This is a genomic window from Mycobacterium bourgelatii (assembly GCF_010723575.1).
Classification (GTDB): Bacteria; Actinomycetota; Actinomycetes; order Mycobacteriales; family Mycobacteriaceae; genus Mycobacterium; species Mycobacterium bourgelatii.
In genome coordinates this window covers 2,010,364-2,933,109 of record NZ_BLKZ01000001.1, presented here as the reverse complement: position 1 = coordinate 2,933,109, position 922,746 = coordinate 2,010,364, and the positions used below count along the sequence as shown (strand labels likewise).

The 922,746-nt window shown below is 65.7% G+C and carries 720 protein-coding genes, 6 tRNA genes, 35 pseudogenes and 1 riboswitch (2 of these 762 cut by a window edge); of the genes and pseudogenes, 276 read left to right on the top strand and 485 right to left on the bottom strand.

The features are described 5' to 3' along the window. The 3 genes from G6N68_RS12745 to G6N68_RS30145 all read left to right on the top strand — a co-directional run. Positions 1–297: the final stretch of an SDR family NAD(P)-dependent oxidoreductase gene (locus G6N68_RS12745; RefSeq protein WP_163712431.1), read on the top strand. 540 nt of this gene lie to the left of the window's left edge; 297 of the gene's 837 nt are visible here — the last part of the coding sequence; its start codon lies off the left edge, out of view; it ends in the stop codon at positions 295–297. Between the two features lie 58 nt (positions 298–355). Further along, positions 356–1,231 (top strand): NYN domain-containing protein, encoded by an 876-nt coding sequence (locus G6N68_RS12740; RefSeq protein WP_163712428.1) that lies wholly within the window; start codon positions 356–358, stop codon positions 1,229–1,231. Between the two features lie 160 nt (positions 1,232–1,391). Further along, entirely contained in the window at positions 1,392–1,556 is a 165-nt protein-coding gene (locus G6N68_RS30145; RefSeq protein ID WP_205351323.1) for a hypothetical protein, read from the top strand. Positions 1,557–1,560: 4 nt separating this feature from the next. On the opposite strand, the gene G6N68_RS12735 is transcribed toward G6N68_RS30145, so the two are convergent. The 5 genes from G6N68_RS12735 to G6N68_RS12715 all read right to left on the bottom strand — a co-directional run bounded on the left by G6N68_RS12735 (position 1,561) and on the right by G6N68_RS12715 (position 5,187). After that, positions 1,561–2,064 (bottom strand): isoprenylcysteine carboxyl methyltransferase family protein, encoded by a 504-nt coding sequence (locus G6N68_RS12735; protein ID WP_163712425.1) that lies wholly within the window; start codon positions 2,062–2,064, stop codon positions 1,561–1,563. Positions 2,065–2,076: 12 nt separating this feature from the next. Next, positions 2,077–3,183, bottom strand: a complete 1,107-nt coding sequence (locus tag G6N68_RS12730) for a type III polyketide synthase (protein WP_163712422.1) — start codon at positions 3,181–3,183, stop codon at positions 2,077–2,079. 113 nt (positions 3,184–3,296) lie between these two features. Beyond that, positions 3,297–3,716 (bottom strand): PPOX class F420-dependent oxidoreductase, encoded by a 420-nt coding sequence (locus G6N68_RS12725; RefSeq protein ID WP_163712420.1) that lies wholly within the window; start codon positions 3,714–3,716, stop codon positions 3,297–3,299. A 66-nt stretch (positions 3,717–3,782) separates the two neighbouring features. Next, complete coding sequence (locus tag G6N68_RS12720) at positions 3,783–4,277, bottom strand: SRPBCC family protein (RefSeq protein ID WP_163712416.1); 495 nt, start codon at positions 4,275–4,277, stop codon at positions 3,783–3,785. A gap of 49 nt (positions 4,278–4,326) precedes the next feature. Continuing rightward, entirely contained in the window at positions 4,327–5,187 is an 861-nt protein-coding gene (locus G6N68_RS12715; protein ID WP_240355450.1) for a hypothetical protein, read from the bottom strand. Between the two features lie 200 nt (positions 5,188–5,387). On the opposite strand from G6N68_RS12715, the gene G6N68_RS12710 reads away from it, so the two are divergent. The 5 genes from G6N68_RS12710 (at position 5,388) to G6N68_RS12690 (ending at position 8,820) form a co-directional block, all read left to right on the top strand. Then, positions 5,388–6,269: a DUF1295 domain-containing protein gene (locus G6N68_RS12710; RefSeq protein WP_163712412.1), complete on the top strand. Its 882-nt coding sequence runs from the start codon at positions 5,388–5,390 to the stop codon at positions 6,267–6,269. Further along, the gene (locus G6N68_RS12705) at positions 6,266–7,402 is read left to right on the top strand and encodes an NAD(P)/FAD-dependent oxidoreductase (RefSeq protein ID WP_163712409.1); all 1,137 of its coding nucleotides are present in this window, start codon (positions 6,266–6,268) and stop codon (positions 7,400–7,402) included. Before G6N68_RS12710 ends, G6N68_RS12705 begins: the two co-directional genes overlap by 4 nt. A 73-nt stretch (positions 7,403–7,475) precedes the next feature. Next, positions 7,476–7,916, top strand: a complete 441-nt coding sequence (locus G6N68_RS12700; RefSeq protein WP_163718534.1) for a flavin reductase family protein — start codon at positions 7,476–7,478, stop codon at positions 7,914–7,916. An 11-nt stretch (positions 7,917–7,927) separates the two neighbouring features. After that, entirely contained in the window at positions 7,928–8,365 is a 438-nt protein-coding gene (locus G6N68_RS12695) for a nuclear transport factor 2 family protein (RefSeq protein ID WP_163712407.1), read from the top strand. 35 nt (positions 8,366–8,400) lie between these two features. After that, positions 8,401–8,820 carry a hypothetical protein gene (locus tag G6N68_RS12690; RefSeq protein ID WP_163712404.1) on the top strand — a complete coding sequence of 140 codons (420 nt, stop codon included), beginning with the start codon at positions 8,401–8,403 and terminating at the stop codon, positions 8,818–8,820. On the opposite strand, the gene G6N68_RS12685 is transcribed toward G6N68_RS12690, so the two are convergent. The 9 genes and pseudogenes from G6N68_RS12685 to G6N68_RS12650 all read right to left on the bottom strand — a co-directional run bounded on the left by G6N68_RS12685 (position 8,779) and on the right by G6N68_RS12650 (position 20,807). Then, positions 8,779–10,140, bottom strand: a complete 1,362-nt coding sequence (locus G6N68_RS12685; protein ID WP_163712401.1) for an acyltransferase family protein — start codon at positions 10,138–10,140, stop codon at positions 8,779–8,781. The two genes, G6N68_RS12690 and G6N68_RS12685, sit on opposite strands and share 42 nt — an antisense overlap. 100 nt (positions 10,141–10,240) lie before the next feature. Continuing rightward, the gene (locus tag G6N68_RS12680; RefSeq protein WP_163712398.1) at positions 10,241–12,103 is read right to left on the bottom strand and encodes a serine/threonine protein kinase PknE; all 1,863 of its coding nucleotides are present in this window, start codon (positions 12,101–12,103) and stop codon (positions 10,241–10,243) included. Between the two features lie 266 nt (positions 12,104–12,369). Next, positions 12,370–12,804, bottom strand: coding sequence for an SRPBCC family protein (locus tag G6N68_RS12675; RefSeq protein WP_163712395.1), 435 nt, complete (start codon positions 12,802–12,804; stop codon positions 12,370–12,372). 2 nt (positions 12,805–12,806) lie between these two features. Next, positions 12,807–13,613, bottom strand: a complete 807-nt coding sequence (locus G6N68_RS12670; protein ID WP_163712392.1) for a lysophospholipid acyltransferase family protein — start codon at positions 13,611–13,613, stop codon at positions 12,807–12,809. Positions 13,614–13,689: 76 nt separating this feature from the next. Continuing rightward, positions 13,690–14,088, bottom strand: coding sequence for a PE-PGRS family protein (locus tag G6N68_RS32470; protein WP_240355449.1), 399 nt, complete (start codon positions 14,086–14,088; stop codon positions 13,690–13,692). Beyond that, a pseudogene (locus G6N68_RS32465) lies at positions 14,062–14,575 on the bottom strand (PE family protein); the annotation flags it as partial. The pseudogene G6N68_RS32465 and the gene G6N68_RS32470, both read right to left, overlap by 27 nt. 58 nt (positions 14,576–14,633) lie before the next feature. Further along, positions 14,634–15,089, bottom strand: coding sequence for an STAS domain-containing protein (locus tag G6N68_RS12660; protein ID WP_163712388.1), 456 nt, complete (start codon positions 15,087–15,089; stop codon positions 14,634–14,636). Then, positions 15,090–19,211 (bottom strand): SpoIIE family protein phosphatase, encoded by a 4,122-nt coding sequence (locus tag G6N68_RS12655; protein ID WP_163712386.1) that lies wholly within the window; start codon positions 19,209–19,211, stop codon positions 15,090–15,092. 162 nt (positions 19,212–19,373) lie between these two features. Further along, positions 19,374–20,807, bottom strand: a complete 1,434-nt coding sequence (locus G6N68_RS12650; protein WP_163712384.1) for a WS/DGAT/MGAT family O-acyltransferase — start codon at positions 20,805–20,807, stop codon at positions 19,374–19,376. Between the two features lie 139 nt (positions 20,808–20,946). Here G6N68_RS12650 and G6N68_RS12645 point away from each other — a divergent pair, with 139 nt between their 5' ends. Beyond that, entirely contained in the window at positions 20,947–21,888 is a 942-nt protein-coding gene (locus G6N68_RS12645) for a zinc-binding dehydrogenase (protein WP_163712382.1), read from the top strand. Between the two features lie 54 nt (positions 21,889–21,942). Here G6N68_RS12645 and G6N68_RS12640 read toward each other — a convergent pair whose 3' ends face one another. The 3 genes from G6N68_RS12640 to G6N68_RS12630 form a co-directional block, all read right to left on the bottom strand. Further along, positions 21,943–23,406 (bottom strand): MFS transporter, encoded by a 1,464-nt coding sequence (locus G6N68_RS12640; protein WP_163712379.1) that lies wholly within the window; start codon positions 23,404–23,406, stop codon positions 21,943–21,945. A 70-nt stretch (positions 23,407–23,476) separates the two neighbouring features. Continuing rightward, positions 23,477–24,730 (bottom strand): sulfotransferase family protein, encoded by a 1,254-nt coding sequence (locus G6N68_RS12635; protein ID WP_163712378.1) that lies wholly within the window; start codon positions 24,728–24,730, stop codon positions 23,477–23,479. Continuing rightward, a complete protein-coding gene (locus G6N68_RS12630; protein WP_163718533.1) occupies positions 24,730–25,833 on the bottom strand; it encodes a DUF1214 domain-containing protein in 1,104 nt (367 codons plus the stop codon). Before G6N68_RS12630 ends, G6N68_RS12635 begins: the two co-directional genes overlap by 1 nt. A gap of 59 nt (positions 25,834–25,892) precedes the next feature. On the opposite strand from G6N68_RS12630, the gene G6N68_RS12625 reads away from it, so the two are divergent. Then, entirely contained in the window at positions 25,893–26,507 is a 615-nt protein-coding gene (locus G6N68_RS12625) for a TetR/AcrR family transcriptional regulator (protein WP_163712375.1), read from the top strand. A gap of 234 nt (positions 26,508–26,741) precedes the next feature. After that, on the top strand, positions 26,742–28,439 hold the full coding sequence (locus G6N68_RS12620; RefSeq protein ID WP_163712372.1) for a PPE family protein: 1,698 nt from the start codon (positions 26,742–26,744) through the stop codon (positions 28,437–28,439). 27 nt (positions 28,440–28,466) lie between these two features. Here the strand turns inward: G6N68_RS12620 and G6N68_RS32105 are convergent. From G6N68_RS32105 to G6N68_RS12600, 5 genes and pseudogenes are all read right to left on the bottom strand, one after another. Continuing rightward, a pseudogene (locus G6N68_RS32105) lies at positions 28,467–29,024 on the bottom strand (sensor domain-containing protein); the annotation flags it as partial. Positions 29,025–29,324: 300 nt separating this feature from the next. Further along, a pseudogene (locus G6N68_RS12615) lies at positions 29,325–31,634 on the bottom strand (MMPL family transporter); the annotation flags it as partial. A 12-nt stretch (positions 31,635–31,646) separates the two neighbouring features. Continuing rightward, a complete protein-coding gene (locus tag G6N68_RS12610) occupies positions 31,647–33,359 on the bottom strand; it encodes an ABC transporter ATP-binding protein (RefSeq protein WP_163712365.1) in 1,713 nt (570 codons plus the stop codon). A gap of 8 nt (positions 33,360–33,367) precedes the next feature. Then, positions 33,368–51,886 (bottom strand): annotated as a pseudogene (locus G6N68_RS12605) (amino acid adenylation domain-containing protein); the annotation flags it as partial. 60 nt (positions 51,887–51,946) lie between these two features. Beyond that, positions 51,947–52,171 (bottom strand): MbtH family protein, encoded by a 225-nt coding sequence (locus G6N68_RS12600; RefSeq protein WP_163712359.1) that lies wholly within the window; start codon positions 52,169–52,171, stop codon positions 51,947–51,949. Positions 52,172–52,669: 498 nt separating this feature from the next. Here G6N68_RS12600 and G6N68_RS12595 point away from each other — a divergent pair, with 498 nt between their 5' ends. Continuing rightward, a complete protein-coding gene (locus tag G6N68_RS12595; RefSeq protein ID WP_163712356.1) occupies positions 52,670–52,939 on the top strand; it encodes a YdeI/OmpD-associated family protein in 270 nt (89 codons plus the stop codon). Positions 52,940–52,942: 3 nt separating this feature from the next. Here the strand turns inward: G6N68_RS12595 and G6N68_RS12590 are convergent, their stop codons facing one another. Beyond that, positions 52,943–54,499, bottom strand: coding sequence for a succinic semialdehyde dehydrogenase (locus G6N68_RS12590; protein ID WP_163712353.1), 1,557 nt, complete (start codon positions 54,497–54,499; stop codon positions 52,943–52,945). 570 nt (positions 54,500–55,069) lie between these two features. On the opposite strand from G6N68_RS12590, the gene G6N68_RS12585 reads away from it, so the two are divergent. Together G6N68_RS12585 and G6N68_RS12580 are read left to right on the top strand one after the other, a co-directional pair. Continuing rightward, complete coding sequence (locus tag G6N68_RS12585; RefSeq protein ID WP_240355447.1) at positions 55,070–55,765, top strand: VldE C-terminal domain-containing protein; 696 nt, start codon at positions 55,070–55,072, stop codon at positions 55,763–55,765. Positions 55,766–55,905: 140 nt separating this feature from the next. Continuing rightward, a complete protein-coding gene (locus tag G6N68_RS12580; protein ID WP_163706414.1) occupies positions 55,906–56,124 on the top strand; it encodes a three-helix bundle dimerization domain-containing protein in 219 nt (72 codons plus the stop codon). Between the two features lie 17 nt (positions 56,125–56,141). Here the strand turns inward: G6N68_RS12580 and G6N68_RS12575 are convergent, their stop codons facing one another. Further along, positions 56,142–56,768, bottom strand: coding sequence for a M14 family zinc carboxypeptidase (locus G6N68_RS12575; protein WP_163712347.1), 627 nt, complete (start codon positions 56,766–56,768; stop codon positions 56,142–56,144). Between the two features lie 221 nt (positions 56,769–56,989). Then, positions 56,990–58,585 carry a protein kinase domain-containing protein gene (locus G6N68_RS12570; RefSeq protein WP_163712344.1) on the bottom strand — a complete coding sequence of 532 codons (1,596 nt, stop codon included), beginning with the start codon at positions 58,583–58,585 and terminating at the stop codon, positions 56,990–56,992. A gap of 158 nt (positions 58,586–58,743) precedes the next feature. On the opposite strand from G6N68_RS12570, the gene G6N68_RS12565 reads away from it, so the two are divergent. From G6N68_RS12565 to G6N68_RS12555, 3 genes are all read left to right on the top strand, one after another. Beyond that, positions 58,744–59,346: a cyclic nucleotide-binding domain-containing protein gene (locus tag G6N68_RS12565; protein WP_163712340.1), complete on the top strand. Its 603-nt coding sequence runs from the start codon at positions 58,744–58,746 to the stop codon at positions 59,344–59,346. A gap of 150 nt (positions 59,347–59,496) precedes the next feature. Continuing rightward, complete coding sequence (locus G6N68_RS12560) at positions 59,497–60,045, top strand: thioredoxin family protein (protein ID WP_163712338.1); 549 nt, start codon at positions 59,497–59,499, stop codon at positions 60,043–60,045. A 220-nt stretch (positions 60,046–60,265) separates the two neighbouring features. Beyond that, positions 60,266–60,970 (top strand): DUF3592 domain-containing protein, encoded by a 705-nt coding sequence (locus G6N68_RS12555; RefSeq protein WP_163712335.1) that lies wholly within the window; start codon positions 60,266–60,268, stop codon positions 60,968–60,970. A gap of 10 nt (positions 60,971–60,980) precedes the next feature. Here G6N68_RS12555 and G6N68_RS12550 read toward each other — a convergent pair whose 3' ends face one another. From G6N68_RS12550 to G6N68_RS12520, 7 genes are all read right to left on the bottom strand, one after another. Then, positions 60,981–62,012: an epoxyqueuosine reductase gene (locus tag G6N68_RS12550; protein WP_163712332.1), complete on the bottom strand. Its 1,032-nt coding sequence runs from the start codon at positions 62,010–62,012 to the stop codon at positions 60,981–60,983. 337 nt (positions 62,013–62,349) lie between these two features. Further along, positions 62,350–63,828 carry a PE family protein gene (locus G6N68_RS12545; protein ID WP_163712329.1) on the bottom strand — a complete coding sequence of 493 codons (1,479 nt, stop codon included), beginning with the start codon at positions 63,826–63,828 and terminating at the stop codon, positions 62,350–62,352. 281 nt (positions 63,829–64,109) lie between these two features. Beyond that, the gene (locus tag G6N68_RS12540) at positions 64,110–65,270 is read right to left on the bottom strand and encodes an iron-containing alcohol dehydrogenase (protein WP_163712327.1); all 1,161 of its coding nucleotides are present in this window, start codon (positions 65,268–65,270) and stop codon (positions 64,110–64,112) included. Between the two features lie 213 nt (positions 65,271–65,483). Beyond that, a complete protein-coding gene (locus G6N68_RS12535) occupies positions 65,484–68,795 on the bottom strand; it encodes an MMPL family transporter (RefSeq protein WP_163712324.1) in 3,312 nt (1,103 codons plus the stop codon). Positions 68,796–68,915: 120 nt separating this feature from the next. Next, on the bottom strand, positions 68,916–69,938 hold the full coding sequence (locus G6N68_RS12530; RefSeq protein WP_163712322.1) for a TauD/TfdA family dioxygenase: 1,023 nt from the start codon (positions 69,936–69,938) through the stop codon (positions 68,916–68,918). 208 nt (positions 69,939–70,146) lie between these two features. Further along, positions 70,147–71,172, bottom strand: coding sequence for an AbrB family transcriptional regulator (locus tag G6N68_RS12525; protein ID WP_163712319.1), 1,026 nt, complete (start codon positions 71,170–71,172; stop codon positions 70,147–70,149). Between the two features lie 61 nt (positions 71,173–71,233). Then, positions 71,234–71,401 carry a hypothetical protein gene (locus G6N68_RS12520; protein ID WP_163712316.1) on the bottom strand — a complete coding sequence of 56 codons (168 nt, stop codon included), beginning with the start codon at positions 71,399–71,401 and terminating at the stop codon, positions 71,234–71,236. Positions 71,402–71,805: 404 nt separating this feature from the next. On the opposite strand from G6N68_RS12520, the gene G6N68_RS12515 reads away from it, so the two are divergent. Continuing rightward, the gene (locus G6N68_RS12515; RefSeq protein WP_163712314.1) at positions 71,806–73,188 is read left to right on the top strand and encodes a DEAD/DEAH box helicase; all 1,383 of its coding nucleotides are present in this window, start codon (positions 71,806–71,808) and stop codon (positions 73,186–73,188) included. A gap of 5 nt (positions 73,189–73,193) precedes the next feature. On the opposite strand, the gene G6N68_RS12510 is transcribed toward G6N68_RS12515, so the two are convergent. Beyond that, entirely contained in the window at positions 73,194–74,576 is a 1,383-nt protein-coding gene (locus G6N68_RS12510) for a cytochrome P450 (protein ID WP_163712311.1), read from the bottom strand. A gap of 592 nt (positions 74,577–75,168) precedes the next feature. Then, positions 75,169–76,560 (bottom strand): MocR-like pyridoxine biosynthesis transcription factor PdxR, encoded by a 1,392-nt coding sequence (gene pdxR / locus G6N68_RS12505; protein ID WP_163718530.1) that lies wholly within the window; start codon positions 76,558–76,560, stop codon positions 75,169–75,171. A gap of 112 nt (positions 76,561–76,672) precedes the next feature. Between pdxR and G6N68_RS12500 the strand changes: the two genes are divergently transcribed. Both G6N68_RS12500 and G6N68_RS12495 read left to right on the top strand, forming a co-directional pair. Next, entirely contained in the window at positions 76,673–77,569 is an 897-nt protein-coding gene (locus tag G6N68_RS12500) for a class I SAM-dependent methyltransferase (protein WP_163712308.1), read from the top strand. Between the two features lie 128 nt (positions 77,570–77,697). Then, positions 77,698–78,855, top strand: coding sequence for a class I SAM-dependent methyltransferase (locus G6N68_RS12495; protein ID WP_163712306.1), 1,158 nt, complete (start codon positions 77,698–77,700; stop codon positions 78,853–78,855). Here G6N68_RS12495 and G6N68_RS12490 read toward each other — a convergent pair. Both G6N68_RS12490 and G6N68_RS12485 read right to left on the bottom strand, forming a co-directional pair. Continuing rightward, positions 78,852–80,186, bottom strand: coding sequence for a DUF5933 domain-containing protein (locus tag G6N68_RS12490; RefSeq protein WP_240355736.1), 1,335 nt, complete (start codon positions 80,184–80,186; stop codon positions 78,852–78,854). The two genes, G6N68_RS12495 and G6N68_RS12490, sit on opposite strands and share 4 nt — an antisense overlap. A gap of 130 nt (positions 80,187–80,316) precedes the next feature. Beyond that, positions 80,317–80,802: a pyridoxamine 5'-phosphate oxidase family protein gene (locus G6N68_RS12485; RefSeq protein ID WP_163712299.1), complete on the bottom strand. Its 486-nt coding sequence runs from the start codon at positions 80,800–80,802 to the stop codon at positions 80,317–80,319. Positions 80,803–81,210: 408 nt separating this feature from the next. Here G6N68_RS12485 and G6N68_RS12480 point away from each other — a divergent pair, with 408 nt between their 5' ends. Beyond that, on the top strand, positions 81,211–81,762 hold the full coding sequence (locus tag G6N68_RS12480) for an MPT63 family protein (RefSeq protein WP_163712295.1): 552 nt from the start codon (positions 81,211–81,213) through the stop codon (positions 81,760–81,762). A 42-nt stretch (positions 81,763–81,804) separates the two neighbouring features. Here G6N68_RS12480 and G6N68_RS12475 read toward each other — a convergent pair whose 3' ends face one another. Continuing rightward, positions 81,805–82,968, bottom strand: a complete 1,164-nt coding sequence (locus G6N68_RS12475) for an aldose epimerase family protein (protein WP_163712292.1) — start codon at positions 82,966–82,968, stop codon at positions 81,805–81,807. Between the two features lie 168 nt (positions 82,969–83,136). On the opposite strand from G6N68_RS12475, the gene G6N68_RS12470 reads away from it, so the two are divergent. Further along, positions 83,137–84,018, top strand: coding sequence for a hypothetical protein (locus tag G6N68_RS12470; protein WP_163712289.1), 882 nt, complete (start codon positions 83,137–83,139; stop codon positions 84,016–84,018). A 175-nt stretch (positions 84,019–84,193) separates the two neighbouring features. On the opposite strand, the gene G6N68_RS12465 is transcribed toward G6N68_RS12470, so the two are convergent. The 16 genes from G6N68_RS12465 to G6N68_RS12390 all read right to left on the bottom strand — a co-directional run bounded on the left by G6N68_RS12465 (position 84,194) and on the right by G6N68_RS12390 (position 110,288). Continuing rightward, complete coding sequence (locus tag G6N68_RS12465; protein ID WP_163712286.1) at positions 84,194–84,985, bottom strand: SDR family oxidoreductase; 792 nt, start codon at positions 84,983–84,985, stop codon at positions 84,194–84,196. Between the two features lie 231 nt (positions 84,986–85,216). Further along, positions 85,217–87,154: a glycoside hydrolase family 64 protein gene (locus G6N68_RS31480; RefSeq protein WP_163712283.1), complete on the bottom strand. Its 1,938-nt coding sequence runs from the start codon at positions 87,152–87,154 to the stop codon at positions 85,217–85,219. A gap of 191 nt (positions 87,155–87,345) precedes the next feature. Then, positions 87,346–94,239 (bottom strand): PPE family protein, encoded by a 6,894-nt coding sequence (locus G6N68_RS12455; RefSeq protein WP_163712280.1) that lies wholly within the window; start codon positions 94,237–94,239, stop codon positions 87,346–87,348. Between the two features lie 291 nt (positions 94,240–94,530). Further along, positions 94,531–95,001 (bottom strand): type II toxin-antitoxin system Phd/YefM family antitoxin, encoded by a 471-nt coding sequence (locus G6N68_RS12450; protein ID WP_163712278.1) that lies wholly within the window; start codon positions 94,999–95,001, stop codon positions 94,531–94,533. Between the two features lie 280 nt (positions 95,002–95,281). After that, positions 95,282–96,832: an MCE family protein gene (locus G6N68_RS12445; RefSeq protein WP_163712275.1), complete on the bottom strand. Its 1,551-nt coding sequence runs from the start codon at positions 96,830–96,832 to the stop codon at positions 95,282–95,284. Beyond that, positions 96,826–97,947 carry a virulence factor Mce family protein gene (locus tag G6N68_RS12440; protein ID WP_163712273.1) on the bottom strand — a complete coding sequence of 374 codons (1,122 nt, stop codon included), beginning with the start codon at positions 97,945–97,947 and terminating at the stop codon, positions 96,826–96,828. The genes G6N68_RS12445 and G6N68_RS12440 overlap by 7 nt, the downstream gene beginning before the upstream one ends. A gap of 56 nt (positions 97,948–98,003) precedes the next feature. After that, positions 98,004–99,584 carry a virulence factor Mce family protein gene (locus tag G6N68_RS12435; RefSeq protein ID WP_371871695.1) on the bottom strand — a complete coding sequence of 527 codons (1,581 nt, stop codon included), beginning with the start codon at positions 99,582–99,584 and terminating at the stop codon, positions 98,004–98,006. Between the two features lie 23 nt (positions 99,585–99,607). Beyond that, on the bottom strand, positions 99,608–101,167 hold the full coding sequence (locus G6N68_RS12430) for a virulence factor Mce family protein (protein ID WP_163712268.1): 1,560 nt from the start codon (positions 101,165–101,167) through the stop codon (positions 99,608–99,610). After that, positions 101,164–102,204 carry a virulence factor Mce family protein gene (locus G6N68_RS12425; protein ID WP_163712264.1) on the bottom strand — a complete coding sequence of 347 codons (1,041 nt, stop codon included), beginning with the start codon at positions 102,202–102,204 and terminating at the stop codon, positions 101,164–101,166. Before G6N68_RS12425 ends, G6N68_RS12430 begins: the two co-directional genes overlap by 4 nt. Next, the gene (locus G6N68_RS12420; RefSeq protein ID WP_163712262.1) at positions 102,201–103,511 is read right to left on the bottom strand and encodes an MCE family protein; all 1,311 of its coding nucleotides are present in this window, start codon (positions 103,509–103,511) and stop codon (positions 102,201–102,203) included. The genes G6N68_RS12425 and G6N68_RS12420 overlap by 4 nt, the downstream gene beginning before the upstream one ends. A 5-nt stretch (positions 103,512–103,516) precedes the next feature. Continuing rightward, positions 103,517–104,386 carry an MlaE family ABC transporter permease gene (locus G6N68_RS12415; RefSeq protein WP_163712258.1) on the bottom strand — a complete coding sequence of 290 codons (870 nt, stop codon included), beginning with the start codon at positions 104,384–104,386 and terminating at the stop codon, positions 103,517–103,519. A 1-nt stretch (position 104,387) separates the two neighbouring features. Then, entirely contained in the window at positions 104,388–105,101 is a 714-nt protein-coding gene (locus G6N68_RS12410; RefSeq protein ID WP_371871694.1) for an MlaE family ABC transporter permease, read from the bottom strand. Between the two features lie 415 nt (positions 105,102–105,516). Continuing rightward, positions 105,517–106,188, bottom strand: a complete 672-nt coding sequence (locus G6N68_RS12405; RefSeq protein WP_163712252.1) for a TetR/AcrR family transcriptional regulator — start codon at positions 106,186–106,188, stop codon at positions 105,517–105,519. Positions 106,189–106,511: 323 nt separating this feature from the next. Next, on the bottom strand, positions 106,512–106,829 hold the full coding sequence (locus G6N68_RS12400) for a hypothetical protein (RefSeq protein ID WP_163712248.1): 318 nt from the start codon (positions 106,827–106,829) through the stop codon (positions 106,512–106,514). 253 nt (positions 106,830–107,082) lie between these two features. After that, a protein-coding gene (locus G6N68_RS12395; RefSeq protein WP_163712245.1) for an IS3 family transposase occupies positions 107,083–108,221 on the bottom strand; the annotation gives its coding sequence in 2 pieces (ribosomal slippage) (positions 107,083–107,951 and positions 107,951–108,221; 1,140 coding nt in all). A gap of 309 nt (positions 108,222–108,530) precedes the next feature. Continuing rightward, positions 108,531–110,288 (bottom strand): PPE family protein, encoded by a 1,758-nt coding sequence (locus tag G6N68_RS12390; RefSeq protein WP_163712242.1) that lies wholly within the window; start codon positions 110,286–110,288, stop codon positions 108,531–108,533. Positions 110,289–110,513: 225 nt separating this feature from the next. Between G6N68_RS12390 and G6N68_RS12385 the strand changes: the two genes are divergently transcribed. Then, on the top strand, positions 110,514–110,729 hold the full coding sequence (locus G6N68_RS12385) for a hypothetical protein (RefSeq protein WP_163712240.1): 216 nt from the start codon (positions 110,514–110,516) through the stop codon (positions 110,727–110,729). Next, a complete protein-coding gene (locus G6N68_RS12380; RefSeq protein WP_205351322.1) occupies positions 110,726–112,258 on the top strand; it encodes a hypothetical protein in 1,533 nt (510 codons plus the stop codon). The genes G6N68_RS12385 and G6N68_RS12380 overlap by 4 nt, the downstream gene beginning before the upstream one ends. Here the strand turns inward: G6N68_RS12380 and G6N68_RS12375 are convergent, their stop codons facing one another. The 4 genes from G6N68_RS12375 to G6N68_RS12365 all read right to left on the bottom strand — a co-directional run bounded on the left by G6N68_RS12375 (position 112,259) and on the right by G6N68_RS12365 (position 121,108). Then, a complete protein-coding gene (locus tag G6N68_RS12375) occupies positions 112,259–112,711 on the bottom strand; it encodes a DUF5709 domain-containing protein (RefSeq protein ID WP_163712237.1) in 453 nt (150 codons plus the stop codon). 304 nt (positions 112,712–113,015) lie between these two features. Continuing rightward, on the bottom strand, positions 113,016–116,789 hold the full coding sequence (locus G6N68_RS31475) for a PE family protein (RefSeq protein WP_443093977.1): 3,774 nt from the start codon (positions 116,787–116,789) through the stop codon (positions 113,016–113,018). After that, complete coding sequence (locus G6N68_RS32340; protein WP_443093976.1) at positions 116,777–117,430, bottom strand: PE family protein; 654 nt, start codon at positions 117,428–117,430, stop codon at positions 116,777–116,779. Before G6N68_RS32340 ends, G6N68_RS31475 begins: the two co-directional genes overlap by 13 nt. A gap of 138 nt (positions 117,431–117,568) precedes the next feature. Then, positions 117,569–121,108 (bottom strand): PE family protein, encoded by a 3,540-nt coding sequence (locus G6N68_RS12365; RefSeq protein ID WP_163712234.1) that lies wholly within the window; start codon positions 121,106–121,108, stop codon positions 117,569–117,571. 306 nt (positions 121,109–121,414) lie between these two features. Here G6N68_RS12365 and G6N68_RS12360 point away from each other — a divergent pair, with 306 nt between their 5' ends. Both G6N68_RS12360 and G6N68_RS12355 read left to right on the top strand, forming a co-directional pair. Further along, entirely contained in the window at positions 121,415–131,437 is a 10,023-nt protein-coding gene (locus G6N68_RS12360) for a PPE family protein (RefSeq protein ID WP_163712231.1), read from the top strand. Between the two features lie 293 nt (positions 131,438–131,730). Next, positions 131,731–132,087, top strand: a pseudogene (locus G6N68_RS12355) (transposase); the annotation flags it as partial. A 53-nt stretch (positions 132,088–132,140) separates the two neighbouring features. Here G6N68_RS12355 and G6N68_RS12350 read toward each other — a convergent pair. Then, a pseudogene (locus G6N68_RS12350) lies at positions 132,141–133,493 on the bottom strand (IS256 family transposase). Positions 133,494–133,541: 48 nt separating this feature from the next. Between G6N68_RS12350 and G6N68_RS12345 the strand changes: the two are divergent. After that, positions 133,542–134,603 (top strand): annotated as a pseudogene (locus tag G6N68_RS12345) (IS1380 family transposase); the annotation flags it as partial. A gap of 242 nt (positions 134,604–134,845) precedes the next feature. Here the strand turns inward: G6N68_RS12345 and G6N68_RS12340 are convergent. Beyond that, positions 134,846–136,495, bottom strand: a complete 1,650-nt coding sequence (locus tag G6N68_RS12340; RefSeq protein ID WP_163712228.1) for an SWIM zinc finger family protein — start codon at positions 136,493–136,495, stop codon at positions 134,846–134,848. Positions 136,496–136,543: 48 nt separating this feature from the next. On the opposite strand from G6N68_RS12340, the gene G6N68_RS12335 reads away from it, so the two are divergent. Beyond that, on the top strand, positions 136,544–137,878 hold the full coding sequence (locus tag G6N68_RS12335) for a plasmid pRiA4b ORF-3 family protein (protein ID WP_163712225.1): 1,335 nt from the start codon (positions 136,544–136,546) through the stop codon (positions 137,876–137,878). Positions 137,879–138,003: 125 nt separating this feature from the next. Here G6N68_RS12335 and G6N68_RS12330 read toward each other — a convergent pair whose 3' ends face one another. Next, complete coding sequence (locus G6N68_RS12330) at positions 138,004–138,240, bottom strand: DUF167 domain-containing protein (RefSeq protein ID WP_163712222.1); 237 nt, start codon at positions 138,238–138,240, stop codon at positions 138,004–138,006. A 321-nt stretch (positions 138,241–138,561) separates the two neighbouring features. Between G6N68_RS12330 and G6N68_RS12325 the strand changes: the two genes are divergently transcribed. Continuing rightward, positions 138,562–138,792, top strand: a complete 231-nt coding sequence (locus G6N68_RS12325) for a DUF6400 family protein (RefSeq protein WP_163712219.1) — start codon at positions 138,562–138,564, stop codon at positions 138,790–138,792. A 299-nt stretch (positions 138,793–139,091) separates the two neighbouring features. On the opposite strand, the pseudogene G6N68_RS12320 reads toward G6N68_RS12325, so the two are convergent. Then, a pseudogene (locus G6N68_RS12320) lies at positions 139,092–140,790 on the bottom strand (IS481 family transposase). A gap of 595 nt (positions 140,791–141,385) precedes the next feature. After that, complete coding sequence (locus tag G6N68_RS12315; protein WP_163712217.1) at positions 141,386–142,081, bottom strand: Stk1 family PASTA domain-containing Ser/Thr kinase; 696 nt, start codon at positions 142,079–142,081, stop codon at positions 141,386–141,388. A 404-nt stretch (positions 142,082–142,485) separates the two neighbouring features. Between G6N68_RS12315 and G6N68_RS12310 the strand changes: the two genes are divergently transcribed. Next, a complete protein-coding gene (locus G6N68_RS12310) occupies positions 142,486–142,773 on the top strand; it encodes a hypothetical protein (protein ID WP_163712214.1) in 288 nt (95 codons plus the stop codon). 183 nt (positions 142,774–142,956) lie between these two features. Here the strand turns inward: G6N68_RS12310 and G6N68_RS12305 are convergent. The 15 genes from G6N68_RS12305 to G6N68_RS12235 form a co-directional block, all read right to left on the bottom strand. Beyond that, positions 142,957–144,095 (bottom strand): IS3 family transposase gene (locus G6N68_RS12305; protein ID WP_163712209.1). Its coding sequence is split into 2 segments (ribosomal slippage): positions 142,957–143,825 and positions 143,825–144,095, totalling 1,140 coding nucleotides; the frame shifts between segments, so codons are not numbered across the junction. 186 nt (positions 144,096–144,281) lie between these two features. Further along, positions 144,282–144,404: a hypothetical protein gene (locus G6N68_RS32100; protein WP_371871693.1), complete on the bottom strand. Its 123-nt coding sequence runs from the start codon at positions 144,402–144,404 to the stop codon at positions 144,282–144,284. A gap of 365 nt (positions 144,405–144,769) precedes the next feature. Continuing rightward, a complete protein-coding gene (locus G6N68_RS12295; protein WP_163712203.1) occupies positions 144,770–146,035 on the bottom strand; it encodes a cytochrome P450 in 1,266 nt (421 codons plus the stop codon). Between the two features lie 17 nt (positions 146,036–146,052). Continuing rightward, the gene (locus G6N68_RS12290; protein WP_163712200.1) at positions 146,053–147,273 is read right to left on the bottom strand and encodes a cytochrome P450; all 1,221 of its coding nucleotides are present in this window, start codon (positions 147,271–147,273) and stop codon (positions 146,053–146,055) included. Positions 147,274–147,384: 111 nt separating this feature from the next. Continuing rightward, the gene (locus G6N68_RS12285) at positions 147,385–148,389 is read right to left on the bottom strand and encodes an SDR family oxidoreductase (RefSeq protein ID WP_163712198.1); all 1,005 of its coding nucleotides are present in this window, start codon (positions 148,387–148,389) and stop codon (positions 147,385–147,387) included. Next, positions 148,382–149,515 (bottom strand): spirocyclase AveC family protein, encoded by a 1,134-nt coding sequence (locus tag G6N68_RS12280; RefSeq protein WP_163712195.1) that lies wholly within the window; start codon positions 149,513–149,515, stop codon positions 148,382–148,384. The genes G6N68_RS12285 and G6N68_RS12280 overlap by 8 nt, the downstream gene beginning before the upstream one ends. A gap of 4 nt (positions 149,516–149,519) precedes the next feature. Further along, entirely contained in the window at positions 149,520–150,629 is a 1,110-nt protein-coding gene (locus G6N68_RS12275; RefSeq protein ID WP_163712191.1) for an ABC transporter substrate-binding protein, read from the bottom strand. Between the two features lie 67 nt (positions 150,630–150,696). Next, the gene (locus tag G6N68_RS12270; protein ID WP_163712188.1) at positions 150,697–152,547 is read right to left on the bottom strand and encodes a flavin-containing monooxygenase; all 1,851 of its coding nucleotides are present in this window, start codon (positions 152,545–152,547) and stop codon (positions 150,697–150,699) included. Further along, positions 152,537–153,865 (bottom strand): cytochrome P450, encoded by a 1,329-nt coding sequence (locus tag G6N68_RS12265; RefSeq protein ID WP_163712185.1) that lies wholly within the window; start codon positions 153,863–153,865, stop codon positions 152,537–152,539. Before G6N68_RS12265 ends, G6N68_RS12270 begins: the two co-directional genes overlap by 11 nt. Positions 153,866–153,884: 19 nt before the next feature. Then, positions 153,885–155,468, bottom strand: a complete 1,584-nt coding sequence (locus tag G6N68_RS12260; protein WP_163712183.1) for an AMP-binding protein — start codon at positions 155,466–155,468, stop codon at positions 153,885–153,887. Between the two features lie 41 nt (positions 155,469–155,509). Continuing rightward, entirely contained in the window at positions 155,510–155,878 is a 369-nt protein-coding gene (locus G6N68_RS12255; protein ID WP_163712180.1) for a nuclear transport factor 2 family protein, read from the bottom strand. A gap of 40 nt (positions 155,879–155,918) precedes the next feature. Then, positions 155,919–156,773, bottom strand: coding sequence for an enoyl-CoA hydratase/isomerase family protein (locus G6N68_RS12250; RefSeq protein ID WP_163712176.1), 855 nt, complete (start codon positions 156,771–156,773; stop codon positions 155,919–155,921). 53 nt (positions 156,774–156,826) lie between these two features. Further along, positions 156,827–157,965 (bottom strand): IS3 family transposase gene (locus G6N68_RS12245; protein ID WP_163712173.1). Its coding sequence is split into 2 segments (ribosomal slippage): positions 156,827–157,695 and positions 157,695–157,965, totalling 1,140 coding nucleotides; the frame shifts between segments, so codons are not numbered across the junction. A 106-nt stretch (positions 157,966–158,071) separates the two neighbouring features. After that, a complete protein-coding gene (locus G6N68_RS12240; RefSeq protein WP_163712170.1) occupies positions 158,072–159,244 on the bottom strand; it encodes an acyl-CoA dehydrogenase family protein in 1,173 nt (390 codons plus the stop codon). Further along, positions 159,228–160,226, bottom strand: a complete 999-nt coding sequence (locus G6N68_RS12235; RefSeq protein ID WP_163712167.1) for an acyl-CoA dehydrogenase family protein — start codon at positions 160,224–160,226, stop codon at positions 159,228–159,230. The genes G6N68_RS12240 and G6N68_RS12235 overlap by 17 nt, the downstream gene beginning before the upstream one ends. Positions 160,227–160,539: 313 nt before the next feature. On the opposite strand from G6N68_RS12235, the gene G6N68_RS12230 reads away from it, so the two are divergent. After that, complete coding sequence (locus G6N68_RS12230; protein WP_163712163.1) at positions 160,540–161,739, top strand: MaoC family dehydratase; 1,200 nt, start codon at positions 160,540–160,542, stop codon at positions 161,737–161,739. Positions 161,740–161,752: 13 nt separating this feature from the next. Beyond that, positions 161,753–163,450, top strand: a complete 1,698-nt coding sequence (locus tag G6N68_RS12225) for a class I adenylate-forming enzyme family protein (protein WP_163712160.1) — start codon at positions 161,753–161,755, stop codon at positions 163,448–163,450. A gap of 23 nt (positions 163,451–163,473) precedes the next feature. Here G6N68_RS12225 and G6N68_RS12220 read toward each other — a convergent pair whose 3' ends face one another. Continuing rightward, complete coding sequence (locus G6N68_RS12220) at positions 163,474–164,193, bottom strand: TetR/AcrR family transcriptional regulator (RefSeq protein WP_163712157.1); 720 nt, start codon at positions 164,191–164,193, stop codon at positions 163,474–163,476. A 380-nt stretch (positions 164,194–164,573) separates the two neighbouring features. Between G6N68_RS12220 and G6N68_RS12215 the strand changes: the two genes are divergently transcribed. The 3 genes from G6N68_RS12215 (at position 164,574) to G6N68_RS12205 (ending at position 166,953) form a co-directional block, all read left to right on the top strand. Next, positions 164,574–164,774 carry a ferredoxin gene (locus tag G6N68_RS12215; RefSeq protein ID WP_163712154.1) on the top strand — a complete coding sequence of 67 codons (201 nt, stop codon included), beginning with the start codon at positions 164,574–164,576 and terminating at the stop codon, positions 164,772–164,774. Positions 164,775–164,786: 12 nt separating this feature from the next. Next, on the top strand, positions 164,787–165,794 hold the full coding sequence (locus G6N68_RS12210) for an oxidoreductase (protein WP_163712151.1): 1,008 nt from the start codon (positions 164,787–164,789) through the stop codon (positions 165,792–165,794). A 76-nt stretch (positions 165,795–165,870) separates the two neighbouring features. Beyond that, the gene (locus tag G6N68_RS12205; RefSeq protein ID WP_163718528.1) at positions 165,871–166,953 is read left to right on the top strand and encodes an NAD-dependent epimerase/dehydratase family protein; all 1,083 of its coding nucleotides are present in this window, start codon (positions 165,871–165,873) and stop codon (positions 166,951–166,953) included. Positions 166,954–167,132: 179 nt separating this feature from the next. On the opposite strand, the pseudogene G6N68_RS12200 reads toward G6N68_RS12205, so the two are convergent. Continuing rightward, positions 167,133–168,858, bottom strand: a pseudogene (locus tag G6N68_RS12200) (IS1634 family transposase). 99 nt (positions 168,859–168,957) lie between these two features. On the opposite strand from G6N68_RS12200, the gene G6N68_RS12195 reads away from it, so the two are divergent. Continuing rightward, positions 168,958–169,371: a nitroreductase family deazaflavin-dependent oxidoreductase gene (locus G6N68_RS12195; protein WP_163712148.1), complete on the top strand. Its 414-nt coding sequence runs from the start codon at positions 168,958–168,960 to the stop codon at positions 169,369–169,371. A 10-nt stretch (positions 169,372–169,381) separates the two neighbouring features. Here the strand turns inward: G6N68_RS12195 and G6N68_RS12190 are convergent, their stop codons facing one another. The 5 genes from G6N68_RS12190 to G6N68_RS12170 all read right to left on the bottom strand — a co-directional run bounded on the left by G6N68_RS12190 (position 169,382) and on the right by G6N68_RS12170 (position 175,145). Beyond that, on the bottom strand, positions 169,382–170,329 hold the full coding sequence (locus tag G6N68_RS12190) for an SAM-dependent methyltransferase (RefSeq protein ID WP_163712145.1): 948 nt from the start codon (positions 170,327–170,329) through the stop codon (positions 169,382–169,384). Positions 170,330–170,438: 109 nt separating this feature from the next. After that, positions 170,439–171,641: an acyl-CoA dehydrogenase family protein gene (locus G6N68_RS12185; RefSeq protein WP_163712142.1), complete on the bottom strand. Its 1,203-nt coding sequence runs from the start codon at positions 171,639–171,641 to the stop codon at positions 170,439–170,441. Further along, positions 171,638–172,768, bottom strand: coding sequence for a dimethylsulfone monooxygenase SfnG (gene sfnG, locus G6N68_RS12180; RefSeq protein ID WP_163712140.1), 1,131 nt, complete (start codon positions 172,766–172,768; stop codon positions 171,638–171,640). Before sfnG ends, G6N68_RS12185 begins: the two co-directional genes overlap by 4 nt. 4 nt (positions 172,769–172,772) lie before the next feature. Continuing rightward, entirely contained in the window at positions 172,773–173,909 is a 1,137-nt protein-coding gene (locus G6N68_RS12175; protein WP_163712137.1) for an LLM class flavin-dependent oxidoreductase, read from the bottom strand. A gap of 3 nt (positions 173,910–173,912) precedes the next feature. Continuing rightward, positions 173,913–175,145, bottom strand: coding sequence for an acyl-CoA dehydrogenase family protein (locus G6N68_RS12170; protein WP_163712134.1), 1,233 nt, complete (start codon positions 175,143–175,145; stop codon positions 173,913–173,915). Between the two features lie 818 nt (positions 175,146–175,963). On the opposite strand from G6N68_RS12170, the gene G6N68_RS12165 reads away from it, so the two are divergent. The 3 genes from G6N68_RS12165 (at position 175,964) to G6N68_RS12155 (ending at position 178,566) form a co-directional block, all read left to right on the top strand. Continuing rightward, positions 175,964–176,242: a type II toxin-antitoxin system TacA family antitoxin gene (locus G6N68_RS12165; RefSeq protein ID WP_240355445.1), complete on the top strand. Its 279-nt coding sequence runs from the start codon at positions 175,964–175,966 to the stop codon at positions 176,240–176,242. Between the two features lies 1 nt (position 176,243). Continuing rightward, positions 176,244–176,759, top strand: coding sequence for a GNAT family N-acetyltransferase (locus G6N68_RS12160; RefSeq protein WP_163712132.1), 516 nt, complete (start codon positions 176,244–176,246; stop codon positions 176,757–176,759). A 793-nt stretch (positions 176,760–177,552) separates the two neighbouring features. Then, on the top strand, positions 177,553–178,566 hold the full coding sequence (locus tag G6N68_RS12155) for an endonuclease/exonuclease/phosphatase family protein (protein WP_163712129.1): 1,014 nt from the start codon (positions 177,553–177,555) through the stop codon (positions 178,564–178,566). Positions 178,567–178,592: 26 nt separating this feature from the next. Here G6N68_RS12155 and G6N68_RS12150 read toward each other — a convergent pair. Then, positions 178,593–179,731, bottom strand: a protein-coding gene (locus G6N68_RS12150; RefSeq protein WP_163707463.1) for an IS3 family transposase whose coding sequence is annotated in 2 segments (ribosomal slippage) — positions 178,593–179,461 and positions 179,461–179,731 — 1,140 coding nt in all. Because the reading frame shifts where the segments join, the coding sequence is not laid out codon by codon here. Positions 179,732–180,222: 491 nt separating this feature from the next. Between G6N68_RS12150 and G6N68_RS32095 the strand changes: the two genes are divergently transcribed. Further along, positions 180,223–180,480 (top strand): tyrosine-type recombinase/integrase, encoded by a 258-nt coding sequence (locus tag G6N68_RS32095; protein ID WP_371871565.1) that lies wholly within the window; start codon positions 180,223–180,225, stop codon positions 180,478–180,480. A 255-nt stretch (positions 180,481–180,735) separates the two neighbouring features. Further along, the gene (locus tag G6N68_RS12140) at positions 180,736–181,044 is read left to right on the top strand and encodes a hypothetical protein (protein WP_163706412.1); all 309 of its coding nucleotides are present in this window, start codon (positions 180,736–180,738) and stop codon (positions 181,042–181,044) included. A 232-nt stretch (positions 181,045–181,276) separates the two neighbouring features. On the opposite strand, the gene G6N68_RS12135 is transcribed toward G6N68_RS12140, so the two are convergent. Next, positions 181,277–181,975, bottom strand: coding sequence for a DUF3800 domain-containing protein (locus G6N68_RS12135; protein ID WP_163712126.1), 699 nt, complete (start codon positions 181,973–181,975; stop codon positions 181,277–181,279). A 192-nt stretch (positions 181,976–182,167) separates the two neighbouring features. Between G6N68_RS12135 and G6N68_RS12130 the strand changes: the two genes are divergently transcribed. Then, entirely contained in the window at positions 182,168–183,532 is a 1,365-nt protein-coding gene (locus G6N68_RS12130; protein WP_163712123.1) for an ApeA N-terminal domain 1-containing protein, read from the top strand. Positions 183,533–183,537: 5 nt separating this feature from the next. Further along, positions 183,538–184,485, top strand: coding sequence for a DUF4238 domain-containing protein (locus G6N68_RS12125; protein WP_163712120.1), 948 nt, complete (start codon positions 183,538–183,540; stop codon positions 184,483–184,485). 58 nt (positions 184,486–184,543) lie between these two features. Here G6N68_RS12125 and G6N68_RS12120 read toward each other — a convergent pair whose 3' ends face one another. The 19 genes from G6N68_RS12120 to G6N68_RS12035 form a co-directional block, all read right to left on the bottom strand. Beyond that, complete coding sequence (locus G6N68_RS12120) at positions 184,544–184,894, bottom strand: hypothetical protein (protein ID WP_163712116.1); 351 nt, start codon at positions 184,892–184,894, stop codon at positions 184,544–184,546. After that, on the bottom strand, positions 184,894–185,211 hold the full coding sequence (locus G6N68_RS12115; protein WP_240355444.1) for a hypothetical protein: 318 nt from the start codon (positions 185,209–185,211) through the stop codon (positions 184,894–184,896). The genes G6N68_RS12120 and G6N68_RS12115 overlap by 1 nt, the downstream gene beginning before the upstream one ends. A gap of 686 nt (positions 185,212–185,897) precedes the next feature. Then, positions 185,898–186,500, bottom strand: coding sequence for a hypothetical protein (locus G6N68_RS12110; RefSeq protein WP_163712110.1), 603 nt, complete (start codon positions 186,498–186,500; stop codon positions 185,898–185,900). A gap of 21 nt (positions 186,501–186,521) precedes the next feature. Beyond that, entirely contained in the window at positions 186,522–186,944 is a 423-nt protein-coding gene (locus tag G6N68_RS12105) for a helix-turn-helix domain-containing protein (protein WP_163712107.1), read from the bottom strand. 100 nt (positions 186,945–187,044) lie between these two features. Next, complete coding sequence (locus tag G6N68_RS12100; RefSeq protein ID WP_163712104.1) at positions 187,045–189,909, bottom strand: VldE C-terminal domain-containing protein; 2,865 nt, start codon at positions 189,907–189,909, stop codon at positions 187,045–187,047. Between the two features lie 91 nt (positions 189,910–190,000). Then, entirely contained in the window at positions 190,001–190,444 is a 444-nt protein-coding gene (locus tag G6N68_RS12095) for a hypothetical protein (RefSeq protein ID WP_163712101.1), read from the bottom strand. A 304-nt stretch (positions 190,445–190,748) separates the two neighbouring features. Next, complete coding sequence (locus tag G6N68_RS12090) at positions 190,749–191,342, bottom strand: WhiB family transcriptional regulator (protein ID WP_163712098.1); 594 nt, start codon at positions 191,340–191,342, stop codon at positions 190,749–190,751. Between the two features lie 229 nt (positions 191,343–191,571). Further along, positions 191,572–192,939: an AAA family ATPase gene (locus G6N68_RS12085; RefSeq protein WP_163712095.1), complete on the bottom strand. Its 1,368-nt coding sequence runs from the start codon at positions 192,937–192,939 to the stop codon at positions 191,572–191,574. 227 nt (positions 192,940–193,166) lie between these two features. Then, positions 193,167–193,355 (bottom strand): DUF6011 domain-containing protein, encoded by a 189-nt coding sequence (locus G6N68_RS32090; protein WP_371871564.1) that lies wholly within the window; start codon positions 193,353–193,355, stop codon positions 193,167–193,169. Continuing rightward, positions 193,352–193,570, bottom strand: coding sequence for a helix-turn-helix domain-containing protein (locus G6N68_RS12080; protein ID WP_163712091.1), 219 nt, complete (start codon positions 193,568–193,570; stop codon positions 193,352–193,354). Before G6N68_RS12080 ends, G6N68_RS32090 begins: the two co-directional genes overlap by 4 nt. 248 nt (positions 193,571–193,818) lie before the next feature. Then, positions 193,819–195,000: a tyrosine-type recombinase/integrase gene (locus tag G6N68_RS12075; protein WP_163712088.1), complete on the bottom strand. Its 1,182-nt coding sequence runs from the start codon at positions 194,998–195,000 to the stop codon at positions 193,819–193,821. Positions 195,001–195,116: 116 nt separating this feature from the next. After that, a tRNA-Pro gene (locus G6N68_RS12070) sits at positions 195,117–195,190 on the bottom strand. 115 nt (positions 195,191–195,305) lie between these two features. Further along, the gene (der, locus tag G6N68_RS12065; RefSeq protein ID WP_163712087.1) at positions 195,306–196,703 is read right to left on the bottom strand and encodes a ribosome biogenesis GTPase Der; all 1,398 of its coding nucleotides are present in this window, start codon (positions 196,701–196,703) and stop codon (positions 195,306–195,308) included. After that, a complete protein-coding gene (gene cmk / locus G6N68_RS12060; protein WP_163718524.1) occupies positions 196,700–197,374 on the bottom strand; it encodes a (d)CMP kinase in 675 nt (224 codons plus the stop codon). The genes der and cmk overlap by 4 nt, the downstream gene beginning before the upstream one ends. A 5-nt stretch (positions 197,375–197,379) precedes the next feature. Beyond that, the gene (locus tag G6N68_RS12055; protein WP_163712084.1) at positions 197,380–198,132 is read right to left on the bottom strand and encodes a pseudouridine synthase; all 753 of its coding nucleotides are present in this window, start codon (positions 198,130–198,132) and stop codon (positions 197,380–197,382) included. Then, on the bottom strand, positions 198,132–198,827 hold the full coding sequence (scpB, locus tag G6N68_RS12050; RefSeq protein WP_163712081.1) for an SMC-Scp complex subunit ScpB: 696 nt from the start codon (positions 198,825–198,827) through the stop codon (positions 198,132–198,134). The genes G6N68_RS12055 and scpB overlap by 1 nt, the downstream gene beginning before the upstream one ends. After that, entirely contained in the window at positions 198,827–199,654 is an 828-nt protein-coding gene (locus G6N68_RS12045) for a segregation/condensation protein A (RefSeq protein ID WP_163712078.1), read from the bottom strand. Before G6N68_RS12045 ends, scpB begins: the two co-directional genes overlap by 1 nt. After that, positions 199,651–200,514: a ParA family protein gene (locus G6N68_RS12040; protein ID WP_205351318.1), complete on the bottom strand. Its 864-nt coding sequence runs from the start codon at positions 200,512–200,514 to the stop codon at positions 199,651–199,653. The genes G6N68_RS12045 and G6N68_RS12040 overlap by 4 nt, the downstream gene beginning before the upstream one ends. Positions 200,515–200,625: 111 nt before the next feature. Continuing rightward, entirely contained in the window at positions 200,626–202,107 is a 1,482-nt protein-coding gene (locus tag G6N68_RS12035; protein ID WP_163712071.1) for a SulP family inorganic anion transporter, read from the bottom strand. 198 nt (positions 202,108–202,305) lie between these two features. On the opposite strand from G6N68_RS12035, the gene G6N68_RS12030 reads away from it, so the two are divergent. Further along, on the top strand, positions 202,306–203,058 hold the full coding sequence (locus G6N68_RS12030; RefSeq protein ID WP_163712068.1) for an O-methyltransferase: 753 nt from the start codon (positions 202,306–202,308) through the stop codon (positions 203,056–203,058). Here G6N68_RS12030 and xerD read toward each other — a convergent pair. The 13 genes from xerD to tyrS all read right to left on the bottom strand — a co-directional run bounded on the left by xerD (position 203,055) and on the right by tyrS (position 216,267). Beyond that, entirely contained in the window at positions 203,055–203,999 is a 945-nt protein-coding gene (xerD, locus tag G6N68_RS12025) for a site-specific tyrosine recombinase XerD (RefSeq protein ID WP_163712065.1), read from the bottom strand. The two genes, G6N68_RS12030 and xerD, sit on opposite strands and share 4 nt — an antisense overlap. Continuing rightward, the gene (locus tag G6N68_RS12020) at positions 203,996–204,619 is read right to left on the bottom strand and encodes an NUDIX domain-containing protein (RefSeq protein WP_163712061.1); all 624 of its coding nucleotides are present in this window, start codon (positions 204,617–204,619) and stop codon (positions 203,996–203,998) included. Before G6N68_RS12020 ends, xerD begins: the two co-directional genes overlap by 4 nt. Next, the gene (gene pyrG, locus G6N68_RS12015; protein ID WP_163712058.1) at positions 204,612–206,378 is read right to left on the bottom strand and encodes a CTP synthase; all 1,767 of its coding nucleotides are present in this window, start codon (positions 206,376–206,378) and stop codon (positions 204,612–204,614) included. Before pyrG ends, G6N68_RS12020 begins: the two co-directional genes overlap by 8 nt. A 175-nt stretch (positions 206,379–206,553) precedes the next feature. Continuing rightward, complete coding sequence (locus G6N68_RS12010; RefSeq protein WP_163712055.1) at positions 206,554–207,507, bottom strand: copper transporter; 954 nt, start codon at positions 207,505–207,507, stop codon at positions 206,554–206,556. A 32-nt stretch (positions 207,508–207,539) separates the two neighbouring features. Continuing rightward, a complete protein-coding gene (steA, locus tag G6N68_RS12005) occupies positions 207,540–208,721 on the bottom strand; it encodes a putative cytokinetic ring protein SteA (protein ID WP_163712051.1) in 1,182 nt (393 codons plus the stop codon). 178 nt (positions 208,722–208,899) lie between these two features. Then, positions 208,900–210,657: a DNA repair protein RecN gene (gene recN, locus G6N68_RS12000; protein ID WP_163712047.1), complete on the bottom strand. Its 1,758-nt coding sequence runs from the start codon at positions 210,655–210,657 to the stop codon at positions 208,900–208,902. 3 nt (positions 210,658–210,660) lie between these two features. Beyond that, entirely contained in the window at positions 210,661–211,581 is a 921-nt protein-coding gene (locus G6N68_RS11995; RefSeq protein ID WP_163712044.1) for an NAD kinase, read from the bottom strand. After that, positions 211,578–212,387, bottom strand: coding sequence for a TlyA family RNA methyltransferase (locus tag G6N68_RS11990; RefSeq protein WP_163712041.1), 810 nt, complete (start codon positions 212,385–212,387; stop codon positions 211,578–211,580). Before G6N68_RS11990 ends, G6N68_RS11995 begins: the two co-directional genes overlap by 4 nt. 8 nt (positions 212,388–212,395) lie before the next feature. Continuing rightward, the gene (locus G6N68_RS11985) at positions 212,396–212,572 is read right to left on the bottom strand and encodes a hypothetical protein (protein ID WP_163712038.1); all 177 of its coding nucleotides are present in this window, start codon (positions 212,570–212,572) and stop codon (positions 212,396–212,398) included. Between the two features lie 23 nt (positions 212,573–212,595). After that, positions 212,596–213,606 carry an HAD-IIA family hydrolase gene (locus G6N68_RS11980; protein WP_163712035.1) on the bottom strand — a complete coding sequence of 337 codons (1,011 nt, stop codon included), beginning with the start codon at positions 213,604–213,606 and terminating at the stop codon, positions 212,596–212,598. Beyond that, positions 213,607–214,437 (bottom strand): tetratricopeptide repeat protein, encoded by an 831-nt coding sequence (locus G6N68_RS11975; protein ID WP_205351317.1) that lies wholly within the window; start codon positions 214,435–214,437, stop codon positions 213,607–213,609. A 43-nt stretch (positions 214,438–214,480) separates the two neighbouring features. Continuing rightward, a complete protein-coding gene (locus G6N68_RS11970) occupies positions 214,481–214,864 on the bottom strand; it encodes a DUF732 domain-containing protein (RefSeq protein ID WP_163712034.1) in 384 nt (127 codons plus the stop codon). 113 nt (positions 214,865–214,977) lie between these two features. After that, positions 214,978–216,267, bottom strand: coding sequence for a tyrosine--tRNA ligase (tyrS, locus tag G6N68_RS11965; protein ID WP_163712031.1), 1,290 nt, complete (start codon positions 216,265–216,267; stop codon positions 214,978–214,980). A 178-nt stretch (positions 216,268–216,445) separates the two neighbouring features. Here tyrS and G6N68_RS11960 point away from each other — a divergent pair, with 178 nt between their 5' ends. After that, positions 216,446–217,333, top strand: coding sequence for a bile acid:sodium symporter family protein (locus tag G6N68_RS11960; RefSeq protein WP_163712028.1), 888 nt, complete (start codon positions 216,446–216,448; stop codon positions 217,331–217,333). An 8-nt stretch (positions 217,334–217,341) separates the two neighbouring features. On the opposite strand, the gene G6N68_RS11955 is transcribed toward G6N68_RS11960, so the two are convergent. Next, the gene (locus tag G6N68_RS11955; RefSeq protein ID WP_163712025.1) at positions 217,342–217,953 is read right to left on the bottom strand and encodes a DNA-3-methyladenine glycosylase; all 612 of its coding nucleotides are present in this window, start codon (positions 217,951–217,953) and stop codon (positions 217,342–217,344) included. Between the two features lie 58 nt (positions 217,954–218,011). On the opposite strand from G6N68_RS11955, the gene G6N68_RS11950 reads away from it, so the two are divergent. The 3 genes from G6N68_RS11950 to G6N68_RS11940 are packed head-to-tail and all read left to right on the top strand — an operon-like array spanning position 218,012 to position 220,151. After that, positions 218,012–218,794: an ABC transporter ATP-binding protein gene (locus G6N68_RS11950; RefSeq protein ID WP_163712022.1), complete on the top strand. Its 783-nt coding sequence runs from the start codon at positions 218,012–218,014 to the stop codon at positions 218,792–218,794. A 2-nt stretch (positions 218,795–218,796) separates the two neighbouring features. Next, positions 218,797–219,546 (top strand): ABC transporter permease, encoded by a 750-nt coding sequence (locus G6N68_RS11945; protein WP_240355728.1) that lies wholly within the window; start codon positions 218,797–218,799, stop codon positions 219,544–219,546. Continuing rightward, positions 219,546–220,151, top strand: coding sequence for a TetR/AcrR family transcriptional regulator (locus G6N68_RS11940; protein WP_163712016.1), 606 nt, complete (start codon positions 219,546–219,548; stop codon positions 220,149–220,151). Before G6N68_RS11945 ends, G6N68_RS11940 begins: the two co-directional genes overlap by 1 nt. On the opposite strand, the gene G6N68_RS11935 is transcribed toward G6N68_RS11940, so the two are convergent. Next, on the bottom strand, positions 220,120–220,341 hold the full coding sequence (locus tag G6N68_RS11935) for a Trm112 family protein (protein WP_163712013.1): 222 nt from the start codon (positions 220,339–220,341) through the stop codon (positions 220,120–220,122). The genes G6N68_RS11940 and G6N68_RS11935 overlap by 32 nt on opposite strands. Continuing rightward, positions 220,334–223,378, bottom strand: a complete 3,045-nt coding sequence (locus G6N68_RS11930) for an acyl-CoA synthetase (RefSeq protein ID WP_163718520.1) — start codon at positions 223,376–223,378, stop codon at positions 220,334–220,336. The genes G6N68_RS11935 and G6N68_RS11930 overlap by 8 nt, the downstream gene beginning before the upstream one ends. A gap of 144 nt (positions 223,379–223,522) precedes the next feature. Here G6N68_RS11930 and G6N68_RS11925 point away from each other — a divergent pair, with 144 nt between their 5' ends. Beyond that, positions 223,523–224,305, top strand: coding sequence for a crotonase/enoyl-CoA hydratase family protein (locus tag G6N68_RS11925; protein WP_163712010.1), 783 nt, complete (start codon positions 223,523–223,525; stop codon positions 224,303–224,305). A 32-nt stretch (positions 224,306–224,337) separates the two neighbouring features. Here the strand turns inward: G6N68_RS11925 and G6N68_RS11920 are convergent, their stop codons facing one another. Next, positions 224,338–224,892, bottom strand: coding sequence for a hypothetical protein (locus G6N68_RS11920; RefSeq protein WP_163712007.1), 555 nt, complete (start codon positions 224,890–224,892; stop codon positions 224,338–224,340). 151 nt (positions 224,893–225,043) lie between these two features. Between G6N68_RS11920 and G6N68_RS11915 the strand changes: the two genes are divergently transcribed. Continuing rightward, positions 225,044–226,828 carry an ABC-F family ATP-binding cassette domain-containing protein gene (locus G6N68_RS11915; protein WP_163712004.1) on the top strand — a complete coding sequence of 595 codons (1,785 nt, stop codon included), beginning with the start codon at positions 225,044–225,046 and terminating at the stop codon, positions 226,826–226,828. A gap of 14 nt (positions 226,829–226,842) precedes the next feature. Beyond that, the gene (locus tag G6N68_RS11910) at positions 226,843–228,126 is read left to right on the top strand and encodes a cytochrome P450 (RefSeq protein ID WP_163718518.1); all 1,284 of its coding nucleotides are present in this window, start codon (positions 226,843–226,845) and stop codon (positions 228,124–228,126) included. Here G6N68_RS11910 and G6N68_RS11905 read toward each other — a convergent pair. The 24 genes from G6N68_RS11905 to G6N68_RS31460 all read right to left on the bottom strand — a co-directional run bounded on the left by G6N68_RS11905 (position 228,109) and on the right by G6N68_RS31460 (position 279,992). Continuing rightward, positions 228,109–229,200, bottom strand: coding sequence for a type III polyketide synthase (locus G6N68_RS11905; RefSeq protein WP_263991958.1), 1,092 nt, complete (start codon positions 229,198–229,200; stop codon positions 228,109–228,111). The two genes, G6N68_RS11910 and G6N68_RS11905, sit on opposite strands and share 18 nt — an antisense overlap. Positions 229,201–229,307: 107 nt before the next feature. After that, positions 229,308–232,403 carry a type I polyketide synthase gene (locus G6N68_RS11900; RefSeq protein WP_163718516.1) on the bottom strand — a complete coding sequence of 1,032 codons (3,096 nt, stop codon included), beginning with the start codon at positions 232,401–232,403 and terminating at the stop codon, positions 229,308–229,310. An 11-nt stretch (positions 232,404–232,414) separates the two neighbouring features. Further along, positions 232,415–238,807 (bottom strand): SDR family NAD(P)-dependent oxidoreductase, encoded by a 6,393-nt coding sequence (locus G6N68_RS11895; protein WP_371871563.1) that lies wholly within the window; start codon positions 238,805–238,807, stop codon positions 232,415–232,417. Positions 238,808–238,827: 20 nt separating this feature from the next. Beyond that, on the bottom strand, positions 238,828–245,241 hold the full coding sequence (locus tag G6N68_RS11890; protein ID WP_163711994.1) for a type I polyketide synthase: 6,414 nt from the start codon (positions 245,239–245,241) through the stop codon (positions 238,828–238,830). A 52-nt stretch (positions 245,242–245,293) separates the two neighbouring features. Next, on the bottom strand, positions 245,294–246,355 hold the full coding sequence (locus G6N68_RS11885; protein WP_163711990.1) for a type III polyketide synthase: 1,062 nt from the start codon (positions 246,353–246,355) through the stop codon (positions 245,294–245,296). A gap of 113 nt (positions 246,356–246,468) precedes the next feature. Beyond that, complete coding sequence (gene argH / locus G6N68_RS11880; RefSeq protein WP_163711987.1) at positions 246,469–247,881, bottom strand: argininosuccinate lyase; 1,413 nt, start codon at positions 247,879–247,881, stop codon at positions 246,469–246,471. Positions 247,882–247,969: 88 nt separating this feature from the next. Further along, positions 247,970–249,166, bottom strand: a complete 1,197-nt coding sequence (locus tag G6N68_RS11875; protein WP_163711984.1) for an argininosuccinate synthase — start codon at positions 249,164–249,166, stop codon at positions 247,970–247,972. Positions 249,167–249,215: 49 nt separating this feature from the next. Next, positions 249,216–249,728 (bottom strand): arginine repressor, encoded by a 513-nt coding sequence (locus G6N68_RS11870; protein WP_163711981.1) that lies wholly within the window; start codon positions 249,726–249,728, stop codon positions 249,216–249,218. Next, positions 249,725–250,651 carry an ornithine carbamoyltransferase gene (gene argF, locus G6N68_RS11865; protein ID WP_163711978.1) on the bottom strand — a complete coding sequence of 309 codons (927 nt, stop codon included), beginning with the start codon at positions 250,649–250,651 and terminating at the stop codon, positions 249,725–249,727. The genes G6N68_RS11870 and argF overlap by 4 nt, the downstream gene beginning before the upstream one ends. Then, on the bottom strand, positions 250,648–251,838 hold the full coding sequence (locus G6N68_RS11860; RefSeq protein WP_163711976.1) for an acetylornithine transaminase: 1,191 nt from the start codon (positions 251,836–251,838) through the stop codon (positions 250,648–250,650). Before G6N68_RS11860 ends, argF begins: the two co-directional genes overlap by 4 nt. Beyond that, positions 251,835–252,716, bottom strand: a complete 882-nt coding sequence (argB, locus tag G6N68_RS11855) for an acetylglutamate kinase (RefSeq protein ID WP_163711973.1) — start codon at positions 252,714–252,716, stop codon at positions 251,835–251,837. The genes G6N68_RS11860 and argB overlap by 4 nt, the downstream gene beginning before the upstream one ends. Further along, positions 252,713–253,927 (bottom strand): bifunctional glutamate N-acetyltransferase/amino-acid acetyltransferase ArgJ, encoded by a 1,215-nt coding sequence (gene argJ / locus G6N68_RS11850; RefSeq protein ID WP_163711970.1) that lies wholly within the window; start codon positions 253,925–253,927, stop codon positions 252,713–252,715. Before argJ ends, argB begins: the two co-directional genes overlap by 4 nt. Further along, positions 253,924–254,982: an N-acetyl-gamma-glutamyl-phosphate reductase gene (gene argC / locus G6N68_RS11845; protein ID WP_163711967.1), complete on the bottom strand. Its 1,059-nt coding sequence runs from the start codon at positions 254,980–254,982 to the stop codon at positions 253,924–253,926. Before argC ends, argJ begins: the two co-directional genes overlap by 4 nt. A gap of 152 nt (positions 254,983–255,134) precedes the next feature. Beyond that, a complete protein-coding gene (locus tag G6N68_RS30135) occupies positions 255,135–264,758 on the bottom strand; it encodes a PE family protein (RefSeq protein ID WP_205351510.1) in 9,624 nt (3,207 codons plus the stop codon). Between the two features lie 870 nt (positions 264,759–265,628). Next, the gene (locus G6N68_RS11820) at positions 265,629–267,494 is read right to left on the bottom strand and encodes a PE family protein (protein WP_163711964.1); all 1,866 of its coding nucleotides are present in this window, start codon (positions 267,492–267,494) and stop codon (positions 265,629–265,631) included. Positions 267,495–267,635: 141 nt separating this feature from the next. Beyond that, on the bottom strand, positions 267,636–267,761 hold the full coding sequence (locus G6N68_RS31470) for a PE family protein (protein WP_163711961.1): 126 nt from the start codon (positions 267,759–267,761) through the stop codon (positions 267,636–267,638). A gap of 166 nt (positions 267,762–267,927) precedes the next feature. After that, positions 267,928–269,403, bottom strand: a complete 1,476-nt coding sequence (locus G6N68_RS31465) for a PE family protein (protein ID WP_163711959.1) — start codon at positions 269,401–269,403, stop codon at positions 267,928–267,930. Between the two features lie 319 nt (positions 269,404–269,722). Beyond that, positions 269,723–272,218 carry a phenylalanine--tRNA ligase subunit beta gene (pheT, locus tag G6N68_RS11805; protein WP_163711956.1) on the bottom strand — a complete coding sequence of 832 codons (2,496 nt, stop codon included), beginning with the start codon at positions 272,216–272,218 and terminating at the stop codon, positions 269,723–269,725. Next, positions 272,218–273,261, bottom strand: coding sequence for a phenylalanine--tRNA ligase subunit alpha (gene pheS / locus G6N68_RS11800; RefSeq protein WP_163711954.1), 1,044 nt, complete (start codon positions 273,259–273,261; stop codon positions 272,218–272,220). The genes pheT and pheS overlap by 1 nt, the downstream gene beginning before the upstream one ends. Positions 273,262–273,441: 180 nt before the next feature. Further along, positions 273,442–275,604 (bottom strand): PE domain-containing protein, encoded by a 2,163-nt coding sequence (locus G6N68_RS11795; RefSeq protein WP_163711952.1) that lies wholly within the window; start codon positions 275,602–275,604, stop codon positions 273,442–273,444. Positions 275,605–275,912: 308 nt separating this feature from the next. After that, positions 275,913–276,689: a rhomboid-like protein gene (locus G6N68_RS11790; RefSeq protein WP_163711949.1), complete on the bottom strand. Its 777-nt coding sequence runs from the start codon at positions 276,687–276,689 to the stop codon at positions 275,913–275,915. A 9-nt stretch (positions 276,690–276,698) separates the two neighbouring features. Next, entirely contained in the window at positions 276,699–277,577 is an 879-nt protein-coding gene (locus G6N68_RS11785) for an adenylate/guanylate cyclase domain-containing protein (protein ID WP_275899997.1), read from the bottom strand. Between the two features lie 214 nt (positions 277,578–277,791). Continuing rightward, a complete protein-coding gene (locus G6N68_RS11780; protein ID WP_163711943.1) occupies positions 277,792–278,664 on the bottom strand; it encodes a PE family protein in 873 nt (290 codons plus the stop codon). A gap of 233 nt (positions 278,665–278,897) precedes the next feature. After that, entirely contained in the window at positions 278,898–279,992 is a 1,095-nt protein-coding gene (locus G6N68_RS31460; protein WP_163711940.1) for a PE family protein, read from the bottom strand. 256 nt (positions 279,993–280,248) lie between these two features. Here G6N68_RS31460 and G6N68_RS11770 point away from each other — a divergent pair, with 256 nt between their 5' ends. Both G6N68_RS11770 and G6N68_RS11765 read left to right on the top strand, forming a co-directional pair. Beyond that, positions 280,249–281,292: an oxygenase MpaB family protein gene (locus tag G6N68_RS11770; protein ID WP_163711937.1), complete on the top strand. Its 1,044-nt coding sequence runs from the start codon at positions 280,249–280,251 to the stop codon at positions 281,290–281,292. A gap of 253 nt (positions 281,293–281,545) precedes the next feature. Further along, a pseudogene (locus tag G6N68_RS11765) lies at positions 281,546–282,940 on the top strand (IS1380 family transposase). Positions 282,941–283,084: 144 nt separating this feature from the next. On the opposite strand, the gene G6N68_RS11760 reads toward G6N68_RS11765, so the two are convergent. The 6 genes from G6N68_RS11760 to infC all read right to left on the bottom strand — a co-directional run bounded on the left by G6N68_RS11760 (position 283,085) and on the right by infC (position 287,117). Next, positions 283,085–283,735, bottom strand: coding sequence for a PE family protein (locus G6N68_RS11760; RefSeq protein WP_163711935.1), 651 nt, complete (start codon positions 283,733–283,735; stop codon positions 283,085–283,087). 282 nt (positions 283,736–284,017) lie between these two features. Beyond that, a complete protein-coding gene (locus G6N68_RS11755) occupies positions 284,018–284,896 on the bottom strand; it encodes a PE family protein (RefSeq protein WP_163711932.1) in 879 nt (292 codons plus the stop codon). 114 nt (positions 284,897–285,010) lie between these two features. Continuing rightward, entirely contained in the window at positions 285,011–285,802 is a 792-nt protein-coding gene (locus G6N68_RS11750) for a TrmH family RNA methyltransferase (RefSeq protein ID WP_163711928.1), read from the bottom strand. Between the two features lie 21 nt (positions 285,803–285,823). Further along, positions 285,824–286,213, bottom strand: coding sequence for a 50S ribosomal protein L20 (gene rplT, locus G6N68_RS11745; protein WP_163711925.1), 390 nt, complete (start codon positions 286,211–286,213; stop codon positions 285,824–285,826). 82 nt (positions 286,214–286,295) lie between these two features. Further along, a complete protein-coding gene (gene rpmI, locus G6N68_RS11740; RefSeq protein ID WP_163711921.1) occupies positions 286,296–286,490 on the bottom strand; it encodes a 50S ribosomal protein L35 in 195 nt (64 codons plus the stop codon). Positions 286,491–286,526: 36 nt separating this feature from the next. Then, the gene (gene infC, locus G6N68_RS11735) at positions 286,527–287,117 is read right to left on the bottom strand and encodes a translation initiation factor IF-3 (protein WP_079219521.1); all 591 of its coding nucleotides are present in this window, start codon (positions 287,115–287,117) and stop codon (positions 286,527–286,529) included. 468 nt (positions 287,118–287,585) lie between these two features. On the opposite strand from infC, the gene lysX reads away from it, so the two are divergent. Genes lysX through G6N68_RS11715 form a run of 4 tightly spaced genes read left to right on the top strand, consistent with a single transcriptional unit; the run spans position 287,586 to position 294,190 of the window. Then, positions 287,586–290,897, top strand: coding sequence for a bifunctional lysylphosphatidylglycerol synthetase/lysine--tRNA ligase LysX (lysX, locus tag G6N68_RS11730; protein WP_205351315.1), 3,312 nt, complete (start codon positions 287,586–287,588; stop codon positions 290,895–290,897). A 38-nt stretch (positions 290,898–290,935) separates the two neighbouring features. Then, a complete protein-coding gene (locus G6N68_RS11725) occupies positions 290,936–291,211 on the top strand; it encodes a hypothetical protein (protein ID WP_163711919.1) in 276 nt (91 codons plus the stop codon). After that, positions 291,204–293,003: a serine/threonine-protein kinase PknH/PknJ gene (locus tag G6N68_RS11720; protein WP_163711915.1), complete on the top strand. Its 1,800-nt coding sequence runs from the start codon at positions 291,204–291,206 to the stop codon at positions 293,001–293,003. The genes G6N68_RS11725 and G6N68_RS11720 overlap by 8 nt, the downstream gene beginning before the upstream one ends. Positions 293,004–293,029: 26 nt before the next feature. Next, positions 293,030–294,190, top strand: coding sequence for a winged helix DNA-binding domain-containing protein (locus G6N68_RS11715; protein ID WP_163711912.1), 1,161 nt, complete (start codon positions 293,030–293,032; stop codon positions 294,188–294,190). Positions 294,191–294,280: 90 nt separating this feature from the next. On the opposite strand, the gene uvrA is transcribed toward G6N68_RS11715, so the two are convergent. Next, positions 294,281–297,196 carry an excinuclease ABC subunit UvrA gene (uvrA, locus tag G6N68_RS11710; protein WP_163711908.1) on the bottom strand — a complete coding sequence of 972 codons (2,916 nt, stop codon included), beginning with the start codon at positions 297,194–297,196 and terminating at the stop codon, positions 294,281–294,283. 95 nt (positions 297,197–297,291) lie between these two features. Between uvrA and G6N68_RS11705 the strand changes: the two genes are divergently transcribed. After that, positions 297,292–297,969 (top strand): MBL fold metallo-hydrolase, encoded by a 678-nt coding sequence (locus G6N68_RS11705; protein ID WP_205351314.1) that lies wholly within the window; start codon positions 297,292–297,294, stop codon positions 297,967–297,969. Between the two features lie 21 nt (positions 297,970–297,990). Here the strand turns inward: G6N68_RS11705 and G6N68_RS11700 are convergent, their stop codons facing one another. Further along, positions 297,991–298,431: a universal stress protein gene (locus tag G6N68_RS11700; RefSeq protein ID WP_163711905.1), complete on the bottom strand. Its 441-nt coding sequence runs from the start codon at positions 298,429–298,431 to the stop codon at positions 297,991–297,993. A 319-nt stretch (positions 298,432–298,750) separates the two neighbouring features. Here G6N68_RS11700 and G6N68_RS11695 point away from each other — a divergent pair, with 319 nt between their 5' ends. Continuing rightward, a complete protein-coding gene (locus G6N68_RS11695; RefSeq protein WP_163711902.1) occupies positions 298,751–300,361 on the top strand; it encodes a mannosyltransferase in 1,611 nt (536 codons plus the stop codon). Here the strand turns inward: G6N68_RS11695 and G6N68_RS11690 are convergent. The 3 genes from G6N68_RS11690 to G6N68_RS11680 form a co-directional block, all read right to left on the bottom strand. Beyond that, a complete protein-coding gene (locus G6N68_RS11690; RefSeq protein WP_163711898.1) occupies positions 300,350–301,765 on the bottom strand; it encodes an MFS transporter in 1,416 nt (471 codons plus the stop codon). The two genes, G6N68_RS11695 and G6N68_RS11690, sit on opposite strands and share 12 nt — an antisense overlap. Next, entirely contained in the window at positions 301,762–303,924 is a 2,163-nt protein-coding gene (gene uvrB / locus G6N68_RS11685; protein ID WP_205351313.1) for an excinuclease ABC subunit UvrB, read from the bottom strand. Before uvrB ends, G6N68_RS11690 begins: the two co-directional genes overlap by 4 nt. A 106-nt stretch (positions 303,925–304,030) precedes the next feature. Then, positions 304,031–306,088: a serine/threonine-protein kinase gene (locus G6N68_RS11680; protein WP_163711894.1), complete on the bottom strand. Its 2,058-nt coding sequence runs from the start codon at positions 306,086–306,088 to the stop codon at positions 304,031–304,033. Between the two features lie 218 nt (positions 306,089–306,306). Between G6N68_RS11680 and G6N68_RS11675 the strand changes: the two genes are divergently transcribed. Both G6N68_RS11675 and G6N68_RS11670 read left to right on the top strand, forming a co-directional pair. Then, positions 306,307–308,883, top strand: a complete 2,577-nt coding sequence (locus G6N68_RS11675) for an FHA domain-containing protein (protein WP_163718506.1) — start codon at positions 306,307–306,309, stop codon at positions 308,881–308,883. Positions 308,884–308,958: 75 nt separating this feature from the next. Further along, positions 308,959–309,399 (top strand): ribonuclease FAU-1 family protein, encoded by a 441-nt coding sequence (locus G6N68_RS11670; protein WP_163718504.1) that lies wholly within the window; start codon positions 308,959–308,961, stop codon positions 309,397–309,399. Between the two features lie 76 nt (positions 309,400–309,475). Here G6N68_RS11670 and G6N68_RS11665 read toward each other — a convergent pair whose 3' ends face one another. Then, positions 309,476–309,925 carry a hypothetical protein gene (locus G6N68_RS11665; RefSeq protein WP_205351312.1) on the bottom strand — a complete coding sequence of 150 codons (450 nt, stop codon included), beginning with the start codon at positions 309,923–309,925 and terminating at the stop codon, positions 309,476–309,478. Positions 309,926–309,936: 11 nt separating this feature from the next. Next, complete coding sequence (locus G6N68_RS11660) at positions 309,937–310,500, bottom strand: hypothetical protein (protein WP_163711892.1); 564 nt, start codon at positions 310,498–310,500, stop codon at positions 309,937–309,939. Positions 310,501–310,638: 138 nt separating this feature from the next. Between G6N68_RS11660 and G6N68_RS11655 the strand changes: the two genes are divergently transcribed. After that, positions 310,639–311,418 (top strand): Fpg/Nei family DNA glycosylase, encoded by a 780-nt coding sequence (locus tag G6N68_RS11655; protein ID WP_163711889.1) that lies wholly within the window; start codon positions 310,639–310,641, stop codon positions 311,416–311,418. On the opposite strand, the gene G6N68_RS11650 is transcribed toward G6N68_RS11655, so the two are convergent. Continuing rightward, positions 311,415–311,882: an Rv1443c family protein gene (locus tag G6N68_RS11650; RefSeq protein WP_163711886.1), complete on the bottom strand. Its 468-nt coding sequence runs from the start codon at positions 311,880–311,882 to the stop codon at positions 311,415–311,417. The two genes, G6N68_RS11655 and G6N68_RS11650, sit on opposite strands and share 4 nt — an antisense overlap. A gap of 67 nt (positions 311,883–311,949) precedes the next feature. On the opposite strand from G6N68_RS11650, the gene G6N68_RS11645 reads away from it, so the two are divergent. Beyond that, positions 311,950–312,600: a TetR/AcrR family transcriptional regulator gene (locus G6N68_RS11645; RefSeq protein WP_163718500.1), complete on the top strand. Its 651-nt coding sequence runs from the start codon at positions 311,950–311,952 to the stop codon at positions 312,598–312,600. Here the strand turns inward: G6N68_RS11645 and G6N68_RS11640 are convergent. From G6N68_RS11640 to polA, 8 genes and pseudogenes are all read right to left on the bottom strand, one after another. Further along, positions 312,583–313,563: a DUF2889 domain-containing protein gene (locus G6N68_RS11640; protein ID WP_163711882.1), complete on the bottom strand. Its 981-nt coding sequence runs from the start codon at positions 313,561–313,563 to the stop codon at positions 312,583–312,585. The genes G6N68_RS11645 and G6N68_RS11640 overlap by 18 nt on opposite strands. A 37-nt stretch (positions 313,564–313,600) precedes the next feature. Continuing rightward, positions 313,601–314,419 (bottom strand): MerR family transcriptional regulator, encoded by an 819-nt coding sequence (locus tag G6N68_RS11635; RefSeq protein ID WP_163711880.1) that lies wholly within the window; start codon positions 314,417–314,419, stop codon positions 313,601–313,603. Continuing rightward, positions 314,412–315,913, bottom strand: a pseudogene (locus tag G6N68_RS11630) (flavin-containing monooxygenase). Before G6N68_RS11630 ends, G6N68_RS11635 begins: the two are co-directional and overlap by 8 nt. After that, positions 315,910–316,839 carry a ferritin-like domain-containing protein gene (locus tag G6N68_RS11625; protein ID WP_163711877.1) on the bottom strand — a complete coding sequence of 310 codons (930 nt, stop codon included), beginning with the start codon at positions 316,837–316,839 and terminating at the stop codon, positions 315,910–315,912. Before G6N68_RS11625 ends, G6N68_RS11630 begins: the two are co-directional and overlap by 4 nt. Before the next feature lie 111 nt (positions 316,840–316,950). After that, complete coding sequence (gene coaE, locus G6N68_RS11620; protein ID WP_163711875.1) at positions 316,951–318,165, bottom strand: dephospho-CoA kinase; 1,215 nt, start codon at positions 318,163–318,165, stop codon at positions 316,951–316,953. Between the two features lie 12 nt (positions 318,166–318,177). Further along, positions 318,178–319,623 (bottom strand): 30S ribosomal protein S1, encoded by a 1,446-nt coding sequence (gene rpsA, locus G6N68_RS11615; protein WP_163711872.1) that lies wholly within the window; start codon positions 319,621–319,623, stop codon positions 318,178–318,180. Positions 319,624–319,766: 143 nt separating this feature from the next. Next, on the bottom strand, positions 319,767–320,735 hold the full coding sequence (locus G6N68_RS11610) for a lysophospholipid acyltransferase family protein (RefSeq protein ID WP_163711869.1): 969 nt from the start codon (positions 320,733–320,735) through the stop codon (positions 319,767–319,769). Between the two features lie 55 nt (positions 320,736–320,790). After that, a complete protein-coding gene (gene polA, locus G6N68_RS11605) occupies positions 320,791–323,454 on the bottom strand; it encodes a DNA polymerase I (protein ID WP_163718498.1) in 2,664 nt (887 codons plus the stop codon). A 133-nt stretch (positions 323,455–323,587) separates the two neighbouring features. Here polA and G6N68_RS11600 point away from each other — a divergent pair, with 133 nt between their 5' ends. Next, positions 323,588–324,028 carry a Zn-ribbon domain-containing OB-fold protein gene (locus G6N68_RS11600; protein WP_163711866.1) on the top strand — a complete coding sequence of 147 codons (441 nt, stop codon included), beginning with the start codon at positions 323,588–323,590 and terminating at the stop codon, positions 324,026–324,028. Beyond that, entirely contained in the window at positions 324,025–325,230 is a 1,206-nt protein-coding gene (locus G6N68_RS11595) for a lipid-transfer protein (protein WP_163711863.1), read from the top strand. Before G6N68_RS11600 ends, G6N68_RS11595 begins: the two co-directional genes overlap by 4 nt. Before the next feature lie 191 nt (positions 325,231–325,421). Here the strand turns inward: G6N68_RS11595 and G6N68_RS11590 are convergent, their stop codons facing one another. Next, the gene (locus tag G6N68_RS11590) at positions 325,422–326,042 is read right to left on the bottom strand and encodes an ANTAR domain-containing response regulator (protein ID WP_163711860.1); all 621 of its coding nucleotides are present in this window, start codon (positions 326,040–326,042) and stop codon (positions 325,422–325,424) included. A 103-nt stretch (positions 326,043–326,145) separates the two neighbouring features. Between G6N68_RS11590 and G6N68_RS11585 the strand changes: the two genes are divergently transcribed. From G6N68_RS11585 to cydC, 8 genes are all read left to right on the top strand, one after another. Then, positions 326,146–326,222: transfer RNA gene (locus tag G6N68_RS11585), tRNA-Leu, on the top strand. 216 nt (positions 326,223–326,438) lie between these two features. Continuing rightward, positions 326,439–326,990 carry a hypothetical protein gene (locus G6N68_RS11580; RefSeq protein WP_163711857.1) on the top strand — a complete coding sequence of 184 codons (552 nt, stop codon included), beginning with the start codon at positions 326,439–326,441 and terminating at the stop codon, positions 326,988–326,990. Positions 326,991–327,145: 155 nt separating this feature from the next. Beyond that, positions 327,146–328,498: an adenylate/guanylate cyclase domain-containing protein gene (locus G6N68_RS11575; protein WP_163711854.1), complete on the top strand. Its 1,353-nt coding sequence runs from the start codon at positions 327,146–327,148 to the stop codon at positions 328,496–328,498. Between the two features lie 49 nt (positions 328,499–328,547). After that, a complete protein-coding gene (locus G6N68_RS11570) occupies positions 328,548–329,135 on the top strand; it encodes an HdeD family acid-resistance protein (RefSeq protein WP_163711851.1) in 588 nt (195 codons plus the stop codon). A gap of 94 nt (positions 329,136–329,229) precedes the next feature. Then, positions 329,230–330,687, top strand: coding sequence for a cytochrome ubiquinol oxidase subunit I (locus G6N68_RS11565; RefSeq protein WP_163718496.1), 1,458 nt, complete (start codon positions 329,230–329,232; stop codon positions 330,685–330,687). Positions 330,688–330,703: 16 nt separating this feature from the next. After that, positions 330,704–331,744 (top strand): cytochrome d ubiquinol oxidase subunit II, encoded by a 1,041-nt coding sequence (cydB, locus tag G6N68_RS11560; protein WP_163711848.1) that lies wholly within the window; start codon positions 330,704–330,706, stop codon positions 331,742–331,744. A 56-nt stretch (positions 331,745–331,800) separates the two neighbouring features. Next, entirely contained in the window at positions 331,801–333,423 is a 1,623-nt protein-coding gene (gene cydD, locus G6N68_RS11555) for a thiol reductant ABC exporter subunit CydD (protein ID WP_163718495.1), read from the top strand. After that, the gene (gene cydC, locus G6N68_RS11550; RefSeq protein ID WP_163711845.1) at positions 333,410–335,059 is read left to right on the top strand and encodes a thiol reductant ABC exporter subunit CydC; all 1,650 of its coding nucleotides are present in this window, start codon (positions 333,410–333,412) and stop codon (positions 335,057–335,059) included. The genes cydD and cydC overlap by 14 nt, the downstream gene beginning before the upstream one ends. Here the strand turns inward: cydC and G6N68_RS11545 are convergent. From G6N68_RS11545 to G6N68_RS11490, 12 genes are all read right to left on the bottom strand, one after another. Next, positions 335,034–336,434, bottom strand: a complete 1,401-nt coding sequence (locus tag G6N68_RS11545) for a bifunctional lysylphosphatidylglycerol flippase/synthetase MprF (protein WP_240355442.1) — start codon at positions 336,432–336,434, stop codon at positions 335,034–335,036. The two genes, cydC and G6N68_RS11545, sit on opposite strands and share 26 nt — an antisense overlap. Before the next feature lie 93 nt (positions 336,435–336,527). Then, positions 336,528–337,391, bottom strand: coding sequence for an acyl-CoA thioesterase II (locus G6N68_RS11540; RefSeq protein ID WP_163711839.1), 864 nt, complete (start codon positions 337,389–337,391; stop codon positions 336,528–336,530). Beyond that, on the bottom strand, positions 337,392–338,810 hold the full coding sequence (gene pyk / locus G6N68_RS11535) for a pyruvate kinase (RefSeq protein ID WP_163711836.1): 1,419 nt from the start codon (positions 338,808–338,810) through the stop codon (positions 337,392–337,394). Between the two features lie 163 nt (positions 338,811–338,973). Next, entirely contained in the window at positions 338,974–339,912 is a 939-nt protein-coding gene (locus G6N68_RS11530) for a phytanoyl-CoA dioxygenase family protein (protein WP_240355441.1), read from the bottom strand. Between the two features lie 142 nt (positions 339,913–340,054). Continuing rightward, on the bottom strand, positions 340,055–340,492 hold the full coding sequence (locus tag G6N68_RS11525) for a DUF2752 domain-containing protein (RefSeq protein WP_163711833.1): 438 nt from the start codon (positions 340,490–340,492) through the stop codon (positions 340,055–340,057). Beyond that, complete coding sequence (locus tag G6N68_RS11520) at positions 340,482–340,856, bottom strand: NINE protein (protein ID WP_240355440.1); 375 nt, start codon at positions 340,854–340,856, stop codon at positions 340,482–340,484. Before G6N68_RS11520 ends, G6N68_RS11525 begins: the two co-directional genes overlap by 11 nt. A 61-nt stretch (positions 340,857–340,917) precedes the next feature. Then, positions 340,918–343,113 (bottom strand): prolipoprotein diacylglyceryl transferase, encoded by a 2,196-nt coding sequence (locus G6N68_RS11515; RefSeq protein ID WP_163711829.1) that lies wholly within the window; start codon positions 343,111–343,113, stop codon positions 340,918–340,920. After that, positions 343,110–343,919, bottom strand: a complete 810-nt coding sequence (trpA, locus tag G6N68_RS11510) for a tryptophan synthase subunit alpha (RefSeq protein ID WP_163711825.1) — start codon at positions 343,917–343,919, stop codon at positions 343,110–343,112. The genes G6N68_RS11515 and trpA overlap by 4 nt, the downstream gene beginning before the upstream one ends. Next, the gene (trpB, locus tag G6N68_RS11505) at positions 343,916–345,214 is read right to left on the bottom strand and encodes a tryptophan synthase subunit beta (protein WP_205351311.1); all 1,299 of its coding nucleotides are present in this window, start codon (positions 345,212–345,214) and stop codon (positions 343,916–343,918) included. The genes trpA and trpB overlap by 4 nt, the downstream gene beginning before the upstream one ends. A gap of 33 nt (positions 345,215–345,247) precedes the next feature. Beyond that, on the bottom strand, positions 345,248–346,066 hold the full coding sequence (gene trpC, locus G6N68_RS11500; protein ID WP_163711823.1) for an indole-3-glycerol phosphate synthase TrpC: 819 nt from the start codon (positions 346,064–346,066) through the stop codon (positions 345,248–345,250). 79 nt (positions 346,067–346,145) lie between these two features. Next, complete coding sequence (locus G6N68_RS11495; RefSeq protein WP_163711821.1) at positions 346,146–346,814, bottom strand: TIGR02234 family membrane protein; 669 nt, start codon at positions 346,812–346,814, stop codon at positions 346,146–346,148. Further along, positions 346,804–348,345, bottom strand: a complete 1,542-nt coding sequence (locus G6N68_RS11490) for an anthranilate synthase component I (protein WP_163718486.1) — start codon at positions 348,343–348,345, stop codon at positions 346,804–346,806. Before G6N68_RS11490 ends, G6N68_RS11495 begins: the two co-directional genes overlap by 11 nt. A 54-nt stretch (positions 348,346–348,399) precedes the next feature. Between G6N68_RS11490 and G6N68_RS11485 the strand changes: the two genes are divergently transcribed. Both G6N68_RS11485 and G6N68_RS11480 read left to right on the top strand, forming a co-directional pair. Next, positions 348,400–348,855 carry a peroxiredoxin gene (locus G6N68_RS11485; protein WP_163711819.1) on the top strand — a complete coding sequence of 152 codons (456 nt, stop codon included), beginning with the start codon at positions 348,400–348,402 and terminating at the stop codon, positions 348,853–348,855. Positions 348,856–349,112: 257 nt separating this feature from the next. Further along, positions 349,113–350,630 (top strand): serine/threonine-protein kinase, encoded by a 1,518-nt coding sequence (locus G6N68_RS11480; protein ID WP_163711817.1) that lies wholly within the window; start codon positions 349,113–349,115, stop codon positions 350,628–350,630. Between the two features lie 254 nt (positions 350,631–350,884). Here the strand turns inward: G6N68_RS11480 and hisI are convergent, their stop codons facing one another. Genes hisI through hisD form a run of 8 tightly spaced genes read right to left on the bottom strand, consistent with a single transcriptional unit; the run spans position 350,885 to position 357,324 of the window. Continuing rightward, positions 350,885–351,232, bottom strand: a complete 348-nt coding sequence (gene hisI, locus G6N68_RS11475) for a phosphoribosyl-AMP cyclohydrolase (protein ID WP_163711815.1) — start codon at positions 351,230–351,232, stop codon at positions 350,885–350,887. After that, entirely contained in the window at positions 351,229–352,023 is a 795-nt protein-coding gene (hisF, locus tag G6N68_RS11470) for an imidazole glycerol phosphate synthase subunit HisF (RefSeq protein ID WP_163711813.1), read from the bottom strand. The genes hisI and hisF overlap by 4 nt, the downstream gene beginning before the upstream one ends. 1 nt (position 352,024) lies before the next feature. Next, positions 352,025–352,840 (bottom strand): inositol monophosphatase family protein, encoded by an 816-nt coding sequence (locus tag G6N68_RS11465; RefSeq protein WP_163711810.1) that lies wholly within the window; start codon positions 352,838–352,840, stop codon positions 352,025–352,027. A gap of 6 nt (positions 352,841–352,846) precedes the next feature. Next, the gene (gene priA / locus G6N68_RS11460; protein ID WP_163711807.1) at positions 352,847–353,581 is read right to left on the bottom strand and encodes a bifunctional 1-(5-phosphoribosyl)-5-((5-phosphoribosylamino)methylideneamino)imidazole-4-carboxamide isomerase/phosphoribosylanthranilate isomerase PriA; all 735 of its coding nucleotides are present in this window, start codon (positions 353,579–353,581) and stop codon (positions 352,847–352,849) included. Positions 353,582–353,583: 2 nt separating this feature from the next. Then, the gene (hisH, locus tag G6N68_RS11455; RefSeq protein WP_163711803.1) at positions 353,584–354,204 is read right to left on the bottom strand and encodes an imidazole glycerol phosphate synthase subunit HisH; all 621 of its coding nucleotides are present in this window, start codon (positions 354,202–354,204) and stop codon (positions 353,584–353,586) included. Beyond that, entirely contained in the window at positions 354,201–354,833 is a 633-nt protein-coding gene (gene hisB / locus G6N68_RS11450) for an imidazoleglycerol-phosphate dehydratase HisB (RefSeq protein ID WP_163711800.1), read from the bottom strand. Before hisB ends, hisH begins: the two co-directional genes overlap by 4 nt. Further along, positions 354,830–355,984 (bottom strand): histidinol-phosphate transaminase, encoded by a 1,155-nt coding sequence (locus G6N68_RS11445; protein WP_163711796.1) that lies wholly within the window; start codon positions 355,982–355,984, stop codon positions 354,830–354,832. Before G6N68_RS11445 ends, hisB begins: the two co-directional genes overlap by 4 nt. Further along, a complete protein-coding gene (gene hisD, locus G6N68_RS11440; protein ID WP_163711793.1) occupies positions 355,981–357,324 on the bottom strand; it encodes a histidinol dehydrogenase in 1,344 nt (447 codons plus the stop codon). The genes G6N68_RS11445 and hisD overlap by 4 nt, the downstream gene beginning before the upstream one ends. 61 nt (positions 357,325–357,385) lie before the next feature. Between hisD and G6N68_RS11435 the strand changes: the two genes are divergently transcribed. Next, positions 357,386–357,799 carry a nitroreductase family deazaflavin-dependent oxidoreductase gene (locus G6N68_RS11435; RefSeq protein ID WP_163711789.1) on the top strand — a complete coding sequence of 138 codons (414 nt, stop codon included), beginning with the start codon at positions 357,386–357,388 and terminating at the stop codon, positions 357,797–357,799. 172 nt (positions 357,800–357,971) lie between these two features. Here the strand turns inward: G6N68_RS11435 and G6N68_RS30740 are convergent, their stop codons facing one another. Together G6N68_RS30740 and G6N68_RS30735 are read right to left on the bottom strand one after the other, a co-directional pair. Further along, entirely contained in the window at positions 357,972–358,577 is a 606-nt protein-coding gene (locus tag G6N68_RS30740) for an MDR/zinc-dependent alcohol dehydrogenase-like family protein (RefSeq protein WP_240355439.1), read from the bottom strand. Then, complete coding sequence (locus G6N68_RS30735) at positions 358,474–359,001, bottom strand: alcohol dehydrogenase catalytic domain-containing protein (protein WP_240355438.1); 528 nt, start codon at positions 358,999–359,001, stop codon at positions 358,474–358,476. Before G6N68_RS30735 ends, G6N68_RS30740 begins: the two co-directional genes overlap by 104 nt. Positions 359,002–359,041: 40 nt before the next feature. Between G6N68_RS30735 and G6N68_RS11425 the strand changes: the two genes are divergently transcribed. After that, complete coding sequence (locus G6N68_RS11425; RefSeq protein ID WP_163711785.1) at positions 359,042–359,623, top strand: TetR/AcrR family transcriptional regulator; 582 nt, start codon at positions 359,042–359,044, stop codon at positions 359,621–359,623. Positions 359,624–359,672: 49 nt separating this feature from the next. Here G6N68_RS11425 and nadC read toward each other — a convergent pair whose 3' ends face one another. Genes nadC through nadA form a run of 3 tightly spaced genes read right to left on the bottom strand, consistent with a single transcriptional unit; the run spans position 359,673 to position 363,189 of the window. Continuing rightward, a complete protein-coding gene (gene nadC / locus G6N68_RS11420; protein WP_163711782.1) occupies positions 359,673–360,530 on the bottom strand; it encodes a carboxylating nicotinate-nucleotide diphosphorylase in 858 nt (285 codons plus the stop codon). Beyond that, on the bottom strand, positions 360,530–362,134 hold the full coding sequence (locus G6N68_RS11415; RefSeq protein WP_163711778.1) for an L-aspartate oxidase: 1,605 nt from the start codon (positions 362,132–362,134) through the stop codon (positions 360,530–360,532). Before G6N68_RS11415 ends, nadC begins: the two co-directional genes overlap by 1 nt. Continuing rightward, positions 362,131–363,189, bottom strand: a complete 1,059-nt coding sequence (nadA, locus tag G6N68_RS11410; RefSeq protein ID WP_163711774.1) for a quinolinate synthase NadA — start codon at positions 363,187–363,189, stop codon at positions 362,131–362,133. Before nadA ends, G6N68_RS11415 begins: the two co-directional genes overlap by 4 nt. A gap of 47 nt (positions 363,190–363,236) precedes the next feature. Between nadA and G6N68_RS11405 the strand changes: the two genes are divergently transcribed. The 3 genes from G6N68_RS11405 (at position 363,237) to G6N68_RS11395 (ending at position 365,724) form a co-directional block, all read left to right on the top strand. Then, positions 363,237–363,956 (top strand): NUDIX hydrolase, encoded by a 720-nt coding sequence (locus G6N68_RS11405; protein ID WP_163711770.1) that lies wholly within the window; start codon positions 363,237–363,239, stop codon positions 363,954–363,956. 32 nt (positions 363,957–363,988) lie between these two features. Continuing rightward, positions 363,989–364,135: a hypothetical protein gene (locus G6N68_RS11400; RefSeq protein WP_163711767.1), complete on the top strand. Its 147-nt coding sequence runs from the start codon at positions 363,989–363,991 to the stop codon at positions 364,133–364,135. Positions 364,136–364,380: 245 nt separating this feature from the next. Continuing rightward, positions 364,381–365,724: a lipase family protein gene (locus tag G6N68_RS11395; protein WP_163711765.1), complete on the top strand. Its 1,344-nt coding sequence runs from the start codon at positions 364,381–364,383 to the stop codon at positions 365,722–365,724. A 6-nt stretch (positions 365,725–365,730) separates the two neighbouring features. Here the strand turns inward: G6N68_RS11395 and G6N68_RS11390 are convergent, their stop codons facing one another. The 3 genes from G6N68_RS11390 to bioB all read right to left on the bottom strand — a co-directional run bounded on the left by G6N68_RS11390 (position 365,731) and on the right by bioB (position 367,731). Continuing rightward, positions 365,731–366,336: a DUF2567 domain-containing protein gene (locus G6N68_RS11390; protein WP_240355721.1), complete on the bottom strand. Its 606-nt coding sequence runs from the start codon at positions 366,334–366,336 to the stop codon at positions 365,731–365,733. Positions 366,337–366,425: 89 nt separating this feature from the next. Next, the gene (gene bsaP, locus G6N68_RS11385; protein WP_163711754.1) at positions 366,426–366,653 is read right to left on the bottom strand and encodes a biotin synthase auxiliary protein BsaP; all 228 of its coding nucleotides are present in this window, start codon (positions 366,651–366,653) and stop codon (positions 366,426–366,428) included. Positions 366,654–366,678: 25 nt separating this feature from the next. After that, complete coding sequence (bioB, locus tag G6N68_RS11380; protein ID WP_163711751.1) at positions 366,679–367,731, bottom strand: biotin synthase BioB; 1,053 nt, start codon at positions 367,729–367,731, stop codon at positions 366,679–366,681. Between the two features lie 298 nt (positions 367,732–368,029). Here bioB and G6N68_RS31455 point away from each other — a divergent pair, with 298 nt between their 5' ends. The 4 genes from G6N68_RS31455 to G6N68_RS11365 all read left to right on the top strand — a co-directional run bounded on the left by G6N68_RS31455 (position 368,030) and on the right by G6N68_RS11365 (position 371,813). Next, the gene (locus tag G6N68_RS31455) at positions 368,030–368,155 is read left to right on the top strand and encodes a hypothetical protein (protein WP_263992008.1); all 126 of its coding nucleotides are present in this window, start codon (positions 368,030–368,032) and stop codon (positions 368,153–368,155) included. Between the two features lie 127 nt (positions 368,156–368,282). Continuing rightward, positions 368,283–370,067, top strand: coding sequence for a hypothetical protein (locus G6N68_RS11375; RefSeq protein WP_163718485.1), 1,785 nt, complete (start codon positions 368,283–368,285; stop codon positions 370,065–370,067). A gap of 4 nt (positions 370,068–370,071) precedes the next feature. After that, on the top strand, positions 370,072–370,431 hold the full coding sequence (locus G6N68_RS11370) for a hypothetical protein (RefSeq protein WP_163711748.1): 360 nt from the start codon (positions 370,072–370,074) through the stop codon (positions 370,429–370,431). Positions 370,432–370,466: 35 nt separating this feature from the next. Beyond that, on the top strand, positions 370,467–371,813 hold the full coding sequence (locus G6N68_RS11365; protein ID WP_163718483.1) for a hypothetical protein: 1,347 nt from the start codon (positions 370,467–370,469) through the stop codon (positions 371,811–371,813). A 31-nt stretch (positions 371,814–371,844) separates the two neighbouring features. Here the strand turns inward: G6N68_RS11365 and G6N68_RS11360 are convergent, their stop codons facing one another. From G6N68_RS11360 to G6N68_RS11345, 4 genes are read right to left on the bottom strand one after another with little or no spacing between them, the layout of a single operon-like run. Beyond that, positions 371,845–372,354, bottom strand: coding sequence for a 2'-5' RNA ligase family protein (locus G6N68_RS11360; RefSeq protein WP_163711746.1), 510 nt, complete (start codon positions 372,352–372,354; stop codon positions 371,845–371,847). Next, entirely contained in the window at positions 372,354–373,028 is a 675-nt protein-coding gene (gene bioD, locus G6N68_RS11355; protein WP_163711743.1) for a dethiobiotin synthase, read from the bottom strand. Before bioD ends, G6N68_RS11360 begins: the two co-directional genes overlap by 1 nt. 10 nt (positions 373,029–373,038) lie before the next feature. Continuing rightward, positions 373,039–374,193 (bottom strand): 8-amino-7-oxononanoate synthase, encoded by a 1,155-nt coding sequence (locus G6N68_RS11350; RefSeq protein ID WP_163711740.1) that lies wholly within the window; start codon positions 374,191–374,193, stop codon positions 373,039–373,041. 6 nt (positions 374,194–374,199) lie between these two features. Beyond that, positions 374,200–375,504, bottom strand: a complete 1,305-nt coding sequence (locus G6N68_RS11345; RefSeq protein ID WP_163711737.1) for an adenosylmethionine--8-amino-7-oxononanoate transaminase — start codon at positions 375,502–375,504, stop codon at positions 374,200–374,202. 72 nt (positions 375,505–375,576) lie between these two features. Between G6N68_RS11345 and G6N68_RS11340 the strand changes: the two genes are divergently transcribed. The 8 genes and pseudogenes from G6N68_RS11340 (at position 375,577) to G6N68_RS11305 (ending at position 386,770) form a co-directional block, all read left to right on the top strand. Continuing rightward, on the top strand, positions 375,577–376,035 hold the full coding sequence (locus G6N68_RS11340; protein WP_163711734.1) for a hypothetical protein: 459 nt from the start codon (positions 375,577–375,579) through the stop codon (positions 376,033–376,035). 346 nt (positions 376,036–376,381) lie between these two features. Continuing rightward, positions 376,382–377,188 (top strand): annotated as a pseudogene (ripD, locus tag G6N68_RS11335) (NlpC/P60 family peptidoglycan-binding protein RipD); the annotation flags it as partial. 321 nt (positions 377,189–377,509) lie between these two features. Continuing rightward, a complete protein-coding gene (gene sucT / locus G6N68_RS11330; protein ID WP_163711728.1) occupies positions 377,510–379,675 on the top strand; it encodes an acetyltransferase SucT in 2,166 nt (721 codons plus the stop codon). A 36-nt stretch (positions 379,676–379,711) separates the two neighbouring features. Next, entirely contained in the window at positions 379,712–381,892 is a 2,181-nt protein-coding gene (glgX, locus tag G6N68_RS11325) for a glycogen debranching protein GlgX (RefSeq protein WP_163711725.1), read from the top strand. 3 nt (positions 381,893–381,895) lie between these two features. Then, a complete protein-coding gene (treY, locus tag G6N68_RS11320) occupies positions 381,896–384,193 on the top strand; it encodes a malto-oligosyltrehalose synthase (RefSeq protein WP_163711722.1) in 2,298 nt (765 codons plus the stop codon). Continuing rightward, positions 384,186–385,922, top strand: coding sequence for a malto-oligosyltrehalose trehalohydrolase (gene treZ / locus G6N68_RS11315; protein WP_163711718.1), 1,737 nt, complete (start codon positions 384,186–384,188; stop codon positions 385,920–385,922). Before treY ends, treZ begins: the two co-directional genes overlap by 8 nt. 75 nt (positions 385,923–385,997) lie before the next feature. Then, positions 385,998–386,429, top strand: a complete 432-nt coding sequence (locus G6N68_RS11310; protein WP_163711715.1) for a hypothetical protein — start codon at positions 385,998–386,000, stop codon at positions 386,427–386,429. 56 nt (positions 386,430–386,485) lie between these two features. Then, complete coding sequence (locus G6N68_RS11305) at positions 386,486–386,770, top strand: hypothetical protein (RefSeq protein WP_163711712.1); 285 nt, start codon at positions 386,486–386,488, stop codon at positions 386,768–386,770. Positions 386,771–386,852: 82 nt separating this feature from the next. Here G6N68_RS11305 and G6N68_RS11300 read toward each other — a convergent pair whose 3' ends face one another. After that, positions 386,853–388,178: an aminotransferase class I/II-fold pyridoxal phosphate-dependent enzyme gene (locus G6N68_RS11300; RefSeq protein WP_163711709.1), complete on the bottom strand. Its 1,326-nt coding sequence runs from the start codon at positions 388,176–388,178 to the stop codon at positions 386,853–386,855. Positions 388,179–388,219: 41 nt separating this feature from the next. On the opposite strand from G6N68_RS11300, the gene G6N68_RS11295 reads away from it, so the two are divergent. Beyond that, a complete protein-coding gene (locus G6N68_RS11295) occupies positions 388,220–388,876 on the top strand; it encodes a pyridoxamine 5'-phosphate oxidase family protein (protein WP_163711706.1) in 657 nt (218 codons plus the stop codon). A gap of 3 nt (positions 388,877–388,879) precedes the next feature. On the opposite strand, the gene ilvA is transcribed toward G6N68_RS11295, so the two are convergent. Both ilvA and G6N68_RS11285 read right to left on the bottom strand, forming a co-directional pair. Then, complete coding sequence (gene ilvA / locus G6N68_RS11290; RefSeq protein ID WP_163711704.1) at positions 388,880–390,169, bottom strand: threonine ammonia-lyase; 1,290 nt, start codon at positions 390,167–390,169, stop codon at positions 388,880–388,882. Positions 390,170–390,213: 44 nt separating this feature from the next. Continuing rightward, the gene (locus G6N68_RS11285) at positions 390,214–390,651 is read right to left on the bottom strand and encodes a nitroreductase family deazaflavin-dependent oxidoreductase (protein ID WP_163711701.1); all 438 of its coding nucleotides are present in this window, start codon (positions 390,649–390,651) and stop codon (positions 390,214–390,216) included. Positions 390,652–390,749: 98 nt separating this feature from the next. Here G6N68_RS11285 and G6N68_RS11280 point away from each other — a divergent pair, with 98 nt between their 5' ends. Further along, entirely contained in the window at positions 390,750–390,959 is a 210-nt protein-coding gene (locus tag G6N68_RS11280) for a hypothetical protein (protein WP_163711698.1), read from the top strand. Here the strand turns inward: G6N68_RS11280 and G6N68_RS11275 are convergent. Both G6N68_RS11275 and fadD11 read right to left on the bottom strand, forming a co-directional pair. Continuing rightward, positions 390,931–392,823 carry a lysophospholipid acyltransferase gene (locus G6N68_RS11275; protein WP_163711696.1) on the bottom strand — a complete coding sequence of 631 codons (1,893 nt, stop codon included), beginning with the start codon at positions 392,821–392,823 and terminating at the stop codon, positions 390,931–390,933. The two genes, G6N68_RS11280 and G6N68_RS11275, sit on opposite strands and share 29 nt — an antisense overlap. Positions 392,824–392,837: 14 nt before the next feature. After that, positions 392,838–394,664 (bottom strand): fatty acid--CoA ligase FadD11, encoded by a 1,827-nt coding sequence (fadD11, locus tag G6N68_RS11270; protein ID WP_163711693.1) that lies wholly within the window; start codon positions 394,662–394,664, stop codon positions 392,838–392,840. Between the two features lie 137 nt (positions 394,665–394,801). On the opposite strand from fadD11, the gene G6N68_RS11265 reads away from it, so the two are divergent. Both G6N68_RS11265 and G6N68_RS11260 read left to right on the top strand, forming a co-directional pair. Further along, positions 394,802–395,647 (top strand): class I SAM-dependent methyltransferase, encoded by an 846-nt coding sequence (locus G6N68_RS11265; protein ID WP_163711689.1) that lies wholly within the window; start codon positions 394,802–394,804, stop codon positions 395,645–395,647. 329 nt (positions 395,648–395,976) lie between these two features. Beyond that, a complete protein-coding gene (locus G6N68_RS11260; RefSeq protein WP_163711686.1) occupies positions 395,977–397,944 on the top strand; it encodes a PE domain-containing protein in 1,968 nt (655 codons plus the stop codon). Positions 397,945–397,968: 24 nt separating this feature from the next. Here G6N68_RS11260 and G6N68_RS11255 read toward each other — a convergent pair. Both G6N68_RS11255 and G6N68_RS11250 read right to left on the bottom strand, forming a co-directional pair. Beyond that, a pseudogene (locus G6N68_RS11255) lies at positions 397,969–398,124 on the bottom strand (MerR family transcriptional regulator); the annotation flags it as partial. 67 nt (positions 398,125–398,191) lie between these two features. Further along, positions 398,192–399,484 (bottom strand): lipase family protein, encoded by a 1,293-nt coding sequence (locus tag G6N68_RS11250; protein ID WP_205351310.1) that lies wholly within the window; start codon positions 399,482–399,484, stop codon positions 398,192–398,194. A 467-nt stretch (positions 399,485–399,951) separates the two neighbouring features. On the opposite strand from G6N68_RS11250, the gene G6N68_RS11245 reads away from it, so the two are divergent. Together G6N68_RS11245 and G6N68_RS11240 are read left to right on the top strand one after the other, a co-directional pair. Beyond that, positions 399,952–400,566 (top strand): carboxymuconolactone decarboxylase family protein, encoded by a 615-nt coding sequence (locus G6N68_RS11245; RefSeq protein ID WP_163711684.1) that lies wholly within the window; start codon positions 399,952–399,954, stop codon positions 400,564–400,566. Between the two features lies 1 nt (position 400,567). After that, on the top strand, positions 400,568–400,873 hold the full coding sequence (locus tag G6N68_RS11240; RefSeq protein WP_163711681.1) for a YdhR family protein: 306 nt from the start codon (positions 400,568–400,570) through the stop codon (positions 400,871–400,873). Positions 400,874–400,937: 64 nt separating this feature from the next. On the opposite strand, the gene G6N68_RS11235 is transcribed toward G6N68_RS11240, so the two are convergent. The 3 genes from G6N68_RS11235 to G6N68_RS11225 all read right to left on the bottom strand — a co-directional run bounded on the left by G6N68_RS11235 (position 400,938) and on the right by G6N68_RS11225 (position 406,142). Further along, positions 400,938–401,948, bottom strand: coding sequence for a helix-turn-helix transcriptional regulator (locus G6N68_RS11235; protein ID WP_163711680.1), 1,011 nt, complete (start codon positions 401,946–401,948; stop codon positions 400,938–400,940). Between the two features lie 114 nt (positions 401,949–402,062). Next, the gene (dnaE, locus tag G6N68_RS11230) at positions 402,063–405,635 is read right to left on the bottom strand and encodes a DNA polymerase III subunit alpha (RefSeq protein WP_163711677.1); all 3,573 of its coding nucleotides are present in this window, start codon (positions 405,633–405,635) and stop codon (positions 402,063–402,065) included. Between the two features lie 69 nt (positions 405,636–405,704). Continuing rightward, the gene (locus G6N68_RS11225) at positions 405,705–406,142 is read right to left on the bottom strand and encodes a type II toxin-antitoxin system Rv0910 family toxin (RefSeq protein WP_163711674.1); all 438 of its coding nucleotides are present in this window, start codon (positions 406,140–406,142) and stop codon (positions 405,705–405,707) included. Positions 406,143–406,237: 95 nt separating this feature from the next. On the opposite strand from G6N68_RS11225, the gene G6N68_RS11220 reads away from it, so the two are divergent. Next, on the top strand, positions 406,238–406,807 hold the full coding sequence (locus G6N68_RS11220; protein WP_163711672.1) for a hypothetical protein: 570 nt from the start codon (positions 406,238–406,240) through the stop codon (positions 406,805–406,807). Further along, positions 406,804–408,288 (top strand): coiled-coil domain-containing protein, encoded by a 1,485-nt coding sequence (locus G6N68_RS11215; RefSeq protein ID WP_163711669.1) that lies wholly within the window; start codon positions 406,804–406,806, stop codon positions 408,286–408,288. Before G6N68_RS11220 ends, G6N68_RS11215 begins: the two co-directional genes overlap by 4 nt. Positions 408,289–408,300: 12 nt before the next feature. Here the strand turns inward: G6N68_RS11215 and G6N68_RS11210 are convergent, their stop codons facing one another. Together G6N68_RS11210 and G6N68_RS11205 are read right to left on the bottom strand one after the other, a co-directional pair. Next, on the bottom strand, positions 408,301–409,104 hold the full coding sequence (locus tag G6N68_RS11210) for an SDR family NAD(P)-dependent oxidoreductase (RefSeq protein WP_163711666.1): 804 nt from the start codon (positions 409,102–409,104) through the stop codon (positions 408,301–408,303). A 4-nt stretch (positions 409,105–409,108) separates the two neighbouring features. Further along, complete coding sequence (locus tag G6N68_RS11205) at positions 409,109–410,125, bottom strand: SDR family NAD(P)-dependent oxidoreductase (RefSeq protein ID WP_163711662.1); 1,017 nt, start codon at positions 410,123–410,125, stop codon at positions 409,109–409,111. Positions 410,126–410,309: 184 nt separating this feature from the next. On the opposite strand from G6N68_RS11205, the gene G6N68_RS11200 reads away from it, so the two are divergent. The 3 genes from G6N68_RS11200 (at position 410,310) to G6N68_RS11190 (ending at position 412,213) form a co-directional block, all read left to right on the top strand. After that, a complete protein-coding gene (locus G6N68_RS11200; protein WP_163711658.1) occupies positions 410,310–410,732 on the top strand; it encodes a group I truncated hemoglobin in 423 nt (140 codons plus the stop codon). 79 nt (positions 410,733–410,811) lie between these two features. Beyond that, positions 410,812–411,423, top strand: a complete 612-nt coding sequence (locus G6N68_RS11195; RefSeq protein WP_163711656.1) for an MliC family protein — start codon at positions 410,812–410,814, stop codon at positions 411,421–411,423. A 19-nt stretch (positions 411,424–411,442) separates the two neighbouring features. Further along, complete coding sequence (locus G6N68_RS11190; RefSeq protein WP_163711653.1) at positions 411,443–412,213, top strand: class I SAM-dependent methyltransferase; 771 nt, start codon at positions 411,443–411,445, stop codon at positions 412,211–412,213. A gap of 1 nt (position 412,214) precedes the next feature. On the opposite strand, the gene G6N68_RS11185 is transcribed toward G6N68_RS11190, so the two are convergent. Continuing rightward, positions 412,215–413,126, bottom strand: a complete 912-nt coding sequence (locus tag G6N68_RS11185; RefSeq protein WP_163718480.1) for an RluA family pseudouridine synthase — start codon at positions 413,124–413,126, stop codon at positions 412,215–412,217. Positions 413,127–413,140: 14 nt separating this feature from the next. Further along, the gene (lspA, locus tag G6N68_RS11180; protein WP_240355437.1) at positions 413,141–413,785 is read right to left on the bottom strand and encodes a signal peptidase II; all 645 of its coding nucleotides are present in this window, start codon (positions 413,783–413,785) and stop codon (positions 413,141–413,143) included. A gap of 74 nt (positions 413,786–413,859) precedes the next feature. Between lspA and G6N68_RS11175 the strand changes: the two genes are divergently transcribed. Next, positions 413,860–414,795, top strand: coding sequence for an asparaginase (locus G6N68_RS11175; protein WP_163718476.1), 936 nt, complete (start codon positions 413,860–413,862; stop codon positions 414,793–414,795). Here G6N68_RS11175 and G6N68_RS11170 read toward each other — a convergent pair. Next, positions 414,751–416,181, bottom strand: coding sequence for a DNA polymerase IV (locus tag G6N68_RS11170; protein WP_443093975.1), 1,431 nt, complete (start codon positions 416,179–416,181; stop codon positions 414,751–414,753). The genes G6N68_RS11175 and G6N68_RS11170 overlap by 45 nt on opposite strands. A gap of 47 nt (positions 416,182–416,228) precedes the next feature. Here G6N68_RS11170 and G6N68_RS11165 point away from each other — a divergent pair, with 47 nt between their 5' ends. Continuing rightward, the gene (locus tag G6N68_RS11165) at positions 416,229–416,795 is read left to right on the top strand and encodes a class I SAM-dependent methyltransferase (RefSeq protein WP_163711648.1); all 567 of its coding nucleotides are present in this window, start codon (positions 416,229–416,231) and stop codon (positions 416,793–416,795) included. Between the two features lie 219 nt (positions 416,796–417,014). Here G6N68_RS11165 and ileS read toward each other — a convergent pair whose 3' ends face one another. The 5 genes from ileS to G6N68_RS11140 all read right to left on the bottom strand — a co-directional run bounded on the left by ileS (position 417,015) and on the right by G6N68_RS11140 (position 425,134). Continuing rightward, positions 417,015–420,152, bottom strand: coding sequence for an isoleucine--tRNA ligase (gene ileS / locus G6N68_RS11160; protein ID WP_163711646.1), 3,138 nt, complete (start codon positions 420,150–420,152; stop codon positions 417,015–417,017). A gap of 402 nt (positions 420,153–420,554) precedes the next feature. Then, the gene (locus tag G6N68_RS11155; RefSeq protein WP_163711644.1) at positions 420,555–420,800 is read right to left on the bottom strand and encodes an Rv1535 family protein; all 246 of its coding nucleotides are present in this window, start codon (positions 420,798–420,800) and stop codon (positions 420,555–420,557) included. Positions 420,801–421,091: 291 nt separating this feature from the next. Further along, positions 421,092–421,261: riboswitch (M-box (ykoK) riboswitch) on the bottom strand. A 104-nt stretch (positions 421,262–421,365) separates the two neighbouring features. Beyond that, positions 421,366–422,490 (bottom strand): NAD(P)H-dependent flavin oxidoreductase, encoded by a 1,125-nt coding sequence (locus tag G6N68_RS11150; protein ID WP_163711641.1) that lies wholly within the window; start codon positions 422,488–422,490, stop codon positions 421,366–421,368. A gap of 281 nt (positions 422,491–422,771) precedes the next feature. Continuing rightward, the gene (locus tag G6N68_RS11145; RefSeq protein ID WP_163711637.1) at positions 422,772–423,359 is read right to left on the bottom strand and encodes a carboxymuconolactone decarboxylase family protein; all 588 of its coding nucleotides are present in this window, start codon (positions 423,357–423,359) and stop codon (positions 422,772–422,774) included. Positions 423,360–423,385: 26 nt separating this feature from the next. After that, a complete protein-coding gene (locus tag G6N68_RS11140; protein WP_163718472.1) occupies positions 423,386–425,134 on the bottom strand; it encodes an AMP-binding protein in 1,749 nt (582 codons plus the stop codon). Positions 425,135–425,283: 149 nt separating this feature from the next. Between G6N68_RS11140 and pks2 (G6N68_RS11135) the strand changes: the two genes are divergently transcribed. The 4 genes from pks2 (G6N68_RS11135) (at position 425,284) to G6N68_RS11120 (ending at position 441,420) form a co-directional block, all read left to right on the top strand. After that, a complete protein-coding gene (pks2, locus tag G6N68_RS11135; protein ID WP_163711635.1) occupies positions 425,284–431,559 on the top strand; it encodes a sulfolipid-1 biosynthesis phthioceranic/hydroxyphthioceranic acid synthase in 6,276 nt (2,091 codons plus the stop codon). A 57-nt stretch (positions 431,560–431,616) separates the two neighbouring features. Further along, on the top strand, positions 431,617–433,101 hold the full coding sequence (locus G6N68_RS11130; protein ID WP_205351309.1) for a condensation domain-containing protein: 1,485 nt from the start codon (positions 431,617–431,619) through the stop codon (positions 433,099–433,101). A gap of 374 nt (positions 433,102–433,475) precedes the next feature. After that, positions 433,476–439,829 (top strand): sulfolipid-1 biosynthesis phthioceranic/hydroxyphthioceranic acid synthase, encoded by a 6,354-nt coding sequence (pks2, locus tag G6N68_RS11125; RefSeq protein ID WP_163711632.1) that lies wholly within the window; start codon positions 433,476–433,478, stop codon positions 439,827–439,829. 184 nt (positions 439,830–440,013) lie between these two features. Next, the gene (locus tag G6N68_RS11120) at positions 440,014–441,420 is read left to right on the top strand and encodes a condensation domain-containing protein (RefSeq protein WP_240355436.1); all 1,407 of its coding nucleotides are present in this window, start codon (positions 440,014–440,016) and stop codon (positions 441,418–441,420) included. Positions 441,421–442,106: 686 nt separating this feature from the next. Here G6N68_RS11120 and G6N68_RS11115 read toward each other — a convergent pair. Together G6N68_RS11115 and pks2 (G6N68_RS11110) are read right to left on the bottom strand one after the other, a co-directional pair. Next, complete coding sequence (locus tag G6N68_RS11115) at positions 442,107–443,483, bottom strand: condensation domain-containing protein (RefSeq protein WP_240355435.1); 1,377 nt, start codon at positions 443,481–443,483, stop codon at positions 442,107–442,109. Positions 443,484–443,611: 128 nt separating this feature from the next. Next, the gene (gene pks2, locus G6N68_RS11110) at positions 443,612–449,884 is read right to left on the bottom strand and encodes a sulfolipid-1 biosynthesis phthioceranic/hydroxyphthioceranic acid synthase (protein ID WP_371871690.1); all 6,273 of its coding nucleotides are present in this window, start codon (positions 449,882–449,884) and stop codon (positions 443,612–443,614) included. 952 nt (positions 449,885–450,836) lie between these two features. Between pks2 (G6N68_RS11110) and pks2 (G6N68_RS11105) the strand changes: the two genes are divergently transcribed. Together pks2 (G6N68_RS11105) and G6N68_RS11100 are read left to right on the top strand one after the other, a co-directional pair. After that, positions 450,837–457,142 (top strand): sulfolipid-1 biosynthesis phthioceranic/hydroxyphthioceranic acid synthase, encoded by a 6,306-nt coding sequence (gene pks2 / locus G6N68_RS11105; protein ID WP_163711625.1) that lies wholly within the window; start codon positions 450,837–450,839, stop codon positions 457,140–457,142. Between the two features lie 13 nt (positions 457,143–457,155). Next, positions 457,156–458,418 carry a glycosyltransferase gene (locus G6N68_RS11100; protein WP_163711623.1) on the top strand — a complete coding sequence of 421 codons (1,263 nt, stop codon included), beginning with the start codon at positions 457,156–457,158 and terminating at the stop codon, positions 458,416–458,418. A gap of 9 nt (positions 458,419–458,427) precedes the next feature. Here G6N68_RS11100 and G6N68_RS11095 read toward each other — a convergent pair whose 3' ends face one another. The 3 genes from G6N68_RS11095 to G6N68_RS11085 all read right to left on the bottom strand — a co-directional run bounded on the left by G6N68_RS11095 (position 458,428) and on the right by G6N68_RS11085 (position 461,515). Beyond that, a complete protein-coding gene (locus G6N68_RS11095; protein WP_163711620.1) occupies positions 458,428–459,213 on the bottom strand; it encodes a glycosyltransferase family protein in 786 nt (261 codons plus the stop codon). A 228-nt stretch (positions 459,214–459,441) separates the two neighbouring features. After that, positions 459,442–460,698: a glycosyltransferase gene (locus G6N68_RS11090; protein ID WP_163711617.1), complete on the bottom strand. Its 1,257-nt coding sequence runs from the start codon at positions 460,696–460,698 to the stop codon at positions 459,442–459,444. Between the two features lie 25 nt (positions 460,699–460,723). Then, on the bottom strand, positions 460,724–461,515 hold the full coding sequence (locus tag G6N68_RS11085; protein WP_371871559.1) for a phthiotriol/phenolphthiotriol dimycocerosates methyltransferase: 792 nt from the start codon (positions 461,513–461,515) through the stop codon (positions 460,724–460,726). A 304-nt stretch (positions 461,516–461,819) separates the two neighbouring features. Between G6N68_RS11085 and G6N68_RS11080 the strand changes: the two genes are divergently transcribed. Then, positions 461,820–465,260, top strand: a complete 3,441-nt coding sequence (locus tag G6N68_RS11080) for an MMPL/RND family transporter (RefSeq protein WP_163711614.1) — start codon at positions 461,820–461,822, stop codon at positions 465,258–465,260. A 92-nt stretch (positions 465,261–465,352) separates the two neighbouring features. On the opposite strand, the gene G6N68_RS11075 is transcribed toward G6N68_RS11080, so the two are convergent. Then, positions 465,353–467,104, bottom strand: a complete 1,752-nt coding sequence (locus G6N68_RS11075) for an AMP-binding protein (protein ID WP_163711613.1) — start codon at positions 467,102–467,104, stop codon at positions 465,353–465,355. Between the two features lie 371 nt (positions 467,105–467,475). Here G6N68_RS11075 and G6N68_RS11070 point away from each other — a divergent pair, with 371 nt between their 5' ends. Both G6N68_RS11070 and G6N68_RS11065 read left to right on the top strand, forming a co-directional pair. Continuing rightward, a complete protein-coding gene (locus G6N68_RS11070; protein WP_163711611.1) occupies positions 467,476–469,083 on the top strand; it encodes an FAD/NAD(P)-binding protein in 1,608 nt (535 codons plus the stop codon). Then, on the top strand, positions 469,080–469,889 hold the full coding sequence (locus G6N68_RS11065; RefSeq protein WP_205351308.1) for a class I SAM-dependent methyltransferase: 810 nt from the start codon (positions 469,080–469,082) through the stop codon (positions 469,887–469,889). Before G6N68_RS11070 ends, G6N68_RS11065 begins: the two co-directional genes overlap by 4 nt. Here the strand turns inward: G6N68_RS11065 and G6N68_RS11060 are convergent. From G6N68_RS11060 to G6N68_RS11045, 4 genes are all read right to left on the bottom strand, one after another. Further along, a complete protein-coding gene (locus tag G6N68_RS11060) occupies positions 469,835–470,890 on the bottom strand; it encodes a glycosyltransferase (protein ID WP_163711609.1) in 1,056 nt (351 codons plus the stop codon). The genes G6N68_RS11065 and G6N68_RS11060 overlap by 55 nt on opposite strands. After that, positions 470,883–472,019, bottom strand: a complete 1,137-nt coding sequence (locus tag G6N68_RS11055) for a DegT/DnrJ/EryC1/StrS family aminotransferase (RefSeq protein ID WP_163718462.1) — start codon at positions 472,017–472,019, stop codon at positions 470,883–470,885. Before G6N68_RS11055 ends, G6N68_RS11060 begins: the two co-directional genes overlap by 8 nt. 258 nt (positions 472,020–472,277) lie before the next feature. Then, positions 472,278–473,225, bottom strand: coding sequence for a glycosyltransferase family 2 protein (locus G6N68_RS11050; protein ID WP_163711607.1), 948 nt, complete (start codon positions 473,223–473,225; stop codon positions 472,278–472,280). A gap of 1 nt (position 473,226) precedes the next feature. After that, positions 473,227–473,982: a GAP family protein gene (locus G6N68_RS11045; RefSeq protein WP_163718460.1), complete on the bottom strand. Its 756-nt coding sequence runs from the start codon at positions 473,980–473,982 to the stop codon at positions 473,227–473,229. Positions 473,983–474,310: 328 nt separating this feature from the next. Here G6N68_RS11045 and G6N68_RS11040 point away from each other — a divergent pair, with 328 nt between their 5' ends. From G6N68_RS11040 to G6N68_RS11030, 3 genes are read left to right on the top strand one after another with little or no spacing between them, the layout of a single operon-like run. Continuing rightward, on the top strand, positions 474,311–475,354 hold the full coding sequence (locus G6N68_RS11040; RefSeq protein ID WP_163718458.1) for a glycosyltransferase: 1,044 nt from the start codon (positions 474,311–474,313) through the stop codon (positions 475,352–475,354). A 33-nt stretch (positions 475,355–475,387) separates the two neighbouring features. Then, positions 475,388–476,263: a class I SAM-dependent methyltransferase gene (locus G6N68_RS11035; RefSeq protein WP_371871558.1), complete on the top strand. Its 876-nt coding sequence runs from the start codon at positions 475,388–475,390 to the stop codon at positions 476,261–476,263. Between the two features lie 10 nt (positions 476,264–476,273). After that, complete coding sequence (locus tag G6N68_RS11030) at positions 476,274–477,062, top strand: glycosyltransferase family 2 protein (protein WP_163711602.1); 789 nt, start codon at positions 476,274–476,276, stop codon at positions 477,060–477,062. Positions 477,063–477,200: 138 nt separating this feature from the next. Here G6N68_RS11030 and G6N68_RS11025 read toward each other — a convergent pair whose 3' ends face one another. From G6N68_RS11025 to gmd, 3 genes are read right to left on the bottom strand one after another with little or no spacing between them, the layout of a single operon-like run. Further along, positions 477,201–477,926, bottom strand: coding sequence for an FkbM family methyltransferase (locus G6N68_RS11025; RefSeq protein WP_163718456.1), 726 nt, complete (start codon positions 477,924–477,926; stop codon positions 477,201–477,203). Between the two features lie 5 nt (positions 477,927–477,931). Continuing rightward, positions 477,932–478,894, bottom strand: coding sequence for a GDP-L-fucose synthase family protein (locus G6N68_RS11020; protein WP_163718454.1), 963 nt, complete (start codon positions 478,892–478,894; stop codon positions 477,932–477,934). Between the two features lie 14 nt (positions 478,895–478,908). Continuing rightward, the gene (gmd, locus tag G6N68_RS11015) at positions 478,909–479,931 is read right to left on the bottom strand and encodes a GDP-mannose 4,6-dehydratase (protein ID WP_163711600.1); all 1,023 of its coding nucleotides are present in this window, start codon (positions 479,929–479,931) and stop codon (positions 478,909–478,911) included. On the opposite strand from gmd, the pseudogene G6N68_RS11010 reads away from it, so the two are divergent. Further along, positions 479,903–481,532: pseudogene (locus tag G6N68_RS11010) on the top strand (glycosyltransferase family 87 protein); the annotation flags it as partial. The gene gmd and the pseudogene G6N68_RS11010 sit on opposite strands and share 29 nt — an antisense overlap. Before the next feature lie 121 nt (positions 481,533–481,653). Here the strand turns inward: G6N68_RS11010 and G6N68_RS11005 are convergent. From G6N68_RS11005 to rffA, 6 genes are all read right to left on the bottom strand, one after another. Next, the gene (locus tag G6N68_RS11005; protein ID WP_163711597.1) at positions 481,654–482,445 is read right to left on the bottom strand and encodes a class I SAM-dependent methyltransferase; all 792 of its coding nucleotides are present in this window, start codon (positions 482,443–482,445) and stop codon (positions 481,654–481,656) included. 15 nt (positions 482,446–482,460) lie between these two features. Next, positions 482,461–483,651, bottom strand: a complete 1,191-nt coding sequence (locus tag G6N68_RS11000; RefSeq protein WP_163711595.1) for an ATP-grasp domain-containing protein — start codon at positions 483,649–483,651, stop codon at positions 482,461–482,463. Between the two features lie 7 nt (positions 483,652–483,658). Then, a complete protein-coding gene (locus G6N68_RS10995; RefSeq protein ID WP_205351306.1) occupies positions 483,659–484,603 on the bottom strand; it encodes a glycosyltransferase in 945 nt (314 codons plus the stop codon). Positions 484,604–484,803: 200 nt separating this feature from the next. Beyond that, on the bottom strand, positions 484,804–485,418 hold the full coding sequence (locus G6N68_RS10990; protein ID WP_163711588.1) for a class I SAM-dependent methyltransferase: 615 nt from the start codon (positions 485,416–485,418) through the stop codon (positions 484,804–484,806). A gap of 3 nt (positions 485,419–485,421) precedes the next feature. After that, the gene (locus G6N68_RS10985) at positions 485,422–486,252 is read right to left on the bottom strand and encodes a class I SAM-dependent methyltransferase (RefSeq protein WP_205351305.1); all 831 of its coding nucleotides are present in this window, start codon (positions 486,250–486,252) and stop codon (positions 485,422–485,424) included. Next, positions 486,242–487,432, bottom strand: coding sequence for a dTDP-4-amino-4,6-dideoxygalactose transaminase (rffA, locus tag G6N68_RS10980; RefSeq protein ID WP_205351304.1), 1,191 nt, complete (start codon positions 487,430–487,432; stop codon positions 486,242–486,244). Before rffA ends, G6N68_RS10985 begins: the two co-directional genes overlap by 11 nt. A 616-nt stretch (positions 487,433–488,048) precedes the next feature. On the opposite strand from rffA, the gene G6N68_RS10975 reads away from it, so the two are divergent. The 5 genes from G6N68_RS10975 (at position 488,049) to G6N68_RS10955 (ending at position 492,835) form a co-directional block, all read left to right on the top strand. Beyond that, positions 488,049–489,317: a polysaccharide biosynthesis protein gene (locus G6N68_RS10975; RefSeq protein ID WP_163711581.1), complete on the top strand. Its 1,269-nt coding sequence runs from the start codon at positions 488,049–488,051 to the stop codon at positions 489,315–489,317. 328 nt (positions 489,318–489,645) lie between these two features. Then, entirely contained in the window at positions 489,646–490,737 is a 1,092-nt protein-coding gene (rfbG, locus tag G6N68_RS10970; protein ID WP_443093974.1) for a CDP-glucose 4,6-dehydratase, read from the top strand. Next, a complete protein-coding gene (locus G6N68_RS10965) occupies positions 490,734–490,946 on the top strand; it encodes a dodecin (RefSeq protein ID WP_163711578.1) in 213 nt (70 codons plus the stop codon). Before rfbG ends, G6N68_RS10965 begins: the two co-directional genes overlap by 4 nt. 184 nt (positions 490,947–491,130) lie before the next feature. Further along, the gene (locus G6N68_RS10960) at positions 491,131–491,829 is read left to right on the top strand and encodes a class I SAM-dependent methyltransferase (RefSeq protein WP_240355434.1); all 699 of its coding nucleotides are present in this window, start codon (positions 491,131–491,133) and stop codon (positions 491,827–491,829) included. Positions 491,830–491,848: 19 nt separating this feature from the next. Beyond that, on the top strand, positions 491,849–492,835 hold the full coding sequence (locus G6N68_RS10955; protein ID WP_163711573.1) for a 1-aminocyclopropane-1-carboxylate deaminase/D-cysteine desulfhydrase: 987 nt from the start codon (positions 491,849–491,851) through the stop codon (positions 492,833–492,835). A gap of 13 nt (positions 492,836–492,848) precedes the next feature. Here the strand turns inward: G6N68_RS10955 and lipL are convergent, their stop codons facing one another. The 4 genes from lipL to mutA all read right to left on the bottom strand — a co-directional run bounded on the left by lipL (position 492,849) and on the right by mutA (position 499,380). After that, positions 492,849–494,135: an esterase/beta-lactamase LipL gene (gene lipL, locus G6N68_RS10950; RefSeq protein WP_163711568.1), complete on the bottom strand. Its 1,287-nt coding sequence runs from the start codon at positions 494,133–494,135 to the stop codon at positions 492,849–492,851. 63 nt (positions 494,136–494,198) lie between these two features. Further along, positions 494,199–495,170 carry a methylmalonyl Co-A mutase-associated GTPase MeaB gene (gene meaB, locus G6N68_RS10945; protein WP_163711565.1) on the bottom strand — a complete coding sequence of 324 codons (972 nt, stop codon included), beginning with the start codon at positions 495,168–495,170 and terminating at the stop codon, positions 494,199–494,201. Positions 495,171–495,246: 76 nt separating this feature from the next. Beyond that, on the bottom strand, positions 495,247–497,520 hold the full coding sequence (scpA, locus tag G6N68_RS10940) for a methylmalonyl-CoA mutase (RefSeq protein WP_163711561.1): 2,274 nt from the start codon (positions 497,518–497,520) through the stop codon (positions 495,247–495,249). Then, a complete protein-coding gene (mutA, locus tag G6N68_RS10935; protein WP_163711560.1) occupies positions 497,521–499,380 on the bottom strand; it encodes a methylmalonyl-CoA mutase small subunit in 1,860 nt (619 codons plus the stop codon). Positions 499,381–499,560: 180 nt separating this feature from the next. On the opposite strand from mutA, the gene G6N68_RS10930 reads away from it, so the two are divergent. Further along, positions 499,561–500,286 carry a TVP38/TMEM64 family protein gene (locus G6N68_RS10930; RefSeq protein ID WP_163711556.1) on the top strand — a complete coding sequence of 242 codons (726 nt, stop codon included), beginning with the start codon at positions 499,561–499,563 and terminating at the stop codon, positions 500,284–500,286. A 32-nt stretch (positions 500,287–500,318) separates the two neighbouring features. Beyond that, a complete protein-coding gene (locus G6N68_RS10925; RefSeq protein ID WP_163711553.1) occupies positions 500,319–501,152 on the top strand; it encodes a S1 family peptidase in 834 nt (277 codons plus the stop codon). Between the two features lie 70 nt (positions 501,153–501,222). Here the strand turns inward: G6N68_RS10925 and G6N68_RS10920 are convergent, their stop codons facing one another. Then, positions 501,223–502,746 carry a sensor histidine kinase gene (locus G6N68_RS10920; RefSeq protein WP_163711550.1) on the bottom strand — a complete coding sequence of 508 codons (1,524 nt, stop codon included), beginning with the start codon at positions 502,744–502,746 and terminating at the stop codon, positions 501,223–501,225. Further along, on the bottom strand, positions 502,743–503,441 hold the full coding sequence (locus G6N68_RS10915) for a response regulator transcription factor (RefSeq protein ID WP_163711547.1): 699 nt from the start codon (positions 503,439–503,441) through the stop codon (positions 502,743–502,745). Before G6N68_RS10915 ends, G6N68_RS10920 begins: the two co-directional genes overlap by 4 nt. A gap of 252 nt (positions 503,442–503,693) precedes the next feature. Between G6N68_RS10915 and G6N68_RS10910 the strand changes: the two genes are divergently transcribed. Further along, a complete protein-coding gene (locus G6N68_RS10910) occupies positions 503,694–504,191 on the top strand; it encodes a hypothetical protein (RefSeq protein WP_240355433.1) in 498 nt (165 codons plus the stop codon). A 57-nt stretch (positions 504,192–504,248) separates the two neighbouring features. Here G6N68_RS10910 and G6N68_RS10905 read toward each other — a convergent pair whose 3' ends face one another. From G6N68_RS10905 to G6N68_RS10895, 3 genes are read right to left on the bottom strand one after another with little or no spacing between them, the layout of a single operon-like run. Further along, positions 504,249–504,605, bottom strand: coding sequence for a DoxX family protein (locus G6N68_RS10905; protein WP_163711544.1), 357 nt, complete (start codon positions 504,603–504,605; stop codon positions 504,249–504,251). Between the two features lie 9 nt (positions 504,606–504,614). Continuing rightward, positions 504,615–505,937 (bottom strand): SPFH domain-containing protein, encoded by a 1,323-nt coding sequence (locus tag G6N68_RS10900; RefSeq protein ID WP_240355717.1) that lies wholly within the window; start codon positions 505,935–505,937, stop codon positions 504,615–504,617. Between the two features lie 15 nt (positions 505,938–505,952). Next, on the bottom strand, positions 505,953–506,384 hold the full coding sequence (locus G6N68_RS10895) for an NfeD family protein (protein WP_163711541.1): 432 nt from the start codon (positions 506,382–506,384) through the stop codon (positions 505,953–505,955). 58 nt (positions 506,385–506,442) lie between these two features. On the opposite strand from G6N68_RS10895, the gene G6N68_RS10890 reads away from it, so the two are divergent. Beyond that, the gene (locus tag G6N68_RS10890; protein WP_163711539.1) at positions 506,443–507,330 is read left to right on the top strand and encodes an Rv1486c family protein; all 888 of its coding nucleotides are present in this window, start codon (positions 506,443–506,445) and stop codon (positions 507,328–507,330) included. On the opposite strand, the pseudogene G6N68_RS10885 reads toward G6N68_RS10890, so the two are convergent. From G6N68_RS10885 to fabG1, 3 genes and pseudogenes are all read right to left on the bottom strand, one after another. Continuing rightward, a pseudogene (locus tag G6N68_RS10885) lies at positions 507,296–508,362 on the bottom strand (ferrochelatase). The gene G6N68_RS10890 and the pseudogene G6N68_RS10885 overlap by 35 nt on opposite strands. A 27-nt stretch (positions 508,363–508,389) precedes the next feature. Beyond that, the gene (gene inhA, locus G6N68_RS10880; RefSeq protein ID WP_163711534.1) at positions 508,390–509,199 is read right to left on the bottom strand and encodes an NADH-dependent enoyl-ACP reductase InhA; all 810 of its coding nucleotides are present in this window, start codon (positions 509,197–509,199) and stop codon (positions 508,390–508,392) included. A gap of 25 nt (positions 509,200–509,224) precedes the next feature. Beyond that, positions 509,225–509,995: a 3-oxoacyl-ACP reductase FabG1 gene (gene fabG1, locus G6N68_RS10875; protein WP_163711531.1), complete on the bottom strand. Its 771-nt coding sequence runs from the start codon at positions 509,993–509,995 to the stop codon at positions 509,225–509,227. Positions 509,996–510,062: 67 nt separating this feature from the next. Between fabG1 and G6N68_RS10870 the strand changes: the two genes are divergently transcribed. Beyond that, positions 510,063–511,601 carry a hypothetical protein gene (locus tag G6N68_RS10870; RefSeq protein WP_163711529.1) on the top strand — a complete coding sequence of 513 codons (1,539 nt, stop codon included), beginning with the start codon at positions 510,063–510,065 and terminating at the stop codon, positions 511,599–511,601. A 42-nt stretch (positions 511,602–511,643) separates the two neighbouring features. Here G6N68_RS10870 and G6N68_RS10865 read toward each other — a convergent pair whose 3' ends face one another. The 6 genes from G6N68_RS10865 to G6N68_RS10840 all read right to left on the bottom strand — a co-directional run bounded on the left by G6N68_RS10865 (position 511,644) and on the right by G6N68_RS10840 (position 517,815). Further along, entirely contained in the window at positions 511,644–512,651 is a 1,008-nt protein-coding gene (locus G6N68_RS10865; RefSeq protein ID WP_163711526.1) for a VWA domain-containing protein, read from the bottom strand. Beyond that, positions 512,648–513,559, bottom strand: coding sequence for a DUF58 domain-containing protein (locus G6N68_RS10860; RefSeq protein ID WP_163718443.1), 912 nt, complete (start codon positions 513,557–513,559; stop codon positions 512,648–512,650). Before G6N68_RS10860 ends, G6N68_RS10865 begins: the two co-directional genes overlap by 4 nt. Positions 513,560–513,612: 53 nt before the next feature. Then, positions 513,613–514,722, bottom strand: a complete 1,110-nt coding sequence (moxR1, locus tag G6N68_RS10855; protein WP_163711521.1) for a chaperone MoxR1 — start codon at positions 514,720–514,722, stop codon at positions 513,613–513,615. A 140-nt stretch (positions 514,723–514,862) separates the two neighbouring features. Continuing rightward, positions 514,863–515,588 (bottom strand): NlpC/P60 family peptidoglycan endopeptidase RipB, encoded by a 726-nt coding sequence (gene ripB, locus G6N68_RS10850; RefSeq protein WP_163711519.1) that lies wholly within the window; start codon positions 515,586–515,588, stop codon positions 514,863–514,865. A gap of 10 nt (positions 515,589–515,598) precedes the next feature. Next, on the bottom strand, positions 515,599–517,014 hold the full coding sequence (ripA, locus tag G6N68_RS10845; RefSeq protein WP_163711515.1) for an NlpC/P60 family peptidoglycan endopeptidase RipA: 1,416 nt from the start codon (positions 517,012–517,014) through the stop codon (positions 515,599–515,601). Between the two features lie 243 nt (positions 517,015–517,257). Beyond that, positions 517,258–517,815 (bottom strand): Rv1476 family membrane protein, encoded by a 558-nt coding sequence (locus G6N68_RS10840; protein ID WP_163711512.1) that lies wholly within the window; start codon positions 517,813–517,815, stop codon positions 517,258–517,260. Between the two features lie 201 nt (positions 517,816–518,016). Between G6N68_RS10840 and G6N68_RS10835 the strand changes: the two genes are divergently transcribed. Next, complete coding sequence (locus tag G6N68_RS10835) at positions 518,017–520,836, top strand: aconitate hydratase (protein WP_163711509.1); 2,820 nt, start codon at positions 518,017–518,019, stop codon at positions 520,834–520,836. Positions 520,837–520,845: 9 nt separating this feature from the next. Beyond that, entirely contained in the window at positions 520,846–521,409 is a 564-nt protein-coding gene (locus G6N68_RS10830; RefSeq protein WP_163711506.1) for a TetR/AcrR family transcriptional regulator, read from the top strand. A 47-nt stretch (positions 521,410–521,456) separates the two neighbouring features. On the opposite strand, the gene G6N68_RS10825 is transcribed toward G6N68_RS10830, so the two are convergent. From G6N68_RS10825 to G6N68_RS10805, 5 genes are all read right to left on the bottom strand, one after another. Next, positions 521,457–521,660 (bottom strand): helix-turn-helix domain-containing protein, encoded by a 204-nt coding sequence (locus tag G6N68_RS10825; protein ID WP_163711503.1) that lies wholly within the window; start codon positions 521,658–521,660, stop codon positions 521,457–521,459. 210 nt (positions 521,661–521,870) lie between these two features. Continuing rightward, a complete protein-coding gene (locus G6N68_RS10820) occupies positions 521,871–523,499 on the bottom strand; it encodes an ABC-F family ATP-binding cassette domain-containing protein (RefSeq protein WP_163711500.1) in 1,629 nt (542 codons plus the stop codon). A 21-nt stretch (positions 523,500–523,520) separates the two neighbouring features. After that, positions 523,521–524,330 (bottom strand): enoyl-CoA hydratase, encoded by an 810-nt coding sequence (locus G6N68_RS10815; protein ID WP_163711497.1) that lies wholly within the window; start codon positions 524,328–524,330, stop codon positions 523,521–523,523. A gap of 37 nt (positions 524,331–524,367) precedes the next feature. Next, the gene (trxA, locus tag G6N68_RS10810) at positions 524,368–524,718 is read right to left on the bottom strand and encodes a thioredoxin (RefSeq protein WP_163711493.1); all 351 of its coding nucleotides are present in this window, start codon (positions 524,716–524,718) and stop codon (positions 524,368–524,370) included. 46 nt (positions 524,719–524,764) lie between these two features. Continuing rightward, complete coding sequence (locus G6N68_RS10805; protein WP_163711490.1) at positions 524,765–525,130, bottom strand: thioredoxin family protein; 366 nt, start codon at positions 525,128–525,130, stop codon at positions 524,765–524,767. Positions 525,131–525,524: 394 nt separating this feature from the next. Between G6N68_RS10805 and G6N68_RS10800 the strand changes: the two genes are divergently transcribed. Beyond that, a complete protein-coding gene (locus tag G6N68_RS10800; protein ID WP_163711487.1) occupies positions 525,525–526,634 on the top strand; it encodes a PE family protein in 1,110 nt (369 codons plus the stop codon). Between the two features lie 102 nt (positions 526,635–526,736). Further along, complete coding sequence (locus G6N68_RS10795) at positions 526,737–528,566, top strand: acyl-CoA dehydrogenase (protein WP_163711484.1); 1,830 nt, start codon at positions 526,737–526,739, stop codon at positions 528,564–528,566. 40 nt (positions 528,567–528,606) lie between these two features. Here G6N68_RS10795 and G6N68_RS10790 read toward each other — a convergent pair whose 3' ends face one another. The 7 genes and pseudogenes from G6N68_RS10790 to G6N68_RS10760 form a co-directional block, all read right to left on the bottom strand. After that, positions 528,607–528,954 (bottom strand): metal-sulfur cluster assembly factor, encoded by a 348-nt coding sequence (locus G6N68_RS10790; RefSeq protein WP_069418474.1) that lies wholly within the window; start codon positions 528,952–528,954, stop codon positions 528,607–528,609. Continuing rightward, positions 528,935–529,418, bottom strand: a pseudogene (gene sufU, locus G6N68_RS10785) (Fe-S cluster assembly sulfur transfer protein SufU); the annotation flags it as partial. The pseudogene sufU and the gene G6N68_RS10790, both read right to left, overlap by 20 nt. Next, positions 529,415–530,671, bottom strand: coding sequence for a cysteine desulfurase (locus G6N68_RS10780; protein WP_163711481.1), 1,257 nt, complete (start codon positions 530,669–530,671; stop codon positions 529,415–529,417). The pseudogene sufU and the gene G6N68_RS10780, both read right to left, overlap by 4 nt. A 2-nt stretch (positions 530,672–530,673) precedes the next feature. Then, positions 530,674–531,456, bottom strand: coding sequence for a Fe-S cluster assembly ATPase SufC (sufC, locus tag G6N68_RS10775; RefSeq protein WP_163711477.1), 783 nt, complete (start codon positions 531,454–531,456; stop codon positions 530,674–530,676). Then, positions 531,453–532,637, bottom strand: a complete 1,185-nt coding sequence (sufD, locus tag G6N68_RS10770) for a Fe-S cluster assembly protein SufD (protein WP_163711474.1) — start codon at positions 532,635–532,637, stop codon at positions 531,453–531,455. The genes sufC and sufD overlap by 4 nt, the downstream gene beginning before the upstream one ends. Positions 532,638–532,645: 8 nt before the next feature. Continuing rightward, the gene (gene sufB, locus G6N68_RS10765) at positions 532,646–535,165 is read right to left on the bottom strand and encodes an intein-containing Fe-S cluster assembly protein SufB (RefSeq protein ID WP_163711472.1); all 2,520 of its coding nucleotides are present in this window, start codon (positions 535,163–535,165) and stop codon (positions 532,646–532,648) included. After that, positions 535,162–535,980, bottom strand: a complete 819-nt coding sequence (locus G6N68_RS10760) for a helix-turn-helix transcriptional regulator (RefSeq protein WP_205351303.1) — start codon at positions 535,978–535,980, stop codon at positions 535,162–535,164. The genes sufB and G6N68_RS10760 overlap by 4 nt, the downstream gene beginning before the upstream one ends. 46 nt (positions 535,981–536,026) lie before the next feature. Between G6N68_RS10760 and mptB the strand changes: the two genes are divergently transcribed. The 3 genes from mptB to G6N68_RS10745 all read left to right on the top strand — a co-directional run bounded on the left by mptB (position 536,027) and on the right by G6N68_RS10745 (position 539,486). Continuing rightward, positions 536,027–537,763: a polyprenol phosphomannose-dependent alpha 1,6 mannosyltransferase MptB gene (gene mptB, locus G6N68_RS10755; protein ID WP_163711467.1), complete on the top strand. Its 1,737-nt coding sequence runs from the start codon at positions 536,027–536,029 to the stop codon at positions 537,761–537,763. After that, a complete protein-coding gene (locus G6N68_RS10750) occupies positions 537,760–538,701 on the top strand; it encodes an ABC transporter ATP-binding protein (protein WP_163711464.1) in 942 nt (313 codons plus the stop codon). The genes mptB and G6N68_RS10750 overlap by 4 nt, the downstream gene beginning before the upstream one ends. Before the next feature lie 74 nt (positions 538,702–538,775). After that, positions 538,776–539,486 (top strand): ABC transporter permease, encoded by a 711-nt coding sequence (locus G6N68_RS10745; protein WP_163718439.1) that lies wholly within the window; start codon positions 538,776–538,778, stop codon positions 539,484–539,486. Positions 539,487–539,683: 197 nt separating this feature from the next. On the opposite strand, the gene G6N68_RS10740 is transcribed toward G6N68_RS10745, so the two are convergent. Further along, on the bottom strand, positions 539,684–540,532 hold the full coding sequence (locus tag G6N68_RS10740; protein ID WP_163711461.1) for an aldo/keto reductase: 849 nt from the start codon (positions 540,530–540,532) through the stop codon (positions 539,684–539,686). 66 nt (positions 540,533–540,598) lie between these two features. On the opposite strand from G6N68_RS10740, the gene G6N68_RS10735 reads away from it, so the two are divergent. Continuing rightward, complete coding sequence (locus G6N68_RS10735; protein WP_371871557.1) at positions 540,599–541,573, top strand: COX15/CtaA family protein; 975 nt, start codon at positions 540,599–540,601, stop codon at positions 541,571–541,573. Here the strand turns inward: G6N68_RS10735 and G6N68_RS10730 are convergent. Further along, positions 541,523–542,377: a DcsG N-terminal domain-containing protein gene (locus tag G6N68_RS10730; protein ID WP_163711454.1), complete on the bottom strand. Its 855-nt coding sequence runs from the start codon at positions 542,375–542,377 to the stop codon at positions 541,523–541,525. The two genes, G6N68_RS10735 and G6N68_RS10730, sit on opposite strands and share 51 nt — an antisense overlap. A gap of 19 nt (positions 542,378–542,396) precedes the next feature. Between G6N68_RS10730 and G6N68_RS10725 the strand changes: the two genes are divergently transcribed. Next, positions 542,397–543,374, top strand: coding sequence for a quinone oxidoreductase family protein (locus G6N68_RS10725; RefSeq protein ID WP_163711451.1), 978 nt, complete (start codon positions 542,397–542,399; stop codon positions 543,372–543,374). Here the strand turns inward: G6N68_RS10725 and G6N68_RS10720 are convergent. Both G6N68_RS10720 and G6N68_RS10715 read right to left on the bottom strand, forming a co-directional pair. Beyond that, complete coding sequence (locus tag G6N68_RS10720) at positions 543,354–544,913, bottom strand: PPE domain-containing protein (protein WP_163711448.1); 1,560 nt, start codon at positions 544,911–544,913, stop codon at positions 543,354–543,356. The two genes, G6N68_RS10725 and G6N68_RS10720, sit on opposite strands and share 21 nt — an antisense overlap. Before the next feature lie 375 nt (positions 544,914–545,288). Beyond that, positions 545,289–546,227 carry a heme o synthase gene (locus G6N68_RS10715; RefSeq protein ID WP_163711445.1) on the bottom strand — a complete coding sequence of 313 codons (939 nt, stop codon included), beginning with the start codon at positions 546,225–546,227 and terminating at the stop codon, positions 545,289–545,291. A 240-nt stretch (positions 546,228–546,467) separates the two neighbouring features. On the opposite strand from G6N68_RS10715, the gene tkt reads away from it, so the two are divergent. From tkt to pgl, 5 genes are read left to right on the top strand one after another with little or no spacing between them, the layout of a single operon-like run. After that, a complete protein-coding gene (gene tkt / locus G6N68_RS10710; RefSeq protein WP_163711442.1) occupies positions 546,468–548,561 on the top strand; it encodes a transketolase in 2,094 nt (697 codons plus the stop codon). 16 nt (positions 548,562–548,577) lie between these two features. Then, a complete protein-coding gene (gene tal, locus G6N68_RS10705; protein ID WP_163711440.1) occupies positions 548,578–549,696 on the top strand; it encodes a transaldolase in 1,119 nt (372 codons plus the stop codon). After that, complete coding sequence (gene zwf, locus G6N68_RS10700; protein WP_163711436.1) at positions 549,693–551,234, top strand: glucose-6-phosphate dehydrogenase; 1,542 nt, start codon at positions 549,693–549,695, stop codon at positions 551,232–551,234. The genes tal and zwf overlap by 4 nt, the downstream gene beginning before the upstream one ends. After that, positions 551,231–552,142, top strand: coding sequence for a glucose-6-phosphate dehydrogenase assembly protein OpcA (opcA, locus tag G6N68_RS10695; protein ID WP_163711433.1), 912 nt, complete (start codon positions 551,231–551,233; stop codon positions 552,140–552,142). Before zwf ends, opcA begins: the two co-directional genes overlap by 4 nt. After that, the gene (gene pgl, locus G6N68_RS10690; protein WP_163711429.1) at positions 552,139–552,903 is read left to right on the top strand and encodes a 6-phosphogluconolactonase; all 765 of its coding nucleotides are present in this window, start codon (positions 552,139–552,141) and stop codon (positions 552,901–552,903) included. The genes opcA and pgl overlap by 4 nt, the downstream gene beginning before the upstream one ends. Positions 552,904–552,916: 13 nt before the next feature. On the opposite strand, the gene ppc is transcribed toward pgl, so the two are convergent. Beyond that, complete coding sequence (ppc, locus tag G6N68_RS10685) at positions 552,917–555,724, bottom strand: phosphoenolpyruvate carboxylase (RefSeq protein WP_163711426.1); 2,808 nt, start codon at positions 555,722–555,724, stop codon at positions 552,917–552,919. Positions 555,725–555,793: 69 nt separating this feature from the next. Here ppc and secG point away from each other — a divergent pair, with 69 nt between their 5' ends. The 3 genes from secG (at position 555,794) to G6N68_RS10670 (ending at position 557,100) form a co-directional block, all read left to right on the top strand. Continuing rightward, entirely contained in the window at positions 555,794–556,027 is a 234-nt protein-coding gene (gene secG, locus G6N68_RS10680; RefSeq protein ID WP_069418491.1) for a preprotein translocase subunit SecG, read from the top strand. A gap of 4 nt (positions 556,028–556,031) precedes the next feature. After that, positions 556,032–556,547, top strand: a complete 516-nt coding sequence (locus G6N68_RS10675; protein ID WP_240355432.1) for a hypothetical protein — start codon at positions 556,032–556,034, stop codon at positions 556,545–556,547. Between the two features lie 139 nt (positions 556,548–556,686). Beyond that, entirely contained in the window at positions 556,687–557,100 is a 414-nt protein-coding gene (locus G6N68_RS10670; RefSeq protein WP_163711423.1) for a nuclear transport factor 2 family protein, read from the top strand. Between the two features lie 268 nt (positions 557,101–557,368). Here G6N68_RS10670 and tpiA read toward each other — a convergent pair whose 3' ends face one another. The 8 genes from tpiA to G6N68_RS10630 form a co-directional block, all read right to left on the bottom strand. Continuing rightward, a complete protein-coding gene (tpiA, locus tag G6N68_RS10665) occupies positions 557,369–558,154 on the bottom strand; it encodes a triose-phosphate isomerase (protein ID WP_163711420.1) in 786 nt (261 codons plus the stop codon). Beyond that, positions 558,151–559,389 carry a phosphoglycerate kinase gene (locus G6N68_RS10660; protein WP_163711417.1) on the bottom strand — a complete coding sequence of 413 codons (1,239 nt, stop codon included), beginning with the start codon at positions 559,387–559,389 and terminating at the stop codon, positions 558,151–558,153. Before G6N68_RS10660 ends, tpiA begins: the two co-directional genes overlap by 4 nt. Before the next feature lie 2 nt (positions 559,390–559,391). Further along, positions 559,392–560,411 carry a type I glyceraldehyde-3-phosphate dehydrogenase gene (gene gap / locus G6N68_RS10655; RefSeq protein ID WP_163711414.1) on the bottom strand — a complete coding sequence of 340 codons (1,020 nt, stop codon included), beginning with the start codon at positions 560,409–560,411 and terminating at the stop codon, positions 559,392–559,394. Between the two features lie 212 nt (positions 560,412–560,623). Then, entirely contained in the window at positions 560,624–562,057 is a 1,434-nt protein-coding gene (locus tag G6N68_RS10650) for a phytoene desaturase family protein (protein WP_163711410.1), read from the bottom strand. Next, a complete protein-coding gene (locus G6N68_RS10645) occupies positions 562,054–563,811 on the bottom strand; it encodes a DUF3556 domain-containing protein (protein WP_163711407.1) in 1,758 nt (585 codons plus the stop codon). Before G6N68_RS10645 ends, G6N68_RS10650 begins: the two co-directional genes overlap by 4 nt. A 230-nt stretch (positions 563,812–564,041) precedes the next feature. Then, positions 564,042–564,293, bottom strand: a complete 252-nt coding sequence (locus tag G6N68_RS10640; protein ID WP_163711404.1) for a hypothetical protein — start codon at positions 564,291–564,293, stop codon at positions 564,042–564,044. A 90-nt stretch (positions 564,294–564,383) separates the two neighbouring features. After that, complete coding sequence (locus G6N68_RS10635; RefSeq protein WP_163711402.1) at positions 564,384–564,689, bottom strand: hypothetical protein; 306 nt, start codon at positions 564,687–564,689, stop codon at positions 564,384–564,386. A 93-nt stretch (positions 564,690–564,782) separates the two neighbouring features. Next, positions 564,783–566,033 carry a PucR family transcriptional regulator gene (locus tag G6N68_RS10630; RefSeq protein WP_163711397.1) on the bottom strand — a complete coding sequence of 417 codons (1,251 nt, stop codon included), beginning with the start codon at positions 566,031–566,033 and terminating at the stop codon, positions 564,783–564,785. Positions 566,034–566,233: 200 nt separating this feature from the next. Between G6N68_RS10630 and G6N68_RS10625 the strand changes: the two genes are divergently transcribed. Genes G6N68_RS10625 through G6N68_RS10615 form a run of 3 tightly spaced genes read left to right on the top strand, consistent with a single transcriptional unit; the run spans position 566,234 to position 569,883 of the window. Next, the gene (locus tag G6N68_RS10625; protein ID WP_163718435.1) at positions 566,234–566,974 is read left to right on the top strand and encodes a 1-acyl-sn-glycerol-3-phosphate acyltransferase; all 741 of its coding nucleotides are present in this window, start codon (positions 566,234–566,236) and stop codon (positions 566,972–566,974) included. 3 nt (positions 566,975–566,977) lie between these two features. Beyond that, positions 566,978–568,603: an acyl-CoA ligase FadD12 gene (gene fadD12 / locus G6N68_RS10620; RefSeq protein WP_163711394.1), complete on the top strand. Its 1,626-nt coding sequence runs from the start codon at positions 566,978–566,980 to the stop codon at positions 568,601–568,603. Beyond that, on the top strand, positions 568,600–569,883 hold the full coding sequence (locus G6N68_RS10615) for an alpha/beta hydrolase (RefSeq protein ID WP_163711390.1): 1,284 nt from the start codon (positions 568,600–568,602) through the stop codon (positions 569,881–569,883). Before fadD12 ends, G6N68_RS10615 begins: the two co-directional genes overlap by 4 nt. Before the next feature lie 7 nt (positions 569,884–569,890). Here the strand turns inward: G6N68_RS10615 and G6N68_RS10610 are convergent, their stop codons facing one another. From G6N68_RS10610 to G6N68_RS10585, 6 genes are read right to left on the bottom strand one after another with little or no spacing between them, the layout of a single operon-like run. Next, positions 569,891–571,276, bottom strand: a complete 1,386-nt coding sequence (locus G6N68_RS10610) for a WS/DGAT/MGAT family O-acyltransferase (RefSeq protein ID WP_163711387.1) — start codon at positions 571,274–571,276, stop codon at positions 569,891–569,893. A 42-nt stretch (positions 571,277–571,318) separates the two neighbouring features. After that, positions 571,319–572,296, bottom strand: coding sequence for a DNA-binding protein WhiA (gene whiA, locus G6N68_RS10605; protein WP_163711384.1), 978 nt, complete (start codon positions 572,294–572,296; stop codon positions 571,319–571,321). Further along, a complete protein-coding gene (gene yvcK / locus G6N68_RS10600; RefSeq protein ID WP_163711381.1) occupies positions 572,293–573,321 on the bottom strand; it encodes a uridine diphosphate-N-acetylglucosamine-binding protein YvcK in 1,029 nt (342 codons plus the stop codon). Before yvcK ends, whiA begins: the two co-directional genes overlap by 4 nt. Further along, the gene (rapZ, locus tag G6N68_RS10595; protein ID WP_163711376.1) at positions 573,318–574,238 is read right to left on the bottom strand and encodes an RNase adapter RapZ; all 921 of its coding nucleotides are present in this window, start codon (positions 574,236–574,238) and stop codon (positions 573,318–573,320) included. The genes yvcK and rapZ overlap by 4 nt, the downstream gene beginning before the upstream one ends. Further along, the gene (gene uvrC / locus G6N68_RS10590) at positions 574,235–576,202 is read right to left on the bottom strand and encodes an excinuclease ABC subunit UvrC (protein ID WP_163711374.1); all 1,968 of its coding nucleotides are present in this window, start codon (positions 576,200–576,202) and stop codon (positions 574,235–574,237) included. The genes rapZ and uvrC overlap by 4 nt, the downstream gene beginning before the upstream one ends. A gap of 54 nt (positions 576,203–576,256) precedes the next feature. Further along, on the bottom strand, positions 576,257–577,819 hold the full coding sequence (locus tag G6N68_RS10585) for an HNH endonuclease signature motif containing protein (RefSeq protein ID WP_163718433.1): 1,563 nt from the start codon (positions 577,817–577,819) through the stop codon (positions 576,257–576,259). Positions 577,820–578,023: 204 nt separating this feature from the next. Between G6N68_RS10585 and G6N68_RS10580 the strand changes: the two are divergent. Next, positions 578,024–579,754: pseudogene (locus tag G6N68_RS10580) on the top strand (IS1634 family transposase). Between the two features lie 352 nt (positions 579,755–580,106). On the opposite strand, the pseudogene G6N68_RS10575 reads toward G6N68_RS10580, so the two are convergent. Next, positions 580,107–581,310 (bottom strand): annotated as a pseudogene (locus G6N68_RS10575) (IS110 family RNA-guided transposase). A gap of 249 nt (positions 581,311–581,559) precedes the next feature. Between G6N68_RS10575 and G6N68_RS10570 the strand changes: the two are divergent. Further along, positions 581,560–582,777 (top strand): IS110 family RNA-guided transposase, encoded by a 1,218-nt coding sequence (locus G6N68_RS10570; protein ID WP_163711371.1) that lies wholly within the window; start codon positions 581,560–581,562, stop codon positions 582,775–582,777. A gap of 46 nt (positions 582,778–582,823) precedes the next feature. Here G6N68_RS10570 and G6N68_RS10565 read toward each other — a convergent pair whose 3' ends face one another. The 6 genes from G6N68_RS10565 to G6N68_RS10540 form a co-directional block, all read right to left on the bottom strand. After that, on the bottom strand, positions 582,824–583,480 hold the full coding sequence (locus tag G6N68_RS10565; RefSeq protein WP_205351302.1) for a hypothetical protein: 657 nt from the start codon (positions 583,478–583,480) through the stop codon (positions 582,824–582,826). After that, a complete protein-coding gene (locus tag G6N68_RS10560) occupies positions 583,467–583,961 on the bottom strand; it encodes a PH domain-containing protein (protein WP_163711369.1) in 495 nt (164 codons plus the stop codon). Before G6N68_RS10560 ends, G6N68_RS10565 begins: the two co-directional genes overlap by 14 nt. After that, complete coding sequence (gene ribH, locus G6N68_RS10555; RefSeq protein WP_163711366.1) at positions 583,958–584,440, bottom strand: 6,7-dimethyl-8-ribityllumazine synthase; 483 nt, start codon at positions 584,438–584,440, stop codon at positions 583,958–583,960. Before ribH ends, G6N68_RS10560 begins: the two co-directional genes overlap by 4 nt. 66 nt (positions 584,441–584,506) lie before the next feature. After that, on the bottom strand, positions 584,507–585,784 hold the full coding sequence (locus tag G6N68_RS10550; RefSeq protein ID WP_163711363.1) for a bifunctional 3,4-dihydroxy-2-butanone-4-phosphate synthase/GTP cyclohydrolase II: 1,278 nt from the start codon (positions 585,782–585,784) through the stop codon (positions 584,507–584,509). Between the two features lie 99 nt (positions 585,785–585,883). Then, on the bottom strand, positions 585,884–587,521 hold the full coding sequence (locus G6N68_RS10545) for an LppX_LprAFG lipoprotein (RefSeq protein WP_163711361.1): 1,638 nt from the start codon (positions 587,519–587,521) through the stop codon (positions 585,884–585,886). Positions 587,522–587,545: 24 nt separating this feature from the next. Beyond that, entirely contained in the window at positions 587,546–588,148 is a 603-nt protein-coding gene (locus G6N68_RS10540) for a riboflavin synthase (RefSeq protein ID WP_163711359.1), read from the bottom strand. Positions 588,149–588,232: 84 nt separating this feature from the next. On the opposite strand from G6N68_RS10540, the gene G6N68_RS10535 reads away from it, so the two are divergent. Together G6N68_RS10535 and G6N68_RS10530 are read left to right on the top strand one after the other, a co-directional pair. Further along, complete coding sequence (locus G6N68_RS10535) at positions 588,233–588,943, top strand: LppX_LprAFG lipoprotein (protein WP_205351301.1); 711 nt, start codon at positions 588,233–588,235, stop codon at positions 588,941–588,943. 4 nt (positions 588,944–588,947) lie between these two features. Then, positions 588,948–590,531, top strand: a complete 1,584-nt coding sequence (locus G6N68_RS10530) for an MFS transporter (RefSeq protein ID WP_163711355.1) — start codon at positions 588,948–588,950, stop codon at positions 590,529–590,531. Here the strand turns inward: G6N68_RS10530 and ribD are convergent. The 4 genes from ribD to fmt are packed head-to-tail and all read right to left on the bottom strand — an operon-like array spanning position 590,512 to position 594,559. Next, on the bottom strand, positions 590,512–591,534 hold the full coding sequence (gene ribD / locus G6N68_RS10525) for a bifunctional diaminohydroxyphosphoribosylaminopyrimidine deaminase/5-amino-6-(5-phosphoribosylamino)uracil reductase RibD (RefSeq protein ID WP_163711353.1): 1,023 nt from the start codon (positions 591,532–591,534) through the stop codon (positions 590,512–590,514). The two genes, G6N68_RS10530 and ribD, sit on opposite strands and share 20 nt — an antisense overlap. 7 nt (positions 591,535–591,541) lie before the next feature. Further along, positions 591,542–592,231 carry a ribulose-phosphate 3-epimerase gene (gene rpe, locus G6N68_RS10520; protein WP_163711351.1) on the bottom strand — a complete coding sequence of 230 codons (690 nt, stop codon included), beginning with the start codon at positions 592,229–592,231 and terminating at the stop codon, positions 591,542–591,544. Positions 592,232–592,244: 13 nt separating this feature from the next. Then, the gene (locus G6N68_RS10515; RefSeq protein WP_163711348.1) at positions 592,245–593,624 is read right to left on the bottom strand and encodes an RsmB/NOP family class I SAM-dependent RNA methyltransferase; all 1,380 of its coding nucleotides are present in this window, start codon (positions 593,622–593,624) and stop codon (positions 592,245–592,247) included. Beyond that, positions 593,621–594,559 (bottom strand): methionyl-tRNA formyltransferase, encoded by a 939-nt coding sequence (gene fmt / locus G6N68_RS10510; protein ID WP_163711344.1) that lies wholly within the window; start codon positions 594,557–594,559, stop codon positions 593,621–593,623. The genes G6N68_RS10515 and fmt overlap by 4 nt, the downstream gene beginning before the upstream one ends. 148 nt (positions 594,560–594,707) lie before the next feature. Here fmt and G6N68_RS10505 point away from each other — a divergent pair, with 148 nt between their 5' ends. Continuing rightward, positions 594,708–595,511, top strand: a complete 804-nt coding sequence (locus tag G6N68_RS10505; protein WP_163711342.1) for a class I SAM-dependent methyltransferase — start codon at positions 594,708–594,710, stop codon at positions 595,509–595,511. Between the two features lie 5 nt (positions 595,512–595,516). Here the strand turns inward: G6N68_RS10505 and G6N68_RS10500 are convergent, their stop codons facing one another. The 3 genes from G6N68_RS10500 to G6N68_RS10490 all read right to left on the bottom strand — a co-directional run bounded on the left by G6N68_RS10500 (position 595,517) and on the right by G6N68_RS10490 (position 598,928). After that, entirely contained in the window at positions 595,517–596,008 is a 492-nt protein-coding gene (locus G6N68_RS10500) for a MarR family transcriptional regulator (RefSeq protein ID WP_163711340.1), read from the bottom strand. A 108-nt stretch (positions 596,009–596,116) separates the two neighbouring features. After that, positions 596,117–598,138 carry a primosomal protein N' gene (locus G6N68_RS10495; RefSeq protein ID WP_205351300.1) on the bottom strand — a complete coding sequence of 674 codons (2,022 nt, stop codon included), beginning with the start codon at positions 598,136–598,138 and terminating at the stop codon, positions 596,117–596,119. Positions 598,139–598,181: 43 nt separating this feature from the next. Beyond that, positions 598,182–598,928, bottom strand: coding sequence for a lysoplasmalogenase (locus G6N68_RS10490; protein ID WP_163711337.1), 747 nt, complete (start codon positions 598,926–598,928; stop codon positions 598,182–598,184). Here G6N68_RS10490 and lipI point away from each other — a divergent pair. The 3 genes from lipI to G6N68_RS10475 all read left to right on the top strand — a co-directional run bounded on the left by lipI (position 598,927) and on the right by G6N68_RS10475 (position 602,908). Continuing rightward, on the top strand, positions 598,927–599,886 hold the full coding sequence (gene lipI, locus G6N68_RS10485) for an esterase LipI (RefSeq protein WP_163711334.1): 960 nt from the start codon (positions 598,927–598,929) through the stop codon (positions 599,884–599,886). The genes G6N68_RS10490 and lipI overlap by 2 nt on opposite strands. A 24-nt stretch (positions 599,887–599,910) precedes the next feature. Continuing rightward, a complete protein-coding gene (locus G6N68_RS10480) occupies positions 599,911–600,879 on the top strand; it encodes an alpha/beta hydrolase (RefSeq protein ID WP_163711333.1) in 969 nt (322 codons plus the stop codon). A gap of 235 nt (positions 600,880–601,114) precedes the next feature. Then, a complete protein-coding gene (locus tag G6N68_RS10475; protein ID WP_163711330.1) occupies positions 601,115–602,908 on the top strand; it encodes a PE family protein in 1,794 nt (597 codons plus the stop codon). Here the strand turns inward: G6N68_RS10475 and G6N68_RS10470 are convergent. Beyond that, complete coding sequence (locus tag G6N68_RS10470; protein ID WP_163711327.1) at positions 602,905–603,945, bottom strand: AraC family transcriptional regulator; 1,041 nt, start codon at positions 603,943–603,945, stop codon at positions 602,905–602,907. The two genes, G6N68_RS10475 and G6N68_RS10470, sit on opposite strands and share 4 nt — an antisense overlap. 74 nt (positions 603,946–604,019) lie before the next feature. On the opposite strand from G6N68_RS10470, the gene G6N68_RS10465 reads away from it, so the two are divergent. The 3 genes from G6N68_RS10465 to G6N68_RS10455 are packed head-to-tail and all read left to right on the top strand — an operon-like array spanning position 604,020 to position 607,479. Then, on the top strand, positions 604,020–605,405 hold the full coding sequence (locus G6N68_RS10465; protein ID WP_163711325.1) for a cytochrome P450: 1,386 nt from the start codon (positions 604,020–604,022) through the stop codon (positions 605,403–605,405). Further along, positions 605,406–606,881 carry a flavin-containing monooxygenase gene (locus tag G6N68_RS10460; protein ID WP_163711323.1) on the top strand — a complete coding sequence of 492 codons (1,476 nt, stop codon included), beginning with the start codon at positions 605,406–605,408 and terminating at the stop codon, positions 606,879–606,881. A gap of 22 nt (positions 606,882–606,903) precedes the next feature. Further along, positions 606,904–607,479 (top strand): pyridoxamine 5'-phosphate oxidase family protein, encoded by a 576-nt coding sequence (locus G6N68_RS10455; RefSeq protein WP_163711320.1) that lies wholly within the window; start codon positions 606,904–606,906, stop codon positions 607,477–607,479. 120 nt (positions 607,480–607,599) lie between these two features. Here G6N68_RS10455 and metK read toward each other — a convergent pair whose 3' ends face one another. The 12 genes from metK to pyrR form a co-directional block, all read right to left on the bottom strand. Then, entirely contained in the window at positions 607,600–608,811 is a 1,212-nt protein-coding gene (gene metK / locus G6N68_RS10450) for a methionine adenosyltransferase (RefSeq protein WP_163711316.1), read from the bottom strand. 135 nt (positions 608,812–608,946) lie between these two features. Beyond that, the gene (gene coaBC, locus G6N68_RS10445; protein ID WP_163711313.1) at positions 608,947–610,212 is read right to left on the bottom strand and encodes a bifunctional phosphopantothenoylcysteine decarboxylase/phosphopantothenate--cysteine ligase CoaBC; all 1,266 of its coding nucleotides are present in this window, start codon (positions 610,210–610,212) and stop codon (positions 608,947–608,949) included. Positions 610,213–610,235: 23 nt separating this feature from the next. After that, entirely contained in the window at positions 610,236–610,568 is a 333-nt protein-coding gene (gene rpoZ / locus G6N68_RS10440) for a DNA-directed RNA polymerase subunit omega (protein ID WP_069418529.1), read from the bottom strand. A gap of 38 nt (positions 610,569–610,606) precedes the next feature. Further along, positions 610,607–611,242, bottom strand: coding sequence for a guanylate kinase (gene gmk / locus G6N68_RS10435; RefSeq protein WP_079219578.1), 636 nt, complete (start codon positions 611,240–611,242; stop codon positions 610,607–610,609). Positions 611,243–611,271: 29 nt separating this feature from the next. Then, on the bottom strand, positions 611,272–611,592 hold the full coding sequence (gene mihF / locus G6N68_RS10430) for an integration host factor, actinobacterial type (RefSeq protein ID WP_069418530.1): 321 nt from the start codon (positions 611,590–611,592) through the stop codon (positions 611,272–611,274). A 357-nt stretch (positions 611,593–611,949) separates the two neighbouring features. Continuing rightward, entirely contained in the window at positions 611,950–612,798 is an 849-nt protein-coding gene (gene pyrF / locus G6N68_RS10425) for an orotidine-5'-phosphate decarboxylase (RefSeq protein WP_163711310.1), read from the bottom strand. Continuing rightward, positions 612,795–616,163, bottom strand: coding sequence for a carbamoyl-phosphate synthase large subunit (carB, locus tag G6N68_RS10420; RefSeq protein ID WP_069418532.1), 3,369 nt, complete (start codon positions 616,161–616,163; stop codon positions 612,795–612,797). Before carB ends, pyrF begins: the two co-directional genes overlap by 4 nt. Positions 616,164–616,248: 85 nt before the next feature. Next, positions 616,249–617,370 (bottom strand): glutamine-hydrolyzing carbamoyl-phosphate synthase small subunit, encoded by a 1,122-nt coding sequence (gene carA / locus G6N68_RS10415; RefSeq protein ID WP_069418533.1) that lies wholly within the window; start codon positions 617,368–617,370, stop codon positions 616,249–616,251. Continuing rightward, positions 617,367–617,894 (bottom strand): PH-like domain-containing protein, encoded by a 528-nt coding sequence (locus tag G6N68_RS10410; RefSeq protein ID WP_069418534.1) that lies wholly within the window; start codon positions 617,892–617,894, stop codon positions 617,367–617,369. Before G6N68_RS10410 ends, carA begins: the two co-directional genes overlap by 4 nt. A gap of 46 nt (positions 617,895–617,940) precedes the next feature. Next, entirely contained in the window at positions 617,941–619,245 is a 1,305-nt protein-coding gene (locus G6N68_RS10405) for a dihydroorotase (protein WP_163711306.1), read from the bottom strand. Then, positions 619,242–620,216, bottom strand: a complete 975-nt coding sequence (locus G6N68_RS10400) for an aspartate carbamoyltransferase catalytic subunit (RefSeq protein WP_163711303.1) — start codon at positions 620,214–620,216, stop codon at positions 619,242–619,244. The genes G6N68_RS10405 and G6N68_RS10400 overlap by 4 nt, the downstream gene beginning before the upstream one ends. After that, positions 620,213–620,764, bottom strand: coding sequence for a bifunctional pyr operon transcriptional regulator/uracil phosphoribosyltransferase PyrR (gene pyrR / locus G6N68_RS10395; protein ID WP_263992052.1), 552 nt, complete (start codon positions 620,762–620,764; stop codon positions 620,213–620,215). Before pyrR ends, G6N68_RS10400 begins: the two co-directional genes overlap by 4 nt. 556 nt (positions 620,765–621,320) lie before the next feature. Here pyrR and G6N68_RS32085 point away from each other — a divergent pair. Together G6N68_RS32085 and G6N68_RS10385 are read left to right on the top strand one after the other, a co-directional pair. Continuing rightward, positions 621,321–624,046, top strand: a pseudogene (locus tag G6N68_RS32085) (PE family protein). Positions 624,047–624,395: 349 nt separating this feature from the next. Next, the gene (locus G6N68_RS10385; protein WP_163711300.1) at positions 624,396–625,058 is read left to right on the top strand and encodes a class I SAM-dependent methyltransferase; all 663 of its coding nucleotides are present in this window, start codon (positions 624,396–624,398) and stop codon (positions 625,056–625,058) included. Positions 625,059–625,094: 36 nt separating this feature from the next. On the opposite strand, the gene G6N68_RS10380 is transcribed toward G6N68_RS10385, so the two are convergent. From G6N68_RS10380 to G6N68_RS10365, 4 genes are all read right to left on the bottom strand, one after another. Then, positions 625,095–626,069 carry a sulfotransferase domain-containing protein gene (locus G6N68_RS10380; RefSeq protein WP_205351299.1) on the bottom strand — a complete coding sequence of 325 codons (975 nt, stop codon included), beginning with the start codon at positions 626,067–626,069 and terminating at the stop codon, positions 625,095–625,097. Between the two features lie 4 nt (positions 626,070–626,073). Continuing rightward, positions 626,074–627,276: a type III polyketide synthase gene (locus tag G6N68_RS10375; RefSeq protein WP_163711297.1), complete on the bottom strand. Its 1,203-nt coding sequence runs from the start codon at positions 627,274–627,276 to the stop codon at positions 626,074–626,076. Then, positions 627,273–628,739: a fatty acid desaturase gene (locus tag G6N68_RS10370; protein WP_163711294.1), complete on the bottom strand. Its 1,467-nt coding sequence runs from the start codon at positions 628,737–628,739 to the stop codon at positions 627,273–627,275. Before G6N68_RS10370 ends, G6N68_RS10375 begins: the two co-directional genes overlap by 4 nt. A gap of 241 nt (positions 628,740–628,980) precedes the next feature. Beyond that, entirely contained in the window at positions 628,981–629,856 is an 876-nt protein-coding gene (locus G6N68_RS10365) for an LppX_LprAFG lipoprotein (RefSeq protein ID WP_069418541.1), read from the bottom strand. Between the two features lie 294 nt (positions 629,857–630,150). Between G6N68_RS10365 and G6N68_RS10360 the strand changes: the two genes are divergently transcribed. Further along, entirely contained in the window at positions 630,151–631,356 is a 1,206-nt protein-coding gene (locus tag G6N68_RS10360) for a serine hydrolase domain-containing protein (RefSeq protein WP_163711291.1), read from the top strand. Positions 631,357–631,361: 5 nt separating this feature from the next. Next, positions 631,362–632,558, top strand: a complete 1,197-nt coding sequence (locus G6N68_RS10355) for an FAD-dependent monooxygenase (protein ID WP_163711288.1) — start codon at positions 631,362–631,364, stop codon at positions 632,556–632,558. Between the two features lie 54 nt (positions 632,559–632,612). Here G6N68_RS10355 and G6N68_RS10350 read toward each other — a convergent pair whose 3' ends face one another. From G6N68_RS10350 to G6N68_RS10335, 4 genes are all read right to left on the bottom strand, one after another. Further along, entirely contained in the window at positions 632,613–634,004 is a 1,392-nt protein-coding gene (locus G6N68_RS10350) for an aldehyde dehydrogenase family protein (protein ID WP_163711285.1), read from the bottom strand. A 30-nt stretch (positions 634,005–634,034) separates the two neighbouring features. Continuing rightward, entirely contained in the window at positions 634,035–635,141 is a 1,107-nt protein-coding gene (locus G6N68_RS10345) for an NDMA-dependent alcohol dehydrogenase (protein ID WP_163711282.1), read from the bottom strand. Beyond that, positions 635,138–636,415 carry a cytochrome P450 gene (locus tag G6N68_RS10340; RefSeq protein WP_163711278.1) on the bottom strand — a complete coding sequence of 426 codons (1,278 nt, stop codon included), beginning with the start codon at positions 636,413–636,415 and terminating at the stop codon, positions 635,138–635,140. The genes G6N68_RS10345 and G6N68_RS10340 overlap by 4 nt, the downstream gene beginning before the upstream one ends. Positions 636,416–636,540: 125 nt before the next feature. Continuing rightward, positions 636,541–637,839, bottom strand: coding sequence for a sensor histidine kinase (locus tag G6N68_RS10335; protein ID WP_240355430.1), 1,299 nt, complete (start codon positions 637,837–637,839; stop codon positions 636,541–636,543). 35 nt (positions 637,840–637,874) lie between these two features. On the opposite strand from G6N68_RS10335, the gene G6N68_RS10330 reads away from it, so the two are divergent. Beyond that, on the top strand, positions 637,875–638,555 hold the full coding sequence (locus G6N68_RS10330) for a response regulator transcription factor (RefSeq protein WP_205351298.1): 681 nt from the start codon (positions 637,875–637,877) through the stop codon (positions 638,553–638,555). Here G6N68_RS10330 and G6N68_RS10325 read toward each other — a convergent pair. The 10 genes from G6N68_RS10325 to G6N68_RS10280 form a co-directional block, all read right to left on the bottom strand. Beyond that, positions 638,552–638,743, bottom strand: a complete 192-nt coding sequence (locus G6N68_RS10325; protein WP_163711272.1) for a ferredoxin — start codon at positions 638,741–638,743, stop codon at positions 638,552–638,554. The genes G6N68_RS10330 and G6N68_RS10325 overlap by 4 nt on opposite strands. Before the next feature lie 75 nt (positions 638,744–638,818). Beyond that, positions 638,819–641,644: an aminotransferase class I/II-fold pyridoxal phosphate-dependent enzyme gene (locus G6N68_RS10320; protein WP_163711269.1), complete on the bottom strand. Its 2,826-nt coding sequence runs from the start codon at positions 641,642–641,644 to the stop codon at positions 638,819–638,821. Positions 641,645–641,714: 70 nt separating this feature from the next. Beyond that, positions 641,715–642,149 carry a hypothetical protein gene (locus G6N68_RS10315; protein ID WP_163711266.1) on the bottom strand — a complete coding sequence of 145 codons (435 nt, stop codon included), beginning with the start codon at positions 642,147–642,149 and terminating at the stop codon, positions 641,715–641,717. Between the two features lie 51 nt (positions 642,150–642,200). After that, on the bottom strand, positions 642,201–642,536 hold the full coding sequence (locus G6N68_RS10310) for a GreA/GreB family elongation factor (protein ID WP_163711263.1): 336 nt from the start codon (positions 642,534–642,536) through the stop codon (positions 642,201–642,203). A gap of 51 nt (positions 642,537–642,587) precedes the next feature. After that, positions 642,588–643,853 (bottom strand): NAD(P)/FAD-dependent oxidoreductase, encoded by a 1,266-nt coding sequence (locus G6N68_RS10305; RefSeq protein ID WP_163711260.1) that lies wholly within the window; start codon positions 643,851–643,853, stop codon positions 642,588–642,590. Between the two features lie 10 nt (positions 643,854–643,863). Further along, positions 643,864–644,397, bottom strand: coding sequence for an Rv1733c family protein (locus G6N68_RS10300; protein ID WP_163711256.1), 534 nt, complete (start codon positions 644,395–644,397; stop codon positions 643,864–643,866). 172 nt (positions 644,398–644,569) lie between these two features. Beyond that, complete coding sequence (locus tag G6N68_RS10295; RefSeq protein ID WP_163711254.1) at positions 644,570–645,007, bottom strand: antitermination protein NusB; 438 nt, start codon at positions 645,005–645,007, stop codon at positions 644,570–644,572. After that, the gene (gene nusB, locus G6N68_RS10290; protein ID WP_163711252.1) at positions 645,004–645,498 is read right to left on the bottom strand and encodes a transcription antitermination factor NusB; all 495 of its coding nucleotides are present in this window, start codon (positions 645,496–645,498) and stop codon (positions 645,004–645,006) included. Before nusB ends, G6N68_RS10295 begins: the two co-directional genes overlap by 4 nt. Positions 645,499–645,500: 2 nt before the next feature. Continuing rightward, on the bottom strand, positions 645,501–646,064 hold the full coding sequence (efp, locus tag G6N68_RS10285) for an elongation factor P (RefSeq protein WP_163711250.1): 564 nt from the start codon (positions 646,062–646,064) through the stop codon (positions 645,501–645,503). Positions 646,065–646,308: 244 nt separating this feature from the next. Then, on the bottom strand, positions 646,309–647,436 hold the full coding sequence (locus G6N68_RS10280; RefSeq protein WP_163711247.1) for an aminopeptidase P family protein: 1,128 nt from the start codon (positions 647,434–647,436) through the stop codon (positions 646,309–646,311). 32 nt (positions 647,437–647,468) lie between these two features. Between G6N68_RS10280 and G6N68_RS10275 the strand changes: the two genes are divergently transcribed. Next, positions 647,469–648,206 carry a B-4DMT family transporter gene (locus tag G6N68_RS10275; RefSeq protein WP_163711244.1) on the top strand — a complete coding sequence of 246 codons (738 nt, stop codon included), beginning with the start codon at positions 647,469–647,471 and terminating at the stop codon, positions 648,204–648,206. Positions 648,207–648,208: 2 nt separating this feature from the next. Here the strand turns inward: G6N68_RS10275 and aroQ are convergent, their stop codons facing one another. The 10 genes from aroQ to G6N68_RS10225 all read right to left on the bottom strand — a co-directional run bounded on the left by aroQ (position 648,209) and on the right by G6N68_RS10225 (position 657,800). Beyond that, positions 648,209–648,652, bottom strand: coding sequence for a type II 3-dehydroquinate dehydratase (aroQ, locus tag G6N68_RS10270; RefSeq protein WP_163711241.1), 444 nt, complete (start codon positions 648,650–648,652; stop codon positions 648,209–648,211). Beyond that, positions 648,649–649,737 carry a 3-dehydroquinate synthase gene (aroB, locus tag G6N68_RS10265; RefSeq protein ID WP_163711238.1) on the bottom strand — a complete coding sequence of 363 codons (1,089 nt, stop codon included), beginning with the start codon at positions 649,735–649,737 and terminating at the stop codon, positions 648,649–648,651. Before aroB ends, aroQ begins: the two co-directional genes overlap by 4 nt. Beyond that, entirely contained in the window at positions 649,734–650,300 is a 567-nt protein-coding gene (locus G6N68_RS10260) for a shikimate kinase (protein WP_163711235.1), read from the bottom strand. Before G6N68_RS10260 ends, aroB begins: the two co-directional genes overlap by 4 nt. A 7-nt stretch (positions 650,301–650,307) precedes the next feature. After that, on the bottom strand, positions 650,308–651,522 hold the full coding sequence (aroC, locus tag G6N68_RS10255; RefSeq protein ID WP_163718423.1) for a chorismate synthase: 1,215 nt from the start codon (positions 651,520–651,522) through the stop codon (positions 650,308–650,310). 97 nt (positions 651,523–651,619) lie between these two features. Then, a complete protein-coding gene (locus G6N68_RS10250) occupies positions 651,620–652,039 on the bottom strand; it encodes a prepilin peptidase (protein ID WP_163711232.1) in 420 nt (139 codons plus the stop codon). Between the two features lie 10 nt (positions 652,040–652,049). Further along, complete coding sequence (locus tag G6N68_RS10245; RefSeq protein ID WP_163711230.1) at positions 652,050–652,877, bottom strand: shikimate dehydrogenase; 828 nt, start codon at positions 652,875–652,877, stop codon at positions 652,050–652,052. Continuing rightward, a complete protein-coding gene (locus G6N68_RS10240; RefSeq protein WP_163711227.1) occupies positions 652,855–654,099 on the bottom strand; it encodes an endolytic transglycosylase MltG in 1,245 nt (414 codons plus the stop codon). The genes G6N68_RS10245 and G6N68_RS10240 overlap by 23 nt, the downstream gene beginning before the upstream one ends. Beyond that, on the bottom strand, positions 654,092–654,622 hold the full coding sequence (gene ruvX / locus G6N68_RS10235) for a Holliday junction resolvase RuvX (protein WP_163711224.1): 531 nt from the start codon (positions 654,620–654,622) through the stop codon (positions 654,092–654,094). The genes G6N68_RS10240 and ruvX overlap by 8 nt, the downstream gene beginning before the upstream one ends. Then, the gene (gene alaS / locus G6N68_RS10230) at positions 654,623–657,328 is read right to left on the bottom strand and encodes an alanine--tRNA ligase (protein WP_163711220.1); all 2,706 of its coding nucleotides are present in this window, start codon (positions 657,326–657,328) and stop codon (positions 654,623–654,625) included. Between the two features lie 82 nt (positions 657,329–657,410). After that, entirely contained in the window at positions 657,411–657,800 is a 390-nt protein-coding gene (locus tag G6N68_RS10225; RefSeq protein ID WP_205351468.1) for a secondary thiamine-phosphate synthase enzyme YjbQ, read from the bottom strand. Positions 657,801–657,973: 173 nt separating this feature from the next. Here G6N68_RS10225 and G6N68_RS10220 point away from each other — a divergent pair, with 173 nt between their 5' ends. Then, a complete protein-coding gene (locus tag G6N68_RS10220; RefSeq protein ID WP_163718421.1) occupies positions 657,974–658,597 on the top strand; it encodes a hypothetical protein in 624 nt (207 codons plus the stop codon). Positions 658,598–658,718: 121 nt separating this feature from the next. On the opposite strand, the gene G6N68_RS10215 is transcribed toward G6N68_RS10220, so the two are convergent. Next, positions 658,719–660,080 (bottom strand): replication-associated recombination protein A, encoded by a 1,362-nt coding sequence (locus G6N68_RS10215; RefSeq protein ID WP_163711214.1) that lies wholly within the window; start codon positions 660,078–660,080, stop codon positions 658,719–658,721. 150 nt (positions 660,081–660,230) lie between these two features. On the opposite strand from G6N68_RS10215, the gene G6N68_RS10210 reads away from it, so the two are divergent. The 3 genes from G6N68_RS10210 (at position 660,231) to G6N68_RS10200 (ending at position 667,416) form a co-directional block, all read left to right on the top strand. Continuing rightward, positions 660,231–661,322, top strand: coding sequence for a hypothetical protein (locus G6N68_RS10210; protein ID WP_163711210.1), 1,092 nt, complete (start codon positions 660,231–660,233; stop codon positions 661,320–661,322). 86 nt (positions 661,323–661,408) lie between these two features. Beyond that, positions 661,409–664,726, top strand: a complete 3,318-nt coding sequence (locus G6N68_RS10205; protein WP_163711207.1) for a transglutaminase family protein — start codon at positions 661,409–661,411, stop codon at positions 664,724–664,726. 14 nt (positions 664,727–664,740) lie between these two features. Continuing rightward, positions 664,741–667,416 (top strand): circularly permuted type 2 ATP-grasp protein, encoded by a 2,676-nt coding sequence (locus G6N68_RS10200; protein WP_163718418.1) that lies wholly within the window; start codon positions 664,741–664,743, stop codon positions 667,414–667,416. Here the strand turns inward: G6N68_RS10200 and G6N68_RS10195 are convergent. Continuing rightward, positions 667,413–668,459 (bottom strand): zinc-binding metallopeptidase family protein, encoded by a 1,047-nt coding sequence (locus G6N68_RS10195; protein ID WP_163711204.1) that lies wholly within the window; start codon positions 668,457–668,459, stop codon positions 667,413–667,415. The two genes, G6N68_RS10200 and G6N68_RS10195, sit on opposite strands and share 4 nt — an antisense overlap. After that, a complete protein-coding gene (locus G6N68_RS10190; protein WP_371871689.1) occupies positions 668,452–669,399 on the bottom strand; it encodes a transglutaminase family protein in 948 nt (315 codons plus the stop codon). Before G6N68_RS10190 ends, G6N68_RS10195 begins: the two co-directional genes overlap by 8 nt. Positions 669,400–669,555: 156 nt before the next feature. Between G6N68_RS10190 and G6N68_RS10185 the strand changes: the two genes are divergently transcribed. Beyond that, positions 669,556–670,809: an esterase/lipase family protein gene (locus G6N68_RS10185; RefSeq protein WP_163711196.1), complete on the top strand. Its 1,254-nt coding sequence runs from the start codon at positions 669,556–669,558 to the stop codon at positions 670,807–670,809. Between the two features lie 41 nt (positions 670,810–670,850). Further along, on the top strand, positions 670,851–671,240 hold the full coding sequence (locus G6N68_RS10180) for an MmcQ/YjbR family DNA-binding protein (protein WP_163711193.1): 390 nt from the start codon (positions 670,851–670,853) through the stop codon (positions 671,238–671,240). A gap of 9 nt (positions 671,241–671,249) precedes the next feature. Here the strand turns inward: G6N68_RS10180 and G6N68_RS10175 are convergent, their stop codons facing one another. The 3 genes from G6N68_RS10175 to aspS all read right to left on the bottom strand — a co-directional run bounded on the left by G6N68_RS10175 (position 671,250) and on the right by aspS (position 674,590). Next, entirely contained in the window at positions 671,250–672,284 is a 1,035-nt protein-coding gene (locus tag G6N68_RS10175) for an FUSC family protein (RefSeq protein WP_163711192.1), read from the bottom strand. Positions 672,285–672,382: 98 nt separating this feature from the next. Continuing rightward, entirely contained in the window at positions 672,383–672,817 is a 435-nt protein-coding gene (locus G6N68_RS10170) for a nitroreductase family deazaflavin-dependent oxidoreductase (protein ID WP_163711190.1), read from the bottom strand. Positions 672,818–672,829: 12 nt separating this feature from the next. Continuing rightward, positions 672,830–674,590 carry an aspartate--tRNA ligase gene (gene aspS, locus G6N68_RS10165; protein ID WP_163711188.1) on the bottom strand — a complete coding sequence of 587 codons (1,761 nt, stop codon included), beginning with the start codon at positions 674,588–674,590 and terminating at the stop codon, positions 672,830–672,832. Positions 674,591–674,805: 215 nt separating this feature from the next. Between aspS and G6N68_RS10160 the strand changes: the two genes are divergently transcribed. The 4 genes and pseudogenes from G6N68_RS10160 (at position 674,806) to ypfJ (G6N68_RS10145) (ending at position 678,058) form a co-directional block, all read left to right on the top strand. Next, positions 674,806–675,693 (top strand): oxidoreductase, encoded by an 888-nt coding sequence (locus G6N68_RS10160; protein WP_205351467.1) that lies wholly within the window; start codon positions 674,806–674,808, stop codon positions 675,691–675,693. A gap of 11 nt (positions 675,694–675,704) precedes the next feature. Next, positions 675,705–676,207 (top strand): annotated as a pseudogene (locus G6N68_RS10155) (SRPBCC family protein). Positions 676,208–676,264: 57 nt separating this feature from the next. Next, on the top strand, positions 676,265–677,152 hold the full coding sequence (ypfJ, locus tag G6N68_RS10150; RefSeq protein ID WP_163711186.1) for a KPN_02809 family neutral zinc metallopeptidase: 888 nt from the start codon (positions 676,265–676,267) through the stop codon (positions 677,150–677,152). A gap of 30 nt (positions 677,153–677,182) precedes the next feature. Continuing rightward, positions 677,183–678,058 (top strand): KPN_02809 family neutral zinc metallopeptidase, encoded by an 876-nt coding sequence (ypfJ, locus tag G6N68_RS10145; protein WP_163711184.1) that lies wholly within the window; start codon positions 677,183–677,185, stop codon positions 678,056–678,058. A 20-nt stretch (positions 678,059–678,078) separates the two neighbouring features. On the opposite strand, the gene G6N68_RS10140 is transcribed toward ypfJ (G6N68_RS10145), so the two are convergent. Continuing rightward, positions 678,079–678,978 carry a dihydrodipicolinate synthase family protein gene (locus G6N68_RS10140; protein ID WP_163711182.1) on the bottom strand — a complete coding sequence of 300 codons (900 nt, stop codon included), beginning with the start codon at positions 678,976–678,978 and terminating at the stop codon, positions 678,079–678,081. A gap of 361 nt (positions 678,979–679,339) precedes the next feature. Here G6N68_RS10140 and G6N68_RS10135 point away from each other — a divergent pair. Further along, positions 679,340–680,563, top strand: a pseudogene (locus tag G6N68_RS10135) (IS110 family RNA-guided transposase). A 23-nt stretch (positions 680,564–680,586) separates the two neighbouring features. Here the strand turns inward: G6N68_RS10135 and G6N68_RS10130 are convergent. Then, positions 680,587–681,432 carry an aldolase gene (locus G6N68_RS10130; RefSeq protein WP_371871554.1) on the bottom strand — a complete coding sequence of 282 codons (846 nt, stop codon included), beginning with the start codon at positions 681,430–681,432 and terminating at the stop codon, positions 680,587–680,589. Between the two features lie 54 nt (positions 681,433–681,486). On the opposite strand from G6N68_RS10130, the gene G6N68_RS10125 reads away from it, so the two are divergent. Then, on the top strand, positions 681,487–682,008 hold the full coding sequence (locus tag G6N68_RS10125; protein ID WP_163711179.1) for a helix-turn-helix domain-containing protein: 522 nt from the start codon (positions 681,487–681,489) through the stop codon (positions 682,006–682,008). Here the strand turns inward: G6N68_RS10125 and G6N68_RS10120 are convergent. Beyond that, entirely contained in the window at positions 681,983–682,426 is a 444-nt protein-coding gene (locus G6N68_RS10120; RefSeq protein ID WP_163711176.1) for an Rv2576c family protein, read from the bottom strand. The two genes, G6N68_RS10125 and G6N68_RS10120, sit on opposite strands and share 26 nt — an antisense overlap. 394 nt (positions 682,427–682,820) lie before the next feature. Here G6N68_RS10120 and G6N68_RS10115 point away from each other — a divergent pair, with 394 nt between their 5' ends. Continuing rightward, positions 682,821–684,374, top strand: coding sequence for a purple acid phosphatase family protein (locus G6N68_RS10115; RefSeq protein ID WP_163711174.1), 1,554 nt, complete (start codon positions 682,821–682,823; stop codon positions 684,372–684,374). A 1-nt stretch (position 684,375) separates the two neighbouring features. On the opposite strand, the gene G6N68_RS10110 is transcribed toward G6N68_RS10115, so the two are convergent. From G6N68_RS10110 to G6N68_RS10090, 5 genes are all read right to left on the bottom strand, one after another. Next, positions 684,376–685,404 carry an Rv2578c family radical SAM protein gene (locus G6N68_RS10110; protein WP_163711171.1) on the bottom strand — a complete coding sequence of 343 codons (1,029 nt, stop codon included), beginning with the start codon at positions 685,402–685,404 and terminating at the stop codon, positions 684,376–684,378. A 37-nt stretch (positions 685,405–685,441) separates the two neighbouring features. Then, a complete protein-coding gene (locus G6N68_RS10105) occupies positions 685,442–686,029 on the bottom strand; it encodes a hypothetical protein (protein ID WP_163711167.1) in 588 nt (195 codons plus the stop codon). Between the two features lie 14 nt (positions 686,030–686,043). Then, positions 686,044–686,574: a hypothetical protein gene (locus G6N68_RS10100; RefSeq protein ID WP_163711164.1), complete on the bottom strand. Its 531-nt coding sequence runs from the start codon at positions 686,572–686,574 to the stop codon at positions 686,044–686,046. Positions 686,575–686,679: 105 nt separating this feature from the next. Then, entirely contained in the window at positions 686,680–687,768 is a 1,089-nt protein-coding gene (locus tag G6N68_RS10095; protein ID WP_163711160.1) for an NAD(P)H-dependent amine dehydrogenase family protein, read from the bottom strand. A 5-nt stretch (positions 687,769–687,773) separates the two neighbouring features. Then, positions 687,774–688,799, bottom strand: coding sequence for an aromatic ring-hydroxylating dioxygenase subunit alpha (locus tag G6N68_RS10090; protein WP_163711156.1), 1,026 nt, complete (start codon positions 688,797–688,799; stop codon positions 687,774–687,776). Between the two features lie 141 nt (positions 688,800–688,940). Between G6N68_RS10090 and G6N68_RS10085 the strand changes: the two genes are divergently transcribed. Both G6N68_RS10085 and G6N68_RS10080 read left to right on the top strand, forming a co-directional pair. Next, the gene (locus G6N68_RS10085) at positions 688,941–689,519 is read left to right on the top strand and encodes a TetR/AcrR family transcriptional regulator (protein ID WP_163718413.1); all 579 of its coding nucleotides are present in this window, start codon (positions 688,941–688,943) and stop codon (positions 689,517–689,519) included. Further along, complete coding sequence (locus tag G6N68_RS10080) at positions 689,519–690,649, top strand: epoxide hydrolase family protein (RefSeq protein WP_205351296.1); 1,131 nt, start codon at positions 689,519–689,521, stop codon at positions 690,647–690,649. The genes G6N68_RS10085 and G6N68_RS10080 overlap by 1 nt, the downstream gene beginning before the upstream one ends. Here G6N68_RS10080 and hisS read toward each other — a convergent pair. Both hisS and G6N68_RS10070 read right to left on the bottom strand, forming a co-directional pair. Further along, positions 690,646–691,914 (bottom strand): histidine--tRNA ligase, encoded by a 1,269-nt coding sequence (gene hisS / locus G6N68_RS10075; protein ID WP_163711153.1) that lies wholly within the window; start codon positions 691,912–691,914, stop codon positions 690,646–690,648. The genes G6N68_RS10080 and hisS overlap by 4 nt on opposite strands. A gap of 3 nt (positions 691,915–691,917) precedes the next feature. Continuing rightward, positions 691,918–692,586: an MBL fold metallo-hydrolase gene (locus G6N68_RS10070; protein ID WP_163711152.1), complete on the bottom strand. Its 669-nt coding sequence runs from the start codon at positions 692,584–692,586 to the stop codon at positions 691,918–691,920. 62 nt (positions 692,587–692,648) lie between these two features. On the opposite strand from G6N68_RS10070, the gene G6N68_RS10065 reads away from it, so the two are divergent. The 4 genes and pseudogenes from G6N68_RS10065 to G6N68_RS10050 all read left to right on the top strand — a co-directional run bounded on the left by G6N68_RS10065 (position 692,649) and on the right by G6N68_RS10050 (position 698,996). Next, entirely contained in the window at positions 692,649–693,524 is an 876-nt protein-coding gene (locus G6N68_RS10065) for a peptidylprolyl isomerase (RefSeq protein WP_163711150.1), read from the top strand. A gap of 155 nt (positions 693,525–693,679) precedes the next feature. Next, positions 693,680–694,770 (top strand): annotated as a pseudogene (locus tag G6N68_RS10060) (serine/threonine-protein kinase); the annotation flags it as partial. A 22-nt stretch (positions 694,771–694,792) separates the two neighbouring features. Continuing rightward, complete coding sequence (locus tag G6N68_RS32080; protein WP_163711149.1) at positions 694,793–695,626, top strand: PE family protein; 834 nt, start codon at positions 694,793–694,795, stop codon at positions 695,624–695,626. Next, complete coding sequence (locus tag G6N68_RS10050) at positions 695,535–698,996, top strand: hypothetical protein (RefSeq protein WP_163711148.1); 3,462 nt, start codon at positions 695,535–695,537, stop codon at positions 698,994–698,996. Before G6N68_RS32080 ends, G6N68_RS10050 begins: the two co-directional genes overlap by 92 nt. A gap of 51 nt (positions 698,997–699,047) precedes the next feature. Here G6N68_RS10050 and G6N68_RS10045 read toward each other — a convergent pair whose 3' ends face one another. From G6N68_RS10045 to yajC, 6 genes are all read right to left on the bottom strand, one after another. Then, entirely contained in the window at positions 699,048–701,444 is a 2,397-nt protein-coding gene (locus tag G6N68_RS10045; RefSeq protein ID WP_163711147.1) for a RelA/SpoT family protein, read from the bottom strand. 42 nt (positions 701,445–701,486) lie between these two features. Further along, on the bottom strand, positions 701,487–702,017 hold the full coding sequence (locus tag G6N68_RS10040) for an adenine phosphoribosyltransferase (RefSeq protein ID WP_163711145.1): 531 nt from the start codon (positions 702,015–702,017) through the stop codon (positions 701,487–701,489). A 38-nt stretch (positions 702,018–702,055) separates the two neighbouring features. Continuing rightward, a complete protein-coding gene (locus G6N68_RS10035) occupies positions 702,056–703,711 on the bottom strand; it encodes an ABC transporter substrate-binding protein (protein WP_163711143.1) in 1,656 nt (551 codons plus the stop codon). Between the two features lie 6 nt (positions 703,712–703,717). Continuing rightward, entirely contained in the window at positions 703,718–705,196 is a 1,479-nt protein-coding gene (secF, locus tag G6N68_RS10030) for a protein translocase subunit SecF (RefSeq protein WP_163711141.1), read from the bottom strand. A gap of 4 nt (positions 705,197–705,200) precedes the next feature. Next, positions 705,201–707,150 (bottom strand): protein translocase subunit SecD, encoded by a 1,950-nt coding sequence (gene secD / locus G6N68_RS10025; protein WP_163711139.1) that lies wholly within the window; start codon positions 707,148–707,150, stop codon positions 705,201–705,203. Between the two features lie 77 nt (positions 707,151–707,227). Next, a complete protein-coding gene (gene yajC / locus G6N68_RS10020) occupies positions 707,228–707,581 on the bottom strand; it encodes a preprotein translocase subunit YajC (protein ID WP_163711135.1) in 354 nt (117 codons plus the stop codon). 326 nt (positions 707,582–707,907) lie between these two features. On the opposite strand from yajC, the gene gabT reads away from it, so the two are divergent. Both gabT and car read left to right on the top strand, forming a co-directional pair. Continuing rightward, complete coding sequence (gene gabT / locus G6N68_RS10015) at positions 707,908–709,257, top strand: 4-aminobutyrate--2-oxoglutarate transaminase (protein ID WP_163711132.1); 1,350 nt, start codon at positions 707,908–707,910, stop codon at positions 709,255–709,257. A gap of 186 nt (positions 709,258–709,443) precedes the next feature. Then, on the top strand, positions 709,444–712,956 hold the full coding sequence (gene car, locus G6N68_RS10010) for a carboxylic acid reductase (protein WP_163711129.1): 3,513 nt from the start codon (positions 709,444–709,446) through the stop codon (positions 712,954–712,956). A gap of 62 nt (positions 712,957–713,018) precedes the next feature. Here car and G6N68_RS30720 read toward each other — a convergent pair whose 3' ends face one another. The 6 genes and pseudogenes from G6N68_RS30720 to G6N68_RS09980 all read right to left on the bottom strand — a co-directional run bounded on the left by G6N68_RS30720 (position 713,019) and on the right by G6N68_RS09980 (position 719,695). Beyond that, positions 713,019–713,741, bottom strand: coding sequence for a UbiA prenyltransferase family protein (locus tag G6N68_RS30720; protein ID WP_240355429.1), 723 nt, complete (start codon positions 713,739–713,741; stop codon positions 713,019–713,021). A 150-nt stretch (positions 713,742–713,891) separates the two neighbouring features. Continuing rightward, positions 713,892–714,278, bottom strand: a complete 387-nt coding sequence (locus tag G6N68_RS10000) for a DUF1304 domain-containing protein (protein WP_163711125.1) — start codon at positions 714,276–714,278, stop codon at positions 713,892–713,894. Between the two features lie 17 nt (positions 714,279–714,295). Continuing rightward, complete coding sequence (gene ruvB, locus G6N68_RS09995; protein WP_163711123.1) at positions 714,296–715,333, bottom strand: Holliday junction branch migration DNA helicase RuvB; 1,038 nt, start codon at positions 715,331–715,333, stop codon at positions 714,296–714,298. Continuing rightward, positions 715,330–715,923 carry a Holliday junction branch migration protein RuvA gene (gene ruvA, locus G6N68_RS09990; RefSeq protein ID WP_163711120.1) on the bottom strand — a complete coding sequence of 198 codons (594 nt, stop codon included), beginning with the start codon at positions 715,921–715,923 and terminating at the stop codon, positions 715,330–715,332. Before ruvA ends, ruvB begins: the two co-directional genes overlap by 4 nt. Next, positions 715,920–716,474 (bottom strand): crossover junction endodeoxyribonuclease RuvC, encoded by a 555-nt coding sequence (gene ruvC / locus G6N68_RS09985; RefSeq protein ID WP_163711117.1) that lies wholly within the window; start codon positions 716,472–716,474, stop codon positions 715,920–715,922. The genes ruvA and ruvC overlap by 4 nt, the downstream gene beginning before the upstream one ends. Before the next feature lie 87 nt (positions 716,475–716,561). Further along, positions 716,562–719,695, bottom strand: a pseudogene (locus G6N68_RS09980) (PE family protein). A 260-nt stretch (positions 719,696–719,955) separates the two neighbouring features. Between G6N68_RS09980 and G6N68_RS09975 the strand changes: the two are divergent. The 6 genes from G6N68_RS09975 (at position 719,956) to G6N68_RS09950 (ending at position 724,999) form a co-directional block, all read left to right on the top strand. Next, the gene (locus G6N68_RS09975; RefSeq protein WP_163711114.1) at positions 719,956–720,564 is read left to right on the top strand and encodes a DUF4178 domain-containing protein; all 609 of its coding nucleotides are present in this window, start codon (positions 719,956–719,958) and stop codon (positions 720,562–720,564) included. A gap of 11 nt (positions 720,565–720,575) precedes the next feature. Continuing rightward, entirely contained in the window at positions 720,576–721,079 is a 504-nt protein-coding gene (locus G6N68_RS09970) for a DUF2617 family protein (protein WP_163711111.1), read from the top strand. Continuing rightward, a complete protein-coding gene (locus G6N68_RS09965; protein ID WP_163711108.1) occupies positions 721,076–721,507 on the top strand; it encodes a DUF4247 domain-containing protein in 432 nt (143 codons plus the stop codon). Before G6N68_RS09970 ends, G6N68_RS09965 begins: the two co-directional genes overlap by 4 nt. Before the next feature lie 24 nt (positions 721,508–721,531). Further along, positions 721,532–722,002, top strand: a complete 471-nt coding sequence (locus G6N68_RS09960; RefSeq protein ID WP_163711104.1) for a DUF350 domain-containing protein — start codon at positions 721,532–721,534, stop codon at positions 722,000–722,002. Further along, entirely contained in the window at positions 721,999–723,552 is a 1,554-nt protein-coding gene (locus G6N68_RS09955) for a polyamine aminopropyltransferase (protein ID WP_163711101.1), read from the top strand. The genes G6N68_RS09960 and G6N68_RS09955 overlap by 4 nt, the downstream gene beginning before the upstream one ends. Positions 723,553–723,703: 151 nt before the next feature. After that, complete coding sequence (locus G6N68_RS09950) at positions 723,704–724,999, top strand: Rv1453 family transcriptional regulator (protein ID WP_205351466.1); 1,296 nt, start codon at positions 723,704–723,706, stop codon at positions 724,997–724,999. Between the two features lie 27 nt (positions 725,000–725,026). On the opposite strand, the gene G6N68_RS09945 is transcribed toward G6N68_RS09950, so the two are convergent. The 4 genes from G6N68_RS09945 to pdxS all read right to left on the bottom strand — a co-directional run bounded on the left by G6N68_RS09945 (position 725,027) and on the right by pdxS (position 728,222). After that, the gene (locus tag G6N68_RS09945) at positions 725,027–725,782 is read right to left on the bottom strand and encodes a YebC/PmpR family DNA-binding transcriptional regulator (RefSeq protein ID WP_163711093.1); all 756 of its coding nucleotides are present in this window, start codon (positions 725,780–725,782) and stop codon (positions 725,027–725,029) included. A gap of 72 nt (positions 725,783–725,854) precedes the next feature. Continuing rightward, the gene (gene pdxT, locus G6N68_RS09940) at positions 725,855–726,451 is read right to left on the bottom strand and encodes a pyridoxal 5'-phosphate synthase glutaminase subunit PdxT (RefSeq protein ID WP_163711091.1); all 597 of its coding nucleotides are present in this window, start codon (positions 726,449–726,451) and stop codon (positions 725,855–725,857) included. Beyond that, on the bottom strand, positions 726,448–727,284 hold the full coding sequence (gene tesB / locus G6N68_RS09935) for an acyl-CoA thioesterase II (protein ID WP_163711088.1): 837 nt from the start codon (positions 727,282–727,284) through the stop codon (positions 726,448–726,450). The genes pdxT and tesB overlap by 4 nt, the downstream gene beginning before the upstream one ends. An 8-nt stretch (positions 727,285–727,292) precedes the next feature. Beyond that, complete coding sequence (pdxS, locus tag G6N68_RS09930) at positions 727,293–728,222, bottom strand: pyridoxal 5'-phosphate synthase lyase subunit PdxS (protein WP_163711084.1); 930 nt, start codon at positions 728,220–728,222, stop codon at positions 727,293–727,295. 124 nt (positions 728,223–728,346) lie between these two features. Here pdxS and G6N68_RS09925 point away from each other — a divergent pair, with 124 nt between their 5' ends. Together G6N68_RS09925 and G6N68_RS09920 are read left to right on the top strand one after the other, a co-directional pair. Continuing rightward, positions 728,347–730,122 carry a PE-PPE domain-containing protein gene (locus G6N68_RS09925; protein WP_163718407.1) on the top strand — a complete coding sequence of 592 codons (1,776 nt, stop codon included), beginning with the start codon at positions 728,347–728,349 and terminating at the stop codon, positions 730,120–730,122. Positions 730,123–730,423: 301 nt separating this feature from the next. Further along, positions 730,424–731,125: a plasmid pRiA4b ORF-3 family protein gene (locus G6N68_RS09920; RefSeq protein WP_003891399.1), complete on the top strand. Its 702-nt coding sequence runs from the start codon at positions 730,424–730,426 to the stop codon at positions 731,123–731,125. A gap of 7 nt (positions 731,126–731,132) precedes the next feature. On the opposite strand, the pseudogene G6N68_RS09915 reads toward G6N68_RS09920, so the two are convergent. The 10 genes and pseudogenes from G6N68_RS09915 to G6N68_RS09870 form a co-directional block, all read right to left on the bottom strand. Beyond that, positions 731,133–732,454, bottom strand: a pseudogene (locus G6N68_RS09915) (ISL3 family transposase). A 260-nt stretch (positions 732,455–732,714) separates the two neighbouring features. Continuing rightward, on the bottom strand, positions 732,715–733,779 hold the full coding sequence (locus tag G6N68_RS09910) for an NUDIX hydrolase (protein WP_163718405.1): 1,065 nt from the start codon (positions 733,777–733,779) through the stop codon (positions 732,715–732,717). A 14-nt stretch (positions 733,780–733,793) separates the two neighbouring features. After that, positions 733,794–734,918 (bottom strand): glycosyltransferase family 4 protein, encoded by a 1,125-nt coding sequence (locus G6N68_RS09905; RefSeq protein WP_163711081.1) that lies wholly within the window; start codon positions 734,916–734,918, stop codon positions 733,794–733,796. Then, complete coding sequence (locus tag G6N68_RS09900) at positions 734,918–735,841, bottom strand: phosphatidylinositol mannoside acyltransferase (RefSeq protein ID WP_163718403.1); 924 nt, start codon at positions 735,839–735,841, stop codon at positions 734,918–734,920. The genes G6N68_RS09905 and G6N68_RS09900 overlap by 1 nt, the downstream gene beginning before the upstream one ends. Positions 735,842–735,912: 71 nt before the next feature. Beyond that, the gene (gene pgsA, locus G6N68_RS09895) at positions 735,913–736,581 is read right to left on the bottom strand and encodes a phosphatidylinositol phosphate synthase (RefSeq protein ID WP_163711078.1); all 669 of its coding nucleotides are present in this window, start codon (positions 736,579–736,581) and stop codon (positions 735,913–735,915) included. Continuing rightward, positions 736,578–737,204, bottom strand: coding sequence for an ATP adenylyltransferase (locus G6N68_RS09890; RefSeq protein ID WP_163711075.1), 627 nt, complete (start codon positions 737,202–737,204; stop codon positions 736,578–736,580). Before G6N68_RS09890 ends, pgsA (G6N68_RS09895) begins: the two co-directional genes overlap by 4 nt. Continuing rightward, positions 737,141–739,204, bottom strand: coding sequence for a threonine--tRNA ligase (gene thrS / locus G6N68_RS09885; RefSeq protein ID WP_163711070.1), 2,064 nt, complete (start codon positions 739,202–739,204; stop codon positions 737,141–737,143). The genes G6N68_RS09890 and thrS overlap by 64 nt, the downstream gene beginning before the upstream one ends. Before the next feature lie 98 nt (positions 739,205–739,302). Next, entirely contained in the window at positions 739,303–739,959 is a 657-nt protein-coding gene (locus tag G6N68_RS09880; protein WP_163711068.1) for a PaaI family thioesterase, read from the bottom strand. A gap of 16 nt (positions 739,960–739,975) precedes the next feature. Next, positions 739,976–741,791, bottom strand: a pseudogene (locus G6N68_RS31440) (PE family protein). A gap of 111 nt (positions 741,792–741,902) precedes the next feature. After that, positions 741,903–742,778: an aldo/keto reductase gene (locus G6N68_RS09870; RefSeq protein WP_163711064.1), complete on the bottom strand. Its 876-nt coding sequence runs from the start codon at positions 742,776–742,778 to the stop codon at positions 741,903–741,905. A 61-nt stretch (positions 742,779–742,839) separates the two neighbouring features. Between G6N68_RS09870 and G6N68_RS09865 the strand changes: the two genes are divergently transcribed. Next, complete coding sequence (locus G6N68_RS09865; RefSeq protein ID WP_163711061.1) at positions 742,840–743,343, top strand: DUF1990 domain-containing protein; 504 nt, start codon at positions 742,840–742,842, stop codon at positions 743,341–743,343. 12 nt (positions 743,344–743,355) lie between these two features. On the opposite strand, the gene G6N68_RS09860 is transcribed toward G6N68_RS09865, so the two are convergent. Then, complete coding sequence (locus tag G6N68_RS09860; protein WP_205351294.1) at positions 743,356–743,826, bottom strand: DoxX family membrane protein; 471 nt, start codon at positions 743,824–743,826, stop codon at positions 743,356–743,358. An 82-nt stretch (positions 743,827–743,908) separates the two neighbouring features. Between G6N68_RS09860 and G6N68_RS09855 the strand changes: the two genes are divergently transcribed. Further along, entirely contained in the window at positions 743,909–744,625 is a 717-nt protein-coding gene (locus tag G6N68_RS09855; RefSeq protein ID WP_371871552.1) for a helix-turn-helix transcriptional regulator, read from the top strand. On the opposite strand, the gene G6N68_RS09850 is transcribed toward G6N68_RS09855, so the two are convergent. From G6N68_RS09850 to G6N68_RS09835, 4 genes are read right to left on the bottom strand one after another with little or no spacing between them, the layout of a single operon-like run. Beyond that, positions 744,597–745,562: an NAD(P)H-dependent flavin oxidoreductase gene (locus G6N68_RS09850; protein ID WP_163711054.1), complete on the bottom strand. Its 966-nt coding sequence runs from the start codon at positions 745,560–745,562 to the stop codon at positions 744,597–744,599. The two genes, G6N68_RS09855 and G6N68_RS09850, sit on opposite strands and share 29 nt — an antisense overlap. A gap of 2 nt (positions 745,563–745,564) precedes the next feature. Beyond that, on the bottom strand, positions 745,565–745,912 hold the full coding sequence (locus tag G6N68_RS09845; protein ID WP_163711051.1) for a cupin domain-containing protein: 348 nt from the start codon (positions 745,910–745,912) through the stop codon (positions 745,565–745,567). Between the two features lie 22 nt (positions 745,913–745,934). Beyond that, positions 745,935–746,360, bottom strand: coding sequence for a hypothetical protein (locus G6N68_RS09840; protein ID WP_163711048.1), 426 nt, complete (start codon positions 746,358–746,360; stop codon positions 745,935–745,937). Then, complete coding sequence (locus G6N68_RS09835; protein ID WP_163711046.1) at positions 746,357–747,022, bottom strand: helix-turn-helix transcriptional regulator; 666 nt, start codon at positions 747,020–747,022, stop codon at positions 746,357–746,359. The genes G6N68_RS09840 and G6N68_RS09835 overlap by 4 nt, the downstream gene beginning before the upstream one ends. Before the next feature lie 57 nt (positions 747,023–747,079). On the opposite strand from G6N68_RS09835, the gene G6N68_RS09830 reads away from it, so the two are divergent. After that, positions 747,080–747,904, top strand: coding sequence for a class I SAM-dependent methyltransferase (locus G6N68_RS09830; RefSeq protein WP_163711043.1), 825 nt, complete (start codon positions 747,080–747,082; stop codon positions 747,902–747,904). Here G6N68_RS09830 and G6N68_RS09825 read toward each other — a convergent pair. The 3 genes from G6N68_RS09825 to pcaH are packed head-to-tail and all read right to left on the bottom strand — an operon-like array spanning position 747,901 to position 750,396. Continuing rightward, the gene (locus G6N68_RS09825; protein WP_163711040.1) at positions 747,901–749,127 is read right to left on the bottom strand and encodes a lyase family protein; all 1,227 of its coding nucleotides are present in this window, start codon (positions 749,125–749,127) and stop codon (positions 747,901–747,903) included. The genes G6N68_RS09830 and G6N68_RS09825 overlap by 4 nt on opposite strands. Next, positions 749,124–749,696, bottom strand: coding sequence for a protocatechuate 3,4-dioxygenase subunit alpha (gene pcaG / locus G6N68_RS09820; protein ID WP_163711038.1), 573 nt, complete (start codon positions 749,694–749,696; stop codon positions 749,124–749,126). The genes G6N68_RS09825 and pcaG overlap by 4 nt, the downstream gene beginning before the upstream one ends. Further along, positions 749,689–750,396 (bottom strand): protocatechuate 3,4-dioxygenase subunit beta, encoded by a 708-nt coding sequence (gene pcaH / locus G6N68_RS09815; RefSeq protein ID WP_276069014.1) that lies wholly within the window; start codon positions 750,394–750,396, stop codon positions 749,689–749,691. Before pcaH ends, pcaG begins: the two co-directional genes overlap by 8 nt. A 169-nt stretch (positions 750,397–750,565) precedes the next feature. Here pcaH and G6N68_RS09810 point away from each other — a divergent pair, with 169 nt between their 5' ends. Next, positions 750,566–751,201, top strand: coding sequence for a class I SAM-dependent methyltransferase (locus tag G6N68_RS09810; RefSeq protein WP_240355426.1), 636 nt, complete (start codon positions 750,566–750,568; stop codon positions 751,199–751,201). Between the two features lie 643 nt (positions 751,202–751,844). Here the strand turns inward: G6N68_RS09810 and G6N68_RS09805 are convergent. Together G6N68_RS09805 and G6N68_RS09800 are read right to left on the bottom strand one after the other, a co-directional pair. Next, the gene (locus tag G6N68_RS09805; RefSeq protein ID WP_163711035.1) at positions 751,845–752,330 is read right to left on the bottom strand and encodes a hemerythrin domain-containing protein; all 486 of its coding nucleotides are present in this window, start codon (positions 752,328–752,330) and stop codon (positions 751,845–751,847) included. Continuing rightward, positions 752,327–753,244 (bottom strand): Rieske (2Fe-2S) protein, encoded by a 918-nt coding sequence (locus G6N68_RS09800; RefSeq protein WP_163718397.1) that lies wholly within the window; start codon positions 753,242–753,244, stop codon positions 752,327–752,329. Before G6N68_RS09800 ends, G6N68_RS09805 begins: the two co-directional genes overlap by 4 nt. 171 nt (positions 753,245–753,415) lie before the next feature. Between G6N68_RS09800 and G6N68_RS09795 the strand changes: the two genes are divergently transcribed. The 5 genes from G6N68_RS09795 to phtC are packed head-to-tail and all read left to right on the top strand — an operon-like array spanning position 753,416 to position 756,964. After that, entirely contained in the window at positions 753,416–754,693 is a 1,278-nt protein-coding gene (locus tag G6N68_RS09795) for an aromatic ring-hydroxylating dioxygenase subunit alpha (RefSeq protein ID WP_163718395.1), read from the top strand. Next, positions 754,690–755,226: a 3-phenylpropionate/cinnamic acid dioxygenase subunit beta gene (locus tag G6N68_RS09790; protein WP_163711032.1), complete on the top strand. Its 537-nt coding sequence runs from the start codon at positions 754,690–754,692 to the stop codon at positions 755,224–755,226. The genes G6N68_RS09795 and G6N68_RS09790 overlap by 4 nt, the downstream gene beginning before the upstream one ends. Further along, positions 755,223–755,474: a dihydrodiol dehydrogenase gene (locus tag G6N68_RS09785; protein WP_163711029.1), complete on the top strand. Its 252-nt coding sequence runs from the start codon at positions 755,223–755,225 to the stop codon at positions 755,472–755,474. The genes G6N68_RS09790 and G6N68_RS09785 overlap by 4 nt, the downstream gene beginning before the upstream one ends. Beyond that, positions 755,458–756,252, top strand: coding sequence for a 3-(cis-5,6-dihydroxycyclohexa-1,3-dien-1-yl)propanoate dehydrogenase (hcaB, locus tag G6N68_RS09780; protein ID WP_163711025.1), 795 nt, complete (start codon positions 755,458–755,460; stop codon positions 756,250–756,252). The genes G6N68_RS09785 and hcaB overlap by 17 nt, the downstream gene beginning before the upstream one ends. After that, positions 756,245–756,964 carry a 3,4-dihydroxyphthalate decarboxylase gene (gene phtC, locus G6N68_RS09775; protein WP_371871688.1) on the top strand — a complete coding sequence of 240 codons (720 nt, stop codon included), beginning with the start codon at positions 756,245–756,247 and terminating at the stop codon, positions 756,962–756,964. Before hcaB ends, phtC begins: the two co-directional genes overlap by 8 nt. On the opposite strand, the gene G6N68_RS09770 is transcribed toward phtC, so the two are convergent. The 3 genes from G6N68_RS09770 to G6N68_RS09760 form a co-directional block, all read right to left on the bottom strand. Beyond that, positions 756,952–758,784, bottom strand: coding sequence for a PE family protein (locus tag G6N68_RS09770; protein ID WP_163711019.1), 1,833 nt, complete (start codon positions 758,782–758,784; stop codon positions 756,952–756,954). The two genes, phtC and G6N68_RS09770, sit on opposite strands and share 13 nt — an antisense overlap. 135 nt (positions 758,785–758,919) lie before the next feature. Further along, the gene (locus tag G6N68_RS09765; RefSeq protein WP_163711016.1) at positions 758,920–759,708 is read right to left on the bottom strand and encodes an IclR family transcriptional regulator; all 789 of its coding nucleotides are present in this window, start codon (positions 759,706–759,708) and stop codon (positions 758,920–758,922) included. A 23-nt stretch (positions 759,709–759,731) separates the two neighbouring features. Beyond that, positions 759,732–761,387: an acyl-CoA synthetase gene (locus G6N68_RS09760; RefSeq protein WP_163711014.1), complete on the bottom strand. Its 1,656-nt coding sequence runs from the start codon at positions 761,385–761,387 to the stop codon at positions 759,732–759,734. A 105-nt stretch (positions 761,388–761,492) separates the two neighbouring features. On the opposite strand from G6N68_RS09760, the gene G6N68_RS09755 reads away from it, so the two are divergent. Next, positions 761,493–762,149, top strand: coding sequence for a DedA family protein (locus G6N68_RS09755; RefSeq protein WP_163711009.1), 657 nt, complete (start codon positions 761,493–761,495; stop codon positions 762,147–762,149). On the opposite strand, the gene G6N68_RS09750 is transcribed toward G6N68_RS09755, so the two are convergent. Then, positions 762,150–762,767 carry a TetR/AcrR family transcriptional regulator gene (locus G6N68_RS09750; protein WP_163711006.1) on the bottom strand — a complete coding sequence of 206 codons (618 nt, stop codon included), beginning with the start codon at positions 762,765–762,767 and terminating at the stop codon, positions 762,150–762,152. Between the two features lie 159 nt (positions 762,768–762,926). Here G6N68_RS09750 and G6N68_RS09745 point away from each other — a divergent pair, with 159 nt between their 5' ends. Both G6N68_RS09745 and G6N68_RS09740 read left to right on the top strand, forming a co-directional pair. Beyond that, positions 762,927–763,364, top strand: a complete 438-nt coding sequence (locus G6N68_RS09745; RefSeq protein ID WP_163711002.1) for an anti-sigma factor antagonist — start codon at positions 762,927–762,929, stop codon at positions 763,362–763,364. A gap of 75 nt (positions 763,365–763,439) precedes the next feature. Further along, complete coding sequence (locus tag G6N68_RS09740) at positions 763,440–764,537, top strand: glutamate--cysteine ligase (protein ID WP_163710999.1); 1,098 nt, start codon at positions 763,440–763,442, stop codon at positions 764,535–764,537. Here the strand turns inward: G6N68_RS09740 and G6N68_RS09735 are convergent, their stop codons facing one another. Then, positions 764,538–765,305: a sulfite exporter TauE/SafE family protein gene (locus G6N68_RS09735; protein WP_163718393.1), complete on the bottom strand. Its 768-nt coding sequence runs from the start codon at positions 765,303–765,305 to the stop codon at positions 764,538–764,540. It lies immediately after the preceding gene. A gap of 50 nt (positions 765,306–765,355) precedes the next feature. Here G6N68_RS09735 and G6N68_RS09730 point away from each other — a divergent pair, with 50 nt between their 5' ends. The 3 genes and pseudogenes from G6N68_RS09730 to G6N68_RS09720 all read left to right on the top strand — a co-directional run bounded on the left by G6N68_RS09730 (position 765,356) and on the right by G6N68_RS09720 (position 767,836). Further along, on the top strand, positions 765,356–765,844 hold the full coding sequence (locus tag G6N68_RS09730) for an alpha/beta hydrolase (protein ID WP_163710996.1): 489 nt from the start codon (positions 765,356–765,358) through the stop codon (positions 765,842–765,844). A 95-nt stretch (positions 765,845–765,939) separates the two neighbouring features. Then, positions 765,940–767,342, top strand: a pseudogene (locus tag G6N68_RS09725) (IS1380 family transposase). 299 nt (positions 767,343–767,641) lie between these two features. After that, positions 767,642–767,836 (top strand): alpha/beta hydrolase, encoded by a 195-nt coding sequence (locus tag G6N68_RS09720; protein WP_163710994.1) that lies wholly within the window; start codon positions 767,642–767,644, stop codon positions 767,834–767,836. Positions 767,837–767,880: 44 nt separating this feature from the next. Here the strand turns inward: G6N68_RS09720 and G6N68_RS09715 are convergent, their stop codons facing one another. Continuing rightward, positions 767,881–768,753 carry a hypothetical protein gene (locus G6N68_RS09715; RefSeq protein WP_197518113.1) on the bottom strand — a complete coding sequence of 291 codons (873 nt, stop codon included), beginning with the start codon at positions 768,751–768,753 and terminating at the stop codon, positions 767,881–767,883. 161 nt (positions 768,754–768,914) lie between these two features. Continuing rightward, entirely contained in the window at positions 768,915–769,205 is a 291-nt protein-coding gene (locus G6N68_RS09710) for a hypothetical protein (protein ID WP_069419619.1), read from the bottom strand. Positions 769,206–769,412: 207 nt separating this feature from the next. Here G6N68_RS09710 and G6N68_RS09705 point away from each other — a divergent pair, with 207 nt between their 5' ends. After that, positions 769,413–770,825 carry a PE family protein gene (locus tag G6N68_RS09705; protein WP_163710991.1) on the top strand — a complete coding sequence of 471 codons (1,413 nt, stop codon included), beginning with the start codon at positions 769,413–769,415 and terminating at the stop codon, positions 770,823–770,825. A 56-nt stretch (positions 770,826–770,881) separates the two neighbouring features. Here the strand turns inward: G6N68_RS09705 and G6N68_RS09700 are convergent, their stop codons facing one another. Beyond that, a complete protein-coding gene (locus G6N68_RS09700; protein ID WP_163710988.1) occupies positions 770,882–773,272 on the bottom strand; it encodes an MMPL family transporter in 2,391 nt (796 codons plus the stop codon). A gap of 292 nt (positions 773,273–773,564) precedes the next feature. Further along, positions 773,565–773,636 (bottom strand) — tRNA-Val (locus tag G6N68_RS09695). 179 nt (positions 773,637–773,815) lie between these two features. Between G6N68_RS09695 and G6N68_RS09690 the strand changes: the two genes are divergently transcribed. The 10 genes from G6N68_RS09690 (at position 773,816) to G6N68_RS09640 (ending at position 779,306) form a co-directional block, all read left to right on the top strand. Beyond that, a tRNA-Gly gene (locus G6N68_RS09690) sits at positions 773,816–773,888 on the top strand. A 28-nt stretch (positions 773,889–773,916) separates the two neighbouring features. After that, positions 773,917–773,990, top strand: a tRNA-Cys gene (locus tag G6N68_RS09685). 13 nt (positions 773,991–774,003) lie between these two features. Further along, positions 774,004–774,078, top strand: a tRNA-Val gene (locus tag G6N68_RS09680). Between the two features lie 313 nt (positions 774,079–774,391). Continuing rightward, complete coding sequence (locus G6N68_RS09675; RefSeq protein WP_163710985.1) at positions 774,392–774,709, top strand: hypothetical protein; 318 nt, start codon at positions 774,392–774,394, stop codon at positions 774,707–774,709. Next, positions 774,706–775,260: an ImmA/IrrE family metallo-endopeptidase gene (locus G6N68_RS09670; protein ID WP_163710982.1), complete on the top strand. Its 555-nt coding sequence runs from the start codon at positions 774,706–774,708 to the stop codon at positions 775,258–775,260. Before G6N68_RS09675 ends, G6N68_RS09670 begins: the two co-directional genes overlap by 4 nt. Positions 775,261–775,358: 98 nt before the next feature. Continuing rightward, positions 775,359–775,610: a hypothetical protein gene (locus G6N68_RS09665; protein ID WP_163710979.1), complete on the top strand. Its 252-nt coding sequence runs from the start codon at positions 775,359–775,361 to the stop codon at positions 775,608–775,610. Between the two features lie 50 nt (positions 775,611–775,660). Then, a complete protein-coding gene (locus tag G6N68_RS09660; protein ID WP_163710975.1) occupies positions 775,661–776,080 on the top strand; it encodes a hypothetical protein in 420 nt (139 codons plus the stop codon). A 187-nt stretch (positions 776,081–776,267) separates the two neighbouring features. Further along, positions 776,268–776,774, top strand: coding sequence for a hypothetical protein (locus G6N68_RS09655; protein ID WP_163710972.1), 507 nt, complete (start codon positions 776,268–776,270; stop codon positions 776,772–776,774). 44 nt (positions 776,775–776,818) lie between these two features. Further along, entirely contained in the window at positions 776,819–777,955 is a 1,137-nt protein-coding gene (locus G6N68_RS09645) for a hypothetical protein (protein ID WP_205351292.1), read from the top strand. A gap of 212 nt (positions 777,956–778,167) precedes the next feature. After that, positions 778,168–779,306 (top strand): IS3 family transposase gene (locus G6N68_RS09640; RefSeq protein WP_163710967.1). Its coding sequence is split into 2 segments (ribosomal slippage): positions 778,168–778,438 and positions 778,438–779,306, totalling 1,140 coding nucleotides; the frame shifts between segments, so codons are not numbered across the junction. Between the two features lie 26 nt (positions 779,307–779,332). Here G6N68_RS09640 and G6N68_RS09635 read toward each other — a convergent pair. Next, positions 779,333–779,545, bottom strand: coding sequence for a hypothetical protein (locus G6N68_RS09635; protein WP_163710964.1), 213 nt, complete (start codon positions 779,543–779,545; stop codon positions 779,333–779,335). A gap of 453 nt (positions 779,546–779,998) precedes the next feature. Between G6N68_RS09635 and G6N68_RS09630 the strand changes: the two are divergent. The 3 genes and pseudogenes from G6N68_RS09630 to G6N68_RS09620 form a co-directional block, all read left to right on the top strand. Next, a pseudogene (locus G6N68_RS09630) lies at positions 779,999–780,346 on the top strand (transposase); the annotation flags it as partial. A 597-nt stretch (positions 780,347–780,943) separates the two neighbouring features. Beyond that, positions 780,944–782,410 (top strand): group II intron reverse transcriptase/maturase, encoded by a 1,467-nt coding sequence (gene ltrA, locus G6N68_RS09625; protein WP_197518237.1) that lies wholly within the window; start codon positions 780,944–780,946, stop codon positions 782,408–782,410. 113 nt (positions 782,411–782,523) lie between these two features. Further along, positions 782,524–783,303: pseudogene (locus tag G6N68_RS09620) on the top strand (IS3 family transposase); the annotation flags it as partial. Here the strand turns inward: G6N68_RS09620 and G6N68_RS09615 are convergent. The 4 genes from G6N68_RS09615 to G6N68_RS09600 all read right to left on the bottom strand — a co-directional run bounded on the left by G6N68_RS09615 (position 783,304) and on the right by G6N68_RS09600 (position 786,587). Beyond that, the gene (locus G6N68_RS09615; protein ID WP_069422640.1) at positions 783,304–785,382 is read right to left on the bottom strand and encodes a recombinase family protein; all 2,079 of its coding nucleotides are present in this window, start codon (positions 785,380–785,382) and stop codon (positions 783,304–783,306) included. It lies immediately after the preceding pseudogene. A 6-nt stretch (positions 785,383–785,388) separates the two neighbouring features. Continuing rightward, positions 785,389–785,682, bottom strand: coding sequence for a hypothetical protein (locus G6N68_RS09610; protein ID WP_139805465.1), 294 nt, complete (start codon positions 785,680–785,682; stop codon positions 785,389–785,391). Beyond that, a complete protein-coding gene (locus G6N68_RS09605) occupies positions 785,666–786,145 on the bottom strand; it encodes a COG3415 family protein (protein WP_069422638.1) in 480 nt (159 codons plus the stop codon). Before G6N68_RS09605 ends, G6N68_RS09610 begins: the two co-directional genes overlap by 17 nt. Before the next feature lie 202 nt (positions 786,146–786,347). Then, entirely contained in the window at positions 786,348–786,587 is a 240-nt protein-coding gene (locus G6N68_RS09600) for a DUF5372 family protein (RefSeq protein ID WP_069422641.1), read from the bottom strand. A 29-nt stretch (positions 786,588–786,616) separates the two neighbouring features. Between G6N68_RS09600 and G6N68_RS09595 the strand changes: the two are divergent. Beyond that, a pseudogene (locus G6N68_RS09595) lies at positions 786,617–786,856 on the top strand (integrase core domain-containing protein); the annotation flags it as partial. A 36-nt stretch (positions 786,857–786,892) separates the two neighbouring features. Here the strand turns inward: G6N68_RS09595 and G6N68_RS09590 are convergent. Next, the gene (locus G6N68_RS09590; RefSeq protein WP_163710953.1) at positions 786,893–787,063 is read right to left on the bottom strand and encodes a hypothetical protein; all 171 of its coding nucleotides are present in this window, start codon (positions 787,061–787,063) and stop codon (positions 786,893–786,895) included. Between the two features lie 880 nt (positions 787,064–787,943). Between G6N68_RS09590 and G6N68_RS09585 the strand changes: the two genes are divergently transcribed. Continuing rightward, positions 787,944–788,225 carry a DUF2510 domain-containing protein gene (locus tag G6N68_RS09585; protein ID WP_163710950.1) on the top strand — a complete coding sequence of 94 codons (282 nt, stop codon included), beginning with the start codon at positions 787,944–787,946 and terminating at the stop codon, positions 788,223–788,225. Positions 788,226–788,277: 52 nt separating this feature from the next. Here the strand turns inward: G6N68_RS09585 and G6N68_RS09580 are convergent, their stop codons facing one another. The 4 genes from G6N68_RS09580 to G6N68_RS09565 form a co-directional block, all read right to left on the bottom strand. After that, the gene (locus G6N68_RS09580) at positions 788,278–788,544 is read right to left on the bottom strand and encodes a hypothetical protein (RefSeq protein WP_156789269.1); all 267 of its coding nucleotides are present in this window, start codon (positions 788,542–788,544) and stop codon (positions 788,278–788,280) included. 62 nt (positions 788,545–788,606) lie between these two features. After that, positions 788,607–789,236, bottom strand: a complete 630-nt coding sequence (locus tag G6N68_RS09575; protein ID WP_139805208.1) for a hypothetical protein — start codon at positions 789,234–789,236, stop codon at positions 788,607–788,609. Positions 789,237–789,351: 115 nt separating this feature from the next. Continuing rightward, on the bottom strand, positions 789,352–790,320 hold the full coding sequence (locus G6N68_RS09570) for an alpha/beta fold hydrolase (protein ID WP_163710948.1): 969 nt from the start codon (positions 790,318–790,320) through the stop codon (positions 789,352–789,354). A gap of 296 nt (positions 790,321–790,616) precedes the next feature. Then, positions 790,617–790,784 carry a cupin domain-containing protein gene (locus G6N68_RS09565; RefSeq protein ID WP_163710945.1) on the bottom strand — a complete coding sequence of 56 codons (168 nt, stop codon included), beginning with the start codon at positions 790,782–790,784 and terminating at the stop codon, positions 790,617–790,619. A 7-nt stretch (positions 790,785–790,791) separates the two neighbouring features. Here G6N68_RS09565 and G6N68_RS30130 point away from each other — a divergent pair, with 7 nt between their 5' ends. Both G6N68_RS30130 and G6N68_RS30125 read left to right on the top strand, forming a co-directional pair. Next, positions 790,792–791,571, top strand: a complete 780-nt coding sequence (locus G6N68_RS30130; protein ID WP_205351291.1) for an FAD-binding protein — start codon at positions 790,792–790,794, stop codon at positions 791,569–791,571. 12 nt (positions 791,572–791,583) lie between these two features. Then, positions 791,584–792,124 (top strand): annotated as a pseudogene (locus tag G6N68_RS30125) (cytochrome P450 family protein); the annotation flags it as partial. A 62-nt stretch (positions 792,125–792,186) separates the two neighbouring features. Here the strand turns inward: G6N68_RS30125 and G6N68_RS09555 are convergent. Continuing rightward, positions 792,187–792,504 (bottom strand): DUF732 domain-containing protein, encoded by a 318-nt coding sequence (locus G6N68_RS09555; RefSeq protein WP_069419647.1) that lies wholly within the window; start codon positions 792,502–792,504, stop codon positions 792,187–792,189. Positions 792,505–792,613: 109 nt separating this feature from the next. Here G6N68_RS09555 and G6N68_RS09550 point away from each other — a divergent pair, with 109 nt between their 5' ends. From G6N68_RS09550 to G6N68_RS09540, 3 genes are read left to right on the top strand one after another with little or no spacing between them, the layout of a single operon-like run. Further along, on the top strand, positions 792,614–793,342 hold the full coding sequence (locus G6N68_RS09550; protein ID WP_163710942.1) for a Clp protease N-terminal domain-containing protein: 729 nt from the start codon (positions 792,614–792,616) through the stop codon (positions 793,340–793,342). 40 nt (positions 793,343–793,382) lie between these two features. Next, a complete protein-coding gene (locus tag G6N68_RS09545) occupies positions 793,383–793,907 on the top strand; it encodes a hypothetical protein (protein ID WP_163710940.1) in 525 nt (174 codons plus the stop codon). Continuing rightward, positions 793,888–794,415, top strand: a complete 528-nt coding sequence (locus G6N68_RS09540; RefSeq protein ID WP_240355425.1) for a GNAT family N-acetyltransferase — start codon at positions 793,888–793,890, stop codon at positions 794,413–794,415. Before G6N68_RS09545 ends, G6N68_RS09540 begins: the two co-directional genes overlap by 20 nt. Here G6N68_RS09540 and zapE read toward each other — a convergent pair. After that, complete coding sequence (zapE, locus tag G6N68_RS09535) at positions 794,402–795,469, bottom strand: cell division protein ZapE (protein ID WP_205351465.1); 1,068 nt, start codon at positions 795,467–795,469, stop codon at positions 794,402–794,404. The two genes, G6N68_RS09540 and zapE, sit on opposite strands and share 14 nt — an antisense overlap. On the opposite strand from zapE, the gene G6N68_RS09530 reads away from it, so the two are divergent. The 4 genes from G6N68_RS09530 (at position 795,468) to msrB (ending at position 799,730) form a co-directional block, all read left to right on the top strand. Then, positions 795,468–796,226, top strand: a complete 759-nt coding sequence (locus G6N68_RS09530) for a pyrimidine reductase family protein (RefSeq protein WP_163710936.1) — start codon at positions 795,468–795,470, stop codon at positions 796,224–796,226. The genes zapE and G6N68_RS09530 overlap by 2 nt on opposite strands. Positions 796,227–796,253: 27 nt before the next feature. After that, a complete protein-coding gene (locus G6N68_RS09525; protein WP_163710935.1) occupies positions 796,254–797,813 on the top strand; it encodes an alpha/beta hydrolase in 1,560 nt (519 codons plus the stop codon). A 22-nt stretch (positions 797,814–797,835) separates the two neighbouring features. Then, the gene (gene aftC, locus G6N68_RS09520; protein WP_163710933.1) at positions 797,836–799,167 is read left to right on the top strand and encodes an arabinofuranan 3-O-arabinosyltransferase; all 1,332 of its coding nucleotides are present in this window, start codon (positions 797,836–797,838) and stop codon (positions 799,165–799,167) included. A 152-nt stretch (positions 799,168–799,319) separates the two neighbouring features. After that, positions 799,320–799,730: a peptide-methionine (R)-S-oxide reductase MsrB gene (msrB, locus tag G6N68_RS09515; protein WP_163710931.1), complete on the top strand. Its 411-nt coding sequence runs from the start codon at positions 799,320–799,322 to the stop codon at positions 799,728–799,730. Between the two features lie 248 nt (positions 799,731–799,978). Here msrB and G6N68_RS09510 read toward each other — a convergent pair whose 3' ends face one another. The 4 genes from G6N68_RS09510 to hemE are packed head-to-tail and all read right to left on the bottom strand — an operon-like array spanning position 799,979 to position 803,839. Next, positions 799,979–800,740, bottom strand: coding sequence for a class I SAM-dependent methyltransferase (locus G6N68_RS09510; protein WP_163710929.1), 762 nt, complete (start codon positions 800,738–800,740; stop codon positions 799,979–799,981). Beyond that, complete coding sequence (gene hemQ, locus G6N68_RS09505) at positions 800,737–801,432, bottom strand: hydrogen peroxide-dependent heme synthase (RefSeq protein ID WP_163710927.1); 696 nt, start codon at positions 801,430–801,432, stop codon at positions 800,737–800,739. The genes G6N68_RS09510 and hemQ overlap by 4 nt, the downstream gene beginning before the upstream one ends. A 5-nt stretch (positions 801,433–801,437) precedes the next feature. Then, positions 801,438–802,793 (bottom strand): protoporphyrinogen oxidase, encoded by a 1,356-nt coding sequence (locus G6N68_RS09500; RefSeq protein WP_163710925.1) that lies wholly within the window; start codon positions 802,791–802,793, stop codon positions 801,438–801,440. Continuing rightward, a complete protein-coding gene (hemE, locus tag G6N68_RS09495; protein WP_163710923.1) occupies positions 802,790–803,839 on the bottom strand; it encodes a uroporphyrinogen decarboxylase in 1,050 nt (349 codons plus the stop codon). The genes G6N68_RS09500 and hemE overlap by 4 nt, the downstream gene beginning before the upstream one ends. Positions 803,840–804,028: 189 nt before the next feature. Here hemE and G6N68_RS09490 point away from each other — a divergent pair. Then, positions 804,029–804,663, top strand: a pseudogene (locus G6N68_RS09490) (DUF3000 domain-containing protein). A 1-nt stretch (position 804,664) separates the two neighbouring features. Continuing rightward, entirely contained in the window at positions 804,665–805,975 is a 1,311-nt protein-coding gene (locus G6N68_RS09485) for an HRDC domain-containing protein (RefSeq protein ID WP_163710895.1), read from the top strand. Here the strand turns inward: G6N68_RS09485 and dxs are convergent. From dxs to G6N68_RS09465, 4 genes are all read right to left on the bottom strand, one after another. Next, on the bottom strand, positions 805,956–807,884 hold the full coding sequence (gene dxs / locus G6N68_RS09480; protein WP_163710892.1) for a 1-deoxy-D-xylulose-5-phosphate synthase: 1,929 nt from the start codon (positions 807,882–807,884) through the stop codon (positions 805,956–805,958). The genes G6N68_RS09485 and dxs overlap by 20 nt on opposite strands. A 35-nt stretch (positions 807,885–807,919) precedes the next feature. After that, positions 807,920–809,383: a cation:proton antiporter domain-containing protein gene (locus tag G6N68_RS09475; protein ID WP_163710889.1), complete on the bottom strand. Its 1,464-nt coding sequence runs from the start codon at positions 809,381–809,383 to the stop codon at positions 807,920–807,922. A gap of 139 nt (positions 809,384–809,522) precedes the next feature. Further along, positions 809,523–810,755 carry a class I SAM-dependent RNA methyltransferase gene (locus tag G6N68_RS09470; RefSeq protein WP_163710886.1) on the bottom strand — a complete coding sequence of 411 codons (1,233 nt, stop codon included), beginning with the start codon at positions 810,753–810,755 and terminating at the stop codon, positions 809,523–809,525. Next, positions 810,752–812,749, bottom strand: coding sequence for an APC family permease (locus tag G6N68_RS09465; protein WP_163710883.1), 1,998 nt, complete (start codon positions 812,747–812,749; stop codon positions 810,752–810,754). Before G6N68_RS09465 ends, G6N68_RS09470 begins: the two co-directional genes overlap by 4 nt. A 131-nt stretch (positions 812,750–812,880) precedes the next feature. Here G6N68_RS09465 and G6N68_RS09460 point away from each other — a divergent pair, with 131 nt between their 5' ends. After that, positions 812,881–813,564: a potassium channel family protein gene (locus G6N68_RS09460; RefSeq protein WP_163710880.1), complete on the top strand. Its 684-nt coding sequence runs from the start codon at positions 812,881–812,883 to the stop codon at positions 813,562–813,564. After that, entirely contained in the window at positions 813,565–814,227 is a 663-nt protein-coding gene (locus G6N68_RS09455; RefSeq protein WP_163710877.1) for a potassium channel family protein, read from the top strand. Positions 814,228–814,252: 25 nt separating this feature from the next. Here G6N68_RS09455 and G6N68_RS09450 read toward each other — a convergent pair whose 3' ends face one another. Next, a complete protein-coding gene (locus tag G6N68_RS09450) occupies positions 814,253–814,951 on the bottom strand; it encodes a DUF3159 domain-containing protein (protein WP_163710874.1) in 699 nt (232 codons plus the stop codon). Beyond that, positions 814,948–815,316 (bottom strand): OB-fold nucleic acid binding domain-containing protein, encoded by a 369-nt coding sequence (locus tag G6N68_RS09445; protein WP_163710871.1) that lies wholly within the window; start codon positions 815,314–815,316, stop codon positions 814,948–814,950. Before G6N68_RS09445 ends, G6N68_RS09450 begins: the two co-directional genes overlap by 4 nt. A 153-nt stretch (positions 815,317–815,469) precedes the next feature. Between G6N68_RS09445 and G6N68_RS09440 the strand changes: the two genes are divergently transcribed. Continuing rightward, positions 815,470–816,192: an alpha/beta hydrolase gene (locus tag G6N68_RS09440; protein ID WP_163710866.1), complete on the top strand. Its 723-nt coding sequence runs from the start codon at positions 815,470–815,472 to the stop codon at positions 816,190–816,192. 11 nt (positions 816,193–816,203) lie between these two features. Here the strand turns inward: G6N68_RS09440 and G6N68_RS09435 are convergent, their stop codons facing one another. After that, positions 816,204–816,965, bottom strand: a complete 762-nt coding sequence (locus G6N68_RS09435) for a DUF3710 domain-containing protein (RefSeq protein ID WP_163710864.1) — start codon at positions 816,963–816,965, stop codon at positions 816,204–816,206. Between the two features lie 63 nt (positions 816,966–817,028). Beyond that, positions 817,029–817,493: a dUTP diphosphatase gene (gene dut / locus G6N68_RS09430; RefSeq protein ID WP_163710861.1), complete on the bottom strand. Its 465-nt coding sequence runs from the start codon at positions 817,491–817,493 to the stop codon at positions 817,029–817,031. Between the two features lie 25 nt (positions 817,494–817,518). Here dut and G6N68_RS09425 point away from each other — a divergent pair, with 25 nt between their 5' ends. Next, complete coding sequence (locus G6N68_RS09425; RefSeq protein WP_163710857.1) at positions 817,519–817,992, top strand: DUF3093 domain-containing protein; 474 nt, start codon at positions 817,519–817,521, stop codon at positions 817,990–817,992. 4 nt (positions 817,993–817,996) lie between these two features. On the opposite strand, the gene G6N68_RS09420 is transcribed toward G6N68_RS09425, so the two are convergent. Then, positions 817,997–818,299, bottom strand: coding sequence for a DUF4193 domain-containing protein (locus G6N68_RS09420; protein WP_003919098.1), 303 nt, complete (start codon positions 818,297–818,299; stop codon positions 817,997–817,999). A 189-nt stretch (positions 818,300–818,488) separates the two neighbouring features. Here G6N68_RS09420 and cei point away from each other — a divergent pair, with 189 nt between their 5' ends. Then, the gene (gene cei / locus G6N68_RS09415; protein ID WP_163710853.1) at positions 818,489–819,142 is read left to right on the top strand and encodes an envelope integrity protein Cei; all 654 of its coding nucleotides are present in this window, start codon (positions 818,489–818,491) and stop codon (positions 819,140–819,142) included. A gap of 3 nt (positions 819,143–819,145) precedes the next feature. On the opposite strand, the gene G6N68_RS09410 is transcribed toward cei, so the two are convergent. Continuing rightward, positions 819,146–820,030, bottom strand: a complete 885-nt coding sequence (locus G6N68_RS09410) for an inositol monophosphatase family protein (RefSeq protein ID WP_163710850.1) — start codon at positions 820,028–820,030, stop codon at positions 819,146–819,148. 162 nt (positions 820,031–820,192) lie between these two features. Between G6N68_RS09410 and ppgK the strand changes: the two genes are divergently transcribed. Then, positions 820,193–820,981: a polyphosphate--glucose phosphotransferase gene (gene ppgK / locus G6N68_RS09405; protein WP_163710846.1), complete on the top strand. Its 789-nt coding sequence runs from the start codon at positions 820,193–820,195 to the stop codon at positions 820,979–820,981. 178 nt (positions 820,982–821,159) lie between these two features. After that, complete coding sequence (locus G6N68_RS09400; protein WP_163710843.1) at positions 821,160–822,656, top strand: RNA polymerase sigma factor; 1,497 nt, start codon at positions 821,160–821,162, stop codon at positions 822,654–822,656. Positions 822,657–822,697: 41 nt separating this feature from the next. On the opposite strand, the pseudogene G6N68_RS09395 reads toward G6N68_RS09400, so the two are convergent. From G6N68_RS09395 to G6N68_RS30120, 3 genes and pseudogenes are all read right to left on the bottom strand, one after another. After that, positions 822,698–823,687 (bottom strand): annotated as a pseudogene (locus tag G6N68_RS09395) (PE family protein); the annotation flags it as partial. A 166-nt stretch (positions 823,688–823,853) separates the two neighbouring features. Next, entirely contained in the window at positions 823,854–824,270 is a 417-nt protein-coding gene (locus tag G6N68_RS09390) for a DUF4352 domain-containing protein (RefSeq protein ID WP_163710837.1), read from the bottom strand. A gap of 78 nt (positions 824,271–824,348) precedes the next feature. Next, a complete protein-coding gene (locus tag G6N68_RS30120; protein ID WP_205351290.1) occupies positions 824,349–824,492 on the bottom strand; it encodes a hypothetical protein in 144 nt (47 codons plus the stop codon). A gap of 75 nt (positions 824,493–824,567) precedes the next feature. On the opposite strand from G6N68_RS30120, the gene G6N68_RS09385 reads away from it, so the two are divergent. Continuing rightward, complete coding sequence (locus tag G6N68_RS09385; protein ID WP_163710835.1) at positions 824,568–824,954, top strand: RidA family protein; 387 nt, start codon at positions 824,568–824,570, stop codon at positions 824,952–824,954. On the opposite strand, the gene G6N68_RS09380 is transcribed toward G6N68_RS09385, so the two are convergent. Further along, entirely contained in the window at positions 824,951–825,316 is a 366-nt protein-coding gene (locus G6N68_RS09380; RefSeq protein ID WP_163710832.1) for a DUF952 domain-containing protein, read from the bottom strand. The two genes, G6N68_RS09385 and G6N68_RS09380, sit on opposite strands and share 4 nt — an antisense overlap. 127 nt (positions 825,317–825,443) lie before the next feature. Here G6N68_RS09380 and G6N68_RS09375 point away from each other — a divergent pair, with 127 nt between their 5' ends. Both G6N68_RS09375 and G6N68_RS09370 read left to right on the top strand, forming a co-directional pair. Beyond that, the gene (locus G6N68_RS09375; protein WP_163710829.1) at positions 825,444–825,635 is read left to right on the top strand and encodes a DUF7455 domain-containing protein; all 192 of its coding nucleotides are present in this window, start codon (positions 825,444–825,446) and stop codon (positions 825,633–825,635) included. 62 nt (positions 825,636–825,697) lie between these two features. Continuing rightward, on the top strand, positions 825,698–826,702 hold the full coding sequence (locus G6N68_RS09370) for a YihY/virulence factor BrkB family protein (protein WP_163718388.1): 1,005 nt from the start codon (positions 825,698–825,700) through the stop codon (positions 826,700–826,702). Here G6N68_RS09370 and G6N68_RS09365 read toward each other — a convergent pair. Then, positions 826,689–826,928, bottom strand: a complete 240-nt coding sequence (locus G6N68_RS09365; protein WP_205351288.1) for a DUF3039 domain-containing protein — start codon at positions 826,926–826,928, stop codon at positions 826,689–826,691. The two genes, G6N68_RS09370 and G6N68_RS09365, sit on opposite strands and share 14 nt — an antisense overlap. Positions 826,929–826,992: 64 nt before the next feature. Between G6N68_RS09365 and G6N68_RS09360 the strand changes: the two genes are divergently transcribed. The 3 genes from G6N68_RS09360 (at position 826,993) to G6N68_RS09350 (ending at position 829,459) form a co-directional block, all read left to right on the top strand. Further along, complete coding sequence (locus G6N68_RS09360) at positions 826,993–827,427, top strand: DUF3099 domain-containing protein (RefSeq protein WP_276069111.1); 435 nt, start codon at positions 826,993–826,995, stop codon at positions 827,425–827,427. A gap of 228 nt (positions 827,428–827,655) precedes the next feature. After that, positions 827,656–828,627, top strand: a complete 972-nt coding sequence (gene sigB, locus G6N68_RS09355; RefSeq protein ID WP_163710822.1) for a sigma-70 family RNA polymerase sigma factor SigB — start codon at positions 827,656–827,658, stop codon at positions 828,625–828,627. A gap of 139 nt (positions 828,628–828,766) precedes the next feature. Beyond that, complete coding sequence (locus G6N68_RS09350; RefSeq protein ID WP_163710819.1) at positions 828,767–829,459, top strand: iron-dependent transcriptional repressor DtxR; 693 nt, start codon at positions 828,767–828,769, stop codon at positions 829,457–829,459. Positions 829,460–829,490: 31 nt separating this feature from the next. On the opposite strand, the gene G6N68_RS09345 is transcribed toward G6N68_RS09350, so the two are convergent. After that, positions 829,491–830,549 (bottom strand): DUF4192 domain-containing protein, encoded by a 1,059-nt coding sequence (locus G6N68_RS09345; RefSeq protein ID WP_163710816.1) that lies wholly within the window; start codon positions 830,547–830,549, stop codon positions 829,491–829,493. 113 nt (positions 830,550–830,662) lie between these two features. Here G6N68_RS09345 and sthA point away from each other — a divergent pair, with 113 nt between their 5' ends. After that, positions 830,663–832,069 carry a Si-specific NAD(P)(+) transhydrogenase gene (sthA, locus tag G6N68_RS09340; protein ID WP_163718385.1) on the top strand — a complete coding sequence of 469 codons (1,407 nt, stop codon included), beginning with the start codon at positions 830,663–830,665 and terminating at the stop codon, positions 832,067–832,069. Between the two features lie 18 nt (positions 832,070–832,087). On the opposite strand, the gene G6N68_RS09335 is transcribed toward sthA, so the two are convergent. Next, complete coding sequence (locus G6N68_RS09335) at positions 832,088–832,903, bottom strand: trypsin-like serine peptidase (RefSeq protein ID WP_163710813.1); 816 nt, start codon at positions 832,901–832,903, stop codon at positions 832,088–832,090. A 197-nt stretch (positions 832,904–833,100) separates the two neighbouring features. Between G6N68_RS09335 and G6N68_RS09330 the strand changes: the two genes are divergently transcribed. From G6N68_RS09330 to G6N68_RS09320, 3 genes are read left to right on the top strand one after another with little or no spacing between them, the layout of a single operon-like run. Then, a complete protein-coding gene (locus G6N68_RS09330) occupies positions 833,101–834,078 on the top strand; it encodes a proteasome assembly chaperone family protein (RefSeq protein WP_163710810.1) in 978 nt (325 codons plus the stop codon). Positions 834,079–834,134: 56 nt separating this feature from the next. Continuing rightward, complete coding sequence (locus tag G6N68_RS09325; protein ID WP_163710807.1) at positions 834,135–835,160, top strand: alpha/beta fold hydrolase; 1,026 nt, start codon at positions 834,135–834,137, stop codon at positions 835,158–835,160. Positions 835,161–835,202: 42 nt separating this feature from the next. Further along, complete coding sequence (locus tag G6N68_RS09320; protein WP_163710804.1) at positions 835,203–835,889, top strand: PhzF family phenazine biosynthesis protein; 687 nt, start codon at positions 835,203–835,205, stop codon at positions 835,887–835,889. Between the two features lie 12 nt (positions 835,890–835,901). Here the strand turns inward: G6N68_RS09320 and G6N68_RS09315 are convergent, their stop codons facing one another. The 3 genes from G6N68_RS09315 to G6N68_RS09305 form a co-directional block, all read right to left on the bottom strand. Further along, positions 835,902–836,387, bottom strand: a complete 486-nt coding sequence (locus tag G6N68_RS09315) for a peroxynitrite isomerase (RefSeq protein WP_163710801.1) — start codon at positions 836,385–836,387, stop codon at positions 835,902–835,904. Between the two features lie 27 nt (positions 836,388–836,414). Then, a complete protein-coding gene (gene nrdR / locus G6N68_RS09310) occupies positions 836,415–836,891 on the bottom strand; it encodes a transcriptional regulator NrdR (protein ID WP_163710799.1) in 477 nt (158 codons plus the stop codon). Between the two features lie 90 nt (positions 836,892–836,981). Continuing rightward, positions 836,982–837,464 (bottom strand): LysM peptidoglycan-binding domain-containing protein, encoded by a 483-nt coding sequence (locus G6N68_RS09305; RefSeq protein WP_163710796.1) that lies wholly within the window; start codon positions 837,462–837,464, stop codon positions 836,982–836,984. Between the two features lie 307 nt (positions 837,465–837,771). Between G6N68_RS09305 and lexA the strand changes: the two genes are divergently transcribed. Beyond that, positions 837,772–838,473, top strand: coding sequence for a transcriptional repressor LexA (lexA, locus tag G6N68_RS09300; protein WP_163710793.1), 702 nt, complete (start codon positions 837,772–837,774; stop codon positions 838,471–838,473). Positions 838,474–838,475: 2 nt separating this feature from the next. Here lexA and G6N68_RS09295 read toward each other — a convergent pair whose 3' ends face one another. Beyond that, positions 838,476–840,845 (bottom strand): LGFP repeat-containing protein, encoded by a 2,370-nt coding sequence (locus tag G6N68_RS09295; RefSeq protein WP_276069112.1) that lies wholly within the window; start codon positions 840,843–840,845, stop codon positions 838,476–838,478. A gap of 215 nt (positions 840,846–841,060) precedes the next feature. On the opposite strand from G6N68_RS09295, the pseudogene G6N68_RS09290 reads away from it, so the two are divergent. Continuing rightward, positions 841,061–842,212 (top strand): annotated as a pseudogene (locus tag G6N68_RS09290) (TerC/Alx family metal homeostasis membrane protein). Here G6N68_RS09290 and G6N68_RS09285 read toward each other — a convergent pair. From G6N68_RS09285 to G6N68_RS09260, 6 genes are all read right to left on the bottom strand, one after another. Beyond that, positions 842,209–843,369, bottom strand: coding sequence for an acyl-CoA dehydrogenase family protein (locus G6N68_RS09285; RefSeq protein WP_163710788.1), 1,161 nt, complete (start codon positions 843,367–843,369; stop codon positions 842,209–842,211). The pseudogene G6N68_RS09290 and the gene G6N68_RS09285 sit on opposite strands and share 4 nt — an antisense overlap. Before the next feature lie 107 nt (positions 843,370–843,476). Then, positions 843,477–844,895: a GTPase HflX gene (hflX, locus tag G6N68_RS09280; protein ID WP_163710785.1), complete on the bottom strand. Its 1,419-nt coding sequence runs from the start codon at positions 844,893–844,895 to the stop codon at positions 843,477–843,479. Between the two features lie 58 nt (positions 844,896–844,953). Then, a complete protein-coding gene (gene dapF, locus G6N68_RS09275; RefSeq protein WP_163710782.1) occupies positions 844,954–845,835 on the bottom strand; it encodes a diaminopimelate epimerase in 882 nt (293 codons plus the stop codon). Positions 845,836–845,839: 4 nt separating this feature from the next. Further along, a complete protein-coding gene (gene miaA / locus G6N68_RS09270; protein WP_163718381.1) occupies positions 845,840–846,766 on the bottom strand; it encodes a tRNA (adenosine(37)-N6)-dimethylallyltransferase MiaA in 927 nt (308 codons plus the stop codon). A gap of 7 nt (positions 846,767–846,773) precedes the next feature. Then, the gene (locus tag G6N68_RS09265) at positions 846,774–847,463 is read right to left on the bottom strand and encodes a class III extradiol ring-cleavage dioxygenase family protein (protein WP_163710780.1); all 690 of its coding nucleotides are present in this window, start codon (positions 847,461–847,463) and stop codon (positions 846,774–846,776) included. A gap of 122 nt (positions 847,464–847,585) precedes the next feature. Beyond that, positions 847,586–848,539: a DMT family transporter gene (locus tag G6N68_RS09260; protein ID WP_205351285.1), complete on the bottom strand. Its 954-nt coding sequence runs from the start codon at positions 848,537–848,539 to the stop codon at positions 847,586–847,588. Positions 848,540–849,082: 543 nt separating this feature from the next. On the opposite strand from G6N68_RS09260, the gene G6N68_RS09255 reads away from it, so the two are divergent. Continuing rightward, entirely contained in the window at positions 849,083–850,435 is a 1,353-nt protein-coding gene (locus G6N68_RS09255; RefSeq protein WP_163710777.1) for a DUF349 domain-containing protein, read from the top strand. Between the two features lie 16 nt (positions 850,436–850,451). Here G6N68_RS09255 and G6N68_RS09250 read toward each other — a convergent pair whose 3' ends face one another. From G6N68_RS09250 to recA, 5 genes are all read right to left on the bottom strand, one after another. Continuing rightward, positions 850,452–851,093, bottom strand: coding sequence for an Rv2732c family membrane protein (locus G6N68_RS09250; protein WP_163710774.1), 642 nt, complete (start codon positions 851,091–851,093; stop codon positions 850,452–850,454). Further along, positions 851,090–852,637, bottom strand: coding sequence for a tRNA (N6-isopentenyl adenosine(37)-C2)-methylthiotransferase MiaB (gene miaB / locus G6N68_RS09245; RefSeq protein ID WP_163710772.1), 1,548 nt, complete (start codon positions 852,635–852,637; stop codon positions 851,090–851,092). The genes G6N68_RS09250 and miaB overlap by 4 nt, the downstream gene beginning before the upstream one ends. A gap of 67 nt (positions 852,638–852,704) precedes the next feature. Continuing rightward, positions 852,705–853,661: a GGDEF domain-containing protein gene (locus G6N68_RS09240; protein WP_163710768.1), complete on the bottom strand. Its 957-nt coding sequence runs from the start codon at positions 853,659–853,661 to the stop codon at positions 852,705–852,707. Between the two features lie 15 nt (positions 853,662–853,676). Then, positions 853,677–854,195, bottom strand: coding sequence for a recombination regulator RecX (recX, locus tag G6N68_RS09235; RefSeq protein ID WP_163710765.1), 519 nt, complete (start codon positions 854,193–854,195; stop codon positions 853,677–853,679). Beyond that, positions 854,161–856,305 (bottom strand): intein-containing recombinase RecA, encoded by a 2,145-nt coding sequence (recA, locus tag G6N68_RS09230; protein ID WP_163710761.1) that lies wholly within the window; start codon positions 856,303–856,305, stop codon positions 854,161–854,163. Before recA ends, recX begins: the two co-directional genes overlap by 35 nt. Before the next feature lie 164 nt (positions 856,306–856,469). Between recA and G6N68_RS09225 the strand changes: the two genes are divergently transcribed. After that, on the top strand, positions 856,470–857,114 hold the full coding sequence (locus tag G6N68_RS09225) for a (2Fe-2S)-binding protein (RefSeq protein ID WP_163710758.1): 645 nt from the start codon (positions 856,470–856,472) through the stop codon (positions 857,112–857,114). 20 nt (positions 857,115–857,134) lie between these two features. Here G6N68_RS09225 and G6N68_RS09220 read toward each other — a convergent pair whose 3' ends face one another. Both G6N68_RS09220 and G6N68_RS09215 read right to left on the bottom strand, forming a co-directional pair. Further along, positions 857,135–857,329 (bottom strand): DUF3046 domain-containing protein, encoded by a 195-nt coding sequence (locus G6N68_RS09220; RefSeq protein ID WP_443093973.1) that lies wholly within the window; start codon positions 857,327–857,329, stop codon positions 857,135–857,137. 45 nt (positions 857,330–857,374) lie between these two features. Further along, positions 857,375–858,541, bottom strand: a complete 1,167-nt coding sequence (locus tag G6N68_RS09215; RefSeq protein WP_163710755.1) for a glycosyltransferase — start codon at positions 858,539–858,541, stop codon at positions 857,375–857,377. 43 nt (positions 858,542–858,584) lie between these two features. Here G6N68_RS09215 and G6N68_RS09210 point away from each other — a divergent pair, with 43 nt between their 5' ends. Both G6N68_RS09210 and G6N68_RS09205 read left to right on the top strand, forming a co-directional pair. Then, complete coding sequence (locus G6N68_RS09210; RefSeq protein WP_163710752.1) at positions 858,585–859,019, top strand: limonene-1,2-epoxide hydrolase family protein; 435 nt, start codon at positions 858,585–858,587, stop codon at positions 859,017–859,019. Between the two features lie 211 nt (positions 859,020–859,230). Beyond that, positions 859,231–860,863, top strand: a pseudogene (locus G6N68_RS09205) (PE family protein). Positions 860,864–860,892: 29 nt separating this feature from the next. On the opposite strand, the gene pspM reads toward G6N68_RS09205, so the two are convergent. The 4 genes from pspM to pgsA (G6N68_RS09185) form a co-directional block, all read right to left on the bottom strand. Beyond that, positions 860,893–861,714, bottom strand: a complete 822-nt coding sequence (gene pspM / locus G6N68_RS09200) for a phage shock envelope stress response protein PspM (protein ID WP_163710749.1) — start codon at positions 861,712–861,714, stop codon at positions 860,893–860,895. Between the two features lie 17 nt (positions 861,715–861,731). Next, positions 861,732–862,544 (bottom strand): phage shock protein PspA, encoded by an 813-nt coding sequence (pspA, locus tag G6N68_RS09195; RefSeq protein ID WP_163710746.1) that lies wholly within the window; start codon positions 862,542–862,544, stop codon positions 861,732–861,734. Positions 862,545–862,670: 126 nt separating this feature from the next. Further along, positions 862,671–862,985 carry a transcriptional regulator ClgR gene (gene clgR / locus G6N68_RS09190; RefSeq protein WP_163710743.1) on the bottom strand — a complete coding sequence of 105 codons (315 nt, stop codon included), beginning with the start codon at positions 862,983–862,985 and terminating at the stop codon, positions 862,671–862,673. Between the two features lie 84 nt (positions 862,986–863,069). Then, the gene (pgsA, locus tag G6N68_RS09185; RefSeq protein ID WP_163710739.1) at positions 863,070–863,657 is read right to left on the bottom strand and encodes a CDP-diacylglycerol--glycerol-3-phosphate 3-phosphatidyltransferase; all 588 of its coding nucleotides are present in this window, start codon (positions 863,655–863,657) and stop codon (positions 863,070–863,072) included. A gap of 85 nt (positions 863,658–863,742) precedes the next feature. On the opposite strand from pgsA (G6N68_RS09185), the gene G6N68_RS09180 reads away from it, so the two are divergent. Further along, positions 863,743–864,258: an amino-acid N-acetyltransferase gene (locus tag G6N68_RS09180; protein WP_163710736.1), complete on the top strand. Its 516-nt coding sequence runs from the start codon at positions 863,743–863,745 to the stop codon at positions 864,256–864,258. A 36-nt stretch (positions 864,259–864,294) separates the two neighbouring features. On the opposite strand, the gene G6N68_RS09175 is transcribed toward G6N68_RS09180, so the two are convergent. Beyond that, on the bottom strand, positions 864,295–866,838 hold the full coding sequence (locus G6N68_RS09175; protein ID WP_163710732.1) for an FtsK/SpoIIIE family DNA translocase: 2,544 nt from the start codon (positions 866,836–866,838) through the stop codon (positions 864,295–864,297). A 282-nt stretch (positions 866,839–867,120) separates the two neighbouring features. On the opposite strand from G6N68_RS09175, the gene G6N68_RS09170 reads away from it, so the two are divergent. From G6N68_RS09170 to G6N68_RS09155, 4 genes are all read left to right on the top strand, one after another. Next, on the top strand, positions 867,121–867,993 hold the full coding sequence (locus tag G6N68_RS09170) for an Rv2253/PknI dimerization domain-containing protein (protein WP_163710730.1): 873 nt from the start codon (positions 867,121–867,123) through the stop codon (positions 867,991–867,993). Between the two features lie 75 nt (positions 867,994–868,068). Further along, positions 868,069–868,383, top strand: a complete 315-nt coding sequence (locus tag G6N68_RS09165; protein ID WP_163710727.1) for a putative quinol monooxygenase — start codon at positions 868,069–868,071, stop codon at positions 868,381–868,383. Then, complete coding sequence (locus tag G6N68_RS09160; RefSeq protein WP_163718378.1) at positions 868,380–869,198, top strand: mycofactocin-coupled SDR family oxidoreductase; 819 nt, start codon at positions 868,380–868,382, stop codon at positions 869,196–869,198. The genes G6N68_RS09165 and G6N68_RS09160 overlap by 4 nt, the downstream gene beginning before the upstream one ends. 10 nt (positions 869,199–869,208) lie before the next feature. Next, complete coding sequence (locus tag G6N68_RS09155) at positions 869,209–870,090, top strand: SAM-dependent methyltransferase (protein ID WP_163710723.1); 882 nt, start codon at positions 869,209–869,211, stop codon at positions 870,088–870,090. A 6-nt stretch (positions 870,091–870,096) separates the two neighbouring features. On the opposite strand, the gene G6N68_RS09150 is transcribed toward G6N68_RS09155, so the two are convergent. The 9 genes from G6N68_RS09150 to G6N68_RS09110 all read right to left on the bottom strand — a co-directional run bounded on the left by G6N68_RS09150 (position 870,097) and on the right by G6N68_RS09110 (position 879,382). Beyond that, a complete protein-coding gene (locus G6N68_RS09150; RefSeq protein WP_163710720.1) occupies positions 870,097–871,773 on the bottom strand; it encodes a ribonuclease J in 1,677 nt (558 codons plus the stop codon). 8 nt (positions 871,774–871,781) lie between these two features. Further along, positions 871,782–872,684 carry a 4-hydroxy-tetrahydrodipicolinate synthase gene (dapA, locus tag G6N68_RS09145; RefSeq protein ID WP_163710717.1) on the bottom strand — a complete coding sequence of 301 codons (903 nt, stop codon included), beginning with the start codon at positions 872,682–872,684 and terminating at the stop codon, positions 871,782–871,784. A gap of 116 nt (positions 872,685–872,800) precedes the next feature. Further along, positions 872,801–873,553: an FAD-dependent thymidylate synthase gene (gene thyX, locus G6N68_RS09140; RefSeq protein WP_163710714.1), complete on the bottom strand. Its 753-nt coding sequence runs from the start codon at positions 873,551–873,553 to the stop codon at positions 872,801–872,803. Between the two features lie 30 nt (positions 873,554–873,583). Continuing rightward, complete coding sequence (locus G6N68_RS09135; RefSeq protein ID WP_163710711.1) at positions 873,584–874,633, bottom strand: restriction endonuclease subunit S; 1,050 nt, start codon at positions 874,631–874,633, stop codon at positions 873,584–873,586. Beyond that, positions 874,624–876,000, bottom strand: a complete 1,377-nt coding sequence (locus tag G6N68_RS09130; protein ID WP_163710708.1) for a class I SAM-dependent DNA methyltransferase — start codon at positions 875,998–876,000, stop codon at positions 874,624–874,626. Before G6N68_RS09130 ends, G6N68_RS09135 begins: the two co-directional genes overlap by 10 nt. Beyond that, a complete protein-coding gene (locus G6N68_RS09125; protein WP_205351283.1) occupies positions 876,000–877,256 on the bottom strand; it encodes a winged helix-turn-helix domain-containing protein in 1,257 nt (418 codons plus the stop codon). Before G6N68_RS09125 ends, G6N68_RS09130 begins: the two co-directional genes overlap by 1 nt. 15 nt (positions 877,257–877,271) lie before the next feature. Then, on the bottom strand, positions 877,272–878,003 hold the full coding sequence (locus G6N68_RS09120; RefSeq protein ID WP_163710706.1) for a DivIVA domain-containing protein: 732 nt from the start codon (positions 878,001–878,003) through the stop codon (positions 877,272–877,274). A 99-nt stretch (positions 878,004–878,102) separates the two neighbouring features. Further along, a complete protein-coding gene (locus G6N68_RS09115) occupies positions 878,103–878,585 on the bottom strand; it encodes a dihydrofolate reductase (protein ID WP_163710704.1) in 483 nt (160 codons plus the stop codon). Continuing rightward, complete coding sequence (locus G6N68_RS09110; RefSeq protein ID WP_163710701.1) at positions 878,582–879,382, bottom strand: thymidylate synthase; 801 nt, start codon at positions 879,380–879,382, stop codon at positions 878,582–878,584. Before G6N68_RS09110 ends, G6N68_RS09115 begins: the two co-directional genes overlap by 4 nt. 97 nt (positions 879,383–879,479) lie before the next feature. On the opposite strand from G6N68_RS09110, the gene G6N68_RS09105 reads away from it, so the two are divergent. After that, positions 879,480–880,217, top strand: a complete 738-nt coding sequence (locus G6N68_RS09105; protein ID WP_163710696.1) for an alpha/beta fold hydrolase — start codon at positions 879,480–879,482, stop codon at positions 880,215–880,217. Between the two features lie 67 nt (positions 880,218–880,284). Here the strand turns inward: G6N68_RS09105 and G6N68_RS09100 are convergent, their stop codons facing one another. The 3 genes from G6N68_RS09100 to G6N68_RS09090 are packed head-to-tail and all read right to left on the bottom strand — an operon-like array spanning position 880,285 to position 883,339. Beyond that, entirely contained in the window at positions 880,285–881,382 is a 1,098-nt protein-coding gene (locus tag G6N68_RS09100; RefSeq protein WP_163710694.1) for an acyl-CoA dehydrogenase family protein, read from the bottom strand. Beyond that, positions 881,379–882,563 (bottom strand): acyl-CoA dehydrogenase family protein, encoded by a 1,185-nt coding sequence (locus tag G6N68_RS09095; protein WP_163710691.1) that lies wholly within the window; start codon positions 882,561–882,563, stop codon positions 881,379–881,381. Before G6N68_RS09095 ends, G6N68_RS09100 begins: the two co-directional genes overlap by 4 nt. Continuing rightward, positions 882,563–883,339, bottom strand: coding sequence for an SDR family oxidoreductase (locus G6N68_RS09090; RefSeq protein WP_163710688.1), 777 nt, complete (start codon positions 883,337–883,339; stop codon positions 882,563–882,565). The genes G6N68_RS09095 and G6N68_RS09090 overlap by 1 nt, the downstream gene beginning before the upstream one ends. A gap of 78 nt (positions 883,340–883,417) precedes the next feature. On the opposite strand from G6N68_RS09090, the gene G6N68_RS09085 reads away from it, so the two are divergent. Next, positions 883,418–883,744 carry a PE-PGRS family protein gene (locus tag G6N68_RS09085; protein WP_205351464.1) on the top strand — a complete coding sequence of 109 codons (327 nt, stop codon included), beginning with the start codon at positions 883,418–883,420 and terminating at the stop codon, positions 883,742–883,744. 56 nt (positions 883,745–883,800) lie between these two features. On the opposite strand, the gene G6N68_RS09080 is transcribed toward G6N68_RS09085, so the two are convergent. From G6N68_RS09080 to G6N68_RS09060, 5 genes are all read right to left on the bottom strand, one after another. Further along, positions 883,801–887,034, bottom strand: coding sequence for an acetyl-CoA carboxylase family protein (locus G6N68_RS09080; protein WP_163710682.1), 3,234 nt, complete (start codon positions 887,032–887,034; stop codon positions 883,801–883,803). 24 nt (positions 887,035–887,058) lie between these two features. Beyond that, positions 887,059–888,207 (bottom strand): PPE family protein, encoded by a 1,149-nt coding sequence (locus G6N68_RS09075; protein ID WP_163710679.1) that lies wholly within the window; start codon positions 888,205–888,207, stop codon positions 887,059–887,061. 230 nt (positions 888,208–888,437) lie between these two features. After that, positions 888,438–889,601 carry a PPE family protein gene (locus G6N68_RS09070; protein ID WP_163710675.1) on the bottom strand — a complete coding sequence of 388 codons (1,164 nt, stop codon included), beginning with the start codon at positions 889,599–889,601 and terminating at the stop codon, positions 888,438–888,440. 37 nt (positions 889,602–889,638) lie between these two features. Continuing rightward, positions 889,639–890,448 carry a PE family protein gene (locus G6N68_RS09065; RefSeq protein ID WP_163710672.1) on the bottom strand — a complete coding sequence of 270 codons (810 nt, stop codon included), beginning with the start codon at positions 890,446–890,448 and terminating at the stop codon, positions 889,639–889,641. 156 nt (positions 890,449–890,604) lie between these two features. Continuing rightward, positions 890,605–892,167, bottom strand: coding sequence for a class I adenylate-forming enzyme family protein (locus G6N68_RS09060; protein ID WP_276069114.1), 1,563 nt, complete (start codon positions 892,165–892,167; stop codon positions 890,605–890,607). 84 nt (positions 892,168–892,251) lie between these two features. Here G6N68_RS09060 and G6N68_RS09055 point away from each other — a divergent pair, with 84 nt between their 5' ends. Both G6N68_RS09055 and G6N68_RS09050 read left to right on the top strand, forming a co-directional pair. Continuing rightward, the gene (locus G6N68_RS09055; protein WP_163710664.1) at positions 892,252–893,025 is read left to right on the top strand and encodes an enoyl-CoA hydratase/isomerase family protein; all 774 of its coding nucleotides are present in this window, start codon (positions 892,252–892,254) and stop codon (positions 893,023–893,025) included. A gap of 27 nt (positions 893,026–893,052) precedes the next feature. Then, the gene (locus G6N68_RS09050; protein WP_163710659.1) at positions 893,053–893,886 is read left to right on the top strand and encodes a thioesterase family protein; all 834 of its coding nucleotides are present in this window, start codon (positions 893,053–893,055) and stop codon (positions 893,884–893,886) included. Between the two features lie 6 nt (positions 893,887–893,892). Here G6N68_RS09050 and G6N68_RS09045 read toward each other — a convergent pair whose 3' ends face one another. Beyond that, positions 893,893–894,345 carry a flavodoxin family protein gene (locus G6N68_RS09045; protein ID WP_163710655.1) on the bottom strand — a complete coding sequence of 151 codons (453 nt, stop codon included), beginning with the start codon at positions 894,343–894,345 and terminating at the stop codon, positions 893,893–893,895. Positions 894,346–894,692: 347 nt separating this feature from the next. Between G6N68_RS09045 and G6N68_RS09040 the strand changes: the two genes are divergently transcribed. The 5 genes from G6N68_RS09040 to G6N68_RS09020 all read left to right on the top strand — a co-directional run bounded on the left by G6N68_RS09040 (position 894,693) and on the right by G6N68_RS09020 (position 902,218). Then, positions 894,693–896,060 (top strand): cytochrome P450, encoded by a 1,368-nt coding sequence (locus G6N68_RS09040; RefSeq protein ID WP_371871686.1) that lies wholly within the window; start codon positions 894,693–894,695, stop codon positions 896,058–896,060. A gap of 430 nt (positions 896,061–896,490) precedes the next feature. Next, on the top strand, positions 896,491–898,773 hold the full coding sequence (locus tag G6N68_RS09035) for an MMPL family transporter (protein ID WP_240355424.1): 2,283 nt from the start codon (positions 896,491–896,493) through the stop codon (positions 898,771–898,773). Continuing rightward, positions 898,773–900,563: an FAD-dependent monooxygenase gene (locus tag G6N68_RS09030; protein ID WP_163710648.1), complete on the top strand. Its 1,791-nt coding sequence runs from the start codon at positions 898,773–898,775 to the stop codon at positions 900,561–900,563. The genes G6N68_RS09035 and G6N68_RS09030 overlap by 1 nt, the downstream gene beginning before the upstream one ends. After that, positions 900,556–901,032 (top strand): hypothetical protein, encoded by a 477-nt coding sequence (locus G6N68_RS09025; RefSeq protein WP_163710645.1) that lies wholly within the window; start codon positions 900,556–900,558, stop codon positions 901,030–901,032. The genes G6N68_RS09030 and G6N68_RS09025 overlap by 8 nt, the downstream gene beginning before the upstream one ends. A gap of 205 nt (positions 901,033–901,237) precedes the next feature. After that, a complete protein-coding gene (locus tag G6N68_RS09020; RefSeq protein WP_240355423.1) occupies positions 901,238–902,218 on the top strand; it encodes a methyltransferase in 981 nt (326 codons plus the stop codon). A 417-nt stretch (positions 902,219–902,635) separates the two neighbouring features. On the opposite strand, the gene G6N68_RS09015 is transcribed toward G6N68_RS09020, so the two are convergent. Genes G6N68_RS09015 through G6N68_RS08995 form a run of 5 tightly spaced genes read right to left on the bottom strand, consistent with a single transcriptional unit; the run spans position 902,636 to position 909,583 of the window. Beyond that, positions 902,636–904,297: a fatty acyl-AMP ligase gene (locus tag G6N68_RS09015; protein ID WP_163710640.1), complete on the bottom strand. Its 1,662-nt coding sequence runs from the start codon at positions 904,295–904,297 to the stop codon at positions 902,636–902,638. Positions 904,298–904,315: 18 nt separating this feature from the next. Beyond that, the gene (locus G6N68_RS09010; RefSeq protein WP_163710636.1) at positions 904,316–907,258 is read right to left on the bottom strand and encodes a type I polyketide synthase; all 2,943 of its coding nucleotides are present in this window, start codon (positions 907,256–907,258) and stop codon (positions 904,316–904,318) included. Continuing rightward, a complete protein-coding gene (locus G6N68_RS09005) occupies positions 907,255–907,515 on the bottom strand; it encodes an acyl carrier protein (protein ID WP_163710633.1) in 261 nt (86 codons plus the stop codon). The genes G6N68_RS09010 and G6N68_RS09005 overlap by 4 nt, the downstream gene beginning before the upstream one ends. After that, entirely contained in the window at positions 907,512–908,441 is a 930-nt protein-coding gene (locus tag G6N68_RS09000; RefSeq protein WP_163710630.1) for a hypothetical protein, read from the bottom strand. Before G6N68_RS09000 ends, G6N68_RS09005 begins: the two co-directional genes overlap by 4 nt. Beyond that, complete coding sequence (locus tag G6N68_RS08995) at positions 908,438–909,583, bottom strand: 3-oxoacyl-ACP synthase (protein ID WP_163710627.1); 1,146 nt, start codon at positions 909,581–909,583, stop codon at positions 908,438–908,440. The genes G6N68_RS09000 and G6N68_RS08995 overlap by 4 nt, the downstream gene beginning before the upstream one ends. Positions 909,584–909,993: 410 nt before the next feature. Between G6N68_RS08995 and G6N68_RS08990 the strand changes: the two genes are divergently transcribed. Then, positions 909,994–916,212 (top strand): type I polyketide synthase, encoded by a 6,219-nt coding sequence (locus G6N68_RS08990; protein ID WP_163710624.1) that lies wholly within the window; start codon positions 909,994–909,996, stop codon positions 916,210–916,212. Positions 916,213–916,297: 85 nt separating this feature from the next. On the opposite strand, the gene G6N68_RS08985 is transcribed toward G6N68_RS08990, so the two are convergent. After that, positions 916,298–916,774 carry a hypothetical protein gene (locus G6N68_RS08985; protein WP_163710620.1) on the bottom strand — a complete coding sequence of 159 codons (477 nt, stop codon included), beginning with the start codon at positions 916,772–916,774 and terminating at the stop codon, positions 916,298–916,300. Beyond that, complete coding sequence (gene dapB / locus G6N68_RS08980) at positions 916,771–917,508, bottom strand: 4-hydroxy-tetrahydrodipicolinate reductase (RefSeq protein ID WP_163710617.1); 738 nt, start codon at positions 917,506–917,508, stop codon at positions 916,771–916,773. Before dapB ends, G6N68_RS08985 begins: the two co-directional genes overlap by 4 nt. A 350-nt stretch (positions 917,509–917,858) precedes the next feature. Between dapB and G6N68_RS32075 the strand changes: the two genes are divergently transcribed. Then, on the top strand, positions 917,859–920,087 hold the full coding sequence (locus G6N68_RS32075) for a PE family protein (RefSeq protein ID WP_371871551.1): 2,229 nt from the start codon (positions 917,859–917,861) through the stop codon (positions 920,085–920,087). Between the two features lie 296 nt (positions 920,088–920,383). Then, positions 920,384–922,746 (top strand): annotated as a pseudogene (locus tag G6N68_RS32335) (hypothetical protein); its annotated part runs 1,048 nt beyond the window's last position; the annotation flags it as partial.

Here is a 922,746-nt window from a genome sequence, read left to right as displayed (position 1 = left end):
CACGATGGCGTCCGGGTCAATGCGATCGGCCCAGACGTCACCGAATCGCTGCAGGTGCCCTACTCGCAATGGCTGTCCACCGAAGAACAGGGACAGTGGCCGCAGTGGGTACCGGTGGGGCGGATGGGCCACCCTGTGGACCAGGCCCGCGTCATCCTCTTCCTGGCCTCGGAGCTGTCCGCGTTCGTCACCGGCCACACCATCCCCACCGACGGCGGCACAGGAGCAGCGGGCGGCTGGTTCCGCTCGTCGCGCCGGGCGGGCCGGGAATGGACGAATCGGCCCCTTGCGCCTTGAAGCCGCCGCACCGGTTGGCGCACGATGACCGGATGGCCATTGACGAGCGAGCAGCACGATGACTGAGTCCGACACGACCCGCGTGGCGGTCTACTTCGACTTCGACAACATCGTGATCTCCCGCTACGACCAGGTGCACGGCCGCGGCGCCTTCCAGCGGGACAAGGCCAAAGGCCTGGAAAAGGACCGGTTGCAGCCGGCGACCGTCGATCTGGGCGCCATCGTCGACTTCGCGTCCTCGTTCGGCACCCTGGTGCTCACCCGCGCGTATGCGGACTGGTCCGCCGATGTCAACGCCGGTTACCACCGTCAGCTCGTTGCACGAGCGGTCGATCTGGTGCAGTTGTTTCCTGCGGCGGCTTACGGCAAGAACGGGGCCGACATCCGACTGGCCGTCGATGCGGTCGAAGACATGTTCCGTTTGCCCGATTTGACGCACGTGGTGATCGTCGGAGGCGATTCTGACTACATCGCGCTGGCTCAGCGCTGCAAACGGCTCGGCCGCTACGTCGTGGGTATCGGTGTCGCCGGGGCCAGCAGCCAGTCGCTGGCGGCCGCGTGCGACGAGTTCGTCACCTACGACGCCCTTCCCGGGATCACCGCGAACGAGGCACCGGCGCCGCAGCCTAAGAAGCGCGGCCGGCATGCCAGCCCCAACGACCGCGACGATGAGCAGGCGGCGCCCGACCCGCAGATCGCCGCCACCAGGCTGCTCGAGCGCGCGTTACGAATCGGGCAGGAAAAAGACGATGTCGAATGGCTGCACAACTCGGTCGTCAAGGCGCAGATGAAGCGGATGGACCCGTCCTTCAGCGAAAAGTCGCTGGGCTACAAGACATTCAGCGATTTTCTGCGGTCCCGCAGCGATATCGTCGACCTCGACGAGAGCAGCACCACCCGTACGGTGCGCCTACATAGCGACAACGGGTCGTAGCCCACGCCGAATGTCTGCGCGGGGGCCGAACTTTGGCCCAACTTGTAGCCGTCCTGTAAAGACCGTCAACGTCTCGTAAAAAACGGTACGACCGTCTAGCGGCGCGCCACGGGACCGCATAGCTTTGTAGCCAGCCAACCCCTTGCCGTGAGGAGAAGCCATGCCTACCATCGAGGCCCGGCTCCGCGAGCAGCTGCGCAACTACGCCATTGAGGTACGCCGCCTGGCATACACCGTGCCGAACGGGATCGGCGAGCGTGACCTGTTGCGGTTGTCCGATCAAATGAGCGCGGCCGCGGACATCGTTGTCCGACGGCGCGCATGACGAGTTAGGCGTATCCCAAGGCCGCGTTCTGGGTGCGGATGCGGACCTTGAGCACCAGTGCGTTGACAGTGGTGAATGCGATGGCCGTCAGCCACGCCGAATGTACCAACGGGAGCGCCGCAACCTCGGCCACGACGGCGGAATAGTTGGGGTGGTGTAGCCATCGGTACGGACCACGCCGGACCAACGGCGCACCGGGAATCACGATAAGTCTTGGGTTCCAGTGCTTGCCAAGCACGCCGACGCACCACCAGCGCACCACCGTACTGAGCGCCACCACGGTAACCATCGGCCAACCCACCCCGGGGATGAACGGCCGGTGCCGTTCACTGACCTCGGCGATACACGAAACCAGTAGCAGCGCATGCATGCTGACCATCGCGGGATAGTGGCCTTGCCCGAACTCCCTGCCTCCCTGGCTCATTGACCACGCGGCGTTGCGACGGGCCACGAGCAGTTCGACCAATCGCTCTACTGCGATGGCGAACACAAAAGCGTGGTAATACATGATCCCGAGCCCTCACCAACGCAGCAGAAGCAGCTCGAAGCTGAAGCCCGGGCCCATGGCGAGCATCACCCCGAACGTTCCGTGTCCCGGCCGCTCGACCAGCGTGCGACGCAGCACGTCGAGGACCGACGCCGAGGAGATGTTGCCGTTGTCGCGCATCGAGTTTCGGCTGTGCACCAACGCTGCCGCGGGCAAACCGAGGGCGTTCTCGATCGAGTCGAGCACCTTCGGCCCGCCGGGATGGCATACCCAGGTCGAGATGTCGTCTCTGGACAAGCCGTGCTGGGCAAGCAAGCCGTCGACCTCTTCGGCCAGGTAGTCGTCCGCCATCGTCGGAACGTCGCGAGACATCACCAGCTGGAATCCGCTGGAGCCGACGCGCCAACCCATCACCTCGGCGGTCGACGGGAGCACCCGGCTCTGGGTGGCCAGGACCCGTGGCCCCTGATATGCGTTGGGGTGCAAGGGAGCCCGATCGGCACCGACGGCGACCACGGCGGCCGCTCCGTCACCGAACAGCGACACACCGATGAGCGCGGGGATCGAGGTGTCGTCGCGCTGCAGCGTGAGCGAGCAAAGCTCGACCGACAGCAGCACGGCTACATCCCCCGGGTAGCCGCGCAAGTAATCGTGTACACGCGCCATCCCCGCTGCGCCGGCCACGCAGCCAAGGCCGAACAGCGGCAGCCTTTTGATGTTGGGCCGCAGTCCAATTCGTTCGATAAGCCGAGCGTCCACGGTGGGCGCCGCGACTCCCGTGCTCGATACCATCACGATGGTGTCCACCTCGTGGGGCTTGATGCCGGCATCGGCGAGTGCGGACACCACCGCCTGCTCGCCGAGGTCAACGGCGACCTCGATGTAGGCGTCGTTCGCCTCGGTGAAGCCACTCAGCTTCGGGTAGCGCGACAGCGGCAGCGCCAAACTGCGCTGGTCGACGCCAGTGGTGGCGGCGAAGCGCATGAACTCCGGCCCGGCGGCCTCGGTGAGCTCGCGCGCTACCTCGTCCTGGCGGTACCGGTTCGGTGTGAATGCGGCTGCTGCGCCGACGATGTGCGGCGCGCCGCCGCTGGCACGGGCGATCGCCTCAGCGGCGTTCAGATGTGTTGTAACGGTCATGCTTAGCGCACGGATGGCGTTGCGCCGCCGGTTCACCCAATCACGGCCAACGTGAACATAAACACACCGTGAACCCGAAAGTTTCCTAAGTTATAGCGGATCCGCAAAGGCCACTAAACCCACGGTCCGAGGCCGCCGATTCTGTCGATCCGGATACGGGTGAGGAAGCCCGGAGGCGAATCGGGCGGCGGAAAGACGTTGGGGTCAGACAGCGTCTGCGCGAGTTCTTTCAGAAGCTCGGGTGCGCCGCCGTCGACGATCCGCGCGGTGCCATAAACCGCCAGATAGGGCCGCATCTCCGGGCCGGACTGGTCGGGCGCAACAATCGTGAGGGCGACGCGGGGGTCGTTGCGTACGTTGCGCACCTTCTTGTGCTCGGCTAGATGTGCGGTGACGAGTTCGTCCCCGTCCGGCGTCGATTGCAACGCGACCCAGACCAGAGACACCTGGGGGCTGCCATCGGGATTCAGGGTTACCAGCGTGGCGTTAGCGCCCTTGCCGATGAGGTCGCGGGCGGCGTCGTTGAGTTTCATGCGACTTTTAACAGCCCGCGCGGCGATTCATTCCCGCACGACAAGGTCAGAAGGGTTGTCGCGCGACTAGCTAGTCGCCGCGCGAGGATAGCCGCGGCGCACGGTGCGGTCCAGAACACCGAGGGTCGCCCGCAACGCACCTTCGGATATGACCGGGAAGATGTTGGCTTCGCGCCACGTGGGGCCGATGTCGGACCAGTCGTAGAACGACGTGACCACCGTGGCTGCTCCGTCCTCGGTCGGCTCAAGCCGGTAGCCGTAGACGTGACCGATCTGGGGTTTGATCTGGCCGAGGATCGTCCACGCGATCAGCCGGTTCCGTTCGAACTCCGTGATTTGGACGGTGACGTCGTACTTACCCAACTGCGGAAAGTCGTTGAGCGATTCGCGGTCCATGTGCACCACAAAGGTGTCGCCGACGGCCTGCACGGGCTCACCGTCGGCGTCCTGCAGCATGCCCGTCGAGTCGATCGCGACGTGGCCCTGCGGATCGCACAGCACCGCGAAGACGTCTGATGCCGATGCCGCAATGGTGCGCTGTGTTTCTATGCGATCGGTCACGGGTCCTCGCATCTGCCGGAGCTATTCGCGCTTACTGTACGGCCCGTCGTTACCTGAATCGCACCCCGCGCTGGCGTGCCCACAGCATGGCGGCCACCGTTCCCGCCAACCAGATCACCAGGGCGGCCCCAAAATGCACGTAGCTCTTGGTGTCCCGTCCCAAGACCGGGCCGATCGCCGCCGGCAACTGCGTCCACAACAGCCGATGCTCGACGCCGTCCATCGGGTCGGCGACGAAGTACAACACATAAGGCAACGTCACCGCCGCGATCCAGATCGCCGTGCCGCGGATGTCTCGTCGTCGTCGCCACCGGCGGTAGAGCGGTTCGGCGGTGACCGGATACGCCACCGAGATGAAATTGCCTATACCGAGCCAGGAAAAGATCGGCACTGCCACGTTGGGGATCGTGACACTCAGGCGCTCAGGCGATTCCAGCCACAGCGTCAGCCCCGCCGCCGCGGCCAAGGTGGGCAGTCCGACCAACACGAGCAGGGCCATATCCTTCAGCAGCAGCACCCGCCACAGCGGCGTCCCGTCCGACAAGGCTTGCCGGACACGGTGATGATCGGCGCCGAGCAGGTTGGTGGTGGTGACGTCGGCAAGGATGAACGAGGAGAAGTAGGTACCGACCAAGACCACCCAGTCGAAATGCTGCTGGCGTCCTTGCGGAGTTAACGGCTGGACCAACAAGAACGCCGCCGCCAGAATCAGGTTGGCCACCACGCCCATGAGCCAGGTCCGCGGCGGGCTGAACGCCCAACGGATCTCTGCGGGCACCGCTTTCAACAGAGGTTTGTCGAAGTTTTTGGCCGCCCGTCGGGCCGCGGCTGGACGGGGACTCGACGCCCGCACCGAGGCGCGCGTGGCGGCGCGCAGGTATGGGCGCATCGAGGTCTGGATGCCAGTCATGTACTCCCAACCGGAGCGGCCGTCAGTGCGACCATACCGGTAGTCAGCTACGACCTCTGTGGCCGCCGAGTGAGGAAAAGGACAGCCCACGAGTGCCGTTCGTGGCCCGGTAGCCGCCCTCGAGGCACCAGTAGAACGTGTTACCGTTTTTTCACCGCGACGCGGGTCCGGGCCACCTGGACAGGCGCGTAAGGAGGTCGATGAGCAAGTCTCGATCGCTGGCGCTCGTCACGGTGGCTTACGTTGTCGCAATCGGCGTCGCTGCCGCCTGGCTCGCCTGGGGCCCGGCCTCCGACAAACTGTGGCTGGACACTCTTATCGCCGACGTCCTGGCCACTCTCGTGGTGTTCGGATTCAGTCGCGCCTATCACAACTCGAGCTTCTACGACGCGTACTGGAGCGTGATTCCCCCGCTGCTGGCCGTTTATTGGTGGACCCAGGCGGGGCCCGGTGCCGATCAATTGCGTCGTTGGCTGGTCATGGTGGTGGTCGTGCTGTGGGCGGTGCGTCTCACCGCGAATTGGGTCTACGCGTTCCCGGGTTTGCACCACGAAGATTGGCGTTACCCGAAGTTCCGCGAGCGCGCCGGACGGTGGGAATTCGTTGTTGACCTGGTCGCGATACACCTGATTCCCACCGTCGAAGTGTTCGCGGGGATGTTGCCGGTCTACGTCTGCCTGACCCGGCCCGGTACCGGAATCGGCTGGCTCACCTGGATTGCCTTCGTCATCGGTCTGGCCGCCGTGGCCCTGGAACTGGCAGCCGATGTGCAGATGCACCGCTTCGTCCGCGTCCGGCAGCCAGGTGAAGTGATGGACCGCGGCCTGTGGAGCTGGTCTCGACATCCAAATTACTTCGGGGAGTTCAGTTTCTGGTTCGCCTTGGCACTGTTCGGGGTCGCGGCGTCACCTAGGGACGCGTGGTGGTTGTTCGTCGGCGCGTTGGCGATGCTGGCCATGTTCCTCGGCGCGAGCATCCCCATGATGGAGGCACGCAGCCTGGAGCGGCGACCGGGCTATCAGGCCGTCATCGACCGGGTGCCGCGGTTCGTACCCAGGCCGCCGCGGCGGAGAGCGGCGTGAGCCGTAAGCGAGTTGTGATCGCGGGGTTGGGCGATGTCGGCATCCTGACCGCCATCCGGCTGTCCCGCCATTTCGAGGTCGTCGGGATTTCGGTGAAACCCGGACTGGTCAGCGGTCAAGAACTCGGCGTACGACTGACTCGGCCCCAGGACTGGGCCTGCGATTACTGGATCCCGTTCGACCGATTCCGGCGACTGGATGGGGTGCGGACGCTGCAGGCCAGGTTGACCGGAGTGGACCTGGACAAGCGCACCGTCACCGCCCACCGCGACGACGGCTCTGGGGATGGCACCACGGTCACCGAGCCGTACGACACACTGGTCATCTCCACCGGTGTCAGCAACGGCTTCTGGCGTCGGCCTACACTCCAGTCCCCCGCCGAAATCGGCGCCGACCTGCGCGCCGCACACGAACGGTTGGCGGTTGCCAACTCGATCATCGTTGTCGGAGGCGGCGCGGCGGCGGTCACCAGCGCCGCCAACCTCGCAACCACCTGGCCAGACAAGCGAATTGACTTGTATTTCCCCGGCGAGCGCGCCTTGGCCGAGTACCACCCGCGGATTTGGCGGCGCGTCCACGACCGCCTGACCGACCTCAATGTCAACCTGCACCCCGGCCACCGGGCGGCCATCACCAACGCTTTTGCCGGCGACGAAATCACCAGCGAACCTGTCCACTGGAGCACCGGACAACCTCCGGTGTCCGCCGATGCGGTGCTGTGGGCGGTCGGACGGGTACGCCCCAACACCGACTGGCTACCACCGGAACTGCTCGACGAGCGCGGATTTGTGCGGGTGACACCGGAACTGCAGATACCCGGCCAGCGTGGCGTCTTCGCGGTAGGCGACGTGGCGGCCACCGACCCGCTGCGCAGTTCGGCCCGCAATCGTGGAGATGCTTTGGTGGCCCGCAACATTCGGGCCGAGTTCGGAGGCCGGCCGTTGCGCGCGTTCCGGACACCGGGGCGACGCTGGGGGTCGTTGTTCGGCATCCAGCCCGAGGGGTTGGAAGTGTTTCTGCCCACCGGGCAGGCGTTCCGCTTGCCGCCGTGGTCCGTCGACCGCGTGGTCATGCCGTGGATCGTCCGTTGGGGCATGTACCGCGGTGTGCGGGAAAACCGGCCCCCGGTCTGAATGAGACACTGACCCCGTGAACGATTCAGCCGTTGAGCCATTCGAGAAGTTGGTCGGATTGTTGGACTATCCGATGTTTGTCGTCACCACAAATGGCAACGGCGTTCTGGCCGGCTGTCTGGTGGGTTTCGCCAGCCAAACCAGCATCAATCCGCCCCGGTTCCTGGTCGGCCTATCGAAGCGGAATCACACGTATCGCGTGGCGACCGACGCTACCCATCTGGCCGTGCACGTCTTCGACCGCGACCACCTAGACGTCGTCAAACTCTTCGGTGGCCAAACCGGCGACAAAATCGACAAATTCGAGCGCTGCTCCTGGCACCGTGGCCGGGCCGAGTTGCCCATCCTCAACGACGCGGCAGCCTGGTTCGTCGGAAAAGTCATCGAGCGCTTTTCCCTCGGCGACCACGTCGGGCACCTGTTGGAGCCGGTGGCCGGCAGCCCACCCGAGCAGCTGGAACATTGGGTGACGTTTTCCGACGTCCGTGACATCGAGCCGGGCCACGAGGCGTAAAGGAGGCAAGGGTGGAAATCTGGGAACTGATTGCGCGGGAGCAGATTCGCGACACACTGGCCCGGTACAACTGGTCCGGCGATGCCGGCCGGGTGGGCGACCTCGCGGAAACTTTCTGTGCCGACGGGGTACTCGAGATACGCGGCCTCGAACCGCTGCGCGGGCGCTCCGAGATCATTGGATTTCTCGGTGGCGTCACCGAAAACGTCACGGACAGTCCAGATGTGCGGCGCGTGGTACGACACAACGTCGCCAACCTGCTGTTCACCGGCCTGACTCCCGACCAGGCGCAGGTCTCGTCGTATTTCACCGTGGTGACCCACAAAGGTTTGGACCATTTCGGCCGTTATCGCGACATCCTGGTCCCCGACGGTGACACGTGGCGCATCAAACACCGCAAGGTGTCGACGGATTGGACGGCGCCCGACTCGGCGTTCGCAACTCAATAGTCCCGCCGGCAGAGCCGTTTTGCGATGATGAGCACATGACACTCGCGCTGGAATCCGCAACTGCCGTCGAACCTGATTCCGTGGTGGGCTCGATAGCCACCATTGAGAGCGTCGCGGTGGCCGGCTCGGTCGTCACACTTGACAGCGTCGCCGTGGCGGGGTCGGCCGCTACCGCGGGCAGCGTCGCCGTGGCGGGATCGGCGGCCACGGCGGGCAGCGTCGCCGTTGCCGGTTCGGTCGCGACCGCGGGTAGCGTTGGGGTGATCGCCAGCCTGCTTACCGTAATGTGCGCGGCCGTCGTGGAATGTGTGGCGTGCCTGGCGTGTATCGGCTGCTCGCGATGTGTGGCCTGCGTCGGCTGCGTGAACTGCACCGATTGTGTCGGCTGTGTCGGCTGTGTGAACTGTTCCGGATTACGGAACGTCAAGGGCGCGAGAAACGTTCGGGCTGCGTGACACCTGGTCCGACGGTGACTGGCCTGCGGCGGCCAGCCGTGCGGTCGCCGTTGCGACGAGAAAGCAGCCCAAGGCCGTAAACCCGGCGAAACCGCTGATTCCGTTCTTGGCGAGCAATACCAGCGCGATGCCGGCCACGCAGACCAGCGCACCCGCGAGCGCGGACCGGACGCGACCGGTGCCGCTGACCGAAACCGGTTCGTCCCACCAGGGCAGGCTGCGGTGTTCGAGCGGCGTGAGGAGTCGAAACGCGACGGCCATGACGGCCGCAAACACGATGGCGCGCAGCGCAAGCAGACTCCAGAAGCCGGGTGCGTGTACGTCGTAGGCGTCAAATCCCAAGGCGTGCAGGCTGAATGCAGCAACCGCGATCGCGGGGATATGCCAAAGGTAGAGCGTCATCGCTCCCCCGTTGCCCAATGCGACGATGCCCCAGACCCGTGGCCTGGCCGCCCAGCGCCGGACCGCTCCCGCGACGGCCACGAAAGCGCAGGACATCCACGTGCAGTGCAACGCCAACAACAGGGTGGGCGGCGACACGTTGGACATCCGCTCGGCGCCCGTCACAACCAGGGAGACGTCGTACGTCCCATGTGCGGCGAGCAGCAGCTGCGCGGTGAACGCCGATACGGCCGCAACCAGTGACGCACGCACGCCAATCAGCCGGCGTGCGTACCCGACGCCGATCGTCACCGGAATCAGCCACACGATCAAGAAGTTGGCGACGCCCGATTCCGCCGTCCCGACGGCGATCCGAATTCCGTCGACCACCGCCGCACCTGCGAGCAGCGACGCGACCACCGCCGCGACCCCACGCCCCGTCCGCACTCGCGTCAATGCCGGTACGAAGGCCAGCACCACCAGGTAGACACCGAGAAACCACAGCAGGGCGACACACTCTCGCCCGAGCGCGGCCGCCGACTCCGAACCCAGCGTCACGCCGACGACGGCGAGGGCGGCGACCCACACCGCGAGGTACCAGAACGCGGGCCGGCACAATCGCTGCGCTCGGGCGAACAGCCAGGTTCCCCAGGATGTGCCGGCGCGCCAGCCATATGCGCCAGCCGCGCCGCCGGCGAAGAAGAACAGGGGCATGACCTGCACCAACCAGGTGACCGGCTGCAGGGCGGGTATTTCGCCGAGCAGATTGCCGATGCGGACGCCGTTCGAGTCGATGGTGGCAAGCAGCAAGGCGCAGTGTCCGAACATGACGACGACCAAAGCGGCCAACCGTGCCACGTCGACGGCACGGTCGCGGTCGGGTCGGGTGGCGGTGACGAGTTCGCGCGGAGCAAGGCCCGAAGGCAAGGCGAGAGGCATTCGCCCAGCATGCCGGGCCGTGCGCCGTCGCGGATGAGTAGGACTACCCGCTTTTGGTGCGCTTTTCGTGCGCTTTTGGCGCGCTATCGGTGCGTTTTGGTCAGCCGATGATCCTCGTCAGCCAGCTCGCGTCCTGAGTATTGATGGCGATCGTGCCGTCCCACACGGCCGGGGTGGCACCGCCATTCAACTTGCTCAGCTCCTCGTATGCGACAACGGCCTTTTGCTTCGCGGTGGTCATTTGAGCACCCGTTTTGATGCAGCCCACCGTGGTTTCGTTAGCGCCTATGGTCTGAGCCAGATGGGCAAGCTCGGCATCGGTCCTATCGGACGCGGCATTCTCCTGCGGTTGAAAGTCGCTGGCGAAAAGCGCGGAGTAGTAGTTCGCGTACACCTTGGGGTCGTTCTGGTCGGCGACACAATAGGAGGCCGCCAACGCGCGAGTCGAATAGTTCCCGCTCCGCGACATCTCGTCGAGGAAGTTGAGCAGGTGATAGCGGACCGACAGCTTCTTGTTGTTCACCGCCGCTTCGATATCGGGCGCATACGACCTGATGAAAGCCCCACAGGGCGGGCAGATCGGCTCGTTGTAGATGTCGATGGTGGCCCTCGCAGCAGGACTACCGACGAATACCCCGTCCTCCAGGATCTTCAGCTGCACCGCGTCTGGGGGCAAGGCCGCCGACGTTGGTGGTCCTGAAGTGCGCGGGCCCGACGACTTCGGCTTGGCGACGAGGAATGCCACGGCGCCCACGGCGACCACCACCACGGTGGCTGCTAAGGCCACCAGAACCCACGGCTTGCGAGATCGCGGCGTGGGCTGAACCCACGGTGGTGCCCCGGGTGTAGGCGCGTGACCTGTACTCCAGCCGGTGGCACCGGCCCAGGGAGCTGGCTGCGGGATCGGTCCCGACGGGTAGGGCACCCCGGTGGGAGAGGGCGCGGGCCACCCGGTGCCCGCAGGTCCGCCATGTGTCGGTGGTGCCCCATGTGTCGGTGGTGCTCCATGCGTCTGTGGCGCCCCGTGAGCGGGTGTGAAACCGCTGGGTGTCGGAGTGGCGAACCCGGGCGGCGGCAGCTCCGCTACCTGGCTGCGCTCCAAAATATCGGCGGCCCGATCCTGGTCGGGCGTGGCCAGCGCTGCGTAGGCCGCCGCCGACAGGTCACCACACGTGGCGTACCGGTCTGCGGGGTCCTTCGCCATCCCGCGGGCAATCACCTGGTCGAAGGCGGCGGGGATCCCAGGCCGGTCGACGCTGGGTCGCGGGACGGGTTGATTGAGGTGTGCGGCCATCACGACGAGCTGGTCGCCCCGGTACGGCGGCTGTCCGGTCAAGCACTCGTACAACACGCAGGCCAGCGCATAGATGTCGGCCCGGTAGGTCACTTCGTCTTCGGAGAACCGCTCCGGCGCCATGTAGTACAAGGTGCCGATCGTGCTTCCGAGTTGGGTGAGCTTTTCGTCGGCGGTGGCGCTGGCGATCCCGAAGTCGACGAGGTAAGCGAAGTCGTCCGCGCTCACCAGGATGTTCTCCGGCTTGACGTCGCGGTGCGTAACCCCGGCGGCGTGCGCGGCATCGAGGGCTGAGCCGATCTGGCGGATGATGGCTACCGCCCGCGCGGGGGGCAGCGGGCCGTAACGCTTCAGCATGCCGGCCAGATCCCTGCCGTCGATCAGGCGCATGTCGACGTAGAGCTGCCCGTCGATTTCGCCGTAATCGTGGATGGGCACGACGTGCGGTTCCTGCAGGCGACCCGCGGTGCGGGCTTCGCGCTGCATACGCGCACGGAAGACCGGATCGGCCGACAGCGTCTGAGACATGAGCTTCAGCGCCACGACGCGCTCTCGGACCGTGTCCTCAGCCTCATAAACGTCGCCCATGGCGCCACTACCGACCAACCGGCGCAACCGATATGGCCCGAACTGTGTACCCTCCCGCGATTCCGCGGTCGCGTCACCCATCGCCGACTCCTCATCCCTCCAACCGCACGCAAGCAACCGACTAGAGACGCCTTGGCGCCCCGGCCACGGCCCTGCGCCGGTCACAAGTACGCGGTGGCGTGCAGGACATAAGGCTAATGGCTCAGACGCGCTGGGGTGGGAATGACTAGCACGTCGGCGTCGCGCCGGGCGGCTGCACGGCCCCGCAAAAGGACCTGCAAAAGGCCCTGCAAGGGCCTGACAGGCTTGTCATCAGCCGAAATGGGCAGGTTACGCGCGTTGGTCGGCTAGAGCTCGAATTCCAGGTGATGGCGGATTTCCTCGGCCGCGGCTTCGAGATTGCGAGTGACAAGTCCGCGACCGATCAACTCGCTGATCCGGGCGATGGCCAACCCGGAGGCGGAAAAGTTCAGGGTCATCGTAAGGCGGCTGCCCTGATCTCCTGGCTCGATGCGGGCCTCGAACGAGTGCTGCGTTCCTTGCACCGAGCGCCACCTCAGGCGGTTGTCGCTGGGTGGCGCGATGAGAACCCGTCCACCGAGGTAGATGGTGCCGCTGTGGAGGAACACTTCCCACAGCTCTCCGCGGCGACGCGACTCGATCAACCGGCACCTATTGAAGGTGGACACCTTGGAAAACAGCTCGCGCGGGTCGGTGACGAAGGCACCCGCCTTGTCCACCGGGCATCGGACATCGCGCGAAACCCTAACCGTTTGAGCCATTTTCACCTGACCATCGGGACGACGGTCTTGCTCGCCAGCTTGGACAACCCGACCTGCATCACGCTGGTGACGTAGTCGTACGCGCGGTCCCAATCCGGCTCGGCACCGAAACGTGCGCGCACATCGATCGGCTTGAGCACCTGCATGCGGATCTTGGCCGGAAGCGGAAACTGCGGCAACGGCAGCGGCGACAAACCCCACGGCACGCTCAGCGTGATCGGCAGGGTTTTCACGCGGGCAAGTTTGTCCAACCGCAACAGCTTCGCGGTACGACGGCCGTCGTTGAGCACCATCAAGGTGTCATGCCCGCCGGTCGCAACCACCGGCACGATCTTGACGTTGCACCGATGCGCTAGGCGCAAGAAGCCCTTGCGGCCGGAGAAGATGATCTTGTTGCGGTCTCGCCAGGGGCGCAGTGCTTCGACATCGCCGCCTGGGTAGACCAGCGCCGAACCGCCGCTATTGAAGACGCGTTCGGAGAAGGAGTGGGCGGCGGGAACCACGCCGAGCTTGCGGGTCAGTTTGCCCACACCCGGTGCGGCTGCGACGGTGTCGTGGGCAAGCGCGTACAGCGGTCGGCCTTCCACGGTGAAGAAGGTGTTGTAGGCAAGGAGGAACACAAACGTGTCCGGCGTGGCACCGCCGCCACTGTGGTTGCCGACAAACAGGACCGGCTCGTCCGGAACGTGTTCAAATCCGTGAACTTCGGCGCGAAACCACACCGTCGTCGCCAGCCACAGCGGAGGTAGGACGGCGCGAATGAACTCTGGGTCGCGTTGGCGGAGTTCCACGGGCAGTTGTTCGGTCATCTCGATGAGATTAACCACGGCGACCGAAATCGAACCGTAGGCACGGTCATAGCCGTGCGGACGGTGTGGCGGTCGGCTACGGCAGACCGTCGATTCCCTTCTTGCCCAAGAGAATTCCGCCGACACCGCCGATGCCGCCCTGGAACAGCGGCGTGCCGCTGTTGCCACCATTGCCACCGTTGCCGATCAGTACGGCGTTGCCGCCGTTGCCGCTGAGGACGGTGTTGCCGCCTCCACCGCCGACCGCGGGGCTTTGACCGCCGGCGCCGCCCGCGCCGCCGATGCCTATCAAGGCACCGCCCGTGCCGCCGTTGCCGCCGTTCCCGGCAGTGCCGGACTGACCCGGAAGCGAGGCACCGCTCGATCCGCCTATCCCTCCGGAGCCGCCGCAGCCCAGTAGGGTCGCGTTGCCACCAGTGCCGCCATTGCCGCCGAATCGGCCCTCGCCACCGGTGCCACCGTCACCACCTGACATCAGAAGTCCCGCAGCGCCTCCATGCCCGCCTGTCCCACCAGTGCCGAATTGACTGAATCCGCCGGTTCCACCGGCCGCCGTTGCCGAACAGGGTCCCGGCATTGCCCCCGGCGCCACCGATTCCACCATTGCCAGGACTCATATTGTCGGTGAACCCGCCGGCACCGCCGGCGCCACCGTTGGACAGGCCGTTTCCGCCCGCCCCGCCATCGCCACCGCCGGCACCGCCCGCGCCGCCGATAGTGTCGGCAGGGCTGGAACCGCCGATCGCGCTAGGGCTCAAGCCGCCGTTGCCGCCGTTACCGCCGCCGCCGAACAACCCTCCCGCCCCGCCGATTCCACCCGCTCCGCCGTTACCGGAAAGCACCCCGCCGGTCCCGCCGCTACCGCCCGCCCCGCCGTCACCCGCCAGCCAACCGCCCGCGCCCCCGTTGCCGCCCGCCCCACCGGCTCCCAAGGTGGCTGCCGCGCTCCCGCCCGCACCGCCGACGTCGTTGGGCTTGCCGCCACCGCATTGGCCGCTTCGAGCGTCGACCCGAGATTAGCTAAATCCGCTGCGGCAGCCGCCAAGACGTTCGGCAAAGCGATGACAAACGACATCTGACCCCTGTCAGAAGTCGTTGATCCATTGGGCGAAACATATCTCTTTTATTCGTCTCGCGGGGTTTTGCGCCCGTCCTCGTCAGATGCCTGCGGGCAGGTTCGACGGTCGCGATCTCGCTGAGACCACTGATGTTGAAGACAGGGATCAGAAACGGGTGGACGATGACATGTAGATCGTCGACTTCCTCGGCGTGATCGAAAAGCGCGTTGATGCCAGCACTGTCGAGATACTTGACCGCACTGAGATCAATCGTGAGGGGTCCGCGAGTACCGGCGCTGGCCGCATTGAGAGCCTCGGTGAACCGACGAATGTTGCTCAGATCGATCTCACCGGTCGCAGTCACCTTGGGAGTTCCGTCGGCACCGCGGACGGTGCTCAGGTTCAGCGGTGTGGGCATCTACGTGATCCTCGCGTGCAGGTGAACGGTGGTGCCACCATCGCTCGAGTCGATCGCAACGTCCTCCATCAGTCGCCGCATCAACATGATGCCGCGGCCGCGACTGACGTCGGGGACGGCGCGGGGTGTCTTCCAGGTGCCGGTGTCACTCACCGTCACCTGCACCCGGTCGACGAGTGCGGTGGCCTGCAGTGTGACGGCTCCCCCGGGACGGTCCCGGTGGCCGTGCTCGATCGCGTTGGCGACCGCTTCGCCAGTGGCGATGAGTATGTCTTGAATCTGCGTGGGCTCCACCCCCGCCCGAGTCAGCCAGATGCGCAACGCGCGCCGACTCGGGGCAAGCTGTTGCACGTCAGCGGCGAACTCAATCGACAGTGGAGCCGGCTGCCGGTAGAGGAGCACGGCCACGTCGTCGGAATAGCCGTTGCTGGGCTCCAGCCGGGACATGAGGTGGTCTGCCACATTGTCCAACGACTCCGAATGTCCGGATTCGATCAGATCAGCCGCGCGTGCCATGCCGTCGTCGATCGACACGCCGCGCCGCTCAACCAGACCATCGGTGTAGAGCAAAAGTGTTGCGCGAGGCGGCATTTCGGTGCTGGTCTCGGGGCGCTGCCAGTCCGGCCGCAGCGCCAGTGGTAATCCGTGTCCGCCGTCCAGCAGGGCTTTGGTGCCGTCGGCGTGCACCATGATGGGCGGCGGATGGCCCGCGCTGGAGTAGACGAGCTGGCCCGTGTCGGGAGTGAGCACCGCGCAAAAAGCGGTGGTACAGCGCGCACCGGGCAGACGCGCGGCGAAGCGGTCAAGCCCGGCCAGCACTGCGCTCGGGCTGGATTGCTCGAGTAACAGTGCCCGGCAGGCGCTGCGCAACTGCCCCATCACCGTAGCCGCGGCCAGTCCATGACCGACACAGTCGCCGACGATCAATGCCATGCGACCGTCGTCGAGCTCCACCACGTCGTACCAGTCGCCCCCGACCTGCAGCGGCCGACTTGCGGGGTGATAGCGCACTGCGACGCCTCCGGGCAGATCCGCCGGCCCCAACATCGCGTGCTGCAACGCCACTGCGGTTTCGCGTTGTTCGTCCAGCCGGTAGACGCGCTGCAGGCCCTGGCCCAGGCGTCCGGCCAGCACCGTGAGCAGCGTGTGATCCTCTGGGGTGAACGGCCGGTCCTCCGCCAGCTCGACCCAGACGACGAGCACCCCTCGGGGATGTTGTAACCCGATGCCCGCAACACCCGCTTCTGGACTCAGGGTGGTCAGCAGGTCGGCGTCGCGCAAAGACTCGATGAAAAGCCGCTGTCGGGGCGGCAGATCTGTCCACTCGGCAAGCTCACCCGCACAGATCAGTTCCGGCACCGCGGAGTCGTCGCCGGCGGCGGGAAACGTCGCGGCCAGAATGCGCCGAGCCTGCCATACCCGGCGCAGCTCCTCGGCGGCTCCACGCAACGCGTCCTCCACCGTATCCGCTTGAACCAGTTGTTGATTCAACGCGGCCAGTGCGGTGGCACGTTGCACACTGTAGTGCTCGGCGGTGACGTCACGGAAGGTGCCGACCATGACTCGGCGGCCGGAATCCGGATCGCGCGCGTGGCTGAAGTTGACCGCAACCCACAGCCGATGCCCGTCGCGGTGAGTCACCGGAACCGTCATGGCTCCTTGGGCATTGTTGAGCATCTCGCCGAACGCCGTTTCGATCTGCCGACGGGCCTCAGGTTCGGTGTCGCCGCTGGGCCACCACGGGTGATCGGGTTCGTAAGGCAGTTGTTCGGGCCCGTAGCCGAGTATTTCGCTGAAAGCGGTGTTGATCTCGATGACGGCACCGCGCTCGTCACAGATGAAGAACGCCTCTTGCAGCGAGTTCACCAACGCCGTGCGCCAGCGGGCCTGATGGTTGCGCAGCCGAGCCAGCTCGACGTTCGCGCGTACCCGGGCCAGCAGTTCCGCGGCGGCGAAGGGTTTGACGAGGTAGTCGTCGGCGCCCGCCATCAACCCTTCGATGGATGCTTCTTGGCCGGCACGTGCGGACAACAGCAGGACGGGCAGGGTGGCCGTGAGCGGGTCTTGCCGCAGGGCCGCAACCAGTTGCAGACCGTCCAATCCGGGCATCATGACATCGCTGATCACGAGGTCCGGCGGCTCGGCCCGAATGGCCTGCAGTGCCTCGTTCCCGTCAGTAACACCGCTGACTTTGTAGCCGGAGCTTCGCAGCAGGTTGATCAGGTAGTCACGCATGTCGGCGTTGTCGTCGGCGACGAGCACCCGCGCTTTGGCGTCGCCGCCCCGTCGCGTAACCGCCGCCATGGTGGCCGCCGTGCTGGTGTCAGGCGGCGTGGGATCGGACCCGGTCGGCAGCCAACGCAAAGCCTCCTGCAGGTATGGCTGGGCGATCCCCCCATAAGGCGCCCGTGCGCCCCGCTCCGCGACCAGCTCGTCGGCCGATAGGTGGGCGGTTCCGAACGGCAACCGAACGGTGAAGGTCGTACCCACGCCCTCCTGGCTCGTCGCGGTGATGGTGCCGCCATGGATCCCGACGAGTTCTTTGACCAAAGCCAGCCCGATGCCACTTCCTTCGGCTGATCGCGCGCGCACGGTTTCGATGCGGTGAAAGCGCTCGAACAGGTGGGGCATTTCCGCTTCCGGTATCCCCGCACCGGTGTCGCTGACGGTTACCACCGCCTCGTTGCCCGCACGCGTCACCCGGACCTCAATGCCTCCCTTGAAGGTGAACTTCAGGGCGTTGGAGAGCAGGTTCAACACCACCTTCTCCCACAACTCGCGGTCCAGGTACACGAGTTCGCCGAGCGGCGGGCAGTCCACGGTGAAGGTCAGTTCGGCTCGCTCGATCGCCGACCGGAAGACGCTGGCAAGTTCGGCGGTGAATGCAGACAGATCGACGGGTTCGAATTGGGCCCGCATCCGTCCCGCCTGGATGCGGGAGAAGTCAAGCAGCGTGTTGACCAGCTTGGCCAACCGCAAGCCGTTGCGATGGATTAGTTCCAACTCTTGGTACGCCCGTTGATCGAGTCCGGGCCTTGCGCGCAGCTCGTCGACCGGTCCGAGGATCAACGTCAGGGGGGTGCGGAACTCATGACTGATGTTGGAGAAGAACGTCGTCTTCGCTCGGTCGAGTTCGGCCAGCGCCTCCGCGCGCTCCTGTTGGGCGCGGTAGCTGCGCGCGCTACCCACCCCGGCGGCGATGTGTCCGGCGACGAGTTCGACGAACCCGCGGTAGGCGTCATCGAGCGGCCGGTACCGGTTGAGCGCGGCCACCATGAATCCGAGTGGCGCAGCGCCGTGCTGGACCAACGGCACCACGAGTGCCTGGGTGGGCGGCTCGTGCCAGCCGCCGGCAGGCAGCCGCATGGCCGGGTCGAGCTGAACCACTTCGGCTTCGCCATCCGCGGCCTTCTGTACGGGCCACGGCGAAGTGTCGGCGGAACTGAGCCGCTCGGGCGCCGCCGGGTGCCCGGCCTCGATTCCGCTGGCTCCCGCCAGCCTGGCACTGCCATCTTCGTCGAACAGGTATGTCAGGGTGAACGGCAGGTCGTAAGGGTTGTGCGCCAGCTGTTCGGCGGTGAAGTCCAACATCTGCCGCTCGGTACGCACCACGCTGGGGTCGGAGCCCAGGTCACGCAACGTCGACATCCGACGTTGGGCGATGACCCGTCCAGTGTCTTCGCTGACCACGCACAGGATGCCGACCACGCGGGCGTCGTCGTCGCGCAACGGGCTGTAGGAGAACGTGTGGTAGGTCTCCTCCGGGTAGCCCGACCGCTCCAAAATGAGCAGCAGGCCCTCGTCCCACGTTGCCTCCGCCGTGGCCAGGACGCTCTCGATCCGTGGGCCGATGTCGGCCCAGATTTCGGCCCACACTTCGCTGGCGGGCCGGCCCAGCGCCCAGGGGTATTTGCGGCCCAGCGTGTCGCGACGGTAGGCGGCGTTACAGAAAAACGTGAGCTCTGGCCCCCACGCCATCCACATCGGAAAGCGGGACGACAGCAGGATGCTCACGGCGGTGCGCAAGCTCTGGGGCCAGCCGTCCGTGGGTCCGAGTGGAGTGGATGCCCAGTCGACCGCGGCAAGATCGCGACCAATCTCCTGGTCTGCGCGGAAGACCACTGGCGTCCCTCTCGAATTGTGACCGGTTACCTGGCATCGAAACGACGTCGCTGACTTTGGTCAGGACGATCCTTCCAGACAACCATCTACCCAGTTCAGGTTGCCAGCATTCGCCCCCATAACGTCCGATGACCAAGTACGCAGCCCGATCAACGAAGCCGTTCATACCCGGGCGGTCACCGGAGGCAGCGCGCCTTCGAGGGTGGTCAGAGGCTCGGAAAGCCCTGCCGCATGGCGAATTTCGCTGAATGCATCGACCATGGCGGCGGTCGCCTCGTGCGGATCGTCGAGCGTGCGGTCGTCGGTCAGCACGGAAATGGCGAGCTGGTCCACATAGCTCCACACCGTGATGTTCAGGCCGCTGCCGGCGACCACGGGCCCGACCGAATAGATCTCGTTGACGGCCGCCCCCTCGAACTGGCCCCGGACGCGCGGGCCGGGCACGTTGGAAATGGTCAGATTCATGACGTTGGCGGACTCGAGGCGGCGTGCTGCGGAGCGAAAGAACGGCGGCGCCAACGACGGCGGCAGATATGACATCCAGGCGGGCAGCACGGTCGGACCGAGCAACTGGTGGTTTTCCTTGGCGATCTTGGTCGACAACGCGGTGAGCCGCACCCGCTCCAGCGGATCCTCGATGTGCACCGGCAATGAGGGAGTGACATAGGTGAACTCGTTGCCCACCAACCGGTCCGGTGAGGTGTTGTAGCTGACCGGAACCCCGGCGATCAGCGGAGAGTCGGCTCGACCCTGGTACCGCAAGAGCAGCCGCCGCAGGGCACCCGCCGCCGTCGCCAGCACGATGTCGTTGAGGGTGACGCCCAGGTGCTTGCTGGTCTGCTTGACGTCCGCTAACGCCAACGGCGCCGTCGCGAACCTGCGGCGAGGCGAAACCACGTGATTGATGAAGGAATCTGGCGGAGAAAAATTGCGGGCCAGTTCGGGATGCTTCCCCCGTTCCTTGGCGCGACGCCGGACTCGAGTCACCCCGGTAGCCGTCTCACTGACCAGGCGCGGGATCTTGCGAATCAGCCCGACGTGGTCGCGCGCGGCCGCTGTGAGCAGGCTTCGCCGAGTCCATGACTGATCTTCCGGGCGCAACGATGCCAGTGGGACCGACGGGACCTCGGCCTGCATCGCCTTGGCCATCTGGTTGGCGGAGGCCACCCCGTCCGCCAACACGTGGTGGACCTTGTGGACGACCGCTATCCGGTTGTCGGCCAGCCCGTCGACGACGTACATCTCCCACAGGGGGCGACTGCGGTCCAGGGGGGTGCTGGCGATGGTGCCGATCAACTCGTCGAGTTCACGGCGTCCGCCCGGCTCTGGCAATGTCGCCTGGCGCAGGTGGTAGTCGAGGTCGATGTCGGGGTTCTGCACCCACATGGGGTGGTGCAGCTTGAGCGGGATGTCCACCAGCTGATAGCGCAGCGGCGCCAGAGCGAACAGCCGTGGATAGGCCACCTTTTTGAAAAGCTCGAAGTCGAAACCGGGGAGCCCGGATATGTCGAGTATGCCGATCTTGAGGGTGTGCATGTGCACTTCTGGGGTTTCGCTGTAGAGCATCAACGCGTCGACACCGTTGAGCCGTCTCACATCACACCCCGTTCGTCAGCTGACCAACCCCCGTGCACCATTGCACACTCTTTACCCATCCATCTCGTCCCCTAGTCTTGGCCAGCCGGGACGTAACGGCAATCTTGATCCGCTCGTGCCGATCACCGAGGATCGGACGATGCGAGCGTGGCAACTGGTCGGCGCCAACCAACCATTGCGACTGATCGAATGCGACGATCCGCAACCCGGACCCGGCGAGGTCGTGATCGATGTGCGCGCGGCGGGCCTGTGCCACAGCGATGTCGGCTTTCTTGATGGCACGCTGACGCCGTTGCTACCCAAACTGCCGATCATTCCCGGTCACGAGGTGGCCGGAGTGGTAACGGACGTCGGCGCTGACGTCGCGAACTTCCAACCGGGCGACCGCGTCGCGATCGAGTCGGGCAAGCATGGTGCGCCGGGTTGGTCGAGCGACGGTGGCTTCGCCGCCAAGTGCCTAGCCTCCGCCAAGTGCCTGGTGAAATTCTCCGACCAGCTCAGCTTCGCCCAGGCAGCAACCGCCACCGACGCGGGCCAAACCGCCTACGGCGCGGTGATGGAAGTCGCGGAGGTGCGTGTCGGCGAGAGGGTCGGGATCGTCGGGCTAGGCGGACTCGGCCTCACCGGCGCCCGCATCGCCGTGCTGGCCGGGGCGGAGGTCTACGCGGCCGAGCCCAAACGCGAGGTGTGGGACCTGGCCAAGCAACGTGGGGTGGTCGACATCGTCGAAGACGTCCGCGAGTTGGCCTCATTGCGGCTCGATGTGATCGTGGACTTCGCGGGGTTCGGGACCACGACCGCGGGGGCCATCAGCGCGGTCCGCGAGCGCGGTCGCGTGATCCTGGTGGGCCTTGGGCTCAACGAGGCCACCATCGCCACCCCCGAACTGGTGCTCAAGGAAGTGACGCTGCGCGGCGCGCGGGGTGGGCATCCGGGCACTCTCCAGCCGGTCTTGTCCCATATGGCCGCCGGTGAGTTGTCGATTCACACCGAAACGATCGCGTTCGAGGATATTCCTGATGCCCTCGAACGACTCAGGGTTGGTGACGTGGTCGGGCGTTTGGTCGCCGAAATGCCTTGATAAGCAAACTGATTACGCGGGCGCCAGCCGGGGTATGGTGACGACCGCCGTGCGCTATTCGGCCTCGTCCGCGTCGGCGACGGTCAGCGGCAGGGCCAGTTCCTCCAGCGGGCGTCGTTCGGCGGCGACTCCGAGCCATAGTTCGATCACCCCGGCGGTCGCCATGACAACCGCTCCGATGATGAACGACCACACCACCACACCGCGCTGCCCGGACTCGATCAGATTGCCGAACAGCAGCGGACCGCTGATGCCCCCGATCGCCGTTCCGACCGCGTAGAAGAACGCGATCGCCAGCGCCCGGGTTTCCATCGGAAAGATTTCGCTGACCGTCAGGTAGGCCGCGCTCGCTCCGGCGGAAGCCAGGAAGAAGATGGCCGCCAGCACGCCCATGAAAGTCCAGACGCCACCAACCTCGGTCACGAACAGCACGGCGAGGACGACGGTGATCACGGCGGAACCGATGTAGGTCAGCGAGATCATCTGCTTACGTCCGAGAGTGTCGAAGAAGTGTCCCAGCGCCAGGGGGCCGAGGAAATTGCTGAGCGCCCACAGGACGATGTACAGCGGCACCCGACCGGAGTCGACATGGTAGAAGTCGCTCAGCAGGGTGCCCAGATTGAATGTCACGCCGTTGTACAGGAACGCCTGCCCGATGAACAGGGCCAGCCCGAGCACCGCCCGCCGCGGATAGAGCGTGAATGCGACCCGCGCGATCTCGCGGAAGGAAATGGTCTCGCGCTGACGGATTCTCAGCGGACGCCCCTCCGGTTCTGGCAGCGGTTGGCCGATCTGCCGTTCCACTTCCGCTTCTATCCGGGCGACGGTCTCGTCGGCTTCCTCATCACGTCCGTGAATGAACAACCAACGTGGGCTCTCCGGCACGTTTCGCCGAACCAGGAGAACGAGAATGCCGAGAACCGCGCCGATCCCGAAGGCAAGTCGCCAACCGACGTTTACCGCGAAGTGCGAGGTGTCCAGCAGGACGAGGGCACCCGCGGCTCCCACGGCCGAACCCAGCCAGTATGAGCCGTTGATCCGCAGGTCCACCTGGCCACGCACCCGCGCGGGGATCAACTCGTCGATGGCCGAGTTGATCGCGGCGTATTCGCCCCCAATACCCGCACCGGTGACGAAACGGGCGATGAAGAAATACCAAGGCGCGAAGGAGAATGCGGTGGCGACGGTGGCTATCAGAAACACCGCGAGGGTGAGGATGAACAGTTTCCGCCGCCCGAACCGGTCCGTCAGATGCCCGAAGAACAGGGCGCCGAGGCAGGCTCCGGCGATGTAGAACGCCGCCGACAGTCCGATTTGGCTGGAAGTGAGTTCGAGGCCGCTGCCCTTCTCCATCAGACGAGGCGACACCGCGGCCACCATCGTGACCGCGAGCCCGTCGAGGATCCAGACGCCACCCAGGCCGATGACGACCCGCCAGTGAAACCGTGACCATGGCAGCCGGTCCAGCCGGGCGGGCACCTGCGTAGCGATGACGCCGGTCTGCACACTGTCGCTCATGGCAGTCTCCAATCTGGGAGAACACAGGGTTACCCACCACCGCACGGTCGCAAGCGGCCGATTGCAAGGTTCAGTCCTCGACAATAGAGGCGAGAAACGCGGTGTAGAACGACATCCGTTCGCGCAGCGCGTCGGCATCGATGCCGAATTCGCCCACGTGGTAACGGTGAGCGCCGTGGGCGTGCCGGGGTTGGCTCGTGTCGTACTGGGTGATCAGCGCGGGTAAGTCCGGCGGCTCGAGGTCTGCGGCGGCGTAGATGCGCCGCGCCACCGCTTCGGGGTCGGCGACCAGATCGCTGTACCGGAGGTCGACGATGGTGACGGTTCGCGCGGCAGGGCTGGCACGAAAGTCCAGTGCGCGACGCAACCATAGCTCGGTCTGGTCGGTTTGAAACCGTCCAACGTCGTGCGCGTCGACCTGGTCGCTGTAGGTGGATCGGTATGTCGCGAAGAGACTCGCGCCCGAGGCCACCGTTTCGACGATGTCGCGATGCAGATGCACGATGCAGGCACCCGGGTAGGTCGCGGCGAGGTGGGGTAGCTCGGCGGTGTGCGCGGGAGCTTTGAGGAGCCAGCGGCGTCCGTCGCTCTCGTCCAAAATCTGCAGGGTCCGGCGGTGCCGGCGGTACTCGTCGGCGAAGTCTTGTGTCGCGAGCCAGGACGCATAGCCGTCGAGGCGGGTGGTCGATGCGAACGCCCAGTTGCGCAGGCCGGTGCCCATGGCCAGGACGCACTCTTCGGCGAGGCGGGCACCCGAATTGTGCACCGCGGGCATGCTGGGGTTGAGCAGGTGCAGCATGTCGTGTGCGGCCGCGCTCGCGTCGATGAGCTTTTCCCGCGCGTCGGGGTCCAGCTTCGCGATGCGCCACGGTGCGGTGAGCTCGGCCGGAAGCGGTGCGCGAAGCTGGGGGTCACCCGCCAGCAACCGGAACAGGAACGTGGTCCCGGTCCGCCAAGCGCCGACGATCACGATGGGCGCGCCGAGCGGCCGATCGGCGACGGCGGGATTCTCGCTCAGATAGCGGTCGATCGCGGCGCGGGCACGAAGTTTGGCGGCAGCGGTGTCTTGAACCATCCGTGCGCCAAGCGCATTGAGCCGACCGTCCTGGGCGGCGGATTCGAGATAGTGCTCCAGCGCATCCCGCCATTCGGTGGATGCACCGAGTTCGCCCGGGCCCCTCCCTGCGGTCGCTCGGTCGACGACGTTGTCGACCGCCTCGATGCCGAGGCGGTAACGGCCCGGGTTGTTCGTTCGGTCGGCTTCGGCTGCCGCGTACAGCCTTTCCGCCGCCGGAGTGCGCGGCACCGGATTCCAGTGAGCCATCAAGAGTTTCGCAGCTCGTCGAGTCGAATACGCCGTACCGTGGGCAGTTCCGGAGCATGCTCGGGCTGCAGAAAACGCATGACGACGATGCCGAACGTGCGCCCTTCGGTATCGAGCCAGTCCCCCAGCGCTGGGCCGGGATCCTCGCCGGCGACCACAAACCGGTACCGGCCGTCGCGCACGGAAGCCGTTGCACCGGTATAGGACACCGGGCGGTAGCGGTAGTCCAACGAGTTGAGATATCGGCTGTAGGCCAAGATGTTCCAGTAGCGGCATGCAACTAGGTCGCCCTCGATCAGCAGCGCCTCACCGGGCTGGAGTTGCCAACCCCCGCGGATGTAGTGAATACCAGGTTCGGTGAACACCGCGCCGCCGACCATCTCCGACCAGTGCCGCAGTTCGTTCGGCCGGGCCAGATCTTCGGCGCCGGCAGCGGCGAAAATCTGCGGGAGAACGGCGGTGGCCGAGGCGAGGCGCCGCAGTTGATGGCAAAACCGCGACGCGTCGACCGACACCGGTATCGGGGGGGCGTGGAGCGGTTCGATGGCACACCAACCGGCCCGGTCGTGGCGCACGTCATCATGAAAGAAGCGCACCCACAACGTGTTTGCCTGCTCGGGTAGGTCTAGCCGGTCGGCTGCGGCGGTGGCGGCACCACCCACCTCGATCTCGAAGTTTCCCTGTTCGTCGAAGGTGATCGAATCACTGTCGAGACGCGAACTCGCCTGTGCCCCCAGGCCACCGCTGGCAGCGTAGGCCGTGATCGACACATAGGACGCATCCCCCCGATTCCCCACGATCCGGTATCGGCGATCGGCACGGATGTCCGCGACCCAATAGCCGAAGTCGGGGTTGTCCATCAGGAACTTCTGCCGCCAGCGGTTGAACGGCACCAATTCCGGTCGCTCGCGGTCGATTTCGAATCGCCCGAGTTGGTTGTTCAACGCACGCAGCAACGCCCGGAATCCGTCGGCGCGCTCGGCATCATCGAGTTCGGCGGTGTCCGCGGCGAGGCGTTCACCCGCCGCACGCAGTGATTCGACAAACTGGGTCCACGCGGCCACCTCGGCCCTTGGTTCGGCCTCGTCGCCCGACTCCACCAGCCCTCCAAATTTGGAACCACCCGCTTCCGGAAGCAGATGCTTCCCCATATAGTGGGCACATGTCAAGGCCTTACCGCGGGCGCGCCCCGGAAGACCGGCTCGCCGATCGACGAGATCGCCTTGTGCAAGCCGGCATCGAGTTGGTCGGCGTCGGTGGCGTAACCGCCATGACGATGCGGGCGGTATGCCGAGAAGCGCAACTGAGCCAAAAGTTCTTCTACGAGAGCTTCACTGACACCGACGACCTGCTGCGCGAGGTGTACCGCAGCACGTTCCACCGGGCGCGCACGGTCATAGAAAGCGCCGCGGCGTCCGGCGAGGACGAGACGGATTCAACGGAGCGGATGCGAGCCGGTGTCGATGCAGCCGCCCGGCTTGTCAAGGACGACCCGCGCGTCTGCCGAATCCTGTTGGTAGAGCCGATCGCCGACCTCACCTTGCGGCACTTCGTGCGGGACAGCATCTTTGCGATGATCACCAACCCGATGGCTGCTACCCACCCGACACTGGCACCCGCGGAGGATTCGGTGCGGTCGAAAATGCGCTACGCGACGGTTTTCGGATCCATCATCTCGCTGTTTCTCGAGTGGACCGAAGGCAACTTCGGCGACGATCGGGACGCATTCGTCGATCACGTGACTGACGTTTTGCTGTCCACGGTGTCACGACGCTGACGTTAATTCATTGCCTTGCTTGCGATCTTGTCCGATGTTGGCCGATGCCGTCCGGAGTGCCGGTAGTCCTTGAGTGTCGATCGACTAGTTCCGGTCCCTATCGATGATCGACCTGGCATTCGCCCGGAACGCTCTACGTTCCAATCGCCCTCGTCATAGAATGTATGCAGTTGTGGATCACTCGATTCCACGACGTACCGGTGACGGTCGGGGGAAACGGCAGGAGGGTCTGCCATGGTGAATTTTGCGGTGCTACCGCCAGAAATCAATTCCCTGCTCATGTTCACCGGTGCCGGTTCGGCACCAATGCTGAAGGCCGCCGCGGCCTGGGATGGGTTGGCGTCTGAGATGGGGTCGGCGGCATCGGCATTCTCCTCGGTCACCTCGGGGTTGACCGGCCAAGCCTGGCAGGGCCGAGCGGCGGCGGCGATGGCCGCCGCCGCGGCACCCTTTGCGGGGTTCTTGAATACCGCGGCGGCCCAAGCTGCCGGGGCGTCCGCGCAGGCCAAAGCGGTAGCCAGCATATTTGAGGCCGCACGGGCCGCGACGATTCATCCGTTCGCGGTGGTGGCCAACCGCAACGCGCTTGTGCAACTGGTGCGGTGGAATCTATTGGGGCTCAATGCCCCGGCGATCATGGCGGTCGAGGCCCTGTACGAAGAGATGTGGGCAGCGGACGTCTCCGCTATGGCGGGCTATCACCTTGGGGCGTCGTCGGCCGCCGCACAATTGCCGTTGCCAGCTGGCCTGCAACAGTTCCTCAACAGCCTGCCCAACTTGGGCATCGGCAACCTGGGCAATGCGAACGCGGGCAACGGCAACATCGGCAACGGCAACACCGGTGGCTCCAACTTGGGTGGCGGAAACGCGGGCGACAGGAACATCGGCTTCGGCAACAACGGCAGTGACAACGTCGGTGCCGGAAACGCCGGCAACAACAACATCGGACTCGGAAACTTCGCCACTACCGCGATCGGCCAGAACGTCGGCATGGGTAACACCGGCAACAACAACATCGGGTTCGGCAACACGGGTGACGGAAACCGGGGCGGAGGAAACACCGGTACCGACAACATCGGTGGCGGGAACGCAGGTACCGGGAACACCGGCTTCGGCAACGCTGGCACCAGCAACATCGGGATCGGCAATTCTGGGACCAACAACATCGGGATCGGGCTCACGGGCAACAATCAGGTGGGCATCAACCTGGCGGGGCTGAACTCGGGCAGCGGCAACATCGGCTTCGGCAACTCGGGCACGAACAACATCGGCTTTTTCAACTCCGGCAGGGGCAACATCGGAATCTTCGATTCGGGTACGAATACCGTTAACCCCGGCCACACCAACAACTTTGGCTTCGGGAACTCGGGCACCGCAAACTTCGGCTTCGGAAACGCCGGCATTGCAAACACCGGTTTCGGTAACGTGGGGATCGCGAACACCGGCTTTGGTAACGCAGGTGATTTCAACACGGGAGCTTTGAACGCGGGCAACTTGAACACAGGCTTTGCAAACTCGGGCAGCCTCAACACTGGTAATGAGAATTCGGGCAACACGAATACGGGCTTCTGGAATTCGGGCGATGTGAACACGGGCTTGGGGGTCACCACCAACACCGGCCTGCCTAACTCGGGGTTCGGAAATACCGGCACCGATACCTCGGGCTTCTTCAACATGTCCGGTGGCGGCGCGACGAACGGCTTCATGTCGGGCTTCTTCAACAGGGCCGGCGGCGGCACTACGAACGGCTTCATGTCGGGCGTCGCGAACACGGCCAGCGGCGGCACAGCCGGCAATGGCGAGATCTCGGGCATTGGAAACTACGCCGTCCCAGACATTTTCGGTCCCGCCAACGCCGCCCTCGTCTCGGGCTTCCTCAACCTGGGCAGCGCCATGACCGGATTGCTCAGCCTCAGTCGGCTGTTCCCGTAATCGATCTCCCCTGAGGGGGCGCTGACGTTATTTCGTTGCCTTGGTTGCGATCTTGTCGACGGCCTGCAGGCCCTGATTGTTGATCGTGTACCCACACGCTTTGACGTCGATGACCAGGTTCCACACCGCGCTCAGCGCACGTTGACAGGTCCAACCGCGCGCATTCTGCCGGGAGTACATCATCGCGATGGTCGGCACGTCTCCCACGAAGTCGCCGAACGTCCATCGGGTGGGGACGCCCCTGAGGGTGTCGACGACGCTCTTCCCGGCGCAGGCTTTCCATTTGGGAGCGGACGCCTTCACGAATGCCAGGGCTTGTTCTGCCGACGGAAATGTCGCCACCGCCTGCTCGATATTGTGCGTGTACCGGTTCCCGGGTTGGTGTAGCACGTCTACCCGGATCGCGGTGTAGCCGCTGCCCGAATACACGGCGGTTTGCACAATGTGGGCGGCGCCAAGACAATCCGGAATCGACGTGGTGAACAGGTTGGTGTCGGCGCCGCTGAAACTGCCCTGGTCCTGCATCCCGGTGGCGCCCATGATGGCGTTGGCTTCGGCCGGAGTGAGCAGAATCGCCCCTAAGCGATTGGGTGCCACCCGCGGCGGCGGCGTAGTGGGCTCCGGCGGTGTGCTGGTGCCGGACGATCCCGAGGGCCCCGAGGGCCCGGAAGGCCCTGCGGGCACGGTCGCTCCCGACGTCGACGGCGGTGCCGTCGCCTTCGGTGTCGTTTGCTGTCCTTCCGGCCACACCAGGAAGCCGGTGGCGCCGACCACGACCGCCACGGCGACCACGATCCCGGTCGTGATCAGACGCTTTCGCTTCTCGCCGGGCTTCTGATTGCGCTCAGCCGGCTGCGCGGCAGGCGCGCCACCCCGATACAGGGTCTTGTCCAATTTAAAAGGAACGGTTCGTTGCATTTCCAACGGCAAGGTCCGCGGGAGTACCATCGGCTCCGTCTTTGCGGTCGCGATGCCGGGCAGGTTCTCGGTGAAACCGAACCGGTTGTGCAACTGCGCCAATGGTTTCGGTGCCCACCAGTTGACCCGGCCGAGCATGTGCATGAACGCCGGGACCAGCAGCATCCGCACCAGTGTCGCGTCGGCCAGGACCGCCACCGTGAGCCCGAACCCGAACAAGCGCATGAACGACACCTGTGCGGCCATCAATGCCGAGAAGGAGATCGCCATGATCAGGGCGGCAGCGGTGATCACCCGCGCGGTATGCGCAACACCGAGCGCGACGCTCTCATCGTTGGCGTCCGGCCCGCCGTCCGTGGCCGCCCAGTATTCGCGGATCCGGGAGATCAGGAATACCTCGTAGTCCATCGACAGGCCAAAAGCGATGCAGAACAACAACACCGGGAGCTGCACGCCCAACGTGCCCGTCGCCGCCGTGCCCAGCCCGCCCAGGTGGCCTTCCTGGAACACCCACACCAGCGCGCCGAAGGCCGCGGTCAACGAAAAGGTGTTCATCAGCACGGCTTTGAGGGGTAACACCGCGCTGCCCGTGAGGAGGAAGACCAACGCCATGGTGATCACCGCGATGAGCGTGAGAACTAGGGGGAGGCGTGACGAGATGGCGTGCACGCTATCCCGGTTGCTCTGCGCCACACCGGTCAACTGCACCGGTACGCCGCCGGGTGTCGGAACGGCGTGCAGCCGGTCGAGCTGCGCATCGGCGGCAGCGGTGTACAGCGGTGCCTCGGTGCCGATCGTCACGAACGCGCTGCGGTCCTTCATTGCGCTCGGCGCCGAGGCCGGACGCCATCCTTGACGGCGGCCGCCGTCCACGAACGTGCCGCCCGGCGCGGACACCCACAAGACCTGGGGTACCCGCGACAACGCTGCCGCATAGGCGTCCAGCTCGGCTGAAGTCAGGTTGGGCGCGTCCGGCAACACCGCGGTGATGTTGGGAATCCCGCGATCCGGAAAATTGTTTCGGAGCTCGTCGCCGACTTGGCGCGCCGAAGCCGAGCTGGGCAGTATCCGGTCGTCCGCGAAGCCCCAGCGGACATTGAGAAACGGCGATCCCAACAGCAACAAGAGGGCGGTGACCGCTACACCGATCGGGACGGAGCGCCGCATGACCGCTTTCGTCCACCGATACCACGACCACAGCTTGGGTTGTCGTTGAGCGGAGGCGGGGCGGAGACGCGTCACCCAGCGACGAATGTTGAGCGAATCGAGCCGGCTGCCCAACAGCATGATCGCCGCCGGTGTCACCACAATCGCGGCCGCCGCGGCGAATGCGACCACCGCGACCCCCGCGTAGGCGAAGGATTTAAGAAAGAACTGCGGAAACAGCACCAACGTCGCCATTGACAACGCGACCGTCATCGCCGAGAACAAGACGGTGCGGCCCGCCGTGAGCATCGTGCGGGTCAGTGCTCTGTCACGAGGATGGCCCTCTGCCAACTCATCCCGATACCGGCTCAGGATTAGCAACGTGTAGTCGACGGCCAATGCCATGCCCATCGCCACGGTCAGGTTCAACGAGAAGATCGACACGTTGGTGAACAGGGCAATGATGCGCAGCGAGGCCAAGGCGCCGAGGATCGCCGAAAAGCCGACGGCCACCGGCACTGCGCCGGCGACCAGGCCACCGAAAACCCAGACGAGGACCACGAAACTCAGCGGCAGCGCCAACGCTTCCATGAAAAACAGGTCTCTTTGGGTTTGTGCATTCACCTGCCAGTTGATGACCGCCTCCCCGCCGGCGCGTAGCGTCACGCCGTCCCGGTCGTGGACGAGTTCTTCGACCAGACGCTTGGCGGTCAGCTGAGCATCGGTTTCACTGCCGACGATGCTGGCACTGACCAGCCCCGTCTTGCCGTCCTTGCTGACCAGCGACGCCGCCGTCGCCGCCGGCACCGTCCACGTCGAAGAGACTTGTCGGACGTGCTCCGAGTTCTGCAGTCGCCGAACGAGATCCGTTCCGACGGCTTTTGCCTGCGGTCCCAGCGCACCGCCGTCGGAGGTGACGGTGATCAGTATGCCGGTGCCGCCCTGGTCGAACTTATCGGACAGCAACGCCGAGGCCCGCGACGATTCGGCGCGGGGGTCGAGCCCACCGCCGGATGACAGCGACTTGATCACCGGCACGCCGAAGATCGCGGCAGCGATCATCACCAACACCGCCCCGAGAATGACCCGGCGCGGGGCGGTGACGGCCAGGCGGGCGATTGCGTGCAGCACCAGGCCCCCTCGCTAGTGTCCGGTGAGTTCGTGCTCGATGAGTTCGCGGTAGATCGGCTCGCGCAGCAGTTCGGCGTGAGTTCCCCTCGCCCGGATCCGGCCATCCCGGAGAACCAGAATCTGATCGGCGTTGGTGACGGTGGACAGTCGGTGAGCGACAACCAGGACGCTTCGGCCGCCCCGTGCCTGCAGCAGATTGCTCATCACGTCGTACTCGTTGGCGCGGTCGAGGTGGGCGGTCGGTTCGTCCATCAGGATGAGCTGCGATCGCGACAGGAATGCGCGCGCCAGGGCCAATCGCTGGCGTTGACCGCCCGAAAGGCTGCGCCCGCGTTCGAGTACGGGAGCGTCGAGTTGTTGCGGCAGGCAGGCGATTTCGTCGGCGAGGTTCACCTGCTCGAGGACGCGCCACAGGCCATCGTCGTCGGCGTCCGGATTGGCGATGAGCAGGTTGTCGCGAATGGTCCCGTGCAGCACGGGCGCATCTTGCTCCAACAGTCCGAGCCGGCGGCGCAGTTCTCGCACCGGGATGCTGCGAAAGTCTTCTCCCGCCCAGCGCAGCAACCCGGCGGTGGGGTCGTGGAAGCGGCACAGCAATGCCAGGATGGTTGACTTGCCGGCGCCTGACGGACCGATCAGCGCGGTGATTTGATCTCGGCCGAGGGTGAACGACACGTCGTCGAGGACGGGGTGCGAACCGTAGGTGAACGACACGTGGTCGAACTCGACCAGTGCCCCAGCGGCGTGGGCGTTTCGGGCTGCGTTCGGACCGGCGGCAACGGCGGGTGGCGGCGAGTCGTCTTCCGGCAGTTCCCGCAGGGTCGACGTGAGGTGTTGATATGCCCCAGCCGCGGTGCGCAATGCGGTCAGCGCGATGAACGCCGCGTTGATGGGAAAGATGGCGTAGACCGCGAAGGCGAACAGGCTGACGAACTGGCCGACGGAAAGGCCACCACCGGCGACTCGGCGCCCGTCGATGATCATGATCGCCAGAAACGAACCGGTGATCCCCAACCGCACAATCCCGATGTTGATGGCGGTGGCGGACGCGACGCGAACACCCGATTCATAGGCGGTGCGTGCGCTGGCGCCGATCGACCGCGCTTCGCGTTCCTCGGCGCCGAACAGCTTGACGGTGCGCGCGGCACCCAGAGCACGGTCCAACCCCGCCGTGTAATCGCCCAGGGCGGCCTGGCGGTTCAACGATGCACGCTGGATCAGGGACAAAAACGGATTGCCCACGCCGAACGCCACCACCAACGCCGCGACCACCACACCCACGGTGAGCGCATCGATGGTCAACATGAAAATCGTTGCGCCGAGCAATGTCAGCAGCCCGAACACCACATCGGCAACGGCGCGCGGCATATCACGCAGCAGACCCGCGTCGCTGGTTCCCCGCGCCAACAGGTCCCCGGTACGGCTCCGATCCAACAACCCGATCGGCAGGCGCACAACATGATTGGTGAAGTCGTCCCGCAGCCCCAATACGATCTTCTCGCCGGTGCGATCGAGCCGGAAGTGCCCCAACGACTCGAGCAGGAGTTGTCCCGCAAGCATGACCACCAATGCGACGGTCAAACCGGAGATCGGTGCGCCGGCCGTCGCCCGGTCGACCAGCCGTCCGGCCACCAGCGGCTGCAGTAACGTCAGTGCGGTCGCCCCGGCAAGCAAGAACATGCTGGCGATCATCGAAACCCGATGTGCGCGAAGCAAAGTCAGCATCGTGTGGCCTACAGCAGCCCGAGACGCCGCAAGTCGGTGACGTACTTGACGATGATCGGTGCCGAGACATGCGGGATGTCCCGGTCAGGGCCGATTTTCGCGTCCTGCACTGCCCTGCGGAATCGATCCGTGGGCGCGTAGGAGCCGCGGGTCGGTTTGAGGGGCTGCACCCGCCCGGAACTGCGCAGCAACAACATCTGCAGCACCGAGTGCCGACGCTGCCGCTCCGGCAAGGCGCGCAGTGCGGCCTCAAAGCGCGGCAGCCACTCGTGGAAGCCACCGACGCGCTGGATGGGGCAGCCGGCGTCGATCAGCCAGTCGACGTACTCGTCGAGCCCGATGCCGTCGTCGTGCGGGTTCATGACGTGATAGGTGTGGAATCCCGGGGTGGACGAGGCGACCTGGGCGCCCAGCGTGACAATGGCTTCGGCGACGAACCCGACCGGCAGCCCGTCGAAGTGGGCACGTTGCCGCTGACCGTCGGCGTCGAGCTCATAGAAAGAGTCGGGCGCGATGCCGGTGGTCATCAGGCTCAACACCATCCGGGTGACGGTGTCGGAGATGTTGAGCTGACCGGTGAATGTGTCGTCGGCCAGGATCATGTCGCAACGGAACACCGCCACCGGCAGTGCGCACAGGTCGTGGGCCTCGCGCAACAACACCTCGCCGGCCCACTTGCTGTTGGCGTAACCGTTGGCAAGGCTGCCGTCGATGGCGCGGGCGGGGCTGACGATCCGGATATCGGCGTCTTCGGTGAACAGCGATGGCTCGATCTGGTTGCCGACGTCGGCGGTCGACACGTATGTGTAGGGCTTGAGCTTGGTGGTGAGCGCGATTCGGATCAGCTCGGCCGTGCCGACGACGTTGGGCCCGAAGAGTTCGCTGTAGGACAACACGGCGTTCACCACGGCCGCGGAGTCGACGATCACATCGACGGTGTCGGCCAGGCGTTGCCAGGTCGCCTGGTCCAGCCCAAGATTGACCTCACCCTTGTCACCGGCCAGGACCTCGAGGTGGTCGGTGGCCAAATCCTGGAATAGCCACAGCATTTCCGGATCGGTGGCGAACGTGTCGTGCAGACGACGTCGCGCTTCCTCGTCGGACTCGGCCCGTACCAGGCAAATCAGCGTGCCGTCCACCAACTCCATTTGCTTGAGCCATTCCAACGCCAGGTAGCGCCCGACGAAGCCGGTGGCACCGGTGAGCAGGACGGTGCGCACTTGCGCGCTAGGTCCGGGCAGCTGTGCTGCCTGCGCCAGCGTGGACGCGTCGAGGAACCTGTCCAGCGTGAGGTCGTCGGCACGCGCCTCGCGGGCGGCGCTGCCGTGCACGGAAACAAAGCGGGGATCCCCGCCCGGGGTGGCGACACTCAACTGCCGGCTCAAGGCCCGCACCGAGGGGGCGGCCAGCAGGGTGCGCACGGTCAATTCCGCGTCGAGGGCGGTGTTGATGGCGGTGATCGCGCGCATCGCCGAGATGCTGTCGCCGCCGAGGTCGAAGAACGAGTCGTCGGTGCCGACGCGTTGCAGGCCCAGCACCTGGCTGTAGATGCCCGCCAAGATCCCTTCCGTCGCGCTGGTCGGCGCCCGGTACGCATCCGCGTCGCGGTATTCCGGTGCCGGGAGGGAGCGGGTGTCGAGTTTGCCGTTGACGTTGAGCGGCAACGCTTCCAGCGGCACAACGGCGGTCGGCACCATGTAGGACGGCAGCCGTTCGGCTATCGCCGAGCGGACTGCCGCGGGGTCAGCAGTCCCGGTGACGTAAGCGACCAGACGCTTGACTCCGGGGCGGTCCTCGCGGGCAATCACCGCGGCCTGATCCACTCCGTCCAACGCGGTGAGCATCGTCCGGATCTCGCCCAATTCGACTCGGAAGCCGCGGATCTGAACCTGGTCATCGGCGCGTCCGACGTAGCGCAGCTGACCGTCGGCGCCCCAGCAGACCAGATCGCCGGTGCGATACATCCGCATGCCGGGCGGCCCGAAGGGACACGCGACGAACCGCGCGGCCGTCAGGTCGCCGCGCCGCCAATAGCCCAGGCCCACACCGTGACCCGCCGCGTACAGTTCGCCGACCACACCGGCCGGCACCGGGCGCAACCACCCGTCCAACACGAACAGCGCAGCGCCGGGAACAGGCGACCCGATCGGCACAACCGACGCCGCGCCGGGGCCCATCGGGCTGGGCTGCAACGGCGCGCTGCGTGCCGCGTCCACGGTGATCTCGGTCGGGCCGTAGGCATTGATCACCACTCGCCCATCGGTGGCCCACCGGTCCGCTACGTCGGGTGGGCAGGTTTCACCGCCAAGCACCAACGTGAGCGACTGCAACCCCTCCGGCGAAAGCACCCCCGCGGCCGACGGGCTCAGGTCGAGCACGGTGACTTGTTCGGCGGCCAGGAGCGCGTGAAAGTCGCTGGGCGACTCCATCACCGGTTCGGGAACCACTACCAGTCGCCCACCGCGCAACAGCGCACCCCAGATCTCCCACACCGAGACGTCGAACGCATATGAGTGGCACTGCGCCCACGCTCCCCCGCGTGGCAGCGAAGCGTCCAGCGACTCCGCCAACCGCGTGACGTTCTGGTGGGTGACGGCCACGCCCTTCGGCAGGCCAGTGGTGCCCGAGGTGTAGATCACGTATGCGATCTCATCGGCGGCGGGTGCCGGCAAGCCCGTGCTCGGGTAGCCGTGCTGCCGCGGATCGTCGACATCGATGACCGGGAGATCATGACCGTCGAATCGTTCGGCCAGGCCTGCGGTCGTTATCGCGGCGATCGGTGCCGCGTCGGTGAGCATCTGATCTATTCGTGCCGCTGGCAGCGCCGGGTCGATGGGCAGATAGGCCGCACCGGTCTTCAGCACGGCCGCAATGGCCACAACCGCCTGGGTTGACCGCGAAAACAGCAGTGCGACAATCCTTCCCGGCCCAGCCCCGTGATCGGACAACAGCCGCGCCAACCGGTTCGACGCCTCGTCGAGTTCGCGATACGTCAGCGATGAGCCCATGCAGGTCAGCGCCGCCGCCTGCGGGGTGCGCGCAACCTGGGCGGCGAAAGCCTCGGGAATCGACATCGCGGCGGGTAAGGCATGAAGCAACCCCGCCCGGTTGGCCCACTCGTCCAGCTGCGCACGCTCGGCCACATCCAGCGGCTCCAGTGCCGACAACGCGAGCCCCGGCTGGTCGGTCATCGCCGCCAACGTGCGCTGCAACCGCCGCGCCAATGCCTCGATGGTCGCCGCGTCGAACACATCACTGCGATAGTCGAGGCGAAGGCTCAGTTCCGGACCGGCCGCAGGCGAGGCCGCCAGCACCAGCGGATAGTGCGTATGTTCCCGGGTCGTCACCTCGGCGACGACCAGTCCGTCATCACCCGACAGCGCGCCGGGGTCGACGGGATAATTCTCGTAGACGCACAGGGTGTCGAAAAGCCACTGTTGACCGGTGATGCGGTGGATGTCGCGCAGCGCCAGATGCTGATGCTCGACGGTGCGCTGGTGCAGGTCGTGCAACTGCCCGAGCAACTCCGCGGTGCTCGTCGTCGCGGTGGCGTGCACCCGCACCGGAACCGTGTTGATGAACAACCCGACCATCGAGTCGGCGCCGGCCAATTCGGCGGGTCGGCCCGAGACCGGCACGCCGAAGGCGATGTCGTGCTGACCGGTCAGCCCCATCAACAGTTGCGCCCACGCCGCCTGCAGCACGGTGCTGACGGTGGTCTGACGCTTGCGTGCCAGCTCGTTCAGCGCCCTTGTGGTGGCTCCCGGCACGCGGACCTGTACGACCGCGCGTGGGCCCAGGCCCAACCGGTCCGACGGCCCGACCAGGGTCGGCGTGTCGAAGCCGGCCAGTACATCGCGCCAGGCCGCCGTGGCGGCGTCCAGGTCCCGGGCGGCGACCCAGCTGACGAATCGGCGATACGGCGCTGCCGCGGGCAACCGGTGCTGGTGGTAGCCGGCGAAGATCTCCCGCAACAGGATTGGCATCGACCAGCCGTCGAGCACGATGTGGTGATTTGTCAGCACGAACCGATAGCTGTGCGCGGCGGTTCGGAGCAACATCACCCGAAACGCCTGTCCCGCACCGAGATTGCATACCGCGGCGCGTTCGTCGGCACAAAGCCGCTGAATCCGATCCTCGCCGTCGCCGGCGTCCAACTCCTCGTAGCGCCACGGCGCCACGGGATCTGCGGTGATGATCTGCACCGGCTCGCCGAACTGCGCGCTGAAGCGGGCTAATAGGTGGGGATGCCGCCGCACGACAGCCTGCACTGCCTCGTGCAGACGGTCCGGGTCCACCGCGCCGCGCACCGCGATGTCCAATTGCACCGTGTACGGCTCGCCCTCGTCCGCCGACCGCTGCGCAGTGCCGGAGTGAAACAGCAGCCCCTGCTGCATCGGGGTCAGCGGCAGTACGTCGGCGATCTCGTGTTGCCGCTGTAGCTCGTCGATCTGGTACTGGCTCAGCCGGGCCGGAGCGATGTCCGAAGGCGTCAAACCTCCGCCGCCGCGCCGCACATGAGCACAAATGCCGAGGAGGGCGTCGAACCACAGTCGATTGAGCCGGTTGATCTGCGTGGCATCGATTTTCGACGTGGCGTAGGTCCAGTTGGCGCGCAGCCGCGGCCCGGCGTCGCTGTCCACGGTGGCGGCGTTGACCTCGACGGTGTGCATCAGCGGCATGGCGATCGCTGTCGCGGCACCGGCCATCGCCGCGCCGTCCGGGCAGACCCGCCATTGAGCAGCGTCGCCATGAGCGTAAGCACCAAGGCGGCCAAGGTAATTGAAGCCGATCGACGGGTCGGGTCCGGCCAGGTCGACGTCGGAGTTCAGGTAACGCAGCGCCCCGTAGCTCAGCGCGTCCGGCACGGCCCGGAGTTGCTCTTTGGCGCTCTTGACCGCGGCACCCAGCGCCGCGTCGCCGCTGAGCACTTGCGCCCAGGACGGTCCCCCTACGCCTAGCGCCACCGGGTACTTGGTGGTAAACCATCCGACCGTGCGGGACAGGTCGAGGTCGGCGGCCAGCTCCTCGTGGCGTCCGTGGCCCTCGACGTCGATACCGATCGGCTGATCGGCGGTGCCCAAGAACTCGGCCAACGCCAAACCGAACGCGATCAACAAAATGTCTTGGACCCCGACATGAAACGCCGTCGGTACCGCAGTCAGCAGCATGCTGGTGGTGTCGGCGTCCAACAACTCCGTCTGGTGTCCGGCGGTGACGAAGGTATCCAGCGATGGTTGCACCGCCGGCAACCCCGCGGCAGCCGCCGCTATGCCTCGCCAGGTGTCGGCATGGCCAACCACTGCCGCCGAGTTCGCGTACTCCCCCAGCAGCGATGCCCACCGCTGGAACGACGTCCCCGGCGCCGGCAACATGACCGGCTGGCCGCCGCGAAGCTGAGCCCACGCGATGTTCAAGTCTTCCAACAGGATTCGCCAGGACACCCCATCGACCGCCAGATGGTGGATGAACAACGCCAGCTGGCCGTTTGGCGGCGCCCATACCGCGCTGACCATTGCGCCGGCGGCGGGATTCAGCCGCGACCGCGCCGCCACCAGCACCTCGTCGGAGAGCACGTCCACCGTTTGCAGGCAATCGCGCGCGTCGGCGGATCCTGGCGGCGGCACGGACAGGGACCAACCCTCGGGAGACGAACCCTCGAAAGACCAACCCTCGTCGACACGCAACCGCAGCATGGCGTGCCCGTCCAGCAGGGCTTGCAGCAGCACCACCACATCCGCCTCGGTGGCGCCTGCGGGTGCCCGCACCACGACCGTTTGGCTGAACTGCTCGATCGGGCCCTCGACCTCCTGCAGCCAGCGCATGATCGGGGTTGCCGGCACGGTTCCCACACCCTCGTTGTCCGGCACACCCAAACCGTCGACCGCGGTGGCTACCAGTGCCAGCCTTGCCACGGTTTGTTCTGCGAAGATGTCACGCGGCTTGCACACGACGCCGGCTGCCCGCGCCCGCGCCACCACTTGCATGGACAGGATGCTGTCGCCGCCGAGTTCGAAGAACGAGTCGTCAACCCCTACCCGCTCTAGTCCCAACACCTGCGCATAGACATCGGCGAGGATTTGTTCGACCGCGTTGTCCGGAGCGCGATAGCGGTCCGGGGCCTGGTAGTCCGGTTCCGGCAGCGCACGCACATCGAGTTTCCCCGAGGTGGTCAGCGGGAACGCGTCGAGCACCACCAGCTGCGTCGGCACCATGTATTCCGGTAGTCGCGCGCTCAACTGATCGCGCACCGACACGAGCTTGGTGTTGGCGTGCGGGTCGTTGGCGTGGCAGCCAGACCGGTGGCCTCCGGCGGGGGCGACATACACGTCGGTCATCGGGCCGGCGTTCGAGGTGAAAACCGCGTCGAGGGTGCCGCGTTCGGCGCCCCAGGTGACGGCAACGTGGTACCCCGCGCTCTCGCCGAGGCGGTGCAGTTGTTCGGGCGTGACGGCGTCGATCGCGTCCTCGGCGGGCGGGTCGGTGAGCGGCAAGCCGGCGGCGATCGTGTCCTCGATGCGAACGTCGGTGATCAGTCCGGCGCGCGGAATTCCGGTGATGCGCACGGCGACAGGGCGTTCGGTTGCCAACCTTGCATGCAAACCGTCCAGCTGCCCGCATTGGGTCCACGTCCGGGTGGGCGTGTCGGCGAGCGAGCACACCGCCGCGGGCGCCTTGTGGACGACGACGTCGTAGCGGTACCGGTTGAGTTCGTTGTCCGCCACTCCGCGTTTGACTTGGATGTCGAGTCCGGCCACCGACCCGCACCCGGCCGCCCACGTAGTGAAAAAGTCCGGCGCCAAGAGCAATTCGGATTCGTTGATGATGCCGCGCCTGACTCGTTGCCGGATCTCGGCGGTGGAGGCGGGGTTCCCAGGGTCGCTGGTGTGCGCCAGCGTGATTGCGGTCTGGAACGCGCCCTGCAGGGCGTAGTTGCGGACATCGCCGATGAACAGCGCGCCGCCGGGCACCAGCAGCTGCATGACGCGGTCGATCAAGTCCGCCAAATATCCCTCGTTAGGAAAATATTGAACCACCGAGTTGAGAATGACTGTGTCGAAACCATTTTCGGGTAGTCCATCGGTCACGTGGGCCGGGCGGGCCAGCAGCTGAACACGGTCGCGCCAGGCAAAGCGCGACTGCTCCAATGAGCGGACCAGGTTGCCGACGGCCACCGCCGACATGTCGGTGGCAACATAGCGGTCACACTCCGGGGCGAGCTGGGACAGCAAGAGCCCGGAGCCCACGCCGATCTCCAGCACGCGGCGTGGCCGTAACGCCTTGATTCGGGCCACCGTGGCCGACCGCCACTCCAGCATCTCCTCAAGCGGGATCGGAGCGTCGGTGTAGCTGCTGTTCCAGCCCCGGAAGTCCAGACCGAACTCCGGCGCTTCGGTTTGCGCGTCGTAGAGGTCGTCGTACAGGTCCTGCCACTGATCGACGATTTCGGCGTCTCGGACCGTGTCCCGGTTCGTGTCGGTGGTGCGTTGCAGGGTGAGGTAGCCGACGAGTTGAGCACCGCCCGCGGGTGTGGGCCGCATCCTGACGACAGCCTGATTGACCTCTGGGCATGCCGCCAAGGCGTTTTCGATTTCGCCCAATTCGATGCGGTACCCGCGGAGCTTGACCTGCTCATCGGCACGCCCGACATACCGAAGCTGCCCGTCGCCGTCCCACGACACCAGATCCCCGGTGCGATACATCCGCATTCCCGGCCGGTCCGGCCCGGCAAACGGACACGCCACGAAGCGTGACGCGGTCAATCCGGCCCGGCGCCAATACCCCAGGCCTACGGCATGCCCCGCGATATACAGTTCGCCCACCACCCCGGCCGGCACCGGACGTAACCACGCGTCCAGCACGAAGAACGCCAGATGAGTCAACGGCACCCCGATGGGGCTGGCATTGTTGGCCTTGATCGCACTGTTCGCATTGTTGGCTAGGTCGCCGGCCGCGATCTCCCGGAACGAGGCGTGCACCGTTGTCTCGGTGGTGCCGTACAGGTTGATCAGGCGTGGTGATCGCGGGTGGTGACGCAACCAGGTCCGAAGCCGGTTCGGCTCCAACGCTTCTCCGGCGAACAGCACCGCTTCGAGTTCGAGTTGATCCGCGAGTTCGGGTGCGAGCGCTCGGCCGTCATAGACGGTTTGCAGCGCATAGAACGCCGAGGGTGTCTGGCTGAGGACGCTGACGCGTTCGGTGACGAGCAGGGCGTGGAAGTCGTGCGGTGAGCGCGCCACCGACTCAGGCACGATGACGAGGCGTCCACCGCTGAGCAGCGCGCCCCAGATCTCGCACACCGATACGTCGAACGCCAGGGAATGCCACTGTGACCACACTTCCCCTGGGCGCAGCTGGCCCTGCAGCGTCTGCAGCAACTCGACGACGTTGTGGTGGCTCACGGCAACGCCTTTCGGGTTGCCGGTGGTGCCCGAGGTGTAGATGAAATAGGCGATGTCGTCGGGGGCCGGTGTGGACAATTTCAGCCGGCGTTGGCCATGGATGCCCGGGGCGTCGACGTCGATGACCAACAGGTCGTGGTCTTCGAACCGCACGGCCTGATCTGAGGTCGTGATCGCCGCGACCGGGGCGGCATCGGCGAGCATGAAACCAACCCGTGCCGCCGGCAGGCTCGGGTCGATCGGCAGGTAAGCCGCCCCGGTCTTCAGCGCCGCCAGGATCGCCACGATGGCCCGCGGCGAACGCGAAAGCAGCAGCGCCACCGACTGTCCCGGGCCTACGCCGTGGCCGGCCAGCACGAATGCCAGTCGGTCGGACGCCTCGTCCAGTTCGCGGTAGGTCATCGACCGTCCCTCGTAAGACAGCGCGACCGCTTCGGGCGTCCGGGCGACCTGGCCGGCCCACAGCACCGGAATCGACACACCGGGCGACGGCGACCGGTTTAAGGTGCCACGATTGCCCCACTCGGCAAGTCGCGAATGTTCCTCCGCGGCAAGCACATCCACCGCCGACAACCGTCGGTCCGGGTTGTCGGTCATGGCCGCCAAGACCCGCTGGAACCGCTCAATCAGCGCTTGGATCCCCGCGGCGTCGAACACGTCTGCGTCGTATTCGACGCGGAAAGCGAGTTCAGCCCGCGGCAGCGCCTGGATCGTCAGTGGGTAGTGGTTGTAGTCGTGGCTGGTGGTTTCCTTGACCGCCATTTCGTGCGGCCCCGCCGATGTGCCTTGCAGTGAGCCTGGTAATGAGCCCAAGTCGATCGGATAGTTCTGGTACACGAACAGGGTGTCGAACAGTCTCTCGTGGCCGGCGATTCGGTGAATCTCACTGAGCGCCAGGTGCTGGTGCTCGAGTGTGTCGTGGTGCAGGCTGTGCAACTGGTCGATCAGCTCCGCGACAGTGGTTGCAGCCGCGCCATTCACCCGCACCGGAACGGTGTTGACCAGCAAACCGACCATGGATTCCGCGTCGACCAGGTCGGTTGGCCGCCCGGACACCGGTACGCCGAAGGCGATGTCGTGCTGGCCGGTGAGCAACATCAGTAGCTGGGCGTAGGCGCCCTGCAGCACGATGTTGACTGTGGTGCGACGGGCACGCGCCAGGGCGCGCAGGGCCTCCGTCTGCTCGCCAGGCAGCACAAAGGAGTTCACGCTGCGCCGTCCCACCCCCAACCGATCCTGCGGGCCGACCAGGGTGGGGGACTCGAACCCGGCGAGCACCCGGCGCCAGGCTGCGTTGGCGGCGTCGAGGTCTCGCTCGGCCAGCCAGGACACGAACCGGCGATACGACGCGGGCGCGGGTAACCGCCGCCCGTGGTAACTGGCGAAAATTTCGCGCAGCACAATCGGCAAGGACCAGCCGTCAACCACGATGTGGTGATTGGTCAGCACAACGCGGTACTGGTCCGGCGCGGTCCGGATCAATGCCACTCGAAATGCCGGCGGGTGGGCCAGGTCGCACACCGCGGCTCGTTCGGCGGCGCACACCCGCCGCATCTGCTCTTCGACATCCGCGTCGCTGTCCAGCTCCACATACCGCCAACCGGTTTGGGGATCGGCAGGGATGATCTGCACCGGCTCGTCGAACTGGCCACAAAAGCGTGCCGCCAGATTGGGATGCCGGCAGACCACCATGTGGACCGCATCGCGCAGCCGGTCTGGGTCAAGGGCCCCGGTCACCGCCAAGTCCAGCTGGACCGCATACACGTCGTCGCCGGCGAGTGCGGTGCTGGCGTGAAAGAGCAGGCCCCGCTGCATCGGGGTCAGCGGCAGCACGTCGGCAATGCTGTATTGCCGCTGTAACTCATCGATCTGGTGCTGGGTCAGGCGCGTGGGCGCGATGTCCGACGGTGTCAAGCCGCCCCCGCCGCGGCGCACCTGCGCGCAGATGCCTGCCAATGCGTCAAACCACAGCCGGTTGAGCCGTTCTACCTGCGTTGTGTCGAATTGCGATGTGGCCCAGGTCCACTCGGCGTGCAGTTGCGGCCCGGCCGCGGTCTCGACCGTCGCGGCGTTGAGTTCCACCGTGTGCATGAGCGGCATTGCCAGCCCGGCGCTGCCGCGTGTGCCCGGCCGATGGGAGATCCGCCAGCCGTCCGTGTCAGTTGTCGCCGCGCCGCCGAGCCGGCCCAGGTAGTTGAATCCGATCGGCGGTTCGGACCCGGACAGTTCCACGTCGGCATTCAGATAGCGCAGCACACCGTAGGTCAGCCCGGCCGGAAGAGCCCGCAGCTGTTCCTTCATGCCCTTGACCGCACTGCCCAGCGCCGCATCCCCCGCCATCACCTGCGGCCAATTCACCTCGCCCGCGGCGAGGGCCACCGGGTACTTGGCCGTGAACCACCCGACCGTGTGGGTCAAGTCGACACCGGAGTGGACCTCCTCGTTACGCCCGTGAGCTTCGACATCGATGCCGATCGGTTGACCACGGGTGCCCAAAAATTCCCCCCACGCCAGGGCGAACGCGATCAACAGAATGTCCTGCACCCCGGCGTGGTACGCCGCCGGCACGTCACCCAGCAGCAGGCGGGTGTTCTCGCTGTCCAAAGTCGCCACGAAGTGCCCGGCCGTGGCGAACGTGTCGACGCCGGGGTCCACGGCCGGCAGTGCAGCGGGCACCGCCAATACCGTCCGCCATGCTTCCGCGGTGTCGATCACTGCCGCTGATCGCGCGTATTCGTTCAGCAGCGACGCCCATCGCCGAAACGACGTCCCCGCGACCGGCAACAACACCGGGTGGTGGTTGCGCTGCTGGGCCCAACCAACATTGATGTCTTCCAACAGGATCCGCCACGACACACCATCGACGGCCAGGTGGTGAATGCAGAGCACCAGTTGGTTGGCGTCGCAGATCCACAAGGCGCGCAACATCGCGCCGGTGGCGGGGTTCAACCGTGACCGGATGTCGAGCAACACTTCATCCGACCAGGTGTCGACCGACTGCAAGCACTCGGCCGCATCCACCGATCCCGGCGGCTGCGCCGTCAATGACCAGTCGGAGCTCACCCGCAACCGCAGCATGGCGTGTCGATCCAACAAGGCCTGCAAAAGAACAACCACATCCGCCTCGGTGACACCGGCGGGCGCCTGCAGCGACATCGTCTGGTTGAACTGCTCAACCGGGCCACCGGTGGTCTGCAGCCACCGCATGATCGGCGTGGCCGGCACCTCGCCGACACCTTCGTCCACCGCGGCGGAGGTGTCACCGACGACACCGGCCACCCGCGCAACGCCGGCCACCGACTGCTCGGTGAACAGATCCCGCGGCCGGCACAGCAGACCGGCCGCGCGGGCCCGGGCGACCACCTGCATCGCCAGAATGCTGTCCCCGCCCAGATCGAAGAACGACTCCTCGACACCCACCCGGTCCAGGCCGAGGACCTGCGCATAAATGCCGGCCAAGACCTCCTCGACGGCGTCGGTCGGCGGGCAATACTGTTCGGCGTCTTGGTATTCCGGTGGCGGTAGGGCGGCGGTGTCGAGCTTGCCGTTCACCGTGAGCGGCATTGCGTCCAGGACGACTATCGCGTTGGGCACCATGTAGGGCGGCAGACGGTCGGCCAACCCGCTGCGCAAGGCGGCGGGGTCCGCTTCGCAGGTGACATAGCCGACCAGGCGCTTGTGGCCGGGACGGTCCTCGCGCACGACCACCACGGCCTGGTGGACACCATCCAGTGCGGCCAGCCCCGCCTGAACCTCGCCCAGTTCTATGCGGTAGCCGCGGATCTTGACCTGCTCGTCGGCGCGGCCGACGTACCGCAATTGGCCGTCGGCACCCCAGTAGACGAGGTCTCCGGTGCGATACATCCGTTGGCCCAGCGATTCCGCGCCGCCGAACGGACACGCCACGAACCGCGACGCCGTCAACCCCGCCCGGCGCCAATACCCCACGCCCACTCCCCGGCCGGCAACGTACAACTCGCCGACCACTCCAGGTGGCACCGGCTGCAGCCAGTGGTCCAGCACGAACAGCGCCGCACCCGATACCGGCGTGCCGATCGGCGGCACCCCGGAACCGGCGGTAAGGGGCGCGCTCATGCACGCATAGATCGTTGTCTCCGTGGGGCCGTAGGCGTTGATCATGACGCGGCCAGTAGCCCAGTGGTCGACCAGTGCCGACGGGCACGCCTCACCGGCCACCACCAACGCCGCCGATTCCAGACCCTCTGGCGCCAAAACACCTACCGCGGAGGGGGTTTGGCTGAGCACGTCGATATGCTCGGCCGCCACCAGCGCGTGGAAGTCGGCCGGTGAAGTCGCTACCTCCTCGGGCACCACCACCAAGCGGCCGCCGCTCAACAGCGTGCCCCAGATTTCCCACGCCGATACGTCGAAGGACAGCGAATGCCATTGTGTGGCCGCAAATTCCGCTGTGTCGGTGTGAGATTCGAAGAAGCTGCTGACCCGGAAGAGCTGGGTGACGTTGTGGTGGGTGATGGCCACCCCCTTGGGAACGCCGGTGGTGCCCGAGGTGTAGATCAGGTAGGCGATGTCCCGGGCAGAGGGTTCCGGTGCCAGTGGCGTGCATGGTTGAGCTTCGATGCTGGGATCGTGGACATCGATGACCCGTAGGCCGTGCCCATCCAGTCGGTCAGCGAAGGCCGCGGTGGTGATCGCGGCGACCGGCTCGGCGTCGGCGACCATGAACCCGATCCGTGCCGGCGGCAGCGCGGGATCGATCGGCAGGTAGGCAGCCCCCGTTTTGAGTACCGCGGCGATCGCCACGACCGCCTCGGCAGACCGCGGAAACAGAAGTGCCACATAAGCGCCCGGGCCGACGCCCGAACTGGACAGTAAGTGGGCCAGCCGGTTCGACGCCTGATCGAATTCGCGATACGTCATCGACAGCTCGCCGCACGTCAGCGCAACCGCATCCGGGGTGCGGGCCACCTGTGCCGCCAACGCCGCCGGAATAGACAGCGCGGGCGGAATGGGCTGCCGGAGAACCGAACTGTTGCCCCAGCCATTCAGCCGCGCGTGCTCAGCGGCATCGAGTAGGTCCACCGACGACATCGCCAGCGACGGGTTGGCCGTGACTGCGTCCAACACCCGCCCCAATCGCTCGACGAAGCCGTGGATGGTGACGGCGTCGAAGACGTCGGTGCGGAACTCCACCGTTCCGCCGATGCCCGCCGGCTCACCGGTGCCAGTCCAGCGCTCCCCCAGCGAGAAGCGCAGATCCATCCGGGCCGTGCGGGTGTCGACGGGCAACGCGCTCACCTGTAGCTCACCGAGATTCAGCTCGGGTGAAGCGTTGTTCTGCCACGCCAACAACACCTGGATCAGCGGGTGATGGGTGAGTGATCGGGGCGGGTTGAGCCGCTCTACCAGCATTTCGAACGGCACGTCTTGGTGTTCGTAGGCGGCCAGGCTACGCTCCCGCACCTGCGCCAGGAGCTCGGTAAAGCTCGGGTTGCCGGCCAGGTCGACACGCAGCACCAAGGTGTTGACGAAGAACCCGACCAAGTCGTCCAGCGCGGGGTCGCCGCGGCCGGCGATCGAAAACCCCAAGGCGACATCCGGGCTGGCACTCAGTCGCGACACCAACAGCGACAGCGCCGCCTGAACCACCATGAAACTCGTCGCGCCATTCTCACCGGCAAGGCGACGGATCCGCTGCTGCACGTGCGGCGGCCAGTCCACCGTTACGCTGGCGCCGCAATAGTCGGCGGCCGGTGGATAGGGTCGATCGGTGGGCAGCTCCACGCGTTGCGGCAGGTCGGCAAGTTCCCGTTCCCAATAGGCCATCTGGGTGGCCAGTGGGCTCTCGGGATCCGACAGTGCGCCGAGGTTCTTTCGTTGCCACAGCGTGTAATCGACGTATTGCACCGGCAAGTCAGCCCAGCCGGGAGCGTGTCCCGCGCACCGGGCGCCATATGCCAGGCCCAGATCACGGACCAGCGGAGCCATCGACCAGCCGTCCGCGGCGATGTGGTGCGCCGTGGCGACGAGAACATGCTCCTCTTCGGAGATCTGGAAAAGAAGTGCCCTCAAAGGGATTTCGGTCGCTAGATCAAACGTTCGGCGTGCCTCGGCACCGATCGCGTCGGCAAGTCGCTCTTCCCGCCATCCGGTGGCGTCGACGACCCCCCAAGTCACGTCGGCTTGATCGGCCGCCAGCACCACTTGATGGGGTATGCCATCCGGCGCGGCAAACACCGTCCGCAGGGTTTCATGGCGGGCAACGACGTCGGTCAGAGCGGCCTGCAACGCCTCAGCGTTCAGGGGGCCGCGCAGCCGCAGTGCCGCCGCCATGTTGTAGACCGCTGAACGGTCCTGCAACTGGTCGAGGAACCACAGGCGACTCTGCGCGTAGGACAACGGGATCGCCACGGGCCGCTCGGCCGCCGTCAGCGGTTCGAGCCCGCCCCCCGCGCTCAGGCGGTGCGCCAATTCGGCGATTGTGGGCGCGTCGAACAAGGTGCGCACCACCAGTTGGGTGTCCAAGGCCTTGTTGATCGCGGCGATCGCCCGCATTGCCGACAACGAGTCCCCGCCCAGGTCGAAGAACGAATCGTCGACGCCGGCTCGTTCGAGGCCCAGCACCTGGGCATAGATTCCGGCAAGGATTTCCTCGGTGAGAGTCGCCGGGGGGCGGTACTGTTCGGTGCTTTGGTATTTCGGTTCTGGCAGCGCGGACGTGTCGAGCTTCCCATTGACTGTGAGTGGCAACGCTTCGACGCGCACCACCGCCGCGGGCACCATGTAGGACGGTAGTCGGTCGGCCAATACCCCCCGCGCCTGAACGGGATCCACCGCCCCGGTGACATAGCCGACCAGTCGCTTGTCGCCTGGGGTATCTTCGCGGGCAATGACGATGGCTTGATCCACCCCGTCGACCTCGGCGAGCGCCGCTTGCACATCGCCGAGCTCGATGCGATATCCGCGAATCTTGACCTGCTCGTCGGCCCGCTCCACGTAACGCAGTTGGCCGTCGGCGCCCCAAAAGACCAAGTCTCCGGTGCGATACATCCGTTGCCCGGTGCCGCCGAACGGGCACGCGACGAACCTCGAGGCCGTCAATCCCGCGCGGCGCCAATAGCCGAGCCCCACCCCCCAACCCGCCACGTACAGTTCGCCCACCACGCCGGCTGGGACGGGCCTCAGCCACTCGTCGAGTACGAACAGTGCCGCACCCGGCACCGGCGAACCGACCGGCGGCGCCCCCGTGCCCGGCTGCAGCGGTGCGCTCACCGCCACGTAGATGGTGGTCTCGGTTGGCCCGTAGGCGTTGATCATCACCCGGCCAGAGGCCCATCGGTCCACCACCGCTGCGGGGCAGGCCTCGCCACCCATCACCAACGCCACCGAATCCAACCTGTCCGGCGGCAAATAACCTACTGCAGAGGGGGTTTGGGTGAGCACATTGATGTGTTGCTCGACAACCAGATCGCCGAACTCGGCGGGTGAGGCGACCACCTCCTCGGGTATGACCACCAGCCGGCCGCCGCGCAACAGGGCGGCCCACACTTCCCACACGGAGAAGTCGAAGGCATACGAATGCCAGTGCGACCAGACCTGTTTCGACGCGTCGGGCAACCCCGCGTCGGCACCGTCGACAGAAAGGATCAACTGGGTCAGGTTCCGGTGGCTGATCGCGACGCCCTTGGGCACACCCGTGGTTCCCGAGGTGTAGATGATGTAGGCGACGTCATCGGCTGCGGGCATCGGGAGCGCGGTGGCCGGGAAGGTCTCGATGTGTGGAGCTTCGGCATCGATGATCGGCAGCTTGAGCCACTCGAAATCTGTCCCGGCAGACGCGATTGCCGCTACGGGGGCGGCATCATCGACGATGAACGTCAACCGCTCCACCGGCATCCGCGGGTCCAGCGGCAAGTAGGCCGCTCCGGCTTTGAGCACCGCCAGTATCGCAACGATCGCATGAGGCGACCGCTCGGCCAGCAGCGCCACACACGAGCCCGTGCTCACGCCGCGCTCAACAAGCAAGCGCGCCAATCGGTTAGACGCCTCGTCGAGTTCTCGGTAGGTCCATGCCGAACCTCCGCAACTCAGCGCCACCGCATCACCAGCATGTGCGACCTGGGCGGCCAGCGCCGCCGGGATCGACACACCGGTGGGCGGCGACTGGGACAACACCGCGCGGTTGCCCCAGTCGGCGAGGCGAGCGCGTTCCGCGGCGTCCAGCAGGTCCAGCGACGACAACCGCGCCATCGGTTGCGCGGTCAGCGCCGTCAGCACCCGCTGTAGTCGCGCGACGAGCGCTTCGATGGTCGCGGCGTCGTACACGTCGGTGCGGAATTCCACCGCCCCGCCGATCCCGGCGGGCTCACCGGTGTCACCGAAGCGTTCGCCCAGGAAGAAGGCCAGGTCCATCCGCGCGGTGTGGGTGTCGACGGGCATGGGATGGACCTGGAGATCGGCCACCGTCAAGTCGAGCGGGGTGGCGTTCTGCCAGGACAGCGAAACCTGGATCAGTGGGTGGTGGGTCATCGATCGGGGTGGGTTCAGCCGTTCGACAAGAGCCTCGAAGGGCACATCCTGGTGCTCGTAGGCGGCGAGGCTGCGCTGACGAACTTGGGCCAGCAACTCGGCGAATGTGGGATTCCCGACGACTTGCACCCGCAGGATCAAGGTGTTGACAAAGAAGCCCACCAGGCGATCCAGCGCGGGATCACCCCGGCCGGCGATCGGAAAGCCAACCGCAACATCGGAACTGGTGCTCAGCTGGGAAAGCAGCACCGCGAGGGCTGCCTGCACCACCATGAAGCTGGTCGCGTTGTATTCGCGGGCCACTTCCCGCACGCGCTGTTGCAGCTCCGCCGGCCACTGCACGGCCACACTGGCGCCGCGGTGGTCGGCGACCGGTGGATAGGGACGGTCGGTGGGCAGCTCCAAACGCTGCGGCATCCCCGCCAGCACCTCGTGCCAGAACCTCACCTGGGCGGCCGAGGCGCTGTTCTCGTCGGCCGGATCCCCCAGGCTGTCCCGTTGCCACAGGGTGTAATCGGCGTACTGGACCGGCAATTCGGCCCAGTCGGGGGCATGACCCGCCCAGCGGGCGGCGTAGGCCGAGCTGATGTCAGCAGCCAGGGCCCCGATGGACCAGCCGTCGCCGGCGATGTGGTGCACGACGACCACCAGCACGTGATCGTCCTCGGTGAGGCTGAAAACCTGTGCTCGGATCGGGATTTCGGTGGCCAGGTCGAAGCTGTAGTGCGCGGCCCGTTCGATGGCTTCGGTCAGCCGGTCGGGCGACCATCCGCCGGCATCGACTACCGCCCAACCGAAGTCGGCCCCGGCGGCCGGCCGCACCACCTGGCGCGGTATCCCGTCGACCGCCACGAAAACCGTGCGCAGGCTTTCGTGGCGTCCGACCACATCGGCCATCGCGGTGGCCAACGCCTCGGGTATCAGCCTGCCGGTCAACCGCAACGCAACAGCTCGGTTGTAAACCGGTGAGGGTCCTTGCAATTGGCTGATGAACCACAGGCGACTCTGGGCGAACGACAACGGAATCACTGCGGGCCGCTCACCGGCGACCAACGGTTTGGAGCCGCCCGAATCGCCGCCGAGGCGTGCCGCCAGTTGAGCGATGGTGGGTGAGTTGAACACCGCCCCCAACGGCAAGTTCGCATCCAGGGTCGAATTGATGGCCACAACCACCCGCATCGCGGCCAGCGAATCCCCGCCGAGGTCGAAGAACGACTCCTCGGGCTCGACCCCTTCGACACCGAGGACCTCGGCGAAGATCGCCACCAGCGCCTGTTCCAAGGCGTGGTTGCGTGGGGCGTCCGGGTACTGCGGCCTCGGCAGTGCTGGGATGTCGAGTTCGCCCGACGCCGTCACGGGCAAGGCATCCAGTACCAGCACGGCGACCGGCACCATGTAGGACGGCAGGCGCTCAGCCAACACGGCCCGTGCCGCCGCCGGGTCCACCGCACCGGCAATCGACTCCGTGACATAGCCGACCAGTCGTTGGTCCCCTGGGCGGTCCTCACGGGCGATCACGACCGCCTGGTCGACGCAATCCAGCTCGGCGAGAGCCCCTTGGACCCTATCGAGTTCGATCTGTTGCCCCCGGATCTCGACGCGGTGGTCCGTCGGGCCCACCCGACGCAACCGCTCATAAGGTTTCATTCGAACGCCACCCCCCGGACGACCGACAGTTCAGCAACCCGCGGCCGGTGACAGGCGCTCGCGCAGTCGTCTCGGCCGGATGTCAGTCCAGTTGTCGTCGATGTAGTCCAAGCACGCGGCGCGCGCCGCTGCACCGAAGAGCACCCGCCAGCCGGCCGGAACCTCGGCGAACGCCGGCCAAAGACTGTGTTGCTCCTCGTCGTTGACCAAAACGAGGAAGAGGGCCTGGTCGTCGTCGAACGGATTAGTACACACTCGTTCTCACCGCCTACTACAGATAGGTCAAGGGCCAGACCAGCGTGCGCGGAACCGTTTACCAGATAACGGACCGGCCAGACAAACTTAACACCAGAAATCTTCAAATCGTGTGTCAACGGTATGGGCCGATATGCCGAAGAGGCGGAGTTAGCCCACGGGTTAGCGTCGTACTCACTCGCGCTCCTCTTCTTGGTTCCGGGTGCGCTGTATCTGTATGTAATTTCAGACCTCCCGCCCTGCTACCGGTCCCAACATCGGGTCAGCGTGCGGTCGGTGGGCCACTCGGACAACGTTGGCCGACTCCCCCAGGTTGAGTCGCGGCGCTTGCGATGTCTTCGCGTAGTCCTTGCGAAATTCTTGCGTCCAAGGAATGCCATTCGCAACGGACAATGCGGACCGGGAAATGGCACCGTCAATAGTCCGTTATCCGCTGGGCACCATTTGGCCATTGGCCCGGCTGTGCGCGCACCCCTGCCGCCGATCTACCCTTGTTCCGTGCCCAACGAGAAAGTTCCGGGTGGGGTGGTGCACAAGCTTCCCGCAGACCTGCGCACGGCGCTCGTCGCCAACTCCACAGCACTTGAGGCCTGGCGGGACATCACGCCGCTAGCACGAAACGAGTTCATCTGCTGGGTGGAAGACGCCAAGCAAGCCAAAACCCGGGAACGCCGGATTCGCCGGACCCAGGAGGAATTGGAAGAAGGCAAACGGCGGCCTTGCTGCTGGCCCGGGTGCAAGCACCGCGAGCGCACCGGCAAGCCCTGATACTTACTTCCGGCCGGGTAGCTTCATCACCGTACGCACGATCGGCAACAGGGACTTCTGCCACAGCGTCGACGGGATGCCAAGCGGCGGATCGAGATTGAACACTCGGGCCGCCGCGATGGTCTGCGATTCGGTGTACTTCAACAGGCCCTCGGGGCCGTGCCTGCGACCCACCCCGGACGCGCCCATGCCGCCCATCGGTGCGCTGAGGCTGCCCCAGGCGAACGCGTACCCCTCGTTGACGTTGACGGTTCCCGAACGCAAGCGTGAGGCGATCTTCTGGCCCTCTTCGGTGGAGGCCGCCCACACGCTGGCATTGAGCCCGTACTCGGTGTCGTTCGCCTTCTCCACCGCTTCATCGACGTCGGCGACGGGATAGATCGAAACGAGCGGTCCGAAGGTCTCGTTGGCCGCGCACTCCATTTCGGGGGTGACGTCTGTCAGCACGGTCGGCTCGTAGAACAGCGGCCCGATGTCGGGACGGGCCTTGCCGCCCGCAATCACTTTGGCGCCCTTGGCCGTCGCGTCGTCGACGTGCTGGGACACCGTCTGCAGCTGACCTTCGGAAATCAAGCTGCCCATCTCCACGGAGAAGTCGTATGTGGTGCCGAGCTTCATGTTGCGCACCGCTTCGCCGAATTTGCGCGTGAAGTCGTCGGCGATGTCCTTCTCGACGTAGATCCGCTCGATGGAGATGCACAATTGCCCGGCGTTGGAAAAGCACGCGCGGGTGGCCGCCTTGGCGACCTTGTCGAGGTTGGCGCCCCGCGACACGATCATGGCGTTCTTGCCGCCAAGCTCGGCCGAGAAGCCGATGAGACGCCGGCCCGCGTGCTCCGCCAGCCGACTTCCGGTGGCCGTCGAGCCGGTGAACATGAGGAAGTCGCAGTTCTCGGTGATCGCGGTCCCGACCACCGAGCCCGGGCCCGGCACGATCGCGTACAGCGCTCGCGGCAGACCAGCGCGGTACAACAGTTCGGCGCAGGCGAGTGCGCAGTAGGGCGTCTGGCTGTCCGGCTTGAGCACCACCGCATTGCCGGCGATCAGCGCGGGCACCGAGTCCGACGCCGTCAGCGTCATCGGGTAGTTCCACGGTGAGATCACCCCGACGACGCCCTTGGGCTGATAGCAGACCGTGGTCTTGCCTATCGCCGGCAGCAGGGATTGAACGTTACGCGGCTTCAACAGGTTTGCGGAGACGCGCGCGTAGTAGTTGGCGTTCGCCATCAGGTCTACGATTTCCTCTTGCGCCGCCCAGCGTGCCTTGCCCGCCTCGGCTTGCAGCAGATCCATGAGGAACTCGCGGTTCTCGATGACCAGATCGCGGTAACGCTTGATCACCTCAACGCGATCCGCAACCGTCCGGTTGGCCCATTCAGTCTGCGCCGCACGGGCTTTGGCAAAAGCCGCGTCGACGTCGGCGGCCGTACCGACCGGGATCGTGGTCATCGGCTTGCCGGTGAAGACCTCATTGATCGTGATGGTCTCGCGTGCGGCGATGTCCTCGATTGCGGCCAAGTTGCGCAAGCGCTCGAAGGCCTCAGCTGACGGTGCAGGCATCTCGTTACCTCTCGGAATGGGTCTATCGGGCATCACCCTATCGCCTGCCCAAAGTGGCTGTTTTCAAACAAAATTGTCCGGTGCGTAAGTAATTGGTCGAGGTGGTCGAGCTCGATCGGGCACCGTCGGCGAGTGCGTCACCAAGCACATCGCACCACCCTGGCCCAGCCGGACAGCCGGGCGAACCGCACGGCGCCGGTGGTGATTGTGGCTCACGTCTTTGACCGCGTCGTAGCGAGTCCGACGACCTGGCCGTCGTCCAACGCCAGATCCCAGGCACCCGGGCGGAGTGGCGGCATGGATTCGAGTCCACCAGGGTTTTGCTACCCGCTTTCCGCGACCGCGGCGCCGGCGCGGCCGAAGTCAGCTAACCGCGCAGATCGCGGTTTGGCGGCCGCCGGTTGGCATCCAAGCCGCTTCAGCAGATTTTGCAGAGCCCGCGCCTGCGCGCCGGGGGCCATGCTTCCGTGTCACACAGAGGCCCATCGCTAGTCTCATTTAGCAGAACCAGGCAACAAAGGGGTAACAAAGTGTGTCCCTTAAGTCCCATCCGACACTAAGGTGCTCTTCGTGGGCAAAATCCGGTTAGCCAATGGCGTAGCCCGCTGGCTGGCGTTTGCGGCCTCGCTCACCCTCGCCTCCGGCATGGTCTACGCCCAAACGCACGAGCATCGCACTCACGCGCAGAATGAGGCCGCACCCGTCGTGGGAACCGCACCTGCCAGCGCGGCCGCGGCGGCGGCGGGCGCGGCACCGCACACCGCCAGTCCCGGTGAAGCGCAGGCACTAGCCGCGGCGGCGGCCACCGCACCGCTGGCTGCCCAGGACTTCCAATTCGCGCTGCCGGCCGGCCGCGGGTCCGAGGAGGGGCTGCAGGTCAAGACGATCTGGGCAGAGCGCGTTATCAGCCTGCTGTTTCCACAGATCACCACCATTGGCGGGTACCGGCAGGACGCTTTGCAGTGGCACCCCAATGGCTTGGCAATCGACGTGATGATTCCGAACCACAGCAGTCCCGAGGGCATCGAGCTCGGCAACCAGATCGCCGGATTCGCGTTGGCGAATGCGAAGCGCTGGGGAATCCTCCATGTGATCTGGAGGCAGAAGATCTACCCAGGCATCGGTTCGGGCAGCTGGACGGCCGACCTCGGCAACGAAACCCTCAACCACTATGACCACGTTCACATCGCTACCAATGGTGGCGGCTACCCGACCGGGCACGAGACCTACTACATCAGTTCGATGAGCCCAACGCCACCTAATTGACAGGTATTCCCAAGGTTCGACCGCCTTGTTTTGAAAACACCTGGTGCAGCAGGAAAGGCGTTGCGCAACGGCGTCATTCACGTCCTGAAACCCGGTGAACTTGAGTTGACTGGGGCATGAACACGTGCGACTCTTTCGCCGTGATCGAGTTGAGAGAACAAACGATCATCGCCCAGGTGGCCGATCGCTTGACCCGCAAGTTTCCGGCCATCCCCCCCGACACAGTAAAAGCCGTTGTGCTGCACGCCCATGAACGGTTCGACGGGCGCCCGGTACGCGAGTACATCCCGCTGCTCGTTGAGAGATACGCGGAGAAGGAATTATCGCTGGCAGCCTTCGACGAAGGTCTAATTGCGTAGGTGACCCCCGCCGTCAATCAGCCCGCGATAATCTCAAGCAGGGCAACACGAATCCGATCCCAAACGGCCTTTGGGTTTGAGCCCTTCAATACCTCGATTGTGAGGACCGGCGTCCCGCGGTCGCGTCCTGCGTAAGACCCTAGAGAGCCCGGCGTCGGGGCAAATGCGGTCGACTCTTCCACAGGCAGTCCACTGGATGCGGCGAAACGCTCTGCGAGCGCACCGGCGGGACCGTCGAAGTTGACAAACTGGCGTCCGGTCCAGGAGTGCAAAGCGATCACCAGCGCCGGGTTCAGGCCCTCTATCAAGTCGCGCACGACGCGTGACTCCGGCTGGCTCAGTGGCGCGTGACCACTCGACGGGTCCGCGGGGTCGAAGTTGGACGCCGGAAAATTCCGGTTGACGTCCACCCTGTTCGCGTTCTCGCGGGTGCCCGCGGCCCGACCGTCCGGGTTGGCGTCCTCAACGACGGAGAGCGTGACGGCGTCGCCGAGGCGCGCTTCGGCGAAGGCGCCGGGCAACTCGCTGATCGTGTAAGCGCCCTCGGTCTCGTCGCCGTGAATGCCTCCGATGAGCAACACCTTGCGGGGCCCGTGCCCGAGGGCCAGCAGCCGAATTGGTCGTCCCTGAACCGAAGTGCCCACTATCGTCCAGCTGTCGCCGCTCCCCGCCGACGAAGGTGTGGACCCCGGTCCCGCGGTTCCCGTAGGGGTCGTTGCCGGAGCCGTCGGCGCAGGGGTGACCGGAGCCGCTGGAGCGGCGGCAAGTCCATTGGACCTCTTTGAGCCGCAACGTATCACAGTGATCATGAGGGCGGTGGTCGCGATTGCAAGCAGGATCACAATCACGGCCCTCGTCGTCAGCTTCACCGCGACGAACATTCCGGGAGGGACCTCGTGAGATTCATGTAGACCGCGCTCACGTAAGCGCCGTTGGACAGCCGGAACCAAACGTTACTAGGGGCGTGCCCCGCGCTGGTGCGCAGGTCGCCGAGCGTCTGGCAGACCACGATCACGGTCATGCCGTCCTGCAGCGCATTGGGAACCAAGGGCGGCGCGTTGATGTACGGAGCAATGCGCTGCTGGACACCGCAGGTGCCGCCCTCGTCACAGGTACCGACAATGACTGCGGCATAACCAGTTTGCGGTGGCGGTGTGGCAATTGACGGCGACATTGTGGTGTAAGTGGTAGTTAGCGGTGGCGTTGACGTCGTGTACGAGGGCAAAGACACCTCAGACGGCGTTGGCCCGACGGTGAACGTCGATGGTGCCGCAGTAGGGGTAGAGCCATTGCCATCCCCGCTGCGGATGACAACTATCGCTCCGATGATCGCTGTGGCCATGACTATTGCGGCGCAGATGCAGACGGTCCAGATCAGGGTTGCCGGCCGGCCTGTCGCCACCGGAGGCGGGCCGGTGCGCCAAACCCGTCCGTCCCAGTAGAGCGTCCCGGGCTTACCGCTGGGGTCGGGGTACCAACCTGGCGGTAGCGGTGGCGGCTCCTGACGCGACTTCGGCGGCGGGGCCGGTGCACGTTGGGTTGGCTCAGACGCCGCTCTCTTTGGTGGTGTAGTTGGCGCTTCCATGGTCGGCGCCACCCGCGTCGCCGCATCGTCGATGGTCAATGCATAAGCAGCTAGATTACGGGCGAACTCACTGCAGCTTGTGAATCTCTCGTTCGGATTTTTGGCCAAGGCCGTCGCCAGGACGGGGTCGAGCGGAGCAAGTTCGGGTCGTTTCTTTGCCAGCGGTGGCGAATCCATTGTGATGTGCCGCCCTATCACCACCGCGGGCGTGGAGTCACCAAAGGGTGGGGTACCAGTCAGGAGATGGTAAGCCGTGGCTGCCAGCGAGTATTGGTCGGCGCGACCGTCAATGTCATCGCCCTTCAACTGCTCGGGCGCGGTGTAGGCCACGGTGCCGATAGTCATGTTCGTCGCAGTCAGTCCACTTACATCGTCAACAGCTCGGGCAATACCGAAGTCTGTCAACATGATTCGCCGTTCGTCGGCATCATCGACGTTAGTGATCAAAATGTTGGCGGGTTTGACATCACGATGAAGAAGCCCTTGCTTGTATGCGTAGTCCAGGGCTGAGCCGACAGCGGTAACGATGGCAATTACCAATTCCAAGGGCATCCCGGCGGGATAGCGCTCGGCCATCAACTTGCTCGCGTCTGCGCCGTCGACAAAGTCCATCGAGATCCACAGCCGCTCCTGGTGTTCGCCGCGGTCGTGCACTCCGACGATGTGCTGATGCCACAATGTCGACGCGAGGTCGGCCTCCCGAAGAAATCGTTCGCGAAAGCTGACGTCAGCCGAAACTTGGCTTCCCAACAGCTTCAACGCATCGCAGCGAGGGAGCCGAGGATGACGAGCCAGGTAGACCTCCCCCATTCCACCCGCTCCGAGCGATCGCACGATGGTATAGCCAGCGAATCTCTCACCGGCGTCCAGCGGCATGTCCGGATCGTACCCGCAGGACTTCAGTTAACACACTGAATCGCACGGCAGCAGTCGAGTCCCCTGCAAAGCAGCGGGCTGACCCCATTTCCTACCCCTTTGCCGCAAAAGCTCGTAGGCTCCACCATGGCAAACCCCATCGCACATCAGGAGCCGCCATGAGCGCCGATACGAAGGAACAAGAGGAAGCCACTCGTCGGCGACGGGAGGAAGACGTCCGCCGGTTACGCAACTTCCCCGCGTTCGAAAAGTTCTCCGATGGCGAATTGAAACGTCTCGTCGGTGCGTCGCATCACTCTTCGCAGTCGGTGCCATGGCCGCTGATTCGCGAGCAGACCCCGTCCGACGCGTGCTTCATCCTGCTCAGCGGCGAGGCGGGGGTATACGTCGGGGACGCCCGCATAGCGGTGGTGGGCCCGGGCGAGGTAATCGGCGAATCTGCGTTGCGCCGAGGGCAATTGCGTTCGGCCACGGTAACGACGATCGGACCGGCCGAATTCCTGCGGATCGAGCGCGACGACCTAGCCCGCTTGCTCGACGAGATTCCCGCGCTACGGGAGACCATGGACTCGACTGCCGCGCGACACACGCCCGTCACCCCGCCGCCGAAGCCGAAGCCCGAGCGTTCGAAGTTAAGCGCCTCGGTACCAACCGATTTAGTCGAGCGATTCGAGCAAGCCGCTAACGATGCGGGGGTTAGCGTCGGGGCCGCACTCGAAGAGGCCGTCAGCCAGTGGCTCGAAAAGAAAGGCGCTTCGTAGGCAAATAGCGGCAGGCTAGTGTCGTCGTGGCCGAAGACCCTGCTTGCGACGGCGGGATCGCATCTTCGGTCCAGTGCTTGGCTGCCCGCATGACTTTGTCCGTGTCAGGCGAGCCGGTAATGGCTACCAGACGGACGTACGCTGTCCGACATGGCCATCGAATCAACAATGCTCGCCCTCGGTACGCCCGCTCCGTCGTTCTCGCTACCCGAGCCGGCCACCGGCACCACCGTGAGCCTCGACGACCTGTCCGGCCCGGCGCTCGTCGTGACCTTCATCTGCAACCACTGCCCCTACGTGCAGCATGTCGCGGCCGGCCTCGCCGCCCTTGGCCGAGACCTGAAGGAGAAAGGCGTCGCGATGGTGGGCATTTCCAGCAATGACGTCGTCACCTACCCGCAGGACGGGCCCGACGAGATGGTCGCCGAGGCTCGTCGCCAAGGCTGGACGTTCCCTTACCTCTACGACGAGACGCAGGCCGTCGCTCGTGCCTTCTCGGCGGCCTGCACGCCCGATACCTTCGTGTTCGACGGCGAGCGACGCCTCGTCTACCGCGGCCAGCTTGACGACTCCCGGCCGAAGAACGGCCTGCCGGTCACTTGCGCTGACGTGCGTGCGGCGGTCGACGCCGTCCTTGCCGGAAAGCCGGTCAACCCAGACCAGCGCCCTTCGATCGGGTGCGGCATCAAGTGGCGTTGAGTGCGGCCTAGGGCCTAGCACGTTTCGCGCATTCTTCGTTTGCGATGCGGCGCGGCGCGAAATAACTGATTGGATATTCCGCTTTCGGGCTGCGGACTGTTGTGCACTGAGCGTTCTGCCCAACATGGGGTTTTGGCGGTCGCAAGCAACGGGCAGAATCACAGCAGATGGTTGCGACCGGCGCAAATATAAATCGAACAAAGCGAAATGTTAGGACATCGTGGAGACTGATTCGTTGCTTCCCGTCGCCGCTATCGCGATGGTCTCCGCATTTCCATTGTTCCTCCTCATCCTGCTGTGGAGATCACGGGCCGACCGTCGCGGCAGTGCAGTCGCGGTCCCGGGGTTGCTCCAAGCACCGAGGCTGACCGCCGCCGACCCGGACGAGCACGACGATGGTCAACTTGTTTTGCGCCCCAGCGAGGCCGCCAGATTCAGGCGGGGGCGGGTCGTCTCGCTGTTGCTAGGCGCGGTGCTGCTGGCGATTGGCTGCTACATGCTGGCGATGCACAGCCCGTTCCATGCGCTCATCAGCACTTGGCGTTACCAGCACTGGCCGAAAGCCACGGCCACGATCGTCAAGTACGACGGGAAGCGCAGTGGCAGAACAAGTCCCAGCTGGCGCGTCTATCGCTACGAATTGCAGGGCCACCAATATGAGGGCCACGGCCCGTACCTCGCCGGGTTCAAGAACCGTCCCCTCGACATGCCCGTCGGCATGAAGGTGACGATCGCCTACAACCCCGGCAATCCCGAGCAGGTGCTGAGCGAGGCTGATTCCCGAGTCGATCTGTTCCGCTATGACGGCCTGATATTAGTCGCTCCGACAGCGCTTTTCGGCGTGTTCTGCGGTGTTGCGGCCTTCCAAGGAGTGCGCGCTCAGAAAACGCCGCAGCGCCGCCGCGGCAGACCCGATCACCTCTAGCAGCTGCGATCTATACCCCACGGATTCCGCTGTCGACCACTTTCACTCGTTTATGCGGATACCGGCGCTCGGCGTGCGCCTTGGCCGGCGAATTCGGCAACACATACAACGTCTCCTTCTTGTCCTGCAAAGGCTTCAGCACCAAGTCCATGAAGCCCTTGCGGTCGTCGAGGTAGGGTTCGATGACGTCCGCACCGGCGGGGCATACCGCCAGGCAATAGGCGGCCTTGTAGTTGGGTTTGAACGCAAGGCTTTGCCACATCGAGGCGTTCTCGGAATCGGTGACCCGCGAACGGAAATCCGCCGCGTCGTCGCTGTCGGCGATGGTCTGTACCCAGTCGGTGAAGCCGCCCATGAATTCCCGGTAGTTGTGTACGGAGCAGGCGAGGAAGTCGAACTCGCCGTTCTTTCCGATCGCGCCGACCGGGCAGGCCGCGACGCACAGCTTGCATTCCAGGCAGGGGCTGTAGTCCAACGGCTCGCCGTAGCTGCTGACGGGTGCGTCCACCAGGATCGTGCCGAGCAGGATAAAGTTACCGAACTTGGGGTGAATCACGTTGCGGTGGATACCCATAACCCCGAGGCCCGCGGCCACCGCGACCGGTTTGTGTGCGACCACCCAGATGCGGCCGGGGAATCGGTCCATTTCCATCGGGAAAGTCGCCGAGGGGTTCAGCGCGCGGTAACCAGCGTCCTGAAGCTGGCGCACGATGCGATGGGCTGCTTCATTGAGCACCTCTCCGCTGCGATGGAATTCCTGGTTGGCCACGCTGCGTGCCGTCGATCGCACGTTGTCCCGGTTCATCTTCACCACCAGGGAGATGTAGCTCCGCGCGCCGGGTAGTGCGGCCTGGACATGCTCGACCTCCGAGGCGAGGTCTGGATTGTCAACGCTGGCGAACGCGACGTCATCGACACCGGCCGCCAAGCACAATTCGCGCAGCCAATCCGCGTCCAGCGGCCCGGGTTTGCGCGTCGGACGCGAACGCACCTTTCGGACGGTGGGGTGATCCGCCAGTCGGCCGGAAAGCTTGTTCGTCATGCTGGGTATAGTACACCATACTCAGCATGAGCGCACGGCATGCTGCCGCCCCCTGACGTGGACGTTCAACGCTTAAGCGCGAGACTCCAGGGGAACCCACGACCAGGATGGGCTCCCGACATACAAAGGATCACGATGGCCAAGGCATCAGATGACCGCGGTGACAGCACGAACGAGCCGAAGGGTGGTCGTCCTGGACCGGTCGACCATGGCCGCGAGGGCGGGATGGCGACGCGAGAAAAGGCTCCCGAACTTACCGAGTCTTCCAACGACGACGATTAGGCCCAGCTCTGTTGCCGCCATCCGGAAAAGACGACCCACCGGGCTGACGCGGCGACTACCCGCCGAGTGTAATCACTTGTGCCAGCTGGGGTCCGAAGCTCAGCAGGCCTGGAATGAGCCCACCTACCGGGGTGTTGCCGGAGAGTTGTAACGGCAGGAGCGTGCCGTCGAGGTCTACGAATATCTCGGGCAAACTGAGCGGAGCGAGCAGCCCACCGAGCGGGATATTGGTTATCGACGGAAGACCAACGCCGAACAGAGAGACGACCGCCGGAGGCAGCGATATGACGGTGGTCCCATTGAGGAACCCGTTGGCAACGTTGGCCGGTGCGGTCAGCACCGCGACCGCAGCCGCCGAGAGGTTTCCGCTCTGCAGGGCGCTGGCGAGGGCAGCCCCGCTGGAATTGAGCGAACTCAGGGCATTTACCGGCGCTCCAAACGCGTCCAGGGCCAACTGCAGTGGGAGTCCGAAGTTGAGGTTCGCCTCACCGCTGATGGTGAGCGTCGTGCCGAAATTGGTAAGGGCAGAAACCAAATTGGTCGCGTTCTGCGCCATCTGGGCCGGAATAGATCCGGCGGGCAGCAAATTGGTGAAGTTCTGCGCCATCTGCCCGGGAATGTTGAAGATCGGAGCCAAATCTCCCAGCGGACCCTGCGGTGTGATGGTGATGGTTGCTATTTGCTGGTCCGGTGTAATCGACGTAGTGCTGTCGAAGCCGGGGAAGAACCCGTTGACCAGCGCCGTGTTGATGTCCCCGTAAGCGGCCACATTGTTGCCCGCCAACAGATCTTGGAAGGCGGCCTGGAAGCCGGCGGGTAGCGCCTGCGCCCCGGTGCCGATGTCGCGAGCGGCGCCGAGCAGCCCATTGGTGACCGTTTGCGTGGCCGTGATCTGGTCGTTGATGAAGCCCTGCACGAACGGCACCGGGTTGAAGGACGCCAGTTGCTGGACGCCGGCCTCGATCGTCGCGGGCGCATTCGCCAACTCGGCCGGAAGGTTCTGAATGCCGGTTTGAATCGACGCACCGATGGTTTGCGCATACGCGTTCTGGTTGTTGATGAACGCGCGCAGCAGGGGGAACTGGTTGGTGTTCAGCGTGCTCCCGATAGCTTGCAGATTGGAAAGTGTGTTGGCGCCGAGCGCTTGGTAAGGACCCGCGACGGCGCTCGCGAAGCTTTCCACCCCGGCGATCAAACCGGTTGGCTCTCCGGCCGCCGCTGAGAGGCCAGCCGTCAACCCACTGGCGGCCGCATTGGCGGATTCGGCGTTCACATAAGCGCTCGCCCCCGCATTGATGAATTCGACAAACTGCTGGTGAAATGCCTGCGCCTGGGTGCTCAGCGCCTGAAATTCGCGGCCGAAATTGCCAAACAGCGAAGCGACCGCACCCGAAACTTCGTCCTGCGCCGCCGCCGCGATCCCCGTGGTGGACGGCGAGACGGCCGTGGTGGCTTCGGTCACCGAGGCGCGGATACTCGCCAGCTCCTGGGCCGCGGCCTGTATCAGTTCGGGCATAGCGATCACATATGACACGTGCATCCCCTTGATTTGATTGCTTGATGACTACCGGTCACCCCCCGATCTGCCTGAAGTTACTCGCGAGTTTCTTACTTTCAAGTAATATCCGCAGACTCGCCGGAAATGCCCAGCGCATTCACAGGGGATTTTCAGGTTCGGTGGTTACTGCACGGGCTTGCTGGCGAGCGCCTAGACCGAACGAACCTCGCAATTGCAGCGCAACGGTTTTCAACCGGATTCTTCGCCACCTTCGGGACGGCGACCCACATGTGGCGGTCAACCGACGGGGCCAAATCTCACCCGTACACCCGTCCGTAGATCGCCTCAATCTGCTCGGCGGTCGGGACCACCGGGTTGTTCGCCGGCGAACCGGACGCCAGCGCTTGCTGAGCCATCAGGGAAGTCAACGAATCCCAAGCCTGCTTGTCGATGCCATAGGACCGCGGCGTGGGAACCTCGAGTTCGGAACACAATTGAGCGAGCGCGTCCACCAGCGCGCCAGCCGCAACATCGTCACTGGCCCGAGCATCGACCGCGCCGTATGCCCTTGCGCAGTCGGCGTACCGCCCCTGCGCGCCATGGACCGAAAACTCCGTCACTGCAGGAAAGAGCATCGCGTTGGACAACCCGTGGGCCACGTGGAAATGTGCGCCGATTGGACGGCTCATGCCGTGCACCAAGGCGACGCTCGAATTGGAAAACGCCATACCCGCCTGCGTGGCGGCGACCATCATCGCCTCGCGTGCCCCCGCATCCGAACCGTCCCGGTAGGCACGCTTGATGTTGCGGGAAATCAGCCGTATCGCTGAAAGGGCAAAGGCGTCGCTGATCGGATTTGCCTTGCGGCTCACGTACGCCTCGACCGCGTGAGTGAGCGCATCGACACCGGTGTCCGCGGTGAGCCGCGGCGGCATTGACATGGTGAGTTCAAAGTCCACAATCGCAGCGACAGGCAGGAACGACAAACCCGGGCACAGCATCTTCTCGTTCGTCTCGCTGTCGCTGATCACCGTGAATTGTGTTGCCTCCGAGCCGCTTCCTGCCGTAGTAGGAATCGCGATGACGGGAAGCGCCGGTCCGACATAGCTGCTCGGCGCCTTAAACTTTCGCATCGGGCCGCCTTGGTGTGCCAGCACGGCCAACGCTTTCGCGGAATCCATTGGGCTACCGCCGCCGAAGCCGATGACGCAATCGGCGCCGTGCGCGCGGACCGCTTCCAGCCCGTCCTCTAACGATGCGGTGGTGGGGTCCGGGACGGTGCGATCGAAAAGAGCAACCGACATCCCCGCGTCGCTTAGCAGGTTGAGCAGCCGCTCCGCCGCACCGGTCGCGGTCAAATACGCGTCGGTGACCAGCAGTGGACGACGCAGCTTCAGGCCTTCGAGCACGTCCGCAACGTCGCGGAGCGCACCGGCCCCTATCCGGACGTGGCGAGGAAAGGAGATTACTGTCGACAACGGTTCGCCTCTGGTCTTCTTCTGGACATCTTCCCGATCATCACATTGCTGACTTCTCTGGACCTCTCGGATCGCGCGCTAGGGCCTTCGCGCCTAGACGGCCGGGTCCGGGCTACCCCTTGCCTTGGCTAGTCAACCCCCGGCGCTCCCCGCCCGTATTAGCCCAGGTGTGCTGGTTTGCCATACGCCGGATCTTTGCACACGGGGACCGCTCTACGCACGGCCCTCGTACATCTCCCGCGGCACGTGGTGATGCAAATTGACACGCGGACCACGCTGCGCCACTTGGCCATTGGACGCGTGTAACCGCAATATGCGCCCACCTAATTGCACGTATGAGCCCGGGCGCCACAACGCAGGCTCCCACGGTTGGAGCCTGGTCCAGTCCAGCTGGTCCGGCTCACGCATGAAAACCCCATTGGTGGAGTGGCAGTCGACAACGAGCACGTCTCCGTTGACGATTCGGACCTCCAGGTGAGCCCGAGACATCTCACCGGCATGATCGTCAATGCTGATCGGACGAAGTCCGCGGTGCGCAGCTTCGGACCCGCGCGGGTCCCGGCCGATGATGCAGTCGTGGTCGATATCGAACCGAGAGTTGTCATCCAGCACAACCCATCGCCGCAGATGATCCGAATCCGCCACTGAAGGTTCGGGCGTCCATTCGTTCCGAGCCCGCACGTCCAGGCTGAAAGGTCGGTTCGGTGACACCGGTGGAGCGGGTTTCGGCGCGGACCGCGCGGGCGTTGACCACAGGACGGCACCTTCTCCCGGCACGGTTCCTTCGGTCAGCTTGAAGACGCCGCTCACACCGGGGGAAGCGTGCGACCGCTGGCCCAACTCGTCGACGGTGATCACCGTGGCCACCCGGGGTGTGGGTACGGATCGGTGCACCAGGCGTCCGCGCCCGCGCAGCACGGTCCGGTCGGCGCCGTCGTCGAGCGTGACAGTGACGGCACCACACAGCAAGATCTCCAAGCCTGTCGACGTGGGCATGATGATCCCGACGTCAACCATGGTGCGATCCCAGGGTTCCCGCGCGATCCTCTGGAATGCGGTGACCAACTTCTGCGGGCTCGTGTTCCGGACCATGTCTACGAGAGCCGCCAGTTGCTGTGCGGCCAAGGATTCCTGCGACAACGGCTCCCGATCGCGGTGCGCCACAACGATAACCGTGCCCTTGACATTGGCGACGAGGTGCCGACCAGGGATGACCTCGACCTCGGTTAGCTTGCCGGTCGGGCTGGGGCCGCTCGGAATGGGTTCCTCGACAGTCTTTTTCGTCGGTGACACTGGGGCCTCCACCGGCGCCCCGGCCGGCCGAGCGGCAGGTGGAGCCGCGGGCGGCGCTGCCGGTTCCACCGCCGATATGACTTCCTCGACCCCGGACGGCTCTTCGCTGATGCCAATGCGATCGTGCAGCCATCGCAACGGTTTCGGCGCCCACCAGTTGAGGTCGCCGGCAACACGCAGGAACGCCGGCACCACGACGCCGCGAATGATCGACGCGTCGATCACGACGGCTAACGCCGTGCCGATGCCGAACATCTTCATGAAGGACAACCCATTGGCGAACGAAATCAAGGTGATCGTCAGCAACAGTGCGGCGCTGGTGACGATCCGGCCAACCCGACCCAGCCCGATCACCGTTGATGCGTTGTTGTCCAACCCCGAATCGCGGGCTTCTTTGATCCGCGAGAGCAAGAAGATCTCATAGTCGACAGAGAGGCTGAACGCGATGGCGCACAGCAACACGACCATGGACGGGTTCAGCGGCGCCGGCGAAACACCCAGCACCGACGCCAAGTGGCCCTCTTGGAAGATCCATACCATCACCCCCAGAACGGCGCTTAGCACAAGAAGATTCAGCGACAACGCTTTGACCGGCACCACCACGCTGCCCGTGAACAGGAACAGCAATATGAAGGTGGACACGGCGATCAGGCCGATCGCCACGGGAAGCCTATCGGCTATCGCGGCGCGACTGTCGATGAGTGTTGCGGTCGGGCCACCGACTTCGACCTGGTGATTGCTGATCTTGCTCCGGATGTCTCGGACCAGTTCCTGGGCGGTGTCCGAATCCGCTTGAACCGTCAGGAAAACGGTGGCGTACGCCGGCCCGGACGCGGCGGCCGCAGGCTGCTCCCCCACCAACTGGCCGTGCTCGTACCTGCCGAGCGGTCCGTTGACCAGCTTGACCCCGTTCATGCGGGAGACATCCGCGGAAAGTCTCTTGAGCGCGTCGGGGTCGTTGCGGGTGACCAGCGAGATCGCCTGCGAGGGATCCAGCGAGAAATCTTGCTGCAGTGACTCGGCCACCAGGCGCGCACTCGAATTCGTCGGCAGCGCGCGCTCGTCAGGGGTCGCGTACTGGGCATTGAGGAATGGGATGCCCAACGCGAGCAGCACCGCGACAACCGGTAGCGCATACAGGAGTGGCCGGCGCGTCACCACCTCGGCGAACCTGCGCCAGAACAGCGAATCGGCCGACAACGCCGTCTTGCGGCGGATGATCGACAGCGAATCGACCCGCTTACCCAGTAGGGCAAGCATCGCGGGCAGCACGATGATCGCGCTCAGCGCCGACAGCAAGACGGTGGCGGTCGCGGCCAACCCGACCGAACGCAGGAAGTAAGTGGGAAAGACCAGCAGGCTCATCATCGCCAAGGTGACCGTGGCGGCGCTGAACAAAATCGTTCGGCCGGCGGTGGTGACGGTGGCGATGATCGCCGAATGGTGGTCTTTGCCGTTGGCGCATTCCTCGCGGTATCGCGACACCATCAACAGTCCGAAGTCGATGGACAGGCCGAGGCCGAACGCGGTGGTGACGGTGAGGGCGTGCACCGACACGTCGGTGATCGTCGTCATGAGCAGCAACACCGACAGGGTGGAGACGATCGAGACGACTCCGACGACCACGGGCAGCAGTGCCGCGATCAGACCGCCGAACACGATGACCAGCACCGCCAGTGACACCGGCACAGCGATGCTTTCACTGGTCTTGAGATCCGATTTGACCTTGTCCCGGATCTCCTGCTGCACACCGAGGGAGCCGCCCGCGCGCACGTCGACGTTGGGGTCGTGCGGCAAGTCCGCGATGATCCGTTTGGCCGTTTCGGCGGCCTCGTCCCCGGTTCCGCCGACGTGCACCAGCATCAGGCCGGAGCGGCCGTCCTTACTGCGCAGGTCGGTAGCGCCCTGGTCCCCGAAAGACCTGGTGACCTTGGCATCTTTCTCGGCCGCAATCGCTCGAAGCACTTGGTCGCGTACCGCGGCGACCTGCGGGCTTTCGACGTTCCCCTCGCGCGGGAGGAGTTGAATCACCAGATTCGCCGTATTGCCGAATTGCTGGTTCAAGAACTCGTCGGCCTGTGACGATTCCGCCGACGGGTCGGTGTTTCCGCCGGTACCAAGCTTGTCGGACACCGAGCCGCCGAGCACGATGCTCAGGGCTATCACGACCAGGACGAGAATTAGAACCGCTGCGGGGCGCCGCACGGTGAATGCGGCCAGGTGCCTCAACATGTCAGTTGCCCTTCCCCCGGGTCATCGCTGATCGCGCACCTTTCAGATCGTCGCACTTCTCGCAAAGCATGTCGCGAGCGTCTTGGAACTTTCTTGCCGAATGGCCCGGTGTGGCGGGCGTCAGTTGAGCGGCTCGCCAGCCAGCCACAACCGGACCAAGCAGCGCCGCGCCTCAACCTCGGTAGCGTCGACGAACGCGTGCCGGTTGTGCAGCGTCACGTAGTTGTCCGCAAACAGCACGTCGCCGGGTTGGAGCGTGAAGGTGACTGCCCGGCTGGGGTCGTTCAGGGCGCGGTCCAGAGCGTCGAGAGCTTGGCGCTGACGGTCGCTGAGCGGCCGACCGCTCTTGTAGTGCCCCAGTTCGATGTGCAAGCGGTTGTAGCGAAGCTGAACGCCGTCGGCGGTGTCGGTGAACACCGATCCCATGGTTATCGGGTCTTCGCCCGGTTCCGTCTCGTGGGAGCGGTCAAAGCAGAATTCGCCGTAGAGCTCTTCCAACAATTCGGGCGACGTCTCGAGCAGCGCGTTGTATGCGGCGTGGCCGCTGACCATCAGCGACTCGCCCCCCGACACCGCTTTGCGCAGGCACAGCAGCCCGAGCACGTCGGGGCGGCTGCCGGCGTAGGCGCAGGCGGAGTCGGTGTGGAAGATCAGTGCCGAGTTCGTCTTGGAGCCGCGGGCCTCGCCGATCGACTGGCCGGTGTCCTGCACGAGGTAGACGCGGTCGCCCTGCCGATTCTGCGGCTGAGGGGCGCCCAGGTAGGTGCCCAGGCCCCAGTAGAGCATCGACGCTTCCTCATCCGTCCAGCCTTCGAAAGAAAGCCCGCGCAGCACGGCGAAGCCGGGACCGAGGTGCAGGCAGTAGCGGATACCGCGAGCGATCTCCGCGAGCGCCGGCTCCTGGAAATCTGACGGCTCGATGGTGTCCAGCCGCCGGCCCCGGCGGCGCAGTTCGTCGCGGATGCGCAGGCAGGCCTCGGCCTGGTGCGGGTCGACCGCGATCATGTAGTCCCACGCGTCCAGGCTGGCGGCATCCCACACCGTCGGTCCGGCGACCGGCTGAGGGCGCATCGGTGACTTCATCTCTGCCCCCTCGTCACTCGACTGCTGCTGATTTGTCTCGTTGACGGTTGTTGTGAGCATCCCCGTTACTCCCCTTGGTTGTGCTTTTGGTACTTGATATGAGTCTCACTTGGCCGACTTGTGCATTTCTTGCACATCTCTTAAAGCCGGTCAGCCCCCGCGAGCTGGCATTTTGCGCCTTACCCAACCCGGCGCCGAGCGTGTGGCCTGTGGCCCGTCCGGCGGCTTGGGCGGGTCACAGGGCACACGTTCGGCGGCCTGTGGACCGTCAGGCGGCGACTGGAATCAGCTCGCGGCTCGGCGTGCTCGCCGCAGCACCTTCGGGCGTGAACCGCATGAACATCCGCGCGACGAAGGGCGCGGAGAAGAGCATGAGCACGACCCGAATGATCTGCGCCGCCATGACGAAAGCCACATTGGAGCCCGAACCCGCGGCGGTGCCGAGCACCGCATATATGCCACCCGGGCTCGTCGCGAGGTAACCGTCAAGCATGCTCAGTCCGGCTTCGTCGGCCAGCACGACACCGAGGCCGGCCGCGGCGACGTTGAGCACCATGATCAGGGCGAGCGCGCCGGGCAGAATGCGCCGGATCGCCCGCAGCGATTCCCGGTTGAAGGTCAGCAAGGTCTGCCAGACGATCATCATGATCGCGAACTGGACCAGGAGCATCGGAACGGCGAAGCCCTGCACGAGCCCGGAGAATTCCAGAGCGATCGTGATGGCCATCGGGCCGATCAGCCCGGCACCCGGCATGCGTACCAGACGACCGCTGAGCGCGCCGATCAACACGATGACGGCGATGAGCGGCAATTCGAAACGCAAAGGAAGCGAACCGGTGTCGCTGATCTGCGCGCCGTCTCCCGCGTGGGCGTGGAAGAAAACCGTCGCGACCACCGGCATGGCGGCGGTGATCAACGCGACGCGAAGGTATTGCACGGCCGCGACAACCCGGTCGTCGCCGCCGAGGTCTTTGGCGATGGCGACCAGTCCGGACGAACCGCCGGCCACGAGCGCGAGCCCGCCGGTCAGCGGGCTGACGTCACGGTGCAGACCTAGGAGTGCGCCGCCCGCGACGCTGACGACCAGGGTGCTGACGGTGATGGCGATGACGATGGGCCAGTTGGAGCCGAGGGCGCTGAAGGAAATGTCACGCACCATCAAGCCGGTGTAGACGCCGAGAACGCCCTGGGCCGCCAGATCTGCGTTCGGCATTGCCTTCGGCGCGTACCGCGCCAACGTCCAGGCAAAGGCTCCGCATGCAACTGCTACGACGAGGAGGTCGATCGGATTCATGGTTGGAGCGTCGAACGCCGACCTTGGCGGATTCTTGCGTGATTCTTGTAGCGCCGATCGGTTACCGGGTGCGCAACCCGACATAGCCGCCGTCAGCGTCGAACAGGAGGTCGTAACGCCCCAACGCGCGCAGGCCGGTGTTGACGAAGGCGCCGCGCGACGCTCGCGCGTAGTTCACCCGGGACGGCGTCTGCGCGCCGCCGTCGCCGACGCGGAAGCGGTAGTTCACGCTCCCCAACGCTATCGACATATCGGTAGCTGCCGGCACCTCGCCGCTCGACGGGGTTCATCGGGGTGCAAACCGAGCTGGTGGTGCCCTCGCCGTGGCAATTCGAAGAGTGGTTCGCCGGGCAGTTCCGACCGCTGATGGTCGCTTCGGCGCGGACATGCGGTAGGTTGGTAGCAACGTCGGCATCCGAAACGATGCCAACTACGTCGTGGAACGCTTGTTCATCCCTCCGCTCGCCGGCCCGAAAATCGCGGCCCGAGCACCCGAGTTCCGATGATCCGTGCACCAGCACACGCTTGTCTCGCGGCGATCGATTTTGCCCACCGGCAATCTCGCCAGCTGTGCCTGTCCCGCGACGACGCCGTCGCGGCGACCCGGCACCATGCCTGAAAGGCACCTCAGCAGTGACTACAACCCAATCCTTCGCCGACCTTGGCGTGCGCGGACCGCTGATCAAAGCCCTCGCCGCCGGCGGCATCACCCAGCCGTTCCCGATTCAGGCCGAAACGCTGCCTGACACCCTCGCCGGCCGTGACGTCCTGGGCCGCGGTAAAACTGGCAGCGGAAAGACGCTGGCCTTCTCAATTCCGTTGGCCAGCAGGCTTTCTGGAGGCACCAGGCGGGCGTCGCGGCCATCGGGCCTGGTGCTTGCGCCCACCCGCGAGTTGGCCACCCAGATCACGGCGACGCTCGAGCCGTTGGCCGCCGCCTGCGGCCTGCGGGTTACCACGATCTTCGGCGGCGTTTCGCAAGGCCGGCAGGTGAGCGCGCTCAAGTCGGGTATCGACATCGTCGTGGCCTGCCCGGGTCGGCTCGAAGACTTGATGAAACAGCGTCTGATCAGCCTCGACGCCGTCGAGATCACCGTGATCGACGAAGCCGACCACATGGCGGACCTCGGGTTCCTGCCGGGCGTAACCCGGATCCTGGCGGCCACACCGGCGGGAGGCCAACGGCTGCTGTTCTCCGCGACCCTCGACAACGGCGTGGACAAGCTCGTCAATCGATTCCTTCGTAACGAGGTGCTGCATTCCGTTGACGAGGTCAACGCGCCGGTGCCCGAGATGACCCACCACGTGTTCCACGTAGCCGGAGCCGAAGCCAAGAAAGAGTTGGTACACCGCCTCGCTTCAGGCACCGGCCGCCGAATTCTGTTCCTGCGCACCAAGCATCAAGCCCGCAAGCTGGCTAAGCAGCTCACCGAGGCGGGCGTACCGTCAGTTGACCTGCACGGCAACCTGTCTCAGCCCGCACGTGACCGCAATCTTGCCGCGTTCGCCGACGGCCAGGCGCGCGTTCTAGTCGCAACGGATATCGCCGCCCGCGGCGTGCACGTTGACGAGGTGGAACTGGTGGTGCACGTCGATCCGCCCAGCGAACACAAGGCCTACATGCACCGGTCCGGGCGCACGGCGCGGGCCGGAAACAGTGGGGACGTCGTCACTGTCGTGCTACCTGAGCAGCGCAGGGACACCCAGGTGCTGCTGCGCCGTGCGGGCATCCAGGTGACCCCACAGCAGGTGAACGCCGACTCTCCATCGGTGCAGGTGCTGGTCGGCGAGATTGCCCCGAAACGGGCTCCGCTGCCTAACCCCGCGTCGTCGCAGCCGGCCCAGCCTCGTCGACACAGCACGGACGGGCGTCGACGCCGGCGCGGCGGCGCTCAGTCGTCAGGGACAGGCGGCCGCGCGCAGGTGGGGTCGGCGTCGTCACACCGCGGAAGCCTGGGAGCGCCACGCGCAGCAGGTCGCCGGCGCGCTAGGCGCCAGCAGGGCTCAATCGCCTAGCGACGTTAGCGTCGGTGCACAAGGATGCGTGCGCCGTCCTTAGGCGTAACAGCTACGCCCCGGCATTGAAGTCGCTCATCCGCGGCCGTTGTCGGCTCGACACTGAAGTGCCGCAACACGGTCCGGAGGACTACCTCCATTTCGAGGGTCGCGAAGACCGAGCCCAGACAACGTCGGCTACCGCCACCGAACGGTAGCCACGCGTAAGGGGGAAGGGGTCTTTCGATGAATCGCTCTGGCACAAACCGCTGTGGATCGGGATACTCCTGCTCGCGGTTGTGTAGCTCCGATAGCGCGATCATGATCGTTGTGCCGCGGGGGATACTCCACTCACCGAGCTGAAATGTCTCTGCGTGGACTTTGCGTGCGACCAAAGCTATGACCGGGCGCGCCCGCTGCGTTTCGGCGATGACCGCCCGTCGGTACTCGTTGCCATCTGTGAAGGCTTCCTCGGTTACCGCGGCGAGCACATCGGGATGACGTGTGATCCGCTCGAACGTCCAAGCCAGCGTCGCGGCCGTGGTTTCATGCCCCGCGGCGAGCAGGGTGAGAACCTCGTCCGCGATCTCCTTGACGGACATCGCGGAACCGTCCTCGTACCTGCTCTTGAGTAGCGAAGTCAGAATATCGTCCCGACTATCGAAATCCGGGTCGGCCTTGCGCATCTCAACGAGGCGACGAATGAGTTCGTGGTAGGCATCCCGTTGCTCCAGGAATCTGCCCCACGGCGTGTATCTGCCCTTTATGCGCCGCCGCACTGAGCGCGGCACCGGTAGAACGGCCAACGTCGAACCCATCGAGACCAGCGGAGGGACTATTCGGCGCAGCTCGTTCAGACTGCCATCCTGGCTTCCGAATATGACCCGGAGCATGATTTCCAGGCTTAGCCGGGTCGTTGAGGGCAGCAGTGCAAAATGTTCGCCCTCAGGCCATGTTTCGCATTCTCGTAGCGTCTCTTCGACGAAAATCTGCTCAAAGTGGCGGAAATGCCGGCTATGGAAAAGCGGAGCCAGTAAACGGCGGCGCCGACGGTGTTCGGCTCCATCGAGGCCAAAAACCGAACTCGCGCCCAGTAGCCCACCCAGGTTCGGTGTGCTGCAGCCCACCTCCTCGTTGGAAGCCGTGCACACTTGGCGCGCGTGCTCCGGTTCGGCCACCACCACAGCGTGGCCGTACACGGGAACGGTCAAGGAAAAGACATCACCGTACCGCCGCACACACTGGTCGATGACTTGCGCCCGTCGATACCAGAACAGCGCCTTATACCGGGGTGAAGTTCCGGGACCCGGCGGGAAACTCAGGCTCGTGGTCGTCGCGTCCGTGACCGCACCGCCAACTACGTCCGCATCGGGGCTCAGGGACCTATTACCTGCCAATCCGCTAGTCATCTGACACACCCGCTAGGTACCACAGCGGCGCCGGCAACATCCCCAACCCGCCGGGTCGGTGCGCCGAAATTCATTTCTAGGACGACATTCACGTCGCCATACCCCGCACTATTTTTCTCGGTGCAGGTAACCGAGTCCTGGATGTCAACTGCAATCTGCATAACTGCCCTCTACCCCGCCTTAATCTTTTAACGTCAGCCAGCGCTGAACAATTGTTCTGGTATTTCCGGAACAACGCTGTTAGCTGTTTGAACCTCCTTTACTGATTTCGTTCCACGGACGACCTCGTCGCAACTATCTGACCAGATCGAACCGCCTGCTCTGGACTGTACGTAGCGACTCACACCGCTGAGTGACTTTTCAACAGGCGGTTTTTAGCCTCGCTCAAGAGCGAGTGGTTGTCAACGGCTGGCACGCCATTCTTCGATAATGAAACAAGGAGTCAAAGAATTGGGTCAATTTGTCTGGCACAGACTATTTGAAACACAAGGTCAAGAAATTGATACGCAGCGTCATTTGGTCGTTTTCCGTATTAGCAGTGACCGGCCCGATCCTGAGGCTTACGGTGCGCCACCGACCTCGGACCGCACCACTACGCCGATGTCCTTGTCGCTGCACCCAGCAAGCGCCCCAGGTGTTCAAGGGCAGTGGTGTATCCGTGCTGTGCCGGCGTCCCGTAACCGACGACGATTCCCTCCGCATCTCCCTCTGGACCGCGATTTGTGCTGTGCCAGAACGGGGTTAGCCCCGTGAGGGCAATGTTGCGTTGCGCTGCCGCGGTCAGAACATCGGCCTCCGAGACGCCTTCTGGTAGCGAGATGACGGCATGGAGTCCTGCAGCAATTCCTTGAACCGATACGGCAGGTGCGTGCTGGTGGACGGTGGTGACGAGCGCGTCGCGTCGATGACGGTAGAGCCGACGCATCCGTCGGATATGGCGGTCGAGACCACCCGACTCGATCATCTGCGCCAGTGCCAACTGCGCGAACACGTCGGTGCCGCGGTCGGCACGTCGTTTTGCTTCGACCACCGCATCGACGAGGGATGTGGGCAGTGCCAACCACCCCAGGCGGAGCCCCGGGGCCAGGCTCTTGCTGGCACTGCCCGCATAGATCGTGTGCTCGGGCGCGAGACCCTGCAGCGCCCCGACGGGATGGCGGTCGTAGCGGAACTCACCGTCGTAGTCGTCTTCGACGAGGTACACATCGCGCGTCGTCGCAACCCGGACGAACTCGGCACGCCGGTCGGCCTCAAGCGTCGCGCCCAGCGGGGCCTGATGCGCCGGGGTGAGCACCACCGCCGCAACTGCCGCGGGGCAGCGCTCCGGCCGGGCACCCCGACCGTCGACTTCGAGCGGGACTACGGCAAGTCCGCTGGCGGCTGGGATGCTGCGATGATCGGGCAGACACGGGTTTTCCAGCGCGATCGAGTGCGCGCCGTTGGCGGCCAGCGCATCACACACCAACCGCAGGCCCTGGGTGAAGCCACTGCAGATCACGATGTGCTCCGGGGTGGTGAGCACTCCGCGCACGCGTCCCAGGTAGTTGGCCAGCGCCGCGCGTAGCCGCGTCGAGCCGCGTGGATCTGCCGGTCCGAGTTCGGAATACGCCGTCACCTGCACGGCCCGGCGCATCGCACGCAGCCATTCGCCGCGCGGGAACATGCTGAGGTCGGGACGGCCGAGGCGGAAGTCGGCCACGTGGCGAGAACTAGCCGGCTCCGCGTTCACCGGCGTCGGGAGGTGCAGCCCGTGCGCGACCTCGGTCGCTGCGCCCGGCCGAGTGCGTAGATATCCCTCTGCCGCCAGTTGTGCATAGACCTCGACGACCGTTCCGCGCGCCAGCCCTAGCTCAGCGGCCAGCGCACGCGAGGATGGCAAAGGCGCCCCCGGAGCGAGGCGGCCATCTCGAATGGCTTGTCGCAGCGCGACTTCGAGCGCCGAGCGGCGACCACGGCCAGCCGGAAGATCCAGGTGCAAGTCGATGCCGCCGACCTCACTGGTCCACGAATTCGACATGTAATTGGACCTTACAGTCGGACCGGTGCTGCTCCTAGTGTCGGTGGCGCGCAGATCCCTACACCCAAAGGTGGCGAAAATGGTCGTCGTAGCCAATCGGCGTCTTGACCGGACGGCGAGCTTGACCGCGCAGCTCAACGCTGCCCAACGCGCGGCGGAATCGCTGCGGCCGCCGGACCGTCGTCTCATCGACGACCCGTACTCCCGGCACTTCGTCGCGCACCCCGCGTTGCGCGCCATGCTGGCGCACCCACGTTTGGCGGATGCCGCACTTCGTGGAATCGACCGTCTCTGGGGCGGATTGCACGCCCACATCATGCTGCGGGTGCGCTACGCCGACGATGCGCTCGACGGCGCAATCCGCGACGGAATCGACCAAGTCGTCCTGCTCGGTACGGGCTTCGACACCACCAGCCTGCGCCACGGCACTACCGGAGTGCGGGTTTTCGAGGTGGACGCGCCGACCACCCAAGCCCACAAGTGGCTGGTGACCCAGCGCCTCCTGTCAACACGTCGTGACTGTGAAATCAGCTGGGTGCCATGCGATTTTGAGCATCGCGTGCTGCGCGAGTGCCTCATCGGCAGCGGATACGATCCGTCCCGGCCGACCCTGATCATTTGGCTTGGTGTCACACCGTATTTGACCAGCGGCGCCATTAGCGCAACCCTCGCCGACTTGGCCGAAATCTGCGCGCCCGGTAGCCGTCTGGTCGTCGACTACATCCGTGCGGGTGTCGTCGCTGGACACACCTCATGGAAGAGCGCCGGCCGCGTTGCGCGCATGGTCGCCCGGCGCGGCGAACCGTATCGAAGCGACTTCACCGAGGCCGGTCTAGATGCCCTCCTCACCGACCACCTCTTTCAGCCGCGCGAGCATTTAACCGTCGAAGGGTTGCTGAACCGATATGACCCGGCGCGCCGCAGTCGACTGTCGGACGACAGCTGGCTGGCGGTCGCGACAGCGGATCGCATGTGAAATGCGCTGAAGTTGTCGCCTTGGCGGGCACAAGAACCCGTGGGAGGATGTTCCGATCGCGCTGGCGACTGTGGGCGACGCCCGCGCGGAAAGGAGGCGCCACGTCAGCACGTCCCGAGCTTTCGGGCATGGCGGATGACTATGCGCGCCATGCTCTTTCGCAACGCGCCGCCTTTGAAGCGACCCACCCCGCCGTGCGGGCCGCCGCGGAAGAGCTGAGCACCGAACCGGTGTTGCGGGTGGCAGATCTGGGCGCCGCGGACGGCGTGAACTCGCACGACCTCATTCGCGATCTGACCGTCCTGCGCAGCGGACGCCCGCTGGTCTACACCCTCGTCGATCTGCCCACCAACGCATGGAGTGTGGCCGCCTGCCATCTGCGGAACGCTTTCGGCCCCGCGGTGGATGCGGGCGATTTCGCCGTGATCCCCGCATTGGGCGAGTCCGGCCCCGGGGTCGCCGACACCGGAACGGGCGCCCACTACGCCGCGCCGGAGGCGCACGGCGAGGCCTGCCGGCGAGCGCTCGATGCGCAGCCAACTCCCGCCACGGTCGTCTCGATGGCCGGAATCCCGCTTCACCAGGCTCCCTCCCTGCCCCACGGCACCGTGCACATCGCGGTGACTGGGACATGCATGCACTGGGTTGCCGACGCCGCCGGACTGCCCTCGACAGGCTCGGTATTCCCCGGTTACCCCGACCACACGGACGAGGACGAGCGCCGCGCATGGCGCCTTGCGGCCGAGCGGAACTGGGAACAACTGCTCGAGATGCGCGCAGCAGAACTGGCACCGGGTGGGTCGTTCATCGCTGCCGTCCCGGCCTCGCCTGCTGCATGCCCCGACCGGACGGGGCTCTACACCGAACTCATCGGCGACATGAATCGGCTGCTCGCCGACTGGCGTCGAGCGGGGCGGATCGGTGCCACTACCGTCGAGGCGGCCGTCGTTCCGGTGTGGTCGCGCACGCTCGACGAATTCCGGGCTCCGTTCGAAGCAGGCGGCGGGCGGTTTGCGGGACTAGAACTCGAAAGCGCCGAGTTGTTCCGGCTCGACAACCCGTACTGGCATGTCGATCCGGCGGTGTTCGCCCGCGACTACGTCAAGAGTGCGACGGCGTGGGGCGGGCCGCTTTTCCTGGGTGCTTTCGCCCGTGAGGGTGAGACACGTGCTGCGGGTCTTCTCGCCGATTTCCTCGGAGAGCTTGAGGAGCGCGTCGCCGAAGACCCGGGCCGCCATCGCTGCGATTACATCGAGGCACTGCTGATCTGCCGTAAGCGGGGCTAGCGGGTCGACCCCGGCTCGGGCTGGGCCGCCGGCTCGCCCGCCAGCATGGCCGCGGTCAAGCCGCCGCGAACGGGCAATGTCGTGGCGTCCTCGGGTGCGGCCGCCTGAGCCGGCCGAGCGAAGAAGGTCGCGTAGAAGGTGGAGACGAAAGCTACCGTCGCCCCGATGATCAGTGGCCCGAAGACGAACGGATGGCGTGCCATCTCCTCGGCCAGATAGCGGCAGCACAGCACCAAGACCGTCAAGAAGGCCGCACCGAACGCCACAAACCCCACCCGCGTCCAAATGCGACCTCGCACCGGTTCGCGCAATACCGCCTCGGCCGTCAGGCATAACACCGCGCCCGCCACAAGGTCGACGCCGTAGTGGTAGCCGAAGCCAAGCGTCGCCGCGATGGTGCATGCCAGCCAGAACGAGCCGCCTGCGCGTAGCCAACGTGGGCCGGGACGGGAGTGGATGAACACCGCGAGCGCCCAAGCCGTGTGCATCGAGGGCATGCAGTTGCGCGGGGTCTTGCTGTCGAAGGGCACGGCTGCTGGCGCCATGTCGATCGGGGGCAGGGTGTGCGGCCAGTAGTCGCCGATCTGGAAGCCCCCACCGCCCGCGCCGAAGGCGAAGGCGGGGCCCACCAACGGAAACAGCAGGTAGATCAACGGCCCGACCAATCCGAGCACCAGGAACGTCGGGACCAGAAAGTGACGAGGCCAACCTTCGGTGCGCACGTTGCGCAGCTGGTAGAACGCGACCACCAGGGCTGCGGCTGGCAACTCGATGTACACCCAGTGCAGTGCCCCGTAGAGCACGGGCCCGCCCGCTTCGACCAGCCGACCGAAGAGCCAAGACGGTTGCGCCAGGGCGTGATCGGCGAGCAACGCATACTCGTCGACGACCTTTGGGCGGGTGATCGCGGTGATGCTCAGCCAGCTGTCGCCGACCTTTGTCGCGATGATGAGCAGGAGGCCGAAACCGACTCCGCGGAAGGCCGGTATGGATTCCCCCTTCACCCAGCGGTAGACGGCCACTGCAGCCAATCCGGTGATGACGATCAGCGGACCGTTGCCAAACGCCAACCCGCCGCCGCGCACCAGGCGCTCGGCGGCGAAGGCGACGTCGAGAGCCACGGCCACGGAAAGTGCGGCGATCCGCCAGCGGTTGGACAACCCGGCCATGGCCAGACCGAAACCGACCCAGGGCACCGTGACCGACTTCGGAGCGGCCACGTAGTCGCTGAGCAGGCTGTGCAGGGGGCCTTGGAAGCCGGCCTTGTGCGCGGTGACCTGCAACGCGACCAGGATAAGGGCGATCGCCGCGACGGCGAGCGGCGGCCAGATGCGCGCGAGTCGAGCGCGTGTCGGAACGCGTCGCAACTCGTCGGTGAACACCCGCAGAAGTTTAAGTGTCAGATGGACGACACAGGTAGAAACCCAGCAGGAACCTCGACCGGTCGTCGAGAGATGCGGACTAGCCGTCGTTGACGAGGTCCGCCAGAAATGCGGGTAACCGGCCGGCGCCAAAGTCATAGAACCGCGCCCAGAGCGGCTCGATCGAGATGCGCACCATCTGCTTGTAGGTCGAGCGCACGTTGTCTTCGAATTCGGCAGCTCGGGGTTCGTCCATTGAGCTCCTCGCCGCCGCGAGGTACTCCTCGGTGACACCGTCGACGGTTTCGAGGGTGGCGACGCCGCGCATCAAGAGCGCCTTGGCTTCTTCGGGGGTGGAACCGGTGTCGATCGTCATTGCGACTTGCGGGCGGGATGACAGCGCGCGGGCTTTCGGGGACGTCGGTGCCGTGGACACCACGATGCGGTCGCCGGTCCAGTAAAACCCGACGGGGATGACTCTGGGGAAGCCGTCATGTCCGTTGTAAGCGAGCCGGGCCATCGAACCTGCGAGCAGCTGTTGGGCACCGGGGTGGCCGAGTTCCTGAGCTAGTTCCTGGGCATTCATCACACCCTTAGTCCTACCCCGCACGGCTGTCGCTCATGTACGCGCGAAGTCCGCCTCGCGGGTCGCCTCGCGGGTCGCGTCGCGGGTCGCCGAGCGTGAGGGGAATGGCCCGGTTTCGGGCGGTGGCGGTAAATAGGCCGCACGTTCGACGTGCGGCGCAACGCCGCCTCGCCATCGCGGGTCGCCGAGCGTGAGGGAAATGGCCCGGTTTCGCGCGGTGGCGGTAAATAGGCCGCACGTTCGACGTGCGGCGCACACCGCCGACCGGCCGACGGCACGAGAAACCAAGACATTTACCACTGCAGGGCAGGTTTGGACGGCTGACCTCGGGTTATGCCCCGTATGTGCGGTTTGTCCCCGACTGGGTGACCGCGCGGCGAATTGCGAAGAAAATCAAGGGAGCTCATCGTGAGATTCACAACCACCACATTCAAAACGGCCATCGGTGCCGTGGGAATAGCTACGGCAGGCGTTTTCGGCGTAGGAGTTTCCTCGGCGGCGCCGAATGTCCAGCCGTTCGGCACCAGCCAACAGCTGATCAGCGGGCCCATGACCACCACCTACACGGTGAGCAACCTCCGGCCGAGCAACATCGCCATTCCTGGTTACACCCCGGAAGGCACGCTCTACCAGGCAGAAATCACCGCTAGGTCGGACGCCGGCACGGTCACACCCATGGTCAAAAACTTCAGTGCCCGCGGCCCCAACGGTCAGACCTACGAGCTGGTCGACGATGTTCAGGTTCCGAACGGACTCAACCGGTCGCCAATCCCGCAGGGCCAGGAATCGACCGGCACGCTGTACTTCGATGTGACCGGTGCGCCAGCCAACGGAGTTGTCTATAACGACGGACTGCAAGACATCCTGATCTGGACGTCAAACATGCCCGGATCCGCGACTCCTAGTGAGCCGTCGAGCTCAAACCCGGTACCGGGTGCGCCTCCAACGCCGACGAGGTAAGCGCTACGTTTCTCGGTGCCGTACCGGTTCTTCGTAACCTGGCTATTTGGCATTGAAGGCGAATACCGTTGTCGAACGGTAGGTCTCGCCTGGGTTCAGCACGGTGGTTGGAAAGTTCGGGTGATTCGGTGAGTCCGGATAGTGCTGGGTCTCCATCGTGAATCCCGCGCCCCGCTGGTAGGTACGGCCGCTGGTGCCCGTTAGCGTCCCGTCGATGAAGTTGGACGTGTAGAACTGCACTCCAGGCTCCGTTGTGGAGACGATCAGGGTACGGCCCGTCTGCGGGTCCTCGGCCCTGGCCGCCTCTACCAGCCCAGAGTTGTTGCCGCGGTTGACCACCCAGTTGTGGTCGTAACCCCGGGCCAGCATCAACTGGGGGTCGTCCACAGTGATGCGCGCGCCGATCGCGGCCGGTGAGGTGAAGTCGAACGGGGTGCCCTTCACCTGCGCGATCTCCCCTGTCGGAATCTGTGTGGTGTCGGTCGGCAGGTATTTGTCGGCGTTGATGGTGACCTGTTGCGCGTAGACGTCGCGGGTACCTTCACCGGCCAGATTGAAGTAGCTGTGATTGGTCAGGTTGATCACCGTCGGCGCGTCGGTGGTCGCGTGGTAATCGATGCGCAATTCGTTCTGCTGGTCCAAGGTGTAGGCGACGGTCGTCGTGAGCGTTCCGGGATAGCCCATTTCGCCTGCGGGACTTACATATTGCAGCTCCAGGCTGACTGCGTCTTTACCGCTCTGCGGACGTGCCCGCCATACCTTCGTGTCGAACCCCGCGGTGCCGCCATGCAAACTGTTGCCGTTGTTGTTGATTGGTAAGTGGTATTCGCTACCGTTCAGCGTGAATGCACCCTTGGCGATCCGATTGCCGTAGCGGCCGATGATGGCCCCGAAATAGGTCTTGGCGGACCCAGTGTTGTCCAAGTAGCCGGCCAGATCCGGAAAGCCCAGCACCACATTGTCGACATGGCCGGCGCGGTCGGGCACCTCTAGTGACTGAATGATGCCACCGTAGGTCAGGATTCGTACCCGCATGTCGTGCCCGTTGGTGAGCGTGTATCGCTCCACCGGGGTATCGCCGATATGACCGAATGGCTCGCTCGTGATCGACGGCGGGCCCGCGGGTTTCGGGGCCATGTTGCTACACGCCGCCAATCCCACCGCACCCGCGATGGCAAACAGTTGACGCAACAGTGCGTTACGCATGCGCTCCTCGTAGGCTCCGTCGGGGCCTCAACCGGCTCCGGCACCTCGACGAGGATAACGCTGCATCGACGCGAACAGCGGTCAGCGCGATCTTGCAGTGTTGTCCGATAAGCGAAATCGTGCGCGTTTACCAGCAGGCCCGGCGTTAGTTGCCCGTAGTATCCGACGGTGCTCACCGAACTCATTGCTGAGCCCTGCGAACTTTGGTACGGCTTCGACCCCTCGATTGTGGCCAGAAGCTACGCGCAGTTCACCGCCGTTCTTGCAGGCTTTGCCTTCGTCGTCATCAATCTGGTGCTGGACCGCGCATATCGGCGCCGGGGAGAAGGGCGTGCACCGGGGCCGCGGGAGGCCGCGCACGAAACCCAAGTCGGGCTTGCGTTGGTGTGCGCGTTTCTGGGCCTGGTGCTGACAACCCTGCGCTACAGCCTGCTTGCCGGTGAGAGCGGATGCGCAATCACCGAGGGGCGAGCCACGTCCGCTGCGGTGTTGGCCGCCGTCTCGTTGGCGGCTTCCGTCTATACGTTGCTTTATGCCGTGGTGCAGTTCTTTTCGGGTACCTCAGGGACACTCGCCAAGCACTGCGTCTTCATCCTGGTGGTGCTCGCCCCCGCGCTTACCGTGTCGTTTGTTCAACAGACGCTCGGGCATCTTGCACTCGCGCTGGGCAATTCTGAGACGCGGCAGCCGCTTCAACCGCTGTGGGACCAGGCCAATCACCTCGCGGTTCCCGTACCGGTGGGGATCACGATCGCGTGCGCAGTCCTTTGGGCGCTGGGGAGAAAGAGGCGGCGTTCGGAAATGCCTGTCGGCCTTGTGGCACAACGCATCCAGACGTTCGTGCCGTACACGACGATCGCCGTAGCCGTCGCCGTGATCATGCGCTCGGTCGCACTTTTGGGATATGCGAATCCCGCCGTGCATATCTCCCCGGGCGAGGCCTGGTTATGGATAGGCATATTGGCTGCCGCGTTGGTAATCCAGAGTGCGGCTCTGTCATTTCAACGTGGCGTAGAAGTCCCTTTCACCGCGGCTCCTCCTGCCACCTAGAGAACGGAATGACCTCTGGTGTCGGGTTCGAGTTCGGTTGGCGGAACTTGGACGCCGTGCGCGGCGCCGGACACTCTTGCCTGAGAAGTATTGCACCGGAATACCTTTGAGCTCTGCCAGTAGTGTCGGCGGCGGCGAGTCCGACGCCTGATCTGCGGAGCCCGCCCGTGGACCGCTACCCCAGGGTGCGTTGATAGCGGCGCATCCCGGCGATCCACCGATCGTAATCGGCTCCCTTCTGCCGATACATGTTCAGCACCTCAGGGTGCGGCAGCACCAAGAACGTACCGTCGACGATGGCTTGGACCACGAGGGCGGCGACGGCGTCCGGGCCGATCACCGGGCCGGCGCTGGTGACGGCGGCGGCAGCCATCCGCATCTGCGCGTCCGGTGAGTCGGACATGCCGCGCAGCATCGGGGTGTCCACTCCCATCGGACACACGCAACTCACACCGATTCCCTCGTCGCCGTAGTTGATAGCCAACCACTCGGCGAAACCGACGGCTGCGTGCTTGGTCACGCTATAGGGCGCTGCACTGAGCTGGGTCAGCAGGCCGGCCGCCGAGGCGACGGCGACGAAATGTCCGCCGGAACGCTCAAGCCATTCCGGCACAACAGCTTTGGCCGCGCGGACGTGGGCGCGCACGTTGATGTCGATGATTTGGTCCCAGGCGGCTTCGTCGTCGCCGAGGCCGAACTGGCCGCTGATACCGGCATTGGCGACGTAGATATCTACCGGGCCGAACGAACGGCGCGCGGTGTCGAGCAGAGTCGCGATGCCGTCCGTGCTCGCGGCGTCCGCCTCCGCCGCGACGCCCCCGATCATCGCAGCCGTCTCGGCGGCCGAACCGGCGTCAATGTCGCCGGCCACTACGGAGGCACCGGCCGATGCCAGCGCGGCCGCAATGGACCTGCCAATGCCCGAACCTGCTCCTGTCACCACCGCTACGGCCCCGTCGATCTTCACAGGTACAGGTCTACCGCTTGATGTCCTCTGGACGGATGAATTCGCCGGATTCCAACCCCCTGTGTCCGGCCCGGCGGTGCCGGAGGCAGCACCGGACTCGCGTTAGGAACCCTGGGCCGATGGGCCGCTCGGGCCGTAGCCGGGATCGCGACACGGCCCAAGGGCGTCAGCGCACTCGATGCCGTGGTGTCGTGGCCGGCAGAGGGACGGGCCAGCCATCGCTGGCGCGCATCAGCCAAGAACAAACGACAGCTGAGTCGGCGGTTGAGAGTTGCTGAGGATCAGCACCGAACTCTGGCTGTTCACGTCGTCATAGGGGAACCCATAGGCGAGGTTGTCGATGTTGATGGTGTGGAAGAACTGCGCCCAGTTGTTCCATCGCCCGCCCGTCGGATAGTAGGCGGCGACGTCGGCCCATTGATCGGGTGTGAGCGCCACACCGCGGTTGAACGCCGCGTTGAGTTCGGCGAGGAAAGCCCCCTGGGTATCCGAGCCGACGAATGGGCCATCGGCGGCAAAGGTTTGTGCCGTAGTGGGCTTGGCCATCGTGAATGTCGAGCCAGTGCCCCCGTCGGGGGTCACGGTGTAGACAAACTGGTGGGTGTTGGAGTCGACGCCGCCAGTCACCGTGTACCCGGGGCCGTTGTACAGGAATTGGTTGGCCTGATAGTGCGTCCAGAATTGGTCGATCGGTTGATCCAGCCAGGTGGCCAGGCCACCGGGCTGGGCGGTCCGCGGCGCCACAATCCTCAGCAGTTCGCCGTTGCTGTCGCTGAGCATCAGTGCCTGGAACTCGGACGGGAGTGTGGCCGCGTACTGCTGGAACACGTCGGCGCGCGACAAAGTAATGCCGCGGGTGTCGGCAAAGCCGGTGGACTGCTGCGCCAGCGTGAATGTGAACGGCAACCCGAACTGGTCCACCTGCGTGGTGTTGCCACCGAAGTGGACTTGGCCGTACTTGTAGGTCATCTCGTACCAGTCGTAGACCGTGTTGTAGTTCGGATCGACTGGGTTGAAGGGCTCAAGACCTGCCCAGCCCGAGTTGTCGGGCGCAATGCCGATATAGAGCGGGTTCTTCAGCGACACAAATATTCGGGCGCCTTGAAATTCGGACGGTATCGAGAGATTCGTGGCGTCGGCGAGAGTGAACGACATATTGGCGTAGTTCACTCCGTTGTGGGTGAGGTGGTCGGGGGCGTTGGCGGCGCTGTGGTCGATCGCGTGGGCGACACCGTTCTGGTCGACCCAGGACCAATGACCGGGTGTGGTCTGGCCGAGAAGGGTCAGGTAGACCTCCGTGTCGCTGAGGCCGGTGTTATTGACGATGGGACCGAGGCGAAATCCGCCGGGCAGGCCGTCGGCTCCGGTGAAGCCAGTCTGACCAGCGATTCCAAGGAGCCCGGGGGCACCACCCGCGCCACCGAGGCCGCCGGTGCCGCCAGGGCCGCCGGCACCGAAGAAGCCGGAGCCGTCTGCCGGGCCCCCGACCCCGCCCGTACCTCCGAGCCCGCCGGCACCGCCTGCCCCACCATTGCCGTAGATCAGCCCGCCGCGGCCCCCAACCCCGCCCGCTCCACCGGCTCCACCAACTCCCCCGGTCTGCCCCGGGACGGAAGTCGACGTACCGGTAAGTCCGGTGCCGCCCGCCCCACCAGCACCGCCATGGCCGAACAATCCCGCCGCTCCGCCGGCTCCGCCGTTTTGTCCCGGTGCCCCCGATCCACCGTTACCGCCGTTGCCCCACAAGATTCCGCCCGGTCCCCCGGCCTGACCGGTCCCGGGAGCCCCATCGGTGCCGTGACCGATCAGCGGGCGCCCCAACAAAGTCTTGAAGGGCGCATTGATCACACCCAAGACACTTTCCTCAAGGAGCTGCAATGGGGAGGCACTGGCCGCCTCGGCGACCGCATAGGCACCCGTCCCCGCAGTGATGGCTTGCACAAACCGCTGATGGACCGCCGCAGCCTGGGCGCTGACCGTCTGATAAGCCTGCCCGTGCTCGGCCAAGAACGCCGCGATCGCCGCCGACACCTCATCCTCGGCAGCGGCAAGCAGCATCGTGGTTGAACTCGCCGCCGCCGCATTGGCCGTACTGATCGACGAACCGATACGCGCCAAATCCGAAGCCGCTGTCGCCACCAACTCGGGCGCCACACTGACAAACGACATTCCGCACCTCCGAGCACCGTGTTCAGGGAGAGAACCACGAATGAGTCTGACCAGTGATCAGCCACAAATCAACGGTGTCGTAAAAATTGGAAGTATCCGGCCCCTAGACTCGACGGCAGTGCTTGGGCATCACGAGGCATCACGAGGTTCGGAGCTGTCAATTCGACGATTGCTCGCATCCATCTTGCGCCTTAGCCAAAGAGGTTTCCGATCCGTGACACGGCGCCTTTGGCGGCGTTGAAGATGCTGGGCAGGTAGGTGCCGACATTGAACAAGCGGGAGAAATTGGTCAGTGTCGCAAGGTTTGTCGCGGAGTGGACGATGGCCGAACCGGTCCGACCAAGATTCGTCCAGCCCGATTCCATCGAGCCGTAGTTCTGCATTCCAGAGTTTCCGGCGCCGCCCGACAGGGTGTTCCAGAAGCCTGAGTTGTGTCCGAAGTTGCCGAAGCCGGACGAACTGCCGGGACCGGAATTGAAGAAGCCTGACGAGGGGGTGGTGGTCGAGTTTCCGAAGCCCGGGGTGGCTGGGATATCCAGCAGCAGCACCCTGACGGGGCCCACGCTGCTGTGGACATGGATCGGAACTGACGTCGCACCGTCGACTTGGCCGATGGTGATCTCGATGACGGGCATCGTGACGTGGATCGGAATGTTGATGGGCCCGAAATTGAAGTTGCGGAGAAATGGTGTGCTTGCCGTGGGCAGCGGGACCGTGAACTTCTGGAAGGAGAGGAAGCTCAAGTCGACGGGCACGGGGAGATCGACGGGGATGACGATGTCCAAGTTCAGAATTGGGAATTCCGGAATGCCGATTTCGGTGCGGGTGCCCCACAGGCCCTGGTAGTCAGCGTGCCACAAGATGCCGTTGTTGAAGTTGCCCGCATTCAAGGCGCCGGTGTTGACGTCACCCGAGTTCGCCCAACCGGTGTTCACGTCGCCAGTGTTGAAGTCACCGGTGTTGTAGTTGCCAGCGTTGAAGCTGCCCGTGTTGGTGCTGCCCGTGTTGAACATGCCAGTGTTCGAAGAGCCGGGGTTGTAAAGACCTGTGTTCAACGCGCCCGCGTTGCCGATGCCGGCGTTGAACGCTCCCCCATTCCCTAGGCCCCAGTTTCCGTTGCCCGAGTTATCGATTCCCCGGTTGGCGATGCCCGAATTTCCGATGCCGATGTTACCGGTGCCCGAGTTGAACACGCCGACGTTATTGGATCCCGAATTGAACAGCCCTATGTTTCCGGTGCCCGAATTGAGCCCGCCAGCGATATTGACGCCCAGCTGGTTGTGGCCGGTGAGCCCGATGCCGATGTTGTTGTCGCCAGTATTCGCAATGCCGAGGTTGTTGTTGCCGCTGTTGGCAAAGCCGTGGTTGAAGTTGCCGAAGTTCGCCAGGCCAAAGTTGTTGTCGCCCAAGTTGCCCGAGCCGATGTTGTAGTTGCCCAGGTTTCCGGAAAAGACATTGAAGGTGCCGACGTTACCGAAGCCGAGGTTGCTGCTGCCGACGTTACCGCCGCCGATATTTCCGAGGCCGAGGTTTGCGATGCCAAGGTTGGTGATCGGATCGTTGTTGACGAAGCCAGCGAGGCTGGTGCCGATGTTCTGAAAGCCCGAAATACTGTCCGGCGCCGCAAGATTCAGCGTCCCCGTGTTGAGGAGACCGGAGATGCTTCCGCCGAGATTGGACAAACCCGATGTCAGGTCGCCGAAGTTCTTGTAGCCGGACATTCCCGAGGTGCCCGAAGTGAGGTTGAAGAAACCGGACGTGTTGGTGCCGGTGTTGCCGAAGCCCGACACGGTACCCGGACCATTGTTGAAGAAGCCCGACGACGGAACATCTGTTCTATTCCAGAAGCCCGGAACCGGCGATGCGTCGATGAAGGGAAGCTTGATCGGGAACAGACCGGGGGCGGCACCGATGTCGATGACGGGCGTTGCCAGGCCGCCGACACCAATACGTGTACCTACCGGGGCGAGGTCAATCACAAAGTCCGGGAGTGTGATTGGACGGATAGTGACGGCCCTGGCGGCGCTGGACCCAGAGAATTCCACGTCGGCCGTGATCGCTGGCAGGGTGAAACCCTCGGCCCTGATGACGCCGAACGAGCCCGTGATCGGGATATCGAGGTAGACCGGCACACGCAGGTTGAGCGGTATGGGAAGGTCGGGAATGCTCACCGTGTAGTTGGCGCCCGGCAAGCCCTGGAAATCACCGCGCCAGAACATGCCGTTGCTGTAGGTGCCCGAGTTGAAGGCGCCGGTGTTGACATTGCCGTGGTTGGCGAAACCGGTGTTGTATTTGCCCGTGTTGAACCAGCCGGTGTTGTAGAAGCCCGGGTTGAAGCTGGCGGTGTTGAAGCTGCCCGCGTTGAAGCTGCCGGAGTTGTAATCGCCAGTGTTGGCAATGCCGGTGTTGATGTTGCCGGCGTTGAACAAACCTGTGTTGACGTTGCCGGCGTTGAACAAGCCCGTACTGGTGAGACCGGTGTTGCCGATGCCCCAGTTGTCGGTGCCCGAGTTGCCGATGCCAACGTTTTGGGTGCCCGAGTTGAACAGGCCGGAGTTGTTGGTGCCCGAATTGAAGAAGCCGGTGTTGCCGGTGCCCGAGTTCAGCCCGCCATCGAAATCGAGGCCTTGCTGGTGGTTACCAGTCAATCCGATGCCGACGTTGTTGTTTCCGGTGTTCACCAGGCCGACGTTGACGTTGCCGGTGTTGGCCAGGCCCTGGTTGTCGTTGCCCGCGTTGCTGATTCCGACGTTGACGTTGCCTACGTTGGCCAGGCCGACGTTATTGTCGCCGAGGTTTCCGAGCCCGACGTTGAAGGTTCCGACGTTTGCGATGCCAACATTGCCGTTGCCGGAGTTTCCGAACCCAACATTGTTGTTTCCGGTGTTTCCAAAGCCGATGTTGTTGTCCCCGACGTTTCCGAACCCGAGGTTGTTGCCGACATTGGCCAAGCCCACGTTAAGCACCGGCATCGCGGCCGATGCCCCCTGGTCGCCGAGGTTCGCGATACCCGATAGCAGCGAACCGTAGTTATTGAAGCCCGAGGACCCGTTCAACGCCACATTCTGGAAGCCCGAGATGTTGGCACCGACGTTCGAGATACCCGACACCGAGCCGGGCCCCCCATTGAAGAAGCCCGAGGACGGTAAGGCACTGGTATTGAAGAAGCCGGTGGTCGCCTTAAAGTTGAACAACGTCAGGTCAGCGGGTCCGAGGCTGAACGTGATGGGGACAAACATCCTTGTCGAACCATCGGCAGCGCCAATGTTCAGCGAGCTCGCCGGACCGAGAATCCTGATCTCCGGGATGTCGAGCGTTCGAACGGTGGCAGCCCTTATCGGCGATAAGATACCGAGGTCGCCATTAGAACCAATGTGCAAGTCCGACAACGTGATACCGCTGTAAACGGACGTGCCGAGGCCGACCGTGACTGGGATGTTGACGGGAACATCGAGGGTCAATTGTGCGGAAATCACGGGAATGTGAATCCCGTAGCCAGCGCCCCACAGCCCCTGCTGACTGCCCCGCCACAACAAGCCGTTGCTCATGTCGCCGGATAGGAAGGCGCCGGTCGCTATGTCGCCCGAGTTGGCAAAACCGGTGCTGTAGTTGCCGGTGTTGTACAACCCCGAGTTGAAGTCACCCCCGTTGGCGAGGCCGGTGTTGAAGTCGCCCGTGTTGAACGCGCCGGTGTTGTAGCTGCCAGCATTGGCGATGCCGGTGCTGGAAACGCCGGTGTTGAACAAACCGAGGTTGGCGCTGTGGGCATTGCCGATCCCGATGTTGAAGTCACCGGAGTTGCCGATGCCCACGTTCCCGTTGCCCGAGTTGGCGATTCCGATGTTGTTGGTGCCGGAATTGAACAGGCCGATGTTGCCGGTACCCGAGTTCAGCCCGCCAGCTAAATTCACGCCCTGCTGGTTGTTGCCGGTCAGTCCGATGCCGACGTTGTTGTTGCCGGTATTGCCGAAGCCGATGTTGCCGTCGCCGGTGTTGCCCCAGCCCCAGTTGTTGCCGCCGGTATTCCCGTTGCCAAGATTGTTGCTGCCGAGATTGCCGAACCCGAAGTTCACGTCGCCGAGGTTTCCCCAGCCCAGTTTCGTATTGGCGAGGTTTGCGAGTCCGGTGGTGAAGACGGGGCCCGACGGGGTGCTGAACACACCCGCCATCGCGACGTTGGGTGAGCCAGAGACGTCGGTCGCCGTTGCCAGATTCACCACGCTCGTGTTGTAGATTCCCGACACGCTGTCGCCTAGGTTCAGGAAGCCGGATTGCAACGAGCCGAAGTTCTGTACGCCAGAGTTTCCTGACGCGCCCGCCACGCCGCTGTTCCAGATGCCGGAAGCGTTTGCGCCAAAGTTCTGCCAGCCCGAAACACCGCCCCCACCGGAGTTGAAGAACCCCGATGAAGGGTGAGTCACCGTGTTCCCGAACCCAGGTCCCCCGGGAACTCTGAGAAATACGATTTCGCTACCCTCCAGGGCGCCGGAAACGCTGATCGGCAGGTTGATGCCTGGTCCGCCGATGGCGACTACCGCGCTGGACATATTCAGCTCGGAATGACCGAGAATAACGGGGCCGAAAAATAAGCCCCCACCCGGCGCGTCGAGGGCAGGGAATATCTGGCCGGCTCGGGTGATCGGAATTACCGTACCCGGTAAAGTTATTGTTTGATTTATCGGTATAACAAGCGACTGGTTTATCGCGATAGAGGGAATTCTGAGGCTCAGGTCGATGCCAATGTGACCCTGGTTGTCGGACGCCTGCGCGACACCATTATTGAAATCTCCTGAGTTCAGCAGGCCGGTGTTGACATCACCGGTATTGAGTAGCCCGGTATTGATGTGGCCTGGATTGAAGCTGCCCGAGTTTGTGTTGCCGACATTGAAACTGCCCGTGTTGGCATTGCCCGCATTGAAACCTCCGGTGTTGAAGCCACCGCTGTTAAACCAACCCGTGTTAGCATCGCCGACGTTGCCGAATCCCGTGTTTCCGGCACCAGGGTTATGGCTGCCCCAGTTTCCCGCACCGGCGTTGAGAACCCCCCAGTTCCCACTGCCCGAGTTGCCGATCCCGACGTTTCCAGTGCCGGAGTTGAACAGGCCGACATTTCCGGTCCCCGAGTTGAACAGGCCGATATTTCCAGCGCCCGAATTCAGGGCCCCGATCCCAATCTGACCATCGCCGGGGAGTCCGATGCCGACGTTGTGGTTGCCGGTATTACCGAATCCGATGTTGTTGTTCCCGGTATTCGCAAACCCCTGGTTCAGGCTGCCGGCATTTCCCCAGCCGAAGTTATTGTCGCCGAGGTTGCCCCAGCCCTTGTTGAGATTACCCAGGTTGCCAGCACCCAAGTTAAAGGTTCCGACATTCGCGCTACCGAAGTTTTGTACGCCGATGTTGCTGCCGCCGACGTTCGAGCTGCCTAGGTTTCCGAGGCCGAAATTTCCGTCACCGAGGTTCGCATTTCCGATGTTTGCGTTCCCGGTGTTGCCGAGTCCGAAGTTACCCAGCCCGATGTTCCCGAGGCCGTAATTACTATCATTTCCGGACGGCGGCCCGCCGGAGAAACCCGCTATGTTGGCGCCGTTGTTGAAAAAGCCCGAGATGAAGGCCGCCGTCCTCGTCGGCACCAGGCTCTCATTCGCTATACCCGACACGGTGTTGCCCGCGTTGAAAAAACCCGATTGCCGCATCCCGGTGCTGGCTAGGCCGGAGTTGTTGCCGATCGCGTCGACCGCAGTGTTCAGGAAGCCAGAATTGTTGGCACCGGAGTTGAAGAGGCCCGATGCGCTACCGCTGCCGTCGTTGAAAAAGCCCGACGACGGGACGGAGGTCGAGTTGAAGAAGCCCGCGCTGCCGCCGAATAGATGACCGGTGTTGTTGCCCCGCGCCAAGAAGCCGTTGTTGAAGTTGCCCGCGTTGTAGGCCCCGGTGTTGACATTGCCCGAATTCGCGATGCCGGTGTTGTAATTGCCGGTGTTGAAGTAACCCGTGTTGGCCCTGCCCAGGTTGAAGGCACCCGTATTGGAGTCTCCGGGGTTCGAGCTGCCCGTGTTGTAGCTTCCGGTGTTCCCGAAGCCCGTGTTGGCTATGCCGGAGTTGAAGAAGCCGGTGTTGGCGCTACCGGAGTTGCCGATTCCGGTGTTGCCGGTGCCCGAGTTGCCGATGCCGAAGTTTCCGGTGCCCGAGTTGAACAAACCGATGTTGCCCGTGCCCGAGTTCAATCCGCCAGTGAGATTGATGCCTCGCTGATTGTTGCCGGTCAGCCCGAAACCAATGTTGCCGTCGCCGGTGTTGCCAATGCCGATGTTCCCGCTGCCGGTATTGCCGAAGCCGAAGTTCTTCAGCGCTGGCGTCAGCGCCGGACCCACATTTCCGAACCCGATGTTCCCGCTGCCCCGGTTGCCGCTGCCGTAATTTCCGCTGCCGATGTTGCCGAAGCCGATGTTTGCGTTGCCGATGTTTGCGTTGCCGATGTTGCCCTGGCCGACGTTGGCCAAGCCGATGTCGCGAACGAGGGTCCCCAGGCTCGGGATGCTTGCACGGACCGCGCCAACCACCTTCTGCAAGGGCGAGGTGAAGGGCGTCAACACCGAAACGGAGGCGGCGGCGCCGGCGTGGTAGTCGGACATCGCGACCACGTCCTGGGCCCACATCTGCTCGTACTGGGCCTCAGCCGTGGCGATCGCGGGAGCATTTTGCCCGAACAGATTCGAAGTAACCATCTGCGCAAACGCAGCGCGGTTGGCGGAGACGATCTCCGGATGCACCGTCGCCGCCAACGCCGCCTCAAATGCGGACGCCGTCACCTGCGCCTGCTCGGCGGCTTGCTCGGCCTGCGCCGCCGCCGCACGCAGCCACTCCAGGTAGGGCACCGCCGCACCCGCCATCGTCGCCGCCGCCGGCCCCTGCCACGAGGAGGCCGCAAGGCCGACAGTCACCGACGAGAACGAGGTCGCTGCCACGCCCAACTCGACGGCCAATCCCCGCCAGGCGGCCGCCGCTTCTAACATCGGCCCTACGCCAGCGCCGAAGTAGAGCCGCGCCGAGTTGACCTCAGGCGGCAGCACCGCAAAACTCAAAATCTTCCCCCGGGAACCGTTGCCCGCCGCCCCTATGGCGTCGGTGCAGTGACGTCCCGTCGGGGGCGCCTAGCGAGATCGATTATTCAACAGTCGTTTAAGCACCGTCCGGCTTTTTCGGAAATTGCAGTCAAATGAGGGGCGGGCAACCGAAGCACAACGGGTCGTCAGCGGAATTGGTTTGCGAATCTGAGCGTCGACGTTGTGACACTGCAAGTAGAACCTCGGCCACCCGACGCACCGAGATCGTCAGAGAAGTGACGAGCCAGGTGTCCGCCGACAAGAGTCCGTTTAGGCCACCGAGACGATCCGCGCGACCACCTTGCCGCCGCGGCGGACCTCGATCGTCTGTCCCGCCTCAACCCGGTCGAAGTAGCGACCCGCACGCTTACGCAGTTCGTCAAGGTCGATTTCGCCACCGCGGTCCGTCGGCCCCGGGGCCATCCCCGAGTCGTCGACGGACACGATGCGCGCCAGCAACCGTCCGCCGCGCACAACATAGATCGTCTCGCCGGCCGCAACCCGATCGAAGCAGCGCCCAGCGCGCTTGCGCAGTTCGTCAAGACCGACCCACCCGCCGGGTTCCGACCCGTCTTTGACAGATCGCGGAGGAATCGGCGCACCCCGCCCGTCCCCCACCGGCGACATGCGTGCCACCAACTTGCCACGGCGGACGATGCCGATCGTCTCCCCTGCGGCGACCCGCTCGAGATACGTACACGCGTCACTCCGGAGTTGGGTCAGACCAATTACTTCCCGCATTTCACTCGGATCAGGGCGGCCAGTCGGTGGCGAAGAATCGACAAGCTGGCACAGCACCGGAGTGCGCTCCGAATTAGGGCACTCGACGGGCGCCAACCTCTGAGGAATCATCGGGTCAAGTATATGACTGTACGTGCGGTCAGTACAGCCAATCTTTTCCCCTGTCCCCTGACGGCGGACAATGCCAGCCGCGCGGCGAGCGCGTCGTCAACGACTCCACACCAACACGAAAAGCGCTTAAGCCACGCACAATTAGAACGAGTACCTGTTGGACGCAGAATCAGCTCGGCGGCGACAGCATGTCCTTCCATCCGTCATCGCCTGTCTTGGTTGAGTTTTCGACGGAATATTTGACTCCGTCCGGACCTATGAGCTCGCCACGCTGCGGGTTGTATACGGCGGCAGGAGGAGCGCCCGGTGTGTAGACACACGGGTTGGGCTGTTGTCCATTGCATTGCACGACACCAGATCCCGGCCGCGACAACGGGTCGCTGACCGGCGGAGGCGTCCCCGGTACCCGGTCGGCTGGTGCGGGATTCATGCCGTTGTTGACCGACGGCGCCGGGATCACAAAACCTGGCTTCACCGGTTGATCACAGCGTGCGGCGGCCGCCGGGCAGGTGAGAAGTTGGTTGGGTTCGCCATACCAAGGATTGGTGCCCAGCGGAACATACGGGTTGGGGTCCCGACACTCCCGCGGTGTCGCGGCCCGCTTCCCCGGCACATCCACACATGGAAGGTTGCGCGCCCCGCGCACCGCGTTGGCCGGAGTGTCCTGGGGAATCTTGCAGTAGGTTCCGGACGGCATCGGCGCCAGACTGGTGTCGGCCGGCGACCGCCACTGAGACGGCGGCAAAAAGCCGGTCAGACAGGGCGGGGGCTGATTGATCGTCAGTGCGGTGTCGAGCGTCGCGTATCCGGGAAATGGCGCCGTTACGGTCTGACCTTCCGCGGCGCCCTGCGGATAGGACACCAATAGTTGCTCGATGCCCTTGTTGTAGCGCTTGAGCATCTCCAGCACGATCGCGAGGTTCGCCAGGGTCTGCGGCAGCGACTCGCGGACGTCACCGAATACCTCGTTGACCTGATCAGCTGTCGGCGCCGCCTGAGTCAGGATGCGTTGCAGGGACGGGTCGGTTTCCGCCGCCTGCGCGGCCAGGATGTCCAGGTTGCGCGACCAGCGCCGGATCGCGTCGCCCGAATTGATCTGGCTGTCCAGGATCGGCGCCGAGTTTTGAATGATGTCGTTGACATCGGAGATGTTGGTCTTGAAATCGCCCGCGAGAGCCTGAGTCGCATCGACCAGGCGCTGCAGCGCAGGGCCCAATCCGCCTACCGCTTGGGCTGTTTCGTCGAGCACCCCGGCGATCTTGTCCGCGGGAATCGCGGCTAGCCCGCGTTGAGCGGCGTCCAGCGCCGGTCCGATCTCAGTGGGCACCGTGCCGTTTCGGATGGTCTGGCCCGGCTGAAAGTAGTGGTCCGGGTTTCCGGTCGACACCAGGTCCAGATACTGCTCACCGACCGCGGACACCGAATGTACATTCGCCGACGCGTCGATCGGGATCTTGTAGCGGTTGGCAATGCTCATGGTGACTTCCGCTCCCCGCTCGAGGGGTTCCACAGCGGTCACCCTGCCGATGGTCTGGCCGCGATACGTCACGTTGGCCGTCCGGTACAGGCCACCCGACGACGGCAGTTCAGCCTTCAGCGTGTACTGGCCGATCCCCATCGCACTCGGAATCCGTAGGTAATACCAGCCGAGTGCAATCGCCGTGACCAGACTGATCAGGCCGAACAGGATCAGTTGGCGCCAGACGAAGCGGGTCAGCATTGTCTGTCCGCCCTTTCGACCAACGGGCCGCCCGGAACGTCGTTCGGGTTCGGGGTGTACCTGACGTCCGGGATCATCGTTTCGGGATCCCGTCCCCACGATTGCTCGAGCGCACGCAGCGCTCCGGAGAATCCGGTGCCGGTGAGGACTGCGTTGTCGATCGCGCTGAGGGTCAAGTCGAGCGTCAGCGACAGGTTGAAGTAGTCGCCGCGGAATGCCTTGGGCACTGCATCGACATCGAACGGGCGGACGATTAGCAGCTTGAGCGCACGGATCAGTTTTGGCGAACCGCGCCCGAGTTCCCGCAACGGGCATTGCAGGGCAAGCAAAGCTTGGTGCAGGTCAGCTTGCGAAGCGGACAGGTATTGGTCGGCGACCTCGCCCAGCCCGCCTACCGCGTCGACAGCTTCGATCAGCAGGTTCTGTTTGGCGGCGAAATGTTTTATGAGCGGCGGGAATTCGGTGAGAACCCGATCCAGCACGTCGGCGCGAGAACCCACATACGTCAGCAGCCGATTGGTGGAATCGATGGCGCGGGTGATGTCACGGCGTTGCTCGTCGAGTCGGGCGGTGAATGTGTCCAGCTTGTCGAGGAAGGCACGGATCTGGCCGGCTCTGCCGTTCAGAATGTTGTAGACCTCGTTCTGCAGTGATTCAACGTTCGGGATGCCACCCCCGCGCAGGATGGTGGCGATACTGGCCAGCGTCTGCTCGGTGGTGGGGTAAGCCGACGAATGAGCGAGCGGGATGGTGTCGCCGTCCTTCAGCTCCGAGACGGGGTTGGGCGGAACGCCGAGTTCTACGTGCTGAGAACCCAACAGGCTGGTCAGCCCGATCTTCGCCGTGGCGTTCTTGGGCAACTTGACGCTTCTGTCCAGGTTTAGGGTCAGCGTCGCCACCCAGTTCTTCAGTTCGATCGCGCGCACCGTGCCGACAAAGACGTCGGCCACCCGCACCCTGCTGTTGTTGTTCAACGCCAACGTGTCCGGCATCTGCACGTAGATGGTGTAGGAGTGGGGACCACTACCGGGTCCGCCGGGCATCGGCACATTCGCGATGCCGCGCCAGTCCGCGCACGACGTCAGCACCAGGGCCACCGCCAGCACAGCCGACATGCGCCGACACCCATGCCGAGTCCGCACAGCCCAATTCCTCAGGGCCGCAACGCCGCTCACGAGCCCAGTCCCGTCGACACGGCGGCTTCGGCGGGAAGTGGCGGTCCGACAGGGGCAGGCCCCGGAGCGACCGGCGCGGGCGTCGGAGGGACCGGTCCGGGGATCACACCCGGTGCAGGTGGCGGTGGCGGTATCGGTACCTGCGGGGCCTGCAAGCCGATGGGCGGCAACACCGGGTATTCGTCATATGCGTTCGGCGGGCCCGGCGGCGTCTGCAGCCCTGACGGTGGGACGACGGCATCCGGGCCGCCCATCAGTTCCGCCAGGGATTCGGGGGTCAGGAGGCCCGCCGTGATCGGACCCACCTGGACGCCTTGCATGCCCGGCGCGGTGACCCAGCCGTGTTGGGTGTTGCGGTGCGACAGCGGCGTATCGGGCACCCAGATGCCAGGGACGGTCGTGTCCTTGTATCCGTTCGGCGGCTGCAACCGGGGCTCGGAGTAGGCGACGTGTTTGGGCAGGACCTCCGCGGTGCTGAACAGATTCAGCCCGAACGGCAGGTAGTTGAACTTGATCGCGTCGAGAATCGGCCCCAAGTACTGTGCACACAGTTCGGCGGACTCTTGGTAGCCCAGTCGGCTACCGGCCTGAATCATGCTGCACATGAACTGCATTGGGTTCGCAAAGTTGGGGATCGCCGGGATCGACATGAGTGTCCCGTGGGACGGGTGGTAGATCTGGCTGAGGTTCATCTCCAGAGTCGGCAGAACGTGCAGCGCGGTCTCCAACCCATTCAGCGGTTCGGGTTGGACGAGCGTGGTGGTCAGCGTGGCGAGGTTGTCGATGTCGCGGGCCAGCACCTCGCGGTTCTCGGTCAAGAACGGACGCAATGTGGCGAGCAGGCCGTCGAATTGCTGGATCGCGTTGGCCAGATTGCGGTCGGAGGACGTCAATCGGTCGGTGAACTGAGCCAGGTTGTCGTTCAACGCTGCAAACTGTTGATCATCCTTGTGCAGGGCATTGACGAAAAGCGCCAGGCTGTGCACTACGGCGAAGAAGTCGCCACGGCCCTGGTTCAGTGCGGTAAGCGACTGCGACAAGCTTTCCAGCGTGGTGTTGATCTGCTTGCCCTTCCCTGCGAGCCCGTCGGCCAACGATTCGATCAGGTCGCCGAAGGGGCCCTTGGGTTGGTCGGGAGTCGGACCGAGTTTGTCGATGATGTGGGCGACGCTGCCGCGTAGTTCATCCCACTCCGTCGGCACTTGGGCACGCTCGATGGGGATCACCGCGTTGTCGGCCATCACCGGACCACCGTTGTAGGGCGGCTCCAACTGAATACTGCGCGACGCCACCAGCGTTGGGTTCAGGATCACGACGGACGCGTTCGCGGGCACCTTGTAGTTGTTGTTGTAGTGAAACGTGACTCGCATCTTGTTGCCGGCCGGTTCGATCTTGTCGACTGAGCCGACGCGGATGCCCATGATCTGGACCCGGTCCCCGGGATAGAGCGCGTTCGCCTCGGGGATATAGGCGACGACGGTGTTGGTCGTCAATGACTGGTAGTACTGCAAACCCTGGTACCCGGCAACGAGGGCCAGGCCCACCACCAGCACTGCAACGATCTTCCCCACCGGCATTCGGCGGATATCCAAGACGCTGGTCAATTCTGGCTCCCTCCGGTGATGCCGCTGCCTCCCACGCCACCTGGGGTGATGAACGGGGCGGGCAGTTGCTGCCCGGGCCCGGGCGGCGCGGGCGGCCCCGGCGGCAGTCCGGGCGCGAAGGTCGACGGTGGCGGAACGGGACCGGCCGGTTGCAGATTCTCGGTGCGCGCACCCGGCGGAGCGTTGGGTGGCAGCGGTACCGGGGTGCCCGGGACGTCCGGTGGCGCCGCACCGGGCCGGCCGGCGATCGGAATCCCCGGCGTCGGTGGTAGGCCGTTCGGGTTCGGCGGAGATGTCTGAACATCGAGTGGTGCCGGGAAACTGCCTCCGAACGGACCTGCGTCAACACCCGCGCACGGCAACGGATTCCACGGCCGTGGCAGCGCATCAGCCGCTGGCACATACGAACACGCCGTTCCCGGGGGCACGGCCGGCCCCGGATGATCCGGGGTGCCTTCCAGCACCTGCGGTGCGGGCGGCGGTGCACCGTTGGGGAAACGGGTGCCGTTGGGGTCCGGCCAGCGGAACGCGGGCAGGCCGGCGCTGCGCCAGAAGTCCTCCGGGTCGATGCCACGCTTCTTGAAGGCGGCATCCACGAACGGCTGCAACATCCAGTACGGCAGCAGATTGGATAGGACAATCTTGAAGTACGGTCCGGAGGCGACGGATTCGCCCAAACCCGCGGCGAATTGCCCTGCGAAAGTGAGGGTTTGGGCCAAGTCATCGCGCTGCTCTACCAGCACGTCGGTGAGGGTGTGCAATTGCTCCAGCACAAAGTTGAGATTCGGGTTGTCGTTGATGAATCCCTGCACCTGGCTCGATACCGCGGAAATGTTTCCCAACAGCGCGTCAATGGCCCGGCCACGTTCGTTGAACGCGGCCAGCAGCGTCTTCGCGTTGACCAGTAACCGATTGATCTGTTCGCTGCGGTCGCCGAGGACGCTGGCGACCTTATTCGCCTGAGCGAGTAGGTGTTTGACCTGTTCATCACGTTTGCCGATGGTGTCGGAGAAACGGGCCAAACCGTCGAGCGCGGCACTCAGATGCGGATAGGTCTCATCGATGGTTTGCGAGATCACGTTGAGCGACAGCTTGACGGTGTCGACGTTCCAGCCGCTTGCGGCTCGGGTGATGTCGAAAGCCGCGTCGTAGAGCTGATAGGGGGTGGTGGTTTGGCCTAACGCCAAAACCCCTCCGGGCTGCAGAGTTTGGTTTCCGCGCGGCGTGATCTCGAGCACCTTCTTACCCAGAATGGTGTCGGTCTTGATCGCGAGTCGACTCTCGGTGCCAATGGTGTTGCTGCCGATGGAGAACTTGATCAAGACGTGGTTGCCGGCGATCTCCAACGCCTCCACCCGGCCCACATCGACACCGGTTATGCGCACCTTGTCGCCCTTGTTCAGCTGACCGCTGTCGGTGAACTGCCCGTAATAGGCTGGGCTGGCGAACATCATCGGGACACTGGTGAAACTCTGTCCGACGATGACGACCAGGACCAGCACGGAGATACCTATCAGCCCGACACGGCCCCGGTTGAAATCGGTCAGCGTTCTCATTGCGGCGTGCACCTACCGGTCGGCTGCTGCCAGAGTTTGACCGTGCGAACCGGGCCGCCCGGTTGCAGCCCGTTCCACTTGATGGTCAGGTCACACACGTAAAAGTTCACCCAGTCGCCATAGAGGCCGATGCTGCGTCCAATCAGGTTGAGCGCGGTCGGTGTTTTGTGAATCAGGTCGCGGAGTTGGTCTTTTTGGTCGATCAGCGGCTGCTGCAGCGTCTCGAGGTAGTTGATTTCCTTGTGCAGCAAGCCGCGGTTGTCCGCCAGCAACGCGGCTACCGTTCCGGAGGCGTTGCTGATGTTTGCCGTGCCGGCGGCCAACGGGTCGGCGTGATTGCGCAGCCCGCTGATGAGCCGTTCGAAATCGTCGACCGTCTGGTCGAACTCCTTGCGATGCCTGACCGTGGTGTCCAGCACGACGTTGAGGTTGTCGACCACCTCGCCGATCGCCCGGTCGCTTTCGGCAAGGTGCGCGGTTACGCTCGCGGTCTGGTCGAGGATGTCGCTGATGGTGCCGCCCTGACCCTGAAACACGGTGACGATGGCAGACACGATCGTGTTGACCTTGTCCGGGTCGAGTGCCCGGAACAGCGGTTTAAAACCACCGATGAGGGCATCGAGATCCAGCGCCGGCGACGTTCGAGATCGCGGGATCATTCCGCCCGCCGGCAAGACCTGGTCTGCGCCATCGCCAGTGCCGCGTTTGAGTTCCAAGAAACGATTGCCCAGCAGGTCGAGATAGCGGATCTGTGCGGTGGTCGACTCATAAAGCGGTATCGACCGATCGACCTCGAACTCCACCCGTACCCGCTCGCCACCGTCGATCAGCGACACGTTCTTGACCTTGCCGACCTCCACTCCGGAGGCACGGACGAACTGCCCGTTGCGCAGCCCGCTGCCGTTGTCGAATTCGGCGACATAGCTGTTGGTTTTGTTGAAGCGCATCTGGGCGAACACCACGACGATCGTGGCAGTGATCAGCGCCAGCACCAGTGAGACGATGCTGAATTTGATTGCGGTGCCGGCGATTTTCATGGGTTGATCGTGTTGTCTCCGACTTGACGGCCCCACACGTACTCGATTGCGTACGGGGAACCGGTATCTAGGTGGTTGTACGGTGCGAGGCTGGCGCCGGTGTCCACCACCAAGGTCGGCGCCGGCCATAGATCACGGGTGAGCGGCTGCCAGCAGCCGGGTGCGCCGCCAGGACCTCCGCGAGCATTCACCCGCGGCAGATTCTCGGGATACACATAGGGATTCGGCGCTCCGCCTACCACTCCCGCAAGACCCAGCAATCCCTGGGTCAGCACCGTGCCGGCCAATCCGGGGAGGGTGAGCATGCCCCCCAAACCCGACGTCAGCGCGGTCATCGTCTTGAGCGAGTAGCCGTTTCCTCCGCCCGAGGTGTCGTACCCTGCGGGCTCGGCGTCGTGGTAATTACGGATGGTGCAGTAGAAGGAGGGGCTGTAGGTATCGAGCAGCTGGGCGGTGGGCACCAGATCTGCGAGCCCTCGCTGCAGGTAAGGCCCGCCGCGGGCAAAAATGTCTTCGCCGGTGTTGCCCAACCCGGTCGCGGCCAGTAGCGCGGCGTCCAATTCGGCTTCCTGGCGGTGCAGCGTGCGCGCCGTGATGACGGCGTTGTTCAGGGAATCGAGCAACTCCGGTGCAGCGTCGCCGTAGATGTCGCCCAGTGCAGCAAGCCGCTGAATGTCATAGCGAATCTGCGGCATTTGCGGGTTGATGTCGTCGAGGATGGCGTTTCCGTTGACAATTGACTCCCCGAACTTGTCGCCCAAGCCGGCCAACGCCTCCGCGGCGGCAGCCAGCGTTAAATTCAGCTTGACCGGATCCACCTTCTCGGTGATCGAGACCAACGTGTCGAACAAGGTGTTGAACTCCGTCGTGACCTCGTTGGCTTTGATGACATGCCGCGGCGAGATGCGTTCCTCCACCGGGTGGTCCGGCCAGGTCAACGCGACGAACTTGTTGCCGAACACCGTGGTCGCCTTGATATTCGCCGTTACGTTGGCCGGAATCAGGGGGATGTATTTCGGATTGACGTCCAGGGCGAACTTGGCTCCCGGAGTGCCGTCGTCGCGCCGGATCTGTGAAATGTCGGCCACCCGTCCGATTTCCACTCCGTTGTAGGTGACCTTCGAGCCTGGATCCATCACCAAGCCGGCCCGGGGTGCGATCATCGTCAAACGCGTTGTGGGCGTGAACTTCCCGCGAAACTGAAACCACACGAAGGTCAAGACCAGCGCGACGACCAAGAAGAACACCACCGTCGCCGTTTTGTACGGCGGAATGCGCGGCGGGTGCGATTTCGGCGGGACGGGCATGGCGGCTAGACGGTGAGATTGAAGTTCGGGTTCTTGCCGTAGACCGACATGGCGGTCAGTACGACCACAATGACGATGGTGATCAGCGACAGCCGCATCGACCGACCCACCGCTTCACCGACGCCGACCGGCCCGCCCTTGGCGGTGTAGCCGTAGTAGCAGTGGGTGGTCATTACCACGACCGCAACCAGGATCACCTCCGCGAACGACCAAGCCACGTCGTCGAGTCGCAGGAAGGTGTGGAAGTAGTGGTTGTAGGTGCCGGGCGACTGCCCGTAGAACAGCACCGTGGTGGCCTGGGCCGACAGAAAAGCAAGGGTGATAGCCAGCCCGTAGAGCGGAATGATGACGACGAGACCCGCCACCACCCGGGTGGACACCAGGTAGGCGATCGACCTGATGCTCATCACTTCCAGCGCGTCGATTTCCTCGCTGATGCGCATGGCGCCCAGTTCCGCGGTGGCACCAGCGCCGACCGTGGCGGCCAACGCCTGACCAGCGGCCACCGGTGCCACAAACCGCACATTGACCATCGCGGCCAAGAAGCCGGTGAATGCCTCGACGCCGATGTTGCCCAACGACGCGAACCCCTGGATGGCGACCAGTGAGCCTGCGGACAGGGTGATGAAGCCGACGATGGCGGCGGTGCCGCCGGCTACCGCCATCGCGCCGGTGCCCATCCCCATCTGGGCAATCATGCGAATGAACTCTCGGCGGTAGCGGGTCAGCGCAAACGGGATCTGAGCGATGGCGCTCACGGCGAACCAGACCATCTGCCCGATTTCCACCATGTGCCGGGCAGGGGCGTCGCCGTATCGACTGACCGTGGCAGCGGTGCGCGGGAAGCGATTTTGCAGCGCGGTCGTCGCAACCATGTCAATGCCCTGTTCCGAACCGCACACCGATGGTGGTCAGAGCCGCGTTGACCGCGAACAGCGCGATGAAGCACAACACCACGGTCTCGTTGACGGCCGTACCCAACCCCTTGGATCCGCCCTTGACGATAAGCCCGCGGTAACAGCCGACCAGGCCGGCGATCAGGCCGAACGTCGCCGCCTTGACGAACGCGATCACGACCTCGGGCAGGCCGGTGAGCGCTGTCAGCGTGGACAGGTAGGCCCCGCTCGAAACGTTCTGCAAGTACACGCTGAAGAGGTAGCCGCCGCCGAGCCCGACGGCGATCACCAGGCCGTTGAGCAGCACCGCGACGATCGTGGAGGCGACGACGCGGGGCACGACCAGGCGGTGGATCGGGTCGATGCCGAGCACCTCGAGAGCGTCGATCTCCTCGCGGATGGTTCGTGCGCCCAGGTCGGCGCAGATCGCGGTACCCCCGGCCCCGGCGACCACCAGCACCGTCACGATCGGCCCGAGCTGGGTGACCGCACCGATCCCGGCGCCGGCACCGGAGACGTCGGCGGCACCGAACTCGGCCAGTAGCACATTCAGCGTGAAAATGAGCAGCACGGTTTCCGGTATGGCCACGGCAATGGTGGGCAGCAACGACACTCGCATCAGGAACCAGCCGTTCCAGATGAACTCACGCCACTCGAACGGCCGCGCCAACGCTTTTGCCGTCAATACGCACATGCGGAAGAACCCGCCGGCCACCTCCGCCCCGGGCGCCAGCCGGTGGCCAAGTTTGCCGACAAACGCGTTCGAGGCGGTCATCGGCGTTCCCAGCTCCGGCGCGACCGTCCTCGGAGCGATCTCCGACCTAGCGCATCGACTGCTGCCGGGGCGGCCCAATGGTGCCGGCGGGCCGCTCCGGTGTCTGATCCAGGGCCCCAAATCGCCCTCGTGTGCGACACGAGGCCAACTATCGCATTAGACCGTACGGTCAGTCAATAATCTAGATTCGGGCTAGGCTCTACCGCGAAAACGGGTTTCGCAGGGACGACGATTCCAGCCAGAACCTGAAGAACCTGGGGCAGGGCTGTTTACTTGACGCGCACGGCGTCAGCATTAAATGCGCACGCGCACAGTGCTTCTTGAAGCGAGTCGACTACTCCGCCGGGTTGGTGACCGCGGCAATGCAGTCGCGCACCACCGAGACGAAGTCCGCGGCAGGGTCGGCCCACTTACTAAGCTCGAACCGGTCGAGCAGCAGTCCGCCGAGGAAGACATCGACGAAAGCGGCCCCCACTTGCTCGGGCGTCCGGGAGTCGGCCGGGTTGAACCACACCCACATCCACTCCAGCGATCCCCACAGTTGCAGCGCTGCCAACTCGACGTTCACGCTGCGGAACAACCCGCACTCCACACCGGCACGAATTTCGTCAATTGTCAGTTCCTGCAATTGATCCCGGAGTTTGCGCACTTGCTGCATGGCTGGGTCATCAGACAGCTGGACCACCTCGCGCTGGCTTGCCACCGTCGCGTTGCGTTCGATCACCTGAAACAAAACCGAGGTGTGAATGATCGCGGCGATACGCTCGTGCGGCGCACTCAAGCGGTCCCAGGCCATGCGGAGCGCTTCGAGTTGGCGCGCGAGGTGAGTCTCCTCCAGCTCCCGCAGCATCTGCGCTTTGGTGCCGAAGTGATGGACGATGGTGCCCTTGGACATCCCCAGCTCGTCGGCGATATCACCAATGTTCGTTCTGTCATAACCGCGTTCGGCGACATAGCGAACAAAGGCGTCGAGGATCTCACCGCGCCGGCCAGGCGATCTCGGCATCTGCCACCCTTCGGAATCATCAAACTAACCGTACGAACGGTCTATCATAGCCCCTTGACACACACATTCGGCCCTACCCAGTTACCGTGTCTGCCGTTGGCTCGCCGACACCAGCCCGCCATCAGGCCGCTGGATGACCGGGTCGGTTGGCCAGCTACGGGCATGGCCGTCCGCCGTTCGTCGCAGGCCGCGCCCACGCGTCAGCCACGGAGATCAGTAAGTGTGCGAACCGCGGCGGTATTCCTAGACGCCTCCTAGACGCCTCCTAGACGCATAGGAACAAGCGAACGCCGACGGTCGGCGTCTACATGCCGTCCGGCAACTCATAAGGCCTTCAACACTTTGTCGCGATGAACCCCAGCGGGTGCAGTGACGACATACAGATTCGAATTAGGCACTGACTTCACTTCGCCGGCGGTGTACATAGTCATCAGCTCTCTGCCATCGGCCTCGGCAATGCAGATATAGGTGTCGGTCTCAGCGTCGTAGTCGAAGCTGTCCCAGGCCAAGACAAACGCCAAGCAGTTGCCGTCGCTGTCTGCGACGACGAGCTTGTGTGCCCCAGACTTCTTTAGCAGTTCAGCGTCGTGCACGCGCTGCTGAGAGAAGCCGTTGTTGTGGACCGCAAGGCTGTTTAACATCTACGTACTTCCTTACCGAGTGTGCCGGTGGTCCGCGTGCTGGGAAAACTGCGAACCAATCTGACACTACGTCCGGAATATCGCTCCCGAAAGGGCCTTAAGTCGATCTAAGAATTTTGAATTCCACGTACCTCGACTCCCGCATTCGTTGCGGAAACGAATCCGTCCAATCCAGGCACCGGCCAGCGCACCTCACCAAGCCAGCGCCGGAGGCTTACGACACTTGAGGGGGACCCGTTTGATGGTCCAGTCGCTATGCGGCTTGCGGTTGGTGGGTCGTGGTCCACTGTAGGGCGAACTCGGCTGGGGTGAGCCCATTGTGGGCGGAGTGAGGCCGGTTGGCGTTGTAGTCGATTCTCCAATCTTCGATGATGATTTGGGCTTCTTGCAGGGAGTCGAAGCGCCAGGAGTTGAGTAGCTCGTCGCGCAGTCGGCCGTTGAATGACTCGATCCAGGCGTTCTGCCAGGGGGATCCGGGATCGATGAATAGCGAGCCGGTGCCGTTGAAGCGGCACCAGTCGTTGACAGCATGGGCGATGAACTCGGGTCCGTTGTCGAACCGCACGTAGGCCGGTGCCCCATGCATCAGGGCCAGAGCATCGAGAACGTCGACCACGCCGTCGGCGTTGATGGCCCGGTCGACTTCGATCGCCAGGGCTTGGCGGGTGAACTCATCGATTACGTTGAGCATCTTCAACGTTCGTCCGTCGGCGGTGGTGTCGAACTGAAAGTCCATCGCCCAGATCGCATTCGGGCGGATCGGGCACATCGCCCCGACCTGCGCACCGATGCCGGTCAAGCGTTTCTTCCTGCGGCGCTGCGGAACCCGCAGGCCTTCCTCGCGCCACAGGCGGCGGATGCGCTTGTTGTTGACCTTCCAGCCAGCTCGCCGTGCCGCGATCGCAGCACGGCGCCATCCCCAGCGGGGCCGCTGGGTGGAGAACGCGCGTAGCCAGGCCCGCAATTGGGCCTCCTCATCGCTGATCGGCGCTGGTTGCAGACGCATGGTGGAACGGTGGATGCCGACCACCGCGCACGCCCGCCGTTCGGAGACCCCGAACCGCTCGCGCAGCATCGCCGCGGCGCTGCGCTTGCGGTTCGGGGTCAGAAGTTTCCCGACGAGATCTCCTTGAGCATGTCGATGTCAAGGGCCTGGTTGGCGACCAGCTTCTTGAGCCTGGCGTTCTCGGCCTCAAGTTCCTTGAGGCGTTTGGCGTCGCTGGCCTTCATCCCGCCGTACTGGGCGACCCAGCGATGCCAGGTCGACTCGGTGATCTCGAGGTGGCGACACACTTCGCTGAGTTGCTGCCCGGTTCCAAGGAGCTTGTTGCCCTCGGCGAGCTTGCGGATGATCTGATCCGGCGTGTGCCGCCGGCGCTTGTTCGTTGCCATGTCGTCGTCGATTCTTCCTGCCCGAACACTCGGGCATCAGAGTCCCACAACGACTGGACCACTACGACGGGCTCACCTCACACTTGCCGCCACGTTTAAGCGTGATCCAGATGTGGGTTATACGAACTACTTTCGAGATCACCAGCAGGAGACCGGCACGCTGACCGGGGGATCCTGACCGCAAGCGATGGCATCACCCCTCGACAGCCACGTCGGCGACCGGGATCTCCATCGCCCCATATCTGCAGTTGGTCATGTCCGCTTTCGGACCTGACCATAGCCAATTCCGCTACCGCACAACCAATTCGGTCAGTTGGCATGTATCGCCAGGGCAGCAAGGCTCAAGAAGCCGGGGATACCAATCCCCGTGTTGCCAAAGCCTGAAATAAAGCCGCTGAAAATCCCGCTCGGGAAGGCGCCTATCGCGCCGGTGACACCGGTGTTGAAGAAGCCCGAGATTGCGCCGCTGATGATCGACCCTCCGGTGGCCTTGTTGAAGAAGCCAGACGAACCACCACTTTCGAACGAACCACCGCTGAACTTGTTGCCGAACCCCGAGATCCCGCCACCTTCGTTGAACAACCCCGAATTAGCGGTCGTGCCTAGCCCCGCGTAACCGTTGTCAGTGGCAAACCCGAAGCCGGTGTTTACGTAGCCTGAGTTCCAGAAGCCCGTGTTGATGTGGCCCGAGTTGCCAAAGCCCGTGTTCGCCTCACCCGAGTTACCGAAGCCGGTGTTGAGGTTTTCCCCGTTCCAACCGCCGGTATTCATCGACCCCGCGTTGCCGAGGCCGGTGTTCAGGAAGCCGGAGTTCCAGAAGCCGACGTTTCCGGCACCCGAGTTCCCAAAACCCAAGAGGCCGGTGCCGGCGTTGCCGATGCCGACACTGTTGATGGCGCCAGGGAATACGTCATTGACGCCCGAGCTGAAGATACCGATGTTGCCGGTACCGGAGTTGAAGAAGCCGATGTTGTTGGTGCCCGAATTGCCAAACCCGATATTGCCGCTGCCCGAGTTCAGCAGCCCGGCCAAGTTGATACCGAACTGGTTGTCGCCGCTGAGCCCGATTCCAACGTTGTTGTTGCCCGTGTTTCCGAAGCCGAAGTTTCCGTGGCCGGCGTTCCCCGCACCGATGTTTCCATTGCCGGTGTTCCCGCCACCTATGTTGCCGTCAGCGGTGTTTCCGAGCCCAAAATTGTTGCTGCCGAAGTTGCCCATGCCCACGTTGTTGTTGCCCGGCGATGGGTGAAAACTGAACAGGTCTGGGTTGAAAAGGTCGGAGGGGCCACTGTTTCCGAAGCCGATGTTCCCGTTGCCGAAGTTGCCGAAGCCAATGTTGTAACTGCCGTGGTTTCCGCCGCCAATGTTGTTGCTGCCGTTGTTACCCGAGCCGATGTTGTTGTTGCCCGACTGTGGAGGGACGAGTTCGCTGTTCCCCACCCCGCTGTTTCCGAAGCCGACATTGCCGTCGCCAGTGTTGCCGCTGCCAAGGTTGCCGTTGCCCCTGTTGCCGACCCCTAGATTCGGCAGGCTCTGCAAAAACTGCTGCAGGCTGGCCGGTATCGAAATCAGGTTCGCCGCGGCCGACGATGCCCCGGAGTGATAAGCCGCCATCGCCGAGACGTCGGCGGCCCACATCCCCTCGTACAGGCTCTCGCACGCCATGATCGCTTGAGCGTTGAGCCCCAAGAAGTTTGACCGCACCAGTTGGACGAACGCATGGCGGTTGGCCGCCACCTCCAATGGATGAATCGTGGCGGCGCGCGCGGCCTCAAACACGCTAGCCACCACTTTGGCCTGGGCGGACGCCCCCGCGGCTTGAGCCGCCGCAGCGTTCAAGAACGCCGTATACGGGGCTGCCGCGGCCACCATCGTGGCCGAAGCCGGACCCTGCCAAGCCTGACCCGCTATGCCCGAAGTGATCGCCGAAAACGACGACGCAGCAATCCCCAGCTCTGAAGCCAAGCCGTCCCAAGCAGCGGCCGCGCTCAACATGGGCGCCGAACCGGCACCGGTGAACATGCGCAATGAATTGATTTCCGGCGGCAGCACCGCGAAATTCGCCACGTCGAGCCCTCCTGCCTGGCTATCCCGGCGCCACGGGCGACCGGTGGAAACAGCCTCGCGCCGAACGATTAGAGGGGCTTGAGTAGTGGGTTACCTGATTCCGGATGCAGTTGCCGCTTGCGTACTCAGCCTTACCGGTTACCTGACTTGGTGGGCGGTAGGCAGTGGCGAGGAAGTGGGCCGTGGTGGCGATACAATCCACCAGCAACCCGACAGGAGACAACGATGTCTGAAGTCGCAGAGGAACTCTCTCGCACATTGCGCGCTCCCCTTCCCGACGGGTTCGAGAGCCTGCCCCCCGCGCAGCTACAGGAGCTAAACACGCTTCTCGAAACCACGCTGGAACGTCGCGCGCAAACGTTGACCAAATCGATCAACGCATCGCTCGACCACACCCCGCGGTTGCTCCGTCCGGCGGTACGCAAGGCGCTTGGGCTGTGAGCGAGCAGCTGGCCAAGTTGGCGGAAATCACCAAACTTGCTCGGCTGCTCAACGTCGAGAACCCGCACGACCTCGACTTTCTGCTGGACCTGCCCCACGAGTCGTTGCGTGCCTTCCGTGAGCAGGTCACCGAACGGTTGTTTGACGCCGATGCCGCACGGCTAAAGCGCGTCGCGGCAGCCAGCAAGCTCGTGCCAGTCGCCATCAGCGCCAAGGCAGCACGACACGCATTCGGGCCACGGCTGTGTGCATCCATCGCCGGCATGTTGGAGCCGTCCCGCGGCGTCGCCATTGCGGAGCAACTGCCCACGCCGTTTCTCGCCGAGACCGCGGTCCAACTCGATCCGCGTCGCGCGGCGTCGTTGATCAGCGCCATGCCACCACGGGTGATTGCCGAGGTCGCCAAGCAATTACTCCAGCGCGACGACCACGTCACGATGGGTCGCTTCGTAGGGGTCCTACCGGATCCGTCACTGCGTGCGGCAGCACCCGTGATGGGAGACGCCGACCTGCTGCGCATCGGTTTTCTGCTCGAGGAGAAATCTCGCCTCGACAACATGGTCGACATCATCAGCGACCGGCTGCCGGGCATCGTCCGCGCGGCACACGAGAATGACTTGTGGGCACAGGCGATCGACCTGTTCGACAATGTCGGTCCCCACAACAAGGGCCGCATCGGCGACATTGCTGCATCATTGGGAGACGCGGTTCTCGAAGGATTGATTCACGCGGTGGACCGCCTCGAGGCATGGGACGCACTGCTGCCGGTCACGCGGGCGATGAGCCGAGAGAGTCTCGAAGTCTTCACACAACATCCTGCGGTACACCGGGAGTCCACTCTGACCGCGATTCTTGATGTGGCGTTGAACCGAGGGTTGTGGCTTGATCTGCTCCCGTTGGCAGCTCAATTGCCATGTGCGCAGCGAGAATTCATCGCCGCGCGAGTCGCTCAGGAGCCCGCGGAGCGAATGGGTGAGCTCATTCGTGAAGCCGATGCGGCCGACGAGTGGGAGTCCCTGATTCCTATCGCGATGGCAATGAGCGATGACGACCGCCGACGCATGGCTGCGCTGCCCGTCATGCAGGACCCGAACGTGCTGCTCAACGTGTTGACCACTTGCGCCCAGCACGACCTGTGGACAGACACCCTTCCGCTGGTCGCTTCACTCCCGGATACCGCCATCCCGGTCCTGGCTTCGTATCTCGACGATCTGACCGATCAGCAGATCATGTCTGCGGTGAACGCGGCGGCTCGCGGCGAACATATCGAAGCCCTGATCAACCTCGCCCTCGCCCAGGATTCGCAGGGCCGACGCCGCGTACTCGAACTCATCGACGGCATGGACAACGTCGACGATGTTGTCGCCGCGCTCACCGAGGAGACCCCGCAGAAGGTGTGGGACGCACTAGTTGAGCGTCGTGACGAGATCCCAGATGCGTTGCGGGACCGTCTTGCCCGGCAAGCCGTCAATACCGATCACGCCGATATCGCTGGCTCGCTCGCTACCGAGCGAAGTGGGCTTGGCTGACTAGTCGCCGTTGTCGATGATGTGGACGGCGGCCTCTTCGGCAGAGGCTGCTCCCCCGCTGATGCCCACGTCATCGGCCACCAGCTCCGCCTCCGTGTCTTCGCCAAATCCCATGTCCGGCGCGACAAGTCGGCCGGCCCGCGGCCCTCCGACCTCACGCCACTCCGGAAACTCGGCCTCGCGTTCGGCCTCGTCCGAACGTTGTAGCTCTTCTTCGTCGAGCGGGTGATTGAGGCGCGACACCGGGTCCGGCTCTTCCTCGGCAAGGTGCTGATCGAGGGTTTCAGCTGCCCAGGCGCCCGGTCCGTACGCTCGCTCCGGCGGCGAATACCCCTCGTCGAGCATGTCGTCGACACCGCGATCGATCAGCGTGTCCTCGGGCTGCAGCTGATTATCGTCCGGCTTGCTGTACTCGTCCGCCGACGGCACCGTGCCGAAATTCCGACCGCTCATGGCCTGACAACCCCTTTCGCCGTGTGTCAGTGGCCATGTTGCCGCTTCCTGCCGTCAGGACATAGGGCGCAAAGACACTATTGGCGCCGGGACATTGGTCCCAAGTGCCCGACACACTGGCGCGCCACGAAAAGGCCGGCGAGCAGACGCAAACTCGTACTGTTCGGGCCGTTTCCGTACAAGATTGCGTCTGCTCGCGGGGTGCTGGCGAGGTATTAGTTGCCGCCGTTTCCGCCCTTGCCGCCGTCCCCCCCGTCGCCGCCGGTGGTGCCGCTGGGTCCGGCGCCGCTGCTTCCGATGGCGCCTACAAAGCCGGCTCCCCCGTTGCCGCCCTTGCCGCCGGTACCGCCGTCGCCGCCGCCGCCGCCTTTACCGCCGTCGCCCCAGTACTTGGAGTCGCCCTTCGTATTACCGTTGCCGCCACTTCCACCGCTGCCGCCGTTGCCGCCTTTGGCGCCGGAGACGTTGGGCATCGTTCCACTGCCGCCGGTTCCGCCGTTGCCGCCGTTGCCGCCGAGTCCGCCGTTGCCATTGTCGCCGGTGAGGCTGTACCGCCATAACCGCCGGTGCCGCCATTTCCACCAGTCCCACCGGCCGTAGGGGTGCCGCCGGCGCCGCCGCCGAGGGCGGTTCCGCCGTTGCCGCCGTTGCCGCCGTTGCCGCCGTTGCCACCGTTGCCGCCGTCGTTGTTGTTGGGCGGACCGTCATCCGGGTTACCGAAGCCGCCGTTGCCCCCGTTGCCCCCGTTGCCGGCGAAGCCAGCGTGGCCACCGGCGGCGCCAACGCCATTGCCGCCGTTGCCGGCGTTGCCACCATTGCCGGCGTTGCCACCGTTGCCACCGTTCCAGCCGTTTAAGCCGGGGCCATCGCCGCTGCCGCCGTGGCCACCGGCACCACCATCGGCGCCACTGCCGCCCTGGCCGCCGGCGCCGCCGGTAAAGCCCGCGTTACCGCCGTTGCCTCCGCTGCCGCCTGAGGCGCCGTTGCCGCCGGCGCCACCGTTGACTGCTGTGCCGGCGTCCCCGCCGTTGCCGCCGCTACCACCCTCGCCACCGTCGCCGCCGCTGCCGCCATGGCCCTCGCCGAAGCCCGGGGAGATGCCGCCATCGCCGCCATTGCCGCCATTGCCGCCGGCAGCGCCGCTGCCGCCCTCATAGGACACGCCGACCAGGCCGGACCACGAGGCATTGCCGCCGTCGCCGCCGCTGCCGCCGGTACCCCCGTTGCCGCCCATGCCGGCGATGGCGCCGTTGCCGTTGCCGCCGTTGCCACCATTACCGGCGTTGCCACCGGTGCCGCCATGGCCGCCACGGTGGCTGCTAGTGCCGTTGCCCTTGCCGCCGTTGCCGCCGTCACCGCCGTCACCGCCGTGTCCACCCCTGCCGCCGTTCGCGCCGCCGTGCCCACCGTTGCCACCGTTCCCGCCGATGCCGGCGGCCCCGCCGCTACCTGCGTTGAAAACAGTGCTTTCGCCGCCTTTGCCGCCAGCACCGCCGCCGCCGCCGTTACCGCCGTCGCCGGCGTCTCCACCGCCGCCGGCGATCCCACTGCCCGTTCCCGTGGCACCGAACGAAGTGCCTCCATTGCCGCCCTTGCCGCCGACGCCGCCGTCACCCCCCTTTCCGCCGTCGTCCGCGTCCGTCACCAATGAGTCGGCGCCGGCACCGCCGGCCCCCCCGGCGCCTCCGTTGCCGCCCTTGCCGCCGTTGCCTGCTATTGCGCCGTACCCGTCGCCTCCCTGGCCGCCGGCGCCGCCGGCCCCACCTTTGCCCCCGGGGCCTCCGTCTTGGCCGGCGGCCTCATTGCCGGATCCACCAGTCCCGCCTTTGTTGCCATCGCCGCCATCGCCTGCGTTGCCGCCCTTACCACCGCCGAGTCCGCCGTTGCCGCCGTTGCCGCCGGCGCCGCCGTTGCCGCCGTTGCCGCCGGGGCCTCCGTCATGCATGAAAGTGGGTGCGCCGCCGGTGCCACCGAATCCAGCGTTGCCGCCATCGCCCCCATTGCCGGCATTGCCGCCCCCGACGCCGTCGATTCCGTTGCCGCCGTTGCCGCCCGTGCCGCCCTTACCACCGTTGCCGCCGTTGCCGCCGGACCAGCTGTCGCCCATGAAGTCCCAAAAAGAATCTGCGCCGTTACCGCCGTCGCCGCCGATGCCGCCATGGCCGCCGTGACCAGCGATGCCCCCTGCGCCCTTAGTCCCCGCAGTCCCACCGGCGTTGGCGAGGCCGGGAGCTCCACCTTGGCCCGCGTTACCGCCGGCACCTCCGGCTCCGCCGTCTCCGCCGTTCCCACCGTTGGCCCCAGGGCCGGTGCCACTCTCGTACGTGGGCCCCTTGCCGCCTTGGCCGCCGTTGCCGCCGTTGGCGCCGTTACCGCCTTTGCCGCCGTTGCCGGCGGTTCCACCGTGGGCGGCGCCGCCCTGACCGCCTCGCCCACCGTTGCCACCGGCGCCGCCAGCGCCGCCGGGTCCGCCGTCTGCGTTCGGGTTGTCGGCGCCGTCGCCGGCGGAGCCGCCGTTGCCGCCGGTGCCGCCATCACCACCGATGCCCGCTTTGCCGACGGTTCCCGCGGCGCCAGCACCCCCACCGGCCAGGCCGGCTTTTCCGGCGTCTCCGCCAGTGCCACCCGTGCCGCCGTTGCCGCCGGGGCCGCCATCAGTACCGCCGTCGGACAGGCCGTTGCCACCGACTCCACCGAGTCCGCCGTTGCCACCGTTACCACCGCTGCCGTTGGTGCCACCGATGCCGGCCAAGCCCCCGGTTCCGCCCTCGCCGCCGTTCCCACCGCCACCGCCGGTGCCGCCGTTGATGGTGGTCATCGCGGTGCCGTCTTTTCCGGCGGCGCCGTTGCCGCCGTTGCCGCCCAACCCGCCCTTGCCGCCATTGCCGGATATGCCGTCGGTGCCCCCGGCGCCTCCCGTCCCGGCGATGCCTGCGATGCCGGCGTTGCCGCCGGTCCCGCCCATGCCGCCGTTGCCACCCTTGGTGCCCGGGTCATCAGCCGACCCCCCGGCCCCGCCCGTGCCCCCGATGCCGCCGTTACCACTGTTGCCGCCGGAGCCGTTGATGCCACCGGGCCCACTGTTGCCGCCGGCCCCGCCATTGCCACCGGCCCCACCGGCGGGCCCGGCGACGCCGTCCACTCCAGCCGCGCTCGCGGCCGCAATGCCACCGTTACCGCCGTAGCTGCCGTTACCGCCGTTGCCGCCGTTGCCATAGGCACCCGCCGTCCCGCCGACGCCACCGATGCCGCTGTTGCCGCCGGCCCCGGCATTGCCGCCGTCACCGCCATGGCCGCCGGCCCCGCCTGCCAGGGTGCCGGTGGCGTCGGCGCCATGACCACCGTCGCCGCCGGCCGCACCGCTGCCGCCCGCCCCGCCGTTGCCGTTGATGGCCCAATTGCTGCCGTTGCCGCCCGTCCCGGCGGCCCCCCCGGCACCGCCGCGACCTCCACTACCGCCGTTGTGGCCATTGTTGGTCGCGACACCGCCGTTGCCCGCCACCCCACCAGCACCACCGGCACCGCCATTGCCCGCGGCCGCCGTGAGCCCGGCGGCCGCCCCGCCCACGCCACCGGCCCCTCCGGCACCGCCGTCGCCGCCATTGGCGGCCGCAAAGGACGGGGTGTCGTTGCCGCCGGCCCCACCGGCACCGCCGTTGCCGCCTGCCCCGCCATGGCCACCATCGCCGCCCAGCCCGATCAGCGGTGCTTGACCTGCCCGACCCCCGGCCCCGCCGGCACCGCCGGCCCCACCATCACCGCCGACCTGCGCATTGCCGCCGGCCCCGCCGGCACCACCGTCCCCACCGGCACCGCCGAGCCCGCCGACCCCGCCGATGCCCACCACGCCGGCGCTGCCGCCGGCCCCGCCGTGGCCGCCCGCCCCACCGCTCACACCGTCCATGCCGGCCCCGCCGGCAGTGCCGGTGGCGCCCGCCCCGCCGGCACCACCCGTGCCGCCCACCCCGATGAATTGCCCGCCGTTGCCGCCGGCACCGCCGTTGCCACCCGCTCCACCACCGGGCCCGCCCATACCGCCGGCACCCCCGGTGCCGCCGTAGCCGATCAGCGGCGACACCCCGCCGGCCCCACCGGCCCCACCGATACCTCCCGCCGTCGTACTGTTGCCACCAGCGCCGCCTGCCCCACCGGGACCGTATAGCCACCCTCCGGTCCCGCCGGCCCCGCCGGCCGCACCGGCGCCCCCGGCGCCCCCAGCACCCCCGCGCCAATCAGACCCGCGTCCCCACCGCGACCGCCAGGCTGCCCCGCCGCCCCCGACCCGCCATGGCCCCCGTTGCCCCACAGCAACCCACCCAGCCCGCCGGCCTGACCACTACCCGGCGCCGCGTTGGCGCCATCACCGATCAGCGGACGTCCCAGCAGCTGCTGGGTGGGCGCATTGATCAGATCTAGAAGCGGCTGCAACGGACCGACATTGAGCGCCTCCGCGGTCGCATAACCGACCCCACCGGCAGCCAACGCCTGCACGAACTGCCCATGCACCGCGGCGGCCTGCACGGCCAACTCCTGATAGCCGACCGCATGCCCGGAGAACAACACTGCAATCGCTCGCGACACCTCATCGGCGGCCGCGCTGACCAACCCCGTCGTCGCCTGCGCCGCAACTGAATTCGCCGCAGAGACTGTCAAACCGATACCCGCCACGTCCGAAGCCGCAGCCGCCACCAACTCCGGTGAAACCAGCAGAAAAGTCATCAGCGACCTCGCCGTCCCTTAGAGCAACCCGAAAAGCCCCCCGGGACAATCGAAAAAGACGCGCACCGCGCTCGGCCGCGAGCATAAGTCGACGCTTCCACTCGAATGCCCGTCCTTTCTCTCACAGCGGCAATTGGACTAAGTGGCACCGGCACCGCCGATGCCGCCGCTGCCCCCGCTGCCGCCATTCGGGTTGCGCCCGCCGCCGGTCGGGCCGCTGCCAACGGCACCGTTGGATCCGAAGGAGCCGAAGTCCCCGTCGGCGGACTTACCGCCGGTGCCGCCGGTGCCGCCGGTGCCGCCAAAACCACCTTGACCCCAGTAGTCGGGGTCGTAGGCCGTGTCGCCGTTGCCGCCGGTGCCGCCGGCGCCTCCCTTGCCGCCGTCGGCGGCTTTCCCACCCGGAGCAGTGGCACTCCCACCGGTGCCGCCCATCCCGCCATTGCCGCCGGCGCCCCCGTTGCCGTTGTAGCTATTGAGAAGTTGACTCTCGCCGCCGAGACCTCCGGTACCGCCGGTACCACCGTTGCCGGCAGCACCGCCGTCGCCGCCAAGACCTTTGCCGGAGACACCGCCGCCCAGGCCGCCGGTCCCTCCTGCGCCGCCGGTCCCGCCCCTACCGCCGTCATAGCCAGAGGAGAAGGGGGCAACGTCGGTGGCGTGGCCGCCAGTGCCTCCCGTGCCGCCGTTGCCGGCGGCGCCGCCGGCGCCGCCGTCTGCGCCGTTGCCCCACCCGCCGTTGCCACCGCCGCCGCCGGCGCCGCCGTCGCCGCCGACCCCCCCATTCCGGCCGACGACGCCCCCTTCGCCGCCGGTACCGCCGGTGTTGCCATTGCCGCCGGCACCTCCGGCGCCACCTTTGCCGCCGCCGAAACCGCCGTTGCCGCCGTGGCCGCCGAGACCCCCGACACCGCCGTTGCCGCCGCGCCCTCCGTCGCCCAAGACGCTCGCTGTGCCGCCCGTACCTCCAGCGCCGGCGAGGCCGCCGTTGCCGCCCTTGCCGCCGTTGCCTCCGCCGACGCCGGCAACGCCGTTGCCGCCCAGGCCCCCAGCACCGCCGTTGCCGCCGTTGCCACCGGCGCCGCCGATATAGCCGTCTCCGGTGATGCCCCACGAACCCGGGGCACCGTTGCCGCCGCTGCCGCCGTTGCCGCCGTCACCGCCGTGACCCGCGACGCCTGCGTTGCCGGCACTGCCGCCTTCGCCGCTGCCCTTCGCGCCGCCTGCACCGGCGTTGCCACCGGCGCCGCCGGTGCCGCCAGTGCCGCCGGTGCCGCCGGGTGGGCCGTCCGAGCTACCCTCCACGCCGTTGGCGCCGTTAGCGCCGCGGCCGCCCTTACCGCCGTTGGCGCCGTTCCCCCCGGCGCCGCCGCTGCCGGCGGTCCCGCCGTTTGCCGCGCCGCCGACGCCGCCCTGGCCGCCGCTGCCGCCTTTGGTGCCGTTGCCGCCGGCCCCGCCATTGTTGTCGTTGTTGTCGATCCCGTTGCCGCCCAATCCGCCGTGGCCACCGTTACCGCCGTTCCCGCCGACGCCCGCCTTGCCGACGCTTCCCGCGCCACCGGCGCCCCCACCGGCCAGGCCCCCTTTCCCGGCGTCACCGCCGTCGCCGCCCCTACCGCCGTCCTGGCCATCCGCGCTTGACGTTCCTGCCTTGCCGTTGCCGCCATTGCCGCCGAGTCCGCCGTTGCCGCCTTTGCCACCGCTGCCGTTGGTGCCACCGGCGCTGGCCGAGCCGCCCGTTCCGCCCTCGCCGCCGTCCCCGCCGCCCCCACCGGTGCCGCCGGCGGGTCCGGTGGCTCCGTTGCCGCCATTGCCCCCGAGTCCGCCGTCACCGCCATCGCCCGGCGTACCGGCGGTGCCCCCGGTGCCTCCGGTCCCGGCGATGCCTGCGGTCCCGGCGTTGCCGCCGCTCCCGCCCATGCCGCCGTTGCCGCCGTCGGTGCCTGCCATGACGGCCGTACCCCCGGCCCCGCCGGTGCCACCCAGCCCGCCGTTGCCGCCATTGCCGCCGCTGCCGTTGATGCCACCGGGCCCGCTGTTGCCCCCGGCCCCCCCGTTGCCACCGGCCCCGCCGGCAGGGCCAGCCTTGCCGTCCACCCCGGCCCCGCCAGCGGCCGCGGTGCCACCGTTGCCGCCATGGCTGCCGTCGCCGCCGTTGCCGCCACTGCCGTAAGCACCCGCGGTTCCGCTGACGCCGCCGATGCCGGCGGCCCCACCGGCCCCGGCATTGCCGCCCTTGCCGCCATGGCCGCCGGCGCCGCCGGCCGAGGCACCGGTGGCGTTGGCCCCATGACCACCATCACCGCCCGCGCCGCCGCTGCCCCCCACCCCCCCATTGCCATTGACCGCAGCCCCATCGCTGGCGTTGCCGCCCGCCCCGGCGGACCCACCGGCACCGCCGCGACCACCGCTACCGCCGTTGTGGCCGTTGTTGGTTGCCACCCCGCCGTTGCCGGCTACCCCGCCATCACCACCGGCGCCGCCGTTGCCCGCGACCGCCGCCATCCCGGCCGCCGCGCCACCCAGGCCGCCGGCCCCGCCGGCCCCGCCGTCACCACCATTGCCCGCCCCCAGAGCCGCGGTGTCGTTGCCGCCGGTCCCACCGGCGCCACCGACGCCGCCGGCCCCACCGTGACCACCAGCGCCGGACGGTCCGATCAACGGAGCTTGGCCGGCCCGACCCCCGCCCCCGCCGGCACCCCCGGTCCCACCGTCACCGCCGGACTGGCCACCGGCCCCGGCCCCGCCGTCACCGCCGGCCCCACCAGCACCGCCGAGACCGCCGACCCCGCCGGCCCCCACCACACCGGCGTTGCCGCCAGCACCCCCGTGTCCGCCCGCCCCACCGCCCGCACCGTCCATACCAGCCCCGCCGGCAGCGCCGGCGCTGCCCGCCCCGCCGGCACCACCAATGCCGCCCACCCCGATCAGCTGCCCGCCGTTACCGCCCGCCCCGCCGTCGCCACCCGCACCACCCTTGGGCCCACCCATACCGCCGGCCCCACCGGTGCCGCCGTAACCGAACAACGGAGCCGACCCGCCGACCCCGCCGGCCCCACCGGTACCGCCCGCAGTCGTACTGGCGCCACCGGCCCCGCCTGCCCCACCTGAACCGAACAGCCAGCCCCCGGTTCCGCCGGCCCCGCCTGCCGCACCGGCACCCCCGGCTCCACCGGCACCGCCCGAACCGAGCAGACCCGCGTCCCCACCAGCACCGCCGGGCTGCCCCGCCGCCCCCGAGCCACCATTACCGCCATTGCCGAACAACAGCCCACCCAGCCCGCCGGCCTGCCCACTGCCCGGCGCCCCGTCGGTGCCGTTGCCGATCAGCGGACGCCCCAACAACTGCTGGGTGGGCGCGTTGATCAGATCTAGAAGCGGTTGCAACGGGCCAATATTGAGCGCCTCCGCGGTCGCATAACCGGCCCCACCGGCAACCAACGTCTGCACAAACTGCTGATGTACCGCCGCGGCCTGCACGGCCAACTCCTGATAACCCAGCGCATGCCCGGAAAACATCACGGCAATCGCTCGCGACACCTCATCGGCGGCCGCGCTGACCAACCCCGTCGTCGACCGCGCCGCAACCGCATTCGCCGCAGCAACCGCCGAGCCGATCCCCGCCACGTCCGAAGCCGCAGCCGCCACCAGCTCCGGTGCAACCACAACAAACGCCATCAGCGACCTCGCCGTCACTCAAGACAACCCGAAACACCACCGACAACCAGCGCAGTCAAACACGGTAACCCACGGGGGGCGCGCCGTTTAGTTTTTCGCTCGAATGGCGCGTACGTATGTGCACTCCGCGAAGCGGGGAGGGCCAGTATCCGCAAGCCATAGCGGATTAGTTGATTAGGCACCCGAAAATTTTTGGCGAGAATATGCGTGAAATCGCCCGCGAAACCGCTACGGTAAGGGCCGTTATACGCCGGTTGTAAGAACCTGACCGCCACCCCGGTAGGGGTCACCCGCGAAGGACACCGTATGAGTTTTGCGGTACTGGCACCCGAGGTCAACTCCGCGCGGATGTTCCTCGGCGCGGGGTCAGGATCGATGTTGGCATCCGCGGCGGCCTGGGATGGATTGGCCGCCGAGTTGGCTTCAGCGGCAGCCTCTTTCGGCTCGGTGACCGTCGAACTGCTGGATTCCGCTTGGCAGAGCCCGGCGGCGGTGGCCATGACAGGCGCCGCCGCACCCTATCTGGGTTGGTTGAGATCGGCGGCGGCGCAGGCCGGCGAAGCGGCGGGTCACGCCCGGTTAGCCGCAGCCGCGTTCGAGGCAGCGCGGGCCGCGACGGTGCATCCGGGGGTAGTGGCCGCCAACCGCGCTCAACTGCTGTCGCTGGTGCGGTCGAATCTGCTCGGTCTGAACACGCCGGCGATCGCGGCGATCGAGGCGCAGTACGAGGGCATGTGGGCGCAGGATGTGGCCGCCATGTTCGGCTACTATTCCGGAGCTTCTGCCGTGGTTTCGGGCCTGACGCCGTTCAGCCTGCCGCTGCCCGGCCTGGCGGATGCGGCGGCGAGCGTGGCGGGCGCATCGAGCGTCCTTGCCGCGGCGGCGAATGCCGCCGGCGCACAACTCGCGGGCACGATGTCGCCGGGCGGGGCTGCATCTGCCGCCGCCAATGCTGCTGCCGCCCTTCCCTTCACCATCAATGTTGGCCTGACGAATCTCGGGGTCGGCAATCTCGGCAACGCCAACCTCGGCAACTACAACGTCGGCAGCGCGAACATCGGCTCCGGAAACTTCGGGCCGGGCAACATCGGTTTCGGAAACATCGGTTTCGGCAATAGTGCTACGTCGCTGACCGGGGCCATCCACAACATCGGCTTCGGCAACAGCGGCAGTAACAACATCGGGTTCGGCAACACCGGCGACGGCAACATCGGCTTCGGCAACACCGGCAACGGCAACGTCGGTATCGGGCTAACCGGCAACGGGATGAGTGGGTTCGGTGGACTGAACTCCGGCACGGGCAACCGTGGCTTGTTCAACTCGGGCACCAACAACACCGGCTTGTTCAATTCGGGGTCCGAAAACTTCGGTCTCGGCAACTCCGGCATCTTCAACACCGGTATTGGCAACTCCGGCATCGCCAACACCGGCTTTTTCAACCCCGGAATTGCCAACACGGGATTCGGCAACTCGGGCAACTACAACACGGGCAACTTCAACTCCGGCAACAGCAACACGGGCGGCTTCAACACCGGGAGCTACAACACCGGTTGGCTCAACACCGGTAACTACAACACCGGCCTGGCAAACACTGGCAACGTCAATACCGGCGCGTTTATCACCGGCGACTACAGCAACGGTCTTTTCTGGCGGGGCGACTACCAGGGCTTGATCACCGGATCCCCGGGCATCGGCAACTCCACCACCGTCCCTTCGTCCGGATTCTTCAACGACGGCGACGGCAGCGCTTCGGGCTTTTTCAACTCCGGAGGCAACGTTTCGGGCCTGTTCAATACATCGACGGGGTTCCTCGGCCTCTCGGGCCTGGCGAACACCGGCGTGGCTGTCTCCGGTCTGTCCATCACCGGCAACACCATCTCGGGCCTTTTCAACGACGCTTACCCGGAGGACCTCACAACGCCCAACTATGTGTCCGGTGTGGCCAACACCGGACCGTTCATTTCGGGCCTATTCGGTGGCACCTCGGCCCCAACCAGCAACACCGGCTTCGCCAACGTCGGTCAACAGAACACCGGTATCGCCAACGTCGGCGATTTCAACACCGGGATCGGCAACGTCGGCAATGAAAACACCGGAGGCGGAAACGACGGCCAGGACAACATCGGTTTCGGCAACAAGGGCACGTCGAATACCGGTCTCGGCAACGTCGGCAACCAAAACGTCGGTAGCGGAAACCTGGGCGACTTCAACACCGGCTTGGGGAACCTCGGCGATTACAACAGCGGCCTGGGGAACCTGGGCAACAACAACACCGGGTTCGGCAACAACGGCGTCGGCAACATCGGTTTTGGGAACACGGGCAGCGGCAACATCGGAATCGGGCTGTCTGGAACGGGTTTGGTCGGCTTCGGAGCCCTGAACACGGGCAGCGGCAACCTTGGCCTGTTCAACTCCGGCACCAACAACATCGGCCTGTTCAACTCCGGCACCAACAACATCGGGATCGGAAACGCGGGCACCGGCAACTGGGGCATCGGCAACCCCGGCATCGGCAATACCGGCTACGGAAACGCCGGCAACTTCAACACGGGCTGGTTCAACGGCGGTGTCGTGAACACCGGCTTCGCCAACGTGGGCAACTACAACACGGGTGGCGGCAACGTCGGCAACTTCAATACCGGCGCCTTCGATCCCGGCGATTACAACACCGGCGGCTTCAACCCCGGCAACACCAACACGGGCTTTTTGAACATAGGCAATTACAACAACAGCATTCTCGCCGCTGGCGATGGTGCGGGCCAGATCGCTATCGACCTCGCGATCACCATTCCCGACATCAACTTCGATATTCAAATGTTCACGCCCGTCCACGAAGTGATGCAATTCGGCGGAGACATACTCACATTGCCGGGTGGCGAGCAAACGATCGCAATCTGGCTTTCGCCGCCACCCGACCCGCTGACGTTGACCCTGGGACCCGTCAACCTATCGAGTTCCACGATCAATCTTCCCTTGGTGACACTCACTATTGGCGGCCCGAATACCGGCGTGGGCGTCAGTATGACCGGCGCCTTTCAGGGTGGCACCATTCAGCTGCTCAAGGTCGAACCCAAGCCGGGATTCTTCAATTCGACCACCCTGCCGTCGTCGGGATTCTTCAACAACGGCATCGGTGGCGCGTCCGGCTTCTTCAATTCCGGCGCGAACCTCTCCGGCCTACAAAACGTGGGTGCGCTGTCGTCCGGCTGGGCAAACCTCGGCAACACCGTCTCGGGCATCTACAACACCAGCACGGCCAACCTCGCGACGGCGGCCAATCTCTCCGGACTGGCGAACCTCGGTAGAGACGTGGCCGGCGCCGTCCGCGACGCCAACGGCGTGTTCATCAACCTGGGCCTGGCGAACGCCGGCCAGTTGAACCTGGGCAATGGGAACTTCGGCAGCGGAAACCTGGGCAACGGAAACATCGGCGGCGCCAACATCGGCAGCGGAAACATCGGTGCCACGAACTTCGGCAGCGGAAACATCGGGTTCGGGAACATCGGCTTCGGCAACAGCGGCCCCTCGTTGACCGCGGCCATCCACAACATCGGGTTCGGCAACACCGGCAGCGACAACGTCGGCTTCGGCAACACCGGTACCAACAACATCGGCTTCGGTAACACCGGTACCGGCAACATCGGCATCGGGCTCACCGGCGATCGCCAAATCGGCTTCGGGAACTGGAACACCGGCAGCGGCAACGTCGGCTTCTTCAACTCAGGCACCAACAACGTCGGCCTGTTCAACTCGGGCAACGGGAACTTCGGCATCGGCAACTCCGGGAGCTATAACACCGGCTTCGGCAACGCCGGCGATTCCAACACTGGCTTGTTCAACACCGGCTTCGTCAACACCGGCATCGCCAACGCGGGTTCCTACAACACCGGCGGCTACAACATCGGCAGTACTAACACCGGCGGCGCCAACCCAGGCAGCTACAACACCGGCTGGTTCAACGCCGGCAACTTCAACACCGGCCTGGCGAACTCCGGCAACATCAATACCGGGGGCTTCATCTCGGGCAACATGAGCAACGGATGGTTCTGGCGGGGCGACGAGCAAGGCCTGATGGGCGGCAACTACACGCTCCATATTCCCGAAATGCCTGGGCACATGACCGTGCACGTCCCCATCAATATCCCTATCACGGCGACCGCCACCGGTGGCCTCTACAACGGAATTTTTATTGCCAGCGTCCCCTTCGATCTCAGTTTTGAACTATTCGGAGAGCAATTCAGCCTGGTTGACGGGTTTATCAACTCCGTCACAATCCCTCCGATCGCATTTAACCTCTCGCTGTTGAGTGTCAGCATTGGTAACCCGAACGGTTCGACAGGGCTCTACGTGCCAGCCACTTTCGGCATCAAATCCGTCGACTGGACCGTCTACAACCAGCCGTTCAGCCCCGGATTTTTCAACTCCAGCACCGGCCCCTCCTCGGGATTCTTCAACGGCGGTATCGGCGGCAATTCGGGCTTCGGAAACTTCGGCGCGAACAACTCGGGTTTCCAGAACATTTCTTCCGAAATTCTCGGGAATTCAGGCCTTCGGAATTACGGCGCCCTGCAATCGGGCATACAAAACCTGGGCAACACGGTATCGGGTGTGTTCAACACCAGCTCGCTGGACTTTGCGACGGCGGCCCGCCTCTCCGGCATATCGAACGTCGGCAGCAACCTGGCGGGCCTGTTCCGCAACGCCTTCGTCGGGGGCACGAACTTCAACCTGGGCCTCGGAAACGAAGGCGGGCTCAACCTCGGCTTGGCAAACGTCGGGGACTTCAACGTCGGCCTCGGGAATGTCGGCAACTACAACCTCGGTAGCGGCAACATCGGCAGCCAGAACTTCGGCAGTGGCAACATCGGAAGCTTCAACATCGGCTTCGGCAACAGCGGGCCCGCGCTGACGGCAGCCCTGAACAACATCGGGATCGGCAACACCGGCAGCAACAACTTCGGCTTCGGCAACTTCGGCGACGGCAACATCGGCTTCGGCAACACCGGCAGCGGCAACATCGGCATCGGCCTCACCGGCAACAACCAGTACGGCTTCGGAGACTGGACCTCCGGCAGCGGCAATATCGGCCTGTTCAACTCGGGCACCAACAACATCGGCTTCTTCAACTCGGGCACCGGAAACTTCGGCATCGGAAACTCCGGCAACTACAACACCGGCTTCGGCAACACCGGCAGCACCAACACCGGCCTGTTCAACACCGGCAGTGTCAACACCGGGATCGGTAACGCGGGCAACCTCAACACCGGCAGCTACAACCCCGGCAACACCAACACCGGAGGCTTCAACCCGGGCAGCTACAACACCGGATGGTTCAACACCGGCAACTACAACACCGGCTTGGGCAACACGGGCAACGTCAACACCGGCTTCTTAAATGCCGGCAGCTACAACAACGGCATCGGATGGCGGGCCGACTACCAAGGCCTGGTCAGCCTCAACGCGACCACGATCATCCCCGACAGCGCTGTTCCGTTCGAGTTCGACGTGCCGATTCACCTGTCCGTACCGATCGGCGCCGTACTTCCCACCATCACGATCTCGAGCTTCACCATTCCGCAACTGACGGTTGACCTCGACACCATCATCGGCGACGCCGACCTAGTCATCACCTCAATCGGTTTCCCACAGCTGACCATCGGCCTCCCCTTCATCGGTATCAACATCGGCACGCCCGTAGGGGCGGTCGGGCCGTTGATCCACATCACCGGCGATGGTCGGCTGCTCCCCATCACATTCACGGGCATCGACATCAAGCCGGCGCCGGGCTTCGGGAACTCGACCACCAGCCCGTCATCGGGCTTCTTCAATTCCGGAAATGGCAGCTCTTCGGGCTTTATGAACATCGGTGCCAACGCATCCGGCCTCCTCAACCTTGCGTCCGGCACTTCAGGAATCTCGGGCTACAAAGTCTTCGGCGATCTCATATCGGGCGTTTCGAATCTGGGCAACACCGTCTCGGGTCTGTTCAACACCAGCTCCGCCACCGACCTGTTCACCACACCCGCCTTTGTCTCCGGGGCCGGCAACATCGGCACCAACCTGGCGGGCTTCCTGCGCAGCACCGCGACAGGTTCGTTGTTCAATGTGGGCTTCGCCGATCTCGGCCAGTCGAACGTGGGCAGCGGAAACATCGGCGATTTCAACCTCGGTAACGGAAACATCGGCGGCTACAACGTCGGCAGCGGAAACATCGGCAGCCAGAACTTCGGCAGCGGCAACATCGGCAGCTTCAACATCGGGTTCGGCAACAGCGGGCCCGCGCTGACGGCAGCCCTGAACAACATCGGGATCGGCAACACCGGCAGCAACAACTTCGGCTTCGGCAACTTCGGCGACGGCAACATCGGCTTCGGCAACACCGGCAGCGGCAACATCGGCATCGGCCTGAGCGGCAACAACCAGGTCGGCTTCGGGAACTGGAACTCCGGCAGCGGCAACGTCGGCCTGTTCAACTCCGGCACCGACAACATCGGCTTCTTCAACTCGGGCACCGGAAACTTCGGCATCGGCAACTCCGGCAGCCACAACACCGGCTTCGGCAATGCGGGCGATTTCAACACCGGCTTCTTCAACACCGGCAGCGTCAACACCGGGATCGCGAACGCGGGCAGTTACAACACCGGCAGCTACAACGTCGGCAGCACCAACACCGGCAGCTTCAACCCAGGCAGCTACAACACCGGATGGTTCAACACCGGCAACTACAACACCGGCGTGGGCAACTCGGGCAACGTGAACACCGGCGCCTTCAATACCGGCAGCTACAACAACGGGTTCATCTGGCGGGATGACTACCAGGGCCTGATCGGCTTCGACTACACCGTGACGATCCCGGAATTCCCCGCCGCCAACATCGACATCAGCATTCCGCTCAACATCCCCATCAACGTCAACCTCGGCAGCTTCCGGTTTTACGGCTTCAGTTTGGACCCGATCCACGTCAATTTCTCGGGTCCCATATGGACATACGCCGACGCCTACGTCAGCTCTATTCAAATCCCGACGATCACGGGCACCCTGCCCACGATTACCGCGAACATCGGGAGCCCGGACGGTTCAACGGCGCTCAACATTGCCATTCGCAGCACGGCAGGCCCCATCCGCATCCCGCTCATCCACATCCCGGCGACCCCTGGCTTCGGAAATCACACCACCAGCCCGTCGTCGGGCTTTTTCAACAGCGGCGCCGGTGGCGTATCGGGCTTCTGGAACGTCGGTGCCAATGCATCCGGCATGTTCAACTGGGAAGCGTTGGGGAGCTCCGGCCTCAACAATGTCGGCACGCTGGCGTCGGGCTTCTCCAACTTGGGCAACACCCTTTCGGGTTTCTTCAACAGCAGCTCCGCCGCCAACCTGTCTACGACGCCGGCCAACATGTCGGGGATGTACAACGCCGGCATTGACATTGCTGGCTTGTTCCGCAACGGCGCGTCCGGGTCAACGTTGAACCTGGGCCTGGCCGACCTCGGGCAATTCAGCCTGGGCGGCGGAAATATCGGCGATTTCAACCTGGGCAACGGAAACATCGGCGGCTACAACGTCGGCAGCGGCAACATCGGCAGCCAGAACTTCGGCAGCGGGAATATCGGCAGCTTCAACATCGGCTTCGGCAACAGCGGGCCCGGGTTGACGGCAGCCCTGAACAACATCGGGTTCGGCAACACCGGCAGCAACAACTTCGGCTTCGGCAACTTCGGCGACGGCAACATCGGCTTCGGCAACACCGGTAGTGGCAACATCGGCATTGGGCTGAGCGGCAACAACCAGGTCGGCTTCGGGAACTGGAACTCCGGCAGCGGCAACGTCGGCCTGTTCAACTCCGGCAGCGGCAACGTCGGGTTCTTCAACTCGGGCACCGGAAACTTCGGCATCGGCAACTCCGGCAACTACAACACCGGCTTCTTCAACACCGGCAGCGTCAACACCGGTTTCTTCAACACCGGCCTGGTCAATACCGGGATCGCCAACGCTGGCAGCTACAACACCGGCGCCTACAACATCGGCAGCACCAACACCGGCAGCTTCAACCCGGGCAGCTACAACACCGGTTGGTTCAACATCGGCGACTACAACACCGGCTTGGGCAACTCGGGCGACGTCAACACCGGCGTCTTCAACATGGGCAGCTACAACAACGGCCTCCTTTGGCGGGGCGAGTACCGGGGCGTCCTCACCGGCGGCTACCAGATCACGATCGACGAAATTCCTTTCGCGTTCGACGTTCGCGCACCGATCAACATCCCGATCACCGCCACCATCACCAGCGTGTCAATGTCGGCCATCAACATTCCGCAGATCACCATCAGAGGCCTCGGCGAAGCCTTCGGCTACCTCGACGTCATCGACTTCAACATCACCATCGGCACCATCAGCATCCACGGCGGCGGCGCCGACGCCCCAGCGACGACACCCATCACGATCGACTTTGGCAGCCAACCCCCGGTCAACACCGTGTCGCTCAACATCGGCGCCCATGACGGTTCGACCGTCATCGCCATCGTGGGCGGCGGCGGAATGGGCCCCATCACGATTCCGGTCATCAACATTCCGGCTACACCGGGCTTCTTCAACACCACGACGACTCCGTCGTCGGGATTCTTCAACGTTGGCACCGGCGGCCTGTCGGGCTTCTTCAATTTCGGCGCCGGCAGCTCGGGTTTGTTCAACTACGCGACCGGAATCCTGGGGAACTCGGGAATTCAAAACTACGGTTCGCTGCAATCCGGCCTAGCCAACCTAGGCAACAGCATCTCGGGTGTGCTCAACACCGGCCTAGGCTTGGGCACGCCCGACAACGGCTCCGGCTTCAGCAATGTCGGCAACAGCTTGGCCGGCTTGTTCCAGAACGGCACCACCGGAACGACCACCTTCAGCCTCGGCCTGGGCAATTTCGGTTCCCTGAACATCGGCAACGGGAACATCGGCGGCTTCAACTTCGGTAATGGCAACGTCGGCAGCTACAACGTGGGTAGCGGCAACATCGGCGGATACAACTTCGGTGGCGGCAACTTCGGCAGCGACAACTTCGGCGGCGGCAACATCGGCAGCGGAAACATCGGGTTCGGAAACGCCGGTCCGGCGCTGACGGCGGCCATCCAGAACGTCGGCATCGGCAACACCGGCAGCTTCAACTTCGGCTTCGGCAACACCGGAAACGGGAACATCGGCTTCGCCAACACGGGCACCGGCAACATCGGCATCGGCCTCACGGGGAACAACCAAGTCGGCATCGGTGGCTTGAATTCGGGCAGCGGCAACATCGGTCTGTTCAACTCGGGCACCGGCAACGTCGGGTTCTTCAACTCGGGCACCGGCAACTGGGGCATTGGCAACTCCGGCACCTACAACACCGGCATCGGCAACACCGGCAGCACCAACACGGGCTTCTTCAACACCGGGCTGGTCAACACCGGCATCGGCAACGCGGGCAATTTCAACACCGGCTTCTTCAACGCCGGCAGCACCAACACCGGCAGCTTCAACCCGGGCAGCTACAACACCGGTGACTTCAATGTCGGCGACTACAACACCGGCTGGTTCAACACCGGCGATTCCAATACGGGCATTGCCAACTCCGGCAACGTCAACACGGGCGCATTCATCTCGGGCAGCTACAGCAACGGCTTCCTGTGGAGAGGCGACTACCAAGGCCTCTTTGGCTTCGGCTTCGAGTACACGATGCCCGAAATCACCTACCACTACGAGGTACCGATCAACATCGAGGTACCTATCACGGGTGTCGTCGACGCCATTACAGCGGGCGCGTTCACCTATTCGATCCCGATACACATCCAAGCCTCAACGGTGCTCGGGATCCGAATCGAGTACGGCGACAGCAACGTTGGGCCCGTCACGTTCAACCTGAACACGGTGCAACCCGAAACCCCGATCGACTACCTGTTCACCAACGTCGTCAATCTCGTCGGCAACGGTGGTACCGGCCCCGTCACGTTCGGCTTCAACTTCGCGGGGGGCCCCGGCTTCTTTAACTCGGGCGACACCCCGTCGTCCGGCTTCTTCAATTCCGGGGGCGGCGCGTCCGGCTTCTTCAACAACGCCGCCGGCGCCGTGTCCGGCGTCGGGAACCGCTTCGCCCAGATGTCGGGCTTGTTCAACGCCGGTGGCATCAACGTATCGGGCTTCCAAAACTTCGGCACGTTCGAGTCGGGCTGGGCAAACCTCGGCAACTTCGTGTCGGGCGCGTTCAACACCAGCTTCTTCAACTTCGCCACGCAGGCGTTCAACTCCGGTTTCGGGAACTTCGGAGTGCGGTTGGCCGGCTTGCTCAATACCGGTACGGGGCCCTAGTCGGCGGGCGGTAGTCGGCTTGCTCTGGTGCTATACCGGCACGGGAACTTCGGAGTGCGGTTGGCCGGCTTGCTCAATACCGGTACGGGGCCCTAGTCGGCGGGCGGTAGTCGGCTTGCTCTGGTGCTGTACCGGCAGCGGACGGACGCGACTGGTCACATCCGCCCCATTAGCCCGGATTTTTCGTGAAACGTTGTGAGTTTCGGGGTGTAGATATGCGAAAGTGCCTGTCCTGCAAGGAATAATTGGACTTCTCTAGGGTTCAGTCGTTCCAGCGGGAAGGCACCTCGCAGGTGAAGAATATCGCGGTCGGGTCGCGGGTGAAAGTTTCCGCCGACGGTTATGGTGTCGTGTCGCATGCCGGGATGGCCATGGTGCGTGAGCTCGCGGACCGCAGCGGGTTATCGGCGCAGGTCACCGCCGCGTTGGCAGATACCTACCGGGGCCCGTGGGTGTATGCGCCCGGGGAGGTGTTCGCTGATCTGGCTGCCGCGGTCGCCGATGGGGCGGACTGCATCGACGCGGTCGGACAACTGTGCGGCGACCGTGAGCATGTCCTGGGTGCCAAAGCCTCCACGACCACGATGTGGCGGCTAATCGATGAGCGCATCGATGCTTCGCACCTACCGCGGGTGCGTGCCGCCCGGAGCGTGTCAAGTTTTCTGTGTAAGTCGCCTGTTTGGTTTTCTTGTTAGTCGTCGAGTTATAGGTACCGCTCGATGCGGTCTGGGTAGACCAGCGAGAGTTGTTCGAGTGCCTTCTTCCAGTTGGTGACCACCTGTCCTTCCACGAGACGTCCGGGCGCTGTTCGGCAACGTTTCTGGGCGTATTTTTTGGCCCGTTCGGCGGCGCGTTTGTCCTCGATGTTGCAGATGGCCAGCCAGAGGAGTTTGACCACGGCGGCATCGTTGGGGAACTGGCCTCGGGTCTTGATGACCTTGCGCAACTGGTAGTTCAGCGATTCGATCGCGTTCGTCGTAAATGACCCGGCGCAACTCGGGCGCAAACGCCAGGAAGGGGGTGAACTGCTCCCACGAACGATCGAAAACCCTGGTCACCGTCGGATTTTTCTTGCCTAACTCCGACGTGGTGAACGCATCGAGTTCGGCACGGGCAGCCTCAGCATCCGCCGCGGTGTAGACCGGTTTGAGGGCTGCGGCCACGGCTTTGCGGTCGCTGTAGGACACGAACCGCAGCGCGTTGCGCAGCAGATGCACCACACAGGTCTGCACGGCGGCCTGCGACCAGGTGGCCGCGATCGCCTCGGGAAAGCCGGTCAGCCCGTCGCAGCACACGATCAGCACGTCGCGAACGCCGCGATTGGCCAGATCGGCACACACTGAGGCCCAAAACGCCGCTCCTTCGTTCTGCTGGACCCAGATGCCCAGCACGTGCTTGATCCCGGCCATATCGACGCCTACGGCGATATGAGCGGCCTTGTTGCGGGTGTGGCCGCCGTCTTTGACCTTGACCACGATCGCGTCGAGGTAGACCACCGGGTAAATCGGGTCCAGCGGCCGACGCTGCCAGGCCAGGACCTCCTCGGAGATCTCATCGACGATCTTGGAGATCGTCTCGTGCGAAACATCGGTTCCGATCGTCGAGGCAAGATGAAATTGAATGTCGCGCAACGTCATTCCACCGGCGTACAGCGAGATGATCATGTCATCGAGCCCGCCGAGACGACGGGCGCCCTTGGGCACCAGCCGTGGAGTGAACGAGCCGTCGCGATCGCGCGGCACCTCCAACGGGACGGGGCGGCCTCGGTCTGCACCGTCTTCGGTGAGGTGCCATTGCGGGCATTGGGCAGCGCACGCCCCGCCGGGTCGCCCTTCTCATAACCCAGATGATCAGTCAGCTCAGCAGCCAGCCCACGCTCCAAGGCGAGCTTGATCAACCCTGGCAACAAACCACCCTCACCGGTCAACGCAACCTCGCCGGAATCGACCTGAGCCAGCAAATCGTCCACCACGCCCGACGCCCGAAGCGCCTCGGCCATCTCCACCGTGGACTCCACCTCACCTAGCGCCAAATCTTCGTCCTTGCCCGTCGCCATGTCCTGAGATCCTTCCGTCAGGACTTACACAGACGATCTGACACCCCCGCCGCCCGGGCTGCGGCCCGCGCAGCGGCCTGGGCCGCCGGCGCCGCCCCCGCACCGGGTGGCTGGTTGCACATCGACATCGACGCCACCCTGGTCCTCGATCATTCCGATAACAAGGAGAAGGCAGGGGCGACCTGGAAAAAGACCTACGGTCACCACCCGCTGCTGGCCTTCGTGGACCGCCCCGAGATCGCCGGCGGGGAAGCGCTGGCCGGCCTACTGCGCCCCGGTGGCGCGGGCTCCAACACCGCAGCTGACCACGTCAGTGTCCTAGCGCAGGCACTGGCCGGCCTGCCGGCGCGATGGCGGCCGGACCCCGATCATCGCGACGACCCCGACAAGCCGGCGGTGCTGGTGCGCTGCGACACCGCCGGGGCCACCCACGACTTCGCCGACGCCTGCCGCGCCGCGGGCGTGGGGTTCTCCTTCGGCTACCCCGTGGATTGGCGGGTGCAGGACGCTGTGGACACTCTCAACATCGGGCAGTGCTGGTATCCGGCGATCGACACCGACGGTGGTATCCGCGAGGGCGCCTGGGTCGCCGAGGCCACCAACCTGGTCAACCTGTCATCGTGGCCGGCGGGGACCCGGCTGATCCTGCGCAAGGAAAGGCCCCATCCGGGTGCGCAGTTGCGGTTCACCGACGCCGACGGGATGCGGGTCACCGCGTTCATCACCGACACACCGCCCGGTGTGGTCGCCGGCCAGGTGGCAGGTCTGGAACTACGCCACCGCCAACACGCCCGCGTCGAAGACCGCATCCGCGAACTCAAAGCCACCGGCCTGCGCAACCTGCCGTGTCAGGCATTCGACGCCAACGCCGCCTGGCTGGAAATCGTCTTGGCCGCAGCCGATCTGGTCACCTGGTGCCAGCTCATCGGATTCACCGGCCACCCCGGCCTGACCCGTGCCGAGATCGCTACCTTCCGCTACCGAGTCCTGCACGTCGCAGCCCGCATCACCCGCGGCGCCCGCCGAACCCGACTACGCATCGACGCCACCTGGCGATGGGCCGCAGCCATCGCCACCGCATGGCAACACATCCGCACCGCCTTCGGTTGACCGACAACCCAGCTGACCAACCGAGCACGAAAGACCACCGGCCCTGGGAAAGCCCGCCAACCCGGCGACACGGGACAACCCCAACACGCCCTAAACCACACAAACCCCAGACACCACGCACCCCATCGCCAAGTCCGACCGAAATCACCCTCGACGAAAAATCGAGGTTAGTCTCTGCCGGAGACGGGTGTCTTCGCGCCCGGCTTTGAGCGACAATCGTTAAGACATAGGCGATTTGCCGCTTAGAGGCCCTTCGCTTGTAGCGCTTTCATCAGCGCGGGGCGCCTGCCATAGTCTTGTCGGATCTTGGCTATGTACTTTGCGAAATCAGCGCTGCGGCCGCCTCTTTCATACAACTTGGCCATCGTTGCCAACCTGGCGGCAATATCCGGGTACAGCTTGCAGTTTGGGTACAGCAAATCCTTTTCGAGCTGCGGCCGGTACAGATCCGCAGCGGCTACCGGCCGAGCCTCCGCACCTTGCGCGACGAGTTCCTTCCACGCCCAGCCGGGACCATAACAATCCGCCGCGTCCCACGCGGGGTCCACGTCTCCCTCACTCAGGGAGAGCTGGACCAGGACCGACCCCGCATAGGGGCCGGCAGCCAGTTCTCGTGCATGGTTGAACGCCCAGTCACGTTCGGTCTCGGCGCGGCCGACCGCGGCGGCGAACTCCTGCAGCGACCGGTAGCTGCGGCCCTCGGGCCGTCGGACGAAATCGGCACGTAGAACGGCGATTGCGTCGTCGATGCGGCCGATTCCCCGGTACGTTTCGGCGACGTAGCTCGGGCTCAACCAATAATCATTTCCGCCGCCATGACTGCTAATCCGCCCTTCGACGACAGCCCGATCGACCCAGCCCACCACCTCGTCGCCACGCCCGGCATCCCGCAGGCGGGCAATGATCGCACCGTACAGCGGGTGCTCGCCTTCGCTCAGCAACCCGATAGCCCGATCGAGATCGCCATCATGATCGGCGAGCTCCAACAGCATGGTGTCGACTTCAAAACGGCTGAAGTGGTCCAGACCTGCCTGCTGACGGTCCAAATCCTCGACCGCCGCGCGGTAGGTCGCGAGAGCATCATCGTCAAAAGCGTCGACAAAATCCGCGAGCCGCAATGTCGGCCATCCTGGCGAGCCGGCACGGAACGCTGCCAGCCACTGGGCAACTTCGGTTGGATCCGGTTGCCCGAGCCGACACGCCTGCGCATAAAGGTCAGCTGCCCGCTGGCATTCATCCCCGATGACGCCAGCCGAGTCGTCGGCCTCCCCGGTGACCGTGCGCAATAGGGTGACCGCGTATTGCAGTGCCGGACGTACGATTTCGGCGGCGCCTGCGTTTAGCTGGCTCTCCAGCTCGTCGAGCACGTGGCTAGCGACTGCCGCGGCCGCGAACGACTCGCGATAGTCGACAAATCCTCGGAATTCCAAAGCGTTTCGCACATACGCTTCGAACTCCTTTTTCGCCGTTGCGTCGTCACCAGACGTGGCCGTAGCGCGGACTTCCAGCATGCGGCGCACCTCGTCGTCACGTTCGGCGAGGGTCAGCACGAGTTCGCGAAGCTCCTCGACGTCCATGGCCTGCACGGTCGCTTCCAGCGCCGAGACCGCCGAAATGGCGTCGTCGGCCGCACCGCTGTCGATCACGGCTAGACCGACGGCCACCAGGTGCTTACAGAGATGGCCGCCGGCGGCGTGCGGGCACGTGCAGAAACCATCTGGCTCCGAACCGGACCAGTCGAGCTCCACGGCGTAGACCTGCTTGCCCTGGACCGATGCGTAAGCCCTTTCTGTCGCGACTCGAAGTCCTCGGACATAGCGGACATAGCCCAAGCCGCGGCCGAAGACGCGGTCGCCCGCAAGGCTTACCAGCGCGCTCTCCGACAACGACATACGGACATGGTGCCCGATCGACCGGGCGGAAGTTCTAAGGTGTGCGGGATGAGTGACCGACCCTATCTGCGGCTGGTACGGGAACCGATGTCGCGCCCCGATCTGCGTCGTGCGCGGAGGCGGGATGTTGTCATCTACCGGGTCCGCGTGCACCTCGATGACAGTGATCCGACGATCTGGCGACGGCTGGACCTGCGCTCCAACCTGACACTGGACTTGTTGCACCAGGTGCTGCAGGTGGCGTTCGACTGGACCGACTCGCACCTGCACCGCTTCTCGCTCGGGGGCGGCGCCTTCGAACATCACAGCCAACTGTTTTTGTGTCCCTACGACGTGGAAAACAAAGAGTGGCCTGAAGACGACGACGGCCTGCCCGCCACCGAGACTCGACTCGACGAAACCCTCAGTGAGCCCGGCGATGTCCTGCACTACCTCTACGACTACGGCGACAACTGGGAACTGACGCTGCGCCTCGAAGAGGTCCTTACCGCCGACAGTGATTCTCCCGCAGCGGTTGTCGTCGACGGTGAGCGCGCCGCACCGCCAGAAGACTGCGGGCATCTGCTCGATGCCGACAGTCTCTCCGACGTACTGCCTGACCCCACTCTGTTCGAGCCGGAACGGCTCAACAAAGGATTCGGCGATGCGTACTTCGTGCTGCGCGAGTCAGGGATCAATGTGCGCCTGGCCGATCTAGTTCATCGGCTCTCGCTCACCCCGTACGGCGACGACCTGACGAAGGCGGCGCTCGCGCTAGCCGGTTCGCGACCGCTGGACACGGTCGCCGTCGCCGACAACCTGCGCGCGCATCAGTGGTTTTTGGACCGCGCCAAGGACAGCGGCATTCCTTTGACGCCGGCCGGATACCTCAAACCGGCTGATGTGGAGGAAGCCGCCAAAGTTGTTCCCGAGATGGGTGATTGGATCGGCAAGCAGAATCGTGAGGTCAATTGCTACCCACTGCTGCGGTTCCGCGAAGGTTTGCAGTCGTTGGGGCTACTGCGCAAGTACAAGGGCACGCTGTTGTTGACCAAGGCTGGCGTAGCGGCCCAGCGCGATCCCGAGACACTGTGGAGGCATTTGGCCGGCCGGCTAGTTCCCAAGTCCGGCGAGAAGTTTGAGTTACAGGCCACTCTGCTTCTCCTGGCCTACGCAGCAACCTCGGCAGGTTCCAAGATGCCGTTCGAGAAAGTCGCCGCGTTGCTAAACGAGGTCGGTTGGCGTCACTCCGACGGGCGGCCCGTCGCGGCATCGTCGTTGTATCACTTGCCCGTCTACAACGTCTTGATCAACCTGACCGATCAGCCCATTGACGTAGCGCGGCGGGATGTCGTGAGTCCTGGTGCCGCCGCGTTGGCGCGTCTGGCGCTCGGCGGGAGCTAAGTCCCACGGGCACAGGTAATGGCGCGGCTGGTGTCGAGCGCGGGCGCCAGTGGGCCTGGGACGCGCCAGGACCGCTTCGCCAAACAGAGACACCGTCATTGCCGGGCCGCAACAGCGACTCACGCTTAACGCATCACGCGAAACCGCTTCACCCGGGAGGTTTCGCCGGTCACCAGCTCTACGCGCCCTTTGGGAACCCCGAGATGACTTGCCAGGAGGCGAGTTACCGCGGCATTCGCCTTTCCGTCCACCGCGCGTTCGGGCACGTAGATCGTCAGGTCGGCGTCGGTGCCGACTTCGACCAGTGGACCCTTGCGGCTCCCCGGCTTGACCCTGACGGTGATGATCTCGCTGCCTTTCACAACCCTCCCCACGGGTACGAATTGGCCCCATCAGGCTAGCCGGTATCTTCGGCTGCTCTGCGCCTACCGCGCGGCGCAGCTGCTGGCGTTCCGCAGCACCTCGGGAGCGGTCTGGTCCACGCACCTCAGCCGGTGTATCCATGCTGTGCCCTGTGACCGTTCTAGCGAATACTTGGCTAGAACCAAGGTGTGGACGGTCATTTCCAACGGTCCAGCGCGCTGTGACACACCTCAACCGCCCGCAGTGACACACCTCATAGCTTGATGCCGCCAGTTAGGGCATCCTAACCATTCGTTTGTTTCCAAATGGCTAGGACCCCGATGGCGAACTTTCACTTTGCTTATGATCTGACCCGCGACGAGGCATGTCGTCGCAGCGCTGTACTCGAAGCGATCGGGGACGACTGGGATCCGGTCGCCGTCCTCACCGAGGAGCAAAAAGCTCACGACATGCTGTACTCGGATTTGGACGACGAGCAGCAGCGGATCTACGACGAGCTGGTCAACGGCGGTGTCCTGCCTGCGAGGACGGCCGATCGTGTTACCGATTGACCCCACGGCGGACCGCAGCCGCCGCGCGTGGCTACCCTGCCCGTGCTGCGATCACGGCGCCAAATGTGGTGTTTGCCTGGATCGCCGAAACTGTGACACGCACTGGCAGTATCTGCTGAGCAACAAGGGGACGGTGGTTTACCTGCAGTGTCCGGACTGCGGATATCTGTGGTCGACCGACACTCATCGCCGCAGATCCCGCCGCGTCGCCTGAGCCAGGCGCACCGGTCTCGACGGGCGTAGCAATTTTGACCTGTGACGTCCCAAGACATGCGCGACGTTTTGTCGTCGGGACATGGTTACCGTTGGCGCGGGCGGTGGGCGTTGAAGTTGCGGATGGGTTTGGTTGATGTTCGGGCGTGTAGGGATAACTCTTTGATGCCGTCGAGGACGCGGTAGTGGTGGTCGTCGATGACGATGGTGACGATCGTTCCGGCATGTGTTCTGCCGACGCGCAGGCGCTGACCGGCGACCATGACCACGCCGTCTTTGGGGACTCGCCGCTGAACGCTCTGCGGCCCGGCCGGTGGTGGCGGCGGCAGGGCCGACTGGGCGGGACGGGCTCCGCTCAGGTGTTGTACTTCGTCGTGGCTGAACGGATTTAGCAGCGTCTTGAGGAGCATGTTCCCTGCGGTGGCGTGAATGAGGCCGCCATCGAATCTTAAAGTGACTCTGGTTCCGGCGATCCCGGACCCGAGTGCCAGGTTGTGACCGCGAACCACGACGACGCCGTCGCGGCTAGCGGTGCGGTCAATCTCGACGGGTGCACGTCGCTTACCCACGGAGTCGGCCGCCGGCGCAGGGTGGGTCGGGTCTGGCCGTCCGACACGCACACCGCGCAGCGATAGCCGCTCGAGGTCAGCGGTGGTGGCCCGTGACGAGACCGTCTTGATGACCTCATCGCTGAGGATGATGTGGATGCTGCTCAGATCGATCCACAACGTCACCGTCAGGCCCGCGTAGTTCTTGCCGACCCACAGCTGCTGCAGCCCGGTGATGACCACGACCCCCGAGGCTGGGACGCGAACGTCGATCTCGATGGACTGTGCGGCCCTGTGGACGGCGGTCCGCACCAGCGCCGCGGCGGTGCTCGACGCGTCGGCTAGGCCGGTTTGGACCGGCTTGAGAACTGATTCGCTTGAGCGGCTACGGAATAGGCTCGCGGGAGTAACCATGTTCAACGACTGGTGCGGCCGCGCCGTGTTGTAGGCATGGACCCATTCGTCGATCGCGGCCTGGGCGGCGTCGATCGACTCGAACGCCCCGACTTCATCGAGCAGTTCGCGTCGCAGGGTGCGGTGAAAGCGCTCGACCTTGCCAGTGGTAGTCGGAGAGCGTCGTTTGGTCAATCGGGCGGTGATTCCGTTTTCACGACAGATCCGTTCGAAGAGAACCTCGACCGGCAGGGGCCGGGTGAACTTGCCGGTGAACTGTTTGCCGTTGTCGGTGAGCACCTCGAACGGCACACCCCAGCGGTTGATCGCAGCAACGAACGCCTCGCATACCGCGGTGCCCGACGGTCGCACCAGCACCGTGGCAGCGACGACGAATCGGGAATGGTCGTCGATCGCGGTGAGCATCTTGCATTCACGCCCATCGGCTAGGAACACCCCGCCGACGATATCGAGTTGCCACAGCTGCATCGGTGCTTCCCGGGCCCACCGTTTGTAAATGCGTTTGTGTTGCTGCTCTTGGGTATTCACTAAACCGTTGCGCAGCGCGGTGCACGGTCGAACGCGAAGGTGCCTGACCGCTGATCTCGTTGCGCAATTCATGGGCGATCCGCCGCGCACCCCAGCGCCGATGGTTTCGGCGCGTCTCACAGATCAGCGCTTCGACCTCAGCACTGATCCGGCCCGGGCTCGAATGCGGACGTCGTGACTGATCGGCCAATCCGTCCAGTCCGTCGGCCTCGTAGCGCTTTCGCCACGCAGAAACGGTCTGCCGGCAAACGCCGTAACGCTCAGCCACCTCGCTCACGGGCGAGCCGTCGATCATCTCGGTGACAGCGCGCAAGCGGACCTCAACGGTCACACGCGCTGCAACATCGGAATCAGATTCAGTGCGTTCACGTTTCGCCACCGCGAGAACGTCGCAGCCGCAGGTTACCCGTCAACCATGTCCCGGTAACGAACGGTCAAAGATGTCCTGAACCCTTACAGTAGCAATTTTGACCGCGCTCACTGAAATTCCCCACTGACGCTCATCGAAATTCCCCACCCGTGTAGCTCCGCTGAGAAGGCAGGTGACAACTTCGCCACGCACACCTGGAAAATGTCGATGAGCGGTCAAAGTCTCGACTGAAGCTCAAAACCGGCCGAACTTATTTGTTGGAATTTTGCACCTGCGTTGTCGTTATGGTTTACGTCGATGGGCTGCTACACAGTCTTCACGAGACTTGCTGCCACCCAAACTAAAGCTTCCGGACGATCCAGCTGCATTGCACCTGGGCCTCGCCGCAATTCTGAACGTGCCCAACGGATTCAACGGAAGGCGCCGCTGCCAGCCGGACTCGACCTGCTGCCAATGGCATAGAAAGGCGAGCGCTCTGTCCAACTGAGCTACGGCGGCCGTGTGCGGCGCCGCCAAATGGTCAGGGCTTGGTTACGTAAACCACGACACTGTTGTAGGGACCGACTATGCAGCCGGGGTTCGGGTCGGTACTGACCACGGTCCAATTCGATGCCACCCAAACAGATTTATACTTCGGGTTAGCTGAGGACAGTTCCACGGTGGTCAAGCCCAGCCCCTTTAGCCGAGTTTCAACACTTCCGGCGTTCTGACCAACCAAGTCAGGCATTGTGATGTTGGCGGGAGCGTCGTTAATTGAAATCGGTACGGGGCAGGGTTTTGATCTGGCCTGCTCGGCAGGCGAAGGAATCCGGTGGATCGGATCGGCGAGCAGAATCACGAGTCCCACAATGAGGCCGACACCGACGATGACGGCGGGCCAGATAACGGCGGGTCTAGTGGCCGGGGATTTTGCAGTCACAGCATTGTGGGAATACGGGCGTGGCGGTTGCGACTCGACGATGGTTGACCGTAGTTCGGATTTGCGACAATTCGAGGCGGCCTCAGGTGATCGATGGTTCACAGTGCACGTGCCATGCCGATAGACCACCGATCGACCGTGCTGGGTTTGATAAACAACGCCGGATGCGGTCACCTCAGCTGTCCGCTGCGCTTCCTCAGCGGCCCAAACAGCATTTCGATCTCGGGTAGTTAAAAACAACGCAAGCAGGCCAGCGATGTAGATGACCTCGAAACACCAGCCAACCACGAACCGCACCGTGGATGGATCCTCTGCACCACATCGGACAGCGATATAAGTGCCTAACAGATACGGCCACGCTACAGCGAGGAAAATAACTGCAAATCCTAGGAGCAGAGCCAGCAGTCCGCCGCCGCCGCCTCTCCCGCGTGAACCGCCGCCTTTCCACGATGTGCCAGCCGAGAAGGGGCCAACACCGACCCCGATCCCCCGAGTTGAAATTCCTCCCCTGACACCAAAAAGGCCACCACCGATCCCTAGCCGCATACAGTGACGGTACTGCTTCACCAGACGTTCTCACAGGGGCTTGGGAGGAACGTTCTTGGACGTCGACCACTCTCCGGTGGGAATCCCTGTAGGCAAACACCCTCCATGGTGGAAAGACCTCACTCGAGGGTGCGAGGATCGGTATTCTCATAAGAATGCGCGGGCCGATCAAGACCTACAAGACGACTGGGATGCTTGTCGCTAGTGCCCTTACCGCCGCTTCATTTGCCGTCGGATTCTCCCCTAACTGCAAGGCGGATATTACTCCGAATCACGACAGTCCAATCACCACCAATGCCTGCGAGGACATTTTACTAGGCTGGTCAGATGGTCGAATCATCGACAATCTTTCAAATCGGTATGGAGTTTCGAGTCAACAGGCATTGCAGGTCATAACGGAGATGCGGATACCTGGGAACTGTGTGTTCGACGAAAACTTCTGACAACCCAATACGAGGGTGGGCTGCCGTTTCGGCACCATCGGATTAGAGCCGAACTACGTGGTGAGTCGCGGTTACGAGTGTTGTGTCGGGAAAGACATCGGTCTTCGCAACTGCGGGACCGCACCCTGCTCGAAGCGTCTCGATCCCATGAAGGTGAGGGGGACCCGTTTGATGGTCCAGTCGCTATGCGGCTTGCGGTTGGTGGGTCGTGGTCCACTGTAGGGCGAACTCGGCTGGGGTGAGCCCATTGTGGGCGGAGTGAGGCCGGTTGGCGTTGTAGTCGATTCTCCAATCTTCGATGATGATTTGGGCTTCTTGCAGGGAGTCGAAGCGCCAGGAGTTGAGTAGCTCGTCGCGCAGTCGGCCGTTGAATGACTCGATCCAGGCGTTCTGCCAGGGGGCTCCGGGATCGATGAATAGCGAGCCGGTGCCGTTGAAGCGGCACCAGTCGTTGACAGCATGGGCGATGAACTCGGGTCCGTTGTCGAACCGCACGTAGGCCGGTGCCCCATGCATCAGGGCCAGACGGTCAAGGACGTCGACCACGCCGTCGGCGTTGATGGCCCGGTCGACCTCGATCGCCAGGGCTTCGCGGGTGAACTCATCGATTACGTTGAGCATCTTCAACGTTCGTCCGTCGGCGGTGGTGTCGAACTGAAAATCCATCGCCCAGATCGCATTCGGGCGGATCGGGCACATCGCCCCGACCTGCGCACCGATGCCGGTCAAGCGTTTCTTCCTGCGGCGCTGCGGAACCCGCAGGCCTTCCTCGCGCCACAGGCGGCGGATGCGCTTGTTGTTGACCTTCCAGCCAGCTCGCCGTGCCGCGATCGCAGCACGGCGCCATCCCCAGCGGGGCCGCTGGGTGGAGAACGCGCGTAGCCAGGCCCGCAACTGGGCCTCCTCATCGCTGATCGGCGCTGGTTGCAGACGCATGGTGGAACGGTGGATGCCGACCACCGCGCACGCCCGCCGTTCGGAGACCCCGAACCGCTCGCGCAGCATCGCCGCGGCGCTGCGCTTGCGGTTCGGGGTCAGAAGTTTCCCGACGAGATCTCCTTGAGCATGTCGATGTCAAGGGCCTGGTTGGCGACCAGCTTCTTGAGCCTGGCGTTCTCGGCCTCAAGTTCCTTGAGGCGTTTGGCGTCGCTGGCCTTCATCCCGCCGTACTGGGCGACCCAGCGATGCCAGGTCGACTCGGTGATCTCGAGGTGGCGACACACTTCGCTGAGTTGCTGCCCGGTTCCAAGGAGCTTGTTGCCCTCGGCGAGCTTGCGGATGATCTGATCCGGCGTGTGCCGCCGGCGCTTGTTCGTTGCCATGTCGTCGTCGATTCTTCCTGCCCGAACACTCGGGCATCAGAGTCCCACAACGACTGGACCACTACGACGGGCTCACCTCAAAGGCCCGTGGCGCAGGAGATTCCAGCAGCCGTGGACCCAGCCGAACCGACGGCGATGACCGCCGCGAACCGCGGGCCACCAGACGCCTGATCACCGATACGCCCATCATCGCCCTCGCGTCCACTTCCTCACGCATCGTGGTGAGCCGAGATCGGCGCTGCCCGACGACGACACGGCCGCCCAGAGCAGGGTCGCAGCGATGAACGGAGCGCTTTGGCGGATGATCACCAACCCGTTCGCAGCGCCCGACAACGATTCAGCGCCGGATTGCCCTGGCAGGACAGTGATTGGATCGGCAGAGCGACACGACGGGGATCGTAACGCCGGCAGCACCGCGATGCTTGCCGTGAACGCCCCTCCGTTTGAGAATTCCACGGTCTCGTGGACAAGTCACGGTGAAGTACTGAACCGTTCGCACACCCAGCACCGTCTGGCCGCCCACCGTGTCTAGGGCCCCGCAGCGGGTGCAACCGCAGCCATCATCGCCCCCGAGCGCGGCTTAGCAACCGAGCGCTCGTCTGAAACCTCTTGCAGTTCTGGCGAAGCGGGTATAGCAGTCATTTCGGGCGATCTCTCGTCGCCACCGATAGCACTCAGTCGAGCGGTGTGAACGTCACGTACAACTCGCGTAGGCCGCGCAGGATGAAAGTGGGTTCGTAATCGTAGTGACGCTGGCTTGCCGGCCCGTGATGCTCCTCAGAGATCGCAATGTCGCCCAGGCGGTCGAGGATTCGGTTCGTCGAGATCCGCGCCTCTGCTCGGGCTAAGGGGGCGCCTGGACAGGAGTGGGGGCCTCGGATGAAAGCGATCTGTTCCCGTACATTTGGTCGGTCAGGTCTAAACGTGTTGGGATCGTTGAACTTTCGTTCGTCGCGATTGCACGCCCCCGGCAGCAACATGACCGTCGTGCCCGCGGGCACCTCTACGTCACCGACGGTCGTCGTAGTACGCGCGAGCCTGAAATGGGCTTTTACCGGACTCTCCATACGCAACGTCTCCTCGAGGAAAGCAGGAATTTTGCTTCGATCTTCGCGGAGGGATGCTTGAATTTGCGGATCCTCGCCGATGATCCGCACGGCTGCACTCACGAGTTTCGTCGTCGTCTCAGTGCCGGCCGCGAACAGGAATGTGGACACGTGCATGACGTCTTCGATGTCCGGGGTCGATCCGTCTTCGTATTTGGCTTGCGCCAACTCGGTGAGGACATCGCCGCGCGGTTCACGCCTACGGTTCTCGATGTAGGAGTAGAACTTTTCGTCGAGCCACTCCAGGGGATTGTGAGCCGTCGTGCCCTCGCCCAGTTCCCCGGCGATCTGCTGTCCGAACACGACCTGGAATTCATCACGATCTTCGACTGGGACACCTAGCAAATCGGCAACCACCAGCAGCGCGAACGGCTTCGCATAATCTGCCAAGAACTCGCAACTGCCTCGCTTGATGAACGTGTCGAGTTGCTGGTCGGCCAATCGCCACATGAAGTCCTCGTTCTCCTTGAGGCGCTTCGGCGTGAGCAACTTGTTCAGCAGACCTCTGGTCCTGGTGTGTAGCGGCGGATCCTGATTCGAGATGTGTTCGGCCATGGGCGCTAGGTGGCGATGCTGCTCGATCAACTCTGTGACGTCGTCGCCACCGTCCGGACTGATCGGCAACCCGGAGAACGGACCGGCCAAGGAATTGCACGACGAGAACGCCGGGTTCCGGTAAACCGCCATGGCCTCGTCGTATCCGGTAACCGCTAAGACGTTCATCGGTGTCGCCTGTGTGACAGGGCATTTGGAACGCAGATGGTCGAAATACGGATACGGATCTGCCACCAGCGATTCATCGGAGAAGAAGTCAACTGCCTCAAAGTCGCTCATCTGTACGTATTGTCCCTTCAAGACTTCGTTGCGTCGAACAGTACTGGCAGGCTCGTTGGTGAGCGAAAGACCATGCCGCGGATGTGGGGGTCGTCGCCGTCGGGGTCCAACCGCAAGTTGGGTAGCCGGTCGAGCAGAAGGTTGACGGCCGTGCGCATTTCGAGCCGCGCGAGATGCATGCCGAGGCAGACGTGCACGCCGTGGCCCCAGCTGATCGGCACCTTGGCCTGGCGGAAGATGTCGAACTTGTGGGGTTCGGGGTAGCGGTCCTCCTGCCGGTTCGCTGCACCCAACATCGGCATCACCGAGGACCCCTCCGGAATCGGCACACCGGCCAGTTCGGTGTCACGCGTGGCGACGCGGGTGATGTTCAGCAGTGGCGCGTCCCAACGCACCGCCTCCTCGATCGCCTGCGGAATCAGCGACCGGTCAGCCCGAATCGCATCGAGTTGGTCGGGGTGCGTCAGCAGCGCGAACAGCAGAGTGCCCAGTGACCGGTAGGTCGTCTCTACCCCGGCGGGCAGTAGTAGCCGGATGAACGAGTAGATGTCCTCGTCGTCCAGCTTGTGCCCGTCGATCGTGGCCGCGGCCAGGCTGCTGATCAGGTCCTCACGCGGCTCGGCACGCCTGGCAGCGAGGATCGGCTTGAAGTAGTCGATCAGCGCCTGGGAGGCCGCCTTGCCGCGTTCGGGGTTGAGAGTGAAGCTCAGCATCGAGATCGACCAACGCTGGAACTGCGGGAAATCCTCCTCCGGCAAGCCGAGCAGCGCCGCGATGATCCGACTCGGATACGGGAAGGTGAAAGTCTTGACCAGATCCGTCTTTCCATCGGCGGCGAATCCGTCGATCAGTTCGTTGGCGATGCGACCGACGATCTCGTCCTCCCAACGCGCGAGCGCCTTTTGGGTGAACGCCTTGGTGACCAGCGACCTCAGCCTGCCATGCTCCGGCTCGTCCATCCCCAGCATCACGCCCTGACCGAGGACCTCGCCGAAGATCTGGGTCACCGCCTTCGACGAGAACGTCTCATGATCCTTGAGCATCGTCTGAATGTCCTCATGACGGTAGACGATGAAGAAGGGCTTACCCTCCTCACCAGGAATCAAGGCCGTCTCGACTCGCTGAATCGGCGTGTCGCGGGCTGTTTGCAATAAGTCCGGGTACGGGTCGCGGACGTTGCCTGAGACGGCGTCATCGAACGCCGCGAAGTCCTCGAGGTCGTCGAACAGATCTGACATGCTGCTCCTTCATGAGCGAGGTGTGCCCTGTGCTGGTCAAATGGTCGGTTAGGCCACGGATTTCACTTGTAGGTATTGGGTAGAGCCGACTCAAACGTCACCTTCGGTCTGTCAGCCATGACTCTCACCTTTTTGCTTAGCTGCATGTTTGGCCGCCGCGCGAGCAGCCAGACGCTGCATTATTGGTTGCGGAATAACCTTTGCGGCGAGCACCATCGCCCGCTGGGCGGTCGTCAGCGGATAAGCTCCGCCACGCATCGCACCCAGGCGGGGAATCCCCATCACCAGTCGGGATATGTGGTGCATCCCCGCGGCCGGCAGAACTCTGTTCGACACCAACAACATTGACGCGTCGGGCCCCACCCCGCGGCGCCGGAAAGCCGCGCGGTCATCGAGCGCTTTCACCAATCCGTCGGTGAACTTTTCCGGCGGCCGGGCAAGACGCACTGCATGACGTCCACGGGAGTCGATGGTGTTATGCAAACGTGCATAGGGGCCAGCGAAGTCGCGACTATCGGTGGTACCGGCGTCGGTGATGATGTCCGTGTCGTACACGCCGGTCACGAGAATGGTCACACCAATCCCGAACGGCGCGATCTCGCCGGCCATCGATTCACCCCACCGCTCCAACGCACCCTTCGCGGCCGAGTACGCCGCGATACCCGGTTGACCGCGCACACCGCCCGCGCTGGACACCAACACGATCCGGCCCTGCCCGGCCGCCCGCATCGACGGCAGCAACGCTTTGGTGAGTGCGACGGGCCCCATGACGCTGGTGGCAAACATGCTCTGCCACAGGGCCATATCGGTCTCCTCGACCATCCCCGCTGCGGAGATACCGGCGTTGTGCACCAGAGCGTACGGCGCGCCGACTCGTTCCACGACCTCCTTGGCCGCGGCGGTGATCGACGCGGAGTCCAGCAGGTCGAGTTGCACGCCGATCAACCGGTCGTCGTCCTCGGCTGCACCGGTCGCCTCCCGCAGCAGCGACATACCCCGGTCCGGTGTCCGCATCGCCGCGACCACGCGCCAGCCCTCGCGATACAGACGCACCGTCGAGGCAAAGCCCAACCCACGAGACGCGCCAGTGATGACGACTGTGCGCGGCTCAGCCATGCTGGCCGTCAGTCGCACAACGATTGCTGATCGAGCCTAACTCGACGTCGGTGTTGCGGAACGGCCCCTGCTGCCAGGTGGCCCACTTACCGACCGAATACGGGCCTTCGGCACCATTAGCCCGGTAGAACCCCTGCGGGTCATACACTTTCGCCTCAGGATACGGCCACGGGCACGCCACCGACGTCGCCAGACCGCTCGCCTTGATCGCCCAGAACCACCCGCCGTAGAGGAAGTACGAGACGTTGATGATCGCGAACATCACCAGGAAGGTGCCCAACACCGGCTTCGCCGGGAACAGCCTCGCCTTCGTAGCGAGCTTCTCCGCCACCGACTTTCCGGTGTCGTCGCGGTAGACGAGGACTGCCGCCGGGATCATCACGAACGTCACCGACAGCGACTCCCAGATCAGCGGGAACTGGAAGGTGGTCCCGGTGAACACAGATCCCCACGGGATCACCTGCGCGTAGATGTACAGACCCGTCCGCACTGCAAAAATCTCGAGTATGGCGTCGAAGATGAAGCCGATCACCAACACCAGTGCGCCGAGACTGATCAGCGGATGCCGTGAGACGAAAGCCCCTGGGCCGTACTTGGCCTGCCACTTACGCAGGATCCATACCGCCGGGAAGTACGGGCCGAAGTAGAACACGACATAGGCCCCGACGATGAACGGCTCCACCGTCGGCGACATCATGATCAGGTACCAGTTCTCCGGCCAGTGCAGCAGGTCAGGGTTGTAGACCGCATACGGGGCCCAGTTCATCAACGGGTCCTGCCACACAATCAACGTGGTGCACAGGAACATGAGCATGACGGGGCTGCCGGGATTGCGTCGCCAACCGCGCACGAATACAACGAGCAGCACGATCAACCCGATCAGTGTGCCGACCTGTATCCCTGTCATCCAATCGATTCCGAAGAGGAACTTGACTGGACGAGGCCGCCCCTCCACGTTGGGATTGGCGACGCGGGGATGCAGGTCGGTCCGCATCACCGCGAGGAACAATCCGACGAAGGCGAGCAGAGCCAGTCCGGACACCACGCGCCCGACGTTGATGTTGAGGGCAGACGGCTTACCTGTTTCCGGTTGTGACTTAACTGGTTTGGTTCTCTGCGTAGTCACGTCGCTATTCTCCGAAGCGGTCTACCAGGTGGGAATTGACGCCGTCTGCATCGAGTTGGCGGGCCACCAGATAGCCGGCACCCATCCAGGCGCGACGAGTCCACTTACCGAATGAGACTCTCGTTCCCGGTGCACCCGATGCCGCTGGCAGCATCTTCACCCGCTCTAGCGCCTCCTTGACCCCGCGCGGGCTCAATGGGTGCGCGTCGGTGAAGGCTTCCAGAAGTGTGTTGGCCACGTCGCAGTTCACGACCGGCACGCAGTACTGGGGCCGTCGACCGTAGGCCGCCTCGAAGCGATCGAGGAATCGTTGACCGACCTGATTTGCCTCGTCGTATTGGTCGATACCGGTCCAGCCCATGAATGCGTTCCACATGACCGGGTTCATCCACGCATTCTGGAATGCGGTGCTGGAGAACCGCGGCGGATCCCAGTCCAGCTCATCGAGCACCGGCTTCACAAAGACGATGCCGAATCCAAATCCCATGTGCACGATCGCTTGCGAGCCGGCTTCTTTCAACTTGTAGATCGCGTTGCTGACGTCCTGGGCAGTCGACGCAATCTCCGCTTCAGCGACGATGCGGATGCCCTTACGCCGACATGCCCTCCGGAAGTTCTTCAGGTAACTCTGGCCGACCAACGACTGCTCCATCAATACCCCGACCTCGGTGTGACCACCCTTGGTCAGCAGGTCGGTCCAGAAGATCGGTTCGTCGGTCATCGAGCCCTGCGGAAACGAGAAGGTCCATTCGCCCAACCAGTCGTCGGTGCCAGTCACCGCAATCGCTGGGACTTTGAAACGTTCCTCGATTGCCTCTTTCGTGGCGACGCAGTTGTCGGTGATGTGCGGGCCGAACACCACCAAACACCCCTCGTCGACCAGTTCGCCGAAGGCATCGATAACCGCCTTCACCGTTCCCTTCGGCATCCCCTCGACTTCTCGATACACGATCTCGATCGGGCGGTCGATGACTCCTTGCTCCGCAGCTTCGTTGAAGATCAGTTCGAATGGCAGGGTGAGATCGTCACGCATCTCCTGCGGATAGCTGTCCGGCAGCAAGAAGTCCATGAGATAGCCGATCTTGATCGGCTCCGCGGTGCTTTCGTAACTCATCCCACCTCCGTTGGTGCGTTAGATTTCACGACAACGCAATTGCCGTCTGATACCGGCAAGTGCGAACTCAAGATTCGATCTCCAGACCGGCCAGGTCCTCGTTCGACCGCCAGTCTTCTAGAAGTTTCTCGAATGCGTAGTATCCAAGGCCGTACAATTCGCCGGTGTAGGTCCTCGGCCGTAGCTCACCGCTTTCGTCTGGGATCTCCTGCCCGTCGTTGTTGAAATATCCGGGTGTGCATTCTCTGAAGAAGTCCGAGGTATCGATAGCAACCTCGCGGACGTGTTTGACGTACGCGTCCTGGGCTTCCTGACTGGGCTCCACCGAAGTTGCCCCACGCTTCAGCGCTTCGCTGACAATCCACGCGATATGGCGCCCTTGGTTGTTGAACGTTTCTGTGGTCGAGGCGTTGAACCCCCCTTGGAAGAACCCGATGTAGAACTGGTTGGGAAAGCCGTGAGCCATAACGCCGTGCAGGGTTCTGAATTCGCGCGCCCAGTTGTCGTAGAGTGATCGGCCCTCACGACCGGAAATCTTGTCGATCGCCCACCGTCGCTGCAGGTCGCTCGTCACCTCAAAGCCACTCGCGAAGATCAGCAGGTCAATCTCATACTCGGTGGACTCGTGGATGAATCCCCGGCGGGTGATCCGCTCGATACCTCTCGTCGACGACACGTCAAGCAGCTTCACATTTGGCCTGTTGAACGTCGGATAAAACTCGTCACTGGAGGCGGGCCGCTTGCACATATGCCGGTACCAAGGCTTGAGGATCTCCGCCGTCTTCTTGTCTTTCACTACCGCATCGACACGCGCGCGTAGCCGCTCCATGATCCGGTAGTCCATCTGTTCGCGCTTCGCCAGAAAGTCCTCCGGCGATTGCGGCCAGCCGACACGGTCGAATTCGGCTGCCAGATTGCGATTGAGCTCGGTCCAGATGTCGCAGATATGGTCCGGTTCGCCCGGCATCAATCCGTCGATCGCAGCGCGATGGAAGTTCATTTGGCGTTCGCGCTGCCAACCGGGCTGCAGGGTAGCCAACCACGCCGGATCAGTAGGTGTGTTGTGTCGCTCGTCGACGGTGGAAGCCGTTCGCTGCAGGACGTATAGCTGTTTGGCGTACTTCCCCAAGTACGGCACCGCTTGGATCGCCGACGCACCTGTGCCGACGATTGCCACGCTCTTGTCGCGCAACTTGTCGAGTACCGGCTCCCGCTGGTTGCCCCCGGTGTATTCGTAGTCCCACCGGGCGGTGTGAAAAATCTTGCCTTCGAACTCTTCCAGGCCTGCGACGCGTGGCACCTTGGGTCTGTTGATCGGCCCCAAAGCGATCACAACGAAGCGTGCTCGGATGTCATCGCCACGATCGGTCCTCACGTGCCACCGTCGGATGGACTCGTCCCATGTCAAGTCGTTCACACAGGTGTGGAACAGCGCTCCCTGGTATAGATCGAATTTCGTTGCGATGCTTTGGCAGTACTCGCGAATCTCGAAACCGTCTGCGAACTTCTTCGACGGAAAGAAGTTCATCTCCTCCAGAAGAGGCAGATAGCAATAGGAGTCGTTGTCACAGGACAGACCGGGATAACGGTTCCAGTACCATACGCCGCCGAAATCACCTGCCTGCTCGATGATTCGGAAGTTCTCGACGCCTGCGCGGCGCATGTGGTAACCCGCCAGTATGCCCGCCCAGCCGCCGCCCAAAATAGCGACATCGACATCGTCAGTAAGCGCCTCCCGGTCCTGACGCGGCATGTGTGGGTCGCTATAGTCCAGTGCTTGTTCCCCCTCGACGGCAGGGGCGTACTGCTCCTGACCGTCCGGTCGGAGCCGGCGATCCCGCTCTTCGCGGTACTTCTCCCGTAGGGCCGGAATGTCTAGTTGATCTGGATCCGGCAGATGCGTGGGTTCACAGCTCATCGGTACGTCCTTCAGATGACGTGGCAAATGACAGGGGTAGCCGCTCCATCGCTAGCAACGCAGCGTTGGGGATGAAGCGAAGGTCCTCAATCGGTATGGCTAATGAGAGGTTTCGCAGACGTCTCGCGGTCTGTCTCGCTGCGACAAGTAGCTGCATGCGCGCGAGCGAGATACCGAGACACAAGTGGACGCCGGCGCCGAAAGTCATGCTTTTTCGGATGTTGACCCTGCTCGGATCAAACTGGCGTGGGCACTCGAATACAGACTCGTCATCGTTGGCGGAGGCGAACAGAATCAGCAAGTGCGCGCCCTTGGGCAACTCTGTACCACCCAACGTCACAGGCTCGGTGGTGACACGTGACAACGCCCGCACCGGCGGTTCAATGCGTATGAGTTCCTCGATGACGCGACCCAGCTGCGAGTCGTCTTCGGCAGCGTCGTAGAAATCGGTGGCGATGTCTGGGTTTGTTGCAACCTGGAAAAGGATGTTGGTGAACGCAGTAGACATCGAGTCGTGGGTGTTGATCAGAAGGGCGCGCGCGGTGGCGACGAGTTCCTCGAAACTCAGCGGCTCCTCGTCTGGAACCCGCGCGGTGATGATGTCGGAGAGCATGTCGTCCTCGGGTTCAGCCATACGCCTCCGGACGAGAGCGATCAGGTAGTTCTGCATCTCCGCAAGTTCGTGCGCCGCGCGGATCATGTCTTCGCGTGTGTTCGTGAGGCTGAACTGTGACAGGTACGCGCTGCCCCATCGTTTGATGGTTTTCATATCGAGATCGTCGACCTGTAACTGTTGCATGCTGAACGCGATTGCCATCGGCAACGCCAACTCATGCAGCCCGTCGAACTCTGCAGGACTCCGCTCGACAAAGCCGTCGATCAGCCCGTCGACGATCTCCTGGAATTGAGGCTCAAGGGATTTCATCCGCTTTCTGCCGAAAGCCTGAGACAGCAGACGACGCACCCGGGTATGGCGGGGTGGATCGATATTGGCCACGTCGGGGAAGAAGCCACCGCCATGACGTTCGAGAATCTCTTTCATGGCATCCAGGTGACCGTGGGCCATTTGCTTGTAGTAGCCCAATTCCTGGGAGAACACGATCGGGTCTCGCAGGACCGCGTCAAGGTCCTCATGCCGTGACACCAAATACATCCCCAGGTCCTTCTCGAAGTGGACCGGAGCTTCCTGCCGCAGCGTGCGGTAGTAGGCGAACGGCTTCTCCTGGATGGCGGGGTCGATGAACGACACCCCGTCCAGTGAATTCAGGCGCTCCAAGCCGACGGGGCAACTGTCGCGCGCAGTCGTTGGTTCCGTCATGCGCTTGCCTTTCCTTCTGTCATTTTTCGGCCACCGTGCTCGCTTGCCTTTGAGGCGCTTTGCTTTTCGCGTCCCACGTGTCCGGACCCACGCCTCGCGTACGCAGTTCAGCTTTGATGACACGCAGAGTGGCTTGGGTTTTCGGAAGTTCGTCGACGAACTCGATGTAACGGGGAACCATGAACCGTGCCATCCGACTTTGGAGATCTTCGTGGAGATCCTGCGGACTGATGGTCGCCCCTCGACGCCGGACGGCGAAGAGCAGTATCTCGTCTTCGGCGCTGTCCGCGGGCACTGCAACTGCGGCGCATTCGGCGATGTCTGGATTGGCGAGCACGTCTGCCTCGACCTCGAACGACGAAATGTTCTCGCCCCTGCGGCGAATGGCGTCCTTCAGTCGGTCGACGAAGATGTAATCGCCTTCCGGCGTACGGACGAGCGCATCACCGGTGTGAAACCAACCGTTGCGCCATGCGGATGCCGTTGCACTGTCATTGTTCAGATAGCCCGCGTTCATCACCCAGGGCACGCGGGAGCGGATCACGCACTCCCCGACAGTTCCGTCGGGGACTTCGTAGTCGTTAGCGTCCACCAGTCGTACTTCGAAGCCCGGGTAGCCCTTCCGAAGGCTACCTACGGTGCTGCTGTTCGTGGGATTCCAACCTGACGTGATCGCGACCCCGCCTTCGGTGCTGTTGTATGCGGTGCAGACACGGACGCCGAATTTCTCGCTGAACTCTCGATAGTTGGAGCCGAGCGGTGCCATGAACAAGTTCCTGAGACTGGTAGGCCCAGTCGGACCGGTCGAATCACGTAACAGCAGGTCGGCCATCGACCCGACGAGCATTCCGGTTGTGACTTGGAATTTGATGATGTCGTCCCAGAAGCTGGGTAAAGCAAACTTCGGCCTCATGACCACCTGTCCGCCAGCCATGGCGGCGTGGTAAGGGATCGACTTTGATCCGAAGTGAGCATGCGATGTGGTGCAGTAGAAGACGTCTGACGGCGTCAGATCCTCGATCGGGAAGGTGCCCAGGTTGATTGAGTGCAGTTGACCCCACGGCAACTTCACCGCCTTGGAGGGTCCGGTTGTACCGGATGTGTAGGTGATACAGGCAATGTCGTGAAACTCCGGCACTCTGACTTGGTCACGCGCGGCTGCGGTGTCGGCAGAATTGGGTGTCAAGTCACCAAGTGCAACAACACCAGGCAGCTGGGACTCCAGACGATTTCCGTCCCCGTCGAGTACCAGGACTCGCTTGACGGTTTGTAACTCTGTGGCAACAGTCTCGACGATGCCGACGTACTGCGGGGCGACGACGAGTAATTCGGGCTGACAGTTGTTGATTGCGTAGGCGAGCATTCGCCCCCGGAATTCGGGGTTCGTCGCCGCGTCGATCGCCCCGATGCTCGCGAGGCCAAGCCATACGGAAACCGCGTCCACACCGGCGTCAAGGATGGTGACTACTACGTCTCCCCGCTTGACCCCAAGACTCAAAAACCGCGCCGCCCAATCGATTGTCGATGATTGCAGCTGACCCCAGGTGGCAGACCGGCCATCCACGCCCTGTATAAAGACTCGGTCTGGGTCCGCCGTGGCCATGCGATTCACGATGGCTGGCAGGGTTTCTGACGGTACAGATGTCACGCGTACTTCCAGAAGGCACGCATCTGCGAGATCTTGCCCGCCTCGTTAAACGTGAAGTGATCGACGAGTGGACCCACGTGCTGCATCCTGCCCTCGCGTGTCACCACGCCCTGCAGGATGGCGATCGCTTCGTTGCCGCACACGATGACGTCGCGCTCGAGCCAGAGCTTCATCGGAGAAAGGTCATCGACCAGATCCCAGAACGTCGTGCGCAGGCTCTCGATGCCCGTGTAGGTATCAACCCCTACGGGGTCTTCTAAAACGGTGTCATCAGCCCACAGGGCCAACCAACCTTCTTTGTCGTGGTTGCTCAAGGTCTCACAGTGCGCGTTGATCGCCGCGATAATCGAGTCGGCCCCTGGCATTTCGTCCCCTTCTGCGAATTTGGCTAATTCGTTCGTGTGTTCACACTTTGCTGATTTCGTCACTCCAGCCCGTATCGCGTTCGCGTACTGCGGCTCTCACCCCGTGCTCGTGTATCAGCCGCAGGTGTTGTTCTTTGGCGATCGCGGCCTCCGCACTCGGCACGTACGGGTCGCGCCCCACATCCACCATCGCGGACAGCCCAGCAGCCTCGTAAAGACGGTGGGTTCCACGTTTGTTGGCGACGAGATCGCCGGTCTCCATCCGGGCTATCTGTTCGGCGAAGCGCATCGCCGTGTCCTCTTCCTGGCCGAGCGGCACAACCCTGTTCACGTAGAACAGTTGACGTGCGGTCTGCGCATCCAGCCACCCGCCGGTCATCCACAGGTGCTTCATCACGCGGATTGGGAAATGAAAAGGCATGAGTGCGTAGGGACCATAAGGCGTGCCGACGCCGACCCGGGATTCCTCCCAGCTGAAGCGCGAGTTCTCCGCTGCGATGACAACGTCCGCGGCTAACAGGAAGGTATTGGCATGGGGCCCGACGAAGCCCTTGGCCGCCACTACAAGACCCTTGTTGAACCGCCACGGAGGAAGCAGATCGCCCGTGTGGACCCAGTATTTGCCCTCGATCGTCGCCGGCTCCTGACCTCCGATCGTTTCGGCGGCGACCTGTTGGATGTCGTGACCGGATGAGAAATTCGGCCCTTCCGCCGTCAGAACGACGCACTTGACGTCATCCATCCTGTTGCAATCGGCCAGCACCGAATAGAACTCGTTCTCCATGACGCTGTTGATCGCGTTCATCTTTTCGGGCCGGTTCAGCCGAACCGTCACGATGCTCGCCAGTCGTTGCACCTTTAGACATGTCAGTTCAGGCCAATGTGCTTCAGCCATCTAGTGCCTCCTGTCCACTCCCGCTGAGGGGGACCCGTTTGATGGTCCAGTCGCTATGCGGCTTGCGGTTGGTGGGTCGTGGTCCACTGTAGGGCGAACTCGGCTGGGGTGAGCCCATTGTGGGCGGAGTGAGGCCGGTTGGCGTTGTAGTCGATTCTCCAATCTTCGATGATGATTTGGGCTTCTTGCAGGGAGTCGAAGCGCCAGGAGTTGAGTAGCTCGTCGCGCAGTCGGCCGTTGAATGACTCGATCCAGGCGTTCTGCCAGGGGGATCCGGGATCGATGAATAGCGAGCCGGTGCCGTTGAAGCGGCACCAGTCGTTGACAGCATGGGCGATGAACTCGGGTCCGTTGTCGAACCGCACGTAGGCCGGTGCCCCATGCATCAGGGCCAGACGGTCAAGGACGTCGACCACGCCGTCGGCGTTGATGGCCCGGTCGACTTCGATCGCCAGGGCTTCGCGGGTGAACTCATCGATTACGTTGAGCATCTTCAACGTTCGTCCGTCGGCGGTGGTGTCGAACTGAAAGTCCATCGCCCAGATCGCATTCGGGCGGATCGGGCACATCGCCCCGACCTGCGCACCGATGCCGGTCAAGCGTTTCTTCCTGCGGCGCTGCGGAACCCGCAGGCCTTCCTCGCGCCACAGGCGGCGGATGCGCTTGTTGTTGACCTTCCAGCCAGCTCGCCGTGCCGCGATCGCAGCACGGCGCCATCCCCAGCGGGGCCGCTGGGTGGAGAACGCGCGTAGCCAGGCCCGCAACTGGGCCTCCTCATCGCTGATCGGCGCTGGTTGCAGACGCATGGTGGAACGGTGGATGCCGACCACCGCGCACGCCCGCCGTTCGGAGACCCCGAACCGCTCGCGCAGCATCGCCGCGGCGCTGCGCTTGCGGTTCGGGGTCAGAAGTTTCCCGACGAGATCTCCTTGAGCATGTCGATGTCAAGGGCCTGGTTGGCGACCAGCTTCTTGAGCCTGGCGTTCTCGGCCTCAAGTTCCTTGAGGCGTTTGGCGTCGCTGGCCTTCATCCCGCCGTACTGGGCGACCCAGCGATGCCAGGTCGACTCGGTGATCTCGAGGTGGCGACACACTTCGCTGAGTTGCTGCCCGGTTCCAAGGAGCTTGTTGCCCTCGGCGAGCTTGCGGATGATCTGATCCGGCGTGTGCCGCCGGCGCTTGTTCGTTGCCATGTCGTCGTCGATTCTTCCTGCCCGAACACTCGGGCATCAGAGTCCCACAACGACTGGACCACTACGACGGGCTCACCTCACCGCCACCTGGATGACGACTGACGTTCTAGCCGCGCGGAAGACCAAGTACTTGTTGAGCAATGATGTTTCGTTGGATCTCTGAGGTACCTCCGGCGATGGTGGCCGCGATGCCGCGGGTATACCGCTCGAAGCTGCTCGCGAAGTACTCGTCGTTGTTCATGTGTTGATAACGGCCGGTCACCGGATGTACTAGACCTTCGATCCCGGCGGTGTCCAGCAAGACATCTGCCGCGCGCCGCTCGGCCTCAGAGCCGAGCAATTTGAGTACTGACACCGACGATGTGTCGACCTCGCCCCGCGCAGCGCGCGCCAACGCAGCCGAACCCAGTGCCCGCAATGCGTGATAATCCATGATCATCGACGCATATTGGTCCCGCTCAACCGATGTCCGTGGCCGGCAGTCTGCGATCAGGTTGTCGAGTCGATCGGCGAACAGCAGCCACATCATGGTCCGCTCATGCCCCAGTGATCCGTTGGCAACCCGCCAGCCCTGATTGAGTTCGCCGACGAGATTCTCTGCTGGGACCCGAACATCGTCGAAGAAGACCTCGTTGAAGTCGAGATTGTCCCGACTGGCGACGTCGGCGAAGGGGCGACATACCAGCCCCTGGGTCTTCGTCGGAATGATGAGCGCAGAGATGCCTTTGTGCTTCGGCGCGTCCGGATCCGTGCGTACGAAGGTGAGCAGGAAGTCCGCGTGGTGCGCGCCAGAAGTCCATACCTTCTGCCCGTTGACGACGAAATGGTCTCCATCGCGTACTGCCCTGGTACTGAGGGAGGCAAGGTCGGAGCCCGCGTTCGGTTCACTCATTCCCAGCGATGCCGTCATTTCGCCGCGCAACACAGGAACGGCCCACCGTTGCTTCTGCTCTGCGGTACCGAACGCGATCAGCGATGTGGCGACGATGTTCACGCCCTGCGGGTTGAAGCTGTGGAAGATTCGACGTCTACACAATTCGTCCAGATGCACGAATTGCTGGAGCACAGTCGCGTTTCGGCCCCCGAACTCCGGCGGTTGCGCAGGCAATAACCAGCCGTTGTCGAACAACAAACGTTGCCAATCTCTGGCCCATTGCGGCATGTGGGAGACCGATTGCGGGCGTTCGAGAGTTTGCGACTCACTCGGCAGGTTGGCGTCGAGGAACGCCGAGAACTCTGCCCGGAAGCGCTCCACGTCGTCGTCAAAAGTCAGCTGCACGGTACTCCTTCGCGATAACCGCACGATGCTCCGCTGCGCCGCCGAGTAACAGCTCCCCCGCTCTCGCTCGCTTGACCGCGAACTGCAGGTCGTTCTCCCACGTCAGGCCCATGGCGCCGAAACACTGCATTCCGTGCCTGACAACGTGCGACTGCGCCTCCCCCGCAGCGGCTTTCGCCATGACGGAAGCCAATCGCCGCCTCGGATCGTCGGTCGCGATCGTCAGCGCGGCAAAATAGCTCAGCGCTCGCGCTCGTTCGATCGCCACATGCATATCAGCGGCCTTGTGTTGAATCGCCTGGAAGGATCCGATCGCCACTCCGAACTGATGGCGCTCCTTCACGTGCAGGAGCACCATCTCGAGTATCCGCCGACAGGCACCGACCGTATGTATAGCCATGCCGGTGAGAGCGATGTGCCGGGCACGTTCAGCGTCAGCGACGATGCGGTCTACCTCGCCAACGCGTACTCCATCGAATAGCAGATCAGCCACGTGGAGAACGGGGTCGAAGACAGCGACGCGACGAGCTGACACCCGGTCCCCGTCGACCACGAACACTCCGGCGTCGGTGACGACCGCAAGACGTTGACCCCGGTCCCCGTCGAGGACGAAGCGTGCGGCACCGTCAAGCACCCAGCCATTGCCGTCACGGTGCGCAGTCACGCCCGTGTAGACCGCAGCACCTGACTGCTTCGGGTCAAATTCATCGCCGATTAGGGGCGCGAATTGAGTGGTGGTGGCCAGGAACGGAGTCGGGTCGCTTGCCCGCCCGAGTTCTTCGAGCACCATCGCGAGCTCCAAGAAGCTTTCGGCAGTGAAAAGCTCCGTCCAGCCTTCGTCGCGGTACCACTGCCAAAGTCCGTCAGCGTCAGCACCGCCATCCGCAATCGCCCTGACCAAGGATGCGGGACACTGCTTCGCCACCGCCCGTTGGACCGTCTCGCGCCAAAGACGCTGGTCATCGTCGAGCTCGAGAAGCACTCCGGTCCCATCTACGTCGAAGGTTAGGGGCGCGAATAACGTTCTCTAAACGTGAAAGTCAATGTTGACGTATCTTGACAATAATCATGGTCGGATAGGAACATCCTTGCTTGACCATTCTGGCGCATCATGAGATCCGAAAGGCGGCAATTGCGATTTTGACCGCTGCCACGTCGGGGAGTTATAGCCAGTCGCATGCCCCATTTGCTTGCGGCCACAGAGCCACTGCGCCAACTCGGCCGTCCGGCCGGCCCAGGTCGATAACAGGACACCCACGTCGGCACGACGTCAACCGCTGAAGCAGGAGATCAACGTGGCCAGTGAGCCAGACCCCAAGTCCTCGCAAGTCGAACTCGACCTATCCGACGTCGACCACCGCGTAGGTAAACCGGTCGGCGGTGGCCAACTGTGGGACCCGTGCAGCTCCTCGGACATTCGCCGTTGGGTGATGGCGATGGACTACCCCAATCCCCTCCACTGGGATGAGCGGTTCGCCCGCGAATCCAAGTTCGGCGGACTGATCGCGCCACAGTCCATCCCCGTCGCCCTCGATTATGGCCACGGGGCCGCGCCCGCGTGTGTCGGGCACATCCCGAACAGCCATCTCATCTTCGGCGGGGAAGAGTGGTGGTTCTACGGCTGCCCGGTCCGGCCGGGAGACAAGCTGTATCAGACTCGGCGATTCCACGACTACAAGGTGGTCGACACCAAATTCGCTGGACCTACGATGTTTTCGCGCGGTGATACGACCCACAGGAATCAGTACGGTGCCCTCGTGGCACGGGAACGGTCGACCGCGATCCGCTACCTCTACGACGAGGCAAAGAAGCGGGGCATGTACGAAAACCAACTGGGCGAGATCAAGAAATGGACACAGCTGGAACTGGAGGGAATCGAACGGCTTCGTCGTGAGTGGTTGGAGTCGAATCGCCTTGGCATCTCACCGCATTTCGACGAGGTGAAAGTTGGCGATACCCTGCCCCGTCGTGTGATCGGCCCCCACACTATCGCCACATTCACAACGGAATACCGCGCGTTTGTTTTCAACATCTGGGGCAGCTTCGAATGGGTAGCACCGCCCGGTGTCGAAGACCCATGGGTCTATCAAGATCCAGGCTGGGGCAAGGATTTCGCGTTCGACGAAGAGGACGCGTTCATCGACCCACGCAAGCGTGACGGACTTTATCTGGGACCTTCGCGAGGCCACATCGACGCAGATCGCGCCAGCGAGGTCGGCATGGCACGCGCATACGGCTACGGCGCGACGATGGGTGCGTGGTGCACCGACTACCTTGCGTATTGGGCTGGCCACGACGGAATGGTGCGTCACAGCAAGGCCGATTTCCGCGGACCCGCATTCGAAGGTGATGTCACCTATTTCGACGCCGAAATCATTGGCAAGGAAGCAGATTCCCCCTGGGGAGTACCGCTGGTTCAGGTGCGGCTGCGGCTGACCAACCAGAACGGCGAGGAGCTCGTCAAGTGCACAGCCGAGGTTGAGCTGCCGTTCTAACAGGGCCGCAAACATGACTTCGACTGCAGGACAAGAGCTGTCAATTGTTTCTGGCCCGCCGTTGAGTGACGAACCGGGACTTGGCTCGCTCACCTTGCCAGGATTCCTGCGCGAGGTGACATCGCTGTATGCCGACCGAGAAGCTCTGGTATTCCGCACGGCTGCAGAGGATGTCCGTTGGACGTACTCCGAATTGTGGGAGAATGCCGTCGATGTGGCTTGCGCGTTGCGCGCGATCGGCATCGGCAAGGACGCCAGGGTTGGCGTTCTGATGACCAACCGTCCCGAGTGGATTTCGGCATTCTTCGGCATCTCGCTCGCTGGCGGAGTAGCCGTCGCGTTGAGCACATTCTCGACCCCAGAGGAGCTCGAGTATCTGCTCCAGGCATCAAGCATTGCAGTGCTGCTCTTCGAGCGCACGGTGCTCAAGACGGACTTCACTTCCGTACTCTCCCAACTCGTACCGGAGATCGAAACGACACCTCCGGGCGCGCTGGAATCCGATCGATTTCCCTTCCTCCGCTATCTCGCAACGGTCGGCGACGCGTCGGCCGGCGTCGATTCGTGGGACGCCTTCCTCGCCCGAGGACGCGGCGAACCTCACGAGGTGATACTCGCGACCGCCGCGGCGGTGTTGCCCAGTGATACCGGAGCCTTGTTCTTTTCCTCGGGTTCCACCAGTAAGCCCAAAGGCATCCTGAGCGCACACCGCGGCATCGCTATTCAAATGTGGCGCTTCCGACGGGTGTGCGAGTTTGGGCCCGACGATTACCTGCGTTGTTGGTCGGCCAACGGCTACTTCTGGTCCGGGAACTTCGTGATGTCGCTGGGCGCCACCTTGGCAGCCGGCGGATGCCTCGTTCTGCAGCCGACGTTCGCTCCGACTGAGGCGCTCGAATTGATGGCTGCAGAGCGAGTGAACTACCCATTTGCCTGGCCGCATCAGTGGGCTCAGATCGAAGCCGCACCCAACTGGCTCACCGTCGATCTGAGCAGCATGCGATTCGCAGACGTCAAAACGCCGATCGCCCGTCACCCTACCGTCTCCGCCGAATGGCATCTGCCTGATCATGCCTACGGCAACACTGAAACTTTCACGATTTCAACGATTTTCCCGTTGAACACCCCGCCTGAGGTACACGCTAACAGCTGGGGAGTTCCCTTGCCGGGCGTGACGATCAAGATCGTCGACCCGGTCACACGCTGCGTCGTTCCGCGGGGCACAAGCGGTGAGATCTGCGTCAAGGGGCCCACCCTCATGCTTGGCTACATCGGCACACCGCTGGCCGAAACGCTAGACGAGGAAGGGTTTTTCCCCACCGGCGATGATGGCTATCTCGACGAGCTTGGGCGGCTGTTCTGGAACGGCAGGTTGACGGACATCATCAAGACCGGCGGCGCGAACGTGTCACCGCTCGAAGTCGACGAAGCCCTCACGGCGCATCAGAATGTCAAGGTCGCCAAGACGATCGGTCTCCCCCATGAGACGTTGGGTGAGGTTGTGGTCGCCTGCGTTGTCCCCCGCGATGGCGCTCACGCTCAAGCAGAAGAGATCCAGGGATACCTGCGGCAACGCTTGGCGAGCTATAAGGTGCCACGCCACGTACTGTTCTTCGCTGACGACGACCTCAAGTTGACCGGCAGCGACAAAATCAGGTCCGACGAGCTTCGTGAATTGGCCGCGAGACGACTGCGGTCCCAGATCGTTTAACTGTTCGAAAGCTAAGTGGGACATCACCTCTCGGAGGAAGTCGGGGCTGACCCTGTCTCCCGAGGTGCGAGCGCCTGACGACACCAAGCCCACACCGCATCTTCGGTCAGATTCGCACCGTCCATCCCTTGGTGGAGGGCGTTGAACTGGCCGAAAGACGTCATTGTGTAACCCAACATCGAGGTCAGCTGCGGCAGCGTGAGATCGTTTCGGATCAATCCCGACTCTGAACATGCGGTCAAGATCTCCGTCAACAGCTTTCGGTGCGGCTCCCAAACTTTGGCGAAGGCCTCCGGATGTTCCACTTCCAAGCTCAAGTTGTAGAGAAGAACTAGACGGCCACCAACTTCCTGCGATGAGCCCGGGCGTGAAAGCACCCCCCGACACCATGCCTCTAGCTGTCCCATCGGGTCTTCTGCAGCCTCGACCTTTTCCCTGATCGCCGCTGTGAATTGCGCGGTCACATCTTCATACAGCGCTAGCAGCAGCTCGTCTTTGCTTGAGAAATGTTGATAGAACGTCCTTACGCTCAGATTTGCGCGCTCAGCCAGCGTCTGCAGCGTGAAATTCGCCTGGCCGGACTCTTGGACGAGCTCGAGTGCCGTTGCCATGAATTGAGTGCTTCGAGCGACCGCAAGCGCGCGCGCCTCGCCCAGGCGACGCTCTACGGCGCGCTCCTGCCATGAGCGAGTGACTTCGCTATTTCCGTCTGCCATGTTCTCCGGTGCTTTGCCTATTTTCATTGCCCACCGTCCGCGAGCCCGATGGTGATTCCGCAGTTTTCTGACTCAGTGCAGGCGTCGGAACCCGCCGAGGGAGTGACGGCGTCGAACCGACATGACACGACGATATCGACTGAGCCGCTGTCTGCTTGATTCGCCAGCCTCCATCCGATTCACACGCACTTGGCCCCGCTGTTCGCCCTCCATCAGCCGAGAATGCCACTCTCAAATAACAAGTAGATCATTCTTGAAATAAAATATTGAGCATTGACAATCATAGCCCATAGCCATTAGCAGCATCTGGTAAGGTTCATGATCAACATGGTCGTACGCCTCCCGTATCCCGTCCTGCGTAAGTCCGGCGCGCTCCGAGCGTTCGATCGTGTCGAAATGGACGAACAGTGAGGGTCACCGTCGACGACGACCGTTGCGCCGGCCATGGCATGTGCGTCACGTTATGCCCTGCGGTGTTCGAAATGTCCGAGGACGGCTGGGCCATCGCAATACAAGACGACGTGCCAACCGACTGCGAAGACGTTGTACGCGAAGCAATCCACAGCTGTCCCGAACGTGCGATCCGCGAAATTGACTGCGGCAATTAGGAGGTTTGGTCCATGGGCGAAGTAGCGGCGTTCGAAGCCCTCGTCGCGCGACAGGTCGACGACGGCATCCGCGCGGCGATTGAGACGCTCGACGGCTCCGAGTTGCCTCCCGGCGAGGTCACCATCCGAGTGCACTACTCCAGCGCGAACTACAAGGACGCGTTGGCACTGACGCCGAACTCGGGCGTCGTGCGCACCTACCCGGTCGTGCCCGGTATCGACCTCACCGGCGAGGTAGTGTCATCGGACTCCGACGAATTCAGCGTCGGGGAACTAGTTTTGGCGCATGGCTACCAGATCGGCACAGGTAGTCACGGCGGCTACGCGGAGTATGCGCGGGTGCCGGCAGACTGGGTAGTCAAACTCGGCGCGTTGACACCACGCGAGGGTGCCGCCATTGGCACAGCGGGTTTCACCGCAGCAATGAGCGTGAAAGCCCTTCAGCGGCACGGCATCAATCCCGAGGACGGACCGATTGTGGTTACCGGCGCAACGGGCGGGGTGGGATCCATCAGTGTCGACCTGCTCGCAGCCGCGGGCTATCACGTGGTGGCATCTACAGGTAAGCCCGATGCGGCTGATCGGCTGCGAGAACTCGGTGCGGCCGAAGTCATCGGAAGACTCCCGGAGGATCCCGACGCCAAGCCACGACCGCTCGGCAAGAGCCGCTGGGCCGGAGCCGTCGACTGCGTCGGCGGGCCGACACTGGCCCATCTGCTCAGCACGATGAACTATGGCGCTGCCGTGGCGGCCAGCGGACTCACCGGTGGTGCCGGACTTCAGACCACCGTCATGCCGTTCATCCTGCGCGGTGTGGCGCTCCTCGGCATCGACTCGGTGCTCCTGCCTATCGGCCCGCGCCGCGCACTGTGGGAAGAGCTAGGGAATTCACTGAAGCCACAACATCTTTCGGATGTCGCACACGACGTCGATGTCAAGGACGTCGTAGAGCTACTCGACAAGGTCCGAGCCGGAGAGCATTCCGGCCGCGCCGTGATACGAGTCGCGGGCGGCTTCTAGACGCTTTTAGACACAAGCCCACGACGCCTGCTCGCCGGCCGCAATATTCGAGGAGTAACAATCCATGGGCACTGAGCTGAATGGAACTGTCCTTGTCACTGGCGCCTTCGGCCTGGTGGGTTCGGCAACCGTTCGGAGACTTGCCCACCTTGGCCGCCGCGTGGTGGCGACGGACCTCGATACGCCCGCCAACCGGAAGGCGGCTGCAAAACTACCGCGCGGCGTCGAGTACCGGTGGGCCGACCTCACCGATTCCGAGCAGGTGCAACGTCTCGTGTCCGAGGTCGCCCCGGACGCGATCATCCATCTCGCGGCGATCATCGCACCGGCGATCTACCCGATTCCCAAAGTCGCGCGACGGGTGAACGTGGACGCGACTGCAAGTCTGGTTCGCATCGCCGAGGGGCAACAGAAGCCACCGCGATTCGTCCACGCGTCGAGCATCACCGTGATGGGACCCCGTAACCCGCACCGCACGACCCCTCCTCTGAAGGCAGAGGACCCGATGCGGCCCTATGACGTCTACAGCGGACAGAAGTCTGAGGGCGAGCAGATTGTGCGGGACTCGACGCTGGATTGGGTGGTCTTGCGTCTGGGGGCCGTGGTCGGCCCGGACCTGGGGGCACTACCGGTCAGCGCCGATATGGCGTACCTGCAAGCCGTAGTACCCAGTGACGGTCGGGTGCAGACAGTCGATGTTCGCGACGTCGCCTGGGCGATGGCCGAAGCGACCACCGCCGACGTCGCTCGCGAGATCCTACTGATCGGCGGCGACGACACCCACCGATTGACCTACGGCGAGGTCACCGCAGGCCTCGTCGCGGCTTTGGGTCTACCGGGCGCCATGCCACCGGGCCGGCCCGGGGATCCGAACAGTGACGTCGATTGGTTCGTCACCGACTGGATGGACACCACCCGCGCCCAAGAGGCGTTGCGATTCCAGAACCACTCGTGGCCCGATCTGCGGGCCGAATTGTCGAGGAAGTACCGCTTTTTGCGCTACCCAGGCCCGCTCCTCGGCCCCGTTGTGCGAACGGTCATGGCGCGCCGGTCGCCGTATCGGAACGCGCCCGGTCAGTACGCCGACCCGTGGGGGAAAGTACGTGCCAAATTGGGCGAGCCGTTATGGGATCGGCCCAAAGAGGTTCCAACGACGTAGGTTTCGCACCAAGCCCACTGCAGTCGCCCGGGTGAACCAGAACTGCATGGGGTGAGAAAGGATTTTCATGCGAGTGCCTCGTGCTGTCGCACGGTTCCATCGCCGTGTCACTAATCCGTAGTTCCCCCTGGTTTGGTGATGAGTGTGCCGTGACCTGGGGTTTTGTGTTGTCTGCATGACTACTTGTAGCCCAGGCGGTGGGTGAGGCCGAGTAGTTCGAAGGCGTGGTGTTGTAGTGCGGTGGGGGTGGTGAATTTGGTGAACGTGGGCATGTCGTCGGCGGGCTGGATGTGGCTGGCGCAGATGGTGGCTAGGTCGGCGAGCAGGCTGGTGAAGCTGTGCACCGGGGTGTCGTCGGTGGTGCGTTTGCGGGAGGCTTTGGCTAGGGCGGCATCGGAACGTTGAGCGGGGCAACAGGGTTGGTGCGTTTGGCGGCGGCTGCGGGTTTGTCGTGGTCGCGAAACAGCAGGGGGGCCAGGGCTTGTTTCATGTGCCAGCTGATGTAGTAGGACAGCATGCGTAGGAACATGTGGGCGCGGACCCGGTCGGCGAGGTGGTGGCGGATGGGTCGCACGTCAAGTTCACTGTTGAGGGTCCGGAAGAAGCGTTCGACGTCTTCGAGTCCCTTGTAGCGCAACACCACATCGTCACGGCCCAGGGCGGATTTGGGCAGGTTGGTACGCAGCACGTAGATGCCGTCGAGGGCGGCTTCGGCGGCGATGGCGTCTTCGTTGCGGGTGAAGGTGAATGAGTTGTCGGTGATGGTGATGTGGAAGTGTTTGGCCATCTTGTAGTGGTTGATCACCTTGCCTACCCGTAGCGCGATATCGTCTTTGCCGCGCAAGGGTCGGCGGGTTCGGGTGGTGGCGTCGGTAATGGCGGTGAGTTGTTTTCGGTGGCGGCCAACAGGTCTTGGCGTTTTGGGTGCGCTTTTGAGCTAGAGCGGGTTGTGGCAGCAGACCAGGCGTTCGCCGGGATAGTCCGGGGAGTTGATCTCAGCGAGGTCGTGTTCGTCGAACAAGCTCAGCTGCAGGGCGTCGGCTTGCACAAGGGCCTTGATCTGCGGGCGCGCAGCGCGGTGATCCAGTCCAGACCGGCAGGGCGTAGTTCCTCGGTGATGCGCGCGCTGGTGATCATGCCGCGATCGCCGACAAGGGCCACCCGCGACAGTCCGAACCGGTTTTCAGCTTATTGATTTGGGCGGTCAACGTTTTCGGGTCAGCGGTGTTGCCGTCGAACACTTCGATGGCAACCGGTATCCCGGCGGTGGTGGCCAGCAGCCCGTAGACGATCTGCAAACGTCCTTTGACCCCGTCACGGGCGTGTCCGATCTTGCCCAGGGGGCAGGTGCGGCCCTCAAAGGCCGCCGAGGACACGTCGTAGAGCACTAGGGTGCCATCGTTCAGATGCCGGGCGGCCAGCGCGGTTTCGATGGCATCTTTGCGGGCCAGCGCCCAGTCCATCGCCGCGTACAGGTCGTCCTCATCGGCCCCACTGACCCCCAGCACCTCGCCCAGTGAGCTGGTGGCGGTCTGGGTGCGCAAACCGCGTGCGGTGGCCAGCTTGGATTCCGGGGCGATGACCTGGGCTACCAGCATCGCGGTGACCAGGTCGCGCCGCCGCGATGGTGTCGCGTCGATGAGATCTTCGACGCCCAGGGTCCGGCGGTGCCCAGCACTGCGGCCACGTGCCCATGGGGCAGGCTGCGGGAGACCTCAAACGACTCGGCCAGATCCCGCGTGGCGGCAGGCCTTTGAGGGCACGCTGTAGCTTTTCCACCTTGCGCTCGGGCCAGTGTGACAAGTTGGCCAGGGTGCGTGTTTTGACTTTGCCGTTGTCGCGGTAGGACTCCCGCAACAGCACCGCTGGCGGTGACCCACGGTTGGGAACCCGAGTCACGTACATGATTACTTTATATCAACTTATCCGCGCTATATCTACGATATGCCAAGTTAACACGCCGAGCAATGCCATGATAATACATGACTACATTAGTACGCCCGCATGAACGCCAAACACCTGCTCACGAACAACATCGGGGATTCAGAACCCACTCAGCGGGGGGAACTACGGACTAATCCTGTGGCTCGCTCGCTCACACCGTGGCTTCCGTGCCTCGGGACACTCGAACACACCGGCCGCAAGTCAGGCAGGCGCTATCGAACGCCCCTTTTGGTTTTCAAGACCCGGGACGGCTTCGTCATTCTCGTCGGCTACGGGCCTGAAACGGACTGGCTCAAAAACGTATTGGCCGGCGGACCGACCGTACTGCACAAGTGGGGCAAAGCCCTCGCGTTGGGCAACCCGCGCATCGTCAGCAAGGCTGAGGCCGCGCCCCTTGTCCTGCCGGCACCCCGAATTTTCTATCGTCTGTTTCCCTACAACGAAGCAGCGTTGGTGTTGACGCGAACCGACTGAACGGACTGATTCATTCACTGGTTGCGCGATGACGCAGAACCGCAGTTACAAGGGAACTCGCGGGTGCGGTGTCGATGAACTCAGCCGGTATCGGGCGGCCGAGTCGGGCCATCTCGGTGCGACTGTCGAGGGAGTCGGTGACCCAGCCGTGGTTCGTTAGCCAGGACGCTGTATCGGTAGCGTCTTCGTGTTTGATGAACGCCGTCACGTCGACGTCGACACCTAGCGCGTCGTCAATGTTTGCGGCTTCCTCTCGCCATCGCTCCAGACGTTCTGCACCGAGGTGAGTCGTTGCGTGGTGATAGACCTCTGCCGCCAGCCGACTGCCGTTCGCACTCAATTGAGTTACCGTTCGGAAAAGTCGGTCGTGCTCGGAAGATGACAGGTAGGGAAGAAGTCCCTCGATGAGCCAGGCGGTTGGCACCGACTCGTCCCATCCGGCTTCCGTCAACGCGATGGGCCACTCCTCTTTGCGCAGATCCACAGCCACTGGATGAATCTCGGCTATTGGCGTTATGCCGTGAGCGCCGAGAGTCGATTGCTTGAACTCCTGTATGGCCGGCTGGTCGATCTCGTAGACATGGACACCGGACAGACATGACAACCTGTATGCCCGAGCGTCCAACCCAGAGGCCAATATCACCAGTTGTCCGATCCCGTCGTCTGTCGCAGACGCGCAGAACTCGTCGAAGAACACGGTGCGGGTTGCCACGTATTCTCGGCCGATGATTGCGGCGCGTCGTCCAAGCTCATTATCGGGGCCCATCCACGACAGATCGCCCCGCGCCATGGAATTCCATCCCGGATCGTTCACGGCCGCAACCAGAATCGCGGCGAACTCGTCGCGGACTAGCGGTTGTGGTTGTGCAGTCTCAGCAGCCCGCTGGGCAGCAACAGCGAGTGCGGTTGCTCCGAGATTCGTTGTTATATCCCAGCTTTGGGAAGTACTGTCGCTCATCGGTCATGTCGCAGACGCGGAGGGAACCAGCGCGCTGATGTCATCACCTTGAAGGAGTTTAATCGTCAGATCGAGACGGAAGCGGTCCGCCTATCCCAGTTTGTGGATGTCAGATCTGCGCGTGGTTGGGTGGGGGCACGTCGGCCAGTTCCCAGGCTCCGATGTGGTGGTATTTCCAATCGACCGGGTCGTGCACGCTGTGGGTCCGCGCGTTGCGCCAGTGTCGGTCGAGTGCGAATCGCCGGTCGGTGCCGCTGGCCCCGGTCAGGGTGAACAGTTGGCTGGCGACGTCCACGGCGGTGTCGCTGGCAAAAGTCTTGGCTTGGGCGACCGCGATCGATCCGCGTGCCGCGGCTTCGGGGTTGGCGGGGTCGAGCCCGAGTTCGTCGAGCACCCCGGCGGCCCAACGCAGCAGCTCAACCGCGGCACGAGTTTGCGTGGCCAGTCGGCCGAAACGCCACCGGGTGTGCGGATCGTCGGCGGCGGTGCTGACCTGCCCGGCCCGGACCGCCTCGAAGAACGGTCTACTGCGGGTGCGCACGAACTCGCGGGCATCGGCCAACGCACCCTGTGCGATCCCCGCCTCGATGGCCGCATGAACGAGTTGGGCGCGCGCCCCGAGCAGTTGCGGACGGGTGAACACCGACCAGTACGGCAACACCAGGGTGTCCTCGACGCGGACACCGTCGAAGGTGGTGGTCCCGCTGACGGTGGCGCGTTGTCCCATCGCCGCCCAGTCCTCGTCGATGAACACACCGGGAGCGTCGCGTTCGACGAACGCGAGCACGACGCGGTCATCGGGGTCCAGTGCGCTGGCTGCCAGCCATCGGGAGGTGATCGCGCCGGTGCAGTAGTACTTGGTGCCTTCCAGTCGCCATCCGGTGGTATCGGGAATGAGGCGGGTTTTGAGGTCTTGGGCGTGGTGGCCACCGCGCTCGGCGAGCACGGGGCCGATCCGTCCACCCGAAACCACTGCGGGCAGGATGCGTTCACGCTGCTCGGGTGTGCCGATGAGCCCGAGGATATCGACGGCGAGATAGTGGCCCTGGGGAATTTGGGCCAATGCCGGGTCGGCGGCGGCGATGATCCGGGTCACCTCGGCCAGGGTGCGGGGCCCCAGCCCGGCACCGCCATCGGTCACCGGCACCGTGACTGCGGGCAGGCCGGAGCTGTCGAAGGCGGCCAACTCGGTGTACGGCACCGCCCCGGCCTGGTCCCGCTGCGCCGCGCCCGCTCGTATGGTGGCGGCGAAAGCTTCGGCGGCGGCGACGGCATCGGCGTGAGCGCCCGATGGCGACGACCCGGCCGTCATCGAACCGCGGCGGTATCGACGGTTTCTAGGGCTTCGGCGGCTTCGAGTTCCCGCACGAGCGGCAGCACGGTGCGGCCGAACGCCTCGACTTCCTCCTGGAAATGCAGAAAGCCGGCCAAGATCAAGTCGACACCGAGCTTGCGGTAGGCCACGATGCGTTCGGCGACCTGTTCGGCGGTCCCGATCAGCTGGGTGCGGAACCCGTCGTTGTATTGGACCAGGTCCTCGAAGCTGGAGTTGGCCCACATCCCTCGCTTGTCCGAGGTCGACGCCCCGGCCTGTTTCACTGCGGCGCCGAAGTCCCGGACAGCGGGCGTGTCGGCTTTGGCAATGATTTCGCGTAGGACCTGGCGTGCCTCGGCCTCGGTGTCGCGGACGATGACGAATCCGTTCAAGCCGAATTTTGGACGCTTGCTGCGGCCAGCGGCGGCGGCAATGCGTTCCAGATCGTGTAATTGCTCGCTGACCCCGTCGAAGTCGTTGCCGTTGGAGAAGTACCAGTCCGAATAACGCCCACCGTTGTCGCGCGCCGCAGTGGAATTCCCGCCCTGGAAGATTTCCGGGTGTGCCCGTCCTGGCACGGGCAGAGGCTTGGGTTGCAGGCTGAAGTCGCGGATGCGGTAGAAGTCGCCGGCCAGATTGGCGCGGTCCTGTGTCCAGATCGCCCTGAGCGCCTGAATGAATTCGGCGCTGCGCCGGTAGCGCTCATCGTGTTCTAGCCACGGCTCGCCGAGCTTGATGAACTCGTCTTTGAGCCAGCCGCTGACCACGTTGACGGCGATCCGCCCGCCGGACAGGTGATCGGCGGTGGCCACCCATTTGGCCAGCACCCCTGGATGCCAGAGCCCTGGATGCACGGCGGCGATCACCTTGAGCCGCTGCGTGGCCAGCAACAGCGCCAGGCTGAAACTGGTTGACTCGTGCTGGTATTCGGCACTGTAACTCGCGGTGTAGCGGACCTGGGTCAGCGCATACTCGAAGCCGGCCTCTTCGGCCAACCGGGCCAGCGCGACGTTGTACTCGTAACTCCAGTCGGTGCGCTGCTCGATGGTCGAAGTCACCAGGCCGCCGCTGACGTTGGGCACCCAGTAGGCGAACCGAAGGGGGGCGCTGGGTCCGGTGTTCACTCTGCTATACCTCCGAAGTTGCGGTGAGCAGTCCACGCTCGGCGAGGATGGGCACAACGCCCTCGCCAAAGGCGTAGGCCTCTTCCAGATGCGGGTAGCCGGACAGGATGAATTCGTCTAAGCCCAGCTCGTGATATTCGGCGATGCGGTCGGCGACCTCCTCGTGGCTGCCGACCAGAGCCGTGCCGGCACCACCGCGAACCAACCCGACACCGGCCCACAGGTTGGGCGAGACCTCCAAGTTGTCGATGCGGCCACCATGCAGTTCCGTCATCCGCCGCTGGCCTTCCGATTGCGAGCTACGCTGCACCTCCTGGGCGCGGCGGATCTGCTCGGGATCGAGCCCCGCCAACAGCCGATCAGCCTGAGCCCACGCCTCGGCCGCGGTGGGCCGACTGATGACATGCAGCCGGATTCCGAACCGCAACTCGCCCGCCGCAGCACGCCCCGCACCCAGATCCTTGACCCGCTTGCGCACCGCATCGAGTTTCTCCACCACTTGTGCCGGCGGCTCACCCCAGGTCAGGTAGACGTCGGCGTGCTCGGCGGCCACATCCAGTGCAGCCGACGATGAGCCGCCCAGGTAGATCTCCGGCCAGGTCGCGGCCGGCACGATCGTCGCATCCTCCACGAACAGGTGCTTCCCGGCATACGTGACGCGTTGCCCAGACCACAGGCGGCGGAAGACCGTCAAGAACTCGGCAGCCCGCTCATAGCGCTCGTTCTTGCCGAGGTCGTCGCCGAACCGGCGCTGCTCAGCGTCGTCGCCGCCGGTAACGACGTTGAGCAGCAACCGATTCCCAGAGATCCGCTGGTACGTCGCCGCCGCCTGGGCAACCAGGGTGGGCGCCTGCAGTCCAGGTCTGAACGCCACCAGATACTTGAACCGCCGCGTGCGCTGGGTCAGTGCCGCGGTCAGCACCCATGCGTCTTCACACCAGCTGCTCGTCGGGGTCAGCGCCCCGGTGAATCCCAGCTGTTCGGCAGCGCTGGCTACCAGCGCCATGTAGTCGAGGTCTGGGGCGCGATCGGTGCCATAGGAGTCGACGCGGCTGCCCTCCGCGCCGACGGCGTTGCCCAGGCTCAAGTCGGTGCGCGAATCACCGTTGGTGGGCAGAAACCAGTGCAGGGTGATGCCCATGCCTCAGCGGTACAGCGAGAACTCGGGGTGGCGGTGGTTGAGCACCCAGTCCCCTACTTCGCGGGCTTTGTAGGCCACCGGGTCGTGCAGGGTGTGGGTGCGCAAGTTGCGCCAATGCCGGTCGAATCCGTAGGCACTGGTGGTGGCCCGGGCACCCTGAATCTCAAACAGACGGCTCGCGGCTTCCAGGCTGACCTTGGTAGACAGGTACTTGGCCTCGTAGACCGCGATGGCGGCTTCCGCACGCTGGTCCTCGGTCAACGACGGACCGAAGTCCACGGCCGCCTGCAACGCGTCCCCAGCCCGGTCGGCCAGCAGCGCCGCGGCGCGCACCTCGCTGACCAATTCGCCCACGGTGTGCAAGATGTACGGGTCATCGGTGGCGCGTTCGACGCCCGAGCTTTCCCACGGTGAGGCGTATGCGCGCGTCCAGTCCAACGCCTCGGCGAGCGCGCCCTCGGCCGTGCCGACATAGAAGTTGACGAACGCCAGCTGCCAATGCGGGGTGATCAGCGTTTGATACGGGGTCAAGGTGTTACCGATGAACGGCTCCTCGCCGAGCACCTCGTGATGTTCGATGCGGGCATCGGTAACTCGCACCCCGCCAGAATCGGTGAGCCGCTGCCCGATGTTGTCCCAGTCGTCAAGGAAGGTGAATCCCTGACGTCCGCCGCGCACATCAAGCGACAAAAACACCAGTTCACCCTCCAGCGCGGCCGTCACCGAGAGCTGATCTCCGGTGCTGGCGCCGCTGGCGAAGCTGCGGTAGCCATTGAGGCGGAATCCGTCGCCATCGCGGGTCAGGACCAGGGCTGAGCCGCCGCGGGGATTCTGGATTCCTCCCCAGAACAGCTTTTCGCTCGCGTTGCGCCGGGATTGGGCATCGGCTTGGGCCGGAGTGCCGAACAACCCGGCCACCCGGGTCTGGGCGTAGTGGTAGCCGATCAGGTGCGCGATCGAGGTGTCACCCCGCGCAATCCGCCGAATGATCTGCGCCGCCTGAGCGAAGTTGAGCCCCGAGCCACCGTATTCGACCGGCTCCTGGACCTGAAGGAGGTCGTTTTGGCGCAGCAACTCGATTTCCGCGCGTGGAGTCGCATTGGCCTTGTCGCGTTCGGCGGCGGTCCGTCGCAGCTCGTCGGCGACGCGATCAGCCGTGTCCAGCAACTTGCTGAAGGCCTCAGGGGAGGCAGGGGTGGCCGTGACAGGGGCGGTGGCAGTGGCGGTGACAGACATGCGTTGATCCAAAGCCGAGTTCGGGGCACGGGACAAAACGCGGCGGTCATGTTTGCGTTGCGGCTTCCCGCGCTGAGCACCGAAATCAGCCTCTTCGGCCAATAAAATCTACGTCGATTTAAACCGCGAAGTTTTGGCCTCTTCGCCTGCGCCGCTGGTTCAAACGCCGCGCCGCCGGACGGCCTTCGTGCGGAGGAGCGTGGCACCCGTTGGTGCAAAAGGACTTTCGCCAACAGGCGGACTATCGTGTTCTCTCGTCGGTTGCTGGTTGGGTGCATCGGGGTGGAGGCAGCGTTGGTTGGGAGCGAGGATCCATCCTCGTTGAGTGCTAAAGCAGAGGCGCCCAGAGATTCGCCGCGCAAGAAGCTGCATTCGAAAGAATTCTGCGCGAGATTCACGGCGTCGCGGTTTTACGCCGCGGCGTCCATCGGACCGAACCCGTTCGAAGGACGAACCGAGATCGAAGCGATTGGCCATCGTGCATAGACGCGCAGGACGTTCAGTCGCGCGCTTAGCGTGTGGTCCCAAAGTGGTCCCCAAATCGCTCTGGTGTCGATCGCAACGACGACACGAGAGACACCCACCCCGCTGCCGCGCACCAAGACTGGCCCCCATTGCTGTCAGTTTCGATGTCCATGCGGGTACTGAAACCGGTGTCGTCGCCCGATCCGCTTCGCGCGCCACGGCGGGGCGTCGCCGGGGTACCGGGTCCGAGTGCATCTCGATCACAGCGATCCAACGATCCGCCGACGGCTGGCCTGCGCTCGAATTGCTTGCGTGACCTTGACGGAAAGGCAATGTACTGCCATTGTGAGTACATGACTTCGATGAAGGACGACCGTTTGCAGTTGCGGGTCGACGCCGCCGCCAAACGGCGACTAGAAGCGGCGGCAAGCGCGGCGCACCTCAGTGTGACGGCGTTCGTGCTCCAAGCCGCTAGCCGTGCCGCCGACGACGTGCTCGCCGAACGACAAACCATCCACCTCTCCCCCAATGCTGCGGTCGCTTTGACCGAAGCGCTCAACCGTCCCGCACAGGTCAACGAGAGGCTCGCAGCAGCATTGCAACGACCGGCGAAGTTCACCTGGCTCGACTGAGGTGCAGTTCCACCGGCCAACATTACTCGACCTGGACAACCACCACCGAAACGAATTCACCTCGGGCGAAACAACATTAGACGAGTGGTTGCGTCGCTACGCCGGCCAGAATCGACGCGGCAACACCGCCGCGGTGTGGGTGATCACCGACGCCAACCACAACGTCGTCTGCTACGCAAGCTTGTCGATGACCTCCGTCGATCGCTCCACCAGTCCCAAAACTCTGAGCAAGGGCGCACCGCGGCAGATTCCCGCGCTGCTGATCGGTCGCCTGGCCACCGAAACCCGCGTAGCCGGACTCGGACTCGGGACCCAGATGGTCAAGCATATCCTGGCCACCGCGGCCGAACTGAACATCAAGGCTGCCTGTCGTGCGGTCGTGGTCACCGCTCTCAACGTCGAGGCATTCCGCTGGTGGCAACGGTTCGGATTCGAACCACTCGATGCCGACGATCCAGCCAACCTGGACCTCTATCTGCTGACCAAAGACATCGCCGAAACACTGGCCATCCTGTAAGAATCCGCTATGGCGCGGTTGAGCTGCATCTTCGCCGACTGATCTTCGAAAGACTCGCCGACATCGTGGCTGAGAACGGCTAGTCAGTCGGGCCGAACTCGAACAACTTCAAGGCGGAGACCAACACTGGGCGAATCATTGACCGCAACCGCAGCATCCGGAACCCCAAAGAACTCCTGGCCACGTTCGTCGGTGATCTCCAACCCCAAAGGACCGTACGCAGATACGCATCTAGGCGACTCGCACCATCCGCCCAGGCATCTTTGTGCCGATATTCCCTGTCTATGTAGTCGCAGTGCATAGCAGAATCCCGTGTGCAACGATTTCAGACGTCTGGCGTGTCCGCCCAGTCCATAACCACGGCTGTCGATGCTTTCGCCACCGCGTTAAACGCCTCGAAAATGACTAGAGCAGAAGGGCTTACACCGCTAACACACGGCAGCGTGAGGTGCTGCCAAGCCTCAAGGGCGTTGTCAGCGAAGTCTGTCGCATCCATCTCTTGTCGACGCGCAGCGCGTGCATAGCGGTTTTCGAAGCGCGCGCTCAGCATCTTTGGACCCATTGGGCAGCAGTGCGTCGAGAAGCTGAAATCCACCAATTCGCGAGGCCGAGGGCATCCAAGGTGAGCGTGTCGAACTGGTCGACATTGCCGGCTTCGCCGCCGTCCCGGACGCGTGCTTCACACCGGAACACCGGACGGGTTGCACTGTCGTCGCCGCATGTTAGCTTTCCGGCGATCGACGTGTTGTTGAGGACGTCCGCGCAGACCGGGTAGAGATGTGGAGGGGCCACGATGCGATTGCTGACCTGGAACATCCAAGGCGGTGGCGGCAGGCGAATCCCGTCAATCGTCGACGAGATTGCACAGTTGCAACCCGATGTCGTCGGCCTCACCGAAGTTACGTTCGGAAACCTGGAAGTCCTCCGCCTCTCTCTGGTCGACCGAGGATTTGAACACATCGCGACCACCTGCTCGGCAGGGAACGCCAAAAGTGTCCTCGTCGCGTCCAAATTGCCCTTCAAGGTCATCGAGGACCCCATCGCCCAAGACCAAGAGCGCTGGCTAGCAATCGAGCTCGACGACTCAAAAATAAGCGTGCTGTGCGTTCACATACCGGGCGGCACCGACAATAAGTTCGGCGCAGATGGCGTTGGAATATCAGGCAAGAAGCGCAAGGAATTGATGTGGGACCAAGTGATTCGGTTCGCCAGACAACGTAGCGGAGGTAAGACAATCCTGTTGGGCGACTTCAACACTGGGCTTCCGGAAGATGCGGAGGGAACACCCTTTGCGCTCTCCGACTATGTGCGGGTGTTACGGCTGGAAAAGTACGTTGACACATGGCGCCACCTCAACCCACACGCACGAGAATTCACTTGGTATACGAAGCGCAAGAACAAGGGCACCGGTGTCTCGGAGGACTACAACGGCTTCCGCCTCGACTACATCTTCGTGTCGCCTGCACTGCGCAACGAAATCGTCGACGTCCGACACGTTCACGAGGTCCGAACGAAAAAGATCTCCGATCACGCGATCGTGCTTGCTGATCTAGCCGTAGTGGCCGGAGCCCACCGCACGGCCGAAACGACTCAGGCCATGAAATCAACGCTGAGCCATGAGCACGCCGGACCTGCAACTTACGGAGGAACTGAGGTCCCCATTCCCGACCCGTCGTTCGACTCTCTCGTCGCAGCGTTGACAAAGGCCCGGATTGCGGCGGGCAATCATGAGTTCATCCGAAGGTTTACCACCGAGATCGGCATCACCTCATACCGGGTTGTCGACAGGCCCGACAAGCCGTGTTGAGGGGGACCCGTTTGATGGTCCAGTCGCTATGCGGCTTGCGGTTGGTGGGTCGTGGTCCACTGTAGGGCGAACTCGGCTGGGGTGAGCCCATTGTGGGCGGAGTGAGGCCGGTTGGCGTTGTAGTCGATTCTCCAATCTTCGATGATGATTTGGGCTTCTTGCAGGGAGTCGAAGCGCCAGGAGTTGAGTAGCTCGTCGCGCAGTCGGCCGTTGAATGACTCGATCCAGGCGTTCTGCCAGGGGGATCCGGGATCGATGAATAGCGAGCCGGTGCCGTTGAAGCGGCACCAGTCGTTGACAGCATGGGCGATGAACTCGGGTCCGTTGTCGAACCGCACGTAGGCCGGTGCCCCATGCATCAGGGCCAGACGGTCAAGGACGTCGACCACGCCGTCGGCGTTGATGGCCCGGTCGACTTCGATCGCCAGGGCTTCGCGGGTGAACTCATCGATTACGTTGAGCATCTTCAACGTTCGTCCGTCGGCGGTGGTGTCGAACTGAAAGTCCATCGCCCAGATCGCATTCGGGCGGATCGGGCACATCGCCCCGACCTGCGCACCGATGCCGGTCAAGCGTTTCTTCCTGCGGCGCTGCGGAACCCGCAGGCCTTCCTCGCGCCACAGGCGGCGGATGCGCTTGTTGTTGACCTTCCAGCCAGCTCGCCGTGCCGCGATCGCAGCACGGCGCCATCCCCAGCGGGGCCGCTGGGTGGAGAACGCGCGTAGCCAGGCCCGCAATTGGGCCTCCTCATCGCTGATCGGTGGTGGTTGTAGACGCATGGTGGAACGGTGGATGCCGACCACCGCGCACGCCCGCCGTTCGGAGACCCCGAACCGCTCGCGCAGCATCGCCGCGGCGCTGCGCTTGCGGTTCGGGGTCAGAAGTTTCCCGACGAGATCTCCTTGAGCATGTCGATGTCAAGGGCCTGGTTGGCGACCAGCTTCTTGAGCCTGGCGTTCTCGGCCTCAAGTTCCTTGAGGCGTTTGGCGTCGCTGGCCTTCATCCCGCCGTACTGGGCGACCCAGCGATGCCAGGTCGACTCGGTGATCTCGAGGTGGCGACACACTTCGCTGAGTTGCTGCCCGGTTCCAAGGAGCTTGTTGCCCTCGGCGAGCTTGCGGATGATCTGATCCGGCGTGTGCCGCCGGCGCTTGTTCGTTGCCATGTCGTCGTCGATTCTTCCTGCCCGAACACTCGGGCATCAGAGTCCCACAACGACTGGACCACTACGACGGGCTCACCTCAGTGTGTCGTCGCATCGAGGCGCGACGGCCAACGCGATCTGCACATTTTCTATGGGTACACAACCGGGTTCACCTCTGAAGAAGAGATCGCCCGGTTGTTTGGTGCTGGGGCGGGCAGCAACGTCAATTCGCCGAAGGGCACCTGGTGGGTGCAACATCCTGTCAATCGGGTCCGCCCCAGCAGCAAGCCCTCCCGCGACGTGCGGCGCGAAGGACGCATATGCGTTTGCGGGATGCAGTTGTCCGTGACCGGCGTTTGCAGCAGCTGCGACTAGCCGGCCCAAACGTCGCAGAAATCCAGTGATACGAACGTGCCCAACGAACTGCGTGACCAATTGACCATCATGGTCGATTTCCGCCCGCCTCTTCACCGGTCCGAGGGGCGGCCGGATCAGCACCGCCAGGCTCCGGGATGCAACCTCCTGGGACCAGGTCGTCGCGAAACTCGGCTACGAGCAGCTCAAGCGCCACAGTTTGCGGGCACACAGGGCTGACGTGGATCGCCGACGCGGGTGTGCCCGTGCATGTTCTCCGCAAGATAGCCGGCCACGCTGACCCGAGCACGACGCAGCGTTACCTACACCCCGATCGCCAGTCTGTTGCGAGTGCCGGTGACCTACTGTCGAAGCACTTGTGGTCCCAAAATGGTCCCAAGCTCCGCGTCGTCTGATCCACCACTCCGGACATCGCAGCAGCTCGGAGGCTATTTCCTTCTGTCGGGCTGACAGGATTTGAACCTGCGACCACTTGACCCCCAGTCAAAATATTAGCGTTTTCATATGTTTCCGCTAGTTCATCTGTGCAGGTCAGCGGGGGTACGTTCACGTCGGCACTGGTCAGAAACCCGCCCAGTCGCGAGCCAATTGGCATACGAATTGGCATACGTACCCCTACCCCGTATGCGAGAACCCACCGAGGAGAAGCAATGCAGTCAACGCCCCTGACCGTGGTCCGCGAGGACGCACCCAACCCGGCCTGCGTGCCCGCCTTTGGCTGGTCCGGCTCCATCGTGAGCGTGGTAGCCGGTCGGGTATTCGGTGAGATCGTCCGCGACGTCTTTGACGGTGGCACCGTCACGCACGAGGCCCGCATGCAAATCCTCGATCACGACACTGGGGTCCGCTTCGCCGATGTGCAGACCGACGACGTGCAGGTATGGCGTGACGTGGCGGCCGTTGCGACATTCCTCGCCGACGAGCTGGCGGCAATCCGGCACCCGGACCACAAGAGATAAAGGAAACGCCGCCGCAAGGCTCTAACACCGTTCGCTGACCGGGGCTGCGGCGACGACGCACGCGTGGCGGCCGTTGCCGAGTTCCTGGCCGCCGAGCTCGGATCAGTTTGCGCCCCAGGCGGCACGCAACGAGACGGTGGCACAACTAACGGCTCACGTTGAGTTGCGCAATCTGGCGTAGCACGGCATACTCGTCTATGCGGACCCGCCCCACATACGTGGACAGGCGGGTCTAGCTGTATTTGAGTCGAACCGGGTCCGCCCCATCGGTGCGGGGTCGCAAGTAGGTGTCGTACCAGTTCCAGCCATACTTGTTGCCTTTGTGGCGCGCTAGGTGCAGATAGGTTGTATAGGCCACCAGATCGGCCATTTGAACCAGCTGCGAGCGATGCGAATCGTGAAACAACGGGTCTTCAATCACGCGCCGCGTCGCCAGCTTTAGATCACGGTGTGCGTCGTAGTAGCTCTGATTAGTGGGCGTGCCATCCATATTTATCAACCCGTATGCGTCGTTCGCGATGAGTTGCCGGTCGATCATCGCCACAGTTTCGGCATAGCACCCAGCCTTATGCGCGGCGTACGCTTTACTCTGTTTAGTGGTTTGGCTGTAAACAGCGCCAACGCGAAGGTGTGGGCAATCCCTAATCGTCGTTAGGCATTTTTCCGCGATCGTGCGCCCTAAGGTCTTCCATTCGTTATTCCGTGGCGGTCTAGTAGCAATACGGTGCCGCCCATTGATGTACTTCGTGCAGTGCAATTCGGTAGACGGCGGCACGTAATGGTCCTTGTACAGCTCTTTACGCAGGTCCAGCCAGGCGCGTAGCACCGGGCGCCACCCCTCGGGCGTACATTCGATCCAGCCGAATACCACCCAGCCGTGCTGGTTGCTGCCCGAATCATCCATGTAGATCAATCGATTGAGTTCAGCCACCATTAAAGCGTAATGCCGATTGCAGTAGGCATTTGGCCTTGTTAGGGGCACGCGCGGCATCTTCTGATCGCGGACGGCCTCTCCCCTTGAAACCACTTCCAGGCCGGGCGAGTTGTTACGACCCTATTCTTTCGGATGGCGCCAATGCGCGGCTAACTAAGACGTGTCAGTGGCACATGTGATGATCAGCCCATGCATGGACTGGCGGCCGAAGGCCAATTCTGGATACCAGGGAACCCCGAGAACCAAGTACGCGGTGAGTTCACCGCCGAGCTCGGCGAGCGGCCGGAGATAAGACTTTCCAGCAACCTAGTCCATGACCTGCGGGTGGCGACTCACAGGCAACCAGACGGGACCATCGCGGGCAGGTCCTTTTCGGCCAACGCCGCGCGGTCGGTATCAGCGTTCCGGCCGATCACACTGCACGGCCAGCTCGATACCGGCGAGCCTGTGACACTGCTCGATGCACAAAACCACGGCGCTGCAGGGTCGTTCAGGCCTAACTACCGCGGCACAGCCGCCCTGATCGGCGCCACTGTCAACGCCGAGCAGCTCTACAGCGCCGTCCGATTCCGCATGGATCGCCCCTACTGGCTGGGGCACCTGACAGACGGTCAAACAAGCGTCGTAGAAGACGACGGGTCCACGCTGATCGTCCAAGCCTCCGGCGACGGCAACTGGCTGGTGTACGAGTCGTCCGCGCCAGCCTCACTGCGGCAGCTTGAAATGCGAGTGGTCTCAGGCTGCTTAGCGCTGCTACAGCTCGCCCTGCACCCAAGCAAGGACCGAACCATCCGTGAAACGCAGGTCCGAATCGGCCGCGACGGGCCCTGGCTGGCTGCGTACGGGGCTGCGTTTCGCGCCGAACCCGGTGCGATGGAACATGACCCATTGCTGACGCGCGATCAGTTGACCGTCGAGCGGTTCGCAAAATGGATCGATCTGCACAACAAACTCGACGGCCTTGCATGGGTGATCGCCCGGCCCCTGCCCAGCGGTGAGCAGACGCGAGTTCTCTTGCTCACCCCGCTCGTCGAAGGGTTCCATAGTCGGCTCCCTTATCAACAGTCGCGATTCCCGGAAGCATCAAAGAAGTCCCTCAAACGGGTCAAACAGGCAGCACGCCGCGCCGCCGCTGCGCAGGCCAAGGAGGACCCGAATCTAGACCCGAATCGGGTCCATAAGGCGGTGAACGATGCCCTCTCCCATATGGGTGAGGTCGGCTATCATCAGCGTGCCGAGGACATCGTTACTGAGGTCTGCGCGGTGATACCAGAAATTGCCGACTCAGTGCCCGACCTGCCAGGGCTCTTGACGAAAGTCCGCAACGAGCTCGCCCATCACCTTGTGCCTGCCAAGGACGCTGAGGCGCTAAAGCTTCACGCACTGGAATGGCGCGTAGCCTCTAACACAACATCGTGGCTACTTCGAGCTTTGCTGTTGCTGCGCGCCGGAATCGAGCCCGACGTTCTGCACAAACGATTCCTAATGTCGCAGCGCTTCGCGTTCTTCCGCGCCAACACCGCACAGCACGTCCGCGAGCTCGGCTGGGAGTAGAGAAAATGTCCACCAAGCGCCCTCACTTTGTGCCGAGGACATACCTGAGCGCGTGGGCGAACGCAGACGGTCAGGTTGCTTACCGCCGCCGCGACGGTAACGGCGCCATTCCGAACAGCCTCTCCAATGTTGCAATTGCCAGCGGCATCTACGGCATAGGTGCGCTTGCGCAGCACCGCGAAGAGTTCTTTGAGCAGCTTGAGAGAGAATGGAGTGCACTGCGACGAGAACTGATCCTCGGTGGTGACCTCCGCGGCGAACGTCGATCCCTGTTGGCAGTATTCGCTGCGCTTCTGCTGAGCAGGACGCTTAAGCACCACCAGCAACACAATTTTGTCTGCGACGTCGCGGGTACCACCGACGAGCGCCCGATACCCAAATCAGCAGTCCGCAAACACATCTGCGACCTAGACGGCGCTGACCCCAACGACAACGAGGTCGACGCGGCGTGGATGTTCGTCAACGGTTTCCCCGACATGCCCACTCCCGACATGGTTTTCGGTGCCTCGATGGACGTCGCTGTATCGAAGATCGCACCATATCTAGAAGCGATGAACTGGACCGTCCATCGGTACCGCAAACCCGTCTTGATCAGCAGCGACAGCCCAGTCCACCCATGGCGGCGAACCCCTCCGCCGCGCGGCGGCATCGGCATCGGAAATGCCGACGAAATCAGGTTTCCGCTGTCTCCGAGCGCGCTCCTCGTGATGACCCGCAAGCCCCGGCCGTCGACACATGCAGGCACCCCCAACCCTCGGACCATAAATGCCGAGATATTCAGGCAATGCCACAAATTCGTCTTCGGCACACTGCAGTCGAGGTTCGCGATCGACAAGCACGAAATGTCAAAGCGCTCGCCACGGATTCGATTCGACACCGGACCGGGCTACCGGAGGAGACCTGATGGCACCGACGAATACCTTGGCGACGTGATCCATATGTACCCCGAGTGAACCGCCGACCGTGCGACCAATTGCCGCGACAATCCGCGCCGCCGCCAAATAGAGCGCCTCACAGCTCCCGCGCTTCGGCCCATAACGCGTCTGCCGCCTCCCCCTCGGCGCCGAGCGTGACCCGATCGTCAGCATGGATCGTCACGATTTCACTGGCACGGCGCTGGTATTCCTCGGCGTGCGTCCGCGGCGGCAACACGCAGCCGGTGGGCCGCAGCCGCTCCGGCAGTTCCCCTACCGTCACCGCGACCGGCTGGCCAGCACGCAACCGGTCCAACACCTGTTGCCGCGGGTAACGGCCCGGCCAGCCACGGCCACGCCAGTCCGCGTATTCCTGTTCTTCGCGCTCGACGAGCCAGGTGTAGGCGCCGCTGGTGGCCGGTGCCGCGACCGGCCGCAGCATCGCCATTACGCGCTGCCCTCGCGGGCAGCGGCCCACTCGGCGTCGCGCCGCTGCCAGCGGGCGTTAACGGCCCGCTGATGGCGGGCGGACTTCGCCGGTTCAGTCGTGAAAGACAACCGCGCCAGCATGTCGGTCTGATGTTTTTCGAGCATCCGCAGCTCTGCGGACACCTTGACCAGCTCGGTCGGCTCGATGCCCTCCGTGTTGGCGATACTGGTCAGCCGCTCGATACGGTCGGCGGCGGCGCAGGCGGCATCCAACGCGACTTGCTCGCGCTCGTCCCAGACAAGCTGGGGCGAAACCCTGGCCAGCGCCTCGTCCATGACGGCGCGTAGCTCCTCCCCTGCGCTCATCGGCTTACCTCCCAGCAAACTTTTTCTGCACCAGCCATGCATGAATATTCATGCACGTGTGAGTTCCATTATCGAACATCCGTGCGATATATGGGCCTAGAATTTTCAGTTGTAATACACGGACAGGCAGACGCTAAGTCACGGCCGAGGCCGCACCGGCCGCAGGGGGGTACCCCCCAGGGGTATCAATCGAACGGGTGTTCGACGTGACCACCAGTCATGCAGGGCCATGCATAATCATGCATCGCGCAGCAAACACCGCACCGTGGGCGCCGTCGTCCGCGCACCGGTGCCATGGCGGGCGCCGTGCGAGGCGTGCACGCCGTAGCCGTTGGCCGTGCTATCCGCGCGTGGCCGTGGCTGCAGGCCGTGCGCCGCGCCACGTGGCGGGCCGTGGCCACAGTCGCGCCACCGCCACCACTGCCGCGCCTTAGCCGTGCTGCGCCGTGGCCCGTGGCTGGGCCTTGCGCTATGGCCGTGGCCGTGCCGCATGACCGTGGCCGTGGCTGTGGGGTCATAAGCCGTGGCAGTGCCATGCGCCAGGCCAATGCCCGGTCCGCGCCCGGCGCCATGTTTCCGAGCGCGGACCGGGGGGCTGCATGGCGCGGCTGCGGCCTAGGTTGGGCGCCAGGCACCATGCGCGTCCTCACTGCGGTTCAGCCCAGCCCCTCGGCGATCGCCAGCAGTCGAGCATCCGGCAAGTCACCGGCTAAGCCTGATAGCAGCTCCCGCGGCGCCCTGATTGAAAAGAGGGCGTTGAGGCCCGTTTTTAGAAGTCCCCCGCTCGGCAGCGAATCAAGTTCCGCAAGTTCATCTTCAAGGTGCGTCGCCTCGGCGTACGCCGCCACAACGTCGCGCCACTTACGGGAGTACGCCTCGCCCGCTACAGCACGGGCGAGCAGGGCGTCACCGAGGTCGAGGGCACGCGCCAGCATGGCTGCGGCGGCGTCGGCGCTATCCAACTTGGCCGCGCGGTCCTGGGCGTCACGCAGGACCAAGGTCGTGGTCGCGTCCGCGCCAGCTGGGACACCAAAGAGTTTGGCGGTCAGCCGCTTGCGCACGTCCTCGTTATTGGTCGTGAACCTGTCGCGCAGGCTCCCCGCTTCCTTGCGCGCATTGAATGTCGCCTTCGCGATCTCTTGGAGACGACCGGTTTCGCTGTAGCGAGGGTTACGGCGAATCGCGTCGATCTCACGATCGAGCGATGCCCTGATGCGCCGCATAGCTTCGCGCGCGTCGTCAAGTTGTTGTGCTGGCATAGGATGACTCCCCCTGTTGATTTAGGCGGCGGCGAGCGCTTGCGCGATCCCCAAATCGCGGCTGTTGATCAGCCACCGGCCGCCGTGCTTGCGTGCTGGGATGCGTTGCGCGGTAACCCACCGGCGCATGGTGCGCTCGCTTACGCCGAGCTGCTCTGCGGCTGCTGGTGTCGTCAGCCATTCTGATGATGGCAAATACGAGTCCCTTACTGCTCGATTTTGGCCGCTGGCGGCCACACTGAAGGGGTTCTGTGTGCGGCCGAGGGCGGCCAGGCGTAGAGCCATCAACACCGAATAGGCTTCAGGGTCGGCGGCGCGTAACATGATCCGCTGCTCGGGCAGTATGCCCACTCGGCGGTCGAGGAGTTTCGCAATGCGTGGCGGTACTACCACCGAACCGTCAGGGCGCAGATAGCGCGCGATGCGGCGTTGCCAGTCAATCATCGCGTGCGCCCTCCGTTTCGCCCGCGGTGTCCTCTGCGCCTGCGCCTCACGCGCCATTTCGCCCGGTGTGTCGGCCACACCGGCGCGTCGTCACGCTGACTCATGGCCGCCCCGCATGACGCATCATTTGGAGCCGCTGCCGCGTGTCAATTTCGCGCTGAAGTTCGTTGACGTCCTTGACGACAACCTGATCAATGCGGACGGTGTAGTCGTTCCTACCGCCGAACGCATTCGGGTCGGGCGCCGCGACGTCGCGATTAGACAGCGCTTGCAGCGTGCCCCACTGCTCTGACGTGAATACCGGCATCGGCTCAGGCCGAGTGGTCTGATTGATCGCGATGCCACCGGGCGGCAACCAACCGCCGCGGTCGTAGACCCCGACTGGCAGTGGTGGCTTCCCAGGCGGCTTCGTCGGTAACAGGCTCGGCAGGATCGACGGTCCGCTGCCGATGATCCCGCTGCTAGCCAACCAGTCGTCCGGCCGAGGGGTAGGCACCACGGGCCCACCGGCAGGGGGCGGTGACCCTGCGCCAGCAAACCGCGACGGTCCAGGCGCTACGGGCGCAGGCGCCGAGGGGACGCCACCAGGCGCCGCTGTCTGTGCGCCAGGGCCGATCGTCTGCGCACCGGGAAGCTGACCGGGCTGCACCGGGCCAGCCGCAGACAAGCCAGGCGCCGCGCCCGTACCCTGATGCGCCTCAAGCTCGGCCTTCTCGCCGGTCGTTACGGCCGTGAGCGCGCCAGGTAGCTGCGGCATGAACTGCAGCGGGTCGGTCTGGAAGAACCGCGGAACACCGAACGGCATCATGATTTCGGCGAGCGCGTCGATGCCGATACCAGCCGCTTGGAAGCCGAAGCTGACGCCGCGCTTAGCCGCGTTCGTGCCGAGGCCGATCGCGAACTGCGCAGCAGCCGCGCCGCCCTGGCCGCCGCCTGCGGCGCCCGCGCCCATCGAACCGGCTGATATGCCCGCGGCGACCGCCGACGACGCCGCCGAGGCAGCCTGGTCGATCAGACCGTTGATGACCTCCGCGCCCATATTCAGCATGCCAGACGCGAAACTCGTACCAGCCGTGCCGCTACCACCGGCACCGGCCGGGATGAAACCCTCGGTGCGCAGCGCGCCGCTACCGTCGCCGCCTGATTGGGACGATCCAGCACTACCACCGAGGTTCCCAGCGGCCGCCCCCAACATCGCCTGAAATGCTGGCGGCAGACCGAATTGCGCATCTTTGCCGGGGAATCCGGACGGCGCGAAATTCGCGTGCACGTGATTGAAGTGGTCCGGCACTTGCCACATCGTGTAATCAGAGCCAAGGATTCCGGCGTTCGACCTGATAAAGCTGTTGATCTGATCGCCAAGCGCCTTGCCCTGCGGCGTATTCCAACCGGGAATCATGATGTCGAGCGCGAGGCCGCGCGGATGCCATGGCTTCGAATCCTGGCGGGCGCCGCCGATCTCGCCTACCTCCGGAAACAACGCCGAGATGATCCGCCGAGCTCGAACCGTGTTCGACTGCAAGCCGCCCTCGCTGCCCTTAGCGCCACCAGGCATCAAAGCGGCAGGGTTCAACCGTCCAGAGCGGATCGCGTCAAACCAGCGCAGCATCATCGGGTCAGGCGCCGGAATGACGCCGCCGTCATCCAACCGCGGCAACCAGCCAGAGTTAATCGCGGCAACGAGCTTGTCGGCGCCCGCGTCCATCGCCGCCTTACGGATGATGCCCTCACCGTTTGAAACCCGCACGGTAGGAACACCGCTCGCGTCAACACCGATGATTGAGTCACTCGTGCCGGTGCCGGGACCATAGATGCGGCCTGCCGGAGTCACACCAGCGATGCCGCCCGTAGCCGACCCTGGCGGCAGCAACATGCGTTGCAAATCCTGCCTCGTCGACTGCGGCATAGGCGGCGGAGCGGCTGGCTTATTGTCGTTGCCGCCCTGATTGTTGCCGTACAACTTTTGAAAGCCTGGGGCATTGCCCAGGTCAGGCAACTTAAACGGCAGGTTGTCACGCAGCCACTGTCCGGCCTGCTGCGGCCATTTATGGAGGATATTGTCTGCCACACCTATGCCGGGAATCTTGCTCAGGGTTTCCTCGGTCTTTGGATCGTTCAGCAGTGCAAGCAAATCGCGCAGACCGTCAGCGATTTTGATGATGTTGCCGACATGGCCGCCAATCTTGCCCAGCTTGCGCTCAAGCGGATTGTCTGAATCCTTATGCTTCTCAAGCTCTTTGCTGATCTCCCGCAGATTGTCCTTGAGTGGCCCGAGAGGGTCCTCCCGGCGCGCCCTATCGAGGACATCCCAGAAGTGATCGACGGCATCCACAACCGGATCAACAGCGTCTTGAATCTTGCCAACGAAATCACCAATAGGACTGTCATGCAACCATCTACCGATCGCGCCGCCCAGCTTCCTAGCCGCCTCGTCAACAACCTCCTCGACGGTATAACCCGCATCCTCAGCGGCCTCGCGGAAAGCCTCACCTAAATCTTTGAGAATCTTGTCGCGTGCAGACTTCGTGTCAGCCTTCGGCGTAACCTTCGGCTCGACGTTGATCTTGCTCGCATCCCGGCCAGCTTTCTGTGCGCCAGAGGTAATTTCCTCCTGCACCTTCTTGCCAGCGGACTTAGCGCCCTCAGTAACAGCCTCGTCGAGCGCCTCACCAGCCGCCTTACCAGCCTCTTCACCAGCCTTACGGGCAGCTTCCGTGAGCTCATCCTCGACCGCCTCACCAGCCTTACGGGCAGCCTCAGTAAGCTCGTCCTCGACCGCCTTGCCCGCATCCCTTGCGCCCTCGGTGATCTCACTCACGATGACGTCGCGGGCAGCCTCGCTGGCCTTCTTAGCGGCCTTCTCAATGCCGGTGATCTCGGCAGTGATCTCCTTCATCGCGTTGCCAGCCTTCTTGACCGTCAACTCGATATAGCCCGAAGCTAGCTTGACAGCGCCGCCGCTCATTTCTTGTAAGCTCCTTGGGATTCAGGGCTTTTCCGCGGAAAAGCAACCAGCGCCACTTCATTCCCATTATGGGGCCAAAAGCTGACGCATTTCACATTCGCGCGAATTTGTGTCCGCCGCAATCGTTGCGGCGCCGCACCACATCGAGCACGCCGGGCGCGACCACGATGACTTCAGCGATAGTGCCGTCGTCGAACGGCACGCTGGCCACGACGTGCGGCCGGTTCGTCGGGTGGTCGGGCCGCGGATCCCAAACGAAGCACACGCCGTGCTGGCCGTCATTGGTGAGGTCTACCCGCGACACGGCCGGGCGCCCATCGTCGTAAAGCAACGGATCGCCGCCCATGGCGGCCAAGTGGCCTTCCAAATCGACTGCGAGAGCGTCAAGTTCATCGCGCAGCGCTGCGGCAACCGCCGCCCCCTCAGTGCCAGGAAACGCCTCCGCCCCCTCCGTCAAGGTGTCGACGAGATTTCTGAGTCTAGCGCGGGCATTTCTAACGACATCGCCCGCGGTGTAGTCGTAGCCGCCGGTCACGAGTCGCACCCCCCCGAGGCGATCTGCGCCCAGCACGGCCGACAGTCGGAGCCGTCGCCATGAAAGTGCCTGTCAGCACCACGGAAATAGATCGCTGTTGCCCCGCACGCGGGGCAACGCGACCCAAGGAATCCGCACCGCCGCAGTTCGCGCAGCGCGCGGCGCTGCCGGGCGACGTGGTAGCCCCAAGGCCTCGTGTACGGACACCGCGCACCGGGGGGCGCACCACATGACGGGCAGGGGCATGCAACGGCAAGCGCAATCGCCAAATCGGGGTCGCAGTTCATTTCAGAGCCTTTCTGGGTCACGCCGACGCACTCGCATCGGCTTCGCCGCCAGGCGGCGCGGTCCACGTGACCGTCCGCTGGCCGCTGCGTTTGCTGATAAGCCTCAGCCGTTTCACGGCGTTGTAAACCGTTGCCGCCCCATACCCGGCTGCGGCGGCCGCTCGCTTGACCTCGACGGCCTCGGCCGTGCCGCCGCATTGAGCCATGTACGCGCGAAGCCAATCTGCAGCCCGATCGGTCAGCGTCGGCTGTGGCTTCCGCGGTGGCCGCGGCTGCGCCGCAACGGTCTTGCGCGGCTGCGGCAGCGTCGGCGGTTCGACGAGCCGACCGGCGACGACGCCGCACGGGCGGCGGGGCGGCGGGGTTGCGGCGAGCCATTCCGCGCAGCGCCGAAGCGCCGGGCAGGTTCGGCAGATGGCCTGCGCGTGCTCGACCTGTTCGGGTTCCGCGCCGGGGTCGAGGTCGAACAGGTCGGGCCGTCCGCGGCAGGCCGCGCCGTCCAGCGGCGGGATGTCCGCCACTGCGGCGGCGAGCGCGGCGAGGGTGGCGGCGGGCGGCTGGGCGGCCCATGGGGTCGTCGCTGTGAGTTTTGGCGGTTGGCGGTTGGTCATGCGGACCACCTTTTGTCCGCTTTTGTCCGCTTCCGGGGGCCTATAGAGCCCCCTCGCGGACGGACATGTCCGCCGGCCTTTGGACATGGATGGACATGACGGACAAATTGCAGGTCAGGCGGTATTTCTGCGGCTGGACACCGCCGGACACGCGTGTTCAGTGAACACTTGTATGTCCGCCGTGCAGCGGACAAAAGTAACCATTTCGTTATCTTCGGTGTTGGTCTGGTCATGCTGCCTCGCCTCGTACGTAAAACGCTCTCTGCGCCGTGCCGGTATTGGCCAAATAGCCGCCCTCGACGAGCACATTGATGGCTCGATGGAATGAAGCTGACGGCAACTCGGCCACGGCGCGGAGCTCTGATTTTGTCGCCCCCGTTGCCGCGAAATTTTCAAGGAAAATCGTCAGCAGCCGGTCCGCCTGCCCGGTGGGACCGGGCGGGCGGTGGACGCCGAGCACGCCGGAGCCGGTGCCTTCGATCGGCTCGAACCTCAATTCCAAGTGGTCGGCTTCTGGCCCATCTTTTCGTTTCTCACGCTCCAAGCTGACGACGCCGCCGTCCGCGCTCACCGCATAGACGGTGTCGGCGCCAGCTTCAAAAACCGAGGACCCTCGAAACGTTTTGCCGTCCTTACCTGTGTGATGGACGGCGAGGACGACGCCGCGCCCGTTCGGCGTGCACTCACGCAGGCGTACCAAATTGTCAAGTACAAACCCGCAGTCTTTCGCGCTGTTCTCGTCTGCGCCGACCGCGCAGCGCGAAAGGGTGTCGAAGACGACGAGTTCGTAGCTGTTCAGGCGGATCAGCGCGGCGAGGTCGCGGACGTCGGCGGCGCTGGTCAGGTTGACCGGGCAGGGCAATGTGTCGAGCTCGCCATCGGCAATCGTTGTCTGCCAGGCAGTTTCCCACGCGTTGAGGCGGCCTTTGAGTCCGTAGGCGCCCTCGGCGGCCACGTAGAGCGCTCGCGCTTGCTGTGTGTCGCGTCCCTGCCAGGCGCGGCCGGTTGCCACCGATGCCGCCCAATCCAGGGCGGTGAAAGATTTGAACGATCCCCATTTGCCGTATAGGAGCGCCACCGTTCCGCGGTCGAGAGTGTCGGCAATCAGCGGTGCAGGGTCGGGCAGTTCATTGAGTGCCGCCCTGGTGAGCAGCCGGGACGCGAACTTTGGCGTTGCAGAATCCGTCTCGACGGTTGGGCTGATCGTCGCCGCGGGCTCGACGTCTAGTTCGGGCACTGCGCGGGCGCCGACTTTGGCGGCGGAGCCGCGGAACGCCGACTTGATCGTCGCGCCGATTTCGCGTTCTGTCAGCCCGCATTGGCGTGCCGCGTCTTCTAGGCACCGTATGGTTTCGTCGCGGTCTAGGTGGCCGCCGTCGACGAGGCTGGCGAGGTTGAATGCGGACCTGTTGAGCTGATCGTTGCGCGAGCCCTCTGGTGTGCTGGCCAGCGTCTGACACTCGTCCCCGAGCGCCTTGCGTGCGTAGCGATCACCAACGCCACCATTGATCGAAATTGGTGCCGCCGTGCGCGGCTGAGGCGGTGGCGATGCTGGCTTACCGGTCAGCCATTCCTCAAAGTCGGGGTCAACGGGCATCACGCACCCCCGCCGCGGCGCTGGTCGGCGAGCTCTGCGGCCCACACGTCGGTCGTGTCGTCGGCAGCTGTGGGCTGACCGCATATAATTGCATTATTCGGGGCATGCGAGCGGCCCGGTCTCCTGCGGGCCGGGCCTTTCGTATTCGGGGTATACAATTGTCTCTCCTCTCGGAAGTCTGTGCAGCCAGGGTCCCGAAAGGTCTTGTCTCAGAGAGATTTTCGTCTTTATACGCGGCGTCTACACTGCGGTCCGCGCCGCGCCGCAACGGACCTCGGCTCAGTGAGCCATTGCCCGCACCGGTCGCACGGAACGGCGACGCGGCAGCCAATTTGGATGGCGGCGGCGATGATCGCGTCCTCGGCGCGGCGCGCGCGGCCAGATTTGCGCGGCAAGCGCTTTGGGGCGGCGGTCATGCGGCAGTCCCATGTGCGGCGGCGGTTTGGCGGGCGATGAACTGCTCGATCGAGTTGAGCGTTATAAACCGTCTTGTGCCGATCGATATTCGCGTGATCTCACCGGAGTTGGCCAGCGACCAGATTTTCGATCGGCTGATGCCGCCGAGCGCCGCCTGGGCCTCTTGTATGGAAAGCAGCAGGCGTGGCGGTGACCCTTGGTAGTCGTTGGACATGGCGTTGCTCCAGACTTTCGGGTGTTTGTGGATGTGTCTAGAACATTGTTAGCACGGCGCATCGCCAAACTCGGACGGTGAAATCGTTTGTGTTCCAACGGGTTTGTAGAACGCTCTACATCATTCGATGGGCTAAATTACTGGAGAATCCCACGCTGAAACGCCTGGCGTGCGGTAATGGGCCGCGCGGTTAAATCCTTCGTATACCGGTCAGGATTCCTGCAAAAAGCCAGCGACTGTGACCGATATCACAACCCGAGAGCGTTGGTCAGCCCCTCAACAGCAGCGCGCGCAGTGTCGTCACTTGTATGCCCATATACGTCGCCCGTGATCGCCACCGATGCGTGGCCGAGCAAGTCCGACACCGCTTTTATATGGACCCGTTCCAACCAGGCTGTCGCTGCGCTGTGACGCAGAGTGTGAACGCCGACGCCTTCGAGGCCCGCCCGCTGCGCCGCCACTTCGACCACGCGCGTGAGGTTGCGTGGGTCGACCGGCGTGCCAAGCGCGGTGGTAAAGACCAGACCGGTTTCTTCCCACTTATTCGCCGCGCGGATGCGCTCTTCGATCTGGGCGGTTCGATGCTTTTTCAGCACCGCGACGACGGGCGGCGACAGCGGCACGGTCCGACGCGCTCGTTGCGTCTTGGGTTCGCTGACCACTAAGCGTTTGCCGACGCGGCCGAGCGTCTGCGTAACCCGCAGCAGCCCGGCATCAAGGTCAATGTCGGCCCACCGCAGCGCCAGCGCCTCACCGCGCCGCAGACCGGTCGCCGCGATCAGCGCGAGCGCCGGGTGGTAGCGCGAGTCGGTCGCGGCCCTCAGGAGCGCCGCGACGTCATCAGGTGCCAGGTGCTTCGCCTCGGCCCGTTGGACCGCGGGACGCTTGACCTGCGCCGCAGGATTGCGCCCCAGCAGGCCGTCCCGCACGGCCGCATCCAGTGCGCTCCGTAGAACGGTGTAAGTCGTCCGGATCGTGCTGTCGGACAGGGCACGGACCTGCTCGGCGTCATCACCTTCGCCGCGCGTCTTGCTCCTACCGCGCAGATCGAGCACTATCCGCTCGATATCGGACGGTTTCAGCCGGTCCAGTGGGGTGGCGCCGAATGGCGGCGGCTCAAGATGGACTCGCGAGAGGTTCGCGTAGAGCTCTCGGGTGGCTTCTTTACGGCTGGACGCCGCCAGCGTGGTTTGCCGCCAGTGTGCCAGCCAGGCGCCGACCGTCACTGTCGCGTCCTTGGGTGGCGCGCCAGCATCTATCCGGTCGCGTGCGGCTTTCATCTTGGCTTTGACTTCGCGCTGCGTCGGCGCGTAGAAGGCGACACGCTTGCGCTGGCCGGTCTCGGGGTCCAAATAGCTCAACCGAGCCGACCAAGTCCCGTTTGGCTGGTGGTACAGGGTGCCTTCGCCGTTGGATCGCCGCTTGGCCATATAGCCAGTTTAGGCGCTCCAACTGGCATGTGAATTGGCATGCGAGCCGGATTTCTTAAGGAGAGAGGCGGTTCCGGATTCCTCCGAAACCGCCTCTGACCTGCTATTTCTCTTTGTCGGGCTGACAGGATTTGAACCTGCGACCACTTGACCCCCAGTCAAGTGCGCTACCAAACTGCGCCACAGCCCGATGCCACCGAACCACCGGCGGCAGGACGAAAGCCTACCGTAGACCGACCACCACCCCAGCACGCGACCTGCGAGACGACTTTCACATCATCCGCGCCCGCCCACGGCGTCCCTACTCAGCGGCGCTTAGGACCCCGCTTCTCACGCACCCGGACATTGATCCGGATCGGGCTACCCTCGAAGCCGAACGTCTCGCGCAGCCGACGTTCCAGGAACCGGCGGTATCCGGCCTCCAGGAACCCCGTCGTGAACAGCACGAACGTCGGCGGCCGGGCGGTGGCCTGGGTGGCGAACAGAATCCGAGGCTGTTTTCCGCCACGCACCGGCGGTGGCGTCGCCGCCACCACCTCTTTGATCCAGGTGTTCAGCGGCCCGGTCGCTATCCGGGTATCCCACGATTCCAACGCGCTTTCCATCGCCGGCACGAGCTTCTGCACGGCTCGCCCCGTCTTGGCCGAGATGTTGACCCGCTGCGCCCACCGCACCTGCACCAGTTCGCGGTCGATCTCGCGGTCGAGCAGGTCGCGGCGGTCCTCGTCGACCAGGTCCCATTTGTTGTAGGCCAGCACCAGCGCCCGACCAGATTCGATGACCATGCTGAGCACCCGCAGATCCTGCTCGGTCAGCGGCTGCGACGCATCAATCAGCACGATCACCACTTCGGCGGAGTCGATGGCCCCGTGGGTGCGCACCGACGCGTAGTACTCGTGGCCGCTGGCCTGTCCGACCTTGCGGCGCAGGCCCGCGGTGTCGACGAACCGCCAGATCTTGCCGCCAAGTTCGATGAGCGAGTCCACCGGGTCGACGGTCGTCCCCGCGACGTCGTGTACCACCGACCGCTGATCACCGGCCAGCTTGTTCAGCAACGAACTCTTGCCCACATTGGGCTTGCCGACCAGCGCCACCCGGCGGGGACCGCCCGTCCCCGCGGCCGACTCCCCAACCTCGGGCAGTGCGGCAAGCACCTCGTCGAGCAGGTCGGCCACGCCGCGTCCATGCATCGCGCTGATCGCATGTGGCTCGCCAAGTCCCAGCGACCACAACTCGGCCGCGTCCGCCTCGCTCCTGTCGCTGTCAACCTTGTTGGCCGCCAAAAAGACTGGCTTACCCGAACGGAGCAGGATGCGCGCGGCCGCCTCGTCGGCCGTGGTGGCGCCGACAGTGGCGTCGACCACCAAGATCACCGCGTCAGCCGTACGCATCGCCACCGAGGCCTGCTCGGCCACCAACTGCTGCAGGCCTTTTGCGTCGGGCTCCCAGCCGCCGGTGTCCTGAACGACGAAGCGGCGTCCGGTCCACAGCGCGTCGTAGGAGACCCGGTCGCGAGTCACCCCCGGAACGTCCTGCACCACGGCTTCGCGCCGGCCCAGGATCCGGTTGACCAACGTCGACTTGCCTACGTTGGGCCTGCCCACGATGGCCACCACCGGCGCGGGTCCGGCTTCGTCCTCGAACTCCTCTGATTCGCTGAGTTCCCAGTCGCTTTCGTCAACCCATGTGCCGTCCTGAGTCATGACATCGCCCCAGTACGTTGCTTGACCAAATCCACCAGATGGTCGATCACCTGGGCCTCAGTCATGTCGCTGGTGTCGACGACCACCGCGTCGGAAGCCGGCCGCAGCGGTGACACCAGTCGGGTGGAGTCCAAGTGATCGCGTCGGCGCACGTCGGCGAGCACTCCCTCATAGTTGTCGGCCAGACCCGCCGCGATGTTCTGGGCGTTGCGCCGCTGGGCGCGGGTCTCGGGAGATGCGGTGAGAAAGATTTTCACCGGCGCATCGGGGAACACCACCGTCCCGATGTCGCGACCTTCGACCACGATGTCGCCCGGTCCCTCCGCCATCGCGCGCTGGATGTCGACCAACCGGGTACGCACCGAAGGTACCGCCGACACCGCCGACACATTCCGGGTTACATCGTCACCACGAATCTGGGCCGAAACATCCTCTCCCGCAAGGAAAAAGCTGCTGGTGTCCGGGTCGTATCCGACCGACAATTCAACCGTCGACGCGACGTCCCCGACCGCCTCGGGATCCTCCGGATCAACTCCGGCGCGCATCACCGCCAGTGTCACCATCCGGTACATCGCCCCAGTGTCCAAGAACCTGGCACCCAGCCCACGGGCCAATCCCCTTGAAACAGAAGATTTCCCGGTGCCAGCCGGGCCATCGATCGCCACGACCATGCCCGTCACAGTCCGACCGCCTTATACAGTTGCCCAATCTCGTCCAGTCGCAAGGCACGAACGCTACCCGGACGCTGCTTGCCCAGCGACACCGCTCCGATGTCGGTGCGCACCAGCGCTTCCACCGGATGCCCCACCGCCGCCAGCATGCGGCGCACAATGCGATTGCGTCCCTCGTGCAACGTGACCCGCACCAACGTCTTCCCCGGAATCGCGTCTACCACCGCGAAATCATCGACCCGCACGGGCCCGTCGTCCAAATCGATGCCCGCGCGCAGTTTCTTGCCGACGCCACGCGGCACGGTCCCTGTCACCGTCGCAAGGTATGTCTTGGGTACCTCATGGGACGGGTGCATCAGCCGATGCGCCAGCTCCCCGTCATTGGTCAGCAGGATCAGCCCCTCGGTATCGGCGTCCAAACGCCCGACGTGAAACAGCTTCTTGGTGCCACGGACTTTTCGTTCGATCAAGTCACCGATGCAAGGTCGGCCACGATCGTCGGACATGGTCGAGTGCATGCCGCGCGGCTTGTTCAGCGCGAGATAGACCAACGAGTCGTCGACGACCACCCGCGCCCCGTCGACCTTGATCACCGAGACATCGGGATCCACCCGGGTTCCCAACTCGGTGACCACTTGGCCGTCGACCTCGACGCGGCCCTCGATGATCAGCTTCTCCGCGGCTCGGCGCGACGCAATTCCGGCCTGGGACAAGACTTTCTGCAGCCGAGTGCCGCGGGTTTCGTCAGACTCGATCATCAATCGTGGTCCACATCGAAGGTCAGGGATTCATCGCTGGTCGAGCCACCGGCGAGTTTGCGGAAACGTGGCTCACTGTCCAGGGATTCGCTCAGGTCGTCGATCGTGTCGACATCGGGAAGCAGCGGCGCTATGTCGGGTAGGTCGGACAACGACGACAGCCCCAACCGCTCCAGGAACAGGTCGGTGGTGGCGAAAGTCGTCGCCCCGGTGTCCTCGTCGGTGCCGACCTCGGTGATCAGGCCGCGCGCCAACAGCGTGCGCATGACAGCGTCGACGTTGACGCCCCGCACCGCGCTGACCCTGGCCCGCGTGACCGGCTGGCGGTAGGCCACCACGGCCAGGGTCTCCAGGGCGGCCCGGGTCAGCTTGGTCCGCGTGCCGTCCAGCAACAGCTTCTCGACGTACGGCGCGAACCGCGCGCGCGTGTAGAGGCGCCAGCCCTCGCCGGTCTGGCGCAGGTCGATGCCGCTGTCACGTTCGGTGAGTTCCTCGGCCATCAGCCGCAATTTGGCCTCGATCCGGTAGACCGGCTGCTCGGTCGCGGTGGCCAGCGCTTCGGCGGACACCGGGGTGTCCACCACCAGCAGGAGTGCCTCCAGCACCCGACCCAGCTCATCGGGATCGAGCTCGGCCGGCTCAGCGATGTCCGGAAGGGCACTGCCCAGCTCATGAACGGGCGACTGGTCGGTCATTAATGGTCTCGCACTTCTACCAAGGCCTCGTGACTAGGTCGTTCCCCCGTCCACGAAACCTGGAGCACGCCAAGGGGCTCTGACTGGTCGAATGCTACCGCCCGCGACCGGTACAGCTCGAGCAGCGCCAGAAAGCGGCCGACGATCTCCACGGGCGCCGCGCAGTCCGCGACGAGCTCGGAAAACGTTGCCCACTGGCCAGTGCCACGCGCCTCGAGGATCTCCAAAATGCGTTTTGCCTGCTCGGGAACCGAGACCACCTGCTCGTGCAAGTGCCCGAGACCCACCGTCGGCACCGGACGCGGCGTGAACGCGACCGCGGCGATCTGTGCGAACCGCTCGACGTCGACGCCCAGCATCACCTCGGGCAGCAAGTCTGCGAAGCGGTCTTCCAGCGACACCGCGCGCGGGTAGCTGCGCATTGCGTTCGCCTCCAACTCGGCGAACATCTCCGCGACGTGCTTGAACGCCCGGTACTGCAGCAACCGCGCAAAGAGCAGGTCCCGGACCTCGAGCAGCGCCAGGTCTTCCTCGTCTTCGACCTGCGCCGCTGGCAGCAACCGAGCGGCTTTCAGGTCGAGCAGGGTCGCGGCGACCACCAGGAACGCCGTCGTCTCCTCGAGCTCCAACTGGGCACCGATCGACTTGGTGTAGGCGATGAAGTCGTCGGTTACCTGGTGCAGCGCCACTTCGGTCACGTCGAGGCGGTGCGCGAAGATCAGCTGCAGCAGCAGGTCGAACGGCCCCTCGAAGTTGCTCAGCCGGACCTGGAAGCCACTCTCGGATGCCGCCTGATCTTTCTCCGGGCTGATCGGGACGCCGTTCACACGCCGAATCGGTGGATGAATTCGCGAGCCAGCGCGCGGTAGGCGATGGCACCGCTGGACTTGGGGGCCCAGGTGGTGATGGGCTCGCCGGCGACGCTGGTCTCGGGGAAGCGGACCGTGCGGGTGATCACGGTGTCGAACACTAGGTCACCGAACCGCTCCACGACCCGGGCCATGACCTCACGGGAGTTGACGGTCCGCGGGTCGTAGCGGGTGATCAGGATGCCGCTGATCCGCAGTCGCGGGTTGAGCCGGTCGTGCACCTTGTCGACGGTATCGGTGAGCAGGGCCAGCCCACGCAGCGAGAAGAACTCGCATTCGGTGGGGATGACCACGCCGTCGGCGCAGGCCAGCCCATTGACCGTGAGCAGGCCGAGCGAGGGCTGGCAGTCGATCAGCACGTAGTCGTAGCGGTCCAGCACGGGGTAAATGGCCCGGGCCACCGTCTGTTCCCGACCAACCTCGTTCACCAGCTGAATCTCCGCGGCGGACAGATCGATGTTGCTGGGCACCAGGTCCATGTTCTTCACGCGGGTGTGCAGCAACACGTCGTCGATGGAAACCCGAGGGTCGACCAGCAGGTTGTGCACGGTCTTGTCCAGCTCGTAGTGCGGAACCCCCAGGCCCGCGGACAGGGCGCCTTGCGGGTCCAGATCCACCAGCAGCACACGACGCCCCTGTTCGGCGAGCGCGGCGCCCAGATTGATTGTCGACGTGGTCTTTCCGACGCCGCCCTTCTGGTTGCACATCGCGACGACCTTGGCCGGGCCGTGCGTCGTTCGGGGTGCGGGATCGGGGATCGCCCGTGGCGGCCGGCCCGTGAGACCGAGCTCGACGCCGCTGGCGGGTTTGTCGGTCATGCCCGGTCGCGGCGCTTGGTGACGAGCGGCAGGATGAACATCGCAGGAAAGTCTAACGGCTAGGTGCGCCAGCGCCGGACGACCCGCGGGCAAATATGGCCTGCCGGCAAGTCAGAGCTTGTTCGGGCTTGGTCGCGCCGGTCGGATCATGGCCGCGAGCTTCTCGCGTTGCTCGTCGTGTGCAAGTGCCAGCAGCTGGTTCTCCAGGTGCGCCGGAATCTCGGGGATGGTGACCTCAAAGCCATCCATCTCGGCATGGTCGAGGAAGTACAGCAGGGCGCGAGCGCCGGAGGTGTCCAGGTAGGTGACACCGTCCAAGTTCAGCGCGATGTCCTCGCCTTTCTCGCGCAGGCTGCTGAACACCCCGTCGGCAGACAGGAAGGACAGCGGGCCGTCGATCCGATACACGCCGTCGCTGTCTTTTGTGATCGTGGCTTTGCGCTGTCGGCATCGCACCGCATGGATGATCAACGACATCACTATGCCGGTCGCCACCGCCACGGTGAGGTCGACGAGGACCGTGATGGCCATCGTCGTGAAGAGCACCACGACGTCCCCCTTGGGCGACACGTGGATTTTCCGCATGGCCTCCCAGTCGAACATGCCGACCGCGGTGAGTATCAGAATCCCGGCCAGTACGGCTAGCGGGATGTATGCCACCGCAGCCCCCAGTCCGGCGACCAAGATAAGCAGCACGACGCTGTGCGTTGCTGCCGAGAGCGCGGTCCGGCCACCGTTTCGGACGTTGACCACCGAGCGCACGGTCGCGCCCGCGCTGGCCAACCCGCCGAACAGACCGGCGGCGATATTTCCGATGCCTTGGCCGATCAGTTCTTTGTTGCTGCGGTGGCGGGTGCCGGTGATGTTGTCCATGACGACCGACGTCAACAGCGAGTCGATCGATCCGAGAAGACCGATGGCAAACGCGGACAGCAACACCTTCACAATCACCGATCCGCTGAGTTCCGGTATGTGCAACGCCGGCATAGCCTCCGGAATCTTGCCGATGTAGTCCACCGTCCTGTTGATCCAGACCGGTCCGATGCGGATGTCTTGCAACCAATGCTGAACCAGCGGCAACACCGCGGTAACGAGGAGAAGCACCAGCAGGCTCGGCGGAATCAGTTTGATCAGCCGGCCCGACAGCACCAGAAGAACAAGTGTTATGGCGACTAACAGGAAGCTGCTACGTACCTGTCCCAGCTGGCTTCCCATGATGATGAGCGCGATGCCGCCCATGAATCCCGAGATCACCGGGTGCGGTATGTACCGGATGAGCGAACCGATGCGGCAGACCCCGAACAGGATCTGGAACAGGCCGGCCAAGATGAACGCGACGAAGCCGGCCTCTAGCCCGTGGGCCGCGATGGTCGCCGTTGCGACGACGGTGATAGGGCCGGTGGGACCGGTCACCTGGGCGGGCGTGCCACCGAACACAGCCGCGAAAAACCCGGCAAAGATGGCGCCATAAAGCCCGATGAGCGCACCTTCGGAGGTTCCCGTCGCGGTGATTCCGAACGCGATGGCCAACGGCAAGGCAACAATGGCCACCGCCACGCCGGATAGAAGCTCATTGGAGATACGGCGAAGCATCAATAACGGCACCTTCTAGTTAGCAAACTCAAAGCCCGACCCCACTCGGGCCAAGCTGCCGACCAGATCTTCCCGGCGCACCTCCTTAAACCTTGCCTTAAACGACACCGGTCCAGCAACTCGGAACCCACAGGGAAAGCGGCAAGCCGACAAGACTGCCAAAGCCACGATGCAGTCGCGTGGCTATCGTGGGTTCCCATGGACCTCAAGCGGCGCATACCCCTCCTGCGGTGGTCGGTGTGGCGAATGGCCACCGGAGTCCGCAACGTCACCACGACCGGCCAGATCGGCGATGGGCGCGAAGCGGCCGCGGTCGACTACGTGCTCAGGAACGCAAAACGCGGCGACATTGACGACGTGCTGGCAACCATCGACAAGTACGCCTACGACAAGTCGATCTTGATGAACGTCGGCGACGAGAAGGGCCTCATCCTCGACGCCGCCGTGCGCCGCGCCGATCCGTCGCTGGTCCTCGAGCTAGGCACCTACGTCGGCTACGGCGCGCTGCGGATCGCCCGGGCGGCGCCGAAGGCGAAGATTTTTTCGGTCGAGCTCGCCGAGGCCAACGCCGTCAATGCCCGGCAGATTTGGGCCCATGCCGGGGTGGCTGACCGAGTGACGTGTGTCGTCGGCACCATCGGCGACGGTGGGCGCACCCTGGACACACTGGCCATCGAACACGGATTTTCCAGTGGCGCACTCGATTTCGTGTTCCTCGACCACGACAAAAACGCGTACCTGCCCGACCTGCAGAGCATCGTGGACCGCGGTTGGCTACACCCGGGCTCGATCGTCGTCGCCGACAATGTCCGAATCCCGGGCGCACCCAAGTACCGCGCCTATATGCGCGAGCAGCAGGGCAAGTTATGGAACACCGTCGAGCACAAGACTCATGTGGAGTACCAGACCATGATGTCCGACCTGGTGTTGGAGTCCGACTACCTGGGCTAGCGGGCGCGCGGATGCGCGCCTGCCCACACCTCACGCAGCGCGTGCACGGTGACGAGGGTGTAGATCTGCGTCGTGGTCACCGAGGCGTGGCCCAGTAATTCCTGAACCACCCGGACATCGGCGCCGCCCTCCAACAAGTGTGTGGCGAACGAATGCCGCAACATGTGCGGCGACACACCCGCGGTGATGCCCGCACGTTCGGCGGCATCCTGCAGCACCTGCCAGGCGCTCTGCCGCGACAACCGGCCACCGCGCGCATTGAGAAAGATGGCGGGCGTGCCGCGGCCGCGACGCGCCAGATCGGGTCGGCCGCGGACCAGGTAGGCGTCCAATGCCGCGACGGCCGGTCGGCCTACGGGCACCAGTCGCTGCTTACCGCCCTTGCCGCGCAACAACGCGGACCGAGCTTGGGTGTCGATGTCGTCGACGTCGAGGCCGACGGCCTCGGAAATGCGTGCTCCGGTGGAGTACAGCAGCTCCAACAACGCCCGGTTGCGCAGTGTCAGCGGGCCGTCGGCCGCGTTGTCTCCCCCGGCGGCCTCCAACAAGGCCAACACCTCGTCGACCGTCAGGCTCTTGGGCAGCCGCCGGCCGGGAGTCGGGGGGCGCACGGCCCGCGCCACGTCAACGTCGGCCAGGCCTTCGGCGGCGGCGAACCGATGCAGCCCTCGCACCGCAATGAGTGCCCGCGCCGCCGAAACCGCCGACAGCGCAGGCGTTCCCGATTCGGGATCCCCGCGCCGCAGCGCCATCAGGAATTCGCTGACGTCGTCCTCCCCGACCGTGTTCAGATCGCTGATTCCCCGATCGGACAGGTGCTTGAGGTAGCGGCGCAGATCGCGCCGGTAAGAGCTCAGCGTGTTCGCCGCCACGCCCCGCTCGATGGTCAGGTGGTCCAGATAGCCCTGCAGCTGGGATTCCAGCGTCAGCGCCGCCGTCATTGCGCGGCCTTGCGCGCGGCGAACGACGTCGGCCTGTCCGGCCACGGGGTATCCAGCGGGCGTGGTTGCGCGAAACCGCTGAGCACCGCGTGGGCGGCCAAAATCCCGGCAACAGCAATGGAATTGACGATATCGCCGGTCAGCACCAGCCCCGCCGCCTCGGCGATGGGGTACCACCGCATCGTCATGTCGGCCTCTTCGTGGTGCGCCTCGGGGCGGTCCACCTCGTCGAGCCCCGTCGCGAGGTAGACCCGCACGGACTCGTCGCTGAATCCTGGCGCGGTATTGAGGTCGACGAGTACCTGCCAATTACTGGCCTTGAGGCCCGCCTCCTCCTGCAGTTCACGCTGTGCCGTCACGTGCGGATGCTCTCCGCCGACGTCGAGCAGGCCGGCGGGCAGTTCCCAAAGTCGGTGGCCGCACGTGTGCCGGTATTGGTAGATCAGCGGGATTCTGTTCTCTTCGTCCATCGCTACGATGGCCACCGCACCGTAGTGCTCTACCACTTCGCGCGCTGCGATGGTGCCGCCCGGCATCCGCACCTGGTCCCGGCGCAGCGCGAAAATCGCTCCCTGATAGAGGGTTTCGGACGAAACGGTTTCGAAGATGTGGTCAGCCACGAGTAGCGGGTTCAGGAAGCGGCTGCGCCTCTTCCTCTCGATGGTTATCCCTCAGCTCGGTGCCGTTGGACGCGTGCTGCTCGGGGATCTCGACGGGCAGCAACTCCGCCTCCTTGTAGTCGATTGCCGCACCGACAAAGGCCACGAACAGCGGATGCGGGCGCGTCGGCCGGCTCTTCAGTTCCGGATGGGCCTGGGTGCCGACGACGAACGGGTGCTGTTCTGGCGGATATTCGACGAACTCGACCAGATGCCCGTCGGGTGAGGTGCCGGAAAACCGCAGCCCGCTTTCGGCGATCTTGTCCCGGTAGGCGTTGTTGACCTCGTAGCGGTGCCGATGCCGCTCGGACACCTGCGTCGCTTGATATGCCTGGGCCACAATCGAATCCGCCTCCAGCACCGCTGGGTAGGCGCCCAGGCGCATGGTGCCGCCGAGATCGGCCTCGCCTGCGACGATCTGCTGCTGGTCGGCCATCGTGGAGATCACGGGATCCGGCGTGTCCGGTTCGAACTCAGCCGAATTGGCCTCGGTGAGCCCGACCGAGCGGGCCGCCTCGATGACAATGCACTGCAGGCCAAGACACAATCCCAGCACCGGCAGCCCACGCGCACGCGCGTGCCGGATGGCGCCGATCTTGCCCTCGATTCCCCGAATGCCGAATCCGCCCGGAACCAACACCCCGTGCACGTCTTCCAGTGCGGCGGCGGCCCCGGCGGGCGTCTGGCAGTCATCGGATGCGACCCAGACGATTTCGACCTTGGCGCGGTGCTTGAATCCCCCGTGGCGCAACGCCTCGCCCACCGAGAGGTAGGCATCGGATAGCTCAATATACTTGCCCACCAAGGCAATTCGTACCTTATCGTGCGGTTCGTGAACCCTGCGCAGCAGATCGTCCCATTCGGTCCAGTCGACGTCGCGGAACGGCAGGTTGAGCCGGCGCACCACGAATGCGTCGAGTTCCTCACGATGCAGCACTTTGGGAATGTCGTAGATCGAGGGTGCGTCCGGAGTGGAGATGACACCGTCGATGTCGACGTCACACATCAGCGCGATCTTATTTTTGAGCGCTTCGGGAACATTGCGGTCGGAACGCAGGACCAGCGCGTCGGGGGTGATACCGATGCTGCGCAGTGCGGCGACCGAGTGCTGCGTGGGCTTGGTCTTGAGTTCTCCCGAAGGCGCCAGATAGGGCACCAATGACACGTGCAGGAAGAAAACGTTCTCGCGGCCGAGGTCATGACGGACCTGACGCGCCGCCTCGAGGAATGGCTGCGATTCGATATCGCCCACGGTTCCGCCGATTTCGGTGATCACCACGTCAGGGCGCACGCCGTTGGCGTCCGGTTCGGCCATTGCCCTGATTCGCCGCTTGATCTCATCGGTGATGTGCGGGATCACCTGAACCGTGTCGCCGAGGTATTCGCCGCGGCGCTCCTTGGCGATCACCGTCGAATAAATCTGGCCGGTGGTCACGTTCGCCGAGCCGGATAGGTCGCGATCCAAGAACCGCTCGTAGTGCCCGACGTCGAGGTCGGTTTCGGCGCCGTCCTCGGTGACGAAAACCTCGCCGTGTTGGAACGGGTTCATGGTGCCCGGGTCGACGTTGAGGTAGGGGTCGAGCTTCTGCATCGTCACGTGTAGCCCGCGCGCGGTAAGTAGCTGGCCGAGGCTGCTGGCTGTCAAGCCCTTGCCCAGCGACGAAGCGACGCCCCCGCTGACGAAGAGGTGCTTGGTGACGGTTTGCGAATGCTTACGCAAAAGGGCGACCTCCGTGAAGACGGGCAGGGCGGTACGTCTTTGGGCCGTTGCTGGGCCTGCCGACCCACGGAAACCCACCCTAACATCCGCAGCCTTCCCGCGCGGGGAACACGCCCTGCCGGGCAGCCGGGGAGAAATCCGGGGCCGAAGCCGGGAGAAGCCCGGCGACGCCGGCCTACTGGGAAACGGTGACCGAGGTGGCTCCGTGTCCGGTGCCGTATTGACCCGTGTGACCACCCGAAATGAGGTCGTGCAAGGCCAGGATCGCGGTGATGCGACCGGGCGCGCTGTCCACGTCGTCGACGGTGCTGATGGCGGCCGCCATACCGGAGTCGGCGCGGGCCACGGCGACCGCGGCGCTGCCCGTCGCCGAGCCCTCCCGGCCCGCCAGCACCGTGCCGGAGCCGTGCGGCGCGAGCGCGGCGGCGAATCGCGCCACGCTGACCCCCTGGTTTCCGGCGTCGGCGGGTAGTGCCCCGCCGGTCACGACGATCGCGGCGTTGGCCGCGTCCATGTGATCACTGGGCTGATAGGTGATGAACCCGGTTTCCCGCAGCGCGGCCAGCACCGTCTCGCGCTGGGTGGCGTCGACGGCCGGGACGGGTGGAGTATCCGGCTTGGTGTTGACCAGCAAGGCGATGCCGAGCAGGTCGCCGGCCTGCGAACCCTGGTCGACGAGCTTGGTGCTCAATTGGCTTCCGGCCGGCAGGATGGACGAGTTCACCACCGACCGCAACTTCTCCCCCGAGTTGGCTTCGACGAACTCCTGGGTCAACGACACCGTTCCGGTGACCGCGCCGCCGGCCTGTCCCACGATCTTCGACACGGCCGCGACGTCGTCGTCCTTGGCATCGGGGGTTCGGAAGATGACCACCGTCTTGCCGGCCAATGCGTCATGCACCGTCCGGCCCACCACTTGGGTATCGAAAGTGTTTGCCGCGCTGAGCTTTTCGTTCAGCTGGTTGCGTTGGTCGGTGAGCCCGCTGATCTGGCTGGCCAGGTCCCGTTTCTCGTTACGCAGGGTGGAAAGCACGGTGTCCGAGAAGAAGCCGGAACCGACAACGACTCCGATGGTCAGCGCCAGAAAGACAGCTGCCAGCGAGATCGCATGGTGGCGTAGCGAGATCATGAATACACCGTTCTTAACGAGGCCAGGGTGGGCTACGAAACCAGGTTCTGCACCCAGAGGGTGAAGCGGTTCCAGTAGTCAATGAGCCAGTGCATGACCACCGAGTCAGTGCGAGACACCCACAGCACGACGATGATGGCGATCAGCATGGTCAGCGCCAGCAGCGCGATCGCACCGGCCGAGATGTGGTTGCGGTACAGGGTCGCCACGGCCTTGGCGTCCACCAGCTTCTCCCCCACCCGCAGTCTGGTGAGGAAGGTCGACGGGTTGCTCTGCGTCTTCGTCCGGTCGAAGAACGTCTCGATGTTGGCGGTGTGTCCAGCGGTGACGAGAAGCGCCGCGCCGTGGTGGTCAGCCAGCAGCAGAGCCAGGTCGGTCGCCGATCCCGCGGCGGGGAAGGTCATGGCGCCCACGCCCAGGTCCTGGATGCGTTCCAGGCCGGGCGCGTGGCCGTCGGCGTCGGCGGGCAACACCACCTGCGCACCGCACTTGAGCACCTCGGTGCTGATTTGGTCCGGGTCTCCGACGATCAGCTGGGGTCGGTAACCGGCCTTGCGCAACACATCCGCGCCGACGCCGACGCCGACCAACACCGGTTGGTATTCCTTGATGAACGGCTTGAGTGCCTTGAGATCGTCGGCGGCAGTGGGCTCTTCGGAGACGATCACCACGTGCCGGCGGCGCATGTCAACATCGATGTCGGGGATGCCGATTCCGTCGATCAGCAGCGGGCTTTCACTGCGGATGAACTCAATTGTGTTGCCGGCGAAGGCCTCTAGGTGGGCCGCCAGCCCGCTCTTGGCCTCGCGCATCAGGTCGGCGATGTCGTGGTCGGTGCGCTCGATGCCGCGGATCAGTCGGCGATCTCCCGAGTACACGCCGCCTTCGTACAGGCGGATCTTGGCCCCGTCCTTGACCTTTTTGAAGATCTCGGGGCCGGTCTCGTCGATCAGGGTGACGCCGTTGTTGACCAGCACCTCCGGCCCCAGGTTGGGGTAGCGGCCCGATACGGACGGCGACGCGTTGACGACGGCGGCGATGTCGGCTTCCACCAGGGCGTCGGCGGTGATGCGGTCCAGATCCAGGATGTCGAGGACGACGATGTCGCCGGGACATACCCGGCGCAAGAGTCGGTCGATGTTCTTGTCGACCCTGGCGGTGCCGATCAGTCCCGGCCGTGCGGTGTTGCGAGTGAGCAGCCCTGACATCTTCATGGGGGGATTCTGTCCGCGAAGTGCTTCTGGAGGGTGGAGGCGCGCCGTAACATCTGCACCATTAGTTGCATAGCGTCACTTTCGTAACAATTGCCCCACGCGCGAGTGTGCGCAGATGTACGAGGTCGGGCGGCGTGTCGTGTACCGACACGCACGCTCGCGGCAATAAGAGGGGGTGTCAGATCTCGTCGCGTTGGGCGGCGTCGAGGAGCTCGCGGGCGTGGGCGCGGCCGCTGTCGGACTCACCGAGACCCGCCAGCATGCGTGCCAGTTCCGCCACCCGGTCCTCATCGGTCAAGCGCCGGACGCCGCTGGCACCGTTGCGGCCCGTGCTGTGCACCATCAAGTGGACGTCTGCGTACGCGGCGACCTGGGGCAAGTGCGTGACGACGATGACCTGGTGGGTGCGGGCCAGCCGCGCCAGCCGCCGCCCGATCTGCACGGCGGCCCACCCGCCGACGCCGGCGTCCACCTCGTCGAACACCATCGTGGTGCCGCTGGCCACTAATCCAGAGGTGGCCAGGACCACCTCCAATGCCAGCATCACCCGGGACAACTCGCCGCCCGAGGCGCTCTTGGCCAGCGGCAACACCGTCATCCCGCGGTGCGCCGCGAAACCGAACTCGACCTGGTCGATGCCGTCGCCGCCGGCGCGGACCAGCTCACCCGAGGGCAGCCGAAGGGCGGCCGGATCGTCCTGGTCCGCAGTGTCTGCGGTGACGCCGATGGTGAACTCGGCGTCGGCCATGGCCAGTCCGGCCAGCTCCGCGGTCACCTCTTTGGCCAGCCGTTTGGCGGCCTTGCGCCGGATCTTGCTCAGATCGACCGCGGCCTGAGCCACTTTGCCGGCGAGTTCCTCGGCGCGGCGTTCCAGGGCCGCCAACCCCTCCTCGGAGACGTCGAGCTGCGCCAACTTCGCGCGTGCCTCTTCCGCCCAGCGCAACACCCCGTTGATGTCGGGGGCGTACTTGCGGGTCAGCGTGCGAAGCTCAGCCTGGCGGGCCAGTTTGGCGTCCAGCGAGCTGGCATCGGCCGGCAGTTCCGCCAAGTAGTTGCCCAGTTCCGAGGCGGCGTCGGCGACGACCGTAAGGGCCTCACCGATCTGTGCGGCCAATGCCTGCAGGGTGGTGTCATCGGTCGATTCCAGCGCGGTCCGGGCCCGCCCGAGGCAGTCCGCGGCGCCGAAACCCTCGCCGTCGTCGGTGCCCCCGCTCAACGCCGCCCGCGCCCCGAGCACGGCTTCGCGCAGCGCGTCCAGTTCCGAGAGCCGGACGATGTCGTTGACCAGCGCGTCGTCCTCACCCGGTTGGGGGTCAACCGTGTCGATCTCGTTCAGCGCGAATTGCAACCGATCCGCCTCTTGGGCGAGTTCACGGGCGCGGTTGCGGCGGTCGGCGAGGTCGCGCCGTGCCGACAGCCACTCGTCGCGCAGCTTGCGGTAGCGCTCCAGCGCGGGCGCCGCGCCCGCGAACCGGTCCAGCGCGCCGCGCTGTTCGTCGGGCCGCATCAGTCGCAGCTGGTCGTTCTGGCCGTGCAGGGTGAGCAGTTCGTTGGTGAAGCCGCTCAGCGACTTGGCGGGCACACTGCGCCCGCCGAGGTAGGCGCGAGACGGTCCGTCGCGGCTGACCGAGCGCAGCGCGATCACGCTGCCGTCCTCGTCGCGCTCAGCTCCCGACGAATCGAGGATGGCATCCAGCTGTGCTGCGGTCGCATCATCGAGATCCGTTGTGGTGAAACGACCTTCGACGACGGCGCGCTCTGCGCCGGACCGCACGCGGGTGGCGTCGGCGCGGGCTCCGCCGAGCAGATGCAGGCTGGTCACCACCATGGTCTTGCCGGTACCGGTCTCGCCGGTCAGAACGGTCAGGCCGCGGCCGAACTCGGCGGTCGCGACGCTGATTGCACCCAGCGACTCGATGCGAATCTCGGTAAGCAACTGTTACTTCCCGCGCCAACCTGTCACGGGCAACCGGAATTTCCGCACTAGGCGGTCGGTGAACGGCGCGCTGTCCAGCCTGGCCCATTTCACCGGCGTGGCGGAGCGGGTGATCTCGACTCGGCTGCCGGCCGGCACCAGCATTTCACGGCGCCCGTCGCAGAACATCAGGGCGTCGTGTCCGTCCGCCTCGATCTCGATGGCGATGCACGCGTCCGGGCTGGTCACCATCGGTCGGCCGAAAAGTGCGTGAGCATTGTTGGGTACCACCAGGATCGCCTCGAGGTCGGGCCACAGCACCGGACCACCCGCCGAGAAGGCGTACGCGGTGGATCCGGTCGGCGTGGACACCAGCACGCCGTCGCAGCCGAAGGTCGACACGGGGCGGCCGTCGATTTCGATCACGACTCCCAGCACGCCCAGTCGCGGACCCTTTTCCAGGCTCGCTTCGTTCAGTGCCCATCCCCGCTGGATGACGGCGCCCTGCTGACAAACCGCCACGTCCAGCGTCAGTCGGTCTTCCACTCGATAGTCGCGCGCGACGACATGCTCGAGCACCGCGTCGATGTGTTCGGCCTCGGCCTCGGCGAGGAAGCCGATGCGTCCCAGGTTGACCCCCAAGACGGGGATGTCGGCGTTGCGCGCCAACTCTGCGGCCCGCAGGAAGGTCCCGTCGCCACCGAGAACCATGGCCAGTTCACAGCCTTCGGCGGCGTGCGGCTCGGCAACAACCTCGATGTTGACGCCCAGCACACGCATGTCCTCCGGGTTCAGCTGCAGCGGTCCCCGATCGACCGCTTCGGCGGACAGCGCGCGTAGGCCAATGCCGTTGTCGCTCAGCACTTTCTCTACCCGGCGCGCCGTCTCGGTCGCCTCGTCGCGCCCGGTGTGCACCACCAGGAGGACGTTCCGCTCTGCGGTCATTGCGGTCCCTCCCGGACGGCCCGCGCGACGGCCTCCGTCAGCTCATCGCCGGCCAGGCCACGGTCGGTCTGGGCGCGCAACCACAGGAAGTATTCGACGTTGCCCGACGGGCCCGGCAACGGGCTCGCCGTCACGCCGACCGTGTGCCAGCCCAGATCTTTCGCGCGATGGGCCACCGCGAGCACCGCGTCGGCGCGCAGCGCCGGGTCGTGGATCACCCCACCCGGACCCACCTGGCCCTTCCCGACTTCAAACTGCGGCTTCACCATGGGAACGATATCGGCGTCCGGCGAAGCGCAGCCAACCAGCGCGGGTAACACGGTGGCCAACGAGATGAAGGACAGGTCGGCCACCACCAGATCGACCTGCCCGCCGATCGCCTCCGGCACCAGATCGCGCGCGTTGGTCCGCTCCACGACCACGACGCGCGGATCGTTGCGCAGCGACCACGCCAGTTGGCCGTACCCGACATCGGCCGCGACCACCTGGGCCGCCCCGCGATCAAGCAGCACCTCGGTGAATCCTCCGGTCGAGGCGCCCGCATCCAAGCATCGCCGCCCGGCCACCGGTATCGCGAAGGCGTCCAGCGCTCCGATGAGCTTGTGCGCTCCCCGCGACACCCAGCTGCGTTCCCCGTCGGTGATGACGGTCAGGGCCGCGGTGACGTCCACCGCGGTCGCGGGTTTGACAGCCGGCAGCCCGTCGATGCGGACCTTGCCGGCGCCGATCAACTCCGCGGCCTGCTGACGGGATCGCGCCAGTCCCCGCCGAACCAGCTCGGCGTCGACGCGGGCACGCCGTGCCATGCAGACACTCAGCCCTTCTCCGCCGATTCCAGGGCTTGCATCAACACGTCGTGCGCCTCGGAGAGGCGCCGCGCGATGTCTTCGAGCTCGGCAAGCGACGGGCCGTTCTCGGCGTCGGCGACTTCCGGCAACTGGGCAACCAACGCCTCGATTTCGGCGCGAATCTGATCAGGATCAATAGTCATTGGATTCATACGGTAGTCACCGACTATGTGTCGTGCAGCAGCGACCAGCGTTGCAGGGCGTCGCGGGCCTCCGCGTCGCCTGCCTCGAGCGCGCATGAGTTCCCGTCCAACTGCGCGTCCCATACCGCGTTGGCAACCGCACGCACCACCGACAGGTCATCGCCGGGCCGCTCTCCGTCCGCGCGCACTCGGACCGCGCCGGAGTCGACTTCCACCCGCCAGCCCGGCTGCGGGCCCACTTTGAGTAGGTCCCCATCCTTGCGCAGGCAGCGCAGATCGTGCGCGATGTAGGTGGGTCGCCGAACCGGTTCGGCGTAGATGGCGTCGTGCACGGTACTCACCCCGGTCAACACCATCAGACTGGGCAATCCGGCGTTGTTAGCGCCCTCGATGTCGGTGTCCAGGCGGTCGCCGACCACCAGTGGCGCCTTGAAGTCGCCGCGGTCCACCGCGTCGTTCATCAGTTGCGGCGCGGGCTTGCCCGCCACTTCCGGTTCGACGCCTGTGGCGGCGCGCAGCGCGGCGACCAGAGATCCGTTGCCCGGCAACAAACCTCGCTCGGTGGGCAGGGTCGGGTCCACGTTGGCCGCCACCCACAGCGCACCGGCCCGAATGGCCAACGCCGCTTCCGCGAGATCCGGCCAACCCAGCGTCATGGACAGACCCTGCACGACGGCGACGGGGTCATCATCGAAGTTGCGCACCGGCCGCAGGCCGACCGCGCTGATCTCGCCGGCCAGTGCGTCGGTGCCGACGATCAACACCTTCGAGCCCGGAGACACCTGACCGGCGAGCAGGCGGGCGGCGCTCTGGGCGCTGGTGACCACGTCGTCAGCGGTTACGCCGAAGCCGAGCTCGCGCAAGTGGGCGGCGACTTCGTCGGCGCTGCGGGAGGCGTTGTTGGTGACGAACAGCTTGCGGCTCTTCACCTCGTCGAGCACCTCGACCGCGCCGTCAGTCGGCCGGTGCCCGCGAAACACCGTTCCGTCCAGATCAATCAGCAAGCAATCGTATTGCTGCGCAATGCTTCCCATTCAGCCAAGCTCGCTGACGCGGTCTTCGGCGTCGGTCACGCCTTCGGTGTCGGCAGCGGCGGAACGCAGGAACCACTGCAGCGCCTCGTCCTCGCGGCCCAGGGCGAGCAGCGTTTCGGCGTAGGCATAGAACAGCCGTGCCGCCGTCGAACCGGTACGGCTGGGGTCGAGCTGCGGTGTCGACAGCACGGTCAATGCCTGCTCCAGCTGACCGAGGTCGGCGCGGGCACCGGCGGCCACGATGCGCAACTCGTCGGCGTCGTCCCCGCCGAGCTCGGCCGCTTCGGGCCCGCGGGCCAGTTCGATCGCGCGCTCCGGTCGGCCGAGGCCGCGTTCGCAGTCGGCAATGAGGGCGAGCAACGAGGATTTGCTGCCCATCCTGCGCGCTGCCCGCAGTTCGGCCAGCGCCTGGGACCAGTCGCCGCAGTGGTAGGCGGCAATTCCGACGGCTTCACGTACCGCGGCGATCCGGCTCGATCGCGCCCGCGCCGCACGCGCGTGACTCAGGGCGGTCTGGGGATCTTCGTCGAGCAAGTGGCCCGCGGCAACCAGGTGTCGCGCCACGGCGTCGGCGGTGGCCCGGTCCAGGGTGCTCAGTTCGCGCCGGATTTCCGGCGACAGCTGCTTTGCCTCGATGCCTTCGGGAATTGGCGGGCCGGGATCGACCGGACGATTGCCGTCGGGCGTAGCGGCCTTGGGCTGAGCGGGGCGCGCCCGGCCCGGACCGGACCACGAACCGCTGTTCCCGCGTCGCGGACCGCCGCGCGCCGACCCTTCTGAGGCCGGTCGCCGCGGTCGCTCACCCCCGCGACCATGCCTGTCGTCGACCACTTAGATGAGGTTACGGGTATCGGTGTGGGCGCGTGGGTGGGGGTTAAGACTGCAGTCGGTGGGGCAACAGCGGTGTCAGCAGCGCCGGGCAGTAGGTCGCGATGGCGACGATGGTGAACGACCTCGCCGTCTGCGGCGTCATCCCGCTACTGGCGGACAAGTTGTCGGCGATCGCGTCGAAGGATCCGTTCGGCTGCATCGCCATCGGGCATACCGAGCTACCGAGAGCGGTGGTGCTGACCGGTTGACCGTAGGAGATGCCGGCATTGTTCAATGCCGCGAGGAAGGCGTTGCCCATGATGTCGGCCTGAATCGGTGCCGCACAGCTTCCCGCGGTGCCAAACACGCTGGCGGTCAACGCGAGAAGCAGCGACGCCTGCCGGGCCCGGGTGGTCCGTGTCTTTCGATCTGACTGCGCCGTGGTCATCGTGACAACAGTGGCGAACAAGAGTCACGTTCGCGGCACAGTGAGATAAATGTTTGCCCTCTAACGCCCGTCGCGCTTGCCTAGCTGTTTTCGGGCCCCGACCTATGCCCGCTCTATACCCGCTCTACCCCGGCGATGTTCCGTTTGCCGCGGCGCAGCACCAGCCACCGGCCGTGCAGGAAATCCGTTGGCTGCGGTGACCATTCGTCGCTGTCGATGCGAATGTTGTTGACCGACACGCCACCTTCGGCGATGGTGCGTCGCGCCGCGCCCTTGCTGGCCGACAGACCGGTAGCCACCAACAGGTCGACAATCCCGTCCGGACCACCGGGCTTGATTTCGGCGACCGCCGTTTCACGCAGTGCCGCAGCCAAAGTCGCCTCGTCGAGGCGGTCCAAGTCGCCTTGACCGAACAGCGCCCGGCTGGCGTGTTCAACCGCTTGGGCGGCGGCCTCGCCGTGCACCAAGACGGTGAGCTCGGTGGCGAGGCGGCGTTGGGCCGCACGCTGTTGCGGACGTTCGGCCGTCACCTGCTCCAACTCGGCGAGCTCATCGGCAGAAAGAAAGGTGAACCAGCGCAGGTACCGGATCACGTCCGCGTCGGCGGTGTTGATGAAGTACTGATACCAGGCGTACGGGCTGGTCAGTTCCGGATCCAGCCACAGATTCCCGCCGCCGGTCGACTTGCCGAACTTGGTGCCGTCGGCCGCGGTCACCAGCGGGACGGTGAGCGCATGCACTGCTGCGCCGTGCTTTTGACGCACCAGCCGCACCCCGGCGATGATGTTGCCCCACTGGTCCGAACCGCCGATTTGCAGGGTGCAGTTGTGCCGGCGGTACAGCTCGACGTAGTCGTTGGCCTGCAACAGCATGTAGCTGAACTCGGTGTAGGAAATGCCCTCGCCTTCGAGACGCCGTTTGATGGTGTCGCGATCCAGCATCACGTTGACCGAAAAGTGCTTGCCGAGGTCGCGCAGGAATTCGATGGCCGACATGGCGGCGGTCCACTCGAGGTTGTTCTCGACGATCGCGCCCGTCCCGGACTTACCCGTGTCGTCGAAATCGACGAACCGCTCCAGTTGCCCGCGGATCCGCTCGGTCCATTCGGCGACGACGTCCGCTTCGTTCAGGGTGCGCTCGCCGACCTCGCGCGGGTCGCCGATCATCCCGGTGGCCCCGCCCGCCAACACGATGGGGCGGTGTCCGGCGCGCTGAAAACGCCGCAACGCGAGCAGCGGGACCAGATGCCCCGCGTGCAGGCTGGCCGCGGTGGGGTCAAAACCGGCATAGACGGTGATCGGGCCGCGCTGCGTGTCGGCGGCCAGAGCATCGAGGTCGGTGGATTGCGCGATCAAGCCGCGCCATTCCAGCTCGTCGAGGATCCCTGAAGACTCCCTACCCATGGCTGAGAGTCTTCCAGGATGGGTGCGCACGGCTGAGGTCAGGCGGGTAGATCGCAGTTGACTGGCCATTCGCTCAGCGAGATTCGAGCCGAATTGGGGGCGGGAAGCGCACGTTTCGTCCGGTGCCCGGGCTCATCGCCGCCCCGACACGGTCGGCGGCCATAAGCTCTCGACCGTTATGGACAACCGGTTTTTCCCGTTGGTCGTCGTCGCGGTCATGCTCGCCCTCGGGCTGACGCTCACGGTTGCCGACTTTCGGCGGGCCGCCACCTTGCGGCGCCCACTCCTGGTCGCGTTGATCTGTCAGGCACTGCTGCTTCCGGCCCTATGCCTGCTCATAGCCGAGGCCCTGAAGCTGCCGCCGGAGCTGGCGGTGGGGCTGATGCTCATGGCGGCCACCCCGGGCGGCATGCTGGCCAACGTCCTCAGCCACCTGGCCAACGGCGACCTGGCGCTCAATCTCACGTTGACCGCCATCAATGCCGTCCTGTCCATCTTCGCCATCCCGGCGATCCTGGCGTTCTCCATGCACTGGTTCCTGGACCAGGCCCGGCTGATCCCCCTGCAGTTCGACAAGTTCTTCAGCGTCTTCGCGCTGGTGCTGATACCGACCGCGATCGGCGTTGCGATACGCCATCGCTTTCCCGACCTGGCTCGGCGGGCGCAAACCCCGGTCAAGGTCGTCGCGGCGCTGCTCCTGGTGGTTGCCGTGGGCGCGGGCCTGGCGCGCGGCCAGACAACCCTCGGGGAGCACTTCGGTGTGATCAGCGCGGCGGTGGTGCTGTTCTGTGCGGTCAGTCTGACGGTCGGTTATCTGGCCCCGCGTTGGATGCGCCTCGCTCCGCGTCAGTCGGTCGCCATCAGCCTGGAGATCGGATTGCACAATGCCGTGGTGGCGATCGGCATAGCCCTGAGCCCACAGCTACTGAACAGCGCTGAGATGGCCACCCCCGCCGCCATTTACGGCCTACTTGCGCCGCTTATTGCGCTGGCGTTCCTCTTCGCCGTACGGCGTCTCGATCCCGCCTACCGCGCCACCGCCGGCGCCGACACCGTCGTCGCTTAGCCCGTCGCTCAGTCGCTGGCACCGAGGACCGGCGCACGCGGGCTGCGCCGGTAGGCGGACACTTCCGGCCGGTCGGCAACCCACAGTCGCCACGGCCGGTCGGCGGCCTGACTGACCCCGACCCGCGGACCGGCGACCGCCGGCACGGGTTCGTTGAATCGAATCTGCACCGGGCTGACCGGGTCGAACAGGTCAATCCCGTTGTCGTCCATGGTGATTCCCAGCGCGGAGCAAAGATTGCCGGGGCCGCGCGCGAGCGCCGCGGTACGCACCAGCTCACCGCGCCGGCCGCGGGCGACCTCCAATCCCTCGTCGATGGCGCAGGCCCGCAGCAGTACCGCCGCGGCGGTGCCGTCCGGCCCGCAGGCAACGTTGGCACAGACATGAATGCCGTGGCTGCGGTAGGTGTACAGCCGCCCGGGCGGTCCGAACATGACGGCATTGCGTCCACTCAGACCGCGATAGGAGTGCGCCGCCGCGTCGGGCCACGGGCCGTCCGGCACTCCCCCGTACGCCTCGACCTCGACGATGACGCCACTGACCCCGCGTGCGGTGATGGTGGCCCCGAGCAGCCGGTGAGCGGCCTCGACCGGGTCAACCTGCAGGTGCTCAGCGTTCACCGCACAGATTCTGCCCGTGCCCTTGACACGACTGCGACGCGGGCGGATTATTCATCGTATGATGACTTCATCACGCGATGAATTTATGGCAGGCAACACAGAGCCAGCCGTCCGCATCGAGCACTTGCGGGTGATTCGCGGCAAACGGCCTGCGTTGCATGACATTTCCGTCGACATCGCGGCCGGTACCATCACCGGACTGCTCGGGCCGTCCGGGTGCGGCAAGACCACCTTGATGCGCAGCATCGTCGGCACCCAGATCATCGCCTCGGGCAACGTCACCGTGCTCGGACATCCAGCCGGGTCCGCGGCCCTGCGTCGCCAGGTGGGGTACCTGCCGCAGGATCCGGCGATCTATGACGACCTGCGCATCATCGACAACGTTCGCTATGTCGCCGCGCTGTACGGATTCGACGCCTCGGCCGCGGATGAGGCCATCGACCGGGTGGGCTTGTCGGATCATCGAACTGCCTATTGCGGCAATCTCTCCGGCGGTCAGCGCACCCGGGTGTCGCTGGCGTGCGCACTGGTGTGCCATCCCGCCCTGCTGGTGCTCGACGAACCAACGGTCGGACTGGATCCCGTACTGCGCGTTGATCTTTGGGAACAGTTCACCGAGCTTGCGGACGCCGGCACCACGCTGCTGGTGTCCAGCCACGTGATGGACGAGGCCGACCACTGCGGGGATCTGCTGCTGATGCGCGAGGGGCACCTGGTTGCCCACACCACGCCGGACCGATTGAGAGAGGAAACGGGATGCACGTCACTGGAGGAAGCGTTTCTGCACATCATTCGGCGCAGCACCGTGCTGCAAGCAGAGGCCGGTCCCCGGGCAAGTTAGGCCTGAAGGGATACACCGCCACCACGGTGCGCATCCTGCGGCAGTTGGCCGCCGATCACCGCAGTGTGGCCATGATCCTGGTGGTGCCGAGCGCGATCATCGCGCTGATGTACTTCATGTTCCAAAACGCGCCGCACCGGCCCGGCACCCCGACGCCGTTCAACGGGGCGTGCTTGATTCTGCTGGGCCTCTTCCCGCTGCTGCTGATGTTTCTGATTACATCGATAACCATGCAACGCGAGCGCGCTTCGGGCACCTTGGAGCGCGTCCTGACCACGCCGCTGCGCCGACTCGACCTGCTGGCGGCGTACGGAACCGCGTTTTCGATCGCGGCGGCGGCCCAGGCGACCCTGGCGTGCCTGGTGTCGTTCTGGTTCCTCGGGTTCAGCACGGCGGGAAACCCGGTCTGGGTGTTCGTGATTGCGATCATCAACGCGGTTCTGGGCGTGGGGCTGGGATTGTTGTGCAGTGCGTTCGCTCGCAGCGAGTTTCAGGCCGTACAGTTCATGCCCGTGGTGATCGTGCCGCAGTTGCTGTTAGCCGGCGTCATCGTTCCGCGGCCGGCGATGCCGGATTGGCTCGAGTGGATCAGCAATGTCATGCCGGCCAGCTACGCACTCGAAGCGTTGCAGCAGGTGGCTGCGCATCCGGAGCTGACATATACCGCGGTGCGTGACATGGTCGTTGTGATGGGGTTCGCGCTGGTGGCGCTGTGCCTGGCCGCGGCGACGTTGCACAGGCGGACGCCTTAATGGCTCCACGCAGGCCAGGGCGACCCGCGGGAAGCTCGGACACCCGGGAGCGAATCCTGGCCTGCGCGCGGGACCTGTTCGCGCTCAACGGAATTGATCGAACATCTATCCGGGCGGTGGCGGCCAAGGCCGGGGTCGACGCCGCGCTGGTGCACCACTATTTCGGCACCAAGCAGCAACTTTTCGCCGCCGCGATCCATCTACCGATAGATCCGATGCACGTCATCGCGCAGTTGCGCGACACCCCGGTCGAGGACCTCGGGTATCGGCTGCCGTCGATATTGCTGCCGCTCTGGGACTCCGAGTTGGGTGCCGGGCTGATCGCGACCCTGCGCTCGCTGATCGCCGGCGACGAAGTCGGCCTGGCGCGCACGTTTCTGCAAGACGTGATCGGTACCGAAGTCGGTTCGCGGGTCGACGATCCCCCAGGCAGCGGCAGGATCCGCACCCAGTTCGTCGCCTCACAATTGATGGGCGTGGTGATGGCGCGCTACATCGTCAAGATCGAGCCGTTCGCGTCGCTGCCCACCGACCAGATCGCGCGAACGATCGCACCGAACCTGCAGCGCTACCTCACTGGGGAGCTGCCGGACCTCGTGCCATAAGCCGCGCGTGCTCCTCGTCGTCGACGTCCCGAGCCTCATCGATGAGCAAGACCGGGATGCCGTCCTCGATACGGTAGGCACGCCGCAGCCGCGGGTTGTACAGCAGCTCCCCGCCTTCGTCGGCAACCAGCACCAGCGGACCCCGGTCCTGCGGGCACACCAGAATGTCCAGCAGCGTCTGGTCAAGCATCGCTGTGTTCGCGCTTCCCGCTCAATTCGCTACGCACGGCCGGGGTCATACGCCGGAATTCCTTGCTGGCGGAGTCGAAGTGCCACACCTGGCGTCCCGGCTTGGGCAGGCCCGCCGCGCGGAGGGTACTGACGACCGGACGGTAGGTCGTGGGGCTCAGCGGCAGCTCGGGCACCACATGCACGATGTCGGGGCCCAGTCCCACCGGGATCTTGTTGACCGCCTCGCTCAGGTCGGCGGCCGTGACGGTCGCACCCTTGCACAGCGTCACCGCCGAAACCGCGACATCTTGGCCATTCACCGTGACGCCGTAGGTCGATGCCAGGTCGACGCCGATGAGCCGGCCGAACGCGTCGTTGACCGGGTCAGGGTAGACGATCCCGCGCGCGGTGTGGACCTCTGAGCCGCGCCGGCCGACCAGCCAGTAGTCCCCGTCCTCGTCGCGGTAGAACAGGTATTCGGTGGAAATCCAGGTGTCGCCGGGAGCAAACACGCCACGCTTGACCGACGCGGTCGGATCGATCGGTCCGCGCGACTGAGCCAGCAACACCCCGACCTGGTTGACATCGGCCACCTGAACGTAACCCCGCTCATCCTCCAGGATCAGGTCGTGTTCGGCGTCGTAGGCGCCAAGTTCGACCCGGCCGGCACCCGGCAGCGGACGGCCCTTGCTGCCGACCTTGGCGCCGGACACATTGGCCAACACCGCCAGCCCGTCGGTGGTGGCGAAGAATTCGACGACACGCGCCGGCGCGAAAGCGTCAACGACGCGCTCCCACAACCCGGTTGGCATGCCGGAGCCGATGAACAGCCGCACGGGGTGGTTACCGTGCAACTCGAAGTCTGGGTCGTCAACCACTTCCCGCATCATCGCCCAGGTGTAGGACACGACGGTCACCCCGTACTGCCGTATCTCCTGGACGAACCGCTCCGGCTGCAGTCCCCGGGACAACGCGATGCGGGTGCCACCGACAACCGCGGCACCCAGGTTCACCAGCAGCGCCGCCTCGTGGTGTAGCGGCGTCAGGCAATACACGGTGTCTTTGCGGTCGAGCGAAGCCGTCGAGGCCGTTCCGAACGCGGACACCGCCCACCGGTAGTTGGTGATCTGCTTGGCCACCAACTCGCCGCTGGCCGCGGTAAACGCGATGGCCGCCAGGTCGCGCGCCAACCCCGGGTTGGGTCGATACCAAGCGGGCAGCTCGACGACGTCCGGGTCGATCTTTTCCATGTCGATGACTTGGCCTGTTTGCAAGGCATCTTCCGGCAGGTCCAGATCGCGGGACTCACCACCGCCGAGCACCAACACCTGACCCGGCAGCGTGCGCGCCGCTTCGAGATTCGTTGGGTCGGTGAGGATTTCGGCTACTCTACCGAGACGGAAGGATTCGGCCAGATCGACGTCCGGGCGCATCACCACGGCGACCGCCCCCAACCGGGACAACGCCGCGATCGCCACGAGCGCGCTGGGCCGGGTCTCCATCAGGATGCCCACCCGGTCGCCCTGCCGCACGCCGACTTCGATGAGGCCGCGAACGACGTTGTTGATCCGTCGGTTCACCGCTTCGTAGGTGTGCACGCGACCGTCGAACAACAGGAATTCACCCTGCGGATGGTCGCGGGCCTGCTCATCGATGATGCGGCCCAGCGAGATGCGGGTGTGGTCGTTGAGCTGTCCCAGTCGGGCCAGGCGCGGCAGGGTGCGGGCGGTTTCGACGGCCAAGGTACGGACGGACTTGTTGGCGGCGACGACGGCGTCCGCGGCGCCGCGAGCAGCGGCAAGCGCTGCCTCGGACACCTCCCCTAGCCCGTGGGCAAGCCGCGAGCTCAGCGCGACGCCACTGTCGCTGTGCTCGATCGGCTGCTCAACCATCGGGGTGATCTGCGCCGGCTTGTCGCCCTTGCCCTCGATCCAGCGCACCCAGTCCGCCACGGTCGGCCAGCTTTCCTTGGCTGCCCTGGATCCCACAACGAGGCCGAAATGCCCTGTCCTGATCGAACATTCGTAGACGTCGGTGTTCGGTGCGGCGCGCCTGATGCCACGCACCGCCGCCGGCTGGCCAATGTCGTCCACCTCGCCGACGAATGCCAGGATCGGGCAGGTGATGTCGGTCAGCGTGACCATCTGCCCGTTGATAGCGAAGCCGCCGGTCATCATTCGGTTGTGGGCGATGAATTGCTTGAGGAGCTCCGAGATGGCCGGACCCGACCAGGCGATCCACCCTTCACGCTCGAGGAATCGGCGCTGCTGTTCGCGTGGCAACAGTGCCTCGCGATCATGCAGTTGGCGGACGAAGTCGACCCGAGCCTTGGCGGTCTTGAGCGGGTCCATCATCTGAAAACCGGTGCGCGCCAACCAGCTCGGGATGCTGATGCGGTTGAACACGTGGTCTGCCATGAAGTCGGCGATCGCGGGTGCCATGTTCGGCGGCAGGCCCATCGGAAGCGCGGCGAGGGTGTCCACCGGGGAGCCGAACGCCACGATGCTGGCCAGTGCCTTGGAACGCCGGTAGGCACCGACCTGGTAGCACCACATCCCGCCTTGCGAATAACCGACGAGGTGGACGTCGCGGCCGGTGGCCTCGTGCACCGTGTCGATGGCCTGACTGAGTGCGACGATGTGGTCGGCCAGGTTCCGGCGCATGCCGCCCTCGACCTTGTCGGGTGAGCCGAAGTCGATGACCCAGGTGTCCAGTCCGCGGGCATGCAGGATGCCGACCGCCCCGTCCTGGCGGGTGACGTCCCACATGTCGGCCGACATCATCATCGGGTGCACCATCAGGACCGGCGGGCCGACCGGCGGCTGGCCGGGACGGTTGTCCGGCGGGAAGTATCGCCGCAGCTTGTACATCGGAACGCTCTCGACGATCTGCGAGGGCGACGGGACGCTGCCGGTTTCCAACCCGCCCAACCGCAGCACCTCCAGACCGTTCTGGGCTGTGGCAACCAATCGCTCCACCGGGCGTGTCACCATCGACAAATTCAGATCCACAGCTGCTCCTGAGTGCTCAGACTTGGCCTCTACCAGCGTGAACATCATGGCACATCACCCTTGGGCCGCTTGCCATTAGGCAAGGACTTGTTCGGTCAGCGGCCTTCGCGCCAGTGTGGGGCGGTACTTCCGTCGTCCAGCAAGTGGCTCAGGAACCCAGCCAGTGCGGATACCGTCAACATCGTGGGCATGACGACTGAACCCAAGAACAGTGGCGGTGTTCGGGTCGAGAAGCGGGGACCCGTGACGACTGTGATCATGAATCGACCGGAGGCCCGTAACGCGGTCAACGGATCTGCTGCGCTTGCGCTCCTCGCCGCGTTCGAGGAGTTCGACAGTGACGACTCCGCGTCGGTGGCTGTGCTGTGGGGGGAGCACGGAAATTTCTGCTCTGGCGCGGATTTGAAAGGGGCAGAGACTGGTGACTTCAACCCGGTGAGCCCGACCGGTCCGGGGCCGATGGGTCCCACCCGACTGACCCTGTCCAAACCGGTGATCGCCGCAGTCAGTGGCTATGCCGTCGCCGGTGGCCTAGAGCTGGCGGTGTGGTGCGATTTACGAGTAGTCGAGGAGGACGCCACGTTCGGGGTGTTCTGTCGACGCTGGGGATTGCCCCTGATCGATGGCGGCACGGTCCGGTTACCCCGGCTGATCGGGCACAGTCGGGCGTTGGATCTGATCCTCACCGGCCGCTCGGTCGACGCGACTGAGGCACTGGCCATCGGCCTGGCGAATCGCGTTGTGCCAACGGGTACCGTCCGCGAGGCCGCAGAGGATCTGGCCGCCGAACTCGCGGCGTTGCCACAGAACTGCTTGCGCTCCGACCGCCTGTCGACCCTCTATCAGTGGGGCCGCAGCGAGGCAGAGGCGATGGATTTCGAGTTCGCGAGTCTGGCGCGTTCGGCATCCGAATTGCAGTCAGGCGCAAAGCGGTTCTCAGACGGCGCGGGCCGACACGGCTCCAAAGCGTGACACGCCGCGGCGCCCTTGTCGGGTCGCCGGCATCACGCCATTACGGGCACCCTGAGCATTTGGAGACGGTGTTTGACGTCAAATGTGGTGTGCCAGGCCGCCAGCGTGAGCGCCAGATGAACCACGAGATACATCGCATCGCGGCCGCCCCAGGGTGGCGTTCGTCCAGCCCACACGGCTCCCACCAACGCCAGCACCTCGAGGCTCAGCAACGCCGACCAGATCGCCCGCCACATCACGGCCGACCGCAGTCGCCGTTGGTTGACCTGAATAGCGGCGTCGCGGATGTTCGCATCGCTCGGGACCGGTCCGCTCAAGGCGGCCGCCACGGCCGTCGGCCGCCGTGCCGCGTCGATGCCGCTGAGGGCCTTGACCAATAGCGCGTGCGATCGCTCGGTAAACGCGGTGACCACGACGGCGCCGAGCAGGATGGCCGCGGCCGTCGCCACCAGCGGTGCCCACCACGGCTGGTCGGCATTGACCGGCATGCCGTTGGCGCACCAACCCACGATGTGGAGAGAGGCGCTTACGCTCGCCGCCGTCAGGGCACGTTCCCACCAGGACATCAGCAAGAACCGAGTCCACACGACGATGCCTTTCTCATGGGTATTACGGGTCGCCCACGCGACCAGAACGGACCTGGACAGACTCGATGCAGCCCCTTGCAGGATTCTCAATAAATCCTTGGAGCCCTGGCCAGGGCCATCGGCGGCCTGGCGTTCCCGGTAGTTTTGCCCCGTGGCACACCTGCTCGGAGCCGAGGCCGTACATCTGGCTTACCCGACCCAGGTGATCTTTGAATCGGTCACGCTGGGGGTCAACGACGGCGCCCGCATCGGCATCGTCGGGCGCAACGGCGACGGCAAGTCGAGCCTGCTGGGCCTGCTCACCGGCCAGGTACAGCCGGACTCCGGCCGGGTCACTCGACGCAGCGGACTGCGGGTCGGCGCGCTGAGCCAAGCGGACACCCTGGACCCGGAACACACCGTCGGCTGGACACTGGTCGGCGACCAACCCGAACACCAATGGGCCGGCAACGCCCGCATCCGTGACGTCGTCGCCGGCCTGGTGTCCGACATCGCCTGGGACGCAACCATTGCCACGCTCAGCGGGGGGCAGCGACGACGCGTCCAGCTGGCCCAACTACTGGTGGGCGAGTGGGACGTCATCGCCCTCGATGAGCCCACCAACCACCTCGACATCGAGGGGATCACCTGGCTGGCGGGCCACCTGCGACAACGCTGGGCCCGCAACACCGGTGGGCTCCTTTTGGTCACGCACGACCGCTGGTTCCTCGACGAAGTCGCCACCACCACCTGGGAGGTGCACGACGGGATCGTCGAACCGTTCGAAGGCGGGTACGCCGCGTACGTGTTGCAGCGCGTCGAGCGCGATCGCATCACCGCTGCCGCCGAGGCCAAGCGGCAGAACCTGATGCGCAAGGAGCTTGCGTGGTTGCGGCGCGGTCCCCCGGCGCGGACGTCGAAACCGAAGTTCCGGATCGAGGCCGCCAACCAGCTCATCGCCGACGTGCCGCCCCTGCGGAACACCGTCGAATTGGCCAAGCTGGCGATGGCCCGACTCGGCAAGGATGTCATCGACCTGCTCGACGTGTCCGTCTCGTTCGACGGACGCGAAGTGCTGCGCGACATCGAATGGCGCATCGCCCCAGGCGAACGCACCGGCATTGTCGGGGCCAACGGCGCAGGCAAGTCCACCCTGCTGGGGCTGATAGCCGGCACCGTTCAACCGAGCACGGGACGCGTCAAGCGCGGCAAGACCGTCCAATTGGCCGTTCTCGACCAGCAGGGCGACCGGCTCAACGCGATCGCCGACGACCGGATCGCCGACGTGCTGGCGCGGCTGCGCGGCGGCTATGAGGTCGAAGGACGCGAGGTGACTCCGGCGCAGTTGCTGGAGCGGCTCGGCTTCGGCCGCGGGCAGCTCTCCGCACGTGTCCGCGAGCTGTCGGGTGGTCAACGGCGTCGGCTGCAGCTGATGCTCACCCTGCTGTCCGAACCGAACGTGCTGCTGCTGGACGAACCGACCAACGACGTCGACACCGACATGCTCACCGCCACCGAAGACTTGCTGGACTCCTGGGCGGGCACGCTGATCGTCGTCTCCCACGACCGGTATCTGCTCGAACGAGTCACCGACCAGCAGTACGCCGTTCTGGACGGGCGGCTACGGCACCTGCCCGGCGGCATCGACGAATACCTACTGCTCGCCGCCAAAGACCAGGCGGGTGCCGCCCCCGGAGCTGCTCCGGCGGCCAAATCACCGGAGCCGCAAGCCATATCAGGCGCTCAACGGCGCGCGGCGGAGAAGGAGCTGGCCGCGATCGATCGCCAACTGGCGCGGCTGGCCGAACGAATCGAGGCCAAACACAACGAAATCGCCGCTCATGACCAATCCGACCACGTCGGCATCAACCGGTTGACCCAAGAGTTGCGTGCCCTCGAAGATGACGTCGCAGAGGCCGAGGAGCGTTGGTTGGCACTGTCGGAGGTGCTCGAATGACCGCATATCGCACGCTGCCCTACCGACCCGGGGAAGCGCTACTGGCCACATACCGACGCCGCGGTCCCGTGGTGAACGCCGGTGTTGGGCGGCACGGCTACACCTATCTGCTTGGCGCCGAGGCGAATAAGTTTGTCTTCGCCAACGCCGATGCCTTCAGTTGGCGGGAGACCTTCGAGAACCTGGCGATCGTCGACGGCCCGACGGCACTCATCGTCAGCGACGGCGACGACCACCGCCGCCGGCGCAGTGTGGTGGCGCCGGGACTGCGACACCGGCAGATCCAGGAATACGTCCACATCATGGCCTCCAACATCGACCGCGTCATCGACGGTTGGCAGCCGGGGCGACGCCTCGATCTCTACCAACAGTTCCGCTCGGCGGTCCGGCGTAGCACCGCCGAATCGTTGTTCGGCCAGCGCCTCGCGGTCCACTCCGACTTCCTCGGCGAACAACTCCAACCATTGCTGGACCTGACCCATCAGCTCCCGCAGTGGGCGCAACTGCATCGGCGCCTGAATTCCGCCCGTTGGCGACGAGCAATGGCCGCCCGACAGCGCATCAACGACTTGATCGACACCCAGATCGCCGATGCCAAAAAGCAGCCCCGACCGGACGACCACCTGATGACCATGCTGATCAACGGCCGCGGCGAAGAGAATTACGCGCTGAGCGACGACGAAATACGTGATGCGATCATCTCCCTCATCACCGCCGGCTACGAGACCACCAGCGGCGCGCTGGCCTGGGCGGCCTACACCCTGCTGACCCTCCCGGGCGCCTGGGAGACCGCGGCCGACGAAATTGACCGGGTGCTCGGGGGGCGGGCACCGACGGCCCGAGACCTCGCCGGGCTCAGCTACCTCAACGGCGTTGTGCAGGAGACACTTCGGCTCTATTCGCCCGGGGTGATCTCGGCCCGCAGGGTGATGCGTGACCTGTCGTTCGACGGCCAGCGCATCCGGGCCGGACGAATGCTCATCTTCAGCGCCTACGTCACCCACCGTCTCGACGAAATATGGCCCGATGCAACCGAATTCCGTCCAGAGCGGTGGGACGCCGCCAGGCCCGACTATCGCAAGCCCGCTCCGCACGAGTTCATCCCGTTCAGCGGAGGGTTGCATCGCTGTATCGGCGCGGCCATGGCCACCACCGAAATGACCGTGATGCTTGCCCGCCTCATCGCCAGGACAAAGCTGGAGTTACCCGCTCAGCGCATTCGTCCGGCAAATCTCGCCTCGTTGTCCCCTAAGCCCGGATTGACCGTCGAAATCAAGGAATTACTGCCAGCGCAGTAGCACCAGCTCTGAGCAGAATCCGGGGCCCATCGCCATCATCAAACCGGGACTTCCACTGGGCGGGCGCTTTTCAATGGTGTCGCGCAGAATGTGCAGCACCGAGGCCGAGGACAGATTGCCGATTTCGCCGAGCGAGCGCCAGGTCAACTCCAGCGCCTCCGGGGCCAGCCCGAGGCTGTTGGTGATGGCGTTGATGACTTTGGGGCCGCCAGGATGGCTCACCCACGCTCCGATGTCATTCCGGGTCAGTTGATGTTCGGCCAGGAAGCCGTCGACATCGTCAAGCAAGTACTGGTCGATGAGGTTCGGTAGGTCGGGCGAAAGCCGCAGTTGCAGGCCGTCGGAGCTGACGTCCCAACCCATGATGTGCAGCGAATCGGGGTACATGCGACTGCGCGTGTCGACTATTTCCGGCCCGCCGGTGCGCAACTGTTCGGCGCGCCGGTCGCCCACGGCAACCACCGCGGCCGCGCCGTCGCCGAACAACGCGGTGCCAACCAGACTCGACACCGTCGGCTTGACGGCCGGATAGGTGAGCGAACACAGTTCGACCGCTACCAGGACCGCCACCCCGTCGGGCGCACCACGCAAGTAGTCGTGCAGGCGACCCACCCCGGCCGCTCCAGCGACACACCCCAGGCCGAACATCGGCATTCGGCGGACGTCGGGACGCAGGCCGAGCCGGCCCGCGATGCGCGCATCCAGCGACGGAACCGCGACCCCGGTGACCGTCGTGGTCGCGATCATGTCGATGTCCTGCGGTCGCAATCCGGCTTCCTCGAGCGCGCCGAGCAGGGCCTCACAGCCGAGGTCTACGGCCTTTTCGATGAAAATCTCGTTCGCGTCACCGAAGTCGGTGAGGGTCGGATACTGCTGCAGCGGCATGACGAAATGCCGGCTCTGGACTTTCGCAGCGGCGTGCAGGCGCCGAACGATCTCTTCGTGTTCCTTAAGACCGGGAAACTCGACGAACTGGTCGGTTATCTCGCTCTGGCTGTAGCGATGGGGTGGCAACGCCCCGAACACCCCTGCGATGACGCTCATGCCCCTGCTTTCTGCACGCTTCGCGCTAATTTACGTGTGTCTAATAGCACCGATTGACCCGCAAACTACATTCGAAGTTTAGGCGAGTTTAATCAGGGGCGCAAAGCCTCACATATTAGACGCTTGTGTTATTTCCATCACTTGACCTCATCGCTGTCCGCGACATTCAGCGCCATCGCAATTAGTGCGTCCGGACTGAGGGAATCTATGACATCATCACTCACAGTGGGCTTGAGCAGCTGATTTTCCTGCCCAGCCAGCGCTAATAGCTTGTCCAACAAACCCGTTCTTCGAAGTTCTCGAATAGGAATTCGCATTAATAACGACCGAATATTCTCGTCTTCCGATTCGTCCGATGGATTGTCAGACAACTGTTCAGCAAGGTAATCCGCGAGCTCGATGGGGGTTGGATAGTCGAAGATCAGCGTCCGCGATAAAGGCAACCCGGTTTTGTTTTTGAGCCGGTTTCGCAGCTCGACCCCGGCCATCGAGTCGAAGCCCAGGTCCTGGAAGGCGGAATTGACGCTGACGTCCTGGCCGCTCGCGTGACCAAGCACGACGGCCGCTTGCGTGCACACCAGCTCGACCAGCTGGTTGACGCGCTCCGCCGGGGCCAGCGCCCGCCATCGCTCGGCGAATGTCGCGGCGCTTTCGTCATCCACTGCGGCGTTGGGCGCCGCGTCCGCCGTAGCCCCCAGCCAGAATCGGCGCCGCTGGAAGGCGTAGGTCGGCAACTCCACCCGCCGCACGCGTGCCCCGTCCAACATCGGAACCCAGTCGATATCGACACCTGCGGCGAACAGCGACCCCACCGCGGTCAGCACCGACGTGATCTCTGGGCGATCCTTGATCATGGCCACCACGGCCGCGTCGGGATCGGTGCCTGACGACTGTTGCACGGCCGCGATCAATCCGGCTGCGGGGCCGGCCTCGACAAATACCCCGGCACCCAGCGACGCCAGCGTTCGAACACCGTCGGCGAAGCGCACCGGCCGGCGCACATGCTCCGGCCAATACTCGGGCGACCCGTAGCCGGCACCAGCCACCTCGCCAGTCACGTTCGATATCAGCCCAATTCGCGGTTGGGCGGCCCAGATGCCGGCCAACTCCGCGGCGAACCGCTCAACCATCGGCTCCATCAATTCGGAATGAAACGCGTGCGAAACCGGCAACCGATGCACCCGCCGACCCAATGTTGCGAAGTGATCGGCCATCGCACCCGTCGCGGATGCCTCGCCCGAAATCACCACCGAGTCAGGCGCATTCACCGCCGCGATGCAGACACCCTGCCGCAGCAGCGGCACCACTTCATCCTCAGCGGCGGCCACCGCAATCATCACGCCGCCTGCGGGCAGTCCCGCCATGAGTCGCGCACGCGTCGCGACCACTTTGGCGGCGTCGGTCAGCGGCAGCACGCCGGCGACATGCGCCGCGGTGATCTCGCCGATCGAGTGGCCCATCACGAAGTCCGGCACCACACCGAAACTCTGTAGCAGCGCTGCCAGCGCCACTTCGACGGCGAACAGCGCCGGTTGCGCGAACTCGGTATTTTCCAGCAGCGCAGCGTCTTCGCCCCACACGACCTGACTCAGTGGCAGCCGAAGGTGTGCGTCCAATGCCTGCGCGGCCTCGTCGAAGGCCTGCGCGAAGACCGGGAATCGTTGGTGCAGCCCACGCCCCATTCCGAGCCACTGGGCGCCCTGGCCGGGGAACACGAACACCGTCTTGCCCAACGACCGTGCGCTACCCGTCACCACGTCGTCCGTGGGTTCGCCGGCGGCCAAACCAGCCAGTTTGTTCAACAGTGCGTCGCGATCGGTCCCCGTCACGACCGCCCGGTGCTCGAACACCGACCTGGTGGAAATCAGCGACCACCCCACGTCGGCAGCACGCAACTCGGGATGGCTGTTGCAATGGGTGAGCAGCTTTTGTGCCTGTGCGGCCAATCCCGAGGCGGAACGGGCCGACAGCACCCACGGGATGTCGGCGATATTCAGATCATCGTGATTAACAACGTATTTCGGCTCGGGCGATTGCGCTGGGGCTTCCTCCAGGATCATGTGAGCGTTGGTCCCGCCCATCCCGAACGACGACACTCCCGCGCGGCGCGGCCGGTCCCGCCAGGGGGTCAGGGTGGTGCCGACCTGCAGGCCCAGGCGAGCCATGTCGATTCCGGGTTTGGGCCCCGTGTAGTTGAGACTTGGCGGTATTTCCGCGTTTTCGATCGCCAGGACCGCCTTGAGCAGACCCGCGACCCCAGCCGCGCCGCCCGCGTGGCCGATGTTGGTCTTGACGGACCCGATGGTCACCGGGTGTTGCCGACGGTCGGCGAACACTTCACCGAGCGCGGCGAGTTCGACCGGGTCGCCGATTTCGGTTCCGGTGCCGTGGGCCTCGATGTATTGAACGTCCTCCGGCTGCAGCCCCGCCTCGGTCAGTGCGCGACGGACAACGTCGGTTTGTGCGGCGGCCGACGGAACGGTCTGCGCGACGGCGCTGTGCCCGGCGTTGCCCACCGAGCTGCCCCGGATGACGGCGTGGATTCGATCTCCGTCGTGAAGCGCGGCATCCAACGGCTTCAACAACAGCACGGCGCCGCCCTCGCCGCGCACGTATCCGTCGGCACGTGCGTCGAAGGCGCAGGTGCGTCCCGTCGGTGACAACGCGCCGAATTCCCTTTCCAACGCGGCTGTTTCGCCGGCCAGGTTCAGGTGGATGCCGCCGGCTATCGCCACGGACGATGCACCGCTGCGCAGGCTTTCGCAGGCAAGGTGAACCGCCACCAAGGACGATGACTGACCGGAATCGACGGTCATGCTGGCACCGTGCAGTCCGAACACGTAAGAAATCTTGTTGGCGATCATCCCGCGGCTAAGGCCGGCAAACGCATGGTGATCAAGTTCGTCGACGGAGTCGCTGAGTGCCAGGACGGCGTAGTCGTCGTTCATCGCGCCGAAGTGAACAGAAACATGTTGGCCGCGCAGCGTATCCGGCTTCACGAAGGCGTCTTCGAGACACTCCCAGGTCAGTTCCAATGCCAGGCGTTGGCGCGGATCCATGACACGGGCTTCGCGGGGGGATACATGAAAGAAGTCTGCGTCGAATTCGGCGGCCTCGTAGGGCAATTGACTGGCCTCGCGCCCATCACGCAGCAGGCGCCAGAACTCAGCCGGAGTTTCGGCGTCCGGAAACCTGCACGCGAGCCCGATGATTGCCACCGCCGCCGGTCGCACCGCCACGAGTCCTATTCCTCTTCCAAGATGGCGAAGAGTTCGCTGTCGGTCGCGGTGGCGAGGTCATCGTTGAAGCCATCGTCGTAGAACGTGGTGTCTGCGGGATCCGGTGCGGGCTCCGGCGTCTCCAGCGTGTTGAGCATGGCCCCGATTCGCGCCCGCAACTGCGCCCTGTCCTCCGGCTTCAGGCCGGGCTGATCGACCAGCGCCTGCAGTTCGCGGGCGATGTGGTCAAAGCGGGCCAGCGGGTCAGGCTGATCGGGCACCGGAGCCGCAGCGAGCAAGGCATCAAGATGCTCGGCCAACGCGGCGGGTGTGGGATGGTCGAAGATCAGGGTCGGCGAAAGCGTCAGCCCGGTGCCCGTCTTGAGCCGGTTGCGTAGTTCCACCGCCGTCAACGAATCGAACCCGAGATCTTGGAAAGCGCGGTCGGGGGCGATGTCGGACGTGTTGTGCCCGAGCACGGCCGCAGCACTGCCGCAGATCAAGTCGGTCAGCTCGGCGTGGCGCTGCTCCGATGTCAGCCCGTGCAGTCGTGAACGCAGTCCCGACATCGACGCCGCGGTGTTGGTCTGTTCGATGAACCGCCGTGTCGGGCGGGCGATCAACTGCTGCAGCAACGGCGGCGCTTCATCGTGGGCGGTGAGTGCGGCCGTGTTGAGTCTTGTGGCGACCACCGTGGGGCGGTCCACCAGCAGCGCCGCGTCGAACAGCTGTAGTGCGTCGTCGTTCGTCAAGGGGGCGAGCCCGACCCGGCTCATCCGGGCTTTGTCGCGGTCCCCCAGGTGTCTGGTCATCTCCGACGCTTGTTCCCACAACCCCCACGCCACCGACAGCCCGGGCATTCCGCGGGCACGACGGTGGACGGCCAGCGCATCGAGGAAACTGTTCGCCGCGGCGTAGTTGCCTTGCCCCGGTGCGCCGACAATGCCCGCCAACGACGAGAACATCACGAACACCGACAAATCCAGATCCGCGGTGAGCTCATGCAGATTCCACGCCGCATCTACCTTGGCGCGCAGCACCGCGTTCATCCGCTCCGGCGTCAGCGACGCGATCAGCCCATCGTCGAGTGTCCCGGCGGCGTGAATGACTCCGGTGAGCGGCGACCGTTCCGGCAGGCCGGCCAGCAGTGCCGTCACGGCGTCGCGGTCAGCGACGTCGCAGGCAACCGCCGACACCGTCGCCCCGGCCTGCTCCAGATCGGCGACCAACTCTGCAACACCGTCGGCGGCGGCGCCTCGACGGCTGGCGAGCACCAGGTTGCGCACCCCGTAGCGAGTGACCAAGTGTCGCGCCAGCCGGCCGCCGGCCATGCCGGTGCCCCCGGTAACCAGGACCGTGCCGTCGGCCAGCTCACGCGGCATGGTCAGCACGACCTTGCCGATATGGCGAGCCTGGCTGACAAACCGGTAGGCGTCCGCGGCGCTTCGCACATCCCACGTCTTCGTCGGCAGCGGCTGCAAGGTGCCGGCCTCAAACAGGGCCATCAGTTCGGTCAGCATCTGCTGAATGTGTTGCGGCCCAGCCTCCATCAGATCAAACGCCCGATAGCGCACACCTGGATGCTGGTCGGCCACCAACTGCGCATCGCGCAGGTCCGTCTTGCCCATTTCGATGAAGCGGCCGCCGCGGGTCAACAGCCTCAGCGACGCGTCGGTGTACTCGCCGGCCAGCGAATTGAGCACCACGTCAACCCCGGTACCCCCGGTAACCGCGAGGAACTTCTGTTCAAACTCCAGGGTTCGCGAGTCCGCGATGTGGTCGTCGTCAAAACCGATGGACCGCAACACGTCCCACTTGCCGCGACTCGCGGTGGCGAAAACCTCAACGCCCCAGTGCCGCGCCAGTTGCACCGCGGCCATCCCCACACCCCCGGTCGCGGCATGCACCAGAAGTTTCTCCCCGGCGCGCAGACCCGCAAGTTCAGCCAAGCCGTAGAAGGCGGTCAGGAACACCACCGGCACACCCGCGGCCGCGTCCAATGACCACCCCGCGGGTACTGCGGTCACCAATCGGGCATCGATCACCGCTTCAGAACCTGCCACCCCGAACAGTCCGAGTACGGTGTCGCCGACGGTAAAGCCCGTTACCCCGGGGCCGACCTCGGTGACGAACCCGGCGCCTTCGGCGCCCAATTCGCCGCCGCCGGGATACATGCCCAACGCCACGAGCACATCCCGGAAATTCACACCGACGGCGGCCAGCTTCACCCGAATCTGGCCTTCGGCCAACGCCGTCGGCGGCTGAGGCTGGACCACCAAGTCCTGAAGCGTTCCGCCACCACCGGGGGCAAGCCGCCAATTCCCGGGCGGCAGCTGCAGCGTCGACCCCTCCGGCCCTTCGGACCCTTTCGTTCCCGGGCCCGTCTTTGCCAACCGCGCCGCGTACACCACCCCGTTGCGCACCGCCAACTGCGTTTCACCGCAACCGATCAACGCATCGGGATCGACCGAGCCATCGGAATCGAGCAGGATGATGCGGCCCGGGTGCTCGGCCTGCGCCGATCGCACCAACCCCCACACCGCCGCGCCCGCCAGATCGGTGACGTCCTCACCAGCCAGCGCCACCGCGCCGTGGGTCCGCACCACCAGCACCCCGGTGCGGTCGCCGGCCACCCACAACTGCAACATTCCCAACGCCTCAGTGGTGACCGCGTGCACCGACTCCACCACTCCCCCGACAGCTGAACTCGGCTGCCACACCTCCGCGTCGGTGCCGGCTGTTCCATCAATACCGTTGCTGTTCAGAGGAATCGGTGACCACATCACCTCCAACAGCCCGCTGTTGGCGGACGGAGCGGTTACCGCCGACAACTGTTCGGCCGATACGGGGCGGACCACCAACTCCTTGACCGACAACACCGGCAGACCCGCCGCGTCGGCCAGCTCCAACGAAAGTCCCTGCGTCCCCACTGGCGCCATCCGCACCCGCACGTGCGAAGCGCCCATGGCGTGTAGCGACACGCCCTGCCAGGAGAACGGCAACACTGCCTGCGCCTGCTGCCCGGATACCCCGAGCGCATGCAGGCCCGCGTCCAACAGGACCGGATGAAGCCCGAAGCCGCTCAACGTCAAACCGGCGTCCGCGGGAACATCGACCTCTGCGAAGACCTCGGTGCCCCGCTGCCACACCGTGCGCAGCCCACGGAAGGCGGGACCATACGCGTAGCCACGCTCGGCCAGCCCGACATATGCATCGGTCACATCCACCGGCACGGCCCCGACCGGTGGCCAGATCGACAGGTCGGCGCTCGGCTGTACCGCCGCGTCCCGCAGCGAACCTTCGGCGTGCAGCGTCCAGGGCGAATCCGACTGCCGATCAGTTGAATACACCGATACGGCGCGAGCTCCGGTCTCGTCGGCACCACCCACGACCACCTGCACCTGCACCCCGCCGTCGGCCGACAGCAGTAATGGCGCGGACAGAGTCAACTCTTCGATCGCCGAGCAGCCGACCTCGTCCGCTGCCCGCAAAACCAGCTCCACGAAGCCCGATCCGGGAAACAGCACCACCCCGGCGACCGCATGGTCGGCCAACCACGGCTGCGCCGTGAGCGACAGTCGGCCCGTCAACACGACACCGCCGGAATCCGGGCGTTGCACCACCGCCCCCAACAGGGCATGCTCGGCCTTCGCCAGACCCACGCCACTCACATCGGTCGTCCCCAGCTGGTCGGCCGTCAACCAATAGCGCTGCCGTTGAAACGGGTACGTCGGCAAGTCCACCCGCCGGGTACGCAAGCCGGCGAAGGTGGCGGGCCAGTCGACCGGCAATCCCAAGGTGAACAGCTGGCCCGCCGCACCGAGTAGCGATTCGACTTCGGGACGGTCTTTGGCCAGCGTCACCACCGACACCGCTTGGTCGGCGACCAACGACTGCTCCACCGCGGCGGTGAGGCCGCGACCGGGACCGGCCTCGATGAACACGCCGGCACCCACCGATTCCGCGGCCCGCACCCCGTCCACGAAGCGCACCGGCTGCCGCACGTGGTCCACCCAGTACTGCGGCGACCCGTACCCGGCGCCCACCACCTTGCCAGTCAGGTTGGACACCAGCGCAATTCGCGGTTCCGCGGGTGTGATCCCGGCCAGCAGATCCGCGAACCGCTCCAGCATGGGCTCCATCAGCTTCGAATGAAACGCATGCGAGACCGCTAGTCGATGCACGCGTCGACCAGACTCGGCCAGCCGATCCGCCACTGCCGTAACCGGGTCTTGCGCACCCGAAAGCACAACGGCGCTCGGCCCGTTGACGGCCGCAATGCTCACCTCCTCGGTGAGTAACGGCGTCACCTCCGCCTCGCTGGCGGCGACCGCGATCATCACCCCACCGGCGGGCAACTCCGCCATCAGCCGAGCGCGGCCGACGACCACAGTGGCCGCATCCGAAAGGGACAACACGCCGGCCACCTGGGCCGCGGTGATCTCACCCACGGAATGACCCATGACCACGTCCGGCACCACGCCCCAGTGCCGCAACAACGCCGCCAGGGCGACCTCCACGGCGAACAACGCGGGCTGCGCGAATTCCGTGCTTTCCAACAGCTGCGCGTCGCTGCCCCACATCACGTCGCGCAGCGGCAACCGCAGGTGTGGGCCCAGCGCCGAGACCGCCTCGTCCAACGCTTCGGCGAACACCGGAAATCGTTCGTAGAGCTGCTGTCCCATCCCCAAGCTCTGGGCGCCCTGCCCGGGGAACACGAACACGGTCTTGCCCGCATGCCGGGCACGGCCGACGACGACACCCGCTCCGGGCTCCTCGGCGGCCAGGCCGGTCAAACCCGCCACGAGTTGGTCAGGCCCGCCCACTACGACCGCGCGATGGTCGAACACCGAGCGCGTGGTCGCCAGCGACCAACCCACATCCGCCGGGCGCGGGCGGTCTCCGATGCTCACTTGGGTCAGTAGCCGCCTGGCCTGGTCGGTCAGCGCCCGCGGTGTGCGTGCGGACAGCACCCACGGAACCGACGCGGTATCATCTTCGGCCACAACGCTTTCCGGATCTGACGGCTGCGCCGGCGCCGGTGCCGGAGCTTGCTCCACGATCACGTGCGCATTGGTGCCGCTGATGCCGAACGAAGACACGCCCGCCCGACGTGGTTGATCGCCGGCCGGCCACGGGCGCGACTCCGTCAACACCGAGACCGCACCTGACGACCAATCCACGTGTGGCGTAGGCACATCCACGTGCAGGGTCTTCGGCATCACCCCATGCCGCATGGCCTGCACCATTTTGATGACCCCGGCCACACCGGCCGCGGCCGACGAATGACCGATGTTGGACTTGATCGAACCCAGCCACAGTGGGCGATCCGCCGGCCGGTCCTGCCCGTAGGTAGCGAGCAGGGCTTGCGCCTCAATGGGATCCCCCAGTGTGGTTCCCGTTCCGTGGCCCTCGACGATGTCGACTTCCGCGGGGGTCAACCCCGCGCTGGTCAGGGCCGCCTGGATCACCCGCTGCTGCGCCGGACCGTTCGGGGCGGTCAGCCCATTGGATGCACCGTCCTGATTCACCGCGGAACCGCGCAGCAAGGCCAGCACGGGGTGACCAAGTCGCTGCGCATCGGCCAGTCGTTCCAAGACCAGCACGCCGCCGCCTTCCGACCACGCGGTCCCGTCGGCGCTACCCGCATACACCTTGCACCGGCCGTCCGGGGCCAGGGCCCGCTGCCGGCAGAACTCCACGAAGGCGGCGATGGTGGCCATCACCGTGATACCGCCGGCCAAAGCCAGATCGGTCTCCCCCGAGCGCAGTGACTGCGCGGCCAGATGCATCGCCACCAACGACGACGAACATGCCGTATCCACCGACACCGCCGGGCCTTCCAGGCCCAACACATATGACGTCCGTCCGGACGCCACACTCAGGGTCGAGCCGGTCAGACCGTAGCCCTCCAGTTCCCCTTTCACTTCGCCGCCGTAGCCGGCGTGAATCACCCCCGCGAACACGCCCGTCGCCGAACCCCGCAACCCCAGCGGGTCAATTCCCGCCCGCTCCAAGGCTTCCCACGACAGCTCCAGCATCAGGCGCTGCTGCGGGTCCATTGCCAGCGCTTCGCTGGGACCGATGCCGAAGAATCCGGCGTCGAAGTCCCCCGCGCCATGCAGGAAGGATCCCTGACGCACATACATCTTGCCCTTGGCGTCCGGGTCCGGATCGTAGAGCCCCGCGACATCCCAGCCTCGGTCCGCCGGAAAATCGGATACCGCGTCACGCCCGTCGACCACCATGTCCCACAGGCTTTCCGGCGAATCGACACCACCCGGGTAGCGGCACGCCATTCCCACGATCGCCACCGGCTCGGACAGCTTGCCTTCCAACTCGGCCACCCGCCGGCGGGTCCGGCGCAGATCCGCGGTCAACCGCTTCAGGTAGTCAAGATGCTTGGTGGTGCTGGGCACGGTCGAATCCTCGTGGTCCATCACGACCCCAGTTCTTCGTCGAGAATGGCGAAGAGTTCGCTCTCGGTGGCGTTCAGGAGGTCGGCGTCGTCGGGGGCAACGGCATCGTCGGAAGCATCCGCTTGGGTCGCCAGGGTCGTCAGCAGCCCCAGGATGCGGGCGTTGAGATGTGCCTTGTCTTCCGGCTCCCAGCCGGGCTGATTGAGCAGCGTCTGCAGCTCGCGGGTGATGTCGTTGAAGCGGGCCATCAGGTCCGGACGATCCGCAGCCGGAGCAGCGAGATCCAGGCGGGCATCGAGGTGCTCGGCGAGCGCGGACGGCGTCGGATAGTCGAAGATCAGCGTGGGCGAAAGATGGTGTCCCGTGGCCATCTTCAGGCGATTGCGCAACTCGACGGCGGTGAGCGAGTCGAAGCCAAGGTCTTGAAAAACGCTGTCGGCGTTGATGTCTGCGGTACCGGGTCGTCCCAGCACGGTTGCCGCGCTGTCGCGCACCAGATCGACGAGTTCACGTTGTCGGTGTTCCGGGGGCAGGCCGCGTAGCCGTGCGACGAGGCTTGTCATCGATGCCGACCCGGTGTCGGAGTCGGCGACTACACGTCGGACCGGACGGGTGACCAGCTGAGTCAGCAACGGCGGCAAGGCATCTGCGGTTGCCAGCGCGGCAGTGTCGACGCGGGCTGCGAGCACGACGGGGTGGTCGGCCAGCATCGCGGCGTCGAACAGTTCCAGCGCCTGCCCGGTTGACAAGGCAGCCAGCCCGACGCGGGTCATGCGGGCTTTGTCACGGTCGGCCAGGTGTTGCGTCATTGCGCTGGCCTGTTCCCACAGACCCCAGGCCACCGACAAGCCGGGCAAACCGCGGGAGCGGCGGTAGGCGGCGAGTCCGTCCAGGAAGCTGTTGGCCGCAGCGTAATTGCCCTGTCCTGCGGTCCCGACGATCCCCGCCATCGACGAAAACATCACGAACGCCGACAAATCCAGGTTCTCGGTGAGTTTGTGCAGGTTCCACGCCCCGTCAACCTTGGCGCGCAACACCGCATCGATCCGCTCGGGCGTGAGGGATCCGATCAGGCCGTCGTCGAGGACTCCGGCGGCGTGGACGACGCCCCGGAGCGGATACCGTGACGGCAGCTGCGCGAGCAGCGCGGCGGCAGCATCGCGATCGGCGATGTCGCAGGCCGCCACCGACACCTGCGCCCCGGCGTCCTCGAGTCGGGCCACCAACTCGGCGACGCCCTCCGCGTCGGCTCCCCGGCGGCTGGCCAACACCACGTGGGCCACGCCGTACCGGGACACCAAGTGCGTGGCCACGGCCGAGCCCGCCATCCCGGTGCCCCCGGTGATCAGCACCGTGGATCCTGCCAGGCTCGGGACGGTCAGGACCACCTTGCCGACGTGCCGCGCCTGGCTGACGAAGCGGTACGCGGTTGAGGCGCTGCGCACATCGAATGTCTTGACCGGCAGCGGGTTTATCGCCCCGGCAGCGAACAACCCGACGCTTTCCGCCAGCATGGCCGCAGTACGGTCCGGGCCGGCCTCGATCAGATCGAACGCCCGATACGCCACGCCCGGATGATCGGCCGCCACCTGCCGCGCGTCGCGGATATCGGTCTTACCCATTTCGACAAACCGGCCACCGGTGACCAGCAACCGCAGTGACGCGTCCACGAAGTCGCCGGCCAACGAGTTGAGCACGACGTCGACCCCGCTGCCGCCGGTGGTCGTCAAAAACTTTTTCTCGAACTCCAACGTGCGTGAATCGCCGATGTGATCGTCATCAAAGCCCATCGCGCGCAACGTATCCCACTTGCCCTGGCTGGCCGTGGCGAACACCTCCGCGCCCCAATGGCGGGCCAGCTGCACCGCCGCCATCCCCACCCCACCGGTTGCGGCATGCACCAACACCCGCTCGCCGGCCCGCAGGCCCGCCAGCACCGACAACCCGTAGAGCGCCGTCAAGAACACCACCGGCACACCGGCGGCCTGCACCAGCGACCATCCCGCAGGCACCGCGGTCACCAACCGCGCATCGACGACGGCTTCTGAACCCACCACCCCGAACAAGCCCATCACCGCCTCGCCGACGGCGTATTCCGTTACCCCAGGCCCGACCTCGATGACCACCCCGGCGCCCTCGACACCCAATTCACCGCCGCCCGGATACATCCCCAACGCCACCAAGACGTCGCGGAAGTTCACCCCCACAGCGGCCACCGCGACCCGCACCTGCCCGGCGGCAAGTGCTACCCGCGGGCAGGGTTGGACCGTCAGGTCCTCCAGCGCTCCGGCGCCGCCCGCGTCGATCCGCCAGGCTCCGGCCGGCAGTTCGAGCGCCGACCCTGAAGCCGCGGGTGCCAGTCGGGCGGCATAGGCGGCGCCGGAACGAACCACCAACTGCGGCTCGCCACAACCGATAACCGCTTCGACATCCAGCGACCCATCCGAATCCAGCAGAACCACGCGGCCGGGATGCTCAGCCTGGGCCGAGCGCACCAGGCCCCAGACCGCCGCACCGGCCAGATCGGTCACGTCTTCATCGGGCAGTCCCACCGCGCCGCTGGTCAACACGACCAGCACTCCGGACTCGTCGCCGGCCAACCACGACTGCAGCGTCCGCAATGCGGCGTGGGTGGCCTCGTACACCGCCCCCGGCGCGCCGTCACCGTAAGCGTCCGGTCGCCATACCGTGACGCCACTGCCGCCGTCGCCAACTCCGTCGGGCGACAACGGCACCGGTGACCACGCCACCTCCAACAGGCCGCTCCCCGCCCGGTTGGCCTGCCGAGCCAGGGCCGCCGACAACTGCGCAGCCGACACCGGGCGGACCGCCAACTCGCGTACCGACAAGATCGGCAACCCGGCCCCGTCGGCCAGTTCGATCGACACGGCACCCACCCCGACGGGCGCTATCCGAACCCGGGCGCGCGACGCGCCGGCAGCGTGCAGGCAGACGCCCTGCCAGGAGAACGGGAGCATCGTCTCGGTTTGCTCGCCGGCTACCCCCATCGCATGGAGCGCCGCATCGATCAGCACCGGATGAATCTCGAACCCCTGGGCTCCAACCACTTTCGGGACGGCGACCTCCGCAAACACCTCAGTGCCGAGTTGCCACATCGCCCGCAAGCCCGCGAACGCCGGGCCGTACTCGTAACCGCGCTGCGCCAACCGCTGGTAGGCACCGCCGATTTCCACCGGTGTGGCTCCCACCGGTGGCCACACCGACAGGTCCGCGACCGGCGGCACCGCGCCGGTGCTCAACACGCCCTCCGCATGCAGCGTCCATTCCGAATCAGGGTGGACGCCGGCAGAAAACACCGAAACTGCCCGTCGGCCGGAGGCACCCGCGGCGCCCACCACCACCTGTACGCGCACCCCGTCGGTCGCAGGCAATGGCAGCGGCGCTGAGAGGGTCAGCTCCTCGACGACCGAACAACCGACCTCGTCGCCGGCCCGCAGCGCCAGTTCCACGAAACCGGCCCCCGGGAACAGCACCACCCCGGCCACCGCGTGATCGGTCAGCCACGGCTGTGCGGTCCGCGACAACCGGCCCGTCAGCACCACCTCGCCGGAATCCGCGCGGTGCACCACCGCACCCAGCAGCCCGTGTTCGGCTCCCCGCAATCCCATACCGCCGAGGTCGCCGGCGCCGGCGCCCGCCCCGGGCAACCAGAAACGCCGGTGTTGGAAGGCGTAGGTGGGCAACTCGACCCGACTAACCCGGGCAGGATCGCCGAAGGCCGTCCCGAAGTCCACCGGCACGCCCGCCACGTGTGCCTGTCCCACCGACAACCAGAACCGGTCCAGTCCCCCCTCGTCGCGCCCGAGCGACGGAAGGATGATGGCGTTCAACGCATCTCGTTCGCCGCAGGTCTCCTCGATGCCGGGTACCAACACCGGATGCGGACTGGATTCGATGAACACCCGATACCCGGCGTCGCATGCATTTCGGACAGCGCTCTCGAATTGCACTGTCTGCCTGATGCTTTGGAACCAATAGTCGGCGCTCAGGCCGGCGGTGTCCATGAGTTCGCCGGTGGTGGTGGAGAAGAACGCCACCGGCGAGGAATGTGGCTCGATGCCGGCCAACGCCTTGACGAGAGGCTCGCGGATCACGTCGACCTGGGCGGAGTGGGAGGCATAGTCGACATCGATTCTGCGGGCCCGCACGCCAGCCGCCTCGCTGTGCACCAGAAGCTTTTCCAGCGCTTCGACCTCGCCGGCGACGACGACGGCCGAGACGCCGTTGATCGCGGCGACGCTGAGCTGATCTCCCCACGGCGCCAACAACTCTTGGGCCCGTGCCGAACCACACGCCAGCGACACCATGCCGCCCGTACCCGCCAGCTTCACCAGCAGTTGGCTACGCAGCGCCACCACCCGGGCGGCGTCTGCCAGCGTCAATGCCCCCGCCACGACGGCGGCCGCGATCTCGCCCTGCGAATGCCCGATCACCGCGTCCGGGATCACGCCCACCGAACGCCACAATTCGGCCAGCGACACCATCACCGCCCACAGGACCGGCTGCACCACGTCCACGCGATCCAGGCCGGGTGCGCCCGGCGCCCCCCGGATGACGTCGATCAACGACCAGTCGACATATTCACCGAGGGCCTTGCCGCATCGGTGCATCTGTTCGGCGAACACCGTTGAGGTGTCGAGCAACTGGACGCCCATCCCCAGCCATTGCGAGCCTTGCCCGGGGAACACGAACACGGTCCGTCCGGTTGTCCGAGCGCGGCCCACCGCGACGTTGGCGCCCGGCGCGCCCGCGGCCAACCCGGCCAGCGCACTGGTGAAGTCGTCGAGGTCGGTCCCTACCACCACCGCGCGATGTTCAAACAACGAGCGGGTATTGATCAGCGACCAGCCGACGTCGGTCAGCCTCAGTTCCGGATGTGCATTGAGGTGGGCGAGCAATCGCTGCGCCTGAGCCGCCAATGCCTCGGCTGACCGCGCGGATAATACCCACGGCAGCGGTCGTTCATGTTCAGCTACAAGATTTTCCGGCTCTTCCGGGGTATCCGGGTTCTCCGTCCGCACCGCCGACGCTGGCGCCTGTTCCAGAATGACGTGGGCGTTCGTGCCGCTTATCCCGAACGATGACACCCCCGCGCGGCGCGGCCCCTCGCCGTCCGGCCACGGCCGCGGCTCGGTCAGCAACGACACCGCCCCCGCCGACCAATCCACGTGCGGCGTGGGCACATCCACGTGCAGCGTCTTGGGCATCACTTGATGGCGGATGGCCTGCACCATCTTGATCACACCGCCAACGCCGGCGGCGGCCGAGGTGTGCCCCATGTTCGATTTGATGGATCCCAGCCACAACGGCCGGTCCGCCGACCGACCCTGCCCATACGTCGCCACCAGCGCCTGGGCTTCGATGGGGTCTCCCAGGGTGGTGCCGGTCCCGTGCCCCTCGACGACGTCGACGTCGGCGGCGTGCAGCCGGGCGTTTGCCAACGCGGAGCGGATTACCCGTTGCTGCGCGGGCCCATTGGGAGTGGCCAATCCGTTGGACGCCCCATCCTGATTGACCGCCGAGCCCCGCACCACCGCCAACACCGGATGCCCCAGCCGCTGCGCGTCGGACAGTCGTTCCACCACCAACACCCCGACGCCCTCGGAGAAACCGGTCCCGTCGGCGGCCCCGGCGTAGGCCTTGCATCGGCCGTCGGCCGCCAGCGCCCGCTGTCGGCTGAACTCCACGAACATCGCAGGAGTGGCCATCACCGTGACACCCCCGACCAACGCCAGTTCGCACTCCCCCGACCGCAACGACTGCGTCGCCAGGTGCAGCGCCACCAACGACGACGAACACGCCGTGTCGACCGAGATGGCCGGGCCTTCCAAACCCAGCGAATACGCCACCCGCCCGGACGCCACACTCAACGTCGAGCCGCGCAACCCGTACCGCTCCAGGTCGCCGGGCACCCGCCCCTGGCCACCGTACGAACCGTGGAACACCCCGGCGAACACGCCCGTCGGGGAGCCGCGCAGCGTCGCCGGGTCAATCCCCGCCCGCTCCAGCGCCTCCCAGGACACCTCCAACAGCAACCGCTGTTGGGGATCCATGGCCAGCGCCTCGCTCGGTGCGATCCCGAAGAAGGCCGCATCGAAACCGGCCACGTCGGTCAAGAATCCGCCGCAGCGCGTGACCGACTTCCCTATCGCGTCGGGATCGGGATCGAACAGCCCGTTCAAATCCCAGCCGCGGTCGGCCGGGAACTCGGAGACCACGTCGCGCCCCTGAACGACCATCTCCCACAGGGATTCGGGCGAGTCCACCCCGCCCGGGTACCGGCAGGCCATCCCCACCACCGCCACCGGCTCGGTGCTGAGAGCCAGCAAGTCCCGGTTTTCTTGCTTGAGGCGTTCGACTTCCTTCAGAGATGACCGCAGGGCCCGCACGAGGTCTTGCTCGGAGCTGTTCATCCAACCCGGCCTTCCCCACGAACGAACGGGTGAGCGAGTCGTCCGGTGCGCATCAATGCCAGCGCAGCAGCACCAGTTCGGAGCAGAAGCCTGGGCCCATGGCAATCATCAAACCCGGGCTTCCGCTGGGTGGCGGCTTCGCGATGGTGTCCCGAAGTACGTGCAGTACCGACGCGGACGACAGGTTGCCGATCTCGCCCAGCGAGCGCCAGGTCAGCTCCAAGGCTTCCGGCGGCAGGTCGAGACTGGCGGTGATCGCGTCGATGATCTTGGGGCCGCCCGGATGACTGACCCAGGCACCTATGTCGGTGGTGGTCAGGCCATGTTCGCCGAGGAAGGTGTTGACGTCGTCGGCGATGTACTGCTCGACCACGGCCGCGAGGTCCTTGGACAACACCAGCTCGAATCCGGTCGTACCCACGTCGTAGCCCATTGTGCGCAGCGAATCGGGATAGAGGTGGCTGCGTGAGTCGAGGATGTCCGGACCGCTGGCGTCGAGTTTTTCGGCTCGCCGTGTGCCGACGCCCACCACCGCGGCTGCCCCGTCCGCAAAGAGCGCGCTACCCACCAGGCCCGCCAGCGACGGCTTGTAGCCCGGGTAGGTGAGCGAACACAGCTCCACCGAAATGAGCGCCGCGACGCCGTCGGGCGCGCCGCGCAGGTAGTCGTGCAGCCGCGCAACGCCCGCCGCGCCGGCCACGCAGCCCAGCCCGAACAGGGGCACCCGTCGCAGGTCCGGGCGCAGGCCCAAACGCGCGGCGATGCGGGCGTCCAGCGAAGGCGCGGCGAGGCCGGTGACCGTCGTGGTGATGAGCGCGTCGAGGTCCTGCGGCCGCAGACCGGCCTCATCGAGCGCGCCGACCAGTGCCTCGCAGCCGAGATCGACGGCGTGTTCGACGAAGATTCGGTTGGCCGTGCCAAAGTCTTTGAGCGTGGGATATCGGTCCAGCGGCAACGTCAGGTGACGACTGTTGACCTTCGCGCTGGCATGCAGTTGGCGGACGATGTCCTCGTAACCCGCGAACTCCGGGATGCTGACGAAGAAGTCGGTGAGCTCTCGCTGCGGGTACCGGTGCGTGGGCAGCGCGCCGAACACGCCTGCGATGACACTCATACGCCCCACCCCTAAGTGACGAACCGTCGGGCCGAAGGGTTCAGCTCCGGTCGTCAAAGTTTAGCCCCGGGTAGGAGTCGCCGGACACCTCGGGCAAAGACCGGGCCGGATTGTTAGCTCGTCAAGCTATGGCGCAGCTCGTGGGCCTTTGCCCGGACCGCCGCCAGTTGCGTGGCAACTTGCGAGGGCGCGGTGCCGCCACGGGAGTCGCGCGATGCGACCGACCCCTCGATGGTCAACACCTCACGGACCTCCGGGGTCAACTCGGGACTGATGGCGGCCAGTTCGTCATCGGTCAGGTCCTGCAGCCCAACCTGGCGCTGCTCGGCGGCCCGCACGGCGGCACCGGCGGCTTCGTGGGCGGATCGAAACGGCACACCTTGGCGTACGAGCCATTCAGCGATATCGGTGGCCAGCGTGTAACCCGCCGGTGCCAGTGCGGCCATGCGCTCGACGTCGAATGTCAGGCTCCCCACCAGCCCGGCCATCGCCGGGAGCAGCAGTTCGAGCTGAGCCACCGAGTCGAACACCGGCTCCTTGTCTTCCTGCAGGTCACGGTTGTAGGCCAACGGCTGGGCCTTGAGCGTGGCCAGCAGCCCGGCCAGGTTGCCGATCAACCGCCCCGACTTGCCTCGGGCCAGTTCGGCGATGTCCGGGTTTTTCTTCTGCGGCATGATCGAGCTACCGGTGGACCACGAGTCGTGCAACGTGACGTAGCCGAACTCCGTCGAGCTCCAGATGATGATGTCCTCGGCCAACCGGGACAGGTCCACGCTGATCATGGCAAACACGAACGCCGCCTCGGCGGCGAAATCGCGGGCGGCGGTGGCGTCGATGGAATTGTCGGCGGCGGCCGCGAAACCCAGGTCCGCGGCAATGGCGTCCGGGTCGAGTCCCAGCGAGGAACCCGCCAGTGCCCCGGAGCCGTAGGGTGACACCGCCGCGCGGGCGTCGAAGTCCACGATGCGGTCCACGTCGCGCAGCAACGGATGGGCATGTGCGAGCAGATGGTGGGCCAGCAAGACGGGCTGGGCCGACTGTAGGTGGGTCTTTCCGGGCATGATGGCCGTCGGATGGGCCGCGGCCTGATCGGCCAGGGCCGCGACCACGTCGAGCACTCCTGCGGCCACGCGACGCACCGCGTCGCGCAGCCACATCCGGAACAGCGTGGCCACCTGGTCGTTGCGTGATCGGCCGGCCCGCAACCGGCCGCCGAGGTCCGGCCCGACGCGGTCGATCAGTCCGCGTTCCAGCGCCGCATGCACGTCCTCGTCGGTCACCAGCGGGCGGAAGCTGCCGTCGGCCACGTCCTCGGCGAGGCTGTCCAGGCCGGCCAACAGGCCGTCACGCTGCTCCTCGGTGAGCAGTCCGGCCCGGTAGAGCACTACGGTGTGGGCGCGGGACGCGATGATGTCGTACGGCGCCAGCACCCAGTCGAAGTGGGTTGACTTGCTCAGCGCGGCCAGCGCGTCGGACGGCCCGCCGCTGAACCGCCCGCCCCACAGGGACCCCTCGTTGGTGCTCACCGGGGCACCCTTACCCCGGCGAGCAGACGCAAACTCGCACTCGTGAGGGCCAATTCGTACAAGTTTGTGTCTGCTCGGCGGGAAAATTTCACCGCAGGTCCCGGCGGGCGGAAATCTTGGACGACAGCCCGTGGATGTGGACGAAGCCCTTGGCCGCCGACTGGTCGAAGGTGTCGCCCTCGTCGTAGGTGGCCAGGTTGAAGTCGTACAACGACTCCGCGCTGCGGCGGCCGTTGACCGCGATGTGCCCGCCGTGCAGAACCAGCCGGACTTCGCCGGTGACGTGCTCCTGGGTCTTGTCGACGAACGATTCCAGCGCGATCTTCAGCGGCGAGTACCACAGGCCGTCGTACACCAGCTCCGCCCACCGCTGGTCGGTGTGCCGCTTGAACCGGCCCAGCTCACGCTCCAGTGTGACGTGCTCGAGTTCGGTGTGTGCGGTGATCAGCACCATCGCGCCGGGTGCCTCGTAAATCTCGCGGCTCTTGATGCCCACCAGCCGATCCTCGACGACGTCGAGTCGCCCGACGCCCTGGGCGCCGGCGCGACGGTTGAGCTCCTCGATGGCCTGCAGCATCGTCACCCGCTTGCCGTCGATCGATACCGGCACGCCGTTCTCGAACCCCACGATCACCTCGTCCGGGGTGTTCCAGTTGACGGTGGGATCTTCGGTGTAGTCGTAGACGTCCTTGGTGGGCGCGTTCCACAGGTGCTCGAGGAACCCAGTTTCCACCGCGCGGCCCCAGACGTTCTGGTCGATCGAGAACGGCGAGCGCTTGGTGACGTTGATCGGGATCGCGTTTTCTTCGGCGAACTGGATCGCCTTCTCCCGCGTCCACGCGTAGTCGCGGACGGGCGCCAGCACCTCGAGATCCGGTGCCAGCGAAGCGAATCCGACCTCGAAGCGGACCTGGTCGTTGCCCTTTCCGGTGCAGCCGTGGGCGACGATGGTGCCGCCGTGCTCGCGCGCGGCCGCGACCAGATGCTTGACGATGAGCGGTCGGCTGATCGCCGATACCAGCGGATAGCGGTCCATGTAGAGCGCGTTGTTGAGCACCGTCGGCAGGCAGTAGCCCTCGGCGAACTCGTCACGCGCGTCCACGACGACGGCTTCGACGGCGCCGCAGTCCAGCGCCCGCTGGCGCACCACCTCCATGTCCTCGCCACCTTGGCCGAGGTCAATCGCCACCGCCACGACCTCACGGCCGGTCTCCTTGCCGATCCAGCTGATGGCCACCGAGGTGTCCAGTCCGCCGGAATACGCCAGGATGACGCGATCTGACATGAACAATCTCCTTCAGCTTTGCCGAAACCGGCAGCAGTTTATTCGAGGCTTACTTCAACTTTTCCAACGCAGACGCCAGATCAGTGCCGGTCATCGGCGCGCGGGCGGCGACAAACACGGTGTCGTCGCCGGCGATGGTGCCGACAACGTACGGTAGCGCCGCGCGATCGATCGCGCTGGCCAAATAGTGCGCTCCCCCTGGTGGCGTCCGCAGCACGGCCAGATTGGCGCTGGCGTCGGTGGAGACCAGCAACTCGTTGAGCAGTCGGGACAGTCGACCGGTGCCGCCGGTGACCCCGCGGACCGGGCTGCCGTCTTCGGGCACAACGTAGACGCCGACTCCGCCGTCGGCACCGCGCAGTTTCACCGCACCGAGCTCTTCCAGATCGCGCGACAGCGTGGCCTGAGTGACCTCGATGCCCTCTGCCGCCAACAATGCGGCCAGTTCGCTTTGGCTGCTGACGGATTCCGTCGACAAGATGGCCACGATGCGGGCCTGCCGGCCGGCGCGGGTGACACTGACGTCCGCGCCCGAAACGGCGTGCGCCTTCGCTTCGCTCATCGCGATCGCTCCAACAACCACACCAGCAGCGCCTTCTGGGCGTGCAACCGGTTTTCGGCCTCGTCCCACACCGCGCTGGCCGGCCCGTCCATCACCTCGTCGGTGATCTCGTCGCCGCGGTGGGCCGGAAGACAATGCAAGACAATGGCTTTGGAGTCGGCCAGGGACAGGAGCCGCTCGTTGACCTGGAACGGCCGGAATGGCTTGACGCGGTCCAGTCCGTCGCCTTCCTGGCCCATCGACGTCCAGGTATCGGTCACCAGGACATCGGCGCCGCTGGCGGCCTCGTCGGCGTTCTGGGTCACCGTCACCGAAGCGCCGGTGGCTTCGGCGCGTTCCTGGGCCGCCGCCAGGACAGCGGGATCGGGCAGGAAGCCCTCGGGACCGGCGACGGTCACATGGATACCCGCCGTCACGCCGCCGAGCATCAGCGAATGGGCCATGTTGTTCGCGCCATCGCCGAAATAGGACAGCCGCAGACCGCTCAGCGACCCCTTGCGTTCGGCGATGGTCTGCAGATCGGCCAGCACCTGGCAGGGATGGAACTCGTCGGACAACGCGTTGACGACGGGCACCGTCGCGGTTTCCGCCATGGCAGTCAGCCGCTCTTGGCCGAACGTTCGCCAGACGATGGCATCGACATAACGGGACAGCACCTGCGCGGTGTCCTGCAGGGTTTCGTCACGACCCAGCTGAGTGGAGCGGCTGTCGACCACGACGGCGTGGCCACCGAGATGTGCGATGCCCAACTCGAACGAGAACCGGGTCCGGGTGGAGTTCTTGTCGAAAATGACCGCAACCCCGCGGGGGCCCTCGAGGGGACGACGGCTGAACGGGTCCTTTTTCAGTTCGGCCGCCAGTTCGAGGACCTCGGCCTGCTCGGCGGGCGTCAGGTCATCGTCACGCAGAAAGTGTCGCGTCATGCCGATGCTCCGGCCTTGTCGAGGATCGCTGGCAGCGCCGCGACGAAACCTTCCAGCTGAGATTCGCTGATGATCAACGGCGGCGCCAGGCGAATCACGTTGGGCGCGGCGCCATTCACGAGATAACCGGCATCCCGGGCGGTCGCCTCGGCGCCCTTGGCGAGTTGTTCGGTCAGCACGATGCCCCGCAGTAGTCCGCGGCCGCGCACATGATCGATCAGGGGGTGGCCCAGTGCTTCGATGCCGTGTTGCAGCGACTTGCCCAATACCTCGGCACGACGCACCAAGTCGTCGGCGGCCAGCACCCGCAGCACCGCCAGGGCCGCCGCGGTGCAGATGGGGTTGCCGCCGAACGTGCTGCCGTGCAGGCCAGGGGTCAGCAGTTCCGACGCCGGCCCGACGGCCAGGCACGCCCCGATGGGCAAGCCGCCGCCGAGTCCCTTGGCCAGCGTGACCACGTCGGGCGTTATGCCTTCGTGCTGGTGTGCGTAAAACGTTCCGGTGCGCCCTATTCCGGTCTGCACCTCGTCGAGCACCAGCAAGGCACGGTGCCGGGAGGTGATGTCGCGGGCTGCCGCCAGGTAGCCCTCCGGAGGAACGACGACACCGCTCTCCCCCATGATCGGCTCGAGAAATACTGCGGCGGTTTGATCGTCGACGGCCTCGGCCAATGCGTCGGTGTCACCGTACGGGACGTACGTGACGTCACCGGGTAGCGGTTCGAACGGCGTCCGCTTGGCAGGCTGCCCGGTCAGCGCCAATGACCCCATGGTGCGGCCGTGGAAACCTTCCTGCGCGGCAACCAATTTCGTGCGGCCCGTGAGGCGGGTCAGTTTGAACGCGGCTTCGTTGGCCTCGGCCCCGGAGTTGCAGAAGAACACTCGGGCCGGATTCTCGGCGCCCAGGAGCGCAACCAACTCTTCGGCCAGCGCGATGCCGGGTTCGGTGGCGTACAGGTTGGAAGTGTGTCCGAGCGTCGACAGCTGCTGGGTGACAGCCTCGATGATCGCCGGATGCCGATGGCCCAGGATGTTGACGGCGATGCCAGCGAGCAGGTCGACGTAGGTCTTGCCGTCCGCATCGGTGACGACGGCGCCGTCACCGCTGACGAGTGCCATCGTCGGAGTGCCGTAGTTGTTCATCATTACGGCTTGCCACCGCTGCTGGACGGCTTCGGTGTTGGTCACGCGCTCACCACCTTGGTACCGGTGCCTGCATCGGTCAAAAGTTCCACCAGCACACAATGTTTGACTCGTCCGTCGATGACGTGCGCGCTCGGCACTCCCCCGGAGACGGCCCGCAAGCAGGCTTCCACCTTGGGGATCATGCCCGCCTCCAGCGTGGGCAGCAGTTGCGACAGTGTGGCCGTGTCGATCTCGCTGACCAGCGAACCTTTGTCGGGCCAACTGGTGTACAGGCCCTCGACGTCGGTAAGCATCAACAGCTTCTCGGCTCCCAGCGCTTCGGCCAATGCGGCGGCGGCAGTGTCAGCGTTGATGTTGTGCACCACGCCATCGGCGTCCGGCGCCAACGTCGAAACCACCGGAATGCGGCCTGCCGCAATGAGGTCGAGTACGGCGTCGGTGTTGACCAGGTCGACGTCGCCGACCAACCCGATGTCAATGGCGACACCGTCGACGGTGACGCTGCGCCGTACAGCGGTGAACAATTGTGCGTCCTCGCCGGTGATCCCGACGGCGTACGGTCCGTGCGCATTGATCATGTTCACCAGTTCGCGACCGACCTGCCCGAACAACACCATCCGTGCCACGTCGAGCACTTCCGGTGTGGTGACCCGGAACCCGCCCTTGAAGTCGCCTTCGATGCCGAGTCTGCGCAGCATGGCTGTGATCTGCGGTCCGCCGCCGTGCACGACGACGGGATGGATGCCGCAGTTGCGCAGAAAGGCCATGTCGGCGGCGAAGGCTTTGCGCAAGACATCGTCGGTCATGGCGTTGCCGCCGTACTTGATGACGACGATCTTGCCGTGCAACTGCTTGAGCCAGGGCAATGCCTCGGCCAGCACCTCGGCCTTGACCTGGGTGGACAGCCCTTCGGTGCTCATGAGCTGTACGCCGAATTCTCTTCGACGTAGCCGTGCGACAAGTCCGTGGTGCGGATAGCCGCCTGACCGTCACCAAGGGCCAGGTCGACGGTGATGTCGATGTCCGGCGCCGATAGGTCGACCTCGCGCGCACCCGGAGCTCCAACTCCATCAATGCAGACCGCAGAGCCGTTGAACAACACCGAGATTCGATCAGGTTCTAGGGTGATCGGCGCCATCCCGACGGCGGCCAGCACCCGTCCCCAGTTGGGATCCGAGCCGAATAGCGCGGTTTTGACCAGGCTGTCGCGGGCGATTGCCCGTGCGGCAATGAGGGCATCGTCGTCCGTGACCGCCCCGACCACCGTTACCGTGACACGCTTGGTGACGCCCTCCGCGTCAGCCTGAAGCTGGGCGCACAGATCGTCGCAGACCCGAAGGACGGCGTCATCCAGATCGCTCTGCGGCGGCGCGATTTCACTGGCACCCGAGGCCAGCAACAGGACCGTGTCGTTGGTGGAGCAGCTGCCGTCCACGTCGAGCCGGTCGAAGGTCAGGGCGGCGGCGCGGCGCAGGGCCTGATCCAAAGCCGCGGGCTCGGCGACCGCATCGGTGGTAAGCACGACCAACATGGTGGCCAGTGACGGCGCCAGCATCCCCGCCCCCTTGGCCATTGCGCCGACCGTCCAATTGTTCTGGTGGTGCAGCGCAACCTGTTTGGGGACCGTGTCGGTTGTCATGATGGCGTGGGCGGCGTCGTCACCGCCGGTCAGCCCGCCATGCATCTCGTGCACGATGTCGCGAACGCCGGCCAGCACTTTGTCCATTGGCAGCCGGTCGCCGATCAGGCCGGTGGAGCAGACAGCCACTTCGATGGCCCCGGTCTCGGTACCCCAGTCCGACAGCGCCGCAGCCACCGCCTCCGCGGTGGCGTGGGTGTCTTGGAAGCCCGCGGGTCCGGTACACGCATTGGCACCACCGGAATTGAGGATCACTGCCCGAAGTTGCCCGGTTTTGAGCACCTGTTGAGTCCACAGCACCGGTGCGGCCTTGACTTTGTTGCGAGTCAGCACCCCGGCGGCCGCGTAGTCGGGTCCTTCGTTGAAGACGAGCGCAAGGTCGGGCGCTCCGGATGCTTTGATCCCGGCGGCGATACCGGCGGCGCGAAAGCCCGCCGGTGCCGTAACTCCTTGGGCGCGAACCAACCTGGTGGTTTTGGCGGTATCGGTCACGGGGCCACTCCGACCACCGACAAGCCCTCGGTCTCGGGCCAGCCCAGCGCGATGTTCATCGACTGGATCGCGGCGCCCGCCGTTCCCTTGACCAGGTTGTCAATCGCCGAGATCGCCACGAACGTCTCGGCGGCCTCGTCCACGGCAACGGCGATGTGAGCGGCGTTGCTGCCGATCACCGAGCCGGTCCGGGGCAGCTGCCCTTCGGGCATGAGGTATACGAAAGGCTCAGCGTGGTAAGCCTTTTCGTAGGTTGCACGAATTTGCGAGAGCGGCGCGCGGGTACGCGCGGTGCAGGTGGCCAGGATGCCGCGAGAGGTCGGGATGAGCACCGGCGTGAAGGACACCGTTACGTCACCGTCGGTAACGGCCCGCAGTCCCTGAGCGATTTCCGGGGTGTGGCGATGGACGCCACCGATGTTGTAGGCGCGCGCCGATCCGATGACTTCCGCGCCCAGCAGATCGACCTTGGCCGCGCGGCCGGCTCCTGAAGTTCCACTGACGGCGACGACGGTAACCGCGGGTTCGATCAGGCCCGCGGCCATCGCGGGCACGAGTGCCAGCAGCGCCGCGGTCGGGTAGCAACCTGGGACGGCGATGCGGCGGGCACCGTTGAGGCGGTCGCGGCCGCCGGGCAACTCGGGCAGGCCGTAGGGCCAGCTGCCGGCGTGCGGAGAACCGTAGAAACGCTCCCACGCTGCGGCATCGCTGAGCCGGAAGTCCGCGCCGCAGTCGATGATCAGCGTCTCCGGGCCGAGTTCTTGCGCCAACGCTGCCGAATGCCCATGCGGCAGCCCGAGAAAGACCACGTCATGGCCTCGGAGGACGTCGAGATCCGTCGGGTCGACGACTCGCTGCGCCAACGGCAGAAGGTGTGGGTGGTGCTCACCAAGCAAGGTGCCGGCACTTGCCGCGGCGGTCAGCGAGCCGATGGAGAGACGACCGGACACGTACGCCGGATGCCCGAGCAGCAGTCGGAGCACCTCGCCGCCCGCGTAGCCGCTAGCACCGGCGACTGCCACCCTTATTCCCTCGGCCATTCGCCGATTCTGCATGTTTATGCAGCGGTTTGCAAATTTATTCCTGGTCGCGGGCCGTCGCGCCGCCTAGTGTGCCAAGTTACCGGGATGGGCGAGTCTGACTGCGTGGGGTTGTCTCCTCGCCCATCCCGGCAACGTCTGGAAATTCCCCGGATCGGGTCCGGGGGTCAACCGATCGAGCCGCTGATGTTCAGTGCGGCTTGAATGGCGAGCTGAAGGTTGAGCAACGCCAGGCTGATGTTGGCCACGAAGTCCACCGCTGAATCGCCAAGGCCAGCCAGGAGCGCGCCACCGGTCTGCGACAGCGCCAGGGATGCGTTTGCGATCCCGTTCACTATGGCCGCACCCGTTTGGGCAAGCCCGGGGAAGCCGACGCCGAGGCTCGCGCCCAGGGCGCTGGTTAGTGACCCGACGACCTCCCCAACGGCGTCGGCCCAGATCGCCGCCAACGATCCTCCGGTGCCGAACAGGCTGTTGAACCCGGCGCCGAGGCTGTTCAACAGGATTGCCCCGCCGTCGATCAAGCCCTCGAATCCGGTACCCAATCCAGTTGCCAAGTTGGCGGCCAGCGACTGTGTGGCCTCTAGCACCCCGTTCAAGGTGCCCCCAAGACCAGCCGACAAGGCCGCACTCAGCTGCGCCGAGAGGCTGCCGCTCAGGCCGGTGTCCAGCAGCGCGGCCAGTTGAGCGCCCAGGTTGCCGGCCAAGGACTGGCCGGTCTGGATCAGCCCCTCGAGGCCGCCGCCGAAGTTGGAGGCCAGGGTCAGTGCCAGCGTCTGGCCGGTCTGTACGAGACCATTCAGTCCGCCGTTGAAGGCAGCGACCAAGGCGGGCAACGACCCGCCGAGGCTGGCTTGCAACGCCGCGCTGATCTGCGCCGCCAGCGCCGGAGCGTTGAAGCTGGCGGCCAGGTTGGCCACCAGGTTCTCGCCGGTCTGGATCAGTCCGTTGAGGCTGCCGCCGAGGCTGCCTGCCAGGCTGCCAGCCAGGGTTTGGCCGGTCTGAATGAGACCGTTGAGCCCGCCGTTGAAGGCAGCGACCAGGGCCGGGAAGGATGCGCCGAGGCTGGCCTGCAACGCCGCGCTGATCTGCGCGGCCAGCTCCGGAGCGTTGAAGCTGCCCGCCAGGTTGGCGATGAAGTTCTCCCCGGTCTGGATCAGCCCGTTCAGTCCGCCGCCGAATGTGCCGGCGAGGTTGGCCGCAAACGTCTGTCCGGTCTGGATCAGGCCGTTGAGTCCACCGTTGAACGCTGCGACCACGGCAGGGAAGGATGCGCCGAGGCTGGCCTGCAACGCCGCGCTGATCGAGGCCGCCAGCTCCGGCAGGGTGAAGCTGCCCGCCAGGTTGGCCACGAACGTCTGGCCGGCCTCGATGAAGCCCTCCAGACCGCCGCCGAAGGTGGCCGCCAGGTTGGCCGCAAGCTGTTGAACATTGGCGGCGAGACCGCTGAGGCTGGCATTGAAGGCCGCCACCAACGCCGGGAAGGATGCGCCGAAGCTGGCCTCGAGAGCTGCGCTGATCGAAGCCATGATCGATGGCAGGCTCAGGCTGCCGGCCAGGTTGGCAAGAAGGGTCTGGCCGGCCTCGATGAAGCCCTCCAGACCGCCACCGAAAGTGGCCGCCAGGTTGGCCGCCAACTGCGCACCCAAGTCCGCCAGACCGTTGAAGCCACCGCTAATGGCGGCCACCAACTCCGGGAAGCTGGCACCGAAGCTGGCCTCCAGGGCTGCGCTGATCGATGCCATCAGGCTGGGCAGGTCGAGGCTGCCGGCGAGGGTGGCCAGGAACGTCTGACCAGCTTCGATGAAGCCCTCCAGACCACCACCGAAGGTCGCCGCCACGTTGGCCGCCAACTGCGCACCCAGGTCCGCCAGCCCGTTCAGCCCACCGCTGAGCGCTGCCACCAATTCGGGCAACGAGGCGCCCAGGCTGGCCTGCAGGGCTGCGTTGAGCGAGGCCGCAATATTGAGCAGGTTGACGCTGCCGGCCAGGTTGGCCAGGAAGGTCTGGCCGGCCTCGATGAAGCCTTCCAGCCCGCCACCGAAGGTGGCCGCCAGGTTGGCCGCCAACTCCTGACCAAGCTCGGCCAGACCATTGAGGGTGCCGGTAAATGCGGCGACCAACTCGGGGAAGCTGGCGCCGAAGCTGGCCTGCAATGCCGCAGTGATCGAGGCCGCCAACTCGGGCAGGCTGAGGCTGCCGGCCAGGGTGGCCAGGAAGGTCTGGCCCACCTCGATGAAGCCCTCCAGACCGCCACCGAATGTGGCTGCCAGGTTGGCCGCCAACTGCGCACCCAGGTTCGCCAGCCCGTTGAGCCCACCACTAATGGCGGCCACCAACTCGGGGAAGCTGGCACCGAAGCTGGCCTCGAGAGCCGCGCTGATGGACGCCATGATCGACGGCAGGCTCAGGCTGCCCGCCAGGTTGGCCAGTAAGGTCTGGCCGGCCTGAATGAAGCCCTCCAGGCCACCGCCGAACGTCGCTGCCAGGTTGGCCGCCAACTGCGCACCCAAGTCCGCCAGACCGTTGAATCCACCGCTGATGGCCGCCACCAACTCGGGGAAGCTGGCACCAAAGCTGGCCTGCAACGCCGCGCTGATCGAGGCCGCCAACTCCGGCAGGTTAAAGCTGCCGACGAGGTTGGCCAGGAAGGTCTGACCGGCCTCGATCAAGCCCTCAAAGCCACCGCCGAAGGTCGCCGCCAGGTTGGCCGCCAACTGCGCACCCAAGTCCGCCAGACCATTGAGGCTGGCGCTGAAGGCCGCCACCAACTCCGGGAAGCTCGCACCGAAACTGGCCTCCAGGGCTGCGCTGATCGACGCCACGATCGACGGCAGGCTCAGGCTGCCCGCCAGGTTGGCCAGGAACGTCTGACCGGCCTCGATGAAGCCCTCCAAACCGCCACCGAAGGTGGCCGCCAGGTTGGCCGCCAACTGCGCACCCAAGTCCGCCAGCCCATTGAGGCTGGCGCTGAAGGCCGCCACCAACTCCGGGAAGCTCGCACCGAAACTGGCCTCCAGGGCTGCGCTGATCGACGCCACGATCGACGGCAGGCTCAGGCTGCCCGCCAGGTTGGCCAGGAACGTCTGACCGGCCTCGATCAAGCCCTCCAGCCCACCACCGAAGGTCGCCGCGAGGTTGGCCGCCAACTGCGCACCCAAGTCCGCCAGACCGTTGAGCCCACCACTAATGGCGGCCACCAACTCCGGGAAGCTCGCGCCGAAGCTCGCCTCGAGAGCCGCGCTGATCGACGCCATCAACGACGGCAAGCTGAAGCTAGCGGCCAGGTTGGCCAGGAAGGTCTGACCCGCCTCGATCAAGCCCTCCAAACCGCCACCGAAGGTGGCCGCCAGGTTGGCCGCCAACTGCGCACCCAAGTCCGCCAGCCCATTGAGGCTGGCGCTGAAGGCCGCCACCAACTCCGGGAAGCTCGCACCGAAACTGGCCTCCAGGGCTGCGCTGATCGACGCCGCCAACTCCGGCAGGCTGAAGCTGGCGGCCAGGTTGGCCAGGAAGGTCTGGCCGGCCTCGATCAAGCCCTCAAAGCCACCGCCGAAGGTCGCCGCCAGGTTGGCCGCCAACTGCGCACCCAAGTCCGCCAGACCGTTGAGGCTGGCGCTGAAGGCCGCCACCAACTCCGGGAAGCTGGCACCGAAGCTGGCCTCTAGGGCTGCGCTGATCGACGCCACGAGCGACGGCAAGCTGAAGCTGCCGGCCAGGTTGGCGAGGAAGGTCTGGCCGGCCTGAATGAAGCCCTCCAGACCGCCACCGAACGTAGCCGCCAAGTTCGCCGCCAACTGCGCACCCAAGTCCGCCAGACCGTTGAGACCACCGCTAAAGGCCGCCACCAACTCCGGGAAGGACGCGCCGAAGCTCGCCTCCAAAGCAGCGCTGATCGACGCCACCAGGCCGGGCAGGCTCAAGCTGCCCGCCAAGTTCGCCAGTAACGTCTGCCCGGCCTCGATGAAGCCCTCCAGCCCACCGCCGAAGGTCGCCGCCAGGTTGGCCGCCAACTGCGCACCCAAGTCCGCCAGACCGTTCAGCCCACCGCTAATGGCCGCCACCAACTCCGGGAAGCTCGCGCCGAAGCTCGCCTCGAGAGCCGCGCTGATCGACGCCATGATCGACGGCAAGCTGAAGCTGCCCGCCAGGGTGGCCAGGAAGGTCTGGCCGGCCTGAATGAAGCCCTCCAGCCCGCCGCCGAAGGTCGCTGCCAGGTTGGCCGCCAGGTTCTGTCCGATCTGGACCAAACCGTTCAGCCCACCGGTAAGCGCCGCCGCCAACTGTGGGAATGAAGCGCCGAGGTTTGCTTGGATGGCCGCGCTGATGGAGGCCGCCAAGCTAGGCAGGTTGAAGCTCGCGGCTAGGTTCGCGGCGAAGTTCTGGCCGAGCTGAACCAGACCGTTCAGCCCGCCGCTGAATGCCGCCAACAGGGCTGGGGCATTGAAGGCAAGAGCCAGGTTGGCCGCGACTTCTTGCGCGGTCTCGATCAAGCCACCGAACGCCGCATTGAAGGCCGCCACCAACGCCGGGGTGTTGAAGGCGCCGGCCAGGTTCGCGGCGAACGTCTGCCCGATTTCAACCAACCCGGTCAATCCACCGGTCAAGGCCGCTGCCAACTGTGGGAACGAGGCGCCCAGGTTGGCCTCGATTGCCGCACTCAGGGAAGCCGCCAGGTTCGGGAGGTTGAGGCTGGCCCCCAGGTTCACGACGAGCGTCTGGCCCAGTTCGATCAATCCGCCGAGGTCACCGAAGTTGGCTGCCAGGTTGGCAATTAGCTCCTGCCCCGTCTCGATCAAGCCGTTGAGGCCACCGCTGAACGCCGCCACCAACTCGGGGAACGACGCGCCGAAGCTGGCCTGCAACGCCGCACTGATCGACGCTGCCAACTCCGGCAGGCTGAAGCTCGCGCCCAGGTTCGCCAACAACGTCTGGCCTGCCTCGATCAGACCCTCCAGGCTGCCACCAAAGGTCGCCGCCAGGTTGGCCCCCAACTGCTGGGCCAGCTGCGCAAACCCGTTGAACCCGCCGCTCAGCGCGGCCACCAGCTGCGGGAACGAGGCGCCGAAGGCGGCCGACAGTGCCGCACTGATCTGCGCGGCCAAGGTCGGCGCGTTGAAGGCGGCGGCCAGGTTGGCCGCGAAGGCCTGGCCGGCCTCGATCAAGCCTTCCAGCCCGCCACCGAAGTTCGCCGCCAGATTGGCCGCCAACTCCTGCGCCACCTGCGCAAACCCGCTGAGTGAACCGCTGAACGCCGCCACCAACTCCGGGAACGACGCACCCAGGCTGGCCTGCAACGCCAGACTGAGCGAGGCCGCCAGCTCCGGCAGGCTGAGACTGCCCGCCAGGTTGGCCACGAGCGTCTGGCCCAGCTCGATGAAGCCCTCGAAGCTGCCACCGAGGTTCGCCGCCAGATTGGCGAACAGCTCCTGCCCGGTCTCAATCAAGCCGTTGAGGCCACCGCTGAACGCCGCCACCAACTCCGGGAACGACGCGCCGAAGCTCGCCTGCAAAGCCGCGCTGATCGACGCCGCCAGCTCCGGCAGGCTGAAGCTCGCGCCCAGGTTTGCCAACAAGGTCTGGCCGGCCTCGATCAGGCCTTCCAATCCGCCACCGAAGTTCGCCGCCAGATTGGCCGCCAATTCTTGAGCTACCTGCGCAAACCCGCTGAGCGAACCGCTGAACGCCGCCACCAATTCGGGGAACGACGCACCCAGGCTGGCCTGCAGCGCCGCACTGATTGACGCCGCCAGCTCCGGCAGGCTGAGGCTACCGGCCAGGTTGGCCACGAGCGTCTGGCCCAGCTCGATGAAACCCTCGAAGCTGCCACCGAGGTTCGCCGCCAAATTGGCGAACAGCTCCTGCCCAGTCTCAATCAAGCCGTTGAGGCCACCGCTGAACGCCGCCACCAACTCCGGGAACGACGCGCCGAAGCTCGCCTGCAAAGCCGCGCTGATCGACGCCGCCAATTCCGGCAGGCTGAAGCTCGCGCCCAGGTTTGCCAACAAAGTCTGGCCGGCCTGGATGAAGCCCTCCAGTCCGCCACCGAAGTTCGCCGCCAGGTTGGCTGCCAGCTGCTGCGCCACCTGCGCAAACCCGTTGAGCCCGCCGGTGAACGCCGCCACCAACTCCGGGAAGGATGCACCAAGGCTGGCCTGCAACGCCGCGCTGATCGACGCGGCCAGCTCCGGCAGGCTGAGGCTGCCGGCCAGGTTCGCGAAGAACGTCTGCCCAACGTCGATCAGCCCCTCCAGGCTGCCGCCGAAGGCGGACGAGAGATCGGCGACCAACTCGGCACCCACCTGGGCCAATCCGTTGAGGCCGCCGCTGAACGCCGCCACCAGCTCCGGGAACGATGCGCCGAAGCTGGCCTGCAAGGCCGCGTTGATGGCCGCGACCAACGTCGGAGCGTTGAGGGCGGCGGCAAGGCTGGCCGCGAAGTTTTCGCCTGCCTCGATGAACCCGCTCAGACCGCCGCTGAGGTTGGCCGCCAGGTTGGCTCCCAACTGCTGAGCCACCTGCGCGAATCCGCTGAACCCGCCGCTGAGCGCGGCCACCAACTCGGGGAACGAGGCGCCGAAGGCGGCCGACAGTGCCGCACTGATCTGCGCGGCCAGGGTCGGCACGTTGAAGGCGGCGGCCAGGTTCGCCGCGAAGGCCTGGCCGGCCTCGATCAGGCCTTCCAGCCCGCCACCGAAATTGGCCGCCAGATTGGCCGCCAACTCCTGCGCCACCTGCGCAAACCCGTTGAGCGAACCGCTGAACGCCGCCACCAACTCCGGGAACGACGCACCCAGGCTGGCCTGCAACGCCAGACTGAGCGAGGCCGCCAGCTCCGGCAGGCTGAGGCTACCGGCGAGGTTGGCCACGAGGGTTTGGCCCAGCTCGATGAAGCCCTCGAAGCTGCCACCGAGGTTCGCCGCCAAGTTGGCGAACAGCTCCTGCCCGGTCTCAATCAAGCCGTTGAGGCCACCGCTGAACGCCGCCACCAACTCCGGGAACGACGCGCCGAAGCTCGCCTGCAAAGCCGCGCTGATCGACGCCGCCAGCTCGGGCAGGCTGAAGCTCGCGCCCAGGTTCGCCAACAACGTCTGGCCCGCCTCGATCAGGCCTTCCAGGCCGCCACCGAAGTTCGCCGCCAGATTGGCCGCCACCTGCTGAGCTAGCTCGGCGAACCCATTGAATCCACCGCTGAGCGCCGCCACCAGCTCGGGGAACGACGCACCCAGGCTGGCTTGGAACGCCGCGCTGATCGACGCCGCCAGCTCGGGCAGGCTGAAGCTCGCGCCCAGGTTCGCCAACAACGTCTGGCCGGCCTCGATCAGGCCCTCCAGCCCGCCACCGAAGTTCGCCGCCAGGTTGGCCGCCAACTCCTGCGCCACCTGCGCAAATCCATTGAGGCCACCGCTGAACGCCGCCACCAACTCCGGGAACGACGCACCCAGGCTGGCCTGCAACGCCGCACTGATCGACGCCGCCAACTGCGGCAGGCTGAAGCTGCCCGCCAGGCTGGCCGCGAACGTCTCTCCGAGCTCGATCAGGCCTTCCAGGCCACCACCGAGGTTCGCAGCCAGGTTGGCCGCCAACTCCTGGCCCGTCTCGATCAAGCCGTTGAGCCCACCGCTGAACGCCGCCACCAATTCGGGGAAGGATCCGCCAAGGCTGGCTTGCAACGCAGCGGTGATTGCCGCGGACAGCGACGGCGCGTTGAACGCTGCGGCGAGGTTGGCCGCGAAGGTTTGGCCGGCCTCGATCAGGCCTTCCAACCCGCCGCCGAAGTTGGCCGCCAGGTTGGCCGCCAATTCCTGCGCCACCTGCGCAAATCCATTGAGGCCACCGCTGAACGCCGCCACCAACTCCGGGAACGACGCACCCAGGCTGGCCTGCAATGCCGCGCTGATCGACGCCGCCAGCTCGGGCAGGGTGAAGCTCCCCGCCAGGGTGCCCGCGAACGTCTGGCCCAGCTGTATCAATCCGTTGAGCCCGCCGCTGAAGTTGGCCGCCAGGTTGCTGGCCAACGTCGCCCCGGTCTGCAACAACCCGTTGAGGCCACCGTTCAAGGCGGCCACCAGCTCCGGGAACGACGCACCGAGGCTGGCCTGCAACGCCGCGCTGATCTGCGCCGCCAGTGCCGGAGCACTGAAGCTGGCCGCCAGGTTCGCGACCAACGTCTCGCCGGTCTGGATCAACGCATCGAGAGAACCGCCGAAATTCGACGCCAGGTTGCTGGCCAGCGATGCCCCGGTTTGCAACAGGCCCTCGAAGCCGCCGTTGAATGCCGCCACCAATTGCGGGAACGACGCACCTAGGCTGGCCTGCAGGGCCGCACTGATCTGTGCGGCCACTGCCGGAACACTGAAGCTGCCCGCCAGGTTCGCGACCAACGTCTCGCCGGTCTGGATCAGAGCGTTGAGGGACCCGCCAAAGTTCGCCGCCAGCGTCGCCCCGGTCTGCACCAAGCCGTTCAGGCCACCATTGAGCGCCGCGACCAACTCGGGGAAGGATGCACCCAGGCTGGCCTGTAAGGCCGCACTGATTTGCGCCGCCAGTTCCGGAGCGCTGAAGCTGGCCACCAGGTTCGCCGCGAAGTCTTGGCCGAGTTCGACCAAGCCTCCGAAGCCACCGCTGAAAGCGGATGCGAGGTTGGCCGCGAACTCCTGACCCAGTTCAGCCAACCCGTTGAACCCACCGGACAGTGCGGCAACGAGCTGTGGGAAGGATGCGCCCAAGCTGGCCTGCAGCGCCGCAGTGAGTTGTGCGGCAAGTTCCGGAGCGGTGAAGCCGGCGGCGAGGGTGGCGGCGATGGTCTCGCCGGTCTGGATGATCGCCTCGATCCCACCACCGAAGTTGGCCGCCAGGTTGGACGCCAACGTCGCACCCGTCTGGACCAGGCCGTTCAAGCCACCGTTGAATGCGGCGACCAATCCCGGCAGACCGTTGCCGAAGCTGGCGGAAATGGCTGCGTTCAGCTGGGCCGCCAAGGTAGGCAGGCTGCCGCCGAAGTTGGCCAGTAGTGTCCCGCCGGTTTGCAGCGCTGTGCCCAACGACCCACCGAGGTTCGTGATGATGTTGGCCGTCACGGTTTGTCCGGCCTGAAGCAGACCATTGAAGCCACCGTTGAGGGCTGCGACTAGCTCTGGCAGCCCCAGGTCGAGGTTGCCCGACAAGTTGAGGGCAAGCTGCGCGCTCACCGACGCACCCAAGTTCGCTGCCTCGGCCAAGGCGGCGGTTGCCTGAGCACTGAGGTTCGCGCCCAGCGTCGACATGCCGGTGCCGAGGCCCTGAAGCGAGGTGCCGGCCGCGACGATGGCTTCGCCGGTCTGCGCCACTCCGGCGCCCAGGCCGGATGCAAGGGCGCCGCCGCCCTGCAGAGCGAGACCGGATATGCCTGCACCAACGGCGTTCGCGAAAGCGCGGAGGGCCGCGGCGATTTCGGCGCTGATCGTGGCGGACAGCCCAACCTCGCCGCCTACCGCGGCCGCGGCGGCTGGAGTCACCAGGGCCGCTCCGTTGAACAGCTCGGCAGCGGCGTAAGAAGCTGCGTTACGGCTCAACGTCGCGACGAAGGACTCATGGAACGCCGCAGCTTTCGCGCTGGCGGCCTGGTACTCCTCGCCGAAGCTGCCGAATAGCTTTGCTACGGCGATCGACACCTCGTCCTCGGCCGCCGCGAGGAGCCCCGTTGTCGGGGCCGCTGCCGCCGCGGCGGCTTCGCTTAGCGCCGTTTGGATGCCTGCTAGATCTTGTGCCGCCGACTGAAAGAGCTCCGGCACCGCAATGACAAAAGACATGTCCATCCCCCACGAATAGACAACACCGGTCTTAGGTTTGACGGCGCCCGCACGCCCCCAGTGATTCGACTGTAAGCCTTCGATGCGCGCTCCGCAGCAAATTGAGAAAAAATTTAGTATTTATCTTGTGTCAAACTGTGTGGCGCCGTCTCCCGGGCAGTTCTACGGCCTACGAACGCGCGCTGTCGAGAGTTATTTGACCTCGATCTAACAGTGTGTCGCGGGGGCGTCACAGATTTTGCTGTGCATGTGTACAACAAAGCGTCCGAAACCAAGACATCGGCGAGTCGCTGCAGCGAGAGCGAGCTAGATCGGTGTATAAGAGGCAGATTCGGACAGCCGGGTCGGCCGACGGCCAGGAGATTTGACTGCGCGCGCTAGATCATGGTATTCGCTGCACGCTGGATTGAAACGCTGTACATAAGCCGATATTTCACAGCACACCACGACTTTTCGGCGCCACCATAAATTGGCTGGCAGCGTCCATCCAATAAACGAAATATTAGAGACGTTTGCGTTCAGTTATCTAATCACAGCAAACATAGGCGAAACCCCACCGTTTGTGGCTAATGCCCGAGAGAAGCCCACCCCACGCGGCTCCGTTGGCAGTCGGATACCCCACCTGCCAAGGAGCCAAACATTGGCGCCGCATAACACTTTGGCTACTGCTTTCGACGGGGTTACGACGAGCCCAGCCACGCCCTGCACAAGCCGTCCGACGAGCTTCGGCCTTGGGAGCAAGGCTGGGATCCGCGTCCCCGCGAGGGATTGCCCACTCGCCGCACGACATCAGATTGTTTGCCAGACCTCTACCGAGCAAGCCGGTTGTGCGGCGTCTAGGGGGTCGGCAGCCGGCAGGTACGCAACCGGCTAGTTGGCGATCGAGTCCGCGAGGGTCCGGAATCCGGTGTTGACGAGCAGTTGGAAGAGGCCGCCGAACTTCGTGCCCCCGAGCGTCAGGTTGATCGGGATGTCGTTGCCCAGAATCTGTAGGGGGATCGTCGCCGTCAAGGGATGCGGCGGAACCAGAAGCCCGTTGAACGGCAGGTGTGCCACGACCGGAATGTTGATGTCGTTGATGAGGGGTGGCAGCACCGGGATGGTTACCGGCAACGGTACGTCCACGATGGTCTCACCATTGAGTAGGCCGTCCAGGATGAATGCGGGTGCGTCGAAGAAGCCTCCGACGATCTGGACCGGGTTCCCGGTCACGATGCCGCCCCCGATGACCGTCCCTGCGGTGGCCAGACCGTCGATCGCGGCAACCGGCGCTCCGCCGACGCCGAAGAGAAGTGACAGCGGCAAGCCGAAGTTCGCAGCCATGACGAGTTCGATATTGGGCGGCAGAATGCTGATCTCGGTCGACACCGTGGTCGAGACGGCGGTATTCGCCAGCGCGGTGTAGAACTTCCCGAGGTTCGCGGTCATCTGCTGGGGAACGGAGTGCGGCGTCATCAGCGTGCTCAGACCGATTGCCTGCTGGCCGGGAAGGCTCAGGATCGGGAACAGGTCTCCGACGGGCCCCAACAGCTTGATGTCCGACAAATTGCTGGTGTCGAAGCCGTTCAGGAAGAGGTTGAGAACTGCGGACGTTCCGTCGGTGACTGCCAGGTGGTAGTCCCCCGCCGCGATCGCCTGGCCGACCTTCGACCAGTCGGCCGGGAAGTTCACCAGGTTGGCCTGGAAGTCGCTGTTGAAGGCCGTCAGTGACGAACCGATCGTCTGGTAAGCGCCGGCAGTGCCGTTGGCGAAGACACCGGCGTAGTGAAGCGCATTGAAGGAAGCGAGGCCCTCGATGCCGTTCTCGATGGTCAGCGGCAGGTAGGCGATTTCGGTGTCCAGGTTCGCGAAGGTCCGCGCGAAGTCGCTGGCCGTCGCGGCCGCGTAGCCCTGCTGGTTTTCGATGACCTGCCGCAACAACGGGAACGGGTCGGCCGCGATCGCGTTGTTCAGGGCAACCAGGTTGTTGCCGGTGTTCGCGAAGAGCCGTGCCCACGCATTGCCGGGCACATAGGACGTAGGCGTGGTAGGTGTGCCGCCGGTCGGCGGGAAGAGGCCTGGCAGCAGTACCCCGAGCGGGTTGGAAAGGAAGGTGCCGCCGAGGATCGAGGACACGATGTTGCCGAACTGCTGGCCGGCGCTCGCGAAGTAGGGAGCCAACGGGCTGCTGCCGATCAGCGAGGTCAGGACGCCGTTGCCGCCGATGAGCGGACCGAGAAGTCCGCCGGTGCCTCCGAAAAGGATCGGCCCAAGCAGTCCGCCTTCCCCGCCGAGGAGGCCGCCCAAGCCGCCACTGCCGAAAATCGGCGGGATCGGAAGGCCTGGCAGCGGTCCCGACGGCAGCGGTATAGGTAAGGAAATGCCAGGGATAAGAGGCTCGGCGGTGGGCAGACCGCCGGCCGGACCGAACAGCGTTTGAACGGGGGCGTTGATCGCGTTGAGCAGGTTCCGCTCGGCGTTGGCGATCTCGGTGCTGACGTAGGCGGCGGCGCCACCGTTCAGCAGTCGCACAAACTCGGCGTGGAACGCCGCTGCCTGCGCGTTGGCCGCTTGGAATTCCCGTCCGTACGCGCCGAAGAGCTGCGAGATGGCCGCCGACACCTCGTCGGCGGCCGCGGTGGCGACGCTGCTGGTCGGGGCCGACGCTGCGGCGGCTGCCTCATTGAGTGCCGCATTGATACTGGTCAACTGCCCAGCTGCGGCCCCAACCAACTCCGGCGTGATAACAAACGACATCTCAGCCCCCTTTTTCGACCCGTCGCTGCCGAATGCTTAAATCGCCCCCCGCGCAGGACGGCGGCATTGGCGCCTCTTTACCCCCGCCTGAGTGGGTTCAAACATTCAATTTGCGAAGACGTCGATTTAGCAGCTTCCGCCTCAGCTGCCGCGGCCCGTGTCACCCGTGGATGGCTGCCGCCAGCTGACCGGGTGGCTGTTCGGATCCCCGGCCAGATTCTCAGCCGCCGCAGTCAACACGTCCGGCTGCGCGAATACGAACGACATGTCGCATCTTCCCTCGACCCAACTGCCGTTGAGGCAGTTGCGCGATGCCACCAAGGCAGGAATGCAGCCTAAAATATGTCGTACATCACACGAGGGAGAACGCGTATTTTCACCGCGGTAAGTTTGACGGCCTATCCTGGCGCGCCTTTGCTGGGTGCGGCCGCAGTTACAGCAGCGGCTGCGCCACCGGGGGGATCATCACCGGAACGGGGCCACCGAGTGCCGCCGCGATCGACTGCGGCAGGAAGTTCAGCAGGCCTGAAACGATGCCGCCCAGGGGCGTGCCGGTGACCGTCGCTGGTGCCAATAAGCCCCCGCCAAGGTCGGCCGACCCGGTGTAGGCGGTCGGATTGACAAGGATTCCTGACAACGGCAGGTTGAGAGTGGTCGGGAACCCTAATGCCGTGAGCTGCAACGGCACCGTGATCTGACCGTTTAGGAAGCCGTTGGTAACTGCCGCCGGGGCGTCGAACAGTGCTGTGGCCGCGCCGATCGCGTTTCCGGATTGGGCCGCATTGACGAATGCGGTCGCGCTGGTACCCAAAGCGTGCAGCGCATTGGCCGGGCCGCCGATCGCACCGATCGCAAGCGCGAGGGGCAGACCCATATGAGTGTTGAGGTCCAGGCTGAAACCGGCCGGAGGGGACCCGTCGATGACCAAGCTCGCCGATGAGGTGACGCTGGCGTCGGTGAGGGTCTTCACCACATTGGTGAAGTTCTGCGCCATTTGCGCAGGGATGGATCCGGCAGGCAGCAGGTTGGTGAAGTTCTGCGCCATCTGTCCCGGAATGGACAAGATCGGCAGTAGGTCACCCAATGCACCAACCGGCGTGATGCTCAGGACGCCGTCGGCGCCGGTGACGACGTCGAAGCCCGAGAAGAACGGATTGAGGAAGCCACCGCCGATCTGGAGCAACCCACCGGTGACATCGCCGGCGGCGAATGCCTGGGACGCGGCCTGGAAGCTGGCCGGGAGTGCCTGGAACCCGGTTACGAGGTCGCTGCCGGCCTTCTGCAGCGAGCCCGCGATGAGCTGGGCGTAGCCGATCTGGTTATTGACAATGCCTTGCAGCACGGCGCCAGGGTTGGCTGACAACAGCCCCTGGAAGCCGGCTTGGATGTTCGCCGGGAGGTTGGCCACCTCGGCCGGCAGGTTCTGGACGGCCGATTGGATCCCGGTCTGGATGGCCTGGGCGTAGCCCGACTGGTTGGTGAGGAACTGTTGCAGGATTGGCGCCGGGTTGGCCGAGATCTGCGCCCCGAGGGCCTGCAGATTGGCGGTGGTGTTGGAAACCAGCGCCTGGTAAGGAGCGCCGACGCTGTCGGCCAACGCTTGAGCCGGTGCGCTCAGCAGCGACTGTGCACTGGCCTCGGCGCTGGCGTAGGCGCCAGCCCCGGCATTGAGCATGCCGACGAACTCTTCGTGGAAAGCCGCCGCTTGCGCACTCAGCGCTTGGAATTCCTGGCCGTGCAAGCCGAACGCTTGCGCGATCGCCGCAGACACCTCGTCGGCGCCGGCGGACAAGATGCCAGTCGTCGGAGCCGCCGCGGCCGCCGTTACTTCGGCAAGCGCCGAACGAATACCGGCCAGCTCTTGAGCTGCCGCCTCGACTAGTTCAGGCGCCGCGATGACAAACGACATTTCCGTCCTCTCTGTGACTGATACACGCAATGACCATCGGTCATGTAATCGAACATGAATCTAATTTGCGGTGTTCCGCCCATCCAAACCGTGGCGGACAGTCACAGGTAACTGGCAGGTTTTGCGATGTTTCCCGCCAGGAATCCCAGACGACAGCATCGGGCAACCGCAGAATGAATCTAACTTGGCCGGAAATCTGGATATCCTTAGGATGGCTGCGGCATGGCTTCGACAGGCTGTAACAGCTGATCCGCGCCTTTACTTCCCGTACGGCACCCGGACCGCGGCCCGGACAGCGCGTCTCGCTTGCGCCGCGCGATCAGCCGCGCAGGACAGCGCCGACGAGTTCGGCGGCGCGCCGTACCGCGGCATCACGGGCCGCGCTGGCGTCATCCTCGGTCAGGGTGCGATCGGGCGCCCGGAACCGCAACGCGAACGTGAGCGACTTGCGGTTCTCGCCGATCTGCGGCCCGACGAAGACGTCGAACAGTTGAATGTGCTCCAGCAGGTCGCCGGCCCCTTCTCGGACGGCGTCCTCCACCGCTTGGGCGGGCACATCTTCCGCAACCACCAAGCTGACGTCCTGAAACACCGCGGGAAATGGCGAAACCCTGGGTGCGACGAGCACCTCGACCACGGGAATCGCGTCCAGATCGAGTTCGATTGCGCAGGTGCCCTTGGGCAGACCGGCGCGCTCGATCACGGCGGGATGCAATTGCCCGGCGTGGCCGACCGATTTTTCGGCGACGAATACTTCCGCGCACCGGCCCGGATGCCACGGCAGGTACTGCGTCGCCCGCAGTGTCACGTCGATCCCGCAGGCGCGCGCGATGATTCGCACCGCCTCGAACGCATCGGTGGCTTCGACGGGGCGGCCCGGCCCCCAGGGGCCGCGCGGCTCCCGCAGCCCGGCCAGCACTGCGGCGACGTGTTGGGGCTGGCGCGGCAGGGAGGCGTCCAGCGTCGCGATCTCTTCATCGGTGGGCCTGCGGTCGACCGGGATCAGGCCGATGCCGCGGGTCTGCTCCGTGGGTTGCACGACCTGGGCGACGGCAAACAGCGCCGCGTCGACCAGACCACGGGATACGTTGCGCGTCAACGCTTCCAACATCGCGGGCAGCAGCGTGGTGGCGAGCTGGGGGCGGTCGGCTTCCAGCGGGTTCAGCACATCGGTCGTGAAGCGTCGCGGGTCGTCGGCCGGCAACCCCCACTGATCGAAGACCCCGGCGGGCAAGAACGGCGTCGGCAGGATCTCGACATAACCCGACAGGGCCAGCGACTTGCCGATCGCCCGACGGCGCTTCTGCGTTGCCGTGAGCCCACGCCCGGCGGGCGCCGCCGGCAGCACCGACGGGATGACCTCCAGCCCCTCCAACCGGAGCACCTCTTCGACCAGGTCGGCGGGTTGTCGCAGATCGGGCCGCCAACTCGGTGGAGTCACGGTCAGCGTCTCACCGTCCTGATGCACCGTCGCGCCGATCTGAATCAGGCGCCGCATGGTGGTGCCCGGGGTATAGGCCACACCCGCAAAGCGGTCCGGCAGGTCGCTCGCAATCCGGATCGGCGGTTGAGACCAGTCCTCGCGCGGCGGGTCACCCCGCCAGTCGGTCAACGTCGGATCGACCGTCCCACCGGCGATATCGGCCAGCAGGGTTGCGCAGCGATCCAGCGCGGCCACCGAGACGGCGGGGTCCACCGCGCGCTCGTACCGGCGCGCGGCCTCGCTGGGCAGGTGCAACCGTCGCTGCGTGCGTGACACCGCCGCCGAGTCCCACACCGCGGCCTCCAGCAGGACGTCGGTGGAGTCGGCGCGCACCTCGGTGCTGGCCGCGCCCATCACGCCGCCGATGGCGGTGGTTGCGACGTCATCGACGATCAGCACATCTGCCGGATCGAGTTTGCGTTCGATGTCGTCGAGGGTGACGACCGTCTCGCCCGGCCGCGCGAAGCGCACCCCGAAGCCGCCGGTAATCCGCTTGCGGTCGTGCGCGTGCATGGGGTGGCCAAATTCGAGCATCACGTAGTTGGTCACGTCGACGGCTGGCGAAGTGGCGCGAATGCCGCACAGCAGCAGCCGTCGTTGTAGCCACCATGGCGACACGGCGGTGGGGTCGATCCCAGTGACGGGTCGTAGCGCGAACCGGAGCACTCCGGTCTCGGGTTGCACCGTCAGCGGCCACGCCTCCCCCTCCACCGGCAGCGGCGCGACAACGCTCTCGGAGGCAGGGTCAACGAAATCCAGGTCGTAGGCGCAAGCGATTTCGCGCGCCAGGCCGCGCACCGACATGCAGTAGCCGCGGTCCGGTGTGATGGCCAGGTGGAAGACCACGTCGTCCAACCCGAGCACCGCGGCGCCGTCGGCTCCCGGTTCGGCGGTTCCGGGCGGCAGCACCAGGATGCCGGAATGGTCTGCGCCCAAACCGAGTTCGGCTGCAGAGCAGATCATTCCGTCGGAGGTGCGGCCATAGGTCTTGCGGGATGTGATGGTGAAGCCGCCGGGCAGCGTGGCGCCGGGCAGCGCCACCACCACCAGGTCGCCGACGCTGAAATTAGTTGCACCACAGATGATTTCTTGCGGCTTGCCCTGACCGATATCCACCAGGCAAGCTCGGATGGGCTTCTTGAAGCCGGTGAGTTCTTCGATGCCGGCTACCCGTCCAACGGTCAGCGGGCCGTCGACCGGTCCAAGGGTGATGATCTCCTCGACCTCGTGGCCGATGCGCACCAGGGTCTGTTCGAGATCGCTTGGTGCGACGTCCCAGTCCGGCGCTCCCGCTGCGACGACCTCACGCAGCCAGCTGTAGGGCAGGCGCATCAGGCACCCACCCCGAACGGCAACGAGAACCGGATGTCCCCCTCAACCATGTCGCGCATGTCGGGAATTCCGTTGCGGAACTGCAGAGTTCGTTCCAGCCCCATCCCGAACGCGAATCCCGAGTACACCTCTGGGTCAATCCCGGCCGCTCGCAACACGTTTGGATGTACCATGCCGCAACCACCCCACTCCACCCAGTCGGCGCCACCCTTCTTGTTGGCGAACCACACATCGACCTCGGCGGAAGGTTCGGTGAACGGGAAGAAGTGCGGCCGAATCCGGGTACGGGCCAACGGCCCGAATTCGGCGCGGGCGAAGGCGTCCAGCGTGCCCCGCAGATGGGACATGTTCAGGCCGCGATCGACGGCCAGCCCTTCCACCTGATGGAAAACCGGGGTGTGGGTGGCATCGAGTTCGTCGGTGCGAAAGGTGCGACCGATCGAAATGATGTAGACGGGCAACTCTCGCTGCAGCAGTGTGCGGACCTGCACCGGCGAGGTGTGGGTGCGCAGCAGCTGGCGCGAGTTTTCCGGGGCGATGTAGAAGGTGTCCTGCTCGCTGCGAGCGGGGTGATCGGGCGGGAAGTTCAGCGCGTCGAAGTTGAACTGTTCGGTTTCGACCTCGGGCCCCTCGGCCAGCTCCCACCCCATCGCGATGAAGGTGTCGGCGATGTGCTCGGCCAAGATCGTGATCGGATGCCGGGCGCCGGTGGGTTGCCGAGTCGACGGCAGGGTGACGTCGATCCTTTCGGCGACCAGAACGGCCGCGTCGCGCTCGGCACGCAGCGTCGCCAGACGTTCTTCGTAGCTGCGCTGGGCCTCGGCGCGGGCAATGTTGACCCGCTTTCCGGCGTCGGCGCGCTGCTCCTTGGGAAGGGTGCCCAAAGCCTGTCGGGCAAGGGCCAGCGGCGACCGGTCACCGAGATACTCGGTCTTGATCCGCGCCAACGCCTCCAGACTGTCGGCCGATGCGATGGCCTGCTGGGCTTCGTTGACCGCTGTTGCCAGAGCTTCCGGCGACAAGTCGACGGGTTGATCACCCACGCGGCGACACTCTCCTTGCTGACCAGGCTGATCGGGCTTGTCCGGCCTCCCCCGACCAGGGATACCGCACCTCGGTCCGTCCCCCAGGCCAAACTCGTGGGTTCACGGCACGGGTATGACGCAAGTGCCGATCATAGGTCATCGCCAAAATGGCCCGATGACCCCAGGTCAGGGACGGGATCAGTCGTCGAACTTCTCGAAGATCTGAGAGAAAGCCCAGGCGGTTTGGTCCACTCCGCTGCTGGTGTTCGACAACGTGCCCAGCGGACCCGGGTAGTCCCGGTTGATCGACCACATGTGCAGACCACCCAAACCCTTCGCCTGGGCAAAGTCGGTCAACTTCTGGGCGTCCTCCAGCGTGAAGATTTCGACCGGGTTGTCGTTGACGCCGATCATCGGCGTCACGGCGACCATCTCCCAGATCTCCGCGTCCGTCTTGTTCGGATACAGCGGCACCAGCTGATCGTGGACGGCGGTGGCCGCCTGGATCGCGTAGTCGCCCATCTTGCCCGCAACGGGAAGGCTGGGGTCGAAATAGTCCATGGCCATCACATTGACGCGGCTGATGTCCACACCGTTGGCGATGGCGTTGGTGATGACGCGCATCCCGTCGGCGGTCAAGCCCGTCGGCAACACCGGAACGGTGAACGTGACTTCGACCGGCTTGCCGCTGGCCAGCCCGGCCTCCTGGATCATGCGGATTGCCTGTGCGCGACGTGTCAAGGACGCGACATCGCCCTGAGCGGCGCCTTCGATGTCGAAGTCGAAATTGCGGATCCCGTAGGCGTCGATCACCGACTGGTACTTCGCGGCCAACGCGGTCACGCTCGTTTCGGTCAGAGCGAGTTCCTGGTTCGCCGCGCCGCCGAAGGAGATGGTGGCGGTGATACCGGCGTTGTGCATCGCATTGATCTGGTCGTTGATCTGGTAGAGCAGGTTGCCGGTACCGATCGTGTATGCGTCAAAGCCTCCCCAGGCGGGCATGCCCTGCGAATTGCTGGTGATGAAACCGAGTATTACGTGGTCGACGTCCCCGAGGCTTGCGGCACCTGCGAAGTCGAACTGGGGCCACAGCGTCATGTCGACGTACGGAGCGAACAGTCCCGTCGTCGAACTAGGGGTGTGCGGCGGCGGGACGATGGGCGGGATTATCGGCGGGTCTGTCGGATTTGTCGGCGGAGTCGTAGGCGTGGAGCCACCCGCGACGGGCTCACCGTTGATCACGATGTTCGTCGGCGGTGAGTACTCGCCAGGCTGCGTGACGATGAAACCGACCTCGAGTGAGTCGCCCGGCGCGAGCGTGGGCGAATACTTCGGGGTCAGCACGTAATGGGTGCCCGACTGCGACAGTTCGGCATTCCAGATGTCGCCGATCGTCCCACTTGGCAGGTCAAACTCGATCTTCCAGGTTGTCGCATTCGAGCCTGGGTTGGTGACGTGATAGTTGGCACGGAAACCACCATCCCAGCGCGTCGTCTCCAACGTCGCCGCTACTCCGCCGCTTCCGCCGGGACCACCGGGATCGGTAGGTCCATCGGGATCGGTAGGCCCTCCGGGATCGGTAGGCCCTCCGGGATCGGTAGGCCCTCCGGGATCGGTGGATCCGCCACCGGGGTCGGTCGGCCCGACACCGGCCTCAATGGCGCCGTCTGGCCCGTGGGCTCCGGGTTGCCCGAATACCCCAGCCAGACCTCCGCTACCTCCGCGCCCGGGAAGGCCACCATTGACCCCTGCAACGCCCACGCCACCCTGTCCACCGGCGCCACCATTCCCCGCAATCAGGCCACCGCGGCCCCCGCTGCCGCCAGTCACACCCGCACCGCCGGCACCGCCGGCACCGCCGTTTCCAAATAACCCGGCGTTACCGCCTGCTCCCCCGGCTTGCCCGGCAACTGCGCCATCCGCGCCGTTGCCGCCGTTTCCGAACAGCAGCCCACCATCTCCCCCGCGAGCGCCTGGGGCTGTCGCGTTGACCCCATCACCAATCAACGGCCGGCCCAGCATGGCTTGAGTGGGCGCATTGACCAGGCTGAGGGCCTGCTGCTCCAGGCTCTGCACGAAGGACACGTTGGCCGCTTCGGCGCTGGCATACCAATTAACGCTCGACGTCAGCGACTGGACGAACCGCGCGTGGAAGGCCGCCGCCTGCGAGCTCAGGGCACGGTATTTCTGCGCGTGGGTAGCGAAAAAGGAAGCGATGGCGGTCGACACCTCATCGGCGGCGGCGGCCGCAATCCGTGTTGTCGGCGCGGCCGCGTTCGCCGCATCGAGCGCCGCGCGGATGCCGTCCAATTCGGCTGTAGCGGCACCTACGATCTCCGAATTAGCGACCAGAAAAGACATGCCATCCTCCGCGGCCAATCAGGTCCGATAAGAGTTACACGAAAATATTCGGAGATTCAATTGGGAAATCTAGAGCTAGCGTGACGATGCCGCTCCGCGTCGGCGTCCACTCGTCTAGCCAACTGAGAAACGTTGCGGCAGAATGGATTTGGTACTCAGCCCGACGGCTTTATGATTGGCGGCCAACTCGGGATCGACGCTGAATTACCGAAATAGTTGCACTCGGACTCATTTGACATTCTCATCAATTCGTCCAGATGTTGATCAACGCAATAGTCAACTTTCAAAACTGTTTCGGGGCTAACGCATCACGCCGGCGAACTAGCCGCCAGTTCCCGGCGACCATTCCGGTGTGTGGCGATCTCAGCCAGCAGGGCGCCCGCCGCGCCGAACACCAACCCGGCGCCCATCGCCAACCAACTGTGCCCTAGCACCAGGAATCCGAAGCCGGAGGACAGCAGCAGCATCACGCACCGCACCGGCGTCCAGTGGGCCGACGCACGGAAGCGGGTGGACGCCAGCACTCCCAACACGACCGCGACCGCGTGACCCCCGTTGGTGAATTCGCCCCCAATCAACCCGGCGGTCACGCTGACCGTTATCCACCAACCGATCCACGCCGGCCGCCAGCGGCGCGGGATGGCTGCCGTCAGCGCGCCGAGGGTAGCCAGCGCGCCGTAGCTCATCCCGACGTCGGTGGCGTGGGTGATCGACCACGGCATCCAACCCAATTCGACCGCGGCGGCCAGTGCCGCCGCCACCACCAGCGTCGCCCCGATGTGGCCAACCAGAAACGCCACCAAAAGGCGGATGCTGTGCAGTTGCAGTTCGGCAAGGACGAGCAGGCAGGTCAAGAAGGGTAACCAGAAGTAGATCGGCCCGGCTTCTACGACAAATGCGCTACCCAGCAGGGTGCCCAAGCGCCCGTGCGACAGATTGTGCAGGTTGGTGCTCGCATGCCGGATCAAGCGTTCGTGTTCCGCTGGGGTGAGCAGCACGGCAACGGCACTGACCGAGATAAGGGCGGCCACGTAACCCACGGTGAATCGGACCCGGGCAAGCCGGGACAAGAGACCGTAAATCATCGCCGTCCACTATGCATCGTCATTGGTCACGTCTCGGTTATCGCCAGCTGTCAAGTCCCTACCAGTCTTGAGGCGGTAGATCGCCAGGTCCGGAGGGATTCCGGTGAGTTTGCTGGCGAATATGGGTCTGCGTGCCCGTTTGGCGACGACGCCCAGCTCATCCAGATCGCGTTGTGAAATGAGGTCCAGGGTGGGGCTGGAGATCATGATGCCGCCTTTGCTGGCCCGTTCCATAACCCGAGCCGCAATGTTGACATCGACTCCCAGCCAGTCCGCACCCAGCCGCTGCGGCCGGCCGGTGTGGATGCCTACCCGCATGCGCGGCGTATAGCCGTCCACGTCAACCGACTTCAGCTCCTCCTTGGCAGCGACGACGGCCCGCACGGCGACCGTAGGATCCCGGAACACGGCCATGATCCCGTCGCCCATCCGCTTGACGATGTGCCCGCCCGCATCAAGCAACGGGGTTTCCACGGCGCGCGCCACCTGCCTCAGCAGAACCAGTGCGGCGTCGTCTCCAGCCTCCAGCGCCCACGTCGAGAAACCGACCAGATCGGTGAACACCAACGTCACCTCTTGGTTGGCCGGCCGCCGGGACACGGACTCCGACAGCGCTTGCCACACCTGCAACAAGCCCAGGCTGACCTCGCGGGAAGCGGCTTCGCGATCCGCCAGTAACCGGTCTGCGGCGCGCGCAGCAACACTCGGACCGTCGTCACCAGCGGTAGACAACGGATCACCGAACTCTGGATCACCCGGCAGTAAGCGGCGCGCCTTGCGAACGAGCGAGATCAGACCGGGGTTGCGATTTCTGCTACGCAGCCATTCCGCGGCGGAACGTCGCGGCGAACTGCGCTCAGCAACCGCTGTCGTCGATTCCTCGGACACGCCGGACTCCGAATCGTCAGGCCCGACCTCCACGTGGCAAGGGTAGGTGGTCGGGGCGGAGGCAGGCAACGACGGTGCACCGCTTCTGCCACATCTCACAACAACGGCGCTCGTTCGGGGGCGGCCTACCGGTAAGTGACCACCAGGCGGCTAGCGGGCGCGGTGACGAGGGCGGCCGCAAAGGCCGCCTGACCAGGTCAGTTCGGAGGTCGGCTCAGACCGATTGCAGTTTCGGCCTGCCAGAAGTGGCCCAGGCCACAGTGGCGGGCCGAAGAGGACCGAAGCCACCCCTCAGGGATGGCCCAACGTCGGGCGCCGGCACTTCGGCCACCACCTCCACGGGGGGTGGAAGCAACCATGCCAGCTGGCCGTGCCCGGCGACCACGTGGCCAACAGCCGTTGCGGGAGCCCGGAGCAGCGAGCCGACCGCCTGTGCGAACGCGCTGCCGCCGAATGTGCCCGCGTACGCCGCAGAGCTGCCGTGTGCGGCGGCCAGCGCCGCGTTCAAGGGATTGATCAGGCCGACGCCGTACATGATCGGGGGGACGGTGAAGCTGGTGGCCGAGTTGACCAGGATTCCTCCCGTCGGGGTCACGGTGCCGGTCAACCACAGCTCTCCCGCCGCGGCAGTGCCGGAGAACACGGGCACGCTGACGCTGACGGTGTCGCCTACTGCAACGGCATCGCCTACCAACGGTGCACCGGCCGCCGGGGGTTTAGGTGCCGCAGCGGACGCACGGTCTACCAGAGGGTGGCCCAGCGCCATGGCGGGTGCTTCCACTGTGTCGGCCGCAGCCAGCTGGGCATTGGCCACCTCGGCTCTGCGGTAGGCCGCCGCACCCTTGTTCAACGCTCCGACAAATTGCTCGTTAAATGCCACCGTTTGAGCGCCAAGGATTTGAAACTCGCTGGCGTGCCTGCCAAACACCGCAATCACGGCGGCAGAAACCTGGTCCGCAGCCGGGGCCGTTAGCCCCACCGTCGGTGCCTCTGCGGCCTTATTGGCCGAATTAAGTGCAGCACCAACGTTTCTCAAACTCCTGGCCGCAGCAGACAGCCGATCTGTCGCTACGTTCAGGAATGACATCGCCGTCCCCTCTGACCGACCCCAGCTATCACCAGGTACCCATGAAAACACAGACGGTACTGGCGAGCAATGGTGTCTTAGCTAAGAAATATTTGATGGCCCTTTAAAAGCAAACCTCGCCTCGGGCATGCGCATACCCGAGTCGCTGAGCAGACAATAGCGGTCCCATTTTCGGACCTGGCGAGGTGGTCTCAACCAGGTCTCGGCGACGGCAGGGCGTGGCGGTTCGAAGCCTAGAAGGGCAGGCCGAGGGCGTTCCGGAAGAGCGGTACAACGCCGCCGAACTGAGTTCCTTGGAGTGCAAATGTCGAACCGACGAGAGTCGCCCCGCCGAAGTTGTACGTCGGCACCGTCACGGTTATCGGCTGCGGATCGGCGAACACTCCGCCGAACGGAATGTGCACTTGCGGCACTGCCGGAAGGCCCAGCGACGCAGCGAGCGACGTGTCCGGGAACGACACCGTGGTATGGCCGAACAACACGGCTTCGCTGTAACTGAACGGGAACTTCACCGCGATTTGAGCGGCTTCGATGAGGTTCCCGCTGCTCAGCGCGCTGAAGAAGCTGCCAGTGCTGTTCATCAGCGAAGCGGTGCCGGTGGCGACCGGACCATACTGGGCAGCGAGCAGCAACGGCAGCGAGGGCGGCAATGTGATGCTCCCCCCGGTGATTTGATAAGCGGGGTTGCCCAATCCCGTCACTTTGGTTCCGTTCAGCGACAGCCCCACGGGACCGTACGGGGTGGTCGCATTGACGGACGCGAACATCGGGCCGTTGACGTCGACGCCGCCGGTCCCGCTCGCCGAAAACAGAACCTGCTGACCAAGAGGTGTCGTGAGGGTCGCGACGGCATTGCCACTGGCGAAAACGGATCCGTCCGCAAAGGTATTGCCCGTCAAGCTCCCCGACAGGTGCAGCGGTCCCAACGGAAGGTCGAAACTCCGGGTGATGGCTTCCTCGGCCGCAGCCGCGGCGGCAGCCCCCGGACCGGCCCCCAGCAACGACTGCACGGGCGCATTCAGCGCCTTGGCCAAACCCTGCTCGACGTTGGCGAACTCGGTGGTGACGTACGCATTGAGACCACTGCTCAGCGTGCGGACGAACTCCTCATGGAACGCTGACGCTTTGGCGCTGACTGCTTGGTATTGCTCTGCGTGGGCGGCGAAAGCGGCTTTTACCGCGGCCGATATCTCGTCCGCGCCCATGACGCCGAGGCCGAAGGTGGGTATTGCTGCCGCCACATTGGCTTCGGTTAGTGCGTTGCCAATACTGGCCAGATTTCCAGCTGCCGACGAGATGATGTCTGGAACCACGCTAACGAACGACACAGCCGGTCTCCTTCGGCAGAGGCAAACACGCGGAATCACCCGAGAAAGCAAAGCGTACTACCACTAGTCAACACATGTCTCATACTTGGCCGTTTGACTCGCATGGGAGCGCAACTCGAGGCAAACAGCCTGATCACACGCTTGCCACGGCGAAATGGACACTCGATAACACGATGTCGACGCAGATGCGGAAACCGTAGACAACGTGCGTTGTCAACGCTTATCGTGAGCGCAAATAATGAGCCAGGAGGCCGTGATGACTGGTACATCAACGACATCGGCTGACCCGCTCGGGCCCGATTCGCTGACCTGGAAATACTTCGGCGACTTGCGCACCGGAATGATGGGTGTGTGGATCGGCGCGATCCAAAACATGTACCCGGAACTGGGCGCGGGCGTCGAGGAACATTCGATCCTGCTGCGCGAACCTCTGCAACGGGTCGCGCGGTCGGTGTACCCGATCATGGGTGTCGTCTACGACGGCGACCGGGCCGCCCAGACCGGCGAGCAGATCAAGAGTTACCACCGCACCATCAAAGGGACCGACGCCGAGGGGCGCCGCTACCACGCGCTGAATCCGGAGACGTTCTACTGGGCGCACGCGACATTCTTCATGCTGGTCATCAAGTTGGCCGAGTACTTCTGCGGCGGCCTGACCGAAGCAGAAAAACGCCAGCTATTCGAAGAACACGTGCAGTGGTACCGGATGTACGGCATGAGCATGCGGCCGGTGCCCAAATCATGGGAAGAATTCCAGGAGTACTGGGAACGCGTCGGTCGCGAGGAGCTTGAGATCAACCAGGCGACCTTGGACATCTTCAACATGCGGATCCCTAAGCCGAAGTTCGTCCTCATGCCGACGCCGATCTGGGACCAGATATTCAAACCGCTGGTGGCAGGTCAACGCTGGATCGCGGCGGGCTTGTTCGAACCCGCGGTCCGCGAGAAGGCGGGTATGCGTTGGACGCCGGGTGACGAGATCCTGTTGCGGCTGTTCGGGAAAATGGTCGAGTTGGCTTTCGTGGCGGTTCCCGACGAGATCCGCCTGCACCCTCGCGCACTGGCCGCCTACCGGCGTGCGCAGGGCCGCATTCCCAGTGACGCGCCGTTGGTCGAGGCGCCCCCGTTCGTGGCGCCGCCTCGGGATCGCCGCGGCCTACCGATGCACTACTTCCCGCCGCGCCCGAAGTCACCGCTTGAGCCCGCCCGCGTCATGATGGAACGCGCGGGATCGCTGGTGCACGGCACGCTCTCGTTGGCCGGTCTGCGTCCCGCCCGGGGCCGAGGCCGAGCCGCCTAGGCCGTACTGCTAATAACCGAGCGCCCTCAAAAACAAGGGCACGATGCCGAATTGGCCCCCTGAATAGGAAACTTGCACACCTAGGGAAGTCACCGATCCTCCGGTGACTTGGAGCGGGTAAAACCCGGTTAGCCCGGATTTTTCGTGAAACGTTGTGAGTTTCGGGGTGTAGATATGCGAAAGTGCCTGTCCTGCAAGGAATAATTGGACTTCTCTACGGGTTCAGTCGTTCCAGCGGGAAGGCACCTCGCAGGTGAAGAATATCGCGGTCGGGTCGCGGGTGAAAGTTTCCGCCGACGGTTATGGTGTCGTGTCGCATGCCGGGATGGCCATGGTGCGTGAGCTCGCGGACCGCAGCGGGTTATCGGCGCAGGTCACCGCCGCGTTGGCAGATACCTACCGGGGCCCGTGGGTGTATGCGCCCGGGGAGGTGTTCGCTGATCTGGCTGCCGCGGTCGCCGATGGGGCGGACTGCATCGACGCGGTCGGACAACTGTGCGGCGACCGTGAGCATGTCCTGGGTGCCAAAGCCTCCACGACCACGATGTGGCGGCTAATCGATGAGCGCATCGATGCTTCGCACCTACCGCGGGTGCGGGCCGCCCGGGCTGCGGCCGCGCGCCTGGGCCGCCGGCGCCGCCCCGCACCGGGTGGCTGGTTGCACATCGACATCGACGCCACCCTGGTCCTCGATCATTCCGATAACAAGGAGAAGGCAGGGCGACCTGGAAAAGACCTACGGTCACCACCCGCTGCTGGCCTTCGTGGACCGCCCCGAGATCGCCGGCGGGGAAGCGCTGGCGGCCTACTGCGCCCCGGTGGCGCGGGCTCCAACACCGCAGCTGACCACGTCAGTGTCCTAGCGCAGGCACTGGCGGCCTGCCGGCGCGATGGCGGCCGGACCCCGATCATCGCGACGACCCCGACAAGCCGGCGGTGCTGGTGCGCTGCGACACCGCCGGGGCCACCCACGACTTCGCCGACGCCTGCCGCGCCGCGGCGTGGGGTTCTCCTTCGGCTACCCCGTGGATTGGCGGGTGCAGGACGCTGTGGACACTCTCAACATCGGGCAGTGCTGGTATCCGGCGATCGACACCGACGGTGGTATCCGCGAGGGCGCCTGGGTCGCCGAGGCCACCAACCTGGTCAACCTGTCATCGTGGCGGCGGGGACCCGGCTGATCCTGCGCAAGGAAAGGCCCCATCCGGGTGCGCAGTTGCGGTTCACCGACGCCGACGGGATGCGGGTCACCGCGTTCATCACCGACACACCGCCCGGTGTGGTCGCCGGCCAGGTGGCAGGTCTGGAACTACGCCACCGCCAACACGCCCGCGTCGAAGACCGCATCCGCGAACTCAAAGCCACCGGCCTGCGCAACCTGCCGTGTCAGGCATTCGACGCCAACGCCGCCTGGCTGGAAATCGTCTTGGCCGCAGCCGATCTGGTCACCTGGTGCCAGCTCATCGGATTCACCGGCCACCCCGGCCTGACCCGTGCCGAGATCGCTACCTTCCGCTACCGAGTCCTGCACGTCGCAGCCCGCATCACCCGCGGCGCCCGCCGAACCCGACTACGCATCGACGCCACCTGGCGATGGGCCGCAGCCATCGCCACCGCATGGCAACACATCCGCACCGCCTTCGGTTGACCGACAACCCAGCTGACCAACCGAGCACGAAAGACCACCGGCCCTGGGAAAGCCCGCCAACCCGGCGACACGGGACAACCCCAACACGCCCTAAACCACACAAACCCCAGACACCACGCACCCCATCGCCAAGTCCGACCGAAATCACCCTCGACGAAAAATCGAGGTTAGCTCCACTGCCTGGTATCCCAACGGAGTGAGTCCGCCGAGAGATCCCCAGAACTGGCCGCCGCCGCTCGGGAAAGACGTTGTGGTTACACTCCCCGACAACCACTCCACGGGACCGAGCGAAGTGTAGAAGGTTCCGCTGACATTGGTTGTCAGCCCGTCGAACCCGAATTCTTGGAACGGCGTCCCAGTCAGCAGTAACTCCGCCGCCCGACCAAACGGTGAATACAGGGTCACGCTCTGATACACGCCCTCAGGGCCGAAGCTCAACAAGAAGCTGAGCGGGCCCACGCTGATGCTTCGGCCGAAAACCGGCTCCGCCGGCCCGGCTAATGTCTGCTGGGCATTAGCCGCCTCGGTGCTGACATATTGGGCGGCACTGCCATTCAGTAAATCAACGAACGCGTCGTGAAAATTCACTGCCTGAGCGCTAAGGGTCTGAAAGTTCTGGGCGCTGCTAACAAAAACCGCCGTGATCGCCGATGACACTTCATCAGCGGCCGGCGCCGCGATAGCGGTCGTCTGGGTCGCCGCCACGGAAGTCGCGCTGCGCAGATCGGCACCGATGTGCTGCAGGTTTCTGCTCGCTGCCGCCACGAGGTCGGGCACGACGCTCAAAAGTGACATAATGCTGCCTCATTTCGGGGACCTGTGCGACACAGACGCCGAACGGTCGGCGAGAGACGAAATCGTAACAATTAATTCGCAAACTTACTATCGATAATTCGCATACCTGCCGCCAATTACGATATGGAAAATATCCAAGCCCGTGACGGCCGCCACATCGCCGGAGTGCGCGGTTCTTGGGCCGTACAACTGCGGCGTTAATTCCCGGTGACGACGTTGAAGCACTCAGTAGCTAACCCGCCGATCCGTGAGCCCTGGAAGCCGAACTTGCCGCAGGGTAGGTCAAACTGAACCCGCGTCGTCGGTGCTGCTGTAGCCCGGCACGGACAACATCACGGGCGCAGAAGGCGTGTAGAGACCGCCAAACGGAAGGTGCACGCTGACGGTTGGCCCGCCAGGGCCTTCAAACGACCCCATTGTCAGCTCGACCGTGCGGGTGAAGAAGACGCTTGCGGCGCCTGAGTGATCACCGCTGCTCAACACGTTAGAAGCTTCGCCCACACCGTCGAGTAGGCAGACTCCCCCGGTGACCATTGATCCCCCCGCAGCTCCAAGTAGCCGCAATTGGGGTGGGAGTTGGTTACTCCCGCCGGTGAGAATAATTGTCGCCGGTGTCTCGCCGGCGGGCGCAGATCCAGTTATCGACCACGACGCGTCCTCGTATGGAGTGGCCGGAGACATGGGTGCACTCACCGAACCGGTGCCGTCGTCCACGGGCGCGGCGACCTTGTGTACGACCTCGATCCGACCGAAAGGAGCATCTACATCACTGATTTCAGTCATGGCGGCTTCCGGTGCGCCGTCGCCAAGTCCGGGCAGCGGACAACTGAGCAACGCCTGAGCCAGCCCATTGAGCGCGTCAACCAGCGTTTGCTGCGCGTCGGCGCTTTCGGCAAACAGATACTGCACCGCGCCACTGCCCAGCAGCTTCACGAACTCGGTGTGAAACGTCGACGCCTCTGAATTCGCCGCGGCGAATTCGTCAACATGCGAAGCGAAGAGCGCCGTGATCGCTGAAGAAACCTCGTCGGCTGCGGGCGGCGTAATCGCGGCTGCTCGGTTCACCGCCGCCGCGCTCGCACCGCGTAGCGCGGACCCGAGGTCTTCCAAGCTAGCCCTTACCGCGGCTAGGGCCTCTGGTATGACCGGGTGTAGTGACATAGTCCCCCTCGCAGAAGAGCGTTCGCTTACTAGGCGAGAGCCGAATAGTAGCAACCAGCAATATTGCCGGAGATGGTTTTCGGATCTTTTCCAACATGGGTAGAGATCGCCGTGTCAGACGCCAGGCTCGGGACTCGATGCGCTCGCTCGGGCGCTTTGATACAGGCAGATCGCCGCGGCGGCGGCGACGTTGAGACTCTCCGCTCTCCCGGGCATCGGGATATGCACGCGGTGGTCGGCCTTGGCGGCGATCTCGGCCGGCAAACCGTGCGCTTCGGGTCCGAACACCCACGCCGTCGGCCGGGCGAGGTCAGCCTCGTCCAGCGGCGTCTCACCATCCAACGTGGTGGCCAAGACCTGCAGACCCACGCCTTGCAAGGCCGTCACCGCGGCGTAGGTGTCGGGGACAACCACAACCGGAATCGTAAATATGCTGCCGGTCGACGCCCGCAGACACTTGCCGTTGTAGGGGTCGACGCTGTGCCCGGCCAGGACTACGGCCGCCGCCCCCATGGCGTCGGCGATGCGGATCAAGGTGCCCGCGTTGCCCGGCTCGTTGATGTCGACGGCAACCGCGACGAGTTGAGGTGAGCCGAGCAGCACGTCGTCGAGGCCGGTCGACGGCATCTCGCAGACAGCCACCAACCCGGACGGGGTCACGGTGTCGGACAACGCTTTTGCCGCCCGCTCGGTCACCAGATGCGTCGGAGCCTGCTGCGCCGCGAGCAAGGATCGGTGCCGGTCCCATGCCGCCTCGGTGACGAACACATCCCGAACCAGGCCGCGCGCAGCGGCGGCCTCGACCAGGTTAGGGCCCTCCGCGAGGAACGTTCCGCTGCGTCGCCGGCCGACCTGACGATGCAATTTGACCGCCGCGACCACTCGGCCGGAGCGTTCGGTGAGCACCGGGGAGGCCAGGTTGCCGAGTTAGGCAGCTTCTCCGGACGGGGCGTTGACGTCCTCGGGCAGTGCACCCCGCGCGACCTCGACGAGCGCGGTGAATGCCGCCGGGTCGCTGATCGCAATGTCGGCGAGGTTCTTGCGGTCCACTTCCACCCCGGCGGCCTTGAGGCCCTGGATCAGGCGGTTGTAGGTGATGTCGTTGGCACGCGCGGCGGCGTTGATTCGCGAGATCCACAACTTGCGGAACTCGCCCTTGCGCGCGCGACGGTCGCGGTAGGCGTAGTTGAGCGAATGCAGTTGCTGCTCTTTGGCTTTGCGGTAGAGCCGGGATCGCTGACCGCGGTAGCCTTTGGAAGCCTTCAGGATCGAGCGCCGCTTCTTGTGGGCGTTGACTGCCCGCTTTACGCGTGCCATGGACTAGTTCCTATTCTCGTTCGTACGTCGACGGTCGGGGTGCCGACCGGTGTTTCAATACCGGGCTTTTGCGCGGCGCTGGTTAGCCGTTCAGCAGCGCTTTGACGCGCTTGGTGTCGTTGGCCGCCACTGTCGTTCGGCCGTCCAGTCGCCGGGTGCGCCTGGTCGGCTTGTGCTCGAGCAAGTGCCTGCGGTTGGCCTTCTGCCGGACGATCTTGCCGGTTCCGGTGCGCCGGAACCGCTTGGAGGCTCCGCTATGGGTCTTTGCCTTGGGCATGTTTCCTCGTTTTCTCAGTTCTTCGTTCGGTGCAGGTCAGTTGGCGGTCGGCTTTGTTTCGCCGGCCGGTTTCGCCCCAGCTTCACCCTCGTGCCGCGCCTTGGCGCGCGTCTTCGCGCCGCGATGCGGTGCCAGCACCATCGTCATGTTGCGTCCGTCCTGCTTTGCCGACGTCTCGACGAATCCGTATTCGGCGACGTCCGCACCAAGGCGTTGCAAGAGTCGGTAACCCAACTCCGGGCGTGACTGCTCCCGGCCGCGAAACATGATGGTGACCTTGACCTTCGAACCCGCTTCCAGGAAGCGGACGACGTGGCCCTTCTTGGTCTCGTAGTCATGATCGTCGATCTTGGGACGCAGCTTTTGTTCCTTGACGACGGTCTGCTGCTGGTTCCTGCGGGATTCGCGCGCTTTCTGAGCCGCCTCGTACTTGTACTTGCCGTAGTCCATGATCTTGCAGACCGGTGGTCTGGCGTTCGGCGCAACTTCGACAAGGTCGAGATCGGCATCCGCGGCAACGCGGAGTGCGTCTTCGATACGCACTATGCCTACCTGCTCTCCCCCTGGGCCGATCAAACGGACTTCAGGTACGCGAATGCGCTCGTTGACGCGGGTCTCAGTGCTGATGGGGCCTCCCTTGTTGGCTGATGTTTCGGCGCAACCAGAGCCTGAATCCAACCGGGGCAGCGGGAGAGACACCCAACCGTGAGCAAAAAAGCCCTGCACAAGCAGGACCCAATGCCGACCGATCGAGCCTTGAGGTGCTCAAGGCGCCTGCGCCACGCGCAGAACAGGCATTTCACGATGCCTGTGACCGGACCGCTTCGCCGTGAAATTCTTCGTGGCTAACGGTGGGAGTGGGACTCCACTTAACTGTCCCTGGCCTTCGCCGGGATGGTCGCAGGAGTCAGTTTAACAGGCATAACTCCCGAATCGGGCATCGCTCCGCCTCCGACGGTGTCTTGGGCGCCACCGCGCCACGCGGTTCCCGTCCATAAACCTGCCACAAACCTGCCATGAAGGTGCCCCTCGCCAGGATTTTCCTGGGTTAAGCGAATATCCTCGCGGTCTGTGACACTTGCAAAGCCTCGCTCGATGCCGAGCAGGGCCAACTCCCGGTTTTACTGGGTTCCGGCTGCCGCGGGCTGGGTGGTCGGAGTCATCGCGACCTTGTCGCTGCTGGCAAGCGTCTCACCGCTGGTCCGGTGGATCATCAAGGTGCCGCGGGAATTCATCAACAGCTACCTGTTCAACTTTCCCGACACCAGTTTTGCGTGGTCGTTCGTGCTGGCACTGCTGGCCGGCGCACTGGCGGCGCGGAAGCGGATTGCCTGGCTGCTGCTCCTAGGCAACATGGTCTTGGGCGCGGCTTTGAACATCGCGGACATCGCGGCCGGCGACAACACCCCAGCCCAGAATTTCGGCGAGAACCTCGGGTTGGCCTTCCACGTGACGGCCAGCGTCCTGCTGATCCTCAGCTACCGGCAATTCTGGGCAAAGGTTCGCCGCGGCGCACTGTTCAAGGCAGCGGGTGTGCTGTTGGTGGGCGACGCCATCGGGATCTTGGTGTCCTGGGGACTGGTCGAACTCTTCCCGGGATCCCTTGCCCCGGGGGACCGGTTACCGTACGTCGCCGACCGGGTGATCGGGTTTGCCATCGCCGATCCCGAGTTGTTCACGGGCAATCCGCACGTCTTTCTCAACGCTCTCTTCGGATTGTTCGGCGCCTTCGCCCTCATCGCCGCGGCGATCGTGCTGTTCCAATCACAGCGCGCCGACAACGCACTGACGGGTGAGGACGAATCGGCTATCCGCGGACTGCTCGAGCTGTACGGAAAAGACGACTCTCTGGGCTATTTCGCGACCCGGCGCGACAAGTCGGTCGTGTTCGCCCCCAGCGGTCGCGCCGCCGTCACCTATCGTGTCGAGATCGGTGTCTGTCTGGCCAGTGGCGACCCGGTTGGCGATCCCAAGGCGTGGCGCCAGGCCGTGGACGCATGGCTGGAGCTGTGCCAGACCTACGGCTGGTCCCCCGGCGTCATGGGCGCCAGCTCACGAGGCGCCCAGGTTTATCGCGAAGCGGGCCTGAACGCACTGGAATTGGGCGACGAGGCGATCCTGCGGCCCGCCGAATTCAAGCTGTCCGGTCCCGACATGCGGGCGGTGCGCCAGGCAGTAACGCGTGCCCGCAGAGCCGGCCTGACGGTGCGCATTCGTCGGCACCGCGACATTTCCGAGGAGGAAATGGCGGCAACGATCGAGCGTGCGGATACCTGGCGCGACACCGAATCCGAGCGCGGCTTCTCGATGGCTCTGGGTCGACTCGGCGACCCCGCGGATTCCGACTGCCTGCTAGTGGAGGCGATCGCTCCAGACAACCAGGTCGTGGCGCTGCTCTCGCTGGTGCCGTGGGGGAACACCGGCGTGTCCCTCGATGTCATGCGCCGATCTCCGCGATCGCCCAACGGCACCATCGAGTTGATGGTCAGCGAACTCGCCCTGCACGCCGAAAACCTTGGCATCAGCCGTATCTCATTGAACTTCGCGGTGTTTCGGGCCGCGTTCGAGCAGGGTGCGCAGCTGGGAGCCGGCCCGATCGCCCGGTTGTGGCGCGGGCTGCTGGTGTTCTTCTCACGTTGGTGGCAGCTGGAAACGCTGTACCGCTCGAACCAGAAGTACCAGCCCGAATGGGTGCCCCGTTATGCGTGTTACGACGACGCGCGGTTGATGCCCAAGGTGGGTGTCGCCTCGGTGATCGCCGAGGGCTTCCTGGTGCTGCCGTTCAGTCCACGCAACAAAGTGCATACCGGCCACCATTCCGCGGTGCCCGAACGGCTAGTGGCCACCGGTCTACTGCACGCCGACGGTTCGGCGCCGGATGTGAGTGGGTTGCAGCAGGTCGAACTAGCCACGCTCGACGGGAACGGGCGTCGCCTGCCCGAGCAGGTGCGGGTCCGCATGGAAAAGCTAAAGCAGCTGCGCGACAACGGTATTGACGCATACCCCGTCGGTCAGCCGCCCAGTCACACGGTCGCGCAGGCCATGGACGCGGATGACCAGGAAACGATTTCGGTGTCCGGCCGGATACTGCGGATACGCAATTACGGCGGCGTCCTGTTCGCGCACCTGCGGGACTGGACGGGCGAAATGCAGCTGTTGCTCGACAATTCGCAGCTCGAGCAGGGCCGTGCCGCTGACTTCAACAAGGCCATCGATCTCGGCGACCTGGTGGAAGTGACCGGGCACATGGGCTCGAGCAAGTCCGGGACCCGTTCGCTGATCGTGACGAACTGGCGCTTGATCGGTAAGTGCCTGCGGCCCTTGCCAAACAAGTGGAAGGGCCTGACCGACCCCGAAGCCCGGGTGCGAACGCGATACGTCGACCTCGCGGTCAACGTCGAGTCCCGCTCCCTGATCACCGCCCGCAGCGCCGTCTTGCGCTCCGTGCGAGACACGTTGTTCGCCAAGGGCTTCGTCGAGGTCGAGACGCCGATTCTGCAGCAGATCCACGGCGGAGCCACGGCTCGCCCGTTCATCACCCACATCAACGCCTATGACATGGACCTGTTCCTGCGCATCGCGCCGGAGCTGTACCTGAAGCGGCTGTGCGTAGGCGGTGTGGAACGGGTCTTTGAGTTGGGTCGCGCGTTCCGCAACGAGGGCGTCGACTTCAGCCACAATCCGGAATTCACCCTCCTCGAGGCCTACCAGGCGCACGCGGACTACCTGGTGTGGGTGGACGGCTGTCGCGAGCTGATTCAGAATGCCGCCGAGGCGGCCAACGGTGCGCCCATCGTGATGCGGCCCAAGACTCGGGATGATTCCAACACCGACGGCGGCCTCGAACCGGTCGATATTTCGGGCGTCTGGCCGGTGAAGACCGTCCACGACGCGGTTTCCGAAGCCCTCGGTGAGCACATCGATGCCGAAACGAGCCTGGCGACCCTGCGCAAGCTGTCCGACGCGGCGCACATCCCCTATCGGGAGCAATGGGACGCCGGCGCGGTGGTGCTGGAACTGTACGAGCACTTGGTCGAGGACCGGACCGAGCACCCGACGTTCTACATCGACTTCCCCACCTCGGTGTCCCCCTTGACCCGCCCGCATCGCAAGACACCGGGGGTGGCCGAGCGGTGGGATCTGGTGGCCTGGGGCGTGGAGCTCGGCACCGCCTACAGCGAACTCACCGACCCGGTCGAACAGCGACGTCGCCTGCTTGAGCAGTCCCTGCTGGCGGCCGGTGGAGACCCTGAGGCGATGCAACTCGACGAGGACTTCCTGCAGGCCATGGAGTACGCGATGCCGCCCACTGGCGGCCTGGGGATGGGGATCGACCGGGTCGTCATGCTGATCACCGGGCGCAGCATCCGCGAGACACTGCCGTTCCCCCTCGCCAAACCGCATTAGTTGGGTAGGCACAACGGCGGCCAAAGTAACGTGGCGGCATGCCCGAGGAACGGAAAGACAACCTTCCGGCGCCACACGCGGCACCGCCAGTGACGCCTGACCCGCCTGACACGGGTTACGACCAGGGCGGCGTGCCGACGTTCGAATCGGTCCGCGAGAAGATCGAGGGCCGGTACGCGACGGCTCTGGGAGCGAGTGAGCTCGCCGCCGAGACCGCCGAGGGACGGGCGGTCGAGGAGCAGTACGAGGAGCGTCAGCGCGCTGCGGCAGAACGTCTGGCGCAGATCCGCGAGGCCATGCGCACCGATGAGTGACACGGTGCCGACCTCGCGGGCCGGCACCCAGTTCGGGCCCTACCGCTTGTTGCGGCTACTGGGACGCGGCGGGATGGGCGAGGTCTACGAGGCGCATGACACCGTCAAGGACCGCAACGTCGCCCTCAAACTCATGTCCCAGGAGTTGAACTCCGACGAGGCATTCCGGCGCCGCATGCGACGCGAGGCGCACACCGCCGGCCGCCTGCAGGAACCACACGTCGTGCCCATCCACGACTTCGGTGAAATCGACGGCCAACTCTTCATCGACATGCGCTTCATCGAAGGCACGGATCTGAGCGCGTTGTTGCGTCGCGAGGAAACGTTGGCCCCACCCCGCGCGGTTGCCATCATCAGCCAGATCGCCGAGGCGCTCGACGCCGCCCACGCCGCCGGGGTCGTCCACCGCGACATCAAGCCGGAGAACATTCTGATCACCGGCAACGACTTCGCGTACCTCGTCGACTTCGGCATCGCCGCGGCGGCCACCGATCAACACCTCACCAAGACCGGTCACGCCGTGGGCAGCTGGAGCTACATGGCGCCCGAACGGTTCGGCGATGACGAAGTCACGTACCGCTCCGACATCTACGGCCTGGCGTGCGTGCTGTACGAATGCCTCACCGGCACACCGCCTTACCCAAGCCAGAATCTGAGCACGCTGGTCGGCGCACATCTCAACAAGCCGATCCCGCGGCCCAGCCTGCAACGACAAGGCATCCCGACGGCCTTCGACGAGGTCATCGCCCGCGGCATGGCCAAGGACCCCAGCCAGCGCTACGCGACCGCAGGAGAACTGGCGCGTGCCGCTCAGGAGGCCCTCAGCGCGCCCGACCGCGACCGTGCCACCACCATCATCGCGGACAGCGAGCAATTCGCGCCGCGACCGCAGTCGGGTCCGATGCCGTCCAGCCCGATGCAGTCTGGCCCAATGCCGTCGGCTCCGATTCCGTCGGGTCCAATGCCGTCGGGTCCAATGCCATCCGGCCCCTGGACGCCCGCGCCGCCGCCCTGGCACTCTCCCCCAGCCCAGAAGTCCAGGCGCGGCCCGTGGCTCATCGTGGGCGCGGTCGCGGCGGTGATCGTGCTGGTCGTAGGGACCACGCTGTGGCTAGTGCTGGGCAAAAGCGATGCTGGGCGGTCCGTCGGCGCCACGACGACCACCGCCACCAGGACCCAATCGCCCACCACGAGCGCCACGGCAACGACCGTTCCGACGGCGACCGCCGCGCAGCTGGAGTCGTTCCTGCTCAGCGCGCGCCAAATCGACATCACCGTCGGCACCACCGGATTCGTCGTCGACCACAACGTCACCGAAATGTCCGACGCCAGTCCGCAAAACAGCGTGTCCGACGAGAAGTGCCTTGGAGCGCTCATCGGATTTCAGACTCCGACCTATAAGAGCAGTGGCTACACGGGGACGTTTGCGCAGTTGCTGAAGGTGCCGAATTCCGACCCGGGGCAGGTCGTGGTCCAAGGGGCTGTGCTCTTCACGTCCGCCGACCAGGCCAACGCGTTCGTGGCCGCGCAAGCGGAATTTTGGCGATACTGCGCCGGGAAAACCGTGACACAGGTCAACAACGGCAAGTCCACGACCTGGACCTTCCGCGAACTCAGTGGCAATCCGCCCAATATCGCCCTGCAGCGCACGTTGGCCAACAGTCCGGTGGTGTGCCAACACAACCTGGCCGCCGTGTCCAACGTGGTCTTCGATGTCAACGTCTGCGGACCGGACACGATTAATCAAGCCAGGCTGATCGCCAACCAGATGGCCACGAAGGTGCCGCGTTGATACGCGGCCGGTCAGAAAGCTTTTGAGTGAGTCGGCGAAGATTCACCGTTGCGGAACGGCGGATCCGCCTGGCGCGCAGGCACTTCCTCGCCAATAACGGTCCGGTCGCTCAGGTCATAGGCGGACTGGTCGGACTGCACGCGACCGACCCCGCAACTCCTTACCTGTCGCTGTGGGCGCGATGCGGCGACTTCGCGACCGCCCACCTGGAGCAGGAGCTCTATGAGAAGCGTTCCGCGGTAAAGCAACTGGCGATGCGCCGGACGCTGTGGCTGATCAATGGCAATGATCTGGCGATGATTCAGTCGGCGGCGGCCGACCGGGTTGCCGGCAACGAACGTCGTCGCCTGGTCGCCGACGTGGTGAAGGCCGGGCTGACCACCGACGGCGAGCGGTGGTTGGACCGGGCCTTCGCGGCCGTGCTGCGCTACCTGGGCGAGCAGGGGCCAGCCAGCAGCACCGAACTGCGGGCGGCGCTGCCCGAACTGGCCGGCACTTATGATCCCGCACCCGGAAAGCGTTGGGGCGGCGCGACTGCGATCGCACCGCGGGTGCTGACGGTGCTTTCGGCACGGGGTGACATCGTCCGGGGGCCCAATGACGGAACTTGGACCACGTCGCGGCCGCGCTGGGTCGCGACCGCGGACTGGCTCGGCGCGCTGGATGCGCCTGCCGACGCCCAGGCCGAATTGATTCGTCGGTGGCTGCGCAGCTTCGGCCCCGCGACCGTCGCCGACATCAAGTGGTGGTTCGGCACGACGTTGACCGTCGTCCGAAAGGCCTTGTCCGATATCGGCGCGGTGGAGGTCGACCTGCACGGCAACCCCGGCTACGCGCTGGCCGACGACCTCGAACCGGAACCGGACGCGCCGCCGTGGGGCGCGCTGCTGCCAGGACTGGACGCCACGACGATGGGCTGGTTCGACCGCGATTGGTATGTCGGCGAACATCGCGGTCAGGTATTCGACAGCAACGGCAACGCCGGTCCCACGGCCTGGTGGAACGGGCGCATCGTGGGCGGCTGGACCCAGGACGACGACGCTCGGGTGCGCCTGCAGCTCCTGGAAGACCCTGGCCGCGACGGGCGACGGGCCCTGCAGCGGCGTGCCGACGAACTCACGTCGTGGCTGGACGGTGTCCGGATCAAGCCGCGCTTCCCGTCGCCGCTGGCGAAATCAAGCCGTTGACTCTGCGTCCAGGGCGAGAAAGTGCGAGAAACCACCGCCCTCAGCGCAGTGTCAACTGGTCACGGGCGCCCTCAGCGCAGTGTCAACGGGTTAGGCGCTGACCTTGCGTCGCTTGCGAGGCGCACTGGCACGTGTCCGCTGACCGGTGCCGACGACGTCGACGAGGAATTTCCCGGTGTAGCTTTGCGGCACCGCTGCGACGTCCTCCGGGGTTCCTTCGGCGACGACAGTTCCGCCGCCGGCACCGCCCTCGGGGCCCATGTCGATGATCCAGTCCGAGGTCTTGATCACGTCCAGGTTGTGCTCGATGACGATGACCGTATTGCCCTTGTCCACAAGACCATTGATGACGTTGAGCAGCTTCCGGATGTCGTCGAAGTGCAGCCCGGTGGTGGGCTCGTCGAGGATGTAGATGGTGCGTCCGGTCGAGCGCTTCTGCAGCTCCGAAGCCAGCTTGACCCGCTGCGCCTCACCGCCGGACAACGTCGGCGCGGGCTGCCCGAGCCGGACGTAGCCCAGGCCGACGTCGACGAGGGTTCGCAGGTAGCGATGGATGCCGCTGATGGGTTCGAAGAACTCCGCGGCCTCCTCGATCGACATGTCCAGCACTTCGGAGATGGTCTTGCCCTTGTAGTGCACCTCTAGGGTTTCCCGGTTGTAGCGGGCGCCCTGGCACACCTCGCACGGCACATACACGTCCGGCAGGAAATTCATCTCGATCTTGATGGTCCCGTCACCGGTGCACGCCTCGCACCGGCCGCCCTTGACGTTGAACGAGAATCGGCCTGGCTGGTAGCCGCGGACCTTGGCCTCGGTGGTGGCCGCGAACAGGGTGCGGATCTTGTCGAAGACGCCGGTGTAGGTGGCGGGGTTGGATCGCGGCGTGCGGCCGATGGGTGATTGGTCGACCCGCACCAACTTGTCCAGGTGCTCCAATCCGGTGACCCGGGTATGGCGACCCGGCACCTGTCGCGCGCCGTTGAGCCGGTTGGCCAGCACCGCGGCAAGGATGTCGTTGACCAGGGTCGATTTGCCCGAACCGGATACGCCGGTCACCGAGGTGAGCACGCCGAGCGGGAAGGACACGTCGATCCCCCGCAGGTTGTGCTCCCGGGCCCCGACAACCGTGAGTTGACGACGTGGGTCGGTGGGGCGCCTTAGCGCCGGGATTTCGATGCTTTCCCGTCCCGACAGGTAAGCACCGGTGATCGAATTCTTGTTGCGCAGCAGGTCGGCGTATGTCCCGCTGTGCACGATGGTGCCGCCGTGTTCGCCGGCGCCGGGGCCGATGTCGACAACCCAGTCGGCGTGCTCGATGGTGTCCTCGTCGTGCTCGACGACGATCAGGGTGTTACCCAAAGCCCTTAGGCGAGTGAGGGTTTCGATGAGGCGACGGTTGTCGCGTTGGTGCAGGCCGATGGACGGCTCGTCAAGCACATAGAGCACGCCGACCAATCCGGAGCCGATCTGGGTGGCCAGCCGGATGCGCTGCGCCTCACCGCCGGACAGCGTGGCAGCGGCCCGGGACAGCGACAGATACTCCAGCCCGACATCCAGCAAGAAACCGAGCCGCGACTGGATCTCCTTGAGCACCTGCCCGGCGATCGCCTGCTCGCGAACGCCCAGGGTCAGCGCGTTCAAGAAGTCGGCGCATTCGGCGATCGACAGCTCACAAACCTCGGCGATGGACTTCGGCCCCTGATCCCCCGCCGCCAGGGTGACGGCCAGGATCTCCGGCTTGAGCCGGGTGCCCTGACACTCCGGGCAGGGCACATCGCGCATGAAGCCCTCGTAGCGCTCCTTCATCTGCTCGGACTCGGTCTGGGCCATCTTGCGTTGCAGGAACGCCAACACGCCCTCGAAGTCGGCGTAGTAGGACCGCGTGCGTCCATACCGATTGCGGTAGCGCACGTGCACCTGCTCGTCGCAGCCTTCCAGAATCGCCTTGCGCGCTTTGGCGGGCAACTTGCGCCAGGGCGTGTTGACGTCGAAGCCCATCGCATCGCCCAGCCCGGCGAGCATCCGGATGAAGTACTCGGCGGTGTGTCCCGTCGACCACGGCGCTATCGCGCCATCGGCAAGCGTGAGGTCGGGGTCGGGTACCACCAGGTCGGGGTCGACCTCTTTGCGGATGCCCAGGCCGACACACTCGGGGCAGGCGCCGTACGGCGAGTTGAACGAGAACGAGCGCGGTTCCAGGTCATCGACGGCCAAAGAGTGCCCGTTGGGGCAGGCCAACTTCTCCGAGAACCGCTGTTCGCGGGGGCGGTCGTGCTCGTGCTCGCGGTCGTCGGGGAATTCCAGCACCACGATGCCGTCGGCAAGATTCAGCGCCGTCTCCACCGAATCGGTGAGCCGTTGCTTGGCGGAGGCCTTGACCGTGAGGCGGTCGACCACCACTTCGATGTCGTGCTTCTCCTGCTTCTTCAGCTTCGGCGGATCGGTCAGCGAGTGCACCACGCCGTCGACGCGCACCCGGCTGTAGCCCTGGGCGTTGAGCTTGTCGAAGAGGTCGGCGAACTCGCCCTTGCGGGTGCGTACCACCGGCGCGAGCACCAGAAAACGGGTGCCCTCCTCCATGGCGAGCACCTGGTCGACGATTTGCTGAGGTGTCTGGCGGGCGATGCGTTCACCGCAGGTAGGGCAATGCGGCGTGCCGGCCCGCGCGTACAGCAAGCGCAGGTAGTCGTAGACCTCGGTGATAGTGCCGACCGTCGACCGCGGGTTGCGGTTGGTCGACTTCTGGTCGATCGAGACCGCCGGGGACAGACCCTCGATGAAGTCGACGTCGGGCTTGTCCATCTGGCCCAGGAACTGGCGCGCATATGCCGACAGCGATTCCACGTAGCGTCGCTGGCCCTCAGCAAAAATGGTGTCGAAAGCCAGCGACGACTTGCCCGAGCCGGACAGCCCGGTGAAAACGATCAGTGCGTCACGGGGTAAGTCGAGGTCGACGCCGCGCAGGTTGTGCTCGCGCGCCCCCTTGACAATTAGGCGATCAGCCAATGGATTCCCTTCACAGACAGAGCTCGTTCCCCATGCTATGTGGCCCCACCGACAAGCACCCCGGGCCCGCCGTCAAACCAAGTAACGTGACCGCTATGACCGTCGTCGATGACAACTACACCGGGCACGTCGAACCCGGCACCGCGGCCCGCCGCACCCTGCCCGGCGCCACCATTGTGAAGGCGTCGGTAGGCCCCATGGACAACAACGCCTACCTGGTGACCTGTTCCGCGACCGGGGAAACGCTGTTGATCGATGCGGCCAACGACGCCGATACCCTGCTTGACCTGATCCGGGAGCACGCCCCGAAGCTGTCGCTGATCGTCACCAGTCACCAGCACTTCGACCACTGGCAGGCGCTGGAAGCGGTGGCCGCGGCCACCGGGGCACCGACCGCCGCCCACGAGATCGACGCCGATCCACTGCCGGTCAAGCCCGATCGTTTGCTGACCGACGGCGACACCATCCAGATCGGGGAGCTCAAGTTCGACGTCATCCACCTGCGCGGACACACCCCCGGATCGGTCGCTCTGGCTTTGCAGGGACCGGCGGCCGGCGGCACGACGCAGCTGTTCACCGGAGATTGCCTGTTCCCAGGCGGCGTCGGCAAGACCTGGCAACCCGGCGATTTCGAGCAATTGCTCGGCGACGTCACCACCAAGGTGTTCGACGTGTACGACGACTCCACCGTGATCTACCCGGGGCACGGCGACGACACAGTGCTAGGCATCGAGCGCCCGCACCTCGACGAGTGGCGCGAACGGGGCTGGTAAGACCCGGCCTTTCAGGTGCCTTTACGTGGTGTGCACGATCAGCACGTCGACCTTGGCACGCCGCGACACGTTTGCCGGCACCGAACCTAGGAGCCGGCCCGCGATCGTGCTCAGGCCCACATTGCCGACCACCAACAGATCGGCCTTCTCTTCTTCGGCCAGGTGCACCAAGGCGTCAACCGGCGCGCCGACGATGGCCTTCTCTTCGACGTTCTTGGCGCCGGCGAGGTGTGCCCGCTCCTTGGCGTCATGCAAGATCTCGTAGATCGGGGCGGTGCCCGTCACCTTGTAGCTTTCATCCTTCAAGATGTCGGCCGCGCGACCGTCCTCGTGCTGAGGTAGGTACGCCGAGGCGATGATGAGCTTGGCGTCTGCCCCGGCGATCTTGGCTGCTCTGTCTACCGCACGCATCGACGAGTCCGAGCCGTCGGTTCCTACCACCACCGTCGAATAGGCGCCCATTAACCCTCCAAGTGTCGGTTGCTCAGCCAACCCAAGACAGTATCGCTTTCCCGGACAAAGATGCGTCAGATTACCCACACCGCGACGGCGTGGCGCAACCCTCAATCGCCTTGCATTTGCCGGGTTGCCCGTGCCCAACCGACAATATGCCCGATGACACCACGCTCATATCGTCCTGCGCAGCCCGGAAAGCTTTGCTGTACAGGGATTTTCAGGAATCCCAGGTAGTCAGCCCAGGGGCCTGGCGCAGTGTCGCAACGGCCGCCCGAATATCGGCGGTGACCAGGATCATCACCGAAACAATAAGGTGACAAGCATCATGTCCACCGAAATCGTTGCTCAGCCGGAGTCGGCCTCCGGGCCGGCGCCGACGGGCGAGCCTGCCCGCCCTCCGGCGCGCGGCCGGCTGCTGGACCCGCTGGCAATCTCGGTGCTGGCCACGTTGATCAGCGGCGCCTGGGCTGGTCGCCCCTCGTTTTGGTACGACGAGGGAGCAACGATCTCGGCGGCGGCGAGCAGGACCTTGCCGGAGCTCTGGAAGCTCCTGAGCCACATCGATGCGGTGCACGGCCTGTACTACCTCCTGATGCACGGCTGGTTCGCGATTTTCCCACCGACGGAGTTCTGGTCGCGGGCACCCAGTGCCCTGGCCGTTGGTGCGGCCGCGGCCGCCGTCGTGGTCTTCGTCAAACAGTTGGCGCCGCCGGAATCCGCCCGGACCGTCGCGTTGTGCGCGGGTGTGATCTTCGCCATTCTGCCCCGGATCACCTGGGCCGGGATCGAAGCCCGTTCCTCAGCGCTGTCGGTGACCGCGGCGGCCTGGTTGACGGTGTTGTTCATCGCGGCGGTGCGACGCAACCGGCCGCGGCTGTGGGTCAGCTACGCGCTGGTGTTGATGGTGTCGATCCTGATCAACATCAACCTGGGGCTTCTGGTGCCGTTTCACGGCGCCCTGCTGCCGCTGGTGGCGCCCGCCGGATCTCGGAAATCACCGGCCCTTCGGTGGGTCGTCGGCTCCGCGGTCGCGCTGGCGGCGATGACGCCGTTCGTGTTGTTCGCCCACGGGCAGATCTTCCAGGTCGCCTGGATCAAGGGACTGCACCGCAGCGTCTTTCTTGACGTCGTTCACCGCCAATATTTCGACTACAGCGTTCCGTTCGCGATCGTGGCGGGGGTAGTGGTGCTCGCCGCCATCGTCACCGCCGTTGCGACGCGCTCGGCCCGGACGAGCAGCCCGGACGGCCGCCGGCTGTTGCTGGCCGCGGTGGCGTGGGTCGTCATTCCGACTGCCATCGTTCTGATCTATTCGGCGCTCTTCGAACCGATCTACTTCCCCCGGTACCTGATTCAGACCACGCCCGGGGCGGCAGTCGTCCTGGCGATCTGCGTCGTCACCATCACCCGCAAACCGTGGCCGCGAGCCGGAATCGCAGTGGCTCTTGCCCTTTTGACCGCCGCAGCGTTCCCCAATTACTACTTCAACCAGCGCGGGCCCTACGCCAAGGAGGGCTGGGATTACAGCCAGGTGGCCGACCTCATCAGCGCACACGCGGCTCCCGGAGATTGTCTGCTGGTCGACAACACCGTGCCATGGCGCCCGGGACCGGTCCGCGCGTTGTTGGCCACGCGGCCGGACTCATTCCGGTCGTTGATCGACGTCGAACGCGGCTTCTACGGACCCAAGGTCGGTGCGCTGTGGGACGGACACGTGGCCGTTTGGCTGACGACGGCCAAGATCAACAAGTGCTCGACGCTATGGACGATCACCAACCGGGACAAGTCACTGCCGGATCATCAAGTGGGCCAGAAGCTGCCGCCAGGTTCGGCTTTCGGGCGCACGCCCGTCTACCAGTTCCCGAGCTACCTGGGGTTCCATATCGTCGAGCGTTGGCAGTTCAACCGTGCCCAGGTGGTCAAGTCAACGCGCTGAAAGCCGGTCGCGGCGGGTCGCCCGATAGGAAGCGATGACGCCGATCGCGGCCAGCATGGTGAATACGACGTACAACCACCGTGCCTCGGCGACTTCGCCACCCCTGGTTGTGTTGACCACGACACCCGCAATCCCCGCGCCGAAGGCCGCCGAAATCACCTGCACCGTGTTGATGGCCGCCGCGGCGGCGCCGCCCTCGGTGGGATCGTCGACGCATTCCATGGCCCGTACCGATAGGTGCGGCCAGGCCATACCGATGCCGGTCCCGGCCACCAACAACCCCAGGGTCCAAAGCACGACGAGTGCGATCGGCGCATCGCCCCGCTGAGTGACTGCGGTGAGCCCAAGGCCGGCGGCCATGACCAGCGGTGCCGTCAAGACGACGTAGCCGATGACGCGGCGACTGTTCAACGAGGCGCTGACGATCTCGCTGAACGTCCAGCCGATGGCTAGCGATGCGCCTAGAAATCCGGCGGCGATTGGGGTGAGATGACCCAGCCGCTGGCCGAACAGCGGGACATAGGTGTCGACCATGACCGCCATCATTTGTACGGCCATGGTCAGGTAGACCCATTTGAGCGGCCCCGAGCCAAAGACGCTGGGCGGCAACACCGCCGCGTCGCTTCGTCGGTCGACGACCACCGCAGTGGCGATCAACACGAGGCCGAGGGCAAGTAGCCCGGCGGTGGCCGCGGAGTTGTGCGGGATTTGCGCAACGCTGACCGCCAGCGCCGCCCCTCCCATGAACAGCAGCGACCACACTGGCACCTTCAGTGCGGGAGCATCCGAGAGTTCGTTGCCGGTGACGACCCGGCCTTCGGTCAGCACCAGCGGCACCAGGATCGCCATCAGCGCGGTCAACCCGGCCATCGCGGCAAATGCCCACCGCCACAACCCGAATTGGGCGAACAGACCACCCATCGCGGGTCCAACCACCGTCGCGACCCCCCACATCGCCGATACCAGCGCCGAGCCCCGAGTCCAGAGCGAGCGCGGCAGGGTCGCATTGATCAGGGCGTAACCCAAGCCGGCCAGCAGTCCGCCGGCCACGCCCTGCAGCGTGCGCCCCGCGATCAGCACCTCCATGCTCGGCGCGGCCCCGCACACCAGGCTGGCCGTCCCGAATAGGAACAGGCCGAACAGAAAAGAGGAACGCGCGCCAAAACGTCGCAGCACGGTGCTGACGGTGGTCGCGGCGACGACCGAACCGACGAGATACAAAGTCGTCACCCAGGCATAGAGGCGGCCACCGCCAATTTCGGCGATCGAGCTGGGCAACAAGCTGATGGTGAGGAACTCGTTGGTCGCGTACATGGCGACACCGCCCGCCAGCACCGTGGATGTTCCCAGGTGCTGGCCCAGCAGCTCCCGCCAACTGCCGGTATCGCTCGCCGTTTCCGTCACTTCAAGCCGGCGGCGTCCATTCCGCGCAGTTCCTTCTTGAGGTCGGCGATTTCGTCGCGGAATCGGGCGGCCAGCTCGAACTGCAGGTCGCGCGCGGCGGCCATCATCTGCTCGGTGAGGTCCTTGATCAGGTCGGCCAACTCGGCGCGCGGCATGTTGGTGGTGTCGCGGCCCTCGATGACACCGGCACTGACCACGCGGCCGCCGGGTGCGCCCTGGGCCCGCCGTCCGCGGGACGCGTTGCGGCCGGACCCGCCGATTTCCACCGCTTCGGTGTCATCCGCCTCGCGATAGACCTGGTCGAGGATGTCGGCGATCTTCTTGCGCAACGGCTGCGGGTCGATCCCGTGCGCCTCGTTGTAGGCGATCTGCTTGGCCCGCCGCCGTTCGGTCTCATCGATCGCTTCCTTCATCGAGTCGGTGATCTTGTCGGCGTACATGTGCACTTCGCCGGACACGTTGCGGGCCGCGCGGCCAATCGTCTGGATCAGGCTGCGGGTGGACCGCAGGAAGCCCTCCTTGTCGGCGTCCAGGATCGCCACCAGCGACACCTCGGGCAGGTCCAAGCCCTCGCGGAGCAGGTTGATGCCGACCAGCACGTCGTACTCGCCGAGCCGGAGCTGACGCAGCAACTCGACCCGGCGCAGCGTGTCGACCTCGGAGTGCAGGTAACGGACCCGAATACCCATCTCGAGCAGGTAGTCGGTGAGGTCTTCGGCCATCTTCTTGGTCAGCGTCGTCACCAACACCCGCTCGTCGGCCTCGGTGCGTTTGCGGATCTCGCCGATCAGGTCGTCGATCTGCCCCTTGGTCGGTTTGACGACGACCTTCGGGTCGACCAGGCCGGTCGGGCGAATCACCTGCTCGACGAACTCGCCACCGGACTGGCTGAGCTCGTACGGTCCCGGCGTGGCCGACAGGTAGACGGTCTGCCCGATCCGGTCGGCGAATTCCTCCCAGGTCAGCGGCCGGTTGTCGACGGCCGACGGTAGCCGGAACCCGTACTCGACGAGATTGCGCTTGCGCGACATGTCGCCCTCGTACATGCCGCCGATCTGCGGCACGGTGACGTGCGACTCGTCGATGACCAGCAGGAAGTCCTCCGGGAAGTAGTCCAGCAGGGTCGCCGGTGGAGAGCCGGGACCTCGGCCGTCGATGTGGCGGGAGTAGTTCTCGATGCCCGAGCAGAACCCGACCTGGCGCATCATCTCGATGTCGTAATTGGTGCGCATCCGGAGCCGCTGCGCCTCCAGCAGCTTGCCCTGGCCCTCCAGTTCGGCGAGCCGCTCCTCGAGCTCCTGCTCGATGGACGAAATGGCCTGCGCCATGCGCTCGGGACCGGCCACGTAGTGGGTGGCCGGGAAGATCCGCAACGAGTCCACCTGGCGAATCACCTCGCCGGTGAGCGGGTGCAGGTAGTACAACGCCTCGATCTCGTCGCCGAAGAACTCGATGCGGACGGCCAGTTCCTCGTAGGACGGGATGATTTCCACCGTGTCGCCGCGGACGCGGAACGAGCCGCGGGTGAAGGACAGGTCGTTGCGGGTGTACTGCACGTCGACCAGCAGGCGAAGCAACCCGTCTCGCGGCACTTCGGTGCCCACTTGCAGCTCGACGGATCGATCCAGGTAGGACTGCGGGGTGCCCAGGCCGTAGATGCAGGACACCGACGCCACCACGACCACATCGCGCCGCGACAGCAGGGACGACGTCGCAGAGTGCCGCAGCCGCTCCACATCGTCGTTGATCGAGCTGTCCTTTTCGATATAGGTGTCCGTCTGCGCGATGTACGCCTCGGGTTGGTAGTAGTCGTAGTACGACACGAAGTACTCAACCGCGTTGTACGGCAACATCTCTCGCAGTTCATTCGCCAGCTGGGCCGCCAGCGTCTTGTTCGGTGCCATCACCAGGGTGGGCCGCTGCAGGCGTTCGATGAGCCATGCGGTGGTCGCGGACTTCCCGGTGCCGGTGGCACCGAGCAGGACGACGTCGCGCTCCCCCGCCCTGATGCGGCGCTCTAGTTCGTCGATGGCAGCGGGCTGGTCCCCGGCGGGATCGTGCGGGCTGACCACCTCGAACCGGCCGCCGGTACGAACGACCTCGTCGACGGCGCGGTACTCGGAGTGGGCAACTACTGGGTGTTCGGTGGCGAAAGCCATAGCACCAGGGTAGAGCGAGTCACCGACAGCCTTTATTCCTCGAGCGTGCGCAGAATGCCGTGCTTTGCGGCGTGTCCCCGTACGACCGCGCACATTCGCCCTTAAGTCAGTGGTGGCGCGCCCAGGTTCGCGTCACAGGATCGCACTCGATCAGATAGCCGTCGTTTGAGGCCGACATCGCGAATACCGCGATGTCCGGGCGGTCGCAGGAACTGCCGGCTGCGTGCACCCCGGTCGTGATCGGCGCCTTGCTCCAGGTGCCGCCTTCGCACACCACCTGCTCGTTACTGGTCTGGTCGTAGCTGAGTTTGTCTACGTCCGTGCACGCACCACCAAGAACGGGTGGTGACGGCCTGGCGGTCGGCGTGGCCGCGCCGCTGAGAACTTGCGCCGGGTCCGCCCACGTCAAACCCGGCGGAACGTCCCCCACCCGGCTGGCAATTACAGGAACCCGCAGCACCGCGCCCTGGGCGCCGCATTCGTTGCTAAGCACGGTTTCCGTCTCCACGCCGCGTAGCGTGCCGTCGGACTGGGGTGCCAGCGACCAGGACATTGTCTCCTGCTGGGTGGCCTGTCTCGGGGCGTTCGGTTGGCGACAATCCACCCGCTTCCGCTGGGGCGTGCCCTGCCAATATCCAGCAACGAAGCGCAAGGCATCGGTCTGGCCACCGTTCGCTGTGCTGGGGACGAGGTGGTTGCTGTTGTCCAACTGGATCCCGGTGGCCGCACACCCGTTGGTGGTACACACCGAGTGGAATGCCCACCAGTCGGTGCTGGCACCGTTGTGCCGGATTCCGAGGCCGTTGGAAGTCCTTTTCGAGCGGTCGTAGTCGAGTCGATAGGTGCCGTTGAGGACTCGTATGCCGGCAGCAACGATCGGCGCTGGGGCGGCTTGTGGGGCAGCCGGGTTGGCCGCCAGCGCCGGTTTGGCCTGCGAGTTGTCGGGTTCGAATGAATACACCATCGACCAGGTCGCGGCCACCGCCACCAGCACCGCGCACACCAGTGCGGCCGCAACCCGGGTCCTGGTCGAAAACTTGTCGGCGAGGTTCGAAAGCACACCGCGCCGTGCGGTGCCGGTCGGCGCACCGCTCTCGGCGCCGACGTCGCAAACACCGCCCAGCTGCTCGCGGAAAGCGGCGGCAAACGCCCGGCACCTTTCGAATCTGGCGTCGGGATCCTTGGCCAGGGCGCGGCAGAACACGTCATCGAGGGGGGCCAGTTCCGGACGATGATCGCTGAGCCGGGGCGGCGCGTCGTGCAGGTGCCGGCCGATCACTGCGACCGAGTTGGGATGTTGAAAGGGCGGCGCACCGGTCAAGAGGTGAAAAGCCGTGGCGGCCAAAGCGTATTGGTCTGCTCGCCCGTCGATGTTCAAACCCGTCAGCTGTTCGGGTGCGGCATAGGCAACCGTGCCGACGGCGACATTGGTCTGGGTGATGCCGCTGATGTCGCCCAGGTGGCGCGCAACTCCGAAGTCCGCCAACAAGATTCGACGCTCACCATGCTCGGGATGGGTGAGCAGGATATTCGCGGGTTTCACGTCGCGGTGTAGCAGTCCGCGATCGTGGGCGTAGTCGAGGGCTCCCGCCACGGCGGTGAGGATGGCGCACACGTCCCGCACCGGCATCCCGTCCGGATAGCTCTCCTTGACCAACCTGGACGCGTCGGTGCCCTCCACGTAGTCCATCGCGATCCACAGTTGGCCGTTGAATTCCCCGCGGTCGTGCACTCCGACGATGTGCGGGTGCCACAGCGTCGCGGCCAGGTCGGCTTCCCGATTGAACCTCTTACGGAAGTCGCTGTCGGCCGTGATCGCCTCGGCGAGCACCTTGATCACGTCGCGGCGCGGCAATCGGGGGTGTAGGGCGAGATAGACCTCGGCCATCCCGCCGGCGCCCAACTGGCGCAAGATCGTGTAGCCGGCAAACGCGGCCCCGCGTGACAGGTCCAGGCGTGCGGTGGCGGTTTCCCTTCGTTCTTCGCGCGCTCCGCGCTGCGGTTCGGGGGGCGGATTGCCCTCGGGGGCACGACGGAACACGTGCGCGAGGGTGGTTGACGACATCGAGGGCAAACGTTGACGCCACGCAGAGCTCGCCAAGGGGTTCGGCAGCCGCCGTTGTCCGGGACGGACACGTCGGGCGGCGCCGTTATGGTCATTCATCTGTCATCCCTCCCCTCTGCACTGCAGGTGCTGGGCGCGCGCCCGAATTTGCCTGCTCGGCCCGCGCAGACATGCCTCCGCAGTCTTGATCCTGCCGAAGATCGGGTTTGGCGAGTGCCGATACCAGCTGTGCAACAGCTATGAGAAGCCAATCCAAGACATAGCTGACTCATAGCTTGAACACACAGAACACACTCAGAGTCTGGATCAATACTGTTCTGGTGAGTCGACCCGCCCCGCCCGCTCCTGCGTTGACCATTCGGCACGAGGGTTCCCAGGTTTCTTTCGCCCCTGGGTATGAGGTGATCGTCGGCAGAGATCTGCATGCTGATCTGCGCATCCCCGACCCGCGAATCTCGCGCGCGCACCTGGTGCTGCGCTTTGATCAGGGCCGTTGGCTGGCAATCGACAACGGTTCCTTGAACGGGACCTACGTCAACGGTTACCGCATGCCCGTCGTCGATATCCATGACGGCCAGAGCATCAACGTCGGCAATCCGGCGGGGCCACGGCTGACGTTCGAGGTCGGACAACAACGAGGTCCGACGGCTCGACCGCCGCTGGCACAGCCCAGGTCGATCCACGACGGTGGACCCCCCACCCTGGCCTGGTCGGTCACGCGGACGTCAACGCCGGCGCAGTCGCTGCGCCCGGCCGCACCCCGCGGGCGTGTCCATGCCGTGCCACCTCCCCGGGTGCCCCGGCGTCCGGAACGTCGGCGAGTACCGGCGCCACCGCCCGAGGAAGTCACGACGGTCAACGTAGAACCGAATCGGGCCGAACTGACCGTGATCGACGCCAAGTCGGCCGACATGTCCAGCCTGGCGACCCGGATGGTCAACGTCCTCACCCAGCGAGACTCCGCTACCGCAAAGCCGACCGGCGCCCTCACCATCGGTCGCGCCAACGACAATGACATCGTCGTCTCGGATGTATTGGCCTCGCGCCAGCACGCCATCCTGCAGCCGACGCCGCTCGGCACCGAGATCCGCGACCGCAGCATCAACGGAACTTTTGTCAACGGCACCCGGGTGGGGTCGGCGATCCTGTCCGACGGCGACATGGTCACCATCGGCAACGTCGACCTGGTCTTCGACGACGGCACCCTGACTCCACAAGACGAAACCGCTGCCCGCACCGGCGGTTTGGAGGTAGACAACGTCGATTACACCGTCGACGGCAAGCAGCTCCTGGACGGCATCTCGCTGACGGCCCGGCCCGGAACATTGACGGCCGTGATCGGCGGTTCGGGCGCGGGCAAGAGCACGCTGGCCAGGCTGATAGCGGGGTATGCCCGCCCGTCGTCGGGATCGGTCAGCTTCGAGGGACACGACATCCACGCTGAGTACGCGTCGCTGCGCAGCAGGATCGGCATCGTCCCGCAGGACGACGTCGTGCACCGCCAACTGACGGTCAACCAGGCGCTCGGGTACGCCGCTGAACTGCGGCTCCCACCCGACACCAGCAAGTCCGACCGCGCCAGGATCGTCGCCCAGGTGCTCAAGGAACTCGACCTGACCGAGCACGCCGACACCCGGGTGGACAAGCTGTCGGGTGGCCAGCGCAAGCGCGCCTCGGTGGCGCTCGAGTTGCTGACCGGGCCTTCGCTGTTGATCCTCGATGAGCCGACTTCGGGTCTGGACCCGGCGCTGGACCACCAGGTGATGACGATGCTGCGCCAACTGGCCGACGCCGGCCGGGTGGTGATCGTCGTGACCCACATGCTGTCGTACCTGGACACATGCGACCAGCTGCTGCTGGTGGCCCCGGGCGGCAAGACCGCCTACTGCGGTCCGCCGGACCGGATCGGCGACGCCATGGGGACGACCAACTGGGCCAAGATATTCAGCCAGGTGGGTGCCGACCCCGAAGAAGCCAACCGGCGCTTCCTGGCCCAGAACCAGCCCAAAAAGGCGCCGCCGCAGCCGGATACGCCCGCCGAGTTGGGCAAGCCGGTGCACACCAGTCTGCGGCGCCAGATCTCGACCGTCGCGCGACGGCAGGTGCGGCTGGTGGTCGCCGACCGCGCTTACTTCATCTTCCTGGCCGTGCTGCCGTTCATTCTGGGCGCACTGTCGCTGACGGTCCCCGGCCACAACGGGTTTCATGCCGTCGGCGAGGATGCGGGGACTCCCGACGAATCCGCGCAGATCCTCAACCTGCTGCTGTTGTCGGCGGCGTTCATGGGCACGGCGTTGACCATCCGCGACCTGGTTGGTGAGCGGGCAGTCTTTCAGCGCGAGCAGGCGGTGGGACTGTCGACGTCGGCGTATCTGGCAGCCAAGATCGCGGTGTTCTGCGCCTTCGCCGTACTGCAGGCCGCGATAGCCACGGCCATCGTGATCGTCGGCAAGAGCGCGCCGACCCGCGGTGGTCTGGTGTTGGGCCACGGCAACGTCGCAGCCACCGCCGAACTGTTCCTCACCGTCGCGGCGACGTGCGTCACCTCGGCCGTTCTCGGCCTGGCGATTTCGGCCCTGGTCCGGTCCACCGAGCAGATCATGCCGCTGTTCGTCGTGTCGATCATGGCGCAGCTTGTGCTGTGCGGCGGAATGGTCCCGGTGACCCACCGCATCGTGCTGGAACAACTGTCCACGGTGGTGCCGGCCCGCTGGGGTTACGCCGCGGCGGCAGCGACGGTCGACGTGCGGAATCTGGTGCCCGGGTCGCTGATTCCGCAAGACCGGTTCTGGCAGCACACACCGAGAATCTGGCTGTTGGATATGGGCATGCTGGCCGCGTTGTCGATGTTTTTCTCCGTCTTCGTGCGGTGGAAGATTCGGTTGCGCCGGTAAAATGTCTTTATTCATCCGCCTAAGCACGAGACATTTGACTTAGTCGCCCGCACCAACACCGATCCCAAGGGCATGGTGCGGGCCGTCGACGAGTACGTCGTCCACCCTTGGGGTCTGTACATGGCGCGCCCGACGCCCGGCCGGGAGCAGTTCCGTTACCTCGAGTCGTGGTTGCTGCCCTCGCTGGGGTTGCGCGCCACGGTGTTTCACTTCAACCCCGGTCACGAACGCGACCAGGACTACTACCTGGATGTCGGCGAATACCGCCCCGGCCCGGCAGTGTGGCATTCCGAAGACCACTACCTCGACATCGCGGTCCGCACCGGGAAGAAGGCCGAATTGGTCGATGTGGACGAGTTATTCGACGCCGTGCGCCAAGGGCTGCTGACCCCCGAAACCGCCGAACAGGCCGTGCAACGGGCGGTCAATGCCGTCGACGGTCTGGCGCGAAACGCTTACGACTTGTCCCGATGGCTTTCCGAATACGGCATGAACCTGACCTGGCGAGGGATCTGATCGGACCGGTGATCGGACCGGCGCAAAGACGGCAATCCCGGGCCGCAACCCGATGCGGCCCGGGATAACCGGCTTCCTACACTGCCAGCAACCGCTGGAAGAATTCGCGATAGTGCATCAGCGCCAACCGAAGGTCCTCGGTCGAAGCTTCTTCGCCGCGCGCCCACTGGCCTTCCAGACGCGAACGCGCCTGGGCGAAGTTGTTCGTGACTTGCCCGACCAGGTCCGAGACCAGTGCATCGGCCTTCTGTACACAGTCACGTGGATCATCGACGAAGGCTGCCTGCACCGCGGCCCACCGACCGCGCAGCTCCGCGAGGTCATCTTCGGCGAACAGCGTTTGTGCGGTAGATGTTTCGCGTTGTGGTTCAGGCGTCTCCACGAGCACCTCGGCCGCCTCATCTGAGGGTGGTTGGTGTTGCCCTTGGTCGACTTCCGGCGGCATTGGCCGCGTCGGCGACTCGCTCACCTGGCTCACCTCGTCCTGGTGCGAATTCGTCAACGTTTGATGTTCGTGCGTAGTCATGCGCGCGCCTCCTATGCTGCGTCTTTGTCGGTGTTCGTATCGAGCAACTTTTCGAACAGCGCCCGGTAGTGCACGAACGCCTCCCGCCGTTGCTCGGTGCTGACATCACCGTGTCGCTGCTGGGCAACGTGAATGCCGTGTGCGGCACGATAATTGTCGACGACCTGCGGGTGATCCACCGAGATATCGGCTGCTCGACGGTCGAAATCATCGACGGGATAACCCCTTTGGCGCATTACCTCGGTCACCAGACGGTCGGCGACGCCGACGGCAGCGGCCGGGTTATCCACGAACTTGGTTTGCACCTCATGCCAGCGACTGATGAATTCGGAGCGCGCCTCTGGCGTCAGCGCGACGATGTCCAATTCGTGGCGCTTGTGTTCCCGCGCAGTGAGTTCAGCCTCCGCTGTCTTGCGGTCTCCGGTCTCCGCCACCAGGCGTTCATACTCTGCCCCGTAATGCTGCTTGAGCCGCTCGGTTTTCCTGCGACTACCGATAACGGTCGCTGCAATAACTACTATGGCGACCACAGTCACGACGGAGGCGGCAATCAAAACCCATTCCATAACGGACATTTGCCTTCCTTTCGTACGCATGTTGAATAACCCCGTCGTCCGGAACGCAAACGCCAATCGGTGATGCGCTGCGCAGCGGGACCGATGTTTGGGCTGAGCTACCGTGGAGCGTGACTCGCGGATGATTGGCGCAATCTCATGCCTGAACTGCCTGATGTAGAGGGCTTCCGACGAGATCTGGCGGGCGCCTTGCCCGGCCGTCGCATTCAGCGCGTTCAGGTCAACGATCTCGGCATTCTGCGCAATGCGACTCCGTCAGCACTCGGCCGCAGCTTGGCCGGCCATCGCTTCAAAGAACCGCGGCGACACGGCAAGTGGCTGATCCTGCCAACTGACGGCCCGACGCTATTGGTACACAGCGGGATGACAGGCCATCCCTATTACGCGGCCGAGGTCGCCGAGCACCTGCCCTACGAACGCCTGGTCGTGTCGCTCGACCGCGGTGAGCTGCGCTATGCGGACCTGCGCAAGCTGCGCGGCGTGTGGCTGGCCGCGTCCGAGGATGACGTCGGCGAGGTGACCGGCCCGCAAGGCCCGGACGCATTGGGCCTGGGTTTGCGGCAATTTCGTGAGGTGCTGGCCGGTCGGCGCGGCGCGGTGAAGCCGACGTTGATGGACCAGTCGGTGATCGCCGGGCTTGGCAACCTGCTCACCGACGAAATCTGCTGGCGGGCCAAGATCAACCCCCATCGCCCCGTTCCCGACCTTGACGACGACGAGGTGAAACGCCTGCATGCAGGAATGACCGGGGTACTGCGTACCGCGGTGAAACATGGACGGGTGCCCGGGCTGGCACGCTGGCTCACCGGTGCCCGCGATGAACCGGACCCCAGCTGTCCGCGCTGTGGTGCACGCCTTGCCCACGGGAAGGTCGGTGGACGAACTTCGTTCTGGTGCCCGAGGTGTCAGCCGGCCTAGTTCTGCGGCGCCGACGGCGCCATGTCTTGGCGCACCAGTTTGCGCCAGCGGCGGTGCCGGTACCGGTAAATTCCGTTCGCGACGCCGACGACCAGCGCGGTGAACACTCCCGCGTCAATCTCGACGGTATCGCTGTAACGGCAGGAGTCCTCGCTGACAGGTTCCACGTGCAGGGTGTGATTCCAGGCTTTGATTACGCCACCGTGTTCGCGGGTGCGGACCGTCCGGGTGCTCTCGTCCACCTCGACGACCTCGATGGTGTGTCGATAGGCGGGGACGACGTGAAACGCGAACAGCCACCCGGTGTCGCGCTCTCCGGCCCGCAGCGGTTCGGTGCGGCCGGCTAGCAACGGGAAGCTGAACAAGCCCTTGCAGACGTAGAGAAAGGTGGCCGGCGACAGCATCGCCGACCACACGCGATCGGCGCTGGTGGGCAGGACGGTCTCTACGTGAACGGTGCGCACTCCCGCCTCCTCTCGTGGTTAGGTGACCCTAATTTTGCTAGGGTCGACGCCGAATGACTACTCGCTTTTGCCCGGGAGACCCACGATCGCGCCAACGGATCGATTTCGGCAGCGTAAGCAGCCCAAACAGGAGCGGGCCGCGGAGACCAGACAACGCATCCTGGATGCGGCGGCTCGCGTTTTCTCCGAGCACGGGTATGCGGCGGGAACCACCAACCGGATTGCAGAACGAGCCGGCGTGTCGATCGGGTCGCTGTACCAGTACTTCCCCAACAAGGACGCGGTACTGCGTGCGCTGATGGACGCGCATGTGGACGCCGGGGTTCGTTTGCTCACCGAGCGCTTGTCCGACGGCCTGCCCGAACGGCTGGAGGACACCCTGCGGCTGTTCGTCCGCGCGGCGATCGACAACCACCGCGATGATCCCCGACTGCACCGCGTGCTGTTCGAAGAAGCGCCGCGGGCGCCGGCATTTCTTGCTCGGCTTCGCGGTATGGAGCAGTTCACGGTCGAGGCGGTCGGCCGCGTGCTCGAGCGGCATCCCGAAGTGCGGGCCAGCAGCCGGCTCAACGCACAGGTCGTGGTCGCGACCGTGGACTCACTCGTACACCGACTCGTCACATCAGAGGCGGCCGCGGCGGAAGGCCCGGACTTCCAACAGGTGGAAGACGAGATCGTCACGCTGCTCAGCGGTTACTTGTCACCGCAGGTCCAGTAGGGCACCCAAGTCGGCCAGTGCCCGCACGGTGTCGTTGAGATGCGTGCAGGTGCTGGTGCCGACGAATTCCCCGCGGACGCGATCGCGAATTTCGTTGAGGCTCATGCCGGTTACCCGCGCCGCGCTTCCGATGGCGCCGGGGCATTCCTGCCACGGCAGCACCCGCACCTCGGCATTCACCGACGTGATCGTCCGCGTCGACGGGTCGACCGTGCCGGCGATGGTGTACTCGTGCACGATCGTCTCGACGAGATCGTCGTCCATGTGAGAGTCGCGGAAGTGCGCTTCGAAGTTCACCGACTCGACCACTTCTGCGTCCACCGGCCACGCATCGAGGCGACGGAACCTGCGCATCCCCCGCGCCCGGAGCGGCTCGACCTCATGGAGACCGTCAAGCGGCGGCGCCACCGGCCCGCGACCGGTTGGAATGACATCGTGGCGACGCGCGTAGTCGATCAATGACGCCTCCGGCGCGAAACCTGCGCAGATGCCGGACATCCGGTCCGCGACACCGGGCGGCAGCTTCTGCTCGGCGCCCAGCACGATCGCCGTGTACTGATTGGAGTAGCCCGACACCAGCGAAGCGCCGACCCAGTCGTCGAGCAGCAGATTGAGCAGGCTGGACCGTCGCACTTCCTCGGGCAGCAGCTTGCCGACCGTCGAGCGGAAGCCCGCGCCGACACGACAACCCCGCAGTTTTTGCAGCTGGCCCTGCAGAAGGCCACCGTCTGCCGCACACGTGATGTCCTCGATGACGAAATCAACCAGATGTGCGCGGACGCGGACCTGAGCCAGCACGTCGGCGCCGTCCACGTCGCGCGCCCGCAGGTCGACCACCGAGCCCCGCCCGTCGCCATGATGGGTGTCTATCGTGCTGGTGCGCCGCCGCCGACCGGCGACCAGCGGCGGAGCCGATTGGACCACGGGCTGCCGCGGTCCGAGGATGTCGGTGACGAACGGCATGAACCGACGTTACCGTGACCCCTGGGCCCGTCCGTCCCTACTCATCCGATCGCAGCGCGGGAGTTGTCATCATCCCTTCGAAGTATTCGCCGATCGCCCGGATAGCGTTCTCCGCCAACGCCGCATTCAAGGCCTTATGGAGCGCGAGGCCGGCAAGCTCGCGAGCGTCGGTGATCACATCGGCGAGGTCCCGCTGCTGGTCCGTGGGCGGAATCCAGCCTTCGCCATAGTGATCGACGAGGTGTTTGCGAAGCACCTCGATCGTCGTCTCGGCGAGCTTTTGCACGGCATCACCGGTCGCTTCGGTGATCTCGAGCAGCATCCGCAGATAAAACGACGGGTCCTTGGCGTCCGCGACCACTGCCGCAATGTCCCCATCGACGAGCTTTACCTCGTCACCGTCACGTTGCGCGAGTCCGGAGCTGACCAGATTGCGAGCTAGTTCGCCCAACGGGTCTAGCGGCAGTGGCTGCGCAGATCCGGGCGCTGGGGCGCGATGCGTCCCGTGCGCCCCTTGCGTGCCTGTCGCGCCTCGCGTGTCTGTCTCGCCCCTCCAAGGCGCCGTGAATGCCTTTCGCATTCCGGTCTTTTCGGCCAGTTCCTGAACGCCGAGAGTATCGGCCAAGTCCAGGTTCTTGGCGAATCCTTCAAAGAAATCCTGGATGTGCGCGATGGTGTAGCCCTTGCCCAACAGTTGCATGATGATCTGCAGTTGCCAGAGGTGGTTGTGGTCATAGATCGCCACTCGGCCCACGCGCTTAGGCGGCGGCAGCAAGCCACGTTCTTGGTACGCGCGGATGTTGCGCGACGAAACCCCGGATCGCCGCGCCAACTCGTCGAGCCGATACTCAGCCAACCGCGGTTACTTCGTCACTCGAGCGGGTGGCGACGTAGTCGTGAAGATCGATGTCTCCGAGTAGCTTTTGGAAGGTGGCGGCGAAGCCGGGAAACATCGTCGCGTTGAATCCGTCCTCGGTCAAATACCAGCTGTCGCATCCGCCGGAGTTCCACGTCGTCTTGGCCAGCCGTTTCTGGACCCATTTCCGATACGCGTGCTGCGCGTCGGGTCGCACGGCAATCGACGTCAGTCCAAGCCGCTTCATCAAGCGAATCATTTTCACCGCATAGTCGATTTCGGCCTCCATGTAGACCAGCGCGGACGTGTGTCCGGCCCGGAGTTGGGGCCGAAGGTGAAGAACAAGTTCGGATACCCGGCCACGTTCACACTCTTGTAGGCGAACGCGCCTTTGCGCCATTCTTCGTCCAGTGTGCGACCGCCCTGGCCGACGATCTTGATCGGCGGGGCGGTCTTGGTCACCTCGTAGCCGGTGGCGCACACGATGACGTCGGCCGTGTGCTCGATACCCTCACAGGTCAGGATTCCGGTTTCGCAGATTCGCGCGATGGGCCACGTGATGAGTTCACAGTTAGGCGCTTGTAGCGCGGGATAGTAGTCACTGGAGATCAGCATCCGCTTGCAGCCTGGCCGGAAGTTGGGTGTCAGCCTGCGGCGCAGCCATCGATCGTCAACCGCTTGAACAAGATAGGCCTTTCCGGCCAGCTCGAGCATCGTCGTCAATGCCGTGTTCCATACAATCGCGAGGGCGGCACTTTCCGACACACCGAGCATGAACGAACGAAAGGCCCTCTGTGTCAACGGAACATGGCTGAAGACCGCTGAAACTACCGCCGGCGTTGCCATATTGGACCGTGGCAGCACCCAGCCGGCAGTCCGTTGAAACACCCGCACCTTTCCAGCCAAGCGAACTAATTCTGGGATCACTTGCACCGCAGTAGATCCCGTTCCGATCACGGCGACAGTCTTGCCAGTGAAATCGTAATCGTGATCCCACCGCCCGGTGTGGATGATCTTTCCCCCGAAGGTGTCGATCCCGTCAATGCGGGGCAGGGCCGGCGTCGCCAGCGGCCCGTACGATGCGATGACGGTACGAGCCCGGTACTTGGTCGTCTGCGTCTGGACCAGCCACAGCTGCTGGTCCTCATCCCACGTTATGGCACGGACATTCTGGTTGAACCTGATGTACTTGCGCACACCCCGCTTGGCCACCACGTCCTGGATGTACTGCTGGATTTCCGCGCCGCTCGAAAATGTCCGGCTCCAATTGGGGTTCTGTTCGAACGAGTAGGAATACAGCAACGACGGGACGTCGCATGCCACACCGGGATAGGTGTTATCACGCCAGGTCCCGCCGACCTCGTCCGCGCGCTCGAGCACGACGATGTCGGTGATGCCGCGTTGGATCAGCTTGATCGCGGCCCCCAGTCCCGAGAGTCCGGCACCGATGATGAGTGTGGTGAACGTCGCGCTCTGGCCTGCCCGCCGCGTCACTGGGCGACCCGGTACGTCAGCTCGTCAGACCAACTCGGCGGGGTCGGCCAGCGATCCCGCGGGAACCGCTCGGAGATGGCGAGCATCAGGTCTTCTACGCGCGACCAAACGGGATGGCGCTCCATCGTCAGCCGCGAATAGGCGCTGGTGATCCGGAACAGTGGATTCTTGTGCAGCCGCGGATCTCGTTCGCCCGCTTTGCGATAACGCTCCATCGCCTGACTCAGCCGCGATCCGTCCAGCCCCATCTCGAACAGTTCTTCGCGCATCGCGCCGTATAGCGGCAGGGTCGCGATCAGATGCTTCAGACCGATGACGCCCCAGCCGTTGGCCATCTTGAAGCTGGTCACCAACAACCGCCGCACCGGCGCTCCGGACAACTCCCCCATCACGTGGAAACCCACTGCTAGGTGCCGAGATTCGTCGGCGTTGATCTTGTTGAGCACAACTTTGAGCAACGGATCCCGCACCTCGTCGGTCAGGAACTTCAATAGCGCTCCGTCGAGCGCACATTCGAGCATCGGGATGGATGTTGCCAACGTTTCGAACGGCATTCGATCCGCCATCTTGTCCATCATGTCCAAGGCGTAGGCGATCTGCAGCGTCGGCAGCGGCACCTCGGAGTCGCCCAGCAGATCCCAGCGCTTCATCAGCGCGAGTTCGGCGTTGGCGTGCTTCTGCTCCTCGGCGTGGAAGTATGAGTAGATCTCGCGCAGCGTTGGGTCGGGGGCGTTGATCGCCATCCCGGCGAACGCTCTGGCCCCGATGTGCTCCACCCACATCAGGTCGGCCATGAACGCCCGTAACTTGGGTTTCTGCTCGTCGGTGACAAGTTCCGCGCCGGGAGCGTCCCAGTCGATATCTTTCAGCATCCACTGACGCCGCCGGATGGTCTGCAGCGTCTCTTTCAGGTTCAGGACCGTCATTGCGTCCCCTTTGCTGCTGGCACCAGAACCGTGCCATTCGCCAATGGCACAATACCATCAACTGATGCGTTTCAAGAGGTGTCGGGAGCGGTCGGGCAGTGCGTCGTCGGACTAAGGCTTCCAGCCCGTCGTGTCCGCCCACTCCCACGCGCGCCGGTAGGCGTCGAGGAACCACGGTTCTTTCGCGGTGGCATACCGCACGGTGTCGCCACCGCCGCTGGCCGCAGCGCTGCGCTTGACCTTCAGGTAGTCGTCACGCACCCCGGCGTTGGCCTTGAGCCAGTCGACGAACAGTAGGGCGAACTGCTGATTCGGCTGACCGTCCACCCGGATGTGCACGTTCGTCGGACGTCCCGGGTCGGCGGATGCGTGGACTCGCTTGTGCCACAACGCGGGATCGTCGCTGTGGTCGTAACGGGCCACGGTGCTGCGGGCGTCGGCCTTCGCGGCGTCTTGGGTGATGTGCTCCAGGCGTGGGTAGCCGGCCGCCAACAGGGGATCGACGAGTTCGTCTGCGACGTCGAGCGATTGGACCGTGATCTGGATGTCGATGACGTCCTTGGCGTCGTAGTCCGGTACCGCGGTCGACCCGACGTGGTCGATGCGCACTGCCCGGTGGCCACAGGCCGTCTTCAACCGGTTGACGATGCGCCGCGCCTGGTCCGGCCAGGTCGGATCGGCGGGCACCACATGCGCCGGTGCGCGGGCGGGCTGACGCTCGCTGAGGTTGTGCGCGAACGGCAATATCCGGTTGTGCCACACGTCGCGCGCCCGCTCGACCAACTCCCCCAACTCGCCCGAGTTGTCCAGCCAGATGTCGGCGACGGCACGGCGTTGGTCGTCGCTCGCTTGGGCGGCGATCCTGGCGCGGGCGTCCTCTTCGGGCATGCCGCGTTGGTCGACGAGCCGGCGCAACCGCAGTTCGACGGGGGCGTACACGATGACAACCAACGGAAACAACGGCGCCATACCGGATTCCACCAACAGTGGAATGTCTTCGATGACGACGGCATCCTGCGAGACCGCGGCAATGATCTCCGCGCGCCGCTTGCCGACCAGCGGATGAACGATCCCGTTCAGCTTTGCGCGCGCCTCGTCGTCCCGAAACGCCTTGGCCGCCAACGCCGGCCGGTCCAGGGAGCCATCGGGTTGCAGGATGTCGTCACCGAATTCGGCAACCAACGCCGCCAAGCCCTCGGTTCCTGGCTCGACCACCTCCCGGGCGATGACATCACCGTCGACGATGATGCCACCGCACTCGGCAAAGGTCTTGGACAGCGCTGACTTACCGGCGCCAATGCCGCCGGTCAGCCCGATACGCAGCATCCGAGAGCGGGATTATGCGCTGCCGGCGAGCTTTTCGCGCAGGGCCGCGAGCTGGGCGTCGCTGGCCAGCGAGCCACCCGCCGCCTTGTCGGAGGACCCGCTGCTGGACGACCCCTGGTCGCCACCACCGTGCGCGGCGGCTTCCGCAGCGGCGAACTTCTCCATCTGCGCGGTGTGCATCTTGTGCCGGCGCTCCGCCTCGGCATAGCGGGCTTCCCATTCCTGACGCTGAGCGTCGAAGCCTTCGAGCCATTCGTTGGTTTCGGCGTCGAAGCCCTCGGGGAAGATGTAGTTGCCTTGCTCGTCGTAGCTGTCGGCCATGCCGTACTTCGCCGGGTCGAACTCTTCGGTGTAGTCCTCGTTGGCCTGCTTGAGCGACAACGAGATTCGACGGCGCTCCAGGTCGATGTCGATGACCTTGACCATCGCGTCGTCGCCCACGGCGACGACCTGGTCGGGCACCTCGACGTGGCGCTCGGCGAGCTCCGAGATGTGCACCAGGCCCTCGATGCCCTCCTCGACGCGGACGAACGCGCCGAACGGAACCAGCTTGGTGACCTTGCCCGGCACGATCTGACCGATCGCGTGCGTGCGGGCGAAGTGGCGCCACGGGTCTTCCTGCGTTGCCTTCAGCGACAGCGAAACCCGCTCGCGGTCCATGTCGACGTCGAGGACCTCGACGGTGACCTCGTCGCCCACCTGGACGACCTCCGACGGGTGGTCGATGTGCTTCCAGGACAGCTCGGACACGTGCACCAGACCGTCCACACCGCCCAGGTCGACGAACGCGCCGAAGTTGACGATCGAGGAGACCACACCCTTGCGGATGGTGCCCTTCTGCAGCTGGTTGAGGAACTCGCTGCGCACCTCGGACTGGGTCTGCTCCAGCCAGGCGCGGCGGCTCAGCACCACGTTGTTGCGGTTCTTGTCCAGCTCGATGATCTTGGCTTCGATTTCCTTGCCGATGTACGGCTGCAGGTCGCGCACGCGGCGCATCTCGACCAGCGAGGCAGGCAGGAAGCCGCGCAGCCCGATGTCGAGGATCAGGCCACCCTTGACCACCTCGATGACGGTGCCCTTGACGGCCTCGTCCTTCTCCTTGAGCGCCTCGATGGTGCCCCAGGCGCGTTCGTACTGCGCGCGCTTCTTGGAAAGGATCAGGCGACCCTCTTTGTCCTCCTTGGTGAGAACGAGAGCCTCTACCTGATCGCCCACGGAAACGACCTCATTCGGGTCGACGTCGTGCTTGATCGAGAGTTCGCGGGCGGGGATGACCCCTTCAGTCTTGTAGCCGATGTCGAGGAGCACCTCGTCCCGGTCCACTTTGACGATGGTGCCTTCGACGATGTCGCCATCGTTGAAGTACTTGATCGTTTTGTCTATTGCGGCAAGAAAATCCTCGCTGGTGCCTATGTCGTTGACGGCTACTTGCGGCGAGGTGACGGCGGGACTCGGCATATTGTTGGGTTGCTCCGGACAGGGTTCATCGTAGGGACTTGGGACTTGAGTTATTGGTGTGACCCGCGTTAAGCACGAACGGGTACCACACGAGGCTACTCGACTGCGTACATCCAGGCCAAACCGCCCCGCAGCAGGTGAATCTACACGCCGGCGGCGTGGCGCTGTCGCCCGACCGAATCTGACACCAGGCCGCCGGGCATCAGCCACTGCTGCGGCTCCCGCTTGATGAACTCCGCGAGTGCGTCGGCCACCTGTTGCGAGGTCTCTTGCACGGTCTCTCTGATGCTCTGATCGCTCCCGTCCCGCGGGACGCCGACGGCGATCGGCCGTCCGAAAACCGGCTCACGCTGGTGTTTGTGCTGGAAGACGACGCCCGGGACGATCAGCGCGCCGGTACGCAGCGCCAGCAGCGCCGGTCCCGGCCCGACGGGCCGTTTGATCCCCGCGAGGTCCACGTGGATGCCCGTGCCGCCTCCGTCGCGCGCCCGGAAGTAGTCGCCGGCGATCGCAACGATGCGGCCGCGACGGATGGCATCCGACATCGCCGCGGTGATGCTGGCTCCGCCGGTGCGATCGACGACGATGAGTTCGAGCCCGGCCTTGTGCGCACCCCGGTCGATCACCCACTGCATCAACGCGCGCTGACGGTTGGCGACGACGGTGGTCGGCAGATCGTTGAGCGCGAGCACGATCGGAAGCGCGGCGTATGAGCCGAGGTGCGGGAACGCGACGATCGCGCCGACACCGCTGGGACGGCCGGCCTCGAGGGCCTCATGAAGGGGCGACGGGTCGGCTATGTGGAACCGGCGCACGGCGGCGGAATGCGGCGCTGCGAGGAACCAGATGGCGTCGTTGGCGTTGCGGACCAGCGCCCGGTACATGGCTCGGACGGGATGCCACTTCCGGGAGGAGAACTGAGCCGTCGGGTCCACGTTGTCACGAAAGTCCTGCAGGATGCCCGAATGCTGGGCCCGGCCCCGCCAGTAGACGAAGCGGGCCAGCACGGCGAGGAGCGCGTCGGCGACCCGGTGCGGCAGCAGGCCGAACAATTTCGAGATGACCATGAGCGGGTAGCGCGCGAGGGGCTTGCGCTGCGCGGGCTCCGACACCCGGCTATTTTCGCCCGAAAACACCCGGGGAGTCGACGCTGGTCCGGGGGTGCGCCTAGTGCGCCGCGGCGTCCCAACTGCGGCCGTAGCCCACGGAAACCTCCAACGGCACGTCCAGTGGGTAGGCGCTGCCCATCTTGTCGCGGACCAGCTTTTCCACCTGATCCCGCTCGCCGGGCGCGATTTCGATCAAGAGCTCGTCGTGGACCTGCAGCAATAACCGAGACGCCAACCCGGCCTCTTTGAGCGCCTTGGCCACCTCGATCATCGCCACCTTGATGATGTCGGCCGCGCTGCCCTGGATCGGGGCGTTGAGGGCTGCGCGCTCGGCGGCCTCGCGGACCTGTCGGTTGCTGCTGTCCAGCTCCGGTAGGTAGCGCCGACGGCCCAGCACCGTCGAGGTGTAGCCGTCCTTGCGGGCCTGCTCGACGATATTGAGCAGGTAGTCGCGTACCCCGCCGAACCGGGCGAAGTACTGGTCCATCTGGTCCTTGGCTTCCTCGGTGGAGATCTTGAGCTGGGCGGACAGACCGTAGGCGCTCAACCCGTAGGCCAACCCATACGACATCGCCTTTACCCGGCGGCGCAGTTCGGCGGTGACCTCGTTGATCTGCACGCTGAAGGCGCGGGATGCGACGAATGAGTGCAGGTCCTCGCCGGTGTTGAACGCCTCGATGAGTCCTTCGTCGCGCGACAGGTGGGCCATGATCCGCATTTCGATCTGGCTGTAGTCCGCGGTCATCAGCTCGGCGTAGCCGCGTCCGACGATGAACGCATCCCGGATCCGCCGTCCGGCTTCGGTGCGGATCGGGATGTTCTGCAGGTTGGGCTCGGTGGACGACAGCCGGCCGGTCGCCGCGATCGTCTGATTGAAGGTGGTGTGGATGCGGCCGTCGGCGGCCACCGCGTTGAGCAGTCCGTCGACGGTGACCTTGAGGCGGGTGACGTCGCGGTGGGTCAGCAGATGCTGCAGGAACGGGTGACCGGTCTTGTCGAACAGCGACTGCAGGGCGTCGGCGTCGGTCGTGTAGCCGGTCTTGGTGCGCTTGGTCTTGGGCATGCCGAGCTCGTCGAACAGCACCACCTGCAATTGCTTGGGCGAACCGAGATTGATCTGCTTGCCGATCACGGCGTATGCGGCTTCGGCGGCGTCGCGGATCTGGTTGGCGAATTCGCTTTGCAGCTCGGTCAGCTTGTCCAGGTCGACCGCAATGCCGGCGGCTTCCATGTCGGCGAGCACCTGTTGGACGGGCAGCTCCATGTCGCGCAGCAACGCGGTGGACTCGATGCGCTCCAGCTCGGTGTCCAGCGCGTCGGCCAGGTCCACCACCGCACGTGCCCGCAGGATCGTCGTCTGCACCGCCTGCTCGTCGACGCCGTCCACATCGTCGAGTAGCGAAAGTTGTTGTTGTTCAGCAGTTTCCGCGCGGAGTTCGCGGCGCAGATAACGCAGCGACAGGTCGTCGAGGGTGAAACTTCGTTGACCCGGCCGCACCAGGTACGCCGCCAGGGCGGTGTCGGAGGTGACGCCGTTGAGCGCCCAGCCGCGGCCGGCCAGGTCGTGGATGGCCAACTTGGCTTCGTGCAGCGCCTTGGGTTTGTCGGGATCGGCCAGCCAGGCGCCGAGCGCGGCGTCGTCCTCCGGCGTCAGCGTGGCGGTGTCGATGTAGGCGCCCTCGCCGTCGGCGGCCGCGATCGCCAGCGCGGTGGCGTCTCCCCCGTGCGGCAGGTGGGTGCCCACGACCGTCAGACCGGCCCGGCGGCCGTCGGCGGCGTGCTCCGCCAGCCACTGGCTCACCGTTCCGGGCTCCAGCGCGCCGCCGCGCACGTCGAAACCCTCCTCGACCTCGGGCTCGACCGCGGCCAGCGTGTCGAACAACCTGTCGCGCAGCACACGGAATTCCAGGTCGTCGAAGAGCCGGTGTATCTGGTCGCGGTCCCAGGGCTGCAGCCGCAGCGTGTCCGGGGTTTGCGCCAGCGGAACGTCTTTGACCAACTCGGTGAGGTCCCGGTTGAGGACGACGTTGGCCACGTGCGCCCGCAGTGCGTCGCCGACCTTGCCGCGCACCGAGTCGACGTTGTCGACCAGCGACTGCAGCGAGCCGTACTCGATGATCCACTTCGAGGCGGTCTTCTCCCCCACTCCCGGAATGCCAGGCAGGTTGTCGCTCGGGTCGCCGCGCAGCGCAGCGAAGTCCGGGTATTGCCGAGGGGTGAGGCCGTACTTCTCGAAGACGGCCTCGGGTGTGAAGCGGGTGAGTTCGCTGACGCCTTTGCGGGGGTAGAGCACGGTCACGTCGTCGCTGACCAACTGCAGCGAGTCGCGGTCACCGGTGACGACCAGCACGCGGTAACCCTCGTTCTCCGCCTGGGTGGCCAGCGTGGCGATGATGTCGTCGGCCTCAAAGCCAGGTTCGGACAGCACGGTGATACCGAGTGCGTTGAGGACTTCCTTGGTGATGTCGATCTGCCCGTGGAACTCGTCGGGGGTTGCGGACCGGTTGGCTTTGTACTCCGGGTAGCGCTCCGAGCGGAAGGTCTGCCGGGACACGTCGAACGCCGCCGCGATGTGGGTCGGGGCCTCGTCGCGCAGCAGGTTGATCAACATGGCGGTGAAGCCGTAGACGGCGTTGGTGGTCAGCCCGCCGCGGGTCTTGAAGTTCTCCGCGGGCAGCGCGTAGAACGCACGAAACGCCAGCGAATTGCCGTCCAGCAGCATCAACGTCGGCTTGGCCTGAGAATCGCTCGCGGCACTCACGGATCACACTCTAGGCACTGGGTACGACGGACTCGCGGCCGCCAGAAACTGGAACACGTTTCAGTTTTACGCCGGCGCTGGGTACGCTGGCCGGGTGCAAGACGTCACTAACCAAGAACCCGCAATCGACGGGTGGTTCGCCGTCGATGACGCAGGTAACCCGCATCTTATCGGCGCAAAATGCCCCCAGTGCGGCACCTACGTCTTCCCGCCGCGAGAGAACAATTGCCCCAATCCGGCGTGCGCCGGCGACGAACTAGAGTCCGTCGCATTGTCGCGCCGAGGCAAGTTGTGGAGCTACACCGAAAACCGGTACGCGCCGCCGCCGCCCTACCCCGCCCCGGACCCCTTTGAGCCGTTCGCCGTCGCGGCCGTGGAACTTGCCGACGAGGGCCTGATCGTGCTGGGCAAGGTGGTTGAAGGCACGCTGGCCGCGGACTTGAAGGTCGGCATCGAGATGGAACTGACGACGATGCCGCTCTATACGGATGACCTTGGTGTCGAGCACATCGTGTACGCGTGGAGGATCGCATGACGACTACGCCCGAACCGCTCTACATCCTCGGCGCGGGCATGCACCCGTGGGGCAAATGGGGCCGTGACTTCACCGAGTACGGTGTGGTTGCCGCGCGTGCCGCACTTGCCGAAGCCGGACTGGACTGGACGCAAATTCAGCTGGTGGCCGGCGCGGACACGATCCGCAACGGCTATCCGGGTTTCGTTGCGGGCTCGACATTCGCGCAGAAGCTCGGCTGGAACGGCGTACCCGTCAGTTCCAGCTATGCGGCGTGCGCCAGCGGTTCCCAGGCGCTGCAGAGCGCGCGGGCGCACATCCTGGCCGGATTCTGCGACGTCGCTCTGGTGATCGGTGCAGACACCACCCCGAAGGGCTTTTTCGCCCCGGTGGGCGGCGAGCGCAAGAACGACCCCGACTGGCAGCGCTTCCACCTCATCGGCGCGACGAACACGGTGTACTTCGCGTTGCTGGCGCGCCGGCGCATGGACCTCTACGGCGCGACGCTCGAGGATTTCGCGCAGGTGAAGGTCAAGAACTCCAAGCACGGGCTCAACAACCCGAACGCCCGATACCGCAAGGAGAATTCGGTCGAGGACGTGCTGGCCAGCCCGGTGGTCTCGGATCCGCTTCGGCTGCTTGACATTTGCGCCACCTCGGACGGCGCGGCCGCATTGATCGTGGCGAGTAAGTCCTTCGCCGAGAAGCATCTTGGTTCGGTGGAGGGTGTGCCGTCGGTGCGCGCCATCAGCACCGTGACGCCGCGGTACCCGCAGCATCTACCCGAATTGCCGGATATTGCAACGGATTCCACCGCGGTGGTGCCCGCACCGGATCGGGTGTTCAAGGACCAGATCCTTGATGCGGCCTACGCGGAAGCCGGCATCGGGCCCGAAGACCTGAGCCTGGCCGAGGTGTATGACCTGTCCACTGCGCTGGAACTCGACTGGTACGAGCATCTGGGGTTGTGCGCCAAGGGTGAGGCCGAGGCGCTGTTGCGCAGCGGCGCGACCACCGTCGGCGGCAGGATCCCCGTCAACCCGTCGGGCGGGCTGGCGTGCTTCGGCGAGGCCATTCCGGCGCAGGCGATCGCGCAGGTCTGCGAGCTGACCTGGCAACTGCGTGGGCAGGCCACCGGTCGGCAGGTGGAGAACGCGAAGGTGGGCATTACCGCGAACCAGGGTCTGTTCGGCCACGGCTCTTCGGTGATCGTCGCCCGCTAGATATTGTGCGGGGGCGCGCGAGCCTCCCCTCGGCGCGAGCGCGCGCAAATGTACGGGTTTACCCGGCGTGTCGCGTACAAACGCGCACCCTCGCGGGGCCTACCCCCACTTGCCGCAGCGCGAGCGCGCGCAAATGTACGCGTTTACCCGGCGTGTCGCGTACAAACGCGCACCCTCGCGGGGGCGCGGAGCTACTCCTTGGGCTCCTTGGGGTCGAGAGTTTCCAGGACGACCTCGGCGACGCGCTTCATGGTGGTCCGCCGGTCCATGGCCGCGCGCTGGATCCACTTGAACGCTTCCGGCTCGGTCATGCCCTGTTTGGCCTGTAGCAGGCCCTTGGCGCGCTCGACGAGCTTGCGGGTTTCCAGACGGTCGGACAAAGTCGCGACCTCGTCCTCCAACGCGGTGATCTCGCTGAACCGGCTGAGCGCCAGCTCGATGGCCGGAATCAGGTCGCTGATGGTGAAGGGCTTGACCAGATATGCCATCGCTCCGGCGTCACGCGCGCGCTCCACCAGATCGCGCTGACTGAACGCGGTAAGCACCACGATCGGCGCGATTCGCTTGCTTGCGATCTCGGATGCGGCGTCGATCCCGTCCCGACGCGGCATCTTGACGTCCATGATCACCAGATCGGGGTTATGGCGCTCGGCCAGCTCGACGGCTTCCTGCCCGTCGCCGGCCTCGCCGACGATCTCGTACCCCTCCTCTCGCAGCATCTCCGCCAGGTCCATGCGGATCAGCGCTTCGTCTTCGGCGATCAGGACGCGGCGTGGTTTTGCGGCTTCGGCGTCGTTGGTGGGCCCGGTCATGACGGACATTGTGTCGCGGGCGCTCACAAACAGAAACCTTGGGGGGCGGTGAGTCGGAATCCGACTGTTCTAAGGTATTAAGGCCGTAGAGCATTGAAGCAAGGCCCTCGTATCCCAACTGGCAGAGGAAACGGATTCAAAACCCGTACAGTGTGAGTTCGAATCTCACCGAGGGCACCAGAAATCGCAGTTCACAACGGGTGACCGCATTAGCCGGCTCGCTGGCACCAATTGCGTCCGCACTAGTGCGCCGGCCATCAGCAAAATGCGCCCGTAGCGGGCCAGGTCAGGGTAATCGTCGTGTGACCCTGGACAGAGAGGCGCTGTCGCAAACGGGAGCGCGCTACGGCGCAACGACGCTGGTAGTTCCTCCACTTCTTCCACTACCTTCGCCCCATGACTAGGGCGCGGGCGATCTTGGCCTACAGCGGGTTCTTTATCGCAATCGTCGCCATACTGGTCCAACTGGGTACGGCTAGCAGGAGACTGCGCGACGAGCACCCGTACTTCGAGAGCACCTGGCCTTACGGGCTGGAGCTGGGCGCGGTCCTCGGCGTCGCCTATTCGGTCTGGTTCTTCGTCGTGGCACCCAGGGACGATTCGTTTAAGCGCCACATCGGCACCTACGTCGCGATCGTTGTGGGCGGGCTCATCTGTGGTGTCTCGTGGGCGCCATGGGTCAACGTGTACCTGGACTCTGGTCCGGAGATCACTACGGCGGGAACCGTCAAGGTGATTGAAGGCAAGCCGATTTGGCCGCCTAGAGGAAAGCATCCACCGAGCCGCAGCGTTACGGCGGTCATCGATGGAGTAGTGCGGCAAGCGGAATTCAATCCGCAGCGACATTATTGGCACGTGACTAGCACGCGGAGTGGCGGGTCAGTACTGCTGACGGTACGCTCGGGGTTTTTCGGCATACCTTGGATCGCGGATATGAGCGACTACTAGGGGTACGGCCCCTACACGGCGACTGTGATTCCGTCACCACACCGCCATCGCCCAGTATCCGGGCCAGGTGGCCGTCGGCCCCTTTGGCCTCGATGCCGGTGATCAGCTGACGCCGGCAGCGGTAAATATCGAGCTCAGCAAGTAGGCTGTGACACGTGGCGGCTAAGAAATGCGGTGCCCCACCCGTCCAGTTCGACGGCTCCCCCCGCCCGGACTGTAAAGCCGTCGTGCGTGAACAGACCCGCGACATCGGCCAGCACTATGCGGCCAGCGCCGCGCGGCGGGCCCGGATCCTGAATGTCGCCGCCTGGTTGGCGGTGATGGTCAGCGTCAGCTTCATCGCCATCCAGTTGTTCATGGGCTCCTGGTACTGGCAGGTGATCTCGATCAACCTGGTTGGCACGACCATCTTCATGATCGTCCCCTTCTTGCACCGCTTCGGTGAGCTGGTAGGTCCCCTGACGTTCTTTGGTGCGGCGTACATGACGGTATTCGCCAGTCTTTGGGACGTCGGCACCAATTCGGGCGGTCAGCTCTTCTTCCTGGTGGGGGCCTGTTTGGCGGTGCTTCTGCTGGGCATCGAACACATCGTTTTGGCGAGCTGCCTGGCGGCGCTGGCCGCGGCCCTGGTCATCGCGTCGGAATTCCTGGTACCGCAAGACACCGGGCTGCAGCCCGAATGGGCCACGGCGACGGGCTTCGTCATCACCACGGTCTCGTCCGTCGTGCTCGTGGTGGTCACCGTGTGGTTTGCGCTGCGCGACACCGCCCGCGCCGAGGCGGTGATGGAGTCGCAGTACCAGCGCTCAGAAGCGCTGCTGACGAACATCCTTCCGCCTAGCATCGCCGAACGGCTCAAAGAAGGCGACCGCCACGTCATCGCCGACAAGTATGACGAGGCATCGGTCCTGTTCGCCGACATCGTGGGATTTACCGAGCGAGCCAGCGCCACTGCGCCGGCCGACCTGGTGCGCTTCCTGGACCGGCTGTACAGCGCCTTCGACCAACTGGTGGACAAGCACGGACTAGAAAAGATCAAGGTCAGCGGCGACTCGTACATGGTGGTCAGTGGAGTCCCGCGACCACGGCCCGACCACGTGCAGGCGTTGGCCGACTTCGCGCTCGACATGGTCGCTGCGGCTTCGGCTCTCAAAGATCCGAGCGGCCGACCGGTGCCGTTGCGGGTGGGAATGGCGACCGGCCCGGTGGTGGCGGGTGTGGTCGGATCCCGCCGGTTCTTCTACGACGTCTGGGGCGATGCCGTCAACGTCGCCTCGCGGATGGAATCCACCGACTCGGTGGGACAGATCCAAGTTCCCGACGACGTCTACGAACGCCTCAAGGACGAGTTCCTGCTGCGCGAGCGCGGGCACATCGACGTCAAGGGCAAAGGCATCATGCGCACGTGGTATTTGCTCGGTCGCAAGCCAGCACCCAAGCCCAGCGAGCCGCTCGCCCCCGAGGAAGCTCGGGAAACTACCCCCGAAACCAGCGCGGCACCTGTCTGACCTGGGTGACCCGTAAAGGGCCCAAAGTCCTCTGTACCAGAATCGCCACATGCGTCACACTGGTGCCATGGAACCCCTCCCAGTCCCAAGCTTGTTGCCACATCTCTGGAAGTCGACGCTCGCGTCGGGAATCCTGTCGCTGATTTTGGGCGCTGTCGTGCTGGCCTGGCCAGGACAAACCGTCTTGGTGGCCGCGCTGGTTTTCGGCGCCTATCTGTTGATCACCGGTGCCGCTCAGGTCGCGTTCGCCTTCGCGCTGCATGTGTCCGCCGGCAGTCGAGTCCTGCTGTTCATCAGCGGTGCGGCATCCCTGGTCCTGGCCGTGCTCGCGTTCCGTCACTTCGGGGACGCGGTTTTGTTGCTGGCCATCTGGATCGGCATCGGGTTCATCTTCCGCGGTGTCGCAACCAGCGTGTCGGCCATCAGCGACCCCACTCTGCCGGGCAGAGGATGGGCGATCTTCATCGGCGTCATCAGCTTGATCGCCGGGATTGTCATCATGGCCTCGCCCTTCAAGTCGATCATCACGCTGGCGATCGTCGTGGGCGTCTGGCTCGTGGTCATCGGCGCCTTTGAGATCGTCTCCGCAATTCGCATCCGCAAGGCCTCACAGGACCTCGACCGGCGCCTGGCCTGACATGCGCAGGGATCTGGCGCTAGCTTTGCCCACCATCGCCTACTACACTTCGTCGTAGTTTCGCTAGCAACGCCCGCAGCCTCGGGAGATGACAATGAATGTCGTCGACATATCGCGGTGGCAGTTCGGTATCACTACCGTCTACCACTTCCTTTTCGTACCGCTCACCATTGGGCTTGCTCCCCTCCTGGCGGTCATGCAGACGGCGTGGGTCGTCACCGACAACGTCGCCTGGTATCGGCTCACCAAGTTCTTCGGCAAGTTGTTCCTGATCAACTTCGCCATCGGCGTTGCGACCGGGATCGTGCAGGAATTCCAGTTCGGCATGAACTGGAGCGAGTACTCGAAGTTCGTCGGCGACATCTTCGGTGCACCGCTGGCCATGGAGGGCCTGCTGGCCTTCTTCTTCGAGTCCACCTTCATCGGGTTGTGGATCTTTGGCTGGAGCCGGCTCCCCCGGCTGGTGCATCTGGCCTGCATCTGGATCGTCGCCTTCGGGGTGAATGCCTCCGCGTTCTTCATCATCTCGGCGAACTCGTTCATGCAGCACCCGGTCGGCACGCACTACAACCCCGAGACCAAGCGCGCCGAGCTGACCAGCATCATGGACGTGCTCACCAACAACACCGGCCGCACGGCGTTCTTGCACACGGTCATGGGTGCGTTGCTGACGGCCGGCACATTCGTCGCCGCGGTCAGCGCCTGGTGGCTGGTGCGTTCGACGAAGAATCCCGATGGTTCCGGCATTCGCGCCATGTACCGCCCGGCGACCGTCCTGGGCTGCTGGGTGGTGCTGGTCTCCGCCGTCGGCTTGTTCATCAGCGGTGACTTCCAGGGCAAGCTGATGTTTCAGCAACAGCCGATGAAGATGGCTTCGGCGGAGTCGTTGTGCGACACCCAAACCGACCCGGACTTTTCGATCCTGACGGTCGGCAGGCAGAACAACTGCGACGCCCTCACCCGCGTCATCGAAGTGCCTTACGTGCTGCCATTTCTCGCCGAGGGCAAGACCAGCGGCGTCACGCTGCAAGGTGTGCGTGACATTCAGCGGGAGTACGTGACGAAGTTCGGGCCAAATGACTACCGCCCCAACCTGTTTGTCACCTACTGGTCGTTCCGCATCATGATCGGATTGCTGGCGATACCGGTGCTGTTCGCACTGGTCACGCTGTGGCTTACCCGCGGGGACCGAATTCCGAACCAGCGCTGGTTCAGCTGGTTTGCGCTGCTGACGATTCCGACTCCGTTCCTGGCCAACAGCGCTGGCTGGATATTCACCGAAATGGGCCGCCAGCCGTGGGTGGTGGTGCCGAATCCGACCGGCGACCAGAGCGTCCGGCTCACCGTGGCGGACGGTGTGTCCAACCACGGGCCGGGCATCGTTCTCACCTCGCTGATCACGTTCACGTTGGTCTATGCGGTGCTCGCGGTCATCTGGTTCTGGCTGCTCAAGCGCTACATCGTCGAAGGCCCGCAAGAACACGACGCCGAACCGGCTGCGCCGCAAGAACCCAGCGACGACGAGGTGGCGCCGCTCTCGTTCGCCTACTGACCCAAAGGAGCGGACAGTGGAAATTCAGCAAGTATGGTTCGGCATCATCGGGGTGCTATTCCTCGGCTTCTTCATCCTCGAAGGCTTCGACTTCGGGGTGGGCATGTTGATGGAGCCGCTCGCCCGAGTCGGCAAGGGTGACCGGGAAGCTCACCGACGCGCTGCGCTGAACACGATCGGCCCGGTGTGGGACGGCAATGAAGTATGGCTGATTACCGCGGGCGCAGCGATGTTCGCCGCCTTTCCCGGCTGGTACGCCACCGTCTTTTCGACGCTCTATTTGCCGCTGCTAGCAATCCTTTTCGGCATGATCGTGCGTGTCGTGTCGATCGAATGGCGCGGCAAGGTCGACGACACCAAGTGGCGGGCGCTGGCCGATTTCGGCATCGGGGCGGGGTCCTGGTTGCCCGCCGTGCTGTGGGGCGTTGCATTCGCCATTCTGGTGCGCGGGCTACCGGTGGATGCCAATGGCCACATCGCCCTGTCAATCGGCGACGTGCTCAATCCGTATACGCTGCTGGGCGGTGTGGCCACCGCGAGCCTGTTCTTGTTCTACGGGGCGATATTCACTTCCTTGAAGACAGCGGACGCAATCCGTGACGACGCCCACCGCTTTGCCACCTGGCTAGCGCTTCCGGCCACGGCATTGGTTGCGGCCTTTGGGGTTTGGACACAACTTAGCTACGGCAAGCAGTGGACCTGGGCCGTACTGGGTGTGGCGGTGGTGGCCCAACTGGCGGCCGTGGTGCTGGTGTGGCGTCGTATATCCGACGGGTGGGCGTTCCTGTTCGCGGCCGTGGTCGTGACATCCGTGGTGGTGCTGCTGTTCGGCTCGCTGTACCCGAATCTGGTGCCGTCGACCATCGACAACGCATACAGCGTGACGATCTTCAACGCCTCGTCGACCCCGTACACCCTCAAGATCATGACGTGGGTGACAGCGATATTCGCTCCCTTGACGATCGTTTATCAGGCCTGGACGTATTGGGTTTTCCGGCAACGCATCTCGGCTGATCGGATACCACCGTCGATCGGTCTGACGAGGCGTCCATCCTGAGCGGTAGACAGTCCCGAGCGCCGTTAGACCCGCGCCTGTGGCGGGCCTCTGCCGCGCTGCGCCGCTATCTGGTCACCACCGTCGCCTGTGGAGTGGTGATCTCCGGTTGCGCCATCGGCTCGGCGATCGTCCTGGCCGGCATCGTCGCAAATGTCGCCACAGACCCTTCGTCGCGCTGTTTGCGCTGCTGGCTCGAGCCAATTGGGCCCCTGTCAATCCTGTTGGTGCTGTGGACCGTCCGCACGCTGACGCATTGGCTACAGGCCCGTCTGAGTCAGCGCGGAGCCAGCGCGGTGATCGCCGATCTCAGCGGTCAGGTGCTTTCCGCCGTGACCGGCAGGCAGCCTCGCGAACTGGCTACCCAGCGGGACGATGCCGCCGTGGTGGTCACCCGTGGCCTCGACGGCTTGCGGCCATACTTCACCGGGTACCTGCCGACACTACTGTTGGCGGCGATCCTGACTCCTGCCACGCTCGCCGTGATCGCTGCCTACGATCTGAATTCGACTGTGATCGTGCTCGTTACGCTGCCGCTGATCCCGATCTTCATGGTGCTGATCGGACTGGCCACGGCCGAGCGCTCGGCCACGGCGCTGGCCGCCATGACCACCCTGCAAGCGCGGTTGTTGGATCTCATCGCCGGAATCCCCACGCTGCGGGCGCTGGGCCGCGCCGCAGGCCCGGAACACCGCATCACCGAACTCGGTGCTGCGCATCGACGCTCGGCGATGGCGACGCTGCGGATTGCCTTCCTGTCGGCGCTGGTGCTCGAATTGTTGGCCACCCTCGGGGTAGCGCTGATTGCGGTCAGCATCGGATTGCGCCTGGTGTTCGGCGAAATGAGCCTCGTGGTCGGTTTGACGATCCTGCTCCTGGCACCCGACGTGTACTGGCCACTACGCCGCATCGGCGTCGAATTTCATGCCGCACAGGACGGTCGAGCCGCCGCGGACAAGGCTTTCGCGCTGATCGGCAAGCCGGACGCCGCACCGACGGGTGAATTGACCGTTGCCGCACGCGGTGCGCGGATCCGCATCGAAAACCTCGGTGTCGAGGGCCGTGACGGGCCAGCACCGCAAGGCCTGACCACGATCATTGTGCCGGGCCGGGTCACCGTGTTGACGGGACGCAACGGGGCGGGCAAAAGCACCACGCTGCAGGTGATCGCCGGGCTCACCAAGCCGTCGCAGGGCCGGGTCACGCTCGCTGGGGTCGACGTGGCCGACCTGGAACCCGCCGCCTGGTGGCGTCAGTTGTCCTGGCTGCCGCAACGACCGGTACTGATTCCCGGGACCGTGCGCGACAATCTGGCACTCTTCGGTGATCTCACCGACCTGGAAGGAGCCTGCGCCGCATCGGGTTTCGATTCGGTGCTCGCCGACCTGCCGGACGGCCTGGACACCGAGCTCGGCCGCGGGGGCGTCGGTCTGTCGCTTGGGCAGCGGCAGCGGCTCGGCCTGGCCCGGGCGCTGGGGTCCAACGCACCCGTGCTGCTTCTTGACGAGCCCACCGCGCACCTTGACGCCCACACGGAGACCCGGGTGTTGTGCGCCATCGTCGAACGTGCCCGCAGCGGTGCAACTGTCGTGGTGGTCGGCCACCGCGAGCAAGTCATGGCGATCGGTGACCAGGTAGTCGAAGTCACGGCCGGCAGCGAGGTCAGGTATGCGGAAGTCTGATTACGCTCGCCAGGCAATCGATCTGCTTCGTCCGCGGCTGCCACGCGTATTGGCCGCCATCGCGCTGGGAGTGTTGTCATTGGGCAGCGCCTTGGCGCTCGCGGGCGTTTCGGCGTGGCTCATCACCCGCGCCGCGCAGATGCCGCCCGTACTTCATCTGTCCGTCGCCGTCGTCTTGGTGCGAACATTCGCGATATCCCGCGGTGTGCTGCACTACTGCGAACGGTTGGCCACGCATGACACCGCGCTCCGCGCGGCCAGCACGGCCCGGGCGCAGATTTATCACCGACTCGCGAACGGTCCTGCGGCGATGGTGGTCCGGCTGCACAGCGGTGAACTGGTGTCCCGAGTGGGCGCTGACGTCGACGCGCTCTCGGACGTGCTGGTGCGCGCCGTGGTGCCGATCGGCGTCGCCGCAGTGCTGGCGCTGGCGGCCGTCGGCGTCGTCGGTGCCATCTCACCGGCGGCCGCCACCGTACTGGCCCTCTGCATGATCACCGCCGGAGTCATCGCACCTTGGCTTTCCGGCAAGGCCGCCGCAAAACAGGAAAAGGTTGCCAGCCAACATCATTCCGAACGCGACACGGCGGCGATGCTCGCTCTCGAGCACGCTGCCGAGCTTCGCGTCGCGGGTGTCTTGCCCGAGGTCATCGCTGAATCGCAGCGGCGGCAGCGCGACTGGGGTGATGCCCTGGATGCGGCCGCCAAGCCGGCGGCCATCGCCGAAGCCCTACCGACCGCCGCCGTCGCGGTCAGTGTGCTCGGCGCGGTGCTAGCCGGTATCACCATGGCACCCACCGTGGCCCCGACGACGCTGGCGGTCTTGATGCTGTTGCCGTTGTCGGCGTTCGAGGCGACCACCGCTTTGCCGGCGGCCACCGTCCAGTTGACACGGTCACGGATTGCGTTGCGTCGCTTGCTCGATCTTGCGCCGCCCTCGTCCCGTCCGCCGAGGCCACGAATGACGCCGCCGGCTGCGACGGGCCGGTTGGTCGCCGACGTGCACTTCGGTCACCCCGACACCCTGCCGCAGCAAGCCTCGGTCGATCTACCACCGGGGGCCCGCCTCGCCGTCACCGGTGCCAGCGGGGTTGGTAAAACGACACTGCTGATGACCTTGGCCGGATTGCTGCCGCCGATACGGGGAGAGGTCACGTTGAATGGGACCGCTCTGGCCGACTTCGACGAGACCGAGTTACACCGCACCGTAAGCTTTTTCGCAGAGGACGCACATATATTCGCCACCACCGTGCGGGACAACCTGCTGGTGGCTCGCGGCGACTGCACGGACGATGAACTCATCGAAGCGCTGGAGGCGGTCGGCCTGGGCGGCTGGTTGTCCGGATTGCCTGACGGCCTGTCGACGGTGTTGGTCGGTGGCGCGCAAGCGGTCTCGGCGGGCCAGCGTCGGCGGCTGCTGTTGGCACGGGCGGTCCTCTCCCCCGCTCGGATCGTGCTGCTGGACGAACCCACCGAGCACCTGCCCGCAACCGACGCCGACGTAGTGCTGCGCGACATATTGAAAACCCCCGGGCTCTTTGGCTCGCAGAAAACGGTTGTGGTAGCTACTCACCAGCTGCCAACGGATATCCACTGTGCAGAGCTGGCCGTCACAGGTGTCGTCGCCGCGGCATGAACTCAAGCGACAGCAACACGAACATCAGTGGGATCACCTGAGTAAGCGACACGAGGGCGTAGCGCCGCTCCGCCATGGCGTGGAACTTGCGTACGTAGCGGTACAGCGATTCCAGCGCTATCAGCGGATCCAGGAGGTGGATCAACCAGTAGGCGCAACGCCGCCGCAGCCCGCCCCGGCCAGGATCGTCGAACAAGTCGCTGAACGCGGCGAACGCCAAGGAAACCCGCTGCACTCCTGACTGTTTCGCCGCTGCGATCATGTCGACGCTCAGCCGTTCGTCAATACCGTTGGGGGCGTCCCGTCGGCGCCACGGGACATCAAGGGAGAAGTCGCTACCGCCGCCGGCGGTCGCGTAGCGATGAAAGCCCACTGCGGCGCCTGATGCGTCGCGGGCGATGATCAGCTGTGTCCCCGGGAATCGACCTTCGAGAACACCGTCCAGATTCATGCAATAGCCGCGATCGGTATGGGCGCCTTTGGCGGAGGCCCGCACCACCGCCGCCAGTTCCGCGCGCTGCCTGTCGTCGAGGTCCTGCTCGGCAACGATCTCGGTCGTGATGCCTGCGTTGTGGGTGCGCTTGACCGCCTGCCGCAGATTACGAAACTTGCGCCCTACCAACTCGAAGTCAGCGACATCGACAACGACGTCGCTCCCAATGGGTATGGGTCGCAATGATTGACCGATCACCGCAGCATCGCTCCACAACGCCACCCTGCGCTCACCGCAACCGACCACCACCATTCGCCAACCGTGCGCGTGACACGTTGCGGCGAAATCGGCAACCAACTCTGGAAATTGCGTCTGGTCACCAATCGGGTCCCCGCTGACCACCGCGAACCCCATCCGCGTCCGGTAGGCGAGCGCAGCACTGCCGTCGGAACTGAAGTGGTAGCACTTTCCGGTCTGCATCGCGAACGGAGCCAACGGATCCCCGCTGGTGGTTTTGATCAGCGCCCACACCCGCGGCAGGTCGTCCGGCCGCGGACGCGCTCGCATCGGCCACATCAGCACCAGGCCGGACCCGACAATCAGCCCATCGCCGAGCACATCGAACGACAGCATGTGGACACCGACACCAAGGGTCACGAAGACGGCCGCTGCCGCTGCGTGCGCCGCGGTAACCGGACGCCCCAGGAAGATTCCGCGAGCGATCAGCGCCACCGCGCCCAGTACTGCCAGCGACCACCCCAATCGGGCGTCGGAAAGCCAATCGTTGTGTCGATAGTCCTGGGCTAGCAGAACCGCCAGCCAACAGGCCGCGCCGAACACGGCCAGAGCACCGAGCCACCGCGCTGCGGGCGAAGCGACATGGACGACAACGCGTTCGCGCGCAATCGCACGCGGTATCAGACCAAACGGCGGCGCTTTCACACTCAGCTCCTGATGAGTGCCACTACTCACAAACGCTACGCCTGCTCAGGCAGGGTGGGGCGCCGATTCGCGCGCCCACGCGTTGCGCGGTGCCTATCGAGCCCGAGGGGGAAAATACTTCAACACGCCCTCTTGCACCACCGTGGCGATAAGCTGCCCGGCGGGATCGAAAAAGTGCCCGGTCCCCAGTCCGCGGGAATCCGCCGCCACCGGCGACGACGTCGAATACAGCACCCAGTCATCGAAATTGACCTGCCGGTGAAACCACACCGAGTGGTTGGCCGAAGCCGCGAAGATACGGTCGTAGCCCCATGACAAGCCGTGCGTGGTGATTACCGAGTCGAGCACGGTCGTATCGGAGGAATACAACATCGTCGCGGTGTGCAGGACGGGATCGTCGGGCATCGGACCTAACGCCTTGAGCCACACCCGGTTATAGGGCAACCGATCACCCTTGTCCCGCATCACCCAGGCTGGATCGTTGGTGTATCGCCATTCCACCGGCTGCAGCGCGTTGACGAAATGCGGGACAGTCTCCTCATAGCCGCGCAACAGCTCGCCAATTGTCGGGAGGTCGTGCGGTCTCGGAACCTGCGGCGGGTCGACAGCGTGTTCCAGCCCGCGGCCACCCGCCATGTAGGAGATCAGCGCCGAGGACAGCAGCACTCCGTCCTGCACCGCATCGACACGACGGTTGGCGAAGCGCCGCTCGTCGCGCAGGCTTACGACGTGGAATTCGATGTCCTTGGCGGTATCTCCGCCGTTGATGAAGTGCACCGAGAATCCGCTGGGCGGTATGTCATGGCGGAGCGTGCGACTGCTCGCAACGAAGGATTGCGCCATGAGCAATCCACCGAATGTCCGCATCGGGTTCTTGCTGGGGTGGGATCCGATGAATCGGTCGTCGGCGACCCGCTGCAGATCAAGTACCGCCAGCAGTTCCTGAAAATCCGACAACTAGACGTCGTCCTCGCCGATCCGGTGCACGTGGATCAGGTTGGTCGAACCCACCGTGCCGGGCGGTGCACCCGCGACGATGACAACCAAGTCACCGCGCTTGTAGCGACCGAGTTCGAGTAAAGACTTGTCGACCTGGCGGATCATGCCGTCGGTGGACTTCATGTGCGGGACGATGAACGTCTCGGTCCCCCAGGTCATCGCCAGCTGGCTGCGCACCTCGGGCAGATCGGTGAACGCCAGCAGCGGCAGCGGTGTGTGCAGGCGAGCGAGTCGCCGCACGGTGTCGCCGGATTGGGTGAACGCGACGAGCGCCTTTGCGTCCAACCGCTCGCCGATGTCGCGAGCGGCGTAGGAGATCACGCCCCGCTTGGTGCGCGGCACGTGCGTCAAGGGCGGTGCGGCCGTGGAATTTTCCTCGACCGCGCACACGATGCGCGACATCGTCTGCACGGCCAACAACGGGTACTTGCCTACCGAGGTTTCGCCGGACAGCATCAGCGCGTCGGCGCCGTCGAGCACCGCGTTGGCGACATCAGAGGCTTCGGCCCGCGTCGGCCTCGAGTTCTCGATCATCGAGTCGAGCATCTGGGTAGCCACGATGACCGGCTTGGCGTTCTCCCGGGCCATCTGGATGGCGCGCTTCTGCACCAAGGGCACTTCTTCGAGCGGAAGTTCGACGCCCAGATCACCGCGCGCCACCATGACGGCATCGAACGCCAGCACGATGGCCTCGAGGTTGTCGATCGCTTCGGGCTTCTCCAGTTTGGCGATCACCGGTACCCGCCGCCCGACCCGGTCCATGACCTCGTGGACGAGTTCGACGTCGGATGGCGAGCGCACGAACGACAGCGCCACCATGTCGACACCAAGCTCCAGCGCAAAAGTCAGGTCCTCGACGTCCTTTTCCGACAAGGCGGGTGCGGACACGTTCATCCCCGGCAGCGAGATGCCCTTGTTGTTGCTGACTGGACCGCCTTCGGTGACCTTGCAGACGACGTCGTTGCCGTCGACTTGCTCGACCTGCAACCCGATCTTGCCGTCGTCGACCAGGACTCGGTCACCGGGCGTCGCGTCCTGCGCCAGCCTCTTGTAGGTGGTGGACACCCGGTCGTGGGTGCCTTCGCAGTCGTCGACGGTGATCCGGACAGTTTCGCCGTCGGCCCAGTAGGTCGACCCGGTGGCGAAGCGTCCCAGCCTGATCTTCGGCCCCTGCAGGTCGCAGAGAACGCCGACAGCGCGGCCGGTGGCATCCGAAGCCGCCCGCACCCGCTTATAGGCAGCTTCGTGGTCGCTGTAGTCGCCGTGGCTGAAGTTCATGCGGGCGACATCCATGCCCGCTTCGACGAGCGCCTTGACCAAGTCATCGTTTTGGGTGGCCGGGCCCAGGGTGCAGACGATCTTCCCGCGTCTAGTCACGACGACAACCATAGTCGCGCTCGGCCCCGTCTGGGTGTCCCGAGGTGTGACGCGTGCAACTTGACAGGGAACCGGTCGCCCTTGCGCGCGCGACTACGGGCCTAGACCTGGGGCGTACGCCATCAGAAAGCATTGCCACGCAAGGCTATTCGTGTCCGGAAAACTACCAGCCCAAACTGATCAGACGATCGGCTGCGCTGCTGGCGTACACCCGCGGCGGCGGCTCTTGAGCCGGCGGGGGTGAATCGTCGAATCTTGATGTCGCGGTGGGTGTCGTCGGCAACGGTCCCCCACCAGGCATGTAGCGCTCGAAGAGCGACGTCGCGATGGCCGCGACCTCGTCGTCGAGAGGGTACATATGCCGATACTGCAGGACCTGCTTCCCGATCAGACCGAGCCGCTCGGTGAAGGATGGAACGCGGCCAGGATCGAGCAGGGGCTTGTTGAAAGGAACGCGGTCGCCGCGCTGATATTCAAATGCGGCACTGATCCGTGGGCTGGTGCCCAACCGGCTGGCCCGTCCACCCCAGTGCAGGACCGCCTGATTCCAAGCGAGCATGCTGCCTGCGGTGGCCGGCAACGCCCGGATGTTCTGCGGGTTTGCGACGGCGGTGTTGCTCGGGCCGTCCCAACGACGCATCTGAAAACGCTCGTCGAGGTGCGCAGGCAGCACGTACATGCAGCCGTTGAGCGGCGTCGCGTCAGTGAACGGGAGCCAGACCGTGAGCGAATGGGGCGAGTTGTCCGGCTCGAGCGTAGGCACGGTGCGGTCGCGGTGCGGACCCCAGCCCGCTGACATGTCGTTGGGGTAGAGGTGCCAGACCCAGAAGTCGGGCAGGGCGCGGTACTCCTCACCCAGGACCGTCGAAAGGAAATTGCCAAGACCTTGGAAGGTCAGCCACAACTCGTCATAAACGAACGCGAAGGCCAGCGGTATCTTTCGCTCGGCCAGCGTGGCGATAGCGCTACGGAGCGGAATGATCGTCGACTCCGAAAAGACACCGGGCACCTGGACGTAGCCCTCACGGTTCAGGTCGGAGATCAGTGCTTTGGGGTCGCCAAGTCCTGCGAAGGCAGGCATCCCGTCGCCCTCGATCGACATCCAAGGACACAATTCGCGCCAGAACTTACGAAGCTCTGCATCCTGCGCTGACAACGACGTAACCACGAATAGTGATGATAGTGCAGCAAAGAGCGACGGTGACCCCATTACGGTCGGCGAAAGCGGGGCCGAGGCTACGTCCTCAGCCGCTCAGCACCGTCGGGACCAGTGGGAAGCCGGGGAGGTTCCGCACCACCATCCAAGCGCCCGAGACCACCACCACGGTGATCGTCGCGGGCAGCCATAGCGAGGTTTGTCCGCGGTGGCGGCGCACCAGGAACCACACCGCAGCTAGCGGCATGGCAATGAGCAAGAAGGCGTTGTCGTTGAAGGCGGCCACCAGGTCACCATGCAACAGATCGTGAACCATCCGGAGGCCACCGCAGGCCATGCAGTCCCAGCCGGTGAGAACCTTGAACGGGCACAGCGGGTAGACCGACCTGGCGTTGTGCGGGTCAGCGAGTCCGATGTAGACGAGGGCAGGGATGAGCAGCAACGCAGATCCCGCGGCTCCGTACCAACGGAGACGACGCTGGGACTGACCAGCTTCGGCTGGTCGGGAAAGCCGATCAGGTTCCATCGCGCAACGGGCGACCGTAGGGGTCGCTGACATTGTCGGTGAGGATCAGCAGGGCGTCGATAATGCCCCACACGACGGCGACTATCCCACAGGTGAATATGCCCACCAGCAGCTGCGCGACTCCGAGGCCGGTGTGCCCGATGTAGATGCGCCCCAGACCGACAATCCCCACCAGCCCCAGCAGCTGCAACAGGCCGCCGACCAACTTCGATTTGTCTGAATACGGTTGCCCGCTGATCGGATGCCGGCCGTAGGGGGCCGCGGGGTCGAAGTTAGCGCCAGGCATCCCACCCTGCGGATACCACGGCGAGCCACCGGGCGAGCCAGGATTCCCGTCGTCGCCAGGCCACTGCTGGTAAGTCACCGTTTCAGCATGCCAGACACGCGACCGCCGTGCCTGATGGTTTTACCGCCACGGTGAGGGGCTATCCGCCCGACCGCTGCCGCCGACTCCGAAATCGCGCCCGCCATCCCTTCCGGGCAGGCTCGCTGCTTTCCGGGGCACTTTCACCAGCACTTTCCGGGCCACTTTCGCCAGCACTTTCCGGGGCGCTTTCCTCAGCGCTGGGAGTTGCGGCCGGCTCAGCGGGGGCGTCCGGCGCGACGTCGGTCGGTGTCTCGGTCTCGGGCTGGTCTCCCTCTTCGTCTGCCGGGCCGGCTTCGGCGCCGTCAGACTCGTCGGGCTCCTCGGCCTGCGCTTCCTCAGCCTCAGCAAGTTCGGGCGCCGCCACTTCCGGCGCGACCTCACCTTCGGCTTCGGGCGCATCTGCTGCGGCCTCGTCGGCGCTTTCGGCATCTGCCTCAACGTCCGATTCGTCGGGTCCGTGGCTGGCTTCGAGTTCGACGGCTTCGTCCTCGGCAGCTGATTCCTCGGCCTCTTCGGGTTCCTCGGCTTCCTCGGGTTCCTCGGCTTCCTCGGATGCCACCAGCGCCTCAGGCTCGGCGGCGGCGACTTCCGGCGCGAGCTCTTCACCGCTCTCTGTCACGGCTTCCTCAACCGGGGCCTCGGCGACGTCGCTTGGCTCCTCGTCCACCGGTTCGGGCTCTGTAACGCTCGATACGTCGTCGGACTGATCCTCGGCGTCGGCCTCCGCGGTCTCGGTTTCCGCAACCTCGGCCTGCGCTGTCGCGGCCTCGTCACCTTCGGCGGCCGCGGCGTCCTCGGCGACCGGTTCCTCGGCGAGCTCGGCCTGCTCAGCGTCGGCCTCGGCAGCCTCGGCTTCTTCGGCGACGGCTTCGGACTCTTCGGCTTCGGCCTCGTCACCCTCGGCAGCAGCCAATTCGGCAACCTCGGCTTCTTCGGCCTCGTCACCCTCGGCAACCTCAGCCTCTTCGGCGACGGCTTCGGACTCTTCGGCTTCGGCCTCGTCACCCTCGGCAGCAGCCAATTCGGCAACCTCAGCCTCTTCGGCGACGGCTTCGGACTCTTCGGCTTCGGCCTCGTCACCCTCGGCAGCAGCCAATTCGGCAACCTCAGCCTCTTCGGCGACGGCTTCGGACTCTTCGGCTTCGGCCTCGTCACCCTCGGCAGCAGCCAATTCGGCAACCTCAGCCTCTTCGGCGACGGCTTCGGACTCTTCGGCTTCGGCCTCGTCACCCCCGGCAGCAGCCTGCACGGTGTCCGCCGAATCCGAATCGCCGACCTCTCCACCAGCGATGGGCGCGGCAACGGTCTTTGCCGAGGCCGCAGCGACGGTCGCGGCCTCAGGGGCAGGTTCTCTCTCGGGTTCGGGTTCTTTACCCTCCGCGCCAGCGCCAGCCGACGCAAGTGCTGGCTCCTTAGGTGCGTTCGACGCCAACAGCACATACACCACCGCGCCGATGAACACGAAAGTCGATGTAAAGGAATTGATCCGGATGCCGGCAATGTGAGTCGCGGTGTCGTCACGCAACAACTCGACGCAGAACCTGCCGACGCAGTAGAACGCGACGTATAGCCCGAACAGACGCCCATTACGGATCGTGTAGCGACGGTCCAGGTAGATCAACGCGGCGAATACCAGCAGGTTCCAAAGCAATTCGTAGAGGAACGTGGGCTGCACGATGTAGGCCACCTGACCGGTGGAGACGCCGTCAAGCGAATGGACGTCGATGAAACCGTCGGGGTCGCGGCGGTAGTAGATCTCCAGACCCCACGGCAGCGTCGTTTCCCGCCCGTACAGCTCCTGGTTGAAATAGTTGCCCAGGCGGCCGATCGCCTGTGCCAGAACGACGCCGGGCGCCGCGGCATCCAAGAAGGTTGGGAACGAGATTCCGCGCCGCCGACAGCCGATCCACGCGCCGACGGCACCGAGAGCGATCGCCCCCCAGATGCCCAACCCGCCGTCCCAGATGCGCAACGCCGCGCTCAGGCCGGCGCCATTCTTACCGAAATAGGTCGGAAAATCGGTCGCCAGGTGGTAGAGCCTGCCGCCGACCAAGCCGAACGGCACCATCCACAGTGCGATGTCGTAGACGACCCCGCGTTCCCCGCCACGGGCCGCAAACCGCCGGTCGCTGATCAGCAGCGCAACGACGATGCCGGTGATGATGAAAAACGCGTAGGCCCGGATCGGTATTGGCCCCAGGTGCCAGACCCCTTGCGGTGGACTGGGAATGTAAGCGAGCAGGGTCGTGGTCATGACGACCCCCTCTGGCGCACGCCGGCCGCCAGTTCCTCGGTCAGTGCGCGCAAGCTCGGTAATCCTTCGCCCAACGCCGACACCAACGCCGACCCGACGATGACTCCGTCGGCATATCCGCCGATCTGAGCCGCCTGCTCGCGCGACCGCACACCCAAACCCACGCCCACCGGAATGTCAGACACAGCCTTGACCCTCCCCACAAGTTCGGGCGCGGCATGGGATACCGCGTCGCGCGCCCCGGTGACGCCCATTGTCGACGCCGCGTAGACGAATCCGCGGGATGCTTCGACGGTCTTCGCCAATCGTTCGGGCGTCGACGACGGCGCCACCAGGAAGATGCGATCCAATCGGTGTTCGTCGGATGCCTCGAACCACTCTTGCGCCTCGTCTGGAATCAGATCGGGAGTGATCATGCCGTGTCCACCGGCCGACGCCAGGTCGCGCGCGAACGAACCGACCCCGTAGCGCAGCACCGGATTCCAATACGTCATCACCACCGCGCGCCCACCGGCCCGACTGATCGCCTCGACCGCGGCCAACGTGTCCCGCACTCGCACTCCCCCACGCAGCGCGGTCTCGGTTGCCCGTTGGATGGTCGGACCGTCCATCCCCGGATCGGAATAGGGGACACCGACTTCGACTATGTCGCAACCGGACTCGACCAATGCGGTCATGGCCGTCACCGAGGTCGGCACATCGGGGTAGCCAGTGGGCAGGTAACCGATAAGCGCCGCTCGGTTATTCGCCCGGCAGGAGTCGAAAAGTGGTGCCAGCCGGCTGATTTCGCCTTGCTCCACGGTCATGAGCTGCTCGGGTCCGAACTCCCCGCCTGCCCAGCCGGGGGAAGCAGGCCGAACCATTTCGCGGCCGTCTCTACATCCTTGTCGCCACGACCCGACAGATTCACCACAATGACCGCGCCCCTTCCCAATTCAACGCCCAGTTTCAGGGCGCCCGCCACCGCATGCGCGGATTCGATGGCTGGGATGATGCCTTCCATCCGGGACAACAGGCCGAAGGCTTCCATCGCCTCGGAGTCCGTGATCGGCTGGTAGTCAACACGTCCGGTCTCCTTGAGCCACGCATGCTCGGGACCTACCCCGGGATAATCGAGACCCGCCGAGATCGAATGCGACTCGATCGTTTGGCCGTCGTCGTCCTGCAACAGATACGAGAACGACCCCTGGAACGCGCCGGGCGACCCGCCCGCGAAGGTTGCCGCATGCCGCCCGGTCTCGACACCGTCACCGGCTGCCTCGTAGCCGACCAACCGCACGCCAGGGTCGTCGAGAAACGCGTGAAAGATCCCGATGGCGTTGGACCCGCCCCCGACGCACGCCACCACGGCGTCGGGCAACCGGCCCGCCTGTTCCTGGATCTGCACGCGCGTTTCCAAACCGATAATCCGCTGAAAATCGCGGACCATCGTCGGGAAGGGATGCGGTCCGGCGGCGGTGCCGAAGCAGTAGTACGTGTTGTCGGCGTTGGTGACCCAGTCGCGGAAAGCCTCGTTGATCGCGTCTTTGAGTGTCTTCGAGCCGGTCTCCACCGAGACGACCTCGGCCCCCAGTAAGCGCATCCGCGCCACGTTCAGTGCCTGGCGGGCGGTGTCGACCGCTCCCATGTAGATGACGCACTCCAGGCCGAGTAGCGCACACGCTGTCGCGGTGGCCACCCCGTGCTGGCCGGCACCCGTCTCCGCGATCACCCGGGTCTTGCCCATCCGGCGAGCCAGCAAGGCCTGACCGAGGACGTTGTTGATCTTGTGAGAACCGGTGTGATTCAGATCTTCTCGCTTCAAGAAGATGCGGGCCGACCCGGCGTGCTCGCCAAGCCGCGTGGTCTCGTAAAGCGGCGAAGGCCTTCCGGCGTAATGGGTCTGCAGCTTGTCCAGCGTGTCGAGGAAGTCTTGGTTGACGCGTTCCTTCTCGTAGGCAACCGTGACTTCTTCGATCACCGCCATCAACGCTTCGGGGACATAGCGCCCGCCCCAACGACCAGTGCCCCCGAAATGGCCGCCGGCATCGGGGTCGTGGCTGGTCCGTTCGGCAATCGCCGCACTCATGCGCGGCAGGTCCGGGCGGGATAGATCAGCCATTACTGCGGCTCAACGCGCACAGCTCATCAACGCCTAGCGAGCCGGCTTTGGACAGGACGGATGGGTGCCTGCGGTGACGAGATCGGCAACCGCTGCACGCGGGTCGCCGCTCTTGACCAATCCCTCACCCACGAGCACGGCATCGGCGCCGGCACCCGCATAGGCCAAGAGATCACCCGTGCCGCGCACGCCGGATTCCGCGATCCGGATCACCTCGCTGGGCAACCCGGGCGCGATCCGCGCGAAGCAATCCCGGTCGACATCAAGCGTGGTGAGGTCGCGGGCATTGACACCGATCACCTTTGCCCCGGCCTTCAGCGCGCGATCCGCCTCTTGCTCGGTGTGCACCTCCACGAGCGCGGTCATTCCCAGCGACTCGGTTCGGTCCAGCATCGACACCAACGCGGACTGGTCCAACGCGGCGACGATGAGCAACAGCATGTCGGCACCGTGCGCACGCGCCTCGTGGATCTGATACGGCTGCACCACAAAGTCTTTGCGCAAGACCGGAATTGAGACCGCGGCCCGCACCGCGTCAAGGTCATCGAGCGAGCCGTGGAACCGACGCTCCTCAGTGAGCACGCTGATGATCCGCGCGCCGCCTTCCTCGTAAGCCCGGGCGAGCTTGGCCGGGTCGGCGATGGGCGCCAACGGACCTTTGGACGGGCTGGCCCGCTTCACCTCGGCGATGACCCCAATGCCCGGCTCGCGCAGTGCGGCCATGACATCCAGGGGCGGCGGTGCCGCGGCTGCCCTGGCCTTGATCTCCGACAAGCTCACTAAGGCTTCGCGCGCGGCAACGTCGGCTCGGACTCCCTCGAGGATGGAGTCAAGCACGTTGGCCGGACTCATGCCTGCTGTTTCCCTTCCGACGCATTGCAGTCGATTTCGACGACGTTCATGAGGGTAGCGACTGTCAACGTGCTGTCCGTCACCGACCCTCGGTGTCCGACCCGTGCGGCCGATCGGTAGGGTCGCGTCCCTCGTCAAGAGCATCCCAGATCATCCGTTCGGACATGTCGGAAACGGACTTTGAAGTCTCGGCGTCAGTCTCGGTCGGCGACTCCTGTGACCGGCGCACGGCTGGCGCGGCGTACTTCGCGCTGCCCGCGTCGGCCGCCGAACGCATCAGCAGGACAGCGGCGACCAAGGTGCACACCGCGGCCAGGACGGCCACCACCGCGCCCGCGTAATGGCGCCCACTTCCGACCAGCGTCACCACCGAGACGTGGGCCAACTCCGCTCCGCGCGGTGCGACGTCCGGGATCACCCACAGACTGATGCCCAGATAGCCGACCACAAAGCTCACGGCGGCGAGCAGGCACGCCAACACTCGCAGGGGCCAGCCCCGCACGGCGAGCGCGGCCACCGCCGCAGCCAGCATCAATATCGCCAACGGCAGCAAGGCCGTGGACCACGTCGCCCCCGACAACGTCACTTCCTTGGGCGGACCCAACTCGTCGAACGTCCGGATGACGACCCACGGCAACCGGGACGCCGTCCACAGCGCCGCCGCAGCGACGACCAGCAGCACTTGGGCGATGCCGATCCTGAGCCTGGCCCGGCGCTCGGGCCGGACGGCTTCGGCGTCAGGAGCCACTGGAGCCAACGCCTGGAGGGGACAACGTCTCGGCGGCCGCGACGGCGTTGAGCACGGCCCGTGCCTTGTTCCGGGCCTCGTTGTACTCGTAGGGCCCATTCGAGTCGGCTACGACGCCACCACCGGCCTGAACGTAGGCGGTGCCGGCACGCATCAGCGCGGTGCGGATGGCGATCGCGAAATCGGCGTTGCCGGCGAAGTCGAGGTAGCCGACCACGCCGCCGTACAGACCGCGACGGGTCTTCTCGACCTCCTCGATGAGCTCCATCGCCCGCACCTTCGGCGCGCCCGACAACGTGCCGGCCGGGAAGCACGCGGTCACCGCATCCAACGCGGTGCGACCCTCGTCGAGCAGTCCGGTCACGGTGGACACCAGGTGCATCACGTGGCTGTAGCGCTCGATGTGGCTGTAGTCCTCGACGCGGACGGTGCCCGGCGTGCAGACCCGACCGAGGTCGTTGCGGCCGAGATCGACCAGCATCAGGTGCTCGGCCAATTCCTTTTCGTCGGACAGCAAATCCTTTTCCAGCAGCTGATCTTCTTCTTCTGTCGCACCGCGCCACCGCGTTCCGGCGATCGGGTGCGTGGTCGCGCGGCCGTCGTGGACGGTGACCAGCGCCTCCGGGCTCGACCCGACGATCGAAAAGTCGGTTGTGCCTTCACTATTCGGGATGTGCAGCAAATACATGTAAGGGCTCGGGTTGGTGACCCGCAGGATTCGATACACGTCGATCGGGTCGACATCGGTGTCCATCTCGAAGCGCTGCGAGGGCACCACTTGGAAGGCTTCCCCGGCCGCGATCTGTTCCACCAGGTAGTCGACGATCTTGCCGTATTCCTCGACGGTCCGCTGTGCCCGATGTTGCGGTTCGGGCTTGCTGAAGGTGGCGACCGTTGACGGGAGCGGCTGCTCCAGGGCGGCGGTCATGACGTCCAACCGCGCGACTGCGTCGTCGTACGCCCAGTCGACCCGCTCGTCGGTGCCGTTCCAGTTCACGGCGTTGGCGATCAGCGTGATGGTGCCTTCGTGGTGGTCTACGGCCGCGACGTCGGTGGCGAGCAGCAACAGCATGTCCGGCAACCCGAGGTCGTCGACGGCCAGTTCGGGCAGACGCTCGAGCCGTCGGACCATGTCGTAGGCGAAGAAGCCGACCATTCCGCCGGACAGTGGCGGCAGCCCCGGGATGGGGGCGGTCGCCAATACTTCCAAGGTTGCCCGGAGTGCGTGCAGCGGGTCTCCGCCGGCGGGGGCGTCCTTGGGTACGGCGCCCAGCCATACCGCTTCGCCGTCCCGCACCGTCAACGCTGTCGGCGCGCCTGCGCCGATGAACGACCATCGGGACCACGACCGGCCGTTTTCCGCCGATTCGAGCAAGAAAGTTCCCGGCCGGTTGGCGGCGAGCTTGCGGTAGGCCGACAGGGGGGTCTCGCTGTCGGCCAGAACCTTGCGTGTCACCGGCACCACCCGGTGTTCGGCCGCCAGCGCACGGAAATCTTCCCGTGTGGTGGTTGCTGCGAGGTTGAGGTGCACTGAACCATCCAACCAGACACGCCTTTCCAGGGTGCCCGGCGTAGCGTGACGACCATGAAAAAAGGTGACACTGCGCCCGACTTCGAGCTTCCCGACCAGACGGGTACGCCGCGCAAGCTCAGCTCGCTGCTTTCCGACGGACCCGTCGTGTTGTTCTTCTACCCGGCAGCGATGACACCGGGTTGCACCAAAGAGGCATGTCACTTTCGCGACCTAGGTCAGGAATTCGGGGCGGTCGGCGCCAGTCGGGTCGGCATCAGCACCGATCCGGTACAGAAGCAAGCCAAGTTCGCCGACAAGGAGGGGTTCGACTACCCATTGCTTTCTGACGCCGACGGCCAAGTCGCCACACAGTTCGGGGTCAAGCGCGGGTTGCTAGGCAAGTTGCTGCCGGTCAAGCGGACGACCTTTGTCATCGACACCGACCGCACGGTGCTCGACGTGATCTCCAGCGAATTGAGCATGGACACCCACGCCGACAAGGCATTGGCGACGCTGCGCACCCGGTAATACGTTGGGCCGCAACGATCCCAGCGGGTGAAGCGGGCGGGCCGTGCGGCGTCTCTAGCGACCGTCGTGCGAGCCTCAGCCGGACGAAACAAGCCGATTCACAACCGATTACGCCGACGCACCCGAGTCGTTGCCGGCAGTTCGCAGCCAAGAGATTGCACCGAGTAAGAGAGGCCGCACAGGGCTCACGTTGAGGCTGTGCGCCCAATAGGTCGTGTTAGGTCGTTGCTCAGCCAAAGCGTCAGTAGCATGCTCACATGCCAACAAATGCTGGCGACAGCGGGAGCTTGCAAGAAGGCGAGCTGTTCGCCGGCTACACCATCGTGCGCCGGCTCGGGGCCGGCGGCATGGGCCAGGTGTACTTGGCGAAACATCCCCGGCTTCCCAGGCACGATGCGCTCAAGATCTTGTCCGCGGAATACACCGCGGACGTCGAGTATCGGCGACGGTTTGATCGGGAGTGCGACCTCGCCGCCAGCTTGTACAACCAGCACATCGTCGGCATTCACGACCGCGGCGAATTCAACGGACAGCTGTGGCTGTCGATGGACTACGTGGAGGGAACCGACGCAGCCCATCTGCTGAACGAGAAGTATCCGATGGGGATGCCGCACGCTGAGGTGGTCGAGATCATTTCGGCCGTCGCCGAGGCGCTCGATTACGCCCATTCCCGTGGCTTGCTCCATCGCGACGTCAAACCCGCCAACATTCTGCTGGGCGAGGCCAAACCGCGGCGCCGGATCCTGCTCGCCGATTTCGGTATCGCGCGCGAGGCGGGCGAGATCAGCGGCCTGACTGTCACCAACGTGCTGATGGGCACCACCGCGTACTGCTCGCCCGAGCAATTGCGGGGGGCGCACCTGGACGGGCGCGCCGACCAGTACGGGCTTGGATGCACGGCCTATCACCTGCTGACCGGTACGGCGCCGTTCCATCACACCAACCCGGCCGTGGTGATCTCGCAGCATCTGTCCGGGCAACCGCCACTGCTCAGTCAGCGGCGACCCGACCTGGCTCCACTCGATCCGGTTATCGCCAAGGTGCTGGCCAAGAACCCCGAAGAGCGCTTTGCCACGTGCTCGGATTTCGCCGCTGCACTCGCCGGCCAGCCGGCCAGCACGGTGCAAACCCCGGTGGCCCAGGCTCCTGGGCTGCCACCCCCGCCGCCATTGCATCCGCACCAGACACCGCACACCGGGCGCCGAATTGGACAGGGGACCCTGATCGCGGCGCTCTTCGCCGTGGCGCTCGTCGTGCTGGCCCTTGTTCTCGGCCTCCAGTTACTCAGCGAGAAGTCAAACCCACCGCGCGCCAGCGCCCCAGTTCCCTCGAAGACCGCGGCGCAGACGCCCAGTACATCTACGGCGGCCGCGCCGCTGGTGGTGGCCAGCATCCTGACCGACTCCGCGGATGTGCTGAGGCCGGTCGACGAGGACGTCGTGATGGGTCGGCTGACCGAGTTGCTGCAAGATCGCGGCATTCGACTGTATGTGGTGTACGTCAAAACTTTTGACGGTGAGCCGCCGGTCAGCTTTGCCAAGAAACTCATCTACAACAACCGTCTTGACGAGGCCGCAGCGATACTGGTGATCGCAACGGACGACCGGGAATTCGCCTTCCTGGTGCCGCGATCCATCGCCGAGACCCGCAACATCAACGTCGAAGAGATCTATCGCGATCACATTGCGCCCGCTGTTCGGCAGAAGCGCTGGCGCGACGCCGCCCTCGAGGCCGTGCACGGTCTGGACGTCGGCCAGCGCCGGGGGCCCAACTAGCTCCTTGGCTGTCCTCGCCGTCGGCGGCCTACTGGCGGTCGTCGACCTCCCGCGTCGTCGACTGTGTGGCCCACGCACCCACTCCCGGCGTCATGGGGCCAAGAGCCCCACGTTCGGCGCAAGCGGCCTAGTCCTTGGCCTCGGCGCCGTCGCCGACCGTGTGGCCCACGCACCCGCCCCCGGCGTCGCGGGGCAAAGGCCACACAGTCGGCGCAAGCTGAAGCGTCGGCGCGAGTTGAAGCATCGCTGGCGGGCTAGTCCTCGGGGCCCAGCAGCACCGCGGCGTCGAAGCAGCTGTGATCACCGGTGTGACAGGCTCCCCCGACCTGGTCGACGGTCAACAGCACCGTGTCACCGTCGCAGTCCAGCCGTACCGAGTGGACGTGCTGGGTGTGGCCCGAAGTCGCACCCTTGATCCACTGTTCACCGCGTGAGCGCGAAAAGTAGGTCGCTTCACGGGTTTCCAGGGTGCGGGCCAACGCGTCATCGTCCATCCAGGCGACCATCAGCACGTCGCCGCTGCCACGCTCCTGCACCACGGCCGTGATCAATCCGTCCGAGTTGCGCTTCAACCGCTCGGCGATCTTCGGATCCAGCGTCATCGGACGGTGATCCCCTGTTCGGCCATGGCTGCTTTGACTTCCCCGATGGTCAACTCCCTGAAGTGAAAGACACTGGCCGCCAACACCGCGTCGGCTCCCGCGGCCACCGCGGGCGCGAAGTGTTCCACCCTGCCGGCGCCGCCGCTGGCGATGACCGGAACCGTGACCGCCGCCCGGACCGCACGCAGCATCGCCAGGTCGAAGCCGGCTTTGGTGCCGTCGGCGTCCATCGAGTTGAGCAGGATCTCCCCCACCCCGAGCTCGGCGCCGCGCTCCGCCCACTCCACCGCGTCGATGCCGGTGCCACGGCGACCACCGTGGGTGGTGACTTCCCAGCCCGAAGGCATCGGGGGCGAGTCGGCGGGGACCGTGCGCGCGTCAACCGACAGCACGATGCACTGCGAGCCGAACTGGTTAGCCATCTCCGCCAGCAGCTCAGGACGTGCGATGGCGGCGGTGTTGACCGAGACCTTGTCGGCACCCGCGCGCAGCAGGGTGTCGACATCGGCCACGGTGCGCACCCCGCCGCCGACGGTCAACGGGATGAAGACCTGTTCGGCGGTTCGCCGCACCACCTCCAGCATGGTGGATCTGCCTGAGGAGGACGCGGTGACATCGAGGAAGGTGAGCTCGTCAGCACCCTCGGCGTCGTAGGCGGCAGCGAGTTCCACCGGATCGCCCGCGTCACGCAGATTCTCGAAGTTGACTCCCTTGACCACTCGTCCGGCGTCGACATCAAGACACGGGATCACCCGTACCGCAAGGCCTTTCACACCCTGACCGTCGTACATTTCAGTAATCCTCCGGGTCGCCCGTGCTGCGCAAGATCTCGAGCATCTCGCCATGCACGCCGGGAGCTGCGGCCAGAGCGGACCGGGACGCCGGCGTCCACGGGTCGCCCGCAAAGTTGGTGACGATGCCGCCCGCGGCCCGCACCAGCGCCACGCCGGCGGCGTGGTCCCACACGTTGCTGCCGAAACTTATCGCACCGCCGAGAATCCCGTCGGCGACATAGGCGAGGTCGATACCAGTGGAACCGTGCATACGCAGCCGTGAGGACACCCGGCTCAAGTTCTCCAGCAACCGTACTCGATATTGGCCTGGAAACCGCCCACGCGAGTCCGCGCTGAATGATCCGGCGGCGACCAGAGTGTCGGAGAGCTTGCAAGGGGTCAGTTGTGGTTGCGCCACACCGTTTTTCATCAGAGGGCCGCCCGTTACGGCCGTGTAGCGGTCATTCATGAACGGCAGCCAGGTCAGTCCGGCTACCGGCTCACCGTGATGAAGCAGGCCGAGCAGTATCGAGGCCATTGGCGACCCGGACGCGTAGTTGAACGTGCCGTCGACGGGATCCAGCACCCACACCCATGGTGAGTCGACATCCGGGCCACCGAATTCTTCGCCGTGCACCCCGATTCCGGTTGCCGACTCCAGCGCCGCCACCACCTGTCGTTCGATCGCGAGGTCGACCTCGGTGGCAAAGTCGTCGCCCTTCTTGCGGACCGCCGAATCCGCGCGATGTCCCTCGAGAAACAGCGTCACCGCGGCATCGAGGACCGCTGACGCCTCGGACACCAGCGCGTCCAGGTCGGCTGCGCTCAACTCCATGCGGGCCTACTCTCGTACCGCGTCGAGCGCCTCGGGCAGCGTGAACCGCCCAGCGTAGAGGGCCTTGCCGACGATGGCGCCTTCGACGCCTCGATCGGTGAGCGTGGCAATGGCGCGGAGGTCGTCCAGGCTCGACACGCCACCTGATGCGATCACCGGCGCCTCGGTACGTTCGGCGACCCCGGCCAGCAGTTCGAGATTCGGCCCGCCCAGCGTGCCGTCCTTCGTGACGTCGGTGACGACGAACCGCGAACACCCTTCGCTGTCAAGGCGTTCCAAAACCTGCCAAAGGTCGCCGCCGTCGGTTTCCCAACCGCGTCCGCGCAACCGATGCGCCCCGTCGACGATCTGCACGTCCAACCCGACGGCAACTTTGTCACCGTGTTCGCTGATCACTCGAGCACACCATTGCGGATTCTCCAGCGCCGCCGTGCCCAGATTGACCCGCGCGCAACCGGTAGCCAGCGCCGCGGCCAGCGAGTCGTCGTCACGGATGCCGCCGGACAACTCGACCTGCACGTCGAGTTGTCCCACGACCTCGGCGAGCAGCTCCCGGTTGGACCCGCGGCCGAACGCGGCGTCGAGGTCGACCAAGTGAATCCACTCGGCCCCGTCGCGCTGCCAAGTCAGCGCGGCGTCTAGCGCCGAACCGTATTCGGTTTCACTGCCGGCTTTTCCCTGCACCAGTCGCACAGCACGACCCTCGACGACGTCGACTGCGGGCAACAAAATCAGTGGCATCTTTATAGTCCCTCGACCCAGTTGTTCAACAGCGCAGCGCCGGCGTCCCCACTCTTTTCCGGGTGAAACTGGGTGGCGGCCAACGGTCCATCTTCCACTGCGGCCAAGAACTGTACCTCGTGGGTAGCCCACGTCAGCAGCGCTTCGGGCCGCCCCTCCCATTGCTGAGCGGCGTACGAGTGCACGAAATAGAAGCGGGTGTCGGCGTCCAGGCCCTTGAACAGGGTGCTGCCCAGGGGCGCGTCCACCACGTTCCAGCCCATGTGCGGGATCACCGGGGCGTCCAGGCGGGTGACTGCGCCCGGCCACTGTCCGCAGCCCTGCGTTTCGACGCCGAATTCGACCCCACGCTCGAACAAGATCTGCATTCCGACGCAGACGCCCAACACCGGACGTCCGGCCGCAACCCGCTCGGCGATGATCCGGTCACCGCCGATCTTGCGCAGGCCCACCATGCAGGCCTCGAACGCGCCGACGCCCGGCACCACCAAACCGTCCGCGGCCAACGCGGCCCCCGCGTCGGAGGTCACCTCCACCGAGGCGCCCGTGCGTTGCAAGGCTCGTTGGGCGGACCGCAAGTTACCCGATCCGTAGTCGAGGACTACGACTGATTTGGCCGTCACAGAACACCTTTGGTCGACGGCACGCCTGAGACGCGCGGGTCGGGTTCGACAGCCTGCCGCAATGCGCGGGCGACGGCCTTGTACTGCGCTTCGGTGATGTGATGCGGATCGCGACCGTACAGGACCCGAACGTGCAGTGCGATACGGGCATTCATCGCCAGCGACTCGAAGACGTGCCGGTTGATGACGGTGTGGTACGGCACCGAGTTGCCGGCGATGGTGGTGTGCTGCAGATGATCCGGCTCGCCGGTGTGCACGCAGTATGGGCGCCCGGACACGTCGACGGCGGCATGGGCCAGCGTCTCGTCCATCGGTATGAAGGCGTCGCCGAACCGCCGGATTCCCTTCTTGTCGCCGAGGGCCTGATCCAAGGCCTGCCCCAGCGCGATCGCGGTGTCCTCGACGGTGTGATGCGCCTCGATCTCCACATCACCCTTGGTCCGGACCATCAGGTCGAAACTGGCGTGACTGCCCAACGCGGTCAGCATGTGGTCGTAGAACGGCACTCCGGTGTCCACGCTCACCTGGCCGGTGCCGTCAAGGTCGAGTTCGATGACGATGTCGGATTCGCGCGTGCGGCGTTCGATGCGCGCACGGCGGGTGGCTCTTGCTATCTCGGTCGCGGTCACGATGCTCCTACAGGGCTGGGAGGTGTGGAGGCCAGATCGGTAGCAGCGATCTGAGCGCTAGCCTTCAGGAACGCATCGTTCTCTTCGGCCAATCCGATGGTGGTACGCAGATAGCCGGGAATCCCGACGTCGCGGATCAGGACATCACGGTCCAGGTAGTGCTGCCAGGCCGACGGTGCGTCGGCGAACTCACCGAACAGCACGAAGTTGGCGTCGCTGGGGATCACCCGAAAACCCATGCCCGCCAACGCACCCGACACCCGCTCACGTTCGGCGATCAGGGTCGCCACGCTACGGAGCGTGTCATCGGCGTGTCGCAATGCAGCGCGTGCCGCGGCCTGCGTCACCGACGACAAGTGGTACGGCAACCGCACCAACAGCATCGCTTCGACGAGCGCCGGCGTGGCGACCATGTACCCGAGTCGGCCACCGGCGAAGGCGAAGGCCTTGCTCATGGTCCGGGTGACGATGAGCTTGGTGGGGTATTCCTCGATCAGTGCTATTGCGCTGGGCTGCGAGGAGAACTCGCCGTAGGCCTCGTCGACAATCAGTATCCCGGGCACGACATCGAGCAGCCTCCGTAGATCCGCCAGCGAAATGCTCTGTCCGGAAGGATTATTCGGGCTCGCGATAAACACCACATCGGGTCGGCGGTCCACGACGGCCGCGACCGCACGTGTCACGTCGAGGCTGAAGTCGTCGGCGCGCACCGCCTCGAGCCACTCGGTGTAGGTGCCGTCGGAGATGATCGGGTGCATCGAATAAGACGGCACGAAACCGATTGCCGAACGCCCCGGCCCGCCGAACGCCTGCAGCAGCTGCTGCAGGATCTCGTTGGAACCGTTTGCTGCCCAAACACTTTCGACGCCGACCGGGATACCGGTCTGCACAGTGAGGTAGTTGGCCAGATCGGTGCGCAGGGCCACGGCGTCGCGGTCAGGGTAGCGGTGCAGGTCAGCGGCCGCCTCTGCCACCGACCGCACCACGTCGTCGATCAGGGCCTGGGTGGGTGGGTGCGGGTTTTCGTTGGTGTTGAGCCGGACCGGTACCGCGAGTTGCGGTGCCCCATAAGGGGATTTGCCGCGCAGATCCTCACGCAGCGGCAGATCGTCCAGGGTGGGCTGGGGCCTGGGCGCGCGTGGCGCGGTCATCGTTCGAACCTCCGGCGCACCGCCTCGCCGTGGGACGGCAGGTCTTCGCTCTTGGCCAGCGTGACCACGTGTCCGGCAACGTCTTTGAGGGCCGCCTCGGTGTAGTCCACGACGTGTATGCCCCGCAGAAACGTTTGCACGGACAGACCGCTCGAGTGACGGGCGCTGCCCGCGGTCGGCAGCACGTGGTTGGATCCGGCGCAATAGTCACCCAGGCTGACCGGTGCGAACGGGCCGACGAATATCGCTCCAGCCGAACGTATCCGGCGGGCGACCTGCGCCGCATCGGCGGTGTGTATTTCCAGGTGCTCGGCGGCATAGGCATTGACAACCTGGACACCGGCATCGAGATCGTCGACCACGATGATCGCTGATTGCCGCCCGCTCAAGGCAGTCGTGACCCGCTCCCGATGCACCGTGGTGCGCAGCTGGACGGCCAGTTCGGCATCGGTGGCATCGGCCAGTTCTGCGCTGGGGGTGACCAGAACGCTGGCGGCCATCGTGTCGTGTTCGGCCTGGCTGATCAGGTCGGCGGCCACGTGCGAGGGGTCCGCGGTGTGGTCGGCCAGGATCGCGATCTCGGTCGGTCCCGCTTCGGCATCGATGCCGACCTGGGAGCGGCACAGCCGCTTTGCGGCGGTGACGTAGATATTGCCCGGGCCGGTGATCATGTCGACCGGCGCGAGTTCGCTTGAGTCCGTATCGGTGCCGCCGTAGGCCAGCAGCGCCACTGCCTGCGCCCCGCCGACCGCCCAGACCTCGTCGACCCCGAGGAGTCTCGCGGCGGCCAGGATTGTCGGATGCGGGAGCCCGTCGAACTGCGCCTGCGGCGGGCTGGCGACCACGAGCGAGTCGACTCCTGCAGTTTGCGCCGGCACGACGTTCATCACCACGCTGGACGGGTAGACGGCGTTGCCCCCGGGCACATACAGACCCACCCGTTCGACCGGGACCCATCGTTCGGTGACCGTCGCACCCGGACCCAGCGTGGTGGTCACATCTGCGCGGCGCTGGTCGGCGTGCACCGCGCGAGCCCGCTCGATCATCACCTGCAGGGCGTCACGCACGCTGGCATCCAGTCCGGCCAGCGCTGTGTCCAGCGCGGCGTCGGGCACCCGGACAGTGGGCGGACGCACACCGTCGAAGGATGCGCCGAATTCGAGGGCGGCTTCGGCACCGCGCTCAGCAACCGCCTCCACGATCGGCCGCACCTTCGGCAGCACGGATTCCACGTCGGCGCCGCCACGCGGTAGGGCCGCCCGCAGCCGGGCAGCCGTCAACTCCGCACCCCGCAAATCAATACGGGCCATTAGTGCGGGCGATGTGGTCACATGGACCATTGTCCCAGAGCAACTCAAATCGATATCCGACCGGTACAGTGCGCGAAAAGAGGAGCGACCCATGTCCGCCAAGGATCAACACCCCAACAACGCGCCGGGCGTCCCGATGGTTTACCCGGTGTGGTTCGAGAACCTCCAAGTCAAGTACCTCAACCCCGCCCTCAAACCGATCGCGCGCTACCTGCCCGGGGCCGCCACCATCGAGCACCGCGGACGCAAATCGGGCAAACCGTACAAGACCATCGTGTCCACCTTCCGCAAGGGCAACACGCTGGCGATCGCGCTGGGCCACGGCAAAACCGACTGGGTGAAGAACGTGCTGGCCGCCGGCGAGGCCGACGTCCACTACACCCGCAAGTCGATACACCTGACGAACCCACGGATCCTGCCCGCCGGATCGGACGGCACGGATCTGCCCTGGCTGGCCCGCGTCCAGCTGCGCAAGATGGCGGTGTTCGTCGCCGACATCGCCTAGTTGGGCTGTTGCGACGTACAGCTCTGACCGGCACCGGCCAGGCTCGAGACGAGCCTGAAACCGTGCAGACAAAGTTCGAGTGCCGACCTGCCAATCTTCAGGCTCGTGGCTAAGCAATGCCGCACGGCCGGCCACTCACCTCACCGAGGGCTGTAACCCTGCAGAAAAGCGCCTACGACCTGGTGAAGACGGTTTTCCCGGTCATCGCCGGCCAGGCGGAGGGGGCCTCCTCCCACGGCACCACGGTGTCGACGGCCGGCGACAGGTCGTATCCGCCGGCGAGCTGATCGAGTATTTGCGGAATCACCACGCGCGCGTTGACGCGCCCGGTGACGAAGCGGACCCCGCGGGTGTACATCGGCAACAGCGGCATCTCCACCTTGTACTCGGGATAGATCCCGGTGTCGGTGCACACGCCGTCCGCCCAGGTCGCACGCAAGGTCGCCGCGAGGAGCGCCGGATCGGCGGTGGTGTGCACGGTCACGGGATAGGGGTCCCAGGACTTGTCCGGTTTGGCGACGTCGTGGGCCACCGCCCCGAGCTTCTCGGCGGCAGCCAGTCGCTGCGGGTCGGTGTCGATGTAGTCGACGTGGGCCCCCAGGGCCGCCGCGAAAGCTGCTGCGTAGAGCCCGATCGACAGCCGGCCAAATACCAGAACCCGGCGATCAACCGGGTCAAGGGCCGCCAATTCGTCGGCAAACGGCACCACCGCCCGCCAACCGTCGGGGATGTTGTCCGACAGCGAGGCGATGGAAACCGGGTCGACACCGGCGGGCACCGGAATCAACATTCGCGTCGGCGTAGGGCACCAACACGAGGTCGGACATGAACCCGCCGCCGTCCAGGCCGGCGATGGGCGCCATCCCGTACATCGCCATGAGGGGTCCGGCGCTGCACGATCCGGTCAAGCCGCGCCGGCATTCGCGGCAGTTCCCGCAGCTGATCTGGAAGGGCACCACCACCCGGTCACCTACCCGGACGGTGCTGACGTCGTCCCCGACGGCGACGACCTCCGCCAGCCCTTCGTGCCCCACCGCATAACCGGGCGGCAACGGCAACCGGCCGTGGCAGACCGCGACATCGAGGTCGCAGCAGGCCACCATCAGCGGCCGGACAAGTGCCTGCACCGGCGCACTGATCGTCGGATCTGGCACCTCACGCCACGCGTAGCGACCGGCTTCTTCGTATGTCAACTGCTTCATGGCTTTATTCTTGAGTGATCATTCAAGTATTGTCAAGAGCATGCCGAGACCCGACCGCAGTCGCACCGCATTGCTCGAGAAGGCCGCCATCCTGTTCCGACGCCAGGGATACGCGGCGACCGGGCTGAATCAGATCCTCGACGAGGCGGGCGTCAAGCCCGGCTCGCTGTATCACCACTTCCCGCAGGGCAAACAGCAATTGGCCACATCGGTCGTGGACACCGCCGGGGCCGCCATCGAACAGCTCCTGCGTACCTTCCTCGCTAGTGGCCGACCGGTGGCTGACATCGTCGACCGATGGATCGACCTGCTGATTGCCGGCTTGGCCGGGGACCAGCGCGACGGCTGCCCGATCGAACCGATCGCCACCGAGTCGGTCAACGCCGCTCCGGAGGTTCGCGCCGCGGCGACGCGCGCGTTCAGAAGTTGGTGCGTGGCGATCGAGGAGCGGCTGCGGGCCGACGACTGGGCGGCGGCGGATGCGGAACACGCCGCGCTCGCGGTGGTGTCCCTGATCGAGGGGGCGCTGATCCTGTCACGGGTCGCCGGGGATGCGGCGGCACTCGATGCCGCAAAGCTCGCGGCGCGCTCGTTGCTCGACCGCCAGAGTGGACAGCAGTGATTACCGTGCCGCCATCGAGCGGCAGGTGGCCGCAAGGCATTTGGGTTAGCTACATATCCAGGCCGATGTCGAGCACCCGCACCGAATGCGTCAATGCGCCTACGGCGAGGTAGTCCACACCAGTTCCCGCGTACGCCGCGGCGGTTTCCAGGCTGAGTCCACCCGATGACTCCAGTAACACCGAAGGCGCCCGGGCATCCCTTCGCTGCACCGCGATCTGCGTCTGCCAAACCGGAAAGTTGTCGAGCAGAACCAGTTCCGGCTTGTCGGGCAACACTTCGTCCAACTGCTCGAGCGAATCCACTTCGACCTCGCAAGGCAGGTCGGGAGCGGCGTCTCGCACCGCCCGCAGCGCGGCAAGCACCGATCCCGCGGCCGCGACGTGATTGTCCTTGATCAGAGCCGCATCGCCGAGGCCCATCCGGTGGTTGACACCACCGCCGACGCGCACCGCGTACTTCTGCACGACTCGTAGCCCGGGCAGAGTCTTGCGGGTGTCACGGATCTTGGCCTTGGTTCCTTTCACCGCCTCGACCCACGCCGCGGTCACGGTGGCGATGCCCGACAAGTGGCACACCAGGTTGAGCATGGTCCGCTCCGCCGTCAACAGCCCGCGAGTTTCGGCCCGCACCGTCAGCAACGGCTGTCCGGGCTGTGCCCGGGCGCCGTCCTCGACCCGGTGCAGCACCTCATAGCCCGCCGCGCCGATCACTTCGTCGAGCACCATCAACGCGACATCCACCCCGGCAACCACGCCGGGTTCCCTGGGCACCATCGAGGCAGTTGCCATGGTGCCGGCAGGCACGGTGGCAATCGTGGTGACATCGGGCCCGTAGCACAGGTCCTCGGCGAGACCGCGCCGGATTGTCTCGTAAGCCGCGGCCCGCTCTTCTTCCGAGAGCTTCATCAGCCCACCCCCGCCAATGCCTCGACCTGCACCACGCATTCGTCGTCGACCAACCGGACCTGGCTGCTACGTGCATACTCTCTGGACTGATCCGGAAATTCGGCACGGTGGTGACAGCCCCGACTTTCGTTGCGGGCCAGCGCGGCAGCGACCACGGTCCGCGCGGCGACCGTCAAGGCCACGTCCTCAAAGTCCTCACGACTCATCAGATCGCGCGCCTTCGCGGCGGCCAACGCCTCGGAAAGTCGTTGCAGCCCAGCTGCATTACGCACCACTGAGGCATCGCGACTCATCGCCCGTTGCAACTTGGCACGTTTGAGGGCGGTGTGGATGACCGGCTCGGGCCAGGCTGCGGGGAGCGGCTTAATTGCCGCCGCATGCGCGGCGGCGGCGCGTCCAGCACGCCCACCGACCACCAGCCCCTCGAGCAGGCTGTTGGAGGCCAGCCGGTTGGCGCCGTGCATGCCGGTCCGAGCCACCTCGCCCGCGGCGAACAATCCTGGCAGCTCGGTCTGGCCGTACACGTCGGTGACGACGCCACCGCAGCTGTAGTGCGCGCCGGGCACGACCGGAATCGGTTGGCGGACAGGGTCGATGCCCGCGGCTCGGCAGGCAGCGGTGACGGTGGGAAACCGTGCCTCAAAGCCGTTGATGCCACGCGCGTCGAGGTAGACGCACGGGTCGCCGAGCGCCTTCAGCCGGGCGTCGATCGCGCCCGCCACGACGTCGCGCGGAGCCAGGTCGCCCATCGGGTGGACGCCGGCGGTCACCGACCGGCCTTGCCGGTCAAGCAATATCGCACCTTCACCGCGGATGGCCTCGGTGATCAGCGGTCGCCGGCCACCGTTGCCGTTGCCGTTGCCGTTGCCGTTGCCGTTGCCGGCGAACAACATCGTGGGGTGGAACTGGACGAACTCGACATCGCTGACCGGCACGCCGGCCCACAACGCCAACGCAATGCCGTCGGCGGTCGAACCCTCGGGGTTGGTGGTCGCGGCATATAAATGCCCCAGCCCGCCGGTCGCCAGGATCACCGACGGCGCGCTGATGATGCCGGTCCCGTCCGGATTGTGCACCAACACCCCGGTCACCGCGGTGCCGTCGTTTAGCACACGCAGGGCCACGTGAGCGGTGCGGATATCCAGCGCAGCGGCGGCATGATCGAGCGCCCGCTGCACCTCGGCGCCGGTGGCATCACCGCCGGCATGGACGATGCGCCGGCGCGAGTGCCCCCCTTCGCGCGTCAAATCCCAACACCCTGGCGACTTTTCGTCGAACCGGGCACCGGCACCGACCAATTCGGCCACCGCACGGTAGCCGTCGGCGACGATCGAGTACACAGCGTCGGAGTCACACAAGCCCGCACCGGCCACCACGGTGTCGGCGACGTGAGCCTCCACCGAATCATCGTTATCGGGCAACACCACAGCGATGCCGCCTTGCGCGTAGTGGGTCGCGGTCACCCCGCCGGTGTGGGACGCCTTATTCAGGACAACGACCTTGCGGCCGGCGCGGTGAGCGGCGAGCGCTGCGGCCAAGCCGGCGACGCCCGTTCCGATGACGACGACGTCGGCGCTATCCCGCCACGCGGGTCCGGCCGTCACTCGCCACCACCGGGCTGTCCGATTGCGATCATCCGCTGAACACTGCGCCGACCGGCCGCGGCAACGTCCGGGTCGACATGGACTTCGTCGGCGCCTTCCACCAAGCAGCGCAGCAGCGCCGCCGGGGTGATCATCTTCATGTACTTGCAGGACGCGCGATCGTTGACGGCCTGGAAGTCGACTTGCGGTGCGGCCCGGCGCAGTTGGTGCAACATGCCGACTTCGGTGGCCACCAACACCTTGCGGGCGTGGGTCTTGTGCGCCTCGTCCAGCATGCCGCCGGTGGACAGGATCTTCACCCGATCGGCCGGGAAGGCACCTTCGCCAGCCAGGTACAGAGCTGATGTGGCACAACCACATTCGGGGTGCACGAACAGTTCCGCGTCGGGGTTGGCGCGAGCCTGGTCGCTCAGTTCGTCGCCATTGATCCCGGCGTGCACGTGACACTCACCGGCCCAGACGTGCAGGTTCTTGCGACCGGTCACCCGGCGAACATGAGCGCCGAGGAATTGATCCGGGCAGAACAGCACTTCGCGGTCGGGATCGATGGATGCGACGACATCGACGGCGTTGGACGATGTGCAGCAGATGTCGGTCAGCGCCTTCACGGCGGCCGTGGTGTTGACGTAGGAGACAACGACGGCACCGGGGTGCTCGTCCTTCCACGCCTGCAACTCCTCCGGCGTGATCGAGTCGGCCAGCGAACACCCAGCCCGCTGATCCGGAATCAGGACGGTCTTTTCCGGGCTGAGGATCTTGGCCGTCTCCGCCATGAAGTGCACGCCGCAGAAGACGATGGTGTCCTCCGGCGCCTCGGCGGCTATCCGAGACAACGCCAGCGAGTCCCCTACGTGGTCGGCCACGTCTTGGATGGCGGGCAGCTGATAGTTGTGCGCCAACAGCGTGGCGCCACGCATCCGCACTAGGCGGCGGATTTCAGCGGCCCACTGTTCGTCGCCCTCGATTCCCCCATATCCGGTTTCGGAATTCGTGATGCGGGCAGTCATGGCGGAGATGTCGCTGGCGGGCGTGTCCATGCGGATCGAGACCGTCATGGCGGCTCCTTTCGCACCCAGGAGGTTTTCGACTTATAATCGAAAACATGCCCCATAGTAGCACCTCGCACGAAGTGCTTGCCGTCGTGTTCCAGGTTCGGATGGTCACCGAGTCGGCCAAGGGAGACCGCCGCGCCGAAAAACCGCAGCTGAACGTCCTGTTGTGGCAGCGCGCCCGGGATCCGGAAAAGGGCGCCTGGTCGCTGCCGGGCGGTCGGCTAGGCAACGACGAAGACATGACGACATCCGTTCGCCGGCAGCTCGCCGAGAAGGTGGACTTGCGCGAGGTCGCCCATCTCGAGCAGTTGGCGGTGTTTTCGGACCCACATCGAGTCCCAGGCGCCAGGATCATTGCGTCGACCTTTCTGGGACTGGTGCCCTCCCCCGCGACTCCCGAACTGCCCGCGGACACTCGTTGGCATCCGGTGGACTCGCTGCCGCCGATGGCCTTCGACCACGGGCCGATGGTGACCCACGCGCACGCGCGACTGGTCGCCAAGCTGTCCTACACCAACATCGGATTTGCCCTGGCACCAAAGGAATTCGCGCTTTCCACGCTGCGCGACATCTACGGCGCCGCATTGGGCTACCAGGTCGACGCCACAAACCTGCAGCGAGTCCTGGTCCGTCGCAAGGTGATCACCCAGACCGGCACCATCGCGCAGTCCGGGCGCAGCGGCGGTCGCCCGGCAGCGCTGTATCGGTTCGCCGACTCCCAGTTGAGGGTCACCGACGAGTTCGCCGCTCTACGCCCTCCTGGCTCATAGGCACCCCAAGTGGTTGCACCATCAGCTTCGATGTGGCGGCCCGTATATATCTCGTCGCTGCGATCGAGCGCCCGGAGATCGACCGCCGGCCCAGCTTGTCGACCGCCAGAGTCTTCGTTTGCGGGATTGTCGCCCTGGCGCTGAGTCCGACCGGAGCGGCCAACAACCTCGGCGGATGAGACCCAGAACGCAGGCGAACCACAGTTGTGACAAGCGGCACGCGAAGTAGTGGTCGCTCCAGCGGCGGCCAATGCCGTACTTTGAGTAAGAGTTGGATAAGGTTACTTAAGAGAAACTTAAGAGGCGCTGGCCGCCCATCGCGGGCCGGCGCCCTACTGTGACTAGGGCTGCAACTACGGCTCCGTCCGTCGCCCACGGGCTTCAGGGGCGCGAGGAGACCGAAGACGCCACGAAGGGAGCTCCAATGTTGGAGGCCGGCAATCTAGCGGGTGCGACGGGTGCGGAATGGCTGGCTCGTCCACCGCATGAAGAGCTACAGCGCAAGGTCAAGCCGCTGCTCCCGCTGGACGACCCTTTCTACGAGCCACCCGCCGGATTCCACCACGCCGCGCCCGGGACCGTGCTTCGCTCACGCGATGTCGAAGTGGCGTTCATGGGGCTGATACCGCAGACCATCACCGCCCTGCAGTTGCTGTATCGGACGACCGACATGAACGGCAATCCCGAGGCCACGGTCACCACGGTGTTTCTTCCGGCCGAAGCCAAGCCGGGCCGAACCATTCCGGTGCTGTCATATCAGTGCGCGATCGATGCGGTCTCGTCGCGCTGCTTCCCGTCCTATGCGCTGCGTCGAGGGGCGACCAAAGCCATCGGGTCAATGGCCCAGCTTGAGCTGCTGCTGATCTCCGCCGCCGTTGCCGAGGGCTGGGCGGTTTCGGTTCCTGACCACGAAGGGCTGCACGGCGCGTGGGGGGTCCCCTACGAACCTGGCTACCGCATCCTCGACGGTATCCGCGCCGTCCTGAGTTCTGAGCGCATCTCGTTGCCCCCGGCTGCCCCGATCGGGCTGTGGGGGTACTCCGGCGGCGGTTTGGCCACCGCCTGGGCCGCCGAAGTGTCCGGTGACTACGCGCCGGAGCTCGACATCGTCGGCGCCGTGCTGGGTTCGCCCGTCGGCGACCTGGGCAACACCTTCCGCCGACTCAACGGTGGCCTCTTCGCCGGCCTACCCGGGCTGGTGGTGGCCGCGCTCACCCACAGCTACCCCGACCTGGACCGGGTGATCAAGGAACACACCAACGAAGACGGCCGCGCCCTGCTCGATCGACTCGAGAAACTGACCACCGCCGCCGCCGTCATCCACATGGCCGGCAAGGACATGGGCGAATACCTCGACGAACCCCTTGAGGACATCTTGTCGACTCCGGAGGTTTCGCACGTCTTCGACGACATCAAGCTGGGCAGCGCGGTGCCGGTACCTCCGGTCTTGATCGTGCAGGCCGTGCACGACTACCTCATCTCCGTGCACGACATCGACGAGCTTGCCGACGCGTACAGCGCCGGGGGCGCCGACGTCACCTACCACCGGGACGCGTTCAACGAGCACATGTTGCTGCACCCGCTCTCCGCGCCGATGACGCTGCGTTGGCTGACCGACCGGTTCAACCGCAGGCCGCTCGACGAACACATCATCAGGACCAAGTGGCCGACCATGTTCAACCCCATGACCTACATCGGCATGGCGCGTCTGGCGAGGATCGCCGCCAAGGTGGTCACCGGCCGGAAGGTGCGGTTCAACCCGCTCTGACCCCCGCTAGGACACCGAGGGTTCCGGCGCTGACGGAGTTTGCGTCGAAGGTTTTGGCGGCGGCCCTGCCGATGGTCCGGCGGGCGGATGGGCGCCCAGATCGTCGCGTGCACAACCTGCCGCGATCAGCGCATATACCAGTGAAGCGATGGCGGCCGGTGACAGCAATGTTGCGGCCACCAGCAATTCGTCGCGGGCAAAGAATACCGGCGGCGCTTGCCTGACGTAGGTCACCGAGTGGTCACCGTCGGCCAGCGTGACCGTATCGAAATCCAATGCGCCGTAACGCATTCGAACCAGAAGCGCACCCACACCCGCGGCCACCGCCGCCGTTGCGATCAGCCCGACACACAGGCCGACGACCATCTCCGGACCCCGATGTTCGCGCCACTGCCAGACCAGCACCGAGGACACCACCGCCACCACGCCGAGCAACCCGAGCAGCAGGACCGGCGCCACGAAGAAATTTTGGGATTCCGCGCCCAGGTACTCGTGGACGCGCTCGCCGGAACGCGCGACCGCCACCACCGCATGGGCCGGCGGCGCAATCCATGCCCACAGCGCGCCGACGAATGCACCTGACCCCGCCAAACCGAGCACCACAGTGGTGATCGCACGCGATCGGGATGTGGCGGGTGCGTCAACCTGCCCGAGTTGTCGGTCTGGTTCAGCGACGGGCCCGGTGGCCCCGACGTTTTCGGTCACCGTTGTGCTTCCAAGTCCGCCGAATCCACCTGACCGTGGCGCGAACACCGCGCCCACCAGCCGTCGGGACGGACCTGCACCACCATGCGGCGCCCGCACTCCGCGCAGAAACGGGGCGGCTCAAGACCCAGCTCGGCCGCCGTCGGCACGGCCGTGCCGGCCGGTTCCCCGGTGTAAACGTTGAAGACACCGGCACCGACCGGAGCGCCCAGGTTTGCAACCACGATCCCTACTTCTGACCCCACTTGATTACAAGGTGGCGTTAAGAGCTTTGATCGGCATCTGCAGGTCGTCAAGCAGCTCCAAATCGGCCTCTGCGGGACGGCCCAAGGTCGTCAGGTAGTTTCCGACGATCACCGCATTGATGCCGCCCAGGATGCCCTTCTTGGCACCCAGGTCGCCGAGGGTGATCTCGCGGCCACCGGCGAAGCGCAGCATGGTCCGTGGCAACGCCAGCCGGAAGGCCGCCACCGCTTTGAGCGCTTCGCTGGCCGGCATGACCTCTAGGTCTCCGAACGGCGTTCCCGGTCGCGGATTCAAGAAATTCAGCGGAACCTCGTCGGGGCCCAGTTCGGCCAGTTCGGCAGCGAACTCCGCCCGCTGCTCGAGCGTCTCGCCCATGCCGAGGATGCCGCCGCAGCACACCTCCATACCGGCATCGCGGACCATCGACAAGGTCTGCCAGCGCTCTTCCCAGGTGTGCGTCGTCACCACGTTGGTGAAGAACGAGCGCGCCGTCTCCAGGTTGTGGTTGTAGCGGTGCACTCCCATCGCCGACAACCTGTCCACTTGCTCCTCGGTCAACATGCCCAGCGAGCAGGCGATGTTGATCTCTACCTCGTTGCGTATTGCCTCGATCCCGGCGGCCACCTGGGACAGCAATCGTTCGTCGGGGCCACGCACCGCAGCGACGATGCAGAATTCGGTGGCACCGGACTTCGCCGTTTGCTTGGCCGCTTCGACCAGGCTGGGAACGTCGAGCCAGGCACTGCGCACCGGAGACTTGAACAACCCCGACTGGGAACAGAAGTGGCAGTCCTCCGGGCACCCGCCGGTCTTGAGGCTGATGATGCCTTCTACCTCTACCTCCGGACCGCACCAGCGCATCCGCACGTCGTGGGCCAACGCCAACAACTCTTCGAGGCGGTCGTCGCCAAGCTGCAGCACCTGCAGCACCTGGTCCTTGTCAAGTCCCTCGCCCTGCTCGAGCACCTGCTGACGGGCAACCGCCAGAATGTCGGTTCCGTCAGAGCCAGGACCGCCGTGAGGCGCGTCGACAGGTCGCGTTGCAGCTTGCGTCACCAGGTACTCCTGCATCTTTTGTCCAGCGGTGTCCCCGACTCGTCGTGTCGTGGACAGTCCGAGCCGCGGAATGCGTCAGCCGCCCGGACACAATCGGCGGCGGGTCTTAAGAAGTGTTCAAGTTAGGGTAGCGGTCCCAACGCGGCTGTACGCCCACCGGGCCACGCGCCTTCGGTTTCGCGCGTGACCGCTGGGGTACGTTTCAGTTAGCGCCATATCTGCCTCGGCTCTAGCGCGGGGGCCAAATCCAATAGAAACAGGGTCGCGTACCGAAGCCGCGGTCCGGGGATGTGATCACATGAGCGATCAGCATGCGGTGTATCTCGCCGACCACGGTGTATGGCTGGCGATACCCGCGCTGCTGCCCGCAGTGATCGTCGTCGGTGTGGTCTTGTACCTGGCAATGCGCGACCGACGCAGCTGACGAATTTGCAGGATTGACGAGCCCTCCGGGCGGGCATTCCCGCTTCGTCAGGTTTCGGGCCGGCTGAGAGGCGGTTGCAGTGGGACTAACAGTGGTTGCGGAGGCTCCCGCGGCAGGTGGTGCCGAACTGAGCCAGGTGATCGGCTTGTCGGTTGCCGCCATGGTGTTGAGCCTGATCATGCTGGCGATCGGGTGGGCCCATCGCACCCGTCGCATCACTTGGCTGGAGCGGTTCGCCGACTGGCTGGGCGTCAAGTTCAGACGCCCGAACTGGGTGGCGCTGCCGGTGCTCGTCTACACCACGTCGATCATCTGCGCGTTGTTCGGGTTCATCTGGGATGTGAGTTGGCACATCGGCGAAGGCCGCGACCCCGGGCCGCTGGCCAACCCAGCGCACTACTTCATCATCATCGGTCTGTTCGGGATATTTCTCGGCGGCATGATCGCGATCGTGCTGCCATTCGACGAGCCGGGCCCGGCCCCCGTCCGCATCACCAAGACCTGGCACGCGCCCGTCGGCGGCATTCTGATGGCCGGCTGCGGGATGTACGCGCTGTTCGGTTTCCCGCTCGATGACATCTGGCATCGCATATTCGGCCAGGACGTCACCCTGTGGGGTCCGACGCACCTGATGATGATCGGCGGGGCGGGACTGTCCCTGTTCGCTGTTCTGATGCTGGAGTACGAGGGCGGGCGGGCCCTACCGGATGCGCCCCCCGAGCGTCCGTTCGTCAAGTTCCTGCGCTACCTGTCCTGTGGCGGCCTGCTGATCGGGTTGTCGGTCTACCAGATCGAATACGACTTCGGTGTGCAGCAGTTCCGGCTGGCCTTCCACCCGATGATGATCGCCGGTGTCGCAGCGTGTGCCCTGGTGGTGGCCCGCATGACGTTGGGTCGCGGTGCGGCGATCATCGCGGCCCTGTTCGCCATCGCGCTGCGCGGCGCCGTCGCGCTGATTGTGGGGCCCATCCTTGGCGCGCCCATCAACTGGTTCCCGCTCTATCTCGGACCCGCGCTGGTCGTCGAGCTGTTGGCGCTGACTCCGGTGTTCAAGCGCCCGGTCGTGTTCGGTGCCGTCTCCGGCCTGCTGGTCGGCACGGTCGGCCTCTGGCTGGAATCGCTGTGGATCGGTGCGGTCTACGAATACCCGTGGCCGACCAGCATGTGGGGTGAGGGCCTGGCGATGGCGGTGCCGGTGGCGGTCTTGATGGGCCTGATCGGAGCGCTGGTCGGAATGGTGCTCACCGGGCAACGCATACCCCGCCGCGCGATCAGCGTCTCGGTCGTCGTCGCCACGGTGCTGGTGATCGGCGGTGCGATAGCCAACGGCCTGCACATCGTCATCCCGAGCGAGAACACCGCGACCATCAAGCTGACGGAGCTGCCCAGCGAGCCCGGCAAGCGCATGGTGTCCGCCGACATCCAGATCAACCCGCCGGACCTGATCAGGGACAACCCCGACTGGGTGTCGATCACGTCCTGGCAGGGGAAGATGGAAAACAATCGAGGCCTGGTCATCGATCGGCTCGAGAAGATCGGTCCCGGCCACTACCGCACCACCGAACCCATCCCGGTCTGGGGCACCTGGAAGACGCTGCTGCGCATCCAGGACGGCTACACGATGGCCGCGGTGCCAATCTGGGAGCCGGCGGACGAGGCGATTCCGGCGGACGAGGTGCCGGCCCAGCCCGAGATGACCCGCCCGTTCGTCTTCGAGAACACCATCCTGCAGCGCGAGCGCGACCCGAGCGCGCCGGAATGGTTGTTCACGGCCGGCTCCATCCTGGTGGCCATCTTCACGCTGATGGTGATCGCGGGGCTGAGTTGGGGTGCTGGCAGGATCAACGTTGAGACCACGCCCCAAGAAGTTGAGGAGGACAAGCGTCCTGTGCCACAGCCACATGCGGCGTAACCCGATGCTTAGTCGTGCATTCCTCGCGGGGGGATTGACCTTGGCGCTGTCCAGCCTGGTCGCCTGCGGCGGCTCCCCGTCCAAACCGGCCGGCGAAGCCTTGACGGTCGACGTGACCATCGCCAACGGGCAGGTCACGCCCACGAACGCAAAGATGAATGCCACGGTGGGCGAGCAGATCACCTTGCATGTCACCAGCGACGTGAAAGACGAGCTGCACGTGCATTCGGTGCCGGATCACAAGTTCGAGGTCAACGCCGCCCCCAACCAGCAGTTCCAGTTCAGCGTCGACGTTCCCGGGAACGTCGACGTGGAATTGCACCACCTCAAGCGGACGATCGTCACGATCCAAGTAAACGCGTGACCGACGCGGGCACCTCAGCGGCTCCGGGGGCTTCAATGGTGCTGGCACACGGCCTGGGCGGATCGAGTGATCTTCCGATCCCGTACACCTTCGCGCTGATCGGGGCCGCCTGGGCGCTGACGTTCACGTTCGCCGTGGTCGCGTTGGCATGGCGCAAGCCGCGCTTCGACCCGGAAAAACCGGGCCGACCATTGCCGCAGGCGGTGACCACACTGGTCGACTCCCCCGTGACCCGCTGGACCGCGGCGGGCCTGGGATTGCTGTTCGCCCTCTGGGTTTTGGCGGCCGGTATCTGGGGACCGCAAACGACGTCGAACGGCCTCCTGGGGGCCTTCTACGTGTTGCTGTGGGTCGGGTTGGTGGCCTTCTCGTTGCTCCTCGGACCGGTGTGGCGGGTCATTTCACTCGTCCGCACGGTGTACCTGCTGATGCGTCGCTTGTTGCCCCGCCGCCTCGGTGAGGCACGGTTCTCCTATCCGGATTCCTGGGGCTATCGACCCGCCGCGCTCGGTCTGTTCGCGTTCGTGTGGATGGAACTCGCCAGCCCCGATCCCGCGGCCCTGTCCTGGGTCAAGGGCTGGTTGCTGATCTACACCCTCGCCATGCTGATCGGGGCGTGGCTGTGCGGGCAGCGTTGGCTGGCCCGCGCCGACCCGTTCGGCGTCTACAGCATGGCGGTGTCCCGGCTGAGCCCGTTTCGACGGAATCCGGACACGGGCAGGATCGCGATCGGCAACCCCTTCGACCACCTGCCGTCATTGCCCGTCCGTCCCGGTGTGGTGCTGCTGTTGTCGGTGTTGCTCGGGTCCACCGCGTTCGACAGCTATTCGGCGTCACCGAGTTGGCGCAACTTTTCCGACGGCATTACGCGCGGGATACCCGCCGTGCCCGAGACAGTGACGTCCTCGGCGTTGCGCACCCTCGGCCTACTGTTCTTCATTTCGGTTGTCGCCCTGACCTTTTCACTGGCGGCACGGGCGACGGGCGGCGTCGATGCCGAGCAGCGCCGCGCGTTGCCCGGCCAGATGGCGCACTCGCTGATCCCGATCGTGGTGGGCTACATCTTCGCCCACTACCTGACCTACCTGGTGGAGCGTGGACAGCAGACCATCATCGCGTTGGCCGATCCATTCGGCCGGGGATGGAACCTGTTGGGCCTGGCACACCACCAAGTCGCTTATGTGCTGTCGATGCACCCCGCTGTCTTGTCGACCACCAAGGTCGCCTGCGTCGTCATCGGCCACATCGTCGCGGTGATCGCCGCACACGACAAGGCGCTACAGCTGCTGCCGAAAGCTCATCAGCTCACCGGGCAGCTCACCATGATGGTGGTCATGGTCGGCTACACGTTCACCGGGCTGTATTTGCTGTTCGGCGGTTAGCGGGCTGGCCGCCAGAACAACCTCCCTGACGTCACCCGATCGGGTGCTCGGTGCGCTTGTTGCCCTCCCAGCGGCGCAAACCGGCGAAACTGCCGTCTATCTGCGCGGGCCGGCCCGCGATGCGCAGTGCCCGCCCCAGCTGGTGTCCACCGACCCGGCGAGCCAGCGTGACATGCCCGGTCCACTGGTCCGGCAGGCTGTTGGACATCGGCGCGGGCGCCAGGTGCGACCCGCAGATCCGATGGACTTCGGCATGCAGGGCCAGCAGTTCAGTCGTCGGCACGATGAGCCTCGTGAACACCACGTTCGCCCGCCCGAACAGCACCGGCGCGCCCACTATGGCGTTGAGCGGCAGGCGTTCGGCGACCGGTCTGAGCAGCTCGTCGACCATCGGATCGATGCGTTCGGCGACGGCCAGCGTCACATGCGGCCGACTGGCCGGGGCCTGGCTGGGTATGCCGGCTTCGGCCAGGTCCTGCCAGATGCGCCGGATGGTGGACTCGGTGTCGCGGTCGAAGACCAGCTCGATCGAATGCACCATCAGCGGACCAGACTCGCTACCCAGTCCCGGTCGAACGCCGCCGCGCTCAGCGCCGCGAAGTCTGGCGCTGCAGCCGCGCCAGCGGGCAGGGCGGCCCGCACCGGAGCCAGCCGCTCCAGCGCGCTGCGGTTGGCGGTCTCCACCGGCCCGGGCCGCGACGGCCAGCTGCCGATGACCAGTCCAGCGCATGGAATCCCCTGTGCAACAAGAGCTTCCAGGGTCAGCGCGGTGTGGTTGAGCGTGCCGAGACCCGGCGCCACGACGATCAGCGCCGCGGCGCGAAGGTCGACGGCGAGATCACGCAGGGTGACGCCCGACTCGGCAAGTTCGACGAGCAGGCCGCCGGCGCCCTCGACCAGAGTGAGCCGCCCGGGACGGTCCAACTCCCGGATCACCCGCACCACCTCCTCACGACTGGGCAACGGCAGTCCCGCCCGCTCCGCGGCCGCGGCGGGCGCCATGGGCAGCGGGTACCGCGCCAGTCCGACGAGTTCGGTCACCCCGGCCAGGCGGGCCACCTCGGCGAGGTCATCATCACCGTCGTCGGTGCCGGTTTGGGCGGGTTTGCACACCGCGACGTCGATGCCGGCCTGCCGGGCGTGCGAAGCCAGCGCGGCGGTGGCGACGGTCTTTCCGACGCCGGTGTCGGTCCCGGTTATGACCAGGACGCTCAAAGGGCGCGCCTCACGAGGATCTGGACAGCACGTCCGTCAGGACGCGCCGCGCCAGTTCGAGTTCGTCGCCGCTCAGCGAAGCGCGCGCGGTGAGCCGCAACCGCGACGTCCCGGCGGGGACCGTCGGCGGCCGGAAACACCCCACCTTCACACCGGCGTCCAGGCACGCGGCTGCCGCGGCCAGCGCGACCTCCGGATCGCCGAGGATCACCGAGACCACCGCCGACTGCGGTGTTTCGGGCACATCGCAGATCCGGGCAAGCTCGCCGGCGTGCCGCAGCACCGCGTCGGGCCGCCACGGCTCGGCCTTCAGCACCCGCAGCGCGGCCAGGGCGGCGCCGACCGCCGCCGGCGCCAGCCCGGTGTCGAAGATGAACGGCCGGGCGGCGTCGATCAGGTGGGCCCGCACCGGCGCCGGTCCCAGCACCGCGCCGCCCTGGCTGCCGAGCGCCTTCGACAGCGTGGTGGTCATCACGACGTCGGGCGCACCGGCCAGGCCCACTTCGTACAGCAACCCGCGCCCGCCGCCGCGCACACCGAGACCGTGCGCCTCGTCGACGATGAGCAGCGCGCCGCGGCGGCGACACACGTCGTGCAACTCGCGAACGGGAGCCAGTGAGCCGTCGGCGCTGAACACCGAATCGGTGATGACGACGGCACGCTCCTCGTCGCGTGCCGCCAAGGCCGCATCGACGGCGTCGGCGTCGCGATTGGGCGTCACCACCACCCGAGCCCGAGACAGCCGGCATGCATCGACCAGCGACGCGTGCGAGTAGGCGTCCGACACCAGCAGCGATCCCGGACCCGTGAGGCCGACGACTGCCCCCAGGTTCGCGGTGTAGCCGGATGAGAACACCAGCGCCGAGGACGCGCCGACGTACTCGGCCAGTTCGGTTTCGAATTCCTGGTGCAACTCGGTGTCACCGGTGACCAGACGAGAACCGGTGGCACCGGCACCCCAGACCCGCAACGCCTGGACACCGCCATCGATGACGTCGGGGTGCTGCGACAGGCCGAGGTAGTCGTTGGAGGCCAGGTCCAACTCGGTCGCCACCGCCGGACGCGGACGCAGCGAACGCCGCAATCCCGCCGCGCGGCGTTGCTGCTCAACCTCGTCCAGCCAGGCCAGCGGTGACGTCTCGATCGGTGCCCGCACGCCCTTCATGGGTGTTCAGCCTACGAGTCGCGCGACCTCCACCATCGCGGAGGTGACCTGGGCGATCTCATCGGGCGGGCAGATGTAGGGCGGCATGGCGTAGACCAAGTTGCGGAACGGGCGCAGCCACACACCATGGTCCAGCGCTGCGGGCGTGGCCACGGCGAGGTCGACCGGTCGGTCGCACTCGATGACGCCTATGGCGCCGCGCACCCGCACGTCGGTGACCGCCGGTAGCGCGCGGGCGGGTTCCAGTCCGACGGTCAGGCCGGTGGCGATTTCGTCGACGCGCGCCTTCCAGTCCTGGCCGAGCAGCAACTCGACGCTGGCGGCCGACACCGCGCACGCCAGCGGGTTGGCCATGAACGTCGGCCCGTGCATCAGGGCACCGGCCTCGCCGGTGCTGATCGTGTGCGCGATCTCGGTGCTGCACAGGGTGGCCGCCAGGCTGAGATATCCCCCGGTCAGCGCCTTGCCGACACACATGATGTCGGGGCTGGCGCCGACGTGGTCCGCGGCGAACAGCGCGCCGGTCCGGCCGAACCCGGTCGCGATCTCATCGAAGATCAGCAGCACGTCGTGACGGCTGCAGATATCCCGCAGATCGGTCAAGAAGCGTGGATCGTGGAAACGCATCCCGCCCGCGCCTTGCACGACGGGTTCGACTACCACCGCGGCGAGCTCCGCGGAATGCTGCGCCAACTGCGCTTCAAACGCCGCGCTGTATTCGGGGTCGTAGTCGCGAGGGACCTGGGGGGCGAACACCTGGGCGGCGAGGATGTCCGTCCACAGCGAGTGCATGCCGCCGTCGGGGTCGCAGATGCTCATCGGGGTGAAGGTGTCGCCGTGGTATCCGCCCCGCCACGTCATCAGCCGGTGCTTGGCGGGCAATCCGCGGCTGCGCCAATACTGCAGCGCCATCTTCACCGCGACCTCGATCGACACCGAACCGGAATCGCTGAAGAACACCGTCTCCAAACCCGCCGGGGTGATGTCCACCAGCAGCTTCGCCAACCGGGCCGCCGGCTCGTGGGTCAGGCCGCCGAACATGACGTGGTTCATCGTGCCCAGTTGGGCGGTCATCGCCGCATCCAGGACCGGATGGCCGTGGCCGTGGATCGCGGTCCACCACGAGCTCATGGCGTCGATCACCTCGACCGGCCGTCCGTCACGGATCACCGTCAGCCAGGCGCCGTGAGCTGCGACTACCACCACGGGCGGCAGTGATTCGACGCCGATGGTGCTGTAGGGGTGCCAGAGGTGGGCGGCGTCGATCGCACTGATCTGGTCGGGGGTCAACCCCGGTCCCGCCGCGGTCATGGAGACCGACACTAATGCAGCAGAACACCGTGCCGGTCGCGCAAACCGCGGCCATCGGGGAGCATGCAAGGCATGGCTTTGCCGAATCACTCGCCAGAAACCAGCCCCGCCGCGGACGCCGAGGCCATGCCCGAAGAGGTCGCCGAGGCCATGCCCGAGGAAGTGGCCGAGCCGGGCCCGCAGGTCATCAGGCTGCGAATCAAGCCGTGGGACCTTGTCTTCACGATGGCGTTGCTGGGTGCGCTGCTGCTGTTGCTCTCGCTGACCAGCTGGACGTCAAAGCTGTTCGGATTCACCGAAACCGTCTGTGCCACCGACGATTGCCCGCCGGTCCCCTACGGCGTCAACTTCTACATCTATCCGTTCATGTGGGGCGGAATCGGTGGCGCCATCACCGCCGCCGTCCTCGGCCCCTTCGTGTCGATGGTCAGGGGCTGGTACATGTTCTTCTGGCCGTTCATCAGCGTCGCCGTCCTCACCATCACCTCGGTGCTGTGTTCCGCGCTGGCTGGCTTCAGCGCACGTTTCTGACGAGGAATCCGGCCCCGGCCTAGGCGACGAATCGTTGTGAGATCGAAATCACAACTGCCCGCGCAAGATTGGGCGCACCAGTAACCGTCCGGTCACGTTCCGACAAATAATGCCCCGCGGGTATGGCGACCCTCCTTTTGTGTTGTCAGAGTGTCTGTAGTGACTGGTGTGAATACAACGGGTAGCCCGGCTGATTCACGTTGCCACGTGTCATGCGCTCCTTCGGGCCCCAGTGCGGCGGCCGGCGCGGGAGTCACATGAGCGGCCGCCGCGGCGCGAAGTCACCGCGTTGAGGCACACCGTCAAGGCACACAGCGCCCGCGAGGGCCAAGGAGGTTGGAACCCCATGAAACGCATCTACGCTTTCGCCGTCGGTGCAGCGATCCTGGCGGCCCCGATGGTGGCCCAACCAGCGGTCGCGTTCGCCGACCCGGTCAACAGAACAATGGACTACCAGCAGGCCGCCGACATCGTGATCCAGCGGGCCCTGTCGCAGCGCGGCGTGCCGTTCTCCTGGGCGGGCGGCGGTGTCACCGGCCCCACCCGGGGTACCGGCAGCGGCGCCAACATTGTTGGGTTCGACGCTTCGGGACTGGTGCAATACGCCTACGCCGGAGCGGGGCTCAAGCTGCCGCGCTCTTCGGGCCAGATGTACCGGGTCGGCCAGCGGGTGTTGCCGTCGCAAGCTCGCAAGGCAGACCTGATCTTCTACGGTCCCGAGGGCACGCAGAGCGTCGCGTTGTTCCTCGGCAACGGGCAGATGGTCGAGGTGGGTGACGTCGTCCAGGTCTCGCCGGTGCGCACCAGCGGCATGGCGCCTTATCTAGTGCGGATCCTGGGCGCACAAACGACGACGCCGGTCCAGCAGACGCCGCTGCAGCAATCGCCGATCCAACAGAGCGTGCCCGGCCAGACCGTGCCCGGCCAGACGGTGCCCGGCCAGACCGTGCCCGGCCAGACGGTGCCGGGGCAAACAGTGCCGGGGCAGACGGTGCCAGGCCAGACCGTGCCGGGGCAGACGGCTGTTCCGGGTCAGGCGCCCGCTCAAGCCGCCGTACCCGGCCAGGCACCCGCCCAGGCCGCCGTACCCGGCCAGGCACCCGCCCAGGCCGCCGTGCCGGGGCAAGCCCCGCTTCAATCGGCAGTGCCTGGGCAGGCTGTGCCGGGCCAGACTGTCCCAGGTCAGACCGTCCCGGGCCAGACCGTCCCGGGCCAGACCGTCCCAGGTCAGACGGTCCCGGGTCAAACCGTGCCGGGGCAGACGACCGTGCCAGGTCAGACGGTCCCAAGTCAGACCGTGCCGGGGCAGCCAGCACCGGTACAGCAGGCCCCGCAGGTGCCGAATTTCGCAGCCCCGACAAACTGAGCTCGGCCAACCGAGCAAAGCGTTTCCAGTACTCGCCGCCCGCTCCCCCGCTGACTGCGCAGCTCAGCGGCAGGAGCGGGCGGTGGCTTTTGGGTAAATTAACGGACGATGCCCAACCCGTCAGCACTCTCCGCTAGCACCGCAGCGCCAGCTGCCGGCGCCGCCATGGGGACCCGCAAATCCGGCTTCTACCGGCACGATCTCGACGGCCTGCGCGGCGTGGCGATTGCCCTCGTGGCGATGTTCCACGTCTGGTTCGGCCGGGTTTCCGGCGGAGTTGACGTCTTTCTTGCGCTGTCCGGTTTCTTCTTCGGCGGCAAGATTCTGCGGGCGTCGTTCAATGGCTCCCTGTCCCCGGGGACCGAGGTGGTCCGGCTAATCCGACGGCTGGTCCCCGCCCTGGTCGTCGTGCTGGCCGGTTGCGCGCTGCTCACCGTGCTGATCCAGCCAGAGACCCGCTGGGAAACGTACGCCGACCAGAGCCTGGCCAGCCTGGGCTACTACCAGAACTGGGAGCTCGCCAACTCGGCGTCGGACTACCTGCGTGCCGGCGAGGCCGTCAGCCCGCTGCAGCACATCTGGTCCATGTCGGTGCAGGGCCAGTTCTATATCGCGTTCCTGCTGCTGATCGCCGGTAGCGCCTACCTGTTTCGGGACATGCTCGGCCGCCACCTGCGTACGTTGTTCGTCGTACTGCTCAGCGCATTGACGGTGGCCTCGTTCATCTACGCGATCAGCGCTCATCAGACCAACCAATCCACCGCCTACTACAACAGCTTCGCCCGCGCGTGGGAGTTGCTGCTGGGCGCGTTGGTGGGGGCGCTGGTGCCCTACATCCGCTGGCCGATGTGGCTGCGCACGGTAATCGCGACCATTGCGCTGGGCGCGATCGTGTCGTGTGGCGCACTGATCGACGGGGTCAACGAGTTCCCGGGCCCGTGGGCGTTGGTGCCGGTCGGCGCCGCAATGCTGATGATCCTGGCCGGGGCGAACATGCAAAGCCGTCCCGATACCCGCGGCCGGATGACGCTGCCGGCCCGCCTGCTGGCACTCCCGCCACTGGTGACGCTCGGCGCGATGGCGTACTCGCTGTATCTGTGGCACTGGCCGCTGCTGATCTTCTGGCTCTCGTTCACCGGGCACAAGAAGGCCAACTTCATCGAAGGCACGGCGGTGCTGCTGGTGTCGGGCGTGCTGGCGTACTTGACGATGCGCCACGTCGAGGAACCGCTGCGTTATCGCGCACCCGCCGCGGGGGCTACGCAGCGGACCACGCCGCAGGTACCCCTGCGGCTGCGCATGCGGCGGCCGACGATGACGCTGGGTTCGGCGGTGGTCCTCCTGGGCGTCACGCTGACCGCGACGTCATTCAGCTGGCGCGAGCACATCATGGTGCTGCGCGCCGCCGGCAAGGAACTCAACGGCCTGAGCGCCCAGGACTATCCCGGCGCGCGGGCGCTGACCGACCACGTGCGGGTGCCCAAGTTGCGGATGCGGCCAACGGTATTGGAGGTCAAGGAGGACCTCCCACTGTCCACCCGTGACGGGTGCATCAGTGACTTCGTCAACCCGGCACTCGTCAACTGCACGTACGGCGACCCGAATGCGACGCGGACCATCGCTCTGGCCGGCGGCTCGCACGCCGAACACTGGCTGCCCGCACTGGACCTGCTCGGTCGCCTGCACCACTTCAGGGTGGTGACGTACCTCAAGATGGGTTGCGCGCTGTCCACCGAACAGGTCCCGTTGATCATGGGCAACAACGCGCCCTATCCGCAGTGCCGGCAGTGGGTGGACACGGCGATGGCCAAGCTGGTGGCCGACCATCCCGACTACGTGTTCACCACCACCACGCGGCCGTGGAACATCAAGCCCGGCGACGTGATGCCCGCCACCTACATCGGGATTTGGCAAACGTTTTCCGACAACAACATTCCGATCCTGGGCATGCGGGACACGCCGTGGCTGGTCAAGGACGGCCAACCATTCACCCCGGCGGACTGTCTGGCCAAGCGCGGCAGCCAGAGTGACGAGTGTGAGCTCAAGCGGTCCGACTTGTTGTCCGATTACAACCAGACCCTGGACTTTGTCGCACGGTTCCCGGTACTCAAACCGCTGGACTTGTCCGACGCGATATGCCGGCCCGACGTGTGCCGCTCGGTCGAGGGGAATGTGCTGATCTATCGCGACGCGCACCACATCACCCCCACCTACATGCGGACACTGGCCCCCGCCCTCGGCCGCCAACTCGCGGCGGCCACCGGTTGGTGGTGACACGCGACGGCGAATGGACGCGGTTAAGGTCAAGTGATGTCGTCGAGCCAGCACGATCCCGAGACCACAGACACGTCCCCCGCGCTGGCGATGGTGTGGCCTGGGACCGCGTTTCCGCTCGGTGCCACGTATGACGGTGCAGGCACTAACTTTTCGCTGTTCTCCGAAGTCGCCGAACGGGTCGAGTTGTGCCTGATCGCCAAGGACGGGAACGAAACACGAATCAATCTCGATGAGGTCGACGGCTATATCTGGCACTGCTACCTGCCCGCCATCACCCCCGGGCAACGCTACGGGTTTCGGGTGTACGGGCCGTTCGACCCGGACCGGGGTCACCGCTGCGATCCCAGCAAGCTGCTGCTCGATCCCTACGGCAAGTCTTTCGTGGGCGACTTTCGCTTCGGGCAGGCGCTGTACTCCTACGACCTAGAAGTCGCGGCCCAGGACCCCTCTCAGACCGGCACTCCCCCGATGGTCGACTCGCTGGGCCACACCATGACCAGCGTGGTGATCAACCCGTTCTTCGACTGGGCATCGGACCGGGCGCCCTGTACGCCCTACCACGAGACCATCATCTACGAGGCGCACGTCAAGGGCATGACGCAGACGCACCCGGCCATCCCACACGAACTGCGCGGCACCTACGCCGGGCTGGCCCATCCGGTGATCATCGATCATCTGAAGTCGCTCAATGTCACCGCGATTGAACTGATGCCGGTGCACCAGTTCCTGCACGATCACCGGCTGCTGGACCTGGGATTGCGGAACTACTGGGGCTACAACACATTTGGCTTTTTCGCCCCGCACTACCAGTACGCGGCGAGCCGTAAGCCCGGGGCCGCCGTCGCCGAGTTCAAGTCGATGGTCCGCACCTTCCACGAAGCCGGCATCGAGGTCATCCTCGACGTGGTCTACAACCACACCGCCGAGGGCAATCATCTTGGCCCCACGATCAACTTCCGCGGCATCGACAACGCCGCCTACTACCGACTCGTCGACGGCGATCTGCGCCACTACAAGGACTTCACCGGCACCGGCAACAGCCTCAACGTGCGGCACCCGCACACCTTGCAGCTGATCATGGACTCGCTGCGCTACTGGGTGCTGGAAATGCATGTCGACGGTTTCCGTTTCGACCTCGCCGCCACCCTGGCCCGTGAGTTCTATGACGTCGACCGACTGTCGGCGTTCTTCGACCTGGTACAGCAGGATCCAGTGGTCAGCCAGGTCAAATTGATTGCCGAGCCGTGGGATATCGGCGAGGGCGGCTACCAGGTGGGCAATTTCCCAGGTTTGTGGACCGAGTGGAATGGGAAATACCGCGACACTGTGCGCGACTACTGGCGGGGCGAGCCCGCAACCCTAGGCGAGTTCGCTTCCCGGCTGACCGGGTCGTCGGACCTTTATGAGGCGACTGGGCGACGACCCAGCGCGAGCATCAATTTCGTTACCGCTCATGACGGTTTCACGCTGAATGACCTCGTGTCGTACAACGAGAAGCACAACGAGGCCAACGGCGAGGACAACCGGGACGGCGAGAACCACAACCGGTCCTGGAACTGCGGCGTCGAGGGGCCCACCGACGACCCCGACATCAACGAGCTGCGCTGCCAGCAGATGCGTAACTTCTGGGCCACCCTGATGGTCAGCCAGGGCACTCCGATGATCTCGCACGGCGACGAGATCGGACGCACCCAACTCGGCAACAACAACGTCTACTGCCAGGACTCCAAGCTGTCCTGGATGGACTGGTCGCTGGTCGAGAAAAACGCCGATCAGTTGGCCTTCGCGCGCAAGGTGACGACGCTGCGCAAGAAGCATCCGGTGTTTCGCCGGCGCCGCTTCCTGAAGGGGAAACCGGTCCGCAGTGGTGCGGAAACCCACGACATTGCCTGGCTGACGCCGTCCGGCCAGGAGATGACCGCTCAAGACTGGGACAACGACTTTGGTAAGTCCATCGCGGTCTTCCTCAACGGGCGGGCGCTGCCCGAACCCAACCGGCGCGGCGAACGCGTCGTCGACGACTCCTTCCTGCTGTGCTTCAACGCCCACGACGAGGACGTGATCTTCGTCATGCCGTCGAAGGACTACGCCGAAGAATGGACGGTGGAGCTGGACACGACCCATCCCACCGGCGTAGCGGACCGAGTGGTCAAGACCGAAGAAGAAATTGCGCTGCCCGGAAGATCCGTACTCATACTGCGTAAGACGCTGTAGCACATGGGTTTTCCAGTCCTATCCAGCTACCGCTTGCAGCTGCGGGGCGCGTCGAGCGGGTTCGCGTTCACCTTCGCCGACGCCGAGAAGCTGCTCGACTATCTCGATGACCTCGGGGTCACGCACCTGTACCTGTCCCCCATCTTGAGTCCGACGGAGGGGTCTGCGCACGGCTACGACGTCGTCGATCCGACGACCGTATCCGCTGAACTAGGCGGGCCCGAGGGGCTCGCCCGGCTTTCGGCGGCGGCGCGGGCACGCGGCATGGGACTGGTGGTCGACATCGTGCCCAACCACGTCGGCGTCGACAAACCCCAGCAGAACCCGTGGTGGTGGGATGTCCTCCAGCACGGGCGCGATTCCGCCTACGCACGCTACTTCGACATCGATTGGGATCTGTCCGACGGCCGAATCGTGTTGCCGGTGTTGGGTTCCGACGACGACGTCGCCGATCTGACGGTTGACGGCGACCTACTGCGACTGGGCGACCTGGCGTTTCCCATCGCCCCCGGCACCGGGGACGGCACCGGACCCGAGGTGCACGACCGCCAGCACTACCGACTGGTGGGCTGGAAGAACGGTGTCGTCGGCTACCGCCGCTTCTTTTCGATCACCTCCTTGGCCGGGCTGCGTCAGGAAGACCGCGCCGTGTTCGACGCCTGTCACGCCGAGGTCGCCCGCTGGTTTCGCGAGGGACTGGTCGACGGCGTCCGCATTGATCATCCCGACGGATTGTCCAATCCCGGCGGGTATTTGGTGTGGCTCCGGGAGTTGGTCGGCGACCAAGCCTGGATCGTGATCGAAAAGATCCTGGGCGTGGACGAGGCGCTGGAACCGACGCTGCCGATCGCCGGCACCACCGGCTATGACGTGCTGCGCGAGGTAGGCGGTGTCTTTGTCGACCCGCAAGGCAAACCTGCACTGACGGACCTGGTCGGGTCCGCGGGCGTGGACTATGAGGCGATGCCCGCGCTGCTGGCCGAACTGAAGATCAAAGCTGCTACCGACACCCTGGGCAGCGAACTCAGCAGGCTACGCCGCAGCATCGCGGCCACGGCGGGCGGCGATGACCCCCTGTTGCCCGACACCATCGCCGCACTGCTGACCAACATCGACGTGTACCGCTCCGACTATCCCGGCCTGGCCGCGCTGCTGCCGGCCGCGCTCGCTGAAACCGAAGCCGCGCAACCACATTTGGGACCCGCGTTGCAGATCCTCGCCGCAGCACTGGCTCGGGGCGGCGAACCGGCCACCCGTCTGCAACAGCTGTGCGGGGCGGTGACGGCCAAAGCTGTTGAGGACTGCCTGTTCTACCGCGACGCGCGACTGGTCTCGCTCAACGAGGTGGGCGGCGAACCGCACCGGTTCGGTGTGGGTGCCGCCGAGTTTCACCAAAGTGCCGCTACCCGGGCGCGGTTGTGGCCGCAGACCATGACCACGCTCACCACTCACGACACCAAGCGCGGCGAAGACGTGCGTGCCCGCATCGGTGTGCTGTCCCAGGTCCCCTCGCTGTGGGCGGAATTCGTCTCGCGGTGGGAATCGCTAGCGCCGCCTCCCGATCGCGCAACCGGACAGTTCCTGTGGCAGAACATATTCGGTGTCTGGCCGCTCGGCGGCGAGGTCACGCCGCAGCTGCGTGACCGGCTGCACGGCTACGCCGAGAAGGCGATCCGCGAGGCCGCCTGGCACACCACCTGGAACGACCCAGACACCGAGTTCGAAGATGCGGTGCACGGTTGGCTCGACCGGGTGCTCGACGGACCCGTGGCCAACGAGTTGACCAAACTCGTTGGACAACTCAACCCACATGCCGCCAGCGACGCGCTGGGACAGAAGCTGCTGGCCTTGACGGTGCCCGGGGTACCCGACGTCTACCAGGGCACCGAGTTGTGGGACGACAGCCTCGTTGACCCCGACAACCGCCGCGAGGTCGACTATGAGGTTCGGCGGGCGGCCCTGAATGAGTTGCAGCATCCCAAGATTCGGGTTGTCACCACGGCGCTGCGGCTGCGGCGCGCGCACCCGGACACCTTCTTGCACGGCGACTACATCCCGGTGCTCGCCCACGGCGACGCCAGCGAGCATGTGTTGGCCTTCCGCCGCGGCGAGGACATCCTGGTCGCGGTGACCCGGTGGACGGTGCGCTTGAAGGACATCGGCTGGGGCAACACCGTGGTGCCCTTGCCCGAAGGATCGTGGACCGACACCCTCAGCGGTGCCGTGGCCAGCGGACCCACCGCCGCCGCTCAACTGTTCTCCGACCTCCCCGTCGTCCTGCTGGAGCGTGATCGTGGCTGAATTCCGGGTCTGGGCGCCCAAACCCGAGTTGGTGCGCCTCGATGTAGCCGGCGCGGTACACCCGATGCTCCGCACGGACGACGGCTGGTGGCATGCGACCGTGGATGCACCTCCGGACGCCCGCTACGGGTACCTGCTCGACGACGACCCCAAAGTGTTGCCGGACCCGCGCTCGGCCCGACAGCCCGACGGGGTCCACGAGCGCTCGCAGCTGTGGGACCCGGCCGCCGCCAACTGGACCGACAGCGACTGGGCGGGCCGCCCGGTGGACGGCGGGGTGATCTACGAGTTGCACCTGGGCACTTTCACCCAGGCAGGCACGTTCGATTCCGCCATCGAGAAGCTGGACTACCTGGTCGATCTCGGAGTCGACTTCGTCGAACTGATGCCGGTCAACTCCTTTGCCGGCACGCACGGCTGGGGATACGACGGCGTGCTCTGGTACAGCGTGCACGAGCCTTACGGCGGACCCGACGGTCTGGTCAGATTCGTCGACGCGTGCCATCGGCGCGGTCTCGGAGTGCTGATCGACGCGGTGTTCAACCACCTCGGGCCGTCGGGCAACTATCTGCCCCGGTTCGGGCCGTACCTGTCGTCGGCGAGCAATCCGTGGGGTGAGGGCATCAACATCGCCGACGCCGACTCGGACGAGGTTCGGCGCTACATCATCGGCTGCGCGTTGCGCTGGATGCGCGACTTCCATGCCGACGGCCTGCGACTGGACGCCGTGCACGCGCTGGTGGACACCACGGCCATCCATATCCTCGAAGAACTGGCAACCGAAACCCGTTGGTTGTCAGAACAGTTGAGCCGCCCGCTGTCACTCATCGCGGAAAGCGACCTCAATGACCCGCGCCTGATCACGCCCGTAGACCGCGGTGGTTACGGGATCACCGCGCAGTGGGCCGACGACATTCATCACGCCATCCACACGTCGGTGTCCGGCGAGCGCCAAGGCTATTACGCCGACTTCGGCTCCCTGGCCACCCTGGCGCAGACACTGCGGCACGGATTCTTCCACGCCGGCACCTATTCGTCGTTTCGGCGCCGGCGTCACGGGCGCCCCATCGACGCCTCCGCGATCCCCGCAACCCGGCTGCTCGCCTACACATGCACCCACGATCAAGTCGGCAACCGCGCCCTCGGAGACCGGCCATCGCAGAATCTGACAGCCGGTCAACTCGCGGTGAAAGCCGCCCTGGTGCTCGCTTCCCCGTTCACCTCAATGCTTTTCATGGGTGAGGAATGGGGAGCCTCGACGCCCTTCCAGTTCTTCAGCTCCCACCCCGAACCCGAACTGGCGCAAGCCACCAGGGATGGGCGCAAGGCGGAATTCGCCGAGCACGGCTGGGATGCCGACGACATCCCCGACCCGCAGGACCCGCAGACCTTCGCGCGCTCCAAGCTGAACTGGGATGAGCTCGGAGATGATGAGCACGCACGCTTGCACGCCGTGTACCGCGACCTGATTGCGTTGCGGCGCAACGAAGCCGACCTGGCCGACCCCTGGTTGACCGACCTGATCATCGATTACGACGAGGAGCAGCGCTGGATTGTGCTGCGCCGCGGCCGATTTGCGATCGCCTGCAACCTTGACACCGAGCCGGTCAGTGTGCCGGTCACGGGTGAGGTGGTGCTGGCCTGGGGCGCACCCCGAGCTAACGGCGGGGGCACCACGCTGGACGGGCATTCCTTCGCGATTCTCTCCGATGGCGGCAACAGCGCGTAGGTACCGGTCGGAGCACATCCCCGGTTGGGGATAACTGAATAGCGCTGGCAAGGCAGATCCGTCGATGATTCGCCCGTGACTATCAATGAATCGCTGCCCATCCCGCCGATGGAAACCGCCACCGACCCAGTGCATTCCGCGTCCGATCTGCGCGAGCGGTGGCGCGCGTTGATGGGGCCACTTGGATTCGGCGAGCGGCTGCTGTGGATCGGCTTTTTAGGACCGGATCGCCGCCTGATCAAGACCTTGACTCAGGTACCGATCGGACCGTCCCCTCGGGCTTTGGTCTCGCGGGGAGTGATGTCGGGTCTGCAGAGCCGGCTCGACGACCTGCCGGAAGAGAGCACAGTTGCGCTGTTGCTGACGGGCCCGGGTCGGGGCGGGATCTCGTCGTCGGATCAGCAGTGGGCGAAATCGCTGACCGAGGCGGCCGCGCAATACGACGTGCCCCTGCTGCCGATATTTCGCGCCAACGACGAATCCGTCATGCAGATCGAGCCGGTCTGACACTGCCTCAAGGATCTTCCAAGGATCCGTCAAGCGCCGGGCACGATGCTCGTCTCATGACGACGATGAGCCCGCAGCTGACGTCCCTCGCCTACGCCCCCGAAGCACGCACGGGCAACCGCCTGGCCATCATGAGCGTCGCCGCCGGCATCCTGCAGTTTTTCTTGCTGTTCGTCCCATGCTGGTTGGTCACCATCCCGCTTGCGCTGAACGCGGTCCACCAGACCGAAGACCATCGTGACGGCGGTAGCCGCCACCTCGCGATCGCGGGTCTGTCGCTCGCGGTGACCCACTTCGCCGTCTACGTCGGCATGGTCATCTGGTTGATAGCCGGCAACTGACTCGTGCGCGCGCGGACGCGAACGCTTCCGAGAAATCGGGGATCTCGGGGGCGTTCGCGTCCGCTCGGGTTATCGGCGCCGGCTACACACTGCGGCGATCGCCGCTCCGAACCGCGTCGGCGATGGCGTCGGCAAGGGTGTCGATCTCGTCGGCGGCCAGGTCCGCGACGGTGACACGGATTCCCGGTGGCGTGCCCATGCGGAACCGGGTGCCCGGAGCCGCGGCCCAGCCCGAATTGACCAGCCGGGTACAGGCCACCGCCTCGTCGGGAACCGGAATCCACACGTTGAGGCCCGATCGACCATTAGCGGCCACACCACGCTTGGCCAACGCCGCGCACAGGCGCTCTCGGTTGGCGGCGTAATGGCGTTCGGCATCTCGAACCAGGGCCGTGGCCGCATCGTCCGACCACAGGTCGACGGCGAGGTCCTGCAGCAAGTGACTGACCCAGCCCGGACCCAGTCGCAGGCGTCCGTGCACCCGCTCGATGGTGCGGCGGTCTCCGGCCATCACGGCCAGACGCAGGTCCGGGCCATATGCCTTCGAAGCCGACCGGACGAAGGCCCAGCGCCGCGTCGCGCCCGCCAACGGGTGGAGTGGCACGCCGGCGATTCCGGCGCAGTGATCGTCTTCGATCACCAACACCTCCGCGGTGCGGCTGGCAAGCAGGCTGCGCAACGCGGCGCACCGTTCCGCGGACAAGGCGGCTCCCGTCGGGTTCTGCGCCCGAGTGGTCACGATCACCGCCCGCACGCCACGACGCAGCGCCCGGGCCATGTCCAGCAGCAGTGGCCCGTCATCGTCAACACGCACCGGCTCGGCGGAAAGCCCCAGGGCGGCAAGCAGATCCAACAGGTTGGCCCATCCGGGATCCTCGACGGCGACTTTGTCACCCGGTCGCAGGTGCGCGTTGAGCGCCCGCTCGATGCCGTCCAGCGCCCCGCTGGTCAGCGTCAGATGCACCGCCGGTACGGCGTCGGCGCTCAGGGCGGAACGCGCCCGCTCGAGCAGCTGCGGCGACATGCCGGACTCCCCGTACAACACCGGCGGTCGCGAGCCCAGCGACCAGTCAGCGACGGCGGTGGGCAGCAGATGCGGGTCGGGATTGCCCGTCGAGAGGTCGCGGGCTCCCGGCGGGACGCCGACCCCAAGAGCGGAGCGCGGCGTGGTGGCGGGCCGGTCCCGCACCCGGGTCCCGCGCCGGCCTGCTGTCTCGATCGCCCCGCGCTCGCGCAGCAGGCGGTAGGCGGCCGCGACGGTGTTGGCGTTCACCCCGAGGTCAGCGGCAACCTCGCGGATCGGGGGCAGTGTCGCGCCAGGCGCCAGCGCGCCCTGCGAGATGGCCTCTTCGATGTTGGCGGCGATGGATTCCGCGCCGGTCCCCTCGATCCGGTATTGTACTGGCACACAGGTAATTATGTACTAGTACAAACTCCAAGGGCAACCTCATGCAGACCGGCACCGATTCCACGTACCGCCCGACACCGCACACCACCCCGACCCGCTACCGCGAGCGCGCTCGCTACGACCGCGAGACCGTCCACCGGATCCTCGACGAGGCGCTGATCTGCCATCTTGGCTTCGTGACCGCCGACCGGCCGGCGGTCCTGCCGACCACCCACGCCCGTCTCGGCGAAACCCTTTACATGCACGGGTCCACCGGGAGCAACCCCATGCTGTCGGCCAAACCCGGTGGGCTGCCCGTGTGTGTGACCGTGACATTGGTCGACGGGCTGGTGCTGGCCCGATCTGCGATGCACCATTCGCTGAACTACCGGTCGGTGGTCGCGATGGGCACGGCTCGGCTGGTCGAAGACCCGGCCGAGAAGCTGCGGGCCATGAACGCCCTGCTCGACCACATCCGACCGGGCCGTGCCGCCGATTGCCGACCTCCGAATGCCCGCGAGCTCGCCGCGACGGCCGTGCTCGCCCTCGATCTTCGTGAGGTTTCGGCGAAGGTGCGCACCGGCGGTGTGGCCGACGACCCCGAAGACATGGCGCTGCCGCACTGGGCGGGAGTGATACCGCTGACGCTGACGCCCGGCGGGCCGCAGCCCGCCGCCGACCTCGACCCGGCTACCCCGCTGCCGTCCTACCTGCGATAACCGCTAGAACAACAGATAGCGGTAGGCGGGCGAGCCCGGGCGCAACGTCTCGACGTGAATCTCCGTCGCGTGCATGCGGGCCAGCAGGCCATCCAGATCGGCGGCCGATCCCAGCTGGATGCCAACCAAAGCCTCGCCCGTTTCGCGGTTGTTGCGTTTGACGTATTCGAACAGGGTGATGTCGTCGTTGGGGCCGAGCACCTCGTCGAGGAAACGGCGCAGCGAGCCGGGCTCCTGCGGGAAGTCCACCAGGAAGTAGTGCTTGAGGCCCAGGTGCACCAGCGAGCGCTCGAGTACCTCGCCGTAGCGGGACACGTCGTTGTTGCCACCCGAAATCAGGCAGACCACGGTTGAACCGGGTTCGACTTCGGCTTCCAACAAGCCTGCCACCGACAACGCGCCCGCCGGTTCGGCGATGATGCCTTCGTTCTGGTACAGGTCGAGCATCGCCGTGCACACCGCACCCTCGTCGACCGTGGTGATCGACAGCATGTCACCGGCGGCGGCCAGCGCCGCGTACGTCAGCGTCCCGGCCCGGCTCACCGCCGCACCGTCGACGAACTGGTCCACATGATCCAAGGTCACCGGCTCGCCGGCGGCCAGTGCGGCCATCATCGCGGCCGCTCCTGCGGGCTCGATGCCCAGCACGGAGGTGTTGACGGTCCGCTCCGCGAGGTAGGTGGTGATGCCCGCGATGCAGCCGCCTCCGCCCACCGGGACGATCACCAGGTCAGGTTCTTCGTCGAGCTCGGCAAGGATTTCGACGGCGATGGTGCCCTGGCCGGCCATGGTCCGCACGTCGTCATAGGGCGGTACCAGCGTGGCCCCGGTGCGTTCGACGTCGGCACGCGCCGCCTCGGCGGCCATGTCGTAGGTCGAGCCGCCGACGATCAACTCGATGAACTCGCCACCGTGGTAGCGGATCCGGTCGCGCTTTTGTTTCGGTGTCTTGGCGGGCACGTAGACCCGGCCGTGCACGCCCAGGGACCGGCAGGCGTAAGCGAAGCCCTGCGCGTGATTGCCGGCCGACGAACACACCACGCCGGCGGCCAGTTCGTCCTCGGACAACTGCACCAGCAGGTTGTAGGCGCCGCGCAGTTTGTAGGAACGGACGACCTGCAGGTCTTCGCGCTTGAGGTAGACCGTGGCACCGGTGATGTCCGACAACCGGTCGCAGAACTGCAACGGCGTGGGCGTGACCACCGAAGAAATGCGCTTCGCCGCCTCGTCAATGTCGGCTGCGGAAAGCTCAGGCAGCGGCGACATCGGGGTTCGGCTCAGTTCAGCGGTCACCGGTCAATGGTGCCATGCCCGCACCTACACACTCAGCGGGAAGGTCAGCTCACCGGGGTCAGGACGAACACCGGAATCTGGCGTTCGGTCTTCTTCTGGTACTCGGCGTAATCCGGCCATACTTCCACCGCCCGCTCCCACCACGTGGCTTTCTCGTCGCCGAACACCTCGCGGGCCTCGTAGTCACCGGTCACGGGACCGTCCTGCAACTCCACCCGCGGATTCTTCTTGACGTTGTGGTACCAGACCGGGTGCTTCGGCGCCCCGCCCAGTGACGCGACGATCGCGTACTCGCCGTTGTGTTCGACACGCATCAGCGGGGTCTTGCGGAGCTTGCCGGTCTTGGCCCCGACGGTCGTCAGCAGGATGACAGGCTTGCCCTGCAATTCCGTGGCTTCGGTACCGCCGGAGGCGATGATTTTTTCGGCGTGTTCGCGCGACCAATCGGAGGGGCTGGGTTCGTATTCACCTGTGAGCGGCATACCACCAACTCTATGCGCGCGATCCGCACCATAGATCAGCGCGCTCACATCAAAGAGTTCGATTGAACGAAAAAAATTGTGCCGGGTATGGTGAACGTATGACTTTGCCCGCCCTCAACACGTCGGACGTGCTGATCGCGGGTGTTCCGTGGCCGCGGCACAAGTTGTTCGCCGTCATCGCCGGCCTGGTCGCGTTTCTGGTCGTCGGAGTCGTGACCACCAGCACGGCGGCGGCGGTCCTGAGCGGCGCCGGTGTCGGTCTCGCGGTCGGGGTCGCGCTTAAGATGCTGGCCCATCCGCGGCGCTGACGCGCCTCCTGGCGATTTCCGCGATCACGTTGACTCGTCGCGTCGCCGCAGCGATCTCGTCCGCGAACTCCTGACGGCGTTTGGCGATGTCCTCGGCGTCGGCGCCGTCAACCAGCTCCCGATGCCGAGCCAGCCGCAGCGCGGTCTTGAACAGTTCCATCGACCTCGACTCGGCGCTGGCGATCCTGCGCTGCAGCTCCCACTGCTTGCCGACCTCAAGGCATTCGGTCAGGAACGCGTTCTCGTCGAGCTCTTCATCCTCCAGCGCGGCCAGCCGGTCGGCCACGATGTGATAGGCGTCCAGGAACGGACGCAGCACCAGGTGCGCCAGCAGCAGATCGGCCGATTCGAGTAGCCGCCGCACGTCGGCCGCACTCGCGGGCTTGGTGGTGTCCACCGCCGGTCCGATGAGACGGACCTCGTCGGCGAGCTCCTTCTCGAACTGCGCGCGACCCGAGAACAGGAACTCGAACTTCAACAGCTCGCGCAGCCGCAGCGCTTCGTCGCGTACCGCCGCCGGCGCCACCGTGCCATCACTTGCCTCTTCGGACGCCGCCACCAGCGCCAATTCGGCGATCGCGCGGTCGACCAGGATGTGGATGGCGGTGTTGCGGTAGAAGGCCGCGACCAGGTGTTGGTCGTGTCCGATCCCCCAGACCGCTTCGGTCCCCGCGTCGTACACACTGACCACGCCCGAGTCGACCATCTGATGCAGGGTCCAGCGGATCGTCGACTTATTTGTCAGGTCGGCGGCGCCTGCGACCGTCCAGTTGCGGGCCGCGATGTAGCTGGCCAGGGGCCGCACCGTGGCCAGCACCTCGCTGATGGACAGCGAGCGGTCAGCGCCGAGCAGGGCCAGACTCACCACCGCGGTGGGCGTGACAGGCGTGGCGCGGTTGATTCGGTGCTCCACGTCCAGCGCGATGCGCTCGACCACCGTACCGGTGCCCGACGGGTCGGCCCGCAACTCGTCGAGGCGCTGCCGCAACGGCAGCGGGTCACCGAAGTCGAGGTAGGCCCGGCCGAGCCGTTCGCCTTGCTGCCGCGACAGCCGCACCAGAAAACGGAGGTCCTCCGGCCGCTTGGCGGCACCGTAGGCCTCGGTGGTCATCGCTTCTACCTCGTGCAGCTGGTCGTAGACGATGGACGTCGGCACCAAATACACTTCCGGGCCGTCGATTTCGTCGACGGCGTCGGTGATGTAGCGCAGGATGCCGAACACCGGCGGCCGCAGCTTGCCGGTCCGGGTCCGCCCTCCCTCGATCGACCAGGTGAGGTTGGCGTGGTTTTGCACCAGCTGAGCGGTGTAGGCGCGCAACACGAACCGGTAGACCGGGATGTCCTTGGTCTGCCGCCGGATGAAGATCGTGCCGGTGCGTTTGGCGAACCCGCCCATCGGAAAGAAGTTCAGGTTCGCCCCGCCGAACGTCAGCGCCGGCGAAAGCCGGTTCGCCGCAATCGCTTCGGGCAACAGCATGCCGTCCAGGTAGGACCGGTGCGAGAACGCAAACGCCAGTGTCGCCTTGCGGTCAAGCTTGCGCAGGTGTGCGATCTGGTCCTCATCCACCAGCACGTCGTAGGCGCGCATCAACCATCGGCTGAACCCACGCCACGCGTGCACGGCGCGCTCGTCCAGCGTCGCGGCCACCTCGCGCAGGTAACCCGCGGCCTCCGCTCGAACATCGGCGCTGTCGCGGCCAAGCTCGTCTGCCAACGCATCCAGCCGCTCGCTGAACCACTGCGCCTGCAGCAGCTGGGCCACCTCAGGCGGGTCGGTGGCCAGCGCCGTCGTGGCCTCTCCGACAATGCCGGTGCGCTGCAACAGCTTCCGCATCCTGATTCGGCCGATTTCTCCCGCGGTCATCGCCACACCTCCCGTCACGCCGAGGCAGTCGCAGGTACTGGCTTGGCGGGCTCATGGATATCGGGGCCAGGTTCGGCCGCGTACAGCTCTTCGATCTCGGCGGCGAACTTGGCGGCAATGGGCTTGCGCTTCAGCTTCATCGTCAGGGTGATCTCGTCGCCACCCGGCTCCCACAGGGTGGGCAAGATTCGGAAACGCTTGATCTGCTCGACTCGTGCCAGCTTCTCGTTTGCCGCGGCGACGCCGGCGGCCACCTGCGCCACGATCTGCGGATCGGCGGCCAAGGCTGCGGGCGACGCCTCCAGCCCGTGCCGAGCGGCGGTGGGGCCGACCGAATCGGCATCGAACACCAGCAGCGCCGTGTTGTAGGGGCGCCCGTCCCCGATGGCGATCACGACGCCGATCAGCGGGCACGCCGCCAGGATCGTGTTCTCAATGTTGGCCGGCGACATGTTCTTTCCGGCCGCATTGATGATCAACTCCTTCTTGCGGTCCACCACCCGCAGATAGCCGTCGGCGTCCATCTCGAAGATGTCACCGGTGTGCAGCCACCCGTCGGCGTCGATCGCCTCGGCGGTCTTTGCCAGCTCCTTGCGGTAGCCCCTCATCACCAGCGGGCCGCGCACCAGGAATTCGCCGTCCTCGGCGATCCGGCCCTCCAACCCCGGCAGCAGCTTGCCGACGGTGCCCAGGCGGGCGGCGCGGGGATGGCTGGCGGTGGCCGCGCAGCTGAGCTCGGACATGCCCCACACCTCGGCGATCGGGATGCCGATGCCGGCGAAGAACGCCAGGGTTTCCTTCGGGACCGGCGCCGCTCCGGAGATCGCCCACCGCAACTCGCCAAAACCGAGCTTCTCGCGCAGCTTGGACAGCACCTGTTCGTCGGCCTGTGTCCATTCGGCGGCCAGTTCGTCGGACATCGGTTCACCGGCCAGCAATGCTTGGGCGCGCTTGTCGGCCACCGACATCGCCCACTGCAACGCGGACCGCTTCGTCTCGTCCGTCTCGTTGCTGACCGTGAATTCGATTCCGGCCTTGAGCTTTTCCCATACCCGCGGCACGGCGCCCCATACGGTCGGACGCGCATCGGGCAGGGCCGCCACGATCGCGCGCGGGTCTGCCACGGTGGTGACCTGGGTGCCGAACATCTCCTGGATGTACAGGCCGCACATCCGGTCGGCGATGTGCGCCGTCGGCAGGAACGACGCGAGCCGGTCGCCGAATTCGATCCCGAAGACCTCGTCTACGGCGTAGCCCTCGAAAAGGATGTTGGCGTGCGTCATCTCGACGCCCTTTGGGTTGCCCGTGGTCCCCGAGGTGTAGATCAGAGTCAGGATGTCCTCGGGCTGCACCGCGCGCCACGTCTGCTCGAATTCGAAGTCGTCAGCCGCGGCCGCATACAGGTCCGCCACGGACAGCACGCCGTCGGGGGCACCGTCGATGCAGACGATGTGCTCGATCGGTGCGCCGCTGGCGCGGATCCGGTCGACGTACTGCTCCTCGCAGATCACGACCTTGGTGCCGGCGTTTTCGAACACGTACGTCAGCTGCTCGGCGGGCAGCGTGTTGTAGACCGAAAACGACGTTGCCCCAGAGTGTTGCGCGCCTACCTCGAGCGGATAGAACTCGACCCGGTTGGCCATCATCAGCGAAACGGTGTCGCCGCGCGAGACCCCTAGGCCCGCCAGGCCGGCCGCTGCCAGGCGCACCTGTTCCGCATACTCCCGCCAGGTCAAGGTCTGCCCGCCGCCGACCGTCCGCAGCGCGACGGCATCCGGCTGGATCGCCGCGGTCCGCTGAAACGCCTCACACATGGTGACCGCTCGATCGGTCGTGGTCATTGCATTCTCCTCGGCACTCCTCGGCACTCGTCGGCTACTCCTTGGCATTCCTCGACACCGGATCCGCGCCGCCCAGAGCGTACGTCCGCCGACGCGACGCACGGAATACTTGCACCACTCAGCGTACTTTGGCGACAGTGGCCACTCACTCCGGAATCGACGTCAGTGACTTGTCCACGCTCGAGCAGACCGCATTCCTGACCCAGTACGCCCGAGCGCTGGATAGCCGCTGGTCCCGGCCGATCCTCGGCGACACACTCGCCGACGACATCGTCGGCAAGATCGATTACGACTTCGCCGGACTCGGCGTGACCGACAGCGTTGTCTGCCAGACGGCGCTGCGCGCCAAGATGCTCGACGACCGGGTCCGCGCGTTCATCGCCAAGCACCCCGATGCCGTGGTGGTGGATCTCGGCGCCGGGCTGGACACGGGCGTGCACCGGGTCAGCCCGCCCCACACCGTGGACTGGTACAGCATCGACCTGCCGCGCGTCATCGCGTTGCGCGATCAGACGATGCCTGGCCTCGACAACGCGCATTCCATCGCCGTGTCGCTTGCCGACGACAACTGGCCGTCCGGGATCCCGGCCGACCGACCCACCATCCTGATTGCCGACGGGCTGTTCGCGTTCCTGTCCAAGCCGGTGATCGTCGGCATCTTTCGCCGCATCACCGACCACTTCGGCTCCGGCGAGTTGGCCTTCAACGACTACGGACGCATCGGCTGGTTCAGTCGGGTTGCGGTGAAGCTGGCCCCGCAGCGGATGTTCTCCAGCGTCGGTACCCAATGGGGGTACGCGGGCTTCAAAGACGCCCGAGTGCCCGAGAGCTGGAATCCCCGGTTGACGTTGGTCGAGGAGGCCAGCCTGGCGCACACACCGGAGGTCGACCTGTTCCCGCGCTGGATTCGATTAGCTACCAAAGCATCTGGGAAATTCAAGGCCGGCGCCAGGAAGGCCCGTATCCTGCGCTACCGCTTCTAGTCTGCGAACCTGCCCCATCCCGGCCACGCTTCTATCTCACCCAATCCCTGTGGCACCCGCCGGACGACGCCGAGATAACAGAAGCGCCCGATAGGCGAGCTGGCGTTGAATTCATTCCTGCACTGCTGCACCGACATTCGGCCCGGCCATCTTCGACACCCTTACAGCTGGGGAAAATGTGCACGGCGAGGCTGGGGTGACTCTAGAGGTTAACCGGGTACAGTGACGGCCCAGTTACTTATTGACTACGCCGAAAAGTCGTTCGAAACGTGCCATTATGGGCGCGTCACATCTTCCGATGGTCAAGGTTGCCGGATTGGGAGGACCACATGTCGTACGTGATCGCAGCACCAGACCTGTTGTCGACGGCGGCCGCGAATCTCGCGGCTCTCGAGTCCTCGATCCAGGCAGCGAACCAAGCGGCGTTAACTCCGACCAACACGCTGGCGGCCGCGGCCGCCGACGAGGTATCAAGAGCGATCGCGGCGCTCTTTTCCGGGCAGGCCCAGGAGTACCAAGCCATCAGTGCGCAGGCGGCGGCGTTCCATGAGCGCTTTGTGCAGGCATTGAATGGCGCCAGTGGGGCGTATGCGGCGGCAGAAGCGGCCGCCGCCAACCCGTTGCAGGCCGTCGGCGACCAGGTTCTGGGTGCGATCAACGCGCCCACCAACCTGCTGTTGGGCCGCCCGCTGATCGGCAACGGGGCCGACGGTACACCCGGCACCGGCCAGAACGGTGGGGCTGGCGGCATCCTGTGGGGCAATGGCGGCAATGGCGGATCCGGTGCGCCGGGTGGCCGAGGCGGACGTGGCGGTGACGCCGGGTTGATCGGTAACGGCGGCGTTGGCGGCTCCGGCGGTATCGGACGCGGCGTCGGCGGCAACGGCGGCACCGGCGGGTTGCTGTGGGGCAATGGCGGAGCCGGCGGCACCGGCGGCGTCGGCGCGGTCACGTACGGGTTCGGTGGGCTCGGAGGTCGAGCACTGTCCTTCTTCGGCGCCCCGGGCGCCAACGGCGAGGGCGGATTCGGCATGGGGAACGTCCTGTTCGTGCCGTCCGATGCAATGACCGTCGGCAATCTGCTTGCGGCCGCACCCGATCGCAACTTCCTGCTGATCGGCACTGACGGCACGAATCTGAGCAGAATCCTGTCCGACCCCGCCGGTACCCCGAACTTCCACGCGTTCATGCAGCAGAGCACCACCGCCGCGTCGACGATCATCGGCCACACCAGCATCTCCAACCCGTCGTGGACGGCCATTACGACCGGTGTGTGGAGCGAGCAATCCGGTGTGACCAACAACGTCTTCACCCCATGGACGTACGACATGTGGCCCACGGTGTTCAACCAACTCGAGGGCTTCTACGGCGACGACGTCAGCACCACGGTCATCGGAAACTGGCAAGTCATCACCGATATCGCCGGTGCCGGCGCGTTCCCCGCCGACAACATCCAATTCGTTGGGCACGACCCGAACGACGTGCTCTGGGCCGCGTCGCAGGCCCAGGTCACCGACCAGGCCACGGCCGCGATTTTGGCCGCCGATCCCAACAAGGGCAATTTGATCTTCGCGTACTACGTCGGGGTCGACGAGGTCGGTCACGCATTCGGTGGCGGTTCGCCGCAGTACGTGCAGGCCCTTCAGATCATGGATGCCCAACTCGGCACCCAAACCAACGGCGGCGGAGGCCTGTTGGGAGCGGTGTGGGAGTGGGAGAACACGACCGGCGAGGAATGGGACATCCTCATGGTCACCGACCACGGTCACATCTCCCCCGACCAGTTCGGTCGCGGCCACGGCTTCCAATCACCGCTGGAGACAGCGACATTCCTGATGTGGGATCAGGCCGGCAACGACATGATGGACGGTTGGATCAACAACCAATGGCAGATCAACAGCACGACGCCAACGATTTTGGACACATTCGGCCTGACCCCGGCGTCGTACATGCTGGGCGCTCCCCTCACGTCCTCTGCCTTCAACGACTACTACTTTGACCCCGGCTCCAACCTGTTCGCCGTACTGAACCAAACGTTCGCCACCCAGGGTTATCCCGACATCCCGCAGAACGTGACCCTGACGGCGCGCACGATCGCGGCCACGATTCCTTACCTGGTGTTCGACCCGATCGACAGCATCGTCCAGGCGGTGCCCAGCTTCTTGCAGCTGCCGGTCTCATTGCTCGGAGCCGGGATCTACCAGACGCTGAACATCCCCGCGCAGGTCTTCATCCGGTTCACCGGCGTGACCGGAAACCAGATCATCCCGCCGGACCTCAACCCCTTCTACCCGTAGTCCCCAAACTCTCGGCTTTGACCCCTAACGGGCAGAACTCGGCGCCCTGTCAGCAGGGTGGATGCCGCAGGTGCAGGCGTCGATCGAGGGACAGCCGCACCGCATCCCCCATTCGATGACCTCCCGCGCACGGATTAAAGACGCTATCTGAGCGTCGATCTCGGCGAGCTTGCGCTCGGCCCGGCCCCCACTGTTCGGGGGCCGGGCCGTCAGCCACGTCCGTCAACCACGTCCGGTTTTCACGGATCTACGCTGCGGCTTGGCAATTCGGCGTGGTCGGCACGCCGTTGAAGCGGTCCGCCAGCCACTGCATCGATCGTTCGCCGTCGACGAAGTACGGCAGCAGAGTGTTGATGCCCATCTTGTTCAGGAATGGCGGTTCTTCGTTGGTCCATAGCTGGACATCGGCGCCTCGGTCGCACCAGTGGGCAGCCAGATCGGTCGATGCTTGGTAGGGGTTGAACGAGTCGAATCGATTGGCTGAGATGTAGACCGGCCCCTTTGGACGGGCATTGCCCAGATTTTGAGCGAGGAGCAGGCTCTTGACGGGTTCGCTACCGAAGATCTCCTCGGGAGGCGCCGTGAACCAGCCGGTGCCGTCGGGGAAGTAGAGGTGCCGGAATCCGAAGTCGGCCACCGACTGCACCAGGCAGATGTAGCTGGACCACTCGACGTAATGCTTGCCTCGCGGTGTCAACGCCTGCACGAGAAGCTCTTTGGTCTCTGGGTAGGCAAACACCACCCCGTTGAGCACGTAGGCCAAAGCGCCCGCGAGGAGGCTCCCGTCGACGAACGGTGGAAGTAGTGACAGGTCGGCCAGCGGAGTGTTGAGAACCGTACCGACGACATTCAGTTCCGGGGTGTAAGTCGCCGCCTGCTCGGCCGCGGATCCGGCCGCCTGCCCGCCGCTCAACCAGCCCCAGAACGCGACAGGGCCGTCGGGGGTCAACGAGGTACCGGGCAGCTTCTTGGCGGCACGTACCGCGTCGAGAAGGCCGGTGCCGGCAGACAGTCGGTTGCCGAACTCTGGCCCGCCGGGAATGTGCACGCCCATGCCGACGCCGTCGGCCACAACGATTGCGAATCCCCGCGCCACCATTGTGGCGAGGAATGTCTCCTCGTAGTTGAACGTAAGGTCAAATCCCTGAGAGAAGTGGATTCCCTGGTCCATAAGTCGTGACGGTGCGCACTGTTCGCCGATTCCGTACGGTCCGGTTGCGTAACCGATCAGCGGGCGTGGTCCTGCCCCCTGCCACGGTACCTCGGGCTCGAGGTAGATCCCGGTAGCCGCCACGGGTTCCCCCTTGGCGTTGGTGGTGCGGTACATGATCCGGGTTCCCGTGGCCGTCCAACTGCCCAGTTGGCCGGATGGTTCGTAGACGAGATTCGCCGGCTCTGAACGGATGAGGTCACCATGGGTGCCGTTCGGTAGGGAGTCGGGGGGTGTGTAAAACGCGAGGTACCTCGTCTCGTCGGCAGATGCCAACGGTGAAAGGGCGATTGATGGAAACCCCAGCACGACAGCGAGGACCGCTGTCACTGACCGGAGTGCCGTTCCAACGACTCCTGACTTTCGGCTCACACACGCCCCGTTTCGTTCGACTTGTCGGTGGCTCGAAATGCTAGGCGGGTCCCGCGTAGCCGCCGGACGGCGGTTCGTTACGAAATCGCAACCACCAGCGCATACTTCATGCAATCCGGGTGAGAAAAATCCTGTCGTATTGGACTCGCCGGGGTAGCGCAAGAAGAATCTGAACCGGCGGACAGTCCGTGCATCATCGTGGATTACACGGTGTAACAACGCCTTCGAGATACGCTTGTCGTGTTCTATGGTACTAGAACGGCTTTCGCAGACCATCAACGAATGGCGCCCGGAATCGCATCAGACCGCTGGCCCTCGGATGCGCGATCTGTACATTGACGGTGCGCTCAGCGACTGTCGGAGTTCGTCACAGTCGGCTTGACTGCATGGGAGTAGATCCTGCATCACACTACCGAGGAGTATCCGTGACGCCCCGCTTGAAGTTGGTCCCTGATCTAGACAGCCTGTCACCCGAAGCGAAGCAGGTCCTCGACGACTACGTGAAGAAGACCAACGGTGAGTACTTCCAAATCGCACCAACTGTCGATCATCCATTTCGGGAGAAGGGCACTCCCGAACATCACGAGTGGGTCAGTCAATTCATTCGTGTACTCGGGCTGAGCCCGGGTCTGCTCAAGGCGTGGCTGGAGAAGGACTGGTACATCGTTCGCGAAAGCCTCATCTCGAAGAAAGACCCGCAATTGGCCGAACTGGTCGGTCTCGTGGTCGCTTTCGCACTTGAATGCCCGTACTGCATCGCCTGGCACACAGCGGCCTCACGATTTGAAGGTGCCGAGGACAGTCTGGTGGCCAAGATCCACGCATATGACGAGCACCGGGATGCGTTCGACGAACGCGTGTTGGCGGTGTTCGACTATGCACGCAAGATCGCGCTGCACGCCTACAAGGTCACCGACGAAGACGTCGACAACCTCAGACGGTGGTATTCCGATCCGGAAATAGCCGAGCTCACCGAGCTTGCAGCGCACATGTCGGCGCTTTCCAAGTTCTTCTCGGCCCTAAACGTGGAGATCTGGTGATATGGCCACCGCGATTCTGGTGACATTCTCAAGCGCGGCGGAGCCGGACGAACTGGCTGCGATCGCTGATACCTTCGCTGATGCACTCATCGACGTGGACGGACTGCTCGGCAAGACGTGGCTGAACGTCGACGGCGGAAGTGGCGGCTTCTACGTCTTCCGTGACGCGGCGGCAGTGGATTCCTACTTGGGGGGACCGTTGGTCGCGCAACTGCGTTCGCACCCGAAGTTCAGTGACTTCACCGTGCAGCGCTTCGATGTTGACGAAGCGTTGAGCGCTCGCACGCGAGGTCTTCCGGGGCGCTGACCGACTGGCTGACCCTTGATGCTGGTGCCGCACGTCGTGGCCCGGCATCAAGGGTCACTACCGGTCATTCTGAGGCCAGGATCTCTCGCGGGTACCGACCGAATGTCTGGCGGAACTCGGTCGCGAATCTGCCAGGGTTGTGGTAGCCCCATCGGCCGGCGATGGCCGCGACCGTTGTGCTATCCGGATCGGCGGCGCGGAGGTCGGCGTATGCGCGTCGAAGGCGTTCCGCGCGGACGTACTCCATCGGCGACATATTGCGATACCGACGAAAGGCGATCTGCAACGCTCGCGGGCTCAGCCCCACAGAATCGGCGATGTCTCGCAGAGTGATTGGAGCCGCAGCATGGGCCTCGATATATGCTATGGCCCTCGCTACCGAAGCGGCGGACGCCTGTGGACTGCGTCGCTCAGTGTCAAGTCGAACCGCTGCGGGAAAGCAATCCAGCAGTGCGGCAACCGCTGACCGGGCGAGATGAAACTCGGTGAGGGTAGACAGTTCAGCCGAGTTGGCCGCCTCGGCCTGGGTCGAGATGAGCGACACCAAGCGCGACCACACACTGGTGGCGTGCGCTGAAGTCGGGCAGCCGAGATCGAAGCTCAACGTCAACCGGCTTTCGGGAACGCCATGCCGATCGGCCGCGACGGCACGCGCGAACTGCTTGTCAATGACCAACTTTGATGCCAACGCACGCTCTGCCCAGTGCAGACGGTACTGGCGTCCAACATCGAGAACGATCGGAATCTCCGGCTTGGCAACAACTCCTATCGATCCACCCGCCGCAGAAATTCGACCCCGCAGCGGTTGCACGACAACGAAATGGTTCGCACTGGGTTCTGGCTGCAACTCCACACTGGCCGCGCCGTAGGTTAGTCGATGCACGCCGATGCCCCGCATCGCCGCAGCAGAGTGCCTGACACACAAGCCCTTACCATTGCCGGACACCTTGAACGCATGCCGACCCAGTGAAGTGGTCAGATGACGGTGCGCAACGCCGGCATCGCAAGACTCAAAGGTCCACTCTGCATCACCAGCATCGGTGGCTTCGTCTGCAGTACCGAACCCCGTCGTCATACCCACCTCGTATCCAGCGACAATTGCTGTCGCAGAATAGGCCAGTCAACCGCCATCCGCGAGGCTTAAGCGCACCAGGAAGATATCGGTCGGGCACTCCTGGGGTGACCCAGGTCAGGCGCCCAGACAGCCCGGACCGAGCAGCGCTTTCAGGTCCCCCATCAGCGCCGGAGACGGTGTCACGCGCAGCGACTGATCCAACTCCAGCGTGGTGATCCGGTCGCCGCTGATCAGCCGAAGATGCACCTGCGAGGTGCCCGGATGGCGCGCCAGCACCTGCTTGAGCGCGGTCACCTTGTCCAGGGTGCACTGTCGGGTGGGCAGGCTGACCGCGACCGGTCGGTCGGCCTGGGCGTTGCTGAAGTCCGGCACGACGAGTTCGTTGGCGATCAACGAGATACGGTCGTCGCGCACCGCCACTTTGGCGTTGACCAGAACTACCACGTCGTCGGCGATTTCGGCGCCGTAGCTGGAGTAGGTGTGCGGGAAGAACATCACCTCGATGCCACCGGTCAGGTCTTCCAATTGCGCTGATGCCCAGGGCATTCCGTTCTTGTTCACCCGCCGGTTCACCGAGGCCAGAATGCCGCCGACCCGCACCTGGGTGTCGTTGGGCACGTCACCGTCCAGGATCGCCGGGATGGCCGTGTCGACCTGAGTGGCCAACAGGTGCGCGACCTTGTTCAGCGGATGCCCGGATACGTAGAGGCCCAGCATCTCTCGTTCCAACGCGAGCTTGTGCTTGTCCTCCCACTCGTCGTCGGGCACCTTGATGTTGAAGACGGCGTCTCCCCCGCCGTCCCCATCGGAGCCGCCGAACAGGTCGAACTGCCCCATCGCCTCGGCCTTCTTGGTGCCCAGCACGCTGTCGACCGCATCGGTGTGCACCAGGAAAAGACCCTTGCGGGCATGTCCGAGCGAGTCGAACGCACCGGCCTTGATCAACGACTCGGTCACCTTCTTGTTGCATGCCGAGATGTCGATCTTGTTGAGGTAGTCCGAGAAGTCGGTGAACTTGCCCTTGTCGTTGCGGGTGTTGATCAACGATCCGACCACGTTGGCGCCGACGTTGCGCACCGCACCCAATCCGAACCGGATGTCTTTACCCACCGAAGCGAAGTTGACCCCGGACTCGTTGACGTCGGGCGGCAGCACGGTGATGCCCAGCTTGCGGCAGTCGGCCAGATACACCGCCGCCTTGTCCTTGTCGTCGCCGACCGAGGTGAGCAACCCGGCCATGTATTCGGCGGGATAGTTGGCCTTGAGGTATGCGGTCCAGTAGGACACCAGGCCGTAGCCGGCGGCGTGCGACTTGTTGAACGCATATCCGGCGAAGGGAAGGATGGTGTCCCACAACGCTTTCACGGCCTTTTCGGAGAAGCCGTTGGCCGTCATGCCCTCATAGAAGCCCTTGTACTCGGCCTCCAGCACTTCCAGCTTCTTCTTGCCCATCGCCTTGCGCAGCGCATCGGCCTTGCCCATCGTGTAGGAGGCCACCTTTTGCGCGATGAACATGATCTGCTCTTGGTAGACGATCAAACCGTATGTCTCAGAGAGGATGTCGCGCAGCGGCTCCTCGAGTTCGGGGTGGATCGGCTTGATCGGCTGGCGGCCGTTCTTGCGGTCGGCGTAGTCGTTGTGGGCGTTCATGCCCATCGGTCCCGGCCGGTACAGCGCCAGCACGGCGACGATGTCGTTGAATTCGGTGGGCTGCATCCGGCGCAGCAAGTCACGCATCGGCCCGCCATCGAGTTGGAACACGCCCAGGGTGTCGCCGCGACCCAGCAATTCGTAGGTGGGCCCGTCGTCCAGCGGCACGGATTCCAGGTCGAGGTCGATTCCCTTGTTGGCCTTGATGTTCTCGATCGCGTCGCCGATGATCGTCAGGTTGCGCAGGCCCAGGAAGTCCATCTTCAGCAGGCCGATGGCCTCGCACGACGGGTAGTCCCAGCCGGTGATGATCGCCCCATCCTGGGGGCGCTTCCACAGTGGGATCGCCTCCGTCAGCGGCTCGCTGCTCATGATGACCGCACACGCGTGCACACCGGCGTTGCGGATCAAGCCTTCCAGCCCGCGCGCCGTCTGGTAGATGGTGCGGACGTCGGGATCGGTCTCGATGAGACCGCGGACCTCGGTGGCTTCCTTGTACCGCTCGTGGGATGGGTCGGTGATGCCCGACAGCGGAATGTCTTTGGCCATGATCGGCGGCGGCAGCGCCTTGGTGATCCGGTCGGCGATCGCGAAGCCGGGCTGCCCGTAGTGGATTCTGGCCGAATCCTTCAGCGCCGCTTTGGTCTTGATGGTGCCGAAGGTGATGACCTGGGCAACCCGGTCGGAGCCCCATTTCTCGGCGGCGTAGCGCACCATCTCGCCGCGCCGACGGTCGTCGAAGTCGATGTCGATGTCGGGTGCCGACGGACGCTCCGGGTTGAGGAAGCGTTCGAACAGCAGACCGTGCGGTATCGGGTCGATGTTGGTGATACCCAACGCGTACGCCACCAGTGAACCCGCCGCCGACCCTCGACCCGGCCCGACCCGGATGTCCACCGAGCGTGCGTAGTTGATCAGGTCGGCAACGATGAGGAAGTAGGACGGAAATCCCTTGTCGCAGATGACCTTTATCTCGTAGTCGGCTCGGTTGATGTAGTTTTGGCCGACTCCCGACGGAAACCGGCGCTGCAGCCCCGCCATTACCTCGTGGCGCAGCCAGGACGCCTGGTCGTGCCCCTCGGGCACCGGGAAGATCGGCATCCGGTCGCGCGGTGTCCACACGTCGGCGTAGGACTGGACCCGCTCGGCGATCAACAAGGTGGCATCGCACGCGCCGGGCACCTCGTTGTCCCAGAGCTGGCGCATTTCCTCCGCCGACTTGAGGTAGTAGCCGTCGCCGTCGAACTTGAACCGGTTGGGATCCGACAACGTCTTGCCGGTCTGCACGCACAGCAGCGCCTCGTGGTTGTGGGCAGCGTCGCGGGTGACGTAGTGGCAGTCGTTGGTGGCCAGCGGCGGGATGTCCAGCTTGCGGCCGATCTCGAGCAGGCCCTCCCGGACTCGCCGTTCGATCGACAGCCCGTGGTCCATCAGTTCGAGGAAAAAGTTGTCGGGCCCGAATATCTCCCGCCATTTGGCCGCGGCCTCCAGCGCCTCGCGCTCGTGCCCCAGCCGCAGCCGGGTCTGCACCTCGCCCGACGGGCATCCGGTGGTGGCGATGATGCCCTCGGCGTATTCGGCGACAAGTTCGGCGTCCATGCGTGACCACTTGCCGAGTTGGCCCTCGAACGACGCCAGCGACGACAGCTTGAACAGGTTGCGCAGGCCGGTCGCGTTCTCGGCCACCATGGTCAGGTGGGTGTAGGACCCGCTGCCGGAAACGTCGTCGGCCTTCTGGCTGGGGTCGCCCCAGAGGATTCGCCGGGTGTCGAACCGCGAGCCGGGAGCGATGTAGGCCTCTACGCCGATGATCGGCTTGATTCCGGCCTTGGTCGCGGTGTTGTAAAACTCGCTGGCGCCGAACATGTTTCCGTGGTCGGTCATCCCGATCGCGGGCATGCCCAGCCGTTCCACCTCGGCCAGCATCGGGGTGATCTTCGCGGCACCGTCCAACATCGAATACTCGGTGTGGTTGTGCAGGTGCACGAACGACGACCCGCGGGGGACGCTCGACCCGGGAGGAAACGAATCTGTCATAGGGACGCCAGTCTATGACCGCCCACCGACACACCATCGGCGTGTCGCGAGCCGTGTCTCGAGACGTTTTTATCCGTACAGCTTGACGAAATTGTCGAGCGACTTTTGCACGTCTCCCTTGGCGGCGCGGGCCGCCGCGGCACCGACCGGACCGAACAACGCGCGCCCGCCCAGGTCGACGGACAAACCCAGGGTGGACCCCTCCTCGGTGGGTGTCACGGTCAGCGTGACTTTGTACTTTGCACCGCCTTTTCCGTCCCCGGACATCGCGACCTCGTGCGGTGGATCCCACTTGGTGATCGTCCAGGTCACCCGGTTTCGCAGGCCCTTGGAACGGGCCACACCGACAATCTGGGTGCCCTCGGTCATTTCTTCGACGGGCGGGACGTCGCTGCGCCAACCCTCGTGCAACACCAGCCAGTCGCCCAGCGTCGACAGATCCGAGACGTGCTCCCACATCTCCTGGGGCGTCATGGGTGAGTCGAGGGTCAGGTTCACCGAAGCCATAGGCGAGAGCGTATCCCGGCGCAGAGCATCGCAGGAGCGCCACGGCCCAGCAGTCCGGTTTTCCAACGAGGCAGTACGCAGGTACTTTCCGAGGAATGAACTTGCGCGACTATTTCATGTCAGCGGGTTTCGGGGGGGCGGCAGCTTTGGCCGCGGCGTTAATTCTCGCGCTCATCGCCTTCTTCGCCGCACGCCGGACAGCCAAGCGCGACCGGGCGCAGGCCGAGCAGCAGGAGCGACGCCATGCGGAAGTCCGCGCCGACGAGCAGCGCACCACGGCTATCGCCCGCTGTTGGGAGCGGTTCGTGTGGGTGGTGGAGACCGCCGGGATCGAACCCGCGACCAGTGAAAATGCCACTCTGGGCCTGGGTCCGGAACTAGCCCTGGAGCTGCTTCGGGGGCTGTTGCGTGACGCCGAGCAACTCGGTGACGACACCCTGGCCAAGGCGGTGGCCGTCTACCTCAACCAGTTTTCGTTGGTGTTGGCGCAGCAGGCCGGTTCGCTCGCCAGCCTCGCGGCGCCTGACCCCACGCCCGGCCCCGCCGAAAGCGCGCCGCAGCCGGTCCCCCAAGCGCCGCCGCCACCGGTTGCCGACAGCGGCGACGTCGGTTCTGACGGCGCCGCCGACAGCACCACGACGAAGGGCAGGCGTCGACGCGGGTGACAACCACACGGCAGCACATCGAGGACCTCGACCCCGCGGCTTGGGCGGCACTCACCAAACGCGCCGCCGCGGCTTCGGTGGCCGCCGCCGAGCGACTCGGCATGCAACCCCCCACCGAGTTGCTCGCGGTGTCAGCGATGACGGAGCGCGAACTTGTCGACCACCGCAACCGCTTCGGGCCGGCGGCAAGACGGCTGTCCCCGGTGCTGCGGCTGGTCGAGGCCGACCACTTGCGGGTGGTGGCCGAGGCCGCGGCGCGTCAGGCAGAGCAGGATAAGAAGGACGCGGAGGCGGCCGCCGAGGCGGCGCGCAAGGAAGCCGAGCAGGCCGCACGGGATCTCACGGCGGCGCGCGAGCGCACCCGCGAGGTGGAGGCGGAGGCTGCCCGTGAACGTGCCGAATGGGCCGCCGAACGCGCCACCGCGCAACAAGCCATGGAGCAGGTGCGGGACGCCTTGGAACGACTCCGCGCCGATACCGCCGCCCAGTTGGCCACCGCCAACGAACAACTCAAGGCCGCCGAGGCCCGCGCCGAACAACGGCTCACCGAACGGGCCGACGAACGAAAGGCCGCCGAAAGCGCGCTAGAGCAGGTGCGCGCCGAACTCGAACGGGTCCGCGCCGACACCGCGGCCGAGCTTGCCAAAGCCGCTGAGCAGGTCAGCGCCGCCGAGGCGCGGGCCGAACAGCGGATCACCGAGCGGGCGGCCGAACGAGCCACCGCACAACAGGCTTTGTCGCAGGCTCAGTTCGAACTCGAGCGGGTGCGTGCGGATGCCGAGGCCGAGGTTGCCGCCGCTCGCGGACAGGCCGCCGGTGAGATTGCCGCCGCCCATCAGGCGGCGGAGGCGGACGTGTCGCGCGCGCGTGCCGAAGCCGAAACCGCTGTCGCGCAGGCACGCACCGAGGTCGAGCAGATTCGCGCCGAAGCCGACAACGCCGTCGCGCAGGCACGCACGGAGCTCGAGCGGGTTCGCGCGTCGGCGGCCGCCGAAGTAGCCGCGGCACAGGCGCACGCCAGCCAGGAGATCGCGGCGGCGCTCGCGCAACCGCAACTGCTGACCATCCCCATCCCGCCGTTGGGGGTGGGCACGCACACGGGCTACATCGAGCACGCCGTCTCCGTGTTACGCCAGATCGACTACGTGTTGGAGGCCGGTCTGGCCGAGGATGGTCGGCCCCGGACTCCGATCGACGTCGCACTGGTGCGCAGTCTGGTCAGCACGGCGCAAGAGCAGGCTGGCGACCTGGCGGACCAATTGCGTAACCTGCCCTCTCGGTACAGCGCGCAATGGCAAGTCGAAGCTGCCGAGAGTTACGCCGGCGCCGCCACCAACGCCTACGGCGGCCTGCTGCAACGCATTGCGACGGCGACCGAGCAACTCCGCCAGTACTCACACCAGTACGACGACGGCATCAACGCCGAGGTGGTCGACCTGGTCAGTCAGATGCTGGCCGAGCATCCCTGGCGAAGGCCCTGAGGCGCCCCTGAGCTAACGCCCTGGTCCCCCGCGCAACTTGTTGCCGATCCGGATTCCGGGCAGCAGCACGCTACGCGGTATGAGCCGCCCGCTGGTGCTGACGACCTTCGGCACGATTCCTGGGACCACAGTGCGCTTTCCGGCCAGCATGCCCTCGATCGCGGCTTCGGCGACATCGTGCGGGGAGACCTGCGCGATGGGGATGCTGAATCGCTCGGCATCGGCGATCTGCGCCCACTCCGTGGGCACCGGACCCGGACACAACGCGGTGACCGACACGCCCGTTCCGTGCAGTTCCTCCTGGACGGCTTCGGAGAACGTCAGGACGAACGCCTTGGTGGCCGAGTACACCGCCATATAGGGAATCGGCTGGAAGGCGGCGATCGAGGCGATGTTGAGCACCGCTCCGGCGCCCCGCTCGACCATGCCGCCCAGGGCCGCATGGGTGAGTTCGGTCAGCGCGAGCGCGTTGAGGGTGACTTGCTCGCTTTCCCGTTCGAAGGGCAATTCGTAGAAGTACCCGCTGGTTCCGAATCCCGCGCTGTTGCACAGGCCGGCGATCGGATCGGTGCGCAGCCGATCGACAAGCTTCGAGCGGGATTCCGTGTCGGACAGGTCGAGTGGCAGAACCTCCACGTCGATCTTGTGCTCCGCGCGCAAGTTCTCGGCGAGTTCGTCGAGGCGCTCGCGGCGCCGTGCGACCAGGATCAGCGGGAAGCCACGGCCGGCCAAGCCCTTCCCGAGTTCGACCCCGATACCCGAAGAGGCACCGGTGATGACGACGGTAGACGTCTTGCTCGGTTTCGGAAGGCTCATGATGTCACCAATGTATTCCTCGGGTCGCCTGCACGAATGTTTCGCTTCTCTTGTCCAATTGCGCTGCTTCCGTGCCGGATTCGCCTCCCTTCGCCGCGGCGGAGTCGTCGAACATGCCGAATGCGCGGTTGCGCACGCGGTCCATCACCGCAGGGTTGACGGCGTCGGCGACAGCGGCGAATTGCCCGAAGGGTGAGCTGGACCGCCGTGGCCGGTGCACGATCGCGTCGGTGATCACACCCGCGGCCTGATCCGGCGTCAGGGCCGGGAATTTGTCGTACATCGCGGTCGGACTGATCATCGGCGTGCGCACCAGCGGCATGTGCACGGTGGTGAACTTGACACCGTCCTTCACCACCTCGGCCTGGAGTGCGTCGCACAGACTGTCCAGCGCGGCCTTGCTCGCAATGTACGCGCCGAACCGCGGTGCGCGGGTCTGCACCCCGACCGAGGAGACGTTGACGACGTGCCCGAAGCCGCGTTCGCGCATCCCGGGGATGAATTTGAGGATCAGCTGGACCGCGCCGATGTAGTTGAGCTGCATGGTCCGCTGGTAGTCGTGGATCCGTTCGTAGGACAGTGCCAAGGAGCGCCGAATCGACCGTCCCGCGTTGTTGATCAGGATGTCGACACCGCCGAGGTCGGCGAGCACCTTGTCGGCCATCTCGGCGATGGCGTCGGTGTCCGCGAGGTCGCACGGGTACACGTGGGCTTCCCCACCGTCGGCACGGATTTCGTCGGCGACCTTTTCGAGGTTTTCCAGGGTGCGTGCGACCAGCACGACGGAGCCCCCCGATTCCGCGATCTTCTTGGCCGTGGCTTCACCGATGCCCGACGACCCACCGGTGATGAGGATGGTCCTGCCCTCGACGACGTCGCTGAGCTTGACGCCTTGGACCGCGTCGAGCAGATTCCTGAGATAGAAGGGCCGGTATCGTCCGGCCGAGTTCGGCGTATTGAGCATGCTCGACATCGCCGCTAAGGGCTTTTCGACCAGGTTCGTGAGGTCACCAAGATTCATTGGCAGATCGCTCCTGATGATGGCGGTGTGGTTGGTGTGACGCACGTCATGATGCCAACCTAGGACATCGGCCCCCGAATAGATACGGCGTTCGGCGATTCGAGGCAATGGACCTGTTACGGACAGCAATCCGCGCGTGACCGCGGCCTAACGACAGCGCAACTGCCCGATGGTCAGCTGACACATGGGTTTATTGTCGCGCCTGCTGAGGCGCAAGCAGCTCAGCATCTACGACAAGATCGGCGGGTATGAGTCGATCGAAATCGTCGTCGACGACTTCTACCGCAGAGTGCTCGCCGACGACCAGTTGTCCGGGTTCTTCACCGGCACCAATATGAGCCGTCTCAAAGGCAAACAGGCGGAGTTCTTCGCCGCCGCCCTCGGCGGGCCCGAGCCCTACACCGGCGCACCGATGAAGCAGGTGCACCAAGGGCGCGGCATCACCATGCAGCACTTCAGCCTGGTCGCCGGGCACTTGGGCGACGCACTGGCGGCGGCCGGGGTGCCTGCGGCGACGGTGACCGAGATCCTCGGCGCCATCGCGCCGCTCGCCGCCGACATCGCGTCCGGAGAAGCCAAGACGGCTCCCGAGGACAGCCGAGTCTGAACCGCGCGTATTCGAGAAACTCCACTGCTCGCTGGCGTGTCGGGTGTCGCGTTCGCGGCGTGGGCGGTAGTCAGCACGTATGCGACTGATCGCCATCGTGCTGGCAGCCCTGCTGCTGGGCGCCTGCAGCTCAAAAAGCACGCCGCCGCCGGCAGCCACCTCGGGCCCTACGCTCGACTGCGCCAAACCTGCGAACTCCGCCCAGCAACTGGTCTGCGACGACCCGGTGCTGCGGGACCTGGACAATCGAATCGCTGGCGGCTACCAGCGGGCACTTGACCGGACGGGCGCGGACAAGTCGGCGCTCACCGCCGCGCAGGACAAGTGGGCCGCACAGCGCGACGCCTGCGCGAAGAACGCCGACGTACGCACGTGCGTGCGGGAGGCATACCAGACCCGCCTCGTCGAGTTGGCCATGTCCGACCCCGCCACGGCGATCCCGCCGGTCGTCACCTTCCGGTGCCCCGCCGAGGACAGTCCCTTGACAGCGCAGTTCTTCAACCAGTTCGAACCCCCGGCGGCAGTACTGGAATGGAAAGGCGCCCAGCACATCCTGTTCGCCCAGCCGTCCGGCAGCGGCTCCCGGTACGGGCGTCAAGGCATCGAGTACTGGGAACATCAGGGCGAGGTGCAGGTCGACTTCAGCGGCATCCCCGGATGTAGCAAGTTCGTCTGCAAAACTCCCTCGTGAGGTCGTGAGGCAGTTCGACATGTCGCGCACGTTCGACGAACTGGTCGCAGAAGCCGATTCGGCGCCGGTGGACGGCTGGAATTTCTCCTGGCTGGATGGCCGGGCGACCGAGCAGCGCCCCTCCTGGGGCTATCAACGGTTGATGAGCGACCGGCTGGCGAATGTGTCTGCGGCGCTGGACATTCAAACCGGAGGCGGCGAGGTACTCGCCGGCGCAGCGAAGTTCCCACCCACGATGGCGGCCACCGAGGCATGGCCACCGAACGCCGCGTTGGCGACGCAGCGCTTGCATCCGCGGGGGGTGGTCGTGGTAACCCCACCCGACGAATCGGTACTGCCGTTTGCCGACGAGGCTTTCGACCTGGTGACCAGTCGGCATCCGAACACAGTGTGCTGGAACGAGATTGCCCGAGTGCTGCGCCCCGGCGGCACCTACCTGGCACAGCACATCGGGCCTGCCACGGTGGCCGAATTGGTGGAATTCTTCAGAGCCTCCCAGGGCCCCCAGCCCGAAGCGTGGGCCCGCCGCCATCCCGACGCGGAACGTGCGCAGGCCCGGGCCGCCGGCCTGGAGGTGGTGACGATGCGTCTGGAACGGCTACGCCAGGAGTATTTCGACATCGGCGCCGTCGTCTACTTTCTGCGCAAAGTCATTTGGGCGGTACCCGACTTCACCGTGCGGCGCCACCGCTCCCGGCTGCGCGAGCTGCACGAGCGCATCCAATCCGACGGACCCTTCGTCGCGCACGCCACGCGGGTGCTGGTCGAGGCCCGAAAGCCGGTGCACTAAATCAATTTTCGGCGCGCAACACGTCCAGGGCATGCTGCAGATCGGGCGGGTAGGGGCTGACGATCTCGATCCGGCGGCCGTCGGCCGGGTGAGCGAACGCCAGCGACCGCGCATGCAACCATTGCCGTTCCAGCCCAAGCCTTTTCGCCAATTTCGGGTCGGCCCCGTAGACGAGGTCACCGCAGCACGGGTGATGCAGCGCGGCGAAGTGCACCCGGATCTGGTGGGTGCGACCGGTTTCCAGGTGCACATCGAGCAGGCTGGCGGCGACGAACGCTTCGACGGTGTCGTAATGGGTCAGGCTGTGCCGGCCATTCCGCGTGACGGCGAACTTCCATTCACCGCCGGGGTGCCGGCCGATCGGGGCGTCGATCGTTCCGCTGGATGGGTCGGGATGTCCCTGCACCAGCGCGTGGTAACGCTTGTCGACCGTGCGTTGTTTGAACGCCCGCTTCAGCACCGTGTAGGCGCGTTCCGAACGTGCGACCACCATCACCCCGGAGGTGCCGACGTCCAGGCGGTGCACGATCCCCTGACGCTCGTGCACACCCGAAGTGGTAATCCGGTAGCCCGCCGCGGCCAGGCCGCCCAGCACCGTCGGGCCGGTCCAGCCCACCGAAGCATGCGCGGCCACGGCGGCCGGTTTGTCGACCGCGACGATGTCGTCGTCGGAATACAGGATCGTCATGCCTTCGATCTCGACCGGCGGGTTCTCCAGTGGTTTCGGCGGCTCGGGTAGCCGGACCTCCAACCACGCGCCGGGGGTCAGGCGGTCGGACTTCCCCGCCTGCACGCCGTCGAGTTCGACCCCGCCTTCTTCGGCCAGCGCCGCGGCTGCGGTGCGCGACAGCCCAAGCAGGCGCGCCACACCCGCGTCGACACGCATGCCCGCCAATCCCTCCGGAACGGGCATCGATCGGTGTGAACTCACCGTCGGTTGGCCTTACTTCGGTCAACCGCGTCGCCGTCAGCCTCGGGGTTGGCCGAGGTGTCGTCGTCGTCCGTGCGCCGTCCGACCGTGTCGAAATCGAACCCGAAAATCGACAGAACGACCAGCAGGATCGCCCCGCCCACGACCGAAGGGTCGGCGACGTTGAACACCGGCCACCACCCGACCGACAAGAAGTCCACGACATGCCCGCGCAGCGGTCCCGGCGCCCGGAAGAACCGGTCGACCAGGTTTCCCATCGCGCCGCCGAGGATCATCCCCAGGCCCAGCGCCCACCAGGGCGACACCAGCCGCCTGCCCATCCAGAAGATGCCGACCACCACACCCGTGGCGATCAGCGTCAGCACCCAGGTGTACCCGGTCGCCATGGAGAATGCGGCGCCCGAATTGCGCACCAGGGTCCAGGTGACGGTGTCACCGATGATCGAGACCGGTTGTCCGGGCGGCAGCAGCTTGACCGCCAGCACCTTGGTGACGATGTCCAGGGTCAACACGACCGCCGCGACCGACAACAACAGCCGCAGACGCCGGGGCGGTGCGGAAGTTTCGGGCTGGCCAGCGCCCTCATCCCCGGCCCCTGCTGCGGTCAACGGATCGGAAGATCCGGTTGGTTCGTCAGGCACTCTCCCATCATCCCCCAGATGCAAGATCGGCACCGCATGCGGATACCAGTCGCAACGTGCGGGATGATCCGAGCATGGGCCGCCTCACCGTGATCACCACCGGAGGGACGATATCGAGCAGCACCGGCGCCGACGGCGTGCGACGACCCGCACACAGCGGCGCGGACCTGACTGCCGGTCTGGACGTCGAGGTCGTGGATTTGATGGCGGTCGACAGCTCGGAACTGACGGTGCCCGACTGGGATCGGATCAGCGCCGCCGTGCGCGCGGCCGCCGACTCCGGCGCCGACGGCGTGGTGGTGCTGCACGGCACCGACACCATGGAGGAAAGCGCCCTCTGGCTGGACCTGACCTACGCGGGTGAAGTGCCGGTGGTGTTGACGGGTGCCATGCGCAGCGCCGACGCACCCGACACCGACGGGCCGACCAACATTCGCGACGCGCTGACGGTAGCCGCCAGCCCAGCCGCCCGGGACCTCGGTGTGCTGGTGTGCTTCGCCGGCCGGGTGTTGCAGCCGCTGGGCCTGCGCAAGGTGGTCACCGAGGATCTCAGCGGGTACGCCGGACGGCTGTTGGGCACGGTTGCCGACGGCCTGAGCCTTGCCGAGCGCAAGACCCGCCCGTACCTCGCGGATTTGAGCGCCGCTTACGCGCCACGGGTCGACATCGCCGCGGCGTACCTGGGCAGTGACGCGGTTGCGCTGGACGCGTTCGCCGCCGCGGGCGCGCGGGCGGTGGTCCTGGAAGCGCTGGGCTCGGGTAACGCCTGTGCCGCCGTGGTCGACGGGGTGCGTCGCTTGTGCCGGGACGGCATCGTCGTCGGGGTGACCACGCGGGTGCCCGGCGGACGGGTCGGCGCCGCCTACGGCCCCGGGCATGACCTGGTGCGCGCGGGTGCCCTGATGGTGCCGCACCTTCCGTCCTCGCAGGCGAGGGTGTTGCTGATGGCGGCGCTGGCCGCGGATCTACCGGCCACCGAGGTCGCCGACCTCATCGAGCGATGGGGCTGACGTTTCGTCATCTTCCTGCTCTGTCGCCTCGGCCTCATGGTCCCGCAGCGCGCCGACGTAGTCCGGCCAGTCCAGACTGTCGACGGGGTTAGCGGGGGTGAGCTCGGCGGTGTCGAGGGGAAACGTCCGCGCCGGGCCCGGTCCCGACGCGCGGGTCTCGAAGCGGACGGTCACCACACCGTGGCCCGCACCCTGCACCCAGCCGTGCCCGAAATCGCGATGGGCGACATCGTCGCCGATCCGCCAGGGGGTCGCGTCGTGCAGTGGCGGCGCCGTCGTCTCGACGGTGTGATGGGCTTCCTCGGCTTCGGTCGAAAACTCCAGATCGGGGAACAGCGACTCCTGGCGTACGTCGCTCAAGCCCGAAAACCCGACGCCCAGAAGGCGAATGGGGCCGATCTGGAGGGGATCCAGCAGCAGCCGCCGGGCCAGGGCAGTCAACGCCCCGGCCTCGGTCGTCGCATAGGGCAGCGTTGCGGACCGGGTCAACGTGCTCATGTCGGACTTCTTCAGCTTCACCGTCACGGTGCGCGCGCCGCGGCCGTCGCGCAGTAAGCGCCGATGGGCGTGCTCGGCGATCGGGTCGATCGCCTCACGCAACTGGTCCAGCGTGGTCAGGTCGACGGCGAAGGTGGACTCGGCGCTGATCTGTTTGGCTTCGGCGCGCTCGGTGACGGGACGGTCGTCGATGCCACGGGCCAGCCGGTGCAGCGCGGGGCCGATGGTCGCACCCAGGATGTTGGCCACTTCGGCGTCAGTAAGCGCCGCCAGTTGTCCGATCGTCTCGATGCCGAGCCGGTGCAGCTTCTCCTCGGCGACGGGTCCGATCCCCCACAGTCGCCGCACCGGTAGCCCGTGCAGCAGTTCCTGCTCCTCGGCGCGCCGCACCACCCGGATGCCGTCGGGTTTGGCCAGGCCGGAGGCGATTTTGGCGATCTGTTTGCCGGAACCGGCGCCCACCGAGGCGACCAGGCCGGTCTTTTCGCGCACCACCCGCCGCAATTCCTCACAGAACTCGTCGACCTGGTCGGCCGATGCCCCGGCTAGCTGGGGCGGCTCCCCGAATGCCTCGTCAAAGGACAGTTGCTCGACGACGGGCACCACGCTGCGCACCGCGTCGAAGACCCGCCGGCTGGCCAACCCGTACACGACCCCGCGGGGCGGCAACACGACCGCCGTCACACCGATCTGGCGGCGCGCCTGGTGCATGGGCATGGCCGACCGTGCGCCGTACACCCGTGCTTCGTAGCTGGCACCGGCGACAACACCCCGTCCGCCCAGGCCGCCGACCAGCACGGGCCGCCCCCGCAGGGTGGGGCGGGTGAGCTGTTCGACCGAAGCGAAGAACGCGTCCATATCCAGGTGCAGCACCCAACGGGACTCCACAACTGCCGATACTAGGACCCCGCCTTCGTGGCATAGGGTCTTGCCGTATGGCAATGAACCTCTGCCACAGGTTGTGTTGCGGCTCCGAGTTCTGGGCGAAGACGGTGGAGCGGCAGCTACTCCCCTGGGCACTGGCCGATGTGCCGCTTGGCGATAACACGCTGGAGATCGGCCCTGGGTACGGCGCGAACCTGCGGGTGCTCGCGGAGCGGAGCGCGAAGTACACGGCCGTGGAAATCGACGCCGCCCTGGCGCGGCGGCTGCAGTCCAAGTATGGGGACCTGGCCCGCATCATTCACGGTGACGGCGCCGATACCGGCCTTGCCACAGCGGATTTCAGTTCCGTGGTGTGCTTCACCATGATGCATCACGTTCCCACGCCACCGTTGCAGGATCAGCTGTTCGCCGAGGCGTTCCGGGTGCTGCAACCGGGCGGCGTCTTCGCCGGCAGCGACGGCGTGGACTCGATTCCGTTCCGCATTGCGCACTTTCGAGACACCTGCAACCCGCTGCACCCGGCACAGCTGCCGGATCGGTTGGCGCGGGCCGGTTTTGTCGACATCGACGTCGAGGTCCAGCGCGGCGAGCAGCGGTGGCGCGCGGTCAAACCGTAGTGGGGGGCCGTTGGCTCATGACGCGTTGTCACATGCGCCACTCTGGCCTCCGCGCGGGACCATCTGATCTGCTGCCCGGCTTTCAGCGACAACCATTGGGACAAAAGCGTTGTCGCTACAAGCCGGGCACGAGAGGTGCCGACCGGCGCAGGGACTCATGTGGCGGCCGTGACCCCCGTGACGGCTGGGACAAAGGCCCGCCCGACAGCCGCCCGCCGCTCAAACCTTGGCGATGCTCACCCGCACACCGTCGCCGATCTCCACCGCATCGACCGGATCACCGAATTCGAAACTGGTAGCCAGGATCTCGCCGGCGATGAGGTCGCGGTGCGTGGTCGCCCAGTCCGCCCGCTCGGCGGGCACCGACATCACCACCCGGATGCGGTCGGACACCTCCAGCCCGCTCGACTTGCGCAGTTCCTGCAGCTCGCGGATGCGGTCCTTGGCCCAACCCTCGGCCTCCAGCTCGGGAGTTACCGTGCCGTCCAAGACGACCAGACCGGCACCACCGGGCAAGGCAGCGGTGAACTCCGGATCGGCCGCCACCAACCGGGAGCTGTACTCCTCGGGCTGTAACACCGCGGGACCCGCCGTCAGGGTGCCGTCCGGGTTGAGCACGCCTGCGCCGGCCTTGACCGCCTTGATGGCCGCCTGCACATCCTTGCCGAGCCGCGGCCCGGCCACCCGCGCGTTGACAGTGAGCTCGAAGCGGCCGTAGGTGTCGATGGCGTCGGTCAGTTCGACGTGCTTGACGTTCAACTCGTCGCCGATCAGGTCGGTGAACGGCGCGAGCCGCTGCGGGTTCTCCACTGCCACCGTGAGTTTCGGCAGCGGCAGGCGCACCCGCAGTTTCTTGGCCTTGCGCAGCGAGGACGCCGCCGAGCACACCTCGCGCACCTGGTCCATGGCGGCCACCAGATCGGCGTCGGCGGGCAACTCGGACGCCTCGGGCCAATCCGTCAGGTGCACCGAACGCCCACCGGTCAGACCGCGCCAGATGATCTCGGTGATCAACGGCAGCAACGGTGCCGCCAGCCGCGCGGTGACCTCCAGCACGGTGTGCAGGGTGTCGATGGCGTCGGCATCTTCTTCCCAGAACCGTGCACGTGACCGCCGCACATACCAGTTCGTCAGCGCCTCGGTGAACTGGCGCAGCTGCTCGCAGGCCACGGAGATGTCGCAGACCTCCAGCGAATGGGTGAGATCGTCACGCAACACCGCCAGCTTGGCCAGGATGTAGCGATCCAACACATGCGTCGAATCCACCCGCCAGGTACCGACTTTCGGCGCGTACAGGGCCAGGAAGGTATAGGCATTCCAGAACGGCAGCAGCACCTGGCGCACACCGTCGCGGATCCCTTGTTCGGTGACTATGAGGTTGCCGCCGCGCAGGATCGGCGAGGCCATCAGGAACCAGCGCATGGCGTCGGCGCCGTCGCGGTCGTACACCTCGTACACGTCCGGGTAGTTGCGCAGCGACTTGCTCATCTTCTGCCCGTCAGAACCCAGCACAATGCCGTGCGCCACACAGGTTTTGAACGACGGCCGGTCGAACAACGCGGTCGCCAGCACGTGCAGGGTGTAGAACCAGCCGCGGGTCTGGCCGATGTACTCCACGATGAAGTCACCGGGGTAATGACTGTCGAACCAATCCTCGTTCTCGAATGGGTAGTGCACCTGGGCGTAGGGCATCGAGCCCGAGTCGAACCACACGTCGAGCACGTCGGGGATCCGGCGCATCGTGCTCTTGCCGGTGGGGTCGTCGGGGTTGGGACGGGTGAGCTCGTCGATGAACGGCCGGTGCAGGTTGTCCGGCCGCACCCCGAAGTCGCGTTCCAACTCGTCGAGGCTGCCGTAGACGTCGATCCGCGGGTAGGCGGGGTCGTCGGACTTCCACACCGGGATTGGCGTGCCCCAGTAGCGGTTTCGGGAGATCGACCAGTCCCGGGCCCCTTGCAGCCACTTGCCGAACTGCCCGTCCTTGACGTGCTCGGGGTACCAGGTGATCTGCTGGTTCAGCTCCACCATCCGGTCGCGGAACTGGGTCACCGCGACGAACCACGACGACACCGCGCGGTAGATCAGTGGGTTACGGCACCGCCAGCAGTGCGGATACGGGTGCTCGTAGGTTTCGTGACGGATCAACACCGCGCCGTTGGCCGCCGCCGGACCGCTGCGGGTCTTCAGGTCGCGGATGATTTGCGGGTTGGCGTCGAAGACGTGCTGACCCTGGTAGTCGGGAACCGTGGCGTCGAAGCGGCCCTTGGCATCCACCGGCGTGACCGGCGCGATTCCGGCCGCGTCGGCGACGACCATGTCGTCCTCGCCGTACGCCGGCGCCATGTGGACGATGCCGGTGCCGTCCTCGGTGGTGACGAACTCCCCCGGCAGCACCTGAAAGGCGTTGGGCGCGTCCATGAAAAACGGAAACGGCGGCAGATAGCGGACGCCCAGCAGATCCGCGCCGCGGTAGGTGCCGAGTACCTCCGGTTCCTCACCGAGCTCGCGCGCGTACGCCGCCAGTCGCGATTCGGCCAGCACCACGCGATCGTCGCCGGCCCGAACCTGCACATAGGTCACCTCGGGGTTGACCGCCACGGCGAGGTTGGACGGCAGCGTCCACGGCGTCGTCGTCCAGATCAGCAGGTAGGCACCGTCCAGGTCGCCGCCCGCCACCTTGAACCCGACCGTGAGCGCGGGGTCCTGACGGCTTTGGTAGACGTCGTCGTCCATGCGCAGTTCGTGGTTGGACAGCGGGGTTTCGTCGCGCCAGCAGTACGGCAGCACCCGATAGCCCTCGTAGGCCAGGCCCTTGTCCCACAGCTGTTTGAACGCCCAGATCACCGACTCCATGTAGCTGATGTCGAGCGTCTTGTAGTCGTTGTCGAAGTCGACCCAACGGGCCTGGCGGGTCACGTACTCCTGCCATTCGTTGGTGTAGCGCAACACCGACTTGCGGCAGGCGTCGTTGAACTCGGCGATGCCCATGGCATCGATCTGGGACTTGTCGGTGATGCCGAGTTGGCGCTCGACTTCCAGTTCGGCGGGCAACCCGTGGGTGTCCCAGCCAAAGCGGCGCTCGACCTTGTAGCCCCGCATGGTGCGGTAGCGCGGCACGATGTCCTTGACGTACCCGGTGAGCAGGTGGCCGTAGTGGGGCAGGCCGTTGGCAAACGGCGGCCCGTCGTAGAACACGTACTCGGGGGCGCCGTCGCGGCGGGCGATGCTGTCGCGGAACGTGTCGTCGTCGAACCAGTACTGGAGCACCTCGAGCTCGAGCGCCGGGAAGTCCGGCGCCCCGCCGGCTTGTTTCGGGTACGTCCTCGGAGCGCCCCCGAGGTGCGAACTGTCGGTCACGTGCGTCGTCTCCTGTGCCTTACGGCGCTGGCGCGCCTTGCCACATCAGGCACGGGGACGACGCTGCGCCGGTGCGCAAACGCCGCGGTACCACCCCGCTTGCCACGCGATTGCGTGACCGCTCAAAGTCAGGCTGTGACGGGCCAACCCGTTCGGTTCTACTGAGCCGGCTGGAGGTTTCGGGCCCGGCCGGCTGTTCTTCCGAAGGCTCCCCGGTGATGGCCGGATCGTCGCCGATGTTGTGCTGCTAGTAGAGATTCTACGAAGCGCCGCAAATCCGAATCACGGCGCCAGCCGGCCCCAAGGGGCTGCCTGGCCGCAGGCGCTGGTCAGCAGGCCTGCCGTCGGGTAGCCCCTTGGAGCCGGGATTTGCTCGGTATCCATTAGTCCTGCCCTTTACGCTCAGGACTGAACTTCGAGCACACCGATGCGCCACAGCGCGGCGTACACGTGCCGCAGCGGAACGCACAGCAGGCGCGCGGCCCCATCCACCAGCGGGTCCCCACCGCCGAACGGCTGGGTGTCGACCCGGCGCGCCGCCTTCTTCGGAGCGACGGCCTGCATCGGCTGCATGGAGTCTTCGCGCACGACGTGCAACGTCGGTGCGGCGGTTACGGTGCCAACTTCGTTGTAGAGAGCAGCGGTCATGATCGCCTCCTAAAACGGACATGCGGACTTAAAAACAAACAAGGACAAGCGAACTGCTGTGGTCCCGTCCCGTTTCGGTCCGCTCCGCCAGGGCGAAGGTGTGACGGCTCAGCTGAGAACGTCGCGCCGGGGACCGGTTCGGGACGAAACGTCCGGATATCGACCCGGACTGTCACTGGAACTCATGCGTCCCTCACCTCCCTCGGTCACTACCGCGTGCGGCTACCCGCACGTTCTACAGTGCACGACGGAGTACGAAAATTCCGGCATACCAACAATGTCGCCGAAAAAACCGCACCCCTCTCGTCAGAGCTTCGGCACTACACGACGTGTCCGGCAATCCGGAAGCCACCTGGGCTCAACCCTTAATCCGGGAGGAGCTGTCCTGACCCGGGGCGTCTTTCGACGTTCGGGGTCAGTGGCCTATGTTCGTGTAGCCGCCTCACCTAACGAGGTGCTTACCCGCCCGATCATGCACCACGGGTTCGAGTAGGTCAAACAGACCCGGCCCGCGTGTCGCCCTTGCCCGCGCTCGCTGTGCCGCCTGATGAGATCTGACCAGGCGTTATTCGACCAGACCCTCGAGTTTTCCGATGGTGTCGATGAATTCTTCGACCATCTCGAGCACGACCGAGCGGGTGGTCCGCACCCGGTCGAGCGACCCGACCACCTGCCCGACGAAGTAGGTCGCCAGCTCCCGAGCCTTGGCATCCGACTGTACGGCCGCCTGGTTGATCCGCAGTTGCGGCTCGTTGATCAACGCGTTCTGCAGGGGCATGCCGAGCGGGGCGGGCGTGTCGGGACGCTCCCACTCGTCGGTCCACGCCGTGCGCAACATGCGCGCCGGCTTACCCGTCAACGACCGCGACCGCACCGTGTCCGACGAGCTGGCTGCCAGGAATTTGTCCTTGACGACAGGAGGCGTTTCGGCTTCTTCGGTGGTCAGCCACACCGACCCGCACCACACCCCCTCGGCGCCCAGCGCCAGGGACGCGGCGATCTGACGACCCCGGGCGATCCCGCCCGCGGCCAGTACCGGCGTGGGCGCGACCGCATCGACCACCTCCGGCACGAGCACCATCGTGGACACCTCGCCGGTGTGGCCGCCGGCCTCGGTGCCCTGCGCGACGATCAGGTCCACGCCCGCGGCCGCGTGGCGTTGCGCATGCCGCGTCGTGCCCGCCAAGGCGGCCACCAGGACGTCCTGACCGTGGGCGCGGTCGACGAGGTCCTGCGGCGGCGGCCCGAGCGCGCTGGCGATGAGCCGGATGTTGTGGGCGAAAGCCACGTCCAGCAGCGGTTCGTAGCCCTTAGGCGAGATGTTGAGCCCACCGGGGGCCAGCGTTCGACGGTCTTCGGGCTGGGCTGCCACGCCGTAGCGGGCCAGGAGGTCGTCGACGAACGCGCGGTGCTCCTGCGGCAGTAGCTCCTCGACCTGCTGGGAGTCGATGCCGCCCTTTTCCGCGCCGACGTACTTGGGCGGCAACAGCAGGTCGACCCCGTACGGTTTGCCGCCGGTCTGCTCCTCGATCCAGGTCAACTCGCTCTCCAGCCGCTTGGGGCTGTGCGCGACGGCGCCAAGGACGCCGAAACCTCCGGCGTTGGTCACTGCCGCGACCACGTCGCGGCAGTGGCTGAAGGCGCAGATAGGGAACTCGACACCAAGCATTTCGGCGACTCTGGTCCGCATTTCGCCGACGGTACGGCAGCCCCCGCGAGTAGCTGCAACAGACCCCTATTTATGCGGGAGCGGTCGCGCTGACAGGGCATGGCGCAATGACACTGCGAATTTGGCGGCATCTACTCGCACTCTCCCGCCCTACACGCAGACTCAACGCGGCCAGTGGAGGAAACCCCAATGACACTGCGAAATTGGCGGCAGCTACTCGCACTCTCCCGCCCTACACGCAGTCTCAATGCGGCCAGTGGGGTGGATCTCAACGCGGCCAGTGGGGTGGATCTCAACGCGGCCTATGGGCACTGCGGGCCCTGTCCGTCCGGGGGCCAACTGGCCACCCCCTCTTCCAACGGGACCTTGAGGCTGTGCAGGATCGACGCGACCATCCGCCACGCGCTGATGGCGGTCGTCAGTTCGATGAGAACCGTTGCGTCGCCGCCCAATTCGCGTTCGCACGCGGCCCAGCTCTCGGGTCCGATCGACCCGTCGCGCACCACGTCGTCGGTGGCGGCCAGCACCGCCCGCTCCACCGGACCAAACCCGTTGTGGCGCTGCCAGTCCCGCACACCGAGCAGATCCTCGGCCGACACCCCCAATCGGGACGCGACGCGCCAGTGTTGGGTCCATTCGTAGTCGGAGTCGGTGAGCCAGCCGATCCTCATGATCACAAGTTCGCGCAACCGCGAATCCAGCGCCCCGTGCCACAGCATGGTGGCCAGCATGTCGTTGAAGGTCCGCGCCAGATGTGGATGGTTCAGCAGCACCTGGAAGATGCTCAACTCGGCCATGTAGTCGGGCACACCCGCTTCGTCGGCGGCGGCCTTGGCCTCGTCAATCGGCAGTAGGGGCACGCGAGGTGGTTCTGGCGTGGGGTCACTCATGGGGACACTCCGTGCAGAAGGGCCGGTCACACGTCCAAGCGGGTGAACTCACGTTGCCGGTAGAGCTCGACGCACTGAGCCCGCCTGACCTTGCCGCTGGTGGTGATGGGAATCGAACCGGGCGATACCAGCACCAGATCGGCCACGCTCAGACCGTGTGACTTGTAGATGGCGGCGTTGACGTCCTGCTTGATCAGGCGCAACCGGTCCAGCGCATCGTCGGAGTCGGGACGCTTTCTGACTTCGACAATCGCGACGAGCTTCTCGACGCCACCGTCGGGAACGCCGATCGCCACGCAGCGGCCCGCGGTGATCTCCTGGATCGTTGCCTCGATGTCGTCGGGAGAGTGGTTGCGCCCGTAGATGATCAGCAGGTCCTTGATGCGCCCGATGATGTACAGCTCCCCTTCGGAGCGGAAGCCAGAATCTCCGGTCCGCAGCCAGGGGCCCTCCGGAGTGCCCTCCGCGGGATTGACAATCTTTGCGCCGAAGGTGTTTTCGCTCTCCTCGGACTTCTGCCAGTAGCAGGAGGCGATGTTGTCGCCCTGCACCCAGATCTCACCGACGGTGCCCTCCGGGCATTCGATCTTGGTGTCCGGATCCACGATGCGCACCAGCATCGTCTCCGCCTTGCCGTAGCTGACCAGCGGGGTGCCGCTACCATTCGTGCTCCGGATCGCTTGCCCGGCAGGCAGTTTCTCCGATTCGAAGTACTCGACCTTGGGTGCCTCCCCCACCTTGCGGGAGGCGATGTACACGGTGGCCTCGGCCATGCCGTACGCGGGCAGCAGCGCCTCGGCAGGGAAGTTGTGGCGGGCGAACCGGTCGGTGAAGCGCTTGAGGGTAGCGGGCTGCACCCGCTCACTGCCGTTGAGCACGCTGTGCACCCCGCTGAGGTCGTAACCCTCCATGTCGTCATCGGACGTCTTGCGCACCGCCAGTTCGAAGGCGAAGTTCGGTCCGCCGGACACCACGCACGGCTTGTTGGCCATCAAGTGCATCCACCGGGCCGGACGCTGCAGGAAGCCCACCGGACTGGTGAGCACGGTGGGCACGCCGACGAGGATCGGCATGATGGAGCCCAGCAACAGACCCATGTCGTGATAGAGCGGTAGCCAAGACACGATGGTCAGGTCGGGTGGGACGACCCCGCCCTCGACACGAAAGAAGTCGGCGATCATCTGGGTGAAGTTGGCGAAGACGTTCTTGTTGGTGATCCCCACCCCGGCCGGCGTGCGAGTGGATCCCGACGTGTATTGCAGGTACTGAATCTCCGGCGCATCCTTGCCGGGCCCACGCGACCCGGGGCCGGGCCGTTGCCGAGATTCCAGATCCAGCAAATCAATCTCAATCAGAGCCGGCGCGCCTTGCCCGGACTGCGGCTGTGCGTACGGGGCGACGTTGTCGATGACGGCGGACGTGGTGAGCAGGACGGTGGGCGACGTGTCGGCCAGCACCGAAATCGTCCGCTCGTCGTGGGCGCCGCCATATGGAACCGACAGCGGGACGGCGATGAGTCCGGCCTGCATTGCCGCGAGAAACCCGACGATGTACTCCAGGCCCTGCGGAGCCAGGATGACCGCCCGATCGCCGACCGCCCCGGTGAGCCTGATCTGTTCAGCGGCATTGATCACCCGCCGATACAGCTGCGACCACGTCACCGACTCGGCAACGCCGTCCCAATCCTGCTCGTAATCGACGTACGTGATGGCTATGTCGTTGGGGTTCAGGCTGGCGCGTTCGCGCAGCACAGCGGGAATGGAGGAGCTGACCACGTGCAGCAACACTACCGGCTTCGCTCTCCCCGCGGCTCCGGTTGGCAAACGAAGCTGACCGGATCGATGCAGAACCCGCGGCGCGTTGATCCCCGGGCGGGTGGTCATGACGGCGGAAGATGGCTTGAGCCCTCGCGACCTTGAAACATATGGAAAGGGCCGAGTACGCCGTGGATCGGACACCCGTCACGCCGGTTGCCATCATCGGCATGGCGTGCCGGCTCCCCGGCGGCATCGATTCCCCGGAGCGGTTGTGGGAGTCCGTACTACGGGCCGACGACCTGATCACGGACATTCCGGCCGACCGCTGGGACGCCGAGAGGTACTACGACCCCGAGCCAGGTGTGGCGCAGCGATCGGTGTCGCGCTGGGGCGGGTTCCTCGACGACATCGCCGGATTCGACGCGGAGTTCTTCGGCATCACCGAGCGCGAGGCCACGGCGATCGACCCCCAGCACCGCCTGCTCATGCAGACATCGTGGGAGGCCGTCGAGCATGCCGGCCTGGCTCCGACCGCCTTGGCCGGCTCGCCGACGGGGGTGTTCGTCGGCCTATGTCACGACGACTACGCCTTCGTCACCGGCGAAGCTGGTGCCCGGGGCGACGCGTACGCGGTCACCGGGACCGCCTACAGCATGGCCTCCGGGCGGGTGGCCTACTCGATGGGGCTCCGCGGGCCGGCGATGACGGTGGACACCGCGTGTTCGTCGAGCCTGCTTGCGGTGCACCTGGCATGCCGCAGTTTGCACGACGGCGAGAGCGACCTCGCCTTGGCGGGCGGCTGCACGATCATGCTGGAACCCGACACGCACAGCTCCTTCTCCGGCCGCGGCATGCTGTCACCCACCGGGCGCTGCCGAGCTTTCGACGCCGCCGCCGACGGGTTTGTCCGTTCCGAGGGTTGCGCGGTGGTGCTGCTCAAGAGGCTGCCCGATGCGATGCGGGACCGCGACCGGGTGCTGGCGGTGCTGCGCGGCACGGCCACCAATCAGGACGGTCGCACCGAGACCATCGCGACACCGTCGGTTGCGGCACAGGTCGCGGCCTATCGTGCGGCGTTGGCGGCGGGCGATCTCGACCCCGACACCGTCGGCATGATCGAGGCGCACGGCACCGGCACCGCCGTCGGTGACCCGATCGAATTCGCGAGCCTGGCCCAGGTCTACGGCGCCAACGGAAACCCGTGCGCGCTGAGTTCGGTCAAGAGCAACTTCGGGCACACCGAAGCCGCCGCCGGCGTCGTCGGCGTCATCAAGGCCGTTCTTTCGCTGCGGCACGGCCTGGTGCCCGCGATGCTGCATCACACCCGGCTACCCGACGAACTCGCCGCCATCGACACCAAACTCTTTGTGCCACGGGAAGTCACACCCTGGTCCGGCGGCAGCGCGCCGCGGCGGGCCGCGGTGTCGTCGTACGGCATGTCGGGCACCAACGTGCACGCGATACTCGAGCAGGCGCCGGCTGGCGCCGCACACCGACCGGGCTCGGCGGCAGCGACCGGCCCGCTGTTCTTCGCGCTGTCCGCCACCTCAGACGAGGCGCTGCGACCAACGGCGCGACGCCTGGCCGACTGGCTCGAGCAGCGCGACGACCCGGTGCACAGCTGGGACCTGGCTTACACGCTGGCGCGCCGGCGTGACCACCGGCCGGTGCGCACCGGGGTGGTCGCCGCGGGCCATGACGAGTTAATCGACCGGTTGCGCGAGGCCGCCGACGCCGACATCACCTACCCGGCTGCCGTAGGCCAGGACGACCGCGGCCCGGTATGGGTGTTCTCCGGACAGGGGTCGCAATGGGCGGGCATGGGCGCGGACCTGTTGGCCACCGAACCGGTCTTCGCCGCGACCGTCGCCGCAGCTGAACCGCTCGTTGCCCAGGCATCCGGATTCTCGGTGACCGAAGCCTTGACGGCACCCGAAACCGTCACCGGTGTCGACCGGGTGCAGCCCACCCTGTTCGTCATGCAAGTCGCGCTGGCCGCGACCATGAAGTCCCACGGCATTCGCCCCGGCGCGGTCGTCGGCCACTCGCTCGGCGAGGTGGCGGCGGCCGTCGTGGCCGGCGTCCTTTCGCTGGAAGACGGCGTGCGGGTGATCTGTTGCCGCTCGCGGCTGTGCACCAAGATCGCCGGGATCGGGGCCATGGCGGCCGTCGAGCTGCCCGCCCACCAGGTACGCGAAGAGTTGGCGCGGCTTGGCAACACCAAGGACGTGACGATCGCCGTGGTGTCCTCGCCACAGTCCACCGTGATCGGCGGCCCCACCCAGACCATCCGGACCCTTGTTGCGGAGTGGGAAAGCCGCGATGTGCTGGCCCGTGAAGTCGCCGTCGACGTGGCATCGCACACCGCGCAGGTCGACCTGATCCTCAACGAACTCGGCCGGGCGCTGGCCGACCTGCGGCCGATGCGGCCCGAGGTCCCCTATTACTCGGCGACCTCATTCGACCCGCGCGACCGGCCGGCGTGCGATGCCCGCTATTGGTCGGACAACCTGCGTCACACCGTCTATTTCGCTGCGGCGGTGCGGGCCGCGCTCGAGGACGGCCATCGCGTGTTCGCGGAGTTGTCGCCGCATCCGCTGCTGACCAGGGCCGTCGAGCAGACCGCCGCAAGTCTCGACATGACGGTCGTCGCTGCCGCGGCGATGCGGCGTGAGCAGCCGTTGCCACACGGCTTGCGCGGACTGCTGGCCGAACTCTTCAGCGCCGGCGCCGCGGTGGACTTCGCCGCCCTCTACCCCGCCGGCGAGCTGGTGGACGCTCCACTGCCGGCCTGGACAAACCGCCGGCTGCTGCTGAAGCCTGACGGCCACCGTCCGGGGGTCACCGTCGCCGCGCATCCACTGTTGGGTGCGCACGTACAGCTCATGGAAGAACCGGCCCGGCATGCGTGGACGGCCCAGGTCGGCACCGGCGCGCACCCCTGGCTGCGCGACCACCAGATACATCGGGTGGCGGCGTTGCCGGGGGCCGCCTACTGCGAGATGGCGCTGACCGCCGCCCACGCCGTCCTCGGCGAGCGATCCGAGGTCCGCGACGTCCGCTTCGAGGAGATGTTGCTGCTCGACGACGACACCCCGCTGGGTGTTACGGCGACAGTGCGCGGAAATGGCCTTGTCGCGTCCGAGGCCTCATTCGAAGCCGAAACGCTGCGCCACGACGAACGGGCGCGACGGGCCACCGCTGTCCTCTCTGCGGCGGCCGATGACGATCGGCCGCCGGCGCACGACATCGCGACAACACTGGCGAACCATCCCCGCCGCGTTGACGGCGACGCGCTTCGGGACTGGTTCAACTCCCGTGGTGTCCGGTTCGGCCCTGCCTTCAGCGGCCTGGTCGCGGCCAACGTGTCGGAGGGCGCGATCGACGCGGTGCTGGCCGAGGTCGTCTTGCCTCGCGAGATCCGGACCGAACAGGCGGGGTACCACGTGCACCCCGCGCTGCTGGACGCGTGTTTCCAGTCGGTGGCGGCCCACCCCGCCGTATATGGGGTGGGCTATGGCGGGCTGCTGCTGCCGCTGAGCGTGCGCCGGTTGCGGACCTACGCGTCAACTCTGAAAGCCCGGTATTGCCGGACCACGGTGACGGCATGCGGGACGAACGTCGAGGCCGACATCGACATCATGGACGAGCACGGCACCGTGCTGCTGATCGTGCGGGGTCTGCTGATGGGTACCGGCTGCTCGGAAAGCGCCGACGAGAACCGCCTGCTGAGCGAACGGCTGCTGGGCGTCGAGTGGCAGCGCCGGGAGCTACCCGAGGTAACCAACCCGCAGGGTGCCTGGCTGCTGATCAACGTCGGCTCCACCGACGATCCGCTGGCCGACGAGTTGACGGACGCACTGCGGCGGCGGGGGGCGCAGTGCCTGACCACCGGCTGGCCCAGCGGTGAACTCGACACCCCCGGATTATCCGGTGTCGTCGTTCTCACCGGCCCGAAGCGTGTCGACCCGGCGGATCAGCACCTGCTGGGCAGCCACTATGTCCAGCGTCTGGTGCGGGTCGCTCGTGCGGTTGCGGACCTGCCGGGTAGCACTCCGCGCCTGTACGCGATAACCAGGGACGCCCAAGCGGTGTTGGCCGACGACATCCCCAATCTCGAGCAGGGCGGCGTACGCGGACTGCTGCGGGTGGTCGGCGCCGAGCACCCGCATCTGCGCGCCACTCACATCGACATCGACGAGCAGACCGACGCTGGGCAGTTGGCCCGCCAGTTGCTGAGCGGGTCGGACGAGGACGAAACCGCCTGGCGCGACGGCTTGTGGTTCAACGCCCGCCTGTGCCCGGCTCCCCTGCGTCCCGACGATCGGCGGACGGCCGTCGTTCGCCATGACCGAGACGGGTTGCGCATGCAGATTCGCACCCGCGGTGACCTGGAGACGCTGGAACTCGTTGCGGTCGAGCGGGTTTCGCCGGGACCCGGACAGATCGAAGTGGCGGTCACCGCGTCCAGCGTCAACTTCGCCGACGCACTCAACGCATTCGGCAGGTACCACAGCTTCGGAGCGCTACCGGGGCTCGGCACCGATTTCGCCGGAGTGGTCACCGCGGTCGGGCCCGACGTCACCGATCTCGCGGTCGGTGACCGCGTCGGAGGGTTGTCGGCGAGCGGCTGCTGGGCGACCTTTGTGATCTGCGAAGCGGACCGTGCCGTCAAGCTACCCGCCAACCTGACCGAGGCCCAGGCCGCCGCGGTGAGCACCGCGTCGGCCACCGCCTGGTACGCCCTGCACGAGCTGGCCCGGATCAGGGCGGGCGACAAGGCGCTGATCCACTCCGCCACCGGCGGGGTCGGCCAGGCGGCCATCGCCATCGCGCGCGCCGCAGGTGCCGAAATCTTCGCCACCGCCGGCAGCCCTGATCGGCGAGAAATCTTGCGCGACATGGGAATCACTCACATCTACGACTCCCGCAGCGGCGACTTCGGTGACCAGATCCGCCATGACACCGACGGATACGGCGTGGACATCGTGCTCAACTCGCTGACCGGTACGGCGCAGCGCGCGGGCGTAGACCTGCTCAGTTTCGGCGGTCGGTTCATCGAGATCGGCAAGCGCGACATCTACGACGACACCAAACTCGGCCTGTACCCCTTCCGGCGCAATCTCGCGTTCTACTCCCTCGACCTGTCGCTGATGTCGACCACCCATCCGAAAAAGTTCCGGGACCTGCTGGCCACCGTGTACCGCCACACTGCCGAGGGCTCGCTGCCGGTGCCGCAGCGCACGCACTATCCGCTTGCCGAGGCGGCGACCGCGATCCGGGTGATGACCGCTGCCCAGCACACCGGCAAGCTCATCCTCGACATCCCGCACGCCGGTAGCCGCAGCGTGGCTGTGCCGCCGGAACAGGTACCCGCCTTCCGTGCGGACGGGGCGTACATCGTCACCGGGGGACTGGGCGGTCTCGGACTGTTCCTCGCCGAGAAAATGGCTCTTTCCAACGACGGCGGCGCCGGCCGCATCGTCCTCAACTCCCGCTCCACCCCCAACCAAAAGGTGCTGGAGACAATAGAACTCATCCGCTCCACCGGTTCCGACATCACCGTGGAGTGCGGCGACATCGCACTCCCCGAAACGGCCGAACGGTTGGTAACGGCAGCGACCGCCACCGGACTGCAGTTGCGTGGTGTGCTGCACGCGGCCGCCGTCGTCGAAGACGCGACCGTGGCCAACATTTCCGCCGAATTGGTCGAGCGCGACTGGGCACCAAAGGTGCAGGGCGCGTGGAATCTGCATCGAGCCACCGCATCGGCGCCGTTGGACTGGTTCTGCTCGTTCTCTTCGGCGGCGGCCCTGCTGGGCTCGCCCGGCCAGGGCGCCTACGCCGCCGCCAACAGTTGGCTGGACGCCTTCACCCACTGGCGACGGGCACACGGCCTTCCGGCCACGGCGATCGCCTGGGGCGCTTGGGCCGATATCGGCCGCGGCGCGGGTCTGGCAGAGAGCGACACCACCATGATCACTCCCGACGAGGGCGCTCATGCCTTCGAAACCCTGTTGCGCCACAACCGCGCTCACAGCGGGTACGTCCCGATCGTCGGCTCGCCCTGGCTGACCGCACTCGCGCAACGCAGCACTTTCGCCGATGCCTTCCGCTCCGGGTCGGGTTTGGCGGGCCAAAAGCCCTCCGGCCGTACCAAATTCCGTGCCGAACTCGAGGAACTCCCGCTCGACGAATGGCCCACCCGGTTCCGGCGGCTGATCTCTGACTACGTCAGCCTGAGCTTGCGACGCGCGGTCGACCCGGACCGCCCGTTGTCCCAATACGGCCTCGACTCGCTGGGCAACCTCGAATTGCGCACCCGTATCGAGACCGAAACGGGGGTGCGCGTGCACTCGACCGACATCACCACGGTCCGCGGTTTGGCCGACCACCTCTACCAGGCGCTTGCACCTACCGAAAACTCTCCCGCGCCAATGTAAGGCATCGCCGCTCAGATGAAATACCCTGAGAGATCGCGCTAATCGCAAGGAGCGGCTGTGGTTGCCCTGGGCTTCGTCGGTCTGGACACCGTCGGTAACTGGGTCCCAGCCGCTGGCTCCGTGTGGCTTTGGCACCCTTCGCCGGCCACGCTCGACACGGCGCGGCAAGCGCCGACAAGTGCTGTGCCGCCTAGCTATATCCAAGCGCGCCACCTGCGTGGCTATCGCGACCAGGCGGCCCGCGGTATCGAGATGTCGCGGCTTGTGGTGGCCGCCTTGGACATCCGAGGCCAGTGCGACATTCGTGCGATGACGTACGTCATCAACGCACATTTGCGCCGGCACGACACGTATCGCAGCTGGTTCGAATTCACCGACGATGCGCACATCGTTCGGCACACGATCACCAATCCCGCTGATATTGAACTGATTCCGGTCAAGCACGGCCAGATGACAGCCAACGAGTGGCAGGACCACATACTGGCCACGCCCAACCCGTTGCAGTGGGATTGCTTCCGGTTCGCCGTCATTCAGCATGACGACCACTTCACCGTGTGCATCAGCGTGGATCACCTCCACGTGGACGCGATGTTCATCAGCGCCGTGTTCTGGGAGATCGAGTCCATGTACGACGCGCTGATGGACGGCGCCGGCCCCATCCCCCTGCCCGCGGCCGGCAGCTACGACGACTACTGCCGGCGCGAGCGCGCGTACACCTCCGCCCTCACGCTGGAATCCCCGGAGATACGGCGGTGGCTCGCGTTCTTCGAATCTAACGGCGGCACCCTCCCGTCGTTCCCGTTGCCGCTGGGCGACACATCGTTGGCGGCCGCCGGCGACCTGTTGTCGCTGCAACTGATGGATGCATGCCAGACCGACCGATTCGAGGCCGCGTGCATCAGCGCGGGCGCCCGGTTCAGCGGCGGGGTGTTCGCGTGCGCGGCCCTGGCGGAGTTCGAACTCACCGGCTCGACCACCTACCACGCGGTGACACCGACCAGCACCCGCAGCACGCCGGCTGAGTTCATGACGACCGGGTGGTTCGTCGGCCACATCCCGTTCGCCGTCGAGGTCGGGGCGTCCTTCACCGAGACCGCCCGGGCTGCCCAGCAGGCCTTCGACGACGGTGCGCCGTTGGCCAGGGTGCCGTTCGAGCGGGTCTTGGAGCTGGCGTCCTGGCTCCGGGAGACTCCGCCCGGTGGCGGCTTCCCCATGCTGTCGTTCCTCGACGCGGGCGTTCCCCCGCTCTCCGCCGTGATCGCGATGCATCTGGAACGCAAGAACCTGCAGGCCTTCAGCGACGGCCGGATCGCCGCGCGGGTGTGCATGTGGGTCAATAAATTTCAGAATGAGACCACTGTCACAGCGTCGTTCCCCAACAACCCGATCGCGCACGAGTCCGTGACGAGGTACCTGCAGGTGATGAAATCGGTGTACGCGCGCGTGGCCGAGGGCCGCTTCGACCCGGAACTCATTGCCGTCCCGCGCGGCCAAACCCAACTTCAGGCGCACGGGTCCGGGGCGCCGATTCATCTGCCTTGACTCGACGATCGGGTAGGGAAGCCGATTTTCGGCCGTCCTGCGCCAAGCGGCTCGCGGCACTCCCCGGAACCGCGAAAAACAGCCGTTATGGTGCAGTTACGTCGTTAACTGACAAGTCCGGCATACCGTGCGCCCGGTTGCCGCATCCGCGGTCGTCAAGAAGTTTTTTTGTACGTACGCACGATTTTTCCACGCACGTCCAGCCAAGCCGCTAGGCTCTGTTGACGCCAAGAACTACTGATTGGCTTCGATGGGGGTCGATGGGTTGTGTGTGCCGGTTGCTGCGGTTTTCGCCCGCACACGTGACCAAATCGGCCATGATCCTCGAAGCGTTATTACGAGCTCGACGCCAGAGATAAGAACCCGAAGTTTTTATGGAGAGAAGAACCACCGTGGATAATTCGCGCGTAACTCCGGTTGCTGTCATTGGTATGGCGTGCCGGCTGCCCGGGGGCATCGACTCCCCCGAGCTGCTTTGGGAGGCGTTGCTGCGCGGCGACGACTTGGTGACGGAGGTTCCCGCCGACCGCTGGGACGTCAACGAATACTACGACCCTGAGCCCGGCGTACCCGGTCGGTCCGTCTCGAAATGGGGCGCCTTCCTCGAGGACATCGGCGGCTTCGACTCCGACTTCTTCGGGATCAGCGAGCAGGAGGCGACCGCACTGGACCCGCAGCACCGGTTGCTGCTGGAAACCTCGTGGGAAGCGATCGAGCACGCTGGCTGCACCCCGAGCAAGCTGACCGATTCGCCGACCGGTGTGTTCGTCGGGATGACCAACGGCGACTACATATTGCGGACCGCCGACGCCAACGCGCTGGACGGGCCCTACGGGTTCACCGGCAACAACTACAGCTTCGCCTCCGGTCGCGTCGCCTACGCGCTGGGACTGCACGGTCCGGCGATGACCGTGGACACCGCCTGCTCGTCCGGCCTTACCGCTATCCACCTGGCCTGCCGGAGCCTGCACGAGAGCGAATGCGAGGTTGCCCTGGCCGGCGGCGTCTCGTTGACGCAGGACCCGCGCCGATTCGTCTCCGGATCGCTGCTGGGCATGGGGTCACCGACCGGCCGCTGCCACGCTTTCGACGTAGCGGCCGACGGGTTCGTCATGGGCGAGGCGTGCGTCGTCGTCATGCTCAAGCGACTGGAGGACGCCCAGCGCGACGGTGACCGGGTCCTGGCCGTCATCCGCGGCACCTCGTCGAACCAGGACGGCCACACCGTCAACATCGCGACACCGTCGGGCCCGGCGCAGGTCGCGGCCTACCGGGCGGCACTGGCCGCCGGTGGCGTGGACCCGGCGACCGTCGGCATGGTCGAGGCGCACGGCACCGGTACCCCTATCGGCGACCCGATCGAATACAAGAGCCTGGCCGAGGTGTACGGCACCGACGGCCCCTGCGTGCTTGGTTCGCTGAAGACCAACTTCGGGCACACGCAGTCGGCCTCCGGCGCGCTCGGCCTGTTGAAGGCCGTCCTCGCACTGCAGCACGGTGAGGTCCCGAAGAACACCAACTTCACCAAGCTGCCCGATGAGCTCGCCGAGGTCGAGACGAATCTCTTTGTGGCGCAAGATCTTACGCCGTGGCCCAGCAACAACGGGCCGCGCCGGGCAGCGGTGTCGTCGTACGGCATGTCGGGCACCAACGCCCACGCAGTGCTCGAGCAGGCCCCCGAGCCCACCGGAGTCACCGGCGACACCTCGACGGGTGCGGGCATCGAGGGCGGCCTGGTGTTCCCGGTGTCGGCCAGTTCAGAGGACGCGCTGCGCCGGACCGCCACGCGGCTCGCCGACTGGGTCGACGCGCAGGGCCCTGACTTTGCGCTCAAGGACTTGGCATACACGCTGGCCCTTCGGCGCGGGCACCGGCAGGTACGCACGGCCGTGCTGGCCAGCACGCGCGAGGAGCTGGTCACGTCGCTGCGCGAGGTCGCCAATAGCGAGGTCCCACACCCCGAGGCCGTCGGTCAGGACGACAAGGGTCCGGTCTGGGTGTTTTCCGGGCAGGGCTCGCAGTGGGCCCGCATGGGCGCGGACCTGCTGGCCAACGAGCCGGTGTTCGCCGCGACCATCGCCGAGATCGAACCGCTGATCGCCGCGGAATCCGGGTTCTCGGTGACCGAGGCGATGACCGCCCCCGAGGTGGTCACCGGTATCGACCGGGTGCAGCCGACGCTGTTCGCCATGCAGGTCGCCATGGCGGCCACGATGAAGGCCTACGGCGTGACGCCCGGCGCGGTGATCGGCCACTCGCTGGGCGAGTCCGCCGCGGCGGTGGTGGCCGGTGCGCTGTCGATCGAAGACGGCGTGAAGGTGATCTGCCGCCGCTCCAAGCTGATGACGCGCATCGCCGGCGCCGGCGCCATGGCGTCGGTGGAACTGCCCGCCCAAAAGGTGATCACGGAATTGATGGCCCGCGGCGTCGATGACGTCGTGGTCGCGGTGGTCGCATCGCCGCAGTCGACGGTTATCGGCGGTGCCACCGAGACGGTTCGCCAGTTCGTGAAGGCCTGGGAAGAACGCGACATCATGGCGCGCGAGGTCGCCGTGGACGTGGCCTCGCACTCGCCGCAGGTGGAGCCGATCCTGGACGACCTGACCGAGGCGCTGGAAGACATCAGCCCGCTGGAACCGGAGGTTCCCTACTTCTCGGCGACCTCGTTCGACCCGCGGGAAGAGCCGTACTGCGACGCCTACTACTGGGTGGACAACCTGCGTCAAACCGTGCGTTTCGCCGCGGCGGTGCAGGCCGCGCTCGAAGACGGCTACCGCGTCTTCACCGAACTGACCCCGCACCCGCTGCTGACCCACCCCGTCAGCCAGACCGCCCGCAGCCTGGACATGTCGGCCGTGGCGTTGGCGGGCATGCGCCGCGAGCAACCGCTGCCTCATGGGCTGCGCGGCGTGATAGGCGACCTGTATGCGGCCGGCGCCGCGGTGGACTTCTCCGTCCTCTACCCCACTGGCCGCCTGGTCGACGCACCACTGCCGGCCTGGACCCAGCGTCAGCTGTTGCTGAACCCCGACGCCAACCAGGAATCACGGACCTACGGCACCTCCACCATCACCGTGCACCCCTTGCTGGGCGCACACGTGCGGCTGGCCGAGGAGCCGGAGCGGCACGTGTGGCAGGGCGAGGTGGGTACCGACGCGCTGCCGTGGCTGGCCGACCACCAAATCCACGGTGCCGCAGCGCTTCCCGGCGCTGCTTACTGCGAGATGGCGTTGGCCGCGGCCCGCGAGGTCTTCGGCGACGCCTCGGAGATCCGCGATGTCCGTTTCGAACAGCTGCTGTTGCTGGACGAGCAGACTCCTGTCGCGGCTTCGGCGACCGTCGAGGCACCCGGTGTGGTGACGTTCGCGGTGGAGACCGAGCAGGAGGGGGAACGCTCACGTCGGGCGTCCGCGTCGCTGCAGGAAATCCCGGAAGACGACCGCGAACAGCCGGCCGCACACGACATCGCCGCCCTGCTGGCCGAGCACCCCGAACCCATCGCCGGCGATGACCTCCGGCAGGGATTCGACCTGCACGGAATCCAGTACGGTCCGGCGTTCGCCGGCCTGGGAACGACGCACACCGCCCCGGAGTCCGGTGTCAGCACCGTGCTCGCAGAGGTTGGAGTGCCGGGCTCGATCCGCGCCCAGCAGGGTGCCTTTGGCGTGCACCCGGCGCTGCTGGACGCGTGCTTCCAGTCGGTGGCCGCGCACCCGATCGTCCGCAATGCCGGCGGCTCCGGCCTGATGCTGCCGCTGGGCGTACGGCAACTGCGGGTCTACGGCCCGCCGCGCAACGCGCGGTACTGCCTGACCACGGTGAACGGGGCCAGTTCGGGGGCCGGCTCGGGTGTGGAAGCAGACCTGGACATCCTGGACGAGAACGGCGCTGTCGTCCTCACCGTCCGCGGGCTGCAGTTGGGGACCGGCGCGTCCCCCGACGCCGAGCGGAACCGGATATTGAACGAGCGGCTGCTGACCATCGAGTGGCACCGGCGCGAGCTCCCTGAGACGGCCCACGCCGAGGCGGGAACGTGGCTGTTGATCAGCACCGGCGATGCCGCGGACCTGGCGGCTACCGAGCTGACCGATGCGTTGAAGGTGCACGACGCGCAGTGCTTCACCTTGTCCTGGCCATTCCAGAGCGACCATGCCGACCGGGCCGCCAAGCTGCGCAGCGAGCTCGAGGCCGGTGGCTTCACCGGTGTCGTCGTGCTCACTCCGAGCAATAAGGACGGCGATCCGTCGGCATCACCCGCTCGCGGCCGTGAATATGTCGAGCACGTGGTGCGCATCGCCCGGGAACTGCCCGAGATCTCGAGCCAGGTGCCGCGGTTTTACGTGGTGACCCGCAATGCACAGCAGGTTGTGTCCGAAGACCAGGTCAACCTCGAGCAGGGCGGGCTGCGTGGTCTGTTACGGGTGATCGGTGCCGAGCATCCGCATCTGAAGGTCACCCACATCGACGTCGACGAGCAGACCGGCGTCGAGCAGGTGGCACGCCACCTGTTGGCCGCCGAGTCCGATGAAGACGAGACGGCTTGGCGCAACGACGAGTGGTACACCGCGAGGCTGAACCCGGCACCACTGCGCCCGGAGGAGCGGCACACCACCATCGTCGAGCACGACCAGGACGGCATGCGGCTGCAGATCCGCAACCCGGGAGACTTGCAGACGCTGGAATTCACCGCGTTCGACCGGATTGCACCGGGGCCGAATGAAATTGAGGTGGCGGTCAGCGCCTCGAGCATCAACTTCGCCGACGTCTTGGTCACCTTCGGCCTGTACAAGACCGCGGATGGCAAGCAACCGCAGCTGGGCACCGACTTCGCCGGTGTGGTGACCGCGGTGGGATCCGACGTGACCGACCTCAAGGTCGGCGACCACGTCGGCGGGCTGTCCCCCAACGGCTGCTGGTCCACCTTCCTCAACTGCGACGCCCGCATGGTCGTCAAGCTGCCCGAGGGCTTGACCGACGCGGAGGCCGCGGCCGTGACGACCGCCAGCGCAACCGCCTGGTACGGGCTGCAGGATCTGGCCCGGATCAGGGCCGGGGACAAGGTGCTGATCCACTCCGCCACCGGTGGGGTGGGGCAGGCGGCGATCGCGATCGCGCGTGCGGCGGGTGCCGAGATCTATGCGACCGCCGGTAGCGAAAAGCGCCGGCAGCTGTTGCGCGACATGGGCATCGAGCACGTCTACGACTCGCGCAGTGTGGAGTTCGCCGCGCAGATCCGCCGCGACACCGACGGCTACGGTGTCGACGTCGTGCTCAACTCGGTGTTCGGTGCCGCCCAGCGCGCGGGCATTCACTTGCTGGCCGTTGGTGGCCGGTTCGTCGAGATCGGCAAACGCGACATCTACGGCGACACCAAGCTCGGGCTCTACCCGTTCCGGCAGAATCTCGCGTTCTACGGCGTCGACCTGGGGTTGATGGCGCAGAGTCAGCCCGCAGCGGTGCGCGAGTTGCTGGGCACCGTGTACCGGCTGACTGCCGAGGGCGTCCTACCCAAGCCCGAGAGCACGCACTACCCGCTGGCCGAGGCGGCCACGGCGATTCGCGTGATGGGCGCATCCGAGCACACCGGCAAGTTGATCCTGGACGTGCCGCACGCCGGGCGCAGCAGTGTGGTGTTGCCGCCCGAGCAGGCTCCGGCGTTCCGTAGTGACGGGTCCTACATCATCACCGGTGGTCTGGGCGGTCTGGGTCTGTTCCTGGCCGAGAAGATGGCTTCTGGATCCGGTGGAGTGGGTGCGGGTCGTATCGTGCTGAGTTCGCGCTCGGAGCCCAGCCAGAAGGCGCTGGAAGCGATCGACTTCATCCGTGCGATCGGCGCGGATGTTGTGGTGGAGCGTGGCGACATCGCCGAGCCGGGTACCGCCCGGCGGCTGGTTGCGGCGGCGACCGCGACGGGCCTGCCGTTGCGCGGTGTGCTGCATGCGGCCGCCGTGGTCGAGGACGCCACCTTGGAAAACATCACCGACGAGCTCATCGCGAAGGACTGGGCCCCCAAGGTGTACGGCGCCTGGTATCTCCACGAGGCAGTGCAGGATCTCGAGGCCGAGCAGCCGCTGGACTGGTTCTGCCTGTTCTCCTCGGCGGCGGCGCTGGTGGGTTCGCCTGGTCAGGGTGCGTATGCGGCGGCCAACAGCTGGTTGGACGCGTTCACGCACTGGCGGCGCGCTCAGGGCCTGCCGGCGACGTCTGTCGCCTGGGGTGCCTGGGGCGAGATCGGTCGCGCGACCACCTTCGCCGAGAAGGCCGGTGGCGATGCCATCACGCCGGAAGAGGGTGCGTATGCGTTTGAGTCGCTGTTGCGCCACAATCGCGCCTACTCCGGCTACGCCCCGGTGCTTGACTCGCCATGGTTGATGGCGTTCGCCCAGCGCAGCCCATTCGCGGAGAACTTCCAGAAGATGGGTAAGAGCCGGGCGGGTGCCAGCCAGCTGCTGGCCGAGCTCAACGAGCTTCCCCAGGAAGAATGGCCGGGGCGGCTGCGTCGGCTGCTCTCGGAGCAAATCGGGCTGCTCCTACGCCGCACCATCGACGCTGACCGTCCGCTCACCGACTACGGCCTGGATTCGTTGGCCAACCACGAACTGCGCGCCCGCATCCAGGCGGAAACCGGGATTCGTATCAGCACCGCCGACATCACCACTATCCGGGGTATGGCGGACTGCCTTTACGAAAGATTGACCGCAAAGGGCGACATCACCGCTGCTTCGTGACGTAGGTCACGACGGCACGGAGTGTGACGAAGGTCTTTTTGACCAATTGACCTCAAAAGGCAACATTGCGGTGCCCTGGTGAGGTAGGAATAGCACTTAAGTACCGACTGCACTGCACTGCAGCGGCCGGAATTGAGGAGAAGCCGTGATCATAGGTGGGGGCTCAGCAGGTACCAGTATTGGTGTGGGAATAGTTCACGAGTGGGAGCCGGGTTCGGGTCCGGTGACGACGTGGGCGCCGACGCCTGGTTCGAAGGCAAAAGCGTTGAAAGCGCCGGCGGTGGATGCGCCGCCGAGTTCAATGCAGGCCGGACACATTATTAACTTTGTTGATTTCCGCGAACGTGGTCTTGATTACTCGCGGTTGGTGATGGGTTCCTGGGAAATGCCGGGGAAGTGCGATATCCGCACGATGACCCACGTGATCAATGCTCACCTGCGTCGGCACGAGACGTACCGCAGCTGGTTTGAATACCAGGACCCCAAGCACATTATTCGTCACGAAATCCAGAATCCTCGTGACATTCAGTTCGTGCCCGTTCACCACGGTGAGTTGACCCAGCCGGAATGGCGGGACCTGGTTCTTGCCACCCCGAGTCCGCTGGAATGGGATTGCTTCCGCCTCGGTGTTATCCAGCACGAGAATCACTGCACGCTGTTCGCGATTGTTGACCACCTGCACTGCGACCCCGCGCTGATTACCGGCCTGTACGTCGAGATTCTGGCCAATTACCAGTCGCTGGTCGCCGGCAAACCGCCGGTGACGCTGGCCGCGACCGCCAGCCACGCCGAGTTCTGCAAGCGGGAAAAGGCCTACGCCGACTCCATGACCCTGGACTCCCCCGAGATCCGCAAATGGGTTGCGTTCGCCGAGGCCAACGGCGGAAACGGCCCCGAGTTCCCATTGCCGCTGGGTGACCAGACAATCCCCTGCGGCGGCGACATGATGGTCATCCCGCTGCTCAGCCCCGAGCAAACCGCGCGGTTCGAAGACGACTGCATCGCCTCAGGCGCCCGATTCAGCGGTGGCCTGTTCGCCTGCGCCGCCCTCGCGCACTACGAATTGACCGGCGAGGAAATCTACCGCGGGCTTACCCCCATCGATAAGCGGCGCACGCCCGAGGAATACATGACGATGGGTTGGTTCACCGGCGTCATTCCCTTCGAAGCAACCGTCGACCCCAACTCCTTCGTCGAAACCGCCCGCTCCATTCAGGCCTCATTCGACGAAAACATCGCCCTCGCGCAAGTGCCTTACGACCGCGTCCTGGAATTGGCGCCCTGGCTCAACAAGTACGGCCCCCAATTCTTCATGATGAACTACATGGACGTCGGCCTGCCGCCACTTTCCGCAGTGGTCGCCACCGCACTCACCGGATCAAATGCAACCGCCTACAACGACGGCAGAAGCCCGGCATACCTCTACATGTCGGTAATCCGCCTCTTCGACGAAGTCTCGCTGCTGATCTCATTCCCGAACAACCCCATCGCCCGCGAATCCGTAACCCGCTACGGCGAAGTCATCAAATCCGTATTCACCCGCGCAGCCGCCGGCGAGTACACAGCACCAGCAGTCCACGCCGCCCGGTAGAACCCGAAATTTTTATTTCGGGTCAGCCGGGGTCCTCGGCAAAGGCGCAGCAGTGGCTTCGTGTTGTCCGATTTGCGAATTGTGATACGAGTCACTATTGCGCTGTCTGCGCCGTAAAGGCAGCGACGGCCCGGTCGGTGTTTTATTGATCTTGACCGAGCGCTGAATGCCGCTTGTTGACGTACGCGCATCTTGTGATTCAGGCGGTTACAGTGCCGATCGTATGATCATGGGCGGCCGAGTCAGTATCTTGGTCGGCCGCTAAACGGCCGGGACTGGGCGCTCAGGCCCCCGCTACCCGCGCAACGCCCGCCCGGTGGGGTAACCACCCTTGGGCAAGCGGGGAGCTAGAAACTAGTGGAGCCGCGGGCCCTGCCGTCGAGGCCGGTTCGGGCCGTCGGTAGCCCCGCCCCGGGGACCTGCCGTTGGCTAGCTAGACACGTGCCAACTACCAGGCGTTATGCCATCTTCAATTCATCACGTGACGTTCGGGTGACCGCACAAATCCGCGCCGGCATGAGCCCTATACAACCCACGTCAAATACGATCCACAGCGCACAAGAGGCCATTGCGGAAGAAATCACGGCACAATCTCAAGACAAACCGCGAATCATGTGCTCCATGGCACGCGAGCCTATTCCACGCGGACCGTTTCCTGCCCGTTTGCCCGGGAAAATTAAATGAACTTACTTTCTTATCGAGTTGCGTGGACTGCTGGTGCTGTGTACTCGCCGGCGGCTGCGCGGGTGAATACGGATTTGATGACTTCGCCGTAGCGGGTTACGGATTCGCGGGCGATGGGGTTGTTCGGGAATGAGATCAGCAGCGAGACTTCGTCGAAGAGGCGGATTACCGACATGTAGAGGTATGCCGGGCTTCTGCCGTCGTTGTAGGCGGTTGCATTTGATCCGGTGAGTGCGGTGGCGACCACTGCGGAAAGTGGCGGCAGGCCGACGTCCATGTAGTTCATCATGAAGAATTGGGGGGCCGTACTTGTTGAGCCAGGGCGCCAATTCCAGGACGCGGTCGTAAGGCACTTGCGCGAGGGCGATGTTTTCGTCGAATGAGGCCTGAATGGAGCGGGCGGTTTCGACGAAGGAGTTGGGGTCGACGGTTGCTTCGAAGGGAATGACGCCGGTGAACCAACCCATCGTCATGTATTCCTCGGGCGTGCGCCGCTTATCGATGGGGGTAAGCCCGCGGTAGATTTCCTCGCCGGTCAATTCGTAGTGCGCGAGGGCGGCGCAGGCGAACAGGCCACCGCTGAATCGGGCGCCTGAGGCGATGCAGTCGTCTTCGAACCGCGCGGTTTGCTCGGGGCTGAGCAGCGGGATGACCATCATGTCGCCGCCGCAGGGGATTGTCTGGTCACCCAGCGGCAATGGGAACTCGGGGCCGTTTCCGCCGTTGGCCTCGGCGAACGCAACCCATTTGCGGATCTCGGGGGAGTCCAGGGTCATGGAGTCGGCGTAGGCCTTTTCCCGCTTGCAGAACTCGGCGTGGCTGGCGGTCGCGGCCAGCGTCACCGGCGGTTTGCCGGCGACCAGCGACTGGTAATTGGCCAGAATCTCGACGTACAGGCCGGTAATCAGCGCGGGGTCGCAGTGCAGGTGGTCAACAATCGCGAACAGCGTGCAGTGATTCTCGTGCTGGATAACACCGAGGCGGAAGCAATCCCATTCCAGCGGACTCGGGGTGGCAAGAACCAGGTCCCGCCATTCCGGCTGGGTCAACTCACCGTGGTGAACGGGCACGAACTGAATGTCACGAGGATTCTGGATTTCGTGACGAATAATGTGCTTGGGGTCCTGGTATTCAAACCAGCTGCGGTACGTCTCGTGCCGACGCAGGTGAGCATTGATCACGTGGGTCATCGTGCGGATATCGCACTTCCCCGGCATTTCCCAGGAACCCATCACCAACCGCGAGTAATCAAGACCACGTTCGCGGAAATCAACAAAGTTAATAATGTGCCCGGCCTGCATTGAACTCGGCGGCGCATCCACCGCCGGCGCTTTCAACGCTTTTGCCTTCGAACCAGGCGTCGGCGCCCACGTCGTCACCGGACCCGAACCCGGCTCCCACTCGTGAACTATTCCCACACCAATACTGGTACCTGCTGAGCCCCCACCTATGATCACGGCCCCTCCTAGATTCCAACCCCTGCACGGTGCTTATGTGCATTCCTACCTCACGAGGTAGGTGCGGCGTTGGCTTTTGAGGTCAATTTGTCGTAAAGAGACTCAGCTAAATCTCGGATCGTGGAGATCTCCACCGTGCTCACCCGGATCCCGGTCTCAGCCTCGATGTGAATCCGCAGCTCCTGGCTGCCCAGCGAGTCCAGACCGTACTCGGCCAGCATGCGGTCCGCGTCGATCGTGCGGCGCAGAATCAGACCGACCTGCTCGGACAAGAAGCGGCGAAGCCGGCCCGGCCACTCCTCTTGGGGCAGCTCATTGAGCTCAGCGAGGAACTTGCTACCGCCGGCCCGACTCTTGCCCATCGATTGGAAGTTCTCCGCGAACGGGCTGCGTTGAGCGAACGCCATCAGCATGGGTGAGCCGATGACGGGGGCGTAGCCGGTGTATGCCCGGTTGTGCCGCAGCAGGGCCTCGAACGCATACGCACCTTCCTCCGGCGCAATCGCGTCCCCGGTCTGTTCCGCGAACTCCGAACCCCGGCCGATCTCGCCCCAGGCACCCCAGGCGACCGACGTCGCCGGCAGGCCCTGAGCGCGCCGCCAGTACGTGAACGCGTCCAACCAGCTGTTGGCCGCCGCATACGCACCCTGACCAGGCGAACCCACCAGCGCCGCCGCCGAGGAGAACAGGCAGAACCAGTCCAACTCGTGCTCTTTGGTCGCCTCGTGCAGATACCAGGCGCCGTGTACCTTAGGCGCCCAGTCCCGCTCGATGAGTTCCTCGGTGATGTTGGCCAACGTCGCGTCTTCGACCACCGCGGCCGCGTGCAGCACGCCACGCAGCGGCAGACCCGTCGCGGTCGCCGCCGTCACCAAACGCTCCGCGGTGCCCGGCTCGGCGATGTCACCACGCTCCACCACCACATCCGCGCCGATCGCACGGATCAGTTCGATGGTTTCCTGCGCCTTTTGGCTGGGCTCCGAGCGCGAGCTGAGCACGATACGACCCGCACCCGCTCCGCCGTTTCCAGAGGCCATCTTCTCGGCCAGGAACAGACCCAGACCGCCCAGACCACCGGTGATGATGTAGGACCCGTCGCCACGGAAGACCGGGGCCTGCTCGGGCGGCAGCACCACACTGTTGCGCCCGGCGTGCGGCACGTCCAGGATCAACTTGCCGGTGTGCTCGGCCGCACCCATCACGCGAATCGCCGTAGCCGCCTCGGCCAGCGGATAGTGCGTGCTCTCGGGAGTCGGCAGCTGCCCCTCGGCGGTCAGTCGATAGACCGTGCCCAACAGCTCGGAAACGGCCGCCGGCTGACTGGCCGCCATCAACCCCAGGTCGAGGTAGTGGAACGTGAGGTTGTGTCGGAACGGGAAGAGCTCCATGCGCGTATTGGCGTAGACGTCGCGCTTGCCGATCTCGACGAAGCGGCCTCCGACCGCCAGCAGCTGGATGCCGGCGCGCTGGCCGGCACCGGACACCGAGTTGAGCACGATGTCCACGCCGTAGCCGTCGGTGTCGTTGCGGATCTGCTCGGCGAACTCCACGCTGCGCGAGTCGTAGACGTGCTCGATGCCCATGCTCCGCAACAAGTCTCGGCGCTGCTCGCTCCCCGCGGTGGCATAGATCTCGGCCCCCGCGGCGCGCGCGATCGCGATCGCCGCCTGCCCCACCCCACCGGTGGCGGAGTGGATCAGCACCTTGTCCCCGGCCTTGATCCGGGCCAGGTCCTGGAGCCCGTACCAAGCGGTCGCCGTCGCGGTGGTCACCGCCGCGGCGTCGCCGTCGCCAAGGCCCTCTGGCAGCTTGGTGGCCAGCCGCGCGTCACAAGTGACGAACGTGGACCAGCAGCCGTGGGATGACAGGCCGCCGACGTGGTCGCCGACCTTGAGGTCGGTCACGTCGGGCCCCACCGCAGTCACCACACCGGCGAAGTCGGTGCCCAGCTCCGGCAGCTTGCCGTCCGCGGTGTGGTACCGGCCGAAGGTGACCAAGACGTCGGCGAAGTTGATGCTCGACGCGCTGACCGCCACCTCGATCTCCCCCGGCCCGGGCGGCACCCGGTCGAACGCGGTGAACTCCAGCGATTGCAGGTCGCCGGGAGTACGGATGCGCAGGCGCATGCCGGCCTCCGCGAGATCGACGACGGTGCTGTGCCGCTCTTCGGGACGCAACGGCGCCGGGCTCAGCCTCGCGGTGTACCACTCGTCATTACGCCACGCGGTCTCGTCTTCCCCGGACTCGGACAGCAGGAGCTGGCGGGCCACCTGCTCGACGCCGGTCTGCTCGTCGACGTCGATGTGGGTGACCTTCAGATGCGGATGCTCGGCACCGATCACCCGCAGCAAGCCGCGCAGGCCGCCCTGCTCGAGGTTGACGTCATCGTCCGACAGCACCTGCTGCGCATTGCGGGTAACCACATACAGCCGCGGTGCGTGGCCCATGATCTCCGGGAGCTCGCGGGCGATACGGACCAGGTGCCCGACGTAATCACGGCCACGCGCGGCTGACTCGGCGTTGTCGGTCTTCGGTGCCGTGAGCACCACCACGCCAGTAAAGCCACCGTTTTCCAGCTGCGCGCGCAACCGCTCGGCGTTGGCCTCATGGTCGGCCTGGAACGGCCACGACAGGGTGGTGCACTGCGCGTCGTGCACCTTCAACGAATCGGTCAACTCGGTCGCGACCAGGTCCGCGGCGTCGCCGGTGCTGATCAACAGCCACGTTCCCGGCTCGGTGTGCCCTTGCTCGGGTAGTTCGCGCTGGAGCCACTCGATGCTCAGCAACCGCTCACCCAGGATCCTGTCGCGCTCGGCCTCCGGCGACGCGCCGGTCCCCATCCGCAGCCCGCGCACGGCCAGCACGACCGTGCCGTGCTCGTCCAGCACGTCCAGGTCGGCTTCCAGGCCCGAACCCGCCCCCGAACTGGGCCCCTTCACCGTGGTCAGGCAGTAGTGGGCATGACGAGCCGGTCCGTACGCCCGCAGTCGGGCCACACCCAGCGGCAGCAACAAGCCGCCGCCGGCGTTGCGAACACTGGGGTGCGCGGCGACGGACTGGAAGCACGCGTCCAGCAGCGCCGGGTGCACACCGTAAGAACTCTGCTGGGCACGGATCGAACCCGGCACCGCAACCTCGGCCAGCACCGTGCTGGTGCCCGCCTCCTCGGCGACGTGGGTGGTACCTAGGCCGGTGAAGGCACGGCCGTACTGAATACCTCGCAGGTCGAAGGCCTGCCGAAGCTCGTCACCTTCCACTGGGTTGGGGTGCGCGGCCAGCAGGGCGGCGATGTCATGCGCCGCCGGTGGCTCGTCATCCTCGGAGACCCCCTGTAAGACGGCGGACGCGCGACGCGAGCGTGCCCCTTCCTCATCGGTCTCCACCGCGAACGTCACCAGACCGGACGCCTCGACCGTCGCCGAAGCACCGATGGAGGTCTGCTCGTCGAGCAAGAGCAGCTGCTCGAAGCGCACGTCGCGAACCTCGGACGCCTCGCCCAGCACGGTGCGGGCCGCTGTCAACGCCATTTCGCAGTAGGCGGCGCCCGGAAGCGCTGCGGCACCGTGGATTTGGTGGTCGGCCAACCACGGCAGCGCCACGGTACCCACCTCGCCCTGCCACACATGCCGCTCCGGCTCCTCGGCCAGCCGCACGTGGGGCCCCAACAACGGGTGGACCGCGACGCTGCTCCCGTGCGCGAGGCGGTCGGTGGTGTCGTTGAGCAGCAGGCGCCGGTGTGACCATGCCGGCAGCGTCGCGTCGACCAGTCGGCCGGTCGGGTACAGCACCGAGAAGTCGATCGCCGCGCCGGCCGCGTACAAGTCACCCAGCAGCCCGCGCAGCCCATCCGGCAGCGGCTGTTCGCGGCGCATGCTGGCCAACGCCGCCACCGACGAGTCCAGGCTGCGGGCCGTTTGGTCGACCGCGTGGGTCAGCAGCGGATGCGGGCTCAACTCGGTGAAGACACGGAAGCCATCCTCGAGGGCCGCCTGCACCGCGGCGGCGAACCGGACCGTGTGGCGCAGGTTGTCCACCCAGTAGTAGGCGTCGCAGTACGGCTCTTCCCGCGGGTCGAACGAAGTCGCCGAGTAGTAAGGGACCTCCGGTTCCAGCGGGCTGATGTCTTCCAGCGCCTCGGTCAGGTCGTCCAGGATCGGCTCCACCTGCGGCGAGTGCGAGGCCACATCCACGGCGACCTCGCGCGCCATGATGTCGCGCTCTTCCCAGATCGCCACCAGGTCACGCACCGTCTGGGTCGCTCCACCGATCACGGTCGACTGCGGCGACGCCATCACCGCGACCACGACGTCGTTGATGCCGCGCGAGGTGAGTTCGGAAAGCACTTGCTGCGCAGGCAGTTCCACCGACGCCATGGCACCGGCCCCAGAGATCCGGGTCATCAGCTTGGAGCGCCGACAGATCACTTTCACGCCGTCTTCGACCGACAGCGCTCCGGCCACCACCGCCGCGGCGGACTCACCCAGCGAGTGGCCGATCACCGCGCCCGGCGTCACGCCGTAAGCCTTCATCGTCGCGGCCAACGCGACCTGGATGGCAAACAGCGTCGGCTGCACCCGGTCGATACCGGTGACCACCTCGGGCGCCGTCATCGCCTCGGTCACCGAAAACCCGGACTCCGCGGCGATCAACGGCTCGATCTCGGCGACTGTCGCGGCGAACACCGGCTCGTTGGCCAGCAGGTCGGCACCCATGCGCGCCCATTGCGAACCCTGCCCGGAGAACACCCACACCGGACCCCTGTCGTCCTGACCGACCGCCAGCGGGTAAGGAGCGTCGCCATTGGCGATTTCCAGCAGTGCCCCGGACAACTCTTCGGGCGTGCTGGCCAACACGACGGTGCGTACCTGCCGGTGTGAGCGCCGAAGGGCCAGCGTGTACGCCAAGTCCTTGAGCACAAAGTCAGAACCCTGCGCGTCGACCCAGTCGGCGAGCCGCCCCGCGGTCTGGCGCAGCGCCTCCTCCGAACTGCCCGACACCGGGAACACCAATTTGCCGTCTAGGCCGGCGCCCCCATCGGCCGAGGAGTCACCCGGCGCTTCGGGGGCTTCGGGCGCCTGCTCCACGATGGCGTGCACATTGGTACCCGACATGCCGTACGACGACACCGCAGCCCGGCGAACCCCGTCGTCAGCGACCTCGGGAAACGGCGTGACCTCTTGTGTCACAAAGAGATTCGTCTCGATCTCCGCCATTTCGGCGGGCATCTCGTTGAAGTGCAGGGTCCGCGGAACCACCCCGTGCTGCACGGCGAGAACCGCCTTCATCAGGCCCAATGCGCCGGCAGTCGACTGGGTGTGCCCGAAGTTGGTCTTCACCGATCCCAGCGCGCAGGGGCCGTCGGTGCCGTACACCTCGGCCAGGCCCGCGTACTCGATCGGGTCGCCCACCGGGGTGCCGGTGCCGTGCGCCTCCACCATGCCGACGGTCTTGGGGTCCACGCCCGCCGCGGCCAACGCGGCGCGGTAGGCCGCGACCTGTGCGCTGCGTGACGGCGTGACGATGTTGACCGTGCGGCCGTCCTGGTTCGCGGCCGTGCCGCCGATCACGCCCAGAATCCGGTCTCCGTCGCGCTGGGCGTCGGGCAACCGCTTGAGCAGCAGCACGGCGGCGCCCTCACCGACCACGAACCCGTCGGCTTCCACGTCGAACGTGTGGCAGCGTCCGGTGCGGGTCAACATGCCGTTGGCCGAGCCGGAGGCGAAACGCCGGGGCTCGAGCATCGCGTACACGCCGCCGGCGAAGGCGAGGTCGCTCTCGCCGTCGTTCAAGCTACGGCAGGCCAGGTGCGTAGCAAACAAACTCGACGAGCATGCCGTGTCGACCGTGACCGCGGGACCGCGGAGTCCGAGCGCGTAGGAGACCCGCCCGGATGCCATGCAGGAGTTGGTTCCGGTGTTGCCGTACGGACCCTCCAGGGTTTGGGTGTCGGCCTGCACGAACGCGTAGTCGGTGTGCATCAAGCCGATGAAGACACCGGTCAGCGAATCCGCCAGCTTGGCCGGCGTCAGACCTGCGTGTTCCATGGCCTCCCACGAGGTTTCCAGCAGCAACCGGTGCTGGGGATCCAGCGCGGTGGCTTCCGTTTCCGGGATGCCGAAAAATTCGGGGTCGAAGTCGCCGATGTTGTCCAGGAACGCGCCCCACTTGCAGTGCGAGCGTCCCGGCACGCCCGGCTCGGGGTCGTAGTACTCGTCGATGTCCCAGCGGTCCGGTGGCACCTCGGTGACCAGGTCGTCGCCGCGCAGCAACGCCTCCCACAGCTGGTCGGGAGAGTCGATTCCCCCGGGAAGCCGGCACGCCATGCCAATGACAGCAACCGGAGTTACGCGCGTTCTATCCACGGTCCTTCTTCTCTCCGTACGTATTTCTTCAAGTTCTTATCACTGGGCCAGAGCTCGTATCAGCGCTTCACCAAACATCGCCAAAATTCGTTACGCGCAGGAAAAGGCCCCCGCAACCAGCACACACATCCCCTCAACCCCCATCGGTGCCGATCACTAATTCTTGGCGCCATCAGAGCCTAGCCGCTCTGCTATGCACGCGTGGAAAAATCGGTGCGTACGTACAAGAAATTTGACGACGTGCGTACCAGAACTTGCGCTGACGATCATGGCATTCGCCAACGGTCCGCCGAACGTGGGCCCGGCGGCCGAAAAGGGGACGCGACCGGTGCGGATGGCATACGCTCGACGGGCTGTCTCCCCCGGTTCGGCAACGTCTCGCCGACCGTCGACCATGAGTGCTCCCCCGCAATAACGGGCCATTGTCGCTGCTCTGCAGCGAGCACCACGAGTGCGGAAACCCCACTACCACTGGCCGGGCAAACGAAGACCCGCAGCGCGGCGACGCCACGCCGATCCTGGCTCCCCTCCCCGCCGCATTGGCCGCTCACCAGCGCCTTTTGGCCATAAACTGCGCGAAAGCCAGACCGTGGCGACCATCACACCGACGGCGGTACCGGCGGCGCCTTGACCGTGGTGCGGCACCGCGTCTATGCACTTGCACACACTCAGCAAAATTTTTGTACGTACGCACGATTTTTCCTCGTGGCCGGACCCAACCAGCTACGCTCGGATCACGCCAAAGACGAATGGTTGGTGTCGACGCGAAGGTTGCGATCGCGCGCGACGCGGCGATGTTCCTTCAGTGCGGACGGAAAAGCGACCGGTTTTCCCGCAGTCGCTGGTGCGAACTCGAAGGTCCGCTAATAGGAACTGAGCACGGGTAGGGACACGGGTAGGAGAGGTGAACGCCGTGGACAAGACAGTTGTCACTCCGGTTGCCGTCATTGGTATGGCGTGCAGGCTGCCGGGGGGCATTAACTCTCCCGACGAATTGTGGGAGGCGTTGCTGCGCGGCGACGACCTGGTCACCGAGGTTCCCCCGGACCGCTGGGACATCGACGAGTACTACGACCCCGAGCCGGGCGTTCCGGGTCGGACGGCGTGCAAGTGGGGCGCGTTCCTGGACAACGTCGGCGACTTCGATGCGGAGTTCTTCGGCATCAGCGAGGTTGAAGCCACCGCAATGGACCCGCAGCACCGCCTGCTGCTGGAGACCGCCTGGGAGGCGATCGAGCACGGCGGTCTACCCCCGGAGAAGCTGGGGGGCCTGCGAACCGGCGTGTTCATGGGGTTGATGCACGACGACTACCAGTTCGTGCATGCCGATGCCCAGGCGCTGGACGGGCCGTACGGATACATGGGCAACAGCTTCGCCATGGGGTCCGGGCGGATCTCCTACGCCCTGGGCCTGCGAGGTCCCGCGCTGACGGTAGACACCGCATGCTCGTCGGGCCTCACCGCAATCCACCTGGCCTGCCGCAGCTTGCACGACGACGAGAGCGACGTCGCGCTGGCGGGCGGCGCTTCGGTGATGTTCGAACCACGCAAACAAGCTTCGGGCTCGGCCATCGGCATGTTGTCACCGACCGGACGCTGCCATGCGTTCGACGTCGCGGCCGACGGGTTCGTGGCCGGCGAGGGCGTCGTCGTCGTGCTGCTCAAGCGGCTCGAGGACGCCCAGCGCGACGGCGACCGCATCATGGCGGTGATCCGCGGCACGGCGTCAAACCAGGACGGTCGCACGGTCAACATCGTCACCCCGTCCCGGCCGGCGCAGGTCGAGGCGTATCGGGCGGCGTTGGCCGCAGCGGATGTGGACCCCGCCACCGTCGGCATGGTGGAGGCGCACGGTCCCGGCACCCCCGTCGGCGACCCGATCGAGTACGCCAGCCTGGCCGAGGTGTACGGCACCGAGGGCCCCTGTGCGCTCGCGTCGGTGAAAACCAACTTCGGACACACCCAGTCGGCCGCCGGAGCGCTGGGGCTGATGAAAACAGTCCTCTCCGTGCAGCACGGGGTGGTTCCGCCGAACCTGCACTTCACCCGCATGCCCAAGGCGCTCGCCGAGATCGAAACAAATCTCTTTGTGCCGCAAGAGGTTACGCCGTGGCCGAGTAAAGGCGAAGACACCCCGCGGCGGGCTGCGGTGTCGTCATACGGATTTTCCGGCACCAACGTACATGCGATCCTCGAGCAGGCGCCGACCGACGGGGCACCCGAAGTCGTTGCGCCAGCGGATACCCCGGCCCTGGACGGAATGCTGTTCTTCCCGCTGTCCTCCAGTTCGGACGAGGCGCTAGCCGAAACCGCTACCCGACTTGCCGATTGGGTCGACGCACAAGGACCCGAGTTTTCGATCACCGACCTCGCCTACACGCTGTCACGCCGGCGTGGGCACCGCCGGGTGCGCACGGCCGTGCTGGCCAGCACGCGGGAGGAATTGTCCGCAGCACTGCGCGAGGTCGCCAGCAGCGAGGTCCCGCATCCGCCCGCGGTCGGCCACGACGACCGGGGCCCGGTCTGGGTGTTTTCCGGGCAGGGTTCCCAGTGGGCGCGCATGGGTGCGGACCTGCTGGCCAACGAGCCGGTGTTCGCCGCGACCATCGCCCAGATCGAGCCGCTGATCGCCGCGGAGTCCGGATTCTCGGTGACCGAGGCGATGACCGCCCCCGAGGTGGTCACCGGCATCGACCGGGTACAGCCGACGCTGTTCGCGATGCAAGTCGCGTTGGCCGCGACGATGAAGTCCTACGGCGTGACGCCCGGTGCGGTGATCGGCCACTCGCTGGGCGAGTCGGCGGCATCTGTGGTGGCCGGTGCACTGTCGATCGAAGACGGCGTGAAAGTGATCTGCCGCCGCTCCAAGCTGATGACGCGCATTGCCGGCGCCGGCGCCATGGCATCGGTGGAACTGCCTGCGCAGCAAGTGCTTTCCGAACTCACCGCGCGCGTCATCAACGACGTCGTGGTGGCGGTCGTGGCGTCACCGTCCTCCACCGTCATCGGTGGGGCGACGCAAACGGTTCGTGACCTGGTGGCGATCTGGGAAGAGCGCGGCATCATGGCGCGCGAGGTCGCCGTGGACGTGGCCTCGCACTCGCCGCAGGTGGAGCCGATCCTCGACGAACTGACCGAGGCGCTGGAAGACCTGAGCCCGCTCGAACCGGAAGTTCCTTACTACTCGGCGACCTCGTTCGACCCGCGGGAAGAACCGTACTGCGACGCCTACTACTGGGTGGACAACCTGCGCCACACGGTCCGGTTCGCCGCCGCGGTGCAGGCCGCACTCGAAGACGGCTACCGCGTCTTCACCGAACTGACCCCACACCCGCTGCTGACGCATCCGATCGATCAGACCGCCCGCAGCCTGGACATGACGGTGGCGGCTCTCGCCGGGATGCGCCGTGAACAGCCGCTGCCCGACGGGCTGCGCGGATTGCTGGGTGACTTGTACGCGGCCGGTGCGGCGATCGACTTCTCGGTCCTCTACCCCGGTGGCCGCCTGGTCGACGCACCACTGCCGGCGTGGAGTCAGCGCAGCCTGCTGTTGACCCGCAGCGGTCACGACGCTCGCGCCAACGGCGGTTCCCTCATCGCGGTGCATCCCCTGATGGGGGCACACGTGCGGCTGGCCGAGGAGCCGGAACGGCACGTCTGGCAGGGTGAGGTGGGCACCGCCGCGCTGCCCTGGCTCGACGATCACCAAATCCACGGCGCCGCAGCGCTTCCCGGTGCCGCCTACTGCGAAATGGCGCTCAACGCGGCCCGCACCGTGCTCGGCACCGCCGCCGAAGTGCACGACATCCGCTTCGACCACCCGTTGCTGCTCGACAAGGAAACCCCCGTCGGCATCACCGCGACGTTCGAGGCACCCGACTCCGTCAGCTTGGTGGTGGAGACCAACCGGGACGGGAGATACGACCGCCAGGCGTCCGCGGTCCTGCGCCCCAGCCAAGACGAGCAGCCACCCGCAAAGAACGTGGCCGATCTGCTGGCCAACCACCCGGATCAGGTGAACACCGCCGAGATTCGTACCTGGCTGAGCAAGCGCGGTCAGCGCCTCGGCCCGGCCTTCGAAGGTCTCACCGCCGCGCACATCGCCGAGAGCGCGGGTAACACCGTCCTGGCCGAGGTCTCGCTGCCGGGACCGCTGCGCCCGCAGTTGAGTTCCTACGCGCTGGTGCATCCGGCGCTGCTGGATGCGTGCTTCCAAGCAGTGGCCGCGCACCCCAGTGTCGGCAGCGCCGTCAACGGTGGTCTGCTGCTGCCGTTGGGCGTTCGCCGGCTGCGCGCCTACGGTTCCGTTCGCACCGCCCGGTACTGCTACGCGACCGTCACCGCATGTGCCGCGGGAGGCGTCGAGGCCGACCTGGAAGTCCTGGATGAACACGGCAACGTGCTGCTGGTCGCGCGGGGGCTACAGCTGGGCGCCGGGGCGTCCCGAAGCAGCGAGCGCGACCGCGTCCTGGGCGAGCGGTTGCTGACCATCGAGTGGCACCAGCACGAACTCCCCGAGAAGCCCATCACCGAGCCTGGGACGTGGCTGCTGGTCAGCACCGGCGAAGCGACCGACATGCTGGCCGCGGAGCTGACCGATGCGCTGAAGGTGCACGACGCGCAGAGCACCACGCTGTCCTGGCCGTTCCACGCCGACCACGCGGCCAACGCCGAACGGCTGCGTGCCCAGCTGGAAGCCAGCGCGTTTGCCGGCGTCGTGGTGCTCACCGCACCGAAGAGCGGCACGGATGAAGAGGCGGCGGCCCGCGGCCGCGAGTACGTCGAGCACCTGGTGCGCATCGCCCGCGAGCTCCCGGAGATCCTGGGCCACACGCCGCGGCTCTACGTGGTGACCCGCGATGCGCAGCGGGTGTTGTCCCACGACGACGTCAACCTGGAGCAGGGCGGCCTGCGCGGCCTGCTGCGGGTGATCAGCTCGGAGAACCCGCACCTGAAGGTCAGCTACATCGACGTCGACGAGCACACCGGCGTGGATCCCCTGTCGCGTCAGCTGCTGCTGGCGACCGACGACGACGAGACCGCCTGGCGCAACGACGAGTGGTACACCGCGCGGCTCTGCCCGGCCCCGCTGCGCCCCGAGGAACGTCGGACCACCATCGTTGACCACGCCGAGGGCGGGATGCGCCTGCACATCCGCACCCCGGGTGACTTGGAGACGCTGGAGTTCACCTCGTTCGAGCGGGTACCACCTGGCCCGGGTCAGGTCGAAGTGGCGGTCAGCGCGTCGAGCATCAACTTCGCCGACGTTTTGGTCGCCTTCGGTCGATACCAGACCATCGACGGACAACAACCGCAGCTGGGAACCGATTTCGCCGGTGTGGTGACCGCGGTGGGCCCCGACGTGACTCACCTCGCGGTCGGCGACCACGTGGGCGGCCTCTCCCCCAACGGTTGCTGGTCCACGTTCGTCACCTGCGACGCACGCCTGGCCACCAAGTTGCCGGACGGCTTGACCGACGCCGAGGCCGCGGCGGTGACCACCGCGACGGCGACCGCTTGGTACGGGCTGCAGGACCTGGCCCGGATCAGGGCCGGGGACAAGGTGCTGATCCACTCCGCCACCGGTGGGGTGGGGCAGGCGGCGATCGCGATCGCGCGTGCCGCGGGGGCCGAGATCTTCGCCACCGCGGGCAGCGAGGAGCGTCGGGAGCTGTTGCGCGGCATGGGCATCAAGCATGTCTACGACTCGCGCAGCGTGGAGTTCGCCGAGCAGATCCGACGCGACACCGACGGCTACGGCGTGGACATCGTGCTCAACTCGCTGACCGGCGCCGCGCAACTGGCCGGCGTCAAGTTGCTGGCCCTCGGCGGGCGCTTCATCGAGATCGGCAAGCGCGACATCTACTCCAACACGCGCCTTGAGCTCTTCCCCTTCCGGCAGAACCTCGCGTTCTACGGCGTGGACCTGGGGTTGATGGCGACGAGCCACCCCGCCGAGGTCAGCAAGCTGTTGAGCACGGTGTACCGGTTGACCGCCGAGGGCGAGCTACCCAAGCCGCAAAACACGCACTACCCACTGGCCGAGGCGACCACCGCGATCCGGGTGATGGGTTCGGCCGAACACACCGGCAAGTTGATCCTGGACGTGCCGCGGGTGGGACGCAGCAGTGTGGTGCTGCCGCCCGAACAGGCCCCGGTGTTCCGCAATGATGGCGCGTACATCATCACCGGCGGTCTGGGCGGTCTGGGCTTGTTCCTGGCCGAGAAGATGGCTTCTGGAAACGGTGGAGCGGGCGCCGGCCGCATCGTGCTCACCTCCCGCTCGGCGCCGAGCCAAAAAGCCTTGGAGACAATAGAGCTCGTTCGTTCAATGGGCTCCGACGTGGTGGTCCAATGCGGTGACATCGCCCAGGCCGACACCGCGGCAGCGCTGGTCGCCACGGCCACCGCGACGGGTCTGCCGTTGCGCGGCGTGCTGCATGCGGCCGCGGTGGTCGAGGACGCCACGTTGCCCAATATCACCGAGGAACTCATCGAGCGGGACTGGTCGGGCAAGGTGCACGGGGCCTGGCATCTGCACGAGGCGACCAAGGAACACGAACTGGACTGGTTCTGCCTGTTCTCCTCGGCGGCCGCACTGGTCGGTTCACCGGGGCAGGGCGCGTACGCGGCAGCCAACAGCTGGCTGGACGGTTTCACGCACTGGCGGCGGGCGCAGGGCCTGCCCGCGACCTGCATCGCCTGGGGCGCGTGGGCCGAGATCGGCCGGGGGTCGGAGTTCGCCGAAAATTCCGGCGATGCGATCAGCCCCGAGGAAGGTGCGTACGCGTTCCAGGCGTTGCTGCGCCACAACCGCGCCTACACGGGCTACGCCCCGGTCATCGGCTCGCCCTGGCTGCTGGCCTTCGCTCAGCGCAGCACCTTCGCGGAGAAGTTCGCTTCACTGGGGCAAACCCGCTCGGGGGCAAGCAAGTTCCTCGCCGAACTCAGCGAACTCCCGAAGGAAGAGTGGCCCGCCCGGTTGCGGCGACTGCTGTCCCAGCAAGTCGGCCTGATTCTGCGGCGCACCATCGACGCGGACCGCATGCTCGCCGAGTACGGTCTGGACTCGCTCAGCAGCCAGGAACTGCGCGCCCGAGTCGAGGCCGAGACCGGCATCCGCATCACCGCCACCGACATCAACACGACGGTTCGGGGCTTGGCGGACTTGATGTTCGAAAAGTTGGCCCCCAAGGGGGACGCGCCGGCGCCCGCCTGACGTCAACGTGCCCATGAAATTTGTCCTGGCAGTCCACGGCACCCGTGGCGATGTCGAGCCCTGCGCTGCGGTTGGCATGGAATTGCAGCGACGCGGGCATGACGTGCGGATGGCGGTGCCGCCCAACCTGATCGGGTTCGTCGAGGCCGCGGGACTCACCGGGGTCGCCTACGGACCGGACTCGGGGGAACAGATCAACGCGGTCGCGGCTTTCACGCGAAACCTCACCAGAGCGCAGAATCCGCTCAACCTGGTACGCGCCGCCAAGGAGCTCTTCGTCGAAGGCTGGGCGGAGATGGGTGAAACGCTGACCGCGCTGGCCGCCGACGCCGACCTGCTGATGACGGGCCAGACGTACCACGGCGCCGTGGCCAATGTTGCCGAGTACCACGACATTCCACTGGCCGCATTGCACCATTTCCCGGTGCGGGTCAACGGCCAGGTCGCCATCCCGTGGATACCGACGCCGGAACCGCTGATGCGCACGTCGATGAAGGCGTCCTGGCGGTTGTATGCGTATGTCAGCAAGGACGTCGATCGGGAGCAGCGCCGTGCGTTGGGCCTGCCGGTAGCCACCGCGCCCGCGGCGCAGCGGATGTTGGAGTGCGGGGTCCCCGAAATCCAAGGCTACGACCAGGCTTTGTTCCCCGGGCTCGCCGCGGAGTGGAACGCGCAGGGGACGTCTTCCGTTACCAGGCCATTTGTCGGGGCGTTGTCAATGCAGTTGCACACCGAACCCAACGAGGAGCTGGAGTCGTGGATTGCCGCCGGAGCACCGCCCATCTACTTCGGATTTGGCAGCACACCGGTGCAGTCTCCGGCCGAAACGGTGGAGATGATCTCGCAGGTTTGTGCCGAGCTGGGTGAACGAGCGCTGATCTATTCGCCCGGATACTCCGGCGCTCCTCCTGCCGATCACGTGAAACTCGTTGGGCTGATTGACTATGCGGCCATCCTGCCGAAGTGCCGCGCGGTGGTTCACCACGGCGGGGCCGGGACCACCGCAGCCGGCTTGCGCGCCGGGATGCCGACGCTGATCTTGTGGGACGTGGCCGATCAGCCGATTTGGGCCGGGGCGGTGCAGAGGCTGAAAGTTGGCTCCGCCAAACGCTTCACGAACATCAGTCTTAAGTCGTTGCGCAAGGAACTGCGTGCCATCCTGGCACCGGAATACGCAGCCCGGGCCCGCGAGATTTCAAAGCAGATGGTGCAGCCGGCCGACGCGGTCGCCGCCGCCGCCGATGTGTTGGAAGAAACGGTGCGCGTCAGCGCGTAACGGGTTCGTTCAGCGGTTGGCCGTCTGGTTGAGCGGAAATGACTTGTACCACTTGCGGTGATGCGCCGCGCCCATCTCGCGCAGGATGCCCAGGGCCGCGGGCCAGCCGTGGGTGCGGCGCAGTCCTCGGATCATGGCCGCACTCGCGCCCCAGTGGTATGACCGGCCGCCGAAGTGGGTATTGGCGGTCCTCCGCCCGAAGTGGTTGATGTATGCCATTTCGGTTGTGTACAAACCGAAACCGGCTTCGCGGGCGCGCAACGCGAGATCGAGGTCGAGGCCCCATCCGTACCGCCCGAAGGTGGCCAGGTCCATTCCGCCGACAGCGTCCCAGCATTCTTTCGACATGACCAGCGCCGTGCCCTCGATGGCGGGGGCTTTGCGGTAGAACGGTCGTGGCACGTAGTTTTCGGCTTCCGGCTTTTCCTCGTCCACCGCATACGGGAAGCCGAGATCGAACATCGGCCCGACAATGCCGGCGTCGTCCGGCAGGCGCGGGTCCAGCAAGGCGTCGACGAAGCCTTTCGAGATTCGGGTGTCGTTGTTGAGTGTCATCGCGTGGGAGTAACCCTCCGCGAACGCAATTCGGAAACCGAGTTCGCTGCCACCGGCCCAGCCGGTGTTCTCCCCAGGTGTGCTCACGCGCTCGTTGCTGATCTTGGGGTAGTCACCGCGGTTGTCGACGATCAGGTAGTCGGCGCCCTCACGCTCGAGGTCGGCCACCAGCGCATGCGTGTACTCGTGCTGACCGAACACCGGCACCGTAATCAGAAGTGACACAACCGAAGCGTACACGGGGGTTTGCCGTCCCGAGGGGCATTCACGAACAGCGGCGGACCTCACAGATCGTTTGCTGAGAGATGCAGCGCCCCAGCCACATCCGTCACACCAGCCTCTCGGCCGGGAGGCATGATCCCTGCCCGGCTTACAGCGACAACGCTTGTCGCTACGAGCCGGGCACAACGCCTGCCGCCGCCCTGGCGGGGCCAAAGTGAAGCATGTGACCAATTGCCCGCCGGATAGCTAACCGCTGCGGCGCACCGCCTCTTCCAGCAAGTCGGCGGTAGCGGCGGCACTGGCCGCGGGCTTCGTCATGCGCGCACCGGTCTCGCGGGCTCGTGCGACGCATTCCGGCGACAAGATCGCCTTGAGGTCGGTGACCAGCGTGTCCCGGGTGGTACTCGAGAAGCGTCTCCCCCGGCCGACTTTGAGCTCTTTCACCTGCGCCGCCCAGATCGGCTGGTCCGACGTGACCCATAGAACCAGAGTGGGGACGCCGGCACGCAAACCGGCGGCAGTGGTGCCCGCGCCGCCGTGATGCACGACCGCGCGGCAGAGCGGAAAGATCGCCGCGTGGTTGACCGCGCGCACCACCTTCACGTGATCGAGCTGCGGGATCTCGGTGGAATCGCTGGGCCCGGAGCAGATCAGGGCGCGCTCGCCGAGTCGCTCGCAGGCCGCGCCGATCATGTCCACCCGGTCGGCGAGCGATCCGACCGGCATGCTGCCAAACCCGAAGTAGATCGGCGGCGTGCCGGCGGCGATCCAGGACGCGACGTCGTCGTCGGCGTCGGTGGGCAACCCCATGGTCAACGCACCGACAAACGGTCGCCGATCGCCGAATTTCGGTGCCCATTCGGCCGCCAGCCCCGGAAAGCAGAGCTCGTCGTAGGCCTGAATTTCCAGCGCACCGCGGTCGGCCATCCGCTTCGGCGCGGGGCTCGATGCCTTGGGCAGACCCAATACCCGCCGCTGCTCGTCCTCGACGCCCTTCGTCATGCGCCAGTACAGCCAATCCAGCGTCGTGATCGTGGAGCGAACCATCGGCCCCGGCAGGCGTGCCGGGAACGCGATCTCGCCGTTGGCCCGCATCGGATAGAAATGCAGCGCGGCCAGCGGAATGTCGTGGTGCTCTGCGACGTTGGCGACGACTTCCTGGTAGATCTGGCCGGTCAACAGCAGATCGGCCCCCGCGGCGACCGGTGTCAGCATCGCACTCAGTTCGGCCCAACCTTCGGTGACCGGAGCCATGGCCTCCCGCAGCAGCTTGAGCGGGTTCTGCAACTTCCACGCGTTGTGCAGGAACTGTTCGTCTAACTGCTTCTGCGAGTCGCGGTTTCCGTAGCGGACGGCGCGTAGTCCGGCCGACTCGACGAAGCCGATCAGGTTGGGCGGGACGGCCAGGCATACGTCATGACCGCGCTGCTGCAGCTCAATGCCGACCGCCGCGCAAGGTTCGATATCGCCGCGAGTCCCGTAGCTCGCTACGACGAATTTCATATGTGGTTCATGAGTGCGCGCGGATCTAGTCCTTGGTGAAGAGGTAGATCCGGTAGGTGAACCCCCCACCACGCCGCAGGTCCCAGTCCAGGAAGTTGACGGCATAGCGGGTCAATCCGGCCACGAACGCCGGTGCGTTGCGACCGATCTGCTCCTGCGATTTGCGGGTGTTCGCATCCAGCCCGCGCTTGGCCTCCTGACCGATGTCGCGCTCCGAAATCTTGCGCAGCGGAGCGGCCGCAAGCGCGGATTCCCATTCGGCGACTACGGGATTGCGACGCGAATCGGTGTAGAGGAAGTGCCCGCCCGGTCGAAGTACACGTGCCACTTCCTTGAGGAAGCCCGGGAAATCGGGGTACTGGTGCGAGGCTTCGACGTTGACGACGGCATCGAAAGTCTCGTCGGGGAAGGGCAGGTTCTGCGCGTCGCCCTGCACGAAATCCAAGCCCGGCAACTTGTGCTTCTCCTTGCACAACTCGATGCTGGCCGGGTTCAGGTCGAGTCCCGTGTAGGACGCCGGACCGAGGTTGCGGACGATGTACGACGCTCCCCCGCCGGCGCCGCAGCTGACCTCGAGCACCTTTTTGCCGGTGAGGTCCACCTGGCTCGCGGTCTGGTGATAGAGCTGGATGCAGTAGCGGTTCGCCTCGTCGGACGGGTCCAAGGGCAAGCCGAGCGGCGGGTCCTCCTCGTAGCCGAAGTTGAAAAACACCACGTCGTCGCCGACTTGGCGGGTGCCGAGGGGCAGGAAGTACTTGGTCGTCAGCTTCGCGACCAGCGGGTTCGACTGCAGGCGGTATCCCAATCTAAGAGCCACGGGGAAGAGTCTCGCACGACTACGGGGTCCGCCACGCCGAAACCGGACTCTTCCATGCCCAACATCACCGGCGTCAGATCAGCACGCGTGTACTAGTTTGGCCAAGACGAGCTACCTCCTAAGAGCCCAAACACGCCGCTGTCGACCCGTACAAAAAATTATTATTGCGCACAAAATATGCCGCTGAACTGCGACTTTGCAAAGACGGGTACTATCTGCGCCGTCAGGTAACGGCGGGATCACGGTTAATAAGGGAATTCTGAATTCCCCACCCGAAATATCCCTTGACTTGTAGGTTTGTTGGGTGTCCGGGGAAGAAGCAAAGGTCGGAGGCATCTTCGACCGCGTCGGCACGTTCGTCGTCAAATGGCCGTGGCTGGTCATCGCCAGCTGGCTCGCCATAGCGGCGGCGCTAGCGCTGTTGCTGCCACCGCTGCAGGTGCAAGCGGCGAAGCGTCAGCAGGAGGCCCTGCCGCCCGACGCCCCCGTGATGGTCCTGCAGGCCGAGATGGCCAAGGCCTTCCACGAAACGGGTGGCGCCGCCAACTCCCTCCTGATGGTGGTGCTGACCAACGAGAACGGCCTGACCCAGGCCGACGAGGACGTCTACCGCAAACTCGTCGAGAACCTGCGCGCCGACACCGAGGACAAGATGGTGGTCCAGGACTTCTTCGGCACACCGGAGATGCGGGCGCTGTTGGAAAGCAAGGACAAGAAGGCCTGGAACCTCCCGATCACCGTGACCGGCGACGCGGCGTCCCCCGAGGCGCAAGCCGCCTACCGGCGCATCGGGGTGATCGTCAAACAGACGGTCGAGGGCAGCAACCTGACCGCCCACCTCAGCGGACCCTTGGCCACGGTCGCCGACCTGCAAGCCCTCGGCGAGGAAGACGTTCACGTCATCGAGGTCGGCACCATCATCAGCGTGTTCCTGATCTTGCTCATCGTCTATCGGAACATCGTCACGATGCTGATGCCGCTGGTCACCATCGGTTTCTCGATCGTGGGTGCGCAAGGGCTTTTGTCCGGGCTGGCCGAAGTGGGCCTGGCCATCAACATGCAGGCCATCGTCTTCATGAGTGCGGTCATGATCGGTGCGGGAACGGACTACGCCGTCTTCCTGATCAGCCGATATCACGACTACGTGCGCCATGGAGAGACATCGGACGTCGCGGTCAAGAGGGCCTTGATGTCCATTGGGAAGGTGATCGCCGCGTCGGCCGCCACTGTCGCCGTCACCTTCCTTGCGATGGTGTTCACCAAACTTGAAGTCTTCTCCGCGGTCGGCCCCGCAATTTCGGTCGCCATCATGGTGTCGTTGCTGGGTGCGGTCACTCTGCTGCCCGCGATCCTGACGCTTACCGGCCGACGCGGCTGGATCAAGCCCCGACGCGACCTCACCACCCGTATGTGGCGCAAGTCGGGCATTCGTATCGTGCGCAAGCCCAAGAGCCACCTGATCGGCAGCCTGGTCGTGCTCATCGCACTAGCCAGCAGTGCCGCACTGATCAAGTTCAACTACGACGACCTCAAGACCATCCCGCAAGATGTCGAAAGCGTCCAGGGATACAACGCGCTGGATCGGCACTTCCCGCAGAACTCGATGACGCCGATGATGCTCTTCGTTCAGAGCGACCGTGACCTGCGGACACCAAGCGCCCTTGCCGATCTCGAGATGATGTCCCGCCGGATCGCCGACATGCCCAACATCGTGATGGTGCGCGGGCTCACCCGGCCCAACGGCGAGCCCCTCAAAGAGACCAAGGTGTCGTTCCAGGCCGGCGAGGTCGGCAGCAAACTCGACGAGGCGTCCAGCGCCATCACCGAACACGGCGGGGACTTGGACAGGTTGGCCGGCGGGGCCCACCAACTAGCCGATGCCCTCGCCATGGTCCGCGACGAAGTCAATGGAGCGGTTGCCAGCGCGGCCGGCCTAGTGAGCACGCTGCAGGCCATGGTCGAGCTGATCGGTGGAGACAAGACGATCCGGCAGCTCGACAATGCATCCCAGTTTGTGGGACGCATGCGGCAGCTCGGTAACAATCTGGCCGGGACGGTCACCGATGCCGAGCAGACCGCCGTCTGGGGCGCTCCGATGGTGGCAGCACTCAATACCAGCCCGACCTGCAACGCCGATCCGGCCTGCCAGCGCTCACGTAGCCAGCTGGCGGCGATCGTTGACGCGAACAACGACGGACTGCTGCGAGCGATGGCCAGGATGGCGATCACCCTGCAGCAGACGCAGGAATACCAAACGCTCGCTCAGACGGTGGGCAAACTGGACGACCAGCTGCGGCAAGTTGTGCAGACCCTCAGAGACGTCAAAGGCCTCCCCGCCAAACTGGCCCAGATGCAGCAGGGCGCCAACGCTCTCGCGGAGGGCAGCGCCGCGCTGGCCGAGGGTGTGCAACAGCTGGTCGATCAGACGAAGAAAATGGGCTCCGGGCTCAACGAGGCTTCGGACTTCCTGCTGGGTATGAGGCGCGACGCGGAGAAGCCCACGATGGCGGGCTTCAACATTCCGCCGCAGATCATGACGCGCGACGAGTTCAAGAAGGGCGCCCAGATCTTCCTGTCGCCGGACGGGCACTCCGCTCGCTACTTCGTCCAGAGCGCGCTCAATCCCTTCACCACCGAGGCGATGGACCAGATCAACGACATCGTCCGGGTCGCCGAATCCACGCGACCGAACACCGAGCTTGCCAACGCCAAGATCGGCCTGGCCGGAATTCCCACCGGGCTTCGGGACACCCGCGACTACTACAACAGCGACATGAAGCTGATCGTCATCGCGACGATCATCATCGTGTTCCTGATTCTGTGCATCCTGCTGCGCGCGGTCGTGGCGCCGATCTACCTGATCGGATCGGTGCTCGTTTCCTACTTGTCGGCCCTGGGCATCGGCGTGATCGTTTTCCAGCTCATTTTGGGCCAGCAGATGCACTGGAGTCTGCCCGGGTTGTCGTTCATTTTGTTGGTCGCGGTGGGCGCCGACTACAACATGCTGCTCATTTCGCGTATCCGCGATGAATCGCCGCACGGCGTGCGCATCGGCGTCATTCGCACCGTGGGTTCGACGGGTGGCGTGATCACGTCGGCGGGCTTGATCTTCGCCGCGTCGATGTTCGGGCTGGTCGCCGCCAGTATCAACACGATGGCCCAGGCCGGTTTCACCATCGGCATCGGGATCGTGCTGGATACCTTCCTGGTGCGCACCGTCACGGTGCCGGCGTTGACGGCGATGATCGGCCGTTATAACTGGTGGCCGTCGGCACTTGGACGCGATCCGTCCAATCCGGCACCCGCGCGCGACTGGCCGAAGAATCCCCGGGAATGGGTGCAATGGGTGAAAGACATCGGCAGTCGCGCGCCCCGCAGGCGCATTTTCTCGCCGACCAAGCCGACGAAGCCCGTCGAGCCGCCCAAGCCCGTCACCAACGGCAAATCAACTACGACCAACGGCAAGTACGTCATCGACCAACTTCCCGGACATTCACTGCCGCTGTTCGGCCTGTCCGACCTTCCGGCCTACGACGTGTCGGCGTGCGCGCGCAAGGCCAAGTCCAACGGCAAGAACGGCAGCAACGGCAAGGTCGTCAACGGCGAAGGCGGCAAGGCCGAGATCGGCCAGGAGCCCGTCGACCACCTGTTCAGCCACCCGCTGCCGCTGTTCGGCCTCACCAAGCTGCCCCACTTCGAGGTGCTGAACGTCGACGTCAAGCAGCCGGCAGACAGCGCCAACTAGACAGCGCAGCGCGCCGCGAGCGCGCCCATTTGCACGTCAAAAGGCCCGCGATCCGGCATCTTGCGGACCCTCGTCAGACTGGTTGCGTCGCGCTACGCGTCGAGTCGGACGAACTCGTCCTGACGGTAGAGCTCGACGCACTGCGCGCGCCTGATTTTGCCGCTCGTGGTGATCGGAATCGAACCCTGGGACACCAGAACGAGATCCGCGACAGCCAGGCCGTGCGACTTTGAAATCGCCGACGTGACTTCACGTTTCACGGCACCCAACCGTTCGGCGGCCTCTTCGTCGGTTTCGTTCTTTTTCTTCATCTCGATGATCGCGACCAGTTTCTCGACACCGTCGTGTGGCACCGCGATCGCGGCGCAACGGCCGGGGCTGATGGTCTGAATCGTCGCCTCGATGTCGTCGGGAGAATGGTTGCGCCCGTAGACAATCAGAAGATCTTTGATGCGACCCAGGATGTAGATCTCACCGTCGGAGATGAAGCCCGAGTCCCCGGTCCGCAACCACGGACCCTCCGGCGTTCCTTCGGAGGGGTTGACAATCTTTGCGCGGAAGATGTTTTCGGACACTTCGGGCTTTTCCCAATAGCCCGAGGCGACGTTTTCGCCGTGCACCCAGATCTCACCGACACCGCCCTCCGGGCACTCGAGCCCGGTGTCGGGGTCGACGATGCGCACCAGCTGGGTGTCCACCACTCCGTAGCTGACCAGTGGGGTCGCGCCTTCCTCCTCGGACACCACCGCTTGCCCGTCCGGCAGCTTGTTGGCATCGAAGCTGACGACTTTCGGCGGGTCACCGGCCTCGCGAGTTGCGACAAACACCACCGCCTCGGCCATCCCATAGGAGGGGCGTACCGCCTTGGGCTGCAGGTTGAACGGGGCAAATCGATCGATGAAGCGCCGCAGGGTGGCGGGTTGTACGCGCTCGCTGCCGTTGAGGATGGCGTGCACACGGCCGAGGTCCAGCCCGGCCAGGTCCTCGTCTTTTACTCGGCGTGCCGCGATGTCGAAAGCGAAATTCGGTGCGGCCGTGAATCCCAGGTCATTGTTCGCCAATTCCTGAATCCAGTGGGCCGGTCGCGCCAGGAAGCCGGTGGGGCTGCTCAGCTTGGCGGGCATACCGGCCAGAATCGGCATGATCAGCCCCAGGATGAAGCCCATGTCGTGATAGAAGGGCAACCAGGACACCACGGTCGACCCCGGCGGGGCGACCTTGCCGTACTGCCGGTAGTAGCCGGACATGATCTGTTCGAAATTGGCGAAAAGGTTCTTGTTGGAGACCATCACGCCGGCGGGTGTGCGGGTGGAACCCGAGGTGTATTGCAGGTACAGGACATCCGGGTTGCCCGGGATCGGTGCGCGGGAACCGCCCTTTGTCCGAGCGTCCAGGTCCAGTCGGTCGACCTCGATGATTGCGGGCGGCTTCTGGCCGGCCTCGGTCTGCACGTACGGGGTCACGTTGTCGACTACGGACGACCCCGTGAGGATGATCGTCGGCCTCGTGTCGGCCATCACCGCGGCCGTGCGCTCGTCGTGCGCGCCACCCTGCGGGACGGACAGCGGGACGGCGATGATTCCGGCGTGCAGTGAGGCAAGGAAGCTGACGACGTAGTTGAGGTTCTGCGGTGCGAGGATCAGCGCCCGGTCACCCGTCGAACCGACCTCTTTGAGCTGCGCGGCGAGGTTGAGCACTCGCCGATACAGCTGAGACCACGTGACGCTCTCGACAACACCGTCCCACGACTGCTCGTAATCGGTGAAAGTCAGGGCGGTGTCGTTCGGCTGGAAACTCGCGCGCTCGCGCAGCACAGTAGGAAGTGAGGACTCAACCACGGACATCAGACTACCTTCGTTGGTGTTTCTTCTTCGCAGGACTCACAAGCCGCCTAGGGCAACAGGGCCTTTTCGCAGGCCCTTTCGCGGGCCTTGCGCGCACCACACGACCGCCCCTAGAGAACCCATTGCACGCGCCACCCGGCGGCCACGAAATACCGTACCGCGAGCAAACGCTCCGCACGGATGGAATCAGGAATTCCGTGCCGGTCACAAGGACGACGACAGCGGCGCTCGCGTGGGGTATCGATCCCACGCCGCATCAAGAAAATTATGTTAGCCTTCGCTAACTTGGCTGCCGGGTCAACCGGTAGGAGCAACGTGATCGAGGGTTAGGAGTGCACGCTGCCTAGGACGGTTTCACCATGACCGCCGCCATGAGCACAGACTGTACCTTCGACATCGTATTCATCGGCAGCGGTATTGCCTGTTCCATGACGTTGTTGGAGCTCGCCCAGGCCCTGCTGGACGGTTCGGCGACCCCGGCCAAGCTGCGCATCGCCGTGGTAGAGCGCGACGAGCAATTCTGGTGCGGCATCCCCTACGGCCCGCGCACCAGTCCCCGATCGCTGGCCATCCAGAAGCTGGACGAGTTCGTCCACGAGCCCGAACGGTCGGCCTACATCTCCTGGCTGGAGCGGAACAAGGCGCGCTGGCTGGCAACGTTTCGGGAGCGGGGCGCCGACGCCGCGGCGCGCTGGATCCGCGACAACGGCGAAGCGGTGACTGACAATCGATGGGGTGAGCTCTACCTGCCGCGGTACCTCTTCGGCCTCTTCATCGCCGAGCAGGTGGACGCCGCCATCGCCGCGCTCCGCAAACGAGACCTAGCCGACCTAATTACCATCCGGGCCGAGGCCGTCAGCGCCCGCTCGGTGACCGGTCGACACATCATCGGACTCCGCACGGCTGAGGGCGGTTCGACGGAGATCGAGGCGGACAAGGTGGTGATGGCGACCGGCAGTCCGCCGTCGAAGCCACTTGCGGGACGCGGTTCAAACCCCGTCAGCGGGGCCGCGTTCACCTACATCAACGACCTCTACGAGCCATGCGAGGAGGGCAACCTGGGACGGCTGCGCGAGGCGCTCGACCGCGTGGAGCAGCCGGACCAGCGCAATGTGCTGGTGGTGGGTTCCAACGCCACGTCACTGGAAGTCCTTTACCTCATGCGCCACGACCGGCGGATCCGCGAACGGCTGCATTCCATCACCGTCATTTCGCGCTCCGGCATGCTGCCTTACATGATTTGTGAGGAGCCACCCGAATTCGAGTTTCCCTGGCTTAACGAACTTCTCGCGATGGAGGCGCCGCGGGCGGTGGATCTGATGGCGGCAATTCGAGCCGACCTCGAGATCGCCGAAAAGCGGGCACTGAACCTGGCCGACCTGTACGCGGCGATCGGCGTCCTGTTGGGGCAAGCCTTAAGCAAGATGGATCGAGTTGAGCAAGAAGAGTTTTACTGCGAACACGGCATGAACTTCACCAAGCTGGTACGACGCGCCGGACGCGATTGCCGGCAAGCATCGGATGAGCTTGCCGCAGCAGGCAAGCTGACCATGCTGGCCGGCGAGGTGTTGCGCGTAGATGCGTGCCCCTCCGGCGAACCGTTCGCTAGGGTCACCTACCGCACCGCGGGTTCCGAGCGCACACACCCTGATTCGTTTGCGGCGGTGGTGAATTGCGCCGGATTCGAAGAACTGGATGCGTGCAGCGCCCCGTTCCTGGTCAGCGCGATGCAAAACGGCCTTTGTCGACCCAACCGCACCAACCGGGGACTCTTGGTCAACGGCGACTTCGAAGCCAGCCCAAATTTCTATGTGGTCGGGCCACTGCTGGGCGGCAATTTCAATTCGAATATCCGCTTCTGGCACGTGGAGAACGCGCCGCGCATTCGCTCGCTGGCGAAATCGCTTGCCGCGCACCTGGTCGCTTCGCTGCAGCCGCACGAGCCGTCGACGCGTCTGAACCTTTGCCTGACCGAATGACAGGGAACATGCTTTCGAACGTCCATCACCAAGCGCGCCGACTCTTCTTCGCGGGGCCACGACAGTGCAACGTCTGCGGCAACCGGGTGCGCTTCAGGAGCGTCACCCGCGCACTCGGCCGCACGCTGTCCGGGTACGAATTTCCTTTCTCGCTAGACGACTTCGAAACGCTGAACCACCGCCAATACCTATGTCAGCTATGCGGTTCCACCGACCGGGACCGGCTCTACAAGCTCTACCTGGACCGTTTCCTGCCGCCCGGCGCCGCGACGCTGCGGTTTGTCGAGTTCGCGCCCGCGGCGCCGCTGGCAGGTTACCTACGCGGCCGCAACGACCTCGATTACCGCTCAGCCGATCTGATGATGGACGGCGTGGACGACGTCGTCGACATCACCGAGATGCCGATCTACGCAGACGGTTCCGTCGATTTCTTCCTGTGCTCCCACGTCCTGGAACACGTCTCCGATGACGCCCGCGCCCTCAGGGAGCTTTATCGGATACTGACGCCCGGCGGGCGCGGCATCATCATGACCCCGGTGACGCCGGAGGGCAGCTTCGACGAAGATCCCGCGGTCACCGATGAAAGGGAGCGGTGGCGCCGCTTCGCCCAGGGTGACCATGTGCGCCTCTACGACCGCTCCACGCTGTGCTCGCGCATCAGCGCCATTGGTTTCGAGGTGGCCGCGCTCGACTCGCGCACCTTTGGCCAGGAAGCGTTTGCCCGGCACGCGATCGCGGCGGGTTCGGTTCTTTACGTCGTGTGCAAGCCGGCTGCCGCGGCCGAGGCGTTGCCGCCTGGCGCTTGACGCGACCGGAGTATGCGTGCCGAGTATGCGTGCACAAGCGCCCGCAGATCCGCGACGTCGGAGGAAACTCTGCGCTTGAACCGCCGCCAGGGCGTGCGCTTCCACCGGTGTTGCAGGGACAGCGTCGTCATCCGCGGATAGTCCGCGATGACGGCATGGAGCGTCGCGCGGGCTTCCGGGCCGGGCACCTTGGCGATCTCACGAAGTGCCCACTCGGACATCTCGGCGACGATCTCCTCGCGAGCGCGGTCTCCTGGAAACAGGTCGAGCATCGCATTGAGCGTCGCCGCGAATCCGTAGCCCCGAGTGACCCAGAACTTCGGGCGGTCATAGTCCGCGGAATACCAAATGCCTTGTGGGTGGCGGCGATACACCGCCATGGTCTCGGGCAGCATCGCGATCTCACCACCTATCGCGTGCCGCACATGCAGGTACCAGTCGATCGGCATGATTTTGGCCGGGATGTCGTCGTAGTGCGGCTGGCGGCGATAGACGACCGAGTTGGTCTGGATGAAGTTCCGCGCCAGTAGGGCTTCCAGGCTCAAGTCGCCGCGCCATTTCAGGGGAGGGAACTCCGTGTCGTCCGTCCCGTCGTCGTAGATCACTCGCACCGGGTGGAAGCACACGGTGGTCGCTGGATGCTCGTCCATGAACTTGACTTGTTTGGAGAGCTTCATCGGATCTGTCCAGTAGTCGTCGCCTTCGCACAACGCGATGTACTCGCCCCGAGCCGCGGCCAGGGTAGCCGTGAAGTTCGCGTGGACACCGATGTTTGTGGGCCGGAAGATCGGCCGAATCAGGCTTGGGTAGCGGTCGGCGTACTCCCGAATGATGTCCGGCGTGGCGTCGGTGGAGGCATCGTCGGCGACGATGACTTCGACTGGGAAATCGGTCTTTTGGGCGACAAAGCCGTCGAGCGCCGCACGGATGAACGCCTCTTGGTTGTAGGTGATGGCGACGACACTGACTTTCGGCGGAGCGCCGCCCCCCGATTCAGTCACCGCCACTTCCCTTCCTGACGGCGGCGATGACCCGGGCGATGTCCCGCGCGGCCATATGGTCGTGGACAGGCAGCGACACGATCCGCGAGCAGATGTCTTCCGTGTTGGTCAGATCCGTCGACTCGACCAACTCGGCGTTGTTGACGAAATACGCGTGCCGGTGTTGGGGCGGGTTGTAATAGTCACGGGCCTGGATCGCGTGCCGACGCAGACTGGCCAGAACCGCGGCCTTGTGGGCTGCGGATGTGCAGCACACGCTTGCGAAGCACAGCGACGAGGCGTCGGCATTGGGCTGGAAACGCACATCCAGCCCGGCGAGACCGGCGCGATAGCTCTCCAAGACCCTGCGGCGGCTTGCCAGGCGGTGGTCGAGCCCGACGAGCTGTCGCAGACCGATCGCGGCGCTGATCTCCTGCAGCTTTCCGTTCATCCCGAGCTGCGCGGACTCCCCCGACCTGGCGAAGCCGAAATTCTGAAAGTTGTATGCGCGCTCGACCAACAACCGATCGCGGGAGACCAGCGCGCCGCCCTCACCCACCGCGAACGGCTTGGTCGCGTGCAGGGAGAAGATCTCGCAGGCGCCTCGTCCACCGACGCGTTCGCCGGCGCCGTAGGACGAGCCGAAGGCCGCCGCGGAATCGACGACGATCGGCAGCTCCCATTCGGCGGCGAGATCCTCCCAGACTCCGATGTCGGGGTTTCCGACGCCGAACACATTGGCAAGCACGATGCCCGCAATCTGGTCGCGTGATCGTTCCAAGACCGCGCGAGCGGAGGCGGCACTGGGCTGCCACGTGGTGGGGTCGATGTCGACGAACCAGGGCCGGTAGCCGGTCCAGAGCGCGGCCTGGGCTACGCCGACGAAGGTGAAGGACGGCATCAGCAGGTAGCGGTCGCGGGTGCCGGCACCGAACGTGGTGTGCAGCGCCGCGATCAGCGCCATCGTCCCGTTTGCGAAGGTGGCTACATGCAGGTCGGGCCCGAGGTAGTCACCCATCGCGCGGGCAAACTGTCGCTCTTTGGGACCGAAGTTCGTGTACCAGTTGGCACCGGAGATCTCGGCGAAATCCTCGGCCAGCTCGGCGGGGCCGGGAAAACTCGGACGGATGAAGGGGATCTCAGAGCCCATCGAGCCCCCTGTCTCGGTGATCGCCCCGGCTGCCGCGTTAGCCGTGTGCGGTCCGGCCAGCGGCTGCAGCACGGAGCCGCGAAACGGTCGAGTCCCGACGTATGCAGAGGTCAAATTTCGTCTTCTTCGGCTGCAGGGCCTTGTTACCGTCGCCCCAGGGTCGTCAATAAGCGGACTCCTGAGGTTAGCGTTGCCTTGCCTAATTTGTCACCTTGAACGGCCGGAAATCTTGCTCTATCGGCTTCGAATCGGTGTGATTTAGTCGGCGAGGCCCAGCTGCCGGCGGGCGTGAGCGAACTCCCGGAAGGGGGCGGGCGCCAGTGCCTTCAGGTGCAGCCGCCGCTGGGGCCCCAACACGGCTACCTCAATCATCATCGCCAGCCATGCGGGCAACCACCACAACGCAGCGGCGCTGCGTACGCTCGCCGGCGACACCGGGTCCACGATCATCCAGGTGAGGATGCGTTGCTGGTCGAGCAGGTTGCGCCGGGTCGCCATGACCCGAGTGGTTTCGGTGGCGGTGGTGTGACTGCGTACGGAGAGCTCCTCGGGGACAAAGCAGACCGTTGATCTGAGCATCAAGCGCATCCAGAAATCCACGTCGACCAGCTGGTAGATGTCCGTTCGAAAGCCACCGGCATCCAATGCCAGCTGGCGACGGAACATCACGCAGGTCGGTTCGCCGATCCAATTGTCCTTGGCGCCCCGAAGCACCATCTGCAGGACGAGGGACGGTCCGTGGTTGCGCTCGCGGAGGTTCCTGAAGTGCGTGTGCACGTTGCCGTACCGCTGCCGCCATTCGAGGTCGTCGGTGTCCACTCGCCGGGGCGTGAAAGCCATTCCGACGGTTGGGTCGTCGAAACACCGGGTCAGTGTCTGCAAGGCTCCCGGAAGCAGCCAGTCGTCGCCGTGTACGAACTGGATCAGATCGCCGCGCGCGAGTTCCAGGCATCTGTTGTGGTTTCGGTTGAGCCCGAGCCGAGGTTGATTGCGTATCAGCCGGTCTCCGGGCCGGAGCATCGATTCGACGATGGCCGCACAGTCGTCGGTCGAATCGTCGTCAACGACCACGATCTCGAAGTCGACACCCCGCTGTTCCAGCACGCTGGCCAGACAGCGCGCGATGGTGCCGCTGTTGTTGTATGTCGGGATACATACGGAGACAAGCGGCTTGGCCGTGGACTCCGCGATTTCGCCGGGGTTCAACTCAGAGACTGGTCACGCCTTGGTACAAGAAGATGAACCCGACCACGGTCAGCAGAATGAGGGAGATCTGCTGACGGTTGGTACGTACCCAGTCTTGCAACCGCAACATCATCTGCTCGGTTTTCTGCGGCATCGCCAGGTAACCGACCAGCGGAATCTCGATGACCGCAAGCACCAGGAGCGTGAAGACGACGAACGCGCCGAATTGCGTGGCGAGCTCGGCTCCCGAGGCCATGATGACCGTCAATGCGATCAGGCTCTCGAACGGCGGGGCCGAAGAGGCAACGCCGACAACGAAAGCCGGCCAAACCACGTCACAGTTCAACATGTTCTGGGTGCGGGCGCCCAGCCGCGCGAAAATCCCTGTCGGCGGCCGCTCCATCGTCAGGGTGGACAGCCCCCCGTCGGAGACGGCTGCCGGTATTCCGGCGTTGGCACGGGCACGAATCACCATGCGCGCCGCCAACAGCAACATGAGCACGCCCATCGCGACCTGAAGGCGTCCGCCGGAAAGGATCGCGGTTGCTTCCCTGAACTCATTGGCCGCAGACACCGCGCCTTGAATTGCCGCCATGGTGATTTCACGCATGACCAGCAGCGCGCATACGCCAATGCCGACGCCCGCCAGCATGCCGCCCACCCAGAACGCAAAAAGATTGATGATCGGGCGGCGGCGTGACAGCATGACGACAGCGAGACCCAGCCGCGCCGGGTCAATCGCCATCCCAAGGCCCAGAAGTAGCACCATCGTCCACATCACAGAGGACGCTACTATTTCGCGTCGCGCCCCGTGGCGGAACTGAGAAATTGCCAATAAAAAGCATCTGACCTGGTGCGATACTTGGCATTTCGGGCTTGCGAGAACCAAGAATCGCAGCGCCACGCTCGTCGGAGTGACGGCGGTCACGGCACGAGCGCCAGCTCGCTGGGCTTAACAATGCGGGTCTCCGTTTCCAGCCCCGCACCGATGCGTCGTCGCTATACTTCGCCAGCGTGTGCCGTACGTCCGCCGACCATATGGCCGCGGCCGTCCCCCACAATCACGTCGCACGGGTACTCGCCGCGCGGGAAAGCGCATTGCGGTGATCGAAACTTCAGCAAGCTCACCTCCGGTGAACCCCAAGGTGAGCATCGTGTCGACCACCCACAATCAGGAGGACTACGCGCGCCAGGCGTTCGACAGCTTTGTCGCCCAGCAGACCGACTTTCCCGTCGAGATCATCGTTGCCGACGACGCCTCAACCGACAGCACGGTGTCGATCATCCAGGAGTACACCGAGCGGTACCCGCACCTGTTCCGGCCGATTTTCAGGCCCAAAAACCTCGGCCTCAACGGCAACATGACCGGTGCTTTGTCGGCTGCCCGCGGCGAGTACGTCGCGTTGTGCGAGTCGGACGACTACTGGATCGACCCGCTGAAGCTGAGCAAACAGGTCGCCTTCCTTGACCAGCACCCGGAAACTGCGGTGTGCTTTCACCCGGTGCGGGTGATCTGGGAAGACGGCTACGCCGAGGACTCCACGTTTCCCCCGGTCCGCAAACGCGGCAACTTGAGCCTGGATGCCCTCATATTGATGAACTTCATCCAGACCAATTCGGCCATGTACCGCCGCTTGGATCGCTACGACGACATTCCCGCCGACGTGATGCCGCTGGACTGGTACCTGCACGTTCGGCACGCGGCCCACGGCGAGATCGCCATGTTGCCCGAGACCATGGCCGTCTATCGCCGCCACGCGCAGGGAATGTGGCACAACCAGGTCGCGGATCCGGCAAAGTTCTGGCTGACCCAGGGACCGGGACATGCGGCGACTTTCGATGCCATGCTCGACCTGTTCCCGAATGACCCGGCGCGCGAAGAACTCATCGGCATCATGGCCGACTGGGTCCTGCATCAGATCTCGACCGTGGCCGGCCCCGAGGGTCAGGCCGTGTTGCAAGACACCATCGCGCAGCATCCCCGGATCGCGATGCTGGCGATGCAGCACCGCTGGGCCACCCCGGGACAGCGACTCAAGACCCAGTGGCGCAAGCTCGCGGCCGCAATCCCGAGCCGAAGGAGTCTCGTGGATGTCTGGCCGTCCCGTACAGTGGCCGACTTCGGAAGTGCGTTAATCACTCGAACCTGACCTCGCCGACAACGGCATCGACATATGAAGCATATGAAAGGACCTGAACAAGCCGTGGTAGCAGAAAACTCTGACACGGCGGTGCAATTCACCGCTCACAACGTGCGCCTCGACGACGGAACATTCACGATTCCCGGGGCATCTCAATCAGTAGACCAATACTCGTGGTTCATCTCGTCGCGCGGGATCCTCGACACCGTGTTTCCCGGTGACAAGAGCCAGTTCCGCGTGGCCGACATCGGCTGCCTGGAAGGCGGGTACGCAACCGAATTCGCGCGGCTCGGGTTTCAGGTCCTTGGGATCGAGGTCCGCGAGCTGAATATTGCGGCGTGCAACTACATCAAGTCGAAGACGGACCTGCCGAACCTACAGTTCGTCCAAGACAACGCGTTGAACATCGCCGATCACGGGACCTTCGACGCCGTCTTCTGCTGCGGGCTGTTCTACCACTTGGAGAATCCGAAGCAGTACTTGGAAACCCTCTCGTCGGTCACCACCAAGCTGCTCATCTTGCAGACGCACTTCTCGATCATCAGCCCCAGCGACAAGATCCTGAGGCTGCCCACGACGGTGCGCCAGGCTGCGGCCAAGGTGCTCAGGCGGCCGGAGCCGGTGAAGTTCATGCTGTCCGCGCCGACCGAACATGAGGGGCTACCCGGCAGGTGGTTTACCGAGTTCGAGGACGACCGGGAATTCGGTAAACGGGAAACCATGAAATGGGCGTCGTGGGACAACCGCCGGTCCTTCTGGATCCAGCGTGAGTACCTACTTCAGACCATGAAAGATGTCGGCTTCGACCTGGTGATGGAAGAGTACGGAAACCTCGAGCCCAACATCGCAGACTCATTGCTCGGGGGTTCCTACGCAGCGAATCTTCGCGGGACCTTCATCGGCATCAAGACCCGATAGGGGGAACTCGGTGACGTCGGCTCCCACCGTCTCGGTGATAACGATCTCCTTCAAAGACCTCGACGGGTTGAAGCTCACCGCGGAGAGTGTCCGCGCCCAGCGCTACGACGGCCACATCGAGCACATCATCATCGACGGTGGCTCCGGCGAGGATGTTGTGGAATATCTCTCCAGCGCTGAGCCCGGCTTCGCATACTGGCAATCCGAGCCAGACGGTGGCCGGTACGACGCCATGAATCAGGGCATCGAACGCGCGTCGGGTGATCTGTTGTGGTTCCTGCATTCCGCCGACCGGTTTGCCGAAACCGACGTGGTGGCCCAGGCCGTTGCCGCGCTGTCCAGCAAGGGGTCGGTCCGCGACCAGTGGGGGTTCGGGATGGATCGCCTGGTCGGCCTCGATCAGGTACGCGGTCCGATACCGTTCAGCCTGCGCAAATTCCTGGCCGGCAAGCAGGTTGTCCCCCACCAGGCGTCGTTCTTCGGGGCGTCACTCGTGGACAAGATCGGCGGCTACGACCTTGATTTCGGAATTGCCGCCGACCAGGAGTTCATCTTGCGGGCCGCGTTGGAGCGCGAGCCGGTCACCATCCGGCGTGTGTTCTGTGAATTCGACACCACGGGCGTCGGCTCGAGCCGGGAACCGAATGCCGTTTTCGGTGACCTGCGCCGGATGGGCGACCTGCACGGCCGCTACCCGTTCGGGGGCAGGCTGATCTCGCATGCCTACCTCCGCGGCCGGGAGCTTTACGCCTACAACAGTCGGTTCTGGGAGAACGTCTTCGGGCGATTGTCGAAATAAGCGCGCCGACGTGGGGCTCACGGCCCCTGCGAGGGTGATATGAGCGCGCCGAACGTGTCACATACTGCCCCACCAGCGAAGATCGCGGTGCGTGGGCCGCAAACTCGACGCACTCTTTGACGGCAGTGCGCGCAGGGGTCAGTCGCTGCCGCGGAAGAAAATGCCGTCGGCCTGCAGCATGCGACCGTTACGCGGGTCGGTGAATCCAGGTTGCAAACCGGAGAGCGTAAAGCCTAGGGAATCCACGACATCGAGCGCCTCGCGAATGAGCATGCCGCCCTCATATAAAGGCTGGAACGACAATTCGAGCTGCATGCCCTCGCAGCGGTCCTTGATCGTCGCAAGCGCTCCCTCGATCACCTGCTTCTCGAATCCCTGGACGTCGATCTTGAGGAAGGCGACTTCGCCCGGTCGTAGTACTTCCGACGCCACAGAATCGAGTCGATGTATCGGCACCTCTTCGGTGCCAACGTAGTTCGCCGGAGGAAAGGCATCCTGGTGCCGTTTCAGCATCGGCAACGCGGAACTGCTTGCGCCCTCGTTGCCTGCGACATTGATCGAGATCGTTCCGTCGGCGTCGCCAAGTGCACAGCGCCGGCATTCCCACAGCGGATCGCTCGCTGCGCTGCGCTCCAAGACGGCAAACGGCCCGGACAGCGGCTCGAAAGAGACGATGCGGCCGGTGAACCCCGCCGCCCGCAGTCCCGTGGCGTACTGTCCCAGGTTCGCGCCCACATCAAGGACGACGGTTACCCCATGCGCTTGCAGTTGGAGCATGAAATTGCGTTCCCAGTCCAGCTCGGGAAAGTAACGCGACACCTCAATACCATTGCGCCGCAGTAGATTCCGAACTCGACGCTTCATCGCGCTCACTGCCGAACCGTTTCTGCGTGTTCGCGATACCAAGCCACGGTCGCCTCGATGCCCTCGCGCAGCTCGATTTCGGGCCGCCATCCCGCCGCGCGCAACACCGAAACATCGAGCAGCTTGCGCGGGGTGCCGTCCGGTTTGCTTGCATCCCAGTGGGTTTCGCCGGTGTAGCCGACCGCCGCCGCGACCATCTCGGCGATCTCGCTGATGGTGTGGTCGATGCCGGTGCCCACGTTGACCTGAGTCGGTCCGTCGAAGTGTTCGAGCAGGTGCAGGCACGCGCTGGCCATGTCGTCGACGTGTAGCAACTCACGCCGCGGAGTTCCGGTGCCCCAGTTGGTCACTGACGGCGCGCCGCTGGCCTTTGCTTCCTCGTATCTGCGGATGAGCGCGGGCAGCAGATGCGACCCGGACGGCGAGAAATTGTCGCCCGGACCGTACAGGTTGGTGGGCATCGCAGAGATCCAGGGCAGGCCATGTTGCCGCCGAACGGCCTGGACCTGAAGGATCCCGGCGATCTTGGCGATGGCGTACGCGTCGTTGGTCGGCTCCAGCGGGCCGGTGAGCAGTGCGCTCTCCGGGATGGGTTGCGGGCTCAGTTTCGGGTAGATGCACGACGATCCAAGGAAAAGCAACCGCGGCACCCGCGCGGCGACCGCCGCATCGAGCAGGTTGACCTGAATCTGCAGGTTCTCCGAGAGAAAGTCGGCGGGATAGGTGTTGTTGGCCATGATGCCGCCGACGCGGGCAGCCGCATCGATGACGACCTGGGGTCGTGACTCGAGGATGAAGTCGAACGTCGCGGCACGATCGGTCAGATCGAGTTCAGCGCGGGACCGCAGCAAGAGGTTGGTGAATCCTTCGGCCTGGAATCGACGCAACAGGGCCGATCCCACCAGCCCGCGGTGGCCCGCGATGTACACCGGGGCGCTGCGGTCGAGCGGACCGACGGCGGCATCCATCTTGACGTCTGAGCTCATTTCTGACCGGCGAGCATCGGCTTGTCGATCCAGGGCCTGCCCTCACATTCCAGTGCGGCGATGTCGGCGTCGACCATGATCCGGGCCAGTTCGTCGGTGTGCACCGTGGCGCGCCACCCGAGCTTTTCGGCGGCCTTGCTTGCGTCGCCGATCAGCGAATCCACTTCGGTGGGCCGCAAATAACGCTCATCGAACTTCACATGCTCCTGCCAGTCGAGCCCCGCATGTTCGAACGCCGTCTGCGCAAACTCCTGCACGGTGTACCCGCGTCCGGTCGCCAGGACGTAGTCGTCGGGTTCGGGCGCCTGCAGCATCCGCCACATGCCTTCGACGTATTCGGGTGCATATCCCCAGTCGCGCACGGCATCCAAGTTGCCCATGAACACCTCTGACTCGATGCCGGCCTTGATGCGTGCCACCGCCCGAGTGATCTTGCGGGTAACGAATGTCTCACCGCGGCGCGGTGATTCATGGTTGAACAGGATGCCGTTGACGGCGAACAGCCCGTAGGCCTCGCGATAATTCCTTGTCGCCCAATAGGAGTAGACCTTTGCCGCGCCATAGGGCGAACGCGGGTAGAAGGGAGTCAACTCGTTCTGCGGCGGCGGTGATGCACCGAACATCTCCGACGAGGACGCCTGATAGAACCGGCACTGAACGCGGGACAACCGGACGGCTTCCAGCAGTCGCATCGATCCCATGCCGGTGGTGTCGCCGGTGTGTACCGGCTCGTCGAAACTCACGCGCACGTGCGACTGGGCCGCCAGGTTGTACACCTCGTCGGGTTCGATGGTGCTCAGCAACGTCACCAGCCGTGTTCCGTCGATGAGGTCGCCGTAGTGCAGAAACAGCCGGGCATCCGGTTGGTGCGGGTCGACGTAGAGGTGATCGATGCGCGATGTGTTGAACGTCGAGGCACGACGGATGAGACCGTGGACCTCATATCCCTTGCTCAGCAGCAGTTCGGCGAGATACGAGCCGTCCTGCCCGGTGATTCCGGTAATGAGCGCTCGTTTCACTGGTTTCCGTCTCACTCTCGTTCTGTTCAACGCCGGGGCGTTGCTGTCGCTTCATAGTAGATGTCGGTCGCTGCTTGCCGTTCCGCAATGCGCGGGCCGGAAGGCGGTCAGGCTGAGAAGCCGCGTTTGGACGCGCATGTTCCTGCTACCGTTTCGCGCAAGAACCGGGGAGGAGAATCCAAATGAATCGACCTCTCGAGATGTTGCGTGGTGTGGCTACGCCGTCCCGGGAACGGCTTTCCGTGGTTACCTCACAATCCGAGCGCACCCTCTTGCTCGGTACCATCCTGCTTGCATCTGCGGTTTCCGCAGTCACAGCGTACGTCCTCATTCAGTGCTATTCGGTTGACGTGGTTTCCACTCTTCTCTTGGCGCCACAGGACTGCTTTCTTGATTGGGAAAGGATCGGACGGCACTGTTTCAGCGACTACGCCATGATCGCGACCGCAGGGGTTCAACCCAAGCCCGCGGATTATCTGATCGCCCTGCCTCCCGATTATCGGCCGACCGCAATGGGAACTTGGGCGCCAGCGCGCCTCCCATACATGCTGTTTGCATTTCCCGCGCATTTGCTAGGTGTACCGCGTTTGGGGCTGGTTACTTATCTAGTGGGTCTGGCAGCCGCTGTGCTATCGCCCGCAATCTGGGCCGCCCGAGGAGCTCAAGGGCTCGAGCGGATTGTGGTCTTTGTAGCATTGGGCGTCGCCGCCATCCCGGGGTGGGGCGCACTCGACCGTGGTAATTCGACGGGATTCATAGTCCCGATCGCACTGGTGTTCTTGGTGTCGTTGATACGGCAACGGTGGGGCCTTGTCACATTGATGGTGATTCTCGCCGTTCTGATAAAGCCCCAGTTCGCAGTATTGGGGGCGGTATTGCTGGCAGCCAGACAATGGCGGTGGGCAGGCATAGGGATCGTCGGCGTCGCCATCTCCAATGTCTTCGCTTTTCTGCTGTGGCCGCAAGGCTTCCCTGGGACCATCATGCAGTCGATCCATAACATCGTCGAGTTCAATAATTCCTTCGGTGGCCTTCATGACACACGGAATGTGTCCTTCGGCCGAGCGCTGATGCTGATTCCGGACAGCATCAAGAGTTACCAAACCGGGGGGAAGATTCCGGGAGATTTCCTTGCTGGTCCGCGGACGATGGTCGGATTTGCCGTACTAGTCGTTGTGGTCATCGCAGTACTGTCATTAGGTCGGCGGATTCCGCCGCCCATGGTGGGTATCGTGTTGCTGGCTACCGCTACGTTCTCTCCCGCTTATTCTGCCTACTACTACTTGGTGTTCGTGTTGCCGGTCGCGGCGCTGATTGTGCGGGCCCCCGATGGACCACCAGGTACGGGAATATTCAACTGGCCAGCAACCGGAGCCCACGGTCGCCGCGTGATAGGTATTTGCCTGAGCTTCGCTGCAGCACTAGGCATTGTCCACATCGCCCTGCCAGGGCCGCCGTTCGATGTACCGATTTATGAGCAGTTCGGGGCTAGAGGGATCATGGGCTACACAACGCTCGTTTCGACGTCAGTGACCTGGGTGCCCATTTTGTGGCTGGTAGCGTGCGCGGCGATCATCGTTTCGTACGCACGGAGGCCGGCTAGTTTCGGCGATGAGAGCGCTTTGCATTCCGAAACGCCTAGCCCTGCAGGTGGAGTCACGTAACGCCATGCACGGTCTGGCAAGTAGTGGAACTGGGCCACACCTATCTCAAGAGTCCGGGTCAAGAGCCTTCAATCACTCCGGGCCGCTCTGGCTTGGTCGCTACAACTAGCTTGTAGTCTCCCCAGTGCGCATTGGGGAATGACCGCTCCAACCGTCGACCCACGGAATACCCGCGACCGGTCAGGCCCGGGGGAAGGTCGAAATAACTGAGTGCCAGTCGCATCGGCCAGAAGTGAAATTCTTCGCTGTGACTTATCACAAATCCTGCACTTCGAAGGTCTTCCAGCACCTGGTCGAACGATAATCGCAAAGTTCTACGGAGGAAGTTCGAATGGAACGGTTCGAGAAAGAACACTGCGCCGCCAGGCTTCAAAGCCCTATAAAATCTCCGCAGCACCGATTGAAAGTCACCCCGCGTCTGACACGCCATAGTGGCAGCCGCCCAACTCATGACCCAATCAAACTCTTCCTCGTAAGGGAGTTCGAACATTGAACACAGCTCGAACTTGATATCAAGCGATGAAGGGGTGTTCCTGCGCGCTTCGCGCAGTGTTTGCTCAGAAAAGTCGATAGCCACCACGGATGCACCACGCTCCGCGAGCATTCTCGCGAGCCGTCCCGTACCGCAACCTGCATCCAGTACCTTTGCACCCTCGAGTGGTGCAGCGAGCCTTTCGAGAGCATCCCGATGCTCTTTGGCGTACAAGCGACTCAACGACTTATTGGGCCATAGCGAGATAGATTCACCTGAGTAATCGACGGCTTTGGCGTCCCAATAGGCGGACTGAGCGTAGATTTCGGTCCGTCGATGCCTGTTCTTGAGCATCGCCCAGATACCACGTGTCAGCATAAAGCGATCTCCAATTTACAATATCCGCAATGCAATTTCTTTGCACGCCCGTTCAATGGCAAGGTCAGCAGCATCTGGTGTCCGCCCCTGTGCAATAATCTCACCAAAGCGGTGCTGACCGTTAACAAATGGAAACACGACCGTTCCAGGATCCCAATCGAGAACCATACGCTTTATCCCGTCAACTTCACACGCGGCAGCGAGCCGAGACAGTTCATATTCCAGTCGCCCCCCTCGGTTCGAATGCAATATCACTACCTTAGATGTGCCGGCGTAGGGTTGTGGCTTGATCTCCGATACCGTGCCGGTCAATGCCAGATCAATAGCGATATCTATCAGAGACACACCGTAGTGGTAGAAGACGAGTTGACTCAGAGAGTTACCCCCAATCCTGGGAGTGAGCTCCAAAAACTTTGGTTCATCGGCATTCCACACGAAATCAGCGTCGAATACCGTGGTATTGATCGAGAGCGAAGTAAGAATCTTGCGTACGTCATCCACCACACGTTTGGATTGCGCCGGAGATAGACCGGACGGAACTGTGTGCCCCGCGGTGGCGACAACCGGGAGAGGGGGAAGATGTCTTTCGGTGACGAAAGAAAAAGCGATTTCGCCATTGACAAGACACCCCTCCACGGTCCCCTGGAACCCTTGCTCGTACTGTTGGACCACAGCACGCCCAGACCGCGAGTACTGCAACGCCCGGTCGATGGCGGGTACCACCTGGAGCGGATCGTCAATCAGGGCCACACCCTTACTGCCCGAAGAATCGTCTGGCTTTACAATGCACGGGTTAGCAGGCGGGGAAAAGCTTTTCCTGGACGACGTTAGTACCTCAAACGGAGGGACCGCGTAGCCGGCCTCGTCTAAATGCTCGAAGAACGCGGATTTGCTGGTGAGCAGTTGCGCCGCCGCCGGCGGCGGCCCGAAAAGTCCTAATTCGTTGGCTACGATGGCCTGCGTCACAACGGCGACATCGGTCGCAGGCGAAATGATTCCATCAAGTTTCGACTGCTCGGCAACCTCTAGTACAGCGTCAATATCAGTTGTGCTGATGACATGTGATTCGTCACTGATCGAATGCCCAGGATTTTCCGCCGACCAATCAACTACGACGACGCGTATGCCTCTTTGCTTGGCGCGACTGATGACCTGACATTGATAGTTAGAGGCGCCAAGTACCAAGAGCGTCTGGTGTTTAGTCATAGCGTGTCTAATCTATCTCGGCCAGCCGGTTGCTCAACCGACCTGAAACGACGGTGAGGTAAATCCTGGAAAGGTAGATTCCATACACCAGTAGCGCCAACAGGATGAGGCCGTTGAAGAAAGTGGTAACCACGACCAGGCTCGCCCACCCTGGCACACCTATGTTCTCAGTCACTGCCCGCCAAATCGTTCCCACCCCCAATGCCGCAGAAAAACTAAACGCGAGGGCACAGAGGGCAGCCACAAATACGATTGGATATGCAGAATAGGAAAAAATGAGACTCGCGGCTAGGGACAAGCTTCTAGCCAGCGTATAATTTGAACTACCGTGGGCGCGTCGTTTGTGTACAACAGGGACATTTAGCCGATTGGAAGAATTAGCAAGCAGCATTGCTGTTATATATGGCCGCTCACTGGTTTGCGCTAGCACTCCTTCAACCACTGATCTTTTCATTGCCCGGAAGCTAGTGAGCTCAAACGATGGCGGAAGCTTGAAGATGCGTTTAATTAGCCGGTCGATGAAACCGCCCGCCGTGTTGCGGAATTGACTGTGTTTTTTTTGAGAATAGCTCCCTATGGCGAGATCGTAACCTGAACACACCGCGTCCACCAGGTTGACAACGTCCTCCGGACGGTGCTGGAGATCGTCATCCATCGTCACGACGATGTCGCCGGTAACCAGGGTAAATCCAGCCTGAATGGCCCGGTGTTGTCCCCCATTGGTAAAAACACGAGCAATGCGAAGCTTGGTCCCGTACACTTCCTTTGCTCGCTTCAGAACCGCCCATGTGTCGTCTGGACTCGCATCGTCGATGACGACAACCTGTAAATCCCAGTCGTTCGTTTTCCCTACGTCAAACAGTTGTTGCAATAGGACTGGAAGCGACTTTTCAGACCTGTATGCGGGAATAACAATGCTCACCTTAAGCTGAGCTTCGGCGTGCTGGGACAAGGATGTAGATGTCATGGCAAGTCAAAAAGTCTTGATAGCTGCCTACGCACCGATGCACCGTCCGCGTATGCAAATTGGTCGAGACTACACGCAGGAGTTGCTGTGGCGAACACCACGCATTGGGCGTCGTCGCCGGCCAAGCGGGCTAGTGCGATGAGCTTATCTATGACCGTGATCCTTTCTGCGACCTCTTGATATCGCTATTGCGCCGTCATGTAAAAGTATGTGTAAGGTGGAAATGCTTTAGTGGTCACCGTGCCTTCAACCTGCGAGAACACGCGTCTGGCCAATGTTTTATAACCCTCTGGCGTGCGCACGTGCCGACCCCGATCGAGACTTATGATTAGTCGCGCGATTGGATTTTGTCGCTTTATGAACACATTATCGACGGTGATCACGCGCCCACCTGGTTTAAGGACCTGGCGTAGCAGCACGAATAATTCGTTCGCTTGAGCGTCGTCCATGTGGTGCAACACCGCCGAAACGATCGCGATATCGACAGGAGGCAGCGAGCGCGCATCCTCGGGCCCAAAAAGACCTACATGGAATGTGCCCCGGTCACCATAGGTCTTGCGCGCCGTGGCTACGTAGGCGGCGTTGGGTTCCCAGCCTATGTATTCCACATCTGGCAGGTGCGCCAGCAGATGCGCCGGCCCGCAACCGATGTCCAAGACACGATCTCCAGGCTGGGCGCGGACAAATTGTTGGGCAAAATACTCACGGCCTCTTTCTGCACCCATGATTCGCTGCACGGTTTCGTACAGTGTTGGATTTTTCAGCGCCGCATATAAACCGTGCGTCCGTTCAGAGGCCAACGTTCAGTCCTTTGTGCATACAACAAAGCAGCTAGTGCCAAATGGAATGGTTCCCCCTAGCTCGATACGCCGCGCCTCGGCGTCGAGTAGCCGGTCCATCATACGTGCGGAAATCCCTTCACGCACATGCTCAGACGCGTGCAACTCCTCGTCTTCTGGGCGCCGCAGCCTCAGCAGACTGGGCAGCGTCCTTAGCAGAAATATAATCGGCGGCAGAGGAGCAAACAAATATGTGGAATATTCTAGCGTGAACCCACTTGCCGTCAGCGCACGAGCCAGCGTTCGCAGTGTGTAGCGGCGAAAATGCCCCGCAGCGACATCCTCTGCCGAGTGCAAGAATGCGTATGCTGGCACACTTAAAAAGAACCGGCCTCCTGGTCGTAACAACGCATTGACCTGCCGCAGGGCGCCCGCTTCATCCTCAATATGTTCCAGTACGTCAAACATGCCGGCGGCGCTGATGCTACCGGGAGCGATGCCAGCGTCCTCAAGCCGAGCGCAAATTACCGGGTCGATGCCCCGCGATCGTGCAGCCAGCGCTCCGTCGATGCCTGGTTCCAACAGCGCACAGTCGAGTCCCGCCTCCATTAACCCTTTCGAGACGTACCCGTTGCCGCCACCGATATCAACGAGCGTGCCCTCGGGTCGGAAACGGCGTGCCACGCTCGCGATACAGCGGTTCCGGTGGCGAAACCAGAATGAGCGGTCCTCGATCTGCAGGCAGGAAGCGTTACCGTGTTTGGGGTACGACACGGGGGCCTGCCGAGGTGCGAACCAGATGCCGTCTGCGCCACGTTCAAGACCGGGGGCGAGGCTTGGAACATCAAGTGTCATGGCGGTGTATCGCTGCGGAGCGAGATAGGTCTGAGGATGGATAGGTTTGATAGAAATCCAGCACTGCACTAGCCGCTTCTTCGACCTCATCGTCGGTCAGGTCGAAATACATTGGTAGCCTGACCAGCCGGGCGCTGATGTCGTCCGTTATTGGCAAATTTGTCGGTGGCAAAGCGAGCGACTGCGCGTACGGCGAGGAATGCAGCGGGACGTAATGGAACACAGCAAGGATTCCGGCTGCGCGCAGATGCGAGATGAGCGCCGTTCGCTCCTCGATGTCGTTGGTTAGCAAATAGAACATGTGATAGTTGGTAGAACAATGCGGCGGCACCACCGGGGTCCGGATCAAGCCGCGCTCCACCAACGGGGCCAGAATAGTGGCATAACGGTCGAATATCTCACCACGCCGCCGCGTTATCTTTTCCATATTCTCAAGCTGGCCTAGTAAGAATGCGGCGAGCATATCGGAAGGAAGATAGGACGACCCTAGATCTACCCAGGTATATTTGTCAGCCTGGCCGCGAATGAATTGGCTACGGTTCGTGCCCTTCTCTCGAAGTATCTCTGCACGTTGTTCCATGGCCGGAGCGTTAATGACAAGTGCACCGCCCTCGCCACATGAAAAATTCTTCGTTTCGTGGAAACTAAAGCAACCCAGATGACCTACAGTGCCCAGCCAGCGATCTTGGTAGCGGGCAAATACGCCTTGTGCTGCATCCTCCACTACGAAGAGATTGTGTCGGCGGGCAATGTCCATGATTGCATCCAGCTCGCAAGCGACCCCGGCATAGTGGATGGGAAATATGGCGCGGGTGCGCGGCGTAATGGCCTTTTCGATGAGTCGCTCGTCGATATTGAGCGTATCCGGCCTGATATCCACGAATACCGGTCGAGCACCTCGGAGTACGAATGCGTTGGCTGTGGAGACAAAGGTGTAAGACGGGATAATCACTTCGTCACCCGGCTGGAGATCGCAAAGAAGCGCAGCCATTTCAAGCGCGGAGGTGCAGGACGTAGTCAACAGCACCCGGCGCGCACCAAAAGTTCTCTCCAGCATGGCCTCGGTCCGCGCAGTGAAGGGGCCATTGCCGCTGGCATGTCCGCCCGCGACGGCCTGGCCCACATACGTCAGCTCGGACCCAACCACTGACGGTTTATTGAACGGGATGCGAATGGTCATCGCGTGAATTCATATCGCAATCCGTTGGTAGCCGCAGGCGAATCCAAATAGTTCATGCATCTTCCGAGGTCGCGGCGGTATGGCAGGATCCCTCCCGCCGCGATGAACGAGATGACGGCGGAGAGGCTCAGGCAGCGACGCTAACATGCAGTGGCCAGTCACGCTGCTCGGGCCCAGCCGGTCGCACGCCCAAGCGGCCCAGGGCGCCAGGGCACCATCGATCTGGCCACCACACCGAACTCGCCACTGCCTCGACGTGACGCATCGAAGATCAAAAGCTCGGTGGGTATCCCATCTCGAACGAGGGCGAATGCGTACCACGGGATTTTGATTGGCTGGCCCCGAACGCAAGGCTCCAAAATCAGAAGTTCATCGTTCGCTCGGGTAACCGTGCCAATCGCTTACTCTTGACGAACACAGCCTCATCCTGAACAACGCCGCCAACGTGCACCATCGACAACTCGGTTCACTCAGCCAGTGTGCGGAGGTTTCCGCTGACCAACTTCCACCAATCACTCATGAGCCTCGCAGCTGCTGATCAACCGCGCCTACGACGCCGATCAGTCATGACTCACCCGCACAGACAAGAATTGCGCGATCGATATGCGTGCTGGCGATGAATGAGGTCGGCGATCCCTCAGCCTCAGCCGGAGCCGTCGCACGGGGCAGCGTCGCCCGTGTCGGCTCAGCAACCGCGCTGACGGCAATCTGCGTCTACGCAGTCATCTATCTAGCGGCCCGGAACATGCCTCCGGCTAGCTTTTCGGTATTCGGGGTGTTTTGGGGAGCACTCGGTGTTGCGACCGGCGCGGCAAACGGCCTCCTCCAAGTGACGACCCGAGAGATCCGTATGACACGGTACAGCGGCATCTCCGCGGACCGGTGCACGCACCCATTGCGCGTCGCTTGGATGATCGGCAGTGTCGCAGCCATCGTGATTGCGGGCACCTCGCCGCTGTGGAGCCGACAAATATTCGCCGAGCCGCGGGAGTTGTCCGTGTGGCTACTCAGTGCCGGATTGGCCGGGTTCTGCCTTCAAGCGGCACTTCTGGGAGCACTCGCCGGCGCCAACGGGTGGACACAGTACGGGGCGTTGATGGTGACCGACGCCGTCATCCGACTGACGGTCGCGCTGGCGGCGGTCGCGATGGGATGGGGCCTATCGGGGTTCCTGTGGGCCACTGCCGCAGGCGCAGGGGCGTGGCTGCTCCTTCTTGCGTTCTCGCCCACAGCGCGTGCCGCGGCACGGTTACTAGCGCCCGAAAGCACCATGAGGTTCCTGCACGGGGCCGCTCATTCGATTACTGCCGCTCTTGCCAGCGCAATTCTGGTAATGGGCTTTCCGGTGTTGCTCAAGGCGACTTCTGACCAGTTGGGAACCCGCGGTGGTGTGATCATCCTGGCCGTCACCTTGACACGCGCACCGCTATTGGTGCCGTTGAGCGCGATGCAGGGCAATCTCATCGCTCATTTCGTTGATCAGCGGACCGAACGCATTCGAGCACTCCTCGCGCCGGCGGCGGTCATCGTCGGGATTGGAGCGGTCGGAGTGTTGGCCGCTGGCCTTATCGGCCCCTGGTTATTGCGTGCCGGATTCGGCGCTGATTATGTCGCTAGCGGTCCATTGATGGCCTGGTTGACTGCGGCAGCCGTAGCCATCGCCATGCTGTCGCTAACCGGCGCCGCGACAGTCGCGGCCGCACTGCATCGCGCCTACTCCCTCGGCTGGGTCGGTGCAACCGCAGCATCGACGTTGCTCTTGCTGCTGCCGACAGCACTCGAGACGCGTACTGTCATCGCCCTGTTGTGCGGTCCACTGGTAGGAATCGCCATCCATTTGGTCGCGCTAGCGCAGCCAGTAACTGACCAGCGACGCTCACTGTGAAGTCAGCAAATGTCAACTCGCAGCACCGAATTCAATCACTTGGAAGGGTAAACAATCCTCACCCCCAGCACCCAATTACTACCGGGCACGAAGCCATCGCCCAATCATCGGTAGAACCACAGCTGAGACAATTCGGGCACAGCAGCGCTGATTGCGTCGGCAACGCCGCGACCATCCCGCAACTGCTATCACCGCGACCGCATAATATTTGCTTTTCACCGAAACTTGCTTGAGGAGATCTGATTTCACGACTCGATACTGACTCTTCGTACGACAGCTCTGAAGTGGTTCGCCCGAGCCATCTCGCGGCGAGGCGTTCTCATGCTGCGTGCACCCCGCCCCCGAGGTAACTGTGCACTACTTGGTCACCGGACACACTGGCTTCAAGGGGCCCTGGCTCGCGCTGCTACTGCTCAGCCGCGGCCACACTGTGTCCGGCATGGCCCTTGATCCGGAGCCGGGCAGCCTTTTCGAGCGGGCACGGCTCGCTGAGCAACTTGTGTCGGATCTTCGCGTCGACATCCGTGACGCGAGCGCCACGATCGAAGCAATACAGGCAGCAGCTCCCGACGTCGTGGTCCACCTGGCCGCGCAATCGTTGGTCCGCGAGTCGTATCGAAACCCGCGCTATACGTACGAGACCAACGCCATGGGCACCCTCAACGTGCTCGAAGCCGTCGCAGCCGCCCCGTCCGTGCGCGCCCACGTCGTCATCACCACCGACAAGGTCTACCGCAACATCAATCAAGAGGCCGGCTACGTCGAGACCGACCCACTCGGTGGCGACGATCCTTACAGCGCCTCGAAGGCGATGGCCGATCTGCTTACACAGTCCTGGGTGCACAGCTTTCCCGGCTGCCCTACCGCGATCGCTCGCGGCGGCAACGTCATCGGCGGTGGCGACGTCAGTCGCGAGCGGCTGATGCCCGATTTGGTGCGGGCCTACACAACCGGCCAGGCACCTCTGCTCCGGTTCCCGCGCGCGGTACGCCCGTGGCAGCACGTGCTCGACTGCCTCAATGGGTACCTCACTATTGCTGACGCGCTGCTGGCCGGCTCCGGCGTCGACCAGTGGAACATCGGACCTGGCCGCGACAGCTTCGTCGAAGTCGGCAAGGTGGCGACATTGGCCGCCGACTTATGGGGCGGCGGCGCGCATTGGGACAACCAACCCGGTGACCACCCGCACGAGGCACACCTGCTGGCTCTCGATGCCACCAAGGCACAAACCGAACTCGGCTGGCGCAATCGACTCGGTTTCCGCGATGCCGTGACGTGGACAATCGACTGGGAACGCCGCGTTCACGACGGCGCCGACCCCCTCATCGTCACCCGGGAGCAAATCGCCGCGTTCGAAACCCTGGATCGATCCTCGGCCCGGATAGGGTCGCGATACCAGCACCTAAAGGGGACACGATGAGCAATCACACCTACCGCGTGATCGAAATTGTCGGAACCTCGCCCGATGGAATCGACGCCGCAATCAAGAGCGGACTGGCCCGAGCGGCCAAGACGATGCACGGACTGGATTGGTTCGAAGTCGAGTCGGTTCGGGGTCATCTGGTGGACGGGGCGGTTGCCCACTTTCAGGTGACCATGAAAGTTGGCTTCCGCCTCGACGAGTCCTAAAACCGAAGCCCACTGCTCCAAACGTCGGTCACCAACAGGGTGCAATCCCTATACTCAAGCGCGGCCGACAACCCAAGGGGGCATCATTAAGCGATTCCTGCAGAGCATCCTGCCTGGCTCGAAGCGTTCGTCAGCGGACGGATCGTCCGGTGAAAAGTTGCCCCCCAAGTCGCTGCAGAGATTCGTGGGCGGCGCTTACGAGGAGGTCGGGGCCGAGTTCCGTGGCTACCTCATCGACCTGTGCGGGCTGAAACCAGACGAAGCGGTGCTCGACGTCGGCTGTGGGTCGGGGCGGATGGCGCTACCGCTGACCGGTTACCTGAGCCCACAAGGCCGCTACGCGGGCTTCGACATCTCGGAGAAGGCGATCACCTGGTGCAAGGAGAACATCACGGCATCGCACCCCAACTTCGAATTCGAAGTCGCGGACATCTACAACTCGCTCTACAACCCGAAGGGCAAGTACCAGTCGCTGGACTTCGTGTTTCCCTATCCCGACGCCTCATTCGACGTGGTGTTCCTGACTTCGGTGTTCACCCACATGTTCCCGCCGGACGTGGAGCACTACCTGGACGAGATTGTCCGAGTGCTCAAGCCGGGCGGACGTAGCCTGTGCACCTACTTCCTGCTCGACGATGAGGCGTTGGCCCTCACCGCGGCCGGCAAGGGCGTGCACAACTTCCAGTACGAACGGGACGGGTACCGCACGATCCACACGAAACGTCCGGAGGAAGGTATCGCTTTCCCCGTCGACTACATCAGGGGCTTGTATGAGCAGCGCGGCCTGACCATTCAGGAACCGCTGCGCTTCGGCTCCTGGAGCGGCCGCAAGGAACACCTGAGCTTCCAGGACATCGTGATCGCGACCAAAGCCGCAAACTAGCTCCCTCGCAATAAGCCGCATGACGGCCTATCTGCACCAGCGCTTCCCCGAGTTGCGCGAGACGCTCGGCCACGTCCGCCTCGGCGACGGGCCCACTCCCCTGCGTGCGTTGTCGCACCTCAGCATGACCCAGCCAATCTGGGTCAAGGACGACGGCGCGTACGGCACCGGCGGCTGGGGCGGCAACAAGATCCGCAAGCTCGAGTGGCTCTTGCCGGACGTCAAGAAACAGCGCCGCAGCACGATCTTGACCTTCGGCGGGCTCGGCACCAATTGGGGCCTGGCGACGGCACTGTATGCCCGCGAGTTCGGCATCCACACCGCTCTTGCGCTCATCGACCAGCCCCGCGATGACCACGTCGAAGCACAGCTCGAACGCCTGCGCGCGTCCGGAGCGGACATCTACCTCACTCGCACCAAGGCGCGCACGGTGGCGGCTGCCCCTTACTTCTACGTGCGGCATCGCCGGCCCTACCTGCTTCCGGCGGGCGGATCTTCACCGCTGGGAGTGCTGGGCTACGTCGAGGCGGCGTTCGAACTCGCCGCGCAGGTTCAGGCCGGCACCATGCCGACCCCGTCGTCCATCGTCACCGCGGTCGGGTCGGGCGGGACGGTCGCCGGGCTTTATCTAGGGCTCGGTCTCGCCGGTCTCGCCGACACCCATGTGATAGGCGTCGTCGTGAACGACAAGTTGCGCCTCGACCACCGCGCCATCACCACTTTGGCTGAACGGGCAGCCCGCCTGCTCCGAGACCGCGGCGCGAACCTGCCGTCCGCAAGCCTGGCGCCAAGCCGTCTCACGCTTTTACGCGATTGGCTCGGCACCGGCTACGGCCACCCGACCAAGCAGGGCGAGCAGGCACTACGCCTCGCGCACGACACCGAGCAACTCGACCTCGATCCCGTCTACACCGCCAAAGCAATGGCCGCACTGCTTGATCTCTCGGCGAGCGGCCGACTGCCCGACGGGCCCGCGCTGTACCTCCAAACGCACGGGCCCCGCTAAAAACGCTGAAAACTCAGCCCGCGACGGCGTCCGGCTCGGAATACGGCGCTCCCAACCCGTGCACCGGCCGGTACCCGCGCTTGCGCGCCTTCGCCACAGCCTCCCGGACCAGCTTGAAGAGACCAACGGAGGCGGCGTGGTCGGTCAGCACCAACGGCGTCAGCAACCGGTTGTGCACCAGCGCGAAACCCACACCGGTGTCCGGGTCGTTCCAGCCGATCGAGCCGCCCAATCCGATGTGACCGAAGCCCGGCATCACGTTGCCGAACGGCAAGCTGTGATAACCCAGGTGGAAATTCAGCGGCAGAACCAGGTTGCGATCCCGTTGCCTCATCCGCTCGCCCGTCAGGCCAGCCACCAGTCGCCGGGACAGGAACCTGGTGCCGTCGATCTCGCCGCCGTTGGCGAGTGCGCCGTACATCCGTGCCAACGCCCTGGCCGTCACGACACCGTTGGCCGCCGGTATCTCCGCATCCAGCATCGGCGTGTCGCCCTGGACGCTCCCAATGACGCCCGGGAAGTACATGGACCGATAGCCACCGGAGAACTGATGGGCGATTTTTCGAACGGCGGAGGTCAGGACCGGATTGGCAGCAATGTCCTGCGGCATGACAATCTGGGTCGCCCGGGTCGGGGCGTTCGCTGGCGGGCGCCCGAGATGGATGCCATCGGTGCCCAACGGTTCGGCGAGCTCCTCGCGGAACAGCACCCGCATGTCCTTGCCGGTGACCGCCCTGGCCAAGCCCGACATCAGCCAGCCGAACGTCAACGCGTGATAGGCCGGTTTGCCTAGGTGGCGACCGGGAGGCGCTGCGGCCAGCCGCTCCTCCATAACAACGTGATTCAGCAAGTCTTCTTGAGTCGCTCCGCGCAACCCGGAGAGGCCGGCCTGGTGTCGCATGACATCGCGAACCGTCATCTCCGATTTGCCGTTGGCCCCGAACTCGTGCCAGTACTCGGCAACCGGTGCCTCGTAGTCGATCAGCCCCCGGTCGGCCAGTCGGTGGATGACCGTGGCGGCCATACCCTTGGTCGCCGAGAACACCATGGGGGCGCTGTCTGCCGACCAGGGCACCTCCCCGTCCCGGTCAGCCCACCCTTTCCAGACATCGACGACGGGTTGGCCGTCGAGATAGACCGCCAGCGCCCCGCCGCCGAACCGGCGCCCGGGGAACATGGTGGAGAAGGCACGAACGACGCAAGCAAAGTGCGAGTCCGCAGCGCCGAACACACCATGCCCTGCGTCGGGGGCACCGTGGGAAGGGTCCGCGCGGCGATTGACTCCGATGTCTACCGTCACGGCGTCGAATTTACTAAATGTTTCTGATAACCGGTGGCAAACATTGATTAATTTACCTTTCCGTTATTGCGTCGCGACTGACAGAATTTGCTGAGCCGCCAGCGCCGGGGTCAATTCCCCCGCCCGGACCTGGCGTTCCACCTCGGCACGCACCTTGCGTACTTCCGGATGGGACAGCACCCGATCCAGGACCTCGTCGCGAACCATCTGCCAGGTCCAGTCCACTTGCTGGTCGCGCCGACGGGCTTCGAACTCGCCCGCGTCGGAGAGCACCTTGCGGTGCCGCTCGATGGTCTCCCACAGTTCGGCCAGTCCGCTGCCCTCAACCGCGCTCATGGTGAGAACCGGTGGCCGCCAAAGCGTTTCGCGCGGATAAATCAGTCTGATGGCCCCGGTCAGCTCGCGTGCCGCCAGTCGCGCCTCCCGTAGGTGGTCGCCGTCGGCCTTGTTGACCACCACGATGTCGGCGAGTTCCAGCACGCCCTTCTTGATGCCCTGCAGCTGATCCCCGCTGCGGGCCAGGGTCAGCAGCACGAACGTGTCGACCATTTTGGCCACCGCGACTTCGGATTGGCCGACACCGACCGTCTCGATCAGGATTATGTCGAATCCGGCGGCCTCCAATAACACCACTGTTTCTCGGGTGGCCTTCGCCACCCCGCCCAGCGTTCCCGAGGTCGGAGAGGGACGGATGTAGGCATCCGGGTGGGTCGCCAGCCTGGCCATCCGGGTCTTGTCACCCAGAATCGACCCGCCGGTGCGCGTCGACGAGGGGTCGACGGCCAGCACCGCCACCTTGTGCCCTTGCTCGATCAGGTGCATGCCGAGCGCTTCGATGGTGGTGGACTTGCCCACCCCCGGCACCCCGGTGATGCCGACCCGGTGGGCATTGCCGGAATCCGGCAGCAGCTCCAGCAGCAGTTGTTGGGCCCGCTCGCGGTGGTCGGCGCGCGTCGACTCGAGCATTGTGATGGCCCGCGGCAGGGCCGCGCGATCACCAGCGCGGATAGCGTCGGCCAGGTTTTTTGACGTCATCTGATGTTGACTCTGCGCTCAGGGCGCGGTCGACCTGCAATTTGTCGCCATAGCCGCAGAATCAACGCCATATGCATTAGCCCAGCGTGTATCCCAGCTGCTCGGCCAGCTTGTGCAGCAGGCCGACAGCGGCGTCGGCGATCACCGTTCCCGGCGGGTAGATGGCCGCAGCGCCGGCCTCGTACAGCTCGTCGAAGTCGCCGGGCGGGATGACGCCGCCGACCACGATCATGATGTCAGGGCGGCCCACCTCGGCCAGGGCGTCGCGAAGCGCGGGAACCAGGGTCAGGTGACCGGCGGCCAGCGAGGACACCCCGACCACATGTACGTCGTTGTCCGCGGCTTGGCGGGCCACCTCCTCCGGCGTGGAGAACAGCGAGCCGACGTCGACGTCGAAGCCGATGTCCGCGAACGCCGTCGCAATCACCTTCTGCCCACGGTCGTGACCGTCCTGGCCCATCTTGGCGACCAGGATGCGCGGCCGGCGGCCGTCGGCCTCGGCGAACTTCTCGACCAGTTCGGTTGCTTTGGAGAGCGGGGTGATGTTGGCGCCTCCCTGGATTTCGTCGCGGTAGACGCCGGCGATGGTACGGATCTCCGCCTGGTGACGGCCCCAGACCCGTTCCAGCGCGTCGGAGATTTCGCCGACCGTCGCCTTGTGCCGGGCCGCGTTGATGGCCAGAGCCATCAGATTATTGCTCAGCCCGTCGGGATCAGTCCGGCCGCCGGCCGGGTTTTCAGCCGCAGCCGCACGACTCAACTCCGCCAGCGCGGCCTCGACCGCCGCGTTGTCCCGGCTTTCCCGCAACTCTTTGAGCTTGGCGAGCTGCTCGGCGCGCACCCGGCTGTTCTCGACCTTGAGCACCTCGATCTCGTGGTCCTCTTCGACCTGGTACTTGTTGACCCCGATCACCGGCTGCTGGCCGGAGTCGATCCGGGCCTGGGTGCGCGCTGCCGCTTCCTCGATGCGCAGCTTGGGAATGCCCTCGCTGATCGCCTGGGCCATGCCGCCGTGCTCGGCGACCTCCTCGATGTGGGCGCGGGCCTGCTGCGCGAGCCGATGGGTCAACCACTCGACGTAGTAGGAACCCGCCCACGGGTCGATCGGTCGAGTGGTGCCGGATTCCTGCTGCAACAGCAACTGCGTGTTGCGCGCGATGCGAGCGGAGAAGTCGGTGGGCAACGCCAGTGCCTCGTCGAGCGCGTTGGTGTGCAACGACTGGGTGTGCCCCTGAGTGGCGGCCATCGCCTCGATACAGGTGCGTGCGACGTTGTTGAACACGTCCTGCGCCGTCAGCGACCATCCCGAGGTTTGCGAATGTGTGCGCAGCGAAAGCGATTTGGGGTTCTTGGGGTTGAACTTGGCCACCAGTTCGCTCCACAACAGCCGTCCGGCCCGCAGCTTGGCGACTTCCATGAAGAAGTTCATCCCGATGCCCCAGAAGAACGACAGCCGCGGGGCGAACTTGTCGATGTCCAGTCCGGCGTCCAGACCGGCCTTGATGTATTCGACGCCGTCGGCCAGCGTGTAGGCCAACTCCAAATCGGCTGTGGCACCGGCTTCTTGGATGTGGTAGCCGGAGATCGAAATGGAGTTGAACTTCGGCATCTTGGCGCTGGTGTAGCCGAAGATGTCGGAGATGATCCGCATGGACGGCTTCGGCGGATAGATGTAGGTGTTGCGGACCATGAACTCTTTGAGGATGTCGTTCTGGATGGTCCCCGCCAGTTTCTCCGGCGGCACACCCTGCTCCTCGGCGGCGACCACGTACAACGCCAGAATCGGCAGCACGGCGCCGTTCATGGTCATCGACACCGACACCGAGGACAGGTCGATCCCGTCGAACAGCTGACGCATGTCCAGAATGGAATCGATTGCCACACCGGCCATTCCGACATCGCCCTGCACGCGAGGATGATCCGAGTCGTAACCCCGGTGGGTGGCCAGGTCGAACGCCACGGACAGGCCCTTCTGACCCGCAGCCAGGTTGCGACGGTAGAACGCGTTGGACTCCGCGGCGGTGGAGAATCCGGCATATTGCCGAATGGTCCACGGCTGGTTGACATACATCGTCGGGTAGGGCCCGCGCAGGAACGGTGGCTCCCCGGGGAAGGTGTGCAGCGGGTAGCCCTCGGCCTCGGCCGCACGACGGTCCGCGGCGATGTAAACCGGTTTGACGTCAATGCCTTCCGGCGTCTGCCACACCGACTCCTCAGGCGTGTACTGGTGGGCCTTGGCGGCCGCCTCCACATGCTCTTGCACCGTCTCTTCAGTGGGCGGCTTGGTGGGGCGCTCGCTGTGCAGCGGTACGTCGGCGAAACTGCCGATCGAGGGAACGGTGGCGGTCATTTAGGCTCCCAACCGGGTCAGCAGTTCCGAAAGGGCTTCGACTGCATTGATTTTCGCGGTCAGATAATCGTCGGGCCGGTCTTGGGCCTCCCCAACTGCCCGCTCCGGTCCGGCCAGGTACACGCGCTCAACACCGGCGCTGCGCGCTGCGCGTACCACGTTGCCGGCCTCGTCGGCGTAGCGCTTGTCGGTACCGCAGATCACCGCGACGGACAACGAGCCGGCTTCAGCGACGGCATCGGCCACGCCCGCGGCGTCTACGGTGCCGGGGTTGACGGCCTCAATACCGCCCGAGGCCAACAGGTTTGTTGCGAACGTGGCGCGAATGTTGTGCTCGGCCAGTGGGCCCAACGGCAGCAGCAGCACCTGCGGCCGCTTGCCCTCTTTGGCCAGGTAGGCGTCCGACCGGTCGCGCAGCGCTTCGAACTCGGCGGCATAGCGCACCACGTGCCCGGCGCGGCCCAACGAGTCGCCCTGCGGCAGTGGGGCTTCACCCAGGTTTGGAAATTCGTTGACACCGGTGACCGCGATGCGGCGATGCGCGATGTCATCCGCGCGCCGCACGGCGATCTCGCCGATCTCACCGGCCAGCCAGTCGTGCGCCTCGGCGAAGCCACCGCGGGCTTCGATCGCCTGGAAGTGCTCCCAGGCCCGCTCGGCGAGCTCTTTGGTCAGGTCTTCGACGAACCACGAGCCGCCGGCCGGGTCGAGCACGCGACCGACGTGGGACTCTTCCAGCAACAGCAGCTGGGTGTTGCGGGCGATCCGGCGGGCGAAGCTGGTCGCCGTTCCTGGCCAGCCGCCGGGGATGGCCACGTCGAACGCGTACACCAGCACCGTGTCGGCACCGCCGACTCCCGCCCCGAACGCCGCCAGCGTGCAGCGCAGCATGTTCACCCAAGGGTCACGCTGGGTCATCATCGGCAGCGACGTCTCGGCGTGCACGACTGCGGCGCCCCGATCCGGGGCACCCGCCACCTCGGCGACGCGTGCCCACAGCAGACGAGCCGCGCGCATCTTGGCCAGCGTCATGAACTGGTCGTCGTCGGCGGCCAGCCGAAGGCTGATCTGCTGCAGCGCGTCACCAATCGGCAGTCCGGATTCGGTGAGCAGCCGAAGGTAAGCCACCGCGGCCGCGATCGTGGCCCCGAGCTCCCACGCCGCCGTGGCGCCGAGGTTGTGGAATGCGGGTCCGTCCACGGTGATGGCCCGCACCCCTTGCTGACCGGCGGCGCGGGCGGCGACGGCCACGACGTCCTCGATGGCCGGGGCGTTGCGCTCGCTGAACGTCGCGGTCAGGGGGTCGGCGCCCAGGTCGATCGATACCGTCGCGCGCTGGTCGGCCTCCACCTCACCGGACAGGCCCAGCAACACGTCCGCGGCGTATGTGTAGTGGGCGCCCGCGTCCAGGATCACCGGCGCCAAGCTCAGGTACACGCCTTGGAGCAGCGCCCCCAGCTGGTCCGGGGCCACACCGCGCTCCCCCACCCTGACGAGCAGCCCGCTGACACCTTCATTGAGAGCGGCCAACAGCGCCTCGTTGGCTTCGGCGGTAGCCAGCCCGGGCAGCGGGAAAGCTTCGATGACTTTCCAGCCGGACTTGACGTCGCGCACTGCGTCGCCCCCGCGCACGAAGGGCCATTCGCCCGGTAGTGGCGGTTCGGGCAGTTCATCGAAGACCGTGTAGAGCGGCCGGATGGAAAAGCCGTCATATGTGGGCGTGTTCAGGCGCTGCTCGGGTTCGTCGCCCAGTTCGGCTGGGTCCGTACGAGTGCTCTTGGCCAGCACCCCAGCTACCGCACTGCGCCAACGCCCGCGAACCTGTTCTAGGTCGGCGAGTTCGGGTACATCAATGGACACCGACTGCTCCTATTTCCGCAGCAAGGACACGTTGTTTCCGGACTGCAATTTACTAATAAGGCTAGTTGATTGCGCATCCGGAATTTACCGCCCCGGTTGGCGTCCCGACGCCTCGGTGTGACAAGAAACGCCAGCCTAAGGACACAAGACTTTCATTTTCGCCCCGTACCCTTGAATGCCGTGACTGCCCCTGTCCTGTGCAAAGCCACTGATCGGGCGCGCGGGTTCGCCGGCGCGCTCGGAGTGGCCGCGCGTGGGGTCTCCCGACCGCGGGTGCTGGGCTTCGTGGTGGGAATCACAGTCTTGGTAGCGGTGGCGTTGCTGGTTCCGCTGCCTACGGCAGTGCAGATGCGCGACTGGTCGAAAGCGGTAGGCCCATGGTTCCCGCTGGCGTTTCTTGGGGCGCACATCGTCATGACCGTGGTGCCGGTCCCTCGCACGGCGTTCACCCTGGCCGCCGGTCTGCTGTTCGGCCCGGCACTGGGGGTGGCGATCGCGGTGGGCGCCAGTACCGCGAGCGCGGTGATCGCGATGCTGCTGGTGCGGGTCGCGGGGTGGCGGCTGCACAGTCTGACTCACCACCAGGCGGTCCACGCCCTAGACCAGCGCCTGCGTGAGCGGGGCTGGCCGGCCGTTCTGTCGCTGCGATTGATCCCGGCCGTGCCGTTCTCCGCGATCAACTACGCGGCCGGTGCGTCGGCGGTCCGGGTGACTCCGTACCTGCTGGCCACCTTCGCCGGCCTGGTGCCCGGCACCGCGGCCGTGGTGATCCTCGGCGATGCCCTCACCGGTGCCGTCGACCCACGGCTTCTTGCGGTGTCAGTGTGCACGGGAGCGCTCGGGTTTGCGGGCCTTCTATTCGAAGTGCGGACCTACCGCCACCAGCACAGACAACCCGCTAGCTGAGCGGCTTGGGTTCCCAATCGGTGCAGGCCCGCATGGCCATGCTTGTGGTCGGGGCGGGGCTGTGCCTGCTGGTAGCAGCGTGGCCGTTGCTGGCCCGGCGCCGCGGCACTCGGGGCACCTACAGCTGGCGGCTGTCGGTAGTGGCGCTGTTCTGCGCGGCGGGCTTTGTCGCGGCCTTCTGGTTGCCGGCCAGGCTCGTCAAGCCCGTAAGGCCACCCGTCGAACTTCCCCCCGCCAGCGCCATCGGACCCGGCACCGCCATTGCGGTGACCTACGCCGACGGCACCGGCGGCATGGGCTGCACCGCGGGCTTCCTGGTGCGCACGAATGCCGGCGAGACCGGGGTACTCACCGCCGGCCACTGCAACAAACCCGGTCAGGCCAGCAAGGTGAGCATGAACGCCGGTTCGGATATTTATCCGACGGTCGGCACGTTCAACCAGACGGTCAGCGAGGGCGCGCGCGGCGAAGATCACGACATCGGCCTCGTCGTGCTCGATCCCGACAAAGTCCCGCGCACCTCCGCCGTCACCGGTTCGCTGCCCGTCAACGGTGTCGCGGCTGACCTGCGCATCGGCCAGCAGCTGTGCAAATTTGGCATGAAGACCGGCCAGGCCTTGTGCGGACAGATCACCGACATCACCGAGAGCAAGGTGGTGTTCTTGGCGGGCAGCCAGTGTGGGGATTCCGGCGGACCGGTCTACCTCATTCAGGATGACGGCAGCGTGGCCGCGGTCGGCATTCACATTCGCGGCGGGCGACCGAATGACCCCAACCCTGGGTGCTCGATTCCGGCCACCTTCTCGGTTGCCGAACTGGTGCGGCCGTGGCTCGACGCGTGGGGCCTGACGCTGGCCGTGCCGTAACGCGCGAGCCTGTAACCCTGCAGGTCCGCACTCGAACTTTTTCTGCAAATCTTCAGGCTCGCGGACGGCTTCACCCCAGGGGCAAGGTCAGCCGGAATCGCGCACCACCGTCATGCGGCAGACACACCAGCTCACCGCCGTGCGCGCGGGCCAGCGCGCGGGCGATGGGCAGACCCAAGCCAGCGCCACCGTGGTCGCGGGCCCGCGCGGCGTCGAGGCGTACCAGTCGCTCGAAGATGCGCTCGCGCTCGTCGTCGGGTACGCCGGGGCCGGTGTCGGTGACCGTCATTTCGGCAACGCCACGGTCGGCACTGAGGTCGACGGTGATCGAACCGCCCTCGGGCGTATGCCTGCGGGCGTTGTCGAGCAGGTTGGACAAGATCTGCTCCACCCTGGTCGAGTCGACAACGGCGGCCAGTGCGTCCGGACCGGTCCGAGTCACCGTCGCCTGCGGCGCCAACATGGCCGTCCGCTGGACTTCGGCGTCTACAAGTGCGGCCAGATCCGTGAGCTGCCGGTCCAGCGGAAGTCCGGCGTCGATCCGGCTCAGGTCCAGCATGTCGGCGACCAGTCGTCCCGCGCGTCGGGCGTCGGACAGCAGGAGGCTGGCGCTGCGGTACTGTCCGCGCGCGGCGGGGTCGGCATCGTGCTGGTTGGCGCTGTTGACGAGTTGTTCCGCGGCGACCTGGATGCCGGCAATCGGGGTGCGTAGCTCGTGGGCGGCATCGACCAGGAATTGTCGGGTCGCCTCCTCGGCGCGCTGCGCCGCTTCCGCCGCCTGCCGCGCCTTCAACTCCGACGCCTCCAAGGCGTCTAGCATCTCGTCGAAAGCGCTTGCGGCACGGCCAAGTTCGGTATCGGTGCGCTCGGGACGCAGACGGCGGCCACGATCGCCGACCGCGATGTCACGGGCCAGCGTCGTGAGCCGGTCCAGAGGACGCAACGCTGCCCGACTGACCGCTATCAGCAACAACGCGGCGACCACCAAGGTCGCCAGCCCGGCACCGATCATCAGTTGACGCAACTGGCGGGTCACCTGGGTGGTCTGCGTGGTGTCGGCGACCAGAATCAGCCGGGCGCCGTCCGGCACGGGGTGCACCACCACCATCGCGGTACCACCCATTGGCGGCGGTGGCGGCGGTGGCGGGCCAAGACCTGGACCAGGACCAGGGCCGGGCCCAAGACCCGGCCCGGGGCCGGGGCCAGGTCCGGGAATAGGACCGTGCCCATGGTGCGGACCCGGACGTGGATACGGCGGAGGCGGGACGGTGGGCCCAGCCTGGGTATCGGGGCTGATCGAAGAATCGCCGTAAGTCGTACCGTCGGCCATCACAAGCAACGCGCGCACGCTGCCGCCGTTGAGTTCGGCAGCGAGCAACTCGGGCGACGTGTGGTCGGCGGCCAGCGCGTCAGCGCGGGAGGTGGCGGCGACGAGGCGATCGTGCAGACTGCGGCGGGCCTGAAGGCCCAGGCTGACGTCGATGACGACACCCAGTACCACCAACAACACCGCCAGCAGGGCTACCACCAGCAGCGTTACCCGCCACTGCAAGGACGGCGTCGGCGTCGTGGGGCCCTGGTCAGGTGTGGTCATGACACCTGCGGTTGCAGTCGATAGCCGATGCCGCGGACGGTGTGCAGAATCCTCGGCCCGTGGGCCTCGAGCTTGCGGCGCAACCCGCTGACGTGCACCTGCACCAGGTTTGGATCGTAGGCGTCATAGCCCCACACGGCGTTGAGGATCTGAGACGCGCTGACGATCCGACCACGTTGCTGCACAAGGAAATCCAGCAGCCGCAACTCCGTGGCGGTCAGCTCAAGCGGACGTCCGGCGCGCGTGGCCACACCGGCGTCCACGTCCAGCATCAGGTCGCCAACCTGAACGGCCCTTGGCAGCTGGCCCCTGCGACGCAACACCGCGCCCACCCGAGACACCAGTTCGGCGAGTTCGAACGGCTTGACCACGTAATCGTCGGCTCCGCTGTCCAGCCCGCGCAACCGGTCAGGCAGGCCGTCGCGGGCGGTGATCATGACGATGCCAACGTCGCCCCACCCGCGGATGACATCGATGAGCGCGAAACCGTCGCGACCCGGCAACATCACGTCCAGCACCACCAGATCGGGCCGAAAGCCGTCCAGATCTTCTTCCAATCGCTCTCCGTCGCAACGGGTTTCGGTGTGGTATCCGACATCGGCCAAGGCCTCGCTGACCATTTCGCGGATGGTCTCGGAGTCCTCGACCACCAGCACCCGCGGTGTTCCCACACTGAACTGTGCGGCGCGGCTCATGACCTCATTCTTCAACGTCAGGTCCCGAATCACGCGCAAGCACACTAGTTTCTTCGAATGACCACGGCCCGCACCCCCGGCCCGTCGCCGCCACCCGCGCCCGGACCGCGCCATTCCACCGGTGTCGTGGTCGCTGCGGCGTTGGGAGGCTTGGCAATTTGACCATCGCCTGAAGCCCGGAAATCTTCAGCTTTTCTTCAAGAAAGGCTCCTACCTTCGCGGTTGTCATCAACCACCGACGTGAGGAGCCGTATGACCTCCGACGAATCCAAGACCGCTCCCGACTCGGCACCCGCAGCACCCGTGGCGACCGCTGAGCCGGTGACAGCCAAACCGACCGCCAAACGCCGTCATTCCACCGGCATCGTGATCGGTGCCGGGCTGGTGGGCGGTTTCTTAGGTTCGCTGTTCACCGCGGCGGCCGCCGTGTTCTTCTTCACTTTCGCCGGCCCGCCCGGGCCGCCGCCACCGCTCGGACCGCACGGACCGGGCGCCCATCTCGGCTTCGGGCCGCCGGGAGCCCCGCCGGGGCCGATGGCAGGACACCAAGGGCCGGGCTTAGGCATGGGGCCGATGGGTCCAGGCCCCCGCGGCTTCCCGCCGCCGCCGTTCCCGGGTGGTCCCCCACCGCAGGGCGGCCAGCAGGGTGGTCCCGGTGCGCCGGGGGCGCCGCAGCAGGGTGGGCCTGGCCAGTCGCCGGCGTCTTCGCCGCCTAGCCCATCACCGGCCCCGCCGGCCCCGCCGAGGTAACCAACGCGCGGTCCCGCCGCGGTCGCGATCATCGCGGCCGCGGCGGCCGTGTCTGCTCTAGGTCTGGTCCGGTCCCTTTACCGTCATGACCGTAAACAGGGCCAGGAACGACGCCGCCGGAAGCGCGGTGACCGTGAAATCCCGGGCACGGACGTGCGCGGCGACCGCCAAGACGAAGTAGAGCGTCAACATGGCCGTCGTCAGCCGCGCCAGAGCGGGGAAACGATAGACCGACAGCAACCCGATCGCGGAAGCGGCCTTGGCCACCGGCATGGCCGGGCGCACGGTCTCGGGCACGTCCAATCGATCGAGAAGTTCTTTGATCGGAGTCAGCGGGATCGCGCACGCCACAGCGTCGCCGGCCTGAAACGCGGCCAGCGCTGCATAGGTCTTCGGTGAGGTTAGAGCGCCCATAAAGAAAATCTACCGATTCAGGCCCTGCGGCGGTCCGTACGGCCCGGGCTGGCCCGGCTGGCCGGGCTGGCCATGCTGCCCGGGGCGCCCTGGCTGCGCACCGTACGAACTCGGCGGGCCCTGCGGGCTGGGCGGGCTCGGCGGGCTGGACGGGGTCGGCGGCCGCACCGCCGGGCTAGCCGGGCTAGGTGTGCTAGCCGGGCTCGACGGCACCGCCAGCGGGCTGTCCACCGGCTGGCGGGCTATCGCCTCGGCCCTGGCCACCGCTTGCGCGATGGTCGGGTCGCTTTCGGTGGAGAACCAGTCCGCGACGTCGGCATCGTCTTCGGCGGCCGAGTGCCTCGGCACGTCGTCGACCGGCGACGGCTCGAAGCGGAACACGCCGTCTTCGCCGGGCTTGCCCAGGAGCCGGGTGAACCCTTGCAGCGCTGCGTTGAAATCGCTGGGAACGACCCAGACCTTGTTGGCGTCGCCCCGGGCCATCTCGGGCAGCGTCTGCAGATACTGATAGGCGAGCATCTCCGGCGTCGGGCGGCCGGCCTTGATCGCGGCAAAGGTCTTCTCGATGGCCTTGGCTTCACCTTGTGCGCGCAGGTAAGCCGCGGCGCGTTCACCCTGGGCGCGCAGCATCCGGGACTGGCGCTCGGCCTCGGCGGACAGGATCGCGGCCTGCTTGGCGCCTTCGGCGGCAAGGATCTGGGCCTGCTTCTGCCCCTCGGCCTGCTTGATCTGTGCTTCCCGGGTGCCCTCGGCGGTCAGGATCATCGCCCGCTTCTCGCGGTCCGCCTTCATCTGCTTTTCCATCGAGGCCTGGATGGACGGCGGCGGGTCGATGCTGCGCAGTTCCACCCGCGCCACCCGGAGCCCCCAGCGGCCGGTCGCTTCATCGAGGACACCGCGCAGCTGGGCGTTGATCTGGTCGCGAGACGTCAAGGTCTGTTCGAGGGTCATGCCACCCACCACGTTGCGCAGTGTGGTGGTGGTCAGCTGCTCGACGCCGACGATGTAGTTGCTGATCTCATACACCGCCGCCTGCGGACTGGTGACCTGAAAGTAAACGACGGTGTCGATGTTGAGGGTCAAGTTGTCCTCGGTGATCACCGGCTGCGGCGGGAACGACACGACGCGCTCACGCAGGTCCACCCGGGCGCGGACGCGGTCGATGAAGGGCACCAACAAGGTCAGTTGCCCGCTGACGGTACGGCTGTAACGGCCCAGCCGCTCGATCACCGCGGCCTCGGCCTGTGGAATCAACGCCACCGACTTGGCCACCACTACGACTGCAAATATCACCACGAACGCCAGCAACACCAACCCTGCTACCACCGCTATTCCTTTCTTGGAGCGTTATCCGTTCCTGAAAACCACCGCGGTGGCACCGTCAATATGCACGACGGTCACCGACTCGCCGGGCTCGTAGACATCGCCTTCGTTGAGCGGGCGGGCCGTCCAGATCTGACCATCGAGCTTCACCTGGCCCTCGTCGCGGGCGACCCGGTCGAGCACCAACGCGCTCTTGCCCTCGAGCGCCTTGATACCCATCAACGCGCCCTTGCCGGAGAGCCGCTGCCGCAGCGGCCGGCGGACCAACGTCAGCATGAGAACCGACACGATGAGAAAGACGACACCGTCGGCCCACACCGGCCAATCCAGCAGCCAGCTGCTGCCGGCCGCGGCCAGCGCGCCGCCGCTGAGCATCAGTAGGAACATGTCGCCGGTTAATGCCTCGGCGCCAGCAAGGACTAGCGCTGCGATCAGCCAAATCAGGGCGACGGGCATGGGCAACAGAATACGCGTGATCCGCCACATCGTCGGTGAACAACTACACTGCGACATCATGTGGTGTCCGAGTGTCTCGTTGTCGATGTGGGCCAATGCCTGGCTCGCGGGCAAGGCCGCGCCCGACGACGTCCTGGACTCGTTATCACTCTGGGCGCCAAAGCAATCGGTCGCCGCTTACGACGCGGTCGCCGCGGGGCATACCGGGCTGCCGTGGCCCGACGTCGATGACGCCGGAACGGTTTCACTCTTGCAGACCCTTAGAGCCGCGGTCGGGCGACCGCCGTCGTCGGCAGTCGGGGCGATCAATGTCGTCCTGCCGGTGCCCGGCGACGTACGCGGCCTATGCGCCGGAACACAGTTCGAGCAGGACGCGATCGCCGCGGGCGAGGCGGTGATCGTCGCCAATCAGGCCGATCCCGGCACGGCGATCGGTCTGGTTCCGGAGTTCTCCTACAGCGACGTCGACACGGACGAGACCGTCGATGGTGACGACGCGGCGCCACCCGAATTGTGTGCGCTGACTTGGATGGTCTACTCACTGCCCGGCGTACCGGTGCTGGCCCACCACGAACTCGGTGACGCCGAATACACGTTGCGCTCGGCGGTGCGGTCGGCCGCCGATGCGTTGAGCGCACTGGGGCTGGAATCGGCGGGAAGCGGTATCGAGAATCCGCGTGGCCTGGTGGAGCAGATGCTGGAAACGCTACGGCAGCACCGGATTCCCGACCACGCACCCTCGCGCGCGCTGCGGGTATTGGAGAACGCCGCACACGTGGACGCGATCATGGCGGTCAGCGCCGGCATGAGTCAACTGCCCGTCGGAACCCGATCCCTGTCTGAAGCTGAACTTGCCACAGACGCGCTGCGACCGCTGGCGGGGGTGGTGCGTTCGGCGCGCATGGCTGCGGTCAGCGCGATCCTTTACTCGGCTTGGTCGGATTGACGCTCGTCGTTAGACGGCATCTCGCCGCGCGCAGTGCGGCGGACGACACGGCTCGCCGTTGACGCTGGCCAGACACCCCGGAGTCGGGTCCGGGTCGGGCACCCTTTCTGGCGTACGACCACAACGGAGTTCGTCGATCAAACTTACGGCCAGCCGGGCAAAACGTCGGTCGGCGTTGGGCGTGCTGGCCCGGGCCAAGGCGATGCCTGCCGCCTCTGCCTGGGTTCGCAATTCCTCGTCGAGGTCCCACACCACCTCGATATGGTCGGCGACGAATCCGATCGGGCAGACGATCACCGCCTTGACGCCTTGCTCGGCAAGCGTCGTCAGATGATCGCCCACGTCGGGCTCCAACCAGGGCACCTGCGGCGGACCGGAACGCGACTGCCACACCAGGTCGTAATCGCGGTAACCGGCGGCTGACGCGACAAGCCTTGCCGCATAGGCGACTTGACGGCTGTACAGGTTCGGGCCGCAGCGGGCGTCGGCCGCCACCGGGATGGAGTGGGCGGTAAACACCAACCGGGCCACATCACGCTGCGCGGCCGGAAGTTCCCGCGCGGCCGCCGCGACGGCGTCGGCGAACATCTCCACGAAGAGCGGGTGGTCGAAGTAGGTGCGAAGTTTGACCAACTCGGGCGCGTTCGGCCCGGCCGCACCGCGCGCCCGCGCGATGTCTTCCACGTATTGGGTGCAGCTGGAATACCCGCTCCACGCCGAGGTGGCGAAGACGGCTGCACGTTGAACGCCGTTGTCGCGCATGGCGATAACGGTGTCCTCTACGTACGGCTCCCAGTTGCGGTTGCCGAAATACACCGGCAGATCCTGCTCGGCCTGCAGTTCAGCGATCAGTGCGCGGTTGATGCCGTTGATCGGTGACACCCCACCGAAGTGCAGGTAGTGCTCGGCGACGGCATCGAGCCGTTCGGGTGGCACGCCCCGACCCCGGGTGACGTTCTCCAGAAACGGCCGCACCTGCTCGGGCCCCTCTGGTCCCCCGAAGGACAACAGCAGGATGGCGTCAAATATCACTGAACTCCGTTGCGCCGTAACCCGCCGCTAAAGCAACTGGGTGTGCGCTCCGCCGTCGGCGAAGATGATGTCGCCCGTGGTGGCCGGCAGCCAATCGGACAGCAACGCACACACGGTCTTTGCCACCGGCGTCGGATCCTTCATGTTCCAGCCGATCGGAGCGCGCTGATCCCAGCCTTCTTCGAGCAGCTGAATCTGCGCGCCGGCCTCCTCGCCGAGCGCGCCACCGACGATGGCGGCCATGGCCAACGTCCGAATCGGCCCAGCGGCAACAAGATTCGAGCGCACACCGACCTTGCCGGCTTCCCGGGCCACGAACCTGTTCACCGACTCCAACGCACTCTTGGCGACCGTCATCCAGTTGTAGGCCGGCATGGCGCGGCTGGGGTCGAAGTCCATGCCGACGATCGAGCCGCCGGAATTCATGATCGGCAAGAGGGCCTTGGCCAGCGATGCATACGAATACGCCGAAATGTGGATGCCCTTGGACACGTCCTCGTAGGGCGCATCGAAGAACGGGTTGATGCCCATCCCGGTCTGCGGCATGAAGCCGATCGAGTGCACCACACCGTCGAGCTTGTTGCCTTCACCGATCACGTCGGTGACCCGTTGCGCCAAGCTGTCCAGGTGTTCTTGGTTCTGCACGTCGAGCTCGAGCAGCGGCGCCTTCTCCGGCAACCGGTCCACAATGCGCTGGATCAGTCGCAGCCGGTCGAACCCGGTGAGCACCAGTTGGGCGCCCTGCTCCTGCGCCACGCGGGCGATGTGGAACGCGATCGACGAGTCGGTGATGATCCCGGTGACCAGGATCCGTTTGCCCTCTAGCAGTCCTGCCATACCTTTATCCGTCCCAATCTTCTGGTTAGTGGCCCATGCCCATGCCGCCGTCCACCGGGATTACCGCGCCGGCGATGTAGCTCGCGTCCTCGGATGCGAGGAAGCTGACCACACCGGCGACCTCCTCCGCGGTGCCGACCCGCTTGGCGGGGATGAACTCCAGCGCGCCAGCCTGAATCCGCTCGTCCAGAGCGCGGGTCATCTCGGTGTCGATGTAGCCCGGGGCCACCACGTTGGCGGTCACACCGGCCTTGGACAGTTCCCGGGAGATCGAGCGGGCCATGCCGATCAGTCCGGCCTTGGAGGCCGCGTAGTTGGCCTGATTGCCGATGCCCCACATGCCCGACACCGAACCCACGTAGATGATCCGGCCGAAGCGCCGGCGTTGCATGCTGCGCGAGGCGCGCTGGGTCACCCGGAACGCCCCGGTCAGGTTCGCGTCGATGACCTTCTGGAACCGCTCTTCGGTCATCCGGATGAGAAACGCGTCCGCCGAGATGCCTGCGTTGGACACCAGCACCTCGACGGGGCCCTGATGCTCTTCGACCTCCTTGAAGGCGCGATCGACGGCTTCGGTGTCTGTGACGTCGCACACGACGCCGAACAGCCCGTCAGGCGCGCCAGAGCCGCGGTGCGTCACGGCCACCTTGTGGCCGTCGGCGGCCAGCCGCTGTGCGATCGCCAGCCCGATCCCCCGGTTTCCACCGGTGACCAGCACTGAACGGGATACGAATGCAGGTTTGCCGCCGTTCTTCGCGGCGGCCTCGGTAGTTGTGTCAGTGGCTGATTCAGTCACCCCGCCAACCTATCGCCTCATCGCGATTTTCCTGCAATCGGCTCCGGCTCCCTAGGATTGAAACTCAATGGGGGATTTATCGACGCGTCTTCGGACATTGCAGTCGCGCGCCGCAACACTGTTCGCAGCTTGCGGCGCCGGCCTGTTCACGCTGCTGCTACTGCGCAACCGGGACGTATTCACCCGGCCGATCTACGAGGCCGGGGATCCCGCCGCGAACTCGATGCTCACCATCGAGGCCAAACACTTCGAGCTGCTGACCGGGCACTACTCCAGGGTCGGCTTCCACCACCCGGGCCCGGCCTACCTCTATATCCAGGCCGCCGGCGAGTGGTTGTTTCACGACGTCCTGCACATCGTTCCGGCTGCCTACAACGGGCAGGTGATCGCGGTGTTGGCGCTCAACGCGGCGCTTCTCGCGGGCGCGCTGACGATCCTCTACTCCTGGCTGCGATCGTCGATGGCCACGCTGGCGGCGGCAGGGGTGATGCTGATTTTCCTCGCCAAGCACAGCCAGCTCGTCTGTTCGACCTGGATACCGAACGCGTGCTTCGCGCCGTTCCTGCTCCTACTCTTCGCGGGGGCCTCGGTCGCGGCCGGCCGACTGCGGCATCTGTGGATCATGGTGTTCGCCGGCAGCCTGCTGGTACACGGGCACGCGGAGTTTCTGGTCCTGGTGCCGGTGCTGGCGCTACTGGTGCTGATCCCGCAGCGGCGCAACCTGCTGGCTCAACGCCGTGACGTCCTGATCGCGGCGGGCGTGTTGGCGTTGTTCGTCACACCGATCGTGCTCAACGAGATCCTGCACCGGCCGGGCGAGATCGCGAAGTACATCACCTATGGCCACCGCGCCCCGAACCCACCGCTGGAGGCGGCGCGGTTCGTCGTTCAGTTCTGGGGATCTAGGCCCCTCGTGGGCACCGCGTTCATGGTCGCCTTGTTTGCCGGGACGTTCCTACTGGTCCGCGTCCTGCCGAAGACTGAAGCGCGTGACTACTCCCGTCGCCTCTGGTGGGTGACCGCCGCGGGGACCGGGTTGTTCGGTTTCTACTCCTGGTACGGGGTGGACCAGCTCTACGCGACGTATATCGGAACTTTCTCCTTCGCGCTGCCACTGGCACTACTCATGCTCGGCTCGTCAGCGCTGGTGGTCCTGATCGGAGGGCGCCATGAGGTTTGGCTCCGATGGCTGCCGGCCGTCGCTACCGCCTCGGCTCTCGTGGGCGGGCTGACACTGGCCTCTACCTCGTCGGCACTGCACCGGGACCACGACGACCTCGCCGGGGTGCCGGCAGCCCTGACCTACCTAGACGCCCACGCACACGGCCGACCGATCTTGCTGGAGACGCGGACCGACGAATCGTGGGCCGACGCGCTGGCACTGGCGTTGGCCGTCAGCCGTGAGGGCAAGCGCGCGTGTCTGACTCAGGACCGGTGGCGCCTGCGGACCACCTCGGACTTCATGTGCACTTCCCAAGACCTGGCACACGGCGCGCGGTTCACTCTCAGCAGGGGTGTCCCGGTCCCACCCGGCGCGCCGATCGTGCTGAACCTCAACCCCATCCCGGCGTCGTATCCGCCTTCGGCGGTCATCGCTCGCGACTGACGATCGAGTGCAGCCGTTCGACGGTCAAGAAGCGTCGAATCGCTAGGTAGGCAGCCGGCGGTTGATCAGCAACGCGGCGATGCCGGCCAGCGCCAGGATCACCGCACCAAGTCGCAGCCACCCGGTGCTCGCATCGCCCCTGATGGTCTCGTAGCCGATCTGCTGTTGCAGCGACGAGTAGACGGCCTTCAACTCCGCCAACGTGGCGGCGTTGTAGGAGTTGCCTCCGGAGAGCTGGGCGACCTTCTTCATCGTTTCGTCGTCGACGGGCACCGGTTGGCGTTGGTCGTTGATCTCGACATAGCCGTACGGGGTGCCGAACGAAATGGTCGAGATGGGCACGCCCTGGTCCTTCGCGGTGCGCGCGGCGGTATAGGCACCCTTGGGGTTGTCCGGGTTGGTCGGCATCGTTTCCTTGCCGTCGGAGAACAGCACGATGCGCGCCGGTGGCGGGGTGTCGCCCCCGCCGATTACCGCGCCGACGGTGGCGATGGCTTGCAATGCCGTGAAGATGGCCTCTCCCGTGGCCGTTCGGTCCGCGAACTGCAACTTGTCGAGGGCGGCCTTGGTCGCCTCGCGGTTGGTGGTCGGCGACACCAATACCGTCGCGGTGCCCGCGTACGCGATCAAGCCGAGGTTGATGCCGGCGGTCAGCTCGTCGGCGAACTGTTTGGCGGCTTCCTGCGCGGCCGCCATCCGGTTGGGCGCGACGTCGGTGGCACGCATCGACTGCGAGACGTCGATGACAAGCATCACCACCGCGCGGTTGCGCGGGATGCGGACGTCGTGGGTAGGGCCGGCCATCGCGATGGTGAACAGCACCAGCGACAGCGTCAGCAGGATCGCCGGAATGTGCCGCCACCGCGAAGGCCGCTTGGGCGCAACACTTTCCAGCAGCTCCATGTTGGCGAATCGCAGCATCCGCTTCTGGCGCGACAGCTGCAGCACCACATACAGGATGATGAGCCCGACGATGACCAGCAGGAAAAGGAAGAACCAGGAGTGTTCGAAGCCGGACAGCGTCATCGGCCCGAGCAGCGGCAAAGTCATCGGCGCCCCGCTACTGCTCCGCGCCGGCGGGACGCGACGAAGCGCACGATGTCGCCAATCCAGTCGCGATCGGTCCGCAGCGACATCAGGGATGCACCGCAACCGCGGATGGTGCGCGCGACCTCGGCGCGGTGCGCGGCCGCAGCCTTGGCGAAGTCAGCCTGCAGCTGCTCGTCGATGGTGAACTCGCGGGTCACCCCGGACTCGGCGTCCTGCAATACCACATCGCCGATGTCCGGCAACTCGACGTCGCGGGGGTCGAGCACCTCGATGGCCAGCACTTCATGGCGGGCAGAGATCGCGCGCAACGGACGCATCCAGTTGATCGGCCCGAGGAAGTCGCTGATGATCACCGCCATCCCACGACGGCGCTCCGGCCGGCGCAGCGCGTCGATGGTCGCCGCCAGATCGCCGCGCACACCGGTCGGCGCCTGGGGTGTGGTCGCGATGGTGCGCAACATCGTGTGCACATGCTGACGCCCAGAGCGCGCCGGCACCCGGGTTGTGATGGCGCCGTTGGAGACCAACGCGCCCAGGCGGTTGCCGCCACCGACGTTCAGCACTGAGATGGCCGCCGCGGCCGCCACCGCCAGGTCTCGTTTCTCACAGACGGCGGTGCCGAAGTCCAGGCTGGCCGACATGTCGATCACCAGCCACGTCTCCAGCTCCCGGTCGGCGATCATCTGCCGGACGTGTGGATGGGTGGTCCGCGCGGTGACCGCCCAGTCCATCCGGCGGACGTCGTCGCCAGGCTGGTAAAGCCGCGACTCCCCCGGCTCCGAACCGGGTCCAGGGATCAGGCCCAGGTGATCGCCGTGCAGAATGCCGTCCAACTTGTGCCGGACCGTCAAGTCCAACGTCCGCAGTGCCGCGGACAGCTTGGGGTCGTCGATGTTGCCGCGCAACATCGACGGCGGAGGGATGGTAGCCGCGGGGGTTCCCGCGGCGGGACCAGTCTCTGTCACCGGGCCGCCGTGGCGCCCTGCATCACCGGAGCGACCGAATGACCTTGCTGCGGAACGGCGTTCACCTGCGGCAAGGCGACCGTCTGCATGACGCGGTTGATCACGGTCTCCGCGGTGATCTCGTCCGCGAGAGCGTCGTAGGTGAGCACCAGGCGGTGCCGCAGCACGTCGGGAATGACGTCGATGATGTCCTGCGGAATGACATAGTCACGCCCGCGCACCAGGGCCAGCGCACGGGAGGCGGCGATGATGCCCAGGGAGGCACGCGGCGAGGCGCCGAACGCGATCCAGCTCTTGACGTCGTTCATGCCCAGCTGCTCCGGGTGACGGGTAGCGGTGACGACGCGCACCACGTAGTCGACCAGCGCGTGGTGCACGAAGCTGTTGGCCGCGACGTTCTGCAGTCGCAGCAGGTCGCCGGTGTTCAGGATCTGCTTGGCCGTGGGCGGGGTGACACCCATCCGGTAGATGATCTCCCGCTCCTCCTCGGGCGAGGGGTAGCCGACGTTGATCTTGAACAGGAAACGGTCGCGCTGGGCTTCCGGCAGCGGGTAGACGCCCTCCTGCTCGATCGGGTTCTGCGTGGCCATGACCAGGAAGGGGTTGGGCAAGGGGAAGGTCTTGCCGCCGATGGACACGTGCCGTTCGGCCATGACCTCGAGCAGAGCCGACTGGACCTTGGCCGGCGCACGGTTGATCTCGTCGGCGAGCAGGAAGTTGACCACCACCGGTCCGAGCTCGGTGTCGAACTCTTCTTTGCCCTGCCGGTAGATGCGGGTACCGATGATGTCGGTGGGCACCAGGTCGGGCGTGAACTGGATACGAGCAAAGGTGCCGCCGACGACGCGAGCAAAGGTTTCCACCGCCAGCGTCTTGGCCACGCCCGGAACACCCTCGAGGAGCACGTGACCCTTGGCCAGCAACCCGACAAGCATCCGCTCCACGAGCTGGTCCTGGCCGACGATGATCCGTTTGACCTCGAAGATCGCCCGCTCGAGGGTGTGCACCTCGGCAGCCAACCCGTCGGCGCTCCCTACATGCGCCTCTTGGGTCGGAGGGGCTGCATGCCCGCCCTGACCCGGGTAAACGCCACCTGCTGTTGTCATCAACAACCCTCCACGCTCGATCAGACACGACTGCTTGACGCTCAAAATCGCGGGGCAGCGACGTGCCCGCGTTCAACTATTCCAGGAGTCCTGGGTTCCGTCGACGTCGCGGTCCCCCGCCACCGGAGCTCAGACCTGGCCTAGTAGTCGATGATCCTAGTCACGAAAGGCGTCATTCCGCCTTTGCGAACCGGACTGATGGTGACTTTGCCAGCGCTTCCCGACGCCTCCAACATCTGACCGTTGCCCAGGTACATAGTGACGTGTTGGCTGCCGTTGGGCCCATAGAAGATCAGGTCGCCACGCCTGGCCTGAGAGGGCGGAACATGCTTGCCGAAGTTGTACTGGTCGCCGGAGAACCTCGGGATCAGCACGCCGACCCCGGCAAAGGCGTACCGCATCAGACCGGAGCAGTCGAAGCCGACGGTGTTCGCGCCGGAATCCACGCCCTTGCTGGGCCCGTCCAGCGATCCGCCGCCCCAGGAGTAGGGCACTCCCATTTGCGATCCGGCCCGGCGAATCACGTACTCGATGGCCTGTGGCGCCTTGGCCCGGGGTATCCGGCTAGGGCTGGTGTTGCCGGCCGCCGCGGCCGGCGCCGGAGCCCCGCCCAGGTTGATGCCCAGCCCGCTGAGGAATTGCTTACCCAGATCGAGCGTGGTCTGGGTGGCCTGAGCGGTGGCCTGCAACGAGGCGTTGGCCACCGCGAGCGGGTCCCCCGGAGCGCCCGCACTGATGGTTGCCGGCAGGGTGGGATCCCACTCCCCGGGCTCCGCCCCCGCGGGCGCGGCCAGAGATGCCAGTAGCCCGGTCACCAGGGCGGTGATCCAGGCTAGGCTGATTAGTCGAAATCGCTTGTGGCGCATAGCCCCTCGTTCAATACTCGATATAGCGGACCACGAAGGGTGTCATGCCGCTGGTACGCACGGGCGCAACACGCACCTTCAATCCGATGTCTGGCGCCTCGAGCATCTGACCGTCGCCGAGGTAAATCGTCACGTGCTGGCTGCCGCCCGGGCCGTAGAAGATCACGTCCCCGCGGCGCATCTGCGAGCTCGGGATCTTGCGCCCCAGGTTGTATTGCGAGCCCGAGTAGTGCGGCAGCTTGATGCCCACCCCGGCGAACGAGTACAAGACCAGACCCGAGCAGTCGAAGCCGACGATGCCGGCGCCCGAGTCGATCCCTTTACTGGGGCCCGCGGCGTTGCCGCCACCCCAGGAGTAGGGCACGCCGATCTGCGACATGCCGCGGCGGATCACGTACTCGGAGGCCTGCCGTCCGTAAACCCGCGGAATCCGGGAGCGGTAGGCACCCGCCGGGGCATTGGTGATGCCGGTGTCGTCGGGCTTGAGGATGCCCAGCGACTGCAGGAATTGCTTCCCCATTTGGGCGGTGACCTGCGCCGACGTCGCCGAGTAGCCCAGCACCTGGTTCACCACGGCGATGGGGTCGCCCGGAATGTTGGCACTGGGAATCTGCGGCAGGGTCGGGTCCCAGCCGTCCCACCGGCGGCCGCCGCCCGGACCGTTTCCGGAATCCCACATGTCCGGCGGCGCGCCCTGCCCGCCGCCCGCTTGCCAGGCGACGAGTCGCGCAGTGTGCAGCTTGGCTTCGGCTTCGTCGCGCTCGGCGGCTACCCGGTTGACTTCCTCGCGCTGTGCGTCGAACTTGCGCTGGGTGTCAACCAGAGCCGCGGCCGCCGCGTCCTGGCTGTCCTTCGCGTCGGCGGCCGCCTGGTCGGCCTTTTGCTTGGCGGCGCGCGCTGCCGATTCCTTGTTGACCTGCTCGGTCCGGACCCGCCGCAAGTGGGCCATGACCGCCTCGGAACTGGCAGCCAGGGATCGGCTTGCAGTCGCTGCGGCGATGACGTCGTCGGGGCTCTCGGCCGTCAGAATGCCGTCCGCCGGTCCATTCATGTAGGTGGCCACCACGAAGGTGTTGAACCGCTGCTGCGCGGCGGCGATGGCGGCGTTGGCGTCGTGGACCGCCTGCTGACTTGCCTCGAGCTCACGCTGCGCGGCCTCGGCGTTTTCCCGGGCGGTCTCCACGGCGACCAGCGCCTTGTTGACGGCCTCCTGCTCGGCCTGAACGGCGGCCGCGAGGTCTTCCAGGCGCTGGTTTGCTTTGGCGACGTTGGCGATCAGGACCGCGATGGTGTTCGACGTGGGATCGGCGTTGGCGACCAATCCGGGCGTGCACAGCAACAGAACGGCACTCAACACCGACGGAACCACGGGACGAAGCAACCTGGCGGCCGGTCGCATCGAAGCGCGTCGGGGGGTGCGTCTCATCGACTTCGGTCTCCTACGGCTCAACGCGGACACAAGGTGCCAGCCACTAGGGCTTTCGCTGCAAATGGGATAGACATCACAAGCATCATTTGCACCGTACGTCACACAAGACGCGTTTGAAACTTTAGTCACAAACTACACGCTTGTAAGAAGATTTAATGTGACCGAATGGTGACCTATGGCGTTTGCCAAAGTGAGATGAACCCGTTACTCAGCAACGGGTTTGAAGCCGCGTTTACGCGGCTAGACGCCCTGCGTCGGCTCTTCGGCCAGCTGCCTGGAAGTAGCCGTTGACGTTGCTGGTTGCACGCTGCGACGCTGTATGAACCGGGCGCCGAAGGCGGCCGCAAATACGCCAATCAGCAAAACAATGGTGAGCACGTCCCATGGAAACTCGGGAGTGTTGAGCCCATTCAAGAAATTTTGTGCCGACTGCACCGGATTGCCCGTTTTTGAATGGTCCTCGCCGGCCTCCAACGTGACCCGGGGAAACACGCTGCTGTAGCTGCCGACGTAGCTGGGGCTGAGCGTCAACACGGTGGAGTCGGGATAGTCGGCGCCGACAACGGTGGAGATGTCCCGCAGTGGTGTGTCGTTCGGGGGGTTGTGGTCGAGCAGCACGATCTTGAGATTGATGTGCTCGTCCTGGGCGCGATGTAGGACCTCAAGCAGTCCGGGCTTTGCCTCCGGCGGCGCACTGACACCCGATGCCGCCACCTCGGCCTTGATCGCGTCCATGTTGACGTCTTCGGGAATGTAGGCCGGCAGGAATGGGATCGTTTGCGGTCCTTGCCCGGTCATGGTGACCCCTTTCTCCCCGCTCCCGACTGCGCTGGTCTAGGAGCACCGTACGCGACTTCGGACATTGGACTTCCAACGCGCGTCGATCCCGACAAGACTGGAAGCGATGGGCTCCTTAATGCAGGACAAGCGTACTGTTAAAGTGGCACCGCACCGCCGACACGGCCCGTCGACGGTAGAACTTAATCCTCGGGAGTTGATGTGACTAGCAAGAGTTCGGTCAATTCGTTCGATGCCCGCAACACCCTCAAGGTGGGCGACAACAGCTACGAGATCTACCGTCTCGATGCCGTCCCTCAGACCAAGAAACTCCCCTACAGCCTCAAGGTGCTGGCCGAGAACCTGCTCCGCAACGAAGACGGCAGCAACATCACCAAGGACCACATCGAGGCCATCGCGAACTGGGACCCCGACGCCGAACCCAGCGTCGAAATTCAGTACACCCCCGCCCGCGTGGTGATGCAGGACTTCACCGGCGTGCCGTGCATCGTCGACCTGGCCACCATGCGTGAGGCCATCGCCGATCTGGGCGGCAACCCCGAGAAGGTCAACCCGTTGGCCCCCGCCGACCTGGTGATCGACCACTCCGTGATCGCCGACCTGTTCGGCCGGGCCGACGCCTTCGAGCGCAACGTCGAGATCGAATACCAGCGCAACGGCGAGCGCTACCAGTTCCTGCGCTGGGGGCAGGGTGCGTTCCAGGACTTCAAGGTGGTTCCGCCGGGCACCGGCATCGTGCACCAGGTCAACATCGAATACCTCGCGCACGTGGTGATGACCCGTGACGGCCTGGCCTACCCGGACACCTGTGTGGGCACCGACTCACACACCACCATGGTCAACGGCCTGGGCGTGCTGGGCTGGGGTGTGGGCGGCATCGAGGCCGAGGCGGCCATGCTGGGCCAGCCGGTCTCGATGTTGATCCCCCGGGTCGTCGGGTTCAGGCTCACCGGCGAAATCCAGCCGGGCGTCACCGCCACCGACGTCGTGCTCACCGTCACCGAGATGCTGCGCAAGCACGGCGTCGTCGGCAAGTTCGTCGAGTTCTACGGCGAGGGTGTCGCCGAGGTGCCGCTGGCCAACCGCGCCACGCTGGGCAACATGAGCCCCGAATTCGGTTCCACCGCAGCGATTTTCCCGATCGACGACGAGACCATCTCCTACCTGCGGTTCACCGGGCGCAGCGAGGAGCAGGTGGCGCTGGTGGAGGCCTACGCCAAGGAGCAAGGCCTCTGGCACGACCCCGAGCACGAGCCGAAGTTCTCGGAGTACCTCGAGCTCGACCTGTCCACGGTTGTGCCGTCAATCGCCGGACCGAAGCGTCCGCAAGACCGAATTGCGTTGAAGGATGCCAAGACCACCTTCCGCGAGCAGATCGGCACCTACGTCGGCGACGACCCCGACAAGCAGCAGTACTCAAAGCTGGACGAGACGGTCGACGAGTCGTTCCCGGCCAGCGACCCGGGGTCACCGGACAACGGCCACGCCGACGACGCCCCCCAGGTGATATCGGCTGCCACGAATTCCAAAGGCAGGGTGAGCAACCCGGTCACGGTCAAGTCCGACGAGTACGGCGAATTCGTGCTCGACCACGGTGCGGTGGTGATCGCGGCGGTCACGTCGTGTACCAACACCTCCAACCCCGAGGTGATGTTGGGGGCCGCGTTGCTCGCGCGCAACGCCGTCGAAAAGGGGCTGGCCTCCAAGCCTTGGGTGAAGACCACGATGGCCCCCGGCTCGCAGGTGGTCAACGACTACTACGAGAAGGCCGGCCTGTGGCCGTATCTGGAGAAGCTCGGCTTCTACCTGGTCGGTTACGGCTGCACCACCTGCATCGGCAACTCCGGGCCGCTGCCGGAGGAGATCTCAAAGGCGGTGAACGACAACGACCTTGCGGTCGCGGCCGTGCTGTCCGGCAACCGCAACTTCGAGGGCCGGATCAACCCCGACGTGAAGATGAACTACCTCGCCTCGCCCCCGTTGGTGGTCGCCTACGCGCTGGCCGGGTCGATGGACTTCGACTTCGAGACCGACCCCCTCGGCAAGGACCAAGACGGCAACGACGTCTTCCTCAAGGACATCTGGCCGTCGCAGAAGGACGTCTCCGACACCATCGCCTCGGCGATCAACCAGGAGATGTTCACCAAGAACTACGCCGACGTGTTCAAGGGCGACGAGCGCTGGCAGAACCTGCCGACGCCAAGCGGCGACACCTTTGAGTGGGACCAAGAGTCGACCTATGTGCGCAAGCCCCCGTACTTCGACGGCATGTCCAAGGACCCGGAGCCGGTCAGCGACATCCACGGCGCGCGGGTCCTGGCACTGCTCGGCGACTCGGTGACCACCGACCACATCTCCCCCGCCGGCGCCATCAAGCCGGAGACCCCCGCCGCGAAGTACCTTGACGAGCACGGCGTGGCCCGTAAGGACTACAACTCCTTCGGTTCCCGACGGGGCAACCACGAGGTGATGATCCGCGGCACCTTCGCGAACATCCGGCTGCGCAACCAGTTGCTGGACGACGTATCAGGCGGCTACACCCGCGACTTCACCCAGGAAGGCGCCCCGCAGGCGTTCATCTACGACGCGGCGCAAAACTATGCGGAGAAAGGCATTCCGCTGGTCGTGCTCGGCGGCAAAGAGTACGGATCCGGGTCATCTCGTGACTGGGCGGCCAAGGGCACCCGGTTGCTGGGTGTGCGTGCGGTGATCACCGAGTCGTTCGAGCGCATCCACCGCTCCAACCTGATCGGCATGGGCGTTATCCCGCTGCAGTTCCCCGAAGGGGAAAACGCGGAGTCGCTCGGACTCGACGGGACGGAGACCTTCGACATCACCGGCATCGAGGTGCTGAACGAGGGCAAGACGCCGAAGACGGTCAAGGTCAAGGCGACCAAGGACGGTTCAGACCCGGTGGAGTTCGACGCGGTGGTCCGCATCGACACGCCCGGTGAGGCCGACTACTACCGCAACGGCGGCATCCTGCAGTACGTGCTGCGCAACATGCTGAAGTCGAACTAGCACCTACCCGTGCCCAAGGTCAGCGAGGACCATCTGGCGGCTCGCCGCCGCCAGATCCTCGACGGCGCTCGCCGCTGCTTCGCCGAATACGGCTACGACAGGGCGACAGTTCGCCGCCTGGAACAGGCGATCGGAATGTCGCGCGGTGCGATCTTTCACCACTTCCGTGACAAGGACGCGCTGTTTTTCGCACTGGCACATGAGGACGCCGAACGCATGGCCGACGTTGCCTCGCGTGAGGGCCTCATCCAGGTGATGCGCGACATGCTGGCCGCGCCCGACGAATTCGATTGGCTGGCAACCAGGTTGGAAATCGCCCGGAAGCTGCGCAATGATCCCGAGTTCAACCGGGGGTGGGCGGAGCGCTCGGCCGAACTGGCGGCGGCGACACACGAACGGTTACAGCGGCAGAAGGAGGCTCACCGGGTGCGCGACGACGTGCCCGGTGATGTGCTGCAGTCCTACCTTGAGTTGGTGTTGGACGGGCTGGTCGCGCGACTGGCGGCCGGCGAAGATCCGCAACGGCTGGCCGCCGTGCTCGACCTGGTGGAAAACTCGGTGCGCCGCAACTGATCTGGGCGTGACGCAACGGGTACCACGAGTGAGCACGCCCGTGGGCGTTACACCCGCTCGGCGCGCGCCTTGGAGATGTGGTTGGGGCCGCCCCGACTGCGCATCGTGGTACCCGACTCGAGCAGCAGGCTGTGCACGGACCCGTACGATCGACCGGTCGCGGCCGCCAAGTTGCGGATGCTGGCCCCGCCCTCGTAGGCGTCGCGCAGCTCGTTCAACAACTGGTCGCGGGTCTTCTTTGACTTCCGCATGGGTACCTCCACATGAACACGTTCCCCGCTCATTAGCGTAAGAACCTGCCGTCCCCGATGGGAGGGTTTCGCTCAAACGACGGCGTGGGGTTCGAAAGCGCCCGTTGACTCTGCAGATTTGGCGACGAAGTACGAGAAGACGCCGCCCTGAGCGCAGAGTGAACGCGATTGCGCGCGCCCGTCGCGGGCTCGTATACGGGATTTCCCGCACTAAGCCAGTTCGATGAGATCCCGGTAGTCGTCGGACCAATGGTCCTCGGTACCGTCGGGCAGCAGCACGACCCGCTGCGGGTCCAGCGCTTCGGCTGCTCCCGGGTCGTGGGTCACCAGCACCACGGCGCCCTGGTAGCTGCGCAGGGCGTCGAGCACCTGCTCGCGGGAGGCGGGGTCGAGGTTGTTGGTCGGCTCGTCGAGCAGCAACACATTGGCGGTGGAGGCCACCAGCCCGGCAAGTGCGAGCCGGGTCTTCTCGCCACCGGACAGGGTGCCCGCCGGTTGTTCCAGCTGCGGACCGGTGAACATGAACGCCCCGAGCAGGCCGCGGAGCTCCTGATCGCCGGAATCGGGAGCGGCATGGCGGATGTTCTGCCAGACCGTGGCGTCGATGTCGAGCGTGTCGTGCTCCTGCGCGAAATACCCGATGCGCAAACCATGTCCGGGTTCCAGCCCACCGGCATCGGGCTTCTCCACCCCGGCCAGCAGTCGCAGCAGTGTGGTCTTGCCGGCGCCGTTGAGGCCCAACACGACGACGCGGGACCCTCGGTCGATGGCCAGATCGACACCGGTGAACACCTCGAGCGATCCGTAGTTCTTGGTCAAGCCCTTGGCCACCAACGGCGTTCGACCGCACGGGGCGGGGGTGGGGAATTTGATCCGGGCCACCTTGTCGGCGACCCGCTCGGCGTCCAGTGCCGCCATCATCCGATCGGCACGACGCAACATGTTCTGCGCGGCAACGGCTTTGGTGGCCTTGGCGCCGAGCTTGGCGGCCTGGCTGCGCAGCGCGGCGGCCTTTCGCTCGGCGTTGGCGCGTTCCCGACGGCGGCGCTGCTCGTCCGTCGCCCGAGCGTCGAGGTACTTCTGCCAGCCCATGTTGTAGACGTCCATCTCGCCGCGGACGGCGTCGAGGAACCACACGCGATTGACGACATCGGAGATCAGCTCCACGTTGTGGCTGATCATGACCAAGCCGCCGGTGTGCGCGCGCAAAAAGTCCCGCAGCCAACCGACCGAGTCGGCGTCGAGGTGGTTGGTGGGCTCGTCCAGCAACAGGGTGGTGGACGAACCGGCGCCGGTGTCGGAAGCCGCGAACAGAATTCGCGCCAACTCCACCCGGCGTCGCTGCCCACCGGACAGGGTGCGCAGCTGCTGCGTCAGGACCCGGTCGGGCAACCCGAGGCTGGCGCAGATCCGGCCCGCCTCGCTTTCGGCGCCGTAACCGCCCAGCGCGACGAAGCGCTCCTCGAGTTGGCCGTAACGGCGGATCGCACGGTCGCGCGCCTCGTCATCGGCGACTTCGGCCATCAACGCCTGCTGTTTTTCCAACTCGGTCAGCAGCGTGTCGAGGCCGCGGGCCGACAGCACACGGTCGCGCGCCAGGACATCGAGATCACCCTCTTTGGGATCCTGCGGCAGATAACCGATCTCGCCCTTGCGGACCACCGATCCGGCGTAGGGCTGGGTCTCCCCCGCCAGGATGCGCAGCGTGGTGGTCTTACCCGCGCCATTGCGTCCGACCAGCCCGATGCGGTCGCCCGGTTGCACGCGCAGGTCGGGTCCGTCAGGTGAGAGCAAGATGCGCGCACCAGCGCGGACCTCGAGGTCCGTAGCCGTGATCACATTCGCTCCCCTTTAGTTGAATTACTTGTCGTCGGTGAAAACCGGCGGCCGCTTCTCGGCGCGTGCCGCAACGGCTTCTTCGAAGTTCGCTGTGAGCAACCGCACGAACAGCTGCCCCAGCCCCTCGGCCTGCATGTGTCCCTCCAGGCTGGAGGCATCCAGTCCACTCCACAGCGTGCGTTTGGTCAACTCGATTCCCGGCCGCGAGAACGCCGCCATGCGTGCGGCGATCGCGTAGCAGGTGTCGAGCAACTGGGCTTCCGGCACCTGACAGGAAACCAACCCTATCCGCTCGGCCTCCTCTGCGCTGACATCGCGGCCGGTCAGCATGATCTCGAACGCCCGGGACGAGCCGATCGCCCGGGGCAGCAAATAGCTGAGCCCCAGTTCGCTGGCCGTCAGACCGTTGTTGATGCCGGCGGCGCGGAAGTAGGCGGTGGTCGAGGCCACCCGGATGTCGGCGGCCAGGGCCAAGCACAGCCCGCCACCGATGGCCGGGCCGTTGACCGCGGCGATCACCGGTTGGTGCAGCCGGCGTAGCGCCAGGATGACGCCGTCAAGCAACTCCATGGAGCGCAGCGCATAGGTGGGCCTCGTCAAGTCCTCGACGTGTGGCACGGTGCCCGCCGACTTGTGGTCTGCGCCGGAGGAGAACCCTCGACCGGCTCCGGTGAGCACCACCACACGCACCGAATTGTCGTAGGTGACCTGCTCGAGCGTCTCCTTGAGGGGCACCATGACGTCGAACGCCATGGAGTTCATCCGCTCCGGCCTGTTGAGCGTGATCAGCGCAATCTCGGGCCGTGGGTATTCCAGAAGGACCAAACTCACCCTGCAAGGTTACGGAAGGTCCTCCGAATCCTCCCTATCAGACCTCTGTGGGTTGCGCGGCGTCCACGTCGAAGTCCCTGAGCTGCTGCACCAGGCGCTCCAAAGCCGCCGGCGGCAGGGCCCCAGCCTGTTCGACCAGCAGATGTCCCTTCTTGAACGCCATCAACGTAGGGATCGACCGGATTTGCTTGGCAGCCGCCAGTTCCCGCTCGACCTGGACGTCCACCTTGGCGTGGACTATGTCGGGGTGCTTCTCCGACGACGCCTCGAAGGTGGGCGCGAAAGCCTGACACGGTGGGCACCACGAAGCCCAGAAGTCGACCAGGACGATGTCGCTGCCGTTGACAGTGTCGATGAACTCGGCAGCGGTGAGGTCTTGTGTAGTCACGTGATGCCTAACGTTTTAGTCAGGTCAGTTGTTCCATGCTCAGAGCTCAGAGCAAGCCCGGCTGCGGAGCTGCCGCTTCCTCGTCCTCGAACTTGTACGCCCTGAGCTGTCGAACGAGTTCGTCCATGATCCGAACGTCGGCCACGCCACCCTGCTTGAACACCAGCTTGCCCTTCTTGAAGGCCATCAGTGTAGGCAGCAGCGTGACGTCGGCCTTCTTCGCCAGCTCCTGTTCGACTTCGAAGTTCACTTTTCCGTGGACGACATCGAAGTGCTTCTTTGCCGAATCCTCGTAGACCGGGGTGAACATGTCGCACGGTTTGCACAAGGGTGCCCACCAATAGACCAGGACGTGGTTGTTTGTTGCGACGGTGTACGCGAAGTTCTTCTCGGTGAGTTCTCGGGTGCTCACGGCAGGTCAGCGTAGTCAACTCGCGGGCAACGCGGCAGCTTTCCCATGATCGATTTGCCGGCTTGCCGCGCGCTTAACACCAACTCACTGCCCGGCAACGACCAGGGCGCTGCTGCGTGGCGACGGTGATCAATATGTCGACGTCTAATGCTTTGTTGCACAGCGTATTTTGCGCTGGCCAGCGCAGAACCCCGCCTTCAAACGGGGTAGTACGTGCGTGAAATTCGTTGTCCAGCTGATTAATCCGGCCAACCCCCGCCAAGATCAACCCCACAGTTGGCGCACGGGCATCGCGGCAGGTCACAGCCGAAAATAATTGCGTTGTTTCCGGCGTCAACCGCGCCGAAAGGGTCTAGGATTCCGCCTAGGGGAGGCGATGCACGGGGAGGGCGAAATGTCATATGTCATCGCAAATACCGAATGGGTATCCCAAGCGGCGGGGAATCTCGAACGCGTGGGCACGATCATCAACGAAGCCAACGCGTCCGCGGCCGCACAAACGACCGCTATCGCGGCCGCCGGCGCCGACGAGGTATCGGCGGCCATCGCGGCCGCATTCGCGGCGCACGGCCGGAGCTTCCAAGCCTTAGGCGCTCAGGTCAGCGCCTTTCACGCTCAGTTCGTCCAGAATCTGGCCGGCGGCGCGCAGGCTTATGCCACTGCGGAAGCCACCAATTTTGGTCCCCTGCAACCGGTCTTCGACCTGATCAATGCGCCCACAAACCTCTTGTTGGGCCGGCCATTGATCGGTAGCGGCGCGGACGGGACGGCCGCAAACCCGAATGGGCAGGCCGGCGGAATCCTGTGGGGCAATGGCGGCAACGGATTCAACGGGACGGGCATCGGGGAAGCGGGCGGCAACGGCGGGGCGGCCGGGCTGCTCGGTAACGGCGGGAATGGCGGTACTGGAGGCAATGGGGCCAACGGTGGCGCCGGTGGCGCCGGCGGATGGTTGTTTGGCCACGGAGGTTTCGGCGGCAATTCCGCGGGCGGCGGCGGCGCCGGAGGTACCGGCGGCTCCGCTGTGTTGTTCGGGATCGGCGGCGCGGGTGGTAGCGCACTCACCGGCATGGGGCCCGGGGGCGCTGGCGGCAATGGCGGACTGTTCTGGGGCAACGGCGGCGCCGGTGGCTTCAGCCCACTCGGCGGTGGTGGCCGCGGTGGCTCGGCCTTCCTGTTCGGCGACGGAGGCGCGGGCGGTGCGGCCACAGCCGGTGGTACCGGTGGCTTTGGTGGCAACGCCGGGTTCTTCTACGGCAACGGCGGCGCCGGAGGCGACGGTCAATCGCTGGCCAGCGGCGGGGCCGGCGGCCAGGCCGGCTTGATTGGGAACGGCGGCGACGGCGGGGACGGCGGCATCTTGGGCGGCAACGGCGGCAATGGTGGCAACGCCCAGTTGATCGGCAACGGCGGTGCCGGCGGCAACGGCGGCGTCGCGGGCGCCGACGGTGTCGGCGGCAGGGCCGGCTTGCTGTTCGGCTTGCCAGGCCCGAACGGCACGTAGTCCCGGGGCCCCGCAGGTTACGGTTGCGTACGTTTTCCCCGCTCGGCGAGACTAGGCCCGACTAGCCCGTCTGGCCCGACCTCCGAGCGAAGGGATTCCGCAGTGGGGCACTACATCGCCAACGTCCGTGATCTCGCGTTCAACTTGTTCGAGGTCCTCGACGTCGGCGCCGTCCTGGGCACCGGCCAATACGTCGATCTCGACGAGGAAACGGCCCACACCATCTTGGCCGAAGCGGCCCGCTTGGCTGAGGGGCCATTGGCCGAGACGTTCGCCTTCGCCGACCGCAACCCGCCGGAGTTCGACCCAGCCACTCACTCCATCAGCGTTCCCGACGAGTTGGTCAAGACCATCGACGCCATCAAAGAGTCCGGATGGTGGCGACTGGGCCTGGCCGAGGAAATCGGCGGCATGCCCGCGCCGGCACCACTGACCTGGGCCGTCAATGAATTGGTGTTTGCCGCCAACTCTTCTGCGTGCTTTTTCAACATGGGCCCGCCGCTGGCCCGTGCTCTGTTCATCGAGGGCAACGAGGAGCAGCGCAGGTGGGCGGCCGAGGCCATGGAGCGCGGGTGGCAAGCGACCATGGTGCTGACCGAGCCGGATGCCGGCTCGGACGTCGGCGCGGGCCGGACCAAGGCGATTGAACAACCCGATGGCACTTGGCATATCGAGGGTGTCAAGCGGTTCATCTCCGCAGGCGACGTCGGCGATACGGCCGAGAACATCTTCCATCTTGTGCTGGCGCGACCGGAGGGCGCCGGTCCGGGCACCAAGGGGTTGAGCCTGTTCTATGTGCCCAAGTTCCTGTTCGACCCGGAGACGTTCGAACTCGGCCCCCGCAATGGCGTCTTCGTCACCGGCCTGGAACACAAGATGGGCATAAAGTCCTCCCCCACTTGCGAATTGACGTTCGGCGCCACTGACGTGCCCGCCGTCGGCTACCTTGTCGGCGACGTGCACGACGGCATCGCGCAGATGTTCACCGTGATCGAGCACGCCCGCATGACAATCGGCGTGAAGTCCGCGGGCACTCTGTCGTCCGGCTATCTCAACGCGCTGGCATACGCCAAGGAACGGGTGCAGGGCGCGGATATGACCCAGATGACCGACAAGACGGCACCGCGGGTCACGATCATGCACCACCCAGACGTGCGCCGCAGCCTGATGACTCAAAAGGCCTACGCCGAGGGCCTGCGCGCGTTGTACATGTATGCCGCCGCTCACCAAGATGACGAAGTGGCACAACGGGTTTCGGGTGCAGACCACGACATGGCGCACCGCGTCGACGACCTGCTGCTGCCGATCGTCAAGGGGGTGGGCTCAGAACGCGCCTACGAGGTTCTGACCGAATCGTTGCAGACGCTGGGCGGTTCGGGCTTCCTCGTCGACTACCCGATCGAGCAGTACATCCGCGACTCCAAGATCGACTCGCTGTACGAAGGCACCACCGCCATCCAGGCCCTCGACTTCTTCTTCCGCAAGATCATTCGCGACCACGGCCAGGCCCTGCAGCATGTGACGGCTCAGATCACCCAGACGATCGATACCGTCGACGAATCTCTCAAACCGGCCGCCCAGCGACTGCAGACGGCCCTCGATGACGTTACCGAGATGACCGGTGTGCTGACCGGGCACCTGATGTCCGCCGCGCAGCATCCCACCGACATCTACAAGGTGGGGCTGGGATCGGTGCGTTTCCTGCTTGCCGTCGGGGACCTGCTGATCGGCTGGCTGCTGATCAAGCAAGCAGGAGTCGCCCTGAAGGCCTTGGACGAGGGGCCGTCGCCGAAGGACGTGAAGTTCTACGAGGGCAAGGTCGTGGTGGCGAAGTTCTTTGCCAACAACATGCTGCCGAAGCTGAGTGGCGTGCGTTCGGTCATCGAACACCTCGACGACGACATCATGCGCATACCCGAAGACGCCTTCTGACCGCCGGTCGCGACCCGAGTACGCGTTCGGCGCGTCGACGCTAGACGGTGAAACCCAGCGCGCGCAGCTGCTCGCGGCCGTCCTCGGTGATCTTGTCCGGACCCCACGGCGGGTTCCACACCCAGTTGATGCGGATGTCGTTGACCAGGCCGCTTCCCACCAGCGCGGTGCGCGATTGATCCTCGATGACGTCGGTCAACGGGCAGGCCGCCGAGGTGAGGGTCATGTCGATGAGGGCGACCGTGCCCTCCTCGCTCTTCTCGAGGTTCAGGCCGTAGACGAGCCCCAGGTCGACGACGTTGATCCCCAACTCCGGGTCGACGACGTCGCGCATCGCCTCCTCGAGGTCGAACAACGTCTCGTCGTCGGGTGCGATGATTTCGCTCACTTCTCGACCTCCTCGAGGGCCGCGCCGGCCTGTGCCAGCGCATCCTTGAAAGCCATCCAGCCCAGCAGGGCGCACTTGACTCGGGCCGGGTATTTGGCCACTCCTGAAAACGCTACTCCGTCGCCGAGCACATCCTCGTCGCCCTGAACCTGACCGCGCGACGACACCATCTCGGTGAACGCGTCGAGCGTCTTGAGCGCCTCGGGCACGCTTCGGCCGATCACTTGTTCGGTCAGGACCGAAGTCGCGGCCTGGCTGATCGAACAACCCTGCCCGTCATACGAGATGTCTGCGACGGTCATTCCGTCGTCGGACAACGCGACCCGCAGGGTCACCTCGTCGCCACAGATCGGGTTGACGTGATACACCTCCGCACCGAACGGTTCGCGCAGGCCGCGATGGTGTGGGTGTTTGTAGTGATCGAGTATCACGTCCTGATACATCTGCTCTAGACGCAACGTCAGTCTCTCCCAAAGAAATCCAGGGCCCGCTGCACACCGGCCACCAACCGTTCCACCTCGTCGGAGGTGTTGTACACGGCGAACGACGCCCGTGCCGTGGCGGCCAACCCGAACCTGCGGTGCAGCGGCAGCGCGCAGTGATGGCCGACGCGGACGGCTACGCCCTCGTCGTCCAGCACCTGGCCGACATCGTGCGCGTGCACGCCGTCGACGACAAAAGACACTGGCGAGCCGCGGTCGGTCATCGTGGTGGGTCCGACGATGCGCACGCCTTTAATGCCGGACAATCCGTCGATGGCCTGGGCGACCAGTTCGCGCTCGTGGGCTTCGACGTCCGCCATGCCGATGGCGTCGAGGTAGCGCGCGGCCGCGGCCAGTCCGACCACCTGCGATGTCATCGGGGTTCCGGCCTCGAAGCGCTGCGGAGCCGGGGCGTAGGTGGCGGCCTCCATGGTCACCGTCTCGATCATCGAACCGCCGGTCAGGAACGGCGGCATCGCTTGCAGCAGTGCGCGTCGCCCGTACAACACTCCGATCCCGTTGGGCCCCAGCATCTTGTGTCCGGAGAACGCGGCGTAATCGACATCGAGTGCGTGGAAGTCGACCGGCTGATGCGGCACCGACTGGCAGGCATCCAGCACGGTCAGCGCGCCGACCGCCTTGGCTCGGGCGACCAGCTCGTCGACCGGCGCCAGTGCGCCCGTGACGTTCGAATGATGGCTGAAAGCAACGACTTTGACGTTCTCGTCGAGTTGCAACGAGTCGAGGTCGATCCGGCCGGCCTCTTCTTGTCCGCCAGTCACCCCATACCAACGCAGCGTGGCTCCGGTGCGCCGGGCGAGTTCCTGCCACGGGATCAGGTTGGCGTGGTGTTCGAGTTCGGTGGTGACAATGACGTCGCCTGGGCCAACGGAACGTTCGAACCTGCTGTCCCCCAACACATACGACACCAGGTTCAGCGACTCGGTGGCGTTCTTGGTGAAGACGAGCTCGTCGGCGTCAGCGCCTACGAACGACGCGATGTCAATGCGACCCTGTTCGTAGGCGTCGGTAGCTTCTTCCATCAGCTGGTGCGCGCCCCGGTGCACCCCACCGTTGGACGTCACCAAGAACTCGCGCTCGGCATCGAGCACCTGCAGCGGCCGCTGCGAGGTCGCACCGGAATCCAGGTACGCCAACTGATTCCCGCTGCGCATCACCCGCTTGAGGATCGGGAAATCGGCACGGATCGCCGTGAGGTCGAGCGCGGTAGCCATTGCTATGCCCCGGTTGCCGCCGTCTGAGTGAAGCGCTCGTAGCCATTCTGCTCGAGTTCATCGGCGAGTTCCGGCCCGCCCGATTCCGCGATGCGTCCGCCGACGAACACGTGCACGTATTCGGGGTGGATGTAGCGCAGGATGCGGGTGTAGTGCGTGATCAACAGGATCCCGCCGTGCTCGGACTTCGCGTAGCGGTTCACGCCCTCGCTGACCACCCGCAACGCGTCGACATCCAGGCCGGAGTCGGTCTCGTCCAAAATGGCGATCTTGGGCTTGAGCAGTTCCAGCTGCAGGATTTCGTGGCGCTTCTTCTCGCCACCGGAAAAGCCTTCGTTCACACTGCGTTCGGCGAAGGCAGGGTCGATGTCGAGGGCGGCCATCGCGGCTTTGACCTCTTTGACCCAGTGCCGCAGCTTGGGTGCCTCGCCGCGGATGGCCGTGGCGGCCGAGCGCAGGAAGTTCGACACCGAGACGCCGGGCACCTCGACGGGATACTGCATCGCCAGGAACAGCCCGGCCCGTGCGCGCTCGTCGACGCTCATTTCCAGGACGTCCGCGCCGTCGAGCGTGATGGAACCCGACGTCACCCGGTACTTGGGATGCCCGGCGACGGCGTAGGACAGCGTGGACTTCCCGGAGCCGTTGGGGCCCATCAGGGCGTGCGTCTCACCGGATTTGACGGTCAGGTCGACGCCTTTGAGGATGGGGATTTCGCGTTCCCCGTCGGCGGCGTTGGGGTTGTCAACGCTGACGTGTAGGTCCTTGATTTCCAGAGTCGTCATGAGGCTGTTGATCTCGATTCCGTTGCTCTTGATTCAGTAATAGCCAGTTCGTGTTCAATGGCCGCGGTGAGGCGATCCCGTACCTCGGGCACCGCGATCTTGGAGATGATTTCGCCGAAGAATCCGCGCACGACGAGCCGGCGGGCCTGGTCTTCGGGGATGCCGCGGGAGCGTAGGTAGAAAAGCTGCTCGTCGTCGAACCGCCCGGTGGCGCTGGCGTGTCCGGCTCCAGCGATCTCACCGGTCTCGATCTCCAGGTTGGGCACCGAGTCGGCACGCGCACCGTCGGTGAGCACCAGGTTGCGGTTCACCTCGAAGGTGTCCGTCCCGGTGGCTTCGGCCCGGATCAGCACGTCGCCAACCCAGACGGTGTGCGCGTCGGGCAGCTTCGAATCCGGATCTCCTTGCAGCGCACCCTTGTACAGCACGTTCGACTTGCAGTCGGGATACGCGTGGTCGACCAGGAGCCGTGACTCGAGGTGCTGGCCGTCATCGGCGAAGTACAGCCCCAGCAACTCGGCGTCTCCCCCGGGCGCGGAGTACCGCACGTTGGCCGACATGCGGACCACCTCGCCACCCAGCGTGACGGTGACGTGCCGCAGCACCGCGTCCTTGCCGAGCCGGGCGTGGTGGGCACTGAGGTGCACGGTGTCGTCGGCCCAATCGGCGATCCACACGACGGTAAGCCGCGCGGCGTCTCCGACGACAAATTCGACGTTATCCGCGTAGGTTCCGCTGCCGCGGTGGTCGATGACGACGACCGCCTCGCCCAGCTCCTCGACGCGGACCTGCAGGTGCCCGTAGGCAACCGCTCCCTTGCCGGGACCGGTGACGACAATATTCACCGGCTCGGGAATCTGGGTGTCGCGTCCGACGGTCACCAGCGTTGCCGAGTTGAACGACGAAAATGCCTGCGCCGCTACGCGGTCGGCGGGCACGCCGCCTTGTCCCAGCCGGTCGTCGCCGCGGCGCACCGTCTCGATCCGAACGCCGGGCTGCTCGGTGACGGTGATCTGGGCGCTGCCGTTGGCGACGGCCGAGCCGTCGTGCAGGCCGCGCAGCCGCCTCAGCGGGGTGAAACGCCAGAGCTCGTCGCGGCCGTGCGGAACCTCGAAAGCCTCTACATCGAAAGAGGCAAACAGCTCGCCCTTATTGATTGCAGCATTGGCAGGAGCGGTCATCCGACTCGTCATCCCACAGAGCCCTCCATCTGGAGCTCAATCAACCGGTTGAGCTCCAACGCGTACTCCATGGGCAGTTCCTTCGCGATCGGCTCGACGAACCCGCGCACCACCATCGCCATGGCTTCGTCCTCGGTGAGACCGCGGCTCATCAGATAGAACAACTGGTTCTCGCTGACCTTCGACACGGTAGCCTCGTGGCCCATAGTGACGTCGTCCTCGCGGATGTCGACATACGGGTAGGTGTCGCTGCGGCTGATCGTGTCGACCAGCAGCGCATCGCATTTCACGCTCGCCTTGGCGCCGTGCGCGCCCTTGTTCACCTGAACCAGGCCGCGGTAGGACGTGCGGCCACCGCCACGGGCAACCGACTTGGACACGATGTTGCTCGAGGTGTTCGGGGCCAGGTGCAGCATCTTGGCGCCGGTGTCCTGGTGCTGGTCCTCGCCGGCGAACGCCACCGAGAGCACCTCACCCTTGGCGTGCTCGCCGGTCATCCAGACCGCCGGGTACTTCATGGTGACCTTCGACCCGATGTTGCCGTCGACCCACTCCATGGTGGCTCCGGCCTCGGCGCGGGCGCGCTTGGTGACCAGGTTGTAGACGTTGTTCGACCAGTTCTGGATCGTCGTGTAACGAACGCGCGCATGCGGTTTCACGATGATCTCGACGACAGCCGAGTGCAGTGAATCCGACTTGTAGATCGGCGCGGTGCAGTTGTGCACGGCGAAACCGTAGGCGAGGTAGCTGTCCGGCGCCTCGACGTCGAGGTTGTAGACCGGCTCATGCGCCTCACGCACGGCACGCTTCTTGATCGGCACCGCGAAGTAGTCGCCGCAATCGCGGGCCTGCTTCGGTCCGTGGCCGCCTTCGGTCCACTGGACTTGGTAGATGTCCTTGCGAACGATGTTGCGGCCCTGGATCACCCCAGGTCCTCCCGCGCGCCGGAGCTCGACGGTGGCGTAGTGACCCAGCCGCGCCAGGATCGACTGCAACTGGAACGCCCACACCCGCGAGGTGGTGTGCGCGCGCTTCCACAGTGCTCCGCCGCGTCGAATGATGTTGCCGTCGCCGTTGACATAGGCGTCGACAAGCTCACGCAAGAATGTCTCGTCTTGGCGCATCAAGAGATCCGACAGCTTCTTGTTCGATGAGCCGACGCCGACGTTGTCCCGCATCGCTGCGTAGCCGGCCTTCGTGTAGACGATGACACGAGCCGAGTGCTTGTGCTCCTCGACCAGTACCGAACCAGGCTTGTCGTACAGCGCCTTGCACGCCTGCCGCACGTCCTCGACGCACTCGAACTCGTTGCTGTGGAACGAGAAGATCAGCGACTCGCAGTTATTGGTAAGGCACGCGTGGCCCTCGGCCAGGTAGTAGCCCGCCAGGCGCGCAAACTCGAGCGGCATGACGGTCTTGTGCGGAATCGGCTTCGGCTTCGGGTAGATCAGGAAGTCGCCCTCGGCGACATCCTTCGCCGCGATCCACCGCGGTTCGGCGGCACGCAGCTTGGCGCTGTTGACCTCCGCCTTCCATCCGTTGCGTTCCTTGCGTGCCACGCGCACCTCCTCGCGCGGAACGACAAGCAAAGGATGTTCGGCCGTGACCGAAAACTCGTTGGCGGGCGACATCGGCGTGAAGGTGAACAGCTCGCCGTTCAGGTCCCGCACCTGCACAGCCGTGACGCGGTGCGCACGCCCGTCGTGGCCGGTGACATAGTCACCGACCTGAATCGACTCGATGGGCCGCAGGTCGCCGTCCGCAGTTGTGATGAGCTCACCCGCAGGCAGACAGCCTTCGACGTAATGCACATAGGAGCCTTCGTCGGCGATGATCAGCGTCCGCTCGAACTGGCCCATGTTCTCGGTGTTAATCCGGAAGTAGGCCTGCAGCGGAATGTCGACGTGCACGCCCGGCGGCACATAAATAAACGACCCGCCACTCCACACAGCAGTATTCAGTGCAGAAAACTTATTGTCGCCTGCTGGAATTACGGTGCCGAAATATTTCTTAAAAATCTCCGGATGCTCCCGCAAACCAGTATCAGTGTCTAAGAATATGACGCCCTGAGCCTCTAAATCCTCTCTGATCTGGTGGTAAACCACCTCTGACTCATACTGGGCCGCTACTCCAGCAACCAATCTTTGCTTTTCCGCTTCCGGAATTCCCAATTTGTCGTAGGTCTTCCGGATGTCCTCTGGCAATTCTTCCCAGGAAGCGGCCTGCTTCTCGGTGGAGCGCACGAAGTACTTGATGTTGTCGAAGTCGATACCCTCAAGGTTGGAACCCCAGTTCGGCATCGGCTTGCGCTCGAAGATGTCCAGCGCCTTCAGCCGAGTCTTCAGCATCCACTCGGGCTCGTTCTTCTTGGCCGAGATGTCACGGACCACCGCCTCGGAAAGCCCGCGCTGCGCACTGGCGCCCGCGACGTCGGAGTCCGCCCAGCCGTAGCCGTACCGGCCCAGCGAGGCAATGGCCTCTTCCTGGGTCAGCGGCTCGACCGGCGTCTTGGCGGCTTCGAGTGTCATATCGACGCTCCTTTGTTGCTCGTTGTCGGTTGGCGCGGGCTGGGCGCCTGAGATGGCACGGTCAGGGGCACGTGGGTAGTGCAAGCGCAGTCGCCGTTGACGATCGTCGCCAACCGCTGCACGTGAGTGCCCAGCACTTCGGCCATGGCCTGTTGCTCGGCTTCACACAACTCCGGAAATTCCTCGGCAACGTGGGACACCGGGCAGTGGTGCTGGCAGATTTGCACACCGTGGATCGGCCCGCCCACCCGGGTGGTGGTAGCGACGTAGCCGGCCTTGGTGAGCGCATCGGCAATCCGCTCGGCGGCCGCTTCGACGTCGTCGTCGTCCGGACCCTCGGCACCGTCGACACCGGCCAAAATGGCATCGATACGGCGCCTGGCGAAGGTCTGAACCGCCTCTTCACCGCCGAGTTCGCGCAGCTGCCGGATGGCCGCGGCCGCGAGGTCGTCATAGGCGTGCTCGAGCTTGGCCCGGCCCGCCCCGGTCAGTCGGTAACGCTTGGCGGGGCGCCCACGGCCTGCCTGTTGCCAGGCTGCCGGGGCGACGGACTCGGCGTCGCCGGCTTCGATCAACGCGTCGAGATGCCTACGGACACCGGCGGCCGACAGGCCGAGCCGGTCGCCGATCTCACTGGCCGTAATCGATCCGGATTCCACCAGTAACCGCACGATGGCGCGGCGGGTGTGGCCGTCTGACCCGGCAGCGGAGGAGGCGCCGCCACCTGCAGGCACGGCAACATCCAGCTCGGATCGGATTTTCACAACACCAGTGTGACGCAATTCCGGCGTCGGGTCCAGCAAGGGTGCCCTCACGTGACAAGGGCAACAGCGCCTTTGTCCATCCCGCTACGCTGCTCTGATGGCAGGCCGCCACCATACGCTGAGCTCCTCGATCGCGAGCTTGCACGGTGACGAGCAGACGGTGGGCTCACCGCTCAATCCCGCCGAGCTCCAGGCGCTGAAGCGCACCCGCCTCTTCGGCGCCACCGGCACCGTGCTGATGGCGATCGGCGCACTGGGCGCCGGGGCGCGGCCCGTCGTGCAAGACCCCACTTTCGGGGTCCGGCTCCTCAATCTCCCGTCGCGCATCCAGACGGTGTCGTTGACCATGACGACCACCGGCGCGGTCATGATGGCGCTGGCCTGGTTGATGCTCGGCCGGTTCGCGCTGGGCAAGCGTCGCATGTCGCGCGGGGAGTTAGACCGCACGCTGATGCTGTGGGTGCTGCCCCTGCTGATCGCGCCGCCGATGTACAGCAAGGACGTCTACTCCTACCTGGCGCAAAGCCAGATATGCCGGGACGGGCTCGATCCGTACCGAGTCGGGCCGGCCTCCGGGCTGGGTCTTGGTCACGTGTTCACGCTGTCCGTACCCAGTCTGTGGCGGGAGACGCCGGCGCCCTACGGTCCCCTGTTTTTATGGATCGGCCGCGGCATATCGGCACTGACCGGGGAAAACATTGTCGCCGCCGTGCTGTGCCACCGGCTGGTGGTGCTGATCGGCGTGGTGCTGATCGTGTGGGCCACACCCCGACTTGCCCGGCGCTGCGGCGTGGCCGAGGTGAGTGCGCTTTGGCTTGGAGCCGCCAATCCGCTGTTGATCATGCACCTGGTCGCCGGCATCCATAACGAGGCGCTGATGCTCGGCCTGATGCTGACCGGCGCCGAGTTCGCACTGCGCGGCCTGGACGCCGCCAGGTTGAAGCCGACGTCGTGGCGACCCGGCCCGGATTGGGAACCGCTGGGCATGCTGCTCGGGGGGTCGATCCTCATCGTCCTGTCGTCGCAGGTCAAGCTGCCATCCCTGCTGGCGCTCGGGTTCGTCACCACGGCGTTGGCCTACCGCAACGGCGGCACCGTCAAGGCACTACTGCTGACCGGTAGTGCGATGGCGGGGCTGTCAGTCGCGGTGATGGCCCTGGTGGGCTGGGCCAGCGGACTCGGGTTTGGCTGGGTGTTCACGCTGGGCACCGCCAACGTGGTCCGCAGCTGGATGTCGCCGCCAACGCTGCTGGCCCTCGGCACTGGGCAGGTGGGCATCCTGCTGGGACTGGGCGATCACACCACCGCGATACTGGCGCTGACGCGTGGCATCGGCGTGCTGATCATCATGGTCGTGGTTAGTTGGCTGCTGCTGGCCGTTTTCCGCGGTCGGCTGCACCCGATCGGGGGCCTCGGCGTGGCGCTGGGCCTGACCGTGCTGCTGTTCCCGGTGGTGCAGCCCTGGTATCTGCTCTGGGCGATCATTCCGCTGGCCGCCTGGGCGACCCGCACCGGATTCCGGGTCGCGGCGATCATGGTCACCCTCATCGTCGGCATCCTGGGCCCGACCGCCAACGGTGACCGTTTTGCCCTGTTCCAGATCATCGACGCGACGCTGGCCAGCATCATCATCGTGGTGGTGATCATCGCGGTGACCTACACCCGCCTGCCGTGGCGAGCACTACCGGAGGACGACGAAGCGAACGTGCCGGTAGGGGCGCATGCCGCGTCGGACACAGCGCCCGTCGAACAGGACCCGACAGTGGCTTCCCAAGTGAGTCCCGCCACCCCGCGCTCCAAAGCCGCGCCCGACGCCTACGCTGATTCCACGTGAGCTTGGCCCGTGAATCCCGCGAACCGGTCGTTCGGTTACGCGGGGTAAGTAAGTACTACGGGTCACTGACCGCCGTATCCAACCTCGATCTCGACGTCCACGCCGCCGAAGTGATGGCCCTGTTGGGCCCCAACGGCGCGGGAAAAACGACCACCGTCGAAATGTGCGAGGGGTTCGTCCGCCCTGACGCCGGCACCATCGAGGTGCTGGGCCTGGACCCGATTGCCGACAACGCACAGTTGCGCGCGCGGATCGGCGTGATGTTGCAGGGCGGCGGCGGATACCCGGCGGCGCGGGCGGGCGAAATGCTGAACCTGGTGGCGTCGTATGCGGCGGACCCACTGGATCCCCAATGGCTCCTGGAGACTCTGGGCCTCACGGACGCCGCCCGTACCACCTACCGGCGGCTCTCCGGTGGGCAGCAGCAGCGGCTGGCTCTGGCGTGCGCGCTCGTCGGCCGTCCCGAACTGGTGTTTCTCGACGAGCCCACCGCCGGCATGGATGCGCACGCCCGGCTGCTGGTGTGGGAGCTGATCGACGCGCTGCGCCGTGACGGCGTGACGGTGGTGCTGACCACCCACCAGCTCAAAGAGGCCGAGGAACTCGCCGACCGGCTGGTCATCATCGATCACGGCGTCACGGTGGCCGCCGGCACGCCCACCGAGCTGATGCGCAGCGGGGCGAAAGACCAGTTGCGGTTCACCGCGCCACCTCGGCTGGATCTGTCGCTGCTGGCTTCGGCGCTGCCGGAGGACTACAAGGCCACGGAGGTAACTCCGGGCGAGTACCTGGTGGAAGGGCCGGTCGATCCACAGGTGCTGGCGACGGTCACCGCGTGGTGTGCACGCATCGATGTGCTGGCCACCGACATGCGGGTGGAGCAGCGCAGCCTGGAGGACGTGTTTCTCGACCTCACCGGCAGAAAGTTGCGGCAGTGACTCAAGACGCACAAACCGAAACGTTCCCACCGGGCACCTTCACACCCGACCCGCGGCCCAACGCCGTCCCGCGCATGCTGGCTGCCCAGTTCGGCCTGGAGTTGAAGCTGCTGCTGCGCAACGGCGAGCAACTGCTGTTGACCATGTTCATCCCGATCACGTTGCTGGTCGGGCTGACGCTGCTGCCGTTGGGATCATTCGGCAGCAACCGCGCCGCCACGTTCGTCCCGGCCATCATGGCGCTCGCGGTCATCTCGACCGCCTTCACCGGCCAGGCCATCGCGGTCGCGTTCGACCGCCGCTACGGCGCGTTGAAGCGCCTTGGCGCTACCCCGCTGCCGGTCTGGGGGATCATCGCGGGCAAGTCGCTGGCGGTGGTCGCCGTGGTGTTCTTGCAGGCAATTCTGTTTGGGACCGTCGGCTTTGTGCTGGGTTGGCGACCGGCGCCGGCGGCTCTGGCGCTCGGGGCGGCGATCATCGCGCTGGGCACCGCCGGGTTCGCCGCGCTCGGACTGCTGCTGGGCGGGACGTTGCGCGCCGAGATCGTGCTGGCCGTCGCCAACCTGCTCTGGTTCGTCTTCGCCGGGTTCGGGGCGCTGACGCTGGAGACGGAATTGATCCCGGTCGGGGTGAAATGGGCGGCGCGGGTGACGCCGTCGGGCGCGTTGACCGAAGCGCTGTCGCAGGCGATGACGCTGTCGATGGACTGGTTCGGAGTCGTCGTCCTGGCGGTGTGGGGCACGCTGGGAGCGTTGGCGGCGCTGCGCTGGTTCCGCTTCACCTGACCTTTTTCACGCCCCCGCAGCCCCGCAGCCCGCGTCGAAAGTGGGCCGTATTGCCCCCCGACCGACACTCCGGGGACAAGGGCCACACGTTCGGCGACGCTAAGGCCGCCGCAGCCCCGCAGCCCCACGCGTCGAAAGTGCGCCGTCTGGCCCCATGACCGATACTTCGGGAGCAAGGGCCACACGTTCGGCGAGGCTCAGTCCGGGATGTAGTCGAAGTTGTCTGGGTGGCCGCCGGTGCGACCCGCTTCGCCCTGGTCGAGGCCCGTTATCGCGTCCATGTCCTCGGCGCTGAGTTCGAAGCCGAAGATGTCGAAATTCTCCTTCATCCGCTCCGGCGACACCGATTTGGGGAAGACGACGTCACCACGCTGGATGTGCCAGCGCAATACGACCTGCGCGGGAGTCTTGCCGACGTCGTCGGCGATGCGCTTGATCGTCGGGTCGCCGAGAACCTTGCCCTGGGCGATCGGCGACCACGCCTCCGTCACGATGCCGTGCGCTTTCCCGTAGGCCCGGACCTGGTCGTTGGCGAAGTAGGGGTGGACCTCGATCTGGTTCACCGCCGGCACGGTGTCGGATTCCTGCGCCAACCGCTTGAGATGCAAGGTCTGGAAATTCGACACCCCGATGCTGCGGGCCCGCCCGTCGCGAGCGAATTCCTCGAGCACCTTCCAGGTCGAGACGAAGTCGCCGTCGTAGCGCGTTGGCAACGGCCAGTGGATGAGGAACAAATCGACGTAGTCGGACTCGAGGGCCGCCAATGTGCCGTCGAACGCCCGACGGGCGTCATCGGGTCGGTGAGCGCCGTTGTTGAGCTTGCTGGTGATGAAGACTTCCGAGCGATCCAGCCCCGCCTGGCGGACACCCTGAGCGACTTCTTTCTCATTGCCGTACATCTGCGCCGTATCGATGTGTCGGTACCCGATCTCCAGCGCGGTGGCCACCGCGGCGGCGGTGTTCTCGGGCTCGATCTGGAAGACGCCGAAACCCAGTTGCGGGATGCGCGCGCCGTGATTGAGCGCAATGGCGGGAACGTTGGTCATCTCTCCTGCATAGTGCGCATCTGGAATCTTGGCCACGTCCGCCCTTACTACAGGTTGTAGTTTTCGTTGCCTTACGATCGGGCAATGGCCGTGGGACGAGCGCTGATGCGGGTGGTGGATCTGCTGCCCGACCCCAGCCTGCGTGTGCAACGGCTGATCGGCGCCGCCGTCATCCTGACTCAGGGCGGTATCGCGGTCACCGGAGCGATCGTCCGGGTCACCGCGTCCGGGCTGGGTTGCCCGACGTGGCCGCAGTGTTTTCCGGGCAGTTTCACGCCGGTCGCGGTCGCCGAGGTGCCGCGGATTCACCAGGCGGTCGAATTCGGCAACCGGATGATCACCTTCGCCGTGGTGCTCACCGCGGCGCTGGCAGTGCTGGCGGTCACCCGCGCGCGCCGACGCACCGAGGTGCTGGTCTACGCGTGGTTGATGCCGGCCTCGACGGTCGTGCAGGCGGTGATCGGTGGCATCACGGTGCGCACCGGGCTGCTGTGGTGGACGGTGGCGATCCATCTGCTTGCGTCGATGACGATGGTGTGGCTGTCGGTGTTGCTGTTCGTCAAGATCGGCGAGCCCGACGATGGTGTGGTCCGGCAGCGCGTGGCCAGGCCGCTGCGCATCCTGACGGCGCTCAGTGCGGTCAACCTCGCCTTGGTGCTGGTGACGGGCACCTTGGTGACGGCGGCGGGCCCGCATGCCGGCGACAAGAGCCCCAGCCGGACCGTGCCGCGGCTGAAGATCGAGATCACCACCCTGGTGCACGCGCACTCGTCGCTGCTGGTGTCCTATGTCGCACTAGTGGTCGGCCTGGGCTTCGGGCTGCTTGCGGTCAGCGCTACGCGCGCAATCATGTTGCGGCTGGGCGTCTTGCTGGCCTTGATCGTCGCGCAGGCGGCCGTCGGCACCGCGCAGTTCTACACGGGCGTGCCCGCCGTCCTGGTCGCCATCCACGTGGCCGGTGCCGCCGCGTGCACGGCGGCCACCGCGGCGCTATGGGCGTCGATGCGAGAACGGGCCGAGCCCGAGGCGCTCCAACGCTGACTCCACGCACACCGCGAACTCCCGTTGGGCAAGTTCGCGGGTCTCGGCGCTCAGCCGCAGCCAGCCCAGCGACGGATCGATCAGTTGTAATTCCAGCAGACGGGCGCCGGACAAATGGGCTCGTGCGTACAGCAGCTCGCTCGTGTGGATGCCCACTTTTGTCGCCGCGGAGGCCAACGCGGCGGCTCCCACGTCCCATAGTTCGAAATCAAGCTCGGTCTCGTGTAGCGCTCCACCGCGCACGGTGAATGCGTGTGACGGCTTGCCGCCGAGGAAAATCAGCACCGATTCGCCGGCCGGATCGACATGCTGCACAAACACGTCGCGGCCCGCGTCATGCAGCCCGGCGATGTGTGCCCGTGCGCTCGGCCGATCGCGAAAGCGCCGCGTCCCGGTGCCGACAGGCGGGCTGACGAAGATTCGCCCGTGCGCCGGGAGCGTGACCCGCCGGCCTGGCGGATAGACCTCGCCCGGTACGGTCGCCACTCCCCCATCCGCCAGGTCTGCCAGGTAGCCTCGATCGGCGTTCCAGGCCACCACGGCGGGGGCGTTCAGCAGGTTCTGAACGCTGGTGGTCCACGGCAGAAACTCATCCAGCCGGTCGGCAAAGTCGCGGGTGGCGCGCAGAATCACCAGGTGGGCGTCGGCCATTTGCGGGTCGTCCCAGGACAACCAACGGGCATGCAGCCCACGGTTTCTCAGGGCGCCCACCAGCCCGTCGTCGTCGCCGTCCCCGGTGCGCTGCGACGGACAACCCGCGAGCACGACCCGCGGGTGGAAGACGTCCGGACGGGCGAGCTTCATCATCCGGCATGATATCCAAATGCATGCGATCGAAGTCCACGAAACTGGCGGCCCCGACGTCCTGAGCTACGGCGATGTGCCGCAACCGGAACCCGGCCACGGCGAGGTCTTGATCAAGTCGGAAGCCATCGGGGTCAACTTCATCGACACCTACTTCCGCAGCGGCCAGTATCCCCGGCCGCTGCCGTTCGTACTGGGCTCGGAGGTGGCCGGGACGGTCGCAGCGGTGGGCGCCGGAGTCGACGGCGCATTCCATGTCGGCGACCGGGTGGTCAGCGCCTCGGCGAACGGTGCCTACGCCGAATTCTGCACCGCACCAGCATTTTTGACCGCCAAACTACCGGAAAACATTAGCTACGACGTTGCCGCGGCGGTGCTGCTCAAGGGATTGACCGCGCATTACCTACTGAAATCGGTATACCCGGTGCAGCGCGGCGACACCGTGCTGGTGCACGCGGGTGCCGGTGGCGTCGGACTCATTTTGACGCAGTGGGCCGTTCACCTGGGCGCCCGGGTGATCACTACCGTCTCCAACGAGGAAAAGGAGCGACTTTCCCGGCAGGCCGGCGCCGCCGAGGTGCTCCCCTACCCCGAGGACGCCTACCAGTTCGGTCAGCAGATCCGTTCGCTCACCGACGGCGCGGGAGTGGCGGCAGTGTACGACGGTGTCGGCGCAACGACTTTCGACGCCAGCCTGGCCAGCCTGGCCGTCCGGGGCACCTTGGCATTGTTCGGAGCGGCCAGCGGTCCCGTTCCGCCGTTCGACCCGCAGCGCCTCAACTACGCCGGGTCGGTATACCTCACCCGGCCATCGCTGGCCCACTTCATCCGCACCGCTGAGGAATTCGCTTGGCGGGCAGAAGAACTTTTCGACGTGATCAGCAGCGACGCCGTCACCATCGAAGTCAGCGGCCACTACCCGCTGGCCGAAGCGCGCAGGGCGCACGAAGACCTGCAGGGCCGCAAGACGGTGGGCTCAATCGTGTTGTTGCCCTAGCTCTTTCCAGGTCCCCGGGATCAGCGGCGTCTTCGGGGCGCCGCCGAACTCGTCGTCGGCCAACACGGTCAGCCCCGCGGCCGTCTGCACGTTGTCGTCCGACACCGTGCCGGCGAAGCCGAATGTCCCGCCACCCGCGTCGGACGCCACCGTCTCAGGCGGGTCGTCGGGACTGGCTTCGTTCGGGTCCAGATCAGCGAAGGCGTCGGCAAAACCGCGCATGGGCGTATCCTCCTTGCGCTGCTTGCGTTTCCGCCGCCGGGCAGCCGTCGCCGAAGCCACCGCGGCGCTGTCCAAGGCCGGTGACTTGGCCCGCGCGCTGGCACTGACGCCGGTCTTGGTCCCAGAGTCGAACCCGATGGCGGGACCACCGCCGATGGCATACGGAAAGAACGGCGGACCGGCGGGAGCCGCAGGCGCCGAGGGCGACGGGGGGCCGCTGACGCTGCTGACCGTAGACACGGTGGGCGCAGGAGCAACAGACGCGACGGACCCAGCGATCGCCGGGGCCGCAATGGCCGGCGCCGCCGTGGCCCCGACCGCGACGGGAGCAATCGGTGCGACGGCAGCCTCGACAACCTCCGGGACCGCGCCGAGGAACGCTAACGCCGCCACGGCGGAAACGGCCGCGACGCTAGGCAGGGTCGACAGCGACGACCACGCCGGTGACGAGCCCAGCAGCGCGGCGAGCACGGGATGGGCAACGAGGTAGGTGATCATCTGAGCCGGTGTGATGCCGGCGAGAGACTGCAACGCCGCGATCGGGTTCGTCATCAACAGCTGGAGCCACTCCCGAAGGCCCTGGAATTCCTCCCCGAACAAGAAGAGCCGACTGACCCAGTAGCCAGGTTGACCCGGGGTCGTATACGCGGAGTACGGAATCCCGTTGAGTGTGCCGGCCTCGGGATCCCAGATGGTCCCGGTCACTCGCAGAAGTTGCTGGAAGATGTATTGCGGAATCAGCAGAATCTGCTCCAGCGGATTCGAGGACGCCGCCTCAGCCTTGACGATCTGTGGCGCCGGGGTGGTCGGCGGTGTCGACACCACCGCTGTGGTCGCGGCTGCTTGATAGGCCCCCATGGTGGTAGCGGCCTGAACCCACATGCGGACGTAATCGGCCTCATTCAGGGCGATAGGAATCGTGTTGATACCGAAGAAATTCGTTGCCACCAACACCCCATGCGTGACGTGATTGGCGGCCAATTCGGCCAACGTCGGCATGGCGGCCAGTGCGGCAGTGTAGGCGGCGGCTGCCGCCTCGTGGTGCACCGCCGCGGCGGCGCTGACGGTGCTCGACACCGTCAGCCACTCCAGGTACGGCGCGTGGGATGCCACATACGCTTCAGCGCTGGGACCATCCCATGCCCCGCCTTGAACCGAGGCGAGCACGGCGAGTAATTCGTCTGCCACAGAGGCGTATTCGGCGCTCAGTGAGCTCCAGGCACTGGCCGCGGACAGCAACGAGCCCGGGCCGGGGCCACTACTCAGTAACGCCGAATGCACCTCTGGAGGCGAAGCCATCCAGATCGGTGCGGTCATGGTTCAGCCGTCGGCACCCAACCGTGTGGTCAGCGCGGCGGAAGCACCACGACCGGAGGTAAACGAGCCTTCAGGGACAATGTGCAACATCATGCCGGGCACCTCCATATTTGGTCTTTGCGGGACAAGCTCGAATTCGTGAGCGGACAAGTCGAAATGGGCTGGTATTACTCGTTTATCCGATATCGCGACGGCGGGTATCGCAAACGCATAACCTCGGCCGAGGCGCCCCGCGAGGGGACTGGTGCTACCGAACGTCGATGCGGCCCACGGCTTGAAAAGCGCTCGCGAACTGGGATTTTGATTCGCTGCCGCTCCGAGCCTCTGCCACCGGCGCGGTACGGACGTGGCTTTTAATCGTTGTGGTTCTGAACGTCAGATCAGAGTCGGCAACGCGATCGCCGAATCGACGGCAAGCGCGCAGAACACCACCGCCAGGTAGTTGTTCGACTGCAGGAACAAGCGCAACGGCTTCACCGGCTCCCCGGCACGTACTCCGGCGTACAACTGATGCGCCATGGCCAGGAACCAGACCCCGGCCACCACGGCGACCGCCGCGTACAGCCAACCGGCGGCCGGCGTCAACGCCAACGTCGCCAGCACGGTCAGCCAGGTGTAGATCAAGATCTGCTTGGTGACCTGACGCTCGGTCGCCACGGCCGGCAGCATCGGCACGCCGGCAATTTTGTAGTCCTCCTTGTACCGCATCGCCAATGCCCAGGTATGCGGCGGAGTCCAAAAGAAGATGATCGCGAACATCGCCAGGGCCGGCCAGGTGATCGTCCCGGTGCTGGCGGACCAGCCGATCATCACCGGCATACAGCCGGCGGCCCCGCCCCAGACCACGTTTTGCGACGTGCGGCGTTTGAGCCACAGCGTGTACACGAAGACATAGAAGGCCACGGTCGCCAGGGCCAGAATCCCGGACAGCAGGTTGGTCGTCCACCACAACCAGAAGAAGGCTCCCGCGGTCAGCACCAGTCCCTGGATGAGGGCATTCCTGGGCGGCACCGCGGCCCGCGCCAGCGGCCGGCGCGCGGTCCGCTTCATCACCTTGTCGATATCGGCGTCGGCCACACAGTTGAGCGTGTTGGCGCCACCGGCGGCCATCATGCCGCCGACCAGCGTGTTGAGGATCAGCAACGGGTTCACGCTGCCGCGGTGGGCCAGCAGCATCGCCGGTATCGCGGTGACCAGCAGCAGCTCGATGACCCGTGGCTTGGTCAATGCCAGGTATGCCAGCACCGTGCCGGAAATGCGGCGGGTGACACCGCCTTCTATTCGGCTAGGCGCGACGCGCCCGCGAACGCTCACGCATAAACTCCTCGGATCGCAGCCGCGCGCAGCTTCTACTACGCACGATGGTAGACCGCATCAGCACGACTGCGGCAGCCTAGGGTGCACTTGCCACCGAATGCAAAGGTCGGATGGCCGGCAGGTTACGTTTCACGCCCTCTGAGTGGGTACCCCCGAACTGGGCCTGCTGCTGTCCGCCATCCCCCACTAGGGTGGGCTTTGATCAGTTTAATTCGCTCAGGATTGAGGGCTGAATTTGTGACCACACTCGAAGAGATCTCCGCGTTAACCCGACCGCGCCACCCCGACGATTGGACCGAGATCGATTCGGCTGCGGTCGACACGATCCGAATCCTCGCCGCCGACGCCGTCCAAAAGGTGGGCAATGGTCACCCCGGCACGGCGATGAGCCTGGCCCCGCTGGCCTACACGCTCTTCCAGCGCACCCTGCGGCACGATCCCAGCGATACCCATTGGCTCGGCCGCGACCGCTTCGTGCTCTCGGCGGGGCACAGCAGCCTGACGCTCTATCTGCAGCTCTACCTCGGCGGGTTCGGCCTCGAACTGGAGGACATCAAGGCGCTGCGGACCTGGAAGTCCAAGACCCCGGGCCACCCGGAGTTCCGGCACACCCGGGGTGTGGAGATCACCACCGGGCCGTTGGGTCAGGGGTTGGCCTCGGCGGTCGGGATGGCGATGGCGGCCCGCTACGAGCGTGGCCTGTTCGATCCGGACGCCGAGCCCGGCACCAGCCCGTTCGACCACTACATCTACGTGATCGCCTCCGACGGTGACATCGAAGAGGGCGTGACATCCGAAGCGTCGTCGCTGGCCGGCGTGCAGCAACTGGGCAACCTGATCGTGTTCTACGACAGCAACCAGATCTCGATCGAGGACGACACCAAGATCGCCCTGTGCGAGAACACCGCTGCGCGCTACCGGGCCTACGGCTGGCACGTGCAGGAGGTGGAGGGCGGCGAGAACGTCGTCGGCATCGAAGAGGCGATCGCAAATGCAAAGGCCGAAACCGGCCGCCCGTCATTCATCGTGCTGCGCACCATCATCGGCTACCCGGCGCCCAACCTGATGAACACCGGTAAGGCGCACGGCGCCGCGCTCGGCGACGAAGAGGTGGCCGAGGTGAAGAAGATCCTCGGCTTCGACCCCGACAAAACCTTCGAGGTGCGTGACGAGGTCATCGCTCACACCCGCAAGTTGGTGGACCGCGGCAAGGAAGCCCACGAGAAATGGCAGCAGGAGTTCGACGCCTGGGCCGAGCGGGAGCCCGAACGTAAGGCGCTGCTGGACCGGTTGACGGCCAATGAGTTGCCCGAGGGCTGGGATGCCGACCTGCCCAAGTGGGAACCCGGCTCCGACGCGGTGGCCACCCGCAAGGCATCCCAGGACGTGCTGAACGCGGTGGGACCGAAGTTGCCGGAGTTGTGGGGCGGTTCGGCCGACTTGGCGGGCAGCAATAACACCACCATCAAAGGCGCGAAGTCATTTGGTCCGCCGTCGATCTCGACCAAGGACTACACCGCGGACTGGTACGGCCGCACCCTGCACTTCGGGGTGCGGGAGCACGCCATGGGCGCCATCCTGTCCGGGATCGTCCTGCACGGCCCCACCCGGGCGTATGGTGGCACGTTCTTGCAGTTCTCGGACTACATGCGTCCCGCCGTGCGGTTGGCGTCGCTGATGGATATCGACACCATCTACGTCTGGACGCACGATTCGATCGGGTTGGGCGAAGACGGCCCGACGCACCAACCGATCGAGCACCTTTCAGCGCTGCGCGCCATCCCCAACCTGTCGGTGGTGCGCCCGGCCGACGCCAACGAAACGGCGTACGCGTGGCACACGATTCTGGCTCGCGGCAACGGAAGCGGCCCGGCCGGGTTGATGCTGACCCGCCAGAACGTGCCCGTGCTGGAGGGCACCAGCCCGGAAGGTGTCGCGCGCGGTGGCTACATCTTGGGCCAGGAGGAAGACGACGAGGAACCGGACGTCGTGTTGATCGCCACCGGCTCCGAGGTGCAGCTCGCGGTCGAGGCGCAGAAGTTGTTGGCGGACAAGGACATCGTCGCGCGGGTCGTTTCCATGCCGTGCGTCGAGTGGTTCGAGTCCCAGCCCGTCGAGTACCGCGACAGTGTGCTGCCGCCGTCGGTATCGGCGCGCGTCGCGGTCGAGGCCGGCGTCGCGCAATCGTGGCACAAGCTCGTCGGTGACACCGGAAAGATCGTCTCGATTGAGCACTACGGCGAATCCGCCGATTACAAGACATTGTTCCGCGAGTACGGCTTCACGGCTGAAGCCGTCGCTGCCGCCGCGGAAGAAGTCGTCGATAATTGAGAAAAGGTGATTCAAGATGACGCAGAATTCCAACCTCGCCGCGTTGAGCGCGGCCGGGGTGTCCGTATGGCTCGATGACTTGTCACGCGACCGGATCAATTCCGGCAACCTGCAGGAACTGATCGACACCAAGAGCGTCGTGGGAGTGACCACGAACCCGTCCATCTTCCAAAAGGCGTTGGCGGACAGTGACACTTACGACGCGCAGGTCGCCGAACTGGCCGAACGCGGCGCCGACGTCGATGCCACCATCCGTACCGTCACCACCGACGACGTCCGCAACGCGTGCGACGTGCTGCGTCCGCAGTGGGAAGCGTCTGACGGAGTCGACGGCCGCGTGTCGATCGAGGTTGACCCGCGCTTGGCGCACGACACCGAAAAGACCGTGCAGCAAGCCGTCGAGCTGTGGAAGATCGTCGACCGGCCGAACCTGCTGATCAAGATACCGGCCACCGAGGCCGGCATCCCGGCCATTGCCGCGACTCTGGCAGAAGGCATTTCGGTCAACGTCACGCTGATCTTCTCCGTCGAGCGTTACCGCGCGGTGATGGGCGCCTACCTCGAGGGACTGGAGCGGGCCAAGGAAGCCGGCCACGACCTGTCCAAGATCCATTCTGTGGCCTCGTTTTTCGTGTCCCGGGTGGACACCGAGATCGACAAGCGGCTGGAGAAGATCGGCACCGAGGAAGCACGCAAGCTGCTCGGCCAGGCGGCCGTCGCCAACGCACGACTGGCCTACGCCGCCTACCAAGAAGTGTTCGAGGGCGGGGAGCGCTTTGCGGCGCTCAAGGCTCACGGCGCACGGGTGCAGCGGCTCCTATGGGCGTCGACCGGTGTGAAGAACCCCGATTACTCCGACACCCTCTATGTCACCGAGCTGGTCGCTCCCGGAACGGTAAACACCATGCCGGAGAAGACACTTGACGCCGTCGCCGACCACGGCGAAGTCAAGGGCGACACGGTGTCCGGCACCGCTTCGGATGCCCAGCAGGTTTTCGACAAGCTCCAGGCCATCGGGATCGACCTGGACGATGTCTTCATCGTGCTGGAGAACGAGGGTGTAGAGAAGTTCGAGCAGTCCTGGAACGAACTGCTCAAGGAGACTCAGGCGCAGCTCGACTCCGCCGACAAATGAGCCCATCGGCACCAACGCAGTGGCAGAACCCACTGCGAGACAAGCGCGACAAGCGGCTGCCCAGAATCGCGGGGCCCTGCGGGATGGTGATCTTCGGCGTCACTGGCGACCTGGCTCGCAAGAAGGTGATGCCGGCGATCTACGACCTGGCCAACCGCGGCTTGCTACCGCCCACGTTTTCCCTGGTGGGTTTCGCGCGCCGAGACTGGACCACCCAGGACTTCGGCCAGGTGGTGCACGATGCCGTCAAACAGCACTGCCGGACGCCGTTTCGGCAGGAGAACTGGGACCGGCTCGCCGAGGGATTTCGTTTCGTACCAGGCGCTTTCGATGACGACGAAGCCTTCGCCCGGCTCGCCGAGACGCTGGAGAAGTTGGACGCCGAACGCGGCACGGGCGGCAATCACGCCTTCTACCTGGCGATCCCACCGAAGTCTTTCCCGATCGTGTGCGAGCAGCTGTCCAAATCCGGCCTGGCCCGCCCGCAGGGCGACAGGTGGAGCCGAGTGGTCATCGAAAAGCCCTTCGGCCACGACCTGGCGAGCGCACAGGACCTGAACAAGACCGTCAACTCGGTCTTCCCGGAAGAGTCGGTGTTTCGAATCGACCACTATCTGGGCAAAGAGACCGTGCAGAACATCCTGGCGCTGCGATTCGCCAACCAGCTGTTCGACCCGATCTGGAACGCGCACTACGTCGACCACGTGCAGATCACCATGGCCGAGGACATCGGGCTGGGCGGACGGGCCGGCTACTACGACGGCATCGGCGCGGCCCGCGACGTCATTCAGAACCACCTGATGCAGCTGTTGGCGCTGACCGCAATGGAAGAGCCGGTCAGCTTCACCCCAAAGGCGTTGCAGACCGAGAAGATCAAGGTGCTTTCGGCGACGCGACTCGCGGAGCCACTCGACGAGACCACCAGCCGGGGCCAGTACGCGGCCGGCTGGCAGGGCGGCGAGAAGGTGGTCGGCCTGCTCGACGAGGAGGGGTTCTCCAAAGACTCCATCACCGAGACCTTTGCCGCCATCACACTCGAGGTGGACACCCGGCGCTGGGCGGGTGTGCCGTTCTACCTGCGGACCGGAAAGCGGCTGGGGCGCAGGGTGACCGAGATCGCGTTGGTGTTCAAGCGCGCACCGCATCTGCCGTTCGACGCCACCATGACCGACGAGCTCGGCGCCAACGCCATGGTCATCCGGGTGCAGCCCGATGAGGGCATCACGCTGCGGTTCGGGTCCAAAGTGCCCGACACCGCGATGGAAGTCCGCGACGTCAACATGGACTTCTCCTACGGCTCGGCCTTCGCGGAGGAATCACCGGAAGCCTACGAGCGACTGATCCTGGACGTGCTGCTCGGTGAACCGTCCTTGTTTCCGGTCAACGAAGAGGTCGAATTGGCTTGGCAGATACTGGATCCGGTGCTCGAGAATTGGGCGGGCCACGGCAAACCCGAGCCGTACGAGGCTGGTACCTGGGGTCCGGATTCAGCGTTTGAGATGCTGCGCCGGACCGGCCGGGAATGGCGGCGGCCATGATCGTCACTTTGCCGCTAACGACCACCACCGCGGTCAACAAGAAGCTTGACGGGCTGCGCGAAGAGGCCGGCATCGTCACGATGGGCCGGGTCCTCACGCTCATCATCGCGCCGGACAGTGACAGCGTGCTGGAAGAGTCCATTCAGGCCGCCAATGACGCCAGCCACGAGCATCCCGCCCGGGTCATCGTCGCCATGCGCGGTGACCCGTACGCGGACAAACCAGGACTGGACGCCGAGATCCGGGTGGGTCGCGACGCCGGCGCTGGCGAGGTGGTGATCCTGCGGCTTTCGGGGGCGCTGTCGGGTCACGCCAACAGCGTCGTGGTCCCGTTCCTACTACCCGACATCCCGGTGGTGGCGTGGTGGCCCGACATCGCGCCAGCTGTACCGGCGCAGGATCCGTTGGGTAAGTTGGCGATTCGCCGTATCACCGATGCCACCAACGCCGTCGACCCGTTGTCGGCGATCAAGAGCCGGCTGGCCGGCTACAACTCTGGCGACACCGACCTGGCCTGGAGCCGTATCACGTACTGGCGGGCGCTGCTCACCTCGGCCGTCGATCTGCCGCCGCACGAACCGATCGAGTCGGCTCTGATCTCTGGGCTGAAAACCGAACCGGCGCTTGACATCCTAGCTGGTTGGCTGGCGAGCCGCATCGACGGTCCGGTGCGCCGTGAGGTCGGTGAACTGAAAGTCGAGCTGGTGCGCAAGAGCGAAACCATCACGTTGAGCCGACCCCAGGAGGGAACGACCGCCACCTTGAGCCGCACAGCGAAGCCAGATGCCCTGGTTCCGTTGCCGCGCAGGGTAACCGGGGAATGTCTGGCCGAGGACCTACGCCGCTTGGATGCCGACGAGATCTACCACGACGCCTTGGAGGGCATTAACAAAGTGCAGTACGTGTGAGTACCAAGATTCAGATTTTTCCGGACAGTGAGACCCTGGTCGAGGCAGCGGGCAACCGCTTGATCGACTCCATCCTCACCGCGGTCGCGTCCAGGGGGCGCGCGCTGATCGTCTTGACCGGCGGGGGCAATGGCATTGCGCTGCTGCGCTACCTGACCAGCCCCAAAGCCACCTCCAACGGGCGGCACATCGACTGGTCCAAGGTGCACCTCTTCTGGGGTGACGACCGGTACGTTCCGGAAGACGACGACGAGCGCAACGAGAAGCAGGCGCGCGAGGCGTTGCTCGACCACGTCGACATCCCGTCGAGTCAGGTGCACCCGATGGCGGCCAGCGATGGTGAGTACGGCGGGGACCTGGAAGCCGCGGCGCTGGCATACGAGCAGGTGTTGGCCGCCAACGCCGAAAACGGAAACCCCGCACCGGATTTTGATGTCCACCTGCTGGGGATGGGGCCCGAGGGCCACATCAACTCGCTGTTCCCGGACACCGACGCGGTGCGCGAGACCACCCGCATGGTGGTGGCCGTCAACGACTCCCCCAAGCCACCACCCGAACGAATCACCCTGACGCTGCCCGCGATTCAACGTTCCCGCGAGGTATGGCTGATGGTGTCCGGTGCGAGCAAGGCGGAGGCGGTGGCCGCCGCGATCGGCGGCGGGGACCCGGTGTCCCTGCCGGCCGCGGGAGCCACCGGCCGCGACACCACGCTCTGGCTATTGGACGAAGGCGCCGCGTCGCGGCTTCCTGACCGCGCGTAGCTCCTGGCCGGCTTCAGCCGCTGTTGCGCAGCGCGCTGGCCAGTCCGTTCATGGTGAGCAAAATGCCTCGCTGCACCAAGTCGTTGTCCTCACCGGAGCGGTAGCGGCGCAACAACTCGACCTGCAGGTGATTCAGCGGCTCCAGATACGGGAAGCGGTTGAACACCGACCGCGCCAGGGCCGGATTGTCGGCCAGTAGGTCGTCTTGGCCCGTGATCCGTTTGTACATCGCGATCGTTCGCCGATGCTCATCGACGATCTTGTCAAAGACCCGGTGCCGCAACGCTTCATCTTCGACCAGTTCGGAGTATCGCGCCGCCAGACCGAGGTCGCTCTTGGCCAGGACCTGGGCCATGTTGGATAGCACGCTGCGGAAAAACGGCCAACGCTCGTACAGGTCATGCAGAGTTGCCAGCCGCTCGTCTTCACTTTCCGGCCCGGCCTGGACCCACTGTTCGAACGCCGAACCGGTGCCGTACCAACCGGGCAGCATTACGCGCGACTGGCTCCACGCCAACACCCACGGGATCGCCCGCAGGTCGGCGATGGACTCGGTTGGCTTGCGAGAACTAGGCCGGCTGCCGATGTTCAGTGACCCGATCTCACTCACCGGCGTCGACGCCTTGAAGTACTCGACGAAACCGTCTGTCTCATGGACCAATTCGGCATAGGCACGCTGCGCCAAGGCGGCCACTTCCTCGAGCACCGCATAGGCCGGCTCCGCCGTGTCGCCCAGACCTTCCACGTCCAGCAGCGTCGATTCCAGGGTGGCGGACAACAGACTTTCCAGGTTGCGCCGCGCCAACTGGGGTTCGGCGTACTTGGCGGCGATCACCTCACCCTGCTCGGTGAGTCGCAGCGAACCGCTCACCGCACCCGGCGGCTGCGCCAGGATGGCCTGATAGCTGGGGCCCCCGCCGCGACCGACCGTGCCACCGCGACCGTGGAAGAGCCGCAACCGAATTCCGGTCTTGCGGGCCGTCTCAACCAGCGCGAGTTCGGCACGATAGACGGCCCAGTTCGCCGCCAGATACCCGCCGTCCTTGTTGGAATCGGAGTAGCCCAGCATGACCTCTTGGAAGTCGCCGCGCGCGGCGACGATCCTGCGGTACAGCGGAAGTTCCAGCATCGCGTGCAGGATCGATGCCCCGTTGTGCAGATCGTCGATCGTCTCGAACAGCGGTGAGATGCCCACCGGGCAGTACGGCTCGTCACCGGAGGCATCCAGCAGGCCCGCCTCCTTGAGCAGGATCGCCGTCTCCAGGACGTCCGATACCGAGCGACACATGGAGATGACGTAGTTGGGTACCGCGGCGGGGCCATACGTCCGCACCGCGTAGGCGGCGGCCGAGACGATCTCCAGTTCGCTGCGCGCCAGATCGGACAACTGGCCGCGGTCACCGACGAGCGGACGGCGGGTGCTCAGCTCAGCGGCCAGCAACTCGACCCGTTCATCTTCGGGCAACGAGCCGTAGTCTTCGTGCACGCCGGCCCACGCGAGCAACTCGGCGACCACCTCCTCGTGCACGTCCGAGTTCTGCCGCAGGTCCAGGCCGCACAGGTGGAACCCGAACACATGCACCCCCTCGCGCAGCAGCGCCAGCCGGTCGTCGGCCAGCAACGAACTGCCGTGCGTGCGCAGCGACGCGTCGATGGTGTCCAGATCCGCCCGCAGCTCGGCCGGGCCTTCATAGCGCGGCAAACCCAGGTCCAGCAGGTGCTGCGGCTGCCGGTCCAGGATCTCGGCGGCGGTCGCGGAGAGCCGCGCATGGATCACCCGCACCGCGCGGCGGTAGGGCTCGTCGTCGCGGGCCTTGTCCTGACAGCCGTCGGCCAGGGCGGCCAGCTCGGGTGTGACGCTGAGCAGGCGCGACGACATCGACAGCTCTTGTTCGAGCTGGTCGAGCTCGGCCAGGTAGTGCGCCAGGGCGGTGTAGGCGGCGCCGCCGGTGGCCAGCCGCACCACGTCGGCGGTCACGTTGGGGTTGCCGTCGCGGTCCCCGCCGATCCACGAACCCGGCTGCACAAAGGGTTCGGACAGCAGGTCGGTGCCCGGCCAAAGCTCCCGCAAGGCGTCTCGGACCTCGGCGTTGATCTGCGGGACGACCTTGAAGAACGCCTGCGGGTACATCCGATGACCGACGGCGATCTCGTCGCTGATCTGTAGCCGCGACAGACGTATCAGCGCGGTCTGCCACAGCGTGAGGATCTGGCGCCGCAACTCCAATTCGATGCTGCGGCCGTCGTCGGTCTCGGTATGGCCCTCGGCGCGCAGGCGCATCAGGTCGGTGATCCGGTGCTGTGTGACGAAGACGGTGCGCCGACGGGTTTCGGTGGGATGCGCGGTGATCACCGGCGAAACCAGCGCTCCCCGAAGGGCATCGGCCACCGTCTCCGAATCCAGTTCGGCCTCTTTGAGTTTCAGGTATGTCGCGGCCAGGGTGCTGTCCGGTGGGGGTTCGCCGGCGGCGACGTGAATGCTGCGGCGGCGTTCCCGGTGGATGTCCTCGGCCACGTTGGCCAGCAGCGCGAAGTGGGTGAATGCGCGGATGACCGGCAACGCCTGGTGGATGTCGATGCCGTCGAACATGTGCGAAATCTCGGCGCGGTCGATCTCGGAGCGCCGCACCCGGAAGGACTCCACCCGGGCCCGCTCGACGAGCTCGAAAATCTCTTCGCCGTTCTGCTCGCGCACGGTGTCGCCCAGGATGGCGCCCAGCAGCCTGATATCGGCGCGCATCGGCTCCGTCGCCTCACGGCCCAGCTTGGTGCGATGAACGTCGCCGATCGGTTCCAGCGCGGTGTCAGAAACCTCAACCATGCGTCCCAGTATTAGCGACCTGCGCGCCCGGCGCCTGTCGGCGCACGTCCGTTCGGTAGGCTTCCTGTCGTGGAATTGGCTTTGCAGATCACGCTCGTGGTCACCAGCGTGCTGGTGGTGCTGTTGGTGCTGCTGCACCGAGCGAAGGGCGGCGGCCTGTCCACGCTGTTCGGCGGCGGTGTGCAGTCCAGCCTGTCCGGATCGACGGTGGTCGAGAAGAACCTGGACCGATTGACGCTGTTCATCACCGGTATTTGGCTGGTGTCGATCATCGGTGTGGCGCTGCTGATCAAGTACCAGTGACGGTGTGAGTTACCCGCACGGCGCCCCGGGCCACGGCTTCCCGGGGCATGGTTTCCCGGGGCAGGGTTTCCCGGGGCAGGGTTGCCCGGGGCAGGGTTTCCCGGGGCAGGGTTTCCCGGGTCAGGGTCCCGGTCAAGGAATTGCCGTCACCACGCACTTCTTCCCACTGGCGTTCATGTTGGCGCTGTTCAAGCCGCTGATTGCGATCAACGGGTATCAGGTGCCGGTGGTTGGCTGGGGGCGCACCGTGATCCCGATGCCACCGGGCCGGCACCGCGTGCATGTCCACATCCCGTACTGGTTGATCTCTCAGCTCGGACCGGCCGACACGCTGGTCGACGTATATCCGGGCCGCTTCGTGGAGCTGGAATACAAGGCGCCGGTCTGGGGGTTCAGCGCGGGTTCGCTGGGTCCCCCACCGCAGAGCTTCAACGGTGTTGGCGTCACCATCGCTGTGATAGCCGCCACCACGGCGTTCGCCCTGTTGTTGCCGTTGTTGATGTTGCTGATCGCCATCTGACGCCGAGCCGATTTGTTCGGCACCAGCCGTTAACGCGGCACCGGGCATAATGCTCGCCTTATCAGCGTTACTGGTGGCGTTGCTCAACCTGATGCCGCTGGTGGCCCGGCCCCGCGGTGCCACACCAAAGGGGAGGCTCATGACCGCAACCAGAGTATTTGTCGAGGGGTTTGCCGACTTCTGGAAGGCGCCGGTTCCGGAGCGACTGCAAGACCTCCTTCATGACGACGTGGTGCTGAGACAACCTCTCTCACCGACACGGCGCGGGTTGCCCGCGGCTCAACGGGAGTTCGCCAGGCTGCTGAGCCTGTTGCCCGACCTGCACGCGGAAGTCGACCGGTCGAGCCAAACCGGCGACGTGCTGTTCATCGAGTTCCGGCTGATCGCTCGGATCGGGAACGAGACAGTCGAGTGGCCGGCCACCGACCGCTTCATGATGCGCGGCGACAAAGCCGCGGAACGCGTGAGCTACTTCGATTCCCTGCCGCTGGTGATCAAGCTGCTCAAACATCCGTCGATCTGGCTCGGCTTGTTACGGCAACGGGCCACCTGACTTGACCATGTAGCAGGCACCAAGGGATCCCGATGAGCCACCACCCGCCCATACCCCAAGGGTGGGCATCATGGCCAGCCACTACCGCAACCGACCCCGCAGCAAACCCCACCGCCAGTCGGGCACATTGCCGTCACCACCAGCCATCCGCAAATTGTGCAGATCGGCTACAAAAGCCTCAACACGCCGCAGGTCTTCTTGAACGGCTATCAGGTGTCGCAGGGGTGGGGTCGCCGACGGTGAGCCGCCGCCGGATGCCGGTAAACCGCTAGGGCAAGGGCCCGCCGGCTGCGATGGCCGCCAACGTCGCGAACTGCTCCCCGTCCAGCGACGCGCCTCCGACCAGGCCACCGTCGATGTCCTCCTGAGCAACAAGGTCTCCGACGTTCTTCGCGTTCACCGAGCCGCCGTAGAGCACCCGCACGGAGTCGGCGATCTGCGGTGAGGCTATCGAGGCCAGCTCCTTGCGAATGGCCGCACACACTTCCTGCGCGTCGGCGGAGCTGGCCACCCGTCCGGTGCCGATCGCCCAAACCGGCTCATAAGCGATGACGACCTTGCTGATCTGCTCGGCCGACAGCCCGGCCAGCGAGCCACGCAGCTGTTCGATGTTGTGGCTGACGTGATTTCCCGCCTCGCGGACGTCGAGGTGCTCGCCGATGCAGACGATCGGCGTCAGCTCGTGCTTGAGCGCGGCCGCGGCCTTGGCGGCCACCAGCGCGTCGTCCTCGTTGTGGTAGGTACGCCGCTCGGAGTGCCCGACTACCACGAAAGTACAACCCAGCTTGGCCAGGAACGCGCCGCTGATCTCCCCGGTGTAGGCGCCGGAATCGTGCTGCGACAAATCTTGACCTCCGTAGGTCAAACGCAGCTTGTCGCCGTCCACCAGCGTCTGCACACTGCGCAGGTCGGTGAACGGCGGGAGGACCGTCACGTCAACCTTGTCGTAGTACTTGTCCGGCAACGAGAATGCGATCTTTTGCACCAGCGCGATCGCCTCGAAGTGGTTCAGATTCATCTTCCAGTTGCCGGCGATCAACGGCTTGCGGCTCACGAATCTTCTCCCGTCGGCTGCTCACGACCTAACACCTCGATACCCGGAAGTGTTTTGCCCTCAAGGTATTCCAATGACGCACCGCCACCCGTGGAGATGTGCGAGAAAGCATCCTCCGGGATTTTCAGCGCACGGACCGCGGCTGCCGAGTCACCACCGCCGACCACGCTGAACGCGCCCTTCTTGGTTGCGGCGACGATCGCTTCGGCGACCCCTCGGGTCCCAGCGGCGTAAGCCGGGAACTCGAAAACGCCCATGGGTCCGTTCCAGAACACGGTTTTGGCGTTGGACAGCAACGCAGTGAACCGCTTGACCGATCCCGGCCCGATATCCAAGCCGATCAGGTCGTCCGGAATCGCGTTGGCGGCCACGAACTGCGGGGCCGAGTCGGCGGCGAACTTTTCGGTCACCACGATGTCGCCGGGCAGCCGCAGCACGTCGGCATAGGTGTCGAGCAGGTTGCGACAGGTCTCCACCATGTCTTCTTCCAGCAGCGACTTGCCCACCGAATAGCCTTGCGCGGCGAGGAATGTGAAGCACATGCCGCCGCCGATCACAATGCTGTCGGCTTTGGTGGCCAGCGACTCGATGACACCGAGCTTGTCGGACACCTTGGATCCGCCGAGCACCACCGCGTAGGGCCGCTCGGTCGAGGTGGTCAGCTGCTCCAACACCTTGATCTCGTCGGCGACCAGCGTGCCGGCGTAATGCGGCAGCAGGGTGGCGACGTCGTACACCGAGGCTTGCTTGCGGTGCACGACACCGAAACCGTCGGAAACGAAAGCGCCTCCGGGACTGACCAATTCGGCCAGCTGCTTGGCCAGTGCCAGGCGCTCGTCATCGTTCTTGCTGGTCTCCCGCTTGTCGAAGCGGATGTTCTCCAGCAGCAGGATGTCGCCTTCGGTGAGCCCCTCGGCGCGGGCCAGCGCGTCGGTGCCGACGACGTCACCGGCCAGTTGCACGTGCCGGCCCAGTTGCTCACCCAGTGCCGCGGCGACGGGCGCCAGCGACAGCTTGGGGTCGGGCCCGTCCTTGGGACGGCCGAGGTGCGCGGTGACCACCAACCTGGCGCCGCCATCGAGCAATGCCTTCAATGTCGGCACCGAGGCCGTGATCCGGCCCGGGTCGGTAATCGTGCCGTCCTCGTCGAGTGGCACATTCAGGTCGGAGCGCACCAGCACCGCCCGACCCGAAACACCCTCGTCGAGAAGCTCTTTGAGAGTTGGGACGGCCACGGCTACAAGGACTTGCCGACCAGCGCGACCAGATCAATGAGGCGGTTGGAGTAACCCCACTCGTTGTCGTACCACGACACCACCTTGGCCTGGTCGTCGATCACCTTGGTCAGGCCCGCGTCGAAGAGCGAGCTGTGCGGGTCGGTGACGATGTCGCTGGAGACAATCGGCACGTCGTAGTACTTGAGGATGCCCTTGAGCTTGCCCTCTGCGGCGGACTTGAACGCCGCGTTGATCTCCTCGACGCTGGCCGACTTGGCCAGCTGCACGGTGAGGTCGGTGGCCGAGCCGGTTGGGATCGGCACCCGCAGCGCGTACCCGTCGAGCTTGCCCTTCAGCTCGGGCAGCACGAGGCCGATGGCCTTGGCCGCACCCGTGGAGGTCGGCACGATGTTCAGCGCGGCCGCGCGGGCGCGGCGCAGGTCCTTGTGCGGACCGTCCTGCAGGTTCTGGTCCTGGGTGTAGGCGTGGATGGTGGTCATCAGGCCCTTGACGATGCCGAACTCGTCGTGCAGCACCTTGGCCAGCGGGCCCAGGCAGTTCGTGGTGCACGAGGCGTTGGAAATGATGTTCTGGCTGCCGTCGTACTTGTCGTCGTTGACCCCGAGAACGATGGTGATGTCCTCGTCGGTGGCGGGGGCGGAGATGATGACCTTCTTGGCGCCGGCCTCGAGGTGCCCCTTGGCCTTGGCGGCGTTGGTGAACAGCCCGGTGGATTCCACCACGACGTCAACCCCGAGGTCACCCCACGGCAAGGCGGCTGGGCCCTCCTTGACCGCGAGGCCCTTGATCTTGTTGCTTCCGACGACGATCGTGTCCTCGCCTTCCAGGCTCACGTCTTGCGGGAGCCGGCCCAGGATCGAGTCGAATTTGAGCAGGTGCGCCAATGTCTTGTTGTCGGTGATGTCGTTGACGGCAATCACCTCAATGTCGGCGGCACCTTGCTCCTTCTGGGCCAGGAGGGCCCGGTAGAAGTTGCGTCCGATTCGACCGAAGCCGTTGATGCCTACCCGGACCGTCACTTGTCTCTCCTTGTGTTCATTTGTCTGCTGAGTGACTACTCGTGGTCAGCCTAGATCAGCCGGCTCAAGCGTGCGCTGACAGCTAGGACCACCGCCGCCGAGGGGCGGCCGTCCCAGTGACGGTGGCCACTCCAGCCGGTCCACCGACTCCCCCTGCCGAGGCACTCGCAGGCGGCTACAGGCCGGCGTGGCGATTGGTGAGCGGCTGGTGTTCAGCGCCGCTTGCGCAACCAGCGCAACGCCGATTCCGCAGCGTGATAGCCGCATAAGCCGTGAATGCCGGCTCCCGGCGGGGCCGCCTGCGAGCACAGGTAGACGCCCGGCACTCCGACCGCGTAGGGGTCCAGGGCTATCCGTGGACGCAAGATGACCTGCAATCGGTCGTTGGCGCCGCCGATGATGTCGCCACCGATGTAGTTGGGGTTGTAGTCCTGCAATTCGGCGGTGGATTTGCTCACAGTCGCGACGACGCGGTCGCGGAACCCGGGAGCGAACCGCTCGATCTGCTCGACGACGGCGTTGGTGGCGTCACCCGGGTAGCCGAACGGCACGTGGGCATAGGCCCAGATCGGGTTGATGTTGCCCGACGAACGCGACGGATCGGCGAGGTACTGCTGGCCTACGAGGACGAACGGCCGTTGGGCCATCGTGCCTTGCGCGCGCTGCCGTTCCGTGTCGGCGACCTCGGCGAACGTGCCACCCAAGTGAACGGTTCCCGCGCGGGCACACTCGGGGTTTCGCCACGGAATATCGCCCTCGATGGCGAAGTCGACCTTAAACGCCGACGATCCTTCGCGGTAACGGCGATAGGAGCGCTTGATTCGGCTGGGCATTGCGTCGCCGTAGATCGTCAACACCTGGGCCGGGCTGAGGTCGAGCATGACAATGTCGGCGTCGGGAATGTCGCGACGGCTGGCGACGGTGACGCCGGTGGCTACCTGACCGCCGTGCGCCGCCAGCGCGGCGCCCATCGCCCGCGTGATCGATCCGGACCCTCCCTCGGCGACGGGCCAACCGTAGCGATGGCCGCTGGCCAGGATCATCAACCCGAGGGACGCGGTCAGCGGACGGTCGAGACGAGAGTAGAGATGGGCGGCCGCACCACCGAACAGCGCACGTGCTTGCTCGGTCCGAAACCAGCGCGCCATGACAGTGGCCGGCAACACGGCGCGCGGCCCGAAAGCGGCCAGCCGCAGCGGATGTTGCGGGATGTTGATGATCGGGCGAAGCAGATCGCCGGCCAGTTCGTCGAAGCCGCGGGCGAGGTCACCGACGGCCAGTCGCCACCGCTTGCCGTCGGACCCCAGCCCTGCCGCGGTGTCGTCGATCGAGTGGTACAGCACGCCGACGGTGCCGTCATCGAGCGGATGCGCGCAGTCGATCTCCGGCCACTTCCACGCCAGCCCGTAACTCTGCAGGTCGATTTCCTGCCAGAACGGCGAACCGACACCGAGCGGATGAAAGGCCGAGCAGTCGTCGTGGATGAGCCCCGGCAGGGTCAGCTCACTCGAGCGCGCTCCCCCACCGATCGTGTCGCGTGCCTCCAGGACCTGTACGTCGAGTCCCTGGCGGGCAAGGTGGATCGCCGCGGCCAAGCCGTTGGGCCCGGCGCCGACGACGACGGCCTTGTTACCGGTCCGGGTCACGACTTTCCGTGGACCACGGGTTGAGTGGTGATGTGGACGGGGAACTCGTCGCCGGGTTCTGGCCAAGGCTGGCGGGTCAGCATGTCCTTGACCTCGACGTAGCCGGATTCGATCAAGCCGGTCTTGGCGTCGAGGATGCGGTACCACTGCTTCTGGATGTGAATCGGCTGACCCTCTAGGACGATGACGCGGAGTTCACCCTCGTCGAAGTTGCACCGTCGTTGCACCGCCTCCAGCAACTGCTCGTTGTGCAGGTGGCCCTCGCCGAAGTTCCAACCGACCAGCGGGCCCGCAACGATTTCGCCCTCACGCACCTTGTACTCGGCTTCGTTGTCGATCGCACGGGGCAGCAGGCCATTGAGTGCGCGGCCATGCGTGTGCATCGCCCGGAACGCCGCGGTCTTGTCCGCCATGATCTCGGCCGTCTCTTCGTCGTAGAGCTTGGCCAGCTGGTTGACCACAAGCGGTGAGCTCTTCACCACGTTCGCCTCGATCTTGTCCTCCACGCCCTCTTTGAAGCACCAGACGCTGGTGGCCCAGTTGCCGGCGTAGTAGCGCATGGCCGGCAGGAACGAAACCTTCTCGGGATACATGTTTCCCACGATCACGACGACAACCGCGGCGAGTATCAGGGCCAGCAACAGCGGCGACCGCAGGTCGATCGCACGCAACTCGCCATAATGCCCGAACAGATAGAACAGCGAGAAGATGAAAAAGACGTTCCACTCCAACGGCACCCCCATCGGGAGGTTGGACAGGATGTTGAGGTGGAAGATCACCATGAACCCGATGAGGAACCACCGCCACGGCTGATCGCCCGCGACGAACACCAGCAGCGTGGGGACTATGAACTCCGCGGTGGTGCCACCGACGTGGGCCATCGCCTTCGGTATCCAGGTGGGCCGCAGATCGTTGACGTGGTCGCGGTAGATCCGGTGCTTGATCGGGTTGAAGATCCTGCCGCGCAATAGCGCGTTGTTGCTCGTCATTACCGACACGACGTAGGGGAAATGGTGGTTGAGCTTTGAGGTTGCCGCGCCCCACCACAGGCAGAGCATGATGATCTTGTACGCCGCGATCTGGTCGGTGAACGGGAAGAAGAACACGAACAGCTTCAACCAGTAGTGCTCGCCGCGAGCCGCCAGGAAGATGGTCTTGTCCCGCAGACCCAGCAGCGCCAGGGCGACGATCGTCGGAATCACCAGCAGCGGGTTGATCAGGCCAACGTCACCGGCGGCGGTGACCGAGCCGCCGTGACCGGGCGAGAGCAGCGCCCACACCGCGCTGATCAACACGATGGCGTAGAGGGCGACGTCGACGATGGTGCGGGAGTCGCCTTTGGTGAATGGGACCTTGTCCCCCCACGGGGGCAGCCGAATCGTCTTGGGCCGCAACCAATAGAGCACGCCGCCGATCGGCGGCATGAACCGTCCGGTCAGCGGGCCGGAACCGCAGCCCAGACCCAGCACTTCGAACAGCAGCGTGAAGATGATGACCTTCTGGTACACGATCGGCTGCCACCACCATTCGCTGATGTGGCTGAGCCCGGGCAGGCCGGGTGTCAGCGAGATGATGGCGGCGGGGACGGCGACGTACAGAGCGATCTTCAGCAGGTAGAGCAGATACACCGCATACGGTGTCCCGAAACCGTGTTCAGCCCAGTGGCGAGTGACAACCTTCAGTCGTTCTGCCCGCGGCAGGGTGGGCCAAGTGGCGCGATCGACGTCGGGAAGCTCGGGTGACATGAATCCCATGGCGGCCTCGTTCCAGGTGCAAAACCAAATGGCGAGTCCAATGTATCGGTCACCGCGCCGATTTTGGGGATCGGGTTCGGGCGGTTTTGGTGGTGGGTGGTCCGGCTAGCACTCGGCGGGTCGAAAGCACTGCGGCCAAGCACATTTGAGAAGCCGGGCCCACCGCCCGACCGGCGGGCCCGGCTTCAGCTACTGCGTGGGGACGATCAATCCGCGCACCGTCGCCGGCGCTACCCGTCAGCGGCCCGGAAGCGCCGCTGCAACTGACCGGTCAACTCTTCGACGATCAGTCGGTCTCGTTCGTCAAGGCGGGCCAGCTGTCTAACGCCCGAGGGGCGTTCGATGAGGGCTTCGCCGTCGAACGCGACACCCGCACGTTGGTACAAGTCGACCCGGTGGTTGATGCGTCGGCAGATCTGGGCGAGCAGCTTCAGGAACTGGTCGGTTTGGCGTTGCTCGACGGTGGCGTTGGGCGGATTCATCGTGCCTCTCTCGACTCGGATTTGGTTTACTGGCGGCTCGCCGGGTCCGCCCCCACCCAGACGGACCCGGCGACGCTGGTGCGAGGCCCATTACAGGCGTTGCCGTACGCGTGACCCCTCGTGACACCCGGCCGGATCTCGCTCCTCACCCACCGACGCGTCGGCGGACACCTGCAGGCGATCGATCAAGTCTGCGAGGATCTCTCGATCCTGTTGCGTCATGCCCATCAATTCCCTTAGCTCGCAGGCCTGTTGGTGACGACCGGCGGCTACGGCAACCTCGATCGCGCGTTGGTAGCTGACGATCTGCAGGTTGGTGCGTTTGCAGATCTGAGCGAGCAGAAGCAGAAAGTATTCGGCCTCGCGCCGGTCAATGCCTGCGGCCGGCCGGTCCATTGCCGCCTCTCCTGATTCTTTGACGTTTGACGTGGGCAAACGCTAACGCCGCAAGGGCTGTGAGCTCTTATGCGTCGAAGCCGAAAATGCAGCTCAGTGTTGTGCTCGCAGCACAGCGGGCGCCATCCACCGGCAGATCTCCAACGCCATCTGCACGGCGAACACCGCATCGGGGTCGTCGAAATCCTGCCCGCAGGTGTCCATCGCCTGGCCTACTCGATACTGAATGGTGTTGCGGTGCAAGATCATAGCTTCGGCCGTTGCCACGTAACTGCGATTGCGAGCCAGGAACTCGCGCAAGGTTTCGCGCAGCCAACCGCACCGCTCGTCGTCGGCGCCAAGGTCGCCCAACGTGTCGGCGACAAAGCGCCGCAACTCATCCACGTCCCCCGCCATCAATGCGATCGGCGCGACGTCGCGATAGAAGAGGATGCGCTCACCGATGCGACCGCAGCCGGCGACGGCCACCGCCTTGACCCGTTCGGCCTGCTTCATCGAGGCCCGGAACCCGTGTAGCCCGGCCTCTACCCGACCGAACGCCAACCGAGCAGGGATCCCCGCCCGGGTCAACGCCGCGCGCAGGCGTGCCGCGTCGAGGGGCCGCACCGACGAAAACCACAATCGGGCTTCGCGTTCGTCCGTCGGCACCATCAACGAACTGACCACGGGCTCCAATTCGTCGGCGATCAAGGACCGCACTTGTTCGAAGAGCCGCACCACCTCGACGGTGGGCACGTCGCGTTCGACCCACACCACCGCCGCGATGTGCCTGCCATCGAACCGATAGCGCAGCCCCTTTTCGGCCCGCGCTACGTCTATCAGGGTGCCCGCGAGCACCTCGCTGATCCACTGCTGCTGCAGGCCGCTGCGCCGACTCAGCCAGCGATCGTGTTCCTCTTCATAGGCGATGATCAACTGGTCGGCCACCAGATCGATCAGGCGGTTCCCCCGATTCACCAGCTCGATGATCGTCGCCGCTTGCTGCGCGGGATCCAATACCGACGCATACTGCATCGCCACTTCGAGAAAGTGCGCCTGCCCCAGCCGATGCGCGCGAACCAAAGGCGCCAACGGGATATCACGTTGTGCGGCCGCACGCGCGTAGGCCAACGCGGCCGCCGGTGCCTCGATCAACGACGACGGCTCATTCCGCGCCAGGTAATGAATTCCCGCCAGAAAGTTCTCGGTGATGCTGGCCCGCCACAACTCGTTCATGCGGGTGTCGTAGTTCAGGCCGCGGATCTCGGACTTCATCATCTCGAACACTTCGTCGATAAATTCGTCGCGAATCTTGTCCAATTGTTCGACGATCGTCAGAATGGACGCGCTGTCGACACTTGTCATTTCTGCGTCCCTTCTCCGCTGACGCGTTAGCCCATTGATCACTGTGCACCCGTCCCAGCGACAACGGGAGACTTTTCACCAGCGACACCGCCAGAACGTTCCATGCCGTGGTCGCTACGATCTAGAGACTCGTTGGCAAAGGAGCCTCAGTGAGCGACGACGACATCGGCAAATTCGATCCCGGCACGACGCAGCGCTTGATGAGCGTCATGCGTCCCGTGCTGAAGACGTATTTCCGCGCCGAGGTACACGGCCTCGATTCCTTCCCACCCGGCGGCGCGCTCGTCGTCGCCAACCACTCCGGCGGACAGTTCCCGATGGACGTGCCGATCTTCAGCGTCGACTTCTACGACAAGTTCGGCTACGACCGGCCGGTCTACACGCTGAGCCACGACGTCCTCTTCATGGGCCCCACCGCGGACTTCTTCCGCAAGGTGGGCTACATCCGGGCAAATCGCGAGAACGCGGGCATCGCGCTGCGTTCCGGCGGCGTGGTGGTGGTCTTCCCCGGCGGCGACTACGACGCCTACCGCCCGACGTCGGCGGAGAACGTCATCGACTTCAACGGCCGCAAGGGATACGTCAGCACCGCGATCGAGGCGGGCGTGCCCATCGTGCCCGCGGTGTCCATCGGTGGCCAGGAGACCCAGCTCTATCTGACCCGCGGCACCTGGCTGGCCCGGCGTCTGGGCTTGAAGCGCTTGATCCGCAGCGACATCCTGCCGCTGTCGTTCGGGTTCCCGTTCGGGCTGACCAGTCCGATCCCGCCCAACCTGCCGTTGCCGAGCAAGATCGTGACGCAGGTGCTGGATCCGATCGATATCACCGCCGAGTTCGGTGAAAATCCCGACATCGACGAGGTGGACGAACACGTGCGGTTCGTCATGCAGCAGGCGCTCAACGAGCTCGCCGCCAAGCGACGCTTCCCGATTCTGGGCTGAGTTATGGCTTCTCGAATCGAAGAGGCGCTGGGCGTCGTCTCCACGTTGCGGCGCGCGGGAATGATCGCGCCGATGCGACCCGACCGCTACATCAAGATGGCGGCGGCCATGCGCCGCGAGGGCCTTGGATTCACCGCCGGGTTCGCCGGTGCGTCGCAGCGCTGCCCGGACAGCCCCGGCTTCATCGACGAACTGGGTTCGCTGACGTGGCGGCAGCTCGACGACCGTGGGAACGCGTTGGGCGCCGCCCTGCAGGCCCTGCCGTCCGGAGCCCCCAAAGTGGTCGGCGTCATGTGCCGAAACCACCGGGGGTTCGTCGATGCGTTGTTGGGCGCCAACAGGATCGGCGCCGACGTGCTGCTGCTCAACACCTCGTTCGCCGGCCCGGCGCTGGCCGAGGTGGTGACCCGGGAGAAGGTCGACGCCGTCATCTACGACGAAGAGTTCACGCCAACGGTGGACCGCGCCCTCGCCGACAGGCCCGACGCCGCCCGCATCGTGGCATGGTCCGACGGAAGTCACGACGTCACCGTCGAGAAACTGATCGCCAAGCACCGCGGGCAGGCCCCTCGGCGCACCGGCCACAAGGCCAAGATCATCATGCTGACGTCGGGGACCACCGGAACCCCCAAGGGCGCCAAGCATTCTGGCGGCGGTGGTGGCATCGGCGTCCTCAAGGGCATCCTGGACCGCACACCGTGGCGGGCCGAGGAGCCGATCGTCATCGTGGCGCCGATGTTCCACGCGTGGGGTTTCTCGCAGCTGGTGTTGGCCTCATCGCTGGCCTGCACGGTGATCACCCGGCGCAAGTTCGATCCGGAAGCCACGCTGGAACTCATCGACCGCCACAAGGCCACCGGCCTGGCTGTGGTGCCGGTCATGTTCGACCGCATCATGGAGTTGCCCGACGAGGTTCGCAACCGCTACAGCTGCCGCTCCTTGCGCTTCGCCGTAGCCTCCGGTTCGCGGATGCGGCCCGATGTCGTGATCTCGTTCATGGACCAGTTCGGCGACGTCATCTACAACAACTACAACGCCACCGAGGCCGGCATGATCGCCACCGCGACACCGGCGGACCTGCGCGCGGCACCCGACACCGCTGGCAAACCCGCCGAGGGAACCGAAATCCGCATCCTCGATTCGGAATTCAACGAGCTGCCCGTCAGTGAGGTGGGCACCATCTACGTCCGCAACAAGACACAATTCGACGGCTACACCTCCGGCGCGACCAAGGACTTTCACGCCGGATTCATGTCCTCGGGCGATGTCGGCTACCTGGACGAGAACGGGCGACTGTTCGTCGTCGGCCGGGACGACGAAATGATCGTCTCGGGTGGCGAGAACATCTACCCCATCGAGGTGGAGAAGACGTTGGCGACCCACCCGGAGGTCGCCGAAGCCTCGGTGATCGGAGTGGACGACGAGCAGTACGGCCAGCGGCTGGCGGCGTTCGTGGTGCTCGAGCCCGGCGCGACCGCCGATGTCGAAGCACTCAAGCAGCACGTGCGGGAAAACCTGGCCAACTACAAGGTGCCGCGCGAGATCCACATCCTCGACGAGTTGCCGCGCGGCAGTACCGGCAAGATCCTGCGTAATGAATTGAAGGCCAAAGTGGGAGGCGGTTCATGAAGGTTCGCGAACTGATCCAGCAGGTGCGCAAGCCCAGACCACTGGCCCGTGGCGCGCTGGAACTCGTCAACGCCGCCAACGGATTTCGACCGCTGACCCGTAACCCCTACGCCGGACCCACGGTGTTCTGGTTCGGTTGGCCGCCGTCGGAGGTGCCACTCATCTACGGCGCCGTCTCCGCACTGGACGCCGCGCGTCGCGGCCGGCGCGGCGACTTCGCCGGGCCCAAAGGAAAGGCGGCGCTGGCCCTGACGGCCGCGTCCTGGGCGCTCCTCGCGGTGATCGGCTACCGCGGTGTGACGACCCCGGGCCCGGTTCTGGAAGCGGGCCTCACCGATCAACTCGGACCCGACTACGAAGAAGAGTTGCAGTCGCTGCCAACGGAGCCCACCCGGCGGGGCCGGCGAAACCCGCCGCTGCGCACCACCATGTCGCGTCGCCGCTTCGTCGACAAGGAGAACATCATCTCCTACGGCCCGCACGGGCGCGCCAACCTGGCCGACGTCTGGCGCCGACGCGACTTGCCGCGGGACGCCAAGGCACCGGTGTTGCTGCAGATACCCGGCGGCGCGTGGATGCTCGGTTGGCGCCGCCCGCAGGCGTATCCGTTGATGAGCCACCTGGTTTCGCGCGGCTGGATATGCGTGTCGATCAACTACCGCGTCTCTCCGTTGCATACCTGGCCCGACCACATCGTCGATGTCAAACGCGCGCTGGCCTGGGTGAAGGAAAACATCGCGGACTACGGCGGCGATCCGAATTTCGTGGCGATCAGCGGCGGGTCCGCTGGTGGCCACCTCTGCGCGCTGGCCGCCCTGACGCCCAACGACCCCAAGTTCCAGCCGGGCTTCGAGGACGCGGACACGTCGGTGGTCGCCGCCGTCCCTGTCTACGGACGCTACGACTGGTATTCCACCCACGGCCCGGGGCGCGCAGCGTTCGTCAAGGTTCTGGAGACAGTGGTCGTCAAGAAGAAGCTACGCACACACCGGGACATCTATCTCGACGCGTCGCCGATCCGGTACGTACGCGCCGACGCCCCACCGTTCTTCGTGCTACACGGGACCGAAGACACGTTGCTTCCGGTGGAAGAAGCGCGGGAGTTCGTCGGGGAGCTGCGGGAGGTGTCGAAGGCTCCGGTGGCATACGCCGAATTGCCTCACGCCCAGCACGGATTCGATGTCTTCGGTTCACCGCGGGCGCACAAGTCCGCCGAGGCGGTGGCGAAATTCCTGTCCTGGGTATATGTGACAAACCCGCCTGGCCGGAACAACGCGTGAGGCGCTGTTAGAGCGCCTCTGCGGCCCGCTCCAGCTCCGCCAGTGCGGGTTCGATGGCCTTGGCCATCTCGTCGATGTCGTTGGCCACCTCGGGCGTCGTCACGAAGCCGAAGTCCAGGCTGTCCATGTAGGAGAAGCACGTGATGTTCAGAGCCACGTCCATCACCGGCGGACCGAGCGGAACGAGCGATTCCAATTTGGCGCCGGCCATGTAGAGCTGCATGGGGGGACCCGGCACGTTGGACACCACCAGGTTGATGGGCGCCAGGTTGTGCGACAGCCCGCTCGCCGTGTAAGCCCGGGCGGCCAGCTGCAACAGGCCGGGCGGCGTGGTTTCGGTGAGCCCCATGATCTGGTGCGCCGACAACGCCTTGGCCATCTCCTTCGCGTTCTGCGTGCTTTTATGAATCGCTCGCAGCCGTTCGGCCGGGTCTTCCACATCGGTGGCAAGAGACGCCGTCATCGAACTGATCTGATTGCCGACTTCCGACTTGTTCTCGTCGGTGCGGGTGGACACCGGAATCTGCGCGATCAGCGGCTTTTGCGGCAGTTCGTCACGCTTCAGCAGGTACTCGCGGGCGGCACCGGCGACCAGCGCCAGCACGACGTCGTTGAGCTTCACGCCGAAAGCGTCTTTGACTGCTTTGGCCCGTGCCAGCGGAACCCTGGTGCCCGTGATGCGCCGGTGCGGCGAAACCGTTGCGTTGAACCGGGTCTTCGGCGCATCGAAGTAACGCGACGGCTTGCTGCTGACGCTCAAGGCCGCGATCTGCTGCCGCACAGTCTGTTCCACCAGCCGGGCGACGCGGAACGGTGTCATGATCCCGAGGTTGATCAGCGCGCCCAGAGCACGCCGCTCCAAACCCGGGATGGTGGATCCCACGAACCCAACCGTCTCTTTTTGCGGCGGTCGCGGCTCGGGCGTGATGTCCAGAAGGATTTCGCCCAGCCCCGCGCCGGAGACGCCATCAACGATGGCGTGGTGCATTTTGGTCAAGGTCGCGACGCGACCACCTTTGACGCCCTCGATGACCCACAATTCCCACAGTGGCCGTGACCTGTCCAGCTTGTAGGACATCAGCCGCCCGACCAGCTCGTCGACCTCGCGCCGCCCACCGGGCGCGGGAACGCCGATGCGACGGACGTGGAAGTCGATGTCGAGTTCCTCGTCCTCGACAAACCAGGGCCGGTCCAGACCCAGCGGGGCGCCGGTCACCTTCCATCGCAGCTGCGGGATTTCGGGCAGTCGCTCGATCAGCATTTCGCGGAGTCGGTGAAAGCTGTAGTCGGGCGCGTCCGAGGGGTCGCAGATCGCCAACGCACCCACATGCATGTGCCAGCCCGCAGTTTCCGCTGACCAAAACGCTGCATCAACGCTCGAAAGTCGCCTCATGCCATGAACGGTAGCCCTCGCCGTGAGGTCCAGACCAGAGGGCTAGGCGTCGTCCAGCAGATCGGGTGTCACGGCCGACTCGGTGTCGGGAATTCCCTCCACTTTCGCCTTGCGGTCGGCCATCGACAGCAATCGCCGAATACGTCCCGCCACAGCGTCTTTCGTCATCGGCGGGTCGGCAAGGCGACCCAGCTCCTCCAGCGAAGCCTGACGGTGCTCGACGCGCAGCCGGCCGGCCGAGGCCAGGTGCTCGGGCACCGAATCCCCCAGGATCTCCAGAGCCCGCTCCACCCGGGCGGCGGCCGCGACGGCCGCGCGCGCCGAGCGGCGCAAGTTGGCGTCGTCGAAGTTGGCCAGACGGTTGGCTGTGGCGCGGACTTCGCGACGCAGCCGACGCTCCTCCCAGATCAGCCGGGTGTCCTGTGCCCCCATCCGGGTGAGCAGCGCGCCGATCGCCTCGCCGTCGCGCACCACCACGCGGTCGGCGCCGCGCACCTCGCGGGCCTTCGCGCTGACTCCGAGCCGACGCGCCGCACCGACCAACGCCAGCGCCGCCTCTGGACCCGGGCAGCTGACCTCCAACGCCGAGGAGCGACCCGGCTCGGTCAGCGACCCGTGCGCCAGAAAGGCTCCGCGCCAGGCGGCTTCGGCGTCAGCGATGCTTCCGCCTACCACCTGGGCAGGCAGGCCGCGCACCGGCCGGCCGCGCATGTCGAGCAGCCCGGTCTGGCGTGCCAGCGCTTCACCGTCGTTGGCCACCCGCAGCACATACCGGGTGTTCTTGCGAATACCACTGGCAGACAACACATGCACCACCGCGTTGTAGCCGTACAGCTCGAAGATGTCCTTGCGCAGCCGGCGGGCGATGCTGCCCAGGTCTAGTTCGGCCTCGACGACGACACGGCCTCCAACGATGTGCAACCCGCCGGCGAACCGCAGCAGAGACGTGACCTCCGCGCGCCGGGCGCTGACCGATTTCACTACCAGACGGCTCAGCTCGTCTTTGACTTCGGTCGTCATCGCCACGCGTCGTCACCCCTCGGTCGTACACCCTCGATCGGTAATTCCTCCGTGGCCGTCGCCGGAGGCACCGCTGGCCCCTTGTCTCGAGACCGCACCCCATCCAGGACAGCCGCCAGCCTGCCCGGGTCATGTAAAGGTGTACCAGGTCTGGCGACATCTGCGAACTGGACCTCGGCCTGCAGCAGGGTCGCGGTGCGGCGCAGTTGCTCCCGTTCCCGGTCGCTGGGCACCCGTTCGGCGTCGATGATGATGTCGTCGACGGTGAACCCCGGCGCGTGCTGCACCAGAACATGCAGATGACGCTCCACCGAGAAACCCGCCGTCTCCCCTGGTTCGGCCACCAAGTTGAGCACCAACGCCTTGCGGGCCGGGGTGCTGTGCAAAGCGTCGGCGAGTCCCGGCACCAGCACATGGGGGATCACACTGGTGAACCAGGAGCCGGGGCCCAGGACTACCAAGTCGGCGGCCATGATGGCGTCGACGGCCTGCCGCGTGGCCGGCGGGTCAGTCGGTATGAGCCGCACCCGCCGCACCTTTCCAGGAGTGGTCGCGATCGCCACCTGGCCGCGGATCAGCCGGAACATCCGCGGGTCGGACTCCAGGCCCGACACGTCGGCTTCGATCTCCAATGCGATCGGGCACATGGGCAGCACCCGGCCCTTGACGCCGAGGATGCGCCCGAGTTCATCGAGAGCGGCCACCGGGTCGGCCAGCACCTCCGACAGGCCGGCCAGCAGCAGGTTGCCGATCGGATGCCCGGCCAACGCGCCGCGGCCCCCGAATCGGTGCTGCATGATGGTCGCCCACAGGCGCCCGTGCGGGCTGTCGGATGCCAACGCCGCCAACGCCATTCGTAAATCGCCGGGTGGCACCACGTCGAGTTCGCTGCGCAGTCGGCCGGACGAGCCGCCATCGTCGGCCACGGTCACGATGGCGGTGACGTACGGGGTCAGCCGGCGCGCGGCGGACAATGTCGCGTACAGGCCGTGTCCGCCGCCGAGTGCGACGATGTTGCCGCTCATTCGCGGCCCAGGTCCCGATGCAGCACGCGCACGGTGAGTTGCGGATTGTCGGCCAGCCGGGCCATCAGGGCTTCGGCGATCGCGACGCTGCGATGCTTACCGCCGGTGCAACCGATCGCGACCGTCATGTACCGCTTCCCCTCTCGGCGGTAGCCGTCGACCACCAGCGATAGCAGTCGATGGTAGGTCTCGAGGAACTCGGCCGCACCGGGCTGGCTGAGCACATACTCGCTTACCGCCGGCTGTTGGCCGGTGAGCGGGCGCAACTCGTCGACCCAGTGCGGGTTGGGCAGAAACCGCACATCCATCACCATGTCGGCGTCCATGGGCAGGCCGTACTTGAAGCCGAAGGACTCGACGGTGACGCTCGTGGTGGCCCCGCCGTTGCCACCGAATGCGCGCTCGATGCTTTCCCGCAAGCCCCGGACGGACAGCTTCGACGTGTCGATGATCAGGTCCGCGTTGGCCCGGACTGGGGACAACATCCTGCGCTCCGCGGCGATGCCTTCGGCGAGGGTCTGCTCCCCCTGCAGCGGATGGCTGCGGCGATTCTGCTCGTAGCGGCGGACCAACATGTCGTCGGAGGCCTCCATGAACACCACCCGGGGGGTGATGTTGCGCGTGGCGAGCTCGTTGCGCACCTCGTCGAGGTCACCGGTGAAGCCCCGGGAACGCACGTCCATGACCACCGCCAACTGGGTGATTCGCGAGCCGGCGGCGAGTCCGAAATCCACCATGCGGGTGATGAGCTGGGGCGGCAGGTTGTCGGCCACGTACCAGCCGAGGTCTTCCAGCACCTTGGCCGCCGTCCCCCGCCCAGCGCCGGACAATCCGGTCACCAGGACGACGTCGATACCGCCCTCGGGACCTTCGGGACCGGCTTTATCGACTGGGCCGTTGTCGGCGTGGTTCGTCATGTCGAACCTCCCGTTAGCTCCGGGTTCTGGGCCGGTTCCGGGGCGGGTCGCAGCGCCTCGAGAACGGCGGTGGCTGTCGCCACGCCGATCCCGGGAACCGCGGTGATCTGGTCGACGGTGGCCTCCTTGAGGCGAGCTATGGATCCAAAGTGGGTGACCAAGGCCTTGCGGCGATGTTCGCCCAATCCCGGCACGGAGTCCAGCACCGATGCTGTCATTCGCTTGGATCGTTTGCTGCGGTGGTAGGTGATGGCGAATCGGTGTGCCTCGTCGCGCACCCGCTGCAGCAGATACAAACCCTCGCTGTTGCGCGGCATGATGATTGGATCCGGCTCGGACGGCACCCACACCTCTTCCAACCGCTTGGCCAGGCCGATTACCGCGACGTCGGTGATGCCAAGTTCTTCCAGCACGGCGCTTGCCGCATTGACCTGCGGGGCCCCGCCGTCGACGACGTAGAGGTTGGGCGGATAGGCGAACCGGCGCGATTTTCCTTCCGGAGAAAGCATATTGGGGTCGTTCTGGTCGTTCAGGTGACGCAGGAAGCGACGGCGGGTCACCTCGGCGATGGAGGCGACGTCGTCTGAACGTCCCTGACCGGCGGCCTCGCGGATGGCGAAGTGGCGGTAATCGGATTTCTTCGGCAAGCCATCCTCGAAAACCACCAGCGAACCCACCACGTCGGTGCCCTGCACGTGGCTGATGTCGACGCACTCGATGCGCAGCGGCGCATCGGCCAGGCCGAGAGCTTCCTGAATGTTCTGCAGCGCAGCGGATCTGGCGTTGAAGTCGCCAGCGCGCTTCAGTTTGTGTTGCTGCAGTGCGTCTTTGGCGTTGCGTTGCACGGTCTCGGCCAGTGCCCGCTTGTCGCCGCGGCGCGGGACCCGCAGCGCCACCTTGCCACCGCGGAGTTCGGACAGCCAGCTCACCAGCTGGTCGGTGTTGGACGGCAGACACGGCACCAGCACCTCGCGCGGCACCGGATTGATGGCTTCGTCTGCGGCGCCGCCGAGTTCGGCCTGTTCGCCGTAGAACTGCGTCAGGAATTGCTCGACCAGCTGGTCTTCGCCGGTGTCGCTGGGGTCTGCGGACTTTTCCACAATCCATCCGCGCTGGCCGCGCACCCGGCCGCCCCGGACGTGGAACACCTGCACCGCCGCTTCCAGCTCGTCGTCGGCGAACGCCACCACGTCGGCGTCGGTGCCGTCGCCGAACACCACGGCCTGCTTCTCCATGGCCCGCTTCAGGGCGGATAGGTCGTCGCGCAGTCGAGCGGCACGCTCGAAGTCGAGTTTTTCGGCCGCGGCGTTCATCTGTTGTTCGAGCTCGCGGGCGTAGCGATCCGTCTTGCCGGACAGGAACTCGCAGAAATCGATGACAATTTGGCGGTGTTCGTCGGCGGTGACCCGTCCCACACAGGGCGCGGAGCACTTGTCGATGTAGCCGAGCAGGCAGGGGCGGTCGATCTGCTTGTGGCGCTTGAAAACTCCTGCCGAACAGGTGCGCGCCGGGAACACCCGGGTGAGCAGGTCCAGCGTTTCCCGGATGGCCCAGGCATGGGAGTAGGGCCCGAAGTATCGGACGCCCTTGCGCCGCGGGCCGCGATAGACCATCAGCCGCGGAAATTCCTCGTTGAGGGTGACGGCCAGGACCGGGTAGGACTTGTCGTCGCGGTAGCGGACGTTGAATCGCGGATCGAACTCCTTGATCCAGTTGTACTCCAGCTGCAGGGCCTCGACCTCGGTGTTGACCACCGTCCACTCGACCTTGGCCGCGGTGGTCACCATCTGCCGCGTCCGTGGATGCAAGCTCGAGATGTCGGCAAAGTACGAGGTCAGCCGGCTGCGCAGGCTCTTGGCCTTGCCGACGTAGATGACCCGGCCGTATTGGTCCCGGAATCGATATACGCCAGGCTCGACCGGGATGGACCCGGGCGCAGGGCGATACGAAGCAGGATCTGGCACGTAACCAGGCTAGTGGGCGCGCGGGGGCCTCGAAGATATGGGGAACCTCCGCCGTTAGAAGGGTGGTGGTTCGTCGTCGGGGTCCAGCGGTGGGCCTTGTACGAGTTCGCCGGTCATGCTGAAGATGCGGATCTTGGCGCGGGCTTCGCGGTTGCGTTTGCGTTCGGCCTTGATCCGTGTGGCGCGGTCTTGGGCGCGGGTGCGGCGCCGGCGGGGCATCATCGCGGCGCGCTGCCCGCAATAGTCCTCGGTGCCCTCGACCTTGAGACGAGGCATGCCCCCCACCGGCCGGCACAGGCTGGGGAACAGCAACGCGCTGCCCGGGGTGGTGACGTGGGTGTCCCCGTTCGGGGACGTCAGGATCAGGGTGCCATCAGCCAGCTGTTGTTCGGTCCACCCGACAAATGTCTTCACCAAATGATGAAAAGTGCAGTAACACTTCATGTTCCCCGCATGCGTGGGCCCACCCTGGGCGTAGGGGATGGTGTGATCGAGCTGGCAGTCCCAGGCCGACACCTCACACCCCGGCCACCGACACGTCAGATCCCGGCACTTGAGGAAATCCGCCAACGCCTTCGACGGCCGATAATGCGGTTCGGGCGCGGTGTCGCCGGGATGAGCCAACGGCACCACGGTCGCGGTGTGAGCCAACTCAGCCACCAGTTCAGGGGTGATCAGCCCGTCGGCGCGGACCTCGCAGGCCGGGGCGGTGCCGGCGCCCTGCAGGGTGGCTTGTTCGGCGATGACGTGGATGACCACCGGCGAGGCCGGCTTCTTCCCGGCGGCGGTGCAGTCTTTGCGTTGGCAGTGACACGCCAGCCGGTCCGCCCCGGCCGCCAGTGCCCCCAACGCATCAGCGCGGCGCTGCTCCCGGCTACGCGGATCATGCGCACACACGGTGCCCGCCAGCGCCGACAGCCGCTTGTCCAGGGCGTGGGCGTCGGGGGTCAGGAAGAACCCCTCGATGCGCGAGATGCCGTCCTGATCCCCGCCGATCCACACCTGCCGATCCGTGTGCTGCTGGTCGCGCCGGCGCAGCGCATCGCGGTCTTGGCAGGCCACGATCTTGTCCACCTGCGCGGCCAACCGGCCCCTGGTCAGCGAGGGCCAGCGGCTGATATTGGTGGCGATCAGCTCATCGACGCGGGCCAGGATCTCCGGGTCCTCGATCGCATCAGTGTGATAGGCGATCGTGATGAACGCACGGAAGTCGATGTCCCCGGCACCAAACACCTCCCCGGTCTTAGGCAGGCGCTCACGCATCACCCGCGCATAATGCAGCCGGCTCAAAGCCAGCCCCCGACTGATCCGCAGCCCCGCCCCCACCTCCGCGGCGACCGCGGCCATCGCATCGATGGCCCAGTCCTCATCACACCCACAGTCGGCGAACCGTTGGGCGAACAACTCCCCGATCGCCACCAACTGCGCGGCCGCGGCCTGATTCTCCACCCGCGCCGCCGCCCGCACCCGATCCAGCCACTTCGTGGTCTCCGCGGTCGTGGACAGCAACGCCTCCCGCCGCACCAAACTCTCATCCAGCCACGCCAACGCCTCTTGCGGCACCACCCGCTCGGTCAACCGAGCCTTCGACGGCGCGGGCTGCGGATCGTCGAACATCGACAACTGGGAGTCGAACATACTTTCGATTCTAGCCCGTAGTTCCCCCCGCTGAGTGGGTTCTGAATCCCCGATGTTGTTCGTGAGCAGGTGTTTGGCGTTCATGCGGGCGTACTAATGTAGTCATGTATTATCATGGCATTGCTCGGCGTGTTAACTTGGCATATCGTAGATATAGCGCGGATAAGTTGATATAAAGTAATCATGTACGTGACTCGGGTTCCCAACCGTGGGTCACCGCCAGCGGTGCTGTTGCGGGAGTCCTACCGCGACAACGGCAAAGTCAAAACACGCACCCTGGCCAACTTGTCACACTGGCCCGAGCGCAAGGTGGAAAAGCTACAGCGTGCCCTCAAAGGCCTGCCGCCACGCGGGATCTGGCCGAGTCGTTTGAGGTCTCCCGCAGCCTGCCCCATGGGCACGTGGCCGCAGTGCTGGGCACCGCCCGGACCCTGGGCGTCGAAGATCTCATCGACGCGACACCATCGCGGCGGCGCGACCTGGTCACCGCGATGCTGGTAGCCCAGGTCATCGCCCCGGAATCAAGCTGGCCACCGCACGCGGTTTGCGCACCCAGACCGCCACCAGCTCACTGGGCGAGGTGCTGGGGGTCAGTGGGGCCGATGAGGACGACCTGTACGCGGCGATGGACTGGGCGCTGGCCCGCAAAGATGCCATCGAAACCGCGCTGGCCGCCCGGCATCTGAACGATGGCACCCTAGTGCTCTACGACGTGTCCTCGGCGGCCTTTGAGGGCCGCACCTGCCCCCTGGGCAAGATCGGACACGCCCGTGACGGGGTCAAAGGACGTTTGCAGATCGTCTACGGGCTGCTGGCCACCACCGCCGGGATACCGGTTGCCATCGAAGTGTTCGACGGCAACACCGCTGACCCGAAAACGTTGACCGCCCAAATCAATAAGCTGAAAAACCGGTTCGGACTGTCGCGGGTGGCCCTTGTCGGCGATCGCGGCATGATCACCAGCGCGCGCATCACCGAGGAACTACGCCCTGCCGGTCTGGACTGGATCACCGCGCTGCGCGCCCCGCAGATCAAGGCCCTTGTGCAAGCCGACGCCCTGCAGCTGAGCTTGTTCGACGAACACGACCTCGCTGAGATCAACTCCCCGGACTATCCCGGCGAACGCCTGGTCTGCTGCCACAACCCGCTCTAGCTCAAAAGCGCACCCAAAAACGCCAAGACCTGTTGGCCGCCACCGAAAAACAACTCACCGCCATTACCGACGCCACCACCCGAACCCGCCGACCCTTGCGCGGCAAAGACGATATCGCGCTACGGGTAGGCAAGGTGATCAACCACTACAAGATGGCCAAACACTTCCACATCACCATCACCGACAACTCATTCACCTTCACCCGCAACGAAGACGCCATCGCCGCCGAAGCCGCCCTCGACGGCATCTACGTGCTGCGTACCAACCTGCCCAAATCCGCCCTGGGCCGTGACGATGTGGTGTTGCGCTACAAGGGACTCGAAGACGTCGAACGCTTCTTCCGGACCCTCAACAGTGAACTTGACGTGCGACCCATCCGCCACCACCTCGCCGACCGGGTCCGCGCCCACATGTTCCTACGCATGCTGTCCTACTACATCAGCTGGCACATGAAACAAGCCCTGGCCCCCCTGCTGTTTCGCGACCACGACAAACCCGCAGCCGCCGCCAAACGCACCAACCCCGTTGCCCCCGCTCAACGTTCCGATGCCGCCCTAGCCAAAGCCTCCCGCAAACGCACCACCGACGACACCCCGGTGCACAGCTTCACCAGCCTGCTCGCCGACCTAGCCACCATCTGCGCCAGCCACATCCAGCCCACCGACGACATGCCCACGTTCACCAAATTCACCACCCCCACCGCACTACAACACCACGCCTTCGAACTACTCGGCCTCACCCACCGCCTGGGCTACAAGTAGTCATGCAGACAACACAAAACCCCAGGTCACGGCACACTCATCACCAAACCAGGGGGAACTACGGTCTAGCCAGCGGGACTGACATTGATCCTGTTAACCGAGTTCGGGTGAGGATGGTCTTGCTCGTTCGCTGCCGGTGATGACACGCGCACTGACTGACGTCCTGCTGGGCTGTCTTCCAATTGATTTGTCTCACCGGCGACGTGCGGGCAAGTACCACAGCAGCCCTGGCAGGGCGGACATGACTTAATCAGGAGCCTGTCCGCTGCCTCATCAATGTCTTGTCTGCCCGCCCTACCGGGTTGTCACCCACCGCAGGTTCATATGCAGGAGAGGACTCTCAATGAAGATGTCAAGCCGCCGACTGTGTGATTGGGGGTGAGTCGGGTTGCCAGGTGCGGTTGTCACGGATGAGCGCGTAGAGGACGTTGGTGCGGCGTCGCGCCAGGCAGATGGTGGCCGCGATCGGTCGTTTTCCTTCGTTCCGTTTGCGCTGGTAATAGGCCTTGGAAAGCGGGTCGCAGCGGATGGCGGTGAGCGCGGACATGTACATGACCCGGCGCAGTCGTCGGCTGTAGCGCTTCGGAGTGTGCAGGCGTCCAGTGCGTTTCCCCGAGTCGCGAGACCGGGGCCAGCCCGGCCCACGCCGCGAGTTGGTCAGCCGACTCGATCAGGGCGGGTCACCAACAGCGGCCAGGAATTCGGCGCCGAGCCGAAATCCCATGCCGGGCATGCTGGTGATTACTTCAGCAAGTGGATGGCGGCGAAATCGGCCCTCGATGTCGGCGTCGGTGGTCTTGATGCGTTCATCGAGGGAGATCACCTCCTGGGCCAGTTGTGCGACCAGCCCAGCGGCGACTTCTTCGCCCGGCAGGCGCACCGTCTGGGTCTTCGCCGCAGCCACGGCCGCCGCTGCGATTGCAGCGGCGTTACGCACCGGCATCGGCCAGCACCCGCGTCAGCCGCGAAAGGCCGCTCTGCCGAATGGCTTTCGGACGCTGGTAGCGCGCCAGCAGCACCACCCAACCACGATCCTGGGTCAGCTGAGCTGCTCGCTCCAGGGCCGGGCAGACCGCTACCAGCTGTTGACGCAGCCGGTTGATGGTGCGGGTGCGATCAGCCACCAGATCAGTCCGATGGGCGGTCAGCATCCGCAGTTCGGTGATCACGTCATCGCCGGGGTGCAGCACCGGCAGATCGGCACCGCGCATCCGGGATTGATCGGCGATCACCCGCGCGTCCTTGGCGTCGGTCTTGGCCTCCCCGCCGCGGTAGGTCGCCGAGGCCTGCCACACCTGGCGGCCCGCCAGATAGCGCACCGACTTGCCGGCATCGGCGAGCACCGTCAACAACAGGGTGGCGTAGACGGTGGTCAGATCCACTGTCCAAGACACCTGCCCACCGAGCTTGTCCACATCGGAAACAAGTCCACGGATCTGTTGCTCGTCGTTGACGAACTTTCGGGAAAGCACCACCGCACCGTGGTCATCGACCACGCACACCCAGTGATGCTCCTTGCCGACGTCCACACCAGCCCACAACTGGACCGCAGTCATCTCGCCTCTATTCGCTTGTCTGCCAACATGTTCCCCACGGACCACCCCGCCAGCATTTCCTTAAACAAGCGATCACATCGCAGATCTCAATCAGCGGCCAGAGAAGTCCAAGCGGGTCGGGCGGCCAGTCCTCTCAAGCCGCACCATCAAGCCGGCAACACACCAACAACCTCACCCGACCCGCCCGGGTCACAGCACAACGTAACAACACGAAGTAACTGCACCTACGAACTTAAGGACACCACCATCGTGACATCTGACCGCCGCATCGTCATCGGCGCCGACACTCATCTCGACACCATCCACCTGGCCGCGATCACCGATACCGGTCAACTGCTCAGCGATGCCGAGTTCCGCACCAACCCAACGGGCTACTGGGCGGCGATCTGCTGGGCCCGTAGCTTGGGCGAGGTCGTCAGTGCCGGCGTGGAAGGCACCAGCAGCTACGGCGCAGGGTTCACACAAGCATTGCAGGCCAACAATATCCACGTCGTCGAAGTCAACCGCCCCGATCGGTCTGCGCGGAGGCGACAGGGTAAATCCGACCCCCTAGACGCCCACAGCGCCGCCCGGGCGGTGCTGGCCGGCCATGGACTGGCTGTGCCAAAAGACCCCCACACCGGGGCACTCAAAGCACTGCTGGTTGCCCGCCGCGGCGCGATCAAAGCCCGCACCGCGGCCATTCAGCAGATCAAAGACCTCCTCGTCACCGCTCCTGCCGAGTTGCGCGAGCGCTACCGCCGCTACCGGACCACCCTGCGACTGGTCGAAGCGTTGGCACGCTGCCACCCCACCGCGCACGAGGATCCGACCACGGTGTCGGTACTGACCGCCTGCAAAACGCTGGCCCAGCGCATTGAGTTCCTCGAACGCCAAGACCGCGACCTGACCGCCGAACTCGATTCCCTGACCTCGAAACTCAATCCGGCCCTGAGGGCGGCCTACGGAGTCGGACCTGACACCGCCGCCCAGCTGCTCATTACCGCCGGCACCAACGCTCATCGACTCCGGTCTGAAGCCGCGTTCGCGATGCTCGCCGGCGCCGCGCCGATTCCGGCATCCTCAGGAAAGACCACCCGCCACCGGCTTTCCCGCGGCGGAGACCGCGCCGCCAACAACGCACTGCACCGCATCGCCCTGCTCCGCTGGTCCCACGACCCCCGCACCCGCGACTACACCGCCTGCCAACTCGCCGCTGGCCGCTCCAAAAAAGACATCCTGCGCTTGCTCAAACGCGCCATCGCGCGTGAGATGTTTCGACACCTCACCGCGCCTTGCCCGATCGATGACTACAGCGACCTACGTCCCGCCCGGCAAGCCAAAAACATCACCCTCAGCGCCGTCGCCAACCACTTCGGCGTCTGGCCCAACGACATCTCCCGACTCGAACGCGGACTCAAACGCGACGACACCCTCGCCGCCGACTACCGCCGCTGGCTAAAGATCCAGCTCATTGACGCCGCTTGACCCGTAACACAGATAGGAGCATCAAGATGATGGGCGCCAGCTGAGCTCAGGCCGTCCGGCCCTCCAACTGCGCCTTCCTCTTGGCAGCCCATTCGTCCATCGGAAATCCGGCGCTGCTGTCGCAGACCGCGATCAGCAGCACAATCTGCGGTACCGCAGCCAGTCCGTAGCTGCACGTCCAATCGGGCCGCGTCATCGTCCACGTCAGAATTTCGTTCTCCGGTATGCCGAAGCTGCCGAGCCGCATCGGTTTGAAAAGGCCGCTTGGGCTTAAGCCGATGGCGTCGTCGTGGCAGTCGGAGACTTTGGTGAATCCGCTCCGCACCACTTCGTGGGTGTTCAACTCGCGGTCGTAGACGTCGATTGACTCGGCGTACAGCGCAGAGGAGTCGCCGAAGCGGTAAGCGGATTCGGCGAAATCCGATGCGCCAGCTGGTCGCAGCGGCGAACCTTTAAAAAGCAGCGCCGCCGAACATGCCGGCGGCTGAACGCTGGTGAAGTAGTTGTCGCCGACCGGCTCCGAGCTCGCCCGCCCCAGCGGAGTGTCGTCGCCGTCTTGCAGCAGCAGGGCCTGCGCGGAAATCGGTCCGGATGGCCGGCCGCCCGCAGCACGAACCGCGTGACCGGCCACCGAGGTGGTGCAACCACTCGACACCACCGCGGCGAGAAGCAGCGCTATCGCGACCCGGTTACCCGGGACCATGGGGGGATCGCAGGACGTCCGGACGATATCGGGCCACCAGCGAGCGCACCGTGTCCATCGCCGCCACGGCGCGATCCTTGTCAACCGCCTGGATCGCCAACACCGGAATGTACTCGTCGTCAGGCAGGTCGATCCGCGCCCAACGGCCGCCCCGTGGAAACGAGATACCGACCACGTCGGACCACGGCACCGGCTTGTCCCCCAACAAGTTACGTACCGACAGGCCCGCTGCGCCTACCCGTAGCCGTGGGCGCGTGAAGAGCAACACCAAGCTGGCAAGAACCAGACCGAGCACGATCATCGCCACTTGATCAGCGGTCTGGAAAACCACTCCGCTGGAACTGGCTTTGAGCAGCAGGCCAATGGCAACATGCACGACCACAATCAGAAGTGCAGCGGCATAGGCGAAGAGCGGTGTGCGGTGCGGACGCGCGACATAGTCCCAGTCGTCCCCGGCTGAGGGATTCGATTTCGCAGTCACGATTGAGCGCGGAGGTCGCGCAAGGTCAGCGCCGTGCTGAGCGCCGCGGCCGTGGCCTGACCACCCTTGTCCTCGGCTGACGACGGCAGCCCGGCCCGATCCAGCGCTTGTTCTTCGGTATTCGTGGTCAGCACACCATTGCCGACAGGCGTCGAAGTGTCCAGCGCCACCCGAGTCAGGCCCTGGGTCACCGCATCGCAGACATAGTCAAAATGCGGTGTCTGGCCGCGAATTACGACGCCCAACGCGACGACGGCGTCATGATTCCGGGCCAATTCCTGCGCCACCACCGGGATCTCGATCGCACCGAGTACGCGAACCACGGTCGGATCCTCGATGCCAGATTCCTTCGCCACCTTGCGGGCACCATCCAGCAGCGCGTCGCAGATCTTGGTGTGCCAGGTGCTGGCAACGATGGCCAAGCGCATACCGGAAGCATCCAGGGCCGGCATGTCCGGGACGCCAGCGCCTCCGCTCATCTGCGCCGCTCCTCAGCATCGCTACGCTCTGCATCGTCGCGCCGCGCGCTCATTTGCGCCGCTCGCTCACAGTGCCCCGCCGAATTCACCCGGAAGATGGACGGATTCGTGGAAATCGTCCAGGCCCGCCAGGTCATGTCCCATCTTGTCGCGCTTGGTCATCAGATAACGAATGTTCTCCGCGTTGGCCCGCACCGGCAGTGGCACCCGCTCAATGATGTGCAGTCCATACCCGTCCAGCCCCACTCGCTTGGCCGGGTTATTGGTCAGCAGTCGCATCGAGCGGACCCCGAGATCAACGAGAATCTGTGCACCTATTCCGTAATCCCTTGCATCGGCCGGTAATCCGAGCTTCAGGTTGGCGTCCACCGTGTCGGCTCCGGCGTCCTGCAGTTGATAGGCCTGCAATTTGTGCATCAGGCCGATACCGCGACCCTCGTGGCCGCGCATGTACAGCACAACGCCACGACCCTCCCGCGCGACCATCGCCATCGCGGCATCCAATTGTGGTCCGCAGTCGCAACGGCGCGAGCCGAAGACGTCGCCCGTCAGGCACTCGGAGTGCACGCGCACCAACACGTCGTCACCGTCACCGGTAGGCCCGGCGATGTCGCCGCGCACCAACGCGACGTGTTCGACCTCTTCGTAGATGCTGGCGTAACCAATGGCCCGGAACTGCCCATGCCGGGTGGGGATCCGCGCCTCGGCTATCCGCGCGATGTGCTTCTCATGCTTGCGCCGCCACTCGATCAGATCGGCGATGGTGATCATCGCCAGGCCGTGCTCGTCGGCGAAAACGCGCAGCTCATCGGTCTGAGCCATCGCGCCCTCGTCCTTTTGGCTGACGATCTCGCAGATAGCCCCCGCGGGCTGCAACCCCGCCATCCGGGCCAGGTCGACCGCGGCCTCGGTGTGGCCGGGGCGCCGCAACACTCCCCCGTCCTTGGCGCGCAGCGGAACGACATGGCCGGGGCGGGTGAAATCGTTGGCAATGCTGGTCGGGTCTGCCAGCAACCGCATGGTGGTCGCCCGGTCTGACGCCGAAATACCGGTACCCACACCGTTTTTCGCATCGACGGTAACGGTGTAGGCGGTGCCGTGCTTGTCCTGGTTCACCGCGTACATCGGCAACAGGCCCAACCGGTCGCAGATGGCACCGTCCAGCGGCACACACAGGTAACCCGACGTGTACCGAACCATGAAGGCAACCAACTCCGGCGTGGCCTTCTCGGCGGCGAAGATCAGGTCACCCTCGTTTTCCCGGTCCTCGTCGTCGATGACAACGACAGCCTTACCCGCCGCAATGTCGGCAACCGCCCGCTCGACGGAGTCCAACCTCGTCATCGCTCACCTTGCTGTCGGACCGGCTTACACCATTGGCCGGTTGCTTTCAGTATGAACCACCGTTCCGCCGCGGTTATTGCCCCTGCTTGATGACCGACGTCACACCCCCGGCGGCTTTGCAACAGTGACCGGTTCGTTCCAGTTCGAAAACGTCATCACCAGGCTCTTGCCGGCACCGGGTTCCAGCTGGAACTGGACAATCTGGTGTTCACCGTCCTTGCGGACCCATGCGGTGGCCGGCACAAGACCAGTGGCGGCGAACTGCGGGACGAGCTTGTTGACGGCATCAGCCCTGACCTGACCGCCGATGCGCACCGTTTCCACGCCGTTGAGGGTCTCAATCTCGGCGGCTTTGGCACCGGTGAAGTTCGCCAGTAGGTGCGCGATACCGATGCCGGGGTTCAGCATTGCCGTCGGGTCGTAGATGTCGGAGGCGACGCCCAGATTCGTCCACTCACCTGGCTGAAGAGCTGCATAGAAGGTGCCGTCGAGAACTACGAAGTCGACTTCCATGTCGGCCCCGGCGAGTCGAAGATTCTCTTTCCCCGCTGCGCCTGCGCTGGGAATTGTCGTGATATCGCCGTCCACCGTCCGGACCGGCAATCCGGGGATGTCGCCGGTGGCGGTCTGACGGAGGTGTGCGCTGGTCAGCGCCGTCGCGTTGCGATGGGACTGGGTCAGCAACTCGGCGGCATTCGGCAGACCGGTCTGGGTGCTCTGCCCAGTTTGGTCGCCCGGGCGGGCCGTTTGGCCGCTTCCGCTGGCCGGCCGATCTCCAATGCCGGCCAGCACGACGACCAGCACGATCGCCGCCACCGCGACGATTACAGCGGCGGTAATCAACGCGGCGCTGCGCCGCCACCACGGACGGGACGGCTGCGGGCCAGGCTGCTGGGGGCTGACGGCCGGTTGGAACCCGACAGGGGCGCTGATCGCATCCCGGGCGGCTTGGGCGAGGTGCACGGCGGTCGGATATCGCAGCTCTGGCCGTTTGGCCATGCCGATGGCGATCACCTGATCGAGTTGTGGCGGCAACCCCGGTCGCACCACCGATGGTCGGGGCGGCGGGGCGGTGAGGTGGGCTGCGACCTGTTGCGCCATCGTCTCGCCGGCATACGGCGGTTGGCCGGTGAGGCATTCGTAAAGCACGCAAGCCAACGAGTAGACGTCGGTGCGGGCGTCCTCCTCTATCTCGTTTCCCAGCCGCTCGGGCGCAATGTATTGAAAGGTGCCGATCGTGTGACCGGCCTTGGTCATGCGCGTGTCGTCGAGGGCGCGTGCGATGCCGAAGTCGATCAGGTACGCGAAGTCGTCGCGATCGAGCAGCACGTTGGACGGCTTGACGTCGCGGTGCAGCAGACCGACCTCGTGCGCGGCCTGCAGCGCCTTGGCGACTCCGTCAATGATGTGTACCGCCCGCGCCGGCTCTAAAGGCCCGTCGGCGAGCACGGTTTGCAGGTCGCAGCCCTCGATCAGCCGCATGTCGACGTACAGGTGGCCGTCGATCTCGCCGTAGTCGTGAATGGGCACCACGTGTGGGGTGCTCAGCCGTGCGGCGGCGTGCGCTTCTCTGCGAAAACGTCGCTGAAAGTCCTGGTTCTCGGACAGCTGCGTGGTTAGCAGCTTGATGGCGACGACGCGGTCGGTGGCCGTGTCATGTGCGCGCCACACCTCCCCCATGCCGCCCCTGCCCAGCAGTTCGACGAGGTGGTAGCGCCCGAAGTCCTTCCCCTCCACAGGCCTCCTTGGCGCCGCTAACGACTATTTGTGGGTCAGCAGCCGTTCAACATACTTCGCGATCACGTCGACCTCGAGATTCACCTGCGTTCCCACCGGCGCGCTGCCCAGCGTGGTGAGCTCGCGAGTCGTCGGGATCAGCGAAACCTCAAACCAATCGCGGGGCTCGGCACCGAGACCGGACACGGTGAGCGAAATCCCGTCGACGGTGATCGACCCTTTTTCCACGATGTACCGCGCGACCGTCGACGGTACCTCGATGCGCACCACTTCCCAGTGTTCAGACGGCGTGCGGGCCACGATTTGGCCGGTCCCGTCCACATGCCCCTGCACGATGTGCCCACCGAGGCGGCTGTTGACCGCGGCCGCGCGCTCTAGGTTGACCCGGCTGCCGAGTTGCAGCTCGCCCAGGTTGGACCGGTTCAGCGTCTCGGCCATCACGTCTGCGCTGAACTGGCCGTCGGCGAGGACGTCGACGACCGTGAGGCACACACCGTTGACGGCAATCGAGTCGCCGTGCCTGGCGTCGGCGGTGACAACGGGCCCCTTGATAAGCAGCCGCGCGGCGTCGGCGAGCGCTTCCCGGCCCGTCACCTCTCCGAGTTCCTCGACAATTCCGGTGAACATCGTCCCAGGCTAATGACTGATACATAGCCGCTGCACATGAGTGGCTGACCGGCCACGACGGGGCGACCCTCTACGATGCTGGGTATGCCAAAACCCCGCCGTCTTTTCGCTGTGCTCGCAGCCATGAGCGTCGCGACCCTATTGGTCGCTGGATGCTCTGGCGACAAGAAGGACAGCGGTGGACCGCTCCCCGAAGCGAAGCCACTGGTCGACCAGTCGACCGCCGTGACCAAGACCGTCAAGAGCGCCCACTTGGTCATGACGGTGACCGGCAAGATCCCGCAGCTGCCGCTGAAGACACTGACCGGAGACCTGACCACCACGCCGCAGACCGCCGGAAAGGGCAACGCCAGGATCATCGCCTTCGGCAGTGAAATCGACGCTGACTTCGTGATTTTGGACGGCGAGCTCTACACCACCGCACTCACCCCGGGTAAGTGGGACGACGTCGGCAAGATCAAAGACCTGCTGCACTACGACCCTTCGACGATCCTGGACCCGCAGAGCGGCGTCGCCAACCTGCTGGCAAACCTCGACGACCCCAAAGCCGAGGGCCGCGACACCATCAACGGGCAGAGCACGATCCGCATCAGTGGCAACGTCAACCCCGACGCCGCCAACAAGCTCGCGCCGTTCGACGCGACGGCTCCCACGCCGACCACCGTCTGGATTCAAGAAAACGGCGATCACCAATTGGCGCAGGTCAAGCTCGACAAAGGTTCCGGCAACGCGTTCACGATGACCTTGTCGGCCTGGAATGAGCCGGTGCAGGTCGAGAAGCCCGCGGGGGCCTGAGCAGATGCGGGCCGGACGCCGAGTCGCCATCAGCGCGGGAAGCCTCGCGGTACTACTGGGTGCCCTCGACACCTATGTCGTGATCACCATCATGCGCGACATCATGACCGATGTCGGCATCCCGATTAACAAGCTGCAGCAGATCACCCCGATCATCACGTGGTACCTGCTCGGCTACATCGCCGCCATGCCGCTGCTCGGCCGGGCTTCGGACCGGTTCGGCCGCAAGTTGATGTTGCAGGTCAGCTTGGCGATGTTCCTGATCGGTTCGGTGGTGACCGCGCTGGCCGGGCACTTTGGCGATTTCGACATGTTGGTGATCGGCCGCGGGGTGCAAGGCGTGGCCAGCGGCGCATTGCTGCCCATCACGCTGGCGCTGGGGGCGGACCTGTGGGCGCAGCGCAACCGAGCCGGCGTCCTCGGCGGTATCGGAGCCGCGCAGGAGCTGGGCAGCGTACTCGGTCCACTGTACGGCATCTTCATCGTGTGGTTGTTCCACGACTGGCGTTTCGTGTTCTGGATCAACGTCCCGCTGACCCTGATCGCCATGGTCCTGATCCAGTTCAGCCTGCCCTCGCACGACCGCAGCGCCGACCCGGAAAAGGTCGACATCGTCGGCGGTCTGTTGCTGGCCCTGGCGCTAGGCCTCGCCGTCTTCGGCCTGTACAACCCCAACCCGGACGGCCAGCACATTTTGCCGCCCAACGGAGTGTGGCTGGTGCTCGGGGCGATCGTGGTCACCGTGGCGTTCTTCGTCTGGGAGGTCATTGCCCGGACCCGGCTGATCAATCCGACCGGGGTGCAGTTCCGGCCGTTCCTGTCCGCGCTGGGCGCATCGTTGTGCGCGGGCGCGGCGCTGATGGTCACGCTGGTCAACGTCGAGCTGTTCGGCCAGGGCGTGCTGTTGAAGAGCCAGAACGAAGCCGCAGCCATGCTGCTTTGGTTCCTGATCGGACTGCCGGTCGGTGCGCTCATCGGCGGCTGGATCGCCACCCGGGTGGGCGACCGCGCGATGACGGTCGTCGGCTTGCTCATCGCAGGCGGCGGCTATCTGCTGATTTCACACTGGCCGAGGGACCTGCCGAACTACCGGCACGACATCTTCGGGTTGGTGCAACTCCCCGCGATGGAGACCGACCTGATGCTCGTCGGCATCGGATTGGGCCTGGTCATCGGGCCGCTGTCGTCGGCCACGCTGCGGGTCGTCCCGGCAGCCCAGCACGGCATCGCCTCCGCTTTGGTGGTGGTGGCCCGGATGACCGGCATGTTGATCGGTGTGGCGGCGCTGAGCGCGTGGGGGTTCTACCGGGTCGAGAAGATCTTCGAAGCGAAGTTGGCCCAGTTGCCACCGCCCGGCCCGAACGACCGCGGATTCGCACGACTGGCCATGCAGGGGCAGTTGAAGCTGGACTCGTATGTCGAGATGTATGGCGGCATATTTACCATCACCGCCATCGTCTGCGTCGTCGGTGCGGTGCTCGGACTACTTATCGCCGGCCGCAAGGGCCACCCCGAGGAGCCGGAAGACCAGGACCGGACTCCGGCCACTGCGTCCGCGACGACCGCCGCTACCGAGCCACCAAACTGAGCAACAGGTCTGTCCCAACCTGCTCGACGCTGTCGAACTGCCAGCGCAACGCTTGGGCAATGCTGGACACGCCGATGTCATTGACCGCGGTGACGGGACCACCCAGCAAGATGGGCGCCACGTAGGCCAAGATCCGGTTGATCGCCCCGGCCCGCAAGAAGGCGCCCGCCAGGGTGGGGCCACCCTCCAACAGGACATCGGTGCGGTCCGCCAGGGATCGGAGCACCTCTACCGGGTCGCGGGTGCGGATCAGCATGGTGCGGGCATCGTCGTTCAGGACCTTGGCTTCCGGCGGGATCTCCCGAGTGCCCACCACCACGCGCAACGGCTGCTGCGGCGCCAGAGACCCGTCGGGTAGCCGGGCGGTCAGCGCCGGGTTGTCGGCGAAGACGGTGCCGGTGCCGACCACGATCGCGTCGGCGATGGCGCGCCGGCGATGCAAGTCCGCGCGCGCGGCTTCGCTAGAGATCCACTGGCTGGAACCGTCGGCCGCAGCGCTGCGACCGTCGATGCTGGTGGCGTACTTCCAGGTCACGTGCGGCAGGCCGGTGCGCTGCTTGTGTAGCCACTCGCGCAGCGGCCCCGCCGCCACCTGATCGGCCAATATCCCCGACCGCACTTGCACGCCGGCCCCGGACAACCGACCGGCACCGCCGCCGGCGATCCCGTTCGGGTCGTTGACGCCGTATATCACCGTCCCGACCCTGGCCTCGATCAGCGCGTTCACGCACGGCGGAGTCTTGCCGTAGTGATTGCACGGCTCCATGGTGACTATCGCGATGGCACCGGCGGCCAGCCGACCCGCCCGGCGCAGCGCAACGACCTCGGCGTGATCGCCTCCGGCCGGCTCGGTTGCGCCGACGCCGACGACCTTGCCTTCTTGGTCGACGATGACCGCCCCGACGGGTGGGTTCGGATAGGTGGTCCCTTTGACTTGGTAAGACTGCGCGATGGCGATTTGCATCGCCTCTTCGATGCTCTTGACCTGTTCGACGCTGGTCATCGGCGGCTCATCGGCCCAGGTGGGGCGACGCGGCACTGGCTTGTCTGCGCAATGCCTCGATGGCGCGCTCGGGGTCCTCCGCGCCGTAAACCGCCGATCCGGCGACAAAGCAGTCAACGCCGGCTTCCGCGGCCTGCTCGATCGTTTCCTCGTTGATACCGCCGTCGATTTCCACCAAAATTGTCAGCTCCCCCCCATCGACCAACTTGCGCACGGTGCGCACTTTTGAAAGCACTTCGGGAATGAAGCTCTGCCCCCCGAAACCAGGTTCTACAGACATGATGAGCAAGGTGTCGAAGTGCCGCAAGATCTCAAGGTATGGCTCGAGCGGGGTCTTCGGTTTGACGCTGATTCCCGCTTTTGCCCCCGCGGCGCGGATGTCGCGGGCCACCGCGATCGGGTTGTCCGTGGCCTCGGCGTGGAAGGTGACGTTGTAGGCACCCGCTTCGGCGTAGGGCGGCGCCCACCGATCCGGGTTTTCGATCATCAGATGGCAGTCCATCGGGATGTCGGTGGACGCCAACAGGTCCTCCACCACCGGCAGGCCGATGGTCAGGTTCGGCACGAAGTGGCCGTCCATCACGTCGACATGTAACCAATCGGCGCTGGGCACGGCGGCCGCTTCGTCGGCAAGCCGAGCGAAGTTCGCGGCCAACAGTGAGGGTGCGATCAGCGGTCCCTCCGGTCGAGAAGGCATGTGCGACAGATTACTAAGCGTCCGGCAGGCGCTGCAGCGCGGCTGCGAACATGGCGTCGGTGCCGTGACGGTGCGGCCAAAGCTGCACGTAGGGGCCGTTTCCCAACCCCTCGGTGACCGGCACGAACAACTCACGGGTATCCAACGCCTGCACCGGGTGGCGCCGCAGCGCGTCGGCGACCACCCCCACGGTTTCGGCGAGATGCGGTGAGCAGGTCGCGTAGAGCACGACGCCGCCCGGCCGGGTCAGGGCGATCGCGGCCGCCAGCAGTTCGCGCTGCAACTTGGCCAGCGCGGGCACGTCGGCGGGTTGGCGGCGCCAGCGCGCCTCCGGGCGCCGACGCAACGCGCCCAGGCCGGTACAAGGCACGTCGACCAGCACCCGGTCGAATCCCGGTTCCAGGTCCAGGTGTCGCCCGTCGGCCCGGACTACCTCGACGGGCAACCCACGGGTGTTCTCGGCTACCAGCTCGGCCCGATGCGGCGACGGCTCCACCGCGGTCACTCGCGCCCCCACGTCGGTACCGATCGCGGCCAGCAGCGCGGTCTTTCCGCCGGGCCCGGCGCACATGTCCAGCCAGCGGCCGGCGTCGTCGTCGACCGGTGCCAGCGTCAGCGCTCGCGCCACCAGTTGACTGCCCTCGTCCTGGACCAGGGCCTGACCCTCACGCACCGGAGCGAGTTGTCCCGGGTCGCCGCCTGGCAGATACACCGCATACGGCGAATACCGTCCGACGCTGCCGTGCACCATGTCGGCCAACTCGGCGGCGCTCAGCACACCGGGCCGCGCCGCCAGGTGCACCTGCGGTCGTTCGTCGTCGCTGGCCAAGACGGCATCGAGTTCGGCGGCCGATGCGCCCAGCGCGTCGGCGAACGCCTGGGCGATCCAGCGGGGATGCGCGTGCCGGAACGCGGCATGGCCGATCGGATCGCGGCCGGCGTCGGGCGCCAGCTCTTCCACCCAGGACGACTCGTCTCGCCCGGCGATCTTGCGCAGCACGCCGTTGACGAAACCCGCTCGGGCGGAGTCGAATTCGATGCCCGCCTGGTCGACCGTGGTGGAGACGGCGGCATGTGCGTCGACCCGAGTGCGCAAGAGCTGGTACGCGCCGAGCCGAAGCAGCTCGAGCAGGATCGGATCGATCGCCTCGGCGGGACGTCCGGCGGCCGCGCCGATGATCGCGTCCAGCAGACCCCGGGTCCGGCAGGCACCGTAGGCCAGTTCGGTGGCGAACGCGGCGTCGCGGCCGGTGATGCCTCGTTCCCGCAACAACGCGGGCAACACCAGGTTGGCGTAGGCGTTGCGCTCGGTGACCGCCCGCAAGGTGTCGAAGGCCGCGCGGCGTGCCGGATCCAGCCGCTTACGTTGCGGCCGGGTCGATTTGGACTTCATGAGGCACGCGCGTCAGGATCGAGCCGGGCACCGCGCGCCCAGTCGGCGGCATTCATGAGTTTTTTCCCGGGTGGTTGAATTTGGCCTAGCCGCACCGGATCCGAGCCGGTACCGATCCACACAGTCTTGCGATCTGCCAGAATTCCGCCGGGCGGCAGGTTCTTTGGAGCGTCAGCACTGGTATCGACCTGGACCGGACCGAGTTTGACGCGCAAGTCACCGATCACCGTCCATGCGCCGGGGTTCGGGGTGACCGAGCGGATCCGCCGTTCGATGACCTGAGCCGGCAGATCCCAGCGCACCCGAGCCTGCTCCACCGTGACTTTCGGCGCCAGGCTGATGCCCTCGGTCGGCTGCGGGCGCGGCGTCAGCGTCTGGTCGGCGATGCCGTCCATGGTGTGCGACAGCAGTTCGGCTCCCGAAACAGCAAGCCGCTCAAGGAGATCGCCGGCGGTATCGGTGGGCCGGATGGTCTCGGTGACCACACCGTAGACGGGCCCGGAGTCCAGACTCGGCTCGATAAGGAAGGTCGTCGCTCCGGTGATCGTGTCCCCTGCCGCGATCGCCGCCTGCACCGGTGCCGCTCCACGCCAGGCGGGCAGCAGCGAAAAGTGGAGGTTGACCCAGCCGCGCGGAGGGACGGCCAGCAAAGAGTCGCCGAGCAGTGCACCATAGGCCACCACCGCGCAACACTCTGGCGCCAACTCCGTTAGTTCGGCGACGAACTCCGGGGAGTTAGGTCGGGACGGCCGCAACACCGGTATGCCGCGGTCGAGCGCCTCCCGCGCGACGGGTGATGGCTCCGGTTTCCCGCGTCGCCCGGATGCGGCATCGGGCCGGGTCAGCACCGCGATGACGTCGTGATTCGGGGAGTCGATGAGTCGGCGCAATGACGGGAGCGCGGGTTCGGGGGTACCGGCGAAGACAATGCGCACCGCCTAAGTCTAGGAAGGCCGCCCGCGGCCGCATCACACGCCGTAGCCGGAACACCACGGCAAACTCTCAGCCGACTTTAATGTTGCTCACGCATATTGTGTCCTACCACTATTTTTGCTTAGGGCAATCTTTGACCGAGGAGGACGGATGACTGTCGACACGTTGGCCGAAACACACCGAGCCATGTGGGCGCTGGGCGACTACGCGCTGATGGCCGAGGAGGTGATGGCCCCACTGGGCCCAATCCTGGTGTCAGCAACGGGAATTGGGCCAGGCACTCGTGTCCTCGACGTCGCGGCCGGGTCTGGGAACATCTCGCTGCCCGCCGCCCGGACGGGGGCGACCGTCGTGTCCACCGACCTCACCCCCGAGCTGCTGCGGCGGTCGCAGGCACGAGCCGCGGAGCAAGGACTGACGCTGGATTGCCGGGAAGCCAATGCGCAGGCACTGCCGTTCGCCGACAACGAGTTCGACACAGTGATCTCGGCCATCGGCGTGATGTTCGCGCCGGATCATCAGCGCGCGGCTCATGAGCTGGTGCGGGTCTGCCGGCCTGGCGGCACCATCGGCGTGATCAGCTGGACCCAAGAGGGATTCTTCGGCCGGATGCTAGCCGCGATCAGGCCATACCGGCCGACCCTGTCGGCGTCGCTCCCCCCGTCGGCGCTGTGGGGACGCGAGGCCTACATCCGCGGGTTGTGGGGTGACCGCGTCACCCATGTCACGACCCGACGCGGGGCGTTGAAGGTCGAGCGATTCGACAACCCGTGGGGAGTGCACGACTACTTCAAGACCCATTACGGCCCGACGATCGAGGCGTATGCCAACGTCTGCGACAACCAAGTGCTCGCGGCGGAGCTCGACGCGCAACTCGTCGAGCTCGCCGCCGAGTACCTGGCCGACGGCGTGATGGAGTGGGAGTACCTACTGGCTACAGCGGAAAAGCGTTGAGCCGCTTAGATTTCCTCGATGTTGACATGAGCGTCTGGCTCGCCGCCGGCCGCGGTGAACGCCGTCAGGGCGCGCACCAGGCCGCGGCGTTCCGCCAGCGGCATTTGCTCCACGATGCGCGCGATTTCGCCACGCCGGTTCGCGGTGACCTTTGCGACGACGTCGCGTCCACGCTGGGTGAGGGCGGCCAGCAACTCGCGTCGGGACGTCGGATGCGGCAGTCGGTCGATCAGGCCGGCGCTGACCAGCCGGTCAACCATCCGCCCGGTCGCCGACGGCTGAACGCCGAGCAGTGTGGCCAGCGTTGCGAGGTTGATCGGGCCGCGATTGGACAAGATCACCAGGGTTCGAAACTGCGAGATGGTGATGGTCTCATCGACCATCGCGATGGATCGCGCTGAGATCGCTACCAACAAGCGGGATGCGGTGAGCAAAGAATCGGTGATCGCATCCGCCGACTCCTCGGCTACGGCTACGGTCGCGTTGTCCGTCGACATATTGGCCCTTTCCCCGGGTCTTCCGGCGGTCAACCTGTAGATACAACAGGGAAAGTGTAACAGTCTTCTACTGTCGTTCTTAGCGATAGTTTCTCAGGGATACAGTCGCTATCCGATATGTAACGGGTCGATCTGCACGCGCACCGGCTCGTTGTGCTGACGAGCACTGAGCACCCCAACCGCCCGCCGCAGGCTCGCTGCGAGCTGCAAACCGAGTTGGCGGTCGACGCGCACCAGCATCCTGGTCACAGGTGTGTCAGCGGGGGTGCCCGGCGGGCGGCGGGCCCCCGGCGGTAGCTCGACCGGACCCAAAAGTTCGGCTCCCTCGGGTAATTCGGCCTGATCCAGCAGCGCCCGTACACCCGCGGCGGTGCCGTCCAGGGCAGCGATATGAACGCTTGGCGGCAAACCCACTTCGGATCGGGCATCAAGTTCGGCGTCGGCGTGACCGACCGGATCCCAACGGATCAGCGACTGGACGGTCGGGATGGAGGCTTCCGCGACCACCGTCACCACGCCGCCGTCACGTCGCGGTCGCACCAACGCGGCCGCGGCCATCCAACGCCACAGTGCCTCCTCGGCGGCGCGCAGATCTTGCCGACCCAGCAAAGCCCAGGTGTCCAGCAGCAACGCCGCGCCGTACCCGTCCTCGGCAGGCGGCTCGGCTCCGGGCGTAGCAACCACCAGGGCCGGCTTCGCGACGGCATCGGTGATGATGTGGTCCCCCGCCGACGTCATCACCGCGGTTCCCGGGAAGGCTCGGCCGAGCTCCTCGGCGGTGCGTCGGGCCCCGACGACCACGGCGCGCACCGCTTCGGAGCCACAACGCACGCAACGAACCGTCGGGTCGATGCGTCCGCACCAACCGCAGACCGTGCCTTGCGCCGCCCGGTCCTGCAACTGCAGCGGACCGGTGCAGTGCCGGCAGCGGGCAATCGTGCGGCAGCGCCCGCAGGCCAACGCCGGCACATACCCGCGACGCGGAACCTGCACCAGGACCGGCGCTCCGGCCTCTAACGCCGAACGGGCCGCGCGCAACGCGATGGACGGCAACCGTGCCGTGCGGGCTGCCGGGTCGCGTTCCTCGGCGTAGCCGCCGTCGTCGAGAGCAACGACGCGCGGACTGGCCGCGCGCACGACGGGCCGTGGGGCCACGATGTCGTGAGCCCAGCCGCTGCGGACCAACGCGTGTGCCTCAGCGGTCCGGGCGTAGCCACCGATCAGCGCCGCGCACCGGGCCTGATGCGCCCGCAGCATCGCCACCTCTCGCGCGTGTGGATACGGCGCCCGCGGCTCGGCCAGGCTGTCGTCCCCGTCGGCCCAGACCATGACCAACCCCAGGTCGCTGAGCGGCGCGAACACCGCACTGCGGGTACCAATTACCAATCGGGCGCTGCCGCGCAGCGCGGCTAACCAGCGCCGATAGCGCGCCGCCGGGCCCAAGCCGGCAGCCAGGGCTACGACATGGCGTTCGTCGACCAGGGCGGTCGTGGCCTGCCACAGTATGTCCAGATCCCGCTGGTCGGGCACGATCGCCAGCACCGTGCGGCCCGCTCGAACGGTCTGCGCTGCGGCCTCGGCGAAGCGGTCCGCCCACTGCTCGCCCGGAAGTGCTTGCCAGACGGCCCGGGCGGCACGCGCCTCGGCCAACGCGGTCAGGAAAGCTCCGCCGCGCCCATAGACCTCCCAGCCCGCCGGGTCGACCGGGGCGACGTCGGGTGCGCCCAGGGAGGCCACGGCCTCTCGTTCCACTCGGGCGTGCCGGGGCGGTACTGCCAGGCGCAATACGTCGGGGCGGGTTCCCGCATATCGCGCGGCCACCGCGTCGACCAGGCGGCGGATTTCCGTGGTCAGGACGGGTTCAGGGGAAACGACCCGATCGAGCCAGCCCAGCTTGCCGTGATGATCGGTGTCGTTGCGCCGTTCCAAGATGAAGCCGTCGACCAGGCGACCGTGGAATCGCACGCGTACCCGCACCCCCGGCTGGGCGTCATCGGACTGCTCGGCGGAAACCAGGTAGTCGAACTCGCGGTCGAGGTGCGGCACCGACAACATCGGCAGTACCCGCGCGATCGGCTCTACTTCGATGGACGCGCGGTCAGACCCCCGGGACACCTTGCTGGACGACATTTTTCTCGGTAGTCACCGTAGCGATGGCCACCGACACCCAGGTCTAAGTCGCTTCCGCCGGTTCCGGAACCTCGGTTTGGACGCTGTCCTCGCGGCCGAAGAAGAAACCGGCGGTGATCAGGATGAGCGCCCCCGCGTACGTCCACCAGATGGGCACTGCCAATGCCTCGTTGCCGAGAATGAACCGGCTGATGGCGATCATCGAGTCGGACACGGCAAAACACACCGCCCCCACCGCGGTCCAGATCGTCGGCAACTTCGCCAACAGTGCTGCCGACACCATGGCGGTCAGCACGATGATGTAGACGGACACCGGGACGGTCAACTTTTCCTTGCCGAGGTGCGGCCAAAACCAGGTCAACAACGACGCGGACGACAGGCACATCAAGACCACGGCACCGATGCGCACGGGAGAACGCGGCGACTTCACCACCAGAGGAGCCAGCGCCGCCAGAAAACACAGATGCGCCAACAGGAATGAACCCAGACCGAGCACAAATGACATGGGCCACCAAGGAATGGCCAACAGCCAGTCGCCACCCGCCGAGAACAGCAGGGCCGGCAGCAGCCACCGACGCTCACGGGCGATCGGGTGGGCGACGGCCGCGGCGGCCAGCAACAGCGCCATCGAGGCTTTGAACGGGGGTTGCAGAACCCATTGCCCGGTGAGTTCGAACCCCGGCGGCAGGCGCAGCGCAAGAAAGGTTAGGTAGACGCCGTAGGCCAGGGCGGCCCAGCCGGCCAGCACCCAGCCGCCGAGCACGAAGCGCTTTGCGTACGGTACTTCCATGCCGAATCTGGACACCGCCGACGAGAAACCCGAGATCGACCCCATCCTGCTGAAGGTACTGGATGCGGTTCCGTTTCGGCTATCAACCGAGGACGGTATCGACGCGGTGCGCCAGCGATTGCGCGACTTGCCGCGCCGCCCGGTGCACCCCGAACTTCGGGTGGAGGACCGCACCATCGCCGGGCCGGCAGGATCGATCGGGATCCGGATCTATTGGCCGTCAACCGATTCCGGCCACGCGAGCCAACCGGTGGTGGTGTTCTTCCACGGTGGCGGCTTCGTCATGGGTGATCTCGACACGCACGACGGCACGTGCCGCCTGCACGCCGTCGGCGCCGACGCGATAGTGGTATCAGTCGACTACCGACTGGCACCCGAGCACCCCTACCCCGCCGCGATCGAAGATGCTTGGGCCGCAACGCTATGGGTGGCCGAGCATGCTGCCGAGATCGGCGCCGTCCCCGCGCGGATTGCCGTGGCAGGGGACTCGGCGGGTGGCACCATCGCGGCGGTCATCGCCCAACGCGCTCGCGATAGCGGCGGGCCACCGATCGCCTTCCAACTGCTGTGGTATCCCTCCACCTTGTGGGACCAATCGTTGCCGTCGTTCAGCGAGAATGCGAATGCCCTGATCCTGGACCGAAAGGCCGTTGCTGACTTCTCCCGTTGGTACGCAGGCGAAGTCGACTTGTCCAGCCCTCCGCCGGGCATGGCTCCCGGTCGTGCCGACAACCTGGCCGATCTGCCGCCCGCCTACATCGCCGTCGCCGGTCACGACCCGCTGCGCGACGACGGCCTCCGCTATGCGGAGTTGCTGGCTGACGCCGGCGTCGCGGTCGAGGCGCACAACGCCGAGACGCTGGTCCACGGCTACGTCGGCTACGCGGGGGTGGTTCCTGCCGCAACCGCGGCGACGAACCGGGCGCTGGCGGCGTTGCGTGTTGCGCTCCACGGATAGGCCGGTGCTGCTTACCGTGGGTAGATGACCGACTCGAGCGTTGGCCGACCCGGCATCGACCCGTTCTTGAAGATGCTGCTCGATGCGATACCGCTGGCGTTCAGCGCGGCCGACGGAGTCGAAGTCGCCCGGGCCCGGCTGGCCGCGCTCAAGGCGCCCCCAGAGCTGCTGCCGGACTTACGGATTGAAGACCGGACCATCGGATACGGCGACCTGACCGACATCCCGATCCGGGTGTACTGGCCACCCGTCGAAAAGGACAACCTGCCGGTGGTCGTGTACTACCACGGCGGCGGCTGGGCCCTGGGCAGCGTGGACACCCACGACCATGTGACACGTGCGCATGCCGTCGGTGCGGACGCGATCGTGGTGTCCGTCGACTACCGGCTGGCACCCGAGTATCCGTTCCCGGCCGGAGTCAATGACAGTTGGGCTGCGCTGCAGTGGGTCGGCGAGCATGCCGCCGAACTGGGCGGCGACCCGGACCGGATCGCCGTCGCCGGTGACTCGGCGGGCGGCAATATCGCTGCAGTCATGGCGCAACTGGCCCGCGACAACGCCGGGCAGAGCGGACCGCCGCTGGTCTTCCAGCTGCTGTGGTACCCGTCGTGCATCGGCGACCTGTCGCTGCCGTCGTTCAAAGAGCACGCCACCGCGTACATCCTGGATCTCGAGGTCATCGACGCGTTCCTGGGTTGGTACGTGCCGGGCATCGACATCAGCGACTTCGAGACGTTGCCGACGATCTTGGCGCCGGGCAATGGCGATCTGTCCGGGCTGCCGCCGGCGTACATCGGCACCGCAGAACACGACCCACTGCGCGACGACGGCGCCCGCTACGCCGAACTGCTGCGCGCCGCCCGAGTTCCCGTGGAGTTGCGCAATGAGTCGAATATGGTGCACGGCTACGCCAACTTCGCGCTGGTGGTGCCCGCCGCCGCCGAGGCGCTAAATCGCGGATTGGCGGCATTGAAAAAGGCGTTGCACGCCTAAAGTCTTTTTCACTGTCATTTCAGTGAATTTGTCCAACTGGGCGACATGCGAGCGCCGGTGTCAACTGCACCGACAGATTGCTTAAAGTTGTTGTGCCACATAATTTTTCGTTGCTGTAAATCCGCTGAAAATGATTGCGGAAACGCAAATCCGACGATACCGTCCGGCAATACGGTGTTGTGTTGTCTTTAGGGCAGAGGTACCCCAACAACACGACCTGTCGGGAGGTTGAGAAATGTCGTATGTGATTGCGGTGCCGGAATTCGTCACGGCGGCAGCGTCGGATCTGGCGAACATCGGATCAACACTCGACTCGGCCGGCGCCGCCGCGGCCCTACCCACGACACAGTTGCTGGCTGCCGGCGCCGATGAAGTCTCCGCGGCGGTGGCGGCGCTGTTTGCGGGTCACGCGGAGAGCTATCAACTCGTCAGCGCGCAGGCGGCGGCATTTCACGCCCAGTTCGTGCAGGCGCTGCAGGCTGGAGCGGGCGCGTATGCCGCCGCCGAAGCAGCCAACGCCTCTCCCCTGCAACAGCTGCTCAACCTGATCAACGCGCCCACCCAGACCTTGCTGGGTCGACCGCTAATCGGCGACGGCGCTAATGGAGCCGACGGGACCGGCGCAGCGGGAGGTGCCGGCGGCATCCTGTACGGCAACGGCGGCCGGGGCGGATCGGGCGCGGAAGGCCAGGCCGGCGGTGCGGGCGGTGCGGCCGGACTGATCGGGCATGGCGGTGCCGGCGGGCTCGGCGGAGCAGGCGCGGCCGGCGGAGCGGGCGGCACGGGCGGGTGGCTCTACGGCAACGGTGGGGCCGGCGGGTCTGGAGGTGCCGCGACGATCGAAGGCGGTGCAGGCGGCAACGGCGGCGTCGGCGGCCGCGCGGTGGGGCTGTGGGGTAATGGCGGTGCGGGCGGTGCAGGAGGCGCAGGTGGAGAGGACCCCGCCGTCGGTGGCGTGGGGGGTACCGGCGGCGCCGGCGGGGGTGGTGGCGCCGGCGGCCTGTTCGGCGATGGTGGAGCCGGCGGACATGGCGGAAAGGGCGGGCAGGCTACCAACCTGGGGACGGGCGGCACCGGCGGTCGTGGTGGTGCGGGCGGTACCTCTTTCGTCGGCGACGGCGGGACGGGCGGGAACGGCGGGGGTGCCGGAAAAGGCTTTAGCTTCGGCAGCCACGGTGGTGACGGCGGCACCGGCGGAGCCGTGCAACTGATCGGACATGGCGGGGCCGGCGGCAACGGTGCGGCCAGCCAAGGCGGAGGGATTCCTGGTGGTAACGGTGGTGCCGGAGGTTCCGTCGGGTGGATCGGCCACGGTGGTGCTGGTGGAACCGGCGCGGTCGGCCCGTCCGCTGACGGCGGTGCCGGCGGTAACGGCGGCTTCGGCGGACTGCTGTACGGCAATGGCGGGGCAGGCGGGGCAGGCGGAGGCGACGTTCAAGCCGGCTTAGGCGGGAAGGGTGGCGCCGGTGGGGCAGCCAGACTGCTTGGCAATGGCGGGGCCGGCGGCGCCGGAGGTGACGGCAACCGAGGCGGTGGCAATGGTGGCATGGGAGGCGCCGGCGGGCAGTTCGGCGATGGTGGGGCCGGTGGAGCCGGCGGGAATGTCAACCCCGACGCCTTAGGGGCTGGCGGCGTCGGCGGAGCAGGCGGGTCTGCCAACCTCATCGGCAACGGTGGTGGCGGCGGCACGGGCGGTGACAGCGGACGTTCAGACGGCGGCTTTGGCGGCAAGGCCGCTGTTGGCGCGGCGGGCGGTGCCGGCGGTAACGGCGGGTGGATCGGGAACGGCGGCGCAGGCGGATTCGGCGGTGCGGGTGGACCCGGCGACGGCAACAACACACCCGGCGGTGCCGGGGGCGCCGGAGGTAACGGCGGGGCGGCCAAGTTCATCGGCAACGGCGGCAATGGCGGCGCGGGCGGACCCGGGGGCCCGGGCGGCAGTGCCAGCGCACCGCCTGGCGACCCAGGAGAAGGCGGCGATGGCGGACCCGGCGGCTCACTGTTCGGCGCACCGGGCGAGAACGGCTAGCCCACGCTCGAATTCAAATACACGCTGGGCGCAACGCCATACCAGCGTTTGAAGGCGTGCGAGAACGTCGAGACCTCGGTGTAGCCGAGCCGCTTGGCCACCTCGTCCACCGTCAGCCCGACATTGCGCAACAGGTCGACGGCCACGGTCGAGCGTGCCTCGTTCAGCAAGTCACGAAATGACGTGCCTTCCAGGGTAAGTCGGCGGCGCAGCGTTCGCGGGTGAAGGTCGAGTTCGGCGGCCACTTCGGGAAGCGTCGGGAACCGGCCCGAATCGCGAAACAGCTTGGTACGCACCAGCGCGGTAATGCCCCGGCGTTGTTCGTTGCGCTGCATCAACACATCGCACTGGGCGATGCACATCTCCAGCGTGTGCGGATCCGCCTGGGGCAACGGGTCATCGAACATCTCGCGTGGAAAGTGCAGCCTGTTGTGCGCACGGCCGAACGCGATGTCGTGGACCGGCACCAGTTCGAGCAACGGGCGCAGCAGGTCCTCGTCGATCGCCAACTCCACCGACACCTGATCGGCATACTTCTCCGCGACCGGAAAGGCGAAACTTGCTGTCGTCGCGATGATCCCAGCAATGTCACGCTCGACGAAAAAGCCCCGCACATCGGCCGGTAGGTGACTGGCATCGAGTTCGACGAGACAGTCATCGGCGGTTTCGAACAAGGTGATGGCGACCTGCATGGTGGTCAACGCGAAATACCGCATGGTGATCGTGAGCAGTTCCCGAAGGTTGGCACACGACATGGCGGCGAACCCAAACAGCCCGAAGTGCGTAAGGCTGAACCTACGACCGACATCGATACCGAGCCCCACGCCGTCGGGCAACCGCTCCAGCAACCGTCGTACGACCACGATCTCGTCGGCACCACTGACCGTGATGTCCGGCTCCTCCAGCTCAGCCGGGGCAATGCCGGCACCCGCCAGCAGTTCGCGAGTCGGCACCCCGCGCTCGTTGGCAACCTCGCACAACACCCGGGTCGGATACACCGGGTGCCGCAGGTCGGTCGTTGGCGTCAACCGTCGCATCGCTGTCCTAAACTCCCAACACCCTGTCCCATAATCTCATTACGTGCCGTCGCCGCCATCCCTACAGTGGAGTCATGGCCACGCTCACCGCCGAGCGGCCGTCGCGCGGACCCGCCCGACGGCTCAAGACCTGGACGATGACCCGGGAGGCACTGACCATCGGGTTCGACGCCGGCGACGGCTTCCTGGGCCGGCTGCGTGGTAGCGACATCACCCGATTCCGTTGCGGTGGACGACGTTTCGTATCGATAAGTCATCCGGACTACGTCGATCACGTGCTGCACGAGGCGCGCCTGAAGTACGTCAAGTCCAACGAGTACGAGCCCATCCGCGCCACTGCCGGCATCAACCTGCTCACCGACGAAGGCGAATCCTGGGCCGCCCACCGCGGCACGCTCAACCCCACCTTCGCCCGCCGCCACCTCAATGACCTCGTCGACCTGATGAGCGACCCGATCGCCCAAGTCACCGCATCGATGCAACCGAGCGCGCCGTTCGACATGCACCAGACGATGGTCGAGGCCACCCTCCGGGTGGTGGCCAACGCCCTCTTCAGCCAGGACTTCGGCCCGTTGGTGCAGAGCATGGATGATCTTGCGACCCGCGGGCTTCGGCGCGCGGAAAAGCTGCAGCGACTCGGGCTGTGGGGACTGATGCCGCCCCCGATGTACGACGCGCTGCATTGGCTGGCCTTCTCGGGCGTCCGCATGCCCCCACCACTGCGCGACCTCCAGAGCATCACCCTGGCGCTGGATCGTGCGGTCAACGCGGTGATCGATCAGCGCCTTGCGCACCCCACGGACGGAAATGACCTGCTCAACGTACTGCTGCGCGCCGACGGGGGCACGTGGCCGCGCCAGCGCGTGCGCGACGAGGCGCTGACCTTCATGCTTGCCGGCCACGAAACCACCGCGAACGCCATGTCCTGGTTCTGGTATCTGATGGCGCTGCACCCCGAGGCGCGCGCCCGGATGGTCGCCGAGGTCGACGACGTGCTGGGAACCCGCCCGCCTACGGCCGACGACCTCGGTCGGTTGCCCTGGACGACGGCGTGCCTGCAGGAGTCGCAGCGCTACTTCTCGTCGGTGTGGATCATCGCGCGCAGGGCGATCGCCGACGACGTCATCGACGCGCACCATATTCGCCGCGGCACCACGGTCGTGATCCCGATCCATCACATCCACCACGACCCACGCTGGTGGCCCGACCCAGAAGTCTTTGATCCCGGCAGGTTCTTGCACGGTGCGCGGGATCGTCCGCGATCGGCTTACCTGCCGTTCGGCGGCGGACGCCGCATCTGCATCGGCCAGAGTTTTGCTTTGATGGAGATGGTGCTGATTGCGGCAATCATGAGTCAGCGCTTCGCGTTCGACCTGGCGCCCGGCCACCGCGTCGAACTCGAAGCCACGTTAACGTTGCGGCCCAAACACGGACTGCACCTGATCGGAAGCGGGCGTTAGATGCCGGACTACGAGATCCTGATCGTCGGTGCCGGATTCTCCGGAATCGGCTCGGCAATAAAGCTGGACCAAGCGGGATTCCACGACTACCTGGTGATCGAAGCGGGCGACGGTGTCGGCGGCACCTGGCATTGGAACACCTACCCCGGTATCGCCGTGGACATTCCGTCGTTCTCCTACCAGTTCTCCTTTGAACAGAGCGCGGAGTGGTCCCGCACCTACGCACCCGGGCGCGAACTCAAGGGGTACGCCGAGCACTGCGTCGACAAGTACGGCATCCGGCCCCGAATTCGGTTCAACACCAAGGTAATTTCGGCCGAATTCGACGATGCGCACAGCATTTGGCGGGTACAGACGGAGCCGGGCGGTGAAGTCACGGCTCGATTTCTGATCAACGCCTGCGGCGTGCTGACCGTGCCGAAACTGCCGGACATCGACGGCGTCGACTCCTTTGACGGCATCACCATGCACACCGCGCGCTGGGACCACAGCCAGGACCTGTCCGGCAAGCGGGTTGCGATCATCGGCACGGGCGCGTCGGCCGTGCAGGTCATTCCGGAGATCGCGCCGAAAGTGGCCCAGCTGACTGTATTTCAGCGAACCCCGATCTGGTGCTTCCCCAAGCTCGACGTGCCGCTGCCCGCGGCGGCGCGCTGGGCGATGCGCATTCCCGGCGGCAAGGTCGTTCAGAGGCTGCTCAGCCAGGCGTTCGTGGAACTGACCTTCCCCCTTGCGGCGCAATACTTCACCGTCTTTCCGCTGGCCAAGAACATGGGTGCGGCCGGCCGCAGGTACCTGCGCGAGCAGGTCAAGGATCCGGAGGTGCGGGCCAAGCTCACCCCGCAATACGCCGTGGGCTGTAAGCGACCCGGCTTCCACAACGAATATCTGGCCACGTTCAATCGCGACAACGTTCGACTCGTCACCGAGCCGATCGACAAGATCACCCCCAGCGCGGTGGTGTCCACAGACGGTGAAGACCACGAAATCGACGTGTTGATTCTGGCGACCGGCTTCAAGGTGATGGACACCGATAGCGTCCCCACCTATGCCGTTGCGGGCAGTGGCGGCCGGTCCTTGAGCCGGTACTGGGACGAGAACCGGTTGCAGGCTTACGAGGGTGTCAGCGTTCCCGGATTCCCGAATATGTTCACCGTTTTCGGCCCGTACGGCTACGTCGGATCATCGTACTTCGCGCTTATCGAGACTCAGACCCATCACATCGTGCGCTGCCTGAAACGCGCCCGGAAGAACGGGGCGACCAAAGTCGAGGTACGCGAAGAGGCCAATGCCCGCTACTTCGCGGAGATGATGCGCAAGCGCCATCGGCAGATCTTCTGGCAGGACAGCTGCCGATTGGCCAACAGCTACTACTTTGACAAGAACGGCGACGTGCCGATCCGGCCGACCACCACGGTCGAAGCCTATTGGCGCAGTCGGCGGTTCGATCTCGAGGACTATCGCTTCACCGCCTGAGCGGGGAGGCTACGCTCGAACGATGGCAAAGGAGTTTTCGCGCATCGACGCGCCGCTGCGCGAATTCATCGGCAAGCAGGCGATGTTCTTCGTCGCCACTGCGCCGAGCACGGGCGGCCGGATCAACCTGTCCCCCAAGGGATACCAAGACACCTTTGCGGTGCTCGATGACCACACCGTTGCCTACCTCGACCTGTTCGGCAGCGGCGTTGAAACCATCGCGCATTTGCGGGACAACGGCCGAATCACCATCATGTTCTGTTCGTTCACCCGCAACTCGCGAATACTGAGATTGTTCGGCACCGGCCGCGTCGTTCGTCCCGACGATGCCGAATTCGACCGGATCCGAAGCCATTTCGGCGACCTGCGGTCGGGTCTACGGGCTGCCATTGTCATCGATGTCGAGCGCATTGCCGACGCCTGCGGATTCGCGGTGCCCTATTACGAACTCGTCGACGAACGACCGGTACTCGAGACCCATCACGTCAAGGCGCCCGAGGAGGCCTACGCCCGCTTGATCGGTCGCAATCAGCACAGCATCGATGGATTGCCTGGATTGGACCCCGACCACCCGCCACCGCCGCCGGTAGGGGGTTAGGCCGGCAACTAACCCCGCCGAAAGCCACGCTGGCGTGACGCTTGGCGTCGAGCGCCACGCTGGCGTGACGCTCGGCGAGAAGAGTGCGGCGAGACGCTCAACGAGAAGAGTGCGGCGAGGCTAGATGGCGCGCTTGAGGTCGTCGACCTTATTCAACTGCTCCCAGGGCAGTTCGATGTCGGTACGACCGAAGTGTCCGTAGGCCGCCGTCTGCGCGTAGATCGGCCGCAGCAGATCCAGGTCGCGGATGATGGCACCGGGCCGCAGGTCGAACACCTCAGGCACAATCTTCTCGATCTTGACCGGGTCGACGGTCGCGGTGCCGAAGGTCTCGATGAACAAGCCGACCGGGGCGGCCTTGCCGATGGCGTAGGCCACCTGTACCTCGACCCGCTCGGCCAGGCCGGCGGCGACGATGTTCTTGGCCACCCAGCGCATCGCGTAGGCCGCCGACCGGTCCACCTTCGACGGGTCCTTGCCCGAGAAGGCGCCACCGCCGTGGCGGGCCCAGCCGCCGTAGGTGTCGACGATGATCTTGCGACCGGTCAGACCGGCGTCGCCCATCGGACCGCCCAGGACGAACTTGCCGGTCGGGTTGACCAACACCCGGGTAGCCGACGCGTCCAGCGTCTCGTGGGCGAGCTCCTTCAGCACGTGGCCGAGCACGTGCTCGCGGATGTCGGGGTCCAGCGTCTTCTCCAGGTCGACCCCGTCGGCGTGCTGGGTGGAAACGACCACCGTGTCCAGCCGAACCGGGACGTCGTCCTCGTAGGCGATGGTGACCTGGGTCTTGCCGTCGGGCCGCAGGTAGGGCAGCACGCCGGTCTTGCGCACCTCGGTCAGCCGCCGCGACAGCCGGTGGGCCAACGCGATGGGCAGCGGCATCAGCTCCGGGGTGTCGTTGATCGCGTAACCGAACATCAGACCCTGGTCGCCGGCGCCCTGCGAGTCCAGCGGATCGGCCGCGCCCTCGACCCGCGCCTCGTGGGCGGTGTCGACACCCTGGGCGATGTCCGGCGATTGGGCACCGATACCGATGTTCACGCCGCATGACGCCCCGTCGAAGCCCTTTTCCGACGAGTCGTAACCGATCTCGAGAATGCGCTCGCGGACGGTGTTGGTGATGTCGGCGAAGGCATTCTTCGCCGAGGTGGTCACCTCACCGACTACGTGCACCTGCCCAGTGGTCACCAGCGTCTCGACCGCGACACGTGAGCGGGGATCCTCCGCCAAAAGCGCGTCGAGGACCGAGTCGCTGATCGCGTCACAGATCTTGTCGGGATGTCCCTCTGTCACCGACTCACTGGTAAACAGCCGACCCTTCTCGCTCACCCTGCATTCCTTCCAGTCAATGTGCCAACTTCGTTGGCGCCTAAATGTTAGTTAGGCGAATTATGGTCTTGTCCCCCAGGCCGCCTGTCCCTGTCCGGGGCTACGTCTCTAGGGCTACGTCGCCCTGGGACGTTATCAGCTATCGCTGTGCAAGAACGTGGCGATTGCGTCAACGATACGGCTGGCCATCAAAGTCTTGGAGCCGTGCTGGAGCGCGGACTCCGTGCCGTCCGACGCCAGCAGCCACCCGTCATTGCTGTCGACCTCGAACGCCCTGCCGTCGCCCACCGCGTTCACGACCAGCAAGTCGCAGCCCTTGCGCTGCAGTTTGGCCCGGGCGTGAAAGAGCACATCGCCGTTGGCGTCGCCGGTCTCGGCGGCAAACCCGACGATGGCCCGCATGTTCGGCAACTGGCCGTGTTTACGCGCCTGGACCGTGTCGGCCAGTACATCGTCGTTGCGGACCAGCTCGATGGTCGGTGCCGTGGAGTCCCTCGCGCTCTTCTTGATCTTCGCGGTGGCGACCTGGGTGGGCCGGAAGTCGGCCACCGCCGCCGCCATCACCAGCACGTTTACGTCCGGCGCGTGCTTGGACACGGCGTCGCCAAGCTGCTGGGCGGAGCTGACGTGTACGACGTTGACGCCGGCGGGGTCGATGAGGCCGGCCGTGTGACCGGCGATCAGGGTGACCTCGGCGCCGCGCTGAGCGGCCACCCGAGCGACCGCATAGCCCTGCTTGCCGGAGCTGCGGTTGCCGATGAAACGCACCGGGTCGATCGCCTCGCGGGTACCGCCTGCGGTGACCAGTACCTTGCAGCCGGCAAGGTCGTAGGGCAGCGCGTCGTGGCGCTCCAACAGCAGGTGAGCCAGGGTGGTGATCTCTTCGGCCTCCGGCAGGCGTCCCGCGCCGCTGTCAGTGCCGGTGAGCCGCCCGGATGCGGGTTCGAGGACAACCGCGCCGCGGCGGCGCAAAGTGGCGACGTTGTCGACGGTGGCCGGGTGCAACCACATCTCGGTGTGCATCGCCGGCGCGAACAGCACCGGACATCGCGCGGTGAGCAGGGTGGCGGTGAGCAGGTCGTCGGCACGACCGGCCACCGCGCGGGCAAGAAGGTCGGCGGTGGCCGGAGCGACCACCACCAGGTCGGCCTGCTGACCGAGGCGCACGTGCGGGACTTCCGGAACGTCGTCGAAAACGCCGGTACGCACCGGCGCACCGGACAGCGCTTCGAACGTCGCGGCGCCGACAAAGTTGAGCGCGGACTCGGTGGGGATGACGCGGACGTTGTGTCCGGCCTCGGCGAGCTGACGGACGACGGTGCACGCCTTATAGGCGGCGATTCCCCCGGAGACGCCGACTACGACGTTTTTGGAGACGCTCTTGGCAGTCCGCTTGCCCACCACAGTGCGCCCGGCCCGGCTCGTTACTCGCCCTCGGTGTGTTCGAGCAGGTCAGCGTGGATTTCGCGCAGTGCGATCGACAGCGGCTTCTCCTGCAACCCGGGCTCGACCAGGGGGCCGACGTACTCGAGGATGCCCTCACCCAGCTGGTTGTAGTAGTCGTTGATCTGCCGGGCCCGCTTGGCCGCGTAGATCACCAGGGCGTACTTGCTCGAGACGCGGTCCAGCAACTCGTCGATGGGTGGGTTGGTGATGCCCAACGGGGTGTCGTAGGCGCCCACTCCACCTGACGAAGGATCGAACTGATCCACCGCAGGGACGGCGGTCAACGACGTGTCGGACGGCGAGTTACTCACTAAAAAATTCTCCTGGCAGCGTAGTGCGATGCGAAAAGTCAAGAACTTGATGGGTTTCTAACCAGCAAGGATACCAATTCGGCGCACGCAGACTCTAATCGGCGATTTACCACCACTTGATCGAAGTCGCCTTGAGCTGCCAATTCGATTCGCGCCGTCTCCAGTCGGCGCTGGATGACCTCTGGTGTCTCGGTACCGCGACCGATCAACCGGGCCTCCAAATCCTCCCAGCTGGGCGGTGCGAGGAACACCGTCAGGACCTCAGGCATCGTTTGTTTGATGGCTCTGGCTCCGGCCAGGTCCACCTCGATGAGCACCGGCACACCGGAAGCAGCGGCCTCGCGTACCGGCTGGGCCAGGGTGCCCGAGCGGTGCAATCCACCGTGGATTTCCGCCCACTCCAGCAGTTCGCCCCGGTCAATGAGTTCTTGGAAGCGGGCCGGACTGACGAAGTGGTAGTCGACGCCGTCGATCTCCCCCGGACGCGGCTCTCGCGTCGTGGCCGAGACGCTGAAATGGAGGTTCGGGATCCGCTCACGCAGACACCGGACCACAGTTGATTTCCCGACCGCCGAGGGACCGGACAGCACAACGACTCGTCCTGCGCCCGGTCCCCCGCTGGAGCGCACTTTCGCCCCCAGGTCGGTATCCCCCACAGGCCGTTCGGCCTGCATTACTTCAGCTGCGCCTTAAGCCCGGGGGCCTAGGCGGAGCCGCCGAACTTTTCCAGCAGGGCCTTGCGCTGACGGTCACCAAGACCGCGCAGCCGGCGGGTAGGGGCAATCTCGAGCTCGGTCATGATTTCCTGCGCCTTGACTTTGCCAACCTTCGGCAACGCCTCCAGCAACGCAGACACCTTCATCTTGCCCAGAACTTCGTCGCTCTCGGCGTCCTTGAGCACCTGCGTGAGGTTGGTGCCACCGCGCTTTAGCCGATCTTTGAGCTCTGCTCGTGCTCGACGTGCGGCAGCAGCCTTCTCCAACGCGGCCGCGCGCTGCTCGTCGGTCAATTGGGGAAGGGCCACGATTCCTCCGTCTCTCATCGATAAAAATCGATCTTCATTTGTCTTGGCCGGGTACTCCAGCCAGCGCAGACGACCGTACTCACGGTTCCTGACGAAATCTAACCCGACCCCCCGGTTTGGCGGCCTAGGTGACCGAAAAAGTCCAGCGTGAGCTCTGCGGATGCCCTTCTGGACCGGTCTGCGCGGTATGCTCAAGCCGACGAGTCGGGGCACCCGTTCCGCGCCCATGGCCCGCGACCGCGGCCGATAACAAGGCCTCTACCAGCAGTTTTGTCTTGCTCGCACGACCACGCGTGACGTTTCGGCGCCCTACCCCGCGGCTGCGGAGCGCGCATCGGCGCGGCCGCGTGCCACGAATCACGCTTTTTCGTCGTGCGTCGCGCGTGTCGTGGCGAGATAGGCGACTGAATCAAGCATCCGCTCTCCGGCCGCACGCAGGGCCGACACGGCCGGTCCGGCGCACAGGACCTCGCGTGAGACCGCTGGTAGGAGCCACTCCGACGCGGCTCCGCCCAGGCCCGCCAGCGCCTCGGGGCGCCCGCCCTGGACGCCCACGCCGGGGATGAGCACCGGCCCGCCCAAGGCGCTGAGATCGGGTGGTTGTTCGACCGTGGCGCCGACGACCACCCCCAGCGAGCCGGGCTCGGACGTTGTCTTTGTGTTTGCTGCACCCACCTCGTCGACGATCAGCTGAGCCACCGTGCGCCCGTCGTTCCGCGCGCGCTGCACGGTCGAACCCTCCGGGTTGGAGGTGGCGGCAAGCACGAAGACCCCCCGGTCATGTGCCGCGGCGACCTCCAGCAGCGGCCGCAACGAACCGAAGCCGAGGTACGGCGAGGCCGTCACCGCGTCCGCGGCCAGCGGCGAGTCGCCCGCCCACGCCGCGGCGTAGGCCGCCATCGTGGAGCCGATGTCCCCGCGTTTTGCGTCGGCGATCACCAACACGCCGTCGGCGCGCAGCGCGGCGATGGTGCGTTCCAGCACCGCGAACCCGGCGGCGCCGTACGCCTCGAAAAACGCCACCTGGGGTTTGACCGCGGCGAACCCGGCGTAGGCCTGCACGCAGATGTCACAGAAGGCGGCCAGGCCGTCGGCGGTGGTCGGCAGCCCCCAGGCCTGCAGCAACTCGGGATGCGGATCGATACCCAGACACAGCGGCCCGCGACGCGCCCTCGCGTCGAGCAGGCGGGCGCCGAAGCCGGTCACCTGTCGGTGCCGCTTTCGGCTCGCCCTTGGGCGCCGATCGCGCGGTGCAACTCCTGCAGTGACTGCACCCCGATGTCGCCGCGGATTCCGGCCTCGATGCCCTGCACGGCCGCCGAGGCGCCCTGCACGGTGGTGACGCACGGGATGTTGGCCTGTACCGCGGCCGACCGGATCTCATAGCCGTCAATACGCGGCCCGGAATTGCCGTATGGGGTGTTGATCACCATGTCGACCTCGCCGGCCCGGATCGCGTCGACCGCGGACACCGGGGGCCGGCCCGGTTCCGGCGACTGGAAGTGCTTGCGCACCTCGTCACAGGGAATTCCGTTGCGGCGCAGCGTCTCCGCGGTCCCCTCGGTGGCCAGGACGCGGAACCCGAGGTCGGCCAGTCGCTTCACCGGGAAGACCAGCGAGCGCTTGTCGCGGTTGGCGACCGAGACGAACACCGTGCCCTGCGCCGGCAGCGATCCGTAAGCGGCGGTTTGGCTCTTGGCGAAGGCGCTGCCGAAGTCGCGGTCGATTCCCATCACTTCGCCCGTCGACTTCATCTCCGGGCCCAGCAGGGAATCGATGGCGGCCCCGTCGGCGCGCCGGAACCGGTGGAAGGGCAGTACAGCTTCCTTGACGGCGATCGGAGCGTACGGATCCGCGTGGGCGCCGTCCCCGGACTCGGCCAGCATGCCTTCGGCACGCAGTTGAGCAATACTGGCGCCCAGCATGATTCGGGCGCATGCCTTGGCGAGCGGGACGGCGGTTGCCTTGGAGACGAACGGAACGGTGCGGCTGGCCCTCGGGTTGGCTTCCAGGACGTAGAGCACGTCGTCCTTCAGCGCGTACTGCACGTTGAGCAGACCCACCACGCCGATGCCGTGGGCGATGGCCTCGGTGGCCTTGCGCACCTTCTCAATGTCGCTGCGGCCCAACGTCACCGGCGGCAGTGCGCACGCCGAATCACCGGAGTGGACCCCGGCCTCTTCGATGTGCTCCATGATCCCGCCGATGTAGACCTCGGCGCCGTCGCACAGCGCGTCGACGTCGATCTCGACGGCGTCTTCGAGGAAGCGGTCGACGAGCACCGGGTGCTCGGGTGAGAGCTGGGTGGCGCGGGTGATGTAGCCCTCGAGCGTCGCCTCGTCATAGACGATCTCCATGCCGCGGCCGCCCAACACATACGACGGGCGCACCAACACCGGGTAGCCGATGTCGTCGGCGATGCGGCGAGCCTGCGCGAAAGTGGTTGCCATGCCGTATTTCGGCGCGGGCAGTCCCGCGCTGCTCAGCACGTCGCCGAAGGCGCCGCGGTCCTCGGCCAAGTCGATCGCTTCCGGCGAGGTGCCGACGATAGGCACGCCTGCGTCGAAGAGCCGCTGGGCCAACCCCAACGGCGTCTGGCCGCCAAGTTGGACGATGACCCCGACCACCCCGGGCCCGCCGGCGCCAGACTGGTCCTCGGCGTGGAACACCTCGAGGACGTCCTCGAACGTCAGCGGCTCGAAGTACAACCGGTCGGCGGTGTCGTAGTCGGTGGACACCGTTTCCGGGTTGCAGTTGACCATCACGGTCTCGAAACCGGCCTGGCTCAACGTGGTTGCCGCGTGCACGCAGCTGTAGTCGAATTCGATGCCCTGACCGATCCGGTTCGGGCCGGACCCCAGAATCAGCACCTTGGGCTTCTCGGTCTGCGGCGCCACCTCGGTCTCGGCGGCCGGATCGAGTTCATAGCTGCTGTAGTGGTAGGGCGTCTTGGCCTCGAACTCCGCCGCACAGGTGTCCACCGTCTTGTACACAGGGTGGATCCCGAGACGCTCCCGCAGGGACCGCACCCCGGCTTCGCCGGCCAGTTCTGGCCGCAGCGCGGCGATCTGGCGGTCGGACAGTCCGCTGTGCTTGGCGTGGCGCAACAGGTCGGCGTCCAGCACGGGCGCGTCGACGAGTTCGGCGCGCAGGCCCACCAATTCGTCGATCTGCGCGACGAACCAGGGGTCGACGCCGCTGGCATTGGCCACTCGTTCCACCGAGGCGCCCAGGCGCAACGCCAATTCGATGTCGTACAGGCGGCCTTCGGTGGGAGTCTGCAGCCGCTCGAGCACGGCGTCGACGTCGCCGTCGGGATCCGGGCCCGTCCAGAATCCGGCCCGGGTGGTCTCCAGCGAACGCATCACCTTGCCCAAGGCCTCAACGAAGTTGCGGCCCAACGACATTGCTTCTCCGACGGACTTCATCGTGGTGGTCAGCGTCGGGTCGGCGCCCGGGAACTTTTCGAAGGCGAACCGCGGCGCCTTGACCACGACATAGTCCAGGGTGGGCTCGAAACAGGCCGGAGTTTCCTTGGTGATGTCGTTGACGATTTCGTCGAGGGTGTACCCGATGGCCAGTTTGGCGGCGATCTTGGCGATCGGAAAGCCGGTGGCCTTGGAAGCCAGCGCGCTGGACCGCGACACCCGAGGGTTCATCTCGATCACGATGAGCCGGCCGTCCTTCGGGTTGACCGCGAACTGAATGTTGCAGCCCCCGGTGTCCACGCCGACCTCGCGCAGGATCGCGATGCCCATGTCGCGCATCTTCTGGTATTCCCGGTCGGTCAGCGTCATGGCCGGCGCAACCGTGACCGAGTCGCCGGTGTGCACGCCCATCGGATCGACATTCTCGATCGAGCACACCACCACCACGTTGTCGTGGCCGTCGCGCATCAGCTCGAGCTCGAATTCCTTCCAGCCGTAAATCGATTCCTCGATCAGCACGTTGGCGCTGGGGCTGGCGGCCAGTCCCGCGCCGGCCATCCGCCCCACCTCTTCGGCGGAGTTGGCCAAACCCGAACCCAGCCCGCCCATGGTGAAACTCGGCCGCACCACCACGGGCAGACCGAGTTCCTCGACCGTCTCGCGAACCTCGTCCATGGTGAAACACACTCGGCTGCGCGCGGATTCGCCGCCCACCTTGGCGACGATGTCTTTGAACCGTTGCCGGTCCTCGCCGCGCTGGATGGCGTCGAAGTCCGCGCCGATCAGCTCCACCCCGTAGCGTTCCAGCACCCCGCTCTCGTACAGCGCCACCGCGGTGTTGAGCGCGGTCTGCCCGCCCAGGGTGGCCAGTAGGGCGTCAATCCTGTTGCCGCGCTCGGCCTGTTGGGCGATCACCCGCTCCACGAACGCCGGGGTGATCGGCTCCACGTAGGTGTAGTCGGCGTACTCCGGGTCGGTCATGATGGTGGCCGGGTTGGAGTTGACCAGGCTGACCGTCAGCCCCTCCGCGCGCAGCACCCGGCATGCCTGGGTGCCCGAGTAGTCGAACTCGCAGGCCTGGCCGATGACGATCGGCCCGGATCCGATCACCAGGACGTGGTTGATATCAGTCCGCCGCGGCACTAGTTGGCCCCTTCATTCCGGGCGCGAGTGTGCGCAGTTGTACACCGGTTACGGCGTGTCGCCGTGCCAACACGCACGCTCGCGGTCATTGGTGGCCTTCCATGAGGTCGATGAACTGGTCGAACAGGTACTCCGCATCGTGCGGGCCCGCGGCGGCTTCGGGGTGGTATTGCACCGAAAAGGCCCGCCCGTCGGTGAGTTTCACGCCCTCGACCACTCCGTCATTGGCGCAGGTGTGGCTGACGACGGCCGCACCGAACGGTGTGTCGAAGGTCTGACCCGCCTCGCCTTCCAGCGCGAAGCCGTGGTTCTGCGCGGTCACCGCGACCCGTCCGGTGGCGTGGTCGATGACCGGGATGTTGATCCCGCGGTGGCCGAACACCAGCTTGTAGGTGGACAAACCCAGGGCGCGGCCCAGGATTTGGTTGCCGAAGCAGATCCCGAACAGCGGTATCCCGGCGCTCAGCACCTCTTTGGTCACCGCGACGACGTGGTCGGCGGTGGCGGGGTCGCCGGGGCCGTTGGACAGGAATACGCCGTCCGGCTTGATTTCGGCGATCTGATCGAAGGTGGCCGAAGCCGGCAGGACGTGGCTGCGAATGCCGCGCCGGGCGAAGTTGCGCGGCGTGTTGGTCTTGATGCCCAGGTCGAGGGCGGCCACGGTGAACCGGGTCGGCCCGTCGGGGTCGACGATGTAGGTGTCCGGGGTGCTGACCTCGCCGGCCAGGTCGGCGCCCAGCATCGGCTGCTGGGCACGCACCCGCTCGACCAGCTCGTCAGCATCGGCCAGGGCCGCACCCGAGAACACGCCCGCCTTCATCGATCCGCGGCTGCGCAGGTGGCGTACCACGGCCCGGGTGTCGATCCCGGCGATCCCGACGATGTTCTGCCGGATGAGTTCGTCCTCGAGCGTGCTGGTCGCCCGCCAATTGGAGGCGCGCGGCGACGGGTCGCGCACCGCGTAGCCGGCCACCCAGATCTTGTCGCCTCGGCTTTCGGCGTCCTCGTTGTTCCAGCCGGTGTTGCCGATCTGCGGCGCGGTGGCCACCACGATCTGGCGGTGATAGCTGGGATCGGTCAGCGTCTCCTGGTAGCCCGACATCGCCGTGCTGAACACCGCTTCACCGAGTGTCTGCCCGATCTTGCCGAACGGCACCCCGGTGAAGATGCGGCCATCCTCAAGCACCAAAACGGCCTTACTGCTCACGTGCGCGGCTCCTCCTTGCCATTGGGCCGGTCCGTGCCGTCCAGCCAGTTCTCATAGTCGGCGCGGTTGTTCGCGCGGAACCCGGTGTCCATCTCGACCCCCGAAGGCAGCCGCCACCGGATCGCCAACACCCCGACGCGACTGATTACTTTGCCGGCGACGCCGCGCTCCAAACGGATTGCGCTGATCGACTCTTCCGGGATCCAGATGGGGTTGGCGCGGACACGCTCCACCAGGATGCCCTCGGGGTAGCGGGTGAGCACAGCCTTGCTGCGATAGCCCAGGTCGCCCGTGGTGACCCGCTCGTTCCACTCCGGGGCCAGGGTGCAACCGCAATACAAACCTTGGGTGGTCAGGATCGCGGAGCCCAGGGTGTCGGGGATGTCGGGCATGTTGCCCAGAAGTTCCGCCTGCCGCTCACCCCGGCGCCGCCAGCCGCGCATCATCAGCTGGATCACCACCGCGATCGCCACGACCACGATGGCCGCGAAGATCAGCGATCCAACCAGCGTGCCGGTGTTCATGAGCGCCACTCCTCATCGCTGCGCTCTGCATCGTCGCCGGCGCGGTTCATACCGGACTCTTCCCGTCCCGCGCAGTGACTTTCCCACGCAGCAGGGTCGCGGTCACGGCCGCCGGCAAGGTCATCGACTCGTAGGGGGTGTTGTTCGACCGACTCGCCAGCTCCGTTCCGGCGACCGTCCAGGTCGCGGCGGGATCCACCACGGTCAAGTTGGCCGGCTCGCCCACCTCAATCGGCCGGCCTTGATCGGGCAGCCCGACAATGCGCGCCGGATTCTCGCTCATCACCCGTGCGACGTCGCGCCAATTCAGCAGACCGGGTTGCACCATGGTCTGCACGACGACCGACAGAGCGGTCTGCAGACCCAGCATCCCCGGGCGTGCCGCGGAGAACTCGACGCATTTCTCGTGCTCCGCGTGCGGAGCGTGATCGGTGGCCACACAGTCGATTACCCCGTCGGCGAGTGCCTGACGCAGCGCGATCGCGTCGCCGGCTTCGCGCAGCGGCGGATTGACTCGATTGATGCCGTCGTAGGTTTGCAGCCGGCTGTCGTCCAGCAACAGGTGATGCGGGGTCACCTCGGCGGTGATCGAAATGCCTTGATCCTTAGCCCATTTCAGGATCTCCACGGTGCCCGCCGTGGACGCGTGGCAGATGTGCACCCGCGCTCCCGCATCCCGGGCCAGCAGGGCGTCGCGGGCGACGATCGATTCTTCGGCGGCCCTCGGCCATCCGGCCAGCCCCAGGCGGGCGGCCGTCGGTCCCTCGTGGGCGACGGCGCCGACCGTCAGCCGTGGCTCCTCCGCGTGCTGGGCGATCAGCACACCCAGCCCCCTGGCGTATTCCAGGGCCCGGCGCATCACCAACGGGTCGTGCACGCAGATGCCGTCGTCGGAGAACATCCGCACCTGGGCGGCGCCGGCATGCATCATGCCCATCTCGGTCAGCTCGGCTCCGGCCAGCCCGACGGTGACCGCGCCGACGGGGTGGACGTCGACCAGACCGACTTCCTGCCCGCGGCGCCAGACGTGGTCGGTGACCACCGGGCTGTCGGCCACCGGGTTGGTGTTGGCCATCGCGAACACCGCCGTGTACCCGCCGAGAGCCGCTGCGGCCGAACCGGTTTCGATGTCCTCGGCGTATTCGCGGCCGGGCTCGCGCAGGTGGGTGTGCAGGTCGACGAATCCGGGCAGCAGCACCTGGTCGGTGGCGTCGATAACGTCTGCCGTGTCGGGGATTTCCAGACCTGGACCGATCTCGGCGATCTGGCCCTCGTAGCCGGGAGCGTCGACCAGGACATCGACCCGCTCCCCTTCACCGTAGAGCCGGACACCGCGCAGCAACACGCTCATGCCGCCCCCTCTTTTCCGGCTATCTCGGTGCCCAGCAGGACATGGAACAGCACCGCCATGCGTACATGCACCCCGTTCGAAACCTGTTGCAACACAGCGGATTGTGAGGAATCCGCCACCGAAGACGAAATCTCCATGCCGCGCAGCATGGGCCCCGGGTGCAGCACCACGGCATGCCCGGGCAACAGCGCCTGCCGGCGAGCGGAGAGTCCGTACAGCGTCGAATACTCGCGCACGGACGGGAAGAAGCCGCCGTTCATCCGCTCGGCCTGCACCCGCAACATCAGCACGGCGTCGGCGGCGGGTAGTTCCGCGTCGAAGTCGTTGGAAACCGTTACCGGCCAACCGTCGACGCCCACCGGCAGCAAGGTCGGCGGCGCTACCAGCACCACCTCGGCGCCCAACGTGTGCAGCAGCATCACGTTGGACCGGGCGACCCGGCTGTGCAGGACATCGCCGACGATCACGACGCGCCGGCCTTCGATGCCGCCGAGTCGTTGGCGGATGGTCAGCGCGTCCAGCAGCGCCTGGGTGGGATGCTCGTGCGTGCCGTCGCCGGCGTTGATCACCGCAGGCCCGTCGGTGTTTTCCGCGCCCGAGCCGGTCGCGGTCCAGTCGGCGAGCAGATGCGCGGCACCGGACGCCGGATGACGGATGATCAGCGCATCGGCGCCGGCCGCCCGCAAGGTCAGCGCGGTGTCGCGCAGCGACTCACCCTTGCCCACCGACGATCCTGCCGCGCTGACGTTGATCACGTCCGCGCTCATCCACTTGCCGGCGACCTCGAACGACACTCGGGTGCGGGTCGAGTTCTCGTAGAACATCGTGACGATGGTGCGGCCTCGTAGCGTCGGCAGCTTCTTGACATCGCGGCCCAGCAGGGCCTGCGCGAAGTGGTCGGCGTCGTCGAGGATCGCCGTCGCATCGTCGCGGGTCAGGTCACCGGCGGCCAGTAGGTGCCTCGGAGTCATCGTGAAATCACCACCCCGTCGCGACCATCGTGTTCGGCCAACAGGACATGCACGCTCTCGCTGCGCGACGTCGGCACGTTCTTGCCCACGTAGTCCGCGCGCACCGGCAGTTCGCGATGGCCACGGTCGACGAGCACGGCCAGTTGCACGATCCGCGGGCGGCCCACGTCGCGCAGCGCGTCGAGAGCCGAGCGCACCGAGCGACCGGAGTAGAGCACGTCGTCGACGAGGATGACCAGCGCGTCGTCGATGCCGCCTTCGGGGATCGAGGTCTCCTCGAGCGGCCGAGGCGGCTTGATCATCAGGTCGTCGCGGTACAGGGTGATGTCCAAGGCGCCGTGGCTGACATCGACCCCGCTGAATTCGGCGATGTTGGCCGCCAGGCGTTGGGCCAGGATGACGCCCCGGGTGGGAATGCCCAACAGGACGACGCGGGGCCCGTCGGGGCTGTCCAACGCGGTTTTTTCAATGATCTGGTGCGCGATGCGCGAAACAGTGCGGCCCACGTCGGCCGCAGACATCAGCTCCCTGCCGGTGGCAGCATCCACACTGACCTCCTTCTCCGCCTCTCTGGACGGCCCGTTAAAGGATGTCGACTGCCGGGCAGCGTAACACGCCGCCATTCGACGACGCAGGTCGCGCTGAACCGGCGCGTTCGTGACGATCGACTCTTGACGAACTGCGCCTCAATCGGATCATGCGGTTGGGGCTCACGCGGACTTTTGGGGGTCCGCGCTCGGCTGCAATATCAGCTCCTACCGCGAGGGCGACTTCGCAACTTCCGTCGTCCGTTTGACGAACAAGTCCGATCCATTGCACCGATCGTGATCTACTGACACAGTCGTAAATAACGAAATCTCTGGGTGCTCGAACCTGATGTCTGCCAGGCTCGGCCATCGGGGTCGCAGACGAACATTCGTTGCGGCACAAGCGGTTCGAAGACTATAGACCAACGTAATTTACGCTTGCGTCAGAGTTGTCGTGTTGCCTTGTGAATCTCTTTTAAGCATCGGTAAATTATGCGGTCCTAGGTACCTGCCAGTGGAGTTGTAGCGAGACGGGAGCCGTTTAGTGTCGTCGTTTGTTGTCATAGCGCATGAGGCTCTGGCCGCTGCGACCGCGAATTTGACCGACATCGGTGCGGGCATTAGGGCCGCCGACGCGGCGGCTGCGGGTTCGACGACGTCGTTGGCGGCTGCGGCTGCGGATGAGGTGTCGGTGGCGATTTCACGCTTATTCGCCGGCTACGCCCAGGAGTATCAGGCACTCAGTGCGCAGACGGCACTGTTTCATGCACAGTTCGTGCAGGCGTTGACCTCGGGCGGGTTTCTGTATGCCGCCGCCGAGGCCGCCAATACCTCACCCTTGCTGTCCTTGCAGCACGGCGTTCAGGCTGTGGCCGCGGCAACAGCGGCGGGCGGTCCGGTGGAGCAGTTGACGGGACGTCCGTTGTTCGGCGACGGTACCCACGGCGCGCCCGGGACCGGGCAGGCCGGCGGGCCGGGCGGGTGGCTTTTCGGTAATGGCGGCAATGGTGGGTCCGGGGCTCCCGGCCAGCCTGGCGGAAACGGTGGGTCTGCGTTCCTGTTCGGTAATGGCGGGGCTGGCGGGGCCGGCGGAACGGGTACGACCGGCGCCATCGGCGGCATCGGCGCCAAGGGCAATATTGGCGGGTGGGTGGGGTGGGCGGGGCCGGCGGCAACGGCGGGCTGTTGTTCGGCAATGGCGGCGCCGGTGGTCAGGGCGGCGCCGGAGGTGCTGGCGGGGCCGGCGGGATGGGCAGCGCCGGGGTGATCGGAAATCCCAACGGTGGCACCGGCGGCGACGGCGGCGACGGCGGCGAGGGCGGTGTCGGCGGGGCGGGCGGTCGCGGCTCGCTACTGTTCGGCCAGGCGGGCGCCCATGGCGGTGGTGGTGTCGGCGGTGACGGCGGCACTGGCGGTCAGGGTGGTACCGGCGCGGCCGATACCGGCTCGGGCGCCGGCAAGGGGGGCAACGGAGGCAAGGGAGGGGCTGCCGGACTAGGCGGCGGTGGGGCCGCCGCGGGCACCGGGGGAACCGGCGGTGCCGGCGGCACCGGCGGTGCCGGCACCGGCGGGGTGGGCTTGCAGGCCAGCGCCGGTGGTGACGGCGGCAACGGCGGTGCTGGCGGTACCGGCGTTGGTGGCATCGGCGGTGGTGCCGGCGGCGCCGGTGGAGTCGGCGGTAGAGGCGGCGACGGCCAGTTCATGGGGCTGGATGCGCTGCCGGAGGCTGGTGGCGTCGGCGGGACTGGGGGCATGGGCGGTCAAGGCACCGACGGCGGGCTCTTCGGTGACGGCGGCAAAGGTGGGGCCGGTGGGACCGGCGGGAGCCAGGCCAATGGTGTTGGCAATACCGCCACCGCCGGTAAGGGCGGGGCCGGCGGCACAGGCGGCACGGGCACCGGAACCGCGGCCGGCTGGGGCGGCGGCGGTGGTGGCGGGGGCGGCGCCGCCCTGGCCCTGGAACTCAACGGTGGCTCCGTTAGCAACAGCACCGCCACCGGCGGTACAGGCGGGACCGGTGGGGCCGGCACCAACACCGCCGCCGGCGGGGCTGGTGGCACTGGTGCCTTTGCCGGCGTTGTCGCCGGCGCCACAGGCAGCTCTATCACGGGCTTCACTGCTATCGGCGGCGCCGGCGGGACCGGCGGCGCCGCCGGCGGTCTCGGCGGAGCCGGCGGCTACGGGACCGCCAGCGTCCTAGGCGCCGGCACTGTCGTCGGTGGTAAGGCCACCGGCGGCGCCGGCGGGACCGGCACCAACGGCGGCACCGGCGGCGCCGGCGGATACGCCGCCATCGCCAGCAACGGCGGCGCGGTTACCGGCGGCACCGCCACCGGCGGTGCGGGCGGGACCGGCAGCGACGGCGGGACCGGCGGTACCGGGGGCTCCGCCAACGTCGGCATCAACGGCATTGACGGCAGCGAAACCATCACTGGCGGCACTGCAACCGGGGGTGCCGGCGGCGCAGGCATCGCCGGGGGCATCGGCGGCAACGGCGGTGCCGCGAGCGTCGCCCGGGAAAATTTTTTGAATTCTGGCGGCACCATCACTGACGCCACCGCCACCGGCGGCAACGGCGGCACCGGCACCAACGGAGGCACCGGCGGCAACGGCGGCCTCGCCAAGATCTCCACCGCCCAAGCCACCAGCGCCGCAAGCGGGGTCGCACTCGGCGGATCAGGCGGCAACGGCACCGGTAGCGGCCTCAGCGGCGGGGCCGGCGGCGACGGCATCATCGCTAGCACTGGGACGGGCACCCAGGCGACAGGCACCGCCATGGGTGGCGCAGGCGGCGTCAGCGGCACCGGGGCTACCGGCGGCGACGGTGGCGCAGGCGGGGCGGGGTCGGTGACAGCTAACTTCGCCGGTGACACCGCCACCGGCACCGCCACCGGCGGCAAGGGCGGGGCAGGCGGCGCCGGGGGCACCGGCGGCGCTCTCGGCGGCAACGGCGGCCAGGGGGGCGATGGGATAATCATTTCTAACGGTGCCGCCTTCAACTCCACCGCTATTGGCGGCGACGGAGGCACCGGCGGCGACGGAGGCACAGGTGCCGGCGCTGACGGCGGCGCCGGCGGCGTCGGCGGTAGGGCCTTGCCTTATAGCAGCTTTGGCGTTGAAGACGCACGAGGCGGCAACGGCGGCAACGGCGGCAACGGCAGCACACCCGGGGTGGGTGGCGATGGACACGGCGGCGCTGGCGGAATGGGCGGCCAAGCGAACATCGACAACGGTGAGAATGGCGGGAATGGCACCAACGGCCAGCCCGACGGCACACCTGGCACCGACGGACCAAACGGCTGAAACTCGCCATAACACCAGCGCTTACGCGGCCCAGACCGCAACAGCCAAGCCGTCAGGACCGGAGCAGACACTGCGGCTTGCCGCAATCGATGACGGCCTCACGGCTGTGTGGGCAGCTAGCACGTGCACACCACGGAATCACCGGCCGGCAGAACCCGGCACGCAGTTGCTGGGATCCGAGACCCGATCGACTACCGCCTTGGAGATGGTCGCCTCAGCGTGGGTACCGGCTCCACACCTTTTGCCAGCGCGACCCGGTGCCGCCGCGCTGGCACCGGTCCTGTCGCACTCGCCCGGCCACACCTTCTGAGCATGTGGCCACGCGCAACACAGTTCTAAGCTCGAAGGAATGACACGTTCTCCTGACTCCCCTCCCCCGCGCATTGACTTCGACGCCCTTTACCGCGGTGAGAGCCCAGGTGAAGGCCTGCCCGCGGTGCAGACGCCGCCCTGGGACACCAAGGCGCCCAAAGAGAATGTCATCGCCTGGCATGCCAACGGTTGGGTGCGTGGCGAGGTCCTCGACGTCGGCTGCGGCCTCGGTGACAACACCATCTTCCTGGCCAAGAACGGATATGACGTGACGGGCCTGGACATCTCGCCGACGGCGCTGGCCACCGCCGAACAGCGGGCTAAGGAGGCCGGCGTCGAGGTGACGTTCGCCGTCGCCGACTCCACCAAGCTGGACGGCTACACCGACGCCTTCGACACCGTCATCGACAGCGGCATGTTCCACTGCCTCGACGACGACGGCAAGCGCAGTTATGCGGCCGCCGTACACCGGGCCACCAGGGCAGGCGCCACCCTATTGATGAGCTGTTTTTCCGACGCGATCCCGCCCGACGAGGAGTGGCCGCGACCGTCGGTACCCGAGCAGACCCTGCGCGACGTCCTCGACGGGGCGGGGTGGGAGATCGTGTTGCTGGAGCCGGTGCGGGTGACCCGCGAGCTGGACGGCAACGAGGTCGAGATGGCCTTCTGGTACGTGCGCGCACAGCGCCGCGACGCCTAGCGGCCCCCGCGACCGCTCGGCATTACGGGGGCACCACTACGGGGCGCACCCCGCACGACCCTCATGCACCCACGCGAGCAGGTCCGGCCGGGCGAGCTGGTTGATGCGGTGGTTGTAGCGCCGGTATTCGTCAACGGTGAAGTACTCCTGCCACTCCCCGCTGCGGCCGTGCCGGAAGAACTGCTCGTCGCTGTGCCAGATGCCGTCGGTGGTGTTGGGTGCGTACTGCGCGGCGCGAGAGCGCATCGCCCCCAATGAGGCGTGCTGAGCCAGCTCTGCCGCCCGCTCGCGGGTGAACCTGATACCCAGCACCGAGGCCAACCGCACCAACTCCCCTGGCAGATCCGCCTGGTAGTCGGCGTAATGGAACAAGGCCACGTTCGGCAGATGCCGCCGCTCCCAGACCTTGCCGAACTGGTGCAGCACGTTCGCGAGCGTGCCGATTCCCTTGGGCGGGGTGAACCCCACCCCCGGCGGTGGCAGGGCCGGCCCCTCCAGCCAGTGCCGGAACTCCTCGGTCACACCACGTCCAGGGCCCGGTTCGGGCGCCGGCGGCCCGGTCCGTTCGGCTTCCGGCACGGCCGCTTCATGTAACTCCCGCATCCGGCCCCGGTCCATGTTGGTGCTCTGGTGCAACATCGAAACGGCGGCGTCACGCGGATCGCGGCCCACGCAGATGTAGGTGACGCGGTCGTCGAGAATGAGGCCGTCCAGCGGTGTGTGGGTCTTGATGAACCGCCGGTGGGTCTGGGCGTCGAGGGTTGCCACGACCTCTTCGATCGGCCGGATGGTCTGGTCCAGCCACGGCGATATGGTCGACAACGGCCCGGGAAGTTCTGGCCCGTCGAAGATCAGCAGCGAGACCAGGCGTTGCGTCCAGGTCATGCCGCACTTCGGCGGGGTCGAGATGATGATGTCGCCGTCGCGCAATTCCAATGCGTCCCAACGTAAGTTGTCCGTCATCAGTTCGCGGTAGAGGACGCGGTCGCTCACCAGCTGATTCCTGTTCATGCGGTCACCTCCTCACTATGTCGAAGAGCATGCCTTCGATGGTCACACCCGGCGCGAACGCGAAGGCCATGCCCGTCGAGATCTCCTTCACCGAGTCAGGTTGGCGCACCATCATTTCCAGGACGAAGATCAACGAAACGCTGAGCATGTTGCCGAACCGGGCAAGCACATCCCAGCTCTGCGCCGCACGCTCGACGGGGATTCGCAGTGAGCGCGCCGACTGCTCGATGATCTTGGGCCCGCCTGGGTGGATGGCCCACAGGTCGATGTCGGACTTCTTCAATCCGTTGTCGTGCAGGACTTCCGCGATAACCGACTCGACACCGCGGTAGATGTAGTCGGGAAGATTCTCGGACAACTCGCAGGTGATGCCGTTGTGATTGACGCCCAGCACGATGCCGTCTTCCGCGTCGTCGAGCAGCTGGCTGAAACTGCTGCGAATCACCACCCTGCCCGGATCGAGCTTCTCCTGCACCTGGCTGGCACCGATGACCACGGCACCGCAGCCGTCGCCGAACAGGCTGTGTATGACGACGTCATTGATGTCGTCGGCGAAAACGGCGTTCACCGAGCACAATTCGATGCACACCACGAGAGCCTTCATGGCTGGGTGGGCACGAACGTACGTCGCAGCGGTGCGGATCGCGTTCATCGCGGCCGCGCATCCCATGAAGTTGATGACGACCCGTGACACCGACCGCGGCAGGCCGAGTTGCTTGACGATCGCGACGTCCACTCCCGGAGCGAGGAACCCGGTGCTGGTGACGAACACGACCAGACCGATCTCGTCCATGCCGTACGGCACGCCGGCCAACGCCCGGCCTGCCACGTCGACCGCCAGCGGTACCGCGTGTTCGTAGAACAGGTTCATCCGGTCCCGGACTGTTCCCGGCTGCCGTCGCAGTCGGTCGAATTCGGCGTCGAGGGGGTCGACCGCCATCTGTCGGGTGGCGATCCGCGTCTTCTGGTACACCCGCGGAATGCGTTCCCGCTGTGTCGGATCAAGGAAAAGCTCGGCGACGCGGTCTGCGACGTCGGCCTGGCTGACCATCCGGCTTGGCGTGCCCGTCGCGATGCTCTCGATGACCGCGACCGCCGTCGGTGGCGCCGGCGGCAACTGGGCCAGACCGATTTCGGCATCGTGCTGGCCGTCCCGGTCAGGACGGTCGGTCGGGAGCAGCGCGCCGCTCTCTGCCGGGGCGCTCATACCGACCCGATTCCGATGAAGCCCCATGCCACGTAGCTGGCACTGGCTTTGAAAGCGGTGGGCGAGAAGTGCTCCCGGATGAAGCCCCAGTTGCGTTCTTTCGCCTGGCGGGATGGCGCCAGCAGATAGGTGCGGCACAACTTGGGCAGCCGGTCGGTGACGAAGCTTTTCGCGGGCAGCCATTCGACACCGAATTTCGCCGATTCTTCCCGCAGCACGTCTTCGGTGACGATGTTGGCGAATCCGCTGCGCTGGAACGGCAGCACGTGGTGAACGCGGTGCGAACTCAGCCCGGCGGACAGGAAGCAGTCGACATAGCGGTTGCCCACCACCTTCAGGTCGTTGGCGTTCTCGACCTGATCGATGCCCCAGTCCTCACCCTTGACGAACTCGTCCGTTTCGTCCTCGAACTCGTGGCTGGCGACGACCATGAAGGTGCTGACCCACAACGTCGCGACGAATTGCAGTGCCCAAGCCCAGAAGTCGCCTGCCAGCGTGAACGCCACCAACTCACCGACGAGGAGCAGGCGCACCCCGGACGAGCCAAGGAAGTGCGGTAATGCGTTGCGCCAGCTGCCGTAGCCTTCTTCGACCCCCACTCTGCGGGTCATCTTCCACACGTCGGCGATGCGGATGGCCATGCCGGTGATGGTGTGGCCGAGCTTGTGCAGCGTGTGCACGGGAATTCGGTACAGCCGCGGTAGCTGCATCATCATCGTGAAGACGTTTTTCTTGATGTCGACGTCGCTTTGGGTGTACGGATGGTGCAGCAGGGTGTGCCCGTCGGCGACCACGAGAGCCAACGCGATGTAGTTCAAGTCAAAGCTGTTCGCCAGGGCCCGATTAGCGCCGCGCTGCGGGCGATGCAAGGCGTAGTGGCCGTAGCCGACCAACGAACTGCGCAGCAGCACCATGGCGATCACGAAGGCCCACAACGGCATCCAGCGGGGCTCGACCAACCGAACGGCCTGCACCGCGAAGTAGCTGACGGCGAGCATCGCCACCACCAGGTTGAAGAGCCGATCCATCCGCTTGATCCGCGCGGCCAGCGCCGGCTCCTTCAAGCGGGCCTTGACCCGGTGCATCAGGTCGTTGGGGTTGTCGAAGGCGTATTGCGGGGTGTCGCGCCAACTGTTGAAGGTCTCCTTGAAAAGGAACGGCGGCGCATTGTGTTTGGGATGGATGTCACGCGGAGTCGCGTCGCGGCCCAACGCGTAACGCTCCAGCATCCGTTCAACCTTCGCCGTGTCTTTGTGGTACGACGAGACAATCGCGGTGATATCGCGATTCTTGGTGCGGCCGATGAAGAACGCACCGCCGGGATGCTTGGAGATCCAGTCACTCAGATCGTAAGCCCGCCCGTTGTAGACCCACACGTCTGACAGCACCGGCGGCCCACCTGGCGGAGGCCCAAGGCGTGGACCGGGCCCACGCTCCTGAACGTCAGGGAGGTCGTTGGTCATTCGTGTTTCCTCCAGGTTCGATCGGGGAAGATCTGGCGCTCGCTCGGGGATTCGAACGAACGGGCCCAATAGTGGGGCGGGCGCCTTGGAGAATTCTCAAAGGATTTTGGCGCGCCGAAACGGGGCGTGTCCAAACGAGTTACACCACTCGCAACTGTTAGCTCCGACGCGGCGTTCGGGTGGGAACCGGCCCGAAGGTGCCCGTGCCTCCGGGCCGGCTCCACGCCGAGTGTTGTCGGGCCTACTGCGTCACGGGCGGGATGGTAACGGCCTCACCCCATTTCGACAGGGTGACTGTGACGTGTCCCTGATCCTTGTCGAGAACCATGCGCACCAGAACCGGGGTGGTGGGCGTGCCGCCGCCGGCATTCACATCGGCGATGTACAAGGTGATGGGCAGGGTTTGCACGCCTTTGCCGATCTGCGGCACCAGTGGATCGACGAGCGCCGCATCGATGGTCCCAGTGACCTTGACGGTGGCCACACCGTCGATCGTCTCATTCCCGGCAACCTGCGGATCCTGAACTCTGGCGATAACGGAGCCAAGTCCCTTGTCCTTGTCCAGGACGATGCCGGGGTCATAGATCTTGTCCGCCGGGCCCATCGAGGAGTACTTACCCGAGTCGTCCTTGGTGTACATGGTCTTGTTGGTGACGACAAACTCCTTCGGGACGGCTGGTCCCCCGTTCGGGCCAATCCGCACCCTGGCATCGCCGACCGCCTGACCGCCCTTGTCCTCGGGCTGGTTGGTCACATCGGCGTTGACGCTCTCCATGGGCAACGTCGTGATGTTGGTTGTCTCCAACACGATGTGGATGTTGTGCAGGTCGCCGGTCGCCTTCGCGGCGTCCTTCAAGAGCTGCGGCGTGGCTTGTGGCGCTGGCGCTCCGGACGTTCCGGATGCGCCGGAGGTTGCGGGGGCGCCCGACGTCGCGCCCGACGTTGCGGAGGTCGCGCCCGAGGTCTCGGTGCTCGCGGTGTTCGACTTGCCGCCGCATCCGGCGAGCACTGACGCGAAAAGTGCCGCCGCCGCCACGGTCGCGACGGGCACGCGGGTCAATCGAGGACGGGAGAGCAGACGACGAGAAGGGTTTGCTTGTGAGATCAAGCCAGGCATGACCAACCTTTGCTGAGTTGTCCGACCGGTAGTAATGGGGCAGCGTATTCGCTGGCCTTGTCTTGCCGCATAGCCAGGGCAGCCGAATCACAGGCCCCGTCCATGTCGCGGGCCTCGGTGACTGCACACCCGCACCCTGGTTCACCATGGCGGCTTCGGTGTAGCCGAATGCCGCCGCTCTCACAGCCCGGGTTCCCAGATCACGTTTGCCGGAGAGCGAGACAGTAACACGCGGCCAGCGCGGGGGAAACAGTTTCGCCGAAGGTTCGGAAAGGCTCCCGCTAACCTTTACGCGTGAATCTCGACGGCAATCAGGCCACCATCCGGGAGGTGTGTGAGGCCGGGCTGCTGCCCGGTGCGCTGACGTTGGTCTGGCAGCGCGATAAAGTGCTGCAAGTCAACGAGATCGGTTATCGAGACGTTGACGCGGGCCTGCCGATGCAGCGTGACACGCTGTTTCGTATCGCGTCGATGACCAAGCCCGTCACGGTCGCCGCGGCCATGGCCCTGGTTGACGAGGGCAAACTGTCGCTGAAGGATCCCGTGGCACGCTGGGCGCCTGAACTCGGCGCCGTCCAAGTCCTCGACGACCCGCACGGCCCGTTGGACCGCACCCATCCTCTCCGGCGCCCCATCCTGATCGAGGATCTGCTGACTCATACCAGCGGACTCGCTTACGCGTTTTCGGTGTCCGGGCCCATCTCCCGGGCGTACATGCGGCTGCCGTTCAACCAGGGGTCCGATGCCTGGCTGGCCGAGCTCGCCGCCCTGCCGTTGGTGCACCAACCCGGCGAGCGGGTGACATACAGCCACGCCATCGACGTGCTGGGTGTGATTCTGAGCCGCATCGAAGCCAAGCCGTTCCACCAGGTCCTCGACGAACGGGTACTGGGGCCGACGGGCATGGTGGACACCGGCTTTTTCGTGACGCCCGAAGCGCGGTCGCGCGCCGCGACGATGTACCGCCATGACGAAGAGGGTCGGCTGCGCCATGACGTGATGGGGCCGCCGCACGTCACGCCGCCGGCGTTCTGCAATGCCGGGGGCGGGTTGTGGTCGACCGCCGACGACTACCTGCGGTTCGTCCGGATGTTATTGCGCGACGGCACGGTTGACGGTGTTCGAGTGCTCTCACCCGAGTCGACGCGCCAGATGCGCACCGACCGGCTGACCGTCGAGCAGAAGCGTCACAACTTTCTGGGCGCGCCGTTCTGGGTGGGCCGCGGGTTCGGGTTGAACCTGTCGTTGGTGACCGATCCGGCCAAGTCCACTCCCCTGTTCGGGCCCGGCGGCGTCGGAACATTCAGCTGGCCCGGTGCGTATGGGACGTGGTGGCAGGCAGATCCGAGCGCGGACCTCATCTTGATGTACCTGATCCAGTTCTGCCCGGACCTGTCTGTGAACGCGGCCGACGCGGTTGCCGGCAACCCGGCGCTGGCGAGACTGCGCACGGCACAACCGAAGTTCGTTCGACTGACCTACCGCGCTCTAGGCCTGTGACCCGCATGCCGAAACCAACCGTCCTGATCAGCGGCGCCGGCATCGCCGGTCCGGCACTTGCATTCTGGCTCGCCAAGGGCGGCTATCACGTGGTGGTGGTAGAGCTCGCCGACGGCATCCGCCCGGGCGGGCAGACCGTGGATCTGCGGGGCGCGGGACGGGCCGTCGTCGAGCGGATGGGGCTGCTGCAGCAGATGCGCGAACGCAGCCTGGATCAGCGCGGCATCGCGTGGGTGAAAAGCGACGGCCGACGAGCCGCGGAGATGCCGGTGGACGCGTTTCACGGCAACGGTATGGTCAGCCAGCTCGAGATCTTGCGCGGTGACCTCGCCGGTGTGCTTTACGCGGCGACCGCCACCGACGTGGAGTACCGCTTCGGCACCCGGATCGCCGAGGTGGCCCAGTCCGACGATCCTCTGGACGACCCAGCGGTGGCGACGTTGTCGGACGGCTCGACGGTGAGCGCCGACCTGATCGTCGGCGCCGACGGCCCGCACTCGGCGGTGCGCAGGCTGGTATTCGGGCCAGAGGAGACATTTGTCCGGCCTCTCGGTGGCTATCACGCCTGGTTCACCGCTCCCGACACCGTCGGCCTTGATGGTTGGTACCTGATGTACCAAGCTCCCGGTGGCCTCAACGCATCGATGCGCCCGTCGCACGATCCAGCCGTCGCCAAGGCGAGTCTCGCGTTTCGGTCCGGTCCGTTGCAGTACGACCGCAGCAATCTCGACGAACAGCGCGAACTGCTGACCGCCCGCTTCGCCGGTGCCGGCTGGCAATGCGACGAACTGATCGCCGCCGCGCGCGAAGCCGACGACTTCTACTTCGACGCATTCGCCCAGGTTCACATGGACAGCTGGTCATCCGGACGGGTCGCGCTGGTCGGGGATGCCGGCTACTGCGCCTCACCGCTGAGCGGCATGGGCACCAGCCTGGCCCTGGTGGGCGCGTACGTGCTGGCGGGGGAACTCGTCGCGGGGCCCCTGCCCGACGCCTTGAAGCGGTACGAGACGGTGATGCGCCCGTACGTCGACCGATGCCAGAAGCTGCCCAACGGCATCGACGGCTACGTCCCCGAGTCCGCTTCGGACATCCGGATCAACGCGTTGGTGATGAAGTACATGCAACGCTGGCCATTCCGCCCGGTCGCCGAGCGGCTGTGGTTCAAGACCGCCGAGGCCGTGCAGCTGCCGGACTACTGAGCGGGCAGAGACATCACCCGACGCAATCCTCGGTCGGTGACGGACACGGTGCCGTCAAAACAAGCGGCGCATTACCGACAGAGCCCGCTTGCTGTGCGGCGGATAGACGAAGCGGGGATCCGGCCTGGCCGGCTTGGCCAGCACCGCCCGGCGGTGGCTGAGCGCTTCGAAACCCCACTTGCCGTGGTAAGCGCCCATCCCGCTGGCGCCGACACCGCCGAAGGGCAGCTGGGGCGTCAGGCAGTGCATCGCAACGTGATTGATCACCGCTCCGCCGGACGGCACGCGATCCACCAGGTCGCGACCTAACCGCGGTGACGAGGTGAAGACATACAGCGCCAGGGGTTTTGGTCCGCCCTTGACGAAAGCGACGGCGGCGTCGAGAGATTCGACCGTCAGCACGGGAAGGATCGGCCCGAAGATTTCTTCGGCCATCACCGGATCGTCCGCGGGCGGATCAACGACGACGGTGGGTTCGATGCGCAGATTCTCCCGGTCTAGAGCGCCCCCGGTGACGACGCGCCCTCGGGTGCCGCGGATCATTGCGGCCAACCGGTCGAACTGGCGCACGTTGACAACGCGCACCCCCGCCTCGGGGCCCGACGACCGGAACTGGCGCAAGTAGGTACTGACCCGGTCCACCAGCTGGTCGGTGATCGCCCGCTCCGCCAGGACGTAATCCGGTGCTATACAGGTCTGCCCGGAGTTGAGCAGCTTGATCCAGGCGATGCGGCGCGCGGTGACGTCGATGTCCGCATCGGCGGCGACGATCACCGGGCTCTTGCCGCCGAGCTCCAGGGTGACCGGCGTCAACGTCGGGGCCGCCGCGGCCATCACCTTGCGGCCGACCTCCGTACCGCCGGTGAACAACGCGTGGTCGAAACCCGCGGCGAGTAATTCCCTGGTCACCGACGCGTCCCCCTCCACCACCCGAACAGCCTCGGGATCAACGTATTTCGGTAGCAGTTGGGTGAGCAGCGTCGAGGATTCCGGGGCGAACTCTGATGGCTTGACGACCGCGCAGTTGCCGGCGGCCACCGCCGCAATCAGCGGACCCAGGCACAAATAGAACGGGTAGTTCCACGGCCCGATGATCAGCACGACGCCGAGGGGTTCGTATTGCACCCAGCCGCGACCGGGCAGCTGCGCCAACGGCAGCGAAACCCGCTGCTTACGCATCCACTTCCGGACGTGACGCAGCGCGTATACCGCCTCGGCCCGAGTCGAGGCGATGTCACCCAGCCAGGCTTCTGCGGGTGCGCGGCCGAGATCCGCGGCCAGCGCCGCGGCGATCGCTGTCTCCTGTTCCGAGACCATCCGTTCGATGCCACGCAGTTGCTGTCGGCGCCACTGCAGCGACCGCGTACGGCCGGTGGCAAAGACGCGACGGACGCTCGCGAGGACTTCGGTCTCCCCCACCGTGGGCGGGCTCTCCACAACCAGCATCAAGGACCTCCAAAGGTGTGTCGGACGACGTCAGAACCGAATCAGGCCGCGGAGGTTGACCCCGTCGTGCATGTCTTCGAAGCCCTGGTTGATGTCCTCGAGCGCATATTCGCGGGTGATCAGTTCGTCGAGTTTCAACTGCCCCGAGTGGTACAGGTCCAGCATCTTGGGAATGTCGCTGCGTGGGTTCGAGGATCCGAAAAGTGAGCCCCGAACTTGCTTTTCGTACAGGGTGAGATCGAACAGCGACATGTCGACGCTGGTGTCGGTGGGGTGCGGAATCGCGGTCATCACCACTCGGCCCCGCTTGCCCACCAGGCTCAGTGCCTGAGCAACGTAGGCCCCCTCGGCCGACGACGGGGTCACCACGCAGACGTCCGCCAGCGCGCCGCGGGTCAGCTCGGCGACCAGGCCCTGCGCTTCCTCGACCGTCGCCGCGACGTGGGTGGCGCCGAACTCGCGGGACCTGGTGCGCTTGTACTCGACCGGGTCGAGCGCAATGATGTTGCGCGCGCCCGCAATCCGAGCACCCTGCACGGCGTTCATGCCGATGCCACCCACACCCATCACCACCACGGTGTCGCCGTCGGCCACCTCGCCGGTGTTCACGGCGCTGCCGTAGCCCGTGGTCACCCCGCAGCCGACCAGCGCCGCCTTGTCGAGGGCCGTGCCGTCGTCAACCCTGACCACCGATGACGTCGGCACCACGGTGTACTCCGAAAACGTTCCCAGCACGCACATTTGGCTGAGGTCCTGGCCTTTGGCGTGGAAGCGGAAGGTGCCGTCGAGTTGCGGGCCGGCGACGATCGCCGCACCCTGCACGCACAGATTGCTCATGCCGCGCGCGCACGGCAGACAGCGTCCGCAGGCCGGAATGAAGCTCAGCACCACCGAATCACCTTCGGCCACGTCGGTGACGCCCGGTCCGACTTCCACGACAACCCCGGCGCCCTCATGGCCGCCGACCACCGGCATCCGCATCGGCATGTCGCCAGTGACCAGATGGTCGTCGGAATGACACAGCCCGGTGGCGGTGAGCTTGACCATGACCTCGGCCTGCTTGGGCCCGTCCAGTTCGACCTCTTCGACTTCCCACTTCTGGTGCAATCCCCACAGCACCGCGGCTTTCGTCTTCATCGAGCGGTCCTCTCCGGTGTCCAGGTGGCGGGCAGGCGCTTGATGCCGTTGATGAAATTGGCGACCAGGAAATCTGGCTCGGGAGCGTCGATGTCGGGAATGCGGGTGTAGACCTCGGTCAACAGCGACCTGAGCATCGTGCGCGCGAGCGCGGCCCCGAGACAGAAGTGGGGGCCACCGCCGCCGAATGCGATGTGCGGGTTGGGACTCCGGGAGATGTCGAACTTGAACGGGTCATCGAACACCTCCTCGTCACGGTTGCCCGAGCAGTACCACAACACCACTTTGTCCCCGGCCTTGATTTCCGAGCCGCCGATGTTGATGTCCTCGGTTGCGGTGCGGCGCATGTGGATCACCGGTGTGGCCCAGCGCAGCACCTCTTCCACCGCGGCGTCGACCCATCCCGGAACGTCGTCGACCAGCCGGGCCCGCTGCTCGGGGAACTTGGAGAACGCGTGGATGGCTTGGGCCGACGCGTGACGGGTGGTGTCGTTGGCGGCCACGGCCAGCAGCACGAAGAACGCCCGGATTTCGTCGTCTGTCATCTTCTTGCCGTCGAATTCAGCCTGCACCAGCCACGTCAACAGGTCGTCGCCGGGATTGGCCCGGCGCTCCGGGATGAGCTGGGTGGCAACCTCGTGCAGGTCCATCACCCCGCCGGCAAACAGCTCCAGGCCGGTCCGACCGGCACAAACCTCGGGGTCTGGCCAGCCGAGCAGGCGCTGCGCGGCGTCGATGGTCTTGTCGTATAGCTCGCCTTTGGGCAGGCCGAAGAAGCTGCCGAAAATCCGGCCGGGCAGCTGGACCGACACCAGCTCGACGAAGTCTCCCTCGCCCAGGTGGGCCATCTCAGTGACCAGGTCGCGCGCGTGACCGCGCACCCAACCCTCCAGCCGGCGCATGTTGCGCGGCTTGAAGGCGTCCAGGGTGATGCCACGCAGTTGAGTGTGGCGCGGCGCGTCCATGGCGATGAAGGACTGAGCCACCTCGATCATCTCCGGGGCGAAATCCTCCATGGTGATGCCCTGCGCCGACGAGAACACCTCCGGATGCCGACTGGCATAACGGATGTCGGCCATCTTGGTCAGCGACCAGAAGCCCCTGGTGTTGAGTTCCTCTGGCAGCAAATCGGATTCGGCGGGCCGGCTCCACGGCACCGGGTTCTCCCGGCGCAACGTCTCGAAGGCGGCGTCGCGCTCCTCGGCGGGCTTCGCCCAGAATGAGCGAGCGGCCAGGTCAATGTCTCGGTGCGTTGCGGGCAGCGCGGTAGTCATCAAGGTCCTTCCGTTCCGGCCGCCGGCAGATGGTTTCGACCGTGGCCTCCATCACATGCTCGCCCGCTAGTGAGGCAAGCAGCACCGGCGCAAGTGCCAAACCGTGGCCTGCGCGGGCCAATCGATCAGTTCGTCGGGACACTGACGGTGGCGGCCAGCCCGCCGCCGTCCCGCGCCGAGAACGTGAGCCGGCCGCCCATCGCTTCCACGATCTGCTGGACGATCCACAGGCCGAGTCCCGCGGTCCCGCGCTGATCGCCGACGCTGACGTACTTAGCCGTGAGCTCGCCGAGGCTGCCGTCGGGTACGCCGGGGCCCCGGTCCAAGATGGCGATTCGCAACTCGTCACCGTCTCGCGCGCACGTCACATCGACCGGTTCACCCCGCCCGTGCCGGGACGCATTCTCCAGCAGGTTGGTCAGAATGCGTTGCAGCCCTTGCGCATTCACCGCAACGGGGTCCGGGTCATCGATGGTCAGGCGCAGTCGCGGCGGCTGCAGACCCACGGCGTCGGCCGCGGCAGTGATCAGTTCCGCGACATCGACGCGGCGCACCCGCCCGGACGAGAACGTCGGCCGGCGACTGAGCGCCACGTCGCCGAGCGCATCGAGCATGTCGTGCAGGTGCCGGGCGTGCCGTTCGGCCAACTGCAGGCCCGCTTCGCGATCAGGCTCCGACAACTTGTTCGACGCGTCATTCAGGGCCCGCGCCAACGCCTCCAATGACGCCACCGGGGTGCGGAATTCGTGAAGCAGGACCTGCAGGCCATCCTGCTGCGCCTCGTAGGACCGCAACAGCCTGGCCCGCAGGTCACGCTCCTCCTCCGCGGCCGCATGTTCGGCCTCGGCCTCGAGGATGGCCCGCAGGCGCGACCGCTGTTCACGTTCGGCCAGCGCCGACAAACCCGCCCCCAGCACCGCGATGAACAACAGGTACACCGCCCACCACACACCCTGCAGGGTGCGGGAAGGCCCTTCTACCGCATCCGGTCCGGTGGTCAACGCCAACACGACATACGCAGCGCCGAGCAGCACCGTGATCAGCAGCGTCCCTGCGACCGTCAACCGCGCAGCGGACGCGATCACCACCAGCACCATGACCACCGCGACGGGACTGTGCACGCCCCCGGTGAGAGCGGTCAACGTCAAGGTGAACGCAGAGTCAATGGCCGTGAGCAAGTACCCGTAGCGGGTTCGTCGCACCTCCACTCGGGGGTTCAACAGAAATGCGGCCGAATAGAGCATGGCGGCGACCAGGACGGCTGCGGTGGCGACGACATGTTCTCGCACCCAGGGCGGACCGACGACCAACAAGACCGCTATCGATGTCACCACGCCGATCCGCGCCGTGATGACGAGGCCGGCCAGCCCGTAATCATCGGCGTCGGGTCCCAGCGCCGAACGGATCCGATCCAGCGGTCTCACCCGCCCGACCATAGGGTTGGCGTTAGCATCCGGCAATGGCGCGTAAGCCCCCAAAGCCCTATGTCGTGGTGATCGTGGATGATCACGAGCTTTTCGCCCAGGGCCTGGCGCTGCTACTCAGCCGCGAGTGGAGCGACTTGTTCACCGTCGCCGGGCAGACGACGTATGTCGAAGAGGCTGCGGACCTGGTCGCGAACACGGGGGCCGACCTGGCGATCATCGACCTGGCCATGCCCCCGCTGGGCGGTGTCGCCGCGATCCGGCACGTCCGGGCGCGGCATCCGTCGACCCGCATCCTCGCACTCTCCGGGACCGACGACCTGGGGCTGGCCGAGGAAGCGCTGCGCGCGGGGGCCGACGGGTTTCTGCGTAAGACCGCGCGTCCCGAGGCGCTGGCGAGCCCGCTGTGCACGATCGCCGAGGGGTTGCGTGTGCTGGACGGCGCGGTGCTCGACGCGCTACTGAGCAACACCCGCAAGCCGCCCGCCGCGTTGGTCGAAAGCCTCAATCCTCAGGATCTGCGCCTGTGGGCGCTGCTGGCGGGCGGAATGGAAACGGTGGACATCGCCAAGCGGATGCTGGTGTCCGAACGGACCGCCAAGCGCATGGTGGCCTCGCTCCTGCACAAACTCGGCGTCAGCAACCGCATCGCCGCGGCGGCGCTCGCCGGACAGTGCGGGTTGCTCGATGACCCGGCGGACACCGGCCTGCACTAGCTGACCCGGATTGCCTGGGCGGGACACATCGCGGCGGCGCGAACCACGGCGTCCTGTTCGTCCGCGGCCGGATCCGGATTCAGCACCACCACCTGCTCGCTGTCGTCGGGCAGGTCGAAGACGTCCGGAGCCGCCATGATGCATTGCCCGTGGCCTTCGCACAGGGTGTAGTCGACGGTGACGTGCATACCGGCAGTATTGCGCCGTTCGTCGACCCAACGGCGGCCCGCGCGCGCCAACGCTGGCCTTGCCGTGCCAGGTGGTCAGTTCACGCGGACGGTGTGTTCATTCGCCACGATCGGCGCTTCGGGCGCCCTCGAGGGCTCGGAGCCGTTGCCGGGCAGTTTGGCGCGCATCACCGCCTTGCGCTGTGCCTCCATCCGCTCCAACGCCTCCTGAGTGAACACCGACAGACCGAGTTCGTGGTTGTAGCCGTGGATTTCCTTGACGTCGAGTTGAGCCAGGAAGTAGACGATCTCCTTGGAGACCAACTGGCCGGGGACCAGCACCGGGAACCCCGGCGGGTAGGGCACCACGAAGGTCGTGGACACCAGCTTCTTCCCTTCGGCCAGGCGCCGGCCGGCCGTGCCGATCTGCACGTACTCGCGGTCCTTCTCCTCGTAGCCGGCGTAGAACGCGGTCCGGGTATCGCCGAACACGCTGTTCTCGTCGGGCCGGAAGGCGATGTCGAACTCGCTGAAGTCCGGCAGGTGCGGAAGGTCTTCGGTGATCTCTTCGACGCGGCGCTCGTGCAGCGCCCAGTCCGCGGCGCTGGCCGCCTTCTCGGTCCGGTCGAAGTCGCTGGCGACCCGGCGCAGCACGTCGAGCAGATGGTGCACGCTCGACCAGGTCACACCGATGGTGAAAATCAGCAACACGCTGTTGATCGAGGTCTTGTTGATTTGGATGCCGAACCGCTCCATCAGGATCTTCTCGCGGAAGTCATAGCCGTTCATTCCGGTCTTGCCGAGGAACAGCGTGACCCGGGTCGGGTCCAGCACGAACTGATCGGATCGCCACGCCTCGTTCCACTCGTCCAGGGCACCCTGCCTGACCTCGCGGTACGAGCTGACGTGCGAGGCCCGATATTCCTCGGGCACCAGGTCGGATTCGTCGAGGATGCGGAACCACTTGCTGATCAGCCGGTCTTTGCGGACCCGGTGACGGAACACCAGCGCCATGTCGTAGGTCTGCCGGACCAGCTGGAATCCCTCGATGTCGACCTGGCGGCGGGCCAGGTCCAGCGAAGCCAGCAATTGCTGGTTCGGTGACGTGGAGGTGTGCGTGAGGAATGCCTCGCCGAAGGCGTCCCGGGCGCGCGCGTTGAAGTCCTGGTCCCGGATGTGGATCATCGACGCCTGCCGGAACGCCGAGAGCGATTTGTGGGTGGAGTGTGTCGCGTATACCCGCACTCGGGCGCGCGCGGGATCTGGAAGCAGCGGGCGATCAACCCATTCCGAGCGCGGTACGCCCTCCATGGACTCGCGCCACTTGCGGTATTCCTCGGCGTATTCCGGCGACGCCAGCATCTGCTCCAGGCGCTCGGCCGCCACCATGGCGGTGCGCTGCCGGGCCCACGGCACCGCGGTGGCAAACGCATACCAGGCCTCGTCCCACAAGAAGACGATGTCCGGCTTGATCGCCAGCACTTCTTCCATCACCAGCCGCGGGTTGTAGACGACGCCGTCGAAGATGCAGTTGGTGAGCAGCAGCATGCGCACTTTTTCCAACTGCCCGGCCGCCTCGAGGTCCAACAGCGCCTTCTTGATGGTGCTCAGTGGCACCGCGCCGTAGATGGCGAATTCCGGTAACGCATAGGACTCCAGGTAGCGCGGGTACGCGCCGGCCAGCACCAACCCGTAGTGATGCGACTTGTGGCAGTTGCGGTCGATGAGAACGATGTCGCCCGGACGGGTCAGCGACTGCACGACAATCTTGTTCGCCGTGGAGGTTCCGTTGGTGACGAAGTAGGTGTGGTTGGCGTTCCAGGTGACCGCCGCCTTGTCCATCGCCTTCTTGATGTTGCCGTGCGGGTCGAGCAGCGAGTCCAGTCCGCCTGAGGTGCTTGACGTTTCGGCCATGAAGATGTTGCGGCCGTAGAACTCGCCCATGTCTTGCAACGACTTTGAGTTGAAGATGCTGGCACCACGGGCGACGGGAAGCGCATGGAATTGGCCGACAGGCGCGGCGGCGTACGCGCGCAATGCGTCGAAAAATGGGGTGGAGAAACGGTTTCGGAGGCCCGCGATGACCGTGCTGTACAAATCGGTGACGTCGTTGAGCCGGTAGAAGGTGCGGTCGTAGACTTCGGTGTCGTCATCGCTGCCCGCGGCGATCGACTCGTCGGTGAGCAGATAGAGATCGATGTGGGGACGCAGTTCCTTGATCCACTCGCCGCACTCCACCCAGTCGTGCGTGCGGTCGGACACCCCGGTGTCGTCGTTGGCGCCGAGCAACGTGGTCATCAACGGCACCCGGTCCCGCGAACGCAGCGGCAGGTCATGGCGAATGATCGCGGCCTGAATCTCACCGTTCAATGCCACGGCGGTGATCGCATCCTCGACGCTGGGGGCTACCAGGATCTCGAACTGGATATCGTCGGCCGGATTCCGCAGCGCGCGTAGGCACTCCACCAGGCTCTCCGGTGCGGTAGGCGGGGAATCGTCGGCGAGCAACACGGTGTAGAACTGCTGCTGCTTTGCCTTGGCCACCAACTCCTGGTCGGCCAGCGGCGCCGAGGTGTCGAAAAGCGCTGTGCGGTCGCCGTATTCGGACAACAGCCGGGTGGCCAGCGACACTTCTTCGGTGAGCCGCACGGTGGACAGGCTCTCCAGATGGGACCGGAAGGCCGCCAAGTTCTCCGCACCGGGATACAGCCAGTACCGTTCGTAGGCCCCGATCCGATCCATCAGCCGCTTCACCACGGCCAGGTCGTGCGTCTTGTCCAGCCCGGCGAGATCAACCTCGGCGAGGTGACGGCACGCGTCGTCGAGCATGTTCCAGGTGTCGACGCGGGTGTATGACGGGTTGGCCACCGCAGCCAACGCGGATACCCGCAGTCGTCGCGGGCGGGCGCTGCCTCGTGTCATGTCTTGCCTCTTCCGTGGGCCTGTTCGCTGGGTTTCTCGCTAGGTCAGTGCAACTCGTAATTGTCGCGGGCTAAACGGAAATAGTGGCCGGAACGGTTGTCCGGTGCAGGTGACCCCGGCTTCTTGGCTCTCGCAGGCAAGGGCAGGCAAGGGCAGGCAAGGGACCGTACGACCGGCTCTGACCGTACTGCACCACCGGTGAGCCGGGGCCGAGAAGCGTGTCGCTGTGACAAGCCAATTCAGGGGCGGCGCCCTGCTGCATGCTGATTCGGCTGCCCCAGGCGCCCATGCACGACGTCGGCCGCGGCGGCACCGAATAAGTGCGCTCGCCCACGTCGCACTCGGCGTACGCCGAACCCCCCGTCGGCCCGATGACACAGCCGATGTTTCCCGACGGCGTCTGGAAGAACTCGAGGTCGTCCGCGTCCGCGGTGGGCGTTGCCGATGAAGCCGCAGCGGTGACAGTAGCCAGCACGGCGACCGTCCAGCTCGCTTCGCTTTTCATCAGCAGTCATTGTGTCGCGCTCCGCCGCAAAGCGCGATGATTTTGCCTAGTTCACTTCCTGCCGCGCGGGAAGCGCCGGCCGGCGGCCCGGCGGGCGGCCCGACGGACGCGTGGTCCGTACGGCACCACCCTGACCACCGTCACCAGTTGCGGCCTCTCGTCCGGAATGGCATAGAGGCGTTGTTCGCCGGGGAGAGCGCCGACGACGGCGCGACCGAGCGGCGATGCCATCGAGTACACGTCCATGTTGGCGCCCTCGCCTTCGCGTCTGCCGAGCACGAATGTTTCGGTCTCACCCGTGGCGTTGTAGCGGATGGTGACGACCATGCCCGGTCCGGCGGCGTGGTCGCCCGGTCTCGTCATGGGGAACGGTGCTGCAGTGGTCATGAGATAACGCTCCTAATTGCATTTTGCCTGCTGTTGGTCGAATGCGAGCCGTCACTGGCCCGTCTTACGCAGCGGGTCGAAGTCACGTAGGTACTGCGGTTGCTTGCCGGTGGTGATCTGCTCGGCCAACAACCGACCGGTCACCGGCCCGTGGGTCAGCCCCCACATGCCATGCCCGCCGGCCACAAACACCTGCGGCGCCACCTCGCCGATCAGCGGACGACCATCGGGGGTCACCGGACGCGCACCGAACCACACGTCGCTGCGATCGGCCCAATGCACGCCTTCGAGCAGGCGACTCGCCGAGGCGACAATGGCCGCCACCCGATTCTGGGCAACCGGTTGGTGCGGGTCGCAGAAATCCATGGTGCCCGAGACACGCAATGCGCCCTGGTACGGCGTGCACGCCACCCTCGCCTCGGGCAGGTAGATGGGCCCTGGCATCGGGCGCTCCACCGGCACGGTGAAGGAATACCCACGCCCGGCCCCTACCGGTACCCGCAGCCAACGGCTGGCCAAGCCGGGCAGCTCCGCGCCGGTCGCGATCACCGCTGCATCGGCGATGAGCACCTCGCTGCGACGCGGGCGGACCGCAACGCCGTAGCCCGCACTGACCACCGCGTCGACCTCAAGCTGGTGCAAGGTCGCGCCGCGGTCGACCACCGCACGCCCCAGAGCCGCCACAAAACGGCCCGGGTCCACGAAGCGCTGCCCGTTGATCACGAGCCCGGCCGTGACCGACGGCGCGGCCAGCGGCACTTGTTCCTGCAGAGCCGCACCCGACAACGCGGTGACATACATTGCCTGCCCAGCCTTTTCGAGCTCATCGAGCTCTCGTGACAGGCGCTGAGCCTCGGCGCTGGACTCGAAGACGGCGGTGATGGGCGCATGGGTGACCGGCACGTCCACCCCGTTGTTCACCAGCACGTCGAAAGCCTCGAAGCAGTCCTCGTTCAGCTTGACGTTGGCCTGCAGTGCCAGCTCCCACGGCGCCCGCCGGGAGTGGCCGGCGAACTGCGTCAGGAAACGCCCCGATCGAGGAGCGGCCGCCAGGGCGACATGCAGTGGCGCGCTCGAGTCGAACAGGCAACGCAGTCCATAACGCAGCACGCGCGGCGAGTTCAGCGGAATGACCAAGCCGGGGGCAATCCATCCCGCGTTGCCGCCGGACGCCCCGGCGCCGGCGCCGCCGCGATCCACCACGGTGACATCGACGCCGCGCTCTTGCAGGAACCACGCCGTCGACAGTCCGACGATTCCCGCACCAACGACGATCACCGACCGGGGTTGACCGTCCATCCGTTCGACGCCAGTCATCGAAAACCTCCTACGCTAGTTGCGACTGTCGGGTCTCGCGGAACCGTTCCGCGACTGCCCAACCCGCCGCCATCACGACCGCACCCACGGCGGCCACGCTCAACCAGGTCGACAGTCCAACGGCCACCGCTTCGTCGAGGGGCGTGCGATGCGGCACGCCGACGTGGTATCCGTCCGCGTCTACCCAAATGTCAACGGAGTCACCGGCCTTCACTCCACGAGGGGCCGAAATCAGGCCAGCATGTTCGGTTCCGCCGGCAAACCATTTGGCGGGCACGCTGACCAACTCGGGGTCGGACAACGCCTGGGGTTGGACCTTGTCGCTGGTGACGACGGCGGTGACAAGCTGACGGTTCTGCTCTTGCTCCGCGTGGACGCGGCTGCGGGACTCGTGAACGCCGTCGCCCACCGCGAAGGCCAGGGGCACGCCGAGTAGCACGACGACCGTGGCCCAGAGGACAAGAAGTATTCGAAACCCGTCATTGCTCTGGGCGCGGCGGGTGGGCCGCTCACGATCGGGACGCAGGGTAATCATCTCGATCATTCCTATCGATGGTGGCCAACCATCAAGGCCACCCAAGGTGTTATTTGCTGACAACACCATGGTGTCCCGTAACCAGGCCGCAAGCGTTGCCGCAGGTGGACAACGCTGCCGTCGCGCGTTGTCGAGTTCCTACAGGGACGCTACAAAGCCGGTTACGAGCCGCAAGGAATCGCTAGGAAGCGAGTTTTCTGTGGTCGGAGTCGGCGTCCGACTCCTGGTCGGCCTCCACGATCTGCTGCCGATTGCCCCGAATACCCAGCGGGTTCTCCACCCACCGCAGCAGGGGAAGCTGGGGGAACTCCCAGTTGCGTCCCGGCAGTTCGCTGACGTCGCCCAGCGACCGGACCACGGCTTGCATCAGGCCGATGATGGCGCCCATCACCGGCACCAGCGGCTGCAGCGGCTTCGCTGCCTGCCGAACCGTACTGATGCGCCGCGCCAGGATGAGGCGTTCGATCGAGTGATACAGCCAAGCACCGACCCCGAGCGCGAAGATGGCCAGCACCGACGACACGATGGACCAGTCATACGCGGCGCAGACCACCGCGCCGATGACAACCGTGGCCGCCAGCCAGGCGGCGGCCACCACACGCAATTCAAGCCGGGTCACGAGACATCCCTCCCAACAGTCCCTTGCACCGCTTGCGCGGCCGCGCGGATCTGTGGCGTTACCAGCATGATCTGGCCCAGCACTCCGTTGACGAAGCCGGGCGATTCGTCGGTGGACAACGCCTTGGCCAGCTCGACAGCCTCGTCGACGGCGACCGGTTCCGGTACGTCCTCGGCGTGCAGCAACTCCCACACTGCGACGCGCAGGATGGCGCGGTCCACCGCGGGCAACCGGTCCAGTTTCCAGGCCTGCAGGTGCGAGGTGATCAGCTCGTCGATATGGGCAGCGTGCTGGCCGACGCCACGAGCCACCTCGGCCGTATATGGATGCAACGGCGCTACGTCGGGGTTGGTCTCGGCCAGCGCCGTGCGCGCGTCGACCATTTCACCCGGACTCATGCCGCGCGCCTCGGCCTCGAACAGCAGGTCGACGGCCCGCTTGCGCGCCTGATGACGCCCCCGAACGGGACGCGCGGGCTTACTGTCGGCCATCTTCAGGCGTTGACCCTGCCCAGATAGCTGCCGTCACGCGAGTCCACCTTCAACTTGTCCCCGGTGTTGATGAACAACGGCACCTGGATCTGCGCACCCGTCTCCAGCGTGGCGGGCTTGGTGCCCGCGCTGGACCGGTCACCCTGCAGGCCGGGCTCGGTATGGGTGACTTCGAGCTCGACCGTCACCGGCAGCTCGATGTACAGCGGCGCGCCGTCATGGAACGCCACCTGCACCGGCAGCCCCTCCAGCAGGAACTTCGCCGCATCGCCCACCAGGGACTCCGGCAGGTGGTGCTGCTCGTAGTCCTGGCTGTCCATGAACACGAAGTCCGAGCCGTCGCGGTACAGGTAGGTGGTGTCGCGTCGGTCGACGGTGGCGGTGTCCACCTTCACCCCGGCGTTGTAGGTCTTGTCGACGACCTTGCCCGAAAGCACGTTCTTCAGCTTGGTGCGCACGAACGCCGGGCCCTTACCGGGCTTGACGTGCTGGAACTCGGTGATGGTCCACAGCTGCCCGTCGATCACCAGGACAAGTCCGTTCTTGAAGTCAGCAGTGGTCGCCACGATCCGCAAATCTCCTAGAAAAATGGCCAGTTCCCCAGCACGGTTGATTCTTGCCGCCGCCCGACCTTAGTTCGATTTCTTGCCTACAGGGAGGTCGGCCTGTCCCCTGCCTTGGTGCACAGGCGGCGGGCACTCGGTGTAGTTTACCCGCCCGCAGGGGCAGCGCCACCAAGCAACGCGGCGCGGTTGGCGGCCGGCGGCTGCGATGTCGCTCACGCCCGTCAGCGCGCGGCGCCCGCCAAGGCTAGGTCAATATGGCCAGCTCTTTGGGGAACCGGGTCAGCAATTCCGGGGGGTGCGCGGCGGCGTGCGACGACGCTGCCCACCGTGTTTCAACGGGCACCGCCAGAGTGTCCTCGATGCGAACGCCGCCACGCCCGGGCAAGTACACGCCGGGCTCGACGGTCACGACCGAACCCGCGAGCAATGTGCCCGTCGATGTCGCCCCGATGCCCGGTGCTTCGTGTATCTGCAGGCCCACGCCGTGTCCGAGACCGTGCCCGAAATTCTCGCCGTAGCCCGCGTCGGCGATCAGCTGGCGCGCCGCGGCGTCCACCTCGCGCAGGTCAGCGCCCGGCCGCAATGCCTCCCGGCCCGCCTTTTGCGCCTCGGCCACCAGCGCATAGATCTCCCGCTGCCAGTCGTCGGCGCGTTCCAGCACGAACGTGCGGGTCATGTCCGAGTGATATCCGGCCACCAGGGCGCCGAAGTCGATCTTGACGAAGTCGCCCGCGGCCAGGACCGCGTCGGTGGGCCGGTGGTGCGGAATCGCCGAGTTCGCGCCGGCGGCGACGATGGTCTCGAAAGAGATTCCGTCGGCGCCGTGGTCGAGCATCAGCGCCTCCAGATCGCGGCTGACCTGCCGCTCGGTACGACCCGGGCGCAGCCCGCCCCGCTCCACCAAGTCGTTCAGGGCGGCGTCGGCCGCCTCACACGCCAGGCGCAACAACGCCAACTCGCCGTCGTCCTTCACCTCACGCAGCGTCTCCACCGTGCCCGAGGCGCGCACCAACTCGGTGTTTCCCTCCTCCGCGGCGGCTTGCAGCGCGTCCAGTCCGTCCACCGTGACGACGTGGCTTTCAAACCCCAGCTTGTGCACGCCGTCCGTCGCGGCCCTACCGGCCAGGTAACGGCCCACCGCTCGTTCGATGGCGACCTCGAGATCGGGCGCTTGTTGCGCGGCCTGAGTTCGATACCGGCCGTCGGTGGCCAGCACCGCTTCACGATCGTCGGCGAACACCAGCAACGCGCCGTTAGACCCACTGAATCCGGATAGATATCGGACATTTATCAGGTCTGTGACCAGCATCGCATCGAGTCCTGCGGCGGCAATCTTGACTTTGAGGTTGTGTCGACGCTGGGAATGTGTCACGACTCTTGACGATATCGCTAAGCTGAGGCCCCATGAGACCCTGGATCCTGCGTGGATTGGTGTTTGCCGCCGCGATGGTCGTTGTTCGCCTGTTTCAGGGAGCACTGATCAATGCTTGGCAGTCGCAGTCTGGCCTGATCAGCCTGGTGCTAATGCTCATTTACATTGTCCTCGCGGTGGCCTGGGGGGTGCTGGACGGGAAGGCCGACGCCAAGGCCAATCCCGACCCCGACCGCCGCGAGGACCTGGCCATGGTCTGGCTGCTGAGTGGTCTGTTCGCCGGCGTTGTCAGCGGCCTGGTGGCCTGGATCATCAGCCTGTTCTACAAGGGCATCTACACCGGGGGCCTGCTGAGCGAGGTGACGACGTTCGCCGCCTTCACCGCGCTGCTGATCTTCGTCTGCGCGATCATCGGTGTCAGCGTGGGCCGCTGGCAGGTGGACCGCAGCGCTCCCCCGCCGCCGAAGCACGACGGCTCTCACGACCCGGCCAAGCAGCGGGGCGACGGCGACGTCTTTTCCGCCGTCCGCGACGACGACAGCCCAACCGGCGAGATTCCTCGGCAGGGTGGCGACGCCCAGACCGAGCAGCGCACCTCGCCGGTGGCAACCGCCGAACGTGACGAGCGCACCGAGGTATTCCGCACCGGTGACGACGACAAGACCCAGGTGATCCGCACCGACGAGGCACGCACCGACCAGCTCGAGACCAGCAAGGACGACGCCCCGACCGAGATCATCCGCACCGACCGGCCGGACGACAAGAAGTAGAGCTAGCTCTCGGCTTCGGCCAGGTAGCGCAGGGCGAGCAGATAGCCCTGAATTCCCAGCCCCACGATCACTCCCGTCGCAATGGGGCTCAGGTAGGAATGGCGCCGGAACTCCTCGCGCGCATGCACGTTGGAGATGTGCACTTCGATCAGGGGCGCGGTCAGTTCGGCGCACGCGTCGCGCAGCGCCACCGAGGTGTGCGTCAGGCCACCGGCGTTGAGGATCACCGGCTCCCCCGCGTCGGCGGCCTGGTGAATCCACTCCAGCAGTTCCGCTTCGCTGTCGCTCTGTCGCACGACGGCGTTCAGGCCCAGCCCGGCGGCCTCCCGTTCGATGAGCGCGGCCAACTCGTCGTGAGTCGTGCTGCCGTAGACGGCGGGCTCGCGCCGACCCAGCCGACCGAGGTTGGGGCCATTGATGATGTTTACCGTGCGGCCTTGAGTCATGGGGCACAGACTCCCGCGTAGGCCGTCACCAACAAACCCGGATCCGGACCCACCATTCGGCCCGGTTTGGCCAGCCCGTCCAGAACCACGAACCGCAGCACACCGGCTCGAGTCTTCTTGTCGCCGGCCATGAACTCCAGCAACTGCGGCAGCGCGTCGGGGTCGTAGCTGACCGGCAGTCCGAGCGAAGACAGGATCGTGCGGTGGCGCGCGGCGGTGTCGTCGTCAAGACGTCCGGTGAGCCTGGCCAGCTCGGCGGCAAACACCAGCCCTACCGACACCGCGGCACCGTGCCGCCACTGGTAGCGCTCCCGGCGCTCGATCGCGTGGCCCAACGTGTGGCCGTAGTTGAGAATCTCGCGGAGCTCGGATTCCTTCTCGTCGGCGGCGACGACCTCAGCTTTGACGGCGACGGAACGCCAGATCAGCTCGGGCAGCACGGCACCCTTCGGATCCATCGCGGCCTGCGGGTCGGCCTCGATGAGGTCCAGGATCACCGGGTCGGCGACGAAACCCGCCTTGACCACTTCGGCCATCCCGCAGGCGATTTCGTTGTGCGGCAGGGTTTCCAGCGTGGCCAGATCGGCAAGGACGGCGAGCGGTTGATGAAACGCACCGACCAGATTCTTGCCCGCGTCGGTGTTGATGCCGGTCTTGCCGCCGACGGCCGCGTCGACCATGCCCAGCAGCGTGGTGGGGATGTGCACGATCGAGACGCCGCGCAACCAGGTCGCCGCCGCGAACCCGGCGACGTCGGTGGCCGCCCCGCCACCCAGGCTGACCAGCGCGTCTTTGCGGCCGATTCCGATGCGGCCCAACACTTCCCAGATGAAACCCACGACGGGCAGTTCTTTGCCGGCTTCCGCGTCGGGGATTTCGATGCGGTGGGCGTCGACGCCCTTGTCGGCCAGGCGGCTGCGGATCGCCTCCGCCGTCTGGGCGAGCACGGGTTGGTGCAGGATGGCGACCCGATGCCGGCTGGAAAGTAATTCGTCCAGCTCGTTGAGCAAGCCGGTGCCGATCACCACCGGATAGGGCGGATCGACGGCCACCCGCACGGTAACCGGTTCGGTGCTGGCGGTCATGTGGTGGCCTCGCTGGGGCTGGGAGTGGCTGCTGTATCAGGGGAAGCTGTATCAGGGGAAGCTGGCAGACGCGACATGATGTAGCGAACCACCGCCCCGGGATTGCGTCGATTGGTGTCCACCCGGATGGTGGCGACGCGCCGGTACAGCGGAATGCGTTGCGCCATCAGGGCGCGGTATTTCTCGTCACGGTCCGGGCCGGCCAGCAACGGGCGCACGGTGCTGCCACCGGTACGTCGCACCCCTTCCGAGGCGCTGATTTCCAGATAGACGACGGTGTGACCGGCCAGCGCCGCACATACTCCGGGGCTGGTGACGGCGCCGCCGCCGAGGGAGAGCACGCCGTCGTGGTTCTCCAAGGCCGCCTTGACCACTTCTTCCTCGATGCGGCGGAACTCCGACTCTCCGTCGGTAGCGAAGATCTCGGGGATGGTGCGCCCGGTCTGCTGCTCGATGGCCGCGTCGGTGTCCAGCATGGCGACCCCGAGCGCCTTGGCCAGTCGCCGTCCGATGGTGGACTTGCCGGAACCCGGCAGCCCGACGAGTACCGCTTTGGGTGCCATGGTGCTTCTACCCTTGCGAGACCCGGGCTCGGGTGGCCGGCGCTTCCCGCTCGGCAACGGTGCGCTGATATGCCTCGAGGTTGCGGCGGGTTTCGGCCAGCGAATCGCCGCCGAACTTCTCCAGCGCCGCACGGGCCAGTACCAGCGCGACCATGGTCTCGACCACGACGCCGGCGGCGGGGACGGCGCAGACATCCGAACGCTGGTGGATGGCGACGGCCTCGTCACCGGTCGCCATGTCGACGGTGGCCAGCGCCCGCGGCACGGTGGAGATCGGTTTCATGGCGGCCCGCACCCGCAGCGGCTGCCCGTTGGTCATGCCGCCTTCGATACCCCCGGCCCGGTTGGTGGAGCGGACGATGCCGTCGGGTCCCGGGTACATCTCGTCGTGGGCGCGGCTGCCGCGCCGGCGCGCCGTCTCGAAACCGTCGCCGATCTCGACGCCCTTGATCGCCTGGATGCCCATCACCGCCGCGGCCAACTGGCTGTCCAGCTTGTTGTCGCCGCTGGTGAACGATCCCAGCCCCACCGGTAGGCCCAGCGCCACCACTTCCACGATGCCGCCGAGGGTGTCGCCGTCCTTCTTGGCCGCTTCGATCTCGGTGATCATGCTCTGCTCGGCGGCCTTGTCGAACGCGCGAACCGGGCTGGCGTCGATGGCGGGCAGATCTTCGGCCCGAGGCGGCGGGCCTACGTAGGGTTCCGACGCGCCGATGGAGATGACGTGGGACAGCACCTCGACGCCCAGGGCTTGCCGCAGGAAGGCCCGCGCCACCGTTCCAGCCGCCACCCGGGCCGCGGTTTCCCGCGCGCTGGCCCGCTCCAACACCGGGCGGGCGTCGTCGAAGCCGTACTTGAGCATGCCCGCATAGTCGGCGTGGCCGGGTCGGGGCCGCGTCAGTGGTTCGTTACGGGCGCTGTTTTCCAGTTCGGCCGGGTCGACGGGGTCGGGGGCCATCACGGTTTCCCACTTGGGCCATTCGGTGTTGCCGATCTCGATGGCGATCGGTCCACCCAGGGTGCTGCCGTGCCGCACTCCGGCCAGCATGGTCACCGCGTCGCGCTCGAATTTCATGCGCGCTCCGCGTCCGTAACCCAGGCGGCGGCGGGCCAACTGTTCGGCGATGTCGTCCGAGGTGATTTGGACGCCGGCGACCATGCCTTCGACTACGGCCACCAACGCGCGGCCATGCGACTCCCCGGCAGTTATCCAGCGCAACACCGCACCATCTTCCCATGGGCACCTTTGTGACTCGTTCAGGCCGTTGATCCTGCGTCTGCGGCGAAGACGTTCGAGTGGGGCCGCCATGAGCGCAGAATCAACCGCAAAGGATGGCGGCTACCGTAGCCAGACACATCGATGGTCCGTGCGGGACCGTGTGCACACCCCGGGCCAGCGCGGCCACGCCCATCAGCGCCGTCAACAGCGGCGCGGCGATGGCCGCCAGAAACCACACCTCGGGCCCGAAACCTCCGGTGAGACCGCCGACACCGATCGCTAGCTTGACGTCCCCGGCGCCCATGGCCCGCGGCGCCGCCAGGTGAACCAGCAGATACACCGCGGTCAAGGCCACCGCGCCGGCGAACGCCTGCGGCCCGCGACCACACACCGTGGCCGCCGGCAGGATCGCCGCGGCTCCGGACAGCGTGAGCGCGTTGGGCAGCCGACGCTGCGACAAGTCGTAGCAGCTCAGTGCGGTTAGCCAGGCCAGCACCGCCACCGCCCCCGGGATCAGCACCCTGGGGACGTTATTCCGCTGCTTCCAATGCGCAAGTCATCGCTTCGCGCGGGGCAGGCAGGCCGGTGAATTGCTCGACCTGGGCGAACGCCTGGTGCAACAGCATCTGCAGACCGCTGATCACCTGGCCGCCCGCAGCGGACACCGCGGCGGCCAGCGGCGTGGGCCAGGGGTTGTAGATGGCATCCAGCAGCACCGGGATCGGTGCGAAAGTTGCGGCGTACCGCTCGGCCACCTCGGCCGGAATCGTGCTGACCAGCACCTGAGCCGCGGCCACCTCGTCGGCCAGGGCCGGGTCGGCGGGGTCTGTCAAGGCGCAGAATCGGGTCGCCACGCCGACCCGCTCGCCCAGGTCCAGGAGTCGGGCGGCCTTGTCGGGATTGCGCGCGACGATGGTGATGCCGGTGACGCCGAGGTCGGCCAGCCCCACCACGGCCGCCGGCGCGGTACCACCCGACCCGCATACCAGGGCGTGACCGGAGGCGTGTCCCAGCGCTCCCGCGACGCCGTCGATGTCGGTGTTGTCGGCCCGCCACCCCGTCGGCGTGTGCACCAGCGTGTTGGCGGACCCGACCAGCCCGGCGCGAGCGGTGCGCTCATCGGCGAACCGCAGGGCGGCGAACTTGCCCGGCATGGTCACCGAGACGCCGACCCACTCCGGCCCGAACCCCCCAACCAAGCCCGGGAGCTCCTCGGCGTCGCACTCGATGCGGTCATAGGTCCAGTCGTGCAGCCCCAGCGCACGGTAGGCGGCCAGATGCAGCTGCGGAGAGCGGGAATGCGCGATCGGCTTGCCCAGTACCGCCGCTCGGCGCCTAGCGCGCGCTGTCGAGGACACCGTTGTGCTTGGCCAGCTCGATATTCGCCAGATGCTGCTGGTAGTCCCGCGTGAACAGCGTCGTTCCCTGGGAGTCGATGGTGACGAAGTACAACCAGTCGCCCGGTGCCGGGTGCTCGGCGGCGATCAGGGCGTCGACGCCGGGCGAACAGATGGCGGTCGCCGGCAGCCCCTCGGCCATATAGGTGTTCCAGGAGTTTCGGATGGCCCGGTCGGCGTCGCTTGTTGCTACTTCGCGGCGGTCCAGCGGATAGTTCACGGTCGAGTCGAACTCGAGTTTGCGGTGCTCGTGCAGCCGGTTGTAGATGACCTGGGCCACCTTCGGGAAGTCCTGCACTTTGGATTCCTGCTGCACCAGCGAGGCCACCACGAGAATGTCGTAGGGCGAGAGTCCCAAGGATCGGGCGGTGTTTTCCAGCCCAGATTTCGTGTACTCCATGGCCCCGGCGCTGATCAGCGTCGCCAGTATGGTTTCCGCCGAGTCGGCGGGATTGATGTTGAAGGTTCCCGGCGCGATGAGGCCCTCGATGCGGCGATGGTCGTCGCCCAGCTCGTTGACCGGCTGAACGGCCCAGGGTGGCACCATCAGCATGGTCGGGGTGCTCTTGCTCGCCGCCTTGCGCAATTCGGCCACCGAAACGCAGCGCTCGTCGCCGTCGAGATCCACGCAGGTGGCACGCGAGATCAGGCTGAATATCCCCGGCGTCACCACGTTGGTCTTCATGTCGGTGGTGTCGTCGAGCTGCCGCCCCTCGGGGATGACCAGTTTGCCCACCCGGTTGTTGGGGTCGGCCAGGCGCGCGACAGCGGTGGCCGCCGGGATCTCGGTGCGCATCCGATAGAAGCCAGGCTGGATCGACGAAATCGCCGCGTTGCCGTGTGCGGCATCGACAAACGCCCGAACCGTGCGCACCACGTTGTGCTTGTGCAACGTCTCGCCCACCGCGGTGGTGGAGTCACCGGACTGGATCTGGATGACGATGTCCTGCTTGCCGTTGCCGGTGTAGTCGCCGCTGGAACCCGAGATGGCGTGCCACAGCTTGGAACCGAGGCCCACCGCTGCCACCACGATCACCACCAGCAGCCCGAGTGCGAGTGCCCCCGCGAGGCGCCGACGGCGACGGACTTTCTGTGCGTGTTTGCGGTTGGCGCGCGATCTGCGATGCTTGGCCGGTCCGACCGGGGCCGGTTGCGCGCGCTCCGGCAGGCCCTCGTCAATCATCGGTGGCCTCGCTCGTCTCGGCAGCAGCCGCCATGCTGCGGCGCTGGTCCAGCCATCCCTGCAGGATTGCCACCGCGGCGGCCTGGTCGATGACCGCGCGCTGGTCCCTGGCACGGACGCCGGCGTCGCGCAGCGACCGCTGGGCGGTGACAGTGGTCAGGCGCTCGTCGAAGAGCCGCACGGGAATCGGCGCGATGCGCTGGCCCAGCGCCTCGGCTACCTCGGTCGCGTCCTGCGCAGACGGGCCGATGCGGTCGGCCAGGGTGCGCGGCAGCCCGACGATGACTTCCACCGCCTCGAACTCCGCGACCAACGCGGCGAGTCGACGCACATGCTTGCCGGACCGGTCACGGCGCACCGTTTCCACCGGCGTGGCGAGGATGCCGTCGGGGTCGCTGGCGGCCACGCCGATGCGCACCTTGCCCACGTCGATCCCCAGCCGACGACCCTTGCCCGGCGCGGGGCCGGACGTCTGGTCTGAGTCGCCCGGCCGGTTGGGCAGGCGATGCGCTGATTCGATCACTCAACCAACCCGCGCTATCGCCGTGACCTTGGAGCGGACCGCATCGAGCGCGGCGTCGATGCCGGCCGGATTCTTGCCGGAGCCCTGCGCCAGATCGGCCTTGCCGCCGCCGCGACCATCCACCGCCATGGCCAGCTGCTGGACCAGCTCGTTGGCGTTCAGCCCGAGGTCCTGGGCGGCGGGATTGGCCCCGACGGCGTACGGCACGCTCTGGTTCTCCCCCTCGGCGATCAACGCGACCACGGCCGGATCGCTGCCGAGCTTGGCGCGGACGTCGCCCACCAGAGAACGCAAGTCGGCGGCGGTCATCCCGGCTGACATCCGTTGCGCCACCAGACGCACGTTACCGATGCGCTCGGCGCCGGCGGCAGCGTTGGCGGCCGCAGCCCGGGCACTGGCCTGGCGCATGCGCTCGAGTTCCTTTTCGGCCGCCTTGAGTCGTTCCACCAGATTGGCCACCCGGGTGGGCACCTCTTCGGACGGCACCTTCAGCGTCGACGCGAGCCCGGCCATCAGGGCGCGCTCCTTGGCCAGGTGACGGAAGGAATCCAGCCCGACGTAAGCCTCGACCCGGCGCACACCCGAGCCGATCGACGACTCGCCCAGGATGGTGACCGGGCCGATCTGCGCCGAGTTGTGCACGTGAGTGCCGCCGCACAGCTCCAGCGAAAAGGGTCCGCCGATCTCCACCACCCGCACCTGGTCCGGGTAGGACTCGCCGAACAGGGCCATCGCTCCCATCGCCTTGGCTTTCTCGAGTTGCTCGATGAAAGTGTGCACCTCGAAGTCGGCCTGCACAGCTTCGTTGGTGACTTCTTCGATCTGGAGGCGCTGCTCTTCGGTCAGCGGTCCCTGCCAGTTGAAGTCGAAGCGCAGGTAGCCCGGCCGGTTCAGCGAGCCGGCCTGCACGGCGTTGGGTCCCAGCACCTGGCGCAGCGCGGCGTGCACCATGTGGGTGCCCGAGTGACCTTGGGTGGCGCCCTTGCGCCAGCCCGGGTCCACTTCGGCGATGACGGTGTCGCCCTCGACGAACTCGCCCGACTCCACATTGACCCGGTGTACATGAACGGTTTTGGCGATCTTCTGTACGTCGGTGACGGCGGCCTTCGCGCTGGCACTGGCCCCGGTACCGGTGATGGTTCCGGCGTCGGCGATCTGCCCGCCCGACTCGGCGTACAGCGGCGTGCGGTCCAGGATGAGCTCCACCCGGTCGGCCGCGACTGCATCGGTGTGCGCCACCACCGGAACCCGCTGGCCGTCGACGAAGATGCCCAGAATCTTTGCCTGGGAAGTCAGTTCGTCGAACCCGGTGAACTCGGTGGGGCCGGCGTCGACCAGCTCGCGGTAGGCGGTCAGGTCGGCATGCGCATGCTTGCGTGCGGCGGCGTCCGCCTTCGCGCGCTGCCGCTGCTCGGCCATCAATTCGCGGAAACCGGCCTCGTCCACCGTCAGGCCGGCTTCGTTCGCCATCTCGAGGGTGAGCTCGATCGGGAAGCCGTAGGTGTCGTGCAAGGTGAACGCATCCGAGCCCGAGACAACTTTCGTGCCAGTGGATTTCGTTGCTTTGGCGACGTCCTCGAACAGCTTGGAACCGGACGCCAGAGTCCGGTTGAACGCAGTTTCCTCGGCGACCGCGATGCGGTTGATCCGCTCGAAGTCGGTGGCCAGCTCGGGATAGGACGGGCCCATCGAGTCGCGGACGGTGGCCATCAGGTCACCGACGACAGGATCTTCGATGCCCAGCAGCTTGGCGGACCGAATGACCCGGCGCAGCAACCGGCGCAGCACGTAGCCGCGGCCGTCGTTGCCGGGGCTGACGCCATCGCCGATCAGGATCGCGGCGGTGCGGGTGTGGTCGGCGATGATGCGGTACCGCACGTCGTCGGCGTGGTTTCCCACGTCGTAGGGGCGCGGCGCGCGCTCGGCCACCAGGTCGATCACCGGCCGCAGCAGGTCGGTCTCGTAGACGTTGTGTACGTCTTGCAGCACCAGGGCGATGCGCTCGACACCCATGCCGGTGTCGATGTTCTTGCGCGGCAGCGGGCCCAGGATCTCGTAGTCCTCTTTGTTGGTCCCCTCACCACGCTCGTTCTGCATGAAGACCAGGTTCCAGACCTCGAGGTAGCGGTCCTCGTTGACGATGGGTCCGCCCTCAGGGCCGAACTCGGGCCCCCGGTCGTAGTAGATCTCCGAGGATGGACCGCAGGGTCCGGGGATGCCCATCGACCAGTAGTTGTCGGCCATGCCGCGGCGCTGGATCCGCTCGGGGGGCAGGTTGGCGATTTCCTGCCACAACTCCGCTGCCTCGTCGTCGTCGAGGTAGACCGTGGCCCACAGCCTGTTCGGGTCGAGGCCGTAGCCCCCCTCGGAGACACTGTTGGTCAGCAGGTCCCAGGCCAGCTCGATGGCGCCGCGCTTGAAATAGTCGCCGAACGAAAAGTTCCCGGCCATCTGGAAAAACGTGTTGTGCCGGGTGGTGATGCCCACCTCGTCGATGTCCGGGGTGCGGATGCACTTCTGGATGCTGGTCGCCCTCGTGTACGGCGGCGTGCGTTGCCCCAGGAAGAAGGGCACGAACTGAACCATTCCCGCATTGACGAACAACAGGTTCGGGTCGTCCAGGATGACCGAAGCGCTGGGCACCTCGGTGTGACCCGCCTTCACGAAATGATCAAGGAACCGCTTCCTGATCTCGTGTGTCTGCACTGTTCGCTTCCTTAATTCGATACGAGGTCGACTGCCAGCCTATTAGCCGCAGTTCTAGAGGTTTGTCTGACGGCGTACTTTTCTAGCCCGCCACAAAGCTAAGTCGTACGGAGCGCTGGGGGTTATCCCGGTTGAGATCGACCAGGACGATGCTCTGCCAGGTGCCCAGCATCAACTCGCCCGCCGTCACCGGCACTGTCACCGACGGGGCGACCAGCGCCGGCAACACATGGTCGGCGCCGTGCCCCTTGGACCCGTGGGAATGCCGGTAGCGGTCGTCGCGGGGCAACAGTCGTTCCAGCGTGTCCACCAAGTCGTGGTCGGAACCGGCGCCGGTCTCGATGATCGCGACACCGGCGGTCGCGTGGGGGACGAAGACGTTGCACAGGCCGTCGCCGAGAGCGAAGCAGAACCCGCGGACCGCTTCGGTCAGATCGACGATGCGGCGCCGCGACGTGTCCACTTCCAGCACATCGGTCTGCACCCAAACAAGCCTACGGTGGGGGCTCGTCGGCCTGCCAATCCAATACAAGAACCCCCAAGCATCATTGCCAGGGCGCAGCGGTAAGAGGAAGGTATTTGGTGGGACCGGTGGCGCCACCGGGGCGCCGCCCCGACTTCCCTGAACACAAGGAGGGGCCGATCGTGTACGCGCGCTCTACCACCATCCAGGCGCAATCCTCGTCGGTCGACATGGGAATTGCGCATGTTCGAAACGTCGTGATGCCGTCCCTGCAGGAGATCGACGGCTGCGTCGGGTTGTCGCTCTTGGTCGACCGGCAGTCAGGCGTCTGCATAGCCACCAGCGCATGGGAGTCCCTGGAATCGATGCGGGCCAGCGCCGAAAAGGTCGCGCCCATCCGCGACCGCATGGGGCTGATGTTCGACGGCAGCTCTCGGATCGAGGAATGGGAGATCGCGCTGATGCACCGCGACCACCCGTCACACGAGGGTGCCTGCGTGCGAGCCACCTGGCTGAAGGTGGTGCCGGATCAGCTGGGACGCTCCCTGGACTTCTACCGCACTTGCGTGCTGCCCGAGATGGAGCGGCTCGAGGGGTTCTGCAGCGCCAGCATGATGGTCGACCACCCGTCCACCCGGCGCGCGGTTTCCTGCTCGACGTTCGACAGTTTGGACGCGATGGCCCGCAACCGCGACGAGGCGACGGAGTTGCGCAGCCGGCGGGTTCGGGACCTGGGCGCCGAGGTCATCGACGTGATGGAGTTCGAGTTGGCGATCGCCCGCCTGCGGGTGCCCGAGCTGGTCTGAACCGGGGCGCCCGTCGCCGCCGACGTCGAGCGTCACGCCAGCGCGACGTTGGCCGTCGAGGGTCGCGCCAGCATGACGTTCGGCGTGGCTGGGGCGTGGCTGGGGCGTGGCTGGGGCGTGGCTAGCGTCCTTGTTTCTTCCGAATGATGGCCCGCAGCCGATCTAGCCTGCCGCCGATCTCTCGCTCCACCCCGCGACCGGTGGGGCGGTAGTAGTCCACGCCAACCAGCTCATCCGGTGGATACTGTTGCGCAACAACGCCGTCGGGGTGGTCGTGGGCGTACTTGTACCCCTGGGCATTGCCCAACCCGGCGGCCCCCGAATAGTGCCCGTCACGCAGGTGCGCGGGCACCAGACCGGCCTTGCCGGCCTTGATGTCGCTCATGGCGGCACCCAGCGCCGTGGTCACCGCATTGGACTTCGGGGCGGTGGCCAGATAGACGGTGGCGTGCGCCAGGGTCAGCTGAGCCTCGGGCAAGCCGATCAACTGCACCGTCTGGGCCGCCGCGACCGCCAACGGCAGCGCGGTCGAATCCGCCATGCCGATGTCCTCGCTGGCCAGGATCATCAAGCGGCGGGCGATGAACCGGGGATCCTCCCCCGCGACCAGCATGCGAGCCAGATAGTGCAGGGCGGCGTCGACGTCGGAACCACGCACAGATTTGATGAACGCGCTGATGACGTCGTAGTGCTGGTCGCCGTCGCGGTCGTAGCGCACCGCGGCCCGGTCCAGGGACTGCTCGATGGTCTCGATGCCGACGTGCTCGGTCGCCTCGGCCGCGACCTCCAATGCCGTCAACGCGCGGCGGGCGTCACCGGCGGCCAGTTGCACCAGCAGGTCAACGGCCTCGGGCGTCACCTGGACCCGCCCGGCCAGCCCGCGCGGGTCGTCGATGGCGCGCTGCACCACGGTGCGGATGTCGTCGGCCGTCAGGGGCCGCAACTGCAGGATCAGCGACCGCGACAGCAGCGGCGCGACAACCGAAAACGAGGGGTTCTCGGTGGTGGCCGCGACCAACAGGACCACCCGATTTTCCACCGCCGACAACAGGGCGTCCTGCTGGGTCTTGGAGAAGCGGTGCACCTCGTCGATGAACAGCACGGTCTGCTCGCCGTGAATCGCACCGGTGCGGGCCTTGTCGATCACCGCACGAACGTCCTTCACGCCCGCCGACAACGCCGACAGCGCCTCGAAGCGGCGTCCGGTCGCCTGGGAGATCAGGGCCGCCAGCGTTGTCTTGCCGCTGCCCGGTGGGCCGTAGAGGATGACCGACGCCACGCCCGAGCCCTCGACCAGCCGGCGCAGCGGCGAGCCGGGGGCCAGCAGGTGATCTTGTCCCACCACTTCGTCCAGCGACGCCGGCCGCATGCGCACGGCCAGCGGTGACCCGGCGGTGGCCGCTAGCGGTGCGGCAAGGCCGGGGTCGGTCGTATTCGGGTCGCCGGGCAGGTCAAACAGACCGTCGGACACGTCATCAGGCATACCACGCGGCGGCGACAGTTACGGTCGGCGGGCAGCCAGCGGGTGAAGCGCTCAAATTCGGACGCGGGCAATACGCGATTTCTGGGCGCTCTTTTGCTAAGTTCCGGGTTGCTAAGTTCCGCACGCGCGTACGAGCGAATAAGGACGGCAATGAGCCAGCCACCAGAATTCCCAGGCAACCCCGATCCTGAGAGCGGAAGGCATAGCGCTCCTGGGTATCCACCTCCCCCACCTCCCGGTTACGGCGCGCCTCCCCCGCCGCCCGGACCACCCGGTTACGGCGCACCGCCGCCACCGCCGCCACCCGGATACGGCCCTCCCCCGGGCCAACCGTTCGGCCAGCCTCCCGCGGACGCCCCAGGGGGTTACACGGCTCCCGGCTACAGCGCGCCCCCACCGCCTCCCCCCGGATACGGTTACGGCGCGCCCGGGTTTGGTGGCCCACCCGGCGGAGGGTTCGGCGCGAACTTCAGCGTCGGGGACGCCTTCAGCTGGGCCTGGAACAAGTTCACCCAGCACTGGTCGGCCCTGGTGGTGCCGCTCATCGTCTACGGACTGCTGCTCAGCGCCGTCATCGGCATCCCGTTCGCCATCGCTTTCGGCACGGCCGATTACGAAACCGAGACGGTCACCACCGAATTCGGAAACGGCAGCAGCTACGAAACGACGACAACCGGTAGCTTCACCGCACTCGGTTGGATCGTCATCATCCTCGGCAGCATCGCCGCAATTTTGGTGGCGGCCTATATGCAGGCCGGGCTTACCACCGCTGCCCTCGATATCGCCGATGGCAGGCAGGTGGGCGTCGGAACAGCTTTCAAGCCGCGCAACGTCGGCGGTGTGCTGCTCATCACGCTGCTGGTGGCGCTGGCGACATCGATCGTGACGTGCACCATTGTGGGCCCGCTGGTCGTGGCCTTCTTCGCCATGTTCGCCGTTGTAGCGGCGGTTGACAAAGGCTTCTCGCCCATCAACGCCATCAAATCCAGCGTCGAAACTGTCCGGGCCAACCTGGGTCCGAGCGCGCTGTCCTACCTGGTGCAATACGCGGCGGTGATGGTGGGATACATCGCGTGCGGTATCGGCATGCTCGTCGGCGTACCCGTGGCCTCGCTCATCCAGGTCTACACCTACCGCAAGCTGACGGGCGGCCATGTCGCCGAGATCGGCCAGCCGGGACCCGCGCCGAGCTTCCCGCCCGGCCCGCCACCGGGGCCGCCGCCGGGACAGCCGTACGCCTGATACCGACGGCGTAACAACCGGTTCGGCGGTGCGCGCGTCCTCGCGCGCGCTGCAGGCCGCTGAATCATGTGATGAGATCAGCGGTTATGAGCATCAAAGTTGCGCTGGAGCACCGCACCAGTTACACCTTTGACAAGCTGGTGCGGGTGTATCCGCACGTCGTGCGGCTTCGTCCGGCACCCCATTGCCGCACCCCGATCGAGGCATACTCGCTGCGCGTCGAGCCGTCGGACCACTTCATCAACTGGCAGCAGGACGCGCTGGGCAACTTCCTGGCCCGGCTGGTTTTCCCGAAGCCGATGCGCCAGCTGACCATCACGGTCGGCTTGATCGCCGATTTGAAGGTGATCAACCCGTTCGACTTCTTCATCGAAGAATGGGCCGAGACGTGGTTTTCGCCCGGCTGGAGCTACCCCAAGGCGCTGGCCGTTGACCTCGAGCCCTACCTGCGCCCGGTCGACGAGGACGGCGAAGGATCGGGCCCAGGCGATCTGGTGCGCGCCTGGGTGGACAACTTCACCGTGCCGCCGGGCACTCGCACCATCGACTTCCTGGTCGCGCTGAACCGCGCGATCAGCGCCGACATCGGCTACAGCGTGCGCATGGAACCCGGTGTGCAGACGCCGGATCACACCCTGCGCACCGGCATCGGGTCGTGCCGCGACTCGGCGTGGCTGCTGGTCTCGATCCTGCGCCAGCTGGGGCTGGCCGCGCGGTTCGTGTCCGGCTACCTGGTGCAGCTGGCGTCGGACGTCGAGGCTCTCGACGGCCCGTCGGGACCGGCCGCCGACTTCACCGATCTGCACGCCTGGACCGAGGTGTATGTCCCCGGCGCGGGCTGGATCGGACTGGACCCGACGTCGGGTCTGTTCGCCGGCGAGGGCCACATCCCGTTGGCCGCCACGCCGCACCCGTCGTCGGCGGCGCCGATCAGCGGCGGCACCGAGCCGTGCGTCTCGGTACTGGAGTTCTCCAATACCGTCACGCGCGTCCACGAAGACCCGCGGGTCACGGCGCCCTACCCGGACGAGGCCTGGGAGACGATCTGCGAGGTGGGCCGACGCGTCGACGAACGCCTGGTCGCCGGGGACGTCCGGCTGACCATCGGCGGCGAACCCACGTTCGTGTCGGTGGACAACCAGGTCGACCCGGAATGGCGCACCGCCGCCGACGGACCGCACAAGCGCGAGCGGGCCTCCGATCTGGCCGCCCGCCTCAAGGCCCAGTGGGCGCCGCAGGGGCTGGTACAGCGCAGCCAGGGCCGCTGGTATCCGGGAGAACCGTTGCCGCGCTGGCAGATTGCCCTGTACTGGCGGACCGACGGCCGCCCACTGTGGAGCGACGCCTCGTTGCTGGCCGACCCGTGGTTCAACAAGCCCGCGCCGGTCGACAACGACGCGGCGCAACGCGTGCTTACCGCGGTTGCTGACGGCCTTGGGCTACCGGCGACGCAGGTGCGCCCCGCCTACGAGGACCCGCTGGCCCGCCTGGCCGCCAGCGCGCGACTCCCGCTGGGCGATCCTGTGGACCCGGACGAGGACCTCGCGGAGGACACCCCAGAAGCTCGTGCCAAGCTGCTGGCGCGGCTCGACGAATCCACCACGGCCCCGGCGGCATACGTGCTGCCACTGCACCGACGAGAGGACGGCGTCGGCTGGGCCAGCGCGGACTGGCACCTGCGCCGCGGACGCATCGTGCTGGCCGAGGGCGATTCGCCCGCCGGGCTCCGGCTGCCGTTGAACGCGATCAGCTGGAACCCACCACCGGCCTCGTTCGGCGTCGACCCGACCAGCGTCGGCCGCTCGCAGTTGGTGGAGACCGACCGTGCCGCGGCGGTGGTGGTCGACCCGGACACCGCGCCGCGGACCGCGATGGTCGCCGAGGTTCGGGACGGCGTGCTCTATATCTTCATCCCGCCCACGGACGCGCTGGAACACTTCATCGACCTGATCACCCGCATCGAAGTCGCTGCGGCGCAGCACAATACCCCCGTTGTCATCGAAGGCTACGGTCCCCCACCGGACCCGCGCCTGCAGTCCACGACGATCACCCCCGACCCGGGCGTCATCGAGGTCAACGTCGCTCCGACCGCCAGTTTCGAAGAACAACGGCAGCAACTGGAGACGCTTTACGAACAGGCCCGGCTGGCCCGCCTGTCCACGGAGTCGTTCGACGTGGACGGCACACACGGCGGCACCGGCGGTGGCAACCACATCACCCTGGGCGGTGTCACACCCGCGGATTCGCCGCTGCTGCGCCGCCCGGATCTGTTGGTGTCACTGCTGACCTACTGGCAGCGGCACCCGTCGCTGTCGTATCTGTTCGCTGGACGGTTTGTGGGCACCACCTCGCAAGCACCGCGGGTGGATGAGGGACGCGACGAGGCGCTGTACGAACTCGAAATCGCCTTCACCGAAATTGCCAGGCTATCGGCGGGATTCGCCGCCAAACCCTGGGTCACCGACCGCGCCCTGCGGCACCTGTTGACCGACATCACCGGCAACACCCACCGCGCCGAGTTCTGCATCGACAAGCTGTACAGCCCCGAAGGTCCCCGCGGGCGGTTGGGTCTGTTGGAGTTGCGCGGTTTCGAGATGCCACCGCATCTGCGGATGGCGATGGTGCAGTCATTGCTGGTGCGTTCGCTGGTGGCGTGGTTCTGGGAGCAGCCGCTGCGTGCTCCGCTCATTCGCCACGGCGCCAATCTGCACGGGCGGTACCTGCTGCCGCACTTCTTGATTCACGACATCGCCGACGTCGCCGCCGACTTGCGGGCACACGGCATCCCGTTCGAGACCAGCTGGCTGGACCCGTTCACCGAATTCCGCTTCCCGCGGATCGGCACCGCCGTGTTCGACGGCGTGGAGATCGAGTTGCGCGGCGCGATCGAGCCGTGGAACACCCTCGGCGAGGAGTCCACGGCCACCGGCACCGCCCGGTACGTCGACTCCTCGGTCGAACGCGTCCAGGTCCGGGTCATCGGCGCCGACCGGCACCGGTATGTGGTGACCTGCAACGGTTATCCGGTTCCACTGCTGGCCACCGACAACCCCGACATCCACGTGGGTGGGGTGCGGTTCAAGGCCTGGCAGCCGCCGAGTGCGTTGCACCCGACCATCACCACCGACGTCCCACTTCAGTTCGAGCTCATCGACCTGACCGCCGGGACATCGCGCGGCGGCTGCACCTATCACGTCGCCCACCCCGGTGGACGCGCCTATGACGAGCCGCCCATCAACGCGGTGGAAGCCGAATCACGACGTGCCCGCCGCTTCGAGGCAACCGGCTTCACCCCCGGCAAACTCGACCTCTCCGCCATCAAGGAGAAGCAGGCGCGAATGTTCACCGATGTCGGCGCGCCGGGCATCCTCGACATGCGACGCGTGCGTACCGTTCAGCAGTAATGGCTTCAGCAGAGATGGCCTCCTCCGTCAGGGAGGCAGCGCGCAGCGGCACGAGCGCGTCTCATGTCGCCGACCGCTACGACGTCGACCGGCTGCTGGCCGGCTATCGCACCGCCCGTGCCCAGGAAGCGCTCTTCGATCTGCGGGACGGTCCGGGCGTCGGCTACGACGAGTTCGTCGACCGAGACGGGAACGTCCGGCCGGGCTGGGAGGAGCTGGCCGACGCGATCGGCGAGCGCGGCAGGTCCGGACTGGATCTGCTGCGTTCCGTGGTGCACGACCTCATCGACCACGACGGCATCACCTACACCGAGGCCGACTCTGCGGAGCCGGGCCAGTGGACGCTGGACACCCTACCGGTGGTGGTGTCGGCCGACGACTGGCACGTGCTGGAAACCGGTGTGGTGCAGCGGTCGCGGCTGCTCAACGCGGTGCTGGCCGACCTGTACGGGCCCCGTCGCGTGCTGCTCGAGGGCATCCTGCCACCGGAGCTGCTGTTCGCCCATCCCGGTTACATCCGCGCCGCCAACGGAATTCAGGTGCCGGGACACCACCAGCTGTTCATGCACGCCTGTGACATCAGCCGGCTGTCGAACGGCGGTTTCCAGGTCAACGCCGACTGGACCCAGGCGCCCTCGGGAGCCGGTTATGCGCTGGCCGACCGGCGGGTCATCGCCCACGCGCTGCCAGAGCTCTACGAGCGGATCGGGCCCCGGCCGACGACGCCATTCGCCCAGGCGTTGCGGCTGGCATTGATCGACGCGGCGCCTGACGTCGCGCAAGACCCGGTGGTGGTGGTACTGAGCCCCGGCATCTTTTCCGAGACGGCGTTCGACCAGGCGTATCTGGCTACACTGCTTGGCTTTCCGCTGGTGGAGAGCGCGGACTTGGTGGTGCGCGACGGCAAGTTGTGGATGCGCTCGCTGGGCACACTGAAACGCGTCGATGTCGTGTTGCGCCGGGTCGACGCCGAATACGCGGACCCGTTGGATCTGCGAGCCGACTCCAGGCTCGGCGTGGTCGGCCTGGTGGAGGCGCTGCATCGCGGAACCGTGACCGTCGTCAACACCTTGGGCAGCGGCATCTTGGAAAGCCCTGGGCTGCTGCGGTTCCTGCCGCAACTGGCCGAGCGTTTGCTCGGGGAAGCCCCGATGCTGCCCACCGCGCCGGTCTACTGGGGCGGCATCGCGAACGAACGCTCACACATCTTGGCCAATCTCTCACGCCTGCTGATCAAACCCACAACTGGCGGGGAAACGCTTGTCGGGCCGACCCTTTCGTCGGCGCAGCTTTCCCAGTTGGCCGCGCGGATCGAAAGCATGCCCTGGCAGTGGGTCGGTCAGGAGTTGCCGACGTTCTCGTCGGCGCCGTCCGACCATGCGGGTGTGTTGGCCTCGGCGCCGGTCGGCATGCGGTTGTTCACGGTCGCCCAGCGCAGCGGATATGCACCCATGATCGGCGGGCTGGGCTACGTGCTGGCGCCGGGACCCGCCACGTACACATTGAAGACCGTTGCCGCGAAGGATGTTTGGGTCCGACCCACCGAGCGGGCGCTGGCCGAGACGGTGACCCTTCCGTCGGTGGTGCAACCCGCCAAGACCGGGGCGGGCACGTGGGCGATCAGCTCGCCGCGCGTGCTGTCCGACTTGTTCTGGATGGGACGTTACGGCGAGCGTGCCGAGAACATGGCGCGTCTGCTCATCGTCACCCGCGAGCGTTACCACGTCTTCCGGCATCACCAGGACACCGAGGAAAGCGAGTGCGTGCCGGTCCTGATGTCGGCGCTGGGCCGCATCACCGGAACCGACCTCGGCGTCCCGCACGAAGGTGTCGATCAGGAGGGCGACCAGAAGCACGACAAGCACGAACTGATCGCCGTCACCCCCTCGACGCTGTGGTCGATGACCGTCGACCCGGTGCGGCCGGGGTCGCTGGCCCAGTCGGTGGAAGGGCTCGCCCTGGCGGCCAGGGCGGTGCGTGACCAGCTGTCCAACGACACGTGGATGGTGCTGGCCGGCGTGGAGCGCGCGGTGGCGCACAAGTCCGATCCGCCTCAGTCGCTCGCGGAGGCCGATGCGTTGCTGTCATCGGCTCAAGCACAGACGTTGGCCGGGATGCTGACGCTGGCGGGCGTGGCCAGCGAATCGATGGTGCGCGATGTGGGTTGGACGATGATGGACATCGGCAAACGCATCGAACGTGGCCTGTGGTTGACCGCGTTGCTGCAAGACACGTTGAGCACCGTCCGCAGCCCGGAAGCCGAGCAAGCCATCACCGAAGCCACCCTGGTCGCGTGCGAATCGTCGGTCATCTATCGGCGCCGAACCCTGGGCAAGGTCAGCGTCGCTGCGGTGACCGAACTGATGCTGTTCGACGCGCAGAACCCGCGGTCGCTGGTGTACCAGCTGGACCGGATACGCACCAACCTCAAGAACCTGCCCAGCTCGTCGGGATCCTCACGGCCGGAGCGGTTGGCCGAAGAAATCCTCACCAACCTGCGCCGATCCGATCCCGCCGAGCTGGAAGAGGTCAACGAGGACGGAAAGCGGTCGGAGTTGGCCGAGCTGCTCAGCACGATCCACACCGAGCTCCGCGACCTGTCCGACATCATCACCGCAACGCAGTTGACACTGCCCGGCGGCATGCAGCCACTGTGGGGGCCCGACGAACGCCGGGTGATGCCCGCCTAGGCGACGGCCTGCCCGTGCGCGGCTGCGGTGACCTCGTCGATGACGTTGTGGATGAACTGCATCTTCTCCAGTACCGCCGGCGGCAACACGAAGGGATACAGGTCGTCGTGGCCCATCGACCGGTTCACCATGTTCAGTGACCACGACACCGGCAGCCACATGTCGATGATGGTCTGAAAGGCGCTGGGGCCCACTATCGTCCGATCGAACGTTGCCGTGGCAGGGGCAAAACCGCACCACGCCGAGGTGTCCAGGGTGTCGCGGATGTGCAGGTAGTGGGCGAAGGTCTCGGCCCAGTCCTCCGCGGGGTGCATGGTCGCGTAGGACGACACGTAGTTTTGCTGCCACTCGTCCGGCGGCCCCTCGCTGTAGTGCCGGTCCAGCGCCTGCTGGTAGTCGGCATCGGGATCGCCGAACAATTCGTTGAACCGCCGCAGGTATTCGGGCGACCTGATGAGGCGGTAGAAGTAGTAGTGGCCGACCTCGTGCCGGAAGTGCCCGAGCAGGGTTCGGTACGGTTCGTCCAGCTCCGCCCGCAACTGCTCGCGGTGGACGTCGTCCCCCTCGGCCAGATCCAGTGTGATGACGCCGTTCTCGTGGCCCGTCAGCACTTGCTCGTGTGCGCTGGACAGCAGCCGGAACGCCAGGCCGTAATCGGGGTCCTGGTCACGTCCGATGATCGGCAGCTTGAGCTCGTGCAACTCGGCCACCAGCCGCCGCTTGGCCGCCTCGGCCCGGGCGAATTCAGCCAGGCCTACCTTGTCGTTGTCGTTGGGCCGTTCACTGGTGAGCGCGCACGACGCGCACAGCCCGCCGGGTTGATCGACCGGGACCAGCCAATTGCATTCGGCCAGATATAGATTGGCGCACAGTTGATAGTCGCTGGCCGCCACGGCGCCAGCGTGCTCGCTGTCGTCGCCTTTCGAGATCACCAACAGCGCCATCTGTTCGAGCGAAAATCCGAGGGCACTGCCGCAGGCCAGACACTCCGAGTTTTCGAAGGTCAGGCGTTGACCGCAAGTGGGACAGTGGAAATCACGCATTGAGCACATCACCTTCATAGGGCACGACGTCGACAGCGACGTCGATCACGCTTTGTTCCGAGTTGGTGTAGATGATGCCGCGCAGTGGCGGCACATCCGCGTAGTCACGACCGCGCCCGACCACGATGTAGCGCTCGTCAACGAGTTGGTCATTGGTGGGGTCTAGCCCCAACCATTCGAACTGACCTGGCTGCTGCGGCGTCCACACCGATGCCCAGGCGTGGGTAGCGTCCGCTCCGATCATTCGATCCTTTCCGGGAGGAGGGTCAGTAGCCAAGTAGCCGGACACGTAGCACGCGGCCAGGCCATTGGCCCGCAGGCAGGCGATTGCCAGCCTCGCGAAGTCTTGACATACCCCTTCCCGGGCCGCCAGAACCTCATTTACCCGAGTAGAAATCGTCGTAGCCCCCGAGCGGTAGGTGAAGTCGTTGAAGATGCGGGACGCGAGATCGCGCAACACCTCGACCAGCGGCCGCCCCGGCACGAAACTGGGCGCCGCGTACTCGCGCACCCCGTCGGTGATCTCGGGCGGATTGAGGTCCAGCACGAAGTCGGTTGCGAGCGCCCCCTGCAGCCCGGTGGGCCGTGCGGCTTCCCAAGGTTGCAGCGCGGGGCCGCTGGTGTACACCCCGGCACCCACCGGCGCGACGTCCACGATTGAGTCGCTGGTCACCGTCAGGACCTGGTGCGGCTCGGTGACATGGAAGTAGGACCTGATGTTGCCGTACTCGTCGCGACTGGTGGAAAAGTCGGCGGGCGCGGGGTCGATGGTCAGCTTGTGCGCGATGCACCGCTGTCGCTGCGAGTTCCGCGGGGTGAGGAACCCACGCCCGTAAGAGCTGGTCACGACGTCGGAATAGCGATACTGCGTGCGGTGCGTGACCCGGTAGCGATGAACTGCGGACCGGTCAGGGAGGGGGGCCGACAAGGGGTCAGACAGGGTGTCTGGCAAGGGTCAACTCCTGACGTCTCGACTCGCGAATCTTGCACGCTTTTTGTCTAGTCTCGGGGCTGGCGCGACAAAGTGGGAATCTTGGGCCTTAAATCACGGCCCAATAGGCCGCGCTACCGCAGGCTGACGAGGGGGGACGGCCCAATGCACCGACACGAAATCAAATCACTCGCCGATCTCGCCGGCGAGGGCACCCGCGTGGTGACCAAGCTGGTCCGCGACATGCACGGCGGAATCGCGACCCGGGTGTTCACTTCGATAGGACCGGTGGCCAAGCCCGTCGAGGTCGTCCACAACGCCACGGCGGCGGTTACCTACACCCTGGTCGACCATGCCATTCGGGGCTCGCTGTACGGGGCCGGCGCGCTGGCCGCCGAGGCGTACGGCGACCCCGGCGCCGCCCCGGAAACTGTTCAGGCGCGTCCGAGGGTGGCCGGCCCGCTTGCGGCGATCAACGGCATCTACGGCGACGAACTGACCAACCGGAAGAACGCATTCGCGCTGACCATGCAGATCCGGCGGCGTCGGCAACCGGTCGAGCTTTCCGCCGACTCCATCGCCACGGCGTTCCCGAAGGCGACCGGACGCATATCGGTGTTCATGCACGGCTGGTGTCTCACCGAACGGTCGTGGTGGCGCGCTCCGCGCACCGGGGAGGCGTTGCGCCCGTACGGCAAACGGCTGCGTTCCGACCTCGGCTTCACACCGGTGTACCTGCGCTACAACACCGGTTTGCACATCTCACAGAACGGCCAGTCCCTGGCCGACCTGCTGGAGCGACTGCAGGCAATCTGGCCGGTTCCGGTGGAAGAGATTGCGTTGGTCGGCCACTCGATGGGCGGACTGGTGGCGCGCAGCGCCTGCCATTACGGGCTCGGTCAGCAGCATTCATGGACGGACAAAGTGCGGCGCGTCGTCTGTCTCGGTTCGCCGCATCTGGGCGCCGACCTGGAGAAGGGGGTCAACGTTGCCGCTTGGGCGCTGGCCAAACTGCCGGAGACGCGCGCGATCGCATCTTTCCTGAACACGCGCAGCGCCGGCGTCAAAGACTTGCGGTTCGGAGCATTGCTCGACGAAGACTGGCGCGACTGCGACCCGGACGAGTTCCTCCGGGATCGCTGCGCCGAAGTGCCGTTCCTCCCGAACGCGGTGTACCACTTCGTCGCAAGTTCCGCGGCACCACGCGCGATCGGCCTTCTCGTCGGGGACCACCTGGTGCGTCCGCGTAGCGCGTCCGGACGCGGTCGCTCCCGCAACGTTCCATTCGAATCCACCCACGGGCTGACGCTGACCGGGTTGAATCACTTCGACCTGCTCAACCATCCGTTGGTCTACGACAAGCTGCGGCATTGGCTGGATCAGCCGGCAACAATGCCCGACCGGGGTTCGGCGATCTGATTTACAAGCGTTAAGCGGCCACACGGAGCACAATCGAAAGTGTGGCCACCTGGGAAGACGTTGCACGCATAGTCAACGGGCTTCCGCTCACCGCCGAAACGGCGCCGCACGACTGGCGAGTCGGCAAGAAATTGCTGGCGTGGGAGCGGCCGCTGCGCAAGTCCGACCGGGAGGCGCTGACCCGGGCCGGGTCGGAGATACCGACCGGCGACATCCTCGGGGTCCGGGTTTCGGATGAAGGCGTCAAGTTCGCGCTCATTGCCGACGAACCGGACGTGTACTTCACCACGCCGCATTTCAACGGCTACCCGGCCGTGTTGGTCCTGCTCGCAGAGATCGATCCCGTCGCGCTTGAAGAACTGATCACCGAGGCGTGGCTGGTGCAGGCCCCGAAGCGACTGGTGCAGGAGTTCCTGGCCAAATCATCCTGAGCCCATTGGCTAGCGGCTGGGCACTTCGATCACCCGCTGCAGGTCTTCCGTGCAGGCATAGACGATGTCGGCCAGCACCGCCTGGCTCCGGTTCTGTGCCGATTCCTGCATCTTGACCGCTTCGCTTCGTGCGGCGGCGACGTGCTCCGAAGCTGCCGCGGGATCCTCGTCGGCGAGGGCCGTTCCCGCGGCGAGCTCGGCGAGCGCCACGCGCAGGGGTTCCGGGACGGGTCCGTTCAGGCGCCAGGTGACGGCGCGGGCCACATGCAAGACACCGCTGACCAGCATGCCGAGTCGCGCGGACTGCTGGTTGACCGTGCGGATCGTCTTGCGGGCGCCCCACCAGCGCGGTGTTCTGCGTACCACCAAGTCGGCCGTCTCGCGGGCCTCGATCAGGCCGCCCACCTCGTTGTGCATTCGTTCGAACACGGACAGCGGCCATTCGGGCGCGACGGGTTCACGGTTCTCGGCCATCCTCGCCACCTCGATCAGGGTGTCGTGCACGCCCGTCAACACGGCCGAGCGCGCGTTGCGGAGCATCACACGCGGGTCGGCCGGGAACAACAGGATGGCGAACACCAGGGCCAGCCCGCCGCCGACGAAGGCGTCGAAGAGCCGTTCGGCGACGATCTCACCGCTCGGGGTAAACGCCAGGACCAGTACCGCGGAGACCGCCGTCTGGTTGACGAACATCAGCCCCTGAGCGATGAAGCCGCGTCCGAGCAGCAGCGCGACGCACAACGACACGAACACCGCCAGTCCCATGGCGATCGACACTGACCCGTGCAGGCCGTGCACGGCGGCACCCATGACGATGCCCAGCGTGACGCCCACAATCATCTGCACCGCTCGTCGGCTGCGCAACACATTGGTCGCCGACATGCACACCACTGCGGAGATCGGCGCGAAGAACGGCTGCCGGTGGTGCAGCACGTCGTGAGTGATGTACCACGCGAGTCCGGCGGCGACCGACGTCTGGGTGATAGGCCACAGCGCGGTGCGCAAGCGATGGACAGCCGCGGAACCGAACCGCAAGGTGTTCATCACGCTTGCTTACCCCATCGCGGGGTACGCCAGCGCGCTACGGTGTCCCGGGCGCTCCGGGCAGGCCGAGCAGCGTGCCGAAGGGGGTCGCGTTCGTCCTAGGCGCGCTGCAACTCAAATACCGGAATCACGCGACTGGTCTTCGCCTGGTATTCGCCGAAGACCGGCACCAGGGCGGTCAGCTTCGGATAGAACTCGTCACGCTCCTGCGGCGACAGTTCGTGAGCGACCACGTCGTAGGCGTCGGTGCCCACCTCGATGTGCGCGCGCGGGTTGGCCCGCAGATTGTGCACCCACGCCGGGTTGACGTCGGAACCGCCGAATGAGCCCACAATGAGCAGCTTTCCGTCGATGCGGAAATAGGCCAGCGGAGATATCCGTGGTTGGCCGGACTTGGCGCCAGTGGTGGTGAGCAGCAGCAGGTCGGCGTTGGCGAACTGGCCGCCGACCTTTCCTCCGTTGGCCCGGAATTCTTCGATGAGGTTCTTGTTGAAGGCCTGCACCATGGCGGGGTCTAACGTTTCTGAGGTCATGCCTGCTCAAACCTATTTGGGTTTGACGTCTATTCCTGATTCCTTGCGCTGCTGAGCGGTGATGGGTGCGGGCGCTTCGGTCAGCGGGTCGACGCCGCCGCCCGTCTTGGGGAACGCGATCACATCGCGGATCGAATCGGTCCCGGACAACAGGGCGTTGATTCGGTCCCAGCCGAACGCGATCCCACCGTGCGGCGGCGCCCCAAACGTGAACGCCTCCAACAGAAAGCCGAATTTCTCCTCCGCCTCGGCCTTGTTCAAACCCATCACGCCGAACACGCGCTCCTGAATGTCGCGCCGGTGGATACGAATTGAGCCGCCGCCAATCTCGTTGCCGTTGCACACAATGTCGTAGGCGTCGGCCAGCACGCCGCCGGGGTCGGACTCAATGCTGTTCTCCCACTCCGGCTTCGGCGCGGTGAAGGCATGGTGCACCGCCGTCCATGCCCCCGAGCCAACCGCGACGTCACCAGAAGCCGTCGCATCCTCGGCCGGTTCGAACAGCGGCGGGTCGACCACCCAGACGAACTTCCAATCGTCGGGGTCGATCAAGCCCAACCGGTTGGCGACCTCGATGCGAGCCGCGCCCAGCAGCGCGCGCGACGACTTCACCGCACCCGCCGAGAAGAAGATGCAGTCCCCCGGCTTAGCCCCGACGTGCGCGGCCAGGCCGTCCCGTTCGGCGTCCGTCAGGTTCTTGGCAACGGGACCACCCAGGGTGCCGTCCTCTCCGACCAGGACGTAGGCCAGCCCACGGTGGCCGCGCTGTTTGGCCCACTCCTGCCAGCCGTCCAGCGTGCGCCGCGGCTGCGATGCGCCGCCGGGCATCACGACCGCGCCGACGTACGGTGCCTGGAAGACGCGGAATTCGGTGTCCTTGAAGAACTCTTTGCATTCGACGAGTTCCAGGCCGAAGCGCAGGTCGGGCTTGTCCGAACCGAACCGGCGCATGGCGTCGGCGTAGGTGATCCGCGGGATCGGCGTCGGGATGTCGTAGCCGATCAACGCCCACAACGCGCTCAGGATCTCCTCGGAGATCGCAATGACGTCCTCGGCGTCGACGAAGCTGAGCTCCATGTCGAGCTGGGTGAATTCCGGTTGGCGGTCCGCTCGGAAGTCTTCGTCGCGGTAGCAGCGAGCGATCTGGTAGTAGCGCTCCATCCCGGCCACCATCAGCAGCTGCTTGAACAACTGGGGGCTCTGCGGCAGCGCGTAGAACGAACCGGGATGCAACCGGGACGGCACCAGGAAGTCGCGCGCCCCCTCCGGCGTGGACCGGGTGATCGTCGGCGTCTCGATCTCGACGAAGTCGTGTTTGGCCAGCACCGCGCGTGCTGCGGCATTCACCTTGGAGCGCAGCCGAATTGCCGCGGCGGGGCCGTCGCGGCGCAGGTCCAGGTAGCGGTACTTGAGGCGCAATTCTTCGCCGGCGGGTTCGTCCAGTTGGAACGGCAGCGGCGCGCATTCGCCCAGAACCGTCAGCGAAGTGGCGTTGACCTCGATGTCCCCGGTGGCGATTTCCGGGTTGGCGTTGCCTTCCGGCCGGATCTCGACGACTCCCTGCACCGCGATGCAGAATTCGGCGCGCAGACGGTGCGCTTGGTCGAGTACCTCTGGGGCGCGGAACACGACCTGCGTGACGCCGGACGCGTCGCGCAGATCGATGAAGATGACCCCACCGTGGTCGCGGCGGCGAGCCACCCACCCGGCCAAGGTCACCTGCTGCCCGGCGTCGCTGTCCCGAAGTGCACCCGCGGCGTGGCTGCGCAGCACAAATACTCCTTGGTGGTCCCGTTTGAATGACTGCCCAGTTTAACTAGGGCCACATTTCCCGCGGACCGGCGTTCGGGTCGGCGACGCTCAGCCGGAATTAGCCGCCTTCGGCGCCGTCCGACGGGACGGAAGTAGCGTGCCGAAAACGGCTTCGCGTGCGCGGTCCTCAGCTGGTGTCGGAGCACGCACTTGCGACGCGGGGTAATTTCGTCGCCATCGCTACGAACATCGCGCTGATCGGTCCCGGCGCCGTCGGAACGACGGTGGCCGCGCTGTTGCACAAAGCCGGCCATTCGCTGCTGCTATGCGGCCGGACGCCACGTGAGGGACTAGAACTGCGGCCAGACGGCGCGGACCCGATCCTCGTGCCCGGGCCGGTCCACGCCGACCCCGCCGAGGTGAGCGGCCCGGTCGAGGTGGTGATCCTGGCCGTCAAAGCCACCCAGAACGACGCCGCCCACGACTGGTTGGCTCGGTTGTGCGATGAAAACACGGTGGTCTGCGTGTTGCAGAACGGAGTCGAACAAGTCGAGCAGGTCCAGCCGCACTGCCCGTCCTCCACCGTCGTTCCCGGCACAGTGTGGTTCGCCGCCGAAACGCAGCCCGAGGGCTGGGTACGTTTGCGCGGCGACGCCCTACTGGTACTGCCCACCGGGCCGGCCGCTGAGTCGCTGGCCGCGTTGCTGGGCGACGCGGGCTGCCGGGTCACCTGCGACCCCGACTTCACCACCGTGGTGTGGCGCAAACTCGTCCTCAACGCTTTGGCCGGCTTCATGGCACTGACCGGCCGGCGCTCCGGAATGTTCCGCCGCGACGACATCGCGGAGCTGTCTCGCCGCTACGTCGCCGAATGTCTTGCGGTCGCCCGCGCCGAGGGAGCCAACCTGCCGGACGATCTGATCGAAGAGTTGGTCGGCGGTTTCCGCGCGGCTCCCGAAGACATGACGACGTCGATCCTGAGCGACCGGGAGGCTCACCGGCCGCTGGAATGGGACCTGCGCAACGGGGTGATCATCCGCAAGGCTCGGCCCCACGGTCTGGCCACCCCGATCAGTGATGTCGTGGTGCCGCTGTTGGCGGCGGGGAGCGACGGGCCCGGATAAGGTCTCAGCTCATGCACCCGTGCGAGCGCGTGGACCTCGGCTTCATCGACTCCGCGCCCCATCGATTCCGCAACAGTGTCGACCTGGCGATCACACCCGAGCAGCTGTTCGAGGTCTTTGCCGACGCCGAGTCGTGGCCGCAGTGGGCGCCGGTGATCACCAATGTGACATGGACCAGTCCCCTGCCCCGCGACGTCGGCAGCACGCGCCTCGTCGAGATGCGGGGCGGGATCGTCGGCGACGAAGTGTTCCTCGCCTGGGAACCGTTCACCCACATGACATTTCGATTCAATGAGTGCTCCACCCCCTATGTCGGGGCGTTCGCCGAGGATTACCGCGTCGAAGCCATTCCGGGCGGTTGCCGGGTGACCTGGACCATGGCCATGAAGCCGCTCGGTCCGGCGCGGGTGTCGATGGTCGTGTTCGGCCCGCTGCTCAACCTGGCCTTGCGACGGTTTTGCGCAATCTCCGCCGGTACACAGACGCCCGGTTCGCCGCCGCCGACCAGCGATAGGCTGGTTTGCGGGTACTCGGCACACACCGATGCCCACCTAATTCCAGGGAGAGTGCGATGACCTTCAACGAAGGCATGCAGATCGACACCAGCGCCGCGTCCTCGTCGGGTGGTGGAGGCGGCCGAAACATCGCCATCGGCGGGGGTCTGGGCGGTTTGCTCGTGGTCGTCGTCGCGATGTTCCTGGGGGTCGATCCCGGCAAGGTGACGAACCAGCCCGGCCTCGGTTCCGGCATGCCGGGCGTGGAAGCACCCGGGTTCGACCTGAACCAGTGCAAGACCGGGGCCGACGCCAACAGGTTCGTCCAGTGCCGGGTGGTGGCCACCGGCAACTCCGTGGATGCGGTGTGGCAGCAGTTGATGCCCCGCTACACCCGTCCCCAGGTGCGGCTGTTCACCGGCTATGTCAACACCGGATGCGGGTCGGCCACCAGCGAGGTCGGGCCGTTCTACTGCCCGGTGGACAAGACCGCTTACTTCGACACCGACTTCTTCCAGGTGCTGGTCGAGCAATTCGGTTCCAGCGGCGGGCCTTTCGCTCAGGAGTATGTGGTGGCTCACGAATACGGCCACCACGTCCAGAATCTGCAGGGCATCCTGGGCAAAGCCCAGCAAGGCGCACAAGGCGCTCAGGGCAATGGCGTTCGCACCGAACTGCAAGCCGACTGCTACGCCGGGATCTGGGCGCACTACGCGTCCACGACCAAACAGGAGAGCACCGGGGTGCCCTACCTGGAGCCGTTGACCGACCGAGACATCCAGGACGCGTTGTCGGCGGCGGCGTCCGTCGGCGATGACCGAATCCAGAAGCAGGCGACCGGCCGCGTAAATCCCGAGTCCTGGACGCACGGTTCCTCCGAACAACGCCAGAAGTGGTTCACCGTCGGCTATCAGACTGGCGACCCGAACAAGTGCGATACTTTCGACGCCACTGACTTGGGATAACCCTCTGGCGGGTCGGATTTCGGGGGTTCGATGACCTTCAACGAAGGCATGCAAATCGACACCAGCACGTCGTCATCGTCTGCTGGCGGTCGCAGCGTAGCCATCGGCGGCGGGCTTGCGGGTCTGCTCGTCGTAGTGGTGGCGATGCTGCTGGGCGTCGATCCCGGTGGTGTGCTGAGCCAGATGCCGATGAACGTGGAGGGCGCCACCGCGCCCGGTTTCGACTTGCGCCAGTGCAAGACCGGTGCGGATGCCAACAAGTACGTGCAGTGCCGAGTGGTGGCCACCGGCAACTCCGTGGACGCGGTATGGACGAAGCTGATGCGCGGCTACACGCGTCCACGCGTGCGGCTGTTCAGCGGAGAGGTGGCCACCGGTTGCGGGCCGGCCAGCAGCGACGTGGGGCCGTTCTATTGCCCAGCGGACAAGACCGCGTATTTCGACACCGACTTCTTCCATGTGCTGGTGACCCAATTCGGTTCCAACGGTGGGCCATTCGCCGAAGAGTATGTGGTGGCGCATGAATTCGGTCACCACGTGCAGAACCTGCTGGGGGTGATCGGCCGCGGTCAGCAGGGTGCGCGAGGCGCCGCAGGCAGCGGCGTGCGCACCGAGTTACAGGCCGACTGCTATGCCGGCGTCTGGGGGCACTACGCATCCACCATCGTTCAGGCGGGCACCGGAGCGCCATACCTAGAACCGTTGAGCGACAACGACATTAAAGATGCGCTCTCGGCCGCGGCGGCGGTGGGCGACGACCGCATCCAGGAGCAGACCGCCGGGCGCACCAACCCGGAATCATGGACGCACGGTTCGTCCAGACAACGGCAGAAGTGGTTCACCATCGGCTACCAAAGCGGCGACCCCAACAAGTGCAACACCTTCAACGCCACGGACCTGGGCTGAAGTCGCAGGAGCTGCTGAGCTCAGGCGCTTGCCAACAGTTTCTGCAACTCGACGCGCCCCTGGTCGTCAAGTGGTAGCAGCGGCGGCCGCGGGTCACCGGCCGGGAAGCCGAGCAGGTCGAGGCCGGCCTTCACGGTGGTGGCCAGGCCGCCGTCGACGATGAACCGCAGCAGGGGCTTGAGGTCGTCGTACAGGTGTTGCGCCTTGTCCAGGTCGCCGGTGCGTACCGCCTCATACAGGTCGATACACGGCTGGGGCCGCAGATTGGGTGCGGCCGTGCACCAGCCGGACGCACCCGCTTTGAGCGCGTCGAGCACCAGCGGGTTGCTGCCGTTGTAGAAGGGCAGCTTGCCCTCGCTGAGTGCGTCGATGCGCTGCATGCGGGTCAGGTCGCCGGTCGACTCTTTGACCATGGTGACGTTGTCGATGCTGTCGAACATGGTGACCAGCAGCTCGGGACTCATGTCTACGCCGCTGGTAGCCGGATTGTTGTAGGCCATGATCGGGATGTCGATGGCCTCGCCGATGCTGCGGTAGTGCTGCACGATCTCGCGCTCGGTGAGCTTCCAGTACGACACCGGCAGGACCATGACGGCGTCGGCTCCCGCCTGCTGCGCATACTGGGCCCGGCGAACGGTCTTGGCGGTGGTCACATCCGACACGCCGACGATGACCGGTAGCCGTCCGTTGACGGCCGTCATCGTGGTGTCGACGACGGTGTCGAACTCGGACTCGTCCAGGTAGGCCAACTCACCGGTGCTGCCGAGTGGGGCGATCGCGTGGACCCCGTTGGTGACGAGTTTGTCGACGAGGGCGGCCAGGGTCTTGGTGTCGATACCGCCGGAGCCGCCGGACGTGAACGGCGTTATCGGGTAGGCGATGATGCCGTGAAATTTTGGCGGTTTCGGCGAGTCCGGCACGGAACTGCTCCTAATCGTTTAGTAGGGGTTGGTTACTGGTCGTGTAGGCCAGGGCGATTCCTGTGTGGTCTGCCGTTGGGTGATGCCTGGGAGCTCCCGGCGTATGACGCCTTATGAGAGAGCGGCGCGCCTGACGGCAGATCATGGCTTTCGGTGGTGGGATGCCGTTGCTCGAGCCCGCCACAGGGTCGACCTCCCGGCTAACGATCCCGAGCTTCGAGCTCTTCGAAAGAACGAGGCCCTGTGGTGTGCTGGAGTCACGGACGGCTAGTGAGATGACGGACCTTCGAGTCCTGCGATTAGGGCGCCGCGTGACCCCATCAAGGCTCGTGACCGGTTGAGTGATCGAAGGAGCGGTAATTTGGAACTTTTTTGCGGAATCGACTGGGCCACATCGCATCACGATGTCGCCGTGGTAGACGCCGACGGTCGCGTGGTGGCCCGCGGGAGGGTCGATAACGACGCGGCGGCTTTGCACAGTTGTTGACCCTGTTGGCCGAGGTCGGCGACAGCGCCGAGCATCCGATCCCGGTGGGGATCGAAACCGACCGCGGGCTGTGGGTAGGCGCGTTGCGCGAAACCGGCCGGGCGATATATCCGATCAATCCGTTGGCGGCCTCGCGGTATCGGGCGCGGTATGCACTCGGGCGCCAAATCCGATGCCACCGACGCAGTGCTGTTGGCCAACATCATCCGCACCGACCCCGACGCCCACCGCCGGCTGCCCCTCGACACCGAGCTGACCCAGGCTATCCGGGTACTGGCGCGCGCCCAGCAGGACGCCGTGTGGGCACGTCAGCAGATCGGCAACCAGATCCGCGATCTGCTCAAAGACTTCTACCCGGCCGCGCTGGCGGCCTTCGCAGACCTGCCCAGCGGAGGGCTGGCCCGCGCCGACGCGCGCACCATCCTGGCGGCCGCGCCAACCCCCACGCAGGCTGCAAAACTGACCCCGGCGCGGCTGCGCCGGTTGCTGGTCAAAGCCGGCCGCCGCCGTGACCTCGACCGTGACGTCGAGCGGCTGCGCAGCGTGTTCACCGACACCTACCTGCACCAACCACCCATGGTGGAAAACGCGATGGGCATCCAGCTGGCCGCGCTGCTGCGCCAGTTCGAGGCCGCGAGCGCGGCCGGCGATGACCTGGCCGAGGCGGCGATCGCCCATTTTGAACAGCACCCGGACGCCGCGATCATCACCAGCTTCCTGGCCTGGGAATCTGACTGGCGCCCGGGTGCTCGCCGAGATCGGCGACGACCGCGCCCGCTTCGCTGATGCCCGCGGGTTGAAAGCCTTCGCTGGATCGGCCCCTATCACCCGCGCCAGCGAGAAACCGTTGTGACACATCGGCATATCAAAAACCGGCGCCTGGCCGCGGTCGGCTCGATCTGGGCGTTGGCATCGTTGCGCGGTTCCCCGGGTGCCCGTCGCCACTTCGATGCCCGCCGCGCCGCAGGAGACTGGAACCGCCAAGCCCAACGACACCTGTTCAACAAGTTCCTCGGCCAACTCCACCACTGCCTGCAAACTGGCCAACGGTACAACGAACATCAGGCGTTTCCACCCCCTCTCACACTCGCGGCTTGACTTCTAACTTCGTGAGATGTCTCTCAGCTGGTGATCGCATCGGGGTGACGCGCCAGGGCGCGGCGGGCGTAGTAGGCGAAGTTGGCCCGGCTGCGCGCGGGCGTGAGCGTCCAGTCGTGGGCTTCGCGGGCCAGTTCGACCGGGAGTTCCTTGATGGTGCCGGCGGCCATCGCGGCCAGCTGCAGTTTCGCGGCACGCTCGATGAGGACCGCGAGCGAACATGCCTCCTCGATGCTGGCCCCGGCCACCACCTGCCCGTGATGTGCCAACAGCACCGCTTTCTTGTCGCCGAGCGCGGCGGTGATGATTTCCCCCTCCTCGTTACCGACCGGCACGCCGGGCCAGTTGGCGAGAAACGCGCAGTCGTCGTAGAGCGGGGTGGTGTCCATGTGCGACACGATCAGCGGCACCTCGAGCATGGACAGGGCCGCTACGTGGAATGGGTGCGTGTGCACGATGCACTGCACGTCGGGACGGGCGCGGTAGATCCAGCTGTGAAAGCGGTTGGCGGGGTTGGCCATTCCGTCGCCGTCGAGCACATTGAGGTCCTCGTCGACCAGCAACAGATTTTCCTCGGTGATCTCGTCGAACCCGAGACCCAGACGCTGGGTGTAGTACGTCCCCGGTTCTTCGGCGCGGGCGGTGATCTGGCCGGCCAGCCCGGAATCGTGCCCGGCATCGAACAATGCGCGGCAGGTGAGCGCGAGCTTCTGCCGGGTGGTCAGCTGCGATTCCGCGGTCTCGGCGGCCAGGCGCTGCTGAGCCCGGCGCATCAACTCCGACTTTTCCACACGGGCAGTCGCAAAATCGTCCGAAGCAGCGCGCTCCTGGGGAATTTCGCGTCTGCTCGCGCTAGCCATATGACACAATGTAGCACTACAGGAAACTTTGTGTCATCTATGTTTCGAACGAGGGAGTCACCGGTGGCGGCATTGCTGCGGCCCGTCCGCAAGGAACGTGGCCTGACCCTCGAGCAACTGGCCGAGCGGACCGGGCTGACCAAGAGTTACCTTTCGAAAATCGAGCGTGGGCACAGCACGCCGTCGATCGCCGTGGCGCTCAAGGTGGCCCGGGCGCTGGACGTCGACGTCGGACGACTCTTCTCCGAGGAGGCGGCCAACGAGCGGATCACCGTCGACCGTGCCGAGCATCGCAGTGGCGACCGCTACCGGGCGCTGGCATCAACTCAGCTCGGAAAGACAATGTCGCCGTTTGTGGTTCGTCCGACGGTGGCCGCCACCGACGACCCGCCCGCGGAGCACGGCGGCCAGGAGTTCGTGTTCGTGCATGCGGGCACCGTCGAACTGGCATACGGGGACCAGACGGTCACCCTGGGCGCCGGGGACAGCGCGTATTTCGACGCGACCGTCGGCCACAAGCTCAAGTCGGTGGGGAGCGAACCTGCCGAAGTCGTCGTCGTTACCAGGGCCGAGTCGAGCAGGTGACCCCGGTGGTGGCGGTTTGGTTGGCCACCACCTGGCCGTCGACGGCGATCTCGCAGTGAAGTTCCGCGAGAACCCCGGAGCTGCAGTCGGGCCACTTGCAGCCGCCGCTGGCGGTGACGAACGCCCACTGATTCGGGTTGTTCAGCGTCGTGGTGTAGACCAGCGGGTCCCCGGGGCTGAACGTGGTCGGAACGGTGAGCAGATACTGCGACGAGTTGGCGTCGAAGGCCGCCTGGCTGGGCGGGTCGCTGTTGATGTACCGGACATTGCCGGTGAGGTTTCCGGTGCTGGTGATCGTGTAGGTCACTTGGTGGCCGGCCGGGTCTGCATGTGAGGTGGCGGCGGATGCCGTCGCTGCCCACGCCCCCACGACCGCTGCTGCCGCGCACGCGCTTGCCAGTTTTCGCACGTTCGTCATATCGAAAACGCTACCGGATTCGTTACCCATTGGATTTCGGCCGAGTAGGTGCGCGGCTAGGCCGAGCTCGCCGAACGTGGGGCGTATCGACCGCCGCGGTCGAATCCGGGTACGTAGGCCACACTCTCGGTGGCGACGGTAGATGCGCGCGGCGCGGCCGAGTCGCCGAACGTGAGGCGTATCGACCGCCGCGGGCGAATGCGGGTACGTAGGCCACACTCTCGGCGGCGGCGGCAGGTGCGCGCGGCGCCTCCGAGTCGCCGAACGTGAGGCCGGTTGCCCGCCGCGGGCGAATGCGGGTACGTAGGCCACACTCTCGGCGGCGGCGGTAGGCGCGCGGCCACGTCGAGGGGGCGTTCACCTTCAGGTCGCTTGGCTTCGGTATGAAGCGTATGTGGATGACGCCAGGGGGATCAGCCGTCGCACCTTGCTGACGACGGGCGCGGCGGCGGTCGCCGGAGTGGGCGTCGGACTCGGTGGGGCCGCGCTACTGGGCTCGCCGAGTCGCGGCCCGGGTGTCTGGTACCAACCCGACCGCACCGGCGCACCGCCCGTGGGCGGGTTGCATCTGCAGTTCGGTCGCAATGCCGGCACCGAGGTCGTCGTGTCGTGGCATACCACCGACGCCGTCCGCAATCCGCGCGTGCTGCTCGGCACACCAACGGCGGGCTTCGGCGACGTCATCGCTGCGGAAACCCGGACATATCGGGATGCCAAGTCTGGCAGTGAAATTCGCGTCAATCACGCGCGTCTGTCCAACCTGACCCCAGACACCGATTACGTGTATGCCGCGGTGCACGACGGCACCAAGCCGGAGTTGGGCACCATCCGAACGGCTCCAGCCGGGCGAAAACCACTGCGCTTCACCAGCTTCGGTGACCAGTCGACGCCGATGCTGGACCACCTGACCGAAGGCCGGTACCTCAACGACCACATCGGATCCCCGGCGGCCGGCGACACCACCGTTGCGATCGAGCGCATGGCGCCGCTGTTCAACCTGGTCAACGGCGACCTGTGCTACGCGAACCTGGCCAGCGACCGCGTCCGCACCTGGTCGGACTGGTTCCAGAACAACACCCGCTCCGCGCGTTACCGGCCGTGGATGCCGGCGGCAGGCAATCACGAGAACGAAAAGGGCAACGGCCCAATCGGCTACGGCGCCTTCCAGACCTTTTTCGCGGTTCCCGACTCGGGGTCGAGCCCGGAGCTTCGCGGCCTGTGGTACTCGTTTACCGCTGGCTCGGTGCGGGTCATCGCCCTACAGAACGACGACGTGGCGTTTCAGGACGGCGGCAACGTCTATGTGCACGGCTACTCCGGCGGCGAGCAAAAGCGTTGGCTGGAAAGCGAACTCGCCGCCGCCCGGCACGACCCTGACATCGATTGGGTGGTGGTCTGCATGCACCAGACGGCGATCTCCACCGCCGAGGCCAACGGCGCCGATCTCGGTATTCGGCAGGACTGGCTACCGCTGTTCGACCAATACGCCGTCGACCTGGTGCTGTGCGGCCACGAACACCACTACGAACGATCACATCCGCTGCGCGGGGCGCTGGGCACCGACACCCGTACCCCGATACCCGTCGACGCCGGCACCGACGTCATCGACCCCACGAAGGGGACGGTGCATCTGGTGATCGGAGGCGGCGGTACATCGAAGCCGACCAACGGCAAGTTCTATGCCGACCTCAAGTGCCGGGTCATCACCGGCGTCGGCGATGTCGACCCCGAAAGCGGTCACAAGAAGCCGATCTATGTGATGGAGGATGCGCCTTGGTCGGCGTTCCGCGACCGCGACAACCCTTACGGCTTCTCGTCTTTCGACGTCGACCCGGGACAGCCGGGCGGCACCACGTCGATCAAGGCGACGCACTACGCCGTGACCGGGCCGTTCGGCGAGGTGACCCCGATCGACCAGTTCACCCTGACCAAGCCCCGGGGCGGCTGACTCAGAACAACGTCGGCTGCAGGGGCTCCGGTGCGCTGGCCGCTTCTGCTGCGACCGTCGACGGCCGGGAATCACCGGCCAGGCGGTGTTTCTTGACCAGCGGCGCGGCACGCTGGCGCAGCATGTCGCGGTAACTCTCGGGCAGATACGCTCCGCGCCGGTACAACTCGCGGTACGCGGCGAGCAGTTCGGGGTGCTGGCGGGACAGCCAGGCCATGAACCAGCCGCGCGTCGATCCCCGCAGATGCAGACCGAACACCGTGACGCTGGTGGCGCCGGCGGCGGCGATCTGGCCGAGCAGGCCGTCGAGGTGCTCGGCGGAATCCGTGAGGTGCGGCAGCACCGGAGCGACCATGACATGACAGTTGAGTCCGGCGTCGCGGATTGCCCTGATGAGCTGCAGTCGGGCCTGCGGGGTCGGGGTGCCGGGCTCGACATCGCGGTGCAGTTCCGGGTCCCCTACCGCCAGCGACACGGCGACCGAGACCGGAACATGTTGCGCCGCATCGGCGATCAGCCGCAGGTCGCGACGCAGCAGGGTGCCCTTGGTCAGGATGGACAGCGGCGTTCCGGACCCGGCCAACGCGGTGATGATGCCGGGCATCAGCGCGTAGCGGCCCTCGGCGCGCTGGTACGGATCGGTGTTGGTGCCCAGCGCGACGGTCTCCCGTTGCCAGGACGGCCGTCGCAGCTCGCGACGCAGGACCTCGGCGACATTGGTCTTGACGATGACCTGGGTGTCGAAGTCATCGCCCGGGTCGAAGTCCAGATATTCGTGGGTGGGCCGCGCGAAGCAATAGCGGCAGGCGTGCGAGCAGCCGCGGTAGCCGTTCACGGTGAAGCGGAATGGCAAGGCCGCGGCGTTGGGGACTTTGTTCAGTGCCGACTTGCACAGCACCTCGTGAAAGGTAATGCCGTCGAAGTGCGGTACGCGCACGCTGCGGACGAGGCCTAGGCGCTGCAGCCCGGGTAGCGCTCCGTCGTCGACGGGTGTGCCGTTGACCGCGATCGCCTGGGTGGACCAGCGCATGCCACTAGTCGAACACTAGTTCGACTCATCAGTCAAGTTATGGATCGCTGAACTTCTCGATCCACGGGATGCCGAAAAACCCGGGGCGGACGGTCAGCCGTACCGGTCCCCCGTTGCGCACGGCGGCTACGTCCCAAAAGCTGCGGCCCGTGAAACTCGCCTCGCGTACTCGTCCATTCACCATTGTCGTTACGGTCCGACTGGGGCGACTGTGTCTTGAGGTGGATTCGTACTCGATTTCGTGGATCGTTCCCATCACCGTCATCTCGGGGCCAAAGTCCAATTCCGCATTGAGGAAGGGGGCGAGCGAGAAAATCCCGGCGATGAACGACATCACGGCGATAAGGACGTTCATCACGATGATCACCTTCAACTTCGTGCCGCGGTGGCCGTCGAATGCAAAGAACCACGCCACGCCCGCGATGGCAAGGACCAGTCCCAGCGCCATGCCGACGTAGTCGATGGGTCCGAGGCACAGGTATGGCCTAACCCAGTTCGTCGACAGACTGGCGATCAGGAGGACGACAAGCGGGGTTTGCGCAAAGCTCTTGCGCGTAAACATCACCCGGTTAACGTACTCAGCCTGCCGGCAGCTATTGGGCATATCAGCAAACCGGGCGTGCATTAGTCGACTACGCGCTAGGGATCGCTGAATTCCTCGATCCACGGTATGCCAAAGAGGCCGGGGCGGACGGTCAGCCGTACCGGTCCCCCGTCGCGCACGGCGGCCACGTCCCAAAACTCGCTTGGCGCGAAGGATCCCTCGCGCTCGCGTCCGTCGACGACCGTCGTGACGCTACGCGTGCGGGCGAACCTCGAGGTCCTCGTTCCCTCCTGCTTGATTACTTGGATCGTTCCCATCGCCGTCGTCTCGGGTCCGAAATCCAACGCGGCGTTGAGGAAGGGAGCAAACGTGTAGACCCCGGCGATGAGCGCGAACGCGAAGTTCAGAAGCAGCAGGAATGCCACCATTTTTCGTGACATGCCGCGGTGTCCGCCAAATACGAAGAACCACGCTGCGCCGGCGATGCCGGCACCCAAACCCAGCACAACCGCAACGGGCCAGATGGGCCCGAGACACGGATACGGTTTCGTCCAGTTGGTCGAGAGCGCGGCAATGAAGAATAGAACAACTGGGACTATCGACAAAGCCGAGGCCTTACGCTCCACGCGGTCAAGGTACACGCCTGCCGTCGCACAACCGAGCGTGCGCAGATGTACAACTTCCACCGGCGCGTCGCGTACCGACACGCACGCTCGCCGTAAAGAGGGGGGCTAAATCTTGAACCGGCCGGCGAATCCGCGCAGCGGGATGTCGGCGCTGGTGAGCAAACCGGGCGGCGCCTCGACAACCGACCTGATCGCGGCGAGGGCCGGCATACCGGTGATGGTCATGCCGATGGAGGCGAAGTTGTCGGGGTTGGACAGGTCGACTCCGGGTTTGGGAAAGACCATGTGCTTGTTGTAGATGCACGGGTCGCCCTTGATGCTGGTGATGTAGCAGCCCCTGATCTTCCAGTGCGGCTCGGTGTATGGGGTCATCTGCCATTCCAAATGCGTCTCGATCCGGGGGACGCCGTCGACCATGCCCTGGTACTTGATGTAGTTGCCGCCCAGCGACCCTTTGGGCAGCGTGTACCAGCCCAGGTCAACGTCTTTGGTGCAGGCGCCCAACTCGGCGCTGAACTTGACCTCGTCGAGCTTGAGGTCAAAACAGTCGGCCATCAGCAGCACGCTGTCGGCGAAGACGCGGGTGTACTTCTCCAATTTCGACGGAATCTCCGGGTCGTCGACCGGCTGTCCATAGCCGACTTCGATCCAGGTGTCCTTGGAGTGATGGCAGGACACGTCGACGGATTCGATGGTGGTGATGTTCTCGATTTCGGCGACGTCGGCCGAGCACACCACACCCAGAATCTGGTTCAAGCCTGGGTTCATGCCCGTCCCGTAGAAGGTCGAGCCGCCCTTCTCGCAGGCCTCGGCCAACAGCTGAGTCACCGGCTTGCCCGACGGGTGGGGGTGGTTGGTGTCGCGGTGCCAGCCGGTGATCCAGTCGGCCGTGGTGACGATATTGATCCCGGCCTCAAGCACTTTGACGTAGAGATCCTCGTCGGGAAACACGCCGTGAAACGTCAGCACGTCCGGTTTGGCCGCGATGATCTCTTCAATGGAACCGGTCGCCTTGACGCCGATCGGCCCGATGCCGGCGAGGTCCCCGGCGTCCTTGCCGACCTTGTCCGCCGAATAGCAGTGCACGCCAATGAGTTCGAGATCCGGATGCGATTGCAACCGCTTGATCATCTCGGACCCGACGTTTCCGGTGGCCACCTGGAAGACGCGGGTGGGTCGAGCGGATGCACTCATGCGGTTCAGCCTTTCTGGGTTGCTGCGTACACTTCAGCGGCGCTGCCGCCAATGCCGTCGGGATAAAACTGCTTGGCCCAGTTGCGAATTGCGGTGAAGCCTCGATACTCGTCGGTGGCCAGCGCGGGCGGATCCGAGTAGCGCTGGTGCTGCCAGATCTGGACGTCCTGCTCGAACTGACGAATGACTTCTTGACCGAATTCGCGGGCCCGCGTCTCGGCGCGCGCCGGATCCTTCGACTCCTTGCGACCGATGTAGACCATGAACCGGACATCGGAGGTGGACTCGTCCACCGGGGTGATCGCCGAGATGGTGCGGTTGTCGACCATCCCCCAACTCTTCGTCACCGCGACTCCCAAGCCACCGTTGATGGCCTCTACCCCACTGTTGACGTCTTCGATCTTCTGCCCGTCGTCGCCTTCGAAGGTGATGGTGAAGTCGACGTAGGACACCGGAGCGTCGAAGTCGTGCCGGGTGAACACCGGCACGATCGGTGTGCCGTGCACGTACTTGAAGTGCGCGAAGTCCACGCCGTTCTCCAGCACGTACTGCGGATGCAGTTCCAGGCGTTCCCGGTACAGCCGCTGTTGCGGGTAGTAATCGTCGACGCTGCTGCCGTCGCCGAAGCTGGCGAACACGTCCGGCGCGTCGAAGTAGGGCGCGCGTCCCTGCACGTCATGCCAGATGTAGACCGATGCGTTGCGTTCGACGACGGGATAGGTACGAATGCGTCGGCCTCGATTGGGGCGGTCCTGATAGGGGATGCAGACGTTGCGGCCCTCGTGGCTCCACTGCCATCCATGAAAGGGACATTGCAACACCTCGCCGACGACCTTGCCGCCGTATCCGAGGTGGGCACCGAGGTGTTCGCAGTAGGCGTTCATCACCGTCAGCTGGCCCGATTCGGCCCGCCAGGCCACCAACTCCTGGTCGAAGTACTTCATCTTGTGCACGTCACCGACGCCGATCTCGTCGGACCAGGCGACCTGAAACCATCCGGTCGGCTTCATCGACAACGGCGGCTTGGCCATACGGGGGCGACCTCCTCAGAATCAACAATCAGAGTACCTTCTATGAAAATAGAAGTCGAGACGTAGGATCGGTGCATGGCCGACAAGGCTGAGGGTGGGGTGCGCCGTCCCAATCGACGCGGCAACGCGACGCGGGAGAGCATGCTCGAAGCCGCCCTTCGGTCACTCGCCTCTGGCGAACCCGGGTCAGTGTCGGCCAATCGGATCGCCAAGGACATCGGCGCCACCTGGGGTGCGGTGCAATACCAATTCGGCGATACCGACGGCTTTTGGGCCGCCGTGCTGCACCGCACCGCCGAACGACGCGCAGCGGCGTTCACGAACCTCGCGACGCCGGCGCAACCGGACGTCCCCCTGCGGGAACGCCTCGCGGTGATCATCGAGACGCTCTACCGCGGCCTGGCCTCGCCCGATTCGCGCGCGATCGAAAACCTGCGCGCCGCACTGCCCCGCGACCCCGCCGAACTCGAACGCCTGTATCCCCGCACCGCCGCCGAGTTGTTCTCCTGGGGCAAGAGTTGGCTGCAAACGTGTGAAAACGCGTTCGCCGGCCTCAACGTCGACCAGGAACGGGTGCGGGAGGTTGCCGCCCTGATTCCCGGCGCCATGCGGGGCTTGGTGTCGGAGCGTCAACTCGGCTCCTACGCCGATCTGGACAAGGCGCGGCGCGGTCTGACCAACGCCCTGGCCGCCTACCTGGAGAATTCGGGAGGAACATAGTGGAACCATTGCGGCTCGAGGTGCCGCAGGCTCAACTCGACGACCTGCACGACCGTCTCAGCAAGGCGCGATGGCCGGCCGAAATCGCCGATGCCGGTTGGGATTACGGCACCGACCAGGCATTCCTGCGTTCCGTGGTCGACCATTGGCTGCACCACTACGACTGGCGCCGTGTCGAGGCCGAGGTCAACGCGAGCGGTTCGTTCGTCACCACCGCCGCCGGGCAGCGCGTGCACTTGCTGCACGCCCGCTCCGACAACCAGGACGCGATCCCGCTGGCCATCACCCACGGCTGGCCGGGCTCGATCGTCGAATTCCTCGACGTGCTACCGCAATTGCGACAGCGCTTTCATGTCGTCGCCGTGTCGATGCCCGGCTACGGCTTCTCCGGCCCGACTCGGGAACGCGGCGTCGACATGGCCCGTGTCGCGGCCGCGGTTGCCGACGTGATGGGCCAACTCGGTTACGAACGCTACGTCGCGCAAGGCGGCGATTGGGGCGCGCTCGTCACGCGCCACCTCGGCGAGCATTACGCGCAGAACGTGGCGGCCATACACAGCAACATGTTGTTCGCGCCACCCGACAAGAACGATCCCGAACTCCTGGCCGCCGTCACTGAAACGGAACTCGCCGCCATTGGGGCCAGCCTGGAACGCGTCAAGGACGGCACGGCGTACATGGAATTGCAAGGCACGCGGCCACATTCGCTGGGTTTCGGGCTGGACGACTCCCCGCTGGGTCTGGCCGGATGGATCCTCGAGAAGTTCCACGCGTGGTGCGACATCCGTGACGGCATGCCGATATCCACCGATCGCCTCATCGACAACTTGATGTTCTATTGGCTGACCGGCACGGCGACATCGGCCGCGCGGCTGTACTGCGAATCATTGCGGGCGGGCACGAGCGCGCTCAGCGACTGGTCCGGCCGGGTCGACGTGCCCACCGGTTACGCGGTCTACCCGGGCGAACTGCTGCAAACGCCACGCGCCTGGGCCGCCGCACGCTACAACCTCGTCCACTACGCGGTTCACGATCGCGGCGGGCACTTCGCCGCATTCGAACGGCCTGCCCTGTTCGCCGCGGATCTGACCGCCTTCGCCGACGTGCTCTATGAGCAGAAGATCTTCTAGCGCAACCGCGTAATGACCTCGTCGACAACGGAATCCGTCGCTACCGGAACCTGATCGCCGGTGGTGAGATCCTTCACCCCTATCGTGCCGGCCTCGAGGTCCCGGTCCCCCGCAACCAAGGCGATGCGCGCCCCAGAACGGTCTGCCGCACGCATGGCACCCTTGAGGCCACGGTCGCCGTAGGAGAGATCAACGCGCACCCCGTTGGCGCGCAACTGGCCCGCCAGTACCGCAAGTCGCAGCTTGGCCTGCTCACTCAGGGGCACGCCGAATACGTCGCATCGGGTGGTCTCCCCCACGCTCTTGCCCTCGGCCTTCAAGGCCAGCAGCGTCCGGTCGACGCCGAGGCCGAATCCGATGCCGGACAGGTCTTGTCCGCCCAGCTGGCGCATCAGGCCGTCGTAGCGGCCGCCGCCGCCGATGCCGGACTGCGCGCCCAGGCCGTCGTGCACGAACTCGAAGGTGGTCTTGGTGTAGTAATCCAGGCCGCGCACCATGCGGGGGTTGATCACGTAGCGCACCCCGAGTGCGTCCAGGTGCGCCAGCACCGTGTCGAAATGCTGCTTGGCCGCGTCGGACAGATGGTCGAGCATGACCGGCGCATCGGCCGTCATCGCGCGCACCTCGGGACGCTTGTCGTCGAGCACCCGCAGTGGATTGATCTCGGCACGCCGTCTTGTTTCCTCGTCGAGATCGAGACGGAACAGGAACTCCTGCAACAGTTCCCGATACTGCGGACGGCAGGTGTCGTCGCCGAGCGAGGTGATTTCCAGCCGGAACCCGTCGAGACCCAGGGAACGGAACCCGGCGTCGGCAATCGTGATCACCTCGGCGTCCAGTGCCGGGTCGTCGACGCCGATCGCCTCGACGCCAACCTGCTGCAGCTGGCGATACCGGCCCGCCTGCGGACGCTCGTAGCGGAAGAACGGTCCGGCATAACAGAGCTTGACCGGTAGCGCGCCGCGGTCCAGGCCGTGTTCGATCACCGACCGCACCACCCCCGCGGTGCCCTCGGGACGCAACGTGACCGAGCGGTCGCCGCGGTCGGCGAACGTGTACATCTCCTTGGACACGACGTCGGTCGACTCACCGACGCCGCGAGCGAACAGCGAGGTGTCCTCGAAGATGGGCAACTCGATATAGCCGTAGCCGGCCCGGCGAACGGTGTTGAGCAGGCCGTCACGCACCGCGACGAACTGTGCCGACTCGGGCGGAAGATATTCCGGCACTCCCTTGGGCGCCGAGAAAGCCGAGTAGTCCGTCACCGCTTACAGACCTTCGAGGAACGGGTTGAATCGGCGTTCGGCGCCGATGGTGGTCGCATTGCCATGTCCGGGTAGTACCACTGTCCTGTCGTCGAGAACTAACAATTTGTCGCGGATGGAGCGCAGCAGGTCGCGGCCGCTGCCGCCGAAGAGGTCGGTGCGGCCGATCGACCGCTCGAACAGCGTGTCGCCGCTGAAGACGACGTCGGCGTCGTTCTTGGCGGCCTGCAGGACGCGGAAGCACACCGACCCGCGGGTGTGTCCGGGTGTGTGGTCGACGTTGACCGAGACACTGCCGAGGTCGATCTTGTCACCGTCGCGGTCCAGCTCGACGACCTGCTTGGGTTCGCGGAAGAACGCGCCCGCCGCCAGCTGCGCCACCCGCGGCCCTAGGCCGTAGATCGGGTCGGTGAGCATGAATCTGTCCTCGGGGTGGATGTAGGTGGGGCAGCCGAACATGTCGGAGACCTTTTGCGCGGACCACATGTGGTCGATGTGGCCGTGGGTGATGAGGACCGCGGCCGGGGTGAGCCGGTTCTCGTCCAGGATGCGCCGCAGCTGGCCCAGGGCTCGTTGACCAGGGTCGACGATGATGGCGTCGGTCCCCTGGCGCTCGGCGAGCACGTAGCAGTTGCACTGCAGCAGGCCGGCGGGGAATCCGGTGATCAACACAGCTTTGAGTTTCCCATCCCCACTTGACACTGAACGCGGCAGCCACATTAGCCTGGGCTGTCGTGCCGACCAATCAACAACGACGAGCGACAGCGAAGCGCAAACTTCAGCGGCAGCAGGAGCGCCGCGCCAAGCAGGCAAAGAGGCGCCGCCTTCTCGCCATCATCGGTGGCGCGGCGCTCGCGGTGGCGGTGATCGTTGCGGTGGTGGTCGTCGTGGTCATGAACAAGGACGACAACACGAGCACGACGGCGTCCCCCAGCAGTTCGCCCACCACCTCGGAGCCTGCGGGACCTGGCGGGCTGCCGCCGTTCAAACCGTCGGCCAATTTGGGAGCCAACTGCCAGTACCCGCCGTCGCCGGACAAGGCGGCCAAGCCGGCCAAGCCGCCGCGGACGGGCAAGGTGCCGACCGAGCCGGCGCAGATCAGCATGAGCATGATGACCAATCAGGGCAAGATCGGCCTGATGCTCGCCAACAACGAATCGCCTTGCACGGTCAACAGCTTCGTCAGCCTCGCCCAACAAGGTTGGTTCAAGGACACCAAGTGCCACCGGTTGACGACGTCCGAGTTCCTGGGGGTGCTGCAGTGCGGCGACCCGAAGGGCGACGGCACCGGCGGGCCCGGCTACCAATTCGACAACGAATACCCGACCGACCAATACCCGCCGAACTCTCCTGACCTGCAGCTACCGGTCATCTATCCCCGGGGCACCTTGGCCATGGCCAACTCCGGGCCGAACACCAACGGCAGCCAGTTCTTCATGGTTTACCGCGACTCCCAGCTGCCCCCCGAGTACACCGTGTTCGGCACGATCCAGGCCGACGGCTTGGAGACCCTGGACAAGATCGCGAAGGCCGGCCTGGCCCCGGGAAGCAAGCAAGGAGACGGTGCCCCGGTCGGCGACGTCATCATTCAGTCGGTGTTGCTCGACTAACCGACCGGGCGGTACCCGCGGAATCGTCCACCTGCCGCCGCCGTAAGCGATAATTTGAGCTTCCGGTGCTTACGGGGGAGGTCGCTTTGGCGGGGAGGGCTCCCGAACGCACATTCGGGCGATACAAGCTGCTCGGCCTGTTGGGTCGCGGCGGAATGGGCGAAGTCTGGCGCGCCTACGACACCGCGACCGACCGCATCGTCGCCATCAAGGTTCTGCCGCCACACTCTGCCGAGGACCGCGAGTTCCAGCAGCGTTTCCGACGGGAGGCACGCACCGCCGCGGCCCTCAACGACCCGCACGTGGTGCCGATCCACGGCTACGGCGAAATCGACGGCCAGCTGTATGTCGACATGCGGCTGATCGAGGGCCGCGACCTGATGCGGTACATCGTCGAACACGGCGGCCGGCTTAGCCCGGAGCGGGCGGTCACCGTCATCGAACAGGTTGCGGCGGCGCTGGACAGCGCCCACCGAGCCGGGTTGGTGCATCGCGATATCAAGCCGTCGAACATCCTGGTCGCCAACGCCCGCGATTTCGTGTACCTGATCGACTTCGGGATTGCCCGTAACGCCGCCGACACGTCGTTGACCAGATCCGGCGACACGTTGGGAACTGTCGCCTACATGGCACCCGAACGGTTCGACGGCGCAACGGATCCGCGGTGCGACGTGTACTCGCTGGCGTGCGTGCTGCACGAGTGTTTGACGGGTGGCCGCCCCTACCCCGGCAACAGCCTGGAAGCTCAGCTCGTCGGCCACCTCAACACGCCGCCGCCTCGGCCGTCGACCATGGTGCGGGGCTTACCGCGGGCGCTGGACGAGGTGATCGGCCGCGGTATGGCCAAAAACATGAAGGCCCGCTACCAGACCGCGCCAGAACTCGCCGAAGCGGCGAGGGCTGCACTGCGACCGCGACCCGCCCCGCCGCCTCCCCCGCCACCCACACCCCCGCCGCGTCCGGCGCGGTTTGGCGAAGTACCGACCCAGCTGGCACCCGCGCAGAGTGTGACGCCGGAACTATCGCCACCGCCCAGCGCGCCGCCGTCCAACACACCGCAACCCAGCGTGCAGGAGCCCGATGCACCAATACCGCAAAGATGCCCGCCGCGACGGCCAAACCGCCGCGGTCGGGCAAGGTCCCGACCGATCCCGCGCAGATCCCCGCCATCCTCAGCACCGACCATGGCGACATCGGAGGCGCAATCCACCTGTTGACTAATTTTATTGTCACCAGCGTCAATTCGGCACTTAGAGCGGGGCTGATGTATGTCGTTCATGGTCGTGCTGCCCGAGTCAATAGCCACTGCGGCAACGGATCTGGCGAAGATACAGACAACGATTAGGGCCGCGAACGCGGCGGCCGCAGCCCACACGACGACTCTCCTGCCGGCGGCCGCCGACGAGGTATCCGCGGCCATCGCCACGCTCTTCGGCACGCAGGCAAACGAGTATCAGGCGCTGAGCGCGCGGGTAGTGGCGTTCCACGACCAGTTCGCGCAAACTTTTTCCGCCACCGCGGCGTCTTATGCGCAGACCGAGGGGCTCAATGCGGAGTGGTTGCTCAACGCGGTGAATGCGCAAACCCAGGCCTGGTTCGGCCGGCCGCTGATCGGTGACGGTGCGGACGGAACGTTGCCGGGACAGGCGGGCGCGCCGGGAGGTTTGTTGTACGGCAACGGCGGTAACGGGAACGCCGGTGACGCCCCGGGAATTGCCGGCGGCGCCGGTGGCGCAGCGGGACTGATCGGCAGGGGCGGTAACGGCGGTGCCGGTGGTGCGGGCGCGGTCGGTGGCGCGGGCGGCAACGGCGGATGGTTGCTGGGCAACGGCGGCAATGGCGGCAGCGGCGGGACAGGCGGCGCCGGCGGTAATGCCGGGTTGTTGGGCAACGGCGGCGCGGGCGGCGCCGGAATCGGCGGCGGGGCAGGCGGTGTCGGCGGCAACGGCGGGGTGCTGTTCGGCCACGGCGGTGGCGGCGGCAGCACCGCAGCGGCAGGCGTGGCCGGGGGTGTCGGCGGTCGGGCCTGGCTGTTCGGCAACGGCGGGTCGGTGGCGCGGCGGTGCCGGGGCCACGGGCGTCACCGGCGGCACCGGTGGTAGCGGCGGCCAGGGTGGATGGATCTACGGGGACGGCGGTTCCGGCGGCAGCGGCGGGGCCGCCGGGGGGACCGGCGGTGCGGGCGGTCAGGCCGGCTTGTTCGGCACCGGCGGCACCGGCGGCGCCGGCGGGATCGGCGACTCAGGTGTCGACGGCGGCGCAGGCGGGACAGGCGGTCTGGGTGGATTGCTGTTCGGCCAAGGCGGCGTCGGCGGTATCGGCGGCACCGCTGCCGGCCCGGGCTTGTCCGGCGGGGTTGGCGGCAACGGAGGCCGGGCAGGCCTGATCGGCACTGGCGGCGCGGGCGGGGCCGGGGGCAACGGCTCCGCCGGTGCCGACGGTGCGTCGGCCATCGCCCCAACGGATCCGTCGACGTCGGGCGGCAACGGCGGCAACGGCGGTGCCGGCGGAGCGGGCGGTGACGGCGGTGCCGGTGGCGCTGGCGGACTGCTGCTGGGCAATGGTGGAGTGGGCGGCAACGGCGGCATGGGCGGCGTCGGCGGCGACGGCGGCGCGGGCGCCAACGGCAGTCACGCCTCGAACTTCGAGGCCGTCGCGGGAAACGGCGGTGACGGCGGCGACGGCGGAGCCGGCGGTAACGGCGGAGCGGGTGGTAACGGCGGGGCCGGGGGCGCCAGCGGCCTGTTAGGCCACGCAGGCTACGACGGCCGAGGCGGACACGGCGGCGTCGGCGGTGCCGGTGGGGCACCTGGTGACGGCGGGAACGGTGGAGTCTCGACCGTCTTTGGCGGCAACGGCGGGAACGGCGGAAACGGCGGCGATCCCGGCGCCGGAGGACTGGGCGGCGCAGGGGGCACGGGAATCACCCCCGGCCTGGCGGGTGCGGCCGGTAGTACCCCGACAAGCGGCGGAAACGGCGGACACGGCGGACACGGCATGCCGGGGATCTTCCTAACCCCGGGCCAATCAGGCGGCAATGGCGGAAACGGCGGTAACGGCGGGCTGGTCGGCAATGGCGGAAACGGCGGAAACGGCGGAAACGGCTCCGATGGAACAAGTTTCTTCTTTGGCCCCGGCGTTGACGGAGGTGCCGGAGGCCACGGCGGTGCCGGTGGGGCAGGTGGAGCACTGGGGGGTGACGGCGGAAATGGCGGTAATGGCGGCGTTGGCGGCAGAGGCGGCAACGGCGCAAACGGAACAGACGGTCTGGACGCCACCGCACCCGGCGGCCAGGGTGGCGATGGCACCAACGGCCAGAATGGCAGGGCCGGCGGAAACGGCGGGAACGGCGGAGCCGGCGGCGCGGCACCGGCGGGCAAGGCCGGAATGCAGGGCGCGGGCGGAGCCGGTGGCGACGGAGGCACTGGCGGAGTCGGCGGCAACGGCGGCAGAGGCGGGGATGGCTTCGCCGGCAGTGCCGGTGGGAACGGCGGCAAAGGCGGCGATCCAGGTCAAGGCGGAGCCGGCGGCATCGGTGGTCAAGGGTCGACGCTTGGCGAGAACGGCGCGAAGGGCGCCATGCCTACCAGCGGCGGCAACGGCGGCGACGGGGGCCGCGGAGGCGACGGCTTCCTCTTGGGCGGAAACCCCAATGGCGGAAACGGCGGGAACGGCGGAAACGGCGGGCTGGTTGGCAACGGCGGCAGAGGCGGTGACGGCGGAAACGGCAGCACCGGCAGCCCTGGTTTGCCCGGAATAGGCGATGGCGCACACGGTCAGGCGGGCAGTGTCGGCGGTTCCGGCGGCCATGGCGGAGCCGGTGGTTCGGGCGGTGCCCTTGCCGGCAACGGCGGCGACGGGGGGAACGGCGGCAGAGGTGGCACGGGCGGCACCGGAGGCCAAGGCAGCAAGGGCGCCGACGCCACCGAGCTCGGCGCCCACGGTCAAACCGGCGGCAATGGTGGTAAAGGCGGCAAGGGCGGTGCCGGCGGTAACGGCGGAGCCGGTGGCGCCGCGCCGGCAGGTAAGGCTGGCACCTGGGGCGCGGGCGGCGACGGTGGCGCCGGCGGGACCAGCGGAGCCGGCGGCAATGGCGGCAACGGTGCAGCCGGAACGATGAGCGTCAACAACGGCATCGGCGGCAACGGAGGCAACGGCGGCGACCCCGGAATGGGTGGCGAGGGCGGCCTCGGCGGTTCGGGTTCCAAGCAGGGCAACACCGGTGCGACCGGCGCCATCGCCAGCAGCGGCGGCAACGGCGGGAACGGCGGAAAGGGCGCGGACGCCACCGCCCCCGGTGGCACCGGCGCGGCCGGCGGCAACGGCGGCGACGGTGGGCTCGTCGGCAACGGCGGCAAGGGCGGCACCGGTGGTGCCGGCGGCCAGGGCAGCACCGGAGCTGCGGGGACGGTCGGCGGAACGGGCGGCACCGGCGGGGTGGGAGGCGCCGGCGGTAAAGGCGGTTCGTGGGCCGGCAACGGAGGCGAAGGCGGAACCGGCGGTGTCGGTGGCACCGGCGGCACGGGGGGCGTCGGCAGCACGGGCAGCAACGGCACATCCCCCAGCGAGGGTCCCGGTGGGAACGGTGGTTCCGGCGGGATCGGCGCGACGGGTGGCGCCGGCGGCACCGGCGGCGCCGGCGGTGCCGGCGGCGCAGCCGTTGCCGGACAGGCCGGCAAACAGGGCGCCGGCGGTGCCGGCGGGACCGGCGGAACCGGCGGCACGGGCGGCAACGGCGGCAACGGCGGCAACGGCGCTGTTCCCACCATCAACGTTTCGAAGGCCGGTAACGGCGGCAAGGGAGGCTCCGGCGGCGACGGCGGGTTCGGCGGTGCCGGCGGTGCCGGCGGTCAGGGCTCCACTACCGGCGCTACCGGTGCCACGGGCGCTCGCGGCAACGGCGGCAACGGCGGCAACGGCGGGAACGGCGGCAACGGCGACCTCTTCAACGGAGGTGCTGGCAGTGGCGGCGACGGCGGCACGGGCGGCCAAGGCAGCACCGGCGGGAACGGCGGCAAGGGCGGCGACGGCGGCACCTCCGACAGCGGCCATGTGGGCGGCACGGGCGGCTGGGGCGGAAGCGGCGGCCTCGGCCTCGTGGGTAAAGGCGGCAACGGCGGCAACGGCGGCACCGGCGGCGGGGGCGGCCTCGCAACTGCCGCCAACGGTGGTCTCGGGGGCTTTGGCGGCCGGGGCGGTGACGGCTACGGTGGCGGCGGCAACGGCGGCAACGGCGGTAGCGGGGGTACCGGCGGCCAGGGCGCTGCGGGCGCATTCGGCGGTCCGGGCGGCTCCGGCGGAAATGGTGGGAACGGCGGACAGGGCGGCGGTACCTGGAACCCCCAGGGCAATTACGTCGCGGGGCTCTTCGGCACGTCCGGTGGCGACGGCGGCCCTCCCACTGGGGCCGGCGCCATCTTCGGTGGCAGCGGCGGTAAAGGCGGGCTCGGCGGTCCCGGCGCTTTGTTCTAGCCCGCCCGTAAGCATCTCTAGGCGTGCTCTAGGCGGCTCCTAAGCCGCATCCTAAGCCGCGGACGTCACCCGATACACGTCGTAGACGCCCTCGACGTTGCGCACCACGTTGAGCAAGTGACCCAGATGCTTGGGATCGCCCATCTCAAAGGTGAACCGGCTGATCGCCACCCGGTCTCCCGACGTCGTCACCGACGCGGACAGAATGTTCACCTTCTCATCGGCCAGCACCCGCGTCACGTCCGACAGCAACCGGTGCCGGTCCAGCGCCTCCACCTGGATAGCCACCAGGAACACCGACGAGGGTGACGGCGCCCAAAGCACCTCGATGATGCGTTCGGCCTGCTGCTGCAACGACGCCGCGTTGGTGCAGTCGGTGCGGTGCACACTCACTCCCCCGCCGCGGGTAACGAACCCCATGATCTGGTCGCCCGGCACCGGGGTGCAGCACTTGGCCAGCTTGGTCAGCACACCCGGGGCGCCCGGGACCGCGACGCCGACGTCTTCGGTGCTGCGTGGCCGGCGCGGCATGGTCGCCGGCGTGGACCGTTCGGCGAGTTCCTCTTCGGCTTGATCGATTCCGCCGAGTTCGGCCAGCAGACGCTGCACGACATGGCGGGCCGACACATGTCCCTCGCCGATCGCGGTGTACAGCGCCGACACGTCGGTGTAGTGCAGTTCCCGCGCCACCGCACTCATGGAGTCCGCACTCACCAAGCGCTGCAACGGAAGTCCGCCTCGACGGACCTCACGGGCCATGGCTTCCTTGCCGGCCTCCAGCGCTTCCTCGCGCCGTTCCTTGGCGAACCACTGCCGGATCTTCGTCTTTGCCCGCGGCGACACCACGAACTGTTGCCAGTCCCGCGAGGGGCCGGCATTGGACGCCTTGGAGGTGAAAACCTCGACGACTTCCCCGTTTTCCAGCTTGCGTTCCAGCGCCACCAACCGGCCGTTGACCCTAGCACCGATGCAGCGATGGCCGACCTCGGTGTGCACCGCGTAGGCGAAGTCGACCGGCGTGGATCCCGCCGGCAATGTGTAGACGTCACCCTTGGGCGAAAACACGAAAATCTCCTGCACCGCAAGGTCGTAACGCAGCGACTCGAGGAACTCGCCGGGGTCGGCCGCCTCCCGTTGCCAGTCGAGCAGTTGGCGCATCCAGGCCATGTCGTCGATCTCGGCGGCCGCGTGTGGATGCGGAACGCCGTTGCGGCCCTTGGTTTCCTTGTAGCGCCAGTGCGCGGCGATGCCGAATTCGGCGGTGTTGTGCATGTCGTTGGTGCGGATCTGCACTTCCAGCGGCTTGCCTTCGGGCCCGACAACCGTGGTGTGCAGCGACTGGTACACGCCATATCGGGGCTGGGCGATGTAGTCCTTGAACCGGCCCGCCATCGGCTGCCACAGCGAGTGGACGACGCCCACGGCCGCATAGCAGTCGCGGATCTCGTCGCACAAGATGCGGATGCCGACCAGGTCGTGGATGTCGTCGAAGTCGCGTCCCTTGACGATCATCTTTTGGTAGATCGACCAGTAATGCTTGGGCCGCCCCTCGACGACGGCCTTGATCTTGGACGCGTTCAGGGTGGCGGTGATCTCGGCGCGGACCTTGGCCAGGTAGGTGTCGCGGGACGGGGCCCGGCCGGCGACCAGGCGAACGATCTCCTCGTACTTCTTGGGGTGCAGGATCGCGAACGACAAATCTTCCAGTTCCCACTTGACGCTGGCCATACCCAGCCGATGCGCCAGCGGCGCAATGACTTCCAGCGTTTCGCGGGCTTTGCGCGCCTGCTTCTCCGGGGGCAGGAACCGCATCGTGCGCATGTTGTGCAGGCGGTCGGCCACCTTGATCACCAGCACCCGGGGGTCACGGGCCATCGCGGTGATCATCTTGCGGATGGTTTCGCCTTCGGCGGCACTACCCAGTACGACGCGGTCCAGCTTGGTCACACCGTCGACAAGGTGGCCTACCTCTTCGCCGAACTCCTCCGACAGGGCTTCCAGGGTGTAGCCGGTGTCCTCGACGGTGTCGTGCAGCAGCGCGGCGATCAAGGTGGTGGTGTCCATGCCCAGCTCGGCCAGGATGTTGGCGACGGCCAGCGGGTGGGTGATGTAGGGATCGCCGCTGTGCCGCAGCTGACTCGCGTGCCGTTGCTCGGCCACCTCGTAGGCCCGCTGCAGCATCGACAGATCCGCTTTGGGGTAGATCTCCCGGTGCACGGCTACCAGCGGCTCGAGCACGGGATTGATGCCGCTGTTGCGGGCGGTCATCCGGCGAGCCAGCCGCGCCCGAACCCGACGGGACGCGCTGCTGGTGGTCTTGAGTGTTTCTACCGGCGGTTCAGGCGTCTCGACGGCCGGCGCCGCTTCAGGGGGTGCCGCTTCCGCATCGGGCACCACCAAATCTGCTGGCGGCGCAACAGCTTGCGTTGCGCTCGGGTTATCCGCCACGGTCGTCACCTCCGACCTCGAGGATATCGCTTCGCGGGGAGCTCAGGCGTAGCTCAAACTTTGAACCGACAACGGCGCAATGGCTTCGCGACCGCCGAGCGCCGGAAGTTCCACCAGCACGGCCGCCCCGGTCACGTTCATCCCGGCGCGCTTCAGTAACCGCGCCGCCGCACCCAAGGTGCCGCCGGTGGCCAGCACGTCGTCGATGATCACGATGCTGCGGTCCTGCAGGTCGAGGCCGTCGGCCGGGATTTCCATGGCCGCCGGGCCGTACTCCCGGACGTAGTCCTCGCCGATCACCGGCGGCGGCAGCTTGCCGCGCTTGCGGATGGACAACACGCCGCAATCGAGTCGGATGGCAGTCGCGGCGGCCACCAGAGATCCGCGGGACTCGATCCCGGCCACCAGGTCGGCCCCGGACGCAATTTCGGCCAGCGCGTCGACAACCGTCGCGAACCCATCCCGATCGGCGAACAGCGGAGTGAGGTCTTTGAACTGGACTCCCGGCTTTGGAAAGTCTGCGACGTCCCTGGTCAGGGATGCGATCACCTGGGCAATGGGAGGAGAACTCATTACGACCTTACGAGGCGTCATAGCGGCAATTGGTCGACTCACTGTGTCAGGGACCAGCGGTCCATATTCCACCCGGCGCCCCATCGAGTCGGGTTCTTGCTTACTGCGTACATCTTTTTCGACATCAGCAAAGTGCGCTGCTGGCGATACAACGGCAACGTCGGCAGGTCGGTCCAGAGAATCGGCGCGCCCTCGGCAAGCAACCGGACCCGTTCGCCGGGGTCGGCGGAGACGGCGAGTGCGCCGATGATGCCGTCGACCTGGGGGTTTGCGAACCCGGACAGGTTGTTGCCGTTGCCGCCGTGCAGGGCGTAGGCGTCCACCAGCGACGACCCGCTCGATCCGCTGCCGCTGGCGCCCCCAGTGCTGGACAGCAACACATCGATCTTGCCTTCCCGCAGCGCCTGCGGCCCAGGGATGTCGAGGGTGACGTCGGAGACGGTGATTCCGGCGGGGGCGCACGACTTCGCGATGGTGCCGATGGTGGCCGCCAGGCGGGCGTTAGGTCCGTGGAAGCCGATCCGGACCGTCAGCGGTGTTCCACCCAGCGCATCGCGGGCGGCGGCCGGGTCGCCCGTGTTGAACGGTGCGGCCTGCGCAGCCCCGTCGGCCTCGGCGATGGGGTCCTCGGTGGCCGGATTGAGCCGCGAATTGGCGATCCCCGTTCCGGCGTCCCGGGCGATCGCCTCCCGCGGGGCGCACAGCGAGAGTGCGCGGCGATTGCGGACGTCGAACAGCGGCCCCTTCGGCGCGAAGATCAATTGCACGATCCCCGCCGCGGGCGAGTCGGTGCGTTGATAGTTGTCTGGCGTTGCCAGCGCACCCGACGATCCCGCCGCGATATCCACCACGTCGACGCTGCGGTTGTTGACCCGGTCCTGGATGTCGACTCCCAGCGGCCGCACGGTGATCCGCTTGGTGACGGGCTTGGCGCCCCACCAGCGGTCATTGGCGACGAGCACCACCGCACCGCCGGGCAGGACGGATTCGATCTTGTACGGCCCGGACGACGGGAAGCGCTTGAGGTCGACGCCCGGCTTCAAGTCCCACGTCGAATTCCACAGTCGCGCAATGTTTTCCACGACGGGACCGTTGTTGTCCAGCAGCGCCTTGGTGACGTCGGTCCCCAGGAGGTCGGATAGCACGTGTGACGGCATCAGCGATGTCGCCGTGAACAACTGCGTGTAGTCGACGAAACCGCGGTCCGGGATGAACGAGACCCGGGCCTTGCGCTGACCCGGCGTGCAATCGATGTTGGCGATGTCGAGGTAGCCGGCCTGTGTGGCGGCATCGAAACCGGGAAAGCGACCGGACTGGGCGGCCCAGGTCAGCACGAGATCGTCGCAGGTTATCGGTTTGCCGTCGGAATACACGGCGTTGTCGGCGATCTGATAATCCAGCACCAGCGGCGAACCGCCCACCACCGAGACGGTGCCGAAGTCACGGTCGGCAACCACCTGCCCGTCGGGCCCGTGATAGGTGAAGCCGGTGAGGGTGCGGGCAAACGCCTGGGCCCCCGCCGACGCCGCGCCGATGACGGTGTTGACGTTGTAGCTGGGCAGCGACCCGTCGACGACGTAGTCGATCTTCTTCGCCGTGCTGCCGGAACAACCGGTCAACGTCGAGCCTGCGACCAGCATCGCGATGACCTCGATGATGCGACACCACAAGGTCGCCCGCCGCGCGGTGACCATCGGCGACTACCGCCGGGCGCTTCTCTTGCCGGTGGGACGGCGGGTGCCGGTCGGCCGCACCGGCCGCGCGCCCGGGGCCGGTTTGTTGGTTGCCGGTTTGGTGGCCGTCTCCGCCTGGGATCCCACGACTGCGGCTACCTCGGTGGTGGCCCCGGATTCCGCGTCCTCCGCGGTCTCGCTGTCAGCGGCGTCGTCGGTTGCCCGCGATCCCGCCGTGCGGCGCCGGTTGACCCGTCGGGTGTGAGTGCGCACCAACTCCGTGCGCTCCCGCAGGGTGACCAGCAGCGGTGTGGCGAAGAAGATCGACGAGTAGGTGCCGACGATGATGCCGATCAGCTGCACCAGCGCCAAGTCCTTCAGGGTGCCAACCCCGAGCAGCCACACCGCCACCACCATCAATGCCACCACCGGAAGTACGGAGATCAGGCTGGTGTTGATGGAGCGCATGAACGTCTGGTTGATCGCGAGGTTGGCCTGTTCGGCGTAGGTTCGCCGAGTGGTGTGCTGGAAGCCGTGGGTGTTTTCCTCGACCTTGTCGAACACGATCACGGTGTCGTAGATGGAAAACCCGAGGATGGTCATCAGCCCGATCACCGTCGCGGGGGTTACTTCAAAACCGACCAAGGCATACACACCGGCGGTGACGGCGATGTCGAAGAACATGGCCGCGAGCGCCGAGATGGTCATGTACCGCTCGTAGCGCACGGTGATGTAGAGCGCACACAGCACCAGGAAGACCACCAGGGCGATCACCGCCTTCTTGGTGATCTGGCCTCCCCAGGTCGCAGACACCGCCGCGTCGCTGATGGCCTGCTTGCTGGGCTGGCCGTCGGCGCCCTTGGGCTTCAATGCGTCGAACAACGCATCGCGCAGCTTCTCCGTTTCGGCATTGGACAGCTTCGAGGAGCGAATCTGCACGGTCGCCGAGGCGCCCTTGCCGACCGTCACCACCGCATCGGGGTCCTTGCCGATGGTCTTGTTGAAGACATCCTCCACCTGATCCACCTGGATGATGCCGGACTCGCCCGCGGCGGGCAGCGACACCGTGGTGCCGCCCGTGAAGTCAATCCCCAAGGTGAAACCGCGGATGATGATGGCGAGAATGGCGATGGCGACCATGGCGCCGCTGATGCCGTACCAAAGCTTGCGCTTTCCCACCACCTCGAACGCGCCGGTTCCGGTGTAGAGGCGGTTCAGGAAGCTGTGCTGGGGCAGTTTGGCGTCGGTGCTTGTTTCGCGGTCGGCCAGGCTCACCGCGACCGTGGGCGCTTCGGAGGCTTCGGTGACATCGTCGTCGGTCTTAGGGGTCTTTGAAGCTGCCTTGGCCTTCGAGTTGTCGCGTGACTTGCCTACCGGCGCCTTGGCCGCACCGCTCTTGCGACTGCTGGGCCGAACCGGTTTGGGCGTTGGCGTCTGCGGTTGGGTGTCGGTGGTCGACTCGTCCCCATCCTGCGCCAGCTCCTCCTTGCTGCGATCGGAAGCCATGTGGTTATCCCCGTCCTGTCTTCGCTGCACCCGCTTGAGTTCGGCGTTCGCGGGCCACCTGCTGAACAGCTCCCAGGCCGTTGTAGGCCGGCTTGGCCATTCTCGACGACTTGGACGCCAGGTACACCAGCGGCCAAGTCACCAGGAACACCACGACGAGGTCCAGGATCGTGGTCAGGCCCAAGGTGAAAGCAAACCCCTTCACCTGGCCGATCGCCAGGAAGTAGAGCACCGCGGCGGCCAGGAAGGTCACGGCGTTGCCCGACACGATCGTCTTGCGGGCCCGCGACCAACCCCGTGGCACCGCCGAACGGAACGAACGGCCTTCGCGGATCTCGTCTTTGATGCGTTCGAAGAACACCACGAACGAGTCGGCGGTGGTGCCGATACCGATGATCAGACCCGCTATACCCGCGAGGTCCAGGGTGTAGTTGATGACCCGCCCCAGCAACACCAGGATTGCGAAAACCATTGCCCCGGAAGCGATTAGCGACAACGCGGTGAGCAACCCCAGCACTCGGTAGTACAACAGCGAGTACACCAGCACCAGCGCCAACCCGATCGCACCCGCGATCAGACCGGCCCGTAGCGACTGCAAGCCCAGTGTCGCCGAGACGGTTTGAGCTTCCGAGGATTCGAAGGACAGCGGCAACGACCCGTATTTGAGGACGTTGGCGAGCTGGCGCGCGGCCGCCGCGGTGAACGGTGGCTCTCCCCCGCTGATCTGGGTCCTACCGCCCGGAATAGGTTCATTGATGACCGGGGCGCTGACGACCTGGGAGTCCAGGGTGAACGCCGTCTGCGTTCCGACGTGGGCGGCGGTGTAGTCGGCCCAGACGTTCGCCGCGGGCCCTTTGAACTGCAGATCGACCACGTAACCGATGCTGCGCTGGTCCATACCAGAGGAGGCGTCTTTGATCTGGTCGCCGCTGATGATCGACGGCGCCAGCAGGTAAGCCGTCTTGTGGTCGGTGGAGCAGGTCACCAGGGGCAGGTTCGGATCGTCATTGCCGGCCAGGATGTCCTTCTCATTGCAGCGCAGCGATTGGTATTGCAACGCCATCATCTGCAAGTACTGGTTGGTGCTTTGGCGCCACTTCTTTTCTTGCGCGATGCGTTCGGCGAGATCCTTGCGCGGATCTGGCGGCGCGGGCTGATCGGGAGGCGGGACCTCCGCCGGCGAGGGCTGACCGGACGTCGGTGCCGGTGACCCGGGGGCGGGTGAACCCGGCGCTGGCGACCCGGGGGCAGGTGACGAAGGGGCGGGTGACGAGGGCGCCGGTGAAGTCGCGCTGGGCTTCGGACTCGGCGAGGGTGAGGGCGCCGGGTCCTGCGGGAAAGGCCGCGGCTGGGGCCTCGGGCTCGGCGTCCCCGGTTGACCGGGCGCAGGTGATTGACCGGGCGCGGGGGGCTGACCGGGCGCGGGCGATTGACCGGGGGCCGGCGGTTGACCAGGCGCGGACGGTTGACCAGGGGCCGGCGGTTGACCAGGCGCGGGCGGTTGACCAGGCGCGGGCGAATTCGCGGGCGGCGTCTCACCCGGCTGAGGCCCCTCAGTGGGTTCTTCCGTCGCCGCCGGTACGGCCTGAATCACCGGCCGGATGTACAGACGTGCGGTCTGGCCGAGATTGCGGGCCTCGCTGCCGTCGTTGCCCGGCACCGTGATGACCAGGTTGTCACCGTCGACGACCACCTCGGAGCCCGAAACACCGAGCCCGTTGACCCGCGCGCTGATGATTTGCTGCGCCTGCGACAACGCTTCCCGACTCGGCGCCGAACCGTCCGGCGTGCGGGCAGTCAACGTGACCCGGGTTCCGCCCTGCAGGTCGATGCCCAGCTTCGGGGTCGCATGACCGTCCCCGGTGAAGAAAACCAGCAGGTAGACGCTGAGGAGCATGAACGCGAATACCGACAGGTAGCGGGCAGGATGGACCGGCGCCGAAGTCGATGCCACGTTCCAACGTCTCCTTGAAATCGATCTTGCCCGGGTGGCGAGCCTCTAAAAACCTCTGCAAAGACTACGTGCAGTAATTAGGCGTCCTTCGCCACGCGGGTCTCGTCCTGGGCGTCTTCATCCTCAACGGCGACCGAATACTCGTCTTCGTCGTCGAGATCTACGTCGTCATCAGGCAGGATCTTGTCGCGAATCGCAAGCTTCATCCACGTCGTGACGACGCCCGGCGCGATCTCCAGGTCGACGGTGTCGTCGGTGATGGCGACGATGTTGGCCTCGAGCCCGGACGTCGTGTGGACCCGATCACCCACTTCCAGCGACTCGTGCAGGTCGATGGTGGCCTGCACGGCGCGTCGCTGACGACGCGACCCAATGAACAGAAACACCCCCATGATGATCACGAAGGGCAACATCAAGGCCAAAGCATCCATCGAACACGCCTGTCTTTCGTATCGGTATTGCTCGGTGCGTCCCGGGGCGGCCTCAGGCCGTCCCTTACGTCACGCACCTCGTCAGGGTCTAGCGCCCGCTGTCCAGTCTGGCAGGCCCGAAATTGCGACTCGGCGGCAGCGCTCGCCAGCCAGCGCAACGCACCTCCGGACGCGGGGCAAATGGTATCCAGCGCAATGCGCCCCAGGTTCGCTCCTTGGCCAGGATATTCACATTGAGAACCCCGTGCGAACGCCTCCCGAGCGGGGCCCCGAGTCGGGTTAGGCTTTACCCGCGACGTGACCGCCGCGCCGCGGAAGGAGGATTCGTGGCCAGCCTCGAGCAGAGCCGGAAATTGGTCACGGAAATCCCGGGTCCCGCCTCGCTGGAGCTCAACAAACGCAGGACCGCAGCGGTGTCCCACGGTGTCGGAGTCACGCTTCCGGTCTTCGCAGTGCGGGCCGGTGGCGGCATTCTCGAAGACGCCGACGGCAACCGTTTGATCGACCTGGGCTCGGGCATCGCGGTGACCACGATCGGCAACTCGTCCCCTCGGGTGGTGGACGCGGTACGTGCACAAGTCGCCGAGTTCACCCACGCCTGCTTCATGGTGACCCCGTATGAGCAGTACGTGGCCGTCGCCGAACAGCTCAACCGCATCACTCCCGGCGACAGCGAGAAGCGCTCGGTGTTGTTCAACTCCGGGGCGGAAGCGGTTGAGAACGCGGTGAAGATCGCGCGCTCTTACACCCACAAACCCGCCGTGATCGCGTTCGACCACGCCTACCACGGGCGTACCAATCTGGCGATGGCGCTGACCGCCAAGTCAATGCCGTACAAGAGCGGTTTCGGTCCTTTTGCGCCGGAGATCTACCGGGCGCCGATCTCCTACCCATACCGGGACGGCCTCCTCGACAAGGAGTTGGCCACCGACGGCGAGAAGGCCGCAGCCCGCGCCATCAACGTCATCGAGAAGCAAGTCGGTTCGCAGAATCTGGCGGCGGTGATCATCGAGCCGATTCAGGGCGAAGGCGGCTTCATCGTCCCGGCCGAGGGTTTCCTGCCGGCACTGGTGAAGTGGTGCCGCGAGAACAATGTGGTGTTCATCGCCGACGAGGTGCAAACCGGGTTCGCGCGCACCGGAGCTTGGTTCGCCTGCGAGCACGAAGGCCCCAGCGGTATAGAACCCGACTTGATCTGCATCGCCAAAGGCATCGCCGATGGATTGCCGCTGTCGGCGGTCACCGGCCGCGCCGAAATCATGGATGCCCCGCATACCAGTGGTGTGGGTGGCACCTTCGGCGGCAATCCCGTTGCCTGCGCCGCCGCCCTGGCCACGATCGAGACCATCGAGCAGGACGGTCTGATCGAGCGAGCCCAGCAGATCGAACGACTGCTCATGGAGCCGCTGCTGCGGCTGCAGGCCGCCGACGACCGAATCGGCGACGTCCGAGGGCGCGGGGCCATGATCGCCATCGAACTGGTGAAGTCCGGGACCGCCGAACCCGACCCCGCGCTGACCCTGAAACTGGCCAACTCGGCGCACGCGGCCGGTGTCATCGTGTTGACCTGCGGCATGTTCGGCAACGTCATCCGCCTGCTGCCACCGCTGACCATCAGCGACGAACTACTGGCCGAAGGCGTTGAGGTCCTGACGGGCATTCTCGCCGAGCTCTGACGCCTGCTCGACGCGCTGACCCGGAAGACTCTCGTCGATAGGGCCGGTGGCGCATCTCACAGGCAATTGGCAGCCGCTTCGGAGCGCAAACCCTGGCGAAATATAATTACTTTAGCTAACGTTCTATCTATCAGCGCAGCGTCGCGCCATAGTTTTCAAATTTTCTTTATTTCAAGGGGATTCGTCATGTCGACTACTACCCACGAGGAGCGGCTCGCCCGTCGCATACAGGACCTTTACGCAAACGACCCCCAGTTCGCCGCCGCCAAGCCGGACGAGGCGATCGCGCAGGCGGTCGACCAGCCTGGCCTGGGATTGGTAGAGATCATCGACACCGTCATGCGTGGTTACGCGGATCGCCCCGCGCTTGGCCAGCGTGCCGTCCAACTCGTCACCGACCCCGAGACCGGCCGCACCTCAGCGCACCTGCTGACCCACTTCGACACCATTACCTACGGCGAGCTGTGGGAGCGCACCGAAGCCCTGAGCAACGCGTTGTCCGCCACCGTCCGCCCCGGCGACCGCGTTTGCGTGCTGGGCTTCAGCAGCGTCGACTACACCACCGTCGACCTCGCGCTGAGCCGCCTGGGAGCGGTGTCCGTGCCGCTGCAAACCAGCGCCGCGATCGCCGGACTGCGGCCGATCGTCGCCGAAACCGAACCCACTCTGGTCGCCGCCAGCATCGACAATCTTGCCGACGCCGTCGAGTTGGTGCTGACGGGCGGTCACACGCCCGCCGCGATGGTCGTGTTCGACTACCGTCCCGAGGTCGACGAGCAGCGCGAAGCCGTCGAAGCCGCGCAGGCGCGGTTGTCCGGCATCCCGGTTGAGCCGCTGGCCGAGGTGATCGAGCGCGGCCTGGCCATGCCCGCCGCACCGGCTGTCGCCGACGAGACTGACGACCCTCTGGCCCTGCTTATCTACACCTCCGGCAGCACCGGCGCACCCAAGGGCGCGATGTACCCCCAAAGCCGGGTGCTGAACTTCTGGCGCAAGACGAGCGCGTGGTTCGTCTCCGCCAACGAACCCTCGATCACGCTCAACTTCATGCCGATGAGCCACGTCATGGGTCGGCAGATCTTGTTCGGAACGCTCTGCGCCGGCGGCACCGCGTACTTCGTGGCCAAGAGCGACCTGTCGACACTGCTCGAGGATCTCGCTTTGGTGCGTCCCACCGAGCTGAACTTCGTGCCGCGCGTCTGGAACATGCTGTTCGAGGAGTTCCAGAGCGAGGTCGACCGGCGCTCGCTCAACGGCGAGGACCGAGCCGAAATCGAAGCCCAGGTGCTGACCGAGATGCGCGAGGACGTGCTCGGTGGACGCTTCGTCGTGGCGTTGACCGGCTCGGCTCCCATCTCCGCCGAGATGAAGGTGTGGGTCGAGTCTTTGCTGGACGACCTGCACTTGGTGGAGGGTTACGGCTCCACCGAGGCCGGAATGGTGTTGATCGACGACGAGATCCGGCGGCCGGCAGTGATCGACTACAAGCTGGTCGACGTTCCCGAGTTGGGCTACTTCCTGACCGACCAGCCCCACCCGCGCGGCGAGCTGTTGGTCAAGACGCAGAGCCTGTTCCCCGGCTACTACAAGCGGCCGGAAGTCACCGCCGGCGTGTTCGACGAAGACGGCTTCTACCGCACGGGCGACATCATGGCCCAGGTCGGGCCGGACCGCTTCGTCTACCTGGACCGTCGCAACTTCGTGCTCAAGTTGTCGCAGGGCGAGTTCGTCACCGTCTCAAAGCTCGAGCCGCTGTTCGGCGACAGCCCGCTGGTTCGCCAGGTTTTCATCTACGGCAACAGCGCCCGCGCCTACCTGCTCGCGGTGATCGTCCCCACCGAGGAGGCGTTGGCCCGGTTTGACGGTGTCGAGCTCAAGCAGGCGATCAGCGACTCGCTGCAGGACGTCGCCAAGGCGCATGATCTGCAGTCCTACGAGATCCCGCGGGACTTCATCATCGAAACCACCCCGTGGACGCTGGAAAACGGCCTGCTCACCGGCATCCGCAAACTCGCGCGTCCGCAGCTGAAGCAGCACTACGGCGAGCGGCTTGAGCAGCTCTACCAGGAGTTGGCCGACAGCCAGGCCAGCGAGCTGCGCAACCTGCGTCAGAACGGCGCCGACGGGCCCGTCCTGGAGACGCTGTGCCGGGCCGCCGGCGCGTTGCTGGGAACCGCGGCCGCCGACCTGAAGCCGGAAGCCCACTTCACCGACCTGGGCGGCGACTCCCTGTCCGCGCTGTCCTTCGCCAACCTGCTGCACGAGATCTTCGACGTCGACGTGCCGGTGGGTGTGATCGTCAGCCCGGCCAACGACCTGCAGGGCCTGGCTGCCTACATCGAGGCAGAGCGCCAGCCCGGTTCGAAGCGGCCGACGTTCGCCTCGGTGCACGGACGGGACGCCGTCGAGGTGCACGCCAGCGACCTCACCCTGGACAAGTTCATCGACGCCGCCACCCTGGCGGCGGCTCCGAACCTCCCGGGCCCGAGCGATCAGGTGCGGACCGTTCTGCTGACGGGAGCCACCGGGTTCTTGGGCCGCTACCTGGCCTTGGAATGGCTGGAGCGGATGGACCTCGTCGACGGCAAGGTCATCTGCTTGGTGCGAGCCAAGAGTGATGAAGAGGCCCGCGCCCGCCTGGACAAGACGTTCGACAGTGGCGACCCGACGCTGCTGGCGCACTACCGGGAGCTCGCGGCCGATCACCTCGAGGCGCTGGCGGGCGACAAGGGCGAAGCCGACCTCGGCCTGGACCGGGCGACATGGCAGCGCCTGGCTGACACCGTCGACTTGATCGTCGACCCCGCGGCGCTGGTCAACCACGTGCTGCCGTACAGCCAGCTGTTCGGCCCCAACGCACTGGGCACCGCCGAGCTGATCCGGTTGGCTCTGACCAGCAAGCAAAAGCCGTTCACCTACACCTCGACGATCGCGGTCGGCAGCGGAATCAAGCCGTCGCAATTCAACGAGGACGCCGACATCCGCGTGGTCAGCGCCACCCGTCAGATCGACGACAGCTACGCCAACGGCTATGCCAACAGCAAGTGGGCGGGCGAGGTGCTACTGCGCGAGGCTCACGACCTGTGCGGTCTGCCGGTCGCGGTGTTCCGCTGCGACATGATCCTGGCCGACACCACTTACGCCGGTCAGCTCAACGTGCCGGACATGTTCACCCGGCTCATCCTGAGCCTGGTGGCCAGCGGGATCGCTCCCGCCTCGTTCTACGAGCTGGACTCCGAGGGCAATCGGCAGCGCGCGCACTACGACGGGTTGCCGGTCGAGTTCATCGCTGAAGCGGTGTCGACCCTGGGGGCCCAGAGCTCCGGCGGGTTCCACACCTACCACGTGATGAACCCGTACGACGACGGCATCGGCCTGGACGAGTTCGTCGACTGGTTGATTGACCCGGACGTCGCGGGTTGCCCGATCCAGCGGATCGCCGACTACGGCGAGTGGTTACAGCGGTTCGAGACGAGTCTGCGGGGCTTGCCCGAGCGCCAGCGCCACGCCTCCTTGTTGCCGCTGCTGCACAACTACCAGAAGCCGGAAGCACCGGTGCGCGGCTCGATTGCACCCACCGACCGGTTCCGCGCCGCAGTGCAGGACGCGAAGATCGGCCCCGACAAGGACATTCCGCACATCACCCCGCCGATCATCGCCAAGTACGTCAGCGACCTGCGCCTACTCGGCTTGCTGTAACTCTGCAACGCACCGATCGCCAACCCTCGTGGTTGGCGATCGGCGTTTGCGATCGTTGTTGCTTACGGCGCGTGGCCGACGTGCGACGCGGGACGGTGTCGACGGAAGAAGCCGCCGCCCTTGGGGTGCACCTCGTCGGCTTCAGGTGCCGCGTCAGTTGCTACGCGCTGTCCACGCGGAGTGGTCTGCATTTCAGACTCCGCAGGTGTCGACGCTGTCGATGCGTAGGGCTGATGGGCGTACGGCTGCTGGGTCGTCGGTGCGGTCTCGATGTGCTCGGTTGTCGAGGTCTCGACGGGCTGAACAACCGGCTCGACGTCACGCGCCAACCGAGCAGCCGTCCGCGCCAAGGCGGCTCCGGCCAGGAAGGCGATCAGCGTTCCGAGGCCGGTGAAGTACGCCAACTCGAGCACCGCGCGCTTGCGGTCGGTAGCGGCGACAGGGTCGCCCACGGAACCGAGGCCCAACAGCGGGGCGACCGTGGTGCCGACGACAAACCACGCGCCACCAAGGGCCGCCAGCCAGCCGCCGAGCATCGCACCGGCCCGATTCCGGGATGCGATCAGCAGCAGACCACCGACGACGGTGGCGACGCCTGGCAGTACCTCGAGCCAGCCGCGGGCCGCAGTCCACGATTGGCCGGGGGTGTAGGCGAAATCGAAGTTAGGGCCGACGAAGGGAATCAACGCTCCCCACGCGCCCAAGATGACGAGTAGTAATCCGGTGACCGCGCCGCGGGACCGTGGCATGCGCGTCCTGGCGGGGCGGGTATCTGTGCGCTTCATGTTGGACGGATACCCGAGGGTTTGGCCAGGTAAGCAATCGTGTGACAGATGAGGCTAATGAGGCGTTGCGCGCGTGAATCCTGCGACGCAACACGCGGGACTTGCGTCGGGTAGTTCACTCTCGGCGCGACGCGACCGGCCGGCCGGGCTTCAGCCGGTCAGGCCGACCACCAGGAGGAGGACGGCCAGGGTCGGGAATGCGCCCTGCGTCAACGCGGCGCGCGCCTTGTCCCGAGCCGAGATCAGCAGCACCACCGCGGCGGCGGCCATCGAGCCGACACCGGCAAGGATGAGCGCGGCGCCCACCGCCTTGTGCCCGGTGACAAGCACCGCGATGCCGATCCCGGTGATGATCGCAAGGAACAGGTTGTAGAAGCCCTGGTTGAAGGCCAGCAGCTTGGTGGTTTCGGCCTCCTCCGGCGTGGTGCCGAAGGTGGCGCGCGTTCGCGGCGAAGTCCAGGTCAACGACTCCATGACGAAGATATACACGTGCAGGACCGCGGCTAGTCCGGCGAAAACCAAGGCGGCGGTGACCATCGCTCCTCCTAGTCGAACTAGTCGAACAACCCTTGCTGCATGACCCCGACCGGCGGAGTCATCCCAAGATGGGTCCAGGCCAGCGCTGTGGCCACCCGGCCGCGGGGGGTACGGGCGACCATACCGGCACGCACCAGGAACGGCTCGCACACCTCTTCCACCGTCGCGGCCTCCTCGCCGACCGCTACAGCCAGCGTCGAGACCCCGACCGGTCCGCCCCCGAAGCTGCGGGTCAATGCCGACAACACCGCGCGGTCCAGCCGGTCCAGCCCCAGCTCGTCGACGTCGTAGACCTCGAGTGCGGCCTTGGCCACGTCGCGGGTGATGACGCCGTCCGCCCGCACCTCGGCGAAGTCGCGGACGCGGCGCAGTAGCCGGTTGGCAATTCGCGGCGTTCCCCGCGAACGCCGTGCGATCTCCGCGCCGGCCTCCGCCCCGAGCTCGATGCCCAGGATGCCGGCGGATCGGGCAAGCACGCGCTCCAGCTCGGCGGGTTCGTAGAAATCCATGTGTGCGGTGAAGCCGAAGCGGTCGCGCAGCGGGCCGGTCAGGGCACCCGACCGGGTGGTCGCCCCGACCAGGGTGAATGGCGCGATTTCCAGCGGGATCGAGGTCGCGCCGGGCCCTTTGCCCACGACGACGTCGACCCGGAAGTCCTCCATCGCCAAATAGAGCATCTCCTCGGCGGGCCGGGCGATCCGGTGAATCTCGTCGATGAACAACACGTCGTGCTCGACCAGATTCGACAGCATCGCGGCCAGGTCGCCGGCGCGTTCCAGGGCCGGCCCGGAGGTCACCCGAAGCGAGGACCCGAGCTCGGCGGCGATGATCATCGCCAACGACGTCTTGCCCAGCCCCGGCGGGCCGGACAGCAGAATGTGATCCGGTGTGCCGCCCCGGTTCTTGGCTCCCTCGATGACCAGTTGCAGCTGCTCACGCACCCGGGGCTGGCCGATGAACTCGCGCAGCGACCGCGGTCGCAAACTGACGTCGATGTCGCCTTCGCCGACGGTCAACGCCGGTGAGACATCGCGTTCGTCGTGTTCGTCACTCATTTCGACTTACCCAACAACGACAGGGCGGCCCGCAGCGCGCTCGATGTCGTCGCGTCATGATCGGCGGCCAGCACCTTGTCGGTGGCCTCCTCGGCTTGCTTGGCCGCGAAGCCGAGGCCTACCAGGGCTTCCACGACAGGACTACGCACCGCGTGGCCATTCGTGGCGGCAGTCCCCGCGGTCGTGGCGACGGCACCGACCTTGTCACGTAGTTCCAGGACCATCCGCTCGGCACTGCGCTTGCCGATTCCGGGCACCCTGGTCAAGGCGACGACATCGCCGTCGGCAAGCGCTTGGCGCAGGGCGGCGGCGTCGTGTACGGCCAGGGTCGCCATCGCCAAGCGCGGCCCGACGCCAGAAACCGACAGCAGCGTCAGGAACAGATCGCGGGTTTCGGTGTCGACGAACCCGTACAGCGTCATCGAATCCTCACGCACGATCATCGCGGTGATCAGCCGGGCTTCCGTTCCCTGTCGCAACGTCGCCAGTGTCGAAGGTGTCGCGTTGACCCGGTAGCCGACGCCGGACGCTTCGATCACCACATGGTCGAGCGCCACCTCGAGCACCTCACCGCGAACCGAAGCAATCATCGTGCCGCCTTCAACTTGGCCAGATATGCACTGCGCTGCTGGGCGGCCTTGGCCTCGGCCGCAGCCATCCGGGCGAGCATCGGGCCGCGCCAACAGTGACAAATCGCCAGGGCGAGCGCGTCAGCCGCGTCCGCTGGTGTCGGTTTAGCCTGCAGCGCAAGGATTCTGGTAACCATCGCGGTGACTTGTGCCTTGTCCGCGGCCCCGTTGCCGGTGACCGCTGCCTTCACCTCCGTCGGGGTATGGAAATGCACGTCGATGTCGCGTTTGGCGGCCGCAAGTGCGATCACTCCCCCAGCTTGCGCGGTGCCCATCACCGTCATCAGGTTCACCTGCGAGAACACCCGCTCGATGGCCAGCACATCGGGACGGTGGGTGTCGAGCCAATGTTCCACGGCGTCACTGATGGCCAGCAACCGCTTGGCCAGCGGCGCCTCCGAAGGGGTACGCACGACATCGACGTCCAGGGCCGTGATCTGCCGACCGCGGCCGCTCTCAACGAGCGACAGCCCGCATCGCGTCAACCCGGGATCTACACCCATCACCCGCACCGCATGCTCCCACAATCGCTCCCGAACAGTTGTTCGATAGCCTAGCGGGCGGGCGCGACACCCGCGAGCAGGACACGCGGTGACAGGTCAGGATGGGCGGCCAGGGCTTCCGCTGCCGAGCAGGCCGCCACCGGCGGGTAAGCCTCCAGTTCCACCCGATCCGCCAACCGCGCCGCCATTGCCGCCTGCATTGGCCTGCGCGTTGTTATGCCCGCCCGTGCCACCGTCCTGATCGACGGCTGGGTTACCGGCGGCGTACCCGCCTCCGGCCTCGAGTGCGCCGCCGCCACCACCGCCACCAATGCCACCGCTACCGGTGGCGCCGCTGCCGCCGGGCAGCAGGGGAGCTCCGCCCGAAGCGCCGCCGCCGTTGCCGCCCGTTCCGGCGACGCCACCCGGCAGGGCGGCCCCGCCGCCGCCACCACCGCCGCCACCCACAGCGTTGTTCAGGAAGGCTAACCCGCCGCCGCCGCCGGCGCCGCCGCCGCCTTGGCCACCGGCGGTATCGGAGGCCGTGCCACCGGCACCGCCCGTACCGCCTTGGCCGCCTTCCCCGGTGGACATCAGGCCGTTGTTGATGAGCGCGGTGCCGCCGGTCCCGCCGGTGCCGCCGGTGCCGCCGGTGCCGCCAATACCGACGGTGCCCAGACCGCTGCCGGCGTTGCCGCCCTTGCCGCCAGCACCGCCGCCACCGCCGCCACCGCCCTGCACCCCGTTGCCCGATGCGAAGGTCTCGTTGCCGCCGCCGCCGTTACCGCCATTGCCGCCGAGACCGCCGGCACCGCCATTACCGTTGGCGCCAGTGCTGGAGTTACCACCCGCACCGCCGGCCCCGCCGTCGCCGCCGCTACCACCTTGGCCGGCTACGTTGCTTGCGTTACCAGTGGAGGCGGCGCCGCCGGCGCCACCCTGGCCACCGCCGCCGCCGGTACCGCCCAGACCGCCGTTGCCACCGTCGGTAGCCGCGCCGCCAGCACCGGCCGCGCCCCCGGCACCACCGTCACCGCCGAGGCCACCGACGCTTCCAGGACCTACGCCGACACCCGCCGCACCGTTGCCGCCGCCACCACCCTTACCGCCGTTGCCGCCTTGGCCGCCATCACCGCCGCCCTCGCCGCCGATGCCGGCCCCGCCGGCACCCCCGGCGCCGCCCAGGCCACCGAGGCCACCGTTGTTGCCTGCGCCGCCGCTGCCGGTTCCCGCGGCGCCCTGACCGCCGACGCCGCCCACGCCGCCCGTGCCGCCGGTACCGCCCACGTTGCCGGTCCCGGCCGCCAAAATCGCGCCGCCGGCGCCGCCGGTACCGCCAGCACCACCGTTGGCGTTGGCCCCGCCCGCACCACCGGCTCCGCCGTCACCACCGTCACCGCCATCACCGCCCAGCGTGCCGCCACTGCCACCGGCACCGCCGGTGCCGCCGACACCACCATTAACCCCATCGGTCCCGGCGCGGCCCGACCCCCCAGTGCCGCCCTTACCGCCATCGCCCAGGTTCCCGCCGTTGCCGCCCTTACCACCGGCCCTGCCGTTGCCGTCGCCGGTGACATCACCCGAGGCACCAGTGCCGCCCGTGCCACCGTGGCCCCCAGCCACCCGCACACCGTCCCCACCATCGATGCCTGGGGTCAAACCGGCCCCGGCCTGGCCACCCTTACCAGCTAGACCGGTGTCACCACCGTTGCCGCCGGCACCACCAACACCACCATTGACGCTAGGAGTACCGACAGCACCCTTGCCGCCATCACCGGCCTGGCCACTATCACCCCCCTGCCCGCCATTGCCACCCACACCTTGGTTGCCCGAGGCGGCCTGAGCCGCCCCACCAGCCCCACCATTGCCGCCATTGCCGCCATTGCCGCTAGCACCGCCCTTGGTCCCGCTGGCCCCGGCCGTGGTCGCGTTGAAGCCCTTGCCTCCATCCCCACCGGCAGCACCGGCACCACCATTACCGCCAGCGCCGCCGTTACCGGCCAGCACTCCGCCCGTACCGCCATCACCCCCAGCACCCCCCCAACCCCCGTTGGTGCCAGCGGTCCCGTTCTGCGTCTCGTTCGCGCCGTTCACACCAGCCACACCGGCCGCGCCATTGCCACCATCACCACCACGGCCACCATTGCCCACCAACCCCCCGTCACCACCACGACCACCGGCAGCGCCATTGGCGCCGTTGCCACTGATCGTCACCGGAGCATCCGCACCTCGACCCCCATCACCTCCGTCACCGCCACTGGTCGGAATCAGACCGTTAACCCCTTGCGCACCCACCAAACCGCCCCGGCCGCCAAACCCAGCCGTGCCCGGATCCCCGCCACGCCCGCCGTTGCCGCCCTTACCGCCATTGACCGCAAGATCACCAGCACCGCCATCGCCACCATCACCACCAACTCCCCCAGCCCCACCAGCACCGCCCTGACCGAACAACAAACCCGCACGCCCACCGGACCCCCCAGCACCGCCATGACCACCATCGCCACCATCAGCACCACCGCCGAGCCCGTTAACACCGTTAAGACCCGCCCCACCAGCCCCGCCCACACCACCGGCACCCACCAAAAACGCGCTACCCCCGCCCCGCCGACACCACCAGCAATCAACCCCGACCCACCAACACCCCCGGCACCCCCCGCACCACCAAGCCAACCCCCATTGCCGCCGACCCCACCAGCCCCGCCGACCCCGGTCGGACTCGTACCTCCAGCACCCCCGGCCCCACCATTGCCGAAAAGCCCCGCCGACCCACCAGCGCCACCGGCCTGCCCCTCGGCCCCGGACCCCCCAGCACCGCCGTTACCCCACAACAAACCCCCTGCCCCACCCGCCTGCCCCGTGCCCGCAAGCCCATCAGCGCCATCACCAATCAACGGCCGCCCCAACAACAACTGCGTCGGCGCATTGATCACACCCAAGATGTTTTGCTCGAGGGTCTGCAGCGGCGACGCGGCAGCGGCCTCGGCACTCACATACGCACCGCCCGCACCCGTCAGCGCCTGCACAAACCGGGCGTGGTACCCCGCCACCTGCGTACTCAGCGCCTGGTAGTCCTGCGCGTGATTGGCGAACAACGCCGCGACAGCGGCAGACACTTCATCCCCAGCCGCGACCAAAACCTGCGTGGTCGGCACCGAAGCGGCCGCATTCGCAGCGCTCAGCGCCGAACCCACTCCGGCCAGATTCGCAGCAGCGGCCGCGACAGCTTCGGGAACCACACCAATGAATGACATCGAAGCCCCTACCAATCGGTTGGCATGCCAGGGAATGCGGGTTGACCACGATTGACCCGAAATCCTCGTGGTTCCAAGTCGACAGACTAGCCAACCAGCCCTAATTTGACGTAGAAGTGGCGTGATTCTGTAGACCAATTTCTCAAAGATTGCACTCGGTGCAACTTTGCCCAGTCGTCCTCCTGGTTGCTGCTAGCCGAACACCTCGTTCCGGCACGTGCAGCTGTTAAGTTTGTTGCCGCACTAGGGAAGGGGACGGCATGGGAGGACAGCTGGTTGTCATCGCTCTGGTGCTCTTCGTCGCCTCTCTTATCGTCCTCGTCTACGCCCTGAAGAAGCCCAAGAATTCAAGCCAAGCAACCGGACGCCAGGACCCGCTTTCGTTCAATGCGCAACCGCAATTCGGCCCCCGTCAGCTCGGTCCCGGCGCCGTCGTGAGCTACGGCGGCGTGGATTACCTGGTGCGTGGCTCGGTGACATTTCGCGAGGGCCCGTTCGTCTGGTGGGAACACTTGCTGGAGGGCGGCGCCGAGCCGTTGTGGTTCAGCGTCGAAGAAGACGAAGGACGACTCGAGTTGGCGATGTGGGTCAAACGCACCGATCTCCATTTGCAGCCGAACGGTCAGCACGTTGTCGACGGGGTGCAGTTCCGGGTGTCCGACCGCGGTCATGCCGGTTACACCACGGAAGGCACGACGGGGCTGCCGCCAGGCGGTGAGATGGACTACGTCGACTACGTCAATTCCGATCAGAGCGCGCTACTCTCGTTCGAGCGCTGGGCACCGAACATGCCCTGGGAAATTTCGACCGGCAAGCCGGTGCTGAGCGGCGAACTCATCGTCTACCCCGCGCCCCCACCGTCTCGCTAGGACCCGATCCGGTGCCACTTCACCAGCTCGCCGTCGCTCCGGCTGACGTATCAGGGGCTCGCCTGGCCCTCGCGCTGAACGAGGCTGCACCGCAACCGCTTGCCAGCTATCGGCTGTCCCACCCCGACGGCGGAACCCTGGTGCTCGGCGTCTTGGGCGCCTCACACGTGATCACCGTCGAGCACGGCACCGAGACGTTCTCCGAGCAGGTCTCGTGTCGAGTCCGGAGTGGTGCCGCGACGCTGCCCGAGCACACCGACGCGCCCGGCTATTGGCTGGAATCTCGCACCCAGACGTACGAAGAGCCGACCTTCCGACGGATCGCGCAAGAGTTGCGCCGACGATGCGCAAGGGAACCCGGCTGGCTCGGCGGCGTGTTCCCCGGCGATGACGCTGCGCTGACTGCGCTGGCCGCCGAACCCGATAGCGCCGGCTGGCGTTGGCAAACCTGGCACCTGTACCCGTCCGGTTCCGGCGGCACCGTGGTCCGCACTGCGAGCCACTGGCAGCCATGAGCCGCAACCGCCTGTTGCTGATCGCCGCCGCGCTCGCGGCAGGTGGCCTCGTGTCGCTGATCTTCGGGGTGGTCCTGCTCAGCCGCAACATCGAGACCTATATCGCCAGCCACTACCACGAGTACTCCCACGATCTGAACGGCAAGCGCTACGTCTGCTCCGGCTCCCCCAAGCAGGTGGCCGACACCCTCGCTCATTACAAGCCCCCCGCGGCGCGCGCACACAGCGGCGCCAACCACTACCTGCGGTACAACCGCGTCATCGTCATCGTCGGCCCCGACGGCGGTTATCCGTGCAGCATCCGCGTCGAACCGCTCAGTGCCGGTTACAACCACGGCTCGTTCATCTTCCTCGGTCCCGGATTCACCCCCGGGTCGCCGTCGGGCGGCTCGGGCGGCAGCCCCGGAGGACCGGGCGGTAGTAAATAGCGCACACGCAAAGGAGACACGTCCATGGATCAGGCCCGGTATGCGGCGGCGGTCGATTTCGGCACCGTGACCTTCGCCCCGATCCTGCATGGCGTGGTGGCGTCGGTGCTCTACTTCCTGGTCGGCGTCACGGTGTTGATCGGCGGGTTCCTCATGGTCGACCTACTCACGCCCGGGAATCTGCGACAGCTGGTGTTTCTCGAACGCAGGCCCAACGCCGTCATCCTGGCGTCTGCGCTGTATGCGGCCCTGGCCACGATCATCGTCGTCGCCATCTACACCAGCTCGAATCAGTTGGGCGAAGGCCTGCTGGGCGTGGCGATCTACGGAACGATCGGCATCGTCCTGCAGGGGCTGGCGCTGCTCATCCTGCGCGTCTTCGTGCCTGGCAACTTCTATGCCCACGTCGAAGAATCGGAGCTGCACCCGGCGGCCTTCGCCACCGCCGCGATGTTGCTGGCGATCGGAGCGGTGACAGCCGCCTCGCTGTCATGACCGCCGCGCTCGCGGAGCCACGCGCCACGACCCGTTGGCGCGCCGTGTTGCTAGCCGCCGTCGCGGCGTGCGCGGCCTGCGGCATCGTTTACGAGCTGGCGCTGCTGACGCTGTCGACGAGCCTCAACGGCGGCGGCATCGTTGAGACCTCGCTGATAGTCGCGGGCTATATAGCAGCCCTGGGCTTGGGCGCCCTGCTGGTCAAGCCGCTGCTGGCGCACGCTGCCGTCACCTTCATCGCGGTGGAGACCCTGTTGGGCATCATCGGCGGATTGTCCGCAGCGGCACTGTATGTGGCGTTCGCGTTCGTCGACGGGTCGACGTGGGTGTTGGGCCTGGGCACGGCGCTGATCGGTGGTTTGGTCGGGGCCGAGGTGCCGCTGTTGATGACGTTGTTGCAGCGCGGCCAGGTAGCCGGTGCCACCGACACCGGCCGGACGCTGGCCAACCTCAACGCGGCCGACTACCTCGGCGCACTGGTCGGCGGCCTGGTCTGGCCGTTCATCCTGCTGCCACACCTGGGCATGATTCGCGGCTCGGCGGCCACCGGCATGGTCAACCTGGTGGCGGCCGCGGTGGTGGCCGTCTTCTTGCTCCGCCACTCCGTATCCGGCCGGCAACTGGCGGCGGCGTTGTGCGCGCTAGCCGCGGCACTGGCACTGCTGGTCACGTTGCTGGTGCGCGCCCAGGACATCGAGACCACCAGCAGGCAACGGCTCTACGCGGACCCGATCATCGCCTACCGGCACTCGGCCTACCAAGAGATCGTGGTAACCCGCCGGGGCAATGACCTGCGGCTCTACCTGGATGGCGGCTTGCAGTTCTCCACCCGGGACGAGTACCGCTACACCGAAAGTTTGGTCTACCCCGCGCTCGGGGACGGCGCGCGCTCAGTGCTGGTGCTCGGTGGCGGCGACGGCCTGGCGGCGCGGGAACTACTGCGGCAACCGGGCGTCGAAAGCGTCCAACAGGTGGAGCTCGATCCAGTCGTCATCGAGTTGGCCCGCACCACCATGCGTGAGGCCAACGGCGGTTCGTTGGACAACCCGCACGTCAACGTGGTGATCGGCGATGCGATGGATTGGCTGCGCCGCGCGGACGTTCCTTCCGGCGGTTTCGACGCGGTGATCGTCGACCTGCCCGACCCCGACACCCCCGTACTGGGTCGGTTGTATTCCACGGAGTTCTACGCATTGGTGGCCAATGCTCTGGCTCCGGGCGGACTGATGGTGGTGCAGGCGGGCAGCCCGTTTTCGACGCGGGCGGCCTTTTGGCGGGCCGTTTCGACGATCCGCTCGGCCGGCTACGCGGTCACGCCGTATCACGTGCACGTACCGACGTTCGGTGACTGGGGTTTCGTGCTGGCGCGACGCGGCGACGTTGCCCCGAAACCGACCGTGCCCGCTGACGCTCCCCCGTTGCGGTTCCTGGACCAGCGGGTGCTGGACGCCGCGACGGTGTTTGCCGACGACGTGCGCCCCCGGCCGATGCAGCCGTCGACCCTGGACAACCCGCGCATCGTCGACGACATGCGCCACGGTTACGACTAGCGGCGCCGCCAGCACCGCCAGCGCCGTGTTGGGCAGGCGACTAGGCAACCTGCACACCTGCACTGACTCGATGCTCACGATCGGTGGGCAAATCGCCCTAACCAGTCCAGCGAGATCCGGTGAAAGTGGGTGCATGCCCGACGATCCTCACGTGTCCAGGCAACCCACTTCGCCACGCGTACACGAACTGATTCGCAGTGCAGCGCGCATGGCACTCAATCCTCCCCCGGAGTGGCTCGAGGAATTCGATCGCATCACATTAGCCGCCTGCCCAGAGCTCGCACGAGACCCTGCTCTGGCCAAGGTGGTCAGCCGCGCGAATCGCGGCAATCTGGCGCACTTCGCCTCAGCCATCCTGCGCAACCCGGACGCGCCGGTGCCGGCGAATCTCAGCCCGGAAACGCTGGACATGGCGCGAGACCTGGTTCGGCGTGGAATGGATGCCTCGGCGTTGGAGGTCTACCGCATCGGACACAATCTGGCCTGGCGGCGTTGGACGGAGATTGCGTTTCGACTCACGTCCCACCCCGAGGAGCTCCAAGGGCTGCTGGACATCCCGTTCCGGCACGCCAACGAATTCGTCGATGCGACGCTGGCCGGCATCACCGAAGAGATGCACGCGGAGTACGCCAAACTTGCCCGAGACATCGATGCCGAGCGCCGCAAGATCGTCGAACAAATCCTGCACGAGGCGCCGGTCAACGAGGACCGCGTCCAAACGCAACTCGACTACTCTTTCGACCGGGTCCATACGGCCGCCATCATCTGGTGCCCCGAACCCGCCAACTATGACCCCGATCCGCTCGGCGCGGTTGCGGAGGCCTTCGGCAAGGCCGCCGGCGGCCAGCGACCGCTGAACATCATTGCCGGCGCCGCGACTCGCTGGGTATGGGTCAAAGACGCCGCGGACCTCAAGGCCCTGGATGTCGAGCAACTCCACGAAATCCTCGACGCGGCACCGGGTTCACAAATCGCGATCGGAACTTCCGGCGCGGGCATCGAAGGCTTTCGCCGCAGTCACATGGCAGCGCTTGCCACGCAGCGCATGCTGACCCGGCTGCGCTCACCCCACCGCGCCGCGTTCTTCGCCGATGTCCAAATGATTGCCCTACTCACCGAGAATCCAGAAGGCGCGGACAATTTCATCAGGTCGACCCTCGGGAACTTCGAAAAGGCCAACCCCACATTGCATACGACGGTGCTGACCTACATCAATGCCGCATGCAATGCCTCGCGCGCCGCGAAACTCCTTTACACGCACCGCAATACGCTGTTGCACCGGCTGGACACCGCGCAGCGACTGCTACCGCGACCGCTCAACGAGACAACCGTCGAGGTCGCGGTGGCCATCCAGGCGCTGCGGTGGCGCGGCGAGCAAGCCAGCGGTTCAACAACAGCCCCCAAGGCGATGTCCAACGGTGGCCGCGCAGCGGTGTCGGGGCAGTAAAGCCCCACGGGCTGGCAGAGCCCCGAGTTAGTCCTCTTCGAGGGCTGCCAGCACCTCGTCGGAAAGGTCGACGTTGGTCCAGACGTTTTGCACGTCGTCGGTGTCCTCCAGCGCGTCGACGAGCTTGAAAACCTTGCGGGCGCCCTCCACGTCGACGGGCACGCTGACCGACGGCTGGAAACTGGCCTCGGCCGATTCGTAGTCGATGCCGGCTTCCTGCAACGCCGTGCGCACCGCGACCAGGTCGGTCGGCTCGGAGATCACCTCAAAGCTGTCGCCAAGATCATTGACCTCCTCGGCGCCGGCGTCCAGCACCGCCGCCAGCACGTCGTCTTCGCTCAAGCCGTTCTTGTCCAGGGTGACAGTGCCCTTACGGGAGAACAGGTACGACACTGACCCCGGGTCGGCCATCGTGCCGCCGTTGCGCGTCATCGCCACGCGCACCTCGCTGGCGGCGCGATTGCGGTTGTCGGTCAGGCACTCGATCAGCACGGCTACGCCGTTGGGTGCATACCCCTCGTAGGTGATGTTTTGGTAGTCGGCGCCCCCGGCCTCCTCGCCGGCGCCGCGTTTGCGGGCCCGCTCGATGTTGTCGTTGGGGACCGAGTTCTTCTTGGCCTTCTGGATGGCGTCGTAAAGCGTCGGATTGCCTGCCGGATCACCGCCACCGACTCGGGCCGCGACCTCGATGTTTTTGATCAGGCGGGCGAAGTTCTTCCCGCGGCGCGCGTCGATAACGGCCTTCTTGTGCTTGGTGGTGGCCCACTTGGAATGGCCGCTCATCGGTGTTTGTACCTCTTTCGCTTTAAAAAGTTCGCCTGACGATTCTACGTGGCCACCCAGTCGCGCCGAGCGTCACGCTCGGCCGGTGACGATGTCGACGAAGAGTTGGTGGATACGGCGGTCCCCCGTCATCTCCGGGTGAAACGCCGTCGCAAGTACTCGCCCCTGCCGAACGGCGACAGCGTGTCCCGCCGCCCGCGCGAGGACCTGCACCCCGTCGCCCACTCGTTCCACCCACGGTGCCCTGATGAACACCGCCCGCACGGGTTCATCGAGTCCGTCGAACGGGAGATCGCCTTCGAACGAGTCAACCTGCCGGCCAAATGCGTTGCGCCGCACGGTCATGTCGATACCACGCAGGGGCAATGCCTCGCGCCCGCCCGCACCGGCATCCAGAATCTCGCTGGCCAGCATGATCATGCCGGCGCAGGCGCCGTACGCCGGGAGTCCGTCGGCCAGCCGCGCCCGCAGCGGCTCCAGCAGGTCCAGGTCGAGCAACAGGTGGCTTATCGTGGTCGACTCCCCGCCGGGAAGCACCAGAGCGTCGACCGCATCGAGTTCGCTAAGCCGCCGCACTGTTATCGGCTCGGCCCCGCACGCGCGCAGCGCGACCAGATGCTCCCGGGTGTCGCCCTGCAGGGCGAGAACCCCCACGGTTGGTCGGTTCACGGCTGATATCCGCGCTTGAAGCGGGTTAACCCCTCCTGCATGACCGCGGCCACCATCGCACCGCTCTGGTCGAAGATCTTGCCCTGGCACAGCGAGCGCCCCCCGCTGGCCGACGGCGAGGACTGGTCGTAGAGCAGCCATTGGTCGGCCCGGAACGGGCGCATGAACCACATCGCGTGGTCCAGCGAAGCCACTTGTAGATGCTCCCGGACGTCAAGGTGGTTCACCTGCGCCGAGCCCAGCAGGGTGAGGTCGCTCATGTAGGCCAGGGCGCAGATGTGCAGGACAGGGTCGTCAGGCAACGGGTCACGGTGGCGAAACCATACCTGCTGCTGGGAGGCCTTGCCGGGCAGCAATTCCAGCTGCTCCCGCGGCACGATGCAGACGTCCCACTCCTCGAACTGCTTGAAACCGGCGTCGTCGAAGACCTTCATCGAGCTCAACCCGGGCAAACCCTCCGGCGGCGGGGCCGCGGGCATGGCGTCCTGATGACTGATCCCCTCCTGATGGGTCTGAAAGGACGCACCCATGCTGAAGATGATTTCGCCGTGCTGAATGGCGTTGACGCGCCTGGTGGCGAACGATCCGCCGTCGCGGGTGCGCTCAACGGTGTAGATCGTGGGCGCCGTGGCATCTCCCGGGCGCAGGAAATACCCGTGTAGCGAGTGGACCTGGTAGCGCGGTTCCACGGTACGGACGGCCGAAACGAGCGACTGTCCCGCGACGTGTCCACCGAATGTGCGCTGCAGGAAGCCGGACTCCGGGCTGAACACGCTGCCGCGGTAGATATTGACCTCGAGTTGTTCGAGGTCGAGGATCTGCTCGATCGCCACGGCTGTTGTTACCAGCCGCGTTGGGCCAGGCGATGGGGCTCCGCGATCTCCTCCACGTTGATGCCGACCATCGCCTCGCCCAGTCCCCGCGACACCTTGGCCAGCACATCTGGGTCGTCGTAGAACGTGGTGGCCTTGACGATTGCCGCGGCGCGTTGCGCGGGATCCCCTGACTTGAAGATGCCCGAGCCGACGAAGACGCCTTCTGCGCCGAGTTGCATCATCATGGCCGCGTCGGCGGGAGTGGCGATGCCACCCGCGGTGAAGAGCGTGACCGGCAGTTTGCCCGCGCGTGCCACCTCGACGACCAGATCGTAGGGTGCCTGCAACTCCTTTGCCGCGACGAACAATTCGTCTTCGGACAGCGATGTCAGCCGCCGGATCTCGCCGCTGATGGCTCGCATGTGGGTGGTCGCGTTGGAGACGTCACCGGTGCCGGCCTCACCCTTGGACCGGATCATCGCCGCGCCCTCGCTGATGCGCCGCAATGCCTCACCGAGGTTGGTGGCCCCGCACACGAAGGGCACGGTGAACTTCCACTTGTCGATGTGGTGTGTGTAGTCGGCGGGAGTGAGGACCTCGGATTCGTCGATGTAGTCCACCCCCAGGCTCTGCAGAATCTGCGCCTCGACAAAGTGGCCGATCCGCGCTTTTGCCATCACCGGGATGGTGACCGCGGAAATGATCCCCTCGATCATGTCGGGGTCGCTCATCCGCGACACGCCGCCCTGGGCTCGGATGTCGGCGGGCACCCGTTCCAGCGCCATCACCGCGACGGCGCCGGCGCCTTCGGCGATGCGGGCCTGCTCAGGGGTGACGACGTCCATGATGACGCCGCCCTTGAGCATCTCGGCCATGCCACGTTTGACGCGCGCGGTCCCGGTCTGGCCGGAGGCCGAACCCCCCGCCTGGACTGACTGGACTGACTGGACGTCCACTGCTCTCCTTCGCTGTTCGCTGCGGTACCAGTCTAGTGCCGCCCAACAAAGGAGTTTTCCGCCTCCGGCCTTGTGAACCGTGGTAGTTGTTCATATGGTCCAGGAAGCGAAAGGATAACTGGCACTGAATTTCACCGTATTGCCGCCGGAGTTAAATTCAGCCCGCATCTTCGCTGGGGCGGGGCCGGGCTCGATGCTTTCTGCGGCGGCGGCATGGAATGGGCTCGCTGAGCACTTGTCCGCGACCGCCAGTTCATTTGCCGCGGTCACCTCGGGATTGGCGAACGAGGCCTGGCAAGGCGCGACGGCGCAAGCCATGACGCACGCGGCCGATCCCTATGTGGGGTGGTTGAACACAGCGGCCCGCCAGGCCGAGCAGGCGGCCGGCCAAGCGCGGCTCGTGGTCGACGCGTTCGATGCGGTTCGGGCCGCGGTTGTGCATCCCGCGCTGATCGCGGCCAACAAGAATCAGGTGGTCGCACTGGTGCGGTCCAACCTATTCGGCCAGAACACCCCAGCCATCGCGGCCGCCGAAGCCGAATACGAGCAGATGTGGGCGCAGGACGTGGCTGCCATGTTGGGCTACCACGCCAGCGCGTCGGCGGCGGTCGCCCAACTGCCGCCATTCCAAGAGGGTTTGCAGCAGTTGTTGCGCAACGTGCGCGAGCAGGCGGCTCACGCTTACGCCGCTGCCGGGCTCCCGCCGATCAGCGTGGATTTGCAGACCGGCACCTTCAATGTGGGCAACGGAAATATCGGCGTCAACAACATCGGAAACGGAAACGTCGGTAATGGAAACATCGGCAACGGCAATGTCGGCAACGGCAACATCGGCTTCCTGAATACCGGTGACCGAAACATCGGATTCGGCAATATCGGCAACTGGAATATTGGCGCCAACATCACCGGCAACGGACAGATCGGCCTCGGGAAAACCGGTGGTGACGGCCCTCCCTTCTTGGTGGTGGGAGACGGCGGCCCTGGAGTAACGGCGCTAGTCGTGGGTGGCACCGATTCGTTCGTGCCCGTCAAGGTCGCCTTACTGGAATACGCGGCGCATTTCATCAGCCCCTTCCATCCCGGTTACACCGCACAAGTACTCGAGACACCGTCGAAGTTCTTCCCCTTCACCGGGCTGGATACCTTGACCTTTGACGCGTCAGTGGCCCAGGGCGTCGCGAACCTGCACGCCGCGATCATGGCGCAGCACGCGCTGGGAAACGAGGTCGTCGTGTTCGGCGTCTCCCAGGGCGCGATGATCGCCGCCCAGGAAATGCGCTATCTGCAATCGATACCCGAAATTCTCCGTCCGGGCATCGACGAATTGTCTTTTGCGTTGACCGGTAATCCCGGCCGGCCCGACGGCGGTATTTTTGCGCGTTTCGGCTCTTTCGCCATACCGGAGATTGGTCTCAGCTTCACCGGCGCGACGCCTTCGTCCATTTATCCGGCATTCGACTACTCGACCCAATACGACGGTGTCAGCGACTTCCCCAGATATCCGCTGAACATCTTCTCAACCGCCAACGCCCTGGCGGGCATCCTTTTCCTGCATTCTGGATTGATTCCGACACCTCCCGGTATTTCATCGGGTGTAATACAGCCGGTGTCCTCGTCGGACGTGCTGACCACGTACATCCTGATTCCCACCCATGATCTGCCGTTGCTGTACCCGCTGCGGGCCATCCCGCTGATTGGCGACCCGCTGGCCGACCTGATCCAGCCAAACTTGCGAATTCTCGTCGAACTGGGCTACGACCGCACCGCATATCAGGACATCCCGCAGCCGTTCGGCCTCTTCCCCAGCGTCGATTGGGGCGCACTTGCCGTGCAGCTGCAGGAGGGCGCTGCGCAAGGAGTCAACGACGCGTTGTCTGGCCTGCGAGCACAGATCGGGTAACGCTTGGCCCATTCGTGGGCGCGGCGACGGCTCGCCGATCGGGGCTCTCCGCAGGGTCTGCCACACACACACACACACACACACACAGGTCACCCGGCCGGACGTGGATCCGTGGTGGCTGTGGCAGACGGGCGGCAAAGCCAATTAGTTACGGCCCAAATTTTTGAATACCGAATATCCATAATGGGGCTCTTCGCAGTTGAGGGTGTAGGACGGTCAACTGTTTTCGGCCGGTGATTGGGGTGTCTGGTTGACTGGGGGCGTGCCGGAGAAGAAGCGGAAGCTTAAGAGGAAGAGCGGGGTGCCGGGGGGCATTGTGGACCTGTCGATGCTGCAGAAGCTGATTGCCGGTGCTGGCCGGGATGTGTTCGCGGGAGTGTTCGATGAGCCAACGCCCGAGGTGCGGGCTGTGCCGGAGCGTGTGCGGGGTTTCCGGGTCCGGGTGGACCTGATGTACGCCAAGCCGCCGATTTGGCGTCGTCTGGTCCTGCCGGGCGATCTCATGCTCGATGAGCTGCATGTCGTGCTGCAGGCGGCGATGGGTTGGCAGGACGGTCATCTGCATAAGTTCGGTGTCGGGGGGGACCGGCGTAGGCGTGCCTACTTCGTCACTGGGTTTGATCTCAGCGAAGGCGACGACGGTGTCGTCGAGGACAGCGTGCGGCTCGATCAGGTGGTCTCCGATAAGGGTGAGCGGTTGTTCTATGACTACGACTTCGGCGATGGATGGGAGCACGTGCTGGTGGTCGAAGACGTTCTCGATGATCCACCTTCGGCTCCTGTGTGCCTGACGGGCAGGATGGCCTGCCCGCCGGAGGATTGTGGTGGGCTGGGCGGCTATGAGGAATTGGCTGCGTGGGTTCGTGGCGGGTACGACCCGCGGGCAACGCCGATGGGGCTGGGTGCGCAGGAGATGCGGGACTGGCTGCCCCGAGACTGGCACCCCGATCGTTTCTCGGTGGCCGAGACCAATGACGCTCTGGCCGTGTTGAATACGCGTTGAGGACTCTTCACTGCCGAGGTCCAAGGAGCTGGGGTCTGAATCCGCCGGTCTCGAGCAGGGATCGGGCGATGTAGTGGGACAGGTTGCGAAAGCCCAGGGCGGAGCCGCGCAGGTGTTCGAGGCGACCGTTGATGGCTTCGGTTGGGCCGTTGCTGGTGCCGGGCCGGTCGAAGTAGGCCAGCACGTCGGCGGCGCGCTTGGTCAGGGTGCGCCGAGGGTGATCAGTTCCTGCAGAGGCCTGGGAACGCCGGTGCTCAGCGTGGTGATCAGCGCTGCCATCATGGTGCGGCCTTTCTTACGATCGGGCTCTCGGTAGGCGGCTACGGTGCGCTGATACATCTGCCAGGTGGCTTCGACCTCGGCGTGGGTGTCGACGGCGAACAACGCCGCCAGTCGGGCTTTCTGGCGGTCGGTGAGCAGATCGGCACCGGTGTGCAGGGTGCGTCGGCAGGCATACAGCGGGTCGGTCTTGCGGCCGCGGTGCCCACAGGTGTCCAACTGCACGCGACGCCGGCATTCGTCGAGGGCGTTACCGGCCAGGCGCACCACATGGAAGGGATCCATCACCGTGGCTGCCTCAGGTAGCTCTTCAGCGGTGGCGGTCTTGAACCCGGAGAAGCCATCCATGGCAACGACGTCCACGCCATCACGCCAGTCCTGTGGCCGCTGGGCCAGCCAGTCGGCGAACGACTTCTTGGAGCGCCCCTCGATCATATCGAGCAGCCGGGCCGGACCAGTCCCATCCCGTACTGGGGTGAGGTCGATGATGACGGTGACGTACTTGTCGCCGCGGCGGGTGTGGCGCCAGACATGCTCATCGACGCCGATCACCGCCACGCCGTCGAAGCGGGTCGGGTCGGCGATCAGCACCCGCTGGCCTTCGGCGAGCACGGCGTTGTTGGCGGTGTTCCACGACACCGCCAGGGCTTCGGCGAGCCGGGCCACCGTCAGGTGCTGGCAGACAAGGGCTTCCAGTGCCCACCGCAGCGCTCGCCGGGACAGCTTGGCGCGTGGTTCGGCGGCCTTGCTGGTGTCTTGGCGCCACACATGAGCGCATCCGGCGCACCGGTAGCGGCGGACCGTCACCAGCAGCGTGGTCGGCCGCCACCCGAACGGCTCGTGGGCAAGCCGACGGGTGATGCTGTCACGCGGACTGCCTTCCTCGCCGCAGCGCCGGCACCACCGATCCTCTTCGACGAGCCTGCACGCCAGCACCGCGCGATCATCAGCGAGGTGCTGGCCGGTCACCTCCAACCCGAGCTCATCGAGGCGGCAGAAAGTCGTGAGGTCAGCGCAGGCGAAGCCCGCCCCACCGGTAGCGTTGGGCACGTCGAGGTCTTTCGGATGGGTGGCGTGAGAACCTCCATCTTCGAGAGACCTCGACCCCTATCCCGGCAACGACGCGCCGACAACCCCTACACCCTCATCTGCGAAGAGCCCATAATGGGTTGCTCTATGCACATTCCTGAAATGCTTATTCCAGGCGCATTCCTGGTCCGTTAGTGCATTCGTTCGGCGTTGGCCGCTGCTCGGGCTTATCGCACGACGACACCGTCGCCTTCTGCACCGGCGGCGTCCGCCCGCTCGGATCACCGTATGGACTGCGGCCTACCAGCGGCACCCGATTCCACGCCGTCGGGCGCCGCCTCCGCGCCATCCGCCAGCCGGTTGGCCGCCGGCAACAACTCGCCCAGTTGCAGGGGATAGACCAGTTCCCCGCCGGCCACCAAGTCCGCGATATCCCCGGCACCACACCACCGAGCGCCGTGAATATAGCGTCGTTCCAGCTCGCTGCGCCCCGCGATGGACGGCTCGAACCGCCGCGTGCGGTACACCAGGTAGAACTCCTCGCTGTCGATCACCGACCCGTTGAACTCGAAGACCTCGTCACGTCGCCAAACGGGCCCGATCAACTCCGCCGGATCCACCCGCAGGCCCGTCTCTTCGGCCAGCTCACGGGCGGCGGCCTCGGCCAACTCCTCGCCCTCGCGCACTTCTCCGCCGACGGTGAACCACCATTTCGGCGCGCTGCCGTCGGTGATCGCCGGATCCGACCCGGACAGCAGCAGCACGGCGCCGGTCTCGTCGAGCAGCACCACCCGCGCCGACGTGCGGTGGCTGACCACGCCACTGTCGCTGTGCGTCAACCCGTGCGGGCGCTCGGCTATCTCGAAATAGCTGGGCAGCGTTGCGGTTCCACCCAGGTGCAGCTTGCGCACCAGGGGACGCGCGCCCAGTGCCAGGGTGTCGCGGACCGCGTCGTTGTGAAAGCGACGCGCGAGCAACACCCGCGCCTCGGCGTCGGCCAGTTCCGCGATCAGCGCCGACGGCAGCGATGCCGGATCCACCATGGCCAGCGCGGCCGACAGCTCGTTTTCGGCCGCCTCACGCAGATGCCGGGGCGCGCGTTCGGCGGCGTCGGCCAACGCCGCCAACCGCCTGCCCTCCGAACTGGCGCTGGCGCCGCCCCCGTACGCGTCGATCGCCACCGCCCGCGCCACCACCGCCCGGCGCGCCAGCGCACTGTCCAACGCCTGCCAGGACAGGTCGTAGCGCACGTTCAGTCGGTTCAGCCGGTTGGCCGTCTGATAGCTCCACGCGCCGAACCCCGCCAGCAGCACGAACAGCACCACCGCGACGCCGATGAGGGCGATCGTGGCCGACGTCACTAGCTGGCTACCTGAACTTTGGCGCCCGAGCCGGCGACCGTCTCGTACACCCGCGTGATCTGGGTGGCCACCACCGACCAGTCGTAACGGCGCACCGCCTCCGACCCGGCCGCCACGTAGCGCTCGCGCAGCGCCTCATCTTCCAACACGGTGGTGAGGGCTTGGGCCAGCGCGGCACCGTCTTCGACGGGCACCAGGCAGCCGCACTCCCCGTCGCGCAGTACGCGCCGGAAGGCATCCAGGTCGCTGGCGACCACCGGGGTGCCCGCGGCCATCGCCTCGACCAGCACGATGCCGAAGCTTTCGCCGCCGGTGTTGGGCGCGCAGTAGACGTCGGCGCTGCGCATGGCCGACGCCTTGCCCGCATCGTCGACCTGCCCGAGGAAACGCACATGTTCCACGAAAGCGCTTGCCTGGCGCCGCAATTCGTCCTCGTCGCCGCGGCCGACGATCAGCAGCTGCACATCGGGGAAGCGTTGCACCACCGTGGGCATGGCCTCGAGCAGGACCGACATTCCTTTGCGCGGCTCGTCGTAGCGGCCCAGGAACAGCACCGTCTTGCCCGGTCGCGGATATCCCTCCAGCGGCGACGCCGAGGCGAACGCATCGACGTCGACCCCGTTGGGAATCTCCACCGCGTCGGAGCCCAGCGCTTCCATCTGCCAGCGGCGGGCCAGGTCGGACACCGCGATCCGACCGACGATCTTCTCGTGCATCGGTCGCAGGATGCCGCCGAACACCGTCAGTGTCAGCGACTTGGTGGTCGAGGTGTGGAAGGTAGCCACGATCGGCCCCTCGGCGATGTTCAGGGCCAGCATGGACAGGCTCGGCGCGTTCGGCTCGTGCAGGTGCAGCACGTCGAAATCGCCTTCCGACAGCCATTTCTTGACCTTGCGATGGGTCGCCGGGCCGAACCGCAGCCGGGCGACCGAGCCGTTGTAGGGAATGGGGATGGCCTTGCCGGCGGAGACGACGTAGTCGGGCAGCGAGGCGTGCGGCGACACCGGCGCCAACACGCTCACCTCGTGGCCGCGGCCGCGCATGACCTCGGCCAGCTGCAGAACGTGGGCCTGTACCCCGCCCGGCACGTCGAACGAGTAGGGACAGACCATCCCGATCCGCATCAAGCTTCCTTCAAGCGGGCCTGCTTAGCCTCGGAAAGGTCGGACAGCCACTGCGGCTGCATCATGTGCCAGTCCTCGGGATGGGCGGCGATGTTGACGGCGAACTGGTCGGCCATCGCCTGGGTGATCGCCCGGACGTCGCCGCTGCTGCAGTCCAGGGGCGAGTAGACCTGGAAACCCCAACCGTCGGGCTCGAACCAGCAGTGCGTCGGCAACAGCGCGGCACCGGTTTCGATGGCCAGCTTGGCCGGCCCGGCGGGCATCCGGGTGGCTTCGCCGAAGAAATCCACCTCGACGCCGGTGCGGGTCAGGTCACGCTCGGCCATCAGGCACACGATGTGGTTGTCCCGCAGCCGCTCGCACAGCACCTCGAAGGGTGGTCGTGGGCCACCGGACAACGGCAGCACCTCGAAACCGAGGCCTTCGCGGTAGTCGATGAAACGGCGGTACAGCGATTCGGGTTTGAGCCGCTCGGCGACGGTGGTGAACGTCCCGTGCCGCTGGGCTACCCACACCCCGGCCATGTCCCAGTTACCGCTGTGCGGCAGCGCCACGATCGCGCCGCGCCCGGCGGCCAGGGCCGCGTCCAGAATGTCCAGCCCCTGGATCACGTGGTCCAGGTGACGAGCGATCGCGTCGTGGTCCATCGTCGGCAGCCGAAAGGCCTCCCGCCAGTAGCGGCCGTACGACGCCAGCGACGCCCGCATCAGCGAGTCGGGCACGCCCGCCGGCGACGTGCCGATGACGCGGGCCAGGTTCTTGCGCAGTTGCTCCGGGCCGCCGTTGCGGGCCGCGTACCGCGCGCCGGCGTCGAACGCGTTGCGCGCGGCGAACTCTGGCAGCGCCCGCACCGCCAGCCAACCGGCCGCATACAACCGGTCGGTCGCCCGCTCGGTCACAAAGCTGCGCAGCTTTCCGGGCATTTGCAGGCTCGTCGACAGACCCAGCCCCCGATTCGGACCCCCACCAGGTCCAAAAACCGGAAACGTGTAGGTCATGACTGGCTCTTTCCGGGCTCGCTCGGCCCGGGCAGCGGCAAGCGGTCGGTGGCCCCGGCCGAGCTGCGCGCCGTCCACAACCGCTGACCACAGGTGATGACGCTGGCCACCGCCAGCAGCCACATGCCGACCGGCAGCGCGGGCGGCCAGGCGATGAGCGGGAATTGAGAAATGCCGGCCGCCGCCAGCACGATGATCAACCGCTCCGGCCGTTCGATGAGGCCACCGCCGCCGTCCAGCCCGCTGGCTTCGGCCCGCGCCTTGATATAGGAGATCACCTGCGAGGTGACCAGGCAGATCAACGTCGCCACCACCAGCGGCATGTCACGCATGTGGAACGCGATCCACCACAACAGACCGCAGAACACCGCGCCGTCGCTGATCCGGTCGCAGGTGGCGTCCAGTACGGAGCCGAATCGGGTGCCACCGCCCTGTTGGCGAGCCATGGCCCCGTCGAGCATGTCGAACACGGTAAAGAACCAGAGCACGCAGCCGCCGATGAACAGCTTGCCCATCGGGAACAGCGTCAGCGCGGCCGCCACCGCGGCGACGGTGCCGATGATGGTGGCGCCGTCCGGCGTCAATCCGGTACGCAGGGCAGCCCGCGCGACCGGATCCGCGACCCGGGCGAAGAATGACTTGCGCAAAAAGGGCAATCTGCTCACGGTTGCCTAGCCCACTCCTCGGCCAAAAGTCGGCGGGTGTCGCGCAGCAACTGCGGTATCACCTTGGACCCGCCGATGATGGTGATGAAGTTCGCGTCACCGCCCCACCGGGGCACGACATGCACGTGCAGGTGCTCGGCCAGCGACCCGCCCGCCGATGTCCCCAGGTTGATGCCGACATTGAAGCCGTGCGGGTGCGAGACGTTCTTGATGACGCGAATCGCCTTCTGGATGAACGCCATCAGTTCGGCACTCTCCGCCTCGGTCAGTTCCTCCAGCTCCGATATCCGCCGATACGGCACCACCATCAGGTGCCCCGGGTTGTAGGGGTAGAGGTTGAGGACGGCGTAGACGAGTTCGCCGCGCGCGACCACCAGGCCTTCCTCGTCCGACATTCGGGGAATGTCGGTGAACGGCTCGTCCGGCTTGCTGTTGTCGCGACGCAGCGGCGCCTCGGCGAGGTAGTTCATCCGGTACGGAGTCCACAGCCGCTGCAGCTCGTCACGCCGGCCGACGCCACGGTCGAAGATCGTGTCCTGGTCCTGGTCCCGGCTCTCGGTCACGACCCCGCTACCTTCACCAATTCCGCGGTCGGTGCAGCGTTCTCGTGGTCGGCTATCCATTTCACGATGGTCGCGATCGCGTCCTGGGTGGGCACGCCGTTGATCTGCGTGCGGTCACCGAACCGGAAGCTCACCGCGCCGGCCTCTACGTCGCGGTCACCGGCCAGCAACATGAACGGCACCTTCTGATTGGTGTGGTGCACGATCTTCTTGGCCATCCGATCGTCACTGCTGTCCACCTCGACCCGCACGCCCTGCGACCTCAGCTGCGCGGCAACCTCTTTGAGGTACGGCACGTGCTCGTCGGCGACGGGAATGCCGACCACCTGCACGGGTGCGAGCCAGGCCGGGAACGCTCCCGCGTAGTGCTCGGTGAGGATGCCGAAGAACCGCTCGATGGATCCGAACAGCGCGCGGTGGATCAGCACGGGTCGCTGACGCGAACCGTCGCTCGCGGTGTATTCGAGGTCGAACCGCTCCGGCATGTTGAAGTCGATCTGCAGCGTTGACATCTGCCAGCTGCGGCCCAGCGCGTCCTTGACCTGCACCGAGATCTTCGGTCCGTAGAAGGCCGCGCCGCCCGGGTCGGGGATCAGCTCCAGGCCGGACGCCTCACCGACCTCTCGCAGGACCTCGGTGGCCTCTTCCCAGACCTCATCGGAGCCGACGAATTTCTCCGGGTCTTTGGTGGACAGCTCCAGGTAGTAGTCGTTGAGCCCGTAGTCGGCCAGCAGATCGAGCACGAAGCGCAGCACCGAAGTGAGCTCGTCACGCATCTGCTCGCGGGTGCAGTAGATGTGCGCGTCGTCCTGCGTCATGCCGCGGACCCGGGTCAACCCGTGGATCACGCCGGATTTCTCATACCGGTAGACGCTGCCGAACTCGAAGAGTCGCAACGGAAGTTCGCGGTAGGACCGCCCCCGCGCCCGATAGATCAGATGGTGCATGGGGCAGTTCATCGGCTTGAGGTAGTAGTCCTGGCCGGGCTTGCGCACCGTGCCGTCCTCGTTGAGTTCCGCGTCGAGGTGCATGGGTGGGTACATCCCGTCGGCGTACCACTCCAGGTGCCCCGAGGTGATGTACAGCTGCTCCTTGGTGATGTGCGGGGTGTTGACGAACTCGTAGCCGGCCTGCTCGTGCTTGCGTCTCGAGTATTCCTCCAGCTGCCGCCGGATGATGCCGCCCTTAGGGTGGAAAACCGCCAAGCCGGAACCGATTTCGTCGGGAAAGCTGAACAGGTCCAGCTCGACGCCGAGCTTGCGGTGATCGCGGCGCTGCGCTTCGGCGATCAGCTCGAGATGGCGGTCGAGCGCTTCCTGCGACTCCCAGGCCGTTCCGTAGATGCGCTGCAGGCTGGCGTTGCGCTGGTCACCCCGCCAGTATGCCGCCGAGCTTCGGGTGAGCTTGAACGCCGGAATGTGCTTGGTGGTCGGAATGTGCGGCCCGCGACACAGGTCTCCCCAAACGCGTTCGCGCGAGCGGGGATTGAGGTTGTCGTAGGCGGTCAGTTCGTCGCCGCCGACCTCCATGATCTCGGCGGTGTTCGCGGAGAAGCCGGACTTGTCGTCGACGAGTTCCAGCTTGTACGGCTCGTTGGCCAGCTCGGCGCGCGCCTGTTCCTTGGACTCGTAGACCCGCCGGTCGAACAGCTGCCCTTCCTTGATGATCTGGCGCATGCGCTTTTCCAGCGCCGCGAGATCTTCCGGCGTGAACGGCTCGGGCACGTCGAAGTCGTAGTAGAAGCCGTCGGTGATGGGTGGGCCGATGCCCAGCTTGGCTTGCGGGAACAGGTCCTGGACGGCCTGGGCCAGCACGTGCGCGGTGGAATGGCGGATGACGCTGCGGCCCTCTTCAGAGTTGGCCGGCACCGGAACGACCTCGACGTCGGTGTCGGGCACCCAGCTCAGGTCGCGCAGCTTGCCGTCGGGGTCGCGCACCACCACTACCGCGTCGGGTGCGCCGCGCCTGGGCAGGCCCGCCTCGCCGACGGCGGCGGCCGCGGTAGTCCCGGCAGGAACCCTGATCGGGGATCCTGGGACTGGTTTTGCGGGGGCGCTCATCGGGTCGGTCTCCATGCTCTGCTAGGGGTTTTGCGAGGTCTTCGCAAAGATTTCAACTGGCGGTTGCCATGCTATCGGGCCGACCTCGACGAAGGGTTCTACGGCTGCCCCGGCTTGAGACGCACGAACAACGCGTCGGCTTCGGTCAGCACGGTGTCGCCGTCGCTCAGCCGGCCCGAGACAAAGATCTTGCGCCCGTCGATGCGGTCGACCCCGGCGTCGATCTGCAGCTTCTTCTCGATCGGCACGATGTTGCGGTAGTTGACCTTGAGATAGGCGGTGCGCTGGCGCGGGGTGCCGCTGAGCACCGACGCCGTCAATCCGAGCACGGTGTCGAACAACAACCCGAGCGCCCCGCCGTGCACCGCCCCGTTGCGTCCGAGGTGAAAGCGGGCAAACCGCGCCCAGCCTTCAATGCGGTCCACTCCGTCCTCGGTCCGTACCTTTTTAGCCGACATGGGAACGGTCAGAATGTTGCCGCGCACCAACAGATCCATCCGGCGTCCCGACGGCGATTGCCACTCGTCGGCATAAAACGGGGCAAGCAGCGTCGACACTTGCTCGATCATGTCCGCCGCATGGGTGATTACCTCGTCAGGAGCGTCTGCCGCGCGGGCATGATCCTGCAGCGTGCGCACCGCCTCGATAAACCTGCCGTAGTCCGGGCCACCCTTTTGGGTGGGTTCGGGCGGGTTGAAACCTCCGCCGGGGTGGGGTGTTTGTTCCTGCGCCTCTGCCGCTGCCTTTTCGGTCACCAGGACACGGTATTGCCTAGGGGAAGGTCAAGCCCGGTTGGCCGGATGCGCCCTCGGCGCCTTGATTACCGTCCGGACCGTCGGCACCGGACCCATGCGATCCATTGCCACCCGCACCACCAGTGCCAAACGCGCCGCCAGCTCCCCCGACACCGCCGATGCCGCCCTCGCCGGCTCCGCCATTGACACCATCCTGGCCGAACAACAGGCCCCCCGAACCGCCAAGGCCGCCTACGCCGCTGCCCCCGCCATCGCCGCCGTCGCCACCCGTGCCGCCGCTACCACCCGCGCCGCCGTTGCCGCCGACGCCCGTCGCGCCAAGAAAGGTGCCCGAACCGATACCGCCCAACCCTCCAGCGCCGCCGCCACCCCCGACACCGCCCGCTCCGCCGGCGCCACCCAAGCCAGCCTGGCCACCATTGCCGCCGTTGCCGATAAGCAGACCGGCGGCGCCGCCGTTGCCACCCCGTCCGCCTGCGCCACCGGTGCCACCAGTCCCGCCGAGGCCGCCATCACCCCCCACACCACCGGTGCCTCCGACGGCGTTGCCACCGGCGCCCAGGGCGGTGCCGATGCCGGCGGCACCACCCGCGCCGCCCATGCCGCCGGGCGCACCGATACCGCCGACGCCGCCCTGACCGCCGGTGCCGCCGTGACCGCCGTTGCCGACGAACAAGCCGCCGCGGCCACCGTCGCCCCCCGCGCCGCCGCTGCCCCCGGCACCGGCCGGAGCGCCGGTGCCGCCCGCCCCACCGGCACCGCCCGCGCCCGCGCGGCTAGCAGCTCCCCAGCTGCCCGACTCACCGCCGATGCCGCCGTCACCGCCAGCCCCGCCGAAGGCTTGGCCAATCGCCCCGTTGCCACCCGCACCACCAATTGCGCTGCCCGCGCCACCGATGGCCCAGCCGCCGTCGCCGCCCGCTCCCCCGTTGCCACCGCTGCCCCCGGTGCCGCCATTGCCGCCAACGGCAGAGCCCAAGTCCGATTCGGCGTTGCCACCCGCGCCTCCGGTGCCGCCCGTGGCGCCGAGGCCGGCGTCGACACCGTCACCACCGGCGGTGCCATACGCATCACCGGGGACTATTTCGGGGAGACCGGGGATCCCCGTGGCCCCCTGTCCACTCAGTACGGGGTTCACCCCGTTCGCTCCCGTCAAGCCGGTGCCCCCCTGCCCGCCGGCACCGCCATCACCGAACAGCACGGCGTTGCCGCCACGGCCGCCTTGACCGGGATTGCCGAAATTGATGCCCGCCAGCGCGGCCCCGCCCGCCGGCCCCGCCATTGCCGTACAGCCACCCTCCGCTACCGCCGTTGCCGCCGGCCGCACCCGCTCCGCCAGTACCGCCGGCCCCGCCGTGGCCGATCAGCCCCGCACTGCCGCCGTCGCCGCCCACCTGGCCGGGCAGTCCATCCCCACCTCGGCCGCCGTTGCCAAACAGCAGCCCACCCGGGCCGCCGTCCTGCCCTGGCCCGCCCGCGTACCCGTCGCCGATCAGGGGACGTCCCAACAACGCCCGAGTCGGCGCGTTGATCACATCCATGACCGCCACGTTGGCGGCTTCGGCCGAGGTGTAGGCCCCGCCTCCGGCGCTCAGGGCCAACAGAAATCGCTCATGGAACGCTGCGGCTTCGCGGCTGAGCGCCTGGTAGGCCTGCGCGTGGCCGTTGAACAGCGTCGCAATGACGACGGACACTTCGTCGGCCCCGGCGGCGAGGATCCCGGTCGTTTGGCCGGCGGCGGCTGTCCCGGCCGCATTCAATGCCGCGCCGATGCTCTCCAACTCTGCGGCCGCTGCGCTCAGGATCTCCGGCCTTGCGTAAACGAACGACATCGGACTCTCCCCACGCGAGGACTTACGTTGCCGTCAAATCTCTGGACATGAGCCTAACGCCCAATTTCGGAATTTGACCCGACAAATTTCAGGGCCGGGTCGGCGGGCGCATCAGGCGCCGGACTGTGCCGCGCCCGCGGTCGAAAGCGCTTCGAATTCCTGGTCACTCAGGGTGATTTCGGCGGCGGCGACGTTTTCCTCGAGGTGCGCCACGCTGGACGTGCCAGGGATCGGGAGCATCACCGGCGACCGTTTCAGCAGCCAGGCCAGGGCCAGTTGGGACGGCGTCGCACCGTGCTCCTCGGCGATCTTGTGCAGCGGGCCGCCGGGGGCCGCCAACGGTCCGGCGGCCAGCGGGAACCACGGAATGAACCCGATGCCCTCGTTGGTCGCGACGTCCAACAACGACTCGGCGGCACGGGCGGTCAGGTTGTACATGTTCTGCACCGACACGATCGGCGTGATCTGCTGGGCCGCCTTCAGTTGATCGACATCGATTTCGGAGAGCCCGATATGCCGGATCTTGCCCTCTTTCTGCAGCGCGACGAGTTCGCCCACCTGATCGGCCAGCGGGAAGTTGCGGTCGATGCGGTGCAACTGGAACAGGTCGATGGTCTCGACCCCGAGCCGGCGCAGGCTCATCTCGCACTCCTGGCGCAGATAGCTGGGGTTGCCCAGCGGAATCCACACATCTGGGCCCGTGCGCAGCAGCCCGGCCTTGGTCGCGATCACGATGTCGGTGTAGGGGTGCAACGCCTCGTGAATGATCTCTTCGGAGACATACGGCCCGTAGGAGTCCGCGGTGTCGATGAAGTTCACGCCCAGCTCGACGGCGCGCCGCAAGACCCGGACGGCTTCGTCGCGATCCGCCGGCGGTCCCCACACCCCTTTGCCGGTAAGGCGCATGGCGCCAAAGCCCAGCCGGTTGACGGTCAGATCGCCAAGAGTGAACGTGCCAGATGCCGCTGCGACGGTTGATGAACCCACGGCTACGACGGTACGCCGCGCGTCCAAACGACCCCGCCACCCGCCGTGGCAAGCTGGACAAGTGGACCTGAACGCGCTTGCCGAGCAGCCCCTCACCTACACCGAGGTCGGTGCGACGGCAGCGGCACAGCTACCCCCCGGTTACGACCACCTGAGCGTGTCGACCCAAATCGGCACCGGCCGAAAGCGTTTCGAAGAGGCGGCCGACGCCGTCATGCACTGGGGCATGCAGCGCGGAGCCGGCCTGCGGGTACAGGCCAGCTCCGATGCCGCCGAGATCTCGACGATCGTCGTGGTGCGGATGCTGGGCGTGCTCCGGGCACCGTGCCGCGTGGTGTATGTCGTCGACGAGTCCGATGCGCGTGGGTTCGCCTACGGCACGCTGCCCGGTCATCCCGAGTCCGGCGAGGAACGCTTCGCCGTGCGCTTCGACCCGACTACGTCTGCGGTGTATGCGGAGGTATCGGCGTTCTCGCGGCCCGGGACGTGGTGGAGCAAGATCGGCCGGCCGGCTGTTCGACTGGCCCAGCCGATCATCGCCAAGCGCTACCTGCACGGGGTGTGACGGCTGGCCCGCTCAGGCGCGAGCGTGGCTGCCACCGATCGCGCCGTCGTGCACACCCTGGGCCAACCGAGCCAGCGCGACCGCGCCGACCAGCAAGCCGAAGTCACGCAGCGCGACGTCGTAGAAGCCCGGCCCGGTGACCAGGTTGACGATGATCCCGGCCAACCATGCCGCGACCACCCAACCACCGATCCGTGGCGCGACCGCAACCAGCACGCCGGCGACGATCTCGATCACCCCTACCAGGTACATCACCTGAGTGGCCGTTCCCGGTAGCAAGTTGTCGATCCACGTCGCCAGATACATGTTCCAGTGCTGCTCGGGCAACCAATTGAGGAACTTGTCGAGCCCGAACAGGATGGGCGCGATCGTGAACACGGTTCGTAGCAACAGGAACGCGGAGTACGCAGGGTCCTTCATGTGTTCCGCGAGGGACGCTCCCGCGCCTTGGTGGGGCGCGCGGGGCGCGTGTTTGGTGCTCATTACCTCATCTCCTTTTCTAACGGATGATAATTCGTACGTTAGACCCGGTAGGCTGTAACGGCAATAGTTTCGTCCGTTAGAAATGGGGCGCACCATGGACCTGCAGCGCGACGCGACCGGCATCGGCGCACTCGCCGATCCACTGCGTCACCAGCTCTACCGATTCGTGTGTTCGCAGCCGGAGCCGGTAAGCCGCGAGCAAGCCGCGGATGCCCTCGACGTGCCTCACCACCAGGCGAAATTCCATCTGGACCGGCTCACCGCGGAGGGCCTGCTGGAATGCGACTACGCCCGCTTGACGGGTCGGTCCGGCCCCGGCGCCGGGCGCACGGCCAAGCTGTATCGCCGGGCGGACCGCGACATCTCCATCAGCCTCCCGCAGCGGGAGTACGAGTTGGCCGGACGATTGATGGCCGCGGCCATCGCGCGCTCGGCGACCACCGGCGAGGCCGTGGTCGAACTGCTCAACCGCCTCGCCCACGAATACGGCGAGACGATCGGGGCCGGTGCGGGTGGGGCTGAAGGGTCGGTCGGATCCCTGGATGCGACGCTGAGCCTGTTGCGCCGCTACGGCTATGAGCCGCGACCCCAAGACGAACGCACCGGGGACATCGAATTGGCGAATTGCCCGTTCCACGCCTTGGCCCAGGAGCAGACAGAGCTGGCCTGCAACATGAACCACGCCTTGATCACCGGCGTCGCGGATACCGTGGCGCCCCAGCTGCTCGACGCCCGACTCGAGCCGGGCGCGAACCGGTGTTGCGTGGTGCTCAGGTGTCCGGCGGGCTCCAGCGGGTGAGCAAGCTGTGCGCCCCTGCGCACAACTGCTCGATGACCTCCGCCACCGACGCGTCCTCCCGAATCATCCCGACCCCCTGACCGGCGTCGACGGGGGCGATCCGCGGATCCTCGGCCGCGATCGAAGCGGCCAACTCCCGATGCGCCTCCTGGTCCGCGGCCAGGGCATCCTCCTGGCCCGTCCAGCGCGCGACGAACTCGTTGGCCAGCACCCGCGACGGGAACCGCGCCGGCCACGGTAGGCGCTGTCCCACGTCGAAGACCCGGGTGACCCTGGTGTCGGTTGCGTCCGCGGCGATGAGAGCGCGACGTGCCACGTCACCCGTCAGCGCCTCCGGGCACGCCGCCAGTCGGGTGCCAATCCATGCCCCGCTGGCGCCGGCCGCCAACACTGCTGCCAGGCTGCGCGGCGAGGCGATGCCACCGGCCGCCAGCACCGGCAGCGAGACGGCGTCCAGGACCTCGTCGAGCAGCGGCAGCGTCGCGAGCTTCACCTCGCCATGCCCGCCGCCTTCGGCTCCGCGGGCCACCAGGACGTCGACCCCGGCGTCGGCAGCCCGCCGAGCCCCCGCGGCGTCGTATACCTGTGTGACGGTCGGGATTCCGGCGTCGTGGGCCTTGTCGACCCAGGACCAGTCGGTACCGAAACTCACCGACAGCAGCGCGGGCCTCGCGGCCAATGCGTCATCGAGCAGGCCGGCCTCGTTGCGCATGACCCAGTCGACCAGACCGATGCCGAACCTGCCGACCTTGCCGTCCACGTGACGCAATTGCTCAGCGAGTGATGCTCTGGTCGCGGTGCTGCCCATGCCGATCATGCCGAGACCACCGGCGGCGCTGACCGCACTCGCCAACCGGCCCCCGGCCACCCCGCCCATGGGCGCATTGACGATGGGTGCCCGCAGGCCGAAGGCGCGCGACCAGGCGGTGCCAAGCACCCCTAGTGTGAAGCGCCGGGTTGGGATTTCAGCACGGTCAGGATGACCACGGAATCTTCCAGCGCGTCCAGTGAGTGCCGCACCGGCGGGATGGCGACGTAGTCACCGGCCTTGCCGTCCCAGGAGTCGTCACCGGCCGTGAGGCGCACGTGTCCTTCCAGCACCTGCAGGGTCGCCTCACCGGGACTATCGTGCTCCCCCAGGCCGTGCCCGGCCAGCAGCGCCAGCAGCGTCTGTCGCAGTTCGTGGGTGTGGCCACCGTGCACGGTGTGAGCGGCGCGGCCGCTATTGGACTGGCGCGCCTCGGCCAACTTTTCGGAAGCGAGAGCGGTCAACGAGATTGATTCCATCGAGAGTCCTATCAGCCGCAGATTAACCATTCAGGAGCAGTATCCCTGCAACGATCAGCGCCACGACCTTGACCACCTCCAAAGCCACGTAGACGTAGTGGGCGCGCGAGCGGGGCCCCTCCTGACCCGCGAGCACCTGGTCGGAACGCTTCGTCAGGCGCGGTCGCACCGCGATCAACTGCGCGGCCAGCACGGCGAATGCGACGGCGAACGCGGCGATGATGCTCTTGGGTGTCGGCCCGGCCACCGCTATGGCCAAGATGACCAGCGCGAACGCGACCTCGACGGTATTGAGGGCGCGAAAGACCAGGCGGCCGATGCCGAGGCCGATTTGGAGCGTCACGTTGGGCGCCCGGAATTTCAGCGGCGCCTCGAGAAACGAGATCGCCAGCACCATGCCCAGCCAGACGAACGTGATGGCGATCTCGATCGCCTCGCCGGTCCTCATGACGCCACCTCCGCGGACGCGAGGTGAACCAGGCAGAGGTCAGGTTCGGCAAACGCTTCGAGTCGCTCCACGGTCACCGGGGCCGCCCAGGTTTCCAGGGCGCCCCGCATGAGGCCTAGGTGAACCGGACACACCACGCCTGGCCGGCCTTCGGCGAGTTCCAGAAACGGGCAATGTCGCAGGCCGACCTGTTGCGCGCCGTCGGACGAGCGCCGTTCCGGGGCGAACCCGAGGTCGTCGAGTACCCCGACGAGGTGGTCGATGGTCTCCTCCGCCGTGGCGTCGGCGCCGGGTGATTCCAGTCCTTCGCCCCACACCCGGCCGACCGCTTGAGCTGCGGCACTTGGATCCGGTTGGACAGCAAGACCGTTGGTGAGGATCTCGGCGAGCAGGCGGTAATGCCGCGTGCCACCGCGGTCCATCTGACGGACGGCTTGAAACATCAGCGCCGGTCGTCCCGGCCCGCGCTGGCTGGAATCGACCTGTTCCACCAGCCCGTCGGCGACGAGGCCGTCGAGGTGAAAACGCACGGTGTTGGGGTGCACGCCGAGTTCGTTGGCGATGGCCACTATGCTCAGCGGGGCGCCGGACGCACGCAGTACCCGCAAGATCCCGTTGCGACGATTGCCTTGTCCGACAGTCTTCACTTGCTCCTGCGCCATCTGCGAGATTTTACACAAAAAATCTTGTATAAACTCGAGCCGAGGTGCGGAATTTTCATGACCGGAAAGCGCGACGAACTGAAACAGCCGTTGCCGCTGGCAACCCGCGACGACGAGTACGTGCAAGGGCACTGGCTGTTGGCGCGCTTGGGCAAACGAGTGCTGCGCCCCGGCGGCGTCGAGCTCACCCGGACGCTGCTGGCGCGGGCCGACGTGGCCGACGCCGACGTGGTCGAGCTGGCGCCCGGCCTGGGCCGCACGGCCACCGAGATCCTCGCCCGCCGCCCCCGCTCCTACGTCGGCGCCGAGGCCGACCCCGACGCGGCCAACCTGGTTCGCGGCGTCGTCTCCGGATACACAAACGTGCAAGGCGAGGTTCGGGCTACCGACGCCGCCGAGACCGGGTTACCCGCGGCCAGTGCTGACGTCGTCATCGGCGAGGCGATGCTGACCATGCAGGGCGATACGAACAAGCACGCGATCGTCGCCGAGGCGGCCCGGGTACTGCGGCCGCGTGGGCGCTATGCCATCCACGAACTCGCGCTAACCCCCGATGACGTGCCCGAGGAGGTCAGCACCGACGTGCGGCAGTCGCTGGCCCGGGCGATCAAGGTCAACGCGCGCCCGCTGACCATCGCCGAGTGGTCGCAGTTGCTGGCCAGCCACGGACTGGTCGTCGACACCGTCACCACCGCGCCTATGGCACTGCTGCAACCGCGTCGGATCGTCGCCGACGAGGGCCTGTTCGGAGCACTGCGGTTCGCCAAGAACGTGCTGACGCAACCCGGTGCCCGCAAGCGGGTCCTGACCATGCGCCGGACGTTCCGCAAGCACCGCGACCGTTTGACCGCCGTCGCCATCATCGCCCACAAGCCGGCTTAACTGATCCGGTTGATCTGGCGGGCTCGTTCCAGGCTCGCATCGATGAGGCTTTCGACGGCGCCGAGATAGGTTGGCGACGGCTCAGCGCCCACCAGGTCCGCGACCGCGCGTTGTTCACCGAGCACGTCGACCGCGTTGAGGTTGGCTGCCATCCGCTCGGAATGCACGATCAGCCCGGCCAGCAACTCGGAGCACTGCGAACCGGCGATCAAGCTCCGCCGGGCCAGCGTGCGCAGGGTGTCCCATTCGACGTGCCATGCCCCGTCGGGGCGTTCGTCGTTGCCGAGGGCCGCGGCGGTGTGCAGCGTCGCCCCCAATGCCGGCGCCGCGATCGCGGCCCGTCGAATGAGGATGGACAACACCGGGTTCCGCTTGTGCGGCATCGATGATGATCCGCCGCGCTGCTCACCGGCCGGCTCGTTCAGTTCACCGATTTCCGGTCGAACGAGGGTGACGACGTCCGATGCGATGCGGCCCCAGCCGTCGGTGCAGGTGACCAAGGCGTCGCCGGCCGCGGTGATCGGCGTTCGCGTCGTGTGCCACGGGGTTTGGAAGTCAAGGCCCAAAGTGGTTGTGGTGGCATGGGCTACGCGTTCGGCAACGTGCACGGGGTTCGACGAAGGGGTGAGCAGGGTCGCCAATTCCACGGTGGCCGAACGTGTTCCCACGGCTCCGCCGAGTTGGGCCGGTATCACCAATTGGGTTAGTCGATGGTGGGAGTCGACCAGGCCGTCGAGCCAACCGGCAACCTTGGCGCCGAAGGTGGTAGGCGCCGCGGGCTGGGTCAGGGTTCGGGCCACCATGAGTGTCCGACGGTGTTTCGTCGCCAGCGCCGACAGCGTCGCAATCTGTTCTTCCAGTAGTTCTTTGAGACGATCGACGACGCCGCGCAACTCCAGCATCAGGCTGGTGTCCACCACATCCTGGCTGGTGAGTCCGCGGTGGATCCACGGGGCGACGGCCGGGACCGCGCGTTCACGCAGCAGGCCGACCAAGCCGATCACCGGGTTGCCGCCGTCTTCCGCGGTGACAGCGAGCAACTCGCGGTCGTTGCGGCCCATCAATTGCCAGAGATCCGCGCCGGCACAATCGATCGGTACCAGGCCGGCCACCGCGAGGGCGCTCAGCCAGGCGGATTCGACAGCCACCATCGCCCGCAGCAAGGCCTGGTCGGTCATGTGCTCGCCGGCCCGCTCCTCCCCTGGCCACAGCAGGTTGGTCATCTGAGCTCACCCGGGTACGTCAGAAAGACGGTCTCCCGTGGCCCTTGCAGATGGATGTCGAAGCGGTAACTCGGGCGGCCCGAGCCGTTTTCAGCGACACACAGCAGGCTGGCGCGGCGCTGCGCGTCGAGACTCGACAGTGCTGGATCGGCCGCCAGGTCCGCGTCGGGCAGGTAGGCGCGGGTGAACAGGCGGTGCAGCAGCCCGCGGGCAAAGATGGTGAGGGCGAAGAAGCGCGGGGCACCCGGGGCCACCGTCGTGAAGTGGTAATGGCCGTCGACGTCGGTTGCGCAACGACCGAATCCGGTGAATACCGCGTCGTCACGGGCGTCGCGGTCGTCACGCCGCAAGGAACCCGGTGCCCGCGGAATGCGGCCGTCGGCGTCCGCTTGCCAAAGTTCGACCAGTGCGTCCGGGATCGGCTCGTTGGCGCCGTCGTACACCGTCCCGTGCAACCGGACGGCACTGGGGTGCGTGGCATTCACCAATTCGTTGTCGCCGGGAAACGGCAACCCGATGCTGAAGAACGGGCCGACGGTTTGGCCTGGTGTGCAACGTGATTCAGGCAATCTCAACGTCCTCGGTCCAGGTGCGGCTGCTTCCGGACAACACGATGTCCCAACCGTAGCCCGTGGCGAACTCGGGCTCGGTGAGCTCGTGCACGTAGCTCGCGATCAAGCGTTGTCGCGCGGCCGGGTCGGCGATCGATCCCACGATGGGGTCCAGGTCGAACAATGGATCACCCGGAAAGTACATCTGGGTGACCAGGCGCTGAGTGAAAGCGGTGCCGAACACCGAGAAATGGATGTGCGCCGGTCGCCAGGCGTTGTGGTGATTGCGCCACGGATAGGGGCCAGGCTTGATGGTCAGAAAGCGGTATGACCCGTCGGGTCCGGTCAGGCAGCGTCCCGCGCCGGTGAAGTTCGGGTCCAACGGAGCGGGGTGTTGGTCGCCCTCGTGCCGATAACGGCCGGCGGAGTTGGCTTGCCAGATCTCGACGAGTTGCCCGGCCACCGGTTTGCCTTTCCCGTCGAGCACCCGCCCCGCCACGATGATGCGCTCCCCGATCGGCTCGCCGGAGTGGCCGGTCGTCAGGTCGGCGTCATCGGGTTGGACGTCCCCGTCGCCGAAAACCGGCGCGCAGCGTTCGATGGCTTCGGGATCGACCACGAGCATGGGGTGTTTGGGATGGCGGAGCACACTACTGCGATACGGCGGATAGTCAAGGCGCTGGATCTCGCGTGAACGCTGGTCACCGTATGACACCAGCGTGAGGCTACTCGCATAGGTTTGAGCTCGTGACCAACGACTACGTATATGACCAGGGCTTTGCCGAAGAACGCACCAGGCTGGCCGGCATCGAGAGCCTTGGGATCCCGGCACTCAGGCGCTGCTGGACGAGCTCGGCCTCGGCCGTGACGGAAAGGGTTGGCGTTGCTTGGAAGTCGGAGCCGGCGGCGGATCCCTCGTGCAGTGGCTGGCCGAACGAGGGGCCTCGGTGGTCGCGGTCGATATCGACACTCGGTTCATCGAATCGCTGGCCAGCGATTCGGTTGAGGTAAGGCGCCTCGACATCCGCAGCGACGAGCTGCCGCAGGGCGAGTTCGACCTAGTTCACTCCCGGCTGGTGCTGGAACACCTACCGGACCGACGACAGATCCTCGACCGGTTGGTGGCGACGCTGCGCCCGGGCGGGTGGATGGTGCACGAAGACTATGACTGGACCGCGTTCGGCTTCGAGGGTGAGTCGTCTTCCGACCTTGAGCGGGTGACCACGACGTTCCTAAGCTTCATGCAGCAGGCCGGCTTCGACCCGCACTACGGTCGCCGCGTCGTCGCCGACATGGCGGACGCGGGATTGGTCGATGTCCGCGGCGAGGGACGGGCCCGAGTGATCGATTCTAGCGCACCGGGTTTCGACTTCTTCAGGTTGTCCTTCGAGAGTCTGCGCGATGCCGTAGTGGACGCCGGGTTGCTCTCCGCCGAGGAAGCCGACGCGGCGGCTCGCCGCTTCGGTGAGGACGTTCGGTTGTTTACTCCGACGATGGTGGCGGGGATCGGCCGTCGGCCGTAGGGCCCGGCGGGCTGGGGCGCCGACCCGTCGCGCCGGCCCGTCGCGCACGCCGTCGCGCCGGCCGTCGTCACATCAGCCCCACTGGCCTCTCCCGCCGGCGACAGGCGTGCTGCCCGGCTTGTAGCGACAGCTAGGCAGAGACGCCGAAGGCCGGTGCCGTAGTCACACCAGCCCCACTGGCCTCGCCGGCCGGCGGCAGGCGTGCTGCCCGGCTTGTAGCGACAACTGGGCAGAATCGCCGAGGGCCGGCGCCGTAGTCACACCAGCCCCACTGGCCTCTCCCGCCGGCGGCAGGCGTGCTGCCCGGCTTGTAGCGACAACTGGACAGAGACGCAGATCCGTTGCCCCGGTTGGGAACCTGTCGCTCAAAGGCGGGCAGAAAGCATGCCGCCCAGCGGAGAGACTGATGTGGCGAATGCGCCTGATATGGCGAATGTGACTAGTGCGACGAAGGTGGCAGGTGTTGCCCACACAGCGGAATCCCTTGTCCCCGTCGGGAAATTGTCGCTCAAAGGCGGGCACAAAGCATGCCGCCGGGCAAAGAGGCTGATGTGGCGAATGTGGTTGGCATGGCGGATGTGACAGATGCGACGCAGCCGGCCAGCGGTACCTGCACCAGCGCGCCAGGCCAGAGCCCGTCCCGCTATATCGCCTTCAAGAGCGACGCTTTGCCCCGCGTACGCAGCCGGTAGAGGCTCGAGCCACGCAACTGCTCGATGCGGGCGGCCATCTTGGCGCCCAGCTCCTCCAACTCTTCGTCGCTGAGCTCGACCGGAGGCGGCGCAGGAATCATGTCACGCTCTTCTTCGTCGGCGTGCGCCTCCAACACGGTCTTGAAGGTGTTCCATTCCTCCTCGTACCCCGGCGAACTCTGCGGGGTACGCAGCAGCACACCCAACTGGTCGACCACCTGGCGGTGCTCGGCGTGGGCAATCGCAATCAGTCGGCTGGCCGCCGCCAAGGCCGGGTAGTAGATGTCGTCCTCGATACGGAAGTGGATGTCGAGCTCGATCAGCATCTCGTCGAAAAGAGCATGGCGCTCTTCGCTATTCACCGGCGCCTCACTGATCTTGCGGCCCAGCGCCTTGATCACTACATGGTGTTCTTTCAACACGTCGTACGCGTTCACTTCGTTGCTCCAACTCCGGATCCAGCTACCTCGACCATTCCATCGACCACTCGGGCTTGATAACACGGCAACGCGCTCGCAGCCGGCCCCCGCAGCACCTCACCGGATTCCAGCGCGAAACGCGAACCGTGCCAAGGACATACGATCCGGCCACGATCGACCCACCCGTCGGCCATCGGCGCCGCCAGATGCGGACAGAACTCACCGAATGCCGACACCTCGCCCGGACCGGTCTGACACACCACCAACCCGACGCCGTCAACCTCGACCCGGACCGGCTTTCCGTTCAGCACGCTCGCCGGAAGCACCGCCGTCCACCGGTTGGTCTGCAAACGCTCACCGGACTGGTCGATGCCGATTCCCGACTCGAAAACCAAAGCACCGCCGAGGTAGCCACCGCCCATCGTGACGCCGTAACCGATCGCGCTCAGTGCCATTCCGCGCAAGCGCCGACCGCGCCGACGGTCCCACCACGACAGCACAAATAGGGCGGTTGCGGCCGAGTTCACCACACCGTGCACCAGTCCGACACGGCGCTCCTCCAGGTGGGTGTGCTGCCAATCCGCTACGCCTGTCACGGCGGAACCGACGCTGGCCAGGATCCCCAGCTCCAGGGCCCGGGAAGCAAAGTGCGCGGCGTCGGCGGCTTCGCCCGAACGGCCAGCACGTCCGGACACCAGGCTGATGCCATCCAGCGCCACCGCAGTACCGAGCGCCCCGCTGGCGAACGACGTCAACGGCGGATGCACCGGGTGCCCTAGCCAGACGCCGTTGAGCGCGTTCATTACCCGGTCGCGGGCCGAACCCAACCCGTTGAAAGTGAGCGTGAGTACGTGCTCGAGGCGGTAACTGGGACGATCCAGCCACTCCTGACGCCCGATAGCCGCGAGCACTCGTGATCCGATCGACACCAGTCCAACGTATGCACGCCGCGGGGCCGTTCGATGTGAACGATCTGTGAGTTCGCGGGGAGGGTTCTGCCAAAGCGCTCTGTTAACTAGAATATATTTCTGCAAGACAGAAAATCTGACGGCGGGAAGCCAGTGACAGTTCAAACCGACGTCTTCGCCGACGTCCGCCGCGGGATGATTCCCGCCCACATCTACAACGACAAAGATGTGTTCGCGCTGGAAAAAGAGCGGTTGTTCAGCAAGGCGTGGATGTTCGTCGCCCACGAATCCGAGATTCCGCAGGACGGCGACTACGTGGTGCGCCGCGTGCTCGATGACTCGTTCATCATCACCCGTGATTCGGACGGCAACGTCCGCGCCTTGTTCAATATGTGCCTGCACCGGGGCATGCAGGTCTGTCGGGCCGAGATGGGCAATGCTTCCAACTTCCGCTGCCCCTACCACGGCTGGACGTACCGCAACGACGGCCGTCTGACCGGCTTGCCGTTTCACCGCGAGGCCTACGGCGGCGACGAAGGCTTCGCAAAGAACCAAAGCCTGCTCCCCGCACCGAATTTGGCGAGCTACAACGGTCTGATCTTCATCAACCTGGACCCGAATGCGCAGTCCCTGACCGACTTCCTCGGCGACTTCCGGTTTTATCTGGACTACTACACCAAACAGAGCGCGCAGGGCCTGGACGTACGGGGACCGCAGCGCTGGCGGATCAAGGCCAACTGGAAGATCGGAGCCGAGAACTTCTCCGGCGACATGTACCACACGCCGCACACCCACGCGTCGATCGTCGAAATCGGCCTGTTCCGCGAGCCGAAAGCGCAAAAGCGCAAGGACGGCGCCACCTATTGGGCGGGCCCCGGCGGCGGAACCACCTACAAGCTCCCGCCCGGCAACTTCGACGAGCGCATGCGCTACGTCGGCTATCCCGACGAGATGATCGGACGGATCAAAGAGTCCTGGTCGCCCCGGCAGCAACAGGTGGTCAGCGAGGACGGGTTCATGATCTCGGCGGCCACCTGCTTTCCCAACCTCAGCTTCGTGCACAACTGGCCGAAATTGCCCGGCAGCGATCAGGTGTTGCCGTTCATCTCGATCCGGCAATGGCAGCCCATCAGCGAGAACGAAACCGAGGTGTGCTCGTGGTTCGCGGTGGACGCGGCCGCACCCGACGACTTCAAGGCGAACTCTTACAAGGCCTATCTCATGTGCTTCGGGTCGTCCGGCATGTTCGAGCAGGACGACGTGGAGAACTGGGTCTCGCTGACCACGACCGCCGGCGGCTCGATGGCGCGCCGACTGCTGCTGAACAGCCGGATGGGCTTGTTGGACGACGACCGTCCGGTGATCGAGGCCCTACCGCCCGAAGCGTTCCACGGACCCGGTCGCGCTCAGGTCGGCTACAACGAATACAACCAGCGCGAGCTCCTCAAGCTGTGGGCGGATTACCTGGGATGACAAAGCCACCAAGAAAGCCGCTGCCGTTCAACGACATTCGTCACCTGCAGGCGCATCAGTTCCTGGTGGACGAGGCCTACCTGCTGGACGCCCAGGACTACGGGACGTGGCTGGACACTTTGACCGACGACATCCGATATGTGATGCCGGTGCGGGTTACCACCGCCCGCGGGTCCGGCTTCGACGTGTCCCCCGGGATGGCCCACTTCGACGAGGACAAATACTCGTTGACCCATCGCGTCGCGCGCTTTCGCACCGAGCACGCGTGGACCGAAGACCCGCCGTCGCGACTGCGCCATTTCATCACCAACGTCCGCACCTTCCCCGGTCATGATGACCGGCACCTGACTGTCGAGTCGGCCGAATTGCTGTTCCGCAGCCGCGGCGACGTCAACGAAAGCGCGCTGCTGTCCTGCGGACGCGAGGACGTGCTGCGCTGGGACGAACGCACACAAGCGTGGAAACTGGCCCGGCGCAACATCATCGCCGACGAGTCGGTGTTGCGGATGCAGAACCTGGCGGTGTTTCTATGAATCCTGTTGGTGAGCCCATCACTATCGCAAACGAATTCACCGAAGTCGTGGTCCGGCGCGTCGACACCCGCAACGGGTCGCGGCTGCTGATCACCTCGCCAAGAACCGGCCAGTGGATCAGCCTGGACGCACTCGAGGTCGAGGCGCTGACGTGGCAGAACCCCCGTACGCTGGCAGCCATGGTCGGCAACTCGCACGCCCCACTATTGCCCGACGAGCAAGACGGCGGCGATGACCGGCTGGCTTGACAGCAAACGCGCGCTGGTGGTTGGCGCCGGGTCCGGCATCGGCCGTGCGGTTGTCGACGCATTCACCGCCGAAGGCGCCAAAGTCGCTGTCCTGGAACGCGACAGCGGCAAGTGCGACACGCTGCGTCAGCAACTGCCCGCGGTTCCGGTGATCGAAGGCGACGCAACCAGTCGCGCGGCCAACGATCGCGCCGTCGCCGCCACCGTGGAGGCGTTCGGTGGCCTCGACACCCTGATCAACTGTGTCGGCATCTTCGACTTCTACAAGGGCATCGGAGACATTGCGGCCGACGACCTCGATGCGGCGTTCGAGGAAATGTTCCGCACCAACGTGCTCAGCCACCTGCAGTCGGTGAAAGCGGCTATCCCGGCGCTGCAAGCCGAAGCCGGATCCTCGATCGTGCTCACCGAGTCCGCATCCTCGTTCTACCCCGGACGCGGCGGCGTGCTCTATGTGTCGTCGAAGTTCGCTGTACGCGGGCTGGTTGCGGCGTTGGCGCACGAGTTGGCACCGCGCATCCGGGTCAACGGGGTGGCGCCGGGCGGCACGCTGAACACCGACTTGCGCGGACTGGCCAGCCTGGGCCTGGACGACATCCGTCTTGACGATTCCCCCAGCCGGGCAACCGATTTGGCCGCGCGCACGCCGCTCAATGTGGCACTCAGCGGCGCAGACCACGCCTGGAGTTTTGTTTTCCTGGCCTCGGACCGGTCTCGCGGCATCACCGGCGAAACCGTCCATCCCGACGGCGGATTCGGGCTTGGTCGAAATGCTTGACCAGCAGCGCGCATTGGTGGCCCAAGCCTGCCGGGTCGCGGCGGCCCGGGAACTGGTCGACGGCATCCTCGGACACGTGAGCTTGCGCGTCGACGACGAGCACCTGCTCATCCGCTGCCGCAGCGACACCGACGATGGGCTGGCATTCACCCGCCCCAGCGACATTCGGCTGATCACCTTCGCCGGCAACGAGGGCGCACCGGGCGAACTCGACGGCTATCGCGTGCCGAACGAACTTCCGATCCACACCGAAACCCTGCTGGCCGACCCCAGGCGCCGGGCGGTCGCACACCTGCACCCGCCGGCCATCGTCGCCGCGAATCTAGCGGGTATCGAAATCCGGCCGATCTACGGCGCGTACGACATCCCAGGCGCGTGGCTGGCTCGCGGCGGTGTCCCCGTCTACGAGCGCGCAGTGCTGATCCGCAACTCGCGACTGGCCAAGGACATGGTGGCGGCGATGCGCAACAGGCCGGTGGTGATCCTGCGGGGACACGGAATCACCAGCGCCGCAAGCACTGTCGAGGAGTCGGTGCTACAAGCGATCAGCGTGAACGAGCTGGCGCGAATGTCGTTGCGCGTCAAGGCCGCCGGCGGCACCCTGCGCGAAATCGATGAGGCGGACTGGGATGACCTGCCGGACTTGGGATCTGGCTTCAATGTCGATGCGGCCTGGCGACACGAGGTGGCCCGACTGGATCAGCCGTCCTGACCGGGCAACCCGTTGTTGCCCGGTGCGCCGGCCGTGCCGGCGCCTCCGTCGCTTGATGCCCCGATGCCGGGGGTGCCCGCAGCGCCGCCGCTGACCCCGCCGCCCCCAGCGCCGCCGGTACCGCCGGTGCCGGCGGTGCCGTTATTGCCCGCCGCGCCGAAAAGCCCACCACTGCCGCCGATGCCGACGGTGCCGGCGCTACCGCCGTTGCCGCCGTCACCGCCGTCACCGCCGTCACCGCCATCGCCGGCGAAGCCGCCGTCGGCGATCGTGCTGACGGAGCTGCGAGAGGCGTTACCGCCATTGCCGCCCTTAGCGCCGAGAGCCCCGCCGCCGCCATCGCCGCCGTGGCCGCCCACGCCGGCGTTGCCGCCGGCGCCCCCAGCGCCGAACAGCCCGCCGGCGCCACCGTTACCCCCCGCGCCGCCGGACCCGCCCGTGCCACCCGTGCCACCGGAGCCGCCATCGCCGCCGTCGCCGCCCTGACCGCCAACGACTTGGAAAGCATTGAGCGAGCCGATGGCCACCGCTCCACCGCCGGCGGCGCCACCTAACCCGCCACCGGCCCCCAATCCCCCGGCTCCGCCGGTGCCGCCGGCTCCGCCGGCGCCCCCGCTGCCGACCAGCAGCCCGCCATGACCGCCGTTGCCGCCCGTGCCCCCCATGCCACCGGTACCGCCCGACGCGCCCGTGGCTCCGCCGCCACCGTTGCCGCCGAAGCCGGCGAAGCCGGAACCACCGGCGAAGGCCGTGGCACTCCCCCCGTTGCCGCCGGCACCGCCCGCACCACCGGGGGCCAAGGCGTTGGTCCCATTGCCGCCGTCGCCCGCGGCGGCGACGGCGCTTCCAGCGAGTGCGGTGGCGTTCCCGCCGGTACCGCCGGCGCCCCCGTTGCCGCCCGCACCGCCGGCGCCGCCATTGCCGGCCTGTCCGTTACCGGTCCCGTCGGCGATGACGCTGCCGCCGGTACCACCGGTGCCACCAGTGGCGTTTAGACCGCCGTCGGCGCCGTCGCCGCCGTTGAAGCCGAACGCATCGCCAGTGGCGCTGTTGAAGGTGCTCGTGCCAGTGCTACCGGTAGCCCCCTGCCCGGTAATCACGGGATTGACGCCGTTTGCCCCGGCCAGACCCGTGCCGCCTTGGCCACCCGCACCGCCGGTGCCGAACAGGTTGGCGCTGCCACCATCGCCGCCTCGCCCGGGCAGACCGCCGCTGAAGCCCGTCGTGGCGGCACCGCCCTGGCCGCCGCTGCCGCCGTTGCCGTTTAGCCACCCGCCGTTGCCGCCCCTGCCGCCCGCTTGGCCCGCACCGCCCGCGCCGCCGGAACCGCCGTTGCCAAACAGCCCGGCGTTGCCGCCGTTGCCGCCCGCCTGGCCGGGCGAACCTGACCCACCGGCACCGCCGTTGCCCCACAGCAGCCCGCCGGCACCGCCGTTGGCGCCGGTCCCTGGAGCGCCGCTGACGCCATCGCCGATCACCGGACGCCCGAGCAAGGCCTGGGTTGGCGCGTTCACCACGCTGAGCAGAACCTGCTCGACGTTGTTTGTCTCGGCGGCGGCGTACGCGCCCGCGCCCCCACTTAGGGCCTGCAGAAACCGCTCATGAAACTCAGCGGCCTGGGTGCTGACTTGTTGATACGTCCGCGCGTAGCCGCCGAATACCGCGGCAATGGCCGCCGACACTTCGTCGGCTGCCGCAGGCAGAACCTCCGCCGTGGTAGCAGCCGCGCTAGCGCTGGCCGATTCGAGTGCCGTTCCGATATCCGTCAGATCCGCGACCGCCGCCAACATCAAATCGGGCGTGGCAAACAGAAAGGACATAGCACGCTCCCATCAATCTGGGACGATGCGACGCGTACCTGGGCCGGAAGGCCGACCATCCTTCAATCAGCGCACTCTATGCCCGTGCCGGCCGGGCGGAATACGGAATTACCGATTGACAGAGAGGCAAATTAGTCAACCCAGCTGATCGCCAATCTCCTTAGCCGCCTTGGTAAGCGCACTCGCCATCTCGCCATACCGCGCGCTGTCCAACCGGTTCTGCGGTGCCGCCGCATTGAGCGCAAGCCGCAGGCCGGGCGCCCTGGTCGGTATCGGCACCGCGACCGAGGCGACGCCCTCCTCGCTCTCCTCGCGGTTCACGGCGTAGCCGCGCTCGCGGACGCGCAACAGCTCGGCTTCCAGTTCGGTGCGGCTACCGATCGAGTTCGGAGTGATGCGCTCCAACTCCTCCTGCGGAAGCAGTTGTCGCAGTTCGGGTTCGGAGAGTTGGGCCAGCAGCGCCTTGCCCGTCGAGGTGCAGTGTGCCGGCATCGTGCGGCCCAGCCGCGAGGCCACCCGGACCGCGGTCGGGCCCTCGACGGCGGCGACGAACCGGACGCTGGCGCCATCCAGCATCCCGAGGTGAACCGTTTCCCGCAGGCGTTCGCTGAGGCTGCGCATTATCGGGGTGGCGGTGCGCTGTAGGTCGATGCGGCCGAAGATCGCGAACGCCACACTCATGAGCGCCGGCCCGGGCAGATACGCCTTGGATGCCGGATCTTGCCGGACGAACCCACGGTAGGTCAGCATCGCCAGCAGCCGGTGCGCCGTGGAGGACGCCACCCCCAGATAGCGGGTCGCCTCGCTCAGCCGGACCTGCGGTCGTTCGCCGAACAACAGCAGCAACTTGAGCGCATTGTCGACCGACTCGATCGGGTACTGCGGCGCAGACGAATCGGCGGCCGGCACCGACTTTTTCTGCATGACAGCGACGCTACCGCGCGAACTCAGATGGTGGTTCCCAGCGTGCCGGTCTGCGCGACTAAAGCACTTGCCCACCGGTAGTCCGCCTTACCAGACGGCGAACGCACCACCCGGTCGACGAAGACGATGTCCTTGGGCAGCTTGTAGCGCGCGATGTGGCGGGCGGCTTCGGCGACGATGCCCGCGGCATCAGGCTGCTCGCCCGGGGCCAACTGGACGATTGCGACGACCTCACTGCCCCACCGGGCACTCGGCCGGCCCGCGACCACCACGTCGTAGACCGCGGGGTGCTCGGCCACCGCGGCCTCGACCTCCTCGGCGAAAATCTTCTCGCCGCCTGAGTTGATGGTGACCGCATCACGACCGAGCAACTCGATCCCACCGTCGGCGTGCCAGCGCGCCCGGTCACCCGGCACCGAATGCCTGATCCCTTCGATGACCGGAAACGTGCGTGCGGTCTTGTCCGGATCGCCCAGGTATCCCAGCGGGATCAGGCCTTGCTGCGCCAGCCAGCCGATCTCCTTGTCACCGGGTGTCAGGATCCGGGTCAAGTCGGCGCTGACCACCACCGCACCCGGATTGGGGGCGAACCGGCCAGACGCGTTCTGCGCGCGGCTGGAGACCTGCCCCATCTGCGATCCGGACTCCGACGACCCACCCGCATCCAGGATGCTCAGCTGCGGCAGCAGTTCGACGAACCGCTGCTTCAGGGGCACACTGAGCGCCGCCCCACCGGTGACCAGAACCCAAAGCCCCGACAGGTCATAAGATCCGGACTCCAGTTCCTCAAGCAGCGGCCGGCCGAAAGCGTCGCCGACGATCGACAACGTCGCCACCCGTTCACGGCTGGCCAGCGACCACACCTCGGCCGGATCGAGGTGCGTCGTGGTCGGCGCCATCACGAAAGGCTTGCCGCTGCAGAGGTTTATGAAAGCGGCCCATTGGGCGGCGCCGTGCATCAGCGGCGCGGCCGTCATCGAACCCGGCCCCTCCGCGCGTGACCTCTCGACGACCTCCGCCAAGCTCTTCACCAGCTCGCCCGTGCCGTATACCCGTCCGCCCATGGCGTTCAGGAAGATGTCGTGCTGACGCCACAGCACCCCTTTGGGCATCCCCGTGGTGCCGCCGGTGTAGAGCACATACAGGTCGTCGGGCGACGGTGTGACGTCTAGCGGTTCTGCCGAAGCCGACTCCAGCAGGTCCTCGTAGCGCGTCGCTCCAGGTAGCGGATCGTTTCCCGACTGATCGTCGACGTGGATCAGTCGTGGCTGCCGCGTCAGGCGTGGCAGGGCCTGCGCCAGCGTCGAGGCGAACCGCGCGTGGTACATCACGGCGTCGGCATCGGCGTTGTCGAGCAGGTACACCAGTTCGTCGGCGACGTAGCGGTAGTTGACGTTGAAGGGCGCCACCCTGGCCTTGTACGCACCGAGCATCGCTTCGATGAACTCGTTGCAGTTCGCCATGTACAGCCCGAGGTGGCTCTGCCCGGACTCGTGCGGCGCCAATTCCGACCGTTCCTTGTGGGCCCCGAGCCCCCAAGCGCTCAACGCCCGGGCGAATCGGCTGGTGCGCTCGTCGACTTGCGCGAAGGTGAGACGGCGATCCCCGAAGACGATGCAGTCCCGGTCCGGATTTGCGGCGGCCACCGCCGAGAACACCTGGGCGAGGTTGAACTCCACGCTACACAGCCTCTCCGAGTCCTGCCGACGCTGGCAATCGCGACTCGCGGGAAGTTGGCGAAAGATCACGGCGCGCCTGCCTTGCGAGTCAGGCATTCTTTACGCATGGATATCGAGGCCCTGCTGCAGACGATCCCGCCGTTGGCGGTGTACCTGGTGGTCGGCGGGGTGGTCGGGCTCGAGAGTCTGGGCATTCCGCTGCCCGGGGAGATCGTGCTGGTGAGCGCGGCGTTGATGTCGTCGCATCACGAGCTTGCCGTCAACCCAGTCGGGGTCGGCGCTGCCGCGGTGGTCGGTGCGGTGGTCGGCGACTCGATCGGCTATTCGATCGGACGCCGATTCGGTATGCCACTCTTCGACCGGCTCGGCAGGCGGTTCCCCAAGCACTTCGGTCCCGGACACGTCGCGCTGGCCGAGCGAACCTTCAACCGGTGGGGCGTGCGGGCGGTGTTCTTCGGTCGCTTCATCGCGCTGCTGCGGATCTTCGCCGGGCCGCTGGCCGGCGCCTTGAAGATGCCGTACCCGCGTTTCCTGGCGGCCAACGTTTCCGGCGGCATCTGCTGGGCCGGCGGCACCACCGCGGTCATCTACTTCGCGGGCATCGCGGCCGAACGGTGGCTGTCGCGCTTCTCCTGGATCGCGCTCGTCGTCGCCATAGCCTGCGGCGTCACTGCGGCGATCTTGTTGCGCGAACGCACCTCTCGCGCCATCGCCGAACTGGAGGAAGAGCACTACCGAAAAACAGGCACCTCGGCCGCCTGACTAACCGGGCGTTGCGCCCTCGACCGCTGCGGTCGTCCGATGCGCCTCGATGAGGGCACGGGCCATCTTCTTCGCACGCCGAGCGGCATCCAGATCACCGACGGCCGCCATGACGATGGCGCCCTTCATCAGGATGTGCCAGGACTGAGCGAAGTCCTCGACGTCGTGCAGTCCGGCCGCGATGGCACGCCTGCGGACGATCTCGCGGACCCGGTCGATATGGGCAATGCTGGCTCGTCCGGCCGGATGGTCGGGCCCCAATTCGAGCAGCACGTTGATGAACGAGCACCCTTCATAACCATCGCGGTTGTGGAACCAGTGGTCCATCACGTCGAAAATCGCCAGCAGCTGCGCCTCGGGAGTGTCGCCCATGCGCTCGGACTCGCGCTCGATCAGTCCGTGCGTCCACAGTTGCTCGCGACGCTCTAGCACCGCTAAAACCAGTTCGTTTTTTGTCGCGAAGTGACGGTAGAGCGTCGCCCTGGCCACGCGGGCCCGCTCGATCACCTCGTCAGTGCCTACGGCGCGGATGCCACGGCGGCTGAACAGGTCGTATGCGGCCAAAAGGATACGTTCACGAGCCGGCACAGCGGGCGTCGCCAGGTCACGGGTTGCCATCGCAATACTTAACCTACTCACAGGTCAGTTATGTAGACAGACCGCCCTGTCTTGTTATAGAAATGAGATCTACGACGCAACACATCTGTCTGTCTTCAGACTTGCAGGACGGGCATTCCATCGCGGCGTTGCCCAACGCCAGCCGATTAGGAGCGCACGATGAGCCTGGTCATTGCCGAATCCTTCGCTACCCGCCTCACCCTGAGCACGCGCCTCGTTTACGAGCTCGGCGACCCGCGCAGCACACTGCGCGCAACCACCGATCGCAGCGGCGACGCGGTGATCATTCACGCAGGCGGCGAGATCGACGCGTGCAACGAGCACACCTGGCAACAGTTGGTCAGCGAAGCGGCCGCCGGGATCACCGTCCCAGGGCCGTTCGTGGTTGACGTCAACGACGTCGATTTCATGGGCTGCTGCGCGTTCGCGGTGTTGGCCGACGAGGCCGACCGCTGCCACCGTCGCGGTATCGAACTACGCGTGGTAAGTGGGCACGCGATCGTCAGGCGGATCGTCGACGCATGCGGCTTGACCGAGCTGCTGCCGATCTTCGAAACCGTGGATGAGGCCCTGTCAGCCCCGCGCTCGCGCGCGTAGAGCTTTTCGCTGGCCGGCCTGACCAGAGTTCGGCAGCTCTCGGCGTAACTTTGCTGGTATGAAGGCCGGTGCCCGGTGAGCGAGCTGCCGACGGTCGGTGTGGAAGAAGAATTTCTCCTCATCGACCCACAATCCGGCGAACCGGACCCGCGTAGCGCCGAGGTCGCCGCGCAGGCCAAGCGCCGGGGCGTCGAACTGCAACTCGAACTCAGCAGCTGCCAGGTCGAAACCGCCTCCAGTGTGGCGAGCACCAGCGCCGAGCTCCGCGAGGATCTGCTGGCGCTGCGGCGGACCGCGGCACAGGCAGCCGAAGCGGTCGGGGTTCGGCTGCTGGCGCTGGGGCTTCCCCCCGTCACGCCGCACAAGTTTCCGGTCACCGACACTCCCCGCTATCGGCAAATCGGGGCGCTCTACGGGATGGTTGCGCACGAGCAGGGCATCAGCGGCTGTCACGTGCACGTGCAAGTCCCCGACCGGGCGGCAGCCGTCCACGTCAGCAATTGGTTGCGGCCGTGGCTGCCGTCGCTGCTGGCGCTGTCGGCCAACTCAGCGATCTACCGCAACGCCGAAACCGGTTATGCGAGTTGGCGAAGCGTGCTGTGGCGGCGCTGGCCCGCCGCGGGTGCACCACCGTTTTTCCCGTCGCTCGACGAGTACGAGCGCACGGTGCGCATGCTGGTCGACACGGGAGTGATCCTGGATCCGGACATGATCTATTGGGACGTGCGTGCGTCAGCCACCTTCCCGACGGTGGAGGTTCGGGTGGCCGATGTGCCGGCGACCGTGGCGGAAACGGTGTTGCTGGCCACCTTGATTCGGGCCGCGGTGATGACGGCGCTGCAGGAGCGCGATGACATCGGACGGCTGGCGCCGGCGGCTCTACGGGCGGCGTACTGGCTGGCCTCCCATGACGGATTGTCCGGGCGCGCACTGAATCTGTTCGATGACTGCAAAGCCGTGCCGGCGCGTGAGCAGCTGTCCGCGTTGGTGCGCCGGGTGCGTCCGGCCCTTGAGGCCCTCGGCGAGTTCGATTTCGTCGTCGACGAACTCGAACGCATTGTCACCCAAGGCAACGGGGCGATGCGACAGCTACGGGCGTGGCGGCAGCGCGAGGATGTGCGCGACGTCCTCGAGGAAGCCGCCGCGGCCACGCTGTCCGGCGTCGACTCGTAACTACACGGCGAGCAGGCGGTACAGTCCGATCAACCCGACCACAACGATGGTGGCCCGCAACGCGTTTGGCGAGAGCCGACGTCCGTACCGCGCACCTACCACTCCCCCGACCAGCGACCCGACCGCGATCACGCCGGCCACCGGCCAACTGATGCGGTCCCAGGCCACCAGCGTATAAGCCACGGCCGCAACGATATTGACCAACAGCGCCAGCAGGTTCTTGGCTGCGTTCATGCGCTGCACCGACTCCGGCAGCAATGCGCCCATCACCCCGATCAGCAAGATGCCTTGCGCGGCGGTGAAGTAACCGCCGTAGACGCCGACGGCGAATGTCCCCAGTACCAGCGCGATCATCCGGATCGGTGAGACGTGTTCGGCGGAGCGGCCCGCCTCTTCGGCCCGGCGGCGTGCCCACGCCTGCATCCGCGGACCGATCAGCACCAGGATCAGGGCCAGCACCAGCAGCACCGGAACGATCGAGATGAACACCTTTTCGGGCAGATGCAGCAGCAGGTAGGCACCTAGCGCAGCGCCCAGCAACGACGCCGGCATCTGCCAGAGCAGTCGGTCCCGCTGACCCTGCAGCTCGTTGCGATAGCCCCAGGTGGCCGACACTCCCCCCGCCACCAGGCCGACAGCGTTGGACATGGTCGCCGTGACCGGCGGGTAGCCCAGCGCCACCAGCGTCGGGAACGTGATCAGAGTGCCCGATCCGACGAGCGCGTTGATCGCACCGGCACCCAACCCGGCCAGTCCGATCAACAGCATGTGGTAAATCGACACCCCAAAACCCTACTGGGCTGGCAGCATTGACGGTTGTGCTCGAAGTGATCACCAAGGGTGTTGCCAGCAAATCCCATCCTGCTCCGTTGCTGTTCGTGCATGGCGGTTGTCTCTCAGCGTGGTGCTGGGACGAGCACTTTCTCGACTTCTTCGCCGAACGCGGGTTCTGCGCCGCTGCGGTGAGCGTGCGCGGCCACGGGGCCAGTAATTGCCCGACTCCGCTGCGCAACTGCGGCATCGCGGACTACCTGGACGATGTGCGTTGGGCCGCTGACCAATTGGGCGGGCACCCCGTGCTGATCGGGCATTCCACCGGTGGCTTCATCGTGCAGAAGTACCTCATGGAGCGCGATGCGCCCGCCGGGGTGCTGTTGGCCTCCACGCCGACCCGCGGCATCGGGTTTTCGTCGGTGAGGGTGTGGCTGCGGCATCCCGTGCAAGTCATGCGGGCCAACATGTCCGGCGGCGCGCGTGACATCTTCAACACCCCGCCCCTAGCCCGGATTTTTCGTGAAACGTTGTGAGTTTCGGGGTGTAGATATGCGAAAGTGCCTGTCCTGCAAGGAATAATTGGACTTCTCTACGGGTTCAGTCGTTCCAGCGGGAAGGCACCTCGCAGGTGAAGAATATCGCGGTCGGGTCGCGGGTGAAAGTTTCCGCCGACGGTTATGGTGTCGTGTCGCATGCCGGGATGGCCATGGTGCGTGAGCTCGCGGACCGCAGCGGGTTATCGGCGCAGGTCACCGCCGCGTTGGCAGATACCTACCGGGGCCCGTGGGTGTATGCGCCCGGGGAGGTGTTCGCTGATCTGGCTGCCGCGGTCGCCGATGGGGCGGACTGCATCGACGCGGTCGGACAACTGTGCGGCGACCGTGAGCATGTCCTGGGTGCCAAAGCCTCCACGACCACGATGTGGCGGCTAATCGATGAGCGCATCGATGCTTCGCACCTACCGCGGGTGCGTGCCGCCCGGGCTGCGGCCCGCGCAGCGGCCTGGGCCGCCGGCGCCGCCCCCGCACCGGGTGGCTGGTTGCACATCGACATCGACGCCACCCTGGTCCTCGATCATTCCGATAACAAGGAGAAGGCAGGGGCGACCTGGAAAAAGACCTACGGTCACCACCCGCTGCTGGCCTTCGTGGACCGCCCGAGATCGCCGGCGGGGAAGCGCTGGCGGCCTACTGCGCCCCGGTGGCGCGGGCTCCAACACCGCAGCTGACCACGTCAGTGTCCTAGCGCAGGCACTGGCCGGCCTGCCGGCGCGATGGCGGCCGGACCCCGATCATCGCGACGACCCCGACAAGCCGGCGGTGCTGGTGCGCTGCGACACCGCCGGGGCCACCCACGACTTCGCCGACGCCTGCCGCGCCGCGGGCGTGGGGTTCTCCTTCGGCTACCCCGTGGATTGGCGGGTGCAGGACGCTGTGGACACTCTCAACATCGGGCAGTGCTGGTATCCGGCGATCGACACCGACGGTGGTATCCGCGAGGGCGCCTGGGTCGCCGAGGCCACCAACCTGGTCAACCTGTCATCGTGGCCGGCGGGGACCCGGCTGATCCTGCGCAAGGAAAGGCCCCATCCGGGTGCGCAGTTGCGGTTCACCGACGCCGACGGGATGCGGGTCACCGCGTTCATCACCGACACACCGCCCGGTGTGGTCGCCGGCCAGGTGGCAGGTCTGGAACTACGCCACCGCCAACACGCCCGCGTCGAAGACCGCATCCGCGAACTCAAAGCCACCGGCCCGCAACCTGCCGTGTCAGGCATTCGACGCCAACGCCGCCTGGCTGGAAATCGTCTTGGCCGCAGCCGATCTGGTCACCTGGTGCCAGCTCATCGGATTCACCGGCCACCCCGGCCTGACCCGTGCCGAGATCGCTACCTTCCGCTACCGAGTCCTGCACGTCGCAGCCCGCATCACCCGCGGCGCCCGCCGAACCCGACTACGCATCGACGCCACCTGGCGATGGGCCGCAGCCATCGCCACCGCATGGCAACACATCCGCACCGCCTTCGGTTGACCGACAACCCAGCTGACCAACCGAGCACGAAAGACCACCGGCCCTGGGAAAGCCCGCCAACCCGGCGACACGGGACAACCCCAACACGCCCTAAACCACACAAACCCCAGACACCACGCACCCCATCGCCAAGTCCGACCGAAATCACCCTCGACGAAAAATCGAGGCTAGCGCGGGATTTTTTCTTCAGCCCACAGACTCCCCAGCCCATCGTCGACGCGTGCGCCGCGCGCGTCGAACACGACAGCATGCGCGCGGTCTTCCTCGACCAGACGTTTCGCCTACCGCACCCTAAGCGTGTGCGGACCCCGCTGCTGGTGCTCGGCGGCACCGAGGACGGCTTGATCAGCCAGAAGGAGGTCCGCACCACCGCCCGGGTCTACGGCGCCGACGTGGAACTGTTCACCGGCATGGGGCACATGCTGATGCTCGAACCCGGCTGGCCCGCGGTTGCCGAGCGGATCTGCAGCTGGCTCGGCGCCCGGGGGCTCTAGCGGGGCGCTGTAGACGACATCGGCATTCGCGGTCTCGCTGTGCGTCAGCCGCCCAGGTATGGCACTCCAGGCAGGTTGGGGATGTTGTGCCAGTCGGGCAACGAACCGCCCTGCTGGAAGAGCTGGACGGCGGCGTTCTCCCCGTTGGCGCTGGCGACCCAGTCGCGAATCTGGAAGTACAGGTTCGTGCTGGCCTGGGTGGCGAGCTTGGCCGCGAGGTCGTACTCGTTCATGTTCGTTCCCGGCACGAGCATCGAACCGCGCGGGGTGTGCGGGCCGTCCTTGTTCAAGGTCGTGTGGCATTCCTGGAAGCCGGGCGGCGGACCACCCGCCGGGCAGCCCTCGAGGGGCGGCCGCTGCGAGAAGTCGATGCTGAAGTAGCCGGTGTGCAGGTCAGCGGGAAAATCGGCCGGGTTGCACACCGGGAAGATCGGCGGGGCCAGGCGGTCGAGCTGACCGATGGCGATGTTGTCGTCGACCCAGTTGGAGTGGGCGTACAAGTCCTGCTGCGTGTGCAGCAGAGCGCCGAACGCTGCTCGGGCACCCGGGCCGTCAACCTCCGTGTTGCCGTTGACCACCGACCCGCTGAGGATGATGGGCGAGAAGGTGTCCCATGCCTGCCGCGCCCGGTTGCAGATTTCGACCGGGTTCACCGAGTTGTCGAGGTGACGGAACTCGTCGGTGGCAAATGCGTCACTGCCCATCGCCCCACCGCCGGGCGGCGGGCCGATGAGGATCTGGTTGACCGCCAGCTGGCTGACCTGGTCTGCCGGCAGGGCATTGCGCGTGATCGTCTCGTGGTACTTGACGTAGAACGCTTGAGCCCGAGGCGCGAACACGACGAACGATGCCATCGTGGCAAGACTTGCCACGATCACGGCGAGGACGCCCAGCGGGTGTCTGCGGGTTAGCGTCATGAGAACTCCGTGCTAGTAGGGACGTGCTTTCGTGCGCTTTTGTAGACGTTTCCTCATGATCGTTCCGAAATCAATAAAGACTCCGCGATATGAACATGCGCGCATCTGTTGACGCCCAGCTAACTCGTGTTCAATAGCGCGTGGTTAGCGCCTCGGCATCTCTACACGTACGGCAGCGTTGTGGTCCGGACCGTCTCGGAGGTGTGCGCGAGCAGCTCGGCGAATTTGGACTCGAGCGTCGCGGTGGTCTCCCCCACCGGCTTGTCGCAGTAGCGGCAGTGCGCCGTGAAGCGCGGCTGGTCTTCCTCGCTCGGCCAGAACCGGCGCGGGCCCACTTGGGCGCCTGGGTCGAACTGGACGGCCTGATGCGCGCTTTCCCTCAGGATCCTGCCGACGGGATGCATCTGCGGGCACTCGAGTTTCAGCGTGCCGATGCCTTCAACAAAGCTCATCGTGGTCCACCCTTTGGGTTTGCAGATCGTTAGGAAACGATACCGGCCGTTGCGGTTTCGGGCAGCGGTCGCGACGCGGCGTGCGCAATCTACGACCCCTTGCCGCCGCTTATACGTCCTGTGACTGACGTTCTTGGTCGGTGGCGTCGACAGGATCTTACTTGCCAGTAAGAACTGGTCATCGGGCAAACAGTCAAGGAGTTGGGCATGTCGTTTGTGAGCGTGATGCCGGAGTTGCTGCAGGACGCGGCACGTGATCTGGCGGGTATCCGTTCGGCACTGGTCGAAGCAACTGCGACCGTCGCGGGACCCACGACCTCGATAGCGGCTGCGGCTCAAGACGAGGTGTCGTTCGCCATCTCCTCGCTATTCGGCAGCTTCGGCAGGGAATTCCAAGTTGTCAGCGCCGAAGCGCAGGCGTACCACGAGCAGTTCGCCAACCTGGTGCGGGCCGGAGCGGGTGCCTACCTGAGCGCTGAAGCCGCTAACGCGGAACAGGCTGTGTTGGGAATGGCATCGAACGGCAGTGCTGCTGCCGCGTCACCTGCGCTGTTTGACAGCTTCGGGGCACTCGTCTCGAATACGGCCACCAACCTGCAGGGTCTTCGCGACGCCCTGTCGGCCAATCCGGCACCGTTTCTACGGCAGGTCCTCAGCAATCAGCAGGCTTACGCCCAGACCCTCGCGACCGGGTTCCAAAATGCGGTGCAGAACCTGCCTGCCGAGTTGGCCAATCTGCCGACGACCATCGGCGCGGCCCTCTCGGGCGCGAATCCGGTGCCCATCCTGCAGCAGCTGGTTAGCAACCAAATCGGATACGCCCAGGTGATCGCGACGTCACTGCAGAACGCCGGCAACGATTTCATGGCCGGGCTGAACGCCTTCCCGGCCAGCTTGCAAGCGGCGTCCCAAGCCTTCATGGCCGGCGACGTCACCGGCGGGCTGCTGCAGATCGGTGGCGGCCTCCTGAACCCATTGTTCACGGGGTTCGGCGCCAGCATCGACCCCGTTACCAACCTCATCTCGATAACGCCGCTTGGCGCCTTCGGAGATTTGTTGCCCATCTTCAGCATTCCGGGCCAGATGGCGCAGAACTTCACCGATCTGCTGCCCGCCGGATCCGTTCCGGCGATGGTGGCGCAGAACGCGACCAACGTAATCATGGCGCTGACGGATATGTCGCAAACCCTGGACTTGAATACGGGTGTTCTTCATGTCGGCTTGCCGTTAGTGCTGGCACTTGACGCGATAGGGCCGCCGGTCACCACACTGCAAGCGCTGGGATCCAGCGCGAATGCTTTTGTCGGCGCGATTCAAACCGGCGACGCGCTCGGGGCGGCCGCGGCACTGATCAACGCTCCCGCGGTCGTCGCGAACGGCTTCCTCAATGGCCACGCAACGCTACAGTTACCGGTTTCACTCTCTGGGCTCGAAACGCTCACCGACATCCCCCTGGGCGGGATTCTCACGCCGCTCGATTTCGCAGCTCTCGAAATTCCGATCCTTGGGCCGGGCTCACTGACGCTGAGCGGCGCGACATTTGGGGGTCTGCTTCCCGGCCTGTTGCAATTCCTTCCCCAACAGCTCGCGCAGGCGATCGGCGCAGCCGTACCTGTCTAATAGCAACTGCCGTTGCGACAGCACGCATGCCTCAGGTCAGACAGTCCAGCGGGACGCTAGCCGCCGCGGGTCACCGAGGCCTCGATTGGCCGCCCGTTATGGGAAGTCGAGACGACGGACGCGACCTCGACTTGCCGCTCGAGCGGCTGGGCGAAGCTGCTCCCTTCTTCGGATCGCTTCGCGTGGGCCTCGCTGGCCTCGCTGGCCTCGCCAGCCTCGCTGATGCCGAACTTCTCATGCAGCCACACCAGCGACCTGGGCGCCCACCAGTTCCAGCGGCCCATCACATGCATGAAGGCGGGTACCAGGACCATCCGCACCAGCGTGGCATCCGCGGCCACGGCGAGCGTCAGGCCCAGACCGAACATCCGCATGAATGACACATGGGCCGCGATCAGCGCGGCGAAGGACATCGACATCACCAATGCCGCCGCGGTGATCACCCTGCCGGTGCAGGCCACGCCGTGCGCTACCGCCTCGTCGTTGGCGGCGTGTTCCTCCGTCGCGGTCGGATGTGCCGGCCGGTACGCCAGCCAGTGCTCGCGGATCCGGGAGATCAGGAACACCTCGTAGTCCATGGACAAGCCAAAAGCGATGCAGAACAACAGAACTGGCATGTTGGCCGCCAGTGTGCCGCTCGGAGTTGTGCCCAGCGCACCGAGATGGCCGTCCTGGAAGATCCAAACCAGAGCACCGAACGCCGCGGTCAGTGACAACACGTTGCACGCCAGCGCCTTTGCCGGCAACACCACGCTGCCGGTCAGCAGGAACAGCAGCACGAACGTGATGGCGGCGATCAGCGCCAGCACCAATGGCAGGCGGTCGGTCACCGCATCGACACTGTCGCGATTGACCTGCGCGACACCGGCCATCGCAACGGATCGGCCGGCGGGCCCCGCGACCTCGTGCAACCGCTTGAGCTGGAGGTCGGAGGCTTCGGAAAACAACGGCGCCGTACTACTCACGGTGAGGAAGGCGCTGCCGTCGGCCATTCCAGCGGCCGCGGCCGGGGGACCCGCGAGATGACCGTTTACGAAGGTCCCATCGGGGGCCGACACCGCAGAAACATCGGGTACCCGTGACAGGTCGGCGGCATATCGGCCGATCTCCCCCATGCTCAAGTTGCGTGCGTCGGGGATGACGATGGCCACCGCAGTCGCGGAGTCATGCGCGAAACCGCTCCGCAATCGGTTACCGACCTCATGCGAGGACACCGAAGTCGGCAGCACCCGGTCGTCGGGGAAGCCCCACTTGACCGAGAAGAACGGCAGCCCGAGCAGCAAGAGGAACGCCATCACGGCGAACCCGACCGGCGCCCACCGGCGCATAACGAACTTGCTCGACCGGTACCAGAAATGCTCCTCGACCGTCAGGCGCAGCGGGTCGTGGCGGCGCAACACCACTTGACGGAGAAAACGGCGCACGTCGACCGCGTCCAGTCGGTTGCCCAACAGGACGATCGCTGCCGGCGTCACCACGATGGACGCGGTCGCGACGAAGGCGACCGAGGCCACACCGGCGTAGGCGAACGACTTCAAGAAGTACATGGGGAACAGCGCCGTCGCCGACATCGACAACGCTACGGTGACCGCCGAGAACACCACCGTGCGACCGGAGGTGACCATGGTCCGTACCAACGCCCGATCTGCGTCGCCGTCCTCGGCCAACTCGTCGCGATAGCGGCTGATGATCAGCAATGTGTAGTCGATGGCCAGCGCCAGGCTCAGCGCGGTGCTCAGGTTGAGCGCGAAGATCGACACCTCGGTGGTACAAGCGATCAGCCGCAATACCGACATCGAGCCGACAACGGCCAACGCGCCGAGCGCAATCGGCAGCCCCGCCGCCACCAGACCACCGAACACCCAGATCAGCACCAGAAAGCTCAGCGGGATCGCGATTGCCTCCGTGACCAGAAGATCGTCCCGGTTCTGGTTGTTGATCTGCGCGTACTGCATCGCCGCACCCCCGGCCCGAACAGCGACGCCGTCGCGATCGTGGACGAATTCGCCGGCGAGGGTTTGGGCATTTTTCTGCGCGTCGTTTTCGCCGCCCCTGAGGTTGACCACGATCAACCCCGACTTGCCATCCGCGCTGATCAGATCGGCGGCCGACTGCGGTGGCGCTGTCCACGGCGAGGTCACGTTGAACGCCAACGACGAACGCTGCACCTGGTCGACGACGTCGGTACCCACCCTCCGCGCCTGCTCGCTGTTGGCGCCGTCGGGCGCGGTCACCACGATCAGCATCTGCTGACCGCTCTGCCCGAACTTGTCGGTCAATATCTGGATCGCCCGGCCCGACTCCGAGTTCGGATCCTGGAACCCACCCGAGGACAGGCTCTCGGCGACCGGAATCCCGAACGCCGCCGCGGCCATGAAGACCAAGACGGCTCCAACGATGATTCGTCGTGGCGCCCTGATTGCCAGACGAGCAATCGCGTGGAGCATGTTGCGTCCCTCCGCCGTGGATCTCGGCGTTCCCGATGACCGGCACATAGCCGTGGATCCAAACCGAGGTAGTTCAGCCTGCGGCTTGGTTGTCTGCCCTTTGGCGGCCGCTACCGCCGTACTGGAATCGTCGCCAGTTCTGGATGACGTGTACTCAGTACGCGGTTACTCGAATTTCTCCGCCCAGATAGGGCATTACCCGCAGCGCTGACGCTTCCGAGGTGGCTGGAGGGTGGCTGGGGCAGGTCCGACCATGCCGCACAGACCGGCCGACGACCTGCGGTAATTGTTGTGGTCCCGGCTGGGATCGAACCAGCGACCTTCCGCGTGTGAAGCGGACGCTCTTCCACTGAGCCACGGGACCGGCGCCGAGAGGCGAACGACGTCGAAGACTAGCACGCTTCGTGTGTCGGGCGGGCACGCCAGGGGCTCAAAAGCGGGTCCTGGACCACCCGAGACACGCCGTGACCAAGGAATTTGTGTGCACACGCTCACTGGACTATCGTCGTGCTTCGCACCGGGCGACGATCTCGCCCGTTGCGCGCGGACGTAGCGCAGTTGGTAGCGCATCACCTTGCCAAGGTGAGGGTCGCGGGTTCGAATCCCGTCGTCCGCTCGAAGGTGCAAGTGGCATCAACCCCAGCGGTGGAGTGGCCGAGTGGTGAGGCAACGGCCTGCAAAGCCGTGCACACGGGTTCGATTCCCGTCTCCACCTCCATTTTCAGCTCCCAGCGCGATTAGCTCAGCGGGAGAGCGCTTCCCTGACACGGAAGAGGTCACTGGTTCAATCCCAGTATCGCGCACCAAGATTGACGCAGGTCTGACATAGTTTCCCAGGCCGAGAATCGATCTCATGGGCCAGATATGGGCCAGCCAATTACGGCGCTAGCAACCCGACAGACGGGAGCTAGCCCACGTGCGACGCCTCCCACTCCCACGCCCGCGAGCACCACCACAAAGGCAACTGTCACGCAGAACGTGACGGTTGCCTTTTCGCTTGTGCGGTAGCGAACTACCTCGCAAATGACTGAAGGCGGCTCCCTGCCAGGGGAACCGCCTTCTTGAACCTCAAGCCCTGCCAGGGGCTCTAAGCACGAAAACCAAGAGGAGCGTACCTCCATGCGCGAAAACAGCGCAACCATTCTGTCCACCGTCCCTCTACCCGCCGGCGCCGATGAGCACGGCGCCTGGGCTGACTGGGATAACACCTTCCGGGTCGTCTACACGCCCGAGACGAAGATCGCCGGAACCAGTTGCACCGTGTTCGGGAGCGCGGTGCAGTTGCCCGATGGCAGCATCTCCCACCGCGACTGCGGCGACGCGCCGCACGTGATGGTCCAGGGCGACGCCGACGGGATCACCACCGTTCAAGCTCGTGAGTTGGCGGCCGCGATCGTGGCCACCGCTGACCTGATCGACGGGTGGGTGAGCCGATGACCGCGGCAAAGCCCTTGCCGGAGTACTACCCGGACGGCGATTCGCGGCTGGCGGCATTCCTGGCGCCGCGGCCGCGGTACAACCCGTGGCGGCAACTCTGGGATCAGCACCCTGATTACAGCGTCTCTGACCGCGATGAGCTGCCAGAACGGACGTGGGGGCTGTGCTTCATGCGCCAGAAGAAGATCCAGGTCTGTAACAAGCTCGACGTCCATCGGCGGCGCTGCACGATCGCCCACGAGTTGGTACACATTGAGCGCGGCCCAGTGCCGTCCAACCCGAAGTTCGCCGAGATTGAGGAAGAGATAGTCGACGAGATCGCCAGCCGGCGACTCATCGCCTTCGACGATCTGGTGGCCACCATCCGGGAATGCCCGAACGGAGCACCGTCGGCGTGGGCCTATCGGTTGTGGGTGGACAGACCGACCCTCGAGGCCCGTTTCAAGAACCTGCGGCAGCAGGAGATCGAGGCGATCGACGCGATCAAGACAGAGGCGCAGTACCTGACCAGGTCCGTTGATCTGATCCACAAATTGCGCGCCGACGAGTGAGACAATTTGTCCTGACCTGACGGGAAAGGGGGCCCCTTCCTGTTTGAAGGGTCTCCCTTTCCCGATCGGGACATCGACAAGGGAGAAAGGGTAAATCAATGACGATTCACCTCACGTTGCCGCCGGACGCTGGACCGAAGGTGACGGAGCTGGCTGACCGAATTCAGAGGATGGCGACTGACCCGGACAAGCGGTACAGCGACCAGGACGGCCGCGATACCGCGATCACGGGTCTGATCGCGATAGTTGCTGAGCTTGAGCGAGACGTGGCCAAGCTGAAGTCAGACGCCGCGGCCGCTAAGTCTCAGGCATCGTTGGATGAACTGACACGTCGCAGTTACGAGCGTTAAGCCCAGTGTGTTTCGCCCGCTTTTTCGCCCGGCGGCGGTAAGACTGAGCCATGACTGGGCAAGCGGAGCGCCTGCGGATCGTTTCGATTCAACCGACGGAAGACTTTGTGCAGGAGGACGAAGTCGGCACGCTTCCGGAGCGGTATTCGCTGCTGCTGGGTATGTCGCGACGGATCACCAGTTATGAGCTCGCTGAGGTGACGGCCGAGACGTCGGTGAGCTTCGTAGACTCCGGTGACCCTCGGTGGTTGCGTCTCGCGGACACCACGCTTGACGAATTCGCTGAAAGGCGTCACGAGATACAGCAGATCGTCGACGACGCTGTGTCCAAAGCCGCGGTGTATCAGGAGGTCGCGGAAACCACTGGGCAGGCGCACGCTGCGGCGCAGCAGGCCGAATATATCCGCCGGCGCAAGCTGATGAGCGACATCAACGTTGCCCTGCGTTCAGAGCTTGAGCAGAACAAGTAACTCGGTGTAGCCCCACCGGAGTGGCTTCCTTGTTGCTTGCCGACGGGCTGGGATCGGGAGGGTCCTGACCATCTCCCGTGCCGCCTGCCGCTGATTGCCAAAGTTGACTAATGCAATTGGCGGCAGAATTAGAAGCTGTGCAACGAGTGTTGTGCTGACGCCAACGGGAACGGAAAGGGTCCATCAAATGTCACAACATTGCGCCGTCGAAGGCTGTGACTCAGCAGCGCACGAACCACCGCACGTACTTCGCCAAGACCCAGACACCTATCAATTGGTGTTCGGCGTCTGCAACTTCCATCGAGAGCAGCTGACCAATCCAGACACCGAATGGATGGTGGATTACGAGGGGTCTGGAAGCCAACGCCGCCGGCTCTTATTCGTTGGGACCGACGTCCGCCAACGTCTGCGCGACCTCAACGAATACTTGCTGCTTGAGGAGCCCACCGAAGTCACCGTGTACGGCGCGGGACGTGTGTTCAGCCATCCAACTGAAGATGGCCATCACGTCCCGCTGCGTGTCCGACGCCGCGGCGGGGATCCGCAGTCGATGACACTGGTAATCCCACCAGAGATGATGGCCGAATTGGGTGCGACGCTACTGGTTTCGGCGCCGCCTGAGGCCGCCCGCGCCGCCTACAGCGGACTACGCCGGTACCTTGCGCCTTCTCAAGACCGTCCAGGTCGAGGGTGACCGATAACTAGGCGGAAGCGGACGGCGCTGAGAAAGGTGTGCGCATGTATCAACAGAGTCGAGCAAAGCGGTGGCTCGGAGATCTTCGCGAGTCCTTGGTAATGCTGAAGTTGGCCGAGAAATCCGTTGCCGCATTTGCGGAAGAGGCCACCCGCAGGAAAGGCGTCCGCGTTATCAGCGAACGCGACAAGGATGTGATGACGAGCCTTGCCCGCGACAAAATCAGGATTATCCTGCAGCAAAGCCAAAACCTCGACGGCGAAACTGAATTGGCTGATGCGCTCAGCCCGATCGCGCAGGCTATGCGCGATTTCTCGCTCGGAGATGACTTCGGCGAAACCGTCCGCACTCTCATCGACTCGATCGAACAGGCTCTGCCGCTACTGGAAGACCAAATGGCCCTAGACGAATCTATCGACGACATCATCCGTGAATTAGAGCGAGCCTTTCTCATCTCGCTCGTGGTCACATTGACCTCGCACAACGTCCTGATCCAGAAGGTTCAGGAGTGGGAAGGGCCGCACCAGCGATTCCTCCAAGGGCTCTTGCCGAGCGACGTCGGCCACTACTTCGACGTGAAGACCTTGACGTACGTCGATGAGGCTGGACCGGGGCGCGTACACATGCAGGACCTTGTATCTGCGATCAACGCCGGCTCCACGATATGGATGGCAGGCGCCGGCAGGAGCAGCGTCGATAGCTATCCCGAAGCGCAGGCTGTCGCCTATGCCCAATGGTTCAGCTATGCCTTCTCGCTCTGGGAAGAGCAGTTCCGAGGACGGATCGCGGCCTACTTCGATCGGCAAGGCGCAGAACGTATCCGGGGCAGCGATGTTCGCATTGATTTCTTCGGAGACATCCGCCTCATTCGAAATGACTTCGTCCACAACAAGGGCAGATGCAAAGAGTCTGCGCAGTTGAACCGACTTGACTGGGGACTTATGCGGGGCAAACCTATCGAGATCACACCCGAGCAGATGTTGTCGCTGATCGATCTGTTCCCCCGTGATGAACTGCGGGTGCCCCCGACACCGCAGCCTCCTGGGGACACGCAGCGAGTTCCGGGAAAGGTGCAACCACATCTGCTTGAGGATGTCCAGAAGCGTGCTCAGGAGATCGGGCTGAACGACAACCAACTACTAGAAGCAGCCCTGTCAGATTGGCTAGATCGAAACAGCTAGCCAATCGTGCCGCTTTAGTTCGCCGCTTGTTCTGCGGCGTCCATCAATTCAATCGCTCTAGTCATGTGTGCTGAGGCTGTCTCCATTTGCGATGACATTTCCGCATACTCGGCCTGGGTCATCTGGGGACTGTGAGGTGAGCCCGTCGTAGTGGTCCAGTCGTTGTGGGACTCTGATGCCCGAGTGTTCGGGCAGGAAGAATCGACGACGACATGGCAACGAACAAGCGCCGGCGGCACACGCCGGATCAGATCATCCGCAAGCTCGCCGAGGGCAACAAGCTCCTTGGGACCGGGCAGCAACTCAGCGAAGTGTGTCGCCACCTTGAGATCACCGAGTCGACCTGGCATCGCTGGGTCGCCCAGTACGGCGGGATGAAGGCCAGCGACGCCAAACGCCTCAAGGAACTTGAGGCCGAGAACGCCAGGCTCAAGAAGCTGGTCGCCAACCAGGCCCTTGACATCGACATGCTCAAGGAGATCTCGTCGGGAAACTTCTGACCCCGAACCGCAAGCGCAGCGCCGCGGCGATGCTGCGCGAGCGGTTCGGGGTCTCCGAACGGCGAGCGTGCGCGGTGGTCGGCATCCACCGTTCCACCATGCGTCTACAACCACCACCGATCAGCGATGAGGAGGCCCAATTGCGGGCCTGGCTACGCGCGTTCTCCACCCAGCGGCCCCGCTGGGGATGGCGCCGTGCTGCGATCGCGGCACGGCGAGCTGGCTGGAAGGTCAACAACAAGCGCATCCGCCGCCTGTGGCGCGAGGAAGGCCTGCGGGTTCCGCAGCGCCGCAGGAAGAAACGCTTGACCGGCATCGGTGCGCAGGTCGGGGCGATGTGCCCGATCCGCCCGAATGCGATCTGGGCGATGGACTTTCAGTTCGACACCACCGCCGACGGACGAACGTTGAAGATGCTCAACGTAATCGATGAGTTCACCCGCCAAGCCCTGGCGATCGAAGTCGACCGGGCCATCAACGCCGACGGCGTGGTCGACGTCCTTGACCGTCTGGCCCTGATGCATGGGGCACCGGCCTACGTGCGGTTCGACAACGGACCCGAGTTCATCGCCCATGCTGTCAACGACTGGTGCCGCTTCAACGGCACCGGCTCGCTATTCATCGATCCCGGATCCCCCTGGCAGAACGCCTGGATCGAGTCATTCAACGGCCGACTGCGCGACGAGCTACTCAACTCCTGGCGCTTCGACTCCCTGCAAGAAGCCCAAATCATCATCGAAGATTGGAGAATCGACTACAACGCCAACCGGCCTCACTCCGCCCACAATGGGCTCACCCCAGCCGAGTTCGCCCTACAGTGGACCACGACCCACCAACCGCAAGCCGCATAGCGACTGGACCATCAAACGGGTCCCCCTCAACTGGCTCCCATACACATCTTGGACACCTGGTCGAAGCTTTTGATCGCCGCTTGCACCTCGGCGGTCACCTGCGAGTCTGGGCTAGGCAACAGTGCTTTGAGCCTGTCGTTGGCACGATTCAATTCGCGGCACGCGGCTCTCAAATCCGAAAAGTCGTAGCTTCTCGATGCGCCGCTCATCATGCGCAACGCATCACCCATCTCATCCACGACTGGGGCCGCTCGTTCCCGCCATGCCGATACAGCGGCGCCTCGCGACAGCGTCGTCGTTACGGTCGGAGATATTGACGATTTGGCAGCAGAAGGAGTTGTGCTGGACGAGCCGCAGGCAACTAGTAGCAATGAACCTACGAGAGCCGCGACATGCCGCGCGACATTCACCATGGCGACCGCCTATCCACAGGAAACGGACGAAAAAACTAAACAGCCTAGGTAGCCCCTACGGCATAGCGCATCGGGTGGCCTGCCGTCCAGCAAATGCAGTACGCCAGCATCAGAAGAATGCTGCCGCGCCCTGTTCTTGACGGTGTGCGTGACGCTGACCCACGCAGCCGGGGAGAAAGTGGTTGCGCTACGAAGATCGCCTTCGGGCGCATCGAGGAACGTCAAGACTGACCCGTCCCGGCGTTTCCGGAGACTCCCGATCTTGGGAGGATCTGAGTTATGGGACGTGTCAGCAAGTACCCCGACGAGCTTCGTGAGCGTGCGGTGCGCATGGTCGCTGAGGTGCGCCCGCAGTACCCCTCGCAGTGGGCGGCGATCACCGCGGTCGCGGGCATGTTGGGGATCGGCACCCCGGAGACGTTGCGGACCTGGATCCGTCGCGCGGAGGTCGATACCGGCCAACGCCCGGGTGTGACGACTCAGATAGCCGAGGAGAACAAGGCGCTGCGCAGGGAGATCGCCGAGCTGCGTCGGGCCAATGAGATCTTGAAAGCAGCGGCGATTTTCTTCGGGGCCGAGCTGTGCGCCACGAGGCGCTTGGTGTGTCGGGAGGTGGTGAGAGACCGTCTCTGTTGGGCCGTCGCAGCGGCCTGATGAAGCGTCGGGGCAGCCGATCGTCGGGAACGACGGGGATCGGTGGCAAGCGGCCCCGAAAAGGCGAGCCGTGCTGGTACTGCCAGACGGTGCGGGCTCGTTGAGCAAGGTCAGAAGGTGCAGCGCAAGCGAACCAGTGCTTGAAGCTCCGTAACCGCGAAGCCGGCTCCAACCTGGCGGATATGGGCCGGTCTGCAGTGCACGACCTCACCGGTGGTGGGGTCGACTCCGAAGCCGTTTAGTTCCATCGGTGGGGAGGTCACGGTGAAAGCCTGCGGCGTAACCGTGGCGATGCTGCCGGAGTAGAGCTGGGCACCTCCCTGACCAACCGGCGATCAGGTGAACGTGGGAACCATCCTGCGGGACCGTCGATTTCGCTGCGGGCATCCAGCCCGCAGTGGATCAGAAGACTCAGCGTTCGGAGTCGAGGGACCGTATCTGGGTGGGGCGGAGGCCTCGTAGTAGTCGCGGGCGGTGACGTGCCCGCCGTGGAGACCGAGAAAGGCGGTCACAGGGCGAAGGGGGCCAGCAAGACATGCAGTGCGAGTGCGGGAAGATCAGGAGGGTGTGATGTCGGCGGTGAATACCGACGAACTGGAGTTGGCGCTGATGCTGGCGCGGCAACGGGTACTGAAGATCCAGACCAAGCTGCACCGTTGGGCACGCGATGATCCGCATCGCCGGTTCGACGATCTGTTCAACCTCGTTTCCGATCCCGCTTTCTTGTTGGTGGCCTGGGATCGGGTCAGCGGGAACAAGGGTGCTGCCACGGCCGGAGTAGATCGGCGCACTGCGTCGTCCATCATGGCTGGGCAGGGTGTCGAGGAGTTCCTCGACGAACTGCGGTCCAGGGTGAAGGACCGCAGGTTCCGCCCGTTGCCGGTGCGCGAGCGGATGATCCCCAAAGCCGGTGGTGCGTTGCGCCGGTTGGGGATTCCGACCGTGGCCGACCGGGTGGTCCAAGCATCCTTGAAGCTGGTGCTTGAGCCGATCTTCGAGGCGGACTTCCTGCCGTGTTCCTACGGTTTCCGCCCGAACCGCCGAGCCCATGACGCGGTGGCCGAGGTGCGCTATCTCGCCACACGACCCCGGTGTTATGACTGGGTCGTTGAGGGAGACATCAAGGCCTGCTTCGACGAGATCGACCACAGCGCCCTGATGGGCCGGGTGCGTCGACGCGTCGGGGACAACCGCGTGCTGGGTTTGGTCAAGGCGTTCCTGAAGGCGGGCATCCTCACCGAGGACGCCCGATTGCAGGACAGCACCGCGGGAACCCCGCAGGGTGGCATCCTCTCACCGCTGTTGGCCAATGTGGCGTTGTCGGTACTCGATGAGTACATCGCCGCTCTGCCCGGTGGCTCGTCCACCGGGATCAACGAGCGTGCGAAACGATTGCGTCACGGGCTGCCGAATTTTCGGCTCGTCCGTTACGCCGACGACTGGTGCCTGATGATCCGCGGCACCAGAGCCGATGCCGAAGCGCTACGGGAGGACATCGCCGTCGTTCTGGCGACGATGGGGTTGCGGTTGTCCGATGACAAGACCCTGATCACCCACATCGAGGACGGTCTGGATTTCCTCGGGTGGCACATCCAGCGCCGCCGAAAACGGGGAACCAGTCGAAGCTACGTATACGTGCATCCGTGCACCAAGGCCGTGTTGGCGGTCAAACGGAAGCTCAAGACGTTGCGCCGAACAGTCGAACCCAACCAGCCGCTCGATGACCTGCTGCGCCGGATCAATTCGACGCTGCGGGGCTGGGCGGGCTATTTCCGGGCCGGGGTGTCCTCGGCGACCTTCTCCTACCTGAGCCACTACACGTGGCAGACGGTGTGGCGTTGGATGCGTCGCAAACATCGCAAGTCGACCTGGAAACAGCTGCGCCGCCTCTACTGTGGCGGCGGCTGGTGGCCAGCCACCGAGGACCACGTGCTGATCGATCTCGAACAGATCACCACGACCCGATACCGCTACCGCGGTTCGGTCATCCCCTCACCCTGGCCGATCACCGATACGGAGGCCACCACCGCCGCCTGACCGGGTCCTGTGGAGAGCCCGGTGCATTGAAAGGTGCACGCCGGGTTCGGGAAGCGGCCCGGGAAAACGGAACAACCCCAACGGTTGTCACCGCGTCCCGGGCCGACTTTCACCGACCGGCCCGGGAGACGGTGATCCGGTTCATCGCCGAACACAAGGACCACCAGGTGGCCGGCCCCGACGGTGGGGCTGGGCTGCGCTGGGGTGTCGAGCCCATGTGCGCCGTGCTGTCCGAGCATGGCGTGCCGATCAGTCCGTCGACCTATTACGAGTGGATGTCCAAGACTGCGACGCGTCGCCAACTGCGTGACGCCGAGACGGTCGAGATCATCACGGCGGCAAGGGAAGACAAAAAGAACGGTCGATTCGTCCAGACGCTGGGGTCACGCAAGTTGTGGATTTGGCTGCGCGGACAGGGCCATGATGTCGCCCGCTGCACGGTGGAGCGGATCATGCGCGAACAGGGTTGGGAGGGCGCGCGTTACGGGGCCAAGCACAAGACCACCATCCCCGACGAAAGCCATGTCAGATATCCGGATCTGGTCGACCGGCGATTCTATGCGTGTGCACCAAACCGGTTGTGGGTAGCTGACTTTAGCTATGTGTGGACGTGGATGGGGTTCGTCTACGTGGCGTTCGTCATCGACGCCTACAGCCGCCGGATCGTCGGCTGGCGCGCGGCCAGATCGATGACCACCGACCTGGTCCTCGCCGCCGTTGAGCACGCCTTCTTCACCCGCGCCCAGGAAGGCAACACCACCTTGCGCGGGCTGATAGCTCACAGCGATGCGGGCAGTCAGTACACCTCGGTGGCCTTCACCCAGCGGCTCATCGACGAAGGTGTCGACCCTTCGGTCGGATCGGTCGGTGACGCCCTGGACAAGGGCTTGGCTTCATAGTGCACCTCCTGTAGTGGGTTGGATGGGAACTCGTTTTCTTAGTGGGCTGCCTTGTCGGGTGGTAAGGCGTGGATCACCGGCGGTCGGTGGTTCGTAGAGACGTTCATTCTTGTCGTTTGCCTTGTGGGAGTTGAGTATTCCGGCCTTGGTCCAGCTCTTTACGGTGCTGGGGTGCACGCCGAGGTGTTGCGCGAGTTCGGTTGTGGTGAGCAGGCCCTGGGCGCGGAGCCGCTCGGAGTGGCTGAGCAGATGGTACTTGCGGCGCACGTGGACGACGATGCCTGCGGTGAATGGCTTGTTCTCACCAGAGCGGTGTCCTTGGGCGTTGAGCGTTTCGGCGACCTCGGCATCGGTGTGGGTGTCCAGTAGCCGGTCCAACACTTTGACGGTGTCGGAGCGGGTTTGGCGGGCTTGCCAGGATGTGGGCGGTATCGCGATTGCGAGACTGCGGTTCTGTCCGCCCCGCAGACGCACGTGTAGGTGGATGCGATCGTTCTTGTGTAGGGTGACATCGTCGACGAGTAGCCGCACCATGCGTTTACGGTCTCGCTGCGCGGTGTGTGGGTTGGACCAGAGGGCTGGGAAATCCGTTGCCAATGAATGAATTTGGTTCTTGATCTGGTCGTTGAGTACGGCTGCGGCGGCCTGGGTGGCGCGTTCGTAGTCTTCGCGGGCGGCTTGCAGGGCGCGCAGCGCATCGTTCCAATCGGCCTCGAGGCTGTCGGCGACGAGTCGGTTGTCTGGGTCGACGGCCAGGTAGCGGCGGCGGGCCAGGTCGGCGCGGTGGCGTGCCCGTTCGACGGCCTGGCGGCGCAGCGCGTCGGCCTCGGCGGCGCGGGTGTCCAGTTCGGCCTGCACGGTCAGGGCGACCTCGAGGGCGTGCGGGGTGAGGGTATCCAGCAGCAGGGCGCCGACGGCATCGTCGACGACGGCGCCGGGCACGGTTTGGCAGCGCTGCGCACCCTGTTGGATGCATCGGTTCATACACTGGTAATCGGGGACCTCGACGCCGCGGCGGGTGTGGTAGCGCACCGTCATCCGCCGCCCGCACCGCCCGCAGATGGCCAGGCCCTGCAGCAGCGCGGTTCCTTCCCGGGCGGGACCGGCGGCGCGGTCTTGACCGTGGGCGGTGGCGTTGCCCAGCAGTAGGCGCTGGTTGGTCTCGTATTGGTCCCAACTGATGTAACCGGGATGCGCGTCGGGGAACAGCGCGATCCACTGCTCACGCGGCAAGGTCTGGAAGGTCTTCTTGCCGTTGGCGCCGACGCGCTCTCGGCGTCGGCCGTAGGCGAACGCGCCGGCGTAGCGGGGGTTGTGCAGGGTGCGCAGCACCCGCCAATGCTGCAGCGGCATCCAGGCCAGCTCACCCTTATGCGTGCCGGTGCGCACCCGCACCGGGAACAGCAGCTTCTCGGCGTTGAACTGCTGCACCACCGCGCGTGCTGAGCCGGTGCGAGCGAATAGGGTGAACACGTGCTGGATCGCTTGTTGCACACCGCTATCCGGGTCGAGCACGATTCGCTCGGCTGGGTCGTAGACCAGCCCGACCGGCAGGGGCATGCGCAGTTCGCCGCGGCGTGCCTTCGATAGCTGCCCGCCGATGAGGCGGGCCCGGATGAAGTGCAGCTCAGCCTCGCTCATGGTGCCCTTGAGTCCGAGCAGCAGCCGGTCGTTGAAGTCGGTCGGGTCATACAGGCCGTCCTCATCGCAGATCAACGTCGCCGACATGGCGCAGATCTCTAGCAGTCGGTGCCAGTCGGCGTTGTTGCGGGCCAGCCGTGACACCTCCAGGCCCAATACGATCCCCGCGCGGGCCATGCTTACCTCGGCGACTAGCCGCTGGAATCCTTCCCGGTCGGCGGCCGAAGCGCCGGACTGGCCTTGGTCGGTGTCGATGGTGACGATCGCCTCGGTCGGCCAGCCCAGCGCGATCGCCTTCTGCCGCAACGCATATTGGCGGGTGGCCGATTCGGTGTTGGTCAGCACCTGACGCAGCGTGGACTGGCGCACATACAGGTAGGCGGTGCGGGCCAGGTGCGCGCCGGTCACCTTCGCCGCGGCCTGCTCGCTCATGACCGCTCACTCCGCAACGGCGACAGCCAGCGCCATCGAGGCCAGCAGCCCGACCAGCTCGGCCTCCGCGCCCCCGGTGACCGGAGGTGAGACCCGGACGGGTGTGGGCGCCGACACCGTGGGCACGGTCGGCTGGCGCAGCCGCAGCCATGCGGCCACCCCGCGTTGCTGAAGCACTGCCAGCCCCATCCGCCACCCGTCGGCCGCACCACCAAGCGCGCGGGCCCGCAGCTGCTCATACCCGTCCACAACGTCGGATCCATCACCGCCTGCATCGTCGATGTCATTGCACTCCTCCACTTTTGGGGTTCTCAGCGCGGGCCAGGGCCCGCTCCACCGATCGCGGGTGCACCCTGAGCGCGAACGTCTCGGCGATCGCATCAGCCAGCCGCGCCGACCCGATGCCGGGATCGGCTTCGCGCAACTGCCGGGCATAGGTGATGACCTGGGCGGTGAGCTTGTGCGCGCGCCGCGGGCCCGGCTTGGCCGGCACCAGCCCACTCAGCCCGTCACGGTCCACCGCGGCGGCGGCCTCGTAATACGACGGCCGGGAGAACCCGAACGTGGCCGCGGTCTGGGTGACCGGGGCGCCCTCGACCCGCACCCGCCGCACCATCTCGTACTTGACCTGCACCAGATCGCGGGCATCGAAGAACTCCGAGGACGCGAACCGTTCGTCACGTACCGCATCCGGGCGAGGATTCAACGTCCGCGACTCGGCCAGCGCCGCCTCCTTCGCATCCAGCTTCCGCTTCCGAGCCACAACGCCACCTCCAAATCTATTGTGTAGATAGAATTATGCCGGATAGAGCGATGACCAGATGTCCGACACGCTGCAACCGTGTCACATAATTACAGCTATTCACGTTGCTAGCTGCGCAAATTATCGAGCGTAGGTGATGTGAACACCACTTATGACGGCATAATCTGCCTAACGAATGCGGCATAATTGGGCTGACACTCGTTCAGCCGGACAGGCCATCGATCAGCCGCCGCAGTTCGACCAGATCGGCGAACCCGAACGGCGACCGACCCGCGGCCATCCTGACGAACACGTCCGGCTCGACAACGTCCGTCCAGCCCACTGGCAGCGAGAACTGCCGAGCATTCTCGTCGAGGAAGAACACCCGATCCTCCGACCACGTCTGCCGAACCGCGAGGAAGACGAACTCGCGGCCAAACCACGGGTGGAACGGGTGCGTCACCCGAACGATTCGCTGATCACCGACCGGATGGAGCGCAGTTGACGACTCGGGACAACGCGTTGGCCGAGACCACCGTCGGGTCGTTCAAGAACGAAGTCATCCGCCGGCAAGGGCCATGGCGTGAGGTCGACCAGGTCGAGGTGGCGACCGCCCAGTGGGTGATGTGGTTCAACACCGAACGTCCTCACGAGTACCTCGACGACTTCACCCCACAGGCCGTCGAGAAGCCCCACTACGATCACAGACGCACCCCACCAAAGGCAGGGTGAATCAACGAAAACAGTCTCCGGACTCACCGGGACGGGTCATTCTCCCTTTTGTGCGAGAAATTTCAGATCGGAAAACTCAATTCTCCCAGCGGTAAGCGCCCTCTGATACCGGACATAGATGCTGGCGACGGACTCTTCCAGCAGTGCCGTGAAGACGGCGCGGTCGATCTGCGTCGCAACTCCCCCGATGAGCACATCAATGCTCATAATTTCTCCCTAACGTGCGGCCATCGTTGGGAGTCTCCAACAGTTCAGGCGCTGTACCCCTCAGTGGCCGACCAACGGCGTGTTGCACGCGGATGACACACCTCGGGCAGACAGCGCACAGGCCGGACCATCAGTTGGTGATTGTCAAATGCGCAGTCCACATGGCTGAGCGTTGACAGCGCTTCGCACTATCCGGTGTCCAGCACGTAGTCGCAAAACTAAAGAACTGAGACGGCCTACGGGACCTGCTGCAAGCACCTAATTGCCACGTCGCAGAGTCTCAGAACTTGTTCCCACAATGGAGTCTCATACCGGAAGCGGCGGCAGATCGCAACGAATCCCCTTTATTAACAATCTGTTTGGCGAGTCAGCTGGAAACGGCCCGTTGCAGAGAGCCTCGGCTCAGCCAAACTTCCGTGGGGTAAGCCACCTCCCCGCGCCATGGTGGCATCCGTTCGGGATCCACACGACCAGTCAGTCATCTGGCCGGCCTTGGCGAGGCGCACGTCGCGTCACGAAATTCGTTGATCTACACGATTTTTGATTAGGCGCGCGCGAGGTATCCGGTCCAGCAGCCCCTTTCCAGCCAATGACGCCGCAACCGTCGTAGCGACGATCTACGGTCAGCACATGGCTGCCGTCGGCGACTTGGTCCGCTGCACCACCGGCACGTGGATGGTGCGTCCGCCCGAGCGCTGTCCCCACGGCCATCTACTCGGCGGACACCGTGCGCAGGTTGGACATCAACCGTGCGACTGCGCGCGCCGTGGCGGCCACATGACCTGGCGGTGCCTCGAATGCGACACGGTGGTGTACGCACCTCCGCTCTCCCCCGGCTGCCACCCGTTGAGCGGCGCCGCCGACAACGCATATTCACGTCATGACCGAGAACCGTCGTCAACGACCAGTTCCGATCGGGGATGATGGGTTCGTGGCCGCCTTGTTGCTTTTGCTCCTCGTGGGTCTCTTCGCGGCTGCCGTCATCACCGGCATCATCCTGCTGGTAGTTCGGCTGGCGGATTCATCCAAGTCCGAGCCGTACGTCCCCCATGGATGGCAGCCCACGACCGAACCCGGTTGGTACCCCGACACCCGCGACCCCAACGTGCTGCGGTATTTCGACGGCCAGCAGTGGACGTCGGCAACCAGACAGATGCACTAGGCAGGCCCTAGCCCGTACCGAAAAACGGGGTTACCGCTGTCCGGCGTCAGCGTTAAGATTCGTCAATCTTCGACAGATTCGAGCTCGCCATGAATCGCATTCGATATTGTTCGGCCGCCGCCGCCATCACATTGGCGATCGGCGCAACTACTTTCGCAAATTTGGGCGTGGCATCAGCCGATCCCAATGTTTGCGGCGGTCCCGCCACTCCGCCCTGCGCCGGGCCCAGCCCACTGACGCCCGAACAGCAATGCGGGCTTGTCGCGTGGCAAACCTGGCTGCCCTGCAACTGGCTGGGCGTGCAGGTTCCCGTCGGCACGCCGGGCAGCCTGTAAGCCACCCGGTCGCGCCGGCCGCGGTCGATCCGCGCCTAACCCGCGGTCACTGAGGCAACCCGGACTTGATCGCGGCGTCCTGCTTCTTGCTGAGCTCCAGGATGAAGTCTTGGCTCACCGGGTCGTCGGGGGCACTCTCGAGTTCAACGACGGTGAACACCTTGCCCTGGGTGAACATCACGATCCCCTTCGCCTTCGCACCGTCGGGCGACGGTCCGACGGCAACCACGCTGGCGTCGCCCACGTCGGTCGGCTCCGGCGTCGCTTTGGTGCTCAGCTCCGGAATCATCTTCGAGTTCTGGTCCAGCGCCTGGGCGGCCTCGCCGGGGTTGGCGTAGACGTAGATCGAGATCTCGATCTTGCGAGTGTTGTCCTGGTTGAGGTAGACACCTTCAACGCCCGGCGGGTTGGTGCCGGGCTTCTGCGTGAGAGTCCAGGTGTTGCCGGGCACGCCGATGTCATCGGTCTTGAGCAGCAGACCGCTGTAATCCCCCGGCTGCGCCGCGGGGGTGCTCGACGTCGGCGACCCAGACGCAGACGCGGACGAAGCCGCTGAGGATGTTGTTGACGACGCGGGATGTGACTCTTTGTCACCCCCGCACCCCGCGAGTGCCCCACCCGCTACCAGTGCGGTCGCCGCGACCGCGGCTGCCATCATCGAAACCTTCATTGCCATTTGGCTCCTTAAGGGTGTGGGCACGATTTGCCGCGCGTCTCAGCAACATAGCGAATTTGACGCCCCCGCACATCAGGCAATTTCAGACATGCCGAGCCAGTGGCCGCTGGCCGCTCTATCCGGAAAGCGAATCCTGCTGCACCCCAAACGATTCGATGACTTTGACCAATTCGTCAGGCGCCTCCCAATTGAGCCCATGCCCCGCAGCAGGCACCGTCACCAGACGTGCACCCGGAATTCCGGCGGCCATCCGACGCGAGTGGTTGGGCGGCGTGGTGCGGTCGGCCGCCCCCACCATGACCACCGTCGGAACCATGATCTCGCCCAACCGCGGGTAGCGGTCCTCGCGGGAGAAGGCCCGCACAATCTCCAGGTGGGGCCCGTGTTCTTCGACGTGCTGCTGAAACCCTTCGGTAAACACCCGGACCATCGCCGGCGAGGGGCGCGCCCCACACTGGGCCGCCCCGAACAGCGTTGCAACCGTCTTGTTCCGAATCAGTCGTTGCAGAATGCCGTACTCGAGCAGCGGGATCTGCACCTTGTTCTGCGGCGCTCCATCCATCACGCGGCCCGCCCACGTCGCAAACAACACCAATCCCCGCAACCGCGACGCAAGGTGGGGATGGTCCAATAGCGCTCGGATGCTGACGAATCCGCCCATCGAGTGCCCGACGAGCACGGCGTCACGAACGTCGAAATGTTCCAGCAGCGCGGCGATGTCGGCGGCCATGGGCTTTGATCCGATCCCCTCGGAGCCGAGTGTGGAACGCCCGTGGCCTCGTTGGTCGAGGCCAATGACGCGGTAACCCCGGGCCAGCAGCTCATCCCAGACGACGTTCCATTCGGCGACGGTGACGGTGTAGCCGTGAACCAGAACCACCGTGGGTCCTTCGCCGGCGGTCACCACGCGTAGCAACGTCCCGTCCGGGCGGGCGATCGTGACCTCGTCGCCCTGGGGTTCGGCGAGAAGCTGTTCGCGCGTCAGCGGATCGGGGTTCTGCTCGATCCATGCGACCAACGCGCGCAGGCCACCCCAGCCCAACGCACCGACGAGTGCCGCTCCCGCGGCCAACCTTGCCTTCAACGCGACCTCCCGGTTACTGGGTTCTCACGTTACCGATCGCCCTGCGACGCCGCCTGATAGCGCATACGCCATCAAAACTGAAAGACGCATGGTGCATGCTTGCGCCTTGTGGCTGGCCAGTCTCAATGGTCACATCAGCACCATGAGCCGACTACAGCCGGCTCGGACAAATCGGCGATGATCTCGGCGTCCCGAGGTCCACCCCGATCACGTGTACCCCCTCGGCCTCAAGCGCTTCTTGGTTGCGCGCCCCAGCCCGGACGAACTGCCGGTGACGACGACGGTCCTGCCGGTGCTCATGCCTGACTTCCCTTGTCCACCAGCACCTTCTGGTATTCACCGGGGCCGGTCACGGCCAGGTAGGAGCAACGCTGCGTCCCGACGTTTCGGATTCCGTGGGAAATCCCGGCCGGAACCATCACCGCCTGCCCCACGCGCACGACGACGGGCGCCGACCTCGACACCGCGACGATGGACAACTGCTGGTGGACACCGGCGGTGCTGCCGCCGGGCGAACCGACGGCGTGTGTGCTGGTGATCGAGAAAAGCCTGCCGTGGAGCTTCTTCGTCGATCGCGACGGCCGCCGCTTCGTCAACGAGGCGAGCAACTACAACAACATCGGCAAGGCGATGTACGCCGCACACGCTCAGACGGGCAAGGCGATTCCGGCCTGGATGATCTTCGACGCCAAGTACCGCAAGAAGTTTCCGGTCGGCCCGATCGAACCCGGCATGCTGCAACCGGACAGCCGGGTCGCACAGCGGCTGCGGCCCGGCCGGGGCTGGCTGCACAAGGCGGACACGCTGGCCAGCTTGGCCACCGACATCGACGTGCCCGTCGCCAACCTCGAACAGACCGTGCAGCGGTTCAACGAATTCGCAAGCCGTGGAACCGATCCCGACTTCCATCGCGGCGAGACGCTCAACGACGTCCACTACACCGACCCTCGGGTCAAGCCCAATCCATCGCTCGGCCCGGTCGACACCGCACCCTTCTATGCGGTCCAGGTGGTGCCCGGCGACCTCGGCACCAAGTCCGGGCTGCGCACCGACACCAGCGGACGTGTCCTCGACGCCGTCGGGCATCCGATCGCCGACCTGTACGCGGCGGGCAACACGACGGTCAGCGTGATGGGTCCGTCTTATCCCGGGGCGGGTGGAACACTCGCTCCGGCGATGACTTTCGCGTTCCTTGCGATCGAAGCGATGGCTGCAGATGTCGTCCCGGCACCGTCGACGCAGGAGGTTTGACATGTCGGCTTCGAGGCCGACATCGACGGCGAAAAGTTGTCCGACGACGAGTTCGGCTGGTTTGCGCTCATGTTGGCGGTGGCCGGCAACGAGACCACGCGCAATTCGATCACCCAGGGCATGATGGCCTTCACCGAATTCCCCGACCAGTGGGAACTGTTCAAGCGGGGGCGCCCGGAAACCGCGGCCGACGAGATCGTGCGCTGGGGCACTCCGGTCACGTCCTTCCAACGCACCGCACTGCAGGACGTCGAACTGTCCGGTGTGACCATCAAGAAGGGCCAGCGGGTCGTCATGCTGTACCGCTCGGCCAACTTCGACTGACATCACCCGAAATCACAACCCACACCTGGGCTTTGGTGGTCACGGCGCGCACTACTGCATCGGCGCGAACCTGGCCCGGATGACGCTTAACCTGATGTCCGGCGCCATCGCCGATCACCTGCCCAACCTGGTGCCGCTGTCGGCTCCGGACCGGTTGCGCTCGGGCTGGCTCAACGGCATCAAGCATTGGCAGGTGGACTACGCCGGCGGGTGCCCGGTCGCACACTGAGCATCGGGCGTCGCCGCAGGCCTACCGTGGTGGGATGGACGGCGTGCCCGGCGAACCCCCGGCTACGTGCCCTGTTTCGGCGGAAGTTTCGCAGGGCAGTAGACACCCGCTGAGATCGCCGTGAACCGTGCGGCGTTTTCCTGGGTCAGCCCGGGATTTCCGGCTTGCAGGATCTCGACCACCTCGGCCCCGGTCTTGCCCTGATTGGCCATGTTGCAAACGCTCTTTCCGGCCGCAATCGCGCTCTCGGGATCCTTGTAGGTGATACCGGCAGCATTGAGCGAAACGATGAAAGCTTGGTCTTGGCCCGCGTCAGCCTGGGCCGGCGCGGCCATGCCGATCGCCACCACGAGGCAGGTCATCGTCAGCAGGGTTCTCATAGCTCAGAGATGGTCCCAGAGGCACGGCGCTGCCGCATCTCGAACAAATCGAGCGGCCATCGTCAACCCAAGGTTGACACCGCCTGATCGTCAACCTAGCGTTGACGCCATGGTGGAACCGGCCAAGATCTCTTACCCCGTCCGCCTCGACGACCTGATCAACGTGATCAAGACGGTGCACACCGACGCCCTGGACCAACTCCAGGACGCCGTCTTGGCGGCCGAAAGCCTCGGCGAGATCGCCGATCACCTGATCGGGCACTTCGTCGATCAAGCACGTCGCTCGGGTGCCTCCTGGACCGAAATCGGCAAAGCCATGGGCGTCACCAAACAGGCGGCGCAAAAGAGGTTCGTCCCGAAAGCCGAGGCCACCACCTTGGACCCCGAGCAAGGCTTCAGCCGTTTCACCCCGCGGGCGCGCAATGCCGTGGTCGCGGCCCAGAATGCCGCCCACGACGCGGCCAACAGCGAGATAACTCCCGACCACCTGCTGCTCGGCCTGCTCAGCGACCCGGCGGCCCTGGCGACCGTGTTGCTGCGACAACAGAACGTCGACACCGAAAATCTGCGTGCCACGGTCAAACTGCCGCCCGCCGCGGGCGAGACACCCAATCTGATCCCGTTCAGCGGACCGGCGCGCAAGGTGCTCGAACTGACCTTCCGCGAGGCACTCCGCTTGGGCCACAACTACATCGGCACCGAGCACCTGCTGCTGGCCTTGCTCGAATTGGAAGACGGCGCCGGACCACTGCATCAAGCCGGTGTCGACAAGCAGCGGGTCGAGACCGACCTGGCGAACGCTCTGCAGTCACTGGCCGCCCACAAGGAACCCACCTAACCCCTCCCGTTGGCGTCACCGCGTGTGCAATCATGCGAAGATGCACCGCTGGCTGATCGCCTTGTCCACCTTGCTGATCGCGGTCGCGAGCATCACCGCGGCGGGAGTTGCGGCTCCCCGCGCACGCGCCGGTGACGCTCCGATCGGCCACATCGGGGACACGCTGCGAGTCGACACCGGCACCTACGTCGCCGACGTCACCGTCAGCAGCGTGATCCCCGTCGAACCGCCGCCGGGCTTCGGTTACACGCGCAGCGGTGTTCCGGTGAAGAGCTTCCCCGGCAGCTCGGTCAACCGCGCCGATGTCACCGTCCACGCGGTCCGGGTCCCGAACTCGTTCATCATGGCGACCAACTTCAGCTTCGACGGCGTGACGCCGTTCGCCGACGCCTACAAGCCGCGGGCCTGCGACGCGCCCGACTGGCTGGACGCCGCGCTCGGCAACGCGCCGCAGGGTTCGATCGTGCGGGGCGGCGTGTACTGGGACGCCTACCGTGATCCGGTTTCCGTGGTCGTTCTGCTGGACCGCAAGACCGGCGAGCACCTTGCGCAGTGGAATCTCTGACCTGCGGATAGACATCGCCACGGCGGATGCGGCCGGTGAGTTGGCCGACCTCGCCGCGACCACTTTTCCGCTGGCCTGCCCACCCTCGGTGGCAGCCGACAACGTCGCCGCCTTCATCGAGGACAATCTGTCGGCGGCCCACTTCGCCGACTATCTGAGCGATCCACGGCGAGCGGTATTGGCGGCGCGTCACAAAGAACGAATCGTCGGATACGCCATGCTGATTCGCGACATTCCCGAGACGGACAACAGCGCCGAACTGTCAAAGATCTACGTGGTACCCGACTTCCACGGCCGCGGTGTCGCGGGCGAATTGATGGACTCCGCACTGGACGAGGCCGCGCGGTGGGGCATGCGCCGCGTGTGGTTGGGGGTCAATCGGCAAAACGTTCGGGCGCAACGCTTCTACGCCAAGTGCGGCTTTGAAATCAGTGGTACCAGAACTTTTCGGCTCGGCGACCAGCTCGAAAGCGACTACCTGATGGCGCGCGCGATCAACCGGCCGTGAGGGCAAGGAGTCGCGAGGTGGCGCGCAGATACTTCTTGCGATAACCACCTGCGAGCATTTCCTCGCCGAAGATGGTGTCCAGCTTGGCCCCGGAAGCGACGACCGGAATGCCGGCGTCGTACAGGCGGTCGGTGAGTGACACCAATCGCAACGCGACGTTCTGGTCCTCGATGCGGTGCACCCCCGTCAGAAACACCGCCCGCACACCCTCGATCAGGGTTAGGTACCGCGATGGATGCATGGTGGCCAGGTGGGCGCAGAGCGCGTCGAAGTCATCCAGCGTCGCCCCCTCCACGGCAGCGGCGCGGGCAGCGACATCCTCGTCCGTCAACGGGGTGGGTGCCGGCGGTAGGTCGCGGTGGCGGTAGTCCGGACCTTCGATGCGGACGGTGGTGAAAATGCTTGCCAGCGTGTTGATCTCGCGCAGAAAGTCCTGGGCGGCGAATCGTCCCTCACCCAGCTGCTCGGGCAGCGTGTTGGACGTCGCAGCTATCGACACGCCCCGCTCGACCAATGACGACAGCATCCGCGAGATGAGGGTGGTGTTGCCGGGGTCGTCGAGCTCGAACTCGTCGATGCACACCGCGGTGTAGTTGGACAGCAGCTCGATGCATTCGGCGAAGCCGAACACCCCGGCCAGCTGGGTCAACTCACCAAATGTGGCGAACGCCTTTGGGTTCGGCGAAGTACCCGGTCCGGAGCCAGGCAGTGCGTAATAGGCCGAGGCCAGCAGGTGGGTCTTGCCGACGCCGAACCCACCGTCCAGGTACAGGCCGACGCCGGGCAACACCTCCCGCTTGCCGAACCATTTCTTGCGTCCCGCGCGTCGTTCCACGGCTTGCCGGCAGAACTCCTGGCAGGCCTCGACGGCGGCGGCCTGGGAGGGTTCGTTCGGGTCTGGCCGGTAGGTCGCGAAACTCACCGCGGCGAAGGTCGGCGGCGGGTCGAGCTGGGCGATCAACCGCTCTGGGGACACCGACGGATGGCGATCGACCAGACGCGAGATGGGCCCGTCCATGCAGGCACTGTAGCGGCGTGCTGCAATCGACCTTATGTCCGACTTCCTGACGCTGCTCGGTGCGGACCGCGGTATCGCTGAGGACGAACTACCCCTTCTCTACAGCTACCCGGACGTTGCCGACGGCAGTTGGTTGCGGGCGAACTTCATCACCAGCCTGGACGGCGGCGCCACGGCGGCGGGCCTCAGCGGCGGTCTGGGCGGGTCCGGCGACCGCCTCATCTTTTCGGTGCTGCGCGAGCTCGCCGATGTCGTCGTGGTCGGCGCGGGCACGGTACGGGCGGAGGGCTACTCGGGAGTGCGGCTGGACGTCGGCGCGCGCCAGCGGCGGCAGGCCCGGCAGCAAGAAGAGATTCCGCCGCTGGCGGTCGTCACCAACTCCGGCCACCTGGACAAGGACCTGGGCGTGTTCACCCGCACCGAGGTGCCGGCGTTGGTGCTCACCTGCACGGCGACCGCCGACGACACCCGCCGTCGGCTCGCGGGGCTGCCCGCCGAGGTGATCGACTGTTCCGACGGTGATCCCAACAGCGTCGACGAGGCCGCGATCTTGGCGAACCTGCAGGCCCGGGGGCTGCGGCGGATCCTCACCGAGGGCGGCCCCATGCTGCTCGGTGCGTTCATCGATCGCGGCTTGCTCGACGAGTTGTGTCTGACCATCGCGCCCTGCATCGTCGGCGGCTCATCCCGCCGGATCGTGACCGGCCCGGGTCAGGTGATGACCCAGATGCGTTGTGCGCACCTCATCACCGACGATGCGGGCTATCTGTACACCCGCTACGTCCGGGGGTAATCGGCGGGTCCAGCTACTGTGGTCGGCATGAGTCGGCAGTTCAGGTCCGCCACGATCCTGGTCGCGGTCTGCGCGGTGGTCGCCGGCTGCGTGCCCGTCTTCGGCGCCGACCCGCGTTTCGCCACCGATTCGGGCGCCAAACCGCAAGGCGTGCCCACCACATCAAAGCCACCGAGCGGCCCGCCACCGATCGCGGCACCCAAGAACGACTTGTCGTGGCGGGACTGCACGTCCCAGGTCAACTCGGACGCTGGTGTGACGGGCGCGGCGGGGGTCAAGCTGGAATGCGCGACCTTCGACTCCGACCTCGACCCGCTCAACGGCGGCTCCGGGTCGTTGAGCATCGGCGTGGTCCGCGCCCGCTCCGGTCAGACCCCGAAAGATGCGGGACCACTCGTCTTCACCACCGGTTCGGACATCCCGTCATCGACCCAGCTGCCGGTCTGGCTGTCCCACGCCGGGTCCGACGTGCTCAAGTCCCACCCGATCGTGGCCATCGACCGGCGCGGTCTGGGAATGTCGAGTCCGATCGACTGCCGCGATCGCTACGACCGCGAGGACATGCGCGATCAGGCCCAGTACCGATCCGGTGACGACCCGGTGGCCAATCTGTCCGAGATCTCCAATACCGCCACCACCAACTGCACCGACGCCATCGCGCCGGGCGACTCCGCGTACGACAACTCGCACGCCGCCTCCGACATCGAACGACTGCGCAACATCTGGGATGTGCCCGCACTGGCCCTGGTCGGTGTCGGCAACGGCGCCCAGGTGGCGATGGCGTATGCCGGGTCGCGCCCCGACAAGGTCGCCAGGCTGATCCTGGACTCCCCCGTCGCACTCGGGGTCAACGCCGAGGCCGCCGCCGAACAGCAGGTCAAGGGCCAGCAGGCGGCCCTCGATGCGTTTGCCGCGCAATGCGTTGCGGTCAACTGCGCGCTCGGTGCGGACCCGAAAGCCGCCGTCAGCGCGTTGCTGACGGCAGCTCGAGCCGACCAGGGTCCCGGCAGTCCGTCGGTGGCGGCCATCGTTGCGGCGATCACCACCGCGTTGGGTTTCCCCACGGGCGACCGGGTGAGCAACACCACGAACCTGGCCAACGCGCTGGCCGCGGCGCGCTCGGGTGACATGAACGGGCTGAACAACCTGATCAACCGCGCCGAGGCCACCCAGGACACCGACGGCCAGTTCGTCGGTACCTGCAGCGACGCGGTCAACCGCCCGACCCCCGACCGGGTTCGCGAGCTGGTGGTCGCCTGGGCCAAGCTCTATCCGCAGTTCGGCACGGTCGCCGCGCTGAACCTGGTCAAGTGCATCCACTGGCCCAGTAGCACGCCCGCGCAAGCACCGAAGCAGCTCAAGGTCGACGTGCTGCTGTTGGGCGTGCAGAACGACCCGATCGTCGGAAACGATGGGGTCGCCCAGACGGCGGCCACCATCATCAACGCGAACACGGCGAGCAAGCGGGTGATGTGGCAGGGCATCGGCCACGGCGCCAGCATCTACTCGTCCTGCGCGGTGCCGCCGCTGGCCGACTACTTGGACAGCGGGAAGCTGCCCGGCACCGACACTTACTGTCCCGCCTGACCGTTCGCGACGACTCGCGTCGGTGTACGGTGCGCTGGTGACGGCAGCTGACTCGACCAGAACCGGCATTCGCGAATCCCTGCAGGCCGCATTTCGTCCCGGCCCCAAAAGCACCGCCACTGTCCTGCGGTCGGTGCTGTGGCCGATAGCCATCTTGTCGGTGTTGCACCGCAGCACCGTGCTCACGATCAACGGCAACATCACCGACGACTTCAAGCCGGTGTACCGGGCGGTGCTGAACTTCCGGCACGGCTGGGACATCTACAACGAGCACTTCGACTACGTCGACCCGCACTACCTGTATCCCCCGGGCGGCACACTGCTCATGGCGCCGTTCGGCTACCTGCCGTTCGCCGTGTCGCGCTACCTGTTCATCTCCCTCAACACCCTGGCCATCCTCGTCGCCGCCTACCTGCTGCTGCGGATGTTCAACTTCACGCTGTCCTCGGTTGCCGCGCCGGCCCTGATCCTGGCCATGTTCTGCACGGAGACGGTGACCAACACCCTGGTTTTCACCAACATCAACGGCTGCATCCTGCTGTTGGAGGTGCTGTTCCTGCGCTGGCTGCTGGACGGGCGAACCAGTCGCCAGTGGTGGGCTGGTGCGGCGATCGGGCTGACTTTGGTGCTCAAACCGCTGCTCGGGCCGCTGCTCCTGCTGCCGCTGCTGAACCGCCAGTGGCGCGCATGGGTGACCGCACTCGTCATCCCGGTGGTGATGAACCTGATTGCGCTGCCGGTGGTACCCAACGCGACCGATTTCTTCACCCGGACGCTGCCCTACATCATGGGCACCCGGGATTACTTCAACAGCTCGATCCAGGGCAACGGCGTGTATTTCGGCTTGCCGACGTGGATGATCATCGGGCTGCGCGTGCTGTTCACCGCGATCGCCATCGGGGCGCTGTGGCTGCTGTACCGCTACTACCGCACCCGTGACCCGCTGTTCTGGCTCACCACCTCGTCGGGCGTGCTGCTGCTGTGGTCGTGGCTGGTGTTGTCCCTGGCTCAGGGCTACTACTCGATGATGTTGTTCCCGTTCCTCATGACGGTGGTGCTGCCCAACTCGGTGATCCGCAATTGGCCGGCATGGCTGGCGATCTACGGTTTCATGACGCTGGACCGCTGGCTCATCTTCCGCTGGATGAGGTGGGGACGGGCGATGGAATACCTGAAGATCACCTACGGTTGGTCCCTGCTGTTGATCGTGATCTTCATCGTGCTCTACTTCCGCTACCTGGACGCCAAGGCAGAGAACCGACTGGATGACGGCATCGATCCGGCCTGGCTGACGGAGAAGCGTGCTGAGCGGGAGAAGCGTGCTGAGAACGAGAAAGCTAGCGTGGAAACATGACCGCGCCAACGACGATGCAGAGCGAAGCGATGGGGAGGAGTGGCGCAGATGACCGCGCCAACGACGATACAGAGCGAAGCGATGGGGAGGAGTGGCGCAGATGACCGCGCCAACGACGATACAGAGCGAAGCGATGGGGAGGAGTGGCGCAGATGACTAAGCCGAAGCTAGAACTCACCGACGACGAGTGGCGCAAACGGCTCACTCCCGAGGAATTCCAGGTGCTACGCCGCGCGGGCACCGAGCGTCCGTTCACCGGTGAGTACACCGACACCAAGACCCAGGGCATCTACCAGTGTCGCGCCTGCGGGGCCGAATTGTTCCGCAGCACAGAGAAATTCGAGTCACACTGCGGCTGGCCGTCGTTCTACGACCCGTCGAGCAGCGACGCGGTGATCCTGCGCCCCGACCACTCGATGGGGATGACACGCATTGAGGTGCTGTGCGCGAACTGTCACAGCCACTTGGGGCACGTGTTCGAGGGTGAGGGTTACCCGACGCCGACGGACCAGCGCTACTGCATCAACTCGATCTCGCTGCGATTGGTACCCGAAGGCTCGTAACCGGTTAGCCCGAGCGGCTCAGCCACAATTGCCACTCTGGCCACAAGTGCCACAGCAGCCTCCGTTCCGGGCGGCAATGATCTCTGCCCCAGCTTGTAGCGACAAATGTCAACGCAGACAAGGCGTTTGGCGCATCAACGGTTGTCGCTCAAAGCCGGGCAGCAAGCCACATTCCCGGGCCAGCGACCAGAGTGACGGATGTGACTAGACGTGACGAGACCGGCGACGAGCTGACCCTGGCAGCCCCCTCAATCCACCCGCGTCGCATGCACTTCCCAGAACGGCGCGTGTACCCGACCATCGACGAGCCACGGCTCCATCGCCCGGAACCGCTGCAACACGTCCTGGACCTGATCGGCCACCTCCGGGTTCCGTTCGGCCATTAGCTCGATCGCCTCGGCGCTCATGTTCACCTGATAGGTGGTAGTCCCGATATAGGTGATCTCCCACCCACCGTGGGGAAGCACGTCGCGAAACGCGCTCTCGGGCAACGTCCGAAGCATTTTGAAGCCGTTGACGTCGTGCTCACCGAACTCGAACATATAGAGCCGAGCGCCCGGCTTGGTGGCCCGATGCAACGCCTGCACGTACGACCTCTGCAACTCCGGAGCGGTGCTGAAGGTGTGATAGAACGCGCAATCGACGACCGTGTCGAACCGGCCGTCCAGCCCGTCCAACTTGGTCGCGTCGGCCACCTGGAAATCGACCGAGACGCCGGCTTTCCGCGCATTCTCCCGGGCGCGCTCGATGGCCGTGGCCGACCCGTCGATGCCGACGGCCGAGTAGCCCTTCGAGGCGAAGTAGATCGCGTGGTGTCCGGGTCCGGTGCCGGGGTCGAGCACTTCACCCTTGATCGCACCCACCGCCACCAGTTGCTGCACCACCGGCTGCGGCCCGCCGATGTCCCACGGCGTAGCGGCAGGTAGGCCGTGGGCTACCCGCTCGTCCCGGTACCGCTCCTCGAACCGGGTCGGGTCGGTCGGATCGTTGGGATCGGCCGAGTGCGTCACGGCAGCCCGTTGACCAGCTGCTCGACCGGAACCCGCGGCCCGGTGAAGAACGGCGTCTCCTCGCGGGTGTGCCGCCGGGCATCGGTGGCCCGCAGCTCCCGCATCAGGTCGACGATCCGGTGCAATTCCGGGGCCTCGAAGGCCAGCAACCACTCGTAGTCGCCCAGCGCGAAGGCCGGCACCGTGTTGGCCCGCACGTCCTTGTACTCCCGCGCGGCCATGCCGTGCTCGGCAAGCATGCGGCGACGTTCCTCATCGGGCAGCAGATACCACTCGTACGACCGCACAAACGGATACACGCAGATGTAGGCGCCGGGCTCCTCACCGGCCAGAAACGCTGGGATGTGGCTCTTGTTGAACTCCGCCGGGCGATGCAGCGCCACGCTGCTCCATACCGGCGTGCAAGCCCGCCCCAGGGTCGTGGTCCGCCGGAAGTCGGAGTAGGTGGCCTGCAGGTCCTCGACACGCTCGGCGTGGGTCCAGATCATGAAATCCGCGTCCGCGCGTAGGCCCGCCACGTCGTACAGGCCGCGCACCACCACGCCGCGTTCTTCCTGCTGCTTGAGAAAGGTGGCGGTGTCGTCGATCACGGCATCCCGCTGGTCACCCAGCTCACCGGGCCGCACCGAAAAAACAGAGAACATCAGGTAGCGGATCGTCGCGTTCAGAGCGTCGAAGTCAAGCTTGGCCATGAAACCTATCGTGCCACTAGCGCTCCGAGCGCCTCGACCGCGCGCCCCGCCGCACCGACACACGCCGGCACGCCGATGCCGTCAAGGTAGCTGCCGGCCACGGCGAGACCCGGCGGCAGCCCGGCCCGCAGCTCCGCGACCAGCTCGGCGTGACCGGGTCCATACTGCGGCATCGCATCGATCCAACGCTGCACCCGCGCGTCGACGATGTCGACCGAAAACCCGAACATCGCGGCCAGGTCGGCACGCGCCCAGGTCAGCAACTCGTCGTCGGAAGCACGGCGGGCCAGGTCGTCGCCGAATCGCCCGAACGACAGTCGCAGCAGCTGCACATCGCCGCCCGCGCCATCACCCATACCCCACTTGCGCGACGACAGCGTGGCCGCCTTGGCATGCAGCGGTTCACCCGATGCCACCAGCACGCCCGAGCACTGCGGGAACGGTGTCTCGGCGGGTACCGCGAGCGCGACCACCGCCGAGGACGCACTGACCACGCGCCCAGCCGCCGCCGCGGCGCCCGGTGCCACCTCGCCGACCAGACGCGCCATCCGGGCCGCCGGGAGGGCAAGAACCACCGCGTCGGCTTGCCAGCGGGCCCCAGTGTCGTCGCGCAACTCCCAGCCGGGCTGCAAATCCGAGACCACGGCCCGAACCCATTGGATCCGGCTGCGCCGCACGAGTTCATCCACCAGCACCTGATAGCCGCCGGCCACCGCACCGAATATCGGCGAGTTGTTGGCCGGTGGCGTGCCTTGCCGAACCGCCTCGGTCAAGTTCGCGGCGCCGCGGTCCAAGGCGGCCGCCACACTCGGTACGGCCGCGCGCAGACCGATCGTCGCCGCCGAACCCGCGTACACACCGCTGAGCAAGGGGTCCACCGACCTCGACACCACCTGCTCGCCGAAGCGGTCGGCCACCAACTCGGCCACCGTGGGGTCGCTGCCCGGTTGCCAACTGAACGGGCGGGCGGGCTCGGAAGAGATCCGTGCCAAGGTCTCCTCGTCCACGAGTCCGGCAACGGAGTCCGCCGACGCCGGTATGCCCATCACCGTGCCCGTCGGCAACGGATGCGTCTTGCCTGCGCTGTAGATCAGCGGCCGGGCGCCGGTGGGGGTCCGCTGCAGGTCCGACAGGCCCAGTTCGGCCAGCAGCGCCCGCATCTCGGGTCGGCGCAGCACGAACGCCTCGGCGCCGACGTCCATCGGCAGCCCGCCGACCCGCTCGGTGCGCAATATCCCACCGAGTCGATCCGCCGGGTCGAACAGCGTGATGCGCGCGTCGTCACCGGCCGCGAGCCGCAACCGGTACGCCGCCGTCAAACCCGAAATGCCGCCCCCGACAACGCAAAACGAGGCCTTCATAGCGAGTGGACCAGCGCCACCAGATCGGTCAGCACGCCGGGGTCGGTCTCTGGCAGCACCCCATGGCCGAGGTTGAACACGTGCCCCGTCGCGCCGGCGTCAACAGCGCGACGCCCGTCGTCGACAACCGCACGAGCCGCTTTCTCCGCTACGTCCCAGCCGGCCAGCACCACCACCGGATCGAGGTTGCCCTGCAGCGCCGTGCCGGGAGCGACCCTGGTCGCCGCGTCGCTCAACGAGGTGCGCCAATCGACGCCGACCACGCTGGCACCGGCTTCTGACATGGCCCCCAGCAATTCGGCGGTGCCGACACCGAAGTGCGTCATGGGCACCCCGTACTCGGCCAGGGTGCCGAAGATCCGCGCACTGTGCGGCAGCACGTACTGCCGGTAGTCGGCCAGCGACAGCGTCCCCGCCCACGAGTCGAAGAGCTGAATCGCGTCCACGCCGGCCTCGAGCTGGCCGCGCAAAAACGCGATGGTGAGGTCTGTCAGCTTGGTCATCAGCGCATGCCAGTCCCCCGGCGCGGCCAGCATCATCGCCTTCGTGCGGGCGTGATGGCGGCTCGGCCCGCCCTCCACCAGGTAGGAGGCCAGCGTGAACGGCGCACCGGCGAAGCCGATCAGCGGGACCTCGCCCAGCTCGGCCACCAACAGCGAGACCGCCGACAGGATGGGCGCAATCGCTTCGGCGTCGAGGGGTTTCATCGCGTCGATGTCGGCCGTGGTGCGCACCGGGTGCGCGATCACCGGCCCGACGTCGGCGACGATGTCCAGGTCGATCCCGGCGGCACGCAGCGGCACCACGATGTCGGAGAACAGGATTGCCGCGTCGACGCCGTAGCGGCGGATCGGCTGCAACGTGATCTCGCAGGCCACTTCCGGCTGGAAACAGGCGTCCAGCATGGTGTGTTGCTCACGCAGAGCTCGGTATTCGGGCAACGATCGGCCAGCCTGACGCATGAACCACACCGGCACGCGGCTGGGTTTGCGGCCAGCAACCGCGGCCAGATAGGGAGACTGGTCAAGCTCGCGACGGGTATTCATCGGTCTCAATGCTGCCACGTGCGCAAATCTGCCCCTGCGTAACGTCGACGGCCACACGGAGCCGGCCTTGAATTCGTCGGGAAATCCGAGCTTCGCATCCCCAGAACCGGGCCCGCAGGTTAGGCAGCCCCGAGGCATGACCGGCGCGCCTGTGCCCGCGTGTCGGCGGATAGGGCTACCGTCGAAATCGTGACCCGCGCCGAGGAGGATTCAGCGCGCAGCGGTGAAGAAGGAGCCGCCTCGTGACCTCAGCCGAACCGACGCCTTTCCGTGAGGCGGTAGCGGCGATGAACGCCGTTACCGTGCGCCCGGAAATCGAGCTCGGCCCCATTCGACCACCTCAGCGGCTGGCTCCATTCAGCTACGCGCTGGGCGCCGAGATCAAACATCCGGACCAGGACGCGGTCCCGGAGTTGTCCGACGGCGACGCGTTCGGACGACTCATTCTGTTGTACGACCCGGACGGGTCGGACGCATGGGACGGCACCATCCGCCTGGTCGCCTACGTGCAGGCCGACCTGGACTCGCACGAAGCCGTCGACCCGCTGCTGCCCGAAGTCGCGTGGAGTTGGCTGGTAGAGGCGCTGGACGCACGCACCAAGCACATGACCGCCCTGGGCGGTACCGTCACCGCAACCACGTCGGTGCGCTACGGCGACATCTCCGGGCCGCCGCGCGCCCACCAACTCGAGCTTCGGGCCTCATGGACGGCGACCGAACCCGATGTCAGCAGCCACGTCCAAGCGTTCTGCGACGTCCTGGAGCACGCGGCGGGTCTGCCTCCCGCTGGGGTCATCGACTTGGGCTCCCGGTCACGCGCCTGATATGTGCCCTGAGGCAGATTCGCAGGGCAGCGCGGAGCCGGAGCACGCCCCCCTGCTGCATCCGGCGGAAGGACTGCCGGAATTGTCGGTGTCCGCGCGCCAGATCGAGGCGGCGGCCGAGCAGCTGGACCGCGGCACCGGGCCGTTCGCTGTCGACGCCGAGCGGGCGTCAGGTTTCCGCTACTCGAACCGCGCCTACCTGATCCAGGTCCGGCGCGCCGGCGCCGGGACCGTGCTGATCGACCCGGTCAGCCACGGTGGCGACCCGCTGACCGTGCTGCGACCGGTGGCCGAGGTGCTCGGCACGGACGAATGGATCCTGCATTCGGCAGATCAGGATCTGCCCTGCCTGGCCGAGGTGGGCATGCGACCGGCCGCGCTGTACGACACCGAGCTCGCCGGGCGGCTGGCCGGCTTCGACCGGGTGAACCTGGCGACGATGGTCCAGCGCCTGCTGGGCCAGGGCCTGGTCAAGGGCCACGGCGCGGCGGACTGGTCCAAGCGTCCCCTGCCGCGCGACTGGCTCAACTACGCCGCGCTCGACGTCGAACTGCTCATCGAGCTGCGCTCGGCGATCTCTGCGGTGCTCGCCGAGCAGGGCAAATCCGATTGGGCGGCGCAGGAATTCGAGTACCTGCGGGAATATGAGACCCGCACGGCGTCTGCTGCGTCGCGGCGGGAGCGCTGGCGACGCACCTCGGGTATCCACCGGGTGCGTGACCGGCGGGGTCTGGCTGCGGTCCGCGAGTTGTGGACGGTGCGCGACACGATCGCCCAGCGCCGCGACATCGCGCCGCGACGCATCCTGCCGGACTCGGCCATCATCGACGCCGCCATCCAGGACCCCAAGACGGTGGACGACCTCGTCGCGTTGCCAGTGTTCGGCGGGCGCAACCAGCGCCGCAACGCCGCGATGTGGCTGGCCGCCCTGGAAGCGGCCAGGGACAACCAGGACCCGCCCGACGTGTCCGAGGCGCCCAACGGGCCACCGCCACCGGCGCGATGGAGCCGACGCAAGCCGGAGGCCGCGGCACGCCTGGAAGCGGCTCGGGCGGCACTGTCCGAGGTGTCGCAGCGGGTGAAGGTGCCGACGGAAAACTTGCTGTCGCCTGAGTTGGTGCGACGGCTGTGTTGGGACTGGGAGAACCCGTCCGATCCGGTCAACGCCGTCGACGAATACCTGCGCACCGGTCAGGCGCGGGCATGGCAGCGCGAACTCGTGGTGACGGCGCTGGCCCGGGCCCTAGCGCACGCGCAATCCCTGCTTTCCGCTCAGCAGCAGACCGACGAACCTAGTCCAGACGCTCGCTGATCTCCGACTCGGTCGGGGCGGCGGCACCCAGCGCGGCGACCCACCCGGTGATGCGGCGGGCCACGTCCTGGTCCGTCAGACCGAGGTCGGCCAGCACCTCACCGCGCGACGCGTGCTCGTAGAACTCCTGCGGTAGACCCACGTCACGGCAGGGCACGTCGATATCCGCACGCCGCAGCGCCGCCGACACCGCCGAACCCACCCCGCCGTTCACCCCGTTATCCTCCAGGGTCACCACCAGCTTGTGCTGCACCGCAAGCTCGCGCACGCCGTCGGACACCGGCAGCACCCAGCGGGGGTCGATCACCGTCACGCCGATCCCCTGGTTGTGCAGCCGCTTGGCCACCGCCAGCGCCATCGGCGCAAAGGCACCGACCGACACCAGCAGCACGTCGTGGTTCAGACCCGCTGCCGGGACCGCCAAGATGTCGACTGCCGACACCCCGGTGCCGCGTCGCTCCAGAGACGGGATGTCTTCGCCGACGTCCCCTTTGGGGAAACGCAATGCCGTCGGGCCGTCGTTGACGTCCAGCGCCTCGCCGAGCTCCTCGCGAAGCCGCGTGCCGTCGCGGGGCGCGGCCACCCGGATACCGGGCACGATGCCCAGGATCGACAAATCCCACATGCCGTTGTGGCTGGGTCCGTCCGAACCGGTGATACCGGCGCGGTCGAGCACCATGGTGACGGGCAGCTTGTGCAGCGCGACGTCCATCATGATCTGGTCGAACGCCCGGTTCAGGAACGTCGAATAGATCGCGACCACCGGGTGCATCCCGCCCATGGCCAGGCCGGCCGCCGACGTCATCGCGTGTTGTTCGGCGATGCCCACATCGAACAACCGGTCCGGGAATGCCTCCCCGAACGCGCTCAAGCCGGTGGGGCCTGGCATGGCCGCGGTAATGGCCACGATGTCGCGGCGCTTGTGGCCGTAGGCGATGAGCGCCTCGGCAAAGGTGCTGGTCCAGCCCGGGCCGGCCACCTTGGTGGCGATGCCGGTGACGGGATTGATGGGAACCGTGGAATGCATCTGCTCGGCCTCGTCGGCCTCGGCGGGCGGGTAGCCCATCCCCTTGCGCGTCACGACGTGCACGATCACCGGGGCCCCGAAGCCGCGGGCACTGCGCAGTGCGACCTCCACCGCGCGTTCGTCGTGGCCGTCGACCGGACCGACGTACTTGAGCCCGAGGTCGGTGAACAGCAGCTGCGGTGACAGGGAATCCTTGATGCCCGCCTTCACGCTGTGCATGAAGCGGTAGGTGGCCTTGCCGACCAGCGGCACCGACCGCATGACGTTGCGGCCGCGCTCCAACAACTGTTCGTAGGCCGGCTGCAGACGCAGCGTGGCCAGGTGGTCGGCGACACCGCCGATGGTCGGCGCGTAGCTGCGCCCGTTGTCGTTCACGACGATGATCACCGGCCGGTGCGACCCGGCGATGTTGTTCAGCGCCTCCCAACACATGCCGCCGGTGAGCGCGCCGTCGCCCACCACAGCCACCACGTGCCGATTGCGGTGCCCGGTCAACTCGAACGCCTTGGCCAGCCCGTCGGCATACGACAGCGCAGCGCTGGCGTGGCTCGACTCCACCCAGTCGTGCTCGCTCTCGGCGCGCGACGGGTAGCCCGACAGCCCACCCTTCTTGCGCAGGCCCTCGAAGTCCTGGGCGCGCCCGGTCAGCATCTTGTGGACATAGGCCTGGTGGCCGGTGTCGAAGATGATCGGGTCGTGCGGCGAATCGAATACCCGGTGCAGCGCCAGCGTCAGCTCGACCACACCGAGGTTCGGTCCCAGGTGCCCACCGGTGGCGGCCACCTTGTGGATGAGGAACTCCCGAATCTCCTGTGCGAGGTCACGAAGCTGAGCTTGGGAAAGGTGCTGCAGATCAGCAGGCCCGCGGATCTGTTCCAGCATCAGGCCAGTCTACGCAGCGCGCGAGAGTACGACCGCTACCCAGCGCCGAACAGTTCGGCGAGGGTGTCGTGAAGTTCGGGGTCGGCCAGGACGACGACCTCGTCCCCGGCTTGAAGTTCGGTGTTGCCCCGCACCGGCACCAGGCCGGTGGTCCGCACCACGATGCTCACCCAGATATCGCCAACACGGTCACCCAACTCCTCGACGGAGCACCCTTCGACGGCAGACCCGGACGCCACGCTGAAGCGATGGATCCCGTGGGGTTCGTCCGCGAGCCGGACACCGACCGCCCACGGTTGGGTTTCTATGGTGCGCATCGGCAGGTGCAGCAGTTTGGCGACGCCGGGCACCGCGGTGGCCTGGACCAACACGCTGTATATGACGACGACGACCACGATGCCGTAGAGGCGTTCGGCGTCGGGGACATGGGCGGCTCTAAGAAACTCGCCCAGCAGGATTGGCACCGCACCTTTGAGGCCGGCGAAGAGGATGAAGACGCGTTCGTTGCGCCGCAGGTCCACCCCGACCAGGCTGGCCCCGACCGCCGCGGGCCGAATCAGCGCGGTCAGGGCGACGCCGAGCGCCACACCGGGAATCCAGACGTCGGGATGGGCGAGCACGCGCAGGTCGACGGTGAGACCCAGGACGGCGAAGGCCACGATCTCGGCCAGACCGGCCAGCGCCCCGTGGAAGCGTTTGATCTCCGGATGGAATGGCGCCCGGGCGTCGCCGATCACGATGCCGGCCGCGAAAACCGCCAGAAACCCCGAACCGTGGGCCAGCGTGGCGATGCCATAGAGCATCAGGCAGCAGGCCAGCGTGCGCAGCGGGTAGAGGCCTTCGCTGGGCAGGGCCACTCGGCGCATGAATACCAGCAGGGCGCGGCCGCCGATCACCCCGACAATCACCCCGACCAGCATCTGCAACGCGAACTGGGTGCCCACGCTGACGAAGCCGGCGGCGGTGAAGCCACCGGCGGCGATCAGGCTGGTCATCAGCGAGATGCCGACCGGATCGTTGGCGCCGGACTCGCCTTCCAGAATTGTGCCGCTGCGTCCGGCGATCTCACGTTTGCCCAGGACGGAGAAGACGACGGCCGGATCGGTGGGAGCCACCGCCGTAGCCACCAGCACCGCTGGGTACCAGTCGAGACCACATGCGTAGTGCAGCATCAGCGTCGCGCCGCCGGCCGTCAAGAAGGTGCCGATGACGCCGACCGACAGGATGGGTGCGGCAGCCTCACGAAAGCGCTTCTGCCCGATGTGCATTCCGCCCTCGAACAACACCAACACCAGCGCGACGGTCAGCACCCGTTCCACCGTCCGCTCGGCCGGTGGCTGTATCTCGGGCACCAAGTTCACCGCCACCGCCGCTCCGACCAGCACGAGCAGGGCGACCGGCACCTTGACCCGCTCGGTGAGGCGGTTCGCCAACACCGCGACCAGACCGAGGGCGCTGCAGAACAAGATGATCAGCGCGTACCGCAGGGTCTCGTTCACGACGACAGCCTCAAGCCTCTCCTTGCCCTCACCGAACTCCCTGCCCTCGCCGAACTCACAGCCCTCGCCGAACGTGTCGAAAAATCACCGGTTTCCGACATTACTGGTCCATAGGCCACACGTTCGGCGCGGAGGTGGATCATCGAATCAGCAGCGCAACGCATTCCACGTGATGGGTCAGCGGGAACGCGTCGAACACCTTGATTTTCTCGACGGCATAGCCATGTTCGCGATACAGGCCGATATCACGCGCGAAAGACGCTGCCTCACAACCGATATGCACCAGCCGCGGCACCCCCGCGCCGGCGAGTAGGTCGATCACCTCTCGCCCGGCTCCCGATCGAGGCGGGTCGAGCACCGCCACTTGAGCTCGAGAAGCCCTCGAGGCCCTTGAAGCCCCCGGACCACGGTCGGACCGGGCCGCAAGCACCCGTCGCACCGAGTCGGTGACGACCTCTACCTGCGGGAGGTCCACCAGCGCTACCCGGGCGGCCCCGGACGCCGCGCGTGCGGAGTCGACCGTCAGCACCTTGCCCCGCTCCCCCACCGCCGCGCCCAGGACGGCGGCGAAGATCCCGACGCCGCCGTAGAGATCCCAGGCGGTCATGCCCGCCGCCGGTTGCGCCCAGTCGGCGACAAGGTCGCTGTAGACACGAACGGCGTCCCGGTGCGACTGCCAGAAGGCGCTCACCGGCACCCGCCAACTACGTCCGCCCACCCGGTGCTGCGCGTGCGACTCTCCCTCGACCACCTTGTGGACGGTCCGCTTACCCTGCTTGACCGTGCGCACCACGTGGCGTCGCCCGTCGTCGTCCAGGGCCACGTGCAGGTGCGCGCCCGGCGGCCAGTCGGCGCCGCCGAGCCCGTCGAGCATGCCGGCCGGTAGTTGGCCGCAGCGCAGATCCGTCACCAACTCGTCGCTGTGGTACCGGTGAAAGCCCGGGCGACGATCCGCGCCCACCGCGAGCCGGACCCGCGTCCGCCACCCCGTCGCGCCCACCTCCGAGAGCGGCTCCACCTCCCCGGACCAGTCGTGACCGCCCAGCCGCTGCAACTGATTCGCCACCACCTGCGCCTTGAGCGCGCGCGCAGCGCTCGGCTCGACGAACGCCAGATCGCAACACCCGGCGCCGTCCACCCCGGCGATCGGGCACAACGACTCGACCCGGTCCGGCGACGCGTCGAGTATCTCGACGGCCTCGGCGTGCCAATACGAACCGCGGTCAGCGGTTACCCGGACCCGGACCCGTTCCCCGGGCAATGCGTAGCGGACGAACACCACCCGGCCCTCGTGGCGCGCCACGCAGCTGCCACCGTTCGCCGGGGCGTCGGTGACGAGCGTCAGTTCCCGGCCGTCAAACGCGGAGGTCAATCGAAGATGCCTCGCCGTGTGTCGCCGGGCGCCGCGTGCGGCTGCAAGGTCTTGAGCCGCTCCGACGAAGTCAGTTGCCACGGAACAGAAGTCACCATCACCCCGGGCATGAACAGGAGTCGGCCCTTGAGTCGCAACGCGCTCTGGTTGTGCAGCAACTGTTCCCACCAATGGCCGACGACGTACTCGGGGATGAACACCGTCACCACCGTGCGCGGCGACTCCTTGCCGATCCGCTTGACGTACTCGAGCACGGGTCGGGTGATTTCGCGGTACGGGGAGGCGATGACCTTCAGCGGCACGCTGATGTCGCTTTGCTCCCATTGGTGCTGCAGCTCGCGGGCTTCCCGGTCGTCGACACTGACCGTGATCGCCTCGAGCACGTCAGGCCTGGTCGCACGCGCGTACGCCAAGGCGCGCAGCGTCGGCAGATGCAACTTCGAGACCAGCACCAGCGCGTGATTGCGGCTGGGCAGCACCATCTCGGTGCCGTGCTCGGCGGCTTGCTCGGCCAATTCCCGGCTGACTCCGTCGTAGTGGCGCCGGATCAGCTTCATCACCCCGAACAGCAGCGCCATGGTGACGAGGGCAATCCAGGCCCCGGCGACGAACTTGGTGACCATGACCACCAGCAGCACCGTCCCGGTGGAGAGGAAGCCGATCGTGTTGACCACCCGGGAACGGATCATCTTGCGCCGCGCCGGCGGATCCGTCTCGGTGCGCAGCAACCTGGTCCAATGCCGCACCATTCCGATCTGACTCAGGGTGAACGATATGAACACCCCGACGATGTAGAGCTGGATCAGCGCGGAGAGTTCGGCGCGGAAAGCGATGATCGCCAGCAACGCCGCCACCGACAGAAACCCGATTCCGTTGGAGAAGGCCAACCGGTCACCGCGGGTGTGCAGCTGTCGCGGCAGATAGCTGTGCTGAGCCAGCACCGAACCCAAGACCGGGAAACCGTTGAACGCGGTGTTGGCCGCGAACACCAAAATCAGCGCCGTTACCGCGGTGATCAGGACGAATCCGAGGTGGAAGCTGCCGAAGACCTCGTGCGCCAGCTGCGTGATCAGCGTTTTCTGGTAGTAATTGGCGGGCGCACCGGAGAGTTGCGTCGCTGGGTCGTCGACCACCTGAACGCCGATCTTCTTGGCCAGCAAAGTGATACCCATCAACAGGGTCACCGCGATGACGCCCAGCATCAGCAGAGTCGTTGCCGCGTTGCGCGATTTGGGCTTCTCGAACGCGGGCACGCCGTTGCTGATCGCCTCGACCCCGGTCAGCGCCGCGCATCCCGACGAGAACGCGCGAGCCATCAGGAACACCAGCGCGAAGCCGACGATCTTCCCGTGTTCGGAATGCATGTCGTAGTCCGCGGATTCGGCACGCAGATGATCTCCCAGCACGAAGATGCGGATAAATCCCCAGCCGACCATGACGACGACACCGATGATGAAGGCGTAGGTCGGTATGGCGAAGGCGACTCCCGACTCGCGCACCCCGCGCAGGTTCAGCGCGGTCACCACCAGGATCGCGGCCACGCAGAACCACACCTTGTTGTGGGCCACCAGCGGGACCGCCGAGCCGATGTTGGACATGGCCGACGCGGTTGAAACAGCAACGGTGAGAACGTAATCGACCATCAGCGCGCTGGCCACGACCAGACCGGCGGTGTCACCGAGGTTGGTGGTCACCACTTCGTAGTCGCCGCCTCCGGAGGGGTAGGCGTGCACGTTCTGCCGGTAGCTGGCCACCACCAACAACATCACCGCGGCCACCGCCAAACCGATCCACGGCGCCATGGAGTAGGCAGCCAGGCCGCCCACCGACAAGACGAGGAAGACTTCCTCCGGCGCGTAGGCCACCGAGGACAGCGCGTCGGAGGCGAACACCGGCAGCGCGATCCGCTTGGGCAGCAGAGTGTGACTCAGCCGGTCGCTGCGAAACGGCCGTCCAATCAGCAGCCTGCGCGCTGCCGTGGATAATTTGGACACGAGAGCCAAGACTAAGCCCACGTGGGGTTGGCGGTAGCGTTCCCTACGCGAGAATTTTCTTGGCCGAAATCGGCTGGCCAATGTCGGTCGCTGGTTGACTAACCCGCAGGACACCGCCGAGAGGACGTCGAGTGCGAGTAGTTGTGATGGGCTGCGGCCGCGTCGGGTCTTCGGTCGCCGACGGGCTGTCCCGGATCGGCCACGATGTCGCGGTCATCGACCGCGACAGTTCCGCCTTCAACCGACTCAGCCCCGAATTCGCCGGCGAGCGGGTGCAGGGCCTCGGCTTCGACCGCGATGTGCTGCTGCGCGCCGGTATCGAGGAGGCCGATGCGTTCGCAGCGGTGTCCTCGGGTGACAACTCCAACATCATCTCGGCGCGGTTGGCCCGGGAAACCTTCGGTGTACAGCGCGTGGTCGCCCGCATCTACGACGCCAAGCGCGCCGAGGTCTACGAACGTCTCGGCATTCCCACCATCGCCACCGTGCCGTGGACCACCGATCGCCTGCTCAACGCGCTGACGCAGGAGACCGAGACCGCCAAGTGGCGAGATCCCACCGGCACCGTGGCCGTGGCGCAGGTCGTCTTGCACGAGGACTGGGTGGGCCACCGGGCCACGGATCTGGAGCAGGCCACCGGTGCTCGCGTCGCGTTCCTGATCCGGTTCGGCACCGGCATCCTGCCCGAGCCGAAGACCATCCTGCAGGCCGGTGATCAGGTGTACGTCGCCGCCATTTCCGGCCGGGCGGCCGAGGCGGTGGCCATCGCGGCGTTGCCGCCAAGCGGGGACTTCGACGCGCCGGGCAGGCGTTAAGTGAAAGTCGCTGTCGCCGGGGCCGGCGCAGTCGGCCGCTCTGTCGCCCGGGAGCTCGTCGAGAACGGGCACGAGATCACGCTCATCGAGCGCAATCCCGAACACATCGACGCCGACGCCATCCCCGGCGCGCACTGGCGCCTCGGCGATGCCTGTGAGCTGAGCCTGCTCGAGTCGATCCACCTCGAGGACTTCGACGTGGTCGTTGCCGCGACCGGTGACGACAAGGCCAACGTGGTGCTCAGCCTGCTGGCCAAGACCGAATTCGCCGTCCCCAGAGTGGTGGCTCGTGTCAACGACCCCCGTAACGAATGGCTGTTCACCGATGCGTGGGGCGTGGACGTGGCGGTGTCGACGCCGCGCATGCTGGCGTCCTTGATCGAGGAGGCCGTTGCCGTCGGCGACCTGGTGCGGTTGATGGAGTTCCGCCGGGGTCAGGCCAACCTGGTCGAGATCACCCTGCCCGACGACACACCCTGGGGTGGGAAGCCGGTGCGCAAGCTGCAACTGCCCCGCGATGTCTCGCTGGTGACGATCCTGCGCGGACCACGCGTCATCGTGCCGCAGGGCGATGAGCCCCTGGAAGGGGGCGACGAGTTGCTTTTCGTTGCAGTCGCCGAGGCCGAGGAATCGCTGCGCGAGTTGCTGCTGCCCAGCAGCTGACCCGTCAGCTGATCTGCGTTAGGCGCTACGACGCGCTTTCTTCGCGCGCGGCGGCGGTTTCGCTCGTCTCGGCTTGCGCGTCAACATCGGCGTGAACCTGGGCCTCTGCCTCGCCCGCCAGCGTTCGCCGGACGGCTCTGATGGCCCCGTACGTAATGAAGGCCGCTATCGCGGTCAGCGGCCAGCCCATGGCGATGCGCGCGAATCCCAGCCACCCGGTCGCTCCGAGTTCGTAGAGGTGGCCCTGGACCGCGAAACGGGCAACGAACACCAGCGTCCAGGACAGCGTCGCAATGTCGAACGCATAGACGGCCCGGGAGACTTCGCGCCAGCTGTTGTCACGCCCGCTCGCCCAGCTCCACAAGTAGCCCACCACCGGCCGGCGGATCAGAATCGACACCGCGAACACGACGGCCCACACCAGTGACGTCCAGATGCCCAACAGGAAATAACCCTTGGACTGTCCGACCAGGTAGGCGATCAGCGCGCAGATGGCCACCCCGAAGAAGCCAGAAACCGCCGGCTGCACCGAGTCACGACGAAACAGGCGCCAGAACAGGACCAGGGCCGCTACGCCCAGTGCGGCGACGATTGCGGGCAACAAGCCGGCCAGGCTAGAAGCTGCGACAAAGACCACCACCGGAAGCGTCGAGTAAACGAGCCCGCTGACGCCGCCGGCCTGTGCCAGCAGGCGCTCGGCACTCGTTCGTGTATCGGCGGTCAACGCTGAATTTCGTAGTGCGGGTTGTAGATGGCCTTGGTTCCGTTTTCCAACTTTCCCATCCGGCCGCGCACCCGCAACGTGCGGCCCGAGTCGATACCAGGGATGCGGCGCTGGCCCAGCCAAACGAGGGTGACGGTGTCACTGCCGTCGAAAAGTTCGGCGCGCACGCCACCCGTGCAACCCTTGCCGTTGGTCTCGACGCTCCGCAGCGTGCCCACCATCGTGACTTCTTGACCGCGCTGGCAGTCGATGGCGCGCTGCGCGCCGTTAGTGAGGACTTCGTCGGAGAGCTCTTCGACGTCACGTTGTTCCGGGTCTTCCGTCAACCGACGGGTGAGCCGGCGCAGATAGCCTTCGGCCCCCATGGCCACTCCTGACAAATCGACGTCCTTACGGAGCACGCTGCTAAGCGAACTTTTATTACGACAACGGTCACCGTAGACCTGAAGGTTCCCGTGCGCCATATAGATGAAACTGTGATTTTGGACCACTTTTGACCAGCCAGGCACTATCTAGGGGTGGCTGTCGATTTGCGCGGTGTCACGACCGTGTTGTTGCCCGGAACCGGATCCGACCACGACTACGTTCGCCGCGCGTTTGCCCGTCCCTTGGAGGCGGTCGGCGCGGTATTGATCACTCCCGCTCCACAGCCGGATCGGCTGGTGACGGGCTACCTGGAGGCCTTGGACGGCGCCTACGCGAACAGGTCCGACGGCCCAATCTGCGTGGGCGGTGTGTCCATCGGGGCCGCGGTGGCTACCGCATGGGCGCTTGCCCATCCCGAGCGAGTGGTCGCAGTGCTGGCCGCACTGCCGGCCTGGAACGCCGAACCCGAATCCGCTCCGGCCGCCTTGGCGGCCCGGTACACGGCATCGCAGCTGCGGCGCGACGGCCTGGCGGCGACTACAGCGCAGATGCGGGCCTCGAGCCCGGCCTGGTTGGCCGAGGAACTCGCCCGGTCGTGGCGCGGTCAATGGCCGCAATTGCCCGACGCAATGGAGGAAGCGGCCGCCTACGTTGCACCGAGCCACGCCGAACTGGGCGGGCTTACCGTGCCGTTGGGAGTGGCCGCGGCCGTCGATGATCCGATTCACCCGCTGCAGGTTGGTGTCGAATGGGCGGCCGCCGCCCCACGCGCAGCGCTGCGGACGGTGACGCTGGACGAATTCGGCGCCGACGCCGCCGCGCTGGGTGCGGCTTGCCTCGCCGCTCTCATCGAAGCGGCGGAAGACGGACAGTGATTCGCGGCTAGCTAGCCGCCGGTGGTGGTGCTGCGCAACTGCTGCATGGCCGAACCTTCGACTCCGCGGCGGGCATCCGCCTCGCTTTCCTGCTGCTGCGCCGCGGCTTGCTGGGCCGCGACCTCGCGCAGCTGCTGGACCATGGGTTCGGGCAACTGCACCGGCAACGGCGTCCGCACCGGAAGGGGCGTGTTGCCGCGGCGAACGACCGTGTCGGCCAACGCCTCCCGGGCCTCGTCGGTCAGCGCGTCAATGGTTTCGGCCGGGCCGTTGACCACGCAGCGGATCATCCAGCGGTAGCCGTCGACGCCGATGAAACGCACCACGCTGGACGCGGTCCCGACCACCTCGCGTCCCCACGGGCCGTCCTTGATCGACACCTTTGCCGAGTCCTTGCGCAGCGACTCGGCCAGCTCGCTGGCCACCTCACGCCACAGCCCGCTGGTCTTCGGCGCTGCATAGGCGGCAATCGTGTAACGGCCGTTAGGCGTGACGACCCATACCGCGCTGGGCACCCCGGTCTCGGTGAGCTCCACCTGCATCTGGCCCGCGGCCGGCATCGGGATCAGCACCGAACCGAGGTCAAGGCGAGCAATCTCGGCGACAGACGGGTCGTCGAAATCCTCGATGTCGAAGGGGCCGACCAGCTCTTCGGCCTCTTCGACGGCTTCGGCGAGCTCTTCCACCGGAGTCTCGGCGACCTCTGGCGCCTTGGCTTCGTCAGGAGCGGATTCGGGGTTGTCCTTGCCTTTACGTCTACCGAATGCAGCCATCAACGCCGCTCCTCTTCATCGCTTCGTCCTCCGCCAGCGGGCGGTACCCCGACCGCGTCGTCATCACAAACTCGCATGTCCGCCGGAGGACCCGTGGCCGCCGTCGCCACGGGAGGTCTGGGCCAGCCCAGCCTCGTCGAAGGACGAGGCCTCAACCAACTCGACCAGCTCGACCCGCTGCACCAGCAACTGGGCGATGCGGTCGCCGCGATGCACCACGATCGGGGTCACCGGGTCCAGGTTTATCAGCGCGACCTTGATCTCGCCACGATAACCCGCGTCGATGGTGCCCGGGCTGTTGACGATCGAAAGCCCTACACGCGAAGCCAATCCGGAGCGTGGATGCACCAAGCCCACCATGCCGAAGGGGATGGCCACCGCGACGCCGGTGCCCACCAGGGCACGGTGTCCCGGTGCCAGCTCGACGTCTTCGGCGCTGAACAGGTCGACCCCGGCGTCGCCCTCGTGGGCGCGGCTGGGCATCGGGAGCCCGGGGTCGAGACGGACAACGGTGAGAGTGGTCGACACGGGGGCACAGATTACCCTTGACCGGATGTCCGATACCCGCGTCGCTCCGCACAACGTGCGATATCGCGAACGGCTGTGGGTGCCCTGGTGGTGGTGGCCCCCGGCTTTCGCGCTGGCGGGGCTCATTGCCTTCGAAGTCAACCTGGGTGTGCGCGCGCTACCCGACTGGCTGCCGTACGCGATCCTGCTACCGGTCGCGGCGGGCGTCCTGCTGTGGCTCGGCCGCATCGAAATCCGTGTCACCGCGGGTGACGAAGTCGAACTTTGGGCCGGTGAGGCGCATCTGCCGGTCACGGTCATCACCCGCTCCGCCGAAATCCCGCGCAGCGCCAAGTCGGCGGCACTAGGCCGCCAATTAGATCCGGCCGCATTCGTCGTGCACCGCGCATGGGTGGGCCCCATGGTTTTGGTAGTACTCGACGACCCGGACGATCCCACGCCGTACTGGTTGGTGAGTTGCCGCCACCCAGAGCGGGTGCTGTCGGCATTACGCAGCTGACCGATCAGGCTGCGCAGTCGGTACAGATCATCACGCCATTCTTCTCGCTGGCCAGCCGACTGCGGTGCTGCACCAGGAAGCAGCTCGAGCAGGTGAACTCGTCGGCCTGCTTAGGAATGACGCGCACCGACAGCTCCTCACCGGACAGGTCGGCACCAGGAAGCTCGAAAGACTCCGCAGACTCGGATTCGTCCACGTCGACGACCGCCGACGCGGCCTCGTTACGTCGCGCCTTGAGCTCCTCCAGCGAGTCTTCCGAGACGTCGTCGGTTTCGGTACGCCGCGGAGCGTCGTAGTCGGTAGGCATCTTCATCTCCCCGTCTCATCCCCTAAAGCCTTTAGTCCAAGCAACGCTTTGTACCAGTGCCGAACGCATCCACCAAATGATTCGTGCCCGCATCTTGCGCTATTAGAGTGTGATTTGCGTCACACATTACGACTGTCGGCGGCAAACGGCGCGGAACGACGCGGTTCAGGGTGCGATTAGAGTGCTTGTGTGGTCGCACAAATCACAGAAGGCACCGCCTTCGACAAGCATGGCCGACCCTTTCGGCGGCGCAACCCGCGTCCGGCGATCGTGGTCCTGATCCTCTTGTTTGCGGCGACGGCGGCGGTCTGGACAGCCGCGCTGACACGGAAGTCCGATGTTCGCGAGGCCGCGACGTGCAACCCACCGCCACTTCCGGCCGAAGCTACCGCGCCCCCCAGCCTCGGCGAGCTAGTCACCCGCACCGAGATGACCGACGTCGCTCCGGCAAAGCTCACCGACACCAGGATCCGCGTCCTCAACGCCAGCGGACGCGGCGGGCAGGCCGCCGATGTCGCCGGTGCGCTCCAGGATCTGGGCTTCGCCCAACCGACCGCCGCCAACGACCCTGTCTATGCGGGCACCCGGCTCACCTGCCAAGGCCAGATTCGGTTCGGCACCGCCGGACAAGCGGCCGCGGCCGCCGTCTGGCTGGTGGCGCCTTGTACTGAGCTGTTTCATGACGGCCGAGCGGATGACTCCGTCGATCTGGTCCTCGGCACCGAATTCACCGCGCTGGCCCACAGCGACAACATCGACTCCGCCCTGGCGGCGCTGCGTCCCGGCGCCACCGAGCCCTCGGATCCCGCACTGCTGGCCAAGATCCACGCCAGCAGTTGCTGACGGTCACTCCTCGATAGGGTCCAGGCCGCCGAACCGCGCCAGCACCGCCAGCAGCTCTTCGGCGATCCCGGGCGCGGCAGCCACGGTGATCCCCGCGCCCCGCACGTCCGGCGCGGGCGACACCACTCGTGCCCCCGCTTCGGCGGCGATGAGGCATCCCGCCGCGCGGTCCCACGGCTGCAGGCCGTGCTCGTAGAACGCATCCAGCCGGCCCGCGGCCACCATGCACAGGTCCAAGGCCGCCGAACCGATCCGGCGCACGTCCCGTACCAGCGGCAGCATGCGGGCCACCAGGGCCGCCTGGGCGGTCCGGCGCCGCGCTGAGTAGCCAAAGCCCGTGCCCAGCAGCGTCATCGACAATTTGTCGACGCTTGTGCAGCGCAGCGGGCGGGTCCCCCGGTCATCGGTGACGTGTGCACCGAGGCCGGTGGCCGCCGAGTACAGCCGCTTGCCGACGACGTCGGCAACCGCACCCGCCACCGATACACCGTCCACCTGCGCCGCGACCGACACCGCGTACGCCGGGATCCCGTAGACGAAGTTCACCGTGCCGTCGATGGGGTCCACCACCCAGGTGATCTCGCCAGCCCGGGCGGCCGTATCCGGACCGCCGCCCTCCTCGCCGAGAATCGGGTCGCCGGGCCGCAATTGGGCCAGCCGATCGCGCAACAGGCGCTCTGTGTCGGTATCGACCACGGTCACCGGATCGGTAGGGGTGGTCTTGGACTGGACCACTTCGTCGTCGGGTGGGGTTGCGGGGCCCTGGCCCGTGCCCGGGACGGCACCGAACACCTCGGCCCGCCGCTGTCGGACGAACGCCGCCGCCTCCGCGGCCAACGTTTCGGCCACCGCGCGCAGTCGCGCCGGCTCGTCGTCGGGTCGCGTCACTCGTCTATCGCATCACATCGACCGCGCTTCGCGCTGGGCTCGCCCGCCTGACGCACCCCCAACGGGTTCGTCGCTGAACATGCGCTCAATCGACAGAGCCGAAGGGCTTGCGTCGCTGGATAGGGTGAGTCCGGACAGCCCACTTCTCGCCGAGGAGATTCGATGACCAGCACGGAACCCGCGTCAGAGACCACCACATCCCAACGTCGCGGATTCGGCATCGACGTCGGCGGCAGCGGCATCAAAGGGGCCATCGTCGACCTGGACACCGGCGCTCTGATCGGCGAACGGATCAAGCTGCCGACACCGCAGCCCGCCACGCCGTCGGCGGTTGCCAAGACCATCGCCGAGGTCGTCGACGGGTTCGGCTGGACCGGCCCGCTCGGGGTGACCTATCCCGGTGTCGTCACCCACGGGGTGGTGCGGACGGCGGCCAACGTGGACAAGTCCTGGATCGGGACCAATGCGCACGACGTCATCAGCGCCGAACTCCCCGGACAAAACGTCACAATCCTCAACGACGCGGATGCGGCCGGACTGGCCGAAGAACGTTACGGCGCGGGCAAGGGGCATGAGGGTTTGGTCGTGCTGCTCACGTTCGGAACCGGGATCGGCTCTGCGGTGATCCACAACGGCGTGTTGATACCGAACACCGAGTTCGGACACATCGAGGTCGGCGGAATGGAGGCCGAGCACCGGGCCGCATCGTCGGTCAAAGAGCGCAACGACTGGAGCTACAAGAGGTGGACGAAGGAGGTCACCACAGTCCTGATCGCCATCGAAAACGCGATCTGGCCCGACCTTTTCATCGCTGGTGGCGGCATCAGCCGCAAGGCCGACAAGTGGGTGCCGCTGCTGGAAAACCGCACGCCCGTGGTGCCGGCAACCCTGCAGAATGCCGCCGGAATCGTGGGCGCGGCGATGGCGTCGGTCACCGACGTGACGCACTGATTTTGCGCGCTCGGCCAGTACCACAGCGCACGGAAGTTACAATGGTCGTCGGCGACCGCCCAACCGATAGCGCGCGAGTATTCACGCTGGTATCAAACGCCGACATTCGACATAAGCAGACACTTTCGGTTCAGCACGCCCAAACCCACCGGAAGTGAGCACGACCGAAAGGGTGTAAGTGGCAGCGATCAAGGCAGGCCCGGCGACCGAAGAGCCGGTGAAGCGGACCGCCACTAAAGCCGCGGCCAAGCGAACGGCCGCCAAGGCGGGTAATGGCGCGGCCCCCGCGAAGCGGGCCAGCAAAGCGGCCGGCCGGACCGCCAAGCCTGAAGATGAGGCGGCCGACGGCGCCCCCAAGCGGACCCGCGCGGCAAAAGCCCCCGCCAAAGCAACCCGTACCGCCAAAGCGGCCCCCAAGGACGCTTCCGCCCACGACGTCGTCATCGATTCTGACGCCGAACTGGAGGTTGCCGAGGACCTCGAGGCGGATCCCGACCTCGCGGTCGAAGCCGTCGAGGATCTGGAGATCGAGGCAACCGACCTGGTTCTGGACGAACTTGAGGACGACGAGGTAGCGGCGGACGCCGACGACGCCGAGGACGAAGCCGTTGCCGTCGTTCCCGCGAGCCCCGCTGCCGAAGAGGACGAGGAGATCTCCGAGCCCTCCGAAAAAGACAAGGCCTCTGGGGATTTCGTCTGGGATGAAGACGAGTCCGAAGCGCTGCGTCAGGCGCGTAAGGATGCCGAACTCACCGCATCCGCCGACTCGGTGCGCGCCTACCTGAAGCAGATCGGCAAGGTTGCGCTGCTCAACGCCGAGGAAGAAGTCGAGCTGGCGAAGCGGATCGAGGCGGGTCTGTACGCAACGCAGCTGATGAGCGAGATGGCCGAGCGGGGCGAGAAGCTGCCCGCCGCCCAGCGCCGCGACATGATGTGGATCTGCCGCGACGGTGATCGCGCCAAGAACCACCTGCTGGAGGCCAACCTCCGTCTGGTGGTGTCGCTGGCCAAGCGCTACACCGGCCGCGGCATGGCCTTCCTCGACTTGATCCAGGAAGGCAATTTGGGTCTGATCCGCGCGGTGGAGAAGTTCGACTACACCAAGGGCTACAAGTTCTCCACCTACGCGACGTGGTGGATCCGCCAGGCCATTACCCGCGCCATGGCTGACCAGGCCCGCACCATCCGTATTCCGGTGCACATGGTCGAGGTCATCAACAAGCTGGGCCGCATCCAGCGCGAGCTGCTGCAGGATCTGGGCCGCGAGCCCACCCCCGAAGAGCTCGCCAAGGAAATGGACATCACGCCGGAGAAGGTGCTGGAAATCCAGCAGTACGCCCGGGAGCCCATTTCGCTGGACCAGACCATCGGCGACGAGGGCGACAGCCAGCTGGGCGACTTCATCGAAGACAGCGAGGCCGTGGTCGCCGTCGACGCGGTGTCGTTCACCCTGCTCCAAGACCAGCTGCAGTCCGTGCTGGACACCCTCTCGGAGCGCGAGGCCGGCGTGGTGCGGCTGCGTTTCGGTCTCACCGACGGTCAGCCCCGCACCCTCGACGAGATCGGCCAGGTCTACGGGGTGACGCGGGAGCGCATCCGTCAGATCGAGTCCAAGACGATGTCGAAGCTGCGCCACCCCAGCCGGTCGCAGGTCCTGCGCGACTACCTGGACTAAACGGCGTTACCGCTTGCCTTGCTGATCACCGCGGCTGACTAGCCGTCAGCTCCTCCATAGCCGAGCAGCAGCCCATGCATGCCGCCGAGGCCACCGCTGCCAGGCGGCGCACCGATGCTGCCAGGGCCGCCGTTCCCGCCGTCGCCGACCAGCAGACCGGCGTTACCGCCGTCTCCGCCCGCGGCGCCGGGTACGGCGCCCAAATTCGTACCCGGTCCTCCGCCACCGCCGTCTCCCCCACCGCCGAACAAAACCGCGGAACCGCCGGCGCCGCCCGGCCCGCCGCTGCCGGTCACTGAAGCGCCGCCGGAGCCACCGTGGCCCCCGTCGCCGTACAGCCAGCTACCTCGACCACCTGCGCCGCCGGCGCCACCAGTGCCCGCGACTCCGAGGGACGCCCCACCGGATCCACCGGCCCCACCGTGGCCGAACAGCCAGCCGCCCGTCCCGCCGGCCCCGCCGACGCCACCATCGCCGGCGGGGCCGCCGAGCACGGTGTCCCCGCCACGTCCGCCGGCTCCGCCGTTTCCCCACAAACCCGCGTCGCCACCCCTGCCCCCGGCCATGCCTGGAGCACCCGATCCCCCTCGGCCGCCGTTTCCGAACAAGATCCCCCCGGCACCGCCGTTTTGGCCGGTGCCGGCCGCACCGTCGGCGCCGTTGCCGATCAGCGGACGTCCCAACAACACCTGCGTCGGGGTGTTGATCACCCCAAGCACGTTGTCCGCGAAGACGTTCAAGAGTCCCTTGTTGCTGGCCTCGGCGGTGGAGTATGCAGCGGCGCCGCCGCTCAGGGCGTGCAGGAACTGATCATGAAACGCCAACGCTGCTGCGCTGAGCGCTTGGTATTCCCGGCCGTAGCTGGAGAACACGGCCGCGATGGCGGCCGACACCTCATCGGAAGCCGCAGCCACAACTGCGGTCGTTTGAGCGGTCGCCGACGCATTGGCCGCACTTAGCGCCGACTCGATACCGGTCAAATCGGCAGACGCCACCGTCAAAGCTTCCGGCCCCACGATCAACAAGGACACAGCGCACCTCTCAAAGCATCATGACCGCCGCGGGATGCCGAAGTCGGTCTTGATGCCCCCAGCAAGGAATCGGCAGGCCGGATGCAAAAACATTAACTCCGCGCAACGCGACATGACATCCACAAAATTGGTGACGGTCCTCCGCTCGCCCGCTTACGGAGTCGCGTCACCGCAGAAGAGTGACCGTCACGCCGCTGGTGTACTGCGAGTCGCGCAACGTAACGCTGTCCGGTAGCGAATCCTTCCGGACATCGAAGGCGCACTTGATCTGAACCGCTTTGCCGGGCTGGATGACTGTGCGGTCGGTGTGGCTATCGAGGTTCACGGCGTTGTCGTATCGCCTGCCGTTGCGGTCTTTGAGCGTCTGGTCCTGGCAGTAAACGGGTTGCGGCACGGCGACCATGTTCCGCACCCTGAGGTTGACGATGACGAAAGTGCCTTGCGCCGTGCGGGTTCCGGTTTTCGGCACGCCGAGACTGATCGCAGTCACGGTGAACATGAATTTGCCGACGCGTACCTCGTCGTTGAGTGAAGGACCGGAGTGGTGAGGCACTCCCCCACAACCCGCGGCCACAACTGCCACGGCAACCACGACCGTGACAGGAAACAAGCGCACACAGCACTAGCTACCAGCAAAGTCCGAACAGGTAAAGCCGGGGGATCAACGCCGGGTTTCGTCGGCGACGTCGTGCCGAGACTGATGCAACGCGGGCGCGTCGGGGTCTTCGCCCTGGTGATCCAGCTCTTCCTGCATCCGGCGCTGTTCCTCGGTCACCTGCGTGGCGTCCTTCGGATCCTGTTTCATACGTTGGCCGTACCCCAAGCTGCGGCAGTCCAAGCCTTCTGCGCCGGATGGACATCGCGTCGTACTGTGACGCGCATGCCACTGCCCCGCCAGAATGTCTCGTCCGGGTCCGAATTCGAAGCCGCCGTCGGTTACTCGCGCGCCGTGCGAGTAGGGCCACACGTGGCGGTGGCGGGCACGACGGGCAGTGGTGACAACGTCGCTGCACAGGCACGGGACGCGTTGCGTCGCATTGAGATCGCGTTGACTCAGGCGGGAGCCGCACTCACCGATGTGGTGCGCACCCGCATCTACATCACCGATATCGACCGTTGGCGCGAAGTCGGCGACGTGCATGCAGAGGTTTTCGGCGAGGTTCGTCCGGTGGCCACGATGGTGGAGGTCTCGGCGCTGATCTCACCCGAGTTGTTGGTGGAGATCGAAGCCGACGCCTACCTTGCCGACGCTTACGCTGACAGCTAAATCGCCGGTGGCACTGCCGCAGGCGGGAAGGTCCCGTCCTCCCCAGGCAGGTAGGGCGTGGCTTTGATAACCGCGCGCAGTGGCAGCGGCCCGTACAGGTGTGGGAATAACATCGACTCTGGATCTGTCTCTACACCCGGTTCCCATTCCACGGGCGAATCAAGCGTTAATGGGTCAATATGGAGCAGGAGCAAATCGCGTCGACCACGGTAAAGGCGGTTGGCGGGCAGATGCACTTGCTCCGGAGTCGACAAATGGATAAAGCCGATATCGGCACTGGGATGAATTCCGCCGAGACGGCGGGCAGCTGACCAATCCTCGCTGCCACACAGGTGGACCAGCAGGTCAGGCGTGGCAGTCATCCTACAGAGGATGCCCAATTTTCGCTCAAAAAATCCGTGAGAAACGACACACCTGACAACAGGTTGGGAACAAGGCGAAAACGGCAAACGTCTGACACAGTTAGACATACGCGAGAACGGAGAAGCCATGAACGCAACTCTGACCAGTCCCGAACTGACAAGAGCAGACCGCTGCGACCGCTGCGGTGCAGCGGCCCGTGTGCGTGCCAAGCTGCCCTCTGGAGCCGAGCTTCTCTTCTGCCAGCACCACGCCAACAAGCACGAGGCGAAACTGGTGGAATTGGCCGCGGTGTTGGAGACCAGCAGCAGCAGCGTCTAAATCCGCAAACTCGCCCTCGGCAATGACGGCGGTACGGGCAAACTTGCGGAATGCTGGACCGGATGACCGCGCATGCTCCGCCGAAGCCGTCCCGCCACCACATCTGGCACATCGGCAAGAGGACTCTGTCCAAAGCCTGGGATGACTCGATCTTCTCGGAGTCGGCCGAAGCAGGTTTTTGGACGTGCCTGTCCACCCCACCGTTGCTGCTGGGGATGCTGGGGGCGTTGGCCTACGTAGCGCCGTTGTTCGGTCCCGACACGCTGGACGCGATCATCAAAACGGTGCTCTCGACGACCCGCAACTTCTTCTCTCCCAACGTCGTCAACGAGATCATTCAACCCACGATTCGCGACATCACCCGAACCGCACGCGGCGAGGTGGTGTCGTTGGGTTTCTTCATTTCGTTGTGGGCGGGGTCGTCAGCGGTTTCGTCGTTCGTCGATGCCGTGGTCGAGGCGCACGACCAGACGCCGTTGCGACACCCTGTGCGGCAGCGCTTCTTCGCGCTGTTCCTCTACATAGTGATGCTGATGTTCGTGGTCGTGACCGCGCCAGTGGCGGTCGTCGGCCCGCGCAAGGTCAGCGAGCACATTCCCGAGGGCATGCAGAATCTGCTCCACTACGGCTACTACCCCGCCCTGATCCTGGGCCTGATGGCCGGGGTGACGGTTTTGTACCGGGTGGCGCTGCCGGTACCGCTGCCAACGCATCGACTGATACCCGGCACGGTGTTGGCGACCGTCGTCTTCCTCGCCGCGACGTTGATCCTGCGCTTCTACCTCAGATGGATCGGCAGCACCGGCTACACGTACGGAGCGCTCGCGACACCCATCGCGTTCTTGTTGTTCGCTTACTTCGGCGGTTTCTCCATCATGATCGGCGCCGAACTGAACGCCGCGGTCCAGGAGGAATGGCCGGCGCCTGCGACACACGCCCACCGGCTGCGCAAATGGTTGGTGGCGCGGTTCGGCAGGGGCACGGAACCGGTTTCAACGACCGCCAAGCAGGACACGAAGCAGGACACCGCGGCGGCCGAGCCGTCGGCGGAAATCAGTCCCTCTTGAGCCGTTCGTAGATCCGCTTGCATTCCGGGCACACCGGTGAGCCCGGCTTCGCGGCGCGCGTCACCGGGAACACCTCGCCACACAAGGCGACGACGTGGCTACCCATCACCGCGCTCTCGGCGATCTTGTCCTTCTTGACGTAATGGAAGTACTTGGGGGTATCGCTGCCGGTCCCGTCGTCGACGCGTTCGTCGGTGTCGGTGCGCTCGATCGTGTGGGTCTGCATACGTGACATTGTGCATCCTGACTCGGCCCAACCGGAATCGGCTGAGGTGTGCAACAGTGGAGGTATGAAGCGCGGCCCCGAGTTGGGGTTCGACGACGATGGCCGACCCGTACTGATCACCGCCGCCGCACCCTCATATGAAGTCCAGCATCGTGCCCGGGTACGTAAGTACTTGACGCTGATGTCTTTCCGCATTCCCGCGCTCATCCTCGCGGCGGTCGCCTACGGCGCCTGGCACAACGGACTGATCTCACTGCTGATCGTGGCGGTCTCCATACCGTTGCCGTGGATGGCCGTTTTGATCGCCAACGACCGGCCACCCCGATCCGCTGACGAGCCGAGGCGATTCGAGGAGTCCCGTCGGCGCACGCCGCTGTTCCCCACCGCCGAGCGTCCGGCGCTGGAGGCCAAGCCGTCACGGCATTCGGCGCCGCAAGCTGACGGTGGCTTCGTGGACGGCTATGTGGACGGATACGGAGACTTCCGCAGCCAGCCTTAGCCCTAGGGCCCAGCCCGAAGCACAAGCCCAGCCCTAGCGCAGACCCAGCCAGGCCCAGACCTGGCCGCAGTTCCGCCTGAGCGGCCACCGGCCGAACTTCTCAGGACATTCTCAGGTCGCCGGGACATTCCTGCACGTCACGGGGTGTGAGATGACGGCCGCCCGGGAACTCTCTCACCAGACTTCTCGTTACACCTCATGACAACACAAGCCGATCGGGAGGGCGCAATGGCACAGCCCACAGTAGGGGCCACCTCAAGCCGGGTTGACGGCGATCTGGATGCTCAGAGTCCAGCAGCGGATTTGGTGCGGGTGTATCTCAACGGCATCGGCAAGACGGCGTTGCTCGACGCCGCCGGTGAGGTTGAGCTGGCTAAGCGCATCGAAGCCGGACTGTACGCGGAGCATCTGCTGCAGACGCGTAAGCGTCTCGGCGAGAACCGTAAGCGCGAACTGCAAGAGGTAGTGCGCGACGGCGAAGCCGCCCGGCGTCACCTGTTGGAAGCCAACCTGCGGTTGGTCGTGTCGCTGGCCAAGCGCTACACCGGCCGCGGCATGCCTTTGCTGGATCTCATCCAGGAAGGGAACTTGGGCCTCATCCGCGCGATGGAGAAGTTCGACTACACAAAGGGTTTCAAGTTCTCGACGTACGCCACCTGGTGGATCCGTCAGGCGATCACCCGCGGCATGGCCGACCAGAGCCGCACCATCCGGCTGCCCGTTCATCTCGTTGAGCAGGTCAACAAGCTGGCGCGAATCAAGCGGGAGCTGCACCAGAACCTCGGCCGCGAGGCCACCGACGAGGAACTTGCCGCCGAGTCGGGCATCCCGGTCGAAAAGATCAACGACCTGTTGGAGCACAGCCGCGACCCGGTGAGCCTGGACATGCCGGTCGGCTCGGAGGAAGAAGCCCCGCTGGGTGACTTCATCGAGGACGCAGAAGCCATGTCCGCGGAGAACGCGGTCATCGCCGAGTTGCTGCACACCGACATCCGCAGCGTGCTGGCCACTCTCGACGAACGGGAGCACCAGGTGATCCGGCTGCGCTTCGGTTTGGACGACGGCCAGCCGCGCACGCTGGACCAGATCGGAAAGCTGTTCGGCCTGTCCCGCGAGCGGGTCCGCCAGATCGAGCGGGATGTGATGTGCAAGCTGCGGCACGGCGAACGCGCCGACCGGCTGCGCTCATACGCCAGCTAGCGCTAGCTAGTCTGAGTCAACTTAGGTGGAAGACGGTGTGCCCGCCGCGTCATGCGGCGGGCATACTGCTGCGGTGGGCGTTTTGGCGAACCACTGACGCGCTTGGAGAAGTAGACTCGGCGGCAACGGAGGATGCTGAATGAACGACCTGGTTGATACCACCGAGATGTACCTGCGCACCATCTACGACCTCGAAGAAGAGGGCGTGACGCCGCTGCGCGCCCGCATTGCCGAGCGGCTCGAGCAGAGCGGACCTACCGTCAGCCAGACCGTGTCCCGGATGGAACGTGACGGGCTCCTTCGTGTTGCGGGCGACCGCCATCTGGAACTCACCGAGAAGGGCCGCGCCCTGGCCATTGCCGTGATGCGCAAGCACCGCCTCGCCGAGCGGCTTTTGGTCGATGTCATCGGGTTGCCTTGGGAAGAGGTGCACGCCGAGGCATGCCGGTGGGAGCACGTGATGAGCGAGGATGTCGAGCGCCGGTTGGTCAAGGTGCTCAACCACCCCACAACCTCCCCGTTCGGCAACCCGATTCCGGGTCTGCTGGATCTCGGCGTGGGCCCGGACTCCGGCTCCGACGACGGGAACCTGGTGCGGTTGACCGAATTGCCGCCGGGATCGCCGGTGGCGGTGGTCGTCCGGCAACTCACCGAGCACGTCCAGGGCGACATCGACCTGATCTCCCGGCTGAAGGACGCCGGCGTGGTACCCAATGCGCGCGTGACCGTCGAGACCGGCGTGAGCGGCGGGGTGACCATCCTCATCCCGGGCCACGAAAATGTGACCCTGCCCCACGAGATGGCGCACGCGGTCAAGGTCGAGAAGGTCTGACCCAGCCGACCCCGCCGCGTCCTACCGGCGTTCAGCCCGCCTGAAGGCCGAACAGCTTTCGCGGCGGCAAGCGCACCCCGAGCTGCTTGGCCAGTCGGTAGCCCGTCTGAGCCAGATCCCGGATGTCGTCAGGCCGCAAGCCGGATTGCAGTGCCGTATCAAGCATCCCGGCCATTCGATGGTCGGGCTGACAACTCAGCGCCGCCTCAAGCGACACCCCGGCGAGCGGCCCGTCGCCGCGGGCGTAGGCACTGAACGCGAGCAACACCAGCGGCTCCACGCGCCACGGCGACGGCAACACGCGGGCCAGCGCGGCCCACAACGACTCCGCCGCCGCCGCGCTCTCGCCCACGGAGAGCGCATAGAGCGTGTCCCGCACCTGCACGTCTGTCAGCGCGCACCCCAACTCGGCAAGCTCGGCGTCTGACAGCGGCTGCCCCTCGGCGGCGCGAGTGGCGGCAGCAATCGCGTTTTCGACATCGCGGCGACTGCAGCCCCGCGGGTCGGCCCGGTGCGCCCGCTGACGCCTGGCCGCCTGTTCGCCCATCACGGTGACCAGCTGCGCGCTACGGGCCGGATCGTCCATAGCGATGACGGCCTGCAGGTCGGCACGGCGGCCGTAAAGCCGCCTGCCCTCCAGCACCGCCGCGGCCGCCAAGGGTGAGGACGCCGGGTCGTCGACCACGCCGCTGCAGGAGCAGCCGTCCACGCAATGCCAGCGGCCGCCCCGCGCGACCCGATCCACCACGTGTGCCGCCCACAGTTCGATCCGGTGCCGCGAGAGTGCCTCGCCGAGATCCGTGCCCAGCTCCCGGTACTCCTCGTTGCACACCGTGCAGAGCGCGCCTTCCGCGTCGACGATCACCGCAATCGCGCCCTCGGGTCGCGCGGCAGCGGCGACCTCGGCAAGATGGCCGATCTGGTGGACCAGCGCGTCGGACAAGTCGACGCGCATCACCGACCCGAGTTTGCGATCGGCGAAAGTCACCAACACAAGAGATTTTTCGGGGACGAAGCCGAGGACGGCGGGGAGCGCGGCGATAAGTGCTTCGGGGCGGTTCAGGGCAAAGTCTGCTCGATGGTTCGTCATGAGCCCTAACGCTGACGGGTTCGACCGTCAACTTTGCGCCGCGAAGCCGAATTGACTGCCCGCTTGTGGAGAAAGTCGCGACTGTGGGCTTTATGGTTTACGCCATGAGTTCGATGCGGGAATACGACATGGTCGTTATTGGCTCGGGGCCAGGCGGTCAGAAGGCAGCGATCGCTGCGGCCAAGCTGGGCAAATCCGTGTGCGTGGTGGAGCGCGGCCGCATGGTCGGCGGCGTCTGTGTGAACACGGGCACGATCCCGTCAAAGACGTTGCGCGAGGCGGTCGTTTATCTCACCGGCATGAGCCAGCGCGAGCTTTACGGCGCGAGCTACCGAGTGAAAGACAAGATCACCCCCGCTGACCTTCTGGCACGAACGCAGCACGTGATCGGCAAGCAGGTGGACGTGGTGCGCTCACAGTTGATGCGTAACCGGGTCGACCTTGTCCTGGGCCACGGCCGCTTCCTGGACCCGCACACCATCCTGGTCGAGGAAGACTCCCAGGGCGAGCGGGTGACCGTCAGTGGCGATCACATCGTCATCGCCACCGGAACCAAGCCGGTGCGGCCGTCCGGGGTCGAGTTCGACGAGAAGCGGGTGCTGGACTCCGACGGCATCCTGGACCTCAGGTCGCTGCCGGCATCGATGGTCGTGGTCGGCGCCGGGGTCATCGGCATCGAGTACGCATCGATGTTCGCCGCGCTGGGCACCAAGGTGACGGTCGTGGAGAAGCGGGCCAACATGCTCGAATTCTGCGACCCGGAGATCATCGAGGCGCTCAAATTCCACCTGCGCGACCTGGCGGTGACCTTCCGGTTCGGCGAGGAAGTGACCGCGGTCGACGTCAGCGCGTCGGGCACCGTCACCACCCTGGCCAGCGGCAAGCAGATCCCGGCCGAGACGGTGATGTACTCGGCCGGCCGGTCAGGTCAAACTGAGCACCTGGGGTTGGAGAACGCCGGCTTGGAGGCCGACAGCCGCGGCCGGATCTTCGTCGACAGCGAATTCCAGACCAAGGTCGACCACATTTATGCGGTCGGCGACGTCATCGGCTTCCCGGCGCTGGCCGCCACCTCGATGGACCAGGGCCGGCTAGCGGCCTACCACGCGTTCGGCGAGCCGACCGACGGCATCACCGAGCTGCAGCCCATCGGCATCTACTCGATTCCCGAGATCTCCTACGTCGGCGCCACCGAAGTCGAGCTGACCAGGGATGCGATCCCATACGAGGTCGGCGTCGCCCGCTACCGCGAACTGGCCCGCGGCCAGATCGCCGGCGACTCCTACGGGATGCTCAAGCTGCTGGTGTCCACCAAAGACCGCACGCTGCTGGGCGTACACATCTTCGGTACCAGCGCCACCGAGATGGTTCACATCGGACAGGCCGTGATGGGCTGCGGCGGCACCGTCGACTACTTGGTCGACGCGGTGTTCAACTACCCGACGTTCTCCGAGGCGTACAAGGTGGCCGCGCTGGACGTGACCAACAAGATGCGCGCGCTCAGTCAGTTTCTCAGCTGAGCAGCGGCGGAACGTGAGCTAGCAGGCGTCATCGAGACCGCTCGGCGCGGTGTCGCCGGGCCCGCCCGCCTCGGCGCGCGCCAGCAGCTGCGCGGTGTGCTCGTCGAACGGCGCCGAATACGAGACGTCGGCGGTGCATCCGCCGGCCTCGAAACCCCCGATCACCCCGGTCACCCGGGAACCGCGGACCCACGGCGCCCCGCTGGTCCCGCCGACCAACCCCTGACACTGCAGCGACGGGAACCCCTCGTCGGTGGTCCGCGTGCTGCCCTGGCAGGCGATCGGCTGGCCACCGACCCCGGCCGGGTAGCCCGTGACAGTCACCAGGCTGCCCGGGGGCGGTGCGGTGCTGAGGGTCAGTGCCGCGCCCGTTCGCTCCTCCAGCACGCTCTTGCCGGGGCCACGCACGCGGGCAATTGCATAGTCGGCGCGCGGGTCCCTACTGCCGGCCCAGCGCGGATCCAGGTAGACCTGTACCACGGTCCACCTGTCCGACGGCGCGGCGTCATTTTCGAAGGCAGGCACAAAGGTCAGCCGCGAGCCGCCCTGCAGACAGTGCGCGGCCGTCAACACCAGGTCGCCGGTGGCGGAATGCAGCACCGACCCGGTGCAGAAGTGCACCGGCTTGCCGTTCAAAAAGAGCGCGCCTACCCGCGGATCCGGGCTGACCGGCCCGGCGGCCCGGACGTGCGCCGGTTCACCGAGCTGGCGTACCGATGCGCTGGTCAGCGGCGCGCTGCCGCTGGACGCGTGATCAACCGGCCGGGCGCATGACGATGTCAGGAGCATCGCCACACCCACCGGCATACACAGCGCTGCCGTGACCCTTCGCATCGGTGCACATCATGCCGTACTTCACGGCACCGAGCGCGTTCAGCGGCTTCTGTTCACGCGGTCGAAATACAGGCTGGCGCAGCCGCGTTTTACCCCAGCAAAGGTGCCGAGGTTTTGCTGCTTCAATTATTGGTACCCCCGCATGGACTCACACTTATCGGGCACGCTGGAGACGACCCCCGAAAGGAGGCAAACCCATGACGCACGACGAATATCGCGATGAAGCGCAGAGTTATGAACCGGGTCAGCCCGGCATGTACGAACTTGAGTTCCCGGCTCCCGTGTTGTCGACGGCCGACGGCCGCGGACCGGTGCTGGTGCACGCACTGGAGGGCTTTTCCGACGCCGGCCACGCGATCCGCCTGGCTTCGGCGCACCTGAAGGAGGCCCTGGACACCGAGCTGGTCGCCTCGTTCGCTATCGATGAGTTGCTCGACTACCGCTCCCGGCGACCGCTGATGACGTTCAAGACCGATCACTTCACCAAGTACGAGGACCCAGAGCTCAGTCTGTATGCGCTGCGCGACAGTGCCGGCACCCCGTTTCTGCTGCTGGCCGGATTGGAACCGGATCTGAAGTGGGAGCGATTCATCAACGCCGTGCGGTTGCTGGCCGAGAAACTGGGGGTGCGCCAGACCATCGGGCTGGGCACCGTACCCATGGCCGTGCCACACACGCGTCCGATCACCATGACGGCCCACTCCAACAATCGGGACCTGATCGCCGGTTTCCAGCCGTGGATCTCCGAAATCCAGGTTCCTGGAAGCGCTTCCAACCTGCTGGAGTACCGGATGGCCCAATTCGGCCACGAGGTGGTCGGGTTCACCGTGCATGTCCCGCATTACTTGACGCAGACGGACTATCCCGCTGCCGCACAAGCGCTGCTGGAGCAGGTGGCCAAGACCGGGTCACTGGACTTGCCGCTGGCGGCGCTGGCCGAAGCGGCGGCCGAGATTCGGGCCAAGATCGACGAACAGGTCCAAGCGAGCGCAGAAGTCGCTCAAGTGGTGGCGGCACTCGAGCGCCAGTACGATGCCTTCATCGACGCTCAGGAAAACAGATCCTTGCTGGCAAACGACGAGGATCTGCCGAGCGGAGACGAGCTGGGAGCGGAATTCGAGCGCTTTCTGGCTCAAGAGGCCGAAAAGAAGTACGACGATGACGACAAGGCCTGAGACGTCGATGACGCCCCTGCTAACGCCGCTGCCGGCCCGACAACGAGGTTGCCGAGATGACCGAGCGAAAGCGCAAACTTCGCCCGGTGCGGGAAGTGACTGCGCCTTCGCTGCAGTTCCGCACCATCCACGGCTATAAACGCGCGTTCCGGATAGCCGGGTCCGGTCCGGCGATCCTGCTGATCCACGGCATCGGCGACAACTCGACCACTTGGACCTCGGTGCACGCCACCCTGGCCCAGCGATTCACCGTTATCGCCCCGGACCTGTTGGGCCACGGCAAATCCGACAAACCACGCGCCGACTACTCGGTTGCGGCCTACGCCAATGGCATGCGCGACCTGCTCAGCGTGCTCGACATCGAGCGGGCGACCATCATCGGGCATTCGCTGGGCGGCGGCGTAGCAATGCAATTTGCCTACCAGTTCCCGCAAATGGTCGAACGGTTGATCTTGGTCGGCGCCGGTGGCGTGACCAAAGACGTCAACTTCGTGCTGCGATTGGCCTCCCTGCCGATGGGCACCGAAGCGCTTGCGGTGCTGCGGCTGCCGTTGCTGCTGCCGGCGATCCAACTCGTCGGGAAGGTCGTAGGCCAAGCGGTCGGGACCACCCGTCTGGGACGCGATCTGCCGAACATGCTGCGGGTCCTCAACGACCTGCCTGAGCCGACGGCGTCGGCGGCGTTCAGTCGCACGTTGCGCGCCGTGGTGGACTGGCGTGGGCAGATCGTCACCATGCTGGACCGCTGCTATTTGACCCAGGCCATCCCGGTGCAGATCATCTGGGGCAGCCACGACGTGGTCGTCCCCGTCCGTCACGCCGAGATGGCGCATGCCGCAATGCCCGGGTCCCGGCTCGAAATCTTCGAGGGCTCTGGGCATTTCCCGTTCCATGACGACCCGGCCCGGTTCATCGACGTGGTCCTCGGCTTCATCGACACCACCGAGCCTCCGGAATACGATCAGGCGGCGCTGCGGGAATTGCTGCGCACTGGCGGCGGCGAAGGAACGGTCGCCGGTCCGGCCGATACCCGTGTGGCGGTGCTCAGCGCGATCGGTTCCGACGAACGCAGCGCAACCTGAGTCCTAGCAGCGCAATCTGAGTCGTAGTCGTACCGTCGAGTCATGAGCATCGACGTAACCGTGCTGCGCGTTTTCACGGATCCCGACGGGAACTTCGGCAACCCGCTCGGCGTGGTCGATGCCAGTAAGGTCGCACCCCGCGACCGGCAGCGCCTGGCGGCCCAATTGGGTTACAGCGAAACCATATTCGTCGATCTTCCTGGCACCGGTGCCACCACCGCGCACGCCACCATCTACACCCCCCGCACCCAACTGCCATTCGCCGGCCACCCGACCGTCGGGGCGGCTTGGTGGCTACGCGAGCAAGGGACACCGATCAAGACGCTGCAGGTGCCCGCCGGCGTCATCCAGGTCGGGTATGAGGGCGATCTGACACGCGTCAGCGCACGCGCGGAATGGGCGCCCGAGTTCACCATTCACGATCTCGGAGCGGTCGATGCGCTAACGTCCGCGGACCCCGCCGACTTTCCCGATGACACGGCGCACTACCTGTGGGCGTGGACCGATGAATCGGCCGGGGCGCTGCGGGCCCGCTTCTTCGCGGCCAATCTGGGTGTCGAGGAAGACGAAGCAACCGGTTCGGCGGCCATTCGAATGACCGATTACCTCAGCCGCGATCTCACCATCACTCAGGGCAAGGGCTCGCTGATCCACACCAGTTGGAGCCCCGAGGGCTGGGTCGGCGTGGCCGGCCGAGTCGTCGATGATGGTGTGCGACAGGTTGACTGACACCCGAAGGCGTCACTCCGTGCGCTGCAATACGGCACCGAGGTGATGCTGCAATGGTTGTCCAACCGCGCTCATCCGCACTGAGTACGACAGTTCGCCACCGGCGATTCGGAACGAACGCCCGAGTGCGGTCACCTCTTTGGCGGTGGGCGAGAGACCGACGTCGGCTGTGGTCGTCTCGATTTCGATGACGCCGTCGTCGCACGAATACGTGCCGACCTCGATTTCGGTGATTCCGCTCGGGTGCGCCAGGATCAACTCGACCTGGCCCGGTTTCGGTACCCGCAAATACCCTGTCTCGGCATGCAAGGGCTTACCGTCGGCTACCGCCTTGGTCTTTTGCCCGTACACCAGGAACGGCTTGCCGACGTGGGCGAACACGACCTCTTCGAGGTACTCGAACGACTCGATCGTCGGGTACTCGCCTCTGCCGCGGCCCGCCCAGGTACCCAGGAGCGGCGCCAATGCTTGAACATCAGGGTGCAGTTCGGGAGCCACCAGGTGAGCCTAGCGGCCCACCAACGCTCAGCTGGACGACGTGGTGGAGGTCGACACCTTGCGATGCGCGCGAAGCGCTTGGATCTCACGCTCGAAGTCGTCGGCCGACGAAAAGGACCGGTACACCGAGGCGAACCGCAGATATGCGACCTCGTCCAGTTCACGCAAGGGACCGAGAATGGCCAAGCCGACCTCGTGGCTGGGCACTTCCGGGGATCCGGCGGCCCGCACGGTGTCTTCGACCTGCTGTGCCAACAAATTCAACGCGTCGTCGTCTACTTGACGGCCCTGACAGGCTCGGCGCACGCCGCTGATCACCTTTTCGCGACTGAAGGGTTCGGTGACGCCGCTGCGTTTCACTACGGCCAGGATCGCCGTCTCCACCGTCGTGAATCGTCGACCACACTCCGGACACGACCGCCTACGCCGAATGGCTTGGCCCTCATCGGTTTCCCGCGAGTCGATTACGCGCGAGTCAGGATGGCGACAGAACGGACAGTGCATCGCCGCTCCTTCGCCGTATCCGGATATCCGTGGACGTCTAAGAGCGTACTCGCGTACCGCCATACACGGCCTCGCGTACGACACGGTCGGTCAGCCGACCGGAGCGATAAGCGTCTGACCAGCGGACAGCGCCGACGAGTTCAAGGCGTTGAGCTCGCGAATCCGCTCGACAACCTCCCGAGCGGGTGCGTCCGGCGCGACCCGAGCCGCGACGTCCTTCAGGGACTCCCCCGGCTCGACGCGCACCACGGCGAGCGTGTCCGGCACGCGGCCAGTCGCGTCGGACGAGCCGCCGTTGACCATGCCGCCGAAGTTCGCCACCGCGCCCAGCCACAACGTGATCAGCCCGGCAAGCAGTGCCAGCCCGACCGTGGTCAGCGGCGTAACGGGCCGCCGGCGGTGCGGCGCCCTCGACACCGCGACGCCGGTGCCGCGGTAGCGCAAGGGAGCTCCGGCCGGCCGAGACGGGCCCGGACGGCGTGTCCGCCCAGCTCCGACCCTTCCCGCCCGCGGCTCGTGCACCGGGCGGGACGGATTCCAGGTGCGAGACGGACCTGCGTAGATGAGAGTCATGGCGGCTTCCTCCGGACAACTGCTTAATCGCTCGTGTGTTCGACCTTGTTCGACCTTGTTCGACCATAGTCGCTCAGGTGTTCGATATCCGAACATTTGAGCGATGCGTGTCGCACGGGCAAAACGCTAACCCACACCACCGACAAGTTCGGTTCGGTCGCTGTGGGTCCCATGAACGCCGGATACCCGGACGCGCCGAGAGTTACACACTTGTGATTCAGGTGCTCAGGCGCCGGATCGTCGACGTGCGACACGCGGTCGAACACATGTTTGATTCTCGTGCGAGGTGGGGCTAGAGTTCATTTCCATGAGCGACAGCAACGACACCTCAGGTACTGGCGCGCAAGGCGGACTGCATGCGGTTGATTCGACGTTGACCGAGCGTCAGCGGACCATCCTGAATGTCATCCGCACCTCCGTCGTGAACCGCGGATACCCGCCCAGCATCCGGGAGATCGGTGATGCGGTCGGCCTGACGTCGACCTCGTCGGTTGCTCATCAGTTGCGCACCCTGGAGCGCAAGGGCTACCTGCGTCGTGACCCGAACAGGCCGAGGGCGGTAGATGTCCGCGGCGCCGACGACGGCGCTCCGACGGGGCCGGTGACCGACGTGGCTGGGTCAGATGCGTTGCCGGAACCCACTTTTGTGCCGGTCCTCGGACGCATTGCGGCCGGTGGGCCAATCCTGGCCGAGGAAGCAGTCGAAGACGTTTTTCCGTTGCCGCGTGAGTTGGTCGGCGAAGGCACGCTGTTTCTGCTCAAGGTGGTCGGTGACTCGATGGTCGAGGCGGCGATCTGCGATGGTGACTGGGTGGTCATACGGCAGCAGAACGTCGCCGACAACGGCGACATCGTCGCGGCCATGATTGACGGGGAGGCCACCGTCAAGACCTTCAAGCGCGCGGGTGGTCAGGTTTGGCTGATGCCGCACAACCCCGCCTTCGATCCCATTCCCGGTAATGACGCGACCATCCTCGGCAAGGTCGTCACGGTCATCCGCAAGATCTAGCGTCAATCCGCTCGGACGAAGCCGTTGGCTCGCGCGGCTTCTTCGCTGATGAACCAGAGCTCGGCAAGTGTGTCGTGATACAAGGGGCTGCTCGGCGTGTAATACAACCCGAAGCGGGCACTGGCCTTGATCGGATAGCCATTGGGTGGCCGGTACGGGTCGTCTTCCAACGGCAAGTGGATGGTCGGACGCACCGCCGCCGTGGGCCCTGCCGCAGACGCCGTGGCAGGCTCCGACACCGGGTTCAGGGCCGGTTCGTGGCCGTCTGACAGCGCGTATTCGTCGTCGTCATCATCATCGGCGGCCGCATGCCGTCCCGACCGAGCTCGCGGTGGCTTAGGCGCCGGCGGGCCGGTGTCGGGAACAACGATGTCAGGACCTGACGACTCACCGGCACTCGAAGGCTCACCGGCGGCGCCGCCGCTCGTCGGGTAGGAGGTGTCCGGAACCGCTTCGCCCAGGCTCTGGGACTCGTCGGGCCGGTCTGGGACGCCACCATCGGATACCGGGGCCTCCGGGACTTCGGGCTCCTCCTCGAGGACCGGCGACTCGTCGGCACCGGCACCGGCATCGGTCTCGACCTCGGTCAGAACGCCATAAGGAATGGGCGTGGTGTCCACCGAGTCAGGGTCTTCGTCTTCGCGAGGGTTCGCGTAGTCGGCCACGACGTCGTTGCTGTGCGGTTCGGACTCGACATCCTCGTCCCTACCGCCATGGTCGAACAACCCGACCCCGGCTCCAGCACCGCGCGGCCAGCTGACTCGCTGCGCGACCCCGGTCTCCGGCGCGGCTGGTTCCTGCGGACGCTGGTCCTCGGGCGCGAAGTGCTCGGAGCCGAAATCGCCCTCCTCTCGCGATCCCCAGTGCCCGTCGGGAGCGGCGTCATAACCGGCAACACCCTCGTGCTCGTTCGGGTGCTCATGTTCGTGTTCGTGTTCGTAGTGGCGGTCGAACTGGTCGTACGCCGCGGGCTCGCCGGCGGCGGCGCGACGCCTACGCAAGCTGAGCACCACCAGGACGAACATGACGATGAGCAGCAGCACCGGCAGGACCGCCACGAGCCACCACCAATGCCAGGTGAATTTCTTGTCCTGCGGGGCCGGTCCCGCGGTGGCGGGCGCGTTCTGCCCCGTCACCTGCACGCCAGACAGCGAGGGCGCGAGGTTCGCCGGGTCGGTGGCGAAGGAGTTCTTGGCGCGGTTCCAGGAAATCTTGCCGCCGGTGAACTTCTGCGAGATGACGTCGCCGTCCACGCTTTGATCGCCGACCGGAGCGCCGAGCGTGCCCGTGGGTCCCTTTAGTTTGTCCCAGGCGGCCTTCATGGCTCCCCGCACCACGAATGCCCCGTGCTCGGGGGTCCAGAAGATCACCGGTTTGTCAGCGGCCGAGAATTCGGCGATCCGGCTGGCGGGGGTGATGCCGCCGTCGGCCTCGTTGCTGGTCGGGAAGCCCAGATCGCTGCTGACGGGCCCGCCGAGCGACTCGTACTTCTGCAGGATGGGACCTTCGACGGCATTCGCCCCGGTGGCGGGACTGTAGAAAATCTTGCCGCCGTTGAAGTCCTGGGCGATCCCGTCACCGCCGATGGGATACTGACCGCCCTTTTTGGCCCCTAGCGGGCCCGCTGCGCCACCAGCGGCGCGCCACGCCATGTTGATGGCCGCCGTGGGATCGAGCGCTATCTGCAGGTCTTTCAGTTGGTCGGCCAGGTTCGCCGGATCGGTGCTGAATTCCTTGGTCTTCCTGTTCCAGGAAATCGTTCCGCTGGTGAACTTCTGCGAGGCGACGTCCCCGTCATAGCTTTCGTCCGCAATCGGAGCCCCCAGGAGCCCGCCCGAGCTGCCGAGTTTGTCCCACGCAGCGTTGATCGCGCCACGCACGACGAATGCGCCGTGATCGGGCGTCCAGAAAATCACCGGGTTGTCGCTGGCGGCGAAGGTGCCGACCCGGCTGTCCGGTCCGGCGAGGCCGGGAACTTCGTTGATGGTCGGGAAACCCAGGTCACTGTTGACCGGGCCGCCAAGGTCCTCGTATTTGTCCAGGATCGGGCCGTACAAGTAATGAGCGCCGGTGTCCGGCGTGAAGTACATCTTGCCGCCGTCGAACTCGAGGGCGAATCCGTCCCCGACGGGGTAGACGTCGCCTTTACGCGCGCCGAGCGTGGACGTGTCTCCCCCGGCCTTTTCCCAAGCGGCCATCATTGCGGCCTCGGCGTCGCCGATGGGAGACGCCGATGCAATGGGCGCGGTGGGCGCCAGCAATACAGCGGTCATCGCCGCAGCCACCAAGCTGAGCAGCGCACGCCCGACCACCCTGCTCACTTGACCTCTCTGCCCGTTCACCAAGCCTCCCAGCCGACGCCCCAGCTGCATTTCGCATAGTCGCCGGGCTCGCATAACTTTGCTCTAGCGAACGAGAAATGCGAAGTCAAATCGTAGATATTACGGAAACGGATATCTAGCCGATGTCGAAATGATGCCGGGCTGCGGCCGTGTCGCGAGAAAGTGAAGTGCGCCCGGTCGGGTGGTTGCACTACCGTGCCGGAGACATCTAGCCCACTGCCGCCGCGGGAGGAAGCCCAGCGCAAATGGGTGTTTCCGGACTTGCCTGGGGCCTCACGATCGCCTTGATCGCGGGTCTGATGTTGTTCGACTACACGGTCCAGGTACGCAATACGCACGTGCCGACGTTACGTGAAGCCACAGTCTGGTCAACGTTCTATATCGGCGTTTCGATCGTGTTCGGTATCGGGGTGGTGATCTTCGGCGGCCCGAACATGGGTGTCGAATACTTCGCGGGCTATCTGAGCAACGAAGCGTTGTCCGTTGACAATCTGTTTGTCTTCCTGGTAATCCTCAGCAGCTTCGAGGTGCCTCGCGTCGCGCAGCAGAAGGTGTTGTTATTCGGTATCGCGTTGGCTCTCGTCGCGCGCACCGGATTCATTTTGCTCGGCGTCGCCCTCATCGAGAACTTCAATTGGGTGTTCTACCTGTTCGGTCTGGGCTTGTTGACCATGGCGATCAGCCTGGCGAAACCGGAAGAGCCCGAAGGACGCAACGCCGACAACGTCATGATCAGGTTGGCTCATCGCTTTTTGCGGACCTCGGAGCACTACGACGGCGGCCGATTCCTCGTCGTCGAAAACGGCAGGCGGGCGATGACTCCGCTACTGGTGGTGATGTTCGCCGTCGGCGGCAGCGATCTGCTGTTCGCCTTCGATTCGGTGCCGGCGATGTTCGGATTGACCCAGAACGTGTTTCTGGTCTTCGCCGCGACCGCCTTCTCGCTGATGGGCCTGCGCCAGTTGTACTTCCTTGTCGACACTCTGCTGGATCGGCTGGTGTACCTGTCGTACGGGTTGGCGCTGATTCTCGGTTTCATCGGTGTGAAGCTCGTCCTTCAGGCGTTGCACGACAACAACATTCCGTTCATCAACCACGGCAAGCAGGTCGCGGTACCGGAAATCAGCACGCAGATGTCGTTGGTCGTGATCGTCATGGTCCTGACGATCACCGCGTTGGTCTCGATCGTCTCAAGTCACGGTCGCATGCCGAACTCCGTGGGCTCCGCAGCTTATCCCAGCGAACGCGAGGCATAGTTTGCCGCGCTGGGTGGCAGCGGAATACGAGATCGATTCGTTGGCAACGAAATTCGCAACAACTCACAACAGGAACGCGAACTGCGGGCGCTGTTGCAACGTATCCGCGACGGGTACGACGCGTACAACCTCGAGAATTAGACCCCGAGGCTGCGCCCGACGATCTCCTTCATGATCTCGGTTGTGCCGCCGTAGATCGTCTGCACCCGGGCGTCGAGATACGCACGGGCAACGTTGTATTCGCGCATGTAGCCGTATCCGCCGTGTAGTTGCAGGCAGCGGTCGATCAGGTGGACCTGCTTCTCGGTGGAGTACCACTTGGCCATCGCGGCCTGTTCGGCGGTCAGCTTTCCTTCGAGGTGCAGTGCGATGAACTGATCGACCATGATGCGCACCACCGTGGCCTCGGTGGCCAGTTCGGCCAGCACGAACCGGCTGTTCTGGAAACTGCCGATCGGCTTGCCGAAAGCCTTGCGCTCCTTGGTGTATTGCAGCGTCTCTTCGAGCACGGCCTCCATGGCGGCTGCGGCCATGACCGCGATGTTGATCCGTTCCTGGGGCAGGTTCTGCATCAGGTAGATGAAGCCCATGCCTTCTTCACCGAGCAGGTTTTCCACCGGAACCTTGACGTCGGTGAACGACAATTCGGCGGTGTCCTGCGCGTCCAAACCGATCTTGTCCAGGTGGCGACCGCGTTCGAAGCCCTCCATGCCCCGCTCGACGACCAGCAGACTGAACCCTTGCGCACCCTTGTCCGGGTCGGTCTGGGCGACGACGATCACCAGATCCGAGTTGATCCCGTTGGTGATGAACGTCTTTGACCCGTTCAGCACGTAGTGGTCACCCTGCTTGACCGCACGGGTCTTGATCCCCTGCAGGTCGCTACCGGTGCCCGGTTCCGTCATGGCGATAGCGGTGATGATTTCGCCGGTGCAGAACTTGGGCAGCCAACGCTGCTTCTGCTCCTCATTGGCCAGGTGCAGAAGGTACGGGGCGACGATGTCGTTGTGCAGGCTGAATCCGATTCCGCTGAAGCGCCCGCGGGTGGTTTCCTCGGTGATGATGGTGTTGTAGCGGAAGTCGGGGTTGCCCCCGCCGCCGTACTCCTCGGGCACCGCCATACCGAGAAATCCCTGCTTACCGGCTTCCAGCCAGACCCCTCGGTCGACGATCTTGTTCTTTTCCCATTCGTCGTGATAGGGCGCGACGTGCCGCTCGAGGAAGCTCCGGTAGGACTCGCGGAACAGATCGTGCTCGGCTTCGAAAAGTGTGCGCTGGTATTTGACGGCGCTGCCCATGGATGACCTTCCGGAAATAAAAACTGGTTTCCCCGAATATACCAACCGGACGGTTGGTAGAGACTCGGCCCGGGTCGGGCCCGGTGACTTCGGGGTCGGTTTGTGGCTTACCGCGACGAGAACGGCCGCAGGCTGGCGGCCAGTGCCACCGGGACGCGGGCCTTGATCCGGGTGCCCTCGGGGTCGTGCTGGGTTTGCTGCACGCGTCCGTCGGCGTGCACGCGGGCGACCAGATCGCCGCGGTCATAAGGGATCACCACGTCTACCGCGGTGTCGGTGGGGGTGACGAGCTCGGCCATTCGGGTTCGGAGTGCGTCGATTCCGTCGCCGGTGCGTGCGGAGACGAAAACCGCACCGGGCAGGCCGTGCCGAAGCTTGGCCAGCGCTAGGTCGCCGGCGGCGTCGACCTTGTTCACCACCAGCAGCTCCGGCGGCGGGTCGCCGTGATGGTCGGAGACCACCTCGGAGATCACCTGACGGACCGCGTTGATCTGCGCGAACGGGTTCACGTCGGACCCGTCGACAACGTGCAGCAAGAGGTCGGCGTCGACGACTTCCTCCAGCGTCGAGCGGAACGCCTCGACCAACTGGGTGGGCAGATGCCGCACGAACCCGACGGTGTCGGTGAGCACGAACGGGCGGCCGTCGTCGAACTGCGCACGGCGGGTGGTGGGTTCCAGGGTGGCGAACAGGGCGTCCTGCACCAGCACCCCGGCGCCCGTCAGCGCGTTCAGCAGGCTGGATTTGCCCGCATTGGTGTAGCCGACGATGGCGATGGAGGGGACGTCGCTGTCGAGCCGTCGACTGCGCTGAGTGTCACGAACCTGCTTCATGGCCTTGATCTCGCGGCGCAGCTTGGACATGCGCTCGCGGATACGGCGGCGGTCGGTTTCGATCTTCGTCTCACCGGGGCCGCGCAGGCCCACCCCGCCGCCACTGCCGCCGGCGCGCCCACCGGCCTGTCGCGACATGGATTCGCCCCAACCGCGCAGCCTGGGCAGCATGTACTCCATCTGCGCCAGCGAGACCTGGGCCTTGCCCTCCCGGCTGGTCGCGTGCTGGGCGAAGATGTCCAGAATCAGCGCGGTGCGGTCGATGACTTTGACCTTGACCGCCTTTTCCAGCGCGGTCAGCTGCGCCGGAGACAGTTCACCGTCGCAGATGACCGTGTCGGCGCCGGTCGCGACCACGACTTCGCGAAGTTCGGCAGCCTTGCCCGAACCGATATAGGTGGACGGGTCGGGGCGGTCACGGCGCTGGATGAGGCCCTCGAGCACCTCCGAGCCCGCGGTTTCGGCCAGCGCGGCCAGCTCGGCCATGCTGGCCTGGTTGTCGGCCGCGGTGCCCTCGGTCCATACCCCCACCAGGACGACCCGCTCCAGCCGCAGCTGGCGGTATTCGACCTCGGAAACGTCGGTGAGTTCGGTGGACAACCCGGCGACCCGGCGCAGTGCCGATCGGTCGTCGAGTGCGAGTTCACCGACGCTGGGTGTGGTGTCTTTGTCGAGCGAATCAGAATGTGTCATAGGCAAGATCCGATGGTGGCAGGTCTCGCGGACCAGCGCATCTGAATATTCACGATTTTCACGGCAGCGACTTCCACCAATCGTCGGAGACCTCCCCTTGCGCGACCAGCACCGAGGGTCCGCGCAGAAAGCTGGTGGCGTTGGTGACGGTGACGCTGACCTCACCGCCCGGTACTCGAACGGTCAGTGCGCCGGTGTCGGCGCCCGTGCTGGCCAGCGCGGCGACCGCAGCCGCGACCGTGCCGGTGCCGCACGAACGGGTTTCCCCCACGCCGCGTTCGTGTACCCGCATATTGACCGCCCCACCCACCGGAGCAGTCAGCACCTCGATGTTGACGCCTTCGGGAAACTGCTGGTGATCGAAAGCGACGGGCGCGGCGACATCGAGCGCCGCGAGTTCTTCGTTGGTCAACGCGGGGTCCACGCACGCGAGGTGCGGGTTGCCCACGTCGACCGCCATGCCCGCGAACCGCCGGCCACCGACCATGGCCTCGAATGCCGCCGAACCGGCGCCCAGCTTGTTGGCCTTCCCCATGTCGACGGTGATGTCGGCGGTGGTCTGATCCGCCTGGTGCACCGTGACCAACCGGGGCCCAGCCAGCGACCCCACGACGAACTCGTCGCGCAACTCCATTCCGCTGGCCCGCAGGTAGTGCGCGAATACCCGCACGCCGTTGCCGCACATCTGCGCGGTGGACCCGTCCGCGTTGCGGTAATCCATGTACCAGTCGTAGTCGCTCACCCCGTCGGGCAGACCTTCGAGGACACCGGCCTGGACGAGCGCACCCGCGGTGGTGACCCGCAGGACGCCGTCGGCACCCAACCCCTGGCGCCGATCGCACAGCGCGGCTACCCGATGCGCGGCCAGGTCCAGCCCTGCCTCCACATCGGGCAGCAGCACGAAATCGTTCTGGGTGCCGTGGCCCTTGGCAAAGATCACTCGATCAGGATATGTTCCGCCACGCGCGCAACGCGTCGTCGACGATCCCGTCCGCCTGGGCGTCCAACCAATGCACCCGGTGGTCCCGGCGGAACCAGGACCGCTGGCGTCGCACATAACGCCGGGTGCCGATGAAGGTTTGTTCGCGGGCCTCGCCCAGCAGGTCGGCGTCGCCGCCCTTGTCCAGAGCCGCGATCACCTGGGCGTAGCCGAGCGCCCGGCCCGCGGTGACGCCGTCGCGCAGACCCTTTTCCAGTAGGCCGCGGACTTCTTCGACCAAGCCCTGCTCGAACATGGCGTCCGTACGCCTCCGCAGGCGCTCATCGAGAACTGTTGTGTCACAGTCTAATCCGATGATCACGGTGCCCCACCGGGCGGCGCCGATGCGCGGCGCGGAGGCGGCAAAGGGCTGGCCGGTGAGCTCGATCACCTCGAGCGCACGCACCGTACGGCGGGCGTCGGTGGCCAGGATCGTCGCGGCCGCCGCGGGGTCGCGGCGAGCCAGTTCGGCGTGCAGCGCGCCGACGCCAATCTCGGCCAACCGCTGTTCCCATCGCGCCCGCACCGCCGGATCGGTGGCGGGAAATGACCAATTGTCGAGTAGCGACTGGATGTAGAGCATGGAACCGCCCACCACCACGGGCACCGCTCCCCGCGCCGCAATCGCCTCAATGTCGGCGGCCGCCGCCTCCTGGTAGCGGGCCACCGTCGCGGTTTCGGTCACGTCGAGCACGTCGAGTTGATGGTGCGGGATGCCGCGGCGCTGATCGACGGGCAGCTTGGCCGTCCCGATGTCCATGCCGCGGTAGAGCTGCATCGCGTCGGCGTTGACGATCTCCGCGTCGAATTCACCGGCGAGCCGGTCCACGACGTCCAGGGCCAGTTGCGACTTGCCGGTGCCGGTCGGGCCGATGATCGCCAGCGGCCGCACGGCCGCCTCAGAGTTGCCAGACACCGGCGAAGTACCCCACGCCGTAGGGCGCGCCGCGGTAGAGCTCCTTGGCCGCGCGCGGCCCCAGCTCGACGAGACCGGCCAGAACGTGAAATGCAGTGCGCCCCAAGATTTGTGGGGGAAGCCGATGCAGTGCGCCAACGTCGCCGCTGGCCAACGCGTCGTCAAGATGGAGCTGGAACTCGGCGCTGCGCGGGTCGTAGCCGCCGGGGGCTTTCGGCGTCAGGCTGTTGGCCCCGTCCGCGACGACCAGCACACCGACGGGTCCGGGTGACTGGTCGATCTCGGCCCGCAACGCCCTGCCGCGGGCCAACGCAACATCCGGATCCTCGTCGGTGGCGTAGCTGCGCACCTGGGCTTCGGCGTCCGGCCGCGCCTGGCCGCGCACCCAGCCGGCCATGAGGGCGCACAAGGGCAGCTCGGACGGCGGCTGCGTGGTGTCACCCGGCGACAGCCGCACCCGCACGTCGGCGCCGAATCCGGCAAATGTGCCGACCGCGTCGGGTCCTACCACGGTGTCCTGGGCGCCGACGCCGATGGCGATCCAGCGCGTCGGGAGCAGGGCGGCCGCCACGGCTACCGCCGCCGACAGATCCGCCAACTCGGCCGAGGCGGCGCCGGCGAGTTCCGGGACCAGCACCGGCGCGGACGGGACGATCGCGATCGAGCTGAGCACGCCACCAAACTAACGTCTCGGTTGGGCGGAACGGTCCCGGCTATCGGGTCGCCCGCCGCCTCTTACCGGGCCTTACGGGGTCTTATCGGGTCTTATCGGGTCTTATCGGGTCTTATCGGGTCTTATCGCGTCACCGAGGACCCCAGCGCCGTGCCGGCGCTGTCAGGAGCGGGACCGTCCTCCACATCCGTTCTGATGTCGCGGCCGGCCTCGGCGACCATCGTCGCCGCCTCACCGCGGGCTAGGCCGACCGTCGCAGCGATCACCACAACTACCGCCACGAGCAGGACGAACGCCTCGTATCCAGTTGCGTCCAGACTCTCGCCTAGCACGGTGATTCCTAGCACCGTGGCCACAACCGGCTTGGCCACCGTGATCGTGGGCAGCGAGGCAGTCAGCGCGCCCGCCCGGAACGCGGACTGCTGGAAAATCATCCCGCACAGGGCCGTCGCCAACCAGGGATAGAACTCCGGAGCGACCAGCACGCCGGCGAAACCCTGATCGTGTACAACGTCGACGACACCCTTGGTGAGCACCGCGAACAGCGCCAACGAGGCACCCGCGACAATCGCCAGCAGGACCGCCGCCTGGGGCCGGCCGACCCACACCCGCGCCAGCACCACGCACAGCACCAGCAACGGGGTCACCACCGCGGCCACGACGACCCAGGTATGCAAGGGGGCCCGGTGATGGCCCTCGGTCGGGTCGCCGACTTTGATCGCCACGGCCAGGGCAGCCGCGAGGAGCACCGCCCACATCCATTCGGACCGGGTGATGCGGTGTTTGGTCATCCATGAGTAGATCGGCAGCGCAAAGAGCAGCGCAGACACCTGCAGAGTAGTGACCAGCATGACGGAGCCCCAGATGAGCGCCACCGCCTGCAGGCTGTAGTTGATGACGGCCGCCATTCCGCCGAGCCACCAGCGGGCGTCGCGCAGCGACAGGCCGAACAGTTGTAGGTGGCCGACGTGCTGATCGGTGACCTCTTGCGCGGATCGCTGACGGATCACGTCCCCGGTCGCCGATGCCAGCGCAGCGCACAGAGCGATGATTGCGGCCAGCTGAAACCCGGTCATATATGACCCCTCAATTCCCAAATGTCCCCACCAGCGTTCCCCCGGGCAGGTGCGGATACACCTGTCGCGCGCTGGCAGTTCGCTACATACTCTATGGTCCTGCTCACAGTCCCGAAAGTTGTTCTCCGGCTGCTAACGCATTGGATACTTGCTCGCCAAGCTATGCGGATCCGGTGCATCCGCTGTGTAGCAGCTGTGCGAGACGGGGTTAGCAACCAGTGTGCGTCGCCGTCTGTGAGAACGCTACCGCGTTACCGGATAGGTACGTGGGATCCACTGGATGGCCAGCCGATTTGTTATTGAGCCGTTGAGCGGAGCACGGTTGTTGGGCCCAACAAACACGGCTTCTTTGGTGAAGCTGTAGACGACGGGCCCCACCGCCTGCCAAGGTCGCGGCACGGGGCTTGTCCACCTGCTTCATACTGTTGAAACACTGGTTGGCAGTTCCCGGCGGCTAGCGCGGCCGGCCGACCAACCGAATGGGTGCCGCTTCGCGCGGCAGGTGCGCGGGAAAGTGCCGCGCGAAGGGTAGGTGACGAGCGTATGACGGCTGGCGAGTCCACTAGCGACACTTCGACCGGGTCGGTGCCCGGACCCGTCCCGGGAGCGGTTCCGCGTCCGGGACCGCGTCCCGGACCCAGGCCCGTGCCGCGGCCTACCTCCCACCCGGTGATAGTGCCTCCGCGCAGCGATCCTCATCAGTTCGGCCGTGTCGATGACGACGGCACTGTCTGGTTGATCAGCTCGGCCGGCGAGCGCGTAGTCGGTTCTTGGCAGGCCGGCGACCCGGAGGCCGCGTTTGCGCACTTCGGCAGGCGATTCGACGACTTGGCCACCGAGGTCACCCTGCTCGAGGAGCGACTGGCCTCGGGCACCGGCGATGCCCGCAAGATCAAGGCGCATGCCCTGGCGCTGGAGGAATCCCTGCCGACGGCCAACGTGCTGGGCAATATCGACGCACTCGCCGCTCGACTGGCCGCGCTGCGGGAGCACGCCGATGCCACCGCGGCCGAGGCTCGTGCCAAACGTGAGGAGTTTCGGGCGGCTCAGACCGCGCGCAAGGAGGCGTTGGCGGCCGAAGCCGAGGATCTGGCGGCGAATTCGACCCAGTGGAAGGTCGCCGGCGACCGGTTACGCGCGATCCTCGACGAATGGAAGACGATCAGCGGCCTGGATCGCAAAGTCGACGACGCATTGTGGAAGCGCTACGCCGCCGCCCGAGAGGCGTTCAACCGCCGACGCGGCTCGCACTTCGCCGATTTGGACCGAGAGCGATCAAATATCCGGCAAGCCAAGGAACGCCTCTGCCGACGGGCCGAGGAGCTGTCCGACTCCACCGACTGGACCGCCACCAGCGCGGAATTCCGCAAGCTGCTGACCGAATGGAAGGCGGCCGGGCGGGCGAGCAAGGACGTCGACGACGCCTTGTGGCGTCGTTTCAAAGCCGCGCAGGATGCGTTCTTCAGCGCCCGCAACGCCGCGACGGCCGAGAAGGACGCCGAGTTGCGCGCCAACGCCGAGGCCAAAGAAGCGTTGCTGGCCGAGGCGGAGAAGCTCGACACCAGCAATCATGAGGCGGCTCGCGCGGCACTGCGGACTATCGCCGACAAGTGGGATGCCATAGGCAAGGTGCCGCGGGAACGGTCCGCCGAGCTGGAACGCCGACTGCGCGCCATTGAGAAAAAGGTGCGCGAGGCCGGCGAGGCGGATTGGTCGGACCCCCAGGCACAGGCCCGAGCCGAGCAGTTCCGTGCTCGCGTCGAGCAGTTTGAACAACAGGCCGCCAAAGCTGAGGCCGCCGGAAAGACCAAGGAAGCCGAAGAGGCCAGGGCCAACGCCGAGCAGTGGCGGCAGTGGGCCGATGCCGCTGCCCGGGCGCTGACCCGCCGGTCCTAGCGTTCGCCTTGGCGCCTTAGCGGTCGGGGCCCTCGGTGGGCGGGATCCCAGAGTTCGGACCGTCGGCCGCCTTGTCGTCGGGCTTTTCGTCCTCCCGCAGGTTGTCCAACAGCGTTCTGGATTGCTGCTCGGCGGCCGCACGCCGACGCTGCTCTTCCGCCGCGAGCTGGACGATGGTGCGTTGCCACACCACCCGAGCCCAGTGGAACGTCAGGACGATCACGGTGAGCCAGGTGATGAAAATGCCGATAGCCGGGCCCGGATGTCCGGTCGCCACTGTCTGACGTGACCAAACGGCCAGCATCCCGGTAGCGCTGGCCAGCGCCGTGCCCGACAACGCCACCCACGCCAAGGCCCAGCGCCTGGTCAGCAAGGCCAACATCGAGAAGCCGACGCCGAATACCAGCGCCAGCCAGGCGAAAACCCGCTCGGGTAGTCCGACGGCGGCCGCACTGGCCTCGTGGCTGCCGAACAGTAGGTTCCAACCCCGCACGTCGCCGGTGTGCGGCAGCGCAAACGATCCCACGAGGACGAACACCAGGATCGCGACGACCAAAGCCCTTGCACCAGGGTCGATTTCGCGCGCAACGCGGCGTTCCGCCGCCTCGATTTCAGATCGGAAGGCGTCAAATTCCGCCACGTTCAGCTCTCCGTTCATTTGTCGCACCCGGCCGAGCATCCGGTGGGTTCGACGGGTGCGGCGGGTCCGGTCTGGGGCCGCCCGACTCCGGGAATGCCCAGGCCGACACCGCGCGGACGCTCCCCCGCGGCGTGTGCGTCACCGGCGCGGGTGCGACGGTGGGTGAGGACGCCCGCGTCGGCGATGAGATAGTGCGGCGCGGCGTCAGTGACTTTCGTGGTGATGATGTCGCCGGGACGCACCTGCTCATCGCCGGCAAAGTGAACCAACCGGCCGTCGCGTGCCCGCCCGCTCATGCGTGCGGTGCTCGCATCCTTGCGTCCTTCGCCGGTGGCTACCAGCACCTCGACGGTCTGCCCGACCAGTGCGGCGTTTCCTTCCAGCGAGATCCGCTCCTGAAGTTCCACCAACCGCTCGTAACGTTCCTGCACGACGGCTTTGGGCACCTGCCCGTCGAGTTCGGCCGCCGGCGTGCCGGGACGTTTGGAGTACTGGAAGGTGAACGCGGCCGTGAACCGCGCTTGGGCCACCACGTCCAGCGTGGCCGCGAAGTCCTCTTCCGTCTCCCCGGGAAATCCCACGATCAGATCGGTGGTGATCGCGGCGTGCGGCATGGCCGCCCGCACCCGCTCGATGATCCCGAGATAGCGCTCGGCGCGGTAAGACCGGCGCATGGCGCGCAGGATGCGATCCGATCCGGACTGCAGCGGCATGTGCAGGGCCGGGCAGACATTGGGCGTTTCGGCCATCGCCTCGATGACGTCGTCGGTGAATTCGGCCGGGTGCGGTGAGGTGAACCGAAGCCGCTCGAGTCCGTCGATCTCTCCGCAAGCCCGCAGCAGCTCGGCGAATGCGCCCCGGTTTCGCGGCAGAGCGGGATCGGCGAATGAGACGCCGTAGGCGTTGACGTTCTGGCCCAACAGCGTGACTTCGAGGACGCCGTCGTCCACCAGCGACCGAACCTCGGCGAGGATGTCACTCGGGCTGCGGTCCACCTCTTTGCCCCGCAGCGACGGGACGATGCAGAACGTACAGGTGTTGTTGCAGCCGACCGAGATGGAAACCCAAGCAGCATAAGCGGATTCGCGCGCACTGGGCAGCGACGAGGGAAACTCCTGCAGCGCCTCGGCGATCTCAATCTGCGCGGCGTTGTTGTGCCGGGCGCGTTCGAGCAACCTGGGCAGCGACCCGATGTTGTGGGTGCCGAAGACCACGTCGACCCACGGCGCCTTGCGCAGCACCGTGTCGCGGTCCTTCTGCGCCAGGCAGCCGCCGACCGCGATCTGCATGTTTGGATTCTCGCGTTTGCGGGGCGCCAGGTGGCTGAGGTTGCCGTAGAGCTTGTTGTCGGCGTTCTCCCGCACGGCGCAGGTGTTGAAGACGACGATGTCGGCGTCGGAGCCGTCGGCGGCCCGCTGATAGCCGGCGGCCTCGAGCAGGCCGGCCAGCCGCTCGGAGTCGTGCACGTTCATCTGGCAGCCGTAGGTCCGGACCTGGTAGGTACGCGCCGAAACCGCGGTCGGGGCATCCCCCGGCACGTCTCGCGCCACCGTCGAAGTCACCCGGACATGGTACGGCGAGCCGGGCCTGCCCGATGAACTCGCAGGCCGGGGCGCGAAGCCGAGCGGGTTAAGTGGCTCCGGTGGCGCGCTTGACCGCGTACATGTTCCTGTCGGCGGCCCGAAGCGGGTCGGGCTCCCCCGCGGCGATCCCGGCGCTGAAGCCGACCTGCCCGCCCACCTCGGTCCAGCGCTGACGCAGCCGGGCCACGACGTGCTCTGCGTCGCTGTGGTTTGCCCCGAGGAGCATCAGCAGGAACTCGTCACCCCCGATCCTGAAGACGACGTCGTCCTGGCGCACCGACCAGCGCAGCGCGTCGGCAAAGCTGACGAGGAGTTCGTCGCCGGCCGCGTGCCCGTGCGTGTCGTTGTATTGCTTGAAGTTGTCGAGGTCGATCAGCACGATCGTCGATTCGCCGGTGTGCAATGACAGCTGGTGGCCGAGCGTGCTGCGGTCGAGTAGCTGGGTGAGCGCGTCGGTCTGGGCGATCTGGTGCAACAGCTCCGTCTGCTGCGTCAGCTTGGCGATCAGCCAGGCCGGGACCTCGGCCACGATGACCCACATGAGTGCGGCGGTCACCGCGGTCGGCGGCACCCCGCCGGGATGGGGGCCGGTGCCCACAACGAACGCGACGACACCGAGCGGCGCGAGGACCAACGAGCGCCAGCGCGGACACGTCAGCCCGATGTAGACGAACGTGATGGTGATCGTGCCTGGTAGTTGCCGAGTGGCGTCCGAATCGACGGACCCGACCAGGATCGTGAAGACGAGCGAGGCAATCGGCCAGCCCAGGAGCAGGACGCGCTTGTTGTGCCAGCCGATTATCCGGCCGACCACCGCGACAGCCCCGGCCAAAACCGTTGCCCCGCCCAGGATCCAGTACAGCCGGACGTCGACGCTGCTGCCGGCGACGTACGCGGCGTGCGCGCCGACGGTGCCGTAGAGCACGACCAGGATGAGGAACCCGATCAGGCCGATCGCATGCCAACGACCTGTCGACGGCTGGGGATCGATGGGCCGCGGCACGCGCTCAGGATAAAACTAGACTCGCCGGCGCTCCCGTTCTGCGGCCAACTCGGCCAGGACCACCTCACACGCCAGATTCTGGCTGTAGCCACGACGTGCCAGCATCCCCACCAGCCTGCGACTAACCCGCGTCTCGTCGGTCAGCGACTCCCGCTTCAGCTTGGCCCGCACCAGCTGTTCGGCTCGAGCCCGCTCGGCGCCGGCATCGATCCCATTGAGCACCGTGGTGATGATGTCGTTGTCCACGCCCTTGGTGTGCAGCTCGGCGGCCAGCGCACGCCTGCTCTTGCCCGCGTTCACTCGACGCGATTGCACCCACTGTTCGGCGAAATCGGCATCGTCGACCAGTCCGACGGCGGCCAACCTGTCCAAGACTCGGTTGCTGATGTCGTCGGGATAGCCACGTTTTGCCAGCTGGCCGGCAAGCTCAGCCCTGGTGCGTGCTCGCGCGGTGAGCAGGCGCAGGCACAAGGCCCGCGCCAGCTCCTCGCGAGACGGCTCAGAAGTCGACGGGGGCGGGCAGGACGCTGTCATCGGTCACCACTGCACCAATGCCGAGCTTTTCCTTGATCTTCTTCTCGATCTCATTAGCCGTGTCGGCGTTCTGCATCAAGAAGTTGCGAGCGTTCTCCTTGCCCTGGCCGAGCTGCTCACCTTCGTAGGTGAACCACGCGCCGGACTTGCGGATAAAGCCCTGATCCACGCCCATGTCGATCAGCGAGCCTTCCCTACTGATCCCCTTGCCATAGAGGATGTCAAACTCGGCCTGTTTGAAGGGTGGCGAAACCTTGTTCTTCACGACTTTGACCCGGGTCCGGTTGCCGACCGCGTTGGTGCCGTCCTTGAGCGTCTCGATGCGCCGCACGTCCATGCGCACCGAGGCGTAGAACTTCAGTGCCTTTCCGCCTGTTGTCGTTTCGGGCGAGTTGTGCACCATCACACCGTCGGCGAAGTAATTGTGTGAACCTTCGACTTCGATATCGAAGCGGCTCATGATGGGATAGTCCGTCTTCGACTCGATCTCGAGAACTCGCGCCGGCATCAACTGCATTGTTGGTGCAACAAACTGCGGCTCCACATTGAATTGATCGCGGAAACGTGGCAGCAGCTTGTACGCCATGGACGGGTGTACGTACGGCGCGATGAGTTCCTGAAACTTGGCGGTTGCTTGTGTAGAAAAGACCAATACCGCCTTACTCGCCGAACCTGCGTGGCGTAGCCGTACGTCGAGTCCGTAGGAGTCGCGCAGATAGTCGCGGAGACGCACTTGCGACCCTTCATTCATTGCCTCAACACAGATCTCGATTCGTCCACTTCCACCTTTAGTGCGTTCCTGCAAGCCCTTAGAGCGGAGGCTGAAAGAGCCATCGTCCATGTACCAGATGGCCAATGCCAGTGGTGTCAGCGCCTTCAGGTATTCCTCGGAAAGAAACTTCTTACCGTCACCCAGGTACACAGCACTCATTAGCTCGTGAAGCTCCGAAAGCGGGGTGAAGTCCGCGAATACTGCGCCCTTGCTATTGATGGTGCGACTATGCGGGATGTTCGCTAGCAGAGACACCTTCCAATCGAGGTATTCCGACTGCTTTGCCCCGTGCCCCATACGAAGACGAGCACTTTCCGAATCTTGCCGAACAGGCCGAGAAAGGCATCCATCGCCCATCAAGGAACCCAGTACCACTTCCCATTGCTGATCACTGAGCATGCATGGTTGCGCCAACATGACACGGTCACCGACACCTATGTCTTCGGCTTCACGCCAGCCGCCGGGTGTCCGGATGAGATGGTTTCGAGTCATGGCCAAGCTAGCGTGGCCACGCCCAGTCCCACCTCCTGCTCTTTCGACCTTGAAGTGCAAAAACTCCTCGGTTTTGCCGTTGTTGAACCAATTGGTGACCTTGCGCGGCACAATTTGCCCGGACTCGAAGTCGTATGACAAAACCTCGACGTCCATCTTCTGGTTGACGATCTTGCCAAGCTTTTCAGTCGAACCATCCGCCAGCGTGACGTTGGTATACCAGGATCCACACCCGAACATCACGCCGATTTTGTCGCGGAGCTGGTTGATGAAGATCGCCGTGGTTCCCGCATTGTTCAGCGCCCCAGTCATTTTCCGCAGCGCCTGGCTCATCAGCCGGGCTTGCAGTCCGACGTGGCTGTCTCCCATCTCGCCCTCGAGTTCCGCGCGCGGCACCAACGCCGCCACCGAGTCGATCACCAGAATGTCAAGCGCGCCGGAACGGATCAGCATGTCGGCGATCTCGAGGGCTTGTTCACCGGTGTCCGGCTGGCTGACCAGCAGGGCATCGGTGTCGACGCCGAGCTTCTTGGCGTACTCAGGATCCAGTGCGTGCTCGGCGTCGATAAACGCGGCGACACCGCCGGCGGCCTGGGCGTTGGCCACCGCGTGCAGTGCCACGGTGGTCTTACCCGAGGACTCCGGCCCGTAGATCTCCACCACCCGGCCCCGCGGCAGGCCGCCGATGCCCAGGGCGACGTCCAGTGCGATCGAGCCGGTCGGAATGACCGAGATCGGTTGGCGCACCTCGTCACCCAGGCGCATCACCGAACCTTTGCCATAACTCTTCTCGATCTGGGCCATCGCCAGTTCGAGGGCCTTCTCACGGTCGGGGGCTTGCGCCATGATGCTTCTCCTGTGATCGGTGTTGGTGACCGGTTCGGTCGGTTAGCCGCGACACTAGGCGTGGGGTCTGACAAGTTCTGTTCGGATGATCACCACAGTAGCCGAACACCTGTTCGATCATGGTTCGACACGCCGGTGTGGCAGTATCAGCTACCGAAGATCCCATGAACATCTCGGCGGAGCTGTCCGAAATTTCCTCCTATGGAGGGTTTTTCGCGCTGACCGTGGGCGGTGATGCGGCGGGGTGGCATCCCGTCAACCAGTCATATGCCCATGGTTTTGCGGATCTGATCGACACCACCGTCCAGCGTTACGGCACGACAGAGCTGCGAATCGGCGCTTCCCTGGTCCACCTCGGGCACGCCGCCCGGCTGTGGTCGCCGGTCCTGGCGTGCGCATTGGCACACGGTGTCCTGCCGGACCTGACCGACCTGCAGCGCGCCGACAACGGGGCCCAGCTGCGGCTACCCGAACCCCGCGGCGAACGCGTCCAGCCGTCCGCGCCGTTGCTCTACCGCATTGTCGTCATGGAACACATGGCGGCGTTCGCGGCCGGGCTGCGCGTCAAGGTGGCACCCGCCCTGCTGTCGGGCAATATCGCGTCCGCCCTGGTCGGAGCGGCCCATGCCTTGCTTCGGGCGCGGCCCGACTTGCGCGAGCCGGTCGTGGGCATCACCAACGATCTGCTGAATCTCGGCTGCCTGGCCGGAACCGGGGTGATGACCCCGCCGCTGGCGTTCACCCGGCGCAGTTGCTGCTTGTTCTATCGCGTGCCGGGCGGCGGCACCTGCGGCGATTGCCCGCTATAGCCGCCCCCTCTAGTCCAGGCTCACCACTGGTCGCGGGGTACGTCGAAATCCACGCACAGTGCCCGCCACACATCCCGGGGGTCAACACCGTCTTCGATCGCCTGGGCTGCGGTCCGGCCACCGAAGCCGCTCAGCACGTGGTCGACCAGCACCGACGCACCGTAGGCAGCACCGAATCGCAGGGTGACCCGCTCGTGGAACTCCGTCAGCCGCACGTCAGCCAAGATACCCAGCGGAACTAGGCCGACTAGCCCGCCCGACTAGCCCGCCAGAGCAAGCGCTTCGTGACACACCCGCACCGGGTCGGCAACTTCGCTGATGCTCGCGGCCGCCCGCTGCGCGGCTGCCCGGTAGCTCGGCGTCGACAGCACCTCGCGTACCGCGGCCGCAAGCGCATCGCCGCTCAACGGCCGAATCAGCCGGCCACTCCCCTGGCGTACCACCCGATTGGCCATCTCCCATTGGTCCCCACCGCCCGGCACCACCACCAGCGGCACCCCGGCGAGCAGCGTCTTGGAAACGATCCCGTGTCCGCTGCCGCAGATCATCAGGTCGGCGTGCTTCAGCAATTCGTCCTGGCGGCCCAACCCGACGACGGCCCAGGGCGGAACGGTCAAATCGTCTCCACCCAGCCGCGACACCACCAGCCGCGAACCCGCGGGCAGCGACTCCCCGGGAATCAGACTCTCCAGCGCGACTTCGGCCAGTCCAGCGGTGCCGGTGTGTGCGGTTGAGGGTGCGACGACGACAACGGGCCCGGAGCCCGGCGGGATGTCCAGGATGCGGTCGGTCGGCTCAAAGTGCAGCGGGCCCACGACGACGGCCTCCGCCGGCCAGTCTGGCCTGGGGACCTCCAGCGCGGGCAGGGTGGCGATCAGTCGCCGCAATGGCCCTGGGTCGTGGGCCGGTAACCCGATGTCGACGCGTGCGGCGGCGCGTTGCCGCAGACCCGCGCGCAACGAACGAGCCGTCAGCGCCCGCATGGTGGCGTCCCGCAGCCGGCCGCGGAGCCCGGTCCCCGGCGCCAACCCGCTGCCGATCGGCGGCAGCCCCTTGGAGGGCAGGTACAGCGGATGCGGGTCGAGTTCGATCCACGGGATTCCGAGCAGCTCGGCGGCCATGCCGCCGCCGGCGGTGATGACATCGGAAACGACCAGATCGGGCGCCAGGTCGCGCAGCGTCGGCGTGATGAGCACGGCCATCCGCGCCGCCCGGCGGTGGATTCTGGCCCCGGCGTCGACATCCTCGTCCGTCGCTTTGAGGCCGTCCAACTCGATCGCATCGAACCCGGCACCGCGGGCAGCTTCCAGCCACTCCACCCCGGTCAGCAACGTCGGCGTGTCGCCGGCCCGGCACAAGCGTTGGCACAGCGCAATCGCGGGGAACGAATGTCCGGGGTCTGGCCCGGCAACCACGGCGACGCGCACGGGCCCTACCCTGCCACAACCGTGCTCGCCTAGGCTGGCGACCATGACTGAGCTGACTCAGACAACGACCAGTGACAACATCCGCGTAGTCGAAGGATTCCTGAACGCACTGCAGGACGAAGACTTCGACACCGTCGAGGCGTCATTCGACGACAACCTCGTCTACGAGAACGCCGGTTATTCACGGATCAAGGGCGGCCGGCGAACCGCCGCGCTGCTACGCAGGATGGAAGGGCGAATCGGCTTCGAGGTGAAAATTCACCGCGTGGCAGCTGACGGGTCGGCGGTCCTTACCGAACGCACCGACGTGTTGGTTTTCGGCCCGTTGCGAATCCAGTTCTGGGTCTGCGGAGTCTTCGAGGTGCGCGACGGCCGTATCACGTTGTGGCGCGACTATGTGGACGCGTTCGACATGCTCAAGGGGTTGGCGCGGGGTCTGGTCGGGCTGGTCATCCCGTCCCTGAAACCGACCCTGTAGCCCCAACGAGCGCAAGGCGCACATCCATTCGGCGAAATCGTCTTGCTGCCGGGCGATAACTGAGACACGCCAAAAATTAATTTGGCGGAAGTGCAATAAACCTGGAAAAACTCAGGCTGAACCGCTATACGATTCTCCTGCCCAGTCTCGAGGGTGAGCTCGCGGCCCCCAGATAGGCCTCTGTTAGCCATTGCGTATTTGGAGGTCCCGGATGTCTTTTGTGATCGCGGCGCCCGAGCTTTTGTCGGCGGCAGCAACGGACTTGGCAAGCGTCGGTTCGGCGGTGGGTGCAGCCAGTGCGGCCGCCTCGGGTCCCACCATCGAAGTGCTTGCGGCGGGTGCCGATGAGATCTCGGCCGCCGTCGCCTCGCTGTTCGCAAGCTACGGCCAGAGCTATCAGGCCATCAGCGCCCAGGCGTCGGCGTTTCATCAAAGCTTTGTGCAGGCGTTGACGGGGGGCGCAAACGCGTATGCGGCCACCGAGGCGGCCGCCGTATCTCCGCTGGGACCACTGCTCGACGCCATCAATGCGCCTTTTCTAGCTGCGTTGGGACGCCCCCTGATCGGCAACGGCGCCAACGCTAAGCCGGGGTCCGGGCAGGACGGCGGCGCGGGCGGGATCTTGTGGGGCAACGGCGGTAACGGCGGCTCTGGCATAGCCGGCGGCGGCCAGAAGGGTGGTAACGGTGGCGCGGCTGGGCTGTTCGGCAACGGCGGCCGAGGCGGCGACGGAGGATATGGAGCTTCAGCCGCGACACCTAACGGCGGTGCTGGCGGCAACGGCGGGCCGCCGGGTTGCTGTGGGGCAACGCCGGGGCCGGCGGCAATGGCGGCTACTCCATAAATGTCGCTGGGGGCAAGGGCGGCGCCGGCGGGACCGGCGGCGCCGGCGGGCTGTTCACGGCCGGCGGCATCGGCGGTATGGGTGGAGCCTCCAACGACGCCGCCGGCGGCGCCGCCGGCAACGGCGGCGCGGGAGGGGCCGGCGGGCTGTTCGGCGCCGGCGGCGCGGGCGGTGCCGGCGGCGCCAGCGTCAACGGTAACGGCGGGGCCGGCGGGACCGGCGGGGCCAGCGGACTGTTCGGCCCTGGTGGCGGCCACGGCGGCGCGGGCGGGACCTCCCTTGCCGCAACTGGCACGGGCGGCCAGGGCGGCGGCGGCGGGGCCGGCGGGCTGTTCGGTTACGGCGCGGACGGCGGGGACGGCGGCGCCGGCGGCAAGGCCGGTGGTGGCGGCGGCGCTGGCGGGGCAGGCGGCACGGTTTTAGGCGCCGGCGGGGTGGCGGCGCGGGCGGCGACGCCACCAACAACAACGGGGTCGCCGGCGCCGGCGGTAGCGGCGGCAATGCTGGCCTCTTGTGGGGTCCCGGCGGGGCCGGCGGCAGCGGCGGGTACGGCATTGGCACCAACGCGCTCGGCGGTGCCGGCGGCGGTGGGGGTACCGGCGGGCTGATTGGAAATGGCGGCGTCGGCGGCTCCGGCGGGTCGGGCAAGTCAAGTGGCGGGGCAGGCGGGGCCGGTGGCAACGCCGGCGCGCTCTACGGCTCCGGCGGCGACGGCGGCAACGGTGGAGCGGGCGTAAACGGCGGCGTCGACGGCGGTGCCGGTGGCGCCGGCGGCAAGGGTGGGGTGTTCGGCGACGGCGGCAACGGCGGTAACGGCGGCGACGGGCTTGTAGGCAAGGCCGGCGACGGCGGTAGAGGCGGCAACGCCTTCGTGTGGGGCCAGGGTGGTAACGGCGGCAACGGTGGAGTTAGCGCCAACTTCGGCGCCGTCGGCGGTCTTGGCGGCACGGGCGGGCTGCTGCTGGGGCTGAACGGCCTGAACGGCCTGCAGTTCCCGTAGCCGGTAGCTCGCGCGGAGCGAGCCCCCAGCTAGGCCCTGCGCAGACCGCCGAGTTCGTCGAACGCCTGCGCCCAGCCGAGCAGGCGATCGGTCGCGCCGGTGAGTTCTTCGCGGTAGCGCTGTTGCGCCAGCGGCGTGACGGCCCCGGCGCCCTCTCCATTCGCCGCCGAGACCAAATGCGCTGCGGCGGTCACCATTTCGTTGTACTGACGCACGCCGGCACCCAACTGAGCGGTGTACGCGTTGATGGTCGGCACCAGATACTCACGCGACGACGGCGTGTCGTGTGCGGCTCGCTCCATCGACACCACCTCGGCCGCGGTAGCGGCCATCGCCGCTGAGGTCCGCTTCGCCGCGTTGGTCAGGTCCACAATCTCGTCGGGCGGCAGCATCGCCCCCCGCTCCAGCACGCCCAGCAGCGAGAAGAACCCGCGTTCGGAAGCTCCCAACGCATACATGGCCGGCCGTGCGGCCGAACCCGGCGGCGGCAGCCGACGCAGAGTCGTCGGCCGCTCCGCGGGCAGTGGCTCCGACTTGAGCCAGTAATAGCGGAAGAACAGCAGCGTGGCCGGAATTGCCATGACCACCGCCACCGCGCCGGTGATCTGCAGCAGCAGCGTGAACCAGCCCCAAGCCGCCAGAACGGCAGTCACCAAGCCCCAGAACACGCAGCCGAAGGTGAAAATCCAGGCCCAGCGCAGCGCCCGTCGGCGCCGCCGAAGCAACCGGGCCCGCGGATCACTCGCGGCACTGATCTTGCGGGCGACCACGTCGGCCATGTCGGCGGCGGTGTCGAACCCACGCTGCAGCAGACCACGCCACAGACCACGTTGACCCGACTTGACCGCCATCAGTTACCGCTGAACCCTTACTGCCCGTACGGCTTCTCGGTCTGGGCGGGCGGAGCCGGTGTGGCCGGGGTGACCCCGGGCGCCGGTGCGCCACCCGCAGGCAGCGCCTCGCCACGCATCGACGCGCGGATCTGCTCGAGGCGGGAATGCCCGGCCATCTGAATGCCGGCCTGCTGGACCTCGAGCATGCGGCCCTGCACCGAACTCTGCGCGAGTTCGGCCGAACCGAGGGCGTTGGCGTAGCGACGTTCGATCTTGTCGCGCACCTCGTCGAGGCTCGGGGTGTTCCCCGGTGCGGCAATCTCGCTCATCGACCGCAGCGACGCGCTGACCTGTTCCTGCATCTTGGCCTGCTCGAGCTGGCTGAGCAGCTTGGTGCGTTCCGCGATCTTCTGTTGCAGCACCATGGCGTTCTGCTCGACGGCCCGCTTGGCCTGAGCGGCCGCACCGAGCGCCTGGTCGTGCAACGCCTTGAGGTCCTCGACGTTCTGCTCGGCGGTAACCAGCTGGGCGGCGAAAGCCTCCGCGGCGTTGTTGTACTCGGCCGCCTTTGCGGCGTCCCCGGCGGAGGTGGCCTGGTCGGCCAGGGTCAGTGCCTGTCGAACGTTGACCTGCAATTTCTCGATGTCCGCCAGCTGGCGGTTGAGGCGCATCTCCAGCTGACGCTGGTTGCCGATCACCTGGGCCGCCTGCTGGGTCAGCGCTTGGTGGTTGCGCTGGGCTTCCTCGATAGCCTGCTGAATCTGAACTTTGGGGTCGGCGTGCTCGTCAATCTTGGAGTTGAACAGCGCCATAAGGTATTTCCACGCTTTGACGAACGGATTAGCCATCTGTGAGCTCCGCCTTCGTTACTTGTATGCCGGATGGGCGCATTCCCTGTCGCTCAAATTACCGGTTGAGCGCGGATCGCCCCACCCCGTGTGCCTATCTGGTCGAAACAGGTCGAAACAGGACCGTCAGGCTACCGCTAGAGACACAACCGGGGGAATGACCACCTTGGTGCTGGCATCGATGGTTCCAGTGCTCTCGGCGCGTTCCTCGGACGCCATCCGCTCCGCGGCGTCGAACAGCACGTGCGACAACGGGACCTCCAGCGCATCACAAATCGAGTTGAGCAACTCGCTCGAGGGCTCCTTGCGGCCCCGCTCGACCTCCGACAGATAGCCCAAACTGACCCGCGCTGAATCTGATACCTCTCGCAGCGTCCGGTTCTGCGAAGTCCGGGCCTCGCGCAGCACGTCGCCGATGACCTCGCGTACCAATGACGCCATGGTGGTCTCCTTCGTATGGGTTCACGCCTGGCCGGCATCTACTGAGCTGAACGCAGACGGCGGCGGCGTGGTTCCCGAGACGACCTATGAATCTTGGTTGGCGGGTGAATCCGGGTGGGCGCGGCGAATTTCTTTCGCCGTGGAAGCCACATAGTCGATGCCGGTGACGACGGTCAGCACGATCGCGACGGCCATCACGACGTTCGCAAGCGTATGCAGGAAGCCCGAAAGGGGCAGCACAAACAACCCGATTGCCACCGCCTGGACCAAAGTCTTGACCTTGCCGCCCCAACTAGCGGGGATTACACCGCGCCGAATCACCGCCAACCGCAGAACCGTCACTCCGATCTCGCGAGCCATGATCACCACCGTGATCCACCACGCCAGCTCGCCGAGCATGGACAGACCGATCAGCGCCGAGCCGATCAGGGTCTTGTCCGCGACCGGGTCGACAAAAGCACCGAATTCGGTCGCCATTCCGTAATTTCGAGCCAGCAACCCGTCGAAGCGGTCGGTGATGCAGGCAACCGCGAAAATCGCCCATGCCACCACCCGGGCGGTCGAGTGGTGACCGTCACCGTAGAAAAGGGCGAACAAAAAGATCGGGACCAGCAGCAATCGCAACAAGGTCAAGACATTGGCGAGGTTGGCAATGCTGGCGCGCCGTGGCATCTCTCCTGTTTGAGGCTGCCCCGACACGGCATCAGAATAACGGTTGACCAGCTCACACCGCCTTCGACGTCGATACTGTTCAAACGTGAGCGAAAGTCAACGGGATATCCGGCCGCTGGTGCGGCGCGCGCGAACGTCTGACGTCCCCGCGATAAAGCAGCTCGTTGACACGTACGCGGGGAAGATCTTGCTGGAAAAGAACCTCGTCACGCTCTATGAAGCGGTCCAAGAGTTTTGGGTGGCCGAGTACCAGGGCAAGATCGTCGGTTGCGGCGCCCTGCACGTCTTGTGGTCAGATCTCGGCGAAATCCGCACCGTTGCAGTGGATCCCGCAATGACCGGCCACGGCATCGGGCACGCGATCGTGGAAAAGCTGCTGGAGGTCGCCCGGGACCTGCAGCTAGAGCGGCTTTTCGTGTTGACCTTTGAAACCGAGTTCTTCGGCAAACACGGTTTCAAAGAGATCGAGGGCACCCCGGTTACCGCCGAAGTGTTCGAGGAAATGTGCCGCTCCTACGACATGGGTGTCGCGGAGTTTCTGGATCTCAGCTACGTCAAACCGAACATCCTGGGCAACACCCGCATGCTGTTGCACCTTTGACGCGAGCGCGGCGACGCAGGCGAATGGCTGCGCCAGCTAGCCCTCGTCTCCCCCGCCGTCGGCGTTGCTGCCACCGCGGATCAACGCCAGGGTCCCGGCCAGTTCGTCGGGCTTGACCAGGACCTCGCGCGCTTTGGACCCCTCGCTGGGTCCGACGATGCCGCGGGTCTCCATCAGGTCCATCAACCGCCCGGCCTTGGCAAAACCCACCCGCAGCTTGCGCTGGAGCATCGACGTCGAGCCGAACTGACTGGACACCACCAGCTCCACTGCCTGCAGCAACAACTCCAAGTCGTCGCCGATGTCCGCGTCGATCTCGGCGCGGTCGCCGCTCGTCTTCGCCGTGGTCACGCCCTCGGTGTACTCGGGTTCGGCCTGGTCCTTGCAGGCGGCGACGACGGCTTGGATCTCCTCGTCGCTGATGTAGGCGCCCTGCAGGCGGATCGGCTTGCTGGCCCCCATCGGGAGGAACAGGCCGTCGCCCATGCCGATCAACTTCTCGGCACCCGCCTGGTCCAAGATCACCCGGCTGTCGGTCAGCGACGACGTCGCAAACGCCAACCTTGACGGCACATTGGTCTTGATCAGGCCGGTGACCACGTCCACCGACGGGCGCTGGGTGGCCAGCACCAGATGGATGCCCGCCGCACGCGCCTTCTGGGTGATCCGCACGATCGCGTCTTCCACGTCGCGCGGCGCTGTCATCATGAGGTCGGCCAACTCGTCGACGATCGCCACGATGTAGGGGTACGGCTGGTACACCCGCTGGCTGCCGAGCGGCGCCGTGATGGCACCCGTACGCACCTTTTCGTTGAAGTCGTCGATGTGGCGCACCCGGGACGCCTGCATGTCCTGGTACCGCTGCTCCATCTCCTCGACCAGCCAGGCCAGCGCTGCGGCCGCTTTCTTCGGCTGGGTGATGATCGGGGTGATCAGATGCGGAATGCCCTCGTAAGGCGTCAGTTCCACCATCTTCGGGTCGATCAGGATCATCCTGACCTCTTCCGGGGTGGCCCTGGTCAGCAGCGAGATCAGCATCGAGTTGACGAAGCTGGACTTGCCCGACCCGGTGGAGCCGGCCACCAGCAGGTGCGGCATCTTGGCCAGATTCGCCGAGATGAAGTCGCCCTCGATGTCCTTGCCCAGCCCGATCACCAACGGGTGGTGATCGCGACGCGTCGACGGCGCGGTGAGCACGTCGGCCAGGCGCACCATTTCGCGGTCGGTGTTGGGTACTTCGATGCCGACCGCGGACTTCCCGGGAATCGGTGCCAGCATGCGGACGCTCTCGGTGGCCACCGCGTAAGCGATGTTTTTCTGCAGCGCGGTGATCTTCTCCACCTTCACGCCGGGGCCCAGTTCGACCTCGTAACGGGTGACCGTCGGGCCGCGGGTGCAGCCGGTGACCGCCGCGTCGACCTTGAACTGGGTGAGCACGTCGCTGATGGCGCCGGCCATATGGGTGTTGGCGGCACTGCGCTTCTTGGGCGGATCGCCGGCGATCAACAGATCGAGCGGCGGCAGCGTGTAAGGACCTTCGACCACCCGGTCCAGCACCTGGGTCTCCTTGCGCGCGCCGCGGCGGCGGCTGCGCGAGGCGGGCTCGGGTGCGGGTGCGGCGGGCTCGTCGGGTTCGGTGCTCGGAGATTGCGCCGACGGCCAGGCGGGCAGACCGTTGTCGACGGAGGCGTCGTAGTACCCGTCGGAGAAGTCTTCCGGCAAGACCTCCACGGTGTCCGCGTCGTCGCCCGCGAAGTCCTGGAAGGCCCCGTCCTCGTCGTATCCGTCTTCGTCGTCGTATTCATCCAGGTAAGGGCCCTGGAACAGCCGGGTGCTGAACATGTGACGCAAGGTCTCGGGCACCTCGCGGATGGTGACGCCGGTCAGCAGCAGCAGCCCGAACAGCGCTCCGATGAACAGCAATGGCGCCGCGATCCACGGCGTCAACCCGTCCGACAACGGTCCCCCGATGGCGAAACCGACGAAGCCCGCCGCGCCCCGGCGCAACTCCGGCGATTCAGGAGAACCCGCCCACAGATGGCGCAGGCCGAGAACCGCCAGCGCGATGAGGCAGCCGCCCAGGATCAGCCGGGGCCGCGTGTCGGGATTGGGCTGCGTACGCATCAGCACGATCGCGATCGCCACGGCTATCAACGGCAGCAGCACAACGGTGGAGCCGATGAACGTCCGCAACAGCATGTCCACCCAGGCACCGACCGGCCGGGCGGCGTGGAACCAGGAGCTGGCGGCGATGACGACGGCGAGGGCCAGCAGCACCAGCGCGATGCCGTCCCGACGGTGTCCGGGATCGATTTCACGCGCCCGACCGATCGACCGCGCTGCGGAACCGGTCCCCCTGGCGGCCAACATCCAGGCGGCGCGCATGCCGCGGCCGCAGGCAAGTCCGGTTGCCACCAGCATCGACTGGTTGCGCCGCCTTGGGCGCCGGCTGACCCGCCTCGGTGGCGCGCTCGCCCTCTTTCGCGGCGCGCTGGGGCGTCCGTTTCGGCTTGAAGCCCGCGGAGTGGCCTTTGACCTGCTCGTTCGGCTTGCAGAGCGGGCTGCGGTCTTATTAGCCATGCCCGCAAGCCTAGTCCCAAAAACACCATCTGCACCAACCGCCACACTGGTAACGGGGCTGTCGCGATTTCCGGTTCCGGCGCTGGAATGCTTCTATGACTGCCAGGCTGTATGACTGCCTGGACTACTGCTGTCCCGGTTTCGTCGATGAGTGCTAGAGGGGAGATCGATCACATGCCTTACATGCGGAGAATCCGCATAGCCTGCGCCATCGTCCTCAGCATCGCCGCGTTGAGCGCCTGTGAGTCACGCGGTCCCTCAAATAGCTCGACCAAGCCCCCGATGCCGTCCGCACCCAGCTTCGAGGGCACGTATCAATTTGATTTCGACGGGTCCCAACAGCTCGCTGGTGGCGAACTCAAGCCCACCGACTCCCGGACGCGCCTCTACGCCGTTCGCTCCACGTGTCTCGAAACCGGATGCATCGCGACGGCGACAAAGCTGGCGGACGGCAATCCCAAGAAGAAGTCAGACCCGGCAGTCGATCTGGTGCTCGACTACGTCAACGGACATTGGCAGATGGCCGTTCGTGAGGACGCAACCTGCACCGACAGCAGCTCCCACGGCCCGGCCATCACCGTGTGGATCCTGCAACCGCAACCCGACGGCACACTGAGCGGCACTTCGTCGGTGGCCATGAACCCGTCCCCGGACTGCGGCGTGGCGACTCAGACGCCGATCAGGGTGAAGCGCGTGGGGGACGTCGATCTGAACGTCGCAGTTGCCAATCCTGGTAGGCAGGCTTCACTTTCGCCGACTGCGTCCGCGCCCAACGGCCTCAACGGGCATTACAACGAGACCAGCGTGCTTCGGGATGATGAGCGATCGCGACCGGGAGTACGCCGCATCTTCATGCAGACAACATGTGTGCGCAACACCGATGTCTGCGCGACGTTCAGGTCCTTCCTTTCGGCAACGCAGACGCACGTCGTGAATTCGCTGCTGTTCGACAACGGGAAATGGACGCTCAACCAGCGCGTCGACGTCAACTGCCCGAACGGCACCGTCGCCAGAACGGTCAAACACGAGGAATACGCCCTCCCTCAACCGGCGGACCGGCCGCTGCAGCGGCTCTCCGGGACGATCACGTTCGACGCTGCGGAGTCGTGCCCCGCACAGCAACTCGATATCTCCCTGCAACGAACGGGCGACTAACGAACGACTAGGGTGACAAGGAGCCAAGCCGCGTCCGCGCCGTAACTGGCGCGCAGACTTCCCAGGAGGCCCCACGTGCCCGTCGTCGTTGTCGCAACCTTGACCGTGAAGCCTGAATCGGTCGACACCGTCCGCGACATCCTCACCACCGCAGTCGAAGAGGTGCACGGCGAACCGGGCTGTGACCTGTATTCGCTTCACCAGACGGGTGAGACGTTCGTCTTCGTCGAGCAATGGGCCGACGACGAGGCACTCAAAGCCCACAGCGCGGCGCCCGCCGTAGCCAAAATGTTCGAGGCGGCCCGCGAGCACCTGGCCGGACCAGCCGACATCAAGATGCTGCAGCCGATTCCCGCGGGCGACCCCAGCAAAGGACAGATTCGCCTCTGATGGCTCGGCCGCTGGAAGGCCAGGTCGCCTTCATCACCGGGGCAGCGCGTGGCCAGGGCCGCGCCTACGCGGTGCGCCTGGCGGCCGACGGTGCGGACATCATCGCCGTCGACCTCTGCGGTCAAATCGACAGTGTGCCATATCCATTGGGCACCGCCGAGGACCTGGCCGACACGGTCAAGCTGGTCCGGGACACCGGCGCCCGGATCGTTGCCGAACAGGCCGATGTCCGCGATCGTGCGTCGCTGGCCGCCGTATTGCAGGCCGGCCTTGACGAGTTCGACAGGCTCGACATCGTCGTGGCGAATGCGGGCATCGCACCCATGCAGGCCGGCAGCAACGGCTGGTACGACGTCATCGACGTCAACCTCACCGGCGCCTACCACACCGTGGACGTCTCGATCCCGACGATGATCGAGCAGGGCACCGGAGGGTCGATCGTGCTGATCAGTTCGGCCGCGGGACTGGCCGGGTTCGGCTCCTCCGACGCCGGCTCCATCGGCTACACCGCCGCCAAGCACGGAATGGTAGGGCTGATGCGCCTGTACGCCAACCTCCTTGCACCACATAGCATCAGGGTCAACTCGGTGCATCCTTCCGGGGTGAACACGCTGATGATCAACAACGACTTCACCCGGCAGTGGCTGGCCGACATGGCCGACCTGGGAGGCGCCGGTGGAGGCAATGCGTTGCCGGTGGAAATCTTGCAGGCCGAGGACATCGCCAACGCGGTAGCGTGGCTGGTGTCTGATCAAGCCCGCTACGTCACCGGCGTCGCCCTGCCGGTTGACGCGGGGTGCGTGAACAAACGGTAGGCGGCGTTCCATGGCACGAAATCCCGTAGCACAGACCGCACTTGGCCCGATGGTGCTGGCAGCGGTGGAACAGAATGAGCCGCCCGAGCGTCGCCTCGTCGACGACGACCTGGCCGACTTGTTCTTGCCGGCACCACTGCGCTTGCTGGTCGCCACCACTCGGCTGACCCCGTTGCGCCGCTTGCTGATCCGGGCCTCGGAATGGTCCGGTCGCGGACTGTGGGCGAACCTGGCCTGCCGCAAGCGCTTTATCGCCGACAAGTTGGCCGAGTCTCTCGGCGACATCGACGCTGTCGTCATCCTCGGCGCGGGATTGGACACGCTGCCATACCGGTTGACCCGACAGGTGCGCAGGCCGGTCTTCGAGGTCGACCTGCCGGTCAACGTGGCGCGCAAGGCAAAAACGGTTCGCCGGGTCTTGGGGCAGTTCCCGCTGTCGGTGCGGCTGGTCGCGGTCGACTTCGAGCGCGACGATCTGCTGACCTCCTTGGCCGAATACGGTTATCTCCCCGACTACCGGGTGCTGTTCATCTGCGAGGGCGTGACCCAATACCTCACCGAGAACGCGGTGCGACGCACCCTGGAGGGGCTGCGCCCGGCCGCGCCGGGCAGTCGCATCGTGTTCACCTACGTGCGCAAAGACTTCATCGACGGCACCAATCGCTACGGCACCCGGACGCTGTACCGGTCGGTGCGGCAGCGACGCCAGCTGTGGCACTTCGGATTAGCGCCCGAAGAGGTCGCGGACTTCCTTGCCGAGTACGGGTGGCGGCTGATCGAACAGGCCGGTCCTGACGAGCTGTTGCAGCGTTACGTGGCGCCGACTGGTCGCAAACTCAAGGCGTCGCAGATCGAATGGTCGGCTTACGCAGAAAAGGTCGAAGAGATCTGAGCCGCGTCAAACTTCGATGACGGTCGGCACGATCATCGGCTGGCGGCGGTAAACCTCCCCCACCCACTTGCCGACGGTGCGGCGCACACCTTGGGCGATCCGGATCGGATCGGTGACATTGTTGGCCACCAACTGTTCCATCTCCGCCTCGACCCTGCGCACCGCGGGCTCGAGCGCTTTCGGATCCTCAGAGAAGCCCCGCGAATTCAAGTGCGGCGCAACGACGGGTCGCCCGGTGCCGCGTTTGACCACAACCGTGACCGCGACGAAGCCCTCCGACAAGATCAGCCGCTCGCCCAGGGTGATGTCGCCGACATCGCCGGTGATCAAGCCGTCGACGAACATCTTGCCGACCGGCACCGCGCCGGAAATGCTGGCCTTGCCGGCGACGAGGTCCACGCTGACGCCGTTCTCGGCCAACAGGATTGACTCCGGCGGAACACCGGTGCTGGCCGCCAACTTGGCGTTGGCGCGCAGATGCCGCCAGGTGCCGTGCACCGGCATGACGTGACGCGGCCGCACCCCGTTGTACAGGAAGAGCAGCTCGCCGGCATATGCGTGTCCCGAAACATGCACCCGCGCTTGGGCATTGGTCACAACCCTGGCCCCGATCTTGGCCAGCGAGTCGATCACGCCATAAACGGCTTCCTCGTTGCCGGGAATCAGCGACGAGGACAACACCACCAGGTCGCCCGCGGTCAGCGTGATGCTGCGGTGCTCGCCGCGCGACATGCGCGACAGTGCCGCCATCGGCTCGCCCTGGGTGCCGGTGGTGACCAGCACGACTTTCTCGGGCGGCATCTCCTCGGCGGCCGAAATGTCAATGATGTCGGAGTCGGCCACGCGCAGGAACCCCAGCTCGCGCGCGATGCCCATGTTGCGCACCATCGACCGGCCGACAAATGACACCCGTCGACCCAATGCCACTGCGGCATCGATGATTTGCTGCACCCGGTCGACGTTGGATGCGAAGCACGCCACGATCACGCGGCCTTCGGCCCCGCGAATCAGCCGGTGCAGGGTTGGACCGATCTCGCTTTCCGACGGCCCTACCCCCGGGTGCTCGGCGTTGGTCGAGTCGCACAGGAACAGGTCCACGCCGGCATCGCCGAGGCGCGACATTCCGGGCAGGTCGGTGGGGCGGCGGTCCAGCGGTTGCTGGTCGAGTTTGATGTCCCCGGTGTGCAGTATGGTTCCCGCACCCGTGTAGACGGCGATGGCCAGCGCGTCCGGGATCGAGTGATTGACGGCGAAGTATTCGCATTCGAACACCCCGTGTTTGGAGCTCTGGCCCTCTTTGACCTCCATGAACACCGGTTTGATGCGATGCTCACGGCATTTGGCCGCGACCAGCGCCAGCGTGAACTTGGAGCCGACGACCGGGATGTCTGGACGCAACTTGAGCAGGAACGGGATGGCGCCGATGTGGTCTTCGTGCGCATGGGTGAGGACCAGCGCCTCGATGTCGTCGAGCCGGTCTTCGATGTGACGAAAGTCCGGCAGGATCAGGTCGACACCGGGCTCGTCGTGGGTGGGGAACATCACCCCGCAGTCGATGATCAGCAGTCGGCCGAGATGTTCGAACACCGTCATGTTGCGGCCGATCTCGCTGATGCCGCCCAGCGCGGTAATCCGCAACCCACCCGCGGGCAATGGGCCCGGCGGAGCGAGTTCGGAATCCACCTGCGGACCTACCGCAGCACCGAGGCCGCGCGCATGTCGGCGGCCAGCGCGTCGATCTGCTCCGGCGTCGCGGCGACCTGTGGCAGGCGCGGATCACCGACATCGATGCCCTGCAACCGCAGACCCGCCTTCGACAGGGTCACCCCACCCAGCCGGGCCATCGCGTTGCACAGCGGCGCGACGGAGTGGTTGATCTTGCGGGCGGTGGCGATGTCACCGGACTGGAACGCCGACAACAACTCCCGCAGCTGACCCGCCGCCACGTGTGAAATCACGCTGATGAAGCCGGTGGCGCCCATCGCCAGCCAGGGCAGATTGAGAGCGTCGTCGCCCGAGTAGTACGCCAGGCCGGTGTCGGCCATGACCTGCGCGGCGCTGTGTAGGTCGGCCTTGGCGTCCTTGACGCCCACGATGTTGGGGTGCGATGCGAGTGCGCGCAGCGTCGCGGGTTCGATGGGCACCACGGACCTGGGCGGGATGTCGTAGAGCAACACCGGCAGCTCGGTCGCGTCCGCGACGGCGGTGAAGTGGGCCAGCAAACCGGCCTGCGGCGGCCGCGAGTAGTAGGGCGTGACGATCAACAGCCCGTGCGCGCCCTCGGCGGCGCAGGCCTTGGCCAGCTTGACGCTGTGTGCGGTGTCGTAGGTTCCCGCGCCGGCGATGACCCGGGCGCGATCCCCCACCGCCTCGAGGACCACCCGCAGCAGTTCGAGCTTCTCCTCGTCGGTGGTTGTCGGCGATTCGCCGGTCGTTCCCGAGACCACCAGGCCGTCGCAGCCCTGGTCTACGAGGTGGTTCGCCAGGCGCGCCGCGGTGACGGTGTCCAGGGAGCCGTCGGGACCAAACGGAGTGACCATGGCGGTCAGCAGGGTCCCCAGGCGTGCTGGGGCGTCGAATCCGACGGTGCTCACGGTGTTAAAGATTACCTGGCGCCACCAAGCTGGTTACCAGCAGCGCGAGCGTGCGTGTTGTGCCAGGACACGCCGCGTCGGCGCGTACATCTGCGCACGCTCGTCAACGATGTCTGTCAAGCTTCAGTAGCTAATGGGCTGGTCGCGACCTCAGTGCCGTCGGCCAGGGCGGTGATTTCGAAGTCGGCGAACACCGCCGGAGCCACGTCGACCAGGCGTCGCAGGCATTCGATGGCCAGGCGCCGGATTTCCACGTCGGCGTGCTCGCTGGCCCGCATGGCGATGAAGTGCCGCCAGGCGCGGTAGTTGCCGGTCACCACGATGCGCGTCTCGGTCGCATTCGGTAACACGGCGCGCGCAGCCTGACGTGCCTGTTTGCGACGCAACGCCGCCGTTGGCTGGTCTGCGAACTTGGCTTCCAGCTTGGCCAACAACTCGGTGTAGGCGGCGCGGCTGGCGTCGGCGGCGTCGGTGAGAATCCGCTCCAACTCGGGGTCGCCTGCCACGCCGGGCGGCACGACGACCTGCGAGTCATGCTCGGGCACGTAGCGCTGCGACAGCTGCGAGTAGGAGAAGTGCCGATGCCGGATCAGCTCGTGGGTGCAGGACCGCGAGATGCCGGTGATGTAGAACGACACGCTGGCGTGTTCCAGGACCGAGAAATGGCCGACGTCGATGATGTGCCGGATGTAGCTCTCGTTCGTCGCGGTCTTCGGGTTGGGCTTCGACCAGCTCTGGTAGCAGGCTCGGCCGGCGAACTCGACCAGCGCGGGGCCCCCGTCGGCATCGGTCGTCCAGGGCACGTCGGGTGGCGCCAAGAAGTCGGTCTTGGCGATCAGCTGCACGCGTAGCGGCGCGGTCTCGGCCACGGCGCTCACCCTAACCCGATGACTCTGGGGTTACAGCCGGAGCTCCCCCGATATCAGCGGCGGCAGCAGGGTGTCGCGGAGACCGGCGAGCCGCACGTTGTCGTTGCGGCGCGCGTGACACAGTTCACCCAGGTACGTGATCGTCTGCAGCTCCCCGGCGGACAACCGCCGAACATCTCGCACCGGCATGTCGAGCAGTTCGTCCGGACGGATGCGTTGGTGACTCCCCGAGGTGCCGTCGACGCGCTGTTGCAAGATGCGTGATACCTCCGGCTGACGCACCGCCGACCACAGGGCCGACGTGTCGATGCCGACGGGGCTCAGAACAACGAACTCGGTACTCGCCAAGGCCATTTGCGAAGGTAGACCCACGACGTTCCAAATTCGCGGCCGCCCGGGATTCAACTTGGCGAACAACACGCAGGGCGCCGATAACAGGAACTTAGCGCTCTTCACCGATGCACCGGCGACAACCTGTGGTTGCCCGCCGTCGTCGAACGCCGGGAGGCTGAAATTGGCGACGACGTCGTCGAAGTCGGACGGGTTGACCAGCCGGGTCGAGCGAACTGCCAGTTCCGATAGCGCTACGTAAGCGGTGATCGATTCGACGATGGCCACCATCAGCGTCTCGGCGGCGTCGACCACGCGTTGGTTGGCGACGATCTTGTCGTCCAGGGCCCCGAGCAGTCCGGCGATCCGCACGCGATCGTCGGCGGCGACGGTCTGCACCGAAAGGTCATGCAGCGTTCGCTGATTGAGTAGGGGCTGTCCCGAGCCGGATCGGTGTTCGTTGAGCCGGCATGTCTGCAGCGCGTAATACCAGAACCGGGTCTCGTCGGGGTTTTTCGCCCGGCAGATCAGCGCGTTGTCGGTGACCCAGACGTCGGTGTCGCAGAAACGCACACTGCCGCAATATGATCCGACCCGACCGATGACGATGAGTGGCCCGTTGGCGTTGTGTTCTGTGGCGTAGCCGATCACGCCGTTGGCTCCGTAGACGGGATACGGCCCCATCTTCGCCCGCCGCGGTGGGCTTTTGCCGTTACGCAACTCCAGTTCGTCACGCAGCTTCACCTCCACCGCAGCCGCTCCACTTCCTCGCGAACGACATCGTCCAGCCGCGCGGATTCATCGAGTGCGGTGAGCAACTCGGTAGCCAACCGCGCGATCTTGTCGTCGAGGGGTTCGGCGTCGCTCTGAGGAGCGGGGGCATCCACATACCGCCCGGGCGTGAGCACGTAGCCCGAGGCCCTGATGTGGTCCAACGTCGTCGACTTACAGAACCCTGGTACATCTTGGTAGGCAGAGCGTTTGGTGCGCCACGCGTGATACGTGTCGCCGATGCGGGCGATCTCCTCGTCCGTCAACGCACGCTCGGCGCGGTCCACCAAGTACCCGAAGCCACGGGCGTCGATGAACAGCACCTGACCGCGGCGGTGTTCTTTGTCTCGGGCAAAGAACCACAGGCACACCGGAATTCCGGTGCTACGGAACAATTGGGTGGGCAGTGCGACCAGGCACGAGACCAGGTCCGCGTCGACGATACGGGCTCGAATGTCGCCCTCCCCGCCCGCGGTGGACGACATCGACCCGTTGGTCATGACGACTCCGGCCTGGCCGCGCGGGGCCAGCTTGGACAGAATGTGCTGGATCCAGGCGAAGTTCGCGTTGGTGGCGGGAGGAACGCCGTAGCGCCAGCGCGGATCGTGTACGTCGCGGGACCAATCCTTGATGTTGAACGGAGGGTTGGCCATCACGTAATCCATCAGCAGGCCGTCATGCAGGTCGGCGACAAAGGTGTCGCCGCGGACGATTCCGGTGTTGTCGATCCCGTGGATGGCGAGATTGATCCTTGCCATTCGCCAGGTTTCTTCGACGCTTTCCTGCCCGTAGATGGCGACGTCCTTGATGTCGCCGTCCTGGCGGCGCAGGAACTTGTCGGTCTGCACGAACATCCCGCCCGAGCCGCAACACGGGTCGTAAATTCGCCCGCTGGTGGGTTCGAGGACCTCCACCAGCAACCGCACGATGCTGGGCGGGGTGAAGAATTCCCCGCCGCGGCGCCCTTCCGCACGCGCGAAATTGCCCAGGAAGTACTCGTACACCTCCCCCATCACGTCACGCGCGTGGTGGTCGACCCGCCCGGTTACCTGGTTAGCGCCGAGCAGTTCCACCAGTTCGCCGAGCCGTCGCTGGTCGAGGGCGTGGTACCGCCGCGGCAGGGTTCCGGCCAGGGCCGGGTTGGCTGCCATCACCTCGCCCATCGCGGCATCGACCAGTTCACCGATGTCAGAAGATTTCGCTTTGTCCGCCAACGACTTCCAGTGTCCGTCCGCGGCGTACTGCAGGAACACCAGCCCCAACACGACATCCTTGTACTGGCTTGCCGACAGGGAACCGCGTAGCTTGTCCGCCGCCTTCCACAGCGTGCCTTTGAGCGCGTCCATCAACCGGACCGTTTGGCAGCGGCACGCAACTGCGCGGCCAGATCACCATGGTCGGAGACAGTGACGTCGCCCAACCCCAGCCAGGACGCCATCGTCGCCAACTCGCCGGCCAGCGCCTCGGCGACCGCCTTGCGCGGCGCATCGGGTTCGGCGAACGCACCCATAACCCGTAGTGTGCCCGCGTCGCGGTCGGCTTTGAGGTCGACCCGCCCGACAAGACGCCCGTCCAGCAGAAACGGCCACACGTAATAGCCGTACCGACGCTTGGCCGCCGGCGTGTAGATCTCAATGCGGTAGTGGAAATCGAACAACCGCTCCACCCGCGGCCGAAAGAAGATCAGCGGGTCGAACGGGCACAACAAGGCGGTCCCCCGGTCGACACGCGGCACCTTCTGCCCGGCCCGCAGGTACGCCGGCGCCGACCATCCTTCGACCTCCACAGGTTCGACCTCGCCCGCCGCGACCAACTCAGCGATCACCGGCTTGACCTGCTGGGCCGACAGGCGGAAGTAGTCGCGGATGTCGGCCTCGGTGGCAACACCGAGCGCGGTGGCAGCCCGCAGGGTGAGCTCCCGGACGGCCTCGTCGTCGTCGACCTGCCTGGCCAGAACGTGGGCGGGCAGCACCCGCTCGACCAGGTCGTAGTGGCGCGCGAAACCGACCCGGGTGGCCGTCGTCAGCACGCCAGAGGCGAACAGCGCCTCAGCCACCCACTTCGTGTCGCTGCGCCCCCACCAGGGCCCCTTCGCGCCGCGCGGTTCGGCCTCCAAGTAGGCCTCGATCTGCCCGGCGGTGCTGGGCCCGAGTTCGGTGACGGCGGCGACGATCTCGTCGGCAAGCTGCAGGTTGGCCTTGACGATGTGCGTGCCCCAGCGGCCGTGCCGGTATTGCCGCATCCGCCAGCGCAGCAACGGCCAATCGTCGACGGCCATCAGCGCGGCCTCGTGTGCCCAGTACTCGACCAACTGGCGCGTCCGCGGCGGACCCCAGGCGACACTGTCGAGGAGATCGCGGTCGTAGGGACCCAATCGGCTGAACACCGGGGCGTAGTGGGCGCGCACCGCCACCGACACCGAATCCAACTGCAGCACTTGGATTCGGGAGATCAGCCGGCGCAGGTGCCCGCGCGTGATGGCGCCAGCGGGACGGGGTTCGCTAAATCCTTGGGCCGCAACAGCTATCCGCCGTGCTTGCGCAGCAGTCAGCCTGTGCGTCGCGATCGACACGGCGCCGAGAATACCGCCCCGGTCGGACAACTTCAGCGGCGCGGTTCAGCCGGTGCTGACTTTCTGCTCGAACGGCACCACGGTGCCGGTCTGCGGGTTCTTCAGTTCCTGGTATGCCGACTCGAGTTTGGCCGGAACCGCATCCAAGTCGCGGTAGACGTCCATCAGTTGCTCGAGGACGCTGATTCGTTGCCGGGTGGCCTCGTCCACCGCTTGCGCGGCCTGCTCACGGTAGTGATCGGCTTCCAGCCTCGCGTCGGCGAGCAGTTGCTCACGCTCCTGCTGGGCGTCCTGGCGAGCTTCTTCGATTTCCGACTCTGCCTCCGAGCGCATGCGGGCCAGGTCGGCCGCTAATTTTCCCTTGGCTTCCTCGATCTCGTCTTCCAGGGCTTTCCGCTGCTCGGCCAGATCCGCCAACGCTTCTCGGTGCTCTTGCTGCATGGCCTCGATCTCGGCCTCGGCGCTGCGGATCAGTTCCTGCGCCTCGGCTCGCGACTCGGCCTGCATCTCGGCGACCTCGTCGATCGCGCGCCGCAGCAACTTCGCCATCCGAGACTGCACCGCCTGGGGAGCCGACGAGGTGTCGGTCAGCCCGGCCACTTCCTGCCGCAGCGCGGCCACTTCCTCGCTGGATGCCTGGAGCCGCCGCGTCAGGCGCTCGACGTCGGCGCGCAGCAACTCCTGCTTGGTGGTCAACAGCTCGATGTAGGCGTCGACGGCCGCGGGGTCATAACCCCGAAAGATCCGAGAGAACCTCTTTGCAGGTTCGGTTTCCATGTAAATCCCCCGTTCCGCACGTTCGTAGTACCCGTGAGATTTTGAGTCCGACCCCGAAGTCGAGTATGTCAGGTCATGCCGTCGGCGCGGCGGTGAGTTTTATGACCTGCGGTAACTGTGAAACCGGTAGCGCAGCCCCGACTTGCTGACCAACCAGTCGCCCGTCTCGGCGCCCCACGTCTCGTCGAGTGCCGGAGCGATCGCGTCCTCGTCGTCGCGGGGCAGGTCAATGTCGACCTCGGTCACCTCACAGCGGCTGGCATACGGCAACGCAAGCGTGTAAATCTCAGAACCCCCGACCACCCAGGTTTCCGGCTCGGTCAGGGCCTCATCGAGCGAGGTAACCACCTCGGCGCCGGGTGCGCTAAACCCGGGTTGGCGGCTCAAGACAACGTTTCGACGCCCGGGCAGCGGCCGAAAGCGGGCCGGCAGCGAATCCCAAGTCCGTCGGCCCATCACCACGGTGTGACCCATGGTGATTTGCTTGAAGTGGTTGAGATCTTCGGGAAGCCGCCACGGGATGTCGCCGCCGCGGCCGATGACTCCGGACGTCGATTGCGCCCAGACTAGGCCGACTTTCATACCGCGACGGGAGCCTTGATCGCCGGATGCGGGTCGTAATTCTTGACGACGACGTCCTCGTAAGTGTAGTCGAAAATCGAGTCCCGTTGCGCGAGAAAGAGTTCCGGGTACGGCCGCGGATCGCGGCTGAGCTGTAGCCGGACCTGCTCGACGTGGTTGTCGTAGATGTGGCAGTCGCCTCCGGTCCACACGAACTCGCCTACGTCCAGGCCGGCCTGAGCGGCCATCATGTGCGTGAGGAGCGCGTAGCTGGCGATGTTGAACGGCACCCCGAGGAACAGGTCGGCGCTGCGCTGGTACAGCTGGCAGCTGAGCCGTCCTTCGGCGACGTAGAACTGGAAGAACGCATGGCACGGCGGCAGCGCCATCCGCGGGATTTCGCCGACGTTCCAGGCGGAGACGATGATGCGCCGGGAATCGGGGTCGGTGCGCAGCAAATCCAGCGCCGCGCTGATCTGGTCGATGTGTTCACCCGACGGCGTGGGCCACGACCGCCACTGCACGCCGTAGACCGGGCCGAGATCGCCTGTCTCACTGGCCCATTCGTCCCAGATGGTGACCCCGTGCTCGTGCAGCCAGCCGACGTTGGAGTCGCCGCGCAGGAACCACAGCAACTCATACACCACGGACTTGAAGTGAACCTTCTTGGTGGTCAGGAGTGGGAAGCCGGCCGACAGGTCATAGCGAATCTGCTGGCCGAACAGGCTGCGGGTCCCAGTGCCGGTGCGGTCGGATTTGGCGACTCCCGTTTCGAGTACCAGGCGCAGCAGGTCCTCGTAGGGTGTGGCGATTGGCACGCGGTCAGCTTAGCGGCGATCGCGAGCGCGGCGAAGCCGGGCGCGGCGGGTCGACGCAGTTAGTTTGAGTCGGGGAGGCAGGAGTAGAACGGGTGCCATGCCGAAAATCACCGACAGCGTCACCACTCCGGACGGCGAGTGCCCCGTTCAGCTGTTCACTCCCGACGGCACCGGCCCCTGGCCCGGTGTGGTCATGTTCCCCGACGCGGGCGGGGCGCGCGACACCTTCGACCAGATGGCGGCCAAGCTGGCCGGCTACGGCTATGCCGTGCTGCTGCCCGACGTGTACTACCGGGAGGGCGAGTGGGCGCCGTTCGACATGTCGACCGCGTTCAGCGACCCGAAAGAGCGCGGCCGGATCTTCGCCATGATCGGCACGCTCACGCCGGACCGGATCACCCGCGATGCGGAGGCATTTTTTGACTACCTGGCCGGCCGCGAGGAAGTGTCAGGTGAGCGCTTCGGCGTCTGCGGCTACTGCATGGGCGGACGCATCTCGGTCCTGCTGGCCGGTCGTCTTCCCGAGCGGGTCGCCGCCGCGGCGTCCTTCCACGGCGGCGGCCTGGTCACCGACAACGTCGACAGCCCGCACCTGTTGGCCGATCGCATGAACGCCAAGGTGTACATCGGCGGCGCCGAGAACGACGCGTCGTTCACCGCCGACCACGCCGAACAGCTGGAGAAGGCGCTGACGGCGGCCGGTGTGGACTACCGCCTCGAGTGGTACCAGGCTGCCCACGGCTTCGCGGTCCCGGACAACCCGCCCTACGACGAGGCCGCGGCCGAGCGGCACTGGGCCGCGATGACCGAAACCTTCCGCTCGGCCCTCGCCTGACCCTCGCGAGCAGACGCAAACTCGTACAGTTTCCGCCGGGAGCGTACAAGTTTGCGTCTGCTCGGCGTTAAGAGGGCGGTAGGTCGACCAAGTCGCCCAGGCGGGAGCGGTGCCGGTAGGCGGTGCCCAGCGCGAGCTGGTCGCTCTTTGCCCGCTTGAGGTACAAGTGCGCGGGATACTCCCAGGTCATCCCGATACCGCCATGCAGCTGTACGCACTCTTCGGCCGCGTGCACCGCGATGTCGCTGCAGAACGACTGCGCGAGGGCGGCCGCGATGGCCGCGTCCTCGTCACCGCGCGCGGCCGTGTCGGCGGCGTACCGAGCCGCCGCCGTGGCCGAACTGACCTCGAACCACAGATCCGCGAGCCGGTGCTTGATGGCCTGATACGAGCCGATCTCGCGGCCGAACTGCTTGCGCTCCTTGGCGTAGGCCAGCGTGGTGTCGAAGCACCACTGCGCCACGCCGAGCTGCTCAGAAGCGAGCAGCGCCGCGCCGGTCTGCAGCGCCGCCTGCACGGCACCGTCCGCGGAACCCACCCGCGTCGAGGACGCACCCGAAAATTGGACATCCGCAAGGGGTCTGGTCATGTCCAACGCCAGCCGCGGGGAAATATCAACGCCCGCAGCGCCGCAGGCCACGGTGTGCAGTTCCACCCCGTCCGGTCCGGCGACCGGCACCACCAAGACGTCGGCCTCGGCGGCGCCGGCGACGCTGCCTACCGTGCCGGTAAGGCCGTCGGCGCCGTTGCGTATGCCGGAGACCGCGTCGCCAGGCGCGGTGGACAGCGGCACCACCAGCGCCGCTGTGACGGCTCCCTCGGCCAGTGCCGACATCGTTTCCGTTTCGCCGGTCCGCAGCAATGCAACCGTCGCGAGTACCGCGCTGGACAGGAACGGCACCGGCGCAACCGCGCGGCCGATCTCCTCCATGACGACGGCGGCTTCACGTGCGCTCGCCCCCGCTCCGCCGAGGGATTCGGGCACCAACAGCCCCGCTACCCCGAGCTCGGCGGCCAGCGTGCGCCACACCGCTGAAAAGTCATGCGGCGGCGTGTCGTACGCCTTGTTGAGCGTCTCCGGTGGGCATCGGTCGGCGAACAGTTGCCGAACGCTGGCACGCAACGCCTCTTCGGTGTCGGAATACAACAAGTCTCCGGCGCTCATCGCGGCAAGTCCTTCCACGCGACGGTCTTGTCCACACGATGTTCGCCGGGCAAACCCAGGATTCGTTCGGAGATGGTGTTGCGCAGAATCTCCGAGGTACCACCCTCGATCGAGTTGCCGCGGGCGCGCAGGTAGCGAAACCCAGGTTCGCGACCGATCAGGTCGACCGTTTCGGTTCTGCGCAGGGTCCAATCGTCATAGTGCAAACCGGTTTCGGGGTGCAACTCGATGTCGAAGCCCGAGATGCGTTGCGCCAGACGGGCGAAGGCGATTTTCATGCCGGCCCCCTCGGGTCCGGGCTGACCGCTGGCGGCCTGCTGACGCAGGCGTTCACCGGTCAGGCGCAGCACTTCCGCCTCGACCCACAGCTTCATCAACTCGTCGTGCATCGCCGGATTGCGCAACGATGGATCATCACGCCAGGCTCGGGTGACGTTGCCAATGTGGCCGGCTTCGCGCGGAAACCCGGTGCGCGCCCCGATGGCGACGCGCTCGTTGTTCAGGGTCGTGGTGGCCACCCGCCAACCCCCGCCTTCGGGGCCCAGCCGGTTCGCGTCGGGCACCCGGATATCGGTGAGGAAGACCTCGTTGAACTCCGCCTCGCCGGTGATCTGGCGTAGCGGCCGGATATCGACACCCGGCTGGGTCATATCGCACAGGAAATACGTCAGCCCAGCGTGTTTGGGCACGTCCGGATTGGTGCGAGCGACGAGGATCGCCATCTGCGCGTGCTGCGCCATGGACGTCCAGACCTTCTGCCCGTTGACAACCCAGTCGTCACCGTCGCGGACGGCGCGGGTGGCGACCGCGGCCAGATCCGACCCGGCGCCCGGTTCGCTGAACAACTGGCAATAGATGTGTTCGCCAGTGAACAACGGCCGCAGAAACTTTCGCTTCTGTTCCTCGGTCCCGAAGGCCGCGATGGTTGGTGCCGCCATGCCAATGCCGATGATGTTGCGCCCACCGCCGGCGGGCGGCGCGCCCGCGGCCGCCAATTGCGCCTCGACCTGCGCCTGGTAGGTGTGCGGCAGATCCAGGCCGCCTATACCCGTCGGGAAGTGCACCCAGGCCAGGCCCGCATCGAAGCGCGCGCCGAGGAAGTCTCGCGGGTCGGTGCCGGCCGGATCATGTTCGTCCAAAAGCGCTTGGACTCGGGCCTTTAGATCGTCTTCGATACCCATCAGTGGTCTCCCCGGGCCTGGAACCCCCGCGCATCGCCGAGGAGCAGTCCGCCGTCGATCACCATCGTCTCGCCGGTGATCCAACTCGCCGCATCCGAGACCAGGAAAGCCACCGCGTCAGCTACGTCGTCGGGTTCGCCGATGCGTCCCAGCGCGATCGTTGCGCTCAGCGGATCTTCGTTGCCCTTCCACAGCGCCTCCGCAAGGCGGGTGCGCACCACTCCGGGGGCAATTGCATTGACCCGCACCCGCGGTGAGAGTTCCAGCGCAAGTTGTTTGGTCACGTGGATCAATGCGGCCTTGGTGGTGTTGTACATGCCCATTCCGGGCGACTGGTGCAGCCCGCCGATCGAGGCGGTGTTGACGATGGCCCCGCCGTGTTCGCCCATCCAGGCCTTGACGACGAGCGAGGTCCACAGCAACGGCGCCCAGAGGTTGACGTCGAAAATCTTTGCAAAGCGCGCATGGTCTTGGTCGATCAGCGGCCCGAAGGCAGGGTTCGTGCCCGCGTTGTTGATCAGGATGTCCACGCTGCCGAAGCGTTCGAGCGCAAGGTCGACACACCCGCGCGCGGCCTCCTCGTCGACAGCGTGCGCTCCGACGCCCACAGCACGGTCACCGACCTGTGCTGCGGCCGCGTCCGCGGCCTCCTGTTTGCGTGCGGTCAAGATGACGTTTGCACCGGCAGCGGCCAGTTTTTGGGAGATCGCCAATCCGATGCCTCGCGAGGCGCCGGTGATGATTGCGGTGCGGCCGGTCAGATCCAACGAAGTCATGGCGCCTGATTTCTTGTGCAAGGTTTTGCACACGTTGAGACGTGGTATGCGACAGGAATGTTAGCGAAATTAAACCTCATAAAACCATTGGTGTTTGCGGGGGCTATCGCTGCAGCGACGGTTACCGCCTCGGCAAACCCTGCTGAGGCAGCGGTCGGCCCTGCCTCGGCCACCACAGGCATCACTCACTTTGTCCCGATGAACGAACCCGGGGGCGGCGGTTGCGACGCCAACGGCAACTGCGGCTCGGGCGGCTTGGACCAGGGTCCCAACGGCGGGCCCGGCGGTTCCGGCTGTATCCCGGGCGTCGGTTGTGGCAACGGCGGACAGTTCTGGGGTCCCGGCGGGCTGCCGGGCGGCGAAGGTTGCCTCCCCGGCATTGGCTGCGGCAGCGGCCACGCGTAACAGACCACGCACAACGACTAAAAACTAAAAAACAACTGAAGACACAACTGAATCCGTCAGCGTCCCGGCAGCCTGGTGATCCAGGCCCGGGACTCTGCGGGGTCGATCACGTCGTCCAACTCGAAGGTGGTGGCCGAGCGCAACGCCTTTCCGTGTTGGTAGGCCGCCTCGACCAGCTTGTTGAAGAGGGCTTGGCGTTCAACATCATCGGCCGCTGCGGCCAGCTCTTTGCTGAAGCCCAGCCGTACCGCACCTTCGAGCCCCATGCCGCCGATTTCACCGGTGGGCCAAGCGATCGTGAACTCGGGTGCGTGAAATGACCCGCCCGCCATGGCCATTGCGCCCAGACCGTAGCCTTTGCGCAGGATGATCATTCCCAGCGGCACCGTCAAATGGGCGCCGGCGATAAACATGCGCCCGAACCGGTGTACCGAGGCCTCTTTCTCAGCTTCCGGCCCGACCATGAAACCCGGTGTGTCACAGAGCGAAATCACCGGTAACCGGAACGACTCGCACAATTGCAGGAACTCGGCCGCCTTATCCGACGCCTCCGCATCGATGGCGCCCCCGAGGTGGTGACTGCTGTTGGCGATCAGCCCGTACGCGACGCCCTCGACACGGACCAGTGCGGTGACGATACCCACGCCGTAGTCGGGGCGCAGTTCCAGGACGGAACCCACGTCCACGATCGACTCGATGGCCCGACGCACGTCGTAGGCACGTAATCTGTTCTCCGGAACCACATGTCGCGCCAGGCGAGGGTCCGGTGCCGTCCAATCGGCCACGGCCCCCTGGAAATACGACAGGTATTGCTTGGCGAGCGCCACCGCGTGCGCCTCGTCGCGTGCGACCAGACTTACCACGCCGTTGCGACGCTGGACATCAATCGGACCGATGACTTTCGGGGAATACACCCCCAGCCCGCCGCCCTCGATCATCGCCGGGCCGCCCATCCCGATGTTGGCGTCGGGAGTAACGATGATCACGTCACATACCCCGGCGAGCGCTGCGTTTCCGGCGAAGCAGTAACCGGAAACGATCGACACCAACGGGACCTGGCCGTTGAGCGCGGCCAGCATCCTGAAGGTCGGGACATCCAGTCCGGCCATGCCCCCGACGTCGGTGTCGCCGGGGCGCCCGCCGCCACCCTCGGCAAACAGCACCACCGGCAAGCGTTTTCGAACGGCCAGGTCGAACACGCGGTCAGTCTTGGCGTGGTTGCGCATGCCTTGCGTACCGGCGAGCACGGTGTAGTCGTAGGACACCACTACCGCCTCAGCGGCGGCGCGCCCGAACCGGTCCGCCCCGATCGTCGCCAGACCGGCCACCAAGCCATCGGCCGGGGTATTCACGATCAGGTCCTCTTCCGACCGTCGGCTGCGTTGCGCGGCGATGGCGAGCGCGCCGTATTCGACGAAGCTGCCGGGATCTATTAAGTCGGCGATGTTTTCGCGTGCGGTGCGTCGGCCCTTCTCGTGTCGCTTCGACACCGCGGCTGGGCGTCCCTCGTCGAGAGTGAGTAGGTGGCGCTGTCGCACCTCTTCGAGGTCGGCGCGCGGACGGTCAAGATCAACCGCAGCAGAGTCGGATTCACCGTCAGCAGACACACCCGTGCGGGTATAGACCAGCAGTGCATCGCCGGTCGCCACGACCTGGCCGGGCGCCACCAGGTTGCGCACGGTGCGTAGCGCCGCGGGAGCGGCCAAGACGTGTTGCATCTTCATCGCTTCGAGCACGACCAACTGCTCACCGCCCGTTACCTCGGCGCCTTCGGCAGCGATCTCCACGACGGTTCCGGCCATCTGGGCGCGTAGCGCTTCCTCATCCGGGTGCAGCTCGACCGCCGCCACCCGAACGTCGTGCTGATGAGACAGCGCCGCGGCGGCCAGCTGAGGCAGCTTTCCGTCGAGGAAATCGGTAGTTACGACACCCGACTCAAACTGACCTTCCGACAACAACTCTCGCAGGAAGCCGATGTTCGTGGTGACACCCTCGATGCTGAACTCGGACAGTGCGGTGCGCGCCTTGCGCACGGCGGCGGGGAACGACGACCCGTGCACATGGGTGATGACCTTGGCCAGCAACGAATCGTAGCGAGGACTGAGCGGAAGGCCCGGCCGGGCGTAGGTGTCCACACGGACACCCGGGCCGCTCGGCGGCGAAAACCCTGTCAGGGTGCCACCCGACGGAAGAACGGCGCCGTCGGGGGCGAAAGTCTCGGCGTTGACCCGCGTCTGAATCGCGATGCCTCGCGTGGCGGTGGGCTCACCGATGGTCTCGCTTCCGTCCGAGGCGATCCCGGCGGGCAATCCCAGTTCGTAATACGAGGCACCACCGGCGATCTCCAGCTGCACAGCCACCAGGTCGACTCCAGTCACCTCCTCGGTGACCGTGTGTTCAACCTGGATTCGCGGGTTGATCTCGAGAAAGACGAACTCGTCACCGGCAACGAGGAATTCGACCGTGGCCACGCCGGACAGCCCCACCCTGGCGCAGAGGCGGACCGCGGCCTGGTGCAGGCTGCGCCGGAGCCGGTCTGAAAGTTCTTGCGCTGGCGCGATTTCGACGAGCTTCTGATAGCGCCGCTGGACACTGCAGTCACGGTCGCCGAGCGCGAGCGCACGCGTTTGGTGCCCCACTGGGGCGACCACGACCTGCACCTCGATGTGCCTGGCATCGTTGAGGACAGCCTCGGCGAACAGGTCTGGGTTGCCGAACCCTAACTGCGCTTCGGCGGCGCACTGGCGGTAGGCCGCGTCGATCTGGTCCGGACTGTCCACCTTTCGCATTCCACGGCCGCCACCGCCGGCCAGCGCCTTGATCATGATGCTGCCGTCCTGGGCGGCGAAGAAGGCGCGGATGTCGTCGATGCTGCTCGGGCCTTCGGTCGCGGCCAGCACCGGCACCCCGGCGGCAGCGGCTGCCGCGCGGGCCGATGTCTTATTGCCGACAAGGTCCAGCACGTCGGCACTGGGCCCGACGAACGTGCAGCCGGCATCGGCACAGGCACGGGCGAATTCGGCGTTCTCACTGAGAAACCCGTAGCCGGTATGGATCAGTGCCGCACCAGATGCCTTGGCCGCGGCGAGGACCGCGGCGTGGTCCAGGTAGTCAGATACGCCGATCGCTTCGTCGGCGGCATGCACGTGCGGACTGTCGGCGTCGTCAGCGGCGTAGATCGCGACGGTGTTCATCCCCAGTTCGGTTGCCGTACGGATGATTCGGACGGCGATCTCGCCACGGTTCGCGATGAGAAGGGTCGTTTCGACATCGCGCGGTGGTACCCGCATAGGCCATAGCGTACGGCCCTGGGGTCAGAAGCCGCGCTTGGGCATGACGACCGGCTTGACGCCGTACCGGGGCAGATTGAGGCGCTCGTCGTCGGCACCCACGACCATTCCCGGCGTCGCCGTCACTCCTTCGATCAATTCGTCCTCTTCAGGAGCTACCCAACCCGCGAGGTGCACGTCGGTGCCGGCGGCCAACACCGGCGCCGAGAGGGACCAGGTCTTTGGCACCGACAGGCCGCCGACCGCTGCTGCGTCGCCCAACGCCGCCGCCAACGGCGGCGAGCCGGCTATCGCTGTCTTGAGCCCGCTGCCGCTCGCACTGCCACCCGAAATGGCGGCGCTACTGATGGACTGGGTTTGGTTGCCGGCCCCCAGGACCACCGCATTGGTGATGATGTCCGTGGTGTAGTCAGCGACACCGCCCAGCCCGTGCGTCCCATAGTGAAAGAAACCAAGCTCGGCCACCTCATCGATCTCGTGGTAGAGCGTGACCCATTCCGAATCGTCGAGCGTCGATGCCGCCGGTGACGCGAGGGCCATTAATGCGTCGGGACCCTTGTTGACCAGTGTTCCGAGATCCGCTCGCTGGGCGCCACCGGATGCTCCGGCTTGACCGACAGTGGCGGCTTGATTGGTGATTCCGGCCGGGTTGGTGGCCTCCCACGGGCTGGTCAGCGGCTCGAGTTTCCCGGCAAGGGCGGAGGCGGCCGCGTACTCGTACATGGCCATGGCGTCTTGGGCCCACATTTCGCCGTAGCGCGCCTCGGTGGCCGCGATGGCAGACCCGTTTTGCCCGAGGAGGTTGCTCGCTACCAGTTCGGCTAACTGGGCACGGTTGGCGGCGACGTCGGCCGGTGGGACCGTCATGGCAAACGCCGCCCCGAAGGCGCTCGCAGACGCCAGGGCCTGCGTCGCGGCGCGGCCCGCCGATTCAGCCGTGTAGTTCAGCCAGGTTAGAAAGGGCTGCGCAGCGGCGGCCATCGACAGCGACGCTGGACCCAGCCACTGCTCGCTGGTCAGTCGCGTGATGATCGCCTCGAAGGAGGAAGCGGTGTTGCCCAGCTCTGCGGCTATGCCATTCCACGCAGCCGCCGCCGCCAGCATGGGTGCTGCGCCCGCGCCGGCGTACATACACGCGGAGTTGACCTCCGGAGGTAGAGCTCCAAAATCCAATTGGGCAGTCCGTTTCACGTCGGGTTATCGGCGACCAGTGCTGCACCTGAGGAGCTCGTTCCCCCCTGATCCGAGCAGGTCGGCGGCTTGAAATCGGCGCCGATCCCGGAGCTAGTTTACCGACGGCGACCGCTACGCAGTCCGCGTAGCGCCAAATGTCATGCATTCCACACCGGGTTCCCGGCTGGGCTGAGCCGACGCATTGTCCCTGGCAGAGACGCTGCACGACGTTAGACCACCCGCTGGTTGGGCATCACCACCGGCTTGAATCCGTACCGGGGCGGCCCGGCGAAGCCGTCCCGGGAGCCGGCGATCCCGGGCGCGCCTGGCATCGCGAGTACCGCCCCGGACTCTTGCGGGACAGCCCAGCCGGTGCCTTCCAGCACCGTGGTGCCAGTGGTCATTGCGGGCGCCGCGGTAGACCAACTGGCCGGCACCGACAGGCCACCGACCGTGGCAGCTTGCCCCAAACCAGCCAGGGCCGGGACCGCTCCGGCAAGGACTGGCGTCGTCGTGTTCGCCAAGGCGGCTACGCCGGCAGCACCGGAAACGGCGCCTGCGGCGGGCGCCGTGGCATTCAGTGTGTGCCCGAGGAACACCGCGGTAGTGATGCCGGCCATCGTGAACCAGCCCACGGTGTTCACCACACCATTGACGGTGTTCATCACAAATGGTGTTTCGAGCAAAGCGGAGATCTGCTGCGCCACCGTATCCAGCGCGGTCGCCTCTGCCGTCGACGCGACCGGCGTGGCAAATGCCATGACTGCATTGGGCACGTTGCTGATCAGGTTCCCCAGCCCCGCCTGCTGGACGGAATTGGCTGCGGCAACTGAGCCGACGGCGGCGGCCTGGTTGGCGACTCCGGCCGGGTTGGCGATCTGCGCCGGTGGGGTCAACGGGTTGAGTCGCCCGGCGGCGGCTGAGGCGGCCGCGTATCCGTACATGGCCAACGCGTCTTGCGCCCACATCTCGGCGTAGTGTGCCTCGGTGGCCGCGATCGCCGGGGTGTTCTGCCCCAGGATGTTGGTCGCGACGAGCGCCGCCAGCAGTGCCCGGTTCGCCGCGACCTCCGCGGGTGGCACCGTCATCGCGAAGGCTGTCTCGAACGCCGCGGCCGACGCGGTTGCCTGTGAGCCGGCGAGTGCGGTTGATTCAGCGGTATAGGTCAGCCAAGCCAAGAAGGGTTGGGCCGCGGCGGCCATCGCCAGTGAAGCGGGACCCATCCATTGCTCGGTGGCAAGTTGGGTGATGACCGACTCGAAGGACGCCGCCGTGGTGCTCAACTCCGCGGCGATGGCATGCCACGAAGCCGCGGCGGCCATCAGCGGCGCGGCCCCGGCTCCGGCGTACATGCGGGCGGAATTGATCTCAGGGGGTAGAGCTCCAAAATCCATTTCTGTATTCCGTTTCGCTAGAAGGGATTCGCTGCGCTCAGACGGCCTGCGCGCCGGTCATGACCAAGGGTTTGACGCCGTAGCGCGGCGCGCCAAAGCCCGCGCTACTGCGCGCGCCCGATGCTCCTGGGACCCCCGGGAATATCGTCATCGGAGCCGCGGGCGAAACGGGTGCCGCCCAACCCGCGGCAGGCGCAGACGCGTGGCTTGACACCAGGGCGGCGGACCCGGCCCATGACGGCACCCGAGCGCCGACCGAGGACGCGGTACCGAGGCCGGCCGCCATCGAGCCACCGACGGACCCCGCGGCAGCGGGTCCTACGGCGAATCCCTCCGATATGCCCTCGGCGGCCGCGCCAGCCTCCGCGCCAGCCTCCGCGGCCGCCTCCGCGGGAAGCAGACCGCCATTGGCCATGCCGACCAGGTTCGAGGCGGCTGAAGCCCAGTTCCCCACTCCGATATTCACGACGTTGGCGAGGTCCGACAGCGCCCGCTGCGTGGCCGCCCCCGGCACCGCCTCAGCAGTCCCCATCACAGCAGAGAACGGAGACGCCGCCGCGGACGAGTTGACGCTTTCGGCGGCGGCATAGGTATCGGCACTGACGCTCAAGGTGTTGACAAAGGTGTCGTACATGGCGTTCACCTGCGCGCTCAGCTCTTGATAGAGGGTGCCGTAGGCCGCGAATTGCGCCGCCTGTAAGGCCGAAACCTCGTCGGCGGCAGCGGGAATCACGCCGGTGGTGGTCGGCGCGGCCGCCGCGTTCTGGGCGAACATCGCTGAGCCAATCGTGCCAAGTTTGCCCGCCGCAGCCGCCAGCTCCTCAGGCTGCGTGATGAGAAATGACATCTTCTTGCTCCTTCTGTGTGAACATGCCGAACTTCCGGAGCCAATCTGGAGACACCGGCAGCGAATCCCCGTTCGGCTCAGTAACGCCCACGCCAGCGGTGGTGACACCGCTATGTCGAGCGTGACAGCTTGTTGTGCGCACCGCACCGAAATCGGTCAGCGAAGTGGTGGACCCCAGCGCACCTCTTCGCGCAGCCGGCCCTTGAGCAACTTGCCGCCGGCATTGCGGGGCAGCGCGTCGCTGACCACCGTGATGTATTGCGGAATCTTGTAATCGGCGAGCTGGCCACGGCAGTGTTCCAGCACCGCGGCAACGTCGATTTCACCTGCGGCGCCGAACAATACGGCGCCGACCTTCTCCCCCATCACCTCGTCGGGCACGGCGAGCACGCACGCGTCGGCGACATTGGGAGCGCTCAGCAGTGCGGCTTCCACCTCGACGCTGGAGATATTCTCGCCGCCCCGGTTGATGATGTCCTTCATGCGGTCGATGATGTGCACGCGGCCGTTGTCGTCGACCCGGACCACGTCGCCGGTGTGCAGCCAGCCGTCGACGATGGTGGCCTGGGTTGCCTCCGGCCGATTCCAGTAACCGGCCGTCACGTTGGCTCCCCGGGTCACCAATTCACCGACCAGCTCGCCCGAGCCGTCATTGAGTGGGATCACACCGAGGTCCACCGACGGCACCGCATAACCGACCGAGTCGGCGTGTTCGATGGCCTCGTCGTCGGGCAGCACGGTCATCAGCGAGGCCGTCTCGGTCATGCCGTATCCGTTGAACACGGTGGCCTGCGGAAACGCCTCCTTTACGGCCTGCACCAGGGCGGGGGCGATCGGCGCGCCGCCGTAGCCGACCCACCGGACGCTGGACATGTCCGCCGCGGCGAATTCCTTGTGCCGCAGTAACAACGAGTAGATCGCCGGGACGGTGACCATCAGCGAGATGCGTTCAGCGGTCAGGGCGGTGATGAGCCCGTCGAGGTTGAGGGCGGGCATGATCACCGCCGCTCCCCCGAGCCGCGTGGCCGCCAAAAGCTGTGAGTTGCAGCCGGTCACGTGGAACAACGGCACCGAGATAAGCGTGCGCAACCCCTCACCGAGATCCCTGGGCTGGTTCAGACACCGGATGCCGTTCTCGGTGTTGGTCACGAAGGCCTCGTGGGTGGTCGGGACCCCTTTGGGGTGACCCGTGGTGCCCGACGTATAGAACAGCGCGGCAATGTCGGTGCTGCCGAGTTGCTCGGTCACGTAGGGTGCGCCGTCGGGTAGCGGTGCGTCGGGCGTCAGGTCCACCTTGGCGCCCGCGTCGGACAGCACGAACTCGACCTCCGGCTGAGCCGAGCGCGTATTGACGGCCACCGCCACCCCGCCTGCCATCACGGTGCCCCAGAACGCCAGCACCCAGTTCAACCCCGCGGGATGGCGGACAGCCACACGGTCACCGGGCTTCAGGCCGGACTCACGCAACCCACCGGCAACGCGCGAGGCCCGGTCCCACAGCTGCCGGTAGGTCAGCCGTCCCGCGCCCAGCTCGACCACAGCCTCGCTGTCCGGGCGCTGGTCGACCTGCGCTGCAAGCACGTCCAGGAGGGTGGCCGGCAACCCGTCGTAGTGCGGAATGCCGTTGTGGTCGACAGAAACACCTGTTCTCGGGAACGGGTTGCGGTCGCGCGAAACCCGTATCACTTGAGCCGTTCTGTGAGCCGTGTTGTGAGCCATGTTGCGCTACTCCATCACTTGGCGGCCGCCCTCTGTGCGCAACGGTACTCGCGGTGACTCGCCGACAAACCTACGATGCACCCCATGAGCCTGGTCAGCTACAACCTGGAAGACCACATCGCCACCATCACCCTCAACCGCCCAGATGCCGCTAACGCCATCAACGGTGCCCTGCGACGCGAGCTGAACGCGGCCTGGGACCGATTCCGCGACGAGGAGGACGCCTGGGTCGGGATCCTCACCGCCAACGGCGATGTCTATTGCGCCGGAGCCGACCTCAAGGACGGCGAGGGGGCGGTCGGCACTTTCGGTGGCACTTTCTGGGAGAAGCCGACGATCAACTCCTTCGAGAGCGGGATGGAGTTGTTCAAGCCGACCATCGCGGCCGTACACGGTCCCTGTGTCGGCTACGGGCTGACGGGCGTGCTGTTCTGCGACTTCGTCATCGCCAGCACCGAGGCCACGTTCTCCTACCGCGAGGTACTACTCGGCATGCCCACCATCGTCGGAGCCATCCGCCTACCCCAGCGAGTGCGCTGGTCACACGCGATGGAACTCCTGCTGACCGGGCAACCGATCAGCGCCGAGCGCGCTCTGGAAATTGGCTTGGTGTGGAAGCTGGTCGAACCCCAAGACCTGCAGGCCGAGGCCCGAAACTGGGCCCAAACCCTCACCGCGGCGGCACCTTTGGCCCAACGCGCCACCAAGGAGGTAGCGTGGCGAAGCGCCAACATGGGTTGGATCGAGTCGGTCCGCTTCGGCGAGACCATGCGCAGGGTGGTTGGGGCCACCCAGGACCTGGCCGAAGGTTTTCGCGCGTGGCAGGAAAAGCGCAAGCCCGACTGGCAAGGCCGCTGACGCGACCCGGTGTCCTATCGTGATGCGGTGACGATCGACGATGTCGCCTTGACGCCCGAGCCGTTCTTCGTTGAAGACGGAGACTTTTACGTTCCGAACGACATGACGCGGGGGCCGTGGGGTGCGGCGATGGGCGGTCAGATCGTCGGCGGCCTCTTGGGTTGGGGAATCGAGCGGTCCGGCGTGGATGCGGACCTGCAACCCGCTCGCTTCACCGTCGACCTGCTGCGGCCGGTTCTGTTAAAGCCCGTCCAGATTCGGACCTCCGTGCAACGGGAAGGCCGGCGCATCAAGCTCGTCGACGGCACCCTGGTACAGAACGGCAAGACCGTGGCACGAGCCAGCGCGTTGTTCCTGCGACGAGGTGAGCATCCCGGTGGAGAGGTGTGGTCGGCGCCCGCGGAGATGCCACCGTTGCCAACCAGCTCCGAGGGTTTCCCGGCCGATATGCCGTTTCTGATCTGGGGATACGGCACCACGACGGAGGGCAGTCCCGGCATCGCAGCCGGCGAGTGGGAGCAAGCCCACTCGCAGAAGTTCGCCTGGACGCGGGTATTCCGCCCGATGGTGCAGGGTTATCCCTTGACGCCGTTTACCCGCCTGACTTTCGTCGGTGACGTGACGAGTTCGCTAACGCACTGGGGCACAGAAGGATTGCGCTACATCAACGCCGACTACACCGTCACCGCGAGCCGGTTGCCGGACGGCGAATACATCGGCCTGGCCGCCCAAAGTCACTTCGGCACGGCCGGAGTTGCCACCGGCACCGCCATCCTGTTCGATCAGCACGGGCCCCTGGGCACCGGTTCGGCGCAGGCTCTCGGGCAGCCGGCGGAGGCGTTCAAGCCGAGGTACACCTAGCACGCCTCAGCCCATGAGCTGGGCGGCCACGGTCGCGCCGAGGTTCCAGCATGCTTCGACATCGGCCTTGCTGGGTTTGCCCGACACCACGACGGTCTCTGCGGCCTGCACCCAGCCCAGGCCGGTGGTGATGGTGTCGACTGCGCGCTCGGCGCCCTCGGTGCCCTCGTTGCCGTGCAGGTACAGCCCGAAGGGGCGGCCCCGAGTGGTGTCAAGCAGTTGGTAGTAGGCGCAGTCGAAGGCATGCTTGAGCGCCCCCGATATGTACCCCAGGTTCGCCGGGCTGCCCAGCAGGTAACCGTCGGCTTCCAGCATCTCGACCGGGGAGACCGTGAGCGCAGGCCGGCGTACGACATCGACGCCCTCGATCTCCGGATCCGTCGCGCCCGCCAACACCGCCTCGAACAGCTCCTGGCAGTGTGGCGACGGGGTGTGGTGAATGATGAGCAGCCGCGGCACAAGCCACCTCCATCCAGCTGTCCAACGATCCGATCAACGCTCGCCTTGGCGATGACCCTCAGCGACACTCAGCGACACTCAGCGCGACGAGCGCATCGCCTGGGCCCACCGTACTGCTGCCGCGCCATCGAACGTCCAGAGCGCGGGGATTTCCAACGACTGTCGACCGCGACCGGGTCCGCAAAAATGCAGTACCTCACTACCTAAGCCGCCGAGCTCGGGAAGTGTCACGCTGCGTCTCGCACGTTCGGTGACAGGAGACATGCATGACCGACGACACCATCGAGGACCCACGCTCCCTCGAGGCAACGTCATCACCGCGTGCCACGCCGAGAGGAAGCGCCGTGGTGGACGCGTTGGTGGAGAAGTGCGACGTCTCGGAACTGCCACTGGCACCAAGGAATCCGCTGCCCCGGTGGCAACAGATCAAGGCTATTAGGGCCTTTCACACCGGTTGTGCAACGCTGCGTGATGCGGGCGGACCGGTGACGCGTTTGGCCCCCATATGGATGCTGCCGACCTTGGTGATCACCACGTCACCCAAGGGCGCCCGAGACGTTCTCAGCCGTAGTTACCCATTTGTCGGTAGGTCGCAGCCCATCTACACCGAACACCGGCGACTCTTCGGCGGCTCGTTGTTCAACTTCGAACACGACGCGTGGCTGCCTCGGCGACGCGCACTGCAACCAATATTCACCAAACGGCATGTGACGCGGTTCGGCGGGCACATGGCCGAGTGCGCCGACAAGCTTTCGGATGCGTGGTGTGACGCCGTTGAAGTTGACCTCGATCACGAGTGTCGCCGGCTGACGCTGCAGGTGTTGGCTCAATCGATGCTCGGATTGGATTCCGACGCACGGGCCGATGCGCTGCTGGCGGAGCCGATCATCGCCGCCGCGAACTATATGACCGATCGCGCCGTACGGCCGGTCCGTGCCCCGTGGTGGCTGCCGACTCCCGCCCGGCGGCGCGCACGCGCTGCCAGTGCCATCATCAATGGGCTCGCCGACGACATTCTTCGAGCCTGCCGAGCCGACCCGACTCGTGACGCACCGCTAGTTCGCGCGCTGATCGACGTCGCGGACCCGGACACCGGACGGACGCTGTCCGACTTGGACATTCGCCGAGAACTGGTGGTATTCCTGGGGGCCGGGTATGACACGACGGCGACCACCCTGACATACACGCTATGGGCATTGGGCCGCCATCCTGAGGTACAGGACCGGGTTGCCGCGGAGGTCGCTGCAGTGGGCGACCGGCCATTGACCGCAGACGACGTCCCCCGGCTGAGTTACACGGTTCAGGTGCTGAACGAGGCGCTGCGCCTGTGCCCACCGGCGCCCGTGGCAACCCGGATGGTGACGAAGGATTTCGAAGTCGACGGTTACCGGGTCGAAGCTGGCAGTTGGGCGATAGTGGGGATCTACGCCATGCATCGCGACCCGGCGCTATGGGACCATCCGCTGGTGTTTGACCCGGACCGATTCCGCCGACGCAATTCCAAGGAACGGGATCGCTGGCAGTACTTGCCATTTGGCGGCGGACCGCGGACTTGCATCGGCGATCATTTCGCGATGCTCGAAGCGACCCTCGGTCTGGCGACCATCATCCGGAATGCCGAAATTCAACCGCTCGACGACGACTTTCCGCTGGCGGTGCCCTTCACCATGGTCGCCGGTGCCCCGATCCGAGCCCGCGTGCGGCCGCGGAACTGAACCACACACGACGGCATCAAGTGAGGCCCGCCCCCGAGGCGCGGGCCCAAGACCGCTCCAGATGCGGCGCAAAGGGGCTCTCGAGGTCACTTTTAGCTCGAGGGCACTTCTAGGTAGTGCCGCCGCCCAAGCCGCGGAGGATTGCAGTGGTGCACTACTGCACTCGGCACACCGCGTGGGCGCGAGTATTCCCACAGAGCACCACAGCGGATCCCCTGGCAGCCCTTCGCAACCCATAGCGGAAGGAACATGATGCATAACTCAAGTAAATCGGCGGCGTCCAGGCGTCGCACACCGAATTTCCTCGTGCGCCAGCCTGTTCGTAGCCGATCTGTTCAAAAACCCGCGTTGTACTTGTTCGCCCGCGCGTCACTCGTCGACGATGTCAATTCTCCGGCGTGAAATCGCTGATGGCTCAGCACATTCTGCTGTGCCGTCCGCCGCAGCACGGACCGGGGGAACCCTGCACCGGATCGCGCTAGCCGCTATCGCGGCACCCAGGCGAATCCTCGCGGCGGCGGCTTTGCTGATGGTGGCCAGTGCGATATTCGGCTCGCCCGTCGCCGAGGTGCTCTCCGCAGGCGGATTCACCGATCCGGCATCGGAATCGGCTCGAGCGGCGAACATTCTGGCGAGCAAGTTCGATCAGAGCGACCTGGCGCTGCTGATTACCGTGACCGCCGATGCCGGGGTGAATAGCCCAGCGGCGACGCAGACGGCAGCCGACATCCTGGCCGTGTTGAAGAACTCGCCCGACGCCGTCGGCGTGACTTCGCGGTGGACCGCACCGGAGGCGGCAGCGCCGGCTCTGACGAGCACGGACGGCAAGACTGGCGTCATCATGGCGGGGTTGCGGGGCGGGGATGCCAAGTACCCCAAGATTGCACGCGAAATCGTCGATCGGTTCCCGCCCGAACGGAGCAGCGTCGTCGTCCGCGCCGGTGGCGCGTTGACCTACTCCGAGGTCGACGAGCAAACCAAGCGCGATCTCGTGTCCATGGAATCGATCGCAATCCCCGTCAGCTTTGTCGCACTGGTGTGGGTGTTCGGCGGTGTGCTCACGGCGGCTCTACCCATGATGATCGGCATGTTCGCCATCCTGGGTTCGCTGGCCGTGCTGCGCCTCATAGCGCTCTTCACCGACGTCTCGGTGTACGCGATAAATCTAACCGTCGCAATGGGTTTGGCTCTGGCGGTGGATTACTCGTTGCTCATCGTGAGCCGCTACCGTGATGAAATCGCCGACGGCGCAACGCCGAATCGAGCGCTGGTGTGCGCAATGAGCACCGCGGGTCGCACTGTCGTGTTCTCCGCCCTGACCGTTGCGCTGTCGATGAGCGCACTGGTTCTGTTCCCGAATTACTATCTGCGATCGTTTGCTTACGCGGGCGTCGCGGTCGTCGTCCTCGCCGCCACCGCCGCGATTGTCATAACACCGGCCGCCATCGCCTTACTTGGCCGCCGATTGGACGCGCTCGATGTACGGAGGTTGATCGGTCGAGCCGTACGCCGGTCGACTACGCCGACGATGCGCCCCATCGAGCGTTCGTTTTGGTACCGGACTGCTCACTTTGTCATGAATCACGCCGTCGCGGTCAGCGTCACGCTAATCGCCGTGCTGCTGTTGCTGGGAGCTCCGTTCCTCGGCGTCAAGTGGGGATTTCCCGATGACCGCGTGCTGCCTGCCACGGCGAGCTCGCGCCAGGTGGGTGATCTGCTTCGCGAAAAATTCGTGGTGAACCCGATGAGCAATGTCACCGTGGTGATCCCCGAGATGTCGCCCGACTCGAATCGTGAGTTGGGGACATATGCCGCACAACTGTCGCAAGTACCGCATGTCTCAGCGGTTTCCTCTCCGTCCGGCACGTTCGTTGCAGGCCATCTGACCGGACCGCCGACGGCGCCGACCGGTCTCGCCGACGGCACCGCGTTTCTCACCATTCAGAGCAACGCCGTCCTGTACTCGGATGCCTCCACCAGCCAGCTCCGTGCCTTGCACGCTGTGCCGGGGCCGGCGGGCCGGCCAGTTCTTTTCACGGGATTGCCGCAGAACAACGTCGACAGCGTCGCATCCATCACTTCACGGCTGCCGCTCGTGCTCGGAGTGATCGTGGTCATCACGTTCGCCGTCCTGTTTCTCATCACCGGCAGCGTCGTCCTTCCGCCTAAAGCGTTGGTACTGAACGTGCTTTCGCTGACCGCCACGTTCGGTGCCCTCGTCTGGGTATTCCAGGACGGCCACCTCGGCGCCCTGGGCACCACCGCGACCGGCACATTGGTCGCGAACTTGCCGGTGCTCATGTTCTGCATCGCATTCGGTCTTTCGATGGACTACGAAGTGTTCCTGTTGTCCCGAATTCGCGAGTTCTGGCTGCTGCGGGGCAACACCAGCCAGGACAGCGACGAAAGTGTCGCACTCGGCCTGGCCCGCACGGGGCGGGTGGTGACCGCCGCCGCATTGCTGATGACTATTTCCTTCGCCGCGCTGCTCACTTCCCAGGTCACTTTCGTCAAGATGCTCGGTCTGGGCCTTGCGATCGCCGTGCTGGTGGACGCCACGATCGTGCGCATGCTGCTGTTGCCCGCCCTCATGCGGCTGCTGGGTCGGATCAATTGGTGGGCACCCGCCCCGCTGACCCGCTTGCATCAGCGGATCGGACTCGCCGAGGGGCCTGATCGGATGGAACGTGGCCAGACACAGGAGCTCTCCTGATGGGTGACACCTGCGATGTCATCGTCATCGGAGCCGGACCGGTGGGCGCCACGGCAGCATTGCTTCTCGCCGACTACAGCCTCAAATGCATTGTGGTGGAGGCACGTCGAGAACCACAGCGGCATCCCGCTGCGCACGTGCTCTCGACAAGATCGATGGAGATTTGGCGTGAGATCGGTCTGGAACGCGACATCCGACGGCTCAGCGCGCCGATGCACGAGCTGCGGAACATCTTGTACTGCACGAGCTTGGTGGGTCCCGAACTAGGACGGGTGCCGCTCGCCGACTTGCCCCGCGCACAGCTTGATGCCATCGAATCGGTCAGCCCCACCCGCGGCGCACACCTGCCGCAGAATGCCTTCGAACCGTTGCTGTGGCGGGCCTTGCGTGACAATGCGCGCATCGAGCTACGCACTAGGTGGCAGTACAACTTTCACACCGACGCCGCAGACGGCGTCTCAGTTACCATTACCGACATCATTAGCGGGATGCATCGAAAACTGTTCGCGCGCTATGTCGTTGCCGCGGATGGCTCGGCCAGCACCGTTCGCCGCTCACTAGGGGTGACGATGGACGGCCCGGTCCTCCAGCACATGGTGAGCGTGCACTTTTCCGCGGATCTCGAGCGTTTTCGCCATTCCCGCCGTGGTCCGGTGATCTTGACCTACACCGCCAAGGGGCTCGGCGCCGTCATGGTGCATCGACAACCACAAGACCTGGTATTTCAGATCCCCTACTTTCCGCCAGTCGAGTCGCTGGACGACTTTCCGGCCGCGGTCTGCCGCAGACACATCCTCGACGCCGTAGGTGACGCCGACGTCGTCATCGAGATCAAGTCGATCCAATCGTGGACGATGCATGCCCAGGTCGCCGACAGCTTTCGGGTTGGCCGAGTCTTCTTGGCCGGCGACGCCGCGCATCGGTTCCCGCCCACCGGGGGTCTCGGACTCAACACGGGAGTCGCCGATGTCCACAATCTGGCCTGGAAACTGGCCTGGGTCATCTGCGGCCGTGCCTGCAAGACTCTGCTGGACACGTATGAGCAGGAACGCCGTCCCGTCGGCATCGCTGTGACCACCGAGTCAGTGACGAACTTTGATGGGCTCTTGGAAGTCATTGTTGCGCTGGGCATTCCGCGGCGATCGGTCCATCAGCTGCCCCGAGTCGTCGCCGCTGTCCCGGAATGGCTCCCGCGGCGCGCAGTGCGTGCACTCATCCGCGGGTTCACCACGCTGGGGTATCAACGCCTTCGCCTCGCCCAGTCACCGGGTCGAGTCGGTAAGCGCATCCGGCGCCGCGCCGCAGCGGTCATCGCCGGACAAGGCCCGCTCTACCACAGCTGGGGGCGCGACCTCGGGGTTCGTTACCGGTGCGGCGCCGTGATCGACGACGGGCTGCCTCCGGCAAGCGTTGACTCACAGTTCCGTTCGCCGCGTATGCGTGCGGGCGGCCGACTGCCGCACAGTTGGGTCGAGGGCCGCGATGGACGGGTGTCGACACTGGATCTGGTCAGTCGCGATGAACTTACGCTGTTCGTGTCGGTCGAGGGACACACCGCGTGGTCTGCTGCCGCCGAGGGACTTCCGATGTCGGTGATTCTGCTTGGCAATGATGAGCTCGGCGTGTTTCACACCGGAATCCCGGGGGCGGATCCCGACGCTCTCGTCGTGCGCCCGGACGGCCACATCGTCGCCGCTCTACATTCGGACCGGGACGGCACGGCGTCGTTGCGACGAGCACTGGCAGTCGTCGACGCGCCATCCTCGGCGAAGGTGCTAGCGCATGAATGATGTTGCGGCACCGGTCGTGGGATTGCGGCTGCTGAGCTTCCGTCCGAAAGAAATGGTGGCGTGGTGGGCGGCGCTGCTCGGCGGCCGACCGCAATCATTGAACTCGAGGATTACCGCGATCACTGGTCTATCGCTGCGGGTGGTGATCGAACATTCGCAGATCGCCCTCCCTTATCACCCCGAAGCAAGCGGTGTCACTGTCGTCAACTTGGTCGTCGACCTGGGGGCAGTGCAGCCAATGCTGGACCGGTTGGCGCGATTAGGCTGCGTCCCCCAACGAGCAACCCGCGAGCTGGGCGCAATAGCGCTCTGGGTGCGCGATCCCAACGGCACCGACGTGGCCTTACACCTGCCTTCACCCGGTGGCCACTGGACTGCAGGAGCGGACGTGCTGCCTGAAGAGCTGTATGTCGACGCCGTGCTGGCAGATATCAGCTGCGGAAGACCGGTTGGTGGTCACGCTCCATGACAGTGACGACACATGCCACTGACGAGAGGGCAAGAAAATGACGGGCACCACGTCAGCGAAAAGCCGTAATGCCGGGCCAACGGGTCGATCTCCTGCGACGGTGCCACCCCCCAAGTTGGCCCGACTCGTCGAGCGTGCGCGCCATCTTCTCGTACGAGTTCATCAGCGAACCTTTCCGCCGCACGCGGTGATGACGGAGATGATTATGAATGCCTGGGCGGCACAGGCAATCTCAGCAGCCGTAGCGCTCGGCATCGCCGACGCCCTCGCCGATGCGCCGCTGCGACTCGACGAGTTGGCGCCCCGGGTCAACGCGGACCCTGACGCGCTGCGCCGACTGCTGCGGGCGTTGATCGGCCGCGGCGTGTTCCGTCAACGTCGTGACGGCCGTTACGAGCTGAACCCACTCGCGGACACCCTACGGTCCAGCGCGCCGTTGTCGGCTGCAGGACTGGCCCGGATGGTCGGCTCACCCCAACACCGCGAGGTGTGGAGCCATCTCGCCGACGCGATACGAACCGGTGGTGCGGTCTTCCCGGCCGTCCACGGTACGGACGCCTTCGATTACCTCAGTCGAGAGCCCGAACTCGCCGAGGGCTTCAACCGGGCCATGGCCGAAACCACCGCAATGGCAGTGCCCGCTTTGATGGCCGCCTATTCGTTCGACCCGTACCGCACCGTTGCTGACGTCGGCGGCGGGGAGGGCGAATTGTTGGCCGCAATCTTGTCGGCCACGCCGACTGCGCGGGGGATCCTCTACGACCTGCCCTATGCCGTCGTCGAGGCTCAATCGTTGTTGCGCCAGCATGGAATCGCGGATCGTGTCAGGGTGGTGGCGGGATCATTTTTCGACAGCGTGCCCGCGGGCGCCGACATCTACGTCTTGAAGAACGTGATTCATGACTGGCCCGACGAGCGAGCCGTCGAGATTCTGCGAAATATACGCGCGGCGGCCAAAATCGGCACCAAGATACTTCTGATCGAGTTTGTGATTCCGCATCATAATCGCGAATACATCGGTCACTTGACCGATCTGGAAATGCTGGTGACCCAGGCTGGGCGCGACCGCACCGCCGCGGAGTACCGCACCCTGCTCGAGCGCGCCGGGTTTCGGGTGACGCGGGTAGTGCCTACCGCGTCGCCCTTCTCCATTGTGGAGGCCATCCTGGATGACAACGTCGTTTAGGAGCCCGCTGATGTAGTGCCCTACTCCGGTAGGGATAACCGCGCTGACGGGGGCGCCGCGCGTGGTTAGCGCGATTTGTCTCAGCGGCTGCCGGCGACGCCAAGGCTCGCGCCGGTGGCGGCGGCGAGGGCGGCGACGCGACCGCGGCAACCGGCGGCAAGGGCGGCGGCGGTGGTGGCGGTGGCTACAGTTCCGGAGGTAACGGCCAGAACGCCGGCACCCCGCCGGCAGGTGGCGCGGGCTTCTCGAAAATTGGGAACGGCGGAGGCGACGGCGGCAACTTCGGCGGGATTGGCGGCCACGGCGGCTTCGGCAACTCCACCGTCAACAACAATGGCAGCGACGGGCAGGACGCGCTCTAACGCCGAAGAACGCTGCTGACGCCAATAATCCTACGTCGAACGTCACCGCATCAAATCACTTGGTCACAACAGACATCGATGTTGGCGCCGGCAGCAATTCGCGTGCGCTACTGCGTCGCAGCTTGCCGGACGCAGTCTTGGGCAGCCTCCCCGCCGGGAACAGCAGAACATGGCGCGGGAGGTGCCCAACGTGCCGGCTCACCCGAGCGGTGAGGGCGCGGCTGATCCGCAGCCGCTCATCCTCGGCGTCTGCGTTGTGCACTTCGGCGAGTACTGCGAAGCCCTCCGGATCGCCATCGACACGCACGGCGATCACACAGCCTTTTCGCACACCGTCGACAGTTTCGGCGGCGCGCTCGATGTCGTGTGGGTACAGGTTCCTACCGGCGAGCACGATGAGATCCTTGGCGCGGCCGCAGACGTAGAGCCGCCCATGCTCGTCGAGATAGCCCAGGTCACCGGTGTCGAACCAACCGTCATCCCGGGCCAACGGCACCACACCGGCCGACGTCAGATAGTTCACGGCGACCGAAGGACCGCGCACTTCGATGGCACCGATTTCCCTGTGCGGCAATGGTTGCCCGCCCCGGCTGATGCGCACTTCCATGCCCGTCACGGGTGTCCCGACGCTCACGACGTGCCGCACCTGCTCGGAAGCGCCGCAGCTGGGCAGCGCGCGGTGCGCCTCCACTACCGCCTGGCGCGAGACTTTGTCAAACACCGCAGGGTCATCGGCCGCGCCCAACGACACGACCAACGTGGCTTCCGCGAGCCCATAGCCGGGCATCACGGCGGCTTTCCTCATACCGAAACGCGCACCGACGGTGCAGAATTCGGCGACATCACGATTATCGATCGGTTCGGCCCCGTTGACCGCGACCCGAAGCGACGACAGGTCGATGGTGCTGGGATCGGCACGCTGCAACGCTCGGGCGAGCACCGAGTAGGCGAAGTTGGGGCCCGCGGTGGTGGTTCCGCGGTATCTGCTGATCAATTCCGTCCAGACGATCGGACGCCGGAGAAACTCGTCGGGTGGGACGCTCACGAGTTCGACACCCAGGTGCATCGGCAGGCACAAAAAGGCGATCATGCCCATGTCATGTGAGAGCGGGAGCCAGCTGACGAAGACGTCGGTGCTGATATCCACGTCCAGTCCGTCGCGCAGCGCGATGCCGCTCGCCGCAAGATTGCCGTGGCTGATCTCGACCGCCTTGGGCACACCGGTTGATCCGGATGTCAACTGCCGCAATGCGATATCCGCGTCGTCGGGTTCGATATCGAATTCGGCTGGTTCGGCGGCACGCAAGGAGTCGACGGTGCAGACGACCAGTCGCTGCGCGGACAGCTGATCCCGTGCGGCCAGGAACTGGTCGCCGACGACCACCACCACAGCTTTGATCAACCCGATTGCCCGCACGGTGTCAGCCAGCCAGACCGTCGGATCGGTGCGCGGCGTCGGTTGCTGCAGCATGGTGAGCGAGACACCCCGCAGCCAAGCCGCCTGGGCCAGCGGCGCCACGTCTGCGGCATCGGTGGCCAGCACGGCGACCGAACCGCCGCGACCGACCCCCATCGCGGCCAGGCCACCACCTATCCGCTTCGCCTGCTCGTGAACATCCCGCCAGCTGAGCCGGACCGGATCGACGAAGGTTCCCCCGTTCAAGTGACGTGGTGACGACGCCGCAGCGGCAAGAAGCTCGCGAGTGAAAACGCTCAATGGATTCTCCTCCCTTCGTTACGCCGTCTTGTCGGACCGGCGGATGACGAAGTCCACGAGGTCACCGACGTTGTGGATTCGCGGTAGAAACTCTGCGATGGCAACGTGTCTCAGCTGCGGGTATTCCTTGCGCAGTCGATCCAGCAACCGAACCTGAAGCAGCGAGTCATATCCCAAGTCGTCCGCCAACCGCTTGGACCGAACCAACTCGGCGACCGGGTAGTTGCCCACACTGGCGATCAGTGCCAGGACCTCACCCTCGGTGCGATCGTGCTCGGTGTCAGCCCGCTCGACGGTGGGTGCCGTTGTAGCTGCTGTCTCTACCTGGCCGACTCGCGCCCGTTCGGGTGAATAAGCGATGGGACCGTCAAACCAGAACCGGTTCGTGTCGTCGAAGACGTAGGCCGGAAGTCGCTGCAATGGGCCGGACGGCTCGCCGTACAGCGGGGTGAGGTCTGGCGAATATCCGTCACGCAGCAAAGTCGCTGCGACGCCGAGCAGTTCATTCCCGTCGGAATCCGGGCCGCTACACAGGACAAGCGAACGTGTCGACGATGGCAGCCCCGCCTGCCTGGCGAGTGTGAGCAGCCCAGATTTCGGACCGGCCTCGGCGAGATAGTCAGCGCCAACCGCGTTCACGGCAGCCCGAACAGCATCATGGAACTGTACCGGCGCGCATATCTGCTGGGCCCAGTAGTCGGCGGTCATCTCGCTGCCGTCGATTTGTCTGCCGAGGACCGTTGAGAACAAAGGAAACTCGGCGGGCCGCGGCTCGAGCCAATCCAACTCGTCCCGGAAGTCCGTCACGATCGGCGCCATCAGGGGCGAGTGAAAGGCATGTGACACCGCCACGCCCCTCGCCTTGCCGCCATGCTGATGGACGACTGCTTGCAGCCGGCCCACCGCTTCGGCCGTTCCGGAAATCGTCAGTGCGCGTGGGCCGTTGACGGCCGCAATCACGCAGCCGGGCACGTCGGCGACAAGCTGCTCTGCCCGCGCCACGCTGAGGTCGATCGCGGTCATTGCCCCATTGGGCGGCAACGAACCCATCAACCGTCCTCGGACGACGACGAGCCGGGCGGCATCCTCGACCGTAAGGACGCCCGCGAGGCAGGCGGCGCTGATCTCGCCGAGACTGTGCCCGATGCCGAAATTCACCCGGATACCGCTCTGCAGCAATGTCTTACCTAGCGCATACGACACGGCGAACAACGCCGGTTGCGCCAGGCTGGTGTGATCGAGCTCGGCATCGTGACCAAGTATCGCCGCCAGCGGGTCGGGGCCCAGGTGGGGGCGTAACACGGCGCAGACGGTATGCATAGCCTCGCGATACACGGGATTCGCGTGGTAAAGCGGGCGCGTCATGCCCGCAAATTGCGTCCCCTGGCCGGAAAACAGCAATCCGACCGCAGCGGGCAGCCGATGGGGCCGCCCGGCGGAGACGAGGTCAGGGCGTGCGCCGGCGGCGACCTGCTCTAGGCCGTCAACCAGAGCTTCGCGGTCACCGTCGAGGACAACGCGGTGCCGATGGGAGCGTTTGACGATGTTGGTCGACCGACACCAGGCGCCGACCCGGTCAACGTCAACGGTCCGCAGCGCGCGGCCCATTGACGCAGCGTTGCGTCTCAAAGCCTGCGCGGATGGCGCCGAGACCGTCACCACGCCCCGTCGGCTGGGTGTGGGCGACCCTGCGGCAGGCGCAGATTCGACGATGGCGTGTGCGTTACCGCCGCCTAGACCGAACGAACTCACCGCGCCCAACACGCTGTTTCCGGGCAGCGGTTGCTGAGCACCGGCTAGCTTCAGCCCGCTCTCGTCGAGGCGCAGGCCCGGGTTGGGACCGTCACCGATTACCGTCGGCGGTAGGACACGTAGCTGCAGCGCCAGGCAGGTCTTGATGAACGCTGCGATCCCCGCGCTCCCCTCGGTGTGCCCGATGTTTCCCTTGACCGAACCGAGCAAACATGGTTCGCCGCTTCGGGTCTCGTGTACATCGCCGAGGGCTCTGGCCTCGATCATATCTCCCAGCACCGTGCCGGTGCCGTGTGCCTCGACGAAGGCGATCTGTTCGACATCAACCTCGGCGAGGCTGAGCGCCCGCCGCATCAGCGCCACCTGCGAGCGTCGATTCGGGGCTGTGACCCCATTACTGCGCCCGTCATGGTTGGTGACGGAACTTTTCACGACGGCGTAGATCGGCTGCCGATCGGCCAGCGCGTCGTCGAGTCGGCGCAACACGACTGCCGCAACACCCTCACCCCTGCCGATGCCGTCGGCGTCTCGCCGGAACGGTTTACAGCGACCGTCGGGCGCGGACAGCCCAGCTTGCGTGTAGAAGATCGAAAGTGCAGGAGTCAGAATGAGATTCACCCCGGCGGCGATCACAGTGTCGGCTTCCCCGGAGCGCAGCGCGGCGCACCCCTGATGTATCGCGGTGAGCGACGACGAGCAGGCCGAGTCGATCGCCACACTCGGTCCACTGAGGCCGAGGTGGTAGGAGACCCGATTTGCCGTCATGAAGTAACCGCTGCCGGTGCCCAGGAAGGGGCTGACGCCGGCAAAGTCGAGAAGTCGAATGCTAGTCCAGTCGCTGGACATCACCCCGACGAACACCCCGGTCGGCGTTCCAGCCAGCGAGCGCGGATCGATCCCGGCGTCTTCGAGCGCGCGCCACGACGATTGCAGCAGCAGCCGCTGCTGGGGGTCGAGTGCCGCCGCCTCGATGGGCGCTATACCGAAGAAGTCGTTGTCGAATGCATCCACGTTGTCGATGAAGTGGCCGCGCCGGGTGTTCATTGAACCGGGCGCGCCGTCGGGTCGGTAGAAGTTGTCGACATCCCAACGCTGACTGGGCACTTCGGTGTCGGTTACCACTGCGTCCATCATCAGCCGCCAGAACGCGTCTTTGTCAGGTGCCCCGGGGAAGCGGCAATCGATACCTACCACCGCGATCGGTATCACGCTGCTCCTCCCTGTTCGGCGAGGTGAGCCGCGATTTCATCGATGGTCGCGTAGTCCCACACGATGGTGGTCTCGACGTCGAATCCCTTCTCGTCATTCAAGTCTGCGCACAACGCCATGCCGGCGACTGAATCAATCCCACAGTCGGCCAATGGGATGTCGATGCCAATGGCGTCCGGCGTCAGGCCCAGGTAGCCGGCGACCCGCACGATCAGCCAGTCGACGAGTTCGTCGTATCCCGGGGCGAGATCGCTCATTGGATCGCTCGTTCATGTCTTGCGGCTTCCTGAACTGTCGACTCGCCCAACGAGATCCGGCGATTGACGGCGCCGCTGATCCATGTCTCGAACCGCGCTCCGCCGGCCAGCGCGGCTCCCCCGATGAGCGGGAGGCCGGCAACAATGCCGATCGCCAAGCCGAACACGAACATCACCAGGCTCGCGGCATACGCTGCGGCGCCGTATCTTTCGGCCCAGCGCACCGTCACGCCCCAGTTCCGGAACAGTCGCCCGGCGAAGAGATCCGCCGCTGCCAGCATCGGCACGATGGGCGCCGCGTCGGCCGGGCAGTTCCCTTGCCCCGCAATGCTGCGTCCGACGGCGGTGACCCGCGCCAATTCGGCGTCGCCGACCCCGGCCCGCCCGAACCGCAGGAACGGTTCGCGCTTGCCTGTCAGCAGCCAGCGCAGCGTGGTCACCAGGGAGGCCGCCTGGTGCCGGGTGTCGGTCGCGGCGACCACTTCGACACGGCGCGCGCCCGCGGTACGCAGCAGACCTGCAACCTCGATCGCGGCGGAGTACCACATGTTGCGACAGGCGATCAGCGAGATGACCCTGCGGTTTTCGAAGATCTCGGGATGCCCGGCCACCAGCGACCGGATGGGTAGCGATGGCGACAGGTACCAGACCTGGTACGCCAGCAGGACTACTTCTTGTTCGTCCCGTTCTGCCCCGAAGCCTCCTGCTGGCTCGGCGAGTTCCACCAGCGCGTCGGGATCCACTGCACGGGGAAATACTCCGAAAAACTGCCGGACAGACCACGGAAACGGGAACGCGACGCGCGGTTGGACGTCTACCCAGCGAATGCGCCACCCATCGGCTTCCAGTGGCGCGACGAACGCTTCGGCGACTTCACGCAACTGTCCGGTCTGGGTGTAGAGATACACGACCGCCCGACGGCTCATGGCTGACGATCCGCGGCTCCCGACACCGCCGTCAGATGCATGAAGGACATCACGAACCGGCCGGACTCGGGAACCATGCACAGCAGCGTGTCACCGGCTTTGATCAGGCCCTCGGTCATCATCTCGTCGAGGATGACGAAAATGGCGGCGCAACCGATGTTGCCGACGGAGGTCAGGTTGCTGTACCACTTCTCTGGCCGGCCGGCGTTGATCCCGCGCCGGGCGAACTCTTTCAAGACGATCTCCTTCAACCGCTCACTCGAGTAGTGCGCGGGGATCCAGGTCAGTGTGTCCGGGTTGAACTTGCCCAATTTGCGCAAGCGTTCCCACTCGTCGGCTCCGAGGCCGATCAGGTGCGGCAACAGCGAGAGGTCCTGGCGTAACACGAGTGCACCGTCGGCTTCCGCCGCTGCGGCGGTCGGATAATCCATCCAGCACTTTGTGGCCGCTTGGGAGTTGCTCCCCCCGTACATGCACGTCTTCTCGGTGTTCGCGAAGGACGTCAGCGAAATCCAGTCGATGCGAAGGCTGATTCCCGATGCGGCGGGCGCATTTTCGATGACCGCGGCGCCCGCTCCGTCGGAGAGCATGTAACGCAGAAACGCGGCTTCCAGCGGCAACGATCCGTCTTCGGCGAGCAGACCCATCTCGTCGTACCGGCTGCCCTTGAAGACGCGAGAGGGCAACTCGCTGGCGACGGTGATCGCGTTGCGCTTCTCACCGATGGCCACCTGCAGGTAGGCGTTCTTCAGTGCCATCATCCCGGAACTACAGATTCCGGCGGAAGTCGAAATCTCCATCGGCCCGTAGCCCAATTCCGCGTGCACCATGCTGGCGTGCCCGGGCGCCAACATATCCGGCCCCGTCGTCGCGGCGGTCAGCAGCTCGACGTCGTTCGGGCCGATACCGGCGCGTCCGGCGGCGTCGCGCACCGCGTTTGCGGCCATCGCCGCATTCGAGATGATGGTTCGCTGATTCTTGTCGATGGCGTAATAACGGGTTTTGACACCACAGTTCATCAGGGTCAGATCCCGCAGATCACTTGTGATGCCGGCCGCGGTGCCCAGGTAATCTTCCATTTCTTCGTTGGGTACCGGGTTGCCCGGCAGAAAGCTGCCGGTGGCAGTGATGTATGCGCTCATGGACCAGGAACCTTTCTTAGGCCGCGCCTTTCGTTGATGCGGATTGCGATCGACGATCGTCGTCGCTTGACAAACCGCCCCACCTAGACGACGAAAATCGTCGCTCGCGGTCAGCGGGTCGAGCGCAGTAGCGCACCACTGCAAATCCCGCCGAATTTGGGCGCGGCACTACTTAGTCGCTGCCGAACTCCCAGTCGCACCCACCGGCTGCGCAGGCCACCCGCGGAAGCCCCAATCCTGACTAAGTACTCCGCGTCGCATATGGGCGCGATTTGCAGTGGCGCCCTACTGAAATCGTCCCGCCGAAGCGAAGCGACGATTCCGATATCGGGCCTCGACCGATGCGGTGACCACAGTTTCTCCGGGCCGCGGCCGGCAAGGTGCGCCGAGCGAAAGGGTGGATAACGCGGATGGACACTGGCCAAGGCGTGGCGATCGTGGGCATGGGGTGCCGGTTCCCGGGCGGCGTGTTCGCGCCGGATCAGTATTGGGACTTCATGCTGAGGCGCGGGGACGGCATCGTCGAGGTGCCCAGGGAACGATGGAACATCGACCTCTTCTATGACCCTGACCCGGCCGCGCCGGGCCGGGCCTATACCCGCCGCGGCGGCTTCGTAACGCGCTCGCCTTGGGATTTCGATGCCGAATTCTTCGGCATCTCCCCTCGGGAAGCCGAGGTGATGGATCCTCAGCAGAGCTGGCTGCTCGAGGTTGCGTGGGAGGCGCTGGACGACGCGGGGCTGGCGGGCGTAGCTCCCGGACGCGACGTTGGCGTCTACATCGGCGGGTTCATGTGCGACAACCAGGTTCGCCGGGCCATGCCCTCGGCGCGGCGCGCCATCAGCCACTTCACTGCCACCGGCGGATCGCAGGCGATGCTGTCCAACCGCCTGTCTCATGCGTTGGATCTGCGTGGGCCAAGCATGACCATCGACACCGCGTGTTCGTCGTCGTTGGTCGCGATTCACGAGGCGACGCAGGCTATCTCGCGCGGCGAGTGCGAATTCGCGCTCGCGGGTGGAGTGAGCGTCATGCTCCATCCGGAGGTGTTCGTATCGATGTGCAAGGGCAAGTTTCTTGCCCGCGACGGGCGGAGCAAAGCATTTGACGCTGCCGCCGACGGATACGGCCGCGGTGAGGGCGCGGGCATGCTGGTGCTGAAGAGCGTTGAGGCAGCATTGCGCGACCGGGACCGCATCTACGCAGTGATCGCCGGCAGCGGGGTCAATCAGGATGGTCGCACTCTGGGGATCACCGTCCCCAACCGGGTCGCACAGCGTGATCTCGCGCAAGCTGTCTGTGCGAAGGCGAATCTGGCTCCGCATGAGATCGGGTATGTCGAAGCCCACGGAACCGGAACACCGGTCGGGGACCCGATCGAGGTCACCGCGTTGAGTGAGGCATACGGCCTGGCCGAGCAACGGACCGGTGCACTGCTGGTGGGCTCGGTGAAGCCATCGATCGGGCATCTGGAGGCCGCAGCCGGGGTTGCGGGCGTGATCAAGGCCGCGCTTGCGATACGCCATCGCACCATCCCAGCGCAAGGATGGTTGGAAAACCTCAACCCGGCGATTCCGTTCGACGATCTCAACATCGAGGTCGTCACCCAGACGACCGCGTTCCCCACTCCGTCGGGTCGCGCCATTGCCGCTGTGAACGGGTTCGGCTACGGCGGGACCAACGGCCACGTCATCCTGGCCCAGGCCCCGGACGTGCCCGCGACCGCCGCCGAACGGCCTTCGATCACGCTCTTCCCCATCTCGGGCGCCAACAAAGACGCTGTCTGTGCTGTCGCCGCCGCCATGCGCAGCACCGTGGATTCCGCGGCCTCGATCGACGATCTCTGTTCAGCCGCCTGGAGCCGGCGAGCACACCACACGTTCCGGACCGCGCTGCCCTGTTCCGACAAGGACGAACTGGCGCGACATCTCGACGCCGTCGTTGCCGGAACAGCGACGATCAGCCGCGCTACGGTGCCGACCGGGACGAAACCGGTGTTCGTCTTCAGCGGCATGGGCCCCCAATGGTGGGGCATGGCACGCGAACTTCTTGACATGGACGGGCCTTTCGCGCGCGCCGCAGCCGAGGTCGATGCGTTGTTCGTTGAGATCGCCGGCTGGTCGATTCGCGACGAACTGCTCAAGCCAGAATCGGATTCGCGCATTCAGCGCACCGAATACGCTCAGCCGGCCAACTTTCTGGTACAGGTCGGGATCGTCGCCGAGCTCGCGGCGCTTGGGGTCGAACCTGCTGCGATTGTCGGGCACAGTGTCGGCGAGGTGAGCGCGGCGTTTGTCAGCGGTGCACTCACCCTTCGCGACGCGCTCTTGGTGAGCTATCAGCGGGCGCGTCTGCAGGCCAGCACCGAAGGCAGCGGCGGGATGCTGGCCGTCGGTTTGCCGGAAAGTGAGGTGGCGCTGCGACTTTCGGAAAGAGGCGTTCGCGACGTGGTCGTCGCGGCGGTCAATGGTCCCGATGCTGTGACGCTGGCCGGTCCGCTCACCGCAATAGAGCACCTGCACCACGAGTTGTCCACGGACGCCTTCGTCCGCCGCCTGCAGGTGACGGTGCCATACCACAGTCCGCTGATGGATCCGATCCTCGACGATCTGGTAAAGGTGCTGGCCGGCATCCAGCCGTTGCGGCCACATCGAGATCTGTATTCGACGGTCACCGCGCAGCAAGCCACCCTGCCGGAATGGGGTCCCGAGTACTGGTGCGCCAACGTACGCCGACCTGTGCGATTCGGCGACACCATCGAAACCCTGATCGATGCTGGCCACCGGGTGTTCCTGGAGGTAGGTCCGCATCCCGTGCTCTCGGGAAATATTCGAGCGATATTGGCCGCCAAGGCGGAATCAGGTGTTGCCATAGCCACGCTCAAACGTGGCGAGGGTGACCACGACCGTCTACTCGGCGCTGTCGGGGAGTTGTACCGGGCGGGCTGCCTTGGCCGAACGGCGCCGGGCCAGTCCACGCTCGCACCGCATCTGGATCTACCAAGCTATCCCTGGCAACACAAGGTGCTTTTCGCCGAGTCCCGTCAGGCGGAGTTGGAGCGGAACGGTGGTGCCGATGACCGTCCATTGCTCGGTACCCGAGCTACCGGACACCCGATGGCATGGTCGACTGAGTTGTCGGTTTCCCGGTTGCCCTGGCTGCCAGACCACCTGGTAGACGGGAAGGTGGTATTGCCGGGTACCGCGTACCTTGACGCATTCCTGTGTGCGGCCGCCGAGTGCACCAAACATCGAAGCCTCACAGTCGAATCCGTGCGGTTCTCGCGTTTGCTTCTCATTGACGACCACGCCGTGCCGACTATCACCGTCACTGCGGAACCCGCAACGATGCGGCTGAGCTTCTCCTCCTGCGACGACACCGATAGCCGGATCGTCCACAGCACAGCACGAATAGTCGATGCTGCGGTAGCACCACGGCAGGTGGAGGTGCCGTCCTTCGACGGTGACATATTGAGCCATGAGGAGTTCTATGCGCTGCTGAAAAGCCGTGGTTTCCAATATGGTCCAGCGTTCCGACGGGTTGTCGAGGCAAGGGTCGGCTCCGATGTCATCGTCACGACAGTTGATCCGGTAGCGGGCGACGACTTGCACCTCGCGCACCCCGCCGTGGTCGATGCCGCGCTGCAGGGCGTTGCCGCGTTCGACGATCTGTCGCTGGGAACGATGGTTCCGGTCGCTGTCGACACTGTGCGCAGGCACGGCCCGACGCCGACGACGCCCGTGACCGCGGTGATACGCCGCGGCACCGGGCCCGACGTATACGCCGACATTGCGATGTGCGGTCCTGATGGCACCGCGTTCTTCGAACTGCTCGGGGTGCGATTCGCCGAATTAACCCCTTCGCCGTCGCCGCTCGCCGAACTGGGCCCATTGCTATACGAAATCGATTGGTGTCCGGTGGATCCGGCTGCCATCGGTGTCCGTGTCGATCAGCCCGTCCTTCAGGTCGCCCTGGGGAGTCAGGCCGCTGAACCGCAGGCCCCGCCTCCGGACTGCGCCGCCTTGATCCAACCGATGTATCTGGCACACACCATCCGTCAGCTTGAGGGAGCCGACGTGACGGTTGTCGTCGTCGCCGGTGACGACGACGTAGTCAGCCTGGTTGCCGAACTCGTGGAAGTGGCAGTGCAATTCGATTCCGTGATTGACTCCAACCCCGACGTGCGCATCGACGCGATTCTGTTGACGACCGGGGCTTTCCGCCTACGCGGCGACCACCAGGAGCCGAATGTGCGGCAGGCAGCGTTAGCAGGGGCGCGTCGTGTGCTGCAGAACGAACAATTGTCGGTGCGCTGGCGGCACATCGATCTTCAGCCCGGTGCTGACCTCCGCGGTCTGGACGCGGCGCTGCTGAGCGAGATCCACGACGGCGAACAACTCGTCGATGAGATTGCAGTGCGCGATGGAGTGCCGTTCGCTCCTCATTATCGCCGCGACCTTGCCAAGCGACTCGATGTGTATTCGGAAGCGACTCCGCATATCGATCCCGAAGCATCGTTCGTCCTAGAGCCGCCGAGAACGCGACTCCTCGACGATCTCGCTTTGCGCGCGGTGCCGCGAATTACGCCGGGAGCCCGGCAAATCGAGGTACGTCTCAACGCGATCGGGCTGAACTACAAGGACGCAATGAAGCTGCTCGGCGTGCTGACCCCGCAAGACCTACGCGGAACCGCCTTCGGCATGGCGGTAGGCATGGAGGGTATCGGGGTCGTCACTCGCGCAGGTTCCTTGAGCCGCTTCGAGATCGGCGACGTCGTCATGGTGGCAGTTCCGAATATGTTCAGCCGGTATCTCACGCTCGATCCGGCCCATGCCGTTGTCGAACGTCTCACTCGCGATCTGACACCCGGCCTCGCGGCCAGTTTCATTCCATACTTGACCGCACACTACGGCCTGGTATGTGCGGCAAGGCTGGGCGAGGACGACACCATCCTGGTGCACGGGGCGGCCGGCGGCACCGGGTTAGCGGCGGTTCACCTCGCACGCCATCTCGGTGCCCGCGTAATCGCCAGCGCCGGCACCGAGGAACGACGAGCCTTCGCGCGCGCCGCAGGCGCGCACCACACCGTGAACTCCCGCACGGTCAACTTCGTCGACGACGTCATGCGGCTCACCGATGGTCACGGCGCGGACGTCATATACACCTCGCTACCCGGCGAGGCGCTTCGGCAAAACCTCAGGGCCGCAGCGGAATTCGGACGAATCGTCGACATCGGCAAAGCCGACATCTACGGCAACCGGGCTATCGAGCTCGGGCCGTTCGACCGCAACCTGCAATACTTCGCCATCGATGTCGACCGGATGCTCAACCACCGGCCTGCCTTCACGCAGCAGCTCGCCACTGAGGTCATCATGCGGCTGGACAACGGAACCTACCCGCCCTTGCCCGCGACGACGTATGACGCCGGTGCCCTGGCGGAGGCCTTCAACGTTGTCGCGCGGGGCACCCAGCAGGGCCGCGTTGAAGTGCACCTGGGCGGTAACCCGCCGGTTCGGCCGGCGATCCCTTCGTTCCCCGTCCGCTCCGACGGCAGCTACCTGGTGACCGGCGCCTTCGGTGCCGTCGGCCTGGCACTCGTCGATTGGCTGGTCGATCAGGGAGCGCGGCACCTGGTCGTCGTCAGCAGGAGTGGCCCCCGTACCGGTCGCGCCAAACGGCGACTCCGCGCGTGGCGCGCCAGCGGCGCGGACATCCGGGTGGAAGCCGTCGACATCGGCGACGGGCTTGCCGTCTCGAAGCTGATAGCGCGCGCCACCGAGCAGATGCCTCCGCTACGCGGCGTGTTTCATGCCGCCGGAGTGGCAGAGGACAGCGCGTACGGAAAGGCCACGCCTGAATCCCTGCGGCGAGTGATCGCGCCCAAGCTCGACGGTGCGTGGAACCTGCACTGTGCGACGGAAACTGCCGGGATTGAGCTGGATGCGTTCGTGCTGTTCTCATCGACGTCGGCGATCATCGGCGCACCGTTCCAGCTTGCCTACGCCGCCGCGAACGCCGGCCTGGATGCAATTGCTCAACTACGCCGGGCGCGCGGTGCGGCAGGACTATCGGTGAACTGGGGGGCGCTACGCGGCGGCGGCATGCTGGACGCCTCCTCGCCCGAGGTGCGCCGCGTCTATCGCGAGGTGCTCGGGCAGAACGACCTTTTGGTGAGCCATGTCCCCGCGCTGTTGGCAACGGTTCTGGCCGCGATTCCCTCGGACAACAAATTGTCCAACGTCGTCATCGCCGACATAGATTGGCAGACGCTGCTATCGGGCCAGCCGGCATTGAAATCCTCCACGAGATTCGCCGACTTTGCCGCGGCCCTGAGCGATAGCGCCCGCAACTTCCGTGCCGAACTGTTCGCCCTACCCCCTGACCAGCGACTCGAAATGCTGACCTCGACGCTGGCAGAACAGGTTGCGGCCGTCCTCGGTATTCCCACCGAGACCATCGATCATCACACTGCCCTGGCGGAGCTCGGCCTCGATTCGTTGTCATCGGTCGAGATCGCTTCGCGCGTGGCGGCAAACCTAGACATTCGAATATCGGCGGTGGAATTCGAACGGCTCCCAGGTTTGTCCGCCATCGCGAAGCAGGCCCTCGCCGTAGCGGAGGTGTCGTGACACCGCACGCAGCCGCGCCGACCGGCCCGACCGTGAGCTGCAAGCGCCATCACCTGGTAATGCGGCGACGGGGCATGCTGAATGATCAACCGCCGCTTGCTGATTGAGCTTCAAGCTGAACGGCCGTCTTCATGGCCTCCCGCGCGCGCCGCCTGTCCCCCGCATAGTCGTATGCGCGTGCCAGCCGGTACCAGCGGCGCCAATTGTCGGGGTCGCCTTCCAGTTCGGTGCGCACGGTGTCGAACAAGGCGTCGGCCGCGGCTCGCTCAAAACGTCCCGAGCGACGCCGGGGCAGCGCGCTGACATCGAGTTCCATCTCGTCTTCGGCGATCAGTCGCGCCAGCTTCTGGTGCGCGAACCCCGCGCGCAGCGTAGCGATCAAGGCCCATAACCCGATGAACGGCATGATCAGCACCGCCAGACCCAGGCCGATGGCAGCAGGTCGGCCCGAGCCGATCATCGCGACAGCCAGGCGCCCCAGCAGCACGAAATAGACCAGCAGCGCCAGACACAGGAAGGCGATGACCAGTTGGGTACGCAGGACGCGCGCGTTGTCTGTCATTCCAAGTCGAGCAGTGGCTCCAGACCGACCGTAAGACCGGGGCGTTCTTTGACCTGCCGCACCGCCAACAACACGCCGGGGACGAACGAGGTGCGGTCCAAGCTGTCGTGGCGGATGGTCAGCGTCTCCCCCTCAGTGCCGAACAGAACTTCCTGGTGTGCGACCAAGCCGGCCAACCGCACCGCGTGTACGGGGATGCCGTCGACGTCGGCGCCGCGGGCTCCGGGCAGGCTGGTGGTGGTGGCGTCCGGGTTGGGCGGCAGGCCTTTTCGGGCCTCGGCGATCAATTTCGCGGTGCGCGTCGCCGTACCCGAGGGGGCGTCGGCCTTGTTCGGGTGATGCAGTTCGATGACTTCAGCCGAATCGAAGAAGCGGGCGGCTTGTTTGGCGAAATGCATCGACAGCACGGCGCCGATGGCGAAGTTCGGCGCGATCAACACCGCGGTCTCGGGGTTCTCGGCCAGCCACGACTCCACCTGCTGCAGGCGCTCGCCGGTGAATCCGGTGGTGCCCACCACCGCGTGAATCCCGTTCTCGATGAGGAACTCCAAATTGCCCATCACCACGTCGGGGTGGGTGAAATCGATGACGACCTCGGTGTTGCCGTCAGTCAGCAGGCTCAGCGAATCGCCCTCGTCCACCTCCGCGGACAGGGTTAGGTCCTCGGCGGCTTCGACCGCCCGGACCATCGTCGACCCCACCTTGCCTTTGGCTCCCAACACGCCTACCCGCATGGGTGCAGCCTACTTCGCGGCTTGGCCGGCCTTACATGGCCGCGAGCGTCCGCATCTGCACATCGACACGCCGTTGAGGCTGGCATTTTGCGCGCGCTCGCCCGGCCGTGCACCCCGAAGACTGTCACGCGCCCGGCCGCACGTTTCTCACTGTGATACGCGGTAGTGCTTGGAAATTGACGTCGTCGCTGGTCCCAGCTTCGAGTTGAGACAAGACCAAAACCATCGCTGGAGGTGCCCCGTTTCGACTTTTGCCAAAGTGTGTTGACGCACTAGTAAGCCCCTGACCTGCGGATTTAGCCTGAGAGCCGGGAACACGAAGTTCACATCAGGCGGGTTGGAGGGTGTCGATGTCGTTCGTGGTGGTGGCCCCAGAGATCTTGGCGACAGCGGCTTCCGACTTGGCGAATATCGGTTCTTCGCTTGGTGCGGCCAACGCGGCGGCGGCGGGCTCGACCACAGCGCTGTTGGCGGCTGCCGACGATGAGGTGTCGGTGGCGATCGCGGCGTTGTTCGGTTCGTTTGGGTCGGAGTACCAGGCGATCAGCGCGCGGATGGCGGCCTTTCAGGCGGACTTTGCCCGCGCGATGACCTCAGCGCAGACGCAATACGCCTTCGCCGAGACGTCGGGTGCGGCACTGCTGCAGGATGTGCAGCGGGCGGTAACGGCTGCGGTGAATGCCCCGGTCCAGGCCGCCACCGGGCGTCCGTTGGTCGGTGATGGGGTCAACGGATCGGCACCCGGGCAGGCCGGTGCGCCGGGTGGATGGTTGCTCGGTAACGGGGGGCATGGGGCCGATGGGGCAACGGGGCAAAACGGTGGGGCCGGTGGTGCGGCGGGCCTGGTGGGCAACGGGGGCAATGGCGGTCGGGGTGGGGCCGGAGTAGCCGGCATCAACAACGGAGCTGGCGGTAACGGCGGCGCCGGTGGCGCCGGTGGGGCATGGGGCGGCAATGGGGGTCACGGCGGTGCGGGCGGGGCGGGATATATCGGTGGATTTACCGGCGGTGCTGGCGGCACAGGCGGTGCTGGCGGTGCGGCGCTCGCCGGCGTGGGTGGCGCTGGCGGCGCCGGCGGTGCAGGCGGCACGGGTACGGGTCACGGCGGGATGGGCGGTGCCGGTGGTGCTGGGGGCGCGGGCAGCGTCGCCGGTGGCCTGGGCGGTGCCGGTGGTGCTGGAGGTGCGGGCAGCCAAGCCGGCGGTGTGGGCGGGGACGGCGGCGCCGGTGGCGGTGCCGGCGCAAATGGCGTTGCTGGCAGCGGTGGTGTCGGAGGAACGGGCGGGGCTTCGGATGCCGGTGTCGGTGGCGATGGCGGCGCCGGGGGCACCGGTGGGGTCGGCGGATTGAACAGGGGTGACGGCGGGGCCGGCGGCGCCGGTGGTGCCGGTGGGGCCGGGGTCAGCAACGGCGGGACGGGCGGAGTCGGCGGGGCCGGCGGGAATGCCGGCATCCACGGACAGGGCGGGGAGGGTGGCGCCGGAGGGATCGGCGGGGCCGCAAGCGCCGGCACAGGCGGTGATGGCGGCGCTGGTGGTGTCGGGGGTACAGGCGGGGGCTCTAGGGGTGATGGCGGTGTCGGCGGGGTGGGTGGCGCCGGCGGGGTGGGCAGCGCGGCCGGTGGGACCGGTGGGGTCGGCGGGTCCGGCGGTAACGCCGTCCGCAACGGCGTCGGCGGAGTCGGCGGTGCTGGTGGGGCAGGCGGAACGTCTTCTGCCGGTGCAGGTGGTGATGGCGGCGCCGGCGGTACGGGTGGCACCGGCGGAGCGACCCGGGGCGATGGCGGGGCCGGCGGCCTCGGCGGCGCCGGCGGTGCCGGACGCACGGGCGGAACTGGCGGTGCCGGCGGTGCTGGCGGTCAGGCGGCTACGCACGGGGACGGCGGGGCCGGCGGCCTCGGCGGCGCTGGCGGGGATGGTGTGGCCGGGCACGCGGCAACAGCTGCCGGTCAGGCCGGTCAGGCTGGCGGGATCGGCGGGGCCGGCGGGACCGGCGGCGTCGGCGGGGCCGGGGGAAGCAGCACCGGCAACGGTGGCGACGGCGGGGCCGGCGGGGCCGGTGGCACCGGCGGTATCGGCGGGATGGTGTGGACGGCGCCGACGCCACCGTGGCCGGCGGCACCGGCGGGGACGGCAGTGATGGCGGGGCTGGCGGCTCCGGCGGGGCCGGAGGGGCCGGCGGGGTCGGGGGTAGCGCGACCAACGGCACCGCGGGCACCCAGGGCGCGGGCGGGGCCGGCGGTAACGGCGGGACCGGTGGAGCCGCCGGGGACGGTGGTGACGGCGCGGCCGGCACCTTCGCCGGCGCCGGCACCGGTATCGGTGGTGCCGGCGGCAAGGGCGGTAACGCCGGGATCGGCGGGGCTGGCGGGGCGGGCGGCGCCGGGTCCACCGTCGGAGCGGCCGGCGCCCGCGGCGCCGACCCGACCACCATCAGCGGTCACGGCGGCAACGGCGGAGCCGGCGCGGACGCGCTCACCCCCGGCGGCACCGGCGGGGCCGGGGGCGCTGGTGGTGACGGCGGCACCTACGGAAACGGCGGGCACGGCGGCACCGGCGGGGCCGGCGCGGCTGGGATGACCGGCGGACACGGCGCGTCGGGCCGCGACGGTGGCGTCGGCGGGGCGGGCGGTCAAGGCGGGGCTGGCGGGGCCGGCGGCAGCCTGGCCGGAAACGGCGGCGCCGGCGGTGCGGGCGGGGCGGCCGGCACTGGTGGCGACGGCCTGGCCGGTGTGGACGGCAAGCACGCCACCCTGCCCGGCGGCGCCGGCGGCAACGGCAGCAATGGCGGAGCCGGCGGGGCCGGCGGCATCGGCGGCGACGGTGGGGCCGGGGGTAGCGCGACCAACGGCACCGCCGGCACCCAGGGTGCTGGTGGGGCCGGCGGCAACGGCGGGGCCGGCGGGTTCGCCGGCAACGGCGGCGACGGCGCCGCGGGCAGCTTCGCCAACGGCGGCACCGGTATCGGCGGTAACGGCGGCAACGGCGGCAACGCCGGGATCGGCGGCGCTGGCGGGGCCGGCGGAGCCGGCTCCACCACCGGAGCGGTCGGCGCCGACGGCACCAGCCCCACCACCAGCGGCGGTCACGGCGGCAACGGCGGGGCCGGCGCGGACGCCATCACCCCCGGCGGGGCCGGCGGAGCCGGTGGGGCTGGTGGTGACGGCGGCGCCTACGGCAACGGCGGACACGGCGGCAGGGGTGGCGCCGGAGCGGTCGGCACCCTCGGTGGCCACGGCGCGTCCGGCATCGACGGCGGCGCCGGCGGTGCGGGCGGTCAAGGCGGTCAAGGCGGGGCCGGCGGCAGCCTGGCCGGCAACGGCGGCAACAGCAGCGGCAACAGTGGAGCAACCCGGCGCCGGCAACGGCAACCGACCAGGCGGACAACACGCCACCAAGGCCGGTGGCGCCGGCGGACACGGCAGCAACGGCGGGGCCGGCGGGGCCGGCGGCAACGGCGGCGCCGGCGGGATCGGCGGCAGCGCCACCAACGGCGCCGCCGGCACCCAGGGCGCCGGTGGAGCCGGCGGCAACGGCGGGGCCGGCGGGATCGGCGGCAACGGCGGCGACGGCGCGGCCGGCACCTACACCAACGGCGGCACCGGAACCGGCGGCAAAGGCGGCAACGGCGGCGACCCCGGCCAAGGCGGGGCCGGCGGCCAAGGCGGAGCCGGATCCACCCCCGGAGCCACCGGCGCCGACGGCACCAGCCCCACCACCAACGCCGGTCACGGCGGCAACGGCGGGGCCGGCGCCGACGGCGGCAGCTTCTTCAGGGCCGGTGGCACTGGCGGCGCCGGCGGCACCGGCGGCCAGTACGGCAACGGCGGTAACGGCGGCGATGGCGGCGCCGGCGCGAACGGCAACGGGGTGGTCGACGGTGTCGGGGCTGCCGGCATGGCCGGCGGCCGCGGCGGAGCCGGCGGGGATGGCGGCACGTACGGCAATGGCGGGACCGGCGGTAACGGCGGCAACGGTGGTACGGGCGCACCGGGCAGCGCCCCAACCGGCTTTGGTACGTCTGGACGCCTCGGCGGCGTCGGTGGGGATGGCGGGGCTGGCGGGGTCGGCGGCGCCGGCGGAACTGAGGCCGGAGTCGGTGGCGCTGGCGGAGCCGGCGGCACCGGTGGTGACGGTGGTAGCGGCGGTGACGGCAGGGAAGGCAACGCGTTCGTCGGCGTCATCAATGGGGGCAACGGCGGTAGCGGTGGCACCGGCGGAGCAGGCGGCGCCGGCGGGACCGGTCTGGCGCAGGCGGCCGGCTACAGCGACGGCGCCGGCGGTGACGGCGGAGCCGGCGGGACCGGGGGGGCTGCCGGTAACGGCGGCCACAGCATCCACGATGGATTCGGGCGCCACGGGCGGTAGGGGCAACAACGGTAACCCGGCACCGGCAGGCCCGGCAGAACCGCAGGGCGGCGCCAGGTCAGCGACCAGCGCCACCGGCTTCAACCGACCAGCGGCGGTGATGGCGGCAACGGCGGGGACGGCGGCAGCGGCGCCGCCGGCCAAAGCGGCGGCAAGGGCGGGGCCGGCGGCAACGGCGGCCTCTACGGCAACGGAGGAAACGGAGGCAACGGCGGCGCGGGCGGGGCCGGCACCAGTTACGCGGGCCAGACGGCCACAGGCACCAATGCAGGCAGCAACAAACCCAGCACAACGGCGGCAACGGAATGGCAACAGCGGGACAGCGGCTAAGCCGGGACGATATCCGGCGACAGCAGCAACAGCAGGACGGCGGCAGGGGCGGCAGGGCCGGCAGACCCGGCAGAAGACGGCAACAACGCCACAATAACGTGGGTGGTATCGGCGGCGCGGGCGGTAACGGCGGTGACGGCGGTGCCGCCGGCAGCGGCGGTGACGGCGGCGCCGCTCTGGGATCGGGCGACGGCGGCCAAGGCGGCCAAGGCGGAAACAGCGGTAAAGGCGGCGCGGGCGGCAAGGGGGGTAGCGGCGGCTCAGCTGGCGATGCCGCGGGCAGCCTAGGTGGGAGCGGCGGTGCCGGCGGTCGCGGCGGGGACGGCGGAAACGCCGGCACTGGCGGCAAGGGCGGCACCGCCCAGGGGGCCGGCAACGGCGGCCAAGGCGGCGCAGGCGGAACTGCCGGCGACGGCGGCAGCAGTAATCAGCGGAACCGGAGAACAGAACATCTTGCCGCCCAAGGTGGGGTCGGAGGCTCCGGCGGTGACGGCGGTGACGGCGGGGCCGCCGGCCGCGGCGGCGACGGTGGTGCCGCACA

Excerpts from the sequence above, each read along its gene's own strand:
- G6N68_RS12740 (WP_163712428.1), top strand. The coding sequence starts at position 356 with ATGACTGAGTCCGACACGACCCGCGTGGCGGTCTACTTCGACTTCGAC.
- G6N68_RS30145 (WP_205351323.1), top strand. The coding sequence starts at position 1,392 with ATGCCTACCATCGAGGCCCGGCTCCGCGAGCAGCTGCGCAACTACGCC.
- G6N68_RS12735 (WP_163712425.1), bottom strand. The coding sequence starts at position 2,064 with ATGTATTACCACGCTTTTGTGTTCGCCATCGCAGTAGAGCGATTGGTC.
- G6N68_RS12730 (WP_163712422.1), bottom strand. The coding sequence starts at position 3,183 with ATGACCGTTACAACACATCTGAACGCCGCTGAGGCGATCGCCCGTGCC.
- G6N68_RS12725 (WP_163712420.1), bottom strand. The coding sequence starts at position 3,716 with ATGAAACTCAACGACGCCGCCCGCGACCTCATCGGCAAGGGCGCTAAC.
- G6N68_RS12715 (WP_240355450.1), bottom strand. The coding sequence starts at position 5,187 with ATGACTGGCATCCAGACCTCGATGCGCCCATACCTGCGCGCCGCCACG.
- G6N68_RS12710 (WP_163712412.1), top strand. The coding sequence starts at position 5,388 with ATGAGCAAGTCTCGATCGCTGGCGCTCGTCACGGTGGCTTACGTTGTC.
- G6N68_RS12700 (WP_163718534.1), top strand. The coding sequence starts at position 7,476 with ATGTTTGTCGTCACCACAAATGGCAACGGCGTTCTGGCCGGCTGTCTG.
- G6N68_RS12690 (WP_163712404.1), top strand. The coding sequence starts at position 8,401 with ATGACACTCGCGCTGGAATCCGCAACTGCCGTCGAACCTGATTCCGTG.
- G6N68_RS12685 (WP_163712401.1), bottom strand. The coding sequence starts at position 10,140 with ATGCCTCTCGCCTTGCCTTCGGGCCTTGCTCCGCGCGAACTCGTCACC.
- G6N68_RS12680 (WP_163712398.1), bottom strand. The coding sequence starts at position 12,103 with ATGGGTGACGCGACCGCGGAATCGCGGGAGGGTACACAGTTCGGGCCA.
- G6N68_RS12675 (WP_163712395.1), bottom strand. The coding sequence starts at position 12,804 with ATGGCTCAAACGGTTAGGGTTTCGCGCGATGTCCGATGCCCGGTGGAC.
- G6N68_RS12670 (WP_163712392.1), bottom strand. The coding sequence starts at position 13,613 with ATGACCGAACAACTGCCCGTGGAACTCCGCCAACGCGACCCAGAGTTC.
- G6N68_RS32470 (WP_240355449.1), bottom strand. The coding sequence starts at position 14,088 with ATGTCAGGTGGTGACGGTGGCACCGGTGGCGAGGGCCGATTCGGCGGC.
- G6N68_RS12660 (WP_163712388.1), bottom strand. The coding sequence starts at position 15,089 with ATGCCCACACCGCTGAACCTGAGCACCGTCCGCGGTGCCGACGGAACT.
- G6N68_RS12645 (WP_163712382.1), top strand. The coding sequence starts at position 20,947 with ATGCGAGCGTGGCAACTGGTCGGCGCCAACCAACCATTGCGACTGATC.
- G6N68_RS12640 (WP_163712379.1), bottom strand. The coding sequence starts at position 23,406 with ATGAGCGACAGTGTGCAGACCGGCGTCATCGCTACGCAGGTGCCCGCC.
- G6N68_RS12635 (WP_163712378.1), bottom strand. The coding sequence starts at position 24,730 with ATGGCTCACTGGAATCCGGTGCCGCGCACTCCGGCGGCGGAAAGGCTG.
- G6N68_RS12625 (WP_163712375.1), top strand. The coding sequence starts at position 25,893 with ATGTCAAGGCCTTACCGCGGGCGCGCCCCGGAAGACCGGCTCGCCGAT.
- G6N68_RS12620 (WP_163712372.1), top strand. The coding sequence starts at position 26,742 with ATGGTGAATTTTGCGGTGCTACCGCCAGAAATCAATTCCCTGCTCATG.
- G6N68_RS12610 (WP_163712365.1), bottom strand. The coding sequence starts at position 33,359 with ATGCTGACTTTGCTTCGCGCACATCGGGTTTCGATGATCGCCAGCATG.
- G6N68_RS12590 (WP_163712353.1), bottom strand. The coding sequence starts at position 54,499 with ATGCCTGCACCGTCAGCTGAGGCCTTCGAGCGCTTGCGCAACTTGGCC.
- G6N68_RS12570 (WP_163712344.1), bottom strand. The coding sequence starts at position 58,585 with ATGCCGCTGGACGCCGGTGAGAGATTCGCTGGCTATACCATCGTGCGA.
- G6N68_RS12565 (WP_163712340.1), top strand. The coding sequence starts at position 58,744 with ATGAGCGCCGATACGAAGGAACAAGAGGAAGCCACTCGTCGGCGACGG.
- G6N68_RS12560 (WP_163712338.1), top strand. The coding sequence starts at position 59,497 with ATGGCCATCGAATCAACAATGCTCGCCCTCGGTACGCCCGCTCCGTCG.
- G6N68_RS12550 (WP_163712332.1), bottom strand. The coding sequence starts at position 62,012 with ATGACGAACAAGCTTTCCGGCCGACTGGCGGATCACCCCACCGTCCGA.
- G6N68_RS12535 (WP_163712324.1), bottom strand. The coding sequence starts at position 68,795 with ATGTTGAGGCACCTGGCCGCATTCACCGTGCGGCGCCCCGCAGCGGTT.
- G6N68_RS12530 (WP_163712322.1), bottom strand. The coding sequence starts at position 69,938 with ATGCTCACAACAACCGTCAACGAGACAAATCAGCAGCAGTCGAGTGAC.
- G6N68_RS12525 (WP_163712319.1), bottom strand. The coding sequence starts at position 71,172 with ATGAATCCGATCGACCTCCTCGTCGTAGCAGTTGCATGCGGAGCCTTT.
- G6N68_RS12510 (WP_163712311.1), bottom strand. The coding sequence starts at position 74,576 with ATGACTAGCGGATTGGCAGGTAATAGGTCCCTGAGCCCCGATGCGGAC.
- G6N68_RS12500 (WP_163712308.1), top strand. The coding sequence starts at position 76,673 with ATGGTCGTCGTAGCCAATCGGCGTCTTGACCGGACGGCGAGCTTGACC.
- G6N68_RS12495 (WP_163712306.1), top strand. The coding sequence starts at position 77,698 with ATGGCGGATGACTATGCGCGCCATGCTCTTTCGCAACGCGCCGCCTTT.
- G6N68_RS12485 (WP_163712299.1), bottom strand. The coding sequence starts at position 80,802 with ATGAATGCCCAGGAACTAGCTCAGGAACTCGGCCACCCCGGTGCCCAA.
- G6N68_RS12475 (WP_163712292.1), bottom strand. The coding sequence starts at position 82,968 with ATGCGTAACGCACTGTTGCGTCAACTGTTTGCCATCGCGGGTGCGGTG.
- G6N68_RS31480 (WP_163712283.1), bottom strand. The coding sequence starts at position 87,154 with ATGTCGTTTGTCAGTGTGGCGCCCGAGTTGGTGGCGACAGCGGCTTCG.
- G6N68_RS12450 (WP_163712278.1), bottom strand. The coding sequence starts at position 95,001 with ATGCGGGAAGTAATTGGTCTGACCCAACTCCGGAGTGACGCGTGTACG.
- G6N68_RS12445 (WP_163712275.1), bottom strand. The coding sequence starts at position 96,832 with ATGCTGACCCGCTTCGTCTGGCGCCAACTGATCCTGTTCGGCCTGATC.
- G6N68_RS12440 (WP_163712273.1), bottom strand. The coding sequence starts at position 97,947 with ATGTCGGCTGTGCTGGCGGTGGCCCTGGTGCTGACGTCGTGCGCGGAC.
- G6N68_RS12435 (WP_371871695.1), bottom strand. The coding sequence starts at position 99,584 with ATGCCGGTGGGGAAGATCGTTGCAGTGCTGGTGGTGGGCCTGGCCCTC.
- G6N68_RS12430 (WP_163712268.1), bottom strand. The coding sequence starts at position 101,167 with ATGAGAACGCTGACCGATTTCAACCGGGGCCGTGTCGGGCTGATAGGT.
- G6N68_RS12425 (WP_163712264.1), bottom strand. The coding sequence starts at position 102,204 with ATGAAAATCGCCGGCACCGCAATCAAATTCAGCATCGTCTCACTGGTG.
- G6N68_RS12420 (WP_163712262.1), bottom strand. The coding sequence starts at position 103,511 with ATGCCCGTCCCGCCGAAATCGCACCCGCCGCGCATTCCGCCGTACAAA.
- G6N68_RS12415 (WP_163712258.1), bottom strand. The coding sequence starts at position 104,386 with ATGGTTGCGACGACCGCGCTGCAAAATCGCTTCCCGCGCACCGCTGCC.
- G6N68_RS12410 (WP_371871694.1), bottom strand. The coding sequence starts at position 105,101 with ATGTGCGTATTGACGGCAAAAGCGTTGGCGCGGCCGTTCGAGTGGCGT.
- G6N68_RS12405 (WP_163712252.1), bottom strand. The coding sequence starts at position 106,188 with ATGCCGAGATCGCCTGGCCGGCGCGGTGAGATCCTCGACGCCTTTGTT.
- G6N68_RS12400 (WP_163712248.1), bottom strand. The coding sequence starts at position 106,829 with ATGTTAAACAGCCTTGCGGTCCACAACAACGGCTTCTCTCAGCAGCGC.
- G6N68_RS12385 (WP_163712240.1), top strand. The coding sequence starts at position 110,514 with ATGTCTGAAGTCGCAGAGGAACTCTCTCGCACATTGCGCGCTCCCCTT.
- G6N68_RS12375 (WP_163712237.1), bottom strand. The coding sequence starts at position 112,711 with ATGAGCGGTCGGAATTTCGGCACGGTGCCGTCGGCGGACGAGTACAGC.
- G6N68_RS32340 (WP_443093976.1), bottom strand. The coding sequence starts at position 117,430 with ATGACTTTTCTGCTGGTTTCACCGGAGTTGGTGGCGGCTGCGGCTTCG.
- G6N68_RS12365 (WP_163712234.1), bottom strand. The coding sequence starts at position 121,108 with ATGGCGTTTGTTGTGGTTGCACCGGAGCTGGTGGCGGCTGCGGCTTCG.
- G6N68_RS12360 (WP_163712231.1), top strand. The coding sequence starts at position 121,415 with ATGAGTTTTGCGGTACTGGCACCCGAGGTCAACTCCGCGCGGATGTTC.
- G6N68_RS12340 (WP_163712228.1), bottom strand. The coding sequence starts at position 136,495 with ATGTCGTTGTCGGAGAGCGCGCTGGTAAGCCTTGCGGGCGACCGCGTC.
- G6N68_RS12335 (WP_163712225.1), top strand. The coding sequence starts at position 136,544 with ATGAGTGACCGACCCTATCTGCGGCTGGTACGGGAACCGATGTCGCGC.
- G6N68_RS12325 (WP_163712219.1), top strand. The coding sequence starts at position 138,562 with ATGGCGAACTTTCACTTTGCTTATGATCTGACCCGCGACGAGGCATGT.
- G6N68_RS12310 (WP_163712214.1), top strand. The coding sequence starts at position 142,486 with ATGCGCGGGCCGATCAAGACCTACAAGACGACTGGGATGCTTGTCGCT.
- G6N68_RS12295 (WP_163712203.1), bottom strand. The coding sequence starts at position 146,035 with ATGAGCGACTTTGAGGCAGTTGACTTCTTCTCCGATGAATCGCTGGTG.
- G6N68_RS12290 (WP_163712200.1), bottom strand. The coding sequence starts at position 147,273 with ATGTCAGATCTGTTCGACGACCTCGAGGACTTCGCGGCGTTCGATGAC.
- G6N68_RS12285 (WP_163712198.1), bottom strand. The coding sequence starts at position 148,389 with ATGGCTGAGCCGCGCACAGTCGTCATCACTGGCGCGTCTCGTGGGTTG.
- G6N68_RS12275 (WP_163712191.1), bottom strand. The coding sequence starts at position 150,629 with ATGAGTTACGAAAGCACCGCGGAGCCGATCAAGATCGGCTATCTCATG.
- G6N68_RS12270 (WP_163712188.1), bottom strand. The coding sequence starts at position 152,547 with ATGAGCTGTGAACCCACGCATCTGCCGGATCCAGATCAACTAGACATT.
- G6N68_RS12265 (WP_163712185.1), bottom strand. The coding sequence starts at position 153,865 with ATGACGGAACCAACGACTGCGCGCGACAGTTGCCCCGTCGGCTTGGAG.
- G6N68_RS12260 (WP_163712183.1), bottom strand. The coding sequence starts at position 155,468 with ATGGCCACGGCGGACCCAGACCGAGTCTTTATACAGGGCGTGGATGGC.
- G6N68_RS12255 (WP_163712180.1), bottom strand. The coding sequence starts at position 155,878 with ATGCCAGGGGCCGACTCGATTATCGCGGCGATCAACGCGCACTGTGAG.
- G6N68_RS12250 (WP_163712176.1), bottom strand. The coding sequence starts at position 156,773 with ATGGCTGAAGCACATTGGCCTGAACTGACATGTCTAAAGGTGCAACGA.
- G6N68_RS12225 (WP_163712160.1), top strand. The coding sequence starts at position 161,753 with ATGACTTCGACTGCAGGACAAGAGCTGTCAATTGTTTCTGGCCCGCCG.
- G6N68_RS12220 (WP_163712157.1), bottom strand. The coding sequence starts at position 164,193 with ATGAAAATAGGCAAAGCACCGGAGAACATGGCAGACGGAAATAGCGAA.
- G6N68_RS12210 (WP_163712151.1), top strand. The coding sequence starts at position 164,787 with ATGGGCGAAGTAGCGGCGTTCGAAGCCCTCGTCGCGCGACAGGTCGAC.
- G6N68_RS12195 (WP_163712148.1), top strand. The coding sequence starts at position 168,958 with ATGAACGCCAAACACCTGCTCACGAACAACATCGGGGATTCAGAACCC.
- G6N68_RS12190 (WP_163712145.1), bottom strand. The coding sequence starts at position 170,329 with ATGAGCGACAGTACTTCCCAAAGCTGGGATATAACAACGAATCTCGGA.
- G6N68_RS12185 (WP_163712142.1), bottom strand. The coding sequence starts at position 171,641 with ATGACGGCCGGGTCGTCGCCATCGGGCGCTCACGCCGATGCCGTCGCC.
- G6N68_RS12175 (WP_163712137.1), bottom strand. The coding sequence starts at position 173,909 with ATGGGCATCACCCTGCACTGGTTTCTGCCCACCAACGGTGATTCGCGC.
- G6N68_RS12170 (WP_163712134.1), bottom strand. The coding sequence starts at position 175,145 with ATGTCTGTCACCGCCACTGCCACCGCCCCTGTCACGGCCACCCCTGCC.
- G6N68_RS12165 (WP_240355445.1), top strand. The coding sequence starts at position 175,964 with ATGACTTCGATGAAGGACGACCGTTTGCAGTTGCGGGTCGACGCCGCC.
- G6N68_RS12155 (WP_163712129.1), top strand. The coding sequence starts at position 177,553 with ATGCGATTGCTGACCTGGAACATCCAAGGCGGTGGCGGCAGGCGAATC.
- G6N68_RS32095 (WP_371871565.1), top strand. The coding sequence starts at position 180,223 with ATGCAACCTCCTGGGACCAGGTCGTCGCGAAACTCGGCTACGAGCAGC.
- G6N68_RS12140 (WP_163706412.1), top strand. The coding sequence starts at position 180,736 with ATGCAGTCAACGCCCCTGACCGTGGTCCGCGAGGACGCACCCAACCCG.
- G6N68_RS12130 (WP_163712123.1), top strand. The coding sequence starts at position 182,168 with ATGCATGGACTGGCGGCCGAAGGCCAATTCTGGATACCAGGGAACCCC.
- G6N68_RS12125 (WP_163712120.1), top strand. The coding sequence starts at position 183,538 with ATGTCCACCAAGCGCCCTCACTTTGTGCCGAGGACATACCTGAGCGCG.
- G6N68_RS12120 (WP_163712116.1), bottom strand. The coding sequence starts at position 184,894 with ATGGCGATGCTGCGGCCGGTCGCGGCACCGGCCACCAGCGGCGCCTAC.
- G6N68_RS12115 (WP_240355444.1), bottom strand. The coding sequence starts at position 185,211 with ATGGACGAGGCGCTGGCCAGGGTTTCGCCCCAGCTTGTCTGGGACGAG.
- G6N68_RS12110 (WP_163712110.1), bottom strand. The coding sequence starts at position 186,500 with ATGCCAGCACAACAACTTGACGACGCGCGCGAAGCTATGCGGCGCATC.
- G6N68_RS12105 (WP_163712107.1), bottom strand. The coding sequence starts at position 186,944 with ATGATTGACTGGCAACGCCGCATCGCGCGCTATCTGCGCCCTGACGGT.
- G6N68_RS12100 (WP_163712104.1), bottom strand. The coding sequence starts at position 189,909 with ATGAGCGGCGGCGCTGTCAAGCTAGCTTCGGGCTATATCGAGTTGACG.
- G6N68_RS12090 (WP_163712098.1), bottom strand. The coding sequence starts at position 191,342 with ATGACCAACCGCCAACCGCCAAAACTCACAGCGACGACCCCATGGGCC.
- G6N68_RS12085 (WP_163712095.1), bottom strand. The coding sequence starts at position 192,939 with ATGCCCGTTGACCCCGACTTTGAGGAATGGCTGACCGGTAAGCCAGCA.
- G6N68_RS32090 (WP_371871564.1), bottom strand. The coding sequence starts at position 193,355 with ATGACCGCCGCCCCAAAGCGCTTGCCGCGCAAATCTGGCCGCGCGCGC.
- G6N68_RS12080 (WP_163712091.1), bottom strand. The coding sequence starts at position 193,570 with ATGTCCAACGACTACCAAGGGTCACCGCCACGCCTGCTGCTTTCCATA.
- G6N68_RS12075 (WP_163712088.1), bottom strand. The coding sequence starts at position 195,000 with ATGGCCAAGCGGCGATCCAACGGCGAAGGCACCCTGTACCACCAGCCA.
- der (WP_163712087.1), bottom strand. The coding sequence starts at position 196,703 with ATGACTCAGGACGGCACATGGGTTGACGAAAGCGACTGGGAACTCAGC.
- cmk (WP_163718524.1), bottom strand. The coding sequence starts at position 197,374 with ATGGTCGTGGCGATCGATGGCCCGGCTGGCACCGGGAAATCTTCTGTT.
- G6N68_RS12055 (WP_163712084.1), bottom strand. The coding sequence starts at position 198,132 with ATGATCGAGTCTGACGAAACCCGCGGCACTCGGCTGCAGAAAGTCTTG.
- scpB (WP_163712081.1), bottom strand. The coding sequence starts at position 198,827 with ATGACCGACCAGTCGCCCGTTCATGAGCTGGGCAGTGCCCTTCCGGAC.
- G6N68_RS12040 (WP_205351318.1), bottom strand. The coding sequence starts at position 200,514 with ATGACCGACAAACCCGCCAGCGGCGTCGAGCTCGGTCTCACGGGCCGG.
- G6N68_RS12035 (WP_163712071.1), bottom strand. The coding sequence starts at position 202,107 with ATGCTTCGCCGTATCTCCAATGAGCTTCTATCCGGCGTGGCGGTGGCC.
- G6N68_RS12030 (WP_163712068.1), top strand. The coding sequence starts at position 202,306 with ATGGACCTCAAGCGGCGCATACCCCTCCTGCGGTGGTCGGTGTGGCGA.
- xerD (WP_163712065.1), bottom strand. The coding sequence starts at position 203,999 with ATGACGGCGGCGCTGACGCTGGAATCCCAGCTGCAGGGCTATCTGGAC.
- G6N68_RS12010 (WP_163712055.1), bottom strand. The coding sequence starts at position 207,507 with ATGATCTCGCTACGCCACCATGCGATCTCGCTGGCAGCTGTCTTTCTG.
- steA (WP_163712051.1), bottom strand. The coding sequence starts at position 208,721 with ATGAAGATGTCAGGGCTGCTCACTCGCAACACCGCACGGCCGGGACTG.
- G6N68_RS11995 (WP_163712044.1), bottom strand. The coding sequence starts at position 211,581 with ATGACCGCAGAGCGGAACGTCCTCCTGGTGGTGCACACCGGGCGCGAC.
- G6N68_RS11990 (WP_163712041.1), bottom strand. The coding sequence starts at position 212,387 with ATGGCACGGCGTGCCCGCGTCGACGCCGAGCTGGTTCGGCGGGGACTG.
- G6N68_RS11985 (WP_163712038.1), bottom strand. The coding sequence starts at position 212,572 with ATGACTATTGATCCTGATCAGATTCGCGCCGAAATCGAGGCGTTGGTT.
- G6N68_RS11980 (WP_163712035.1), bottom strand. The coding sequence starts at position 213,606 with ATGGGAAGCATTGCGCAGCAATACGATTGCTTGCTGATTGATCTGGAC.
- G6N68_RS11970 (WP_163712034.1), bottom strand. The coding sequence starts at position 214,864 with ATGACCACGGCGCAGTCAGATCGAAAGACACGGACCACCCGGGCCCGG.
- tyrS (WP_163712031.1), bottom strand. The coding sequence starts at position 216,267 with ATGGGTAGGGAGTCTTCAGGGATCCTCGACGAGCTGGAATGGCGCGGC.
- G6N68_RS11960 (WP_163712028.1), top strand. The coding sequence starts at position 216,446 with ATGGACAACCGGTTTTTCCCGTTGGTCGTCGTCGCGGTCATGCTCGCC.
- G6N68_RS11950 (WP_163712022.1), top strand. The coding sequence starts at position 218,012 with ATGATGACTTCATCACGCGATGAATTTATGGCAGGCAACACAGAGCCA.
- G6N68_RS11940 (WP_163712016.1), top strand. The coding sequence starts at position 219,546 with ATGGCTCCACGCAGGCCAGGGCGACCCGCGGGAAGCTCGGACACCCGG.
- G6N68_RS11935 (WP_163712013.1), bottom strand. The coding sequence starts at position 220,341 with ATGCTTGACCAGACGCTGCTGGACATTCTGGTGTGCCCGCAGGACCGG.
- G6N68_RS11930 (WP_163718520.1), bottom strand. The coding sequence starts at position 223,378 with ATGTTCACGCTGGTAGAGGCCAAGTCTGAGCACTCAGGAGCAGCTGTG.
- G6N68_RS11925 (WP_163712010.1), top strand. The coding sequence starts at position 223,523 with ATGACGACTGAACCCAAGAACAGTGGCGGTGTTCGGGTCGAGAAGCGG.
- G6N68_RS11890 (WP_163711994.1), bottom strand. The coding sequence starts at position 245,241 with ATGAACAGCTCCGAGCAAGACCTCGTGCGGGCCCTGCGGTCATCTCTG.
- G6N68_RS11885 (WP_163711990.1), bottom strand. The coding sequence starts at position 246,355 with ATGAGTGTCATCGCAGGCGTGTTCGGCGCGCTGCCCACGCACCGGTAC.
- G6N68_RS11875 (WP_163711984.1), bottom strand. The coding sequence starts at position 249,166 with ATGTCAGATCGCGTCATCCTGGCGTATTCCGGCGGACTGGACACCTCG.
- G6N68_RS11870 (WP_163711981.1), bottom strand. The coding sequence starts at position 249,728 with ATGAGCGAAGCGAAGGCGCACGCCGTTTCGGGCGCGGACGTCAGTGTC.
- argF (WP_163711978.1), bottom strand. The coding sequence starts at position 250,651 with ATGACGCGACACTTTCTGCGTGACGATGACCTGACGCCCGCCGAGCAG.
- argB (WP_163711973.1), bottom strand. The coding sequence starts at position 252,716 with ATGAGCACCGAAGGGCTGTCCACCCAGGTCAAGGCCGAGGTGCTGGCC.
- argC (WP_163711967.1), bottom strand. The coding sequence starts at position 254,982 with ATGCAGAATCGGCGAATGGCCGAGGGAATAAGGGTGGCAGTCGCCGGT.
- G6N68_RS30135 (WP_205351510.1), bottom strand. The coding sequence starts at position 264,758 with ATGTCTTTTGTCATTGCGGTGCCGGAGCTCTTTCAGTCGGCGGCACAA.
- G6N68_RS11820 (WP_163711964.1), bottom strand. The coding sequence starts at position 267,494 with ATGTCGTTTGTTATCACGCCGGAGTTGGTTGGGGCCGCAGCTGGGCAG.
- G6N68_RS31470 (WP_163711961.1), bottom strand. The coding sequence starts at position 267,761 with ATGTCGTTCGTATTCGCGCAGCCGGACGTGTTGACTGCGGCGGCTGAG.
- G6N68_RS31465 (WP_163711959.1), bottom strand. The coding sequence starts at position 269,403 with ATGTCGTTTGTCATCGCGGCGCCTGAACTAGTCGAGGCGGCAGCTCAA.
- pheT (WP_163711956.1), bottom strand. The coding sequence starts at position 272,218 with ATGCGCCTGCCCTACAGCTGGCTGCGTGAGGTCGTCGCAGCGGGAGCG.
- G6N68_RS11795 (WP_163711952.1), bottom strand. The coding sequence starts at position 275,604 with ATGTCTTTTCTGGTCGCTAATTCGGAGATCGTAGGTGCCGCTACAGCC.
- G6N68_RS11790 (WP_163711949.1), bottom strand. The coding sequence starts at position 276,689 with ATGATTTACGGTCTCTTGTCCCGGCTTGCCCGGGTCCGATTCACCGTG.
- G6N68_RS11780 (WP_163711943.1), bottom strand. The coding sequence starts at position 278,664 with ATGTCATTCCTGAACGTAGCGACAGATCGGCTGTCTGCTGCGGCCAGG.
- G6N68_RS11770 (WP_163711937.1), top strand. The coding sequence starts at position 280,249 with ATGACTGGTACATCAACGACATCGGCTGACCCGCTCGGGCCCGATTCG.
- G6N68_RS11760 (WP_163711935.1), bottom strand. The coding sequence starts at position 283,735 with ATGTCACTTTTGAGCGTCGTGCCCGACCTCGTGGCGGCAGCGAGCAGA.
- G6N68_RS11755 (WP_163711932.1), bottom strand. The coding sequence starts at position 284,896 with ATGTCACTACACCCGGTCATACCAGAGGCCCTAGCCGCGGTAAGGGCT.
- rplT (WP_163711925.1), bottom strand. The coding sequence starts at position 286,213 with ATGGCACGCGTAAAGCGGGCAGTCAACGCCCACAAGAAGCGGCGCTCG.
- rpmI (WP_163711921.1), bottom strand. The coding sequence starts at position 286,490 with ATGCCCAAGGCAAAGACCCATAGCGGAGCCTCCAAGCGGTTCCGGCGC.
- lysX (WP_205351315.1), top strand. The coding sequence starts at position 287,586 with ATGCCGAGCAGGGCCAACTCCCGGTTTTACTGGGTTCCGGCTGCCGCG.
- G6N68_RS11725 (WP_163711919.1), top strand. The coding sequence starts at position 290,936 with ATGCCCGAGGAACGGAAAGACAACCTTCCGGCGCCACACGCGGCACCG.
- G6N68_RS11720 (WP_163711915.1), top strand. The coding sequence starts at position 291,204 with ATGAGTGACACGGTGCCGACCTCGCGGGCCGGCACCCAGTTCGGGCCC.
- G6N68_RS11705 (WP_205351314.1), top strand. The coding sequence starts at position 297,292 with ATGACCGTCGTCGATGACAACTACACCGGGCACGTCGAACCCGGCACC.
- G6N68_RS11700 (WP_163711905.1), bottom strand. The coding sequence starts at position 298,431 with ATGGGCGCCTATTCGACGGTGGTGGTAGGAACCGACGGCTCGGACTCG.
- G6N68_RS11695 (WP_163711902.1), top strand. The coding sequence starts at position 298,751 with ATGTCCACCGAAATCGTTGCTCAGCCGGAGTCGGCCTCCGGGCCGGCG.
- uvrB (WP_205351313.1), bottom strand. The coding sequence starts at position 303,924 with ATGGCTTTCGCCACCGAACACCCAGTAGTTGCCCACTCCGAGTACCGC.
- G6N68_RS11680 (WP_163711894.1), bottom strand. The coding sequence starts at position 306,088 with ATGAATGACCATAACGGCGCCGCCCGACGTGTCCGTCCCGGACAACGG.
- G6N68_RS11665 (WP_205351312.1), bottom strand. The coding sequence starts at position 309,925 with ATGACTACGCACGAACATCAAACGTTGACGAATTCGCACCAGGACGAG.
- G6N68_RS11660 (WP_163711892.1), bottom strand. The coding sequence starts at position 310,500 with ATGTCCGTTATGGAATGGGTTTTGATTGCCGCCTCCGTCGTGACTGTG.
- G6N68_RS11655 (WP_163711889.1), top strand. The coding sequence starts at position 310,639 with ATGCCTGAACTGCCTGATGTAGAGGGCTTCCGACGAGATCTGGCGGGC.
- G6N68_RS11640 (WP_163711882.1), bottom strand. The coding sequence starts at position 313,563 with ATGCCGTTCGTCACCGACATCCTCGGACCGCGGCAGCCCGTGGTCCAA.
- G6N68_RS11625 (WP_163711877.1), bottom strand. The coding sequence starts at position 316,839 with ATGACGGTCCTGAACCTGAAAGAGACGCTGCAGACCATCCGGCGGCGT.
- coaE (WP_163711875.1), bottom strand. The coding sequence starts at position 318,165 with ATGCTGCGTATCGGGCTGACCGGCGGCATTGGCGCCGGTAAGTCAGCG.
- rpsA (WP_163711872.1), bottom strand. The coding sequence starts at position 319,623 with ATGCCGAGTCCCGCCGTCACCTCGCCGCAAGTAGCCGTCAACGACATA.
- polA (WP_163718498.1), bottom strand. The coding sequence starts at position 323,454 with ATGCTGCTGGACGGCAATTCGCTGGCGTTTCGTGCGTTCTACGCGCTG.
- G6N68_RS11595 (WP_163711863.1), top strand. The coding sequence starts at position 324,025 with ATGACGACTACGCCCGAACCGCTCTACATCCTCGGCGCGGGCATGCAC.
- G6N68_RS11590 (WP_163711860.1), bottom strand. The coding sequence starts at position 326,042 with ATGACCGGGCCCACCAACGACGCCGAAGCCGCAAAACCACGCCGCGTC.
- G6N68_RS11580 (WP_163711857.1), top strand. The coding sequence starts at position 326,439 with ATGACTAGGGCGCGGGCGATCTTGGCCTACAGCGGGTTCTTTATCGCA.
- G6N68_RS11570 (WP_163711851.1), top strand. The coding sequence starts at position 328,548 with ATGCGTCACACTGGTGCCATGGAACCCCTCCCAGTCCCAAGCTTGTTG.
- G6N68_RS11565 (WP_163718496.1), top strand. The coding sequence starts at position 329,230 with ATGAATGTCGTCGACATATCGCGGTGGCAGTTCGGTATCACTACCGTC.
- cydC (WP_163711845.1), top strand. The coding sequence starts at position 333,410 with ATGCGGAAGTCTGATTACGCTCGCCAGGCAATCGATCTGCTTCGTCCG.
- G6N68_RS11530 (WP_240355441.1), bottom strand. The coding sequence starts at position 339,912 with ATGTCGATCGAGGGCGACGGGATGCCTGCCTTCGCAGGACTTGGCGAC.
- G6N68_RS11525 (WP_163711833.1), bottom strand. The coding sequence starts at position 340,492 with ATGGAACCTGATCGGCTTTCCCGACCAGCCGAAGCTGGTCAGTCCCAG.
- G6N68_RS11515 (WP_163711829.1), bottom strand. The coding sequence starts at position 343,113 with ATGACCACGACCCTGCTCGCTTACATTCCCAGTCCACCGCAAGGGGTC.
- trpA (WP_163711825.1), bottom strand. The coding sequence starts at position 343,919 with ATGACCGTGGAGCAAGGCGAAATCAGCCGGCTGGCACCACTTTTCGAC.
- trpB (WP_205351311.1), bottom strand. The coding sequence starts at position 345,214 with ATGGCTGATCTATCCCGCCCGGACCTGCCGCGCATGAGTGCGGCGATT.
- trpC (WP_163711823.1), bottom strand. The coding sequence starts at position 346,066 with ATGAGTCCGGCCAACGTGCTTGACTCCATCCTCGAGGGAGTCCGAGCC.
- G6N68_RS11485 (WP_163711819.1), top strand. The coding sequence starts at position 348,400 with ATGAAAAAAGGTGACACTGCGCCCGACTTCGAGCTTCCCGACCAGACG.
- G6N68_RS11480 (WP_163711817.1), top strand. The coding sequence starts at position 349,113 with ATGCCAACAAATGCTGGCGACAGCGGGAGCTTGCAAGAAGGCGAGCTG.
- hisI (WP_163711815.1), bottom strand. The coding sequence starts at position 351,232 with ATGACGCTGGATCCGAAGATCGCCGAGCGGTTGAAGCGCAACTCGGAC.
- hisF (WP_163711813.1), bottom strand. The coding sequence starts at position 352,023 with ATGTACGACGGTCAGGGTGTGAAAGGCCTTGCGGTACGGGTGATCCCG.
- G6N68_RS11465 (WP_163711810.1), bottom strand. The coding sequence starts at position 352,840 with ATGGAGTTGAGCGCAGCCGACCTGGACGCGCTGGTGTCCGAGGCGTCA.
- priA (WP_163711807.1), bottom strand. The coding sequence starts at position 353,581 with ATGCCACTGATTTTGTTGCCCGCAGTCGACGTCGTCGAGGGTCGTGCT.
- G6N68_RS11445 (WP_163711796.1), bottom strand. The coding sequence starts at position 355,984 with ATGACCGCGCCACGCGCGCCCAGGCCCCAGCCCACCCTGGACGATCTG.
- hisD (WP_163711793.1), bottom strand. The coding sequence starts at position 357,324 with ATGGTCCATGTGACCACATCGCCCGCACTAATGGCCCGTATTGATTTG.
- G6N68_RS11435 (WP_163711789.1), top strand. The coding sequence starts at position 357,386 with ATGTCCGCCAAGGATCAACACCCCAACAACGCGCCGGGCGTCCCGATG.
- G6N68_RS30735 (WP_240355438.1), bottom strand. The coding sequence starts at position 359,001 with ATGAAGCAGTTGACATACGAAGAAGCCGGTCGCTACGCGTGGCGTGAG.
- G6N68_RS11425 (WP_163711785.1), top strand. The coding sequence starts at position 359,042 with ATGCCGAGACCCGACCGCAGTCGCACCGCATTGCTCGAGAAGGCCGCC.
- nadC (WP_163711782.1), bottom strand. The coding sequence starts at position 360,530 with ATGAAGCTCTCGGAAGAAGAGCGGGCCGCGGCTTACGAGACAATCCGG.
- nadA (WP_163711774.1), bottom strand. The coding sequence starts at position 363,189 with ATGACGGTCTCGATCCGCATGGACACGCCCGCCAGCGACATCTCCGCC.
- G6N68_RS11405 (WP_163711770.1), top strand. The coding sequence starts at position 363,237 with ATGCCCCATAGTAGCACCTCGCACGAAGTGCTTGCCGTCGTGTTCCAG.
- G6N68_RS11395 (WP_163711765.1), top strand. The coding sequence starts at position 364,381 with ATGTTGGAGGCCGGCAATCTAGCGGGTGCGACGGGTGCGGAATGGCTG.
- G6N68_RS31455 (WP_263992008.1), top strand. The coding sequence starts at position 368,030 with ATGAGCGATCAGCATGCGGTGTATCTCGCCGACCACGGTGTATGGCTG.
- G6N68_RS11370 (WP_163711748.1), top strand. The coding sequence starts at position 370,072 with ATGCTTAGTCGTGCATTCCTCGCGGGGGGATTGACCTTGGCGCTGTCC.
- G6N68_RS11365 (WP_163718483.1), top strand. The coding sequence starts at position 370,467 with ATGGTGCTGGCACACGGCCTGGGCGGATCGAGTGATCTTCCGATCCCG.
- G6N68_RS11360 (WP_163711746.1), bottom strand. The coding sequence starts at position 372,354 with ATGGTGCATTCGATCGAGCTGGTCTTCGACCGCGACACCGAGTCCACC.
- G6N68_RS11350 (WP_163711740.1), bottom strand. The coding sequence starts at position 374,193 with ATGAAGGGCGTGCGGGCACCGATCGAGACGTCACCGCTGGCCTGGCTG.
- G6N68_RS11345 (WP_163711737.1), bottom strand. The coding sequence starts at position 375,504 with ATGACCGCGGCGGGACCGGGGTTGACCCCCGACCAGATCAGTGCGATC.
- G6N68_RS11340 (WP_163711734.1), top strand. The coding sequence starts at position 375,577 with ATGGCTTTGCCGAATCACTCGCCAGAAACCAGCCCCGCCGCGGACGCC.
- sucT (WP_163711728.1), top strand. The coding sequence starts at position 377,510 with ATGCCCAACCCGTCAGCACTCTCCGCTAGCACCGCAGCGCCAGCTGCC.
- glgX (WP_163711725.1), top strand. The coding sequence starts at position 379,712 with ATGTCGTCGAGCCAGCACGATCCCGAGACCACAGACACGTCCCCCGCG.
- treY (WP_163711722.1), top strand. The coding sequence starts at position 381,896 with ATGGGTTTTCCAGTCCTATCCAGCTACCGCTTGCAGCTGCGGGGCGCG.
- G6N68_RS11305 (WP_163711712.1), top strand. The coding sequence starts at position 386,486 with ATGACGACGATGAGCCCGCAGCTGACGTCCCTCGCCTACGCCCCCGAA.
- G6N68_RS11295 (WP_163711706.1), top strand. The coding sequence starts at position 388,220 with ATGCAGACCGGCACCGATTCCACGTACCGCCCGACACCGCACACCACC.
- G6N68_RS11285 (WP_163711701.1), bottom strand. The coding sequence starts at position 390,651 with ATGCCGCTCACAGGTGAATACGAACCCAGCCCCTCCGATTGGTCGCGC.
- G6N68_RS11280 (WP_163711698.1), top strand. The coding sequence starts at position 390,750 with ATGACTTTGCCCGCCCTCAACACGTCGGACGTGCTGATCGCGGGTGTT.
- G6N68_RS11275 (WP_163711696.1), bottom strand. The coding sequence starts at position 392,823 with ATGACCGCGGGAGAAATCGGCCGAATCAGGATGCGGAAGCTGTTGCAG.
- fadD11 (WP_163711693.1), bottom strand. The coding sequence starts at position 394,664 with ATGACCACGACCGATCGAGCGGTCACCATGTGTGAGGCGTTTCAGCGG.
- G6N68_RS11260 (WP_163711686.1), top strand. The coding sequence starts at position 395,977 with ATGTCGTACGTGATCGCAGCACCAGACCTGTTGTCGACGGCGGCCGCG.
- G6N68_RS11240 (WP_163711681.1), top strand. The coding sequence starts at position 400,568 with ATGGCCACCGCGATTCTGGTGACATTCTCAAGCGCGGCGGAGCCGGAC.
- G6N68_RS11235 (WP_163711680.1), bottom strand. The coding sequence starts at position 401,948 with ATGACGACGGGGTTCGGTACTGCAGACGAAGCCACCGATGCTGGTGAT.
- dnaE (WP_163711677.1), bottom strand. The coding sequence starts at position 405,635 with ATGACAGATTCGTTTCCTCCCGGGTCGAGCGTCCCCCGCGGGTCGTCG.
- G6N68_RS11225 (WP_163711674.1), bottom strand. The coding sequence starts at position 406,142 with ATGGCTTCGGTGAACCTGACCCTCGACTCACCCATGACGCCCCAGGAG.
- G6N68_RS11220 (WP_163711672.1), top strand. The coding sequence starts at position 406,238 with ATGAACTTGCGCGACTATTTCATGTCAGCGGGTTTCGGGGGGGCGGCA.
- G6N68_RS11210 (WP_163711666.1), bottom strand. The coding sequence starts at position 409,104 with ATGAGCCTTCCGAAACCGAGCAAGACGTCTACCGTCGTCATCACCGGT.
- G6N68_RS11205 (WP_163711662.1), bottom strand. The coding sequence starts at position 410,125 with ATGAATCTTGGTGACCTCACGAACCTGGTCGAAAAGCCCTTAGCGGCG.
- G6N68_RS11200 (WP_163711658.1), top strand. The coding sequence starts at position 410,310 with ATGGGTTTATTGTCGCGCCTGCTGAGGCGCAAGCAGCTCAGCATCTAC.
- G6N68_RS11195 (WP_163711656.1), top strand. The coding sequence starts at position 410,812 with ATGCGACTGATCGCCATCGTGCTGGCAGCCCTGCTGCTGGGCGCCTGC.
- G6N68_RS11190 (WP_163711653.1), top strand. The coding sequence starts at position 411,443 with ATGTCGCGCACGTTCGACGAACTGGTCGCAGAAGCCGATTCGGCGCCG.
- G6N68_RS11185 (WP_163718480.1), bottom strand. The coding sequence starts at position 413,126 with ATGCCCGTTCCGGAGGGATTGGCGGGCATGCGTGTCGACGCGGGTGTG.
- G6N68_RS11175 (WP_163718476.1), top strand. The coding sequence starts at position 413,860 with ATGGGCCGCCTCACCGTGATCACCACCGGAGGGACGATATCGAGCAGC.
- G6N68_RS11165 (WP_163711648.1), top strand. The coding sequence starts at position 416,229 with ATGGCAATGAACCTCTGCCACAGGTTGTGTTGCGGCTCCGAGTTCTGG.
- G6N68_RS11155 (WP_163711644.1), bottom strand. The coding sequence starts at position 420,800 with ATGACCGCTGCTCTCTACAACGAAGTTGGCACCGTAACCGCCGCACCG.
- G6N68_RS11150 (WP_163711641.1), bottom strand. The coding sequence starts at position 422,490 with ATGCGGACCAGAGTCGCCGAAATGCTTGGTGTCGAGTTCCCTATCTGC.
- G6N68_RS11145 (WP_163711637.1), bottom strand. The coding sequence starts at position 423,359 with ATGAGTGACCCCACGCCAGAACCACCTCGCGTGCCCCTACTGCCGATT.
- pks2 (WP_163711635.1), top strand. The coding sequence starts at position 425,284 with ATGGAAAGGGCCGAGTACGCCGTGGATCGGACACCCGTCACGCCGGTT.
- pks2 (WP_163711632.1), top strand. The coding sequence starts at position 433,476 with ATGGAGAGAAGAACCACCGTGGATAATTCGCGCGTAACTCCGGTTGCT.
- pks2 (WP_371871690.1), bottom strand. The coding sequence starts at position 449,884 with ATGGCGTGCCGGCTTCCCGGGGGAATCGACTCTCCCGACCAGCTGTGG.
- G6N68_RS11100 (WP_163711623.1), top strand. The coding sequence starts at position 457,156 with ATGAAATTTGTCCTGGCAGTCCACGGCACCCGTGGCGATGTCGAGCCC.
- G6N68_RS11090 (WP_163711617.1), bottom strand. The coding sequence starts at position 460,698 with ATGAAATTCGTCGTAGCGAGCTACGGGACTCGCGGCGATATCGAACCT.
- G6N68_RS11075 (WP_163711613.1), bottom strand. The coding sequence starts at position 467,104 with ATGTCCGTGGTTGAGTCCTCACTTCCTACTGTGCTGCGCGAGCGCGCG.
- G6N68_RS11070 (WP_163711611.1), top strand. The coding sequence starts at position 467,476 with ATGAGCACAGACTGTACCTTCGACATCGTATTCATCGGCAGCGGTATT.
- G6N68_RS11065 (WP_205351308.1), top strand. The coding sequence starts at position 469,080 with ATGACAGGGAACATGCTTTCGAACGTCCATCACCAAGCGCGCCGACTC.
- G6N68_RS11055 (WP_163718462.1), bottom strand. The coding sequence starts at position 472,019 with ATGGGCTCTGAGATCCCCTTCATCCGTCCGAGTTTTCCCGGCCCCGCC.
- G6N68_RS11045 (WP_163718460.1), bottom strand. The coding sequence starts at position 473,982 with ATGTGGACGATGGTGCTACTTCTGGGCCTTGGGATGGCGATTGACCCG.
- G6N68_RS11035 (WP_371871558.1), top strand. The coding sequence starts at position 475,388 with ATGAAAGGACCTGAACAAGCCGTGGTAGCAGAAAACTCTGACACGGCG.
- G6N68_RS11025 (WP_163718456.1), bottom strand. The coding sequence starts at position 477,926 with ATGAAGCGTCGAGTTCGGAATCTACTGCGGCGCAATGGTATTGAGGTG.
- G6N68_RS11020 (WP_163718454.1), bottom strand. The coding sequence starts at position 478,894 with ATGGATGCCGCCGTCGGTCCGCTCGACCGCAGCGCCCCGGTGTACATC.
- G6N68_RS11005 (WP_163711597.1), bottom strand. The coding sequence starts at position 482,445 with ATGCTGACACGTGGTATCTGGGCGATGCTCAAGAACAGGCATCGACGG.
- G6N68_RS11000 (WP_163711595.1), bottom strand. The coding sequence starts at position 483,651 with ATGACTAAACACCAGACGCTCTTGGTACTTGGCGCCTCTAACTATCAA.
- G6N68_RS10985 (WP_205351305.1), bottom strand. The coding sequence starts at position 486,252 with ATGACACTTGATGTTCCAAGCCTCGCCCCCGGTCTTGAACGTGGCGCA.
- rffA (WP_205351304.1), bottom strand. The coding sequence starts at position 487,432 with ATGACCATTCGCATCCCGTTCAATAAACCGTCAGTGGTTGGGTCCGAG.
- G6N68_RS10975 (WP_163711581.1), top strand. The coding sequence starts at position 488,049 with ATGAATGAGGTCGGCGATCCCTCAGCCTCAGCCGGAGCCGTCGCACGG.
- G6N68_RS10965 (WP_163711578.1), top strand. The coding sequence starts at position 490,734 with ATGAGCAATCACACCTACCGCGTGATCGAAATTGTCGGAACCTCGCCC.
- G6N68_RS10955 (WP_163711573.1), top strand. The coding sequence starts at position 491,849 with ATGACGGCCTATCTGCACCAGCGCTTCCCCGAGTTGCGCGAGACGCTC.
- meaB (WP_163711565.1), bottom strand. The coding sequence starts at position 495,170 with ATGACGTCAAAAAACCTGGCCGACGCTATCCGCGCTGGTGATCGCGCG.
- scpA (WP_163711561.1), bottom strand. The coding sequence starts at position 497,520 with ATGACCGCCACCGTTCCCTCGATCGGCAGTTTCGCCGACGTACCGCTG.
- G6N68_RS10925 (WP_163711553.1), top strand. The coding sequence starts at position 500,319 with ATGGCCATGCTTGTGGTCGGGGCGGGGCTGTGCCTGCTGGTAGCAGCG.
- G6N68_RS10920 (WP_163711550.1), bottom strand. The coding sequence starts at position 502,746 with ATGACCACACCTGACCAGGGCCCCACGACGCCGACGCCGTCCTTGCAG.
- G6N68_RS10915 (WP_163711547.1), bottom strand. The coding sequence starts at position 503,441 with ATGAGCCGCGCCGCACAGTTCAGTGTGGGAACACCGCGGGTGCTGGTG.
- G6N68_RS10910 (WP_240355433.1), top strand. The coding sequence starts at position 503,694 with ATGACCTCCGACGAATCCAAGACCGCTCCCGACTCGGCACCCGCAGCA.
- G6N68_RS10905 (WP_163711544.1), bottom strand. The coding sequence starts at position 504,605 with ATGGGCGCTCTAACCTCACCGAAGACCTATGCAGCGCTGGCCGCGTTT.
- G6N68_RS10895 (WP_163711541.1), bottom strand. The coding sequence starts at position 506,384 with ATGCCCGTCGCCCTGATTTGGCTGATCGCAGCGCTAGTCCTTGCTGGC.
- G6N68_RS10890 (WP_163711539.1), top strand. The coding sequence starts at position 506,443 with ATGTGGTGTCCGAGTGTCTCGTTGTCGATGTGGGCCAATGCCTGGCTC.
- inhA (WP_163711534.1), bottom strand. The coding sequence starts at position 509,199 with ATGGCAGGACTGCTAGAGGGCAAACGGATCCTGGTCACCGGGATCATC.
- G6N68_RS10870 (WP_163711529.1), top strand. The coding sequence starts at position 510,063 with ATGGGGGATTTATCGACGCGTCTTCGGACATTGCAGTCGCGCGCCGCA.
- G6N68_RS10865 (WP_163711526.1), bottom strand. The coding sequence starts at position 512,651 with ATGACTTTGCCGCTGCTCGGGCCGATGACGCTGTCCGGCTTCGAACAC.
- G6N68_RS10860 (WP_163718443.1), bottom strand. The coding sequence starts at position 513,559 with ATGTTGCGCGGCAACATCGACGACCCCAAGCTGTCCGCGGCACTGCGG.
- moxR1 (WP_163711521.1), bottom strand. The coding sequence starts at position 514,722 with ATGACAACAGCAGGTGGCGTTTACCCGGGTCAGGGCGGGCATGCAGCC.
- ripB (WP_163711519.1), bottom strand. The coding sequence starts at position 515,588 with ATGCGCCACAAGCGATTTCGACTAATCAGCCTAGCCTGGATCACCGCC.
- ripA (WP_163711515.1), bottom strand. The coding sequence starts at position 517,014 with ATGAGACGCACCCCCCGACGCGCTTCGATGCGACCGGCCGCCAGGTTG.
- G6N68_RS10840 (WP_163711512.1), bottom strand. The coding sequence starts at position 517,815 with ATGACCGGGCAAGGACCGCAAACGATCCCATTCCTGCCGGCCTACATT.
- G6N68_RS10825 (WP_163711503.1), bottom strand. The coding sequence starts at position 521,660 with ATGCGGAAGTCAAAGAAGACCCGCGACCAGTTGTTGAACGAGCTGCGC.
- G6N68_RS10800 (WP_163711487.1), top strand. The coding sequence starts at position 525,525 with ATGTCATATGTCATCGCAAATACCGAATGGGTATCCCAAGCGGCGGGG.
- G6N68_RS10780 (WP_163711481.1), bottom strand. The coding sequence starts at position 530,671 with ATGGCTACCGCGCTCGACCTCACGGCGATCCGTGCCGATTTCCCGATC.
- sufC (WP_163711477.1), bottom strand. The coding sequence starts at position 531,456 with ATGACGACTCTGGAAATCAAGGACCTACACGTCAGCGTTGACAACCCC.
- sufD (WP_163711474.1), bottom strand. The coding sequence starts at position 532,637 with ATGACCGCTCCTGCCAATGCTGCAATCAATAAGGGCGAGCTGTTTGCC.
- sufB (WP_163711472.1), bottom strand. The coding sequence starts at position 535,165 with ATGACACTCGAAGCCGCCAAGACGCCGGTCGAGCCGCTGACCCAGGAA.
- mptB (WP_163711467.1), top strand. The coding sequence starts at position 536,027 with ATGGCAGGCCGCCACCATACGCTGAGCTCCTCGATCGCGAGCTTGCAC.
- G6N68_RS10745 (WP_163718439.1), top strand. The coding sequence starts at position 538,776 with ATGCTGGCTGCCCAGTTCGGCCTGGAGTTGAAGCTGCTGCTGCGCAAC.
- G6N68_RS10740 (WP_163711461.1), bottom strand. The coding sequence starts at position 540,532 with ATGACCAACGTTCCCGCCATTGCGCTCAATCACGGCGCGCGCATCCCG.
- G6N68_RS10730 (WP_163711454.1), bottom strand. The coding sequence starts at position 542,377 with ATGAAGCTCGCCCGTCCGGACGTCTTCCACCCGCGGGTCGTGCTCGCG.
- G6N68_RS10725 (WP_163711451.1), top strand. The coding sequence starts at position 542,397 with ATGCATGCGATCGAAGTCCACGAAACTGGCGGCCCCGACGTCCTGAGC.
- G6N68_RS10720 (WP_163711448.1), bottom strand. The coding sequence starts at position 544,913 with ATGACCGCACCGATCTGGATGGCTTCGCCTCCAGAGGTGCATTCGGCG.
- tal (WP_163711440.1), top strand. The coding sequence starts at position 548,578 with ATGACGCAGAATTCCAACCTCGCCGCGTTGAGCGCGGCCGGGGTGTCC.
- zwf (WP_163711436.1), top strand. The coding sequence starts at position 549,693 with ATGAGCCCATCGGCACCAACGCAGTGGCAGAACCCACTGCGAGACAAG.
- opcA (WP_163711433.1), top strand. The coding sequence starts at position 551,231 with ATGATCGTCACTTTGCCGCTAACGACCACCACCGCGGTCAACAAGAAG.
- ppc (WP_163711426.1), bottom strand. The coding sequence starts at position 555,724 with ATGGTTGAGGTTTCTGACACCGCGCTGGAACCGATCGGCGACGTTCAT.
- G6N68_RS10670 (WP_163711423.1), top strand. The coding sequence starts at position 556,687 with ATGACCGCAACCAGAGTATTTGTCGAGGGGTTTGCCGACTTCTGGAAG.
- G6N68_RS10645 (WP_163711407.1), bottom strand. The coding sequence starts at position 563,811 with ATGGGATTCATGTCACCCGAGCTTCCCGACGTCGATCGCGCCACTTGG.
- G6N68_RS10640 (WP_163711404.1), bottom strand. The coding sequence starts at position 564,293 with ATGAATCCGCCCAACGCCACCGTCGAGCAACGCCAAACCGACCAGTTC.
- G6N68_RS10635 (WP_163711402.1), bottom strand. The coding sequence starts at position 564,689 with ATGGACCGGCCGGCCGCAGGCATTGACCGGCGCGAGGCCGAATACTTT.
- G6N68_RS10630 (WP_163711397.1), bottom strand. The coding sequence starts at position 566,033 with ATGACAAGTGTCGACAGCGCGTCCATTCTGACGATCGTCGAACAATTG.
- G6N68_RS10625 (WP_163718435.1), top strand. The coding sequence starts at position 566,234 with ATGAGCGTCATGCGTCCCGTGCTGAAGACGTATTTCCGCGCCGAGGTA.
- fadD12 (WP_163711394.1), top strand. The coding sequence starts at position 566,978 with ATGGCTTCTCGAATCGAAGAGGCGCTGGGCGTCGTCTCCACGTTGCGG.
- G6N68_RS10615 (WP_163711390.1), top strand. The coding sequence starts at position 568,600 with ATGAAGGTTCGCGAACTGATCCAGCAGGTGCGCAAGCCCAGACCACTG.
- G6N68_RS10610 (WP_163711387.1), bottom strand. The coding sequence starts at position 571,276 with ATGAGGCGACTTTCGAGCGTTGATGCAGCGTTTTGGTCAGCGGAAACT.
- whiA (WP_163711384.1), bottom strand. The coding sequence starts at position 572,296 with ATGACGACCGAAGTCAAAGACGAGCTGAGCCGTCTGGTAGTGAAATCG.
- yvcK (WP_163711381.1), bottom strand. The coding sequence starts at position 573,321 with ATGAGCGGCAACATCGTCGCACTCGGCGGCGGACACGGCCTGTACGCG.
- rapZ (WP_163711376.1), bottom strand. The coding sequence starts at position 574,238 with ATGACGAACCACGCCGACAACGGCCCAGTCGATAAAGCCGGTCCCGAA.
- G6N68_RS10585 (WP_163718433.1), bottom strand. The coding sequence starts at position 577,819 with ATGTTCGACGATCCGCAGCCCGCGCCGTCGAAGGCTCGGTTGACCGAG.
- G6N68_RS10565 (WP_205351302.1), bottom strand. The coding sequence starts at position 583,480 with ATGGTCCCGGGTAACCGGGTCGCGATAGCGCTGCTTCTCGCCGCGGTG.
- ribH (WP_163711366.1), bottom strand. The coding sequence starts at position 584,440 with ATGAGCGGAGGCGCTGGCGTCCCGGACATGCCGGCCCTGGATGCTTCC.
- G6N68_RS10550 (WP_163711363.1), bottom strand. The coding sequence starts at position 585,784 with ATGACGAGGTTGGACTCCGTCGAGCGGGCGGTTGCCGACATTGCGGCG.
- G6N68_RS10540 (WP_163711359.1), bottom strand. The coding sequence starts at position 588,148 with ATGTTCACCGGAATTGTCGAGGAACTCGGAGAGGTGACGGGCCGGGAA.
- G6N68_RS10535 (WP_205351301.1), top strand. The coding sequence starts at position 588,233 with ATGCCAAAACCCCGCCGTCTTTTCGCTGTGCTCGCAGCCATGAGCGTC.
- G6N68_RS10530 (WP_163711355.1), top strand. The coding sequence starts at position 588,948 with ATGCGGGCCGGACGCCGAGTCGCCATCAGCGCGGGAAGCCTCGCGGTA.
- ribD (WP_163711353.1), bottom strand. The coding sequence starts at position 591,534 with ATGACCAGCGTCGAACAGGTCAAGAGCATCGAAGAGGCGATGCAAATC.
- rpe (WP_163711351.1), bottom strand. The coding sequence starts at position 592,231 with ATGCCTTCTCGACCGGAGGGACCGCTGATCGCACCCTCACTGTTGGCC.
- G6N68_RS10515 (WP_163711348.1), bottom strand. The coding sequence starts at position 593,624 with ATGAAGTCCAAATCGACCCGGCCGCAACGTAAGCGGCTGGATCCGGCA.
- G6N68_RS10505 (WP_163711342.1), top strand. The coding sequence starts at position 594,708 with ATGACTGTCGACACGTTGGCCGAAACACACCGAGCCATGTGGGCGCTG.
- G6N68_RS10500 (WP_163711340.1), bottom strand. The coding sequence starts at position 596,008 with ATGTCGACGGACAACGCGACCGTAGCCGTAGCCGAGGAGTCGGCGGAT.
- G6N68_RS10495 (WP_205351300.1), bottom strand. The coding sequence starts at position 598,138 with ATGTCGTCCAGCAAGGTGTCCCGGGGGTCTGACCGCGCGTCCATCGAA.
- lipI (WP_163711334.1), top strand. The coding sequence starts at position 598,927 with ATGCCGAATCTGGACACCGCCGACGAGAAACCCGAGATCGACCCCATC.
- G6N68_RS10490 (WP_163711337.1), bottom strand. The coding sequence starts at position 598,928 with ATGGAAGTACCGTACGCAAAGCGCTTCGTGCTCGGCGGCTGGGTGCTG.
- G6N68_RS10480 (WP_163711333.1), top strand. The coding sequence starts at position 599,911 with ATGACCGACTCGAGCGTTGGCCGACCCGGCATCGACCCGTTCTTGAAG.
- G6N68_RS10475 (WP_163711330.1), top strand. The coding sequence starts at position 601,115 with ATGTCGTATGTGATTGCGGTGCCGGAATTCGTCACGGCGGCAGCGTCG.
- G6N68_RS10470 (WP_163711327.1), bottom strand. The coding sequence starts at position 603,945 with ATGCGACGGTTGACGCCAACGACCGACCTGCGGCACCCGGTGTATCCG.
- G6N68_RS10465 (WP_163711325.1), top strand. The coding sequence starts at position 604,020 with ATGGCCACGCTCACCGCCGAGCGGCCGTCGCGCGGACCCGCCCGACGG.
- G6N68_RS10460 (WP_163711323.1), top strand. The coding sequence starts at position 605,406 with ATGCCGGACTACGAGATCCTGATCGTCGGTGCCGGATTCTCCGGAATC.
- G6N68_RS10455 (WP_163711320.1), top strand. The coding sequence starts at position 606,904 with ATGGCAAAGGAGTTTTCGCGCATCGACGCGCCGCTGCGCGAATTCATC.
- gmk (WP_079219578.1), bottom strand. The coding sequence starts at position 611,242 with ATGCAGGCCGAACGGCCTGTGGGGGATACCGACCTGGGGGCGAAAGTG.
- G6N68_RS10410 (WP_069418534.1), bottom strand. The coding sequence starts at position 617,894 with ATGAACACCGGCACGCTGGTTGGATCGCTGATCTTCGCGGCCATCGTG.
- G6N68_RS10405 (WP_163711306.1), bottom strand. The coding sequence starts at position 619,245 with ATGAGCGTGTTGCTGCGCGGTGTCCGGCTCTACGGTGAAGGGGAGCGG.
- G6N68_RS10400 (WP_163711303.1), bottom strand. The coding sequence starts at position 620,216 with ATGACTCCGAGGCACCTACTGGCCGCCGGTGACCTGACCCGCGACGAT.
- G6N68_RS10385 (WP_163711300.1), top strand. The coding sequence starts at position 624,396 with ATGACACGTTCTCCTGACTCCCCTCCCCCGCGCATTGACTTCGACGCC.
- G6N68_RS10380 (WP_205351299.1), bottom strand. The coding sequence starts at position 626,069 with ATGAACAGGAATCAGCTGGTGAGCGACCGCGTCCTCTACCGCGAACTG.
- G6N68_RS10375 (WP_163711297.1), bottom strand. The coding sequence starts at position 627,276 with ATGAGCGCCCCGGCAGAGAGCGGCGCGCTGCTCCCGACCGACCGTCCT.
- G6N68_RS10370 (WP_163711294.1), bottom strand. The coding sequence starts at position 628,739 with ATGACCAACGACCTCCCTGACGTTCAGGAGCGTGGGCCCGGTCCACGC.
- G6N68_RS10365 (WP_069418541.1), bottom strand. The coding sequence starts at position 629,856 with ATGCCTGGCTTGATCTCACAAGCAAACCCTTCTCGTCGTCTGCTCTCC.
- G6N68_RS10355 (WP_163711288.1), top strand. The coding sequence starts at position 631,362 with ATGCCGAAACCAACCGTCCTGATCAGCGGCGCCGGCATCGCCGGTCCG.
- G6N68_RS10350 (WP_163711285.1), bottom strand. The coding sequence starts at position 634,004 with ATGCTGGTTGTGGAGAGCCCGCCCACGGTGGGGGAGACCGAAGTCCTC.
- G6N68_RS10345 (WP_163711282.1), bottom strand. The coding sequence starts at position 635,141 with ATGAAGACGAAAGCCGCGGTGCTGTGGGGATTGCACCAGAAGTGGGAA.
- G6N68_RS10340 (WP_163711278.1), bottom strand. The coding sequence starts at position 636,415 with ATGACTACCGCGCTGCCCGCAACGCACCGAGACATTGACCTGGCCGCT.
- G6N68_RS10330 (WP_205351298.1), top strand. The coding sequence starts at position 637,875 with ATGGCGCGTAAGCCCCCAAAGCCCTATGTCGTGGTGATCGTGGATGAT.
- G6N68_RS10325 (WP_163711272.1), bottom strand. The coding sequence starts at position 638,743 with ATGCACGTCACCGTCGACTACACCCTGTGCGAAGGCCACGGGCAATGC.
- G6N68_RS10320 (WP_163711269.1), bottom strand. The coding sequence starts at position 641,644 with ATGACACGAGGCAGCGCCCGCCCGCGACGACTGCGGGTATCCGCGTTG.
- G6N68_RS10315 (WP_163711266.1), bottom strand. The coding sequence starts at position 642,149 with ATGAAAAGCGAAGCGAGCTGGACGGTCGCCGTGCTGGCTACTGTCACC.
- G6N68_RS10310 (WP_163711263.1), bottom strand. The coding sequence starts at position 642,536 with ATGACCACTGCAGCACCGTTCCCCATGACGAGACCGGGCGACCACGCC.
- G6N68_RS10305 (WP_163711260.1), bottom strand. The coding sequence starts at position 643,853 with ATGACTGGCGTCGAACGGATGGACGGTCAACCCCGGTCGGTGATCGTC.
- G6N68_RS10300 (WP_163711256.1), bottom strand. The coding sequence starts at position 644,397 with ATGATCGAGATGATTACCCTGCGTCCCGATCGTGAGCGGCCCACCCGC.
- nusB (WP_163711252.1), bottom strand. The coding sequence starts at position 645,498 with ATGGCCGACAGTAAGCCCGCGCGTCCCGTTCGGGGGCGTCATCAGGCG.
- G6N68_RS10275 (WP_163711244.1), top strand. The coding sequence starts at position 647,469 with ATGAGACCCTGGATCCTGCGTGGATTGGTGTTTGCCGCCGCGATGGTC.
- aroQ (WP_163711241.1), bottom strand. The coding sequence starts at position 648,652 with ATGACTCAAGGCCGCACGGTAAACATCATCAATGGCCCCAACCTCGGT.
- aroB (WP_163711238.1), bottom strand. The coding sequence starts at position 649,737 with ATGACCGCCAGCACCGAACCGGTTACCGTGCGGGTGGCCGTCGATCCG.
- G6N68_RS10260 (WP_163711235.1), bottom strand. The coding sequence starts at position 650,300 with ATGGCACCCAAAGCGGTACTCGTCGGGCTGCCGGGTTCCGGCAAGTCC.
- G6N68_RS10240 (WP_163711227.1), bottom strand. The coding sequence starts at position 654,099 with ATGATTGACGAGGGCCTGCCGGAGCGCGCGCAACCGGCCCCGGTCGGA.
- G6N68_RS10215 (WP_163711214.1), bottom strand. The coding sequence starts at position 660,080 with ATGCCTGATGACGTGTCCGACGGTCTGTTTGACCTGCCCGGCGACCCG.
- G6N68_RS10210 (WP_163711210.1), top strand. The coding sequence starts at position 660,231 with ATGAGCCAGCCACCAGAATTCCCAGGCAACCCCGATCCTGAGAGCGGA.
- G6N68_RS10205 (WP_163711207.1), top strand. The coding sequence starts at position 661,409 with ATGAGCATCAAAGTTGCGCTGGAGCACCGCACCAGTTACACCTTTGAC.
- G6N68_RS10200 (WP_163718418.1), top strand. The coding sequence starts at position 664,741 with ATGGCCTCCTCCGTCAGGGAGGCAGCGCGCAGCGGCACGAGCGCGTCT.
- G6N68_RS10195 (WP_163711204.1), bottom strand. The coding sequence starts at position 668,459 with ATGCGTGATTTCCACTGTCCCACTTGCGGTCAACGCCTGACCTTCGAA.
- G6N68_RS10185 (WP_163711196.1), top strand. The coding sequence starts at position 669,556 with ATGCACCGACACGAAATCAAATCACTCGCCGATCTCGCCGGCGAGGGC.
- G6N68_RS10175 (WP_163711192.1), bottom strand. The coding sequence starts at position 672,284 with ATGAACACCTTGCGGTTCGGTTCCGCGGCTGTCCATCGCTTGCGCACC.
- G6N68_RS10170 (WP_163711190.1), bottom strand. The coding sequence starts at position 672,817 with ATGACCTCAGAAACGTTAGACCCCGCCATGGTGCAGGCCTTCAACAAG.
- ypfJ (WP_163711186.1), top strand. The coding sequence starts at position 676,265 with ATGACCTTCAACGAAGGCATGCAGATCGACACCAGCGCCGCGTCCTCG.
- ypfJ (WP_163711184.1), top strand. The coding sequence starts at position 677,183 with ATGACCTTCAACGAAGGCATGCAAATCGACACCAGCACGTCGTCATCG.
- G6N68_RS10120 (WP_163711176.1), bottom strand. The coding sequence starts at position 682,426 with ATGACGAACGTGCGAAAACTGGCAAGCGCGTGCGCGGCAGCAGCGGTC.
- G6N68_RS10110 (WP_163711171.1), bottom strand. The coding sequence starts at position 685,404 with ATGCGCTGGTCCACCCAGGCGATCGCGGTCAACGGCACACCCGTCGAC.
- G6N68_RS10105 (WP_163711167.1), bottom strand. The coding sequence starts at position 686,029 with ATGCACGCCCGGTTTGCTGATATGCCCAATAGCTGCCGGCAGGCTGAG.
- G6N68_RS10095 (WP_163711160.1), bottom strand. The coding sequence starts at position 687,768 with ATGAGTGCATCCGCTCGACCCACCCGCGTCTTCCAGGTGGCCACCGGA.
- G6N68_RS10090 (WP_163711156.1), bottom strand. The coding sequence starts at position 688,799 with ATGGCCAAGCCGCCGTTGTCGATGAAGCCGACCGGATGGTTTCAGGTC.
- G6N68_RS10085 (WP_163718413.1), top strand. The coding sequence starts at position 688,941 with ATGCTCGAAGCCGCCCTTCGGTCACTCGCCTCTGGCGAACCCGGGTCA.
- G6N68_RS32080 (WP_163711149.1), top strand. The coding sequence starts at position 694,793 with ATGTCGTTCATGGTCGTGCTGCCCGAGTCAATAGCCACTGCGGCAACG.
- G6N68_RS10040 (WP_163711145.1), bottom strand. The coding sequence starts at position 702,017 with ATGAGTTCTCCTCCCATTGCCCAGGTGATCGCATCCCTGACCAGGGAC.
- G6N68_RS10035 (WP_163711143.1), bottom strand. The coding sequence starts at position 703,711 with ATGGTCACCGCGCGGCGGGCGACCTTGTGGTGTCGCATCATCGAGGTC.
- secF (WP_163711141.1), bottom strand. The coding sequence starts at position 705,196 with ATGGCTTCCGATCGCAGCAAGGAGGAGCTGGCGCAGGATGGGGACGAG.
- yajC (WP_163711135.1), bottom strand. The coding sequence starts at position 707,581 with ATGGATGCTTTGGCCTTGATGTTGCCCTTCGTGATCATCATGGGGGTG.
- car (WP_163711129.1), top strand. The coding sequence starts at position 709,444 with ATGTCGACTACTACCCACGAGGAGCGGCTCGCCCGTCGCATACAGGAC.
- G6N68_RS30720 (WP_240355429.1), bottom strand. The coding sequence starts at position 713,741 with ATGAAGCGCACAGATACCCGCCCCGCCAGGACGCGCATGCCACGGTCC.
- G6N68_RS10000 (WP_163711125.1), bottom strand. The coding sequence starts at position 714,278 with ATGGTCACCGCCGCCTTGGTTTTCGCCGGACTAGCCGCGGTCCTGCAC.
- ruvB (WP_163711123.1), bottom strand. The coding sequence starts at position 715,333 with ATGAGTGACGAACACGACGAACGCGATGTCTCACCGGCGTTGACCGTC.
- ruvA (WP_163711120.1), bottom strand. The coding sequence starts at position 715,923 with ATGATTGCTTCGGTTCGCGGTGAGGTGCTCGAGGTGGCGCTCGACCAT.
- G6N68_RS09975 (WP_163711114.1), top strand. The coding sequence starts at position 719,956 with ATGGGAGGACAGCTGGTTGTCATCGCTCTGGTGCTCTTCGTCGCCTCT.
- G6N68_RS09965 (WP_163711108.1), top strand. The coding sequence starts at position 721,076 with ATGAGCCGCAACCGCCTGTTGCTGATCGCCGCCGCGCTCGCGGCAGGT.
- G6N68_RS09960 (WP_163711104.1), top strand. The coding sequence starts at position 721,532 with ATGGATCAGGCCCGGTATGCGGCGGCGGTCGATTTCGGCACCGTGACC.
- G6N68_RS09955 (WP_163711101.1), top strand. The coding sequence starts at position 721,999 with ATGACCGCCGCGCTCGCGGAGCCACGCGCCACGACCCGTTGGCGCGCC.
- G6N68_RS09945 (WP_163711093.1), bottom strand. The coding sequence starts at position 725,782 with ATGAGCGGCCATTCCAAGTGGGCCACCACCAAGCACAAGAAGGCCGTT.
- G6N68_RS09905 (WP_163711081.1), bottom strand. The coding sequence starts at position 734,918 with ATGCGGATCGGGATGGTCTGTCCCTACTCGTTCGACGTGCCGGGCGGG.
- G6N68_RS09900 (WP_163718403.1), bottom strand. The coding sequence starts at position 735,841 with ATGCCCGGAAAGCTGCGCAGCTTTGTGACCGAGCGGGCGACCGACCGG.
- G6N68_RS09890 (WP_163711075.1), bottom strand. The coding sequence starts at position 737,204 with ATGGATAGCCGACCACGAGAACGCTGCACCGACCGCGGAATTGGTGAA.
- thrS (WP_163711070.1), bottom strand. The coding sequence starts at position 739,204 with ATGAGCGCCCCCGCAAAACCAGTCCCAGGATCCCCGATCAGGGTTCCT.
- G6N68_RS09860 (WP_205351294.1), bottom strand. The coding sequence starts at position 743,826 with ATGAGCACCAAACACGCGCCCCGCGCGCCCCACCAAGGCGCGGGAGCG.
- G6N68_RS09855 (WP_371871552.1), top strand. The coding sequence starts at position 743,909 with ATGGGGCGCACCATGGACCTGCAGCGCGACGCGACCGGCATCGGCGCA.
- G6N68_RS09845 (WP_163711051.1), bottom strand. The coding sequence starts at position 745,912 with ATGGAATCAATCTCGTTGACCGCTCTCGCTTCCGAAAAGTTGGCCGAG.
- G6N68_RS09840 (WP_163711048.1), bottom strand. The coding sequence starts at position 746,360 with ATGAGGACCGGCGAGGCGATCGAGATCGCCATCACGTTCGTCTGGCTG.
- G6N68_RS09835 (WP_163711046.1), bottom strand. The coding sequence starts at position 747,022 with ATGGCGCAGGAGCAAGTGAAGACTGTCGGACAAGGCAATCGTCGCAAC.
- G6N68_RS09830 (WP_163711043.1), top strand. The coding sequence starts at position 747,080 with ATGACCGGAAAGCGCGACGAACTGAAACAGCCGTTGCCGCTGGCAACC.
- G6N68_RS09825 (WP_163711040.1), bottom strand. The coding sequence starts at position 749,127 with ATGACCAACCTGCTGTGGCCAGGGGAGGAGCGGGCCGGCGAGCACATG.
- G6N68_RS09795 (WP_163718395.1), top strand. The coding sequence starts at position 753,416 with ATGATTCCCGCCCACATCTACAACGACAAAGATGTGTTCGCGCTGGAA.
- G6N68_RS09790 (WP_163711032.1), top strand. The coding sequence starts at position 754,690 with ATGACAAAGCCACCAAGAAAGCCGCTGCCGTTCAACGACATTCGTCAC.
- G6N68_RS09785 (WP_163711029.1), top strand. The coding sequence starts at position 755,223 with ATGAATCCTGTTGGTGAGCCCATCACTATCGCAAACGAATTCACCGAA.
- hcaB (WP_163711025.1), top strand. The coding sequence starts at position 755,458 with ATGACCGGCTGGCTTGACAGCAAACGCGCGCTGGTGGTTGGCGCCGGG.
- phtC (WP_371871688.1), top strand. The coding sequence starts at position 756,245 with ATGCTTGACCAGCAGCGCGCATTGGTGGCCCAAGCCTGCCGGGTCGCG.
- G6N68_RS09770 (WP_163711019.1), bottom strand. The coding sequence starts at position 758,784 with ATGTCCTTTCTGTTTGCCACGCCCGATTTGATGTTGGCGGCGGTCGCG.
- G6N68_RS09765 (WP_163711016.1), bottom strand. The coding sequence starts at position 759,708 with ATGCAGAAAAAGTCGGTGCCGGCCGCCGATTCGTCTGCGCCGCAGTAC.
- G6N68_RS09755 (WP_163711009.1), top strand. The coding sequence starts at position 761,493 with ATGGATATCGAGGCCCTGCTGCAGACGATCCCGCCGTTGGCGGTGTAC.
- G6N68_RS09750 (WP_163711006.1), bottom strand. The coding sequence starts at position 762,767 with ATGGCAACCCGTGACCTGGCGACGCCCGCTGTGCCGGCTCGTGAACGT.
- G6N68_RS09745 (WP_163711002.1), top strand. The coding sequence starts at position 762,927 with ATGAGCCTGGTCATTGCCGAATCCTTCGCTACCCGCCTCACCCTGAGC.
- G6N68_RS09735 (WP_163718393.1), bottom strand. The coding sequence starts at position 765,305 with ATGCTGTTGATCGGACTGGCCGGGTTGGGTGCCGGTGCGATCAACGCG.
- G6N68_RS09715 (WP_197518113.1), bottom strand. The coding sequence starts at position 768,753 with ATGACGCTAACCCGCAGACACCCGCTGGGCGTCCTCGCCGTGATCGTG.
- G6N68_RS09710 (WP_069419619.1), bottom strand. The coding sequence starts at position 769,205 with ATGAGCTTTGTTGAAGGCATCGGCACGCTGAAACTCGAGTGCCCGCAG.
- G6N68_RS09705 (WP_163710991.1), top strand. The coding sequence starts at position 769,413 with ATGTCGTTTGTGAGCGTGATGCCGGAGTTGCTGCAGGACGCGGCACGT.
- G6N68_RS09700 (WP_163710988.1), bottom strand. The coding sequence starts at position 773,272 with ATGCTCCACGCGATTGCTCGTCTGGCAATCAGGGCGCCACGACGAATC.
- G6N68_RS09675 (WP_163710985.1), top strand. The coding sequence starts at position 774,392 with ATGCGCGAAAACAGCGCAACCATTCTGTCCACCGTCCCTCTACCCGCC.
- G6N68_RS09670 (WP_163710982.1), top strand. The coding sequence starts at position 774,706 with ATGACCGCGGCAAAGCCCTTGCCGGAGTACTACCCGGACGGCGATTCG.
- G6N68_RS09665 (WP_163710979.1), top strand. The coding sequence starts at position 775,359 with ATGACGATTCACCTCACGTTGCCGCCGGACGCTGGACCGAAGGTGACG.
- G6N68_RS09660 (WP_163710975.1), top strand. The coding sequence starts at position 775,661 with ATGACTGGGCAAGCGGAGCGCCTGCGGATCGTTTCGATTCAACCGACG.
- G6N68_RS09655 (WP_163710972.1), top strand. The coding sequence starts at position 776,268 with ATGTCACAACATTGCGCCGTCGAAGGCTGTGACTCAGCAGCGCACGAA.
- G6N68_RS09645 (WP_205351292.1), top strand. The coding sequence starts at position 776,819 with ATGTATCAACAGAGTCGAGCAAAGCGGTGGCTCGGAGATCTTCGCGAG.
- ltrA (WP_197518237.1), top strand. The coding sequence starts at position 780,944 with ATGTCGGCGGTGAATACCGACGAACTGGAGTTGGCGCTGATGCTGGCG.
- G6N68_RS09615 (WP_069422640.1), bottom strand. The coding sequence starts at position 785,382 with ATGAGCGAGCAGGCCGCGGCGAAGGTGACCGGCGCGCACCTGGCCCGC.
- G6N68_RS09590 (WP_163710953.1), bottom strand. The coding sequence starts at position 787,063 with ATGAGCATTGATGTGCTCATCGGGGGAGTTGCGACGCAGATCGACCGC.
- G6N68_RS09585 (WP_163710950.1), top strand. The coding sequence starts at position 787,944 with ATGACCGAGAACCGTCGTCAACGACCAGTTCCGATCGGGGATGATGGG.
- G6N68_RS09575 (WP_139805208.1), bottom strand. The coding sequence starts at position 789,236 with ATGGCAATGAAGGTTTCGATGATGGCAGCCGCGGTCGCGGCGACCGCA.
- G6N68_RS30130 (WP_205351291.1), top strand. The coding sequence starts at position 790,792 with ATGGACAACTGCTGGTGGACACCGGCGGTGCTGCCGCCGGGCGAACCG.
- G6N68_RS09555 (WP_069419647.1), bottom strand. The coding sequence starts at position 792,504 with ATGAGAACCCTGCTGACGATGACCTGCCTCGTGGTGGCGATCGGCATG.
- G6N68_RS09550 (WP_163710942.1), top strand. The coding sequence starts at position 792,614 with ATGGTGGAACCGGCCAAGATCTCTTACCCCGTCCGCCTCGACGACCTG.
- G6N68_RS09545 (WP_163710940.1), top strand. The coding sequence starts at position 793,383 with ATGCACCGCTGGCTGATCGCCTTGTCCACCTTGCTGATCGCGGTCGCG.
- G6N68_RS09530 (WP_163710936.1), top strand. The coding sequence starts at position 795,468 with ATGTCCGACTTCCTGACGCTGCTCGGTGCGGACCGCGGTATCGCTGAG.
- G6N68_RS09525 (WP_163710935.1), top strand. The coding sequence starts at position 796,254 with ATGAGTCGGCAGTTCAGGTCCGCCACGATCCTGGTCGCGGTCTGCGCG.
- msrB (WP_163710931.1), top strand. The coding sequence starts at position 799,320 with ATGACTAAGCCGAAGCTAGAACTCACCGACGACGAGTGGCGCAAACGG.
- hemQ (WP_163710927.1), bottom strand. The coding sequence starts at position 801,432 with ATGGCCAAGCTTGACTTCGACGCTCTGAACGCGACGATCCGCTACCTG.
- G6N68_RS09500 (WP_163710925.1), bottom strand. The coding sequence starts at position 802,793 with ATGAAGGCCTCGTTTTGCGTTGTCGGGGGCGGCATTTCGGGTTTGACG.
- hemE (WP_163710923.1), bottom strand. The coding sequence starts at position 803,839 with ATGAATACCCGTCGCGAGCTTGACCAGTCTCCCTATCTGGCCGCGGTT.
- G6N68_RS09485 (WP_163710895.1), top strand. The coding sequence starts at position 804,665 with ATGTGCCCTGAGGCAGATTCGCAGGGCAGCGCGGAGCCGGAGCACGCC.
- dxs (WP_163710892.1), bottom strand. The coding sequence starts at position 807,884 with ATGCTGGAACAGATCCGCGGGCCTGCTGATCTGCAGCACCTTTCCCAA.
- G6N68_RS09445 (WP_163710871.1), bottom strand. The coding sequence starts at position 815,316 with ATGGGGGCCGAAGGCTATCTGCGCCGGCTCACCCGTCGGTTGACGGAA.
- G6N68_RS09435 (WP_163710864.1), bottom strand. The coding sequence starts at position 816,965 with ATGGCTGCATTCGGTAGACGTAAAGGCAAGGACAACCCCGAATCCGCT.
- G6N68_RS09425 (WP_163710857.1), top strand. The coding sequence starts at position 817,519 with ATGTCCGATACCCGCGTCGCTCCGCACAACGTGCGATATCGCGAACGG.
- G6N68_RS09420 (WP_003919098.1), bottom strand. The coding sequence starts at position 818,299 with ATGCCTACCGACTACGACGCTCCGCGGCGTACCGAAACCGACGACGTC.
- ppgK (WP_163710846.1), top strand. The coding sequence starts at position 820,193 with ATGACCAGCACGGAACCCGCGTCAGAGACCACCACATCCCAACGTCGC.
- G6N68_RS30120 (WP_205351290.1), bottom strand. The coding sequence starts at position 824,492 with ATGAAACAGGATCCGAAGGACGCCACGCAGGTGACCGAGGAACAGCGC.
- G6N68_RS09385 (WP_163710835.1), top strand. The coding sequence starts at position 824,568 with ATGCCACTGCCCCGCCAGAATGTCTCGTCCGGGTCCGAATTCGAAGCC.
- G6N68_RS09380 (WP_163710832.1), bottom strand. The coding sequence starts at position 825,316 with ATGACTGCCACGCCTGACCTGCTGGTCCACCTGTGTGGCAGCGAGGAT.
- G6N68_RS09375 (WP_163710829.1), top strand. The coding sequence starts at position 825,444 with ATGAACGCAACTCTGACCAGTCCCGAACTGACAAGAGCAGACCGCTGC.
- G6N68_RS09370 (WP_163718388.1), top strand. The coding sequence starts at position 825,698 with ATGACCGCGCATGCTCCGCCGAAGCCGTCCCGCCACCACATCTGGCAC.
- G6N68_RS09365 (WP_205351288.1), bottom strand. The coding sequence starts at position 826,928 with ATGCAGACCCACACGATCGAGCGCACCGACACCGACGAACGCGTCGAC.
- G6N68_RS09360 (WP_276069111.1), top strand. The coding sequence starts at position 826,993 with ATGAAGCGCGGCCCCGAGTTGGGGTTCGACGACGATGGCCGACCCGTA.
- sigB (WP_163710822.1), top strand. The coding sequence starts at position 827,656 with ATGGCACAGCCCACAGTAGGGGCCACCTCAAGCCGGGTTGACGGCGAT.
- G6N68_RS09350 (WP_163710819.1), top strand. The coding sequence starts at position 828,767 with ATGAACGACCTGGTTGATACCACCGAGATGTACCTGCGCACCATCTAC.
- G6N68_RS09345 (WP_163710816.1), bottom strand. The coding sequence starts at position 830,549 with ATGACGAACCATCGAGCAGACTTTGCCCTGAACCGCCCCGAAGCACTT.
- sthA (WP_163718385.1), top strand. The coding sequence starts at position 830,663 with ATGCGGGAATACGACATGGTCGTTATTGGCTCGGGGCCAGGCGGTCAG.
- G6N68_RS09335 (WP_163710813.1), bottom strand. The coding sequence starts at position 832,903 with ATGCGAAGGGTCACGGCAGCGCTGTGTATGCCGGTGGGTGTGGCGATG.
- G6N68_RS09330 (WP_163710810.1), top strand. The coding sequence starts at position 833,101 with ATGACGCACGACGAATATCGCGATGAAGCGCAGAGTTATGAACCGGGT.
- G6N68_RS09325 (WP_163710807.1), top strand. The coding sequence starts at position 834,135 with ATGACCGAGCGAAAGCGCAAACTTCGCCCGGTGCGGGAAGTGACTGCG.
- G6N68_RS09320 (WP_163710804.1), top strand. The coding sequence starts at position 835,203 with ATGAGCATCGACGTAACCGTGCTGCGCGTTTTCACGGATCCCGACGGG.
- nrdR (WP_163710799.1), bottom strand. The coding sequence starts at position 836,891 with ATGCACTGTCCGTTCTGTCGCCATCCTGACTCGCGCGTAATCGACTCG.
- G6N68_RS09305 (WP_163710796.1), bottom strand. The coding sequence starts at position 837,464 with ATGACTCTCATCTACGCAGGTCCGTCTCGCACCTGGAATCCGTCCCGC.
- lexA (WP_163710793.1), top strand. The coding sequence starts at position 837,772 with ATGAGCGACAGCAACGACACCTCAGGTACTGGCGCGCAAGGCGGACTG.
- G6N68_RS09295 (WP_276069112.1), bottom strand. The coding sequence starts at position 840,845 with ATGCAGCTGGGGCGTCGGCTGGGAGGCTTGGTGAACGGGCAGAGAGGT.
- G6N68_RS09285 (WP_163710788.1), bottom strand. The coding sequence starts at position 843,369 with ATGGGCAGCGCCGTCAAATACCAGCGCACACTTTTCGAAGCCGAGCAC.
- hflX (WP_163710785.1), bottom strand. The coding sequence starts at position 844,895 with ATGACACATTCTGATTCGCTCGACAAAGACACCACACCCAGCGTCGGT.
- G6N68_RS09260 (WP_205351285.1), bottom strand. The coding sequence starts at position 848,539 with ATGACCGGGTTTCAGCTGGCCGCAATCATCGCTCTGTGCGCTGCGCTG.
- G6N68_RS09255 (WP_163710777.1), top strand. The coding sequence starts at position 849,083 with ATGACGGCTGGCGAGTCCACTAGCGACACTTCGACCGGGTCGGTGCCC.
- G6N68_RS09250 (WP_163710774.1), bottom strand. The coding sequence starts at position 851,093 with ATGAACGGAGAGCTGAACGTGGCGGAATTTGACGCCTTCCGATCTGAA.
- recX (WP_163710765.1), bottom strand. The coding sequence starts at position 854,195 with ATGACAGCGTCCTGCCCGCCCCCGTCGACTTCTGAGCCGTCTCGCGAG.
- recA (WP_163710761.1), bottom strand. The coding sequence starts at position 856,305 with ATGGCGCAAGCCCCCGACCGTGAGAAGGCCCTCGAACTGGCGATGGCC.
- G6N68_RS09225 (WP_163710758.1), top strand. The coding sequence starts at position 856,470 with ATGAACATCTCGGCGGAGCTGTCCGAAATTTCCTCCTATGGAGGGTTT.
- G6N68_RS09210 (WP_163710752.1), top strand. The coding sequence starts at position 858,585 with ATGACTGAGCTGACTCAGACAACGACCAGTGACAACATCCGCGTAGTC.
- pspM (WP_163710749.1), bottom strand. The coding sequence starts at position 861,714 with ATGGCGGTCAAGTCGGGTCAACGTGGTCTGTGGCGTGGTCTGCTGCAG.
- pspA (WP_163710746.1), bottom strand. The coding sequence starts at position 862,544 with ATGGCTAATCCGTTCGTCAAAGCGTGGAAATACCTTATGGCGCTGTTC.
- clgR (WP_163710743.1), bottom strand. The coding sequence starts at position 862,985 with ATGGCGTCATTGGTACGCGAGGTCATCGGCGACGTGCTGCGCGAGGCC.
- pgsA (WP_163710739.1), bottom strand. The coding sequence starts at position 863,657 with ATGCCACGGCGCGCCAGCATTGCCAACCTCGCCAATGTCTTGACCTTG.
- G6N68_RS09175 (WP_163710732.1), bottom strand. The coding sequence starts at position 866,838 with ATGGCTAATAAGACCGCAGCCCGCTCTGCAAGCCGAACGAGCAGGTCA.
- G6N68_RS09170 (WP_163710730.1), top strand. The coding sequence starts at position 867,121 with ATGCCGTCCGCACCCAGCTTCGAGGGCACGTATCAATTTGATTTCGAC.
- G6N68_RS09155 (WP_163710723.1), top strand. The coding sequence starts at position 869,209 with ATGGCACGAAATCCCGTAGCACAGACCGCACTTGGCCCGATGGTGCTG.
- G6N68_RS09130 (WP_163710708.1), bottom strand. The coding sequence starts at position 876,000 with ATGGACGCGCTCAAAGGCACGCTGTGGAAGGCGGCGGACAAGCTACGC.
- G6N68_RS09120 (WP_163710706.1), bottom strand. The coding sequence starts at position 878,003 with ATGGAAACCGAACCTGCAAAGAGGTTCTCTCGGATCTTTCGGGGTTAT.
- G6N68_RS09115 (WP_163710704.1), bottom strand. The coding sequence starts at position 878,585 with ATGAAAGTCGGCCTAGTCTGGGCGCAATCGACGTCCGGAGTCATCGGC.
- G6N68_RS09105 (WP_163710696.1), top strand. The coding sequence starts at position 879,480 with ATGCCGAAAATCACCGACAGCGTCACCACTCCGGACGGCGAGTGCCCC.
- G6N68_RS09100 (WP_163710694.1), bottom strand. The coding sequence starts at position 881,382 with ATGAGCGCCGGAGACTTGTTGTATTCCGACACCGAAGAGGCGTTGCGT.
- G6N68_RS09095 (WP_163710691.1), bottom strand. The coding sequence starts at position 882,563 with ATGGGTATCGAAGACGATCTAAAGGCCCGAGTCCAAGCGCTTTTGGAC.
- G6N68_RS09090 (WP_163710688.1), bottom strand. The coding sequence starts at position 883,339 with ATGACTTCGTTGGATCTGACCGGCCGCACCGCAATCATCACCGGCGCC.
- G6N68_RS09080 (WP_163710682.1), bottom strand. The coding sequence starts at position 887,034 with ATGCGGGTACCACCGCGCGATGTCGAAACGACCCTTCTCATCGCGAAC.
- G6N68_RS09070 (WP_163710675.1), bottom strand. The coding sequence starts at position 889,601 with ATGGATTTTGGAGCTCTACCCCCTGAGATCAATTCCGCCCGCATGTAC.
- G6N68_RS09065 (WP_163710672.1), bottom strand. The coding sequence starts at position 890,448 with ATGTCATTTCTCATCACGCAGCCTGAGGAGCTGGCGGCTGCGGCGGGC.
- G6N68_RS09060 (WP_276069114.1), bottom strand. The coding sequence starts at position 892,167 with ATGGCTCACAACACGGCTCACAGAACGGCTCAAGTGATACGGGTTTCG.
- G6N68_RS09055 (WP_163710664.1), top strand. The coding sequence starts at position 892,252 with ATGAGCCTGGTCAGCTACAACCTGGAAGACCACATCGCCACCATCACC.
- G6N68_RS09030 (WP_163710648.1), top strand. The coding sequence starts at position 898,773 with ATGGGTGACACCTGCGATGTCATCGTCATCGGAGCCGGACCGGTGGGC.
- G6N68_RS09025 (WP_163710645.1), top strand. The coding sequence starts at position 900,556 with ATGAATGATGTTGCGGCACCGGTCGTGGGATTGCGGCTGCTGAGCTTC.
- G6N68_RS09020 (WP_240355423.1), top strand. The coding sequence starts at position 901,238 with ATGAATGCCTGGGCGGCACAGGCAATCTCAGCAGCCGTAGCGCTCGGC.
- G6N68_RS09005 (WP_163710633.1), bottom strand. The coding sequence starts at position 907,515 with ATGAGCGATCTCGCCCCGGGATACGACGAACTCGTCGACTGGCTGATC.
- G6N68_RS09000 (WP_163710630.1), bottom strand. The coding sequence starts at position 908,441 with ATGAGCCGTCGGGCGGTCGTGTATCTCTACACCCAGACCGGACAGTTG.
- G6N68_RS08995 (WP_163710627.1), bottom strand. The coding sequence starts at position 909,583 with ATGAGCGCATACATCACTGCCACCGGCAGCTTTCTGCCGGGCAACCCG.
- G6N68_RS08990 (WP_163710624.1), top strand. The coding sequence starts at position 909,994 with ATGGACACTGGCCAAGGCGTGGCGATCGTGGGCATGGGGTGCCGGTTC.
- G6N68_RS08985 (WP_163710620.1), bottom strand. The coding sequence starts at position 916,774 with ATGACAGACAACGCGCGCGTCCTGCGTACCCAACTGGTCATCGCCTTC.
- dapB (WP_163710617.1), bottom strand. The coding sequence starts at position 917,508 with ATGCGGGTAGGCGTGTTGGGAGCCAAAGGCAAGGTGGGGTCGACGATG.
- G6N68_RS32075 (WP_371871551.1), top strand. The coding sequence starts at position 917,859 with ATGTCGTTCGTGGTGGTGGCCCCAGAGATCTTGGCGACAGCGGCTTCC.